Origin of the sequence: Bradyrhizobium sp. USDA 4538 (assembly GCF_024171045.1) — a bacterium.
GTDB classification, from domain to species: domain Bacteria; phylum Pseudomonadota; class Alphaproteobacteria; order Rhizobiales; family Xanthobacteraceae; genus Bradyrhizobium; species Bradyrhizobium australafricanum.
In genome coordinates this window covers 5068596-5979509 of the sequence record NZ_JALJZE010000001.1, presented here as the reverse complement: position 1 = coordinate 5979509, position 910914 = coordinate 5068596, and the positions used below count along the sequence as shown (strand labels likewise).

The following is a 910914-nucleotide window of genomic DNA, read 5'->3' as shown; positions in this document are numbered from 1 at the left end:
GATTGCGGCGCTGTTCGGCGCGCCGCTGCCACGGCCGGCGATGAACGCGAGCCTTGTAGTGGTCACGATCGCGGGACTGCTGGTCGGGTTCGGCACAAGGATGGGCAATGGCTGCACCTCGGGCCACGGCGTCTGCGGCTTCGCGCGGCTGTCCGGCCGCTCGATCGTGGCAACATGCATCTTCATGCTGACGGCGATCGCGACGGTCGCAATCGTCAGGCACGGGATCGGAGGCTAAGCATGATCCGGAAAAGTGCGAAGCGGTTTTCCGAAAGGATCATGCTCAAACAAGGAGCGGTTTAGCGATGGCGGTGCTTGCCAGTTTTGCCTGCGGCCTGATCTTCGGCGCGGGCCTTCTGATCTCCGGCATGACCGATCCGCAGAAGGTGCTCGGCTTCCTCGATCTGTTTGGCGCGTGGGACGCGACGCTCGCCTTCGTGATGGCGGGCGCGGTTGCGGTCGCAGCAACCGGCTTCGCGATCGCCCGGCGGCGCGTCGCGCCCGCCTTCTCGGCGCGCTTCCTCTGGCCCGACCGCAGCGACATCGATGCGCCGCTGGTCGCCGGCGCCGTGCTGTTCGGCATCGGCTGGGGCCTCGTCGGCATCTGCCCAGGGCCGGCACTGGTCAATCTCGCCGGCCTCTCGCTACCGATCGTGGTCTTCGTCGTCGCGATGCTCGCAGGCATGATCGGCCAGAATCTCTTCGGCAGGAATCTTTGGCGCCGGCGTGCACCGGCGCCGCGCGCCATCGAAACTTCTTCCCTTCCATCTCGCGCAGACGGGTGACCCAATGACTGAAAAGACAACCATCAAGCACTTCCCCCCTCCGCCCGGCGTCCAGGCGCCGCCACTCTCGTTCGGCGCCCGCGTCGGCGATTTGTTGTTCATCTCCGGCATTCCCGGCTTTGACGCCAATCGCGAGCTGCCCGACGGCTTCGAGGCGCAGTTCGCCAATGTCGTGACCAATATCAAGCGCGTGCTGAGCGAGGCGGGCGCGACGATGCGCGATCTCGTCAAGGTCAACGTGCTGCTGACGCGCGCCAGCGACGTCGCGACGATGAACGCGCTGTATGCCGGCGCGTTCGGCCCCGCCCCCTACCCCGCACGCACCACCTGCGTGGTGGTGGCGCTGCCCAATCCGAAGATGCTGATCGAGATCGAGGGCGTGGCACACGTGAAGGGGTGATCTCTGGCTCTGTCATGCCGGAGCGTGCCACTTGGCGCGAGCCCTCAGGTGCGCAATTGCGCACCGGTTGAATCGAGGTCCATCTTCATCGTCGTCCTGGCGAAGGCCAGGACCCATTACCCCAAATCTCAATTGTCGCGCGACGCTGGGGCCGCGTTCCGGTTCACAAGCAAATTCGGTGGTTATGGGTCCTGGCCTTCGCCAGGACGACGATGTGGAGAGAGCTGACGCAAATCCGCGCTGCATTACGCCGGTTCAGTGAGCCCTCAAAACAACGACCCCTGCCCGTCGTCCTCCCGCACCGCCGCCTTTCTCGGCGCGGCCTTCTTCGGCTGCGGCGCGTCCTCCGCGGCGATTTCTTCCGCCGTCATCGGCAGCAGCAATTGCGCATCGTCATTGGCGACCGCGTTGACGCGCATCGTGACCTGGTGCCAGGCGAACTCGCCGACCTCGGGGCCCTTCAGCATCGGCATCACGTCGTCGACATCGTTCGGCAGGCAGTCGAGCCAGCGCGCGAATTGCTCGGGCCTGATCGTGACCGGCACGCGGTGATGCAATTGCGCGAGGTCGGGACTGGCCGGCGCAGTGACGATCGCGACCGTATCCTGCTCCTCGCCGTTCGGCCCCATCCAGGTCTCGGCAAGCGCGGCGAAGGCGAGCGGATGGCCGTCGCGGCGATGGATGAAGAACGGTCGCTTGCGGCCGCCGGCATCCTGCCATTCGTAATAGCCGTCGGCCGGGATCAGCGCCCGGCGCCGCTTGATCGCGTTCTTGAAGGCCGGCTTCTCACGCACCGTCTCGGAGCGAGCGTTGATCAGCAGCGAGAAGGTCCTGGGGTCCTTGACCCACGACGGGATCAGGCCCCAGCGCATCAACTGAAAATGCCGGCCGCCATTCTGCAGCAGCACCACCGGGATCGGCTGGGTCGGCGCAACATTATACCGTGGCGGAAAATTCGGCTGCTCGATATAGCCGAACATCTCGCGCAAGGCCGCCGGCGGCGAGGTAATGACAAAGCGTCCGCACATTTGCCGTCCAGAGTGGTATCCGTTTATTCTGCCTTAACTTGGACCGTTAAAGACTGCGATCAATGACCTCAACGGCCGCCATAGCGGGCTCTTCCCCGCGACCGACGTACCCCGACGAGGCGCGGGCGGCGCTGTTGCGCGCCGCCAACATCAATCCCCGCACCGGGCTCGCCACCGACTACCTCAATCACTTCAACGAAGCCATCATGCTGCTGGAGATGGTCCCGGACCTGCCGGAATGCGCCAGCGATTTCCTCGAATGGCAGCCGCTGTCCTATGCCGAGCATTTCACCGCGTCGAATTTCCGGGCACGCGATCTCGCGATCGAGGCCTATGAGACCGCGGACGCCGCAATCCGGGCCGAATTCGACCAGCTCACCGACAGCATGACGAAGATCCTGACCGAGGTCGGGGCGGCGATGCGGCAATTGCAGCAGGACAAGAGCCGGGTCGCGCTCGCCGAGCAGGCGATCGTCTGGGTCAAGCCGCTGGTGATGCAGACCGCCGGCATCATCAACGGCGCCGCAGAGGCCGATGTCGACAGCATCATGGCGGGCGCCTGAGATATCGGGCATGATGGTCTTCACAACCGGCTGCCAATCACCTTGACCTCTCCCGAACCTCCGATCCGCCCGCAGCTCGCCGTGTCAGGCGTGATTTTCCGCGACGACAAGGTGCTGCTGGTGCGCCGCGCCCGCTCGCCCGGCAAGGGCTTCTATTCGCTGCCCGGCGGCCGGGTCGAGTTCGGCGAATCGCTGCATACCGCCCTGCACCGGGAGATCGACGAGGAGACCGGCCTCAAGGTCGAGATCGTCGGCCTCGCCGGCTGGCGCGAGGTGCTGCCGACCGGCCCCGGCACCGGACACTATCTGATCATGACCTTCGCGGCGCGCTGGGCGTCCCGCGAGCCTCACCTGAACGACGAGCACGACGATTTCAAATGGCTGGCGCCGGAGGAGATCGGCGACCTCAAGGTCACCGGCGGCCTGCATGAGGTGATTGCGGCCGCCCGGCGGCTGGTTTGAGGCCCGTTTTAGCGGCTTTGGGGGGCTCGGCCGCCTTGCCTCGGGCGCATTGAGGGGGCATACCACGGCCATTCCGGAACCCCGATGATCAAAGCCTTTCTCGCCGTTGTGATCCTGTTGTCGGCATGCCTTGCGACGCCCGCCCGGGCGCAGGACGCGGCTGCGCCGTTCGACGGCGATTTGCAGCGGCTGGCCGAGATCCTCGGCGCCCTGCACTATCTGCGCGGCATCTGCGGCTCCAACGAGGGCGCCAAATGGCGCAACGAAATGCAGGCGCTGATCGATGCCGAGACCCCCTCCGGCGACCGCCGCGCCCGCATGATCGCAGGCTTCAACCGCGGCTATAACGGCTTCCAGCAGACCTACCGGACCTGCACGCCCGCGGCCACCGTGGCGATCCGCCGCTACATCGAGGAGGGCTCGAAAATCTCGCGCGACCTGACGGCCCGCTATGCCAACTGAACGGGCGATCTTCTTCGACCTCGACGGCACCCTGACCGACCCGAAGCCCGGCATCACCGGCTCGATCCAGTACGCGCTGGAAAAGCTCGGCCGGCCGGTTCCCTCGCAGGATGAACTGACCTGGTGCATCGGGCCGCCGCTCAGGGCGAGCTTTGCGATGCTGCTCGGCGGCGAGGAGCTCGCGGACCGCGCGGTCGCGCTCTACCGCGAGAGATTCGGAGATGTCGGGCTGTTCGAGAACGCGGTCTATCCCGACATCGCGGAGGTTCTGGCCGAGCTGCGCCGGGCACCGGGCCGGATGTTCGTCGCGACCTCGAAGCCGCATGTGTTCGCGACGCGGATCATCGCGCATTTCGGCCTCGGCGGCTATTTCGACCACGTGTTCGGCTCGGAGTTCGACGGAACCCGGGTCAACAAGGTCGACCTGCTCACCTATGCGCTGGCGCAGACCGGGGCCGATCCGGCCAAATCCCTGATGATCGGCGATCGCAGCCACGACGTGATCGGGGCGAATCGAAACGGCATCCGGGCGGTCGGCGTCACCTATGGCTACGGCACGCCCGAGGAGCTGACCGAGGCCGGCGCCAGCCATCTGTGCGCCACGCCGCGCGCGGTGCTGGACCATATCCACAGCTCATTCGGCTGATCGCGGCCCGGATATCCGGAATTCCCCTTTAAATGCCGGGGCCGCCGTTAACCTTTTCGAAAGATGTGGGCTAGGCGGTACCTGCATGCGTGATACATCTCGCACGTCGCAGTGGTTCGCTCCTCGGACCGCGCGCAGTCAATTTGCAGAGTTTCATGCGCCATCCAGCGTCCTTCCCCCATCACCAAGACCCGCGACCCGACCACGAGCAGAAGCAGGCCGCGCTGGGCTACCTGAACGAGGCTTGGGCTGAAGCGCGTCACGACGGCGTCGATGGCGACTGCCTCGCGCAGGCGAGCCTGTTTGCGGCGCTCGCCGAGCTCGTCGGCACCTATGGCGAGGACGCGGTGGCGAAATTTGCCGAGGGCCTCGCCGCGCGCGTGCGCAACGGCGAGTTCTCGCTGGCATTGGCCAAGCAGTAAAACGATAGCGTTTTCGAGCGAAGTGGGTCGCCGGTTCGCATCAAGAAAACGCGTCAAACGCGAACCTACTGCTTCAGCGTCTCGAGGAACCGAACCGGCTCGCCGGTCGATGGCGTCGTGACTTCGCCCTGCCACATCACCCGCCGGCCGCGCACGAAGGTGCCGACCGGCCAGCCCTGCACCCGCACGCCGTCATAAGGCGTCCAGGCGGCGCGCGAGGCGATCCATTTGTTGGTGATGGTCTCGCTGCGCTTCAGGTCGACGATTGTGAAGTCGGCATCGTAACCGGCCGCGATGCGGCCCTTGCAGGCGATGTTGAACAGGCGCGCAGGCCCCGCGCTGGTGAGATCGACGAAGCGAGCCAGCGACAGCCGCCCGGCATTGACGTGATCGAGCATCAGCGGCACCAGCGTCTGCACGCCGGTCATGCCCGACGGCGAGGCCGGATAGGTCTTGGCCTTCTCCTCCAGCGTATGCGGCGCGTGATCCGAGCCGAGCACGTCGATGATGCCCTGCTCGATACCGTACCAGATGCCGGCGCGGTGATCGGCCGAGCGCACCGGCGGGTTCATCTGGGCCAGTGTGCCGAGCCGCTCGTAGCACTCCGGCGCGGCCATGGTGAGGTGGTGCGGCGTCGCCTCGCAGGAGGCGACATCCTTGTGGTCGCGCAGGTACAGAATCTCTTCCTTGGTCGAGATGTGCAGCACGTGGATGCGCTTGCCGGTCTCGCGCGCGAGATTGACCAGGCGCTCGGTCGCCATCAGCGCCGCGGTCTCGTCGCGCCACACCGGATGCGAGCGAGCATCGCCCTCGATCCGCAGCGGCTTGCGCTCGTTGAGACGGTATTCGTCCTCGGCGTGGAACGCAGCGCGGCGCCGGATCACCTGGAAGATCCGCCGCAGGCTCTCGTCGTCCTCGACCAGCAGCGCGCCGGTGGAGGAGCCGATGAACACCTTGACGCCGGCGCAGCCCGGGGCGCGCTCGAGCTCCGGCAGATCCTGCACGTTCTCGCGGGTGCCGCCGATGAAGAACGCGAAATCGCAATGCATGCGATGGCGGCCGCGCTTGATCTTGTCGGTGAAGGCCGCTTCGGTGACCGTCAGCGGATTGGTGTTCGGCATCTCGAACACGGCGGTGACCCCGCCCATCACCGCGCTGCGCGAGCCGGTCTCGAGGTCTTCCTTCTGGGTCAACCCGGGCTCGCGGAAATGCACCTGGGTGTCCATCACGCCGGGCAGGATGTGCAGGCCCTTGCAGTCGATCACCTCGCCGGCCGAGGCCTGACTGAGTGAGCCGATCGCGGCGATGCGTCCGCCCGCGATACCGATATCGCGCACGCCCTCGCCGTCCTGATTGACCACGGTGCCGGATTTTAGAATGGTGTCAAAATGCTGATTCATCGGTCCTCGACGCCCGCTTTCGGCTGTCGCGCGGGCCTTGTTCGGCGCACTCTAGCGCCTTAGCTTGGCAGGGGATATCGCGGCCTGCGCGTTTCCCAAGGAACTTGGAAAAAGAGCCAATTTTGCGAATGAAAGCAGCGTTTCTTCCAGATCGGGGCGTGGTCAAGGTCTCTGGCGAGGACGCCCGCAACTTCCTCAACGGCCTCATCACCGCCGACATGGCCGAGTTGCGCGCGGGACAGGCCCGGTTCGGCGCGCTGCTGACGCCGCAAGGCAAGATCATCGTCGATTTCCTGATCACCGAGATACCCTCAGGTCATGGCGGCGGCTTCCTGATCGACGCGCCGCGTGCGCTCGCCAAGGGACTTGCCGACAAGCTCGGCTTCTACAAGCTGCGCGCCAAGGTCGTGGTCGAGAACCTGTCCGACGGCCTCGGTGTGCTGGCAGCCTGGGATGGCGAGCCGGCGGCGACGCCGGATCTCGCGTTCGCCGATCCGCGCAACGCAGCGCTCGGCTGGCGCATCCTGATCCCGGAAGATTTGAAGCAGAAGCTCGCTGAGCTGATCGGTGCCGATCTCGTCGACTCCAGCGCCTACGAGGCGCATCGGATCGCTACCGGCGTGCCGCGCGGCGGGCTCGACTTCATGTATGGCGACGCCTTCCCGCACGAGACCAATATGGATCGCCTCAACGGCGTCGATTTCGACAAGGGCTGCTATGTCGGCCAGGAGGTGGTGTCGCGCATGCAGCATCGCGGCACGGCGCGCACCCGCACGGTGAAGATCGTCCTCGACGGCCCCGCGCCCGAAGCCGGCGCTACCATCCTGGCTGGCGACAAGCAGGTCGGCACCATCGGCTCAACCGCCGGCGAGAAAGGTCTCGCGCTGGTCCGCATCGACCGCGTCGCCGATGCGCTCGACGCCGGCCTGCCGCTGACCGCGGGCGGGCTGTCGCTTCACCTCGCCGAACCTGACGCCGTCCGCATCACACCCAAGCAGACCGTCGCATGAGCCGTACCGCGCAACTGCACCCCGACGGCAAGACACGCTGCCCTTGGCCGGGCGAGGATGCGTTCTACGTCGCCTATCACGACAATGAATGGGGCGTGCCGGAATATGACGACCGCGCGCTCTATGAAAAGCTGATCCTCGACGGCTTCCAGGCCGGTCTGTCCTGGATCACGATCCTGCGCAAGCGCGAGAACTTCCGCAAAGCCTTCGACGATTTCCAGCCCGAGAAGATCGCGCGCTACAACGCCAAGAAGGTGCACGCGCTGATGAACGACGCCGGCATCGTCCGTAACCGCGCCAAGATCGAAGGCGCGGTCGCGAGTGCGAAGGGCTATCTGGAGATCATGGAGAAAGGCCCCGGCTTCTCGAATTTCCTGTGGGACTTCGTCGACGGCAAGCCGAAGGTCAATCAATTCAAGACCACCGCGAGCGTGCCGGCCTCGACGCCGGTCTCGATCAAGGTCTCCAAGGAGCTCGGCGCGCGCGGCTTCAAGTTCGTCGGTCCCACCATCGTCTACGCCTTCATGCAGGCGACCGGCATGGTCAACGATCACCTCGTGACCTGCTTCTGCCACGAGAGCTGCAGCGGCAAGCTCCGCACACCGCGACTCAAGAAGAAATGACGGCGCGCAAATCGACGGAGACAACCCGCGCCTGGCAGCGGATGTTGTCGGGACGCCGGCTGGACCTGCTCGACCCGTCGCCGCTCGATATCGAAATCGTCGACATCGCGCATGGACTGGCGCGGGTTGCGCGCTGGAACGGCCAGACCAGCGGGGCGCACATCTTCTCGGTGGCCCAGCACACGCTGCTGGTCGAAGCCGTGATGCGCCAGCAGATGCCGCGCGTCGACATCCGCCATCGTCTCGCCGCGCTGCTGCACGACGCACCGGAATATGTCATCGGCGACATGATCTCGCCGTTCAAGGCGGTGCTGTCAGGCGAATACAAAGCGGTGGAGAAACGGCTGCTCGGCGCGATCCATATCCGCTTCGGCCTGCCCGCCGTGCTGGCGGACGAGATCACCCAGCAGATCAAGGCCGCCGATCGCGGCGCCGCCTATCTCGAGGCGACGCATCTGGCGGGATTTTCGCAAGCCGAGGCCAAGCGGCTGTTCGGCCGCGATCCGGAACTGCCCGAAGCAACCGAGCGCGACTATCTGACGCCATGGACCGCAGCGCGGGCCGAAAAGCAGTTTCTCGAGCGATTCAAGGCGTTGCACGCCTCGTAGGGCGGCACCGCAAAACGTGCCGTCGGTTGCGCCGCAAAACGACGAATCGGCATGGCACCCCCGCCTTTGCCCGTTCGGGTGCAGCCGTTATAGTCCGGCACCCCCGATAGAAGGATCATCATGCTTCACGTCTGCTCGCTTGCCGCACTCTCCGACACGGTTCGCGCCACCGGCGCCAGCCATGTGCTGACCGTGATGGCCAATGTCGACCAGGTGCAGCGGCCGCCTTCCGTGCTGCCGGCCAACCACCTGAAAGTGTCGATGGACGACATCATCGAACAGATGGACGGCTTCGTTGCGCCCAACGAGTCGCATATCGAGAAGGTGCTGAGCTTCGTGCGCGGCTGGGATCGCCAAGCACCGATGGTGGTGCATTGCTACGCCGGCATCAGCCGCTCGACCGCGAGCGCATTCGCGACGGTCTGCGCCCTCAACCCGCACCGCGACGAAATGTCCATCGCCCGGATGATCCGCGAGGCCTCGCCGATCGCGGCTCCCAACCGGCTGATCGTCAGCCTCGCCGACAAGGCGCTGGGACGCGAGGGCCGGATGCTGCGTGCACTCGACGCGATGGGTCCCGGCAGCATGAGCGTCGAAGGCCGGCCCTTCCGCATCGATCTGGACTAAGCGCGGCCGGTCACGCCCGATCGCTTGAACTTCCGGTCCTCCTCACTGCACTACTAGGTTGCGACGGGCCGCCGGCTGGCCAAGTCCGGCGCGTCCTGCCGGAGGCCCAATGTTCGATTCGCCGTTCGACTTCCTGACGCTCGTCCTCGCCATCGTCGCGATCATTTTCGCGCGCAAGGCGCTGGGCCGGATCGACCTGCTGCAGCGCCGCCTGGATGCGATCGAGGCCGCGGGCGGCGCCGCCGCGCGGACGGCCATGCCGCCGCCGCTGACTCCGCTGCAGGAGTTCGAGCAGACGCCGCCGACGGCGCCTTCCGTCGCGCCGCCACCGCTCCCGGAGGCGGCTCCCGGCGAACCGGCCGCGCAGACCGAGCCAGCGGACGCGCCAGGCGCCGCACCGCCACCCCTGCCGGAGCCGCCAGCTCCGCCGCAGCCGGCTCCCGGCTTCGAGGAGACGCTCGGCACACGCTGGGTGGTGTGGATCGGCGGCCTGACGCTCGCGCTCGGCGGCTTCTTCATGGTGCGCTATTCGATCGAGGCCGGTTTGCTTGGCCCCGGCGTTCGCACGATGCTCGGCGGATTGTTTGCGCTGGCGCTGCTCGGCGCCGGTGAATGGACCAGGCGCCAGGAAAGCATCTCCAACATCGCGGCGCTGCCGATCGCCAACATCCCGGCGATCCTCACCGCCGCCGGCACCGCGGTGGCATTCGCTACCGTCTACGCCGCCTACGCGCTGTATGACTTCCTCGCCCCGGCAACCGCCTTCATCCTGCTCGGCATGGTCGCGCTCGGGACGCTGGCGGCCGCGCTGCTGCACGGACCCGCGCTGGCCGGGCTCGGCATCGTCGGCGCCTTCGTCACGCCGCTCCTGGTGTCGTCAGACAAACCCGACTTCTGGTCGCTCTACGTCTACCTCGCCATCGTCACGGCGGCGGCGTTCGGCCTCGCCCGGATCCGGCTGTGGCGCTGGCTCGCGGTCACGACGATCGCCTTCGCGCTGCTGTGGACCTTCCCTTGCTTGCAATGCGGGCCTGAGATGATCGCGCCCCATGTCTTCCACGTCATCGCAGGCTTCGTGCTGGCGGCGCTGCTCGTGGTCTGCGGCTTCATGTTCGGTCCCGACGGCGACGGCGAGGAGATCGAGCCGATCTCCTCGGGTTCGCTCGCGGCCTATCTGCTTGGCGCGATGCTGATCGTGCTCAACAGCGCCCACGCCGACACCGCGATGATCGGCTTTGCGCTGCTGACAGCCGCAAGCCTGCTTGTCGCCTGGCGCGCGCCGGCTGCTACCCGTGCGATCGGCGCCGCGTCGATCTTCGTGTTCATTGTGTTCGGCGAATGGGCCGTCCGCCGCAACGTCGACATGCTGGTGCTGCCGGGCGGTGCGATCCCCGGCATCGGCCCGTCCGCGACCGACGGCTCGGTCTCGCTGCATCTCGTCACCGCGGCGCTGTTCGCAGCCGCCTTCGGCATCGCCGGTTTCCTCGCGCAATTCCGTTTTACCACCACGAAGGTCACGGTGACCTGGGCCGCGGCGGCGGTGTTCACGCCGGTCGCGCTGCTGGTCGCGCTCTATGCACGCATCGCGCATCTCGACCGCTCGATCCCGTTCGCGGTCCTCGCCGTGCTGCTGGCGGCGGCCTACGCAGCCGCGACCGAGGTGCTGACCCGGCGCGACGAGCGGCCGGAGCTGTCGCCTTCGATTGCGTTGTCCGCCACCGGCGCCCTCGCCTCGCTGGCGCTGGCGCTGACCTTCGCGCTCGACAAGGGCTGGCTCACCATCGCGCTCGCGCTGGTGTCGATGGGCACGGCGTGGCTGTCGGTGCAGCGGCCGATTCCGTTCCTGCGCTGGCTTGCCGCGATCCTGGCCGGCATCGTCGTGCTGCGCATCGGCTATGAGCCGCGGATCGCGGGCGACGCCGTCGGCACCACGCCGATCTTCAACTGGCTGCTGTGGGGCTATGGCGTGCCGGCGCTGTCATTCTGGGCGGCAAGCCATTTCCTGCGCCGCAGCGGCGACGACGTCCCGCTGCGCATCGTCGAATCCGCCGCGATCCTGTTCACGGTGCTGCTTGCCTTCATGGAGATCCGCCACGCGGTCAATAGCGGCGATGTCTATTATGCCAGCGCCGGGCTGACCGAGGTCGCGCTGCAGGTCGGCGTGACGCTTGCGATGGCGATCGGGCTGGAGCGGCTACGCCTGCGCAGCGGCAGCATCGTGCACAATGTCGGCGCGATCCTGCTGACCGCGTTCGCCGGGCTTGCCAGCCTGTTCGGACTGCTGGCGCTGGAGAACCCGATGCTATGGTGGCAGGACGTCGGCGGCAGCTTCATCAACCTGCTGCTGCTCGGCTACGCGCTGCCGGCGGTGCTGGCGCTGCTGCTGTCCTATGCGGTGGCGGGCCATCGTCCTGCCGGCTATGCCAACACGATCGCCGCCGGCGCGCTGGTCCTTGCGCTCGCTTACGTCACGTTCGAGATTCGCAGGCTCTATCACGGACCGGTGCTGACGCGCGGCGAGACCACGGGCGCGGAGCAATACACCTATTCGATCGCCTGGCTGATGTTCGGCGTCGCGCTGCTCGGCATCGGCATCGTCGTCAACTCGCAGCGGGCGCGGCTCGCGTCGGCTGCGGTGATCGGGCTGACGATTCTGAAAGCCTTCCTGATCGACATGTCGACGCTCACGGGTGTCTACCGGGCGCTGTCGTTCATGTGCCTTGGCATCGTGCTGGTCGCGATCGGCTGGCTGTATCAGCGGATCCTGTTTCGCAGGCGAACCGCTCCGCCGCTCGCGCAAGCTGAGGGTTAGGACTTGCCGTCCTGAAGGACAGCTTCAGTCGACGGACTCGGCGACCAGTCGAATCCTGAACACGGGTTTTCTGCCCTCGTCGAGCAGCTCCATGTGCCATTCGCTGTTCTGTTTCAGATTGCGCGAAATGCTGCCGAGGAAATTTCCGCAGACCTTGGTCATCTCGGCCCAGGCCACGTCGCGGCTTTCAAACTCCGTCGCGTGGTCGGATGCACCAGCGTAATCGCCATCACTAATTCGAAAAAAATATTGCGCCATATGACTACTCAAAATCAGAGTCCCCAATGTCCCGCCTCACGGCGAACGCCAGGTATTGAGTAGCGAGCAAGGCGTGGCGACCGCCATCCGTATGACTACGGCTTGGCGGCGCTATTCCCGCTAGCGCGCAGATGAAAGGTTAGTCGGTGGAGCGGCGCAATTCCGGCGCGCTCTCGACCTTGGCGGGCTCGGCCTTGACCGGCTCGAGCTTCGCGCTTCCGACCTGCGGCGTCTCAACGCGCGACACTTCGGTCTGCGAGGCATCCGCGGATCGGGTGCGCGGATGCAGCGAGCGCGGACGCGCCGCCGCGCGCGCCATCAGCATCTGCTGGCCGCCCTGATGATGGAAATCGCAATAGGCAAAGCCCATGCCGGAAACCGAGCCGCGGAACGAGCGGTCGTCCTGCTTGTCGAGATTAAAGCACGGTTCGAACGGAATGCCCTTCAGCGACGCGCAAACGCTCTGACCGCGGATCTGCAGCGTGTTGCCGGGCAGGCGCAGGTGACGGATCGGCCCCGAGCCGGAGAACTGGACCGAGCCTGCCGCGCCCAGATCGTCGAGGATGCGGCCGGCACCGCGGGTGCCATCGAAACAGGTGAACGCGAACACCTTGCCGGCGACGAATCTGCGGGCCTCATCGGCGTTCATCATGCCCGCGAATGCCGGCACGACCATTGCTCCGGCCGTGACGGCCCCCAACACCAAACGCGCAAGCATGAGCTACTCCACTGACGAGCGCGGGCACTCGCTCCTTGTTGCGCATGACCCCCGCACCAACGCTTTTCGACGTCTGCGCGAGGAAACCCGGCCCCCCGGGATCATGCCGCAAGTCTCTTTACCCGCTGCTTACCATACCAACAGTGGCAACATTGGAGCAGCTTGGTTGGTAAAGTCTGAACGTCCTCAGACTATTTTTACCACGATGCGGCCCCGGACCTGGCCACCGAGGATTTTCGCGCCAAAGCCCATGACTTCGTCCAGGGCGATTTCGTGAGTGATATCAGCCAGTTTTGCCTTATCCAGATCGCTGGCAAGGCGGCGCCAGGCGGTCCTCCGCAGTTCGATCGGACACATCACCGAATCGATGCCGAGAAGGCACACGCCCCGCAAAATGAAGGGCGCGACCGAAGACGGCAGATCCATACCGGCCGCCAGACCGCAGGCCGCGATGGCTCCGCCATACTTCGTCATCGACAGCAGGTTAGCGAGCGTGGTCGACCCGACGCTGTCGACGCCGCCGGCCCAGCGCTCCTTCGCCAGCGCCTTCGGCGCACCTGACAGTTCGGCGCGGTCGATCACCTCGGTGGCGCCGAGACCCTTGAGATAGTCGGTCTCCGACATCCGCCCGGTCGACGCGATGACGTGGTAACCGAGCTTCGACAGCACGGCGATCGCCACCGAGCCGACGCCGCCGGCGGCACCCGTGACCACCACGGGGCCGCTCTTCGGGGTGAGACCATGCTTCTCCAGCGCCAGCACCGAGAGCATCGCGGTATAGCCGGCGGTACCGACCGCCATCGCATCGCGGGCCGAGATGCCGTCGGGCAGCCGCACCAGCCAGTCGCCCTTGACGCGGGCCTTTTCAGCGTAGGCGCCGAGATGGGTCTCGCCCATGCCCCAGCCGTTGCAGACGACCTTGTCGCCCGCCTTCCAGTCCGGATGGCTGGATTGCTCGACCGTGCCGGCGAAATCGATGCCGGCGATCATCGGGAACCGGCGCACCACCGGTGCCTTGCCAGTCAGTGCGAGGCCGTCCTTGTAGTTCAGTGTCGACCACTCGACGCGGACGGTGACGTCGCCGTCCATCAGCTCGGCTTCGTCGAATTGGGTGAGCGCGGCGGTGGTACCCTTGTCCGCCTTGTCGATCCTGATTGCCTTGAACGTTGCCACGATGTGCACTCCCCGTAATCTTGGTTTCGGGGAAATGGTTTACCCCATCAGGCAGGCTGCGCAACCGGGCGGACGACGGGCTTTTCGACGATCGGCAGGTTGATCAGCGCGGACAGCACGCCAAACAGCACCGACAGCCACCAGATCGGGGTGTAGGAACCGTACTGCTCGAACACGATGCCGCCGAGCCAGACTCCGAGGAAGCCGCCGACCTGATGGCTGACGAAGGCGAAGCCGTACAGCGTCGCAAACCAGCGCGTGCCGAACATCAGCGCCACCAGCGCCGAAGTCGGCGGCACCGTGGAGAGCCAGGTCAGGCCGGAGATCGCGCCGAACGCGATCGCCGAGAAGGTCGTGATCGGGAACGAGATGAAGGCGATGATCGACAGCGCGCGGGTGAAGTAGATCACCGACAGGATGTAGCGCTTCGGGAAGACGTTCTGCAGCCAGCCGACGCTGAGCGAGCCCACGATGTTGAACAGGCCGATCGCCGCGATCACCCAGCCGCCGGTCGATGCCGGAATGCCGCGGTCAGCGAGATAGGCCGGCAGATGCACTGTGATGAAGGCGAGCTGGAAGCCGCAGGTGAAGAAGCCGAGCACCAGCAGCACATAGGAGCGATGGCCGAATGCCTCCGCCAGCGCGGTCTTGAACGACTGCTGATCGGCCGGCGCGGCGTCATTCGTCTCCGCCGGCGGCGTCGAGAGCGCCAGCGACAACGGCAGGATCAGCAGCATCAGTGCGCCGAATACGAGGAGCGCGGTCTGCCAGCCGAAATTGTCGATCATCGCGACGCCGAACGGCGCGAACAGGAATTGGCCGAACGAGCCCGCGGCGGTGCCGGCGCCGAGCGCGATGCCGCGCTGCGCGGGCGGCAGCAGCTTGCTGAACGCCGACAGCACCAGGTTGAACGATGAGCCCGACAGGCCGAAGCCGATCAAGACGCCGGCGCCAAGGTTGAGCGAGAGCGGCGTCGCCGAGTAACGCATCAGGAGCAGGCCCGCGGCGTAAAGCAGTGCGCCGACGACCATCACACGCAGCAGCCCGAAGCGGTCGGCAATCGCGCCGGCGATCGGCTGGCCGAGCCCCCACAACAGGTTCTGCAGCGCCAGCGCGAGGCCGAACACGTCGCGGCCCCAGGTGAATTCATGGCTCATCGGCTGCACGAAGAAGCCGAGGCTGGAGCGCGGCCCGAAGCTCAGCAGCGCAATCGCGCAGCCACAGACGATGATGACAAGCGGCGTGCGCCACGTGCCCGACGTCGGTCGAAGATCCCCGGTGGTAACGGCCATCTTGTCTTCCCCCGCAACTGCTGCGCGGGGAGCCGCCCCGCCGAACGTTACGGGGAGTTAATGCAGGTGCATGAAAACCCCAAGAGGGGCCGGAGAAAAATATTCGCCTGCAGGGCTGCTCTGCAGAATCGGAGAGGATGATGACCGTCATTCCGGGGCACGCCGGCCGCGGAACGGGAGGCAGAAGGCCCTATCGCCGGGCGCTGGCCTGCTCGGCCGAGCTCTGGGCGGCCTCGGCGAGCTGCGCCGAGATCTTGGCGGTCTCGGCCGGGTTGCCCCAGCTCGGCGCGTCGCTGCCGTCGCCCCAGGCGCGCGGGCGATAGAAGGTGTGGACGCCGAACTTGTACATCTTCTTCATCTCGCTGACCCAGGACGGCCGCACCCAGTAGGCGTGGTAGTGGGTCGAGCGGTCGACTTCCGGCAGCCACAATTCGCCGTCGAGCATCGCCTTCGCGATCTTCCTGGCGCGATCCCACATGTCGGGCTCGCGGACGACGTCGGGGACGTTGTCGCAGGCGAACGTGAACTGACAGGCGTAATGGCGATTCTTGTTCTGGTAGACCACGCCGCACACCGTCTCCGGATATTTGCCGGAGAAGGCGCGGTTCAGCACCACCTGGGCGACCGCGATCTGGCCACGCACCGCTTCGCCGCGGGCTTCGAAATAGACCGCCTCGGCGAGGCACTTCTCCGACTTGGCGCGCGACTTCTCGTCGAACAGGCCGAGCCGCTCCGCCGGCGTCTTGGTGTGCTGGTCGTCGGCATTGACCTCGCCCTTCGGCGCGATGCTCTCGCCCATCTCGCCGGCCTTGACCGGACCGTCGGCATCGACCGGCAGTGACGCCATCACCTTCATGTCGGGATCGGGCGATGCTGCCGGCGTCACGACAACCGGCGCCTCGCCGGGCTGCCAGCGCTCGAGGTTCTCCGGCGTGCCGAGCGACGAGCCGAAGAACAGGCTGGCGGTCTGGAATGCGAACGGGTCGCGCTCGCGCGCCGCATCGGCGGGCGCAGCTACCGGCTTCGCGGGCGCGGGCTTCAGATCGTCGAGCGGGCTGGCCTCGAGCGAGAGCGACACGTCGTTCTGCTGCGGCGACGGCTTGGCATATTGCGGCAAGGGCGGCGCGCGCAGCGCCTCCTGCAATTCAGGATCGAGCGGCGCGCTGTCGGCCGGTGCGGTCGCGGTCTTCATGCCCTTGACCGACGAATTCGATGTCGCCGGATCCTCGTTCGCCGGCGCCGTATTTGCAGGCTCCGCCGGTTCGACCTGATCGGGCCGCCGGACGACGAGGCGATCGCCCTTCATGGTGCGATCGACCTTGGGAAAATCGGATGCCTGGTAGCGCGGCGGCGGGGCCGTGATCGGATTGCGCGTCACCGTTCCGGTGATGTCGAGGTTCGAACTGTCCAGTCTTGCGAGCAGGATTTGCGGGGCTTGCGGCGCGGACGTGCCGATCGGACGGCCGAAGCTGTAGGTCGCGACCTGGATGGAGCCGACGGCGGAGGCGAAGACGCGCTTCTGCCAGCGCTCGGCGACGCCGGGCTGCCGGGCCAGGAGCGAGGCAATATCCTGATATCCGATCTCGGTCGGCATCAGTGCGAAGATGCCAAGACCGAGACCGAAGAGCGCGAGACGTGCGCCCTTCGGCTGGTTACGCGACACAAACATCGTACGCTCACGCAACGCTTACTGAGTGCAATCGAACGCGGTACATCCGCGCAATTCGACCTTTCTCGTTGCTAAACCGTTTAGGTTGCCGCGGAGTTAATCGGCGTTGCTCGCGCGCTACACTCAAGCGATCGCGCATGTTTCGCGCGTTGCATTGCGCGCCTTGGTAAACGCGCGGCGCATGAAAGTCGTAAACAACAGGTCAACGAAGATGGTGAACAAAGTGTTGCAGGCACGGTAGCCACCCGCCGTCATTGCGAGGAGCGACAGCGACGAAGCAATCCATGGCTCGGCAAGTGGAAACATGGATTGCTTCGCGGAGCCTGTCATCGGGCGCGCGTTCGCGCGACCCGTTGGCTCGCAATGACGCTATTTGCAGGCTGCCTCAACAAACAAAAATGGCCGGGACTTGGTCCCGGCCATCGCACTCTCTGAACTGTAAGATCGCTCACGCCTGGCTGGCGATCTCCTTGCCGAGCGCGGCCTGCGCCGCGGCGAGACGCGCGATCGGCACGCGATAGGGCGAGCACGAGACGTAGTCGAGCCCGACCTCGTGGCAGAACGCGACCGACGCGGGATCGCCGCCGTGCTCGCCGCAGATGCCGACCTTGAGGCTCGGACGCGCCTTGCGGCCGCGGGTGACGCCGATCCTGACGAGTTCGCCGACGCCGTCGCGATCGACCGAGATGAACGGATCGATCTCGAGTATCCCCTTGGCGACATAGGTGCCGAGGAAGCTCGCGGCGTCGTCGCGGCTGATGCCGTAGGTGGTCTGCGTCAGGTCGTTGGTGCCGAAGGAGAAGAACTCCGCGGTCTCCGCCACCTCGCCCGCCATCAGGCAGGCGCGCGGCAGCTCGATCATGGTGCCGACCTGGTAGCTCAGCTTGACGCCGGTTTCCTTCATCACCGCGTTGGCTGTCGCATCGATCCGCGCCTTGACCAGATCGAACTCGGCCTTGGTCGCGATCAGCGGCACCATCACCTCGAGACCGACCGGCTTGCCGGTGCGCTTGCCGGCTTCGACGGCGGCCTCGAAGATCGCACGCGCCTGCATCTCGGCGATCTCCGGGTAGGCGATCGCAAGACGGCAGCCGCGGAAACCGAGCATCGGGTTGAACTCGGAGAGTTCTCGGGCGCGGTCGGCGAGCTTGCGCGGATCGGTGTTCATGGCGCGGGCCACTTCCTCGATCTCGGCCTGGGTGTGCGGCAGGAACTCGTGCAGCGGCGGATCGAGCAGGCGGATCGTGACGGGCAGGCCCTGCATGATCTCGAACAGCTCGACGAAGTCGGCGCGTTGCATCGGCAACAGCTTCGACAGCGCGGCGCGGCGCGACTGCTCGTCCTCGGAGAGGATCATCTCGCGCACGGTGCGGATGCGGGTCTCCTCGAAGAACATGTGCTCGGTGCGGCAGAGGCCGATGCCTTCGGCGCCGAACTTCACCGCGGTGCGCGCGTCGTCCGGCGTATCGCCGTTGACGCGAACGCCGAGCTTGCGGACCTCGTCGGCCCAGCCCATCAGCGTGCCAAACTCGCCGGACAGTTCCGGCTCGATCATCGGCATGCGGCCGGCCAGCACCTGGCCGACCGAGCCATCGATGGTGATGACGTCGCCGGTCTTGAAGGTGCGCGAGCCCACGCTCATGGTGCCGCGGCCGTAATCGACGCGGATGGTGCCGCAGCCGGAGACGCAGGGCTTGCCCATGCCGCGCGCAACCACCGCCGCGTGCGAGGTCATGCCGCCGCGGGTGGTGAGGATGCCTTCCGCGGCGTGCATGCCGTGGATGTCTTCCGGGCTGGTCTCGATACGGACCAGGATGACCTTGCGTCCGTCGGCCTGCAGCTTGGCCGCTTCGTCCGACGAGAACACGATCTCGCCCGAGGCAGCGCCAGGCGACGCCGGCAGGCCGGTCGCGATCACGTCGCGCTTGGCGGCCGGATCGATGGTCGGGTGCAGCAGCTGGTCGAGCGAGGCCGGATCGATCCGCGTCACCGCGTCCTTGCGCGAGATCAGGCCTTCATTGGCGAGCTCGACCGCGATGCGCAGCGCCGCCTTCGCGGTGCGCTTGCCGCCGCGGGTCTGCAGCATCCACAGCTTGCCCTGCTCGACCGTGAACTCCATGTCCTGCATGTCGCGGTAGTGCTTCTCGAGCAGCGTGTAGATCCGCGTCAGCTCCTTGAACGCGGCCGGCATCGCCGCTTCCATCGACAGCTTGTCGGAGCCGGATTCCTGGCGCGCCTCCTCGGTGATGTCCTGTGGCGTGCGGATGCCGGCGACGACGTCCTCGCCCTGCGCGTTGATCAGGAACTCGCCGTAGAGCTTGCTTTCGCCGGTCGAGGGATTGCGGGTGAACGCGACGCCGGTGGCCGAGGTCTCGCCCATGTTGCCGAACACCATCGCCTGCACATTGACGGCGGTGCCCCAGGATTCCGGAATGTCGTGCAGCTTGCGATAGGTCACCGCGCGGGCGTTCATCCAGGATGAGAACACCGCGCCGATGGCGCCCCACAGCTGATCGTGCGGATCCTGCGGGAAGTCGTGACCGGTCTCCTTGGCGACCGCTTCCTTGTACTTGCCGACCAGTTCGACCCAGTCGTCGCCGGTGAGGTCGGTGTCGAGCGAATAGCCCTGGCCGTCCTTGAAGGTGTCCAGGATGTCCTCGAAGTGATGATGCTCGAAGCCGAGCACCACGTCCGAATACATCGTGATGAAGCGGCGATAGCTGTCATAGGCGAAGCGGCGGTCGCCGGAGAGTTCGGCGAGCGCCTCGACGGTGCGGTCGTTGAGGCCGAGATTGAGCACGGTGTCCATCATGCCCGGCATCGAGGCGCGCGCGCCCGAGCGGACCGAGACCAGCAGCGGGTTCTTGGCGTCGCCGAAAGTCTTGCCGGTCAGCTTGCCGACATAGTCGAGCGCCTTCTCAACCTGTGCTTTCAATTCCTTCGGATACGTCTTGTCGTGCTCGTAGAAATAGGTGCAGACCGAGGTCGGAATGGTGAAGCCGGGAGGCACCGGCAGGCCGAGATTGGCCATTTCCGCGAGGTTGGCGCCCTTGCCGCCGAGCAGATTGCGCAAGGTCGCCTGGCCCTCGGCCTTGCCGTCGCCGAACGTATAGACCCACTTGCCGGCCTTGATCGCAGCCGGGGCCGCCTTCTTCGCAATGGCCTTCGCCGGCGCCTTGCCAGCGGGCTTTGCGGCGGGCTTTGCAGCCGATTTGGGGGCGGCTTTCGGCGCCGCCCTCGGGGCGCTCTTCTTCAGTGCTTTGCGCGCCGGAGCGGCCTTGCGGGCTGCGGCGGAGGGCTTTGATTTCGCTGCTGTTTTCTCGGCAGTTTTCGCAGCAGTTTTCTTGGACTTCGCGACGGCTTTGGCCATGTCAGACAACAATCCGGAAGGAGGGGTCGAAGATGCGCGCCTTACACCATTTTGAGGGGTTCCGCGCAAGCCGCGAAACCCCTCTTTCCCGCTAGAGGTGCAGCCAGCGCAGCAGACCCATCCCCACGAGCCCGACGAAGATCAGATAGATCGCGACGATGTAATTGAGGAGCCGCGGCATGATCAGGATCAGGACGCCCGCGATCAGAGCCACGATAGCAGGTAGATGCCCAGCGGTGATGGTCATTGAAGTTTTCTCCGGGGGTTTCTTGGAGGAGCGAATCGAGCGGCAGTTTATCCGCTGAGGGAAGTTCCCACATCAAGACGCAGGTCCCGCCGACGAGTTCCCGCAACTCACGAAAATTGCTCCAAATTGCCGCGTATATGGCGGCGGTTTTCCGGAACATCACCGCAGCCGATGCATTGGCTCGCCGTGCGCATCGGCGATGGCTGGCGCGCACCGAAAAAGAATGGAGCGAGCCATGCGAAACAGATTACTTGCCGTTGCAGCGGTTGCTGCCGCGATCACGGTGCCGGCTGTTGCCGCACAGGCCCAGACCGTTGGCGTCGTCCGCGGTGGCCCGCCGGTTGCAGTCGATGATGACGAGGGCATTACTGTCGAGCAGCGTCCGGCCTTCCGCGAGTACATCGTGCGCGAGCGCGTGCCGAACTACACGGTTCCGGATCGCATCGTGGTCGGCACAGTGCTACCGGACGCCGGCGTGACCACTTACGACGTGCCGCAACGGTTCGGCGCGACGCCCTATCGTTACACCGTCGTGAACGGTGAGACCGTTCTGGTCGAGCCGCGTTCGCGACGGATCGTTCAGGTGGTCGAGTAGATCAACGTCAGCACGATCGCCTGAACGACAGTCCGGGCGCCGCGCAAGCGGATGTGCGCGAGGATCGACCGGACCAGAAAGCCCCGCCCGGTTTCCCCTCCGGGCGGGGCTCTTCCGTTCTGATGCCGTGCCGGGTTACGACTTGAGGATCGAGAGCAATGTCGAGGTCGACTTGTAACTCTTGATCGCAGCGTCCTGGAAATCCTGCGTCCAGTTGGCCGCCTGGCGCTCCTCCGCGCTCATCGAAGAATATTGTTTGAGGATGCCGAGGCTGAACTGGCGCGGATCGCCGGCGGTCTGGCTCTGCTTCAGCGCGTCGAGCACGGCGAGACGCGTCCGCGTGTTGAGTTCCTGCTTGGCCGCGAAGATCTCCTCGGTGGAGAACTTCTTGTCCTGGTTCAGCGAGATCGCCGAGAGCGAGCGGTTGTCGAGCGAGGACAGGTCGGCGAGTTGTCCGGTCTTGCGGCGGGAATCGTAGACCAGTTCCTTGCCGCTCTTCGCCGCCTCGCCCTTCTGCCGATCGAGGAAGGCGCGCACGTCGCTGGCGACGCTGCTGAAGTCGCGCGTGGTGCTCTTTGTGGGAGGCTCCGTCCCCGCCAGCGCGGCCGCGATCGGATCGCCGGAAATTCCCGATGGCGCCGTGTTCGGATCCTGCTGCGTCGCCTGATAGCCCTTCAGCACCGCGGCGCGCTGGCTGGCCCAGGTTGCAGTGGCCTTCTCCTCATCGCTCGCACCATCGAGATAATCGAGCGCAGCCTTGTAGCTGACGCTGTAGTCGCCGGTCAGGCGCGTGGTCGCCAGCGACGGCTCCATCGCCTTGTCGAAGCGCTGCTTCAGCTCGGTGGCCGCAACCGCCTGCTCGTCCGGGGTGAACTTGCCGCCGTTGTTGGTTGAGATCGCAAACAGCGAGCGACGGTCCAGCGTCGAGAGATCGATGGTGGTCTTGCCGTCGACGATCGGTGCCTTGACGCCAGCGACCGTGTAGAGCCGGTCGAGCGTGATGCGCGCGTCGCTGGTGACGGCGGCAAAATCCGGCAGCGGCGCCTTGGCGAGCTGCGCGCGGGCGGCGTCCGACAGCGTGAGGTTGGTTGCGGCGTTGGATGTCGAGGACGCCGACAGATCGCCGGCGGTGCCATCGCCCGACAAGGTCGCCGCCAGCGAGGGCGTCGCTGCTGCCCGCGCATAGGCCGAACCATATTGGGCGTAGGGATTGGGCGTGGTGCCGATCGAGGTCATCGGGCGGTCCCTGCATTGGCGCGAGGGGCGATGTCTTAAGAAATCGTTGCTTCGTCAGGACCTTCGCAGGGCATGGTTAACAAATTGCAAACTGTGTCGAAATATTTCCGACGAGACATGCCCGTCAGCGGCGGTCGTTTAGCGGTCCACGACCCAGCCGTGGCGGCGTTGCGTAAAGACCGATTGCGACGGCGCGGGAAAATCGGGGTCCGCAAAGGCGCCGACCGCAACACCGATCAGGTCCGGCGCGCGACCGGGCTCCCAATAGACCGACGACCCGCAATTCGGGCAGAAATGAAACACCACGGCAGATCCACTGCCGCCGATGCGGCTGTATTCGCGCGCCTCGCCCTGCGGCTCGACGTCGGCGCGCGGAAAGAACGCCGCGACGCCATAGGTGCTGCCGGTTCGCTTCTGACACTCCAGGCAATGACACAGCGCTACTGTGGTGGGCTCGCCTTGGCAGGTGACGCGGAGCTGTCCGCAGGCGCATGTCGCGAGCCGCGCCATCATCGCCCGCCCTTGCTGGCGACCAGCCGGTGAATGACCTTGCCGGACGATGCGCTGACGACCTCCGCGTCGAGCAGCAACTCGGCCGCCGCCAGCTCGGCCCGCACCAGCGCGGTATCGAACGCCGCGTAAAGCCGGCCATGCGCATCGCGCGCATCGTCACCTCTGGTGACGCGCCAGCTCAGATAGAAGATGCCGCCGGGCTTCACGATATCGAACATGCGACGGACCGACGGCGCGATCAGCGCGTGATCGAGATGCATGATCACGGTCTCGCAGAGCACATTGTCGAAGCTGCCGGAGGCGGTGCCGGACAGGTCCGGCAGCTCGGCGCGGGCAAAGCGCAGCGCCGGATAGCGGGCGCAGGCTTCCGCGAGCAGGCCCCCGGAGGCGTCGAAGCCTTCGGCCGGAAAGCCGTGGGCATTGAGCCAAGCCACCTCGCGGCCGCTGCCGCAGCCGATATCGGCGGTCGCGCCGCCCCGGATGAAGAACCGCGTGACGATGTCGTGCAGATCGACTGGGGCCGGCTGTTCGTGCCAGTCCTGCGCAAACGCCGCCGCATCCTTGTCGTAAGCGGCGAGCGTTGCGCGGTCCATCGATCAGCCCTCGATCCTGGAGAAATCCGCCACCGCACGCGTCGCGGCGCGGATCTCGTTGAGCAGCTTCAGGCGGTTTTCGCGCACCTTCGGATCGTCGTCGTTGACCTTGACCTTGTCGAAGAACGCATCGACTGCCGGACGCAGCTTGGCCATCGCGCTCATCGCGCCGGCGAAGTCTTCCTTGGCGACGGCGGCGGAGGCCTCGGCCTTCACCTGGTCGATCGCCTTGGCCAGCGTCTTCTCTTCATCGAGCTTGTAGAGCGCGGCGTCAGGCGCGCCGTCGAAGGTCCGCTTGTCCCTCTTCTCCTCGATCGCGAGAATGTTGCTGGCGCGTTTCGTGCCAGCGAGCAGGTTTTTGCCGTCGTCGCTGTCGAGGAATTTGCCGAGCGCCTCGACGCGCCGGACGACGAGCAGCAGATCGTCCTGGCCACCAAGCGAGAACACGGCATCGACGAGATCGTGGCGCGCGCCCTGATCGCGGAGCTGGACCTTCAGGCGGTCGGCAAAGAAGGCTAGCAGATCGTTCGGCAGCGTTTCGGCATCGGCCTTGAGCGACAATCCGAGCAACGCGGATTTGGCCGTCTTCAGGATCGGCAGGCGCAGCGTATTCTCGACGATCAGCCTGATCGCGCCGAGCGCTGCCCGGCGCAGCGCGAACGGGTCCTTCGAACCCGTCGGCTTCTCATCGATCGCCCAGAATCCGGCGAGCGTGTCCAGCTTGTCCGCCAGCGCAACCGCGACGCTGACCGGATCGGTCGGCACGCGATCGGTCGGCCCCTGCGGCTTCCAGTGGTCCTCGCTCGCGGCGGCGACGGACGCATCCTCGCCCTGCGCCAGCGCGTAGTACTTGCCCATCAGGCCCTGCAACTCCGGGAATTCGCCGACCACTTCGGTCAGCAAATCGGCCTTCGCGAGGCGCGCGGCGCGTTTTGTCTTCTCGACGTCAGCGCCGACCAGCGGCGCGATCTCGGCGGCGAGCCGCTCGATCCGCTTGATGCGCTCCGCCTGGGTGCCGAGCTTCTCGTGGAACACGATCTGCTCGAACTTCGGCAGCCGGTCCTCGAGCTTGGTCTTCAGATCAGTATCGTAGAAGAACTTCGCGTCCGACAGCCGCGGACGGATCACGCGCTCATTGCCGGCGACGATGGTCTTGCCGCCGTCGGGCGCCTCGATATTGGCGGTCAGCACGAACTTGTTGGTCAGCTTGCCCGTCTTGGGATCCCTGACCACAAAGCACTTCTGGTTGTTGCGGATGGTGGCGCGGATCACCTCGTCGGGGATCGACAGGTACTGCTCCTCGAACGATCCCATCATCACGACCGGCCATTCGACGAGGCCAGAGACCTCGTCGAGCAGCACCTGGTCTTCGACCAGTTCGAGGCCCTGTGCGAACGCCAGCTCCTTGGCGTCCTCGAGGATGATGTCCTTGCGCGCCTGCGGATCGAGGATCACCTTCGCGGCCTTCAGCTTGGCCTCGTAATCCTCGAAGCGGCGCACGGAGATCGCACCCGGCGCCATGAAGCGATGGCCATAGGTGGTCTGCCCGGCCTCGATGCCGTCGACGGAGAACTTGACGATGTCAGGCTCCTCGGTCTCCAGACCGAAGGTCGCGGTGATGGCGTGCAGCGGGCGCACCCAGGTCAGCGAGCCTGATTTCGCCGAGCGCGCACCCCAGCGCATCGATTTCGGCCAGGGGAAGGTGCGGATGATGACCGGCAGCATTTCCGCGATCACGTCGATCGCGGTGTGGCCGGGCTTTTCGATCAGCGCGATGTAGAAGTCGCCCTTCGCGTCTTTCTGGATCTTTGCCTCTTCCAGCGACGTGAGACCGGTCGCTTTCAGAAAGCCCTGCACCGCCGCATCGGGGGCGCCGATCTTCGGGCCGCGACGTTCGGTCTTCAGGTCGGGCTGGCGCGCGGGGATGCCGTGCACGGTGAGCGCAAGACGGCGCGGGGTCGCGAACGCCTTGGCGCCCTCATAGACCAGGCCTTCAGCGACCAGCTTGTCGGTCACCATACGGCGCAGATCGTCGGCCGCCTTGGCCTGCATGCGCGCGGGAATTTCTTCGGAGAACAGTTCGAGGAGAAGATCGGGCATCAGACCGCCCTGCCCGTTTCAGTGTGGATCCATGCCTCGCCGCAGGCCTTCGCCAAGTCGCGCACGCGGGCGATGTAGCTCTGCCGCTCCGTCACCGAGATGACGCCGCGGGCATCGAGCAGGTTGAATACGTGGCTCGCCTTGATGCACTGGTCGTAGGCCGGCAAGGCCATCAGATGTTCCTTTTGATTCCCACCCTTACGCCAACCGGCAGCGAGATATTTGCGGCAGGCGTCCTCGGCCATCCTGAACTGCTCGAACAGCATCGCGGTGTCGGCGTGCTCGAAATTGTGCCGCGAATATTCCTGCTCGGCCTGCAGGAAAACATCGCCATAGGTCACCTTCTCGGCGCCCTCGCGGCCGTTGAAGTTGAGGTCGTAGACGCGGTCGACGCCCTGCACATACATCGCGAGCCGCTCGAGTCCGTAGGTAAGCTCGCCCGCGACCGGCGCGCATTCGACGCCGGCGACCTGCTGGAAGTAGGTGAACTGCGACACCTCCATGCCGTCGCACCAGCATTCCCAGCCGAGACCCCAGGCGCCGAGGGTCGGGCTTTCCCAGTCGTCCTCGACGAAGCGGATGTCATGGACGGCGGCGTCGATCCCGATCGCGGCCAGCGACTTCAGGTACAGGTCCTGAAGGTTCGGCGGCGACGGCTTCATGATCACCTGGAACTGGTAGTAGTGCTGCAGACGGTTGGGGTTTTCGCCATAGCGGCCGTCCTTGGGCCGCCGCGAGGGCTGCACATAGGCCGCGTTCCAGGGCTTGGGCCCCAGCGCGCGCAACGTGGTCGCGGGATGGAAGGTGCCGGCGCCCATTTCCATGTCGTAGGGCTGCAGGATGACGCAACCCTGCTCGGCCCAGAACCGCTGGAGGGCCAGGATGAAGCCCTGGAACGAACGTTCCGGGCGCATGTGGTCAGGCAGGGCGTCCATCGTTGGAATCGATCTCGCGAGGGGGTGTGAGGCGCGCGGGACCGTATCGGCGGCAGCCAATGGAATCAAGGCGATGGAGGATGTTTCTGCACCTCGCCCCGCTTGCGGGGAGAGGTCGAAATTCGCGCGCAGCGCGCATTTCGGGTGAGGGGGACTCTCCGCGAACTTAGGTCTTTCGAATCTGCGGAAACAGCCCCTCACCCCGGCCCTCTCCCCGCAAGAGCGGGGCGAGGGAGATCCAAGCCCCCTAGCCCGGGCGATAGGCTCCGGTCACGGGGTCGCGGCGCAGGGTCTTGATTTCGCCCGCGCGGGTGGCCTCGGCCACGCGGGACAATCGCGCCTCTTCGAGTTCCTGGTTGATCCGGACGGCCGTCTTGTACGCCCAGCGGACCACGGCCAGGCTTCCCAAGACGCCTGCGAATGCAATCAGCGGCGGCATCGGTCGATCCTTGTCGTTCACGTCTGTCAAGCCCCCAATGACAGGCATTCTCGCGCAAGGCGGCCTGCGCCGCAATCGCGGTTTTGGGGCTAAATGGCGCGCTCACATCCCTGTGTTCATAGCCCGAATCTGGCCCAAATCGCCCGGGTTTCCAGCGCCGAGATCACCTCGTCCGGCAGCGCGGCCAGCCCGTCCAGCGCCGCCAGCGACCCTGCCCCCGGCGCCCGCCGGCCGAGCAGGCCGGACAGCAAGCCGCTGGCCGGCGCAATCACCGGGGTCAGCACCTTGTCGCCATAGCGGGCCCGCAGCGTGGAGCGGATGTCGCCGATGCCGTCGGCGAGCCCGAGACCGATCGCGGTATCGCCGGCCCAGTATTCACCGGTGAACAGCATGTCGTCGGCGCCCTTGAGGCGGCTGCCACGGCTCTGCTTCACCAGCGTGATGAAGATCGCATGGATCTCGCGCTGGATCGCCTTCAGCCGGGCGACGTCGTCGGGGTTCTCGGGAAGGAACGGATCGAGCATCGCCTTGTGGCTGCCCGCCGTATACAGCCGGCGCTCGACCCCGATCTTCTTGATCAGCCCCTCCAGGCCAAAGCTGCCGCCGACCACGCCGATCGAGCCGAGGATCGAGGACGGGTCGCAATAGATCTCGTCGCCCGCGCAGGCGATCATGTAGCCGCCGGAGGCCGCGACGTCCTCGACGAACACCAGCACCGGCAACTTCTTCTCGGCGGCGAGTTGCCGGATGCGCAGATAGATCTGCCGTGACTGCACCGGCGAGCCGCCCGGCGAATTGATCACCAGCGCCACCGCCTTGGCATTCCGCGTGCCAAAGGCGCGCTCCAGCATCTTGGCGACGCCGGAGAGTGTCATGCCGGGCCGCAACGGCGTCACCGCGCCGATCACGCCTGCCAGCCGCACCACCGGCACGACGGCTGCGCCGCGCCTGAAGCGCGCCGGCAACATTGCCTGCACGCGTTCGAGCAGTCCCGAACGTCCAGCGTGATCACTTATTTGTTCACTCATGCCGTTACCTCGAATTAACCACTTTTTATCACGCCACTGTCATTGGAATCCGTGGAACGCGTTTTGCATTTTGTCATTGGGGCTGCAATGCGCGGGCGGAGAGGGACTTATGAAAATCTATCTGCTGATTTTGCTGATCGGTACACTCCTGGCGGCGATCCACTTCACGTCCACGCCGGACCGCCAGTCGGAAACGGCTTCGCAGTGATTTAGTGCCTCTGACGACGTGGGCAGCATGCCTGCCCGCTAAAGCGCAATGCCATCGCGCCTTGGCTTCTTGTTCGAGCATGATCGTTTTAGCGCCGCGCCAGCGGCAATTCCCCCTTCCCAGCCAACACCTCCTGCACCCATTTATTGGGCACGCCTGACTCTTCATTGAGCAGCAGTGCGGCATGGAGCCGCGTCGACGCCCGGCCGCCCTTGGTCGCCCGCACCAGGATTCGGATCGCCGGCGACGTCCCGTCGCCGTGAACCGGCAGGATCTCGAGGCTGCCAAAACCGCGGTCCAGCGCGGCCAGCACCTCGGCAATGCCGTCGGCCCGCCAGATCAGCGCAAGCTGCCCGTTCGACTTGAGAATTCGCCGCGCCGCGTGAACCCAGCCGGCCAGCGTGGTCGCGGTCGCGACGTGGGCGCGCTCGCGCACACCGTCCGGCGAGGCGCGGTGCCGCGACGGATCATTGAACGGCGGGTTCATCAGCACGACGTCGGCGCTATCCGGCCCGAGGCCGGCATCATCGAAGGCTGCGGCGCCGGCTTCGACATCAAGCACGATCACCTCTGCCAGGATCGCGTTGGTGCCGGCATTATTCCGCGCAAGCTCGGCCAGGGCCGGGTCGATTTCGACCAGGACGAGATCGATCCCCCTCACCCGCCGCGCCACCGCCAGCCCGGCCGCGCCGACGCCGGAGCCGAGATCGACGACGCGGTCGCCTGATCGAGCCGGCGTCGCCGCGGCGAGCAGGATCGCGTCATGGCCGGCGCGGTGGCCGCTGCGGGGTTGCCGCAGGCGCAATTGGCCCCCGAGAAATCCGTCTTCGGTGATCCCGGCGGCCGGAGACTCGCTTTTTGACGCGTTTTCTTCACGCGAACCGGGGCCCATTTCGCTCGAAAACGCTCTAGTCATCGGCCCGCAATTCGTGGCCGAGGCCGGCATCGGTCAGGAGCTGGCGGGCCTCGTGGTTGTCGTCCTCATGCACCAGGATCCGCCGCGGCAGCACGCCGAGCGAGCCCTCGATGATGCTCATGTTCTGGTCCAGCACCAGATGATGGATGTTAGCGCTGTCGAGCAGCGCGCCGATGGCGGAGACCAGCACCATGTCATTGGTCCGTACCAATTCCCGCAAAATACGCTCTCCTGTCGCCCCGGCAGTGCGGCACTTGCGCCACATGTCAATAACTTGATGGCCTTGCCGCTGCACCGCTCAGTTTCTATTGTTATAGCTGAGCATAGTGCGTATTCGGCAAAATTGGAGACCAGCGTGGCGGTTATTGTACCCTTCGAAAGCCCGTCCAATGCTTCGATCGACGGGCTGGTGGGACTTCTCGCCGCCGACATGGAGCGCGTCAACGCGACGATCCTTTCGCGGACCGGCTCCGAGGTCACCATGATCCCCGAGGTCGCCAATCACCTGATCTCCTCCGGGGGCAAGCGGTTGCGCCCGATGCTGACGCTGGCAATGGCCCAGCTCGCGGACTATTCCGGCGACGGCCATATCAAGCTCGCCGCCGCGGTTGAGTTCATGCACACCGCGACCCTGCTGCATGACGACGTGGTCGACGAGAGCGAGCTGCGCCGCGGCAAATTGTCCGCGCGGATGCTGTGGGGCAACGAGGCCAGCGTGCTGGTCGGCGACTTCCTGCTCGGCCAGGCGTTCCGGATGATGGTCGAGGTCGGCTCGCTCCGCGCACTCGACATCCTCTCCGCCGCCGCCGCCACCATCGCCGAGGGCGAGGTGATGCAGCTTGCCGCCGCCAAGAACACCGCGACCACCGAGGACGAATATCTCGCCGTGATCCGCGGCAAGACCGCGGAGCTGTTCGCCGCCGCCTGCGAGGTCGGCCCCGTGATCGCCAACCGTCCGAAGGCCGAGCAGACCGCGTGCCGCTCGGTCGGCATGAATCTCGGCATCGCCTTCCAGCTCGTCGACGACGTGCTCGACTATGGCGGCAAATCCGCAAAACTCGGCAAGAATGTCGGCGACGATTTCCGCGAGGGCAAGATCACGCTCCCGGTGGTGCTCGCCTTCCGCCGCGGCAATGATACCGAACGCAAGTTCTGGATCCGCGCGCTGGAGCGTGGCGAGATCGGATCGGCCGACCTCGACCACGCGATCGGGCTGATGACCAAGCACCGCGCCCTGGAAGACACCATCAGCCGCGCCCAGCACTACGGCGCGATGGCGGTCGACGCGCTGGCGCTGTTCCCGCCCTCGCCGATGAAGACGGCGCTGGAAGAGGTCGTCGCGTTCTGCCTGGCGCGCTCTCATTGATCTAGGCACTCGCGAACAACAAGACGGTGTCGTCCCTGCGAAAGTGTTCAGTCCCGTGAGTTTAGCAACGGCCTGGATCGGGGCCTGGTAGCCGAGGCATTTGAGGCGAGTCCGGTTGTAGTCGTGGACGAACTTGGCGATGAAGGCGTCGCGATCGGCATGGTCGATGAAGGTCCGCGGGCGCTGCCGCGCTTTTGTTCGCGGCCAATGGCTTCGGCGATACGCCGGTTGAAGCGTTCGACGAGGCCGTTGGTCTGCGGGTGGTAAGGCTTGGTCAGGCGATGCTGGATGCCGCGCTGCTTGCAGAGCCGATCAAAGGGGTGGTCGCCGGAAGGCTTCCCGGGCGGCTTGTTCTTCTTGTCGACAGCGAAGCGGTCGGTGAACTCCGCGCCATTGTCGGTCAGGATGGTGTGAACCTGGTGCGGGAAGTCGGCCAGGAAGCGCTCGAGGAAGCCGGTCGCGGTGGCCCCGTCCCGCCTGGAATGGATCTCGACAAAGACGTAGCGGGTGGCGCGGTCGATGGCGACGAAGGCATAGCTGGTGCGGCGCTGCAGGGACGGCAGATACTTCACGTCGATATGGATGAAGCCGATGCTGGCGGTCTCGAAGATGCCGACCTTGGGTTTGTCAGGCTTGGCGAGCCGGCTGATGCCATTGCGCTGCAGGCAGCGGTGAATGGCGCTGCGGGACAGCTTGGCATTGATGCATCGCTGCATCACCTCGACGATGTCATCCAGCGGCAACTGCAGCGACGTCCGCAGCTCGCAAACCGCCCTTTCTTCGACAGCCGACAGGCTGGTCACCAGGTTCTTCGGCCGGTGCGAGCGATCTTCGACCGTCGTGCGGTCGCGCCAACGATAGATCGTGGTCTCGCTGACCCCCAGTTCCGTCGCCAATTCGGCAACCGACTTCCTGCTGCGCTGGATATAGGCGCGCGTCTTCGGCGTCGTCGTGGCGTTCGCGTGCAGGCTCAGTTCCATGACCCGAGGTGCTCCCTGACAAAGGCCACGCCTCGTTCTACACCGATTCCATCAAACCAATCAGCAGGGACCAAACACGAAAGCAGGGATCCATGCTCTGCGGCGAGAGTTGTAGGCGGGTCTCGTCATTCCAGCGTCACGCAAATAACAAGCATCGGTGGTCATGGGTCCCAGCTTTCGCGGGGGCGACACCAGGGTTTGCTGCACCGGCGCCCGCTACTCCTTCACCGGCACCCAGATCTCCAGCCCGCCATTGCCGGTACTCGCATCGAACTTCTCGTCGTAGCGCTCGAAGTTCGGCGCGTCCGCGACCTTCATGCCGGATTGCGGCAGCCAGCGATTCCAGATCGTGTTGACGGTGCGGCGGATGGTCGAGATGTGGTCGGCGTGGGTGAACACGACGTATTTCTGCTCGGGAATCCGGACGCGCGCGAACTCGCGCGGCAGGTCGGAGAAATCGGCGACCTCGACGCCGGCGATGTAATCGAAATTGCCGGCATCATCGCCGTTGCAGCAGACGCCATAGGCGACATTGCCGACCTGACGGGGGATATGCGCGCATTGCTGGTGGAAGCCCTGCCACTGGTTCGGAATGCCGGCATCGCTGCCATTGCCGTGGTTGTAACGCTCGCCGATGCCGGCGACGAGGAACGCCTTCCCGGTGGCGATGCGCGGCGGATCGATGTGGTCGAGAGCTGTCGAGATCATGGTGATCGGCTCCTGGAGATTGAGTGTCGTCAGACACGTTGTCGCGCGCACCGTCTCGGGCGTGACGCCGAAATGGTCGCGAAACGCGCGGGTGAATGCTTCGTGGGAGCCGTAATCCGCATCCAGCGCGAGGCTGAGAATATCGGGCGCACCGGCCGCGAGTTGGCGCGCGGCTTCGCTGAGCCGCCGGGCCCGCACATAACGCATCACCGAGAACCCGGTCGCTTCCGCGAACGCCCGCACCAGATGGAAGCGCGAGACCCCCGCCACGGCGGCAATCTCGTCAAGCGTCAGCGGCGCGCCGAGATGGCTTTCGATGTACCAGAGCGCCTTCTGGGCTGGATTCATGGATGACGGCTTTCCTGCAAAGCTCGGGCATCATGCACGGCTGCCGCGCGCGGCATTTGACAGTCCTTGCTACCCGGGCGGCGAAACCGTGGTTCCGCTCCACGGAAATTTACCCGCAAAGCCGTCGCTGGCAACAATGTTGCAATCGTGCATACTCGCCGACGCATCGATCCGACGGCTCATCAAGCTGCCCGATAATCAAGACTGCAAGAGCCGCGGCCAGCATGTCAGGGAGGACAATGATGCACCACCAACGCTTGAGCTATGCCAACTGCGTCAAATCAGCGGCGCTTGCGGGGCTTTTGACGATCGCCGTCGCCAGCGCCGCCAACGCGCAGAAGAAATACGATCCGGGCGCGACCGACACCGAGATCAAGGTCGGCAACATCATGCCCTATTCCGGTCCGGCGTCCGCCTACGCCACGATCGGCAAGACCGAAGCAGCCTATTTCAGCAAGCTCAACAGCGAAGGCGGCATCAACGGCCGCAAGGTCAACTTCATCTCCTACGATGACGCCTACTCGCCGCCGAAGATGGTCGAGCAGGCCCGCAAGCTGGTCGAGAGCGACGAGGTGCTCCTGATCTTCAATCCGCTGGGCACGCCGGGCAACACCGCGATCCAGAAATACATGAACGCCAAGAAGGTGCCGCAGCTGTTCGTCTCCACCGGCGCGGCCAAGTGGAATGATCCGAAGAACTTCCCGTGGACCATGGGCTGGCAGCCGAGCTACCAGGTCGAAGCGCGCATCTATGCCAAGTACATTCTGCAGAACTATCCGGGCAAGACCATCGGCGTGCTCTATCAGAACGACGACTTCGGCAAGGACTATCTGATCGGCCTGCATGACGGGCTCGGCGACCAGGCCAAGAAGCTGATCGTCGTCGAATCCTCCTACGAGACTTCGTCACCGACGGTGGATTCGCAGATCGTGCAGATCAAGGGCGCCAACCCCGACATCTTCGTCAACATTGCAACGCCGAAATTCGCGGCGCAGGCGATCAAGAAAGCCGCCGAGCTCGACTGGCATCCAGTGCAGTTCCTGACTAACGTCTCCGGCTCGATCGGTGGCGTGATGAAGCCGGCCGGCTATGAAGCGAGCCAGGGCGTGCTGTCCACGGCGTATCTCAAGGACCCCAAGGATACCGAGTGGAAGAACGATCCGGCGATGACCGAGTGGCGCGCCTTCATGACCAAGTGGTATCCCGAAGGCGACCTCGACGACGCCGCGACCGTATTCGGCTATGGTGTCGCCAAGGGGCTGGAGCAGGTGTTGCGGCAATGCGGCGACAATCTTACCCGCGAGAACCTGATGAAGCAGGCGGCCAGCCTCAACCTCGAGATCGGCATCTATCTGCCCGGCACCAAGATCAAGACCGGGCCGGACGACTATGCGCCGATCGAGCAGCTGCAGATGATGCGCTTCAAGGGCGAGAGCTGGGAGCGGTTCGGCCCCATCATGAGCGGCGAGAAGAGCAGTTGAGGGCCTTCCTCCACAACTTTGCGGTTCGTGATGCCCGGCCGTGCGCCGGGTATCCACGTCTTCGACATGATTCACGAGCAAGACTTGTCGCAAGCAAGACTCGTTACGAGCAAGATTTGCGATGGCCGGAACCCAGACCAGCCGAAGCGACGCCGTTCTTCAGGCTCAAGTGTCCGGCCACCACGAATTCCAGGCACATCCTGCGATCGGAAGGACAACAACAATGAAAATCACCGACGTCCGCGCCCACCATATCCGCATTCCCTATGACGCCGGGCCCGCGAGCTTCCGCCAGGGAGCTTCCGCGATCTCGGCGCTCGACATGGTGCTGGTCGAGGTTTCGACCGATGCCGGCCTCACCGGCTGGGGCGATGCCTTCGCCTATGTCTGCCCGAAGACGAGCTGCACGGCGGTGGCCGAGATGATCGCGCCGCAGGCCCGCGGCCTCGAGGTGCCCGACGCCGCCAGCATCCGCGCCGCGATGGAGCAGATCCAGCGCAACCTGCATCTGTTCGGCCGCTACGGCATCACGATGTTTGCGATCTCGGCGCTCGACATCGCGCTATGGGATCTCGCCGGCAAGGTGAAGGGCGTGCCGCTGCATCAACTGATCGGCGGCGCGAAGCGCAGCACGATCCCGGCCTATGCGAGCCTGATGCGGATCGGCAATCCGGCGCATATCGCCGCCGAATGCAAGAAGGCGATCAAGCTGGGCTATTCGGCGATCAAGCTGCACGAGACCACCGTGCCCGCGGTCGCCGCCGCGCGCGAGGCGATCGGCCCCGACGTGCCACTGATGGTCGACATGAACTGCCCGCTGGACGGACCCGCGGCGATCCAGTTCGCGCGCGACTGCAAGCAGGCCGCGCCGCTGTTCCTGGAGGAGCCGGTCTGGCCGCCGGAGGATTTTGCGACGCTCGCCGAGGTGCGCAGAGAAGGCCGGCTCGATATCGCGGCCGGCGAGAACGCCTGCACCGTGCATCAATTCCGCCAGATGATGACCGCGGGCGCGGTCAGTCACGCGCAGCCCTCCGTGATCAAGGTCGGCGGCATCACCGAATTCCTGAGGGTGGCCGTCCTCGCCGACGAGTTCGGCGTCCAGGTGATTCCGCACTCGCCGTATTTCGGGCCGGGCTTCCTCGCCACGCTGCATCTGATGGCGATCCGCGACGCGGGGCTGATCGAGGTGTTCTTCATGAAGCGACCCGCCTGCCTGTGGGGCGACCGCATCGACGTCGACGCCAACGGCCATGTCGCCGTGCCGCAGGGCCCAGGCCTCGGCTACGAGCCGGATCGCGACGTGATGGAGCAGTACCGGGTGGCGTAGCTGAGACCCTGTCATTGCGAGGAGCGAAGCGACGAATCAATCCATCGTTCCGCACGCGCGGTGGGATGGATTGCCTCGCTTCGCTCGCAATGACGATTTCCTACTTCGTCCCGTCCTTCGCAGCCGGCGCGGCATCCTTCGCCGGCGGCGCGTCGGCTTTCTTCTTCAGATCCTCGGTCAGCTTGACCTGCGCTGTTTGCAGATCGGTGACGAGCTTCTGCAAGCTCGCGACCGAACTCTGCAAGCTCGCGATCTGTCGGTTGGCGGCGTCGAGCTTCTGCTGATGATCCGACGTGAGCTTGTTGATCGTCTTCTGCAGGAAGTCGACATTGCTCTGCAGACAGCTCGTGCGCCGCTCCATGGTTTTCTCGACGGTGCAGATCTCGATGCCGGGAACGTCCTGCGCATGCGCGGTTCCGGCGACGCCGAGTGCGAGCGGTGCCAGCAAGGCGAGAACAAAACGAGCGGTCATCGGCGTCTCCAGGCAAATGCGTCATTCACAGTTTTGTGCTCGCGACGCTGAAAGCGAGGCAGACATACCACACTGAAACCGCATTCAAGCGGTGTGCTTCACCCATTACGGGACTACTCGTGGGGACGGGGGCCTTCGGAACTTGTTTGGTTCGATCCCTTTTGGCTCGACCTTGGGCAGTGGAGACAGATCGCATGGCAACGCGCGAAAAACGGTTGGCGCAATTCGACGGCAATGGCGAACCTGCGCCGGAACAGCGCGTGGAAGTACTTTGTGAGGATCATAGCGGAACGTATCAGCTGCCGTTCGCCTGCCGCTTCGTCAACGGCCAGTGGCGCAATGACACCACCGGCGGCGCGCTGGAAGCCAACGTCATCGCCTGGCGGAAGCCGCGCGAGAAGCAGGCGGGCATGGCCTGAGGCCGGCATCGGCGCGCGCTGTTTCAAAACGCGACGCGCGCACACCGTGCCTTAAGATTTGGAACGCGGGTGGAACGAACCGCGTCCGAATCACTGATCGAGCAGCGTACTGCGTTGTTCACGGCTAGATGTGGTCATCAGCCCCAGGCTGCGCACCACATACAGAAGCATGACGATCGGCCGCAGCCAGCGGCCGATAACAAAGGTTAACTCCTCCGCAGACGACATTGTGATCACCCCTCTCTGTCCTGCCTGGCGATCATTTCCACGGCGTGATCGGCGGCACCGCTTCGGTCGCCGGCGGCACGTCCACGGTCTTGAAATCGGCCGGGCTGACGATCTCGAGGTATTCCATGTCCTTCGAGTAATCGAACAGGTAGTGGGTGATGCCGGGACGCTGATGGATGACGTCGCCGGCCTCGACCAGCGTCTCCTTGTCCTCGTACATGAAGCGCGCCCAGCCCTTGGTCATGATGACGATCTGAAAATCGCACAGATGCTTGTGCCAGCCGGTGCCCTGCTCCGGCGGCATGTCGGGATTGGCCTTGACCAGGTGGCAGATCACCTGCCCGCTGGTGGCATCGGCGATGCCGAGATCGCGATACAGGAAGAAGTCGCGCAGACCTCCGCCCTTGAACTCGGTGTCACCGGGTTTGACGTGGGAGAATTTGCTGACGACGGCGTGCTGGTTCATTTCAAGCCTCCACGGTTCTCGTGTTCGCGAGATCGCGGCGCGGCTCGGCGTCCAAATTTTCGGCAGCGTCGCATCGTCGCGGTCACAGCTCGGTCATTGCCATGCGAAATCCTTGCCAGCCGGGTTGGGCTGCGGCGAACCGTCTCGCCATGCGCTGATATCGCCGCGGAAGCATTTGGAGGGAGGCGCGAATTTGCGTCTCAGTGGCTGTCGTGCACACTCGTCGCCTGGCGCCAATGCCTGACGCCGACGGCACGTCCATTGAGCAAGGCTTGCCTCGTGCTTGAGCCGCCGATGCAGGCAGGCCGGGCCGGGCGCTGCCTAATATTCGACCTCGAGCTCCTCGACGTCGGCCGGCTCCGCCTTCGCGGCCTCGATCCATTCCTGCATCTCGGGCATCGTCATGATGGTGCTGGCATACACCGCAAGCGCGGGCTCGAGCTTGACGTCATAGGTCATGAAGCGGGTCACGACCGGCGCATACATCGCGTCCGCCATGGTGCGGCGCTCGCCGAACAGGAACGGCCCGCCCGATGCGCCGAGGCAATCGCGCCAGATGGTGCAGACGCGATCGATGTCGGCCTGCGCCCGCGACCAGATCTTGAAGCCGGGGAAATGGCCCTTGAGATTGACCGGCAGCGAAGAGCGTAGCGTGGTGAAGCCGGAATGGATTTCGCCCGAGATCGAGCGGCAATGCGCGCGCTGAATCCGGTCTTCCGGCAACAGCCCGGCATGCGGCATGATCTCGTTGAGATACTCGCCGATCGCCAGCGTATCCCACACCGTCGCACCGTCGTGGCGCAGGCAGGGCACCAGGATCGAGGACGACAGCAGCAGCAGCTCGGCGCGGGCCGACGGGTCGTCGGGCGCGGTGACCACCTCCTCGAACTCCAGCCCGGCGAATTTCGCCAGCAGCCAGCCGCGCAGCGACCAGGAGGAGTAATTCTTGCTGCTGATGGTGAGTGTCGCTTTCGCCATATCGGTCCCTCACGCCTGAACGCGTCCTCAGCTCCCGGATATCGCGCGCCGGTTCAGCCGCCGCGCACCCGGAGCCATCAGCTTTTGCAGCAAGCCACGTGCCAATTTGCCGGGCGGCCGGCCCGCCTCTGGCGTCGATATTGCATGGCAAGCCAGGCCACGGGTGGATGCATATGATGTCAATGATGTACCAAGCCTATCAGAACCACATGGACCTCACGGCGCCATGGCGGACCGGGGCTGCAGCGGCGCTGAAATACCTCAATCTGGTGCCGCAGGGCGCCGCTGACCGGATGTATGGCCGGCTCGCGGCCGCGCTCGAGCTGATCTCGCGCTCCAGCCTGACCTACGCGCGGCCCCCTTATGGCATCGGCAGCGTGACGGTCGGCAACAGGGAGTTAGAGGTGACCGAGGAGGTCGCCTATGCCACGCCGTTCGGCTCGCTGCTGCATTTCAGGAAGGTGGACGGACCGGAGCAACCGCGGCTGCTCTTGGTGGCGCCGATGTCCGGGCATTTCGCCACGCTGCTGCGCGGCACCGTGAAGACGCTGCTGCAGGACCACGACGTCTACATCACCGACTGGCACAATCCGCGCGACATCCCGCGCAGCAAGGGCCGCTTCGGGCTCGAGGACTACACCGACCATCTGATCGACTTCCTCGGCCAGCTCGGCCCGCGCGCGCATATGGTGGCGATCTGCCAGCCCTCGGTGTCGGCGCTGGCGGCCGCCGCGATCATGTCGGAAGACGATCATCCGGCGCGGCCCGCATCGCTGACCCTGATGGCCGGGCCGATCGACACGCGGATCCAGCCGACCAAGGTGAACGAATTCGCCAAGAGCAAGCCGATCAAATGGTTCGAGGACAATCTGATCAACTACGTGCCGATGCAGTGCAAGGGCGCGTTGCGCCAGGTCTATCCCGGCTTCGTGCAGCTCACGGCGTTCGTGTCGATGAACCTGGAACGGCACATCAAGCAGCATATCGATCTGGCCCACCATCTCGCCAAGGGCGAGACCGCCAAGGCCGAGGTGATCAAGACCTTCTACGACGAGTATTTCGCGGTCATGGATCTGCCGGCGGAGTTTTACATCGAGACGGTGCGCGACGTGTTCCAGGAGCATCTGTTGCCGCAGGGCATGCTGATGCATCGCGGCCGCCCGGTGAATCCGGCGGCGATCCGGCGCATGGGGTTGATGACGGTGGAAGGCGAGAAGGACGACATCTGCTCGATCGGCCAGACGCTCGCCGCGCAAGACCTCTGCACCGGAGTCCGCACCTATCGCAAGGTGCATCACATGCAGGCCGGCGTCGGCCATTACGGCGTGTTTTCCGGCAAGCGCTGGAACAACGAGATCTACCCGCTGCTGCGCGATTTCGTGCATGTGAATTCGTGACGGATCGGCAACGATCTTTCCCCGTCATTGCGAGCGAAGCGAAGCAATCCATCGTTCCACATGGGCGGAAAGGTGGATTGCTTCGTCGCTACGCTCCTCGCAATGACGGGTGGCGGCTAGCCACGCATCGACTCGCGCTATAGTCTCCCGGCCACGACGACCCGCTTCCCAAGAATCGTCCAGGGAGAAACTCCATGCGCGCGCCCACTGCCTTCCGTGCCCTCACGCTCGCCCTGATCGGCGCCCTCGCCTTCACCTCAGCCGTATCCGCCGCCGAAGTCCATGTCATGATCTCGGGCGGACTGACGGCGGCCTACAAGGCGCTGGTGCCGGAGTTCGAACGCAAGACCGGGCACAAGGTGGTGACCGCCTTCGGGCCGTCGATGGGTACCACGACGAACGCCATTCCGGTGCGGCTGGAGCGCGGCGAGCCGGCCGACGTGCTGATCATGGTCGGCTATGCGCTCGGCGATCTCATCAAGCAGGGCAAAGTGCTGGCCGACAGCCGCGTCGACCTCGTGAAGTCGCCGATCGGCATCGCGATGAAGGCCGGCGCGCCAAAACCGGACATCGGCTCGGCCGACACCGTCAAGCAGGCGCTGCTGGCGGCGAAGTCTGTCGCCTATTCCGACAGCGCCAGCGGCGTCTATGTCTCGACCGAGATGTTCGCAAAGCTCGGCATCGCCGATCAGATGAAGGACAAGGCGCGGATGATCCCGGCGACCCCGGTCGGCGAGATCGTCGCCAAGGGCGAGGCCGAGATCGGCCTGCAGCAGATCTCCGAGCTGAAGCCGGTCGCCGGCATCGACATCGTCGGCCCATTGCCGGAGCCGTTGCAGAAGATCACGGTGTTTTCCGCCGGGATCGCGACGGCTGCAAAGGAGCGTGAGGCCGGCAAGGCGCTGATCAGCTTCCTCGCCTCGCCGGATGCGCACGACGCGCTGGTGAAGAGCGGCCTCGATCCGATTGCGGCGGGTGGGACGCATTGAAGTCGGCCTCTCTCTCCCCGTCATCCTCTTCCCTCCCCGTCATCCTGAGAGTCTGACTCATAAATCACCCAACCTTAGCTGCAGCCGCGAGTCTGCGGGTCAGGAGCCTGATGTGTGCAATCAGCAGCCAGGCAGCTTCGGTTGCCACCGTCGCCTCGAAGTCCTTGGCGAGGCGGCGGCATCTGCCGAACCAAGCGAATGTGCGTTCAACCACCCACCGCCTCGGCAGAAGCTGGAAGCCTTTGACGCCTTGAGGCCGCTCGACGATCTCGACAGTCCATGGACCGCAGTCTGAGAGCGCGTCGAGGAGTTGATTTCCGCGGTAGATCCGGTCGGCAAAGACGTGGCGCAGCCGGGGGAAGTTCATCCGCACGTTCTTCAGCAGCGGTACGGCGCCATGGCAGTCCTGAACGTTGGCGGGATGAACATGAACCCCGAGGAGGAGGCCATTGGTATCCGTCACGATATGCCGCTTGCGGCCGTAGATGCGCTTGCCTGCATCGTAGCCGCGCGGTCCGCCAGCTTGCGTGGTCGGCGCACTTTGACTGTCGATCACGGCTGCCGTCGGCTTCGGTGTCCGTCCAAGCTTTTTTCGCGCCCGTCGGACAAGCACGCTGACAATCCTCTGCCACCGGCCTGTATCCCGCCATCTATAAAAATAGCCCTGCACCGTCGAATAGGGCGGGAACTCCTGCGGCAACGCCCGCCACTGGCAGCCGGTCGAAACGATATAGAGGATCGCTTCGATCACACGACGCAGCTCCGTCTTACGCGGCCGGCCGCGCCGGTTCGCTCGCGGCAACAGGCGTCTGATCAGCGCCCACTCCGCATCGGTCATATCGCTTGCATAACGCAGATCGTCCCGCCGATATTGCTCCCGAGTGATCTTGGTCCAGGGCATCGTGCTCTCCCTCGAATCTTTGCAAATCCGATGGAATCACACCCCACTGAGATCACTCACCCATTTTTCAGTCAGGCTCTGAGGAGCCCGCACTTGCGGGCGTCTCGAAGGATGCACGGCCCGGCTGGTGGCCGTCGACCCTTCGAGACGCGCGCAAGTGCGCGCTCCTCAGGGTGACGGGACTAGATGGCGACTAGATACACTACCGCAAGTGATGCGCGCCGTAGGCGAGCAGCAGCACCACGACCAGCGCCAGCAGCAGGGTGGTCGACTTCCAGAACAGCACCGGGTTGCGCTCGATCAGCGGGGTCGATGACGTCGTCAGATATTTTGCGTTGGGATTGCGCAGGTCGAACAAGAATTCCGAAAAGCTCTCGTAGCGCTTGAGCGGATTGGCATGCACGGCGCGCTCCAGCGCGCCGTCGACCCAGGTCGGGACGTCGCGCCCGCCATGCGCGGCCGGACGATAGACCAGCCGGTTGAAGTCGGATCGCGTCCGGGCCCGCGCGATCTGCGCACCATAGGGCAAGCGTCCCGTCAGCATCTGGTAGGTGACGACGCCGAGCGAGAACAGATCGGAGCGCGCGGTGCCGCCCTCGCCGAGGAAATATTCCGGCGCGGTGTATTGCTGGGTGCCCAGGATATCCTCGACGCCCGCCGGCACCGCGTCTGCGACACCCGCAATCCGCGTCGAGCCGAAATCGATGATCTTCACCGTGCCGGTCCTGTCGATCATGATGTTGTCGGGCCTGACGTCCTGATGCAGCATCTCCTTGCGGTGGAAGGCGCGCAGCCCTTTTGCAATTTGCTCGGTGATGCCGCGCACCGTCTCCAGCGCAGGAGTTGGATTGTCCGTGATCCACTGCGTCAGGGTCTGACCGTCGATATATTCCATCGTGACGTAGAGGAAATTGCGCTTGCGCTGCGGCAGAAACGGCTTCAGCACATGCGGGCTGTCGATCCGCCGGGCGACCCATTCTTCCATCATGAAACGCTTCAGATAGGCCGGATCGTCGCGCAGGTCGATCGAAGGGATTTTGATCGTGACCGTGGTGGCGCTGTCCTCGTCGACCGCGAGATAGATGTGGCTGCGGTGCGATGCGTGCAGCTCGCGCACGATGCGATAACCGTCGAACAGCATTCGTGCGTCGAGCAGCGGCGGCAGCGGCAGCTCGGTCGGCTGGCCGAATACCTCGCCGGCATCGCCGTCGGGCAATTCGTCGATCCGGACGATCTGCACGGTGAGATTGTCCGGGCTGCCGTTCTCATAGGCCTGCTCGACGATCGATTTCGCGGCAACATCGAGATCGGCGGCGCCGTCCTTGATCGTCTTCGCCAGCTGCCGCGCCGGGACATGCTCGTAGATCCCGTCGGTTACCAAGAGGAAGATGTCGCCGCGCTCCAGCGGGAGAGCCTGGTAGTCGATCTCGAGCTGCGGGTTCACGCCGAGCGCGCGGCCGAGATAGCTCTGCTGCGAGGAGATCACGACGCGGTGGTCGTTAGTCAGTTGCTCGAGGCTGTTGCCGGCGACGCGGTAGATCCTGGAGTCGCCGACGTGGAACAGATGCGCCGTGGTCGACCGGATGACCAGGGCGCTCAGCGTGCAGACGTAACCCTTGTCCTTGTCGTAGGGATTCTGGCTCCGCCTGGTCTGCGCGTGCAGCCAGGAATTGGTCGCCTCCAGCACCCGCTGCGCCGAGGACTTCACCGACCAGGATTCCGAGGTGCAGTAGTAGTCGGTCAGGAAGCTCTTGACCGCGGATTCGGCAGCGATGCGGCCGACGCTGCTCGAGGAGATGCCGTCGGCAAGCACCACGGCGATGCCCTTCAGGCCGAGCAGCGGCTCGTCGGGGATCAAGGCGCCGTGGAAGTCCTGATTGGCGTCCTTGCGGCCCTGATCAGAGAATTGCCCGACCGATATTGTCAGCGCGCGCGGCATCGACCGTCCCAAAGCCAATGGGGCCCTCCGCGACAGGAGAGCCCCATAAGTCGTCGAGGATCAAGCCGCGAGGCGCTGGCGCTTCGGCGCCGTCTTCACATGCGTGGTGTAGAGCGTGAGCCCGGTGAAGGCGAGGCCGCCGGCGAGGTTGCCGAGCACGGTCGGGATCTCATTCCAGATCAGGTAGTCCATGATCGAGAACTTCGCATGCAGCATCAGTCCCGACGGGAACAGGAACATGTTCACCACCGAATGCTCGAATACCATGTAGAAGAACACCAGGATCGGCATCCACATCGCGATCACCTTGCCGGGCACCGTCGTGGAAATCATCGCGCCGACGACGCCGGTCGAGACCATCCAGTTGCAGAGCATGCCGCGAATGAACAGCGTGGCCATACCCGCCGCGCCATGCGCCGCGTAGCCCAGCGTCCGGCCCTCGCCGATGTTGCCGATGGTCATGCCGACCTTGTCGGGCTCCTGCGTGAAGCCGAATGTCGTGACAAAGGCCATCATGAACGCCACCGTGAGCGCGCCTCCGAAATTGCCGATGAACACGAGAGCCCAGTTGCGCAGCACGCCGCCGAGCGTAACGCCGGGCCGCTTGTCGAGCAGCGCCAGCGGCGAGAGCACGAACACGCCGGTCAATAGATCGAAACCCAGCAGATAGAGCATGACGAAACCGACCGGAAACAACAATGCTCCGACAAGCGGCTGACCCGTATTGACGTTGATCGTCACGGCGAACCAGGCTGCCAGCGCGAGGATCGCGCCGGCCATATAGGCGCGGATCACGGTGTCGCGGGTCGACATGAAGATCTTGGATTCGCCGGCATCCACCATCTTGGTGACGAATTCGGACGGAGCGAGATAGGCCATTCGTAAAATCCCCTTGCGCAATTCGGCCGCGCCGGTTGCCTGCCGGAAGCGACGCGGGTTGGTTGAAATGCTCGTCCGTCCGGGGAGATGGGGCTGCAACGATTGCTCGAGACGCCCGGGCCGGGCACCTTGATCCCCTCGCCTCGGCCAGCACTGGCCTCGGCAATCCGGAGAACGGCAGTCGTCATTGACTGGTGCAATCAAAAGCAATGGATGTGCCAAGCGGCGACGCTGGCGCTTGGCTTTAAATCCCTGTTAATACAATGAGTTAGGCTGGTGGCGCAGGAACCGCATGGCGCGATGGCGCGGAATTATGCAGCATGCCCAGATGTCGCCCAGAGGATGCGCGCCCCTCCATCACCGTCATCCCCGCGCAAAGGCTTCGCCTTTGTCGCTGGGGTGACGGGGAAAGGGTCGATACGCACCGCTACTTCACTTCACCTCGGTGCGGACCGGCACGCCCTTCAGCCCGTTGTTGTCGTAGGCCTTGCGGAGCGTGCCGTTGGCGATCGCCTCCGTCATGAACCTGGTGGCGAAGGCCGCGGCGAGCGGATGGTTGAGCGGCACCGCGACCGCGGTGACGGTCTGCTTGAAGGTCTCGTCCAGCACGCGCGTGCCCGGGATCTTCTTCGCCATCGCATTGAGCTGATCGCGCGACAATGCGAAGGCGTCGATCTCGCCGCTCTTCAGCAGATTGAAGATCTCGTCATAGGTCTGATAGCCCGTGACCTTGGCGTGCTTGAGATGGGCGATCGCGCCGCGCATCGTGGTGGTGGCATTGACGGCGGCGACCTTGACGCCGTCCTGGTCGAGCGTGGCGAAATTCGTGATCGTCGAGCCGGGTTTGACGATATAGGTGGCGTCGGCAACCTCATAGATCGGCCCGAACGTCATCTTGGTCTCGCGCTCGGGATCCTTGGGCAGGAAGGTGATGTCCCAGGTGTTCTTAGCCGCCGCGTCGGTGATCTGGCCGGAATTCTGGTGCACGACATATTCGACGGGGATGCCGAGTTGCGCCGCCATCTCGCGGCCGAGGTCGACGGGAACGCCCGCATAGCCGTTCTCGGTCTTGGTCGACCAGAACGCGCCGCCGGCCGGGCTGATCGCGATCGCGACCCGGAGCTTTCCGGTCGGCGCGATCTGATCCTTCAAGGCGTCGGCATCCGCTGATGTGGCCATGACAATCACTCCCAGAACGAAGCCAGCCAGACGCAGCAGTCGAGACGACATCGGACGTCCTCCACACCGAATCTTGCTGTCCGGCAGGCGCGCAACAAACCGCACGGCGCGGCCTTGTGCAAGCGCCGGTTCTCGCAAGGGAGCTATCCGTATCGGCCTATCTCACGCGGATGGTGATTTTTTCGGAGACGACCGGCGGGCTGAATGGATAGTGCTTGGCGTCGCCCAGCACCAACTGCAGGGTGTGCTTGCCGGGAGCCAGATCGAGCTGCGTCTCGGTCTGGCCCGCACCGAAGTGCAGATGAGACTTGTCCGACGGAATCGGCTCATTCGCATTCAACGGCTCATTCACGTCGATCAGAAGGTGGTGATGGCCGCTGTTCGGGTAGTCGTCGCCGGCATGGGTGACGCCCATGTTGCGCAGCCCAAAGCGGCACCAGAACGGGCTTTTGAGCTTGGCGCCGTCGCGCGGCCAGATGAAATACAGCTTGGTGTCCTTGCCGGCCGGCTTGTTCTGCGCGTCGGCCGGAACCGCGAACAGCGTCAGTGCCGCGGCGAGCATGATCAAGCCTGCACTTTTCATAGCCCCTCCATGAAGCCTGGCGATCAGGGATGATCGCTCAGGGAGACAGCGCGACCCGGAAACCGTGGGTCGGATAACGGACATTGGTGTCGTAATTATCGCGATTGGCCGGACGCACATAGCGTGCGTCATTCTTCCACGAGCCGGAGCGGATGACATGGGAGGCGCAGTCGCCGCCGGACCAGACCGCACCGTCGGTCGGCGCGCCCTGGTAATTCCTGTGCCAGCAATCCTCGACCCATTGATCGACCCCGCCGCCCATGTCGTAGAGGCCGAACGGATTCGGCTTGTAGCTGCCGACCTTGACCGGCTGCTCGGCCGAACTGTCGCCGCCGCAATCCTTGCATCCGGCGTGGCCCGATTGCACCTGGTCGCCCCACCAGTACTTCGATTGCGTTCCGCCGCGCGCCGCATATTCCCACTCGGCCTCGCTCGGAAGCCGGTAGGCCTTCTTGGTGCGCTCGGCGAGCCACGTCACATATTGCTTCGCATCGCTCCAGCTCACATTGGTGACCGGAACGTCGTCCTTGCCACTGGCCGTGAAGCCACAGGCCTTGGCCGCCGCGCAGGCGTTCCATTCGCGGACCGTGACCGGATACTTGCCCATGGCAAAGGGCTTGACCGTCACCCGGCGGATCGGCCGCTCCGACGGATCGTCATTGCTTCCCATCGAGAAGCTGCCGGCTTGAAGCGAGACCAGTTCGGGTTCCGGCAGGTCTGGGGTGGGGCTCGCGGAGGGCGCGGGTTGAGGCGACGCTTGCTGCGTCGGCGCCGCCGGGGTCGGACTTGCGGTTTGGGTCGGAGCCGGGCTTGGTGCCGGCGGCTGAACGGCAGGCGATGCCGTCGGTGCCGGAGGCGCCTGTGCCACATCGGCCGGCTTGCCGCGCGGTTGCGCCAGCAGATACCACAGCACGCCTCCGGCGATGATCGCGACCGCCAGTCCGAGCAGCGTGAGCAGGACGGACTCGCGGCGCCTGCGCGTCCTTTGGTACGCAGCGGCGTCCGGCAGCACACGATAAACCCGGACCGGATCGGTGATGTTCTTGACCTTGCGGTCGCCGAGCGATTCGTATCCGCAGACCATCTTGTGCTTGATCTGCTCGTAGATGCCGCCGGAAATAAAGACGTCACCCGGCGCCGCGATCCCTTCCAGGCGCGAGGCCACGTTGACGCCGTCGCCATAGATATCGTCGGGCTCGATGATGACGTCGCCGAGGTTGACGCCGATCCGGTACTCGATCCAGTGATCTCTCGCGATCGCCGCGTTGCGGCCGATCATGTTCTGCTGGATCACGATGCTGCAGCGGACGGCCTCGACCGGACTGTCGAACATCGCGATAAAGCCGTCGCCGGTGGTCTTGACCAGCTTGCCGTGGTGCTCGGCAATGGTGGGCTCGATCAGATCGCGCAGGGTCCGCTTGACGCGCGTATGCGTGCCTTCCTCATCGAGCTGCATCAACCGGCTGTAGCCGGCGATATCGCCCGCTACGATCGCCGCGAGGCGCCGCGGCATTGAATCGCCGGGAGGCTGGGTATTGTCGGGCTGTGACCGGCCTGACTTGAAGTCGCGAATTTCTCCCATAGCGCTCCGGCTGCTCCGCAAAGACGTGTTCAAGGCGCAACCGGCGCCTTCGTCCCCGAGGCCCGTTTCAACCTACCACACCTGCGGGTCGGGACAAAGTTCGCGAAGCGTGACCATGTCACGGTTGTCCGCCGTCGGCCGAGGCCCGCCGGTCGGGCGGGCACGCCTCGTCGCAACGGCAAACGGGCGGCAAAACGCCTGCGTCAGCCCGCCTGCGCGGCCGGGGTGCGGATCTCGCGCGGCAGGATGATCGCGGCGGCGATCGCCAGCAGGCAGAGCGCCGCGAACGCGCGCAGCATCATCGAGAAGCCACCCTGGTCGTACAGCCATGCCACCAGGCCGACGGACGCGCCGGCCGCGGTGAAGCCGACGAAATAGCGCACCGCATAGGCGCGCGAGCGCCATTCCTCGGTGGTGTACTTGCCGACCATGGCATCGTTCACCGTGACCTGCCCGAACGCGCCCATCACGATGCCGATCGAGACCACGATCAGCGGCAGGTTGTTTAGGCTCGCCGCCAGATAAAGGAACGGCGCCAGCAGGAACGACAGCGGCAGCGCCACCGTCTTCAGCGAATATCTGTCGAGCAGCTTGCCGATGGTGTACTGCGTCATCGCGCCGAACACATAGACCCCGGCCGCGATCACGCCGAGCAGCGCCGGGCTCTTGGTCAGGTCGGCGAGCCGTTCGGCGAACAGCTTCGGCAGCGCCACCGTCACCGCGTTGAAGGTGGTGGAGATCGCGATCACCACGATCAGCAGCGACAGCACCACGCGCCACATGTCCTCCTTGGCGACCCGCACCTGCGCTGCCGCCTGCCTGGAGCCCTTGCGGTCCTCATGCACCACCGTCATCGCAAAGGCGATGCCGATCAGCACGGTGACCGTGCCGGGCACGATGAAGGCCCAGCGCCAGCCGAGATACTGGCCGATCACGCCGGTCACCAGCGCCGACGAGGCGACGCCGAGATTGCCCCAGACGCCGTTGATCCCCATCTGGGCGCCGAGCTTCTCGGCATAGGACACGATCATCGCGGTGCCGACCGGATGGTAGATCGAGGCGAAGACGCCGATCGCCAGCAGCGCGGCGCCGAGCTGCAGCGGCGTCTGCACGAAGCCGACCGAGATCATCGACAAGCCGATGCCGACAAAGAAGATCACCATCATGTGGCGGCGGCTCCAGCGGTCGCCGAGCCAGCCGGTGATCAGCGAGCCGGCGCCGAAGGCGATGAAGCCCGGGGTCGCATAGGGCAGCAGTTCCGAATAGGCCATGCCGAGCGCCGGGCCCATGATAATGACGGCGGCGGCGAAGATCAGCATCGCGTAGTGATCGATGAAATGGGCGGCGTTGACGAAGGTGATCACCCGGCTTGGACTGTTGCTAGGACTGTTCATCGGCACGTCTCTCACGCGATTCTTCAATTGCTCGAAAATAGGTTATAGGTGCTTGTCCTGACGGGATGTCGCCAATGACTATCGCTGAGCCGCCAATAAGAGCCCTCCACCAGGACCGGCGCGTCACCGGGGACGGCGTGCATCTGGTGGCGCGCAGCTACCGCAAGGGCGTCCGGCTCGACCCGCACATGCACCGCGAGGCACAGCTGGTCTATGCCGCCAGCGGCACCATGCAGGTGACGACGCCGAAGGGGCGCTGGCTGGTGCCGCCGGACCGCGCGGTGTGGGTCCCTGCCCTGCTCCCGCACGCGATCGACGTGCTTGCCGACATCGAGATGCGCACGCTGTATTTCGACCAGGCCTGGCTCGCGCGCGAAAAGCGCAGTGACAGCCTCGACCACGAATTCGTGGTGCGGGTGTCGCCGCTGGTGCACCAGGCGATCCTCGCGCTGTTCGACGCCTCATGCGGACGCGAGCGCACCGATCTGTTGATCCGCCTCGTGATGCTGGAGCTGCACCAGGCCGAGGACTCCGCGACCTTCATCCCGTTGCCGCAGGAGCCGCGCTGCCGCCGCGCCGCCGACCTCGTGCTGGCCGATCCGACGCAGGACCACGACATCGATGCGCTGGCGCGCACCGTCGGCACCTCGGCGCGGACGCTGTCGCGGCTGTTCTCGGCGGAAACGCAGCTCTCGTTCAAGAGCTGGTGCCAGCGCGCCCGCATCGCGGCCGCCATCGAGCGCCTGTCGAGCACCGCGAATGTTTCGGTCAAGCAGGTCGCCTCCGACCTCGGCTATGCCAGCGTACCGGCATTTTCCCACGCGTTCCGCCAGGTTACCGGCAAGACACCGACCGCGTTCGCGGAGAAAACGTGCGAGAAAACGTGAACCGGGTTTGTCACCGGGCGCAGCGATGACGAATTATACCGCTGTCGCGCTGCGACATATTTCCGTACGATCCATGCGCTTGATTGCTGTGCTCCCGACCTTAAATCCCGTGTAAGGTCCGGCTTCATTGGATACGACCTGCTGGATACGACCTGCTCATGGCCAATGCCTTCTTCTCCGATCTGCTCTCGACGATTTCCGAACGCGGCCGCGTCCTGCTCGGCCGCGCCAGCCCGGCCAACGACAAGCAGGATGCGTCCGAACTGCTGGAATTGTGCGAAGCACTGCTGTCCGGCCGCGGCGAAGCCTCCGGCACCGCGATGGCGCGCGAAGTACTCGACCGCTACCACCACCTCGATGCCGCCGGACGGCTGTCGTTCTTCCAGACGCTGGCCCGCGATTTCGGCCCCGATCACGCCAAGCTGGCGCAGGCGATCGAAAGCTGGCGCGCCAAAGCCAATGGCGACGACGCCAGCGACCTGCATTTCGCCTCCGAGCCGCGCCGCCAGGAATTGATCCGCCGGCTCAATCGCGCGCCGGGCGGCACTGGCGAGCTGGTGTCGATCCGCTCGGATCTGCTTTCATTGATGAAGGGCAACAAGGACCTTGCCGCGCTCGATCGCGACGTGGTGCATCTGCTCTCGTCCTGGTTCAACAGGGGATTCCTCGTGCTGCGCAGGATAGACTGGTCGTCGCCGGCCAATATTCTGGAGAAGATCATCCGTTATGAGGCCGTGCACGAGATCCGCGATTGGGACGATCTGCGCCGCCGCATCGATCCGATCGATCGCCGCTGTTACGCCTTCTTCCATCCGGCGCTGGCCGACGAGCCGCTGATCTTCGTCGAGGTCGCGCTCACGGAAGCCATCCCGGGCGCAATCGCGCCGCTGCTTGCGGAAGAGCGCGAGCCGGTGCCGGTCGAGCGCGCCCGCACCGCGGTGTTCTATTCGATCTCCAATACCCAGCGCGGCCTTGGCGGCATCTCCTTCGGCAGCTTCCTGATCAAGCAGGTGGTCGAGGAGCTGCGCCGCGAATTGCCGAAGCTCGACAACTTCGTGACGCTGTCGCCGGTGCCGGGCTTCATGCAGTGGGTCAAGCAGGCCGACGACGTGCCGCTCACAGAGGAGGACCGCCAGCTGCTGGAAAGCCTCGGCAAGCCCGACTGGTTCGAGAACGCCGAGCTCGCCACCCAGCTGCGCGCCGTGCTGGAGCCGCTTGCCGCCTACTATTTCCTGAAGGCGCGCACGCCGAAGGGACGACTGATCGATTCGGTCGCGCGCTTCCATCTCGGCAACGGCGCACGCTTGGAGCGGATCAACTGGCTCGGCGACCTCTCACCCAAGGGCCTGCGCGAATCCGCCGGCATCATGGTCAACTACCTCTACCGCCTCGACGACATCGAGAAGAACCACGAAGCCTACGCCAACAATGGCGAGGTGATCGCCTCGAGCGCGGTGAAGAAGCTGTTGAAGGGCGAAGGCCGGCGGCTGCTGGACATGCGGTTGGGGTAGGACGCCGCTCTATCCACGTCATTGCAACGACGACTGGGAGCGCTCGCATTCCAACACCGTCATCCCCGCGCAATGGCTTCGCCATTGTCGCTGGAGGTGCGAGCGGAGCGAGCCTCGAAGGATGCACGGCCCGGCCGGTGGCCGTCGATCCTTCGAGACGCCGCTTTGCGGCTCCTCAGGATGACGGGGCGACAGCAATGACGTCCCAGCATTCATCATGGCCGCCGCCTAGAACCTCGCCCGCGCCATCAGCCGCACCGTCCGCCCCTGTCCCGGCGAGATATTGTTGTTGCCGTCGGCCGACGCCCAATAGCCCTTGTCAAAAATGTTCTCGACGTTGAGCTGGGCGCTCCAGGTCTCGTCGATCTTGGCATAGATCGCCGCATCGAAGCGCACGAAGCCCGGCAGCCGCACCGTGTCGTCGGACGAGGCGAAGGAATCGCCGAAATAGATCACGCCGAGCGCGGCCGCCCACATCGGCGTGAACTGATACTTGTTCCACCAGGCAAACTGATTGTACGGCACCAGCTGGACGCGGTTGCCGGGTACGACGGTCGCCGAGGTCGCGCCGGTGATCTTCGCGTCGGTGTAGGCATAGGCCAGCGACGACTGCCACTGCTCGGTGACATAGCCGGTCAGGCTCGCCTCGACGCCTCGCGTGAGCGTGCTGCCGGAGGGAAAGAAGAAGCCGGGATTGTTGCCGTCGGCGATCGGCTGGTTGGTGCGGTTCAGATTGTAGACCGCGGTCGAGAACAGCAGCTTCGGATTGATGTTCCACTTCATGCCGAGCTCGACATTCTCGAAGCGCTGCGGCTGCAGGATCAGGGTGCCGTCGTTCAGCGCGCTGAACTGGTCGCCCGAGGCCGGCAGGAACGAGACGCTGTAGGCGGTATAGACCGACATCGAATCGATCGGCTTGATGATCAGGGCGCCCTGCGGCGACACCAGATTGTCGACGCGATTGCGATTGATGTTGGTGTTCATGTCGGTGGCCGACATGTCGTAGCGATCGAACCGCGCGCCGGCGATGATCTGCACGGCGCGCGAAATCTCGATGGTGTCCCTGAGATAGCCGGACTGGATGTTCAGCGCGTAGCGGCTGTTCGAATCGGGCGTGGTGACGCCGTCGCTATTGGTGCCGGTGAAGTGGTGAAGAAACGTCACCGGGCCGAAATAGGTCGGCGCGAACGGGTTCTGCACGATGGTGTTGGTTCCGTTCGGGAACACGCCGGTGTTACGGATATCGACGCCGGTCTGCCGGCCGAACTCGGTGCCGAAGCCGACCGTGTGGAACAGCGGCCCGGTCCAGGTCTTGTAGGTGAAATCGGTCTGGTTGAAGACATTGTCGCGGTTCGTCGTGTGCTGATAGGCGCCGAGGTTGACCGCGGTGTCGGCGGGATTGACCGCGCCGGCGAGCGGGCCGCCGGTCGGATAGACGTTCTGATAGAATCTCTGGTAGTCGGCGGCGATGGTGCCGTTGCGCACCGTCAGCCCGTTCTCGAAATCGTGCTCGATGATGGCCATGCCGGTCTGCACCGTCGCCTGCGCAGTGTTCAGGCTTGGGCTGCCGAAGAAGGTCGAGAAGTCGCCGTTCGGCGCGAACGGCGTGGTCGGGTTGAAGCGGGTCGCGCCGCCCGGCAGACCCTGCGAGGGATTGCCGCGATCGGCGGTGCGCTCGTCGTGAAAGTACTCGTAGCTCAGTTTGATTTTGGTGTTGTCGTCGGGCTTCAGCGTCACCGTCGGATTGATGCCGTAGCGCTCCAGATGATTGAAATCGCGGAAGGCGTCGGCACCCTCGTAGAACACGTTGAGCCTTGCTGCGACGTTGTCGTTGATCGCCTGTCCGGCATCGAGGCTGACGCGGCGATCGCCCCACGAGCCGGTCTGCGCCGTCGCCTCGTAGACCCGGTTGCCGTCGGCCTCCTTGAGGGTGCGGTTGAGCAGGCCGCCGCCGGCGCCGCGGCCGAAGGTTAGTGCGCTCGGCCCCTTCAGTACCTCGATGCTCTGGGCGTTGTACATGTCGCGGAAATACTGCACGTCGTCACGAAAGCCGTTGACGAAGAAGTTGGCGCTGGAATCGACGCCGCGGATCACGAGCTCGTCGCGATTGCCCTCGCCCTGGTGCACGGCAACGCCGGGGACATAGCGGGTGACGTCGGTGAGGCCCTGGTAGTTCTGGTCGCGGATCTGCTCCCGCGTGATCACGTTGAGCGATTGCGGGATGTTGACGATCGCGGTGTTGGTCCTGGTCGCAACCGACGTGCTGTTGGCGAAATAGCCTGACGTGCCGGTGCGGGCGTCCTGCGATTCTGCGAAGGGTTTTGCCACGGGCGCGATCCGCCGTGCTGTCTGGGTGCGGCGGCCTCGTGCTGCGGCGGTGTTACGCGATGTCGACGGCGCGCTGCGGCGGCGTTGCGTGGCCGGCGCGGTGACTGTCACGGGCGGCAGCGACGAGGCGCCGGCCTGCGACGGCGCCGGTTGCGCCTGTGCGGCAGATGTTGCGAGCGGAACGCTCAGCGCGAGATAGCTCGCCGTGAGCAGCGCAAGCGAGACAGTGCGACGATGGGCTTGTGATCTTGATGTCATGACGTCGTCCTCAAGCAACTCTCGCCTTCGCTGAAGGCGATGCGCCGTCCTCTAGTGAGGTGAGGCGCTGTGCGTCCAGACGACGGGCGCGAGAAAATTTTTGCGTGACGACGGAATAAAATCGCGACGAATGGACGTGGGTACAATTCGCGGCGAGCGCAGGGTTGGAAAAGTCAAGGATGCGAATGGTTTCTGTCGGCTTCCGGATTTGCGCCTGGAAACGAAGAGCGGCGCTTGCGCGCCGCACTTCTTGTAGCGATTCCAGATTGTAGCGGTTCTAAAACGATCAGGACGTCGCGGTCATGCGGTTGCGGACCGCGGCCGCAACCCCGCCGGCAGATGCGCATCGATCCAGCCGGTGATCGCACGCTCGTTGCGATGGTAGAGCAGGCCTGCGGCGATCACGGCAATGCCGATCAGCGACAGCGAGAACGGAAACCACAGCGAGTCCTTGAAGACGACGTCGGCGAGATGGCCGAGATAGAGGCAGATGCCGAACGCGCCGAACACCGCATAGGCGCGCCGCATCAAAATCACGGCGATCACGATCAGGCCGACATTGAGCAGGCAGTACACCGCCTTGCTCAATTCGGTTGAGCCTTCGGACGCGCTAATTCCGCCCCAGAACGCCATCAGGCCGAACAGATGCAGCCAGAACGCAAAGTCGCCGTTGCGGCTGCGATAGTCCACGATCCACGCGACCGCGAGCACGGCAAGTCCGAACCAGATCGACACCCTGCGGCGCATCTCGAAATCGGCGTGAGCCACGCCGCTCAACCACGGCGCCAGGTCCATCGACATGAACCACAGCGCGACCGAGATGATCGCGACGATGAAGGCGAAGCGGTAGTAGCGCAGCGCCACAATGCCGGCGGCGACGGTCGCGATCTCCATGAAGATCCAGCTGCCCTTCACCCAGACGTAGAAGTCCTGCACGGTTCCCGGCTTGCCGAACTTGCCCCACCAGCCAAGCTCGTCCTGGATGCCGTAGACCGCGAGCGGCGCCATCGAGACCGCGATCGCGATCAGCAGGCCGCCGGGAACCCGCAGATTCTTGTCGTGCCAGAGGTGGTGACCCGCCACGCTGAACCCGACCGCATAGGCGATCGCGCAGGCCGTCAGCGCCCGGCCGCCCATCTGGGTGAAGGCCAGGGTCGAGAACAGGCCCATGGCACCGATCACGATGAGCGCGCCGGCGTACCAGAGCACATGCGCGGCATCGAATTTGGCGGCGGGACTTGCATCGCCTGCCGGACCTTGCCCGGCGCTGCTCGCCAGGAAAGCGAGCAACCGTTCCAGATCGGCCGGGCTGATCACCCCAGCATTTGCGGCGTCCCGGAGATCCTTTGCTGAATATGGCATGCGACTATCCTCACGGCCGGTTTTTGCGCCTGCTCCCGATCATCCGGGACAAAGACGCCCTGTTCTCATGAGTATATCCAGAAATGAGCAACGTTCAATAATTTCTTGAGCATTGCTCACAATATTTTGCGATCAAGCTCGGGCCCACCCCGCGCCCGGCGGATCGGCACTCGCGGGCCGGACTTAGTCCGCCAGCGCCTTCATCTCCTTGTAGAGATCGGATTTGCCCTCGAAGCCGATGCCCGGAAGGTCGGGCATCACGATGTGGCCACCCTCGACGTGCACGCCGTCCGGGAAGCCGCCATAGGGCTGGAACAGGTCGGGGTAGCTCTCGTTGCCGCCGAGGCCGAGGCCGGCCGCGATGTTCAGCGACATCTGGTGGCCGCCATGCGGGATGCAGCGGCTCGGCGACCAGCCGTGGGTCTTCAGCACCTCGAGCGTGCGCTGATACTCGCAGAGCCCGTAGGACAGCGCGCAATCGAATTGCAGCCAGTCGCGGTCCGGCCGCATGCCGCCGTAGCGGATCAGGTTCCGCGCATCCTGGTGGCTGAACAGGTTCTCGCCGGTCGCCATCGCCCCCGGATAGAACTCGGCCAGCGCGGCCTGCAGCGCGTAGTCGAGCGGGTCGCCGGCCTCCTCGTACCAGAACAGCGGATACTCGCGCAGCATCTTGGCGTAGGCGATCGCGGTCTCCAGATCGAAGCGGCCGTTGGCGTCGACCGCAAGCTGCGCCGCGCTGCCGATCTCCTTCAGCACCGCCTCGATGCGCTCGCGGTCCTCGGCAAGCGGCGCACCGCCGATCTTCATCTTCACGACGTTGTAGCCGCGGTCGAGATAGCCGCGCATCTCCTTGCGCAATGCGCCGAGGTCCTTGCCGGGATAATAGTAGCCGCCGGCGGCGTAGACGAAGACGCGCGGATTGGCGGTGCGGCCGTGGCGCTCGGCGAGCAGCCGGAACAGCGGCTTGCCCGCGATCTTCGCCACCGCGTCCCACACGGCCATGTCGATGGTGCCGACCGCGACCGAGCGCTCGCCATGGCCGCCCGGCTTCTCGTTCGACATCAGCGTCGACCAGACCTTGTCCGGATCGAGATTGCCGCCATCGGCATCGAGCAGCGATTTCGGATCGGCTTCCTTGAGGCGCGGCGCGAAGCGCTCGCGGATCAGACCGCCCTGCCCGTAGCGGCCGTTGGAATTGAAGCCGTAGCCGACCACCCGCTTGCCGTTGCGCACCACGTCAGTGACCACGGCCACCAGGCTCGAGGTCATCTTTGTGAAGTCGATATAGGCGTTGCGGATCGGCGAGGAGATCGGCTTTGTGATTTCGCGGACGTCGACGATGCGGACGGACATGGGGAGCTTTCGCAGTTTGTTAGGCACGTCATTCCGGGGCGATGCGAAGCATCGAACCCTCAGGTGCGCAGTTGCGCACCGAGAATCTCGAGATTCCGGGTCTGGTCCTTCGGACCATCCCGGAATGACGGTTGCTACTTCTTATCCCGGAAATACGGCTCGACCGGCCCGTGCACCTTGATGGTCAGCGGATTGCCGTAACGGTCCTTGGCATTACCGGCGGTGACGCGGACCCAGCCTTCGCTGATGCAGTACTCCTCGACATTGGTCTTCTCGACCCCCTTGAATCGGATGCCGACATCGCGGGCGAGAATATCCGCATTGTAGTACGGGCTGTTCGGATCGACCGAGAGGCGGTCGGGGAATTGGTCGTTGGTGTCGTTGTCGTCGCTCATAGCAGCGCCTCGATGTCCTTCCTCAATCCTTCGGGCCGGGCGGTCGGCGCATGCCGCGCCACGACCTTGCCGGCGCGATCGACCAGGAACTTGGTGAAGTTCCATTTGATCGCGGGCCCGAGCAGGCCCGACTTCTCACGTTTCAGGTGTTCGTACAATGGATGCGCACCTGAGCCATTGACGTCGATCTTGGCGAACATCGGAAACGTGACGGCGTAGTTGGTCTCGCAGAACGCGGCGATCTGCTTCGCATCGCCCGGCTCCTGCGCGCCGAACTGGTTGCAGGGGAAGCCGAGCACGGCGAAGCCGCGCGGCGACAGGCCGGCGTGCAGCTCCTGCAGGCCCTTGTATTGCGGCGTGAACCCGCAGGCGCTCGCCGTGTTCACGATCAGCAGCACCTGGCCCTCGAACCGCTGCAGCGGCACGTCGTCGCCGGCGAGCGACTTGGCGGTGAAATCGTAAACGGTCGCCATCTCAGCTGACCGGATCGATCGGCGACGACGGCGTGCCGCCGGCCTCGACCGCCTCACCAGCGGCAAGGCAGAGATCCTCGCGGTAGCGTCCGGCCACCAGTTGCACGCCGACCGGGATCCGTCCGACGAGACCGGTGGAGACCACGAGCCCGGGAAGCCCCATGAACGGGATCGCAATCTGCGGCAGCTGCGCGTGCCACACCCGCGCGAACGACGCCTCGTCCTTGCGGTCGAGATGGTCGGGGAACGGTAGCTCGCCGGACACCGGCATCAGCAGCACCGGATATTTCTCGAAGAAGGCGAACCATTCGCGCGTCAGGGTCGCGCGGCGGGTCAGCGCCTGCGACAGGTCGAACGGATGCACCCGGGCGCGGACGCCGCGCAGGCAGGCCAGTGCGCCGGGATCGCCCTCGCGCTCGGCGAATGCCAGCTGGGCCTCATAGCCGTCGCCGAGCCAGAGCCGGGTCTGGATCTCGGCCGCCTCGCGCAAGGACGGCGTGTTTGCAATTTCCTCGACGATCCAGCCGGCCTTCTGCAAGCGCTTGCCGGCATCGGCCACCGCGGCGACCACTTCCGGCACCGGATTAAGACCGTCGGGATTGAGGCACATCGCAACGCGCTTCTCGCGCGGCGGGCCTTCGAGCGGCACCGGCGCATACCAGGGGTCGCGATAGTCCGGCGCCGACATCGCCGCGAGCGAGATGCGCAGATCGTTGATGGTGCGCGCCAGCGGGCCCGACACCGCGCTGATCTGCGGGCCGATCGGCCGCTCCGGCAAAGCCGAATTGAAGGCCGGGATACGGCCCATGCTTGGCCGCAGGCCGTGCACGCCGCAGGCATAACCCGGATAGCGCACCGAGCCGGCGATATCGGTGCCGTGCGCGATGTGGCCGATGCCGGCCGCGACCGCCGAACCCGCGCCGCCGGACGAGCCGCCCGGGGTGATGCCGGGATCGCGCGGGTTCTTGGTGTCGCCGTGAATGAGGTTGGTGGTGAACCAGCGATAGGAGACCGCCGGACAATTGGTGCGGCCGAGCAGCACCGCGCCGGCCTTGCGCAGATTGGCGACCACCGGATTGTCGACCTTGGCGATGACGTCGCGCTGTGCCTTCAGCCCATTGGTGGTGGCGTAGCCCTCCTGGTCGACATTGACCTTGATGGTGACCGGCACGCCGGCGAGCGGCCCGACCGCCTCGCCGCGCGCAATGGCCGCATCGATCTTGGCCGCCTGCGCCAGCACGTCGTCCGGCCGGTGATCGACCACCGCGTTGAGCTTCGGGTTGACCGCGTCGAGCCGGGCGAGCCCCGCCTCCGCTGCCTCCTTCGCCGACACCTTCTTCGATCTGATGAGGCTGGCGAGCTCGGCCGCCGACAGACGCCAAATATCCTGCATGTGCAACTCCGTGTGACGCTGCGTTTTAGCGCCGCGCGGAGAACATGGCCAGCGGTCCGCCGCCTGATGTTTCAGCGGACATGCGCGATGTAATAGGCAAGGTCGCCGATCTGCTCCTTGGTGACCGTTTGCATCACGTCGGCCATGGTGGCGTCATAGCCATGGCGGCTGTTGTCCTTGTATTCGGCCAGCGTCTTGGCGAGGTAGTCCTCGCGCTGGTTGGCGATGCGCGGGACATTCTCCTTGCCGGAGAAATCGGTGTTGTGGCAGCTGTTGCAGCGGTTCTGCTGCGCCAGCGCCTGGCCCCGCGCCATCCGCGCCGGATCGCCGGCATCAGCGGGCGGCGTGGGCTTCGGCAAGGTCGCGATGAAGTCCGAGAAGCTGCGCAAATCGTCGTCGGTCAGCGGCTTCGCCATCTCGTTCATCGGCTCGAACACCCGCAGCTTCTCGCGGAACATGAAGAGCTGGATCAGCGCATAGGGCGCCGTCTGGCCGCCGAGCGACGGCGTGTTCTCGGTCTCGGACGTGCCATGCTCGCCATGGCAGGCAAAGCACGCCGCGGCACGCTCCTGGATGGTCTCGGCATTTGCGGAAAGAGCGGATGCAAACAGGAGCACAGGGATCATGAACTTACGCATCGGCTGCTCCTGACTTTCAGTGTCATTCCGGGGCGCCCGAAGGGCGAACCCGGAATCTCGAGATTCCGGGTCTGGTGCTGTCGCACCAGCCCGGAATGACGTTGGTGGTTGTTACTGATTGGCGACCTTCGGCTTGCCATAGCTGACGCGATAGACCGCGCCGTTCCAGTCGTCGGAGACCAGCAGCGAGCCGTCCTTCAGCAGCATCACGTCGACCGGGCGGCCGACATACTTGTTGTCTTCGAGGAAGCCGGTCAGGAACGGCTCCATCGACTTCACGGTGCCGTCCTTGTTCAGCCTGACGGCGACCACGTCACCACCCTGCTTCTGCGACTTGTTCCAGGAGCCGTGACGCGCGACGAAGATCACGTTCTTGTAGGTCTTCGGGAACATGCTGCCGGTGTAGAAGCGCATGCCGAGCGACGCGGTATGCGGGCCCATCAGGCCAACCGGCGCGGTGTAGTCCTTGCAGGTCTTGCCCCAGCCGAGCTCCTGGTCGATGATGTTGCCCTGGTAGCAGTACGGCGCGCCGAAATCCTCGCCCGCCTTGGTGATGCGGTTGAGCTCGTCTTCCGGCACCGTCTCCGACAGCCAGTCGCGGCCGTTGTCGGTGAAGTACATCTGCTTGTTCTCGGGATTCCAGTCGAAGCCGACCGTGTTGCGCACGCCGAGCGCGTAGACCTCGGCGCCGGAGCCATCGAGATTCATGCGGCGGATCTGGCCGTGGTCGGCGTCATGCAGCACGTTGTTGCCGGGCTGTCCGACCGGAACATAAAGCTTGTTGTCGGGACCGACGGCAATGAACTTCCAGCCATGCGCCTCGTCCTTCGGCAGCTTGTCGTAGACGACGGTGGGCTTCGGCGGGTTATCCAGATTGTCCTCGATCTTGTCGATCTTGGAGACCTTCGAGAGCTCGGCGATGTAGAGCGTGCCGTCCTTGAAGGCGACGCCGTTCGGACGATAGAGGCCGGAGGCGATCACCTTGACCGAGCGCTTGCCGTCCTTGTTGACGATCGCATAGACCTTGTCGACGAGGCGGCTGCCGACGAACACCGTGCCCTTTTCGCCGAGCGCCAGCGAGCGCGCATTGGCCATGCCGGCCGCATAGACCTCGACATTGAAGCCGGCCGGCACCTTGAGCTTGGCGAGCGGCAGCTTGTCGGGTGCGGACGGCAGCGGCGGCGGCGCCACCGGCGCGAGCTTGGCGGCGGCCTCGTTGTCCGGACGCCCGATCAAGGGCGAGCCCGGCGGCAGCGGCTGGGCGGCAGGGGCGGCACCTGCCGCCGGCGCGGCCGGCTGTTGCGCCGCAGCAGAGAGCGTGAACGCCCCGAGCATGGCCCCCGCGAGCAGCAAGCTGCGCGGTGCGAACGAGTGTTTTTTCATGAAGATCTCCCCTGGGTGGAAGCCGTTGTTGATTGCGCCATTGACGTCGCCCGGCGCCGTTCGGCTTTCCGTTCATAGTCTTGCGAATTTGTCCGGACAATTGCAATCGGAAGCATGCCGGACATCGGCCAACGCATGGTTGTGGCCGCGCGGGGCCAGCGTCAGTGCCTTGTCATCGAGCGGTCCGGGCGATCGAGGATCGCCTCCGTGAATGGAAACTCCAGCACGACCTCGCCCTCGTCGTCGGTCACCTCGATCACGGCGCTGAGCAGCGCGCCGTCGGCGCCCTCGGTCTTGAGCAGTTCGCGAATCATCGCGCGCGCCATTTCCCACGCACGATCCGGGTCCCGCAGGATTTCGCCGTCGGGATCGGAGATCAACTCGTCGCCGATACGGGTGTTGAAGAAATAGCGTGGCATCGGCTGAACTCGGCTCGGTTAGTCGCCTCCCGTCGCGGGGAAGCACAGGATCGTCACCGGGACCTTCGGAGGACCGCGGGGCTGCTGTTTACTTATTCCAACATCACCATTCACCGTGTGGCTAACAACAGGAAAAAGGTCTGATGCCACGGGCTTTTGACGGGAAACGCGCGCACAAATTTGTGAGTGGGTAAGATTTGCTTGCCGCAGTGCAGCATGCCCTTGGAGGCGGCACCTTACAGAAAATTTAACTGGCGAACTTTTCCAACCACAGTAGTTTACTCTGCAGGGCGGAAAGTTCGTCCGGTTGCAACAAGGAGAGCCAAATGGCCTGGAAAGCACCGAAGATCGTCGAAGTGTCGGTCGGCATGGAAATCAACATGTATATGTGCGCAACCCGCAAGTAAGCGGCAGCGCCCTCTACACGTTTAGCGTTTTAGCGCAGGTGGACATCCGGGCGTAACGCGCTCCCGAGCAAGGGGGTGTGTTTCAAATCCGGGGTCCACCTCGTAACGTTTCTGGGTCCAACAAACTTCTCCAGGCCAAGCTTCTCCAGGGGACGGATCATGCTTCGTGTCGTCGTCCTGGGTGCCGCGGCGGGTGGCGGCGTTCCGCAGTGGAACTGCGGCTGTGCCGTCTGCAGGACGGCGCGGAGCAACCATCCCGAACTGCAGAGCACGCAAGCCTCGATCGCCGTCAGCGGCGATGGCGTGCACTGGTTCCTGGTCAATGCCTCCCCGGATCTGCGCCAGCAGTTGATTGCCACGCCGCAGCTGCATCCGAAGCACGGCGCACTGCGCCATAGCCCGATCGCGGGCGTCATCCTCACCAATGGCGAGATCGACGCGGTCGCCGGGCTGCTGTCGATGCGCGAAGGTTCGCCATTTGCGATCTACGCGCATGAGCGGGTGCTCGCGATCCTGCGCGCGAACAGCATCTTCAACGTGCTCAGCGACAAGAACGTCGACCGCCGGCCGATCGCGGTCGATCAGGCCTTCGAACCGGCCCTGCCCGACGGATCGCCGTCCGGGCTCGAGGTGCTGCCGTTTGAGGTTCCCGGCAAGGGCGCGTGGTATCTTGAGGGCAAGGCGCATCCGGCGGGCGCCGACGGCGTCGGCGATACGCTCGGCCTGCGTATTGCGGACCGGCGCAGCGGCAAATATTTCTATTTCCTGGCCGCCTGCGCCCGGGTGACTGACGACCTGAAATCGCGGCTCAAGGGCGCCCCGCTGGTGTTTTTCGACGGCACGGTGTGGCGCGACGACGAACTGATCGCGGCGGGCCTTGGCAACAAGACCGGCCAGGGCATGGGCCATATCGCGATGTCGGGCGATCAGGGTGCGATCGAAAGCCTCGCCGGGCTCGACATCGGACGAAAAGTGTTTTTGCATATCAACAACTCCAACCCGGCGCTGCTTGGGACCTCGGCCGAACGCAAGGCGGCCGAACAGGCGGGCTGGCAGATTCCCTCCGACGGAACGGAGATCGTGCTGTGAATGTCGTGCTGACCTCAGGAATGACCGCGCTCTCGATCGGCAAGGGCATCACGCTCGACAGTGCCGAGGAGATGGAGGCGACGCTGCGCACGATCGGTGCCACGCGCTATCACAGCCTGCACCCGTTCCACCGCCTGCTGCACGGCGGCAAGCTCAACAAGGGCCAGGTCCAGGCCTGGGCGCTGAACCGCTATTACTACCAGAGCACGATCCCGCTGAAGGACGCGATGGTGATCTCGCGCTTCCGCGACCGCAATACAAGGATCGAATGGCGCCACCGCATCGAGGATCATGACGGAGATCTCGGCAATGAGGGCGGCATCGAGCGCTGGCTGAAGCTGACCGAGGGCCTCGGCCTCGACACGGCCTATGTGGAGTCCACCGAAGGCATTCTGCCGGCGACGCGCTTTGCCGTCGAAGCCTATGTGCATTTCTGCCGCGATCGCACGCCGCTGGAAGCGATCGCCTCCTCGCTCACCGAATTGTTCGCGCCGAACCTGCACGAGGAGCGCATCTCGGGGATGCTGAAGCACTACGACTTCGTCAACCCCGACATCATGAGCTATTTCAGCCGCCGCCTGACCCAGGCGCCGCGCGACGCCGGCTTCGCGCTTGATTATGTCAAGCAGCACGCCAAGACGCCGGCGGAGCGCGAAGCGGTCTGCAACGCGCTGATCTTCAAGACCAACGTGCTGTGGGTGCAGCTCGACGCGCTGTATCATGCGTATGTCGACGGCCAGATTCCGCCCGGCGCCTTCGTGCCGAAGACAGGTTAGAGACAACATCATGGCCAGCCGCAACATCAGCGTCAGCGAGACCAGCCGGCCGAAACTGCCGCGCCATACCAAGCTGAAATTCGACGAGACGCGGCAGGTCTGGGTGATCCTGGCGCCGGAGCGCGTGCTGGCGCCGGACGACATCGCGGTCGAGGTGCTGCAGCTGTGTGACGGCATGCACAGCGTCGCCGAGATGGTGGACCAGCTCGCGGAAAAATACGCCGCTCCACGCGAGGCGATCGCGACCGACGTGGTCGCGATGCTGCAGGATCTGGCCGACAAGGGTTTTCTCACCGAAGCGCGCGAGAGCACAGCATGAGTGACACGCTCGCCGACAACAAGACGACAGCGCCGGGCCCGAGCGCAGCCCCAAGCGATGGGCTCGCCGTGCTGGAGAGCCGCCGCTCGGCGGCCGAGACCTACGGCATCCCGCTCGCGGTGCTGCTCGAGATCACCCACCGCTGCCCGCTGCAATGCCCCTACTGCTCGAACCCGGTCGAGCTCGACCGCGGCTCGACCGAGCTCACCACGGACGAATGGAAGAAGGTGCTGAGCGAGCTTGCCGAGCTCGGCGTGCTGCAGATCCATTTCTCCGGCGGCGAGCCGACCGCGCGCAAGGACATCGTCGAGCTGGTGCAGCACGCGACCGATGTCGGGCTCTATTCCAACCTGATCACCTCGGCCGTGCTGCTGACCAGGGACAAGCTTTCGGCGCTGGCCGACGCCGGCCTCAGCCATGTGCAGATCAGTTTTCAGGGCAACGAGCCCAACGTCGCCGACCGCGTGGCAGGGCTGAAGGACGCGCACAAGAAGAAGCTCGAGGTCGCGAAATGGACGCGCGAGCTCGAATTGCCGCTCACGGTGAATGCGGTGATGCACCGGCAGAACCTGCATCAGCTGACCGACATCATCCAGATGGCGGTCGACCTCGACGCCGACCGGCTCGAGGTCGCCAACGTGCAGTATTACGGCTGGGCGCTGAAGAACCGTGCCGCGCTGATGCCGACGATCGAGCAGATCGAGGAGACCAGCCGCATCGTCGAGGAAGCCCAAATGCGCCTGAAGGGCACGCTTGCGATCGACTATGTGGTGCCGGATTACTACGCGCTGCGGCCGAAGAAATGCATGGGCGGCTGGGGCCGCCAGTTCTTCAACATCTCGCCGGCCGGCAAGGTGCTCCCGTGCCACGCCGCCGAAAGCATCACCGGGCTCGAATTCGAATCGGTGCGCTCGAACCATTCGATCGCTTGGATCTGGCAGAACTCGGAGGCCTTCAACCGCTATCGCGGCACCGGCTGGATGCCGGAGCCGTGCAAGAGTTGCGAATTCCGCGAGATCGATTACGGCGGCTGCCGCTGCCAGGCCTTTGCGCTGACCGGCGATGCTGGCAACACCGACCCGGCCTGCGCGCTGTCGCCGCGACACGAGGAGATCTTCAAGCAGGCCGAGCGGGAATCCGCCGGCACGCAGAACCGTTTCCTGTATCGCAACTTCGCCGGCGGCACATTGGAGACGGACCACCCCCGGAACGAATCCCAGGACAAGCGCAATGGCGCCTGACGCCGACGTCGGCAAGGCCGCGAGGCGTGCCGATCCCTTTGCGCCGCTGACGTCGGAATGGCTCGACGTCGGCGATGGTCACGATCTCCATGTCGAGAGCGTCGGGCGCGAGGGCGGCATTCCCGCGGTCTATCTGCATGGCGGCCCCGGCAGCGGCTGTCAGCCCGATCATCGCCGGCTGTTCGATCCCGAGCGCTTTCACGCCGTGCTGTTCGACCAGCGCGGCTGCGGCCGCAGCCGGCCGAAGGGCAGCCGCGACAACAACACGACGCAGCACCTGATCGCGGATATGGAGAAGATCCGCGAGCGCTTCGGCTTCGCGCGCTGGATGGTGGTCGGCGGCTCCTGGGGCGCGACGCTGGCGCTGGCTTATGCGCAGGCCCACCCTGAGCAGGTCAGCGGGCTGGTGCTCCGCGCGACGTTTCTCGGCACAGCCGAGGAGCTGGACGACGTTTTCCTGCGCGCCTTGCCGCGCTTCTATCCCGCCCTCCATGAGGACTTCCTCAACTTCCTGCCCGAGAGCGAGCGCGCAGCACCGCTTGCGGCCTATTATCGCCGCATCCTCGATCCCGACGCCGCCTTGCATGCGCCGGCCGCGCGCGCCTGGCACGACACCGAACGCGCGTTGTCGGAGCACACACCGAAGCAGACGCGGCTCGACCTCAAGACCTCGGGCGCCCTGCCCTCGACGCCGTTCATGGAGGCGCACTACTTCGCCAACAATTGCTTCATGCGGCCGCATCAATTGATGAGTGAGGCCGGCAGGCTCGCCGGCATTCCCGGCATCCTGGTGCAGGGCCGTTACGATCTGTTGTGCCCGCCCGCAACATCGCACGCGCTCGCCGCGCGCTGGCCGGGCAGCGAGGTCCGCATCATCGATGGCGCCGGCCACATCCTCTACGATCCCGGCATCCGCAACGCCGTGATGAAGGCGATCGCCGACCTTGCGGCCAAGCGCTAGACCGCCGCCGGAACACCCTCGACATCAGGAGCCGGTGAAGAACTCGACCGACTCCCTGCTTCCCTCAATGTTTGCACTTGCCGGGAGGACATGCCGGCGCTGCCCGTGGCGCGGCCGCGGGCCTTGGTGGCGCCGCCATCCGCGGTGGCGGCGCTGCGTGTTGCACCTGCATCGCCGGCCGTGGTGGCGGCGCGGCGCGCGGAGCCGGTGCCGGAGCCGGACGCGGCGGCAAAGCCGCAGCACGAGGTGGCGGGGCAACCGGCCGCGCCGGCGGAGCCGCAGCCCGCACGGGCGGAGCTGCGGCATGGACCGGCGGAGCTGCCGCATGCGCCGGCGCGGGCCGGGAGACCGGCGCCGGCGACACCGCCGCGCGCGCGGGTGCCGGGCGCGCGGCCGGGGTCGGCCGTGTCGACATCGCGCGGTTCGCCGGTGACGGTGCCGCCGAGGGCTTCACGTTTGCGGTCGGCGCGGTCGCCGCATGCGGGAGCGGTTGCGCACCTGGCTTGCCGGCGGCCGCGGGTGAGGCGGGCGCGCTGGTCGCCGGCGCGACACCGGGCTTGGCCGGAGGAGCAGGCTGCGCATTGGCAGGCGCCATGGCAGTCGCCGGCTTGCCCGGCACCACCGCATTCGGCTTTGCGCCAGGTTGCGCGGCGCCGGGTTGTGCGGCTCCCGGCGGCACAGCGCCATGCTGCATGGCATTGGCCGGTGCGGTCGCCGACTGCGGCAGCGGCGGTCCATTTTTCGCGCCCGGCAGGGTATGCGCACCCGGCGTGCCCGGCGCGCCCATCGCATTCGGAGCGGCGGCAGCATTCGGAGTGGCAGCAGCGTTCGGCGCCGCGGCAGCGTTCGGTGCGGCGCGCGGAGCTCCCATCGCCGCGCCCTGCGCGGGCGTCGCGCCTTGCGGAGCGCCCGGCAGATTGGCGCGCTGCATCGCCGCGGCCGGCAGTCGCGGTGCCGCCGTCACCGGCGCGCCGCCCATCGCCGCCGTCACCCCGGCCGCATGGAGCTGCGCCGGCGTCGGGTTGGGATTGTTGATGACCGTGTTGATGACCGTGGTGTTGTGGATGTTGTTGAACACGATGTTGTTCTGCGGCGGCACGACATAGGCCGGTGCGGCGACATAGGCCGGCATCGCCACGAACATCGGCGTCGGCAGCACGTACAGGCCGATCGGCGGCGGCGGTGGCGGCAGCACGACGAAGTCCGGCGGCGGCGGCGGCAGGAAGAACACCGGCGGCGGCGGTGGCGGCGCGAAGGCGAACACCGGATCGCTGTAATACAGCACCGGGCGGTCGACATAGTCGATCTCGTCGGGCGGCGGCGGCGGCACGTCGTAGTCGAGCACCGTGAACTGCGCCGGCGGCTCCAGCGCGGCCGACAGATAGGCGAGCCGGCGCCGGCAGTCGTAGGCATGCGGCCCGCGCGGATAGCGCCGCAGATACGACCAATACGCATCAGTCGAGTCGGCGTTGTAGGTGCGCCGCCAGGTGATCGCCTCGCGCCGCGCCGCCACGATCGCGCGCACGCGCTTGGCCAGCGGATCGTTCGGATAGGCCTGCAGGTAATCCTCGTAGCCCTGCAGCGTGTCGCGCTCCAGCGCCGCGGCGTAGGCATCCTGCGCCGAGAAATCGCGGATCGGCTTGGTACGCAGCCCGGCATCGACCTGCTGCGGCGGCGCGTCCGGCTTGCGCTCGAAGAACATGAAGGGCGCGTCGACCTTGTGCGCATCCCACGGGATCTCGGCGCCCTTGGTGATCTCGTTGACGCGCAGGCGAACGCGGTCGAACACCTCGGGCAAGGTCAGGCCGCCGGTGCGGATCATTTCCGCCAACGCTTGCGCATAAGGCCCGTACGGCGGCGCACCGTCAGGGGCGACGGTGCCGGGCGCCGAGTTGAAGCCGATCAGCATCTTCGGATCGGGATCGACCAGCGCAAGACCACCGGCCAGCGGCTGGCCCTCCTTGGCGAAGGGATTGCTGCGCGCCGCATCGAGCACGATCACGCCGGCCTTGATCGGCAGCGCCGAGAGCTGATGGCTGTAGTCGGAGATGCGGATCGCCTCGACCGGCACGTCGGTGTCGCGGGCAATCTTGGCGTCGACCGGCACGAAATAGTTCTCGCCGGTGAGCTGCACGCCGTAGCCGGCGAGATACACGAAGGCCACGGCATTGGGCCCCGCCTCCTGCACCTTCTGCATGAAATCGCGGAACGATTTGCGCAGCGTCTCGCCATCGAGATCGCGTGCGCCGATCACGTCGAAGCCGGCGGCCTGCAAGGTCTGCGCGATCAGGCCGGCGTCGTTCGCGGCGGTTTGCAACGCGCCGGCCTCATAGGCGCCGTTGCCGACGACAAGTGCGAGACGCTTTTCCTGATCCTGCGCATGCACGGGAAGCGAGGCGAGCGACACCAGACCGACGATCAATGCCCACAGAATGCGTGCCATGGTGGTCGTCCCTTTTCTTCTCGAGAGTTGGCGTAACGAATGAAATGCTACCTCTGTGAACCGGTGCTGAACAGCATTGCAGCAATTGTGGCAATCCTTGGTCTGTGGTGACGGGAACCGGCTTCCCTGGTTTGCGCGATCAGGCGATATTGCGTGGATAAAACAGGCAAAAAAGGAGCACTCGATGCCAATCGCCGGACAAGGCATGCTGCTGACTTCGATGGATATCGACAGCTTGCACGAAGCTGAATTCAATCGCTGGTACGACCGCGAACATCTCGAGGAACGGGTCGCCATCGACGGCTTCCTGGAAGCCCGCCGCTACGTCGCCCATGATGGCAAGCCGAAATATCTCAGCCTCTACTCGACCGCGACCTTCGATGTGCTCGAGAGCCCGGCCTATCGCAAGGCGCTCGCCAACCAGACCGACTGGTCGAAGGCCAATATCGCGCGCTTTCAGAACATGATCCGGGGCGTTGCCCGCATCACGATCAGCCGCGGCGTCGGCAGGGGCGCAGCCCTCGGCATCATCCGCCTGCGCCCGCCTGCCGAAGGCGCAGACAAACTTCGCGTTGCATTGCGGGAGCAACTCGATCCAGCTTCGCGCGACGGCATCATCTCGATGCACCTCCTGGAGAACGACCCTGACCTGTCGAAACCGCTCACGCCGGATGCGGCGAAACCCGATCCCGGCGCCGGCGACTGGTTCGTGCTGATCGACGCCACCGACGTCGGCGCGGTCCCCGCAGCGGCCGCAGGCATCACCGGCAATGCAGCCTTGAAGCCGCTCGTGGTCACCAGCGGAGTCTACAAGCTGTTGTGGGATATCGCGAAGAGCGACCTTCCGCGCGAGTAAGCCTGATCCGGAAGCGTGCGAAGCGCTGTCCCGAAAAACATTTTCTCAAGCAAGCGTGGCGATGCAGATCATGCTGCACCGCCACATAACGCAATCGAGATTAACGCTACACGCGCATCAGCCGCGCGAAAGCTGATGATCGGACAATTTAGCCTTTGCCTTCTCTGGAACGGCTCTAATAAGATAAGCCTATGATCCAATTCAAAAACCAGAACAACGCCACGTGAGCGTTCGTCGTCAACGATAAGGCCGCGCGGGTCTGGCATTTTCGCGCGGGTCAAAGGTAGGAATGAAACCGACTGATATCTCGGCGCCTGATTACTTCCACAAAGTAGTCGATTGCCAATGGGCCTGTCCCGCACACACCCCTGTTCCCGAGTACATCCGGTTGATTGCTGAGGGGCGTTACAGCGACGCCTACATGATCAATTGGAAGTCCAACGTGTTCCCCGGCATTCTCGGGCGCACCTGCGACCGTCCATGCGAGCCGGCATGCCGCCGCGGCCGGGTCGAGGACAACCCGGTCGCGATCTGCCGCCTGAAGCGCGTCGCAGCCGACTTCAAGGACGACATCAAGCATCGGCTGCCGAAGCCCGGGCCGAAGAACGGCAAGCGCATCGCGCTGGTCGGCGGCGGCCCTGCCTCGCTCGCCGTGGCGCGCGATCTCGCGCCGCTCGGCTATCACTGCACCGTGTTCGACGGCGATCCCAAGGCCGGCGGCATGATGCGCAGCCAGATTCCGAAATTCCGCCTGCCCGACAGCGTGATCGACGAGGAGACCGACTACATCCTGAACCTCGGTGTCGAGTTCAAGGGTGGTCAGCGCGTCGACAGCCTGAAGCAGCTGCTCGCCGAGAACTATGACGCGATCTTTGTCGGCTCTGGCGCACCGCGCGGCCGCGAGCTCGACATCCCCGGCCGCAAGGAGGGCGCCGCCAACATCCATATCGGCATCGAGTGGCTGGCCAACGTGTCGTTCGGCCACGTCGACAAGATCGGCCGCCGCGTCATCGTGCTCGGCGGCGGCAACACGGCGATGGATTGCTGCCGCACCGCGCGCCGCCTCGGCGGCGAAAGCGTCAAGGTGATTGTCCGCTCCGGCTTCGAGGAAATGAAGGCTTCGCCGTGGGAGAAGGAAGACGCGCTTCACGAGGACATCCCGATCCTGAACTACATGGTGCCGGTGGCGTTCAAGCATGTGGCCGGCAAGCTGATCGGCGTCACCTTCCAGAAGGTGAAGGCGGAGTACGACGCCAAGGGCCGCCGCAATCTGGTGCCCTCGGGCGAGCCGGACGAGACCGTGCCCTGCGACGATGTGCTCGTTGCGGTCGGCCAGGAGAACGCGTTCCCCTGGATCGAAGCCGATTGCGGCATCGAATTCGACAAGTGGCACATGCCGAAGGTCGATCCCAAGACGTTCGTCTCGACCAATCCGAAGGTGTTCTTCGGCGGCGATGCGGCGTTCGGGCCGAAGAACATCATCTGGGCGGTGGCGCATGGCCACGACGCCGCGCTTTCCATCCACCGCATGCTGTCCGGCGAGGACATCAACGAGCGCCCGCTGCCCGAGGTGAACGTCTCCTCGCAGAAGATGGGCATCCACGAGTGGAGCTACGACAACGACATCTCCGCCGACAAGCGCTTCAAGGTGCCGCATCGCGACAAGGTGGTCGCGCTGAAGGACATCCGCGCCGAGGTCGAGCTCGGTTACGACCTCAAGCTCGCGCTCGGCGAGGCGCAGCGCTGCCTGAATTGCGACGTGCAGACGGTGTTTTCCGCGCCGCTCTGCATCGAATGCGACGCCTGCGTCGACATCTGTCCGATGGACTGCATCAGCTTCACCGAGAACGGTGAGGAGGATGATTTGCGGCAGCGGCTGAAAGCGCCCTCGCCGCATCACGACCAGGCGCTGTACGTTTCCGGCGACCTCAAGACCGGCCGCGTCATGGTGAAGGACGAAGACGTCTGCCTGCATTGCGGGCTGTGTGCCGAGCGCTGCCCGACCGGCGCCTGGGACATGCAGAAGTACCTCATCGATATGGTTCAAGCGGGATCAACATGTCAGTCCAAAGCCCGATCAGCAGCGTAAACGACTTCGTCGTCCGCTTCGCCAACGTCAACGGTTCGGGCTCGGCTTCCGCCAACGAGCTGTTCGCGCGCTCGATCCTGCGCCACGGCGTGCCGGTCTCGCCACGCAACATCTTCCCGTCCAACATCCAGGGCCTGCCGACCTGGTATGAGGTGCGCGTCACCGAGGACGGCCATCTCGGCGCCCGCGGCGGCGTCGACCTGATGGTGGCGATGAACCCGCAGACCTGGGACAAGGACGTCGCCTCGATCGAGCCCGGCGGCTATCTGTTCTACGATTCGACCAAGCCGATGCCGTCGTCGAAATTCCGCGAGGACATCACCGTCATCGGCGTGCCGCTGACCGCGATCACCAACTCGACCTACACCGATCCCAGGCAGCGCCAGCTGTTCAAGAACATCATCTATCTCGGCGCGCTCTGTGCCCTGCTCGACCTCGATCCCAAGCTAGTCGAGCAGCTCATCGGCGAGCAGTACAAGGGCAAGGAGAAGCTGCTGTCCTCCAACATCCATGCGCTGCATCTCGGCCGCGACTGGGCGCTGCAAAACCTGAAATGCCCGGTCGGGCTGCGGGTGAAGAAGTCCGACAAGGTCGGCGACCGCATCTTCGTCGAAGGCAACAGCGCGGCCGCGCTCGGCGCCGTCTATGGCGGCGCCACCGTGTGCGCGTGGTATCCGATCACGCCGTCATCGTCGGTGGCGGAAGCCTTCACCAGCCACTGCAAGAAGTACCGCCACGATCCCGAGACCGGCAAGGCGAAATACGCGATCGTGCAGGGCGAGGACGAGCTCGCCTCGATCGGCATCGTGATCGGCGCCTCCTGGAACGGAGCACGGGCCTTCACCGCGACGTCGGGTCCGGGCATCTCGCTGATGACTGAGTTCATCGGCCTGTCCTATTTCGCCGAGATCCCGGCCGTGATCATGAACATCCAGCGCGCCGGCCCCTCGACGGGCATGCCGACCCGCACCCAGCAATGCGACGTCATCGCCTGCGCCTATGCCTCGCACGGCGATACCAAGCATGTGCTGCTGTTCCCGGAAGATCCGGCGGAGGCGTTCGAGTTCGCCGCGGCCGCCTTCGACCTCGCCGAGCGGCTGCAGACCACGATCTTCCTGATGCTCGATCTCGACATCGGCATGAACCACCGACTGTGCCGGCCGCTGAAGTGGGACGACGCGAAGCAATACGACCGCGGCAAGGTGATGACGGCGGAGATGCTCGAGGAAGGCCGCGACTTCGGCCGCTATCTCGACGTCGACGGCGACGGCATCCCCTATCGCACCTATCCCGGCACGCATCCGACCAAGGGTTCCTACTTCACCCGCGGCACCTCGCGCGACCGCTACGCGCGCTATTCCGAGGAAGGCGCGGTCTACGCCGACAACATGCAGCGCCTGGTGCGCAAGTTCGAGACCGCGCAGGACATGGTGCCGCGGCCGCTGCAGGCCAATGCGGCAAAGCCGACCAAATACGGCGTGATCTATTTCGGCTCGACCTCGCCCGCGATGGACGAGGCGATCGGGATCCTGGAGGCGCGCGGCCATCAGCTCGACCGCATGCGCATCCGCGCCTTCCCGTTCCACTCCAGCGTCGCGAGCTTCATCGCCGACCACGACTTCGTCTACGTGGTCGAACAGAACCGCGACGCGCAGCTTCGCCAGCTGATCGTCAACGAGAACGGCATCGACCCCGTCAGGCTGGTGCCGATCCTGCACTATGACGGCACGCCGATCACCGCGCGCTTCATCGCGGGCGCGATCGGCGACCACCAGGATCATCTCAAGGTGACCCCTCTCCGCAAGGCCGTGACATGACCTACATTGCAAAGCCGAAGTTTCATCATCCCGGCCTGAAGAAGAATGAGCTGGGCTATACCCACCGCGACTACGAGGGGAAGATCTCGACGCTGTGCGCCGGCTGCGGCCACGATTCGATCACCGCCTCGATCATCGAGGCCTGCTACGAGCTCTCGATCGAGCCGCACCGGGTGGCCAAGATTTCCGGCATCGGCTGCTCGTCGAAGACGCCGGACTATTTCCTCGGCAATTCGCACGGCTTCAACTCGGTGCACGGCCGCATGCCGTCGGTGCTGACCGGCGCCAACCTGGCCAACCGCGACCTGATCTATCTCGGCGTCTCCGGCGACGGCGATTCCGCCTCGATCGGCTTCGGCCAGTTCGCGCATTCGATCCGGCGCGCCGTCAACATGACCTACATCGTCGAGAACAACGGCGTGTACGGTCTGACCAAGGGCCAGTTCTCGGCCACCGCCGACCGCGGCTCGAAATCGAAAAAGGGCGTCACCAATACCGACAATGCGATCGACCTGGTCGCGATCGCGCTGCAACTCGGCGCCACCTTCGTGGCGCGCAGCTTCTCCGGCGACAAGACCCAACTGGTGCCGCTGATCGCCGCCGCGATCCGCCACAAGGGGGCATCCTTCATCGACGTGATCAGCCCCTGCATCGCCTTCAACAACCACGCCGGCTCGACCAAGAGTTTTGACTATGTCCGCGAGCACAATGACGCGGTGAACCGCCTCGACGTGCTGGTCGGCCGCAATCCGATCAGCGTCGACTATGCGCCGGGCACCGTGCAGGTGGTCGAGCAGCATGACGGCTCCAGGCTGGCGCTGCGCAAGCTCGACGCCGACTACGATCCGCATGATCGTCTGGGCGCGATGACCTTCCTGCAGAAGCACGCGGCCAAGGGCCAGATCGTCACTGGCCTGCTCTATGTCGATCCGGACGCCGAGGATCTGCATACCCATCTCGACACCGTCGAGACGCCACTCAACACGCTGGACGAGCAGGCGCTGTGCCCCGGCTCAGCGGTGCTCGACAAGATCAACGCCAGCCTGCGCTGACGGAACCGCGGCCGAACTCGTCTCGCTGCCGCGGGCGGCGGCGAGGTAGGTGTTGCAGATATTGAGCAACTCCTCGGGGCTGACCGTGAGCATGGTCGCGCGGATCGGGATCCCGTCCAGTCCGAACATCTTGTTGAAGGCCATCGCCGCCTGCAATACGCCGGCCGCGGCGAACCGATCCCTCGCGGCCGGAGTCAATTTCAGCACCACGTATTTCGAGCTGCGAGACTGCCAGGTATCGATTGCTCCCACCGATTGCCAAGGGATGAGATTGAACGACGTTCGCAGGTCCCGGACGCCGTACCGGTTGACGACAAGGACAGTCCTGCTGGGCTGTAGCAATTGCCAGGCAAACATGTAGGTGCCAACCCCGAAGAGCATGAAGCCGCAATAGCCGGCAGCAGCGGAGACGTTCGCGGGTGCCTTGAATGGAAGCCACTGAAACAAGGCGGTCGCGGTCATCAGCCAAAGCGCGGCGCTGACGACCAGCAGGCCGAGCGTTTTCCAATAGGAAATGCCGATCTCGACGTCGGGAAGATCGTCACCAGGCCGCATGCTCGGACCGCGCTCTCGACAACCAGGAGTTCTGGATGCCGACAGTTACCCGGCACACGTTAAGATCGCATTTCGGTAACGGCTCGAAATGTGCCGAGGTGAAGCCTTTGCGCTGAAGTAAGACCTGGTCCAGACCGGGCCTTCCGCGTCCGCTGGAAGGCCCGGATTGCCTTGATACGGTTATTTGTCGCTCAGCACGTCGCCGAACAGCGCCCAGGACTTGCCGTCGAACCGCGCCATCTGGATTTGCCGGATCGGCGTCACATTGTCGGGCTCGGTCTGCACCTTGATGCCGGGCAACAGCATCGGCAGCTCGAGCGCCTTCAGATTGGTCGCCTGCTTGATGATGTTGGCGCGGCTGTAATCGCCGTTGCAGTTCTTCAGCACCGCCGTCATGACCTGCGCCACCGTGTAGCCCTGCACGTTGAAGAGGTCGCCCGGGCTCGCATTCGGCTGGTACTTCTTCATCCAGTCCGCAAACTCCTTCTGCGCGGGATCGTCGGCCCAGCGCGGATCGGTCGGATCCTTCAGATAGAGCCCGGTCACGACGCCGATGACGTTCTCGAGGCCGGCCGGTTCAAGCACCGCGGAGACCGAGTTCGAGACGGTCGGCAGGATGGTCAGCGGCTTCCAGCCCATGCTCGCCGCCTTGCGCAGCGCCTGGGCCGCGAATTTCGGCGTCGCCTCCGCGAAGAAGACGTCCGCGCCGGACTCGCGCATCGTCACCATCTGGGAATCGATGGTGGGATCGGTCGTGAGATACGTGGTCTCGGCGACGATCTGGCCGACATGCTCGCCGAGCCCGTCCTTGAAACCCCTCAGATAGTCCTTGCCGGCGTCCTCGTTCGGCGTGATGACGGCGATCTTCGCATCCGGCTTGGTCTTCAGGATGTATTTTGCGTAGAGCCGGCCTTCGAGCTCGTAGGTCGGATTGAAACCGACCGTCCACGGGAACTGCTTTGGATCGTTCCAGCGCGTCGCGCCGGAGGACACGAACAGCTGCGGCACGCGCTTGATGTTGAGGTACTTCTGCACCGAGATGTTCGGCGCGGTGCCGACCGCGCTGAAGATCGCGAGCACCTCGTCCTGCTCGACGAGCTTGCGGGTCTGCTCGACGGTCTTCGACGGCGAATAGGCGTCGTCGAGGCTCTCGAAGTCGATCTTGCGGCCGTTGATGCCGCCCTGATCGTTGAGCATCTGGAAATACGCGGCTTCGGCACGCGCGATCGTGCCGTAGGCCGACGCCGGGCCGCTATAGGGCGCGATGTTTCCTATTTTGATCGCGGTATCGGCTGCCACGGACGGCGAGGTCAACGAGGCCGTGAGCGCGGTGAAGGCGAGAAAGCCCGCCAGGCGGGAGCGAGTTGACAAGAGCATATCCTTTTCTTGGTTTTCTTGACGCGGCGCACATTATCCATCGCGTCCGCGCAGGCAATCACCAAGAACGTCTCGCGAGATTTCCGCATGCCGGCAATCGCGTTCGCGCATAGAACGCCATGCGCTTTCAAAGTCGGAATGTTGCCGGGATGTTCATGATGTGAGCCTTCGATAGACATGAAGGTTCACCGAGCAAGACTCGCATTCCGCGCGGCGGTGCGCGCCGCGCTCATTATCGCGAGAGCGTGATCCTCACGCCGCGACCGCAGCCGCGCGCGGGCTGACGACGTATTCCTTCAGCACCTTGTCGGTGCCGTCGATTTCGGTCAGCGCGACGTCGTAGGACCACAGATCGGCGAGGTGTTGCAGCACGCGCCGCGCGTCGGTCTCGTTGAGCTGCGCGCCCTTCACGGTGGTGTGGCGCAGCATCAGGCGGCGATCGCCGTCGAGATCGACATCCACGACCTCGATATTGGCGTCGACGAAGCCGACGTCGTATTGCCGCGCCAGCTCGCGGCGGACCCGGCGGTAGCCGCGCTCGTCGTGGATCGCATCGACCTTGATCCCCTGGCTTTCCGCGGGGTCGTCGTGCAAATGGAACATGCGGAAGCGCCGGATCAGCGCCGGGCTGAGGAACTGGTTGATGAAGCTCTCGTCGCGGTAGTTGCTCCAGATCTCGCGCAGCACGCCCTCGACGTCGCCCTTGCCGGCGATATCGGGGAACCACTCGCGGTCCTCGTCCTCCGGATTTTTCACGATCCGCTCGATGTCCTGCATCATGGCGAAGCCGAGCGCGTAGGGATTGAAGCCGGAATAGCGGCGGTCGTCGAATTCGGGCTGGAACACCACATTGGTGTGCGACTGCAGGAATTCGAGGAAATTGCCGTCGGTGAGCCGGCCCTGCTGATGCAGCCGGCTCATGATGCGGTAATGGACGTAGGTCGCGGTGCCCTCGTTCATCACCTTGGTCTGGCCCTGCGGGTAGAAATACTGCGCGATGTGGCGGACGATGCGGATCAGCTCGCGCTGCCAGGGTGCAAGGCGCGGCGCGGTCTTCTCGAGGAAATAGAGGATGTTCTCCTGCGGCAAGCCGAGCAGCGCGCGGCGGCGCTCGGCCGTGAGCGCAGCCTTGCTCTTGGCCTTGGTGTTCGGCACCGTCCGCCACAAATCGTTGAACACGCTTTCCTCGTGCTGCCGGCGCTCGCCGGCTCGCTTCTCCTCAGCACGCAAATCGAGCGTCTTCTTTCCGGGATAGCGGTCGACGCCATGCGACATCAGCGCATGCGCGGCATCGAGCGTCCGCTCCACCGTCTCGCGGCCGTGGCGGTCCTCGCAGACCGCGATATAGCCCTTGGCGAATTCCAGATAGTCGAGAATGCCGTCGGCATCGGTCCACTGCTTGAACAGATAGTTGTTCTTGAAGAAGTGATTGTGCCCGAACGCCGCGTGCGCGATCACCAGCGTCTGCATCGTCGCCGTGTTCTCCTCCATGAGATAGGAGATGCACGGCGAGGAATTGATCACGATCTCATAGGCGAGGCCCATCAGGCCCTTGCGATAGGACGCTTCCTGGAACGCGAACTGCTTGCCGAACGACCAGTGCTTGTAGAACAGCGGCATGCCGACCGAGGAATAGGCGTCGAGCATCTGCTCGGCGGTGATCACCTCGATCTGGTTGGGATAGACGTCGAGCCCGAGCTCGGTGCGCGCGATTTTCTCGCAGGCGTCGTGGACCCGCTGCAAGGTCTGGAAATCCCAATCGGCGCCCTCGAACAGCCGCTCCCCGGAAGAACCCATCACGCTACACCCTTTCCTGCTTGCTGCGGCGCTTGAACAGGTCCTGGAACACCGGGAAGATCTCGCCGCGCTCGCTCACCTTGCGCATCGACAGCGGCGCGCCCTCGTTGCGCAGACGCTCATAGAGCGTCCAGAGCGAGGAGTCCGGCATGTCGAAAGTGTAGTTGGCGGCTTCGCCGACCTCGAGATAGGCGAAGAACTGGCAGACCGGCAGGATCTTGTCGGTCAGGAGGTGACCGGTCAGCGCGCTGTCCGAGGTCATGTTGTCGCCGTCCGAGGCCTGGGCGGCGTAGATGTTCCAGTCGGCCGGACGGAAGCGGGTGCGGACGATATCGTTCATCGCGACCAGCGCGCTCGACACCAGCGTGCCGCCGGAAGCCGGGCCATGGAAGAAGGTGTCCTCGTCGACCTCCTCGGCGCGGTCGGTGTGGCGGATGAACACGATCTCGACGTGCTTGTAGCGCCGCTTCAGGAACACGTAGAGCAGCATATAGAACCGCTTCGCCAGATCCTTCATGTGCTCGGACATCGAGCCCGATACGTCCATCAGGCAGAACATCACGGCCTGCGCCACCGGCTTCGGCACCGTCTCGAAGCGGCGGTAGCGGATGTCGATCGGATCGATGAACGGGATCCGCTTGGCCTTGGCCTTCAACGCTTCCAGCAGCGCCAGCAGCTCGCGGCGCCGCGCATCGTCATCGCATTCGGCAAGCTCCGCCTCGAGCGCCTCGATGTCGTCCTTGCGCGGCCGGCGCAGTGCCACGCGCCGCGCCAGCGCCCGGCTCACCGTGCGGCTGATCGAGATGTTGGCGGGCGAGCCGGAGGTCGCATAGCCGGCGCGCTGAATGCCTTCGCTTTCGGTTTCCGCGAGCTTGCGCTTGGCAAGATCGGGCAGTTCGAGGTCGTCGAGGAAGAGATCGACGAATTCGTCGCGGCTGAGCACGAAGCGGAAGGCGTCCTCGCTGTCGCCCTCGCCTGCGCCGGAGCCCTTGGCGCCGCTTTGGTTCGGGCGCTGCAGCCAGTCGCCCTCGACGAACTTCTTGTTGCCGGGCAGCACCATGTCACGCGTGCCGCCCTCGCGCCGGAACCGCGGCTCGTCCATGCCGTCCAGCGGGATTGTCACTTCGCCGCCTTCCAGGACATCCTTGATGTCCCGGTCCTGTGACGACTTCTTGACGGCCCCCTGCACCAGCGCCTTGGCGCGCCGCAGGAAGCGCTGGCGGTTCTCCAGGCTCTTGCTACCCGGATTCAACCGCCGATCGACGATATGCATGACCACGTTGCATCTGCCTCACCGGATGCGATCATGACAGTCGCATCGCATTTTATTGGACGGGACGAGACGAAACGGAAAGCCGGTGCCGGCTTTCCGGATCGCGCATTAGCCGGCCTGCTTCACCCGCATGTACCACTCGACGAGCCGGCGGACCTGGCGCTCGGTATAGCCGCGCTCCACCATCCGCTCGACGAACTCGCCGTGCTTCTTCTCGGTCTCGCCGTCCTTCTTGGAGCCGAACGAGATGACCGGAAGCAGATCCTCGACCTGCGAGAATATCCGCTTCTCGATCACGTCGCGAACCTTTTCGTAGGAGGTCCAGCTCGGGTTCTTGCCGCCGTTATGGGCCCGCGAGCGCAGCGAGAACTTGACGACCTCGTTGCGGAAGTCCTTCGGGTTGGCGATGCCGGCCGGCTTCTCGATCTTGGTCAGCTCCTGGTTCAGGAGCTCGCGGTTCATCAGCTGACCGGTGTCGGGATCCTTGAAGTCCTGATCCTCGATCCAGGCGTCGGCGTAGTCGACATAGCGGTCGAACAGGTTCTGGCCGTAGTCGGCGTAGGATTCCAGATAGGCCTTCTGGATCTCGTTGCCGATGAACTCGGCATAACGCGGCGCGAGGTCGGCCTTGATGAATTCGAGATAGCGCTTCTCGGTCTCGTCAGGCAGCTGCTCGCGGCGGATCGCCTGCTCGAGCACATACATCAGGTGCACCGCATCGGCGCCGACTTCGGTGGTGTCATGGTTGAAGGTCGAGGCGAGCACCTTGAAGGCAAAGCGGGTGGAGACGCCGTCCATGCCCTCGTCGACGCCGGCCGCGTCCTTGTACTCCTGAACGCTGCGCGCCTTCGGATCGGATTCCTTGAGGCTCTCGCCGTCATAGACCCGCATCTTGCCAAACAGCGTCGAGTTCTCGTGCTTGCGCAGCCGCGACATCACCGAGAAGCGCGCCATCGTCTCCAGCGTCGCCGGAGCGCAAGGTGCTGCGGCAAGCTCGGAGCCCTGGATCAGCTTCTCGTAGATCTTCTGCTCCTCGGTGACCCGCAGGACGTAAGGGACCTTGATGACGCAGATGCGGTCGATGAAGGCCTCGTTGTTCTTGTTGGTCTTGAAGCTCTGCCACTCCGCCTCGTTGGAGTGCGCGAGGATGATGCCGGTGAACGGAATCGCGCCGATGTTCTCGGTGCCGATGTAGTTACCCTCCTGCGTCGCGGTCAGCAGCGGGTGCAGCATCTTGATCGGTGCCTTGAACATCTCGACGAACTCGAGCACGCCCTGGTTGGCGCGGTTGAGGCCGCCGGAATAGCTGTAGGCGTCGGGATCGTTCTGGGCGTAGGTCTCGAGCTTGCGGATGTCGACCTTGCCGACCAGCGAGGAGATGTCCTGGTTGTTCTCGTCACCGGGCTCGGTCTTGGCAACCGCGATCTGGCGCAGCCTCGAGGGCTGGATGCGCGCGACGCGGAATTGCGAGATGTCGCCACCGAAGGCTTCGAGCCGCTTGTAGGCCCAGGGCGACATCAGCCCGCTCAGCCGGCGGCGCGGAATGCCGTACTTCTCCTCGATCATCGGGCCAAGCGTCTCGGGATCAAACAGCCCAAGCGGGCTCTCGAACACCGGCGACAGCTCGTCGCCCGCCTTCAGCACGTAGATCGGATGAATCTCCATCAGCGCCTTGATGCGCTCGGCGAGCGATGACTTGCCGCCGCCGACCGGCCCGAGCAGATAGAGGATCTGCTTGCGCTCTTCGAGGCCCTGCGCGGCGTGACGGAAGAAGCCGACGAGGCGCTCGATCGTGTCCTCCATGCCGTAGAAGCCGGCGAAGGCCGGATACGACCTGATCGTACGGTTCAAAAAGATACGGCCAAGGCGTGGGTCCTTGGCCGTGTCGATCATCTGGGGCTCACCGATTGCCGCCAATAACCGCTCGGCCGCATTTGCATATCGCATCGGATCACTTCGACACGACTCCAAATACTCGGCCATCGACATGTCGGTCTGGCTTCGCGCTTCAAACGACCTTGCGAAGGCGTTGAACAAAGAATCGTTGTACATGATCCCTCTCTCCACGATATGTATCGCCGCACGACTGACACGAGTCGTAACAAGAGCGTCCTAGGATCGAATCAGCGTCGGCACGCTGGGTCCATTGGACACTCGACCGACTCAGTTCGGCAATGCACGGCGCGTGCAGCCTCTGCCTTATCAACAGGCAGGAAGCTTAATGGTTCATCAATATCCCCTTGTTTTTGGTGGCTGTAACCCCCTCGCCACATCCGTGGTTTACCGGGGCCCAGGCCTCCGAAGCGGACATCCGAGCGGGCAACTTCCCGTCCGGCGATGGACGTTGGGCTTCCCTGAAAAAGTGTGACCGTTCAGCCGTGGCGTCAAGATGCACGCGTCATAGACTCTCATGAACAAACGTTCAGCCGCGGTTGAACGTGCCTCCTTGTCGCCGCGACTAAGGCAACGAGCCCGCGCAGTTCCGCGCGGCACCATTGCCGCGCTTTAAAGATGACACCTTGAAGGCGCTGGCTATTCCCGAGCCGGTCATGAAGCAGGCGCTCCTTGTTGTCGCACTCGCAGCCGCCGCCTGGACCGGCGCGCCGTTAGCCGTTCAGGCGCAGGAAGGCGTCGACAAGGCCGCGGCGGCCGCCTTCGACAACAGGATGTTCGCGGGCCCGCCCGGCGCGAAAGCCTATGCCTGCTTCGTGCGGCGCTACGATGCAAATCATCTGGCGCAGCATCCGAAGCAGAAGGTCAGCGCGATGAAGCTGCTGGTGTCAGCGGAAGACGCTCCGGAGGACAAGGCCACCAACTATTCATTCCGGCTCGGCGTCGCGTACCGCCACCGCCCTGGCAATTTCGACTCCAGCGGCTACTGCAATCATGCCATCGTGGCCGAATCCGGCCACGAAATACGCTTCGAATGCGGCGTGGATTGCGAGGGCGGCGGTATCACCGTGGCGTTGTCCAAGGACAATAAATCCGCGATTGCGCGCCTTGGCCGCATCATGGTGTGGAATCGCAACAAGCCCGACGACGATGCGGGCGAAGCGCTGTTCGCCGGCGCCGACGACAAGATCTTTCGCGTCGATCGCGCGGACTTGGGCGAATGCGCCGAACTTGTGACCGACCGCAAGGAACTCGCTGCGCTCCGCCACAAATGATAGGTTTGCCCAAAGGGACAACAACTGGATCAACAATAATTGCGCGAGAGACGCCATGCGCCGACGCAGCATCCTCTGGGGCACGCTTTCAGCGATCGGCGCCGTCTTGGCAGCGTCCCGGGCCGGCGCCGCCACCGAAGCACCGCCGCAAAAGCTGAAGGTGGTCTATCACCTCGATGACCTCGACAAGGTCAATTTCGTGATCGGCAACATCCAGAACCATCTCGACGGCGTCGGCGGCCCCGGCAATGTGACGATTGCGCTGGTGGTGCACGGCCGGGCGCTGAAGGCGTTTCATTCAGCAGCCGCCAATCCCGAGCTGTCAAAACATGTCGCGCGGTTCACCAAGGATGGGATCGAGTTCGCCGCCTGCGGCAACACCATGAAATCGCAGAACATCGGCCTCGCCGACTTGCTCCCCGGCTTCGTTGCCGCCGAGCGCGGCGGGGTGGTCCGCCTCGCCGAGCTGCAATCCCAGGGTTACCTCTACCTGCGCCCCTGACGCGCGGTCCTGCGCCGCAACGCGTCATAAAAATGTGCTGAGATGGGGGTCTGCTCGCACCTGCGTCCGAGCGGATCGAACTGTTGTGAATGGCGTTATCCCTTGGAAATGCTGATATTCCGCCCGGGGCTCCCGCCATGTTGACAATCCCCCTCCGCCCCCGAAAGCTGCCCGGGAACCCAAAAATCGACCCTCGATCGAACGAGAACAGGCACCCATGAACCCCGTCAAAGCACTCGAAAATCACCGTCAGGCCGTCTGGCTGGACTTCCTCGCGCGCGGCTTCGTCGCCGATGGCGACCTGAAGCGGCTGATCGAGACCGACGGCGTCAAAGGCGTGACGTCCAACCCCTCGATCTTCGAGAAGGCGATCGGCAGCTCGGATGAATATGACGGGGCGATCGGCAAGGCCCTCAAGAACGGCGACCGCTCGGTCGCCGACCTGTTCGAGCACCTCGCGGTCGAGGACATCCAGCACGCCGCCGACGTGCTGCGCCCGGTCTACGACCAGAGCCACGGCGGCGACGGCTTCGTCAGCCTCGAGGTGTCGCCCTATCTCGCGATGGACACCAAGGGCACGATCGCGGAAGCCGAACGGCTCTGGAAGGACGTCCACCGCAAGAACCTGATGGTCAAGGTGCCGGCGACGCCCGAGGGCCTGCCGGCGATCGAGTACCTGATCGGCGAAGGCATCAGCATCAACATCACGCTGCTGTTCTCGCAGAAGGTCTATCGCCAGGTCGCCGAGGCCTATCTCAAGGGCCTGGAGAAATACGTCGGCAAGGGCGGCGATCCCTCCCATGTCGCGAGCGTCGCGAGCTTCTTCGTCAGCCGCATCGACACCGCCGTCGACAAGCAGCTCGACGAGAAGATCGCCAAGGCCAACGATCCGCACGAAAAGGAGCGGCTCGCGGCCTTGAAGGGCAAGGTCGCCATCGCCAATGCCAAGCTCGCCTATCAGGACTACAAGCACCTGTTCGCTGGCAACCGCTGGGACAAGCTGACGGCCAAGGGCGCCAAGCCGCAGCGGCTGTTGTGGGCTTCGACCGGCACCAAGAACAAGGACTATAGCGACGTGCTCTATGTCGAGGAGCTGATCGGCCCCGACACCGTCAACACCGTGCCGCCGGCAACGCTCGATGCCTTCCGCGACCACGGCAAGGTCCGCGACAGCCTCGAGGAGAATGTCGAGGACGCCCGCCACGTGCTGGAAGAGCTGGAGAAGTCCGGCATCTCGCTCGATGCGATTACCGAGGAGCTGGTCAAGGACGGCGTCAAGCTGTTCGCCGACGCGGCCGACAAGCTCTACGGCGCGGTCGCCCACAAGCGCGCCACCTCGCTCGGCGGCGGCATCGACCGCCAGAAGCTCGCGCTCGGCGCCACCATCGAGAAGGCGGTCGAGAAGAGCACCGAGGAATGGCGCGCCTCCGCCCGGATCCGAAGGCTCTGGCACAAGGACAAATCGGTCTGGACCGGCGACGACGAGGACAAATGGCTGGGCTGGCTCACCAGCGCGGCCACCGCTGATGTCGCCGACTACGAGGACTTCGCCCGGCGCGTGAAGGGGCAGAACTTCACCGATGCCGTCGTGCTCGGCATGGGCGGGTCGAGCCTTGGGCCGGAGGTCCTGGCCCAGACCTTCCCGCACCGGTCCGGTTTCCCGCGGCTGCACGTGCTCGATTCCACCGATCCGGCGCAGGTGCGCGCGATGGAGGAGTATGTCGACATCGCAAGGACGCTGTTCATCGTCTCCTCCAAATCCGGCGGCACCACCGAGCCGAACGTGATGAAGGACTATTTCTTCGATCGGGTGGCGAAGGCGATCGGCAAGGACAAGGCCGGCCACCGCTTCATCGCGGTGACCGATCCGGGCTCATCGCTGCAGAAGGTCGCGATCAAGCAGGGCTTTGCCCGCATCTTCTACGGCGACCCCGCGATCGGCGGCCGCTATTCCGTGCTGTCGCCGTTCGGTCTGGTGCCGGCGGCCGCTGCCGGCATCGACGTCCGCAGCCTGCTCGGCCATACGCTCGCGATGGTGCGCTCTTGCGGTGCCGACGTGCCGCCGCAGGAGAACCCGGGCGTGCAGCTCGGGCTCGCGATGGGCATCGCGGGGCTCGAAGGCCGCGACAAGGTGACGATCTTCGCCTCGCCGGACGTTGCCGATTTCGGCGCCTGGGCCGAGCAGCTGATCGCGGAATCGACCGGCAAGGACGGCAAGGGCCTGATCCCGATCGAGGGCGAGACGATTGGCGACGCCGCGGTCTACGGCAACGACCGGTTCTTCATCGATCTGCGCACCGATGGCGAGAACGATGCAGCGCATGAGGCCAAGCTCGCGGCGCTCGAGGCCGCCGGCCATCCCGTGGTTCGGATCGTGATGAAGTCGATCGACCATATCGGTCAGGAGTTCTTCCGCTTCGAGATCGCGACCGCGGTCGCCGGGTCGATCCTCGGCATCAACCCGTTCAACCAGCCCGACGTCGAAGCCGCCAAGATCAAGACCCGCGAACTGACGGCAGCGTTCGAGAAGACCGGGTCGCTGCCGGCCGAACAGCCGGTGGTGTCGGCGGACGGGGTCGATCTCTACACCGACGCGCAGAACGCCGAGGAGCTGCGCAAGGCCGGTGCGAACGGCGATCTCGACTCCTGGATCAAGGCGCACCTCGCGCGCTCCGGCCGCGGCGACTATGTCGCCCTGCTCGCCTATATCGAGCGCGATGGCGACACCATCGACGCCATGCAGGCGATGCGGCTGAAGGTGCGCGACGCAAGGCACCTTGCGACCTGCGCCGAGTTCGGTCCCCGCTTCCTGCATTCGACCGGGCAGGCCTACAAGGGCGGGCCCGACAGCGGTGTGTTCCTGCAGGTCACGACCGACGATACGGCGGACCTGCCGGTGCCCGGCCAGAAGGCGAGCTTCGGCGTGATCAAGGCGGCACAGGCGCGCGGCGATTTCGACGTGCTCACCGAGCGCGGCCGGCGGGCGCTGCGCGTGCATCTCAAGGGCGATCTCAGCTCCGGGCTCGCGGCGCTCGATGCCGCGATCTCGGCTGCACTGAACTGACGGAGGCGAGGGATGCAACTCGGCATGATCGGCCTCGGGCGGATGGGCGGCAACATCGTCCGCCGCCTGATGACCCAGGGCCACACCACCGTGGTCTACGACAAGGATCCGAAGGCCGTCGCGGCGCTCGTCGCCGACAATGCGATCGGGTCCTCATCGCTGGAGGATTTCGTCCTCAAGCTGGAGGCGCCGCGCACCGCCTGGGTGATGCTGCCGGCCGGCAAGATCACCGAAGCCACCATCGAGGCGCTGTCGAAGCTGATGCAGCCAGGCGACGTCATCATCGATGGCGGCAACACCTTCTGGCAGGATGACGTCCGCCGCGGCAAGGCGCTCAGGGAGCGCGGGCTGCATTACGTCGATGTCGGCACCAGCGGCGGCATCTGGGGCATCGAGCGCGGCTACTGCATGATGATCGGCGGCGACAAGAAAGTGGTCGACCGGCTCGACCCGATCTTCAAGACGCTGGCGCCCGGCATCGGCGACATTCCTCGCACCTCCGGCCGCGAGGGCCGCGATCCGCGCATCGAACAGGGCTACATTCACGCCGGCCCGATCGGCGCCGGGCATTTCGTCAAGATGATCCACAACGGCATCGAATACGGCCTGATGCAGGCCTATGCCGAAGGCTTCGACATCCTGAAGAACGCCAATATCGAGGCGCTGCCGGCCGAGCATCGCTTCGACCTCGACATCGCCGACATCGCCGAAGTCTGGCGGCGCGGCAGCGTGATCCCGTCCTGGCTGCTCGACCTCACGGCATCGGCGCTGGCGCAGAACCACACGCTCGACAATTATTCCGGCTTTGTCGAGGATTCCGGCGAAGGCCGCTGGACAGTCAATGCCGCGGTCGACGAGGCCGTGCCGGCCGAGGTGCTGACGGCCGCGCTCTACACGCGCTTCCGCTCGCGCAAGGATCACACCTTCGCAGAGAAGATCCTCTCGGCGATGCGCGCAGGTTTCGGCGGCCACAAGGAGCCGCCGAAAAAGGCATAAAAAGCTTGAAGAGAACCGCGGAAGGTCACGTGCAGAAGAAACCCGATCCTTGCTCCTTCATCATCTTCGGCGCCACCGGTGATCTGACGCACCGGCTGGTCATCCCGGCGCTCTACAATCTCGCCGCCGGCAATCTGCTGCCGGACAAATTCTGCGTCGTCGGCATTGTCCGCAAGGGCATGTCGAGCGAGCAGCTGACCGACAGCCTGATGCAGGGGCTGCGCAAGTTCGCCACCCGCCCGGTGGACGAGGCGATCGCAAAGCGGCTGTTCGAATGCGTCACCTCGATCGAGGCCGATCCGCGCGATCCGGCTTCCTTTGATGCCATGAACGAACGGCTCGACAAGCTCGAGACGGCGCGCGGCACCGGTGGCAACCGGCTGTTCTATCTCGCGACCCCGCCGAGCGCCTTCCTGCCGATCAGTGAGCAGCTCGGGCGCACCGGCATGCTGGAAGAGAACGGCGCCTGGCGGCGGCTGATCATCGAAAAGCCGTTCGGCACCGATCTGGCGTCGGCCAGGGCGTTGAATGCCGCGCTGCTGAAGCTGATGGACGAGCACCAGATCTACCGGATCGATCACTATCTCGGCAAGGAAACCGTCCAGAACATCCTGGTGCTGCGCTTCGCCAACGGCATGTTCGAGCCGATCTGGAATCGCAACCACATCGACCACATCCAGATCACCGTCGACGAGAAGCTCGGCGTCGGTCATCGCGGCAGCTTCTACGACGCCACCGGCGCGCTGCGCGACATGGTGCCGAACCATCTGTTCCAGCTGCTGTCGCTGGTGACGATGGAGCCGCCGGCGCGGTTCGACGCCCACGCGGTGCGCTCCGAAAAGGCCGAGGTGCTGAGCGCGATCCAGACCCAGAGCGAACAGGAGGCGCTGCACAATTCGGTGCGCGGCCAGTATCGCGCCGGCCGGATCGGCGACACCGAGATCGAGGACTTTCTCAAGACGCCCGACGTCAGGCCCGACAGCTCGACCGAGACCTATGCCGCGCTGAAGCTGACCATCGACAATTGGCGCTGGGCCGGCGTGCCGTTCTACCTGCGCACCGGCAAGGCGCTGACCACCAAGCGCACCGAGATCGCGATCAAGTTCAAGCAGGCGCCGTTCGCTATGTTCCGCGACACGTCGGTCGATCGCCTGTCGCAGAACTACCTCGTCATCTCCACTGAGCCGACCGAGGGCATCGAGCTGCAGTTCAACACCAAGGTACCCGGCCCGACCATCAACATCGACGGCGTCGAGATGAAGTTCCGCTACAAGGACTACTTCAAGGCCGAGCCGTCGACCGGCTACGAGACACTCATCTATGACTGCATGATCGGCGACAATCTGCTGTTCCAGCGCGCCGACAGCGTCGAGGCCGGATGGCAGGCGGTGCAGCCCTTCATCGACGCCTGGAAGAGCGCCGGCGGCCGTGGCCTGCAACCCTACAAGGCCGGCAGCGAAGGCCCGGAGGCCGCCAATGCGCTGCTGACGCGCGACGGCCGCAGCTGGCGGAAGCTGGGCTGACATGACCGCGACCGGCAAGCGCCAGATCATCACGGTCGCCGATCCGGCGGCACTGGCGCAGGCGGCCGCCGAGCGGGTGATCGCCAGGATCGACCAGAACAGCGGCCGGATCGCCGTCTGCCTCACCGGCGGCTCCAGCCCCAAGGCGCTCTACCAGCTGCTGGCGACGCCAGACTATCGCGCGAGGATTCCGTGGGACCGCGTCGACTGGTTCATCGGCGACGAGCGACTGGTGCCGCGCAAGGACAAGCTGCACAACATGAGCATGGCGCGTCAGGCCTTCCTCGACCGCTGTGCACCGGCCGCGAATGTCCATCCGATCGCGACCGACACCGCCGATCTCAGGGATCCCGACATCAGCGCGGCGCTGTACGAGAACGAGCTGATGGCGTTCTACGGCGCCGAGCAGCTCGATCCGAAGCGGCCGCTGTTCGACCTGGTACTGATGGGCATCGGCCCCGACGGCCATACCGCCTCGCTGTTTCCGGGTTATCCCGCGGTCGAGGAAACCCAGCGCTGGGTGGTCGGCGTGCCGAAGGCCAATGTCGAGCCGTTCGTGCCGCGCGTGTCGCTGACCCTGCCCGCCCTCGCCTCCTGCCGCGAGATGCTGTTCGAGGTGGCGGGCGAGAACAAGCGCGCGATCTTGACGCGCCTGTTCGCAGGCGAGAACCTGCCGGCAAATCGCGCGCGATCGCTGGGCGAGACCGTCTGGCTGATCGATCAGGCCGCGCTGCCGGAGGACTTTCGTGGGTGACGGACAAAACCCCTGCGCATTGGTCGTGATGGGCGTGTCGGGTTCGGGCAAGAGCACCATCGCCGACCGCCTGGCGATCAGGATCGGCTGGCGCTTCGAGGACGGCGACAGTTTTCATCCGCCAAGCAATGTCGCCAAAATGCATTCCGGCCAGCCGCTCACCGACGAGGATCGCTGGCCCTGGCTGCGCGCGATCGCCGACGAGATCGACCGCACCTGCGGCGTCCGCGAACGCGCCGTCATCGCCTGCTCCGCGCTGAAGCGCGCCTATCGCGACATCCTGGTGCATGGCCGCGACGATATCCGCATCGTGTTCCTCGACGGCTCGCAGGACCTGATCGCCACGCGGCTCGGCGCGCGCAAGGGCCATTTCATGCCGCCGGGGCTGCTCGCCAGCCAGTTCAAGACGCTGGAGCCGCCGACCCCGGAGGAACGCCCGATCACGGTTGCGATCGACCGTCCGGTCGAAACCATCGTCGAAGACATCGTCACTCAACTGAAGCTGGACCGCACATGACCCGCATCGCCCTTGTCGTATCCGATGTCGACGGCACGCTGCTCACCAAGGACAAGACCTTGACCGACGGCGCCAGGGCGGCAGTGCGCAGGCTGCACGAGGCCGGCATCGGCTTCACCATCGTCTCCAGCCGGCCGACGATCGGGATGGGCTTTCTGGTTGCGCCGCTTGCGATCACACAGCCGATCGGCGCATTCAACGGCTCTTCGATCGTCGATCCGCAGCTCAAGCCCCTCGAGCAGCATTTGATCCCGGCCGCGGTCGCAAAACGCTGCATCGACATGCTGCGCGAGCGCGACGTCGACATCTGGCTGTTCACCAACGACCGCTGGCTGACGCGGAATCCTGACGGCGAGTACACCGCCCACGAGCAGCACACGATCAAGCATGATCCGACCATCGTCGGCGATTTCACGCCCTATCTCGATCAGGCCTGCAAGATCGTCGGCGCGAGTTCGGATGCGGCCCTGCTGCAACGCTGCGAGGCGGAGATGCAGCAGATGGTCGGCCGTGATGCCACCGCGGTCCGCTCGCAGACCTACTATCTCGACGTCACCCCGCCGGGCCACGACAAGGGCACCTTCGTCGAGGGCATCGCGAAGCGCCTTGGCGTGCCGCTGGAGAACGTCGCCACGATCGGCGACATGCAGAACGATCTGCCGATGTTCGCGCGAAGCGGCGTCTCCTTCGCGATGGGCAATGCCAGCGATGACGTGAAGGCGCGCGCCACCCATGTCACCGAATCCAACGAGCAGGACGGTTTCGCACGCGCGATGGACACGGTGTTGCAGCTTCGCTGAGGCGTGCGAACGATCGCCCCACCCGTGATCGAGCGCGGGGCGCAGCGTGATCGCCGTTACAGTCCGCCACGTCGCAATCGAGTCAAATTGATCATGTGATCGCGTCACGCTGATCACGCGGCCATTTGCCACGGCGAGACCTGTCACCCGACCAATCCGCGGTTCCTGAGGCGGCCGATCACACTCGCACGATTTCGGAATATTGGAAATATATTCCTGATTTGCCCGACGTGTCAAGTTGCCCGGTCCAGTGCCGGCAGCTGCCGGCTCCTTTGCATGGGGTTGTTTTCGATATTTTGGCAGCGCGCACGTGCGGCGGTCCCGCAAGCGGAAGGCGGAGGGCGGCATCGCCGCGGTGGTTAAGTCGACCGCTGCACCGCGGGCTTCTCGGCGTCGGCCCTGGCGGCGCTGAGATTGTGCGCGGTGTTGATCAACGCGATATGGGTCAGCGCCTGCGGGAAATTGCCGGTCTGCCGGCCGGCACCGGAATCGAACTCCTCCGCCAGCAATCCGAGATCGTTGGCGACCGCCACCACGCGGTCGAACATGGTCTGCGCCTTGTCGACATCTCCCGCCAGCACATGGGCGTCGGCAAGCCACAGGCTGCAGGCCAGGAACGCGCCCTCGATCGGCTGGACCTCATCGGACACCTCGCGCGGATCGTGCCGCAGCACGAAGCCGTCGCGCATCATGTGCCGTTCGACCGCGTCGATCGTGCCGCGGATGCGCGGATCGCCCGACGGCAGGAAGCCGACCGACGGCAGCAGCAGCAGGCTGGCGTCGAGCAACTTTGAGCCATAGCTCTCGACGAAGCTGTTGAGGCCGGGATCGAAGCCCCGTCGGCAGACGTCGCGATGAATGGCCTCGCGCAGCACCCGCCATTTGACCAGCGGCCCCTTGAAGCCGAACCGCTCCGCGCTCTTGATGGCGCGGTCGAAGGCGACCCAGCACATCACCTTGGAGAACACGTAGTGTCTGGGGGTGCCACGGCGTTCCCATATGCCGTGATCCGGCTGATCCCAGACATCGGCGAGATGGGTGACGACGGTGCATTCGAGCGACCAGTTCTCTTCGTCGAGCTTCAGCTTGGCCATGCGGGACTGATGGAAGGCGTCGATCAGCTCGCCATAGACGTCGAGCTGAAGTTGCGCATGCGCGGCGTTGCCGGCGCGTACCGGCTGCGCCCCTTCATAGCCGGACAGCCACCCTGCCTCCCATTCCAGGAGGCGTCGCTGGCCCAGGATGCCGTACATGATCTGCATGTTGGCCGGCGCGCCGGCTGCGGCCCGCAGCAGCCAGTTGTGCCAGGCTGCCGCTTCCTCGGTGTAGCCCGAGTTCATCAGGGCCAGCAGCGTAAAGGTGGCGTCGCGCAGCCAGCAGAACCGGTAGTCCCAATTGCGCGCGCCACCGAGCTTTTCCGGCAACGACGTGGTGGGTGCCGCGACGATGCCGCCGGTCGGCCTGAAGGTCAGCGCCTTCAGCGTGATCAGCGAGCGCATCACGAGGGCGCGTTGATAGCTGCCGTCATAGGTCGAGCGGCTGCACCATTCCCGCCAATATTCCTCGGTGTCCTTCAGCGCAGCCTCAGGGTCGATCGCCTCCGGCACCGGGTGATAGGACGGTCCATAGGTCAGGACGAACGGCACGGTATCGCCTTCGCCGACCTCGAAATCGGCGATCGTGGTCAGATCCTTGCCGCGGGTTTCGACCGGCGTGCGCAGCACGGTCATGTCCTGCCCGCTGATCGCCAGAAGCCCGTCGCCATCCGGATTCTTCCGCACCCATGGGACATCGACCCCGAAGCCGAAGCGGATCACCAGCTCCATTCGCATCTTGACGCGGCCGCTGACGCCGCGAACGAGGCGGACCACATCGGAGGCGTTGCCGCGCGGCGGCATGAAGTCGATCAGCGCGACCGCGCCGCCTTCCACCTCGAACCGGGTCTCCAGGATCAGCGTATCGTCCCAGTAGCGCCGCGAGGTCTGCTTGATCTCGCCAGTGGGCGCCAGCAGCCAGCGACCGTTCCTCGACGTGCCAAGCAGCGCCGCGAAGCAGGGGTCGGAATCGAACGCCGGCCAACACAGCCAGTCGATCGAGCCGTCGCGGCCGACCAGCGCGGCGGTCTCGCAATCTCCGATCAGTCCATAGTCTTCGATACGAGAGGCCACGCGCTGCGCTCCGCGTTGTCAGGTGTGCGAGCGCTCGCGGGTCGCGCGCTTGAGGGCGTCGACGTCGATCGCCGACGCGAGATGCTCGATCGAGACCGGGAGCCGCCGCTTCCAGTTCGGATGCTCGTAGACGGTGCCGGGGATGTTCGGCTGCTCGACAATGCCGAGCAGGTCCTCCATCGATACCGCCATCATCCGCGACCGCGTCCGCGCCAGGAAGCTCGCCACCGAATAGAAATCGTTCGCGTGGATATCGTGCCGGCGCAGCACGTCGTCGAGCTGGCCGAGCGCGTGCCAGCGCCCCTCGTCGGTCTCGCCGGGATCGATCCCGAGCGCACGCTTGGTCTTGAGGTCGCTGAACGAACGCCAGCCCGCATAGGTCGAGAGGTCGTGGGTGTTGAAGGTCACCAGCGCATCCGGCAAATAGTAGTCGGCGTTGCGGAAGACGCCCCGGTCGTCGGTCTCGAACATCATCACGAGATAGGACCAGATGCCCCAGCCGTTCATCTGCTCGCGGAACCCGGGAGGTACGGTGCCGAGGTCCTCGCCGATCACGACGCAGCGGCTCGCCACGCTCTCCTGCGCGGTCGCCGCCAGCAGCGCCTCGAACGGCATCAGCACATAGGCGCCATTGGCCGGGCCGAAGCCGCGCGGCACCAGATAGAGCCGCTTCAGCCCGAACGCGTGGTCGAGCCTGATCGCGCCGGCGTGGTGCATCGAGGCGCGCAGCATCTGCCTGAACGGCTCGAACGAGCGCTGTTCAAGACCCGCAGCATTGAAGCCGGCAAGCCCCCAGTCCTGGCCCGCCGTGTTGAGCGGGTCAGGCGGCGCGCCGACGCCGAGATGGCGCGAGATCGCGATCTGCTCATTCCAGGCGTCGAACCCGTCCGACTGCACGCCGACGGCGACGTCGAGATAAAGCCCGACCCGCATGCCGCGCTTGTGCGCCAGCGCCTGGCAGGCGCCGAGTTGACGGTCCGCGGTCCATTGCACGAATTCGACGAACTCGACCTCGGCGGCAGAGTCGCGCGAGCGGCGCAATTTTGCACAAGCTGCGTCGCTCGGCTGCCGCCATTCGTCCGGCCATTCCCACCACGGCGTGTTGAATTTGTGCCGCATCACCTCGAAGCAGGCGAAGCGCGACAGCAGCGTGCCCTGCTCGTTGCGATAGGCCTCGAAATCCTGCCAGCGGCCGAGGCCCGGGTTGGCCTTGAAGGCCGCGAACGCCGCGCGCAGCGCGGGCCATTTCTGCGCCGCGACGCCGACATAGTCGACCATGTCGTGGCTGCGGAGCGGTGCCAGCGCGGCCTTGGTCTCGGCATCGACGCGGAATTCGGGAATCTGCTCGACGTCGATGTAAAGCCCATTGAGGAACAGCCGGCTGTTCGGCGAGTACGGGCTGCAATCGCCGGGCCGATCGTCGAACAGCGCATGCAGCGGATTGAGCCCGACGCCGTCGGCGCCGAGCCGGTGGGCGAATTCGAGCAGGTGCTGCAGGTCGGTGAAGTCGCCGATGCCCCAGTTGCGCGCTGACCGCACGCCGTAGAGTTGCACCGCTATCACCCAGCAGCGGTCGAACTCGCCGCCGAAGGCGCCGTGCGGCGCCACCAGCAGCGGCAGTTCCTCGCTGCCAGAGGCGTCCGATAGCTGCAACCGGTGCACGCCTTCGGGCAGACCTGACGGCCACGTCACACTGCGCTCACGCGCCTCGCCCTGCGCGAGCACCCCGGTGCCATTCGCAAGCTTCCATTGCACCGGAAGCCGGGCAGCTTCCGAGAGCTGCGTTTGCGCAGCCTGGCCGCCTCTGACCACCACCGGATCGGCGATGATCCGACGGGGCGCCTGCGGCGGCAGCGCGTCGAGGATCGCCGTGAGCGCCTCGGGGGTTGTCACACGGCGGTGACCGCTGCCATCGATATACTCGGTCTGGATTCCCAGGGTCTGGGCTTTGGCGTAAAGGTCCATTCGGCACGCTGCCTGCTCGCAACGGTTGGTGGATCGTTGCTAAATTGTACAGATACGGGAAAGGGATAGTTGATGTTCAACGCTCTACCCTATCCGGCGTTCCCACCGGGAACCATTGCCCGGCGAGCGGCTTTCTATATGGGTCTGGCGCGCCTCCTTCCCGGCGCCGGGACGTCATTTGCATTTTTAATGGCGGCATCACCGTGAACAAAACCCTCCGGCCTGTCGAGAGTGCCCATGGCACTTTTCATATCACCGATGTCTATCCGTCGGTTGATGGCGGCCGCTTTCCGGTCAAGCGCATTGTGGGCGAACCTGTCGAAGTGTGGGCCGACATCTACCGTGCCGGACATGACGTGATATCGGCGGCATTGGTGTGGCGGCGCGAGGGCGACAGCGAATGGCAGGTCGCGCCGATGACGGCGCACAGCGACGACCGCTGGGGCGGCGTCTTCGTGCCCGACCGGCCCGGCCGCTACGCGTTCGCGATCGAGGCCTGGACCGATGAATTCGCCAGCTGGCGGCATCGTTTCGAGCAGACGCCGCGCGACGGCAGCGATCACACGCTGGACGCGCTCGAAGGCGCGGGCATGCTGACCCAGGCGCAGGCCGGCAGCCCGGCGGCGGCGGCCGTCATCATCAGGCAGTGCGAAATCTTTCTGCAGACCGGCGAACCAGGTGCGCTGCTCGCGCCCGAATTGCGGGAGGCGATGGCCGGCAGCCAGTTTCGCCGCGACCTGATGCGATCGCAGCTCTACCCGCTGACCGCGGATCGCCCGCGGGCGCGCAGCGGCGCATGGTACCAGATGTTTCCGCGCAGCCAGGGCAAGACACCGGGCATGCATGCAACCTTCAACGACTGCATCGCGCGGCTTCCCGACATCGCCGCGATGGGCTTTGACGTCGTCCTGCTCGCGCCGATCCATCCGATCGGCCGGCAGCACCGCAAGGGCCGCAACAATGCCGCGATCGCGCAGGCGGGCGATCCCGGCAGCCCTTATGCGATCGGCGCAGCCGAGGGCGGCCACGACGCCGTGCATCCGGAACTCGGCACGCTCGACGACTTCAGCGCCTTCGTGGCGGCATGCCAGGCGCATGGCCTCGAGGTCGCGCTCGATTTCGCCGTGCAGTGCTCCCCCGATCATCCCTGGCTGACCGAGCATCCAGAGTGGTTCAAGCGGCGCCCGGACGGATCGATGCGCACGGCCGAGCATCCACCGCAGCGCTGGGAGGATGTCGTCAATCCGGATTTCGGGTCCGAAGACGCCGGCGCCCTGTGGCGCGCGCTGCGCGACGTCGTGCTGTTCTGGGTCGAACAGGGCGTCAGGATCTTCCGGGTCGACAATCCGCACACCAAGCCGCTGGCGTTCTGGGAGTGGCTGATCCGCGAGGTGCGGGACCGCGACGCGGACGTGCTGTTCCTCGCGGAAGCCTTCGCGCGCCCGAAACTGATGAAGGGCCTCGCCAAGCTCGGCTTCACACAGTCCTACAGCTATTTCACCTGGCGGACGCAGCGTTTCGAGCTCGAACAATATCTCGGCGAGTTGACCTCCTATCCCGAGCGTGACTTCTTTCGGCCGAATTTCTTCGTCAACACACCGGACGTCCTGCCCTTCCACCTGCAAAGCGGCGAATCCTGGATGTTCAAGTCGCGTCTCGCGCTGGCCGCGACGCTTTCAAGCAGCTATGGCATCTACAGCGGCTTCGAATTGCTCGAGCACACGCCGGTGCCCGGCCGCGAGGAATATCTCAACTCCGAGAAGTACGAGATCAGGGTTCGCAACTGGGAGCAGCCGGGGAACATCAAGCCCTATATCGCGGCTCTCAACCGGATCAGGCGCGGCAATCCGGCCCTGCAACAATTCGCCAATTTGCGCTTTATCAGTGTCGATGACGGCGGTGTGATCGGCTTCATCAAGGAGGCAGTCGATCAGGGCAACGTGATCGCGGCCGCGATTGCATTGTCAGCCGAGCTGCGTGAGGTCTGGCTGCCGCTCGGCGACGTCATGGTCGGCCGTGGCGATGCCCGCCGCCCCGTCTCGGCAGTGGAAGACCTTGTCACCGGAGAGCGTCACGCGCTCGAATGGGGAGGCATCCGTCTACGTATAGATCCTGCGCGCGATCCCGCGTTGCTGCTGCGCTGTGTCGCCTGAAGGAGCCGTCATGAACGTATTCTCCTCCGTCAATACCCAGGAGAAGGTCGCAACCGAGACTGCGGACCAGCTGTGGTACAAGGACGCGATCATTTACCAGCTGCATGTCAAGGCATTTGCCGACAGCAACAATGACGGCATCGGCGACTTCGCGGGGCTGACGGAGAAACTCGGCTATCTGCAGGAGCTCGGCGTCACCGCGCTGTGGCTGTTGCCGTTCTATCCCTCGCCCGGCCGCGACGACGGCTACGACATCGGCGACTATGGCGACATCAATCCCGATTTCGGGACGATGAAGGACTTCAAGCGCTTCATCCAGGAGGCCAAGAAGCGCGGCCTGCGCGTCATCACCGAGCTGGTCGTCAACCACACCTCGGACCAGCATGCGTGGTTCAAGCGCGCGCGCCGCAGCCCGCCGAATTCGAGCGCGCGCAGCTGGTACGTCTGGAGCGACACCGACCAGAAATACCTCGATACAAGGATCATCTTCACGGATACGGAGAAGTCGAACTGGACCTGGGATCCGGAGGCCGGTCAGTTCTACTGGCACCGCTTCTTCTCGCACCAGCCGGACCTGAATTTCGATAATCCGCGCGTGGTGCGCGCCATCGTGCAGGTGATGAAGCGCTGGCTCGACACCGGCGTCGACGGCTTCCGGCTCGACGCCATTCCCTATCTGTGCGAGCGCGACGGCACCAACAACGAGAACCTGCCGGAGACGCATGCCATCATCAAGCGGCTGCGCCAGGAGCTCGACGCCTATGCCAAGGGCAAGATCCTGCTGGCCGAAGCCAATCAATGGCCGGAGGACGTGCAGGAATATTTCGGTCATGGCGACGAATGCCACATGGCCTATCACTTCCCGCTGATGCCGCGCATCTACATGGCGATCGCCCAGGAAGACCGCTTTCCGATCACCGACATCCTGCGGCAGACGCCCGACATTCCCGCCGCTGCCCAGTGGGCGCTGTTCCTGCGCAATCACGACGAGCTGACGCTCGAAATGGTCACCGACGTCGAGCGCGACTATCTGTGGTCGACCTACGCCAACGATCCGCGCGCCCGCATCAATGTCGGCATCCGCCGCCGCCTTGCGCCGCTGATGGACAACGACCGACGCAAGATCGAGCTGATGAACTCGCTGCTGCTGTCGTTCCCGGGCACGCCGATCATCTATTACGGCGACGAGATCGGCATGGGCGACAACATCTATCTCGGCGACCGCAACGGCGTGCGGACGCCAATGCAGTGGTCGCCGGACCGCAACGGCGGCTTCTCGCGCGCCGACCCGGCGCGGCTCTACGCGCCGATGATCATGGACCCGGTCTACGGCTATGAATCCGTCAATGTCGAGGCGCAGTCGCGCAGCCTGTCGTCGCTGCTGTCGGCGACCAAGCGGCTGATCGCGGTACGCAAGTCGACGCTTGCCTTCGGGCGCGGCACCATGACCTTCATCCGCCCGGAGAACCGCTCGGTGCTGGCCTATGTGCGCCAGTACCAGGGTGAGGCGATCCTGTGCGTCGCCAATCTGTCGCGGTCGGCGCAGGCCACCGAGCTCGACCTCTCCGCCTTCAAGGACCGCATTCCGCTCGAGATGCTCGGGCGCACGCGCTTCCCGGCGATCGGCGAGCTGCCCTACATGATCACGCTCGCGCCATACGGCTTCTACTGGTTCCAGCTGCAGGAGCGCGACAAGTCCGAGCCGGTGACGCCGCGCGCGGTGCCGGAATTCGAGACGCTGGTGGTGCCGCTGAATTCGACCTGGATGTCACTGGCGCGCACCCGCGGCGTGTTCGAGCACGACGTGCTGCCCGGCCATCTCGCCCGCACGCGCTGGTATCCGGAACGATCCGCGAGCGCGATCCAGCCGATGCTGGTCTCCGCGATCCCGTTCTGCGACATCGGCGACAACCGGCCGTGGCTCGCCTTCTTCGAGACCACGCAGCGCGGCACCACCAGCCGCTACGTGCTGCCGATGCAGATCGAGTGGGTACGCTTCGACCGCGAGCGCTACAACCCGCGCGCCTTCGCCGCGATACGTCAGGGCGCGCGCGAGGGCACCTTGCTCGATGTCGCCACCGACCAGATCTTCACCGGCCTGTTCCTGCGCAACCTGCGGGAAAACCTCACGGTCGACGAAGGCGAGCAAGGCCTCAAGCTCGAATTCCGGCCGACCAGCCGCTTCTCCGACCGGCCGGTGCGGCAGCCCGAGCGCATCCGGGTGTTCGAGAACGACCAGCCGCATTCGACCGCGCTGGTCGACAACGAATATGTCACCAAGATCTACCGCAAGCTCGAGGTCGGCATCAATCCGGAGATCGAGATGGGCCGCTTCCTCACAGAGGTGGTCAACTTTCCGAACACCCCTGCCTTGCTCGGCACCGCCGAGCTGATCGAGGGCGACAAGCGCAGCGCCATCGCCGTCCTGCATGCGATGGTCGTCAACCAGGGCGACCTCTGGACCATCGCAGGCGCACACCTCGACCGCCTGGTCGAACGGCAGCGCCTGCTGACAGTGAGCGAGCACCCCGTGGAGAACGGCGACCAGGCCACCTATCTGCGCCACATGTCGCATAGCGGAAAGCGACTCGCCGAGCTGCATCTGGCGCTCGCCAGCAACCGCGACCTGCCGGACTTCGCGCCCGAGCCGACCAAGCCCGACGACCTGCAGCGCTGGGCCGACGAGATCATGGCGCGGGCCGAGCGCGTGTTCGATACGCTGAAGCAGCGGCGCGGCTCCCTGAAGGAGGCCGACCGGCTGCTGGCCGATCAGTTGCAGGCCCAGCACGACACGCTGCCGGAGCGGCTCAAGGCACTGCTGCCGCGAGAAACCGACGGGTTCAACATCCGCCATCACGGCGACCTGCATCTCGGTCAGTTGCTGGTGGTCAAGGACGACGTCTTCATCATCGATTTCGACGGCGGACCGGGCCGCACCATCGCCGAGCGGCGGCGCAAGGCACCGCCGGCGCGCGACGTCGCCGGCCTGATCCGTTCGATCGACTATGCGGCGACCGCCGCGCTGGAACGCACGCTCAAGGTCTCCCCCGACGAGAGCGGCCGGCTGAGCCTCGCCTTGGCCGAATGGCGCGACCAGGCCGCGGATACCCTGCTGGCGGCCTATCGCGAGACGGTGGCCGGCCAGCGGCTGTGGCCCGCCGACGCCAAGACGGCCGATCGCCTGCTCAATTTTTTCCTGCTTGAGAAAGCCTTCTATGAGATCGAGTATGAGCTGGCCAACCGGCCGGATTGGCTGCGGGTGCCGCTCACCGGCCTGCTGAGGATCCTGGCGCAACAGCCGCATGAGGTTGCATGAGCAAACTGCCCGCCGAGGCCTATGCCATCATCGAGGGCCGCCACTCCGACCCCTTCCACTATCTCGGGCTTCACCCCGAGGGGGATCGCAACGTCGTGCGCGCCTTCCTGCCCGATGCCAGCAATGTCGAGGCGATCGGCGAGCATGGCGAGACCGCACAGCTGGCGCGAATCCATGACGCCGGCCTGTTCGCAGGCCCCCTGCCGAACGGCTCGACGCGCTACCAGCTCCGCGCCCGCTTCGGTAACAACGTCGTCGAGCTCGAGGATGCCTACCGCTTTCCGCCGATCCTGAGCGATTTCGATCTCTATCTGCTCGGGGAAGGCACCCATCAGCGCGTCTACGACACGCTCGGCGCGCATCCGATGACGCTCGACGGCGTCGACGGCATCGGCTTCGTGGTGCTGGCGCCGAATGCGCGCCGGGTCAGCGTGGTCGGCGACTTCAACTTCTGGGATGGCCGCCGCCACCCGATGCGCGTGCGCGGCCCGGGCTACTGGGAACTGTTCATCCCGCGTGCAAGGGTCGGCGACCACTACAAGTTCGAGATCATCGGGCGCAACGGCCAGCATCTGCCGCTGAAGTCCGATCCCCTGGCGTTCGCCGCCGAGGTGCGCCCGAAGACCGCCTCGATCGTGATCGACGAGCGCAAGATCCCGCATCCGCGCCCGGCGCCGGATCGCGTCAACGCGCTGAGCTCGCCGATGTCGATCTACGAGGTCCATCTCGGATCGTGGCGGCGCAAGGGGCGGAACGAGTGGCTGACCTATCGCGAGATGGCGGAGCAGCTGCCGGCCTATGCCAGCGACATGGGCTTTACCCATGTCGAATTCCTGCCGATATCAGAGCATCCGTTCGACGGCTCCTGGGGCTACCAGCCGACGGGCATGTTCGCACCGACCAGCCGCTTCGGCTCGCCGGACGATTTCGCCGCGCTGATCGACGCCTGCCACGGCGCAGGGCTCGCCGTGCTGCTCGACTGGGTGCCCGGGCATTTCCCCGATGATCCGCACGGGCTCGGCAATTTCGACGGCACCGCGCTCTACGAGCACGCCAATCCGCTGCAGGGCCGTCACCTCGATTGGGGCACGCTGATCTACAATTACGGGCGCACCGAAATCACCAACTTCCTGGTGTCGAACGCACTGTTCTGGCTCGATCGCTACGGCATCGACGGGCTGCGCGTCGATGCCGTCGCCTCCATGCTCTATCTCGACTACAGCCGTCCCGCCGGTGGCTGGATTCCGAACAAATATGGCGGCCGGGAGAACATCGAGGCGATCGACTTCCTGCGCCGCTTCAACACCGAATTGTTCGCGCATTTTCCGCAGGCGACGACGGCGGCGGAAGAATCCACCGCATGGCCGCAGGTGTCGCGTCCCGTCGAGTATGGCGGGCTCGGCTTCGGCTACAAGTGGAACATGGGCTGGATGCACGACACGCTGAAATATATCGGCAAGGATCCCATCCACCGCAAATACCATCACGGCGACATCCTGTTCGGCCTGCACTACGCCTTCTCGGAGAATTTCATCCTGCCGCTGTCCCACGACGAGGTGGTGCACGGCAAGCGCTCGATCCTCGGCCGCATGCCCGGCGACGACTGGCAGCGCTTTGCCAATCTGCGCGCCTATTACAGCTTCATGTTCGGCCACCCCGGCAAGAAGCTGATGTTCATGGGCTGCGAGTTCGGCCAGGAACGCGAGTGGAATCACGACTACTCGATCGATTGGCATCTGCTGCAACAGCCGAGGCACAGCGGCATCCAGAACCTGGTCCGCGACCTCAACCGGCTCTATCGCGCGCTGCCGGCGCTGCACGAGCTCGACTGCGACCAGGCCGGCTTCGAATGGGTCATCACCGACGATGCCAACAACAACGTGTTTGCCTGGATCCGCAAGGGCAATGCTGAGCGCGCACGCTGCCTCGTGATCGCGAACTTCTCACCCAACGTCTACCGCAACTATCGCGTCCCGGTGCCGTTCGCGGGCAAGTGGCACGAGGTGTTCAACTCGGATTCCGCGCATTACGGCGGCACCAATGTCGGCAATGTCGGCGAGGTGCGCGCATCGGAGGACGCCACGCCCGAGCTGAGCCTGACCATTCCGCCGCTGGCTGCGATCTTCCTCGTACCGGAAAGCTGATTGATGCGACTGACCGGGGGTACGTCCGCACGGCTCGGTGCAAGCTGGGACGGCAGAGGCACCAATTTTGCGCTGTTCTCGGCGAACGCGGAGAAGGTGGAGCTGTGCCTGTTCGACGGCCAGGGTCGCCGCGAGCTCGAGCGGATCGAGATGCCGGAGCGCACCGAAGACGTCTGGCACTGCTATCTCAACGACGTCTCGCCGGGCCAGCTCTACGGCTATCGCGTCTACGGGCCCTACGCGCCGGAGCGCGGCCATCGCTTCAACGCCAACAAGCTGCTGCTCGACCCCTACGCCAAGCGGCTCGCCGGCCGGCTGGTATGGAGCGATGCGCATTTCGCCTACCGCACCGGCAGCGCGCGCGAGGACCTTTCGTTCGACCGGCGCGACAATGCCCGCGGCATGCCGAAGGCGGTCGTGGTCGACGAGACCTTCAACTGGGGCCGCCGCGAGATCCGGCCGCATATCCCCTGGGAAGACACCATCATCTACGAGGCCCACGTCAAGGGCCTGACGCAGAAGCGCGAGGACGTGCCGCCGAACCTGCGCGGCACCTATGGCGGCCTGTCGTCGCCTGCGATGATCGCCCACCTCAAGCGGCTCGGCGTCACCACCATCGAGCTGTTGCCGATCCACGGCCTGATCGACGACCGTATCCTGGTCGAGAAGAAGCTGGCGAACTACTGGGGCTACAACACCATCGCCTTCTTCGCGCCGGAGGCGCGCTACGCCCAGGACAATGCGCTCGATTCCTTCCGCACCACGGTGGCGCGGCTGCACGATGCCGGCATCGAGGTGTTGCTCGACGTCGTCTACAACCACACCGCCGAGGGCAACCATATGGGCCCGACGTTGTGCTTCCGCGGCATCGACAATGCCTCCTATTACTGGCTGAACCGCGAGAACCCGCGCTTCTACGACGACTTCACCGGCTGCGGCAGCTCGGTCAACCTCACCCATCCGCGCGTGCTGCAGATGGTAATGGATTCGCTGCGCTACTGGGTCGAGGTCTGCCATGTCGACGGCTTCCGCTTCGATCTCGCCACCACCCTGGCGCGCGGGCCGAACGGGTTCGATCGCAACCACCCCTTCCTCACCGCGATCCGCCAGGACCCGGTGCTGGCAACCGCCAAGATGGTCGCCGAGCCCTGGGACCTCGGTCTCGGCGGCTACCAGGTCGGAGCGTTTCCATCGCAATGGTCGGAATGGAATGACCGCTATCGCAGCGCGATGCGGCGCTACTGGAGCGGCGAAGGCAGCCTGATCGGCGATATCTCGGGCCGCATGACCGCATCCTCGGATTTGTTTCACCACGACAACCGCGCGACCCGCGCCAGCGTCAACCACGTCACGGTACATGACGGCTTCACGCTCGCCGATCTCTTCAGCTACAACGAGAAGCACAACGAGGCCAACGGCGAGGACAATCGCGACGGCTCCAACGACAATCACAGCAACAATTGCGGCCATGAGGGCCCGACCGACGATCCCGCCATCATCGCACTGCGCCGGCAGCTGCGGAAGAATGCGCTGGCCTGCCTGCTGCTGGCACAGGGCACGCCTTTGATTCTCGCCGGCGACGAGGTCGCGAACACGCAAGGTGGCAACAACAACGCCTATTGCCAGGACAACGAGACCGGCTGGATCGGCTGGGAGAACCTCGGTACGGACGACGACGCCATCGATTTCATCGGCCACCTCACTGCGCTGCGCCAGCGCTTCGGCCAGATCCGCTGCCAGCGCTGGCTCGACGGCCGCCGCACCGACGGCAGCTACGGCGTGCTCTGGCTGACGCCGGCAGCGGAGGAGATGAAGGAATCCGACTGGAAATTCCCGGAGAGCCGATTCCTCGCCTATGTGCTGGGGCCGATGGAACCAGGACAGGCGCCGATCTTTATCGTGCTCAATGCCGCACCGCAGGAGATCGTGTTCAGGATGCCGAGGATGGCGGAATACAAGAGCTGGCGGCAGGTCTTGAACACGACCAAGGCCGAGCAAACGGCTGAGCAATTCGCATCCGGCGCCGATACCAAGGCACCCCCGCGCTCGGTGCTGGCATTTGCAGGCTCCACATGAACAGACAACATTTCGGCGCCGAGCTGACATCTGACGGCACGCGCTTCCGGCTCTGGGCGCCAGCGGCCAAGCGCGTCGACCTCCTGATCGACAAACCGCATCCGCTCACGCGCGATGCAGCCGGCTGGTACGTCGCCGAGATCCCGGGCGCGCGCGCCGGCACGCGTTACAAATTCCGCATCGATGACGAAGTCGATGTGCCGGATCCCGCCTCTGCATTCCAGCCGAACGACGTGTTCGGCCCGAGCGAGGTGATCGACCAAGCCGCCTTCAAGTGGCGCGCGACGGACTGGCGCGGCCGTCCCTGGCATGAAGCCGTCGTCCTCGAGGCCCATGTCGGCACCTTCACCCGAGAGGGCACCTATCGCGCCATGATCGACAAGCTCGATCATCTCGTGGCGACCGGCATCACCGCGCTCGAGCTGATGCCGCTGGCGGATTTCGCCGGGAAGCGCAACTGGGGCTATGACGGCGTGCTGTGGTACGCGCCCGACAGCGCCTACGGCCGGCCCGAGGACCTGAAGACACTGATCGACGAAGCGCATCTGCGCGGGCTGATGGTGATGCTCGACGTGGTCTATAACCATTTCGGCCCCGAGGGGAATTATCTCGGCCGCTATGCGCCGTCCTTCTTCAGTGACGCGCACACCCCGTGGGGCAGCGCTATCGATTATCGTGTGCCCGAGGTGCGCGCGTTTGCGATCGGCAGCGCGGTGAGCTGGCTGCGCGACTATCGCTTCGACGGGCTGCGGTTCGATGCGGTCAACACCATCGTCGAAGCCGGCGAAGTCTCCGTGCTCCATGACTTCAGCAATGCCGCCGGCAAGCTCGCCACCGAGACCGGCCGCTATATCAACCTCGTGCTCGAAAACGGCGACAACATTGCAAGCCTGCTCGATGCCGCCGAGGATCCGCCGCACGGCAAATTCCGCGGCCAATGGAACGACGACTATCATCACGCCTGGCACGTGCTGCTGACCGGTGAGACGCAGGGCTATTATGGCGACTACCGGGCGCCGAAGCAGGACCTCGCACGCGCGCTGTCGTCCGGCTACATCTACCAGGGCGAAGTCTCGGAGTTCTGGGGCGGCAAGGCCCGCGGCGAGCCGAGCGGCATGCTGTCGCCGACCTGCTTCATCAACTTCCTGCAGAACCACGACCAGATCGGCAACCGGCCGCTCGGCGATCGTCTCGTCAGCATTGCCCGGCCGGCGGCGGTCGCGGCGGCGCTGGCGGTGACGCTGATCGCGCCGACCACGCCGATGCTGTTCATGGGCGAGGAATGGGGCGCGACGACGCCCTTCCCGTTCTTCTGCGATTTCAAGGGCGACCTCGCCAATGCCGTCCGCGCCGGACGGCGCAAGGAGTTCGCCTGGGCCTATGCCAAATATGGCAACGACATTCCCGACCCGCTTGCCGACGAAACGGTGCGATCGGCCGTGCTCGACTGGGCGGCGCTCGGCCATGATCCGGCGCGCGCACAGCTTGCGCTGGTGCGCGACCTGCTCGCCGTGCGCCGGCAGGAGATCATGCCCCGGCTCAAAGGGTGCCGTTTCGGCGATGCCATCGTGGCTGGCGACCTGTTGACGGCGCATTGGCAGATGGGCGACGGCAGCACGCTACGGCTGACAGCCAATTTGTCCGCTCGCGACATCCCCGATGGACCGGAGCCGAAGGGAACTGCGATCTGGGGCGGCGCGTTGTCGAGCGACCTCCCCGGCTGGGCGGTGCGCTGGCACATCGGATAGCACAATGCCTCCGGCGATCCCGATCGCAACCTACCGTCTGCAACTCACTGCCGATTTCGACTTCGATGCCGCCGCCGGCGTGGCGCCGTATCTGAAGGCGCTCGGCATCAGCCATGTCTATGCGTCGCCCTTCATGAAGGCGCGCAAGGGCTCGACCCACGGCTACGACGTCGTCGACCACACCAAATTCAATCCGGAGCTCGGCGGCGAGGAGGGCTTTGCGCGGCTGAGCGACGCATTGAAGCGCCATGATCTCGGCCTGATCCTGGATTTCGTGCCGAACCATGTCGGCGTTCACTTCGCCGACAATCCGTGGTGGCTCGATGTGCTGGAATGGGGACCGGTATCGCCGCACGCGGTCTCCTTCGACATCGACTGGGACCAGTTGCCCTATCGCGCGCGCGGCGGCGTGCTGCTGCCGATCCTCGGTTCGTCCTATGGCCAGGCGCTGGAGCGCGGCGACATCGAGCTGCGCTATGACGCGAACGAGGGCAGCTTCTCGGCCTGGTATTTCGAGCACCGCCTGCCGATCGCGCCGGAGCGCTATGGCGAGGTGCTGCGCACCATCGTCCGCGATGCCGCGGCCGAAGACAGCCCGACCGGACGCGCGATGCTCGAGCTCGCCGCGCAATACCGGGCGCTGCGTCGCCCCAACCGCGTCGAAGCGCCGGCGCTGAAGGCGGCGATCAAGGCGATCGAGGGCGGCGCCGACATCATCGCACGCGGCCTCGATGCCTATCGCGCCGGCGAGGACCGCCCGACCCAGACGCTGGCCCTGCATCATTTGCTGGAACGCCAGCACTACAAGCTCGGCCACTGGCGGCTGGCGTCCAGCGACATCAACTATCGCCGCTTCTTCGACGTCAACACGCTGGCCGGCCTCAGGGTCGAGGACGCCGCGACCTTCGAGGCGAGCCACAGCCTCGTGAGGCGGCTGATCGCCGAGGACCGGCTGCAGGGCCTGCGGCTCGACCATATCGACGGCCTGCGCGATCCCGCGCAGTACTTCCAGCGGCTGCGCCGTCTGATCCGCTCCGCGCAGGGCGCGAAGGCCAGGCCGTTCTACATGGTGATCGAGAAGATCCTCGGCGAGGACGAGAAGCTGCCGAAATTCAGCGGCGTTCACGGCACCACCGGCTATGAATGGATGAACACGATCAGCCAGGCACTGGTCGACGGTCGCGGCCTCGATCCACTGAACGAGATCTGGCGCCAGATCAGCAACCAGTCGCCGAACCTGACGCCGGTGTTGCGCGAGGCCAAGCAACGCGTGCTGGAGACGCTACTCACCAGCGAATTCACCGTGCTGGCGCGGCTGCTTGCGCGCATTGCCAGCGGACACTACTCGACCCGCGACTTCTCCGGCGACAGTCTGCGGCAGGCGCTCGAGCTCTATGTGCTGCACTTTCCGGTCTATCGGACCTATCTGACCGCCTCCGGCCCCGCCGCGCATGACCGCACGCTGATCAGCGAGACCATCGAGCGCGCTCGCGCCGACTGGTTCGCCGCCGACGAGGGTATCTTCGATTTCCTGCGCGATGCCTTGACCATGGACCTTTTGCAGCCCGGCCGGCCGCCGCATGGCGCGCCGCGGGTGCGACGCTTCGCGCTGAAGGTGCAGCAATTCACCGGGCCGATGATGGCGAAGTCGCTGGAGGACACCGCCTTCTATCGCTATCACCGGCTGCTGGCGCTCAACGAGGTCGGCGGCGATCCGGCGGCGAGCGCGATCGCGCCCGAGACCTTCCACTCCATGATGCAGGCCCGCGCGCGCGAATGGCCGCACGGCATGACGGCGACCGCGACCCACGACACCAAGCGCGGCGAGGACGCCCGCACCCGCATCATGGCGCTTGCGGAAATCCCTGGCGAGTGGACCAGCGCGGTGGCGCGCTGGAAAGTGCTGAATGCGCCGCATCTCGTGCTCGACGGCGAGATGCGCGCGCCATCGGCGACGTTCGAATACATGCTGTATCAGGTCCTGCTCGGCGCCTGGGATCCCGATGATGCCTCGCTCGCCGCCCGCATCCAGGCCTACGCGCTGAAGGCAGCGCGCGAGGGCAAGCAGGAAACCAGCTGGCTCAATCCGCACCAGCCTTACGAGGCCGGCGTGAAAGCCTTCATCGAGCGAATCCTCGATCGCAAGACCTCGCCGGAATTCCTCGATGCGCTGGGGACGCTGGCGCAACGGACCGCGTTGATCGGCGCGCTGAATTCGCTCGGCCAGATCACGCTGAAGGCAACCATGCCGGGCGTGCCGGATTTCTACCAGGGCACCGAAAGCTGGGATCTTTCGCTGGTCGACCCGGACAACCGCCGCCCGGTCGACTTTACCGAACGGGCAGGAATGCTCGCCGCGCTGGAGATGCCGGATTGGGATGCGCTGGCGCAAGACTGGCGCGACGGCCGTCTCAAATTCGCATGGACGCGGCATCTGCTACGGCTCCGCAACGAGCTGGCCGATGTGTTCACCAGCGGCGACTACGTGCCGCTCGCGGTCAGCGGCCCGCACCGCGATCACGTCATTGCCTTCGCGCGGCGCCATGGCCGCGAGGCGGCCATCGTTGCGGTGGCAAGGTCATTCGCCCCGTTCACGCAGGGCGGCCGCAGCTGGCCGCGCCCCGAGGCTTTTGAAGGTGAAATCGACGTGACGGGATATGCGCTCAGGGATGGCGCAACCCGGATTCAGCTCCCGAAACTGTTCGGCAATCTGCCGGTTGCCGTGCTCAAGACAAAGGTCGCGGGGACGAAACGCACCGCAAGGCCGGCCCGCTCGCACGCCTGACGTCCTGCGTCAGCGCTTGGTCAGCAGCAATTGCCCGCGCTTGCGGATCGCCACCTGCGCGACCTCGGCGAACCGTTGCAGCAGCCACGGCAGCGTCACCTCGACCCGCACATGGGAATCCTCGACATCGACATGCCCGGCCGCGACCTGCCCCAGCGCTCGGACACGAAAGCTCATCCGGTTGTCGTCCCAGCGCTCCTCGTCGACGCTCATGACCGGCAGGTTCGCCGTCGCGCGCGACAGGCCCGTTTTCAAGCGGCGCATCGCCTCGTCGCGGCCGAGGCTATGGGGTATCGAAACGATCAGCGGCGCCGACATTGCGATGCACTCCTCCATGGATTTGGTTGATGTAGTTCTGTTCCAAGGCAAACGGAAGAACCACACAGGTTTATCGCAGCGCCAACTCCGGAACCTTCACAGTTACGGGTTGTTTTCCTTCCCGAAGGGCAGAAACGAGACGGGCCCGCGGGGCTGAGGAGACGCTAGATGTCAATTGGAACGATCATTCTCATCATCCTGGTCATTGCGCTGCTTGGCGGCTTCAGCGGCATCGGCGGCGGACCGTTTTACGGTACCGGCTATTACGGCGGCGGCGGGCTCGGCCTGGTCGTCGTGATCCTGCTGATCCTGCTCCTGATGGGACGACTGTAGCCCTTGGTAGCGTTGCGTCCTGCCGATATCGACGACCAGCATCACCCGCGCAAGCGGGTGGTGCTTCGTTGGACGGCGCTTACTTGGCCGCGAGCTTCTTCATCGCCGACTTGATCGACGACGCCGCATCCTCGTAGCCATCCCAGGCCTTCGTCTTCGCGAGCAAGGCCGGCACGGTGCGTAGCGTGAATTTCTTCGGATCGAGATCACCGCGCAACTGCGGCCAGGTCAGCGGCATCGACACCGTCGCCCCCGGCCGCGCCCGCGGCGACAACACCGCGACCGCCGTCGACATCCTGTCGTTGCGCAAATAGTCGAGGAAGATCTTTCCCGTGCGCTTGGCCTTGGACATGTTGATCAGATAGCGCTCGGGATCGTCCTGCGCCATCCACTGGCAGACCGCCTGCGCGAACGCCTTGGCCTCCTTCCACGTCACCTTGTCCCTGCTGCCTGCGAGCAGCGGTGTGACGACGTGCAGCCCCTTGCCGCCGGTGGTCTTGCAGAAGCTTTCGAGGCCGACCGCGGTCAGCCGTTGCCGCATGTCCTTGGCGGCGTCGATCACGTCGGTGAATGCGACATCGGGCGCAGGATCGAGATCGAACACCAGCCGGCCCGGCGTGTCATAGGCATCAGGCGCGCAATTCCAGGGATGCAGCTCGAGGCCGCCGAGCTGCGCGACCGCCGCCAGGCCCTCGATCCGGTCGATCTGCAAATAGGGTTTACGGTCGCCCGAGACCTTCGCAAGCTTGAGCAGCTTCGATGTGCCGGCCATCGCATGACGCTGGAAGAAGGTCTCGCCCTTGATGCCGTCGGGCGCACGCACGATCGAGCACGGCCGGCCCTTGAGATAGGAGATCATCCATTCGCCGACCGCCTCGAAATAATTGGCGAGGTCGAGCTTGGTGACCGGCTCGCCATCGCCCGCATCGGGCCACAGCGCCTTGTCCGGGTGCGAGATGACGACACCCATCACCTCGCTGGACGCCTTCCCGGTGCCCTTCTTCGCGACGCCCTCGGCCATCGGCTTCACCACTTTGGTTACTACCGGCCGCTCGGCCTCGACCTCGTGCGCCGGCTTGTCCTGGCGCAGGCCCTTGAAGGCGGCCTGGCGGATATTGCCGGCGTCGGTCCAGCCGGCGAACTCGATCTCGGCGACCAGCTCCGGCTTGAGCCAGTGCACGTCGCGGGTCTTCTTCGGCGCGTCCTTGCCACCGAACGGACTCTTGTCCGCCTCCGCCGCCTTCAGCGCCGGCATGATGCGGCGGACCGTGTCCTGGCCGAAGCCGGTGCCGATGATGCCGACAAAAGCCAGATGATCGCCGCGATAGACGCCCGCCATCAGCGAGCGAAATTTGCCATTGGTGGTCTTCCAGCCGCCGAGCACCACCTCATGGCCGGCGCGGATTTTTGCCTTGGTCCAGTCGTCGGAGCGGCTGGAATGGTAGGCACCGTCGAGCCGTTTGGAGACGATGCCTTCGAGGCCGAGCTTGCGCGCGGATTCCAGCACCGCCTCGCCGCGCTGCTCGAAATGTTCGACATAGCGGATCAGGTGGTTCTTGCCCTTGCGCGCCGCGAGCAATTGCTTCAACCGCGTCTTGCGCTCGGCGAGCGGCAGCGGGCGCAGGTCCTCGGTGCCGGCGAACAGCAGGTCGAACGCGTAGAAGATCAGCCGATCCGTCTTGCCGTCGGAGAGCGCGGCCTGCAGCGTCGAAAAATGCGGCGTGCCGTTCTTGTCGAGCGCGACGATCTCGCCATCGATCAGCGCGTCGGGCAGCTTCTCCGCCTCCTTCACGATCGCGCCGAACTTGGCGGTCCAGTCGAGCCCCTTGCGCGTCTTCAGCACGGCCTCGCCGTCTTCGACACGCAACTGTACGCGGTAGCCGTCGAACTTGATCTCGTGGCACCAGCCCGTTCCGTTGGGTGGAGACTCCACCGCGGCGCAGAGCTGCGGCGCGACGAAATCGGGCATCTCCGATACCTGCTTCGGTTTCGCCTGCCGCGCCACTTTCAGCCGCTCCTTGGGCGCCGGCGCCTTGGTCCTGGCGCGCGCGTCCGCAGCCATGCCATGGTTGGACTGCCAGACCGCGTCCGCTTTGGCCTTGCCGTTGCCCTTGGCCAGCATGAACGGCTTCGGCGCCCGGCCCTTGCCGGCCGCGATCTGCGCCATCGAGCGTCCGGAGGCGACCGAACGGTCCTCGTCGAGGATCTCCTCGCCGTTGCCGTCAACGGCATATTCGTCGCGGTGCTTGATCAGGAGCCAGTTGGTGCGCTTGCCGCCAAAGCGGTCGCCCTTCATCCGCACCAGCACCCAGCTGCCGTGCAGCTTGTCGCCCTCAAGCGTGAACTTCAGGTCGCCCTTCTTGAAGCCGCGCTCGGGATCGTCCGATTCCCAGGTGCCGCGATCCCACAGCTGCACGGTGCCGCCGCCGTACTGGCCTTCGGGAATGGTGCCTTCGAAATCGCCATAGTCGAGCGGATGATCCTCGACCTCGACCGCCAGCCGCTTGTCATGCGGATCGAGCGATGGCCCGCGCGTCACCGCCCAGGACTTGAAGACGCCGTCGAATTCGAGCCGCAGATCGTAATGCAACCGCGTCGCGTCGTGCTTCTGGATGACGAAGCGCCGCTGCTTGCTGGGTGCGACCTTGACGTCGCCCGACGGCTCGCTGGTCTTCTCGAAGTCGCGCTTCTTGCGATAGGTGGACAGGTTTCTCAGCGACACAACAAACCTCGGCAAACCCTCGGCGCAAACGACGGCCGCCGCCTCCGTGCGGCCATCAGGAACCAAAACCCACGGTATCCGTTCAAGTTCCAAACTCAAGCTGTTTGGAGGCGATCATGGCCGCTCCCCGCGCCTACTGGAAAGGCACGCTCAAGCTCTCGCTGGTGTCATGCCCGGTGGCGCTCTACCCGGCCTCGACCGCGGTCGAGAAGACCCGCTTCCACATGATCAACCGGGAGACCGGCAACCGGCTGAAGCAGCAGATGGTCGATACCGAGACCGGCGACGTTGTCGAGGGCGATCAGAAGGGCCGCGGCTACGAGGTCAGCAAGGGCAAATATGTCGAGATCGAGAGGGACGAGCTCGAAGCGGTCCAGATCGAGAGCAACCATACCATCGACATCGACAGCTTCGTGCCTGAGGGCGAGATCGACAAGCGCTATCTCGACCACCCCTATTACATCAGGCCCGACGGCAAGGCCGGCGTCGACGCGTTCGCGGTGATTCGCGACGCCATGAAGGATCAGGACCGCGTCGCGCTGGCGCGGATCGTGCTGACCAACCGCGAGCATGTGATCGCGATCGAGCCGCTCGACAAGGGTATGCTCGGCACCACCTTGCGCTACCCCTACGAGCTGCGCGACGCCGACGATTATTTCGACGACATCAGGAGCCCGAAGGTCACGAAAGACATGATCGAGCTCGCCGGCCATATCCTCGACAGCAAGGCCGCGCATTTCGATCCGTCGAAATTCAAGGACGAGTATGAGACCGCGCTGAAGGCCCTGGTCCGCCGCAAGGCGGCCGGCAAGCCGATCAAGGCCGCCGAGCGCGAGGAGAAGCCAAGCAACGTCGTGAGCCTGATGGACGCGCTGCAGCAGAGCCTCAAGGGCGGCAAGAGCGGCGCAACGCGCTCGCGCTCCACCGCGCGCCGCCCGACCTCGCATCGCCGCGCCGCCAAGAAGGCGCACCGGTCAAGCGCGCGGCGACGCAAGGCGGGGTGAGGCAAATTCCACTCGTCATGCCCGGGCTTGACCCGGGCATCCATCGACTTGGTCAGAACGACGTGGATGGCCGGGTCAAGCCCGGCCATGACGAAGCAGGCGGCCTGGCCCTACTTCTTCTTCGAGCTCTTCCGCTTCTTGGCTGTCTTGCGCTTCTTCGCCGTCTTCTTCTTGGACGACTTCTTCGGCACCTTCCTGCCCTTGGCGCGCGCCTCGGACAGGCCGATCGCGATCGCCTGCTTGCGGCTCTTCACCTTCTTCTTGGAGCGGCCGCTGCGCAGCGTGCCGGCCTTGCGTTTCTTCATCGCGCGCTCGACATCGCCCGATGCCTTCCGCGAATATTTCCTTGCCATGGCTTGTCTCCCGCTAACGGAAAACAAGCCTCGATGGCAGCGAAAGTTCCGTTTGGTGTCGTCGGGCGACGGCACCAACGTAGCCCGCATGAGCGCAGCGACATGCGGGAGGTGCCCCGGATATCGCTTCGCTCATCCGGGCTACATGTTAGTCCGCCGCGCGCAGCCGATAGCCGATGCCGGTCTCGGTCAGCACGAATTGCGGACGCTCCGGGTCGGCCTCGATCTTCTGGCGTAGCTGGCGCACATAGACGCGCAGATATTGCGCGTCGGTCAGCTCGTCCCACAATTCCTTCAAGAGGAAGCGGTGGGTCAGCACCTTGCCGGCATGCTGCACCAGCACGCGCAACAGGTCGTATTCCTTCGGCGACAGCTTGATCTCCCTGTCGCCGACCTTGACGATCCGGCGCACCAGATCGACTGAAAGATCGCCGGAGCGAAACACCGGCCGCTCACCCTGCACCTGCAACTGGTGCCGCAGCGCCGCGCGCAGCCGCGCCAGCAATTCGTCCATGCCGAACGGCTTGGTCAGATAGTCGTCGGCGCCGAGGTCGAGCGCCTGCACCTTGCCGGCCTCGTCGCCGCGGCTCGACAGCACCACGATCGGCACGCTCTCGTTGCGGCCGCGGATCATGCGCAAGAGATCGTGGCCCTGGATGTCGGGCAATCCGAGGTCGAGGATGATCAGCGCCGGCCCCTCGGCCAGCATCTCCAGCGCCAGCTTGCCGTTGGATGCCTCGAGAATGTCGTAGCCCTGCGTGCTCAGCCCCATCCGCAGCAGCTTGCGGATCGGCGGCTCGTCGTCGATGACCAGGACCTTGATCGGCGTGGCGTTCATGCAGCAGTGTCCAGCGCGTTGGTGTCGGCGGGGATCGGCAGGCGGATCGTAATAACGGCGCCGCTGCGGTCGGCGCGGTTGGCCGCCGCGATCGTGCCGCGCATCGCCTCGACGAAGCCGCGCGAGATCGCAAGCCCGAGGCCGGTGCCGGGGCGGACATGGTCGCCCTTCTCGGCGCGATAGAATTTGTCGAACACGCTTTCGAGCTCGGCCGCGGGAATCCCGTTGCCTTCATCGAGGATCTGCAGCGCGATGGTGTCGCGGTCGCGCGCGCCGCGGATCGAGATCGTGGTATCCGATGGGGCGTATTTGGCGGCGTTGTCGAGCAGATTGAACAGCACCTGCTCGAACAGCACGGCGTCGAGCTCCAGCATCGGCAGGTCGGCCGCGAGCTCCAGCGACACCCGGTGATGCACCAGGATCTTGCTTGCCCGCCGCAGCGCGCTGCCGACGATCTCGCCGACATCGTGCCGCGCCGTGTTGGGCACGATCGCGCCGGATTCCAGCTTGGTCATGTCGAGCAGATTGGCGATGAACCGATTCAACCGCTCGGACTCGTCGATCACGGTCGCGAGCAGATCGTGCTTCTGGGCATCGCTCAGGTTGGCGCCGAGGTCGCGCAGCGCCGAGGCCGAGCCGAGCACCGAGGCCAGCGGCGTCTTGAGATCGTGCGAGATCGAGGTCAGGAGCGCGCCGCGCAGCCGGTCGGATTCCACCGTGCGCTTGACGCGATCCATGTCCTCGACCAACAGCACGCGCTCGATCGCCAGCGCGCCCTGGTCGACCAGCGCGTCGAGCAGCCGGCGCTGGTCCGGCGTCAGCAAGGGCCCGGTGCGGTCGTCATCGATGCCGATCACCCCGATCGGGCCGCGGCCGGTGCGCATCGGCAGGAACAGCCGCTTTCCGCCTGGCAGCGTGTCGGAGCCGCGGCCGGCCGGGCGGTCATTGCCCCAGGCCCAGTTGGCGGCGGCGAGATCGGCCTGATCGAGCTGATCCTCCGGCGGATAGCCGCTCTTGACGGTCAGCATGCCGTCCTCCGGCAGCAGCAGCACCACGCGCACCTTGAGCATCAGCGCGATCTGGTAGGCGGTCGCCCACAGCACGTCGTCCAGTGTCGCGGTGCCGGCAAGCTTGCGGCTGAAGGCGTAGAGCGATTCGGTGGTGCGGACGCGGCTGATCGCGGTGTCAGCCTGGGTGCGCACCCGCGCCGCGACGTTGGAGACCAGCAGCGCGATCAGCATGAAGAAGAAGAACGCCGCGACATTGGTCGGGTCAGTGATGGTGAAGGTATAGACCGGCGGCAGGAAGAAGAAATTGTAGCACAGCGAGGCCGCGACGCTCGCCAGCAGCGACGGCCCGAGGCCGTAGCGCGCCGCGGCGCCGACCACGGCGGTGAGGAAGACCAGGTCGACATTCTCGATGCCGAAGAACGGCTGGATCAGCTTGGCCGCGCCGAGCCCGAGCGCCGCCAGCAGCAGCGCCATCAGATAGGGCCGCGGATTGAACGGCTCCTGCCGCTGCGCGGTCTGCACCGCCGCCTTGCCGACCGGCAGCTCGTCGCCGGCGATCACGTTGACGCTGATATTGCCGGCGCGGCGCACCAGATCGTGCACCACGGATCCATGCGTCAGCTCGAACCAGCGCGAGCGCGTCGACTTGCCGATGATGATCTGGGTGACGTTGTTGGCCTGGGCGAAATTGATGATGTCGTCGGCGATGCGGCGGCCGACGCCTGGCAGCGTCAGCGCCTCGCCGCCGAGCGATTCCGCGAGCCGCATGGTGTCGGCCAGCCGATCGCGCTGCTCGTCGGAAAGTTGCAGGCTGCGCCGCGTCTCGATGCTGACCGCGGTCCATTGCGCATGCAGCCGGTCGGCGAGACGCTTGGTGTAGCGCACGAGGCCGGCTGCGCGCGGATCCTCGCTCAGGCACACGAGGATGCGCTCGCCGGCGGCCCAGGGGCCGGCAATCGCATTGGCCTGCATGTGATTGAGCAGCTGCTCGTCGACCCGCTCGGCGGTGCGGCGCAGCGCCAGCTCGCGCAGCGCGGTCAGATTGCCGGGCGAGAAGTAGTGTTCCAGCGCCCGCTCGGCCTGCTTGGGCACGTAGACCTTGCCCTCCTTCAGCCGCTGGATCAGATCGTCGGGCGTCAGGTCGATCAGCTCGATCGCATCGGCACGATCGACCACCGAGTCCGGCACCGTCTCGCGCACCCGCACATGGGTGATCTGCGCGACGACGTCGTTGAGGCTCTCGATGTGCTGGATGTTGATCGCGGTATAGACGTCGATGCCGTGCGACAGCAGCTCCTCGACGTCGAGATAGCGCTTGGGATGCCGGCTGCCCGGCGCGTTGGTATGGGCGAGTTCGTCGACCAGCGCGAGCTGCGGCCGCCGCGCGATCAATGCATCGAGGTCCATCTCTTCGAGCGTCTGGTCGCGATAGGTCAGCCGCTTCCGCGGCAGCACCTCGAGACCCCTGAGCAGCGTCTCGGTCTCGACCCGGCCGTGGGTTTCGACGACGCCGACCACGACGTCGACGCCCGCCTTGAGGCGGGCGTGAGCGCTCGAGAGCATCTCGTAGGTCTTGCCGACGCCGGGGGCGGCGCCGATGAATATCTTCAGCCGCCCCGATCGATCGGTCTCCCGACGCGCCGCCTCCAGCAGCGCATCCGGCGAGGGTCGTTTATCAGGGTCGCGCTGATTGGCCATACCGCAATATAGTCATCCTGCGAGGGGCAGCCTACTCCCCTATTTCGGCTTTGCCGCGTCGAGCGCCAGGTTGAGCGCAAGAACGTTAACACGGGGCTCGCCGATCACGCCGGCGAAGCGGCCCTGCGTGTTCTGCGTCACTAGCTCGCGCACCGCGTCCTCGGACATGCTGCGCGCCTTGGCGACCCGCGGCACCTGGAACAGCGCGGCGTCCGGCGAGATGTCCGGATCGAGCCCACTGCCCGACGTGGTCACAAGATCGACCGGCACGCTGGCGGACGGGTTCTCCGCCTTCAGCTTCTCGACATCCTCCTTGACCCGGTCGTTCAGCGCTTTGCTGGTCGGGCCGAGGTTGGAGCCGCCGGAATTGGCCGCGTTGTAGGGCGACGGCACGGTCTTCGTGGAATCGTTCGGATCGGGCGCGACCGTCGCCGACGGCCGGCCATGGAAATATTTGTCCTCCTTGAACTCCTGCCCGATCAGGGCGGAGCCGATCACCTTGCCGTCCTGCTCGATCAGGCTGCCTTGCGCCTGCCGCGGGAAGATGACGCCGGCGATGCCGGTGATGGCGAGAGGATAGGCAAGGCCCGTGATCGCGGTCAGCAGGACCAGCACGAGGATGGCGGGGCGGATTTCTTTCAACATGACTGGTCTCCTAAATCTCTTTCGTCATTGCGAGCGAAGCGAAGCAATCCATGGATCGGCATAACGGATGGATGGATTGCTTCGTCGCTTCGCTCCTCGCAATGACGTTGTGGTTAAGCCAGGCCCAAGGCGGCGACGACGAGGTCGATCGCCTTGATGCCGATGAACGGGATGATGATGCCGCCTAAGCCATAGATCATCAGGTTGCGGCCGAGCAGCGCGCCGGCACCGACCGCGCGATACTTGACGCCCTTCAGCGCCAAGGGAATCAGCGCGATGATGATCAGCGCGTTGAAGATGATCGCCGACAGGATCGCGCTCTGCGGGCTCGCCAGGTGCATCACGTTCAGCACCTGAAGCTGCGGATAGAACGCGAGGAACATCGCCGGGATGATCGCAAAGTACTTCGCGACGTCGTTGGCGATCGAGAACGTGGTCAGCGCGCCGCGGGTCATCAGCAGTTGCTTGCCGATCTCGACCACCTCGATCAGCTTGGTCGGGTTGGAATCGAGGTCGACCATGTTGCCGGCCTCGCGGGCGGCCTGCGTGCCGGTGTTCATGGCGACGCCGACATCGGCCTGAGCGAGCGCCGGCGCATCGTTGGTGCCGTCGCCGCACATCGCGACCAGCTTGCCCTTGGACTGCTCGTCGCGGATCAGCTTGAGCTTGTCCTCGGGGGTTGCCTGCGCCAGGAAGTCGTCGACGCCGGCCTCGGCCGCGATCGCGGCCGCGGTCATCGGATTGTCGCCGGTGATCATCACGGTGCGGATGCCCATGCGGCGCAGTTCGGCAAAGCGCTCGCGGATGCCGCCCTTGACGATGTCCTTGAGATGCACGACGCCGAGCAGCTTGCCGTCCTTGGCGACGGCCAGCGGCGTGCCGCCGGCCTTGGCGATCTCGTCGGCGATCGACTGGATCTCGCGCGCTTCGGCGCTCATCGTCGCCGCGACCGCGCGGACGGTGTTGCCCGAGGCGACGGTGCGGGGCGAGCCGCCGTCGACATAGGCGAGGATGGCGTCGACCGCGCCCTTGCGGACCGACGAGGAGCCTGCATCGATGCCGCTCATGCGGGTCTGCGCGGTGAACGGCACGAAGGTCGCGGCCAGCTCATGCATGTCACGGCCGCGGATGCCGTATTTCTCCTTGGCGAGCACCACGATCGAGCGGCCTTCCGGCGTCTCGTCGGCCAGCGAGGCAAGCTGCGCTGCGTCGGCGAGGTCCTGCTCGGCGACGCCGCGGATCGGACGGAATGCGGTCGCCTGGCGGTTGCCGAGCGTGATGGTGCCGGTCTTGTCCAGCAGCAGCGTATCGACGTCGCCGGCAGCCTCCACCGCGCGGCCGGACATCGCCAGCACGTTGAAGCGCACCAGGCGATCCATGCCGGCGATCCCGATCGCCGACAGCAGCGCCCCGATCGTGGTCGGGATCAGCGTCACGAACAGCGCCACCAGCACCACGACCGAGATCGAGCCGCCGGCATAGGCCGCATAGCTCGGGATCGTCACCGTCGCGAACACGAAGATGATGGTGAGGCCGGCCAGCAGGATGTTGAGCGCGATCTCGTTCGGCGTCTTCTGCCGCTCGGCGCCCTCCACCAGCCTGATCATGCGGTCGATGAAGGTCGAGCCCTGGGCTGCGGTGATGCGGACGCGGATCCAGTCCGACAGCACCTGGGTGCCGCCGGTGACCGCGGAACGGTCGCCGCCGGACTCGCGGATCACAGGCGCGGATTCACCCGTGATCGCGGCTTCATTGACCGAGGCCACGCCTTCGATCACCTCGCCGTCGGACGGGATGTTGTCGCCGGCCTCGACCAGCACGACGTCGCCGACCTTCAGCGAGGTGCCGGGCACCATGCGATAGGTCCGGTCGGTGCCGGTGAGCAGCTTGGCCTGGCTCTCGGTGCGGGTCTTTTTCAGCGATTCCGCCTGCGCCTTGCCGCGGCCTTCGGCAACGGCCTCGGCGAAGTTGGCGAACAGCACCGTGAACCAGAGCCAGAGGATAATCTGGAAGGTGAAGCCGAGATTGGCGCTGCCGGTGACGAGGTCGCGGACGAAGATCACCGTGGTCAACGCGGCCACGACCTCGACCACGAACATCACGGGGTTCTTCGCCATCAGGCGGGGATCGAGCTTGACGAAGGCCGAGCGGATCGCCGGCACCAGGATCTTCGGGTCGAACATGGTCGACGCCGTCACCTGCTTTTGCAGTCTTGTGGTTTCCATGGTTGTCACTCCGGACAATTCGATCAGAACAGGGTGTTGGCGTTCATGGCGAGGTGCTCGACGATCGGCCCGAGCGCCAGCGCCGGGAAGAAGGTGAGACCGCCGATGATCAGGATCACGCCGATGACGAGGCCGACGAACAACCCGCCGGTGGTCGGGAAGGTGCCCGCCGAGGCCGGGATCGACTTCTTCTCGACCAGCGAACCTGCAATGGCCATCGCCGGCACGATCATGAAGAAGCGGCCGACGAACATCGCGGAGGCGAGCGTCAGATTGTAGAACAGGGTGTTGCCGGTGAGGCCCGCGAAGGCCGAGCCGTTGTTGCCGGTCGCCGAGGTGAACGCGTACAGCACCTCGGTGAAGCCGTGCGGGCCGGAGTTCGCCATCGAGGCCACCGCCGACGGCAGTACCACGCCGACCGCGGTCCAGCCGAGATACATCAGCGGCAGCACCAGGATCGCGAGCATCGCCATCTTGACCTCGCGCGCCTCGATCTTCTTGCCGACATATTCCGGAGTGCGGCCGACCATCAGGCCGGCGACGAAGATCGCCAGCACGACGAACAGCAGCATGCCGTAGAAGCCGGCGCCGACGCCGCCGATGATGACCTCGCCGAGCTGCATGTTGATCAGCGGGATCATGCCGCCAAGCGCTGTGAAGCTGTCGTGCATGGCGTTGACCGCACCGCAGGAGGCGGCAGTCGTGACGACGGCGAACAGCGAGGACGCGACGATGCCGAAGCGGACCTCCTTGCCCTCCATGTTGCCGCCGGAAAGGCCGAGCGCGTGCAGCGCCGAGGTGCCGTTGGCTTCCGCCCAGTAGGTGACGGTGACGCCGGCGACGAACAGGATGCCCATCACGGCGAAGATCACCCAGCCCTGGCGCTCGTTGCCGACCATGCGGCCGAACACGTTGGTCATCGCGGCACCGAGCGCGAAGATCGAGACCATCTGCACGAGGTTCGACAGCGCGGTCGGGTTCTCGAACGGATGCGCGGCGTTGGCGTTGAAGAAGCCGCCGCCATTGGTGCCGAGCATCTTGATCGCAACCTGCGAGGCCACCGGCCCGAGCGCGATGGTCTGCTTGCCGCCCTCCAGCGTGGTGGCGTCGACATAGGCGCCGAGCGTCTGCGGCATGCCCTGCCAGACCAGGAACAGCGCGTAGACGACGCAGATCGGCAGCAGCACGTAGAGCGTGCAGCGCGTGACATCGACCCAGAAATTGCCGACGGTGCGCATCGACGAGCGGGTGAAGCCGCGGATCAGCGCCATCGCCAGCGCGATGCCGGTCGCCGCCGACAGGAAGTTCTGATGGGTCAGGCCGACCATCTGGACCAGATAGGACAGCGTGCTCTCGCCGCCGTAGTTCTGCCAGTTGGTGTTGGTGATGAAGGAGATCGCGGTGTTGAAGGAGAGGTCCTCGGCGACCGCCGATTGCCCGGCCGGATTGAACGGCAGCACCGCCTGCAGCCGCATCAGGCCGTAGATGATGGTGAAGCCGCCGACATGGAACAGCAGCATAGCGACCGTATAGGTCAGCCAGTGCTGCTCGCGCCGCTCGTCGACGCCGCCGACCCAGTAGATGCCGCGCTCGACCGGGCGCAGCACGGGCGACAGGAAGGTGCGCTCGCCGTTGAACACGCGGGTCATGTACCAGCCGAGCGGTTTGACCAGCGCGGCAACGATCGCGCAGAATAGAATAATTTGAATCCAGCCGATGACGGTCATTGCGTCAAACCTTTCGAATGGGGGCGAAGCGCAGCATCGACGCGAACAAGCCGAGCAACAGCCCGGTCAACATCGCGTCGGCTAACAGAATTGTGCAAAGCGCTGACATCGCGGGCCGCCTAGAAGCGTTCGGGCCGCAGCAATGCGTAAGTGAGGTAGAACAGCAGGCCGAGCGAGACGAGGCCGGCGAGCGAGTAATCGAAGATCATCGCCGCCTCCGTTACAGCCGTTCGCAGGCGTAGGCGTAGCCGATGCCGGCCGCGAAGAAGCCGATCGCAAGCGCCGCCATGAGAATGTCCATCATGTGAGACTCCTATGCATCCGAGAGGCGCGGGACGACCGTATAAGGGCTCCGCGCCGGATGGCCGTGAGGTGCCATCCGGGGCATAGGTTTTCGAGAGGTGGCGAATAAGGACGTTATAGGAATCCTATAAGTGCCACGAGCTGCGCAGCCGTCGTCCCGGCGAAGACCGGGACCCATAACCACAGGGCCGAGTTTTGCGATGGCTGGGGCCCCAACCTCATCTCACAAGCAGCTTCGGTAGTAATGGGTCCTGGCTTTCGCCAGCACGACAGCTTGGTCTTTATGGAATCCCTATATCTCCGTCCCCCGCCTCATCTCGTTTTCAAATGGCACTCCGGCCATTTTGAGCGTGCGGCCAATGCCTTGAGCTTGGATTTCTTGGGCCGCGCAAGACGAGATGACGCCATGTCAGAGCTTTCCCAAAACACCTCCATCGATCTCGGCGACCGGCTGCGCGACGCCTATGCGGTGACAGCCGAATTCATGGCCGACATCATCAGCCAGACCTGCCGGCGCTTTCCCTCGGTCGGACAGAGCGGCAAGACCCGCCGTGTCGAGCGGCTGATCCAGTCGGGCGCCTGGACCGACGCCGCGATCGCGCTGCTCGATCTGGAACTGCCGCAATGGCAGATCCGCCGCCTGGTCTATGACGAGGGCGAGTGGCACTGTGCGTTGTCGCGCGAACGCGAGCTGCCGGACTGGCTCGACCAGTCGATCGAGACCCACCACACCGATCTTGCACTCGCGATCCTCAGCGCCTTCGTGGAGGCGCAGCGCATCTCGACCCCCGATAGCCGAACCAGCGTGCCGACCGTCCGTCGCGACACGCGCGCGCTGTACGAGCCGCTGTTCGTCGACAATATCGGCTGACGGCGGCGCGGCCGTGGACACCAAACAACTGCCGCGGCAGCTGCAGTCGGTCCAGGTCATGGTCCGGTTCGGCTTCCGGCTTGCCATCATGATCGGCTTTGCCGTGTTCGCCGGCGCCGGCTTCGGCAAGGGCTTCGTCACGCTGTTGTGGATGTCGGCCGTGATCTGCGCCTTCGCCGGGATCGCCAAGCGCGAAATGCCGTTTGCCGCAAACCTCAATCACTGGGACGAGATGACCGCCTATGTCGCGCTGTGCGCGCTCGGCACCGGCATCGTCCAGCGCCTCTAGACCATCCCCACAAATCCTATGCCGCTCCTATGAAGTCGGTCGTCCTTCGCGCTCGATTTCATATCCCGCAAATCAGACATTGATCGCGTGACCGTGACTGAAGCGTCTTCGAGCGAGCCCGATACCGGTTCGCGCGAGGAAAACGCGTCAGAAACAAAAAGAAGGACCACCACCGTGAAACTCGTCGAACCTCCCTCGTGTAGCGCCGCGTCCACCGTCGTCTTCATCGGCCGCAACCATCGCGGCCAGTGGGTCGCCCAGCAACAGAACGGCCTCTATGGCGGCCTGTTCGTCAACCGCGCCCAGGCCGTCAAATACGCGCTGTTCGAAAACGGCCAGCATCCTGAAATGATCGTCGAGCTGTCGCGTGAGATCGAGCTCGATATGCGCGGCGAGACCGCGAGCTTCCCCGCAATCCGCGTGGCGTGAGCCACCCATGACCTGGCAAACGGCTGCGAAAGCCCACACGGCCGGATGGCTGTCGGGCTTCATCCCCGATCTTCCGACCCCCTTCAACCATCGGAGCGAGATCGACGCGGACGCGTTCGGCCGGCTGTGCGAGCGCCAGATCGCGGCCGGCGCCACCGCGCTGGTGGTCGGCGAGACCGCAGGTGAAAGCGCGACGCTGGAGCCCGCGGAACGTGCGCAGCTGGTCCGGATCGCGGCCGGCGTCGCGCGCAAGCGGGTTCGCATCATTGCCGGCGCCGGATCGAACGCGACCGATCGCGCCGTCACATTCACCCGGGCCGCGGAAGCGGCCGGCGCCGACGCCGTCATGTCGGTCGTACCCTATTACAACAAGCCGATGCCACGGGGCACGGCGGCGCATTTCCACGCGGTCGCCGCGGCCACCACGCTGCCTGTCATCCTGCACGACATTCCGTCGCGCACGGTGAAGGGCCTTGCCGACGAGACCCTGCTCGAGCTCGCCGCATCGCCACGCTTCGTGGGTTTGCGCGACGGCAGCGGTGACGTTGCCCGGCTGGCGCGCCTGCGCTCACGCCTGCCGGCGACGTTCCGGATGCTGACCGGCGACGACGCCTCCTCGCTGGCCTGGCTCGCCGCCGGTGGCGATGGCTGCATCTCGGTCGTGACGAACGTCGCGCCCGATCTGTACGTGGCCGTTCACAGGCATTTCCGCGAGGGACGGTTGTATCAGGCGCGGGAGTTGCACCAGCGGCTGGTGCCGCTTGCGACCTTGCTGGAGCGCGAGCATCCCGCCGCATTGAAGTTCGCGCTGGCGCTTCTGGGATTCATGCCGCCGACGACGCGGCTGCCGATCGTGCAATTGAACGGATCGGCAAAGGCCGAGGTCTCGCAGGCGATGGCTGAGCTTGCCGACGAGTACCTCGCAGCCGCGCATTGAGATTTGCCGACCCGACATGACCCATCGCAATGCACAATGCGATCAGCACACGGTGCCCGTGACACGGCGCCAACTTGAGGTTCCGAAACGGCGCCCCATATCCACGGCAAGGGAGTGCTTGCCGTGCACACCACCTTCAAGGCGGCCCTCGTTGTTGCGACCGTCCTGGTCGCTCTGGTTATCTCCATCCGTCCCGGTCCGGCCGCGGACAACAGCCATCTTGCCCTGACCATTTCAATCGACGGGGCAATCGGGCCGGCAGCGGCCAGCTACGTCAAGGACGGCCTGGCCAAGGCCGCCGAGCGCCACGCCGAGGTTGTTATCCTGCGTTTGAATACGCCGGGCGGCCTCAGCACCAGCATGCGTGAGATCATCGCCGACGTGCTGGCCTCGCCCGTTCCCGTGGTCGGCTACGTTGCGCCATCCGGCGCCCATGCCGCGAGCGCCGGGACCTATATCCTCTATGCGACCCATCTCGCGGCCATGGCGCCCGGCACCAATATCGGCGCCGCGACGCCGGTGCAGATCGGCGGCCCGATACCGGGGCTGCCGGGCAGCACTCCGGACAAGGGCGGCAAGGACCAGAAGGACGGCGGCCATCCGTCCGAAACCAAGGATGCCATGACGGCGAAGGTGACGAATGATGCCGTTGCCTTCATCCGCAGCCTCGCCGAATTGCGTGGCCGCAATGCCGACTGGGCCGAGAAGGCGGTCCGCGATGCCGCCACCCTCTCCGCCAACGCCGCGCTGCAGGCCAACGTCATTGATCTCACCGCGCGCGACCCGGCCGACCTGCTCAGGCAGGTCGATGGCCGGACCATCGAGCTTCCCGGCGGCAAGACGCAACGCCTGGCGACAAGGGACACCGCGATCGAGGCCATCGATCCCACCTGGATCGCGCGCGCGCTTGCGGTCATCACCGACCCCAACATCGCATTCATTCTCCTGATGGTCGGCATCTACGGCCTGATCTTCGAGTTCATGTCGCCCGGTGCCGTGGCGCCCGGGGTTGTCGGGACGATCTGCCTGCTGCTCGGTCTGTACGCACTCAACATGCTGCCGATCAACTACGCGGGCTTCGCCCTGATGCTGGTCGGGATCGCGCTGCTCGCAATCGAAGCCTTCAACCCGACCGTCGTGATCGGCCTCGGAGGAATAGTCGCCTTCGTGCTTGGAGCAGCCATGCTGTTTCGGATCGAGGCGCCCGGTTACCGGCTGTCATGGCCGGTCATCGGCATCGTCGCCGCGATGTTCACCGGACTCATTCTCGTCGTGCTCGGCGCGCTCCGCCGCGCGCGCAAGGGCCCGGTGCGGATCGGTGCGCAAGCCATGCGCGGGCTATCGGCCGAGGTGCTCGACTGGTCGGAGACCACGGGTCACGTCTTCACCAACGGCGAACGCTGGCAAGCGCGCAGCACCGAGACATTCACGGCGGGAGACACGGTCGAGGTCGCCAACATCATCGATTTGACGCTGGTGGTACGGCGCACGCCGGCCTCCCCCGGCGAAGGAGGTACAGCATGATGCTTGATTATTTCACCTATGCGGCGATCGCGCTGCTGATCATCGTATTCCTGACCCAGGCCGTGCGCGTGCTGCGCGAATACGAGCGCGGCGTCATCTTCACGCTCGGCCGTTTCACCGGGGTGAAGGGCCCGGGGCTCATCATCCTGATTCCGGTGGTGCAGCAGCTGGTGAAGGTCGATCTCAGGGTGGTGGTGCAGGTGGTGCCGCCACAGGACGTGATTTCGCGCGACAACGTCTCGGTCAAGGTCAACGCCGTGCTCTACTTCCGCATCGTCGATCCCGAGCGCGCCATCATCAAGGTCAGCGACTACATGGCTGCGACCAGCCAGCTTGCGCAGACCACGCTACGTTCGGTGCTCGGCAAGCACGAGCTCGACGAGATGCTGGCGGAACGCGACAAGCTGAACGCCGATATCCAGGAGACCCTCGACAGACAGACCGACGTCTGGGGCATCAAGGTCACCGGGGTCGAGATCAAGGATATCGATCTCAATGAGACGATGGTGCGGGCGATCGCCAAGCAGGCCGAGGCGGAGCGGCTGCGGCGCGCCAAGGTGATCAACGCGATGGGCGAGCAGCAGGCCGCCGAGAAGCTGGTCGAGGCCGGCCGGATCCTCGCCCAGGAGCCGCAAGCGATGCAGCTGCGCTACTTCGCGGCGCTGCACGACATTGCCGGCGAGCGCTCCTCGACCGTGGTCTTCCCGCTGCCGATGAACCTTCTCGATCACCTGGCGCCGCGACGTGAAGCGACGTGAACTGGCTTGGGAGCAGAAACGACGGTCGCTCAAGGTCGGCGCGCTCGGGATCGTGGGTCCCGTAGGCGCCGCGGCCTCTCCACGTCATTGTGAGCGAAGCGAAGCAATCCATCGCACCACATGCGGAGATATGGATTGCTTCGTCGCTATGCTCCTCGCAATGACGCGGATGGGTTCGGGGCCTTAACTCCCGGGATGCTTGGCCCGCCACGCTGGTCCCGGACCGCGCATGTAGTGCGCCTCGGGCCGGTAGCCACTGATCGGCTCCTCGCCGATCCAGGCGAGGAATGCGAGCAGGCCTTCTGCGGCGCGGCGCGGCAGGGCAGCGATGAACGAAACTGTGCGCATCTCAGTAGTCCCATTTCTCGCCGAGCACGACCGGCGCCCGTGGATATCTCTCGGCGTCGCCGCCGAGCATGCCGACGTTGAGGTTGGTCCGCGCCCAATCCTCGTGGCCGCGATGCAGCAGCAGCTCATTGCGGAGCCGATGAATCTTGGCGGCGGCGATCGCGCGGTGAACAGTCCTGAAGACGAGGCCGATCCGCCTGACGGTTCGCCGCAGCATCAAGGGCATGGCGCCGGCCGAACCGTGCGGCCGGGCATCGTGGTAATGGAGCAAGGTCATGTGCCACCTTCCCGTTTGGCGGCGCGCGCGAGCGCGCCGCATCACGGCAAAAGATGCGGGGAAGGCCGTAGGAATTCGAGAGCAGCCGCGGCCCTGTCACATAGCCGCGGCATAAGCGTCCGGCTGTGGTCCGTGCATCGCGGTCATGCCGCAAATCGCGAGATTTCGGACAATTTTACCCTCGATCAGCGGCGCGAGGGGCAGGTTTACGGTCGGCGGCAAGACCGGTAACCTTGCCTCCCAATGCGACGTGGAGAGTGCCCATGCGGCCCAAGGATCAGATCAACTGGATGCTGTCGGATGCGATCGAGGCGCTCGCCCGCGCCGAACGGCTGCACCAGAGCTTCCTCAATTTGCACCCGCGCGCGGGAAGCACCGAGCCGAGCTGGGAACCGCCGACCGACGTGATCGAGACCGAGGATGAAATCCTGATCCTGGTCGCGTTGCCGGGGGTCGATCCCGACGAGGTCGAGGCCGCGCTCGACGGCGGCACGCTGGTGATCTCCGGCCGCCGCACCCTGCCCCCTGAACTCCGCAACGCCCGCATCCTGCGCCTCGAACTGCCGCAGGGCCGGTTCGAGCGCCGCATCGCGCTCCCGACCGGCCGCTACACGATCAGCCGCTTTGCCGCGCATGGTTGCGTCGGCCTGCGGCTCGGAAAGTCGAGCTAAAGGATTTCGACATGGCTGCCTCAGACGTTTCAAGCCCAGCTTCAACTTCGACGCCGATCCCGAGCGACGCGCTGATCATCGTCCCGGTGCGCAACACCGTGCTGTTTCCGGATGTCATCATTCCGATCACGATCGCCCGGGCGACCTCGATTGCCGCGGCCCAGCAGGCGGTGCGCGAGCAGCGGCCGATCGGCATCCTGCTGCAGCGCGATCCCGAGACCAACGATCCCGGCCCCGACGGGCTTTACCGCGTCGGCACCACAGCCAACATCGTGCGCTACATCACCGGTGCGGACGACAGCCACCATCTGGTCTGCCAGGGCGTGCAGCGCATGCGCGTGCTCGACTATCTGCCGGGCACGCCGTTCCTCGCGGCCCGCGTGCTGCAAATTCCCGAGCCGACCACCACCTCGGCCGAGATCGAGGCGCGCTTCCTCAATCTGCAACGCCAGGCGCTGGAGGCCGCGCAATTGCTGCCGCAAGTGCCGCAGGAGCTGATCGCCGCGCTGCAGGGCACCACCTCGCCGGCAACCCTTGCCGACCTTGCGACGTCCTACATGGACATCAAGCCGTCGGAGAAGCAGGACATCCTGGAAACCATCGATCTCGTGGCGCGGATGGACAAGGTGTCGCGTCACCTCGCCGAGCGCATCGAGGTGCTGCGGCTGAGCCAGGAGATCGGGCAGAAGACCAAGGCCGTGTTCGACGAGCGGCAGCGCGAGGCGATCCTGCGCGAGCAGATGGCGACGATCCAGCGCCAGCTCGGCGAAGGCGACGGCAAGGCCGCGGAAGTCGCCGAGCTGACCAAGGCGATCGTCGAGGCCAAGATGCCGCCGGAGGCCGAAAGCCAGGCGCAGAAGGAACTGCGCCGCTACGAGCGGATGCCGGAGGCCGCGGCCGAGTCCGGCATGGTGCGCAGCTATCTCGACTGGCTGATCGACCTGCCCTGGAGCATTCCGGAGGAGAAGCCGATCGACATCGCGGAGGCGCGCAAGATCCTCGACCAGGACCATTATGGCCTCGAGAAGATCAAGAGCCGCATCATCGAATATCTCGCGGTGCGCAAGCTCGCGCCCGGCGGCAAGGCGCCGATCCTGTGCTTCCTCGGGCCGCCCGGCGTCGGCAAGACCTCGCTCGGCCAATCGATCGCGCGCGCGATGGCGCGGCCATTCGTCCGCGTCTCGCTCGGCGGCGTGCATGACGAGGCCGAGATCCGCGGCCATCGCCGCACCTATATCGGGGCGCTGCCCGGCAACATCATTCAGGCGATCAAGAAGGCCGGCGCGCGCAATTGCGTGATGATGCTGGATGAGATCGACAAGATGGGCCGCGGCATCCAGGGCGATCCGTCGGCCGCGATGCTGGAAGTGCTCGACCCCGAGCAGAACAGCACCTTCCGCGACAATTATCTCGGCGTGCCGTTCGACCTCTCGCGCGTCGTCTTCATCGCCACCGCCAACATGCTCGACGGCGTCCCCGGCCCGCTGCTCGACCGCATGGAGCTGATCAGTCTCGCCGGCTACACCGAGGACGAGAAGCTCGAGATCGCCAAGCGCTATCTGGTCCGCCGCCAGCTCGAGGCCAACGGCATCAAGGCCGAGCAGGTCGAGATCGATCCGGATGCGCTGCGGCTGATCATCCGCAGCTACACCCGCGAGGCCGGCGTGCGCAACCTGGAGCGCGAGATCGGCAAGGTGCTGCGCAACGTCGCGGTGCAGATCGCCGAGGGCAGCACCAGCCACGTCACCATCGCGCCGAAGGACATCGTCTCGCTGCTCGGCCAGCCGAGGTTCGAGAACGAGATCGCGATGCGCACCAGCATCCCGGGCGTTGCCACCGGGCTGGCCTGGACCCCGGTCGGCGGCGACATCCTGTTCATCGAGGCGTCGCGCACGCCGGGCCGCGGCGCGTTGATCCTCACCGGCCAGCTCGGCGAGGTGATGCGCGAGAGCGTGCAGGCCGCGCTGACCCTGGTGAAGAGCCGGGCCTCCCAGCTCGGCATCGATCCCGGCGTGTTCGAGAAGAGCGACATCCACGTCCACGTTCCCGCCGGCGCGACGCCGAAGGACGGCCCGAGCGCGGGCGTTGCGATGTTCACCGCCCTCACCTCGCTGTTGACCGACCGCACGGTGCGCAGCGACACCGCGATGACCGGCGAGATCTCGCTGCGCGGCCTGGTGCTGCCGGTCGGCGGCATCAAGGAGAAGGTGGTCGCGGCCGCGGCCGCCGGCCTGACCCGGGTGATGCTGCCGGCGCGCAACAAGCGCGACTTCGACGACATCCCCGCCGGCGCCCGCGCCAAGCTGGAGTTCATCTGGCTCGAACGGGTCGACGAGGCGATCGCAGCAGCGCTGGAGGCCGCCAAGACGACGCCCGCCGCCGCGGAGTGATCGCGTCTCAAACGCAACAAGAGGGCGTGACAGCGATCGCCGTCACGCCCTCTTGCGTTGCAGATAGCGGAGCGGCGCCGCTCAGCTCTTGCCCATGCATTCTTCGATGTAGAACCAGCGGTCGTCGCCGGTCAGGCCCTTCGACTTCACCTCGGCGCGGCAGACCTTCAGCTTTGGCTTGTTGGCCTTCCACTTCGCCTTCATGTCCTTCAGCTTCTGCATGGTGAGCTTGACCTTCGACGGCTTGGCCTCGGTGGTCTGGGCTGACGCGGTGTGCAGCGAGCCGGCGAGAAGCAGGGCGGCCACAAGACAGCTTGCGGTACGAAACATGACTGAAATGTCCCTTGATTATCTGTTGAATTGAACGGCGTAGAGCTTCTTGTTTGACGCGTCTTCTTCACGCGAGCCGGCATCCACTTCGCTCGAAAACGCTTCAGGCCGCCCGCGGGATACCAGATGTCCCGCGCGCGGCCTGAATTGCGATCAGAGGATTTTGACCGCGCTGAGCAGCGTCATGTAGACGCCCCACGCCAGCGGAATGCCGACGAACAGCCAGAACAGCGCCGCCTTGGCGTCGAGCCCGCCAAACCCGATCCCGTAGGAACCGTGCGGTCCGGCCGCCGCGGCGCTGGCGCTCGCATCCTGCAGCTTGGCGACCTCGGCGTCGCTCATATGCCATTTCGAATCGACCGGCTTGATCAGGTAGTTGCAGATCAGGCCCGCGATCAGCATGGCGCACAGGATGTACATCGTGGTGTTGTAGAGCTGGTCCCGCGGCACGCCGGCGGCAAGCTGGAACTCGCGGATGTAGTTCACCACGACAGGACCGATGATGCCGGCGGTCGACCATGCCGTCAGCAGACGGCCGTGGATGGCGCCGACGAACTGGGTGCCGAACATGTCGGCGAGATAGGCCGGCACGGTGGCGAAGCCGCCGCCATACATCGACAGGATGATGCCGAAGCCGAGCACGAACAACAGCTTCGATCCCATCGCGGCGAAGGTCGGCGCCAGCGCGTAGAGCGCGATGCCGAGGATGAAGAACGTGTAGTAGGTGTTCTTGCGGCCGATCTTGTCCGACAGCGACGCCCAGAAGAAGCGGCCGCCGATGTTGAACAACGACAGCAATCCGGCAAAGCCGGCCGCGATCGCCGCGATCTGCGCCTTCTGTCCGGCATCGAGCTGGTTGAAGCCGACATTGGGCAGGCCGATCAGCTTGCCCGCGAAGATCTCCTGCAGCATCGGCGAGGCCATGCCGATCACGCCGATGCCCGCCGACACGTTCAGGCAGAGCACCCACCAGATCAGCCAGAATTGCGGCGTCTTGTGCGCGTTGTCGAGATGGACGTGCTTGCTCGAGATCATCGCGTTGGCCTTCGTCGGCGGCGTCCAGCCCTCGGGCTGCCAGCCGGCCGGCGGAATGCGATAGCGGAACGCGCCGATCATCATGAACACGAAGTAGATCGCGCCCATGGCGAGGAAGGTCTCCCAGACGCCGACCGAGGTCGGGGTCTTGAAGTAATTCATCAGCCTGTCGGCGAGCGGGGCGCCGATCATCGCGCCGCCGCCGAAGCCCATGATCGCCATGCCGGTCGCCATGCCGCGCCGGTCGGGGAACCATTTCACCAGCGTCGACACCGGCGAGATGTAGCCGAGGCCGAGGCCGACGCCGCCGATCACGCCGGAGCCGAGCCACATCAGCCAGAGCTGGTGCGTGTAGACGCCGAGCGCGCCGATCACGAGACCGCCGGCCCAGCACAGCGCCGCGACGAAGCCGGCCTTGCGCGGACCGACCTTCTCGAGCCAGCCGCCCCAGATCGCGGCGGAGACGCCGAGCAGCACGAAGAACAGCGTGTACATCCACCCGAGGCTCGCGACCTTCCAGTCGCAGGTGGTGGTGAACAGCTCCTGCACCAGCGAGATGTCGGGGCACGCCTTCGGCGCGGTCAGGCCGATCGCGCGCGACAGCGGCAGCCAGAACACCGAGAAGCCGTAAGCCATGCCGATGCACAGATGGATGCAGAGCGCGGCCGGCGGCACCAGCCAGCGGTTGAAGCCGGCGGTCGCGATTGTATGTTCCTTGTCGAGGAAACCTGCGCCTGTCGCGGATACGCGTCCGGCGCTGCTCACTGTGGTCATTGACACCTCCCCTGCAGCCGCCATTACGACAGGCGCATCTGCATCTTCGATCCCGTCTCAGCCCATTGCGGCCAGCGTCAGCCGGCAGCTCCGCACATTTCCTCAATGCGTCGGGACCAACCACGCACATTCCGGAAATGCTAACCCCCAATACGACCGGATATGCCCGGCCGTGCAGCCCGTGATCTGGACACAGGCCCAGTCGTTGTCCGTCGATGCGCCCACACTCGGGCACAACGCCATCACCACAACCCGGCGGACATTATCAATTCGCGCAGAATGGAAAATAGGTGTCGATAGGCAAAAGGTAGATATCAAACTGCATCTAGCGCGTACGCGGCAACGCAGCATTCGAATTGCCTATCGCTCCATTGATCTTCTCGATCAAGAAAACGATCCGGGCGTCGCTTCGTTCGGTGATCTCGACCTTGTCGCCGGTCTCCTGGATGAGGGTCGGGATATCGATCACCGAAAGCGGATCGGTGCAGTGCACCTCGAGGAAATCTCCCGCCGTCACGCTCCGGAGGGCCTTGCGCGTCTTCAGCGCCGGCAGCGGGCATTTCAGGCCGGTGAGATCGAGCTTCGTTGTTGTCATGGTTCGACCATGGCGAAGCCGTCCTGCATCGTCAACGCCGCCTCCCCGTCCACGTCAGCCTTCGGCCGGAGCCGACGCGAGCACGTCGTCGACGGGGATCGCGGCACGCAGCATCAATTCGGCAACGTCCTCGATGTCGTCGAGATGCGCGACCGGCAGCGTGGTTGCAACGGCGACGTCGCTGGCAATCCCGACCACGCGCGGGTCGTCGGGAAACAGCAGCGGCTTGCCGTTGGCGGCGCGGTACACCTCGATCTTGTTGACCGGCTCGCGCTTGAAGCCTTCGACCACGACCAGATCGACCTGCGCCATCTTGGCGAGCAGCTCCGGCAGCCGCGGCTCATCGGCGCCGCGCAGTTCGTGCATCAGCGCCCAGCGCCGCGTCGAGGACACCAGCACCTCGGTCGCACCGGACTGCCGGTGCACCCAAGAGTCCTTGCCGGGCACGTCGACATCGAATTCATGGTGGGCGTGCTTGATCACGGAGACGCGCAGGCCGCGGCCCAGCAGGCAGGGGATCACCCGCGACAGCAGGGTGGTCTTGCCGGCACCGCTCCAGCCCGCGAGGCCAATCACTTTCATACGCGTCTCCGAAGACATACCAATCGTTAGGACATCCACGCCTGCGGTTCCGCCCGACATGGATGGCCGGGACCAGCCGTGATGGCGGAAAGCCGCGACTTGCGCCCAACGCTGCTTATATCAGCCTTGGAGCAATGTCATGCCAGGCTCGCCGGCGGATGAGGATGGGCTGGCGCGCTAGAGGACTGCCCTCGGAAACTCCTGCAGCAGCTGCGCCCACAGCACCGCGAACGCGATCAGGCCACAGACCCCAAGCGCCGCGGTGAATCTCGGCAATCGGCCGATGGCGACGAGCAGCCAGGCCGGCAGGAAGAACAGGCCGAACACTAGGCCGAGCGGAAAGACCGCCAGCCACTGGAAGCCGGTACCGTCGCCAGGCGGCACATGGGCGATGGCGTAGAAGGTGTAGAGCCAGAACAAGGTGCCGGCCGCCGCGACGAGCGCGGCAATCTTGCGAAAATTGACAGTGTCGAATGCCATGATCGATTGGTCGCCGCAATCGGCGAACCCGTTCACGGGCCGCCGCGCAAGTCGGGCTCGGCTCGCTATCCCGCAGGGTCAGTCGGTTCGTTGACTGACCGGCCGCCCCGGCTTGGCAAGCCTTGCCGATCGGCTCTCTCTCGGGGGCTGGTCACGCATCCGCAGCCTCTTCCGCGGCCGCTGCGTATCGACTGCCAGCACTTCTTCCAGCGTTGTGTTCCTAAAACGAAGCCTTCTTAACATCGCTCCGCTCCTCGAGCGGGTGGGAGCCCCATCGGTCGCTCAACCACCGACATCCACAACAGGGCCCATGTCGGTGACAAGAGATAACCAGCGACGGGACGGTTTGCTCCAATGCATGTTGCAGCCCCCGCTCACGTCACGCGCGATCCCGCTATCCAGCGGATTTACCTCGAAATTTCCGATACGCAGGGCGATCGGAACACGATAATGTGCAGCATGGAGGACTATGTATGCCTCGCTCGCCTTCGATTGTGCCGCATTCAATCGATCACGACACCTATCTGGTGCTGAACGATTTTGGCCGACTGGGCCGTGCCTGGAGCGAAACCGACGAAGAAGGCACTGACCGGAAAACGCTGATCCGGCGTCTGCTGGATGACCAGTACAGCCGCCCGGTCCGCATCGTGGCCTTCAATACCAACGAAGGATGGTCGCGCGACGTCACGACCGACATTGCCGACGAGCTTCGGCGCCGTTTCGTCGAATACGAAGAGGTCCCGCGCTCCGTGCTGGAGTTCGTGGAGACGGCGATGCGGCATTGAGCTGGATCCGCAACGCAAAAGGCCCTCTCACAGCGCGATCGTTCGGCCCCCTGCAAGCATCCGCCAAACGGCAATTTTACGAGCAATTTCAACGGGATTCGGCTGCCGCGCAGCGCTGCTCCGCCATAAGGCAATATTAAGAGCATTCGCCTTACCTGTTCTCCGTTCAACGGGAGAGCGGTCCAGTGCGCAATCGTGGTGACGTTCGAGACGCCGTGAGCCTGAAAAACCGGGTTCTGGTCACGGCGATCTTTCTGGCATCGGGCGCGGCATCGCTGATCCTGCAGGTTCTCTGGTTCAAGCAACTGCAATTCGTGCTGGGAAGCGCGACCGTCTCCGTCAGCGTCACGGTGGCAAGCTTCTTTTTCGGTCTCTCGCTGGGCAGCGCCCTGGGAGGCCGGATCGCCGACACCGTCAGCCGCCCCCTGAAAATCTACGGGTTGCTCGAACTTGCCCTCGCCCTCGTTTCTCTCGCGGTCACCGCATTCCTGTCGCATTGGCCGACATGGGTGGGCTGGCTGTCACCGATGCTCGACCTGGAGTCTCCCTTCCGGCTGCCTCTCATGGTCGCCGTGTCGCTCGCCATTCTGTCGCTGCCGACGATGTTGATGGGCGCGACCCTGCCCTTCCTGGTGAAATTCCTGACCCGCACACAAACCGACCTCGCCAATCGGATCGGTCTGCTCTACGGGTTCAACACCCTGGGCGCCGCCATCGGCACCCTGGCGGTCGGCTTTGTGCTGATGGGCCTTTGGGGCATCGCGGGATCGAGCCTGGTTGCGGCAGCGCTGTATGTCTGCGTCGGCGTTGTGGCCCTGTTCGTTGCGCGCGGCGCAAGCCCGCTCTTGCCGGTCGCGGCACAGGCGCCGGTGCAAACCGCCGCGACCGCGAGTGGCAGGACGTCGGTCCTGATCTGGATTTTCGCGTGCTCCGGTTTTGTATCGATCGCCTATGAGGTGGTCTGGTTTCGATTCCTGACCAATGTCAGCACCTCGAGCGTCTACGCGTTCTCGGGCATGCTCGGCGTTTACCTGCTGGGGCTCGTGATCGGCGCCCTGATCTGCGCCAGGCTGCTCGCCCCCCGCAAGGATCAATTGCTGCGATACTTCGCCGTGACGCAGCTGCTGATCGCGGTTGCAGCCACGCTGACCGTCGGAATGCTCGGCAAGGCGCGGACCATGGGAGTAGCGCTGTCTCCCATCGTATCGGGCCTGCTTCCAGTCCCGGTGCAGGAGCTGTTGGGAGGCGACGTTTCATTCTTCCTGGTCTGCGCTGTCGCCCTGTTGCTGCCGACGACGCTGATCGGCATCAGCTTTCCCCTGGCCAGCGAGCTGACCGTGATGCAGATGAGCGCGCTGGGCCGCAGGATCGGCACGCTCTACGCCTTGAACACGATTGGCGGCGTCGTGGGCTCGCTGGCGGCGGGCTTTCTGCTGATCCCGTATCTGGGCAGCCAGGGTGCGCTCACCGCGCTGATTGTCGTGAACGTCCTGCTGTTCGTCGCGACCACCGTGTCGCAGCCGGATCTTCTGAGAGAAAGGAGCCTGTGGCGGCAGGGGACGATCGCCGCGAGCGTCATCGCCGTAGCACTGCTGCTCTTCACTCCGCACTATCTGGAGCGGGTCCTGACCGCGATCGAAGGCGCCAATGTGCTCGAGTTGCGGGAAACCCGGCAAGCGACGTTTGCGGTGGTCGAGTATCGCGAGAAGGCGGCGGGCACCTATCAGCAGTTGGTGGTGAATTCGAAGAGCTATGCCAACAACCGTCCCGAGGGCAGACGCTACATGGCCGCGATGGGGCACTATCCCATTCTGCTGCACCGGGGCCCGGTTGAAACGGCTGTCGTCATTTGCATCGGGACCGGAACCACGGTGGGAGCGGTGAGCACCCATGAGGAATTGCAATCCATCGACGCGGTCGATCTGGCATCGACGGTGTTCGAATTCGCGCCCCACTTCGTGCCGATCAACAAGCAATTCTATCAAAATCCCAAGGTCCATCAGATCGTCGCGGACGGGCGCCACTTCCTGCTGGGGACCAAGGAGACATTTGACGTCATCACGCTCGAGCCGCCACCGCCCCATGATGCCGGCGTCATCAACCTCTACACGGAGGAATTCTATGCGCTGGCAAAGCAGAAGATGCGTCCCGGCGGCGTTCTCGCGCAATGGGTGCCGCTGGATTTCAACCGCGGCATTCTTCCGAAGATGATACTCAAGGCCATGATGGGCCAGTTCAAGCATGTCTCGCTGTGGCTGCCGTCCAGAATGGAAGGCGTGGCGATCGCCTCCGATGAACCGTTGAACATCGATCCGCGCGAGCTCGCCATGCGCATGTCGAAGCCCGCGGTGGCTGAAGACCTGACGGCGAACGGCCTCGGCTCGTCCGAGGAATTCCTGGCGACGTTCATCGCCGCCGATCAAAAACTCGCGGCCTTTGTCGGGGATGTGCCGAGCCTTACGGATGATCGGCCGCGTCTCGAATATTACAACTGGTATCCGCTGGGTTCGGTCAGCGTGGACGAACTGAAGCGCCTCCGCGAGCCGGTGGAAGCCTATCTTGCCGACCGTTCCATCGACGAGGCCCGTCTCGACACCGCGCGCACGGTGGCCAATGCGATCCTGGACGAGCACAAGGCCACGGCCGACGGCGACAGGTCCGCCGCCCGGGCAGCGCTTCGCCTGGCCGTCAAACTGGACCCGGACAATTCCTACGTCGACTTCCTGGACCGCAAGCTGAGCGAGTGATCAGGGTACCTTCGGCACACCGCATCAGGAAGTCCCCGAATGTCGCGAGAATGCGGATGTTTTGACTCACAGCTAGCGCAACAAAACTCACTGTCGTCCCTGCGAAAGCAGGGACCCATAACCACAAATGCAAATTGTTACGCGATGCTGGAACGACCAGTCCCGTTTCTCAAAACCCGCCGCGGCGTATGGGTTCCTGCTTTCGCACTAGGGGATGCACACATTTCTGAGGCTCCATCCGAGAGCGACGGCGCGGAAGTAATCGAGACCGTTTTTGAAGGTGATGGGGCCTGGTGGCTTGGAGGACGGATAGCCGTCCCATCCTCCAATGCGGCCGATAATCCAGGCCGCCCAGGCAAGACGATCGGAGGGATGCGGGTTCTTCAGTCGTCTGTTCCTGGCTTCAAGCTGCTGATTGAGGGCGGTCAGCGCATCGATCTCGCTGGGATTGAAGGCAACGTGAAGCGACTGCTGGCTCCCGTTGCGCGCTTGCAGGAGCTGGATGGTGATGATCGCGGCCTTGGCAGCGATGGCAACCAATTTGAGAAGCCGGCCGGCGGTGCCGATCTGGCTATCCTCGAGCTTGAAGCCCTGCGTCTTGAGGACGCGGAAGAACTGCTCGATGATCCAGCGCTGCTTGTACCAGGCGACAATGCGCCAGGCATCGTCTGAACTGGTGACCTCGTGAGAGGTGAGAAGACGCCAGTGCAACGGCTCGACGTTGGGATCGGCATTGATCTCGCGGACGTCAACGATGGCCAGATGCAGGCTTTTCGGCAAATGGCGCAGGAACTTGCTTTGCGGCCGGGCCAGCTCGATTGCGCCGAAGCGAAGTTCGAGGTCCATCGGACGTGCAGGCCGCCCCGCACGCGCAGGCAACTCGATGATGCGACGCTCTACCGCCGTCATGGCGTCGATCGCCGCATACAAACCCGTCGTGTCGGCCAGCTTGCGATCATGCATGCTGCGGGCGATCACGCGGTAGTCTTGCTCGGCTGCGCTGGCATAAAGAGCAAAGATGTCGCTCTCGCGGTCACCAAGCAGGGTCACCATTGCAGCACCGGTAAGCAGCGGCTTGGCCGCAAGGGCGGTGGCAATCCAGCGCTGCGATTCCTTGTCCGACAGGTCGCGGCTGTCATGCGAGACGCTCCGAGGGCCTTCACGCGTCCACACCTCGCCGCTCAAAAGTCCCAGGCAGGTGCCATTGTCCGCATCCACCGCCAGCATCGGGTGCAGCAGCACGCCGTGGTGATTGCCCTTGCCGATCTCCCCGAGCCCGCGCCGGCGTTGCGGCGTGGTGTTGAAGTGGATCTCGCTGGTGTCCTGGATCGCCAAAACATGGCGGCCTGTAACCGCCGCAGCCGTGCTTTCGCTCCAGCTTTCGATGATGCGCTCCTTCGTCACCTTGGAGTTACCGAGAAAGCGGTTGAACCGCACCTCCAGCGCGCGGTCTCCCTTGGAAAGCCGCCGAAGGCATACATCCTTGCCCGCGACCATGCGTCCGATGAGCGCCGCCCCCCTTTATCGAGACGACCATCCTCGAACCGGCCCAACGTCCAGTCAATCCGCGACAACATGCTGGCACCTCCGCCCAAGCCGAAGTGCCGTAATAGAAGTCACCGAGACCCCCGATTCTGGAATCCCCAATCTCTGATCCGAGTCAATCCGTCGCACCAGATGTGTGCATCCCCTAGTGCGAAAGCAGGGACGACAGCTGTGATGGTGCGGCAGAGCGGCACACCGGCTACGCCGGCCTGAACCCCGCCTTCGTCAATGCAGCCCGCCCTTCATCCGACGCCAGCGCGTCGAGAAAGGCCTGCACCGCGGGCCGCTGCTTGCGCGCCGTCACCAATGCGAAGTCATAATGCTCTTCGGCGAGCGGTATGAAGCCGAGTCCCGACGCATCGGCGACCGGCGCGATGGTCATGCCCCAGTCGGCGCGGCGCTGCGCCACCGCGGCCGCAACCGCATTGTGCGAGCGGGGCTGATTCCAGTAACCGTCGGGCCGGCGGCCCACCAGCAAGCGATCGATCAGGATGCGGGTGCCGGCGCCCTGGTTGCGGTTGACCATGAGGCAGGCGGGATCGGCGAGCGCGGCGCGCACCGCCTGCTCTGCGCTCAAGCCGGCAAAGCGCGTGTCGTCCTTGCGAAACACGATGCCCTGCATGCGCCGCCAGCCCGGCACCAGTTCGAGCCCGTCGGCCAGGTACGGCGTGTTGTAGGTCTCGGTCTTGTCGTCGAACAGATGGATCGGGGCGAGATCGCATTCGCCGCGCTTGGCGGCAGCGAGCCCGCCGAGGCTGCCGACCGCGATCGAACGCACTACAAGCCCGGCATGCACCAGCGGCGCCGTGACGAGATCGAGCCCGGTGCAATGGCTGCCGACGATGACGAGATCGGGCACCCGCACATGCGGCGTGAACAGCGTCACCTCGGCCTCGCTGCCGGCCGGCAACTGGTCGGCCAGCGCCTCGATCTTCAGGAAGCCGTCGGCCTGCGCGAACGAGGTGATCGCGCCCGAGCCCTTGCCGCCGGGATAGGCGATCAGGCCGTCGGCGCCCTCGACCAGCGACACCATCACGAACTCGGTACGCCCGAGCTCGGAGGCGATGCGCACCGGCACCTTCGCCGCCACCTTGGCATCCGATCGCGGCGGCAGCCCGGCCATCCGGCGCAGCACCGGCACGATCATGTCGTGGAAGGTGAACATCGCCGAGGTCGGAAAGCCCGGCAGGATGACCACCGGCTTGCCGTCGCACACCGCAAGGCACAGCGGCTTGCCTGGCTTCAGCGCCACGCCATGCGCGATGATGCCGGGCTTGCCGAGGCGAGCGATGATCCGGTGCGAGACGTCACCCGCGCCCTTGGAGGTGCCGCCTGACAGCACCAGCATGTCGCTGTCCGCCAGCGCCTTGCGCATCGCGGCCTCGAGCATCGCCTCGTTGTCGGCGATCGCGCCAAGGAACGCCGCGTCACCGCCGTTCTCGGCAATCGCCGCGGTGACGATCGCACCATTGGTATCGTAGATCGCGGCCGGCCGCAGCTTCTCACCCGGCTGCACCAGTTCGTCGCCGGTCGAGAGGATCGCGACGCGCGGACGGCGCGTCAGCGCAACCTCGGCGATGCCGCAGGCCGCGAGCATGCCGATCTCGCGCGACCCGATCATCGTTCCCGCGCGCAGCAGGGCCTCGCCGCGCGCGATGTCGGAGCCGGCATAGGACACGAACTGGCCGGGCGACGCCGCACGCCGGACCTCGATGGTGCCGTGGCCGGCAGGCTGGGTGTGCTCGACCATCACGATGGCATCAGCGCCGCGCGGTACCGGACCGCCGGTCGCAATCGCGGTTGCAGTACCCGGGAGCACCGGCATGGTGGGCGCGGTCCCGCACGAAATCGTCTCGTCGTTCAGCGCGAGCTGCACCGGCGCGGCCTCGCCGGCGCGCGCCAGATCGGCCGAGCGCACCGCAAAGCCGTCGACATTGGAGCGATCGAATGGCGGCACATCGATCGGCGCCACCACGTCCTCCGCCAGCGCACGGCCGAGCGCATCGGCGAGCAGCCGTTTCTCGGACGGCAATTGGCGCGGGAACAGCGCCGCCTCGAAGCGCGCGAGCGCCTCCTCGCGCGACAGGATGGTCAGGAACTGGTCCTGCTCGACGGACGGGTTGGGTTTCGGCGTGAACGTGTTGTTCATCTCGGGAACTCACTCCCGCAACATATAGGCATCGACAACCGCGCCCGCAGCGAAGCCCTCGGCAGCGCCGGGCACGATCAGCAGGGCTTCGGCGCGCACGATGGCATCGAGTGACAGGTCGCCGGTCGCAAGCGCCGCCCAGGAACCTTGCTCGCGTATCAGCAGCACGACCTCGGCAACGCCGACGCCGGAGGCGATCTTGCGTTCCAGCGGCAGCGCCAGTGTTTTGCGCGCGCGCCGGCCCGACAGGCGGTCGAGCAGGGGAAGCGCAATCGCCCACCAGGCCGCGAAAGCCTGATCCGGCGCGCCCGGCAAGGCGACGACCGGCGTTGTGTGGATACGGCCGACCGCTGCGGTGCGCCCCGGTTGCAGGGCAATGCCGTGCGCGATCAGTGCGCCACGCGTTGCCAGCGCATTCACCGCGGCATCGGCGTGACCAACGCCGGTGCCGCCGATCGTGACCATCAGATCGCAGCCGTCTGGTTCGAGTGCGTTTGCAATCGCCGCCACATCGGGTGCCGCCTCGATGCCGACGACCTCAGCGCCCGCGAGGCGCGCGGTGTCAGCGATCAGTTGTGCGGTCAGCTCGCCATTGGCGACGTTGACGATGCGAAGCCGCGGCCGTCGCACGCGCAACATCTGCAGTCCGGCCGCGCGCGCGAGCAGCAGGCCGCGCGGCAGCAGCGGCTCCCCTGCTGCGATCACGGTGCGCCCAACGGCGATGTCGCTGCCGGCACGCCTGACGCCCTGCCCCGGGATTGCTTCGGCGAGCACCTGCGCAAGCGGACCGGAGGTATCGACGGCATCGGCATCGACCACGCAGTCGGTGCCATCAGGCATCGCAGCGCCTGCCGCCACCCAGACCGGAGGTTCGGCCAGCGGCAACGGCGCATAGGACGACGCGCCGACCAGGTCATTGGCGCGCATCGCCCACCCGTCGCTGACCGCGACATCGCGCGGCGGATAGGCGCGCAAGGCCGGCATCTCGGCCGCAATGCAGCGCAAGGCGTCGGCCGGTGGCAACGCGATCGGCTGGACCGGTCCGACGTCGCGCAGCACGGCAGCCAGTGCCGCAACGAGCGGGGTGAGCGAAGGCGGAAGGCGCTGGGCGGTGACCATGGCCCGCTATGGACTGAATCGGCCCCGAAAGAAACTGTCTCTCGCCGCACCGGGGCTGCGTCATTAGACCGATGGCGCGTTGACGCGGTCCCCAATATAGTTGCAAAAGAAACCAATATGACCGGGTCCCCGAAGGCCCGGCACAACCAATAATGGCCAATGCGCCAATTCAGGAGGGAGACAGAATGAAGGCCACCAGACTAGCCATGTTCGGGACGCTCGCAGCCGCGCTGCTGGCCTCCCCGAGCGTATCGGCGCAGGTATCCGACGACATCGTCAAGATCGGCGTGCTGACCGACATGAACGGCCCCGCCTCGACGCCGACCGGCCAAGGCTCGGTCACCGCCGCGCAGATGGCCGTCGACGATTTCGGCGGCAAGGTGCTCGGCAAGCCAATCTCGGTGATCGTCGGCGATCACCAGCTCAAGCCGGATATCGGCGCGACCATCGCGCGACGCTGGTATGACGTCGATCAGGTCGACCTCATCGTCGACGTGCCGGTCTCGGCGGTCGGGCTCGCGGTGCAGAACATGGCCAACGAGAAAAAGAAGCTTTTCATCACGCATTCGACCGGCGCGACCGATTTCCACGGCAAGTTCTGCTCGCCCTACGCGATACAGTGGGTATTCGACACCAGGGCGCTCGCGGTCGGCACCGCGCAGGAGGTGGTGAAGCGCGGCGGCGACAGCTGGTTCTTCATCACCGACGATTATGCGTTCGGTCACTCGCTGGAGAAGGACGCCTCCGCGATCGTGACCAAGAACGGCGGCAAGGTGCTCGGCGCGGTGCGGCCGCCGTTTGCGACGCCTGATCTGTCGTCCTTCATCCTGCAGGCGCAGGCCTCGAAGGCCAAGATCATCGGCATTGCCGGCGGACCGCCCAACAACACCAACGAGATCAAGACCGCCGCCGAGTTCGGCGTCTTCGCCGGCGGGCAGCAGATGGCCGCGCTGCTGGCGCTGATCACCGACATCCACTCGATCGGGCTGTCGGCCGCGCAGGGCCTGCTGCTGACCACCTCGTTCTACTGGGACATGGACGACAAGACCCGCGAGTGGTCGAAGCGCTATTTCGCCAAGATGAACCGGATGCCGACGATGTGGCAGGCCGGCGTCTACTCCTCCGTGACCGCCTATCTGAACGCGATCAAGGATGCCGGCACCGACGATCCGCTCAAGGTCGCGGCCAAGATGCGCGAGAAGCCGGTCGAGGACTTCTTCGCCCGCAACGGCAAGCTGCGCGAGGACAATCTGATGGTGCACGACCTCTGGCTCGTGCAGGTCAAGACCCCGGCCGAGTCGAAATATCCGTGGGACTATTACAAGATCCTGGCCAAGATCTCCGGCGAGGACGCGTTCGGCCCGCCGGATCCGGCCTGCGCGATGGCGAAGAAATGACGACCGAAGGTCGTCATTCCGGGGCGATGCGTCAGCATCGAACCCGGAATCTCGAGATTCCGGGTTCGCGCTTCGCGCGCCCCGGAATGACCTCTGCATAGACGCGATAGCGCGTCCATGCAGAAGTCATTTCGCCGCCCCGATCTCGCGGAAATATCTGAGCACGCCGGGGTGGATCAGGTTGATATCAGGCGCGGCGGCGACGGTGTTCGCCGCCGTGGTCTCGCACGCCTGGGCGAGCTTGTTGCAGAAGGTCGCCTCGATGCCGTGCAGCGTCTTGGCCAGCCGATAGGCGACATCGTCGGGCAAGGTCTCGCGCACCAGGATGTAGCTCCAGGAGCCGACCGAAGAGATTGCCGCGGTCTGCTTCGGATAGCTGCCGGCTGGGATGGTCAGCGGCTTGAGGAAAGTGTGCTTGGCGCGGATGCGGGCGATCTCGTCCGTGGTCGGCGCGATGAAGCGGGCGCCGGTGGCGCTCTCGGCCATCTTGGTGAAGCCGGGCCAGCCGATGCCGGCGCCCCACAATGCGGCGGCGCGGCCGTCCTCGACCATCGCAGGCCCGTCGCCGGCGCGATCGAGATAGATCGACTTGAAGTCCTCGTCCTGCTTCAGCCCGATGCCGTCGAGGATGTAGCGCGACAGGATCGGCAGGCCGGAGCCCTTGGCGCCGAACGCGACGGGCTGGCCGACCAGGTCCTGGATCGTCTTGTAGGGACTGTCGGCCCGCACCACGAACATGCCCGGGCTCGAATACATCGCGGTGAGGATCTTCAGCTTCGTGGCCTTCGGCCGGCCGATGCCCATGAAGGCTTCATAGGACGGCTCGCCCGCCACGGTCGCGATATCGACGTTGCCGGCCTCGAGCAGCGGGATGTTCTCATTGGAGCCCTTGGTGTTGCGCGGCTCGATCGACAGCGTCGGGTCGGCCGCATTCATCACCTCGGCGAAGGCATTGCCATAGAGCGGAAAGCCGCCACCCGGCGTCGCCGTGGCGAAACTGATCGTGGTCTTGGAAATGGTCTTGCTCCCCTCTTGCGCCGCCGCCCCGTCCGCGAGCAGCAGCGCGCCGGCGCACATCATAACAGCGAATTTCATCCCGAGCCTCAAGCATTCCACACGAACCCGACTATCGTCGCACGGGCGACGTCGTAGGCAAAGCCAGCGTTTTGTGAAACCATGCCGGCAACAGTCACAAGAAAATGACGGGAGAGACGATGATCCGGTTCGCGCGTGTCGCCTTGCTTGGTTTGATTAGCTGCCTCGCCTCGATTGCCCCCTCATCCGCATCCGACTATCCGAACCGCCCGGTGCGCTGGGTGATCGGGTTTGCCGCCGGCGGTCCGGTCGACATCGTCGCCCGCATCATGAGCCAGTGGCTGTCGGATCATTTCGGCCAGCAATTCATCGTCGAGAATCGCACCGGATCGGGCGGCAACATCGCCGCCGCGGCCGCTATCAACTCGCCGGCTGACGGCTATACGCTGTTGTTCGTCGCGCCCAACAATGCGATCTCGACCTCGCTCTACAAGAAGCTGCCGTTCGACTTCCTGCGCGATACCACCCCGGTCGCGAGCATCATGCAGCTCACCAACATGCTGGTGGTCTCGAACGCGATGCCGGTGAAGACCGTCCAGGAGTTCATCGACTACTGCAAGGCCAATCCGGGCAAGATCTCCTATGCCTCTTCGGGCAACGGCACCTCGGTGCACATGTCGGCCGAGTTGTTCAAGGCGATGACCAAGTGCGACATGCTGCATGTGCCGTATCGGGGATCCGCGATCGCCTTCCCCGACATCATCTCCAACAAGGTGCAGCTGATCTTCGACAATCTGCCGTCGGCGCTGGAGCAGGCCCGCGGCGGCAACGTCCGCGCGCTCGGCGTCACCTCGCCGAAACGCTGGGCGAGCGTGCCCGACGTGCCGGCGATCGCCGAGACCGTGCCGGGATTCGAGGCGGTCGGCTTCTACGGCATCTCGGCGCCGAAGGGCACCCCGCCCGAGATCGTCGATGCGCTCAACAAGGCGGTCGGCGAAGCGCTGAAGGACCCCAAGCTCGTGGCGCGCCTCGCCGAGGTCGGCGGCATCCCGAAGCCGATGGCCCCGGCCGAATTCGGCAAGCTGGTGGCCGACGAGACCGAGAAATGGCGCAAAGTCGTCGAGTTTGCCGGCGTCTCGGTGGATTGAGGCGCCGGTCGCCAGGGAAACGGAGGGCCAGGCAGGATGGCTGCCGGCCGCTGTTCCAGCGATGCCGGCCGCAAGACGTGGCTGGCCCGGCGGCGTCGGCACAGGGGTGCGGGCGGCATTGCCGAAACCGCAGTCAGCCTGTAAACGGAGCCCGCACCGTTGCCGGCCGCGCCCCGCGGCCCGCAAGGCGGCGGGGCCTGTAGCTCAATGGTTAGAGCCGGCCGCTCATAACGGTCTGGTTGCAGGTTCGAGTCCTGCCGGGCCCACCAGCAAATCAACTGTAAGTTCGTTATCGCAGCTTGCCGAGCCACAGCGCGGTGAGCGCCGAGCGATTACGCACGCCGAACTTGGCGTAGATCGACTTGACGTGGAAATGCGTGGTGTTCGGACTTTGGTCAAGCCTCTGCGCGATCTGCTTTTCCGTGTGCCCGTCGAGCAGTGCGAGCAACACCCTGCGTTCAGCAGGTGTCAGGGGTGCATTGGCGATGAGCAGGCCGTGGCTGAGCAGTTGCTGACGGTGAAACCATCTCAACCCGCGCATCACGAAGCCCAGACGCTGGCCGTCCTGTGCCGAGAAGCGAGGGGCCTCCGCATCGCGAAATACGAACAGGCGAATCCTCACGTCGTCGTTGAGCGCAATGCGCACGGAGATGCTGTCGGCGAATCCGACGTCCAGATAGTGCCGCCGATAGTGCTCGCCCTCGAACCATTCCGGCGGCAGCGCTTCGAACAGCAGGCGGACCCGGAACGGCTCATCTCCCGACATGGAAAGGATCTGAGACAGGTCGACGTCGCGGGACCAGAGCGTATCGAACTGCTTCTGCACGGATGCTGCCACCGCCGGTATCGGGTCCAGCACCCGGACGAGGCGCGGACGCCAACCGAGCAAGGGATCGGCCCGCTTCGGCGAAGGCAATCGCACGACCACACCCCATAGCACATTGCGTGCCGACAACATGGTACGCAGTGCGGCTAGCAGATGTATCAGTGCGGCGTCGCCGTCGCCGACGGAGAACTCGGCCAGCCGATCCCAGAGTGCATAGACATCTTGATTCTGCGGATTGGTGGAATCCGTCGATAGATACATGTCCCCCCCCGAACCGAGTGCGCAGGTCACCGACCTTCGAGCAAGCATAGGAGACACCGGACCACCTTTCTAGGTAGTTCCCAGACGCATCAACTGGCGAGATATTCAGTGCGGGTGTTGGGAAGACTGGCCTTCTCACCGTCACGATATTCGGAGATTAACGATGCGCACAGCAACGGGCGCGCGCCGGCTTGACACGCCCGACGACGACCGGACGGAGCGGCGGTGGCGTCTCGGCTTTTTCATCGCCCTATTATGCGCCGTTTTGATTGCACTCGCGGCCTTCACGCAGGAGCAACCTGCCAAAGCGTTGATCCGACCCACTGGCCCGCTGCCGGCGATCAACATTCCCTGATCGAGGCGCTGTTGGCGCACCATTTGCCAACTCCTGGAGATCATCATGCGCGCCGCTGCAACTGCTGCGATTGCTAACGCTTTTGTCCGGGTATTCCCCGCATCGTCATTGCAGGCAAACGTCCTCAAGCAGACCGCGTTGTTCTGTGGAGCCGCCCTCTTGGTGTGGCTGCTGTCGGTGACCTATGGGCTGGATCTCAGTGCCGGATTCTTCTAGCCGATCAGCATCCGATTCTTGCGTTTGCTTCGGTATCCAAGCCCGTTGAGCCTCATGTGCAGGGGTCGTCGCGCTCTTCAGGGGCAAGTTCATAGAAGGATGCGGAAATGCGCTGCTCAGACGTTTTGCTCTGCGGCTCGAAGTCCTGGGTTGAAGCCGCCGGCTATCTCGCATCTCTTCTCGTCTTCGCCACGTTTTGCATGAAGACGATGCTCCAGCTCCGGATCACGGCCATCTTGAGCAATGTCGCGTTCATCGCATACGCGTTCTTCGACGGCTTGTATCCAATCCTCATCCTTCACTCGGTTCTGCTGCCTCTTAACGCCGTCCGAACGGTCCAAATGCTCCGCGTCAGGCGAATTGCGGAGCAAGCATCCAAGGGCAAATTCACAACCGAACCGCTATGCCCGTTTATGGTTGCAGGTTCGAGTCCTGCCGGGCCCACCAGCAAATCAATGGCTTGGCACTCACGATCGCCGAAGCCCTTGTCTCCTCCACGCAAAAAAGATGCCGCGCCCGAAGGACACGGCAAGTTTCAGGGAGGGTGAACCGGCAGACTTCCGGTGCATGCCTGAGACCCCGGCCCATCGTCGGTCAGGGCGCGATCTGAAGATCAGCGGCCGCCCACCACGGCGGTCACCATTTCAATGCGGCCGTACGCACGGGATGATCCCAGAGCGCGGTGGTCTCGCTGTCGAGCAGGCTTACGGTGAGCGAACAACCCGCCATGTCCAGCGATGTGACGTAGCTGCCGACCAGCGAACGGGCGATGCGCAGGCCTCGCTCCTCGAGCATCCGGCGCGCCGCGTTGTACATCAGATAGAGCTCGATCGTCGGCGTACCGCCGAAGCCGTTGACGAGCAGCAGCGCCTCGGAGCCCGCGGGCGCTGCGAGATCGCCGGCGATCGCTGCCGTCATCTCCGATGCGATCGCATCGGCCTCTGCGAGCTTGACGCGACGGCGGCCAGGCTCGCCGTGAATGCCGACCCCCATCTCCATCTCGTCTTCGGCAAGTGCAAAGGTCGGCGTGCCCGCAGCCGGGACGGTGCAGCTGGTCAGCGCCACGCCCATCGAGCGCGTCTGTGCGTTGATGCGCTCGCCGAGCGCCACGCAGGAGGTGAGATCGGCGCCTCTCTCGGCGGCGGCGCCGACGATCTTCTCGACAATCAACGTGCCGGCGACGCCGCGCCGCCCGATACTGTAGGTAGACTTCTCGACCGCGACATCGTCATCGGTCACGATGGTGGCGATGCGACCCTCGGCGATCTCGGCTGCCATCTCGAAGTTCATGCGGTCGCCGGCATAGTTCTTGACGATGAACAGGACGCCGGCATCGCCCGCGACCGCCTGTGCGGCCGCGACGATCTGGTCCGGCGTCGGCGAAGTGAACACCTGGCCGGGACAGGCGGCATCCAGCATGCCGTAGCCGACGAAGCCCGCATGCAGCGGCTCGTGCCCGCTGCCGCCACCCGAGACCAGCGCGACCTTCCTGCCGTTCAGCTCGCGGCGGCGGACGAATTTGCGCTCGGCGCCCAGCACAACCAGATCGGCGTGCGCGGCCGCGAAACCGTCGAGGCTTTCGCCGAGCACGTTGTCGACCGAATTGATGAACTTCTTCATTGTCTCCTCCCCGCTTCGTCCGTTTGGCGTTTCTCGCCTATTTTTCCCGCATGATGGCAATCAGTCTCCGCGTGAACTCCTGGAGCAGCGTGTCGAGCTCGGCGTTGCGCTTGGTGCTGCCGAGGTCCGGCAGATGCAGCGTCAGCGTCCGCTCGTGCGAGCCTTCGCTCAACCGGCCGACGCGGCGCGGATGCGCGCGCGCATAGGCGCGAAGGAAGGCTGCCTTCGCCTGTGGCGGAAAGTGGCAGACATCGAAGATCGTGTTGAGATGCTGCACCGGGATCGGCACCGGATAGGCGGGATTGCTGATCTGGCTGACGAAACTGCGGTTCTTGCCCATGGCATGGGCCAGCCGCAGCCGCATGCCGGACGGGCGGCTCTCAAGGACTTCCTTGAAGATGCGCTTGTAGACCGCAACCGCGCCGGCTTCGGGCGCTTCATCGGCCGCCGTGTCAGCCAACGCTGCCTCCGCTGCTCAGCCGGTCGATGGTGTGCTTGATCTGCGCCAGCGCCGAGGCGTTCACGGACAATTCGCGCAGTCCGCAATTCAGCAGAGCGGGCAGGCAGCGCGGATCACCGGCCATGTCGCCGCACAGGCTGACGCTGATGCCGGCGCGGCGGCCGTGCTCCGCGGTCCGCGCGATCAGTTCGAGCACTGCGGGATGCAGAGGGTCCACCAATGGGGCGAGAGCTCCGTTGGAACGATCGCAAGCCAGGACATATTGCGCGAGATCGTTCGAGCCGATCGAGAAGAAGGCGGCCTTGAAGCTAGATACCGCAAGGGCCGCCGCCGGGACTTCGACCATGATTCCCAGCTCGGGAAGCATCGCGGCAATGCCGTCCGCCTGCAAGCGCTGCACGACATCGGCGAACAGCTTCCGTCCCGCCTCGAGCTCGTCCGCCGATGTGACCATCGGGAACATGACCTTGAGATTGCCGCGCACCGCGGCCCGCGCCAGCGCGCGGAGCTGAACCGCAAAGATCTCGGGCCGGGCGAGGCACAGGCGCAGGCCGCGCACCCCGAGGAACGGATTGGCTTCGCCGTCCACCGTGAAGCCCAGCACCGGCTTGTCGCCGCCCGCGTCAAACGTGCGAATGGTGACAGGCCGCTGGCCGGCCCAACGCAACACCGCATCGTACGCCTGAAACTGTGTCTCTTCGTCGGGCAGGCCACCACGCTCCGTCAGCAGGAACTCGGTGCGCATCAGGCCGATGCCGTCGGCATATTGCGCGTCGGCATGCTCGAGATCCTCGACGCGTTGGATATTGATGAAGAGCTTGATCCGCTCGCCGCGCCAGGAGGCTGTCGGCCGCCGCAGGATTGCGCGCGCGGATGCCCTGCTCTTGAGATGGCTGTCGCGCCGCTTCTCGAAAGTACGGACCTGTTCGGCATTGGGATCGAGTTCCAGCGTCGCGCCTTCGCCGTCGAGCAACGCCATGGTGCCGATGTCTGGAATTGAACCGAGCTGCACCACCATCGGGATGCCGCGCGCGCGCGCCAGCATCGCGACATGGCTGGTCGGGCTGCCGCGCAACAGCGCCAGGCCACCGCCGCCGGACCAGTCGATCTCGAGGAATCGAGATGGCGGCAGATCGTCGGCGCAGATCACGCCCCCGCTCGGGACCTTCAGCGGCTGCCCCTGGTCGCCACGCAGAACGTGGACCACGCGGTCGCGCAAATCCGCAAGATCGGAGGAACGCGCTTTCAGATAGTCGTCCGGCGCGGAATTGTAGTCGGCGATGTGCGCGTCGAGCGTCGAACGCCATGCGATATCGGCTGGACGTCCCTCGCCGATCGACGCGAAGATCGCCTCGATCAGATCCTCATCCTCCAGCAGCGCAACCTGGAATTCGAGGATCTGCGCAGCTTCGCCGCCGGCGCTGGCGGCAAGATCCGCGATCTGGCCACTCGCGACGTCGATCGCATTGCGCAAGGCCAGCGCCTCCTCGACCAGTGTGCCGGCCACACGCTCGCCGGCCGCGCCCGCGTCGACACGGACGAACGGGCCATGGGCAAAGCCGATCGAGGCGGTCCTGCCGCGGTAGGCCAGCCCTGCAGCGCCGCCCGGCATGCTATGGTGCTCCATCCGGGAAATCGCTCGCGATCAGATCGACCAACGCCGCGACCGCGACCTCGGCATCGCTGCCGGAGGCCTTGATATCGATCGTGCTGCCGTGTGCCGCGCGCATTGCCATGATCTTGGCCACGCTCTTGGCATTGATCCATTCAGGCGCGCCCGCGACTCGCACCGAGATCTGCGCCTGGAACTTCTTGGCGAGCTTGGTCAGCTTGACCGCGGGGCGCGCGTGCATGCCAACCGCATGCACCAACCGCACACTGCCGGTGAAGATCTGTTCGTCCGCTTTATCAAGCATGCTCATCATCCACCATCGCTTCCCCGCCGGCTCAGTCGGCAGAGAGTTCCTCGGCCACGGCCCTGACCTGGGCCAGCGAGCTGCCGCCCGCAGCTTCGGTCGCCGCCATGACGGCGCCCTCGACGATCGGGGCGTTGCAGACGACAACGAGATCACGCCGCGCCGGCTCCAGCATTTCGACCGCCATTTCGCTGTTCGTCTCGGCGCCGCCGAGGTCGACAAGCACAGCAACGCCTTTTGACGACCAGGCATCGTTGATGGCGTCGATGATCAGCGGCACGCTGGTGCCGAGACCACCATCGGGATTGCCGCCGCAGAAGGCGACCTTGACCTCGCTGCCGACCATCTGCCGCACCATGTCCGCGGTTCCCTTGGCAATATCCCGGGAATGCGAGACGATCACGATCCCTACGGTATCGGTCATTGCCGCGCCTCCAGGCCAGCGCACACAGCGTGCAGCAGAACGCAGCTCGATCGTGCCCCGGGATCGACATGACCGACGCTGCGCGCACCGAGGAACGACGCCCGGCCCTTGGTGGCTTGCATCGGCACTGTGCGCTCAACCGCTTCAGCTGCGGTGATGCGCACCCGCGCGATCAAATCGGGCTGGCCGGCGCCCGCTTTCAGTGTCTCCAGCACCGGAACGAGCACATCGAGCATCGTCTTCTCGCCGGCCTGCGAGCGGCCCCGCGCGCTCACCGCGTCCACTCCGCTACCGAACACGTCGGCGAGATCGTCAGGCAGGTGTTTGTCTTGCGACAGCGCCTCGCCCGCGGCGAGAAAGAAACTGCCATAAAGCGGGCCGGAGGCGCCGCCGACCGTCATGACCAGGGTCTTGCCGATCGCCTTGAATGCCTCGTTGAGCGGCTGCGCCGAGATGGCATCGAGCTTGCCGAGCACGGCTTCGAAGCCGCGCTTCATGTTGGTCCCGTGGTCGCCGTCGCCGATCGCCTGGTCCAGGCTCGTGAGCTCCGGCGCGCTGGCGATGACCTGCTCGGCGGCCGCCTTGAGCAGCGACCTGAATGTCTCCGGTTGCACAGACATCTATCTGAACCTCTCGCTCCTCTATTGGACCATCGCGCCGATGCGTTGCCCCGCGCGGTCGAAACACAGCGGACGCACCAGTTGCAATTCAACCTCCTGGCCGGCCCGCAGCGGCTGATGCGGATCCGCCAGCGTCACCAGCGTTTCGCCCTTATAGTCGAGGTGAACGTGATTCTGCTCGCCGAGATGCTCGACGCGATGCACCCGACCGACCATCTGCCCGCCGTTGCGCGCGGCGATCTGGAGGTGCTCGGTGCGGATGCCGACCGTCTCCGTTTCCGGCGGTATCGCCACATCGGACAACAGCCGTGCGGGAAGGAAATTGATCTGGGGCGTCCCGAGCCGCGACGCGACGTAGCTGCTGGATGGATTTTCGTAGACCTCCCTCGGCGTGCCGAGCTGAAGCAGCCGGCCGTCCTTGATCACACCGATCCTTGACGCCATCGTCATGGCTTCGACCTGGTCGTGGGTCACATAAAGGATGGTCGCGCCGAGCTCGAGCTGGATCCGTTTCAGCTCGAGGCGAAGCTCGGCGCGAAGCTTTGCATCCAGCGACGACAGCGGCTCGTCCATCAGATAGATCGAGGGATCGCGCACCAGCGCACGGCCGATCGCGACCCGCTGCATCTCACCTCCCGACAGGCGGGTGGCACGATTATTCAGCTTGCTGGCGATGTGCAGGAGCTCCGCGGTCTGCTCGACACGCTTGCGGATCAGCGGCTCCGGCACGCGCCGTGCCGGCGAGCGCAGCGGGAATGCGAGGTTGTCATAGACCGACAGATGCGGATACAGCGAATATTGCTGGAACACGAACGCGATGTCCCGTGAACCCGGCGGATCATGCGTCACGTCGCGCCCGCCGATCATGACCGAGCCGGCGTCGGGGCTCTCGAGCCCGGTGATCAGCCGCAGCGTCGTGGTCTTGCCGGCACCGCTCGGCCCGAGCAGGACGAGGAACTCACCGTCGTTCACCGTCAGTGAGAGGTCGCGCACCGCCTCCACCGCGCCGAAGCGCTTGCTGATGTTGCGCAAGCTGACGTCAACCATGGCGCCCTCCCTCCTCGCCGGCGGTCCTGATTGCAAGGCCGCTGCCGGCATCGAACAATGAGAGTCGAACGGAGTTGAATTCGAGGCCGACGGTCTCTCCGATCCGCACCGAGGCGCTCGACGGCAGCCGCGCCGCAACCCGTCCATAGGCGGTGTCGATTGTGACGATCTGCGTCGTGCCGAGATATTCCGCGCCGAACACCTCGCCGCGAACGGATCCGGCGTCGGTGAATCGAATATGTTCTGGACGAATCCCGAGGGCCAGCGCGGCGCTGGCGCGGTCCTCGCGGATCTCGGGCACCACGAGCCTGGTGTCGTGAAAATTGATCGCCCGGTCACCAGATCGCAGGCCGCCCTCGAAGCGCAGGAAGTTCATCGGTGGCGAGCCGATGAAGTCCGCGACGAACATGCTGGCGGGCCGGTCATAAACCTCCTGCGGCGTGCCGATCTGTTCCACGCGCCCCTTGTTCATGATCGCGATCTGGTCGGCCATCGACATTGCTTCGAGCTGGTCGTGAGTGACATAGACCGTGGTCGCCTTGATGCGATCGTGCAAATCGCGCAGCTCGCCGCACATCAGATGACGAAACTCGGCGTCCAGCGCGCCCAGCGGCTCGTCCATCAGGAAGGCCTTCGGGCGCCGCACCATGGCTCGCCCGAGCGCGACACGCTGGCGGTCGCCGCCCGAGAGCTTTGATGTCTTGCTCGACAGCAGATGCTCGATCCGCAGCATCCGCGCGGTCTCCTGCACCTGCTCGCGAATCTCGTGCCGCGCCATGCCCTGGCACTTCAGCGGGAAGCCGATGTTCTGCCCGACATTCATATGCGGATAGAGCGCGAACAGCTGGAACACGAACGCGATATCGCGGGCGGCGGCGCGGTGGAACGTGACGTCCTCCCCGTCGAGCAGGATCTTGCCCTCGGTCGGCAGCTCGAGGCCGGCAATCATGCGCAAGGTGGTGGTCTTGCCGCAGCCGGAAGGGCCGAGCAACGCGAAGAAAGTGCCGTCGTCGATGGTGAAGGTCGACCCTTCCACCGCGGTGAACTGATCGAACGACTTGCGAAGATTTTCGATGCGGATCTGAGCCATGTCCCTATTCCGGAAAGTGGCTGACGACGACGAAGCCTACCGTGCCGGCCAGAATCGTCACGAATGAATAGCTGTAGAGATCGATCGAGAAGGGCTGCACCAGCATGAAGATGCCGCCTCCGATCAGAGTCATCGCAACGGCCTCCCAGCGCCCGCGGCTGAAGAAGCGGTGCAATGTCCCCTTGGTTCCCTTGGCCTCCTTAACAACAGCTGAACCGCTCATTTGCGCACCGCTCCGAAGGTGATGCCGCGCAACAGATGCTTGCGGAGCAGCACGGTGAACATGACGATCGGGACGACGAACAGCGTGGTCGCGGCGGCAACCGCCGGCCAGTCCTGCCCGCCCTCACCGATGATGAAAGGGATGAAGGGCGGCATGGTCTGCGCCTCACCGCTGGTCAGCAGAACCGCGAAGGCGTATTCATTCCAGGAGAAGATCAGGCAGAAGATCGCGGTCGCCGCAATTCCGGTGACGGCCTGCGGCAGCACCACCTTGCGCAGCGCCTGCAGTCGCGTGTAGCCATCGACGAGGGCCGCCTCCTCGTACTCGCGTGGGATCTCGTCGATGAACCCCTTGAGCAGCCAGACCGCGAGCGAGACGTTCACGGCGGTATAGAGCAGGATCATTCCGAGCCTGGTGTCGGTCAGGTTGAGCTGCCGGTACATCAGATAGATCGGGATCGCGACCGCAACCGGCGGCATCATCCGCGTCGAGAGAATGAAGAACAGGAGATCGTCCGCCAGCGGAATGCGGAAGCGCGAGAAGGCGTAGGCCGCGAGCGTACCGAGGAAGACGGCGAGGAAGGTCGAACCGAACCCGATGATGAGCGAGTTGACGAAGCGCGGGACGACTTTGGACGGTCCGGCAATGACCATGTCATGCTTGCGGACCAGCTTGTCATACCAGGTCTCCGGGGGCGGCAACTTGGCGGTGAAATCAGGTGTCTGGCGGGTGCGCACCGTGAACAGGTTGACATAACCTTCGAGCGTCGGCTCGAAGATCACCTTGGGCGGATAGGCGATGGCATCGCTTTGCGACTTGAAGGCGGTGGCGACGATCCAGACTAGCGGCAGGATCGTGATCAACGCATAGAGGATGACGAGAGCACCAGCGAATGCCTTGGTGCGCGGCGAGGCCTCGACGATCGAGTGTGCGCTGGATCTGGCCAGGACAGATTTGGCTACGGCAGCGGTCATCGTTGCTTCACCTTGTTGAGCGCCTTGACGTAGATGTTGGCGGCACCGAACACGGCCACGAACAGGATGATGGCGAGCGCGGAGGAATAGCCGGTGCGCCACTTCTCGAATGCCGCGCGCTTCAGTGTGATCGATACGAGCTCGGTGGTCGACCCTGGTCCTCCGGACGTCAGCAGGTTGACCATGTCGAACATCTTGAAGTTCTCGATCGCGCGAAACAGCACTGCCAGCATCAGGAACGGCACCGTCATCGGCAGCGTGATCGACCAGAACTGCCGCCAGGCCGAGGCACGATCGACTTCAGCCGCCTCGTAGATGTAATCCGGTATCGAGCGCAGCCCGGCGAGACAGATCAGCATCACGTATGGCGCCCACATCCAGGTGTCGACGAGCACGATGGTCCATGGCGCGAGCGCGACTTGCCCTGTCATGCTGAAAGAGCTCGGCGGCACACCGGTGAACAAGCTGATCAGATAGTTGAACGGGCCGATCTGCGGCTGCAGCAGCAGCGTCCAGAAATTACCGACAACCGCCGGCGACAGCATCATCGGCAGCAGGATGATCGTGGTCCAGAAGCTGTGGCCGCGGAACTGACGGTTGATCAGAAGCGCGAGCCCAAAGCCGACCACGACCTGCAAGGCGACCGAGCAGATCACGAATTGCGCGGTGGTCTGGAGCCGGAACCAGACGTCCTCGTCGTTGAGTATGTCGCTGAAATTGTCGAGCCCGACAAACCGCAGCGGCAGATAGGACATGCTGAGGTTGAGGCTGGTGAAGGACAGCCGGATCATCCAGACCAGCGGAAAGATGTTGATCGCGAGCAGCAGCGCAATCGTCGGCGCGACGAACAGCCACGCGATGGTCCGGTCGGACAGACCATGGCCGCGGCGCGCGGCGCGGGATTTGGCTGGCTCGCTCACGCCCGGGATCGTAGCATGGTCGGGTTGCAGGATCGTCGTCATCTTGTCCATCGGCTCGCTGGTTCGGCTTCCCCGAGGCTGACCTCGGGGAAGCCAGTTCAGTTGGGACGCGGCGTTCGGGCTATTGCGAGGCGACTTGCTTGCCCTGTTCCTTGAACACCTTGGTCCAGTCCTTGACCAGGAGATCGAGCGCCTGCTGCGCCGTGCCCTTGTCGGCGACGACGTAGTCGTGCACCCGCTTCTGCATATCAAGCAGCAGCTGGGCGTAGGACGGCTCGGCCCAGAAGTCCTTGACGATGCCCATCGACTCCAGGAATTGCGGCGCGAACGCCGCGCTCTTCGGGAAGTCCGGCGCGTCGACCACCGCCTTGAGCGCCGAGTAGCCGCCGATCTGCCACCATTTCTGCTGCACGGCAGGCTGCGCGAACCACTTGATATAGGCGAGCGCGTCGTCCTTGCGGTCGGAGGTCGCAACCACCGAGATGCCCTGTCCGCCGAGCTGGGTGAAGTGCCCGTTCGGGCCAGCCGGATTGACGAAGAATCCGATCTTGTCGCCGCCCACATTCGGATCCTTGTAGAGGCCGGGGAAGAAGGCGAACCAGTTCATCTGCATCGCCACCTGGCCCGACTTGAAGGCATCGAGCCCTTCCTGCATGTAGGCGTTGGTCATGCCCGGCGCGGTGCAGCACTTGTAGAGCTCCTTGTAGAATTCGAGCCCCTTGGCCGCCTCGGCGGAATTGACGATGCCCTGCATCTGGTACGGCTTCTTCGGATTGTCGTAGCTGAAGCCGTAATTGTAGAGGACGTTGGTCACGCCCATCGTGATGCCTTCGGAGCCGCGCTCGGTGAAGATGTAGGCGCCGTAGACCTTCTTGCCGTCGATCTCGCGGCCCTGGAAGAACTCCGCGATCTGCTTCAACTCGTCATAGGTTTTCGGCGGCGCCAGATCACGACCGTACTTGGCCTTGAAAGCCGACTGAATGTCGGGCCGCGAGAACCAGTCCTTGCGATAGGTCCAGCCCACGGCGTCGGCCATCGCCGGCAGCGCCCAGTAGTTCGCCGAATTCTTCGGCCACTGCGAATAACCGACAACGGTCGCCGGGACAAAGTCGTTCATCGAGATGTGCTCTTTGTCGAAGAAATCGTTGAGCTTGACGTACCACTTGTTCTCGGCGGCGCCGCCGATCCACTGGCTGTCGCCGATGATCAGGTCGCAGAGCTTGCCGTGGGAGTTGAGCTCGTTGAGGAAGCGATCCGCGTAGCTCGTCCAGGGGACAAACTCGTACCTCATCTCGATGCCGGATTGCTTGGTGAAATCCTTGCCGAGTTCGACCAGCGCGTTGGCCGGATCCCATGCCGCCCAGCACAGCGTGAGCTGCTTACCCTGGGCCGCAGCTTCGCCTCCGCCAAATATCCCCAGCAGCGCCGCCCCGAGAACCGTGGTGGCCGCCGAGCTTCTCAGCCAATTGAATGTTCGCATATCCGTTTCCTCTCTCGTTGAAGCGTCCAACCCGCTCGGCGCGCCCTGCCGGAGCGACGCCAAGACCCTGAAACCGAGTTTGAGGAGCGATGAGTGAAGGACGAGACGGACCGCTGCCGGAGACGGCTCCGGCATGGCTTGGGCTCCTCCTGCACATCGGCGCTCGATGCGCGATGTTTAGTTTTTTGTATTACTAAACGTAGTACTAAATTTTTTGGCCCGTCAAGCCGGTTCTCGCGACCTTGGCGAAAATATTCCCGACGCTCGCACGCGCAAGCGTCGACGTTTGCAATGCAGCAAATTTCCCCATAATTGCAGCGAATGCGGCGAACAACGATTGCCGACCTGGTCCGGAGGACGCAATTCGGTCCGTCCCGATAACAGGGAAGCCGGAAGGTCAGCCGCAGCCAGCATGTTTAGTATGCGACTTTACTGAACGTTCAACAAAGCGATTGGGCGCGCGAGCAGCCTCAGCTTCGGCCGAAATCCGCCATTGCCGCGAACCGCACCGGTTTCGCGCCAGAAAACGACCTCACCAAAAGCGCGACGAACGCCATCGAACTCAAGCATGGTGCAGCAAGATCAACGAAGCCGATCTTGTTGCGCCGCTCATAACGGTCTGGTTGCAGGTCCGAGTCCTGCCGGGCCCACCACTCGTGTTATCGACCGGACACCGGGATCCTGAGGCTTGCGGTCAAAATGCACCCCAATGCCAACACCACACCCACGCCTGCTACACAGGCCGCCCATCCGAAATGATCGAACAATTGACCAAGCACCGCGCTGCCGACCAGGCCGCCGAAGAAATAGCAGGCAAGGTAGGTGCCGCTGGCAACCCCGCGGTTTGTTCGCGCCGCCTGCCCGACGAAGCCTGTGGCGCAGGCTTGCGCAAAGAAGGTGCCGACCCCGATCAGCACCATCCCCGCGAGCACATCCGCAAGGTGCGATGAGAGCATCAGTGGCAGGCCTAGAGCGGCGATAGCGAGACCGCCCCAAAGTGTTAGGCGCATACCGAACAGTGCCACCGCTTTGCCAGCCAGCAGCGTCGTGACGACGGAGGGGAGAAATACGAAATAGACAAAACCCACCCCCATCATACCGAGCGACAGTGGGGCGCGGACCAGGATGAAGTTGACGTAGGTAAAGGTGCCGATGAACGCGAACAGGATGCAGAAGCCAAGGCCGAAGGCCGCGCGTAGCGCCGGATCGCGCCAATGCTCTATCATTGCCGAAAGTGGCGATTGTGCCGGGCCGATGGAGTGCATGGGCTGGACGCGCTTGATTGTGAAGTAGACCAGCAGCGCGCCTGCGAGATTGAGCACGGCAAAGAAATAGAAATTCGTCGCCAGGCCCAGATTGTCGGACACGGACGCCGAGATGAGACGTCCGATCAGATTGCTTGCGACGTTCCCGGTGATATAGGCGGCGAAGGCGCCGCCAGCATCCATTGCGCTGCACTGTTCGCCCAGATAGGCAAGGGTTAACGTAAAGGCTGACGCCATGCAGAGGCCCTGCATGATGCGAAGAATGGTGAAGACGGCAAGGTTCGGTGCGACGGCAAGCAAGCTCGTCGGAATCGCGAGCAGAAGCAGGCTTGCCAGAATGCCGGTCCTGCGATCGATGTGCGGGCTGAAGGATCCGACCACCAGTCCTGCGACTGCCATGCCGATCGTGCTGGCATTGACGGCGAAGCCCATCGCACCGGGCGTGACGTCGTAGTGCCGCGTCAGAGTTGGCAGAATTGCTTGCGTTGCGAACAGGTCGACGACGGTCAGGAATGCGGTGAGGCCGATCACCAGAGATCGCAGCGCCACGCCGGTCGAATGACCGTGCTCTTGCATTGGTTTTGCTGTGACTTCCATCGGCATATCAGTCATCGCCGCAGCTCCTGTGATCGAAGGGGGATGTGACGCCCGGGCGTGCGGGGCCAACACGTGGCTCCCGGGTCGTCACATCCGGTAACGAGGCGTGGGGCTGGAGCACTCGTTACATGTTGTGGTCAGTCGGATCCTTGCGAACGTCGCCGACATAGAGAATGACGGTCTCTTTGCCGAGGTTCTTCCACCAATGCGAGGTGCCGTAGACCTCCGGTCGCAGGTCACCTGCCTTGTGCACAATTGGGTCGACGCAGTTGCTGGCGTATTCGACGACCTCGCCCTGCTGGACAAAGATCAGCGCCGGCCGATCGTCATGGCTGTGCCAGGGCACGATGCCACCGGGCTCGATGGTCAGCTTGCGGAAGCGCAGTTCGCGTCCCTCGATATGCGCGGGTTGCTTGCCGAGATCGATGGAGCCAAGCGTCACGTCGGTAACACCAACCGGCTTGTAGTCCACCATCGAGCGGGCATTGGCCTTCATCTTGTCGGCGGGACATTCGCCGGCGAAAGCCGCGGATGCTGTCGCGAGCGAAATGGCAATGGCGCTCGCGACGCCGAGAGCTCGCCGGATCTTGCGCGAGGTTGCGATGTCATTGAACATGTTGTTGTCTCCTTGATGTCGCGGCCCCGAAAGGCTGGCCGGCGTGTCAGGAGCATCGCGCAAGGCCCTTGCTTCGGGAAATGCCGGTTGGCTGTTGAGTCGATAGCGGCGAGCTATGCGACTCAAGCGCGGCCGAGCATGTGCTTGATGTCGGACGCGAAGGTCGGACAGGCGGAGATGTGGTCACGAAGCTCGCTCCCGCGGGTGCCGAGTTTCATTGCAAGGCCGAACATATCTCCAAGTTCATGACCGGCATGGCCCACGATGGACATCAGGAAAGGAACGGTAGCGAATTTGCCAATTCACAGTACGTTATAGCGGGACATAGAAAACCCCTCGGGGGACGGCCATCCCCGCTCAGGCGTCCAACACGAAATGCGGGCCCGCTCTGATATCGATAGCCCAATGCTATCGTGCTTTGTGCAATGCTCCTGGCGGAGACAAAGGCGCCTCTGGTGGGCGGTCCGCGCAGGAATTGCCATCTGAAGGTCAAACATACGGGAGCAAGGGATGACATCGCTTTCCCCAGCCGACGCCGAGCGGCTCAAGGTCGCCTTTCAGCGCTGCCGGGAGATGGAAGGCACTCTCAACGAGCAGCTCCAAGCCTATGCGGCAGCAGGCCGGGAAATCTTTCCGGCCTATGGCGACGCAGTCGATCGCCTCGTTATCAGGGTCAACGAAAATGGCGGCGGCGAAAACGCGCCGCGTCCTGGCGAGCCGATGCCACCTTTCGTGCTACCCGACGAAAGCGGTCGCCTAATCGCCTTGCCCTCTCTGCTCGAGCGAGGCCCGGTGGCGGTGATGTTTTTCCGCGGCCATTGGTGCCCGTATTGCCGACTCAATGTCAGGGCCGTGATCAAGGCCTATGACCGCATCAAGGCTCTGGGGGCGGACGTCGTCGCCGTCATGCCCGAGACACAGGAATATGCGGCAGAATTCAAGTCCGAAGCCGGAGCACCGTTTCCAGTGCTGACCGATCTCGACAATGGCTATGCGCTGTCCCTCAACCTGGCGATCTGGCTTGGTGCAGAGATTGAGCGGCTTCTCTCTTATCTCGACATGCCGAGCTTTCACGGCAACGACGGTTGGGTGTTGCCGATTCCTGCGGCCTTTGTGATCGGATGCGATGGCATCGTCAAAACGCGTTTTGTTGATCCCGACTTCCGGCGCCGCATGGCGATCGAGGATCTACTCGGAGCTCTGAAGGACGCGAGGTAGGCGCTTCCGGGCGACCCGCGTGCATTGGTACTCTCACGCGGCTCGGCTCTTCTCCAAAAACTGCCGCCAATCCGTGCCACGCAGCATGCGCATGACGGCAGATGCGACCGCAGTTCGCTCGCGACCGGCGACGCCGTAGAGATTGACCGTGCGTCGGGCATCGAGTCCCTCGACCGAGGTACGTTTGAGCGTCTGCGGTATCCGCGAGGTGTCAGGAACCACGGCGATGCCGATACCGGCCTCAAGCAGCTCAATGAGATCGCGCTCGCTCGAGATTTCGTGGCAATGATCGACGTCTATGCCGTGCTCTCGCAAGACGGTGTTCAAGCGCGGGCCATACTCGCAGTATCCACGCGACAAAAGCTGTTCGGAACGCAGATCATCGAGGTCGATGCTGTCCTGATCGGCAAGCCGGTGGTCAGCGTTGACGACGAGCTGAAAGTCCTCCGTAAATAGCGGCCAGGTGTCGAGCCGCTCCCAATTCGGGTCGAGCTCAGCTGCAATTCCTAGCTCCGCCTCGCCTTTCTTCAGCATGTCTCCGACTTCGCGGCCATTGCCACGGAGAAAACGGAATTCCAGCCGATTGAACTGGCGCTTGATCTGATCGAGGAAGGGAATCAGCAGACACAGATCGATCGAGTGGGTGAGCGCGATTCTCAGCGCGCCGATCTCGCCGCTCTTGAATGACGAGGCGAGCGAGCGCGCGCCGGCGGCGGCCTCGTAGCATTGCTTCAGCAAGGGGTGCATGCGCTGACCGAGCTCGGTCAATCCGGCCGGACGCTCGCGGCGAAACAGGTCGCCGCCAAGCTCTGCCTCGAGCTGCTTGATTGCTCGCGTCAGCGATGGCTGGGTGACATTGCACTCATCGGCAGCACGCGTGAAGTTGAGCGTCCGCGCGACCGCGAGGAAGTACCGAACCTGATGCATTTCCATGGCCGAACTCCCCTGATCCGGCTCACAGTCTAGCCGATTGAGGGCCAAGGCGGCCATAGCGCGCACCTATGGTTTTGGAAGTCAAAGGGTATTTCCGTGAATCCATTTTGCGATGCAGATTTTGGCGATCGTCGGATACCACCGACGACGCAAGCGGGATTCAGAAGATGAATGTCCAGATCAAATCGCATGCCGCAATGGACGCAAGAATGCTCGATGGCAGAGTAACCCTGGTGACCGGCTCAACCAGCGGGATCGGGCTTGGCATCGCCCGCGCGCTTGCCGCGGCTGGCGCAAATGTGATGCTGAATGGCTTCGGAGCCGCGGCCGAGATCGCCAGGACGAAAGATGCGATAGAAGCCGATCATGGCGTCAAGGTCGGCTATTCAGCGGCCGATATGACGTCGCCAGATGCGATCGCCGAGATGGTCGCGGTGACGCTGGCCGACTTTGGTCGGCTCGACATTCTCATCAACAATGCCGGTATTCAGCACGTCGCACCGCTCGACCAGTTTCCGGTCGAAAAATGGGATCAGATCCTTGCGATCAATCTATCGTCCGCGTTCCACACCACGCGGCTGGCACTGCCGGCGATGCGCAAACAAGGATTCGGCCGCATCATCAATGTGGCATCTGCGCATGGGCTGGTCGCCTCGCCGTTCAAGGGGGCCTATGTCGCCGCCAAACACGGCATTGTCGGCTTGACAAAGGTAGCGGCGCTCGAAATCGCCGAGGAAGGTATTACGTGCAACGCCATCTGCCCTGGCTATGTCTATACCCCGCTGGTCGAAGCTCAGATCGATGGACAAGCCAAGGCGAATGGAATCTCTCGGGATCAGGTGATCCGCGACGTGCTGCTGGCCCAGCAACCGAATAAGCGCTTTGCGACAGTCGAGGAGATCGGTGCGCTGGCGGTTTTCCTGGCGAGCGAAGCAGCCGCGTCGATTACCGGAATTGCTTTGCCGGTCGATGGCGGTTGGACAGCACATTGAGACGACGCTCGTAACAGAGCCGGGCGCGCTTGCGAATATTAGACCAGGCCGGAATGGGAGCACAACATGCAGGACAGAACTTCGTCGCGAAATATCAAATCGCTGGCCAAGGATCTCCCCGGCCAGGTCGTTCTGGTGTTGCAAGGCGGCGGCGCCTTGGGCTCGTACCAGGCAGGTGTCTATCAAGCCTTGCACGAAGCAGGCATAGAGCCGGACTGGATCATCGGCACATCGATCGGCGCCATCAATGCCAGCCTCATCGCCGGCAATCCGGTCGAGAACCGGCTGTCACGCCTGAAAGAGTTCTGGAAACGGATGGAGCAAAATCCGGTCTGGAACATCCGGACGGCCTTTCCCGACTTCAATGACCGGCTATCCTACTGGGCGACCATCACCCACGGAATTCCCGGCTTTTTTCGTCCAAATGCCCTTGCTCATGCGGGTGACAGCTACCCGCTGGGTGCCGAACGGGCCGGCTATTACTCGACCGCGCCACTGGAGCAGACCCTGTGCGAACTCGTCGACGTCAAGCTACTCAATAGCTGTTCGCCGCGCCTGACGGTCGGGGCCGCCCACGTGCGGACCAGCCAGATGCACTATTTCGATAGCCGCGACGGGGAGCTCACCATCAGGCATATTATGGCCTCCGGCGCATTGCCGCCGGCCTTTCCCGCCGTCCGCATCGACGGCGAGCTCTATTGGGACGGCGGTATTCTGTCCAACACGCCGACTGAAGTCGTGTTCGATGACAATCCCCGCAAGAACTCGCTGATCTTCGCTGTCCATCTGTGGAATCCTGCAGGCCTGGAGCCGACCACGATGGCGGAGGTGCTGAATCGACACAAGGATGTCCAATACTCCAGCCGCATCATGAGCCACATCGCGCGCCAGCAGCAGGCGCATCGGTTGCGTCACATCATCAACCAATTGGCCAAACGGCTGCCCGACAGCGAACGCAACACCCCGGAGGTGCGCGAACTGGTCGGTTACGGCTGTCAGACACGCATGCACGTCGTGCGTCTGCTTGCGCCGCAGCTTGATCGCGAAACCCACACCAAGGACATCGATTTCAGCCCGCGCGGCATCATGCAGCGGTGGGACGCTGGTTACTCGCACACGAGAGCAGCCCTTGAACACGCGCCGTGGGTTGGCGAGTTTGATCCGCTGTCGGGCGTGATCCTGCATGAGCAGATGGAATTGATGCCGGTGGCGGCGGAATAAGGTGCGCGCCAGGAACAGGATTGCGCGATGGGGGAATTACTCGTCCGATCCAGCTTCCGCAGCGAAGAGGTCCTTGTCGGCAAGAGGGACCTCACCTAGCCACGCCGATCTCATCGCCTCGTGGACAAGCGAACCGACAGCCCACGAATAGGGCCTCCCCTTGACCGTGGTCAGGCTTATTTCCCGCCAGAACTCAGGATTGACCAGCGGGCTGGCAACGACGTCCTTATTGGATATCGAAGCTGCCGCTTTCGAGCATAGCCAGCATCCAGTCGTCTGTCTGGTGCCGGCGGGTCGGCTATTTTGACTGAAGTGTCACGACAGGTGACCACGTGTCGTCAACACCCGACTGCTCGAGGAGCTTGCAGCGGTCGAGCATCAGTTCAGTCGGCCTGTCGTGAGGACGCTGGCGCAAGACAGCCTCGAAGCAGCATATGGCGCTGGCGAAGTCGCGCTTGCGATATTCAAGTAGTCCCTGTTCGTAATCGATGATCCAGGCCGGGTAAGCGGCGCCTGTAGCCGAACCGATCAGTTCATGCACGGCGAGGCCTTCTGTCTTGCCGTAGACGGCTATGCGATCGATCTCGCGTGTGATCATCGCCCCCTGAACGAGGCGCTTGGTCTCGGCGCCGATCAGAATTTGCGTCTCATAGTGCTTGTTGGCGCCTTCGAGGCGGCTCGCCACGTTCACGGCATCGCCAATCACCGTGTAGTTCAGCCGCAATTCGGAGCCGACATTGCCAACCAGCATGCGGCCGGAATTGATGCCGATCCGGATTTGCAGGGGATGGCCCTGGTCGTCCCTGACGCCCGCGGCCTCAATGCCTTGGCGGCAGACGAGTGCTGCACGGCAACCGAGCAGAGCATGTTCGGCCTGCGCTGTCGGCGCGCCCCAGAATGCCATCACAGCGTCGCCAATGAATTTGTCGATGGTGCCGCCGTGGGCGACGATGACTTCGGAGGCGACGTCGAGATATCGCGACAACAGCGGCACAACCCGATCCCCCATGCGCTCGGAAAGCCCGGTGAAGCCGGCCACATCGATAAACATTACCGTCAGCTCCTGGATCGAGCCACCAGGTTTCGCCTCGATGCCCTGGCGAAGGAGCGACCGGACCAGATCGGCCGGGATGAATTTGCGGAAAGCAGACAAGCCCTGCGCCATCTCGGCTATCGCGCCCGAAAGGCTCGAAATCTCGGCGAGCCGCGACGGGTGGCGGCGCACCTGGTCCAGCGCAAAACTTTCCACATGTCGGATTTCGCCGACCACACGGGCGAGCGGTGCGGCGATCACCGACCGCGCCAGCATCGCAGAGAACAGGGCGGCGAGCAGCGCACCGATGGCAAGACCGATGATGAGCCGTCGCAACGTGGTTTCGACCGGGCCAAGAAACTCAGCCTCAGGGATCACGGTCGCCAGGCACCAGCCGGTAAATGGTAGGGGCGTCAGCCCAACCTCATAGGCTGCGCCATCGAGGGTAAGCCGCCGCCGCCAGGCTTCCTTGCGACCTTCCTCGCCGGCCAGTGTCAGAGCCATGCGCGCCAACGGCAACAGATCGATCCGGCTGTGCGCGGGATGCAGTTCGTCGGCGTTCTTGTCGGGAGCCGCGATCAATTCGTCGCCGGCACCGAGGATGAAAGCCGTTCCGGTGCGGCCGACCTCGAGCTGGGCGAGGAAACGGGAGAGCCTGGTGTACTCGATGATGATCGCAAGGACGCCCTGACGTTCCTGATAGACATCGATCGGCCCCGCGAAGGCGATCGATGGGCGCGGGCCGATCGGATGGTCGACGACCCCGAACCACTGCGGGCCCTTGGCCTCCATGCCGATCTTGAACCAGTCCTGCATAGTGACGCTAAAGTCTGTGGGTTCGAAACGGCGGGATTCAAATTCGATGTCGCCGGGGATAACCTGATACTCGTCGATGCGGCGCTGGCCGACATGGTCGATCTTCGAGATCTCCATCATCTCGAGATGGCCGTCACCGAGCTTATGCGCGGCGAAGAAGGAACCGTCGGGCCACCCGAAGGCGACCCAGGAGATCGTCGCTTGCGACTGCAATTGTGATAGGAACACGAACTCGCGCTTGTCGGCCTCGCGGGTATCGAGCACGTTCTGCAGGAACAGCGTGCGCACGGCGGTGTGGGCGGCGCGCGCTTCATTGACGATCGCGGACACCTCCTTGCGAACGGCAGCAACGATCTGTTCGTTGATCGTCGAGGCGAGCTGCCGGCTGATCGATTCGGCCGTGCGCCACCAGAGCAGGCTCGAGGCTGCTGCGGTGAGCAGGATCGCCGTAAGGACCAGCGCCGAGACGGCAAGACGAATGCTGATCGTCAGCATCCTCGCCGAAGACGGTGACCGCGGTCGTTCGAGGGCGCTTGAGCGTTCAAAGGCGTTCATGTTGGCCTTCGCCGGCGGTCGGAGGGCTTGATGGCGATACGCTTGCGTCCGGCAGATTGTTACGTCTCGGAATTATGACAGGCGGAGCGTCGCCATCGCCAATGCTCGACCCGCCCGGTTTCCATAGCGACAAGGCATTGGAGGCTCCGGTCGATGTCAGCGTATTTGATCGGCACGCAGACGGCACAAGAGCCATTTGCGGGACACCTGCAGCGAAGTCACGGATTCGTGAGCTGCCAAAACCGTAACGGCGGCAGCGAACGGAACGAACCTTTCGATGCGCCCCCGACGCCTCAGGAGGCGACGCAAAATAACGATGTGGAGAGATCTATGAAGAATGTCATCAGCTCGCTTGTCCTTGCCGGCGCCGTTTCGACCGCGCTTGCAACCCTTGCCACCGCCGCTCCCCTCACCAAGGCCGAGGCGGATGCAGCGACCGCGGCCCACAAGGAGAAGTGCTTCGGCGTCGCGCTGAAGGGCCAGAACGATTGCGCGGCCGGCCCCGGCACGACTTGCCAAGGCACCTCGACGGTCGACTTTCAGGGCAACGCGTGGAAGTTCGTGCAGGGTGGCACCTGCACCAGCATCCAGCTTCCGAACGGGAAGACCGGATCGCTCAAGCCGGTCTAGTCGCACCGCACGGCAGACGTTCACGATCATAGAGAAAGCGGAGAGACGACATGAACGCTGCGATCTCGTCCCGGTTGCTCGCAGCCGAGCCTCCCCGCTTTCCCGCGCTTGCCATACATGGCCTGGCTGGCACCAGCTTCAAGCCCGGGCACCTTGCTGCGATCCTTGGCGCGGGACGGCAGCGTGGCTTCTTCGAGGTGCATGCAGAGAATTACATGGGCGCGGGCGGGCCGCCGCATCGCGCGCTGGAAGCCGTGCGCCGCGATCATCCGGTATCATTGCATGGTGTGTGCATGTCGATCGGCGGCGAACGGCCGCTCGACAAGGCGCATCTGAAGCGCTTCCGCGATCTCGTCGAGCGCTACGAGCCCGCGCTGGTATCGGAACATCTCGCCTGGTCGACCCACGACACCACCTACTTCAACGACCTGTTGCCGCTGCCCTATACCGAAGCGACGCTCGCACGGGTCTGCGATCATATCGATCAAGTGCAAGACGCCATCTGGCGGCCGTTGCTGCTGGAAAATCCGTCGACCTATCTCGCGTTCACCGAATCGACGATGAGCGAGACCGAGTTCATCCGCCGCGTCGCGGAGCGCACCGGATGCGGACTGCTGCTCGACATCAACAATGTGTTTGTCTCGGCAAACAATCACGGCTTCTCCGCGCTCGACTATCTCTCCGACTTTCCGTTGTCACGCGTCGGCGAAATCCATCTCGCCGGTCATGCCGAGCAGCTCGACGATGAAGGCGACCTGCTCCTGATCGATAGCCATGACGGGCCGGTCACGGACGCGGTGTGGAAGCTGTTCGAGATCGTCGTCTCGCGCTGTGGTTCCGTCCCGACGCTGGTCGAATGGGACAGCAAAATTCCGGACTGGCCCGTGCTGAAGGCCGAAGCGGCCGCGGCGCAAGCAATCCTCGACCGCCACCAGCGGGAGATGCGCTATGCTGCCGCTTGAGGAGGAGCTCTCGTCCTACGCGGCGCGCTTCGCGGCTGCGCTGATCGACCCCGGGCGCGAGACACCCTCGCTCGTCACCGGGCCGAACGGAAAGGCGGCGGTCCGGCGCTACAATGTCTATCGCAACAACGTCACGGTCAGCCTGATCGATGCGCTTGCCGCGGTCTACCCTGCGGTCCAGCGCATCACGGGCGTCGAGTTCTTCCGTGCCATGGCGCGTTTCCATGTCCGGGCCTCGCCGCCAACATCGCCGCTCTTGCTCGACTATGGCCGCGACTTTCCCGCGTTCATCGAAACCTACGAATATGCCTGTGCCATGCCCTGGCTAGCGGATGTCGCGCGGATCGAGCGGGCCTGGCTCGACGCCTATCATGCCGCCGATGCCGCGCCATTGTCACGGGATGTGCTCGCTCTGGTTCCGCCGGAGCGGCTGGCGGATGTGGTGTTCACCGCACATCCTGCAGCAGGACTCGTCCGCTCGCCTTTCGCGGCGGTGACGATCTTCGCCGCCAATCGCGGCGGAGAGATGCCGGGTCAGATCGACGCGGGAACGCCGGAAGATGCTCTGATCACCCGGCCCGAGATGGACGTCGTCGTGCGCCATCTGCCCGAGGACGGCGCGGTGTTTCTGACAAACCTGATGTCGGGACGGCCGCTTGGCGACGCCGCAGCGTCGGCACTTCAGTCCTCGCCCGGATTCGACATCGCGGCGAACATCGCGGGCATGATCGAGGCGGGTGCTTTCACATCAATCAATTTCGGAGAAGCATGATGGTCATCGATCAGCATTTTGGCGCCAGTGAACGCCACCGGCTGAGCCACCTCGCTGACAAGGCCGAGCACCTGATCCAGACAGTGGCCTTGCCGTCGCTGGTTCAATTCGTGATGCGCGTGGCGCTGGCGGTGCCGTTCTGGAAATCCGGCATCCTGAAATGGACCGGCTTCCTCAAGCTGAGCGACACCGCGGTGACGCTGTTCACCGACGAGTTCATGCTGCACCTGCCAGGCGGGCCCTATCACTATCCGCTACCTGCGGTGATGGCATTCCTGTCCGGATGCGGCGAGATCATCTTTCCGGTGCTGCTGGTGCTCGGCCTTGGCACCCGCTTTGCCGCACTCGGGCTGTTGTTCATGACCATGATTGTCGAACTCACCGTGCCCGACGGCTGGCCGATCCACCTCACTTGGGCGGCGATGGCGCTCGGGATCATGGCTTGGGGACCGGGACGCATCTCGGCGGATCATCTGATACACGGATTCCTTCGGCAAACGAACTGAGCACTCAAGCTAGCGTCCGCATCCCTTTTCCGGCCGCTCATAACCGGTCTGGTTGCAGGTTCGAGTCCTGCCGGGCCCACCAAGACACGTGGAGCCGTCACCGTTTCAATAGGCGCGCGCGAAGTCACCCTCCTGCTTGATGTCAGTGAATACCGGAAAGCGCGCCTTCCACGGCGTGCCCTTGGCCGTCGTCAACTTGTTGAGCCGCTCAAGCACGCCGAGGCCATCCTTGCGCAGGCCCGCCGAGACCGCCGCAAGGTCCGGGAAATTCTTCAGGACGGCATCGAGCCAGATGGTGCGGCCGGCCAGGAAACCGCCCGCGCCCGCGGCATAGGCGAAGTCGAGGACGCGCTCGAATTTTTCCGGCGCGGCGCCGCCCGACAGGAGCACCCAGGGAATGCTCCGCTCGCGGCAGATATCGCCGATCGCATCGAATTCCTTCTGCGCGGCCGTGGCTTCCTTGCTGCCGTCACGGGCCGGCAGGCTGTTGGCCGCGAGAGGGCTCTCAAGCTTCAGGAGATCGACGCCGTATTCGGGCCTGGCAAACTCGCGCACGCTATCGATGACGAGGCCCGGCAGCTTGCCGGGCGATTCCACATAATCGGCGGTGTGATTGGCGCTGCCAAGGAACGGATAGACCAGCAGTTCAAGAACATAGGGAACGTCGTGGCGGGCGCACTCCTCGCCAATCTCGCGCACGAAGCGCTTCTGATGCTCGTTGACCGCGGCGTCCGCATCCGGCCGATACCAGGCCAGCACCTTGACGGCGTCGCCGCCCATGGCGCGAATTTTCTCCACACTCCAGTTGGCGATCGCGCGCGACTTGCGACCGCCCGCGGTCTCCTCGACGCGATGCTCCTCCAGCGTCATGATCAGGCCGCAGCGCGGCGGCAACAGATCAATCGCGGCGGGCACGGCAAAATTCGGATCGAACAGCATCGAGCTGCAATGCGGTGCGAGGTTTTCCACGAGGAGCCGCTTGGCCGCCGTGACGTCGGAATATTCGACCTGATCCCGCGTGATTCCCTTCGCCTTCGCAATGGCATCGAACAGCGGCGGCCGCTGATCCAATGCCACCATGCGAAAGTGGCCTTCCGCGTCAGCAAGGCGTCCCAGCCCGCGGTTCTTTCCAATCGTTCTCATGGCTTCGTCCTCATGAATGCAAGACAGTCGTTGATGGTGGGGATTCCGTTGCGGCCACCCGCGTGGCGACATTTCATCGCGGCCGTGGCTGCAGAAAACGCCATGGCGGTGCGCACATCGAGGCCGACGCCGATCGCCAGCGCATAGGCGCCATGAAAGACGTCGCCGGCACCGGTGGTATCGACGACATCGACGGCATAGGCGGCATGCCGGTGCAGCTGGCCATTCTCGTACCAACTGACGCCACCCTCGCCGCGTGTGACGGCGATGACACTGCAGCCGAAGCGCGCCAGTGCTGCGAGAGATTCGTCTTTGGCAGACCCGACGAAAGAAGCGAGCGCAGGCTCGGAAAAGATCGCATGGTCGGTCAGGGGCAGCAGTCGCTCGAATACCTCGGCATCAGCCATATCGCCGTCGAGTACCGTCGGAATGCCGCGCGCACGCGCCTCGCGAAACAGCGTCGCGGCGCCCTCCACCCAGCGCGGATCCGCCAGCACCGAGGATGCGCGAGCGACGGCTTCAAGCGGAAGCCAATCGGCCGCTTCCGGAAAGAGACCACGGAAGTTCACGATCTGCCGCTCGCCCGAACTGTCGACAATGATCCCCGAGACCGATGAGCGGCCATCGGGAAACAGCCGGAAATTCTCGACGTCGACACCTTCGGCCGCAAAAGCCGACCGCATCTCGTGCCCGGCGGCATCGTCCCCTGCCCGCCCCCAGAACGCGACGGAGGCACCGAGCCGTGCGACGGCGACCGCGGCATTGGCGGCCATTCCGCCGCCAAGGGTACCGTAGTCGATGGCCTTTATCTTCTCGCTGTTGCCCGCAAAGAGCCGATCAACACGCCAGACCTGATCGAGCGCGGACAGCCCAAGGCAGATCACCTGGACGCCCCTGGCTCCCGACGCCACATCCGCGAGCGCTGAAAGAGCTGCTATGTTCGCCGATGCGCTCACCGCAAAACCTGCCCGTTCGCTGCATCGAACAAATGCGTCTTGCCCGGCTGGGGCCGCAAACTGAGGCGATCGCCGGGCTTTGGTCGCAACGCTGGATCGACCCTTGCGATCGCGGAGACGCCGGCGAGATCGAAATGGATCAGCGTATCCGAGCCGAGCGGCTCGACCAGCTTGACGTGGATGGCGATGCCGTCCGCCGCATCGGTCGTGACGGCAAAATGTTCAGGACGAATGCCGAGCACGGCATTTCCCGCCTGCTGCAGGCGGCTTGCGGCCTCGCCGTCCAGCGGCACCGCCGTTGCGCCTTGCGAAAGGATCGCGCGCTCCTCACGCCATTCGACCGGGAAGAAGTTCATGGCCGGCGAGCCGATGAAGCCGGCGACGAACTGGTTGGCCGGCCGCTCGTACACTGTCTCCGGCGTGTCGTATTGCTGGATCGCCCCGTTCTGGAGCACCACGATCCGGTCGGCCATCGTCATGGCCTCGATCTGGTCATGGGTCACGAAGACCATGGTGGTCTTGAGCTCCTGCGATAGCGCCTTGATCTCGGCCCGCACCTGCCCGCGCAGTTTTGCGTCGAGGTTGGACAACGGCTCGTCGAACAGGAACGCCTTGGGATTGCGCACAATCGCACGGCCCATGGCGACGCGCTGGCGCTGTCCGCCGGAGAGCTCCTTCGGCTTGCGATCGAGATAGGGCTCGATGTGCAGGAGCGCGGCGGCACGCTTCACGCGCGCATCGATCTCCGCCTTTGGCGTTCCCCGCAGCTCCAATGCGAACGACATATTGTCGTAGACGCGCATGTGCGGATAGAGCGCGTAGTCCTGGAACACCATCGCAATATCGCGCTGTGCAGCTTGCACGCCGTTGACGCGCTTGTCGCCGATGTAAAGGTCACCCGACGTGATCGGCTCGAGACCCGCAATGATTCGCAGCAGGGTCGACTTGCCACAGCCGGACGGCCCGACGAACACCACGAATTCATGGTCCGCGATCTCCAGATTGAGATCGGGGATCACGGTGAAACTGCCGTAGCGCTTGACGAGGTTGCGGATCGAGATCGAGGCCATGATCGCCTAACCCAGCGCCAGTACCGGCTTGATCAGTTCGCCCCTGGCAAAGCGGGCGAAATTCTCAGGCAGGGCCGACAGGCCGAACTCGCCGTCGACGAGGACGCGGTATTCGTCCTTGAACTTGCGCAGCAATTCGATGTTCGGCTCGAAATCCGAGACCGGGAAGTAGAAGGTCCGGATCATGTAGAAGTCCTTGCGGCGGAACACCTTGCCCTCTTCGATGGTCCAGGGCGCGGCGTTCTCGCCGACCAGCACCAGCGCGCCGCGCGGCAGGACGAGCTCGATGCCGAGGTTGCGCGCCGCATGCGCGCCGGAGCATTCCATGATGAGAGCAAAGCGCTTCGAGGTGTCGCCCACGGGATGCGCCTTCGCGCCGAAGGATTGCGCGATCTTCAACCGCGTCGCATTGGGGTCGGCGACGTAGATGTCGTTGTAGCCGAGCGCACGGAGCGCCAGCACGACGCCGAGGCCGACCGGCCCGGCGCCCATGACAAGAACAGGTCCGGCCTCACCGGGCGGCACCACGCGGCTGACGAAACGCACGGCGTGGCCCGACGTGCCGATGGTGTCGAGCAAGAGCGGCGCAAGGCTGTCCTCGATGTCATCGGGCACCGGCAGCAGGCAATTTTCCGGCACCGGCACGTATTCGGCGTAGCCGCCCGGCCGGTTCCAGCCGATCAGGCTGGAGACCTCCAGGCACATCTGGGTATCGCCGCGCTTGCAGGCCGCGCAATGGTCGCAGTGGAGTGGAATATAGACGGCACAGCGGCGACCATGCAGCCGGTGACCGGGCTGCTCGACCACGCCGAAAATCTCATGGCCGGCGGTGAACTCTGCGCCCTTGTGCCAGAGCTTGAAGTCAGAACCGCACAGCGCGGTGCGCGAAACGCGCACGAGCACTTCACCTGTGCCGACGTCAGGCATTGCCACGCGCTCGATGGTGATGCGGTCGCCGCCGTGGAAGACCGCGGCCTGCATGATCGAATTCGGACGGGGTGATACGTTCATCAGATACCTAGCCTTTCACCGCACCGAGCGTCAGTCCGGACACCAGCCAGCGCTGAACCAGGGCAGCCAGCACCAGCGGCGGCAGTGCGATCAGCGTCGCAGCGGCCATGAGAGCGCCCCATTGCGTCGAGCCTTCGCCGATGAAGTTGAAGGCCGCCGCGATCAGCGTCTTGGTGTCGCCGTTGGAGAGCACCAGCGCAAACAGGAAGTAGTTCCACGAGAAGACGAAGGCGAGGATCGCCGAGACGGCGACGCCGGACGCCACCAGCGGCAGCGCGATACGCCAGAGGATGCGCGTGACGCTGCATCCGTCGACCTGCGCGGCCTCGAAGACGCTGCGCGGGATGCCGTCGAAGGATGGCAGCAACACCCAGATCACGATCGGCAGCGTGATGACCGCGTGGCTCAGGATCAGCGCGGTGTACGAGCCGATCATCCCGACCTGCCGGAACATGACGTACCACGGCAGCAGGAACAGCGTGCCGGGCGCCATGCGCGCGGCGAGCGTCAGGATCGCCGGCCAGGAAATGCGAGTCCAGGACACGGCGAAGGCGGCGGGGATGCCGAACAGTAGTCCGAGCGCTGTCGAGCCGACGGTGACGATGAGGCTGTTGAGCGCATAGCTGAGGAACGGCGTCGTCTTCGTCAGCTCGACATAATTGTCGAGCGTCGGCGTGAAGATCAGCGTCGGCGGATAGGCCGTCACCTCGAACGACGGCTTGAACGAGGACAACACCATCCAGACCGTCGGCGCCATGATGAGCACACCGGCGAGCACGAGCTGCACGGTGTTGAGCCAGCGGATCCAGCGGTCGGTGTTGGCGGCATCCGTCATGACATCACCACGCCACAGCGCCGCGCAGGCGGTTGAAGGCGAGCACGGCGCCGAACACGATCGCCGTCAGCGTCAGCATCAGGGCGCTGGCGTAACCGATGTTGAAGAATTCGAAGCCGACCCGGAAGCCGTAGATGTTGAGCGTGTTCGAGGCGTTGCCGGGGCCGCCCTGGGTCGTGATGTAGATGATGTCGAAGAAACGCAGGAGATCGACGCTGCGCAGGATGGCCGCGGTGACGATCGTCGGCAAGAGCAGCGGCAAAGTGATGCGCTGGAAGGTCTTGAACGGCGATGCCCCGTCGATCTGCGCGGCCTCGTAGACGCTCGGCGGCAGGGATTGCAGGCCGCCCAACACGATCAAGGCGACGTAAGGCGTCCACTGCCAGCTGTCGATCAGAGCGACGGTCGGGATAACCCAGGTCGGCGACGCCAGCCAGTCCGACGGCGGCAGGCCGAACGACTGGAGGATGTAATTGGCCGCGCCCAGCGAAGGATCGAGGATCACCAGCCACATCATGCCCGCCACCACTGGCGGCATCATGAACGGGGAGATGAACAGCGAGCGCACGATTCCCGGCAGGCGCCTGGCGTGAAACAACACCAGAGCCAGCCACACGCCGAAGACGAGCTGGAGCACCAACGATAGCACATAGAGCGCTATGGTGATCCAGAGTCCGTGCCAAAACTCGTAGTCGGAGATCAGCTTTGAATAATTGGCGAGGCCCGCAAAGGACTGCTTGCCGGTCGAGGAGAATGTCTGGAAGCCGAGCCAGATCGTATAGACGACCGGAAACGCGATCATCGCGACCGTGAAGATCACGGCCGGCGCCGAGAGCGCCGCCATTTCCAGCTTCTGCCGGTCCTGCGTGAGTGTCGCAGCCGCGTCCGACATGCGTCCGTTTCCTTGAGAGTGAGGAGCCGGCAGGCATAAGCCTGCCAGCATCAGGCGGTTACTTCTGGGCGATCAGCGCATCGAGCGCCTTGTCGGCATCAGCACAGGCCTGGTCGATGGGCTTCTGCTTCAAGATCAGGTCCTGCACGGCCTGGCCGATGAATTCGCGTGATTCCGGGTTGGCGATGATGGGATAGCCGACCTCGGAGGAGCCCTTGGTCGCAAGCACGTCGAGCGCAGCCTGCCATTCCTTGCGGACCGGCTCCTCGTCGATCCATTTGCGGTACTCAGGATCCTTGGCAACCGACGGCCGCGGCGGGGCAATGCCCTGGAGCGCCATTTTCTTCTGCACCTCGGGGCTGGTCGCCCACTGCACGAAGTACCAGGCCGCGTCCGGCTGCTTGCTGTGCGAGGAAACCGCCATGCCCCAGCCGATCGTGGTCGGCACCTGGCCGGCCTCGCCTGCCGGGAACGGCAACAGGCCGGTGTCCTTCAGGCGCGCGCCGCCCTCCATCACTGTGCGCAACTCGTTCGAGGATTCGAACGCCATCGCGGCGCGGCCGCTGCGGTAGAGCGCCGAAATCTGCTGGAAGCTGTAGTTGACCACACCTGGCGGACCGAAGTCGCGCAGCAGCCGGCTATAGGTGTCGAGTGCTTCCTTGCCCTTGGCCGAGCAGAGGTTCGACTTGCCGCCTGCGATGTAGCTGCCTCCGATGTTGTGCAGCATGTTGCTGAAGGTATAGGCGACCGCGGGCTTGAGGCCACGCGAGACAAAGGGCGTGACAGCGCTGTCGCAGGTCTTGATCTTCTCGGCGGCCGCCTCGACATCCTTGATGGTCTTCGGCGCCTCAATGCCGCACTTCTTGAAGATGTCGGTGCGGTAATAGAAGATCGGACCTTCGATGTTCATCGGCATGCTGGTCAGCTTGCCGCCGAAGGTCGCGGCCTTGAGCAGAGCCTGGCTCAACCCGGCCGGGTCGTATTCCTTGGCCACCTCATTCTTGGCCATCGCAGTGAGATCGCCGTACCAGCCGGCCGCGGCAAACTGCTCGCCCTCGCGCGAAGGCAGCGTCATGAACACGTCGACCTCGTCGCTGTTCGCATTCATGACGGTGACCAGACGCTGGCGCATCTGTTGTTCCTGATAACCGTCGACCTTCAGGGTCATGCCGGTCAGCTTCTCGAAATCGGCCTTGTAGGTCAGCAGCGCCTGCGCGACCGGATTGTTATTGGCGAGAAAGGTGACGGTCCTGCCCTTGAACTTCATCCAGTCGAAATCGGCCGCATGAGCCTGCGCGCTGACGGCGACAAGCGCGAGAACGGGCAACGCGACGTGCGTCGCGAGCATCCTGACCTTCATCGAACTCTCCTCCCGGCTGGCCGCCTTAAGCTGGCGGGCCATTTGAACGCCACTTGAAAACGGTTACAATTTAGACCTCACATCGGTTGTGTCAAGCAATGGACAAACCGGATATTCTGCGGCAAATTTACGAGATTACCGCTGCCACGCGGTTTGCCCCGTCGAATGTAACGTTACATTGATGCGATTGACCAACGCCAAATCCGTGAAACAGGGCATCCGCGCCGTCGCAGCCCGTGCCGGCGTCTCAACGGCCTCGGTGTCGCGCGCGCTCAACAATCCCGATGCGGTGAGCCCTTCCCTGCGGGCGCGCATCGAACAGGCCATCGACGCGCTCGGCTACATTCCGCATGCGCCGGCGCGCATCCTGTCGTCACGGCGCTCGCGCACGCTCGGCGCGATCGTTCCGACCATCGACAACACGATGTTCGCGCGCGGCATCGCCTCGCTCCAGCAGTATCTCTCCTCGGTCGGATACATGCTGTTTCTCACCACGAGCGGCTACGATCTCGACGTCGAATTGCAGCAAGCGCGCAATTTGATCAGCCGCGGCGTCGATGGACTTGTGCTGCGCGGTGATTGCCATCACGAGGGACTGCGCAAGTTGCTTGCGGACAACGCGGTTCCCTTCATCAATGTCGGCATCTACCAGCCTGATCGACCCCACCCTTGCGTCGGAACCAACAACGAAGCGGCCGCCCACCGCGCCGCCGCGCACGTCATCGAGCTTGGCCACCGCCGCATCGGGATCGTCTCGGCGCTCCAGCGCAACAACGACCGCGCCAGCGCTCGCGTCGCCGGCTTTCGCCGCGCGCTCACCGAGAACGGCCTGGAGCTCCCTCCGCAATGGCATGTCGAGGTGCCCTACACGCTGGACGACGCGCGCGAAGCAGCCCGCTATCTCCTCAACCTGAAGGATCGTCCGACCGCCGTCGTCTGCGGCAACGATGTGATCGCCTACGGCGTGTTGCTCGAGGCGGAGCGCGATGGATTTTCGGTGCCGCGCGACCTGTCGGTGGTCGGCTTCGACGATCTCGACTGGAGCCGCCATTTGCGGCCGAGCCTGACCACGATCCACGTGCCGACCGGAGAAACCTGGCAGCGTGCCGGCGAATATCTGGTGCGCAGCCTCGCCGGCGAGCAGACCATCATGCATCGCGAGATCGACTTCTCCCTGGTGGTCCGTGAATCGACGGCTCCCCCACTCAAATCCTGAAGCGAGACCCCTGCAATGCGCTCAAATTTCTCTCTTGCGGCCGGCTTCCATGCCGTGGTGATCGGCGGCGCCGGCGACATTGGCGCCGCGATCAGCAATCAGTTTTGCGATCTCGGCGCGACGGTGACCGCAACGGCGGCCAACGAGACCGATCTGGCGCGCACTTTGCTGAAATCGCGCCCCGGACTCACACTGGCGACGCTCGACGTCACGAACGACGACGCTGTCGCTTCTTTTGCCCAACAGCAAAAGCGCGTCGATGCGCTGGTCAACTGCGCGGGAATCCTCGCCCGCGATAAGGAATACGAGATCGAGACCTTCATGAGGGTGCTCGACGTCAATCTCACGGGCACATTTCGAACCTGCATGGCGTTCCGCCCGCTTCTCGCCGAGAGCAAGGGCGCGATCGTCAATCTTGCCTCGATGAATGCGACATTGGCGCTGCCGCGAATCCCGGCTTATTGCGCCAGCAAGGGCGGTGTCGTGATGCTGACCAAGGCGCTCGCGTTGGCATGGGCCAAGCAAGGCATCCGGGTCAATGCGGTTGCCCCCGGCTATATCGAAACGGCGATCAATGCGGCCGGCCGCACCGATCGCGCGCACTATCAGCGCATCGCCGACCGCACCGCGTTCAAGCGCTGGGGTCAGCCGGAGGACGTTGCGGGAGCCGTCGCATTCCTCTGCATGCCGGCATCTCAATATGCTACCGGCACCGTCGTCGCGGTGGATGGCGGGTTTCTTGCCGGATGAGCCAGGAAACCAACGGATACGGCCTGCATAATGTCGCCGGAAATGTCTGGGAATGGTACGAGGACCGCCTCGCACCGTCGGGAGTCCCCTTGAATCGCGAGCCTGCACCGAACCGCTCGACGCGCGGTGAATCCTGCCTCGAGTCCCACGGCAGCCGCCACCGCTTCGCAGCGCGAAACCCGAACGCGCCGGTCGGCTCGTCGGGCACGACCGGCTTCCGTGTCGTGCGCACCGGGCAGCTGCGGGATCCGGCATAGGATGACGCTGGCGACAAATGCCGCGAAGCCGGCCCCTGCTCCCGGCACCCGTCTGTTGCCGCAGTTCTTGCGCAATTTCGTGCGCAATCGCGAGACCGGCCTCGTGCTGGTCGGCATTGTCGTCGGGTTGCTGAGCGGCGTCCTCGTTGCCGCGATCTCGGGCCTCAGCCAGGCTTCGCACGCGCTGCTGTTCGACATTCCCCTCGACGCACATCTGAGCGCCACCGGCGTGATTTCCTGGCAGCGCACGCTGCTGATCCCGGCAGTTGGCGGCCTGGTCCTGGCGCTGATCGGGCTGTACTTCGCGCGGCGCGTCAAGGGACAGCAGCTCGCCGACGCCATCGAAGCCAACGCACTCTATGGCGGCCGGGTGTCCTTCCGCGGCAGCCTGCTGATCTCGATCCAGACTCTGCTGTCCAACGGGTTCGGTGGATCGGTCGGACTCGAAGCGGGATACACGCAGATCTGCTCGATGTTTGGCTCCCATGTCGGCCAGCGCCTCGCCGCCCGCCGCAACGACATGCGGCTGTTGGTGGCCTGCGGCGCGGCGGGGGCGATCAGCGCAGCGTTTTCGGCTCCGCTGGCCGGCGCCTTCTATGCCTTCGAGGTCGTGCTGGGAGCCTACACCTCGGCCGCTCTGGTGCCCGTCATCGCCAGCGCCGTCACGGCCTGGCTGGTGGCGCGGGGGTTGACGCACCAGTCCTTTCTGATGGTGCCCGGCTTCCCATCGCCCGTGTCCGTCGAGATGATCGGACAGACCGTGCTGATCGGCATCATTTGCGCATTCGTCAGCATCCTCGTCATGCTCGCGGTCGCATTCTCCGAACGTTGCTTTCAGCGCGTCACGCTCTTCAGCGGCTTCGTGCGCCCGATCCTCGGCGGCCTGCTGCTCGGCGGCCTCGCCCTGCTGACGCCGACCGTGCTCGGCGCAGGACATGGCGCAATGCAGATCCTGCTGGTCAGCAATCCGAGCTGGCTCCTGCTCACGACGACCATCGTGCTCAAGATCCTGGCATCGGCCGTCTCGCTCGGCTCCGGCTTTCGCGGCGGCCTGTTCTTCGCCTCGCTGCTGCTCGGCGCGCTGATCGGGCAGCTCTACAGCGTCGTGCTGACCGGCCCCTTCCCCACGCTCGCGCTTCAGCCCGGGACCGCCGCCATCGCGGCTCTCGCCGCACTCGGAACCGGTGTGCTCGGCGCACCGTTCAGCATGGTTTGTCTCGCGCTCGAGATCACCGGCGATTTCTCCGTGACCGTCGGGGCCGTGGTCGCATCATCGGTCTGCGCGCTGATCGTCCGCGAGTTGTTCGGCTACAGCTTTGCGACATGGCGCTTCCACCTGCGCGGCGAGGTGATCCGCGGTCCGCAGGACATCGGCTGGGTCCGTCAGATGAGCGCAGCGTCCCTGATGCGCGCCGACTTCGAGAATGCGCTGACGACCATGCCGATCGGCGAGGCGCAGAAGCTGTTCTCGCCGGCGCAGGTCCGACAGGTCGTGCTGCGCGATCCGAACGGCAGCTATGCCGGCATCGTCGCGGCGGCGACGCTGCATTCCGTCACCAATCGGGACGACGATCCGCTCGGGTCGCTGGCCCAGCAGCAGGATGAATACCTGCTTCCGACCACGTCGGTTCGCGAGATCCTGAAGGCCTTTGAACGGAGCGAAGCCGACGTCCTCGCGGTCATTGACCGTGCCGACCACCGCGTCACGATTGGCACCTTAAGCGAATCCCATGTGCTGCGCACCTATGGGGAAGAGCTCGAACGCCGGAACCAGGAGCTGTTTTCGCGGTGATACTTGCGCGCTATGGCCTTAGATCCATATCGATCCGCACAAAATCGCCGCGATAGGTGACTTCACCGAGATAGATCACGGTGCGATCGCTCGCCGTGAAGACACGGCGGACTTCGGCGACCGGCGAATTCAAAGGCACGCGCAGCAGCCGCGCCGCCTCGATGTCCGCGGTTCCGATGGTCAATGTCTGGCGGGCGCTGGCGATCGCCGGATCCCTGAGATCGTTGAGGATCGGGATCACCGTCTCGTTGCGAAAGCGCTTGGGAGACCTGCGAAAGATCTTCTCATCGAGATAGATGGAAATGACGCAATAAGGCTGCTTCTGCCGCGAGTGCAGACGGCGCATGAAGACATATTTCTCGGCCGGCTTGCCGTCTTCGGGAAGCAACGGCGCATCGCTCCGGCTTTCCGAGATGTTGATGATCTCCGGCGAGGTGTCGCGGTACATGTCCGCGAGATCGGACAGTGTGGTCTCGACCTTGAGCCAGCGGTCCTGTCGTACAGTCCCGGTGACGAAGGTGCCGCGGCCCTGCTGCGCCTCGATGACACCGTCGCGGGCGAGCAGTTCGACGGCCTGCCTGATGGTGACGCGCGAGACGCCGAACTCGGCCGCCAGATCCTCGTTGGCCGGCAGGCGAAAACCTTGACTCCAGACGCCGCGCGCAATCCGCTGGCGAAAGATATCGGCAATCTGCGCGTATTTGGGGACGTGACTGTCGGAACTCAATTCCATCTCGCCCTCCGGAAATCAAGCGGCCCAATCACGGCATGACAAGGGCTGCACCGCGTTCCCCGATCATCAGGCTCGCCGCATTGGTATTGGCCGAGGTGATCTGCGGCATCACCGAGGCGTCGATGACGCGCAGCCGCTCGACGCCGCGCACCCGCAGCTGCGGATCGAGTACTGCCCGCTCGTCGCTGCCCATGCGGCAGGTGCCCACGCAGTGAAACACCGTGCCGCCGGTGTTGCGCGCAAACTCCCACAGCCCGGCATCGTTACTTGCGGCCTGGCCCGGCACCATTTCGACGTCCCAGAGCGGGCGGAACGCCTTTTGCTGATAGATCTCGCGCAAGATCTTCAGGCCGGCAACAATGGTCTTGCGGTCGATCTCCTCGGCGAAATAATTGGGCGCGATCAGCGGCTGCTCGAACGGATCGGCCGAGCGGATCGCGAGCTGTCCGCGCGACCGGCCGTGGCATTGCCAGACCGAGGCCGTGAAGCCGGAATAGCTGTGGAGGGGTTCGCCGGGCTTGTCGACGGAGAGCGGCATCACGTTGAACTGCACGTCGGGACGGCCACCGACCGCATATTCGGTACAGGCCGCTCCGCCCACCTGTCCCGCCCCCACCGTCAACGGTCCCCGTCCGGCCAGCATCCATTGCAACCCCATCTTCGCGAGTTCGACAGGATGGCGGACCTGGTCATTGAGCGAGATCCGCTCCTTCAGGCGCACGATCAGCCGTGCCTGATAGTGGTCCTGCAGATTGGAGCCGACTTCGGGCGAGTCGGTGACGACGGCAATACCGTGCTTGCGAAGCAGGTCGGCCGGACCAATCCCGGAAAGCTGGAGGATTTGCGGCGATTGCAGCGCGCCGCCCGACAGGATGACCTCGCGATTGGCTGTCGCGCGATGAACCTGCCCTTTGCTGATCCACTCGACGCCGGTCGCGACGCGGCCGTTGAAAGTGACTTTGCTCACCTGCGCATGCGTGATGATGGTCAGGTTGCGCCGGTCGGCAATCGGTCGAAGAAAGGCGGATGCCGAGCTGGTCCGCCAATGCCGCCCGATGCCAAGCTGATAGGCACCGACGCCAAGCGTCGTCGCGCCGTTGAAGTCGGGATTGCGCGGCAGGCCGAACTGCACGCCCGCCTCCACCCAGGCCCTCGACGCCGGATTGTCGTTACGGAGATCGGAGACCTCGAACTCACCGAGGCCGCCGTGAAACTGGCTCTCGCCGCCGCGATAGCGCTCGTAGCGCCGGAAATTGGGCAGGACGTCGCGATAGTTCCAGCCGTCGGCGCCGAGACGTTCCCAGTCGTCAAAATCCTCGTGCTGGCCGCGGATGAAGATCAGGCCGTTGATCGACGACGATCCGCCGAGCACGCGGCCACGCGGCCAGACGATGGCGCGACCGCCGCTTCCTTCCGACGGCTCGGTCTTGAACAGGCGCGAGAAGCGCTCGTTGTAGATGGTCCGGTAATACCCGACCGGCAGCTTGAGCCAGAAATTCCGGTCCGATCCGCCGGCTTCGAGCAACAACACGCGGCAGGCAGGATCGGCTGACAGTCTGTTTGCGACCACACAGCCGGCCGACCCCGCACCAACGATGATGTAATCGTAGCCAAGCCCCGACATCACGCGGTCCGGTATTGTTCGATCGAGGCAAGATCGGGCGCGATGCCGAGACCCGCCTCGTCGCCGAGCTCGATCATTCCATCGCTGACGTGCAGCACGGGGCCGCAGAATTGATCCCGCAGCGGGTTCTCATTGCTGTCGACCTCCAGCAGTCCCTCGCCGCCGACGCCCGCCAGAAGATGCGCCGACGCCAACAGGCCGATGCCGGCGCCGAGATAGTGCGGACAGAACATCTTGCCTGACGTCAGGATGTCGCGGGCGATGCCGGCGCAAGCCGAAAGCCCGCCCCACTTGGCGATGTCGGGCTGGACGACACCGAGAACCGGCTCGCTCAGCACCTCGGCAAAGCCAGCGTGGCTCGCGATGTTCTCACCGGCCGCGAGCCGAAAACGGATCGTCTCGTGCAGCTGCTTCCATTCCTGCCGCGGACGGTCCGCGCGGATCGGCTCCTCGAGCCAGGCAAGGCCGAACGGCTCGAGCTGCGGCGCACGCTCGATCGCCTGCGCGATGGTCCAGCCCTGGTTGACATCGGCCGCAAGCATGCCATCGCCGACGAGGCGGCGCAGCGCGGCGAGATTGGCCTGGTCGCCTGCCGGATCGAAGCCGATCTTCAGCTTCAAGGCGCGATAGCCGCGGCCGAGCGCTGCTTCCGCCGCTCGCTCCGATCCGACCGGATTGATGCCGCTGGCGTAGACTTTTATCCGCTTCCGCGATCCGCCGAGCAATCTCCACAACGCAACGTTCCGGCGCCGCGCATGGAGATCCCAGACCGCAAGATCGATGCCGGCGATCGACTGCGCGAATGGGCCCGCTTCGCCAGATTGCAACGCGAGCACCGAAGTTCCCTGCGTCAGTCGCTCGAATGCGGCACCAGGTTCGCTTGCCCTGAATCCGACAAGCGCCGGTGCCAGGACCTCGTTGACCAGCCGAACACGATGCTCGGCGCCCGGCGCGGGAAAGTTGCACCAGACCTCGCCCCAGCCCACGTAACCGTCCGTGTCCTCGACCCGAACGAACACGGCAGGCCGGTCCCCCATCCGCCCGAACGAGGTGATGACCGGTGTCGTCAGAGGATAACGAAAGCCAAAGGCCTGGACGCTCCGGATGGTGAAAGGCGGCGATGTCATGCGCGGAAAAGCCTGCGGCGCCTACGACCAAAGCGGCGCTTGTATGGTCATCCTATTTATAATATGACTTGGGCAAACATCAACTGCAATCTGGGTGGGCGCGTCGAATGGACGGAGCTGGCGTGAGACGCTTTGGTCTCGGGTTGATACCGTGGGTCGGTGCGATCCTGCTCTGGTATGCCGTGCGCTGGAGCGGCTTCGTCAACGCATCGCTGATCCCCGCCCCGCACCAGGTCGCCGCGAAGTTCGTCGAGCTTCTCACCAAGGAAGGCCTCCTGATCGACATCTTCGCCTCGACCAGGCGCGTCTTCTTCGGCGTCTCGCTTGGAATTCTCGTCGCGGTGCCCGTCGGCTTCCTGCTCGGATGGTATCGCCCGGCCCGCACCTTCGCCGACCCCATGATCAATTTCTTCCGCGCGCTGCCGCCGATCGCGCTGATCCCGCTCGTCATCGTCTATTTCGGCGTCGACGAGCTCGCAAAGCTCGTCATCCTGTTCTACGCCTCGTTCTTCTCCGGCGTGATCGTCATGTATGAGGGTGTCTCGCAGATCACGCCGCTCTATATCCGCGTGGCGCAGACGCTCGGCGCCAATCAGGCGGAAATCTTCCGCAAGGTGATCATTCCCCTCACCGTTCCGCACATCCTCACCGCGCTGCGGGTCGCGCTTGGGGTAGCCTGGGCGACGCTGGTGGCATCCGAACTGATCGCGGCCCAGCGTGGGCTTGGCGCCATGATCCAGAATGCATCGACCTACTTCCTGCTCGACGTCATCTATGTCGGCATCATCTGCATCGGCCTGATCGCGCTGATCATGGACATGATCCTGCGCAAGATCACGGCCCGGTTGCTGGTCTGGCAGGATCGGGCCATCGCATGACCACGCGTGCACAGTTCGACAAGGTTTCGCTTGCCTTCGAGACCCCGAAGGGACGCCTCAACGTCGTCGAGGATGTCAGCTACGATATCAACGATGGCGATTTCATCGCGGTGATCGGCCCTTCAGGCTGCGGCAAGACCACGATGATGAGCATGCTCGCGGGCTTCCAGAAGCCGACAACCGGAAGCGTGCTGTTCGACGGGCGGCCCGTCACGGGTCCTGGTCCCGAGCGCGGCGTCATCTTCCAGGAATATGGCGTCTTCCCGTGGCTGACGGTGAAACAGAACATCGCTTTCGGCCTGACGCTCCGAGCCAATCACGTCGCGGCCGGCGAGCGTGATTCGATCTGCGATCACTATCTCGGCCTGATGGGGCTGTCCGACTTCGCCAACTCCTATCCGAAGCATTTGTCCGGCGGCATGCGGCAGCGGCTCGCGATCGCGCGGGCTTACGCGGTCAAGCCGCAGTTCCTGCTGATGGACGAGCCGTTCGGTGCGCTCGACGCCCAGACCCGTTCCAACATGCAGAACCTGCTGCTCAAGGTGCTCCAGACCGAAGGCAAGACGGTCATGCTGATCACCCACTCCGTGGAGGAGGCGATCTATCTCGCGTCCCGTATCGTGGTGGTGACCGCGCGGCCGGCGCGGATCAGGCAGATCATCGACGTGCCGTTCGCCTATCCGCGCGATGAATCGATCCAGGAACGGCCCGAATTCGGCGAGCTGCGAAGCTATATCAAGCATCTGGTGATGGACGAGTATCGCGCCCAGCAGGCGCAGATGCGTCCGGTCTCTTTCTCGGAATAAACAACACAGCGGAGGACGACCTATGGATCGGCGACAATTTCTGACCACGACGGCCGGGCTTGCCCTGGGGTCCTTCACCGCCGCAGCCCCTGCGATTGCTCAGGCAAAAACAAAAGTTCGTGTCGGCTATCTGCACACCGTTGCCGTCGACGGCCAGATCTGGACCGGCATGGACCGCGGTTCCTTCGAAAAGCAGGGACTGGATCTCGAGCTGCGGCAGTTCAATACCGGCCTCGAAATCTTCCAGGCGCTGATCGGCGGCAGCCTCGACGTGCTGGCGACGGGCGCCGTGCTCTCGAACTTCCCCGCCCGCGGCCAGGGCAAGGTCTTCCTCATCAACGACATCGAGGTCGCGACCGCACAGCTCTGGGTGCGCGGCGATCAGGGCATCAAGTCATTCGAGGACCTGAAGGGCAAGCGGATCGCAACTGCGACCGGCACCACCGCGCATGTGTTCCTGGACACCGCGCTGCGCGCGAACAAGGTCGATCCCAAACAGGTCGAACTCGTCAACCAGACCATGCCGGCCGCCGTAACCGCCTTCATTTCAGGCGCGGTACCTGCCGTCGCGCTCTGGGTGCCTTTCAACGTGACGGTTCGCGACAAGGTGCCGGGCGCGGTCAAGCTCGCCGACGCCTCAGCCTATTATCCAAAGGCCGCGATCATCGGCGGCTGGGCCGCGGCCAACGACTATTACGAGCCCAACAAGGAAACGCTGGCGAAGCTGATCCGTGGCTGGGCCGATGCCAATGACTACATCATCGCGAACAGCACCGAAGCGATGGAAAAGCTGCAGAAGGGCCACTACAGCCAGACGCCGATGGCCGACATCGACGAATCGTTCAAGGCGCAGAAGATGTTCTCGTCACGGGACTGGAAGCGGATGTATTCCGACGGCACGGTCACCAACTGGCTGCAGCAATCGACCGACTTCTTCATGGCCAATGCCGGCATCAAGGACTTTACCCCGGCAAGCAAATATTTCGATCCGAGCCTGTATTTGAAAACGATTGCGTGACGCACCTGGACGCAAATCGCGTCCTAGAGGTAGCTCTCGAACGCGACCCGCTGCGCGGGCGTCAAGTGTAAGCCGTGCTTGGTGCGCCGGTCCAGGAAGTCGGCAGGCTTCCTGGCCCACTCCTTCTCGCGAAGATACACCGCTTCGCATTCATAGAACTCACCGCCGAAATGACGGCCGAGGTCTACGGCGCGGCGGACCGGACCCAGCAGTTGGCGCGCGCGCGTCCCATAGAGACGGGCATAGTGATGGATGAGCGTTCGCGGCAAATCGGGATAGTCGCGTGCCAGCCGATTTGCGAACTCATCGAAGCTGCCGCCGATGCCGCCGCCCGGCAGCGGCCGATCCGCGGTCCAGGCCGACGACAGCTTCGGAAACCACGGCGCGAGGCGCTGCAGCGCCTGCTCCGCCAGCCGGCGGTAGGTCGTGATCTTGCCGCCGAAGATCGACAGCAGCGGCGGCACATCCTGCGCGCCATGAACCTCGAACACATAGTCGCGCGTCACGGCCGACGGATTGTCGGCGTTGTCGTCGTAGAGCGGCCGGACCCCGGAGAACACATGCACGATCTCGCCGGCCTGCGGCGGCGTTCGGAAATAGCGGCGCAAGACCTGCAACAGGTAATCGGTCTCGTCCTCGCCGATCGCGACGTCCTCGGCGCGGCCGTGATAGGGAATGTCTGTGGTGCCGATCAACGCGAGATCGCCCTCATAGGGGTTGACGAAGATCACCCGGCGATCGCTGTTCTGCAGCAGATAGGCCTGCGGCCCGCTCCAGAATTTCGGCACCACTATATGGCTGCCCTTGACCAGCCGTACGCTCTGGGCCGAGTTCAGACCCGCCACGCCCTGGATGACATCCTGAACCCACGGCCCGGCGGCGTTGACCAGCGCGCGCGACCGCACGACCTGCGTTGTGCCGTCGTCGCCGTGCATGTCGAGCAGCCAGGTCTCGCCGTCGCGGCGCGCGCGCACCGCCCGCGTGCGCGGCAGGATGCAGGCGCCGTTCTGCGCGGCATCGATCAAATTGAGGATCACCAGCCTGCTGTCATCGACCCAGCAGTCCGAATATTCGAAGCCTCGCCGGAACTCCTGACGCAGCGGCGCGCCCTCTGGAGCGTGGGACAGATCCAGGCTGCGGCTCGCCGGCAGCTGCTTGCGGCCACCGAGATGGTCGTAGAGCAACAGGCCGGTGCGGACCAGCCACGCCGGCCGCTGCTCCGGCGAATGCGGCAGTACGAAGCGCATCGGCCAGATGATGTGCGGCGCCGAGGCGAGCAGCACCTCGCGCTCGATCAACGCCTCGCGCACCAGGCGGAACTCATAATATTCGAGATAGCGCAGCCCGCCGTGGATCAGCTTGCCCGAGCGCGACGAGGTGCCCTCGGCGAAATCATCCTTCTCGCACAGCAGCACTTTCAGGCCGCGGCCGGCGGCGTCGCGGGCGATACCGGCACCGTTGATGCCGCCACCGATCACCGCGATATCGACCAGCCCGTGATCCGTACCTGCGACCGGCGCAGTGCCCGTCATCGCTTGCTGCTGCGCCGTTTCTCGGCGCGGCGCGGCGCTGCCTTTGCCGTTGCGCGGGCCTTGTTCGGCTTCGGCGCCTGCAGGCCGTAGGTGGAGAATCCCTTCGCGGTGTCGGCAATCTCCTCGTCGGTCAGGATGACGCGCGAATCGAGCGCCAGCGAGAGGTAGTACTGACGCGCGATGGTCTCGAGCTCGACCGCGAGCCACATCGCCTTGTCGAGATTGGCGCCGAGCGCGATCATGCCGTGATTGGCGAGCAGGCAGCCATTGCGTCCTTCGAGCGCCGCGATCGCATGATCGGACAATTCCTTGGTGCCGTAGCGCGCGTAGCCGGCGCAGCGGATCTCGGTGCCGCCGAACGCCGCCATCATGTAGTGGCAGGCCGGGATCGGCTTGCGCGCGATGGCGAGCACGGTCGCGTAGGTCGAGTGAGTATGGACGATGGCGCCGACATCGGGCCGGGCGCGCGTGATGTCGAGATGGAAGCGCCATTCGGTGGACGGCTGCAGCGGCCCCTCCCACGCACCATAGTCACCCTCAAGCGGCATCGAGGCGATCATCTCCGGCTTCATCGAATCGTAGGGCGTCGCCGACGGCGTGATCAGCATCCGGTCCTTGTAGCGGGCGGAGATGTTGCCCGATGTCCCCTGGTTGAGACCCGACGCATTCATCCACCGGCACTTGGCGATGATCGCCTCGCGCAACTGTCGTTCCTCACGGGTCATACGAACTGCCTTTCTCTTCAGCACGGATTGCGTGGCGGCTCGCCGGCCAGGAAGCGGCGAACCTCTTCGGCCGCCTGCACGGCGGCCACGGTGACCGTACGCACGGAGGCGCCCGCGATGTGCGGCGTCAGCGTGACGTTGGGAAGTCGCAAGAGCGGCCAGTCCGCCGGAACCGGCTCGACCGCGAAGGTGTCGAGCATGGCGCCGCCGAGATGCCCCGATGCCAGCGCATCATGCAGCGCTTCGTAGTCGACCAGCGGACCGCGCGCGGTGTTGATCAGGAACGCGCCCGGCTTGATCCGCGCCAGCGCCTCGCGCCCGATGAAACGGGTGGTCTCCGGCGTCACCCGGGCGTGCAGCGTGACGACGTCAGCGCGGCCGAGCAATTCGCCGAGCGCGACATGCTCGACGCCGTCATTGCGGTCCTGGGCGCTGAGCTGGACATAGGGGTCGGCGACCAGGATCTTGCAGCCGAAGGCCTTCAGCAGCTTGACCACGCGGCTGCCGATCGCGCCGTAGCCGACAATGCCGACCGTCATCTCGCCGAGCTCGCGCCCGGTACGGTCGGCGCGATAGAGATCGCCGCGCCATTCCCCGCCTCGCAGCGCCTCGTGACCGCTGCGGATCAGGCGCGTCTCGGCGAGGATCGCGCCGATGGTGAACTCCGCGACCGCGCTCGCATTGCGGCCGGGCGTATTGACCACCAGCACGTTGTGGTCGCGCGCCGCCTGCATGTCGATGTTGACCGGGCCGCCGCGCGACACCGCGATGAACTTCAGCTTCGGCAGCCGCTCCAGCATCGACCGCGAGATCGGGGCCAGATGCGTGACGAGCAGCTCGGCATCGCCGATGAAGCCGATGATCTCGTCGGGCTGCCCCATGAACTCCTTCAGGCCATCGAGCTTCGAGCCGGCGTAACCGTGCTCCATCGGCTCGTCCGGCCAGGGCTGCTCCAGGGTGCGGATATCGACGCCATCGCCGCAGGCTGATCGGATGTGCTCGGCGAACACCGAGGGCAGCATGAAGCGGTCGCCCACGATGGCGATGGACTTAGACATGATCGCCTCCGGCGCGCAGCGCGGCGAGTTGCTTCCAGACCGGCCGCGACGCCAGCCTTGCCTCGAGATAGGTCGGGAAGATGCTGGCATAGCGCTTCGCCAGCGCGGCGTCCGGCGATTGCGGCGCACTTAGATGCGGCGCGACCCACTGCTCGGCACAGGCGCGCATGTCGGGATAGGCATCGATCGCGACCGCCGCGATCATCGCAGCGCCTGCGGCGCCGGCCTCGGCGCGGCTGCAGATGCGGACGTCGCAATCCAGTGCGGCCCCGAGGATGGCGCCGAGCGCACGGCTCTTCGCCGCGCCGCCTGTGATCCTGACATCGCGCGGCAGCGACCCCATCGCCGCGTAACAATCCCGTGCGGCGAAGGCCAGGCCCTCCATCACGCCGCGCATCAAGTCGCCATAGCGGTGGCGCGAGCGCAGGCCGAAGAATTGCGCGCTGGCCTCATGCGCGACGAACGGACCGCGCTCGCCGGCATCGGAAATGAACGGGTGGAACAGCACCTCGCCGGGCCTGGCCCGGAGCACCTGATCGTCGAGCCGGCGGATCAGCTCGGCGCGTGTGCGCGTCACGCCTTCCGCCGCCAGCATGTCGCAGGCGAGATCGAGCATCCAGTCAATGTTCAGCGTCGCCGCCATGTTGGACTGCATTTGGGCATAATGACCGGGCACGGGGAACGGCATGGTGTAGCCGGTTGCCTCCCGATTCAGTGTCACCGCGTCGGCGCTCGGTACCAGCCGCATATGCATGCCGGTCGAGCCGATGATGGTGCAGCCGACATCGGGTGACGGATCGTAGAGCCCGGCGCCGAGCGCATTGCAGATCACGTCCACATAGCCGAGGCAGACCGGCACACCTTCCGGCAGGCCGATCTCGATGGCGGCGGCCGCGGTCAGCGGATGCGTCATGACCGCGCCGTCAACGACCGGCGGGAACAGGCGCGTCAGGTCGGCGATACCGATCAACCGCGCGGTCTCTGCGTCGAATGCTCGCTTGCGGAAATCGCCGCAGGAGAACGTGGCTTCCGACGGATCGGTTGCGCGTTCACCGGTGAGCAGGAAATAAAGCCAGTCCTTGCAGTGGAAGGCCGTGGTCGCGCTGGCGATCGTGTCGGGCATGTGGGCCTGCAGCCAGGCCAGTTGCGGCCCTTGCTGGCAGGCATTGAGCCCGGAGCCGGTTCGACGGTAAAGGATCGCGCTGTGCTCGCTGCCGCGAATCGCCTCGACCAGCCGCCCGGCGCGCGAGTCGAGCCACAGCAGCGCCGGCGCGACCGGCCGGCCGTCGTCATCGATCAGCCAGGTGCCGTCGCCCTGCCCGGTCACCGCGACGGCCGCGATCCGCGCCGACAGGTCAGGCACGGACTTCGCCAGCGCACGAATGACCGCGACCGTATCGCTCCAGGTCCGCGCCATGTCCTGCTCGACATGGCCGCTGGCCGGGCTAACGTAGGCGTTCGGCCGCGAGACATCGGCTAGTTGCTCGCCATTCAACGTGAACGCCACCGCCTTGATCAGGGAGGTGCCGGCGTCAATGCCGATGATCACGTCGCGGCTGGCGGAAGCGGTCATCGTCACGCTCCCTCCGCATGACGAATGCAGGTCCCGTCCCCGCCGAAGATGTGCAGGTGACGCGACTCCAGCGTGAACGAGATGATCTCTCCCGGCCGCGCGGCGACGCGGCCCGGCGTCACCGCGATCAGCATGCGGCCGCCGCAATCGCCGGCGACATGCGATTGATCGCCGAGCCACTGATTGGAGACGACCTTGACCCTGACGTCACCGGTCCCGACCACGATCTTCTGCGGACGAATGCCGATCCGCACCTGCGGCGTGGCCGCGAGCGTCTTCGCCGCCTCAACGTCGAGTCCGGCGCCGGCGATATCGAAACGCATGTCGGTTCCGACCGACAGGCGGAAGCCGCCATCCGACCGCGTCACCTCCGCCTCGAGCAGGTTCATCGGCGGCTCGCCGATGAAGCTTGCAACGAACAGATTGGCGGGCCGGCCCTTCAGCTCCTTCTCGCTGGCGAACTGCTGCAGCACGCCGCCTTCCATGACAGCGATGCGGTCGGCCAGCGCGCTCGCTTCGGTCTGGTCGTGGGTGACGAAGATCGCGGTCATGCCGCGCTCGGCAAGCAGGCTCTTGATCCGGCCGCGCAGCACCGCGCGCAGCTGCGGTTCGAGCTGCCCCATCGGCTCATCGAGCAGATAAAGATCGGCGTCGCGCACCAGCGCCCGCGCCAGCGACACGCGCTGCTGCTGGCCGCCTGAGATCGCGCGCGGATAGCTGTCGAGGATGTCCTCGATCTCGACCAGGCGGGCGATCTCGTCGACGCGGCGCGTTACCTCCGCGCGCGGCAGTTGGGCGGATTTCAGCGCGAAAGCGATGTTCTCGCGAACCGTGAGCGGCGGATAGAGCGAGTAACCCTCGAACGCCATCGCGACCTTGCGCCGCGCCGGCGGCAGCTCGTGGATCCGCCGCCCGCCGAGCGCGATCGATCCGGCGGAGACGTCCTCGAAGCCTGCGATCATGCGCAATGTCGAGGTCTTGCCGCAGCCCGACGATCCCAACAGTGCGACGATCTCGCCCTTCTCGACCGCCATGTCGAGCGCGCGCACCGCATGCACCGGCTCTTTGCCGCGGCTGCGATAGACCTTGTCGATGCCTCGAAGCTCGAGCATGTCCATGACCATCCGCTCCTATGCCGCCTTGAGCCGGTGCGACGCCCCGATCCGCAGCCCGGTCGCGCGATCGAACAGCATCGCGGCGTCGGGCGCGAAGCGAACGAAAACGGCATCGTCGGCCGCGCCTTGCGGCGCATCCGGCGGCAGCGCCGCCAGCCATTCCGTTCCGTCGGCAAGACGGAGCAGCAGCACCGCCTTCTCGTGCATCGGCGTGATCGCGAGAATGCGCGCCGGGATGGCGTCATCGGTGGATGCCGACGAGACCGCGATATCCTCGGGCCGGACGCCTAGCCAACATGCACCGCCAGGTGCTGCGCCATCGGCCGCGCCGAGCCGCATCCTGGCGCCGGCGATGTCAGCCGACAGCATGCCATGCTCCGCTACTGGCGAGACTTCCGCGAGGTTAATGGTCGGATCGCCGAACAGGCGCGCGACCGCGACCGATGCGGGTTGGGCATAGATATCGGTCGGCGTCGCGACCTGCGCGAGCCGGCCGTCGATCAAGACCGCGATGCGGTCGGCGATCGCCATCGCCTCGCGATAGTCCTGGGTGACGTAGAGCACGGCGGCAGTGCCGCGCCGCAGCAGGTTCGGCAGCTCGAGCCGCATCTCGTAGCGCAGCTTTGCGTCGACATTGCGCAGCGGATCATCCAGCAGCAGAACATCCGGATTGCCGATCAGCGCCCGCGCCAGCGCCGTGCGCTGCTTCTGTCCGTTCGACAATTCGCGCGGCGCGTGACCGAGCACGTGCTCGATCTTGAGCAGCCTGCTGATCGCGGCAACGCGGCCGGCGACATCGCCGCCGCCGGCCCTGACGCGCAGGCCGCTTGCGATATTGTCGCGGGCGGTCATGTGCGGGAACAAGGCAAAGTTCTGGAATGCCATGCCGATCCCGCGCCGCTCGGGCGGAGCACCGACCACCGAGCGGCCGCCGACCAGGATGTCGCCGTCGTCGGGCTCGAACATGCCCGCGATCATGCGCAGCAGCACGGTCTTGCCGCTGCCGGACGGTCCGAACACCGCCACGATCTCGCCGGGCTCGACAGCCAGCGACAATCCGTCGGCGGGCCGTGCCGCACCGAACGCCTTGCTCACCGAATTGATTTCGAGACGCGCCATCGGATCAGCCTTTCACCGCGCCGAGCGAGAGACCCTCGACCAGATAGCGCTGCGCATAGAGCGCAAGCAACAACGTCGGCGTCACCGACAGCACGATCGCCGCCGCGATCTGGCCGTACTGGATACCGGACGCGGTGACGAAGGCGAGCGCGCCGACCGTCACCGGCTGCTTGTCGGCGGAGGCCAGGATCAGCGCGAAGACGAAATTGTTCCAGCAGAAGATGAACGACAGCAAACCCGCCGCGGCGATCCCCGGTCCTGCCAGCGGCACCGCGATTCTGGTGAAGGCCTCGCGCCAGGAATGCCCGGCCAGTCGGTAGGCATGCTCGATATCAGGGCTGATATCCTCGAAATAACCGCGCACGATCCACAGGATCAGCGGCAGCGCGATCAACTGATAGACCCAGACGATCCCGAAGTAGGTGTCGTTGAGGCCGAGCTCCTGGTAGTACAGCGACAGCGGCAGCAGCACGAGCAGCGGCGGCGCAAAGCGGAACGACAGCAGCGTGAAGGCGATGCTCTCGCCGAGGCGGAATTTGAAGCGCGCAAAGGCGTAGGCCGCCGGCACGCCGAGCAGCAGCGCCAGCAGCACCGCCGCGCTCGACAGCACGACGCTGTTGAACAGATTGCGCATGAAGGAGATCTGCAGATTGCCGGCCGCGGTGCGCAGCTGGCCGGAGATCAGCGCCTCGTAGTTGGCAAGCGTCGGCTCGAACAGGATACGCGGCGGGATCCGCAGGATCTGCTCGTTGGTCTGGAACGACATCAGGAAGATCCAGACGATCGGAAACATGAAGAAGATCAGGATCAGCGTGAGCGCCACACCGCGGAAGATGCGACCGGCAAGGCTGGAATGTTCCATCGCGCCCCTCCCCGTCACGCGTGGCCGTGCGCACGCGCGCGCAGCCGCAGCCAGTTCTTGATGAAGATGTTCGACAGGATGTTGGTGATGAGCCAGAGGATCATTAACAGCGCCGCCGATCTGCCGACATTGGTGTACTGGAAGAATTCCAGATAGGCCTGCACCTGGAACACCATCAGCCGGTCGCCCGGCCCGCCCTGCGTCATCGCATAGATGATGTCGAACTGCTGGATCGAATCGAGCAGCCGGAACAGCGACGCCGTGATGATGTAGGGCGCCAGCATCGGCAGCGTGATGCGGAAGAACACAAAGCTCGCCGGCACGCCGTCGAGCGCCGCGGCCTCGAACGGCTGCCGCGGCAGCGAGCGCAAGCCGGCGAGCAGCAGGATCATGATGAAGGGCGTGTAGACCCAGACATCGACCAGCACGACCGTGAACAGCGCGCTCGATGGATCGGAGGCCCATTTGAAATCGGTGACGCCGAACAGGCCGACCAGATAGGACAGGATGCCGAAGCTTGGATTGGTCATCAGCTTCCACATCAGCGCGGCGATCGCCGGCGCCGTCATCAGCGGCAGCAGCAGCATGATCGACACCGCATTGTGGAAGCGGGTCGGCCGGCGCAGCAGCAGCGCGATGCCTAGACCGAGCAGCAGCTCGAGCACGACCGTGACCACAGTATAGGTGATCGAGACGCGGAACGTATTCCAGAACGCCGGGTCGGACAGGAAGTCGACATAGTTTCCGGCGCCGATGAAGCCGCGCAGATGAGGCAGGTTCAGCCGGTAGCGCTGCAGCGAGTAGACCGCCGCGGTCACGAACGGAACCAGGATCGCCACGCAGACGAGCAGCGCCGGCAGGCTGAGCAGATAGGGCAAGAGGCGCACGCGCGGCCTTGGTTTGGCCGGCGCTGCCTGCGCGTTCGTCTGGAGGAGTTGGACCATGCTCATGATGATAAGAGATCGCGTTCGGCTGGCAAACGCCGCCGGCTCGGATGGGACAAGGGTCCGAGCCGGCGGATGGGTGCGGTGCGGGGGATCAGGCACCGCACAGTTGATCCGTCAGCCGAGACCGGCCTGCTTGAGCTGGCGGTTGATGCTGTCGGCGAGCTTGTCGAGCCCTTCGTCGACGCTGACCTCCTTGGCCACCATCTTCTGCAGCGAAGCGGCCCATTCCGTCGTCAGGTCGAAGAACAGCGGCTGCGCCGTGAAGTAGATCTTGGCGCCGGGCGACGACATGTCGTGCTGCTCGAGATAGCCGGGATAGGATTTCGCGATGCGGTCGCGAAATTCGCTGTCCTTCCACACCGATGCGCGAACCGGGTTGACGAAGTCCATCTTGCGCGCCCCGAACAGGTCGTGCTCGACGGATGCCGCCCACTGCATGAACAGCCAGGCCGCGTCCTTCTGCTTGGAGAAGCTCGACATCGCGAGCGACCAGATCCAGACGTTCGGGGTCGGCGCCTTGGCGGCCGGATTGGCCGCGAACGGCGCATAGCCAAGATGCCCCTTCTCCTTGTTGTCGCCGCCGTTCATGAAGTAGCCGAGGATGTCGGCGTCGAAGATCATGCCCGAGGCGCCGGCGCCGAGATCGGTGCCGACCTGGTACCAAGTGTAGGTCGACCAGTTTTTCGGGCCCGAGGTCTGGATCATCTTGACCCATTTGTCGTGGAAATCCTTCGAGGCCTTGGTGTTCATCGCGGCCTTCAGCTTGCCGCCCTCCATCACGAAATCCTTCTGGCCGAAGTTCGAATAGGCCGACAGGAAACCGGGATGGATGGTCGCCCAGGAGCGCGAGCCGCGCACGCCGACGCCGTAGGGACCGCCGGCGTCCTTGGTGATCTTGGCCGCGACCTCCAGCATCTCGTCGAGGTTCTTCGGCGGCTTGACGCCGACCTTGTCGAAGACGTTGCGGTTGTAGGTGATGTTGTTGAGCTCATAGCCCCAGGGGATGCACCACTGCTTGGCCTTGCCCGAGCCGAGCTCGGAGCCGGCGACGCCGTCCCACGCGGTCGAGGCGCGCAGGCCCGGAAGCACGTCGTCCCAGGCGAAGGCCGGATTGGTCTTGGCGGGGTCCTTGATGTAGGTGTTGAGGTCTTCGATCCAGCCCGCCGGACCATAGGTCCAGGTCATGTAGGCGCCGGTCATGAAGGCATCGTACTGGTCCGACTTCGACGACAGCGCCGCCGTCACCTTGTCGAAATAGACGTCCTCCGGGAAGATGTCGTAGGTGACGTTCATGCCGGTGAGCGTCTTGAACGCCTCGATGTCGCCGATCATCGCGTCGACATAGGGGTGCTTGTTGAGCAGCAGCTTGACGCTCTTGCCGCTCTGGGCCTTCCAGTTGAAGTCGGCGGCCATCGCCTTCGACATCGAGGAGGCGAAAGCGGCGTTGGCGGCGATCCCCGCGATGCCGAGCTTGGCGGCGCCGTCCAGGAGATCGCGGCGGCTGATGCGTTTGGCAGCGTAGGAGTCGAACAGATTCTTCTCGCGATCGAACATGTATTTCCTCTCCTTGTTGACGCTTTGTTTTATGTGTCCTTCCGGGTCTTGCTTCTTGTCTTGCCGGATGTGGTCTCCGGCTTGTCGGTGGCGAGCGCCTTTGCGGTCGCTTCGTCGATGATGAGGCCGTGCAGAACGCCGCTGCGCAGCACGCCGCGCAGCGCGGTCACCTTGGCCGGCCCGCCGGCGATGGCGACGATCCGGTGCTTCCTGAGGTCGGGCATGCTCATGGAGGTAGCGCGGGCCGACAGATCGGTGTCCAGCACCGTTCCGTCGGCGCTGAAGAAATGCCCGAGCAGGTCGGCGCAGGCGCCGACACGCTTCAGCTCGACGACCTCGTCGGGCTTGATCATGCCGCTCGACACCAGGAAGCCGTCACGGCTGACCTGGCCGATGCCGACGAACAGCAGCGAGGCCTTGCGCGCCAGCGCGAAAACGTCGGCGATGCCGAATTGCTGCATCAGCACGGCGCGATCGGCGACCGAATTGGCGAACACCGGCACCGGCAGCAGATAGGCTTCCGCGCCGGTGCGCTCGGCGAGCTTGTGAATCACGTCGAACGGATTGGCGGCAAATTTCCGCGTCAGCCCGCCGAGCAGTGACACGAACTGCGCGTCGCGCGCCGGCGTCTGCGGCATCTGCTCCACAACCGCCGCGAGCGTGCGGCCATGGCCGAAGCCGATCACCTTGTCTTGGCCGCGCTCCAGGATCTGGCGCAGGAAGCTCGCGCCTTCCAGCGCCAGCGCCTTCAGCGGCAGATCGCCCTCGCCGAGATCAGGCGCGACGCGGCAGAACGAGAGGCCGAAGCGCTGCGCGAGATCGTTCTCGAGCGCGACGCATTCGGCGACCGGCCCCTCGACGAACACGCGGATCATGCCCTCGCGGCTGGCGCGTGCGATCAGGCGATGCGCCTTGGTGCTCTGGATGTTGAGGCGGTCGGCGACCTCGGACTGGGTGAGCCCCGCCGCGAAATACAGCCACGCTGCGCGCGTCGCGAGCGACGCCTCGCCGTCGATCACCGGCAGCCTGTCGGGCGGGGGTGCCATATCGGAAAAAGTCCGCTTGCAAATTTCTTCACGTCCTGCAAAAAATTGCAGAGGCCGAACGGGGCGTCAATCCCCCAAACGTGCTGCAGCGCAACCAATGTCGTCGCGCGCGCACCAGAGAGCGATGAGGTCGCATGGGAGGTCTGTATCTCGGCATCGACGTCGGAACCGGCGGCGTGCGCGCTTGTGCAATCGATGCGCGGGCCGCCATCCGCGGCTTTGCGTCCGTCGCGCTGGCTGCACCGCGCGTCGACGGCAACGCCATCGACCAGACACCAGAGCTGTGGTGGCAAGCCGCGACGGCGGCCATCCGCAAGCTCGGCGAGACCGTCGCTCTCGGCGACGTCACGCGCATCGTCGTCGACGGCACGTCGGGCACGCTGTTGCTGGTCGACGCCGCCGGCCGCCCCTGCTCGCCGGGGCTGATGTACAATGATGCGCGCGCCACGCGTGAGGCGACGCGCGTCGCGGCGGTCGCTCCGCGCGAGAGCGGCGCGCATGGCGCGAGCAGCGCGCTCGCCAAGCTGCTCTATCTGCTGAGCCATGATTATATCGGCGATGCGCGCCACGCCGTTCACCAGGCCGACTGGATCGCCGGCCGGCTCGCGCGCCATCACGGCATCAGCGACGAGAACAACGCGCTGAAGCTCGGCTACGACCCGGTCGCGCGCGCCTGGCCATCCTGGCTCGAACAGCTCGGCGTGCGCGACGATCTGCTGCCCGAGGTGCTGGTGCCGGGCACGCCATTTTCCGAGATGGATCCGCAGGTCGCGCGGTCGCTGGGACTGCCGCCCACGGCGCAGGTCGCCGCCGGCACCACCGATGGCGTTGCGGCCTTCATCGCAACGCGCGCCGACCAGCCTGGCGATGCCGTCACCTCGCTCGGCACCACGCTGGTGGTGAAGCAGCTTGCGACCCAGCCGATCTTCGCGGCCGATCAGGGCGTCTATTCGCATCGGCTCGGCGAACGCTGGCTTGCCGGCGGCGCCTCGAACTCCGGCGGCGCCGCGCTGCTGGTGCATTTCACCGCCGCCGAGATGGAACGGCTGACACCGCAGCTGACGCCGGACCAGCCGACCGGGCTCGACTATTATCCGCTGCCAAAGCCCGGCGAACGCTTTCCGATCGCCGATCCGGCGCTCGCCGCGCGGGTCACGCCGCGTCCGGCGGAGGATTGCCGCTTCTTCCAGGGGCTGCTCGAGGGCATCGCCTCGGTGGAAGCCCTCGCCTACCGTCAGCTGGCGCGGCTCGGTGCGCCGCGCCTGCGCCGCGTCATCGGCATCGGCGGCGGCGCGAAGAACGACGCATGGACCAGCATCCGGCATCGCGTTCTCGGCGTTCCCGTCTCGGTCGCCGAGCAGACCGAAGCAAGCTACGGCGCCGCGCTGCTCGCGCTGAACGGAGGCCCGCCATGAAGGCCGATGCGACCGCGATCGCCGGCCTTCACGCCATTGCCGACCGCTTCGATCATGTGCTGCTCGACCAGTGGGGCACGCTGCATGAGGGGCTGGCGGTGTTCCCCGCGGCGCTGGATTGCGTGGCGCGGCTGCGCGAAGCCGGCAAGCGGATCCTGGTCCTGTCCAACTCCGGCAAGCGCGCCGGCAGCAACCAGCGGCGGCTCGCGACGCTCGGTCTGCCGCCCGACGCCTATGACGGCGTGTTGTCCTCGGGCGAGGTCACCTGGCGCGGCCTGCATGCGCGCGAGCAGGCTCCCTTTGCCGAGCTCGGACGCGCCTGCTTCCTGATCTCGCGCGACGGTGACCGCTCGATCGTCGACGGCACCGACCTTGTGGTGGTCTCGAACATGCGCGAGGCCGATTTCATCCTGCTCGGCGGTCTCGACGATGATGCGGCCGAGCCCGAGCGATGGCGTGAGCCGCTGGCAACCGCTGCCGCACGCCAACTGCCGATGCTGTGCGCCAATCCCGATCTGGTGATGTTCGGGGTCGCGGGCCTGATCCCCGCGCCGGGCGCGCTCGCCGCATTCTACCATTCGCTCGGCGGCACCGTGCTGTTCGTCGGCAAGCCGCATCCGCCGATGTTTGCCGCCGCGCTCGACCAATTGGGACGGCCGCCGCCGGACCGGATCCTCGTCATCGGCGACTCCCTCGATCACGATATCGCCGGCGGACGCACCGCCGGCATGCTGACCCTGCTGATCGGCTCCGGCGCCCACCGCGCGACGCTTGCGCAGGCGAGCGATCTGCCGCGGGCGATCCAGACCGTGGCCGGCACAGCGGCGCGGATGCCGCACTGGACGATGGACCATCTGACCTGGTGAGAACAGCCCCGATGCGACCGCCTCAAATGCTGGATGAACTGCGCCGCATGTCGGCACGCGTCGGCAGGAATATCCTGCTGGTGCAAGGCGCCGGCGGCAATTCGTCGGTCAAGGATGGCGACGTGCTGTGGGTGAAGGCGTCGGGTACCTGGCTCGCCGATGCCGAGGACAAGGAGATTTTCGTGCCGGTCGCCTTGTCGGCCGCGCGCGCGGCGCTGCTGCATGGCGACGAACGCGTGCCGCTGGCGCCGAACGCCGGGACGACGCTGCGCGCCTCGATCGAGACCTCGCTGCATGCGCTGATGCCGCAGCGGATCGTGCTGCACGTCCATTCCGTCAACACCATCGCGTGGGCGGTGCGCACCGACGCCCGCGACGAATTTGCCCGGCGCCTGGACGGACTGGCGTGGCGTTACCTCAACTATCACCACCCGGGGCTGCCGCTCGCGCGCGCCGTCAGCGACGCGATCGCCGATGATGCGGTCGACGTCCTGATCCTCGGCAATCACGGCCTGGTGGTCGGTGCGGCCAGCTGCGACGCCGCCGAGGCTTTGGTCGCCGAGGTCGAGCAACGTCTCGCCCTCGAGCAGCGTAGCGCGCCGGCGGCAGATCATGACGCGCTCCGCACGATCTGCGTGGGCACCAACTATCGCCTGCCGCGGGATCCTCGCGGCCACGACATTGCCACCGACCGCTACAGCCGCGCGATCGCGACCAGCGGCTCGTTGTATCCTGATCACGTCGTCTTCCTTGGCCCGGGCCTGCCGGTCCTGGAGCATCGCGAGAAGCTGAGCGCCATGATCGCGCAGACCACCGCGAACGGACTGCCGCCGCCGGTTGCGCTTCTCGTCCCCGACCTCGGCAGCCTTATCCGCGAGGATGCGAGCGACGGCGCGGAAGCCATGCTGAGCTGTCTCGCATTGGTCACCTGCCGCCTGCCCCTGACCGCACGGGTCAATTATCTGACCGCAGAGAACGAGCATGCGCTGCTGAATTGGGACGCCGAGCGCTATCGCCAGCAACTGACGGCCGATCGCTGATCGACAGAGACGTTCGTCGCTTCATCCCTTCTCGGCGGAAAGAAACAGGCGATAGGCCGGATTTTCGCTCTCGTTCCAGTAGGGATAGCCGAGCGCATCCAGCGCCTGAACGAACCGGGCGCGCTCGTGAGGCTTGACCTCGATCCCCGCCAGGATGCGCCCATAGTCGGCGCCGTGATTGCGATAGTGGAACAGCGAAATATTCCAGTCGGGCGCCAGGCTCTCGAGGAATTTCAGCAGCGCGCCCGGACGCTCCGGAAACTCGAAGCGGTAGATGACCTCGTCCTTGAGCAGCGGAGCGCGACCGCCCACCATGTAGCGCACATGGTCCTTGGCCATCTCGTTCTCGCTCAAATCGAGGATCGGATAGCCTTCGCGCCGAAGCAGCTCCATGACCTCCCGCTTCTCGGCCTCGCCGCGGCTCAGCGCGATGCCGACGAACAGTTGCGCCGGCGCGGTGGTCTCGGCAAAGCGGTAGTTGAATTCCGTGATCGCGCGCGAGCCGAGGATGCGGATGAAGTGCCGATAGCTGCCCGGCTTCTCCGGCACGGTCACGGCAAGCAGCGCCTCGCGATGTTCGCCGACCTCGGCGCGGTCGGCAATGGTGCGCAGCCGGTCGAAATTCAGATTGGCCCCGCTGTTGACGGCAATCAGGCTCCCGTCGCTGAGCGCGCCGCGCTCGGCGTAGGCCTTGAGGCCGGCGAGCGCCAATGCCCCGGAGGGTTCGGCAACCGATCGCACGTCGTCGAAGATGTCCTTGATGGCGGCGCACATCGCATCGGTGTCCACCGTGACGACCTCGTCAAGCAGGTCGCGGCAGAGCCGGAAGGTCTCGGTTCCCACCTTGCGCACGGCGACGCCGTCGGCGAACAGTCCGACCTGATCCAGCGCGACGACGTTGCCCTTGGCGAGCGCGGCCGCCATCGACGCAGCGTCCGCCGGCTCGACGCCGACGACCTTGATCGAGGGGTTGAGGAATTTCACGAAAGCGGCCACGCCGGCCGCCAGCCCGCCGCCGCCGATCGGCACGAAGATCGCTTCGATCGGATCGGGATGCTGGCGCAGGATCTCCATCCCGACCGTGCCCTGGCCGGCGATCACATCGGGATCGTCGAACGGATGCACAAAGGTCAAGCCACGCGCAGCCTCGATCTCCCTGGCCTTGGTTTGCGCGTCGTCGAACGTATCGCCATGCAGGACAACATCACCGCCCAAACGCCGGACGGCCTCGACCTTGATAGCGGGCGTCGTCCTCGGCATCACGATCGTCGCCGGAATGCCGAGCTTGCGCGCCGACAGCGCGACGCCCTGGGCATGATTGCCCGCCGACGCGCAGATCACGCCCAGCCTGCGCTGCGCGTCCGGCAGCCTGACGATCTTGTTGTAGGCACCGCGAAGCTTGAACGAGAAGATCGGCTGGAAGTCTTCCCGCTTCAGCAACACCGTGCGCGACAATCGTTCGGAGAGCCGCGGCATCGGGTCGAGCGGCGTCTCGACCGCCACGTCGTAGACCCGGGCGGTCAGGATGCTTTGGGCGTAGTCGCGGAGCGCGTTGGCGGCAGCGGTCATCAGGTCGCTTCTGTCGATGGGGAGGCAATCCATATCGGTTGCACCTGCCCATCGTCGGCGCCGACCTGGCGAGCAGACGACACGGAGCCGCCGCTACATCCAGCTCGAAGCATCGCATGGCCGAAGGCTCGCGTGAAGCCAAGACCGCCGGATCAATCGCCTGGCAGAACGCATATGAAGTCATCTGGGCCGTCGCAGGCGGGCGTTGCCAAAATATCGAAAACAACCCCATGCAAAGGAGCCGGCGGCGGCCGGCGTCGACCGGACAAACTTGACACGTCGGGCAACTCAGGGATATATTTCTAATATTCCGAACTTGACCCCCGCAGCTGAATCGGTGCCCCAGCCAAAAATGCCGCCGTGGCGTTGACCGCTTCACGCCATGAGACGCGATGAATTCCATTCCCTGCCATGGTCACCGGGCGCTTCCCAGTCCGATTCGGAGACGATCAGGGTGTCCTCGAGCTTGATGTAGCCACGCGTTGGATGCAGCAGTGCGGTCTCGATCGAGATCACCATTCCGCGTTCGAGCGGCCGGTCGGCGTCGTACGGCGCGTAAGGAACCGGGCCGTTCGCGGTCAGGCGCGGCGCTTCGTGACTGACGAGCCCAATGCCGTGTGCGGTGAAGTCGAGCACGGCGCGATGCGGCGAGGCTTTGACGGCCGCCTCGCCCGCCGCGATGATGTCGCCACCCATGGCGCCCGGCCGGATCGCGCGCCGGGCCAACTGCTGGACGTCCTCGATTTCCTGTAGCAACTCGCGCAGCTCGCTGTCGGGTTCACCCAGGATGCCCATGCGGCTGAGGTCACCGATGTAGCCCCGGTAGTTTCCGCCGGAATCGATCGAGATCACGTCGCCTTGCACGAGACGCTGGCTGGAAGGCGCGCGGTTATGGCTCTTGCCCGCGGCAATCAGGCAATATTCGAAGACCAGATCGCGCTCCTGCTCCTCGCGGCGCAGACGGGCGACGACGTCGTTCTTGGTCATGCCCGGCGCGCAGCCACTGAAGGTGGCCATCATCGCATCAACGACCCGTTCGGAAGCCTCTCTGATGAGGTCCAGTTCGGCGGGAGACTTTACGGCACGCAGACGTTCCAGCGAGAAATGGGCCTCGCGGAACTCGACGTCGCCAAGGCCGGCATACAGATGATCCCTGGCGTCGGCCGGCAGGAAGCCAGCCTCGATGCCGACGCGCCTGGCCGAGCCCGCGAGCTTCTTCACATGATCAATCGCGAGGCCGATCGCATCGATCGTTCCCCACGCCTCCGCCTTGACAACCGGCGTCCATATCCGTCCGAGCGCGTGCTCGAACTTTTCCATGCGGTTGCCGATGTAGGCGGAATTTTCCGGGTGCCCCTTCTGATAGACGAACACCGGCAGATAGCGGCTCGTGCCAATCGCCTCCATGACGTCGAAGAAGAAGAAACGATATCCACCGAGCAGATACTGCACATTGTGACGCGAGGTGACGATCAGGACATCGAGCCCCGCTTCATCCATCAGCCGATCGAGCTTTGCAGTATCGAACGGCGCCGCCGCTGCGATCGTGTCGAAAGCGTTGTCCATGGTATGACCTTTCGTCTTTCACTGTCCCGCTGCCGGTTTTGCGGCCAGCGATTTCGGTGCGGCGCTCGCGCCCGCGTTCTCGCCAAACAGAACCACCGGGCGCCCGTGCGGCTCGACGCCGAGGAACGTAAAGGCAAGGCCGATCAGGAGGCCCGCGCCGGCAAGAAAGCAGAACGCCGGCAACACCGCCGCAGCGGTCGCACTTGGATGCACGAGATTGTCAGCACCGGCGATCAATGCGAGACACAGGGGACCTACGATCTTGCCGATCCCATTCGAGAGCTGGGCAAGGCCGACCGCCCGCCCCGAGAGCTGAACCGGGAAGATTTCCGCGGGATAGGGCCCAATGTTCGAAAATCCGCCATCGAAGAACACGGCGCCGACGATCAGGAAGACCAGGAACAGCGGCACCGAGCCGGCAAAGTCGTTGTGAAAATAGGCGGCGAGAGCCAGCGACGCCGCGGTGCCATAGCCCATCAACTGGCCGCAGGGCTTGCGCCCGATCCGATGGGCGAGGAAGGCGAAGCCGGTCCGGCCGAGCACGCCGGCGAGGCTGACATAGATGAACATCTTGGCTGCATCCTGGGGAGAGACGCCAAGCAGCAGCGCCACGATCGTCGGCCCCCACAGGAACACACCGTAATTCGCCGTGCTGGCGCCGAACCAGATCAGGACGGTCAGCCAGAAGCGCCGCTGCTCGGCAAAGAGATCGGCAAATGTCGCCGGGCTCGCCGGCGGCAGCGTGGGCAGAACAAACTCATCGCCGCCGATCCGATAGAGTTTTCGGATGCTCGCCTGCGCCTCGCGCACGCGGCCCTTGCTGATCAACCAGCGCGGCGATTCCGGCATGACGATCATGGTCAGAATTCCGAGGAGGATCGGCAAGAAGCCGACCGCCGCCAATCCGCGCCAGCCGACCAGCGGCAGCAGGAAGCTCGCCGTCACCGACGCCGACAGCACGCCAAAGGCGACCGGGACGACCACGAGACTCGTGACCAGCGTGCGATGGCGGGTCGGTGCGAATTCGACGATAGCAGGAACCGCCGCCGCAGCTCCAGCGGCAAGGCCGAAGCCGACGAAGAAGCGCAGGATCGCAAACGCAACCCAGCCGTCTTCCGGAATGAACGCGATCGCGCCCGAGGTCAGGCCGCAAATCATAACGCCTGATATCGCCAGCGGCTTGCGTCCGAAGCGATCCGCGAGGATGCCCGCGACGAAGGCGCCCAGCATCGCCCCGATGCCGGCGCTCATCAGCATGATCGAGGTCTGCCCGAACGTCAGGTGCCATTTCGGCGCCAGCACCGAGACCAGAAATCCGACCACAAAGAAATCGAAGAAATCGACCACGCCGGTGACGGCGAAGATGATGATCGATAGCCAATAGCGCGTCGTTACCGGCGCTTCGTCGAACGGCACCGCACTCGTTTGCTCCGCCATGGTCTCCCCCTGTTGTTGTCAAGCCGCCTTCTTGTTTGAATTCAGAAATGCCGTCACCGCCTCCGCCACCCGCTCGGGGGCCTGGATCGACGCGACATGGCCGACGCCTGCGATGGTCCTCGTCTCGACGCGCGCAAGATCGCGGGCGAGCGCAAATGTTTCGACATTCGGGATCAGCCGGTCATCACTGCCCGCCAGCAAGAGCGTCGGGCGATCGAAGCCGGTCAGATCGGCGGCGACAGGCTGCGCAAGCAAGGCGGCGCGGCGCGCCTTCTGTCCCTCGTCGCGGCTCGAGCCACGGAAGATCTCGATCAGCTCAGGCCGCGTGCGCAGGTATGCCGGCGGAAAGAAGAATTCGGAAATCTTCGACGCATTGGCGATGGTATCCGCGCGCCAGGAAGCGAGCTTGCGGAACACATCCGCATTGACGTCGAGTGGACTTCTGTTGACCTTCCAGGTGCTGCTCAGGATCAGGCGGTCGATGCGATCGGGATGACGGGCCGCCAGCACCTGCGCGATCTGCCCACCCAGCGAGGTTCCGAAGACATGGGCACGATCGTAACCGAGCCCTCCGACCAAGGCCGCGGCGTCGTCGGCCAAATCGGCCAGCGAATAGGACGACGGAGGGTTTCGGGTGGCACCGGAATCGCGCTGGTCATAGGCGATCACCGTGAAGCTCGCCGCAAGGACAGGCGCAAGGCCGTCAAACATCGCATGATCGGCCTCGCCGCCATGCAGCAGCACGATCGGCTCGCCGCGCCCGGTTTTCTCAAACGCCGTGACGACGCCGTTGGATTCGAACGATTGCATCGGGGTCCCCGCTAATGCAGCAGCGTTGAAAGCGCGCCGGCCAATTCCTTCGCCGGATCCGACGGCAGCCACGGCATTCGCCAGGCCACGTGTCCATCGGGGCGCACCAGCACGGCGCCGCGCATGCCCAGTTGGAATCCGTCCGCCGGATCGGCCGACGGCAACTGTTTCAGCGACAGCGGCAAGGCGGTCTTCTCCGACACCTGCTTCCCCGCCTCCAGCCACTCGCCGCCGAGCGGCCCCGTGACGACGGTGAACTGCTTGTCGAACCAGTCGAGCGTCGATTTCTTGCGCGAAGGTTCGAGCCACATATGCGGAAATCGCGCGCCGGGACGATCCGTCGGCGTGTAGTAGCGGGAGTTCAAGGCCTTCGCGACGGTGCCATCGGGGATCACCGCGCCCTCCTCGTAATTGTGGCCGAGGTTCTGCCCGATGCTGTGCAGGTGATTGTCCATGTCGTTGATCCAGAACCTGATCCGGTCCGGATCGCGCGATCGCACGGCGTCATCGGTCAGCCCGAATCTCAGCCGATTGCCGTAGCTGAAATTGGCATTGGATTGCGCGATCGGACGTCGCTCGCTGGAATAGCTGTCGAGCAGCTTTTCGTTCGCAAAGCCCTTCAGCACGAAGGCCAGTTTCCACGCGAGGTTATGCGCGTCCTGAACGCCGGAGTTCAGGCCGAAACCGCCGGTCGGCGGAAAGCGGTGTGCGCAGTCGCCGACCAGAAACACCCGGCCCTTTCGAAAGGTCTCGGCCACCTGCATGCTGACCCGCCAGATCGAGCGGTTCAAAAGCGTGACATCGAGATCGGGAATGCCGACATGGCCGCGCGCGATCTCGATGAACTCCTGGTCGGTCCACGGCCGCTCGCGATCATCCTTGCTCAGGCCGATTTGCGTCACGGTCAGCCAGCGATCCCGGCCATTGGTGTTCAGGATGCCGGCACGCGGCAGGTCGGGCTTGTCCGGGACGATGATGAAGCCGGCGGCCTCGCGCGCGATCGGCAGACGCGATAGATCGGCACGCCAATACTCGTTTGACATCACCGCCAGCGTCGAGGGCCCGACCATCTCGATCCCGGCGCTGCGCCGGGTCTGGCTGCCCGCGCCATCGGCTGCGATCAAATATGTCGCCGTCCATCGCGTCACCTCGCCGGTCTTTTCGCAACGCGTCGTGACGTTGACCCCGCTGTTGGTCTCCTCGAACGATTCACAGGACGTGTTGAACAGCACCGTGGCGTGCTTGGACTTCTCGACCACCCGCAGGATTTCCTCCTCGACGGCGTCCTGGGCGACCAGGTTCTTCCAGGCGGGGGTATGCCCGACATTCGGCTCGGGACGGGTGCGGCCGAACTCGTGACCTGCGATGCTGTCGAGGAACACGAACATGTCGGAATTGTCCTGCAGGCCGCGGTCGCGGATCGCCTGCTCGATCCCCCACTGCCGGAAGATCTCCATGGTGCGGACCCAGCAGCCGCGCGACTTGGGATGATCTGTGGTGGTCGGGCTCTTCTCGACCACCACGCAGTCGATGCCGAAGCGATCGAGCAGCAGCGACATCGCAAGGCCGACCGGCCCGCCGCCGGCAATGAATACGGACGTCTGGCGTGCCTCATCGGTGGCGATGCCCATCCTCGTCTCTCCTCCATTTGATCGTTGCGAGGAGACTGCTCCTTTTTTGGTATCTCACAAGAATATGTTTGATATGGTATCCATCTCGATTTGAGATGGAGTGCCCGCCATGGACCTGCGGCAGATCCGCTATTTCGTCGCCGTCGCCGAGCGTGGCGGCTTTGCCGCCGCAGCGAGCACGCTGAACGTCGCCCAGTCGGCACTCAGCCGCCACGTCAAGGAACTCGAGGACGAATTGGGCGGCGCCTTGCTCGAACGCGGCGCGCGCGGTGTCTCGGTCACGGAATCCGGCAAGGTGCTGCTCGCGCGCGGGCGCTGGCTGCTCGGCACAATCGACGACATCAAGGCCGAGGTGCGCACGGAAAACCGCGAGCCGAGCGGTACGGTGCGGATCGGCGCGCCGCCGAGCCTCGGCGATATCCTCTACCCGCCACTGGCCCAGGCCTTCGTAAGGCAGTTTCCACGCGTGCGGCTCGAACTGAGCGAGGGCTTGACTGAGAACGCATCCGAACGCCTGCTGCGCGGCGAACTCGATCTGGCGATCGTGACGACGCCATCCCCCAACGACCATCTCGACTATGAGACGCTGGTCGTCGAGCAGGTGTTCCTGATCGGGCCGTCGCGCGATCCGCTGCTGAAGCGCGGCCGGCTGACCCGCAAGGAGTTCGACGCCCTGCCATCCGCGGTGGCCCCGCTCAGCCGCAACCCATTCCCGTCGACCATGCTCTGCGCAGTGCGGGTCGACAACAGCACACCGATGAAACGCATGGTGGCATCTGGCCTCGGCTACGCGCTGCTACCATTCTCCGGCATTCACCAGGAGGTGGCTGCCGGCGTGCTGTCGGCGGCGCTGTTGCCGTGGATGCGCGCCGAACGCGTGCTGGCGCTGCCGCGCGGACGGCCCGTGAGCCGGGCCACGCGTGAAGCGATTGCCGCCTTGAAGAAGATCTGTCGCGCCCTGATCGATGAGGGAATTATCCTGACTGCACCGGCGCGCAAGACCTGAGTACGCCACTCCAAACGATCGGCTGATTCCGCGCTGTACGCGCGGGCCTCATTCGCTGCATCCGGCCGCCCGTTCCAGACGGTCGGCCCGTCCACCGCGTCCGGCTCCGACTTCCCGGCCCGCCAATCCGTCTTGACCATAGTTGTCATGACAACTATAGAGTCATTCCAAGATTGGCGATCAAGCCGGCTGTTCCCGCCGTGAAAAGACGCGAGCCGTGACGCGGCTCTGCGGGGGACTTTTCGCGGCCGGCGGTTAGTCGAAGGGAGGACGTTATGAACGCTGCTTCGCAGACCCACGCGGCAAGGCTGAGCGAGATTTCCCGGCTCATCGACGACCGCCCCGGCGAACGCATCTTTGAAGTCGATCGCCGGATCTTCACCGACCCGGACGTGTTCGACGCCGAGCTGCGATATGTCTTCGAGGCCACGTGGAATTTCATCGGCCTGGAATCCCAGGTCGCCCGGCCCAACGACTTCGTCACCACCCATATCGGCCGGCATCCCATTCTGGTGATGCGGAGCGCTGAGGGCAAAGTCGGCGCGTTCCTCAACACCTGCCGGCATCGCGGAACGATCGTCTGTCCGTTCAAGCAGGGCCGGCAGAAGTTTCACGTCTGCCGCTATCATGGCTGGGCCTACGACTCGGGCGGGCGCAACATCTCCGTAACGGAGGAAGCGAGCGGGCAGTATCCGCCGTCCTTCTCGAACAGCAATCACGACCTTCTTCCGGTCGCGCGGCTGGGTTCGTATCGCGGGTTCCTGTTCGCGAGCCTCTCGGCCGACGTTCCGGCGCTGGAGGAATTTCTCGGCGACACCCGCGCGTTCCTCGACCTCATCATCGATCAGAGCGACAGCGGTGAGGTCGAATTCGTGCCGGGCGCCAGCACCTACACGTTCGATGGAAACTGGAAGCTGCAGTTTGAGAACGGTCTCGACTACTATCACTTCGCGACCACGCACAGCTCCTACGTCGATATCCTGAAGAAGCGCAATGCAAGCGCCGGACCGGATGCCGGATTCACTGCGGAGCCGGAAGGCGAGCAGGAAGGGCAAGGCAGCTTCAGCTTCGATTACGGTCACGCCGTCAACTGGTCGATCAAGCGCACGCAGCTCTATGGCCGGCCGCTCGGCATGGATCCGGCGCGTCTCGATGCGGTGCGGCAGCGCGTCGGCAGCACCCGCGCCAAATGGATGCTGCGCCAGCGCAACCTCACGATTTTTCCGAACCTGCAGGTCATCGACATCCTGTCGGCGCAGGTGCGAACCTGGCGGCCGCTGGCGCCCGACAAGACCGAGATGGTGTCGCATTGCCTTGCTCCGGTCGGCGAAAGCGCCGCGGCGCGCACGCTTCGTATCCGCAACTACGAAGATTTCTTCAATGCCTCCGGGCTGGCAAGCTCGGACGACAACGTCATGTATGAGTTCTGCCAGACCGGCTACAACGCGACGACCGCCGCGCCGACGCAAGGTTATCTGCGCGGCGTCGCGGAGGTCGGCCACGGCGAGAGCGCGCACACGCACGAGCTCGGCATCACCCCTTCCGAATGGTCGTTCGGCCCCGCCAGCTTCGGCGGCGAGACGAATTTCCATCCCGGGTATCGCGAGTGGCGCAGGCTGTTGCAGCACGCCGCCGGGGAGACCGCGTGATGGCGGCCGACGCAATCAGGGAAACCGATACCCACGCGGTCGCAGCCGCGGTCATCTTTCGCGAGGCCCGCCTGCTCGACGCCGGCGAATGGTCCGACTGGGTCGCGATGTACAGCGAGGATGCTGTCTATTGGGTGCCGGCATGGCTCGACGAGTACACCACCACCAATGATCCCGACACGCAGGTCTCGTTGCTCTACCACGATGCGCGGCGCGGACTGGAAGAGCGGATCGCGCGCATCGAGTCGCGCAAATCGATCACCGCGCTGCCGCTGCCGCGCACCGTGCACCAGATCTCGAACCTGGAAGCGTCGGAAGCCGGCGCCGATCAGATCACCTGCCATTCGGTGTTCTCGGTCCACGTCTACGACCCGCGCATGGCCAAGGAACATCTGCGGCACGGGCGCTATGAGCACACGCTGCGGCGTGACGGCGAGACCTGGAAGATCACGCGCAAGGTCATCACGCTGGTCAACGACCGCGTCCCGACCGTGCTCGATTTCTACAGCATTTGAGAGGGCACATGACTGACGATCAGGGAACCTGGCACGAAGCGGCCGCACTCAGCGCGCTGAACGAGGGCGAGCCGTACGGCATCGAAATCGGCCGCCACCACGTCGCTCTCTATCGCGTCGGCAATGAGTACTACGCCACGAGCAACATCTGCACGCATGCGGAGGCACTGCTGTCCGACGGCATTCTGGAGGGCTGCGAGATCGAATGCCCGCTGCATATGGGCCGCTTCGATATCCGGACCGGCGAGGCGTTGACCAGCCCCGTCGAGATCGACATCCGGACGTATCCGGTACGTGTGACAGGCGACAGGCTCGAAGTTTGCCTGCCCGCATAAGACGACCATCAAAAATCAAGAATCGGGGGAAACAGGGATGACCGAAGTCGTGATGGACAAGGCGGCGATGACGACCGCCGATCCGCAGATCGAACGCACCACAATCCGCAAAGTCGCGCTGCGCCTGATGTGGTTCGTCATGGCGATGTACTTCCTCGCCATTCTCGACCGCGGAAACATCTCCTTTGCCGCGCTGCAGATGAACAAGGAGCTCGGGCTCAATGCCGAGAAGTTCGGCATCGCGGTCGGCATCATGTACTTCACCTATTCGATCTTCGAGATCCCGAGCAATCTCATCCTCAGCAAATACGGCGCGCGCGTCACGCTGACGCGGATCGCGATCCTGTGGGGCATCGCCACGATGCTGATGGCATTCACGCAAGGCCCGCTCAGCCTCTATGCATTCCGCGGCTTCCTCGGCTTTGCCGAGTCCGGCCTGTTTCCCGGCGTGATGCTGCTGCTGAGCCTCTGGTTTCCGTTCAGCTACCGCGCCCGCTACAACGCGATGTTCAACTATGCGGTGCCGATCTCCTATATCTTCGCCTCGCTGATCTCCGGCGCGATCCTCGAGCTGAACGGGGTGTTCGGCATCTCGGGCTGGAAATGGCTGTTCATCCTCGAAGGCCTGCCGCCCGTCATTCTCGGGATCGTCGGCATTTTCTATCTGACCGACCGCCCGCAGCAGGCGAGCTGGCTGTCGACGGCGCAGCGCAACTGGCTGACCAGCGCGCTGGAGCGCGACGCCAAGGCGACCGGGGTGGTGCATGCCGAAGGCGTGCTCCGGACCATCACCAAGCCGATGGTGCTGCTGTTCGGCCTGTGCAATTTCGGCCTGTTCTGTGGCCTGGCTTCGCTGTTTCCCTGGCTGCCGCAAATCATCAAGTCGTTCGGGCTGCCGAATTCACAGGTCGGCTTCGTGACCGCGATCCCGCCCGTCGCCGGCCTGATCGGCATGATCGCGTTGTCGCGGCACTCCGACCATGTCGGTGAGCGCTTCTATTATGCGGCCATAACCTTCGTGATCGCAGCGGCCGGCTTCGCGATAGCAGCCTTTTCAACATCGCCGGTTTGGATCATCATCGGATTCATGGTTGCCAACGTCGGTGTCTATGGTACGCAGGCCGTGTTCTGGACTATTCCCCAGTCCTACATGTCGCGGCAGAGCGCGCCGGGCGCGATCGGCCTGGTCAGCACCATCGGCAGCATCGGAGGCGCCACCATCCCGATCGTGATCGGACGCGCCAAGGACGCCTCGGGCAGTTTCACCACCGGATTCCTCGTGGTAACAGGCGTTCTCCTGGTCGCGGCGGCGTTGGTCCTGATCGCGCGCACTCAACTCGTGAAAGAATGAAGAGCCGGACTGGCGCAAACCGCAACAGAGCCCCTGACCCGCGCCGCGCCGCGCAAGGGAACACGGGCTCGGAGCTGGTGATCGATTTCGAACGTTACGTGCCCACGGTGCTGTCCAGCCTGGTCGCGAAGTTGCGCGCCAATGCCAATGCCTTCTTCCCGCAAGCCTACGGCGTATCGCTCGCGGAATGGCGGGTGCTGTCCTTTCTCAGGGAGCATGAGCCGGCAAGCGCCTACGACATCTGGACCAATGCGCAACTCGACAAGGCCGTCGTCAGCCGCGAGACAACCTCGCTGAGGAAAAAGGGCCTGATCGAGCTGACGCCGGTGCGAGGCAGCGCCCGGAACCGGACCGAGATCCGGCTGACATCGCAGGGCGTGGCGCTGCTCGACCGCAGTCTGGATGAAATCCTGCGCCGGCACAGCAACCTCACGGCCGGTCTCGACGCCAAGGCGCTGGAGAGTTTCTTCCGGGTCGTGGCGCATATCGAGCACCGCATTCCCCACATGGCCGACCAGACCTCGAATGCCGTGCCGGCCCATGCGCCGGTCAAACGCATTGCGAAGCGGAGGCCGCCGACCGGCGCCTAGCGACACTTGTCCGGTGAGGAACCCCGCGTAATTTATGTTTCAGTAAGCAAGTTGTAGCTAGGATCGATCAGTGAGTTGCGTATGGGAGACTTCCAGTGATCGACTTTGACGAACTTCGTAGTATCGCCGCGGATGTTCGTATCTTTATCGACGCGTCGGAAGACAAGGGTGGCGCCTTGAAGGCCATCATCGAGGCCTACGACGTCGTTCTGGGGATTTTCCCGGCCGGCCAGGGAATGGATCTTCACGTGGTCAAGGGCAACGAGGTCCTCAATCATATCGCGCAGACCCAGGCCTCGTCGGGCTTTACCCACACCGCCATCGCATTCCAGACCCGTGAGCAAGCTGTTGCGCTTCAGCAACTGATGGCGGCCTAGCCACCGGCGTTACGCGCCCCTGTTGCGGGGGCGGCCGAAACGATCGCATCGGCGATCGCGCGACCCGATCGATGACCGAAGCGGCCCTGGAAGATCGAGGTCGGATCAAAATTCCTCACCCTGCATCTCAGGGCACGGGTAGATCAAGCAACGGTTGCTGAACCGCATTGCGCAGCCGTTCGGCATGGTATTGCGCGACGCCATCCCCGGGGTACTCGACCAGGAAATCGGCAACGCGCAGCGCCGCCACGGCGGGCTCCGCGTACCGGATCGAACTGTAGACGGCCTCCCAGCGTGCGCAGAACGTCAGCTCCGAATCGCCGCGTTCGCCGCACAGCTCGTAGACCGTGATCGCGTCGGCAAAGCCCTTCGGCCGGATCTGGTCGACGCTGCGGAACGCGAATCTGTGTTCGGCACGCGCCTTCACGGCTGCACTCACCAGGACCTGCGTGCCGTAGTTCTTGTTGAGGCCTTCGAGACGCGAGGCCAGATTGATGGTGGCGCCGAGCGCGGTGTAGCTCATGCGGGCGGCGGAGCCGACATTGCCGACCACGGCATCGCCGAGATGCAGGCCGAACCGCGTGCCATAGGCCGGCCAGCCTTCGCTGCGGAAAGCCCGGTTGAGCTCGGCATTGCGATGAACGCAGTCCAGCACGGCCTCGCAGGCATGAACGACGTGATCGGGATCCTCGTCCGGCGCGTTCCACAGTGCCATCACGGCGTCGCCGATGAACTTGTCGATGGTGCCATGGTGTTTCATGATCGCCTCCGACATCGCGGCGAAATAACGCGAGGTGAAGATCATGACCTGGGAGGGGTCCGCCTTCTCGGTCTTCGCGGTGAAGTCGGCGACGTCGGTGAAGAGAACCGTGACCTCGCGCCTGATGCCGCCGAGCTGCAGCGAGGCTCCGGACTGCATCAGCTGACGGACGATCGGCTGCGGAATGAAGCTTGAGAAGTTGCGTACGACGGTGCGCATCGTAAACACCGAGCGCCCCAGTTCATCGATCTCGTCGATGGCCGATTGCATCCGCGGCCGGTCGGCGAGCTGAAAGCGCTGGATCTCGTCGGTCTGCCGCGCCAGCTCGCGCAGCGATCGGGCGAGCAGCGAGCCGAGCCAGAACGCGAACGGCAACATCGCGATCACAAAGCCGAGCGCGACGGCGAACAGCGCGCGCCGCTCCGAGATGATCTTGGCGAAGAACTCGTCGAGCGGGGCGACCACCGCGAGATGGATGTTAGCCGCACCGGCCGTCTCGATGCGGTGAAAGGCCGCGACGAGGGTCCGTCCGTCAGCGTCGGTGAAGAACTGCTGGGCCAGCCCGTCGCTGCGCCAGGCCTGGATCGCCGCGGACAGGCCGGGAAGCTTGAGGACGTCGATCCGGGGCAATGCGTCGCTGCGTTCCGTCATCAGCTCGCGCATCTCGGGATGCCCGACGATACGGTCGGCGTCGTTGAACAGGAAGGCCAGCCCGGATTTTCCGAGCTTTTGCCGGCTCAGCATCTCCTCGAGGCGATTGAGCAGCAGGTCGGCGGCCACCACCCCGCGGCGGCCCTCCCTGAGCGGCGTGCGCAGCGTGTAGCCGGGCTCCCCGGTCGCGTAGAACACATAGGGCCCGGTGAGCAGCGTCTTGCGATCCTTTAAAGCATCGACATACCAGGGACGCCGCCGCGGGTCGTAGCTGTGCGGCCCCGCCACCTTCGCGACCTGGGTCAGGTTTTCCGACAGGAACAGCGTCACCGGTGCCGCGGCGGCCGCCCCGGAGCGGGCAATGACGACGACGCGGTAGACGGCGTCGGCGGCGACATTCAGCGCCGTGCGGAATTGCGGCTTGGCGCGATCGATGACGTCCATCTCAAGGAAGGAGCCGTCTTCATAGCCGACATAGAGGTTGAAGATCTGCGGATTGTTGCGCAGCATCGAGGCGAGCAGCGCGTAGAGCCTGACGTTATCGGCGACGTCGGCCTCCTGGATGGCCGGAATTCCCGCCAGGATCTCGAGGCTGTCGCGCACATTCTTGAACTGCGCGTCGATGCGATCGGCGCCGATTTGCCCCACCTTGTCGATGAAGGTGCTCGCAGCCATCTGCGTGATCGACGAGACCCGCCTGAAACTGAGATAGACCAGCGTCAGTCCGACCACCAGCACCGCGGCAATGACCACCGTGATGATCGATGTACGGAAGCCGATACGAACCGGCCCCCGGCCGGTCTCGCGCGCATCACTCATCGAGCTCGTCGTTCGCCTCCGCTAATATTTGCGCACGATCGGCTTCGTCGGTGTCGTAGCCGGCGCGGCCGGCGAGAGCTGGAACGTCACCCAGGCCGTCCACCCTTCGGGCCGATTCTCGGCGGCAAAATCCTTGTAGCCACGAAGGTTCAGATAGCCCTGATAGCCGTCGGCCACCGGAAAGATGAATCCGACCTGCGGGCCGATGCCGGCGACGCGTCCCTTGAAATCACCGAGCTTCGCGCCGGCACCGCTGTCTCCGGTGAGCTGCTGGAAATAGTAGCCGGCGACACCGACATGCACATTCTTGGCGACGAACTTCGAAAGTCCCCAGTCGACGTGGAAGTCGATGCCGTTCTGGTACTGCAGATCCTTGTTCATTCCGTTGTAGGTGACGCCCGCCAGCACCGAGAACTCCTGGCCGGTTTCCGGATTGAGATAGGTGTAGGCGCCGCCGACATCGATCGCAGTGAATCCGAAGCTGAGATTGGCGAGGCGGCTGCTGTCATAGGTCCCGCTCGGGATGTTGCCGAAGATGTAGACCATCTCGTTGTTGACACCCTGATTCCATTTCAGCGTGCCCTGGTAGAAGACATCGGAGACCGTGTTGCGGTTGTCGGTTGCGACGCCCGAGACCGTATTGCCCCGCGGCCCCGTCAACGTCGCGTCGACGCCGACGCCGACATTTCCCGGCGCGGCAAGGAAGGTTACGGCGGCCTGGCCCCCAAGCACCGACTGAGCCCAGGTGTAGGTAAATCCTTCCACGAGAACGTCGGCATGCGCGTTGAGACCAGCGACGACCGATCCGGGCACACGGTTGCCGATGACGAAATTCTTGCCCGCGTTGGCGCTTGTGTCGAGGTGAATGTAGATCGTCTCATAGGCCCAGCCGGGCATCGCCGGCGCCGCGGTCAGGCTCGCGAACGCGCCGGGCAGCCAGAAGCTCAATCCGCCGGCGTCGGCCGACGCCGTGCGCGGCGCTGCCGACAGTGCGAGTGCGCCAGCTATGCCCAGTGCGGCGCACCTGTGATTTCTGACCATCCTCATCCTGATCTCCCCACTTCGCTCAGGCCATCATAGCGGATTCGCTCGCGCTTCAGTTGACCGCCTGCGCCTCCGGGAACTTCCATTTGCCGTTCAGGATTTCCGCACGCGGCCGGTAGAGCCGGACCGTATAGTTCCAGCCCTTCATGGTCGGTAGGCAATTCGGGAGCTTGCCGTCGCAGCCGCCGAACTGGACCGCGATCGAGCCATCAGCGGACTTCTTTGCCGTGATGTTGTTCAGCGTGTAGGCGTCATAGGGATTCTTCTCGAAATATCCCTTGGCATTGTAAACGCTGATCGACCAGAACGCGTCGACGGGAACGTCGCGGACGGTCAGCTTGTAGACCGTCGTGCCATCATTCTTCGTAGGCGTGATGCTCAGATAGGTGGCGTCCTTGTCGGGATTGCCGCCCCAGCCGGCGGCCGTGCCGATCAGATGCCTGACAGGATCGACGTGCCCCTTGGGTCCGAAAGCATGCGCAAAGCCTCCGGTGTAATCATTGAGCGCAAGCAGCGCTTCGCGAATGGCTTTCTGGCTGGCGGGGTCCCAGTTCGGAAGTTCGAGCTTGCCGGTACCTTTCTGGCTGACCTTGATGGCATCCTGCAGCGCGTGGACCTGTTCGAGATCCTTCGGATCGTTTGGATTGACGAGCGTCCGAATTCCGACCACCGCGTAGCGCGTGCCGACGTTGTCGCGCGTCAGCGTGCGCTTGCCGGCACCGTAATAGACCGCGGGCACATAATGATCCTCGCTGATCACCTGCAGTGCCATATAGCGCTTGCCAGGGTCCGGCATCGTGATCGTCACCGGCCCGGCGTCGAGGTCGAACACCCCTGATGTATAGAGCGTATCGCGGTTGAGCCGGATGACGGTCTGGTTGTCGATGCTGGCCGGCTCGCGGCGATGGTTGAGCTTTCCGAGGCCGACCCCCTTGGCGAGATTGCCCAGATAGAGATCGGACTCGGCACGGGCAAAATTGTCCACCGTGACAGGCACTGGCGATTGCGCGAGCGATGTGCTCTGGCCCGCGAGGCAAAGGACACCGGCCAACAGATATCTGAATTTCACTGCTTCACTCCATTTCCAACCGTGGCATTGATCTTTTCCACGTCGGGTAGCTTCCACACCTTGTCGAAAAACTCCTTCTTTGGCGCGTAGAAGCGCGCCATCAGCTCGAACTTGCGCGCGGGGTCGGTCGGCAGCCAGTTCGTCTCCTGCCCGGCCGGAGCCGCCGGCCCGACATAGATGTCGACTGAGCCATCCGGGTTCTTCTTCAGGTCGGGGATTTGCGAGGACCGGCTGGCCCGAGCGACGTTCTTGATCAACGCATGGGTCGCGCGATCGTAGGCGGTCACCGACCAGTATTGTTCGACCGGAACATTGGCCGGGACGTTGAGGCGGTATGTCTTGCTGCCGTCGAAGGCATCGCCCGCCTTGTCGCGGATCGAGATCGCATAAAACTGACCGGCGCCCAGGCGCTTGATGCCGATATAGGCGTAGCTGTAAGCGAGAGCGCGGCTGTCGGTCGGGTATGCGTTCAGATCGGCGAACCCGTCGGAGTAGGCCTTGACGACGTCCGGCGGCGCCGGGAACGTCCAGCGGCTGGTCTCAGAGAAGAACGGCGGCAGGCCGGCGTCGTATTTCGCCGCCAGCCAGGCACCCGCCTCCTTCGCCGCCGAAGCAAGCACCGTCTTCATCGCCTCGGACGGAGCGAACGACTTTCCCTTCTCGATGCCGATCGACTTCAGGCTATCGATCATCACCCGATCCCGGTCGATCCACGGCTCGTCCTGTATGATCCGGTTCAGGTGCTCGAAGAAAGCCGCGTCGTAGCGAATGGTGGAATCGAAATCGGTGTCCTTCACGTCGCTGAACACCGTCGCCGGCGGGCTGGCCGCCTGCGCCAGGGGATAGACCTTCATGCGCTTGCCGTAGGCGACTGCGGCCTGGACGTCGGCATCGCCGTGGCTCTTGAGGTTGGAGCGCAGAAGCATGTAGCCGCCGAACGTGTCGGACTGCAGCGCGATGTAGCCGTCGGGCTTCGGGCCGTTGTAGCCCGGCGGCAGAATCAGGAACTTGCCGCCGGCACCCTTGTCGACGCCGAGCAGGCCGGCATCCTCGAGCGGCATCTGCCAGACCGTGACGATATTGCCGTTGAACGATCCGTTCGTATTGCCAGGCGGGAGATCGAGCACGATCGGACCATTCCGCGTGTCGAAGAACGTCATGAAGTACAGCGCGTCCGGATTCGGCGTCAGCGTCTGGTTATGCCAATCAAGCGGACGCCCCCAATAGATCACCTGCCCCACCTTGCCCGGCGTCCTGGTCAGCATCTCCTGCCGCATCAGATCGGTATTGACCGCGGGAATGCCCCAGATCACGGCCTCGACAGCGCGGCGCTCGATCATGCGGCGGTTGAGATCGTCGCTGGACAGCGTTTGGGCATACGTTGATGCGGTCGCCATCATCAGCGCAAGTCCTCCGGCGATCAATGGCTTCATGACAATCTCCATCACTCAAAACGGATTCACATAATTGACGATCGCGAGCTGCCGCAGGATCACGCGGCGCACGACGTGGGTCGGCTTCAGATGGTCGGTGTAGATCGCCGCCGTTCCGGTCGAGCCGGCCGGCAGGCGGTTGGCGAACGCGGCATCGTCGAGCCTGACGCGCACGACGAAGGGCACGGCCTCGATCGCCTTCGGCGCAACGGCCGTGCCCGAGGTCGTGACCTGGCCGGTCGCCACCGCCTGCAGCACGCTCTCGACCTTGCCGGAATAGATCTGCCCTGGCGCGAACTTGAAGGTCACCTCGACCTCCTGCCCGGGCGCGACGTAGCGCGCATCGATCTGGTTGATCTCGACACCGATGATCGTGTTCGAGGTATCGATGAACGCCATCACCGGCGACAGCGGCAGGTTCGCGACCCGCGCGCCCTTGCGCAGCGCGAGGTTGGTGACGTAGCCGTCGGCCGGCGCGCGCACCACCGTCTTGTCGCTGTTCCACTGCGCGGCCTCGAGCTGTCCGCTGAGCTGATCGACCTCGGACTGCCGCTGCTCGACGTCGAAGCCGCGCCCCGCATCGCGCTCGTAGAGCGTCGTCATCTGCGCCAGCCGCGTCTTCGACAGCTTGAGCTGCGCCGTGATCGCCTTGACCTGCGCGTCATAGGGCGTCGGATCGATCTTGAACAGAACGTCACCGGCCTTCAGCGGCACGTTGGCGACGACGGGCACCTCGGTCACCTCACCCGCGACGTCAGGCACGATCGACACCGCGTTGCGCGCGACCAGCGCCGAGCCCTGCGGCGCGCCCCAGCCCATTGGCACCAGCAGGCCGAACAGCAGCAGCACCAGTACGATGAAGGGAGACGCCTTCCAGAACAGGTTGAAGCGCACGATCTTGAAATGCACCAAGAGGAACAGCAGCACAAGATAGACGTTGAAGATCGCGACACCCATCACGCATCTCCCGCCCGGCGCGGCGCCGGCACATCGACATAGGCCCAGATGAACGCGATCGGCCACAGCGCAAAGCCGCAGATCAAAGTGATCCAGCCGGCGACCATCACGGCTTGCGCATAGGGGTGATTGCGCGATTTCGCGATGTGCCCCGGCAGCCAGCCGGCGATGCAGAACACCGCGATCGCGCTGGCAACCAGGATGACCAGCACGATCCAGGCAAAGATGTCGTAACCGCTCATGGCTTCGTCTCCTTCGCGGCACCGGCCGTGGCCAGGGGTGGAAAGATCTCCTTCCAGTCCTGCTTCATGTCGACCACGGTCCAGCCGGACGCGGCGGCCGCGTCGAGCGCCTTGTCGAGCTTGCCGACCTTGGATTGACGATCATAGGCGTATTCGCGAACCTCGTCGGTGTGGTGCACGATGCCGGCGAAGCGCGCGCCCGGTCCCGCCACGGTCCATTGCAGCATCTGCAGATCGCCATCGGAGTTGCCGAACGCGAAGATCGGACGGCGGCCGATGAAGCGGTTGATGCCGACCGGCTTGCCCGGGCCGTCGTCGATGAACTCGACCTTGGCCTGCTTCATCAGGACCGGCTTGCCGTCGGGGCCGACCTGGAATTTGACCACGCCGGACGAGCCGACCACCTGCTCCGGCGGGATGCCGTAGACCTTCTCCATCCACGGCCGCATGAATTCGACGCCGCCGCCGGAAACGACAAAGGTCTTGAAGCCGTTGGCCCTGAGATAGGCCAGCAGCTCCAGCATCGGCTGATAGACCAGGCTGTCATACGGCCGGTTGAAGCGCGGATGCCTGGCGGTCGCGAGCCAGTCGCGCACCGAGCTTGCGAACGCATCGGTGGTCATGCCGGCATGCGTCGCCGCCATGATCTGCAGGAGGCCCTTCTCGCCGCTCGCGGCCAGCGCCTTGGTGTCCTTCTCGAGAAGCGCCTTGAACGGTTGCCGCGTCTTCCAGTCCGGGTGCACCGGCGCCATCGCCTTGACGCGGTCGAACGCGAAGGCGAGCTGGAAATAGAACGGCTGCTCGGTCCACAGCGTGCCGTCATTGTCGAATGTCGCGATCCGCTCGGCCGGCGGCACGAAATCCCGCCCGCCCTGCGTCGTGACGCGCGCGACAAAATCGACGATCGCCGATTTCGCCGCGCCGTCTTTCCAGGACGGCAAGGGATCCGCCGGCTGTGCCACCGCAACGGAGATGGCCACAAGACCCGCAAGCAGCACAGCGGCAAGCCGAACCATCATCGCACTTTCCCTCTTTCCGTCCGTTGCTCTTCCCGCATCACTGCGGCTTCATGCGTTCCAGCTCGTTGAGCCGCTTCAAGGCCGCCTGCTGTCGAAGCAGCCCGTAATTGATGCCGCTTGCGTTCAGCGAACTGCCCCCCTGGTAGGGGAACTGATCGAAGTCGGAGAAGAAGTCCTTGATCTTCCCCTGCACGGGCACGATCAGCCACATGTTCTGGGCGAGGAACTGGATCGCTCCGCCGCCTTCCTCCATGCCGCGCTCGTAGGGATCCATGCGCAGATTGGCGATCAGCGCCCATGAGGGCACTTCGCGGGTGGCTGTCGCAATATTGCCCTTCGATGCGACGGCAAAGCTCAGCTTCCAGTCGTTCCACCGGAGCGCGTTGAGGTTGCCGCCTTGGTCGAAATAGTAGATCGCATCGCGGGGCGGCTCCTTTGCCTCTCCCTTGAAGAACGGCATGAAGTTGTAGCCGTCGAGATGAACCCTGAAGCTCTTGCCGCTTGCGCCGGCGAATCCGGTCTTCATCTTGTCCTTGATGTCCGGAATCCCTGCCGCGGCGCACAGCGTCGGGAACCAGTCGATCAACGAGATGATCTCGTTGTATTGCGTTCCCGGCTTTACGACGCCCGGCCATCGCACCATCATCGGGATGCGGAAGCCGCCTTCCCACGTCGTGCCCTTCTCGCCGTGGAACGGCGTCATCGCGCCATCGGGCCACAGCGCGAGCTCCGCACCATTGTCCGTGGTGTAGAGCACGATCGTGTTCTCGGCGATGCCGAGATCGTCGAGCTGCTTGAGCAATTCGCCGACCATCCCGTCATGCTCCACCATGCCGTCGGCGTGAATGCCCTTGCCGGTCTTGCCGAGGGATGACGGCTTCAGGTGCGTGAAGACGTGCATGCGCGTCGAGTTGAACCAGACGAAGAACGGCCGATCCGCCCTGACCTGGCGGCCGATGAAATCCTTGGCAGCGCCCAGGAATTCCTCGTCCACCGTGGGCATACGCGCGGTATTCAGGGGACCCGTGTCCTCGATCTTTCCATCCGCGGACGATTTGATGACGCCGCGCGGACCATATTGCTTTCGGAAGTTCGGATCCTTCGGATAGAAATAGCCTTCCGGCTCCTCTTCGGCGTTGAGATGATAGAGATTGCCGAAGAACTCGTCGAAGCCGTGCTTGGTCGGCAGATGTTCGTCACGGTCGCCGAGATGGTTCTTGCCGAACTGGCCGGTGGCATAGCCCTGGGTCTTCAGGGCGTCGGCGATCGTCGGCATCCAGTCCTGGATGCCATGGGGATCGCCGGGCATGCCGATGGTAAGCAGGCCGGTACGGAACGGCTCCTGCCCGAGGATGAAGGAGGCGCGGCCTGCCGTGCAGCTTTGCTGACCGTAGGCGTCGGTGAAGATGGCGCCCTCGCGCGCGATCCGGTCGATATTGGGCGTGCGATATCCCATCATGCCCATGGTGTAGGCGCTGATCTGCGGAATGCCGATGTCGTCGCCGAAGATGACGAGGATGTTCGGCTTGCGGCCGCCGGCCGGCGCCGCGGCGGGTGCGGCCTTCTGGGCCTGCGCGAGAGCCTGCGACGTCAGCGCCGCCGTGGCAGCAAGCGATGACGTGCCGAGCAGCACGGCTCGGCGATCGATGGTCGAGGCACCGCAAGTGGAATCGGCGCCGGCGTCATGTTTCTTCGTCTCACTCGTCATTCGATACTCCTGAGTTACGCTAGGGTTGCTCGCTCTGGTGATTACGAATCATGCGTTCTGCTCGATCGGTCTCAATGTGCTTCGTTCATCTGGCGGGCTTTGGTCGACCAAAGGACGTGGTGGAGGAAAGCCCGACCGGATTCAGGTTCTGAAGTAGGCGCGTGTCTTCGCGGCGTCTCGCGCGCCGACGCAGATTGCGCCGGGCTCCGCCGACCTGGCGCAGCAGCCGGTGCGGTGACCAGCGCGCTGCGCCGGCAGACGGCGCGAACAGCTCGCGCTCGACCGCGCCGATCTCGTCATCGAGCGCGGCATCATCGGCAACGGCCCTGAACGCCTCGACCGTGTGCTGCGGCGCGACCGGCTCGAACCGCTGCAGCCAGTCGAGCAGCGCGAAGTAGACCGCCTTGGCGTCGCCATGGCGCGCGGCGCGCCGCAGCTCCCTGAAGGCGAACGCTTCCGAGCGCAGATAGGCTTCGCGATGCTGGCGAAGATACGCCGCGATCGCGCGGACCGTCCGCGGCATCAGCCAGCCGAGCCCGGCAAGCGCCAGCAGCACGGCTACGGTCGACTTCCAGTGATCGGCGATGACATCGCGCAGCGCACCCCATGACCGGCGTGCGCCGGAGCTGCCGATTGACGACGCACCGCCGGCTGCGGGGTTCGCCTCCACGTGCAGCGTCACCGGGTCGAGATGCGCCACATCGATGCGCTGCGCGTCGATGTTCCACCAGCGCAGGTCGATCGGCGGCAGCACGTAATCGCCGGCCTTCTCGAGCATGTAGACGCCGCTGTCGGTGCGGGCCGAGGACAGCACATCGGTGCGCCCGTCGGTCTTGTCCTGGAGCGACGGCTGGGCGGGGTACAGCTTGAGCCCGTCGAACGCGGCGAACTTCACCGGCGGCAGCAGCATCGCCGGAATGCCTTCGGCCTTGATGGTGACGGTCCGGGTCACGGCATCCCCGGTCTTGAGCTGATCCGACGAGCGATTGACGGTCTGCTCGATCGACAGATTGCGCGCGGCCAGGAACGGCTGCAGGGCGGAGGCCGCGTCCGGGATGAAGGCCTCAAATGCGATCGGCGGCAGCGCGAGCGTGGCCTCGCGTGTCGCCGGCGGCTCGGCGGCGTATTTGATGGTGATCGCCTGGCCGGCGATCGCGTAGCTGCCCGGCTCCTGTGGATGGATAGCGAATTCGAACCGGACGCCGGCATAGGTGACGCCGTCCCGCTGCTCGTTCTCGTTGATGCTCCGCAACTGACGGGTCACGGCGTTGCGGACCTGGAAGTCGGGCAGCTCGGGCGGCGCCGTCATGTAATTCGGCGCCAGCACGTCGATCCGCAGCGTGGCCGCCTGCCCCACCACGACGCGCGGCGGATCGATCGTCACCCGCAGGATCGGCTCCGGCACGCTTTGCTGCGCGAGTGCCGCGCAGGGCATCAGCAGTCCGAGCATCAGGGCTGCGGCGGCGAGCGGCTGCCTCATGGCTTCGCCCCCGCCGGCCGCGCCGCGTCCTGAATCGCGAATTTCAGCTTGAGGAAGTCAGCCGGCGTGGTCTGGACCTGGCGCATCCAGGCTTCGGCGGCGCCGGCCGTGGTGAGATCCGTCGGCTTCACCTCGATCCGCTTGCCGCCCTTCTGGGTCGGGTCGACCCGCATCTCGTCGGCCTTCTCGTCCGGCGGCGCGCTGTCGTCCTGCTCCTGCTTCTTCCGCTTCTCCTCTTTCGCCTTCAGCGCCGCCACCACGATGGCACGGTTGGTCTTCGCCGCGACGTGGCCGGGCGCGATCTTCAGAACCTCGTCATAGGCGGCGATCGCCTTCTCATAGGCGTGGTTCTGCGCCTGGGCGTTGCCCAGCGCGAAGCGTCCCTCGAGCGTATCGACATGCGCAAATTCCTGCGCGGCCGTCAGGAAGTCGAACGCACGATAGGCGGCGATGCCGCGCCACATCGGATCGGAGAAGCGCTTGGCCGCGGTCGCATAGTCACCGCGATCGAACGCGATGCGTCCTTGCTGATCCGGCGTCAGCCACAGGTCGGCAAAACGGCGCGGCCCCTCCGCCCTCGCGGACGACACGTGCGACAGACAGACGAAGGCGACAACCCAGGCCACCGTCGTGCCGCGCCGGAACCAGAGCAGGCTGAGCAGTGCAATCGGCAGCAGCAGCCAAAAGCCCTCATCGCGCCATTGCGTACCGAACGCGTCACCCTGCGCGGCCTGATAACGGGTTTCGATCCGGCGCTCGAGCGCCGCGATGTCAGCGTCGTCGATGCTGACCTGTACGACGTCCGAACCGAGCGCGAACCTTTCGCCCTTGTTCGGCGTGACGCTCAGCTTGACCAGGCCGTTCCGTCCGGCGGCCTGGCGAACCGCTCCCTCCTCGTCGCCACCGTCGTCGGCGACAAGCAGGATCGTGCCGGGAACGGTTTCGGTCGCGAGCGCTTCTGCGGCGAGCGCCACCGCCGCGACGGCGTTCTTCCCGGGCGACGGCATCAGGCCCGGGGCAAGCGCGGCGAGGAAGGGTTCGATGACGGCGCGATCGTCGGTCAGCGGCATCACCAGATGCGCGGTGCCCGCATAGGCGATCAGCCCCGTGCGCGCGCCGGCGCGCGCCGCAAGCAGATCCCTGATCTTCTGCTTGGCGCGTTCGAGCCGCGTCGGCGCGACGTCGCTCTGCCCCATCGTTGCGTCGAGCGACAGCGCGATCATCAGCGGCGCCTTGTCCTCGACGAAGGGCGGCAGCTCACGCCGCCAGGTCGGGCCCGACAACGCGACGATGCCAAGCGACAGCGCGGCGGCGACCAGATAAAGCGGGCTGACGCCGCGTCCCGCCCCCGGCTGCACGATGAGATGGTTGAGCAGATGCGGCGCGATCACCCCGCCCCATTGCGCCTGCGGGCTCTGCCGCCACCGCACCCATGCGAACACGGCAGCAACGGGAATCAGCGCGAGCAGCCACAGCGGCCGCAGCAGATGGAAGGGAATCGCGGCCGCGTCATGCATGGCCGGGCGCTCCCCTTCGTCCCAGCCCGCTTTCCAGCGAAAGGCCGAGCCACAGCAGCAGCGACAGCACCACGGCGGCGCCGAGCGGCCACTGGAACAGCGGCTGCTTCGGCCGCCATGACAGCGTATCGAGCTTGGCCGGCGCGAGACGGTCGATGTCCGCGTAGATCGCCTGCAACTGCGCACCGTCCTCGGCACGGTAGAAATGGCCGCCCGTCGTGGCGGCGACCGACCGCAGAACGCCGAGATCGACGCGGTTCTCGCCGGTCGCCGACGGATCGCCGACGCCGATCGTGTCGATCACGAGGCCGTTCTGGCGCGCGATGTCGGCGGCATGCTCCGGAGGGACGCGGCTCGCCGTATCGTTGCCATCGGTGAGCAGGACGAGAAGCTTTTGTCGCGCCTTGCTTGCCTCGAAGGTCTTGATCGCAAGCCCAATGGTGTCGCCGATCACGGTCTGCTGTCCGGCCATGCCGACCCCGGTCTGCGCCAGCAGCGCGGTCGCGGTCTGCAGATCCTGCGTGAACGGCACCTGCACATAGGCCCTGGTGCCGAACAGCACCAGCGCGACGCGGTCGCCGTGCCGCCGCGCGATGAAATCCGCGACCACACGCTTGACGCCGTCGAGCCGCGTCAGCACCGCGCCGTCGCTGCCGCGGAAATCGCGCTGGTCCATCGAGCCGGAGATGTCGATCGCGAGCATGAGATCGCGCGCCGAAACCTCGCGTGTGACGGGATCACCGACCCATTGCGGCCGCGCCAGCGCCGCGACGACGAGCGCCCAGATCAATGCGGCCGTCACCATCTGGATGCGCCGCCGCTGCAGCACGACGGCGCCGCGCTGCGGGGTCTGCCCGGTTGCCGCCGCAAGGCGGTCGAAGAACGGCACCATCACCGAGGCCTGCCGCGCGCGATACGGCGGCAACAGCCACCACACGAGGATCGGCAGCGGCAGGAGCGCGAGCATCCAGGGCCATGTGAACTCAAACATGGTGCCCCCTGATCCAGCGCCGCACCAGATCCTGCAGCGCCGTTAGATCGCCGGCATCCGCCGTCGTCCGCCCGTAAGGCGCGGTCGCGAGCAGCCGTCCCGCGCCTTGCGAGAATTCGTCCCCGCCATAGCTGCGGTCGAGGAACGCAAGCCAACCCGCGCCGGCAAGTGGTGCGACGGTTTCGCGCGGAAAGGCATCGAGCGCGGTCTGCCGCACCAGCAGCGCGAGGCTCGCCGCCATTCCCTCCGGGGCGCCGCCTTGTGTCTGCAGCAGCCGGTCAAGCTCCGCGAGCGCCGCGCGCCGATAGCGGTTGGCGCGGAAACGCCGCAGCAGGCGCCGCGCCGCAACGGCGACCCCCGCGGCAACCAGCACGATCACGATCCGCGACGCCCATGTCGCCGGAAGCAGGCTCACCGACGGGGGCAGCGGGATATCGATCAGGCCCGCGACCGGATCCACAATGACGGGTTGGGGATCAGCCAAGAGCCGCCTCCGCTCGGGCGTGACCGCCACCGCGTCCGTGCCGGGCCGGCAGCCCGCCCAGGAGACGCCGGATTTGCGGCGCCGTTTCCTCGGCCGTGCTCAGCGGCAGCACCGGAATGCCGAGCTCGCGCGTCCACGCGAATACGCCGCGCAGCCGCTCCTGCGACGCCTGCGCGATACTCTTGCGGACGCTCTCGCGGCCGACTTCGAGCTGAATCTGCAGCTCGCCATCGGTGACGGTCATCCGGCTCGAGGCCGGCAAATCGCTTTGCAAGGGATCGTGGACCAGCACCGCGACCACGTTGTTATGCCGGGCGATCGCCCCGATCATCCGGCGCGTCGCGCTATCGGCGCCATCGAAATCGCTGATCAGGATCACGGTTGCGTCGTGCATCGTCCGCCGCTCGGCATGTTCGAGCGCCCGGTTGAGCATGCCTGACGCCGGAACGATGCCGCGGCCGACGCCGAGCGCCTGGTTCTGCGCGACGATGGTGGACAATATCTGCAACACCGTCGCGCGACTGCGCCGCGCCGCCAGCTCGACGACATCGCTGTCATTGAAGACGATCGCGCCGACCCGGTCGCCGACGCCGAGCACACGCCAGGCACCGATCGCGGCGGTCTCGGCCGCGGTGACCGACTTCATGGCGCGCCGGCTGCCGAAGAACATCGACAGCCGCTGATCGACCACGAGCAGGGCCTGACGGTCGCGCTCCTCGTTGAAGACGCGCACATGCGGCTTCTGCAGCCGCGCCGTGACCTTCCAGTCGATCTCGCGGACATCGTCACCCGGGCGATAGTCCCTGATCTCCTCGAAGTTCAGCCCGCGGCCGCGCATGCGCGAGGCGAACCGGCCCGACAGCAGACTATGCACCGGCTGGCGCGGCAGGAACGAAACCCTGCGATCCCTGAATTCGAGCGCGATCAGATCGTCGAGACTGACGTAGACACCGGGCGTTCTGGCTGATGTCTCCGTCATCACGGCCCTCACGCTGCAGCGACAAGCTCGGTGATCTTGTCGATCACCTGGTCGGGGCTGATGCCCTGCGATACGGCCTCGTAGCTCAGGATCAGGCGGTGCCGCAGGCAGTCATGGATGACGGCGCGGATGTGGTCGGGCGTGACGAAATCCTGCCCGTCGAGCCATGCGCGCGCCCGCGCGCAGCGGTCGATGGCAAGGCTGCCGCGCGGGCTGGCGCCGATCTGGATCCATTTGCTCAACGGCTCGCCGTAGCGGCCGGGAAACCGCGTCGCATAGATCAGGTCGACGATATATTTCTGTGCGAGGTCGGAGACGAAGATGCCGTCGAGCTCGCCGCGCGCATCGAGGATCGCCTGCTGCGGCACCGGCGGCGGCTCGGCAGCTCCGGCTTCCGGCTTCCGCGCATTCTCGGCGCGATTGAGCTTGATGATCTCGCCTTCCGTCGCCTCGTCGGGATAGGTGATCACGACATTCATCAGGAAGCGGTCGAGCTGCGCCTCGGGAAGCGGATAGGTGCCTTCCTGCTCGATCGGATTCTCGGTGGCGAGCACCATGAACAGGTCAGGCATCTTGTAGGTCTTGCCGGCAACGGTGACCTGACGTTCCTCCATCGCTTCCAGCAGCGCCGACTGCACCTTGGCCGGCGCGCGGTTGATTTCGTCCGCGAGCACGAGGTTGGCGAAGATCGGCCCCTTCTGGAACTGGAACTGGCCGCCCTTCTCGGTCTGCAGGTAGATTTCCGCGCCGGTCACGTCCGACGGCAGCAGGTCCGGCGTGAACTGCACGCGCGACAGGTCGGCGGCAAGATTCTTCGCCAGCGTCTTCACCGCCCGCGTCTTGGCTAGTCCCGGCAGGCTTTCGATCAGAAGGTTGCCGTTGGCCAGCAACCCGATCAGCATGCTCTCGACCAGATGATCCTGCCCGAGCACCGATCTGCCGATGCGCGCCTTGAGATCGAGCACGGCCTCGCGCGCCGCGGAGTCCTTGGCAGTTCGCCGCGCCGGGGCGGCCGCTAACTCTGTTGCGGCATGGTCTGACATTGCACTACGGCTCCTTGGACCCCGTAAACCACCTGTAATAGGGGTTCCGTCTCGCGGCTTGGCTCAGGCTCGCCATCTCGCGCGCGTAAGCTTGCCTGTTGCCTGCATAGGCGCTGAGGCCGGCACGATAGAACGCATCAAGATCTCGCCTTTCGCCCAGCAGCGAAGTGGTGAATTGCTCGTCCGCTCCCTTGAGCGGCGGTTCGCTACGGTACTGCCAGATGTGCGAAATCGTCCGGCTGAACTCGTCCGGACGAACCCATGTCGCGTATTCGATCCGCGGCCTGTCGTCTGTCACTGCCGGCGCGTCCGCCGCGTAGCGCACGAGCCCGTCGCGGTCGGTGATCCAGGTTGCGATCAGCGCCGCGACCGAGTTGACGCCGACCGCGGAAAGTGCCGCGGACGTTTCGGGCTGATTGAATCTCGCGCTGATTCGCTCCGCATCCAACTGAATCGGACGACGCGACCCGACAAGCAACATTTCATGCAGCTCCGATGTCCAGAGAGACGCGTACGGAAACACATCGATGAAGCTGCGAACCAGTGCGCGCGTGTCCTCGTCGTTCTGCGTTGGCAGCGGCAACCACTGCGCGACAATCCCGTCGTCGTTCAGTCGCGACGAAGCCAGGCGATAAAAATCGCGAGAATAGAGATTGACGACGCCCACCGCCGATGGCGGCGGCGGCTCCAGCGTGATCAGGTCGTAGGTCTGGCTCTCGCGTTGCAGGAGGCGACGGCCGTCGCCCAACCGCTTCTCCAATCCCGGATCGGACTGGGCGTTGAAGGTGCCGTCGAACATCGGAGCTGCACGAAGGACCGCCGGGAGCAGCTCACCCACCACTCTCCTGTCGAGAGCAGGGAATTGTGAGAGAGCGCCGGCCGTGATGCCCGTGCCGTAGCCGATCACCAGGGCTGATTTCGGCTCGCCATTGTGAATGATGAGAGGCAGGAGCGCTTGCAGCCGCATGTAGCGCAGCGACGGCATGGCGTCGCCGGAATTGGATACGCCCTGGATGTAGAGCCGGCGGAAGCGGCCGGTGTTGACCACCGCAACCGTCCCACCCGGGCTCTCCTCATAGAAGAGAATTTTTCCCGACCGCGCTGCCGGCAGCAATTGGGCCAATCGGTCGGACGGCGTTGCGACCGCAGCGACGATGCAGGCTGCGCCGACCGCGACTGCCAGTCCAAGACCGGTGCGGCTCGAGCGACCGCCCCAGCAGGCCAAGACACCCAGCAGGCCGGCGCCGATTGCGAGCAATGCAAGTGTGTGGACAAGCCCGAGCCAGGGCAGAAGCACGAAGCCGGTGAGAAGCGCGCCGCCCACACCGCCCAGCGTATTGACCGCCACGACGGCGCCAACGTCCTGCCCGATATGCGCATCACGCACCACCAGACGCAGCGCCACTGGAAAGGCCGCCCCGAGCAGCAAGGTCGGCACGAATACGATGCAGAACGCGGCCACCGCGAAGCGGGCGCACATGCCGGCGAACTGGCTTTCGGTAAGGCGGAGCACGAACGCCTCGGTCGCCGTCTGCGCGACCACGAGCCAATGGCCAAGTGCCGCGATCTCGATCAAGGCCAGCAAACCGGCAGCGGCGATCAGAAGGCCAAAGACACTCCAGGGATCGCGGATCCGGTCGATTGCCCGCGCAACGATCGCGGCGCCCGCCGCAAGTCCCGCGAGGTACGTGGCAAGCACCACGGAAAACGCGAAACTGCGCGTACTCATGAACTGAACGATGGACTGGGACCAGACGACCTCATAGCCGAGGGCAATTGCGCCGGCGGCGGCATAGAGGGCAACGGCCAAGCCGACCCGGCGCGGTTGATGCGCCGCCGCGCGGCCGGCAGGCTTGATCCTCGCCGACGCCAGGGGAATCCGACCAAGCACCGTTGCCCCCGCCGCCGCGAGGGCATTGAGTGTCGCCGCCGCGATCGAGGTCCCTTGCACGCCGAACAGCGGAATGAGGACAAACATCGGCAGCAGAGCGCCAAGAATCGCGCCGGCCGTGTTGGCGGCGTACAGCCGGCCACCGACGCGGCCGGCATCGCCGGAATTCCGCAGCACCGCACGCACAAGGACCGGTAGCGTCCCACCCATCAGAAGCGGGGCGATGCCGACCAGAACGAACACCATGGCCCATGCGAGCAAGCCGCTCGCGCTCTCGATCGCCACGAAGACCGGCGCAATATTCGCCAGGATCAATGTGGTGGCGACGCCGGTTATGCCGATGCCGATCTCGATCGCGATGTAGAGTTTCGCCGGCTGGCCGGCACGGTCGGCCCTTCCACCAAAGATCAGGCCGCCCAACGCCAGGCCGGTAAAGAAGGCACTCACGGCGGTCGTGATGGCGTAGACATCAGCGCCGACGACGAGCGAGAGCTGCTTGATCCAGATCACCTGGTAGATCAGGCCGGCGGCACCCGAGACGAATGCCAGCGCCGCTGCGACAAGCCTCCGGCTCGCACCGGCATCCAGATTCTTTCGGTGTGCTCGGGTCGCGGTCGATGCAGACCCTATGCTCGATCGAGCATCCATCCGCTTGTCCCCTTGGATACAGTGCGAGACAGGCCGATACCACTGGCCTGTCTCGCAGGGCCTCGCGACTATTCGAGACCGCGCTTCTTGAACGACTCGTCAACCTTCTTGTCGACCTGCCTGCGAACCTGATCGATGCTGAAGCTCGCCGGACGTTGACTCGGCGGATAGTCGGCAAACGTCTGAAGGAAGGCCGCCGACCTCATAACCCCTTGAGCAACGAGATAGGCATTTTCCACACGCCACTGGTCGTAACCGCTGCCCGAGATCTCAGCATGCTCGTATGGGTCCATGCGCAGGTTGAACATCTTCGGAACGCGCAGCGGCTTGAAGGGATTGGCCCAGACATCCATTTGTCCGGGCTGCTCCTGCTTCTCGTAGACGAATTTCCAGTTGTCAAAACGCGTGGCAACGAGATCGCCGTCGTCATTGAAGTAGAAGAACTCGCTGCGTGCACTCTTGTCCGTCTTGCCCGTGATGTAGTCGAGTTGATTGAACCCATCGAGGTGATCTCGGAAGGTGGTCGGGTTGCCCTGGGGCTGCCAGCCATTCAAGAGGCGTTCCTTGACGGATGTATCGCCGGCCGCGGCAAGCAGGGTCGGGAACCAGTCGAGACCCGAAACGATGCCGTTGGCTGTCTCGCCGGCCTTCACGCGGCCCGGCCAACGAATCATCGCCGGAACGCGGAACGCGCCTTCCCAGTTGGTGTCCTTCTCCGAACGGAACGGCGTGGTCGCCGCATCCGGCCAGGTGAAGGCGTTCGGACCGTTATCGGTCGTGAAGATGACGATCGTGTTGTCGGCGATCTTAAGATCGTCGAGCATCTTCAGCAGCTTGCCTACATTCTGGTCCATCTCCCACATGCCGTCGGCATACTCGTTGCCGGGCATGCCGCTCTTGCCGCGATATTCCGGCCGAACATGCGTGAAGATGTGCATGCGAGTGAAGTTCATCCAGGTGAAGAAGGGTTTGTTGGCCCGCGCCTGCCGCTGCATGAAATCGATCGCGGCGCCCGTCGTCTCGTCATCGACAGTTTCCATGCGCTTGCGCGTGAGCGGCCCGGTGTCTTCGATCTTGCCGTCGGCGGACGACTTGATTACGCCGCGCGGCGAATAGGCTTTGACGAAGGCCGGATCGTCCTTCGGGAAATAGGGGCGCTCCGGCTCTTCCTCGGCATTGAGGTGATAGAGATTTCCGAAGAATTCGTCGAAGCCGTGCGCCGTCGGAAGATACTCGTCCCGGTCGCCGAGATGGTTCTTGCCGAACTGTCCGGTAGAATAACCAAGCGGCTTGAGCGCTTGGGCTATCGTCATGTCGCCCTTCTGGAGTCCAACCGGTGCGCCGGGTATGCCGACCTTGCAGAGTCCGGTACGCAAACAGGCCTGCCCGGTGATGAAGGTCGAGCGTCCCGCCGTGCAGCTGTTCTCGGCATAGTAGTCGGTGAAGATCATGCCTTCATTGGCGATCCGGTCGATGTTCGGCGTCCTGTAGCCGACCACACCGCGCGTGTAGGCGCTGATGTTGGATTGGCCGACATCGTCGCCGAAGATCACGAGGATGTTCGGCTTGGCCGCGTTCGGCTGCTGCGCTGACGCGGGAGACCCGGCAAATGGCGCCAGGCTTGTCGCGACCAACGCCGCCGCGAACAAGCCACGAAGCAACCCTCCGCGACTACCGGACTGCCTGGTCACGATATTGCTCTCATCGCTCATTCTGACGCTCCTTGCTTGTCGAACGGTTTTTGTGACGATTGAGAATCGGGTCGGCGCACCACGCAACGAAAGCTGACATGGCTGGTCGAGGTGTCGACCGGCTCGGCATGACGGGCGGCAGGGCGATACCGGCGGCAGTAATTCGGTGCGCACAGATGCGAGCCGCCCTTGAGGACCTTGCGCGGGATCTTGATGGCGGGCTGGGCGGGATCGTAGCTCGCCTCCTCGCGGCCGCCGCGCGGATTCTGCGGGATGCAGCAGGGCTTCGCGGCGTCGGCCTCATGACGGGCGGACCACCAGTCGGCGGTCCACTCCCAGACATTGCCGATCATGTCGTGGACGCCGTAGCCATTGGGCGGAAACGCGGTCACCGGCGAGGTCCGGTCGAAGCCGTCCTCGCAGAGGTTCTGAATCGGGAAATTGCCCTGCCATGTGTTGGCCATGTGCTTGCCGCCGGGCGTCAAGGCGTTGCCCCAGGCGAACTCCTCGGCCTCGAGCCCGCCGCGCGCCGCGAACTCCCACTCCGCTTCGGTCGGAAGTTCCTTGCCGGCCCATTTGGCGTAGGCGAGCGCATCCGCATAGGCGACGTGGACCACCGGATGGCTGCCGAGCACGTTGATGTTGCTGCGCGGGCCGTAGGGGCGGCGCCAGTTCGCGCCCTTCATCAAGGTCCACCATTGGCTCCAGTCGCGCAGGGTGGTGACGCGGCGCGGCGGCTGAAACACCAGCGAGCCGGCGTAGAGCATATGCGGCAGCGCCCCCGGATATTGCGCAGGATCGGGCGGTCGCTCGGCGACCGTGATGTGCCCGGTCTCCCGCACGAATTCGCGGAATTGAGCGTTGGTCACCGGCGTGCGGTCGATCCAGAAGCCATCGACCGACGCCCGATGCGCCGGCGCCTCCTCGGGATAGTGATGGTCGGAGCCCATGCGGAACGTGCCGCCGGGAATCCAGACCATGTCGTCGGTCTGGACGCGGTCGTCACGCTCTCGCTCAGCGGAGGCGATCTCTACCCGGGACATGGCGATGCACCTCTTTGGGCATTACCGCGAGCAGTAGTCCCAGAAGCCCTGTGTTCGAGACGGGTCGGTGTAGTACCAGCACATGCCCGCTGCCGGCGCCGGTCCCGCCCAGGCGGCTGCGCTCGCCGCGCTGACGAACCCGATCGCTGCGCCGGCCGCGACCGCGCCCCCGACCGGCCAGCCGTACCAGCCGGGCCGCGCCCAACCTCCCGGCCGCGGTCCGACCCAGCGCGTTCCGCCGCCGTGCCAGCCGGGGCGAACGCCCGGCCCCACCACCGTCCGGCTCCGGTAAGCTACCGCACCGCCGCGCGGTCCGACGGCAACGCCGCCCCGGCGCGCGACAGCGCGCACCTGCACAACGTTACCGCTGCCTTCCTGCTGTGTGATGATCGGCAGTGAAGCGGAAGAGCCGATGCTGACCGCCGACGCCGGGCCTGCTTGCGCGACGATCGCGGCTGCTCCAACGAGCGCCAGACGGAAAATCCTGTTGAAGATCGGAGCCTTATGATCTCGGTGACCGAACGTCGTGCATGATTGCGTCGTGCCTGAGTGCATTGTCGCGCCCTTCCATTCTTCTGTGCTGCACTTTTCGGCAGCGTTGATCCGTCAGGCCTTCTTCCCTTTTCTCCTCCGTTGCCAATCCATGTGCACATTTGCGTGCACAGGATTCTCCATCGTGACTCGTTCCACTGGACGTTGTCACGAGCGAATTCTGCTGTCAGTTCAAACGATAGCGGAACGCACTATACAAGGGATGTGCACTTTGTGCCAATCTCAACCCCGAGGCGTGCAGGCTTAACGAAAGATGCTCCAATTCGATCAATCCGATCCGGTCGGCCTTATTGCTTTCTCGGAAAACAAGCGAAAATCCGCGCGTTTGCAAATCCGCATCACGATCTCGCCATGCGAATCGAACCAATCTAAGCACATTGTCGCGGGGCACATTTTTTGTACCGACTTCAAGCATTTGGTTTTAGTAGATTAATCGCGCTGCAGTTGTGAACGTGGATATGGGCCAACACCTGACGGTCAGCACCGGCGAGCTTGACGGCTTCGAGGGTCTCCACGATGCCGTCAAAGGCTCGCATGTCGATGTCATGCAGCTGGAGCGCGGCAAGCTGCGCGGCACATTGTCTCACGTCGGGATCGGTGATTTTTCGCTCAGCATCGGCGCGTTCAATGTCGGCGTCCGCACCCAGCGCGTCTCGACCGATCCCAAGCTGATCATCGGAATGCTGCTCAACGCGACCGACCGCGTCACGCATTGGGCGTTCGACATGCAGCCGGCCGATGTGCTGGTGATTCCGCCGTCGGTCGAGCATGACGGGGTCTTTCACAGCGCTTCGTCCTACGCGGCCATCCGCTTCGACCTCGCCGATCTGCCCGACATATTCGGCGGCGAGCCGCGGCTCGCCGACGCCGAGACCTGGCAGGCGAAGAACCACTTTCGCGCCGATCCCACGATCGGCATGGGCGCGGCGGACAAACTGCCGCGGATCGTCGCGCACCTCGCGCGCTATCCGGACGCCTTGACGGACGCGTCGGCCGGCTTCTGGAAGCGCGCGATCGTCGACTGCGTGACCGCGACGGTTGTGACATCGTTGCCTCCCGACGGGACGAGCTATCTACCGTCGGCGATGCGCCTGGTGCGCCACGTCGAGGACTATCTGCACGCCGCGGGCACTCGCCCGGTCCATGTCTCGGAAATCTGCAGCGAGCTTCGGCTGTCGCGACGCAGCCTGCACCGCGCCTTCCACGAGGTGTTCGGGGTCGGCCCGGTAACGTTCCTGCGCTACAAGCGGCTCTGCGCGATCCGTTCGATCCTGCGCGAAAGCACGCCCGACCAGACAACCGTCTCCAAGGTTGCGATCGAACAGGGCTTCATCGAGCTCGGGCGCTTCTCGCAATATTACCGCACGATGTTCGGGGAATATCCGTCGCAAACGCTCGGCTACGCCGGCTAGCGCGATCCAGCCGCTGCGCGCGCAAGCTTATTTTGGTCGCCCCGGATCGCCATTGCCCGACAGCACCTGCGCGGCGCCGCCGATGCCGCGGCGGAAGGCTTCATCGAAGGTGACGCCGCGAAACTGCCATTTGTAATCCTTGCCGTGCCAGGCCACCCGCCATTGCGTGGCCCAGCCGAGATCCTTGTCGTCCCAGACCAGCCGACCGAGCAGGGTGGCCTCGCCGCCTTGCGCCGCGACGATCGAACTCAGCTTCGCCGGCGGCGTCTTCAACAGTTCGGCGGCGGTGAGGTTGGCGCTCGTCAATGCCGCTGTATCGGGCAGCACGAAGCGCATGCCGCGTTTTCCGGCCGCAGCCGCAAGCGCGTCGCGTTGCAGGTCGGACTGCGTCCCGTCGGATGTGACGATGTAGTCCTTCGGGCCGTGCTGCATCTCGGCGAAGACGCCGAGCACCGGTCGCTGCGACCGCCACGGCTTGAGACCGAGCCTGGCGAGAATGCCGTCGATCTTCTTCTCGTCGAAATCCACCGTCAGGTCGTAGGGCCGGTCGCGGGTGCCCTGCTCGTCATGATGCGGCTTGCCGGCATATTGATCGTGATAGTCGAAACTGCTGACGAACGCCTTGGCCTTCGATTTGTACGCGGCAAGCCGGTGGTCGCCTGCCAGCATTGGCTGACCGGAAACCTTGATCAGGACGTCCTCCAGACACGCCCCGAAGCCTACGATGCGGTTCGGCTCGCCCTGGCCGGTGACGACGGTTTGCGCGCGGTAGAGGCTGTCGTCTGCTGCGGCCATCGCACCACCGCAAGCGATCCATGCAGCGGCAAGCAGCACGCGGACCGCGCCGCGTGCGAGCGTTGCGATCAGATCGCGCTTGGTCTCAAGCAAGGCAGCCATGGTCACCTCCGCTCGGTCGCTTCATTGACGGCGCAGATTGGCTGTATTTCCCGGTCGCGCGCCAGTGCGTTCGGGCATGGGCGCCATTCCATCAACCCCACTGCGCGCTATGGCCACGCGCGGCAGGCCTGACATATGCTCGGCGCATGCGCGGCGGCGCCGCGAGCGCTGCCCAACACAAGTGCACCGAGCAGGAGACGTTCCGTGAAATGCTATGAGTTGCAAGGCCCCGGCGGCGTCGACGCGCTGGCGCTGGTCGACAAGCCTGTTCCGCAAGCCGGCCCGGGCGAGGTCCTGGTGCGGCTGAAGGCGGCGACGCTGAATTATCGCGACCTGCTCACGGTCAAGGGCGGTTACGGCTCGCGCCAGAAATTTCCGCTGGTGCCGGTCTCCGACGGCGCCGGCGTGGTCGAGGCGGTCGGAGCCGGCGTCCAGAGCTTCGCATCCGGCGATCGCGTGATCGGCAGCTTCTTCGAAAGCTGGCTCGCCGGCGAGCCGAGCGAGGCGCGGATGCGCGCGGCGCTCGGCGGCAGCGTCGACGGTGTGCTGACCGAGTACCGGGTCTTCCCCGCGCATGCGCTGGTGCGCACGCCGGATCATCTCAGCGATATCGAGGCCGCGGCACTGCCATGCGCCGGCCTCACGGCGTGGAGCGCGGTGGTCAAGCTCGGCGACCTCAAGCCGGGGCAGACGGTGCTGACCCAGGGCACCGGCGGCGTCTCGCTGTTCGCGCTGCAATTCGCCAAGATGTGCGGCGCCCGCGTCATCGCGACATCCTCCAGCGACGCCAAGATCGCGCGGCTGAAACAGCTCGGCGCCGATGTCACGCTCAACTACAAGTCCACGCCCGATTGGGGCAAGAAGGCGCGCGAGCTGACCGGGCGCGGTGTCGATCTCGTCGTCGAGGTCGGCGGCGTCGGCACGCTGAACGAGTCGATCCGCGCCACCAGGATCGGCGGCACCATCGCCTTCATCGGCGTGCTCGCAGGTCCCGCCTCTTCCGACACGCGGCTGCCGCTGATGGTGATGCAACAGCAGCGGCTGCAAGGCGTCACCGTCGGCTCGATCGAGGATTTGCAGGCGCTGTGCGACGGCATCAGCCTGCACGGCGTCAAGCCCGTGATCGACAAGGTGTTCGCGTTCGACCAGGTCAAGGCCGCGTTCGCCCACATGGCGAGCGGCGCGCATTTCGGCAAGATCGCGATTGCGATCGGCTAGCACGCGCACGATCAAGGCCTGGAGCATCCTGAGATTGCGCCGAACAGCGACGGCGCTGCGCTCTCTCGCCCCGTTCTTACGGGGAGAGGGTTGGGGTGAGGGGCTGCCTCCGCATATGTCTGGTGATAGCTGTATTCGCGGAGACTCCCCCTCACCCGGAACGCATCGAACGATGCGTTCCGACCTCTCCCCGCACGCGGGGCGAGGTGAAGCGGAGCCCGCCGCTCGATTTAGGTAAGCTCATCCCGCTCTAGCGTCCCGTGAACTGGGCCTTGCGCTTCTCGACGAAGGCCTGGCGGCCTTCCTTCGCGTCGGCGCTCTCGCGGATCACCTGCTGCAGCTCGATCTCGCGGCGGAACTGATCGGCGTAGCTGGCGTGCTCGCTCTCCTCGAGCAGTTGCCGGGTCGCGACCAGCGCGCGCGTCGGTCCGTCGGCGAGACGGCCGGCGAGCGCCTTTGCCTCGTCGAGCAGTTTTGCATCGTCGACCACGTCGCGCACCAACCCCCACTCCTTGGCCCGCTCGGCCGGCAGCGGCTCGTTCAGCAGCATCAGGTCGAGCGCGCGCTGGCGGCCGATCAGGCGCGGCAACAGCCAGGTCGAGCCGAGATCGGGCACCAGGCCGATACGGCTGAACACCTGGATGAAGCTCGCCGAGCGCGCCGCCAGGATGATGTCGCCGGACATCGCGAGGCTGAAGCCGCCGCCGGCCGCGACGCCGTTGACCGCGACCACCACCGGCACGCGGCATTCGCGCAAGGCCTGCATCGCCGGCCAATAATGCCTCATCACGCCGGTGTAGATATTGTCGCCGAGCGACTGGAACGCCTTGAGGTTCTGCCCGGAGCAGAAGCCGCGTCCCTCCCCGGTCAGGACCAGCGCGCGGATGTCCGGGTCGAGGCTCATCTCGCCGACGGCGCGCGCGAGATCGCCGAGCAGTTCCGGCGTCATGGCGTTCAGGCTCGCGGGATCGTTGAGCGTCAGGATGCCGACCTTGCCGTCCCGTTCACGCTTCACACCAGTCATTTTCCGCTCCCTGAAATTGGTTCTTGTTGTTGCACTGACAGTGCCATGCTTGGCATGCTACGCCAACGTGTCCCACCCGCAACAAGAACAGCGAAAGCAACGCCATGTCCGACCAGTTCTCCAACTCGCAAGTGATCCGCAAGCCGGCCGTCAGCGCCAAGGGCGGCATCGTCGCCGCACAGTCGCGCAAGGCGGCCGAGGTCGGCGCGGAGGTATTGGCTGATGGTGGCGATTGTGTCGACGCCGTGATCGCAACCACCTTCGCGCTTGGCGTCGTGGAGCCGTGGATGAGCGGCGCCGGCGGCGGCGGCGCGATGGTGCTCTATCGCGCCAAGGAGAACCGCGTCGAGGTGATCGACTACGGCATGCGCGCGCCCGACGGCCTGCGCATCGAGGATTATCCGCTGACCGGCGGTGCGGCCTCCGACCTGTTCCCCTGGGCGCGGGTCAAGGACGACCGCAACCTGCACGGCCCCGGCTCGATCGCGGTGCCCGGCGTCGTTGCCGGCATGGAGGAAGCGCATCGCCGCCACGCCAAAATGGCGTGGAAGGATCTGCTGGCGCCGAGCGTCAAGCTCGCCGGCGAGGGCCTTTTGGTCGATTGGTGGACCACCGCGATGATCGCAAGCTCCGCGGCCGATCTGCGGCGCTATCCCGCCAGCGCGGCGGCGTATCTGCAAGATGGCCTGCCGCCGAATGCGCAATGGGGCATCAGGTCGGTGGTCCGCATGCCGCAGGACAGGCTGAAGGCCACGATGGCGCAGCTCGCCGCGGCCGGCCCGCGCGATTTCTACGAGGGCGATCTGGCGCGCAGCATCGCCGACGACATCCAGGCCGCCGGCGGCGCGCTGTCGGTGCGCGACCTCGCCGCCTTCCGTGCCCATCTGCGCGAGCCGTTGAAAATTCCCTATCGCGGCGGCACGGTCTATGCGACGCCGGAGCTGACCGCGGGTCCGACCATGGCGCGCACGCTCGGCCTTTTGCAAAAGGCGCTGGCGCCCGCGCAGGGCGGTCCGGATGCGGCGGCCTACGCAGCCTATGCCGAGGCGCTGCAAGCCGCCTATCGCGAGCGGCTGAAGGACATGGGCGACGTCGACGGCCGCCGCGCGCTCGGCGCCGAAGCAATCGCGCCAAGCTGCACCACGCATTTCTCCGCGGTCGACCGCGACGGCAACATGGCCGCGGTGACGCAGACGCTGCTGTCGACCTTCGGCTCCAAATTCGTGACGCCGAACACCGGGCTGACCATGAACAACGGCATCATGTGGTTCGACCCGACGCAAGGCAATCCGAACTCGCTCGCTCCCGGCAAGCGCTGCCTGACCAACTACACGCCAGTCGTGGCGCAGGCCGCCGACGGCCGCACGCTCGCCGCGGGCGCATCGGGCGGCCGCCGCATCCTGCCGGCAGTGTCGCAACTGCTCTCCTTCGTGATGGATTTCGGCATGGATCTCGACGCCGCGATCCACCAGCCCCGCATCGACGCCAGCGAAGGCGCCGTGGTGATCGGCGACAAGCGCCTGCCCGCCAGCGTGCGCGAGGCGCTGCGCGGCCGCTTCGACTTCGAGGAGGCCCGCATCCAGACCCTGCCGATGAAGTTCGCCTGCCCGAGCGTCGTGCTGCGCGACGGCGCCACCAACAGCGGCGTCACCGAGCCGTTCCAGCCCTGGGGCGACGCGGTCGCGGAGGGGTGACGGCAAGTCGCGGTTCATTGAGGTCGTCGTCCCTGCTCCCGTGCGCAATTGCGCACTAGGCAGGGACGACACTGAGTTTATTGCATGACCCGAACGGGCTGATACATTTGGACCGACAACAATTGCGGTGACCGGCTTGAGTGAAGCAAGCGCATACGTGCCGCCCGGCGCGCGACTTCTTGGACGCGAGTGGCTGGGCTTCGACGGTGAAATCGCCACAGTCCGCTTCGAGGCCCAACCCTCGTTCACCAACCGCCACGGAACGATCCAGGGTGGTTTCCTTGCCGCGATGCTGGATTCAGCCACCGGTCTCGGCGCCCTCGCAGCGCTGCCCGCAACGCGGACCGTCGTGACGAGGACCCTCACCACGCGGTTTCTCAAACCGGCGCGCATCGGCCCGATCACGGCCAAGGCGAAGGTCATCTCGCAGACCGACCGCGACATGATCGTCGAAGCCGATCTGATCGACGCCAGCGATGTGACGGTCGCCAGCGCCACGGCCGAGTTGCGGATTCTGGACAAGCTATAGCCGTGCGGCAGGATTCGATCGCGTCACGCCTCTCGACCTGCTCCCATCTGCCTGGGCTGGCACAGGTCCGATCGATCAGAAATCCCTACATCGCGCCAGCAGGGTGGCTTCGTTCAGTCCGTAGCCGTCGACGGTCTCGACGGTGCAGCCAAGCTCGCGTTCGCAATAATCGATCCATGGCTCGGGGCTGGTGCAATAGAGCTGCACCGGCGACGCATCGGCGGCCGCCGTGCCTTCCGTCCCGCCGGTGACGAAGTTGACGCTGAAGCCACGCAGGCTGGCGCGGCGCAGGTCGGCCAGCATCCCGGCGACAAATGCCTCCCAGGATCGACGGCAGCCGCCGACATCGACATTCATGATGCCGCTCGCGACCGAATAGGTCGCGCGACGCAGGCTGCCCTTGCCGACCTTGAAGCGGCGCCCCGGCGCCGAGAAACGGCGGCGCGCGCGGCTGATCATGGCGAGCGACAGATCGATCCCGAGATAATCGATTTCCGCTTGCGGATGGCGCCTTGCGAGATAGGCGCACAGCGCGCCGTATCCGCAGCCGATGTCGTTCAGGCTGAACGGTGCGGAGAAGTCGCAGAGCTTCAGCAACTGGACGAAGCGAAGGTCCTGGGTGGCCTGGCAGGACCAGTCCACTCCGCGCGGGGTGGCGCCGTATTTGGCGACCCGCGCGCTGTAGTAGGATTCGACGTTGGCATAGAGGTCGGAGAACCGCGCCCGGTCGCCTTCGGCGCCGACACCTGCGGTCTCCGCTGCGATGCTCACGTCTTGCTCATTTCTTGGCTTTAGCCCGCCGCTGCTTCGCCATCGCGGCAAGCTCCTTGCGGGCGACCTGGCTTGGCTTGGTCGGGATCGACAGAACCCGATACGACTGGGTCGAGTAGATCAGCGGCGTATGGCCATCGGCTGCAAACGTCACCTTCGGATTTTCCTTCATGGCGTGAACTCTAACGAGCACCGGCAGATACGGACCCTGCGTGAGCGCCTGTCGGAACGCCTGGACCACCCGCTTGTATCCGCTCACATTGGGCTGATCGGAAGGATAGTCCTTCAGCGTGCCGAGGAAAGTATACCAGCGCTTCCGCTCGACCCGGTCGGCCGGCTCGATCCCGATCAGCCGGAACGACTGTTCGAGGGGATGATTGGGAGAGAAGATGTCGAACTCCTTCTGCAGCTCCACCATCTCCATGATCCCGCCGGGACCAAACCGCTTGTTCAGCAGATCAAGGACATCGCGCGTCGTATCGTCTTGAATCATCCGTCCCATTAAAACCCCCTCAGTACCTTGTTTCCAGAAATGAAAAATCGTCGCGTCTAGCGTCGCTCAAGATGCAATCGAAGCTGATCGAGTTGTGGTGTGAAATAGACTGCCCCCGAGACATCGAGCAGATTCTGGGCGCCGCCGACAATCTCGTCAAGCTCCTCATGTGACGTGCTGCCCAAGGCGCAAACGATCAGGCCGCGCAGCACGGTCGCGTGCAGTTCGGCGATGCGATCGGTCCTTCGCCGCGCGACCATTAGCGCCTCGTCCACCGCTTGCAGGGCCGCATGGTGGTCGGCGGCGCGATAGAGCGCCTCGGCCAGATCCGCCAGCATGCGCGCCTCGAATTCGAGGCCGGCTCGCGCAGAGCGCGCAAAGTCGATCGCTTCCTGAAGCTGGGCGGCGGCAACCTTGAAATCGCCCGCGGCGCCGCTGGCGAGGCCGGCGCTGGCGAGCGCCGCGACCCGCAGATAGGGCGTGCCGGACTGCTCGGCCAGTTCGGCGATCCTCGCCGCATGCGGCTTGGCGAGCTCCGGCCGGCCGCGGCTCCAGCCCATCTCCACCATCGCAAAATGCGGAATGAACTGCACGACGGCGGCGAAGCGCTCCGGCTCGGCCCGCAGCACCTCGGCGATCCGCCGTTCGGCCTCGTCGAATCGGCCGAGCCGCACCAGAATTCTGGTGCCGAGACACCTGATCCAGTGCTCGACGTCGAAGCCGAGAATCTGGTTCGGGTTGAGGCCGAGTGTGACGTTGTTGTGAAAACCGCCCTGCTCGGCAATCGCGGCAACCGCCACCTGCCCGGCGTCGAGCGCCTCGGCAAGACGGCCCGACAGGAAGAACGCCTGGCTCAGCATGGCATTGACCGTCGCAAACCGTCCGACGTCCCCGGTGCCGGAGGTGAGCTTCAAGGCGTCCTGCACGAGATTGACATAGTCGTCGGCGGCCGCGGTAGCGGCCAGGATCCTGCCGTAGGCGCCGAGCAGGATCGGCTCGTGCACCGGGTCCGCCGCGCGTGCGTATTTGATCGCCTCTTCGGCGTAGGGCTTGACCTCTTCGGCGGACATCCCCTCACGCCAGCCGAAGTTGAGGATCTGGCCGCTCGACATCGCCCGCAGCCGGTCGACATATTCGGACGGGGGCTGGTCCTGCAGCAGGGCGCGAACCTTTTTCCAGCTCTTCATTGCCTCGGCGGAGTTGGTCTTGCCGATCCAGCGCGCCGCACGCTGCAAATGGGTGACCGCCTCCAGCGGCTGGCCCGCGGCCTCGTAGTGATAGGCGAGCAGCCCGGCAAACTCGTCGAGCTTGCCCCAGTCGAAGCCCTCGATCGCCTTGGCGACGGTCGCATGCAGCGTGGTCAGCCGCGACCGCAACTGCGTTGCGTAGGCGACCTCCTGGATCAATGGATGGCGAAACGCCAGCAGTCCCTTGTCGTAGGGCGGCAGGTCGTACAGCAGCTCGGCCTGGCGCAGCTGCGCGATGGCGTTCTGCAAATCGTCGTTCGGCAGCGCCGCGACCGGGCGCAGCACCGACATCGCAACCAGCCGGCCGATCACCGCCGCCGTCTCGAGCACCTGCTTGGCGATATCCTCGAGGTGATCGATGCGGGCGGCCACGACAGCCTGCACCGTTGCGGGCAGCGGCACCGCATCGACGCCATGCTTGAGCCGGTAGTTGCCGCGTTCGCCCTCGACATTGCCGCGCTCCACGACGGTGTTGGCAAGCTCCTCGATGAAGAACGGATTGCCCTGCGCGCGTTCGATGACATTGCTGCTCAGCGAGGCCAGCGAGGGATGCCTGCCGAAATGCTCGCGGAGCAGCTCGTTCGAATCGGACCACGGCAGCGGCGGGATTGCGATCTGACGGTAGTGCGACCGCTGCATGAAAGGTGCCGTGAAGCCCGGCCTGAAATTGACCACCAGCAACGTCGCGGTGCCGACGATGGCATCGACCAGCGTCTCGACGAACTCTTCGCTCGCGGCATCGATCCAGTGCAGGTCCTCGATCATGACGACCGCCGGCGTGTCGCCGGGGCGCGCATGCACCAGCGTTCGAACGAGATCGAGCAGTTGCAGCCGCAGCGCACGCGGATCGAGCTTCGGGGCCGGATGCTCCGGATCGGCAAGGCCGAGGAATTCGAGCAGCACCAGCAATTCCTGCTCCGACGCGGCCATCTCGGCAAAACGGTCGATGACGCGGCGCCGGGATGTCTCGATCGGCTCCTTGGCGCGGATGCCGAAGATGTCGCGCAACAGCTCGAGCACGGGCTGGAACGGTGTTGCGCGGCCATGCGCCAGCACGCGGGCCTCGTAGACGCGAATGCCCTTGCGGCGGCAGTTTTCGGCGAACTCGAAGCAGAGCCGGCTCTTGCCGATACCGGCGTCGCCGACCATGCCGACGACCCGGCCGTCGCCGCCAACTGCACGCGACAGCTCATGCTCCAACGCCGCCATCTGCTCGGTCCGGTTGACCATCGAGGTCAGGCGGCGGCCGCTGCGGAAAACGTCGCTGGCGGGCGCGCTGAGCAGCCCGGTCAGCCGAAAGACCTCCACCGGCGAGGAGATGCCGCGAATGGTCTGCATGCCGAGCGGCATGACCTCGACGAATTGCCTGGCGCCGAGATAGGTGTCCCGCGTGATGAGGATCGCCCCCTCATCGGCCATCTGCTCCATCCGGTTGGCGATATGGACGTTGGCGCCGGCGGCGTCGTAGGTCTGATAGATTGTGTTTTCCACCGTTTGAACGACGACTTCGCCGGTGTGCAGCCCGACCCGGATCTGCATGCCGGGATCGGCGAGCCTGGCCACCGAATCCTGCATGGCGAGCGCGGCGAGACAGCCGCGGACCGCATGATCTTCATGCGGGCGCGGCGGCGCGCCGAACAGCGCCATGACGCCGTCGCCCTGGATCTTGTTGACGATGCCGTCGTAGCGGTGGACGGCTTCCTTCATCAGGTCGAGCACCGGCTCGAGGCGCCGCATCCCGAGTTCGGGATCGCCGAGGCTGTCGATCAGATTGGTCGAGTTGCGGATATCGGCAAACAGCAGAGTGAGGTTCTTGCGTTCGCCGCCCTTGGTGCTGAGCGAACGGAGCAGCCGCTGCGATGGCGCGTCGGGACGGACGCTGCCCGCGGCGAGCGCGGTCCCGCAGCGGCCGCAGAAGCGGCTGGAGGGCCCATTCACATGCTGACAGGAGTCACATTTGAGGCCTAATGGCGCACCGCAATCTTCACAATAATCGTTGCCAGCCCGGTTTGCGCGGCCGCATCGCTCGCACTGCATGAACAGCCTTCCAGTAAAGACTGCGAATATATCCGACGCGCGAGATTAGCCCAGCACATTCTGTAATTGTGTTAAATGCCTCACACACCGAGGTAGTCCCGCACCCGGCCGGTCAGCACGGCCGTGGTGACGCCGACCCGCCAGAAGGCGTGCATCGGGATCGGTTTGATACCGGTCACGGGCATGTCGATCTCGGCCTTGGGGCCGCCGATCAGCCGGCGCGCCAGCTGTGCGCCCATCGCGGTCGAGAGCGCGACGCCGCGGCCGTTACAGCCGAGCGAGATCAGCAAATTCTCCGCGGGCTCATGGACATGCGGGTAGTGATCGGCGGTGATGGCAAGGCGGCTGTTCCAGCCGTGGGTCCAGCTGACGCCCTTGAGCTGCGGCCATAGCCGCTCGGCGTAACGGATCAGATAGGCGACGTCGGCCGGCTTGCTGATCCAGCGCATCGGGCCGCGGCCGCCCATCAAGAGCCGGTTGTGCTGGTCGATGCGGTAATAGACCGTGATGTGGCCGCTTTCGTAGAGCACCGGCCGGGTCGGCATGATCGCGCGGGCGATCGCCTCGGACAGCGGCGCGGTCGCCGCGATCGACGAGAACACCGGCACGATGCTGCGGCGAAGCGCCGGCCAGAGATCATCGGTAAAGCCGTTGGTCGCGAGCAGCACCTTGTCGGCGAGCACGACCGCGCGCGGCGTCTCGATCCGCCAGCGGCCGCCGTCGCGGCGCAGCCGCAGCGCCGGGGTCTCGCCATGGACGGCGACGCCGGCCCCGATCGCGGCGCGCGCAAGGCCCCGCGCATAGCTCAGCGGATGCAAATCGCCGCCGCGCGCATCCAGCATGGCGCAGAGGTAACGGTCGCTGCCGGTCATCTGGCGCATCTCGGCGGCGTCGAGCAGCTTCACCGGCATGCCGCGCCGGATACATTGCTTTGCCGTGGTCTCGATCGCCGCTGCGCTGGCTTCGTTGTAGGCCGCGCGCAGCGTGCCGTTCTGCCTGGCCTCGCAGGGGATCTGGTAGCGGCGGATCAAATCATGCGTGAAGTTGGTGGTGCCATAGGAGAATTCGATCATGCGGCGGCCGAGATCAGCGCCGAAATCCGCTTCGATCTGGTCCGGGTCGTGCTTCAGTCCGGGATTGGTCTGCCCGCCATTGTTGCCCGAGGCACCCCAGCCCGGCTCCTGCGCTTCCAGCACGGTCGCAAGCACGCCCTGCTCGGCGAGGTGCAGCGCGGTCGACAGGCCGGTGAAGCCGCCGCCGATGATCGCCACCGGCACGCTCTTGTCCGATGTGAGCTGAGGCGTCGGCGTCGCCTGCACCGCGGTGTCGGCATAGAGGCTCGGCGGCAGCGGCAGGCGGATTGGCGCGTTCATTTCAAGTGACCTGATCACAGCGGATGCAGCACGCGGCGCAGGAAATCCTGGGTGCGCGGGTGCTGGGGTTGGTTGAGGACGGATTTGGCGGCGCCCTGCTCGACGATGACGCCGCCGTCGATGAACAGCACGCGGTCGGCGACGTCGCGGGCAAAGCCCATTTCATGGGTGACGACGACCATGGTCATGCCGTCGTCGGCGAGCTTGCGCATCACCGACAGCACCTCGCCGACCAGCTCCGGATCGAGCGCGGAGGTCGGCTCGTCGAACAAGATCGCCTTCGGCTGCATCGCCAGCGCCCGCGCGATCGCGACGCGCTGCTGCTGGCCGCCGGAGAGTTTTGGCGGGTGCACCTCGGCCTTGTCGGCGAGCCCGACCTGCGCGAGCAGCGCGCGGCCGCGGGCGATCGCCTGCTCGCGCGGCTCCTTCTTCACATAAAGCGGCCCCTCGATGACGTTCTCGAGCGCGGTGCGATGCGGGAACAGGTTGAAGCGCTGGAACACCATCGAGACCTGGGTGCGGATCGCCACGATCGAGCGGTCATTGCTGTCGACGCGTGCGCCCTCGACGCTGATCTCGCCGCGATCGTAGCTCTCGAGCCCGTTGATGCAGCGCAGGATGGTCGACTTGCCGGAGCCGGACGGGCCGATGATGCAGACTACCTCGCTCCTGGCGACGGAGGCGGTGATGCCCTTCAGCACCTCGACCTTGCCAAAGCTCTTGTGGACGTCGTTGAGCTCGATCATTTGCGGTTCGCCTTGTTCTCGAAGTGCCGAACCAGCAGGATGAGCGGGATGCTCATGGTGAGATACATCAGCGCCACCAGGGTGAACACGCTGGTGTTCTTGAAGGTCGAGGATGCGATCAGCTTGCCCTGCAGCGCCAGTTCGGCGACCGTGATGGTGGACGCCTGCGAGGAATCCTTCAGCATCATGATCATGATGTTGCCGTAGGGTGGCAGGATGATCCGAACCGCCTGCGGCAGCACCACGCGGCGCATGGTGAGCCACCAGCCCATTCCGATGGTCTGCGCTGCCTCGATCTGCCCCTTGTCGATCGCCTCGATGCCGGCGCGGAAATTTTCCGCCTGATAGGCCGAATAGGCGATGCCGAGCCCGATGATCGCGGCCTGCAGCGCCGACAGCGCGATGCCGAAATCTGGCATCACGAAGTAGATGTAGAACAGCAGCACGATGATCGGGATGCCGCGGATCACGTTGATCAACGAGGCGCTGAGCCCGACCAGGACGCCGATGCCGGACACCCGCATCAAGGCCCACACCAGCCCGAGCACGGTCGACAGCAACAGCGAGCCGATGGTGACGACGATGGTCAGCCAGACACCCTGCAGCAGGATCGGCACGAACTCGACGGCGTCATGGAAGAATTTTTGCATCGGCTCAAACGTATCCAGTCCCGACACTATTCGAACGTTACCTCCGTCATCCTGAGGAGCGGCGTCTTCGCCGCGTCTCGAAGGATGTACGGCCCGGCTGGTGGCCGTCGACCCTTCGAGGCTCGCTTCGCTCGCACCTCAGGGTGACGGATCACTTCGGGACATGAATACTCACGATGCGTTGGCCTTCTGGCCCCACTTTTCTAAGATCTTGGCGATCGTGCCGTTCGCCTTCAGCTTGGCGAGCGAGGCATTGATCTTCGCGAGCAGCTCCGTGTCGCTCTTGCGGACACCGATCGCGACGGTGCCGACGGTGACCGGCTTGTAGCCGTCGACCAAACGGACGTCGGCGAAATTGCCCTGCTGCAGATTGTAGGCGAGGATCGGATAGTCGGCGAAGCCGGCCTTGAGGCGGCCGGCATTCACGTCGCGCAGGATGTCGGGAATGGTATCGTAGACCTTGACCTCGCTGAACAGCCCGGTCTTCTTCAGCGCATCGACGAACGCCGTGCCGACCTGGGCGCCGACCACGGTGCCCTTCAGATCCTCCTGCGAGGCATAGGCCTTGGTGTCGGCCTTCGGCACCACCAAACCTTCACCATAGGTGTAGACCGGCTCGGAGAAGTCGATCACCTCCTTGCGCGCGGCGGTGGCGAACATCGCGGCGGCAATGATGTCGATCTTGTTCGCGGTCAGCGAAGGGATCAGCGCCGAGAACTGCATCGGCTCGATCTGCACGGTAAAGCCGGCATCCTTGCCGATCTCGGTGGCGAGATCGACCATGATACCCTGGATCGAATTGGTCTTGGTGTCGAGGAAGGTGAAGGGAATGCCGGTCGGGGTCGAGCCGACCTTCAGCACCTGCTGCGCCCCTGACGGCGCGCTCAAGGCAAGGGCAAGCGCCGCCACCGCGGCCTGGACGAGACGCTGAAACGACATCGCAACACCTCCCGAAGCTGGCCTTGGCGCCGCATCGCCCGCGCGTTTCGGGCTTTTGGTTGCGGTCGACGCCGTTCCGGCCTATTTTCACCAATATGAAATTGTGGTCACGAAACCGCGGCCAATGCAAGCGGTTTTCATGCACATGAAGGAAGCGGACTGACGTGAGCGGCGGCAAGAGAATGCGTAAAGGCGCGGCAGCGAAGCCCGCAACGGCACGCCGCGCGGCCAAGAAACCGGCCAGGAAGCCGGCCGGCAAGCCGGCGGAGCCGGCGATGGATCTCGCGGTCGGACGCCGCATCCGCGACCTGCGCCGCAGCAAGGAAATGTCGCTGGAGGTGGTCGCCGCGCGCACCGATTTGTCGATCGGCTTCATCAGCCAGATCGAGCGCGGCCTGTCGTCGCCCTCGCTGCGCGTGCTGGCGACATTGGCCGACGTACTCGGCGTCGGCATCGCCGCGCTGTTCGGCGCGACGCCCAGGGATGACGGCGCCGGCGGCATCGTGACCCGCGAGGTCCAGCGCGCCGAGCTGAAGCTGTGGCGCACGGGAATTTCAAAGCAGCTGCTGAGCCCGGCCGGCAGCGAGAGCCGGCTCAACCTGTTCCTGGTGCATCTCGAGCCCGGCGGCAACACCGGCGACGAGTTCTATACCCATGACGGCGAAGAGGCCGGCCTCGTGCTCCAGGGCGAGATGACGCTGACGGTGGACACGGAGACCTGGACTCTGAAGCAAGGCGACAGCTTCAGATTCGCGAGCCGGAGGCCGCACCGGTTCTCCAATCCCGCGCGCGATGCGAAGGCCGTGGTGCTGTGGGTGAATTGCGTGACGGCGGCGGGGTGACGGCCCATCTCCCTCCGCCGTCGTCCCGGCGAAAACCATCCAGCGTCGTCCCGGCCTAGTGCGCAATTGCGCACGGGGGGCGGGACCCATTACCACTAATGGGCGTTATCGCGCGACGCTGGGGCCGTAGCCTTCTTAAACAACACCGACCCTGTGGTTATGGGTCCCGGCTTTCGCCGGGACGACACCTGTTATTACGGAGCCCTCACGTCGAGCCGCATCACCTCAACCCCATCACCACTTCCTCGATCTTGATCGGGAAATTCCGCACGCGGATGCCGGTGGCGTGGAAGACGGCGTTGGCAACGGCGCCGGCGCTGCCGGTGATGCCGATCTCGCCGACGCCCTTGATGCCGAGCGGGTTCACATGGGGATCGTGCTCGTCGACCGTGATCACCTCCATCGGCGGCACGTCGGCATTCACGGGCACATGATACTCGGCAAGGTTGGCATTCAGGATGCGGCCGGACCGCTTGTCCATCACCGCCTCCTCGTGCAGCGCGAAGGAAAGGCCCCAGATCATGCCGCCGCGCAGCTGGCTCTGCACCATCAACGGATTGATGATGCGCCCTGCGGCGAACGCGCCGACCAGCCGCGTGGCGCGGATCTGGCCGAGCTCCGGATCGACCTTCACCTCGGCAAAAACAGCGCCATGCGCGTGCATCGCATATTGCGCTTGCGCCGCCGGATCGGCCGCACCCGTGCCGGAGGCCTCGACCTCGGCAACGCCGGCGCGCGCCAGGATCTCGGCGTAGCTTTCGCTGCGTGCATCATCGTCGCGGCGATGGAGCCGCCCGGCCCGCGCCACCACGCCGGCATTGCCGGCGCCGAACAGCGGCGAGCGCTCATCGGAGGTCGCAAGCTCGGCGAGTTTTGCGATCACCGCCGCACCGGCATTGTGGATCGCGGCACCGACCGTTGCGGTGTGCGCGGAGCCGCCGGCGATGCCGGCATCCGGCAGGTCCGACGTGCCCGACAGGAACGAGATCTGCTCGAGATCAAGCGCCAGCGCATCGGCCGAGATTTGCGTGAGCGCGGTCCAGGCGCCCTGCCCCATGTCATGCGCGCCACTCTCCATCACGCCGCGTCCGTCGGCGCGGATCACGGCGCGGGCATTGCCCTGGAACATCAGCGCCGGGAAGGTCGCGGTGCCCATGCCCCAGCCGATCAGAAAGCCGTTCTCGTCGCGCATCTGCCTTGGCTGCAGTGGACGCCCCGCCCAGCCGAAACGCTCGGCGGCCTTGGCGTAGCACTGCCGCAGCGCCTTCGAGGAAAACGGCTTGCCGGTGGTCGGCTCGACCTCGGCGTAGTTCTTCAGCCGGAATTCCAGGGGATCGATGCCGCAGGCGAACGCCGCCTCGTCGATCGCGCTTTCCAGCGCGATCGATCCGGTGGCCTCGCCCGGCGCGCGCATGAACAGCGGCGTGCCGGTGTCGACGCGCACCGCCTCATGCGCGGTGCGGATTGCCGGGCTCGCATAGAGCGTATGCGAGGCGTCGGCCGCCGGCTCGTAGAAATCGTCGAAGCTCGACGTCGTGACGCGCGCCTCGTGATCCAGCGCGGTCAGCAGGCCGTCTTCACCGGTGCCGATCCGGATGCGCTGGCGGGTCTGCGGACGATGGCCGACCGGGCCATACATCTGGCTCCGCCGCAGCACCAGCTTGACCGGACGCCCGACCAGCTTCGCCGCCATGACGCCGAGCACCTGCGGCCCGGAGACCAGGCCCTTGGAGCCGAAGCCGCCGCCGAGGAACGGGCTGTTGATGTGGATGTTGCCGGGCGGAATGCCGAACAGGCCGCCGATCCGCATCTGCGCCATCGCCATGCCCTGGCTCGGCGTGTCGAGGAACAAGCGATCGCCGTCCCACACCGCGACGATCGCGTGCGGCTCCATCGCGTTGTGATACTGCGCCGGCGTCTCGTAAGTTGCGTCGATCCGCTTCGATGCCGCGGCAAGGCCAGCATCGATATCGCCGTGCCGGACTTCGGCGGGATTACCGATGCCGACCACCGGCGGCGCGTAGGCTTCGCCGGCGTCGAGACCGACACGCGCGATCTCGACCTGATAGCGCGGCGACAGCAGCGCGGCGCCTTCGGTGGCGGCCTCCAGCGTCTCGGCGATCACGACCGCGATCGCCTGGTTGGCGTAGCGCACCTCGTCGCTCTGCAAGAGCTCCATGCGGAAGGCGAACGGATTGCCCTTGGCGTCGGGGTCTTCGGCGAGCTCCGGCTTGTGCGCCGGCGTCATCACGTCGATGACGCCGGGGTGGCGCTTGGCGGCGGCGACGTCGAGCGCGGTGACGCGGCCGCGCGCGATGCAGCTGGTCGCGATCACGGCATAGACCATGCCGGGCGGATGATTGTCGGCGGCATAGCGGGCCTTGCCGGTCACCTTCAGCGTGCCGTCGGTGCGGGTCAGCGGCTGGCCGATATTCGAGCCGTGCCTGAGATGGGCGGGGTCGCGGGTCAGATTGAGTTCAGCCGTCATGCGTTACGCTCCTGCAACGGATGAGAAGGGAGAGCCCGGCAGCGCGGGAATGCGATCCGGCGTGCCTGCAGCAGCAAGGGTGAGCGCGCGCACGACGATGCGCTGCGCGAGCTCGATCTTGAAGGCGTTGTCGCCGGACGGTTTTGCGCCCGCGAGCGCGGCGCGCGCCGCCTCGCGATAGGTCGCCGCATCCGGCGCGGCGCCCGCGAGCACCTGCTCGGCCTCGCGCGCCCGCCACGGCTTTGCCGCGACGCCGCCGAGCGCCAGCCGCGCCTCGCGGACTTTTCCATCCTCGATGCGCAAGCCGGCCGCGGCCGAGACCACGGCGAACGCATAGGACGTGCGCTCGCGCACCTTGATGTAGCGCGCATGCCCGGAGAAGCCTTGCGCTTCGGCCGGCAGCCGCAGCGCGACGATCAGGTCGCCGCGCTCCAGCGCGGTCTCGCGCTCCGGCGTCTCGCCCGGCAGACGGTGCAGCGCCTCCAGCGGCAGCTCGCGCCGGCCGGTCTTGCCCTCGATCTCGACGACGGCATCGAACGCGATCAGCGGCACGCAGAAATCCGACGGATGGGTTGCGATGCAGCCCTCGCTCCAGCCGAGCACCGCGTGCAGGCGGTTCTCGCCCTTCAGCGCGTCGCAGCCGGCGCCCGGCCAGCGCCGGTTGCAGGCGCTGCCGGCGTCGTAGAAATAGGCGCAGCGCGTTCGCTGCATCAGGTTGCCGCCGACGGTCGCGGCATTGCGCAGCTGGGCGGACGCGCCCGACAGCAACGCCTCGGCGACCGCCGGATAGTTGCGCGCAAACTCCGCATCATGCGCGAGATCGGCATTGCGCACCAGCGCGCCGATCCGCAAGCCGCCGTCGGCCAGATGCTCGATGCGGTCGAGCCCCGGCAGACGCGTGACGTCGACGAGAAGGCTCGGCCGGCTGACGCCGCCCTTCATCAGGTCGAGCAGATTGGTGCCGGAGGCGAGATAGCTCGCGCCCTTCTCGGATGCCGCCGCGATCGCGTCCGCGACGCTGGCCGGCCTGACATAATCGAAGTTCATCATGCGGAGCGCCTCTGCTTGGTCGCGTTGATGTCGGCCTGCGCCTCGAGCACGGCCTCGGTGATTCCTTGATAGGCCCCGCAGCGGCACAGATTGCCGCTCATGCATTCCCGCACGCGCTCCGGATCATCGCCGACCTGGCCTTCCTGGATCAGGCCGATGCCGCTCATGATCTGGCCCGGCGTGCAGAAGCCGCACTGGAAGCCGTCATGGGCGATGAAGGCGGCCTGCACCGGATGCAGCTGGTCGCCGCGCGCGACGCCTTCGATGGTTGTGATCTCGGCGCCGTCATGGCTGACGGCAAGCGCGAGGCAGGAATTGATGCGGCGGCCGTCGACCAGGACGGTGCACGCGCCGCACTGGCCGCGGTCGCATCCCTTCTTGGTACCGGTGAGGTCGAGCCGCTCGCGCAACAGGTCGAGCAGGGTTACGCGGGGGTCGTCGAGGGCAATTTCCCGGCGGACACCGTTGATAGTGAGGCTGAGTGGGAGATTCATGCAGGGCTCCGATCCGTGTATGGTCGGTTTGAATCGAGGCAACGGAAGCCCGTGGCCGCCGATGCAGGATCGGCGCGCCTTGTCAGGCCCGGTGCTGGTCGCCATATACGGAGGCATCCTCCGTTTACAAGGGAGGGTGAAAAGAAAAAGCGATGGCCGGTCGATCACCAGAAATTGCACGCAAGCCCCGCGCCGACGCCGTGCGCAACCGCGAGCGCGTGCTGGAAGCGGCCAAGGCCGTGTTCTCGGCCGGCGGCAGCGAGGCGAGTCTCGAGGCGGTGGCACGCCATGCCGGCGTCGGCATCGGCACGCTCTATCGCCACTTCCCGACCCGCGAGGCGCTGTATGAGGCGGTCTATCGCCGCGAGGTCGAGCAGCTCGGCGATCTGGCCGAGCAACTGCAATGCGCCCCCGAGCCGGTCGAGGCGCTGCGCCGCTGGCTGCGCGCCAATGTGGAATTCGTCGCCACCAAGAAGGGCATGGTCGCCGCGCTCGCGCTGGTCGCGCACGGCTCGACCGAGCTGCACGCCTATTCGTTCGACCGCCTGACCAGGGCGATCGGCACCCTGCTCGCGCGCGCGGTCGCGGCCGGTGCGATCCGTGGCGACATCAGCGCCGAGGACGTGCTGCGGGCGCTGATCGGCATGTGCTACATGCACGACCAGCCCGGCTGGCAGACCACTGCGCTCAGGCTGCTGGACGTATTCGTGGACGGCTTGCGGGTGCAGCCGGTCGGCACAACGGCAAAGCCTGCGAAGAAAGCCAACCCAAAGCCGTCACGGTGACCTTACCCATCGTAGCCCGCATGAGCGCAGCGACATGCGGGACCGACTGCCCCGGATATCGCGGAGCCTGTCATCGGCGGGCCATCGCGCGACCCGTGGCTCAACGGGCTATGCTTGTTCAGGCCTCCATGTTGAAGAGGATGCCGAGCGGCAGCCGGGGTCCTGCCGGATTGACATGAAGCACCGCATCGATGGTGCGCGCGGCGGGGGATGACGGCTTCATCCAGTCAAGATGACCGGCGAGCCAGGATCGCGGCTCCGCAGCCAGCACGATCGCCGACCCCCAGTCATCCAGCGGATTGTCGCGGGCCAGCGCCTGCTCGCGGCCGGGAATGGTTGTGCCGGCGGCGCCCATCAGATGATGCAGCACCGCCTTGGCAAGCAGGTCGTCGAAACGTCCGTCATCGACCCGTTCGCTCCCGACCGCATCGATCGCGAACAGCGCGTCGGCTTCGGCGCGACTGACCGAGTGTCCGGCGTGACCGGCGGCACAGAGGATGCGCGCACATAGCGCGGCGTCGGCGGCGTCGATCGTTCGCGAGAAATGCGCCCGGCCGGCCACCGTGGGTCCCTCGCCCGCGATGATGTCGCAATACACCAGCGCGAGCGCCGCGGCGCTGCGGGCCGCAGCGTCGGACGTTGACCTCGCGATTTCGGCAACAAGATCCTCCGCGCCGCGAGGCGCATGCGGGGGCAGCTCAAACTCATGGGCACGCATCGATCGCTCTGCTGTTGATTGCCGCCCGCCCCACGATGGCGGCGGCCACCGCTCAAGGACGTCCGGTGCGTGGCCGCAGCCACCGCATGATGATTTCATGCGGTGTTCGACGGCTGCTGCGCGGCAGGTCGTGCCGCTGCAGCGCCGCCGTTGCAAAGGCGGCCGCCTGCTCGCTGGATTGCCGTTTCTCGCGCGCCAGCAACATCCATTCGCGGATCACGGCGCGTCGCACCTTTGACATGGTGATTTCCCCTCGCGATAAGCCGCGTTCAGCGCGTCAGGCCGCAAGCTGCAGCGGATGGGCTTGCGACCTCCGTGCCGACAGCGCGCAGCCGTACTGATGCACGATGCCCTGCTCGACGACGAAGCCGCGCCGCTCCAGCGACGCCCGCAGGCTTTGGTTGGCCGAGGGCTTCTGGGCATCGACCCACACCACCAGCACCGCACGGGCGCTAAGGACATTCGTCAACCAGTCCAGCGCCGGCTCGAGCGAGAGAAGCGTGCGCCGCCGCCAATCGACCAGCGCAACGTCGTACTGACCGGCGGGGCGGCCGCAATTGCCCGACGCCGCCGCGCGCGCGTAGCCGCGCCGCTGCAGCTCGAACATCAATTCCATGCTCCTCGTGCCGGCCACGACGATGCGCTGTTGCGTCGTGCAGCCGGCAAGCGCGATCATCGGCTCGATGATCCGGTCGCCGATAGCAATCTGAAGCGAAGACATGACATCACCTTTCGGTTCGCTGCCGCGCTCGCGGCCGAACCTCAACGGTCTGGCCTGCACGCGAGAGCGTCTGCGTCGGGCTCAATATCTTCAGGGCGGGATATGAATTCGAGAGCGCCGCGGGCTCTACGGCATATGAGCCGCATAGGCCCGCGCCGGATGCGATGGCTGCGGTCGCTGAGCACGGTGGCCGCGCAAGTGTGCTAAAGTGCACAGACGATCAGGTTGGCATTCGGTTAGATCGTCGCATTGCCAAGCTTGGTACATACATATCTGTTCATATTCGCGATCCAGCCCGGCCATCGCGCCGGGCTCTTTCGTCGCCGAACCCGACCGTAATGAAAAACCCCGCGCTGAGGCGAGGCTTTCGCGATCATCGCGGATTGGTCCGCGTTCCGCTGTTGTTGCCGGGAAGGTTTGAGGTCCCGGTCCCGGTCGCGGAATTGTTGTTTGGGTCGGTCCAGTAGTTCGGCGTCGAGGTGCCTGGGTTGTTCATGTTCCCGGTCGTGCTGCCGGGCGGATTGCTCATTCCCGAGCCGGTTCCCATCCCGGTTGTGCCGCCGGTGCCGGTTCCTGTGCCGGAGCTTCCGGTCCCCGCGCCTGCACTCGCACCGCCGGCCGATCCGCCACCGGCGCCGCCCCCACCGCCGCCGCCACCCTGCGCGAAGGCGAGCGATGTCGACAGCATCACGGCCGCAGCCAATCCGATCGTTGCCAGTTTCTTCATGTGAGGTCCTTTCCTGGTTCGACCGGAAGCAACGTGGACCGCAAGGCGCACGTTCCTGCACGGCGGGACACACATCCGGCGCGGGCTCGCGAGGAACATGATGCTGGCTGTCCTGTTGAGCGGAATAGCGTTCCCGGAGGTGCGCGATGAAGATGCTTCAAATGCAGCACGAGATCACGGCCGAGCTGGAAAGACGATCCGGTGTCACTGGCCTGAAGCTGATCCGGCTTAAGGGCTATACGCCGAGCTGGGATCTCGGCGGCACCCGCGAGGCGGCGCTGGACGAGGCGAAGGAAAAAGAACTTCGCGACATCGTGACCAGGATGCAGGACGAGTTCGACATCGCCTAGGACTGCTGCACCAGCACGTTGCACCGGACAAGCCGCGCCTGAACAATCATGACGCCCCCTCGTGGCGTCGAGCCAACCGCGCGCGCAATAATATGTCGTCCACGATATATTATGCGTCAGGGACATTTTTGACGCTTCCCAAACGGCGATAACGGCACGCGAATTCCGGCCATTGAACGAACGTCGAATGGCCGATCCGACGTTTCCATTCGCGCGGCATGCCTCGGAATGATTATGCTGGCAAAAAACAGGTAGACGCGGAGGCAAACTCCGCGATCTGCCGATTGGCCATGGCGAGGAAAACGCGCGTTCGCGCTCGAGCTTTCGAGGACGACTCCCGATATTCGGGAAAAGATGCGCCTGCCGTTCATTTGGATCGCAGAAATGAACGAGAGCATCTCATCTCGGTTTATCCGCTACCCGATCGGTACCTCGCTGCTGATGGCCGGCATTCTGTTCGTAGGAATGGTCGCCTATCCCCTGCTGCCGGTCGCGCCCCTGCCGCAAGTCGACTTTCCGACCATCCAGATTTCCGCAAATCTGCCCGGCGCCAGCCCGGAAACCATGGCCTCCTCGGTTGCGCAGCCGCTGGAGCGGCAATTCGCGCAGATTCCGGGCATTGCCCAGATGACCTCGACGAGTTCGCTCGGGTCGACCGCGGTCACCATTCAGTTCGATCTGAACCGCAGCATCGACGGCGCCGCCAACGACATCCAGGCGGCGATCAATGCCGCAGGTGGCCAGTTGCCCAAGAACCTGCCGACGCCGCCGACCTATCGCAAGGTCAACCCGGCGGACTCGCCGATCCTGCTGCTGTCGGCGACCTCGGACACCCTGCCCCTCATCACCGTGAGCGACGCGGTCGACGCCCAGCTCGGGCAGCAGATCAGTCAGATCTCGGGCGTCGCCCAGGTGTTCATCGGCGGGCAGCAGAAGCCTTCGATCCGCGTGCAGATCGATCCCGCCAAGCTGGTCGCCAAGGGGCTCTCGCTGGAAGATATCCGCGGCCAGATCGCGATCACGACGGTCGACAGTCCGAAGGGCAACATCGACGGCACGAGCCGTGCCTACACGATCTACGCCAACGATCAGTTGCTGGATGCCAAGGACTGGAATGACGTGATCATCGCCTACCGCAACGGCGGCCCGTTGCGGATTCGCGACATCGGCCAGGCCATCGCCGGGCCGGAGGACATGAAGCGGGTCGCCTGGGCGGACGGCAAACGCGGCGTGTTCCTCGTCATCTTCAAGCAACCCGGCGCCAACGTCATCGGAACGGTCGACAGGATCAAGGAGCAGCTTCCAAGGCTGGTTGCCGCGATTCCACCCGCCATCAAGATCAAGATCATCAGCGACCGGACATTGACGATCCGCGCCGCAGTCGAGGACGTGCAGATCACACTGCTCATCACCATCGTTCTGGTCGTCATGGTGATCTTCCTGTTCCTGCGCAGCTTCTGGGCGACGGTGATTCCCGCCGTGACCGTGCCGCTCGCGCTGCTCGGCGCCTGCGCGCTGATGTGGGTGTTCGGCTACACGCTCGACAACCTTTCGCTGATGGCACTGACGATCGCCGTCGGCTTCGTGGTCGACGATGCCATCGTGATGCTGGAAAACATCACGCGATACGTCGAGCAGGGCGCGCGGCCGCTCGCCGCGGCATTGCAGGGCGCCGGCGAGATCGGGTTTACCATCCTGTCCATCAGTATCTCGTTGATCGCGGTGCTGATCCCGCTGCTGCTGATGGGTGGCGTGATCGGCCGACTGTTCCGCGAATTCGCGGTGACCCTGGCGATGGCGATCTTCGTCTCCCTGGTGGTGTCGCTGACGCTGACGCCGATGATGGCATCGCGCTTCCTGCGCGCGCATGGCGAAACCAGGCACGGCCGGCTCTACCAATGGAGCGAGGCGGCATTCGACAGGATGCTGCATGCCTATGAGCGAGGGCTTGATCGGGCGCTGAGCTGGAGCCGGACCACGCTCTGCATCTTCTTCGCGACGGTCGCACTGTCGGTCTATCTGTTCCTGATCATTCCGAAGGGATTCTTCCCGCAACAGGACAATGGCTTCCTGAACGCGGTGTCGGAGATGGCCCAGGATATCTCTTTCGCCGACATGGAGCGGCACCAGGAAGAACTCAGCAGGATCGTTCGGGCCGATCCCGCGGTGGAGAGCATGGCCGAGTTCATCGGCGGCGGCGGCACCGCGCTGAATTCGGGTCGCATGTACATCACGCTGAAGCCGCGCGAGGAGCGCGACGCGAATGCGCAGCAGATCATCGCGCGGCTGCGGCCGAAGCTCGAGGCGGTCGAGGGAGCACGTCTCTACATGCAGGCGTCCCAGGACGTCCGGCTGGGCGGCCGCGCCACGCGGACGCAGTTCGAATACACGCTGCAGGATGCAAAGCTCGACGAGCTGAACGAATGGGCGCCGAAGATTCTGGCCAGGATGAAGACGCTGCCGGAACTGCGCGACGTCGCCACCGACCAGCAGACCGAGGGAACGACGCTGACGCTGACCATCGATCGCGACACCGCGTCGCGCTTCGGTATCCAGCCGCAACTGATCGACGACACGCTGTACGACGCGTTCGGCCAGCGCCAGGTGACCCAATACTTCACCCAGCTCAACAGCTATCACGTCATCCTGGAGATCCTCCCCGAATTGCAGGGCAAGCTCGACACGCTCAACAGGCTCTACATCAAGTCGCCGACCACGGGGGACGAGGTGCCGCTCTCCGTGTTCTGCAAGTGGACCACGATTCCGGTGCGCCCGCTCGCGATCGCGCACCAGGGACAGTTTCCTGCGACCACGATCAGCTTCAACCTCGCGCAAGGGGTGGCGCTCGGCCAGGCCACCGATGCCATCCAGAACGCCGTCGCCGATCTCGGTGCTCCAGCCACGCTCAGCTCTAGTTTCCAGGGCACCGCGCAGGCTTTCCAGCAGTCACTGAGCTCGGTGCCGCTGCTGATCCTGGCCGCGCTGGTCGTGGTCTACCTGATCCTCGGCGTGCTCTATGAGAGCTACATTCATCCGCTCACGATCCTGTCCACGCTGCCATCGGCCGGGGTCGGCGCGCTGGCGATCCTGATGGCGTTCGGATTCGATTTCAGCCTGATCGCGCTGATCGGCATCATCCTCCTGATCGGAATCGTGAAGAAGAACGGCATCATGATGGTCGACTTCGCGATCGCCGCCGAACGCGAGGAGCATCTGTCGCCGCGTGAATCGATCCGGAAAGCGGCCCTGCTGCGCTTCCGCCCGATCATGATGACGACGATGGCGGCGCTGCTCGGCGGCGTCCCGCTGATGCTGGGCACCGGAACGGGATCGGAAATCCGTCAGCCGCTCGGCTATGCGATGGTCGGCGGCCTGATCGTGAGCCAGGCGCTCACGCTGTTCACCACGCCGGTCGTGTATCTCTATCTCGACCGATTCTCGAATGCGCTGTCGAACTGGACGGCAACGAAGCGAGACGACGATGTCGAACCGCCCGTGAAGAACGCCGCCGAATAGTGGCTCGCGTGCGGCAATGGGGCTTACCCGAACCTGACATCGTAGCGCTTGATCGACAGCTCCTTGGTGTCGATCTCGGGCTTCTTCCCCGAGAGCATGTCCGCCAGCACCCGGCCCGAGCCGCAGGCCATGGTCCAGCCGAGCGTGCCGTGGCCGGTGTTGAGGTGCAGATTGGCAAAGCGCGTCGCGCCGATCACCGGCGGGCCGTCCGGCGTCATCGGGCGCAGCCCGCACCAGAAGGTGGCCCTGGGAAGGTCGCCGCCGCGCGGAAACAGGTCGGTCAGCGAATGGTCCAGCGTCGCGCGCCGCGCGGCGTAGAGCTTGGTCGAATAACCTGAGATCTCCGCGGTGCCGCCGACGCGGATGCGATCGCCGAGCCGGGTGATCGCGACCTTGTAGCTCTCGTCCATCACGGTCGATTCCGGCGCGCCGGACGCGTCCCTGATCGGAACGGTGATCGAATAGCCCTTGACCGGATAGACCGGCAGCGAGATGCCGAGCGGCCGCAGCAGGATCGGCGAATAGCTGCCGAGCGCCAGCACATAGGCATCCGCCGTCATCATTCCGGCGCTGGTCGCGACGCCGGTGATCCGGGTCGTGTCCGCATTCAGCCCGTCGATGCCGACATTGAAGTTGAAGCGCACGCCGAGCTTCTCGGCTTCCAGCGCCAGGGCCTGCGTGAACATGTGGCAGTCGCCGGTCTCGTCATGCGGCAGCCGCAGCCCGCCGGCGAACTTTTCCTTCACGCCGGCCAGCGCGGGCTCGGCGGCGATGCAGCCCTCGCGGCCCAGCACCTCGAACGGCACGCCGTATTGCTTCAGCACCGCGATGTCGTCGCCGGTGTGATCGAGCTGGGCCTGCTCGCGAAACAGCTGCAGCGTGCCGCGCGCACGCTCGTCATAGCGGATGCCGATCTCGCTGCGCAGCGCCTGCAGGCAGTCGCGGCTGTATTCCGCGATCGGGATCATCCGGCTCTTGTTCACCGCGTAGCGCGACGTGGTGCAGTTGCGCAGCATCTTCAAGAGCCAGAGCCACATCACGGGATCGAGCTTGGGGCGGATCACCAGCGGGCCGTGCTTCATCAACAGCCACTTCACCGCCTTGACCGGCACGCCGGGGCCGGCCCAGGGCGACGAGTAGCCCGGCGACACCTCGCCGGCATTGGCAAAGGAGGTTTCCAGCGCGGGCTTCGGCTGACGGTCGATCACCGTGACCTCGTGGCCTGCGCGCGCAAGGTAATAGGCAGAGGTGACGCCGATCACGCCACTGCCGAGAACAAGGACCTTCACTTTTCCTCACATCCTGCAGCGAAAACGCAATCGCCGCTGCGAAACCACTCTGCTTCGCAACGGCGACAGCAATTTGTAGAGCTAGCTAATATCTAGCTAGCAATTATCAGGCCACGCGCTTGATGGAGTCGCCGAGGATCGAGACGATGTCGTCGATGTGCGACTTCTCAACGATCAAAGGCGGCGACAACGCCAGCGAGTCGCCGCTCATGCGGAAGTAGAGGCCGCGGTTGAAGCAATCGACCATGATGTCGTAGCCGCGCGCGCCGACGACACCATCGCGCGGCGCGACTTCGACCGCACCCATCAGGCCCTGGTTGCGGATGTCGACCACGTTCGGCAGGCCCTTCAGCGAATGCAGGGCATCGCGCCAGTAGTCGGCGAGCGAGGCGCCGCGGGTCAGCAGAGCTTCGTCCTTGTAGATGTCGAGCGTGGCAAGACCCGCCGCGCAGGCCACCGGATGCGCCGAATAGGTGTAGCCGTGGAACAGCTCCATGGCGTTGTCCGGGCCAACCATCAGCCCGTCGTGGATCTGACGGCTGGTGAACACCGCGCCGCACGGCACGGTGCCGTTGGTGATACCCTTCGCGGTCGTCATCATGTCGGGCGTCACGCCGTAGAAGTTGGCGGCGAACGGGGTGCCGAGGCGGCCGAAGCCGGTGATGACCTCGTCGAAGATCAGCAGGATGCCGTGCTTGGTGCAGAGCTCGCGCAGGCGCTGCAGATAGCCCTTCGGCGCCGGCAGCACCGCGGTCGAACCCGGCACCGGCTCGACGATCACCGCCGCGATGGTGTCGGCGCCATGCAGCGCCACCATCCGCTCGACATCGTCGGCGAGCTCGGCGCCGTGCTCCGGCTGATCCTTGGCGAAGGCGTTGCGGGCGAGATCGTGGGTATGACGGATGTGGTCGACGCCGGGCAGATGGGTCGCGAACTGGCGGCGGTTGGCGACCATGCCGCCGACCGACATGCCGCCGAAGCCGACGCCGTGATAGCCGCGCTCGCGGCCGATCAAGCGGGTGCGGCTCGGCTGGCCGGCGGCACGATGATAGGCCAGCGCGATCTTCAGCGCGGTATCGACCGATTCAGAGCCCGAATTGGTGAAGAAGACGCGATCCAGCCCCTTCGGGGCGATCTCGGCGAGCCGCTCGGCGAAATCGAACGCCAGCGGGTGGCCCATGTTGAACGAGGGCGCGAAGTCCAGCGTCGACAGCTGCCGCTCGACCGCGGCCGCGATCTGCGGGCGGCCGTGGCCGGCGTTGACGCACCACAGGCCGGCTGAGCCGTCGATCACCTGCCGGCCGTCGACCGAGGTGTAGTACATGCCCTTGGCGGAGGAGAACAGCCGCGGAGCCTTCTTGAACTGCCGGTTGGCCGTGAACGGCATCCAGAACGAGTCGGTCTTGATGGTGTTCGGAATCTGATGAACGGTCACGGTGGCGCTCCATTGCTGACTGATGCTAGTCGGACCACTCTTCCAGGCACTCAACAAGTCCTTTTCTGCCGCAGCGCAAGCCATTGATCTTGTTGAGGCGGTCTGCCAAGATTTGTTCGATCCGCAACACCTGCAACAGGGATTTGCCAAGGGGACTGCCATGAGCGTCGACATCGGCGGTCGGCTTCGATTCATCCGCGCGCGCCACAAGCTATCGCAGCGCGAGCTCGCCAAGCGCTCCGGCGTGACCAATTCGACGATTTCGCTGATCGAATCCAACCAGATGAACCCGTCGGTCGGCGCCCTCAAGCGCATCCTCGACGGGATTCCGATGGGACTCGCCGAATTCTTCGCGATCGAGCCGGAGCGGCCGCGCAAGGCGTTCTATCGCGCCGACGAGCTGACCGAGATCGGCAAGAAGCCGATCTCCTACCTGCAAATCGGCGACAGTCTGTTCGGCCGGGCGTTGCAGATCCTGAAGGAGCGTTACGAGCCCGGCAGCGACACCGGCCGGGTGCCGCTGGTGCATGAGGGCGAGGAAGGCGGCATCGTGGTCTCGGGCCGGCTCGAGGTCACGGTCGACGACGAGCGGCGGGTGCTCAACGCCGGCGACGCCTATTACTTCGAAAGCCGCCGCCCGCACCGCTTCCGCTGCATCGGCGCCAAGCCGTGCGAGGTGATCTCGGCCTGTACGCCGCCGACGTTTTGAACCCGGCGCGCGCGGCGGGCGACCCAAGCCGCAGGGGCCGCATGGCGCGGCCGTGCGGGTGACGTCGATGCCTTGCTCTCCACGGCTTGCGGCCGCCGCCGCGGCCATCGCGGTCCTTGCGTCCGGCCCGTCCGTTGCGATGGACGACGATCTGCGGGCATCGAGCAGCGCGCCGACCGCGATCAGGCTGTGCGGCGATAGCGGCGACAGCACGATCAAGACCGCGGACTGCGGGAAGGCCGGCACCGACAGGCTGGTGACGCAGATCGACAGGGTGTTCGACGCGGCGCTCGGCAGGATGCCGGCGAACGTCAAGCCGCTCTTGAAGCGCGACCAGGCCTGGTTCAACGAGATGATCATCGACGCCGCCGAGGTGCTGGCCGATAGCGACGCGGACGAATTGAAGGAGAGCTTTGCGCAAGCCCTGCGGCGCCGCGCCGCCGCGCTTGAGGGAATGGCATCCGGCCGTCCCGGCATCGCCGGCAACTGGGTCAATGCTTTCGGCAACATCACGCTGACGCCGGCCGACGGCGGCACCTATCGCCTCGCCGCCGATCTGCGCGGCGACTATGGCGGCGACCGCAAGCGAAGCTGCAAGCTCACCGTCGACCTGAAGCCTTCGGGGAATGGCTGGCTCGCCGGCACCGTGGTGATCAATACGGACACAGCGGCCGACAAGCCGAAAGCCGACGCTGCGGCCGCTCCCGCCAGGCCGCCGTCAGTCAAACTCCGCCGCCAGGGCGAGACCTTGCGGATCGTCGGCAGCATCGATGACGAGGAATGGAACGGCGTCGCCGACTGCTCGTCGATGTGGCAGGTCACCGGCAGCTATTTTGCCGCCGGCAAGGATACGGCATCCGACCGGGCGGACACCGCCTTCGTCGTCCCGACCTTCGACTGCACCAGGCCGGAGACGGCGACCGACGAGGAAATCTGCGCCGACCCTGATCTGGCCGACAACGACCGGCGGCTGAACCGCGCCTGGAAGGCATTGCAGCCGCACCTCGACGAGGCGACGCGGCGCGCGCTGATCGACGACCAGCGCAGCTGGGTGAAGAGCCAGACGCAGCAATATCCCGAATTCCTGCACCCGGCCTGGAACAAGCAGAGCTCCCAGGTTCACTTCACCGTCGATGCCCGCGACCACGTCGACGGATTGCAGCGCGAACGCCTGGCGCTGCTCGAAGGCTTTGACGACAAGCGCAGCGGGCTTGCCGGCATCTGGCTCGCCCATAACGCGATCATCAAGATCACCACCGAGAGCAACAGCGCCGTGAAGGCGACGGGATGGAAGTGGGACCAGGGCGACTGGAAGGCCGGCTGCGACTACGAGATGACGGGCAAGATCGTCGGCGGTACGTTCCGCTCCGACGAGCAGCGCAAGAACCCGGACACGCTCGAGCGCGACCACGCCATGCTGATCGTCAACCGGCAGGACGATCTGTTCGCGAAGAAGCGCTACTCGAACAAGGACGGCACCGAGAACAAGGACGCCGACGAAGCGAAATGCAAGCGCCGGCTCGACAACTCCTCGACCGCGCGGCTGTTTCCCGCCCGCCCCTCACCCGACATCGACAATTTCAAGGGCTCGATCAGATAGAGCGTCTTCAGGCGAAGTGGATATCGGTTCGCGTGACGAAAGCGCGTCAAGACAACGATCCAGAGACCCGTTCCGATTCAATCGGACCGGAATGGCTCTGATCACGCGACCGTATCACAGATCGCGCGTCTGCCGGTCGCCCCAGGCAATAACGGCGGCAATGGTGGCGAACATCGCGGTGACCGCGATCATGACGAGGATGGTGTCGAGAGGCATGGGTCGTCTCCTGCATATGATGGAGAGACCTAGCGCGCCTGCGCGCGCATCGCCTTGTGCTGGATCAAAACCCGACGCCGCGGCGTCAGCTCGCGCCGCTCAGCTTGAGCCGTTCGAGGTCGAGCAGCCGCACGCCATCGGGCACGATCAACACCACCTTCTCGCGCGCAAGGCGGGTCAGCGTGCGGCTCACCGTCTCGATGGTGAGACCGAGATAGTCGGCGATGTCCTGCCGGCTCATCGGCAGCGGCACGGTGACAGACACGCTTCCGATCCGGGCGTATCGCGTCTGCATGTGGAGCAAGAATGCAGCGATCTTTTCCTCGGCACTGCGCCGTCCGAGCAGCAACATCTGGTCCTGCGCCAGGCTCAACTCGTGCCCCGCGAACTCATGCAGGCGGCGCAGCAGATGCGGCTTGCCGTCGACATAGGCGAGGAACGCCGATCGCACGAAACGGCAAACCGCGACGTCGTTGACCGCCTCCGCGGTGACGCCGTAGCGGTCCTGCAGCGCAAGTCCGAGGAAGTCGCCCGGCAGCGCGAAACCCACGATCTGGCGGCGGCCGTCGGGCAATGATTTGTAGAGCCGCACGACCCCGTCGGTGACATTGAACACGCTGCCCGCCAGCGCACTCTGCTCGAACAGCGTCGTTCGCGCCGGAACCTGCTTTGCCTGGCTGATCCGGTCGAGCTCCTCGAGCTCGGACGGCTCCAGCGCAGCGCAGACGCTGAACAGCCTGACCTTGCAGTCCTCGCAGCCATTCGTGGCGCGGCCGTGCCTGCAGTCGGAACGCGTCGCGCCTGCACACGAATCCTGCAGTGGCTCGGCAATGCTCATGGCTTCGGGTGTCCGCTTGGTTGGGTGCTTGACACTATCAACCCCGATTTGATCTGGATCAACCGCCGGCGGCATTGATGCAGATCAATGCTGCGCCGCGCTTTCCCCAGCAGTTTCGCCATCATCGGGGAATCCGGCGATGAACGAGCAATTCCAGGCACTTCCGATCGACCATCAGCATGCGATCGTGGCCTATCCGCTGGTGTTCATGCATGATGCCAGTATTACCACGGATCAATGGCTGCGGTTCGTGCGCCGGCGCTGCCGCGGCAGCTCGCCCGAGACCGGGCTGATCGCGATTCGCGATCGCCGCGGCGTGATCCATGCCCTGTTCAGTTACCGCATCGACAACGACCTGCGCGTCCGCAAGCGGCTCAGCATCGGCGATCTGATCGTCGCGCATCTGCCCGGCTCGCGGATCGACGATGCGGTGTCGAACGTCATCGCCGAGGTTTCGGCGCAATACGGTTGCCAGATCGTCACCATCGAGCAGCCATTCGCAACGCGTCATGCGCGGCACGCCGGATGCCCGACTGCCGAGGCGCTGCGGCACCATCGGCGCGTCAACTGACATCGCGCTGCGTGGCCGTTCGGAGCCAGCCGCCGAATGCGCCTGCTCCGTTGCCGCCGTGGTCGTGCGGGAGTAGCCTTGCGGCGGCTGGAAGGTCGACTGTCGACGGTGCCACCGCATGCGCATCATCCTGATGTTCGTCGCTATTCTGCTCGGCTCGCTCGCTCCCGCAGCGGCCGACGACGTCGGCGCCGCGCAGGCCGTGATCCGCGCGCAGGAGCAGGCGTTCGGCCGCGACGACGCCGCGGCGGCCTATTCGCATGCCGCGCCGGCGATCCGGCAGATCTTTCCGCAAGCCGACATCTTCATGTCGATGGTGCAGAACCAATACGCGCCGGTCTATCGGCACAGGAGCTTCGAGTTCGGCGAGGCGCGCAGCGACGGCGACCGGATCGCACAGCGCGTCCATATCGTCGACGCCAATGGCGAAGCGTGGGAGGCGCTCTACACGCTGGAGCGGCAGGCCGACGGCAGCCTGAAGATCACCGGCTGCTCATTACTCAAGGCCGGCCAGGCGGTGTGATCGAGAATTACGCCAGCGCCACCCGCTGCCGCGAGCGCATCATGAGCAGCAGGATGATGCTGACATTGAGCAGGTTCCAGGCGAGGCCGTTGGCGAAGGCGGCGGCATAGGAGCCGGTGGCGTCGAAGATCACGCCCGAAATCCAGCCGCCAAAGGACATGCCGAACACCGAGGCGAAGATCACGATGCCGATCCGCGTCGCGGCCTCCGACGCCGGCATCGCCTCGCGCACGATGATCGCGTAGCTCGGCACGATGCCGCCCTGGAACAGGCCGAACATCGCCGAGATGATGTAGAGCGAGGTCAGGCTGTCGAAGAACAGATAGAACAACAGCGCCGCGCCTTGCGCGATCGAGCCGATCAGCAGGGTGCGGATGCCGCCGATCCGGTCGGCGAGGAAGCCGGAGCCGATCCGGCTGATGATGCCGAAGCCGAGCATCAGCGACAGCATCTCGGCGCCGCGCGCCACGCCGTAGCCGAGATCGCCGCAATAGGCGACGATATGGACCTGCGGCATCGACATCGCCACGCAGCAGGAAATCGACGCGAGCGACAGTATCGCGGTCAGCGCGTTGGTGGAAAGCTTGAGGTCGACCCGGGGTGGTGCCGCGTTGCCATGGCTGCGCCTGGTCGCCGCGCCCATCAACACGCGCAGCACCATGAGTGCCAGCAACATCGCGATCGCGGTGAAGATGCCGATTGCAATATGGGTGGTGCGCCAGCCGACACTCTGCATGCCGAAATTGACCAGCGGCGGCCACACCGTACCGCCGACGTAATTGCCGCTCGCGGCGATCGCGACCGCGAGGCCGCGGTAGCGCTCGAACCAGTGCGACGCCTCCGCCATCAACGGGCCGAAGGTCGCCGCCGACGACAGGCCGATGGCAAAATGCAGCAGGATGAAGGCCCAGATCGACGGCGCGTAGCCGGCGCCGACATAGCCGAGGCCGAGGATGCCGATCCCGGCGCCGATCGCCGCGACGATGCCGTAGCGGTCGCTGATCTTGCCGGTCACGACCTGGCCGAGGCCGAAGCCGAGCATCACCATGGTGAAGGCGAGCGAGGCCGTTCCGCGGGTCGCGCCGAAGTCCGTCTGCACCACGGGCAGCGCCACCACGACCGACCACATGCCGACGCTGCCGAGCGAGCCGATCACCACGGCCACGACAAGCCGCAGCCATGCCCGGCGCGAGTCGGGAATGAACGTAGCGACTTCAGGGGAAAATTCAGAAGAAATTACCACGGCAGGCGGAACTTCGTCGGCATTTGCCTCCGGGTCAAGCCACATTGCCGAGAGATTAGGCATGCGCCAGCAAGGGGACGCCGCCCCTTGAAACGGCACGCTCCGCGGCGGATTCGCGCGCGGCTAGCGTCGCATCAATTCCCGAAGTTCGGGTCCTGCGACTGGAACGGGCCGCATTTGGCGCGTTTCGCAAACCGCTGATCGAAATCGACCGTGCCCCCGCCCACCGGAATCTGTGTCGGCGGCAGTCCCCTTGTGTACTGGTCGACGGTCACCGTCTTCTTGTCCGCGCTCATCGTGACGCGAACCGGCTCAAGCGGCTTGCCCTTGTTGGCCTCGGTCAGGTCGAGCGCGTAGTAGCCGATCACCGTCTGGCCGGCGCGCAGGCCTTGGCCTGCCAATGCAACCGATAGCGGTAGATAGACCTCCATCCTGACGCCTTCGCCGTCGCACGCCAGCATGCGCATCATGGCGGCGTCCTGGCCCGGAGGCTTTGCGGCAGCACCCGTCGCGACGGAAAGGGTGACAGCCGCGACAGCCCTGAAACCACCAATCCAGGGTTTGCCGGTCGTTGCCGCCGCACGGTCTCCTTGGCTTGTAATGGAATCCCCCGACACGAAGCGACTTGCTCGGTATTTCGTCTGACGTCGAGGCTGGGACGTTCAATCCCGGTCCGTCCTCCCTCCCCGATCGGCGCCTCCGTGCGCCGCCGCGGCGATGTTTGGGCGATCGGGCGTCAGCGCTTCCTGTACCGCCGGACCGGTTGCTGCTATGATCCCGGCCTACTTGAACTGATCCGGTTTTTTTGAAGCGGAAGGCATTCTGAAGCGCCTGCATTGATCACCGACAGTCATATGGAGGTTTGCCATGGCTTCTGACTGGCGTCTCGAAGGCGAATGGATCAAGAACTGCAATTGTGCATTTGGCTGCCCCTGCGATTTCAATGCGCTGCCGACGCATGGTTCCTGCAAAGGCATGGTCGGCATGCGGATCACCAAGGGGCATTTCGGCAGCACCAAGCTCGACGGCCTGGTGTTCGCGGCAACCGTCGACTTTCCCGGCGCGCTTCACGAGGGCAACGGGCAGATGCAGCCGATCATCGACGAGCGCGCCACGGCGGAACAGCGCGAAGCGCTGTTCAACATCCTGTCCGGCAAGAATTCGGCCGAAGGCACGCTGTTCCAGATCTTCAGCCTGATCGTGACCAAGATCCATGATCCGGTGTTCGTGCCGATCGAGTTCTCCTTCGACAAGAACGGGCGCGTCGCCAAGCTCGTCGCCAAGGGCGTGCTGGAGACCGAGGTCGAGCCGATCAAGAATCCTGTCACCGGCACGCCGCATCGCATCCAGGTCGTGATGCCGGAGGGGTTCGAGCATAGGGGGGCCGAGGTGGCCTCCTCCAACATCCGCTCGACCGGGGCGATCAAGTACGAGACCAAGGGCTCGCACAGCTCGCTCGCCAACGTCGTGCAGACGCCGGACGGCGTCGCGGCCTGACACGGCCGGACGCGGTTCGGCCGTTCGGCTGCTGGGATCCCACCATGAGCGAGACATCGGCGCTCGAACACGTCCTGCGGCATGACCGCCTGATCTTTGCAGGCGGCATCGCCGCGGTGATGGCGCTGGCCTGGGCCTATCTCCTGGCCGGCGCCGGCATCGACATGAGCATGGCTGATATGCCGATGGATCCGACGCCATGGACGCCTTCCTATGCCGTGCTGGTGTTCGTCATGTGGTTGACGATGATGGTCGCCATGATGATCTCGAGCGCCGCGCCGATGGTGTTGCTGTTCGCCGCCCTGAAGCGCAAGCAATCGGCAACGCCCTCTCCCCTCGCTGAGGCCTGGATATTCCTGTGCGGCTATCTCGTGATCTGGGCCGGCTTCAGCCTCGCCGCGACGCTGGCGCAATGGCAACTCGACCTCGCCGGCCTCTTGTCGATGGCGATGGCTGCTACCAGCGCGACGCTCGCCAGCGGCGTCCTGCTGCTGGCCGGGCTCTACCAGTTCACGCCGCTCAAGCGCGCCTGCCTGCGCTACTGCCAGAGCCCGGTGCTGTTCCTGAGCCGGCACTGGCAACCGGGCACGGCCGGTGCGCTGCGCATGGGGCTGCGGCACGGCCTTTACTGCCTCGGCTGCTGCTGGTTCCTGATGGCATTGCTGTTCGTCGGCGGCGTGATGAACCTGCTCTGGATCGTCGGCATCACCGTCTACGTCGCCTGCGAGAAGCTGCTCCCGGTCGGCCACCGCCTCAGCTATGCCGCCGGCGCCGCGTTGATTGTGGCGGGACTGATCGTGCTCGTGCATACGACTTGAGAAAGTGTCCGGACGTGTAGGAATATCGATCGCGCGACGGCGATCATCCTGTCGAAGAAGATTGAAAGCAGTGCGAGCTGGTTCACACTTGCCATTCGTCATCCGTGCCAAGATCGTTCGGACGGTGGATTGTGCGTCGCAGGCCGGCAGCGCTGCCTGTGACGGAACTGACGAGCGACAGACGCTCGCGTGCTGGCGTCAAGCCAGATGCCCCACGCCCCCGGCCGTCGCGCCGAGAGAACCGCATGCATTTCATCGGAGGGTACATCATGCATACCTTGCCCGCAGAATGGCTACCCGTTTCAACTGCGCCAGCAGACCGGGATCTTGAAGTCTGTGTCCTGGACTATGATGGAATGGTCCATGCGCTCGTGGTCCCCTGCCACAAGGACGGCGCCGACTGGGTCGTTGGTTCAAATGACCACGTCCATGTTCAACCGACGCATTGGCGCAGTTGGACTGAGCCCGCCTAAAGCGGGCCCCTGCACCGCCGGGCGGACCCGGCGCAGGGCCGCCGGGGACGCTCCATGGCGCGCCCGGACGAGTTACCGCCATCGCGCCGCACGGGCAAGAGCCCCGGTGCAGCGTCAATCTCGCGCCAGCCCATGAAATCGGCTAGACTTATCGCGTGAGGTTCAAGGGTGGGCCAGGAGGCTCGTCATGGAATCACACGTGATCCCTTTCGAAAATCGCTGGACCAACGGCAAGCATGCCTGGGAATGGCACTGCGAGCTCGAGCGGCTGGGCGTGCCGACAGTCCGGACGATGTACTGCGAGCATGAAACGCACCGTCGCAACAAGTCGGCGGTGGTGTTCGACATCCCCGCGGGCTTTGTCCACGACTGGCTGGCCTTTCATGACCGGCGCGCCGCCCGGCAGCAGTTCTTATGGCGCGCCAGCGTCATCACGCTCGGCATCATCGCCGCATCGGGCGTCGTGCTCGGTGCGCTCAAATAGAGGCCGCGAGGCCATCCCCGAACAGCCGGACGATCCAGCCTACCCGCCCGAACCCCCGACGCCTCGGGCCGCGACGTCCGCGCACCCCCTCCGCGCGGCCTTTGGACGGCCCTTATTAACCCTTTGCTAACCATACACCCGGCAAGAATTGCCGAGTGAAGTCGAGTGTCGTCGAACGCGTCTAACGGGCGGAGATCCCCGTGAACGCCAGCGCGGTGCCTCACTTTCGGAACGGCGGCCCTGCGGCCGTCGCGCAGACGCTTGGCGGCCGCAGCCGCCAGTCGCGGGGGAGCGCGGCTACCATGGTCGACATCACGGCGGGTCAGGGCACGGCAGGCAAGAGCGGATTGCCGAGCCTCGGCGAGATCGGCGACATCCTGAAGCGCGGCGATATCGCGCTGGCGATCGGCGTCCTCACCATCCTGGTGGTGCTGATCCTGCCGCTGCCCTCGATCGTGCTCGACCTTTTCCTGGCGGTCTCGATCACGGTCTCGATCCTGATCCTGATGACCTCGCTGTTCATCCAGGCGCCGCTGGAATTCTCGTCGTTTCCGACCATCCTGCTGATCTCGACCATGCTGCGGCTGTCGCTGAACATGGCCTCGACCCGGCTGATCCTGAGCCACGGCCACGAGGGCACGGCGGCCGCCGGCCACGTCATCGAGGCGTTCGGCAACTTCGTGATGGGCGGCAACTTCGTGATCGGCATCATCGTGTTCGCGATCCTGGTGATCGTGAACTTCGTGGTCATCACCAAGGGTTCGGGCCGCATCGCCGAAGTTGCCGCACGCTTCCAGCTGGATTCGATGCCCGGCAAGCAGATGGCGATCGACGCCGATCTCTCCGCCGGCCTGATCGACGAGAAGGCCGCCAAGGAGCGCCGCAAGGCGCTGGAAGACGAGAGCGGCTTCTTCGGCGCCATGGACGGTGCCTCGAAATTCGTCCGCGGCGATGCCATCGCCGGTCTTTTGATCGTCGGCATCAACATCGTCGGCGGCATTATCATCGGCGTCGCCCAGCAGGGCCTCTCCTTCAGCGAAGCCGCCCGCACCTACACCGTGCTGACGGTCGGCGATGGCCTCGTCACCCAGGTGCCCGCGCTGATCGTCTCGACCGCCGCCGGCCTCCTGGTCTCCAAGGCCGGCATCACCGGCGCCGCCGACAAGGCGCTGATGCGCCAGCTCTCCGGCTATCCGCAGGCGCTCGGCATGTCGGCCGGCGTGATGCTGGTGCTGGCGCTGCTGCCGGGCATTCCGACGCTGCCGTTCCTGGCGCTCGGCTCCGGCGCCGCGGTGCTGGCCTGGAACGCACGCAAGCAGAAGCGGGCTGCGAAGGCGGCCGAAACGGCAGCAGCCGCCGCCCCTGCTGCAGCCGCGGCCGCCGCCGCTGCGGCCGCGGAGGAGCCGATCGCCGCCGCGCTGAAGATCGACGACCTCAAGATCGAGCTCGGCTACGCGCTGCTGCCGCTGGTTAACGGCCCCGACGGCACCGACCGCCTGACCGAGCAGATCAAGGCGCTGCGCCGCTCGCTGGCCATCGAGATGGGTTTCGTGATGCCGGCGGTGCGCATCCTCGACAACGTCCAGCTCGAAGCCAACAGCTACGTCATCAAGATCAAGGAAGTCGACGCCGGCACCGGCAAGATCTGGCCGAGCCAGTTCATGGTCATGGACCCCGCCGGCAACCAGGTGCAACTGCCCGGCATCCACACCATCGAGCCGACCTTCGGCCTGCCGGCGACCTGGGTCGACGCCGGCCTGAAGGAAGAGGCCGCGCTGAAGGGCTACACCGTGGTCGACGCCGCGACCGTGCTGTCGACGCATCTGACCGAGCTGCTCAAGACCAACATGGCGGACCTGTTGTCCTACGGCGAGGTGCAGAAGCTCTTGAAGGACCTGCCGAAGGAGCAAGGCGAGCTGATCAAGGACATCGTGCCGGGCCAGGTAACGGTGTCGGGCATCCAGCGCGTGCTGCAATTGCTGCTCGCCGAGCGCATCTCGATCCGCGATCTCTCGACCATCCTCGAAGGCATCGCCGACGCGCTGGCGTTCTCGCGCAATCCGGCCACCATGGTCGAGCACGTCCGTGCCCGGCTGGCCCGCCAGATCTGCGCGCAAAACACCTCGCCGAACGGCTATTTGCCGCTGATCGCGTTGTCGGCGCGCTGGGAGCAGGCGTTTGCGGAATCGATCGTAGGCACCGGCGACGACCGCAGCCTGGCGATGCAGCCCTCGAAACTGTCGGAGTTCATGACCGCCGTGCGCAACGCCTTCGAGCAGGCGGCGCGCGAGGGCGAGGCGCCGGTCCTGGTGACGTCGGCCGCGATCCGGCCGTTCGTTCGCTCACTGGTGGAACGGTTCCGCTCGCAGACCACCGTCCTGTCGCAAGCCGAGATCCATCCCAGGGCCCGGCTGAAGACGGTCGGCAGCGTTTAGAGTCACTTGTTCGGAAGCGTTTTCTGCACGCGAGCCGGGCGTCCACTTCGCGCGAAAACGAGCTAGGGGCCGCAAATCACTTGCGTTTTCGTCTGTGCTTTCTCGCCACAGGCAACTGATTTATGCAGAACAGGCCGGAACGGCCCTATCTGGGATGCAGCATCCCAGCATAATCCCAAGACACTGATATTAAATAGCTTTAATGCGTCTCGGATTACCAAAGGGTCATTTCTGATCGCGCCCGATCACGTCTCATCACGGCCTTGTGATGGCCTCTAGGGAACGGAATCGGCAAATCCTACGTTAGCGGGGCACGAGACGTTGAACCGGACAACAGACCGAACCGACAGATTTACTGAGAGCAGGAAGGCGGCAGGAGACTTCCATGAACCACTCGATCTACAGCGCCGATCGTATGACGCACCTGAAGATTGTGGTTGTGGCGTTGTTCGCCGGTATCCTGGTCGCGGGCTTCGGCATCGCGGCACATAATTCGTCGGATGAGGGATACACCCAGACGGCGCGGGTCATGAAGGCCGGCAAGCCCGTCGCGATCACCAGCACCAGCAACTCGCTGGTCCGCTAACAGGAGAGTTTCACGAATTCACGTAGTGTTCTTTACAGCCCCCCAAAGTCGCTGCGTGGATATTTAAGACCCCCAACTACCCCCAAGTTGACTATCGAAAACGCCCGCTCCCCACGGGCGTTTTCTTTTTTTGCGGGTGGCCGACGCGACATCTTATCCACGTCATTGTGAGCGCAGCGAAGCAATCCACTGTCACCGCTCGTGCGGAAGGGTGCATTGCTTCGCTGCGCTCGCAATGGGACGGGCGGCCACCATCGGCAACCTCTGACGATGGGCGGCTGGCCTATCGCGGCGGCGAACCCGACGCGCCCGGTACGGTCTCGATCAGCTTCCCGGTGAAGATCGGCGCCGAGGTCGGCTGGCCGTTCGGCGAGCCGCCGGCCTGCTCGACGGTCACCGCATAGGTGGCGCCGTTGATCACGTCAGAATCGTAGCCCGACAGCACCGGCCGCGCGGTGAAATCATCGGCGCCGATCACGCCGAGCGAGCGCGGCTGCGGCAGCTTGTCGGAGATCAGCCAGAGCTCGAAACTTTTGCCGGGCTCCGACGGGGCGCCGACCTTGCGGACGGTGAAGTTCTTGGTGGCGCCGTCGATGGTCATGATGAAGGCCGGCCCGCCATTCGGCCCCTGCAGCAGCGCGACATATTGCGCCGACGGCGTCAACGCTGGCGCCGGCGTCTTCACTTCGACGGTCTGGATGCGCGGCTTCGGCCGGATCGCATTCGGCAGAGCGTCGGGCTTGTAGATCTGCAGGCCGAGCGTCACCAGCAGCGCGGCCGCGATCGCGGTCGCGGCCGACGCGATGCCGCGCCAGCGTTTGACGCGGCCCGTCAGCGCGGTCACGTTGCGCTCGTCGAAGATGACCCGCGGCGGTCGGGCCTCGGGCAGCCTCCGGGGCTCGGGCGACTGCGCAGGCTCCGGATCGAACGCCGAGCCGAATTCGGGATCGTCCGTGATTGGCGAAGGCGGCGGCGTCACCGTCATGGCCGGCGTCTCCGGCAGCACCAGCGGCGCCTGCGGCGCGCTCGTGTGGCCGATCGCCGCCTTGATGTTGTCCCAAACCGCCGGACGCGGCTCGACCAGGCCGACCATCTGATTCAGCGGCCCGAGCCTGAACTGCCAGGCCTGCACCAGGGCTGCGAACTCGCTGTCGACGACCATCATGGTCTCGACCTGCGCGCGCTCCTCGGCATCGAGCGTACCGAGCGCATATTCCGCGGCGAGCGCGATATGGTCTTCGCTATAGGCCATCAATCAGAGTCCAAGACACTCCCGGATATCCATCAGGCTGCGGCGCAGCCAGGTCTTCACCGTGTTCACCGGCGTCTCGAACTTTGCGGCGAGTTGCTCGCGGCTCCAGCCGTTGTAATAGGCGAGCAGCACGAGCTTCTGACGATCCGGCTCCAAACGACCGACGCACTCCAGCAATCGCTTCAACTCTTCCGTCATCTCCCGTCGCGCCAGTGGATCGGGCTGGTCGGCTGCGACCTCCATCGCCGCCGGCTCTTCCTCCAGCGAGGCCTCGCCGCGCTTGCGCACCACGTCAATGGCGCGGTTGCGCGCGATCGACGTCATCCACGTGATCGGGGATGACAGGGCTGGGTTGAACTGCCCGGCGCTGTTCCAGATCTTGACGTAAGCCTCCTGAATGACCTCCTCGGCGAGGTCCTGTCGCCGCAAGATACGGAGCACGACGCCGAAGAGTTTCGAGCGGGTCGCGGCGTACAGCCGCTCGAAGGCGGCCTCATCCCCCTTGGCGACGGCGGCGATCAGCCAGACCAGCTCAGCCGGCGTCAGCATCTTGCGCCCTCCAAGCCCCGATCCCCCATCGCCTCATTGCCACCGTGCTGCCGATCATCCGTCCTGACCGGTGGTAGCATATTTTGGGACACCACGATCCGCCAAGGGGCTAACAAGTGGCCGGCAAGTCGGCGGCTTGTGGACAGCGCCCAGCAAAAAGCCCGGGCGATCGGCCCGGGCTCTCAATCTGGTCAGCGGAGGGAGCGAGGGTTCAGGCGATGACGCCGAGACGGGCCCGCATCAGGCCGATCGAATCCATGTCGGCTTGTTCGCGAGCGCTCTCCTCCGCGCGTTCGCGCGCCTGGTCGCGCTCGTCGAGCAACTCGACCTTCTTCAATTCCTCGAATGCCTCCGACAGCAGCGCCTTGGCGTCGTCGAGCTGGGCGCGCAGTTCGTCGGCCGAACGGGTCAGGTTCTCGCGGCGCTGGATCGCGGCCTTGGCATAGGTCGGATAGGCGAAGTGCGTGGGGTCGTTGATCCCGGCGCGCTCCTGCTCGGTCTGGATCTCGCGCTCGAGCTCGACCGACATGCGCTGGAAGTCGGCGATCATGCCTTCGATCTGGGTAACCCGACGGCGCTTCTCGTCGACCTGAAATTTCTTCAGGCGAATCAGCGTTTCACGTGACTTCATCGACTCATACTCCCCAGAAGTCCCAAATCTGAACGCGGGACAGAGCCGGCTCCCCGCTGGGCCCCGCCGGCATAGCTATGGTGTGCCGGTGATGATGGCCCGACAAAGTTAGCGTTCCGTTTCCAAACCCGACAGGATTTGAGCCAGTTGCCGGTAGCCGTCGGGAAGGCTGGTGGACTCGTCCTTGGCCTGGCGCAGGTAGGCCTCGAGTGGCTCATGCAGCCGGATCGCCTCGTCGACCTCCGCGCTGGAACCCGGCCGGTAGGCCCCGAGCCGGATCAATTCCTCCATGTCGGCATAGGTCGCCATCACCTGCCGCGCCTTGTTGATGTAGGGCAGGAAGTTGGGGTCGGCCGACCGCGGCATGGTGCGCGACACCGACTTGAGGATGTTGACCGCGGGATAGCGGCCGCGCTCGGCGATCGCCCGCTGCATCACGATATGGCCGTCGAGGATGCCGCGCACCGCGTCCGCGATCGGCTCATTGTGATCGTCGCCGTCGACCAGCACGGTGAAAATCGCGGTGATGGTGCCGTCGCCGGTGCCCGGCCCTGCCCGCTCGAGCAGCTTGGGCAATTCGGTGAACACGGTCGGCGTGTAGCCCTTGGCGGTCGGCGGCTCGCCCGCCGAGAGGCCGATCTCGCGCTGCGCCATCGCAAAGCGCGTCACCGAGTCCATCAGGCACAGCACGTCCTGGTCCTCGTCGCGGAAATATTCCGCGATGGCGAGCGTCAGATACGCCGCCTGGCGCCGCATCAGCGCCGGCTCATCCGAGGTCGCGACCACCACGACCGAGCGCGCCAGCCCCTCCTCGCCGAGATCCTCCTGGAGGAATTCCTGCACCTCGCGGCCGCGTTCGCCGATCAGCCCGATCACCGAGATCGCGGCATCGACATTGCGCGCCAGCATCGACAGCAGCACCGACTTGCCGACGCCGGAGCCGGCGAAGATGCCGAGCCGCTGGCCGCGACAGCAGGTCAGGAAAGTATTGAGACCGCGCACGCCGAGATCGAGCGGCGGGCCGACCCGCTTGCGCGAATGCGCCGGCGGCGGCGAGTTGCGGTAGGACATCGGCGAGGCGCCCTGCACCAGCGGGCCCTTGCCGTCGATCGGCTCGCCCATCGCGTTGACGACGCGGCCGAGCCAGGCCGGCGACGGCCGCACCTGGCTCGCCGCATTGGCGATCACCGCGCGGCAACCGCGCCTCACGCCATCTAATCCGCCGAACGGCATCACCACCGCGTTCTCGCCGGAGAAGCCGATCACCTCGGCGGGGATGAAGCGGCCCGCGCCGACGTCGATCACGATGCGGGCGCCGACCGACATCGCGTGAATGGGGCCCGCGATCTCGACCATCAGCCCGCGGACGCCGACCACACGGCCATAAATATTGACGCCGTCGATGTCGCCGATCTGCTCCGCGAGCGCCTTCATTGCGAAAACCTTAAGTTTCCGCTTTTTTGCTCCGGCCGCTTAACTTCGTGTTTACCCGCATCATTAATCATTGCGTCACTGTCTTTGGTGACTGAGGTCGCTTGCCCATCAGAAGAAGGGCGAGTCGCGAGAGTCGGTTAGGCCCGGCTCTTAATGTGGAAACTGAACGAGCGCGGTTAGGAAAAGCTTCTTCTACGCAATATCTTAGGGCGATTCGACAAAAATTGCACGGTTAGAGCTTGCGTCGAGGAATCAGTTTTTGTTAACCATATCTCGTCAGGATCCGAATCAGTTGTTCAAAGGCGTTTTGTGAGTGCCGCAAGTGCGGCCGACCTGACGCCCGGAGCGGCGACTATAGGGGACTGGCATGCGCGTTTTGCTGATTGAAGATGATAGCGCCGTCGCGCAGTCGATCGAATTGATGCTCAAATCCGAGAGTTTCAACGTCTACACGACGGACCTCGGCGAAGAAGGTGTCGATCTCGGCAAGCTTTACGACTACGACATCATCCTGCTCGACCTCAACCTGCCCGACATGTCCGGCTACGACGTGCTCAAGCAGCTCCGGGTTTCGAAGATCAAGACTCCCATTCTGATCCTCTCCGGCCTCGCCGGCATCGAGGACAAGGTCAAGGGTCTCGGCGTCGGCGCCGACGACTACATGACCAAGCCCTTCCACAAGGACGAGCTGGTTGCCCGCATCCACGCGATCGTGCGCCGCTCCAAGGGGCACGCCCAATCGGTCATCCAGACCGGCGATCTCGTGGTCAATCTCGACACCAAGACGGTCGAGGTCGGCGGCCAGCGCGTGCATCTGACCGGCAAGGAATACCAGATGCTGGAGCTGCTCTCGCTCCGCAAGGGCACCACCCTCACCAAGGAAATGTTCCTCAACCATCTCTACGGCGGCATGGACGAGCCGGAGCTGAAGATCATCGACGTCTTCATCTGCAAGCTCCGCAAGAAGCTCGCCAACGCCTCCGAAGGCCGCAACTTCATCGAGACCGTGTGGGGCCGCGGCTACGTGCTGCGCGAGCCGCACGAGGCCGACGAGCGTATTCCCGCCTGACCTTCTGGGCCCGCAGAGAACCGCAAGGTTCGCTCCTTTCGACCTGAACCCCGCCGCAAATGGCGGGGTTTTTGTTTGGATTGAACCGGCTCTCGGCATGCGCCGACCAAGGGAACGTGCAATCCTGCCTCGCGCGAATCCCGACGAACTCCCGGACCGCCCCGACATGATCCTGCAATCCCTCGCCGGCCTGCCGGCGTTCCTGGTCTATTTCTGCACGGCGCTGATCGCCGTGGTCGCCTACCTCTTCGTCTACACGCGCGTCACCCCGCATGACGAATTCCAGCTGATCCGCGACAACGATCCGGCGGCGGCGATTGCGCTGGGCTTAAGCCTGCTCGGCTTCGTGCTGCCGGTGGTCAGCGCGATCGCCCACTCCGCCAATGTGGTGGACTGCCTGATCTGGAGCATCATCGCGCTGATCGTGCAGATCATCGTCTATTACATCGTGAAGATCCCGGTGCCGAACCTGTCGGGGCGGATCGCCTCCGGCGAAATGGCGCCGGCGATCTGGCTCGGGCTGTCCTCGCTGGCCGCAGGCGCGCTGAACGCGGCCTGCATGATCTACTGAGCCGTTGAGCCAAACCATGGCGCGCAAACCGAACCCGGACTTCGGCAAACGGCGACCGGTCGTGCCGGCGGTGCCGACGCCGCCGCGGCCGGATGCGCCATCCAAGCGCTCCAACCACGTCGCGCTGCTCTTGATGGGAACGCTCGCGGTCGGCGGCAGCGCCTACGCGCTGATGCCGCGGCCGAATTGCCAGCCGGTGCCGCCGACGCCGCCGGGCGTCACCGCACCGGGCGTCGCCACGCCGGTCCCGCCACAACCCGGCGCTGACTGCACGTCGCGCAGCTCATCGTCCGGATCGGGCGGCAGCAGCGGCTCGCGCAGCAGCTTCTACAGCGGCAGCTCGTCGTCGAGCGGCTCCTCCTCTTCCTCGAGCTCGTCGTCAAGCTCGTCGGTGAGCCGCGGCGGCTTCGGTTCGTTCGCGCATGCGTTCGGCTTCAGCGGCGGCTGATGCATGTTGCCGTGTCATCGCCGTGTCATCGCGCTTTCGCTTGCCCGGCGAACGCAGCTGATGGAAACTCGGCATGGCTCCGCAGACGGCAAGGCAGGGATTGCGTCCATGAAACGCTCGCGCCGCGTATGGCTGAAATTGATGGGAAGTATCGCGATCGGCGCGGCGTCGATCGGCCTGACGCCAAGCCATGCCCGCAGCCACCACCATGCAGGACACGGAACGAAGGGAAAGTCGGCGGAACGGTCACCCTCCGGCGGCTTCGGCGGCGCGCCGCGCACCATCGCCCGCTACGGCGACGACGATCCGTCGCATGGCGGAAGCTGACACCAGGCTGACGAGCGAGCGCGGTTTCCCCTCATGCAACGCATCGCATGTCCCGAACGCGACGATTGGCGGACGACTGCCGAGAACGCCGGCTTCACCTTCCACACCATCGACGGCGAACGGTATTGGGACGAGCGCGCCTATTACGCCTTCACGCTGGACGAGATCGAGCGCTCGATCGAGGCGCCGACCGGCGAGATCGACGCGATGTGTCTCGAGCTCGCCGGACGCACGGTCAGGGATGAGCGCTATCTGCGCCGGCTGAAAATACCGGAGGCGTTCTGGGATCTGATCGCTGCAAGCTGGCGCCGCAGGAATCCGAGCCTGTACGGCCGGCTCGATCTCACCTTCGACGGCCGCGGCCCGGCCAAGCTGCTCGAATACAATGCCGACACGCCGACCTCGATCTTCGAGGCCGCGGTATTTCAATGGACCTGGCTCGAACAGGCGATTGCGCGCAACATCATCCCGAAGCGCGCCGACCAGTTCAACTCGATCCACGACCGGCTGATCGAGGCCTGGAAAAGGATCGGCGCGACCCACCCGCTGCATCTCACCGGACTGACCGGAAATCCCGAGGACGCCGGCACGCTCGCCTATCTCGAGGACACCGCGGCGCAGGCCGGGCTGAAGACCACGCTGCTCGACATCGAGGAGATCGGACTGCGCGACGACGGTCAATTCGTCGACCTCGACGAACGCCCGATCGCGCTCGCGTTCAAGCTCTATCCGTGGGAGTGGATGTTCCACGACGCGTTCGGCAAGAACCTCTCGACCGCGCCGACGCAATGGATCGAGCCGCCATGGAAGGCGATCCTCTCCAACAAGGGCATCCTGCCGCTGCTCTGGGAGATGTTCCCGAACCACCCCAATCTGCTGCCGGCCTATTTCGAGGACGACCCGCAGGCCGCCCAGCTCGGCACGTCGTTCGTGCGCAAGCCGATCTATTCGCGCGAGGGCGCCAATGTCGAGCTGGTCAGCGCCGGCGTCACGCTGGTCGCCGAGCAAGGCCCCTACGGCGCCGAAGGCTTCATCCGCCAGGCGCTGGCGCCGCTGCCGAATTTTTCCGGGCAGTATCCGGTGCTCGGCAGCTGGCTGGTGGACGGCACGCCCTGCGGACTCTCGATTCGGGAAGACGAGAATCCAATCACCGGCAACACCTCGCGCTTCCTGCCGCACGCGATTTTGTAGTTCATGAACGTTGAAAGAACGCGGCTCTGTCGCCGTCATCCTGAGGTGCGAGCGCTTGCGAGCCTCGAAGGATGCACGGCCCCGCTGGTGGCCGTCGACCCTTCGAGACGCCGCTTCGCGGCTCCTCAGGGTGACGGGGTTAAAGCGAGATGTCTCGTCTCACCGCGCAGCGGACGCAACCGCCTTCAGCACATGCAGCGCGGCGCCGGCGCGCGCGACTGGCGCAGTGTTTGGCTGATAGAGCCCGCGCCGGTCGGGATATGGCCTGAACAGGTTGGTGATGCCGACCACGGATTCCGCCGCGCCAAGCGCCAGCACGCCGTCGGGCTCGAGCATCCGGGACACCTTGCCGAAGATACCGGCCTTGGTCTGCTGATCGAAATAGATCAGCACATTGCGGCAGAAGATCACGTCGAAGGTGCCGAGATGCGAGACGTCCTGCAACAGATTGAGCTGGCGGTGCTGCACCATGCCGCGGATATCGGCGTTGAGCTGCCAGAGCTCGCCCTTCTGCACGAAATACTTGACCAGCAGCTGGATCGGCAGGCCGCGCTGCACCTCGAACTGGCTGAACAGGCCGGCCTTGGCCTTTTCGAGCACCGCCTGCGACAGGTCGGTGGCGATGATCTCGATGCGCCAGCCGGCAAACAGCGCAGTCATCTCCTTCAGCAGCATCGCGATCGAATACGGCTCCTGCCCGGTCGACGACGCCGCGCACCAGATGCGCAAGCTGCGGCGCGCCGCGCGCGCCTGCGCGAGCGCGGGCAGCACCGCTTCCTTCAGATGGTCGAACGGGATCTTGTCGCGAAAGAAGAAGGTCTCGTTGGTGGTCATCGCTTCGACCACCTCCGATGTCAGCAGCTCCGCGCCGCCCTTCATCCGCTGCACCAGCTCGGGAATCCCGGCGAGGTTCGACCGGCGCGCCAAGGGCAGCAGGCGGCTCTCGACGAGATATTGCTTGTCGGCGGAGAGATCGAGGCCGGAACGCTCCTTCAGCAGCTTACGCAGATACTCGTAGTCCAGCGGCGTCACGAACGGTCTCCCGCAAATACCCGAACAAGCTTCGGTGCGATCTGATTGAGCGGCAGCACCGCGGCGCAGATGCCGGCATTGACCGCGGCACCGGGCATGCCCCACACCACGCTGGTTGCTTCGTCCTGCGCGATCACGCTGCCGCCGGCGGCGACGACGTCCTTGCCGCCGCGCATGCCGTCGGAGCCCATGCCGGTCAGGATCACCGACATGATGCTGCCCTGCCAGACATCGATCGCGGAGGTGAACATCGGATCGACCGCGGGCTTGCAGAAATTGACCGGCGGCCCGTCGTCGAGCGCGATCGTGGCATCGATGCCGTGACGGGCAATCCGCATGTGGCGTCCGCCCGGCGCCAGATAGATCTGGCCCGGCTTGATGCTCTCGCCGTCGATCCCCTCATGCGCCGGCCGCTTGCTGGTACGCGCCAGATGTTCGGCGAGAATGGTGGTGAAGGTCGGCGGCATGTGCTGGGTGATCAGCACCGGGAAGCGATCGATCACCGGGCCGATCTCGGCGACCAGCGTCATCAGCGCCTGCGGTCCGCCGGTCGACGAGCCGATCAGCAGCACCTTGGGCGGCAGCAGGCCGAACGAACGGCGCGTGGCCTGGGCCGGCGCCGTGTGCGCGGCAGCGGGAGTCAGCGGACGCGATCTGTCATGACCGGGCGCAAGCGGCGGGCTTGCCGTCGTGTGCACCGGGCCGCGCCGCGCCCTGGCGCCGAGATGACGGATCTTCTGGATCAGGTCGTGGCGGAAGGTTTCCGCGGCGGTGGCCTCGCGCGTGCTTTCCGGCTTCGGAATGTAGTCGGACGCACCGAGCGAGAGAGCCTTCAGGCTGATCTCCGCGTTGCGGCGGGTCAGCGTGGAGGCCATGATGACGACGAGATCGCGCTTTTTCGCCAGCAGCTGCGGCAGCGCCGAGATGCCGTCGAGGTCTGGCATCTCGATATCGAGCACCGCGACATCGGGGTTGATGCGCTCGAGCTGGTTGACGGCGTCGAGACCGGTGCGCAGCGAGGCGACGACCTCCATGTCGGGCTCGGCGCCGATCCAGCGCGAGATCATCCCGCGGATCACCACGGAATCGTCGACCACCATCACCCGCACCTTGTCGGAACGGGTCGATGTCGGGACCGCAGTACTTGTCAACGCAACACTCATGACTTCACCAGCGACGCAACACGACGCACAACAACCGTTGAGCCGAGGGCTTCTGCCGCCGGATCGAACGAAGAATCTAAGTCAGCATGGTCTTCTCGGAAAACCGGTTCCCACTTTTCCGGATCATGCTCTAAATCAGTCCGACTTCCTGGAACTTCGCGGTGACGATGTCCCGGTCGAACGGCTTCATGATGTACTCGTTGGCACCGGCATGCAGCGCGCGTGCGATATGCGCGACGTCATTCTCGGTGGTGCAGAACACGACCTTGGGCTGATCGCCGCCTGGCATGCGGCGGAGATTGCCGAGAAACTCGTAGCCGTCCATGACGGGCATGTTCCAGTCGAGCAGCACGGCTTCCGGCATCGCGCGCTTGCAAGCCTCGAGCGCCTTGGCGCCGTCCTCGGCCTCGACGATCTGGAAGTCGAGCCCTTCCAGGATGCGGCGGGCGACCTTGCGAATGACGCTTGAGTCATCGACAACAAGACAGGTTCTCATCTGCGACCTCTACTTCCTCATCCCCGGTGGGATGTTTCAGTTCTTCAGTTCGGGCGGCCCTGTTCACGCCGCTTTGGCATCAGGCACCAGTTCGAGCACGCGATCGACATCGAGGACGACCATGAGCTGGCCGTCGAGGCGATGGACGCCGCCGGCGAGCTTGGCCATGCGGGGATCGAGGTTGACCGGGTTGTCCTCGCGGCTGTCGTCGGGCAGCCGCAGCACCTCGCCGATCTGGTCGATCAACAGGCCATAGGATTCGCCGCGCTGGTCGACGCCGACCGCCATCGGAGGCTTACCGTCGTCGGCCTTCGGCAGCCCGAGCCGGGCGCGCATGTCGACCACGGTGACGATGCGGCCGCGCAGATTGAGCACGCCGGCGATCTCGCTGGAGGCCAGCGGCACCCGCGTCAGCCGCTCCGGCATGAACACGTCCTGCACCCGCGAGATCGGCAGGCCGAACAGCTGCCCGCCGATCACGGCGGTGACGTATTCGGCCATGGCGCCTTCGCTTGTCTCGGTCTTGCTGGTCATCGATGAACCTTTTGTTTGAGCATGATCCGATCGGAAAACCGCTTCACACTTTTCCGGATCATGCTCTCTTCCCTCAAGCCGCGCGGCGCAGTTCGGCGGTCTGCTCTTTCAGCGCCGCGATCAGCCCGGGACGATCAAACTTGGCGACATAGTCGTGGAAGCCGGCCTGCCGGCCGCGCTCGATCGCCGCCGGCGACACCATCGCCGACAGCGCGATGATCGGCAGCCCGATCAGATTGTGGTCCGAGCGGATGTTCTCGGCGAACTCAAAGCCGTTCATCTCGGGCATCTCGATGTCGGTCAGCACGACGTCGAAGCTCTGTCCCGAACGCAGCGCCGCGAGCCCTTCCTGCGCGCCGCCCGCGGTCCTGACCTTGTAGCCGGCGGCTTTGAGCACCGGCGCCAGCATGTTGCGGAAGAACGCTGAGTCATCGACCAGCAGCACCGACTGCGCCGAGGCCGACGGGCGCATCTCCTTGCGCGAGAACCAGTCGGCGAACGCCATCGGCAGGAAGTGGCCGACGTCGATCACCTCGGTGGCCTGGCCCTTGATCACGGCCGAACCCAAAATGCCGTCCTGCGAACCCGCGACCTCGATGTTGAGCCGCTCCTCGACGATGTCGATGATCTCGTCGACCACGAGCCCCATCGAGCGGCCGTCGTCGGCGAACACCAGGATCGGCTGCGAGCCCTGCGACTGCACCTCGACCCCGGCCATCTGCACCAGCGGCATCAGCTGCTCGCGGTACTGCACCATGTAGCGGCCGTTCGAGAGCTCGATCTTGTCGGTTGCGATCTCCTCCAGCCGGGTGACGAGGCCGAGCGGCACCGCCTTGGGCTGCGAGGAGCCGGCGCGGAACACCAACAGCGAGGTCAGTTGCTCGCCGCTTGCGGCGTGGGCGTTCGCATTCTCGTCGGCGAGGTCATGGGCCGAGGAGCCGGACGCGCCGAGGGCTTTCGCAATGCCGTTGGGGTCGATGATCATGATGACGGCGCCATCGCCCAGAATGGTGTTGCCGGAGAACATGTCGATGTGCCGCAGCTTGGTCGACATCGGCTTGACCACGATCTCCTCGGTGTGGAACACGCCGTCGACCACGATGCCGAAGGTCTGGCTGCCGACTTGCGTGACCACGATGAAGCCGTTCTCGGCGTCGGTGGTGGTCGCGCCGTCGTCGATCTTCAAGAGCTTCTTGAGATGGATCAGCGGCAACAGCTTGTTGCGCAGCCGCAGCACTGCGGTGTCCTTGATGCGCTCGATGCGGTGCTCGGAGTTGGCGCGGGCCCGCACCAGCTCGACGACAGACAATTGGGGAATCGCAAAGCGGTCGCCGCCGGCTTCCACGATCAAAGCGGAGACGATCGCCAAGGTCAGCGGGATCTTGATGGTGACCGAGGCGCCCTCGCCGGCCACGCTCTTGATGTCGATGGTGCCGCCGATCTGGTCGATATTGGTGCGCACCACGTCCATGCCGACGCCGCGGCCGGACACCGAGGTGACTTGGGCGGCGGTCGAGAAGCCCGGCGCGAAGATGAACTTGTGGATCTGGGCCTCGGCCATCTTCTCGAGTTCGGCCTCGGTGACGAGACCGTTCTGGAGCGCCTTGGCCTTGATCCGCTCGGTGTTGAGCCCGCGGCCATTGTCGGCGATGCAGATGATGATGTGGCCGCCTTCGTGGTAGGCGGAGAGGCGAATGGTGCCCTGTTCCGGCTTGCCGGCTGCGAGGCGCTCGGCGGTGGTCTCCAGCCCGTGATCGGCGGAGTTGCGCACCATGTGCGTCAGCGGATCCTTGATCAGGTCGAGCACCTGGCGGTCGAGCTCGGTGTCGGCGCCGTGCATCTCGAGCTCGATCTGCTTGCCGAGTTCGCCGGAGAGGTCGCGGACGATGCGCGGCAGCTTCTGCCAGGCATTGCCGATCGGCTGCATGCGCGTCTTCATGACGCCTTCCTGCAGCTCGGCGGTGACGTTGGAGAGCCGCTGCAGCGGCACCTTGAACTCGGTGTCCTCGTTGCGGCGGGAGATCTCCAGCAGCTGGTTGCGGGTCAGGACCAGCTCGGAGACCATGGTCATGAGGTGTTCGAGGGTGTCGACATTGACCCGGATCGACTGGTTGGCGATCTTGTCGCCTTCCTGGACCTCCTCACCGGCGGCCTTGCGGGCCGGCTTCTTCACAGCCTCAGCCGGCTCGGCGGCGGCAGCAGGTGCAGGCTTCACGGCCGGCGCCGGTGCGGCGACTTCGGTCTCGGTCTCGCGGAAGGCGCGCTCGAGCTCGTCGAGCGAGACCTCGCCCGGACGCAGCGGACGCTCCAGCGTCTGCACCACCAGCGTGCCTTCGGTCATCGCCGCCTGCACCGACGGAGCTTCGACGACCGGCACGTCTTCCTCGGCAGCAACCGGCATCGACTGCGTCGAGCCTGACGATATCGACTGCGTCGAATCGGACATCGCCGCCATGCCGTGCTCGACCATCGCTTCCAGCTGATCGATCAGATCGCGGTCGTTGCCCTCGGGCTCGGCCTCGGTCGCCTCGAGCCCGCCGAGGATCTCCTTGATGCGGTCGATCGAGGACAGGATCAGCGTCACGGCTTCCGCCGTCACCGGCATGCCGTCGCGGAATTTGCCCATCAAGGTCTCGCCGGCATGCGCCAGCGCTTCCAGCCGCGGCAGCCCGAGGAAGCCGCAGGTGCCCTTGATGGTGTGCACAAGCCGGAAGATGTTATCCAGGATCTTCGCGTTGTTCGGATCCTGCTCGAACTGCACCAGCTGGTTGTCGACCGTATCCAGGCTCTCGCTGCTCTCCGTCAGGAACTCGCGCAACAGATCGTCCATGAAACCAACCTTCGAAAAACGCCGAAAACGCAGCGGCGCGCAACATCGACGCGCCTGACGGAACTCAGGTCAGCTTCTCCGCAAAGCGTTTAAGTTTGGTTGAGCAAATGGAAAGGAACGGGATCAACAAAGAGATAAGGCCGCGCGATCGAATCGCGCGGCCGGTCGTAACCTTTGATTAATGATATCGGCGCGGCCGCGGTCAGGACGCGGCAATGATGACCTTGTCGCCGTCGAGCGCGAGCGTCACCTTCAGCCCGCAGGCTTCCGCCAGCAGGCGGGTGTAGTGCGGTTGTACCGCATGCGCATCGACCGTGTTCGGCGAGGTTGCATTCAGGAGATCGACGATGTTCTGCGGCACGCGCGCATTGAGGCCCGCGGCCGTGATGCGGAAGCTCATCGCCTCGCCTTCGCCGACCGGGTCGATGGTGAGCGTGCCGCCGCGCGGAATGGTCTGCTGCGCAATGACCAGCATGTTCAAGAGCAGCTTGACCCGGTTCTTGGGCAACAGCAGCCGCGGCAAATTCCAGGTCAGCGTCACCTTGCCGTCCTCGATATGCCCCTTCGCCATGTTCTGGGCATCGCCGAGGTCGATCTGCGCGCCGGAGGAACCGGCCGCGCCGAACGCCAGCCGGCAGAACTGCAGCCGCGCCGAAGCGGTCTTGGCGCTCTTGCGAATCAGATCGAGCGCGAAGTCGCGATCTTCGGGCTTGGGATTGTCGTCAAGGACCTCAAGGCCATTGACGATCGCGCCAACCGGACTGATGAGATCGTGACAGACCCGCGAGCACAAGAGCGCCGCGAGTTCGAGCGCGTCGGGAGCGGGACCGGGAGACGAAGTGCCAGACATCAATTGTTTCCTGGAAAGCCGCACGCCGACCGAGGAGTGCGAATCACGCATGCCTGTCGGCTTGATACACCGCGCAGACGGATGCTGCCAGCTTGCGGCGACGCTGATAAGGGAACACAAACAGGATATGAGATCCGCTCATGAATAAGGCACAGCCGTCCCTGATCGGCTGCGAGGCCGCCGCGACGCTGCTCGAATCACTGACCGAACTTGTGATCCGCGCCGGCGAGGCAATTCTTGCCGTCAATCGTTCCGCGATGAATGTGACCGGCAAGAGCGACGGTTCGCCGGTCACCGAGGCCGATCTCGCCGCCGACCACATCATCGTCGAAGGCCTGACGCGGCTCGCGCCGCAGGTGTCGCTGCTGTCGGAGGAGCGCGTCCATCTGGCGACGCCGCCTTACAAGGACAGTTTCTTCCTGATCGATCCGCTCGACGGCACCAAGGAGTTCGTCGCCGGCCGCAATGAATTCACCGTCAATGTGGCGCTGGTCACGCAAGGCGTGCCGCTGCTCGGCATCGTCGGCGCACCGGCACTCGGGCTGATCTGGCGCGGCATCGTCGGCAAGGGCGCGGAGCGGCTGACGCTGCAGGGCAGCGCGGTTTCGCAGGGGGTGCCGATCAAGAGCCGTCCCTGCCCGCCGCGCGGCGCGCCATGGACGGTGGCAGTGAGCCGCTCGCATGGCGATGCGCGCACCGAAGCCTTCATCGACGCGCGCGGCGGCGCGGTCCGCGCCGTGCTGGGCTCGGCAGTCAAATTCGGCCGTGTCGCCGAGGGCGAAGTCGATATCTATCCCCGCCTGTCGCCGACATCGGAGTGGGATGTGGCGGCCGGTCACGCGGTCGTCGTTGCGGCCGGCGGCAAGGTCACCGATTCGAACGGCAGCCCGTTGCATTTCGGGCTGGGCCGCGAAGACTTTCTGGTGCCGGAATTCATTGCCTGGGGCGACCCGGCCGCGGCGCCGTGATCACTGCGCGAGATTGTCTTCCAGCTCCGGCCAACGCGCCGCGGCTTCCTTCAAAAAGCGCGCGGGATCGGCGGCGAACGCGTCACGGCTGCGTTCCCGGTTGAACAGGTAAAGCCTGTTCCCGACGACGGCCCAGAATCGCGGATTGCCCGCGCAGGTGACGCCCCGCACCAGATCGGTCGGATCGTAACCGCCGAATTGCGGGCCATAGATTTCGGGATGCGCCACGAACGAGGCGCGGTTGCCCTCGTTGCGGAAACGCCAGACCACGCCGTTCTCTGCGGCCTCGAATTCCGGCCGCCCCTGGGTGGCGGCGGCGTCGGTGAAATAGGCGACGGGGTCGAATCCCTCGATCGCCAATCCGGAGTAGCGGTTCGTCACCACGCGCTCGGTTGTGGTGGCCTGAACAGGCAAGGACGGCCAGATGGCCGCCAAAATGCCCGCCAACAGGCCGAAAAACGCCATCCCCCGGCACGATCCATATCTTTCCTGCCGTTGTGCCGTCATAGTTGATACCGATAACATCCGAGTCGAGGGGACACCGGGCGCAACCTAGAGCCGTGCCTGTTGGCATCAGGTTAAAGGGCAGCGCCCGGATTTCGATAGCAGGGGTTCTTAATGACTTTCGCATCACGCCTTGCCGCGGTCGCGTTTGCCGCGCTGATGTGCTGGAGCGCAGGGGCGTCCGCGCAGCAGGGCCCGCCACCGCAATATCCGCCGCCACAGCGTGAGCCGACCCCGTATACTTACGGGCCCGACGAACTGGTCAATGCCGGACACAAGTTCTTCGGCAATGTCTCGCGCGGACTCGCCTCGGTCATCGAGCGCGCCGTCAGCCAGTGGGGCCTGCCCAATGGTTATGTGCTCGGCGAGGAAGGCTCCGGCGCCTTCGTGGCCGGGCTGCGCTATGGCGAAGGCACGCTCTACACCAAGAACGCCGGCGACCTCAGGGTCTACTGGCAGGGTCCCTCGGTCGGCTTCGACTGGGGCGGCGACGGCGCGAGGACCATGACGCTGGTCTACAACCTGCCTTCGACCCAGGCGATCTATCAGCGCTTCGTCGGCATCGACGGCTCGGCCTATATCGTCGGCGGCTTCGGCATGACGGCGCTGACCGCCAACAACATCGTGCTGGTCCCGATTCGCTCGGGCATCGGCTTGCGGCTCGGCGCCAGCGTCGGCTATCTCAAATTCACCCCGCGCGCGACCTGGAACCCGTTCTAGGCGTTTCCAGCCGAGCGGACGCCGGTTCGCATCAAGAAAACGCGTCAGGACAGAATCCAGAGCTTCGTTCCGATTCAATCGGAACGAAGCACGAGGTCGCAGCCCTGATCGGGCGATGAGGCCGGCGCTCCGGCACGGTTAGCAATTCAGGTTAACGCGGCAATCGGGCTGGCCTTTGGCCGGCCCGCCGTGGCATTGTGATTAACAAATTCCTTCTTTTCTTGGAGTGACCCTTCATGATCGAGCCGATCATGTACGCGGCGATCGGTTTCCTGATCTCGATGCTGTGCGGCCTGATGATCGTTCCGCTGGTGCACAACCGGGCGGTGCGGCTGACCACGCGCCGCATGGAGGCGGCCACCCCGCTGTCGATGGCCGAGATCCAGGCCGACAAGGACCAGCTCCGCGCCGAATTCGCCATGTCGGCCCGCCGGCTCGAGATGAGCGTCGACCAGCTCAAGAGCAAGACCACGAGCCAGCTCGCCGAGCTCGGCAAGAAGACCGATGCGATCAACCGCATGAAGATCGAGCTCGGCGAGAAGAACGCCGCGATCTTCGCGCTGGAAGCGCGCGAAAAGGCGATGAAGGATCAGCTTCGCGCCACCGAGGAAGAGTTCTCGGCCAAGACCGAGCTGTTGCGCAACGCCGAGCAGGCGCTGACCGACAAGCAGGGCGAGCTCGGCAAGATCAACGCCGAGCTCAACGACCGCGCGATGACCGCCGACAGCCGCCAGATCGAACTGGTCGCGGTGCGGACCCAGGTCGAGGAGCTGAAGAATCGGGTCGGCGATGCCGCCAGGGAATTCGCGGCAACCGAAGCCCGCCTCGCCCAGGAGCGCAACCAGTCGGAAACTGCAACGCGCGATCTCACCGACGCGCGCGGCCGGGTCGAGAATCTGAGCCAGCGCGTCACCGATCTCGACCGCCAGCTCGTCGCCCAGGTCAAGGAAGCCGAGATGCTCGGCAACCGGGTCAACGACCTCGAAACGCGGCTTGCGACCCAGGGCAAGCTGCTTGCCGAGCGCGAATTCGAGAACGGCCAGTTGAAGCAGGCCAACGCCGCCGCCGAGCGGACCGTGCAGGAGCTGCGCGAGGAGATCGCAGCAGTGGGCGGCGGCAAATCCTCAGCGCTCGAGAAGCTGCGCCAGGAGAAGACTCAAGTCGAGGAGCAGCTGCGCACCGTCAGCGACGAGCGCGGCAAGCTGCAGCGCGACATCAACGCGATCCAGCAGCAGGCCGAGAGCTCCTGGGCAACCGAGCGGATGGAGAATGCGCTGCTGCGCGAGCGCATCAACGACATCGCCGCCGAGGTGGCCAAGCTCGCGATCCAGCTCGAGGGCCCGAATTCGGCGATCGAGGCCATGCTGGCGGCGGAGCCGACGGTGCCGGGCAAGGCGGCGGCCAAGCCCGCCAACGGCGCCTCGCCGGGCAGCGGGATGCCCGAGGGCGGCGGCACGCTCGCCGAGCGCATCCGGGCGCTGCAGTCACACGCCTCCCGCGCCCGCCAGCAAGGGGCGTGATTCCCGCAGGGTTTGGCTTGACACCCCTACCCGGCACTTCGTAAATCGCACGCTCTGACGAAGCGCCGCACTCGACCGGCCGCCGACCAGCGGCCTTTGGCACGTCACATCCCGGACGCATAGCTCAGCGGGAGAGCGTTCCCTTCACACGGGAGAGGTCCAAGGTTCGATCCCTTGTGCGTCCACCATTCCCCTTCGGGGACCGCCTCGTCAAAAATATCGAAAACAACCCCATGCAAAGTAGCCGACGCGTTAGCGGCGGCGGCCCGGCCTTTCCAGCTCACTGCCGGCGGCGGTGCGGGGCGGGTGACGGGTTGGCGTTGCGCCGGCTGAGTTCGCCGAGCAGGTCGCGAACGGCGCCGTCGAGTTCGTCGGGTGGCGGGATGGCGTGAACGGCGCCCGGCGTGCCGGTCCGCCGATACCAGCCGGAGGCGGAGCTGTCGTCATTCGCGGCGCGAACCTGCGGCGCACGAACGTGAGCGCGCGGGGCGGATCGCCGCCGCCGGCGCGAGATCAGCTCGCGTGCGCCGTACCCCGAGATGAAACCGATCCCGGCGACGAGAGCGACAATCAGAAGCTCGAGCATCGTGTTGCCCCCAATCACCGTGCCGCAATGCAATATGCGCGACAATGCGGCGGCGGCTTGACCGGGCCGGTTCCTTTTCACTGTATCGAGCACAACCCTGCCCCTCGGAATCGTACGGGGGTTTTGTTTGCAGGCCTCCTCGGCTACCTTCCCGGAACTCGCGGGGGCCGGGAGTCTGGATGCGCAAGGGCAACGACTACATTTTGAAGCTGCGGCCTTGGTCGTTGTCGACATTCGTCGTCGCCCTGCTTGCGGTGGTGCTGGCCACCGCGACGCAGGAGATGTTCGCGAGCTTCGGCATGCAGTTCTATTTCGCGGGCTTCGTGCCGGCGATCCTGATCGCCGGCCTGATGGGCGGCGCACCCGCCGGCGCCTTTGCCACGATCATCACGGTTCCGATCGTCTGGTGGGCGTTCATGCCGCCCTATTTCGAGTTTTCCTGGCCGACGCCCGACGACTACGACAGCCTGGCGATGTTCCTGCTGTCGAGCGCGCTCTTGGTCTGCTTCTCGCAGCTCTATCGGGAAGCGCTGGCAATTCTGCGGAAGTAGCGGACGGCGCAGGCCGCAACCGGCAGCCGGCGGTGCCGAGCCGGTCGCCCGCGCGGATCGTTCGCCCTCAGATCCCGAACATCCAGATCGCGACGATGGTGGCCAATGTCGCCACGCCGCTGATGGTCCAGCCCACCGCGTAGAAGCTGTCCTCGGGGGCGGTGTCGAGCACCGTATTGGTGGTTTCCGTCATTGACCGCCAGCGCATGGCGTCTCTCCTCGGAACTCCTGCCCGGCCAGATAACGCGGCGCCCGGTTCCCGGTTCCGCAGGCTTCGCGGCGGCCATGCCGTTCACGCACAGCTCACGGACTGCTGATCGGCGCCGCGGAACCCTGCGACATTCTGTCCCGTTGAGGATCGCCGGAAACCAACTTGGGAGAATATCCGATGCGAACACTGATCCTCGCCGCCACCGCCCTTGCCTTCGTCTCGTCCACCGCGCTCGCGCAGGACAAGGCAGGCGGCAGCCCGGCCCCCGCCGCGCAAAGCGGCGACACCGCGACCAAGGGCGAGGCGGCCAAGGCGCCGAAGAAAGCGAAGAAGACCGCCAAGAAATCGAGCGCCAAGACCGGTGCCAAGACCGGTGCCGCCACGACCGGCAGCGATGCCACCAAGCAATAAGCAGAAACAATCGCTCGGTGATCCACCTGGCGATCGCGGACTTGGCGATCACGGAAAAGGCCGCCCGAAGGCGGCCTTTTTACTGTCTCGGTGCGGATGTTGCCTCGGCCCGTCGCGTCGCAATCGAGTCCGCCGACCACCTCGGGCAGTGGAAAGTTGGGGCAGTGGAAGTTGGATCAGTGCAGGCTGGACCAGCGAGCGTTGGACCAGCGAATTCAGGTGCGGGAGGGGGAGCGAAAGAGTTGCGGAGCTGATAATCCGCACCGCCATCGGATCGTTCTGAAAATTGACCACCAGCTCCAGGAATTGCTCCACCTCCCGCACCTTCTGTTGTGCCGCGCGTGCAGGGGCGACGCATGATCCAAACGGGCTATCACTGCAAACGCGAGGAAAGATTCATCGATAGACTTAATGCGGAGCGCCATTGTCGCGCCTGTTCGCGAGCCCGCTCTCGCGTAGCCGCTCGGCAAACCAGAGCGATGTCGCGCTATCGATGGCTCCGCCGGCATAGACCTCGGTAAAGCTCACCCCGCCTTGTCCGACGATCACCAGCACGCCCATCGCATAGGCAAACCAGACATTCGGGTCGGTCAGCGCCTGCAGCTTGCGCTGATCGTGCTCGATCGGCTGGTGATTGCTGTCCTTGCGCAGTTCGATGGCCAGGAGATTGTTCGGGATGTCGCGCTGATGCACGACGATATCGGGATAGATCGACTTGCCGAGATGGTCGTCGGTCGAGCTCCCTGAGCCGCGCGGCAGCCGCAGCGTGCGTTCGCCGAGCCGGTCGTAGTTGCAATCGACCTGCCAGCCGGAAAATTGCCGCTCGACATAGACCGCCAGCCGGTGAGTGAGCGTTCGCTCGCCGAGATCGCGCTCCAGCAGGAACATCTCCTGCGCATAGAATTCCTCCACGGCGGCGATCACCTTGTTCAGCTCGGTCTGCATCGACGCCTCCGACTGGACTGGCCACCGCCGTGGCTATTGAACTCGCGCCCCTACATCTGCACTTCGATCAGCCGCGGTCCCGGCTCGGCAACGGCTTCCGCGAGCGCCTTGTTGAACTCGTCGGCCGTCGTCACCGCCCTGCCCGGCACCCCCATGCCCCTGGCGAGTGCGACGAAGTCGAGCGTCGGCCGATCGATCTTCAGCATGTCCTGCGCCCGCTTGCCCGGCTCGCCGGCGCCGACGCCGTCGAACTCGCCGCGCAGGATCTGGTAGATGCGGTTGGCGAACACGATGGTCACCACGTTGAGCCCTTCGCGCGCGTGGGTCCACAGCGACTGGATCGTGTACATCGCGCTGCCGTCGCCGACCATGCAGATCACCTTGCGGTCCGGACAGGCGACCGCGGCGCCGGTCGCCACCGGGGTCGAGAAGCCGATCGAGCCGCCCATGTTCTGCAGCCAGTCATGCGGCGCGGCCGCCGCGGTCGGCGGGAAGAAGCCGCGGCCGGTGGTGACGGATTCATCGACCATGATGGCGTTCTCGGGGATCGCGCACGCGATCGCCTGCGCGATCGAGGCGTGGTTGAGCGCGCCGGTCGGCTTGACCAGCTCCGGGTGCTGCTGCGGCTTGACGTCCTGCGCGGTCGCATGCAGCGCACCCGCGAGCGCCTCGAGCGCTGCGACCGAATTCTCGCCCCAGGCGGTCATGCGATGCACCTCGCAGCCTTCCGCCTTCAGCATGCTCGGCTTGTTCGGATAGGCGAAGAACGCGACGGGATCGTTGGCCTCGACCAGCACGATGTGACGGAAATTCTTCAGGATCGGCAGCGCCTGCTCGATCACATAGGGAATGCGGTTGATCGAGAAGCGGCCGCGGCCGCGCGCCATGCGCGGGTGATAGGTCTGGCCCATCACCGTGCAGCCGGTCTTGCCGGCGATGCGCTCGGCGAGCGCCAGCCCGTGCTCGGTCAGCGCGCTGCCGGTGACGAGCAGCAGCGTATGCGCGGCATCGCCATGCAGGATTTTCGCCGCGGCATCGACCGCCTGCGGCGAATAGCTCGGACGCTGCGTGTCCACGGGCACCTCGGCGATGCCGTCGGCTTCGTTCCAGGCGGTGTCGGCCGGCAGGATCAGGGTCGCGATCTGCGGCGGCGCGCTCCTGGCGGCGGCGATCGCAGCCGCGCCGTCGGCGGCGACCGACTTGGCATCCGGCGAGGTGCGCACCCAGGACGACATCGGCCGCGCCAGGCCCTCGATGTCGGATGTCAGCGGCGCGTTGTAGCCGATGTGGTAGGTGGCATGCTGACCGACGATGTTGACGATGCCGGAATGCGCCTTCTTGGCGTTGTGCAGATTGGCAAGGCCGTTGGCGAGGCCGGGCCCGAGATGCAGCAGCGTCGAGGCCGGCGTTCCCTTCATGCGGAAATAACCGTCGGCCGCACCGGTCACCACGCCTTCGAACAGACCGAGCACGCAGCGCATGCCCGGGACCTTGTCCAGCGCCGCGACGAAATGCATCTCCGAGGTGCCGGGATTGGTAAAACAGACATCCACGCCGCCTGCGACCAATGTCCGCACCAGACTTTCCGCACCATTCATGCTCTCGCTCCCGTTTCGAGATGTTCTTGAGATCGCTCAGAGCATGATCCGATCCGATTGAATCGGATCATGCTCTCATCCTTTTGTTTGGTCGCGTTTTCTTGACACGAACCGGTACCCACTTCGCTTGAAAACGCTCCAGCTTTTGTTTGGTCGCGTTTTCTTGACGCGAACCGGTATCCACTTCGCTTGAAAACGCTCCAGATCAACCATTCTTCAGCCGCTTCGTCAAAGGCTTGGCCGGACAATGCAGGTATCGCTTCCGATCTGTTGCCTTTTTAAACCGTGTTGTTCGAAAATGCCTGAGGTCACGGCTTCGTCGCTTGCGAAACGCCGGCAATTGTGGCCTCTCTGACTGCATATTTGATTGTTCGCGAGGACGACGACCATGCGCCCGATTGCCTTGATGTTTGCCGCGCTCACGATCCTGGCAGGTGCCGGCCAGGCCCACGCCCAGTTCTTCGACTCTCGCGGCTATCAGTCCGAAGCCCCGAGTTTCTTCGGCGGCGGAGGCGCAAGCCCGATCCCACGCACCACCGTCAACTACCCGACCAACTACGCCCCCGGCACCGTCGTGGTGAACACCGCCGAGCGCCGGCTCTATCTGGTGCTGGCGAACGGCCAGGCGCTGCGCTACGGCATCGGCGTCGGCCGCGACGGCTTCCGCTGGAGCGGTGTCCACCGCATCTCCGCAAAGAAGGAATGGCCGTCGTGGACGCCGCCGTCGCAGATGCTGCGCCGCCGCCCCGACCTGCCGCGCCACATGAACGGCGGCATCGAGAACCCGCTCGGCGCGCGCGCGATGTATCTCGGCTCGACGCTCTACCGCATCCACGGCTCGAACGAGCCGGAGACGATCGGCCAGGCCGTCTCGTCGGGCTGCTTCCGCATGACCAACGACGACGTCACCGATCTCTATGGTCGGGTCTCGGTCGGCACCACCGTGGTGGTGAAGAACAACTGATCGCGTCGATTTCAACGGAACCAGGCGCCGCCATTCGGCAAGATCGCTGATCCCGCCGCCTTGATCCCTCCTTGCGCTGCCGCAAGCCTTGCGGCAGCGTTGTCACAATGCCCCAGCACCGTCCTTCGATCCTCGTCCTTCTCGCCGCAACGCTCGCCGCTTGCCTCGCTGATGCCGCGCTGCCCGCGGCCGCCACCGAGGTACCGGCGATCGCCGCGCGCCAGCGCAACGAGAAGAAGGTCTTCACCGACGCCGAGATCGTCGAGGGCTTTCTGAAAACCGCGTTCGGCGCCGAATATCATCTCGCCGGGCGGGTCGACCGCATCCGCAAGTACGACAGTCCGGTGCGCGTGTTCGCCGACGGCAGCCGCGCCGACCGCAAGGCCCAGCTCGCCAGGGTCGTCGCCGACATCCGCAGCAAGGTGCAGCATCTCGACATCGCGATGACCGAGAACAACGAAGCGGCCAATGTCGTGGTCAAGCTGGTGCGCGACCGCGAGCTGTACCGCACGATCGCGACCTTCTACGGCCAGGAGCGCGCCAGGGAGATCCGCTCCTCGCTCGACCCGCAATGCCTGTCCGGCTTCCGCAAGAACGAGAACTACGAGATCGAGCATTCCGACGTGATCCTCACCGTCGACAACGGCGATTTCGTCTTCCTCGACTGCGCCTATGAGGAGCTGTTGCAGTCGCTCGGCCCGATCAACGACACCGCCACCGTGCCGTGGACCATGTTCAACGACAACGTCTCGATGGGCTATTTCGACCTCTACGACCAATATCTGCTCAACCTGCTCTACGACCCCCGCATCAAGCCCGGCATGACCGTGCAGGAGGTCAAGGCCGTGCTGCCCGCCGTCCTCGCCGACGTCCGCGCCTGGGTGGCGAAGGTGAACCATCTGGAGTGAGGGTGGGCGATGAGCGCAGGCGCTCGCGACACATACCGCCGTCGTCCAGGCGCAGGCCGGGACCCATACTCCGCGGCAGATGTTGTTGACGGGACTCGTCGTTCCAGCGGTGCATAACAATCAACATTTGTGGTTATGGGTCCCTGCTCCCGTGCGCAATTGCGCACTAGGCAGGGACGACATCGAGTGTGTTGCGCGAGTGAGGGAGCCGCCCGTGGACGGGTCCCACCTCCCCGCTTGACCTTGCCCCTGCGGCCGCCTCCATAGAGGCGCGGTCAGACGACGCGAGGTGATTCGATGAATGCTGCTGCCGCCCGTTTCCTCAGCCCGTCCGAAGCTGCAAGACAGCTCGGCATCTCCGCGAAAGCGTTGCGCCTGTACGAGGAGCGCGGCCTGATCGCGCCCGGCCGCACGCCGGCGGGATGGCGCGCCTATGGTCCGGCCGAGATGGCGCGCGGCGCCGAGATCGTCGAGCTGCGCGCGCTCGGCCTCAGCATCGGTGAAGTCGCGCGCATCCTGAACGGCGACGCCGTCATCCTTGGCCGCGTGCTGGCCGCGCACGAGGCCATGCTCGAAGCGCGCATCCGCCAATGCGGCGACAGCATCGCCAAACTGCGCCGCCTGCGCGCCGACCTTGGCGGCGGCAGGATGCCCGCGACCGGTGACATCATCGGTGCGGTCCGGACGCGGCCGGCGATCGGCGTCGCGTTCGATCTGCCGTGGCCGTGGGGCGGCGAGCGCTTCGAGCTGCGCGACATCAAACGGCTGAACTACATCGTCGGCCCGCTCGGCAGCGGCAAGACGCGCCTTGCGCAACGGCTCGCCGAAGCCGTGCCCGGCGCCAGCTTCGTCGGGCTGGACCGCGCGGCCGACGGCGGCGCGGCCGTGCGGGCGCGCCTCGATGCCGATCCGGCGCACGACGCCAGGGTCGCGGCGAGCCTTGCCACCCTGCTGGCCGACGGCGCCGTGGACTCGCCGGCGCTGACCGCCCTGCTCGCGGCGCTCGAGGCCGGCGACGACGCGATCCTCGTGATCGACATGCTCGAGCAAGGGCTCGATGCGGCGAGCCAGGAAGCCGTCATCGCGCATCTGCGCCGCCGCGGACCCGAGGCCCGGCCGCTGTTCTTCCTCACTCGCTCCAACGCGATCCTGGATCTCGACGCGGTCGGCGACGATGAAGCGATCATCCTGTGCCCCGCCAATCACAGCCGGCCGATCTGCGTTACGCCCGTCCCGGGCGCGGCGGGCTATGAAGCGGTCGCGACCTGCCTTGCTTCGCCCGAGGTCCGCGCGCGCACCGAAGGCACGATCGCGTGGCGGCCGTCCTGACTTCTCGCATTGGTTGTATTATAATCGTATGACAATGCACGACGCAGGTCGGATGCGCGCAAAAAAAGTGTGCTATAAGCACGTGCGATGATCGAGCTTCCCCGTACCCAGGCCTTGCGTTGCTTCATCACGGTTGCCCGTGAGGGCACGGTATCGCGCGCAGCGGCGATGCTGAAACTGACCCAGCCCGCGGTCAGCCTGCAGCTGAAGGCACTCGAGGAAAGCACCGGGCTGCAGCTGTTCAACCGCACACCTGCCGGATTCACCCTGACCGAGGCCGGCGCCGCGCTGCTGCCGCTGGCGCACCGGGCGGTCGCGGCCGCCTCCGATTTCAAGGCGATGGCGGACTCGCTGAACGAGGCACAGCGCGGCACGCTGCGCGTCGGCACCATCCTCGACCCCGAATTCACCCGGCTCGGACCGTTCGTACGCAGCCTTGCGATGTCCTCTCAGCGCACCGAAGTCTTCCTGCGCCATGGCGTGAGCGACGACGTGCTGGCGCAGATCGGCCGCGGCGAACTCGACGTCGGCTACTATGTCGACGCCACGCCACAGGACCAGCTCGTCCATCACAGCTTCACCGAACGGACCATCGTCGACGGCCGCTACCAGCTCGCCCCGCTGCTTTGCTACGATTACCGGGTGATCGCACCGATCGCCTGGCGCGACCGGGTGATGGGCAAGGGCTGGGCCGAGCTCGCCGAGCTGCCCTGGCTCGCGACACCGCCGCACTCCGGCCACCGGCGGCTGCTCGACGACATCTTCCGCCCGCTCGGCGCATTGCCGAAGCGGATCGGCTACACCGACCAGGAAGAGGCGATGATCGACTTCGTCGAGTCCGGCCTCTGCCTCAGCCTCGCACGCGAAAACGTGTTGGCGCCGCGGATGGCGCGGCCGCATCAGTTCGTGGTCGTCGACAAGGTGAAGCTGACCTGCGATCTCTCCTTCGCCAGCCTCGCCGCCCGCCGCCAGGAGCCGGTGATCGCCCATGCCTTCGCAAGCGTGCGCGCGGTATGGAATATCAAGCCGGCGATCGCCGGCGCCGGGCCAACGCGGACGCGGAAGGTCGCGAAGAACGTGTAAGCGGGCTTCTGTTCCCTACTTCAACGCAAGGGTGCTGCAGTACGCGGCGACTTCACCGCTTCCCCAACCGTTATTCAGTCCGATTTCCGTGCACTGATTGTAGCTCTTGAAGGGCACGCCGGCGGATCGGCAGATCGTCGTGAGGCGATGACCTAGGCCGCGACGACCAGCGGTCTCGTGATGTCCGCCATCGTGGGCACCAGTGACGGCGCTTCACAGTCCTGCAGAGCGAGCTCGTTGACCAGCTCGCGCAGCCTTGGCGGCAGATCGGCGTAATCGCCACGCAGGGCGTGGCGCAGCCGTTCGCCAATCTCTTCGCAGATGGCGCGCGCGTGCTCGGACGCAATCGGATGAGGCTCAATCATGGACGTGGACCGGTGGCGATGACTGCGCGCCGTCCCACTGCACTTCCGCAACCACGGATCCCGCATGTGCACATGCGATCAAGACGAGGATCCGAACAATGCTGAACATGGTTCGTACTCCCTTTTCCTGTCCTTCAATAACAGCAGGACGTTGCCGCCCGATTAGGGAAACTGGTTCTCACGGCCTTTAAGGGATTGGTAAACGCGAGGTTGAGGACGGGCGGAGCCCGTTCAAGAGCTCCGGACGATGTCGGCCTCGCCATCCGCGTTCCCCGTTCCGGCACCCCGGCCGATCAGGGCAGGACTCAAGGGCGCACGGCCCTGCCCAGCGCCGCGCAGTGTCCCCAATCAGGGGGACAGACGGATCGGGCGGAATCAATATGATGCGCGAGCGGACGGCGGTCGGCTATCATCGGCCGCAGATAAAAAGAACCTGCTGGGAGGATTTGCAATGAAGCTGGCCATGGCCGGACTGTTGACATTTGCGAGCGCGATCCTGATTGCGCCGGGCGCGCGTGCCGACATCAAGGTCGGCGTCGTGGTGTCCGGATCCGGACCGGGCTCGGCGCTCGGCCAGCCGCAGATGCGCACCATCGCCGCGCTGCCGAAGGAGATCGGCGGCGAGAAGGTGACCTATATCGCGCTCGACGACGAGTCCGATCCGACCAAGGGCACGCAGAATGCGCGGCGCCTCGTGATCCAGGACGGCGTCGATATCCTGATCGGCTCCTCGCTCACCCCGGTGACCATGCCGATGCTCGACGTCGCCGTGGAGAGCAAGACGCCGATCATCTCGCTCGCGGCGGCGACCGCGATCGTGCAGCCGATGGACGACCGCCGCCGCTGGGCGTTCAAGGTGGTGCCCAATGACGACCTGATGGCGGCGGCGATCCTGAAATACATCGCCAAGTCCGGCATCAAGACGCTCGGCTATATCGGCGTCTCCGACGGCTATGGCGAAGGCTATTACAAGGAGGTGTCGCGGCTCGCCCCTCAGCTCGGCCTTACCGTGACGACGCATGAGGTCTATGCGCGCGCCGACACCAGCGCGATGGGCCAGGCGCTGAAGGTGATCGCGACCAATCCGGAAGCGGTGTTCATCGCCTCCGCCGGCACGCCGGCCGTGCTGCCGCAGGAGGCGCTGCGCAGCCGTGGCTATGCCGGCAAGATCTTCCAGACCCACGGCGTGGCCTCGGAAGAGTTCATCAAGCTCGGCGGCGCCAATGTCGAGGGCGCGATCTTCACCGGCGAAGCCTTCACCATCGCCGACGATCTGCCGGCGAACGATCCGTTCCGCCAAGTGCGCGACGAGTTCGTGTCGTCCTACGAGAAGGCCAACGGCTCGAGGCCGAACATCTTCGGCGCGCATCTGTGGGACGCCGTCACGCTGTTCAAGCGGGCGGCCGCGAATGCGCTCAAGACCGCAAAGCCCGGCACGGCGGAATTCCGCGCCGCGCTGCGCGACGAACTCGAGCGCGGCAAGGACGTCTACCTGAACAACGGCCTCTCGACCATGAGCCCGACCGATCACAACGGCTATGACGAGCGTTCGGCGTTCCTGATCAAGGTCGAGGGCGGCAAGTTCCGGCTGGTGAAGTAGCGAGGGACCGTCAGCGGCTGCGCCGTCACACCTTGCCGGCGCCGCTGCAGATGCCCTTCAGCGCCTGCCATTCGGCTGGTGACAGCAGCGGCGGACCATCGGGGCGGCTGGCGGCATCGGCCTTGTCCATGCGCGCGAGGCGGTCCTCGGTCAAGGGATGGCTGGAGACGAGCGAGAGCCCCTTGCCGCCCTCCTTGCCGGTGACGCGGAACATCAGTTCGCCCATCGGCTTGGCCGGACGGCCGAGCTTGTGCATGGTCTCGATCGCGAAGCTGTCCGCGTTGGTCTCGGCGTCGCGCGAATAGGACGACGTCACCAGCGAGCGCGAGGCGAAGATCAGCGCGCCGGAGCCGGTGACATCGCCGAACAACAGCCCGATCAGGAACGAGGTGCCGCCGTTGTGGATCAATTCGCGCATGCTGTCGCGGTGCCGGAGATGACCGAGCTCATGCGCCAGGACGCCGGCGATCTCGTCGGGGTTCTCGGCTTTCTCCAGCAGCCCGTCGAACAGATAGACCTTGCCGCCGGGCAGCGCGAAGGCGTTCGGCACCGATGTCGCCAGCACGCCCGACTGCACCGATGTGTCGAAGCCCGCGGACTGCCGCAACTTGCCGACCAGCTTCGCGAACGCCGCCTGGCCGGCCGGGTTGCTGCAGGGCTTGCCGTCGAACAGCACCTTGACCTGCGCCTCCGCGACATCGCCGATGCGACGCTCGAACGAGTCGGGCACCAGCGGCGTCAGCCGCTCGGCGGCCAGCGGCACGCCGAACAGCACCACCAGCACGATCGACACCGCGGCCGCGAGCGACCAGCCGACGATCGCGGCGACGCCCCTGCGGTTCGGCAGCCCTTCCTCGAGCGTATCGCAGCGCGCGACCAGCGCGGCGATCAGCCCGGCGTCGCGGATGTCGAGCCGCGCCAAAGGCGGTGCGGTCAGGCAGCTCAGCCGCAACAGGCCGGACGGGCTGTCGGCGCGGCGGATGTCGTGAAACACCCAGCGCGCGAGCAGTGCGCCGTCTTCGCGGATCTCCAGTGCGTCGGACAGTCTGAGTGCGACGATGCGCCGCCGGTTCGACAGGCCGTCGAAGAAGACGCCGCCGGGAGCCGGCGCCGCGGAATTGGTCTGACCGGAATCGGATTCCATGGAGCTAGAAGCCCCCGACGTCGAGGCCGTCGGCAAAGCCTTCGCCGAGCGCGTTGGCGAGCTCGCCGCGCGCGGTGACGTTGGCGGCCGCGCCGATGTTGTGCACGATGGTCGAGGACAGCACCCGGACCCAGAGATCGCGCATCAGATAAACGCGCAACACCACGTTCAGCGCCAGCGCAAAGGCGAGGTAGCCGATGCCGAGCAGCACGATCAGCGGAATGCTCTTGGCGAACGCCTCGGTCCTGAAGAAGTCCGCGATCGAGGAGCCGTCCATGCTGGCGACCAGCAAGGTGCAGAGCGCGAGATAGGCCACGAACACCACGCCGAGCAGCATGACCCAGCCGATCACCTTCCAGTACAGGCCGATCAGCGCGCCGCGGCGGAGCGTGGACTCCAGCCTCACTTCGCCGAAACGGATTCCCGACAGCCACCAGCGCCACTCGACCGCCTTGAACGCGGCATAGGCGAACGGGGCGAAGATCGTGCTGTAGAGCGCGAACGGCATCAGGACCCAGAGCCACCAGCCCCGCGCGAAGAACTCCCAGCCGCGGCCGTCGAACGAGCCTTGAAGGTCGCCGTAATAGGAGTGCCGCATCTTGTAGCGTTCGAGCGCCGCCTCGCGCCACGGCAGCGCGAGGCCAAGCGTGATCACGACCAGCACGCCCCAGAGCGAGGCCTTGAGCGCATAGACCCAGCCCGAGCCGCTCATCCAGAAGCGGACGCCGCGCCACACGGTGCGGGTCAGGCGGTAACGCCGCGCGCGATAGATCGCGAACTGGCCAAACAAATAGAAGAAGGCGACCAGCGGCAGCGAGGCGAACGCCTTGAGATGCTCCGCCTCGATGCCGATCAGGAAGTAGCCGAGATAGATCGGCACCAGGATCGCGAGCGCGACCAGGAAGCCGATCAGGAGCTCCTTGCCGCGGCCGGTATATTCCGGCGCGTCGCCATCGATCTGGCTGTTCGACCACAGATGACGGCGGATGTCGGTGGTGAGCCAGAACCGGTAGAAGCCGACCGTGACCAGTTCGAGCCCGGCGCCGCGCGCAACCAGGCGGAAGAATTCCTTCCGGTTCCCTGAAAACGCCACCGGCATCGGCGGCGGGGCCGGTTGCGGAGGCGGCTGCGGCGGACCCAGCGGGGTCCAGCTCATGTCGTTCACGGGATGGCTCCTGGCGGGACAATCTCTGGGTATCAAAAGCACAGATTTGTCGTCGCGAGTGTGATCCAGGTTTCACACAAGGTCGAGATCGCCGGCCGATTTTTGGCGGGATGCGGTTGGCCATGCCTTAACGGCAATGCCGGAAAGCGCGCAGTCCTCGATCGACCGCCGGCGTCGAACCCCCCGGCGGCAATGACATACTTAACGATCAGGCGATGGAGGCGAAGACGCCGCCGCAAAGCGAGGAAACCGCAGCGATGACCAGATGGATCCTGTCGGCATGCCTCCTGGCGCTCACGGCAGCTCCGGCCGCTGCCGTCGACGTGCGGCTGGATTCCTATCGCAATCCAAAGAGTGAGAATTTCCGCATCTTCAATCACATGTACCTCGACGGCGTCAGGGGCGGCCTGATGGCGTCCAATGCCTGGCTGAAACGGCATGGCGGTCAATTGTTGTTCTGCATGCCCGACGACCTCGCACTGAGCAGCGAGCAGACCGAAGTGATCATGCTCAAGTCCGCCGACAAGCGCTCGGCGAAAGGTGAGATGGTGATCGCTCTGCTGCTGCTGTGGGGGATGCAGGACACCTACCCCTGCGAAAAGCCCGCCGGCGAGAAGACCGGCAGTCAATAAACGGCACCCGCACCGTTCGCACGCCGCCGCCCGGCCAAATCAAACGCCGTTTCAAACGGGCGTGGTCGCGGCCGCGGCCCCTTCCCCACCGGAAAAGCCCGGATTCGGCCGCTTTGGCCTGACATCAATGCGGCCAAATGCGCGTCGAGAGCCCTTGCGCAAACCGCGGAATGAGAATGTAATTCGGTAAAACATGCCGCGCCGGCCATGCCCCGGCAGCTCAAACGGTTGAGGAGCCGCTCATGCACGGGACCATCGATCTCGTCGACAACACGAATCTGGACGCCGCACGCGAACGCGCCAACTCGCTTGCGCTTTCGGACTACGATCCCGGCAATCCCGAACTGTTCAAGACCGATACCTTCTGGCCGTATTTCGACCGGCTGCGCCGCGAGGATCCGGTGCACTACTGCAAGGACTCGATGTTCGGTCCGTACTGGTCGATCACCCGCTACAACGACATCATGGACATCGAGACCAACCACTCGGTGTTCTCCTCGGCCGCCTCGCTCGGCGGCATCACCATCCGCGACGTGCCGCCGGATCTGCGCCGCGAAAGCTTCATCGCGATGGACCAGCCGCGCCATTCCGCGCAGCGCAAGACCGTGGCGCCGATGTTCACGCCGACGCACCTCGACGAGCTCGCCACCAACATCCGCAAGCGCTCGACCGAGTGCCTCGACAATCTGCCGCGCGGCGAGGTGTTCGACTGGGTCGACAAGGTCTCGATCGAGCTGACGACCCAGATGCTCGCGGTGCTGTTCGACTTTCCCTGGGAAGACCGCCGCAAGCTGACGCGCTGGTCCGACGTCGCGACCACCCTGCCCGGCGCCGGCGGCCTCGTCGCCACCGAAGACGAGCGGCAGGCCGAGCTGATGGAATGCGCGAACTATTTCGCAAGGCTGTGGAAGGAGCGCTCGAGCCAGCCGCCGAAGAGCGATCTGCTCTCGATGATGGCGCACAGCGACGCCACGCGGAACATGGACCCGAAGAACTTCCTCGGCAATCTGATCCTGCTGATCGTCGGCGGCAACGACACCACGCGCAACACGCTGTCCGGCAGCATCTATGCGCTGAGCAAGCATCCGGAACAGTACCGCAAGCTGCGGGAGAACCCGGCGCTGATCGACAGCTTCGTGCCCGAGGTGATCCGCTGGCAGACGCCGCTCGCCCATATGCGGCGCACCGCGCTCGCCGACTACGAATTCCGCGGCCGCCAGATCAAGAAGGGCGACAAGGTGGTGATGTGGTACGTCTCGGGCAACCGCGACGAGGAAGCGATCGAGAAGCCCTACGAGTTCCTGATCGACCGCGCCCGGCCGCGCACCCATATCTCGTTCGGCTTCGGCATCCACCGCTGCGTCGGCCTGCGGCTTGCCGAGTTGCAGCTCAAGATCATCTGGGAGGAGATCCTCAAGCGCTTCGACACCATCGAGGTGGTGGAGGAGCCGCAGCGGGTGTATTCCAGCTTCATCAAGGGCTACGAGACGCTGCCAGTGCGCATCGCCGCCTGACGCGTCGCGAGCCAACGGGATCAAGGAACATGAACGTCCAGACCGCCATCCGTGCCGACCGGGCCGAGCTGCTGCGCCAGGCCCGCGAGGAAGCGTATTCGACACCGCTCAAGGATTTTCATCCCGGCGCGCCAAAACTGTTCCAGAACGACACGCTGTGGCCGTGGTTCGAGCGGCTGCGCAAGGAAGAGCCGGTGCACTACTGCACCAATGCGCCGATCGAGCCGTACTGGTCGGTGGTGAAGTACAACGACATCATGCATGTCGACACTAGCCACGGCATCTTCTCCTCGGACTCCACGCTCGGCGGCATCTCGATCCGCGACGTGCCGCCCGGCTACGACTATCCGAGCTTCATTGCGATGGACCAGCCGAGGCACGCCCATCAGCGCAAGACCGTGTCGCCGATGTTCACGCCCACGCATCTCGACGAGCTGGCAAAGCTGATCCGGCAGCGCTCGGCCAGCGTGCTCGACAATCTGCCGCGCAACGAGACCTTCAACTTCGTCGAGCGCGTCTCGATCGAATTGACCACCCAGATGCTGGCGACGCTGTTCGACTTCCCCTGGGAGGAGCGGCGCAAGCTGACGCGCTGGTCCGACGTCTCCACCGCGCTGCCGAAGAGCGGCGTCGTCAACTCGCCGGAGGAGCGGCGGCAGGAGATGGACGAGTGCTACGCCTATTTCTCGAAGCTCTGGAACGAGCGCGTCAACGCCCCGCCGCGCAACGACCTTTTGTCGATGATGGCGCATAGCGACGCCACGCGGCACATGGACCCCGACAATCTGATGGGCAACATCATCCTGCTCATCGTCGGCGGCAACGACACCACGCGCAACACCATGAGCGGCTCGGTGCTGGCGCTGCACGAGCATCCCGACCAATTCAGGAAGCTGAAGGAGAATCCCGCACTGATCGACACCATGGTGCCGGAGGTGATCCGCTGGCAGACGCCGCTGGCGCATATGCGGCGCACCGCGCTTGTCGACACCGAGATCGGCGGCAAGACGATCAGGAAGGGCGACCGCGTCGTGATGTGGTACGTCTCCGGCAACCGCGACGACGAGGTGATCGATCGTCCGAACGAGTTCATCATCGACCGCCCGCGGCCGCGCATCCACCTGTCGTTCGGCTTCGGCATCCACCGCTGCGTCGGCATGCGGCTCGCCGAGTTGCAGCTTCGGATCGTCTGGGAAGAGATGCTGAAGCGCTTCGACCGCATCGAGGTGGTCGGCGAGCCGAAGCGGGTCTATTCCAGCTTCGTCCGCGGCATCGAGAACCTGCCGGTGCGGATCCCGGGCTGAAGCCAGATTGTCCTTGGCCACAAAGACGATCGGCCCTATGTCTTCCCGGGCGTGGTGGTTGATGCACCGCGTCTTGCAGCTTGGGCCAGTTGACGGAACATGAACCGAAAAGAGCGGCGTGCCGCCGGGAAGCAACGGGACGCGTCCAGCAAAAACGCACCTGCCTTCGGCTCCACGGGTGTCAGCATTGGCGGCCTCGCCGCTGAGGCCAGCCGCTTCTACGGGATGCGCCGCTTCAACGAAGCGCAGGAGATCTGCCGGCAGATTCTCGCGCGCGAGCCTGGCCATGTGCAGAGCCTGAATCTTCTCGGCCTGATGGCGCAGGCTGCCGGCGATCACCGGGCTGCCGCGAAGATGTTCACGAAAGCGATTGCTGCGGACGACGTCAATGCCCCCTGCCATTACAACGCGGGCAATTCCTACCAGGCGCTGGGCAATCGCAGCAAGGCGGCCGCGCATTTCAGCAAGGCGCTGGCGCTCGGCATGGACGCGAAGGCGGTCGGCTTCATCCTGCAGAGCCCGACCGTCACCAGCTATGTCGGGCGGATTGCAAGCAAGTGGCCGCTACCGGTCACAAGCGTCGAATTGTTCGGCAGCGAAGGCGTCGCCCCGCTCGCGAACGACCTGTTCCTGCGCTGCGCGATGGAAACGACGACGCTGGCGAGCATGCAGCTTGAGGTGCTGTTCGGATATGCGCGGGCCGAGCTGTTGCGGCTCGCGAGCAAGCCGGATCAGGATGACGTCGACGACGATATCGTAGCCTTTGCCTGCGCGCTCGCGCGGCAGTGCTTCATCAACGAATATGTCTATGCGCAGAGCGCGGCGGAAAGCGAAGGCGCGGGCGCGCTGCGCGACCGGTTGCTGCAGGACCTGGCATCGGGCGCTGCGATCACGCCGCTCACGCTCGCCGTTGTCGCTACTTACTTCCCGCTTCATGCCTTGCCGACGGCGGACGCGCTGCTGCGCCGGGATTGGCCCGCGGCCGTCGCCGGCCTGTTGCGGGTGCAGCTTCGCGAGCCGCGCGAGGAGATCGAAGAGCGCAGCGCTATTGCAGCGCTCACTCCGATCAGGAACGACATGTCCGTCGAGGTGATGCGCCAATACGAGGAAAATCCCTATCCGCGCTGGACCGTCAACCCGTTGACGGCCTTCGCGGCCGATCGGGCGCGGGGAAGGACCGTCGCAACCGCGGACCAGCGAGCCGAACGGGATATCCTGATTGCCGGCTGCGGCACCGGCTCGCACGCGATCCAGATCGCGCAGGTCTATCCCAACGCCCGCCTGCTCGCGGTCGACATCAGCAGGACCAGCCTCGCCTATGCGCGCCGCAAGACGCGGGAGCTCGGCTTGCGCAACATCGAGTATGCGCAAGCGGACATCCTGGAATTGGCCTCGATCGATCGCAGCTTCGACAGCATCGAGTCGGTCGGCGTGCTGCATCATCTTGCCGAACCCTTGGCCGGCTGGCGCGTGCTGGTCTCGCTGCTGCGGCCGGGCGGCACGATGCGCATCGGGCTCTACAGCGATCTGGCGCGCCGCGTCATCGTCGAGGCCCGCGATCGCATCGCGGCGCGCAATTATCGCGCTACCGCCGGCGACATCAGACGTTGCCGGCAGGACATCTTCCGCGAAGCTGACAGATGGAAACCGCTGATCGGCGCCAAGGATTTCTACAGCATGAGCGGCTGCCGCGATCTGCTGTTCAACGTCATGGAACACCGGCTGACGATTCCGGAGATCGCGGCATTCCTCAGCGAACACGGCCTGGCGTTCGGGGGATTCGAACCGTTCGACGATCCGGCGGTGCTCGACCAATTCCGCAAGCAGTTTCCGGGCACGGCCGACGAGACCAATCTCGATCAGTGGCACCGCTTCGAGGTCGATCATCCCGAGACTTTCTGGGACATGTACGTGTTCATGGCGGGCAAGAACGCGCGCTGACGGCAAGCTGCTGGAGCGTGAGGAGATGAGGTCGAATAGCGGCCGCGATGGCACCGCGCTCCCTCTCCCCGTTCTTACGGGGAGAGGGTTGGGGTGAGGGGCACTCTCCGCATAAGCGGTGATAGCTGTGTTTGCGGAAACTCCCCCTCACCCGGAACGCATCTAGCGATGCGTTCCGACCTCTCCCCGCACGCGGGGCGAGGTGAGCGGAGTTGGCCGCTCGATTCAGAGTAACCTCTCTAGCGCGCGTGCTGGCCCTTGCTGGTCGGCAACGGGCAATTGGTGCAGACCCGGTCGTCGCACATCCGGCAGATCGTGAAGCGATCCATCTCGGATGTGTCCTGCCTTGCCAGCAGCTCGCGGATCAGCGTTGCAAGCTGCTTCCTCTCAGCCGATGACAGCACGTCCAGCAGCGACGTCACGGCTGAAATCCGCGACGCCAGCAGTTCATTCCGGGACGCAGCGCCCGATGCCGTCAGGTGCAAGGCGACTTCGCGGCCGTCCTTGCCCGCCCGGCGTTCGACAAGCCGATCCGAAACCAGCCGATCGACTAGGCGGACCGTTCCGGAGTGCGACAGGCCAAGGATCCGCCTCAGCTTGTCGTTGGTCATGCCCTGACCATAGCCGATTACGATGAGCGCCGCGGGCGTTTCGCCGCCGCGACCGACGACCTCGCGCGCGCCTTGCTCGATACGATCCATGACAGCGAGCGACAGCGCGCCCAGCAGATTAGCGATTCCGTGTTCCATGCCGGGAATAATATGTGCGCTGCGCACAAAAAACAACTTGACCATATATGTGCACTGCGCACATATATGCCCGGGAGCGCAACGACGACACAAATGGAGAGCAGCGATGACGACCCGAAGCACCGCACTGGCAACGCGTGACGCCGCCGGCAGCGAACCCGCCCTGAAATACGTGCAGGCCAACGGCGTGCGATTTGCCTATCTCGAACAAGGCAGCGGACCGCTCGTCATGTTCATGCATGGCTTTCCCGACAACGCCTGGTCGTACCGAAAGCAGCTGCAGGTGTTCGCGGATGCCGGCTATCGCGCGGTCGCGCCGTTCCTGCGCGGCTATGCGCCGACCGAGATTCCGGTCGACGGCATTTTCGATCCAATCGCGCTGGGCCAGGATCTCGAAGCGTTGATCGCGGCGCTGAGCAACGACGGACAGGGCTACGTCGTCGGCATGGATTGGGGCGGTACGTCAACCTTCCAGGTACTGGCCACGGCGCCGTCGGCGATCAAGGCCGCGGTGGTCATGAACACCGCGCACCCGATCACAATCCCAAGCCTCCGGAGCGACCCCGATGCCGTTCGATCGGTTTTCCATGTCTATTTCTTCACGGTGCCTGGCGCTCACTCGGCGGTCAACATCGAGGGACTTCCCTTCGTCGACTACCTTTGGAAGCTGTGGTCGCCAACCCTGCAGAACGACGAGCATCTCCGCTCGGTCAAGGAGACGCTCAGCTCTCCCGGCACCATGAAGGCGGCGCTGAAATACTACAATGGCCTGGTCGATGCGGGAGTTGCGGGCCGGCTACCGATCAACGACATGCATACACCAACGCTGACAATCTATGGCGGCAACGATCCGACGGCGCGGTATTCGATCAAGGAAGAGCCGCTCTTCAAGGGACCACATCGGCGCATCGTCCTGCCCGACGTCGGACACTTCCCGCATCTCGAGCGCGAGGCCGAGGTCACAGGTCTGATCATGGACTGGTTCACCACCCACGCCGCCAACTGAACGCCCGCGCGCGAGCAGCGGCCGCGTCAGTCGATATCTGTCAATTTCCCTGAGAAGGAGTGCGCGCAATGGACGCCACGACACAGCAGCACTACGCCGAAGCGTTTCACCGACTTCACAAGCAGGGCGATCCGCTCGTCCTGTTCAACGCCTGGGACGTCGCCACCGCCAAGGCGATCGCGAAGACTTCGCCGGCCATCGCAACTAGCAGCGGCGCGGTCGCGGCCGCACTCGGCTACGCCGACGGCGAAAATGCCCCGCTCGACATCGTGGAAGGCTTGGTCTCGCGGATGACCGCGTCGGTGCCGGTTCCGCTGTCGATCGATCTGGAGGCGGGATATGGCGACACGCCGGATGCCGCCGCGCATTCGGCGGCGAGGATCCTGAAGGCCGGCGCGATCGGCATCAACATCGAGGACGGGCTTGTCGGCGGAAAGCGGCAGCTCGTCGCTCCGGAGCAGCATGCCGCGAAGATCAGGGCGGTGCGGGACGCCGCGCAAAAACTCGGCGTTCACCTCTTCATCAATGCGCGAACCGATCCGTTTCTGCTGAAGTTCGGCTCGCCCGAGCAATGCCTGAATGAGGCGGCAAGGCGCGCGGAAGCTTATGCCGATGCGGGCGCCGACGGAATTTTTGTGCCGGGGCTCACCGACCTTGCACTGATCGCGAGGCTCGTTCAGCTCACGCCGCTGCCGGTCAACATCATGGTAACGCAAGGTGTGCCCGAAATCGGGGAGCTCGCCCGCGCCGGTGTTCGCAGGGTGAGCCTTGGGCCGTGGCCGATGATGGCGGCAATGCGTGTGATCGGACAGGCGGCCGCCGCGGTCGCCACGAGCAAGCAATACGGCGCGTTTCTACAGCCCAACAGTTGAGCCCGTGAGCGCACGCGATGTCACGGTCCGGCCGGACCGCTCAGTCCGTGCCGGCCGGACGACCGGGTTCATGAACGAATTAATCACTCGATCACTTCGTCTGCGCCGCTGACGACTGAAGCAGAGAACTCGTGGCCAAGCAGTTTGGCGGTCTTCAGGTTGATGACGAACTCGACCTTGGTGACCAGTTGGACCGGAAGATCGGCAGGCTTCTCACCCTTCAGAACCCGGCCGGCATAGACGCCCGCGCGTCGATGCGACTGCACGAAATCTCCGCCATAGCTCATCAAGCCTCCGGCTGTCGGGAAATCCCGGGTCTGCGTGATTGCGGGAACACGATACTTCAGTGCGAGATCGGCCAATCGCCGGCTGCGAAATGCAAAATAGGGATCGGAGGTGAAAACAAGCGCGTTTGTCGACTCTCTCGCTACGGAAGCGAATACGGCTTCGAACTCCTCCTCCTTGCTTGCCCTCGATATCTGCAGATGGACTCCCAAAGTTTCGGCAGCGGCCTGAAGCCTCTGCAGTTGCGAGCTGGCCGTTGGACTTGTCGGGTTGGTCACGACCCCCAACGTTTTCGCCGCCGGCAGAAGTTCGTGCATCAACTCGAGCCGCTTCGGCGACACGTCAACGCTCAGGCTCGAGATTCCCGTGATGTTGCCTCCCGGCCGCGACAGGCTGTCCACCACACCCAGCTGAACGGGGTCGCCGCCCATCTCGAAAACGATTGTCTTGGTGACGCCGGCAGCTTTGGCGGCAAGCGCGACGGGCGCGCCGCCGGGCGCAACCACCACATCGACGTCGCGCGCGATCAATTCGCCGGCCAGTGCAGGTAACCGGGCATATTGCCCATTGGCCCATCGATATTCGATCGCAACGTCGCGGCCCTCGACAAAGCCGGCTTCACGAAGTCCCTGGTGGAAAGCGTTCAGCCGGCTGCCAAACAACTCCGGCGATTCCGGACAAAGATACCCGATCACAGGCATCGACGGCTTCTGCGCCCGCGAGGATGTGGTCCAGGCCGCGGCGGCAGCCATCAACAACAGGACCTCACGCCGGCTGCCGCGTCCGTGGGATGTTGCTGCACGAGAGTGAGCGCAACTCATGCTCTATCGACCCGCTGGCGTTCGCCGTCGGCGGAAGTATATCCCACGATCCGAAGCCAGTCGCCAATGGACTGCACCGAACCGCTCCGGTCGGCATCGGCCAACGCACATCAAAAAGATATTCCGAACACCGGAATGGCGTCATCGAAGCCCTTGATTTGCCGACTCCCGATATCCTCGAGGGAGCGCTTGCCTCTGACGCTCGCGGCGGTCCCTGCGTCCATCAGGATTTCCCGATCTGCGGCAGATGCGCACAGGCGGGCGGCGAGATTCACGACACTGCCGATGGCCGTGTAATCGAGCCGGTCTTCGTAGCCGATCCGCCCAACCGTCGCCGATCCACTGGCAAGCCCTATTCCAAAGCCAACCTGGTAGCCCCGCGACCGCCAGCCGCCGATCAAGCCCTGCACGCGCTTCTGCATTTCGGTCGCAAGGTCGACGGCTCTCAGCGCCGGCTCCTCGACCGGCACGGGTGCGTTCACCAGCACCATCAGCCCGTCTCCCGAGAAGCTGATGAGCGTTGCTTCGAACCGCGCAATGACCCTGCCCAGAACCTCATAATATTCGGACAGCACGCTCATGACCTCCTCGGGAGCGACGCCCGCGGAAAACGCGGTGAACCCGCGCAAGTCACAGAACACAACGACGACATCGGTGCGGCGGCCATCCAGCACGCTGTCATCGCCGGCACGATCGACGAGATCGGCGACTTGAGGCGCGAGAAACCGCTTGAGCTTCGCGATCCGCTCCTGGTGCTGCTGCGCCAGCGCGAGCTCGCCGGCCATCCTGTTGAAGCTGCTTGCCAGGCGCTGAAATTCATCCCCGGTCTGGATCGAAATGCGGTGCTCGAACGATCCGGCGCCGATCCGCTCCGTCCCCTCCTCGAGCAGCCTGATCGGCTCGGTCATCCGGTGCGCGAATGCATAAGCGAGCAGCCCTGCAAATACGGTGCTGCCTGCGAGAAGCACTGTGGTCCGTCGCAACGCGGCATAGATCGGGGCGTAAGCCTCGGAGAGCGGCTGCGCCACCACGACGGTCCAATCGGGACCCGCCACAGGAGCCGCGCGGGCGGCAACCGGACGTCCCTGTCCGTCGCGGCCCGTTGCAAAGCCCGCTCCCGGGCCGATCGCGTCGCGTATGGTGCGAAACGGCTGAGAGGTTGTTTCTTCCAGCCCGCGGAGGACGAGGCTGATGTCGGGATGGGCAATGAGGCGGCCCGGCCGGTCCAGCACGAAGGCGAGGCCCGTCTCTCCCACCTTGATCGCCGATACGACATCCCAGATCAGCTTGAGATTGACTTCGGCGATGACTGCGCCGACCGCGGATCGGTTACCCACGAGCGCAATGGTCAAATACGGCTCTGAGCCTCTGTTGTAGCTGACATCGCTGAACCAAACCTGGCGCGCGTGGGCGCCGACCAGCGCAGGTTCAGCCGATCGGTCGATACGACTTTCAATTCGATTGAGGCCGACCCGTGAGACGTAGAGACGCTCCAACCCATTGTTGTCGATCAGTGTCAGGCTGACGACGGCCGGCGCTTGACGAAACAGACGCAACGCATCGGTTCGGCGCCCCTCGTCGGCCTCGTCGGTCCAGGGAAGCTGGACCAGCCAGCCAAGCTGGCTTGCAATGTCGGAGATGAAGTTATGAATTTCAGCGGCCGCGGAAGTCGCCTGAACACCGAGCAACTGGTCCAGCCTTGCGCGCTGATCGCGGTAACCGAACCAGGCTTCGATCGACCCGTTGATCACGAGCGGAAGCGCGACGGCCAGGAACAGTGCGAGAAAATACTTTGGGAAGAGGCCGCGAAACCGATCTCGGACAATCATGCCCTGATCCCTGAAAATGCGACGGATATATCGATATGCGAAATGAAGCCTTGAAAATGAAGCCGGCGCTGCCGCCAACCGGCATTTTCTAGCATAGAGCGTCGTTTTAGGCCGTAATGGGGCTGTCATTCGACCCGACCAAAGGACGCAGCCGGCTCCAGCCGCCATTTCGCTTGCGTCGGCCCTGCAAAACCCTGGCCCTATAAAATTCCGGCATAGCTGGGCGAGCCAGATGCGAAGAGAATAAACCCCTGACCTGGCTTAAAGCCAGCGGTGTGAGGACGCGCCAATGCGCGTCCCTTGTATTGACGCGTTTTTCTTCGCGAACCGGTACCCGGTTCGTTCGAAAACGCTACCGCCGAGGCCATGATGGACCAGATTGCCGTTCACCAGGACAGCGCGACCAGCCGGGACTGGCCGGTTGCGATCTACCGCACGCTGAAGAGCTTTGGCGTGGCACAGGTGTCCTACGTTCCCGATGCGGGACATTCCAAGCTGATCAAGCTGTCGCACGCCGATGCCGACATCAAGACCACGGTGCTGACGACAGAGGAAGAGGGCGTGGCGCTTTCGGCCGGCGCCTGGCTCGGCGGCGATCGCGCGGTGCTGTTGATGCAATCGAGCGGCGTCGGCAATTGCGTCAACATGCTGTCGCTGATGGCGAGCTGCCGTTTCCCGCTGCTGACCTTGGTGACGATGCGCGGCGAATGGGCCGAATTCAATCCCTGGCAGATCCCGATGGGCCGGGCGACGCCGCAGGCGTTCGAGATCATGGGCACTACGGTGCTGCGGCTGGAGAACCCCGACGATGCCGAGGAGGTGATCTCGGCCGCCGCCTCGCTCGCCTATGACGGCGACCAGCAGGTCGCGGTGCTGATCTCGCAGCGGATGATCGGCCGCAAGAAGTGGACCAGGGAGACGCACTGATGTCGGCATCAACAGGCACTCTCGATCGCCGCGCCGCCGTGAAGGCGCTGCTCGCCGACCGCGGCGATCTGCTCGTGATCTCCGGGCTCGGCTCCTCCTCCTACGACGCGTTCGACGCCGGCGAGCATCCCGGCAATTTCTATCTGTGGGGCGCGATGGGCGGCGCCGCGATGGTCGGGCTCGGCCTCGCGCTGGCGCAACCGAAGCGCCCGGTGCTCGTGATCACCGGCGACGGCGAGCAGCTGATGGGGATCGGCAGCCTGCTGACGATCGCGACCAAGCAGCCCGGCAATCTCTCGATCGCGGTGCTCGACAACGGCCATTTCGGCGAGACCGGCATGCAGCCGAGTCACTCCGGCCTCGGCGCCAGGCTCGAAGTGATCGCTGATGGCGCGGGCATCGGCAACGTCTCCGAGATCGCCGACATGGCCGGCATCGAGAAATTCCGCACCAGCCTGCGCGATCTCGGCGGCGGCCCGCGGCTGGCGCGGATCCGGATCGCGGCCGGCGAAGTCGAGCGCGCGCTGCCGCCGCGCGACGGCACCTACCTGAAGAACCGCTTCCGCGGCCATCTCGGCTTCAAGGTGAGCTGATGCGAAGCCGCGCTCAGGCGAGCTGGATATCCCAGAGCCCCTCGGCGCGCAGCGCGGCGACCTCGTCGCGCAACAGCTTCGCGATCAGCGTCATCGCGTTGGAGCCGGGATGCTCGACCGGCGAGGCCAGCGTCAGCTCGCGCCGCGGCGCCGGCCGCGCGATGGCGGCGGTCTCGAGCCGGCCCTCCGCCACCTCGGCGCGCACCGAGGACGGCGGCAGCAAGGTATATCCGAGCCCCTCCTCGACCAGGCTGGTCAGCACGCGAAACGAATCCGCCTCGAGCTTGACGTCGAGATCGATCTTCTTTTTGGCCGCGGCATGTTCGAGCAGCGCACGGAGGCCGTGCGAATGACTTGGCAGCACCAGGCGCTGGCGCATCAGCCAGCCGAAGTCGACCTGCTTCTTCGGCTTCAGCCCGCTGCCGCGCGGGCCGACCGCGACGATGCTGTCGCGGCCGAGGCTCTGCACCGCCAGATGCAGATCGACCGACGGGCCGTAGATCACGGCAAGGTCCATCTCGCCGCGATGCAGCCACTCGATCAGATGGCCGCTGTAGCTCTCGACGATGCAGAGCGAGATGCCGGGATAGCGCTCCACCGTGCGCCGCGCCAGCCGCGCCGACAGCACGCAGCTCACCGTCGGCACGAGCCCGAGCACGACGCGCCCGGATGGTGCGCCGCCGGCGGACTGGATGTCGTCGCGGATCTGGTCGATCTGCCGCACGATACCGCTGGTGCGCGCCAGCAGCAGCCGGCCGGCATCGGTCAGCACCATGCCGCGGCCGTTGCGCGTGAACAATTCGGTGCGCAGCTCGTGTTCCAGCAGCTTGATCTGCCGGCTCAGCGCCGGCTGCGCGACCCGCAAGGTATCGGATGCCTTGCTCAGGCTCCCGAGTTCCGCGACGCACGCAAAGGTCCTAAGCTGGCGGAAATCCATACTTGCCAATCCTGGAAGGCAGGTTCATACGCTATAACAAAACAGCATAGGGAGTTTACCGGGGCCCCACAACAGCGGGCGTTTTCTTCACGCGAACCGATTTCCGCTTCGCTCGAACACGCTCTGGCGCAACCTCTCGGCAAGACGAAACAATGACCGCACACGAACAACACACCGACGACCATTCCGACATCCGCGACGCCGTGGCAAAGCTCTGCGCGCAGTTTCCAGGCGAATACTGGCGCAAGCTCGATCGCCAGATGGCCTATCCGAAGGAATTCGTCGATGCGCTGACGGAGGCCGGCTATCTCTCGGTGCTGATCCCCGAGGAATATGGCGGCGCCGGCCTGAAGCTGTCGGCGGCGGCGGCGATCCTGGAAGAGATCCAACGCGCCGGCTGCAATGGCGGCGGTTGCCACGCCCAGATGTACACGATGGGCACCGTGCTGCGGCACGGCAACGACGCGCAGAAGGCGAAGTATCTGCCGAAGGTCGCGACCGGCGAGTTGCGGCTGCAGGCGTTCGGCGTCACCGAGCCGACCAGCGGCACCGATACGTCGTCGCTAAAGACCTTCGCGCGCCGCGAGGGCGACCATTACGTCGTCAACGGCCAGAAGATCTGGACCAGCCGCGCCGAATATTCCGACCTGATGGTCCTGCTGGCGCGCACCACGCCGAAGGAGCAGTCGAAGAAGCGCACCGACGGTCTCTCGGTGTTCATCGTCGATATGCGCGAGGTGAAGGGCAAGGGGCTGGAGATCCGCCCGATCCGCACCATGATGAACCACGCCACGACCGAAGTGTTCTTCACCGACATGAAGGTGCCGGCGGAGAATCTGATCGGCGAGGTAGGCAAGGGTTTCCGCTACATCCTGTCCGGCATGAACGCCGAGCGCATCCTGATCGCGGCCGAATGCGTCGGCGACGCGAAGTGGTTCATCGCCAAGGCGACCAACTACGCCAAGGAGCGCAGCGTGTTCGGCCGGCCGATCGGGCAGAATCAAGGCATCCAGTTCCCGGTCGCAAAGGCCTACGCTTCGATGCGCGCGGCCGAATTGATGGTGAAGGAAGCCACCCGCAAATATGAAGCCGGTCTCGATTGCGGCGCCGAGGCCAACATGGCCAAGATGCTGGCGGCCGACGCGTCCTGGGAAGCGGCCAACGCCTGCGTGCAGACCCATGGCGGATTCGGCTTCGCCGAGGAATACGATGTCGAGCGCAAGTTCCGCGAGACCCGGCTCTATCAGGTGGCGCCGATCTCGACCAACCTGATCCTGTCCTACGTCGCCGAGCATGTGCTCGGCATGCCCCGCTCCTACTGAGTTGCTTGATCATGCTGCCGCTTGAGGGATTGACCGTCATCGCCGTCGAACAGGCGGTTGCCGCGCCGTTCTGCTCGTCACGCCTCGCCGACGCCGGCGCCCATGTCATCAAGATCGAGCGGCCCGAGGGCGACTTCGCCCGCGGCTACGACGCCGCGGCGAAGGGCCAGAGCAGCTATTTCGTCTGGCTCAACCGCGGCAAGGATTCCGCCGTGGTCGACCTCGCCACCAAGGAAGGCCGCGCGCAGCTCGAGACGCTGATCGCCGGCGCCGACGTGCTGCTGCAGAACCTCAAGCCCGGCTCGATGGACAAGCTCGGCTTCGCGCGCGAGCGGCTGCGCAAGGATTACCCGAAGCTGATCATGTGCACGATCACGGGCTATGGCGACACCGGTCCCTATGCCGACCGCAAGGCCTATGACCTGTTGATCCAGGCCGAAAGCGGCCTTGCCTCGATCACCGGCGGCCCGGAAGGCGCCTCGCGCGTCGGCATGTCGATCGTCGATGTCGCAACCGGCGCCACCGCGCATGCCGCGATCCTCGAGGCGCTGATCGGCCGCGGTCGCACCGGAGACGGTGCCGACATCCGGATCTCGATGTTCGACGTGATGGCCGACTGGCTCACCGTGCCGCTGCTCAATGCCGAGGACGGCAAGTCGCCGAAGCGGATCGGCCTCGCCCATCCCTCGATCGCGCCCTATGGCGTGTTCCGCTCGAAGGACGGCAAGGAGATCCTGATCTCGATCCAGAGCGAGCGCGAGTGGAAGACGCTCTGCGCCAAGGTGCTGGGCCAGCCCGGCCTGCCTGACGATCCGCGCTTTGCCAATATGGTCGAGCGCGTGCGCAACCGCGCCGTTACCGACCAGATCGTCAGCGACAGCTTCGGCAAGCTGACGCGCGAGGAGTTGCTGGCGAAGCTTGCCGAGGCCGACATTGCCTTTGCCGAGGTCAACAGCATGGACGACCTCGCGAAACATCCGCATCTGCGCCGCGTCGAGGTCGACACGCCGAACGGCAAGGTCAGCTATCCGGCGCCGGCCGCGATCGTGGTCGGCGAGGACAGGCACTACGGCAAGGTGCCCGCGATCGGCGAGCGCACCAGACGTTCCTGAAATCCCTCCTGCCCGGGCAACACAATCATGAGCGACAAACTCGACCTCGATCATCTCCGCCAGTGGATTGGCAAGACCACGGAGGCCTCCGACGTCGTCACCAAATATCTCGTGATGGGGCTGCGCGCGACGCTGTTCCAGGAGATCGGCGAGCCGAAGGCCGGTGACGCCGCGCCGTGGACCACGCATTGGTGCCTGGCGCAGCCGGTGTTTCCGATGTCGCAGCTCGGCCCCGACGGCCACCCGACCCGCGGCGGCTTCCTGCCGCCGGTGCCGCTGCCGCGCCGGATGTGGGCCGGCGGCGAGCTCGAATTCTTCGACAGCTTGCGCATCGGAGATGAGGCCAAACGCACCTCGAAGATCGTCGACGTCACGGTCAAATCGGGCTCGACCGGCACGCTGTGCTTCGTCTCGGTCAATCACGAGGTGACGACCTCGCGCGGGCTTGCGGTGCGCGAGCGGCAGGACATCGTCTATCGCGAGATGACGAGCACGCAAGGCGCAGCGCCCGCCAAGGCGCCGCCGCCTCCCCCGGTCGCGCAGCATCGCGAAAGCCACGTCTCCGACCCGGTGCTCTTGTTCCGCTACTCGGCGCTGACTTTCAACGGCCATCGCATTCATTACGACCGCGACTACGTCACCAAGGTCGAGGGCTATCCGGGCCTGATCTTCCACGGCCCGCTGCAGGCTTCCTTCATCGTCGAGTTCGCCGCCAAGCTGCGCGGCGGCAAGCCGCCGAAGAAGCTCGCCTATCGCGGCGTGCAGCCGCTGTTCGAGGGCAGCGAGTTCTCGATCAATGCCAGCGACAAGGACGGCGGCATGGAGCTGTGGACCGCGAATGCCGAGGGCCAGCCGACCATGAAGGGCACGGCGACCTGGTAACGCGCGAGCACGACGCGCGTCATGATGCGAGGGAATAAAGAGGCGCTTTCATCAGCGCCTCGTATTCCTTATTGTGATCGCGTTCATCCCTGGATCGCAGATCATGAGTCGCTTCTGGAGTTCGGTCGTCCACAATCTGTCGCCATACGTGCCCGGCGAGCAGCCGAAGATCGACGGCCTTATCAAGCTCAATACCAACGAAAATCCCTACCCGCCGTCGCCGCGCGCGGTGGCGGCGATCACGGCGACGACGGATCGCCTGCGGCTCTACCCGGACCCGCGCGCAACCGCGCTGCGTGAGGCGATCGCGCGGCGCTACGGCGTCACGGCGGACGAGGTGTTCGTCGGCAACGGCTCGGACGAGGTACTGGCCCACGCGTTCCCGGCGCTGCTGAAGCACGATGCGCCGCTGCTGTTTCCCGACATCACCTACAGCTTCTACCCGGTCTATTGCCGCCTCTATGGCGTCAGCTGCGAGCAAGTGCCGCTCGACGCCGCGATGCGCGTGCAGCTTGCCGACTACCGGCGGCCCGGCAGCGCAATCCTGCTGTGCAACCCCAACGCACCGACCGGCACCGCGCTGCCGCGCGCCGCGATCGAGTCGCTGCTCGCCGAGCATCCCGACCGGCTCGTGGTGGTCGACGAGGCCTATGTCGACTTCGGCGCCGAGAGCGCCGTGCCGCTGGTCGCGCGCCGCGACAATCTGCTCGTCATCCAGACGCTCTCCAAATCGCGCGCGCTGGCCGGCTTGCGCGTCGGCTTCGCCATCGGCCAACGCCCGCTGATCGAGGCACTGGAGCGCGTCAAGGACAGCTTCAACTCCTATCCGCTGGACTGCTTCGCGATCGCCGGCGCGGTCGCCGCCATCGAGGACGAGGCGTGGTTCGAGGAGATGCGGCAACACATCATCAGGAGCAGAGAGGCGCTGGTCCGCAGCCTCATTGAGCTGGGGTTCGAGGTGCTGCCGTCGCAGGCGAATTTCGTGTTCGCCCGCCATCCCAGCCATCGCGGCGCCGATCTCGCCGCGAGGTTGCGCGAGCGCGGCGTGCTGGTGCGGCATTTCCAGAAGCCGCGGATCGAGGACTTTTTGCGCATCACGGTCGGCACCGACGATGAGTGCGGCCGCCTGCTCGGCCTGCTGCGCGGCATGGTCTGATAGCCGTTCACCAACTTGCGATCGACGGCGCCACCCTGCATAGTGACCGCGCGTTGGGATGCACGGTTCTCCGGGAAGGAGCGGTCATGCGATTTGCGATCGGCGACGCGACCGTCGACGTCATCGTCGACGACGACGATTTCGGCCTTCCGCTCGCCGAATTCCTGCCCGGATACGATCGCGGCTTGATCGAAGCGCATCGTGCCACGCTGGAGCCGGTGTTCATCGACCTCGCCCGGGGCGTCGCGAAACACGCGATCCAGAGTTTTGTGGTGCGAACCGGCGGCCGAACGCTGCTGATCGACGCTTGCATCGGCGAGCACAAGGACATCCCCGACATTCCGGCCTGGCATCGGCGCCGCGGCAGCGGCTTCCTCGACCGGTTGCGCGCGTGCGGCGTCGACCCGGCCGGCATCGACGTCGTATTCTGCACCCATCTGCATGTCGATCACGTCGGCTGGAATACCCACCAGGACAACGGCCGCTGGCAGCCGACCTTTCCCAACGCGCGGTATCTGTTCGGCCGCCGCGAGCTTGCCGACTGGATGACGCAGCATGATGCCGGGCGTGCTCCGCCGATCCACGCCCGCGCCCTGGAGCAGAGCGTCATCCCGATCGTCGAGGCAGGCCGTGTCGATCTGGTCGACGATGGCCATCAGTTGGGACCGGGCCTGCGGCTGTTCCCGCTGCCGGGCCACACCAGCGGCCAGATGGGGCTGATGGTAGACTACGCACAACATCGCGCGATCTTTTGCGGCGATGCCGTGCACAATCCGGTGCAGATCTTCCAGCCCGATCTGTCGACATCATCCTGTGCCGACCCGCAACTCGCGCGCGAGACGCGCGCGAAGATCCTGGCAGAGGCCGCGGACAGCGGCCGCCTCGTCATACCCGCCCACTTCCGCGGCCCGCGCTGTGCCTATGTTCGCCGAGACGGCGGTGGCTACGCGCCGGTGTTCGATGCGCGGCATGGGTAAGATGCAACACCCGGCGCCACAGCTCACCGCGTGAAAGCCGGGTGTATCATCCGGCCCCTTGGAACCGAAACCCGGCTTGCGCGTTCCCCGCCCTGACGGAGGACGCCATGCTTAGAGACGAACAGGTCGCGGTTCTCTGCGACATCGCCCAATCCATTGCCTTCGCCGACGACGTACAAGGCGAGGTCGACCGGCTGATCAGGGAGGGATACGTCGCCAAGGACGGCGACCTCTACGAGTTGACGCCGAAGGCCGAGAAGGTTTTGTCCGAGCGCGGCGCCTGCCTCAAGGCGTAACGCCACCTACCCGGCCGGCATACACCACGTCCGGCAACCTTGGCGCCGAGCGCGGCGGTCCGTTCGCGAAACTGCGCGATCGATTGCGCCGCCATGACGGATACTCCTGTTTGATCCTTCACTCCGGCAGCGGGCTCCCGGCCTGTTCGCGCACGATGTAATCGGCGTACCAGTCCGGCCAGTTCGCATCGTGCCCGCCGGTTCGCTTCTCGTGCTCGCCATGGGCGGCCGATGCGCGCCGCAGCGCGGCGGCGAGATCGGCCGATGAGGTGAACGTCGTGCTGTTTCCGTCGACGCGTCCGGGCAGACGCTGCGTCACCTGCTGGAGCAGCCAGACATTGCCGTCGGGATCGTTGAAGGTCGCCAGCGAACCGTAGCTCGGCCGCTCCGGATCGGGTCCCTTGATGCGGCCCTCGGCCCCGCGATGGAACACCTTGCTGACGTCAGCGCCGCGCGCGATCAGCTCGGCACGCGCCGCCTCGATGTCGTTCACGATCAGGAAGCGCGGCAGCGCGGATCCCTTGTCGAGATGGATCGAGGTCGGCGAGCCCGGCGGTGTCAGCTGCAGCGCCCGGGACCCGTCCGCCCTGACGAAATCGGCGTCGAGCCGCCAGCCGAGATTTTCATAGAAGCGCTTGGCGCGGTCGACATCGGACACGGGGATCACCACGACCTCGAGCTTCATGTCGATACCCGGTTTCTTGCTTTCGGTACTCATGGCGCGCTCCTTGAAATGTGAGGGACCGGGCGGAAAAGCCCGTTGCACCCACCTTGACGATATCCCATATTGCTATGAAAATCATAGCAACAATGCCGGATGAAGAAAACGTGATCGCAAGGCCAAAGGGCAACCCTGCTGACCAAACGCTATGTCCGGTGGCGCGCGCGGAGACCGCGGTGGGCGACCGCTGGACCGTGCTGGTGCTGCGCGAGCTGTTCGCGCGCAACCATCGCTTCGAGGAGATTCAGGCCCATACCGGCGCGACCCCGCAGATGCTCACCGCGCGGCTGAAGAAGCTGGAGGCGGACGGATTGGTGACGCGGCGCGTCTACAATAAGCGGCCGCTGCGCCACGAATATCATCTGACGGAGAAGGGCGCGGCGTTCTTCCCCGTCATGTTTGCCCTGCGCGCCTGGGGCGAGACCTGGTGCAAGTCACCCAGGGACGGTCTTTCGATGAACTATACGCACCTCGTCTGCGGCAAGCCGGCCGGGCTCGGTCCGGTCTGCCAGTCCTGCGGCAAGCCGCTGTATTGGGCGGACATGGTTGCGGAGCGAACGCCCAAATATCAGAGAGAGCGCGATGCGCGCTGGGAGGCCTTCAAGGCGGCCCGCTGAACGCACCGACGCCGCCGGCGCAAGCGGACGATGCCCGTTTGCACCGTCGCACGTCCCGATCACGCGGGGCCGAGCCCCGCATCACACAGGAGACCACCATGCCATTCGTTCGTATCGACCTGAAGCGCGGCAAGCCCGCGGAATATCGCAAGACCCTTGGCGAGATCGTCTACAAGGCGATGCGCGAGGTGATCAACGTGCCCGAGAATGACAAGTTTCAGGTCATCACCGAGCACGACCGTAGCGACCTGAACTACGCCGACAACTATCTCGGCAACACCTACAGCGACGACCTCATCTTCATCCAGATCACCATGAATGCCGGGCGCACCGTCGAGATGAAGAAGGCGTTCTACAAGCGGATCGTGGACGACTATCAGAGCCAGCTGCAGGGACGGCCGGACGATGTTGTCATCAACCTCGTCGAGGTCGCCAAGGAGAACTGGTCGTTCGGCCACGGCATCGCGCAATACGCGAGCTGAACGCAGAACAGGAATGCGCCGGACGGGCGGCCGCCTGCCCTGCGGCTTGCCGTCCGCAGCTTGCGGCCGGCGTCGCCAGCACGCATAGTGCCGCCCGTGCACGAACAACAACAAAGAGGGAGGCAACCATGAGGACGATCGCAGCCGCGCTGTGCGCGCTCACGCTGATCGCAACCGGTGCGCAGGCACAGACGCTCAAGGACTTCATGGCTGTTGTCATGAAGAAATGGACCGCGCCGTTCGAGCCGTTCCAGCTCATCGACAATATCTACTATGTGGGCACTGACGGGATCGCGGTCTACATCATCAAGACGTCGCAAGGGCTGATCCTGATGGACACGGCGATGCAGCAGTCGACCGGCATGATCAAGGACAACATCGCCAAGCTCGGCTTCAAGGAGGGCGACATCAAGATCATCCTCAACACTCACGCCCATCTCGACCACACCGGCGGCTTTGCCGAGATCAAGAAGGAGACCGGTGCGCAACTGATCGCCGGCGAGCGCGACAAGCCCCTGCTCGAGGCCGGCTATTATCCGGGCGACGAGAACAACGCCGATCTTGCTTTTACGCCGGTGAAGGTCGACCGCACCGTCAAGGAAGGCGACAAGGTGACGCTCGGCGATGTCACGCTGACCGCGCACACCACCCCCGGCCATTCGCCCGGCTGCACCAGCTGGGAGATCACGGTCAAGGACGGCAGCCAGGCGCGCAACGTGCTGTTCTTCTGCAGCGGAACGGTGGCGCTGAACCGGCTGGTCGGCCGTCCGACCTATCCCGGCATCGTCGACGACTACCGCTCGACCTTCACCAAGGTCAAGGCGATGAAGGTCGACGTGCTGCTCGGGCCGCATCCGGAGGTCTACGCCATGCAGGCCAAGCGGGCGCAGATGAAGGACGGCGCGCCGAACCCGTTCGTCAAGCCGGGCGAAAATGCCACCTATGTGGCCGGGCTGGAGCAGGATTTCGACAAGCAGCTCGCCAAGCAGACCGCCGCGCTGCAGAAGGCCAATTAGCCGCAATTTTGCGGCCGTTGCCGCGGCAACTATGGGCGCAGCGGCTTGACATCGTCAGGCAATCCATCGACAGGTGGATTGCCTTTCCGCTTTTGCCGCCCGCAATGACGGAACGTAACAAGACAGAAATGGGAGCCGCCCGATGTCCTCGCGCAAACCCGCCGCCAGCAAAGGCACGACCGTCACCGTCAAGGACGCCACCTTCGGCCTGCTGCGCGCGTGGGGCATCAAGAAGGTGTTCGGCAATCCCGGCTCGACCGAGCTGCCGTTCCTGAGCGACTGGCCCGACGACATCGACTACGTGCTCGGCCTGCAGGAGGCTTCCGTCGTCGGCATGGCCGACGGCTATGCGCTGGCGACGCGCAATGCCGGTTTCGTCAATCTGCATTCGGCGGCCGGCGTCGGCAACGCACTCGGCAACATCTACAACGCCTATCGCAACCAGACCCCGCTGGTGATCACCGCGGGCCAGCAGGCGCGCTCGATCATGCCGCTGCAGGCCTTCCTCTATGCCGAGCGGGCCTCGGAATTCCCGCGGCCTTACGTGAAATTCGCGGTCGAGCCGGCGCGCGCCGAAGACGTGCCCGCCTCGATCGCGCGCGCCTATTATGTCGCGATGCAGCCGCCCTGCGGGCCGACCTTCGTCTCGGTGCCGATCGACGACTGGGCGCATGCGACCCAGCCGCTCGACGCGCGCCAGGTCAGCCGCGAGATCGGCCCCGATCTGTCGGCGATGCAGGCGCTGGCGGCCGCGCTCGGCGAGGCCAAGCGCCCTGCCCTCGTCGTCGGCCCGGCCGTCGATCGTGCCGAGGCGGTTGATCTCATGGTTGACGTCGCCGAGAAATCGAAAGCCGCGGTCTGGGCCAGCCCGTTCTCGGCGCGCTGCTCGTTCCCCGAACGGCATCCGCAGTTCGCCGGCTTCCTGCATGCCGCGCCGGGCCAGCTCTCCGATGCGCTGCGCGAGCACGATCTCGTCGTCGTGATCGGCGCGCCGGTCTTCACCTTCCATGTCGAGGGCCATGCCGCGATCTTCGACGGTTCGACCACGATCTTCCAGATCACCGACGATCCGGACGCCGCCGCGATGACGCCGACGGGCCACAGCATCGTCGCGACCATGAAGCCCGCGCTGACGGCGCTGCTCGAGATGCTGCCCGAGACCAGGCGCACCGCGCCGGCCGGCCGCATCCTGCCGCCGGCTCCCGCGGCCGGCGACCCGATCCCCGCCGAATATGCGCTGCATGCGCTCTCGGCCGCGATGGGGCCGCATGATGCGCTGGTCGAGGAAATACCGTCGCACCGTCCGCTGATGCAGAAGGCGATGCCGATGCACGGCCAGGACAGCTTCTACACCATGGCAAGCGGCGGCCTCGGCTACAGCCTGCCGGCCGCAGTCGGCATGGCGCTCGGTCGACGCCAGGGACGCACGGTCTGCCTGATCGGCGACGGCTCGGCGATGTATTCGATCCAGGCGCTGTGGACATCAGCGCAGCGCAAGCTGCCGCTGACGGTCGTCGTGCTGAACAATTCCGGCTACGGCGCGATGCGCTCGTTCAGCCAGGTGATGCAGGTGCGCAACGTGCCGGGCCTCGATCTGCCCGGCATCGATTTCGTCAAGCTCGCCGAAGGCCTGGGCTGCGACGCCGTGCGGGTGACGAAATCAGCCGAGCTTCCGGGCGCCTACCAGCGCGCGCTGTCGCATCAAGGCACCAGCCTGATCGAGGTGATGGTCGATTCCGCGGTGCCGCTGCTCTACGCGCAGAAGAGCTGAGCGGCAATCTCGCCACGTCATTGCGAGCGAAGCGAAGCAATCCATCTTTCGGCAAGTGGAGATATGGATTGCTTCGTCGCTGCCGCTCCTCGCAATGACGGCTGGACATATATTCGCAACCTTATTACGAGGGCATTGGATCGCCGAGCATGGGCGCCGCTGACGGCGTCGGCGCCTCGCAGCCGGAGGCGCAGCAGCGTCCGGGCTGCTTCGACACCCGTTGTCCCTGGTCGACGAGGTCGCGGCCGAGCAGATTCTCGACCAGCTCGGCCTTCTCCATCACCGGATAGTTGCGCCAGATCTCGCGCTTCATCGCCTCCGGCGAGCCGCCGCCGTGCAACGAGATCACCGAATACCAGCCGGCTTCGTGCGAGACCGTGAGGTCCTCGATCAGCCGCGCCACCTCGGCGCGCTGCTCGGCCGGAATATCGGGACGTCCGCCCATGACCGCGGCAAGCGAGGCGCGCGTTTCCGGATTGTGATCCTCGTCGGGACCCGGCAGCGCGACGATCAGCCCGCCGGAGACGTAGTGCGCGACGCGGTGCATGTCGTAGATCTTGGTCGCCAGCAGCAGCTTGCCGATGTTGGAGAACACCGCATCCGGCATCACCGAGCCCGCCGGATCCTTCGTGCAGTAGACCGAGGAGGCGACGCCGCAGGCATAGAAACTCTCGGTGATGGTGATCAGCTCGACCATCGCCTCGCGGATATGCGCATGCTTCTCGGCATCGAGCCCGTTGGCCTCGATCATCAGCGCGCCGGCGCCGATCAAGAGATCGCCGAAGCCGGCACGGGCGCCGATGCAGGAATGTCGGTGATGCGTCGCGTAGGAGGTGGTGAGGAAACCGCCCTCCTCGGTCTCGCCGGCAAGGAACACGCGATCATGCGGCACGAACACGTCGTCGAACATCACGACGCCGACCGACTGGCCGTACTTCGCCGAGAATTTCGCCGCGGCATCGCCGGGCCGGCCGGCCGGACGCGCGACGATGGTGACGCCGGGCGCATCGACCGGCACGGCGCAACAGACGGCAAAATCCTTGTCGGCAGGCACATGGGTGCGGCACGGCATGACAAGGAATTCGTGCATGTAAGGCGCGCCGGTCACGATCGCCTTGGTGCCGCGGATCACGATGCCGTCGGGCCGGCGCTCCTTGATATGGACGTAGACGTCCGCATTGGCCTGCAGGCCGGGACGCTTCGAGCGGTCGCCCTTCGCATCGGTCATGGCGATGCCGAGCGTCAGATCCTGGTCCTGCACCTCGTGCAGATAGTTGAGGAAGCGCTGGCTGTAATCGGTGCCGTGGCGATCGTCGGCCAGCCTGGTCGCCTGAAAGAGACCATTCAGCGCATCATGGGTCAGGTAGCGCTGCGCGCAGCCCGACGTCCTGCACACCAGCCGCACCGCCTCAAGCTTGTCGAGCAGGTCCTGCGAGCTCCGATTGATGTGGAGCATGCGGTTGACGGTCTTGCCCGAGGTACCCTGCCGCGCCGTCATGATCGGCACATGCTCGGGCTGCAGCGCGAAATCATAGGTTACGCCGACGCCCGCCACGCCGGGCGCCAGCAACGGCTCGTCCGCGACGCTCGCAACCGCCGCGCCGTTGATGAACACACGCGGCTTGTAGCGGCGCAGGGATTCACGGTAGTCCGCAGCCGTCATCAGCATGGCGCTTCACCCTTGCTCATTTATTCTAACACTGTTAAATTATCTAACGCTGTTAGAATTGAGTCAAGAACGGATTTGCCGGGCCATGCAGATGCGCGAGAGCAGGAAGGAAGCGGTCAGCCGCCACAAGCGGGAGCTGATCCTCGACGCGGCGCGCAGCGTGTTCGCGGAGGAAGGCCTCGAGGGCGCGAGCCTGCGGGCGATCGCGACGCGGGCCGGCTACACGCCGGCGGCGCTGTACTTCCATTTCGATTCCAAGGAGGCGATCTACGCCGAGGTGCTGCGGCAATCGCTGGCATCGCTCGGCGAAGCCGTCAGTGCGGCAGTCGCGACGACGCGCGGCGCCAAGCAGAAGCTGCACGCCGCAGGCATGGGCTTCTTCCGCTATTACGCGGACAACCCGCGCGACCTCGATCTCGGCTTCTATTTGTTCCGCGGCGGCATGAAGCCGGCCGGGCTCGGCCATGACCGCGATCACGCGCTGAACGCCGCGCTGGAGGCGGCGCTGCATCCGATCGCCGAAGCCGCAGAGGCGCTCGGCGCCTCCAGGTCGAAGGCGAACACGGTGATGGTGGACTGCTTCGCGCATGCGACCGGCCTCCTGCTGCTATTGCACACCGGCCGCATCAGGATGTTCGGCGCCTCGGCGCCCGATTTGATGGATGCCTATCTGCGCGACAAGATCGCGCAGATCGCAAAGGAGTGAGGCGCCTCAGTTGCGAGGCCGATATCGTAGCCCGGATGAAGCGCAGCAAAATCCGGGATTCACGCGCGCACGTTCGACCCGGATTACGCTTCGCTGCATCCGGGCTACAGGTCTCACTTACCGTGCGCTTCCCGCATCTTGGCCTGGATCTTGGCCATGCCGCCAATCCAGCGATCGTAATTCTCGGTCTTCTTGCGCATGTAGCCGAGCACCTGCGGGTGCGGCAGGATCAGGAAGGTCTCCTGCTCGATGCCCTTGAGCGCATCCTGCGCGACCTGCTCGGCGGAAAGATCGCCGTCGCCGGATTGCGGGCCCTTCGGGATCGAGCGCAGCATGTTGGTGTCGACGCCCTGCGGGCAGAGGATCGAGACCTTGATGTTGTCGGCGCGGTGCGAGATCGCGAGGTTTTCCGCAAAGCCGACCGCGGCGTGCTTGGTGGTCGAGTAGGCCGGGCTGCCGACCTGCGACAAGAGGCCCGCGGCCGAGATCGTGTTGAGGAAATAGCCGCCGCCGCGCGCCTTCATGCGCGGCACCAGATGCCGCGCGGCATAGACATGCGCCATCACATGGATCGCCCAGCTCCGCGACCACGGCTCGTCCGAGGTGCCGCCGGCGTTCACCGACAGCGGATCGAAGCCGCCGCCGATGCCGGCATTGGAGCAGAACAGCGCGATCGGGCCGAACATGCGCTCGGTCTCGTCGATCACATGCAGGATGTTCTTCTCCTGCCCGACGTCGCATTTGAAGGCGGCACCACCGACCGTGGCCGCGACCTTCTCGGCCGCGCCATGATCGAGGTCGACGACCACGACCTTCGATGCGCCCGCGGCGTGGAACGCCTCGCACAGCGCTTTGCCGATGCCATTGCCACCGCCGGTGACCACCACAACCTTACCTGCCACCTGCATGGCCATCCTCCCGATATCTTTGCTCGTACGTTGTTGCCTTGCCCATGCTGCCCTGCGCCTTCCGTCATCCTGAGGAGCGCGACGCGCGTCTCGAAGGATGAACGGCCCGGCTGGTGGCCGTCGACCCTTCGAGACGCCGCTGCGCGGCTCCTCAGGGTGACGGTGTGAGGGCTGAATGCGCCTATCGCGAAACATGATAGCCCATTCGCCGCAGATGGCGAGAACTTCAGCTTGCCAACACCACGTCAAACACCGCCGTGTAGTGGCAGGCGGCCCCGAGCAGCACGAAGCAGTGCCAGATCGCGTTCTGGAAACGCAGCCGCCGCCAGGAGTGGAAGATCACGCCCAGGCTGTAGAGGATGCCGCCGGCCAGCACGAAGCCGAGCGCCATCGCCGGCAGCGCCTTCACGACGCGGTCGTAGAGCATGATGCCGCTCCAGCCCATCGCGAGATAAAGCCCGATCGAGAGCCGGTCGAAGCGGCCGGGATAGCGCAACTTCAGCCAGATCCCGACGATCGCCACGCACCACACCCCGACCAGCAGCGCGATCGCGAAGGTGCTGTCCTTCAGTTCCACGATGAACGGCGTGTAAGTCGCGGCGATCAGCAGATAGATCGCGGAATGGTCGAAGCGCCGCAGCACCCATTTGGCGCGCGACACCGGCCAGAGATTATAGGTCGCCGACAGCACCAGCATTGCAAGCAGGCCGGCGACATAGACCGACACCACGGCGATGTCGAACGGGCCGGCATAGACTGCGGTCAGCACGATCAGCGCGGTGGCGGCAACCAGCCCGAAAGCGACGCCGACGAGATGGACGACGCCGTCGGCGATCAGCTCGGCACGGTCGTAGTTCCACAGCGCGGCGCCGGCCGCGTGGATCGAGGTCGAGGCAAGTTGCTTCAGGCGGAAGACCGTCATGCAGGCTTTCCCGTGGGCCGATGGACGATGGGTAGCGCGGGTGGTCTGACGTGTTCAATTCCCCTGCCCCCCGACAACCCCTCGCCTGCAAAGGCGCCGGAAATGTGAAGCTTGATTTTGGCCCGATAATCGCCACCTTGCGGGTGATCGCCCGCCCCTTTTGGTCCCTCCTGCCGGGTTTTCGTTAACCCTCCATGCCCCCCAGCTTCACTGATATCGTCGAGGAAGCCCGTCTCTCGGCGCGGGCGCTGCTCGACTACGGCGAGGGGTTCTTCAACCCGACGGTGCGGCTCGGCGTCACCGGCCTGTCGCGCGCCGGCAAGACCGTGTTCATCACCGCGCTGGTGCACGGTTTGACCCGCGGCGGCCGCTTCCCGGTGTTCGAGGCCTATGCCTCGGGGCGGATCGCGCGCGCCTATCTCGCCCCGCAGCCCGACGATGCGGTGCCGCGCTTCGCCTATGAGAACCATGTCCGGACATTGGTCGAGGAGCGGCGCTGGCCGAACTCGACCACCGACATCTCCGAGCTCCGTCTCGTGATCGAGTATCAGCGGCAAAATGGCGCGGACCGCACGCTGACCCTCGATATCGTCGACTATCCCGGCGAGTGGCTGCTCGATCTGCCGCTGCTCAACAAGGGCTACGAGCAATGGTCGGCGGAGAGCCTTGCGCTGTCGCGCGAGCCGCTGCGCGCAAAACTCGCGGCACCCTGGCACGCCCATCTCGCGACGCTGAAGCCCGAAGCCAGAGAGGACGAGCAGGCCGCGCTCACCGAAGCACGCCTGTTCACCGACTATCTGCGCGCCTGCCGCGACGAGCGCTTCGCGATGAGCCTGTTGCCGCCCGGCCGCTTCCTGATGCCCGGCAATCTCGCCGACACGCCGGCACTGACCTTTGCACCGCTCGACGTGCCCGCAGGCGGCAGCGCGCCCGACGGCTCGCTGTGGGCGATGATGCGGCGGCGCTTCGAGGCCTACAAGGACGTCGTGGTGCGGCCGTTCTTCCGCGACCATTTCGCGCGGCTCGACCGCCAGATCGTGCTGGCCGATGCGCTCGCCGCATTCAATGCCGGCCCCGAGGCGCTGCACGATCTCGAGGCCGCACTCGCCGGCATTCTCGACTGCTTCCGGATCGGCCGCAGCACCATCCTGAGCGCGCTGTTCCGGCCGCGCATCGACCGCATCCTGTTCGCGGCAACCAAGGCTGACCATCTGCACCACCAGAGCCACGACCGGCTGGAGGCCGTGCTGCGGCGGATCGTGGCCAAGGCCGCCGAGCGCGCCGAATATGCCGGCGCCGATATCGACGTCGTCGCGCTCGCCGCGGTGCGCGCCACGCGCGAGGCGCAGGTCCAGCGCGGGCGCGACCGGCTGCCGTCGATCCTCGGCATGCCGGCGCCGGGCGAGGTCGCCAATGGCGAGCGGCTCGACGGCGAGACCGAGGTTGCGACCTTTCCGGGCGACCTGCCCGACAATCCGGAGGACCTGTTCGACGGCGGCTTCCGCGGTCTCTCAAGCTCGGACACCGAGGCCGCGGACTACCGCTTCCTGCGCTTCCGTCCGCCAAAGCTGGAACGAAACGGCGATGCAGAGCCGGCGCTGCCTCACATCCGCCTTGACCGCGCTCTCCAGTTCCTGATCGGAGACAGACTGCAATGAACGAGAAGACGCCCCCGCGGCGGCCGGCGACGTTCAAGCTCGACGATCCCGGCGTGGTCGTGATGGATCCGGACGACGGCAGCCGCCTCACCCGCGGCACGATCCAGATCGTGCCCGAGGCCGAGCCCGCGCAGCTCCCGGTCCCGGTCGATACGCCGCTGGTGCCGGCGCGCCGCGGCTTCCGCTGGGGCACACTGTTCTGGAGCGCGGTCGCGGGCCTCGTGGTGCTCGGCACCGGACTTGGCGTGATCAACCTGGTCGAGGACCTGTTCGCACGCAATGAAGGCCTCGGCGTCCTCGGGCTGGGACTCGCCGTCATCGCCGCGGTTGCGCTCGCCGTCGTGACCACGCGCGAGCTCGTCGGCCTGGCAAGGCTTGCGACGATCGAGAAGCTGCATCTGCGCGCCGCCGAGGTGCTGATCAGCGACGACCGGGCCGCGAGCCGCGCGATCGTTGCCGACCTGCTCAAGCTCGCGCACCAGACCCCGCAGCTCGCTCGCGCCCGCAGCGAGCTGCAGAGCCACACCGACGACATCATCGACGGCGCCGACATGATCCGCCTCGCCGAGCGCGAGCTGATGACACCGCTCGATGAGGAAGCGCGACGGCTCGTATCGACCGCCGCGCAGCGCGTCTCGGTCGTCACCGCGGTCAGCCCGCGCGCGCTGTTCGACGTGCTGTTCGTGTTCGTGGCGAGCTTGCGGATGATCCGGCAGCTGGCGCGGCTCTATGGCGGCCGGCCCGGCGCGCTCGGCATGATCCGCCTGCTGCGCCACGTCGTCGCGCATCTCGCCATCACCGGCGGCATGGCCGCCAGCGACAGCCTGATCCAGCAGATGCTCGGTCACGGCATCGCGGCAAAACTGTCACAACGCCTTGGCGAAGGCATGCTCAACGGCCTGTTGACCGCCCGGCTTGGCCTCGCCGCGATCGACGTCACCCGCCCGCTTCCCTTCAACGCCCTGCCGCGCCCGGCGCTGACGGATCTCGCGAAAGACCTGATCCGCAAGCGCGAGGAAGAGGAATGAGGTGCTTGCCTCGCCCCGCTTGCGGGGAGAGGCCGGAATTTTCGCGAAGCGCAAATTCCGGGTGAGGGGGAGTCTCCGCGAGACCAATTCTCGCCGTCCCCGTGGAGACTCCCCCTCATCCCGACCTTCGCAGAGCGAGCTCTGATCGTCTCGTCCCCGCAAGCGGGGAGAAGGAGGAGGCCAGCACCCGCCAGCGGAAGAAGGTGGTGTCCGGCGGCGGCGACAGATCGGGGGTCCAGCCGCTGATCTTCTCCAGCGCATAGGTGTCCATCACCATGCCGCGCCAGCTGCGCGTCACGCGCTCCAGCGGCTGGCGCACCGCTGATGTCTCGCTCCACAGCGGCAGATTGTTCTCGGGCTCGCGCCCGACATAAATGCCGGCGTGATCGCGGATCTTGCTCATGCCGGGATCGGCAAAGCCCTGGAAGCGGCCGCGCTCGTTGATTTCGATGACCGTCACCTTCCCGCGCAGCAACCAGCGCAGCATCGCATAGGTGCGGTAATCCGTGGTCGCGACCCAGGTCGCGCCGGTCGCCTCAACCTGCGCCAGCGTGCGCGCGGCCACCACATCGTAGCCTGCCTCGGTGCCGATCGGATCGGTGCGGCCGATCAGATTCCACGGCGCAAACATGTAATAGAGGAAGACGCAGACGACGAACACGATGCCTGATGTGATCGCGGTCCGCGCCCAATACACCGTCGATTTGACGAGCCCGACCGACCAGTCCTCGAACGGCATCCGCGTGACGTTGATCGCGACCGCCGCAAATCCGGCTGGCCACAAAAACATCGGCCAGGTGTCGCCGACCCGCAGCGTCAAGGACTTCCAGAGGAAGTAGATGAACGGCACCAAGACCGCGGTCGCCAGCAGGATCGCAACCGGCTCGCGCTTGCGATAGCCGCGCCATGCTGTCAGCGCGGTGCCGAACAGCGTCACCGGCAGCAGCACGAAGCCGACCAGGCCGAACTGCATGCCGACGAATTCGCCGACGGTGCGCAGCGTGAAGGCGCGCTCGGCGGTGGCGCGCACCGCCTGGAAGCGGAACGAGGCCCAGTCGTGCTCGGCATTCCAGATCAGCACCGGCGCGAACACGACGATCGCGATCAGCGCGGCAAGATACGGATACGGGCTGCGCAGCCAGCGCCAGCGCCAGTCCGGCACCAGCGCAAAGGCGAGCACCGCCGGCGCGAACATGATCGCGGTGAATTTCGACAGCAGCGCCAGCCCGGCAAACAGCCCCGCCGCGAGCCACCAGCGTCCGTCACCACTTTGCGCAAGCCGCACCAGCGACCACAGCATCGCCACCGAAAACGGGATCAGCGCCGTATCCGGCGCGACCTTGGCCATCAAGAGGCCGTAATACAGCGCCGCCTCCGGTAGCAGCAGCGCCAGCATCACGGCGCGGACGTTGTTGGCCGTCACGCGGCGGACGATGTCGGCGAGCAGGAGCTGGGTGGCCAGCATCGCGACGATGCCGCCGAGGCGGACGCCGAGATTGGTGTCGCCGAGGATCGCGGTGCCGAAGCGGATGAACCAGGCGACCATCGGGGGATGGTCGAGGAACGACAGCACGTTTTCCTTCGACCAGGTCCAGTAATAGGCCTCGTCGGTGCGCAGATCGAGCGCATGGGCGTAGACCAACCGCATCGCGGTCATGGCAACGATCACGGCGATGACGCCCCGCCAGTCCGGCGCGCGCGAACGGGCCGGCTTAACGCTGTTGTTATCGGCTCCAGGTTCGGCTTGGGCTATCGTCACGGCGCGCTTTTTGTTCGACTCTTAACGGAGTGTCAACGTGCCGCGCGGCCCGCTCTCACGGCTGGCCCGGACCCGCGGTGGTGTTCAGCGCGGGAATTAACCACTAGACTTGCCGATCATGAATCACATGGCCTCCCCCTCGCGCGAGCACTTGCAGGACATGGCCCGCGGTATCGGCCTGCGGCAGGTCCGCATCGTCACGGGGGCGATCATGTTCGCCTACCTGACCAGCCATTTCCTCAACCACGCGCTCGGCAATATCTCGACGCAGGCGCTGGCGATCGGGGTCTACTACCACACCGAGTTCTGGCAGTTCCTGCCGGTCGCGATCGTGTTCTACAGCGCCTGCCTGGTGCATACCGGGCTCGGCATCTGGGCACTCTATCAGCGCCGCGAGTTCCACTGGAAGGCGATCGAGCCGCTGCAACTCACGCTCGGCCTCAGCATCCCGATGCTGATCGTCGCCCACGTCGTCGGCGTACGGCTCGGCCAGACCCTGTACGGGCACGAGAAGCTCTACCCCCAGGAGCTGTACACCTTCTTCATCGCCTCGCCGAACCGGCTGTGGCAGATGCTGGCGGTGCTGGTGATCGCCTGGGTGCATGGCTGCATCGGCCTGTATTTCTGGCTGCGGCTGCGTCCGTTCTTCAAGCGCGCCGCGCCGTTCCTGCTCGCCGGAGCGGTGCTGATCCCGACTCTGGCGATGCTCGGCATCTACCAGGGCGGCCGCGCCACGATCGCGGATTATCAAGATGCCGACTGGCGGCGCGAGGAGCTGTCGGTGCAGAAGCTCGGAACCGCGGCGCAGGGGACCATGCTCGAGAAGATCACCGACGGGCTGACCATCGGCTATCTCGGCCTGCTCGGCCTCGTGCTGCTGGCGCGCGGCGCGCGGGCCCTGCTGGAGCGCAGCGGCGGCATGATCGCGCTGTCCTACGGCAACGGCCGCACGCTGCGGGTACCGAAGGGATTGAGCGTGCTGGAAGCAAGCCTGCGCTACAACGTGCCGCATGCGAGCGTCTGCGGCGGCCGCGCGCGCTGCTCGACCTGCCGCATCCGCATCATCGGCGACCACGCCGGATTGCCCGAGCCCTCGCCGCGCGAAGCCTTCGTGCTGCACCGGGTCGGCAATGACGATCCGTCGATCCGGCTGGCCTGCCAGTTGCGGCCCACCACCGACCTGAATTTCTTCCAGCTGTTCCTGCCGAGCACGACGTCGGCCAACGCACACGCCGCCAATCCGGCACGGGTCGGCCAGGAGCGCTATCTGGTCAGCATGTTCGTCGACATGCGCGGCTCGACGCAGCTCGCCGAGAAGCGGCTGCCGTTCGACACCGTGTTCATCGTCAACCGCTTCCTCGGCGCGGTATCGCAGGCGGTGCTGGAGGCAGGTGGCCGGCCCAACCAGTTCATCGGCGACGGCATGCTGGCGCTGTTCGGGCTTGCCACCGACCGGCAGGTGGCCTGCCGCCAGGCGTTGCGCGCGGCGGCGCTGATCGCAACCCATATCGACGAGCTGAACCAGTTCCTGAGCCACGATCTGCGCGAGCCGATCCGCTTCGGCATCGGCATCCATGGCGGCGAGGTGATCGTCGGCGATATCGGCTATCGCGACCACATGGTGTTCACGGCGCTCGGCGATGCCGTCAACGTCGCGGCACGGCTGCAGGACATGACCAAGGCGCTGGCCTGCGAGGCAATCATCTCGGACGAGGTGCGCGTCACCGCCGGGCTGGCCGACGATGCCCTGCCGGCGCAGGAGGTCGCGATCCGCGGCCGCAACGAGCCGATGACCGTGCGCACGGTCGAAAAGACGCAGCTCCTGTCGACGCTGGTCGACGACCGGCGTGCCGTCGCGGCCTGACCGGTTCATCTCCGCTTCAGCCCAATGTGACCTGCCGCACATCCGACGGTGCGTTCAGCAGAGATGCTCGAACGTGCCCGGTGCCGGATGCGACTGATTGGCGATGGGTAACACTGCAACCGCGCCGCGACAGAGCTCAACGCGCACCCGAAGGAGAAGACCATGCTTCGCAAAGTCACGCTCGCTCTCGCCACTGCCGCAACCCTCGGTGCCGCCGCGCTGGCGCCGACCGCAGCTTCCGCCAAGCCGTTCTTCTGGCATCCGCATCACCATCACTTCTGGGGTGGCCCGGGCGTTGCCGTCGGCTTCGTCGACTCCGGCTGCTACGCCACCCGCCTGGTGCTGACGCCCTACGGCTATCGCTATCGCACCGTGAACGTCTGCTACTGATCGAACGTTCTACTTGGATGGAAACGCCCCGGTCGTCGACGCGACCGGGGCTTTTCGTTGTTGCGACGCAACGCTGCGAAAGCTCAATTGACTTGCCGTTCCCCGGTGCGACATTTGGACAGCGCGCATTCCGCGATGCGAAGGCGCGCAAGGCAATCTGGGCCTGGTGATGACCGGCTCACGACAGAACAGCTTCGGAGGAAGCGGAATGCTCGATCGACGAGACTTGATGAAGCGCGCCGGATTGGCGGCTTTGGTGACGGGGCTGGGATCAAGGGGCGCACTCGCCCTCGACACCGTGACGCTACCCTTTGGCAATGGCGAGCGGCCGCTGGTGCGCTACCCGCAAAAGCGCCCGATGATCGGCCTGACCGCCCGCCCGCCGCAGCTGGAAACGCCGTTTGCGGTCTTCAACGACGGCCCGATCACGCCGAACAATGCGTTCTTCGTGCGCTATCACCTCGCCGACCTCCCCTACAATCTCGATCCGGACAAGTTCACGCTGGAGATCAAGGGCAAGGTCGACAAGCCGCTGAAGCTGTCGCTGAAGGACATCAGGAAGCTGAAGGCGACCGATATCGTTGCCGTCAACCAGTGCTCCGGCAACAGCCGCGGCTTCTTCAGTCCGCGCGTCGCCGGCGGCCAGCTCGGCAACGGCGCGATGGGCTGCGCGCGCTGGCACGGCGTGCCGCTGAAGACCGTGCTCGACATGGCCGGCGTGCAGGCCGGAGCCAAGCAGCTCACCTTCAACGGCATGGATGGTCCGGTCAGCGACAAGACGCCGGATTTCGTCAAGGCACTCGACATCGACCACGCACGCGACGGCGAGGTGATGCTGGCCTGGGGCATGAACGGCGAGGACCTGCCCTTCCTCAACGGCTTCCCGCTCCGCCTCGTGGTGCCCGGCTATTACGGCACCTATTGGGTGAAGCACCTCAACGAGATCACCGTGATCGACAACGTGTTCGAGGGCTTCTGGATGAAGTCCGCCTACCGGATACCGGATACGCCGAACAATGCGGTCGAGCCCGGCACCGCACCGAAGGCGACGATCCCGATCAATCGCTTCACGGTGCGCTCGTTCATCACCAGCGTTGCCGACGGCGCCAAGCTGAAGGCCGGCCGCACCATGCTGCGCGGCATTGCCTTCGACGGCGGTAAAGGCATCAAGGAGGTGATGGTCTCGACCGACGGCGGCAAGAGCTGGACGCCGGCCAAGCTCGGCAAGGACCTCGGCAAATACGCCTTCCGCGAATGGAAGTTGCCGGTGAAGCTCGCGGCCGGTCCCGCAGAGCTGAAGGTGCGCGCCACCAACAATGCCGGCGACACCCAGCCGATGGATCCGTTGTGGAATCCGGCCGGCTATCTGCGCAACGTCGTCGAAACCGTGCGCGTCACCGCAGCGTGAGGAGAAGCATCATGACCAGCAAGCTGCTTCCATCCCTCGCCGCGATCGCCGCGCTGTCGATCGGCGCTGCCATCGCCGCGCCCGTGAACTACACGGTCCCCGAGGAAACCGCGGCCTTCAAGCCGGGTCCCAACCTCGAGGTGGTGCAAAACAACTGCACCGCCTGCCACTCGGCCGACTACATCAAGACCCAACCGCAGGGCGAGAAGTTCAAGAAGGATTTTTGGCAGGCCGAGGTGACCAAGATGATCAAGGTCTACGGTGCGCCGATCGACGAAGCCGACGTCGGCAAGATCGTCGAATACCTCTCCGCGACCTATTGAGACGCCGCCGGTCGATCCCCGCGCGCCGGCCGAAAAGGCAGCGCGCGGGACGATCGATCCAGTTCGGTACACCGGAACCGATCCGTTTTTGCAGCGCATCAATTGACCACGAAACGGGCAATCCGGCGTAAAACCCCCGCAAAGCGGGTTGTTTCCGGTCAAAAACACACCGTCGTTTGATCTACCCAGCTTTTTTCAAACTGCTATCCTGTCGTTGCGGACAAGCCGGTTTTTGCGGGGACCGACTGGTCTGTTTTCGATTGATTCCGCGGAGACGACTGGAATGCCCAAAGGTACAGTGAAGTGGTTCAACCCGACCAAGGGTTATGGATTCATCCAGCCCGCATCGGGCGGCAAGGACATTTTCGTTCATATTTCAGCAGTTCAGAAGGCTGGCCTTCAGACCCTCAACGAAGGTCAGTCGGTTGAATACGAAGAGATTGCAAATCGCGGCAAGACGTCAGCCGAAAACCTCAAGGTCTAGCGTCACAGCGCCAGATCCGGCGGCGCACTCTCGGACGCCATCCGGGAGTGGGGGCCGATCCACACACCAGACAACGTGACGTTCGGCGGGGCGGGCACGATGCCCGCGCGCCATGGCGTTGAACTATATGGCGTTGAACTATTTCGGCGGCCACCGCTCGCGCGCCGACGACTACCTTTTGCGCCGGGAAGCGCGGCTGCGCATTGCAGCATCACAGGCACGTGCCGCTCTGGCCGTTGCCGCACGGCACCCGCTTCGACAGCTGCTGAACCTTGCGCTTCGACTCGGCCTGCGCCAGCACGTCGAACACGCTTGACGGGGTGAGCTGCGTGGCCTTGCGGAAGTCCTCGGTCGCCTTGTCGACATGGTTGAGCGCCTCATGCGCCTTGGCGCGGGCGAACAGGCCCTCAACCGTCTCCTTCTGCGCGATCGCCCGGTCGAGATCCTCGACCGCCTTGTCGTAGTTGCGCAACGCCGACCAAGTGATGCCGCGCAATGTCAGCGCCGGCTGATAATCGGGCCGCGCAGAGAGGATGAAGTTGAGATCCTTCATCGCGTTATCCGGCTTCTTCAGCCCGAGATAGGCCCGGGCGCGCAGCACATGCGGGAAAGCATCGTTGGGCGCCCGCGTGATGATCTGGTCGAAGGCGGCGATGGCGCGGTCGTACTGGGAGGAAGTCAGCATCGCGAGCCCGCGGCCGAGCTGTGCCGTCGGATTGTTCGGGCTTCGCTCCAGCACAGCGTCGATATCGACCAGTCCCTCATCTGCGCGGCCCTTGAGCATCAACGCGAGGCCGCGCCACGATTTGGCGATCAGATTGGTCGGCACCAGCGCCAGGGCCTGATCGAAATCCAGGAGCGCCTTGTCGAGCTGATTGAGGCCGATATGGGCGAGCCCACGCTCGGTGAAAGCGAGCGTCTCCTTGGGATTGAGCGAGATCGAATGATCGTAGTCGGCGAGCGCGTCCTGCACCTTGCCGGTGCCGGCCTTGACGAGGCCACGCGCCAGATAGGCCAACGAATTGTTCTGATCGAGCGTGATGGCACGGCCGGCGTCGGCCATCGCTTGATCGAACTGCCGCGTGCCGGCGGCATGGAGCGCGCGGGCCGCCAGCAGCTGCGGATCGTCCGGCTTGACCTTGAGCAGGGCATTGAGATCGTTGCGCGCGTCCGCCGACCGGCCGAGCTTTGAATAGGCCAGTGCACGCAGGCGCAGCGCAGCCTCGTTGCGGGGATCGCCGCCCAGCACCTGGGTGAGATTGGCAACGGCGCCTGCGTAGTTGCCCTGTGCGACGAGCTGCTTAGCCTGCTCGACCTGCTGGTTACCCGCCGCCGGCCCGGCTGGCCGCGCCGGCGGCGCGCCTGGAGCCGGTGCGGCCTGCGGCGGCGCGGCGCCGCCTGCTGCCTTGGCGAGTTCGGCCTGCATCGTGACCGCCTGCTGGCGCTGCTGCTGGATCTCCTTGTTGTCGGGAAGCACCGCCAACAACCGGTCGAAGTCGGCAATCGCGCGGGCATAGTCACCCTTGGCGCTGTAGAGCTGGGCACGGGCGAAATAAGCGTTGCGCTCGGCCTGCGGCGCCTGCGCGATCGCACGCGAGAAATCCTCGATCGCTTTATCCATGTCGCCCTTGCGGCGATGGGCCTGACCCCGCCAGTAGAATGCATTCGGCGTGCCGGCGTTGACGGCAATCGCGGTGTTGGCGTCGGCCACCGCCGCATCGGGCTGTCCGGTTTCGACATAGGCCCGCGCGCGCCCGACACGGGCAGCGGGAAGATCCTGCCGCAACGTGATCGCCTGGTCGTAATCCGAGATCGCATCGCTCCAGGCGTGCTGGTCGGCGCGCAGATTGCCGCGCGCCAGGAAGCCGAACGGGTTCTTCGGCTCGAGTTCGATCGCGCGATCGAAGTCGGCGCGGGCCTGATCCGCGCTACCCTTGCGTTGCTGGACATAGCCGCGCGCGATCAGCGCCGGCACGAATTGTCCATTCAGCTGCACCGCCGCATCGGCATCGCTGAGCGCCTGATCGATCTTGCCGCGCGCGATGTCAAATCGCGAGCGGCCGGTGAAGGCCTTGGTGCGGTCCTCCGTGGAGCGTGTGGTATCGTTGATGATGCCCGAGCACGCCGCCTCGGCCTTGTCCGTCGGCGGCCCGCTGCAATCCTCGACATCACCCGCACGGGCCGGGCCGGCGAGCACAGGCCAAAGCAGCAGCGCAAGCGCCAGCAGCTGTGGGAAACGAACGCCGCCGCTGGCGGCATCAATGCAGATCGAACGTGAACGCATGTGGTAGCCTCGGGTTGACCGAATGCTGCCGGTGTTAACGCGTCACTTGGTTCTTATGGTGATGGGGACTGAATGTATTTTTTGGAACCATGGAGTCCAGTTCCAGCGTCAAATGACGCAGATCGCAGTCCCTGCAATCAATGAGGATGGAACAGCGCGGAACGCAGCTGCGACGCTCAGCCGTTCAATCTTCCGTCACCCATTTGGCGACGGTCATGACATCAGGCGGTTGCAAATAGCCGCGGGGCCAGAGATCGACGGCCCATTCCACCTTGGTCGCGCGCTCGACGAGAACGGCGGTGTTGTGCGGCGTTTGCGCCAACGAAAATCCGCGGTAGTGGGGATCCCCGACGTCATGAAACCTGAACAGGTTCCACACCTGCATCACCAGCATCAGGCTGGTCGTGTTCCGCGTCGTGTCCCAGCAATCATAATTGTGTTTGTCGTCGTTGGCGCGGAAATCCGCTTTCGCGACGCGCTTGTCGGTGCCGAGGATCGGCCCCATGCGCCGGTCGAACCAGATCACGGCCTTTTGCACGGCCGCGCGTTCGGCGGCGGCATTGGCGCGGCCCGTGGCCATGATCTTGGCCAGGGCCGCCCGGTCGGCTGCGCTGAAGTCGAGCATCTCGCGACGCCGGCAGACGAAGCCGTAACAGACGGTCATCCCCGTCGCCGACGGCGGATAGATCGAGACCGAGGTGTAGAGCTGCAGGATGCCGGAGCTGAGCTCGGCCGCGCGGGCCGGCATGGCCGACGGCAACGACAGCATGAGCACAGCAAGCGCGCCGGCAAATCCGGCCCGCTTCATTCGTATCGGCTGATCAGCGTCTTTCATGAACCACCGCCCCAACTCGACCAAAGGATTATCGCGGGCGTGTCGCGATGCCAAGACATCCGGCGCATGGCTGTGGATCAGACCGGCAGCGGCGCGTCGCGCTTGACTTCCTCCATCACCGCGTAGGTTCGCGTTTCGCGCACGCCCGGCAGCGCCAGCAGGGTCTCGCCGAGAAACCTGCGATAGGCGGTCATGTTGGCGACCCGCGCCTTGACCAGATAGTCGAAGCCGCCGGCCACCATGTGACACTCGAGCACTTCCGGCGCGGTCTGGACCGCCCTGGCGAACTTCTCGAATACATCGGGCGTGGTCTTGTCGAGCAGCACCTCGACAAACACCAGCAGACCAAGCCCGAGCCGGTGCGGATTGAGCCGGGCGCCATAGCCCTCGACGAAGCCGTCGCGCTGCAGCCGCTTCAACCGTTCGCCGACCGAGGTCGGCGACAGGCCGATCCGTTCCGCCAGCTCCACATTGGCAATCCGGCCATCCCCTTGCAGAATCGAGAGGATTTTGCGGTCAGTCTTGTCGATTTCTGTCATATCTACGGCAATTCTCGAATTGATCCTGATTTTCTAAGGCAAATCTGCTAATTTGTCTATCGAACTACGGTTCGCTAGCGCGTACGTGTTCCCACACAATCTCGAGGAACCGCCATGCCAGACCCGTCGCCGCTCCCGCCCCCGTTCAGCGCGCCGTATGCGCCAGACGACAGCGCCATCGCCGCCCGCCTGCGCCAGGACGCAACGCTCGGCGCGGAGGCGGAGGCGCGGATCGACCACGCGGCAACCCGCCTGATCGAGGCAATCCGGGCCAACGACGATCCGCTTGGCGGGGTCGAGGACATGCTGCGGGAGTTCGCGCTGTCAACCAAGGAAGGGCTGGCGCTGATGGTGCTGGCGGAGGCGCTGCTGCGGGTCCCGGACGCGCGCACCGCCGACCAGTTCATCGAGGACAAGCTCGGCCAGGGCGACTTCGTCAACCACGAGACCAGATCGAGCGCGTTCCTGGTCAACGCCTCGGCCTGGGCGCTCGGCATGTCGGCCCGCGTGATCCAGCCCGGCGAGACGCCGCAGGGCACGATCGGGCGGCTGACGAAGCGGCTCGGTGCGCCGGCGGTGCGCGCCGCGACACGGCAGGCGATGCGGCTGATGGGTAGCCATTTCGTGCTCGGCGAGACCATCGAGGCGGCGCTGTCGCGCGCGCAATCGCACACGGCGCGCGGCTCGCGCTATTCGTTCGACATGCTCGGCGAGGGTGCGCGCGCCGCCGACGATGCCCATCGCTATTTCGAATCCTACGCCCGCGCCATCGATGCGATCGGCAAAGCGGCCGGCGATCAACCCCTGCCCGACCGGCCCGGCATCTCGGTGAAACTCTCCGCGCTGCATCCGCGCTTCGAGGCGGTGAGCCACGCGCGGGTGATGACCGAGCTGGTGCCGCAGCTGATCGATCTCGCGCGCCGCGCCAAGGCGTTCGACCTCAACTTCACCGTCGATGCCGAGGAGGCCGACCGGCTGGAGCTGTCGCTCGACGTCATCGCCGCCGCGTTCGCCGACCCCTCGCTCGCCGGCTGGAGCGGCTTTGGCCTCGCAATCCAGGCCTATCAGAAGCGCGCCGCCGACGTCATCGACTATGTCGATGCGCTCGCGCGTGCGCTGGATCGCAGGATGATGGTGCGCCTGGTCAAGGGCGCCTATTGGGACACCGAGATCAAGCGCGCGCAGGAGCGCGGGCTCGACGGCTATCCGGTGTTCTCCCGCAAGGCGATGACCGACCTGAACTACGTCGCCTGCGCGCGAAAGCTGCTGGCGCTGCGGCCTCGGCTGTTTCCGCAATTCGCCACCCACAACGCGCTGACGGTCGCAACCATCCTCGAACTCGCCGACGATCCCTCAAGCTTCGAATTCCAGCGGCTGCACGGCATGGGCGAAGCGCTCTACGCCCAGCTCGGCGAGGACAGGCCCGAGATCGCCCACCGCACCTATGCGCCGGTCGGCAGCCACCGCGACCTGCTCGCCTATCTGGTGCGGCGGCTGCTCGAGAACGGCGCCAACTCGTCCTTCGTGGCGCTGGCCGCCGACAATCGCGTGTCCATCGTGGACCTGCTGCGCCGCCCGGCCGAGATCGTCGGCACCGACGACAAGGCGTCGCACTCCGCGATTCCGTTGCCGGCCGAGCTTTATTGGCCGCAGCGCGAGAACTCGCACGGCATCGAATTCGGCGAACGCAAGGCGCTCGGCGCGCTGACGTCGGCGATCGCGGCCGAACGGAAGGCTTCGCCTTCCGTCACGCCATCAACCACCGAGCAGGCGAATGCCGCCGTTGCCGCGGCGCGCCGCGGCTTCAAGGCCTGGAACGCCACGCCGGCCACAAAACGTGCGGCGATCCTGGACAAGGCCGCGGAGCTGCTCGAGCAGCGCCGCGCCCACTTCCTCGCTCTGCTGCAAAGCGAGGGCGGCAAGACGCTCGATGATGCGCTATCGGAAGTGCGCGAGGCGATCGACTTCTGCCGCTACTATGCCGCGCTGGGGCAAAAGCTGTTCGGTGAAGGCGAGACGATGCCGGGTCCGACCGGCGAAAGCAACGTGCTGGAGCTGCACGGCCGCGGTGCGTTCGTTGTGATCTCGCCGTGGAATTTCCCGCTTGCGATCTTCCTCGGCCAGGTGACGGCGGCATTGATGGCCGGCAATGCGGTGATCGCAAAGCCGGCCGAGCAGACGCCGCGCATCGCAGCCGAAGCGGTCGCGCTGCTGCATCAGGCCGGGGTGCCGCCATCGGCGCTGCATCTGGTCCAGGGCGACGGCGCGGTCGGCGCCGCGCTGGTGGCGCATCCCACTATCGCAGGCGTCGTCTTCACCGGCTCGACGGAGGTCGCGCGGTCGATCAACCGCACGCTCGCCGCCAAGGACGGCGCGATCGTGCCGCTGATCGCGGAAACCGGCGGCATCAATGCCATGATCGTCGACGCCACCGCGCTGCCCGAGCAGGTCGCCGACGACGTCGTGACCTCGGCGTTCCGCTCCGCCGGCCAGCGCTGCTCGGCGCTGCGGCTGCTGTTCGTGCAGGACGACGTCGCCGACCGCATGATCGAGATGATCGCCGGCGCCGCGCGCGAATTGAAGATCGGTGATCCCTCCGAACCGTCGACGCATATCGGACCGGTGATCGATGCCGACGCCAAGCAGCGGCTCGATGCGCATATCGCGCAAATGAAGCAGGAGGCCCGCGTGCATCTCGCCGGCGAGGCGCCATCAGGCAATTTCGTCGCGCCGCACATCTTCGAACTGTCGGCGGCCGGGCAATTGAAGGAAGAGGTGTTCGGCCCGATCCTGCACGTCGTGCGCTACCGCGCCGACAAGCTCGGCGAGGTGCTGAGTGCGATCGAGGCGACCGGGTTCGGGCTGACGCTCGGCATCCATTCCCGCATCGACGACACGATCGAGCACGTGATCGACCGCCTCCAGGTCGGCAATATCTATGTCAACCGCAACATGATCGGCGCGGTGGTCGGCGTGCAGCCGTTCGGCGGCAGCGGCCTGTCCGGCACCGGCCCCAAGGCCGGCGGCCCGCATTACCTCGCGCGCTTCGCCACCGAGCAGACGATCACCATCAACACCGCCGCCGCGGGCGGCAATGCGGCGCTGATGGCGGGGGTGGAGTAATACTCATCACCGACATGTCATTCCGGCATGGTGCATGGGCGCCAGGTCCGGAATGACTTGGTTGCATCGTGCCCCCCAGATGGGTCAAATGGCGGTCCGATCGGGATCATTGCTTGCGATAATTCCAGCTACCGGAAAAACACCAACAAGCGCCACGGGAGCGACGGCACGATGGAAAAAGGCATTTTTGACGGGCTCAAGGTCCTGGACTGCGCGAGCTTCATCGCGGCGCCCGCGGCCGCCACCGTGCTGTCCGACTTCGGCGCCGACGTCATCAAGATCGAGCCGCCCGGCGCCGGCGATCCCTATCGCAATCTGCCCAATCTGCCCGGCTATCCATCGAGCGAGCACAATTTCGCGTGGATGCTGGAGGCCCGCAACAAGAAGAGCCTCGCGCTCGACCTCACCAAGCCTGACGCGCAGCAGGTGCTGTACAAACTCGTCGCCGAGGCCGACGTGTTCATCACCAACATGCCGCCGCAGGTGCGCGCAAAGCTCGGCATCACCTACGACCATCTTGCCCATCTCAACGACCGGCTGATCTACGCGTCCTTCACCGGCTATGGCGAGAAGGGCGAAGAGGCCAACAAGCCCGGCTTCGACTCTAACGCCTATTGGGCCCGCTCCGGCCTGATGGATCTGGTGCGCGCCGACGAGGAGACCACGCCGGCCCGTTCCGTCGCCGGCATGGGCGATCACCCCTGCGCGATGGCGTTCTACGGCGCGATCGTCACCGCGCTGTTCCAGCGCGAGAAGACCGGCAAGGGCTCGCACGTCTCGACCAATCTGATGGCCAACGGCGTCTGGGCCAATGGCGTGCTGGCGCAGGCCAAGCTCGCCGGCGCCAAGTTCAAGAAGCGCAAGCCGCGCGAGGAGGCGCTGAACGCGGTCACCAACCACTATAAGTGCAAGGACGGCCGCTGGCTGATCCTGTCGCTGCTCAACGAAGACCGGCAATGGCCGACGCTGGCGCGCTGCATGGGCCGCGAGGATCTCGTCGCCGATCCGCGCTTCGCCACCAAGGCGGACCGCCATGCGCGCTCGGTCGAGCTGATCAAGATCTTCGACGAGGTGTTCGCCGGCAAGGACCTCGCCGAATGGCGCAAGATCCTCGACGGCAACGGTCTCGTGTTCGGCGTCGTCGGCATCCTCGACGACATCCCGAACGACAAGCAGATGATCGAGAACGAGGTGCTGGTGCGCTTCGAGAACGACACCATGCTGACCGTCAACAGCCCGATCTTCATCGACGGCGCGAGGAAGGTGCAGCCGCGCAAGCCGCCCGAGGTCGGCGAGCATTCCGACGAAATCCTGCGCCAGGCCGGCTACGACGAGGCCACGATCCAGAAGCTGCGCGCATCGGGCGCTGTGGCGTAGCGAACTAACCACCTTCGTGAGTAGCCCGGATGGAGCGAAGCGAAATCCGGGACAAGTCTCGCAATCGGATCACGCAATCCCGGATTTCGCTTCGCCCCATCCGGGCTACGAGGTCATCGAGCATTCCATCGCAGGCATCCGACGCCTAGGAAGCTATCTTTTCATCCAGGCCCAGACGATGGCCACAACGATGATGCCGATGATGACCGCGAGCCCGATCGCCCAGCTGCTGACGCGGACGGCGCTGACCGTCTGACGCTCGGCCTCGTTGGCCGCGATTTCGCGGTCGCGCTGCTTGTCGTCCTCGGGAGCACTCATCGGCTGGTCTCCGCTCAAGGCTGGGTTGTTCGGTGCGTGGTCGCGACGTGGAATGTAGCATCAAATAATGACGCGCAGCCGCTTCGGTTCCGGCGGAAAATCACCGACCCTTCACGAAGCACATGCCGATGTGCGAGGCCTTCCCGGCAACCTGGCAGGCAAGGCCGTCGGCGCAGGTCCAGCCGCGGAAACTGCGGTCGCTCTCGGCGGGCCTCGCGCCCGGCAGATAGCAATGCGCGCCCCAGCCGTCGCTGTATTCGGTGCCGGCAAGCTCGGTGCTGCCGCGCAGCTGCGGCCGGTTGGAGAAGCCGCGCGAAAAGTCCGGCGCCTTGCCGTCGCGGAAGCTTGCAAGGATATCGCGGCGGCGAGGCTGGTCGCCGAAGAAATGCGGCGAGGCCGGCACCACGGTGGAGTTCGACGGCTTTGCCGCCATCCAGTCGACGCCGGGGAAATGGAAGCCGCCGATGCCGCGGGTCTGGTGGCAGCCCGCGCAGGTGACATCGTTGAGGCGCCGCTCGAAGCCGGCCAGCGACTGGATGTTCTGCAGCTTCGTTCCGTCGGCCGCAGCCTTCTGCAGGGCGCCGACGACGTCATCATCCGAGAACACCGCATTGCCGGCCGTGCCCTCGCCCTGCACCATGCCGAATTCGGGCTCCAGCTCGCTGACATCGAAACCGGTCGGCGTCGGCGCGACCGCTACGGTCGCGAGGAAGCGATCGGGGATCAGCAAGGTGCCGCGATCGAGCTCGGCAAAATGCTTGGGGTCAAGCAGCCACGCCTTGAAGTCGCGCCTCAGTGCCCCGTCCGCCAAAATGCGGTCGCGATCGATCTGGTTCTCCAGCGGCGCTTCGGCAAAGCGCTTTGCCGCACCGTCATAATCGAACACTTTGAGCAGATAGTCAGTGCGGAAATCGCGCACCGCGGATTTCGGCGCGTGCGCGATCTGCAGATTGGTCTCGATACGATCGATATTGCGCGCATCGATCAGGGCGAGCGGACCATCCTTGCCGAGCAACTTCTCTATCGCCGGCGGCGCGCTGCCGGTCGCGAGCCAGCGCCGCGCGATTTCGCGGCAGCCGAGCGATGCGTCGTTGCCGTCGCCCTTCGCCTTCAGCACGAGGTTCAGCGTCATCGGCAGCCGTTGCGACACCGCGTTCTCGCCGATCGGCGGCACATCGGTACGGGTCAGCCGGTAGATCAGCCGGATCTCGCCGCAATCTTTCGGCGCCACATAGGCGCGGTCCATGCGGTTGACGATGCCTGACAGCACGAAGCGGACGTCGGGGGATTCAAGCAGCGCGCGATCGAACAGCTGAAACGCAAAGCCGTCGCCGACGCCAATGCTCTCATTCGGCAGGCTTGCCTTATGCTTTGCGACGTAGCGATCGAACTCGCGATCCAGCGCCTCGCGCACCGGAACCATCGCGGCGAGCCCGAACAGACCGCGGTTGGACAGCGGCGTGTCGGCGGAACGCTCTGGGGCGAGCATCCGGCCGAGGCTGAAGCGGCCGTGGTCGAGCTCGCGCAGGGTGGCGGGATCGATAACCGCCGCGCCGCGCTCGAGCGCGCGATCCTCGGCGGCACGTCCAGGCGCGGCGCCGCAGAGCAGAACGGACATCACCAGAAGGCATTTCAGCGCGCGGCTCATGCCCCCACTAACACCGCGCGGCAAACCCTATTCAAGAAAAAAGGCGCTTCACATCGTGGTGAAGCGCCTTGGTGTTGTCGTGTTGCGGAGATCATAGCGTTTTCGAGCGAAGTGGACCCCGGTTCGCGTGAAGAAAACGCGTCCAAACGACGAGCTGGAGCTTCGGTTCTGATTCAGTCAGAACCGAAAATGCTCTAGTGTCCTGAACCAAAAGTTCATGGCATTTTATGCCTTGGCGGGCAGATTGTAAGCGCAGAAGCGTTCGATTGAGCCGAGAATGTCGTCAGCTGATTTGGTCCATCGGAACGGCATTGGGTCAGCGTTGTGATGGTCGATGAAGGAGGCAATCTCGGCCCGTAGCGCCGCCACACTGCGATAGATGCCGCGCCTAATCTTACGCTCGGTGATGAGTGCAAAGAAGCGTTCGACCTGATTGAGCCAGGATGAACTGGTTGGCGTCAGGTGGACGTGCCAGCGCGGCCTCTTTGCCAGCCAGTTGCGGATCAACGGCGTCTTGTGGGTTGCGTAATTGTCCATGACGAGGTGGACGTCCAGATCGTCTGGAACCGCAGCTTCGATCTCATCGAGAAACTTGCGGAACTCTTTGGCACGATGGCGTCCATAGCATTTGCCAATGACCCGGCCGGTTGCGACGTCGAGGGCGGCAAACAGCGAGGTGACGCCATGGCGTTTGTAGTCGTGACTACGGCGCGCCGGCTGGCCAGGTCGCATGGGCAGCATGGGCTGGCTGCGATCCAGCGCCTGGATTTGCGACTTCTCATCGACACACAGTACGATGGCGCGCTCGGGCGGAGCTACGTAAAGGCCGACGATGTCGCGAACCTTGGCGACAAAGTCGGGGTCGGTTGAGAGCTTGAAGGTCTCCAACCGATGCGGCTGCAAGCCGAAAGCGCGCCATATACGCTGTACTGTTGAGACTGACAGCCCGCTGGCCCGCGCCATGCTGCGCGAACTCCAGTGGGTGGCCCCGGGAGGCTGGGTCTCAAGGGTGCGAACGATCACCGCCTCGATCCGGGCATCCTCAATCGTGCGTGGCGTCCCCGATCGCGGCTCGTCCCAAAGACCTTCAAGCCGATGCTCGGAGAACCGCCGCCGCCATTTGCCGACCGTGTCGGGATCGACAGCCAAACGGGCCGCCACGACCTTGCTCTGCTCGCCCTCAGCACAGGCCAGGACGATCCGAGCCCGCAGCGCCAACGCCTGAGCAGTGCTTCGACGCGACGCCAACGATGTCAACTCAGCACGTTCCACCTCATCAAGCTCCAGCGGAGCAAAGCGCCGACCCATCGCCAATCCTCCCCAAATCAGGAGAGTCCGCTATCATCGAGTCGATTTGGAGTCCGCCGAACTTTTGATTCAGGACACTAGCGCGAAACGATCAGGCCCTTGCTGGTGACGACCACCCAACGGCCATCCTGCTTGCGGATGGCGTCGACACGGCCGAGGCCCGGGACGGGGTCGCCGGCGTAAACCTCGTAGATGCCGCCGCGGCCCTCGATCAGCGCGCCGCCATTGCCGACGTCGCGCAGCGACCAGCCGTCGACCACCGGCAGGCGGCCGACCTCTGGCCTGGGGGCGGCCGGCGCCGCCGCGGCAGTCGCCGGGGTGATCGAGCCCGTGACCTCGCGGGCGGGCGTCGCCGCGGCGACGGTGGTCTGCGGCGCGGCGCGGAGCTTGTCGACCGCCTCGCTGAGCTTGTTGAGCTTGGCCATCGGCTCGGCCTGGGCCTTCTCGACCTTCTCGATCCGGTCGCTGGCCTTACTGAACTGGGCCTGGCCGGCCTTGGCGGTCTGCTCGACGCTGGCCTTCAGCGCGGCGACCTCGGATTCGATCCGGGCGAGCGCGGCATCGGCCGCTTCCTTGTTGGCGGCGGCGTCCTTGGCAGCCACATCCCTGACGGAAGCAGCGGCGGGGGCGGCAAGATGGCCGAGCCCCGCGGTCGCGAGCGCACCGCCGATGGCGCCGGCCACGGTCGCCAGAGCGATCACCGCGGCCATCGCCCCGATCCGGCGCGTGCCGGCCGGCTTGCCTGCCGCCTTGGCCGCCTGTTCGGCGCCTGGCCTGGATGCCGTCGCCTCATGGTCCCAGGTGCGGTCACCCGGCGCCATGATCATCAGCTTGCCCGGAAAATGCGGCACTTCCCGCTTGCCGGTCGCGACCCTGGGCACGTCCATATTGGTCGGCTCGACCTTGGCCTCGACCTTCGGCTCGATCATGGACTCGATCTTGGGCTCGATCTTGGGCGGTTCAACCTTCGAGGGTTCAACCTTGGGAGCGTCCATCCGGGGCGCGTCCGCCTTTGGCGACGTCTCTTCCTGCTCGGGCGCAAGCCGGGGAGCTTCGACACCGGTCGCGGCCATCACGGGCTCGCTTTTCGCCGCCATTTCGGCGCCGGTTTGACCGCTGACCGGCTCGCTCTGCTGCTCACTCACGTTCAAAGTCTCCAGACTAGGTTGACAATTCGGTAACTTTTATTGCTTGCGAAATGATTACCCCGCTCCGCCATTACCTAAATTTTAGGGAGTTTTCCGGGCCGGATTTGGGCGATGCTGCCCTGCGGCAATCTGCGCCGCTTCCGTTTGCGCGCGGCGCTTTCCCGATTAACATACCGTCATCTTCCAGCCAGAAGGCAGGAGAGCACCATGACGATCGAGAAATGCATCAAGGAATTTGGTGTCGATGACGTCATCTTTGAGGAAGGCTCGACCGGCCGCGAGCTGTTTGTCGTGCTCGACGGCAAGGTCGACATCGCCAAGATCGATCGCGGAAACAAGACTGCTATCGTCAGCCTCGGCAAGGGCGAGTTCTTCGGCGAGATGGCCGTGATCGACGGCTCGGCGCGCTCGGCGACCGCCATCGCCTCCGCGCCCGCAACGCGGGTGATGCGGATCAACCACGCCCGCTTCGTCTATCTGGTCAGCCAGCAGCCGGCGTTCGCGCTGATGGTGATGGATGCGCTCTCGAAGCGCCTGCGCGCATCCAACGCGGTCACTTACCGGACGGCGGCAACCCCATGAGCGACCGCAAGCCAAGCCCGTTCAAGACGCTGTTCGACGCCGAGGTCGCAACGCTGATCCAGGCCGCCGACGACGTCTATCAGATCCGCTTCAAGAACCGTGCGGCGAACGCCTATCTGGTGCGCGGCAGCAAGCGGACCATCATGATCGACGTCGGACTGTCGAGCAATTATCCGTCGCTCGTCGCCTGTCTCAACCATCTCGGGGTGACGCCCGAGATGATCGACATGGTGGTGCTGAGCCATGAGCATCTCGACCACATCGGCGCGGCGTACCATTTCCACGGCAGCGCCTACATCGCCGCGCACCGGCTCGCCGCCAACAAGATCATGCTGCGCGACGATTTCTCGATGCTGCGCAAGATGTTCAACGAGCCGAACGTGCCGATCGATATCGACATCTGGCTCGAGGAAGGCAACCTGATCGACCTCGGCAATTTCCGCCTCAACGTGATGTACACGCCCGGCCACACCTCGGCCTGCATCACGCTGTTCGACCAAGACAAGGGCCTGCTGTTCGCCGCCGACACGCTGATGCCCGGCGGCGTGATGGGCGGCGTGTTCGGCTCCGGCTCGATCGCCGACTATATCCAGTCGCTGGAGCGGCTGAAGGGCCTCAACTCGAAGATCCTGCTGTCAGGACATGGCCGGCTGTCCGACACGCCGCAGGACGATGTCCGGATCGCGCTGCAGCGCTCGCACGGCCTGCTCGAGGACACCGCGCAACTGTTCGATGCACTCGATGCGCGCTCGAATTTCGAGCCGATCATGCAGTCGGTGCGCGACCTCAACAAGCTCGACGATTGAGCTCAGTTCCTCCCCGTCGTTGCGAGCCAACGGGTCGCAATGACGTTCGGGCGACCGAGCGCCTTCACATTTGACAAATCCGCGCCCGGCCTGTTCAACAGCGGCAACAACAACGTTGAAGAAACAGGGAGCGAGGATCATGAAGCTTTACGACTCGATCGGACCCAATCCGCGCATCGTGCGCATGTTCATGGTGGAGAAGGGCATCGAGATACCCAAACAGACCGTCGACCTGCGCAAGGGCGAGAACCGCGAGACGGAACACCTGAAGCGCAATCCGCACGGCCAGATGCCGGCACTCGAGCTCGACTGTGGCAACTACCTCTCCGAGATCACGGCGATCTGCGAATATCTCGAGGAGAAGCACCCCTCGCCGGCGATGATCGGCACCACGCCGGAAGAGCGCGCGGAATGCCGGATGTGGACACGCCGCGTCGATCTCAACATCGCCGAGCCGCTCGCCAACGGTTACCGCTTCGGCGAAGCGCTGAAATTCTTCGAAAAGCGCATTCCCGTTGCGCCCGAAGCCTCGCCCGGCCTGAAGATGATCGCCGCCAACCGCATCAAATGGCTTGACGACCAGATGGCCGACGGCCGCGACTACATCTGCGGCAAGCGCTTCACGCTCGCCGACATGCTGCTCTATTGCTGGCTCGATTTCGGCAACCAGGTCGGCCAGCCGCTGGACCAGTCGAACGCCAACATCGTCGCCTGGTTCAACCGCGTCGGCGCGCGGCCATCGGTGAAGGCGTAGACGCTCTCTCTACCGTCATTCCGGGGCGCGCGTAGCGCGAACCCGGAATCTCAAGCCATTACCTCTGGATTCCCCGATGCGCGATTGCGCATCTGAGGGTCGATGCTCTCGCATCGCCCCGGAATGACGAACTCAAATCACCACCGGCTTGTCCGGCAGCTCATTCGGGCCGGCGGGAGCCGGGAAATGCTTTGCCAGCTCGCGCGACACCGCCTCGATCCCCTTGATCACGCCCTGCTCGAACTGGCCTGCCCGAAAGTCCGTTTCCATCGTGCGGCAGATCGCCTCCCAGCCGGCATGGCCGACCTTCGCGTCGATGCCGCGGTCGGCGACGATCTCGACGTCGCGGTCGGCGAGCAACAGATAGATCAGAACGCCATTGTTGTGATCGGTGTCCCAGATTCGCAAATGCGAGAACACGTCGAGCGCACGCTCCCGTGCAGGCTGATTGCGGAACAGCGGCACACCGTCGAGCGCGCCCTCGACGACGAAACGGATCTGGCCGGAATGAGTGGCCTCGCCGGCCTTGATCGCTCGCTCGATGGCGTCGAGCACGCGCGGCGGAAAATCACGCCGCACCCGCCAGCGGTGCTCGAGCAGATGCTTGCCGATGCGCTTGATGCCCATGCCTACCAGCTCCCCGAGGCGCCGCCGCCGCCGAAGCTGCCGCCTCCGCCACTGAAGCCGCCGCTATCGCTCGAGCTCGAGCCGCTGCTCCAGCCCCCGCCGCCGGACCAGCCGCCGCCGCGCCGGTACGGTCCCGAGCCTGCCGTCGGACCGCCGAAGTTCAATCCGCCGAAGATCAGCGCCGCGACGGCGGCGAACAGACCGACCACCAGCGCCGTGGCGAGCGAGCCGGCTACCATCCAGGTGAAGACGCCGACGACACCGCCGGTCGCGACCGAGCCCAACAACCGCCCCAGTATCCCGCGCAACACGCCGGCCACGATGATGACGATAAAGATTGTCACCGGATTGGCGAAGTCGACCAGGTTCGGCCCTTGCCAATGCTCGGGCTCCGGCGCCGGCAATTGCTCGCCATTGATCAGGCGGATCATCCGGTCGACGCCGGCCGAGATGCCGCCGGCGAAATCGCCGGCCTTGAATTTCGGCGTGATGTCTTCGTCGATGATGCGATGGGTGACGGCATCGCTCAGCACGCCTTCGAGGCCATAGCCGACCTCGATGCGCAAGTGCCGGTCGTTCTTGGCGACGACTAGGAGCGCACCGTCGTCGACCTTCTTGCGCCCGATCTTCCAGGCCTCGGCCACGCGGATCGAGAACTGCTCGATGGTTTCCTCGCCCGTGGTCGGCACGATCAAGACCGCGATCTGGCTGCCCTTGCGGGCTTCCAGATCCTTCAGCCGGTCGGTGAGCGAGGCGACATCGCTCGCCGACAGCGTCCCGGTCTGGTCGACGACGCGGCCGGTGAGCGGAGGCACCGCGACCTCGGCCCATGCCGGGCACACGAAGCCCAGCAGGAAGGCGAGCAGGATGACGCGTGCGGCGGTCATCGCGATGCGCGCACGCCGGCGTTATTTCGACGGCGCAGGGGCCGGCGACGGATTATTGAAATCGACCTTCGGCGCGGTCGATATTTCCTTTTCATTGTCAACCGTGAAGTTGGGCTTCTCCTTGTAGCCGAATGCCATCGCGGTCAGATTGTTCGGGAAGGTGCGGATGCCGACGTTGTAGTCCTGCACTGCCTTGATGTAGCGATTGCGCGCCACCGTGATGCGGTTCTCGGTGCCTTCGAGCTGCGCCATCAGGTCGCGGAACAGCGCGTCCGATTTCAGCTGCGGATAGTTTTCGGTGACGACCAGCAGCCGCGACAGCGCGCTGGTCAGTTCGCCCTGCGCCTGCGTGAACTTCTGGAACGCGGCCGGGTCGTTGAGCACCTCGGGCGTTGCCTGGATGCTGCCGACCTTGGCGCGCGCGTTGGTGACGCCGAGCAGCACGTCCTTCTCCTGCTGCGCAAAGCCCTTCACGGAGTTGACCAGGTTGGGCACGAGATCGGCGCGCCGCTGGTACTGGTTCACCACCTCCGACCAGCTCGACTTGACCTGCTCGTCACTGGTCTGGATCGCGTTGTAGCCGCAGTTGGTCAGGCTCAATGTCGCCAGCGCTGCGAGCACGGTCCAAAGCTTGCGCATGAAGATGGTCCTCCCCGGGTGGATTCTGCGTCAGCGTAACAGATTTTCGCCGGATAATCCCGTGCGGCGGATTTCGCGGCTTCTTTTGCGGATGATGACGCTTGCCTATCCCTGCCCGCGCCGTTCATCATGGCAAAAAAATCGATCGCGGGAGGATCCATTGGCGTCTGAACAATTCGAGACGATTGTTGTCGAACGGCCCGAGCCCGCGATCGCGCGGATCGTGATGAACCGCCCCGAGGCCCGCAACGCCCAGAACCTGCAGATGACCTACGATCTCAACGCCGCCTTCGACCGGGCGGTGCAGGACGACGCGGTCAAGGTCATCATCCTCGCCGGCAACGGCCCGCATTTCTCGGCCGGTCACGATCTCAGGCCAGGGGCCAAGAACCAGGCGGGTGTCGATTTCCCGCCAGTCGGAAATTGGGGCGGCTTCGCCGAGCCGAACGCCCATGGCCGCTTCGCGCGCGAGCAGGAGATCTATCTGCAGATCACAAGGCGCTGGCGCAATCTGGCAAAGCCGACGATCGCCGAGGTGCACGGCAAGTGCATTGCCGGCGGACTGATGCTGGCCTGGGCCTGCGACCTGATCGTTGCCAGCAACGATGCCGAGTTCTGCGACCCCGTGGTGACGATGGGCGTATGCGGCGTCGAGTGGTTCGTGCATCCCTGGGAGCTCGGCGCGCGCAAGGCCAAGGAGATGCTGTTCACCGCCGATGTCTGGAGTGCCGACGAGGCGCATCGCCTCGGCATGGTCAATCACGTGGTGCCGCGCGGCGATCTCTCGTCCTTCACGCTGGCGCTGGCGCGGCGGATCGCCGCAAAGCCCGCCTTTGCGCTGAAGCTTTCCAAGGAGGCGGTGAACCGCTCCATCGACATCATGGGACAGCCGGCCGCGATCGATCAGGCCTTCGCGCTGCATCAGCTCTGCCACGCCCACAACCTTCAGGAATTCGGCATGGTGGTGGACCCCGCGGGCCTGCATCCCTCCGTCAAGAAAACCGCCAACGTGTAGCAAGCCAGATGGACCTCACCCTCAGCGACGAGCAGCGCCTGCTGCGCGAAAGTGCCGACCGCTTCGTGGCGGAAACCTTCAGCCCCGAGCATCGCAAGAAAGCGGCGAACGATCCGCTGGGCTATTCGCCCGCGATCTGGAAACAGTTCGCCGAGCTCGGCTGGCTGGCGCTGCCGATCAGCGAAGCCCATGGCGGGCTTGGCGGCGGCGCGATCGAGATCGGACTGTTGATGGAAGCATTCGGCCGCGGGCTGGTGTCCGAGCCGTTCCTCTCGACGGTCGTGATCGGCGCCGCGCTGGTCGCCGAGTGCGGCACCGACGCGCAGAAGCAGGCGATCCTGCCCAAAATCGGCGAGGGCGCGCTCACGCTCGCTTTCGCGCATTCCGAGCGCGCCGCGCGCTTCGATCTCGCTCATGTCGACACGACGGCCGGCAAGACGGCCGACGGTTGGCGCCTGAACGGCAGCAAGATCGCCGTGCTCGATGGCGCGGCAGCCGACCAGGTCATCGTCTCGGCCCGTATCGCCAACGCCAATGGTGCATCCGGCAAGCTTGCCTTGTTTTTGCTGTCGGCGGGAACGCCTGGTCTCACGCTGCGCGACTACGCGCGGCTCGGCGGCGGGCGCGGCTGTAATCTTGATCTGAAGGACGTGCAGTTGCCCGCCGATGCGCTGCTCGGCGACGGCAGTGACGCGCTGCCCGCGATCGAAACCGTGGTCGACCGTGCGATGGCCGCGCTCGGCGCCGAGGCGGTCGGCATCATGCAGACGCTGCTCGACACCACGCTCGAATATACAAAGATCCGCAAGCAGTTCGGCCGGCCGCTATCGGCCAACCAGGTGATCCGCCATCGCCTCGCCGACGTAGCGATGCAGGTCGACGAGGCGCGCTCGATGGCGTTGCGCGCCGCGCTGATGGCCAATGCCGAGCCTGTGGCCCGCAGCCGTGCGGCGTCCGGCGCCAAGGCGAAGATCGGCAAATGCGCGCGCTTCGTCGCCGAACAGGCGGTGCAGCTGCACGGCGCGATGGGTGTCACCGAGGAGCTCGACATCGGCGCCTATTTCAAGCGGCTGCTCGCCTTCGACACGCTGTTCGGCAACAGCGCCCATCATTATCGCCGCCACGCCGCGCTCAGCGGCCGCGCCCACGCCTAACGGAGAGCGCACCATGGATCTCACCTTCAGCGCCGAGGAACGCGCCTTCGAGCAGGAAGTCCGCGATTTCATTGCCGGGAGCCTGACGCCGGAGATGAAGCGCGCCACCGCGCTGACGCCGTCGGTGTTCTCCGACCCCGACATCGGCATGGCCTGGCAGCGCGCGCTTCACAAGAAGGGCTGGGGTGCGCCGGGCTGGCCGGTGGACCATGGCGGACCGGACTGGACACCGGCACAGCGCTGGATCTTCGAGGCCGAATGCGCGCGCGCCGGCGTGCCCAATGTCAACGTGATGGGCGTGAAGATGGTCGGCCCCGTCATCATCGGGTTCGGCTCGCCCGAGCAGCAGAATTTCTATCTGCCGCGGATTCTCTCCGGCGAGGATTACTGGTGCCAGGGCTATTCCGAGCCGGGCTCGGGCTCTGACCTCGCCTCGCTGAAGACCCGCGCGGTGCGCGACGGCGACGACTACATCATCAACGGCACCAAGATCTGGACCACGCATGCGCACCACGCCAACCGCATGTTCGCGCTGGTGCGCACCAATGACGGCGAACGGCAGCAGGACGGCATTAGCTTCATCCTGATCGACATGAAGACGCCGGGGATCACCACGCGCCCGATTCTGACGATCGGCGGCGACCACGAGGTCAACCAGGTGTTCTTCGACGACGTCCGTGTGCCCGTCGCCAACCGCGTCGGCGAGGAAGGCAAGGGCTGGACCTACGGCAAATATCTGCTGGAATTCGAGCGCGGCTCCGGCATCGCGTCGGCCAAGCTGCGCGAAGCGCTGAAGACGATCTCCGATCTCGCTGGCTCCGACGTCACCGGCCGCGCCATCGAGGATCCCGACATCGCGATCCGGATGTCGGAGGTCGAGGTCGATATCGACGCGCTCGAGATGACCGAGCTCAGGGTGCTGTCGGCGCTGCAGACCGGACAAAATCCCGGCGCGGTGTCGTCGCTGATCAAGCTCAGGGTCAGCGAGATCCGCCAAGCGGTGACGCGGCTCGGCGTCGACGTGATCGGCCAGGACGGGCTTGCCGTCGAGCCGGCGCGTCCGTTCTACCGGCTCAACCACGAGCCGGCGATCCCCGAAGAACTGCTGCCGGTGGTGCCAGAATATCTCAACGGCCGCGCCTATACGATCTTCGGCGGATCGTCCGAGATCCAGCGCGACATCATCGCGAAGATGGTGTTGGGGTTGTAGGGCACCGTCGTTCCGGGGCATCGCAAAGCGATGAACCTCAGGTGCGCAATTGCGCACCGGGGAACCTCGATGTTGTGGCGCGAGATTCCGGGTTCGCGCGAACGCGCGCCCCGGAATGACGGTGGAGGAGAAAGCGCGGCCTATGCCGCCCCCACCTTGGCGTCGCGGATCGCCTGCCAGATCTTCGACGGCGTCAGCGGCGTGTTCAGCTGGGTGATCCCGACCTCGCTCAGCGCATCCATCACGCCGTTGGTGATGCAGGGCGGCCCGCCGATCGCGCCGGACTCGCCGCAGCCCTTGGCACCCAGCGGATTGGTCTTGCACGGCGCGGAGCCATCGAGCGTCACCGTGATCGGCGGAATGTCGTCCGCGCGCGGGATGCAATAGTCCTGATAGCTCGCGGTCAGCAGCTGGCCTTCCTCGCTATAGGCCACGCCTTCATACAGCGCCTGGCCGATGCCCTGGACAACGCCGCCGTGCACCTGCCCCGTCACCAGCATCGGATTGACCGCGACGCCGACGTCGTCGACCGTGGTGTAGCGCACCACCCGTGTGACGCCGGTCTCCGGATCGATCTCGACCTCGCAGATATGGGTGCCGTTCGGCCAGCTCGGCCCGTCGACATTGCCTTCGCTCTCGACCGAGAGCTTTGCGCCGTTCTCCTTGGCCGCGATCTCGAACAGGCTGATGCGCCTGTCGGTGCCGACCACGGTGAGGAAGCCGTCGCGATACTCGATGTCCTCGACGGAGGCTTCCAGCAAATTGGAGGCCTTGTCGCGCGCCTTGTTGATCATGTCGTTGCTGGAGACCGCAACCGCGGTGCCGCCGACGAACAGCGAACGCGAGCCGACGCTGCCGAAGCCGGTGGCGAGATCCGTGTCGCCCTGAATCACATCGATCTTGTCCATGGCGATGCCGAGCGTATCAGCGATCATCTGGGTGTAGGTGGTGGCGAGGCCCTGCCCCATCGCCATCGTGCCGGAATGCAGGATGACGCGGCCCTCGGCGGTCGCGTGCAGCGAGACGTTCTCGGTGTGGGCGCGGCCGCCGGTCCACTCGATGTAGCTGGTGAGACCGCGGCCGTAGAGCAGGCCCTTCTTCTTCGCCGCCTTCTTGCGCGCGGCAAAGCCGTTCCAGTCGGCCAAATCGGACGCGCGCTCCAGCATGTGCGCGAAGGCGCCGGAGTCGTACACCTGCCCGACCGCATTGGTGTAGGGCAGCTGCACCGGCTTGATGTAGTTGACCTTGCGGATGGTGCGCGGGTCCATGCCGATCTGGCGCGCGGCGGCGTCGAACAGCCGCTCGACGATGAACACCGCCTCGGGCCTGCCGGCGCCGCGATAGGCGCCGACCGGCGCGGTGTGGGTCATCACCGACTTCACCTCGAAATGCACCAGCGGCAGGTCGTAGACGCCGGTCTGCACGAACGGGCCGAGCACCAGCGGAATGATGTTGGCGGTACCCGACGAATAGGCCCCGGTGCCGCCGATCGAGCGCACCCGGTAGGCCAGCACGCGGCCCTTGGCGTCGAGCGCGAACTCGCCGGTCGAGGTCAGGTCGCGGCCATGGGTGCCGCCGACGAACTCGTCGGTGCGGTCGCCGCGCCAGCGGATCTTCTCGTTCAGCTTGGTCGCGGCATAGGCGACGATGCCGTCTTCCGGATACAGGCTGGTCTTCTGGCCGAAGCCGCCGCCGATGTCGCCGACCAGCACGCGCACGCTGTCCTTCGGCCGCTTCAGGATCGATTCCGCCAAGAGGTCGCGGGTCGAACCCGGAGTCTGCGACTGCACGTGCAGAATCAGCCGGCCGGTCTTCTTCTCGATCTCGGCAATGGTCGAGCGCGGCTCCATCGCCGACGGCACCAGGCGCTGGCTGACCAGGTCGAGCGACACCTTGTGCGCGGCATTGGCGAAGGCTTCCTCGACCTTGGCGGCATCGCCATAGCTCATCGCGGCCACGATGTTGTCGGGCGCCTCCGGCCAGACCGCCGGCGCGCCCGGCTTGATCGCCTCGACCGGATCGACCACCGAGGGCAGCACCTCGTAATCGATCTCGATCGCCTCGGCCGCGGTCTGCGCCAGCACCCGCGAGGTCGCGACCACGGCCGCGACGCCCTCGCCCGCGTAACGCACCACATCATGCGCCAGCAGGCGCCGTGGCGGCACGGTCATCGGCGAGCCGTCGGGCCGCTTGAAGATCGCAAGCGTCGGCAGCGTGCCGATATCGTCCTTGACGAGGTCGGCGCCGGTATAGACGGCCTTGACGCCCGGCATCTCCAGCGCCGCCTTGGCGTCGATCGACTTGATGTTGGCATGGGCGTGCGGCGAGCGCAGCACGTGCAGCCAGAGCGCGCCGTCCTGCGGCTTGTCGTCGATGAAATGCCCCTTCCCGGTGACCAGCCGCTGGTCTTCAAGACGCTTGACTGGCTGGCCCGCACCAAAACGCATATTGCCGGGAAGAATGTTCATCAGAGGGTCCTTCGAGCTTCCAAGAGTTTCCAGAGAATTTGGCGGGGGTTTTAGCGGATTTTGGCGGCCTGACAACCACGCGCCGGCCGGAGGACAGGCGTCTCGTCGCGCGGCGCGCGGAAGCACAATCCGGCGGCACGCGTCAGGCCAGTGACGACATCATTGCGCCCGGCCGATATCGACGATGGCGACCTCGACATCGCGCGCCGAGCCGTCGCGGTTCACGCTGAGCCGCACTTTCTTGCCGACCCCGATCTGCTCGAGTTGGTCGGCCAGATCGGAGAGCCGGTGCACCGGCTTGCCGTCGACCGCGGTGATCACGTCGCCGAGTTCACCGGTCGACATGTCGACCCCGCGTATCCCGGCGCGCTCGGCCGGCGACCCCGGTGTCGTGCGCACCACGATCAATCCTTCGGCACCGATACGCGTGGCGACCGCCTCATTCGCGGTCACGATGCCGATCCCCGGCGTCGGCACGCGACCGTTGCGGATCAGCTCGGGCACCACGCGATTGACGATGTCGACCGGGATCGCGAAGCCGATGCCGGCATTCGAGCCCGACGGCGACAGGATCGCCGTGGTCACGCCGATCAGCCGCCCGGCAGAATCGAGCAACGGGCCGCCCGAATTGCCCGGATTGATCGCGGTGTCGGTCTGGATCACGTTGGAGATCTCGCGGCCGCTCGAGGTCGGCAGCCGGCGCTTGAGCGCGCTGATGATGCCGCTGGACATCGATTGATCGAGCCCGAACGGGTTGCCGATCGCGTAGGCGAACTGGCCGACCTTAAGATCGGACGAGCTGCCGAGCGCCAATGACGGCGGCAGCTTGCGCGCGCTGCGGATGCGCAGCACGGCCAGATCGTAGTTCGGCGCCGTGCCGACGATTTCGGCGCGTACCGCTTCGCCGGAGGCAAAGCGGATGGCGACCTGGCTTGCGTTCTGCACCACGTGGTTGTTGGTAACGACGTGGCCGTCATTGTCCCAGACAATGCCGGTGCCCGACGCCGCGCCGCTTTCCTGATCCTCGCTCAGCGGATTGGCGGCGGTTTGCGTCACCACCTGCACGACCGACGGCGAGACCTTCTCGAAGATCTCGACATTGGCCTTTTCGGCATCCGACAGCGCGCCGCGCTCGGTGACCGCGCGGGCAGCCGGGCCGCTCCACGGCGCCTGACGGATGCTGCCGGCCGCGAAGATCAGCAGAATGGCCGCGATCACGGCCAGGACAAGGACGGTACGCCGATTCATTGGTGTGCTCCACGCAACAAACGCGCTGACCAAGCGGAGGTTTCCGGCATGGCCAAGGCGGATTGCCCGGCATTTTGCCGCGCAGCCCCCCGACGGCCTCAGCCCAGATCGCGCAACGCCGCCTCGACCACCTTGCGCTGCTCGGCCGTGAGCGGCGCCTGCGGCGGCACGGGATCGCCGACGTCGTAGCCCTGGCTCGCGAGCCCGGCCTTGATGCAGGCGGCGAGGTTGAAGCGGGCAAACGCCTCGTTGATGCGCCACAGCTTGCGCTGCAGGGCCATCGCCTCATCCCAGCGGGTGCGGCGGCACAGATTGTAGAGCTCGACACTCTGCCGCGGGATGATGCAGGCCGGGCCCGCCATCCAGCCGTGGCCGCCGATCAGCATCACCGCGGCCGGAATATGGGCGGAGGCCGAGAACACTTTCAGGCTGTCGCCGCAACGGTTCATGATCGACAGCAGCCGCCCGGTGTTGGTCGAGGCGTCCTTGATGTAGCCGATGCGCGGATGCCCGGCGAGCCGCGCGATGACGTCGAGCGTGAGGTCGGAGCGCTGGAAATTCGGATTGGTGTAGATCACGACCGGAATGTCGACGGCATCGGCGATGGCACGGAAATAGGCTTCCACCTGCGCGTCGCCGACCGGAAAATACGCCTCCATGATCGCGAGAATGCCGGTCGCGCCGCGCTTCTGGTAGGCCTTGGCCTGCGCCACCGCATCCGCCGTCGAGGTCGAGGCGACGCCGGCGACCACCTGCACGCGGCCCTGCGCGGCCTCGATCGTGGTCGCCACCACCTGCATGCGCTGCGCATTGTTGAGATAGGCGAACTCGCCGGTCGAACCGAGCGGCGTCAGGCCGTGGACGCCGGCCTTGACCAGATCGTCGCAGAGCCGGCCCAGCACCTCGGTGCGGACATGGCCGGCAGGGTCGACCGGGGACACCAGGTACGGAAAGACGCCGTGGAAATCAGCCATTTGCGAGCCTCGTTGACGGCGAGACATAATCGGGATCGTGCGCAAAGGGAAGCGGCGCGCCGCTGCGCATGGCGCCGAGCACCGCTGCGAAATCCGTGCCGGCGCGGAAACCGAGCAGCCGTTCGGCCTTGCTCGCGTCGTAGATCCGGCCGATCGATTTCGGCAGGCGCCAGCCACGCCGCGCGAACAGCGCCGGCGCATCGGGGAACGTGCGCGCGATCACCCCGGCCGCGTCGGTCTTCAGGTCGGCGACATCGCTGCGCGCAAACGGCGTCGGCGCGCTGATCACGAAGACCTCGAAGCCGCGGATCTTCTCGAGCGCCACGACATGGGCATCGGCGGCGTCCTCGACGGTGAGGCGGCGGTACAGCAGCTCGGTCGCCTTCAGGTTCTCGCCATGGATGTCGCGGATGGTATCGTCATCCTCGGGGAAGAAGCGGCTAGTGCGCAGCACCGCACAGTTCAGCCCGTGCTCGCGGCTGTACAGACGGCACAGCCCTTCAGCGGCGAGTTTTGTCACTCCGTAAATGTTGCGCGGCTCGAGCGGCCCTGTCGTCTCGTCGAGCCACACCGCAGCATGGCCCTCCTCGTCGCGGATCGCCTGCGAGATCATCAGCGACGTCGTCGAGGTGAAGACGAAACGGGCGTGGCCGGCAGCCACGGCTGCCTGCAGCAAATTGAGCGTGCCTGACACATTGACGTCGACAAAGGCCTGCGGCGCGAACCGCTCGATATCGGGCTTGTGCAACGCGCCGCCATGGATCACGGCCTCGATGCCGTAATCCGCGAACACGCGCTCGACCACCGATCGCTCGGCTACCGAGCCTGTGACATCGGTCGCCTCGCCCGGGACGACGTCGAGGCCGACCACATCATGGCCGGCCTGTCGAAGCCGCGGCGCGAGGAAACGGCCGAGCCAGCCGGAGGAGCCGGTCAACAATATTCGCATGAGGTCCGCCCGGCCCGCGCCTTTCAGAACACCTTGGCGATCGCGGCCTGCGCGTCGCCCTGGATCTGCTTCAGATGATCCGGCCCGCGGAAGCTTTCGGCGTAGATCTTGTAGACATCCTCGGTGCCGGAGGGACGCGCGGCGAACCAGCCCGCCTCGCTCTCGACCTTGATGCCGCCAAACGGCTGGTCGTTGCCCGGCGCCTTGGTCCTGACCGCGCGCACGGCATCGCCGGCGAGCTGCGTCATGTTGAGCTGATCGGGCCCGAGCGCCTTCAGCGCGTTCTTCTGCTTCGGCGTCGCCGCCACATCGATGCGCTCGTAATAGGGAACGCCGAGTTCGGCGGTCAGTTCGCCGAACAATTCGCTCGGATCGCGGCCGGTCTTGGCGATGATCTCGGCCGCCAGGAGGCCGAGGATGATGCCGTCCTTGTCGGTGGTCCACACCGAGCCGTCGCGCTTCAGGAACGATGCGCCCGCGCTCTCCTCGCCGGCAAAGCCGAAGCCGCCGCTGCCCAGCCCGTCGACGAACCATTTGAAGCCGACCGGCGTCTCGACCAGCTTGCGGCCCAGCTTCTTCGCGACGCGATCGATGATCGAGCTCGACACGATGGTCTTGCCGATCGCGGCGTCCTTGCTCCATTGCGGCCGGTGCGCGAACAGATAGGCGATCGCGGTGGCAAGGAAGTGATTCGGGTTCATCAGCCCGTTCGAGCGGGTCACGATGCCGTGGCGGTCGGCGTCGGTGTCGTTGGCGAAGGCGACGTCGAAACGGTCGCGCATCCCGATCAGGCTCGCCATCGCATAAGGCGACGAGCAGTCCATCCGGATCTTGCCGTCCCAGTCCGCGGTCATGAAGCGGAAGGTCGGATCGACCGCCTCGTTGACGACTGACGCGTTGATGCCGTAGCGCGCGATGATCGGCTGCCAGTAGTGCACCGCCGCGCCGCCGAGCGGGTCGATGCCGATCTTGACGCCGGCAGACTTGATCAGCGCGAGATCGACGGTGTTGCCGAGATCGGCGACATAGGGCGTGATGTAGTCGTGCAGATGCGTGGTCGCGGCCTTGCGCGCGCGATCATAGGACAGCCGCGCGACGCCCTTGAGGCCGGCCTCGATATAACGGTTGGCGTTCTTCTCGACTACGGCGGTGACGTCGGTGTCGGCCGGACCACCATGCGGTGGATTGTATTTGTAGCCGCCGTCCTCCGGCGGGTTGTGTGACGGCGTGATGACGACGCCGTCGGCGAGGCCCGTGCTGCGGCCCTTGTTGTAGCTCAGAATCGCATGCGAGATCACCGGCGTCGGGGTGTAGCCGCCCTGCGCGTCGATCATGATCTCGACGCCGTTCGCCGCGAACACCTCGACCGCGCTGGCCAGCGCCGGCTCAGCCAGCGCATGGGTGTCGATGCCGATGAACAGCGGCCCGGTGAGACCCTTCTCGCGCCGGTAATCGCAGATCGCCTGCGTGGTGGCGAGGATATGGTCCTCGTTGAAGGAATTCTTCAGCGACGAGCCGCGATGGCCCGAGGTGCCGAACGCAACCCGCTGAGCGGGATCGCCAGCGTCGGGCTTGCCGGCAAAATAGGCCGTGACCAGCCGCGGCACATTGGCGAGCTGGGCGGGATCGATGGGTTTGCCGGCGGCAGGATTTGGTGCAGTCACGTGACCTCTCAGATCTGGTATCGCCGACCATCTGCGCAATGGTGATGCAGTGGCGTGCTACCATGGCGGCTTACGTTCAATCAAGCCGAGGGCTTTTCGTTCCTTGGCCACCGCAGCAATGCTTCAGCTTCTTGTTTGAGCATGATCTCCGCGCAAACGCTTTGCGTTTGTCGCGAGGGAAAACCGCTTCGCACTTTGCGCTAACGCGGCCCTTCGGGTCCGGATCATGCTCTACGACACATCGATCTGCTGCACCTTCTCGCGCAATTCGTCGACCAGCACCCGCTTGTTCTCGGTATAGTCGATCGGCACCACGACAAGATGCACGCCTCCGCCGGAAAACGCCCGTTCCAGGGTCGGAACGATCGCATCCGTGCTCGCGATCCGCGAACCCTTGGCGCCGTAGCTTTCGGCGTATTTGACGAAATCCGGATTGCCGAAGGTCAGGCCGAAATCCGGGAAATTGTCGACCGCCTGCTTCCAGCGGATCATGCCGTAGGCGGAATCCTCCAGGATCAGGATCACCAGATTGAGCTTGAGGCGGACCGCGGTCTCGAGCTCCTGCGAGTTCATCATGAAGCCGCCATCGCCACAGACCGCGAGCACGCGGTTGTTCGGATACAGCATCGCCGCCATCATCGCCGACGGCAGGCCGGCGCCCATGGTCGCGAGCGCGTTGTCGAGCAGCAGCGAGTTCGCGAGCAGCGTGCGGTAATTGCGTGCGAACCAGATCTTGTACATGCCGTTGTCGAGCGCGACGATGCCGTCCTCCGGAATGACCTGCCGCACATCGTGCACGATGCGCTGCGGTGTCGGCGGCCAGCGGCCCTCGGTGGCGCGATCGGTGATCTTGGCCAGAATGCTCTGGCGCAGGCTGAGCAGCGCGCTGGCATGCGGCAGCTTCCCCTCGACCCGATCGGCCAGCAATTCGAGGCTCGGCCCGACATCGCCGATCACCTCGCATTGCGGGAAATAGACCTGCTCGACCGTTGCCGGCATGTAGCTGACATGGATCACCTGCGGCCCCTTCGGGCCCATGATGAAAGGCGGCTTCTCGACCGTGTCGTGACCGATCGCGATGATGAGGTCGGCGCGGTCGATCGCCTCGTGCACATAGTCGCGCTCGCTCAGCGCGGCGGTCCCCATATACTGATTGGTGCCGCCCGATACCGTGCCCTTGCCCATCTGCGTGGTAATGAACGGGATTTTCGTGCGCCGCACGAAGTCACCGATCCCGGCAGTCGAACGCGGACGCGATGCCGCAGCACCAAGCATGATCAGCGGGCGCTGCGCCTTCAGGATCATGTCGGCGGCGCGGTCGAGCGCAGCCGCGTGCGCGATCGGAATTTCGATCGGATGCGGCGGTATCATTTCGACCGGCGCAATCTCCTCGCCTGCGATATCCTCCGGCAGTTCGAGCAGCACCGGCCCCGGCCGTTCCTGCGTCGCAATTCGGAAGGCGTCGCGGACCAGGGTCGGAATGGTCGCGCCGCTGACGATCTGCAGCGACAGCTTGGTCAGCGGACGGAACGTGTTGACGATGTCGACGATCTGGAACTTGGCCTGCCGGCTGCTCAAAATGCCCTTCTGGCCGGTCAGCATCACCATCGGCATCGCGCCGAGCAGCGCGTAGGCCGCACCCGTGGTGAGGTTGAGCGCGCCGGGGCCAAGCGTCGTCATGCAGACGCCGGGCCTTCCGGTCAGCCGGCCATAGGTCGCCGCCATGAACGCCGCCGCCTGCTCGTGGCGCGTGACGATCAGCTTGATCGAGGATTTGCGCAGGCTCTCGACGACGTCGAGATTCTCCTCGCCGGGGACGCCGAACACCCGCTCCACGCCCTCATTCTCGAGGGCAGCGACCAGCAAATCGGAACCTTTGACCATCTCAGCCTCGCATCGTTGATTGCATGCCGCGCCCGAAGCATAGCCGCATCGCGCGCCGCCGGAAACTGCTTCGCGAGCTCACGGCTTGTGCGCCCTGATCCAGGCGTCGGCGGCGGGCAACACGCGCGCGGCAAGATCGGCCGAGATTGCGATCGCCTGCACCGATCGCGCCACCATCACCCGTCCGCCGGTGGTTGATTGCGACGGAGCAAACGCGGCCAGTTCCGCCGCGTGCGCCTCATCGGTAAAATTGGCCATGAAGTTCGGCACGAACTGGTCGCGGAAGTTCGGCCCCTGCCTTGCCAGCAACGTATCGAAATTGGTCCGGACGAAGTCCCAGGCGAGCTGCGGCTGCTCGCCTGAGGACGCAACCGCGTTGATCATCCCCGTCACGATCGTGTCGGGCAATTCGTCGGTCAGCGTCAACGCCAGCGTCGCCCGCGCCAATTCGGCATCGCGGGCGCTTGCCGCCGCGAGATAATAGCGCAGCCGTTCATTGGTCGCCGTGCTGTTGCGCGCCAGCGCCAGCAGCTGTTCGTAGGTCGCCCGATCGGCGGTCACACCGACAACATGCGTGACGGCATCGCGCAATGCGGTCGGAAGCGAATTGGGATCATCGACGAATGCCGCAAAGCGCCGCTTCGCTTCCGCCACAATAGCCGCATCCCCGAGGTCGCCAAGCGTCGAGATCAGGCTTGCACGCAGCAATGCAGTGTCATCGTCGCCTGAACCGGCGCCGTCCCATCCGATCCGATCGAACACCGGGCGCAGCTTGGCGCGGGCATAGGCCTGGATCACCGGCCGCTCGGTGCGGTCGCGCGACAGGCGGTTCAGCGCGGCAAATGTCGAGATCACCTGGTCCCACACCGCGCGATGGTCACCGGCATCGAGCGCATCAAGCAGCGCGAGATAGAACGGCGCCTCCGCGCGGCCCGCCTGCACCAGCGCCCAGCTGTCGGTAACGACATTGAGACGGTCGGCGACCTGCATTTGCGGGAATGCGTTCAGCAACGCCGCACGGTTCTTCGGGCCATACTCGACCCTGTAGTAACCGACGTCGCCGAGGTTGACCTTGATCGCATCGCCGCAGGCGCCGGCCGGGATATCGGTGCTCCCCTTCAACAATATCTCGTCGAACGGCTTGCCATGCGCCGGTCCGACCGCAACGGGGATCTGCCAGTTGCGGGCCGGCAGCGGCGGATTGTTGGCCGGCGCGATCACGAAGCGATCCTGCCGCAAGGTCAGACGTTGCGCCATGCCGTCGCAGGCCGCCTCGGCGACGACCAGCGGCACGCCGTCCTGCTCGGAGAAGGAGGCGGCGATACCGGTGATGGTCTTGCCGGCGCTACTCTCGAGCGCCTGCCAGAGATCAGCGGTCGTCGCGTTGCTGTAGGCATGCGCGGCCATGTATTTGCGGATGCCGTCGCGGAACGCCGGTTCGCCGAGATAGGTCTCGAGCATGCGGATCAGCGCCTGCCCCTTGTTGTAGGTGATGGCGTCGAATGCCGTGACCGCTTCGCTGTGATCGGCAATCGGCTGCTGCACGGGATGCGAGGTGCGCCGCGCATCGAGCGCCATGGCGAACTGCTTCGCGCCGTAGCCGTTCAGCCAGCCCTGCCATTGCGGATAGAACTGCTCCGAGGCCTTGGTTGCCATCCAGCTGGCAAAGCCCTCGTTGAGCCAGAGATTGTCCCACCACGCCATGGTGACGAGATCGCCGAACCACATATGCGCCATCTCGTGCGCGATGATGGCGAAGATGCCACGCCGCGCGGTCTCGGCGGACGTCGCGGGATCGAACAGCAGCCGGCTCTCGAAGAAGGTGATGCCGCCCCAATTCTCCATCGCGCCGCCGAACCCGCCGGGAACGGCGATCAGGTCGAGCTTCGGCAACGGATATTTGACGCCGAAATAGTCGTTGTAATAGGCGAGCAGCTTCACCGCGCTGTCGAGCGCGAACCGGCCCTGGCCGCCCTTGCCCTCCGTCGTCACCACGCCGACCGTGACGCCGCCGGCATCCGCTGTGACGTGCTCGAGCTCGCCGACCGTGAGCACGAACAGATAGCTCGACATCTTCGGCGTCGGCGCGAACGCAACCTTCTTGAGATCGCCGGCGACCGGCTCTTCGCCGGCCACGGGCATGTTGCCGACCGCGAGCAGATTGCGCGGAATGACGACGGTCAGCGCGAAGCTCGCCTTGAACGACGGCTCGTCCCAGCACGGGAAGATCCGCCTTGCATCGGCCGGCTCCAGCTTGCTGGAGATCATCCGCTTGACCCCGGTCCTGGTCGGGTAGTCGACCGAGAACAGGCCGGTGCCGAATTTGTTGATCTGCGCCGTGAAGGCGATGCGCAGCTTGTGGCGGCCGGCCGCAAGCGGCCTGGCGAAGGTCAGCGTTGCGGTCTGCGCGGTGGCGTCGGTCGCGACCTCCGCGCGCTGGGCGCCGTCATCGATCGTAACCTCTGCGAATGTCGTGTTGACCGCGTTCAGCGTCAGCTGCGCGGTCGCCTCGCGCACCTCGATGTCGACGGTTTCGACGCCTGGCAGAGCGAGGCCCGTGATATCAGGTGTCAGCTCGATCGCGTAATGCAACGGGACGACCGTCTTCGGTAGCTTTCCGGGCGTGCGGTCGAACGAAAATGTTTGCTCGGCCTGCGCGCTTGCGGCCATCGCCAAAGCCAAGCCGATCGCAGTGGCAAGACGACGCAGCAGCGCCCTTCGGACATGGGTTGCAGGCTTGTTCATCGCGCGAAGCTCACGGGAATCTCGGGGATATTCGGATGTCATTGCGGAAGGACGTAGCAGGCAATCTAGTAGAGAAAATGTCGCCACAAAACTGACAACTCCGCGACATTGACATCACAATGGTTCGCACTGATTGGTGCGCCGCTCGCCACGGCGCTTGGGCCCGCCGACCCTTGTTGCTCAACGGCGGGATGGAAGGTTAACCTACGGCCCGCATTCCAGCGGCAACGTCCGCGACGGGAGACAACAATGTTCGGAAAGTTCTCGCGCCGGCAGTTTGCCGGCCTTGCAGGCCTCTCGGCGCTCGGTTTGACCGGCCCTGCCGAGGCTGCAAGCCGTGCGTCGCGGCCGGACGGCACGAACTTTCCCACGGGCTTCGTCTGGGGCACCGCAACCTCGTCCTACCAGGTCGAGGGCGCGGTCAATGAGGACGGCCGCGGCCCATCGATCTGGGACACTTTCACCCACACATCGGGCAAGATCGAGGACGGCTCGACCGGCGACCGCGCCAACGACCACTATCACCGCTACAAGGAGGACGTTCGCCTCATCAAGGATCTCGGCGCCAAGGCGTATCGGTTTTCGATCGCCTGGCCTCGGGTATTTCCCGACGGCACCGGCACGCCGAACCCGAAGGGCCTCGACTTCTACAACCGTCTGGTCGACGAGCTGCTTGCGAACGGCATCGAGCCCTACGCCACGCTCTATCACTGGGACCTGCCGCAGGCGTTGCAGGACCGCGTCGGCGGCTGGCGCTCGCGCGACACCTCGAAGGCGTTCGGCGACTATGCCGGCTATGTGGCGCAGCGACTGACCGACCGCGTGAAGAACGTCTTCACCCTCAACGAGGTCGGACGTTTCCTCCCCTTCGGTTATGCGCTCGGCGTCGACGCCCCGGGGCTGAAGCTGCCGGCGGGCGAGGTGAACCAGGCGCGCCATCATGTGGCGCTGGCGCATGGCCTTGCGGTGCAGGCGATTCGCGCCAAAGGCCGTGCCGGCACGCGAGTCGGGCCGGCCGAGAACATCACCGCCTGCGTGCCCGCCTTCAACACGCCGGAGAACATCCGCGCCACCGAAACCGCGACCCGCGAGCTCAACGCAGGTTTTCTCGGAGTCGTCCTCGAAGGCAGGTACACCGAAGGCTTCCTGCAATATGCCGGCGCGGACGCGCCCAAATTCACCGCGGATGAGCTGAAGATCATCTCGCAGCCCAATGATTTCGTCGGGCTGAACATCTACGCGCCGCAATGCTACATCCTTGCCACCGACCATGCCCCCGGCTGGAAGCCGCTGCCGATGCCGGCTTCCTTCCCGCACATGAGCTCGGAATGGCTGCGGATCGCGCCGGAGACGATCTATTGGGCGCCGCGGATCGCCGCCAAGCTGTGGAACATCAAGAGCATCTATATCAGCGAGAACGGCACGTCCGGTGAGGACAAGGTGCATCCGGACGGGCAGATCTACGATCTCGACCGCATCATGTTCCTGCGCAACTATCTCGCCCAATTGCAGCGCGCGACCGCCGACGGGGTCCCGGTCCACGGCTATTTCCTGTGGAGCCTGATGGACAATTTCGAATGGATCTTCGGCTATGAGAAGCGCTTCGGCCTCTACCGGGTGGATTTCGAGACCCAGGCCCGGGTGCCGAAATTGAGCGCGGCGTTCTACCGCGACGTGATCGCGCGCAACGCGATCGGGGTGTGATCTATCCGGCTTGCGGCCGCGACCCGGACCACGCTCGCTTCAGCAGGTCGCGGATGCCGCTCTCCTCGATCGGCCTCGGATTCCAGTAAGGGTTCTTGGTGGCGAGCGCGGCTGCCCTTGCGATGCCGTCCTCGGGCATGCCGATCTCGGCGAGCGAGCGCGGCGCGCCGAGCCTTGCCGACAGATCGAACAGGCCATCGGCGGCGCTGGCCGCCCCAAGCGCCCTCGCCGCGCGGCTGACTGGATCGCGCGCGGCGGGCGTGTTGTAAGCGATGGTATGCGGCAGCAGCACCGCATGGGTCTCGGCATGCGGCAGGTCGAACAACGCACCGACGGTGTGGCAGAGCTTGTGATGCAGCGCCATGCCCACGGTGCCGAGACAGACCGCGCACAGCCACGCACCATAGAGCGCGTCCGCGCGCGCCTCGAGATCGCGCGGCTGCGCAATCACATCCGGCAGAGACGAGGCAAGCTTCGCAATCGCCTCTTCCGCCATCAGCGAGGTGATCGGGTTGCCGTCCCGCGCGTACAGCGCCTCGGCCGCATGCGCGATCGCGTTGAGGCCGGAGATCGCCGAGAATTTGGCCGGCATCGAGACGGTCAGGTTGACGTCGTAGATCACGGCCTCGGGCAGGATCTTCGGCGATGATTGCGTGGTCTTGACGCCGTCGACGGTCTCGCCGAGTACCGGCGTCATCTCGGAGCCGGCATAGCTGGTCGGCACGATCAGTTGCGGCAGGTCGGTGCGCAGCGCAATCGCCTTACTGAGGCCGGTCGCGGCGCCGGCGCCGATCGCAACCACGCCGTCGGGCTTGAGCTCGCGGACGATCTCCATCGCACGTTCTGTCACCGCGACCGGCGTATGCACCACTGCACCGTCGAACGATCCGGCCACACGGCCGCCGGTCAGGTCGGCGAGATCGCCGAGTTCGGCCTGCTGCCGCCGGCTCACCAGCACCAGCGCGCGATTGATGCCGAGCCGGTCGAGCTCGGCCGCCAGCTGTGCGACCGTGCCGACCCCGAACACGACCCGCATCGGGCTGACCTGGTAGGTGAACGGCTGCGCCATGGCGATTTCCGAAGCGTTGGTCAGCCGCGGCGCCAGTCGCGCGGCGTGCAGCCGAAGCGGTGCCTGAAGCGCCGCGTGAAATGCGACAGGTCGGAGAAGCCCCAGTCGAACGCGATGTCGCCGATCGCGCGCCCGGCGATCGCGGGGTCTCTCAGATCGCGCGCGGCGCCGTCGAGGCGGCGGTCCATCACATGGCTGGCGAATGTCGTGCCGGCGCGCTCGAACAGTTTGTGGACATAGCGCTCGCTGATGCCGATCGCAGCCGCAATGGCGGCAACGCCGAGCCCGGGCTCGCGCAGCCTGCCGTCCACGGCGCGGCGCAGCGCAAGCCACGTCGCATCGGCAAGGCCGGCACTCTCGGCGACGCCGGCGCGGCCGCTGCGCGACAGGCTGAGCGCGACCAGATCGAGCAGCACGCCGAACAGCCGCGCGTTGTCCGCATCCGAAGCACAGAGGGCGGATGTGTTCAGAACCTGCGCCGTCTCGGTGATGAGATGGCCGACGAAGGGATCATCCGAGACCCGCGCCGGCGCGACCTCGGGCGCCGTCGGCAGCCGTTCATCCAGCGCCTCGGCCGGCACCCAGAACGAGGCGACCTGCAGCGCCGGGCCGCGGTCGTGCAGCAGCGCGAAGCGCTGGCCGCTGTCGAAGATTCCGACCTGCCCCGGCGACAGGCTGATCTCGCGTCCCGCCTGCTGGATGCGGCAGCGGCCGGCAAGCTTCAGATTGAGGTAGTAGCAGCGCCGGCTGGACGCGGCGATGTCGGCAGCGGAGCGCCGCACGACATGCTCCGGGAAGCTGACCCGGTTGACCGCGCCATAACCGAGCCCAACGGTCTCGACGCGGGCGAGGAAGCCCGGCGTCGCCGGCGGCTCCGGCGTCAGGTTCATGAAGGCCTGGCAGATCGCCTCGCGGTAATACGCGAACTGCTCGCCGGGCCTGGTGTCCGCGGTATTCCAGCTCAGCCTGCGCGAGCGATCCGCGGCGGCGATTTGCTGCATCAGTTCACTCCGAGCCCAGTCCGGTTCGCTCACAGCCAAGCGCGTTCCGCGGGTCCAGGTCAATATCCATCAGGAAGCGGATGAAACCTGCGCGTATCCCGGGCCGTCCGGACGCGGCAATCCAGACAGGGAGGTACAACATGTCGACCTATGTTCTCGTCCATGGCGCCTGGCATACCGGCGCCGAGTTTGAGCCGGTTGCGGCCGCCATCCGCAAGGCCGGCCATGTCGTCCACACCCCGACCATCAGGGGTAACCGCCCCGGCGACCGGAAGGACTCCGGCCTCGCCGAGGCGATCCAGTCGATCGTGGATTATCTCGCCGAGCATGACCTCAAGGACATCGTCCTGGTCGGCCACAGCTATGGCGGCATGGTCATCACCGGCGTCGCCGACGCCGCCGCGAACCGCATCCGCCGCCTCGTCTACTGGAACGCCTTTGTCCCGAACAATGGCGAATGCCTCAACGACATGGTGCCGCCGCACTATCGCGGCCTGTTCGACGCCATTCATGCCGAGCGGGGCGACGGCTCGGTGGTGCTGCCGTTCCCGATCTGGCGCGAGGCCTTCATCAACGACGCCGATCTCGAGACGGCGCAGCGCGCCTATGACAAGCTCAACCCGCACCCGCTGAAGACCTTCCAGGACAAGATCGCGCTGCGCACCAATCCGGCCGAGATGCCGATCGCAAAGTCCTACGTGAACTGCACGGAGGACACCGCGATGCCGCACAGCCTGCCCTGGCATCCACGGTTGTCGGAGAAGCTCGGACTGTTCCGCCTGGTCCAGGTGCCGGGCAGCCACGAGCTCTGCTTCTCCAATCCCGAGCGGCTGGCGCAGGCCTTCCTCGACGCCGGCCGCGATTAGCGGCCTCCGTTTCACCTCGCCCCGCGTGCGGGGGAGAGGTCGGAACGCATCATTAGATGCGTTCCGGGTGAGGGGGAGTCTCCACAAACGCAGCTATCACCGCAGATGCGGGGACGGCCCCTCACCCCAACCCTCTCCCCGTAAGAACGGGGAGAGGGAGCGCAGCGCCCTTGCTGCTCGCCCCAATCCCGTGATGCTCTACGCCACCGCTCTGTATGCTGGCGCAGTCGCGAGGAAGCGGGCATAGGCGTCGGCGTCCGGCGGCGTGAACTTTTCGACGAGCGGGTTGCGGCGCGACGCCTTGGTGCCGATGTCCGCCAACAGTTCGTCGAAATGCTTGAAGTGGTACGGCGCGACGCACAGCCCGCCATAGACGCCCGCTGCCGGACGCCCGACGCGCTTGAAGTTCAGCATCATCGCGATGTTGTCGTGCATCTCGGCCGCGCTCGGCTGCCGCGCCAGCTGGCCGTCGGCGTAGCGCACCAGCCAGTTCGCGGCGAGATCGGCGCACAGCACGGTGCAGAAGCTCGAATTGAAGCCGACAAAGCCCATGTCGGGCAGATCGGGATTGGCGATCAGCCGGTACAGCCGGTACTGCCCGTCGGGCTCGACCAGCTTGTTCTGATACTCCTCGGGCAGGAACGGCACGCCGAGCTTGTAGCCGATCGCGAGCACCGCGAGGTCGGCCGCGACGCGCTGGCCGCCGCTCATCACGATGGTCTTGCCGTCGTAATGGTCAAAGGTGCCGCGCACCGCCTTGATCCGGCCGTCGGCCACCATCGGATAGAAGCCGGGGGTTGCGATCGGCACCGAGCAGTTGACGCCGTCCTCGATCCGCTCCTTCGGCACCATGCCGCATTGCTTCAGCTTGAGCTGCATCTTCAGCATGCTCTCGAGCCCGCGCCAGTTCGCCCACACGAACGGCTTTGCCACCACATGCGCGAGGCGTGCCATCGGCCCGATGCCCCAGCTCGCAAACATCTGCTCCTGCGCGCGGATGTAGAGGATGCGCTTGAAGTTGACGAGGCCGCCGACGAAATAGGGAATCCGCCAGACCGGCTCGCGAAACACGATGGTGACTTCGCTGGCGCCGGAATTGACCGCATTCACCGCGATGTCGGTCGCCGATTTGGAGCCGCCGAGCACCACCACCTTGCGGCCCTTGGCAAGCGTTGGATCGCCGTATTGCGATGAATGCAGAATCTGCCCGCCCTGCGCCTTGAAGCCGTCCTCGCCCGCCAGCGGCAAGGCCTGCGGCTCGTTGAATTGCCCGGTGCAGACCGCGACGAAGTCGAAATCCTCGTGGCCGGTGGCGCCGTCGGTCGAGCGCAGCGCCAGCGTCCAGCCCGGCCTGCCGTCAGTGCGGCGCGTCATGCCTTCGACCTTGGTGTCGAACCGCATCGCGCCGTCGAGCCCGTGGCTGCGGGCATAGTCGCGCAAGTAGGCATGGACCTGCGGACCCTTCGGCCATTCCGGATAGGACTCCGGCATTGCCTTGTCGGTGTAGCGATAGAGCTCCTTCGGGCTCTGGGTCTGCACGTCGGGATAGGAGCGCGCCGGCTCCCAAACGCCGCCGAGATCGCCGCTGCGCTCGATGATGGTCACCTTGTGGCCGCGACCGGCAAAGGCCTTGCCGGCAGCAAGGCCGGAAATGCCGGCGCCGATGACGCACACATGCTTCTGCTTGACCATGAAACCGCTCCGAATTGAATGAACAGGTCCAATTTCGTTAAGCGCACGCGTCCCCGTCATCGCCGGAGTCCAGCTCCGGCGATTGCCGCCTCGTGTGCGTATTGTCTGTTTGACCGCCGGGCTAGTCGTTGGCTTCCGGCGGCAGGAAGTCCACCTCGTGCTCGGCGGAGATACGCACCACCTCGGCGGGGTCCTGCAGATTGTGCAGCTTCTCGAACAGCGCCTCGAGCTTCTGCATCGGCGACACCCAGAACAGCGCCCGCGCCGGCTTGTCCGACTTGTTGAAATAGCCGTGCGGGATGCCGCGCGGCATGCGCACGAGGTCGCCGGCCTTGGCCTGCACCCAGACGCCGTCGAGCTTGAGGTCGAGCACGCCTTCCTGCACCAGGATGAACTCGTCCTGGGTCGGGTGGATGTGCACCGGCACGAACTGGCCGGGATCGCTGTTGGTTTCGAACGCGAAGGTCGAGTCGGTGACCGCCTTCGGATAGTAGACCTGGCCCAGGATATTCCAGGTCTTGCCGCCGTAGCCGGTGCCGGTTCGGGTAATTCCTTTTTCGAGCGTGCCCATGTCAGCCTCTCCAGTTTTGATGCGCAGTGCCGGCACGGAGCCTGTCGCCGGCCGGTGAGGCTGTCTAGCCGATAAACGAATCCGCACCCGGCACGTTCATGCTGCAATGCGGGAGCGTTGCGCCGGCCGGCTGCTGCCCAATGCCGTCGCATCGTCCTGACCGCCGATCGGGCAGATTGCACGACGAAACGGCGTTCCCCTTTACCGCGGGATGCTCTAGGCTGCTTGATGTTTTAGACCTCAAACAACTCCGGACGGCCGTCGTGACTGCTGTTGGCAACGAGGTTTCGGCAAGCGCAAATCCGGCAAGCGCAAGGCTCAAGGATTTCGCACGCGTCGCGACGGCGCGCGTCGATGACGCGGCGGAAGCGATCGGCCGCATCTTCTGTCCGCACGATCTGACGCCGGTCGATCATTCCGCGAGCGATTTCTCCGCGCATCACAATTGTGCCGACTTCGACGGCTTCTCCGTCAACTACGTCGCTTATGGCGGGTCGGTCGCGATCAATCCCGGCTGCCTCGACCGCTTCTTCCTGTTGCAGATGCCGCTGTCCGGCTCGGCCGCGATCCGCACCGCCGCGCGCGAACTGACCACCGGACCACGGCACACCGCCTCGCTGCTGTCGCCGACAATTCCGACCGAGATGACCTGGCGCGGCGACTGCGCCCAGCTGATCTTGCTGCTCGACCGCAAGCTGGTCGAGCATCGCGCCGCGGCGCTTGGCGGCGTGGCGGTGAGGCCGGTCGAGTTCGATCCGGCCGTCGCGCTGAGCGGGCCGCTCGGGCAGACGCTCTCGGCCAGGATCGAGCAGCTTGTCACGGCCGCCGAGCAGCTCGGGCCGCGCAAGACTTTGTCGGCGGTCGCGGCGGCCGATTGGCGCGAATCGTTTCTCAATGTCCTGCTCAACGGGCAGCGGCACAGCCTGAGTTCGGCGATCGATGTCTTCAACGGCCGCACCGAGGCCCAGCCGGCCGCCTTGAAACGCGTGCGCGCCTATCTCGAGAGCCGGGCAACCGAGCCGCTGGACCTCGCCGAGCTCGCGGAGATCGCGGGCACCGGCATCCGCGCGCTGCAACTCGGCTTCCGCCGTCACTTCGGCACCACCGTGTCCGAGATGCTGCTCGACATCCGCCTCGCCCATCTGAACGCCCGCCTCAAGACGGCGCGGCCGGGCGAGCGCATCGTCGATATTGCATTCGACCTCGGCTTTACCCATCTGAGCCGGATGGCGAGCGCCTACCGCGCCAAGTTCGGCGAGAGCCCGAAGGCGACCCTGCAGCGGCTGAGCTGAGCGGCGGTTCCGGGCAGCCCGGCCACGCCCTGCCCATCCGGCCAGTATCGCCGTCAGCCGCGACATCCCAGATTGAGGGAAGCCAACGGAGTTTCCCATGACCGAACCGAATATCCTGTCCTCGCTGTCATCAGCTTTTGCGGAGACCATTGCGCGCGCTGCGCCCGCCATCGTCTCCGTGCATTCGCATCGCGCGCGCGCCTCCGGCTTTGTCTGGAAGGCGGGCTTGATCGTCACCGCCGATGAAGCGCTGGCCGACGAGGGCGAGATCGAAATCCAGTTCGCCGACGGCAGCCGCAGGCCAGCGACCGTCGTCGGACGCGACCACACCACCGACGTCGCGCTGCTGCGCGTCGAAGGCGATGTCGCCCCCGTCAAGCTGTCGACCGGCAGCCCCGCGCTGGGATCGCTCGCGGTGATCGTCGCCGCCGACCGGGGCGCGCCGACCGCGCGGCTCGGCATCGTCGCACTGTCCGGCCCGGCCTGGCGCAGCCTGCGCGGCGGCGAAATCGATGCACGGATCGAGCTCGACGTCCGGCTGCGGCACAGCCAGCAGGGCGGCCTGGCGCTGAACGCCGCGGGCGAGCCGTTCGGCATGGCCGTGCTCGGCCCGCGCCGCGTGCTGACGATCCCGGCTACGACCATCGAGCGGGTCGCAGGCCAGCTCGAGAAGAGCGGCCGCATCGCGCGCGGATATCTTGGCGTCGGATTGCAGCCGGTCCGTCTCGACGACGGCCTCGGCGCGATGGTGATGAACGTCGACAAGGCCGGCCCCTCGGCCGCCGCCGGCATCCGGCAAGGCGACGTGATCATTGCCGTGAATGGCGAGAAGCTGTCCGGCGTGCGCGCGCTGTCGCGCGGCCTCGGACCGCAGAGCGTCGGCACGGTGGTCGAGCTCACCGTGCATCGCGGCGGCGAGCCGCTGAACTTCAAGGTGACAGTCGGCGAGAGGCCCGAGACGTGAGCGGTGAGCCGGCCAACGACATCGTCATCGCGCTCGAGGTCGACGACGCCGTCCTCGCCGACCGGCTGGCGACCCTGCTCGGCAGCGTCGACGGCCTGCGGCTCGCAGCGCCGGGCGAACAGGCCACGGCGGCGGTCGTCGCACGCAACCGCGAGGCCGCGGGCGCCGGCAACTTCGAGCTGACGCCGCGCGAGCTCGACGTGCTGGCGCTGCTGGCGGAAGGCGCGTCCAACAAGATGATCGCACAGCGGCTCGGGATTTCCGTCCACACGGCCAAGTTTCATGTCGGTTCGCTGCTCGACAAGCTCGACGCCACCGGCCGCACCGACGCCGTCGCCCATGCCGCGCGGCGCGGGGTGATCAATTTGTGAGGGGTGGGATGATTGTTGTAGTGACGCTGAGCTGAGATCTCTCCACCCGTCGTCCCTGCGAAAGCACTAGGGGATGCACACATCTGGTGCGACGGATTGACTCGGGTCAGAGATTGGGGATTCCAGAATCGGGGGTCTCGGTGACTTCTATTACGGCACTTCGGCTTGGGCGGAGGTGCCAGCATGTTGTCGCGGATTGACTGGACGTTGGGCCGGTTCGAGGATGGTCGTCTCGATAAAGGGGGGCGGCGCTCATCGGACGCATGGTCGCGGGCAAGGATGTATGCCTTCGGCGGCTTTCCAAGGGAGACCGCGCGCTGGAGGTGCGGTTCAACCGCTTTCTCGGTAACTCCAAGGTGACGAAGGAGCGCATCATCGAAAGCTGGAGCGAAAGCACGGCTGCGGCGGTTACAGGCCGCCATGTTTTGGCGATCCAGGACACCAGCGAGATCCACTTCAACACCACGCCGCAACGCCGGCGCGGGCTCGGGGAGATCGGCAAGGGCAATCACCACGGCGTGCTGCTGCACCCGATGCTGGCGGTGGATGCGGACAATGGCACCTGCCTGGGACTTTTGAGCGGCGAGGTGTGGACGCGTGAAGGCCCTCGGAGCGTCTCGCATGACAGCCGCGACCTGTCGGACAAGGAATCGCAGCGCTGGATTGCCACCGCCCTTGCGGCCAAGCCGCTGCTTACCGGTGCTGCAATGGTGACCCTGCTTGGTGACCGCGAGAGCGACATCTTTGCTCTTTATGCCAGCGCAGCCGAGCAAGACTACCGCGTGATCGCCCGCAGCATGCATGATCGCAAGCTGGCCGACACGACGGGTTTGTATGCGGCGATCGACGCCATGACGGCGGTAGAGCGTCGCATCATCGAGTTGCCTGCGCGTGCGGGGCGGCCTGCACGTCCGATGGACCTCGAACTTCGCTTCGGCGCAATCGAGCTGGCCCGGCCGCAAAGCAAGTTCCTGCGCCATTTGCCGAAAAGCCTGCATCTGGCCATCGTTGACGTCCGCGAGATCAATGCCGATCCCAACGTCGAGCCGTTGCACTGGCGTCTTCTCACCTCTCACGAGGTCACCAGTTCAGACGATGCCTGGCGCATTGTCGCCTGGTACAAGCAGCGCTGGATCATCGAGCAGTTCTTCCGCGTCCTCAAGACGCAGGGCTTCAAGCTCGAGGATAGCCAGATCGGCACCGCCGGCCGGCTTCTCAAATTGGTTGCCATCGCTGCCAAGGCCGCGATCATCACCATCCAGCTCCTGCAAGCGCGCAACGGGAGCCAGCAGTCGCTTCACGTTGCCTTCAATCCCAGCGAGATCGATGCGTTGACCGCCCTCAATCAGCAGCTTGAAGCCAGGAACAGACGACTGAAGAACCCGCATCCGTCCGATCGTCTTGCCTGGGCGGCCTGGATTATCGGCCGCATTGGAGGATGGGACGGCTATCCGTCCTCCAAGCCACCAGGCCCCATCACCTTCAAAAACGGTCTCGATTACTTCCGCGCCGTCGCTCTCGGATGGAGCCTCAGAAATGTGTGCATGCCCTAGTGCGAAAGCAGGGACCCATACGCCGCGGTGGATATTGCAGGCGGGACTCGTCGTTGTCGTCCTGGCGAAAGCCGGGACCTTAACCACCGCATTCGACGGTGAACGAGATCGTGGCCCTAGCGTCGCGCAACAGTGCGCACTTGGGGTAATGGGTCCTGGCCTTCGCCAGGACGACTGCGAATCTTTCGTGCGCACTCGTCTGCTTCACGCAGCCACTGCACAGCAACCCCAAATCAGCGATTTGGAAAATTCCGCCCTGCGGACACCCGACTCAGTATTCGACCGGATACAGACGCCTTCACGATCTGGCTATGCAATCTTCAGCCAACAAGAAGAAACGGCATGAAGAAGCTGATCGGTCGTCATCGGGACATTCAATATACACTCACCAACATCGAACCCGACCTCTGGGCCTGGTCGTTCGACATCAACGGCAAGACCAAGCAAGGCACCACGCGCGCGCGGCTCGACCTGCTGGCGCGGCGGCGCGTCTGCACGCTGATCGATCGCGAGTTGAAACGCGCGGAACGTACCAGGCCCAACGAGCCCGACTGATCGCTCTCCCCGGTGAAGGTCCATTGGACGGGCCGCGCCTATCACAAATGAAAACTCCCGCAGCGCCGGCTGCGGGAGTTGTTGGCATCGGTGACCGCGGGGAGGTCCAACCACCGATACCGACATTCGCTGACCCTGGTCAGGCTGTTTTGGCGAACATCGTCAGCACGCCATCGGCGATGTTGATAGCGACGACCTGCGACGAAGTCAGGCCCTTGGCCTTGAGCGCGGAGACCGCCTGCGGTGTCGCGTCAATCGACTTCCGAAGCGACTGGATGTCGTCCTCCTTGGTCTTTGCCATCGCATCCTCGATCTTCGATCGCATCTCGGGCTTGAGGTCCTTGATGTCGACGACCTGTATGCTCCGGATGACAGTGGACTGATCGGATGACTGCGGCGGCGCATTGGGTTGCGTGCCTTGCGCTTGCACCAAGGCGGGCGTTCCGAGGACGAGCGCGGCAACAGTGACGAATGCTGTGAGATTGCGCATGGTCGATTCCTTTTCGAGGTCAGCAAGCGATAAAACCTACGCGCGAAGTTTGGCTGACGTCTGATTTTTCCATGGCCATTCATTGGAGCCAATGCGACCGCAATGCGGGCGTCGAAGCCCGCTCAGCCGCAGCGCCGACGTCGAGCGCGTCGGCCCGGGCGCGATTAACTACGATGCGATGACGGAAATAGCGATCTCGAACCGTGGTCCGGCATAGCGCCTGTCATCCGGCCCACCCTCGCCGCACCCGACGTTCCAGACCGCCGGCCATGCGAACCGCTCCAGCCCCGTTGCCGATATCGCCGCGCACGACGTCCAGCGCGTGTCACCGCTGCGTCGCCACAGCACGCCGCCCGGTCCCATGTCCGGATAGAAGGCGATGTCGAGGTCGAAATCGCTGTTGGCGCCGAGATCGGGACCGATCCAGTAATAGGGACTGCGTCCACGCTCGCGTCCAAGCATCAAGGTGAGCGTCTGATTCGGCCCGCGCAAGCCAAGCCAGAGCGGTGCGATCACGCCGGGCGCGGGCGTGCAGAGCAGCGTTTGTGGCGCGGCGGTTCCCGCGGCGGTGCGGCCCGCCAGTTTCAGCGCGATGACCGTCGCGGGCGCCAATGTCCCCGACAGCGGTGCAGGGCTGGTCCCGCGCGGCAGCGGCGACCACGCGGCCTGGTCCAGCGATGGCAGCGGCCATGCCAGCTGCTCGCGCGCCACACCTTCGGTATCGAGCACCTGATAGCGGAACCCATCCTGATCGAGCGCGGCCTGCACGCAATGCAGATACTCGACGCCTTCGGGCATCCGGTGCGCGGTGCCGGCGCCCGCCGTGCAGACCTGCAGCACACCGCGATGAACCTGGACGTCGAATGCGAGAATGTGGCTGCACAGATAGGCGGTGACATCGGCGCGGACGAGGATATCCCAGAAGCGCTCGCGGTATTCGTGGCCGATCTCGCGCTGATAGCTGCCGCTGTAGCCGTTGATGGGGTACACGGGATGATGGCCCAGCACCAGCTTGTGCCTGGCGTCCTTGTGCTGTGCGAGGACCGCTTGCAGCCAGTCGGTCTCGACATGCCCCTCGCCGCCGAGGCCGCTCCACAGCGTGTGCACGAACACCATCACGAGATCGTCGCGGCGAACCCAGTAGGACAGCCCCTCCTGACCGGGCGGGCCGTTGCGCGGCAGCTGCAGCACCTCGCGGAACACCGCCTCGCTCATCTCGTCATAGGTGGTGTGGTTGCCGGTCGTGTGCCACAGCGGCACCGCGCGCCGGTCGAACCAGGACATCTCGACCTCGAACCAATGCCGCCATTGCGCGCGCAGCGCGTCGGCATCGGCGGTGAGGCCGATGATCTCGTCGCCAGGGAACAGAATGAATTCGGGCGCAGGATGCAGCCGGCGCACCACGTCGTTCACCGACGCGAAGGTGCGCTCATGCAGCGCGCCCGGAACGCCCGAGCAGGCATCGGCATAGATCACGAACTGGTGGCCCGAATTTCTCGGTAACAGAGACGGAATTGCATCATCCATGGTCGGACCACGTCCTCGCGAGCCACATCATAGAGGAAGGCAGACTGATCGCTCAAGGCAGACATTCGCAGGCGCAAGGTTGCAGGCAGCCGGGGCTTTTGAGATCGTGTGTCACGCATTGCATTCGTCCCATGACAAGGAGTTCCGGCGTGGCCATCCTCAAGGACCTCAGCATCGGATTCTACAAGATCCCGCTTCCGGTGGTGCTGAGCGACAGCACGCATGGCGAGATCAAGGCGTTCGAGCTCGTCACGATCCGCGCCCGCGATGCCGACGGCGCCGAAGGCACCGGCTACACCTACACGGTCGGCCGCAATGGCGGCGCCATCGCCGATATCCTGGGCCGCGAAATCACCGAGATCGCGCGCGGGATGGAGGCCGACGACACCGAGCAGCTTTGGCACAAGGTGTGGTGGGCGCTGCATTATGGCGGCCGCGGCGGCCCGGCGGTGCTGGCGCTGTCCGCGCTCGACATCGCGTTGTGGGACCTCAAGGCGCGGCGGGCATCGCTGCCGCTGTGGCGGCTGCTCGGCGGCTTCGACCGACGGGTGCCCTGCTATGCCGGCGGCATCGATCTCGATCTGCCGCTCGATGGCCTGCTCAAGCAGACCGACGACAATCTTGCCAAGGGCTTTCGCGCCATCAAGATGAAGGTCGGCCGGCCGAGCCTTGCATCCGACGTGGCGCGCGTGAAGGCGATGCGCGGCCATCTCGGCGACGAGTTTCCGCTGATGGCCGATGCCAACATGAAATGGACCGTCGAGGAAGCGATCCGCGCCGCGCGCGCCCTGCAACCGTTCGACCTGACCTGGCTCGAGGAGCCGACGATTCCGGACGACGTCGCGGGACACGCCCGCATCGTGCAGGCCGGCGGCGTGCCGATCGCGGCCGGCGAGAACCTGCGCAGCCTGTGGGAGTTCAAGCCGTATATCGCCGGCGGCGCGCTGTCCTATGCCGAGCCCGACGTCACCAATTGCGGCGGTGTGACCAGCTTCATGAAGGTCGCCCGGCTCGCCGAGGCCTTCAATATTCCCGTCACCAGCCATGGCGCGCATGACATCACCGTGCATCTGCTGGCTGCGTGCCCGAACCGGTCGTATCTCGAGGCGCACGGCTTCGGCCTCGACCGCTATATCGAGCACCCGCTGGTTCTGGAGCAGGGCATGGCGATCGCGCCCGATCATCGCCCGGGGCACGGCATCGCCTTCGACTGGAAAGGCCTTGAGCGGCTCAGCGTCGCCTGACGCAGAAACATTTCTGCACACCAAGACGTGACATTCGGAAATGCAGGTCTGCCGGCGCGCGCTAGGCGGCGTCGCGACAAGCTGCTAGCGTTTCGCGCTTCAGATTGCCCAAAGCGCGATGAGATCATCGCGCTTCGGCTCATTGTCTGAGCATGATCTTTTCGGAAAACCGCTTCACACTTTTCCGGATCATGCTCTAGCGTTAAGGGATCGGAGCAAATGGACAACCGTAGTGATGTTTGGCGCGGCGTCGACGCGATCAAGCCGCGTTTCATCGAATTGAGCGACCGGGTCTGGGCGATGCCCGAGGTCTGTTACACCGAGGCGCGCTCATCCGCCGAACATCTGGCCGAACTGCGCCATCAGGGTTTTCGCATCACCGAGAACGTCGCCGAGATCCCGACCGCGGTGATGGGCGAATGGGGCGAAGGCGGCCCGGTGATCGCCTTCCTCGGCGAATATGACGCCCTGCCCGGGCTCAGCCAGGAGGCCGGAATCGCCGAGCATCGCCCGGTCGAAAGCGGCGGCCACGGCCATGGCTGCGGACATAATCTGCTCGGCTCCTCCGCGCTGCTCGCCGCGACCGCGGTGAAGGACTGGCTGGCCGCCAACAAGGTGCCGGGGCGCGTGCGCTATTACGGATGTCCTGCCGAGGAAGGCGGCGCGGCAAAGGCCTTCATGGTGCGCTGTGGCGCGTTCGAGGACGCCGACATCGCCATCACCTGGCATCCGCACAGTTTTTGGGAGGTGGCGGTGACGCCGTCGCTCGCCAATACCCGCGCCGATTTCACGTTCATCGGGCGCACCTCGCATGCGGCAGCCTCGCCGCATCTCGGCCGCAGCGCGCTCGATGCGGTGGAATTGATGAATGTCGGCGTCAACTACATGCGCGAGCACATGCCGAGCGACGCCCGGGTGCACTACGCACTGCTCGACACCGGCGGCATCGCGCCCAACGTGGTGCAGGCCCATGCCCGGGTGCGCTATTCGATCCGCGCCCGCGACCTGCCCGGCATGAACGAGCTGGTCGAGCGCGTGCACAAGATCGCACAGGGCGCGGCGCTGATGACCGAGACCAAGGTGGAGATGAAGATCATCTCCGCGGTCTCCAACATCCTGCCCAACACGCCGCTGGAACAGACGCTGCACCGGATCATGGAAGAGCTCGGCCCCCCGCATTTCGACGATGCCGACAAGGATTTCGCCGGCAAGATCCGCGCGACCCTGACCGACAAGGACATCGCTTCGGTCTATTATGCGATCGGCATGGAGCCGACCGACCGGCCGCTCGCCGATTTCCTGGTGCCGATCGACGCCACGCGCAATCCGCTGATCGGCTCGACCGACGTCGGCGACGTCAGCTGGGTGGTGCCGACCGTGCAGGTCCATGCACCGACGGTTGCAATCGGCACGCCGTTCCACACCTGGCAGGTTGTGGCGCAGGGCAAGACGCCGGCCGCGCACAAGGCGATGGTGCAGGCCGCCAAGGCGATGGCAGGCCTCGGCGTCAAGGCGCTGATGGAGCCGGAGCTGATCGCGGCCGCCAAGGCCGACCTCAAGAAGCGGACCACAAGAACGCCTTATGTCAGTCCGCTGCCGGCGAATGTTGCACCGCCGTTGGACATGTCGATCGCCTGAGAACCGCGTGTGCGGGCCGGACCTGCTCTCCGGGATCAAGCAATCGCATATCCCCATCGTCATGGCCGGGCTTGTCCCGGCCAACCACGACATTCTCACGCGGAAACGGAGACGTGGATGCCCGGCACAAGGCCGGGCATGACGAGTTTGCGGAGGGATCGCTTCAGACGCGAACTCCGGCCTGCGTGGCAAAAAAGCATCTCGGAACAAAGGATAACGAACAAATTTTCCGCACTGCGAGGCGCGCAAGGGCGCGCTTTTGGCGCCGATCTGCTGAACCGGTGTGCGGCAAGGGGAGGTTCTGCACAAGCGATAGCCAAAAGACCTAGGCGCTGAAGGGCGGGAGGCGTTGACCTTCGCGGTCATTCGGTGTGCCATCCTGCCGCCAACACGGCGGCCGGTTCCACGGCCCGCCGCAATAACCAATTGAGCCGGACCGAGGGGACAATGTTCGACAGGAATCTGCGTGGCATGATCGACGACGTGAAGGACGGGCGGATGGATCGCCGCGCCTTCGTCAAGCGAATGATTGCCGTCGGCCTCACCGCGCCGATGGCCAACCAGATCCTTGCGATCGGCGGCGTCGCGATGGCGCAGAGCCCGAATCCCTACAAGCCGACCAAGCGCGGCGGCGGCGGTCCGCTGAAGCTGTTGTGGTGGCAGGGCCCCACCCTGCTCAATCCGCACTTCGCCACCGGCACCAAGGACCAGGACGGCTCGCGACTGTTCTACGAACCGCTGGCAAGCTGGGACGTCGACGGCCATCTCAACCCGATCCTCGCCGCCGAAATCCCCTCGATCCAGAACGGCGGGCTTTCCAAAGACGCCAAGTCGGTGGTCTGGAAACTCAAGCCCGGCGTCAAATGGCATGACGGCAAACCCTTCACCGCCGACGACGTCGTGTTCAACTGGGAATATGCCACCGACCCCGCGACCGCAGCCGTCTCGAGCGGGACCTATTCCGGCATGACCGTGGAGAAGGTCGACGACCTCACGGTCCGCATCAAGTTCAAGGATCCGACGCCGTTCTGGGCCAATGCGTTCGTCGGCGCCTATGGCTGCATCATCCCAAAGCATTTGTTCGCCGAGTACAAGGGCAGCAAGTCGCGCGAGGCGCCGAACAATCTGAAGCCGGTCGGCACCAGCCCCTACAAGTTCGTCGAGTTCAAGCCGGGCGATCTGGTGCGCGGCGAGATTAATCCCGATTACCACATGCCGAACCGGCCCTATTTCGACACGATCGAGATGAAGGGCGGCGGCGATGCGGTGTCGGCGGCGCGCGCGGTGATCCAGACCGGCGAATATGACTTCGCCTGGAACATCCAGGTCGAGGACGAGGTGCTGCTGCGGCTGGAAAAGGGCGGCAAGGGCAAGACGCTCTATGCCGTCGGCGGCGACATCGAATTCATCGCCATCAACTTCACCGACCCGAACACCGAGGTCGACGGCGAACGCTCGTCGATCAAGACCAAGCATCCGATCCTGTCGGATCCGGCGGTGCGCAAGGCGCTGGCTCTGCTGGTCGACCGCGACTCCGTCAAGAAGGTGATCTACGGCCGCGCCGGCCGCGCCACCGCCAATTATCTCAACGGCCCCGAGGAGTTCGTTTCCAAGAACACCAGATGGGAGTTCTCGGTCGAGAAGGCGAGCGCGCTGCTCGAACAGGCCGGCTGGAAGGTCGGCTCCGACGGCATCCGCGAGAAGGACGGCAAGAAGCTGAAGCTGCTGTACCAGACCTCGATCAACGGCCCGCGGCAGAAGACCCAGGCGATCGTCAAGCAGGCCTGCCAGAAGGCCGGCATCGACGTCGAGCTGAAGTCGGTGGTGGCCTCGGTGTTCTTCTCCTCCGACGTCGCCAACCCCGACACCTATTCCAAGTTCTACGCCGACATCGAGATGTTCCAGATCCCGATGACACAACCCGACCCGGGCCTGCACATGCGCCGCTATCTGTCGCGCAATGTCGCGACCAAGGAGAACAAGTGGCAAGGGCAGAACTTCCCGCGCTGGGTCAACAAGGATTTCGACGCCGCGATCGAGGCGGCCGATACCGAGACCGATCCGATCAAGCGGGCCGAGCTCTACATCAAGTGCAACGATCTGATGTGGCAGGACACGGTGGTGATCCCGGTGATGCACCGCCTCGCGGTGGAAGCCTGCTCCAACACGGTGCGGCCCGCGCTCTCCGGCTGGGCCAACCAGACCGACAATCTGCAAGACTGGTATCGTGAAACCTGAGACACGGGGACAGGTTCGGAGTTTGAGTAGGTGCATCTTCTCCCTCTCCCCGTTCTTACGGGGATGAGACGAGCGGAGCTCGCTCTTGGAGGGTTGGGGTGAGGGGCTTTCGCAGCAAACACCGTGAAAGATGAGTTCGTGGAGACTCCCCCTCACCCGAATTCAAGCCGTGCTTGAATTCCGACCTCTCCCCGCACGCGGGGCGAGGTGAAGCTCGCCTTTCGACTGGAAGCAAGATCAACGTGCTCAAGGTGCGAGCGTTAGTTAGATGATCTCTCGATGAGTCAATATATCCTGCGTCGCCTGATGATCGCGATCCCGAGCCTGCTCGGGATCTCGCTCGTGCTGTTCGTCGTGCTGGCGCTCGCGCCGGGCGATCCGTTCAGCGAGCTCGCGACCAATCCGAACGTGCCGCCCGAGGTGCAGGCCGCGCTGCGCGCCAAGTTCGGCCTCGACGACCCGATCTATCTTCGCTACCTGCACTGGCTCGCGGCGATGGCGCAGGGCGACTGGGGCTTCTCCTTTGTCAGCCGGATCAATGTCGACACGCTGATCCTGCAGCGGCTGCCGACCACGCTCTACGTGATCGGCTCGGCGCAGCTGCTGGCGCTGTTGATCGCGATCCCGGTCGGCGTCTATGCCGCCACCCGGCCCTATTCGATCTTCGACCAGCTCGCCAACACCTTCGCCTTCATCGGCTTCTCGCTGCCGACCTTCTTCACCGGCATCCTGTTCATCCTGGTATTCTCGGTGAAGCTGGACTGGCTGCCCTTCGTCTACACCGACGTGCCGGGCAGCGGCATTCCCTGGCTGCTGGAGATGGTCCGGCAGGCGATCATGCCGGTGATGGTGCTCGGCCTGTTCCAGGCGGCGTCGATGACCCGCTTCGTGCGCTCGGCAATGCTCGACGTGATCCGGCTCGACTATGTCACCACCGCCCGCGCCAAGGGGCTCGGGCAAGCCAAGGTGATCGTCAAACACGTGATGCGCAACGCGATGATCCCGGTCGTCACGCTGATTGCGCTGCAAATGCCCGCCGTGTTCGGCGGCGCCATCGTCACCGAGCAGATCTTCCGGATTCCCGGCATCGGCTCGCTCCTGATTTCCTCCATCCTCGCCAATGACACGCCGGTCGTGATGGCCGTGACCTTCGTCTTCGCGTGTCTCGTGGTGCTGTTCAACCTGATCGCAGATGTCCTCTATGGCTGGCTTGACCCTCGCATCTCCTTCCGCTGAGCGGCGCGGCTATTCGCCCTGGCGCGAAACCTGGCAGCGCTACCGCCGGCACCGTCCGGCCGTGGTCAGCGCCGTGCTGCTGCTGCTGCTGATCGCAGCCGTCGTGATCGGTCCGTTCGTCTGGCGCGTCTCGATCAGCGACATGGACGTCGTGGCCGGCCTGCAGGGCCCCTCGCTGGCGCACCCGTTCGGCACCGACGATCTCGGCCAGGACCTGCTCGCCCGCATGATCTATGGCGGGCGCATCTCGCTCGCGGTCGGCCTCGCCGCGATGCTGGTCTCGGTGTTCGTCGGCACGCTGATCGGCGCCCTCGCCGGCATGTCGCGCGGCGCGCTCGGCTATGCGCTGATGTGGCTGACCGATCTGTTCCTGTCGTTGCCGCAACTGCCGTTGCTGTTGATGCTGATCTACCTGTTCCGCGACGGGCTGAAGGCGATGTTCGGCCCCGAGGGCGGCATCTTCATCCTGATCGTACTGGTGATCGGCGGCCTGCGCTGGATGCCGGTCGCGCGCCTGGTGCGCGCCCAGTTCCTGTCGCTGCGCGAGAAGGAATTCGTCGAGGCGGCGCGCGCGCTCGGCGCGAGCCCGGTGCGCCAGGTGGTGCGCCACATCCTGCCCAACGCGCTGGGCCCCGTGATCATCGCCGGCACGATCGACGTCGCCGCCGCCATCATCGCGGAATCGACGCTCTCGTTCCTCGGCCTCGGCTTCCCGCCGGATACGCCGACCTGGGGCCGCATCCTCTATGACGCCAAGGATTTTCTCGACATCGGCCCGCATTGGGCGCTGTTCCCGGGTGGCGCGATCTTCATCGCGGTGGTCGCCATCAACTTCATCGGCGACGGGCTGCGCGACGCGCTCGACGCGCGCAAGGTGATCTGATGGCGCTGCTCGACATCAAGGGCCTGAAAACCCATTTCACCACCGACGACGGCATCCTCCAGGCGGTCGACGGCGTCGACATCAGCATCAACCGCGGCGAGACGCTGTGCGTGGTCGGCGAATCCGGCTGCGGCAAGACCGTCACCGCGATGTCGATCCTGAAGCTGATCGCCATGCCGCCGGGCAAGATCGTCGAAGGCGAGATCATCTTCGAGGGCCGCGACCTGGTGCCGCTGACCAGCCACCAGCTCGACGACATCAGGGCCAAGGAGATCGGCTTCATCTTCCAGGAGCCGATGACCTCGCTCAATCCGGTGCTGACCATCGGCGAGCAGATCGCCGAGAGCCTGCGCCGCCACGAGGCGGTGACCAAGAAGCAGGCGCTCGAGCGCACCATCGAGATGCTGAAGCTGGTGCAGATCCCCAACGCCGGGGGCCGCGTGCATCATTATCCGCACCAGTTCTCCGGCGGCATGCGCCAGCGCGTGATGATCGCGATGGCGCTGGCGTGCCGGCCCAAGCTCGTGATCGCGGACGAGCCGACCACCGCGCTCGACGTCACCATCCAGGCGCAGATCCTCGACCTGTTGCAGGACATGAAGGAACGCTTCGGCATGGCGGTGATGCTGATCACGCACGCGATGGGCGTGGTCGCCGAGACCGCGCAGCGCGTCGTCGTGATGTACGCCGGCAAGGTGGTGGAGGAGGCGCCGGTCGACGAACTGTTCGGCAATCCCGGCCATCCCTACACCCAGGGCCTGATCCGCTCGATCCCGCGCATCGATCTCGACGCCGCGCACAAGACGCGGCTGGAGGCGATCGGCGGCTCAGTGCCGATCCTGATCAACCCGCCGCCCGGCTGCCGCTTTGCCGCCCGCTGCAAATACGCCATGAGCATCTGCACCGAAAAGGAGCCGCGGCTGCGCGAGATCGCGCCCGGCCACCGCATGGCCTGCCACCTCGGAGACGCGTCATGAGCGAACCGCTGCTGCGCGTTTCCAATCTGAAGAAGCACTTTCCGGTGCTGGGCGGCCTGCTCTCGCGCGAGGTCGGCCAGGTCTATGCGGTCGACGGCGTGTCGTTCTCGGTCAATCGCGGCGAGACGCTCGGCCTCGTCGGCGAATCCGGCTGCGGCAAGTCGACCACCGGCCGCTGCGTGCTGCGGCTGATCGAGCCGACCTCGGGCGAGGTCGTGTTCGACGGCCGGAGCGTCACCGGCCTCGGCGGCGGCGACCTGCGCGCCATGCGGCGGAACATGCAGCTCGTGTTCCAGGACCCGTTCGCCTCGCTCAATCCGCGCATGACGGTCGGCGCGATCCTCGGCGAGCCCTTCATCATCCATAACCTCGTGAGCTCGGCCAGCGAGCGCGAGGACCGCGTCGCGAGCCTCCTGGTCAAGGTCGGGCTGAAGGCCGAGCACATGCGCCGCTACCCGCACGAATTCTCCGGCGGCCAGCGCCAGCGCATCGCGATCGCCCGCGCGCTGACGCTGGAGCCGAAGCTGATCGTGTGCGACGAGCCGGTCTCCGCGCTCGACGTCTCGATCCAGGCCCAGGTCATCAACCTGCTCGAGGATCTGCAGGCCGAGCTGAACCTGACCTATCTGTTCGTCGCCCACGATCTCTCGGTCGTGGAGCACATCTCCGACCGCGTCGCGGTGATGTATCTCGGCCGCATCGTCGAGCTCGCCAAGGCCAGCGATCTCTACCGCAACCCCCAGCATCCCTACACCAAGGCGCTGCTCTCGGCGGTGCCGGTGCCGGACCCCAAGGCGAAGCGCGACCGCATCCGCCTGAAGGGCGACGTGCCGAGCCCGATGAATCCGCCCAAGGGCTGCCACTTCCACACGAGATGCCCGATCGCCGAGGAGCGCTGCCGGCAAAGCGCGCCGGAGTTGCTGGAAGGCAGGAACGGGCATTCCGTGGCGTGCCATCTGGCGTAGGTCGCGCGCCAGATGCGATAGCCAGCCGGCGGGAGCGCACCGCCAAAAATATCGAAAACAACCCCATGCAAAGTAGCCGGCGGCTGCGGGCGTTCGACACGGCACTTGACATGTCGGGCAAATCAGCGGCATCATTCGATAATTCCGAAATAATGGCGACGATAGTTGAATCACGTCGTCAGACGTTAACGCCGCTTGGTCTTGGTCCGCGGCTTCGGTCCGGCCTTTGTCTTGATCTTCCGCCGCGGTGCAGGCGCGACGGCGTCCTCCACCTCATTCACCTCCGTCCGCAGCGTCTCGAGCAGCCAGTCGCGAAACGCGCGCATGCCCGGCGTCACCTCGCGCGACTTCAGCCAGGTCAGCCAATAGGATCCCGCCGGGACCTCGGCCGCGAACGGCCGCAGCAGCCGGCCGGAGACCAGCTCATTTTCGAACATCGCGATCGGCACCAGCCCGACGCCGACGCCGCGCGCGGCGGCCTCGGCCATCGCGACCGAACTGTCGAAGATCGGCCCCTGGATTTTCGGACACGGCGCGCCGGCGACCGCAAACCATAGCGGCCATTCCTCGGCGCGGTAGGACCGCAGCAGGAATTCCTGCGCGAGATCGGACGGCTTGCGCAGCCGGTCCGCCGCGTCGGGGCAGCACACCGGCGAGAGCGGTGCGGACAACAGATGGATCGCCTCGGTGCCGTGCCACGAGCCGTCGCCGAAGCGCAGCGCGAGATCGAGCCCGTCGCCTGCGATGTCGACGCGGTTGTTGTTGGTGAGCAGACGCAAATCGATATAGGGATGCGCGCGCTTGAAGCGGTCGACCCTTTGCAAGAGCCATCCGGTCGCGAACGTCGTGACGCAGCCGACGGTCACGACCTCGCGCGTGCCCTTGGCCTCGATGCGGTCGATCGCGGCGCCGATCCGGTCGAGCGCGTCTGACAGCACCGGCAGCAGCGCCAGCCCCTCGTCGGTGAGCACCAGCCCGCGCGGCAGCCGGCGGAACAGGCTCGTGCCTAGGAGATCCTCGAGCTGCTTGACCTGATGGCTGATCGCAGTCTGCGTCACGCGCAGCTCCAGCCCGGCGCGGGTGAAGCTGAGCAGCCGCGCGGAGGCCTCGAAGGCGCGCAGCGCGTTCAGCGGGAGATGCCGGCGCACGGCGTCATGACCAAGTTTTCCTCATGTCTCGCTGTATAAATGATTGTTTGTGCGCCGTCACGCCGCCCGGCAGGTTCGCGCCGCCAACGGGAGATTCGACATGCTGACGAGACGGACATTTGGATTGTGCGCGCTGGGCCTTGCGGCGTCCTGCACTTTGCCGCGGCAAGGCGCAGCGGCAGGACCAGGCGAGCCGGCGCAGCGGCTGCAGCAGGAGTTTGCGCGCATCGAGCTGGCAACCAGCGGCCGGCTCGGCGTCGCCGCGCTCGACATGGAGACGGGATTGCGCGCGAGCCGGCGCGGCGACGAGCGGTTCCCGATGTGCAGCACCTTCAAGGCGTTGGCCTCGGCCGCGGTGCTGCACCGGGTCGACCGCGGCGAATCCAGCCTCGATCAGCGCGTGCAAATCGAGGCCAAGGATATCTTGGCCTACGCGCCGGTCACCAAGGCGCACGTCGGATCGGCCATGACTCTGTCCGAACTCTGCGCGGCCGCCATCACGCTCAGCGACAACACCGCCGCCAACCTGCTGCTGCGGGAGATCGGCGGGCCCGCCGGCTTTACCAGCTTCTTCCGCACCATCGGCGACAATGTCAGCCGGCTCGACCGCTGGGAGGTGGAGCTGAACGAAGCCGTGCCCGGCGACCAGCGCGACACCACGAGTCCTGTCGCGATGCTGAAGGATTTGCAGCGCGTCGTGCTCGGCGACGTTCTGCAGACCGTCTCGCGCCAGAAGCTGGTGGACTGGATGGTCGCCAACAAAACCGGCGACGCAAGGCTGCGTGCCGGCGTGCCCCGCGACTGGCGGGTTGGCGACAAGACCGGCACCGGCGAGCGCGGCACCTACAACGACATCGGCGTGTTCTGGCCGCCCGGCCGCAAGCCGATCGTGGTGACGGTTTACCTGACCGGGGCAAGTGCCCCCATGGAGAAGTGCAACGAGGTGATCGCCAATGTCGCGCGCGCCGTCGCCAATGCGAGCACCGGGCAAAGCGGCTGAACCAGCGACGCCGCGGCCGGCGTCGCCGACAACGTCAGGTCGGCCAGCGACCAAGCAAGTCGCTCGCCGCCTCGAACAACGCTGCAACGCGCAACAGTTCGGCATCGGCCCGGAAGCGGCCGACCAGGTGCAGTCCGATCGGCAGGCCGTCGCGGCCGAAACCTGCGGGGATGCTGACGGCGGGATGACCTGTCATGTTGAACAGCATGGTCCAGGGAAACCAGTGCGGCCGCACGCTGTCGAAACTCCGGCCGTCGATCTCGATCGTGCCGAACAGGTCCTGGTCGATCGGCAGAGCCGACCGGGTCAAGGTCGGCATCGCCAGGAGATCGCCGCGCGCGAACAGCGACTGCACCCGGCGGAACAGCGCGGTGCGCTCGAACATCGCCCGCTGGTAGTCGACACCGCTGACCTGCGCCGCCAGCGCGAGCTGCTTCAGGAAGGTTGCACTGAGATCATTTTGATGATCGGCCGCGAGCTTCTCGAAGCGGGTGCGCCAGACTGTGTGATTGATCGCACGCCAGATCGGCTCGATGTCAAAGCCGTCGCCGGAAAACTCTTCGAGCGCGGCGCCGAGGCTCGCCAGACGGTCGAGGCTTGCCTTGAACGCCGCGGCCACATCGGATGTGACCGGACGCCCCGGCGGCGACAGGCAGAACAGCACCCGCCGGCCCTTGAGGTCGCCGCGCGGCGCGGCAAGCCCGAGATAGTCAGGCACCGGCACCCCGATCGACCAGGGGTCCGACAGATCCTCTCCCGCCATCGCCTGCATCATCAGCGCCGTATCGGCAACGGTGCGCGTGGTCGGTGTGACATAGGTCTGGTTGCCGAACGCGTCCTGCACCTGGCTATGCGGGATCACCCCGTTGCTCTGCTTGATTCCGACCACGCCGTTGCAGGCGGCGGGAACCCGGGTGGAGCCGCCGCCATCGGTCGCAACCGCCAGCGGTGCGATGCCGCTCGCGACGGCTACCGCCGCGCCGCCGCTGGAGCCGCCACTGGACCGCTCGGCACTCCATGCATTGCGCGTCCGCCCGAACAGCGGCGAATCGGTCAGGCACTTGCTGCCGAACTCCGGCGTCGTGGTCTTGCCGATCAATATGCCGCCCTGGGCACGGAGGCGTGCCACCGCGACGGCGTCGTTGTCGGGCACGTTGTCCCGGTACGGCACCGCGCCGAAGGTCGTCCGGACGTCTTTGGTGTTGACGATGTCCTTCACGGTGAAGGGGATGCCGTGGAGCAGACCGGGCGGCTCGCCAGCCGTGATTTGCCGCTCGGCGGCTTTCGCCTGCGCCATCGCCGCATCGCCGCACAGCGTGATGAAGCAGTTCAATTCGGGTTGCAGCCGCTCGGCACGGGCGAGCACCGCGCGCGTAACCTCGACAGGCGAAACCTCCTTGCGGGCGATGCGCCCACGAAGCTCAACGGCAGACAGCAGACACAGATCGTCGCTCATTTGGGCAAGGACTCGCGTCAGATAGGGTCGACGCCCGCATCGTGCCGCGCTGCAAGCGGCAAGTCCATCGGCTCGGACGCATGGCGAAAGGCCACGGAGCCGCGACGGCGCATGGCCTGCCGGCGCGGCGGGCCCTTCCCGGCCGCGCGGCTTGGCAGCGACGGAGGATCATGCGACGCTCGACCGAATGGCGCTGCTGTCAGCATGACGGAGGACCACGCCTTGTATCGCCGCATCGCCCTCGCCGCGCTGATCGTTGCCGGCAGCGTGCACGGCAGCCTCGCGGCGCCCGATCCGGCGCGATGCCGCGAGCTGATCCGCAAATACGAAACCGACAAGGCCCAGCTCAGCGCGATCGAGATCTCGCTGTCGCTATTTGCGGCCGCCAATGCCGATTGCATCAACCTTGCCACCGAGCTGCTCGATCACGGCGCCTCGGTCGACGCGCGGGACCGGCTGGGCGCAAGGCCGCTGAGCCACGCCGCCCGCTCCGGCCATCTTGCCATGGTCGACCTGCTGCTGGCACGCGGCGCGCCGCTCGATGCGCGCAACCTCGCGGGATCGACCGCGCTGTATTTTGCCGCCGAGCGCGGCCATGTCGCGATCGTGCAGCGCCTGATCGACCGCGGCGCCGACGTCAATCTCACCGGACGCAGCGGCGCCTCCCCGGTCGCGGCCGCCGCCTATGCCGGCAGGGACATGGTGGTGCGCATGCTGCTGGCGCACGGCGCCGACGGCCGCAAGGCTGACGACACCGGCAAGCCGCCGATCGTCTACGCCGCGGCCGGCGGCCAGCTCGGCATCGTCAAGCAGCTGCTGGCGCGCGAGATCGACATCAACGCGCGCTACGCCAACGATCTGACGCTCCTGATGTGGGCCGCCGGCCCTGACGAGACCGTGCCGGAGGCGCAAGCACTGGAGGTCGTCTCGTACCTGCTGGAAGGCGGCGCCAAGGTCGACGACCGCGATGCGCGCGGCCGCACCGCGCTGATGATCGCCGCCGAAGGCAATCATCCGGCGATTGCCAGGACACTGCTGGCGCACGGCGCCGACCCTGCGCTGGCCGACAAGGCCGGCAAGCACGCCGCCGATCTGACCATCCTCTCAGTGCTGCGCGAAGAGCTGACGCCGCGCTGAGGCGACTTGCTCGGACGTCATGGCCGGGCTTGTCCCGGCCATCCACGTCTTCTTTTGCCTGGATATCAAGACGTGGATGCCCGGGACAAGCCCGGGCATGACGAGTGTCCGCAGCTATAGCCCCGCCAGATAGTCCACCAGTGCGGCAAGGTCGTCGGGCGACGTTGCCAGCATCAGGTCGGACATGCCGGGATTGTTGCCGCGCGCGCGGGTGCGGAAATCGGCGATGGTCTTGGCGAGGTAATCCCGTCCCATGCCGGCAAGCCGCGGCACCGTGCCGTCGCCCTGGAAGCGATCGAGATGGCAGGCCGGGCAGCCGACCGAGCGGCTGGCGCTGACCGCCTTCTCCGCCACGTCCTTGGGCGCGCGCGGCTGGCCGAGGTCAGGCCACGGCTTCTGCGAAAAATATTCCGCAATCGCCAGCATGTCGTCGCGCTCGAACTGCGCCGCGATCGGCTGCATGATCTCGCTCTTGCGATCGCCGCGCTTGAAATCGCGCAGTTGGATGTAGAGATAGCCGGCCTGCTGGCCCCAAATCGTCGGAATGGTCTTGTCGACGGGCTTGCCGCTCTCGCCGTGGCAGCCGGCGCAGACTTGCGCCTTCTCTTCGATCGTCTCCGCGCGCGCCTGTGACGCAACCAGCAACAGCGCGGCGCCGCAAATCATCAATCTACCGAACATTGGCTCATCCTGAGGCGCAGTATCGGTCCACCTCCGTCATTGCGAGGAGCTCGCGACAAAATTGCAAAGCAATTTTGCGCTGGAGCGACGAAGCAATCCATGCTTCCACAAACGCGGCACAATGGATTGCTTCGCTTCGCTCGCAATGACGTGGCTGGACCTTTTATCCGTAGAAAACAGAAGCGGGACCGAACCGGTCCCGCCTCGCCGTCAATGTTTGCACGCGTGATGATGCATCAGGCCCGGCTCAGTCGAGCGTGAAGGCGATGATGTTGTTGCCACGCTTGTAGTCGAGCTGGGTGTTACCGCCCGCGCCGACCACGATATATTGCTTGCCGCCGACCATGTAGCTCGACGGCGGCGCGTTGACGCCGGCGCCGGCGCGGAAGCTCCACAGCTCCTTGCCGTTCGACGAATTGTAGGCCGCGAACTTGCCGTTGCCTTCGCCGGTGAAGACCAGGCCGCCGGCGGTGGCGAGGATGCCGCCGATCATCGGCTCGGGCGTGTTGACCTGCCATTTGATCTTGCCGTTGTTGTAGTTCACCGCGGTGATGTTGCCTGCCTGCTTCTCGCCCGGGATCACCTTGAAGGCGCCGCCCAGCCAAAGCTTACCGTTCGGATAGGCCGAGCTTTCGACGTGGTAGGTCATCGGCTGGTGCAGATTGATCGCGTAGGCCAGCTCCTGTCCCGGATCGGTTGCGATCGGCGACCATTCGACGCCGCCATTGGCTCCGGGCAACATGCGCGCGCCTTCCTTGGTCGGCAGCACCCACATGTTCTCCTGCGGCACCATCGCCTCGGAGAAGCGGATCAGGCTGCAATCCTTGCGATCGTGCACATAGATGTGCCCGGTCTTGCCGGCATGGATGACGCCGGGAATCGTCTTGCCGCTCTTGTCCTTGACGTTGACCAGCACCGTCGGGCTGACCGCGTCGAGGTCCCAGACGTCATGGGCGATGTACTGGAAGTGGCAGACATACTTGCCGGTGTCGAGATCGAGCGAGACCAGCGAATTGGTGTAGAGGTTGTCGCCGGGCCGGTTCGACCCGTCGAGGTCGGGCGACGGGTTGCCGACGACGAAGTAGATCCGGTTGGTCGCGAGATCGACCGACGGGTTCTGCCACACGCCGCCACCGAGCTTGGCATAGGGATCGCCGATCTTGGCGAGCATGTCCTTCTCGGCCTGGATATTGCGATGCATGTCACGGCCGGTGGCATCCTTGGTCGCCCAGACACCGACGGAGTTCTCCGGAATGGTGTGGAAATTCCAGAGCTGCTTGCCGGTCTTGGCGTCATAGGCGCGCACGAAGCCGCGGATGCCGTATTCGCCGCCATTGGTTCCGATCAGCACCTTGTCCTTAACCACGGTCGGCGCCATCGTCTCGCTGTAGCCGAGCTCGGGATCGGCGATGTTGGTGGTCCAGACCACCTCGCCGGTCTTGGCATTCAGCGCCATCAGCTTGGAATCAAGCGTCGCCAGATAGACCCGGTCGCCGAGCACCTGGACGCCGCGATTGTTGGGACCGCAGCAATAAACCGTGATCGGGCCCATCTTGTGGGCGTAGTGCCAGAGCTGCTGACCGGTCTTGGCGTCGAGCGCATAGACATGGCTGAACGACGTCGTGACAAACATCACGCCATCGACGACGATCGGAGATGTCTCAAGCGATTCCTTGACGTCGGTCTGGAAGATCCATGCGACGTGCAGGTCCTTCACATTGTCCCGGCTGATCTGCTTGCCCGGATAGAATCGCGTCTGGGCATAGTTGCCGTTGGTGAGCAGGAAATCCCTGCTGTTCTTGTCGGCGGCGTTGAGCTGCTCCTGGGTCACCGGAGAAACATTGGCGTTGCCGAGGACCGACTGCTTCTCCTGCTTGACTTCCTGCGCGATGGCGGCGCCCGACAACAGGCCAACGCCGAGCGCGGCGGCGAATGCCGCAATCCCTCTCACATACATATCTTCCCCCGTTATTTCTTGGTTGCAATATTAGGGATGCGTGTCTGCTACTTCCCTTCGAGGCCCGGTCGCCCTGGCGAGCCCGCAACCCGTTGCATGGCCTGGTTGCGCTGCAATAGACGATCAAAAAAGACGACGACAGGTATCGATGGATGGGTTCCATGTTAGCGCGGTCTTTCACAAAGACAACCGATGCGCTCCATGCGAAGCCGAAGCAGCATGACTTCGCACGATCGAAATGCAGCGATCGCGGGTTGGCATCAAATCCGAGCGATATCGGGTGCTTCGGACGCCTTCACGCATCGCCGGGCAGATTTGCCTTCGCAGGCGCAGCACGCAAAATGAGACTAAGCGTCAAGCGACGGCATCGCGCGGGACGCCGCGCCGGCTGAGGCCCTGCATGGCTTACCAATAGTCGGCCGGCAACTCCCGGCTGCGCGGCGGATCGGCGCCGGGCCGCGTGCAGGTGAAAGCGGCGCATTTGCAGGCAAAGGACAACGCACGGGTCAGCTCGGCTGCGGAGACGTCGCGCAACTGCGGCTGCGCGATCCGGTCCAACCGATGCAACGCGGCGAGCAGCGCCGCCTGAAAGCTGTCGCCGGCGCCGATCGTATCGACGACGTTGACCACCGGCGCTTCGGCCGCGATCGGTCCTGCCTTGCGATGCCAGGCGCAAGCGCCATCATTGCCGCGCGTAATGACGACGAGCGATGCGCCGCCCGACAGCAGCGTCTCGGCCCGCGCAGCATGGGCCTCGTCACCGAACAGATAGGCGAAGTCGACGTCGGACATCTTTACGATGTCGGCCTTGCCGCAGAACGCCAGCATGCGCGCGCGATAGGCGTCCTTGTCCTTGACGAGGTTCGGTCGGCAGTTCGGATCGAGCGAGATCGTCACGTTCGGCCGCGCATCCTCGATCAAGGCCAGCGTCTCCGCCGCACCCTTGTCATGGACCAGCGTGGTCGAGCCGGTATGCACGCAGGTGACGCCGTCAAGCGCGACCGCATCGCGCCGATAGGTCCAGTTCCGCGACGCGGTGTCGGCGTCGTAGAAGGCGTATTGCGTCTCGGTGCCGGTGACGCGCGCAAAGGCCAGCGTGGCTTGGCGATTGCTCCGCGTGGCGCGACGAAGATCGACGCCGGACGCCGCGGCATGATCGGCGATCATCCTGCCGAAGGTGTCGGTCGAGATGCCGCCGACAAAGCCGGTGGGAACATAGAGCCGGGCGCTGCCGATCGCGATGTTGAGGCAGGAGCCGCCGACGGCGGGCGTCAAGGCCTCACGTCCATCCGCCGTCTTCGACGGCAGGAAATCGATCAGCGCATCTCCGCAACTCAGCAGCATGGGGCAAACCTTACGTCGGCGCTTCGCCGGGCGCCCGCCTCATCGCCTCGCGGCTGTCGCGCTCAAGCTCTCGCAGCATCTTGTGCACGCCGCGCTTCTTGCGGTGGAACTCGGCGAGCTCCGGCCTGGTCGGCTCGCTCAACCGCCCGAGCGCCGACATGCCGGCCATCGCCGCATTGATCGAGTTGTGCGCACCGCTGGCGACCGCGCCCAGCATCGCGGCGCCGAGCAAGACGGGTTCTTGGGTCTCCGGCAGTGCCACCGTGTAGCCTGTCGTGTCGGCCATGATCTGGCGCACCAGGGGGCTGCGGCTCGCGCCGCCGCCGATCACGATGGTCTTGCCTTTGACGCCATGCGCCTGCAAGGCGTCGATGACGTCGGCAAGGCCATAGGCCAGCCCGCACAGGCCGGCGATGAACAGCCGCTCCAGCGCCGACACGTCGGTGTCGAGATCGAGCCCCGCGATCACCGCGCGCGAGCCGGGATCGGCATAGGGCGAACGGTTGCCGAGGAACTCAGGCAGAACGTGAACGTTGCGCGCGAGCAACGCCGCAGCACAGGCATTGCCGCTGCGCGCCAGGATGCGCTTCTCGAGATATTCGATGACGTCGACGCCGTCGGTCTTCGCCGCGAGCGCAACCTCGGCATGCGCCGGATGCGACTTGAGCAGGTGATCGATCGCGGCGCCCGCCGCCGATTGGCCGCCCTCGTTCAGCCAGAAGCCCGGCACCATGCCTTCGAAATACGGACCCCAGACGCCGGGCACGAAGCAGGGATCGACCGTCGTCGCCATGATGCAGGCCGACGTTCCCATGATGTAGGCGAGCCGTTGGCAGACATCGACCTCGGCGCCGGAGCCATCGCGGCCGCCGATCGCGCCGACGCCGCCGGCATGGGCATCGATCAGGGAGGCACCGACCGCGGTTCCCGGCAGCAGGCCGAGATCGCGCGCGGCATCCTCGGACAGCCCCCGACCGAGCGGCGAGCCGGGCGGCACGATCTCGCTGCCGATCCGCCCAAAACGGTCGGCCGCGAGCGCCTCGAGCCCGACCCGCTTGAAAAAGGATTCGCTCCAGCCGCCCTCGCCGGCGACATAGGTCCATTTGCAGGTGATCGTGCAGGTCGAGCGCGCCAGCGAGCCGGACGCGCGGAACGACAGATAGTCGGCAAGATCGAAGAAATGCCCGGCGGCCTCGAAGGTCGCGGGCAGATGCCGCTTCAGCCAGAGGATCTTCGGGATCTCCATCTCCGGCGAGATGGCGCCGCCGACATAGCGCAGCACCTTGTCGCCGGTCACGTTGACGAATTCGGTTTCATCCATCGCGCGGTGATCCATCCAGACCACGACATTGCGCGCGGGATCGCCCGACGGGCTGACGGTGAGCGGCCGGCCCGCCCTGTCGAGCACGACCAGCGAACAGGTCGCGTCGAAGCCGATGCCTTTGACGTGTTCGGCGGCAACCGCAGCCTCCCGCATCGCACCGCGCGCGGAGGCGACGCAGGCCGCCCAGATGTCATCGGACGATTGCTCCACGATATCGCCGGGCTCGTGCCAGACCCGGATCGGATGCCGGGCCGACCCGAGCAGCTTCCCCGACTCGTCGAACACGCCCGCCCGGGCGCTGGTGCTGCCGACGTCCACCCCGATATAGGCTTGCCGCATGACCGCTCTATCTTCCGTTGAGCACAATCCCCGGGCGCAAGCCTACCAGCAAGTGTAGCCGCCATCGACCAGAACGATGCTTCCGGTCATCAGGCTCGCCGCCTCGGACGCCAGGAACAGCACCACGGAGGCGATCTCGTCAACCTGCCCCATCCGCGCCATCGGGGTTCCACCGATCCAGGCGTCGTACATTCTGGGGCTGTTCTTCACGAAGGCGTTCAGCGGCGTCTCGATATAGGTCGGCGCCACGGCGTTCACGCGAACCCCGCGCGCGCCCCATTCGGCGGCGAGCGATTTCGTCAGGTGATGCACCGCGGCCTTGGAGGCGTTGTAGAAGCACTGTTCCTGCGGCTTGTTGACGATGAAGCCGGACATCGAGCCGACATTGACGATGGTGCCGGATTTCGCCTTCAGCATGTGATTGCCGAAGGCGCGACAGCACCAGAAGGTGCCGTTCAGGTTGACGTCGATGACGTTGAGCCAGTGCTCGTCGGTCACGGTCTCGGCCGGCGTCTCGCTGCGGGCGATGCCTGCATTGTTGACGAGAATGTCGACCTTGCCGTACTTGCCGACCAGTTCGTCGGCGACCGCAGCGACGCGACCGGAATCCGTCACGTCCATCAGCGCGATGTCGGCGTCAAAGCCCTTGGCCTTCAGCGCCGCCTGCGCGTCATTGGCAACCTTGGCGTCGCGATCGCCGATGATGACCTTGGCGCCGGCTTCGGCGAGCGCCTCGGCGCAGGCGAGCCCGATGCCCTGACCCGCGCCGGTGATGATGGCGGTCTTGCCGCCGAGCCTGAATTTTTCGAGATACATTTTCTTCTTCCTTAGCTTCTCTTTGAGCATGATCTGTTCGGAAAGCCGCTTCACGCTTTGCGCTAACGCGGCCCTCCGGGTCCGGATCATGCTCTACGCGTGAATCGATTTTCCGCTGTCGTCGAAACGGTGGATGCGCGCCGGATCCGGGATCAGCGACACCCGGTCGCCGGGATGCAGGTCAAGCTCGCCGACATAGCGCGCGGTCAGCATTCCCAGCGGTCCGGCGTCGACATAGAGGAAGGTGTCGCTGCCGAGATGCTCGGCGACCGAGACGGTGCCGTGCCAGCCGCCCTGCCCGTCGCGCTCGACCCTCAAATGCTCGGGCCGCACTCCGATGGTCGCGGCGCCCTGCTGCTTGGCGATCTCACCGGTGACGAAATTCATCTTCGGCGAGCCGATGAAGCCGGCGACGAACAGGTTGGCCGGCTTCTCATAGAGCTCGAGCGGCGAGCCGTATTGCTCGATCTTGCCGCCGTTCAGCACCACGATCTTGTCGGCCATGGTCATGGCCTCGACCTGGTCGTGGGTGACGTAGATCGCCGTGGTGCCGAGCTGCTTCTGCAACCGCGTCACCTCGAGCCGCATCTGCACGCGCAGCGCGGCGTCGAGATTGGACAGCGGCTCGTCGAACAGGAACGCCTTCGGCTCGCGCACGATGGCGCGCCCGATCGCGACGCGCTGGCGCTGGCCGCCGGAGAGCTCGCGCGGCTTGCGGTCGAGATAGGGCGTCAGATTGAGCGTCGCCGCGGCGGCCTCGACCTTGCGGTTGATCTCGTCCTTGGCGATGCCGGCCATCTTCAGGCCGAACGCGATGTTGCCGCGCACGCTCATATGCGGATAGAGCGCGTAGGACTGGAACACCATCGACAGCCCCCGCTTGGCCGGCGGCACGTCGACCACATTGCGTCCATCGATCAGGATAGCGCCGCCGGTGACATCCTCGAGCCCCGCGATCAGCCGCAGCAGCGTGGTCTTGCCGCAGCCGGACGGGCCGACGAAGACGACGAAGGAGCCGTCGGCGATGTCGAGGTCGGCGCCCTTGATGATGTGGACCGGCCCGAACGATTTTTGCACACCCTGCAGCGTAATCTGACCCATGGCAAAACGCCTTTCTGCTACTTGACCGCGCCGAAGGTCAGGCCGCGGACGAGCTGCCGCTGACTGAACCAGCCGAGCACGAGAATGGGCGCGATCGCGAGCGTCGACGCCGCCGACAATTTCGCCCAGAACAATCCTTCCGGGCTGGAATAGGACGCGATGAAGACGGTGAGCGGCGCGGCCTCGAGTGTCGACAGATTGAGGGTCCAGAACGCCTCGTTCCACGCCAGGATCAGATTGAGCAGCAACGTCGAGGCCAGCCCCGGCACCGCCATCGGCGTCAGCACATAGATCAGCTCGCGGCCGATCGTGGCGCCGTCCATCCGCGCCGCCTCGAGGATGTCCTTGGGGATCTCCTTGAAATAGGTGAACAGCATCCAGATCACGATCGGCAGATTGCCGAGGCACAGGATGAAGATCAGGCCGGAGCGAGTGTCGAGCAGGCCGAAGGTGCGGTAGATCAGATAGATCGGCACCAGCACGCCGACCGGCGGCATCATCTTGGTCGAGAGCATCCAGAGCAGCACGTCCTTGGTCCGCTTGGTCGGCGAGAACGCCATCGACCACGCCGCCGGGATCGCGATCAGCATCGCGATCAGCGTAGAGCCGCCGGCGATGATGATCGAATTGAGCGCATGGTGGAAATAGTCGCTGCGCTCCTGCACCGCGGCGTAGTTCTCGGTGGTCCAGTGGAAGAACAGGAACGAGGGCGGGATCGCGAACGCCTCGAGCTCGGTCTTGAAGCTCGCCAGCACCATCCAGAGGATCGGGAAGAAGATCAGGAAGCCGACCAGCCAGGCCGCCACCGTCGAAATGACCTTGCGCCGTGTCGTGACCATCCGCGCCATGACGTTACGCCTCCAGATTCCGGCCGACGATACGAACGAGGAAGAAGGCGACGATGTTGGCGAGCACCACCGCGACCAGGCCGCCCGCCGAGGCGCTGCCGACGTCGTACTGGATCAGCGCCTGCGAATAGATCAGGAAGGCGATGTTGGTGGTCTGCAGGCCGGGGCCGCCGCCGGTGGTGACGAAGATCTCCGCGAACACCGTGAGCAGGAAGATGGTCTCGATCAGGATCACCACGGTGATCGGGCGCGCCAGATGCGGCAGCGTGATGTAGATGAAGGTCGAGATCGCGCTCGCGCCGTCCATCTCGGCGGCCTCCTTCTGCTCCTCGTCGAGCGATTGCAGCGCGGTCAGCAGGATCAGGGTCGCGAACGGCAGCCATTGCCAGGAGATGATCAGGATCACCGAGAACAACGGCGCGTCGTTGAACCAGTCGATCGCCGGCAGCCCGAACAGATGCGCGATCCAGGCGAACAGGCCCGACACCGGATGCATCAACAGGTTCTTCCAGACCAGCGCGCTCACCGTCGGCATCACGAAGAACGGCGCTATCACCATCAGCCGGACGATCGATAGCCCGACCACCTGCTGGTCGAGCAGCAGCGCCAGCGGCACGCCGAGGATGATCGTGATCGCGAGCACCGAGCCGACCAGCACCAACGTGTTCTGCAACGAGGCGAGGAAGGCCGGATCGGTCAGGAAGTAGCGGAAATTCTCCAGCCCAACGAATGATTCAGAGCCGGGATCGAGCAGATTGTAATGCAGGGTCGCGAAATAGATCGTGAGCGCCAGCGGCACGATCATCCAGATGAACAGCAGCGCCACCGCGGGCGTGAGCAGCGTGCGTGCAAGCAGTTGGGTCTGCTGGGTCGCCATCCCCGCCTCCTTCTCAAGGAAAGGAGCGACCATCCCGCTGCGGGACAGGATGGTCGCAAGTGGCCCAGCTCGGGAGGTCTAAGCTGGTCGGGCGGCCAAGGCGGCTGTCGCGCCCCGGCTTTGTTTCAGGCGTGCTCTACTTGATGTAGCCCGCGCGCTTCATTTCGCGCTCGGTCACGGACTGCGCAGCGGTGAGCGCCGCATCGACGGTGGTCGAACCTGAGAGCGCCGCCGAGAACTGCTGGCCCACCTGGGTGCCGATACCCTGGAATTCAGGGATCGCCGCGTACTGCACGCCGACGTAAGGCACCGGCTTCACCGTCGGCTTGTTCGGATCGGCGGCATCGATCGAGGCCAAGGTCAGCTTGGCGAAGGGGGCGACCTTCAGATAGTCGGGGTTCTTGTACAGCGAGGTGCGCGTGCCCGGCGGCACGTTGGCCCAGCCTTCCTTCGCGGCGACGAGCTTGGTGTAATCCTTGCTGGTCGCCCAGGCGATGAACTTCTCGGCCGCCTCGACCTTCTTCGAACCGGCAGGAACCGCGAGACTCCATGCCCACAGCCAGTTGGCGTTCTTGCCGAGCCCGGTGTTCGGCGCCAGCGCAAAGCCGACCTTGTCGGCGACCGTGGATTCCTTCGGATTGCTGACGAACGACGCCGCCACGGTGGCATCGATCCACATCGCGCATTTGCCGGCGTTGAACAGCGCGAGGTTCTCGTTGAAGCCGTTGGAAGAGGCGCCGGGAGGGCCGGCCTGCTTCATCAGGTCGACATAGGTCGTCAGCGTCTTCTTCCATTCCGGCGAGGTGAATTGCGGCTCCCACTTCTCGTCGAACCAGCGCGCGCCGTAGGAATTGGCCATCGCGGTCAGGAACGCCATGTTCTCGCCCCAGCCGGCTTTGCCGCGCAGGCAGATGCCGTAGACGCCGGCGGACTTGTCGGTCAGCTTCTTGGCGGCGTCGACCACGAAGTCCCAGGTCGGGCTCTCCGGCATCTTCAGGCCGGCCTTGTCGAACAGGTCGGTGCGATACATCACCATCGAGCTCTCGCCGTAGAACGGCGCGGCGTAGAGCTTGCCGTCGACCGAGACCGCATCCTTGATCTTGGGCAAGAGGTCACCGACGTCGTAGTCGGCGCCGAGCTTGTCGAGCGGCACCAGCCAGTTCTTCTTGGCCCAGATCGGCACCTCATAGGTGCCGATGGTGAGCACGTCGAACTGGCCGCCCTTGGTGGCGATGTCGGTGGTCACGCGCTGGCGCAGCACGTTCTCCTCGAGCGTCACCCATTTGACGGTGATGTCGGGATTCTTCGCGGTGAATTCGCTGGTGAGCCCCTGCATGCGGATCATGTCGCCATTGTTGACGGTCGCCACCGTCAGCGTGGTCTGGGCGATCGAGGGGGCAGAGATCAAAACAGCAGCCGCGCCCGCAACGGCGCAAAGGACGTTTTTCAAGGTGACCTCCCTTATGTCACGTTGAGCATATGCCCACGTGTTGAGCGTATGTTCACTCTGTCGCCAAACTTTGTCAAGCGCGCGGGAGCGCCGTCCCGCGCGTTCGCGGGTTCCACTGCACGCTGGAATGGAGGTGTCTGCGGAGATGAAGAAGGGCGCTGAGACCCAGAAGGCAACTTGATTTGCGGCCACAGCGGGACTGCGCTCCCTCGCCCCGTTCTTACGGGGAGAGGGTTGGGGTGAGGGGCTCTTTCCGCGCATACGAAGCGGACGAATGCGCGGAGACTCCCCCTCACCCGGATCGCATCTCCGATGCGATCCGACCTCTCCCCGCAAGCGGGGCGAGGTGAAGTACGACTCGTGGCGCCTAACGATCCAGCACCGCGCGCGCGGTGGCCTCATCGGTGATGAGGCCGTTGATCACCCGGCCCCCCAATGCGGCCTTGATCGAGGGCACCTTGGCGCCGCCGACCGCCGCGGCGATCGTGGTCGCTTCCGCTGGGATCTGCGGCGGAATGCTGGTCAGGCGCTTGTTGGTGCCGCCCTTGATCAGGCGGCCCTTGGCGTCATAGGCCCAGCCCGTCACCTCGCCGACCGCGCCGAGCCGCATCATCTCCAGCAGCTCCTCGCGGGTGACGAAGCCGTCGACATGGACCTGGGCCTTCTGGTCCATCTGGCCGATGCCGATCAGCCGCAGATCGGCCTTGGCGGCGACCGCCCTCACCCGCGCGATCGGGTCGATGCGCACCATGCGGTTGCGCTCGTCCTCGCTCGACATCAGGAACGGCAGCGGCATCGGGTAATGCCGCGCGCCGGTGCGGTCGGCGAGCCGTCCCACTGTGTCGTAGAAGCTCGCCGAGCCGTCGGCGGAGATGTTGCCGACCAGCGAGACGATCTGGTGATCGGGCCGCTCGATCGGCGAGACCCGCTCGACCGCGGCGCGCACCGCGCGGCCGGTGCCGAGCGCCACGATCACGGGCGTCTCCGAGCGCAGCGTCGTCTCCAGCAGATTGGCGCTGCGCTCGGCGATCCCTGCATTGGACAGCGGCGCCGCCGGATCGGTCGGCACGACGTCGCAATGCACCAGATCGAACCGCGCCTTCAGCCGGGAGGCCAGCTCCATGCAGGCCGCGATGGGATGTTCGAGGCGAAACGTGATCAGCCGCTCCGCCAGGCACAGCGACACCAGGCGCTGCGCCGAGGCGCGCGACACCTGCAGCATTTTCGCAATCTCATCCTGGGTGTGGCCCGCGATGAAATACAGCCAGCCGGCGCGCGCCGCATCGTCGAGGCGAGACTTTTCGTTGTCGGGCGCAGCCATCGTCTTGCGTCAGCCTTCCATCCAGAAATCCGTCATCGCGGCGAAGATTCGATCCGCCCCCGCTTGCCGCAGCAGAGCACTGCCATCCGCCAACCGATAGTGGGCGCCGCCGACAAATCCCCACACTTTCATGCCCGCCGCCTTCGCGGCCATCACGCCGCTGACGCTGTCTTCGATCACGAGCGTGCGGCGCGGCGCGGCGCCCATGGCGCTTGCCGCATGCAGGAACAGATCAGGGGCCGGCTTGCCCTGCCTGACCATCTGCGCGGTGTAGAGCCGCGGCCCGAAGCTGGCGGCGAGGCCGGTCAGCTCCAGCGAGAACTTCACCCGCTCGAGATCGCTCGATGAGGCGACACAATATGGCAGCCGCAATTCCTCGAGCACCGCCGCGATGCCGGCGATCGGCTTCAGTCGGGAGCGGAAGGTCTCACGGACCTGCAGCGCCAGGTCAGGCAGAAACGTCTCGGGCAGCGGCTTTCCGACGCCCCGGCAGTAGTCGACCACGGCCGCGGTGCTGCGGCCGAGGAAGAGTTCGAGCGCCCGCTCGGTGCTCATCCCGATGCCGGCCTGCACCATCGCCTCGGCAAGGCAGCGGCAGCTCAATTCCTCGCTGTCGACGAGCACGCCGTCGCAGTCGAAGATGACGAGATCGGTCTCGGGAAGCCGCGGATCCATCCCGGCATGAGATCATATGCTCACGCCATGAGCAATAGATCACGATTTCCGCGCGGAATGCCGCGCCTCAAATGGTCGCGGTGCACCGCCACGGATGCTGTGCGACAAGGCGAAATGCCGCATGACACACCTCTGATCGCGACCGTCGTCGCGGGCCTCGGCCTCGCTTTTGTCTTCGGAACCATCGCCCAGCGCTTTCGGGTTCCGCCACTGGTCGGTTATCTGCTCGCGGGCGTGGCCGTCGGTCCCTTCACGCCCGGCTTCGTTGCCGATCAGGCGCTGGCAACCGAGCTGGCGGAGCTCGGTATCATTCTCCTGATGTTCGGCGTCGGCCTGCATTTCTCGCTGAACGATCTGTTGTCGGTGCGCGCGATCGCGGTGCCCGGCGCGATTGCGCAGATTGCGGTCGCCACATTGATGGGCCTCGGCCTCGCGCTATTGATGGGCTGGACCGTCGGCGCGGGTCTGGTGTTCGGCCTCGCGCTGTCGGTCGCAAGTACCGTCGTGCTGTTGCGCGCGCTGCAGGAGCGCCGCCTGATGGACACCGAACGCGGCAAGATCGCGGTCGGCTGGCTGATCGTCGAAGACCTCGCCATGGTGCTGGCGCTGGTGCTGTTCCCGGCGGTGGCGAGATTGCAGGGCAGCGATGGCGCGGCGCTCACCTCCGACCCGCTCGCCGCCCGTTTCGGTCTCGGGCTCACCGGCGTGCTGGTGCTGACGCTGATCAAGATCGCCGTGTTCATCGCGCTGATGCTGGTGGTCGGACGCCGGCTGATCCCGTGGGTCCTGCACTACATCGCGCATACCGGCTCGCGCGAGCTGTTCCGGCTGACCGTGCTCGCGATCGCGCTCTGCATCGCGTTCGGCGCGACCAAGCTGTTCGGCGTCTCGCTGGCGCTCGGCGCCTTCTTCGCCGGAATGATGCTGCGGGAATCGCCGCTCAGCCAGCGCGCGGCCCAGGAGACCCTGCCGCTGCGCGATGCGTTCGCGGTGCTGTTCTTCGTCTCCGTCGGCATGCTGTTCGACCCGATGAGCGTGGTCCGCGAGCCCTGGCCATTCGTCGCGACGCTGTTCGTCATCGTGGTCGGCAAGTCGATCGCAGCCCTTCTGATCGTCGTGCTGTTCCGTCATCCGATGGCAACAGCCCTGATGATCTCGGCGAGCCTCGCCCAGATCGGCGAATTCTCCTTCATCCTGGCCGAACTCGGCGTTGCGCTCAATCTGCTGCCGAAGGCCGGCCGCGACCTGATCCTGGCGGGCGCGATCTTCTCGATCATGCTCAACCCGCTGGTGTTCGCGGTCGTCGACTGGCTGAAGTCGCGGCTCGAGAAGCCGCAAGCTTCCTCACCAACCGCCGCGGCTTCTGAACCAATCCCGGTCACCGAATTGCAGGATCACACCATCCTGGTCGGCTACGGCCGGGTCGGCAGCATCGTCGGCGATGCGCTGCATCAACGCAGCGCGCCGTTTCTCGCGGTCGAGGCGTCCGACGACATGGTTGCCAAGCTCAAGGAGCGCGGCATCGAAGCCCTGATGGGCAACGCCGCGCGCGCCAGCGTGCTGCGCGCGACCAATCCGGCCGGCGCGCGATCGCTGGTCATCGCCATTCCCGAAGCCTTCGAGGCCGGCCAGATCGTCGAACAGGCGCGCGCCGCGAATGCCGATATCCAGATCATCGCCCGTGCGCATTCCGACGCCGAGGTCGATCATCTCAAGGCACTTGGCGCCGACATCGTGATCATGGGCGAGCGCGAGATCGCCCGCGGCATGATCGAGGAGCTCGACAGGGCGCGTCCGGCTGCGATGCGAGCGGCCGAGCAAGATTCGGCAGCTTGAGATAGACTGCGCCCATCGTACCGATGCGCGCCGCGCGTCACGCGATGAGGGAGATCGAGCGATGGCCTTCAAGAGCCCGCACGTATCGCTGGTGTCGTTCTCGGTCGAGATCGGCGCCGCGGACACGACAAACGTCATGCAGATCGAGACCGACCTGCATCTGAACACCCGTCATCCGAGCTATGACGCGGCCGCCGTGGAGCGGCTGGTGCGTGACGCACAAGCCTATCTCGCCGGCAATGCCGGTCAGGTCACCCGGATCCGACTGGTCTCCACCCGCGGCGGCCAGACCTGAAGCCTTTTTTATTTGAGCTCTTTGTTTGAGCGTGATCTGCGCGCAAACGCTTTGCGTTTGTCGCGAGGGAAAACCGGCTTCCACTTTTCCGGATCATGCGCTAGCCGCCAAGGAATGCCGGCGCGAGATCCTCCTGCACGATGATGTTGGCGGCTTCCGTCGTCAGTTCGCTGCCGACCAGGTCAAGATTCTTGGCGGCCTCGAACAGCATCGACCGGACGTCGTCCGGCGTCAGCACGCCCTTCGCGATCAGCTTGCGCACCAGCGCCTGCAGGATAAGAACGTCGATCTCGCCATGCGCCAGCGGCGTCGGCTTGTCCGTCATGATCGTCTCCCAGGCTGATCCCAAGGCTGAGTCCCAAGGCTGAGGTTCGTCGCAAGTGAGGCGCCTAGCGCGGTGGCGACGCGATGTCCTTGTGCAATTGCTCGAACGCACGGCGCAGGCCGTGCAGCTGATCGACCAGATGAAGGATGACGTCGATGCCCTCGTCGTTGACGCCGAAGTCGCCCTTCAGGTCGCGGATCAGATGCGCGCGCGCCACGTCGGTGTCGGAGAAGCTGATCTCGCTGGCGGTCTCGTCCGGCACCAGCCATTGCTGCTCGATCCAGAACTCCAGGGTCTGCACCTCCAGACCCGCATCGATGAGGAACTGCTGCTTGTTCATGATGCACCATCCTCGCGCGGATCGAATGCCTTTCGATCCCAGTTCGACACAAACGCCTCGAGCTCGGGATCGGGTCCCTTGGGCAGGACCACCTTGAGCTTGACGAGTTCGTCGCCATGGCCTCCGCCGACGCGGGGCGCGCCCTTGCCGCGCAACCGCATGGTCGTGCCGGTGTTCGATCCCTTCGGAACCGTCATGGTCACGGCACCGGTCGGCGTCGGAACGCGGACTTTTCCGCCGAGCACCGCCTCGGACAGCGAAATCGGCAGTTCCAGCGTAATGTCGTCACCTTCGCGGGTGAAGCGCGGATCGGGGCGAACTTCCACCTCGATCAGCGCATCGCCGGGACCGCCCTTGCCGCTGCCGGGCATGCCCTTGCCGCGCAGCCGAATGATCTGGCCATCGACGAGCCCCGGCGGGATCGTCACGTCCAGCGTACCGCCGTCGGGAAGCGTCAGCCGCTTGCTCGCACCGGTGATCGATTCCGCGAAGTCGATCGCGAGAGCGTAATGCAAATCGCGGCCACGCCGGTTGGCGCGCGCCTGCTCGCTGCGCCGGAGCAATTCGGCGAAGGCGTCGTCCTGGTCCATGTAGTCGGCATAGCCGGAGCTGTCGGCATAGGGATGCCCCGCATCCGCGGTGGCGAAATCCCGGTAGTAGCGATGCTGCGGCCGCTCGGCGCCATCAGCATCGATCTCGCCGGCGTCGAAGCGCTTGCGCTTCTCGGCATCCGAGAGCAGATCGTTCGCAGCAGCGACTTCCTTGAATTTGTCTTCGGCCGCCTTGTCGCCCGGATTGAGATCCGGATGCAGCTTCTTCGCCAGCTTTCGATAAGCCTTCTGGATATCGGCCGCAGACGCCGTCGGGGCAACGCCAAGAACCTCGTACGGATTTCTCACAACCTGCTCCGCAACACCGTGAGTGCACCTGCAATCATGAGGGCGCAAAAGCAGGCGATTTGCAAGTGCGCAGGCGCGCCGCCCGGAAGCGGCCGACGCAGCATGCGCTCACGTCACATGACAAGTTAAGATGTATGTCCGGGGTCCAGATAGTTCGGCATGTTCTTTTGCTGTTGCGGCGTCATCTTGGCGGTATCCGCCTTGCCTGGCACGCCCCTCGGACCGAGCAGGGCACGCTGCATGTCGTCCTCGCTCAAGCGCGGCTTGCCATCGTCGAGCTGTCCATCGCCGCCATGACTCTGTGCCATGACCAACCTCCACTGATGATCGCTTGCACAGGCGGAACAATACCGCGCTCCGCCGGAACGAGCCAGCGGAGCGCGGACGTGCCTTAGTGTTGCTCCTGCCGCTTCTCCTCTGCGGGATGACCTGCCGCAGGCGCAGCATGCGGAGCGGCGTGCGGCTCCGGCCGTGCCGCCGGCTGGGGATGGGCGGCCTGCGGCTGCGGATGCGGCTCAGGGCGCGCCATCGTCTCCGGGTGCGCTTGCGGCTTCGCTGCTGGCTCCGGTCGCGCTTCGGGCCTCGCTGGCTCGGGCCGCGCGACGGGCTTCGCGGCAGGCTCGGGACGCGGCTCTTCCTTGCGCACCTCTTCGGGCCGCTTCTCCTGCACGGCAGGCCGCGCCGCTTCTGCAGGATGCGGCTCAAGCTTCGGCTCGGCGGCAGGCGCCGCGCGCTTCTCTTCGACCGCGGGCCTGTTCGCTTCGGCGGGCGGATGCGCCGCAACGCCCTTCTCGGGAACCGGAAGCGCGTGGGATCCGGCAGGTGCCGGCGCAGCAGGGTGCGGCTCGGCCTTGGTCTCGGGAGCAGGTGCTGCGCGCTTCTCCTCGGCCGCGGGCTTGTTCGCCTCGGCGGGCGGATGCGCCGCCGGAAGCTCCTTTCCCGGGACCGGGAGCGCATGGGAAGCAGCCGGTGCTGTTGCGGGCGCGGGTGCAGGTGCAGCTCCCGGGTGCCCCGGCTCCCCGGCCGCCGGCCGTGCGGCGTTGGCCGGCACCGCCTCGCCGGCCGGCCGCGCGCGAACTACGCCCGGTCCCTTCAATTCGCCGGGACGCGCCGTTGCGGCGACTGCGGGCACGCCATTGTTGGTCCGCTTGAACAGGCTCGGATCCTGGCTTGCGGTCTCGACCTGCTTGCGTTGCAACGGCGTCGCCGCGAAGTGCTGCTCCTTGGCGACCGCGCGCTCGGCCGGCGTCGGCCGCACCTCGATGCCGCCGCGGCCGCCATTGTAGCTGACGTTGTTGACGGTGGTCTGATTGATCGTGACGTTCTTCTCGTAGACGTTGGTGATCCGCGCACCCTGCAGATTGTTCACGGTCCGATTGTAGAAGAAGTTGCCGTGATCCCAGCGGCCGCCTTCATAGCCCGACCCGCCGTAGCCGAAACCGTAATTGATGCCACCGTAGAAGCCGACGCGATCACCCCAGTAGCCCTGATGGAAGATGAAGCCGCCGCCGAACGCGCCCCAATAACCAGGTGTCCACAGCAGCCCGACCCGCGGCGGCTGCACCCACGTGCCCGGCACCCAGTAGTAATCGCCGCGATCCTCGTCCCACGACCAATTGCCCGGCGACCACATGTAGCCGGGCCCAGGCACCGGCGGCTGATCGTAGGTCGGCAACGGCGGCGGCGCGGTCTCGACGGCAGAGACCGGCGCGCATGCCGCATCCTGCGCGATTGCGGGCATTGCCGTCGCATAGAACAGCGCCGTGGCAATCGCTGCACACGACACGGTCGAAAGGAGACGAGTTGTCATTGGGAGCCTCTTCGATGAGCACGTTCAACGTGAGACGGAACAAAAGTTCCGTGCGTCGGCAATGCACCGACACACTTCATCGCTAGCGCCTTGACCTTACACCAGCCTGAAACGCATCGACGCAAACGGAAACGCGCTCATCCGGCTATTCACGGTCGGTTCAGAGTGCGCCGTGATGCAACGTTGCGCGATTCAGTGGAACATCGCGCGTTGCTTCTCTGTATCAGCGAGCGAGCGACGCGAAACGCGACGCGATCGATTCCGATAACGTGTCCCGATCATGACCTGGGCCTTTGTACGATCACAGCGGTCCATGCTCATCCAACACTCGCTTCGCGAGCCCGGCGATCCATCGAACCGTAGTCAGCGCGATGCGTGCACCCGGCTTGCCGGCGCGGCCGTAGCAGTGCCTCCCGATGAGTGCCAGCGACGAACATCAGCGCTCGCAACGGCTTAACCGCAGCATCCCAGCGAGCGCGCTGCGCGATTGACACTCCCCTGAAAGGACCACACGATGCGAGACGCGGCAGCCTTGGGCCCGCGGTTTTCCGCCGGCGCAATTGCACGGGGCTGTTGCATGATGGATGTCATCGTTCCGCCATCTGTCGCCGACGGAACTGCGTGGCATAATGGATCTCGACGAGCTTGCGTTGCTTGAGGTGCCACGATGAACATAGAAAAATATACCGATCGCGTTCGCGGCTTCATTCAGTCGGCGCAATCGCTCGCGATGCGCGAGGGGCATCAGCAGTTCTCGACGCTGCACATCCTGAAGGTGCTGCTCGACGACAATGAGGGCCTCGCGGCCGGCCTGATCGACCGCGCCGGCGGCAATTCGCGCGCGATCCTCAAGGCGACCGAGGACGCGCTGGCGAAAGTGCCGAAGGTGAGCGGCGCCGGCTCCGGACAAATCTATCTGGCGCCCGAGACCGCGCGCGCCTTCGCCGCGGCGGAACAGGCCGCTGACAAGGCCGGCGACAGTTTCGTCTCTGTCGAGCGCCTGCTGCAGGCGCTCGCAGCCGACAAGGACAGCGAGGCCGGCAAGCTGCTCGCCAAGGGCGGCGTCAATCCGCAGAACCTGAATGCGGCGATCAACGCGCTGCGCAAGGGCCGCACCGCCGACAGCGCATCGGCCGAGAACGCCTATGACGCGCTGAAGAAATATGCCCGCGACCTTACCCAGGCCGCGCGCGATGGCAAGCTCGATCCGGTGATCGGCCGCGACGAGGAGATCCGCCGCACCATCCAGGTGCTGTCGCGGCGGACCAAGAACAATCCCGTGCTGATCGGCGAGCCCGGTGTCGGCAAGACCGCGATCGTCGAGGGCCTCGCGCTGCGCATCGTCAACGGCGACGTGCCGGAAAGCCTGCAGGACAAGGCGCTGCTCGCGCTCGATCTCGGCGCGCTGATCGCCGGCGCAAAGTATCGCGGCGAGTTCGAGGAACGGCTCAAGGCAGTGCTGCAGGAAGTGACCTCGGCCGAGGGCGGCATCATCCTGTTCATCGACGAGATGCACACGCTGATCGGCGCCGGCAAGGGCGACGGTGCGATGGACGCATCAAACCTCCTGAAGCCCGCGCTCGCCCGCGGCGAGCTGCATTGCATCGGCGCCACCACGCTCGACGAATACCGCAAGCATGTCGAGAAGGATGCAGCGCTGGCGCGGCGCTTCCAGCCGGTGTTCGTCTCCGAGCCGACGGTCGAGGACACCATCTCGATCCTGCGCGGCTTGAAGGACAAATACGAGCAACATCACGGCGTGCGCATCGCGGATTCGGCGCTGGTCGCCGCTGCCACGCTGTCGAACCGCTACATCACCGACCGCTTCCTGCCCGACAAGGCCATCGACCTGATGGACGAGGCCGCGGCGCGACTGAAGATGCAGGTCGATTCCAAGCCTGAAGAACTCGATTCGCTCGACCGCGAGATCATCCGGCTCAAGATCGAGCAGGAAGCGCTGAAGAAGGAGACCGATCTCGGCTCCAGGAGCCGCCTGCAGACGCTCGAGAAGGATCTCACCGACCTGGAAAAGAAATCGGCGGACATGACGTCGAAATGGCGGTCGGAAAAGAGCAAGCTTTCCGATGCGCAGAAGATGAAGGGCGAACTCGAACAGTTGCGTACCGAGCTCGCCAATGCGCAGCGCAAGGGAGAATTCCAGAAGGCGGGCGAGCTGGCCTATGGCCGGATTCCCGAACTCGAGAAGAAGCTCGCGGCGGTCGAGGCCGGCGAGACCTCGTCCACCAGCGAGACCGTGACCGCCGACAATATCGCGCAGGTGGTGTCGCGCTGGACCGGCGTGCCAGTCGACAAGATGCTGGAGGGGGAGAAGGACAAGCTGCTGCGCATGGAGGAGATGCTCGGCAAGCGCGTCGTCGGCCAGGCCGAGGCGGTCCGCGCGGTGTCGACCGCGGTGCGCCGCGCCCGCGCCGGCCTGCAGGACCCCAACCGGCCGATCGGCTCGTTCATGTTCTTAGGTCCCACCGGCGTCGGCAAGACCGAGCTTGCGAAAGCGCTTGCCGAATATCTGTTCGATGACGAGACCGCGATGATCCGCCTCGACATGTCCGAATACATGGAAAAGCATTCGGTCTCGCGGCTGATCGGCGCGCCGCCCGGCTATGTCGGCTATGATGAGGGCGGTGCCCTGACCGAAGCGGTGCGGCGGCGGCCTTATCAGGTGGTGCTGTTCGACGAGATCGAGAAGGCGCATCCCGACGTCTTCAACGTACTGCTGCAGGTGCTCGACGACGGCCGCCTGACCGACGGCCAGGGCCGCACCGTCGATTTCCGCAACACGCTGATCATCATGACCTCGAACATCGGCGCCGAATATCTGGTCAACCAGCCGGAAGGTCAGAGCACGAGCGCGGTGCGCGAGCAGGTGATGAACATGGTACGGGCGCACTTCCGTCCCGAATTCCTCAACCGGATCGACGAGATCATCCTGTTTCACCGGCTGCAGAAGAGCGACATGGGCCGCATCGTCGAGATCCAGTTCTCGCGGCTGCGCAAGCTGCTCGAGGATCGCAAGATCGAGCTGGAGCTCGACCCGAAGGCGCGGGACTGGCTCGCCGAGAAGGGTTGGGATCCGGCTTACGGCGCCCGCCCGCTGAAGCGGGTGATCCAGCGCAGCGTGCAGGATCCGCTGGCGGAGATGATCCTTTCCGGCGATGTGCGCGACGGCTCAGAGGTAAAACTCTCGGCCACCAAGGCCGGCCTCACCTTCAACGGCAAGAAGCCGGAGAACGCGGCGGCGGACGAATTCGAACCGGTGTGAGACAGGCCGGATCGCCAACGACGCGCTGTCATCGCCGCGTCGTCTGCCGGCATCATATGCAAGCCGAATATACAAGCTGACCTGCAACCAGGAGAGCGCCATGACGCAGCACAAGATCAAGGACAACATGGAGGTCATCGGCGCCGATGGCGTGCATGTCGGCACCGTCGATCACGTCGAGGGCAACCGCATCAAGCTCAAGAAGAGCGAGAGCGACGGCTTCCACAAGGGCCATCATCACTTCATCGAGCTCGGCTTCGTGGCGGGTGTCGAAGGCTCCAAGGTTCGGCTCTCGGCCAACGCCGCGATCGCGGTGACCCTCGAGGAAGAGAAGTCCGGGAAGCCCGTCGATTGAGGCAGGCACCTCTGCAAGAGCGTGAGCCATTCGAGCCCTTGTAAAGGTTCCACCGGCATGCTCCTCTGACCCTGTCTGGACGCCGATCCGGCGTCCAGCGCCTGCCTTTTGTCCTCGTGGAAGTGCCGTTTAGTCAAGGAGACATGCGTGCCATCAGCCGTTCCGCAACCGGTCGCTGCGAAGCTGACGCGCGCAGCCATCTTCCTTGCGGTCACGATCAAGCCCAATCCGGAATATGACGCGGTGGTGCGGTCGCTGTGCGCCGATCTGGGCGCGCTCCTGCGTGCGGTGGGCTTCCGCGATCTCGAGGGCCGGCTGTCATGCGTCATGGGCATCGGCTCCGACGCATGGGACCGGCTGTTCGGCGCGCCGAAGCCGAAAGGCCTGCATCCGTTCCGCGAGATCGACGGCGTCCACCACGCCGTCGCAACGCCGGGCGACCTGCTGTTTCACATCCGCGCCGTGCCGATGGATCTGTGCTTCGAGCTGGCGACCCAGATCATGACGCGGCTCGGCGATGCGGTTGCGACCTCCGACGAGGTGCACGGCTTCAAATATTTCGACGAACGCGACCTGCTCGGCTTCGTCGACGGCACGGAGAATCCGGAGGACCAGGCGGCCACTGACGCCACCATCATCGGCGACGAGGACACGGCGTTCGCCGGCGGCAGCTATGTGATCGTGCAAAAATACCTGCACGACCTGAAGAAGTGGAACGAGCTGCCGGTCGAGATGCAGGAAAAGATCATCGGCCGAACCAAGCTGTCCGACATCGAGCTCGACGATGCGGTGAAGCCGAGCTACGCGCACAACGCCCTGACCACGATCGTCGAGAATGGCGAGGAGCTCGATATCGTCCGCGACAACATGCCGTTCGGCAATATCAGCAAGGGCGAGTTCGGAACCTATTTCATCGGCTATGCCAAGTCGCCGCAGCGGATCGAGCAGATGCTCGAGAACATGTTCGTCGGCAAGCCGCCGGGCAACTACGACCGCCTGCTCGACTTCAGCCGTGCCGTCACCGGCATGCTGTTCTTCGTCCCGTCGGCGACCTTCCTGGAGGATGTCGCGAGCGAGGCGCCGGCACCCTCGCCCGCCGAGCCGTCGCTGGATGACGCCGGGGCTGGCGACACACCTGCACCGGGAATACCGCCGTCCGACGGCTCGCTCGGGATCGGCTCACTGAAAGGAGAGGCTGGACATGAATAATCTTCATCGGGGACTCGCTCCCATCTCGGACGCGGCATGGGCCCAGATCGAAGAGGAGGCCTCGCGCACGTTGAAGCGCCATCTGGCGGCGCGCCGTGTCGTCGACGTCGACGGTCCGAAGGGAACGGATTTCTCCGCGGTCGGCACCGGTCATCTCAAGAAGATTGCGGCGCCGGGCGACGGGGTCGAGGCGACGCAGCGCGACGTCCAGGCGCTGGTCGAACTGCGTGTGCCGTTCGAGCTCTCGCGCCAGGCGATCGACGATGTCGAGCGCGGCGCGAATGATTCCGACTGGGATCCGCTCAAGGATGCCGCGCGCAAGATCGCCTTCGCCGAGGATCGCGCGGTGTTCGACGGCTATGCAGCCGCCGGCATTCAGGGCATCCGTCAAGGCACCAGCAACCCGGTGCTGACGTTGCCGTCGAGCGTCAAGAACTATCCCGCCGTGGTCGCGCAGGCGGTCAGCCAGTTGCGGCTTGCCGGCGTCAACGGTCCCTATACGCTGCTGCTCGGCACCGAGCCCTATACCGCGATCGGCGGGGCGACCGACGACGGCTATCCGGTGCTGCAGCACATCCAGCGCCTGATTGACGGCAAGATCATCTGGGCGCCCGCGATCGAGGGTGGCGTCCTGCTGACCACCCGCGGCGGCGATTTCCAGCTCTCGATCGGCCAGGACCTTTCGATCGGCTATCTCAGCCACTCGGCGAAATCGGTTCAGCTGTATTTCCAGGAGACCATCACCTTCCTGATGCTGACGAGCGAAGCGTCGGTGGTGCTTGCGCCGGAGGCGAAGAAACCCGCCTAGTCTTGCCGGCGTTGACCTATCCGGGAAGTCTCCGGCCGTTGCCGGAGCTTCCGCCAAACGTGAAACGGAGAGGAGGCGCGCAATGGACTACGATCTCTACATCAATCCGAAGAAGGCATCGGTCGGTCTCTACGTCCGCAAGGGCGCCGGCCTTCCCGACCTTGCCGACGCCAAGGACTGGGTGTTCGACGGCACCTCGGCGCAGGCCAATCTGCCGCCGCAGCTCGTGAAGGAAATCGAGGCCAACGGCCACGCCTTTCGCGACATGGATTGAGCGCGTCTGCCGGCGTTATTTCTCGCCGACCTTCACCGGGGCGGTCTCGGGCATCAGGCTCATGGCCACGATGCCGACCGCCGCCGCAAGCAGAAGATACCAGGACGGCGCCAGCGGATCGCCTGACACGTGCAGCAGCCACGTGACCACGAGTTGCGCGGTGCCGCCGAACGTCGCGATGGCGACCGCGTAGATCGTGGCGAATACGCCGCCGCGAATGCTCTGCGGCAGCGCTTCGGTGAAGGCGGCATAGAACGCGGTGAACGGCAGCGATCCGATGAACGACAGGATGCCGAAGCCGAACAGCAGCGACCACGCGCCGGGGTCCTGGACGATCCACAGGAAGGCCGGATAGGTCAGCACCAGCACGACCAGCTGCGGCCAGATCATGATCGGCTTGCGTCCGAGCCGGTCGGCAAGCCAGCCGCCCAGCACCGCGCCGATGATCTGCAGTCCGTTGCTGACCAGCGATACCGTGAACGCCAGCGACGGCGACACATGCAGCGTATTCTTGGCGTAGGTCGTCATGTATTGCGTCACATAGGTCGAGATCGTGCCGCTGGCCAGGATCATCACCGCCAGCACGATGACGCGAAGATGCCGCCGCGCCAGCGCCACATGGCTCGAGCGTTCGATCTGCCCGGCGACGTGCTCGCCGTGCGAGACGGTTTCCGGCAGCGTGCGGCGCATCCAGATGCCGAACGGCAGGCAGACGGCGCCGAGCAGGAACGCGATGCGCCATCCATAGGCCTGCAGCATGTCGGGCGCCATCGCGCTGCTCAGGACGACACCGACAAGCGCGCCCACCGTCGCCGCGATCTCCTGGCTGGCAGGCTGCCAGGCGACCACGAGGCCGCGGTTCCTCGGTGCAGCGATCTCGATCAGATAGGCCGTGGTCGGCCCGACCTCGCCGCCCAGCGCAAATCCTTGCACCATCCGCGCCAGGATCACGATGATCGGCGCCACAATGCCGATCGCGGCATAGGACGGCGTCAGCGCGATGGTCAGGATCGCGCCGCCCATCAGCGCGAAACTCAGCAGCATCGCCGGCCGCCGTCCGACCCGGTCGGAGAAGATGCCGAGCACGATGCCGCCGATCGGCCGCGTCAGGAAACCGGCACCGAAGGTCGCAAGCGACAGCATGAGGCTGCCGTATTCGCTGTGCGCGGGAAAGAAGGTGCGGCCGATCTCGGTCGCAAAGAAGCTGTAGGTGATGAAGTCGTAGAACTCCAGCATGTTGCCGATGGTCGCGGCAAGGGCTGCGCGCTTGACATCGAACTCTTCCCTGCTTGCAATCTCCGGCAACGCTCTCGGTTCCTTGTCTGCTTGTGCGAGCGGAGTATTATTCCTCCGACCATGTTAGGCAAGGCATGGAGAGCCGCGCGATCTGCATACGACGCAAGCGACAAGAGGAACAGATCCGATGCCAGCCGACAAACTCTTCATCAATGCCAGGTTCGGTGACGGCGCCAGCCGCGATATGCTGGTCCGTGCCGGCCGCATCGTTGCGATCGAGGCGAAAGGCGAACGCCCGAGCGGGGTCGAGATCGTCGATCTCGGCAATGCGCTGGTCGTGCCCGGCTTTGTCGAAGGCCACATCCATCTCGACACCAGTTTTTACGGCGATACCTGGCGGCCGCACCGCCCCTGCACCGACGGATTCGACGTCCATGAGCGGGTGGCGTTTCAGGCCGAGAACCTTGCCGCCGCCGCGCCGATGGACGTGCGCGCACGGAACCAGCTCGACCTCTGCATCGGCCATGGCACGACGCAGATGCGCAGCCACGTCATGGTCGACGGTTCGGTGGGACTGAAGTCGCTGGAGACCATCCTCGGGGTTCGCGAGAAATACAGGGATTTGATCGATATCCAGCTCGTGGCGTTCCCGCAGAACGGGATCCTCACCAGCCCCGGCACGCCGCAACTGCTCGACGAGGCCGTCAAGCTCGGGGCCAATGCGGTCGGCGGGCTCGATCCCGCAAGCTTCGACCGGGATGTCGAGGGCCATCTCGATGTCGTGTTCGGCGTTGCGCAAAAGCACGGCGTCGATGTCGATATCCATCTTCATGACGGCGGCATGCTCGGTGCCTTCGAGGTCGAGCAGATCGCGGCGCGAACCCGCGCGCTCGGCATGGCGGGCCGCGTCACCGTCAGCCACGCTTACGGGCTCGGCGACATTCCCGCCGATGCGCTGAAGAAGACCGCCGACAGTCTGGCGCGCTCGGGCGTGGCGATCATGACGAATGCGCCGGGCAGCCGGCCGTTCCCGCCCGTCGCCGTGTTGAGAAAGGCCGGCGTCACCGTGTTCAGCGGCAACGACAACATCCGCGACTCCTGGTGGCCCTATGGCGACGGCGACATGCTGGGCCGTGCCATGATGATCGGATACCGCTCGGGCTTCTACACCGATGAGGAGCTCGCGATCGCGTTCGACATGATCACCGCGGCCGGCGCCAAGGCGCTCAGGCTCGAGGACTACGGCCTGCATGTGGGGGCCAAGGCCGATTTCGTGACCTTGAACGCCGTGCATATCCAGGAGGCCGTGGTGGCGCGGCCGTCCGGGCGTTCAGTCTACAAGGGTGGCGTGCTCGTTGCGCGGGACAATCGCGTCGTCAAGGCCGCCGGCCAATCCTGAATCGGACGCTGCGTCCAATCGAACGGCTTAGCGGACCGGAGGGATGATCGCGCGGAGGATGTCCGCCTTCCAGCGTTGCCGGGCGCCGTCGAATGCCGCAAAATCGTGGTCGAACTGCCAGTACGCCCACGCCCAGCCATTGCGTTCCGCGCGTCGCGCCATGAACGACAGATACGTCGCGCGGCTCTCCGCGGACGCACGTTCATAGACACCGAACTCGCCAAGATAGATCGGGCGCTGTTCCTTCTCGGACCAGGAGCGGATCTTGTCGAAATCGGCCGAGGCCCTGGCTTCGTCTTCCGCAGAGCCCCAGCGCAACGGACCGATCTTCGAGAAGGTCGGCGACCACGGCGCGCCCTGATGGGTGAATTGCAGCGGCAGGTAATAGTGGAATGTGACGATGAGGTTTCGGTCGCCGGCCGGCAGCACCAGCTGATCGATCGGCAGCTCCTCGGTGTTCAAGATCGCGACCACGACATTGCGCTTCGGGTTGGTATCCCGGATGATGGCAAGACAATCGCCGAGCAGCGCATTCCATTCGGCCGAGGTCATGTTGCCGCCGGGCTCGTTCAGGATCTCGAACACCAGCGCCGGGTATTTCCCCGCATAGCGCGATGCGATCTGGCGCCAGAATGCCTTGAGCTTCACGCCGCATTCGGCCACGTCGCGTTGGCAGAGATCGGTGTCGTGCTCATCGAGGATCGGAACGAGCCTATTCTCCAGCACCTGCTCGATCACGGCATCGAGGCGCCGCAGGACGGCATCATCGAGGATGTTGCCGGACTCCATATGCCTGAAGCCGAAGAAGTTGATCCGGACATGGGAAAATCCGGCCCTGCGAATCGCGGCGAGGTTTTCCAGCCGGAACGGCGCGTTCCGGTAGCCTTCCCAGATGCCGTCATAGCCGAGAATATTGATGCCGCGCCCCAATGGCGCGGCGTCCGGCGATGCCCCCTGCCCCGCAGCGTTCGCCGGCGCGATCAGCGGGAGAGCAAGTGCCGCCGCCGCCAGCATGACGAAGGCTCTTTGCAGAAGCAATCGGAACGCGGTCATGGCTGCTCCAACTCGCGCGGCTCTACGCGCGATGACGGCACCGGCCGGCAAATGGCGAGGAAGAAGGCGATCAGCAGCACCGACGTGAACATCGTCGAGCGAAGGAAGACCGTCTCGGTGAAATTGGTCTGACAGTTGAGGAAGACGAACCCGATGATCAACGCGCAGTGCAGACGGTCGATCGCCCGCCCTACGATCAGGCAGAGCACCTTGTAGGAAAACAGGAAGACGCTCGCCGTGAACAGGAAATAGCCCAGGAATCCGGTCTCGACGAGAATGGCGATATAGCCGTTGTGATAATTGTCGAGCACCCAGCCGTGGTTCTGGTTGAAATAGTCGTAGATCGCCGGATTGGTCCAGAAACCGTTGATGCCGAATCCGAACAGCGGCGCGTCATCGAAATGGCTGATGGCGTACTGCCAGATGAAGGTTCGCTCGGTGAAGTCGATCGTCGTGTCGAAGGCATGAATCGAATCGTATCCGGTCGTGTAGAAATACAGGATCAATAGCGCTGCCGCGACGCACATGACACATGGCAGGATCGCGTAGACCTGCATGCACCGGACCGACCACAGGGAGGTGAGCAGCAGCGCGCAGGCAACCAACGACAGGGCGCCGGCGCCGCGCGACTCCGAAAGCATGACGCAGGTCGAGGCCAGCACGAACGTCACGAGGAACGGCAGCCATCCTTGTCCCGCTATCTTTCGATAGCAGGCGAAGAACATGAGATAGGCGCCGGCGAAGCCGAGGGTTTGCTTCGACTCGAAGACACCCTGCCACTGCCCCTTGTGCATCCAGGTCTGATCGATCCCGATGTCCGGCAGGATCACAGCACAGAGCGCAGAGGCCGCGATCAGCACCAACAGGCCGCGGGTGGCCGATGTCACGATGTCGTCGATATCGACGCGAGTGATCATGCAGAACGCGCCAAGCGTCGTGATTGCGAGCGCCGCGGCCTTCATCAGGGCCGCCACGCCGAGGTTGGTCCACAGCACGGAAACAGTGGCGAACGCATAGAACGCGACGATCACGAGCGTGTCGAGATTGAGGGCCAGCCGCAGGCAGGGACGGATGAACAGGCTTGCGTAAATCAGGACGCCCCACATCAACAGGGCGACGGCTTGCTGTACCAGGGTCAATTCAGTCGGAAGCAGCGCCGCGTGAAAGGTCCCCATCGACATGATCACATTGATGGTGATCGACCAACCGACGACGGTCCTGGCGAAATTCTCCGCCCCGACGCCGGGTGCCTGCCAGATCGAACTGTCGATCGCACGTCCGTCCATTCGGTTGTACCCCGCTCATGGAATGAGCTTGCTGCTCCGGTGGATCGGAGCAGCACATTGCACTCGTGAGAGGCGTCAGTCTTTCGTTGAGGAGGATCGGGTCCGGTTGAACAGCAGATAGAGCGCGTGCGGATTGGTCGTCAGGTAGCGCCAGAACAGCCGCCGCGGCTCGAGCCACAGGCGCCAGGCCCATTCGAGGCCGACGATCTGCATCCATCTGGGCGCACGCGGCCGCGAGCCGGACAGGAAGTTGAACAGCCCGCCCGAGGTCTTGATGACGCCGACATTGCCGAGCCGAGGCATGAACTCGTCGACGAAAGCCTGCTCATAGGGCACGCCGAGCGCGACCCAGAGAAAATCCGGCGCCAGAGCGTTGATCTCGTCGACCTTGGCCCGCAGCGCGTCACCGCGCAGATAGCCGTGCGAACGGCCGACGATCTTGAGTGCCGGATAGGCCCGGCGGACATTGGCGATGGCAGCCTTGTTCTCGGCTTCGTTGGCGCCGAACAGATAGAAGGTCAGCCCGAGCTCTTCCGCCTTGCGCGCGACGTCGTGAAACAGGTCCGTGGTCGCGACGCGCTCGGGAAGCGGATTCGGCGACCGAAGCTTGGACACCATGACCAGCGGTTGCCCGTCGGCGTTGATCAGGTCGGCGGTACGGAACAGCCGGTCCGTCATCGGCTCGGTCGAGCAGCGCGACAGCACCTCGCCATTGGCGGAGGTCAGATACAGCGGACGATTGGCACGCCGGTTCGGATGCACAGCCTCGACCATGAACTCGGCGGTCTGCTCGCGATCGAGCACGGCGAGCCGCAGTCCACCGATGGTTGCCCGGGGAACACCGGCAGTCGCAGCCCTGCCGACAGGATTGATACGCCGCTCCGGCGCGCCGTGTGGCAATGATCCGATCTGTGCCGGCGCCGGGGACATCCGCTCGGCCCGCGATATGTCGCAAATCCGGACAGGCGGAGCAGCCATGTCCGAATTGAGACGCCGAGCCGGCTTGCGGTCGGCCTGCGGGAACGAAATTGCGTAGGAAGCGCGGGTTTTTTGGTTGTGACTCAGCATTTCGGCGGGACTCCAGGACTTGCGAGCCCTTAACTGCAATATCCGGTCCAGACCGGGTGCGATATCTCACCACGGCGCGATTGAACGCATCCTTAAAGGATTGTTAATGATGCTGATCCCTCGGACCCGGCCACGTTGAGATGACAGCCGATCGCAGTCGATGCGATGACGGCAATGGCCCGCCCCAGCAACAATGTGCAAAGGTCGAGGCATTACATTAATACAAATCGTATTCTGCCGCTGCCCGAGCCGATCGACCTTTGCTATAAGGGCGGCGTGCCGGATACAATCGGCGCTTTGAAACTGTCGTTTTGTTTGGTCTCACATGAACAAGAATGATGACGCGTTCGATGTCAGCATCGACGACGCATTCGACTTCCTGTCTGAAGAGTACGTCAAATTATTTGAAGGCTCGGACGCGACCGCCTTCCAGCATCCGATATGGCTGGACAGCCTTTATCGCAAGCTCGCTCCCGCTGCGTCGGCCAAACCGCTGGTCGTCGCCGTCCGCCATCGTGCGAACAGGTCGCTTGCGGCCGTGCTGCCGATGCTGCGCGTGCGGCGCGGCCCGATGCGCACCATCGAATTCGCCGATCTCCGCGTGTCCGACTATTTGTCGCCGGTGTGCAGCATCGCGACCTTCACCGACCTGCTGCAAGACCAGCGTGCTTGCGAAAGGCTTCGACAGTTGCTGCGGCCGTTCGACCTGCTGCGCATACCCAAGCTGCTCGATGCGAGGATGCCGATCGAGAATCTGCTGGGAGCGCCCCATCGCAGCCTGATGGATACCAATGCTTACGCGACGGTCCTGGTCGCGCCGTTCGAGCAATGGCAGATCAATGCAATGGGAAAGTCGTACCAGAAGGAGCTGGCAAAGAAATGGCGCCAGATCCACAAGAAAGGCACACTCACCTTCTCATGCTGCGACGATAGCGCTTCCGTCGGCGAAGCCATGGAGACGATGAGAAAGTTTCGCGGTCCGCGGTTTCACGAACAGGGTGATGGCGACCTATTGCAGCGACCGGAGTATTTCGATTTCTACTCGAGCGTGGCGCTTCGCGGCATGGGCTCGTTTACCCGGCTCTACGCCATGAAGATGGACGGCAAAGTCATCGCGGCGGCCCTTGGGCTGGTTCACCGTGACAGCCTCCTTGTCGTCATGACGGCGTTTGATGTCGAGGGGTACAAGAGCCAATCGATCGGCGCGCTGACATTCGAGAGCGTCGCCAGGGATTGCATCGAGCGCGGCGGCCGGGTGCTGGACTTCACCATCGGTGACGAACCCTACAAGACGTACTTCGGCGGTCAGCCGACCCCGATGTCGGCCGTGACGCAGGCCGGGAGCGCAGCCGGCTCGCTCGCGCTGTTTGCCTTGAAGCAGGCGCCCTGGATCAAGCAGGCCGCCAAGCGTGTGACCGATTTCAGGCCGGTCCGCACCTCGACCGGCACGCGCTAGCGCCGCCCGGCGCTGGCAGCCCGATCAGCGGAGCGCGCTGCGGACGCGCATCACCCATCCCGGATGAATCCGGTCCACCCGGTGTGTGATCATGCGGCGCAGGAAGTGCAGCTTCCGCCGCAAGTTCCAGCGCACACCGGTGTTCAACGTCAAGGCCTGGCGGAAGCTCGCCAGGTGCAGCGAGTGCTGATCCGCGGCGAGCTTGTCCTGATCGGAATAGAACTGCGCAATCTTGTCCGCGCCCATACCGGCGGTCTTCAGCCAGCGCGGCACATAGTCCGTGCAAAGACGTTCGACGTCCACCAGCAGTCGGCCAACGCCGGTTCCGGCTGCGGGACAATTGGTCTGAAACGCATCGCCGATCAACACGACGCCGGGCTGCAGATGGCCCTCGGTCACGGTCAGATCCATGACCCAGTTCTGCACCTGGCCGACCACCTCGAAATCCCCGAGATAGGGCTGCAATCCCGGCATCAGGCGAAGCAGCGTTCGTCTGGTGTCGCGGCGCAGCTCACGCATGATCGGATCGGTCGGATCGCGGAACATGAACAGGTTCGCCCGCATGCCGCCCGACATCGGAAACAGGCTGAGATAGTCGACGCCGTCAGCCGCCTGCTCGCCATAGCAGGTCAGCGCATCGAAATCGAATGGCGCGTTGTCCGGCCGTGCAATCGTGAAGCCGAACGAGACAGAGTGGCGCGCAGCAAGCATCTGCCGGCGCATTCCGAGATTATGGCCGAGCACGTTCGCCATGCCGGTCGCCAGAACGACCAGACGCGAGACGACGCGCTTTCCGGAGGCCAACGTCAACTGCTGACGTTCCTCGCTGCAGCTGACATTGGTCACCTGGTCGAGCAGAAAGCTCGACGCATCGGGCGTCAGGCCGCGTGCCATGTTGACGAGGTTGGCATAGGAAATCCCGTAGGACCGGCCGACGCCGATATCGACCAGCTTGCCGCTCCTGATGTTGAGCACCCGGTCATAGGGCGCGGCAATGGCCTCGACGTCGTCGATGAAGCCGAGGCGGCGCAGGATGTCGATCTGCCGTCCGGCGATTTTTTCAACCCGGAATTCGTCCGGCGGGATCGATCGCTTGTCGATCAGGACGACGCGGTATCCGGCTCGGGCGAGCACAGCCCTTGCGAGCGAGCCTGCCAGACCGGCTCCGACAATTGCGACGTCCGCTTCGATGACCTCGGTCTCGCAGGCCACGATTGGCTTGGTCGCACTTTTCTCGGCAATCATGTTCGTCCGCTCCGACGGCTAGAGCGTTTTCGAGCGAAGTGGATACCGGTTCGCGTGAAGAAAACGCGTCAAAACAAGAATCTAGAGCCTCGTTCCGATTCCATCGGAACGGGAAAAGCTCTGGTTGGCCGCAGGACTGCAATTTCCTTGCCTGCGGTGCCGCCTTGCCGATCGAACACGGCGAGTTCCAGAATTGCGGTTAATGAAAACGTCCGGACCACGATCAGCGGTCTCTCGGCACATGGCTTGCACGGCGGTCGGCCATGAAACCGAACCTTTGCAGGCTCCGCAGCGGGATGGCGAGGCAATTGCCAGGCCATCGAGCAGCGACAAATGGCGTTGACGCGCAAGCGCAGTCTGTTCCGGCAAGGTCCGCGCCACTGGACCGGACGCTGGAGGCAAATCCAACCTGCGCCGTTTGGAGACAGGGCAGACGGCGCCGTTCCAGAATGGAGCAACGCGACCTGGCCCTGTTCACAACTGCGTTGGGCCCGGCAGCCGTTCGAAAGGAACGGAATCTTAGCAAGAGAACATTAACACTCCAGGCTTCACCGATTGCTGCGGTCAACAGCCCGACTGGATATTGAGACGTCTCTGGTGATTGCCTCCGTGCTCCAACTGTTACGGCGCGACGTTACGCGCGGCGTTGCCGGGACCATCCTGCTCAAGGTTGGTAGCGGCGGGCTCGCATTCGCGTTGTTCTCGCTCGCCGCGCGGGCGATGACGCCGGACGCGTTTGGAAACTTCGCAACCCTGCTCTCCGTCGCCCAGATCGCCTCGGTCGTGGGCCTGGTCGGCCAGGAGCTGCTCCTGGTTCGATTTCTCAATGAGTATGAGGTGCGCGGCCAGGCCGAGTTCACCAAGGGTGTGCTGCTGTCGAGCCTGAAGAACTCCGCGATCGGGATGCTGATTTCGATCGCCGCGATCGCCGCGGTGGCAAGCATTCGCGGCGAGTGGTGGCTGTTGATCCTGTCGGTCTCGGCGTTCACCGCGATCAATGCAGGGCTGATGCTCGGCAGCCAGATCGCGCGATCGCTGGTCAGCATCCTGATGGGCGAAGGCAATCGGGAGTTCTTCTGGCGCGTCGCCGTCGTCCTGTTCCTGATCGCGGTGCTGTTCGGCCACCGGCAGCTCACCCCCGCCGAGCTGTTCAGCGCGATGTCGGCCGCGATGGCGCTCGGGCTCGTCGTGCAGATCGTATCGATCATGCGGGCGCTGCCGAACCTGCGGTCGGTCACGGCGCGCTTCGAGGCCTCGCGCTGGAACAAAAGCGCATTCCGGTTCTGGCTCGCCTCCATTCTCGAAGCGGCAAACCAGTATTTCGACGTCATCCTGGTCTACTGGATGCTGGATCCGGCCACCGCCGGCGTCTATTTCGCCGCCTCGCGGCTGGCTAACATCTTCGCGATGCTGTCGGCTGCGCTCTACACGTTCGGCGCGCGCCGGCTGCCCTCGCTGTATTTCAGCAAGAACCACGGCGAGCTTGAACATACGTTGAAGCTGATGGCCGAGGTGACCGCGCTCTGCGTGCTCAGCGGGCTCGTCATTGTCTGGGTGGGCGCCCCCTATCTGCTCGGCCTGTTCGGGCCGCACTTCGCGGCGCAGCAGTGGGTGCTGATCGTGCTCGCGATCGGAACGGCCTTCCAGGCGGCAGGCGGACCCTCTGCCGCTGTTCTGCAGCTGACGGGCCATGAGCGTGATTATGTTCCCGTCGTCGCGGCCAATGTGGCGCTACGGCTGCTGGGATTTGTCGTGCTGATCCCGTGGCTCGGCGTGCTCGGCGCCGCGATCTCGGCGACGGTTTCGCTGGTCGTCGCCACCATCGCGCTCAACGTGCTGTGCCGGCGGCGGACCGGCGTCGACCCATCCATTCTGGTGCTGTCGCATCTGTGGCCGTCGAAAGGTGACGCCTACGCGGTCCGCGTTGCGGACAGCAACGACTAGAGCGTTTTTCGAGCGAAGAGCCGCGTTCCGATACTATCGGAACGGAAAAGGCGCTAGCTTCAGCCGAACCGCCTTCAGCTCGCCAGGCCGAGCGCCTCGCCCTGGCGACCGCGAACGGCGGCATCGACCGCCACGCGATTGACGACCAGCGCGGTCGGGACCGAACCATAGCCGGATAGATCGGCCCGCGCCTTGCCGATCGCGGCCGAGTTGGCCGCACCTTCGCGAACCACGAGGATCACGAGGTCGGCATGGGCAGCCAGCGCCACCGCGGCCGGCTGAAGGGCAAGCGACGATGCGTCGACGATGATCAAGCCGAAATCGGCGCGAATATCGTCCGGCGGATAGGGCGGCGCCTTGCTGCTGGCGCCCAGCAGCTCGACGACCGACGGCAGGTCGGCCTTGATGATGCCCGATCCTTGCGGCGGCGCGGCCTCGGCGCGCCTGGATTCCACCTCGATCAGGACGCTGAGCATGCCGTTCTTGACGGCGGATCGGTTCAGCGACCGTGCAACGGTGCTGCCGCCCGCACCGGCCTCGACCGACAGCAACAGCGCCACCTTGCCGTGCTCTCCCGAAAGCTGCTCGATGTTCTCGATCAGCAGCTGAAGATGCGGACTGAGATCGGGTTCGGCCGTCGACGAGATCGGGGTCTGCCAGACGCTCCTGACGGCGTCCGGCGACACCATGTTGGGAATGCGGGCCAGCACCGGCAATCCCGGCGGCGGCGCTGGTTGCGGCGCGGCACGCGCCGGCGGCGCGGGCGCCTCGGCCCGACGAAGCGGCGGAATGGCCTTGATCGGGAGCTGCTTCAGATTCAGACCGGGAACGGCGACGATCGCCGTCGATGTCAGCAGCGAGACGATCGCGAGCGCGACCAGCAACAGCGGAAGCGGCGGCAGCGTCGAGCGCACCGGCGGCGTCGCAGGCGATGCGACCTTGGTCTGCGAGCTCTGCAGCAGCCGCTGCTCGTCGGTAGTCTTGTAGCGCGAGAGGAATTGCTCGTAGATATTCTTGTTGGCATCGGCGTCGCGCTGCAATTCCTGCAGCTTGACGAGCGCCTGACCGTCGACCAGGATTTGCTGTTCGACCGCCTTCTGCTGATCCTCGAGCGCCTTCTGCTGATCGCGCTGCGCTTCATACTCCGACTTCGCGGTGTCGATGTTCTTCTTCCGCTCGATCTCGATCTGTCGGTTGAGATCGCTGAGCTGGCTGAGAGCCATCACGAGGTCTGGATGACGATCGCCCAGCACCCCGCGCTTCTGTGCGATCTGGTCGTTGAGCGCGGAGCGCTGGGCGCGCAGCGCACTCAGCAGGTCCTGCTTGACCGGCCCGTCGACATTGGCCTTCAGGTCGCGCTGCAGCTGCTCGTAGCGAACCTTGGCCTCCTCGGTGCGGGCGCGCGCGGCGGCGACCTGCTGGGTCAGATCCGTAACGCGCAATTGCTGCGTCGTCGATTCCTTGCCCGCGTTGACGATCCGGTGCTCGAGCTTGAACTTCGCAACGGCATCTTCCGAAGACCGCAGGCGGTCGTTCAATGTCTTGAGCCGGCTCTTCAGCCAGTCGGCGGCTTCGTCGGTCGCCACGCTGCGCGTGCCACGTTGGCTGGCGACGAACGCCTCAGCCACCGCATTGGCGTAATAGGCCGCACGCTGCGGGTTGTTGGACGTGAACTTGATGGCGATGACATAGGTCAATCCGCGCCGGGAGATGTCGAGCCGGTTGCGGAACCGGTCGAGCAGCCGCGTCGGGTCGGTCCTGCCGCCGGAGATGTCGCTGTCCTCGGCGACCTTGAGCTGCTCGATCAGCGGCCCGAGAAATCCGTCGGATTTGGCGATCTCGACATAGCTCTGCAGTGCTGCGGCATCCTGACCGATCCCCGGCAGGACGTCCTGATCGGTGGTCACGCGCTGCTCGCGCGGGTCGACCACGACGAGCGCGGTCGCGGCATAGCGCGCCGGAATCAACATCAGCAGAATGACGCCGACCGCGAAGATCACCGCGGCGAGCATCAGAATGCGTTGACCGTTCTCGCGGAAAAAAGCCACCACGCCGGGAATGCTAAGCACGCCCTTGGTGGTTTCCGCAGAGGATCGGCTGGTCGGCACGCCGGCAGCTTCCCACGACGCGGCGGGTTCCGTGGGTTCGGAACGTCTCGGGCCTACGCGGCTACCGAACTTCATGGGGCTGTTACTCGAATTCAACTGACAGTACTGCTCCAACGTAAATATCTATGGTTAATCCACGGTTACCCCCTCCTCATGCGGACGTAACCAATTAGTTAACGAGCCGGCTGTACCCTATGTGTGAAACAATGGCTCTCGATTGCTGGCAATGTCTGATCGCACTAAATGAGCAGTAACCTCAACACGCGCTACTCGATCTACGAGCGCGCTTCGCGTGATAAGTACGCGCGTAATAGCGAGGGAGACGATTTCACTCCTTCGACGGGTGAGGAAGCCGTGCTTCATTACAGGCCAAGCACAGAATTGCGCGAGGCATCGACCGCATCACGCGATCGACCGAACGAGAGCAAGCCAAAGCTGCGTATCGTCCTGGTACAGACCCAGGCCGAGAACGCCGGCGCGCAGGAGATATCGCGGCTGCTCGGCGCGGGCCTCTCCGCGCGCGGCTATGACGTCGCCAACCTGTTCTTCTTCCGCAAATCGGATTCCTTCGACGAGCCGCCCAATACTTTCTATTGCGCGCCGAGCCGTCCAGGAAACCCGCTGGCGCTGCTGCGGATGCTGTGGACGCTCGCCGGTCATCTCAGGACCATCAGGCCCGATGTCGTGCTGACCTTCCAGCACTTCGGCAATGTGATCGGCGGAGGCGTGTCGCGGCTCGTCAGCCGAGCCCCGGTGATCGCCAATCAGGTGTCCTCGGCGATGTCGATGAGCATGCCGGTGCGCGCCGCCGACATCTTCATGGGCTCGACCGGCTTCTTCCAGTGCATCACGCTGAATTCGCGGGACATGGAGCGTGAATACGCCCGCTATCCCGCGACCTATCGCGCGCGCATGACGCACGTCCCGCATGGCTTCGACGACAAGTCGCACAGCCTGCCGAAGAACGTCGCGCGGCAGCAGTTCAGGCTGCCGCCGGATCGCACGCTGCTTGGCTGCGCGGCAAGGCTGCATCCGCACAAGCGGCTCGATGCGGCAATTCGCCTGCTGGCCGCCGACCAATCCTGGCATCTTGCCCTCGCCGGACAAGGCGCGGACGAGGAACGGCTGCGAGCCCTGGCGAGCGAGCTGAACGTCGCGGACCGGCTGCACTTCGTCGGCGAGATCAAACCGCGCCAGATGGCCGAATTTCTGGCGTGCCTCGACGTCTTCGTCTTTCCGACGCAGGCCGAAACCTTCGGCCTCGCTGCGGTGGAAGCCGCGAGCGCCGGCATCCCCTGCGTTGTCAACGATCTGCCGGTGCTGCGCGAGGTGCTGTCCTACCAGGGACAGCCTGCCGCAGTGTTCGTTGACGCGGCTAACGAGGCGGAGTTTTCGGCCGCCGTGTCGAAAGTCCTGACCGATCGTTTGTTGAGCGACCAGCTGCGGCAAAGTGCCGTGGGCCTGAAGTCGCGTTATTCGTTGGATGCCATGATAGAGGAATACGTCCGCATTCTCGGCAATGCCGTGGGAGTGGACGCGCACTAGGAAATTGGGCTGGACATGATTATCGAGTTTCGCTGCGATCGCGCGCAGGCGCGACTCTGGATGCGCCGCGAGACGCTGCGCGTCAACGATCAGGATATTCCTGTTCAAATCGCCTGGACGACGACGCCAGGGCCAAGGCCCGCCGGCCTCGACATGCTGTTCGAGCTCGAGCGCATCGTGCTGCGCAAGGGCAAGGCGGGTGATGTCGACAGGCTGAAGGCGATTGCGGAACGACCGCGCATGGGCAACCCCGATGTGGTGATCGACTTCACCACTGCCGCGCGGGACCCGAACTGCCCCGCCAGGCTCTACCTCCGTCCGCGCTTCAACGGACAGGCGGGCGAAGCCGCCGCACTGGCCGCCATTCTCGCCGGCGACCTGCCGGTGATTGAAATCGTCAACGAGCTCGACGGCACGGTCATGGACCGCGGCCATCCCTCGGCGGAAATCGCCGCCGGCCTGAGCGGCGGGCTCGAAACGGTGATGGCGCGCACCCTGTCCATGCTGCCGCCGATCCTGTCGGGGGCTCCGCGGCTGGTGCCGCAACTGGCTGTGCCGGCGGCCGGCAGCGCACCGCGAAATCCCGCGCCCTTTGTCCTGCGCGGCGTCGCGACCTCGATCGCGAAGGAAATCTATCGTCTCTGCTGCTACGCGCCGCATTGGCATGTCGGCTGGCGCTACGCCGAGAACACGGATGTCTGGCGGACCGGTGACCTGTCGGGACCTGCCTGGAACGTGCTCGGCGATCCCGGCAATCACTTCTATGCCGATCCCGTCCCGGTGAAGTGGCAGGGCAGGACGTTCGTGTTCTTCGAGGACCTCGACCACCGAACCGGCAAGGGCATCATCTCCGCGATCGAATTCGACGGCAACGGTCCGGTCGGCACGGTGCTGCCGGTGCTCGAAGAGCCGTGGCACCTGTCCTACCCGTTCCTGATCGAGAACAATGGCGAGCTGTGGATGATCCCGGAAAGCACCGCGCATCGCGATGTCCCGATCTACAAATGCGTTCGCTTTCCCGACCAGTGGGAACGGCAGGGCACGCTGCTGTCCGGGCTCGAACTCGCCGACGCGACCATCACGCAGCATGACGGCCTCTACTACATGTTCGGAGCCTGGCGCGACGGCACCGGCGGATATTCCGACACGCTGGCGATCTATTACGCCGAGCAGTTGTTCGGCCCGTGGCGGCCGCATGCAAGCAATCCGATCCTGATGGATCGCGCGACGACGCGGCCGGCCGGCAATTTCGTGACCATCAACGGCAAGCTGTGGCGGCCGGTGCAGGACTGCAGCAACGGGTACGGCGCGGCGCTCGGACTTGCGGAAGTGCTCGAACTGTCGCCGACGACCTACCGGCAGGCCGTGCGCCATCTGCTCAAACCCGGGCCGCTGTGGACCGGACGCAAGCTGCACACGCTCAACCGCTGCGGCCGGCTCGAGGTGATCGACGGCTCGCGGGTCCAGCCGAAGACCACCGCCTTGCTGAACAGCCTGCGGTCAAGCGACCGACCAGCGCAGCGGGAGTGGCAAGGCACGCTGGCGAAGCCGATCGCGCGACGGCTCCACTAGCCTCGGTCGACCCGGTTCAGTTCAGGTCGGCACTCAGCACGCCGCCGAACTGCTCCCATGAGCTTCCGGTCCAGCGTTGCAGCTGAAGCTGCGTATAGGCCATGCTGTTGTCGGGGCCTGTGTTGATGGCGATGCCCGGCATCAGCGTCGGCAGCACGAGCCCTCTGATGTTGCGCGCCTGCTTCACGATGTTCTCGCGCGACAGGTCGTCACCGCACTGCTTCAGCACCTGCTCCAGGATCTGGCCCTGCTGGGTGCCGAACAGATAGTTGTTGTCGCCGATATCGGCGCCTGGGAGATATTTCTCGAAATGGGCGCGATACCATTTCATGCCGGGATCGTCGGCCCACTTCTTGTCGTTCGGATCCTTGGTGATGGTCGCCACGACAACGCCGACCGCCTTGTCCGCGCCCGCCGGCACGATGGTCGCGGAGACCGAGCTCGACACATAGTTGACGATGGTCAGCGGCGACCAGCCGATCTCGTTCGCCTTCTTGATCGCCTGGGCCGCGAATTTCGGCGTGCCGGCGATCAGGAACGCCTGCGCACCCGACGCCTTCAGCGTCACCACGCGGGATTCGATGGTCGGCTCGGTGACCTCATAGGGAGACGTCACCACCTTCTTGTCGAAATCGGCCTTCAGCACCTCCTTGAACGCGGCCACGAAATCGCGGCCGAGATCGTCGTTCTGGTAGAGGATCGCGATCTTCGCATCGGGCGCCGTCTGCATGATGTATTTGGTGTAGATCTTTCCTTCGGTGTTGTAGCTCGGCAGTCCCGTGGTGGTCAGCGGAAATTCCGCGAAATTCGCAAACTTGGTCGCGCCGCTGACGACGAACAGATGCGGCACCTTCTTCGCGGTGACGTATTTGATGGTCGCACCGATGCCGGGCGTGCCGAGCGGGCTGAACAGGAACGCCACCTCGTCGCTCTCGATCAGCTTGCGGGTCTGCTCCACGGCCTTGGGCGGCGTGTAGGCATCGTCATAGGTGATGAGGTTGATCTTGCGGCCGTTGATGCCGCCGCGGTCATTGACGGAATGGACGTAGGCGATCAGGCCCTTGCCGGTGTTGCTGAGCGGCGACGCCGGCCCGCTGAACGGGAACGTCGCCCCGACCTTGATCTCCGATTCCGATACCCCCGGCGTTTCGGCGCGGACTGGAGCCGCGGCAAGCGCCGCGAGCATCGCAACGGACACGGCAAACGTCTTCAACAACATGAAATTCCTCCTGAGCTTTTATGAATTGACCAACTCTTGCGACCGGCGCGCGGCGCTACCAAGCTTCGCCGAACGGCCTGATCTCGAAATTGAACGACCACGCGCTGCGATCCTGATGGGCGACGTGCCAGACCTCGTCGGCGATCGCTTTCGGCTTGATGAAGAAGTCGTCCGGCCGATCCGGCCAGCGCTTCCGCGTCCACTCCAGATCGATCACGGCATCGATCACGAGATAGGCGACGTGAACACCTTGCGGCCCCAGATCGCGGGCCATCGCCTCGGCGAGAATCCGCTGTGCCGCCTTGGTCGGCGCGAACCCCGCGAAGCCGGCCTTGCCGCGCAACGCCGACGTATTGCCGGTCGCGACGATGGCGCCCTTGCCGGCAGCGATCATCGCCGGGGCAAATCGCCGTGCCAGGTACAGCAATCCCATCGTGTTGACCTGGAAGTTGCGATTGAGAATCTCCGGATCGATCTCGCGGAAGGTGCCGAACGCCCCGCCGACGGCGTTATGAATGACCACGGCGGGATTGCCGAGATCGCGCTCCACGGCGGAGGCCACCGCCTCGACCTGCGCGGGATCGGACACGTCGCACCGATAGGCCTTTGCGCCCGGCAGCTGCGTCTCGAGCGCGGCGAGGCGCGCCTCGTTCCTGGCGAGAAGCGCGACGCGATAGCCGCCCTCAGTGAATCTCCTGGCGAGCGCCGAACCGGTGCCGGGCCCAACGCCGGATATCAGACAGACAGGTGCGGTCACGCGATCAACCCTCCGCGTTGCGGCCCATGGCCTTCATGGTCTGGCGGCCGCCTTCGACAGCAGCTTCTCGACATAAGGCTTGAGATCCAGCCCGACGTGCTCATGCGCGATCAGGCGATCAAAGTGCGCGAACATCAGCGGATACTCATCCTGCACGCCCGAATGCAGGATTTTCGCCAATCCTTGCTTTTTCAGCTGCTCGGTCCGCGCATGTTCATTCATGAACAGCGCGAGTTCGGCGGCAAAGCAGAGGTCGGCAATCGAGATACCGTTCCCGACCAGCGCCTCCCGCCGCGGCGACAGCGCCTGCTCGATGCCGGACGCATAGATCGCGAACGCATCCTTGGCCCGCGCATGAATGGCCGCATCGACGGTGCCGCCCGAGAGCGCCAGCAGATAGATTTGCGAGTCCCGCGCGAACACCAGGCTGACATCGAGAAAACTGTCGATCCGCGACGCCTCATAGGCGTCGCGTCCGTAGAGCGGGAACTTCGCCTCGCCGAGCCGCGCCACCGTGCGCATGATGCTGTTCGATTCGAAGATCCCGACCTTGCCGTCGGCGCCGAATGCCGCCGGCACATTGCCGAACGGCTGTGCCACCATGAATGCATCGGTCTTGAACAGCTGCGCGCCGGTCAGTCCGACCCGCCCGGTCCGCGCCAGCGACGACAGCGAGGCGCGCTCGTGCTCCGCCAGCGGGCGGGCATCATAATCCCACAGCCAGTCCCGCAGCTCCTTGCCGGAGGCTCCCCTGACCTCGACATCGACGCCGCAGAACCGCGCCGCGATGGTCGCCTTCCAGACCCGTGGGTTCGGCAGATAGGAGAAGATGCGCAAGGCGGCCATGGTGGACTGCTCCCGTTGCAACAAGCCTCAGGCGGCCAGCTTCAGGATCTTGACGACGTCGCCGGGCTCGCGGATCGGCTGCGGGTTGGCGCGCGTGAAGATCGACAGCATGGCGTTCTTACCGATCAGCTCGAACCGGTCCTCGCCGACGCCGACATCGGCAAGCCGGCGCGGCAGGCCGAGCTCCGCGATGAACGCCGCAAACGCCTCGCCGGCGTCGCGCCCCGGCGCGCCGAGCGCGGCGGCGATCGATTGCTGGGCTGCCTCCGTCGCCGGGCGGTTGTAGCGCAGCACGCTCGGCATCATCACCGCCGTGCAGAAATAATGCGGCACATCGCAGGTGCCGCCGAGCACATGGCCGATGGCATGACTGGCGCCCATCGGCACCCGCGACTGCAATCCGAACGCCGACAGCCAGGAGCCGAGCTGGCAGCTCAACCGCGCCGCCGCGTCGTCGGGGTGGGCCTTGGTGCGCAGCAGGCCGTCGTGCAGATAGCGCAGCCCCTGCTGGCACACCGCATCGACCAGCACGTTGGGACGGCTGGAGCAGATCGCCTCGATGCCGTGATCCATCGCCCGCGTCCCGGAGCCGAGCCAGAGCTTCTCCGGCGTATATTTCGTGATCGCGGGATCGAGGATGATGCTGCGCGGCATCATCATTGGATGGTTGAAGATCTGCTTCAGCTTGCGGCTGGTATCGGTGACCAGCGCGCCGGAATTGTATTCGCCGCCGGACAGCGTGCTGGGGATCGCGATCATGCGCACTTTCGGCGTGCGGAATGGCCCGAAGCGGCGGTCCGGCGTGGTCTCGAAGCCGTCGAGGCCATCAGGCTCGAAGATCGCTTGCTCGATGCACATCAGCACGATCTTTGCCGCATCGACCACCGAGCCGCCGCCGATCGCGACGACGAGGTCCGCCTTGGCCTCGCTGGCCTGCCGCGCGATCTGCGTCACCACGTCCCGCGTCGTGTGCTGCGGCACGCCGTCGAAGGTCGCGGCATGGCGGTCGCCGAGCGCTTGACGGATCTTCACGATCTCGTCGGTCGTGGTGTTCAACGTCCGGCTGGCGATCAGATAGACGCGCCTGGCGTCCAGCCGCTCGGCCTCCTCGCGCAGCGCTTCGGCCGCCAGCTTGCCGTAGATCACGGATTCCATGGTCGGGTATTGATGGCTGCCGGTGACGCGCATGCTCTTCACTCCCTCGATGTGTCCGTGAGTTACGCCGCCGGTCAGGCCGACAGCTTGGTGAAATCGGGCTGACGCCGTTCGGCGAAGGCGGCAAAGGCCTCGCGCGCCTCGGGCGTCGTCAGCCGCTCCTTGAACAAAACGCCTTCCTCGGCGATCTGCGCCGCGATCCGTTGCTGCTCGCGCATCAGCTTCTTGGTCATGCCGAGCGACCCTGCCGGCCGCCTGGTCAGCGCGATCGCCGCGTCATGCGCCCTCTGGCGCAGATCGGCCTGCGGCACCACGGCATTGGCGAGACCCGATGCCAGCGCGCCCTGCGCGTCCATCGGCTCGCCGAGCGCGAACATCGCATAGGCGCGCGCATGCCCGATCCTTAAGGGAAGCAGCCAGCTCGACGCCGCCTCTGGCACCAGCGCGAGATTGACGAAGGGCGTGATCAGCCGCGCGTTCTCGGCGAGATAGACCAGGTCGCAATGCAGCAGCATGGTGGTGCCGACGCCGACCGCATTGCCCTGCACGGCGGCGACCAGCGGCTTGCCGACCTTGCTGATGGTCTCGATGAAGCGATGCGCGGGGCTATCGACCGCGCTTTCGCCGCGTGCCTGGCTCGCGAAGTCGGCGAGGTCGTTGCCCGCGGTGAAGCTGTCGCCGTCGCCCTGGAACAGGACCACGCGGACGGACGGATCCGCCTCGGCCTCTTTCAGCGCGTTCGACATGGCGTCATACATGGCGCCGGTCAGCGCATTCTTCTTCTCGGGCCGCTGCAAGGTCAGCGTCATGACGCCGGCGGCGATCTCAACCTTGACATGCTCGGTCATGGCACTCTCCCGTCAGGCGACCGCGCGGGCCGGCATGGTTTCGAACTTACCGTCGAGGAAGCCGGTCAACCGCTGCCGGATGATCGCTTCGGCTTCGGCCATGATGCGGTCGATCAGCTCCTTGACGGTCGGGATGTCGTTGATCAGGCCGACCACCATGCCGCAGCTCCAGGCGCCGGCGTCCATCTCGCCGTCGATCATCACCTTCGGGTAGACCCCGGCGACCTGCTCATGAATGTCCTCGATCTTCAGCTTAGCGCCCCTCTCGCGCTCGATCTCGAGCAGCTCGTCGACGCCCTTGTTCTTCAGCACGCGCTCGGTATTGCGCAGCGCGCGCATCACGAGGCGGGTGTCGAGCTCGTCGGCGTCGAGCAGCGCCTGCTTCACATTGGGATGAACCGGTGCCTCCTTGGTCGCGATAAAGCGCGTGCCCATGTTCATGCCGGCAGCGCCCATCGACAGCGCCGCGACAAGGCTGCGCGCGTCCGCCATGCCGCCCGAGGCGACGAACGGGATCTTCAATTCGTCCGCTGCGCGCGGCAGCAGGATCATGTTCGGGATGTCGTCCTCGCCGGGATGGCCACCGCACTCGAAACCGTCGACGCTGACCGCGTCGCAGCCGATCTTCTCGGCCTTCAGCGAATGCCGCACCGAGGTGCATTTGTGGATCACCTTGATGCCGGCCGCCTTCAGCGCCGGCATGTACTGCTCCGGGCTGCGGCCCGCGGTTTCCACCGCCTTGACGCCGCCCTCGCGGATCGCCGCGATGTATTCGGGATAGGGCGGCGCGGTGAAGCTCGGCAGGAAGGTCAGGTTCACGCCGATCGGCTTGTCGGTCATGTCGCGGCAGCGCGCGATCTCCTTCGCCAGCAGCTCCGGCGTCTTCTGGGTCAGGCCGGTGATGATGCCGAGGCCGCCGGCGTTGGACACCGCGGCCGCCATCTCGGCGAAGCCGACAAAATGCATGCCGCCCTGGATGATCGGATGCTGGATGCCGAACAGTTCAGTGATTGCTGTCTTCACAAGTCTCTCCCGCGTTTCCGCTCAGTGGACGATTTCGAACAGGCCCGCCGCGCCCATGCCGCCGCCGATGCACATGGTCACCACGCCGTATTTCGCCTTGCGCCGCCGGCCCTCGATCAAGAGGTGACCGGTGAGCCGCGCCCCGGTCATGCCGTAGGGATGGCCGATCGCGATCGAGCCGCCATTGACGTTCAGCTTGTCCGGATCGATGCCGAGCTTGTCGCGGCAATAGATCACCTGCACCGCATAGGCCTCGTTGAGTTCCCAGAGATCGATGTCGTCGATCTTGAGGTTGTGCCGCTTGAGGAGCCGCGGGATCGCGGCAACCGGGCCGACGCCCATCTCGTCCGGCTCGACGCCGGCGGCGACGAAGCCGCGGAAGATGCCGAGCGGCTTCAGGCCCTTCTGCGCGGCAACCTTGTCGCTCATGATCACGCAGGCCGAAGCGCCATCCGATAGTTGGCTGGCGTTGCCGGCGCTGATGGTCTTGCCCGAGAACACCGGCTTGATCTTGGCGAGCCCGTCCGCCGTGGTATCCGGCCGCGGCCCCTCATCCTTGGCCAGCGTCACCTGCTGGTAGCTGACTTCCCTGGTGTCCTTGTTGACCACGGCCATTTTGGTCGTGATCGGCACGATCTCGTCGTTGAAGCGGCCGCCCTGCAACGCGGCGCCGACGCGGCGCTGGCATTCGAGGCTGTACTCGTCCTGCTTGTCGCGGCCGATCCCGTAGCGCTCGGCGACGACTTCCGCCGTCTCCAGCATCGACATGTACATCTCGGGCTTCATTGCCATCAGCTCGTCGTCGACGGCATGGAACCTGTTCATGTGCTCGTTCTGCACCAGGCTGATCGACTCGATGCCACCGCCGATCGCGATCTCGACGCCGTCGAGCATGACAGAGCGGGCGGCGACCGCGATCGCCTGCAGGCCGGAGGCGCATTGCCGGTCGATGGTGGTGCCGGCGACCGTCACCGGCAGCCCGGCGCGGATGGCACCCTTGCGCGCGAGGTTCATCACCATGGTACCCTGCTGCATCGCGCAGCCCATCACCACGTCCTCGACCTCGCCGGGCGCGATGCCGGCACGCTTCACCGCTTCGGCCATCACATGGCCGGCCAAAGTCGGGCCGTCGGTGTTGTTCAGCGCGCCGCGATAGGCCTTGCCGACGCCGGTGCGCGCGGTGGAAACGATGACTGCATCCTGTGACATGCTTGCCTCTCTGGCTTAGGCGGCCGCGTCGAGCTGCGCATAGCGCAGCACGTGATAGGCGGGATCGCCGAACTGGATGTTGATGGAGGAAATCCGCTTGAAGTAGTGGCCGACATTGAGCTCGTCAGTCATGCCCATGCCGCCGTGCAGCTGCACCGCCTGATCGGCGACGAACTTGCCGGCATAGCCGATCTTCGACTTGGCACCCGAGGCGAGCCGAGACACGCCGGCCTCATCGTCATTGAGACTGAGGCTGAGATGCTGCATCAGCGACAACGCCTCCTGAAGCGCGATGAACATATCGACCATCCGGTGCTGCAGCACCTGGAAGCTGCCGATCGTGACGCCGAACTGCTTTCGCGTCTTGGAATAGTCCAGGGTCGCAGCGTTCAGTTCGCCGATCGCGCCGACCGCCTCGGCGCAGAGCGCGCCGATGGCGCGGTTGCGGCAGGCCTCCAACGCGGCGACGCCCTCGCCTTCACTGCCCAGCAATTGCGCGCGCACGCCGCGCAGGCTGACCTCGGCCGCTCTGCGGCCATCGATCGTCTTGAAGCTTTGCAGGTCGAGATTGGCCGCCCGGCGATCGACCACGAACAGGCTGACGCCGCCACGATCGTGGCGATGGCCCGAGGTGCGCGCGGAGACGATCAGATAATCCGCCCACGGCGCGGCGGTCACCGTCGTCTTCTCGCCGGTGAGCACATAATCGTTGCCCTCGCGGCGCGCCGTGGTGGTGACGGTGGCGAGATCGAAGCGCGAGCCCTTCTCGGTCCAGGCCAGCGCCCAGAGTTTCGTGCCAGCGATGATGTCGGCGATGAACGCCTGCCTCTGCGCGTCGGAACCTGCCTGCTCGATCAAGCCACCCGCGACGACGACCGTCTCGACGAAGGGCTCCACGACAAGATGGCGGCCGAACTCCTGCATGATGATCATGGTCGACAACGGCCCGCCGCCGAGCCCTCCGACCGCTTCCGAGAACGGCGCGGCGAGCAGGCCGAGCTCGGCGAATTCAGCCCATTGCTTGCGGCCAAAACCCTCCTCGCTCGCGACGATCTTGCGGCGGGCGTCGAAATCATACTGGTCGCGCAGCAGCCGCTGGACGCTGGACCGCAACAATTCCTGCTCTTCCGTGAACTGGATATCCATCCGATCCTCGTTGCCGTTAAAGCGCGATGAAATGCGCTTTCTTTGTTTGAGCATGATCTCTTCGGAAAACCGCTTCACACTTTTCCGGATCATGCTCTAGAGACCAAGCACCGCCTTGGCGATGATGTTGCGCTGGATCTCGTTCGACCCGCCGTAGATCGAGAGCTTGCGCGAGTTGAGGAATTTCTCCGACGCGGTGTGGCCGTAGTCGGGGCCCGGCATGAAGTGATTGGCGCTGACCGGATGCTCGCGGATCGCAAGCCCGTAATTGCCGATCGCCCGATGCGTCAGCTCAGTGATGTTCTGGAAGATTTCGGTGCCCCGGATCTTGAACAACGAGGCGGCCGGTCCCGGGTCGATGCCGCGCGCCATCTGGCCGACGACGCGAAGCTCGGTCGCCTCCAGCGCCAGCACGTCGAGCTCGACGCGGGCGATGTCCCGGATGAATTCCAGATGCGCCGGATCGTCTTCGGGGATCTCCGCCTTCACGATCTTCTTCAGCCGCGCGATGTAGCGCGTCGAGCGGCCGATGCCGGCCATGCTGGTGCGCTCATTGCCGAGCAGGAATTTGGCGTAGGTCCAGCCCTTGTTTTCCTCGCCGATCAAGTTCTCGGCGGGAACGCGCACGTTCTCCAGGAAGACGTCGTTGACCTCGTGCGAGCCGTCGATGGTGATGATCGGGCGCACGGTGACGCCGGGCGACTTCATGTCGATCAAGAGGAACGAGATGCCGGACTGCGGCTTGGCCGTGGGATCGGTGCGCACCAGGCAGAAGATCCAGTCGGCGTGCTGCGCCAGCGTGGTCCAGCTCTTGTGGCCGTTGACGATGTAGTGGTCGCCGTCACGCACCGCCTTGGTGCGCACGGTCGCGAGGTCGGAGCCGGAGCCCGGCTCCGAATAGCCCTGGCACCACCAATCCTCGCCGGAAAGGATGCGCGGCAGGAATTTCTTCTTCTGCACATCGTTGCCGAAGGTGTAGATGACGGGCCCGACCATGGTGACGCTGAACGCCAGCGGCGGCATCGTGCCGGCGCGCGTCGTCTCCTGCTCGAAGATGAAGCGGCGGGTGATCGACCAGCCGGGCCCGCCATATTCCTTAGGCCAGAGCGGCGCGATCCAGCCCTTGTCATGCAGGATGCGATGCCACAGCAGCATCTGCTCCTTGGAGAGATCGGTCTCCGGATTGGCGACGCGCATCTCCGCCGGGTAGTTGTCCTTGATGAAGGCGCGAACCTCATCGCGGAACGCCGCATCTTCAGGGGATAGCGCGAGCTCCATCTGACCGGCTCCCTACCACTTCTCGCCGAAGGGCCGGATTTCCAACTCGAAGGTCCAGGCGCTCTTCGGCTGCTGATAGAGCTGCCAATAGGCGCCCGCGACCGATGCCGGCGGCATCAAGAGATCGGGATTGTCGAGCGCGTTCGGACCGAGCGCCTCGATGCGGCGCTGCCGGACCCATTCGGTATCGACGCCGGAATCGATGATCAGATGCGCGACATGGATATTCTTCGGTCCGAGCTCGCGCGCCATCGCTTGCGCCACGGCGCGCAGGCCGAACTTGGCGCTGGCAAAGGCGGCATAGCCGCTGCCGCCGCGGAGCGACGCGGTGGCGCCGGTGAAGAAGATGTTGCCCTCGCCGCGCGGCATCATCAGCCGCGCCGCCTCGCGCCCAGCCAGGAAGCCGGAGTAGCAGGCCATCTCCCAGACCTTGCGGAACACGCGCTCGGTGGTTTCCAGGATCGGGAAATTGACGTTGGCGCCGATATTGAAGATGCAAACCTCGAGCGGCGCATGCTTGTCGGCATCGTTGAGGAAGGCCGTGATCTCCTCTTCCTTGCGCGCATCGAGCGAGCGGGCATGGATCTCGCCGCCGGCGGCCTCGATCTCCTTGACCAGCGGCGCCAGCTTGTCGCCGTTGCGGCGGCCGGCGAAGATCGTGAAGCCTTCGGAGGCGAACTTCTTGGCGATCTCGCCGCCGATAAAATCACCGGCACCAATGACGGCCACCGTCCTGTTTCTCTTCTGCATGGTGTTCTCCGGTCTTGTTTGAGTGAACTGGCTTGCGGCGTCGGCTCACCCTCAGCCGCGCAGCGACTCCGCCAGCTTGTGCTTCAGCAGCTTGCCCGTCGATGTCGCGGGCAGCGCGTCCATCAGGATAATCTCCGACGGCCGCTTGTACGAGGTGAGTTGCGGGGCAATATGGGCCATCAGGTCCTGTACCGTGGCGATCGAACCCTTGATCAGCTGCACAAAGGCAACCACCTCTTCGTTGCCCTCGACCGGCCGGCCGACCACGGCGCACTGCACCACGGCGTCGTGCGTGCTCAGCACCGCCTCGATCTCGGCCGGATAGACGTTGAACCCGGAGCGGATGATCATCTCCTTGGTCCGCCCGACGATGTAGAGCGCATCGTTCTCGAAGCGGGCCAGATCCCCGGTGTTGAACCAGCCGTCGGGATCGATCGCCTTGGCGGTCAAATCGGGCGCGCGGTAATAGCCGCGCATCACGTTGGGGCCGCGAACATGCAGCTCGCCGACTTCCCCTGCCGCAACCGGCTTGAGGTCGCGGCCGACCAGTTTTGCCTCGAGGCCCGGCATGACGCTGCCGACCGCATGATCGGCCCGCGGATTGTCGGGCCGGACGCCGGAGATGCCCGGCGAGCATTCGGTGATGCCGTAACCGTTGAGCAGCGGCAGCCCGAGCTCCTGCTCGACCCGTGATTTGAGATCGAGGTCGAGCGGCGCGCCGGCCACCGAGATCACCCGCAACCGGCCGCGATCGAGCTTCGGCAGGCCGGTATTGCGCCGGTATTCGAGCAGACGCTGATAGGTCGCGGGCACGCCGTTCAGGATCGTGATGCCCTCTTCAGTCATCGCCTTGACCAGCGCGGCCGGATCGTATTTCGCCACCAGACGCACGGTGGCGCCGATCATCAGGGTCATGGTCAGCAACGAGATGCCGACGATATGCGAGATCGGCAGCACGCAATACTGCACGTCATCGGCCGCCATCTTTCGGAAGCTTGCCGTCGCCCGGGCGCTGAACAAGAGATTGCGATGGGTCAGCATCACGCCCTTCGGCGTGCCCGTAGTGCCGGAGGTGTAGATGAGAACTGCAACCTGGTTGGCGCCGTCGGCCTCGACCGGCTCCGCCACGGTTGCCAGGTTCAAACCGGTGACGGCGATGCCGCGGAGCGGACCGACATCCTGCACGGCGGCCTCGTAACGCGCGGCATGCGTAGCCGCCTCCTGCGAGACCTCGGCGGTCAGCAGCACGCGGCGGGCGCCGCTGTGATCCCTGATCTGGTCGAGCTCACGCGGCGACAGCCGGGGATTGACCACGATGGACCAAGCATCGAGCCGGCTCGCCGCCAGCAGCAGGCAGGCGAGCGGGATCGAATTCTCGCTCACGATCATCATGCGGTCGCCGGCGCGGATGCCGAGCGCCCGCAGCGCCTCGGCGACGCGACCGACCGTTCGGTCGAGCTCGCGGTAGGTCAGCCGCGTCTTGTCGTCGATCAGCGCCGGATGATCCGGCGTCGCCCCGACGTGGTGATCGATCACCTCGTGGATGCGGTTCGGCAAGCCTTCCACACTTCCTTCAAACTGGGTCGACGCCTGCACTGAAACCTCCCTGTGACAGCCCTTTGGGCCTGATTTGTTGTCTTGAGGAATTTTCCCGCTCAGGCGGTCTTGCGCCGCCCCGCAACCAGTTGCGCGACGATCTCGTCCTCGACCTCGCGCAGCTTGTCCTTGCCGAAGAAGATCTCGTCGCCGACAAAGAAGGTCGGTGAGCCGAACGAGCCGCGCGCCACCGCGTTGCTGGTGTTGTCGATCAGCTTCTTCTTCACCTCGTCCTGCTGGGCGCGGGCGATGATGCGGTCGATATCGAGGCCGGAAGACAGGAACGCTTCGCGTAACACCTGCGGATCGTCCATCTTCTTGGGCTCGGACCACATGTGGTGGTAGGCGGCGCGAAAGTACGGCTCGAACAGCCCTTCGAAATCGGCAGCGACGACGCCGCGCATCAGCATCAGCGTGTTGACCGGAAAGAACGGGTTGGTCTTGAACGTCGTGATGTTGTAGCGGCGCAGGAAGCGCTCGGTCTCGATCGCGTTATACTCGGGCTTGTTCTTGATGCCGCGCAGCGACTCGCCGGGCGACATGTTGCCGGTCGCCTTGTAGACGCCGCCGAGCAGCACCGGGATGTAGTCGAACTTCACGCCGGTGCGCTTCTCGATTTCGGGCAGCGCCTGCTCCGCCAGATAGGCGTTCGGACTTCCAAAATCGAAATGGAATTCGACCTTGAGCGGAGCAACCATGGAACGCCCTTCCCTTTGAGTACCAGCAGCCCTCAGCCGCCGCGTTGATCGAGCCGGGACCTTAAGTTCTATTTTAGAACTGTCAATATGATATTTGTCATCCAATGACTAAGTCACGGCTGCAGGCGAGGCATCCTATTGAAATTGCGTTAGTTCTGTTTTAGAATTTAAAAGGCGATGTCGGCGCAGACCGCAGGAGATGCTGATGAAATGGGATGCCCTCGAGGAGGAGCCGTGCTCGGTGGCCCGCACGGTGGCTGTCATCGGCGACCGCTGGAGCCTGCTGGTCCTGCGCGAATGTTTCCTGCGCATCCGCAGGTTCGATGACTTCCAGGCCTCGCTCGGGATCACGCGGCATCTGCTCGCCGACCGGCTGAAGAAGCTGGTGCGCTTCGGCGTGCTGCGCAAGATTCCGTATCAGGAGGCGCCGAAGCGCTACGAATACATCCTGACGCAGAAGGGGCTCGATCTTTATCCGATCATCATGTCGATCGTGCACTGGGGCAACGTCCACATGGTCGATTCGCGCGGCCGGCCGATGCTGCACGAACACAAGACCTGCAAGAAGATGTTCGATCCCGTCATGGTCTGCTCGGAATGCGGCGAGCCGCTGAGCGCGAAGGCGGTCCACGTGCATCCCGGCCCCGGTGCGCGGAAATCGTCACCGGTGCACGCCAAGGCGCAGGAGCGAGCCAAGCGTGCCGCTGATTAGACCTGGATACTGTTCGCGAAGCCGGCGCCCCGCGCTGGCGGCTACTCAGCCTGACGGCGCAGCCATCAGCGCAACATTGCCGCCCAGCAGGCAGCCGACGGGACGGCCGCCGGCGAAGCCGATGCGGACGCGTATCTCCGACAGCCGCCCCATCGCCCTGCCCTGCAGGATTCGAATCTCGTCGTCATCAGGAGCGACCAAGCCATAGTCGAGCAACCCGAACGCCAGCGCGGCGGCCGCAATGCCGGTTGCGGCATCCTCGCGATAGCCGGAGGAGCGCGGGAATTGCCGCGCCTCGAACAGGCGAGCTTTTCGGTCGATCACGGCGAATGGATAGAGCCCGGTCGATCCGATCCGGCCGCAGACCGCCTCGACGTCCCCTATCGCGGGATCGAGCGCATTCAGCGCTTCGGGAGAGCGCATCGGAACGAGTGTCTTGATCCGCGATGTGACGGCATTGCACGGTGTCGCCGCGTCGATCGCTTCCGGCCCGACCGCGAGCGCCCGCAGCACGTCGTCGCGTTGCCCCGTGGTGAGCGGAACGGCCTTTCCGGCCGGCTGAGTGATCTCGACACGCGGCTCGCCGTGACGATCACGGCTGATGAAGCCGCTGACCGGACCGCTGCGCGTCGAGATCCGGATGGTGTCGCCCGGCAGCCTTCCCTGGCGCGCAAGCAGCCAGAGCGCACCGATGGTCGCGTGGCCGCACATTTCCATTTCGTGGTTCGGAACGAAGAAGCGGAACGTGGCGTCGAAATCGTCACTCTGTGCCGGCAGCACGAAGCCGGATTCGTGACCATGGCGGCGGGCAACATCCTGCATCTCGGAGGCGCTCATGCCGCTAGCATCCACCACGATCGGACAGGGATTGCCGCCCTGCCCATCCACCGTGAACACGCTGACCAGTTCGGCTGTCGTCATGATGTCGCTCGCCTGTCTCGCCGTCGCCTACTTGACCAGCGTCGCGCCGGTCTCCGGATGCTGCAGCCAGCCGAGCAGCGCCTCGTGGAAGCGCGCCGGCGCCTGGATTTGCGGCGAATGGCCGAGGTCGGGGAATTCGATCAGCTGCGCATGCGGAATCCGCTTGGCCGCCTCCTTGCCCAGCACCGGATAATTGCCGAGCGTCTTGCGAATCTCCGGCGGCGCAGTGTCCTTGCCGATCGCGGTGGTGTCCTTGTCGCCGACGAAGAGCAGCGTCGGCGGCTTGATCTGCTCGAATTCGTAGAACACCGGCTGGGTCGCGATCATGTCGTAGAGCCGCGCCGAACTCGACGCCACGGCAGCGCGGCCCTCTCCGCGATACATGCCGGCCAGCATCTGCACCCACGTCTCGTAGGACGCATCCCAGGTATCGGCGTAATAGGTGGCGCGCTCATAGGCGCGGATGCTGTCCGCGGTGACGCGCGTCTCGCGCTGCATCCAGCCGTCGAGGCTGAGCCACGGCACGCCCTTGGCCTTCCAGTCCTCCAGTCCGATCGGATCGACCAAAACCAGGTGGTCGGTGGCCTCCGGATACATCAGGGCGTAGCGCATCGCCAGCATGCCGCCGGTCGAGTGGCCGACCATGATCGAATGCGCGATCCCGAGCGAGGCGAGCAGCGCGCGGCTGTTGCCGGCGAGCTGCTGGAAGGTGAACTGATAGCGCTCCGGCTTGCTGGATTTGCAGAAGCCGATCTGGTCGATCGCGATCACGCGATAGCCGGCGCCGCTGAGCGCCTTGATGGTGCCGTCCCAGGTGGCGGCACAGAAATTCTTGCCGTGCAGCAGCACCGCGGTCTGGCCGTTCGGCGTCGCCGGCTTGACGTCGAGATAGGCCATGTCGAGCTCCTGCCCCTGCGAGCTGAAGCGATAATGCTCCACCGGATAGGGATAGTCGAAGCCCTGCAACTCCGGTCCGTAGGCCGGCTCGGCGGCCGATTGCGCCAAGGCGTTGGACGATCCGAGCGCAACGGTCGCAGCGACGGCGATGTGAAACAGGGTTTTCAGGGGCATCTCGGCAAATCCAGAACTCAGGGGCGATCTCGTGATGCCGTAGCCGAACGGCTTAACGCCATCCAGCACCCACCGATGATTTGTTCGTGATCGGCTGCGATCCCCCTCTACGCCGGATCGAACGCCCGGATCGGCGGCAGATTGCCGTTGAAGCGCTCGACCTCGACGCTCGTGAGCTGGCCGGTGCAGCCCTGCGCGAAGGATGACGTGCCGATGTCACGGGTCAGCACGTTCGGATTGCCGTGCACGCAGAGCGGCGCTTCCTCCTCGGGATCCATCGGATCGTACCAGGCGCCGGTCGGCAGCTGAACCACGCCGGGTGCGATGCCGTCGGTGACATGCACCGCGGCGAGGCAGGCGCCGCGTGCGTTGAAGATGCGGATGATGTCGCCGTCGGCGATGCCGCGCGGCTTGGCGTCGCGCGGATTCATGCGCGCGACCTCGCGGCCGCGATGCTTGGCGTCGAGCGAATGGCCGCCGAAATCGAGCTGGCTGTGCAGCCGCGTCACCGGCTGGTTGGCGACCAGGAAGCACGGCGCGCCCGGCGTCGGCGTGTCGGTCTTCTCGAGCCAGACCGGATGGCCCGGACAATCCGCATCGCCGTGGCTAGCGATCTTCCGCGAAAAGATCTCGATGCGGCCGCTCGGCGTCGGCAGCGGCCGCGCGACCGGGTCCTCGCGAAAACGGCGCAGCGAGCCGCCGTCGTCGAGATGCTGCGGCACCACCAGGCTGCCGCGCGTCCAGAACTCCTCGAAGCTCGGGGCCTCGAGCCCGCGGACGGCGAGCGCCTTGCGGGTCGGCTCAAAGAGATGTTCTAGCCATTGCCGCGAGGTGCGTCCTTCCGTGAAAGGCTCGCGAGCCCCTAACCGCTCGGCGAGATCGGCGAAGATCTCGTAGTCGTCGCGCGCAAGGCCGAACGGCTCGGCGATCCGGTGCATCGCGACCATCAAGGGATCGTTGCTGGAATAGCCGATGTCCTCGCGTTCCAGTGTCATGGTGGAAGGCAGCACGATGTCGGCGTGGCGGGCCGTCGCGGTCCAGGCGAGCTCATGTACCACCAGCGTGTCGAGCCGCGCAAACGCCTTGCGCAGGCGGTTGAGGTCCTGGTGATGGTGGAACGGATTGCCGCCGGCCCAGTAGACCAGCCGGATATCCGGATAGGTCCGCGTCTCGCCATTGTAGCGATAGCTGGTGCCGGGATTGAGCAGCATGTCGGCGATGCGCGCCACCGGAATGAAGTCGGCGACGCCGTTGCGGCCCTGCCCGAGCGTCGGTCCCGGCACCGCATTGACGCGGCGGCCGTAATAGCCGATCGCGCCGAGCGAATAGGCGTAGCCGCCACCGGGCAGGCCGATCTGGCCGAGCGCCGCCGCCAAAACCATGCCCATCCACACCGGCTGCTCGCCATGCTCGGCGCGCTGCAGCGAATGCGACACGGTGATCAGCGCGCGGCGGCCGGCAAGCCGGCGCGCGAGCGTCCTGATGGTGCCCGCATCGATGCCGCAGATCGCCGCGGCCCATTCGGCACTCTTGGGCTGACCGTCGCTCTCGCCGGTGAGATAGCGCAAAAACACCGGCCAGCCCTCGGTGTAGCGATCGAGGAAGGCCTGATCGTGCAGGCCTTCGCTGACCAAAGTGTGGACGATGCCGAGCATCAGCGCGGTATCGGTGCCGGGTGTGGCCGTCAGCCATTCGGCGCCGGCCTCGACGGGGAGATCGTCACGCAGCGGGCTGACCAGGACGAACGCGCAGCCGCGCCGCTGCGCGGCCTCCATCGCGCCGCGCTCGACATGCTTGCTGATCGAGCCGCCGGCCACCATCGAGTTCTTCAGCGCCATGCCGCCGAACGCCAGCACGATGTCGGTCTCGGCCGCGATCTGCTCCCAGGTGACGTTGCGCTTGGTGATGTCCTCGTAGCCGGTCAGGATCTGCGGCAGCAGCACCGAGGACGCGCCCGAGGAATAGGTGTTCACCGAGCGGACATAGCCGCCCATGGCGATGTTGAGGAAGCGGTGCACCTGGCTCTGCGCGTGATGGAAGCGGCCCGCGCTGGACCAGCCGTAGGAGCCGCCGAACACCGCGCCGGGGCCGATCGTGTCGCGGATCCGCGTCAGCTCGCCGCCGAGCAGGTCGAGCGCCTGCTCCCAGCTCACCGAGACGAACTCGTCGCGGCCGCGGCGATCGTCAGGGCCGGGCCCGCGCTCGAGCCAGCCGCGGCGGATCGCGGGCTGCGCGATGCGCGCCTGGTGGCGCAACGCGCCGGGGAAGTTGTTGATGATGCGGTTCGGATCGGGATCAGCGGCATAGGGCCTGACTTCGAGACCCGCCTTGCCGAGCCGCGCCGAGAACACGCCCCAATGCGAGGTGTGCGGCTTGAAACCGTCGGACAGATCGAGGCCGGGATCGGGGTGGCCAATGGTCTCGCTCATCGATGCTCCTTCATCCCAGGCCGGCCCTCGCCACGCCTGTCGCAACATTCCCCGCCAGTATAATGATCCAATCGGCGCGCGGTACCCGCTAACACGGATCGCACCGCGCCTTGCCGGCATGACTGCGGCTGACGGCGGCGGAACTCCCGCCGGAGGCACGCCGCCAAAATATCGAAAACAACCCCATGCAAAGGGGCCGGGGCGGCCGCCGGCGCCCGACAAGGCCACTTGACGCGTCGGGCAAATCAGGGATACATTTCCAATATTCCGAAATCGTGCAAATGCCCCCTCGCCCGCAACAGCGGGCGCGACGGATGCACGTGAGACCGAACCCCCTCCCCACAATCGACATCGCACCGGCTGCCGCAGCGAGCGATCGTCTGCGCGCTTGCCGCGCGCATTCCAGGGACTACCCGACATGGATACTGCACCCGACATCGCCGTGCCGACGATGGCCGCCGCAACCGGCCAGACCCAGGCTGCCGCACCCCCGCGGATCAAATTCTCCTCGCACGGCTTCTGCATCGACCATCCTGATCCGGAGCTCGGCGCACAGCTGATGGCGAATGCACTGGGCGTTGCCGACCGCGACGCGATGGACGGCATCCTGCGGCAATTGGTCAAGGCCAGCGTGAGCGGCGGCAAGCCCTGCGAGGTCAACCTCGCCTTCATGATCTCGATGGTGAGAAGCATCGGTCCGCGGGATTCCGTCGAGGCCATGCTGGTGGCGCAGATGGTGTCGGTCCATGTGATGGCGATGCGATGCGCCCATCACCTCGCGCATGCCAAGGACCTCGCCCAGCACGACAGCGCCGCGCGCGCATTGGGCCGGCTCGCCCGCACCTTTCCAGCCCAGATCGAGGCGCTGAACCGCCACCGGAGCCATGGCGAGCCCGCCGTCACCGTGCAGAACGTCAAGGTCGAGGACGGCGGCAACGCCATCGTCGGCACCGTCACGCAGCATGCGAGCGTGATCGTCTCGGACAACAACCCGGCATCCGCGACGCGGGCACTGAGGGCCGCGGGTTCGAGGCGACGGCGGAATTCCGCCGATGCCGGGCGGGACGCACAGGCATGAGCGGCCACATCCAAACGATCGGCCCGATGCTGGCCAGCCGGCGTTGCGGCGCCAGGACCCGCTGCGGCGGTTCGTGCCGCGCGCCGGCGGTGCGCGGCAAGACGCGCTGCCGCATGCACGGCGGCGCGAAGGGATCCGGCGCGCCACGGGCGAACCGGAATGCGCGCAAGCACGGCCGGTTCACGGGGGATGCGATCGCCGAGCGGCGACAGATCCGGGCGTTGTTGGGGGACGTGCGGAGGATGCTGGAAGGGATGAAGTGATTGCGTTTCGCAAATGGCCGCACGCCTCAACGACCAATGGGCCGCCGGGCGCGAAATCCCGCTGGCCCATTCCCGCTAATGGATCATGAGGGCTGCGGCGATGCCGAACGCCGTGAGCGTTGCAACGGCCAAACTCATCAGGGTTATCGCTACAGGCCTCGGCATGACGATTAAACCCGCTGACGCAGTAAAAGGTTAACGGTAGCCGGACATTGCCGCATTCCGCGAAGACGACAACGCACCCCGTAGCGGCCCCGCGAGCAAAGATCCGGATTCCCGGCGGTCAGCGCACGAAGGCCAGGATCAGCGCAATGGTGACCAGCGCGTAAGTGCTGGTGACGGCGATGCCCAAATACAGACGCTCCATTGCGGCCTCCTGACCTCAAGGCGCCGCCCCCGCGCGATCAACTTAGCGCCCGCTCCGGCGCCAGGCAGCTGGAATTCCGGGTCATGGTAAATCTACGGGACCGTCCATCCGGGCTAGCCCCTGTAAGCTGCCAGCGCCAACCCTGTGGGCTCCTTGCGTCCGACTGAGGAAGTACCCCTCTCTTTCCAATTGCCGGCCTGTTGGGCTTGTCACCGTGCAGAACGTGAAGGTCGAGGGCGGCGGCAACGCCATCGTCGGCAACGTCACGCAGCATGCGAATGTGGTCGTGTCGGACCAGAAGCCGGCATCCGCGGCGCGGGCACTGGGGCCCGCGGGCGCCAGGCGACGGCAGGGTGCCGCCGATGCCAGGCCGGACGCACAGGCATGAGCGATCACGTCAAGAATACCGGCCCGATGCTGGCGAGCCCGCGTTGTGGCGCCAAGACCCGCTGCGGCAGCTCGTGCCGGGCGCATGCCGTGCACGGCAAGACGCGCTGCCGCATGCACGGCGGTGCCGAGGGATCCGGCGCGCCGAGGGCGAACCGGAACGCGCACAAGCACGGACTGTTCAGCTGGGATGCGATCGCGGAGCGACGGCAGATTCTGGTACTGTTGGGTGAGGCGCGGAAGATGCTGGAGAGTATGAAGTGATGGCTTGCGGTGATGGCACCTAGCTATATCCGCTCGAGTGAGAGATCATCCGAGCGTGATCTGCCCCGCGCGTGCCGCGAAACCGCGATTGAGATGAATAGCAGCGACGGCGACGACAGATATTTGAGTGCACTGTAACCGCAATCATGTCCAGTCCAGAAACGAAAGACTGCCATTTTTGCCGGCCGGCCTGAGAAAACGGGCAGTTTTCCGCAATCGTGTTCTACGGGCCTAACTAAGCCTCGTCTTCGAGGGAAACCTCTGGTGGAGCGCTGATAGCGTTCGCGTACATCAATTCATCCATCTTGGCCGAGATCGTATTGATGCATCGAACTGCTGAAGCCCTATAACACGCCTCATTGCTCTCTCCCTTTCTCCAAGTTGAAAGCTCCCGACAATCCTTCGCTATGTGTTCGGTGCCAAAACTCACAAAGCGACTACTGTGTGCGAAATTGTTTCGGATCTTCTTGATCAGACGCAGTTCCTTGCGCGTTTGCTTGTCGATCAGATTCAGCATGTAAGAGATTTCGATTTTGTTGGAAAATGACTTCAACGGACCCATGGGTCCGTCGAATAAGCGTGATGCATCGTCGTTGGTCAGGTCTTCTCGGCCAGCGGCCAGAAGGAGTTTTTGCAGCCAATCCTCTACCAATCCTGCCGTTACGAGTGCGTTCCCCGCTTCGGTTTGGCGAGCTAAAATCTGCAACATTTGATCTTTGGTGAAAGCCCCAATCATTTCGGAGGCAGGCTTGCTCGCTGCGGGGGGGACATAACTGAATCCGCCGGCGCGTCCTGCGCGTCTCAATCCGAGGCCCGCGTCATTTTCAGAAACAAATTTCCGGGCGAAACGGGCGCCCGAGTGTGTCATCACAGCGGAATTGTTTGCTCGATAGACGGCACGACCCAGGATAAATTTCATGATTGCGCGGGGGCTTGTTTTCGTCATCCTCACGCTTTTCCCGGCAGGCGCAATTGCCAGAAGCTGGTTTCTCAATGGCCTCGGGAGCAGCGGCATTTATCACATCTGGGAGTTCGGCGACGACGGCCTGGTGTCGAGCCTGACGCCGGCGCTTTCGCCGCCCGATGGCGTTCTTCATTTGGCGTGGCCATCCGCGATCGCGCCGGATGCGCATACAAGGCGTCTTTATGCGTCCGCCTATACGACGGGCTGGTTTCAGCTGCGGCTCTGGACGTCGACAAACGGCGGCGCCTGGATCCCGCAAGGAATCGCTTTTCAGTCTGACGCGTCCGAGCCCGGCGGGATCGGCCCCGCGCAGGTGGTGTATGAGCCCGGAGCAGCCGAGCCGTACATGATCTATTACCTCGACCGCGCGTCGAAGCAGATCAAGCTGGCCACCAGCGTCGACGGCATGACATTCACGCGCCAGGGCGCCGTGATCACCCCCTCACTGCCGGAGGAGGCGTCCGGGCTGTCGATCAGCTATGCCTGCCGGCGCGCGAACGGCGAGTATGTCATCTTTTATCACGGCTACTACAACAACACGCAGAATGCCGTCGCGCTGGTTGCCACGGCAGATAGCCCGCACGGCCCGTTCACGAAGAAGACCATCATCGCGCGGCCGGATGGTTTTGCATCGACGCTTTCCGCCCACCGTCTCAATGCAACCGCCACCGCCGATGTCGCGGTGCCGCTGGGGATTCCCCTGCTGGTGGGCGGCGGCACGGCAAGACAGGAGGCCAACGTCGCAATCAAGCAGGACGAAACGACGATCTGGTTCGAGCGGCCATTCGTGTTCGATCACGTTTCGGATCGTCTGGTTTCGGTCTCACGAAACAAGGTGGAGCTGTCCTACGCCCAGGAGCAGCCGGACGGCAGCTGGCGCGGCGTCTTCTCGCTCTATAATCCAGACCCTAACGTCGCTTCAGAATATACGACGGAGGGCAGCGCCCGATCCCTGACCGCGCCATGGTCGTATGCGAGAACCGGGTTTCGTTTCAAGCCATGGTATCGCGGCGGGGAAAATTCGACCGAGAACCCAACGCCGCTTCTCAGCAACGATGCGTGTTCAAGCTAGAATGGCGGCCGCATCGTGAACGCCCGGCCTTGATGCTCCAGACGATGCCCCCGCTTCCGTCGTGACTGTCCACGGTTCGGCTGCGGCCGACGACGAGGCAGCCGCCGGGCTGACCGAGGACCATCCGCTTCAGCCCGACTATTCGCGGAGCTGTTCCTGGAGGCCGTTGCGCGATCGAGAACGATCTGCCAGTTTTCAACCTTTAATCAACGGGCGATCCATATCGCGGGCACAGGATGCGACAGGTCTGCCAGCGTGAGGCCAGGACCCGGACACGGAGCGCGTGAAGACGTCTGATGCCCGAAACAGGTGAATTTCAAAAATCCAGTTCGACCGACTTGCAGCGCGCCTTCGCGCAGGCTGTCGCGCTGCATCAGCGGGGTCAGCTCGCGGCCGCGGAAAAGATCTATGAAGACATGCTCCGACAGCAGCCGGACAACTTCGATGCACTGCATCTGCTGGGCCTGATTTCCGCGCAGACCGGCCGTAGCGAGCGCGGCGTCGACCTGATCCGGCGCGCGATCAGGCTCAACGGCAACGTCGCGGACGCGCACAGCAACCTCGGCAACGCGCTGCGCGCGTTGCGTCGCTTCGACGAAGCGCTCGCGAGCTTCGACAGGGCGGTCGCGCTCAAGCAAAACCTCGCGCCGGCGCTCTACAATCGCGGACTTACGCTCGCCGACCTTGGGCGCCACGAGGAGGCGCTCGCAAGCTTCGATCGCGTGCACGCGCTCGCGCCTGACCATGCGGATGCCCATCGAAACAGGGGCACCGCGCTGAGAAAGCTGCAGCGGCCCGAGGAGGCGCTGGCGAGCCTGGACAGGGCGATTGCGCTCAAGCCCAACGATGCCGGCGCACACAACGATCGCGGCAACGTGCTCAACGACCTCAAGAGGTTCGATGATGCGCTCGCGAGCTACGACCGGGCCCCGAAAATTGCCGGCGCGTGCTACAATCGCGGCAACGTGCTGATCGAACTGGATCGTCTCGAAGAGGCAGTTGCAAGTTACGACAAGGCGATCGCGCTCCAGCCCGACTATGGCGAGGCCTACAACAACCGCGGCTCGGCGCTGTTCAGGCTCAGGCATCACGACGCGGCGCTCGCCAGCATCGACAAGGCGATCCAGCACAAGGGCGACGATGCGGCTGCCCACGCCAACCGCGGCAAGGTTCTGTCCACTCTGGCGCGCTATCCCGAGGCACTCGCCGCCTATGACAAGGCCGTCGCGCTCAAACCGGACCAGGCCGACATCGAAGGCTATCGTCTGCACGCCAAATCCCACATGTGCGACTGGACCGACTTTGACGCCGAGTGCGACCAACTTATCGAGTCGATCAGGATCCGGAACGCGACGACGCCGCCATTCCTGTTTTGCAGCGTTCCTTCATCGACCGCCGACCAACTGCTATGCGCCACGCGATGGACCGCGAAGAATCATCCGCCGTCCGCAAGCCAGCGCTGGCGGGGCGAGCGCTACGATCACGATCGAATTCGCATCGGCTATTTCTCCTCGGATTTCTGCAACCACGCGACATCGCTGTTGATGGCAGGGATGTTCGAGTGCCACGACCGGTCGAAATTCGAGACGGTGGCAATCTCGTGGTCGCCCGACGACCCCTCGGAGATGCGTCGACGGCTGGAGGCGTCGTTCGATCGATTTGTCGAGGTCCGGGACATCAACGACGATGAGGTCGCCGACCTGATCAGACGATTGGAAATCGACATCCTGGTTGATCTGAAAGGCTTTACCGGGGGATCCCGCACCAGAGTGCTTGGCCGCCGGCCTGCCCCCATCCAGGTCAATTATCTGGGCTATCCGGGAACACTCGGTGCCCCGTTCATCGACTACATCATCGCCGATCGCATCGTGATCCCGGATCACCATCGCGAATTCTACAGCGAAAAGGTGGTCGCCCTGCCCGGCAGCTATCAGGCCAACGACGACAAACGCGTCATTGCCGATCGCGTGTTCACGCGCGGCGACGTGGGGCTGGCGCCGACGGGCTTCGTGTTCTGCTGCTTCAACAACAACTACAAGATCACGGCTGACATGTTCGATCGGTGGATGCGGATTCTCGGCCGCGTCGAGGGCAGCATGTTGTGGCTGCTCGAAGCCAACGCCGACTCTGCCGCAAATTTGCGAAAGGAGGCGGTCGCGCGTGGCGTGGCTGCGGAGCGCCTTGTGTTCGCACCGCGGATGTCGTTGCCCGACCATCTCGCACGCCATCGCCTCGCCGGCCTGTTCCTCGACAGCACTCCCTACAATGCCCACACCACCGCCAGCGATGCGCTATGGGCCGGCCTGCCGGTGCTGACCATTCTCGGCGACACGTTTGCCAGCCGGGTCGCGGCGAGCTTGCTCCATGCGGTCGGCCTGCCCGAGCTGATTGCGGAATCGCCGGAGGCTTATGAGCGCATGGCGGTCGATCTTGCGACCCATCCTTCGAGGCTCGCGGCGCTCAGAACCAGGCTGGCGGCCAACCGGCTGACGGCGCCGTTGTTCGATACCAAACGTTTCACTAGGCATATCGAGGCCGCCTATACCGCGATGTATGAGCGTCACCGGGCGGGCATTGCGCCGGACCATATCGTCGTCCCGGCGTGATCGTTGCTGCCTGACTGCAGTCGCTCGTCAGCGGAGCGCTGAGAGCGAAGTCAATCCCTTGACGTCCGGCCGGTCGAGACAATAGATGACAACCATCATATAACGACCCGGCGCCCGGGCAGGTTCGAATCCCGGCCATGCCGGTTCGCACCAAGGGCGCGACAGGAGAGCCATGCGTCGAATTGTTGTGACGGGTCTGGGGACGGTGTCCCCGCTGGGCTGTGGCACCGAACTGGTGTGGTCGAGGCTGCTTGCGGGGCATTCCGGGCTTCGCGCATTGCCGGCGTGGGCGGCGGCGCTGCCGGGGCGCGTCGCAGGACAGGTTCCTGACAAGGCCGGGGATGCCGAGGGCGGCTTCGATCCCGACCTGGCGGCCCCGCGCAAGGACCAGAAGAAGATGGACCGGTTCATCCTGTTCGCGCTGCTGGCCGCGGCTGAAGCCGTGGCGCAGGCCGACTGGATGCCGGCCGACGCGCTTGCGCAGCAGCGCACCGCCACCGTGATCGCATCCGGGATCGGCGGGTTTCCCGCGATCGCGGACGCCGTGCGCACCGCGGAGAAGAGCGGCCTGCGCCGGCTGTCGCCGTTCACCATTCCATCCTTCCTGGCCAATCTCGCGGCCGGGCAGATCAGCATCCGGTACGGCTACAAGGGTCCGATCGGCGCGCCGGTGACCGCGTGCGCCGCGAGCGTGCAAGCGATCGGCGACGGCGCGCGCCTGATCAGGTCAGGCGAAGCCGACATTGCGATCTGCGGCGGCGCGGAGGCCTGCATCGATCCGGTGAGCCTCGGCGGCTTTGCGGCGGCGCGGGCGTTGTCGACGTCCTTCAACGACACGCCGGCCCGGGCGTCGCGGCCGTTCGACCGCGACCGCGACGGCTTCGTCATGGGCGAAGGCGCAGGCGTGCTCGTCATCGAGGAGCTCGAACACGCGCTTCGGCGCGGCGCGAAGCCGATCGCCGAGCTCATCGGCTACGGCACGACGGCGGACGCCTATCACATCACCGCGGGCCCGGAGGATGGCGACGGCGCCCGGCGCGCGATGGAGGCGGCGCTGCGGCAGGCCGGGCTGCGGCCCGGCGAGGTCCAGCATCTCAACGCGCATTCGACATCGACGCCGGTCGGCGATCTCTCCGAGCTCGAGGCGATCAAGCGCGTGTTCGGGCGCGCGGGAAAAGTTGCCGTCAGCGCCACCAAGTCGGCGACCGGACATCTGCTCGGCGCCGCCGGCGGCATCGAGGCGATCTTCACCATCCTGGCGTTGCGCGATCAGGTCGCGCCGCCCACGCTCAATCTGGAGAACGCCGATTCCGCAGCACAGGGCATCGACCTCGTCGCGAACGTCGCGCGACCGATGGCGATCGAACACGCGATCTCGAACGGTTTTGGATTTGGCGGCGTCAACGCCAGCCTGGTGTTTCGACGGTGGTCCTGAGGCGGTCGCGCTTTGCGCGCAATGGACAGATACCGCGCGTGCCGCGTCATCTACAAAAGCGGAACTGCCGATTGATTCGAATTGCCTAACCGTCCGCCGCTGCGTTGCGCACGCCAATCCGTTCCCCGTCCTGCTTGCGGACGTAGAGATGACGTTCCAGCACGGATTGCATGTTCTCGAACATCGAATAGAGATCGTCGCAATAAACCGACGGATTGTCGAAACCGTTCTTCGTGGAGAAGCGGTGCGGAAGATAGCCTCCGCCGCAGGCGTTCATGAACTTGCACTGCCGGCATTTCTCGCAAAGATTGACTGACGCATCGCGTGCGGCTTTCCAGCGCGGCTCGTTCCTGACGTCGTCGATCGCGTGATCGAAGATGTTGAACCGCGTGTTGGTGAAACCGTCACCCGCAATCCGCAACACGTCATGGGCCTCCACCGTGCCGTCGGTCATGACCGTGCAAAGCTCGACCGGCTTGTGGCCGACACCTTCGGTCGGCGCGTTGTTGCCGATCAGGGCCGCGACCATGTCGGAAATGATGCGGACATTCGATGTCGGCGTCGTGCGATTGGCTTCCAGCCACAAATCGAAAAGGCCGTTATAGAACGGGGCAATGGACGACGGCTTCTCGTCCACCGTCGCGTCGGGAATCATGATGTCGTAGTTGGCGATGCCGCACGCCGCGAAAAAATCCGCGTACTCCTGCGGCGCGTAGGCCGGGTTGCACACCGCGAGGGCGATCACGCCGATGTCGCGCGATACCAGCATGCGGGCGGCGCGTTCCACGGCGGCATGGGTGCCGGTCCCCTGAAACGTCTTGCGGTGAGCGTCGTGAATATGTGCCGGCCCATCGATACTGATCGCCACCGAAATATTGCGGGCCTCGAAGCAGTCGAGCCATTCATCGTCAATCAGGATGCCGTTGGTCGTCACCGCGATCGGGATCTCGCAGCCGGTCCGGGATGAAATGCCCTCGCAGCCCTCCGCAAAACGGTGAAAATTATCGACACCCCAAAGCAGCGGCTCACCGCCGTGCAGGATCACGGGAAAGTCGACGAGGGAGTATCTGGCGACGTGCTGTTCGAGGCGCAGCAACAGCTGTTGCAGCACCTCGGCACTCATCAGCTTGGGCTTGTCATAGACGGCCGCATCGCGAAACCAGTAGCAATAGGAGCAATCGATGTTGCACCTCGCCGCAACCTTGACCAGCAACTGCGTGATCGGCTGCTCCTGGAACGCGACGGAATTTGAAGCGTCAACCGACATGCGGATACCAGCAAGCTGCGATCGGGCTAGATCATGATGCGTTTCCACGGAATCGCATCATGATCTCATCTGTTTGTTTGAGCATGATCATTTCGGAAAACCGGTTTCCACTTTTCCGGATCATGCTCTAGTAGCCCCTGACGAAGCCACCTCGTCGGAACGCGCCTGCTCCGGGATAATATCCGCCGGCCCTGCGAAATGCGCCGGCGCCCGGATAGTAGCCGCCGCCCCTGCGAAAGCCGCCCGCATAGGGCCCCCTGGCAAAGGCCCCGCGCCTGAAATAGACCTGAGTTGCCTGAGGCTGTTCGGAAACCACCCCCAGCTGCAAGACGTCCTGAGCGCTCTGTTCTTGAGGACTCTGTTCCTGAGCGCCCTGTTCCTGAAGGCTCTGCTCGCGCACACCACTCAGCAATGCGTCGATACCCTGATGATCGCTTTCGATTGTCGCACCCGGCCCGTGCAGTTGCAGCAGGCTCGCCAAGACCGTCAGCGTGATCGCCATCGTCGAGCTCCTTTTCGCGATATCGCAATCAAACGAAATGTCGGCGCGTGCCTTACGCCGGTCGAGCAACTGAAAGTATAGCAGCGGATTTGCAGCGGAGTCTAGCTATCGCGTCTGATGCTGCGCCGATCAGTTCGCGAGGGGCGAACGACCAGGGCACGCTCTCGCGCGAGCCCGTTCCGAAAGACCTGCGCAATCGTTCACGAATGTGATCGCGGCCAACGGCACCGCAATCTGAATCGGGAGCCGCAGGCATGCGCTCGAAATGGCCGCTTTTGCGTGCCGAAGCGGGTCAGTTCCGGGTTTGCGGATGAGGGCTCAATGGCGCGCCAATCGGAACGAAACTGCGAACTCTTATGTGATTGAAATTGCAATGCGACCTTTAACAATACCCGATTGAGGCGTGCGTCCGCACTCACAATTCCCCGAGCCCATTGGAGCGCGATGACTTTTCTTCGAATCGTCATCCCGCTCTGACCCTTTGATTTGACACGATCTTTTCGGACAACCGCTACACGCTTTTCCGGATCATGCTCTAGTGACCGGCGGAGCGTCGGTTCATTTCCTCAAGGGGCTCGCGCAGGGCATCGAACTGGGTACCGAAACCTTTCCAGTCTCCCGCCTTCAATCGCTCCATCGCCTGATTGTAGTGATCGAGCGCCTGCTGCGCCGGGCTCGCCGTCCCGCCCGCAGGGGACACCGTTTCCGTTGCTTTTGAAACCGCCGGCACCACACCGGGCTCCGCGAACAACGCGGCCAGGGCGTCAGCGAGCGTCTCCTTCATCACGACGTGCTCACCGTAGGCCGCGATCACGCGTTTCAGCTCCGGCAGGTGTCCAAGCTCGGCGCGCAAATAGAGCGGCGAGACATAAAGGATCGAGTTCTCGATCGGGATCACCAGCAGGTTCGCACCGCGTATCACCCGCGAGCCCATCTGATTCCACAGCGTGAGTTGTTGCGAGATCTCGGTATTCTGATTGATCCGTGCCTCGATCTGAAACGGCCCGTAGACAAGCTTGTCCTTGGGGAACTCGTAGACAATCAGCTTGCCGTAGTCGGGGGCGTCGCAACGCGCCGCGAGCCACGCGATCATATTGTCGCGACGGCTCGGTACCATGGGAAGCATCAGGAAGAACTCGGCCTGCGGCTCGCCGGGCAGCCGCATGATGATGTAATAGGGGGTCATCACCGAAGTGCCGTCGCCGCCCGGCTGTCGCGGAAACTGCCAGAAGTCCTCGCGGTTGTAGAATATTTCGGCCTGCTCCATGTGGTAGGTCTGATACAGCCGCGCCTGGATCAGGAACAGATTCTCCGGATAGCGGATATGCTTCTGCAAATCCGCCGGCATGGCCATGAACGGCTTGAACAGGTCCGGGAAGATGCGCTGGTAGGTCGCTGCAATGGGGTCGCTTGGGTCGATCAGGTAAAAATCGACCGTCCCGTTATAGGCATCGACGACAATTTTCACCGAATTCCTGATGTAGTTGAGATCGAGCTCCGGCACGGGCTGCGCTGAGGGGAAATAGGAGCTCGTGGTGTAGGCATCCTGCATCCAGAACAGCCGACCGTTGCTGACGACCAGATAGGGATCATGATCGAGCCTGAGGAATGGGGCGATCGTGCGCACCCGTTCCGTAATGTTGCGCCGGATCATGATCCGGCTGTCGGCCGTGATATAGCTTGAGAGGACCAGATTCGCGTCGTTGAAGTAGTAGGCGAACAGCGTTCTCCATCCCAATGCTCCGATCGGCACACCGCCGCTGCCGTCATAGGCCGCATAGACGTTGTCCTTCCCCTTCGGATAATCGAACTCCGGGATGCTGGCCTTGACGATGACGTAGTCGTCGCTCTCTTCGCCGAAATAGATGCGCGGTTCGTCGATCCTGGGGCCACCGTCGGCAACGGGCGGAATATCGCGCAAATAGAAGAACGGCAGTCCTTCCGTGCTCTTGCGGGTGACCGGGCTCATCACTGCGCCGTTGCCGTGCGTAAACAGCACGTGGCGGTTGACCCAGGTCTGGGCGTTCGCCGGCAGCAGGGAGGCCCGGAGTTCGCGGGCCGAGAGCATTACGCTCTGGTAGGAGCCGTCGAGCCAATAGCGATCGACGTCAAGATCGTGGAATTTGTAATAGGTACGGATCTCCTGCAGCTGCGCGTAGGTATTCGACAGCGGCAGCCAGTCCCACAGCCGGATGTTGTCGATGGTCGCCTTGTTCGCTTCCAGCGTCTTGAAGGTCAGCCTCTGTTCAGCGGCAAACGGCTTGGTTGCGATCTGGTCGAGATTGTAGGCCTGCCTGGTGAGCGCAATGTTGCGTTCGATGTAGGGCTTCTCCAGCTCCAACTCCGTCGGCTTGACGACGAAGTGCCGGAAAAGCGAAGGGACGAGGCTCGACAGCATGACAGAGCCGACGCCGACGAGGATGAACGCGGCGGCAAGAAGCCGGTAGGTGCACGCCCGCAAATTGGCCCATGCGATGAGCGCCGCGATGATCGAAAGCCCGATCATCAACCACAGAGCCGGCAGCCCCAGATGGACATCGGTGTAGCTCGCCCCGACCACGACACCATTGTCGCCGTAGAGCAGCAGATAGCGGTCGAGCCCATAGGACCAGGCTTTCACCGCGAACAGAAGGCCAATCAGCGCCGAGCCATGCGCGATCACGGTCGGCGAAATTGAACGGTTGTGAACATCGTATTCGATGTCGCCGCGCACCCAGTAGATCGCTCCGGCAAACAGCGCGCCCAGGATAATTGTCAGCAGCATCCAGTTCTTGATCGCGATATAGGCGGGTAGCGAAAAGAGATAGAACCCGATGTCCTTGTTGTAGAGCGGATCCTGCGCACCGTAGGGCACGTGGTAGAGAAACTGCAGGAAGATGTTCCAATTGCCGACTTCGCCTGCGGCAACCAGCACGGCGAGCACACCCGCACCGAGCGCGACAAACCGCGGCCGGGCTAATTGGTCGCGCAGTTCTACGAACGAATCGGGCGGCGCCGTAAAACCGGCGACCTTCCCCGGGGCGACTCGGTTCTGTAGCGGCTGCTGCATGGCAAACAGCACCGCCAGGACTCCGTTCAGCGAGAGGACGACGGTGGTCACCGCGAAGACGGAGAGAAAGACGATTGCCTTGGCGCCGATCGCCGTCAGGAAAACCTGTAGGTAGCCGATCGATGAAAACCACAGCCAATCGACCAGGAAGTCGCTCGCGAACGAGAGCAGGATCAGGCAAATCGTGATGACGATGGCCGCAACGATCAGCCTGACCACGCCACTTTGCCGTGGTCCTTTCCGGCCGGGTCCGGTAATCCCGATCGTCATGGCTTCATCATAGCGGAAACGAGGGACGCCCGCCGCTTGTTTCGTGGTGGGGATTGCCCGCCAAGGCGCGATGAGGGCTCGAAGCTGCGTCACCGGGACGCAAATGAGCACAAGGCGGCAACTGCTCAGGCGGCCGGCGTGATCAATCAGTCGTCGAGCAGGAAAGCTCCCGGCGAATGGAGCCGTATCGTAAAATGTCGTGGAATAGCGAACATTTGGCGCTCCCTAGGGAACTGAAACAAGATAGAGAATTCAATGCCTTACGGAATTGTTTGGGTAAGACACGCCTCATTGTTTTTCAAGGCGTTTCAAAATGACCGCCCAAACTGGAGAATGGGAGTCGTAAGATCCCAGCTTACTTTTCCATGACTGTCGAATGGGTGAACTTCAAATATGGGTGTCAATCGGCGTTCAAATTTGACCCCTCATCGGCGTCCAATTTTGACCCCTTTGCGCGGCGGGCTTTGCTGGTAGCGCTCGTCTCGTCGGAGCTGGCCGGGATAGCGGAGGCGAGACGAGCGCGGGTGGCGTGATCGTCGTCTCGGCTCTTGAACCGCCAGCTATCGTTGCCGGTCTCGACAATGTCGCAGTGATGGGTCAACCGGTCGAGCAGCGCGGTGGTCATTTTGGCGTCGCCGAACACGCTCGGCCATTCGCCGAAGGCGAGATTGGTGGTCACGATGACAGAGGCGCGCTCATAGAGCCGGCTGACGAGATGGAACAGAAGCTGGCCACCGGACTGGGCGAAGGGCAAATAGCCGAGTTCATCTAGCACGATGAAGTCCGTCCGGGTCAGATGCTCGGCGAGCCGTCCTTGCCGTCCGTTGCGGGTCTCGGTCTCGAGGCGATTGACGAGGTCGACTACGTTGAAGAAGCGGCCGCGGGCCCCGGATCGGATGCAGCTTCTGGCGATGGCAATGGCCAGGTGGGTCTTGCCTGTGCCGGTGCCGCCAACCAGCACGACGTTGCGTTGTTGGGCGATGAAGCCGCCGCCAGCGAGATCATTGACGAGAGTCTGATTGATCGGCGTGCCGTCGAACTGGAAGTCGGTGATGTCCTTGGCAAGCGGTAGCTTGGCAATGGTGAGCTGGTATTTGATCGACCTGGCTTGCTTCTCGTTGATCTCGGCGTTGAGCAGGTCGCCGACAATGCGCTGAGGTTCGTGCTGGCGTTTGACGGCAGTTGCCATGATCTCGTCGAAGGCAGCCTTCATGCCGTAGAGCTTGAGTTCGCCCATGAGGTCGAAGATTTGGGTTCGTTCCATCAGATGGTCCTCCGGAGGTTGTCGTAGCGGGCACAATCGGCGATCGGCGCATGACGGAGTGTCAGTGCGGCCGGCGTCATGATGTTGGCCGGTGGGGCGGGTTCACGTTGACGGGCCAGGATATTGAGCACGACATCGGCGGAATGGACGCTGTGACTGAGCGCTTCGGCACACGCTGCTTCCACCGCGGGCAGACCGTCAGTCAGCACCGCGTTGAGGATGTCGACCATCTGCCGATTGCCATCGTCGGTGCTGGCAAGCTTGCGCCGGATCCGCTCGATCGCGGCCGGCAGCACCCAGTCTTTGAAGGGAGCACCGTTGCGCAAGGCGCCGGGTTTGCGGGCGAGCACCGGCACATAATGCCAGGGGTCGTAGACGGTATCGCCGCGGCCAAAGGATCGCGGGTGCTCGGCCACGATGCGTCCATCCTGACGGATCACAATGCGATCGGCATAGGCTTGAACCTCGACCGGTCGTCCGACTGCGCTGGCTGCGACCGAGTATTTGTTATTGTCGAAGCGCACCAGGCAGGTCTTCGAGACCGATGCCGTCACCGCATGGAAGCCGTCGAAGCGGCCGGCATAGGGAACGAGTTTGGGGCGTTCGGCTTCGAACACTTCCCAGATCGTCTGATCGACCAGCTCCGGATGGCGATGAGCCTTGGCGTAGGCGATGCATTTGTCGAGCAGCCAGGCGTTTAACTCGTCGAGGTTTTTGAACCGCAGCCGCGGCGTGAAGAAGCGTTCCCTGACCGGCCCGACCTGGTTCTCGACCTGCCCCTTCTCCCAGCCCGACGCTGGCGTGCAGGCGACCGGATCGACCAGATAGTGGCTGCACATCTGCAGGAAGCGGCGATTGTAGAGACGCCCTTTACCGACGAAGATCGTCTCTACGGCGGTCTTCATGTTGTCGTAGATGCCGCGGGTGCAGGTGCCTTTGAACAGGGCGAACGCCCGGTCGTGGGCGTCGAACACCATCTCCTGCGTCTCCCGCGGATAGGCCCGCACGAACAGCATGCGGCTGTGACAGAGCCGGACATGGGCGGCCTTCACCATCACCGTGGTGCCGCTCAGCAAGACCACCTCGTGGCTCCAGTCGAACTGGTAGGCTTCGCCGGGGGCAAAGCTCAGCGGGACATAAGCGGCCGCGGTCGATTGCCCGCGTTCTTTGCTCCACCGCCTGGCATAACGCCGCACGGCATCGTAACCGCCGTCGTAGCCGCCCCCGCGCAGCTCTTCGAAGATCCGGATCAGCGTCAGCTGTTCACGAGCCGGTTTGGTTGCGTTCGCCGCCAGCAGCCTATCGAGCTCCGATGCCCACCGCCCCAGCTTTGGTCGTGGCTGCACCTGCCGCTCGTACTCGAAGGAGGTCTCTCCGGACCTCAGCACCTTCCGGACCGTGTTCCGCGACACCTTCAGGTCGCGGGCGATCTCCTTGATCGTCTTGCCCTTGATGAAGTGCTCGCGCCGAATCCGCGCAATCGTCTCCACGACCAGCATCCCCGACCACCTGCTTCATTCCAAAGCAGGCAGCGCAACAGACCAACCTACAGGGGGTCAATTTTGGACGCCGATCCCCCGGCTTAGGGGGTCAATATTCCAGGCCGAATGACAGACGGGATCCCCTCGGACCATCGCTGCGGTTGTCGCAGCGACCGCCTTTGCGTCGATACCGACGCCATCGATTGTGGTTGCCGTTAGTCCGCTTTCGTTGAGATGCTCGATATACCCCTGTTCGTGAAGCTCGCCGCGTTCCGCCAACGCCTCCAACACCGGATCCCAGACACGAGGCTTTTCCAACCGGCCGTTCGCCACGGCAAGATCGAGCTCGGTGAGATATCGGCAGTTCAAGTGGCCAACTAGATCGCTCGCACTAAGAGTGAGCGTTGCGCCTGTCCTATACATTTACACTCCTTGCCTGAACGCTCATTGTCGGTGCGTCCGCAACTACGGAACGTCCGCCATGACAGGAATTTCACTTACTTTGTCGCGGTTCTGCCTGGCCCAGAGCGATCGCGCCAGACTGTCGGGAACTTGCTCCCTGAACTTCCCGACCTTGATGTTGGCGACGAACGCCGCAACGTCGTCGGGATCGATCTTCTGCATTCCTGCAAGCTTCGAAAGGATGGGGCTCAGCTCGCCCTGCTTGATCTTGGAGACCGAGACGCCGAGTTCGTGCACACCCGATTGGAGTCCAGCCATCGCGAGCGCAGCGCTGAAGACAGCAGTCGCCTGGGATCCGCGCCAGAGAAAAACGTGCAGATCACGCTCCTCCGGGACTAGCGATCGCGTTTCTAGGTCCAGCTTTCGGAAGGTCTCACGCCCCTCCTCCAGTAGGCTCCGAGCTCTGGCGTCGAGGTATGGCGGAATATCATCAGCTAGATAGACCTCCCGCATTTCGGCGATCAGCCGATCGTGAGCCGGCTCGCCGGCCGCAGGCTCGAACCGCGGGACGACGCCGCCAGGATGGGGAGCGACGACCAGCGTCTTCGTCTGTTCGTCCAGATCCTGCACGATCCAGCGTTGGCCTGCGAATACGACAAGTCCATCCTTGTGGACGGGATGGGTGATCGGGAGCGTTCCGAGCGTCCGTCCGCCCACCGTAAGCCGCCACTCCTCGTTCGACTCGAACACCGCAAAAAAACTTCGCGATTGTGCGATCCTCTCGCCTTCCTGCCCCAGCATCAGCGTTCCATCGGCGGCCTGCTCAATGAATCGGACAGTCGAGCTACCGAGATGGCGAAGCAGCCCAGCAAAATCGGCCGTCGATATTGATGAGAAGGGGCCCGGCCCGCACAGGAGATCGTATAGGGTCTTCGGCCGGACGCCTCCGCGTTCCATGATCACGGAGAGCATCTGGTGAATGAGGGTCGAGGCGATCTCGGGGGCTGTACGGGCCTCTTCCACGAAGCCCTCGAGCAGAAGCCTGACAACCGCGACGGATCTAACTGTATTGAGCCGCAATCGATCGAGAATGCCGGATTTTCTATCGATATGCGGCTCTCGTAGATAGACCCGGAGTACCGACGGCGTCCCCGGTCGCCTGCCTGTGCGCCCTAGTCTCTGCTTCAAGGAAGCCAACGAACGCGGCGCGCCGATCTGCGCGACCGACTTGACCGAGCCGATGTCGACTCCAAGCTCGAGCGTTGATGTGCAAATCGCTGTTGTTGGCAGCTTGCCCTCTTTTAGACGATCTTCGAGCTCTTCCCGGAGGGTCTTCGAGAGACTCCCGTGATGAGGGTAGAACTCGTTCGGCACATTCGCCTTCTCGGAGCGCCTTCGCAGGCGATCTGCGGTCGACTCAACCGTACGTCGCGATCCGCCGAACACGAGGTTGTTCTCGCCCCGCAGTGTCTCGAACAGGTGGTCGGAAATCGCGTCGAGCGCGATGCGCCGTGGCACGTCCTGCTCAGCACCTACCGCGGCTCCCTCCGCGTGGTCGGGGTCGTCCAGATCCGGCGGTTCGACGTACCCTCGGACCTGTAGCCGCAATTCGGGAGCGTCTGACTTGGCCTTAAGCTGTTCGACGCTCGCCGGATCGGCAGGGCGCAGCCAAGCGCATGCCTGACCGAGATCGCCGATCGTCGCCGAAAGTCCAACGCGCCGGGCAGGTCGTGCCGCCATCGCATCGATGCGCCGGAGCAAGCTGGCGACGTGCAGTCCCCGTGGCCCCTGCAGAAAGGCATGCAGCTCATCGATGACGATGAAATCAGCATGAGACAGAAGACGTATGGCGTCGGCCGGACGACGGACGAACATGGCTTCAATCGATTCCGGCGTGATCAAAGCTATGCCATCGGGCTTGTTCAGAGCCTTCTTCTTTTCCGTCTGCGGCGCGTCTCCGTGCCACTTGACGACTGGAATCTCCATGCTTTCGCACAATCCCTCGAGACGGCGAAATTGGTCGTTGATGAGCGCCTTGAGGGGGCTGACGTAAAGGACAGAGAAACCCGATGCAGCACGCTCCGCGACGGAAGTTAGAATGGGTAGGAAAGCCGCTTCCGTCTTTCCGGCCGCCGTCGTTGCCGATATCAGAATGTCGCGTGCGCCTTCAAGAACGGAGAGGATCGTTCGCGCCTGGATCTCGCGTAGCTCATCCCAGCCTTGATCATGGATCCAACGACGGATTTTGGGATGAAGCAGGTGATAGGCCGCTTCAAGTCCCGAGGCGGAAGCTTGTGAGCTCATCATCCTCTCCGGGTTGGGCGCCGCCCTCGGATTCCGTTTCCTCCTGGCCGTGCATGTCGGCCGGAACCTGCACGTCGCCGAGAAGATCCTGCCACTTCGTGCCTGGATTTTGCTCGAGAACGGAAAGCATTTGGACAAAAGCCTTGACCGTCGTCCGCGGGGTCCGGAAGTACGCTGCTCCGATCCGCTGATCACAGTGGGCCATGAAAGCCGTCAACGCCTCGTCAGGGACCAGAAATTTGGAGGGATCGCCCGCAGCAAAGACCATCCGGATGTTGGACAAGAGGACCAGTAGGTCCTCAGGCGTTAGGCTCTGAAGATTGATGACCGGGCCCGAGAGATCGACAAGCCCTTTAGTGGCGAACTGGTTCTCGGCCAGCCGTGACTGCAGGGCCTCGTAGCTGAACAGACCTCTCCTGGTGTCCATCAGGAACTGAGGCGTTCCGCACATGACAAAGCCGATATTGGACGTGTTTCCCTGCAGGGCGTCGTTTACGATGCGAAGGATTTGCTCAAAGTTCGACTTACGCGCCTGAGCATTCTGAAGCTTGTAGATGTTCACCATCTCGTCGAACATCACAAGGAGTCCCGCATAGCCAGCGACCTTCGACAGACACGCAAGGGACTTGAGTGAATCGTACACGCTGTCGTCGTCGATGATGGTCCGGACGCCTAAAGACTTGTTCGCCTCCGTCTTCGTCGAAAACTCTCCGCGCAACCAACGTAGGGCCGCAAGCTTAAGCTCGTCATTCGACGCCTCGCTTCCGCGCCAGTAAGCCTTGAGCACCGTCGCGAAATCGTAGCCTCCGACGAATTCCTGGATCGGTGCCAGCTTCTCATCGATCACTTTCTCGACCGGGACTTGCCGCTCTCCAGCTTCCTTGACGGCATCGGTAACGAGCCGCTCCACGACTGCCGCCAGGGCGCCGCCCTCCGGCTTAGTTCGCGTCGCCATGTTGCGGACGGCCTCAGAGTACAACGCCCTCGCCTGACCGCCGCTGGCGTGAATACGGCGGTCAGGCGCCAGGTCGGCGTGCACAGTTACACACTTCCGCTCCAGCGCGATCAGCCTGATGAGGTTCGCAAAGAAGGTCTTGCCTGCGCCGTAGTCGCCAATCACGAATCTGACGGAAGCTCCGCCGTCCGCAATACGGTCGACGTCACGCAGCAATGCTCCGATCTCTGCGGCTCTGCCCACCTGGATGTGAGCAAGGCCGACACGCGGCACCACGCCAGCACTCAGCGCCTGAATGATCGTGTCGCGCTCCTTCGGCTTAATGGTCTTCGGCGCCTTGCTCATGCCGTCATCTCCCTCAGTTCAGCCAGTCGCTCCCGCATATGGGGGGCCATGACAATGTCTTCGCCCTCTTCGAACAAGGGCTCATCGAATCGATCAAAGGACCAGTCGTTGATACGTTCGATAGCGCCATCTGCAAGAAGCTTCATTGCACGCGCTCGTTCGTCGAATTCGGACCTCGGAATCGTACCCTTCAACTCGAGGAGTTCGACGAGCTCCGTATGCGACCTGTCCAACCCTTCGAATGTCGCTTTATTCGCCGCGGATGCTATGGGCGTCTCGACCGGTGACGGCGACTGCTCCTCTTCAAAGATGTTCGCCAGCAGTTCGGAAACTGCGGCCGTCTCCCGTTGGGTTCGCGCGAGGCGCGCGGCGTCGATGCTGATACCGGGCGTCGGGGAAGGTGCAGCAACAGGGTCTGCTGCGGTGGCCTGCTTCTCTTTCGGAATTGGAACGCCGGCCTCGCGTCGCTCGACGGATAGTGCCACCGGTTCGTCGGATCTAGGAACGCTCCTATGCAGTTCTGAGTACACCCGTTCCTTGGGAAGCCCCAACGCCTTGTGAAGTTTCTCGAGGAATTTGACCTCGTCGGGCCGAATGTTCTGGTCGCCCCCAACGACAGCCACCGCTGCGTCCGCGATGGCCTCTCGTTCCGCATCGGTCCTTTCCGCCAATCGCTTCATGACTCTCGATAGCTTGGGCGGATTATTGAAGATCGTGACTGCGAACGCGATAAGACGAGCCCGCTCGATCGCACTCAAATCCTTTGCATCCCTTATCCCGGCGATGACTTGCGACATCTCCTCATTCGAGGACTCGCCATCCGCGGCCGCGGCCAGAACCGCCACTTCGACCTGGGCTTTCATTGTCCGATAGGGTGGACGATCCGGATCGACCGGTCCGCCCGCAGGCGCCTTAAAAAGGAAAATCTGATCGTCCGGTTGGGGAACAGCACCGCCGAAGCGTCGGTCCGGCTCGATCGCAATATCGAGACGGTCGAGCAACTGCCCGAGCTGCTCCGCGAGCCCAGATGAAACCTTGCCGTTTTCCGGAAGTTCGAAGTTGGCCGAGCGTAGCACCGCGTCCATGGTCGTACTCGCGCGGCTCTGACCGCCCATAAGCTCCGACAGACGGTTGCCGAACAGACGTAGCGCTTCGAAACCGACTTCCGACACGAGGTCCTGCGGAAGCAGTAGCGCCGCCTGCGCCGAATTACGCGCATCAGGCTGGCGCCCCAGGAGCCGGCTGAAACCATCCAGTTCGTCGGTACAATCTTGCACGAGGCGCCTCAATGTTTCGGTGGATGTCTTCACTTTCAGGACGTCGGGATATGCGCGATGAGGGCCGTCGACTGAGACCCGGAACGCCCCGCTTGCGGCATCGTATTGAAGGTCGATGGTGCCGGCGGTAACGACTCCGAAGCCGTCTGGAAAAGCTTTGCTGAAACGCATATGCCACAGGGCCACGAATTCGTCGAAGCATCGCACGGCCGCGGTTCGTAAATAGACGTCCGGCAGCGCAAGAAGCCAGAGTAGAGCATCCTCCGACAGGATCGCGGACGATTGCAACAGGCGTCGCCCGAGGTGGATACGCACCGAAATGTCCATCTCGGGTGAGCGCGGTCGCTCCGCCGACGGTCGTGGGACCCCGAGCGGCATCCCGGCAGCACATCTTGCGACATCGACGAACCGCTTCCCGTAGCTTTGAAAAGAATCGCTATCGAGACGCCTTGCAAGAAGTCTCTCGACCTCGGCAATGCAGTCGGGCGCGCTCGCGAGGTCCCTATCAACAAAGAGCCTGTGCTCTAACCCATAGAAGAACAAAAAGACGTGGCCGATGCCGTATGTATCCGCCCGCCGACCACTTGACATCCAATCGAGGAAAGCTCGACGTGACGCTGGCGGTACGTCCGCATAGGATGGCCAGTACGGCAGGGAATCGCCGCCGACGTCCGGCCGTGATGCCAGTGCAGAAAGCTTGGGATTGACGACGTACCCGTCGATCTCGCGTCCTTCGAAGAGAACGGCTTCACCGAGATAAAACCGCCCGGCGCTAATCGTGACGCCCTGAATGGTGACTGCCTCTCCTGGCTTCACCCATCTGGCGGGCACAAGACGCCGGTCTGTCCGACCAATAGGGAGAAGCTGCTTCTGTTCCTCTTCGGCCGGGGAAGGAGTGCGTTGGGCGTTGCGTTGGCTGGTCGTGGTATTCTTCCGACTGCTCACCCTTGAGAACAGGTAAGTGAGTAGTGAAACTGAGCCGGAAATCGCGCATATCGCCACGACTGCAGCCAAGTTTTCCATGACAAAACGGTAGATGGCGCTAAGCGCCGCGTAGAGCAAGCTCAGCACGATCACCAAGCCGATTCCTATCGAAGACCCGCCCCTGCGTCGCCCCATCTCTCCGTCAGTCCAAGATTCTGCAGCCCGCTCACTAGTTCAGCAATAGCGTGTGACGGCAGCCAAGTACAATCGTCCAAGGTTGTAGTCAGCCTAGCCGGGCTCCATCCGGTGCCGCTAGGCCCGGCTCGGCCGAGCCGCGTCCTCTCAGGGCTTGGGGTTTTATGATCGACATGTCGATGTTCGGCATATCGACCGCAGCCCGCGGCGCCTACGTGGAGGTATTTGAAGGCTGTTGGTGTGGTTTAAGTGAGAGGATCCGACAAATAAACATGATGTATGTCAATTGCTTAGAAAACCGCAGCGAGTGCATTTGGCCCCTTCAATGAAACGATTAGCTCAAATAGGAGTGGGGCACCTCCACTGGAGGGGCGAAGTAGCTCGAACTCCAGAGAAGGCCGCCTCAAAGCGTTTGAGGTCACTTCTGAGAGACGTTGTGCGCGCAGCCGGCGCGAAGCAGAACCGCAGCGTTGCCGAAAGGGGCACCGTGTTCGTCGACCCGGTGGTCACCACGCGATCCCGTGCCGGCTCACGCACCGCAGCCACGTGCTGACTATCCGCGGCGACAGCTGCCGGCTCCGCGCCAAGCGAAGTAGCGGCCTCATCAAGCCGCCCGCCGCTGACGGCCCTCCGGTCGGCTCCGGCTCCCTTCGTCCCCTCACCGTAGGAGCAAGCCTTCAACCGACATAATGAACCCGAGGATGGGGCAGTTCTTCATGATTCAAAGAGAGCAGTTCCGGATGGTATTTGACAGGTAGATAACCGGACGTCCGGAGGCCAAAAACGCTTGTGGCCGGAATATTGAGGTTTTCCCCGGAGCCGTACCCCGCGTCCGTTGACTCTTCTCGTCGCCCAATGCGGTCTTTGAAGGACAAGCCGCCTTCTATCTTCGGTAGTTTTGGAGTCGTCAGATGAGTCGGAATTCCGCCAAGCCCGTTGCCGCTCGGCCCAAGCTTGTTCTTCACACGCCCCCGTTCATGAATGGCCGCTCGAATTGGGTCCGATATTGGTATATCATAGACGGAGCCAGGCTGGTCCGGACCGATAAGACTTATAGCGAGGAGAGGAGCGCGCGGCGCCTGCTCGCGCAGTACGTGAAAGCGAAGACCGTCAAACGCTCCTGACACCGCAGCCGTGGGGATGAACGTCCAGGCGAGGTTTGGATGGTTTGGCCTTTCGGATTATCGTGTGAAATGCCGGACTTCAAAACACGATGGTTGTTCGCCTCGCGGGTAAAGCAGTCGGCGGCCGTCGACATCGCCGCGTCGGGAAGCGGACTAGCCAACCACATTCGCAGTTTGCGCGGATTGCGCAAACACAAGAGCGCCAATCGCGGCGACGTCCTGGACAAGATCCCGCACTTCAGCATGCATACCATTCGCTCCACCATGGGCAATGTTCTGTTGAACGCACAGATCTTCCGCCAGGGACCGCTTTGCTGATGATCGATCATGCTTTCCCTGGCGACAGGGTGGATGAGCTTCAAAGACTCGCCCCCACAACCAAGCAGCACTACGTCCTGACCCAGCGGATCCCGCACAAGGCCACGGCGATGGAGGTTTGGTCCAACGCGCTGCTCGAAGCTTTCAAGGCAGCCGGCGGGATCTATCCGCGCTGACATCCAGACTGCCGGATTGGATAAGGTCGTCCACTCCATCCGGCATCGAGCTCAGGATCGCCTGCGCGCCGCTGGCTGCCCCCAAGACTATCGCTGGGCGCGGCTTGGCACGAAAAGAAGACAGTCGCTGAGGGCTATGGAGAAAGTTTTCCGGCGCCCTTGCTCCGCAAGTGGATCGACCGCTTCGGCGCCTAGCAAGAGGCCTGGGACGAGACGACGAGTGAGCTCGACCAAATTTCTCACCGACCTTCAGGGGATACCTGGTACGGGAAGCTAGTTGGTGAACGATCATCGGGCGTCATCGGGGCGCGCCGAACAGAACGCTGGAGTATGTCTTCGCGAAAAATCGAAAAACGTCCGAAGGCAGTGCCAGCATGGGGATTTGAATCACTGGGGTTCGTCCAAACGCAAGACTCCTGACCCGGCCTCAGTTCGGCGCTCGTAGGCACAAGCTGACGTGATCAAATCGAAGAACAAAAAGAAGGCTGGGTAACAACCCTAGGTGGTTGAGGGGGCTGGAGACCCTTATTGGTGCGGCCCGATACTGCGCATTACGTTCTATTGCTGGTTTGGCTGGCCGCCGTTGTCGCGTGCGCGAGGCTATTTCGTCCTTTTTTGGATAGCAAGGAGCCGCCTCAGCGCAACAAATGTGACTGGTCTCTAACTGTTCTTACCGTGGTTCCACGGGTAGGAAGGTCATTGCAACCATCTCCGGGCAGGATCATTGTTCCAACATCACCGGCCAGAGGATTTGCCTGTAGGCGTCGGTGCCTGAGAGACCGAGCGTGCTCCCGCCTGCATAACAGGGAGGGGAGTGCATGACCGGGCTCCGACTTTCCAAGCAAATTGATCCTCACGATGAGAGCGTCTGTACGGCAGCCGAGCGCCTGCGAAAAGAGGCGCGCGGCACCCCACCAGGAATTGAGCGCGACCGGCTTATTCGTCGGGCGCGGCAGGCTGAAGCAGCCTGCCAGATGACACAATGGCTGGCTTCACGGGAGCTACGGCCGCCGACCTAGCAGGCTGTTGAAGAACTCAGCCGCGTTCGCAAACGAAGGCTGAATCGTCGCCATTGTGGATGTAGAAGTGGCCGACGAGCCTGCCCGCAGTGCCGATCATGGCCCATCCGCGACCACAGGACGGATCATTCTCGTCGTGCCCTTCCCATGAGAACTCGGCGCAGGCCGATCCGTCGCGGGTGCCGTAGCGCACGTCCAGGAAGCCCTTGAGAGCCCCAAAGGCGATTTCGCCATCGGACTTGCCCTGGAAGGTGAGATGCGCCTGTTCGACGAGATCGAGGAAGTCGCTGTCCCAGACGTCCATCTCGACGATGCGCCAGCGGCCGACAAAGGCCTTGGCGAAGCCGGGCACCTTGGCCATCAGCCGGTCTCCGCGATCAGCTTGGGCAGCCGCACCAGATTGTAGGCGGTGGCAGCGAAGGTAAAGGCCCATGCGACGCGATCACGGCCACGGAAGCGGGTCTTCTCTTGCCCGGCGACCGTCTTGATCCAGCCGAATGCCTCCTCGATCCGCTTGCGGATGCGCTGGCTGACGGCATAACCGCCGTGCCGGGTCGTTCGCCCGTCGATCGCAGAGCTGCGGCCGCTGGTGTTCTGCGCAACATGCGGCGTCACGTTCATCGCGCGCAGCTCGTTGACGAAGTCTTCCACATCGTAGGCTTTGTCGGCGCCAAGCGTGATCGCTGTCGGCCGGTCAGCACGCGGCTCGATCATGTGCAGCGCGGCCACCCGTTCGGCATGCCCGTTCGCCTGCGTCAGGCAGGCGTCGACCAGCAGGCCGTGGCGGTTCTCCATCAGCCCGTGCCCGATGAAGCACAGCTTCGTCTCCTTGCCTTTGCCCTTGCGGTAGAGCCTGGCATCGGGATCGGTGGTCGAAGCATGGGTGTCGTTCGAGCGTTTTTGGCCATGGAAGTCCGCCTCGGCATTGCGCCCGCCGCCTTGCGCCGGCGGCTCGCCAGAGCCGTCCTTCGGCCTGACGCTCTTCATCGAGGCCCAGGCCTCGATCAGCGTGCCATCGACCGAGAAGTGATCGCTCGACAGCAGCCTCTTCACCCTGGGCTGCACCAGCACCGCCGCGAGGAACTTGGCCGCGATGTCGCCTTCCAGCAGCCGGTCGCGGTTCTTCGAGAACACCGAATGGTCCCAGGCCGCGTCGTCGACACCGATTCCCACGAACCAGCGGAACAGCAGGTCGTATTCCAGCCGCTCCATCAGAAGCCGCTCGGAGCGGATCGAATAAAACGCCTGCAACAGCATCGCCCGCAGCAGCTTCTCCGGCGGGATCGACGGCCGCCCAATCGGCGAATAGAGCGCGGCAAACTCGCGCTCCAGCACCGCCAGTGCCTCGTTCACAATCGTCCGGATCGCTCGCAGCGGATGATCACGCCGCACCCGCGCCTCCAGATCAACGTAACTAAACAGCTCGCCCGTTCGATTGTCGCCGCCGCGTACGCACCATCTCCGAATCCCGTCGGAGCCAATGAATCACGGTCGCCGGTCGGCGGCGAGCGCCTTTTTCAACAGCCTGCTAGCTGAAAGGTTCGTGTCAGCATACAGCGCTAAGCTGACGCACATGAGCCGCGATCTACTCAATTTCCGGGTATCGCTGGTCTGTGGGCAATAGTAGTCGCCGCCCTGTGTGAAGACCAAGCCAAGTTGGCCACTCAGAGTACTTTGCTGCCAATTTCCACGAGTGGGCGAGATCGAGTCCTTGCCGCCGTGCACGATTTATGGTTGAGTGGCCGTAATTGTGCCTCCCTCATTTTGATGAGCTAGATTTTCGCGCGAAGCGGATTGTTCGATGCTTGACAGCATTTTCCGACTTATCCGATTTCAGAGGTCGATCAATGCTATCGCGCCTCAGCCCGGCTCACCTGCAATCGCCGAAAAGAAGGATGAAGCTGCGAGTACAGCGCGGAAGTCTTCCTATAAGTGGCTCAGGCGAGGGATCCGTTGGTCGCAATTTCTATTTCAGGTAATTGGCGCCCTCGTTGTAGCACTGTTTGCCCTATGGAAGACCCTCCCGCAGGACACACAGAAGCATGTAACCGAGGACGCTTATTTTCAGCTGCAGCCAAAGGCCGACATCCGGATCGAACCGATGCGTGTCGCTGAATCTTGCAACTCGGGAGATCAGCTAAAGAGCACCTCTGGAGCTATCGCGACCTACGTTACAGACGTAATGACTAGAAACGCCATCCGTTATCTCAGCGCAAAGGGTCTACGAGTATATTCATCTCGAACGGCGCAGGGACTAGACCGCGTGCCCGTGAGATACTCGCTGGAGCTGACCCTCACCTGCACTTCTCCATTGCCCAACGATCATGCTACTCAGACCGAGAACATCGACGACCCCAAGGAGTACGAAAAGGAGCAGGCACGAAGGCGAGCGGCCGTATTGGCACAGGCGCTGGACGATGTGATCATCAAGCTCTGGGACGCGTCGTTTACGGTCAACTTAGAGCTAACGAGAAACTCTATTGTGGAGTCATCGGTGCCGATTCCACTCAATGGCGCACTGCTTATATCTAAATATTTTGATCGCAAGAGCGGCATCAATTCCGATGCAATCATGGCCGCAATATTTGAAACAATGCCACTGCCAAGTGACTTGCAGGCAAAATTGAAGGTGCCGTCCCAAACAACTGCGGCAGGGCGCAAATATGGAATTCCAGAACTGATGCAATATAGAGCAGCTGAGAGCGTCTTTGCTGGAGGAGATAGAGCTTTAGCTGAAAGCCTTCTAATGAACGCGGTAGAGACCAATCCGAAATTTGCCATTGGCTACTCCGCGTTGGCAGAGATCAAGAGATCAGAAGGTAAAGAAGACGAGGCTCAGGCGTTCGATAAGAAAGCGACTGGAATTGACAAGGACTATCCGAGAATTCCATTCACCACTAAAATCAACAACCCTGCACCAAGCATCAAGAAAGCGTTGGCGAACCTTGAACCCACGAAGGTCGTCGATGGTGCATCTGTACTGGAAGTGGAGATCAAGTCGCCTCAGGCGAAATTTTACGCGTTCAATTTTGATCCCAAGCTATACCGGCTGTCGATTGGAGTCGCCCCAACCAGCTTGGGAGAAACTGCAAGGCAATTCCGAACTGATGAGTCTGCTGTCTTCTCTATCGTAGGCGGAATGTTTGACGCAGACACGGAAGGAAACAAACAACCGAGCGGTCTTCTGGTACGGCGCGGAGTAATCTTGGCAAATCGTCATTCGGAATGGAGCACGGGAGGATTTCTTACGATAAGAGATGGCTCGCCCGAAATCTTCCCGATCTCGCAATTCGCGCGTGATAAGTTCGAGGTTTCCGAGGATGTGTTGCAATCTTCTTTGCTAGTCGTCGATCCGGGTGGTCGAAATGGAATCAGGGGGCGAACACCGGAGCTCGCAGACCGCGCTGCGGTATGCGTCCAGCCAAATGGCAACATCTCTTTTGTAATTGCAAAAGGTCTGTTTCAACTGTTCGATTTTGCCGACTTGTTGGTTGACGACAAGGCCCACGGAGGGTTGGGCTGCGAGCGCGCGATGTATCTTGATGGTGGCCCATCCGCGCAGGCCTCACTCGCCCTTGGTTCTAAAAGCATAGACTTAGAAGGCCAGTGGGTCATCCCGAACGCGATTATCGTGCATCGGCGCACCCCGTAGACCCAGCATCGGTCGATAAACCTGGCCGGCTTGGCGTCCTCGTCTCGCAGAACTCGATAGCCCTGCCCATCCAGCAACGAGGATCCAGTAACCGAGTCATTAGGGTAGAGCTTACTTTGACGAGTCTTCGGTGCCCTTCCTTGAACTGGGCAACCATATGTTGAAACCGCCGCTCTATGAGTTCAGGATTTTTCTCACTCTTTCCCCGTTCGCGATAGCAGCGTTACTTCACTTTTCGAACCACGCCAAACTTCGCGGGAGGTCCCTTTTCAGACTTTTCTCCAGGAGCATCGTTCGCAAATGCTATCGCATCGCACAGCGCCCTCAATTCGGTATCAGACGCTCTATGAAGTTCCATTCGAACCTCAAGAATTGCCAGCGACAACAATCTGGTGGCGTCGGAGCTGGACGTATCTTGAAGATACGCATGACATTCTTCCAGCGTCGCAAGTAGAGCTAGCAGCCTCTCCTCCGTAGCAGCGATCACTTCATTGGCTGCGCCCTTGGCTCCGGATTTTTCCAATGCGTTCCCTGACAGATTATCCTCAACGCTCGTCCTAACGGAAGCTAGCCCGAGTTGATCCCTTGTCTGAGGCGTCGAATTATTCGCAATATCTGCGCCTTTGGCACTCTCCGGCGATGTAGTCCCAGCCGAAACTGCGAGAGGCTCGCTCGACGACGGCTTGAAGCCATGAGCTCGTGCAGCATCACTTAATTTGTCTTGCGACAAAGAAAGCACTTCTTCAACAATCTCGTCTGCGAGACTGTCCTCCATGATACGAAGCAATAGTTCGACGTTCTCTTCAGCAGTCAGCATGACACGCTCCTTCATGCTTTCTTGAGGCTTACGAAGTCGACAATCTCATCCATCGAAGAGCCTTGGAACTGCGACAGCTCTTTGATTGCGAAAACTTTTGCACGTTGAACTCTGTTTCCGTCCCACTTTTCATTTCGTAGCTTGGTCAATCCAGCCGCGATAGATTGCACTTTGAAAGAGACGCGCCGCTTGGGTGTTTCCGTAAGGACGTGAGAATGTTGCCAAACATACTCTAGGAGCACAGCAGCATCACGCCCGGCCTTCCTCTTCGTAGAACGCAGATGAGAAATCAAGTTTGCAACCAGATACTTATGATCTTCATCCGACTCTCGATGATTGATCCGAGATCGATTTGGCTTCACCAAGCCGGCTCTAATCTTTCGAAGGTGATCCAGGACCTCCTTGGCCGCCTTCCAAGCAAGTGTTCGGGCCAAATCCTGGTCGGACCAGTCTTTTACAAGACCTTGGCCGAGTTGATATCTGAGTGCTCTCTGCAAATATACTTCGTAACATTCGAGCAGTTGGCTTGCGGGGTCCAGCGCTAACGCCAATCCGGAAGATGCCGCAACTGATCCTCCAAATTTCTCAAAAGTGCGGGCAATGGTTTCAAAAGCGACCATCTCCACCCAATGCCGTTTCTCCAGAGGAAGAGCCTCATATGCGTCCTTCCAGCTGCTGCCGCTATAGCAGTTCATAGATGGCTCCAAGCATACTGTTAGCTCCCTTCCACCCTAAAACGCGGATCGGACAAAAAACTTCGCAAAAAAAACCTCTACGGCGACGGCCCGTCGCCACCAAGCCAATGACTTCGCTTAGTAATTTTGATTCCAAATAATATTCAAAAGAAATCCGCTCTTTTTGCGTTTCCGATTGAGGTCAGTCTCGACTTCGCAATGGAGACCCGGATGCGCATCGCAAACCATCCAACTGCGACCGCTGTCGCGGCGCTGGATAGCCTTCACGTACTGAGCGATTGGATAACCATCGTTATCACTCAAGTGTCGGACGCGTCCCATCTCCATGCGGGCGTAAGTAGCATTCTCCTGTTGGCAACATGGTTTTCATTACCAACTATGTTTAACTGGATAGCCTTCGTTCTTGGAGCTCTTCAGAGCACGCACTCGATCATCAACTCGGCATTCCTAACTATACTGCTCAAGGCTATCACAGCGGCGACAGCCTTTTTCCGTACGATCGAACTCCATTTGATCAGGGTTGTCGAGGCAGAAACCAAGGAAGAATAGCTACTTGCGAAATCGACGCATGGTGTCATTCGGGAGTCACTTCGATCAAGCACTTAAAGACGAACGTTGCGGCAGCCCGGATTTTCTTCACTCCGGAGCTGTAGGGCAGCCAGTTCCGCTCTTCTGCACGAAGATGTCGAGGGCGAGGCGCTCGCCACGCTCGTCGTCAACAGGCTTCGCGGCGGCCTCAAGGTTGCCGCGATCAAGGCGCCGGAGTTCGGCGACAGGCGCAAGGCCATGCTGGAGGATATCGCCATTCTGACCGGCGCTCGCCTGATCTCGGACGATCTCGGCACGAAGCTCGAGAGTGTTGAGCTCAGCAAGCTTGGCGCCGCCCCCCGCGATTTCGCTCTACATCGCCTATCCTCAGAGCAGAATATCCCGCTTGACGTCCCTCCATTGCGGGCGTTCGCCCACACCATATGGTAAGATCGGCGCCTTTTTGGGATCAAGGCTTTCTGTTTTTATTTTGGTTAGAGCGCTGACTACTGGGCTTAGGTCATCTTGACTGGCGACCTTTTTTCCAACGATCAGATGAATATTGATTCCTGGCCGTCCATCAGGATTTTGAACGGGTGCGTTGGCAGAAACGGATTGTATTCCGGCCGACACGACACTGTTTGGTCCGAGGCCATTGTTAGCATCCGCGCGCTCACTGGTTCAATTCAAGATCGCTTCACGCCGCGCACGGAGCGGACAACCGCGCTCAGACTTGCCGATAGGGATATGCCTTCGCTTTGAACTCTTGATTTATGAAGGTCCCTTTTGATTGAGCGTCCTTGAGACGATCCCAAATCTCTTCAGAAACATCGGAATAGACGTAGTGGCGACCGTTCTTAAAGATTACGTGTGCTTCGCGCTGGTCCTCGTCGTAGCCAATTTGATCAACGCTGGTGGAATCGACGTAAATGAAATCCATGGGTGTTAGCCTTTTACTTGTCGGCGCCAGTTACCAAGAGCTTGAGAATACAATTTCGGATCCGGCCGGGCATCGGCCATCCAATTTTTTGTAACGCTAGGATCGGAGCTGCTCTCTGGAGCCTGGGTAAGGCGCACACGAACTCGCGATGGAACGAACATCGCCTCCCCCACGAACAAGCCCTCTCCAGTTCTCAACGAGGGCAAGAGGTCAACCAAGCCCCCGAGGTCATCCGGGAAAGCGGCTGCGACGCGGGTTCTATCGCCGGGATTGGTCGTGCGCAACGCGATCATGGTGCCGCACTGACTCAGAACGGTCGCGTCAACCTCACTAGGACGCTGGGTGACAACTACAAGGCCGACCCCATATTTCCGGCCTTCCTTTGCGATCCGTGTGAGGATGCGGTGACAACTGCTATCGCTGCCCTCCGGCAAAAACCGATGCGCCTCATCTATCACTATGAGAAGAGGCTGGGATCTTCCGGAGATCGCAAGCGACCCAGCCCAAAATACCGTGTCGTAAACGATCCTCAAAAGTAGCCCGACGACGTCACCAGCGACATCTGATGGCAACTCAGAGACATCCAAGATCGTAAGAGGCTTGTCGTGTCCCACCCATGATGCGACGAGACCATCGATATCCGCCTCGACTTTACCGAAGATATCAGGTGCAAATCCCCCGGACGGATTGAACAGGAAGGCATAGCGGGCATCTGTCAGACGGCTACGAGCCAGTTCGAGTTGTTTGCCCAATCCACGGGGCGACGGATTCTTGAACGGCTCTTTTCCTCCCGGGCCATGAATAGGGTAGATATTTGGGATCAGCTGCTGCGGATCACCTTTCTTTTCGGGTTCTGTAGGAACACGTTGTCCGTTAGCATTTTTGAAGGTGCGGCGTTCGAAGTCGTCTAGGTCGAACCACAACTGTCTAATGCTAAAGGGAATTGGCGTGTCGGCCGTAATAGCTTCGGACGGAGGCGGATTCTTCAGTTGGCTGGCCGCGTCCCGTTTCATATCTTGAACCAGATCGCGAACAATTGCTTCGTTAGCGGGAGACATTCCGCCAAACGTGATCGAAAGCATCTCGTCGAATGGCAACGCCCAGTAAGGAACCACCAGCGATTGATCGCTTGCCCCAGGCGTCACTCTGAAGACGATCGATCTACTCGTTGCGACACGGCCGTACTCCCCATGGGGGTCGATGACCAAGACTCTAGCGGAGGGAAACGTCGTCGAGCCGAGCGCTTCGAGTATCACGGATACAAGATTCGATTTGCCCGCACCGGTCGAGCCGACAATTGCGCAATGACGGCTAACAAAGCGCCCGAGATCGAGTGTTGCAGGAATTCCGCTCGTCGACGCTATATTTCCGATCGTCAGTCCGCCCGCCGAAGGCTCGCGGCCATAAATGACCGAGAGGTCTCCACTTGTGACGAAATGCACCTCATCTCCGACCGTCGGATATTGGCCGACGCCGCGCTCAAATTGCCCACCTGAGGACTCTCCGAAGAGGACAATCGTCATCCACCGATAACCAGCAAGGCCTTCGTCTTTGGTGGGATCGCGCTCAAGAACGGCCAACTCAGGCGCCGTGGATGGAGGTACGGCATCCGCTCCAACCTGCGAGCACACTGCGTACAGTTGTGTATAGCCGACCGGAATTCGAAAAAACCCGCCAATCTGACCGACGCGATACGATTCACCTTCGACTAGTACCAACGTGGTGGGAAGATCGCGCCGAAGACGAACTCGCACCACGCCTCCGGTTACGGACGCCACCTGCCCTACATAAGTTGGATCTGAGCTCGTCATTTCACGCAGGCCTGGTCAACGCGCCAAGAAATTCGGCGAAACGAGTAAAATCACCCAACAAAAGTGTTCCCGCGCCGCTGAGCTGCTCCTCTTCTTTCGCGGCATCAAGTCGAAACGCTTGCGCAATCTGGGAAGCGCCGCGGAGCTCTTCCAATAGCCATTCGCCTCGGCGCGCACCGATGTGAGCGATCCGGGGCCCGAGCACCATCAAATTGAGAAAGCGTGCCGCGCGATCTGTCAAGACAGAACCAGGTTCGGGATCTGCGTATTGAAGCGCGACAACGTGCGGTCGGCGCTTAGCCTCCAACGCGTCAAAAATGATTGCATTGATATGATCGTCTGAAAAGCTGTAGCCGCAGACGAAAAGTATTGCATCATCTCTTTCCAGAGCCCGGGTCAATCGGTCCAAGAGCGCCGAGTATGGCTGCTTGCGAGACTCGTCGTATTTGTGATGGGACGGAAGGATCATCTCGCCTTCATTGTGTGGATCCGTCCGAACGACGCGTTGACGACCGCGAACCATGTCAAGCCGCCAATTGATCGAACCATGAACCTTCCACAACCTAGTCCAGGCGGCCCCAGGCGCACTCTCAGGCCTCGTGAGGCTGTCATGGAAAAAGAATGGCCTACTGCAGCCAACGAAGCCATCGAAAGCAGGAACTCGTTCAACCTCTAGGGCCGTCTCGATTAGAACGTCGTAGTTAGTGGTGAATATCTCAACCGGGTGAGCACGAGGCATGCGCGCGATCCAACGAACGAAATCCTCGTGAGGTAGCTTTTCCGGAAAACTGGATGGATCCGGATTGACCTGCGCTGCGATCGTTCGACAGATTGTCTTTTCAAGCTGATCGAGGTCGCTCGCCGATAACCCGGACAGGGTGTCTGCGGCTCCGATCGCCTGAAGCTTCCGCCTCACGCAGGACAGTACGTCTTCGATGTTTGTAGGGCGATTCTTGGGCCTAATTTCCAATTCAATCGCATCGTAGGCGGGCCCGAACCGTAGGACTTGCCCCCCAGGATCGAGTTTACGAATCTCCTTCACACAAATCTGCGTCAGCTCAGCGACGTTTGGAATCAATGACCTAGTCTGCGCCGGAGCCTCTGGACCCTGCTCACCTGCCGTCGTACTTCCGTCTTCCACGATGACAGGAATTCGCACGGCACAGGATGCCCCGGCGCCAAGTAGGAACGCGACGTTGGCCTCCGGCTGCGTTAGATGGTTGCGGAGGGTCTCAAGCACCTTCCGCGGGTCATGCGTAGACAATATTCGCCCCCGTTTCGCGGAAATCCGCGGGGCGGCTATATCAAATACCCGCTATGGTTGCCAAGCCGCATGCATAACGCGTGGGGTCATCCATTAGCAGGGGTTTAGCCAATAAGCGGAAGTTTCAGTGGAAAACTTGCAGATGCAGGTTCGTGCCGTCGCTTCAGATGCGGAAAGCGAGATAAAGCCACCTCGAACTGGGGCCGAGGCTGGCCTGATTGAGCGCCGTTCGCCAACGTGATCGCATGATTCTCAGGAGAGCCTTATGACTTACAAGGCAACCATCGTCGGCACCGCCCATGAGCCAACACTTCATTGCCCCAATTGCAACCATGAAATTCCGCTGACCGAGTCGCTTGCGGCGCCCCTTCTTGCGGAGACCCGTCAGCGCTTTCAAGAGCAGCTCGCGGCAAAGGATGCGGAAATGGCCCGCAAGGGCGAGGCTTTGCGTCAAGAGCGCGACCAGTTAGCGAAGGACCGCGAAGGTATCGAAGAGGAGGTTTTCAAACGCCTGGCGTTGGAGCGCAGTCAATTGATCGCGCTAGAGGCAAAGAAGGCCCACGAGGCGGCGGCTAGCGATCTTCGAGCGAAAGAAACCGAAGTTGCCGAACTTCGCGAAATCCTGGAGGCCAACAACGCCAAACTTGCCGCGGCGCAACAAATACAGGCTGAGGTCATGCGTCGACAGCGGGCGCTTGACGAAGAAAAGCGAGAGCTTGAACTGACCATCGAAAGACGCGTCCAAGGATCGATCGACGAAATTCACGTAAAAGCCAGGCAGGAGGCTGACGAAGCTTCCCGGCTTCGGGTCGCTGAAAAAGATCAAACCATAGAGTCTATGGCCCGAACGATCGAAGAATTGAAGCGCAAAGCCGAGCAGGGATCCCAGCAGTCTCAAGGTGAGGTACTGGAAGTCGAACTCGAAGCGATGTTGCGCGGGCGTTTTCCTACGGATTTCGTAGAGCCAGTCGGCAAGGGCGAAGTTGGTGCTGACTTAATTCAGCAAGTAAATGGATCAATCGGCCAAGCGGCAGGTATCATCTTGTGGGAGTCCAAACGCACCAAGGCTTGGAGCGACGGCTGGCTGGCAAAGCTGCGCGACGACCAGCGACGTTGTGGAGCCGACGTTGCCCTGATCATCTCGCAGGCTCTCCCGAGGCACATCGAGCACTTCGACCTGGTCGACGGGGTTTGGGTCGCTCACCCGCGTTATGCTCTCCCGGTCGCCGTAGCCCTGCGTCAGACCCTTATTGAGGTCAGCAGCACACGCCTTGCGCAGCAAGGGCAGCAGACCAAGATGGAACAGGTCTATCAATATCTGACCGGCATCAAATTCCGACAGAGAGTGGAAGCTGTGATCGAGAAATTCAACGACATGCGCGAGGATCTGGATAAGGAGCGCAAGTTCATCAGCCGGCAGTGGGCAAAGCGCGAAACTCAAATACAATCAGTTATCGAAACCACGGTCGGAATGGTCGGCGAACTGCAGGCGATTGCTGGCAAAGCCATGCCTGAGATCCCGAGCGTTGACATGCCCTTGCTGGAAAGACCTGCCGAGCATGAACTGAAGGTCGGCTAGCGCCGGCCGGGTCGATTGCCGGCCGCGAAGACGGGCTAAGCTCGATGTTGCTACCAAAAGCTGGCACGTTTCCCTCAGTCCGGGGGGACTATTCTTTTTGGGGCGTCGTAAATCAGAGCGGGAGCTTGGGACCGAAGCGTTTTGTCACGCGCAGCTCGCCAAATGCGGACTAAGCCGTCGAATTCGTCGATGATTTCGGAGTCGGGGATACCCTTCGCCGAGCTCCGCACAAACACGCCCATGCCAGCAGGTACCTCCAAAGCCAATTGCGCCATTCGCAGCCGATCTTCCACCGACGGAATCCTCTTACTCACCATCAATTCCATCGCCGTGTTCGGCGTCAGGACGAGAAACCTGCCGGCGATCGAAAGGAAAGTGGTGAGCATTGCGCCTTCATCAGCGATTTCATCTTTCGTGACCTGCACCAACATGACCTGTCGTCGCTTGATGAGGTCTTGAATGCCAGCACCAATAGGCTCCGCGCGGGCAGCCAATCGATGGCGATCTCCACCGCCCTTGACTTCCCCAAACCTGATTTCGAGCTGATCGACTTCTGGGTGCCTCGCTGCATGGCTCAAACGATCCGCCAGTTCCTTTCGCTTATCGGCAGAAGTTTGATAGTAGTCTGGATGGATCTCGTCGAACGCAAGAAAGCCGTGCTTTGCGCCGCCGAATTCAACGAAGGCACACTGAAGAGAGGGCTCCACCCTATCGATCTTGGCAAGATAGATGTTGCCAACTAAAGTCGAGGGCGACACTTCAGGCAACCGTGATAGAGACGAATTATCCGAGGCTGCCGGCTCGGCGTTCATTTGCTCTTCGACCCAACGGATAGCATTCCCGAGCCAAGCGATCTCTTCGCGGCCACTGGCCAGTTTCGACAAGTGCTTCTCGACAGAACGAAACAGTTCGAGCTGCGGCTTGAATTGCTCGCCCAATTTTAAGAGCGACGGTTTTAGTTCGATCCGTCCGATCCGATCGATGCCCCTCGAGACGAAGCTGGTGAGCGCGACGAACGGTTGTGATTTCTTGAGACCTTCCGTCGCGACGAGTCCTGCGGCCGCGGCAATCACGACCAGGGCGGGAGATCCTGTCGACAACGCTACCGTCGACAAGGTCCCAATGGTCGCAGCTACCGAAAACGCTACGGTGAGATTGCCCAACAATCCGGTTGCGACGGTCCCACTTCGTTCGGGGTTCGGCCCCGTGTCGATTTCTCGCGCGGCGTTTAATGCGGCGGTAGCGACTGCGGGGTCAATTATTTCAGGCTTACCTTGCAAGCTGCTCGCGAAATCAACAGCCGCCGACCGATAGTCGGCTTCCTGCTGTTGGTTCCGACGGTAGCGCTGCTCCGCCTCAAATGCCTCTAGCCCATCCCGAGAAGCCAGAATAAAAGACCCGTGAAGCTGAAGAAGGCTGTCAACGGTCTCTCGAACGGACGTATCCAGCGGAGGCAGTTCTCTGTCAATTGCGACGGCCTTCTCGGCATTGGCCAACCTCAGCCCTTCAATGTAGAGCAGGGAGAAGTCGATCTCTTCCAATGCTCGGCTGATCATAACGTTGTACGTCTTGGCGCGCTCATGGAGGTAGTTGTGAGGCGCGTTTCCCAACCCCAATCTTTCGACAAGTCCCTGTGATAGATCTCGCAGGGCCGGATGCATCCTCCGCAAACGATCAACATTATTCCCTAGTCGATCCAACGCCGCTGGCGGGGCGAACTTAATCACGCCGTCCTGATCGATTACGAAATGCGGCCCATAACCTTGAGGGGGGATCTCGAGCACGGCTCCGGCGGACGGGGCGACTACGCTAGCTTGCAGAACTTGTTTGACGAGCCGGACTATCCGATCGACTCCGCCGTTGAAGCCCGCCTGCGTCAAGTTTACCGTCGGATGCGTCGCGAGCGATCGGAGCGGTCGGGGCAAATCTTTCGGTGGCGGCAGGGGCGCACGGCCGACCAAGATAGCCAGAACGGGCTTGCTCAGCTTCAACGCTTCTTCGAGATCTATCCGAAGAAAGCTCTGAGGACTCCGGAGCCAGCCAGCACTTTTGCCTTCGACTGCATCGAGCCGATCGCGTTCAGCTATTATCGCTATCACAAGATCTGATTGCCCGACAGCATCCCTAAGTCCTTGAGCGTGCAGGGCGCCAGACGGTGTGTCCTGGTCGTGGACAATTAAATCTTGCCCGTCTACGGCAACATGCAGGCGCTCGTGCAGTCGCCGCACGAGCGCATGATCGGAGCCTACCGCATCACAGATCAGGATTTTCGCGGGCATATGGTACCCAACAGAATACGAGATGTTAGGGAGTTGTTCGGCGAGGAGTTATTTTCCTACGACTTCAGGAAAAGAGAAGCAAAAAACACACGTCACCTCGCTGCTTCACACCGCAGCCATCTTTCGTGACTTCCATTTTCTTCCGGCAACCATGGCGCGATAAACTGCGCTCGCGAAATCGTGGACGATCTCGCAATTCGCGCCTGGCCACTCAGGTGTGGCCTCTCTCGATTCTTCTGAGAGGATTACGATGGGCAAACTCCGCACCTTCGCTACACCCACCGCAAAAACAGATGATATGTCCGAACCTTCCGCCAACACCAGGACCGCATCGCAGTCATCCAATAGAGAGTTGGCATTTGATCGCTCTATCCGCTCGAGATCATACTTTGAAACTGTTTGCACACCCAAATCACGAAGACCGTCGATTGCTTGGTTGAGAAGCCACTCTCGCGCCATGGATTTCCTGGGCGATGCTATGAAGATTTTACACTCGACGGCCGAGTCGAACGTATCCATTGGCGGAAGAACATCCTCGCCGACCATGGGTATCACCCGTTCAGAGGCATAGTAAGTGGCACTTCGCGAGGCAAGCTCTGCAGCGCGCTGGGGCTCCATTCTCCTTTCGCCCCAATAATGCGCGAACATCGCGCAGAATACATTTCCGGCACCAATCTTGTGCCATCGATTGGCTTCGTAGGCCGGTACATCACAACTGTACTGTCTGTCGATCAGGAAAGCTCCGCCAGCCGGCCGTCGAATAATTATCAGCTCGGCATTGTATTCGTTTAGCCACCTCTCCGCTCCGACGCGCACGTTCTTGGTGGTGGACGTCAAGCCTGGTAGTTCGTCCTCAGCAGCTATCAGCGCTAGTGCGCCGATTTTTCCACGCTCAATTTCCGGATCGCTTGGGGATATCTCGATTACCGCTCTCTCGGCGTTGAGAAGGATCTTCTGTTCCTTCAGTGGAAACGCGAGTGCGGTTTCACCGGTAATGGTCCATACGGGCTCCTCACGTGGCTCCCAATCCTCTGCTTGTAGGTCTGGCGGGGAAGTCAGGTGATGCTCGTAGTAGAACGAGATCGGTCCGCGCCGTGGTCTTATGGTGAGCCCAATTCCGCCCCCCGCTGCTGTGAGTCGTAAGTCGGGTTCGGCCGCCGGGTCAGCGCACGTATAGAGCTCACTGCCGGGCGACACCCCGCTGACCGTCATAGCGGCGCGAAGTCCTGATCCCATGATATTCCAGGAAGCGGGCCAATTACAGGTTTCCTCATATGTGCCACCGACCACGATCATTAACCGCTCCGAGCAACGAAGACACTGCACGAATGGCCGCTACTTCTTTCCACCAGGGCCGAATAGCGCACACCTTGTTCGATGCATCGGATGAACTGAGCGAGTCCCGGGAATGCTGAAAGAGCGCCGACCCGGTCGCCTTCGGCGGTTTGGCAGACAACGGAGCGCAGTGGCCCATCGACAATGAGCTCGACTTTCAACAGATCACCCGCGCGAAGCTTTTGTGCGACTTCACTGCGCACCCCCATCAAGTCGATATGGATTCGAATGTCGCACGGGTCGCCTGCCGTCCCCTGACGGCGACCGGCGACTGAACGTTTCGAAGGTTTCATGCCGCTCATATGCGTCTCTCCAAAGCGGCGCTTGTAGCGAAGCGAGCGACGGTTTCGAGGTGCTTCTCGCATCCCCGACACTGGCCGCAGGCATACTCCATTACATGACAGGAGAACGTGAGACCGACAAGCGACCGCGGGAATCCTGAGACTTCGAGCAATCTGCGAGGATGCAACGCGCGAGCTGGAGCGGTAACCGACACGGCCCCTTCTTGCAGCGACATCAATCGATCAATTCCTCGCAGGAAGGGACTTTTTCCGTCGGCGTGCACATCCGTTCGTACCGCGCCGATCATGATTTCCTTGAGCCCCTGCGGCAGGAACCGCATACCTGCCATCGTGATCAGCATCTGGTTACGATAAGGCCAGAATTCTTCTGCCGCCCCTAGTGCCGAGGGCGCAGCGCCTGCCAAGCTACCTGCCCCTAAGGCTCGGAGGTCGATGGCCAGGACCTCGTGACGCAGACCAAGTTCTCTGCAGATCGCCGCAGCGGCGGCCATTTCGCCACGGGCCGGACGTTGCCCATAGTCAACTGTCAAACATGCGTCGGGGCGCTTCCAAAACGCGAGTGCGGAAGAGTCCAAACCACCCGAGAACAGCAGAACCCTCATCGACCCTTGGTCCAGATCACATGATAGATCGCACTCGCAAGATCTTGCGTGACCTCGCAGCCTGCCCCCGCGATCATTGTCAGGTTTTCCCTTTCCAATCGCTCTGCGAGTGCGACGACCGGTATTCCTAGAGCGCGCGCGTAGCCCACCTCGAAGATTGTCCCAGGATCGGCACCGTCCAGTAGAGCGAGCACCTTTGAACAGCCGCGGAGCCCCTCAAGATCGGCCTCCGCAATTGCATCGGGAGACTGCCCGGTCCCTACTTCGTGCAGGGGAGAGAAAACCCTTGCGCCGAGATCGGCCAGCGCCCGGTAGACCTCCTCTACGACCCAGCGTTGGCCAAGATCGAAAAATGGCCCCGCAAGATAGATCGAGCCTTCATCGGGCTGCGTTTCGCGCTGGTCCTCCGTGATTCAGGGATTCGGGCAGTGGCAACGCATGCCCATCCACGAAATGTGCGACGCTCTTGGACGCTATGTCGGCCGCCGTTGCTGCGTCTATGGCACGCTCACCCCAGTGCAAAGCGAAGGCCGCACTGAAAACGTCGCCAGAACCGATCTTGAACACGGTCTCGGACCGATAGACAGGAATCTCGATGGGGTCGTCGCCCACTTGATATACGATAGCACCCCGTGGGCCGCGCTTAACGACCAGAACAGCGGCACCGTGTCGACTCATGAGGGCATCGGGATCAAAGCTGCCCAGCGTCCCGGCTGCTTCAGCCTCGTTCAAAACCAGCGCGAGTTGATCGGCACGCGACCCGTTCGCGCCGAACGGCTCAGATGGATCATTCGATTGAGGATCAAAGACGGCGCGTTCCGCTTGTACCACCGCATCCCCTTCGACGAAACCGAACCTGAGTACGGTCTTTCCCTGAACAGATAACGCCGTGCTGGGTCCAATACCTGAAGGATGCAAACGAGCCGAGGAGAGCGGGTAGTCGTAGGAGAACCAGATGGGATAGTCGACCGGCTGGACATGCGCGCGACAGCCGAACGCAGCGGCTGTATGTCGGATGTCGTCCGCCCAGCCAGCATAGCCATAGGTGTGAAGTTCGGTACCTGGTGACAAGCGCGATATGGCACAAGCCGCCCGGAGGCCTGAACCGAATAGCCTTCGCCATTCGGGACGTACACAAACCTCGAGGTAGCTACCGCCCGCAACGATCATTTGGAAACCCGACGAACCTGGACTTTGCAACTCGTCTGCGAGACCGTAACCACGTCGGCGACATAGCGATTTCCGCGACGCATGCAATCGATCAAGCTAGCTAGCCCCTCAAATGCCGCTAGCGATCCAATCACGTCACGTTCAGACGGGCGACGGCATACTGCGGCCTCCAACCCCTGCTCTGTGAACAGATCGACGTCCAGCGCCTGACCGCGGGCCACGTATCTGACCTCCGGCCTCAAAGACACAAGATCTACCTCGAAGGTAAGATCGCAGTCGTCTGCCTGCCCGCCACTCTTCCCCTTCGGTCGAGCGCCGGGGGTATGTGGAGGAGGCTTGGGTTTGCTTTTCCCAGACATGACGCTCCCCAAAACTGCACAATCTGTGCGCGATTCGACCGGAGAGTCAAACCGAGCCGCGTCCCAACTTCCGCATCTCGCGCCACATCACCGCATCCAAGAGTGATGGGCGCACGTTCAGCGCCGCGGCGAACGCAAGAAATCGCGCCTCCATAACATCGTAATCTCTGGGGACACTTTGCTGCCGACCGAACAGGCCGATAAGGACCCCCGCCCGGATGATATGGATGTCCAAGATGGCAACTTCGTCGCTACCCAGCCAGTTCCGGGTGATCCAGGAAGCCGTCTTGGGGCCTACGCCTGGGATTTTCATCAGGCCGTTCCGGAAGCTTTTTGGATCGGCGGGCGATGGGGGATTCTCGTCTAGGAGCCGAAGCGCGGCCGCGAGACGCGACGATCTTTGATGCGGAAATCGGTACCGCCTAAGCTTCCCGCCAACACTTACTGGTTCGCGCAATAGGCGTTCAATTTGGACTGCCGATGGTATGCTCGGCGAACAAAATATGCCCTCGGCTTCGAGGCGATCAAAAATTGCGTGGTTCATCTCGGCTGTTATGCCGAACCCGCCGAGCAGACAGAAGCCGACCTGCTCTTTCAAGGTGGCCTCCTTGCAAACGAAGTCGTCCTCATCTTCGGCAAGCTCGCTCATCGCGGCCCAATAGGCCGCGCTTGGCACCCACTCGGGCTTGCCCCATTTGACACCAGGAATGACTTCCGCATCCGGCGCGTGGCAGGATCGATCAGCCGTCAATTCCATCGCGCTGACTCCTATGTATTTTTAAACATTACTATGTATATTTATGTATATGACAAGCATGAAACCTACATCGCTCGCCAAAGCGTTGGATATCTTCCGGAGGGAGCGCGGGTTAACTCAACAGGATTTGGCGCGACGTCTGCGCGTGAGCCAACCTCATCTCTCGAGGATCTTATCGGAGAGCGTGCCGGTCAGCGACAAAGTTAAATCGCGAGCGATGCGGTTGCTGTTTGGGAAGCAATCGTCGACGCATAAGTCTGCGTGGCTAGGAAAGGTCGCCGGAGCCGCGAAGCAGTCTACGGCATTTCGACGACTTGTGAGTCTGGCGCTAGAGATGCTTGAGAAATGAAGGGACGCCGCGTCAGGGAAAGCGCCCCTTGCCTTACCTTCTGGTCCCGCCATCCGGATGTTTACGTTCAACCGATGACCAACCCCAGGCAACGCGAGTGGCAGCTTGCCGTCGCCTAGAAGGCAGGCCCGAGTATCATTGAGCCAATCCCGTATTGAACTTCAAGAACGTAAAATCGGACATCCATTCCAGATGGTTATAGCCTGTCGAAGACAGACCCCATCCGAGGACTGAAGAGGCGATCGTACGTCTTGAGGAGAAAATCATCGGTCATGCCGGCGACATAGTCGCAAATCGTCCGCACTTCGTCGTCGCTTGCGACGTACCGAGCATAAGCGTCAGATGGAAGTAGCGACTTGGGGGCGGATTGGATCGCCTCGAACACTGAAACAACGAGTTTCTGCCCCTTGAACTCCAATTGCTGGACGTTTGGGCTGAAGATGACCTTTTGTTCGATGAGGTCCTGGAGGTCATCGAGAAATCGTCGCTGGGGAGCTTTGATTTGTGCTCGATAACGGATGAGGGGCTCTGCAAATTGATCGAGCGTCAGGAGCTCGACATTCGTAACGAAGTGGTGGACTAGGCGACCAATGAATCGCTTTCTTTGATTTCCGTCCGAGAACAACTTGGAGACGAAACACCCATAGACGTCATTGCCACATTCGTCAGGATACTTTTTCTTCAAAGCATCCAGGAAGGGAGCGCTCGCTGCCTCGCTGACGTGTTCACGGAAGTTACGCTCGTCTACGAGCCCTAATGCTACCGCGTCCTCGAGATCATGCACGCCGTAGGCTATATCGTCTGAAAGATCCATGATGCTGCAATCAAGCGATTTATGACGTGGTCGAGAATGCTTTCCTGTAACGAGGTCGAACGCCTGGAATTCAATGCGATCGTCTTTCGGTAGTGGCTCGAGGATCCACTCGACCACTTCGTTCTCGGCTTCGAAATAGCATTTCGGCGGCTTGCAACTCGCGCGATTTAGCGTTCGGATCGACGTTGCGGTTGCGTCCAGGCTGGGCTGAAGAGTTGGATTCAATGCTTTTGCGAACGGCACCGGATACTTCAGAACCGCTAGCAAAGTGCGACGTGTCAGGTCAGCCCCGTGGTCACGGGAGAAGTTCTCGAGCCGAGAAAGGATCCTGAGCGTTTGGCCGTTGCCTTCGAAACCGCCGTGCGACCGCATGCAGTAGTTGAGAGCCACCTCGCCGCCGTGGCCAAAAGGTGGGTGCCCAAGGTCATGGCAGAAGCCGGATGTTTGGATAAGGCTCAGTGGAGGCAAGAATGGGAAGGCGGGATGGTCAGAGTAAGATTTTGCAAGTTGGCGCATGACGCCGCCAGCAATCTGGGCGACCTCCAGTGAATGGGTTAGCCGAGTTCGATAGAAATCGCTATCGCCCAAATTCAATATCTGAGTCTTACCCTGAAGCCTTCGGAACGAACCTGAATGAACGACGCGAGCGTAGTCGACGTCGAAGGGCTCCCGAGCATCCTCCTGTTGTTGAGACCACGAACTTCTGCGACTGAACCAGTTGCTTGTCATATGAGACGCTCCAAAAGGCGCTGGGTCTGTGCGACGGATAACAAGAAGATCGGTCGCGTCTAGACAGACGATATTGGACAACCGTTTGTCCACAACTGGTCGCTACCGACAAACGACGCACTGACCTGCCCCGTCGCCTGGTCTAGCAGCGACGACTCCGGATTTGAGGGGCGCCTGTCTTCTGCGACCACCGAGCCGTCACTTCTTTTTCGGCACCAAGTTGAGCGTAACGGTTCCGCAGCTACAGCGGAGTACTTCCTTGTCGCCCTTGATCGGCGACACGCACAGAAATTCTCCACAGTCGGCGTTGGGGCACTGCATCAGCCGGAGCAATTCCTGAAACGAACTCGCGACCGCGACAAATTCCTTTGGCTGGAGATCCGCCCAGGCGTTGTAGTGGACGGCCTTGTTGATCATCCATTCCTCTGACTTTGTCGCGGCAACGCGTTTCTTGGATTCCACTTGGAGCCCTTCGGCCTCCTGGATATTCTTGCCCCATGAGGCAGCAGAGTCGCGCGCCTCTTGGAGGCGGGCTTTCCACGCGGCCAGCACACTGGGCCAGAGATCGCCGAGATCGTATTGTCCGTTGCCGTGGTACTCGATGCGAGCCCGCAGGTTGTCCGCCAGGATCGTCGAGGTAAACTCGAGGTAGCGCCGCAACGTTCCCGCCGCCTGTGGGACATTGCCCTTGGCGAGGCATCCGTCGATCTGCGCCCAGACGTCACCTTCAGTCCAGACCTGCGGGCCGCCGTCAACCGTCCAGCCGCCGACGCTAAGTGTGCTCTGAACCAGTTTCTCGCTCTGCATGAACTTCAGCCACACTCCGTCATGTGTGGTCAGGATAAACTGCGTATTTGGGAACTTCTGCTTCAGGAGTGCACAGACCTCACGCCGATGTCCGGCGTCGACCGACATCAGCACATCGTCCAAAACGGCGAGCGTGAACCCCTCGCCGAGCGTATGCTTCACCAGCGCGAGATAGAGGCAAAGACCCATGCCGTCTTGATGGCCCTCGCTATGGTAGGCCCCGGGAGGAAACTTGCCGCGTCCGTAGAAGTCGACATCGAAAGCGAGCTTGCCGAATGACGGCGAGAGCTTGCCCTCGAACTTGTCCTCATCGTCACGGTTGATGAAGCTATAGTAGTCGGTGAAATCCGTCTGCACCTTGTCGTAGATGCCCTCCAGAATTGCGGTGCTGACCGCGCCGTAGTGGCTCAGCACGGTCGAAGCCGTCTCCGCACGCTGTGCCGACAGACGCAGCGCCCGCTGCGTCTGTCGGCATTGATCGTATTTTTCCTGCGCGACGATCAGGAACTCCTTCGCCGCCTCCTCCTTTGAGGGATCTGGCAGCGTGTCGATATAGGCCGCCAGACTATCTGCGGCTTGGAGCACCTCGGCTGCGGTGGGCGCGCCTAATCGGCCGAGTGCTTGCAGAGCCTCGGCAATGACTGCTGGGTCGCGAACGACCTTCTCGAGAACGACGCGGTCGTCGTCGAGCACCTCGGCAAGAGCGTTAAGCGCCGAAACGTTTATCGGAGGATTGGCTTTTTCGCACCATTGGGCCACCTTGCCGACTTCGCGGATCACCGCCTGCAGGTGCGCAGTGAGAGGAGCGATCGCAGAGGCAAGCTGCTTCAAAACGGCCGAGGCGGCGTCGGCTTTTACCATCTTCTCCTGGAGATGGGCGACCAGCGCGGCCATTTCCCAAGCATTATCGCAGAGCGGGCAGGCATCTTCATCGATCAGCTCGAGTCCCCGCTCGACTAGTGCACGTTGCTTGACCACCTGTAACAACGCTGGGTTTTCGGTGAGCTTGGTGACGGCGGCAACAGCCTCTGCCTTAGCGCCTATGACGGCCGTTTCCTGTAAGGCAGCCAGAGCGCCTAGACAGGCCACAAGATCGCTCTTGGCACCAAGCTTGGAAAACGGCTGCGGCGCCTTCTCTTCGGCATCCGCGTTGACGCCGGCCTTCAAGGCATTTGCCGGGGCAAGATCCGCGATTGAATCAAGATTCAAAGTGGCCCGCCGAGCATTGACTGCAGCAAGCAGGTCATTCTTATTGGGAGCTGCGATGCCAAGATGCCGAAAAAAATCGGACTTGGTCCGCGCATCTTCCGCCTCAGCACGGGTATGATCACGCTTTGCCTCATTGGCAACGCGCTGAAGCGAGGTCCGCAGCTTTTCGAGTTGATCGAGGCGCAGAAGTTCCTGGACGTATTGCGACCGCTTCCCCGCCGGGACGAGAATGTATTTGATGATCTCGCGACGCGACAGGGCAAATTCAGGATGAGTTTCGAGCTGCGCGACAATGGCATTGGTGTCGGCGTCGTTCGGCTTCAATGTCGCGGTACTTGCGTTTTTGACGCTCCGTTCGATTGTGAAGCTTTTCTTTAGTGAAGGCGCATAGACCTTGAGACTAACGAACGCGTTCTCGGGCTTCTTGCTCGAGTCCACATGTGGAGCGTGCGCCTTGACGCTCAGCTCGGCGGTGCCCGCGCCGCCGAGCCGTGTGATATTACCGGTGAGGGCAAACTCGATTGCGTCCACAATACCGCTTTTGCCGGTCCCATTCGGACCCGCGATGCCGAAGCTCTTTCGCCCGAGCGAGCGCTTTAGATAACGGATGCCTCGGAACTCGACGATTTCGATTTCTTCAATCTGAATCATCGCTCTGCTCCGCAGGGGTGAAGATCGCCTCCCGCAGGCTCTCTGCGTCTAGCTTGTGATCCGCCAATGCCTGTCGCAGTGCGGCGAGCGATGCTGGCGCGATGGTCTTGTGGTCCTCAAGCCTTCTCAAGAAGGCGTCGATCACGGACGAAACCGTTGATGAATAAGGCGGGTCATTCGGAGCAGCCATCTTTGCCTTTACCGTCCGCGTTCGCGCCACGGCGATGCCGTTCATCGCTCGCTGATGCACGCAATCTGAGGGTGCGCTACGGAAAATCAAGCGCCAAGCTTGCGGCGGACTAAATATACCTGCCGTATAAATGATTGCGTTTGCACAGGCTAGATGGGGCCTGCCGAATCCTAGCGCGACATGACGAACAAGGATTCGATTACGGGGCAACTCGCCGCTCTAAGAGAGCGAGACGTCAAAGCAACGGAAGGTCAAATCTTCGAGATATTTCCAGATCGGCCAAATGACGTCTGGGTGGGCAGGACGCCCCTAGCTCGCAAATATCCATCTCGATCGACCGCGGAGGAGGCGCCCCGTAAACGCTTGACCTTCCTAGGGTTCGTATTCGAATCCTTAGGATCGATAGCAATAAAACTGTGGTACGGAGCGTGGTACGAAGTGGCGAGCTTCATAAGGCGCCGAGAAATGGCTTGTTTTCTTGGTAGCGGGGGAGGGACTCGAACCCCCGACCCCAGGATTATGATTCCCATGTTCTGACGACTTTTGTTAGAAAGCTTCTCAGTCCAAAGGGCGCCGGCGCGGGCAGATGGAAGCCTGGTCGTGTAATCTCACGCCCCGCGTTCCCTCCCGGTACACCAGAACAAAGCTCGGAAATGTCCAGCGATCATCGTGCGCGTCGAATCTACAGGTGACGGCTGCGCCATCGGTCGGTTCTCGCCCATTCCCCACTAAGCTGGCATTCATCCACGGACCTTCTTCGAGCTCGACGGTCACCAAAACATGGGGAACGTCTGCCTTGAAGGCGGGCAGAAAGGTATGATGCGTCCGCGCCAGCTAAAGATCGTTCCACGCCCGACACGTGAGTCCAATCGTATTGCATCGAGAAAACACGCATCGCAAGTCGGCCACGGATCGTAACGCAGCTTTCCCGTAAAGATCTATCTTCTGATAGGACTCGCATTCGCTAGTCTGACGGCACCGACGCGCGCGGACTATTGTCACGATTGGCTGGCGACGCTCTCCCGCGCTGTCGACATAGCTCTGACATGAACGTCGGGACCGCATCAGGCTTGCATGTGGCGATGCACACAGGCCAAGGGCTACCAGGTAAGTGCGATGAGGGCATCCTCGACTAGGACCATTTTAAAACTAGTCTCAGTGTTCCGATTTGCACTCGGAAGCCGCCGATTGTCCCACGAGCGAGCACGATCCGCTTTCACAGTAGAAGCCTTCGCTTATACTAATAGCAGCCTGGAATGGACGAGATTATGACACTCGACGCGAGGCATTGATCGCGTCAAGGAAGAACCCGAACCTCGCTCAATTGAGCGATGACGAAGCGTCCGTATACTTCTCCAAGGTTAGTTAACTTTGCCATCGCCGCGCGAAGCTTCGACTGCTCGAATTCTGAGGTCGTGACGTCACCTGAAAAATTGGCTGCCCTCAGACCATCGGAAGGCTCGCGTGGACTTGGACCATCGAAAAATGCATGCCACTCGAATCTAGATGACTTGGTCTTAGCATGGCCAGAGCGCATCTCTCCCCAAGTCTGGTTTCGCGTGATATGCCTATCCGCCTGTCTGCTGCCGCATCGTTGGCTTTTCCAGACGGATCGATGACTGCTTCTGGCCTGCGGCGAGAAGCACGCCGCGGCCGACTCGAAATAGAAAGAATTGCCGGCAGAGACTATACTACGCTCGAAAACATCGAGAAGATGAGGGAGCTGTGCCGCGTCAAAGTAAGGGAGCCCGACTCTATAAGCGAAAGGCACGATATCGCGGCGGAAAGCTCGTCGCCCGAGCCGTCTGGATCATCAAAGACGGCGAGCGCCATATCGCCACAGGCTGCCTTGCGAGCCCGTCTGAAACAAAGCCGCCTCGAGAAGCAGAGCAAGCGCTAGCAGACTACATCGCGCAAAAGTACCAGCCCGAGCGCAAGCGGCGGGACATCGACGACATCGATTGCGCGGACGTGCTGTCGATCTATTTGACCGACGTCGGTGAGCCGGGCGACCAGTTCGAAATTGAAGCGAGGATCGACCGGCTCAACGATTTCTGGGGTGGCAAGAGGCTGGCGTCAGTCAACGCGCAAACCTGTGCCGGTTACGTCAAACATCGCGGCAGCCGCGGTGGCGCGCGTCGTGACCTTGAGACTTTTCGTGCTGCGATCAACCATCATGCAAAAGAGGGCTTTCACCGTGGGACGATTCGCGTATCCCTCCCGGCAAAAGGCGAGGCGCGCGATCGTTGGCTGACACGCAGGGAGGCGGCAGCCCTGGTTTGGCAATGTTGGCGCTATCGCGAAAAACAGACAATTCACGCCGGCGGCTCAAAGGGCGCCCCGGTTTGGACAGACCGCCGACCGCTGCGACACGTGGCCAGATTTATCCTGATCGGCCTCTACACCGGCACCAGGGCGGGCGCGATCGCGGCGGCATCGCCTTACCCCGAGCTTGGGCACTCGTACGTTGATCTTGAGCGTGGTATCTTTTACCGGAGGCCGATCGGGAAGCGAGCCACCAAGAAGCGTCAGACGCCTGCTCCGCTTCCACCTCGGCTGCTGGCTCACATGCGTCGTTGGAAAGACCGGAAGCTGATCAGCACCTGCTTCGTCGAGTTCAATGGCAAGCCGGTGGCTTCCGTGAAGAAGGGCTTCAAATCTGCCGTGGATCTGGCCAAGCTGCCCGGGAACGTCACTCCGCACACGTTGCGCCACACGGCGGCGACCTGGCTGATGCAGCGCGGCGTGCCGATTTGGGAGGCGGCCGGGTTCCTCGGCATGTCGCCGGAGGTCCTGCAGGATACCTATGGCCATCACCATCCCGATCATTTGCACGGGGCGGCGGCAGCCATTGGCCAGAAAACGCGGTATGTTTCGGTGGTCAAATCGGTGGTTGACTCGGGAACAGCCACCGATGAGAAGAAAAAACCTAAGGAAATCTGGTCGGAGTGGCAGGATTCGAACCTGCGACCCCTGCGTCCCGAACGCAGTGCTCTACCGGGCTGAGCCACACTCCGACTGAGGGCCGGCTTATAGCGTCGGGTTTCGGGGACCGCAAGGGACCACGAGCCACCCAATTGAGGAATCTAGTCACAGTGGATACAGGTCTGAAAACGCACGTTTTGTCCGCAGGCGCCGCCGCCACGGCGACCGCCGCCGGGGTCCTGGCCGAGGGCGGCCTGGTGGCGTTTCCGACCGAGACGGTTTATGGCCTCGGCGCCGATGCTGGCAACGCCTCAGCGATCGCCCGGCTTTACGAGGCCAAGGGCCGGCCGGCCTTCAATCCCCTGATTGCCCATGTCGCCGATCTGGGCGCCGCCCGCCGGATTGCCCTGTTCAATGGGCAGGCCCTGCGATTGGCGGACGCGTTCTGGCCGGGTCCGCTGACCCTGGTGCTGCCGAAGGCGCTGTCCTGCCCGGTTGCGGAACTCGCGACCGCCGGGCTCGACACGGTCGCCATACGCATCCCGGCCCACAAGGTGGCGCGCGACATCATCAAGGCTTTCGGCGGTGCCGTGGTAGCGCCGTCGGCCAATCTCTCCGGCCACGTCTCGCCGACCACCGCCGAGCATGTGAACGGCGATCTCGCGGGCCGCATCGACCTGATCGTCGACGGCGGGCCGGTCGAGGTCGGCGTCGAATCCACCATCGTCGGCTGCTTCTCCGATCCGGTGCTGCTGCGGCCGGGCGGGCTGACGCGCGCAGAGATCGAGCGCGTGCTCGGCCACCCCTTGCAGTCGCCGCCGCAAGACGCGGAAAGCGACACCCAGCCGGTCGCCCCCGGCATGCTCGCCTCGCACTATGCGCCGCGGACACCGGTCCGGCTCAATGCCAGCGACGTCCATGTCGGCGAAGCCTTGCTGTCGTTCGGGCCGGCCAAGGTCGCGCGGCGCGAATGCGCCTCCGTGGAGATGAACCTGTCCGAGCGCGGCGATCTTGCCGAGGCCGCCGCCAATCTGTTCGGCTACCTTCGCACCCTCGACAAGAGGAACGCGGATGCGATCGCGGTGACGCCGATTCCCGAGGAGGGATTGGGCGAAGCCATCAATGACCGGCTGCGCCGCGCAGCCGTTGGGCGGTAACAAGCATGACCCGGACCGGAACGGCCGCGTTGGCGCCAAGCGGGAACCGGTTTTCCCTCGCGACAAACGCGAAGCGTTTGCGCGAAGGGCATGCTTAGGCAAAGATCCCCGACTGAGTGAAAGACCAAGAAAAAATGAACATCGTCCAATCAGCGGTGCCGCCGCTTCCGCCCGAATTGCTTGAAAAATTCCGCGCCATCGTCGGCGCGAAATATGCGATGACCGACGCCGCCGACATCGAGCCTTATGTCACCGAGGAGCGTGACCTGTTCCACGGCCGCTCGCCGCTGGTGCTGCGCCCGGGCTCGACCGCCGAGGTCGCTGCGATCTGCAAGCTCGCGACCGAGCACAGGATCGCGCTGGTGCCGCAGGGCGGCAATACCGGCCTGGTCGGCGGCCAGACGCCGCACAATGGCGAGGTCGTGGTCTCGCTGCGGCGTCTCGACAAGATCCGCGATATCGATGTCGAATCCAACACCATGACCTGCGAGGCCGGCGTGGTGCTGCAGATCGCGCAGCAGAAGGCAGCCGAGGTCGACCGGCTGTTTCCGCTGTCGCTCGGCGCAGAAGGCAGCTGCACGATCGGCGGCAACCTCTCGACCAATGCCGGCGGCACCGGAGCCCTTGCCTATGGCGTGGCGCGCGAAATGGCGCTCGGGGTCGAAGTCGTGCTGGCTGACGGCCGCGTGCTGAACGCGCTGTCGAAGCTGAAAAAGGACAACACCGGCTACGATTTGCGCAACCTCTTCATCGGCGCCGAAGGCACGCTCGGCATCATCACCGCGGCAACGCTAAAGCTGTTTCCGCGGCCGCGTGCGGTCGAGACCGCCTATGTCGGCTTGGCTTCGCCGGCGGCCGCACTCAAGCTGCTGTCGATCTCGCGCGATCAAGCGGCCGGAGCGCTGACGAGCTTCGAGCTGCTCGCCGACGTCGCGGTCGACTTCTCGATCCGCCACGGCATCGATATCCGCGATCCGCTTGAGAGCAAGCACCCTTGGTACGTGCTGATGGAATTGTCGTCGTCGCGCGACGATGCACGCGACACGCTGGAGGCGATCCTGGCCCAGGGCATGGAGGACGGCATCGTCGATGACGCTGTCATCGCCGCCAATCTGAGCCAGCGCCAGGCGTTCTGGAAGCTGCGCGACGAGATGTCGGCGGCGCAGAAGCCGGAAGGCGGCTCGATCAAGCACGACATCTCGGTGCCCGTGGCAGCCGTACCCGCCTTCATCGAGGAAGCCAATGCTGCCGTGGTGAAGCTGATCCCCGGTTCGCGGCCGGTGCCGTTCGGCCATCTCGGCGACGGCAACATCCACTACAATGTCAGCCAGCCGGTCGGCGCCAATGCGGCCGACTTCCTGGCGCGCTGGCACGACGTGAATGCCGTCGTGTTCGAGATCGTGCTGCGGATGGGCGGCTCGATCTCGGCCGAGCACGGCATCGGCGTGCTCAAGCGCGACGAATTGCCTGACGTCAAGGATAAGGTCGCGATCGAGCTGATGCGGCAGGTCAAGGCGATGCTCGATCCGCTCGGCATCATGAACCCGGGCAAGGTGCTGTGACCGCGCAGGCGACGATGCCCTCCTCCTCTGCCTCCCTCGCCATTGCAGAGATCACCGATAACGACATCGCCGATGTCGTCGCGCTGTGGCAGGCCTGCGGCCTGACGCGGCCGTGGAACGATCCCGCTGCCGACATCGCGCTGGCGCGGCGCGGACCGAATTCAGCCGTGCTGGTCGGCCGCGACGCCAATGCGGTCGTCGCGACCGCGATGGTCGGCCACGACGGCCATCGCGGCTGGGTCTATTACGTCGCGGTCGATCCGAACCGCCAGGGCAAGGGACTTGGCCGCACCATCATGGCGGCGGCCGAGGACTGGCTGCGCGCCGCCGGCGTGCCGAAGCTGCAACTGCTGGTGCGGCGGGAGAACATCAAGGCCGGCGCGTTCTACCAATCGCTCGGCTATGACGAGTCGACCTCGGTGATGCTGGCCAAATGGCTCGACGGTCGCGAAGCGACGCCGTGAGAGGGTTGAGGATCGACGCATGAGCATCGCCGACCGCGTCCGCGTCAAGCACGTCGAGCTGCTTTCGAAGCGCCGCTACGAGCTGAAGAGTGCGACGTTCGACTACCGGCGCGCCAACGGCGAATGGCAGACCCAGGTGCGCGAGGTCTACGATCGCGGCAACGGCGCCGCGCTGTTGCCCTACAATCTGACGACCCGCAGCGTCGTGCTGGTGCGCCAGTTCCGCTACCCCGCCTTCGCCAACGGCTATGACGATCTCCTGATCGAGGTTGCCGCCGGCATGCTCGACGATGCCGAGCCGGAAGCACGCATCCGCGCCGAAGCGGAGGAAGAGATCGGCTACCGGCTCGCGCATGTGCGCAAGGTGTTCGAGGCTTTCACGTCTCCGGGCGCCGTGACCGAGAAGCTGCATTGCTTCGTCGCCGAATACGACGCCGCGATGCGCATCGGTGACGGCGGCGGGCTCGCCGACGAGGGCGAGGACATCGAGGTGCTCGAGCTTGCGATCGACGACGCGCTCGCCATGATCAGCGATGGCCGCATCGTCGACGCCAAGACCATCATGCTGCTGCAATACGCCGCGCTGCATCTGTTCAGGTGAACGCGGCTTCGCGCACTCAACGCTTTAGACTAGCTGTCCCCGTCATCCCTGCGCAATGGCTATGCCATTGTCGCTGGAGGTGCGAGCCACTTCGGCGAGCCTCGAAGGATGAATCGGCCACCAGCCGGGCCGTGCATCCTTCGAGACGCGCGAAGACGCGCTCCTCAGGATGACGGGGATAAACCGAACGAAATGCTCTACCGCATCGTGATCGCAAGCCCGCTCAGATCGGCGTTGGCCATCAGGCCGACCTGGTGGCCGGTCAACTCCAACACCGCGCCCTTCTGATTGGTCAGCACGATCGCACGCGCGCCGCGTCCGACGGCAAGCCCCGCGCCGGCCGCACCGTAGACGCCGGCAACGTCGGACGGACGGTTGATGTTGCTGACCCGGCCGCGTAGCACGGTCTTGGAGCCGCCGAACACCAGTCCGTAGTCGAGGCCGCCGGTGGAGAGCCGGTAGGAGCGGCCGCGGAAGGTCAACACGCCGCTGCCGCCGGAGCCACCGATGATCCATCCGGCCTTGTAGATCGTGAGTGTCACAAAGCCGCTGTCGGCGCGGGCCGCGGAAGAGAACGCAAGGCCAATGAACGCCAGCAGCGCGACAAGCGCAGCACGCAGGGTGGATGAAGGTTTCATGTGCGGTCTCCCCAGGATTTACTCACGTCGATTTGCTCTCGTCGATTTGCTCGCGTCGTGACACGGCTGCGAATCGCGATGCTCCGACTGTAGCAAGCGCGTAAACAGGCGCAATTTGGCACAGCGATGGCCGATTTGTTGACGGGTGCTTTCGCACGACCGGTGTTGAACCTGTTCCCGGGGTTGCAATACTCACTGCATGTCCGGGGCGATCGGCCCCTGAGCTCCAGGATTGCCCCGCGGAGCATTCATTTTTCAAACCGGAGATTTCCCATGCGTCGTCTTGCGATTGCCTGTGCCGCCATTGCCGCCACCGTGTCCTTGCTTGCCGCGGCAAGCCCGGCCAGCGCCACGCCCTATCATCTGATCCGCTGGCAGGACACCGGCTTCTGCCAGATCTGGGACCAGAGTATCCCGACCACGCCGTGGCCGGCGAACTTCTCCATCGTCAGCGAGGAGCTGCCGACCTTCGACGCCGCGTTCAGCTACAAGACCGGCCTCCTGAACAACGGCACCTGCGCGTTCTGAGCGAACGCCATTCGATCACGCACAGGGCGGACACGCGGCAACAGCGCGGCGTCCGTCCTTGTGCTGTCAGATATGACGCCATCCAGCGTCAGTGATGCTTGATCAGGGCGTCGCGCGCGGCGGCGAGTTCGAGGAATGCCGCGCCGTTGCCGCCGCCGTCGGGATGCACCGTCTTGGCGGCGCGCTTGAAAGCCTGCTGGACTTCGGTCGCTGCGAGCCGGCGGCCGAACGGCAGGCCGAGCAATTGCCGGTACTGCTCCTCCTGCGTCAGCGCCTTCGGCGCCAGGCCGCGCCGGCCGAACCGCGGCGCCGACAGCATGTGCAGTGCGTCGTTGACGATGCCGAGACGGCGCAGCGCCATCGCTTTGGTGCGGCGGTCGGCCGATTTCATCGCCGCCTGGCGCAGGATCGGCAGCACCTGTGCGGCCGCATGCCGCAGCGTCTCGTCGATGTCGGTCGCGGCGATCTCCGCGACCATTTTGGCCATCTCGCGGTAGTCGGGATCCGGCGCCGCGCAAAAGCGCTCGATCGCAACTTTCCAGTGTCTGATATGCGGGTCCATGTCCGCGGTCCGTAACTGTCATCCGAATCCGGATAACAGCAACGCGCAAACGCGGCTTGGCGTTTCGGTTGGCGCAGTTTTGAATAGTGTTGTCGACAACGCTCACAAATCAGAACAAGGAAACGCCATGGCCCTTCTCGACAATCACATCGCCGTCATCACCGGTGCGGGCTCGGGCATCGGGCGCGCCATCGCACTGGGCTACGGCCGCGAGGGCGCGCGCGTGGTGCTGCTCGACATGAACGGCGATGCGGCGGCGGAAGCGGCCAGGGAGATCCGCAATGCCGGCGGCAAGGCGGAGAGCTTTGCGCTCGACGTGACCAATCGCGACGCCTGCGTCGCGATGGCAAAGCAAGTGGCCGACAAGGTCGGGCCGGTCTCGATCCTGGTCAACAATGCCGGCATCGCGCGCCGCAACGGCATGCTCGGCACCGACGAGGAAGTGATCAAGGATTGGGAAGACATCATCTCGATCAATCTCACCGGCGTGTTCAACGTGACGCATTCGTTCCTCGCGCCACTGCGCAAGAACAAGGGACGCATCGTCAACATCGGCTCGATCCAGTCCTTCGTGCATCTGCGCACGCCGAGTTCGCCGGCCTATACCGCCTCCAAGCACGGCGTGCTCGGCTTCACCAAGGCGCTGGCCGCCGAACTCGGCAAGGATGGTGTGCGCGTCAATGCAATCGGGCCGGGCTTCATCGAGACGCCGTTGAACGAGAAGGTGCGCGCCACCAATCCCGACCTCGTCAAGGTCTTCATGGACCACACCCCGCTCGGCCGCGCCGGCAAGCCGGAGGACATCGTCGGCCCCGCCATCTTCCTCGCCTCGGACCTGTCGGCCTATGTCTCGGGATCGATCGTGATGGTCGATGGCGGCTACCGCACATTGTGACGGATGGAACCGCAATCGTGGCGATTTCTGGGTATTTTGCTTACAGAGCAGGGAGTTAGGGGCGCGTTAAGGGCTTGTTAACCAAACCGGCACACCGTGGATCTACGGGGTAGTTGGTTCTCGATGTCTTCGCTTCACCGACGAAGCGGGCGTTGATCGGGAGGAGTTCATGTCTTACGCGTCCACCGTACCGTCGCCGGAAGCTCTGCTGCCGTCGCTGGCTCCAAATGAAATCGTCCCACTGCTGATCGGCGCGACCGTCGATGAAGTCGAGCGCGAGCTCGTGCTGCAAACGCTTGCGCGCTGCGACGGCAACCGCACCCGCGCCGCGCGCGTGCTCGGGCTGTCGGTTCGGACATTGCGGAACAAGATCCGCGAATATTCGGCCGACGGCATCGACGTGCCGCTGAGCGAGCACGCCGCAGCCTAGAGCAAGATCCGGGAGCGCGCGAAGCGGCTTTCCGGGAAGATCGTGCTTGGACAACGAGCTAAGCGTGATGACGATTCAACCGGATCTCATCACGCTTTGCGGCACGTCGACGCTAGATCGGCAGGTCGATCGAAAGCCGCCGCCAGCGCGACAATAGCTCGCTGCCGTCGGCATCGAGGCAGCGAGCGAGACGCACCTCGGTCGTCCCGGCCTGTTGCAGCGTCTGCGCGACCAGCGCCGTCGCATAGTCCCAATAGTCGCGCCGCCCCTTCGGATCGTCGTCGACCAGCGATTTTGCGAGGATCTCGACATAGATCGCAGCGACGGCTCTTTGCCAGAGCTCACCCGCGCGCTCGCCCTCCGCCGAGGGCGCGCCGGTCCGCGACTGCCAGGCCAACCAATAATTTTCCTCCGCGCCGACCCAAGCGGATGGCAATAGCGATGGATCGAGGCATGGCGAGCGACACTCAAGCGGCTGCATGCCGCGCGCGTCGCAGAAGAAGCAATAGCCAAGCTTGTCGTACCAGTTGACGCGCAGCAATCTGCGAATCTCGGTCTGTTGATCCGCTGCGAGCCGCCTCATGCCCGTCCGTTCGAGATCGCCGATGATCGCCTCCAGGCGATCGCGATCATACGGCTCGACCTCGAGCACCACGCCGATACTGCGCGGAAACAAGGCGTCGAGCATCTCGATCATCTCGCGATAGAACCGGCCCGCCAGGCCGCCGCCGCGCCACGCCTTCGCGACGCCGACATAGTTGCAGTAGATCAGCTCGCTTGCGTGATCGTAGGTGAAGAAGCCGAGGCCGATCGCGCGCCCTTCCGCGCGCAGGATGAAGCAGCGCGAGTCGAGGCAATATGACAGCTGCTGATCACCGACGCTGAACTCTCGTCGCTCGCCGACATCATCTGACAACACCCAGCGCACAATGTCGTCGGGGGCGTCGCGCTCGTTCGGAGGAAACAGCTCGGCATACAGATCGAGGACGCCGGTGTTGCGAAACGCCGCTTCATCGCGCAGATCGTGCCGCGTCACCACGATGTCGAACGTCAGCGGCCCTGTTGCGTCACCGGCAACTGCCCCGCGTCTGTCGTTCAGAATCCGCAACGCGTCCTCCCGTCACAATCTTCGCATCGAATTATGACTGTTGATCGCTTGCATCAGCCGCGCCGGGCAGAATTGAAGCCGTCATCCAACCTCTGTTACAAGCGGCTTGAAATCGCGACGGAGCATATCAGTGGCTGACGAGACAATCTCCCGCCAGGGGTCACGAGGGGCGCAGGGGCCGCAGGGCCGTCAGGGCGAGCCGGGTCGGCCCGGTCCGCAAGGACATCCGGGGCGGCCGGGGCCGGAAGGTGCGCGCGGCAAGCCGGGCCCGCAAGGCAAGCCCGGACTGGTTGGGAAGGCGGGTCCCCAGGGCAAGCCGGGAGCGCAAGGCAAGGCGGGCGTGCAGGGTCCGCGCGGCGAAGCTGGTCCACAGGGACCGCAGGGACCGGCCGGCCCGCGCGGTGAAGCCGGCCCGCCCGGACAATTGCCGTCGATCGAACAGGTGATGCCGTGGCTGCACATGATCTTCGACGCCTGGGAAGACTACAAGCGCACCAAGGAGCGTGAAGCCGCCGAGTTCGCCGAGCGCGATGCCGCCGAGCGCGCGGCAGCGGAGGCGATCGCGCTTGACGTCGACGCCATCGACTTCGCGGAAGATGACGACGAGGACGACGATCACAAGAAAAAGAAGAAGCACCGCAAGAAGGACAAGAAGTAATCCTTCCTGTCCTCGCGCGGCGACACGGCCAGCTCTGTCCGTGCCGCGCCCGATGCCTACGGCTCCGCGCCGGGATTGGCCGGAGGATCGGAGGGTCGAGCGAGGTGCATGAGCTGGAAGACCCAGCGCATCGCGTAGTACCAGGCAACGCCCGCGAACGCCCCGCAGGCCGACAGGATGATGACGTTGGCAAGGTCGATCGTCCCGCTCGACCACAGCATGCCGCAGGTCCAGAGCGCGGCAAACGCAATCGAACAGGACGTGAGCAGGGCAGGCTTCATGGCGTTGCTCCGGGATCGGGTGAACTGCACCGATGCCCGGACGCGTGGCGCCGTACCGTGACCTGCATCACGGTGCGCCCCGCCCTCAGCCAAATCGCAGGCGCGAACGCTCCCTCGCCTTCTCCGCCTCCACCTCGCGATCGCGCGCCGGTGCCGTGGTCTGCAACGAGATCAGGAGCCTGCGCGCGGCATTCGAGACCTCGGTCACGGCCAGGTTGAAGGCGGCCTCATTGGACTGCGACGGCTTGTTGAAGCCGGACAGTTTGCGCACGAACTGCAGCGCGGAGGCGTGGATCTCGTCTTCGGTGGCGGGCGGCTCGAAGTTGAACAGCGTCTTGATATTGCGGCACATGTCGGTCTCCCTCGCCCGCGGCAACGGGGCGGCTCTCTCAAGGACGATCGGCTGCTGCAAAATACGACATCGTGGTCTATTCTGGCAGTGTCATCGTCCACGGTGGAGCGAGGTTCCGGATGAGCCACGTGATCTACAAGGTAGTCCAGCACGACGGCGGCTGGGCCTATACCGTCAACGGGGTGTTCTCGGAACCATTTCCTACCCACGCCGCGGCACTCGCCGCTGCCCGACGCGCCGCCAACGAGCAGCGCGTCCCCGGCCGCACCGAGGCGATCCAGTACGAGACGTCGGACGGCAAATGGTTGACCGAAACCGCATCCGGCAACGACCGCCCGGAGACCGAGGTCGAGGACGGCCGCTAGATCATCTCGTCGCCTTCAGAACGGAACCTGGACGCCAAGCCGGTCGAAGAACGCCCGCCCCCGGTCGGTGATCCGCAATGCGCGCGGAATCCGATGCGGCGCAACGCCGCGCATCTCGATCAGCCGCGCCAGCACGGCATTGGCAAACGGACCGGCGAGATGCGGCACGCGCTCGGTCCAGTCGTTGCAGAGCCGCAGATGCGGCTGCCGCGCCGGATCGAAATCGATTGCCTCGGCCCGGCACCAGGCCAACCCCTGCTCGGTCACCCGACCATCGCGGCCGTCGATCAAGACCAGGCGGCGGCGGATCAGCGCATTCGACAACAGCACGCCGAGCTGACCCGCAAGGTGGTGGTAGCAGGTGCGCGATCGCCTGAGCTGCTCGGCCGGCATCGCACGCCTCCCCACAGTGGCCTTGGCCGCAAGATCGACGAGGTTCTCGATCAGCGCCGCGACGTCGTCGTCCCTGATCCGGTAATATCTGAACCTGCCCTGTGCCCACACGGAAAGCACGCGGGCGTCGACCAGCTTCTGCAAATGCGCGCTGGCGCCTTGCGGCGAAATGCCGGCGACCGCAGCAAGCTCGCCCGCCGGCAACGCCTTGCCGTCGGCCAGCGCACTGACCATCGCCTCGCGGACCGGATCTCCCAAGGCCTCGGCGATCCGCGAAAATCCTGTCTGCAAAGCCTGGGATGATCCCACCGCATCGTCCTCCAGATCGCGCCGAAACATCCTACCCGCATACGCCGTGCCGCGCAGTTCATTTCAGATTTTCCTGAAACGTCGCGGCGGCCTGTTCCGTTCAAATGGGCGGCAGTCGATCAAACACAAGGGAACGATCATGACAGCCGGCAGCAACGACGCGGAACGCATCTACAGGCTCTGGGATGAGGCGCTCGGTAACAAGGACCTCGAGGCGGCGCTCGCGCTCTACGCAGCCGACGCCTCGATCGAGAGCCCGCTGGTCCAGCATTTGATGCAGACCAAAGACGGGATCGTCCGCGGCCGCGACGCGCTGCGCGAGTTCATCACGCGCGTGTTCCGCACCAGCCCGCCGCAACGGCGGCGCTTCAAGCAGGGTTTCTTCAGCGACGGCCGCGTCCTGACCTGGGAATATCCGCGGCAGTCTCCGGACGGCGATCAGATGGATCTGGTCGAGGTCATGGAGATCGATGACGGCCTGATCCAGCGTCACCGGGTCTATTGGGGATGGTTTGCGCTGAACGTGCTCAAGGAGAGCTAGCCAAACACGTCTGCGCCAGCCGCGCCGCGCAGCTCTCGGACAACGCTTTCCCTCATGCTAGGCTTGCACCGAAGCGGCTGGACAAACGCGCCGCGCGTGGGAAGAAGCATGATGATCCGTTGGTGCGCGGCGCTCGTGGCCGCTCTCGTCTCGATCTCGGTACCGGCCATGGCTGCAGATTACCCCTCGCCGCAGGACGGCAAGTGGACCGCAAAGGACTTCAAGTTTCACAGCGGCGAGGTGATGCCGGAATTGCGGCTGCACTACACCACGGTCGGCGCACCGACCGGACAGCCGGTGCTGGTGCTGCACGGCTCCGGCGGCTCGGCCGCCAGCATGCTGACGCCGAGCTTTGCCGGCCAGTTGTTCGGCCCCGGCCAGCCGCTCGACGCGGCGAAATACTACATCATCATCCCTGACGGCATCGGGCACGGCAAATCGTCGAAGCCGTCGGACGCGATGCGGACGAGCTTTCCGAAATACGACTACAACGACATGGTCGACGCGCAGTATAGGCTGGTCACCGAAGGGCTCGGCATCAGGCATCTGCGGCTCGTGATCGGTAACTCGATGGGCGGCATGCACACCTGGATCTGGGGCGTGCGCTATCCGCGGATGATGGACGTGCTGGTGCCGATGGCCTCGCAGCCGACCGCTATGGCGGCACGCAACTGGATGCTGCGGCGGACGATGCTGGAAACGATCCGCAACGATCCCGACTACAATGGCGGCAACTACACCAGCCAGCCGCGGATGATGAAATACGCCGTCGCCGCCTATCGCTTCGCCAGTGCCGGCGGCACGCTCGGCTACCAGACGCTGGCGCCGACCGCGGCGCAGGCCGACAAGCTGGTCGACGACCAGCTGGCGCTGCCGGTCACATCAGATGCCAACGACTACATCTATCAATGGGAGGCCTCGCACGACTACGATCCCTCCGCCGGAATGGAGAAGATCGAGGCCACCTGTGTGCCATCAATGCCGCCGACGATGAACGCAACCCGCCGGAGACCGGCGTCACTGAAGCTGCAGTGAAGCGGATCAAGAACGGCAGGGTTGATCTGATCCCGGCAAGCAGCGAGACACGCGGCCATCTCACCACCGGCGATGCGAAGTTCTATGCCAGGCAATTGCAGGAACTGTTGCAGACGGCGCCGACGATGTAGCGATCGAGGCCCGGGCAATGTCCGCTGATCGCTTCCGCCGCATTGCGCTGAGCCTGCCCGAGGTCGTTGAAGGCGCGCATCACGGCACAACCGATTTCCGCGTCGGCAAGCGCATCTTCGCAACCCTCGGCTATCCCGACCAGGATTGGGGCATGGTGAAGCTGACACCTGAGCAGCAGGCGATGGTGATCGAGGCCGAGCCCGAGATCTTCCGGCCGGTGCCGGGCGGCTGGGGCAAGAGCGGCAGCACCAATGTCCGCCTCGCGAAAGCGGATCAGATCACGCTGCGCAGCGTGCTCGAAATGGCGCGGGACAATATCGCGGTGAAAGCCGCGAAGAAGGCGCGCACGAAGCAACCAACCTGAGCGCAACCATCCCGCACTGCATCAAGCAAGACACGCGGATTCGCTGATTCTTTGAGCATGCATCCCGCGCGCGGTTCGTGCCTAATCGCGCAAACCCCGGATTCGCGTGACGCTATGCGCGGGTCACGTAGAAGTTTTCGCCGGAGGAAGGTAATGCGAAGGCTCACGCATGTCGCGGTGCTTGCGTGGCTCGCCATGATGGTGGGCGCTGCACTGGCGTTCGACAACGGCCAATACGACAACGTGCCGCCCGATATCCGCGCCTGGTTCAAGAGCGTGATCGCGCCGAATGGCGTGCCGTGCTGCGACATCTCCGACGGCCATCGCACCAGCTACGACGTTCGGGGCGGCGCCTATTGGGTGCCGATCGAGGGCGAGTGGATGATGGTGCCGGAGCGCGCCGTGATCCGCGATCGCGGCAACCCGGTCGGCGAGGCCGTGGTGTGGTACGTGCACCACCGCGGCAGCATCATCATCAGCTGCTTCGTTCCGGCGGATGCGGTCTGAACGGCGCCCGCCGCCTGCGCGGGAAGCCTGCGCGCGAGGTCGCGTCAATTTGAAACAGTTACTCCCTGTTAACCTTACTTTTTAACCAATAATTAAGGATGAGTTTGCGGGCGCCGTGAGGCGCGGCCTAGCGTCTGCAGAAATGCTCCGTAACCGCGAGTTGGTGCGTGCCATGGCTCTTCGAAGAATGGCGTATCGAACAACTGGGGCGCTGATGGCGTCCCTTGGCGTTGCAGCGCTGCTGCTTGCTTCCCCGACCGAGACATATGCGAGATCCGGATCCGCAGCGCGCGGCACGTTCTCCTCGCACCATCCAGCCTTCCGCCATCATGTGCGGGTCCCCGGCATCGTGTTGCCGGACGCGGGCGGTTATTATGATGGCGCGGCGAGCGTTCCCTTCGCTGCCGACGTCCCGGCGCCAGTCTCGAGCGACGTCCGTTACACCTACACCCAGGACGTGCCGTGGGATTGGGCGCATCGCTATCCGCCGGCCGTGGTGCCGTCGGATCGGCCCTATGTGTCGAGCTGCCCCACCGAGAGCGTCACGGTGCCCGGCCGGGGCGGCGACCGCACGGTCAACATCACGCGGTGCTACTGACGAATAGCTCGATCCCGTTCGCAAAAACAAAAGAGGCCGCCCGCAAGGACGGCCTCTCGTATTTTGGCAGACGCTCGGCGCGCCGGCAGACAGCCGGTCAGGAATCCTCGCCCTTCAGATGGCCGACGTGCTTCTGGGTGTAGAGCTCAAGGCCGATGCGCTTGATCAGGTCGAGCTGGGTCTCGAGGAAGTCGATGTGGTCTTCCTCGTCCTTCATCAGCTGCTCGAACAGGTCGCGGCTGACATAGTCCTTGACGCCATGGCAGTAGGTCGCCGCCTCCTGGTAGAGCGTGCGCGCGCCGATCTCGGCGGCGAGGTCACACTCGATGATCTCCTTGACGTCCTGGCCGATCTTCAGGGGATCGAGCACCTGCAGATTCGGGAAGCCGTCGAGGAACAGGATGCGATCGACGAATTTGTCGGCGTGCTCCATCTCCTCGATGGACTCCTTGCGCCAGACCTTGGCCATCTCCAGGAGGCCCCAATTGTTGAGCATCCGGTAGTGCAGCCAGTACTGATTGATGGCGGTCAGTTCGCTGCGCAGCCCCTTGTTCAGATAATCGATGACCTTCGGGTCGCCTTGCATGATCCACTCCACCTGTCGCGGCCAACCTAGGCCGGCGCTAAACTTAGAATGTTTCTAAATCAGTTTGCGGGCAAGAGCAACCCTTCGCAGAAGCAGCGCGTGGGTAACCGGATTCGAAGGATTTGGCGCAGCGTCTTCGAAGCGGAAGCCCGTTCGCCGTCAGGAAGCGCGTCGAAACGAGAAGCTTCAGCAGGCCGCGAGCGCGAATTCGGCCGGCTCGGCGTCCTCGTTGGCGGCGTGCGGATGGCCGCTGTGGGGGCAGCCGGAGCAGCAGGCCTTGGCGCAGGGACCGAGCGCCTCGTCGATGATCGCCTTGATGGTGCGCGCGCAGCGGCCGCATTCGGCACTGCAGCCGAGGCAGCCGTACACCTGCTTGGCATTTCGTGTCACGGCCCCACCGCCATTAACGGCATTGCGGACATCGTGGTCGCTGAGGACGTTACAGGAACAGACAATCATCGGAGAAAGGCGGGGTCCAACGGTGATGTTTGGCAATATGGATATTGTCGGCTCCCGCGGGATGCAAAAGGAAAAAGCGGTTTTTGTAGCAATTCCAAACTGATGCGGGATTCATATTGGAATGAGTCTAAATCGATCGGAGGTCAGGAATCCGACACCCGCCGGGTGGCTGACGGGCCAATAACCGCTGCCTTCGCCGCCGGCCCCCATGAGTAGGCGCCTCGCCGCGGCGCTATCGGGCTTGTGCGTTGCAAGATATTGCAAAAGCTGCAAGCATTTGGTCGCGAATGCGGCAGCGTCGTTCATTGATCATTCAAGCTGAATATGGAACCCTCCGGCGAGACAGATCGCCAATGCACGCTGTCCCTGCTGCCGCGAGAAAGGTGAGGCCATGAAGAAGACATTGCTGGCGCTTTGCGCCGTTGCCGCTGTGGCGGCTTCGACTGTGGCGGTGCCCGCCCCCGCCCAGGCACAACGTGGTGTCGCCGCCGGCGTCGCTGCGGGATTGATCGGTGGCGCCATTGTCGGTGGCGCGATCGCATCGCAGAACCGCTATTACGGTCCCGGATACGGCTACTATGCGCCCGGTCCGGCCTATGTCGCCGAACCCGGCTACGGCCCCGACTGCTTCTGGCAGCGCCAGCGGTTCTGGGACGGCTACACCTGGCGTGTTCGCAGCGTCCGCGTTTGCGATTGATCGCCGTTCATCTCGATTAAATCGAACCAGATGTCCCGGAAAACCGACTGTTTCTCCGGGACATCTGCTGCAGATGGCCAGAAAAAACCGCTTTTCTGCGCGATCAGCCTGCGGACGTTTACTTTCGGTTGACTGTTCTGCGCTGTTTAGCAAGACAGCAGTTCGAGATCAGCGTGTGAGTCACCTCAACCCGGCGCCGAACCACGACGCCACCACCTTCCAGGAGAGCCAAAGACATGAAGAAGACTTTAGCTGCCCTTGTCGCCGTTACCACGATTGCCGGTTCGCTGGCCGTTGCTCCGGCTGCCAAGGCTGGTGACGGCGGCGCCGTCGCGGCCGGCGTTGCCGGCGGCCTGATCGGCGGCGCCCTGCTGGGCGGCGCTATCGCAGGCGCTCGCCCCGCGCCGGTCTATGTCGCACCGGCGCCGGTTTACGTCGAAGAGGCCCCGTGCCGCATGGTTCGTGAGCGCTTCTGGGACGGCTACGGCTGGCGCTTCCGTCGCATCCAGGTTTGCGACTGATCGACCGACACGTTTTCAGCATCACACTCGAAAACCCGGCCTCGCGGCCGGGTTTTTGCTTTGCGCCACCAAGCGGTCTTGCGAGCCAGCCCGGTCAGCGCTGCCCATTCATCGCGCGCAGCACCGCCTCGCTCGGCCAGCAATCGACCTTTAGCCCGGCCTGCTTCTGATAGGCGCCGAGCGCCGCGCGGGTCTGCATCCCGGCCTTGCCGTCGAGCTTGTCCTTGTAGAGACCGATCTTCGTCAGCTGCTGCTGCATCGCCTCGACATCGGCGGAGCGCAGCTGCTTCGACGCCGACCATGGCGTCGCGAATGGCTGCGGGCTCGTCATGCGGTCGGCGAGGTGGCCGACGAACAGCACGTAGAGATCGGAGAAATTGTATTCCTTGATCACGAAGTAGTTCGGCGTGGTCAGGAAGGCCGGACCGTAGCTGCCTTCCGGCTGCAGCAGCGACGCCGATTGCGCCTGCTCGGCGGCGCTGAGCTTCTGCCCGCGCACCGGCACGAAGCCGGCGCGCAGCCACTGGCTGATCGGCTTCGTCACTTCAGGCACGCCCATCGTGCAGTCGGCATTGGCCGGCGCCTGCACCTCATAAGCCCAGCGCACGCCGGGCTGCCAGCCCTTGTTGACCAGCTGCTGCGCGGCGGAGGCGAGCGCGTCCGGCACCGAATGCCAGATGTCGACGCGGCCGTCGCCGTCGAGATCGACGCCGTGCTTGTAATATTCCGACGGCAGGAACTGGGTGTAGCCGGTCGCTCCCGCCCACGATGAGCGCATCTCCTTGCGCGTCACCGCGCCCTCGCCGAGGATCTTCAGCGCCAGGATGAACTCGGTACGGTACTGATCCTTGCGACGGCCGACATAGGCCTGCGTTGCCACCACGCGCAACGTGTCGTAGGGCAGAGAATAGCGTCCGTAGTCGGTCTCGCGGCCCCAGATCGCCAGCACGACGGTGGCCGGGACGCCGAACCGCTTCTCGATCGCATCGAGCGAGGAGCGATACTTCTGCATCAGCCGCTGCCCTTCGGCGGCGAGCCGCGCGATCGAGGCTTCCCTGATATAATCGGCCGGCACCTGCACGAACTCGGCCTGCGCCGGTGCGCCGGTCTTGGGACGTCCTGGCAGGATCAGGTCGGGCAGCTTGTAGTCGGGCTCGAGCGAGCGCGTCTCGCGATCGAAGGTTTCGCGCGACACGCCGGCGGCCTTGGCCTCCGGCCACAGCGAGGCGATGAATTGCGTGAACGCGGCATCGGCGGCGCGCGCGGGTGAGACGACGGATGCGAGCAGGAGCCCGAGGGCAAGCGCGCGGAGGAATGTCAAATCCAACAACCTGTTCACGCAGCGGTCCAATGGGCGCGGCATCAGGCCAACGCCCGCGATATCAGTGTCGTGAGCCTTACCACGACACCGGATTGCTGTGAACCTTGGCGGCCGCGCTCAATGCGCGGCCTGCTTGGCGCCTTCAATCGAGTCGTTCGACAGCTTGTCGACGATGGCGATGCCGATCGCCGACAGGATGAAGACGCAGTGGATGATGGTCTGCCACATCACGCCGGTCTCGGTGTAGTTGCCCTTGCCTGACGACAGCGCGCCGGCCTCGATGAAGGTGCGCAGCAGATGGATCGAGGAGATGCCGATGATCGCCATCGCCAGCTTGATCTTCAGCACGCTGGCATTGACGTGGCTGAGCCATTCCGGCTCGTCCGGGTGTCCCTGCAGATTGAGGCGCGACACGAAGGTCTCGTAGCCGCCAACGATCACCATCACCAACAGGTTCGAGATCATGACGACGTCGATCAGGCCGAGAACGGCCAGCATGATCTGCTGCTCGCTGAAATCGAAGGCATGGGCGAACAGGTGCCACAGTTCCTTGAGGAACAGCACGACATAGACGCCCTGGGCGATGATCAGGCCGACATAGAGTGGCAATTGCAGCCAGCGCGATCCGAAGATCAGCATGGGAACGGGACGCAGCGACCGGCCCTTCGCGGGGGCGCGCGCCTCAGAAAGTGCGGACATGGTGGAGTGCTCGCAGGATTGAAAATTGCGGAGCGCTCTATCTACGCAATCCCGCGCGCTTGAAAAGCGACAACTGGCCGCAGATTGCGCCGCGATGCCGTCACGATCCTGCCAACGAAGAACGGTCGAGCGCGGCGAGATGCCGCGTTCGACCGTTCATACTGGTCAGCGCGTCAGCTTCTTGTACTTCACGCGATGCGGAATGATGCTGTCCTGGCCGAGCCGGCGCATTTTGTCCTTTTCGTAATCCTGGAAGTTGCCCTCGAACCATTCGACATGGCTGTCGCCCTCGAAGGCCAGGATGTGGGTCGCGATGCGGTCGAGGAACCAGCGGTCATGGCTGATGATGACGGCGCAACCGGCGAAATCCTCGAGCGCCTCTTCCAGCGCGCGCAGCGTGTCGACGTCGAGGTCGTTGGTCGGTTCGTCGAGCAGCAGCACGTTGGCGCCCGACTTCAGCATCTTGGCGAGATGCACGCGGTTGCGCTCACCGCCCGACAGCGCACCGACCTTCTTCTGCTGGTCGGCGCCCTTGAAGTTGAACGCCGAGCAGTAGCCGCGCGAATTGACTTCCTTCTTGCCGAGCAGGATCAGCTCGTTGCCGCCGGAGATCTCCTCCCACACCGTCTTGTTGCCCTCGAGCGCGTCGCGCGACTGGTCGACATAGCCGAGGTGCACGGTCTCGCCGACCGTGATGGTGCCCTTGTCCGGCGTCTCCTGCTCGGTAATCATCTTGAACAGCGTGGTCTTGCCGGCGCCGTTGGCGCCGATCACGCCAACGATGCCGCCGGGCGGCAGCTTGAAGGTGAGATCGTCGATCAAGAGGCGATCGCCAAATCCCTTGCTGAGGCCTTCGAAGTCGACGACGTTGGCGCCGAGCCGCTCGGCGACCGGAATGATGATCTGCGCGGTCTGGGTCTGCTTCTCGCTCGCCTTCTTGAGCAGCTCCTCATAGCGCTGGTAGCGGGCCTTCGACTTGGCCTGACGCGCCTTCGGCGAGGACGCGACCCATTCCTGCTCGCGGGCCAGCGTCTTCTGATGCGCGGCGTCCTCGCGGCCTTCCTGCTCGAGCCGCTTCTGCTTCTGCACCAGCCAGGACGAGTAATTGCCCTCGTAGGGGATGCCGCGGCCGCGGTCGAGCTCGAGGATCCAGCCGGTGACGTTGTCGAGGAAGTAACGGTCGTGGGTGACGATCAGGATCGCGCCGGGATAGTTGCGCAGATGGCCTTCCAGCCACGACACCGACTCGGCGTCGAGATGGTTGGTCGGCTCGTCGAGCAGCAGCAATTCCGGCTGGTCGAGCAGCAGGCGGCACAGCGCCACGCGGCGGCGCTCACCGCCGGACAGCTTGGTGACGTCGGCATCGTCGGGCGGGCAGCGCAGCGCGTCCATCGCCTGGTCGACCTTGCTGTCGAGATCCCACAGGCCCTGGGCCTCGATCTCGTCCTGCAGCTTGGTCATCTCGTCGGCGGTCTCGTCCGAATAGTTGACCGCGAGCTCGTTGTAACGGTCGAGAATCGCCTTCTGCTTGGCGACGCCCTGCATGACGTTCTCACGAACGTTGAGTGCCGGATCGAGGTGCGGCTCCTGCTCGAGATAGCCGACGCGGGCGCCCTCGGCGACCCAGGCCTCGCCGTTATACTCCTTGTCGAGGCCGGCCATGATCTTGAGCAGCGTCGACTTGCCCGAGCCGTTGACGCCGAGCACGCCGATCTTGGCGTCCGGGTAGAAGCTCAGATGGATGTTATCGAGCACCTTGCGGGTCGGGTACGCCTTGGTCAGACCCTGCATGAAATAGATGAACTGGCGAGCCATCCGCTGTCCCTGGAATTGATCCGATTTGTGGAAATTTTGCTGCCGCCGATGTAACGGCCGGCCCCCGAAAGCGCAACCGCGGGACCTCTGTTTTCCGTCCGTTCACCACGTTTCGCGGCTTCACCACGGATGATTACGGGTTCGACGTCATGTGTGCGCCGAATCACGACAATTGAAACCATCTTTTAATAAATCAGGCCAAAACTCGTTCTCAACGTCGAAAAACGGCGATTTTCGCGGCAGAACCGCGGCCAAAACAGTTGAGGCCACTTCATGGCTACCATCATTTCAGCACCCCTTCCGCGCCCGACGACCAAAGGCGAGGCGACGCTGTTCGCCGAATTCCGTGCCTTTTGGCGCGCCTTCGTCGCCAAGGCTTTCAATCCCTACCGGCCGGAACTGCACTATATGCGCGGCCCGGGTCCGGCCTGCCGTGCCAAGCAGATGGCGCTGTCGCCGGCGGTCCGCTCGATGCTCGCCGGTATCCGCGCCACGAAGAAGCCGTCGCCGCGCGTGTGACAATCGCCGCTTTTTGAAACCGCGGCCGCTTGCGCGCCTGCCGATTGCGCGCGACCATAACGGGTATCCCGACGGTTGATCTCCCGCCGTCGTCCTCACCCTGAATGGACCTCCCCGATGACGCGGCTCCGCTGTGCAATCCTCGACGACTATTTTGACATCGCGCTTTCGGTGGCCGACTGGCCGAAGGTCAAGGACCGGGTCGACGTCACCGTGTTCGACAAGCCGTTCGCGAGCGAGGCGGAAGCGGCGACGAAGCTGAAGGATTTCGAGATCATCTGCGCGATGCGCGAGCGCACCCCGTTCCCGAAGAGCCTGCTCGACGCGTTGCCCAGGCTGCAGCTCCTGATCACGTCAGGCATGCGCAACGCGGCGATCGACATGGAGGCCGCCAAGGACCGCAAGGTGGTGTTGTGCGGCACCCAATATAACCGCGATCCCACCGCGCCACTGACCATGGGCCTGATCCTGGAACTGACCCGCGGCATCGGCCGCGAGAACGCGCGCATGCGCGCCGGCGAGGCCTGGCAGACCTTTGCCGGTACCGAGATCGAGGGCAAGACGCTCGGCATCATCGGCCTCGGCAAGCTCGGCAGCAAGGTCGCCGGCATGGCCAAGGTGTTCGGCATGAACGTCATCGCCTGGAGTCCCAATCTGACGCCGGAGAAGTGCAAGGAGGCCGGCGTCGGCTATGCCAACAAGGACGAGCTGTTCGCGACATCAGACATCATCACCATCCATGTCGTGCTGAGCCCGCGCTCGCGCGGACTGGTCGGCGCCGCCGATCTCGCCCGCATGAAGCCGTCGGCCTATCTCGTCAACACCGCGCGCGGGCCGATCGTCGATGAGGACGCCCTGTTCGCGGCGCTGCGCGACAAGACGATCGCCGGCGCCGGCATCGACGTGTTCTCGGTCGAGCCGCTGCCGTCGGATCATCCGCTGCGCAAGCTCGACAATGTCGTGATCACGCCGCATCTCGGCTACGCGACGCGCGAGAGCCTGCAGGCGCATTATCAGCAGATGGTCCAATGCATCGACGCCTTCACCAAGGGCAGCGAGCCGCCGCGGCGCCTGGCCTGACAGTAGCATTCACCGCGACTAGCCGAGCCAGCGGAACGCGCGTTCGAGCTCGGCGCGGCCGTTCCGGTCGTACCAGCGCCCGTGGGCGAGGATGATCCGCTCCGGATCCCATTCGATCATGCGGGCGACGGCGGCCTTCATCGCGTCCCTGTCCTGCAGGAAGGTCGAGCGCAGATCGGTTGGCGTGCTGCCATCGGGATCGCGCACGCCGCCGAGCCAGATCAGGAACCGCATCAACGGCGAGCGGACTCGTCCGGCCTCAAAATTCTCGATCAGGTCCGTCAGCAGCAATGTCCGCGACGGCAGATGGAAGAACACGACCTCCGTCATATAGCTGCCTGCCACCGGCAGCGTCGCGATCCACTCATCCCAGGGATAGCCGGATGATCGTTCCAGTGGCTCGCCTTCGAAGGTCAGCCGATTGTCCGCCTGTTGCTTGATCCCGGGCGCAAGGAAGATGCGCGCATCCGGATAGGCAGCATGCCATTCCGGAATCCACCAATAGTGCAGACGATTCGGACCGATGATCCAGCGCGGTACGCCCAGCTCAACGATTGCGGCCTTGAGCTCGGCCAGCAATGGTGTCGGCGAGTGAATGAACAGCCGCCCACCCGGCAGACGAACGATCGTCGCGCGCGTTGGAAACGGCATCTTGAACCAGCGCGGACCGAACCGGATGATCGGACCATCGATCATCCATACGTCATCGGCGACAGGCTTTGGCGCATTCAGCGGCGGATAGGTCTCGCAGACGTCCTGCATCGCATTGCTTCCCAAGCTGCAACGTCGAAATGCGCGGCTTGTTGCAACAAAAAAGGCGCGCTGTTCGCGCGCCTTTTTCAATGATGAACTTGCCGGTTGGCCTAGCGCACCGTCACCGGTGCGGGCAGCGGCTGCACCGTGGTCGGCTGCGTGCCGGGCAGCGGCGCGGCCGCCTGAGTCTGGGCCGCAGAGGGAGCCATCGGGTTCGCGGGCGCGGCAGAAGCCGTCGCCGTTCCCGGCGGCGGACCACCGGGCAGCACAACCACGCGGGTGCCGACCTTGGCACGCTCGAACAGGTCGGAGACGTCCTCGTTCAGCATGCCGATGCAGCCCGACGAGACGAACTTGCCGATGGTCGACGGCTGGTTGGTGCCGTGAATACGGTACACGGTCGAGCCGAGATACATCGCGCGGGCGCCGAGCGGGTTGCCGGGTCCGCCGGCCATGAAGCGCGGCAGATAGGGCTGACGCTCGATCATCTCGGTCGGCGGATGCCAATCCGGCCACTCGGCCTTGCGGGTGATCTTCTGCACGCCGGTCCACGTGAAGCCGTCGCGGCCGACACGGACGCCGTAACGAACCGCCCGGCCATTGCCCAGGATGTAATAGAGGTAGGTGTTCGACGTATCGACAACGATCGTGCCTGCCGGCTCCTTGGTCGCGAACGCCACTTCCTGGCGACGCAGATTCGGCGGCAGTTGCGCCGGGGCGTCTTCGGGCTGCTCGTCCGGGGGCAGCGCCGCGATCTGCACCGGCTTGCCGTTGGCATCGACCGGCGCCTGCTGCTGCGGCACGGCTCCGGTAACGCCCTCGGGCGGACGCATGCCGCCGCGGTCGTCGCCGTAGGAAACGCCGGCGGCCGGAACGCCATTGTCGCGATTGGCTTGTTGCGCACCCGGACGGTCGCCGTAGATCACCGGCGGCGGCCCCATCGGACGGCCGTAGCGGGGATCATCGGGCGACATCACCGGCCCAGTCGGCGCGCCACGGTCGGAATAGACCGGAGGAGCATTCATCGGGCGGCCATAGCGCGGATCGTCCGGCGACATCACCGGACCGGTCGGCGCGCCACGATCGGAATAGGCGGGCGCATTCGCCGGACGGCCATAGCGCGGGTCGTTCGGCGACAGCACCGGGCCGGGCGGCGGCAATGCAGCCGAATCCTGCCCGTCATCGTCATTGAGTGCGTCGAAATCCGGCATGCTGCCCTGGGGGTAGGGCTGGGGCGCCGTCGAATAGGCGGTGCCTTGGGGCGCCGGGTAACCCTGCTGCGCATGCGCAAGCGAGGTTCCTGCCACGCCGAGAGCCGCGGCAGCGCAAATCGTCAGAATGCGGTTGATCATCATTGCTCTGTTATAGTCCCCAAGCCACACCGGACTGTTAACGGCCCAATGCAGGAAGATAGCGGCGCATTCAAGACAAATCCGCGAAACCCGGGCTATTCCGGGCCTTTTGTGATTTCGCGTCAACGCTGCGGCAAAGATGTCTCACGGGTCGGGAATGTTTGTCCACGTGGCCAAAGTCATCAATCACCCGCATTTTGTAACAAACAGTCGCGGGACGTTGCGATATCTTCGAATCGGCCTGATTCGCGCTCGCGACGCCGGCTTTCTTGTGTGGTCACCGCGTTCCCTCGACATCGAAGACCCTCCCGCAGAAGGGGGAACCCGCGCCCATGCTCCCCGGCCTTCGTTTTCTGTTCGCCGCGATCGTGCTGGCGACTTCGCTTCTGGTGTTCGGGTTAGGGGCAGCCGCGCTGTTTCGCGCGGCGCATGAAGAGTTCGCCAGCATTCCGGCCCGCCGGGCACCGCCGCCCGAGCCGCAATTCGCGCAGCAGCCCGAGACGCCGCCAGTGCTTGCCATGGTGCGGGTCGACCCGCCCGCCGCCGACAAGGTGACGACCGATACGCCAGCAGCCCCGTCCGAGCCGGCCGCGTCCGAACAACCGGCCGCTCCCGCTGAGATCGCCGCCCCTGCAGCCGAGCCGGAGAAGGTCGCCGCCGTGACGGCGGATGATCCGGTCCCACCCGCTCCGCCGAAGCCGGAGGCCCAAGCCACGGAGACCCCGGCGCCGGCCCAATCCGCCGACACTGCGGCTCAGACTCCGACCGCAGATCCCTCGGCGGCATCGGAGCCGACGCCCGCTGCCGCCGAAGCCGCACCGGCGGCTACGGAGGCCAAGGTCGCCGCCGTCGCCGATCCGCCCGGCCCCAGCGAGCCCGCGCTTCCGCCGCCGGCACCCGCGATGGCAGCGCCGGAGCCCGCCCCGCCGCCATCACCCGAGGCGATCGCGGCCGCGACCAAGATCGCGACGCTGGGTGGGCCTGAAGTTGTTGTCGAAGCGCCGGTGGCGCCGAAGGCCGCTGAGGCGAAGAAGCCGGAGCGCAGCGCGGTCAGCAAGCCGGCACATCGCAAGGAGCGGCGGCGGATTGTCCGCGCGCCGCCGGTTCGGCAGATCGTTCAGCAGCAGCAGCTCGATCCGTTCGGCCAGCCGACGCTGGTGCCGCTCACCCGCCGCTAGCAAGCAGGAATGACCTGTCAGGCCGGTCCCGTCGCGATCGGCGGGCCGCTCGCCTGCCCCCATTCCGACCACGAGCCGTCATAGAGCGCGCTCTCGGTGACGCCGAGCCGGTAAAGCGCCAGCGTCAGCACGCCGGCCGAGACGCCGGAGCCGCAGCTCGTGACGATGGGCGCATCGAGCTTTACGCCGGCGCCCGCGAACGACTTGCGCAGGTCATCGAGCGGCTTCATCTCGCCGGTCGCGGCATCGAACAATTGGTTGTAGGGCACGTTGCGGGCGCCTGGGATGTGGCCGGCGCGGATGCCCGGACGCGGCTCCGGCGCGCGGCCTTCGAAGCGGTCGGCGGCGCGCGCATCGATCACCTGCTCGGCACGGCTTTCGACATTGGCGATCATCTGCTCGATGCTGCGCACGCGCTGCGGATCGTAGCTCGCCTTGAAGGTCGCAGGCTTCGGCTTCACCTCGCCGCTCTCGACCGCCCTGCCCTCGGCGCGCCACTTCTTCAAACCGCCGTTGAGAATGCGCACGTTGCGATGGCCATAGGACAGGAACATCCACCAGGCGCGCGGTGCCGCGACCCAGCCGCCGGAATCGTAGATCACCACGGTGTCGGCATTGCCGATGCCAAGCGCACCGATGTCGCGGCCGAACTGCTCGGCGCTGGGAAACATGTGCGGCAGCGGATTGGCATGGTCGGACACCGCGTCGACATCGAAGAACACAGCACCCGGCAGATGCGCGGCGAGATAATCGTCCTTCGGCAATGGCAGCACGCCGGGCAGCTTGAAGGTCGCGTCGAGCACCTTGACGTTGGCATCGCCGAGATGCGCAGCCAGCCATTCGGTCGAAACGAGCGGATCGTCGGTCATCGTCATCTTGCGTGTTTCTCCATCGTCATTGCCGGACTTGATCCGGCAATCCATCTTGCCTTGAAGCGATGGACACGCGGGTCAAGCCCGCGTGTGACATCCTGCCTAGCCCTTCTTCTTCGGCTCCCACGCCTCGATCGGCCCGCCGGCCTCGCGCCAGGCGGCAAAGCCGCCGCCCATATGCGCGACCGGCTTCAGGCCCATGTCCTTTGCGGTCTTGGCGGCGAGCGCCGAGCGCAGGCCGCCGGCGCAGTGGAAGATGAACTTCTTGTCTTCCTGGAAGATCGGCTTGGCATAAGGGCTGTTCGGATCGATCCAGAACTCCAGCATGCCGCGGGTGCAGGAGAACGCGCCGGGGATCTTGCCGTCGCGCTCGATCTCGCGGGGATCGCGGATGTCGACGATGACGACGTCGTTCTTGCCGATCAGCGTGATCGCGTCGGCCGCGCTGATGGTCTCGATCTCGGCATTGGCCTCGTCGATCATCACCTTGATGCCGCGGTGGATGTTCTGGGGCATGGGGCTCTCCCTGGCTTTTCTTGATCGTCATTCTGGGGCGATGCGGCAGCATCGAACCCGGAATGACGATCGAATTTCATCAACTCGAGATTCCGGATCGATCCCATGGACCGTCCGGAATGACGGGATTGGTTACCGCACCAGCTCCCGCATCGCGTTCTCCAGACCTTCGATCGTGATCGGATACATGCGCTCGGAGAACAGGCGGCGGATGATGGTGGTCGATTCCGAATAGTCCCAGTGCTTCTGCGCCACTGGATTGAGCCATACCGCGTGCGGATAGGTGCGGATGATGCGGTCGAGCCAGACCGAGCCGGCCTCTTCATTGACATGCTCGACCGAGCCGCCGGGAACCATGATCTCGTAAGGCGACATCGAGGCGTCGCCCACGAACACCACCTTGTAGTCGTGCGGGTACTTGTGCAGCACGTCCCAGGTCGGCGTGCGATCGGTGAAGCGCCGCTTGTTCTGCTTCCACACGCCCTCATAGAGGCAGTTGTGGAAGTAGAAATATTCCATGTGCTTGAATTCGCTCTTGGCGGCCGAGAACAGTTCCTCGACCTGCTCGATATGCGAATCCATCGAGCCGCCGATATCGAAGAACACCAGCACCTTGACCGCGTTGCGCCGCTCGGGGCGCATGTGCACGTCGAGATAGCCGTGGTTGGCGGTCTCCTTGATCGTGGTGTCGAGGTCGAGCTCGTCGGGCGCGCCGGTGCGCGCGAACTTGCGCAGCCGCCGCAGCGCCACCTTGATGTTGCGGATGCCGAGCTCGACATTGCCGTCGAGATCCTTGAACTCGCGCTTGTCCCACACCTTCACGGCGCGGTTGTTGCGGTTCTTCTCCTGCCCAATGCGGACGCCCTCGGGATTATAGCCATGGGCGCCGAACGGCGAGGTGCCGGCGGTGCCGATCCACTTGCTGCCGCCCTGGTGGCGGCCCTTCTGTTCCTCGAGCCGCTTCTTCAGGGTCTCCATGAGCTTGTCCCAGCCCATGGCCTCGATCTGCTTCTTCTCTTCCTCGGTGAGATATTTCTCCGCGAGCTTCTTCAGCCACTCCTCGGGGATCTCCGCCTTGCCCATGGCGTCGAGCAGGCTCTCGAGCCCCTTGAACACGGTGCCGAACACGCGGTCGAACTTGTCGAGATTGCGCTCGTCCTTCACCAACGCGGCGCGCGACAAATAGTAGAAGTTCTCGACCGTCTGCTCGGCGAGATCGGCGTCAAGCGCTTCCATCAAGGTCAGATATTCCCGTAGCGTCACGGGGACCTGGGCGTCGCGCAGCGATGTGAAAAACTGCAGGAACATACCCACCTAGATCGCCCGCTGGGCCGGTGGCGTCAAGGGCCCCCGGCCGTGCTTCATCCCGAGATCAGCCATCCACTTTCACCGGGTTACCTCCGCCGCCGTCGGTCCGTGGCGGCGCCCGCGCCACCGCGGCAAGGTCGCGCCACGCCGGCGATCATTCCGCAGAACGGAAAGATGATGCATGACATTCCATGGCGGAAGCCCACATCGGTACCGCTGCGCTGCGGAATCCGCGCTAGACCGCCCGGCTTTTTCAATTAGAATTGTACCGGACAAGATATCGGAGAGGACACGCGACCGCTGCGAGAGCGGTCGTTTCGTGTGGGGGCCCGGGCCGCCGACGAACGAAGCAAGGCAAACAGATAGATGAAATTCACGGGTACCAAGGACTACGTCGCCACCGATGACCTCAAGGTCGCCGTCAATGCCGCCATCGTGCTCGAGCGCCCGCTGCTGGTGAAGGGCGAGCCCGGCACCGGCAAGACCGTGCTGGCCGAGGAAGTCGCCAAGGCGATCGACGCGCCGCTTTTGACCTGGCACATCAAGTCGACCACCAAGGCGCAGCAGGGCCTCTACGAATACGATGCCGTCTCGCGACTGCGCGACAGCCAGCTCGGCGACGCCCGCGTGTCCGACATCAAGAACTACATCAAGCGCGGCAAGCTGTGGGAGGCCTTCACCAACGAGAAGCGCCCAGTGCTGCTGATCGACGAGATCGACAAGGCCGACATCGAATTCCCCAACGATCTGCTGCTCGAACTCGACCGCATGGAATTCCACGTCTACGAGACCGGCGAGACCATCAAGGCGAAGCTGCGCCCGATCGTGATGATCACGTCGAACAACGAGAAGGAACTGCCGGACGCCTTCCTGCGCCGCTGCTTCTTCCACTACATCAAGTTCCCCGACAACGAGACGATGGGCAAGATCGTCGACGTGCATTTCCCCGGTATCAAGAAGCGCCTGGTGGAAGAGGCGCTGCGGATCTTCTTCGAAGTCCGCGAGGTGCCGGGCCTGAAGAAGAAGCCCTCGACCTCGGAACTGCTCGACTGGCTCAAGCTGCTGTTGAACGAGGACATCACCCCCGAGATGCTGCGCGAGCGCGATCCGCGCAAGCTGATCCCGCCGCTGCATGGCGCGCTGCTCAAGAACGAGCAGGATGTGCATCTGTTCGAGCGGCTGGCTTTCCTCAGCCGCCGCGAAGTCTAGTTCCGATATCGGCAAACGCCGGGGCGATGGCTCCGGCGTTTTGCTTCTGCAGCTCAACAAACAAGCCAACAAGCAAGAAGACCAGGGAAGATGAACGTCCAGACCCAGATCCGGGCCGCCGAGCCCGTCACGACAGAGCACTTCGACGTCCTGATCGCAGGCGCCGGCATCTCCGGCGTCGGCGCCGCCTACCACCTCACCACGCAATGCCCCGGCACCAGCTTCGTGGTGCTGGAGACGCAGAAGACTTTTGGCGGTACCTGGTCCACCCACCGCTATCCCGGCATCCGCTCCGACAGCGACCTGCACACCTTCGGCTATCGCTTCAAGCCGTGGACCAGCGCGCCGATCGCGACCGCGGCCGAGATCCTGAAGTACATGGGCGAGGTGATCGAGGAGAACGACATCGCCCGTCACATCCGCTACCGCCACGCCATCACCGCGGCGAAGTGGTCGAACGAAACCAATCTCTGGACCATCGATGCGACGCGCATCGACACCGGCGAGCGGCTGCGCTTCACCACCAACTTCTTCTGGATGTGCCAGGGCTATTATCGCCACGACGCGGGCTATACGCCCGAATGGACCGACATGGCGAAGTTCAAGGGCACCGTCGTGCATCCGCAGACCTGGCCCGACGACCTCGACTACAAGGGCAAGCGCGTGGTCGTGATCGGCTCCGGCGCCACCGCCGCGACCCTGATCCCGGCGATGGCCAAGGACGCCGGCCATGTCACCATGCTGCAGCGCTCACCGACCTATTTCCGCACCGGCCGCAACGCCATCGAGATCGCCGAGGAGCTGCGCAGGCTGCAGGTCGACGAGCACTGGATCCACGAGATCACCCGCCGCAAGATCCTGTTCGAGCAGGACGCCTTCACCAGGCGGACCTTCGCCGAGCCCGAGGGCGCCAAGAAGGACCTGCTGGCAGCGGTCGAAGCCGTCCTCGGCAAGGACTACGACATCGCCACGCATTTCACGCCGAGCTACCGGCCGTGGCGGCAGCGCATCGCCTTCGTGCCGGATGCCGACCTGTTCCACGCCATCAAGGGCGGCAAGGCGTCGGTCGTCACCGACGAGATCGACCGCTTCACCGAGACGGGCATCCTGCTCAAGTCCGGCAAGCAGCTCGAGGCCGACATCATTATCACCGCGACCGGCTTCCACCTCTCCGCCAACGGCGGCATCGACTTCGAGATCGACGGCAAGCCGCTCGACTTCGCCGATACCGTGACCTATCGCGGCATGATGTTCACCGGCGTGCCGAACCTCGTCTGGGTGTTCGGCTATTTCCGCGCCAGCTGGACCTTGCGCGTCGATCTGGTCGGCGACTTCGTCTGCCGCCTGCTGCAGCACATGAAGGCGACCGGCGCGAACAAGGTGACGCCGGAACTGCGCCCCGAAGACCACAACATGCCGCTGCTGCCGTGGATCGATCCGGAGAACTTCAACCCCGGCTACATGATGCGCGGCATGCACCTCTTGCCGAAGCGCGGCGACAAGCCGGAGTGGCAGCACAACCAGGATTACTGGGCCGAGAAGGACGAATTCCCGGCGATCGACCTCAAGGACAAGGCGTTCGTCTACGGCTGAGCTCCTGATATTAGTCCCGTCATCCTGAGGAGCGCGTAGCGCGTCTCGAAGGATGCACGGCCCCACTCGGGCCGTCGTGCTTCGAGACGGCCGCTTCGCGGCCTCCTCAGCATGACGGTGTTAGACACAGCGCGCTGATCAAGAAGCAACATCGCGTACGCCTCTATTCCGTCACGCATACTCCGGCAGCTTCGCAGCCGCCTCGGGTGCCTTGCCGCGGATCATGTCGGAGGCCTTGTCGGCGATCATCAAGGTCGAGGCGTTGAGATTGGCTGAGATCATCCGCGGCATGATCGAGGCGTCGATCACGCGCAGGCCCTCCATGCCATGGACCCGAAGCTGGTCGTCGACCACCGCCCACGGCGCGTCCGCCGGTCCCATCCGGCAGGTGCAGCCGGGATGGAAGGTGGTGGTGCCGCGCTGGGTCGCGGCCGCGAGCAGCTCGTCGTCGCTCGTGACCTTCGGGCCCGGAAAGTCCTCATAGGCGTAATACGGACTGAGCGGCTCGGAGGCGAGCAGCCGGCGCGCCAGCTTCATGCCGGCAACGACGACGCGGCGGTCGATCTCCTCGGCGAGGTAGTTGGTCTGGATGATCGGCGGCGCGAACGGATCGGCGGAGCGGATCCGGACATAGCCGCGGCTCTCCGGCCGCTGCTGCCATGACGCCACCGTCATGCCGGGCTCGTCCTCGAGCTGGCCCTGCACGCCTTCCTTGTAGCTCGCCGGCGTGAAGGTGAGCTGCAGATCGGAGCTCTCGGTGGTCTCGCCGGAATGCCAGAAGCAGTAGACCATGGTCGGCGACAGCGACAGCAGGCCGCGCCGCGTCGTCGCCCATTTGATCGCCTCGCCCCACAGGCTGAAGCCGCGGCGAAGCTCGTTGATGGTCCTGATGTTCTTGACCCGCGCCACCGAGCGCGGCGCGTAGTGATCTTGCAGGCCTTCACCGACGCCGGGGAGCGCGTGGCGCACCTCGATGCCGTGCGCCTGCAGCAGCTCGGGCGCGCCGACGCCGGAGAGCTGCAACAGCTGCGGCGAGTTGTAGGCGCCGCCGGAGAGGATGATCTCCTTGGTGGCGCGGATCTCCAGGGGATCGCCGTGCTTGCCGCCGCGGTTGTAGCGCACGCCGACCGCGCGCTTGCCCTCGAAGATGATGCCGGTGACATGCGCATGCGTGCGCACATCGACATTGGGCCGCCGCCGCGCCGGATGCAGGAACGCGGTCGCGGCGCTGACCCGGCGGCCGTTTAGGATGGTGCGCTGGCAGTACGACACGCCCTCCTGGATCTGGCCGTTGTAATCGGGATTGCGCGGAATGCCGAGGCTGACCGCGCCCGCCATGAAGGCCTCGCAGAGTGGATCCTGCCAGTCCATGGTGGTGACGGTGAGGTTGCCGTCGCGGCCGCGATAGGTGTCGTCGCCCTCGCCGATCCGCCTCTCCATGCGCCGGAAATAGGGCAGCACGTCAGGATAGCCCCAGCCGCGATTGCCGAGCTGCGCCCAGGTGTCGAAATCCTGGCGCTGGCCGCGATTATAAATGTGACCGTTGATCGAGGACGAGCCGCCGAGCGTCTTGCCGCGCGGCGCATAGATGCTGCGCCCGCCGGTGTAGGGACCCACCTCCTGCTGATAGGCCCAGTTCACGCTCTTCATATGGAAGGTCTTGATGAAGCCGGCCGGCAGATGGATGTAGGGATGCCAGTCGCTCGGCCCCGCCTCGAGCACGCACACCTTGGTGCCTGCGTCTTCACTCAAGCGGTTGGTCAGCACGCTCCCGGCGGAGCCTGCGCCGATGATCACATAATCGAACGTTTCCATCGTCTCGTTTCTGGCGCCGACTATCGTGTCAGCGCGGCTTTTCGTTGAGTTGATAGGTCAGATGCGCCTTCACCGTCGGCCATTCGCTGGCGATGATGCTGTAAACCACGGTGTCGCGCAACGTGCCGTTGGGCGCGATCTGATGGCTGCGCAGAATGCCGTCCTGCTTCGCACCCAGACGCTCGATGCCACGCCGGCTCTGGTGATTGAAGAAATGCGTGCGGAACTCGACCGCGATGCAATCAAGCTTCTCGAAGGCATGGGTCAGCAGTAGCAGTTTGCACTGCGTATTGACCGCGCTGCGCTGCACACGCTTGGCGTACCAGGTCGAGCCGATCTCAACGCGACGGTTCGACGTGTCGACGTTCATGTAGGTCGTCATGCCGGAAATCTTGCCGTCGGCGTCGAACACCGTGAACGGCAGCATCGATCCGGCCTTTTGCAGGCCGAGCCGGCGGTCGATCTCCTTGGCCATGTTCTCCGGCTGCGGGATCGCGGTGTACCAGAGCTTTGACAGCTCGCCGTCCTTCACCGCCTCGACCAGCCCGTCGCGATGATCGTATGACAACGGCTCCAGCCGCGCATGCGCGCCGCGAAGGGTGACCGGTTCAAGCCAGGGCATTCGAGATCTCTCCATCTTTGTCATTCCGGGGCGATGCGCAGCATCGAACCGGAATCTCGAGATTCCCCGATGCGCAATTGCGCATCTGAGGTCTGGTGCTTCGCACCATCCCGGAATGACGATTGCGCTTCGCGAACCGCAATCGTCATCTATTCAGAAAATTCAGCGGCAATCCCGGCCGCGGCCAGTCCATCGCGATCAGCTCGCCCTTGCCCGACAGCGTGATGTAGGCGGTCTTCAGCTCGGGGCCGCCGAAGGCGATGTTGGTGGTGACGCGGTCGCCGGTCGGCACCTGCTCGACCACGGTGCCGTCGGGCGCGATCACCGAGATGCAGCCCGAGACCAGCGTCGCGACGCAGACATTGCCGTTCGCTTCCACGGCGAGCGAGTCGAACATCTGGTAGCCGCCGAGGCCGGCGATCGGCTTGCCGCGCTCGCCGCGATAGATCACGTCGCGCGGCTTGACGGTGCCGGGCTCTGAAACTTCATACGCCCACAGCCGCGCGGTCGGCGTCTCCGCGATGTAGACGGTCTTCTCGTCCGGCGACAGGCCGATGCCGTTGGCCGGCAGGATGCCGTGCACCGCCTCGACGATCTCGTTCATGCCGGGCTTCAGATAGTAGAACGCGCCGACATCCATGTCGCGGGCACGGCGCTTGCCGAGGTCCGAGAACCACAGGCCGCCTTGCCTGTCGAACACCAGATCGTTCGGCCCGCGCAGTTCGTGCTCGCCGCATTTCGTCACCACGGTCTCGACCTTGCCGGATTGCAGATCGACGCGCTGGATCGAGCCGCCGAGATAATCCTCCGGCTGCGGCCCCGGCATGATCATGTTGCGGGTCGGAATCCAGGAGAAGCCACCATTGTTGCAGATGTACATCTTGCCGTCCGGGCCGAGCGCCGCGCCGTTCGGGCCGCCCGGCACCTTGGCGACGATCTCCTTGCGCCCGTCGGGATAGACCCGCGTCAGCCGCTGGCCGCGGATTTCGACCAGCACGACCGAACCGTCGGGCATGACGACCGGACCTTCGGGAAACTCCAGATCGGTGGCGAGAACTCGGATATTGGCCATGGCATCCTCCCGGCTCTTTGGCTGCAGGCGGATTCCGAACGGCCCCGCACGCGCAACGTTGTTGTTTCATCCTGTTATGGCAAACGGGGTTTGGCTTGCCAAGCAATGGCCCCGCAAGGCTGCCCGGCGTTGGGGTGGGAGGGGCGCGCCGCGAATGCCCCTGTCGTCCCTGCCTAGTGCGCAATTGCGCACTAGGCAGGGACGACACCGAGTAGGTGGCACGGTCAGTGAGTCAAACTTCCGCGTTCTCGCTACACTGTCCGAGCTTCGCGCTTCGGATAAAGCGAATTATTTCGCGCGCGAGGATTGACAGGTTTTGCTGAGTTGCCCGTCGGGTTGTTTTGTCGCACCCCTCTCCGTCGTCATTCCCCAGTGCGCAATTGCGCGCCTGAGGGCGCGCCTCCTGGCGCGAGCCTCGGAATGACGGAGAGAGAATGGGCGCGCGCTAGCTCAGCGTGCCCGCATGCACCCACCAGCCGGGGTGACCGGCGCGGAGTTGTTCGCCGGCCGCCTCGGCGTCGGCGTCGGTTCCGAACACGGCAAAGCAGGTCGCGCCCGAGCCCGACATGCGCACCAGACGAACGCCCCGGGTCTCACGCAGCGCGGACAGCACGTCGCTGATGACGGGCTCAATACGCGCCGCGGGGGCTTCGAGATCGTTGGTGCCGCGCTCCAGCGCCGCGATCCAATCGTCGATCACGCGGCCGGCTTCCGGCCATGACGGCGCCTGCATCACGACGTCGGTGGCGCCGATCAGGAGCTCGCCGTTGCGCAGACCGAGCGCATTGAAGACGTCCCTGGTCGCAACCGGCACGCGCGGATTGACCAGCACGCACGGCATTTTCGGCAGGTCGAGCGGCAGCAGGCCTTCGCCGACGCCGGTCATGTCGCAGGCGCGCGAGGCGACGCACACCGGCACGTCGGCACCGGTCTGCAGCGCGACCTCCATGATCCTGCTATCGTCGAGCGAGAGCTCGTTGAGCCGCGCCAACAGCCGCAGCGCCGCCGCGGCATCCGCCGAGCCGCCGCCGATGCCGGCCGCAACGGGCAGCACCTTCTCCAGCGTGAAGTGGCCGACCTCGAGGTCCGCGACGCGCTCGCCGAGCAGCCGCGCGGCCTTCAGCACCAGATTGTCAGAGGTGTCGCCGCAGGCATCGGCCAGCGGCCCCGCCATCGAAAGCGACAGCCCCGGTCCCGGCTCGAGCGTGAGGCGATCGGCACAATCGGCAAACGCGACGACGCTCTCCAAGTCGTGAAACCCGTCGACGCGCCGCCCGACAACCTTCAGCGTCAGGTTGACCTTGGCACGCCCTTCTTCAATCAGCGCCGGCACGGCGATAAACCCCTAAAAAACACACATCGTGATGCGATTAGCGTAAATCGCCGCACGATCCTATCCCTTTGTTTGGATGGAAATTCCGCCATGACTCGTCATGCCCGGGCATAGCCGTCTGAAGGACGGCGTCGCTTCCGCTCGCCTATGACCCGGGCATCTATCAACCAAGAACGAATTTCTCGAAGGGATGGATGGCCGGGCCAAGCCCGGCCATGACGGGCAAACGTCAATGCCCGGGACATCTTGCGCGAAGACGCGCTTCGCGCTTTTGCCCGGGCATCACGGTATTTTATGAAGTTGCAGCGCGACGACCGCCGCTCAACCACCCTTGCCGTCGTCGTCCTTCTTCTTCTCGGCGGCGGCGGCGTTGGAGGTGTCGTCCGGCAGGCCGTTGTCGATCTTGGCCTGGATCTTCGGCAGCTCTTCCGGCTCGGGCTTGAGGTCGCGGGCATGGGCCCACTGGAACTTGGCTTCCAGGGTGCGGCCGACGCGCCAGTAGGCGTCGCCGAGATGGTCGTTGATGGTCGGATCTTCCGGCTTCAGATCGATCGCGCGCTCGAGGTTCTTCACCGCCTCCTCGTAATTGCCGATCCGGTAATAGGCCCAGCCGAGCGAGTCGACGATGTAGCCGTCGTCAGGGCGCTGATCGACGGCACGCTTGATCATCTTCATGCCTTCGTCGAGGTTGATGCCCTGATCGATCCAGGAATAGCCGAGATAGTTCAGCACATGCGGCTGCTCGGGCTGCAGCTCGAGCGCCTTGCGCATGTCGGCCTCGGCCTTGTTCCACTGCTTGGAGCGCTCCTCGCAGATGCCGCGATAGTAATAGGTGACCCAGGCGTTCTTGTCGCCGCCGGCCGGCAGCGCGTCGATCGCCTGCGAATAAGTGGTGGCGCAGTCGGCGAACTTCTTGCGGCCGCGCTCGATATTGCCGAGCGCCAGGATCGCCTCGATGTCCTTCGGCTGATCCGAGGTGACTTCCTTGAGGATCTTGATCGCCTCGTCGCTGCGGTCGGCGGCATCGAGATTGGTCGCGAGCTGGATCTGCGCGTTGCGCTTCAGCGGCGAGGACGCCGGCATCCGCTCGTAGACCTTGATCGCCATCTGCGGCTTCTTCACCGATTCATAGAGATCGGCGAGCGACAGCAGCGCCAGCGGATGGTTGGGCTGCAGATAGAGCGCGAGCTGCAGATAGACCAGCGCGAGGTCCTCGCCGCCGCGGCGGGTCAGCGTCGCGCCGATGCCGTACAGCGCCTCGGCCGCGCCGGCCTGCGGCGACTCGACCAGCGGCGGCAGCTTCTTGCCGGCCTTGGTCTCCTTGATGCCTTCCAGCACCAGCGGGTGACGCGGCAGCTTCTTGTCGAAGGCTTCGTACATCGCGGTCGCGGCGGCCGCGTCCTTGTTGCGCGAGGTCCAGCGCGCATATTCGTCGACCGTGCGCAGCATCGAATCATCGAGCTTGTAGACGCGCTCGAAGCGGGCGCCGGCATCCTTCTCCTTGCCGGACAGCTCGTAGATCATGCCGGCATGGAGGTCCTTGAAGATCGGGTACCACTCGGGGCCGGTCAGCTTGTCGATCGAGGCGACCGCGGCCTTGCTGTCGCCGGCGCCATAGGCGGCCCAGGCCGACAGCAGCGTCGCGACGAGATCGGTGATCGGGCCGCGCACCGACTGGTTGATGTTGGACTGCGCGGCGGCATATTTCTTCAGCTTGAGATCGCGCACGCCGACGACCAGGCGCGCAACGCGGTTGGCCTTGTCCTGGGTGAGGATGCGGTCGGCGAGCTTGACCGCCTCCTCGATATCGCCGTCGGCGAGCGAGGAGATGAAGGCGCGGTCGAGCAGCTCGGAATTCTTCGGGTCGGTGCGCAGCGCCGAGCGGTAGAACGTCGCGGCCGAGGTCGCATCGCGCTCGACGCTGGCGTGGCGGGCGGCGAGATAGCTGCCGGCGGTGGTCAGCGACTTCAGGTCGTTCTTGGACGGGAATTGCGCGGTATTGTCGGTCGGATGGTCCGGCGTTTGCGCTGCAAGCTGCGCAGGCACGGCAAGCGCCGCGGCAGCGAGAACGGCAATCGTCAGGCGGTGGAATCGGGTGGACAGCATCACGGTCGCCTTGCTCCAGGGATTTACGCCAAGATGGATTTTATGGCCAAGATCTTGCGATCAGTCTCAAAATGCGAACCCAAGCGGCGGCATCACGGCGGGGGACAATGCCGCTTTTGGCGCTCATCCGCAAGGATCGCCCAAAGGCAACCCATGACGAATCAATTGGCAGATTAGGCCTTTAGGCCCGCCGATCCAGCCAGCCCCCGCAAGACGCTTCCACTATGGCGGTATCGTGACCGGGCCGGGCATATTCGCGCGCGGACGCAAAAAGGCGCGAGATAAGGGCGCCACGGCACCCCTTTTCGCGCCTTCTGTTGTAACCGGGGGTGCAATCCGGCCGCTCCACGCGCGGAGAGGCCAAGCGGAGGTTGCGGCAACTCGCGCAGCCGCCTCACGCAAATGTGGTCGGCCGCCTTGAGCTCACCCTGGCCTTACATCGCCTCGTAGTTCGGACCGCCGCCGCCCTCCGGCGGAACCCAGGTGATGTTGCCGTTGGGGTCCTTCACGTCGCAGGTTTTGCAGTGGACGCAGTTCTGGGCGTTGATCTGAAAGCGCGGACCCGTCGATTCCTCGACCCATTCATAAACGCCGGCCGGGCAATAGCGGTTGGAAGGACCGGCGAACACGTCGTGTTCCGAGGTCTTCTGCAGATTGAGATCGGCGACCTTGAGATGGACCGGCTGGTCCTCCTCATGGTTGGTGTTGGACAGGAACACCGACGACAGCTTGTCGAACGAGATCTTGCCGTCCGGCTTCGGATAGGCGATCGGCTGGTGCTGCTTGGACGGATCGAGCGTCTTGCGGTCCGGCTTGGCATGCGACTGGGTGCCGAACAGCGAGAAGCCGAGCGTGTTGCACCACATGTCGAAGCCGGAGAGCGCCATGCCGAGCAGGTTGCCGAACTTCGACAGCAACGGCTTGGCATTGCGGACTTTGAACAGGTCCTTGCCGATCGCCGACGAGCGCCAGGCGTTCTCGTATTCGACGAGCTCGTCATTGGCGCGGCCGGCGCCGAGCGCGGCCGCGACATGCTCGGCGGCGAGCATGCCGGAGCCCATCGCATTGTGGACGCCCTTGATGCGCGGCACGTTGACGAAGCCCGCCGCGCAGCCGATCAGCGCGCCGCCCGGGAACGAGAGCCGCGGCACCGACTGGTAGCCGCCCTCGGTGATGGCGCGCGCGCCATAGGCGAGCCGCTTGCCGCCCTCGAACAGCTCGCGGACATCGGGATGGGTCTTGAAGCGCTGGAATTCGTCGAACGGCGACAAATACGGATCGTTGTAGTTCAGATGCACCACGAAGCCGACCGCGACGCGGTTGTCGTCGTAGTGATAGAGGAACGAGCCGCCGCCGGTCTTGTCGTTCAGCGGCCAGCCGAGCGTGTGCTGAACCCGACCCTTCTTGTGCTTCGCCGGGTCGATCTGCCAGACCTCCTTGAGGCCGATGCCGAACTTCGGCGGCTCGGAGTTGGCATCGAGATTGAACTTCGCGATCAGCTGCTTGGACAGCGAGCCGCGTGCGCCTTCGGCGAACAGCGTGTACTTGCCGAGCAGCTCCATGCCGCGGGTGTAGGAATCCTTGTGGCTACCGTCCCTGGCGATGCCCATGTCGCCGGTGGCGATGCCGCGCACCGCGCCCTTGTCGTCATAAAGCACTTCGGCCGCGGCAAAGCCCGGATAGATCTCGACGCCGAGCGCTTCCGCCTTCGGTGCCAGCCAGCGGCAGACATTGCCGAGCGAGCCGATGTAGCAGTGATGATTGTTCATCAGCGGCGGCATGATGAAGTTCGGCAGGCGGAACCAGCCTTGCGACGTCGTCCAGTAGAAGCGGTCGTCCTTGACCTGCGTCTTCAGAGGACAGTCGGCATCCTCGCGCCAGTCGGGCACGAGCTTGTCGAGCCCGGCCGGATCGATCACCGCACCCGAGAGGATGTGCGCGCCGACCTCGGAGCCCTTCTCCACCACGACGATCGAGAGCTCCGGATTGAGCTGCTTCAGCCGGATCGCTGCCGACAGGCCCGACGGGCCGGCGCCGACGATGACGACGTCGAATTCCATAGACTCGCGCGGAGGAAGGTCTTCAGCACTCATGATCTTTGATCTCAGCCCATTGAGAACGCTTCTAAGCTTTTCACGGGTCGTTGTTTCCGATTTTTGGCGGAAGGACAACCATGGAATTGCGCTTCCATGGGTTTGCACGGCCCGGGTACCGCAAGAGAATGATCTTTTCCGAAAACCGCCCTCCACTTTTCTGGTCGATGCTCTAGATTGCGCCGATGATGGTCCTGCCGCCCGAGCCCACCCCTACACTGCAGCAATTGCTGGCCTTTTACCTCGAGGCCGGGGTCGATTGCGCGCTCGGCGATGCGCCGATCAACCGGCTCGAGGAGCCGGAGCCGGAGCCAGTTCCCGCCCCAGCCGCACCGCGTCCATCAGTTGCGCTCAATCCGCTGCGTCCGCCGCCGATGCTGTCAGTTCCGCGCAGCGAAATCACCGTGGCGCCGGATGCCGCGATCGCCTCCGCGCGCGAGGCTGCGCGGACTGCGCCGACGCTTGAAGCCCTGCGCACGCTGATGGAGAATTTCGACGGCTGCGCGCTCAAGCACACCGCGACCAGGCTGGTGTTCGCCGACGGTAACCCGCAGGCGCGCGTGATGTTCGTCGGCGAGGCACCGGGCCGCGACGAGGACATCGAGGGCCTGCCGTTCGTCGGCCGCTCCGGCAGGCTGCTCGACCGCATGATCGCGGCGATCGGGCTCGACCGCAGCAAAGCCTATATCGCCAACGTGATCCCGTGGCGGCCGCCCGGCAACCGCACGCCGACGCCGCAGGAGACGCAGGTGTGCCTGCCCTTCATCCAGCGCCATATCGAACTCGTGAATCCCGACGTGCTGGTGACGCTCGGCAATCCCTCGACGCAGGCGCTGCTCAGCACCCGCGAGGGCATCATGCGGACGCGCGGCAAATGGATCGACTACGACACCGGCACGCGCACGATCCGCGCCGTCGCCACCTTCCATCCGGCCTATCTGCTGCGCTCGCCGTCGTACAAGCGGCTGTCGTGGCAGGATCTGCGCGCGATCGCGAAGGTGCTGCAGGTGGCGGGCGCGTAGCTTCGTAGCCCGGATGGAGCCAACGGGTCGCGCGGACGCGCGCCCGATGACAGGCTCCGCGCAATCCGGGTGGATCAGGTGGCGTAAACGAGCGGCACCGGATTTCGCTCCGCTTCATCCGGGCTACGGCTCCACGTCAAATCACGTCCCCTTCGGCCGCACGATCGCCCAGCCGATCCGCAGCACCGGCTGCCGTCCGTTGACCAGCCGGTCGAACGAACGCGGCACTTCCGGCACGAGGCCGGGGAAACGCTGCGCGATGTCGGGCGGCGGCGTGCCGGCGGTGTCCTGTGCGCGCCACACCACGACGCCGCCGGTCTCGTTGAATTTTGCGACCGACAGCCACGGCGTCCGCTGCGGCGTGGCGTCGAGCAAAAGATGCGGGCGACGGCGGTTCATTGCAATCAGGCTGGCAAGTTCGGGATCGCCGGCCACCGCGCGCAGGCGCTGGTTGGTGCGACGCTCATAGCTGTCATCGAAGAAGCGGCCCATCGCGGCTGCCGGCAACGAGGTAGACGCCTCCGTGGTGCTGGTCCAGGGCAGGAACAGGGCCGCCGCCAGCGCCAGCGCGGCCGGCGCCGCGACCGCCAGGGCCCAGACCGAACGCAGCAGCCGCTGCCGCCTGAGCGGGATCAGGCCGCCGGTCGCGACCACGACGGCGAGCCCGGACATCAGCAGCACCACGCCGGCGCCGCCGAAGGCGCGATCGAGATTGAACAGCCCGGAGACGAAGCTGCTGGCGATCGCCGGCGCGAACGCGAAGAAATACACGAATTGCCGCGCCAGCTGACTGACGGGCGGACGATAGATAATCGGAGCATCCTCCGTATCGCGGGCGAACCAGCGCGAATTGAGGATCGCCAGCAGCGCGATCGCGGCGGTCGCCACGATCAGCCCGCCGAGCACCACGCCCCAGCGCAGCGCGTGCGCCCTGAGATCGGCGAATGCCGGCAGGACCGGCAGCGCCAGCACGTTGGCGCGGAGCAGCCAGATCAGGTAGGGCAGCGCCAGCACGATGATGACCAGCAGCGCGTAGATCGGATCGACCGATTTGAGCATGCGCCGCCCGCGCTCGGTTGCGAGCGCAAAGCCGATCACCAGCAGGATCATGCCGATCGCCGCCGGCGTCGTCAGCAGCAGGAGGCCGCAATCGATCGACCAGGCGAACCAGGCGCTGCGCCGGTTCTGCCCGATCAGTTGCCAGGAATGCAGCAGCAGCAGCGCCCAGAGCGGGCGCGCCAGGATCAGCGGGCCGAACTCGACGCTTGGCGAGGAGAACACCACGACCGTCATCGAGAGCAGCACCGCCAGCACGCCCTGCGGGCCGCCGACGATGGCGCGCGCCAGGGCGTAAAAGGCGATGAAGGTGACGATTTCGCAGACCTGCGCCAGGAGATAGACGCCGAACACGTGATTGCCGACGGCGCGGAAGGCGATGTCGGCGAGCCAGAACGCGAGCGGCGGCCCCATGTCGGTGCCGACCTGATATTCGCGGCCGAAGGCGAGGATGGTGGCGAGGTTGCCGGGCGGACTGCCGTAGAAGATCGCCGGCAGGAACAGCCAGATCGCGGCCTGCGCCAGCACCACGATCCAGACCACGAGGCGCGGCCGGGCGCGGATCAGTTCGACAACCAGGGAGGTAAACCGCATGAAACGCCTGAAATGCCCCAGCCACCCGTATCAAGCGGCGCCATCTGATCCCGAGCGTTTTTGATAAACGGCGGCGGCGGTGGAGGCAACCGGGCTGGATGTGTCCACGGTGCAAAGTCAAACATCGCTGTCATGCCCCGCGAAGGCGGGCATCCAGTACGCCGCGGCGGCCAGGCTTGAGCACAACGGTCTCTGGAATACTGGATCGCCCGGTCCCGTCTTCGCCAAGGCTTCGACGAGGCCACGGCCCCCTGGCGCGCCGAAGCTTTCGCGGAGGCGGCGAGCCGGGCGATGACACCGAGAGTGCGGCGCCGCCGCGCTTTACGCCGCTTCGGATGCCGCGGCTTCGCTTTCGGCGTCCACCGTGAACAGGTCGGGCTCCGCCGGGACCGGGAAATGCTTCAGCCGCGCCGCGACGACGGGAGCGAAGAAGCTGCGGTGATGGCTGCTGGGGCCGAGCCGATCGAGCGCCTCGAGGTGCTCGGGGACGGCATAGCCCTTGTGCTGCTCGAAGCCGTAGCCGGGGCAATCCAGCGCCAGCGCGCACATCAGGCGGTCGCGCGTCACCTTGGCGATGATCGAGGCCGCCGCGATCGAGGCCACGATGCCGTCGCCGCCGATCACGGCGTCGCAGTCGCAGGGCGTGGCGAGCTTGTCGCGGCCGTCGACGAAGACATGCTTCGGCATTTCCGGCAGCGCATGCACGGCGCGCGCCAGCGCCCACAGCGAGGCGCGCAGGATGTTGTCGCGGTCGATCCGCGACCGTGACGCCACCGCGACCGAGAACGCTGCTGTCGCGCAGATTTCCTCGAACAGTTCCTCGCGGCGCTCGACGGTCAGCCGCTTCGAATCATCGAGGCCCTTGGGTATCCGATTTGGGTCCAGCACCACGGCGGCGGCGACCACCGGACCCGCCAGCGGCCCGCGCCCGGCCTCGTCGCAGCCGGCGACCGGCCAGACGCCGCGCTTGATCAGCGCGCGCTCGCGCCGAAAGCTCGGCCGCGTCACCACGATGACGCGCTTGTCCGGCTTGGCCGGCTCGGCCGGCTTCTTCTTCGACGCGGTCTTTGACGTGCTATTGGACTTGTCCCGAATCATGCGGGGATCGTGATCAAGCCCGGCCCGCGGCGCAACCGGGAACCTGGCGCCCTTCCCCGTTATTCAATCCGCCACCCTCATCGGGATCGGCGCTCTAATCGGGAATTGACACCCGGCGGTCGTCGCGAACCTCAAAGCCCGGCGCGCGCACCACTTCCCAGGCGTGGCCGTCGGGATCGCCGAAATAGCCGCAATAGCCGCCATAGCTGGTTGGCTGCGCGGGCTTCAGCAGCCTGGCGCCTTTCGACAGCGCGAACGCCATCACACGATCGACCTCGGCGTCGTCGTTGCAGTTCCAGGCGATCGCGACGCCGCGGAACGCTGACGGCCGTGGCTGATCCGGCAGCCCGGCATCGGCGGCGAGCAGATGCCATGGGAACAGGCCGAGCACGGTGCCGCCGGTCTCGAAGAATGCGACCTCCTCGCCGGTCACGCGCATCTTCCTGGTGAACCCAAGCGATTCATAAAAGCCGATGCTGGCGCGCATGTCGCTCACGCCCAACGTGAGGACGGTGAAGCGTGCGGTCGGGGCGTTACTCATGTTTGCACTCACTGTTTGACGTCTTCGTAGCCCGGATGGAGCGAAGCGCAATCCGGGAAAGCTTCAGCCGCTAACACGGGACCCCGGATTTCGCTGGGCTCCATCCGGGCTACGCCCTCGCCTAGAATAGACTGAGTTGCTGCCCGTTGCGCTTCGGCTTGGCGAAGTGATCGGTGGTCAGCTTGGTCCGCCTCTTGTTGAGGCCGAGCTTTTCGCAGGCGATCTCGAAGCGGCGGCCGATCATCCAGGCCATCGGGCCGGTGCCCTTCATCCTGGTGCCCCATTGCGAGTCGTAGTCGCGGCCACCGCGCATGTCGCGGATCAGCGTGAAGACGTGACGGTAGCGGTCGGGATAGTTCGCCATCAACCATTCGCGGAACAGATCGCGCACCTCGAGCGGCAGGCGCAGCAGCACGTAGCTCGCCTCCCTGGCGCCGGCATGTGCGGCGGCATCGAGGATGCGCTCGATCTCGGAGTCGTTCAGCGCCGGGATCACGGGCGCGACCATCACCGTGGTCGGGATGCCGGCGTCGGCGAGCCGCTTGATCGCCTCGAGCCGCTTCGGCGGGGTCGAGGCGCGCGACTCCATGGTGCGGGCAAGCTTCGGGTCGAGCGTCGTCACCGAGAGCGCGACCTTGGCGAGATTGCGCTTGGCCATCCGCGCCAGGATGTCGATGTCGCGGGTGACCAGTGCCGACTTGGTGACGATACCGACCGGATGGCCGGCGCGCTCCAGCACCTCGAGGATGGCGCGCATGATCTTCCGGTCGCGCTCGATCGGCTGATAGGGATCGGTGTTGGTGCCGATCGCGATCATCCGCGCCTCGTAGTCCGGCGCCGCCAGCTCCTTCTCGAGCAGCGCGGGTGCGTCCGGCTTGGCGAACAGCTTCGATTCGAAGTCCAGCCCCGGCGACAGGCCGAGATAGGCGTGGGTCGGCCGCGCGAAGCAATAGACGCAGCCATGCTCACAGCCACGATAGGGATTGATCGAACGGTCGAAGCCGATGTCGGGCGAGTCGTTGCGGGTGATCACCTTGCGCGAGGTGTCGAGCGCCACGCTGGTCGCAAATGGCGGCAGGTCCTCGAGGCTCTGCCAGCCGTCGTCGAAGGCAACGCGCGCCTCGGCCTCGTAGCGGCCGCTGGCGTTGGACTGCGCGCCGCGGCCGCGCCGCCGCTCGCGCTCGATCGCGACCGCAAGCTCGGGAAAAGGGGAAGGTGCACCCGCCGGGTTATCGGAGGGCGCCGTTACCGGCGGGTGCTTGAGGGCATGAGAGGATGCTCGGCTCATGCTTTGAAGCTAACACAGCACGAGAACAAATCAAGAACATGAACAGAGAAATTCCACAAAACCTTGCTACAAAATTCTGCAGGCGAACAGGCTGCTTTGAATATGACAAGGTGATAACACGGCCGGAGTTTCTCCACCGTTTGAGCCATCGAAGCCTCAAAATCATGCTGAGCGTGATCATTCCAACCGACGGCGTCGAGCGCACCGCGGTCGCAACATTGGCGGCGCTGGTGCCGGGCGCGGCCGCGGGCGTCATCCGCGAAGTGCTGCTGGTCGACCGCGGCAACAGCGATGTGATGGAGCGCGTCGCCGACGTCGCCGGCTGCCGCTTCCTGCGCTTCGAGGGCACGCGCGCCGCCGCGCTTGCGGCAGGCGCGCGGCAGGCGCGGTCGCCTTGGCTGATGTTCCTGCATCCGGGCGCGGTGCTCGATGCCGGCTGGATCGAGGAAACCACCCAGTTCATCCAGATGGTGGCGGCGAGCGGCAAGGACCGCGCCGGCATCTTCCGCTACGCCCGCGCACCCTACACCGATCCGGGCCTGCGCGACGGCCTCAAATTCGTTGCCCGGATGATCACCGGGCCCTCGGCCGAACAAGGCCTTTTGATCGCGCGCGAGCATTACGAGCGGATCGGCGGCTACCGGCCCGACGCCCGCCGCTCCGAGGCGCGCCTGCTGCGCCGGCTCGGCCGTTCCTCCCGCACCATGCTGCGGAGCCGGATCATGGTGGCCTGAACAAAGCGCTTGCGGATTATTTGATTCCGTCAAATAATATATTTGATGAAATCAAATTCCTATGACACCACGCTCGAGAACCAGGTCGCCGCGGTCCGCGGGTTCAGCCGGTTCTATACCCGCAAGCTCGGCATCATCGAGCCGAAGCTGCTGCACTCGACATTCACGCTGCAGGAAGCGCGGATCATCTACGAGCTCGCGCACCGCGAAAATTGCACCGCAACCGACCTGGTGCGCGATCTCGACCTCGATGCCGGCTTCGTCAGCCGCACGCTGGCGGCGCTGCAGCGCCGCCAGATCGTGACGCGGAAGCCATCGAAGGCCGACAAACGCGTCAACGAGGTGGCCCTCACCGCCAAGGGCCGTACCGCAGCCGCCGATCTCGACCGCCGCTCGCGTAGCGAGGTCGGGGCACTATTGAAGCAGATGGACAGCGACCGTCGCGCCGCGGTGGTGCGCGCCATGGGCACGATCGAGCAATCGCTGGAGCCGCCGGCCGAGAAACCGGTCGGCTTCCTGCTGCGCAGCCATCGCGTCGGCGACATGGGCTGGATCGTCTCGCGGCAAGGACAAGCCTACGCGGAGGAATATGGCTGGGACATCAGCTACGAGGCGTTGGTGGCCGATATCTGCGCGCAGTTTTTGCGATCGTTCGATCCGGCCCGCGAGCATTGCTGGATCGCGGAGGTCGACGGCGAGCCGGTCGGCTCGGTCTTCCTGGTCGACGGCGGCGACGGGGTCGCCAAGCTGCGCCTGCTGCTTGTGGAAGAAAAGGCGCGCGGGCTCGGCGTCGGCCGCGCCTTGGTCGAGCAATGCATCCGCGCCGCGCGCGAGAAGGGCTACAAGAAGATGACGCTCTGGACCCAGAGCATCCTGGTCGCCGCGCGCGGCATCTACGCCCGCGCCGGCTTCCAGCGGGTCAAGGAAGAGAAGCATCACAGTTTTGGCGTCGACCTGGTCGGCGAGACCTGGGAGCTGGAGTTGTGAAGCCGCAGCGCCGAGACGTCTGGACTGCGTAGCCCGGATAGAGCGAAGCGCAATCCGGGAGCGGTGCTGCCGCGGAAGAGACTGCCCGGATTTCGCTTCGCTCCATCCGGGCCACGGAAGCTCACCCTTGAGATTCGGGTTCGTGGTTCACACGCCCTCAGATGCGCAATTGCGCGTCGGGATGACAAAAAAGCAGCGGCTAAGCGCTCGCGCCTTTCGCCTTTGGCCGGCGCAGATGTTCATCCAGCCGCGGCATGATCTCGACGAAATTGCAGGGGCGCGTGCGGTAGTCGAGCTGCGCGGCCAAAATGCCGTCCCAGCCATCGCGGCAGGCGCCGGGCGAGCCCGGCAGGCAGAAGATGAAGGTCGCGCCCGCAACGCCGGCGGTGGCGCGGCTCTGGATCGTCGACGCCCCGATCTTGGCGTGGCTCAGCATGTGGAAGGCGATCGAAAAGCCGTCCATCCGCTTCTCGAACAACGGCTCGACCGCCTCTGGCGTCACGTCGCGGCCGGTGAAGCCGGTGCCGCCGGTGGTGATGACGGCATCGACGGCAGGATCGGCGATCCAGCGCCGGATCACGGCTCTGATCGCCTCGACATCGTCGGTGACGATCTCGCGCGCCGCGAGCTTGTGGCCGGCCGCGGTGAGACGATCGGCGAGCGTGGTGCCCGACTTGTCATCCGCCAGCGAGCGGGTGTCGGAAATCGTCAGCACCGCAATGTTGAGCGGGATGAACGATTTGGATTCGTCGAGTGAGGACATTTACACCTCTTTCCATCCCGCTGACGTGCTCGCCTTACGGTGCACTTGCACCGGTGAGCGAGCCTCGAAGGATGGGCCACGGGCTCCGCAATCCTTCGAGGCCCGCCAAGAGGCGAACATATCCCGAGTGAGCGCATTCGCGCTCATCCGGGGATGACGCTACCGGCACACGGCTACAAGCTACCGCCGAACGTGTTGCAGGCCTGCACTGTGCCCTGCTGGTAGCCCCTCATGAACCACTCCTTGCGCTGCGCCGCGGAGCCGTGGGTGAATGAATCAGGCACCACCCTGCCCGTCGCCTGCCGCTGCAGCGTGTCGTCGCCGATCGCGTTCGCGGTGGTCAGCGCGGCATCGATGTCGCCGGCCTCGAGGAAGCCCGGCCGCTTCTTCTCCTCGCGGTTGACCCAGACGCCGGAAAGGCAATCGGCCTGCAACTCGACCTTGACCTGCAGCGCGTTGGCCTCGGCCTTGCTGCCGGCCTGCTGCTGCAGCCGGTTCACGCGCGGAATGATGCCGAGCAGGTTCTGGATGTGATGGCCAGCCTCATGCGCGATGATATAGGCCGCGGTGAACTTGCAGGCGTTGCCAGAGCAGCCGCGGAAGCGCGTCTCGACCTCGCGGAAGAAGCCGGTGTCGAGGAAGATGGTCTTGTCCGGCGGACAGTAGAACGGTCCCATCGCCGACTGCGCCATGCCGCAGCGGCCGCCATTGGTGGCATTGCGGAACAGCACGATCTTCGGACCGGTGTAGGTCTGCCCGCTGGCCTTGAAGATCTCGCTCCAGCGATCGTCGATCTCGCCCAGGATGCCGGCGATCATGCTGCCCATCTCGTCGGTCGGCGCGCCGCGCTTGGCCTGCCCGCCCGACGACTGCCGGTCGGTCTGGTAGGTCGGCGCCTGGCCGCCGCCGGTGAGAATCTCGGCGCCGCCGATCAGGATGCGCGGGTCGATGCCGAAGGCGTAGCCGAGGAGGCCGAGGACGATGATGGTGCCGATGCCGAGGCCGCCACCACCCATCGGAATGCCGAAGCCGCCACCGCCCCCTCCGCCCATCCCGCCTTCATCGCGACGGTCTTCGATGTCGTCGCTGCGGCGGAAATCATCATAGCGCATGGTGGTTTCCCTTCATTCCAGTCGGCGACCCAACGCGGGACACTCCAACTTAAAATTTCCATTCTGTTAATCAATATCCTGCCCGGCAATAATTGCCTAGTCCGGAAGAGGCGCATCCCTTGCGGTGCAAACGGCTGCGAATGAGGGCGAATCTACCGCGCAAATCGTGCCGGTTTGATGATCCGCAATTTTTTCGCCGAATGCTCTGATGTTGCAGCACAACGCCGACGGCACTGCGCCATGCCGCGCAAAAGATGCTGCAATCTTTTGCATGAAGATTTCCAATTAAGTCGATTTTTACTTTGCCGGGTCAATGTGACGCCAGTCGGTTGTTTAGTCCCGCGTCGCCGACAGCGTCGCCTGAGTCAGAGTTCTTGAGTCATGGTAGTGTCGCGTCGCGGGGCGTCTGCAAGGGCGCCCCGCACTAAATTTGAGAGTGCCCCATCGAGCCACATCGTCATTGGCGATTGCGTGGCCGAATTGTCGAAGCTTCAGGCCGGCTCGGTCGACCTGGTCTTCGCGGATCCTCCCTACAATCTGCAGCTCAAGGGCGACCTCAAGCGCCCCGATGAGTCGCATGTCGATGCCGTCAACGACGACTGGGACAAGTTCTCGTCGTTCGCTGCCTATGACGATTTCACCCGCGCCTGGCTGCTGGCCTGCCGCCGCGTGATGAAGCCGTCGGCAACGCTGTGGGTGATCGGCTCCTATCACAACATCTTCCGCGTCGGCGCGATCATGCAGGACCTCGGCTTCTGGCTCCTGAACGACATCGTGTGGCGCAAGTCCAATCCGATGCCGAACTTCCGCGGCCGCCGCTTCACCAATGCGCACGAGACCATGATCTGGGCCGCGCGCGACGAGAAGGCCAAGGGCTACACCTTCAATTACGAAGCGCTGAAGGCGTCCAATGAGGACGTGCAGGCACGCTCCGACTGGCTGATCCCGCTGTGCACCGGCGAGGAGCGCCTCAAGGACGGCGACGGCAAGAAGGTGCATCCGACGCAGAAGCCCGAGCAGCTGCTCGCCCGCGTGTTGCTGTCGTCCTCGAAGCCCGGCGATCTCGTGATCGACCCGTTCAACGGCACCGGCACCACCGGCGCCGTCGCCAAGCGCCTCGGCCGCAGCTATATCGGCTTCGAGCGCGACAAGGCCTATGCCGCCGCCGCCGAGGCGCGCATCGCCGCGATCGAGCCGCTGCCGGAAGCAACGCTGGCGCCGTTCATGACCGCGCGCGAGGCACCGCGGGTGGCGTTCTCCGAACTGATCGAACGCGGCATGATCGTGCCGGGCGCCAGGCTGGTCGACGCCAAGAAGCGCCACGGCGCCCTGGTGCGCGCCGACGGCGCCATCATGCTCGGCGACAAGGTCGGCTCGATCCACCGCATCGGCGCGGTCGCGCAGGGCTCCGGCGCCTGCAACGGCTGGACCTTCTGGCACGTCGAGACCAAGAGCGGCCTGCGGCTGATCGACGAACTGCGCGCCGAGATCCGCTCCGAGATGGCGGCGGGCTGAGCGGCCCGCCGGCCGAGTTACTTGATGCGTCACGCCAACGTGGCGCGCGGTGTCAGCGCGACGGGCAGCCTGCGCTCTTCTCGCCGGTATCCTCGACCATCACGCAGGAATGTCCGGGATCGCCATCGGGATATGGCGTGCCTTTCACCACCAGGAAGGTGACCGAATGGGCCCCGTGGAGGCCGGACGGGAACCGGATCTTCTTGCGAACAACGAATTCGCCGGCGCCGTTCTGGGTGACACTGCCGTTCGCGAGCAGCTGAACCAGCCCGGCCTGCGCGGGGAGCACCTCATAGGGTGTGACGGGACCACTCGCGACGACGGAAGCGGGATCGATGTCCACCACCCCGCCGGGCCAGTAACGTTGCAGATCATCGTGCGCACGGCTCGGACCTGTCTCGATGACCACGTTGCCGGGATTGCCCACAATGTTGAGTGTGCCTCCGCTCTTGCGGATTACGAGGCCCTGGCCGGATTGCCCCTTGAGCGTGTCGATCCCGCCGGAGGGAACGTTGAAGGTGGAGACTGCATATTTGGCGGCGACGACATCAGGCGCCCTGCCCGTCGCGTCGCGGACAGCGCCAACGGCTTGCAGCGAGCCGCTCGACGGTAACTCGTGAAAGTAGGTCAGGCAGTTGGCGCGGCCGAGAAAGCTGACGCGGTCGCGCGCGACGCCTGTCGCGCCGGTTAGCGGCCCCTGCGTCGGATCGCCCCTCTTGCCGCCGGTGCTCAAACTCGTCACGACCACGCGCTCGATCCGCTCTACCGCGCCGCCGAATTGCCAGATGGTCGGGCTGAAGCTTGCGATCACCACATAGAGCGGATCGCTACCCGGCTCGACATTGATCCGCCCGGCGTGCACTACCGCATCCTGCGAGCCTATGGTCACGCTCGACAGCGACTCAGTCTGATACGCACTGAGCAACACGACCCGGGCCTTCTCGGAGACGGCCGGCATCGCGCAGACCGCACGTTCGGCGTCGATCGCCCGCTGCCGCTTGCGGGCGAGTTCGGCCTGTTCGTGCTGGCGCTTCTGCGCCACATCCGGATCACTCGAAGGAGGCGCGGGAGTGCGCCTGAATTCCATGAGCTCCTGTTGCGAGACCTTGCCGTCACTGTCGGTATCGACCTTACGGAACAGCGCCTCTCCCGTGGCCTCGTAGGCGGCACGGGACAGCTCGCCGGCCGTCGCCGTTTCGAGCGCCAATGCAAGTCGGGTCTTTGCCGCATAGCCGCTCAAGGAAGCGACCCGCTGGTTTGCCTCGTTGAACTTCGCTGCCTCGGCAAGGCTGACCTTGCCGTCCTTGTTGACATCGAGCGCCATGATTGTCGTGACCATGCGCTCGGTCGACTCCGCGCTGCCGCCGAGTGGGGACTTGCCGATTACCGACTGGGCGCGCGCCCAACGCGACTCGTAGGCTGCGCTTCTGCGAACCTCGTCCTCGGTCACGAAGCCGTCGCCATCGAGATCGTAGCGCAGCACGCTCATCCAGGCGACGCTCCTGACCTGGACTGCTTCCATGGCGGCGTGCAACTCCACGTCGCGCTGCGTGAGCTTGCCGTCGCCGTCGGCATCGAGGTTAAAGAACTCGCCGCGAAGCTGCTCGAGGTAGCGATCAAGGGACTGCCCTGCAGGTAGCCGCAATAGCAGCTGCTCCTCGGCAGCCTTTGCGGGGGAAGGCGGCGATCCGGCCGGCGCGACTGGCGCTTGCGCGAGAGCGGGCTGTCCGACGCAGGCGACGACGAGACCGGCCAGGCCGGCATGACGGAGGGATGATACCATGAGCATTCGCGTTCTCCCGATCCTCAGGCATTAGGCCGTGCGTGCGTACCGCACAAGCCGCTACCTTTTGTTGAATCCGGGAACGGTAAATGTCGGCTTGAGGCGGTATCCGACCCTCCGCCGATGTCCATGCGGCGACGTTAAGTATCGTTCGTCGCGGTTCGCGGCCGATTGTCACGGTGCGCCGAATGACGGGGTATTGAATGCCTTCGCCTGAATGCCTTCGCCTTGATGCACTCGCGAAGCGGGCCTACGCTGTCCCGTCACTTGCCCGTTTCGATTGGTCGCCGATGCGAAGACAATCCGAGACCTTGCTGCTGGTGCCGCTGCTGCCGGTCTTCCTGCTCGGCATGTTTCCAATGCTGCTGATCGGCCTGCTGGGATTCTTCGGCCTGATCATCTTCGGCATCCTGCTCGTCTGCGTCGGGCTGACGCTCGCCCTCGAGGCGCATGGCGAGTTCAATGAAGAGATCATCGTCCATGGCTACGCGCGGGGATCGGAACGCGCGACGCAGGTCTCCCATTTGCGTGCTGCGACCCGCTCCGCCGCCGCGCTGGACGTCGCGGGCATCGCGCTGGTCGTCGCGGGTATCCTGGGCTTCTTCTGGGCCGGCTGACCAGCGCGCCACGCGACCCTGATGCACAAACTCGCCGCTTGCGCAGCGCAGCGAAATTTGCGCATGAGGGGATCGTCTGCGGCCTTCCCCGCCGCGTCGCGATCTCGCCGGCTACAAGAACCAAGGGAGTCCCTTCATGATCAAATTCTATTTCAATGGTGCGCCGAACCCGAACAAGGTCGCGCTGTTCCTGGAAGAGTCCGGCCTGCCGTTCGAGGCGATTCCGGTCGATACCCGCAAGGGCGAGCAGTTCGCGCCGGAATTCCTCAAGGTCAACCCGAACGGCAAGGTGCCGGCGATCGACGATAACGGCGTGCTGGTGTTCGATTCGAACGCGATCCTGCTCTACCTCGCCGAGGAGCACGGCAAGTTCCTGCCCGCCAATACGCCGGCCAATCGCGCCGCGACGCTGTCCTGGCTGATGTTCATCGCGACCGGCCTCGGCCCCTATTCCGGCCAGGCCGTGCACTTCAAGCACTTCGCGCCGAAGGATCTCGACTACGCCAACAACCGCTACCAGTACGAGGCGCACCGCCATTACAAGATCCTCGACGATCACCTGGCGAAACAGCGCTACATGGTCGGCGACAGCTACACGATCGTCGACATGGCGTTCTGGGGCTGGGCGCGGATGGCGGCGTTCATCCTCGGCGAGGAAGGCTACGCCAAATATCCGAACGTCAAGCGGCTGGTCGACGAGATCTCGGCGCGGCCGGCGGCGGCGCGCGCGATCGCGCTGAAGGACAAGCACACCTTCAAGGCCGAGATGGACGACGCGGCGCGCGACATCATGTTCGGCCACCTCAAGTCCAAGGTGGCGTAAGCCAATCCACACGACGGCAAGACGACGGCGCCCGGATGGGCGCCGTCTTCGTTTGTGCCGTCCGTTAGCGGCGGACCGCTACGCCGGAAACGCGCCGAGCGCCTTCTCGGTCAGGACCGAGTCGCAATATTCCCGCACCTCCTTGATCCGACCACCGTCGAAACGGAACACCAGGCAATAGTCGTTGTCGTAGCGCTGACCTTGCTTGGTGAGGTTGTCGCCCTTGGCCTCGATCACGACGATGTCGCCGTCGGCGATGATGCGATGGGCGACGGTGCGGCCGCGCTCGACCAGTTTCGAGCGGACATGGCCGTGCAGATCGTTGATGATCGACTGCTTGCCGGTGAAGGTACGCGACCAGGAATATTGCCCGGTCACGGTCCAGATCGCGTCGTCGGCAAGCGTTGCCATGAACAGCGAGTTATCGCGCACCGCAGGATCGGGACTGCCTGCGATCACGAACATCTCCTGCACCAGTTTCTTGTTGTCGGCTGCGCTCATGGCGCGTCTCCTTGCGATTGATAGACCCTGATTTCAGGCGTTTCCTCACGCGATGCGGTCTTCGGCTCTCGTGAAAAACGCCTTGCCCGCAATCCTGCGGCGCCTGCGCGCATTCTTCCAATCGATAGGTAGTATGATATATATTCACTCGATGAATTTGAATTCGCTTGACCTCAATCTGCTGGTCGCGCTCGACGCCCTGCTGCGCGAAGCCAATGTCAGCCGCGCGGCGATGCGGCTCAATCTGTCGCAACCGGCGACCAGCCACGCGCTGCAGCGGCTGCGCGACCTGATCGGCGATCCGCTTTTGGTGCGCACCGGCGCGCGGATGGAGCTGACGCCGCGGGCGCAGGCGTTGCGCTCGCCGCTGGCCCATGCGCTCGACCAGGTGCGCGCGCTGTTCGTCTCCGACGATTTCGACGCCGCGCGCAGCGACCGGCACTTTCGCCTGATGATGCCCGACCTCGCGGTCGAGCTCCTGATGCCGCCGCTGATGGAGAAGGTGACTCAGATCGCGCCGAACGTCACCATCGACGTGGTGCCGTGGCGGGGACCTGCGATCTTCACGCCCGAATTCGCCCGCACCATTGATCTCGTGATCTCGATCGGCGACTCCTTTAAGGGCTTTCACCGCCAGCGGCTCTACACCGACAGCGATGCACTCGCGGTGCGGCGCGGCCACCTCGCCGGCGCGAAGCTCAAGAAGCGCGAGGCGTTCCTCGCCGCCCGCCATGTCGCCGTGATCATCCGCGGCCAGAACGAGGACCTGATCGACACCTGGCTGCGCGCCAAGGGCATCGAGCGGCGGATCGCGCTGGTGGTGCCGGGTTATATCGAGGCGCTGCACGTCACCGCGCGCACCGACCTCGTCGCGTTCGTGCCGCGCCGGCTGATCTCGGCGCTGTCGAGGCAATTGTCGCTGATGACGGTGACGCCGCCGCTCGATCCAGGGATCGACGAGCAGCACATGTTCTATCCGACACGGGCGCAGATGGATCCGGGCTCGCTCTGGCTGCGCAAGCTGATGCTGGAGACCGGACGCGAGTTGGAGACGGGGAAGGTGTAGCCCAGCTCTCTCCACACGTCGTCCCGGCGAAGGCCGGGACCCATAACGACAGGGTTGCGTTGTGAGAGTGAGCTGCGGCCCCGGCGTCGCGTAACAACGATCGTTGGTGGTTATGGGTCCCGGGTCGCGCTGCGCTTGCCCGGGACGACACCGAATTTTTGGGCCTTACGCCCTCTGCTCCGCCAGCACCTTCTGCACCGCCGGGCGGCCCTCCATCGCCGCGCGATGCGCCTTCACCTTAGGCAGCGTTGCGATGTCGACGCCGTCGCCGTCGAGCCACAGGGTCAGCGTGTAGAGATAGGTATCGCCGACGGTGTAGTTCTCGCCCATCACCCACGGGCCCTTCAGCATGTCGCGCTCGATCAGGTTGAAGCAGGCGCCCATGGTCTTCGGCACCATCGCCTTCATGTCGGCGAACGACGTCTCCTGCGTCGCCCAGCGCGGACCGCGCATCTTGTGGGCGTGGCAGATATGCACCGTCGAGCACAGATAGGAGTTGAAGGCCTGCAGCCTGGCGAATTCGAAGACGTCGTCGGGCGCGAGCTTCGCCTGCGGAAAGCTCTGCGCGATATAGGCCAGCATCGCCGGCGTCTCGGTCAGCACGCCGCGATCGGTCACCAAAGTGGGCACGCGGCCCTTCGGATTGATCTTCAGGTATTCCGGGCTGTTCTGCTGGTTGGTCTTGAAGTCGATCTTCTCGGTCGTGTAGGGCGCGCCGGCCTCGGCCAGCGCGATGTGGGACGCGAGCGCGCAGGTGCCGGGGGCAAAATAGAGCTTGAGCATGTTGCTGTCCTCTCCGAGCCTTGTCGGTTCGTTGCGAACGCGGCTCTGGTTCTTGTTCTGACGGCGCGGAGGTTAGCGGCAGCCCCCTTGGCCGTCCACCCCGCGCGCCGCAGACCTTGCCCGCGGCGGTGCCGTCGTGCGATGACCATGGCCAATTGAGGGGATTTTTTATGACTGTGCTCATTGCAGGTGGCGGAATTGGCGGGCTGACGCTGGCGCTCAGCCTGCACCAGATCGGCGTGCCGGCCCGCGTCTTCGAGAGCGTGCCCGAGCTGCGGCCGCTCGGCGTCGGCATCAACGTGCTGCCGCATGCGGTGCGCGAACTGATCGAGCTCGGCCTGCACGATGTGCTCGACGCTTCTGCGGTGCGCACCCGCGAGCTCGCCTATTTCTCAAAGCACGGCAAGCCGATCTGGAGCGAGCCGCGCGGGCTCGAGGCCGGCTATAAATGGCCACAATTCTCGATCCATCGCGGCCGGCTGCAACAGCTGCTGCTCGATGCCGCGACCGAACGGCTGGGGGCTGCGAACATTCTCACCAGCCATCACCTCACCGGCTGGACCGAGACCGCCGACGGCGTCCGCGCCGATTTCATCGATCGCGCCACCGGCAAGCCCGCCGGCAGCTATGACGGCGTGGTGCTGATCGCCGCCGACGGCATCCATTCGGCGGTGCGCGAGAAGCTCTATCCGCAGGAGGGGCCGCCAATCTGGAACGGCCGCATCCTGTGGCGCGGCATCACCCGCGGCGATGCCTTCCTGACCGGCCGCACCATGATCATGGCCGGCCACGAGATCCTGAAATTCGTCTGCTACCCGATCTCGAAGGAGGCTGGCCCCGACGGCAAGTTCGACATCAACTGGGTCGCCGAGCGACACATGCCGCCGACCTATCAATGGCGCCGCGAGGACTACAACCGGACCGCCAAGCTCGACGAGTTCCTGCCTTGGTTCGAGAGCTGGAATTTCGACTGGCTCGATGTCCCCGGCCTGATCCGGAACTGCCCGCATGCCTACGAATATCCACTGGTCGATCGCGATCCGATCCCGCAATGGACCTTCGGCCGCGTCACGCTGATGGGCGACGCCGCGCATCCGATGTATCCGATCGGCTCCAACGGCGCCTCGCAGGCGATCCTGGATGCGCGCGTGCTGACGCGCGAGATTTTGGCGCATGGCCCGACGCAGGCGGCGCTCGCGGCCTATGAGGCCGAGCGGCGGCCCGCGACCACGGACCTCGTGATGCTGAACCGCCGCAACGGCCCGGAGCAGGTGATGCAGCTGGTCGAGGAGCGCGCGCCTGACGGCTTCAAGGTCGTCACCGACGTGCTGTCGCAGCAGGAGCTGGAAGACATCGCCGCCAACTACAAGCGCGTCGCCGGTTTCCAGGTCGAGGGACTGAACGCCAAGCCGCCGATCGTGCAGCGGACGGGTTGAGCTGTAGCGCGGCGCACGATCTATCACCGTCACCTGAGGAGCCGCGAAGCGGCGTCTCGAAGGGTGCACGACCCCGGCCGGTGGCCGTGCATGCTTCGAAGCTCGCTCCGCTCGCACCTCAGCATGACGGATTTGCCAATGCGGGCGCGGCTTCACCGCAGCGCGCGCGCCGCCTCCACCAGGCGGATGCTGCTGCTCGCGGTCGCGAGCAGTGTGCCGTCGGCGGCGCTCAGCTTGCCCTCGACGAAGGCGATGGTCTTACCGAGTTGCGTCACCGTCGCCTCGCCGGTGATCGGTCCGGGCTTTGCCGGCGCCAGGAAATTCACGGTCATCGTGATGGTCGTGGTGAAGAGCCGCCCCTCGGTCATCACGAACACCGCCGGCCCCATCGTGTCGTCGAGCATCGCCGAGAGCATGCCGCCCTGGATGAAGCCGGCCGGATTGCAAAACTCCTGCTTGCCGTCGAACACGATCCTGATCCAGCCCTCCTGCGGACGGGCGTCGACCACGCGCCACCCCAGTAGCTTTGCGACGGGCGGCATCGGAATGCGGTCGAGTGCGGTTGCGATCATGGCGGCCTCCGGTTTCCGGAGGTGATAGCGAAGCCCTGCTGCCAGCATGGTGTCAGCAGGTCAGAGCATGATCCGGAAAACTGAGAACCGGTTTTCCGAAACGATCATGCTCAAAAAAATGTGTCGATGATGTGATTCATCGCATCGTCAGAGATCGAGCCCATGCGCGACAACCTTGCGCATCACGTTCGGAAGCGCCTCGCCGTCCAGTGTCGCCACCGGCACCCAGCGCATGCCATCCGGCGCGTGGCTCCGCGGCGGAACGCTGGCGGTGTAGACGACGAGCTCGAGCGGAAAATGCGTGAACACGTGGCTGACGACGCCCGCCTTGCGGTGCCAGCGCGTGACGCCCTTGAGGTCCGGCGCCTGCGCCAGTGCCGCCGCGTCCTCCTGCCCGGCCAGCCATTGCGACCCCGGCACCTCGGTCATGCTGCCGAGCAGGCCTTTTTCCGGGCGCGAGCGCACCAGGAGCTCGCCGCCGCGTGTCACCACGAAGGCCGCGCCGCGGCGCAAGATGCCGCTCTTCTTCGGTGCCTTGCGCGGGAACGTTTCCTGGTCGCCGCGCGTGCGCGCCGCGCAGTCGTCATTCAGCGGACACAATGCGCAGGCCGGCTTCTTCGGCGTGCAGATCGTCGCGCCCAAATCCATCAGCGCCTGAGCACTGTCGCCGGCGCGGGACGGGCCGAGCAATGTCGCCGCCATCTCCTTGATCAGCGGCTTGGCCTGCGGCAGCGCCTCCTCGATGGCGTAGAGCCGACTGACCACGCGCTCGATGTTGCCGTCCACCGGCATGGTGCGGCGGTCGAAGGCGATGGCGGCGATCGCGGCCGCGGTGTACGGCCCGATGCCGGGCAGCGCGCGCAGGCCTTCCTCGGTGTCCGGAAACACCCCGCCGTGGTCGCCCATCACCGCGACCGCGCAGGCGTGCAAATTGCGCGCCCGCGAATAATAGCCGAGCCCGGCCCACATCCTCAGGACGTCGTCGAGCGAGGCACGCCCAAGCGCGGTCACGTCGGGCCAGCGCGACACGAATTTCTCGAAATAGGGCCCGACCGCCCGTACCGTGGTCTGCTGCAGCATGATCTCCGACAGCCAGACGCGATACGGATCGGCCCGCTCCCCCGCCACCGCGCGCCACGGCAGCGTCCGGCGATGCCGGTCATACCAGGCGAGCAGACGCGCCGGGCGGTCGGCCTGCTGATCGGTCGATTTGATTTTGGCGGCAGCGCGAGAACTCATGAACGCATCTTAAGCCACATCTCGCCATGTCATCCCGGGCTTGACCCGGGCATCCACGTCTTTCTTCGCCCGGCACGGAAAACGCCGCCACAATGATGAACACGGTTTCAGCCACATCACCACCACTGCTATAACCCTCCCATGTCCAGACCCGGCCCGATCAGCGCAAAGCCCCTGTCGATCCTGCTCAGCGACGTCTTCACCGACGCCTATGCCAAGCAGGGCTTTGCCGCGCGCGAATTGGTGACGCGCTGGACCGAGATCGCGGGCAAGCGAATTGCCGCCTATTGCGAGCCGCTGAAGATGCAGTGGCCGCGGCCGGTGGAGGGACAGCCGCAGGAGCCGGCGACGCTGGTGCTGCGGGTCGAAGGGCCGATGGCGCTGGAGATCCAGCACTCCTCCGACGTCATCCTGGAGCGGGTGAACCGCTTCTTCGGCTGGCACGCGGTCGGCCGCCTGACCATCCGGCAGGCGCCGCTCTCGCGCCGCAGCCGCCCGGCACGGCCGCGCCCGCCGGACGCCAAAACCGTGGCCCGGGAGGCGGCCAACCTTGCGGCCGTCGAGGACGACGATCTGCGCGCGGCGCTGGCCCGTTTGGGTGCCTCGATCAAGCGAAATTGACGCTTTTCGGCAGGCCCGCCGCAAGACCGCGGCATTGCCACAATGGCCGTTTCAAGCTAGCGAAGGCTTCTTTTTCGGGACCCCTTCATTGTGGCGTGAATGCGCCAATCCGGGAGCTGACCTTGATCATCACGCGCCGCGCCTTCACCACCGCTCTCTCGCTGACCGGGCTTGCCGCCCTCGCCGGCCTGTCGCCGCTGCGCCTGATCACCGACGCGTTCGCGCAGACCGCCGCCGAGGTCGCCAAGCCGCAGTCGCTGCCGGACATGGGGCTCGGCCCGCAGGACGCCAAGGTGACGATCGTCGAATACGCCTCGATGACCTGCCCGCACTGCGCCAATTTCAACGAGACCGTGTTCCCGAAGATCAAGTCGACCTACATCGACCCCGGCAAGGTCCGCTACGTGTTCCGCGAATTCCCGCTCGACATCAAGGCCGCCGCCGGCTCGATGCTGGCGCGCTGTATCGCCAAGGACGACGCGCCGAAGTATTTTGCCGTGATCGACCTGTTGTTCCGCCAGCAGAACGACTGGGTGGTGAAGAACACCACCGAGACACTGACCCGAATCGGCAAGCAGGCCGGCCTCACCCAGCAGCAGGTCGAGGACTGCCTGAAGGATCAGAAGCTGCTCGACAAGATCGCGGCCGACCAGAAATACGCCAACGAGGTGCTGAAGGTGAACTCGACGCCGACCTTCTTCGTCAACGGCGAGATGCTGAAGGGCGAGACCTCGTTCGAGGAATTCAGCAAGCACATCGATCCGCTGCTGAAGAGCTGATCGGGAGCCCGCGAACCTGATGCCTTTGTGCCTCGCTTTCGAGTCGAGGCACGATAATTGTGGACTATTTGCGATCACGGCACGCGGCCGTCGCATCATTTGGTTGTTGAAAACTTGATTCGCGTGATGCGAATCGTCGAGGACATGCAGAGGCCTTAAAACCCTGCAAATCCCTTGGGAAAAGCTAGGTCAAGCGGTTGCCCTGACGCGCGGGCATCGCCATTGTCGCCGCTCATGAGAGCTGCACGCAGCTATTCACCCCAGACACCGACATTGCCATCCATGGTATTGTCACGGCAGGGAGATTCGCGCCCGGCCAAACGAGATTTGTGTACATGAAGCTCACGCGCCTCCGCCTGCACGGTTTCAAGTCGTTCGTTGAACCCACCGATTTCATGATCGAGCCGGGCCTGACCGGCGTCGTCGGACCGAACGGCTGCGGCAAATCCAATCTCGTCGAAGCGCTGCGCTGGGCGATGGGCGAGACCTCGCACAAGTCGCTGCGCGCCGCCGACATGGACGCGGTGATCTTCGCCGGTTCCGGCAACCGTCCGGCGCGCAACCACGCCGAAGTCGTGATGACGATCGACAATTCCGATCGCTCGGCGCCGGCCGCGGTGAACGACAGCCAGCTCCTGGAAATCTCCCGCCGCATCGAGCGCGAGGCCGGCTCGGTCTACCGCATCAACGGCCGCGATGTCCGTGCAAGAGATGTGCAGATCCTGTTCGCCGACGCCGCCACCGGCGCGCGCTCGCCGGCGCTGGTCCACCAGGGCAAGATCGGCGAGATCATCCAGGCCAAGCCCGAGCAGCGCCGTCGCGTGCTGGAAGACGCCGCTGGCGTTGCGGGTCTGCATGCCCGCCGCCACGAGGCGGAACTGCGGCTGAAGGCGGCCGAAACCAACCTCACCCGCGTCGAGGACGTGATCGGCCAGCTCACCGGTCAGATGGAAGGCCTGAAGAAGCAGGCGCGCCAGGCGATCCGCTACCGCGAGGTCGCGGCCAAGGTGCGCAAGTCCGAGGCCATGCTGTTCCATCTGCGCTGGATCGAGGCCAATGCCGACGTCAACGACGCCGCGCAGACCCATGATATCTCCGTGCGCGAGATGGCCGAGCGCACCCGCGAGCAGGCCGAATCCGCCCGCATCCAGGCGATCCGCGCTGCCGAACTGCCGGCGCTGCGCGATGCCGAGGCGCGCGCCGCCGCCGGCTTGCAGCGCCTGACCAACGCGCGCGAGATGCTCGACCGCGAGGAGCAGCGCGCCAAGGAGCGCGTCGGCGAGCTCGATCGCCGTCTCACCCAGTTCGCCCAGGACATCGCGCGCGAACAGCAGCAGACCTCGGATGCCGACATCGCGCTGCAGCGGCTCGACACGGAAGACGCCGAGCTGAAGGAAGAGATCAAGTCGCGCGTCGAGAAGCGCTCTGGCGTCGACGAGCGCGTCGCTGAGGCCGAGGAGATCCTGGCCGCGACCGAGCGTCAGTTCTCCGAGTTGACCACGCAGCTCGCCGATCTCACCGCCAAGCGCAACCAGCTCGAAGCCGGCGTGCGCACGCATCGCGATCGCCTCGCGCGGCTCGATCAGGAGATCGCCAGCGTCCAGGCCGAGGAATCCAGGCTCGCGCAGGAGACCGGCAATCTCGGCGACATCGACGCGCTGGCCGCTGCCATGGAGATGGCGCAGCAGACGCTCGCCGAGTCCGAGGCCGCCGTGCAGACCAGCGAGGCGCATCACGCCGCCGCGCGGCAGACGCTGGAAGCCTCGCGCAATCCGCTCACCGAAGCCGAGAAGCGCGTGCAGCGGCTCGAGACGGAAGCCCGCACCATCTCCAAGCTCGTCACGAGCGAGACCAAGAATCTGTGGCCGCCGATCATCGACGGCATCACCGTCGCCAAGGGCTATGAAAAGGCGATCGGCGCCGTGCTTGGCGACGACCTCGATGCGCCGGTGGATTCCTCCGCGCCGATGCGCTGGACCAATATAGGCGTGGCCGGCGAAGATCCGGCGCTGCCGGATGGCGTCGAGCGGCTGGCCGACCATGTCCAGGCGCCGCCGGAACTGGCGCGCCGCCTGGCCCAGATCGGCGTCGTCGCCAAGGAACGCGGCGCGGCGCTGGTGTCGCAGCTGAAGACCGGCCAGCGGCTGGTGTCGCTCGAAGGCGACGTCTGGCGCTGGGACGGCTTCGTCGCCGACGCGCATGCCCCGACCGGCGCCGCCCGCCGTCTTGCCGAGCGCGCCCGTCTTGTCGACATCGAGCACGAGCTGGAACAGGCCCGCATCGATGCCTCCACCAAGCGCCAGGCGCTGGAGACGGCTGAAGAGGAATTGCGCTCGGCGTCCGCCGCCGAGGGTGCCTCGCGCGAAGCCGTCCGCGCCGCCCGCCGCGAGGCCGACGCCGCGCGCGAACGTCATGCCGCCACCGAGCGCGAGATCAACCGCCACGCCGCGCGCAAATCGGCGCTGACCGAGGCGCACAGCCGCGTCGCCGCCGACCGCGCCGAGGCCGAAGCCGCGCATGAGAGCGCGGCTGCCGCGCTCGCCGAACTGCCGCCGGGTGTCGAGACCGAGGCCCAGCTCGCCGCGGTTCGCGCCGAGATCGACAACCAGCGCCGGGCCGCGGCGCAAGTCCGCGCCGAGGCGCAGGCGCTGGCCCGCGAGGCCGAGCTCGCCGACCGCCGCGTGCAGGCGATCGTTGCCGAGCGCAATGAGTGGCAGACCCGCAAGACCAGCGCCGCCTCGCAGGTCGAGACCGTCGAGGCGCGCATCGCCGAGGTGTCGGCCGAGCGCGAGGAACTCGCCAATGCGCCCGAAGTTTTCGCCGAGAAGCGCAGCGCGCTGATCACGGAGATCGAGCACGCCGAAGGCGATCGCCGCATCGCCGCCGACGCGCTGGCGACCGCGGAAGCCGCGATGGCGGAAACCGATCGCCTCGCCAAGGCCTCGCTCGAAGCGCTGTCCTCATCCCGCGAAGCTACCGCGCGCGCCGAGGAGCGTATGGAAGGCACCCGCCGCCGCCTCGCCGACATCGAGCGCGAGATCCACGACATGCTCGAGGTCGAGCCCAGCGCGGTCGTCGGCATGGCCGAGATCGAACCCGGCCAGGAGCTGCCGCCGGTCACGCAGGTCGAGGAAGAGCTCGAAAAGTTGCGCCGCGACCGCGAGCGGCTCGGCGCCGTCAATTTGCGTGCCGAGGAAGAGCTCAAGGAAGTCGAGACCCAGCACACCGCGCTGACCACCGAACGCGACGATCTGGTCGAAGCGATCAAGCGGCTGCGCCAGGGCATCCAGAGCCTCAACCGCGAGGCGCGCGAGCGCCTGCTGACCTCGTTCGAGACCGTTAACAACCACTTCAAGCGGCTGTTCACCGAGCTGTTCGGCGGCGGCGAAGCCGCGCTGCATCTGATCGAGAGCGACGATCCGCTCGAGGCCGGCCTCGAGATCATCGCCAAGCCGCCCGGCAAGAAGCCGCAGACGCTCTCGCTGCTCTCGGGCGGTGAGCAGGCGCTGACGGCGCTCGCGCTGATCTTCGCGGTGTTTCTGACCAACCCGTCGCCGATCTGCGTGCTGGACGAGGTCGACGCGCCGCTCGACGACCACAACGTCGAACGGTTCTGCACCCTGCTGAACGAGATGACCGGCTCGACCGAGACACGCTTCATCATCATCACGCACAATCCGATCACGATGGCGCGGATGAACCGGCTGTTCGGTGTCACCATGGCCGAGCGCGGCGTGTCGCAGCTGGTGTCGGTCGACCTGCAGGGCGCGGTGGACATCCTCGACCAGAACGTGGCTTAGGCGTAGCACCTACGCGTCGACGTCATTTTCTTGATACCCGCGCCTCCGCATCGTCATTGCGAGGAGCGATAGCGACGAAGCAATCCATGCCTCAGCACGCGGCGCTATGGATTGCTTCGCTCCGCTCGCAATGACGTGGGATAGTCCGTCACATGACCTCACCCGATCTCCCCGCCGAACTGCGCGCAGCCCTCAACGCCAGGCTCGAAGGCCTGTCGCGCAGCGACGCCGCCGGCCGCGCGGCGGTGATCTCGCAGACCTATCGCGAGGGCGGCGGCTCCTCGACGATCAGGACCGAGACCGATGCGCTGGCCTATGCGCTGGCGCGGATGCCGGCGACCTATGCCGCCGTCGCAGCGAGCCTCAACGCCCTGACGGAGATCAGGCCGGACTTCGCGCCGGCGCGCCTGCTCGATGTCGGTGCCGGTCCGGGGACCGCGACCTGGACCGCCGCGGAAGCGTTCACGTCGCTGCGGGACTTCACCCTACTTGATGCCAACGGCGCGTTGCGGACGCTCGCCGAGGAGCTGTTTCACGGCAGCATTCGCCTGCACGACGCCAGCTATCAACTCGGCGAGGCGCGCGCCCTGCTCGACAAGGCCGAGCCCGCCGACCTCGTCGTCGCCAGCTACATGATCGGCGAACTCGGCGATGCCGAGCGCGGGGCGCTGGCCGATGCGCTGTGGTCGAATACCAGCGACACGCTGCTGGTCGTCGAGCCCGGTACGCCCGCCGGCTATGCGCGGATCATCGCATTGCGCGCACGCCTGATCGCCGCCGGCGCTCACGTCGTGGCACCCTGCCCGCATGACGGTGGCTGTCCGCTGGTCGCGCCCGACTGGTGCCACTTCTCGCAGCGCCTGCAACGCTCGCGCGCGCACAAGCAGGTCAAGGGCGCGGAGCTACCCTTCGAGGACGAGCGCTTCGCCTATGTCGCGCTGAGCCGCGCGCGCGTTGAGAACAGGCCATCGCGCGTGCTGGCGCAGCCGGACGTCGGCAAGGTCGAGATCGCGGCGAAACTGTGCACGCCCGAGGGCGTATCGGTTGCGCGGATCCCGCGCCGTGCCAAAACCGATTACGCCCGCGCCCGGCGCTGGCGCTGGGGCGATGCGGTCTAGTTACGTCGTCCCGGCGAAGGCCGGGACCCATAACCACCGAGGTTTGTTGCGAGTGAAGCCGTCGCCGCTTGCGCCCCTTCCGCGGGCCGCGGCGTATGGGTCCCGGCCTTCGCCGGGACGATATTGAACTAATTTGCGGCCATCACCGACTAACGCTTGCCCACCTTTCCGCGGCGGGCTGCCCTGCGCCCCGATCTTGGGCTACGGTGCCGCCGTCTCGTCCATCAGGAGCTGCCCCGTCATGTCGACCAGCTGGATCGTTATCGGCGTCATCGTGCTTCTCGTGCTGTTTGCATTCGGCGCCTACAACCGCCTCGTGGCGCTCAGCCAGCGGGTCGGACAGGCCTTTGCCGACATCGACGTGCAGCTCAAGCAGCGTCACGACCTGATCCCAAACCTGGTCGAGACCGTGAAGGGCTATGCTGCGCATGAGCGCGGCACGCTCGACGACGTCATCAAGGCGCGCAATTCGGCGATGTCGGCGCAGGGTCCGGCCCAGGTCTCGGCGGCGGAAAACCAGCTCTCCGGCGCGCTCGGCCGGCTGATCGCGCTGTCGGAGGCCTATCCGGACCTCAAGGCCAACGCCAATTTCCAGCAGCTCGCCTCCGAGCTCTCCGATCTCGAGAACAAGATCGCCGCCAGCCGCCGCTTCTTCAACAATGCGGTCCAGGAATACAACACCGGCATCCAGCAGATGCCGGCCGCGCTGTTCGCCGGCATGTTCGGCTTCACCCGCAAGGATTTCTTCGACCTCGGCGCCAGCCGCACGGAAGTCGAGGCGGCGCCCAGCGTGAAGTTCTGATTACTTCCTTCGAGATGACGCCCCTTCGGTCATTCCGGGGCGATGCAACGCATCGAACCCGGAATCTCATCTCACTCACTAATCTCGAGATTCCACAAAGCGCAATTGCGCATTGGGGTTCGCGCGTGCCGCGCGCCCCGGAATGACGGTGAGAGCGGACGCGCACCATGGCCGCCTATGGTCTCTACACGCATATCGCATCGAACAAGTTTCGTTCGATGCTGCTGCTTGCCGGCCTGTTCCTGCTGATCTACGTGCTGGTCTATGCCGGCGCGCTGGTCGCGGAGGTGATGATCGATAGCGGCCGCACCGTCAACTATTACCTGACGCGGGCCTTGCGCGACCTGGTCTCGGCCTTGCCGTGGGCGACGATCGCGGCAGCGGCCTGGATCGTGATCGCCTATTTCTTCCACCAGAAGATGATCGATGCCGTCACCGGCGGCGAGAGCGTGACGCGGCAGCAAGAGCCGCGGCTCTACAATCTCCTGGAAAATCTCTGCATCTCGCGCGGCATCCCGATGCCGAGGCTGAAGGTGATAGACAGCCCGGCGCTGAATGCGTTCGCGACCGGACTGAACCGGAGCCAATACGCCATCACCGTCACCACCGGCCTGTTGAAGGCGCTGAACGATAAGGAGATCGAGGCCGTGCTCGGCCACGAGCTCACCCATATCAAGAACGGCGACGTGCAGCTGATGGTGATCGCCGTGATCATCGCCGGCGTGGTCGGCTTCTTCGGCGAGCTGTTCTTCCGCCTGTTCACGAACCTGTCGTGGAACTCGAGCGGCGGCGGTGGCGGCTGGTCGTCATCCTCACGATCGTCGTCATCCTCCTCGGACCGCGACAGCAAGGGCTCCGGTGGCGGCGCGATCATCGTGATCATCATCGCGGTCGCGCTGATCGTGCTGGCCTGGCTGCTGTCGCAAGTGGTCAAGCTCGCGCTGTCGCGCTCGCGCGAATTCCTCGCCGATGCCGGATCGGTGGAGCTGACCAAGAACCCCGACGCGATGATCTCTGCACTGCGCAAGATCGAGAACCGCGGCGAGCTGCCGGACGCCACCTCGGCGGTGATGGAACTCTGCGTCGACAATCCGCGCGAGGGGTTTGCCGACCTGTTTGCCACCCATCCCTCGGTCAAGTCCCGGGTCGATGCCCTGGTGAAATACGCCGGCGGCCACGATCCCGGACCGCTGGCGCTGCCGGACGAGACGGAGCCGCAGGATGAGCCGTCCGCGGCGGGCGACCAGCCTCCGCCGGCGACCCATGGCCCATGGGGCGATACGCCGACGGCACAGCCGGACAATCCGCCGCCGCTGCCGGACACAACTCCGAGGCAGGGACCGTTTGGTCCGCTTCAAGGTCCGCTCCAGGGCCCTTGGGGCCCGCGCCGCTGACCGCTGTAGCGGTTTGATTTGACCATGATTGTCTCGGAAAACCGCTGCGCATTTTTCCGGATCATGGCCCTAGCTTACTCAGTCCATTAAGGAAATTCCCACCAAACCGATCGTGGACGCCTTAAGGAATTGAATTCTCCCTCGTTTCTGCCATGTTCGCGCCCAAAGCAGTGTGGGGACTTGCCGATCGCCATCGCGATCGGGAGCGCGCTTTAAGGGACTTCCATGGCAAAGCCGGTTGTGATCGTGGTGGGCGCCGACAAGGGCGGGGTCGGCAAGACCACCGTCTCGCGGACGCTCCTGGACTATTTCAGTGCCAATAACGTGCAGACCCGGGCGTTCGACACCGAATCGCCGCGCGGCACGCTGAAGCGCTTCCATCCTGACATCACCGAGATCGTCGACATGACGACGACCGCGGACCAGATGAAGATCTTCGACACGCTGAACTCGGGGCCCTCGGTTACCGTGATCGACGTCCGCGCCGGCCTGTTGTCGCCCGCGCTGGCCTCGCTGCGCGATATCGGCTTCCTCGACGCGGCGCGTTCCGGCCAGATCACCTTCGCCGTGTTCCATATCCTCGGCCCGTCGATCGCTTCGCTGGACGAGATCGCCGAAACCGCCAACTTCATGAGCGGCGCGAAATATTTCCTGGTGAAGAACTTCATCAACGACACCCAGTTCTTCCAGTGGGACCAGGCGACCTACAATTCCTACTTCCACCGCATCAAGGATGCCGTGGACCTGACCATCCCGAAGCTCAACGAAATGGCCTATGAGCAGGTCGAGGTCTCCTCGGTTCCGTTCCTGAAATTCGTCGCCAACAAGGGCATCAACGACGACGCCGCCAACTACTCCTTCGTGCTGCGCGGCTATGTCCGGCACTGGCTCGCCAATGTCTGGAGCGAGTACGACCGGATCAAGCTGACCGACCTGGTCGGCGCCAAGTCGGCCAAAGGCGAAAAATAGTCGGACCTTCGACCTTGATGGGGCTGGATTAGGCGAAAATTTGGCCTGATATAGCGGACGATGTCATCGACGCCCGTTTACATCATCTGCTCGCCCCGCCCGCAGGTCGGCAAGACGCTGATCGCGCGGCTGCTCGGCGAATTCCTGCTGCTCAAGAACGGCGACGTGGTCTGCTACGACATCAATCTGAAGGAGCCGTCGCTGCTCGACTACCTGCCGCGGATCACCGAAACGGCAGATGTGATCGACACCTACGGCAAGATGCAGCTGATGGACCGCGTCATCGTCAATGACGGCATCGGCAAGGTGATCGACCTCGGCTACCACGCCTTCGACGAATTCTTCAAAATGTGCGACGAGATCGGGCTGATGAAGGAGGCGCTGCGCCGCCGCGTCTCACCCGTGATCCTGTACGTCGCCGATACCGACCGCGCCTCGGTGCGCGGCTACCAGACGCTGCTCGGCACGATCCCGCCGAATGCGCTGATCGTCATCGACAACGAGTTCGTGGTGCGCGGCGAGCTGCCGCCGGTCATGACCGCCAGCCGGGTGCTGCGCTTCCGCGCGCTGCCGGTGTTCCTGAAGACCTATATCGACCGGCTGAACTTCTCCTTCACCGGCTATCTGCGCCAGGAAAGGGATTCATCGACCGAGCTGCATCAATGGATCCGGCGGAATTACACGACGTTCCGCGATCTCGAATTGAGCATGCTGCTGCAGCGGGGATGACTCTGCTCCCTCGCCCCGCTCTTGCGGGGAGAGGGTCGGGGTGAGGGGCTGGTTCCGCAAATTCGACCGAGATTGGAGGGCGCGGAGAGTCCCCTCACCCGGATCGCATCTTCGATGCGATCCGGCCTCTCCCCGCACGCGGGGCGAGGCTAAGAGATCAATGCCCCTCGAACGCCATCAGCGTGCGCACCGGAACGTCCATCGCGCGCAGCTTGGCCGCGCCGCCGAGGTCAGGCAGGTCGACGATGAAGCAGGCGGCGACCACATTGGCGCCGATCTGGCGCAGCAGCTTCACCGCGCCCTCCGCGGTGCCGCCGGTCGCGATCAGATCGTCGACCAGGATCACGCGCTCGCCGGGCTGCACGGCGTCGGCATGCATCTCCATCTCGTCGATGCCGTATTCAAGCGAATAGGCAATCCGCACCGTGGTGTGCGGCAGCTTGCCCTTCTTGCGGATCGGCACGAAGCCGGCGGAGAGCTGATGCGCCACCGCGCCGCCGAGGATGAAGCCGCGGGCCTCGATGCCGGCGACCTTGTCGACCTTCGCCCCCGCCCAGGGATGCACCAGCTCATCGACCGCGCGGCGGAAGGCGCGAGCATCCGCCAGCAGCGTCGTGATGTCGCGAAACAGGATGCCCTTCTTCGGGTAGTCCGGGATGGTGCGAACGGTCGCCTTGATGTCGTGGTCGAAGGTCATTGGTCTCGCTCTGAGGGTCATTCCGGGGCGATGCGAAGCATCGAACCTGGAATCTCGAGATTCCGGGTCTGGTGCTAACGCACCATCCCGGAATGACGATGGTTAAACTTAGCCTTCACTTGCTACTCACATTAAGCCGGAATGCATTCTCGACAATGCGCAGGCCGACCTCGTTGCCGAGCGACATCAGCGATTCCGGATGGAATTGCACGCCGCCGACCGGCAGGGTCTTGTGCTCGATCACCATCGCGACGCCGTCTTCGGTGGTCGCGGTCACCGCCAGCACCTCGGGCACGCTGTCGCGCTCGACATAGAGCGAGTGGTAGCGGCCGATCACGATCTCATTGGGCAGGTTCCGCATCAGCCGGCCACCGCGCACCTGGACGCGCGAGGGACGGCCGTGCGCAGGCTGGCCGAGCTGGCCGAGCTGGCCGCCGAAATACGCGCCGATCGCCTGCACGCCGAGGCAGACGCCGAAGATCGGCAGCTTGTTCTCGAGCGCGGTGTCGATGGTCTTCGCGATGCCGAAATCCTCCGGGCGACCCGGCCCGGGCGACAGCACCAGGAGATCCCAGCCCTTCTTCTTGAGCATGTCCTGGGCATGGACGTGCCTGACCACGGTGACGGTGGCGCCGACCTGGCGGAAGTAATCGGCCAGCATGTGCACGAAGCTGTCGTCGTGATCGATCAGGAGCACGTTCTTGCCGGAGCCGGTGGCGTCGGGCGCAAAATCCGACAGCGGCTTCGGCGGATCGCCGCGCAGCGCCTGGAACAGCGCCGCAGCCTTGACCTGACACTCGCGATCCTCGGCGGCGGGATCTGAATCGAACAGGCAGGTCGCGCCGACTCGCACCTCGGCGAGACCGTCCTTCATCCGGATGGTGCGGATCGTGAGTCCGGTGTTGATGCTGCCGTCGAAATTCACGCAGCCGATCGCGCCGGCATACCAGCGCCGCGGCGACCGCTCGTGATCCTCGACGAACTGCATCGCCCACAGTTTCGGCGCGCCGGTCACGGTGACCGCCCAGGCATGGGTCAGGAAGGCGTCGAGCGAATCGAAGCCCGGCCGCAGCATGCCCTCGACGTGATCGACGGTGTGGAACAGCTTTGAGTAGGTCTCGATCTGACGCCGCGCCAGCACCTTGATGGTGCCGGGCACGCAGACGCGCGCCTTGTCGTTGCGATCGACGTCGGTGCACATGTTGAGCTCGAACTCGTCCTTCTCCGAGTTCAGGAGCTTGCGGATCTGCTCGGCATCGCCGATCGAGTCCGAACCGCGCGCGATGGTGCCCGAGATCGGGCAGGTCTCGACCCGGCGGCCGTCGGAGCGCACAAACATCTCCGGCGACGCGGAGACCAGAAATTCGCCGGCGCCGAGATTCATCAGCGCGCCATAGGGCGACGGATTGATGCGGCAGAGCCGCTGGAACACTTCCGCCGGCGAGCGCTCGCAGGGCTCGGCAAACAGCTGCCCGGGCACCGCCTCGAACAGATCGCCGCGGGCAAACGCCGCGCGCGCGACCTCGACGGTCGCCTGGTACTCGCCCGGGGCGTGATCGGCAAAGCCCTGCCGGCCGTTCCTGGCGTAGAGGCTCGGCGCGGTCTCCTGCGACAGGCCGGCGGTGGATTTGCCCTTCCACGCGAACTCGTAAGTGAGCGCCACGCCGCGGCCGGTGGCGCGGTCATAGGCCAAGAGGCGGTCCGGCACGTAGAGCACGATGTCGCGCTGGTCGGCCTCGCGGGCGCGCTTCTGCACGAGGTCCTCGATCTGGAACACGAGGTCGTAGGCGAAGGCGCCGAACAGGCCGAGCAGCGGATCGGCATTGGAGGTGAACGCCGCCACCATGTCGCGCACCAGCGACATCACGCTGGCGCGGCGGGTGCGCTGGTCTTCCTCGACCGGCGCGGCGCCGCGGATGATGTGGCCGGCGAGCCGCGTTGCGCTCCGCTCTGAGATCACGACGCAGGGCTCGCGCAGCACGTCGCCGAGGAAGGCGATCAGGACCTCGCCGCGCGGGTTCAGCGCCTGCAACGAGAAGTTCGTACCTGACGTCTCCAGCACCAGCGGCGGATCGGCAAAGCCGAGGTCAAAGCTCTCGTAGCGGCCCGGTACCGTCGTGCCCGAGGACAGCACCACGCCGCGGCGGCGGTCCAGTAGCGCGATCAAATCGTCGAGGCGGTTGGCGCCGCCGGTGAACTGCTCGACCACGCGCGCGACCGCAAGGCCGCCATTGGTCAGATATTCGCTTCGAGCCGGCAGGGAGAAGACTGTCCTGTTCATGTGATCCTCTTACGAGACTTGCCGAGAGAGCGCCACACAGGACAAACGAAGGGCAAATAAACTAACCATCGGTCGCACTGCGATGGCGACCTTCGACGTTTGTGAAAAAAGAAAACGCACCGGCCACCTATGAGAAGGTGGGCCACCAACGACGGGATGGGCTGGCAACGGTGCTCATGCCCGTTACTCACCACCCGGCGCGGGCCGTGTCAAGGGATGGCCCGGCAGCCATGCCCCAAGGCGGGACGCCCCCTGGACGGCATTTTCGGGGTTTGAAGGGGCAAGAAACCGCGTAGCATTTGCCGAAATGGCGGCCGGCCGGCCGCCCAAAAAACAGACAGATGGCGGAGGCGCAGATGGCGATTTTGGGTCTCGGATATGCCGGCTTCGGCTCCGACGCGCTCGACGACTGGCGGCAGTTCGGCACCGGCCTCGTCGGGCTGCAGGCGGTCGAACGCGGCAACTCGTTGCTCGCGTTCCGGATGGACGACCGCAAGCAGCGCATCGTGATCGACCGCGCCCAGGGCGAAGGCACCCGGTTCTTCGGCTGGGAGGTGGCTGACCGTGCGGCCCTCGACGCGCTGGCGGCACGGCTGGAACGCGCCGGCGTCGCCGTGACCGCTGAGCCGCAGGCGCTCGCTGACGCGAGGCGAGTACGCGGCCTGATCTCGTTTCGCGACCCCGCCGGCAACCGTCTCGAGGCGTTTCATGGCGCCGAGATCGACGACACGCCGTTCAGGCCGGGGCGCTCGATCTCCGGCTTCCGCACCGGGCCGCTCGGCCTCGGCCACGCGGTGCTGACCGTCGAGCACATCGCCCCGGTGATGAGCTTCTATGTCGACGTGCTCGGTTTCGGCTTAAGCGACTACATCGAAAAACCGTTCCGCGCCTATTTCTTCCACGTCAATGCCCGCCATCACTCGCTGGCGCTGATCGAGACCGGCACGAACGGCATGCATCATCTGATGGTCGAGCTGTTCTCGCTCGACGATGTCGGCCAAGCCTACGACGTCGCCCAGCAGGAAGATCGCGTCAACGTCACGCTCGGCCGTCACACCAACGACCTGATGACGTCGTTCTACGCGAGGTCGCCGTCCGCCTTCATGGTCGAGTGCGGCTGGGGCGGCCGCGAGATCGATCCGGCGAACTGGACACCGTTCGAGATGCATGACGGCCCAAGCCTGTGGGGCCACGAGCGGGTCTGGCTGTCGCCGGAGGACCGCGCTGTCGCGCGCGAGATGCGGATGCGCGCCGCCGCCGAGGGCAAGCGCGCACCGGTGCAGGTGATGGAAGGCAATTTCAGGCTGATGTCGGGGACCTGCCCGTGGTGGGACGGGGTGAAGGAAAGTTAAGTCTCGCCGTCGTCCCTGCCTAGTGCGCAATTGCGCACGGGAGCAGAGACCCATAACCACAGGGCGTAGTTATTTGGCGAGATGACTGCCAGCGTGCCCATTGCAAAAGCCACGGCGTATGGGTCCCGGCCTTCGCCGGGACGACGCCGGTGGTTTTGGCAATCGCCTTACCCCAGGTGCTTCTTGAAGAAGTCCGTGGCGCGGCCCCAGGCGAGTTCGGCGGCCTCGCGGTCGTGCACCGACTGGCGCTGCTCGTTGACGAAGGCGTGCTCGGCGTCATAGCGGAACAGCTCGAGCGATTTGCCGGCGGCCTTCATCGCCTTCTCGAAATTGCTGACGAGCTCCGGCGTGCACCAATCGTCCTTGTTGGCGAAATGCGCCTGCAGCGGAATCCTGACGTCGGCGGGCTTGGCGGCCTGCTCCGGCGGAATGCCGTAGAACACGACGCCCGCAGTTAGTTCCGGCACATGCACCGAGCCGATGATGGTCACCGCGCCGCCGAGACAGAAGCCGGTCAGGCCGACCTTGGCGCCGTTCTTGGCGAGATACTGCGCGGCGCCGCGCACCGTCTGCGTGGTGGCGTCCATGAAGTCGAGCGAGTTCATCTCTTTGCCCGCGGCATCGGTGTCGTGATACGGCACCACCTTGCCCTTGTAGAGATCGGGCGCCAGCGCATCGAAGCCAGCCACCGCGAAGCGGTCGCACAGGCCCTTGATCTGGTCCGACAGGCCCCACCATTCCTGGATCACGACGACGCCGGGTGCGTTGCCGCGCGCCGCATTGGCGAGATAGCCCGACGCTTCCTTGCCGTCCGGACGCTTGAAGCTGATGCTGGTACCCATGAGTTCCTCCGCAATGTTTGCCGGCTGATTGGCCGGCATCTTGTCCGCACTCGGCGGCCGACGCAATTGACGACACTGTCATTCCGGGTTCGATGCTACCGCGTCACCCCGGAATGACGGAGAGATTGCAAACAAAAAAGCCCCCGAAGGGGGCTTTTTCAAACTCGCTATACCGTACCCGAGATCAGTGGGCGTTGGCCCAGACCTTGCGCTTGGTGAAGTACATCAGGAAGGCGAAGACGACCAGGAAGAAGAACACCTGCATGCCGATCCGCTTGCGCTCCTCCATGTGCGGCTCGGCGGCCCACATCAGGAACGTGGTGACGTCATGCGCGTACTGCTTGACCGTCGCCGGCGAGCCGTCGTCGAAGGTCACCTGACCATCGGACAGCGGCTTCGGCATCTTGATGGCGTGGCCGGGGAAGTACTTGTTGTAGTACGAGCCCTCCGGGATCGTGACGCCCGCCGGAGCCTTGTCCTCGAAGCCCTGCAGGATGGCGTCGACGTAGTCGGGTCCCTGCTCCTGGTACTGGGTGAAGAAGTCGATCGCGAACTGCGGGAAGCCGCGCTTGTAGGACCGCGCCTTGGTGATCAGCGAGAGGTCGGGCGGCGCCGCGCCGCCATTGGCCGCGCGCGCGGCCTGCTCGTTCGGGAACGGCGACGGGAAGTAATCCGCCGGGCGGCCCGGACGCTCGAACATCTCGCCCTGGTCGTTCGGACCGTCCTTGATCTTGTACTCGGACGCGAAGGCCGCCGCCTGCGCCGGCGAATAGCCGGGACCGCCGGGATCGGCGAGGTTGCGGAACGCGACATAGGACAGGCCGTGACAGGCGGCACAGACTTCCTTGTAGACCTTCAAGCCGCGCTGCAGCGAGCCACGGTCATAGGTGCCGAAAGGACCGGAGAACGACCACTTCTGGGCCGGCGGCGCGTTGCCACCCTCCTCGGCCTTGGCGTTCTGGGTGCCGCCGACGAGCAGGCTGCCGGCCACGACCATCGCGAGCATCACAGAGGCCGCGGTCGCGGCCCTGCCCTTGCTCTTCGCCAGCACGTCGTCGGCGATCGAGTTCGGCACCGGACGCGGCGTCTCGATGCGGGCGAGCAGCGGCAGCACAATCAGGAAGTAGGCGAAGTAGCAGACCGTCAGGATGCGGCCGGCGATCACATAGATGCCTTCCGGCGGCTGCGAGCCGAGGTAACCGAGCAGGATGCAGACCACCACGAAGATCCAGAAGAACTGCTTGGCCAGCGGGCGATACTTCGACGAACGGGTCCGTGCGCTGTCGAGCCAGGGCAGGAAGCACAGGATGATGATCGCCGAGAACATCGCCACGACGCCGGCGAGCTTGTTCGGGATCGAACGCAGGATCGCGTAGAACGGCAGGTAGTACCATTCAGGCACGATGTGCGCCGGCGTCACGCCCGGGTTCGCCGGGATGTAGTTGTCGGCGTCGCCGAGATAGTTCGGCATGTAGAAGATGAACCAGGCGAAGAAGATCAGGAAGCAGGACACGCCGAACATGTCCTTGATCGTCGCATACGGCGTGAACGCAACGGTGTCCTTCTCGGTCTTGGCCTCGACGCCGGCCGGGTTGTTCTGACCGGCGACGTGCAGCGCCCAGACGTGCAGCACGACCACGCCGGCGATCACGAACGGGAGCAGATAGTGCAGCGAGAAGAAGCGGTTCAGTGTCGGGTTGCCGACCGAATAGCCGCCCCACAGCAGGGTCACGATGCTCTCGCCGAAATAGGGCACGGCCGAGAACAGATTGGTGATGACGGTGGCGCCCCAGAAGCTCATCTGGCCCCACGGCAGCACGTAGCCCATGAAGCCCGTCGCCATCATCAGGAGGTAGATGATGACGCCGAGGATCCACAGCACCTCACGCGGCTCCTTGTACGACCCGTAATAGAGGCCGCGGAACATATGGATGTAGACGGCGAAGAAGAACATCGACGCGCCGCACGCATGCATGTTGCGCAGCAGCCAGCCGTAATTGACGTCGCGGACGATCAGCTCGACCGACTTGAAGGCGAGGTCGGCGTGCGGCGTGTAGTGCATCGCCAGGATCACGCCGGTCAGGATCTGCAGCGCCAGCATCATCGAAAGGATGGCGCCGAAGGTCCACCAGTAGTTCAGGTTGCGCGGCGTCGGATAGGCCACGAACGAGGAGTGGATCAGGCCGAAGATCGGAAGGCGCCGTTCGATCCACTTCAAGGCGGGGTTGCTCGGTTGGAAATCAGATGGTCCGCTCATTGATGCGATCCTGAAGAAGAAAAACGACGCGATGGGTCCAAGTGGAAGCTGAAATCCCGGAGGGGCCGGGACTTAGCCGATCTGGATTTTGGTGTCGGAAAGGAAGGCGTAAGGCGGCACCGCCAGGTTGGCGGGCGCCGGCCCCTGGCGGATACGACCGGAGGAGTCGTACTGCGAGCCGTGGCAGGGGCAGAAGAAGCCGTCGTAATTGCCTTCATGGGCGATCGGGATGCAGCCGAGATGGGTGCAGATGCCGATCACGACCAGCCACTGGTCGTGGCCGGCCTTGACGCGGGCCGAGTCGGGCTGCGGATCGGGCAGGCTCGAGAGCGCCACGCTCTGGGCCTCCTGGATCTGCTTCTTGGTGCGATGGCTGATGTAGATCGGCTTGCCGCGCCAGAAGACCTTGATGTCCTGGCCCTCGGCGATCGGCGTCAGATCGACCTCGATCGGCGCGCCGGCCGCGATCGTCGCGGCATCCGGGTTCATCTGCGCAACCAGCGGCCAGACGGTGGCGGCTGCGCCGACCGCGGCGGCAGCTCCGGTTGCAACAAAGAGAAAATCACGGCGTGTCGGATGGTCCGCCGAAGACGCTGTCGTCACGATTCCTAGCCCTTTCTTTTCTGCAGCCGGTGGAACCGCCCTGGAGACGCAGGACGCGCCCCAAGAAAGGCTGCCGGCGCCCGCGGCCCCCGCGGCGGCAGAAAACCGCTATTCCCCACCCCAAATGGCGGAACAGCAGTCCAGAATCGTTCTATTGGCACCCTTGCCGGACGAGCGCAAGCCCGCTATCGGCTCGCACACGTGCAATGCACGAAATCCGCGCCGAGCGATGTTTTATTGAAACAATTTCATCCGGATTTCACAGGCCGCCCGCACCATGCAGATCGCGCTGTTCCAGCCCGACATCCCCCAGAATACAGGGACGATTCTGCGCCTCTGCGCCTGCCTGGACGTGGCAGCCCATATCATCGAACCAGCGGGCTTCGACACCTCGGACAGGAATTTCCGCCGGGCGGGTATGGACTATCTCGACCATGTGCGGTTGAAGCGTCACGACTCATGGTCGAAATTCGAGGAATGGCGGGCCGAGGCCGGATGCCGGCTGGTGCTGTTCACGACAAGGGCGGCGAAATCCTATCTTGATTTCGCGTATACGGCCTCCGATGTCCTGCTGTTCGGGCGCGAGACGGCAGGGGTGACCGACGCGGTGGTGGCCGCTGCGGATGCGCGGCTGGTGATTCCGATCCGGCCGACCATGCGTTCGCTCAATGTGGCCGTCACGGCGGCCATGGCCGTCGGCGAGGCGCTGCGGCAGACCGGTTCAGGAATCGCCGGTTCGGCAACTTAAGGGATTTTTGGTGAGCTACGCGGTCAAGGAGATCTTTCTCACCCTGCAGGGCGAAGGCGCCCATGCGGGCCGCGCCTCCGTGTTCTGCCGCTTCGCCGGCTGCAACCTCTGGAGCGGCCGCGAGCAGGACCGCGCCGGCGCGGTCTGCAAGTTCTGCGACACCGATTTCGTCGGCACCGACGGCACGCTGGGCGGCCGCTATGCGACCGCCGAAGAGCTGGCCGGCACCATTGCCGCGCAGTGGACGGGAGGCGAGGCCGACCGCTACGTGGTCCTGACCGGCGGTGAGCCGCTGCTGCAGGTCGACGCGGCCTTGATCGATGCCCTGCACGGCCACGGCTTTGCGATCGCGATCGAGACCAACGGCACCATCGCCCCGCCCGACGGTCTCGACTGGATCTGCGTTAGTCCCAAGGCTGCGGCCGAGCTCGTGGTGCGCAAGGGGCACGAGCTCAAACTGGTCTATCCGCAGGTGGAGAACGCACCGGAGGATTTCGCCGGCCTCGCCTTCGAGCGCTTCTCGCTGCAGCCGATGGACGGCCCCGACGTGATCGAGAATACCGAGCGGGCGATCGCCTATTGCCTGAAGCACCCGCAATGGCGCCTTAGCGTGCAGACGCACAAGTCGCTCGGCATTAGATGAACTAACAGAATCGGATTGTTGAACGAGATGTGGGAATTGACGAAAGCGTTTCGGTTCGAGGCTGCGCACGCGCTGTCCGGAACGACCTTTGGCACCGCCAGCGAGGAGATTCACGGCCACTCGTTTCGAGCCGAAGTTACCGTCCGCGGCACGCCCGACCCCGCGACCGGTATGGTGGTCGATCTCGGCCTGCTCGAACGCGCCATGGCCGAGGTGCAGAAGACGCTCGACCATAAGTTCCTCAACAAGATCGAGGCGATCGGCGTGCCGACGCTGGAGAATCTGTCGCGCTTCATCTGGGAGCGGCTGCAACACGCAGGCAAGCTGAGCCGCGTCAGCGTCCATCGCGACAGCTGCAACGAGAGCTGCACATACTTCGGCCCGCAAGGTTAGTCATGCTGCCAACAGACCCCGCCATCATCGAGGACCGCAAGGCGCGTGCGCGCGGCTGGTTCGAGGCGCTGCGCAACGACATCTGCGCGGCCTTCGAGAAGCTCGAGGACGACGCCCCGTCCACGCTTTATCCCGGCGCCGCCGGCCGGTTCGCGCGGACCCCCTGGGACCGCACCGACCACACCGGCAAGCCGGGCGGCGGCGGCGTGATGTCGATCATGAAGGGCCGGCTGTTCGAGAAAGTCGGCGTGCACTGCTCGACCGTGCACGGCGAGTTCGCCCCCGAATTCCGCGCGCAGATTCCAGGTGCCGCCGACGATCCACGCTTTTGGGCGTCGGGCATTTCGCTGATCGCGCATTTGCGCAATCCGAACGTGCCCGCCGTGCACATGAACACCCGCTTCGTCGTCACCACGAAGGCGTGGTTCGGCGGCGGCGCCGACCTGACGCCGGTGCTGAACCGCCGGCGCACCCAGGAGGACCCCGACACGGTCGCCTTCCACGCCGCGATGAAGGAGGCGTGCAGTGGACCGAACGGCGTCGCCGACTACGACAAGTACAAGAAATGGTGCGACGACTATTTCTACCTGCCGCACCGCAAGGAAGCCCGCGGCATCGGCGGCATCTTCTACGACTGGCACGACAGCGGCGACTGGGAGGCCGATCTCGCCTTCACCCAGGACGTCGGGCGCAGCTTCCTGAAGATCTATCCCGACCTGGTGCGGCGCAATTTCGCGGCCGCCTGGAGCGCGGAGGATCGCGACGAGCAGCTGGTCCGCCGCGGCCGCTATGTCGAGTTCAACCTGCTCTATGACCGCGGCACCATCTTCGGCCTGAAGACCGGCGGCAATGTGGATTCGATCCTGTCGTCGCTGCCGCCGGAGGTGAAATGGCCATGATGAACCTGCCGCGCGCGATGTTGATCGACATGGATGACACCATCCTGTCGGCCTATGGACGCCCCGAGATCGCCTGGAACACGATCACCACGGAGTTCGCCGCGGAGCTCGCGCCCTTGCCCCCGGATCAGGTCGCGACTGCGCTATTGGCCTACGCGCGGCAATTCTGGTCGACCGCCGAGCCGATCTGGCGGATCAAGCTTGGCGAGGCGCGGCGGCTCACCGTGAAGGGCGGCTTCGCGGCGCTTGCGGCGGCCGGTCACCGCGCGCTGCCGGACGATCTTGCGGACCGCATCGCCGATCGCTTCACCGCCTATCGCGAGGAAGAGATGTTCGTCTTCCCCGGCGCGCATGAAGCGATCGATGCGTTGAAGGCGCTCGGCATCAAGCTCGCGCTGGTCACCAACGGCGCCGCCGACATGCAGCGCGCCAAGGTCGAGCGCTTCGCGCTCGGCCATCGTTTCGATCACATCCAGATCGAGGGCGAGTACGGCTTCGGCAAGCCGGAGGAGCGCGCCTACCTGCACGCGATGGAAGCGCTCGGCGTCACCGCACCGGACACCTGGATGATCGGCGACAATCTCGAGTGGGAAGTCGTGGCGCCACAGCGGCTTGGCATCTACGCGATCTGGATGGACGTGCACGGTGTCGGGCTGCCGCCGGGATCGACCATCAAGCCCGACCGCATCATCCGCTCGCTGAGCGAACTGGTTCCTGCCGCGCGCAAATAGCGCATCGCGGCCGTTTTCCACATCAATTCCATTCAAGCTGGCGCCGGCCGTGATTTGGCTGTCATCACCGGTCGCTAGCCTGCCGCCCGCGTCATCCAGCGCGGAGGGAAAATCATGGAACTGAAACCAGGCGATGTTGTCATGCTGAAGTCCGGCGGCCATCCGATCACGGTCGTCGAAATCGACGAGGACAAGGTCGCGTGCCTGTGGATGGGTACGGACGGCGATCTGTTTCGCGAAACCTTGCCGCTTGTCGCACTCGAATCGACCGAGCTCGATCCGGAGGACGATGAAGAGGAAGACGACGAAGACGAGGACGACGCGGAAGAAGAGGACGACGAGGACGAAGACGACGACGGCGACCGCAAGAAGAAGCGCAAGGCGGCGTGAGATCCGTTGGCGCGATGCTGACTGGCAGATGCCGGCAGCATCGCCTCCATGCGACGTTCGACCGATCGTCGTTCAGCCGATCGTCACCGTGCCGCCGCTGACCACGGCGGCATCGAGACGTCGGCAAGAAAACTCAGAGAAAACTCAGAGAAAATTCAAAGCCGATGGTCGCGGGTGAAACGGGCCGCGGTCTGATCGGCGATATCAGACAGTATCTTCGGCTCCAGCGGAAAGTCCGCGGCCAACCAGGCATCCTCCGCCAGGGTCAGGACATGTCCGAGCGCCGGTCCCTCGGCAATGCCGCGCGCGATGAAATCCGACGCCCGCAACGGAAAGTGCGGCGCGCGCCAGCGCTCCGGCAGCGTGGCGAGCGCGCGCCATTGATCGACATCCTGGCCCGCGCCGGTGCGCGCCCAGGCGAGCAGCAGCCGGTCGCGATAGGGCTCCTCGTCGAGCCGGTAGAGCCTGCGCCTGGCATGGGCCTCGTCCATGCCGGGCAAGCGCCACCAGCGATGGCCCATCGAATCGAGCGCCTTGGCCTCGGCGTTGGAGAGCCGCAGCCGGCTGGCGATACGCCGCGCGTCCTCGGTCACGGCGACCGTCAGCGCGGCGAGCCTTCGCATCGCGCTCGGCGCGAGCTTCATCAGTTGCTCGATCTCGATCATCGCCGCGAATGGCCCGGTATAGGCGACGCCGCCGAACAGCGGCTGCAGCAAACCACCGTCACCAATCGCGACCACTGCACTTGCGGCGCCGTTCGCGACCACGAGCTTGAGCATCTCCATGCGGATCCGCTCGGCCGACAGGCCGCTCAAACCGGCGCGCCCGCCGATGCAGGCGAGATAGCCGGCGCGATCGACCTCGCCCGCGCCATAGGCGGCATGGAAACGGAAGAAGCGCAGGATGCGCAGATAGTCCTCGGCAATCCGCTGCGCGGGATCGCCGATGAAGCGCACGCGCCTCGCCTCGATGTCGGCGAGGCCGCCGACGTGATCGTGCACGACGCCCGAAGCGTCGACCGACAGGCCGTTGATGGTGAAGTCGCGCCGCTCGGCGTCACGCACCCAGTCGCGACCGAACGCCACCCTGGCCTTGCGGCCATAGGTCTCGGTATCCTCGCGCAGCGTCGTCACCTCGAAGGGCTGGCTGTCGACGACCAAGGTCACCGTGCCGTGCTCGATGCCGGTCGGCACGCTCTTGATGCCCGCCCGCTTGGCGCGGCGGATCACCTCCTCCGGTAGCGCCGTGGTGGCGATGTCGATGTCGGCGAGCGGAATCTGCATCAAGGCGTTGCGCACGGCCCCGCCGATCACCCGCGCTTCCTCGCCGTCGGCGTTGAGCAGGTCGAGCACGCGCGCCGCGGGCCCGGAAGCGAGCCATGGCGCGTCGGACAACAGGCGCACCTCGCTCATTTCTCAACTCCCGGCACCAGCTTGCCGTTCTCGATATGGGCGGGAACGTAGGTCGAATTCGGCGGCGCGCCAGTCAATTCGGCCAACAGCACGAAGCTCACGATGACCATCACCAGCGCCACCAGCGTCAGCTTTGCGATCATGTCGAGCGGCCATGACGCCGGCAGCGTCACGCCGGACCGCGTCGCGATGAGGAAGATGGCATAGACCGCGAAGGGGATCAGAAAGATTCCGATCTCGGTCAATACCGTGCGGATCATGACAGATATATCCGCTCATACAGCACGCGCAGGATGCCCGCGGTCGCGCCCCAGATGTAGCGCTCGGCGAACGGCATCGCGTAATAGGACCGGTCCATGCCGCGGAATTCCTTGGTGTGGATCTGATGATTCTCGGGATTCATCAGGAAGGCGAGCGGCACCTCGAACGCATCGACCACCTCCGCCTCGTTGATCGCAAGCGTGAATCCCGGCTTCACCTTGGCGACCGTCGGCAGGATGCGGAAGCCGAACGCGGTGCCATAAAGGTCGAGATAGCCGACCGGGTCGATGAATTCCCGCTTCAGTCCGACTTCCTCGCAGGCCTCGCGCAGCGCGGCATCGAGCGGCGAGGCGTCGGTGGCGTCGATCTTGCCGCCGGGAAACGAGATCTGGCCGGCATGGCTCGACAGATTGGGCGAGCGCTGCGTCAACAGCACGGTCGGCTCGGGGTGATCGACCACCGGGATCAGCACCGCGGCCGGCCGCACCGGCTGCTCCTGCGCCACGATCTCGAGCATGCGGTCGTTGCCGGAATCTCCGGTGCGCGGAATGATATGCGGATCGACCAGGCCCGGCGGCACGTCGAAAGTGAGCCGCGTGCGGGCCCGCGCGAAGAATTCCGTCGAGCTGATCGTCGCCGGCTCCACCTTCAGCAACGGCTCGTTCAAAGTGCGTCCCTCACCTGACTAGCATCGGCCATCGCGAAGAACTCGCCGCCGGACTCGATGCCGAACATCTCCTGACCATCGACCATCCGCTGCTCGCCCATGTCAACCAGATCGTAATAGAGCGCGCGGGTGACCTTGGCCCACAAATCGGCGCGGACATGCAGATAGGGCGTCAATCCGCCATCCTCGGCCGCCTCGAATCTGAGGCCGTGGCCTTTTTCGCAATCGACCCAATCGTCGACATTGGTGCGGAACCTGAGCAGGCGGCCGCGCGCGTCCTCCCCGGTCTGCATTTCCACGGCAAGGAACGGCGCGTCATCGACGCGGATGCCGACCTTCTCCACCGGTGTCACGAGAAAGTGCTTGCCGTCCTCGCGCTTCAGAATCGTGGAGAACAGCCGCACCAGCGCGGGGCGGCCGATCGGCGTTCCCATGTAGAACCAGGTGCCGTCAGGCGCGATTCGCATGTCGAGATCGCCGCAGAATGGCGGATTCCACAGGTGAACCGGCGGCAGGCCCTTGCGTCCGGCCGGACCCGATGTCGCAGCTTGATTGGCGGCCGTGGTGAGCCCTTCGAGACCCTTGCTTCCGAGGCCCGTAGTTTCCCTGCCGGAATCGCTCTGCCCTTGCTTCGCCATTGTTTGCCTTAAGGTTTCCTACCTTCAATCTGGCACGTTTGGTGCACATATCCTGAGATGTGGTCGGGATGTCATTCTCGCCACATCGTGATGCCGTTCATACCCTGAAACACCGATAAGGTGGGGATAGTTTAATTCAACGAATACATGGCCTTCGCTCAGGTTTAGCATGAGGGCCGAGATGACGACAGATGATGACGACGCGCCGATGTGCGCGCATCGTCAAAAAGGAGCGGATCGAATGGCTGGTGCAGACAGCGTCGAGAAACTGGAGGATGTGATCGTCCGTTCGGCCGAGCAGGTCGCGGGCCAGATCAAGGCCGCCAAGGAAGCGGTCTCCACCGTCATCTTCGGCCAGGAGCAGGTGATCGAAAACACCCTGGTGACGATCCTGTCCGGCGGCCACGCGCTGTTGATCGGCGTGCCCGGCCTCGCCAAGACAAAGCTGGTCGAGACCCTCGGCGTCACGCTCGGCCTCGATGCCAAGCGCATTCAGTTCACCCCCGACCTGATGCCGTCGGACATTCTCGGCGCCGAAGTGCTCGACGAGAGCTCGGCGGGCAAGCGTTCGTTCCGCTTCATCGCAGGTCCCGTGTTCGCGCAGCTGCTGATGGCCGACGAGATCAACCGCGCCAGCCCGCGCACCCAGTCGGCGTTGCTGCAAGCCATGCAGGAGCAGCACATCACCATTGCCGGCGCGCGGCATGATTTGCCAAAGCCGTTCCACGTGCTCGCGACGCAGAACCCGCTCGAGCAGGAAGGCACCTATCCGCTGCCCGAGGCGCAGCTCGACCGCTTCCTGATGGAAATCGACGTCGACTATCCCGATCGCGACGCCGAGCGGCGCATCCTGTTCGAAACCACCGGCGCCGAAGAGGCAGCGGCCAAGCCGTCGATGGACGCGGAGACGCTGCTCACCGCGCAACGCCTGGTGCGGCGCCTGCCGGTCGGTGATTCCGTGGTCGAGGCGATCCTGACGCTGGTCCGCGCCGCGCGTCCCGGCACCGAGGGCGGCGAGGCCGGCAAGCTGATCGCATGGGGCCCGGGTCCGCGCGCCAGCCAAGCCTTGATGCTCGCGGTGCGCGCCCGTGCATTGCTCGACGGGAGACTCGCGCCGTCGATCGACGACGTGCTCGATCTCGCCGAGCCCGTGCTCAAGCACCGCATGGCGCTGACCTTCTCGGCGCGCGCCGAGGGTCGCACCATTCCCGACGTGATCAAGCAACTGAAGACCCGGATCGGTTGATGGCCGCAGACAACAGGCACCAGAACGAGGAGATCCTTGCGGTTCGACGTGCCGATGGCGAAAGCCGAACGCTCGCCGCATCGCTGCCGCGTCTGGTGCTTGAGGCCCGCCGTGTCGCTGCCAACGTCATCCATGGCCTGCACGGCCGCCGCCGCGCCGGCTCGGGCGAGAATTTCTGGCAATACCGCCGCTTCGTCTCCGGCGAGCCGTCGCAGCGCGTCGACTGGCGCCGCTCGGCACGCGACGACCATCTCTATGTCCGCGAGCAGGAGTGGGAAGCCGCGCACACGGTGTGGATCTGGCCCGACCGCTCGCCGTCAATGGCCTTTGCCTCGCGCGAGGCGCGCGACAGCAAGCTGGAGCGCGGACTGATCGTAGCCTTCGCGCTCGCAGAGTTGCTCGTTGCGGGCGGAGAACGCGTCGGCATTCCCGGCCTGCTGAACCCGACCGCAAGCCTCAACGTGATCGACAAGATGGCGGAAGCGATGTTGCACGACGAGAAGACGCGCGCGAGCCTGCCGCCGTCCTTCGTGCCATCGTCGCTGGCCGAAGTCGTCGTGTTGTCGGATTTCTGGTCGCCGATCATGGAGATCACGGCGATGCTGGCCGGGCTTTCCTCCTCCGGCGCGCACGGCACCCTGATCCAGGTCGTCGATCCCGCCGAAGAGACCTTCCCCTATTCCGGCCGCGTCGAATTCGTCGAGCCGGAGATCGGCAGCGTCATCACCGCGGGCCGCGCCGAGAGCTGGGCGAGCGATTATGTCGCCCGGGTCGCGCTGCATCGCGACCAGATCCGCGGCGAGACCAATCGGCTCGACTGGCTGTTCTCGACCCACACCACCAGCCGCTCCGCGGCCGAGCTGCTGCTGTTCCTGCATGCCGGCATGATGGTGAGCAAGGGCGGTGGCCGCTCAATAGTCAAGGCGGGACGCAGCGCATGATCGCAGGCCTCCCCCTCTCCTTCGCCGAACCGCTGCTGCTGCTGGGGCTGGTCAGCCTGCCGGCGCTGTGGTGGCTGTTGCGCGTGATGCCGCCGCGGCCGCGCCGGATCGAATTCCCACCGACGCGGCTGTTGTTCGACATCGCGCCCAAGGAGGAGACGCCGTCGCGCACGCCGTGGTGGCTGACGCTGCTGCGGCTCGCCGCCGCCGCGCTCGTCATCTTCGCCGCTGCCGGCCCGATCTGGAATCCGCAGACCGGCGTTGCCGCCGGTAAATTGCCGCTGGTGATCCTGCTCGACGACGGCTGGAGCGCGGCCTCGAGCTGGGACGCGCGGATCAGGGCCGCGGACGAACTGATCGCCAACGCCGACAGCGACCGCCGCGGCGTCGCGCTGGTGCCGCTGTCCGAGCCCGCGCGCGACATTACGCTGATGCCGGCCGGCGCCGCGCGCGTCGCGCTGCGCCAGCTCGCGCCGAAGCCCTACTCGGTCGATCGGGTTGAAACCCTCGGCGCTCTTGGACGTTTCCTCAAATCGACCGGCGACTGCGACATCGCCTGGCTGTCCGACGGCGTCGACACCGGACGCGGCAGCGAATTCACCGAGGGGCTCGGCAAGGTGATCGAGAGCCGCAATCTGACGATCTATGCGGGCGGAGCGCAGTCGGCGCAGGCATTGGTCGCGGCCGAGAACGCCGCCGCCAAGATGACGGTGAAGGTGCTGCGCACCGAGAGCGGCATCGCGGCGGGAACGGTGCGCGCGGTCGACGCCAAGGGCTCGCCGATCGGCGAGGCGCGCTACACATTCGGCCCGCAGGATCGCGAGACCGAAGCCGCCTTCGATCTTCCGGTCGAATTGCGTAACGACATCGCGCGGCTCGAAATCTCCGGCGAGCATTCGGCCGGCGCCGTGCAGCTGCTCGACCGACGCTGGCGCCGCCGCGCCATCGGCGTGGTCTCGGGTGCGAGTAACGACACCGCGCAGCCACTGTTGGCGTCGACCTTCTATCTCTCGCGCGCGCTGTCGCCATTCGCCGATGTCAGGCTCGGCGATCGCGGCGCGCCGCAGCAGGTGATCGGGCAATTCCTCGACCAGCGGCTGCCGATGATCGTGATGGCCGACGTCGGCACGCTATCGCCGGAGATCCGCGACCGGCTCAATGCCTGGATCGAGCAGGGCGGCGTGCTGGTGCGCTTCGCAGGTCCGCGCCTCGCCCAGGCCGATGACGACCTCGTTCCCGTCAAGCTCCGCCGCGGCGGACGCACGCTCGGCGGCAGCCTGACCTGGGAGAAGCCGCAGCACATGGCCTCGTTCGCCGCCGATGGCCCGTTCTCGGGCCTCACCGTGCCGAAGGACATCACCGTCAACCGCCAGGTGCTGGCCGAGCCCGACGCCGTGCTCTCGACCAAGAGCTGGGCCTCGCTGGAGGACGGCACGCCGCTGGTCACCGGCGAGCGTCGCGGCAAGGGCGTGGTCAGCCTGTTCCATGTCGGCGCCGACATGCGCTGGTCGGATCTGCCGATGTCCGGCACCTTCGTCGAGATGCTGCGCCGGCTGATCGACATGTCCGGCTATACCTCGAAGCCCGGCCCCGGCGTCGCCAGCGATCCCAATGCCGAGACGGTTGCGCCGCTGCGCACACTCGACGGCTTCGGCATCTTCGGCCCGCCGCCCTCGAGCGCCAAGCCGATGTCGGCGGACTATCGCGATCGCGGCACGGCCGACCATCCGCCCGGCTTCTACGGCACTGCCGAGAGCCCGATCGCGGTCAACACGCTCGCCTCCGCCGATCGCATCGCGCCGCTCGACACCTCGGCCCTGCGCGCGACGCGTGCGAGCTACACCAACGCCGAGCCGCGCGATTTGCGCGGCATCATGCTGTCGACGGCGCTGGCGCTGTTCCTGCTCGATGCGATCGTGGTGGCCATGCTCGGCGGCGGCCTTGCCGCGCTGATCCGGCGGCGCGCGGCACCGGCCGTGCTCGCGTTGGCCTTCATCCTTGCGACCACGATGGTGCCCTCGCCGAGCCGCGCGCAGAACGCCAGCAGCGACGACTTCGCCATCAAGGCGGTGTCGCAGACGCGGCTGGCCTACGTCGTGACCGGCAATGCCGACGTCGATTCCATCGTCAAGGCGGGGATGTCCGGACTGACGCTGTTCCTCGGACAGCGCACCGCGCTGGAAGCCGGCGATCCCGTCGGCATCGATCCCGCGCGCGACGAGCTGGCGTTCTTCCCCCTGATCTACTGGCCGATCGTGCCGGGCGCGCCGAAGCCGCCGCAGGACGCCATCAACAAGATCGACGCCTACATGAAGCAGGGCGGCACCGTCATCTTCGATACCCGTGACGCCGTCGAAGCGCCGCCGGGGGACAACGGCTCATCGCAAACGCCCGGCATGCAGACGCTGCGCGAATTGCTGTCGACCCTCGACGTGCCCGAGCTCGAGCCGGTGCCGCGCGAGCACGTGCTGACCAAGACGTTCTATCTGCTGCGCGACTTCCCCGGCCGCTTCAATTCCGGCCAGACCTGGGTCGAGGCGCTGCCGCGCGAAGACGACGACGAGGCTGCGCAGCGCCCGGCGCGCGGCGGCGACGGCGTCTCGCCGATCATCATCACGTCGAACGACCTCGCCGGCGCCTGGGCGATCCGCCCCGACGGCCAGCCGATGCTGCCGCTGACGCCGGGCGAACCGCGCCAGCGCGAATTCGCCTTCCGCGCCGGCGTCAACATCGTGATGTACACGCTGACCGGCAACTACAAGGCCGACCAGGTGCACGCGCCTGCCTTGATCGAGCGGCTGGGACAATAGAGATGCAAGTGCTTCAGCTGCCAACACCGTCATTCCGGGATGGTCCGAAGGACCAGACCCGGAATCTCGAGATTCCGGGTTCGATGCTTTCGCATCGCCCCGGAATGACGGAGTGACGTCATGAACTACGGCATCGCGTTCACACCGCTGGTTCCTTCGCTCGTGCTGTGGCTCGCGCTCGGCGCGATCGTCGTCATTGCCGTGCTGCTCCTGGTGTCGCGCGCGCGGGGCGCCGCGGTGCGGGTCGCGGCGCTGGCGCTGATCCTGCTGGCACTGGCCAATCCCTCCTTCACCCGCGAGGACCGCGAGCCGCTGTCCTCGGTCGCTGCCGTCGTGGTCGACAAGAGCCCGAGCCAGAATTTCGGCACGCGCAACCAGGAGACCGACAAGGCGCGGCAGGCGCTGGTCGACAGCCTGAAGCAGATCAAGGGCCTCGAGGTCCGCGTCGTCGAGGCCGGTCAGGCCGATGGCGAGACCGACGGAACGAAGCTGTTCGGGGCGCTGACGTCGGCGCTGTCGGACGTTCCGGTCGAGCGCGTCGCCGGCGCCTTCATGATCACCGATGGCCGCGTGCATGACATTCCCGCCAACGCCCAGGCGCTCGGCTTCCAGGCGCCGGTGCACGCGCTGATCACCGGCCGCAAGGACGAGCGCGACCGCCGCATCGCGATCACCGCCGCGCCGCGCTTCGGCATCGTCGGCCAAACCCAGACCATCACCTTCCGGCTCGACGACCAGGGCGTCACCGGCGAGCGCGCCAAGGTCACGATCCGCCGCGACGGCGAAGTGATCAACGAGCGCACGCTGACCAGCGGCCAGACCTCGAGCGTCGACATCGACATCAAGCACGCCGGGCCCAATATCGTCGAGATCGAGGCCTCGCCGCTCGAGAACGAGCTGACGCCGGTCAACAACCGCGCCGTGGTCGCGATCGACGGCGTGCGCGACAAGCTGCGCGTGCTGCTGGTTTCCGGCGAGCCGCATTCCGGCGAACGCACGTGGCGCAACCTCTTGAAGTCCGACCCCAGCGTCGATCTCGTGCACTTCACCATTCTGCGGCCGCCGGAGAAGCAGGACGGCACGCCGATCAACGAGCTGTCGCTGATCGCATTTCCGACCCGCGAGCTGTTCCAGCAGAAGATCAACGAATTCCAGCTGATCATCTTCGACCGCTACGCCCGCCAGGGCGTGCTGCCGATCGCCTATTTCGACAACATCGCGCGCTATGTCCGCGCCGGCGGCGCGGTGCTGGTGTCCGCCGGTCCCGACTACGCCTCGACCACCAGCATCTGGCGCACGCCGCTGGACTCCGTGCTGCCGGCCGAACCGGTCGGCGTGACCGAGAAGCCGTTCTACGCGCATCTGAGCGATGCCGGTAAGCGCCATCCGGTGACGCGCGGGCTGGAAGGCTCGAATGCCGAGCCGCCGCATTGGAGCCGGTTCTTCCGCACCGTCGATACCCGCAACGCGATCAATCCGCCGGTCATGACCGGCGCCGACGGCAAGCCGCTGCTGCTGCTGTCGCGCTTCGGCGAAGGCCGCGTCGCGCTGCTGCTCTCCGACCACATCTGGCTGTGGGCGCGCGGCTACGAGGGCGGCGGCCCGCATCTCGATTTGTTGCGGCGGGTGTCGCACTGGCTGATGAAGCAGCCCGACCTCGATGAAGAGGCGCTGCGCATGCAGGTGCAGGGCAAGGATCTCATGGTGGTCCGCCAGACCATGGCCGACACCGTGTCGCCGGTCACCGTGACGTCGCCGAGCGGCACCACGCATGAACTGACGCTCACCGCCGGCGATCCCGGCGAGTGGCGCGCGACGCTGCCCGCCAACGAACTCGGCCTGTGGCAGGCCACCGACGGCGCGCTGAAGGCGCTAATCAATGTCGGCCCGACCAACCCAAAGGAATTCTCGGAGGTCACCTCGACCACCGACATGCTGAAGCCGCTGGCGCAGGCAACCGGCGGCGACGCCCGGCGCATCGTCGACGGTTCGAGCCTCGACATGCCGCGCGTCGTGCCGGTGCGCTCCTCCTCGATCTTCCGCGGCGACGGCTGGCTCGGCGTCAAGATGCGCGACGCCAGCGTCGTCAAGGGTGTCGGCGTGCTGCCGATGTTCGCCGGCCTGGTCGGCCTGCTGCTGTTGCTCGGCGCATTCGCGGCAACATGGCTGCGCGAGGGACGCTGAGCCCGGCCGGGCTCACGTCTGCGTTGCATCAAGCACACACAGGCAATGCATCGATACGGTTTGTCTGAACGCCGGTTGACATCGCGCATGCCATCCGATGTTATAATGTAACATCGGGGCGCTGGGATGTTGATGCGCTCCCGATTGGGCGGGCGTCATCAGGCATGCAGTGGTTCCGGCGACACATCAAGACTGGCTCGCGGCTGGCGCTGTTCGCGCTCGCCGTCCAGTTCATGCTGTCGTTCGGGCATTTCCATCCGATCGCGGCTGCGCAAGCGGCGCCCGCGGTCCAGACCGGGCTGTCGCTGGTCGATCTCGCCTATATCGGGACCTCGGCGACGCCGGACCTCGCGGTCCAGGTGACCGGGACGCCACAGCCCGCCAATCCCGACAACGACCGGCATCCGGCCGACAATTGCGCGATCTGCGCCGTCATCTCGCTCGCGAGCAGCATGCTGTTCACGGCGCCGCCGGTGCTGTTGCTGCCGGAAGCCATCGAGCTTCTGTTCCGTACCACCAATGCCGAATTCGTCCATCTGAAATCGGCGCCGGCGGCCTTCCGCTCCCGCGCACCTCCCCTGTCCTGACATCGACTGATTGCTGCACGCCCTGAGCGGACGGCCGTCACATGCGGCCTGCTCCAGCGGGACAAATCGGGATCGATCCGTCATTTCGACGGGCCTGGATCGGGACTTGGATCGGGACAATGACACTTCAGAAGAAACGAGCATTCCACATCGGGAGCGCGAGCTGGCTATTGCTGGGCGCAATGAGTAGCGGCGCGCTGGCCCAGGAGACGCCGACGCAACTGCCTGACATCACCGTGACGGCGCCGAGCCCGATCCAGCGGCACCGGACTGCGCCGACGCGCACGCCGACCCGTGTTGTCCGAGCTGCGCCGAGCCGCAGCCGCGAACGCACCGCCGCGGCGCAACCGGCGCCCGCTCCACCGGCACCGGCACCGCAGCAGGGCGTGCTGCCTGTCGTCACCGACCAGTTCGCCACCGTCACCGTGATCCCGAACGAGGAACTGCGGCGCTCAGGCGCCGCCACGCTTGGCGATCTGCTGTTCTCGAAGCCCGGCATCACCGGATCGAGCTTCGCCCCCGGCGCATCCAGCCGGCCGATCATCCGCGGCCTCGACGTCAACCGCGTCGGCATTGTCGAGAATGGTCTCGGCGGTGGCGGCGCCTCGGATCTCGGCGAGGATCATTTCGTGCCGATCGATCCGCTCTCGACCAATCAGATCGAGGTGGTGCGCGGCCCGGCCGCGCTGCGCTACGGCTCGACCTCGATCGGCGGCGTCGTGAGCGCCACCAACAACCGCATCCCCGACGCGATGCCGACCTGCGCGGCGGCGCCGTTCCAATCCTACGGGCTGCCGGTGAAGGCGCCGCTGGCCGATGCCGGCGGCCCGGGTTGCCTCAATGTCGAGACGCGCACGTCGGTGAGTTCGGTCAATCGCGGCGTCGACGGCGGCATGCTGCTGGACGCCGGCGGCAACAATGTCGCCGTGCATGCCGACGTCTACGGCCGCACCACCAGCGACTACAGTATCCCGAGCTATCCCTATTTATTTGTGCCCGGCCAGCCATTCAACGGCCGCCAGCCGAACTCCGCGACGCAGTCGGACGGCGCGTCGGTCGGCGCCTCCTATTTCTTCCAGGGCGGCTTTATCGGCGCGGCGATCACCCAGAACGACTCGCTCTACCACATCCCCGGTATCGACGGCACCGATCACCAGACCCGGATCGACGCGCACCAGACCAAGATCGCGGTCAAGGGCGAGTACCGGCCCGATGCCGCGGCGATCGACGCCGTGCGGTTCTGGGTCGGCGCGACCGACTATCGGCACAACGAGATTGGCCTTGCCGATCCGACCGATCCAGTGAGCGACGGCGTGAGACAGACCTTCACCAACAAGGAGCAGGAGGCGCGCGTCGAGGTGCAGATGATGCCGTTCAACGCGCGCTTCGCCACCGTGACCACGGCATTCGGCCTGCAGGGCGGGCACCAGGAATTGACCGCACCAAGCCCGGACGATCCGACCAGCCCGCTCAACGGATTATGGGACCCCAACAAGAACAACAGGGTCGCCGGTTACGTGTTCAACGAGCTGAAGTTCATCGACACCACCAAGGCGCAGATTGCCGGGCGGATCGAACACGTCGATCTCTCCGGCACAACGCCGGCCTTCATTCCCCCCGTGTTCGACGTGGCCACCGACCCCGCAAGCATCGGTCCAGCGACACCGCAAAATCCGAATTTCACACCCAAGAGCGGCAGCATCGGCTTGATCCAGAATCTGCCGTGGGATCTGGTAGCAAGCGCGACCGCCCAATACGTCGAACGCGCGCCGAAACCGGCCGAGCTCTTCTCGCGCGGCCCACACGATGCGACCGCCACGTTCGACATCGGCAATCCCAATCTCGGCATCGAAACCGCAAAATCGATCGAGATCGGACTACGGCGGGCGACCGGACCGCTGCGGTTCGAACTCACCGGCTACTACACCAGGTTCGACGGCTTCATATTCCGCCGGCTGACGGGCAACACGTGTGACGAGAGTGCGTGCCAGCTCGGCCCCGGCCTCGAACTGAACCAGGCGCGCTACTCGCAGCGTGACGCCATCTTCCGCGGCGCCGAGTTCCAGAGCCAGCTCGACATCGGCCCGCTCAACGGCGGCATCTGGGGCATCGAGAACCAGTTCGACGTGGTGCGCGCCACCTTCACCGACGGCACCAACGTGCCGCGGATTCCACCGATGCGGCTTGGCGGCGGCTTCTACTGGCGCGACAGCAACTGGCTGACCCGCATCAATCTGGTGCACGCCTTCGCGCAGAACGACATCGCTGTCATCGGCGAGACCCCGACCGCGGGCTACAATCTCCTCAACGCGGAGATCACCTACAACACCAAGCTGAATTCGTCATGGATCGGCGCGCGCGAGATGACGCTTGGTCTGGTCGGCAACAACCTGCTCAACCAGAACATCCGCAACTCCGTCTCCTATACCAAGGACGAGGTGCTGATGCCGGGCCTCGGCATACGGGCGTTCGCCAACCTGAAGTTCTGAGACGTGCGTATCCCTCTGCCGCCAGCGGCAGAGGGAATTTGCGATCACGTAGCCCGGATGAAGCGCAGCGCGATCCGGGGGGACTGCTCCCGCGGTGAGACTGATCCCGGATTTCGCTTCACTCCATCCGGGCTACGAGCGTCTCTGAAGGGAGCTGCGTAACCTGCTCGGTCTGGACGATCAGTGGCCGACAACGACTTCGCTGATCTGGATCACCGGCTGCTGATCGGTGTAGTTCGGGATGTCGCCCAAGATCTCCTGGGCGTGCTTGCCCATGCCGGCCGCGAAGGCCTCAACCGAGTCACAGAAGATGTGGCACATTCCGACATAGGTTGCAGGTTGCCCCGGCGCGCCCCCGGCGAGACCCTTGTCGACGGTGTAGTATTTGCACGCGTCGCCGAGGCGCGCCTTCACCAGCGGCATGTGCTTGTCGCGATAATAGTCGTGATCAAAGCGTGCGCCTGGATTGTTCGGATACATCACACTGACTTTGATCATGGCGCGCACTCTCCCTGTTGATATGACATGCGCCGGTCTTGTCCCGGCGCTTGCCTCAACTGTGCTTCAGTTTCCGATGGTGCGCAACCGTTCCGGCACCGCTCGCGCGGATGTCAGATCGCCTTGCTCCAGTCCGGCTGGATCGGCCCGGACACGCCCTCGGCCGCGCCGTCGACCAGTTCCATGACAAGCAGGCGACTGTAATCGACCGGGCCGGGCATGGTCATTCGTCCCTTCGGGACCGGCTTGAAGCCGACCCGCGCGTAGTACGGCTCGTCGCCGACCAGCACGATCAGGCGGTGGCCCTTGGCGCGGGCGTCGTTGATCGCACGCTCGAGCAGCGCACGGCCGACGCCGCGGCTGCGGAACGGCGGCTCGACCGTCAACGGCCCAAGCATCAGGGCCGGCGTATCGCCGATCGTGACCGGCAGCTGGCGCACCGAGCCGACCAGCAGCGTGCCGATCCGCGCCGTGAAGGAGACATCGAGCAGATGATCGACATGCTCGCGCAGCCGGTAGGCGCTGAGCACGAAGCGGCCGGGCCCGAAGGTGCGCTCGTGCAGACGCTCGATCGCCTGGGCGTCTTTCGGGGTCTCGGGCAGGATGGTCAGGGACAATTCGGTCATTGTGGGGCGCGGGATAGCATCTGGCGCGGGCGCGGTCCATCACCGCCATGTCGCCGTCGGCGGCTTGCCCTCGAGCACCTCCGCGATCCGCAGCCGCGTGCCCGGGGTGGTCTCGTCAGGCAGATCAGCCGGATCGAAGAAGCCGCAGGCCACGATCTCGCGATTCGGCTCCGGCAGGCGGTCCTGCCGGTAGTTCCTGACGACGTAGACCGCGACATGATCGCGCGGCGAGACGTGGCTGTTGTGGAAGATGCCATGCAGCACCGGCTCGCCCTTGAGCTCGATCCGCCCCTCCTCCTCCAATTCGCGCCGCAGCGACTCGATAAAACTTTCGCCGACCTCGACCCCGCCGCCGGGCAGATACCAGCCGTGGACGTAGCTGTGCTTGACCAGGAACACCCTGTTGTCGGCATCGAGCACGACGGCACGGACCCCGAGCGTCATGCTGCGGACAAGCCGCCAGTAGAAATGAAACACCCATCTGATCTGCGGCTCGTAGCGCTTGCGTAAATCGAGCAGGACCGTCACTGAACCCTCGACATCATGGTGCTTGATCCGTGCTTTGATCCTTGCGCGCCTGCGCGGCTCTTGCCAATACAGGGCAGGACGTTCGGGATAGCACGACATGACCGGCTGCCGGCCACTTTTCGCGGACAATCCGAAGGGAATCGCATGATGGCGGCGTTCCGCCTCGCGCATCTGTCGGACCCGCATCTGCCGCCGCTGCCGGCGGCGCGGCTGCGCGATCTGGCCGGCAAGCGCGCCTTCGGCTACCTGAACTGGACGCGCAACCGTCATAAATATCACCGCCGCGACGTGCTCGATGCGCTGGTGTCGGACATGCAGGCGCAGCAGCCGGACCACATCGCCGTGACCGGAGATCTGGTCAATTTGGCACTGGATGCCGAGTTCAATCCGGCCCGGCAATGGCTGGAGGAGGTAGGTTCGCCTGCCGACGTCACCGTGGTCCCCGGCAACCACGACGCCTATGTGCGCGCGACCCGGCATCGCTTCGTCAGTCATTTCGGCGACTACCTGCGCGGCGACGCCGACGGCGCGGCAACGCATTTTCCGTTCGTGCGCCGCCGCGGGCCGGTGGCACTGATCGGCGTCTCCTCGGCGGTGCCGACGCCGCCGCTGATGGCGACCGGCTGGCTCGGCCATCCCCAGCTCGATGCGCTTGATGCGATCCTCGCGCAGCTGTCGCGGGAGGACGCCTTCCGCGTCCTCCTGGTGCATCACCCGCTGCACTCCGACGGCCGCGCCAAGCGGCTGACCGATTCGCATCAGCTGCTGGCGCTGCTCAGGCGCCACGGCGTCGAGCTGGTGCTGCATGGCCACGACCACATCCATTCGACGATGTGGTTCGACGGCCCGGAGCGGAAGATCCCGGCGATCGGCGTGCCGTCGGCATCGGCGCTGGCGCGCAAGCACTATCCGGCGGCGGCCTACAATTTGTTCACGATCGAGCGTGACGGCAATGCGTGGCGCTGCGAGCAGACCGTGCGCGGGCTCGGCGAGCACGCCGGCATTCGCGAATTGAAGCAAGCACGACTTTCCTAATCGCCGCCCCCGCCGCCGCCACACCCACCGCCGCAGCCGCCTCCGCTGTCGCCGCCGCCACCACCGCCGTCACCGCCATCGCCGCCGCCACTCCCGTCGCTGCCGGCATCGCCGAAGCCGGCTGACGATCCGTCGATCGAGGAGTCGGAGAAATCGCCGCCGCAATAGGGACTGCTGCCGCCGATGCCGCTGCGGCGCAGCGCCTCGCAGTCGGTGTGATAGATGAAACCGTTCGCGATGCTCAGCTTGGCGTCGAGCGCGAACAGCAGCGGCAGCCGAGTCGGCCTGACCGGATCGATGTTCTCGTATTTGCAGCAGTACCACCAGACCCGCCGCAGCCCCTCATTGCTCCTGCGCCGTTCCTTCACCAGGACGACCGCGGGGGTGTGATGCAGGAAGCTGCCGAAGGCGCGGCGGCAGAACGCGTCGTATTCGCGGGTGTAGAGAATGAATTCGTGCCAGAGGTCGTCGGCCGCCTGCGACGGCATCGAGACGTAGCGCTTGCCGCTCATCAGATAGGCGAGGAAGAACTGCCGCAGGCCGCGCGAGACCAGCGCACTGTCCTTGCGGGTGAAGCCGGGGTGACGCTTCTCGAGCCGCGCCAACAGGCCCGCCGGCCAGTGAAAGGTGCGGATGTATTCGGCGCGCCGCAATGTCTGCCACTTGCCGAACAGCACCGCGCTGCCGACCACCGCGGCTGCCGCCAGGACGCCGAAAAATGCCGAGGCGGGTGTTATGACCACGATGCCCCGCCCCTTGAGCGGCTAGAAGTTTTGCAAGCTCGCATACAGCGCGAGACCGAACAGCGCGAGCGCGCCCATGACGAAGCCGAACACGAACATGCCGATCCCGCCGCGGCGCCTCGGCGCCACCGGCACGGGGGGCGGCGCCGGCGGCTCGGCAACCGGAAGCGGCGTTGCCACCATCGCATGCTCGCGCTCGATCAGGCGGCGCGCGACATAGTCGGTGACGGCATCGACGATCGCGGCCACGTCATGCGATTCGGCGAGCACGATGCGGCCGAACCTCGTGTCCTGCACGAAGCGGTAGATCCGCTTGTCGCGCCCCATCAGCACATGCGCGACGACGTCGATCCACAGCCGCGGCGTCTCGCCCTGGCTGATGCCGCGGTCGAACAGATCGACCTTGTCCGGCACCTGCGCGAACAACGGATCGAGCGCATCGTTGAGGATCTCGAGCCGCGCCACCTCGGCGTCGCGCAACTCGACGACGACGCCGGTGCGATCGGCCGCCTCGATCCGCGCCCGCCGCAGCGCCTCTCGCAGCGTCGGCCGCATCTCGCGCGCCTCACTGCCGGTGTTCTGCGGATCGGACATGCCTTACGGTCTCGTGGTGACGGGTTTCCTGCGCATTAACCTATCAGCAACCAAGATGTCCGCAAAGGGCGTTGGTTCCCAAGCACTTAGGCGGCCACTTATCCCCAGATCAAAGACCTGACGCTGTCCCAAAAGCGGTCGACCCCACCCGGATGAACCGGATGGGGCCGCCGTCCTTGGACGTTTTCTTAGCTCTGAAAATTCTGGCGCTCAGGCCGAAACCCGCGACGGCTCCTCGACGATGGAGAAGCGCACGCCGGCCTTGTGGCGACTCTCTTCCGAGACTTCCTTCCAGCACTCTTCGGCTTCCTTGCGGGTCTTGAACGGACCGCGGACCTGGGCCGAGCCTTCGACGAGCTTGTGGAAGTTCATCGACCCGAACTCGCCGCCGATCACCCAGAAATTGCTGCCCTTGCTCATCGTCAGTCTCCTTCAAAAAATCGGGCTGCCTTTGCCCAGCCGCCTGTACCTTAATTCCCGCAACCTACTCGCATCGACATTCTTGACAGAGCATTGCGAACCGCGTGTCAGGAGATAAACGCGAAAACAAGAAGTTCGTACAGATGCCTTGTTTTTTATTGGTGATGTCATGTAACATCTGAACTTGTAATAAATGTCGATTTGTAAATTCTGTCACAAAATAGGTCAGGAAGCCTGCCATGCCCGCCGGTTTTTCTTCTCCCTCTCCCCGTTCTTACGGGGAGAGGGTTGGGGTGAGGGGCTGTCTCCGCAGCGAGACTCGCGGAGAGTCCCCCTCACCCGGATCGCATCTGGCGATGCGATCCGGCCTCTCCCCGCGCGCGGGGCGAGGCGGTCAGAATTTGCTGCGGCAAGCGAGACCAACCCGTGCCCGGTGAATCCGGAAAGAAGCTATTCGTGGGTCCGCGCTTCCGGCGGATCCGCCAGCAATTGGGGCTGTCGCAGACCCAGATCGCCGAGGGGCTAGGCATCTCGCCCTCCTACATCAACCTGATCGAGCGCAACCAGCGCCCGGTGACGGCGCAGATCCTGCTGCGGCTGGCCGAGACCTACGACCTCGACTTGCGCGACCTCGCCACCGCCGACGAGGACCGCTTCTTCGCGGAACTCAACGAGATCTTCTCCGATCCCCTGTTCCGCCAGATCGACCTGCCGAAGCAGGAGCTGCGGGACCTCGCCGAACTCTGCCCCGGCGTGACGCATGCGCTGCAGCGGCTCTACGCCGCCTACACCGAGGCGCGCCGCGGCGAAACGCTGGTGGCGGCGCAGATGGCCGACCGCGAAGGCTCGCAATTCGACGCCAATCCGATCGAGCGGGTGCGTGACCTGATCGAGGCCAACCGCAACTATTTTCCGGAGCTCGAGACCGCCGCGGAGAATTTACGCGACGAGCTCAACGTGCCGACCGAAGGCCTGTTCACGGCGCTGACCACGCGCTTGCGCGAAAAACATTCGATTCTGACCCGCGTGATGCCGGTCGACGTGATGCGCGAGACGCTGCGCCGTTTCGATCGGCATCGCCGGCAGCTCTTGATCTCCGAACTCGTCGACAGCTCCGGCCGCAGCTTCCAGCTTGCGCTGCAGATCGGCTTTGTCGAGTGCGGCGCCGCGATCGACGCCATCGTCAGCCGCGCCGGTCCGCTCGACGATACCGCGCGCCGGCTCTACCGCATCACGCTCGCCAATTACTTCGCAGCCGCCGCGATGATGCCCTATCAGGCGTTTCATTCCGCAGCCGAAGCCTTGAGCTACGACGTCCACGTGCTGGCGCAGCGCTTCAACGCCGGCTTCGAGCAGGTCTGCCACCGCCTCACCACGCTGCAGCGGCCGAACGCGCGCGGCGTGCCATTCTTCCTGCTCCGCGTCGACAATGCCGGCAACGTGTCGAAGCGGTTCTCCTCCGGCACCTTCCCGTTCTCCAAGTTCGGCGGCACCTGCCCGCTCTGGAACGTGCATTCGACCTTCGACATGCCGGATCGCCTGCTCAGCCAGGTGATCGAATTGCCGGACGGCACGCGCTACTTCTCCATCGCGCAGATGGTGCGCCGGCCGGTGGCGCCCTACCCGCGGCCACAGCCGCGCTTTGCGATCGGGCTCGGCTGCGAGATCCGTCATGCGGCAAAACTCGTCTATGCCACCGGCATGGATCTGGAAAAGGTCGAGGGCACCCCGATTGGCGTCAACTGCCGGCTTTGCGAGCGCGAGAATTGCAGCCAGCGCGCCGAGCCGCCGATCACGCGCACCCTGATCCTGGACGAGACCACGCGGCGCGTGTCCTCGTTCGCGTTCTCGAATGCGCGGGAGTTGTGAGCCAAGGATCAATCCACCGATCAATCCACCGCGGCAAAAGCCTTGCACCAGCCGTCCTTGCCGATCGCGCCCTCGACCACCTTGCAGCCATCGGGTGCGACGAACAGCGTGCACATCTCCTGCACGAGGCGCTGGTCCGGCGCGGCGCCTGGCCGCCGAAAACGGAGGAGGATTCGACCGAGGACGACGTGCGCTAAAGCATGATCCGGAAAAGTGCGAAGCGGCTTTCCCTCGCGACAACGCGTTTGCGCGAATCACACACCAAACTAAAGCGCGATGACGATTCGACCCAGCGCGTGTACTCGACGCGACTAATCCGTTGACGTCGTCACCTGACCGCAGGTTCACCCAATGAAAACGGCGGGAGGAACTTTCGGTTCCGCTGCGAGTCATATTTGTGACGCGATGTGGCCTGGACCGCCAAGGGAGAGACCGAGGGAGAGATCATGTCAAAGTCCCGCCTTGGAATGGCTGCGGCCGGCGTTGTAATTGGCGTTCTGGGAGCGCTGCCGAGCGCGGCCGAGGCGGGTTTCCGCCTGCGCGTTGGCGGCCCCGTGGGTGTCGCGCGCTTCGCGATGGCCGGCGTGCTGTCGGTCGCAGGTCTCCGCCACGCACGCATAGCGGCGCGCCACAGCCGCGTCCGCATGGCTGCTCTAAGACCGCAAGATCTTCGCCCCGCCGCCGAGTCGATCGGCCCGAGTGAGCGCGCGCAGCTCACTGCCGTCGCCGCGCTGGCCGGCTGGCAGGGCGGCCGAGCTGCGCAAGGCTGGTGGCAGCACTCCGACGGTTCATACGGCTGGGTCGGTCCGCTCTTCTGGCCGTTTGCCTATAGCGATCTCTATGACTACGCGCTTCTCAATGATGGCACCGGCTTCTGGGCCTATGGCTACGGCGATCTCTACGCCGCGATCTTCTCGCCTTACGCTGCGAGCGATCTCTCAGCGTTTGCGGCCGAGCGCCCCGCCGGGAGGCGGCATCGCAAAGCGCCCTCGGTGCAGGAATTCTGTAGCGGCGACACCGCCGAGACGACCGGCCTTCCCCTCGAGCGGATCGGCCTGGCGGTCGCGGCGAACGAGGCGCAGCGCGCAGCCTTCGACGAGCTCGCGAGCGCCTGGATTTCCGCCGGCAACACCATCCGCGCTTCCTGTCCAGCACAGACCGCAACCACCGCGCTGGAGCGATTCGCGGCCATGCAGAGCCGCGTCAACGCGATGCTGAGCGCAGTTGCGACCGTTATGCCGCCATTTCAAAAATTCTACGATCTCCTAAGCGATGAACAGAAGGCCCAGCTCAACTCGCCCGAACGCGACCGCCGCGCTAACGCTGCGGCCGCGAAGCTGAAGGAGATGCAGGACGCCGCCTGCCAGGCGAGCCGTGAACCGCAAGACGAGCAACAGGCCGAAAAGCAATACCGCCAGCTCGTCGCCCAGCAATGGCCCCTCGACGACATCGTCGCCAGCCTGAAACTGAACGATACGCAACGCGCAGCGCTCGAAGTGGTGCAGGATACCACGATGGGCACCATGGAAGCCTTAAACCCATGCCCGCCAAAGGACGCGCTCACCCCGCCGGCCCGCCTTAAGGCCGCAAAGGCGCGGTTGGAAGCGATGAGAGAGGCGATCATCAGCGTGAACGACGCGGTCGACGATTTCCGTTGGAACCTGAGTGACGAGCAGAAGACGCAGTTCGAGGGGCTCGGTCTGAAGAAGCGGGGGGTGTGATTTTCCATCCCCAAGCGGCGCTGGTCGGCCAAGGCGATACTTCGCATCCCCTGTCGCATTTGCTAGTCGTCCGCTAAGAAGGGCTGGACATGCGAGCATGCGTTATAGGGGCGGGCTCTAAGTAGTTCGGTCGCGCGACCGAGACGCCGTTCAACATGAACTTTGAGGCCCGCACGTAGTCAACTGAACTTCTTTGGATGTTGCTTATTGGCCCAAGGCCGACATACGGCGATGTCGGCCTCAACGTCAGCTTCCGAGATCAAAGCGGACGCGAAGAATTCATGAGTACACGCCCTGATCTCATCGCGCCTTAGCGCGTACTGCGCTCGTCTTGCTGAAGCGGAGGCCGAGCGAGGCGGCGGACGTCATGCGACGGCACAACCGGCCGGGGCTGTGGCCGGCATGCACGTAGCCAGGACATCCGCCTGAGCTGGTGCCCATCCGTTGACGCCCCGGATCAGCGGCGCGCAACGGCCCTCGCCTCCGCGCGGGACGCCAGCAAGCGCCGCCGCGCGAGAGTGACACCGGCCATCAGATCAATCTGCGCCGTTTTGGATCGCTCGGTCTGCTAGCCACCGGGCGGCGTGTAAGCGGTCTTGAGCTTGGTCGCGTGCTGACGCACCACCTTGATCTCGTCCTGGGTAAAGAGCCGGACCAGCCTCACGTTCTGCATGGCGCCGGCCGCAACCACCACGCCGCTGATCGCGGGCGCGAAGCTCGGATCCGGCACGTCGAAGATCACCATCACGCCGGGGCCATCGGTCGCCGTGCTGTACATCGAAATCAGTTTCCCGCCGGCGGCCTCGATCAACTTCTTCGCGGCCTCGTATCGATTGGTCGTCGGGTTTTCCATGATGTTGTTCAGGGAACGCGGGGTGTATTCACCAGAGAAGCAGAAATGCATGGCAATCGCTCCGTTTGGTTGAAATGAAAAAAACTTTCACCCAGGCGCGCGGCCCGGGCAGAGCATTTCGTACTGAAAAATGAGAAGAAATGGCCTGCCGATGGCCAGTCGCGCTGCCGCTCATTCTCCGGATTTCGGCGCAACCGGTGGCAGCTCGCCGCGCAATCTACATCAGACCCGCGGCAAATAAAATCGCGTTTCTGCTCTGCGACAGAATCTCTTCCTTAGTCGATGCAGCGTCGAGGGGCAGCGTGCCTGACCTGACCGACGAGCGGTCCCGATCCATCCGCGTCCGCCAAGCGCCTGCCAGGCGGTTGCGGCACAACGCCTTGCAAACAAGGGCGATCTGCCTCAGTGTCCGGCGCCCGCTATCAAGAACAAGCGAAAGAAAACTCATGAAGCATCGCGCGCTCGGCCGCTCCGGCCTCACTGTCCCTCCCCTGTGCTTCGGCTGCAATGTATTCGGCTGGACCGTGGACGAGACGTCGTCGTTTCGCCTGCTCGACACCGTGCTCGATCAGGGGCTGACATTCCTGGATACGGCGGATGTCTATTCGCGCTGGGTGCCGGGCCACAGCGGCGGCGAATCCGAGACGATCATCGGCAAATGGATGAAGGCGCGCGGCAACCGCAACCGCGTCATCCTCGCCACCAAGGTCGGCATGGACATGGGCGGCGGCAATGTCGGGCTGAAGCCGGACTACATCGCGCGCGCCGTCGAGGACTCGCTGCGGCGGCTGCAGACCGATTTCATCGACCTCTACCAGTCCCACAAGGACGATGAGACGACACCGCAGGAAGAGACGCTCGCGGCCTATGACAAACTGGTCAAGGCCGGCAAGGTCAGGGCGATCGGCGCCTCGAACTTCTCGGCGGAGCGACTCCAGAGCGCGCTCGACATTGCCAAGGCGAACGGCCTGCCGCGCTACGAGAGCATGCAGCCCGAATACAGCCTCGCGGAACGCTCAAGCTACGAACGCGCGCTGCAACGCGTCTGCGAGGCGAACGACGTCGGCGTGATCACATTCTTCTCGCTCGCCGCCGGATTTTTGACCGGCAAATATCGCTCGGAGAGCGACTTCGCCAAGAGCCCGCGCGGGGCACGCAGCATTCCAAAATACATGAACCCGCGCGGCATGCGCATCCTGGCCGGTCTCGACGAGGTCGCCGCGGAAACCCGCGCCGAGCCGGCCGCGGTCGCGCTCGCCTGGCTGATGGCAAAACCCTCCGTCACCGCGCCGATTGTCAGCGCCACCAGGCCCGAGCAGGTCGCAACGCTGGTCGCGGCGACCAAACTTGAGCTGAGCAAGGATCAGGTCGAACGGCTGGACGCCGCGAGCGCGTAGCAGCTGCCTTCACTTCACCTCGCCCCGCGTGCGGGGAGAGGTCGGAACGCATCGCTAGATGCGTTCCGGGTGAGGGGGAGCTTCCGCGAATGCAGCTATCGCCGTATTTGCGGAGACAGCCCCTCACCCCAACCCTCTCCCCTAAGAACGGGGCGAGGGAGCACACCGCCTTCGCGGCTACGGCTTGGTCTCACCCTACCCCCACGGGCCGCGCTGGCCGGATCCGCCCCACGGGCTGCGCGGCGGATAGCTTCCACCGGCCGGGCGCGGCGCGGTCTGGGTGCCGAGCTCGGCGGCGAGCTGCTGCAGCGCGGCGATGCGGTTCGCGGTCGAGGGGTGGGTCGCGAACAGGTTGTCGACGCCGTGGCCCGACAGCGGGTTGATGATGAACATGTGCGCGGTGGCCGGATTGCGCTCGGCCTCCATGTTCGGCACCTGATGCGCGGCGTTCTCGATCTTCGCGAGCGCGGAGGCAAGCCACATCGGCTGGCCGACGATGCGTGCGCCATAATTGTCGGCGGCGTATTCGCGGGTGCGACTGATCGCCATCTGCACCAGCATGGCGCCGAGCGGCGCCAGGATCATCATCGCGATCGATCCGACAATGCCGGGGCCGTTGTTGTTGCGGTTGCCGCCGAAGAACATACCGAACTGCGCCAGCATCGAGATCGCGCCGGCGATCGTCGCCGTGATCGTCATGGTGAGCGTGTCGTGATGCTTGATATGCGCAAGCTCATGCGCGATCACGCCGGCAAGCTCCTCGCGGCTGAGTTGCTGCATCAGGCCCGTGGTGACGGCGACCGCCGCGTTCTCCGGGTTGCGGCCGGTCGCGAACGCATTGGGCTGCGCCTCGTCCATCAGGAATACGCGCGGCATCGGGAGAGCGGCGCGCTGTGCGAGCTCGGCGACGAGATTGTAGAGTTCGGGCGCCGAGCCCGCATCGACCTGATGGGCGCCGTACATCGACAGCACCATGCGATCGGAATTCCAGTAGGTGAACAGATTTGTCGCAGCCGCGACCATCAGCGCGATCACGGCGCCGGTGCCGCCGCCGATCAGATAGCCGACTCCCATGAACAGGGCGGTGAGGCCGGCAAGCAGGAGCGCGGTGCGGAAATAATTCATCGTTGTTCCCTCACGGCGAGCGGAATGCTGCCACAACTGACGTCGCTGAGGTAGGGATTTTGCCGCGGAAGCCGCAAGGGGAACCAGTGCGTCGCAGCGACGCGGCGCGGGTTAATGATTGGTCATGTGCGGCGCCGTCCGTAGCCCGCATGAGCGAAGCGACATGCGGGGGCACCGCCCCGGATATCGCTTCGCTCATCCGGGCTACGAGATCGTGCCTACGCCGCCGGTTCGGAAGCACGCTACGCCGCCGGCTCCTGCGCGATCACCACCCCCTCCTCGCGCAGCGCGACGCGCAACATGCGGGCGAGCTCGGCGCGGCTGTAGGGTTTTGCCAGGAACAGGATGCCCTGCACGAGTTTGCCGTCCTGGTCGATGGCGTCATCGGTATAGCCCGACGTGAAGAGGACGCGGAGACCCGGGCGGCGCTTCCGCGCCTCGGTGGCGAGGTCGCGCCCGTTCATCGCGCCCGGCATGATGACGTCGGTGAACAACAGATCGATCGGCGCGCCGCTGTCGAGCACGGCAAGGGCTTCGCGGCCATTATTGGCCGACTGCGTGGTGTAGCCGAGGCTCTCGATCTGGGTCAGCACATAGGAGCGCACCAGTCTGTCGTCCTCGACGACGAGCACGATTTCCCGCGCGCCGCGCGCGTCCGGCTGCCGCTGTTCGGGCACTGCTGCCGCTGAGACCACTGCCGCGCGCGGCAGATAGAGCATCACCCTGGTGCCGCGACCGATCTCACTGTCGAGCACGACGTGGCCGTTGGATTGCTTGACGAAGCCGTACACCATGCTGAGGCCGAGCCCGGTGCCCTTGCCGACGTCCTTGGTGGTGAAGAACGGCTCGAACACCTTGGCCAGATCGACTTCCGCAATGCCCCGGCCGTTGTCGGTCAGCGCGATCGCGACATAGTCGCCGGCGGCAAGCCCGTCATGGCCGCTCACGTCCGATGGCTTGAGCTCGGCCGTGCGGGTCTCGATCGTCAGCCGGCCGCCCTTCGGCATCGCGTCGCGCGCGTTGAGCGCAAGGTTGATGATCGCGGTGACGAGCTGGTTACCATCGACCAGTGCGCGCGGCAGATCGGGTGCGGCGCGAAAATCGATGTCGACATGGTCGCCGATGGTCGGCCGCAGCAGCTCTATGGTGTCGACCATCAACGCGTTGACGTCGACGTCGCTCGGCTGCAGCGGCTGCTTGCGCGCGAAGGCGAGCAGATGCCGCGTCAGCGATGCGCCGCGCTCGGCGGCGTCGCGGATCAGCGCGGTGATCTCCGTGAGCTGGCGGTTGTGAGTGACTGCCTCGGCCAGGATGTCGATCGTGCCGGTGATGACGGTGAGGATGTTGTTGAAGTCGTGCGCAATGCCGCCGGTGAGCTGGCCGACCGCTTCCATCTTCTGCGCCTGACGGATCTTGCTCTCATTCGCCTCGGCCTCGCGAAAGCGCTCGAGCAGGAATTCCGAGCGCTGGCGCTGGCGTCCCTCCTCGGCGAGCGCGACATGGGCCTCGCGCAACTGCTCTTCGGTCGGGATCGCGAGAATCCGCGGGATCAGCGGCCAGAGCAGCACTGCGGTGAAGATCGAGGCGACAGCGGTCAGTGCCTTGAGCAGGCCCTCGAGACCGTAGATCGGCACCCACAGCGTGTAGATCGAGAACACATGGGTCAGGCCGCAGGCGAGGATGAACGCGGCGAACGGCCAGGCCATCCAGCCGAACTGGAAATCGCGCCGCTTGGAGACGAGGATCGCCAGCGCAAACGGGATCGAGAAATACGAAGCGGCAATGATCGCGTCTGAAATCACGTGGAGCCAGATCAGCTCCGGCTCCCACAGCAGGCAGATGCCGTGCGGCGAAAACGTCGACGAATCCAAAAGACGCTCGAGAAAACTCCACATGGGTCCCTCCGGGCGTGATCGATCCGCCGGCACCCCTGCCCGCGAATCACCGGCCGATCATAGCGGCGGCGGCTCAACCTACCTCAGCCCAATTGGTCTAAGAGCGGCACCCCCGTTGTTGCCCGGTGTCGCCCTGGTGTATGCAGATTGGACCTCAATTCCCCTTTTTCCAGCCGGTGACATCGATGCCAGCCTCTTCCCTCCGCGCCCCGATCATGATCGCAGCGATCGCGGGGGCGCTGGCGTTCACTACCTTCGCCTCGGCGCAGCAGCCGTTGCCCAGCCCCTTGAATCCCGCGTCGGTCAGGCCGCGTCCTGCCGCCGTCGCCTCGCCGAGGGCTGCGTCCTGCAACAACGGGCAGAACTTCGATCGCTTCCTCGCCGAGCTGAAGCAGAAGGCGGCCGCCGCCGGCGTCTCGCAGCGCACGATCGCGGAGGCCGCGCCCTACCTGATCTACGACCAGGGCATCGTCAACCGCGACCGCGGCCAGCGCGTGTTCGGGCAGATCTTCACCCAGTTCGCCGGCCGCATGGCCGCGAACTATCGCATGCAGCAGGGCCAGCAATACATCCGGACTTATGCCGCGGCGTTCGCGCGCGCCGAAAAGGAATATGGCGTGCCGCCGGCGGTGATCGCCGCGTTCTGGGGACTTGAGAGCGATTTCGGCGTCCAGATGGGCAATTTGCCGACGCTGAAATCGCTGGTGTCGCTGGCCTATGATTGCCGCCGCTCCGAAATGTTCCAGGGCGAGACCATCGCCGCGCTGAAGATCATCGAGCGCGGCGACCTGACACCCGACGAGATGATCGGCTCATGGGCCGGCGAGCTCGGCCAGACGCAATTCTTGCCGACGCATTATTTCAATTACGCGGTCGACTATGACGGCGACGGCCACCGCAATCTCCTGCAAAGCGGCCCCGACGTGATCGGCTCGACCGCGAACTACATCGCCACCGGATTGAAATGGCGGCGCGGCGAGCCGTGGCTGCAGGAGGTGCGCGTGCCGCAGGCGGCAAACTTCCCGTGGGACCAGGCCGACCTCACCATCAAGCTGCCGCGCTCGAAATGGGTGGCGCTCGGCGTCAGCTTGACCGACGGCAAGCCGTTGCCGAATGACAAGATGCCGGCCTCGCTGCTGCTGCCGATGGGCCGGATGGGTCCGGCGTTCCTCGCCTATGCGAACTTCGCCGCCTACACCGAGTGGAACAACTCGCTGATCTATTCGACCACCGCCGGCTATCTCGCCGGCCGCATCGCGGGCGCACCGCCGATGCAGCGGCCGCACGGTCCGGTCGCGCAATTGCCGTTCAATGAGATCAAGGAGCTGCAGGGACTGCTCGCGCGCGCCGGCTACGACGTCGGCAAGATCGACGGCGTGCTCGGACAGGCAAGCCGCAGCGCGGTGAAGGCGATGCAGATGAAATACGGCCTGCCGGCGGATTCCTGGCCGACCGCGGAGCTCCTGGCGCGGATGCGCGGCGGCCGCACCCAGCCTGCCGCCGATGCCGCGGCACCGGGGATGCGGTAGAGCAAACGCCCATTTTCCGTAGCCCGGATGCGGCGCAGCGCAATCCGGGACAAGCCCCGATGCGCCTCCCCGGATTGCGCTGCGCTCCATCCGGGCTACGCAGACTCTGGCGATCCGTCATCCTGAGGTGCGAGCGGAGCGAGCCTCGAAGGATGAATCGGCCACACTGGGGCCGTGCATCCTTCGAGACGCGCTTCGCGCTCCTCAGGATGACGGGATCAAGAATGCCGCCCGCGGGAAATATTTGACCAAGTGTTACAGCTCCCCGCAGTTGTATTCTTCCCCTTGCCGCCCCACTTGCAGCATCGCCGTTCGGTAACATCCGGATTTCATCAGAACAGGGAGCATCACATGTCCTTTCATGACGCCGTCGTCCCCGCCTACCTGCAGATCCTCAACAGCCTCACCGGCGAGCTGACCAAGGCCGAGGCGCATTGCGAGGCCAAGAAGATCGCGCCCGAGGTGCTGCTGGGATCGCGGCTCTATCCCGACATGCTGCCGCTGACCAAGCAGGTGCAGCTGGTCTGCGATCACGCCGCACGCGGCTGTGCGCGGTTGACCCATAGCGAGGTGCCGTCGACGCCCGACACCGAGAAGAGCATCGGTGAACTGAAGCAGCGGCTCGCCAAGACCATCGACTATGTGAAGTCGTTCAAGCCGGAGCAGTTCGACGGCGCCGACGCCAGGGACGTCACCTTCCCGATCGGCCCCGATCGCACGATGACCCTGAAGGGTCAGCAATTCCTCAGCGCGTTCTCGTTCCCGAACTTCTATTTCCACGCCGTGACCGCGCACGACATCCTGCGCCACAACGGCGTCGAGATCGGCAAGCGCGATTTCCTCGGCGTCAGCTGACGCGCTTCGGCGATCCATATTCCCCGCGACGGGATTTTCGCTTCACGCCCTCGCCCGTGCTACTGCTCCCTGACAACAACAAGACGTCAGGGAGCACGCCATGTCGACCACAACCCACGCACCGAAAGCCATCGATCCGTCCGCTTCGCTGCATGCCGAAGCGCTCGGACTGGCGAAGAACCACGGCCGCCTCGCCGGGCGGCGCGTCATCGTGGTCGGCGCGGGACAGCGCACAACCGTGGATGAAGCCCCGCCGATCGGCAACGGCCGCGCCATGAGCGTGCTGTTCGCGCGCGAGGGCGCGTCGGTCGCCTGCCTCGACGTCAACAAGGACGCCGCCGACGACACCGTCGCGCAGATCACAGGCGAAGGCGGCAAGGCCTTCACCGACGTGGTCGATGTCGCCGACGTCGCGGCGATCGCGCCCGCGGTCGAACGCTGCGCGCAGCGGCTCGGCGGGCTCGACGGGCTGGCGCTCAATGTCGGCATCTCCTCCGGCCTGTCGCTGCCCAAGATGACGGCCGAAGCCTGGGACCGCGACTATGCCGTCAATGTGCGCAGCCACATGCTGTTCGCGCAGAAGGCGCTGGAGGTGATGGCGCCGGGCGGCGCGATCATCCTGATCTCCTCAATGGCGAGCCAGCGCGCCGGCGGCCGCAACCCGGCCTATGAATCCTCCAAGGCGGCGCAGATCGCGCTGGGGCGGGCGATCGCGCGGGCCGGCGAGGACAAGGGCATTCGCTGCAATGTGATCGCGCCCGGCTTCATGGACACGCCGATGGGGCGCGACGCCAGCCGCAGGCGATCGGACCGCGCCGTGACAGTGCCTTTCGGCCGCCAGGGCACCGGCTGGGAGGTCGCCTATACTGCGCTGTTCCTGATTTCGAATGAATCCTCCTACGTCAACGCGCACACCTTGTTCCTCGATGCCGGCCACATGGGCGGAATTGTGCGCGGCTAGTCTGCGGAGCGCGAATGCCTCGGGCATTGCGCTCGTCGCGGCAATGCACAATTGTCCTTCATCAGTCATTCTCTGGAACATTTACATGAGCCAATCGACCAAACTTCTCGAGCCCTACAAGCTCGGCGCGCTGACGCTGCCGAACCGCCTGGTGATGGCGCCACTGACGCGCAACCGCGCGGTGCCGCCCGGCATGGTGCCGAGCCCGCTCGCGGTGGACTATTACGGCCAGCGCGCCTCCGCCGGCCTTCTGATCACCGAGGCGAGCCAGGTCTCGCAGCAGGGCCAGGGCTATCAGGACACGCCCGGCATCTATTCGAAGGAACAGGTCGAGGGCTGGCGCAGGGTCACCGATCGGGTGCATGAGCGCGGTGGCCGCATCTTCATCCAGCTCTGGCATGTCGGCCGCATCTCGCATGTCGCACTGCAGCCGAACGGCGGCGCGCCGGTGGCGCCGAGCGCCATCAAGGCCAAGACCAAGACCTTCGTGAACGGCACGTTTGCCGACGTGTCCGAGCCGCGCGCGCTCGAATTGTCGGAAATTCCCGGGATCATCGAGGACTTCAAGCGCGGCACGGCGAATGCGCTGGCGGCCGGCTTCGACGGCGTCGAGATCCATGGCGCCAACGGCTATCTGCTCGACCAGTTCGCCCGCGACGGCACCAACAAGCGCACCGACGCTTATGGCGGCGGAATCGAGAACCGCGCCCAGCTGATGCTGGACGTGTCCAAGGCGGTCGCCACCGAGGCCGGCGCCGATCGCACCGGCATCCGGATCTCGCCGGTGACGCCGGCCAACGACATCACCGACTCCAATCCGCAAGCGCTGTTCGACTACATCGTCGACCAGCTCAGTGCGCTGAAGCTGACCTATCTCCACGTCGTCGAGGGCGCAACCGGCGGCCCGCGCGATATCGCGCCGTTCGACTACGCCTCGCTGCGCAAGCGCTTCAAGCAGGCCTATGTCGCCAACAACGGTTACGACTTCGCGCTGGCGGAGAAGGTGCTGGAAGCCGGCGCGGCTGACCTGATCGCGTTCGGCAAGCCGTTCATCTCCAACCCCGATCTGGTCGAGCGGCTCAAGACCGGCGCGCCGCTCAACGAGTGGGACAAGGCGACCTTCTACGGCGGCGGCGCCAAGGGCTACACGGATTATCCGACGCTGAAGGCGACCGAGGCGGCGGAGTAGGGAGCGCTCCTCTCTCCACATCGTCATTCCGGGGCGATGCGAAGCATCGAACCCGGAATCTCGAGATTCCCCGGTGCGCAGTTGCGCACCTGAGGTCTGGTGCTTGCGCACCATCCCGGAATGACCTGGCAATCAGCAAAAAGGCCGGGATCGCTCCCGGCCTTTCGTCGTCTTCGGATGGCGTGGGCTGGTACGCCTTTGCTTGCGCCTTACTTCGCTTCGGCGCGCTTCGGCGGGTTGGCCGGCCACGACTTGATCAGCGTGTCGTAGTCGATCGTCTCGCCCTTCGGCTTCTCGTTCGCGAGCTTGCGCTGCGGAGCGATGGTGCCGTCCTTCTCGGCCTTCTTGTACCAGAACTCGGCGGATTCCTTCTTGTTCAGCTTCGGTCCGCAGGCGCCCTGCACACCGGACTTCTCAAGACGCTCCATCACCGAATCCTGGGCCGCGGCCAGCGCGTCCATCGCCTGCTGCGGCGTCTTGGTACCGGACGACGCATCGCCGATGTTCTGCCACCACAGCTGCGCGAGCTTCGGATAATCGGGCACGTTGTTGCCGGTCGGGGTCCACTGCACGCGCGCGGGCGAGCGGTAGAACTCGATCAGGCCGCCGAGCTTCGGCGCACGCTCGGTGAACGACTTGTCCCAGATATCGGACTCACGGATGAAGGTGAGACCGACATGGCTCTTCTTCAGCGACACCGACTTCGAGATGATGAACTGCAGATAGAGCCAGGCTGCCTTGCGGCGATCCGGCGGGGTCGACTTCAGGAGCGTCACGGAGCCGGCGTCCTGATAGCCGAGCTTCATGCCTTCCTTCCAGTAAGCGCCGTGCGGCGACGGAGCCATACGCCACTTCGGCGTACCGTCCGCGTTCATCACGGCGATGCCCGGCTTCACCATGTCGGCGGTGAAGGCGGTGTACCAGAACATCTGCTGAGCGATGTTGCCTTGCGCCGGCACAGGACCTGCTTCCGAGAAGGTCATGCCCTGGGCCTGCGGCGGGGCATACTTCTTCAGCCAGTCGAGATATTTGGTGATCGAGTAGACCGCGGCCGGGCCGTTGGTGTCGCCACCACGCTCGACCGAGGAGCCGACCGGACGGCAGCCTTCCATGCGGATACCCCACTCGTCGACCGGCAGGCCGTTCGGGATACCCTTGTCGCCGTTGCCGGCCATCGACAGCCACGCGTCGGTGAACCGCCAGCCGAGCGAGGGATCCTTCTTGCCATAGTCCATATGGCCGTAGACCTTGACGCCGTTGATCTCCTTGATGTCGTTGGTGAAGAACTCAGCGATGTCTTCATAGGCCGACCAGTTCACGGGCACGCCGAGCTCGTAGCCATACTTGGCCTTGAACTTGGCCTTGTACTCGGGGTTGGTGAACCAGTCGTAGCGGAACCAGTAGAGGTTCGCGAACTGCTGGTCGGGCAACTGGTAGAGCTTGCCGTCCGGCGCCGTGGTGAACGACTTGCCGATGAAGTCGTCGACGTCGAGCATCGGGTCGGTGACCTCCTTGCCCTCACCCTTCATGTAGTCCGACAGGATGATGGTCTGGCCGTAGCGGAAGTGTGTTCCGATCAGGTCGGAATCGTTGATCCAGCCGTCATAGACGTTCTTGCCCGACTGCATCTGGGTCTGCAGCTTCTCGACGACGTCACCTTCCTGGATGATGTCGTGCTTGAGCTTGATGCCGGTCAGTTCGGAGAACGCCTTGGCCAGCGTCTGCGATTCATATTCGTGCGTCGTGATCGTTTCCGAGACGACGTTGATCTCCATGCCCTTGAAGGGTTCGGCGGCCTTGGCGAACCACTCAAGCTCCTTCTTCTGGTCTTCCTTCGACAGCGTCGAGGGCTGGAATTCCGCGATCCACTTCTGGATCACGGCATCGTCGGCGGCGCGGGCCGGCGTGGCGACCGCGAGCGAGGCCGCGATCAGCGCGGCGGCGCTGGTCATAGTCAAAAGACTATCCTTTGTCGTTCTCAAATGTCGCATTATGATTCCTCCGGTTGCAGCGACAAACAAAACCCCAGGCCCGGGTTGACCCCGGATCTGCTCTTCTTCGCTTTCGTCAGACGGTGCGAAAGATCGCCACGGCTGAAAGAAGCGAAATCAGCGTTGCGAGCCACAGGCTCGAAATTTCCACGCCCTCGCCGATCGGCAGGGTGAGGATCGGATCGGTGCCGACGAGGCCGATCCACACCAGGTGGATCACCGCCGCCAGCACCAGCGAAATGAACAAACGATCGCCGCGCGTGGTCGGGATGCGCAGCACGCCGACCCGCTCGGCCTCGGGATAAACCGCCGCGAGCCAGGTCATCACGCCGAGCGTCGAGGCCAGCAGTACGAAGAAGATCGCGGTCGGCAGCGTCCAGGCCATCCATGCGATGGATTCCATGATCGCCTCCTAGACCCGGCCGAGCGCGAAGCCGCGCGCGATGTAGTTGCGGACGAACCAGATCACCAGCGCGCCCGGAATGATGGTGAGCACGCCGGCGGCGGCGAGCAGGCCCCAGTCCATGCCGGCCGCCGAGACCGTGCGCGTCATGATCGCCGCGATCGGCTTGGCCTGCACCGAGGTCAGCGTGCGCGCGAGCAGCAGCTCGACCCAGGAGAACATGAAGCAGAAGAAGGCGGCGACGCCGATGCCGCTTGCGATGAGCGGCACCAGGATCTTGATGAAGAAGCGCGGGAACGAATAGCCATCGAGGAACGCGGTCTCGTCGATCTCGCGCGGCACGCCGGAGACGAAGCCTTCGAGGATCCACACCGCCAGCGGCACATTGAAGATGCAGTGCGCGAGCGCGACCGCCCACGGCGTATCGAACAGGCCGATCGCCGAATACAGGTTAAAGAACGGCAGCGCGTAGACCGCCGCCGGCGCCATGCGGTTTGACAGCAGCCAGAAGAACAGATGCTTGTCGCCGAGGAAGCGGTAGCGCGAGAACGCATAGGCCGCCGGCAACGCCACCGCGATCGAGATGATTGTGTTGAGCACCACGTATTCGAGCGAATTGATGTAGCCCGAATACCAGCTCTCGTCGGTGAAGATGCGCTTGTAGTGCTGCAGCGTCGGCGTGTGCGGCCACAGCGTCATCGTCGAGACGATCTCGGCGTTGGTCTTGAAGCTCATGTTGACGAGCCAGTAGATCGGCAACAGCAGGAAGATCAAAAACAGCGCCATGATCAGGCGGCGGCCGGGGATCGAATGCATCACGCCGCTCCTTCCTTGGCCGGACGCTCGGAGCCGGCATTGACCATCACGGTGTAGAATACCCAGCACACGATCAGGATGATCAGATTGTAGACCAGCGACAGCGCCGCGGCCTTGCCGAGGTCGAACTGGCCGAGCGCAATCTTGACGAGCTCGATCGAGACGAAGGTCGTCGAATTGCCGGGGCCGCCGCCGGTGACCACGAACGGCTCGGTGTAGATCATGAAACTGTCCATGAAGCGCAGCAGCACCGCGATCAGCAGCACGCGGTTCATCTTCGGCAGCTGGATCGCCTTGAACACCGCCCAGCGCGAGGCGCCGTCGATCTGCGCCGCCTGGTAATAGGCGTCGGGGATCGACTTCAGCCCGGCGTAGCAGAGCAGCGCGACGAGGCTGGTCCAGTGCCAGACGTCCATCACGATGACCGTGACCCAGGCGTCGACCTCATTGGACACGTAATTGTAGTTGAGGCCGAGGTGGTTCAGCACATAGCCGAGCAGGCCGATATCGGGCCGGCCGAAGATCTGCCAGATGGTGCCGACCACGTTCCACGGAATCAGCAGCGGCAAGGCGAGGATGACGAGGCAGGCCGCGACGCTCCAGCCTTCGCGCGGCATCGACAGCGCGACGATGATGCCGAGCGGCACCTCGATCGCGAGGATCACCGCAGAGAAGAACAGGTTGCGGCCGAGCGAGGCCAGGAAGCGCCCGCCGAGATCGGTCGATGGATCGAGCAGCTCCTTGAACCAGCCGACCCCGTTCCAGAAGAACTGGTTGTTGCCGAAGGTGTCCTGCATCGAATAGTTCACGACGGTCATCAGCGGCAGCACCGCCGAGAACGCCACCACCAGGAACACCGGCAGCACCAGGAACCAGGCTTTTTGGTTGATCGTCTTGTCCATCAGGCGACCCCCTCCACCAAATGGCTGTCGGCATAGACGTGGACGTGCGCGGGATTGAAGATCAGCCCGGCGGTGTTGCCGGAGACCGAGAAGCCCGGCGGCACGCGCGCGGCGAATTTGGTATCGCCGACCCGCACGCGGGCGAACTGGATGCGGCCGAGATCGTCGATCCGCTCGATGGTGGCCGACAGCAGCCCTGACGCCGGCGACGCGATATCGACGAATTCCGGCCGCACGCCGATCTCGATCTTCTTGCCAGCAGGCAGCACACCATAGTTTCGATGCAGGCCGATGACATGGCCGTCGACCCGCGCCTCGTGACCACTGACCTCGGCGGGCACGATGTTCATGCCGGGCGAGCCGATGAAATAGCCGACGAAGGTGTGCGCCGGCTTGTCGAACAATTCGGCCGGCGTGCCGCTCTGCACCACGCGGCCGTCGTGCATCACGACGACGGTGTCGGCGAAGGTCAGCGCCTCGGTCTGGTCGTGGGTGACGTAGATCATCGTGAGGTCGAGCTCGCGATGCAGCGCCTTCAGCTTGGAGCGCAGCTGCCACTTCAGCTCGGGATCGATCACCGTCAGCGGTTCGTCGAACAGGACGGCCGCGACGTCGGAGCGCACCAGGCCGCGACCGAGCGAGATCTTCTGCTTGGCGTCGGCGGTGAGCCGCGTCGCCTTGCGTTTGAGATAGGGCGTGAGGTCGAGCAGATCGGCGATCTGCCTGACGCGCGCGTCGACCTCGGCCTTCGCGACGCCGCGATTCTTCAGCGGGAAGGCCAGGTTCTGGCCGACCGTCATGGTGTCGTAGATCACCGGGAACTGGAACACCTGCGCGATGTTGCGCTTCTGCGTCGACAGCGGCGTGATGTCACGGCCGTCGAACAGGATCTTTCCGCGCGACGGCGTCACGATGCCGGAGATCAGGTTGAGCAGCGTGGTCTTGCCGCAGCCGGACGGCCCGAGCAGCGCATAGGCGCCGCCCTGCCGCCAGGTCATGGTGACCGGCTTCAGCGCAAAGGATTCCTGCGGCGCGTCGTTGCCGCCGTAGGAGTGCGCGAGATCGACGAGGTCAATGCGGGCCATGAAGCATCTCCCTCACTTGCCGTTGCCGGCTGACGCGTTTGCAGCGCGCGCACTGCGATGCACGTTGCCCGAAAACGAGGTCGCGGGCGATGCGACGAGGCGGTCGGCGGCGTCGAACACGAAGATGTTGTCGGGATCGAGCGCGGCATCGAGCACCTGCCCGGGTTCATATTCGTGCACGCCGTGCAGCACCGCGACCCAATTCGAGCCGTGGACATGGACGTGCACAAAGCTCTCCGACCCGGTGATCTCGGTCACGGTCACCGCGGCGGAAAATTTGTGGCGGCCGGCCGCGACATTCCCGACCTCGAGCTGGTGTGCGCGGAAGCCGGTCCGGTAGCGGCCGTCGGGCAGATTGGCATAGAGGCCGGCCGCGGGCGCCTGCTCGCCGCCGGCATAGATCACTTGCGCGCCCTTCTTCTCGATGCCGATGATGTTGAGCGGCGGATCGGAAAACACCTGGGCAACGCGCAGCGTGTCGGGATGGCGGTAGACCTTCGGCGTCGCGCCGGTTTGCAGCGCCTGGCCTTGCCACATGCACACCGTGTCGCCGCCGAGCAGCAGCGCTTCCGACGGTTCGGTGGTGGCATAGACGAAGATCGCGCCGGAGGCCTCGAAGATGCGCGGCAGCTCGGCGCGCAGCTCCTCGCGCAGCTTGTAGTCGAGATTGGCGAGCGGCTCGTCGAGCAGCACGAGGTCGGCGCCCTTGACCAGCGCCCGCGCGATCGCGGTGCGCTGCTGCTGGCCGCCGGAGAGTTGCAGCGGCGTGCGCTTCAGGAACGGCTCGAGCCGCAACAGGCCGGCCGCTTCCGCCACCCGCCGCTCGATCTCGGCGCGCGGCTTGCCCTGCACGCGCAGCGGCGAGGCGATGTTCTCGTAGACCGTCAGCGAGGGATAGTTGATGAACTGCTGATAGACCATCGCGACCGAACGCTGCCGCACGTCGGCGCCGGTGACGTCCTTGCCGTCGACCAACACGCGGCCGGTGGTCGGCTTGTCGAGGCCGGCGAGCAGCCGCATGATCGAGGTCTTGCCCGACAGCGTCGGCCCGAGCAGCACGCTGAGCGTGCCACGCTCCAGCGTCAGCGACACGTCGCGGATGGTCGGAATGCCATCCACGGTTCGCGTGACATTCTGCAGTGTGACGCTCATGCCCGTCCTCCCGCTTCGCGGAGGGGACGTTCACCGGACACGCGGTTGGCGAGCATCCACTCGTCGAGCGCGGCGATTTCACCCGCCGTCATCCGCAAGCCCAGCTTGGATCGTCGCCAGACGACATCGTCCGCAGTCCGAGCCCATTCGTTCGCCATCAGGTACCTGACTTCGCTTTCCGTCAAGGTGGCGCCGAAGGAGCGGCCAAGATCGGCCGTCGATGTTGCATTGCCCAAGACTTTGCTGGCGCGCGTGCCATAGGCATGCGCGAGACGATTGGCGTGCGATTGCGCGAGAAACGGATAGGTGCGGATCAATTCGGCGCTCAGCGCCGCGACCGCGGATACATCCATGTCGCCGCCGGGCAGCGGCGCCTTGCCGGTCCAGCCCTCCTGCGCCTTTGTGCCGCGGAGATAAGGCGACAGCCGCTCCAGCGCCTCTTCGGAGAGCCGGCGATAGGTCGTGATCTTGCCGCCATAGATCGACAGTAGCGGCGCACCGCCGGGCGTATCTAGCTCGAACACGTAGTCGCGGGTCGCGGCCTTGGCTTCGCTGGCGCCGTCGTCATAGAGCGGACGCACGCCGGAGTAATTCCAGACCACGTCCTCGGGCTTCACCGGCTTGGCGAGATACGCGCTGGCGGACGCGCAGAGATATTCGATCTCCTCCTGCGTCGCCTTCACCTTGGCCGGATCGCCGTCATAGTCGCGATCGGTGGTACCGATCAGCGAGAAGTCGTTCTGATAGGGAATGACGAAGATGATGCGGCCGTCGGCGTTCTGGAAGATGTAGGCACGGTCGTGGTCGTAGAGCTTGGGCACCACGATGTGCGAGCCCTGCACCAGGCGCACCTTGGCGCGCGCGTTGACGCCGGCGCCCGAGGCCAGGACCTGTTCGACCCAGGGACCGCCGGCATTGACCAGCACGCGTGACTGGATCGTGTCGCGGGCACCCGTGACGCTGTCCTCGACCGTGACGTGCCAGACGCCGTCGACTTGCCTGATCTCGACCGCGCGGGTGCGGGTGCGGATCTCGGCGCCGCGATCGGCGGCATCGCGCGCGGTCAGCGCAACCAGCCGGGCATCGTCGACGAAGCAGTCGGAATATTCAAAGCCCTTGGTGTAGCGGCCCGGGATCAGCGGCTTGCCGACCGCGTCGCGCGTCAGATCGACCGAGCGCGTCGCCGGCAGCAAATGCCGGCCGCCGATATGGTCGTAGAGGAAGAGGCCGAGCCGCAGCAGCCAGGCCGGACGCAGGCCGGCGTGGTGCGGCAAAACGAAACGTAGCGGCCGAATGATGTGGGGCGCGATCTGCCAGAGGATTTCGCGTTCGATCAGCGCCTCGCGCACCAAACGAAACTCGTAATATTCGAGATAGCGCAGACCGCCATGCACGAGCTTGGTCGACCAGGACGACGTCCCGCTAGCCAAGTCATTCATTTCACAGAGGAAAACAGAGTTACCCCGGCCCGCCGCATCGCGTGCGATGCCGCAGCCATTAACGCCGCCTCCAATGATGGCGAGGTCGTAAATCTGGTCCAAAGAACGCTTCCCCCGGCAACCGCCTTCGCTTTGACGGTTTTACTTTCGTATTGGAGTAAATCACAACCAAAAACGAAAGCAAAGTGAAAATGGGGAACTCGGGCTGGGGATTCTTTGGGCGGAGTGCCCGTGGTCAGGGCTTTTGGAGGGACGGGACGAGCGACGCTTGGCGTGACGCCAGGCAAGGCGGTGGCGGACGGTCAGGGACGCTGTGGCGATCGTCCGACGCGCAATTCCGGCAGAGCCTTTTCGGGATCGTAGGTACGGTGAACTTCACCGCCTACCCGCTTGGCGCAAGCTCGGCTGTCGCGCACAAAGTAGACGGCGAGCAAGAGCACACCGGTCGACGCGACGAATGTGTGACCGCTGGCGAACAGGACGTAGAAGACCAACGATGCGACGAAAAGGATCGCATACCATTTGAGCGCGAAGCGGAGATAGATTCGCCCGATCGAGCGAGCCCTGTTCATCGGATCGCCCGATTGCCTGGCAGCGACGCCGACAGCACGAGAAAGAAAAGCGGAAAGAACACGAAGATCGCGACATAGGCCCAGAGGTGTCCGCCGCCGAGCGCGACTTGCAGGGCGCTATATCCCGATGATTTTCGGTGCGCCAGGAGTGCCCAGAATGCAAAGCAGAACAGCGGCATCGTGAGATACTTCCACTGCTCTCGCCATCGCGCAGGATGGTCGCGAGATCGCCAAGCAATGCGATCAGGAACAGGGAAAACGTGACGGCGTAGAGCGCGACCAGCGGCAGGAAGAGGTGCTCGAACCTCACCCCCGCGATTGCTTCAGCCGACATCGGGATGCCATCCGCAAACAGGCTCCCGAACGGCGGGATTGCGAACAGCCGCATGTCAAAGCCCATCGCCTGGCCAAGCCAGAACAGGACGATCGCCACCAGGCCGATTACCGACTGCGCGAGGAAGCCCCCGCTCGCGATGCGCTGACACGGCGATCCCGAAAGGAAGATCCGCGACAGTCCGTAAAGCAGTTTCCTGCCACGGCCGTTCTGCTGTTCCAGTTCCGAAAGCCAGGCCTGGCGGCTCTCGCTGCCGAGGCGAAAGATGTCGGCACGGACGCTCTTCGATGGCGGCTGGGTCTCACCATCGAACGCACGCATGACCACAAGCGCAGAAACAGCGCCGGCCAGCGCCGTCGCGCACGCGGATGCGACGTTAAAGCCAAGGACAAACGAGACGACGCCGAACATCGCCGCCATGCCCAATGCCGTGACGATCTTGAATTGCGTGCTGACCAATGAACCGCTCCACCTCAGGCAGGCTACAACAGCGGCCGAAAGGCATCCGAAACAGGTTCGCTAAAACTTGAGAGATCAAGCGCCTTGCGCGCTGCGCAGCGCCGCGGGTGCCGCGTCGGCGGCGTTGTCGTCGAGATCGACTTGCGGCTTGTCCATCGCGACGACCACCTCGATACCGCGGCTGTGGCAGATATTGGCGAGGCCCGCAGGAAGCGGTGAATCGGTCACGAAGGTCTGGATCTGGCTCATATGGGCGATCCGCACCGGCGCGCTGCGGCGCAGCTTGGTCGAGTCCGAGACCAGCATCACGTTGCGCGCATTGGCGATGATCGCCTGCGCGACCTGCACCTCGCGATAGTCGAAGTCGAGCAGCGCGCCCTCCTCGTCGATGGCGGATGCGCCGATGATGGCGTAGTCGACCTTGAACTGGCCGATCAGCTGGGTCGCGGTGGAGCCGACCACGGCGCCGTCGGCGCGGCGCACCGTGCCGCCGGCCACCACCACCTCGATGCGCGGATGGCGGTAGAGCAGCATCGCGACGTTGAGGTTGTTGGTGATGACCAGCAGGTCCTCATGCGAGGTCAGCGCGCTCGCGACCTCTTCCGTGGTGGTGCCGATATTGATGAACAGCGAGCAGCCGTTCGGAATCCGTGCCGCCGCGGCAGCGCCGATCGCCTTCTTTTCCTCGGCGGCGACGAAGCGGCGCGCCTCGTAAGCGAGGTTCTCGACGCCCGAGGCGATGATCGCGCCGCCATGGATGCGGGTCAGCGAGCGCTGGTCGCAGAGATCGTTGAGGTCCTTGCGGATGGTCTGCGCCGACACCTCGAACCGCTTGGCGAGGTCTTCGACCATGACCCGGCCGAACGCGCGCGCGATGTTGAGGATTTCAGTCTGGCGATGGGAGAGTCCGGCCACGGCGGCCCCCTTGAAACGGCGAGTCGCCCATGGTGCGACCGTTCGGCACGGAGGTCAACGTGCAGTGCCGGGTCAGGGAAGGCCTGGGCGAAGGTGGACGCTTCGCCCGGGCCATGCGCAATGACGCGAAGGCGTTCTACGATGCCATCTGCATGGATTGACCGGCGAGCAGCCGGCGCGCCGCGCGCTCGGCCTCGCGCGCATTGCGGAAGATCTGGCCTTCAAGGCGGTCAAAAAGGTGCGATGCAGCAAAGAACTGATAACCACGCGTATCGCGCACCACGATACCCGCCGTCTGCGAACTCACTTCGATCACGTAACTGTCGGACATTGTCAGCCTCGGTTTGACTTCGGCCCGACAACGGAGTCGCTGGCTGTTTGTTCCTCGATTATTTTGCGCGGCGAAGCGCCAAAAACTCCGGGTTTTTGCAATCAAACCACGCTCCGGACTCAGTTTCGACGCGTTTCCTTTCCCACCGAATCAGCGGCACTGGCGCGCGGAGGATGTCAGGTTTCGATCGTCGCGCCGTCGCGCTGAATCGGTTGCGGATGGCCCTGCTCGTCGATCGAGACATAGGTGAAATTGCCGTCGGTCACGAGGATCGACTGCTGCTCGCGGCGGCGCAGCACCCAGGCCTCGAGATGCACCGTGATCGAGGTGCGGCCGATGCGCACCAGATTGGCGTGGACGGAGACGAGATCGCCGACATTGACCGCCTTGCGGAAGTTCATCGCGTCGATCGCGACCGTCACGGTGCGCGACTTCGCCACCTTGGAGGCGAACACGCCGCCACCGAGATCCATCTGGCTGAGCAGCCAGCCGCCGAAGATGTCGCCATTGGCATTGGTGTCGGCCGGCATCGCCAGCGTGCGGATGCAGAGATCGCCCTTCGGCTCGGCGTCGTTGCTCAGCGGCGCGTGAGCGTGGGCGTCGGTCACTTGCGAGCCGGTCACTTGCGAATCGCTCACTTGAATGCCTCCCAGCCGGGATCCGGCGCAAATCGTCCGCCGAACTTGCGCATCAAGGCCTGCATGGCCGACACCACATCGTCGACGCCGCGGCTGCGCGCATAGTTGAGCGGGCCGCCGCGGAACGGGGCATAGCCGGTGCCGAAGATCATCGCGCCGTCGACCATATCGGGATTGTCGACGATGCCTTCGCGCAAGGCCGCGACGCAGACATTCGAGATCGGCAGCACCAGGCGGTCGATCATCTCATCGGTGACCCGGGGACCGGTCTCCGGCAGCGGCGCCTTTTCCGCCTTGCCGTCCTTCCAGGTGTAGAAGCCCTTGCCGGTCTTGCGGCCGAGCTCGCCTTTGGCGACTTTTTCACGCAACCACGCAGGCGTCGGCGGCAGCGTGTCGCCGAACTTCGAGCGCAGCATGTCGCCGACATCGAGGCAGATATCGAGGCCGACCTGGTCGGCGAGTTCGATCGGCCCCATCGGCATGCCGAACTCGACGGCGGCTGCGTCGATCAGGCGCTGATCGGTCTTCTCGTCCAGCATCATCATCGCTTCCAGCATGTAGGGCGTCAGCGCGCGATTGACGAGGAAGCCCGGCGAGCTCTTCACCGGCAGCGGCAGGCGGTCGATGGCGCCGACGAACGCGAGCGCCTCCTTGAGCATCGCCGCATCGGTGCCGTCATGGCTGACGACCTCGACGAGTTGCAGCCGCGACACCGGGTTGAAGAAGTGCAGGCCGAGCAGCCGCTCCGGCCGTGCCAGCGTGGTGCGCAGGTCCTGCAGCGGGATGCTCGAGGTGTTGGTGGCGAGGATCGCGCCCGGCTTCAGCTTCGGCTCGAGGCCGGCATAGACCTTCTGCTTCAGCTCGAGCTTTTCTGGCACCGCCTCGATGATCAGATCGGCATTGCGGACGCCCTCGCCGTCCATGTCGGGGATCAGCCGGTCGAGCGCGTCGCGCTGGTCGATCCGCTTGCGCATGATCTTGCCGAACAACTCCGCGGCGCGCTTCATCGCGCCCGCAATTGGCTCGGCCTTCATGTCGGCGAGCGTCACCCGCATGTCCTGGTTGGCGCACCACGCCGCGATATCGCCGCCCATCGCGCCGGCGCCGATGACATGGACGTGCGCAACCTTGTTGCCGCTGCCGGCGAGCTTCTTCATCTGCTCTCGCAGGAAGAACACACGGATCAGGTTCTGCGCGGTCGGTGTCACCATCAGATTGGCGAACGAGGCCTTCTCCGCATTCAGCATCGCCGCGCGGTTGCCGGCGTGCTTCTCCCACAGATCGATCAGCGCATAGGGCGCCGGGTAATGCTTGCGCGGCGCGGCCTTCTCGGCCTCGCTGCGCATCCGCGAGGCGAGGAAGCCCCTGACCGGACCAAGATTGAGAATCGAGTTGAGCGCGCCCGGCCTGGCGCGCTTCAGCCGGCCGAACACCGCATCCTTCGCCGCGTTGCGGACATGGCGCTCCTGGGTGACGGCGTCGACCAGGCCGAGCGCCTTGGCGCGGCGCGCGTCGATGGTCTTGCCGGTCAACATCAAGGTCATCGCCTGCATCGGGTTGACCAGCTCGGTGAAGCGCACGGTGCCGCCAAGACCTGGATGCAGGCCGAGCATCACCTCTGGGAAACCGAACCTGGCATCGTCGATCGCGATCCGCATCTGGCAGGCCAGCGCGACCTCGAGGCCGCCGCCGAGGCAGAAGCCGTGGATGACGGCGACCGACGGCACGCGCAGCGCCTCGAGCCGGTCGATCACCGCATGGGCGCGACCGATCGCGGTCTCGACCGCGCTGGAATCGCTGGCGCCGCGAAACTCATTGACGTCAGCGCCGGCGATGAAGCCGCTTGGCTTGGCCGAGCGCACCACGAGACCCGCCGGCCGCTGGTTCTCCAGCGCCGCGACGATGGCATCGAGCTCCTCGAGTAGATCGGCGGACAGCGTGTTGGCGCTGGCGCCGGCGCGGTCGAACAGCAGCCAGGCGATACCGTCGTCATCGCGCGTCAGCTTGAAATTCTTGTAGGGACTGTCGGCGGCAGGCTTCGGCCCGAGTTCGAGCACGCGATCGGCGAGAAGGTCCATGATCCGTGAATCCATGATCACACCGTCTCTATCAACATCGCGCCGCCCTGCCCGCCACCGATGCATTCGGTGGCGACGCCGCGCCTGGTGCCGAGCCGCTTCATCGCATTGACCAGATGCAGCACGATGCGGTTGCCGCTGGTGCCGACCGGATGGCCGAGGCTGATCGCGCCGCCGTCGACGTTCAACTTCGCGCGGTCGATCTCGCCGGCCGCGCCATCGAGCCCAAGGATCTCGCGGCAGAATTTTTCGTCGTTCCATGCCGCGAGGCAGCCCAGCACCTGGGTGGCGAAGGCCTCGTTCAGCTCCCAGGTCTCGACATCCTGCAAGGTCAGGCTATTGCGCTTGAGCAGCGCGCTCGCCGAGAGCACCGGGCCGAGGCCCATGATCGAGGGATCAAGCGCCGACCATTGGCTGTCGAGGATGACGGCCTTCGGCGTCAGCCCGTGCTTGGCCGCCGCCTTCTCCGACGCCAGGATCACCCAGGAGGCGCCGTCGGTGATCTGCGAGGAATTGCCGGCGGTGACCTGGCCCCACGGACGCTCGAACACCGGCTTCAGCTTTGCGAGCGTCTCGGGCGTCGAGTCCGGTCGGACGCCGTCGTCATGGTCGAAGAACTTGCCGTCGCGGGAGAACGCGGTCTCGACCTCGCCCTTGAGAAAGCCCTGCTGCTGCGCGTTGGCCAGCCGCTGATGGCTCTCGGCGGCATACGCATCAGACTGCGCGCGCGTAATGCCGAAGAGATGACCGACCTTCTCGGCGGTCTGCCCCATGTTGAGCTCGGTGATCGGGTCGGTCAGCCCGCGCTCGAGGCCGATGATCGGCTTGAAGTAACTCGGCTTCACCTTCAGCGCCGCGGCGATCTTGGCACCTAGCCCCTTGGCGCCGGCGAAGCCGGCAAACCAGCGCACGCCCGAATTGGGCCAGACCAGCGGCGCGTGGCTCAAGGCTTCGGCACCGCCGGCGAGGATCAGGTCGGAGATGCCCTCGCGGATGTAGCGATAGCCGGTGTCGATCGACTGCATGCCGGAGCCGCAATTGATCTGCACCGTGAAGGCGACCATCTGTTCGCCCATACCGAGCCTGAGCGCCGCAACCCGTGCCGGGTTCATCTCGTCGGCGATCACGTTGACGCAGCCGAGGATCACCTGGTCGAAGGCGGTGGGCGCGAAAGGCTGCCGTGCCAGCAGCGGCCGACCGCATTGTACGGCAAGATCGACCGGGGTGAACGGGCCGGGACCGGAGCGCGCCTTCAGGAACGGCGTCCGGCTGCCGTCGACGATAAAGACTGGTCGCGCCATCAGCTCGCCGCCCTCTGCTCACCAAGTTCCTGGAAGAACTGATGCACGTCGGCGGATTTCTTGTAAATCGGGGACAGCGCCTCCGGCGCAAAATCATCGACCTCGATGACTTTGGCGACGGCCTCGTGGGCAGCGGCAAGCTTCTCGCCGTCGGCCTCGGTGATGACGCCCTTCTTGACCGCCTCCTTCCAGTCATGCAGGCGCGCCGCGCGCAGCTGCTTGGCGGCATCCTCGGCCTCGGTGACGAGGCGGAAGGCCTTCTCCAGCCTTGCGATGCCGCCGTCGTCCTCGACAAAGGCGAGGTCCGGCGTCAGCCGGTCGCGCGCCGCTGACGGCGACAGCACGAGCTGCGCGCATTGCTGCACGACGCGGTCCGTCGGGCCGGTGACGCGGGCACCGAACGGCTGGACCAGGAATTTCAGCAGCCAAGCCACCGGGCGGTTCGGCAGATTGGCGAAGATTTCCGCAAAGCGGTTCTCGATGGTCTTGAAGCCGGACGCCATGCACCATTCGAGCGCGGGAAGATCCTCCTTCTGTCGGCCCTCGTCCTGCCAGCGTTTCAAAGCAGCGGAGAGCAAATACAGCTCGGACAGGATGTCGCCGAAGCGTGCCGAGAGCATCTCCTTGCGCTTCAGCGCGCCGCCGAGGGTGAGCAGCGCCATGTCGGCGCACAGCGCGAACGCCGACGAGTAGCGCGACAGCTGGCGATAGAACTCGGTCGCATCGCCGGCATCCGGCGCCGGTGCGAACATCCCAAAACTCCAGCTGCGGCCCCAGGCGCGGAACATGGTCGCGAAGCTGTGGCCGATATGTTTCCAGAACGCGGTGTCGAACGCGGTCAGACCCTTGTCGCGGTCGGTCTCGCCGAGCGCGTTCATCTCCAGCAACAGATATGGATGCGCGCGGATCGCGCCCTGCCCGAACACGATCAGATTGCGGGTCAGGATGTTGGCGCCCTCGACCGTGATGCCGACCGGCACCGAGCGGTAGAGCCCGCCGAGATAATTCTGCGGCCCGTCGATCACGGCCTTGCCGCCATGGATGTCCATGGCGTCGTCGATCGCGATCCGCATCCTCTCGGTGGCGTGCAGCTTCATGATCCCGGAGATGACGGCGGGATGATGCCCCTCGTTCAGTGCGGCGCAGGTCAGCCGTCGCGCGGCGTCGAGCAGATAGGCCGTGCCGGCGATGCGGGCGAGCGGCTCCTCGATGCCTTCGAATTTCGAGATCGAGATGCCGAACTGCTCGCGGATGCGGGCATAGGCGCCGGTGGTGCGCGCGGCATAGGCAGCGCCGGCCGCCGACAGCGACGGCAGCGAGATGCCGCGGCCGGCGGCGAGCGCCGTCATCAGCATCTTCCAGCCATGACCGAGCCGTGCCTCGCCGCCGATGATGTAGTCGAGCGGGATGAAGACGTCCTTGCCCCAGTTCGGGCCGTTCTGGAACACCTGCATCGCCGGCAGATGGCGGTGGCCGATCGACACGCCCGGCAGATGGGTCGGGATCAGCGCGACGGTGATGCCGAGCTCTTCCTCGCTGCCGACGAGGTGATCGGGATCATAGGCCTTGAAGGCAAGGCCGAGCAGCGTCGCGACCGGGCCGAGCGTGATGTAGCGCTTGTGCCAGTTGAGCCTCAAGCCGAGCACCTCACGGCCTTCGAAATTGCCCCTGCAGATGATGCCGGTGTCGATCATCGAGGCGGCGTCGGAGCCTGCCTCCGGGCTGGTCAGGCCGAAACATGGAATGTCCTGTCCGGAGGCGAGGCGCGGCAGCCATTTGTCCTGCTGCTCCTTGGTGCCGAACCGCATCAAGAGCTCTCCGGGCCCGAGCGAGTTCGGCACCATCACGGTGACGGCCGCGGTCAGCGAGCGCGACGAGATCTTGCGCACCACCTCGGAATGCGCGTAGGGCGAGAAGCCGAGGCCGCCGTATTCCTTCGGGATGATCATGCCGAAGAATTTCTTGGCTTTGATGAAGGCCCAGACTTCGGGCGGTAGGTCGCGCCATTCCCAGTTGATCTTCCATTCGTCGAGCATCCTGCAGAGCTCGTCGACCGGACCGTGCAGGAAGGCTTGCTCTTCCTCGGTCAATCTGGCCGGCGCGAACGCCAGCAATTTCGACCAGTCGGGATTGCCGGTGAAAAGATCGGCGTCCCACCAGACGTCGCCGGCTTCCAGCGCCTCGCGCTCGGTGTCCGACATCGTCGGCAGCACGCCACGCGCCCAGGAGAAGATCGGTTTTGTCATATAGTCGCGGCGGAAGCTCATGGCGGATCCCTCATGAAACGGCGGCGCGGATGGGTGATCTTATCGGAAAGTGCCGTTCACCGGTGAACACTTCGCTTCGCAGATAAAGCGAAATTGACGCGGCCCAGGCGCCATTTTGTTAACGGCACGCCACGCGTTCAGTTCCGAAAGCTGAGCTGCGACAATCAGGTAGCCGGGGATGGCGCAGACGCCATCCCCATGCAGGACGAGCTAGGCGGGTCCCGCTCCCTGGGTTGCGGTATAGACCGCGTAGAGCGACTGGCTTGCGGCCATGAACAGGCGGTTGCGCTTGGGACCACCGAAGGTGATGTTGCCGCAGACCTCGGGCAGCCGGATACGGCCGAGCAGCTTGCCTTCCGGCGACCACACCGTCACGCCGCTGTAACCGACCGCGCGGCCGGCATTGCTCGAGCACCAGACATTGCCGTTGACGTCGCAGCGGATACCGTCCGGTCCGCACTTCACGCCGTCGATCGTAAAATCGCTGAACCGCTTGCCGTTGGAAAGCTTGTTGTCGGCGCCGACATCGAACACGAAAACGTCACCCTTGCCGCCGGGTCCGCTATCGCCCGGTCCCTTGCCGGTCGAGACCACGTAGAGCTTCTTGTAGTCGGGCGAGAAGCAGAGGCCGTTCGGATCCGGCACCTGGTCCTCGCTGACCACGAGATCGACGCGGCCCGAGGGATCGATGCGGTAGCAATTGGTCGGCAGTTCGCGCTTGGCCGGGACGAAGCCCGCCGGCTGGCCGATCCGGGGATTGAGCTTGCCGGCCGGATTGCTCGGGCCGCCCGCGGCATCAGGCTCGCCCTCATAGAGCTGGCCGCCATAGGGCGGATCGGTGAACCAGTAGCTGCCGTCCGGATGCGCGACGACGTCGTTCGGCGAGTTCAGCCGCTTGCCCTGATAGTTGTCGGCGAGCACGGTCGCGGTGCCGTCATTCTCGTAGCGCGTCACGCGGCGGGTGAGATGCTCGCAGGACAGCTGGCGGCCCTGGAAGTCGAACGAATTGCCGTTCGAGTAGTTCGACGGCATGCGGAAGACGCTGACATGGCCGTCATCTTCCGACCAGCGCATCTGCCGGTTGTTAGGGATGTCGCTCCACAGCAGATAGCGGCCCTGCGAACTCCAGGCCGGGCCTTCCGCCCACAACAGGCCGGTATAGAGGCGCTTGATCGAGGTGTTGGGCTGGGCAAGGTCGTTGAAGGACGGATCGACCGCGATGATGTCGGGGTCCCAGAAATAGGTGGTCGGCGCACCGCGCGGACTGAAGTCGCGCGGCGGGCTGGTGATCGTCGTCGGCGGCCCGACCGGCGCGGGCGCGTTCTGGGCCAGCGCGTTGCCGATGCTAGCTACGGCAGCGGCGGAAACCGCAAGTCCCTGAACCAGCGTGCGCCGTGAAACATTCGGATCGCGTTGTTCTTCGTTCGGATCGCTCCGCTCGTGGCGTGTCATCGCATCCTCCCACTCTGTTGGCCGGCCGTTGATCCGGCCTGGCGGGTGGAGGTTAGACTGCTCTCGGAGAGGTTGCGAGTGACGGTTTTTCATCCCCGCGCGCGGAAATTTCACATTGTTGTGGTGCGGGCCGTCGTTGCGGAGCGCACGAATCCGCAGCGGAGCAACGTCCCTTACCTCGCCCCGCTTGCGGGGAGAGGTCGAAATTCAAGCGCAGCTTGAATTTAGGGTGAAGGGGTACAGGTCTCACGACCATCACAACTGGTGGAAGCAGCCCCTCACCCTACCCTCTAAGAGCGAGCTTCGCTCGTCTCGACCCCGTGAAGAACGGGGAGAGGGAGGATAGAGCAGCACTCAATCCGGCCGGATCATCTCGAACATGTTTTCCGGCTTGATCTCGAAGTAGTCGCCGCGGCGGCCGGCGCGGACGATCGGGCGCGCGAGGCCGGTCTGGTAGACGCCGTCCTTGATGAAGGCCTTGTCGATGTGGACGGCGACGACCTCGCCGAGCGTCAGCCAGGCCTCGGCCTTCTTGCCGTCGGCGCCCTGGAGCTGGACGATCTGGCTCACCTTGCATTCGAACGACACCGGGCTTTCGGCGACCCGCGGCACGTTGACGAGCTTGCCGGCGACCTGCGTAAGCCCCGCGAGCCTGAATTCGTCGACATCGCGCGCGACATGCGCCGCGGTCGCGTTCATGTGTCTGGCGAGATCCATCGTCGCCAGATTCCAGACGAACTCGCCGGTGTCCTGGATGTTGGCGACGCTATCCTTCCAGTTGGTGGAGGAGAAGCCGATGATCGGCGGCACATAGCAGAACGCGTTGAAGAAGCTGTAGGGCGCGAGGTTGACGTTGCCGCCCTTGTCGCGCGAGGAGATCCAGCCGATCGGCCGCGGCGCGACGATGGCGTTGAACGGGTCGTGCTTCAGGCCGTGGCCGTTCTTCGGCTCGTAGAAATGCAGGTCTTTGACGGTCACGATTGCGTCCTCGTCATTCCGGGATGGTCCGTAAGGACCAGACCCGGAATCTCGAGATTCCGGGTTCGATGCTTACGCATCGCCCCGGAATGACAAGGAAGTCAACTGACGAAAATGTCAGCCCTGGCGCTCAATTGGCGCGGCCGCGCGGCGACAGGCCGGCGATCACGAAATCGATCATCTGGTCGATGGTCGGGCCCGGCTTGGTGGCACATTGGGCGATCATCTGGGGATGGAAGAACCGCATCATCGCGGTGCAGGCGCACAGCGAGGCGAGCTGCAGGTCCTTGATCTCGAACTCCCCCGACGCGGCTCCTTGCGCGATCACCTCGCCGATAATGGAGGCGATACACTCCATATGGGCGACGCAGACGTCCCAGTCCTCCTGCATCGCGATCTCGACCATCTCGTGCATCTTGGAATCGCCGACATAGCGCTCGGTGTTCATGCGATTGATGGTCGTCATCATCTGGCGCAAGCGTGGCGCCGCCGGCCCTTCCGAGCGCGCGATGCGCCGGGCCTCGATCTCGACCTCGCCCATCAGGCCGCGGGCCACGCCCTCGTGGATCGACTTCTTCGAATCGAAGAAGCGGTACACGTTGGCGGGGCTCATCCGCAGCTCTTTGGCGATGTCGGCGACCGTCGTCTTCTGATACCCGATCTGCCGGAACAAGCGCTCCGCCACCACGAGAATCCGCTCGCGGGTGTCGGTTTCGCTATGTTCCGAGATCAGTGTCATGTTGGCCTGCTCAATCTTCAATTATTCGGCCGCCTCAGCAAGCGGAAATGCGCGTTGCGCATCGCCGGCATGCTGCGGCGCAGTATTGGTTTGCTCGGAGCCGCTTTCCTCGAGGGTCTTGCGGAACCAGAGGGCGTAAAGGCCCGGCAGATACAGCAAGGTCAGGAAAGTCGCAACAAACAAACCGCCCATGATGGTGATCGCCATCGGGCCCCAGAATGCCGAGCGCGACAGCGGGATCATGGCGAGGATGGCGGCCAGGGCCGTCAGCACCACCGGCCGGGCGCGCCGGACGGTGGCTTCGACGATCGCCTCGCGCCGGGTCAGGCCGGACGCCACGTCGCTCTCGATCTGGTCGACCAGGATCACGGCGTTGCGCATGATCATGCCGGCGAGCGCGATCAGGCCGAGCAGCGCCACGAAGCCGAACGGCTGGTTGGCGACGTTGAGCCCCAGCGAGGCGCCGACGATGCCGAGCGGCGCGGTCAGGAACACCAGGAACAGGCGCGAGAAGCTCTGCAGCTGGATCATCAGCAGCGTCAGCATCACCATCACCATCACGGGGAAGAGGATGAAGATCGACGCATTGCCCTTGGCGGATTCCTCGAACGCCCCGCCCGGCTCGATCCGGTAGGCTGGCTCGAGATGGGCCTGGATGTCCTTCAGCTTCGGCGAGATCTGGTTGGTGACGTCGGGCGCCTGCACGCCGTCGACGACGTCGGAGCGCACGGTGATCGCCATGTCGCGGTTGCGCCGCCACAGGATCGGCTCCTCATGCGCATATTCGATCTTGGCAATCTGCTGCAGCGGGACGGCGACGCCGTTGCGCGTGGTGATGGTGAGATCGCCGACGCGGCCGAGATCGAGCCGCTCGGACGGCACCGCGCGGGCGACCACGCCGACCTTCTCGATGCCGTCGCGGATCGTGGTGACCGGCGCGCCCGAGATCAGCATCGCCAGCGCCTGCGAGACGTCCTGCGGGGTCAGGCCGAGCGCACGCGCCCGATCCTGGTCGACGGCGAGCTTCAGGTAGGGCGACTGCTCGTTCCAGTCGAGCTGGACGTCCTTGACGTTCTTGTTCTGGCGCATGACGTCGCGCACCTGGTAGGCGATGTCGCGCACCTTGTTGGCATCGGGGCCGATCACGCGGAACTGGACCGGGAAGCCGACCGGCGGACCGAAATTGAAGCGGTCGACCCGGACCCGCGCCTGGTTCAAAGCGCCGTCGGCGGCGGCCTGCTCGATCTTGGCCTTAACGCGCTCTCGCGCCTCGACGTTCTTGGCGAGGATCACGATCTCGGCAAACGCCTCGTTCGGCAGCTGCGGGTTGAGGCCGAGCCAGAAGCGCGGCGAGCCCTGGCCGACATAGGCGGTGTAGGTCTGGATGTCGTCATCGCCCTTCAGCAGCCCTTCGGCCTGCTTCACCGCCTTCTCGGTGACGTTGAAGGCGGTGCCCTCGGGCAGACGCAGCTGCAGGAACAACTCGGGCCGCTCCGACAGCGGGAAGAACTGCTGCTGGACGTGGCCGAACGCAACGATGGAGGCAACGAAGACGCCGACGGTCGCCGCCACCACCTTGATGCGGTGATCGACGCACCACTGCACGACGCTGCGCAGGCCGCGATACATCCGCGTCTCGTAGATCGCGTGCGGATCGTGGTTCTGGTGCACCTTGATGTTGGGCAACAGCTTGACGCCGATATAGGGCGTGAAGATCACCGCGACGAACCAGGAGGCGACCAGCGAGATCGCCACGATCCAGAAGATGCCGCCGGCATATTCGCCGACCGCAGAATTGGCAAAGCCGATGGGGAGGAAGCCAGCGGCCGTGACCAGCGTTCCCGTGAGCATCGGAAACGCGGTGGATTCCCAGGCAAAGGACGCCGCCTTCATGCGGTCCCAGCCCTGCTCCATCTTCACCACCATCATCTCGACCGCGATAATGGCGTCGTCGACCAAAAGGCCGAGCGCAATGATCAGCGCGCCGAGCGTGATACGGTGCAGGTCGAGCGACATTGCGTTCATCACGATGAAGACGATGCCGAGCACCAGCGGCACCGACAGCGCGACCACGATGCCGGTGCGCCAGCCGAGCGCGACAAAGGAGACGAACAGCACGATCGCGAGCGCCTCGACGAAGGAGTGCACGAACTCGCCGACGGCGTGCTCGACCACCTTGGGCTGGTCGGCGATCTGCTGGACATCGACGCCCTGCGGCACCGCCTTCAGGAACTCGGCGGTCGCCTTCTGGACCTCCTTGCCGAGCTCGAGGATGTTGGCGCCCTTGGCGGTGACGACGCCGATGCCGAGCGCCGGCTTGCCTTCCTGACGCACCTTGAAGCTCGGCGGATCGACATAGCCGTGGCTTACGGTCGCGATATCGCCGAGCCGGAACACGCGGCCGTTGCTCTCGACCGGCGTCTCGGCAACCGCCTTGACGCCGTCAAGCGCGCCGGTGACGCGCAGCGGCACGCGCTGCGATGAGCTCTCGACGGTACCGGCCGGGGTGACGTTATTCTGCTTGGCGAGCGAATCGAACAGCGCCTGCGGCGTGATGCCGAGCGTCGCCAGCTTGGCATGCGAGAACTCGACGAAAATACGCTCGTCCTGGGTGCCGTAGAGATCGATCTTGGTGACGCCCGGCACCTTGAGCAGGCGCTGGCGAAAACCCTCCGCGACCTTCTTGAGCTGCGCATAATTGGCGCCGTCGCCGGTCATCATATAGAGGATCGAATCGACGTCGGAGAATTCGTCGTTGACGACGGGACCGAGTATGCCGGAGGGCAGCTCGCCCTGCACATCGACCAGCTTCTTGCGCAGGAGATAGAAGAGATAGGGCACGTCCTTCGGCGAGGTCGAATCCTTGAAGGAGACCTGCATCGCCGTGAAGCCCGGCTTGGAATAGGTCTGCACCTTGTCGAAGAACGGCAGCTCCTGCAGTTTCTTCTCGATCGGATCGGCGACCTGCATCTGCATTTCCTGCGAGGTCGCGCCCGGCCACATCACCGAGACGTTCACCACCTTGACGGTGAAGAACGGATCCTCGGCGCGGCCGAGCTTCTCGTAGGAGAAGAAGCCCGCGGCGGCGAGGATGATCATCAGGAACAGGACCAGCGTCGGATGGCTGACCGCCCAGGCCGAAAGGTTGAAGCGCTTCATCGAACTCTCCAAGTTCTAGACCAGTCCCAGAACCGTTTCCGCTGCTATGCGAGGGTTAGAACGACAGCGACGACACGACCCGCACCTTCTGGCTCGGATCGAGTTTCTGCACACCGAGGGCGACCACCTTGGCGCCATCGTCGACGCCGCCGGAGATGACGACGTTGTTGCTCTCATAGGCCTTCACCTTGACCGGCTTCAGCGCGATGTCGCCCTTGTCGTCGACGATGTAGAGCGAGGGATCGCCGCCCTGGCTGTACAGCGCCGACAGAGGTAACTTGGCCACCCGCTCGCTCGCCTTGTCGGCGAGCGTCAGCGTCGCGGTCATGCCGAGCGAAACCGCCTCGTCGGCGTCCGGCAGCGAGAATTTTGCGAGATAGGTGCGGGTGGCGGGATCGGCCTGCGGCGCGACCTCGCGCAGCCTGGCGGCATAGCTCTTCTTGGCGTCCGACCACAGCGTCACCGTGGCTACGCCCGACCTGGCACGAGCAAGAAGCGTCTCTGGGATCGCGACGACAGCTTCCTTCTCGCCAAGTCGGGCGACACGGATCGAAGCCTGGCCCGCGGCAACCACCTGGCCGGGCTCGATCATGGTCGCTGTGACGACACCCCGGGTGTCGGCCACCAGCGTTGCATAAGAGAGGGAATTCCTGGTCAGCTCGACCGAGCGCTCGGCACGGTTCAGCCGCGCGCGGGCCTCGTCGCCGGCGGCCTTGGCGGAATCGAGTGCCGCGTCGGTGGTCCAGCCCTTGGCCTTCAGATCCTTGGCGCGCTGCTCGGCGGCGCCGGCCTGCGCGAGCACGCCGGTGGCGGCGCGGAATTCCGCCTCCGCCTGCTCGGCCTGCAGCTTCAGGTCGACCTCGTCGAGGGTGGCCAAGGGCTGGTCGACGTCGACTGTCTGTCCGACCTCGACCAGCCGCTTGGCCACCTTGCCGGCGACCCGAAAGCCCATATCGGCTTCGATACGGGGCTTGATGGTGCCGACAAAGCTGCGCTCAGGGGTTTCAGCTTCATAATGGACGGTCGCCACCAGAACGGGGCGTCCCGGATCGGCGTTTTCAGCCGCCTTTTCATTGCAGCCGGTCAGCGCGAACACCGCGAAAGCCAGCGACGCTCCGGTTAAGAGCTTGTAATAGCTCGAGAAAACGGAACGAACGAACATCTGAAATCTCCATCGGGCTGACGACTGATGAAGAGTATCGATTTATCACTGATAAATGTCAATATTCGTCAGTGATAACCAATTCGTGAGCGGGATCGGATTTGGCGGGTGCGGAGTTCGGAAAATGCGTAGCCCCGGGTGAAGCGGAGCGAAATCCGGGACCTCACCGGTGGCGGGAGGGTCCCCGGATTGCGCTGCGCTCCATCCGGGCTACGGGAGCACGTGATTTGAGGGCGAGCTACTTCGCCCCCGCGAACTCGGTCTTGGTCTCATGGCTACCGAGGAAAACCAGCAGGCCCGCCGCGAGCGGCAACAGCGACAGCACCAGCAGCCCGGTCGACGTGCTGCCGGTGGCTTCCTTGACCCAGCCGATCAGATAGGGCCCGCCGAAACCGGCGAGGTTGCCGATCGAGTTGATCAGCGCGATCGCGCCGGCGGCAGCGGTGCCGGAGAGCCAGGCGGTCGGCAGCGTCCAGAACACCGCGAAGGTGCAGAACACGCCGATCGCGGCGACCGTCAGCACCACCATCGTCATGACCGGATCGGTGATGTAGCTGGAGACCGCGAGCGCCAGCGCGGTCAGCAGCAGCGGCGCGCCGACATGGAACACGCGCTCGCGGGTGGCATCGGAACGGCGCGCCCACAGGATCATCGCGACGGTGCCGAATGCGTACGGGATCGCGGTGACGAAGCCGGTCTGCGCGTTGGTCAGACCGAACGCCTTGACGATCTGCGGCAGCCAAAACTGCATGCCGTAGAGCGAGGCGACGAAACCGAAATAGATCGCGCTGAGCGCCAGCACCTTGGGCGAGGACAGCGCCTCGCCCAAGGTGAAATGCTTCGCCGCCTGCTTGGCCGCGACCTCGGCGTCGAGCTTCGCCTTGAGCCACGCCTTCTGCTCGGCCGAGAGCCACTCGGCCTTCTCCGGCCGGTCGGTCAGGTAGAACCAGGTGACGATGCCGAGCAGCACCGAGGGAATGCCCTCGATGACGAACAGCCACTGCCAGCCCTTCAAGCCCATCACGCCGTCGAGGCCGAGCAGCAGGCCGGAGATCGGCGCGCCGATCACGGTCGAGATCGGCACCGCGAGCGCGAAGGCGGCGAGGAAGCGCGCACGATACTCGGCCGGGTACCAGTAGGTCAGATAGAGGATGATGCCGGGGAAGAAGCCGGCCTCGGCCACCCCGAGGAAGAAGCGCAGCGCGTAGAAGCTGTGCTCGTCATAGACCGCCGCCATCAACGCCGAGAGGATGCCCCAGCTCACCATGATGCGGGCGATCCACTTGCTGGCGCCGAACCGCTCCAGCGCCAGGTTGCTCGGCACCTCGAAAATGAAATAGCCGATGAAGAAAATGCCGGCGCCGAACGAGAACACCACCGGCGAGAACTTCAGCTCGCTGTTCATGGTGAGCGCGGCGAAACCGAGATTGACGCGGTCGAGATAGGAGAAGAAGTAGGCCAGGATCAGGAACGGGATCAGCCGCCAGGAGATCGCGCGGATCGTCGACGTCTCGATCTCGCTGCGGACGCCGCGATCGGGCGCGATGGTTGCTGTCTGGCTCATGAGCTTTCCCCGGGTGTTGCTTGCCGTGAGGATTATTGGCTGGCTCCGCTTTGAGCAATGGCAAAAACTCATAGCTCACAGCGCAAACGGGAACCCCAAGCGACAAACGGACGACCAGCGGCGACAGTGCTGAAGCGCGATGCGGTTAGGTGGAATCGGGTCCCGCGGCGAACTCGCTGCACCTCTCCCCCTTGCGGGGGAGGTCGGTTCGCATCGACAGATGCGAACCGGGTGGGGGCTCTCTCCGCGATACGACTCGTGGAGAGAGCCCCCACCCTAGCCCTCCCCCGCAAGCGGAAGAGGGAACGCAGATGCGATGCTGATGCTTACTCAACGCAATCTGATCATCGATGGAAGCTAGTCCGCGAGCTGGAAGCGCTCGAAGCGGTCGAGCTCTTCCTCGATGCGCCGCTTCAGCTCCTTGCGTGCCGCCTGCTTCTTGCCGTTGCCGACCCAGCTCCATTTCTGCATCAGGAGCTTCTTGCTCTGCCGGTCGGTCTTGAGGTCGAGGGCGGCGACGATGTCGTCACCGACCAGCACCGGCAGCGCGAAATAGCCGAACAGGCGCTTCTCCTTCGGCACATAGGCCTCGAAACGGTGGCCATAGCCGAAGAACAGCTCGGTGCGCTTGCGCTGGATGATCAGCGGATCGAACGGCGAGAGGATGTGAACCAGGGTGGGATCACCCTCGCCGGTCGCGTCCAGCACCTCGGGCCGTGCCCAATGCTCCTGCTTGCCGGCGCCTTCCAGCGCGACCCGGACCAGTTCCTTGCGGCGCAGGCGCGCCTCGATCAGGCTGCGTACCGCCTTCTTGCTCGGCGCATCGAGATGGCAGATCGAATCCAGGCTGACGATGCCCTGCGAGCGCAGCGCGCGGTCGAGCAGATAGGCGGTCCGGGCCGAGGCCGGGGCCGGCTTCGGCGGCTTGTCCCAGCCGAAGTGCCGGGTCATCAACTCATAGGTCTTCAGCATGCCGGCGCGCTCGCTGATCGTGACCACGCCGCCGTAGAAGGCGAGCTGCAGCGCGCGCTTGGAGGGCTTGCGGCTCTGCCAGAGATGCTCCTTCTCGGTCAGCACGTCGTCATCGATGTCGCGGATCGTCAGCGGACCGGCACGAAGCAGCCGCAGCACCTTGCGCGTATCCGCCGGGGTCACCGACGAGAACCATTTGTGGCCCTCGCGCTTGTGCGCCTTCATCGCCGGCAGGAAGAAGCCGATGTCCTTGGACGGAATGTAGGACAGCGCGTGCGTCCAGTACTCGAACACGCTCTTGTCCCGGCTCTGCGCCTGCTTGAGGTCGGCGCGGCGGTAGTCCGGAATGCGGCTGAACAGGATGTGGTGATGGCAGCGCTCGATCACGTTGATGGTGTCGATCTGCACATAGCCGAGATGATCGACGGCGGCCGCCACCGCTGACGCCCCCTCGCCGAACGGCACCTTTGTATCGAGCCGCTGCGCGCGCAGCCAGATATGGCGGGCGGCAGCATTGTTCAACAAAAGGGGTTCGGCGGCGCGGGACATTGCCCCAGCAATGTAGTGAGATTCGCGCAGCTGTGGAGAGCCGCGCGGCGGAAATCAGCTCCGCATCATTCGGAGCGGCTACGTCGATCCGACGACCCGCCGCAACCACGGAACGTCCCTGGTCGCCGCCGCGAGCGCGGCGCTTTCTCCATGGAAGATGCGGGACGAATGCCCGCCAACCGGAAACCAGCCGCGGCCATCTTCGGCGTCCCGCCGATATTCCTCGAAGCCGATGGTGCCGTCCGGGCGAAGGAAGATATCGACGTAGCGCGAGGCGGCTTCGTCATTGATCGAGCGGAGGACGCGATTGACGTGGGCCATGATGTCCTCGCTCTCCCGCCTGCCCTGCCTGGCGCAAGGCGGGGCGGCACACCCAACCGTGACCCAGATCACATTCCGGGCTTTGAACCGGTCCTATTCTTCCAGCATCAAAACGACAGCAAGCCGGATTGGCTAGCCCGACATTTGAGGACGAAAACCATGACCCGCTCTTTTTCCTTGTCTTTTCTGACAATCGGCGCCGCGCTGTCGATGACGGCGGGCGTCGCACTGGCCGGCAGCGAGGCCGTTCCGGCCGCACAGATTCTCAATGCGCTGAAGCCGAAGTCGGCCACCCGCGGCCTTTCCGCCGGCACGCAGGTCGACCTCGCGGCTTCCGCCAAGGAGGCAAGCTTCCTCAACACCGTCCGCAACCGGCAGACCCGTTCGTTGTCGCGCGTTGAACGCCAGGAGATCGCCGACATCGCGGCGAACAAGCCGAAGATCGATCTGGAGATCCACTTCGACTACAACTCGGCCGACATCAGCAAGGGCTCGACCCAGGCGATGCAGGAGCTCGGCAAGGCACTGTCCGATGCCAGCATGAAGGGCTCGACCTTCGTCGTCGCCGGCCACACCGACGCGATCGGCGGCGAGGCCTATAACCAGGACCTGTCGGAGCGCCGCGCCGACACCATCAAGAAATTTCTGGTCGAGCATTACGGCCTGAACGGCTCGGATCTCGTGACGGTCGGCTACGGAAAGACCCGGCCGAAGGACCCGAGCGCGCCGATGGACCCGACCAATCGACGCGTGCAGGTCGTCAACATGGATACCAAGACCGCCTCGCAGTAACCTCCCGCAGCCTCGATCCGCCTGCCATGCCCGGCAGGCGGATCACTTTGCTTTAAAGACCGTCATATCCAGCCCTGAAACAGCATCAACCGGTTGAACGTCGCCATCGACGTCTCGATGACAGCAGCCGTGACCGGCAGCATCGCAACAAACCCTGCGCATCCAACCGCAACGAACGCCCACAGCAGCCAGCGCGGCGCACCCTTGCGCGTCAAGGCGTAGACCAGCACGAAACTCGCGGTGGTCGCCGCGGGGAGATAGTAATAGATGAAACCGAGCGTGCGCGGCAGCAGCGCCCAGGCGAGATACGGGCCGAGGTAGAACGCCAGCACGAGAAATGCATCACGGCCGCGCCCGACGATCCAGTCGCGCAGCGCAATGATCAGCGCGATCAATGCCGGCCACAGCACCAACGGGTTGCCGAGGAGCACGATCGCGGCGAACCTGTCATCACCGACCTTCTCGAACAGGTACCAGACAGGGCGCAGCAGGAACGGCCAGGACGGCCACGAGCTCATATAGGTGTGGCCCGCGATGGCGGTCGTGGTGTTGTCGGCAAAGATGCGGCGCTGCGCCTCGATGATATCCGTGAACGAGAGGCCGCAGAGCGGCACGAAGGTCGCGAGATAAACGGCCGCCGGGATCAGCACGAAACAGACGATGAAGTGAGGAAGACGAAAATCCGGCCATAGCTCCGGCCGGTACCAATCCTCCGCATTGCCGTCGGCAAAGCGCGTGCGCCAGCCTTGCATCAGGCGGATCACAGCGACGATCGCGATGCAGGTCGCGAGCACGAACAGCCCGCTCCATTTGCAGGCACTGGCAAGCCCCGCGAAGAGGCCCGCCAACGCAAAGGCGGATTGCGGCTGCTTTTGCCTGAAGCCGTGGACGAACGCCGCGATCGCGAACAGGCCGAAGGCGAGTGCGAAAATATCCAGCATCGCGATCCGCGACTGCACGAACAGCATCTGGTTGAAGAAGGCGAGCAGCGCGGCAGCGATCGCGCGTTGCTGCGACGCGAACAGCGCAAGCCCGCCGAGATAGACGCCGACCAGCGCCAGCGCACCGAACAGCGCCGCGGGATAGCGCCATCCGAGCGGCACGTCGCCGAATGCCTTGATCGAGAGGGCGATGATCTCCTTGGCGAGCGGCGGATGCATCGGGTTGAGGATCGCCCCCTCGCGCACCGGCAGCAGCATCTGCCGCGCCGCCGGCACGTAATGCACCTCGTCGAAATAGAGCTTGTCCGGCGCCGTGATCCCGAGCAGCAGCACGACATGGGCGACGATGAAGACGATTGCCGCGACGATCGCCGTGCGCGCGGCGGGACGTCGCGGAACAGAAGGAGATTTGGATACGATGTTCAAAGGGCAAGCACGGTGCGAGGGGAACGCAGCTTGCGACAAATATACGATATCAGCTGCATCCGCGATCCGTCGCCACGGTCATGTGACGGAACCATCGTGCCGACAATTGGCAACCAGGGCTGGTTCGATTGTGGCGGCCGACTTGGCTTCCGCGTCACAACGGCTGGATCACCGACCCGTTCCTTGGACGGCACCGCCGGGCCGCAGCCGGGTTCACGGTGGCAGGCGCACTATCATGCCCCGCTTCATGCGGGGCATCCAGTACGCCGCGTGTCGGCGGAGCACCGAAGTCTCTGGAATGCTGGATCGCCCGGTCCCGTCTACGCCAAGGCTTCGACGAGGCCACGAATCCCTGACGCGCCGAAGCTTTAGCGAAGGCGGCGCGCCGGGCGATGCCAGCGAAGCCTTGCCTTACGCCGCCGCCTCGCCCTGATAGGCCCGGCGCAGACCTTCGATATCGAGCTTGATCATCCCGAGCACGGCTTGCATCACACGCGCGGCGCCGGCGGCGTCGGGCCCGCCGAGATATTGGCGGACCGCCGCCGGCACGATCTGCCAAGCGACGCCATAACGATCGCGCAGCCAGCCACACTGCTCGGCGGTGCCGCCGGCCGCGAGCAGCGCATCCCACAGGCGATCGACCTCGGCCTGGTCGACACAGTCGATCGCGAACGAGACCGCGTGGGTATGCTCCATCCTCATCCCGCCGTTCAGCGCCATGAAGCGCTGACCGGCGAGCGTGAATTCGACCAGCAGCACCGTGCCGGCCTTTCCGCCGGGGCTGTCGATGACGTTCTTCTGGACCGTCTCGATCCGAGAGTTGGGCAGCAGCGAGACGTAGAGGTTCGCGGCCTCCTCGGCCTCGCCGTTGAACCACAGGCAGGGAGATACCTTGGACATGCTGAGCTCCTCGTGATGACGGGATGCGATCAGGCGGTCGCCGCGGCGGACTGCGCCTTCATCGCCGCCTCGACGTCCATCCACATCACTTCCCAGATGTGACCATCGGGATCCTCGAAGCTGCGGCCGTACATGAAGCCGTAATCCTGCTGCGGCGACGGATCGGCGCTGCCGCCCGCGCCCTTCGCCTTGGCGACGTAGCCGTCGACCGCGTCGCGGCTGTCGGCGGACAGGCAGATCAGCACTTCGCTCGTGGACTTGGTGTCGGCAATTTTCTTCGGGGTGAATTCGCGGAACTTGTCGTGCGTCAGCAGCATGACGTGAATCGTGTCGGAGATCACCATGCAGGAGGCGGTGTGGTCGGAAAATTGCGCGTTCTTGGTCGCGCCGATCGCCTCATAGAAGGCGGTCGCGTGGGCGAGATTGCTGACCGGCAGGTTGACGAAGATCATTGTCGGCTTGGCCATGAAAGGCGCTCCTTTTCGCGGGGTTGTGCCCCGAGGACGAACCGCCTCGCCGCGTCCCGACATCACCGCGCCGATTTTTCTTGCGGCGTCCTGCCGCAGGGTGACGTCAGGTCACAATCGGTGTCGGCATGGTCAGGAATGCCCGCGTCACATGCCAGAACAGCTCCCGATTGGTGGCAAGCGCCACCGAATGGGCGGTGCCGGGCAGGATGATGAACTGCCGATCGCCGTTCGGCAGCTTGTTGAAGAACTCCTCGAGGTCCGGAACCGCGGCGATGCCGTCATATTCGCCGCGGACCAGCAGCACCGGCGCCAGCACCTTCTCCGGATGCACCACCGGCAAATTGGCGGTCATGTCCAGATAGGTGCCGGTCGGGATCTGGTCGCCGAACTGCATCTCGACATCGGCCAGCAGCTCGACCACGGCGGGGTCCGACGTGCCGGGCCTGTCGCGGGTTGCGATTGAGCGGATCATGTCGCGGTCGCGCTTGCGCATGTTGTGGCTGCGATAATATGCGAGCTGCTCGGCGCGCTTTGCCAGCGTCGGCGAGCCCTCGCCCTTGTAGGTGAAGGCCGCGAACACCAGGCGGTCGATGCGCTCGGGTGCGGCCATTGCGAAAGCGCCGGCCCGCAACGCGCCGGAGGATTCGCCGACGAAGTGGTATCGCCCCTGCCCGGTCTCGCGCGCGATCACCTCGACCGCGGCCTTCAGATCCTCGACGCCGCTCGCGATATCCGCATTGCCCGAGGTGCGGCCGGACTTGCCGTAGTTCTCGTGGTCCATGGTCCAGCAATCGAAGCCGTAGCGGGCAAATGTGTTCAGCAGCGAATACTCGCCCTTGCCCGGCACCGTGAGGTCGAACACCCGTGATGTCACCGACGAGCCGTGGACGAAGAACACCACCGGCCGCGCGGGCTCGCCCGGCTTCGGCGCACCGATCCGCTTGCGGAACATCCACAAGGGGATGTCACCCTTCTTCGCCCAGTATTCGTTGCTCCATATTTCTCCTTCGACAGGAACCGCGGGCACTGCCTGTGCCGACGCTGCGCCGAACACGCCGGCGGCCGTTGCAATGCCGATGGCTTTGATCATGCTGCGCCGCGAATGGTCAGATGACATCATGGTTCGCTCCCTTCCGGATTTCTTCGTCCGATCCGGTGCGATCGAGCATAGCAGCGCGCATGTCCGGTTGCGCGACGGGCGCATCTCGCGTCCGCCAATCCGATGCACGATTTTGTGAATGCGGTTTCCGGCAAACGGCGCGGACGACGGGCGGACTTGGTCCTAGTCTCCGCGATCCGACCGGAAAAATCCGGCGAGAAGCGGGAGCGAAGAATGAGCAGCAATCTCACCGACGATGAACTTGCCGCCTTGATGCCCTCCGAACTGTGCCAGCACCAGACGCCGATCCCGACCCAGATCGTCTCCAGCGACGAATTCTATCCCGACCCGCAGAACGAACGTCAGCGCGAGGTCGAGGCGCGGCTGCTCGCGATGGCCGACGATCTCGGCGGCAAGCAGGGCCTCGATCGCCGGAGATTCTTCCAGACCGCGGCCGGCATGGCCGCCTCCTTCGTCGCGATGAACCAGGTTTACGGGGAGCTATTCGTCGTGACGCCGGCGGAGGCCGCGACACCCGCAATGGCGCAGGAGCGCGCCAACTCCCTGAAAGACCAGTTCATCATGGACATGCACACGCATTTCCTGCGCGACGACACCCGCATCATGGGTTTTGTGGAAATGCGCAAGGCGGTCGGCAAGGCCGGCTGGAACAAGGAGCTCAACGATCACGAGCAGACCATCGAGGATCTCAAGTTCGACAACTACAAGAAGGAGATGTTTCTCGATTCCGACACCAAGATCGCGCTGATCTCCTCGGCGCCGTCGGATATCGAGCAGGACTGGTTCCTGACCAACGAGCAGATGGCCGACGCGCGCAAGAAAATGAACGACGAGGCCGGCTCGCGGCGCGTGTTCTGCCACGCCATCTTCACGCCCGGGCAGCCCGGCTGGCTCGACAAGCTCGACGCCGCATTGGCGCTGAAGCCGGAATCCTGCAAGGGCTACACGATCGGCGACAACACCCACAAGGAGATCAGTCGCTACCCCTGGCGGCTTGACGACGAGAAGGTCGCCTACAAGGGTTATGAGAAGATGGTGAAGGCGGGCATCAGGAACGTCTGCGTCCACAAGGGACTGTTTCCGCCCGGGATAGAGAAGCAGTATCCGAATCTGCGCGGCTTCGCCGACGTTGCCGATGTCGGAAAGGCCGCCAAGGACTGGCCGCAGCTCAACTTCATCATCTACCACTCGGCCTATCGCCATGTCGGCGGCGATCCGAAGGTCGCGCTCGCCGAGTTCGAGCGCACCGGCCGCATCGCCTGGACCTCGGATCTCGCCGACATCCCGGCGCAGTACGGCGTCAACAATGTCTATGGCGATGTCGGGCAATTGTTCGCGACCACGCTGGTCGCCGAACCCAATGTCTGCGCCGCGCTGATGGGGACCTTGATCAAGGGGCTCGGCGCCGACCACGTCTGCTGGGGTACCGATGCGCTGTGGACCGGCGCGCCGCAATGGCAGATCGAGGGCCTGCGGCGGCTGGAGATCCCCGAGATGATGCAGAAGAAGTTCGGTTACGCACCGCTCGGCCCCGCCGACGGGCCGGTGAAGACGGCGATCTTCGGCGACAACAACGCCCGGCTCTACAACATCCAGCCGAAGCGCGCGATGCTCGACCTCAAGGGCGATCGCTTTGCGATGATGAAGGCGCAGTATGAGAAGGCTGGCGTAGAGCCGTCGAACACGCGTTACGGCTATGTGGTGCCGAACGGTGTGATCGATCACCGGGTGTTTGCCTAGGGGTTAGGCCCCGTCATTGCGAGCGCAGCGAAGCAATCCATATCTCCGCTCGGGGACAGATGGATTGCTTCGTCGCAGCGCAAAATTGCTTGCAATTTTGTCGCGAGCCCCTCGCAATGACGGAAAAGGTCATCGCCCCGTAAATCTCGGCTTGCGCTTCTCGCTGAACGCCCTGGCGCCTTCCTTGAGGTCGTCGCTGTCCTTGATGGCGTCGAGCTGCCGGCGCACCTCCGCGACCGTCTCCAGCGGCCCCTTCGGCATCGCGTCACGCGCGAGCTTCTTGAGCGCCTGCACCACCAGCGGCGCGTTGCCCGCGATCTTGGCCGCCAGCTCCTGCGCCGCCGCAAGGTGCTGCCCCGGTGGCGTGATGCGGTTGACGAAGCCGATCTGGTAGGCCCGCTCGGCCGACAGCTCCTCGCCGACGAGCAGGAACTCCATCGCGATCTTGTGCGGCATGCGCGCCAGCACCGAGGAGACGCCGCCGCCGGTGGTGCCGATCTTGGCTTCCGGATAGACGAACCGCGTCGTCTCCGAGGCGACGCAGATGTCGGCCATCTGCACCAGAACGAAGCCGCCGCCCACCACCCAGCCCGACGTCGCCGCGATCACCGGCTTGTCGAGCTCGACACCGAGCCCGGGCACCGCCTGCCACATATTGGCGGGGAAATCCCGGACGTCAGCGCCGACACAGAAGTACTTCTCCTCGGCCGAGGCCAGCACCGCGACGCGGTCATCGCTGTCGCGAAAGCGCCGCCAGGCATTTTGCAGCTCGTCGCACAGCGCATTGTTGAGCGCGTTGTGCGAGGAGACGCGGTCCATCGTGATGGTCGCGACGTGGTCGGCGCTCTCGTAACGCACGAGCGTCATGCTGGCCTCCTCCCCTGGACTGTCATTCCGGGGCACGCGAAGCGTGAACCCGGAATCTCGACGCAAATGTCGCGGCTATTTCTTCTCGTCGGGATGGCGGTGCACCGGGTCGACCCACAGCACGGTCTCCGGCTTCTCGATCGGCTCGATGTCGAGATTGATCGCGACCGCCTCGCCGTCGGAGCGCACCAGCACGCATTCCAGCACCTCGTCGCGGCTGGCGTTGATCTCCTGATGCGGCACGTAGGGCGGCACGAAGATGAAGTCGCCGGGGCCGGCCTCGGCGGTGAACTGCAGCTTCTCGCCCCAGCGCATCCGCGCCTTGCCCTTGACGACATAGATGATGCTTTCGAGATGGCCGTGATGATGCGCGCCGGTCTTGGCATCCGGCTTGATGCTGACGGTGCCTGCCCACAATTTCTGCGCCCCGACCCGGGCAAAATTGATCGCGGCCTTGCGGTCCATGCCGGCGGTCGACGGCACATTCGGATCGAGCTGGTTGCCGGGAATCACGCGGACGCCGTCGTGCTTCCAGCGCTCGTCGTCGTGATGGTGATGGTCGTGGGAATGGGTGTGATCGTGGGAACCGCTCATCATTCTTGCTTTCGTTGGCCTGATTTCGTGCGTGGAACGCTAGCGAAAAGCAGCCGCGCAGGCGAGCGGAAAATCGGAACCTCGCCGAATCGGAACATCGCCATGTTCCGGCGCGTTATCTCAGCGTATTCGAAGGAGTAATTTCATGGGTAGCACGACCGATAGGATCAAGGGCACGGCCAACGAGGCGATCGGCAGGTTCAAGCGGCGTCTTGGCAAGGTCACCGGCTCTCCGGCGATGCAGGGCAGAGGCGCGATCCTGGAAGCCAAGGGCAAGGGACAGAAGGCACTCGGCGGCATCAAGAGGATCGTCGGCAGGGTGACCTCAGCGGCTCACTGGCCTCGCTGAACGAGAGATGACACGGCCGCCCCATCGAGCCGGCCGATCGAGCATGAACGACGCTGCTCAGCCGCGCGGGCGCGGATGTGCCAGCACATCCGGGTTCACGACATTGGTCGGCGTACCCGCCGCGTACGCCAATATCTGGTCGAAAATGTCGGTGAACTGGATTTCGTACTCGTCGCGCGAGACGTAGCCGAGATGCGGCGTACAGACCACATTGTCCATGTTGAGTAGCGGGTCCGCCGTGTCGCGCAGCGGCTCCTTCTCGTAGACGTCGATCGCGGCCATCCCGGGCCGGCCGGCACGCAGCGCATTGACCAGCGCGCCCGGCTCGATCAGCGGCGCGCGGCTGTTGTTGACGATCAGCGCGGTCTGCTTCATCCGCGCGAGGTCTTCCGCCTTGACGATGCCGCGCGTCGCGTCGACCAAGCGCATATGCAGCGACAGCACGTCGCAGCGGGCAAAGAAATCCGCCTTGCTGACTGATGTCTCATAGCCGTCGGCGCGCGCCTTCGCCATCGCCGGCTCGCGCGCCCAGACCAGCACGTTCATGCCGAACGCCTTGCCATAGCCCGCGACCACGGCGCCGATGCGGCCGTAGCCATAGATGCCGAGCGTCTTGCCGCGCAGCGTATGACCGACGCCGATCTGCCACTTGCCCGCCTTCAGCGCCGCCATCTGTTGCGGGATCGCGCGCATCGCCGCGAGGATCATGCCCCAGGTGAACTCGGCGGTGGCGTAGGACGGCGTATCGGCATGCTGGCTCGACGACACGATGATGCCGAGCCGCGTGCAGGTGTCGATGTCGATATGCGGATAGACGCTGCGCTGGCTGATCAGCTTCAGCTTCGGCAGACGTTCGAGCAGCGGCGTGCGGATCTGGGTTCGCTCGCGGATCAGGACCAGCGCGTCGGTATCGCGCAGCCGTTCGGCGAGTGCATCGACGTCCTGGACGTGATCGTTCCAGATCTTGACGTCATACCCGTCGAGCTTGCGGTAGCAATCGAGGGTGCGCAGCGTGTCGAAATAATCGTCGAGGATCGAGATCTTCATCGCTGCGCCCTTGTTGTTGTGAGCCGGTTACTTGACGCCCATCGGCTTATTTGACGCCAAGCAGTTCGACGTCGAACATCAGCGTGGCGTTCGGAGGGATCACGCCGCCGGCGCCGCGCGCGCCGTAGCCGAGGTTCGGCGGGATGATCAGGGTGCGCTTGCCGCCGACCTTCATGGTGGCGACGCCCTCGTCCCAGCCCTTGATCACGTGACCCTGGCCGATCGGAAACTCGAACGGCTCGTTGCGATCGACGGAGGAGTCGAATTTCTTGCCCTTCTGGCCGTTCTCGTAGAGCCAGCCGGTATAGTGCATGACGCAGGTCTGGCCGGTCTTCGGCGAGGCGCCGGTGCCGACCTTGCTGTCGATGATCTGGAGGCCTGAAGCTGTGGTCATGGGCTTTCCTGCAGTTTGGGCCGTTGCTGTCCCGCTGACAACGGACGTGGAGACTGCCGCCGCAAGGCCGGCAAATGCAGTCTTGATGATCGTGCGTCGGGAAGATCGCATCTTGCACCTCTCGTGAAGGACGGCCGTCTCTAGCCCAGTGCGGGTCGAATCCCTAGCCATTTTTCAGTGACCGGCCATGCCGCCGTCGCGGTCCAGCGCAAAATCGCCGATCAATGGCGACGACGCGCCCGCGATGAGATCACCGATCAGTTGCGCCGCCAGATATGAGTAGGTGATGCCGGTGACGGGCTTCCGCGGGGCAGGACTAGCACCATCCCCGCGACAACACCTTGTTTCCGGCGGCCCCTGATCGGCCGCGACAATCAGTAGCCGAGCGCGCAGCCGTCCTTGCGCGGGTCGGAGCCACCGGTCAGCGTCCCCTTGTCCCAATCGATCCAGATGCCCTGGCCGCCGCCGAGCGGCGCGACCACGCTGGTGGTCTTGTGACCGATCTTCTTCAGGCCTTCGACGATCTCCGCCGGCACAGAGTCCTCGAGCTGGTAGACGCCTTCGTAGTGCAGGCCGCGCGGCATATCGATGGCTTCCTGAATGTCGCAGCCATAGTCGAGCATGTTGGTCAGCACACGGGTCTGGCCGACCGGCTGGTACTGCCCGCCCATCACGCCGTACGGCATCAGCGCACGGCCGTTCCTGGTGACCAGCGCCGGGATGATGGTGTGCAGCGGACGCTTGCCCGGTGCGATGCAATTCGGATGTCCGGGCTGGATGCGGAAGCCGCCGGCGCGGTTCTGCAGCAGGACGCCGGTCTTGTTGGAGACGATCGCCGAGCCGAACGAATGCGCGATCGAATTGATGAACGAGCAGACGTTGCGATCCTTGTCGACCACCGTGATGTAGACCGTCGACGGATTCATCGGCGGCGCGACGTTCGGCAGTTCGAGCAGCCGGTCCATCCGGATGTTCTTGATGTGCTCTTCGGCGAATTCCCTGGCGAGGATGCCGGCAACGTCGACATGCACGTGCTGGGGATCGCCGATATGCTGCTCGCGCATCATGTAGGCGATGCGTGCCGCCTCGGCCTCGAGATGGAAGCGCTCGATGCTGAGCGGCTTGAACTTGGTCAGGTCGAAGCGCGACAGGATGTTGAGCATGACCAGCATGGTGATGCCGGGGCCGTTCGGCGGGCACTGCCAGACGTCGTAGCCCTTGTACATCGTGCCGATCGGCGAGGTCGCCTCGGTCGAGTGCGCGGCGAAGTCCTCGAGCGTGTGCAGGCCGCCGATGCCGCGCAGCGTGTCGACCATGTCGGCGGCGATCTCGCCGCTATAGAAGGCGTCGCGGCCCTTTTGCGCGATCGCGCGCAGCGTCTTGCCGAGCTCGGGCTGGCGGATCACGTCGCCGGCAACCGCGGGCCTGCCGTGCGGCAACAGATAGCGCTCGGTGTTGGTGCCGTTCTTCAGCTTCTCGAAGCCGTTCTTCCAGTCGAAGGCGATGCGCGGCGCGACCACGTAGCCCTCTTCGGCGGCCTTGATCGCGGGCTGCAGCAGCCGGTCGAAGCCGAACTTGCCGTGGTCCTTCAGGATCACGTCCCAGGCATCGACCGCGCCGGGAATGCTGACCGCATGTGCCGAGGTCAGCGGCACCGAATGGATCTTGCGCTCGAGATACCAGTCGGCGGTCGCCGCCATCGGCGCCCGGCCGCTGCCGTTATAGGCGGTGATCTTGCCTTCCCCCCTCGGCTGGATCAGCGCGAAGCAGTCGCCGCCGATGCCGGTCGATTGCGGCTCGATGACGCCGAGCAGCGCACAGGCTGCAACCGCCGCGTCGGCGGCCGTGCCGCCCTCGCGCATCACCTCGATGGCCGCGAGCGCCGCTTCCGGATGCGACGTCGCCACCATCGCGTTCTGGGCGTGGACCGTGGAACGGCCGGCGAAATGGAAATTCCTCATAACGGAGTGCTCGCTTGATCGTGATGGTCTGATGCGGCTGCGGCGGATGATGCCAAGGGAGTACAAAGTACATGGCACACTCATCCCCGGCTGAGCAATGCCTGGCATGCCAGGGGAAATATCCCGACAATGCATGGCTTTGCGGGTTTCGCCGGCTTGGCCGGCCTGATAAATCCCGGCGATGCCCTTCAAGGTCGCCGCCTTCTACCAGTTCGCCGCGCTGCCGGACTTCCGCGCGCTGCGCGAGCCGCTGCGCGCGTTCTGCGCCGGGCTCGATCTCAAGGGCAGCGTGCTGCTCGCCCATGAGGGCATCAACGGCACCATTGCCGGCACCGACCAAGGCATCGATGACTTCGTTGCGGAGCTCAGGTACGGAACGCTGTTCGGCGGCCGCCTCGACAATCTCGAGCTGAAGTTCTCCGAAGCCGCGCAAATGCCGTTCCAGCGGCTCAAGGTGCGGCTGAAGAAGGAGATCGTCACGCTCGGCGACACCACGGTCGATCCGACGCGGCAGGTCGGCACCTATGTCGATGCCGCCGACTGGAACGAGCTGATCGCCGCGCCTGACATCGTGGTGCTCGATACCCGCAACGCGTTCGAGGTCGCGATGGGCACGTTCGAAGGCGCGGTGGATCCCAGGATCGCGAGCTTTGGACAATTCAAGGAATTTGCGGCGAGAAACCTCGATCCGGCGAAGCACCGCAGGATTGCGATGTTCTGCACCGGCGGCATCCGCTGCGAGAAGGCCAGCGCCTATCTGCTCGCGCAAGGTTTTGCCGAGGTCTATCACCTCAAGGGCGGCATCCTGAAATATCTCGAGGAAACCCCGCAGCAGGACAGCCGCTGGCGCGGCGACTGTTTTGTGTTCGACGAGCGTGTTGCGCTCGGCCACGGCCTGCGCGAGCGTGCGGGTGCGCGTTCGAGCGACGCGGAGCGCGAGGCTGCCCCCTGCGAGGCTGCCGTCCATGAATGACACGGCCAAGCTGAGCGAGCGGATCGATGCGCTGGAGGTTCGCCTGACCTATCAGGACGAGGCCATCGAGACGCTGAACCAGACCATCACGGCACAATGGAAGCAGATCGACGCGCTGACGCGCCAGATCGCCGAGTTGCGCGACCGGCTTCAGGAGGCCGAACGCCCGGCGCCCGGCCCCGCCAACGAACGCCCACCGCACTATTGATCGGTGCCGCCGGACCGCGGCAGCACCGGCTACATGTTGCTCACCTGACGCATCGGCTTCGCGCCGCTGAAGAACAGGCTGGACAACCGCTGCACCATCGCCGTGGCGCGGCTGCCTTCGAGACCAGGGCGAACGCACAGCAGGCGCTTCTGCAACGGAAGCTCCGGAAGATAATAATCCTTCGCCGAGATCAGCGAGGACGGGATCATCCGCTCGGGGCACGCCGTCAGGCCGTACCCGGCCCGGGCGGCTTCCAGTCGCAGCTGGTGGTTCGGGCTCCTGAACACGATCTTGTACGTGATGTTGTGCTTGGTGAGCGTCCGGATCATCCAGTCGTCACCAGGCCAGGCCAGGATCGGGATCGGGGCGCCCGGCCGCAGCACAAAATCGCGCGATCGCACCCACACCGACCGCTCCTCGGCTTCGGCGGCGATCGTCACCTCGTCTTCGTTCTCCTGCGAAGGGTTGCTGTAGACGAACGCGATGTCGATGTAGCCGTCGATCAACCCCCTGATGACGGCCGGTGACATGTCGGCGTGCAGCAGAACGTCGGCGAGTGCATCGGAGGGATGCAGCTTCAGGAATTCCTCCGCGAGCATCGTGCTGATTCCCAGCCGCAACGGCTGGGGTCCTTCATGATTGCCGCCGAGCCGAAGCAGTTGATCGTTGGCTTCGAGGATGCGCCTCGCCTGCTGCACGGCGACCTTGCCGAGCTCGGTGGTCGTGGTGCCGTTTGCGGTTCTGACGAAGAGTGCGCCACCAATCAGGCTTTGCAGGCGCTTGACCTGCGAACTGATCGCCGGCTGGCTGAGGCCGAGACGCTCCCCGGCTTTCGACAGGCTGCCTGTCTCCGCGATCGCAACGACGGTGCGAACGATTTCAGTAGGAATATTCAAATGCTGACGCGGTCTATGCATCGCGAGCCCTCCAGTCTCAGCACGGGACGCAATTCCAATCTCCACAGTATGTGATCAGGCTATACTAACATTTGGTTGCACTTTCGTTTAGCTACAATTACCCGCCAAGGCACTGATATTGCAGGCCATATGTATTGTTACGTGCATTGCTCCGCGTATCACGGTATCCAACAACTACATCTCCACACGCTGCAGCACCTCAACCGCACCACACCCCGGGTTTTTGCGGATATCGCATCAAATATTCTGATCGCCCCATAACGCTTCACTGACCCGATAAGTCTGAATTGCGGCCGCTGATTCGCGGAAGCGTTTTCATAGTTTTCCTTAATCAAAGCCTCGCAACGTGACGTCGTCGTTGGCGTTTCGAGGTGTGTTGCAATGACCAGGTTTTTTCGCTGCCGAAACGGTGCGTCCGCTGTCGAATTCGCGCTGATGCTGCCGCTGTTTCTTGCCTTCATTTTCGGCATCATCGTCTTCGGCTCGTATCTCGCCATGGTGCATGGCGTTCAGCAACTCGCCGCCGAAGCGGCGCGGTCATCCATCGCGGGAATGACCGACACCGAACGCAACAGCCTCGCGACGAGCTACGTCACCGCCAACGCGTCGACCTATCCATTGCTCGTCCCCGGCAATCTCACGGTCAATGCCGCGCCGTCTCCATCGAATGCCAACGTCTACGTCGTGACGGTCAACTACAACGCGGCCGGCAACTTCATCTACAAGCTGCCCTTCGTCCCCGCCCCGGCGAGCACCATCGTCCGCTCCGCGGCGATTCAGTACGGGGGATTCTAGGATGAGAGGCGTCCTCATACTGATGCGGCGCTTTGGCGCCGACGAACGAGGAAACTTCGCGATGATCAGCGCCGGCCTGATGACGCTCCTGATCGGGTGCGCTGGTCTTGCCATCGATCTCGGCACGATCTTCGCCGACCGGCGCAAGACGCAGAGCACCGCCGATCTCGCCGCGATCGTCGCCGCCGCCAACCTGAACAATCCGGTCAACGCCGCCACCGCGACGGTGACGCAGAACAAGTACCCGGCCAGTGCGCTGGTCAAGGTCGAGACAGGAACCTACACCGCAAACAGCGCCATCGCGCCGCAGGCCCGTTTCGTGACCCCGGCGGTCGGCACTCCCAACGCCGCGCGGGTCACGCTGAACACCCAGACCCCGCTCTACTTCGCGCGGTACCTCACCGGCGCGAGCAGCTTCACCATCAAGACGACCGCCACCGCGACATCGACCGAAATGGCCTCGTTCGCGATCGGGTCGAGGCTGCTCTCGGTCAACGGCGGCGCGCTCAATGCGCTGCTCGGCTCGATGCTCGGCACCACGCTGTCGCTCTCGGTGATGGACTACAATGCGCTGATCAGCGCGAAGATCGACGCACTGGACTTCCTGTCGGCACTGGCGACCCGGGTCAACCTGACCGGCGTCACCTATAGCGACCTGCTGAGCAGCAACATCAAGGTCGGCGACATCGTCGCGTCGGCGCTGACCACCCAGCAGATCACCAACGGCGCCAACGCGGCGACCACCGCGCTGTCGACGATCTCCCAGGCCGTCACCGGCTCCACCACCAAGATTTCGCCCGGCACGCTGGTCGACCTCGGTCCCTTCGCCAATCTCACGGTGGGGCAGAAACCCAAGGTCGGCGCCAGCGTTTCGGTGTTCGACCTGATTTCCACGGTGGCGCAGATCGCCAACGGCAACCATCAGATCGCGACCTCGATCAATCTCGGCCTGCCCGGCATCGCCAACGTCTCCGTGATCGCAACGATCGGCGAGCGCCCGGTCGGCTCGAGCTGGATCGCGATCGGCACCCAGGGTGTGAGCGTCCACACCGCGCAGACCAGGATCCTGGCGACCATCAATGTGCTCGGCTCCGGCACCGTGTCTGCGATCAATCTCCCGGTCTATGTCGAGGTCGCCTCGGGCACCGCGACGCTCAACGCGGTGTCCTGCGGCCACCCCAACATCAACACCTCGCAGGTCACGATCGGCGTGACGCCTGGGATCGTGGATGCATGGATCGGCAACGTCACGGTCGCCGACATGACCAACTTCACGACCAAGCCCAATCCGCCGCCGGCGACACTGGTCAACCTTGGTCTCGCCACCGTCACCGGCCTCGCCCATGCCGGCATGGGCAACACCACGCCGACCAATGTCAATTTCAGCTACAGCGACATCCAGTCGGGCACCAAGAAGACGGTGACGACGACCAACTTCCTTTCATCGCTGACAGGAAGTCTGCTCGGCGACCTCTCGCTGACCATCAATCTCGGCCCGCTCGGGCTGCCGATCCCGGGATTGGGGGCGCTCGTCATGAGCATCCTGAACGGCGTGACGAGTTCAGTCGATCAGGTGCTGGCGTCGCTGCTCGCGACGCTCGGCATCGGGCTCGGCCAGGTCGACGTTTGGGTGCTGGGCATCCGCTGCGATGGCGCCGTGCTGGTGAACTAGAGCATGATCCGGAAGAGTACGAAGCGGTTTTCCCTCGCGACAAACGCAAAGCGTTTGCGCGGAGATCGTGCTCGAACAAGAAGCGAAAGCGCGACCATCGCGCTTGAGGGGACCGATCGCGACGGGCATCACATCGGGGGAGGAGACTGCCGTGAGCACAACGATAAGATACAAGACCGACAGCCAACGAACGATCCTGCTGAAGCGCGGGACGATCTTCTTCCGCAACAGCAGTGTCGGATGTCTTGTGCTCAACCTCTCGACCGGCGGCGCGGGGCTCGCCGTGGAAAGCGACGTCGCAATCCCGCTCGCGTTCGACCTCGAGATCGAGAGCGAACCGATCCGGCGGCACTGCATTGTGGCCTGGCGCCTGGAGCGCCGGCTCGGCGTGACCTTCGAATCTGACCGGATGCAGCGCCCCGCAAGCGGCCCCGTCTAGACTATCCCGGCGATCACGGTATGCGGACGGGCCCGGTGCTCCGGGCCATCGCTCCGCGGCGAATAGTTCGCCGCATGTGGAACTCTCTTGGCATCGTGGTTAGCAGCCGCTGGCATACACCAGCTAATTGTCCCGATTGCCGTCGTGCTTTGACGGCGCGGGCTGCGTGGCGCTGACCGGATCGGAGGCCGGGAAGGTATCCTCGAGCCCCTCCTTCAGCCGGGTGCGGGCCTTGCGGTCGGCAGCCTGCGCCTCGTGCGGCTTCTCGGCATGCTTGTCGTGCGGGGCAGGATCGAATTTGTCGGCCATGTCGTCCCTCCATTCGGGGGACAACGCGGCCGCGCAAAGGGGGGTTCCAGAACCGCCTTGGCCCATTGCGCTGCAGCGTGTATCAGGGGCGCAAATTTGACCGTGATCAGGAACTATCCGCGTGCCCCAGGATCCCACCAAGAAGCCGCTCATCGACGTGCTATCGGGCCACCGCCAGGCCGTGCCGCCGCTCTGGATGATGCGGCAGGCCGGCCGCTATCTGCCGGAATATCGCGAGCTGCGCGCCAAGGCCGGCGGCTTCCTCGATCTCTGCTTCACGCCCGAATTCGCCGCCGAGGTCACGCTGCAGCCGATCCGCCGGTTCAACTTCGACGCCGCGATCATCTTCTCCGACATCCTGGTAATCCCCTACGCGCTCGGCCGCTCTGTGCGCTTCGAGGCCGGCGAAGGACCGCGGCTCGATCCGCTGGCAACGCCCGGCGAAATCGCGACGTTGGCAACCGATGCCAACTTCGACACGCTCGAGCCGGTTTTTGAAGCACTGCGCCGCGTCCGTCGCGAACTCGCCCCCGAGATCGCACTGATCGGCTTCTGCGGCGCACCGTGGACGGTTGCGACCTACATGGTGGCCGGACAGGGCACGCCGGACCAGGCACCCGCGCGGATGCTTGCCTACCGCCATCCGGATGCGTTCGCCAAGATCATCGACGTGCTGGTCGAGAACTCGATCCACTATCTCGTCGGCCAGTTGAAGGCCGGCGCCGACTGCCTGCAGATCTTCGACACCTGGGCCGGCGTGCTGCCGCCGCGCGAGTTCGCCCGCTGGGCGATCGAGCCGACCCGGCGCATCGTGGCCGGGGTGCGCAAGCAGGTCTCTGATGCCAGGATCATCGGCTTCCCGCGCGGCGCGGCAGGCATGCTGCCGGCCTATGTCGAGCAAACCGGCGTCGATGCGGTCTCGATCGATTGGGCCACCGAGCCGTCGATGATCCGCGAGCGCGTGCAGAGCCGGGTCGCGGTGCAGGGCAATCTCGATCCGCTGGCCCTGATCGCCGGCGGCGCCGCGCTCGACCGCGCGGTGGACGATGTGCTGGAGAACTTCGGCAAGGGACGGATGATCTTCAATCTCGGCCACGGCATTCTCCCCGAGACGCCGATAGCCCATGTCGAGCAGATGGTCGCGCGGGTGCGCGCGTATAAGGGCTGAGACCTTGTAGCCCGGATGGAGCGCAGCGCAATCCGGGACTCTCTCCTCCGTCGCTAGACTAGCCCCGGATTACGCTTCGCTTCATCCGGGCTACGGAGCTTCCCTCACCGTCACCCTGAGGAGACCGCGCAGCGGTCGTCTCGGAGGGTCGACGGCCCAGGTCTGGCCACGAGTAAGGAGGGCGACGCGTCGAAAATATCGGGGCCGTGCATCCTTCGAGACGCGCGCGAGAGCGCGCTCCTCCAGCGACAAAGGCGAAGCCTTTGCGCGGGGATGACGGAACTGAGGACTCCTACCGCGCGTCCTCCAAAATCATGTCGGACGCCTTTTCCGCGATCATGATCGTCGGCGCATTGGTATTGCCCGACATCAGGTCCGGCATGACGGACGCATCGACCACGCGCAGACCTTCGATGCCGCGCACCTTGAGCCGCTGGTCGACCACCGCGAGCGGATCGTTGCCCATCCGGCAGGTCGAGGTCGGATGATAGACCGTACTGCCGGTGCGCCGGCAGAAATCGAGCAGGTCGTCGTCGCTGACCACCGTGGCGCCGGGATCGACCTCGCCCACTGAATAGGATTTCAGCGCCGGCGCGGCCAGGATCTTGCGCAGGATACGGATGCCGTCGATGAAGGCGCGGCGATCGGTCTCGGTCGCCAGATAGTTGATGCGGATTTCCGGCGGCACGCCCGGGTCCGCGCTCCTGATCTTCAGCGAACCGCGGCTCTCCGGACGCAGCTGGCAGACCGAGGCCGTGAAGCCCGAGAACGGATGCAGCTGCTCGCCCATCTTGTCGGTCGAGAACGGCAGGAAGTGGATCTGGATGTCGGGCGAGGCCAGCCGCGGGCTGGTCTTGAAGAACGCGCCGGAGGTGCCGGCGGCGATCGTCAACGGTCCCTTGCGCAGCGCGGCGTAGCGGAGGCCCGCCATGACGCGGCGCACGGGATGATTGATGACGTCATTCAGCGTGACGGTCTGCGCGCAGCGCGTGACGATGCGGACCTGCATGTGATCCTGCAGATCGTTGCCGACGCCGGGCGCATCGAGCACGATGTCGATGCCGTGCTGCTTCAACAGATCGGCCGGGCCGACGCCGGAGAGCTGCAACAATTGCGGCGAGTTGTACGCACCGCTCGATACCAGCACCTCCTTGCGCGCCTTGGCCTTGCGCAACTGACCGTCTTGCTTGTAGGCGACGCCGCTCGCGCGCTTGCCGTCGAACAGGATGCGCTGCGCCAGCGCCGAGGTCTCGACATGAAGATTGCCGCGCGTCAGCGCCGGCCGCAGATAGGACCGCGCCGTCGAGGCGCGCCGGCCGCGCCGCGTCGTGGTCTGGAAGAAGCCCGCGCCCTCCTGGGTCGCGCCGTTGAAATCCGGATTGGTAGGAATGCCGACTTCGGTTGCGGCATGCACGAAGGCTTCCGACAGCGGATCATGATGCCGCCAATCCGACACCGGCAGCGGGCCGCCGGCGCCGTGATAGGTGTTGGAGCCGCGCTGCTGATCCTCCGCCTTCCTGAAATAGGGCAGGACGTCGTCATAGCCCCAGCCGGCATTGCCGCGCTGTCGCCAGCGGTCATAGTCCTCGTGCTGGCCGCGCACATAGAGCAGGCCGTTGATCGAGCTGGAGCCGCCGAGCACCTTGCCGCGCGGCTGGAACACCTGCCGCCCGTTCAGGCCCGGCTCGGGCTCGGTCTGGTACATCCAGTTGACGGATTTTTCCTTGAACAACTTGCCGTAGCCGAGCGGGACATGGATCCAGATGTTGCTGTCCTTCGGTCCGGCCTCGAGCAGCAGCACCGAGTGCTTGCCGTCAGCGCTCAGCCGGTTGGCGAGTACGCAACCGGCCGAGCCGGCGCCGACGATGACGTAATCATACTCTGCCGCATCGTTGTTGTTGTTCACTGGTTTCCCCCGGAATTTCTTTCTTCCGGTGGTACAGACAAAGCGGCGGCTTGAAAAGACTAGCGCCCTGCGCTGAGGTTCTGGAGCAGTTGCTCGACAAGCATACTGAGCTCGCCGGCATTGCGCGCGGCGCCGAAGACGTAGCGGTCCGGCCGCACGATGACCGCCGCGGAGTCATGCTGCCGCATCCAGTCCGCGAACAAACCGTCGCGTTCGATCACGGTCAGGATACCGCCTCGATCGGCAGTTTCGTCTGATGTGGCGATGACGACGCGCTCACCCGACAGACGCTGCCAGGCGGCAGCGAACGCGTCCGACAGCCACGCCATCGGAGCCGCCGCGGTCGTCACGATCGCGAATTCCGGTTGCAGCAGATCGTCGAGCCGGCAGGTCCGCCCATCCGGCGCGCGCACATGCGGCTGCACGAACAGCCGCCCGGCAAGCGCGGCATCGCGCGCGATCAGGCCGGAGACGAGATCGGGGATGAATTTTTGCCTGATGGTTTCGGCCTTGCCGGCCTTCAGGTCGGCGCGCAGCCGCATGTCGCGTTCGACGGCGGCCACCGGATCGAGCTCGCCGATGATCTTGCCGAATTCCTTGGCGCTGGCGACGACGGCGCGGACATGCGGCTTGCGCTCGATCTCGTAACTGTCGAGCAGCGCATCGCCGGCGTCGCCACGAAGAACCAGCCGCAACTTCCAGGCCAGGTTCACCGCATCGCGGATACCCGCGCACAGCCCTTGCCCGAGGAACGGTGGCGTCTGGTGCACGGCATCGCCCATCAGCAGCACGCGGCGGTCGCGCCAGCGCCGGCCGAGCAGCGCGTGAAAACGATAGACCGCCGAGCGCCAGATCGTGAGGTCCGAGATATCGGTGAAACGCTTGAGCAGCTTCACGACGTTGTCGGGCGTGCCGGCCGCCTCGGGGTCCTCGCCGGGCAGCAACTTGATCTCCCAGCGCCGCAAATTGCGCGGGCCCGGCACGAAGGTGCCGGGACGCGACGGCCAGCAATACTGAAAACTCCTGGCCGGCCGCCTGGCGGGATCGCTGGTCAGCGTGTCGACCACCATCCACCATTCATCGAAGGCGAGGTCGTCGAGGCCGATACCGAGCTGCTTGCGGACGAAGCTGTTGGCGCCGTCGCAGCCGACCAGATAGCGCGCGCGGATCAAGAACTCCTCACCGGACTCGCGGCGCGCCGTCAGCATCACCGCGCCATCGTCCTGCTGCAGCGCCACGCCCGTGGCCGCAAGGAAAATGTCGGCATGCGGATAGTCGGCGAGCTTGTCGCGCAGCGCCTGCTCGACGTCCGGCTGCACGAAGGTCACGTTCGGAATCCAGCCGAGCGGAAACGGCGGCGGCATCGGATCGAAGATCTTGATGATCTCGCCGTCGACGCCGAGATAGTGCGAGCCGTTATGCGGGGCGATCGCCTGCTCCATGAAATCGCCGAGCCCGATCGCCTGCAGCACGCGCAGCGCCTCGTGGTCGAGCGTGATCGCGCGCGGCTTGTCGTAGATGTCGGCAACGCGCTCGACGATGGCGACCCTCAAGCCGGATTTCGCGAGCAGATTGGCGAAGATGGCACCGACCGGCCCGAGACCGACGATGGCCACGTCATGGATGGGATAATCGGCTGACAATGACATGCTACTTCGCGAGGTAGCTCTCGAGCGTCAGCGGCTTCGGCTTCATTTGCGGCTCGCGGATCGCGACACCTTCGAACGGCGTCGCCTCCTCGAACCAGGCCTGCCGCGCCGGCAGTCCCCACGGGAACGAGATCGTGTGGTCGGACGGATCCCACCCGACCGGCTCGTTCTCGATGTCCATGATCTGGTAGTGCGTGTTGAACAGCTCGACGCGATGCCCATCGGGATCGCGCATGTAGACATGCATCGCGTGTCCCGGCCCATGGCGCCCGGGGCCGCGTTCAACGGCCGCGCCATAGCCGAGCTCGCCGGCGACATCGCAGGCGTTGAGCAGATGGTGAACCTCGGGCGCGAGAAACGCGAAATGATGCAGCCGCGGTCCGGCGCCGTTGAAGAACACGATGTCGTGCGGATTGCCCTTGCGCTGCAGGAATACGCCGCGCAGATCCAATGTGCCCACCGGCGCGATATATTCGCTGAGCCGGAAGCCTGCCGCGGTGTAGAACTCGCATGCCTTGCGCACTTCGGGCGTCAGCACCTGGTAGTGATCGAGCCGCAGCGCCGAGCCGCCGGCATGGCGGGTGAATTTGGTGATCATGCGCGGCTCGACCGGCATGGTTGCGCAGAACTCCAGCGGCGTGCCGGCCGGATCGGTCGCATGCAGGGTGCGGCCCTGATGCGGCACCTCGGCCCAGGCGGCCCGGCATCCCTGCGCTTCGAAGAAGGCCTTGAGCCGGTCGAGGTCATCGTCCTGAAAGACCCGCAGGCCGAGCCGTGCGCAGGCGGCGCCCTCGCCTTTGCGCAACACAAGGCTGTGATGACAGGCCTCCTCGACGCCGCGGAAATAGAGTGCGCCGCCCTCCTCCGCGGTCAGGATCAGCCCAATCACCTTTTCGTAGAACTGCCGGCTCGCCGCAAGATCACGAACGCTCAGGACGACATGGCTGGCCCGCGTGATACGGAACCCGGGATCGTGGTTCGTCATCGGGAGACTCATGCGCACCTTCTGGTTTTTGCCGTTCGCGGGAACCCGACTCATTGCGAAAAACCCGCGGGGGATCAAGCAGCGCGGCCCGCGGCAAGCTTTGCCGCTCCGTGACCTCGCGTCACGCATTTGTATCGATTTGTTAGCAATGCCTGCCGGTGGAACCGAAGGAGCGGCCGGCCGCGGCACGGTCCGTTCCAATAGTTCATAGTTTGTCAAAGGTTTGCAGAGAATTCTTCGCCACTGCGCCATGGCCAAACCGGGCAGGCAAGTAGTGATGCGGACCCATCTGAGATCATATTTCGCGACCCTGTTCGCGGGCGACCTCGCGGCCTTCGGTGCACCACCGACGGATGAAGCGCTTGCCGGCCACATCCGCGCCGAACAGGTCTCGCTGGTGCTCGGCTATTCCTTCGGCATCATGCTGGCCAACGCCTGCAACGCGATGGTGCTGGCGATTGCGCTGTGGCAATCGCCGGACTGGGCCTTTGCGCTGGTGTGGGCGGCCGCCGTGGGCAGCGCGGCGCTGTTCTTCGGCTTGCAGGCGCGGGCATCGCGCCGCATCGCCAAGCCGCAATTCGTGTCGCGCCGAACCATGTACCGGCTGGTGCGCAATGCGCTGGCGCTCGGGACGGCCTGGGGCGTCGTCCCCGTCGCCTTCTTCGCGAACGCATCGAGCGGCGCCCAGCTCGTCATCACCTGCCTGTGCGCCGGAATGCTGGCCGGCGGCGCCTTCGCGTTCTCCACCATCCCGATCGCCGCGATTGCGTTCACCGCGCCGATCTTCGTCGGCACCGCGATCTGCCTCGGCCGGGACGGCGATTTCGTCTACCTCCTGATGGCCGTGCTGGTGCTGGTCTACGGTTCGGTGCTGCTGCGCGGCGTGTTCGTCAACGCGTTCGAGTTCAGGCGCCGGATCATCGCCCAGCACGAGGCCGAGCGGACGGTGAGGCAGGATCCGCTGACGCATCTGCCGAACCGCGTCGCCTTCAATGAGGCGCTCAACGGCGCACTGAACCGACTGGCGCGGTCGGGCGAGGAATTCGCGGTGCTGCTGCTCGATCTCGATCGCTTCAAGGAGGTCAACGACAGGTTCGGCCATCCGGCAGGCGACGAGTTCCTGGTGCAGGTGGCGGCCCGGCTGCAGCGCTGCACGCGCGCGGCCGAACATGTCGCACGGATCGGCGGCGACGAGTTCGCGCTGATCATGTCGAATCTGACGCGGCCCGAGGACGCGCTGGCGATCGCCGAACGGTTCGTCGCGGCCTTTGCCGAGCCGTTCCCGATCGATGGGCTGGAGGTCAACCGGACGATCAGCATCGGCATCGTGCTGGCGCCGCGGGACGGCAGCACGTCCCACGACCTGCTCAAGCATGTCGACATCGCGCTTTACCGGGCGAAGAAATCCGCGCCCGGCACCATCTGCTTCTTCGAGGCCAGCGACGACCGGTCGGCGCGCGACCGCCGTGCCCTGCAGCGGGATCTCGAGCACGCGATCGAGGCGGACGAGCTGTTTCTGGTCTACCAGCCGTTCCTCGACATCCGCAAAGGCCGCGTCACCGGCTTCGAGGCCCTGCTGCGCTGGCAGCATCCGACGCGCGGCCTGATCCCGCCGACCGTCTTCATCCCGATCGCCGAGGAAAGCGGACTGATCCACCAGCTCGGCGAGTGGGTGATCCGCCGCGCCTGCACGATGCTGTCGCGCTGGCCGGACGACATCCGGATCGCAGTCAATTTCTCCGCGGTCCAGTTCCAGAACGTCGGCATCCTGCAGACGATCGTCGACGCGCTGGCCGAGGCGAACGTCGCGCCGAACCGTCTCGAGATCGAGATCACCGAGTCGATGCTGATCTCGAAATACGGATCGGCGCCCGCGATCCTGCACGCGCTGCTCGAGCTCGGCCTGACGGTCGCGCTCGACGATTTCGGCACCGGCTTCTCGTCGCTGACCTATTTGCGCAAGCTGCCGTTCAGCCGCATCAAGATCGATCAATCCTTCATCCGGGACATGCTGACCCAGCCGGACTGCGCCGCGATCGTCAAATCGGTGATCGGCCTCGCGCAGGAGCTGCAGATCGGCGTCGTGGCCGAAGGCGTCGAGACCGCGGATCAGCTCGAATATCTCCGCCAGACCAGTTGCGACGAGGTCCAAGGCTATCTGATCGGGCGGCCGATGTCAGGCAGCGAGATCTCCGCACTGCTCGATCACGATCCGCAGCACTCGGTGCACGCGGCGTAGCGCCGCTCGGCTCGTCAGGGCGCGTCCGACCGATGCAGGGTGTCGACCGTGATGGTGCCGCGGGCACGCGAGACGCAGGCGCAGATCTTGCGGCTCTCCCGCTTCTGATGGTCACTGAAGAAGACGTCGCGATGGTCGATCTCGCCGTCGACATCGACCACGTCGAGCGCGCAGACCCCGCATTCACCGCGCCGGCAGTCGCTCATCACCTCATGACCGGCTTCGTTGAGCACGTCCAGCATCGACCGGTCGCGCGGGATGACGAACTCGGTCCCCAGCTCAGTCCCCTCGCCCCTGAGCCGCACGCGGAACGGCTCGGTCGGCAGCAGCCCGCTCGATCCAAAGGTCTCGTAGCGCAAGTCGGAGAGCGGGCGGCCGGATGCCTCCCAGGCGCGCCGCGCCGCGTCCAGCATCCGCATCGGGCCGCAGAACAGTGTCATCGTGTCCTGCGGCAGCGCCGCAAAGACGCCGTCGAGGTCGAGCCGCCTGCCTTCGTCGCCGGCATGAACGGTGAGGCGGTCGCCGAGCGCACGCTCAAGCATATCGAGATAGACCGCATCGCCGCGCGTGCGCACGGCATAGTGCAGCGTCACGCCGGCGTCGCGGCGGGCGAGCGCCTGTGCCGCACCGACGATCGGCGTGATGCCGATGCCGCCCGCGATCAGGCAGAACTGCCGCCGCGTCCAGTCGAGCTGCACCAGCGAGGTCGGCAGCGTGACGGTGAGCCGCACGCCCGGCGCGAGCGACCACATGTAGCGCGAGCCGCCGCGGGAATCCGCTGCGCGCCGAACTGCGATCCGGTAGCCCTGCGGATCGACTTCGCCGACCAGCGAATAGGAGCGGGTCTGCGGCTGGCCTTCGATGGTGACGCCGACATCGATATGGCTGCCGACCGGATAGGGCGCACCCGTAAAGTTATCCGGCCGCAGCAGGAATTCACGGATGCCGGGCGTGAGGTCGCGCACGGCGAGCAGCGTGGCGGATGTCCAGGTCTCGATGAATCGCATGGCGTTCTCCGCTCAGCCGGCTGCCGAATTGATCAGCGCCAGCGCCGGCAGCAGATCGAGATGGCTGCGATTGCGCAGCGCCAGCCGCAGATTGCGTGCCGCAAGCCTTGCGTGCTCGCGCATGATCGCCTCGGCGCGCGCGCCCTCGCGGTTCTCGATGGCGTCGACCACAATGCGATGGTGATCCTGCGCGATCAGCAGGATCTGGCGCGCCTCAGGCAACGCCGATTGCGCCATCACGAAGCCGCTCGGCGAGGCGAATGGCAGCGCCGAGGCGCGGTCGATCTGCCGGATCAGCGGCGGGCTGCGCGACAGCTCGGTGAGCAACGCGTGGAAGCGCGCGTTGAGCGCGACATAGGACGAAAAGGCTTCGACCGAAATCGGATCCTGCCGCACCAGGCCGTCGATCTCGTTGAGGCATTCCTTCAGCGGCTCGAGATCGCGCGACGAGACGCCGCGCTCGGCGGCGAAGCGCGCGGCCAGGCCCTCCAGCGTGCCGCGCAGCTCGATCGAATCGAGAATGTCGCGCTCGGAAAATGCCTTGACCATGAAGCCGCCGGAAGGGATCGCCTCCAGCAGGCCTTCCTCCTCCAGCCGGACCAGCGCCATCCGCACCGGCGTGCGCGACACGCCGGTGAACTCGACCGCCTGCAGCTCCGAGATCCGCTCGCCGGGCCGCAGGCCGCCGGAGAGAACGAGGTCGCGCAGCGCAAGCTGCGCCCGCACGGTCTGCGACACTGAACGATCGGTCTCGCGTTCCGCCATGGCTCGCCCCTCGCCTACTCGGCAGCCTGCAGCTGCTGCGGCGGATTTTCCTTCGCCACCATGCGGTCGATGACGCGCCGTGCCCACATTGCGCCGGCGTCGATGTTGAGATTGTAGAACACCCGGTCCGGATTCTCGTCCATCGCCCGCTGCTGCGCTTCCAGGATGATCTCATCCTCATGGAAGATGCCGGCGACGCCGTCGCGGATTTCCGAGGTCAGCCGCTGCTCGGTGATGCGGTGATTGCGGACGAACGCCCAGAAGTAATGGCAGGTCTTCTCGGTCTCGGGCGTGATCGTGTTCAGCACATAGCCGTTGACGCCCTGCGAACGATCGCCCTCCGGCGCGCCCGAACCGGCCGGCGCGACGCCGACGTCGATGTTGACGGTGCACGGCGCTTCGAAGCGGATGATCTGCCAGCGATCGACCGGGCCCGGCTTCTGCAGCTGCTTGGCCCAGAACGGCGGCGCCTCGATGCCCTTCATCCAGCGCGTCACGGTGACCGTCTTCTCGCCATGGGTGACGTCGAACGGCGCCTCGGCGACCGCATCATTGCCGATGCTCGAGCCGTGCACGAAGGTCTCGTGCGTCAGGTCCATCAGATTGTCGACAACGAGGCGATAGTCGCATTTGACGTGAATGGTCTTGCCGTCGCCGGCCCAGGCCGGATCGTGATTCCAGTGCATGTCCGGCACCAGCGCGGGATCGGCCAGTGCGGGATCGCCCATCCAGAGCCAGATGAAGCGATGGCGCTCGACGACGGGAAAGGCGCGGACGCAGGCCGACGGATTGATCGTCTCCTGCGAGGGCATGAAGGTGCAGCGGCCCTGCGCATTGTATTTCAGGCCGTGATAGCCGCAGACCACGGCATCGCCATCGAGCCGGCCCTTGGAGAGCGGCACGAGGCGGTGCCAGCAGGCATCCTCCAGCGCCACCACCTCGCCGTCGCCCTTCCGGTACATCACGACATGCTTTCCGCAGATCGTCCGCGGCAACAGCGCGTGCTTGATCTCGGCATCCCAGCCGGCCGCGTACCACGCGTTCATTGGAAAGGGTTTTGGCACTGGTCCGCCTCTCAGCGTTTATGAATACGCTATGTATACATCATATCCGCAAAATAGACAATTATGAGGTATCAGGGTATTCATGTCCGGTTTTCGGTATACATAGTTGCACCGTGTCGGTGGAGACAATCAAGCCGGCGCCGCCTCCAGGGAGAGCTGGCGACAACGTGGTGCGATTTTCCGAGACGATGGAAGAAGCAGCCAAGCCGCGCTGGAGGCGGTCAGCGGATCGAAGGCTGGACTCTTCAGGAGCCTGCGCAATTTGCCGAAGGCGCCGGCGCGCAGCCTACGAGTTCGACGCCGCGCGGGTCGAGGCCGACTGGACATCCTTGATGTTGATGACGACGGCGATGCGCTTGATCGTGCCGCTGCGGTAGGCCTGCAGGAACTTGTCGTAGTGCTTGACCGAGATGCAGCCATTGGAGTCGCCATTCGGTCCGAGCATGTAGCTGTGGACCAGCAGGCCAACGCGCCCGAACGTGTCGCTGCCATCGACCGGGGTCATGCGCAGCGCGGGCACGCCGTGGAACAGCTTCTCGCGCGGCTTCATCTCATAGATGCCGGGCGGCGTCGCGCCTGCGTTGCGGGCATTCACGTGCGCCGGGTCGTCGAGCAGATTGCCGAGGCCCGAATGCGCCTCGAACTTGGTGCCGTCGGGCATGTACACGATGCGGCCGGTGATGTCGTAGACCGCCGTCGTGCTGTCATAACCGAGCTTGCCGAGGTCGGGGCTCGGACCGGACAACAATCCATCATTCGGATCGAGCGAGGCCAGCTGCATCTTGCCCGGCATCATGTCGGCAATCTTCTGCAGGAACGTCCGATTGTCGCCCTGCTGCACCGGCGCCTGTGGCGGTGGCGGTTGATCGTTACGCGCAAGCAGATTGGCCTCGGCCGGCCGCGACCGCGGCATCGGCACGGAGGACGTCGTCGCTGTGGTCGTGGCGGCGACGGACGCCGTCGCCGACTGGCTGGTCGGCAGTTCGGTCTGCGTGTCGCGCAGCTGGCCGGACAGCGCGTCCTCGATCTGGCCGAACTCGGAATTGAAATCGCCGCGGCTCGAACGGAACCCGCGGCGCAGTGGATAATAGAGTGAGGCCGAATTGATCGTGGAGCGCGAGCCGAAGCGATCGTCGAAGTTCAGCGAGGCTGAGGTGTTGGCGAGCGCCGGACCGTGAAACCATGCGGTCGGGTCGATGCCGACCATCCAGGCGGCAAGGCCAGACGACAGGGCAAGCGCGCTCACGGCAAACGCCGTGCTGCCCACCAGAGACATGCCGCGGCTCGACTTACGCCGGGCAGGTTTCGTCGTTCGTTGACCCATCAATCCCCAAGTTCGGTGCTCTGGGGCCTGTTACCCGGCCCACCGGGATTCACCGATCACTCATCATATCAGGGAATTAGAGTAAGGCATAATCGAGACAAAGCGCACAACGAGAGGTTTTTTAAACGTTTTTCGGATGGAAAGTGCCAGAGAATCAGCCTTGGGCGGGCTGAATTGACCGAAAAGGTCCCGATTCGGGACGATTTCGGCAGCTCAGGCGATCTTTTCTTCCCAGAGGGTGAGCACCGGGACCGGCTTCCCGATGGCGTAACCCTGGGCGTAATCGACCCCGATCTGGCGCAGCTCGTCCAGGATCGCGAGGTTCTCGACGAACTCCGCGACCACCTGCTTCTGCATGATCTTCGCGGTCTTGGTGATCATCTCGACCATCGCCCGATCGACCTTGCTGTTCAGGATCTCCTTCACGAACGAACCGTCGATCTTGATGATGTCGACCGGCAGGTGCTTCAGATAGGCGATCGAGGACATGCCGGTGCCGAAATCGTCGAGCGAGAAGCTGCAGCCGATCTCGCGCAGCCGCGCGATGAACTTCTGCGCCTCGTCGAGGTTCGAGATTGCGCTGGTCTCGGTGATCTCGAAACACACCGATGCCGGCGAAACGTCAAGCTGCGCGAACAGCCCGGCGACGAAGTCGACGAAGTCGCTGTCGCCGATGGTGGCGCCGGACAGGTTGATGGCGTAGCTCGCAATCTTGCGCGGCTGGTGCTTGCGCTCGGCGATGATCTCGAAGGCGCGGCGAACCACCCAGCGGTCGATCAGCGACATCAGCCCGTAGCGTTCGGCGGCGGGCAGGAAACTGCCGGGCGGCACCAGCGCGCCGCTCTCGTCGCGCAGGCGCAGCAAGAGCTCGCGCCGGTCGTTGCCCTTCAGCACGCCGTTCACCGGGCGGATCTCCTGCTCGTAGAGGCAGAAGCGCCCCTCATCCAGTCCCTTGCGAATGCGATTGACCCAGCTCATCTCGGCAACGCGCACGGCCATGCCGGTGTCGGACGGGCGGTGCTCCTGGACGCGATTGCGTCCCTTGTCCTTGGCAAGGAAACAGGCAACGTCGGCAAGCCGCAACGCGTCCTGCACGCCGGCACTGTCGGCCAGCCCGACCAGGCCGATGCTCGCGCTGATCCGGAAGCTCGCCCCCTCATAAATGAAGCTCGACTGCTCGATCACCGCCCTGACCCGCTCCGCAACGTCGGCAGCGACGTCGTGCGTCGCGGAGCCGTCGTCACGCAGCAGAATGCCGAACTCGTCGCCGCCAAGACGCGCGACAAGGCCGCTGCTGCCGACTTCGGTCGCCAGCAGCCTCGCCACCTGCTTCAGCAACCGGTCGCCCGCCATGTGGCCGCAGGTGTCGTTGACGATCTTGAACTGATCGAGATCGATCAGCATCAGGTCGGCGCCGACGGCCGGCGAGCCCGACATCGCCTTGTGCAGTTCGAACTCGAACTGCCGGCGGTTGGCAAGGCCGGTGAGCGCGTCATGCGAGGCAGCCCACGCCAATTCCTCGACCAGCCGCCGCTCGGCGGTCATGTCGTGAATGATCATGACGCGGCCGGCCGGTTCTCCGGCATGCACGATCGGGGTCTCGACCACCGAGACCGGCACGCTGGAGTGGTCCGGCCGCACCAGGAGCTGTGGCCGGCTTTCGTCGGCGGCGTCGAACGATCCGCGCACCGGCTGCTCGGCAATGTTGAACAGCGACGCTAGCGGCCGTCCCGTCACCTCCTGCCCTGCCGCGATGAGCCGCTGCGCGGCGGCGTTCATGTAGTCGACCCGATCGTCCTGCGTCGTCACGATGACGGCATCGCCGATCGACGCCAGCGTGAGCTGGGCGCGCTCCTTCTCGACCGCGAGCGCGGTCTCGGCAAGCCAGCGCCGCCACAGCATCCGCCGCGTGTGGACCAGCACGATGCCGGCAAGGCAGGCCGCGATCACGAAGTTGACCAGCAGCAGCAGCGCGGAGACCTGACGCGACGCCTTGCCCAGATGATCGGAGAAATCGACGGCGAGCGTGCTCAGCGCCGCATCGACCGTACCGATCCGTTCGGCCCAATGCCTGATGGTCGCAGCCGACGGATCGTGCAGCGCGACGTCGCTCGCCGCCTCGTTCCGGATTTCAATCAGCTGATCGAGCAGCGCATCCGAATTGCGCCATGCCGTCACCGCGCCGGCCACGTGGTGCATCGTGCGGAAATATTTGAACAGCCAGATCAGGCCGCCGATGTCGTCATCATGATTACCTGCCCTGGCGAAGCCGGCCCTCGCCACCGCGTCATTGTCGCCCGGCGCTTCCAGCGCGCGCCGCGCCGTGCGATCGGCCAGCGGCACCGCGATCGCGGCATCGAACTTCTGCAGATAGAGCGGCGCACCGGTGCTGACATAGGTCTGCAGGTAGTGGATGGCGTCCTTCTGCCCCTTCGACCACATGCTTTCGCCGGCCACATAGGCCCTGACCGCGGACATCACCTGCAGGCTGCCCGCCGACAGGCCGCCCAGCAGCAACACGATGGCCAGCAGCGGTCCCACCACCCGCCACAACGACCGGCTTCGAAACGAAAAGAACATGCCCAAATGCGCCCGCCCCTGAAATTATCGGGTGAGCCTAGGAACCGTGACTTAACCTCACGTTGCAAAACGCGATGAGTTTGAAACGACTTGGCTGCAGCACAATTACGTCAAACTTTACGCACCCCGGCGACCGGCGACGACGCTCACGGGTGCAATGTCGGCGACGTGTTCGGCGCGGGCGCCTGCTCCATCTCGGCCTCTTCGGGCAGCTTGTCGGCATGGACGGCGAGCGGCGTGCCGATCCAGAGCGGATCGTCGTGGTGGTCGCGGCGCGGATTGGTGGTGTTGGGATGGACCAGGATGCTCAGGCTGCCGTGGTTCAGCATCAGCCACGGCACCAGGGTCGGAAACAGCTCGGCCGCAAACGCCACCTGATACATCGCCTGATCGTGCGGGCCGACCTTGACGTCGTGCCAGCGTCCGAGCGTGACCAGGAAGCGCTCGCCGATCCAGTTGCGCAGCCGCTCCGCCTCGTCCCGGCTGGTCGCGGGGTCGTAATAGACATGAGCGTGATAGCTCGCGATCTCGCCGATCGTCCGTGGCGCGTCCGTCATCTCAGCTCTCCTTCTGGCCGGTCACTTGCGCCGCAGCACACTGAACTGGAATGACTGCGTCGCGCCCCAGGGCGTGACGTGCCGGTGCGCCTCATGCGCGATCAACTCGAATGCCGGACCAATGGTCCTGCTGAGCGTCGCGGGGTCATAGCGCTGCACCGGCAGGCCGCTGCACTTCTCCGGGCCGTCCAGCGCGAAGGTGCCTATCACGGCGTGCCCGCCTGCTTTGACGCCGCGATGCAGCCGGTCGAGATAAGCTGCGCGGTCTGGTTCCTCGACCAGGAAGTGAAACGCCGCGCGATCGTGCCAGATGTCGAAGGTCTGCTGCGGCTGCCAGATCGTCGCGTCACCTACGATCCAGCGCACCGCGTCACCTGCTGCGCCGATCCGTTCCCGCGCGCTCGCCAGCGCCGCTTCGGAGAGGTCGAGCACCGTCAGATCGTGGAAACCGCCCGCAAGCAACGCATCGACGAGGCGCGAGGCCCCGCCGCCGATGTCGATGATCGACGCGTCGCGGCCCGGTGCGATCGATTCGATCAGACGCAGCGATGGCTGCGGATCGGCCTGCGACCAACTCACCTGCTGCTCTCCCTTGGTCAGATAGACGGTCTGCCAATGCGATTGCCGATCAGAAGCGGTCATGGCGATAGGTCCCGAAAGCGGCAACAACCTGCGTTGCGCCATTAACCATCAGCTAGGCGCGGCGGTCTCTCGCGTCAACCGGCAGCGGCGGGCACGCACGGCGGCGCAGCAGCAAATGCCGCATTTGCTTCGCCGCATTTTCCAACTAACCTGATAGCCGGGTTGAGATCGGGGCGTCCGGGGATGGCCAATTTCGGCTGGACACGCGGCAACAAGCCTGCACAAGCGGAAGACGCCGCCAGCGATTTGCGCGGCCTCAGCGATCCGGCGGCGTTTCTCGCCGCGCTCGACAAGGTGGTCCCGCGCTATCTCGATCTCGCCGACAATGGCGTGCTGGTCTATCCGGCCTGCAAACGCAAGCCCGGCGATCTGCTCGGCGACATCAGCGCGATCTGGGAGCACACGCGGCTTGAAGCGATGCGCTATGTCCCGATGGTGCCGCGGCAGGACATCTCGCTGCTGGTCGATCCGGCCCGCCAGGCGGAGATGATCGATGCTTTCCTGCGCCAGCGCGCGCACGACAAGACCGTCGTCGATTTCACCGGCACCGCGATCGAAGACTACGGGATTGCGATCTACGCTGGCCTGAACTGGCTGAACCATTGCGGCGCGCTCGTGGGCGCGGATCCGCAAAAATTTTCCGGCACGTTGCGGAGCTTCCGCAGGGTCATGGTGGTCGCCCAACAGTGGTGGGCGATCGACGGCGCGGCCGAGCGCTGCCGGCAACTGCTGGAAGCGCGCGAACGCCCGCCGCTGGTGTTCTTCCTGCTGTGGGCCGAATGCACCAATTTGGCGCGGGAGATCGCGATCGCGGCGGCCGGTCCAAATGCAACCGAGGACACCATCTCGCGGATGCGCGCGGCCGAAGATCCGGACGAGCTGACGTAATGCGCGGATCGGACGCGCGGCCGCAGACCAAGGTGCGTACTCATAAATCCGGGATGTCCGCTTTCGAGAGGTAAAGCGGACTCGCGACCCCGACCACGCGGATGTCGCCTTCTGACCCTGGCTGTGTGAAAACGCTGGGCTTCTGTTATGATTCTCCTGTGATTCTTTGGGGGAATCGATGAGGCGCTTCGTTGAAGAGGCGGATCGTGGACAGCGGTCGCTGTTGCCCGAATGCCTCGATGACTTCATTGACGAGAGCAACCCTGTTCGCGTGATCGACGTATTTGTCGATGCGCTCGGTTTGGCTGAGATGGGCTTTGAGGGTGTGGAGCCGGCGGCCACCGGTCGGCCGTCGTACCATCCCTCGGTGCTCCTGAAGCTTTACATTTACGGTTATCTGAACCGGGTACAGTCGAGCCGGCGGCTGGAACGAGAGGCCGGGCGCAACGTCGAGGTGATGTGGCTGCTGGGTCGGCTCGCTCCCGATCACAAGACGATTGCGGACTTCCGCAAGGACAACGGCCTGGCGCTGCGCAGGGTATGTGCGCGCTTCGTCGAACTCTGCCGAGAGATGGGTCTGCTGGCGACGGCGAGCGTCGCCATCGATGGCAGCAAGTTCAAGGCCGTGAACAACCGGGACAGGAACTTCACGCGCGCGAAGATGGAGCGACGGCGTGCTCAGTTGGAGGAGAGCGTCGCGCGCTATCTGAGCCAACTTGACACGGCCGACCGCCAGGAGCCGACCGAGGCCCTGGCCACGAAGGTGACGAGGCTTACCGAGAAGCTGACGAAACTGAAGGAGGAAATGGGCAAGCTTGCCGTCTACGAGAAGCAGGTGCTTGCGTCACCCGACCAGCAAATCTCCCTGACCGACCCCGACAGCCGCTCGATGGCGACGAGCGGGCGCGGCTCTGGTGTTGTCGGCTACAACGTACAGGTCGCCGTAGACACCGAACACCATCTGATTGTGACGCACGAGGTGACGAACAGCGGCTCGGATCGGGCACAACTTGCCAATATGGCCAAGCGGGCGAAGGCTGTTCTGAAGACTGAGACGCTCGAAGCTGTAGCCGATCGCGGCTACTTCAACAGCCCAGAGATCCTTGCGTGCCACGAAGCGGGCATCACGGTAACTCTGCCCAAACCGCTAACGTCCGGCGCTAAGGCAGACGGACGCTTCGGTAAACAGGACTTTGCCTATTTGCCAGAGGAGGACGTCTATCGCTGCCCGGCCGGGGAGCGGCTATCATATCGCTATACGAATGAAGAAGACAGCAAGGTGCTGCGGCGCTACTGGACCACGGCCTGTCAAAGCTGTTCGCTCAAGACCCAATGCACGCCTGGGTCAGAACGGCGGATTACGCGATGGGAGCATGAGCATCTGCTCGAGGCTGTGCAGCAGCGCCTTGATGCAAGCCCGCACGCCATGCGTCAGCGCCGCGAAACTGTCGAGCATCCGTTCGGCACCATGAAGGCCCGCATGGGAGCGACACACTTCCTCACCAAAACGCTTCCGAAAGTGGCGGCCGAAATGGCGCTCTCCGTCCTGGCCTACAATCTGACACGGGTCATGAACATCGTCGGGATCAAGCCGCTGATGGCTGCGATCGCGGCATGACACCAATCCAGTCCCGACTGCCTCGGGACTGGCGTTTTTACACGACCAAGACCCGGAGCAGACATCGGCCTGGCCATTTGGCAAGGGATAATTCTGGCTATACCCGCCCTTCCAGAATTGTGGCCTGACCCTATAAGATGCGCCTCCTGACCCCCAGGGTAAGATATGGCGCGGCCGTCAAAAACGAGAGGCAAGAGGAGCGCGGCGAAAACCCGCAAGGCGAACTCTATGGGCGACCACAAAAAGCCCATTAAAAATAAGCGCGGCATTTCTCCGATCTCCGATGTGACCAAAGAGTTGCAGGAGGCCCGCGAGCAGCAAGCGGCTACGGCCGAGATATTGAAGGTCATAGCCAGTTCGCCTGGCGAGCTTGGGCCGGTGTTCGAGGCCATGCTGAAAAATGCCGTGCGCATCTGCAGCGCCAGTTTTGGGACGCTGCTCCTATACGAAGGCGACAGGTTGCGGCGGGTAGCGCGAATGGCCGCGCAAAACGTGCCGCAATCGTATGCGCCCGACCAAGAAACGCCGCCACACTTCATCGCGCCGTTTGATGGGGCGCCTTCGCTGGGGCGCCTCGTCGAGACCAAGGCGCTGGTTCACATTGCCGATATTGCCACCGAGCATCCCGACGATCTGATCTACAAGGTCGCCGCAGCCCGCACCGTTCTGATTGTGCCGATGCTCAAAGAGAGCAAGCTTGTCGGCGCCTTTGCCGTCTACCGCAAGGAGGTGCAAGAATTCAGCGACAAGCAGGTCGAGTTGCTGGAAAATTTTGCGGCACAAGCCGTGATCGCCATCGAGAACACGCGGCTGCTCAAGGAACTGCGGGAGCGCACAGATCAAGTAGCCGAGCTTAATCGGGGCCTCGAAGCGCGGGTCGCCGAGCAAGTCGAGGAATTGGGCCGCATCGGACGTCTGAAGCGCTTCCTCGCTCCACAACTGGCCGAACTGATCGTCTCGCAGGGAAACGAGAAGATCCTCGAAAGCCACCGCCGCGAGATCGTGGTCGTGTTCTGCGATTTGCGCGGCTATACTGCCTTCACCGAGAGCGCCGAGCCAGAGGAGGTGTTGAATTTCCTGCGCGAGTATCACGGCGCGCTCGGGCCGCTCGTCAGCCAGTTCGAGGGGACGCTCGACCAGTTCTCCGGCGACGGGATCATGGTGTTCTTCAACGACCCCGTACCGATCCCCGACCCGGCTCTGCGCGCGGTCGATATGGCCGTCGCGATGCGCGAGGCTGCGTCGTCGCTGACCGCGGCCTGGCGCGAGCGAGGCCGTGAGTTGGGATTTGGCGCCGGCATCGCCCAGGGTTACGCGACCTTGGGCCAGATCGGATTTTCCGAGCGCTTCGGATATACTGCGATTGGCACCGTGTGCAATGTGGCGGCACGGCTGTGCGGCGAGGCTAAGGACGGCCAAATTCTGCTCAGCCAGCGCGTCAACGTGGCTCTCAAAGGAAGCGTAGCGACTGAACATCTTGGCGCACTTTCGTTGAAGGGTCTCACCCAGCCGATCGTGACCTACAACGTGCCGCTCACGGCTAGCCAACCGGCGCTCCGTGTTATCGATGGGGGTAATCATTGAACGGCCAGTCAGCGGGGGAGTCCGGCCTTGGCCCGTTGCGGACATTCACTTAGGCGTCCGTCGATGTCTGCTTTGGAGGACAACTCAGACCTCGCTATCTCCGCACGCGCGTACCAGATTTATGAGTACACGCCCAAGTCTAGGCGACAGGGTCCGCGTCGACCGAGACCACCTGCAGCTCCTTGGATTTGCGCGAGATCATGCGGGCCAGCTCGCTCTGCTTGTAGGTCTCGACGAACTTGATGGCGAAGCCGTTCGGCAGATGCCGGACCACCCGCCCGACGCAGGCGCCGATCGCCAGCGGCATGCCGACCGGCGGCTGCGCCTCGGAGGAGACCGCCGCGCCGGACAGCGACATATCGATGATGAAGCAGCTCTGCATGGTGCCGTCCGCCAGCGTCAACATGGCATGCGGCGCGACGGGAACGAAACGCGGGTTGTTGCGCGCCTCGCGGATGCTCGGATCCTTTTGCTTCTTCTCGATCCAGGTCAGCTTGTCGGCGAACTTCTCGCGCATGGCATGCGTCATCTCGAGCTCGAGCAGGAAGCTGCCGCTCATCGTGTCGGTGATGCAGCCCTCGAACTTGCCGAACTCCTCGAAATACGAAGTCAGCCGGTCGCCGACCTTGCCGACGACGGGCACGTCCACGATCATCCGGAACGGCGAGACGCGCGTGGTGCGGCAGGCGAAGGTGCGCAATTTGCCCTGGGCATCGTACCAGTTCGGCAACGTGTAGCTGCCGTTGACGGTGATCTTGACCGCGCGTTGCTTGAGAAACTTTTCGACGGACACGACTGAACCTCGCCCGAGGCGATGTGAATGCACGGAGGTCGGGATTGACCGGCTTCACTGCCGGTCCGGGTGGGGAAGTCCGCTACCGACGCGATGGTAGCGGGGAGCTGCGGCACGCATTCCAGCGCGTGGCCGAATGGTCCTGGCGCGCAGGTGCGTACAGCCATACCGTCGAAAAACTAGGAAAAAGTTAAGCCGGGACGGAGCGCCGGCGGCGCACTCTATGGCGCAACCGTTGCCCGGCAGTTTATTTTGCGAACCGTACAACTACCGGGAGAGTTGCTACCCGGCAATGCAATCGCGCCGTGCTCCAAACCGCCTGCCCCGGCTGTCGGCCGGGTGCTAGCCTTCGCTCGATCAGTCCGGACCCTCATAGGCTCAACATGTCAAACAAATCGCTTGCCGACGGCAAGATCCTGCAGGACGTCGTCGACGGCGTCGGCGTCATCACCTTCAACAATCCCGACAAGCGCAATGCGATGTCGCTGGAGATGTGGGAGGGGCTCGGCGAGGCGCTGACGTCGTTGCGCGACGATCCGGCTGTCCGCGTCGTGATCCTGGTTGGCGCCGGCGACAAGGCCTTCGTATCGGGCGCCGATATCAGCCAGTTCGAGAAGACGAGGCACAACGCCGAGGCCTCCGAGGAATATTCACGGCGCAGCGCCGCCCAGCGCGCCCTGCTCGCCGACTATCCGAAGCCGACCATCGCCTGCATCCGCGGCTTCTGCCTCGGCGGCGGCATGCAGGTCGCGATGCTGACCGATATCCGCATCTCCGGCTCGAGCGGCCAGTTCGGCATACCCGCCGCCAAGCTCGGCATCGCCTATGGCTATGACGGGCTGCGCCATCTGGTGTCGCTGGTCGGGCCGTCCTGGGCGCGGCTGATCATGTATACGGGCATGCGGATCGATTCCGCCGAGGCGCTGCGAATTGGCCTCGTCGATCGCGTGCTGCCGGACGCCGAGCTCTGGGACGCGACCATGGAGATCGCGCGCACCATTTCCGGCAATGCGCCGCTGGCGATCAAGGCCGCCAAGATCACCATCGCGCAGGTGCTGAGGGATCCAGCCGACCGCGACATGGCGGCGATCAAGCAGGTCGGCATCGAATGCATGGACAGTGCGGACTTCCGCGAAGGCCGCAGCGCTTTCATGGAGAAGCGCAAGCCGCAGTTCAAGGGCCGGTAGCGGCGTCCTCATCCTCACCGGTCATCGCCCGGTTCAACTGGGCGATCCAGTCCGCGGCGGCCCATCGGCTCAAGCACGACCGCCTCTGGAATACTGAATCACCCGCATGCGCATGCGCGGGTGATGACGCCGGATGGCGATCGCACGATTTCTGAATAATGGAATAATAGCCCCGATTTGCCCGGCGCGTCAAGTCGCCTGGTCGAAGGCCGGCCGCCGGCCGGCTCCTTTGCATGGGGTTGTTTTCGATATTTTGGCAGTGTGCTCGCGATTAAACCTGCCCGCTACTTCTTCTCGCTGACCGGGACCGTGTAGTTCAGGATCAACCGCCCGCCGTCGGGATAGATGGTCTGGCCGGTGATGTAGGAGGCATCGTCGCTGGCCAGGAATGCCACGACGGCAGCGACCTCGCTCGGCTCGCCGCAGCGGCCGGCCGGCGTGCGCGACAGCACGCTGCGCCGCGCATCCTCGGACGAGAAGATCGCCGTCGCCACCATCTCGGTCAGGATCGTGCCGGGTCCGACCGCCACGACGCGAATGCCGTGCGACGCCAGCGCCACGGCGGCGACCGAGGTGAGCTGCTTCATCGCGCCCTTGGACATCGCATAGGTCGCGAGCGAGGGGATCGCGAGCAGCGCGTTGACCGAGGACATGTTGACGACGACGCCGCCACCGCCCTGCGCGATCATCTGGCGCGCCGCAGCCTGGACGCCGAAGAACGCGCCCTTGAGGTTGATGCCCATCACGTCGTCGAATTCGGCCTCGCTGATGTCGAGGAAGTCGCGGTTGCGCGCGACGCCGGCATTGTTGACCATGACGTCGAGCCGGCCGAATTCCTTCACCGCGGTCGCGACGATGCGGTCGACATCGGCGCGCTTGCTGACGTCGGCCTCGACGGCCCGCAACTGATCGATATGTCCGAGCTCCTGGGCGGTGTGGACAAGCCCTGCAGCGTCGACATCCGAGATGACGACCCTGGCGCCGTCGGACAGGAAGCGCGCCGCGCAGGCCTTGCCGATGCCGCGTGCCGCCCCCGTGATGGCGACGACCTTGCCGGAATTCTTCATGGGAGTGCCTCCAGAACAAACTGTTCATGGAGCAATAGCGCATTGCGCGTCGGCAGGGAACGCGGCGGATTCTCCGGGCGAGACCTCAGGACTTGATGCGCGCGAGAATCCGGTCGGCCTCGGTACGCCAGTCGGCGCTGCGGGCGAAGTCCGGCGTTCCCTTGGCTCCGAACACGCCCTCATCGGCAAGGTCGGCGATCCAGCCCTGCCGCTCGGCGGTGCCGGAGGCAGACCATGGCGTCAGCCCGGCCTCGCGCACGGTCTCCGCCACCTCGCGCACCTCCTCGGCGCGCCGCCGGCCGTGCTCGATCACCCGCTGAAAGAAATAGGCGCCCTGCTTCTCCCAGTCGATCGACGGAAAGGTCTCCTTGAGCGAGGCGAGCACCGCATCCTCGACGCCATAGGCGCGCGCGGTGGTGAAGCTCTCGATCACCATGGCCTCCAGCCCCTTGATCATGATGCTGCGACACATCTTGACTGCAGAGGAGACCCCAAGCTCGTCGCTTGCGACCTTCGCCGCAAAACCGAGCGCGACCAGCAGCGGCGCCAGCTCCCGCGCGCCTTGGCCGCCGAGCAGCAGCGGCACCCTGATCCGGTACGGCGGCAGCGAAGTCATCACCGCGCCCTCGACATAGCGGCCACCGGCGCTGTCGATGTACGCCGCCGCGCGCTGCTTGGCGCCGGGCGAGGCCGAGTTGAAATCGAGAAACCAGACCCCGCTCCGGATTGCAGGTGCGCAGGCCGCGGCCACCGGCACCGCCTGGCTCGCCGTCACCGCCGAGATGATGAAATCGGCCCGCGCCGCAAGAACGGCATGGGATTGCGCGAGCTCGACGCCGATCTCCGCCGCGTGTGCGCGCAGCGCCGCGCCCTGCCCGCGGTCGAGCTTGATGTCGTAGGCCGAAACCCTCACGCCCTGCTGGCGCAGATCCTCGGCAAGGATGCGACCGACCTCGCCATAGCCGAGCATGCCGACCTGCCATTGCCGCGGATCGCAGGAGATTGTCATCAGTTCAGGTCCCGTGTTGTGTCGTCGAACAGCTCGTCGACCGTGACGCGCCGGCGGATCAACGCCTGCTGCACGCAATAGTCGATCATCAGCTCGAGCGGCTTGCGGTTCGCCGCAACGCCGAACGGCAGCAGGTCCGGCATGCCGGGCGGGCCGGCCGCTGCCTTGCCGCGCTTGAGCAGCTCGTACAGGCTCCGCACCACGTCCGGCCGCGACGCCGCAAGCCGCGATGTCACCACCACCAGATGATTGACCGGCACCACGCCGTGCCGCGCATACCACAGGGACGCCTCTGCGGCTGGATCGGCGAACAATGGCTTGAATGCCGGATCGCTGGAGGTCTCGCCCAGCACGGCATCGAGCTCGCCGTCCCTCAGCATCTGGACGATGGTCTTGCCCTTCGGCGCACGCTCGGTGCTGTCGACATATTCCGCGACATGCGGATCCTCGAACGTGACCCAGTTGATCCTGTCGAGGTTCACGCCATGGTCATTGGCAAGGATGCCGCGCATCCATGCCCCGGTCGTGGTCGTGAACGAGCGGATGCCGACCCGCGTGCCTTCGAGATCGGCAGGCACGAGCGTACCGAGGTCGGCGCGATAGAGCGCATGGCCGTGCTGGAAGCGGCCGACCATCGCCGCCGGCAGCAGCACCAGCGGCTTGCCGTGCGCCCTTGCCATCAGATAGGTCACGATCGCCATCTCGCAGACGTCGAAGGCCTGCTCGCGCACCATCGGCTTGAACGCGGCGTTGGTCGGCGTGAATTCGGTGAAGTCGAGATCGAACAGGTCGGAGCGAAGCTCACCGTTCTTCATCGCCCGGATGTGCGGATGATTGCCGAGCACGGCGCGTAGCCGAAGTTTCTCCATCGCGACAAGCTCCGGACGTTCAGGTCACCACTCGCCCCGGATTTGCGCCCGGGATCTTGCGCGGCGCCCCTTCGTCGAGCGGCGCGGCCTGCAACGCGGCGACGGTGGCGCGCACCAGCTCCTCGATGGCGTGGCCGGCATCGGTGCCGTCGGCGCTGCCGCGCGACAGGCGCGAGACGCGCTCCGGCGTCACCAGCGTGTAGTAGAGCGCGCCGAGCAGGAAGTGGCTGCGCCAGACCAGATCGGTACGAGGAATATGCGGCAGGCTTTCATGAATCGCGTCGATGAAGGCGTGACTGGTGTCGTCGAAGGTCTGCGCAATGATCTTGCGCACGACCTCATTGCCCTCGGCCGACATGATCGCGCGCAATCGCGTGAACCGCGTTCCGCCGCCGGCAAGATCGCTGCCGGACGTAAAGGCCGGCAACACATAGGCGCGCACGATCGCCTCCAGCCGGTCCTGCAGATCACGCACCCGCCGCGCCGCGGCCAAGAGCTCGGAGCGCCGCCGGTTCATCGGGCCGCAATGGCGCCGATAGATTTCCAGCAGCAGGCCGTCCTTGGTCCTGAAATGATAGGTCACGCTGCCCGGATTGGCGCCGGCGGCCTGCGCGATGTCGCGCACCGAGACGGCGTTGAAGCCGTAGGTCGAGAACAATTCCTCCGCCGCGGCGAGGATCGCCTCGCGCATGTTCGGCTTGCGGGTGCCGGCGGCGGCCTTCACGTCAGACCTGGCAGGTTTGCGGACCATATTTGTACTATCGTCCAAATAATCCGGTCGCGTCAACAACGCCGCGCTGCGTCAGGATAGTTTGACGTCAGGCTCGGCCCGACCGCGCGCGGCGGCCTCGAGCAGGAACGTCCTGCCATGCTCGGGATCGGCCGCACGCCGCGCCTCATCCATGTCCTGCCAGGCCGTGGTGACCAGCACGCGCGAGAAGTCGCGGCCGACGAACGCCGGGCAGCTCGATTGCCTCGCCGGTACGCGTAGCGAACGCAGATGCCGGCCGGTGGGATCGTAAACGTCGACGCAACCGCCGCCCCAGCGCGCGTTCCAGATCATCCCGTCGGCATCGACGATCGCGCCGTCGAGCCCGCCGCGGCCTCGATGCCTGATCAATTCGGTGGCCTCGCCGACCGGCAGTCCTGTTGATGGATCGAGCGGCACGCGATGCAGCACGTTGGTCGCGGTATCGGCGAAATAGCCGATGTCGCCCGCGGGCGAAAAGCAGATCGCATTCGGGATGGTGATCCCCGGATACAGCCGCACGATGCGGCCCTGACGCAGCGCATAGATCGCGCCGGCACCCTGCTCGGCATGGCGCCCCATGGTGCCGAGCCAGAACGTGCCCGACGGATGCACACGCGCATCGTTGGAGCGCGTCAGCGGATTGTCGGCCTCCAGCGCGGCGAACAGCTCGAGGCGGCCGTCGGCAACGTGCCGTACATAAAGTCCATCTTCGGTAAGGATCAGCTGTCGCTCGCCGTCGATCCGCGCCAATGCACTCGCCATTTTCGGCAGTTCGTGAATGACGGTGCGGCCACCTGCAAATCGATGCTCGAACAGCCGGCGCTCGCGGATATCGAACCACCAGGCGGTGTCGGTCGCCGCATCATAGGTCGGGCCTTCGCCGAGATGGCAACGCTCCGCCGACAGCACCGATGTCGGCACCTCTTCCATCAACGGCTCGGCGGCACGGTCGGTCATGGCGTCACTCACGCGGTTGAGAAGCGGTAGACGATGCTGCGCCGATAGAACTGCCCCGGATCGAGCCGCGCCGACGGGAAGTCGGGCCGGTTCGGCGTATCAGGCCAGGCATGCGGCTCGAGACAGAGCGCGTCGGATTGCCGGTAGAGACGATCGCCCTTGCCAGCGGTCGAGCCGTCGAGGAAATTGCCGGAATAGAACTGCAGTCCCGGCTGATCGGTGAGCAGCTCCATCACACGGCCGCTGTGCGGCGCCTCGAGGCGCGCAGCGAGACGAAGGCCCGCCCCCGAAGCCAGACAGAAATTGTGGTCATAGCCGCGCCCAAGCTGGAGCTGCTCGTCATGCATCCTGATCCGCGCGCCGATGGCTGTAGGCTTGCGGAAATCGAACGGCGTGCCGTCGACCGGCCGCGGCGGCTCGTGGAGCGGGATCGCCGTGGCATCCACCGCGAGGAAATGGTCGGAGACGATCGTCAGGCGGTGATCGAGGATCTGCATGCCCGAGCGCGCGCCCTCGAGATTGAAGAAACTATGATTGGTGAGGTTGAGGCAGGTCGGCCGGTCGGTCGTCGCCTCGTAGGTGACCGAGAGCTCCATCGGACTGCGCACGCGATAGGTCACGCGCGCCGCGAGATTGCCCGGATAGCCCTCCTCGCCATGCGGGCTCTCGCGCGCCAGCACCAGCGTCGGTTCCGGTTCATCTGATAGTTCGACGATCCGCCACAGCTTGCGATCGAAGCCCTGCAGGCCGCCGTGCAACGCATTGGGGCCATTGTTGGCCTCGAGCGTGACCGTCTCGCCATCGAGCACGAAGCGCGCGCCGGCGATCCGGTTGGCATAGCGCCCGATCGTCGCGCCGAAGAATTTGCGCTGTGCGAGATAGCCGTCGAGCCTATCGTGGCCAAGCACGATGTCGTCGCAATGCCCGTCACGATCCGGCGCAAGCAGCGCTTGCAGCGTGGCGCCGAACGGAAGGATGGCGGCCTCAAAACCATGTTCACCGCGCAAGATCACGCGCTCGACCACGGTGCCGTCGTGCAATTTGCCGAAGGGAGCGCGACCAATGCTGGCTGATGTCATTGTCAGTCCTCGAACGCCTCGACGAGGCGCCGTCGCCCGAGCATGAAGCTATCGGCGACAAGCCGCAAGGGCGCGAGGTCGACATCGGATTTTCCTTCCGAGGTCAGCGCGACGAAGCGGCGGTACAGCGCGGGATATTCCTCATCCGGCGCATCGACCACCAGCCTGCCGCCATCGCGCAGCTGCCTTCCACCTTTCGACAGCGTCACGGGCCCGGCCTCGGTCTCGCACAGGATGTCCCAGCTCGGCGATCCGGTCTGGCGGAAATCGAATTCGGCGTGAATTGGCAATCCGCCCGCGTCGGCAAGTTCGATCTCTGCCGCAATCGGCGCCTCCCGATTGGACGGAAAGTCCAACGCCGCGCTCCTGATAAAGACCGCACGCGGCAGGATCTCGGTCAGGATCGACAGCGCGTTGATGCCGGGATCGAACACGCCGAAGCCACCCGCCTCGAAGATCCAGGCCTGGCCTGGGTGCCAGACGCGCACGTCTTCCTTCCAGATGATGGTCACCTTGTTGATGGTGCGTCTCGCGAGCAATTGCCGCGCAGGACCGACCGCGGCCGCATAGCGTGAATGCCATGTGGCAAACAATGTCCGGCCCGCCTCCTGCGCGGCCGCGATCAGCGGCGTGAGTTCGCTTAACGTCGTGCCCGGCGGCTTCTCCAGCAGCACATGCTTGGCCGACGCGAGTGCGGCGGCGGCCTGCGCGTGGCGCACCTGCGGTGGCGTACACAGCGCGACTGCGTCGATCTCCGGCCCGTCGCGCAACAGCTCCTGCATGTCGCGGAAATGCGGCAGGCCGGGCGGAGTCTTCACGGGATCAACCACCGCAACGAGAGCCACGCCTGACGTCTTCGCGATCGCAGGCAGGTGCTGCCGGCACGCGATCTCGCCAAAGCCGACAATGGCGATGCGAAGCAGGTCACTCATGGCCGTCCTCGCGTTGCTGTCCACCTGGCCGGCTGAAGCCGCCAGGCAGAATCATAAGCCAGCGCCGAATACCAACGGCATGATGTGATTTTGGTTGCGGACACGCAAGTGCACGACGCTCTGTTGCGCGCCTCGCGGCCGGGGCGTCGGCTTTGATCAATCAAGGCCGATGCTCCAGAATCCTGTTTTGACAGGCTTTCCTTGCGCGGACCGGTCACCGCCTCGCCCGAGACCGCGCTAGCGTGCGGCCTCAAACCCGCCGAGCACCGCCGTCAGATTGGCGCCGAGGATGTCGGAGAGATAGCCGCCCTCCTGCACCAGCACCGTCGGCAATCCGAAGCGAGCCAGCCCCTCGCCGATGCGACGGAAGCCGTCGGTGGTGACGGCGAGACCGGCAAGCGGGTCCTTCTCGGAGGCGTCGAGACCGAGCGCAACCACGAGCGCGGTCGGGGCAAAGGAGCGGATCGCCTTCTCCGCCACGGCAAGCGCCTTCATGTAGTCGTCGTCACCGGTGCCCTTGGCGAGGGGAATGTTGAGATTGGTGCCGAGGCCACCTGCGGCGCCGCGCTCATGCGCATAGCCCCAGACGAAGGGGTAGAAGAACGACGGATCGGCGTGGATCGAGACGGTGAAGACATCCGGCCGCTCGTAGAAGATGCCCTGCGTGCCGTTGCCGTGATGCACGTCGACGTCGAGGATCGCGACGCGCTCATGCTTCTGGCGCAGATGCTCGGCCGCGATCGCGCTGTTGTTGAGGAAGCAGAAGCCGCCGGCGAGGTCGCGATAGGCGTGGTGGCCGGGCGGGCGGCACAGCGCGTAGACGGCATCCTCGCCGTCCAGCACCATCTGCGCGGCGGTGACCGCGACGTCGCTCGAGGCGCAGGCGCCTGCCCAGGTCCCGGGACCGATCGGAGCCGCGGTGTCCATCGTGTGCCAGCCGAGCTTGCCGACGATATGAGCAGGGTACGTGCCGGCATTGCGCACCGGATGGATGTTCGCGATCATCTCCGGCCCGGCATTGCCGAGCGCCGACCATTCGTCCCAGGCGTCCGCGAGAAAGCTCAGATATTCCGGACTGTGCACGCGCGCCCGCGGCCCCTGCCCGAACCTGGTCGGCTCGATCAGCGTGTGCTTGCCGGCCTTCAGGCCCGCCAGCAGGCGGTCGGCGCGTTCGGGCTGTTCGGTGGTACGCTGGACCACACCGCGGACCAGGAAGAATTGCGGATCATGGCTGCGGTGCAGATCACTGTAGACGGCCTTCACGGGGACACTCCTGTTCGATCGGCTGAGCTGGACAGAGCGAGGGCAATGTGCCGCACGCAAGCTTTGGCTTGCGCGTTGTACACTATCAGCGTCGGCGACGATCTGAAACCGAGCGCGATTTCATGCTATGCCCGCATGCAGCGCAATGATTAAAAGACGCGGGACGCGAAGTCCGGCCATGGCCAGCGGCAAGACGGAAACAGAGGAAGCGGCAACGGGGCGGCGCGGGCGGCCGCGCTCCGCCGCGACAACGGCCGCGATCCTGGAAGGCGCCTATCAGCTGATGGCGACGACGGGCCTCGCCGCGACCACCATCGACGCGATCGCCAAACATTCCAACGTCTCGAAGATGACGATCTACAAATGGTGGCCGTCGCGCGAAGCGTTGCTGATCGATGCCTTCCTCGACCAGGCCTCGCGGGCCGTGCCGCTGCCCGAAACCGGCAGTCCGGTGGCCCGCATCCGCCGCCACGTCGCAACCTATGTCGAGGCGTTGCAGGGCGAGTTCGGCCGGGTGCAGCTCGCCGTGATCTCGGAATGTATCTCGAAGACCGGCACGGCGGAGCTGTTTTACGAGCGTTACCTTGGCCTGCGTCGCAGCAAGATGCTGGAGATCATCTCCGCCGGCCAGAAGGACGGCAGCATCGACGCACCGGGCGTCCCCGCCGATATCTATGATGCGATCTATGGCAGCCTGTTCTATCGCTACGTCTTCGGCATCAAGCCGTTGACGCCGGCCTACGCCCGCAATCTCGTCAATCTGGTGCTGCGGCCCCGCGCGGACGCTTGACTATCAAGCAGAGCGTTGGCGCTGACGGCGGAACCAGACCCAGGTCTCGCGCGTGACGGCCCGGTAACTGCTGCCGCGATACACGATGTGGCCATCGACGATGGCGTTCAGCTTCGGCAGCGCATGGAACGGCACCGTGGGATAGGCGTGGTGCTCGACATGGTAAGGCATGTTCCAGGCGAACCATTTCATGATCCTGCCGGTCATCGTGGTGCGCGTATTCTCGAACGCGCTCCGCGTCCGCTCGCAGCCGGTGTGCTCGGCATAGAGATAGGGGCGCAGGATGAGCTGACCGGCCAGGAGCGGCACGATCCACACCCAGAGCAGGATCGCACTGTGCAGCGCGAACGAGGCCGCGAGCAACAGCAGATAGCCCGCGAGATAGAGCCTCGCCTCCAGCACGATCGAGGCGCGCTTGTGCTCCGGAATCCACGGCACGACCACCTTTCCGGTGAGTGCATGCCAAAACATCAGGCGGATGCGAACCAACACCTGCAGCAGTCCCGAATAGGCGATCGCCAGCTGGGTGTCCGACGCGGGCTTGGGGCCGACGATCAGCTCCGGGTCTTTCTCCGGATCCTGCGTGTAGCGATGATGGTCCCAGTGAAACAGGCAGTAGTACTGGTAGGGCAGTCCGATCATGAAGGCGGACAGATTGCCGACGACAAGATTGAGCACTGGACTGCGGAACGCCGTCTTGTGCGCGGTCTCATGCACCACCATGAACAGGAATGCGACGAAGTAGCCCTGCACGGCAATCAGCGGCAGCGCCCATGGCAGACCGTAGCGCGATGAGACCAGAGAGATCAGCGCGCCGACGATGACGATCATCCCGTAATGGCTTGCCGCGCGCACCGCGCCGGCAAGGTTCGACTTGGTCGACAACTCGCGCAAGGTCAGCGGGCTGAGCGGCTTCAGGCGGGGTCCGGCGTCACTGGTCTCTGCGGTGCTCATGTCGTCTCACCTGTCAGCGTTGCAGCAGCGCCGAGATTTCGGCGTTGATGAAGGCGCGGTCTTCGGCGTTGTTGGCGGGATTGCCGGCCCGGTGCCCGTGGATCGACGGAATCGCATGCAGCGCGGCCGAGCGCGCGTTGACCAGGCGGCCGAGTTCAGCCTCGTTGTCGCGCGGGTCGAAATAGCGATCGGTACGCCCCGGCATCAGCAGGACATGCGCCTTGATCGCGGCCAGCGCCCGGTCGAAGTCGCCGCCGAATTGATCGCAACGGCTGATATCGCCGGCCTGCCAGATCGCGATCTGCACCATCAGATCATTCGCATCGCGCCGCGCGAAGGCACCGTCCCAGGATCCCGCGAGGTAGTCTTCCAGCGAGTTAAAGCCGGCCGCGCGCCAGACTTCCTCGCGATAGAACTCATGCGACATCGCCCAGCCGGCGTAGACGCGCCCCATCGCACGAAGGCCCGCCGCGGGCTTGCTGACGAAGCGGCCGTCCCGGTAGGCCGGGTCGGCGGTCAGCGCGGCCCTCACGCCTTCGAGGAACACATGATTATACGGCGAACATCGCGCGCTGCCGCAAACCACGGCTGCGCGCTCCACCATGTCGGGATACCGCGCGGCCCAGTGATAGGCCTGCATGCCGCCCATCGACCAGCCATAGACCAGCGCGAGCTTTGTCACGCCGAACCGCTCAACCAGCAGCCGCCGCTGGATCGCGACCGCGTCATGATAGGTGAAGGCAGGAAACGGCGCGCCGCCGAGCACCTCGGCCGAATTCGACGGCGAGGACGACAGGCCATTGCCGAACAGATTCGCGATGACGATGAAGTAGCGCTCGGGATCGAGCGCGCCGCCCGGCTGTACCAGCCATTCGATGTCGGTGTGCCGTGCGGCGAACGACGTCGGATAGAGGATGACGTTGTCCCGCGCCGCATTCAGCGTGCCATAGGTCTTGTAGGCGAGCCTCAGTTGCGGAAACACGGCACCGCCCTGCAGCGTCACATCACCTGCCTCGAACACCTCATAGTCGCGCGGCGTGGTCATCAGCATTCGACCTCGAGCAGCCGGGCGCAACGCTGCGCCCTTAATAACTGTACTATTGGTACACTAAATACGAAACCCTGGCAATAGCGGCAAAGGTGGAATGACACCGGGCCGATCCATTCAAAATCGGTATGGATCAATACCCGTTTCGGCTTGGACCCATTGTCGTCATGTCTCTAGGACAGACCCCGAGGAAATTTTCGAGGAGGCGCTAATGAGCGCAATTGTGTCCGCCGCAGACACGCGGCGATCCCGCGTCCGGCTCTTGATCGTGACGATGCTGTTTCTCGTCACCACCGTGAACTATGCCGATCGCGCCACGCTCTCGATCGCCGGCCCCGCCCTTTCCAAGGAACTGCATCTCGATCCGGTCGCGATGGGCTACGTGTTCTCGGCGTTCGGCTGGTCCTATGTGGTCGCGCAGGTGCCGTGCGGCTGGCTGCTCGACCGCTTCGGCTCCAAATGGGTCTATGCGATCAGCATCATCGTCTGGTCGATCTTCACCGCAACGCAGGGCCTGGTCGGATTCCTCTCCGCGGGCGCGGCCGTGGTCCTGCTGTTTGCCCTGCGCTTCCTGGTCGGCATCGCCGAGGCGCCGTCATTCCCGGCCAATGCCCGCATCGTCGCCTCCTGGTTCCCCGGCAATGAACGCGGCACCGCCTCGGCCTTCTTCAATTCGGGGCAGTATTTCGCCACCGTGATCTTCGCGCCGCTGATGGGCTGGATCGCCCATGAGTATGGCTGGCGCCATGTGTTCTACGTGATGGGTGCGCTCGGCATCGTCACGGGCATTGCCTGGATCAAGACCATCTACGAGCCCAAGGAACACCCCGCGATCAACGAGGCCGAATTCGACTACATCAAGCAGGGCGGCGCGCTTGTCGACATGGACGCGGCGAAGGCTGGCAAGACTCAGGACAGCGGCCCCAGCTGGGACCACATCCGCCAGCTGCTCGGCAACCGGATGATGCTCGGCGTCTATATCGGCCAATACTGCATCAACACCCTGACCTATTTCTTCCTGACCTGGTTCCCGGTCTATCTGGTGAAGGAGCGCGGGCTCTCGATCCTGCAGGCCGGCTTCGTCGCGACCTTGCCGGCGCTGTGCGGCTTCATCGGCGGCGTGCTCGGCGGGGTGATCTCGGACTATATCCTGCGCCGCACCGGCTCGCTGACCATGGCGCGCAAGATCCCGATCGTCGGCGGCATGCTGCTGTCGATGTCGATCATCGCCTGCAACTATGTCGACGGCCAGGCGCTGGTGGTCGGCTTCATGGCGCTCGCCTTCTTCGGCAAGGGCATCGGCGCGCTCGGCTGGGCGGTCGTCTCCGACACCTCGCCGAAGGAAGCCGGCGGCGTCTCCGGCGGCTTGTTCAACACCTTCGGTAACCTGTCCTCGATCACGACGCCGATCGTCATCGGCTACATTCTGGCCGCCACCGGCTCGTTCAACGGCGCGCTGGTGTTCGTCGGTGCCAACGCGCTGGTCGCGGCGATCGCCTATCTGTTCATCGTCGGCGAGATCAAGCGGGTGCAGCTCAAGGCGGCGTGAGCGCGCTTCACCTCTCCCCGCCTTCCGCGGGGAGAGGTCGAAATTCGCACAGCGAATTTCGGGTGAGAGGCGAAGCAATACGTCTCCGCAGAGACAGTCCTTCCGACTCGTTCGGATCGCGCGTGCACATCGAGGCGGCCGTTGCGCAGAGAGAGCCCCTCACCCCAACCCTCTCCCCGTAAGAACGGGGAGAGGGAGCAGAAAACCAAACGGCGGCTTCGGCCGCCGTCTTTGTCTGCTTGTTTATCTGCTTTTTTGTCTTCTTGGCCAGTGGGAGGCATCGATGCTAGAACGTACAAATCCCCGCGCGATCAATTCCGGGCTTGCATCGATGTTCGACCTGAGCCAGCTCCGCTGCTTTGTCACGGTGGCCGAAGAATTGCACTTCGGCCGCGCCGCGGCGCGGCTCAACATGACGCAGCCGCCGCTGAGCCGGCAGATCCAGGTACTCGAGCACATCATCGACGCGCCGCTGTTGGAACGCACCAGCCGCTCGGTGCGGCTGACGCCGGCCGGACGCAGTTTCCTGCCCGAGGCGCGGCGCATCCTGAAGCTGGCGGAATCGGCCTCGCAGGTGGCCCGCCGCATCGCGCTCGGCAAGACCGGCTCGCTCAAGATCGGCTTCACCGCCGCGGCCGCCTACGGCTTCCTGCCCGACCTGATCGCGGCCTGCCGCTCGCGCCTGCCCGAGGTCGATTTTTCGCTGAAGGAGATGGTCTCCGGCGATCAGTTCGAGGCGCTCACCACCGGGCAGATCGATGCCGGCCTGCTGCGCCCGCCGATCGCGCGGCCGGAATTCGCCAGCCGGCGCGTCGTGGCCGAGCCGTTGCTCGCCGCGATCCCGAAGAAGCATCCGCTGGCCGCGGCCGAGACCGTCAGCATCAAGGATTTCGACGACCAGCCCTTCGTGATGTATTCGCCCTATGAGGCGCGCTACTTCCATGATCTCCTGGTGTCGATGTTCACGCGCGCCGACGTGCTGCCGCGCTATGTGCAGCATCTCAGCCAGATCCACTCGATCCTCGCCATGGTGCGCGCCGGGCTTGGCGTTGCGATCGTGCCGGAAGCGGCCGCCAGCCTGAAGATCGCGGAGGTCAAGCTGAAGCCGCTGAAGCTGCGATCACCCGTGCCGGTCGAGCTGTTCATGGTTTGGCGGCGCGATCACGAGAACCAGTTGCTGCCGCCGCTGATCGAGATCGCAACCGAAATCGCAGCGCCGCATCTGCGCGGCGATTGATGCAGAGTTAGCATCGCTCGATACCGCGTTTGGCTTGGACGCGCATCGAAGCATTCCCTAGAAATTCCGCCATGGACGCGCGCTGCTCGCGCATCCCGTTCCCAGAAACATTCAAGGAGTGGCGCCATGAGCAAGATGACCCCTCAGGAGATGGCCGCTAGAATCGGTGGCGGCCTCCTGTCCTTCCCCGTGACCCCGTTCAACGCGGATTATTCGTTCGACGAGGCGACCTATCGCGCCAACATGGACTGGCTGTGCGGCTATGACGTCGCCGGCCTGTTCGCCGCCGGCGGCACCGGCGAGTTCTTCTCGCTGACGCCAAGTGAAGTTCCGCACGTCGTGAAGATCGCGGTCGACGAGACCAAGGGTCGCGTTCCCGTGCTGGCCGGCACCGGCTACGGCACCGCGATCGCGCGCGAGATCGCTGTCGGCGCCGAGAAGGCCGGTGCCGACGGCCTGCTGCTGCTGCCGCCCTATCTCACGCATGCCGAGCAGGACGGCCTCGCCGCCCATGTCGAGGCGGTGTGTTCGTCGGTCAAGATCGGCGTCATCGTCTACAACCGCGACAATGCGATCCTGCAGCCCGATACGCTGGCGCGCCTCTGCGAGCGCTGCCCGAACCTCGTCGGCTACAAGGACGGCATCGGCGATATCGAGCTGATGACCCGCGTCTACACCCGGCTCGGCGATCGCCTGACCTATATCGGCGGCCTGCCGACCGCGGAGACCTTCGCCCTGCCCTATCTCGACATGGGCGTGACCACCTATTCGTCGGCGGTGTTCAATTTCGTGCCCGAATTCGCCACCAATTTCTACGCCGCGGTGCGCCGGCGCGATCATCAGACCATCCATGCAGGCCTGAAGGATTTCATCCTGCCGCTGATCGCGATACGCAACCGCAAGAAGGGTTATGCGGTGTCGATCATCAAGGCCGGCATGAAGGTGATTGGCCGCTACTCCGGCCCGGTGCGGCCGCCGCTGACCGATCTTACCGAGCAGGAGATCGCCGAGCTCGCGGCGCTGGTAGCAAAGCTGCCGCGGGCCGCCGCGCAGCAGGCGGCAGAATAAGCTGAACGGCCGCGAAAACAGCAAAGGACGAAGGGGAGGAGCAGATGATCCAGGACACGATCCGCACCGGCTTTGCCGGGGCACCCGTTGTCACGGCGATGGAGGTGATCCCGGTCGCCGGCCGCGACGGCATGCTCCTCAATCTGAGCGGCGCGCATGCGCCGTTCTTCACCCGCAACCTCGTTATCCTCACCGACAACTCCGGCCACACCGGCGTCGGCGAGGTGCCGGGCGGCGAGAAGATCAAGAAGACGCTCGAGGACGCAAGCGGCCTCGTCGTCGGCCAGACCATCGGCGCCTGCAACAACATCCTGGCCTCGATGCGCCAGGCCTTCGCCGATCGCGACGCAGGCGGCCGCGGCAAGCAGACCTTCGACCTCCGCATCACCATTCACGCGGTCACCGCGGTGGAATCCGCGCTGCTCGACCTGCTCGGCCAGCATCTCAATCTCCCGGTCGCGGCGCTGCTTGGCGAAGGCCAGCAGCGCTCAAGCGTCGAGACGCTCGGCTATCTCTTCTTCGTCGGCGACCGCAGGAAGACCAACCTTCCTTACGTCGAGGGCGAGACCGGCAAGCCCGACTGGTTCGATCTGCGCCATCAGGTTGCAATGACGCCGGATGCCATCGTGCGCCTCGCCGAAGCGACGCAGGCGCATTACGGCTTTGCCGATTTCAAGCTCAAGGGTGGCGTGCTCAGGGGCGAAGAGGAGATCGAGGCCGTCACCGCAATTGCAAAACGCTTCCCGAAGGCGCGCGTCACGCTCGACCCGAACGGCGCCTGGTCGCTCGACGAGGCGATCCGGCTGTGCAGCAACATGCATGGCGTGCTCGCCTATGCCGAGGATCCCTGCGGCGCCGAGGCCGGCTTCTCCGGCCGTGAGATCATGGCCGAGTTCCGCCGCGCCACCGGGCTGCCGACCGCGACCAACATGATCGCGACCGACTGGCGCCAGCTCTCGCACGCATTGCGGCTTGGCGCAGTCGACATTCCGCTCGCCGATCCGCATTTCTGGACCATGCAGGGCTCGGTGCGGGTCGCGCAGACCTGCCGCGACAACGGCCTGACCTGGGGCTCGCACTCGAACAACCATTTCGATATTTCGCTGGCGATGTTCACCCATGTCGGCGCCGCCGCGCCCGGCAAGGTGACCGCGATCGACACCCACTGGATCTGGCAGGACGGCCAGGCGTTGACGCGCCAGCCGCTGCAGATCAAGGGCGGCAAGATCGCGATCCCGGATCGGCCGGGCCTCGGCATCGAGCTCGATCGCGGTGCCATCGAGGCCGCGAACGCGCTATACAAACAGCATGGTCTCGGCGCCCGCGACGACGCGCTGGCCATGCAGTTCCTGATCCAGGGGTGGACCTTCGACGACAAGCGTCCCTGCCTCGTGCGCTAACAAGAAAGGTTGGAAACATGACCGCTCACCAGAAGAACTTCATCGCCGGCGAATGGGTCGACGGAACAGGCATCACGCGGGACATCAACCCCTCCAACACGACCGATGTCGTCGGCGAATACGCCAAGGCCGACAAGGCGCAGACCGAAAAGGCGATCGCCGCCGCGAAGGCCGCATTCCCGGCCTGGGCGCGCTCGACGCCGCAGGAACGCTTCGACGCGCTGACCAGGATCTCGGTCGAAATCCTCGCCCGCAAGGAAGAGCTCGGCCGCCTGCTCGCCCGCGAGGAGGGCAAGACGCTGCCGGAAGGCATCGGCGAGGTGGCGCGCGCCGGACAGATCTTCGCATTCTTCGCCGGCGAAGCGCTGCGGCTGCTGGGCGAGAAAGGCGCATCGGTGCGCCCCGGCCTCGACGTTGAGATCACCCGCGAGCCCGTCGGCGTCGTCGGCATGATCACGCCATGGAATTTCCCGATCGCAATCCCGGCGTGGAAGATCGCGCCGGCGCTTTGCTACGGCAACACGGTGGTGTTCAAGCCGGCCGAGCTGGTGCCGGGCTCCGCCCATGCACTGTCCGAGATCATCGCGCGTTCCGGCATTCCGGCGGGGGTCTTCAACCTCGTGGTCGGCTCGGGCTCGGTGGTCGGCCAGACCCTGCTCGATCATCCCGATGTCGCAGCGATCTCCTTCACCGGCTCGGTGCAGACCGGCCGCAAGATCGCGCAGGCCTGCGTGCTCTCCAACCCCATGAAGAAGTTCCAGCTCGAGATGGGCGGCAAGAACCCGCTGGTCGTTCTCGACGACGCCGACGTGAAGGTCGCGGTCGAGGTCGCCGTCAACGGGGCCTATTTCTCGACGGGCCAGCGCTGCACCGCGTCCTCGCGCCTGATCGTCACGGCGGGAATTCACGACCGCTTCGTTGCCGCGATGACCGAGCGGATGAAGGGGCTTTCGGTGGATGACGCGCTGAAGAGCGGCGTGCATGTCGGCCCGGTGGTCGACCAGAGCCAGCTCGACCAGGACCTCCGCTACATCAAGATCGGCCAGGATGAAGGCGCCCGCCTGCACTGGGGCGGCGAATTGTTGAACCGCGAGACGCCCGGCTTCTATCTGCAGCCGGCGCTGTTCACCGAGGCGAACAACCAGATGCGCATCGCCCGCGAGGAGATCTTTGGCCCGGTGGCCTGCGTGATCCGCGCCAAGGATTATGAAGAGGCGCTGGCGATCTCGAACGACACCGAGTTCGGCCTCGCCTCGGGCATCTGCACGTCAAGCCTGAAATACGCCTCGCACTACAAGCGCAACAGCGAAGCCGGCATGGTGATGGTCAACCTGCCGACCGCCGGCGTCGACTACCACGTCCCGTTCGGCGGCCGCAAAGGCTCGAGCTACGGCGCACGCGAACAGGGTGCCTATGCCCGCGAGTTCTACACCACGGTGAAGACGGCTTACACGTTCCCGGGCTGAAGCAGTTGGAACAGAGTGCAGCCTCGTAAGACGCCGCGCCCCCTCTCCCGCTTGCGGGAGAGGGTCGGGGTGGGGCTCTCTCCACGAATCATACTGTGGAGAGAGCCCCCACCCGGATCGCATCTTCGATGCGATCCGACCTCCCCCCGCAAGCGCAGGGGTGTCCGGGGAAATTCAGGCATAGCGGAGCTCCATCTGGTCAGGTGAGATGGTTGATTTCCGACGGCTGGGGTTGATGGGCGGAGGTTTGTCGATGGCAGCGAGGGATCGACGCGTGAGCAGGAGCTGGCCGACGAGTTCGGCGAACCTGAGCGGGAGCATTTTGATGCAGTTGGTGTGAGCGGCGATGCGCAGCAGCAGGTAGGCAATCATCGCAGCGAGCACCTGAAGGCGGATCGCGTTGTCGTTGGCGCCGAGGAACTTGCGAATATCGAGATGCTGCTTGATCCAGCGGAACAGCAGCTCGATTTGCCATCGGCTCTTGTAGAGGGCGGCGATCTCGACGGCGCTACGGGCAAGGTCGTTGGTCAGGAGTGTGATCTTGCCGCCTTTCTCGCGTCTGATCTTGATGCGGCGGAGCGGGATTGGAAGGCGCGAATCGCCCTTGCTGGTGAGCTTCACCTCGTCATCGGCAAGGATTTCGAAGCCATCCCCGTTACGCTTGCGGATGGCGCGATGCCTGAGCGAGCGAAGACGGATGCTCGTCTTCGCCCGGGTAACGAAGAAAGCCTTGCTATCATTGATCTTCTGCCACCAGTCGAAACGGCAATAGCCCTTGTCAAACACATAGGTGGTGGCGGGCTGGATTGGGGTCTGTCGGCCGATCTCGATGTCATTGACGTTCGCGGCCGTCATCTCGACGCAGGTCGGGACATCGCTCCTTGGGTCGTAGACGACATGCAGCTTCATGCCGCGGATGCGGCCGTTCCACGTCGCCCAACTGCAGACCTTGCCGAGCGGGATCGGACTGGCGTCGATCAGACGCACCATCTCCATGCCTTCACTCCGCAGCTGGCGACGCGCCATCGCCGACAGCGCCGCAAAGGTTTGCGCGAAAATGCCGATCGGACGGCGGGCATTGGCATCGGACAACGTCGAGCGCGACAGCTTGCCGGTTCCCAAGTGATAGTGATGCTGCGAATTGGCGTTGAAGCCAGTCACCACCCCGCGCAGACTGCTGTTGCCGCTAAGCTGGGCATAGATCAGCGCCACCAGATGATCCCAGCTCCTGAACGACTTGTCGTAGGCATCCCCGTCCAGACGATCCACAACCGTCTGAAACTGCCGTCGATTGATCGGTTCAAGCAGCCTTCCAAAAATGCTACCGCGATATCGCATGCTCGGCCCTCTGTGTCTCGACAACCAGAAAAGACCGATTTGCCTCGGTCCTGCCGAGCATGCACCGCGACACAGTGAATCATTCCCCGGACACCCCTGCCGCAAGCGGGAGAGGTGAAGTGAAGCCAGGAGGAATACGGCATGGACCAGTCGATCGGCGCGCAGGAGCAGCCCCGCTACATCAAGCTCAACGAGCGCGACAATGTCGCGATCGTCGTGAATGATTTCGGGCTGCCCGCCGGCTCCCGCTTCGCGTGCGGCCTGACGCTGCGTGCTTTCGTGCCGCAGGGCCACAAGACCGCGCTCGAAGACATCGCCGAGGGCGCGCCGATCGTCCGCTATGGCGAGGTGATCGGCACGGCGCTGTCGCCGATCCTGGCCGGTGAGTGGGTCGACGAGGCACGCATCCGCATGCCCGAGGCGCCACCGCTCGATCAGCTCGAGATCGCGACCGCGGTGCCGCCCGCGCTGCCGCCGCTCGAAGGCTTCACCTTCGAGGGCTATCGCAATCCCGACGGCTCGGTCGGCACCAAGAACATCCTCGGCATCTCCTCCTCCGTGCAATGCGTCAAGGGCACGATGGAATATGCCGTGAAGCGCATCCGCGCCGAGCTCTTGCCGAAATATCCCAATGTCGACGACGTCGTGCCGTTGACGCACGCCTATGGCTGCGGCGTCGCGATCACGGCGCCCGACGCCGTGGTGCCGATCCGCACCCTGCAGAATCTCGCGCTCAATCCGAATTTCGGCGGCGAGATCCTTGTCGTCGGACTCGGCTGCGAGAAGCTCGCGCCCGAACGGCTGGTGCCGGAGGGCGTCGGCGATGCCATCGTGCGGATGCAGGACGAGGCGTTTGACGGCTTCGGCGCCATCGTCGACGCCATCATGACCCAGGCCGAGGCCCGGCTGAAGGTGCTCAACGCGCGCAAGCGCGAGACCTGCCCGGCCGCTGACCTTGTGATCGGCCTGCAATGCGGCGGCAGCGACGCGTTCTCCGGCGTCACCGCGAACCCCGCGGTGGGCTTTGCCGCGGACCTCTTGGTGCGCGCCGGCGCGACCGTGATGTTCTCGGAAGTCACCGAGGTGCGCGACGCGATCCAGCTGCTGACCCGCCGCGCCGTCAACGAGGATGTCGGCCGCGCCCTGATCCGCGAGATGGAATGGTATGACGGCTATCTCGCGCGCGGCGGCGCCGACCGCAGCGCCAACACCACGCCGGGCAACAAGAAGGGCGGGCTCGCCAACATCGTCGAGAAGTCGCTCGGCTCGATCGTCAAGTCGGGCTCCGGCCCGATCGCGGGCGTGCTGTCGCCGGGCGAGAAGGCGCGGCAGAAGGGCATGCTGTTTGCGGCGACGCCGGCGAGCGACTTCATCTGCGGCACGCTGCAGCTCGCCTCCGGCATGACCTTGCAGGTGTTCACTACCGGCCGCGGCACGCCCTATGGCCTCGCCGCCGCGCCGGTCATCAAGGTCGCGACCCGCAGCGAGCTGGCACGACGCTGGAAGGACCTGATCGATTTCGACGCCGGCTGCATCGCCACCGGCGAGAAGACCATCGAGGAAACCGGCTGGGACCTGTTCCGCCTGATCCTCGACGTCGCGAGCGGGCGCACCAAGCCGTGGTCGGACCGCTGGGGCATCCACAACGATCTGACGCTGTTCAACCCGGCGCCGGTGACCTGAGCAACCGTGCCTCCTTAACCACCCGTTAGCCACGTCCTGACCGGCCGGGGAACGTCGCAATTCGATTCAAATTGTCCGGGCATGGAGGCACACATGACCCGGACCATCAATGATCTCAGAGATCAGGCCGACCGCGCCGAGCGGCTGGCACGCACCGGCATGGACTCGTTGACGGCCGAGCGCCTGCGTGCCTACGCAGAGGAATGTCGCATCGAAGCGGCCGAGCGGGAGAGGCAGTCGGGGGCATCACCAGCAGCATAGATGTCCGAGGTTCGCCACCACACGCTCGTCAAAATTTCTGGAGTCCTCGCACTTCCTTCGCGGCGACCTTGATCAGCGGCTTGACCGCCTGTTCCTCTCGGCCAAGCACAACGCCCGAGGCAAAGGCGCTGGCGCGCTCTTTCCGATGCGGGGACTTCAGCGTCGCATCGACCGCCAGCTTGCGGTGCGCGACAAAATCGTTGAGCGAGCCAAGCGCATCCTGGACCCGCTTCAGGTGCCTGGACAGCCGCGCGAGTTGCTTGCGTTCACCCTTGCGCGGAAACAGGCTTTCGAAGAAATCGATCGCGTATCTGAGCTTCTTGGCCCTGATGCGCACCTTGTGCCGCTCCCGGGCCGACAGCTCGTCGAGACGCCGGCCATCCTTGCGCAGCTTCCTGATGCGGCGATGCAGCAGCGCGGCGGCGAAGTCCTCGATCGGACCGCCTTCGTCCTCCGCGGCAATGGTCCGCTTTGCCTCGATCCATTGCAACGTGTCGATCAGCATGGAGCGATAGCGCCGCGAATTGACCGCGTGCCTCGCGCCGGCAAATGCACGATCGCGGCGGCCGGAAAACTCCTGCCGGATCGCTTTGCCGCCGCGCCGCAGCAGCGCGTCATGCGATGCTGGCTCGATATCTTCCTTGACGAACACATCAAGCTCGCGCGCCGGCGCGAGCGCGTTGGTGAGCCATTTCAGCTGCGTCTTGATGTCTTCCGTCGGGGCTACGGTGAGGATCTTCGAGAACAGCGAGATCGCGGCGCGCAGCCGCCGCAACCCGACCCGCATTTGGTGAATGCCTTCCGCCTCGCTCTCGCGGACGGCATCGGCATTCGACGAGAAATGACGAAGCGCGGCGCGCGCGATTACCCGAAACGCCGCGCCGGCGGTAAGTCCGGCGTCGAGCACGATGCTCCCGGCGGAGACGACGACATGCTCCTCGCCATCGGCAAGTTCATAGCCGTGTTCGGCTTTCGAACGCAGATCGAGCTCCGCCGCCGCCTTCCGCTCCAGCGCCCTGGCGACCCGGAACAGGTCGAGCGGGCGGCCGCTCTTGAGCTCGAGTTCGACCTCGTCGATTCGGCGCGAACGGTGCCCGGCCGTGGTGCAGCCGCGATCGATCGCGAGTTCGATCTCGCTGCGTTTGGTCCGCAGCGGCACGGTGATACGCCGCACCGACGTCTCGAACACCGGCTTCAGCTTGCGACCCAGCCTGCCAGACGCGAGGTCTTCGAGCGGCGTGCCTTCAGCCTTGTCGAGGTTGAGGTTTCCGTTCGCTAGGTCAGTCTCCCATTCGCCCCGTTCAAACTGCGGACCCGCTCCCGACTTGATAGTCTGAACATAGTTGCCGCCATCCCGCCGCACGCGCAACGTCAGTCCGTGCCGCTTGAGCTTGTGCTTCGCGGTGTCGAAATAAGTCGAGACGAGATCGCTCTCGGATGGTGCACCGCTCTTGCTGCCGGCGACCAGCGGTTTCTTCAGTCCCTTGAGCTTGCGCGCGGGAACGTGGAATTTGAGCTCCGTCTCGGCCGCCATCGTCGCTCCATGCCTGGGGCACCAAGCAAACGTCCGCCGTGACGAGGTCAGCGACGGACGTTCATGCTCACACAAGATCGCCTGAGTTGGCGTCAATCGTCGTCGTTATGGATGACGGTCTTGCTGCGATTGCCGAATTCGTCCCGCTTCTTGATGACCGTGGTCCGGTCATGGCGCGGCTCACGCTCCCTGATCACCGTGGTGCGATCACGATCGCGATCGCGATATTCGGGTGCCCGACCAACCGTTACGCCTGCGCCGACGGGACCTGCGCGGACACCGATATCATCGGCGAACACAGGCGATGCGATCGCGGTCACCATGGCCGCGGTTAGCAGATACGTCCTCATGCCGTCTCTCCTCCTCCAGTTGCGACGTGAAGGAGGAACGTCGAGTGCGACGCACCGTTCCTGTATCGACCGTGCTGCAATTGCTCACGCTCAGTCGCGAAATATCGCGCCGGGAACTCGCTGAACAGGCATTCATCTGTGTGGCGAAATACCCATGTTCCACGCGTTGAATAGCCTGAATTGATGTCCCACGTCCTTAACTAATAGGAGGACGTTCCATGAAACAGTCACAGCACTTCCGCGACAATGCGGAGAACTGCGCGCAACTTGCCGAGCGTGCCGACGACGGGCCGACCTACAATCGCTTCAAGCGAATGGAAGCGGCTTGGCGCGCGCTGGCAAAGGAACAGGACTGGCTCGACGGCGAGACCTCGCCATCGGAAAATGCAGCCTAGATCCAGCCCGGCCGTGGCGGCAAATGCGACGTCGCCACGGCCCGCGGCCTACTCGGCGCTGCGCTGCCGCTGCCAGCGCAACAGATAGGCCTGCAGCCGCCAGATGATCGCCGACAGCACCACGCCGACCAGCATCAGCACCACGACCGCAACCATCATGCCCGAGGCCTCGCCGCGCGCCTCCGATTCGATGATGAGGCGACCGATGCCGCGCTCGGCGCCGATGAACTCGCCGACGATCACGCCGATCAGCGCGAAGGAGATCGCGGGCGTCAGCGAGGCGAACACCCAGGCCATGGTCGAGGGGATCACCACCGTCCTGGTGATCTGCCACTCGCTGGCACCGAGCAGCCGCGCCGCGTTGGTGAAACCCTCGTCGATCGAGCGGGCGCCCTCGAATGTGTTGAAGAACACCAGGAACACGACGACGATCCACGACGTCACGATCTTGGACATGTCGCCGATCCCGAATGCCAGCACGATGATCGGCGCCAGCGCGATCCGCGGGATCGAATTCACCGCGGTGATGAAGGGCTGAAAGATCGCGCTCAGCCGATCGGATCGTCCCAGGATCAGTCCGGCGACGAAGCCGCTGACCACGCCGGTGACGAAGCCGAAGAAGGTATTCTTCAGGGTAATGGCGGTCGCGGCCCAGAGGTTGTTCTCGTTGCGCGCCAGGCACTTTCCGAAGTCGCCGTTGAACCAGCTGTTGAAGGCGCCGAGCTTCGAGGTCAGGCAGCTCTGGATCAGGAAGTTATCGAAGATCATCGACGGCTTCGAGATGAAGTAGGGATCGAGCAGGTCGGGCACCAGCCAGGGCAGTTTGGTGCGGAGGTCGTAGCCCCATTGCCAGACTGACAGCACGACAACGCAGATCAAGACCTGCCAGCCGACCGTGCCGAGCGTGCCGTACCGTTTCATGTGCTGCGGCCCTTGACGAATTCCTCGCCCAGCGAATGCCAGATGTGCTGGAACATCTCGGCATAATGCGGGGTCTCGCGCACCTTCACCGCATCGCGCGGGCGGTCGAAATCGACCTCGAACATGTCCTTGATCCGGCCCGGCCGCGCCGAGAACAGGATGATGCGGTCGGCCAATGTCAGTGCCTCGCCGAGATCGTGGGTCACGAACAGCACGGTCTGCTGCTCGCGCTCCCAGATCCGAAGCAGCACCTCGTGCATGTCGATCTTGGTGTGGGTGTCGAGCGCGCCGAACGGCTCGTCCATCAACAGGATCTGCGGCTCGACGATCAGCGTCCGCATCAGCGCCGCGCGCTGGCGCATGCCGCCCGACAGCGCCGACGGATAGGCGTTCTCGAATCCCTTCAGGCCGGCCTGCGCGACGCATTCGGCGATGCGCTCGTTCCGTTCGTGAGCCGGCACGCCTGATAACTCCAGCCCGTAGCCGATATTGTCGCCGACGGTCCGCCACGGAAACAGTGTGTCGCGCTGGAACACATAGCCGACATTGGGCGTCGCCTTGCCGGCGACGACGCGCTTGCCGTCGATCAGGATCTCGCCGCCGGTCGGGCGGATCAGCGAGGCGATCATGTTGAGCACGGTGCTCTTGCCGGAGCCCGACGGCCCGAGCAGCGCGACGAACTCGCCGCGGCGGACGTCGAAGGTGACGTCGCGCACGGCCTCGATCGTGGTTTTGGCGAGCTGGAACGACTTGCTCAGGCCCTTGACCTCGACGCGGCGATCGGCCGAGGCGCGCGGCGATACGGTTGCGCTTGTCTCGAGCGCGCTCAACCCGGATAGGCCTTTCGCGCCGCTTCGATCAGGTTCGAATTGACCACATCGGCGATCTTGAGCGGCTTGATGCCGGTCATCTCGCGGAACCAGACCTTCTCGCCGCGAGCGAAGCTCGCGGCGTCGATCGAGCCCTCATAATCCGCGACCTTCTGGATCGACGTGATCTCCAGCAGATTGGCCTCGCGCGAGGTGCTGCCGACATAGGGCTCGATGGCGTCGTAGACCTCGGTCGGCTTGTGAGTCTTGATCCACTGCGAGGCCCGCCACAGCGCGGTGACGTAGGCCTGCATCTTGGCCGGGTCCTTGTCGATGGTGGCTTGCAGCGTGAAATGCGCCGTGACCGGCACCTTGCCGCCGATATGCTTGTTCCAGATCGCCTCGTCGGTGCCATCGAACAGCAATTCGCCCCAGCCCTGCTGCTGTGCCTCGTTCAACAGCGACAGCGAGCTGACGAGGATATCGACCTGCTTCGACTTCAGCGATCCCAGCATGGTGTCGACATTGCCGGTGCCGATCCAGGTCACCTTGTCGTCAAGCCCCATGGTTTCCATGTAATAGGACGACCAGACATGGTTGGTGCCGCCGAGCGAGGAGACCGAGACGATCGGCTTGCGGCCGTCGGGCCGCTTCCATTGCGTGAACGCCTCCAGCGAGTTGATGCCCTGGTCCTTCAGATCCTTGCGGATAATGAACATCACCGAGTTCGATCGCGTGTCGACCGGCAACAGCACGCGCGCGGCGCGGCCGTGATTGGTCAGCTGCATCGGATGGGTGACGTCGCCGATGCCGATATCGCCCTGCGACGAGGCGATGATCTCGCGGGTCTTCACGCCGCTGCCGCCCTGCACCAGCTTGCAGTCGAGCCCGGCCTCCTTGAAGTAGCCTATACGGTCGGCGACGAACTGCGTCTGATAGACTGGCACCGCGACCGGATAGATCGCGCGGCCCGCGGCCGCCTGCGCCCACGCACGCCCGGTCGCCAGCGCGGCGCCGCCGGCGGCGATGACCGTCAGCGCCGATCGCCTTGAAATGTGGGGCATGGTGAGGCGCGCCATCACGCGTGCTCCTTGGCCGAGATCCTGTCGAGTGCGCCGAGCACCGCATCGCCCATCTGGACGGTCGACAGCTTTTTCGCCCCGGCCTCGGCGATATCGGCCGTGCGGGCGCCGGAGGCCAGCGCGGTCTGCACCGCCTTCTCGAGCAGGTCGGCGTCCTCGGGCCGGTTTAGCGTCAGGCGCAGCAGCATCGCGACACTCAGGATCGAACCGAGCGGATTGGCGATGCCCTTGCCCGCGATATCGGGCGCGCTGCCATGCACCGGCTCATAGAGCGCCTTGCGCCGGCCGAAGCGATCGACCGGGCCGAGCGAGGCCGACGGCAGCATGCCGAGCGAGCCCGAAGCCATCGCCGCGCAGTCCGACAGGATGTCGCCGAAGATGTTGCCGGTCACCATCACGTCGAACTGCCGCGGTTCGCGCACGATCTGCATCGCGGCGTTGTCGACATAGAGATGGGTCAGCTCGACGTCGGAGAACTCCTCCTTGTGCAGCTTGATCACCTCCTCCCGCCAGACCACACTGGTCTCCAGCACATTGGCCTTGTCGACCGAGCAGACCTTGTTACGCCGGGTCCGCGCCAGTTCGAAGGCCGAGCGCGCCACGCGGCGGATCTGGTTCGTGGTGTATTGCTCGGTGTTGAAGCCGCGGCGCTGGCCGTCGGGCAGCGTCTCGATGCCGCGCGGCTCGCCGAAATAGATGCCGCTGGTCAATTCGCGGATGATGACGAAATCGACGCCGTCGAGCACCTCGGCCTTGAGCGGCGCGGAGGCCGACAGTGCCGGGCTCGCCACGATCGGCCGCAGATTGGCGTAGAGATCGTATTTGCTGCGCAGCCCCAGCAGACTGCCGGCCTTGCGCGCGGCCGCGGGCACTTCGGTGGTCTCCGGCCCGCCGGTCGCGCCCCACAGGATCGCATCGGCCTCGTCCATCGCCTCGGCGGTGTCCTCGGGCAGCACCTTGCCGGTCGCCAGATACGGGATCAAGCCGTATTGCGCCTCGCGCAGCGTCATCGGCACGTTACGCTTCGCCGCGAACCAGTCGAGCACGCGACGCGACTGCGCGGTGACCTCGGGGCCGATGCCCTCGCCGCCGACGACGGCGACCTTGACCATGTTGGATTGCGTGCTCATGCCGGTGTCCTTGAAGCGGGTGTCGTTGTCGAATGAATCCATGGCCGCGCCGCGCGGTCGGAGGCCTGGAAGGCGTGGATTTCGTCGTCGCGCTGCAGCGTCAGCGCCACCTCGTCGAGCCCCTTCAGCAGCCCCTCGCGCCGCCGCGGATCGATCTCGAACGAATGCCGCGCGCCCGACGGCGAGACGACGGTCTGGGCCTCGAGGTCGATCGAGACCTTGCCCGCGCCCTGCGTCGCCTCGATGTCGGCGGCAAGCTGATCGACCACCGCCTTGTCGACGATGACGGGCAGGATTCCGTTCTGGAAGCAGTTGGCGAAGAAGATGTCGCCGAAGCCGGAGCCGATGATGGCGCGGATGCCGCGCTCCTGCAGCGACCACACCGCGCCCTCGCGCGAGGAGCCGCAGCCGAAATTCGGCCCGGTCACCAGAATCTCCGCCTCGCGGTACGGCTCGCGGTTCAGGATGAACTCCGGATTCTCCGAGCCGTCGGGCAGATAGCGCAGCGAGCCGAACGCCCATTTACCGAGCGTGCCGCGGATCGAATTGCCCACCAGCCGCTCGATGCGGATGATGACGTCGGTATCGATATTGCCGCGCATGATCGGCGCGGCGGTTGCGGTGAGCTTGTCGAACGGTTTTGGCATACTCTAGCGTCCCATCATCCTGACATCGGCGATCGCACCGGCAATGGCGGATGCTGCGGCACTCGCGGGGCTCGCCAGATGCGTCCGCGCGCGCGGCCCCTGCCGGCCGACGAAATTGCGGTTCGAGGTCGAGACCGAGCGCTGCCCGGGCGCCACCACCTCGCCATTGGCGGCAAGGCACATCGAGCAGCCCGGCTCGCGCCACTCGAAGCCGGCGTCGATGAAGATCTTGTCGAGCCCTTCGGCGACCGCCTCGCGCTTGACGTTCTCCGAGCCTGGTACCACCCAGGCGCGGACCCCGGCCGCGACCTTGCGGCCGCGCGCAACCTCGGCCGCGGCGCGCAGATCGCTGAGCCGGCTGTTGGTGCAGGAGCCGATGAACACCCAATCGACCGGCGTGCCCGCGATCGGCGCCCCGCCTTGCAGGCCCATATACTCGAGCGCAGTCTCGATCGCGGCGCGCCGCAAGGGATCGTCGACCGCCTTCGGGTCGGGAATCACGCCGTCGACGCCGACGACGTGCTCGGGGCTGATGCCCCAGGTCACCTGCGGGATGATCTTCTCGACATCGATCACGACCTCGCGGTCGAACACCGCGTCGGGATCGCTCGGCAATTCGCGCCACGCTTTCACCGCGAGATCCCACATCTCGCCTTGCGGCGCATAGGGACGGCCGCGGAGGAATTCGAACGTCTTTTCGTCCGGCGCGACCATGCCCATCTTGGCGCCGAGCTCGATCGAGAGGTTGCAGATCGTGAGCCGGCCCTCGATCGGCAGCGCGCGGATCGCACTGCCGGCATATTCGACCGCATAGCCGGTGCCGCCGGCGGCGCCGATATGGCCGATCAGCGCCAGGATCATGTCCTTGGCGGTGACGCCGAGCGGCAGCTTGCCCTCGAAGCGCGCGCGCATCGTCTTCGGGCGGCGCTGGATCAGCGCCTGCGTCGCCAGCACATGGGTGAGCTCGCTCGATCCGATGCCGAAGGCGAGCGCCCCCAAGCCGCCATGGGTGCAGGTGTGGCTGTCGCCGCAGACGATGGTCGCGCCTGGCAGGCTCAGGCCGAGCTCCGGACCGATGACGTGGACGATGCCCTGGCCGGGCTGATCGACGTCGAACAGCGTGATGCCGCTCGCCGAGGTCTCGACCCGCAGCGCAGCCAGCAATTCCAGTCCGATCTTGCTGGTTCCGGCGCGGCCCGGCGCCGTCGACAGCGCGTGATCCGGCGTTGCAAAGGTCAGTTCGGGATTGTGGACCTTGAGGCTCCGGCTCTTCAGATCGAGCAGGCCGCGCGAGCCACCGAGATCGTGCAGCAGATGGCGGTCGATATGAAGGAGGTCTGTGTCTTCGCTGAGGCGAGCAATGACATGCTGGCCCCAGATCTTCTCGAGCAAACTTCGGCCGGGCATCCGCCTTCCCCTGCTCTCTGCGTTTCCATGCGGCTTGATCTTATTGGCGCCAATCTGGGCCAAAGTTGTCGTCAAGTGAAGCAGTTTTGCCCTAACATCACATATGTGATGGAGGTGCGGTACTTGACCCACCGAGGAGCCAGCCATGCCGAATCCGAATAAGACGGCCATCGTCAAATCGGCCATGCGGACGTTTGCAGTTCTGGAGTTCTTTCGGAAAACAAAGCGGGCTGCTTCCGTGACCGAAATATCGTCCGCGTTGGAGATGCCGCAATCGAGCACGTCAATGTTGCTTCGATGTCTCGTCGAATTGAACTACCTGGAATACGAGCGAAAGACCCGGCTCTTCATCCCCAGTTACCGGGTCAATCTGCTCGGTGACTGGATCCGTCGTTCCCCGTTCCGTGATACCAAGCTCACCGATCTGATGGAGGAACTCTGGACCGCGACGGGCGGCGAAACCGTCATGCTCGGACAACAGGCCGGCGCGGCCGGGATGCAATATCTGCACGTGGTCCCTGGCGGCTCTCAGCTTCAGTACACGGCACAAGCCGGTCAAATACGACCGATGGTGCGGACCGCGCTCGGACATGTGCTGCTGAGCCAAATGCCGAACACCAAAATTCGCGGCATTATCCGGCGCAACAACGCCGAGGAGCCGAGTCAATCGGCGCGCGTTCGCGAATCCGCCTTTCTCGAGGAGGTCGAGCGCATTCGCCGCCGCGGCTATTCCGAGTCAGGCGGCCGCACGACGCCGGGCGCAAACACAATAGGCATGCTCGTTCCTCTGCCAAAGCGACGCGCTCCGCTGGCTATCGGCATCGGCGGCCCCATCGAACGTATCGCGGCAAAGCGCGCGCACATCATTGATGTCATGCAGAGCCGGCTGAAAGAATTGACAGATGAAGCCGGGCCAAGATTCGTTGAGAAATGACCTCTTGGGACGCATAACGCGTCGTGCGGATGACGGAGCCGTAGCCCGGATGAAGCGAAGCATTCGGACTAAATATCTGTCTTCTCCTTCCCCCTGAAAGGGGGAAGGTCGGGATGGGGGTCAGCCGCAGGCGACGCTCTATGTGGAGAGAGTTGATCCCCACCCGCTTTGCTCTGGCGAGCAAAGCAACCTCCCCTTTTGAAGGGGAGGTTGGGACCCGCGCTGCAGTTAGATCTTTCGAATTTCCTACGACGCCAGCGCTTCTTCCGGCATCACGGCCGACAGATGCTGGCTTTCGGCCACGGCGCGGTTGGTGATGCGGCCGCGATGCACGTTGAGGCCGGCGCGCAGATGCGGATCCTCGACCAGCGCGCGCAGCCCCTTCGATGCCAGCGCCAGCCCGAACGGCAAGGTGGCATGATTGAGCGCGTGGCTCGAGGTGACCGGCACCGCGCCCGGCATATTGGCGACGCAATAATGCACGATGTCGTCAACGAGGTAAGTCGGCGCCTGATGCGTGGTCGGCTTCGAGGTCTCGAAGCAGCCGCCCTGGTCGATCGCGACGTCGACCAGCACCGCGCGGCGTTTCATGCCTGCAAGCTGCGCGCGCGACACCAGCTTTGGCGCGCTGGCGCCCGGCACCAGCACCGCGCCGATCACAACATCAGCCGCGAAGACCTCCTGCTCGATCGCTTCCAGCGTGGCGTAACGGGTGCGGACGCGGCCGAGGAAGAGGTCGTCGAGCGCGCGCAGCCGCGGCAATGAGCGGTCGAGAATGGTGACTTCGCTGCCAAGGCCTGCCGCCATCCGCGCCGCATGGGTGCCGACCACGCCGCCGCCGATGATCGCAACCCGCGCCGGCGGAACGCCGGGCACGCCACCGAGCAGCTTGCCCATGCCGTCGGCGGATTTGCGCAGCGCGACGCCCGCGGCCTCGATCGCGAGCCGCCCGGCGACTTCGCTCATCGGCGCGAGCAGCGGCAGTCCGCCATGTGCGTCGGTCACCGTCTCATAGGCCACCGCCGTGCAGCCGGAGGCGATCAGACCCGAGGTCTGCGGCACGTCGGGCGCGAGATGCAGATAGGTGAAGAGGATCTGTCCCTCGCGCAGCCTGATCCATTCGGTCGGCTGCGGCTCCTTCACTTTCACGATCATCTCGGCGACGGAAAACACTTCTTCGGCGGTGTCGGCGATGCGCGCGCCGGCCAGGGTGTAGACGTCGTCGCCGGCACCGATGCCGTCACCGGCGCCGCGCTGGACCACGACCTCGTGGCCGTGCGCCACATATTCCCGCACCGAGGCAGGCGTCAGCCCGACCCGATATTCCTCGACCTTGATTTCCTTGGGCACGCCGATGCGCATGGTCCGCTCCTTGAAGGATTCGTTTCCGCCGCCATCAAGGCTATGCCCCGTCACATGGCGTTTCTCAGCGATTTCCGGCTTGCTCACAGCCGAATACGCCCATATCCTTCGCTTCTAGCTCAGCCCTTGAAGGAAATCTGCGTGGACGGTCTCGATCGTATCGACCTCAAAATCCTCGCCGAGCTGGTCGCTGATGCCCGCGCCAGCCAGATCGAGCTTGCCGAGAAGGTCGGGTTGTCGCCGACCGCCTGCGCGCGACGCATCCGCCATCTCGAGGAGATCGGCGTGATCCGCGGCTATCGCGTCGACCTCGAACCATCAACGCTTGGACTCGTGACGACCGTCGTCGTCACCATCACGCTGGAGAAGCAGAGCGAGGATTATCTCGCAGCCTTCGAGGCGGCGATCGCACGCTGTCCCGACGTCGTGTCCTGCCATCTGATGTCGGGCAGCGACGATTATCATCTGCAGGTGATCGCCCGCGACATCGCCGACTTCGAGCGCATCCACAAGCAGCATCTGTCGCGGATGCCGGGCGTCGCCCGCATCCATTCCAGCTTCGCGATGCGCGAAGTGGTCCGCCGCACCATTCCCGAGACCGCGCTGCGCGGCTGACGGTCACGCACCACCACGCACTGTCACAATCGCGCACTGTCACAATCGGACACTGTCACAATCGGGCACTGTCACAATCGGATCTGCCCGGCTCGCTCCCACACGCAATTTTTTTAGTTCGTGATTCGCCGCCTTCTATGACAGAATTGCTACAGTTCAATATCAATTCGGTTACACGCGGAGCGGTGAATGAGCATGGAGTGGCGGGCACGGCCGGTTTCGCTGGCTTGGTCAAATCCAGTGGTCCGGTGGTGGGGCTTCTTGAGCCTCGTCAGCGCCGCCAACATCGCGGTCTGGTTCGCGCTCTACCGCCAGTTCAATGAACAGGCCAATGGCAGCTTCAGCAACACCTCGGGCATCGGCCTGATGATGCTGCTGTGCGCGGCCTATGTGTTCGGCTGTGCTTTCCGCTCGGTCCTGCCGCGCGCCGACGTGCAGCGCATCTGCCTGTTCGACACCTGGCTGTCGAGCGTCGTGGTCGGCCGCACCGTCGCCACCGTCGCCGAGGTCTGCTTCGCCGCGCAATGGGCGATCATCCTGCATCAGCTCGGCACCATGACCGGCGCCGAGACCACCGTGAACATCGCCTGGATCATCGTGCCGCTGATCGTGATCGCGGAATGCTTCTCCTGGTATGCGGTGCTGACCACCCATTATCTCTGCAACGCGATCGAGAACTCGATCTGGGCGGTGGTGTTCTTCCTGGTCGGGATTGCTCTGTGCCGGCTGCTGCCGGAGTTTCATGGCCCGGTGCGCTGGGCCTTCATCGTCGCGATCGTCGGCATCGCCGGCTTCCTCGCCTTCCTGATGACCGTCGACGTCCCGATGTATCTGAATCGCTGGCGCGCCAACCTCGCCGCCGGCGGCACGCTGCTGCATCCGCTGGAAGGCCTGCGCGACGTCAGCCGGCGCTGGGTCGTGACCCATGACATCGCGGAATGGCGCGAGGAGATCGCCTGGATGTCGCTGTATTTCAGCATGGCGGTCTGGTCGAGCCTCGCGCTCTGCGTCGGCTACTCGCTCGAGGATCAGCTGCCGCGCTACCGCACCGAGCCCGTGATCGTCGCAACGACGCCGGCGCCGACAGCGCAGCACACCGCCACGATCGACGCGGCGGTACCGTCGCGGAATTGATCGGCAACCGCCCACGCGCAGCTTGTCGCCATTGGCGCTTTCGGAGTAAAGGCTGAGGCGTCCCCGCTCATCCGTCAGCGCGTTCCATGCCCCGCATCACCATCATCGAAACCGGGCTCGTCAACCCGCAAGCCCGCGAGCGCCACGGCAGCTATCCGCAGATGTTTCAGCGGATGGTGGCGACCGCCGATCCATCTGTTGGCTGCGACGTCGTCAGCCTCGCCAATGGCGAGACGCTGCCGGATCCGGTCGCATTGGATGCGATCCTGATCACGGGATCGGCCGCCGGCGTCTACGACGACGTCGCGTGGATCGCGCCGCTCGAAGCCTTCGTGCGCACGGCCCATGACAAGCGCATTCCGACTGTCGGCGTCTGCTTCGGCCATCAGCTGATCGCGCAGGCGCTCGGCGGCACGGTGCGCAAATCCGAGAAAGGCTGGGGCATCGGACGCCATGTCTATCGGATCGCGCCGGACAACGGACTGATCGACGGCGAGACGATCGCCGTCGCCTGCTCGCATCAGGACCAGGTGGTCGACGCGCCCGCCTCCGCACGCACCATCCTGTCGTCCGCGTTCACGCCGCACGCCGCCCTGCTCTACGCCAACGGCACGACGCTGTCGGTGCAGCCGCATCCGGAATTCACCGCCGACTATGCCGGCGCGCTTTGCGACCTGCGCCGCGGCCTCGCGCCGGATGCCCTGATCGAAGCCGCCAAGACTTCGCTCACCGAACCGCTCGACCACGCCACGCTTGGCGGCGTGATCACGCGCTTCCTCGTGCGCCGTAGCAACTAGACATCGTGTTCGCTTGGCGGCCGCAACGGAACTGCGCTCCCTCGCCCCGTTCTTACGGGGAGAGGGTTGGGGTGAGGGGCTGTCACCACGTCAACGGAGCCAGAAAAATTCGCGGAGGCTCCCCCTCACCCGCATCGCATCTTCGATGCGATGCGACCTCTCCCCGCACGCAGCAGGGGTGTCCGGGGAAATTCAGGCATAGCGGAGCTCCATCTGGTCAGGTGAGATGGTTGATTTCCGACGGCTGGGGTTGATGGGCGGAGGTTTGTCGATGGCAGCGAGGGATCGACGCGTGAGCAGGAGCTGGCCGACGAGTTCGGCGAACCTGAGCGGGAGCATTTTGATGCAGTTGGTGTGAGCGGCGATGCGCAGCAGCAGGTAGGCAATCATCGCAGCGAGCACCTGAAGGCGGATCGCGTTGTCGTTGGCGCCGAGGAACTTGCGAATATCGAGATGCTGCTTGATCCAGCGGAACAGCAGCTCGATTTGCCATCGGCTCTTGTAGAGGGCGGCGATCTCGACGGCGCTACGGACAAGGTCGTTGGTCAGGAGTGTGATCTTGCCGCCTTTCTCGCGTCTGATCTTGATGCGGCGGAGCGGGATTGGAAGGCGCGAATCGCCCTTGCTGGTGAGCTTCACCTCGTCATCGGCAAGGATTTCGAAGCCATCCCCGTTACGCTTGCGGATGGCGCGATGCCTGAGCGAGCGAAGACGGATGCTCGTCTTCGCCCGGGTAACGAAGAAAGCCTTGCTATCATTGATCTTCTGCCACCAGTCGAAACGGCAATAGCCCTTGTCAAACACATAGGTGGTGGCGGGCTGGATTGGGGTCTGTCGGCCGATCTCGATGTCATTGACGTTCGCGGCCGTCATCTCGACGCAGGTCGGGACATCGCTCCTTGGGTCGTAGACGACATGCAGCTTCATGCCGCGGATGCGGCCGTTCCACGTCGCCCAACTGCAGACCTTGCCGAGCGGGATCGGACTGGCGTCGATCAGACGCACCATCTCCATGCCTTCACTCCGCAGCTGGCGACGCGCCATCGCCGACAGCGCCGCAAAGGTTTGCGCGAAAATGCCGATCGGACGGCGGGCATTGGCATCGGACAACGTCGAGCGCGACAGCTTGCCGGTTCCCAAGTGATAGTGATGCTGCGAATTGGCGTTGAAGCCAGTCACCACCCCGCGCAGACTGCTGTTGCCGCTAAGCTGGGCATAGATCAGCGCCACCAGATGATCCCAGCTCCTGAACGACTTGTCGTAGGCATCCCCGTCCAGACGATCCACAACCGTCTGAAACTGCCGTCGATTGATCGGTTCAAGCAGCCTTCCAAAAATGCTACCGCGATATCGCATGCTCGGCCCTCTGTGTCTCGACAACCAGAAAAGACCGATTTGCCTCGGTCCTGCCGAGCATGCACCGCGACACAGTGAATCATTCCCCGGACACCCCTGCGCACGCAGGGGAGAGGTGAAGGAAGCGCTTGCTTCGCTGTAAAGCCTTCATTCGCAGCTAGCCCTTGTGCCACTGCGCGGCGGCGTCGCGGGCGAAATCGCGATAGGCCCGCGGCGCGCGGCCGAGCAGCTTCGTCAGGCGTGCCAGCTCATCGGCCGTCGCGACCGCGCCGTCGCTCTGGTACCGGCCGAACATGAGGCGCATGTCGAGCGCGAGCCATGCCGGCATCGCTGCCTTGAAACGCTGCTCCATCGCCGCGAGATCGTCCCCGCCATAGCTGACCGCGCGGCCAAGCTCATCGCGCCAGATCGCAGCCGCGCCCTCGCCGGTCACGACGTCGGGGCCGACCAGCGCGTAGGTCTCGCGGCCCAGCGGTGCGGACGCGCGCTCGCGGCGCAGCAACTCGATCGCGGCCGCCTCGCCGATATCGCGGATGTCGACCATCGAGATGCCCTTCGCGCCGATCGGCATGCCGTAGGCGCCGAAGTTCAGCAGCGGCTCCTTCAGCCGAAGATCGTTCTGGATGAAATAGGACGGACGCAGGATGGTCGCGGGAAGATCGAGCGCCTCGATCATCCGCTCGACCGTGTGCTTGCCGGCGAAATGCGGCACGTCCGCATAGGCCTCGCCCTTGAACACCGAGAGATAGACGATGCCCTTGACGCCGGCCTCGCGCGCGGCGGTCAGCGTCAGCATCGCCTGCGTCAGTTCGTCGGCGGCATTCGGCACCAGCAGGAACAGCGTGCTGACGCCAATGAGCGCCGCGCGGACCGAATCCACGTCGGCAAGATCGCCGCGAACCGCCGTCACGTGCTGCGGAAATTGCGCCTTGCCGGGCGAACGCGTCAGGGCCCGAACCTCGACGCCCTGACCGGCGAGATGATTGAGAACCTGGGTGCCGATGGTGCCCGTGCTGCCTGTCACCAGAATGGTCATGTCGCATACTCCTCTTTTGGGGCAGACCGTCTGCCGTTGCGGAGAAGCTATCTGTTCCAATTTTCCTTTGGAGATGGCATTATCTGAACACATCGTTTCGAATATGGAACAGTTCGATGGACCTTCAGGCACTCGCCGATTTCAATCTGGTGGCCGCTCATGGCGGGCTCGGCCGCGCCAGCCGCGCTTCCGGACGGGCCAAGGCCACGCTGTCCCGCCGCGTCGCCGAACTGGAACAGAGTCTCGGCGTCCGCTTGATCGAGCGGGGTTCGCAGAGCCTGCGATTGACCGATGAGGGCCGCGCGCTGCACGAGCGCACCAGCGGTCCATTGTCCGACATCGCCGAGGCCGGCGAAGCCGTGGTGCTCGGCGCATCGACACCGCGCGGCCGCTTGCGGGTCAGCGCGCCGGTCTTGCTCGCCCATGTCGCGTTCGGCCGGATCGGTGCGCGCTTTGCGCGCGCCTATCCCGACGTCCAGCTCGAGATCGTCGCCGAGGATCGCCTGGTCGATCCGGTGGAAGACGGCTATGACCTCGTCATCCGTATCAACCCGTCACCGGATGAACGTCTGGTCGGCCGCCGCTTCCTCAGCGACGAGCTGCTGGTCGTGGCGCATCCCGATCAGCAACGACCGATGACCGCCGCGCGCGATCCCGATGGCGTCACCGTCGATGCCGTTCTGATGTCGCCGACGCCGCCCGATATGGTCTGGCGCATCCGGAATGAACGCGAAGAGATGATGCTCAGGCCGCGGCCAATGCTGCGTCTCTCATCGATGCTGATGATGCGCGATGCGGTGCTCGCAGGCGCGGGCGCGGCCCTGCTGCCGAAGCTGCTGGTCGATGACGACATTGCCGCGGGTCGGCTTGCCTATTGGGGAACAGATGCCAGACCTCCGGTCGAGATCTGGGCACTGCAGAGCTCGCGACGGCTGGTCGGCGCAAAGGTTCGCGCGTTTCTCGACGTCGTCGAGCAGGCATTCCCGAACCGGGTGTTCGTCCCGCCGGCCTGAGTTGCAGCCCGGACGATGCGCCTCAGGTCATGCTGCCCGGCATGAAGCAGCGCACGCGCGGGTGGCCGTCGATATAGTGCTTCCACACCATGGTGCGCCCGACCTTGTTCGGCTCGGTGATCACCGCCTCGTTCGGCACGACAACCCATTCATTGTCGATGAGCACGCGATAGTGGCCGTGATCCGACTCCCAGTCGGGATCGGCGACCACATAGCCGTCGGCATCCGAGCAGCATTGTCCATAGCCGCTGCGCAGGCTTTCGAACCAAGGCTTCAGCGGTGAATTGGCGTAGCGGCCGTCGTCTCGCGCCAGGGTCGGCGATGTCAGCCACATCGTCCCGAGCAGCAGTGCCGCACGCGTGATGGCGTGCATGTCGTCGTCTCCGTAAGTGTCGATCCAGCTGCGGGCGCGCGTCACAGACTGCTCGTCTGCGACGCTGCCGCCGCAGGCGAGAACACGACACATCCGCGCCCCAGCACCTGACATTGAACGATGCAAGAGCAGGGCCAGACGGGATGCCGGAAGACTACGGTCGACGAAAGTATAGGGCGTGAAGCACGATCAACGACTCATTGCTGCGACCTCGGGGACGAGCGGCGGTGCGCTGCGCGACGCCGCCTGCAGCGCGCATTCGACGAACCGGCGCGGCAGCAGCGAAGCGTTGGAGCGCATCGCCACCAGCATGCGGCTCTCCGCATCCGGCGTGTCCAGCGGCTTCGCCACCACATTCATCACGCCGGCCTGCTGGTAGCAGGACGGCAGGATCGAAAGCCCGATCCCGGCCGCGACCAGGCTGAGCACGGTGCGCAATTCATGCGCCTCCTGCACCACACGCGGGGCAAAGCCCGCCCGCCGGCACAGCATCGCGGCCTGATCGCCGACACCGCAGCCGCTCTCGGCCATACCGACGAATTCATGCTCGGCAAGGTTGGCCATCTCGAGCGCGCCCTTCGCGCCGGCCAGCGGATGATCCAGCGGCAGGAACACCATCAGCCGGTCGCGCCACACCAGATGGACCTGCAGATCGGCCGCCGGCCTGAAATCGAGCGGCGGGCGCATGATCGCGACATCGAGTTCGGCGTCGGCAAGCGCGCGCAGCTGCGTTGCCGTCGACATGTGCCGGAGCTCGATCTTCACCCGCGGATAGCTGGCGCGAAAGCTGCGGAACAGCTCGGCGAACATGTCGAGCATCGGGACCGAGCCGGTGAAGCCGACCCGGATCATCCCGGCCTCGCCGCGCGCCGCACGGCGCACCGTCTCCGACGCCAGATCAAGCTCGCTGACCGCACGCCGCGCATGTTCCAGCAGCAACTGCCCGGCCTGCGTCAGTTCCACCGCGCGCCGCGTGCGCGCCAACAGGCGCGTGCCGAGTTCTTCCTCCATCGCCTTGATCTGCGTGCTCAGCGGCGGCTGGCTGACATGCAAGCGTTTGGCGGCGCGGCTGAAGCTGAGCTCTTCGGCTACCGCGATGAAGTAACGAAGCTGCCTGTAATCCATCGCTTATTCCGATTCCCTATAAGTCGGGGGTCAACAAGGTATTTGACCTCACGGGGCCGTTTCCCGATCTTCGCGCGAAATCACCAGTCCTCCAAGGGAGAAGCGCGCGAAATGCGTCAGGTTCAGGCACGACGGCGCGGCGCTCGCAGCGGGTCAGCCATGCAATATCGCAGCGGACGATAGAAGATGACCGTTCCGTTTCGCGTTCTCGTCACCGGCGACAGCCTCGCGCCGGCTGCCGTCAATGTCCTCAGCGAGATCGGTGCAGATGTCGTGCTGATGCGCGATGCCGTCACGCCCGACCGTCTCGCGCACGAGATGGCGCGGGCGCCGACGCAGGCGATCCTGATGCGCGGCAATCCGGTGTTCTCCGCCGCCACCATCGCCGGCAATCCGCACCTGCGCGTGATCGCAAAGCACGGCGCCGGCGTCGACAGCGTCGATATCGATGCCGCAACCGCCAGGCGCGTGCTGGTGATGGTCGCGGGCGATGCGAATGCGCCTGCGGTTGCCGAGCACACCATCGCGCTGATCCTCGCGCTCGGGCGCGACGTCGTCAGCTTGAACGCGCGAACCCATTCCGGCGCCTGGGACCGCGCCACCTATCGCGGCCGCGAAATCCGCGGCCGCACAATCGGCCTGGTCGGCTTCGGCCGCATCGCCCGGCACGTCGCGCGCGCGGCGGCCGCGCTCGGCATGAGCGTCGTCGCGCTCGGCCGAACCAGAGGCCGCGTCGATCCGGCGCTGGCGCGCGAAGCCGCCGATCTCGCCGAGCTGCTCGCGGTCTCCGACATCGTCAGCCTGCATGCACCGCTGACCGATGCGACGCGCGGCATGATCGATGCCGGGCGGCTCAACGCCATGAAGCCGGGCTCCCTCCTGATCAACACCGCGCGCGGCGCGCTGGTCGACGAGGACGCGCTGTGCGCGGCGCTGAGAAGCTGCCATCTCGCCGGTGCCGGCCTCGACACGCTGGCGGAGGAGCCGCCGGCCAAGGACAGGCCGATCCTGCAGGCACCGAACCTGATCGTGACGCCGCATATCGCAGCCCAAACCGGCGCATCGATCACGCGGACCGGCGTCGAGGCTGCGCGCAACATTGTCGCGGTCCTCACGCAACGCGACATCGATCGCGCGAATGTGGTGAACCCGGCGGCACTCGACGCACCTTAAATCTCGCAGAAACGGCCCAGCAAGAGGCCGCAACAAGAGGAAACGAACATGGATCTGGGGTGGCTGTCCAAGCTGTCCGCCGTCGAACGCAAGACCTTCTTCGCCGCCTTCGGCGGCCTTGCACTCGATTCGATGGACACGACGATCTACGCGCTCGTCACGCCGGCGCTGATCGCAACGCTGAGCCTGTCGCGGCCTGACGCCGGCATTCTGGCTTCCAGCTCGTTGATCGGCACCGCCCTGGGCGGCTGGGTCGCCGGAATTGCCGCGGACCGGTTCGGCCGGGTGCGCGTGCTGCAATTCACCATCCTCTTGGTCGCGGTCTCGACCTTTGCCGCCGCCTTTGCCGACGGCTTCTGGTATCTCTTGGTCGCACGCGCCGTCCAGGGCATGGGCTATGGCGGCGAGGCCGCGGTCGGTGCCGTGCTGGTCGCCGAAGTGGTTTCGGCCGGCATGCGCGGCCGCGTCGCCGCCGCGATCCAGAGCGGATACGCCGTCGGCAATGCGCTGTCGGTGGCGCTGTTTCCCGTCATCTTCGGCTGGCTGTCGCAGAACATGGCCTGGCGCGTGTTCTTCGCGATCGGAATCCTCCCCGCGCTGCTGGTCTTCTTCGTCCGCCGCTTCGTGCCGGAATCCACGATCTTCGTCGAGGAGAAGGCACAGCGCGCCGCCTCGCCGACGCACAGCTTCTGGACCATCTTCACCGGCGAGCATCTGTTCAAGACGCTGGTCGCGACCTTCTTCACCACGGGCACGCTCGGCGCGGCTTATGTGATGATCACCTGGCTGCCGACCTATCTGCAAACCGGGCTGCATCTGCCGGTCACGCACACCGCCGGCTATCTCGCAGTCAACATCTTCGGATCGTTCGTCGGACCGATCGCCTTCGGCCTGATCGCCGACCGCATCGGCCGCCGCAAGGGTTTCATGCTGTTCCTGGTCTGCCAGGCACTGAACGTCGTCGTCTACACCCAGGCGCCGATCGGCCAAGGCATCACCATCATCCTCGGATTCTTCCTCGGCGCGCTGCAGGCCGGCCTCGCCTCCGGCCTGATGCCGACCTTTGCCGAGCTGTTTCCGACCAGCATCCGCGCCAACGGCGCCGGCTTTGCGCTGAGCGCAGGGCGCGGCCTCGGCTCGATCGTGCCGGCGACCGTCGGCATTCTCTCGACGCGAATGCATCTCGGCGACGCAATGGCGATCTGCGCGATCTGCGGCTACACCGCCGCCTTCTGCGCGGCATTGCTGCTGCCCGAGCAGCAGGGCATCGACCTCAGAACAATGGCAGCGGGCGGCGCGCCGGACGGGGCCGAACGCCTGCCGCACGAACGAGAGACCGGACAGCCCAACAACATCCGAAATGGCGTCGCGACCCAATGAACGCCATCGCAATGAACGGGAGGATTTCAGTGACCGCATCTTCTGTCAGCGAGCTCGAACAGCAGACCATCCACCGCGTTTATTGGCGGCTGATCCCGATCCTGTTCGTGATGATGTTCTTCAACTATCTCGACCGTATCAATCTCGGCTATGCCGGGCTGACGATGAACAAGGATCTCGGCCTCAGCCCCGCGATCTTCGGCTTCGCGGCCAGCATCTTCTTCCTCGGCTACATGGTGCTCGAGGTGCCGAGCAACCTGATGCTGCACTGGCTCGGGGCCCGGATCTGGCTGGCGCGCATCCTGATCACCTGGGGCCTCGTCGCCGCGCTGACCGCCTTCGTCTGGGATCCGCTCAGCCTCTATGTGATGCGGTTCGGCCTCGGCGTCGCGGAAGCCGGCTTCATGCCCGGCGTGGTGCTTTACCTCACCTACTGGTTCCCGGCGCGCTATCGCGCCCGCGCGGTGGCGGGATACATCATCGCCGGCTCGTTCTCGGCGGTTTTGGGCGGGCCGATCTCGACCAGCATCATGACCTGGTTCGATGGCACTGCCGGTCTCCACGGCTGGCAATGGATGTTCCTTGCCGAGGGCGTGCCGACCATTCTGCTCGGCCTGTTCACGCTCTATTATCTCACCGACCGCCCGGCCAAGGCGAGCTGGCTCACCAAGGAACAGGCGGCCTGGCTGGAGGGCGAACTCGCCGCCGAGCGGGCCGAGATTGAACAACAGGGGCAGCACAGGTTGATCGAATGCGTGCTCGATATCCGGGTCTGGCTGCTGGCGGCGCTGTTCGGCTGCGCACTGGTCGGGATCTACGGGCTCTTGCTGTGGCTGCCGCAGATCATCAAGGGCATGGGCAATCTCAGCAACATCCAGGTCGGCTTCCTCTCGGCAATCCCGCCGCTGCTCGGCGTCATCGGCACCATCGTGGTCAGTCGCAGCTCGGACAAGACCGGCGATCGCAAGTTTCATCTCGCGGCGGTCTATCTGCTGGCCGCGGTCGCGATGCTCGGCAGCGCCTATGTCGCGAGCCCGGTGCTGGCCTTCGCGTTCCTGTGCATCGTCGGCTTCAGCCTCAATGCCGGCAACCCGCTGTTCTGGAGCATCAATGCCTCGCTGCTGACGGGCGCGGCCGGCGCCGCCTCGATCGCGCTGGTCAACACGCTGGCGCAGTTCGGCGGGCTGATCGGGCCGTGGTGCATCGGGCTGATCAAGGACTCCACCGGAAGCTTCTCCTGGGCGCTGGTCGGGATCGCCGGCTTCCTGCTCGTCGCCTCCGCCATCGCCGCCACCATGCGCGTCAAGCCGCGCGAGACGGAATTGACGGACGCGATCCCGTCATCCGTCGCCCACTGACACCCCTGCCAAGGAAGCAACCATGATCATCGATTGTCACGGCCATTACACCACCGAGCCGGCCAAGCTGCAGATCTTCCGCGACAAGCAGCTCGCGGGCCTCGCCGACAAGTCGCGCCGGCCGCTCACCACCAATCTCGGCATCACCGATGACGAGATCCGCTCCAGCGTCGAGGGCGCGCAGCTTCGCCTGCAAAGGGAGCGCGGCACCGACGTCACCATCTTCTCGCCGCGCGCGGCCGGCATGGCGCATCACGTCGGCAAGGAAGCGACCAGCCGCGAATGGACCACGATCTGCAACGACCTCGTGCACCGGGTCTGCACGCTGTTCCCGCAGAACTTCGTCCCCGTCTGCCAGCTGCCGCAGAGCCCGGGCGTCAAGCCCGCGAACTGCATCGAGGAGCTGGAGCGCTGCGTGACGCAGCTCGGCTTCGTCGGCTGCAATCTCAACCCCGATCCCGCCGGCGGCTATTGGTGCGATCCGCCGCTGACCGACGAATGGTGGTATCCGCTGTATGAGAAGATGGTCGAGCTCGACGTGCCGGCGATGGTCCATGTCTCCTCGTCCTGCAATCCCTGCTTCCACGGCACCGGCGCGCATTACCTCAACGGCGACACCACCGCCTTCATGCAGTTCCTGACCTCGGACCTGTTCAAGCGCTTCCCGACCCTGCGGTTCATCATCCCGCATGGCGGCGGCGCGGTGCCCTATCACTGGGGCCGCTACCGCGGCCTGGCGCAGGACATGAAGCTGCCGCCGCTGTCGGAGCATCTCTTGAAGAACGTGTTCTTCGACACCTGCGTCTATCACTTGCCCGGCATCGAGCTGTTGACCAGGGTGATTCCCGTCGAGAACATCCTGTTCGCGTCGGAAATGGTCGGCGCCGTGCGCGGCATCGATCCTGAAACCGGTCATCACTTCGACGACACCCGGCGCTATATCGACGCGCTGCCGCTGAGCGCGGCGGACAAGGCCAAGATCTTTGAAGGCAATGCCCGCCGCGTCTATCCTCGCCTCAACGCCCATCTCGACCGCCGCGCGCATTGAGCGAAGCGATCGATGTTTACGGCCCCGTCATTGCGAGGAGCGTCGGCGACGAAGCAATCCATCGCTCCGCATCTGCGGAAGCATGGATTGCTTCGCTTCGCTCGCAATGACGGTGATGGTCCTACAAGCAAGATATTTCCGTCGTCCCGATTGCAAACGTACAATCACGCCCAACACACCGGAGAAAACCGATGGCCATAGGATTTGCTATTCACAAGGCGAAGCGGAAAGTGTCGCCCGATCTCGTCGCGCGCTACCGCACCCTGCCGGTCGCCAATATCAGCGATTCGATGTCACGGATCGCGGGCACCAACCGGCTGCGGCCGATGCACGCGGGCGGCTGGCTCGGCGGCCCGGCGCTGACGGTCAAGACCCGGCCCGGCGACAATCTGATGGTCCACAAGGCGATCGACCTGGCCCAGCCCGGCGACGTCATCGTGGTCGATGCCGGCGGCGTGCTGGTCAACGCCATCATCGGCGAGATCATGTCGACGCTGGCCGAGAAGAAGGGCGTCGCGGGCTTCGTGATCGACGGCTCGATCCGCGATGCCGGCGCGATCCGCGCCGGATCATTCCCGGTGTTCGCCGCCGGCGTCGCCCATCGCGGACCCTACAAGGACGGCCCGGGCGAGATCAACTGCGCCGTCTCGATCGACGGCATGATCGTCGAGCCCGGCGATCTCGTCGTGGCCGACGACGACGGCGTGCTCTGCGTGCCCTATGACGACGCCGAGGCGATCTGCAAGCTGACCGAGGCCAAGAAGGCGACCGAGGAAAAGGCCATCCAGCAAATCCTCGCCGGCACCAGCGACCGCCGCTGGGTCGACGAGGCCCTGCTGCGCCTCGGCTGCGAGTTCAAGGACTAGACGATCGGCGGTCCCAAAAGGCGGCGATGCCCACCTTTTGGGCAGCAATTTGCGCCAAGTCGGCCGGAATCATCCGGCCCCTATTGGGCTCACGTGCCCGTCCATCAAAATCGGGAATTTTTCCCGATTACAGTTGGAAAAGAATCCCGGCCTTCCGGGACTGATGTTGTTTGCCAAAGCCACGCCGCTCCCGCAGTCTCCGAGCCAAGGTTCGTTGGGGATCAAGCCGAACCGCGGCTTAGGGGTGGGCGTCATGGCTGGTGCGTTGTTGCGTGCGGCAACACGGTCTTTGTCTTCTTCGGTCTATACGCACGGCGCTGCGGCCGTGCTGGCCGTTATTGGCTCTGCACTGCCATCGACTGTCCTGCATGCTCAGACGGCCGATCCGGCCCCCACCGAACTGCCGCCCGTCAACGTGATTGCGCCCACACCGCTGGCCGGCACCCGCAGCGCAAGGCCGGCGGCACGGCCGGTGGTTCGGACCACGCGAACCGCGCGAACCCGAACCGGACCTGTTGCTCCGGCAGCGGGACCCGATGTCGGCACCGCTGCACCCAGCCCCTCCGACCGCGACTCCACCCTGATTGATCGCGACAAGGTCCCGTCCAACACCGCGGTGATGACGACGCAGGATTTCAGCCACAACTACTCGACTAACTTCCTCGATGCTGTGAACCGCAAGCTGCCCGGCGTCACGCTCGGCGACCAGACCGGCAATCCGTTCCAGCGCAATCTCGACTACCGCGGCTTTACCGCCTCGCCGGTCCAGGGCACGCCGCAGGGCATCGCGGTCTATCAGAACGGCGTGCGCATCAACGAATCCTGGGGCGACGTGGTCAACTGGGATTTCATCCCGGAAAAGGCCATCGACAGCGTCGCATTGTTTCCCAACAATCCGGTGTTCGGCCTCAACGCGATCGGCGGCGCGCTGAGCATCCAGATGAAGAACGGCTTCACCTATCAGGGCTCCGAGGCTGAACTGTTCGGCGGCTCTTACGGGCGCGTGCAGGGCAGCGTGCAGGCCGGCGGCCAGAGGGACAACATCTCCGCCTACGCTGCGTTCGAATCCGCGTATGATCGCGGCTGGCGCGACTACGCCAATTCGTCGCACATCAACCGCATGTATGTGGACGTTGGCGCACGCAGCGACGACACCGAATTTCATGTCAATTTCACCGGCGCCAGCAACCTGCTCGGCAACGTCGCAGCGACGCCGGTGCAGATGCTTAATCAGCGCTGGTCGAGCGTCTACACCTGGCCGCAGACGACGCTGCTTCAGCTCGCCTTCGTCAACGCCACGCTGAACCATAATTTCTCGGATACCTGGTCCTTCCAGGGCAATGCCTATTTCCGCGGCTTCCGGCAGACCCATGTCGACGGCAACGGCACCGACGTGCATGCCTGCGACGCGGGAGACAGTTTGTGCATCGGCGACGACCTGCCGATTTTCGGTCCGGCGGGAGGTCCCTCGGTTCCGAACACGCTGGGCAACGCCTTCCTTGGCGAAGTCGACCGCAACCGGGCCGCGACCAACAGCTTCGGCGGCACAGCCCAGCTGACCAACTCGGACAAGCTGTTCGGACACGACAACCACGTTGTGATGGGCGTCAGTGTCGACCACGGCAACACGAAATTCACGGCGACCAGCGAGCTCGGAACCATCGATCCGAACAACCTGTTCGTGACCGGCACCGGCATCTTCATCAACCAGCCCGATGCCGGTCTCGCCCCGGTCGACCTGCGCGCAACCAACACCTACACCGGCGTATATCTCACCGATACCTTCGACGTGACGAACAGGTTCTCGGTCACTGCTGGTGGACGATTCAACTATGCCCAGATCGATCTGCAGGACCAGACCGGGACAAATGACCAGCTCAACAGCAGCAACCGATTCCAGCGCCTCAACCCGGTGATCGGCGGCACCTACAAGATCACGCCGAACCTCACCGTTTATGCCGGCTATTCAGAGGCCAACCGCGCGCCGACGCCGCTCGAGCTCGGCTGCTCCGATCCGGCCCGCCCCTGCGTCATCGATTCCTTCCTGGTGTCCGATCCGCCGCTCAAGCAGGTGGTGTCGCACACTATCGAGGCCGGCTTCCGCGGCACCTGGGGCAACGATGCTAGGACCGGCATGCTGAGCTGGGGCCTCGGCGCGTTCCACACTCTGTCCGACGACGATATCATCCGGGTGCAGAGCCCCATCGGCACAGGTAATTTCGGCTATTTCCAGAATGCGGGGCAGACCCTGCGGCAGGGCATCGAAGCCAAGCTCGACTACCGCGTCAATCGCTGGAACGCCTATGCCAACTACACCTTCATCGACGCGACCTATCGAAGCGCAAACACGTTGCCGGCTCCCGACAACCCGAACGCCCTGACCGACCCGAACAACGATGACGTCCGGTTCATCAACGTCAAGCCGGGCGACCAAATCCCGGGCATTCCGGCGCACCGCTTCAAGGCAGGTGTCGAGTACCTCGCCACCGACGCATGGAAGGTCGGCGCCGACATCAACGTGGTCGGCAGCCAATGGCTGATCGGCGACGACACCAACCAGAGCCAGAAGGTCCCGGCCTACGCGGTCGTGAACCTGCACACCTCCTACAAGATCACGCCGAATATCGAGGTGTTCGGCCTGATCAACAACGTCTTCAACCAGCATTATTATCTCGGCGGCGCGTTCTACGAGACCGGCGGCTTCGCCAGCGCCGGAGCTGCGCCCAACCTGATGGCGCAGCTGACCGATCCGCGCACCTTCGTGCCCGGCATGCCGCTCGCGGCCTATGCCGGCATCAGGGCGAAGTTCTAAAGCGCGATGAGATTAGGTTGAATCGTCATCGCGCTTTAGCTCTTTGTTTGAGCATGATCTTTTCGGAAAACCGCTTCGCACTTTTCCGGATCATGCTTTAGGGCAATTCCTGGAAGACGCTACGCCACCGTCCCGCCGTCGACCGGCATCGCGATGCCGGTGACGAACGACGCCTTGTCCGACAGCAGGAACACCGCGACCTCCGCGATCTCCTCGGGACGCGCGGCGCGGCCCATCGGATTGCGGGTGACCGCGGCCTTGATCAGCTCCTCTGGATCGGCCTCGTTGTGGCCCGGCTGGTCCGGCCGGTTGACGAACACCCGCAGCATCGGCGTGTCGATCGCACCGGGGCAGATCGCGTTGACGCGGACGCCGTCCTTGGCGTGGCGCTTGGCGAGCGCGCGCGCCAGCCCGATCACGCCGGCCTTGGCCGCCGAATAGGTCGGACTCCACGGCGAGCCGACCAGGCCCGAGGTCGATGCAGTGAACAGGATGCTGCCCTGCCGCCGTGCGGTCATCTGGCCGAGCGCCGCGTTGGTGGTGATCAGCTGCGAGCGCAGGTTGAGATCGACGCTGAGATCCCAGCCTTCCAGATCGTCGATCACGGACGGACCGGGAATGCCGAGGTGATTCCACACGCAGTCGAGCGCTCCAAATTCCTTCACGGTCGCCGTGACGATGTCGCGCGCAAAGCCGTCGTCGCGCAGATCGCCGGTCAGCGCCAGCGCGCGCCCGCCGCCCTTTTTGATCTCGTCGACCACCGCCTTCGCGCCAGCCTCGTTCTGGTCGACCACCGCGACCGCCGCGCCCTCGCGCGCGAGGATGCGTGCCCCGGCGCGGCCCGCGCCGGATGCCGCGGCGGTGACGAGTGCGATCTTGCCCTGCATGTCCATGTTTCGATCCTGACTGTGCCCGTGACTTCGAGCCTTCTTGGGTTCTGAAGTTTTGGTTGAATCAGGACCGCGGCGCTGCCGTCTTGCGCTGACGCGCTAAAGCATGATTCGGAAAAGTGCGAAGCGGTTTTCCGAAAAGATCATGCTCAAACAAAGAGCTAAAGCGCGATAACGATTCAGCCTAATCTCATCGCGCTTCAGCGCCCGCCGAACAGGACCGGAGACTGGCCGGGCAGCAGCTGCGAATGAATGTCGCTGTCCATCCGCTCCGCCCCTTGCTGGGTGAAGCTCGCGCCGAAGGACAGGCTGAGATTCGAAGTCGGCCGGAACTCGAGTCCCGCGCGCGCCGAATAGCCGGCGTTGACACCGGGATTGCCGCTGAACGGCGCCAGCGGCCCGCCGGCACCGGGCGGATTGTATTTCAGGGTGTCGAAGCCGGCGAAGAAGGTCACGGGCGTATTACCGACACCCCTGAAATTGTAGCCGAACTGCGCGCCCTGATATTCCAGCGAGCCGAACGCCGCCGATTGGCCGAGCGCGTTCCAGCCGACGCGACCGCCTTCGCTGCCGGCGAACCAGCCGTCGGGCCGGCCGTTCAGATACGAGAAATCGCCGCCTCGCGCGCCGGCGGCGTCAAAGCTCGGAAAGTTTCCGTAGGTATCTGCCTTCTGGCCGTCGGCGAGACTGCCGCCGAAGCCGAACAGCGAGCCCGGCGTCCAGTAGCGCACCGGGCCGGCTTGGGCATTGGCCTGCTGCTGGCCGCTCAGGCACAGCGCCAACACTGCGATTGCGGGGCCGAGTTTGCTTACCAAAGTGGTCATCAGATTACCGTCACGAGCACCGAGATTATACGTCCCGACGACCGGGAACGCCAGCCTGCGCCCCTACTCCACCGCGAGCAGCTTCTGCTTCAGCAAATCCGTCAACCAGTCGGCAAACACCTGCAGCCGCCGCGACAGATGCTGACGGTGCGGATAGAGCAAGGTCATCGGCATCGGCGCGGCGCGGTGCCGCGGCATCAGCTCGACGAGCTCTCCGGCATCGAGGTGCCGCTTCACGTCGTAGGCGGGAATCTGGATCAGGCCGAGGCCGGCGAGGCAGCAGGCGATATAGGCCTCGGCGCTGTTGACGGTGACGCGGCCGCGCATCGCGATGCTGCGCGTTGCGCCCTGCTCGCACCACTCCCATTCCTCGATGCGGCCGGTGGAAGGCGAGGCGTAGTTGACCGCCCAATGCGCGCCGAGATCGTCGGGCGTTCGCGGCGTGCCGTGGCACGCGAGATATCCGGGGCTTGCGACATTGATCAGCGTCAGATTGCCGAGCGGCCGCGCGATCAGACCGGAATCGCTGAGCGGGCCGACGCGCACGACGCAATCGGCGGAATCCTCGATCAGGTTGATAGCGCGATCGGTGACGCCGAGATCGATGTTGATCTGCGGATAACGATCAAGGAAAGCCGGCAACGCCGGCGCGATGATCAGGCGGCCGATCCGCCCGGGCACGTCGACCCTGAGCCTGCCGGACGGTTCGGCGGCGGCGTGCCGAAACAGGGTCTCGGCCTCGTCGACATCGGCAACGACGCGCAAGGCTCGTTCGTAAAACGCCGCGCCGTCATGCGTGGGCGACACCTTTCGCGTCGTGCGATGCAGCAGCCGCGCGCCGACGCGCTGCTCCAGTTCTGCGACCGCTGACGAGACCGACGAGCGCGGCACGCCCAGCGTATCGGCCGCCCGCGTAAAACTCGCGCACTCGACGACGCGAGCGAAGATGCGGAACAGGTCGATGCGGTCCAAAATCGTCCCCGATTGTTCGCCATTCCCGACAAGTGATATCAGGATGCATGGCTTTATCGGCAAATTCCAGACGATATTGTCGTCTCCAGAAAGCGGCCGCAGGGCGCGGCCGCGAGACCTGGAGAGGCGAACGCCATGACCGACCACAGCATCAAGGGCAAAACCGTCATCATCGCCGGCGGCGCCAAGAATCTCGGCGGCCTGATCGCGCGCGATCTCGCCGCCCACGGCGCCAGGGCGATCGCGATCCACTACAACAGCGCGGCCACCAAGGCCGATGCCGACGCGACGGTGGCGGCGCTGCAGGCCGCAGGTAGCAAGGCGGTCGCCTTCCAGGCCAATCTCACAACAGTAGGCGCGATGGAGAAGCTGTTCGCCGACGCGGTCGCCGCGATCGGCCGCCCCGACATCGCGATCAACACCGTCGGCAAGGTGCTGAAGAAACCGATGGTCGAGATCTCGGAGGCCGAATATGACGCGATGAGCGCGGTCAACGCCAAGTCCGCGTTCTTCTTCCTCAAGGAGGCCGGCCGCCACGTCAACGACAACGGCAAGATCTGCACGCTGGTGACGTCGCTGCTCGGCGCCTACACGCCGTTCTATGCGGCCTATGCCGGCACCAAGGCGCCGGTCGAGCATTTCACCCGCGCGGCATCGAAGGAGTTCGGCGCGCGCGGCATCTCGGTCACCGCGATCGGCCCGGGTCCGATGGACACGCCGTTCTTCTATCCGGCCGAAGGCGCGGACGCGGTCGCCTACCACAAATCGGCGGCGGCGCTGTCGGGCTTCTCCAGGAACGGGCTCACCGACATCAAGGACATCGTGCCGTGGATCCGCCTGCTGGTGTCGGACGGCTGGTGGATGACCGGCCAGACCATCCTGGTCAACGGCGGCTACACCACGAAGTGAGGGGCGATCTCGGTCGCCTTTACCATTCGAATCGCGTGCCGACACCGACGGATGTCGAGCCCTTCGCATCGACATCCGACTCGACGCGGATATGGCGCGTCACGTCGACATTGGCCGACACTCCTGACTGGCTGGCGCTCGCGCCCGTCCGCACGCCCACGCTCAGCCTGTCGCCGATCGCGCGCGAGGCGCCGACCATCGGACCGCCCGCTCCGGCGCCCACATCCAGATTGTCGACCCCGAGCGAGCGGCGCATGCGGTCCACCGTTCCCTCGCCACCGCTTGCGAACTGAGCCGCGGCCCCTGCGAGCTGCACGGCCTGCGAGGTCGTCAGGCTGCCCGAAGCTTTCTGAAAGAGAATGCGCGACAGGATCTCGTCCTGCGGCAACTCGGGCTGCGAATGGAAGGCGAAGACCGGCGCGGCCGCCGGGCCCGAGATTCCGACCTGCGCGGTGATGTCAGAGGCCTGTATCTCTGCCGCGAAATCGAGCTCGGGCGCGAGATCACCATTGAAGGAGAGATTGCCTTTGGTGAAGGTCAGCGTCTTTCCGAGCACCACCAGCTTGCCCTGATAGAGTGAGAAGGCTCCCTTCGGAACCGGCGCGTTGCTCGTACCGCCGACATGAACGGAGCCGCCGAGTTCCGCGGTTACCCCGCGGCCATGGATGAAGACGTGGTTCGGCGCCGAAACTGTCACGTCCAGCGCGGCGTTGAAGAGCGCCGGACGCTTCTTGTTGCCTTTCGGCGTTTCGGCCTTGCGCGCAGCTGCAAGCCGTACAGCGGCCTGTCCCGAGGCGTTCACATGGTTGATGCCGTCGATCGGCTTCAGCGTCGACGGCAGGCGATCCGGAATATCGACGTTGACGCGAGTCAAGTCGACGCGACCGACGATCCGCGGATCGCGCGCCAGGGCGCCTGTGACGTCGATAGCGAGATTGGCCTGCGCGGTCGCCAGCGCGCTGGAGGCAAGCGTCGCCTGCTGACCGCGAATCAAGACCGTGCCTGGAAAACCTGCATCCGGGGCGACCCGTACCTCACCGGAGCCGGACAACGTACCGCCGTTGGGCGTCACCGCGGTCAGGCGCTCCACGACGATGCGCTCTCCTTCGGCGGTGATTTTCGCCTCGACGGCATCGAGGCGCGTACCGAGCATGCTGTCACGGAAGGTACCTCCGCTCATGGTGGCGACACCGCCGATCTGTGGCCTGGTACGCGTGCCGCCGACACGGGCATCGAGCGTAACGCTGCCGGACACGGTACGGCCGGAGGCGGAAAGCGCGGCATTGGCGATGGCGGCATCGAGGCGGCCCTTCGCGGTCAGCGCGATCGGACTCGTGGCGTCGAGCGGCACCGTGCCCGACGCCGCGATCGCACCGGCTCTTCCCGCGGCAATTGTGGTGTTCAGGCTCGCGCGGCTGCCATCGAGCCGTCCGTCCGCGGCAACGTCGATCGGCGGCAGGCCGGCGCTTCTGGTCTGCGGCGCGGTGAGCTGCTTGACCGCGACCTTGTACTGGCCGGTCGGCGCGCTCATGGAGCCCGCAATGGCCGCTGACGCGTCGAGGGTCCCGCTCAGGCCCAGACCGGGTATCGCGACATCGGCCTCGCCGAGCGGGATCGCGCTGGCCATGGCCTTAAGGTCGAGCACCTGACCGGCTTTGCCGTCCACCGTGAAGCGGCCACGTCCAATCCCGAGCGCCAGATGCTCGATCAACACCGTGCCATCGTCGAGCGTGAAGCCCGCGGGGCCCTGCAGCGCAATCGCTTTGGCGCCACGGCGCGCGGTGAAGCGGTTGAGATCGAACCGCACCCGCTCCCTGGTGGTCAGTGCACCCGCGGCATCGAGATCGAATCCGGCAGCCTTGGCGGACAGGCCGATCGTGCTCGCATCGGCATTGCCCGCGGCCGCCAGCGTGACGTTTGAGACTGTCTGACCGCCGAACTCGGCACCATTGACCTGCGCATCAGCATTGAGCACCGGATGGCTGTAGAGATCGGCGCCATCGGCGCGCAGATCGAAACTGCGGACGGCCGCACCCGCGGCACGGATTCCCGCGCCCTTGCCGGCAAGCCGGATCGACTGTTGGCCGCCATCGGCCGAAGCGGCAAGGTCGAGTGAGGCCGAACCGGCGAGCTCTGTAAGGGCAAGCGGCGAGAGATCGGCGAGCGCCCCGGCTGCGAAGCGAATCTGCCCGCTGGCGAATCTCTGGGCGTCGATCGTTGCTGCCCCCTTCAGGGATACCGATCCGATCGCGATGTCGATGGTCTTTGCGTGCCAACCGGCAGCGGCGGGAGCTGCGCGATCGTCGGGCTCCGACGATCGACGGCTCACCTGAACAATCCCGCGCGCTGGCTTGCCGTCGACGGAGCCGTCGAGCTTGACCTCGACAGCACAGACTCCGTTGATGTCGTTGACCGTCGCGGCGAGCGCCAGATGCGGAATCGGACGCCGCATCGCGGTGGCGCGATCCACCGAGGCCGCGAACGAAACCCCGGGATGTGCGAGCCCGCCGGTCAGGCCGACGTCGACAGCTCCCGCACCGGTGAGGCGCGCATCGGCCGCCGAGAGATCCGGCAGGTCCACACGCGCCGACAGGTCGCTCGAGTCGCGCGTCACTGTTCCTTTGGCGCGAACCGCAACACGGGCACCATCGATCGACGCGTCGCGGACCGTGTAAGTGTCGCGACCATCAGCAGAGATGTCGGCTGCGAGTGCGAGCCGCGCCCCCGCAAGCCCATCGAGCGCCGCAAGTCCCGTCGCAAGCTTCTCGCCGGCACCTGACATTCTGATATCGAAGCTGCCACGCTGTAAATCCGTGTCGAGATCGAGGCCGAACGCCACCGAGCCCTTGAGCTTCAACCCGGCAAGGTCGGCAAAGGCGCCGAGGTCGGGCACGGTTCCGGTTGCCCGGCCATTCAGGCGATCGGCGCTGACATCGCCTGTATAGGTGGCCTGAACCGTTGATGTGCCGATCTCGAGACGCTCGATCCTGGCGCGGCCGCCCAGGTCGGTATCGCCGTGGAGCACGAGCGACGCGGTGTTGCCGATCGCGGCCGCCAAACTCGCGTCGCGTGGCGCGATGCCGGAAGCACGCAGGTTCGCGTCAAGGATGATGCGCGTTGCCGGATCGCCGGCCTCGGCACGAGGAACGGCCGTGATCGAAGCATCAAGCGTCTCGATGTCTCCGTCCGGCAGATGAGCACCCGACAGCGCGAGCTTGACCGATGCTGTGGGAGCCTTGATTGGGCCGTTGACGCGGCTGTCGAAAACGAGGCTGCGGATCGAGCCTTGGTCAGTCTCGGTCACGTCGCCGTTGCTTGGCAAGGAGCGGATCGAAGCCGCAAAATCCACGACCTTGTCGGCTCCGAGCAAACCTTTCGCGTCGAGCCGTGCGAGACGGCTCGTCAGCGTCAGCCCGTCCAGGGCGATGCTGCCGTCGTCACCAAAATGTGTCGTACTGTCGAGATGGGTTTCGCCGGCGAAGACCGGCGCGGCGATCGCCGGCAACAACGGTTCGAGGTGACTGGCAAGGCGCGTTGCGAGCACTCGGGCCGCGCCGTTTCGGTCAAGCGCAATCGTGCCGGTCGCATCGATCGTGGGGCCGGCCTGCAACTTCAGGGCACCGCGAAAGCTGTCGAGCGTGCCCTTGCCGCCCAGTGCGAATGTGACGGGCGGCTCGCCCGGCAGATGGCCGAGCTTCGACATGAGTCCGTGGGCTGGCTCGTCGAGCGTGACGTCGAGGGTAAGCGCATTTCCCTGCGGAACGTAGGCGAGAGCGGCCTTGAAGTGGCCCGGAAAATCCTTGCGGGTGGCATCGAGGTTGAAGACGAGCCCTTCCGAGGGCGAGCCGAGCTCGGTATTGCCGGTCGCCGCGACACTCAAAGCTTCACCCAGAATCGACTGTCCCAGCGTCAGGGCCCGCAGGTCGAAAGCCTTCACCTGCACCTTCACCGGAAGGTCAGGCAGGATCGGCTGATCGGACTCGGCGGCAGGCTGATCGGACGGAAGCGGCTTTCGCTTGATCTCAAGCGTGCCGATCTCGAGACGGTCGATTTCCAGCCGCCCCAGCAACAATGCGCTGCGTCGCCAGACGAGGCGCGCCTTGTCGAGCGTCAGCCAGACACCGTCCTTGTCGGTGATGCTAACGTCGCGGACCGTTGCATCCGAGGACAGCACACCATCGACGGCGCCGACATGGACCTGGGTCGCCGGCGTCGAGAGCGTCCGCGAGACGAGACTGGCTAGCACATCCTGCTGGTTCTCGCCGCTACCGCCCACCATTCGGTAGAGAACGACACCAAGCACCGCGACAGCGATGAGACCCAAGGCCGCGACGGCGGAACCGATAATGAACAGCCGTCGGATGCGCATCAGAAGGCCTGCCCAATGCTGACATAGATCGCGTAACGGCTGTCGCCGGGGCGAGGGTTCAGCGGTGTCGCAACGTCAAGGCGGATCGGGCCGACCGGCGTGAGATAGCGCAAGCCAAGTCCCGCGCCGTAGCCCACATAGTCGTCGAAGCCTGGCAGGGACGATCGGGAGGCGGTGCCAAAGTCGAAGAATGGCACGAGGCCGATGGTGGGAGTGATCCTGACCCGCACCTCGGCGGAGCCCTCGATCAGGCTGCGACCACCGGTGATTTGACCGAACATCATCGGCGAAATGGTGTTGAAGCCGTAACCGCGTACGGATCCGCCGCCGCCAGCGAAGAAGCGATGTGCGTCCGGAATCTGGTCGAGCGGCGCGCCCGCAAGCAAGCCTGCGGCCAACCGACCCGCCAGCACGTAGTCGGCCTGCTCGTCGAGCGCATAATAGGCCGAGCCCGCAACCCGCGCTTCGAACAGATCGATCGTGGAACCCATCAGCTTCGGATAGGCATTGACGGTCGCCGAGAGGCGCACACCGCGCGTGGGGTCGAGCGGATTGTCTGTCGTGTCGTAGCGGCCGGTCGCCGTGAAGCCGATCAATGTCGCATCGACCCGCCCCAGCACGTCCTGCGATTTCGATTGCTCGACCTGGAGACCGGCCTGCAGCGAAGCCGCCTCCGAAAGGCGATGGATCACGCCGAATGTGCCGCGCACCGTGTCGTCAGTGTAACCGCCGAGGTCGTTGTTGCCGACACGCTCGCGGAACGCAGTGGCCTCGATCAGTAGATCGTTGGCCGTACCGAACAAGCCCGGCTTGATGAAGGTGCCGGTAAAGCGTGCGCCGAAATCCGAGCCGCTCAGATTATTGAAGCCGGTGAAGGACGTGCCGTCGATCCGTTGCAAAAGCGAGGCGGACGCTTCGAGCCTCAGGCGCTCGCCGCCGCCGAATATGTTCCGATCCTCGTAGTAGCCAGCAATGCCGGGACCATCGACGGTGGAATATTTCGCCGAGAGGCCCACCGCGTGCCTGGGCCTTTCCGTCAAATCGATGAAGACCGGCAGATTGCCATTCTCATCGAGCTGGTCCGCCTCGCGGACGCGAATTCCCCCGATGGCCGGGATCTTTGCGATCGAGGTTTTCGCCAAGGCGAGCCGCTCTGGCGAATAAGGCTCGCCTTCCCTCAGGTAGACGTGCGTGGCCACCACTCTCGGATCGACGTCTCCGCCCGAGATCGTCACGGCGCCGATGCCGGCCTTGGGGCCCGCTTCGACCCGCAGCCGAAGGTCCATCGCGGCGGCGCCATGATCGACGGTGGCCTTGACGTCGGCGACCTTCGCGAGCGGATGTCCGTTGCTGCGGAACCAGTCGACGAGCTTCACCTGCGCGGCGCGCAGGTCGGCAGAGATCGCGGGATCGCCGGACTTCAGCGCAAACGCGCGGCGCGGCAATCCCTGCGGCGCTTGGTCGCGCGGATAGTCTACATCTACGGCGCGCAGCTTGAACAACGGACCAAGTCGCGCGATGACCTTGACGGGCACAACGGTCCGATTGCGAAAGCTGTCGGCCCGACGCGCCGCCGCGGCCAGCCCGATCTCGTCGAGGGAGATTGGAACTCCATCTATCGTCACATCGATCTGAGCGTTGTAGCGACCAAGCCCCCAAAGGGCATCGAGCAGCGGATTGATATCTGCCTGCAGCCGGCGCGCGAGACCTTCCCCGTCCGGGGGCGGTTCCTGTCGAAGGCGATAGGTGCCGGCGGCATCGCGCAATGCCTGTTCGGCGTCGCTATCGTTCTTGCCCTCCGGCGTCTTGGCTTCGATCTCCAACCGATAGGACAGCGTCGTGGCGCTGACCGGCGGCGGATCGTCGGAACCGAACAGACCAAAGAAGTCGAGCGCGTGAGCCTGCTCGCACAGCGAGCAACCGACGACAGCGACGCACGCTGAACGCAGAACGCGTCGCGCCGCAGCAATGAAATACCTTCGCCTTGCCCGCCCCGGCAAAGGCGGCGGGCATCGTTGCACCACGATTTGCTTGATTGTTCCGCTCCGCCTGCCTGTTGACGCGACCCGAGTCTCTGCACCTCAGGTTCCGGCGATCCCCTGTCTCCGCATTCAACAGGCACCACACGCGAAGTTGATAGACTCATGATGGACAATGTTGGGCAAACGTAGGGGAACTTCGACGTTCGTCCCAATTATCGAAATTTCCGACGCTCGCTGCGATCGGTTCCGGCAACTGCGCTTTGCGAACAATCCGCCACGCGCGTCGCGCCATCGTTTGGCCTGATGCTCGAACCGTCGGCAGGTCAACCGAGAGCTGCGTCATCGGGCCGCGTGTTGTTCCAACGCGTGATCGAGTTCCTGCTCAGCTTGCGGAAGAGTGCCAGGATCATCCTTCGACGGCGGTCTCGCGCACGGCTTTCGGCAGCGCCTCCCAGATCCGGATGAGGTCACCGATCGAAGACGCCTGCAGCTTGCGCATGACGTTGGCACGATGCAGCTTGACGGTCACCTCGCTGATCCCGAGCTCGAAGGCGATCTGCTTGTTGACGCCGCCATGCGCAACCCTGTGCAGCACCTCGCGCTCGCGCGGTGTCAGCATCCTGACGCGTTCGAGATAGCCCTTGACGACCAGGGCCTGCTGCCGGCGCGCCGCATCCATCGTGATGCCGGCGAGCACGGCGTCGAGCAACGCCTGGTCCCGCACTGGCTTGGTGAGGAAGTCGATGGCGCCGGCCTTCATCGCCTGCACGGTCATCGGAATGTCGCCATGTCCGGTCAGGAAGATGATCGGCTTGGGATTGCCGTTCTGGACCAGATAGGCTTGCAGGTCGAGACCGCTGGCGCCCGGCATCCGCACGTCGAGGATGAGACAGCCGGGGCGTTGCAGGACATCCGCCTCGAGCAACTCCCTGGTGGAAGCGAAGCCGATCGACTGGAAGCCGACCGACAGGATCAATTCGGACAACGCCTCCCGCACCGACGCATCGTCATCGACGATCAGGACGACCGGTTGCGCAGCATTATCGCCCGGCAGCGGCCGGGCTGACGGCAGGCGTCGTTGCAGCGGCGCGTCAATCCTCATGCTTCCCCTCCCTTCCGTCACGCAGGGCATCATCCACCGCGGCGAGCAGCGCCTGGCCGTCGAACGGCTTGCGGAAGAATCCGCTCAATCCCTGGGCACGGCTCTGATCCGCCACCTCATGGCGACCGCTGATCAGGAACACCGGCAGGTCCGGCCGCTGCTTCAGGGCGCGCCTGCGAAGCTCGAAGCCATCAACCCCGGGAATGCCGACATCGGTGATGAGCACGTCCACATTGGCAAAGCCGGCAGCGAGCATCGCCTGCGCCGACGAGAAGCAGCATGTCTGATAGCCTGCGGACTCCAACAGCTCCGCCAGCGATTCAACCAGCCTCGGATCGTCGTCGACAACAGCGACAACCCTCTTACTCACGGTCGGTCCCTCCGCCGCGCCGGGAGTGGGTGACGGGAATTTGCAGCCGCTCCGCGCTGCGCACGAGGTCGGCGAGCGACGCCGCCGCCATTTTCTGCATCACATTCCTTCGATGGATCTGAAGCGTCACCTCGCTGATGCCGAGTTCCGCTGCCGCCTGCTTGTTCATGAGGCCGCTGACCACGAGCGGCAGCACGTCACGCTCACGCGGCGTCAGGCTGAGGTAACGCTGCCGCAAGCCGGAGAGTTCGGCGCGATCCGCCCTCCTGACCCGGTCCTGGTCGATCGCCGCCCGGATCGCGGCCATCACGTCGTCATCGCTGAACGGCTTGGTCAGAAAATCCAGCGCACCATGCTTGATGGCACGAACCGACGACGGGATATCGCCATGCCCGGTGATGAACACGATCGGCGGATGATCGCCCTGCGCGATCTGCCGCTGCAGATCGAGCCCGTTGATGTCGGGTAGCTCGACGTCGAGCACCAGACAGGCCGGCACGTCCGGCTTCCCGGCGTCGATATACGCCCCGGCGCAGGCGAACGTCGCGGTCTCGACGCCATGCGAGGCCAACAGCTCGCTCAACGCCTCGCGAGTGCGCTCGTCGTCGTCCACGATTAAGACAATCTGCTCCTCGGCCGTCATGTCGCCCTGTTCGCCTCGATCGGCAATGTGAAAATGAAGCTGGCGCCGTGCGGCTCATTTTCTTCCGCCCACAAATGCCCACCATGCGACTCGACGATCGAGCGGCAGATCGCAAGGCCCATGCCCATCCCGGACTCCTTCGTCGTGAAAAACGGCTGAAACACCCGGTCTGGGAATTCGACGCCCGGGCCACGGTCGCTGATCCGCACCCGAACCGCATCCTCGATCCGATCGAGGCGGATCCGGATCGATCTGTCGTCGATGGCCCGCTCCATGGCCTCCATGCCGTTGCGGATCAGGTTGCTCAGAACCTGCTGGATCTGAACGCGATCGACGGTCACGGGCGGTATGGCGGATTCGACATCGATATCGAGCCGGATGCGGCGCCGCACGGCTTCTTCGGACATCAGCTCGCGCACCTCGGCGATGATGCTGCCCAACTCCGCGCTGCTTCGCTTGTCGAGCGATTGCCTGAACAAGGCGCGGATGCGGCTCACGACATCGGCGGCGCCATTCGCGTCGCGGATGATGCGCTCGACCGTCTTGCGCGCCCGCTCCAGGTTTGGCGGGTCCGCCGTCAACCAGCGCTGGCAGGCATGCGAATTGGCCACGACGGCGGCCAGCGGCTGGTTCACCTCGTGCGCGATCGATGCCGAGAGCTCGGCAAGGCTCGCCGCCTGGCTTGCGCCGGCAAGCTCGGCCTGCGCCATCCGTAACTCTTCCTGCGCCCGCACCTCGGCGTCGATGTCCAGACAGATCACATTCCACTGCACGATGGCGCCATCGGCGTTGCGCATCGCGCCGGCGCGGGTCTCGACCCAGCGATACTCGCCGTCGAAACGCCGCAGACGGTGCCTGCGGGCATACGGCTCGCCCGACGCCAATGAGTGCGCGTATCGCTGCTTGACGCCGTCAAGGTCGTCGGGATGGACACCGGCGTCGAGCGTCGCTTCGAGGCGCCCCTTCTCATTGCCGTCGAGCTCCTCGAGATCGTATCCAAGAAACTCGCGGAGCTGACGGCTGCGATAGATCGGCTCGCCATCCGGCGCGGCGCAATCGATCATGGCCGGCAGCGTCTCGACGAGTTGGCGCAGCGATCGCTCGCTCTCCTTCACCGCCTCCTGGGCCGTCACCAGGTCGTGGATATCGACGCTCACGCCGTACCACTGGATGATATTGCCGGCATCGTCGCGCAGCGGCTCGGCGCGGGTCTCCGTCCAGTGGTAGGCACCCCCGGCGCGGAGCTGGCGATAGATCATGACGTAAGGCTCGCCCGTCCTGAACGAGTGGGTGATCGCCGCAATCGCGGCCGCCCTGTCGTCCGGGTGAACGACACTCAGCGACGGCGATCCGTCGGGCGCGGTGATGTCCTCGAGGGAAGCACCGGTTGCGACCTTGAACCGCTTGTTGACATAGGTCGGCGTTCCATCCGGCGTCGTGCTCCAGATCAGCGCGGGCACCGCGTCGATCAGTTGCTGAAGCTGGCGTTCGCTCTTGCGCAGCGCGTCCTCCGCCTGCCTCTTCGCCTCGATATCGATCATCGTGCCGTACCAGCCGGCCAGTTCGCCCCGCTCATCGCGCGACAGCGAACCGAACGACCGAAACCAGCGATAGGTTCCGTCCGAGCCGCGCACCCGATACTCTGCATCGAACGGAATGCCGGTCTTCAGGGAATGGCGGCGGATCTCCATCACCTGCGCATAGTCGTCGGGATGGATGGCACGCCGCCAGCCGGCATTGTCCAGAACGTGAAACAGCCCGGTCTTGTCGGCGAGCTCGCCGAGATAGGCCAGCGTACTCGCACTCACATGGGTGATGTGACCATCCGGGCTCGCCGACCAGGTGTAGGCCGGCATGCTCTCGATGATCCGCATGGCCTGCACCGCATCGGCGCTCAGCTTTACCGATGACGGGATCGCGACGATCTCGCCGATGCAAAGCGCGAGGATGGCAAACAGCGCCAGCGATAGCGCGGCGCTCTGGGGGTCGTGCGCATGGAAATGCGCGGCAATCGCGCCGACGAACGCGACGGCCCACACGACCCGCAGGAGCAGGGCTGCCCGTCGGTCGACATGGAGGTATAGGGCAGCCACCACGGCCAGCAGGCCGAAGGGCGATTTCGTGAGCCAGCTGGCGGTAATGCCGGCGAGGCAGGCTGCGATCGCCAGGAAAGCGCGCTGGCGGGGCAACGCTGGCATCGTGCTGGGCTGCCTCGCCCGCGAGCGATCAGCCTTGCGGTCAATCTTGGCGTCAATCTTGGGAGCAGCCTCAAGATCGGCACTGTCGTGTTTGGCGCTATTGGTCAAATGAGGGCCGGAGTTGATCAAGCTGGGCGGTTTACGCCCCGATTGTAACCCCGCCACGTCCCGGCCGCACCTCATGGAAACCCATGTACGCCGGCGTCCCGTTCGCAGCCGGATGGATCGCCGCAGCGGAGGACGTGGGATGACCTGACGACCGGCGAACAGAGGCTATCCCGCGGCACAGTATCGCCGTCTCGGAAACCGTGCCTTTTTTCCCGCATCGCGGCCAGCTGGCATGCCGGCCGCGCACTCATGATCCGGGAAAGCCGTCATGCTCGATATCAGTGGCACCGTCAGCGGCGCGAAGGCAAATCCATGAACAAGCCTGTCCTGCATGATCTTCCGAACGATCGGCCGGCGACACCCGACGACCGCCCGGATGGCCCGCCGCTTCCCGGCCAGCGCTCGGCCAATACCGAAATGGCACGCGTGCTGAAGACGAGGCCGGTCCGCTTCGCTCTGGAGCCATCCGGCGGCTCGATTGCCTACTGGCAACACGATCCCGTGCATGAGATCGTCAAGCCGATGGCCGACCACGTCATCATGGCCTATCCCGCCGGCATTCAACGGCTCGAGCGGCGGAGCGGAAAATCGGTTGCGATCGGCACCGCGCGGCCGGGGGTGGTGACGGTCATTCCCGCCGGCGCGACCTCGCGGTGGGATGTCGTTGCGGCCGGTTCGGCGGGCCGCGCAGATTCGCCTCAACTCTTGAATCTGATCCAGCTTTATCTTCCACACGCCACGCTCGAGCGCATCGCAAGCGAAGCCGATCTGGGTGCTCTGGCAGATCTGACCGAACGGATCGGACATCCCGACGCCATCACGGCGCGATTGCTGACCAGCGGGGCTGACCTCCTGGAGAACAACACCGCGTTGGATACCCTGTTCAGGCAGCAGCTGACGGACCTGTTGGCGACCCGCCTGCTCGTCGCGCATTCCGGCTCGACCATCAATGTGCCGCCGGCGGTCGGCGGGCTGTCGCCTGCGGTGCTTCGTCGTGCCATCGAGCGCCTGCGCTCGGACAGCGATGCGGACGTCTCGCTCGCCGCGCTGGCGTCGGATGCGGGGTTGTCGCGCTTCCACTTCTGCCGCGCCTTCAAGGAGAGCACCGGGCTCTCGCCGCATGCTTTCCTGCGCCAGCACCGACTCGAGCAGGCCATGAAGATGCTGCGCGATACCGACGCGTCCGTCGTCACGGTGTCGGCCGCGCTGGGCTACGCCTCCCAGACCGCGTTTGCCGCGGCCTTCAGGAGGTTGACCGGAGATACGCCGAGCAATTGGCGGCGCCGCATGCGCTAGCAGCAATTGCGCTGCAACGGTCTCAATCGCTCTGGGGCAGCGGCGCAATTGACGGCGTAAACCATCAGCATGCCCACGCTAACAACAGGAGACAAGCAAGATGGCCTGGAACAACTCGGTCGCCCGGCTCGCACGGACGTCGCGACGAAAGCTGCTCACGGCTTCGATCATGTCGGCAATGTCGCTGACAATCCGCTCGACATCCGCCGTCGGCAAGGAAACAAAAGCTCCGACCGGCGCCGGCGACACGGTGCGTCCCGTCACCTCGATCACGACAACAGATGGCGTGCACATCTTCTACAAGGATTGGGGACCGAAATCTGCCCAGCCGATCGTCTTCCACCACGGCTGGCCGCTCAGCTCCGACGACTGTGATGCCCAGATGCTGTTCTTCCTCGGCCGCGGCTACCGCGTCATCGCCCATGATCGACGCGGTCACGGCCGATCGAGCCAGGTCAGCGACGGGCACGACATGGATCACTACGCGGCTGATGTCGCGGCCCTCGTCGAGCATCTCGATCTTCGCAATGCCATTCACATCGGCCACTCCACCGGTGGCGGCGAGGCCGCGCGTTATGTCGCGCGCCACGGCAAGAATCGTGTGGCGAAGCTGGTCCTGATCGGTGCCGTGCCGCCGCTGATGTTGAAGACCGAGGCCAATCCCGGTGGCCTGCCCATCGAGGTCTTCGACAGCCTGCGCAATCAGCTCGCCGCCAACCGCGCGCAATTCTACTTCGATTTCGCATCCGGCCCGTTCTACGGTTACAATCGTCCCGGTGCCGAAACATCGCAGCCGGTGATCTGGAATTGGTGGCGCCAGGGCATGACCGGAAGCGCCAAGGCGCACCACGACTGCATCAAGGCCTTCTCGGAGACCGATTTCACCGATGACCTGAAGGCCATCACCGTTCCCACGCTCGTTCTGCATGGTGGCGACGACCAGATCGTGCCGGTCTCCGATTCCGCCCTGCTGTCGGCCAAGCTGCTGCAGCACAGCCAGCTCAAGATCTATGACCTGCTGCCGCACGGCCTCTGCACCACGCAGCCCGGCATCGTCAATGCCGACATCCTCGCGTTCATCTCGGCCCGAAGGGCCTGATTTTGAATCGAATGATCGAGCCCGGCTTCAGCCTGGCTCTCCCCGATGGGAAGAGGTGAGCCTCTCTTGCTGCTCGCGCTCGACCTCACCTCAATCGCAGTTTCGTAAAGGACGATCACATGAAGAACGACAAGGTCATCATCCTGACCGGCGGCACCTCCGGCATCGGCCGCGCGGCCGCCCTCGCCTTCGCACGGCAAGGCGACAAGGTGCTGGTCACCGGCCGCCGGCCCGGCCCCCTCGAGGAAGCGGTTGCCGAGCATCCGAACATCACGGGCCTGATCGCGGATGCCGCCTCCGCCGATGATGCGCGGCGCACGGTCGCCAAGGCGATCGCGGCCTGGGGCAGGCTCGATGCCGTCATCAACAATGCGGGCGCCGGCGCGATCCTGGCGCTGGAAGATGCGACGGCCGACCGGATCGCGGACATCTTCGCGGTCAATGTGGTCGGGCCGAGCCTGCTCGCCGCCGCCGCGCTTCCGCACCTGACGGCGACGCGCGGCGCCATCGTCAACGTCTCCAGCACCTACGGACACAAGCCGGCGGCAGGCCTGTCGCACTACGCAGCGAGCAAGGCGGCGCTGGAGCATTTGACCCGCTGCTGGGCGCTCGAGCTTGCGCCGCTCGGCGTGAGAGTGAACGCCGTTGCGGCGGGGCCGACCGAATCCGGCGCGCTCACCGGCATGATGGGTCTCAGCGACGAGCAGGCGGCGGCCGTAAAGGAGCAGGAACGCACACGCATCCCGCTTGGACGACGCGGCCTTCCGGACGACGTGGCCGAATGGATCGTGCGGCTCGCCGGTCCCGCCACGCAATGGATGACCGGTCAGATCATAACCGTCGACGGCGGACTGGAGCTGGCATGAGCGTGCCCCCTGCCACTGATTTGCCCGACGGCGCAAGTCCCCGCAGCAAAAATATTTCGCTTTATCCGAAGCGTAACTCAGTGTATAGAAACGCCCGTCTCACCCGATCGAGGGGCGCTGCGCATCGTCACGGGTGTTGCGGTGAGATGCGGTGGACGCGACAAGCGCAACTGACGAGTGCGCATGAAGCGGACGGCGAAATCGTGCAGGCCTGACGCCCTAGCGGCAGGTGTCCTCTCGCAAAGCGCGCAAGCGTTTGCGAGGGCGGTGACAAAAAAGCCCAGTCTCGCCGGGGAGAGCATGTATAAGCCGTAACCCATCGCGCAGGAAAGCCGGGTTGTTTCCGGTTACACCTGTGGTCCTACCCCCGAGCTTTCTACCCATTGCTCGGGGCCCATGGGTGCGATCGGCACCCGGCTTTCCCTGCGCCCTCTGTTCAAGAGAGGGCGGAAAGAAGAGCAAAGCTCGGACAAAATATGTCGCGAGAACGCAAACGGTATGACTCACAAGTCGCGCAACAAATTGAGTGTCGTCCCGGCGAAGGCCGGGACCCATAACCACAAATTCCGATTGTCAAGCATCGCTGGAACGACGTGTCCTTACAACAACGTCCGCCGCGGCGTATGGGTCCCGGCCTTCGCCGGGACGACGCGAAGGAAGCTGCCTGCTCGCATTCCTCTCCGGCGTCGTCATCCGCGCATCCAGTACGCCCCAACCTCTCGGCTCCAGCACCGCCGTTTCTCGAATATACTGGATCACCCGCTTTCCCGGGTGACGACACCGAACAAGCTCCGCGGCTTTGCGCCGCGAGCCGCGCTGCGGCGCAACAATCAAAATGAGACTGCCCGTTAAGCCACCCCGCGTCGACGACATCCGCGCCGCGCCTGCCTTCGGCTAGCTTTGCCGGCAACAACCGGACGCCCATCAGCCTTCGCACGGCAAGTGGACGCCGGCGACAACGCAGAGGGAGGAGCGCGATGTTGAAAGGCAGTTTGGGACTGATTGCGTTGAGCAGCCTGTTGCTTTCGGGCACGGCGTTCGCTCAGGAGAAGATCAAGGTCGGCGTCACCGCGACGCTCGAGGGCACCTACACGGTGCTCGGCGAGGACGGCATGCGCGGCTTCCAGACGGCGCTCAACGTGCTCGGCAAGAAGATCGGCGACAAGGAGCTCGAATTCGTCGTCGCCTCGACCGACGCGACGCCCGACTCCGCGGTGCGCGCGGTGCGCAAGCTGATCGAGCAGGACAAGGTGCAGATCCTGCTGTCGCCGCTGTCCGGCGACGAAGGCATCGCGGTCAAGAACTTCGCCAAGACCCATCCGGAGCTGACCTTCGTCAACGCCGCCTCCGGCGCGCAGGAGACGACCTATGTCGATCCGGCGCCGAACTTCTTCCGCTACAACATGGACGGCGCGCAGTGGCAGGTCGGCCTCGGCAAATACGCCTACGAGACCAAGGGCTATCGCAAGATCGCGACCGTCGGCGAGGACTACTCCTTCATCTACACCCAGGTATTTGGCCTGGTGCTCGAGTTCTGCGGCGCCGGCGGCCAGGTCACCAACCGACAATGGGTGCCGCTCGGCACCAAGGACTTTGCCTCCGTGATCGCCGCGCTGCCTGACGACGTCGACGCGATCTATCTCGGCCTCGGCGGCGCCGACGCCGTCAACTTCCTCAACCAGTATCAGCAGGCCGGCGGCAAGGCGCATCTGATGGGCGGCTCGATCATGATCGACCAGACCATCCTGTCGTCGAAGGGCAGCGCCAAGAACGCGCTGATCGGCACCATCGCCGCGAGCGGCCAGGCCGATACCTGGGAGGATCCGGGCTGGCAGAAATTCGTGAAGGCCTATCAGGATGCCTTCCCGCCGGCCAAACGCTTCCCGAGCCCGTCGCTGCTCGCGACCAACTATTACGGCTCGACGATGGCGCTGATCCTGGCGCTGCGCCAGGTCAATGGCGATCTCTCCAACAACCAGGCCAAGCTCAAGGACGCGCTGGCGAAGATCGAGATCGACGCGCCGAACGGCAAGATCAAGCTCGACTCCAACCGCCAGGCGATCGGCACCAATTTCGTCACCGAGGTGGTCGATGACGGCAAGGGCGCACTGTTCAGCAAGGTCGTCAAGGTGATCCCGAACGTCAACCAGACGCTGGGCTACGATCCGGCGGTGTTCGCCAAGATCGGCCTGCCGAGCCGCACGGTCCCGGAGTGCAAGAAGTACTGACGTATTTGTTGCAGTGCAGGCTGAACGGCCGGGGCATGGTGCGCGGTTGCATCAAGAGCCCTGCTCGCCCTTGCTTTCCGCGGGCGGATGATGAACGCTTGTCGAAAAGACAAGAACATCCCGCGGGAGGGGAGGCATGAGCAGGGCGCTTGCCGTCTTCCACGGCCGGTTCGGTCGCGCGACGGTCTATCAGTTGAACCGTCCCTTCAACGTGCATGCGCACCGCGAGGGGCATCTGATCTTTCATGTCGGCGGAACGCCGGCGCAGATCGACGTCTCGGAGCAGCGGCTGCTGCTCAAGGACGACACCGTCGTCGCGGTCAACCCGTGGGAACCGCACAACTTTCTGCCGACCGACATGGATCACGGCGCGATCTTCTTCGTGCTCTATGTCAACGCCGAATGGTTCGCGCCGCAGCCCGCGACGGCACAGGGCCTGCGGTTCGGCCGCACCTTCTTTCCGCGCACCGAAGCGCTCGACCGGCTGATCCGCCGCACCGCAGCACTAGTGTGCGGCGCGCCGTCGCTGCGCAGCCTCGATTGCGAACTCCGGCAGCTGATCGACTCCTGCTACGAGGAGAGCTGGCAGGCCGCGCAGGATGCGCGCGCGGCGGCCGCGGTGACCGATTTCAGGGTGCGCAAATCGATCAAGCTGATGTCGGAAAGCCCCGGCGCCGAGATCGAGCTCGATGCGATCGCGCGCGAGGCCGGGCTGTCGCGGCCGCATTTCTACCGGCTGTTCCGCACCCAGACCGGCGTCACCCCTCACCTCTACATGAACACGCTGATCATGGAGCAGGCGCTCGATGCGCTGGTGGCGACCGAGACGCCGATCGCCGATATCGGCTTCGACCTCGGCTTCTCCTCGCAGAGCGGCTTCACCCGCTTCTTCGCCGCCAATGTCGGCATGGCCCCGACCGACTATCGCCGCGCCGCCAAGGTGTTGCGGCCGTGAAGGAGTTCCGGAGCGCACGATAAAAGATACTGTCGATCAAATCCTGAGCTTACGCCCTCGGTAGGATACTGGACACGCGGCCCGGCAGACGGTCGCGACCAGTGAGGGAACGCGACGGAGATGGCCAGGTTCATCGAACGCCATCCGGCCTGGGCGCTGATCGTGATCATCGCGGTCGCGGTGCTCGCGTGGCTGGTGTTCGCGATCTGGCCGCCGGGGCTGGAGGCCGCGATCGGCCGCAAGCGCGTGTTCCTCAACGCGGTGCTGAACGGCATCACGCTCGGCGGGCTCTACTTCCTGGTGGCCAGCGGCTTCACGCTGATCTTCGGCCTGATGCGCAACGTCAACCTTGCGCACGGCTCGCTCTATCTGTTCGGCGGCTATGTCGGCTACGCGATCAGCAGCTGGACCGGGTCGTGGCTCCTCAGCTTCATCATCGCCTTCATCGCGGTGGCGCTGGTCGGCGTGATCCTGCAGCTCGTCGTGTTCCGACGCATGGAGGGTCAGGACCTCAGGCAGACGATGGTGACGATCGGGCTGTCGATCGTGTTCGCCGATCTGATGCTCTGGGTGTTCGGCGGCGATTTCTACCAGATCCAGACCCCGAGCTGGCTGATCGGCCCGATCCAGCTGCCGCTGCTGACCGCGATCAAATCAACGGGCGAACCGGTCTATCTGCAATACCCGCTGGTGCGGCTGGTGATCTTCGCTGCGTCCGTCGTGATCGGAATCGCGATGTGGCTGGCGCTCAACCGGACGCGGATCGGCATGATCGTGCGTGCCGGCGTCGACGACCGCGACATCCTGGCCGCCACCGGCGTGCGGATCCAGCTGGTGTTCGTGCTGGTGTTCGCGCTCGGCGCGGGCCTTGCCGGCATTGCCGGCGTGGTCGGCGGCACCTTCCAGTCGCTGTCGCCGGGCGAGGATACGCGGTTCCTGCTCGCCTCCCTCGTCGTCGTGATCGTCGGCGGCATGGGCTCGATCCCGGGAGCGGCGCTCGGCGCCGTCATCATCGGCCTCGCCGAGCAGCTCGGCTCGGTCTACATCCCGACCTACGCCATCGTCGTCACCTTCCTGATCATGGTGCTGGTGCTGGCGCTGCGGCCGCAGGGCCTGCTCGCGAGGCGATGACAGATGTCGCTGCTCCAGAGCACCCAGTTCCGCCCCGATCCATCCGCCAACGCGGCCCGCCGAGCCTTCATCCGTGCCTGGCCGGAATTCCAGAACCCGGCGGCCTGGCTGGTCGCGCTGATCCTCGTGATCATGCCGCTGATCGCCAACGGTTTCTTCCTGATCGAGATCTTCGCCACCACGCTGATCCTCGGCATCATCGCGCTCAGCCTGATGTTCCTCGCCGGCTATGGCGGCATGGTCAGCCTGATGCAGCTCACCATCGCGGGCTTCGCCGGCTACATGGTCGCGGTGTTCGGCATCAGCGGCAACGCCAATATCAGCCTCGGCTGGCCGTGGTGGCTGGCAACCCCGATGGCGCTGGCGCTGGCGACGCTGTTCGGCACGCTCGGCGGCGCGCTCGCGGTGCGCACCGAGGGCATCTACACCATCATGATTACGCTCGCGATCGGTGCCGCGTTCTACTACTTTACCAACCAGAATTGGGCGATCTTCAACGGCCACACCGGCATCAACACCGTCGCGACGCCGCAGTTCTGGGGCGTCGACTGGCGCGCCGATATCGCCTTCTATTATGTCACGCTCGGCGTCGCCGCGATCTGCTACTTCGCCGTCCAGTATGTCTCGCGGGCGCCGTTCGGCCTCGCGCTGCAGGGCGTCCGCGACAATTCCCGCCGCATGGCGGCGCTCGGCTTCAACCCCAATGCGCACCGCATCGCGGCCTACGCCTTCGCCGCCTTCATCGCCGCGCTCGGCGGCGTGCTGCAGGTCTGGAACTACCGGCAGATCTCGCCCGGCTCGGTCAGCGTCGGCGCCTGCATCGACGTCCTGATCATCGCCGTGGTGGGCGGCATCACGCGGCCGATCGGACCCTTCATCGGCGCGCTGATCTTCGTGCTGCTGCGGACTTTCGCGCTCGACGTGCTGATCAAGTTCGGACTCGACGGCAACCGCTTCCGGCTGCTGATCGGGCTCGGCTTCCTCGCCATCGTGTTCTGGTCATCCGACGGCGTGATCGGCCTGTGGGAACGCTGGCGGCGGCGCAACGCATCCTCGACGCAACGTTCAGGCGGAGGTCGCCATGGATAGCGTCGCGCAGCGGCTGTCCGTGGTCGGCGCTGGCGCGGCGCTCGAGCTGCGCGGCGTGACCAGGCTGTTCGGCGCGCTGGCGGCGCTGACCGACGTCACCATCACGGTGCGGCCCGGCGAAAGGCGCGCGGTGCTTGGCTCGAACGGCGCCGGCAAGACGACGCTGTTCAACTGCATCACCGGCGACTTTGCGCCTTCCTCCGGCACGATCCGCTTCTTCGGCGAGGATATCACCCAGTTCCCGCCCTATGAGCGGATCCGCCGGGGCTTACGCCGCACCTACCAGATCTCGGCGCTGTTCCCCGGCCTCACGGTGCAGGACAACGTCTACCTCGCCTGCCGCGGCGTCTCGCGCGACCGGTTCTCGTTCCTGCGCCCGGGGCAGAACGATGCGCTGATGCACGCGACCGAAACGCTGGTACAGGCGGTTCACCTCAGCGGCGTGAAGGACCAGCGCGTCGCCGAACTCGCACATGGCCAGCAGCGGCAGCTCGAGATCGCGCTGGCGCTGGCCGGCGCGCCGCGCTTCATCCTGTTCGACGAGCCGGCAGCGGGGCTGTCGCCTACCGAGCGGCGCGAGCTGATCGAGATCCTGACCTCGCTGCCGGCGCATATCGGCTACATCATCATCGAGCACGACATGGACGTCGCGCTGCGCGTGGTCGAGAGCGTGACGATGATGCACAACGGCCGCATCTTCAAGGAAGGCCTGCCGCGCGAGATCGAATCCGATCCCGAGGTGCAGGAGCTCTATCTCGGAGGCGGCCATGAATGACCGCCGAGCAGTGCCCGCGCTCGAGGTGAAGGGCCTCGACGTCTATTACGGCCATTCGCATGCGCTGCAGGGCGTCGATCTCACGCTCGAGTCCGGCGTGTTCTCGGTGGTCGGCCGCAACGGCATGGGCAAGACCACGCTGTGCAAGGCCATCATGGGCCTCGTGCGCGCCAGCGGCGGCTCGATCCGGATCCGCGGCGAGGAGGTCACGCGGCTCAATCCGGCGCGGATCGCCCGGCTCGGCGTCGGCTATGTGCCGCAGGGCCGCCGCCTGTGGCGCTCGCTGACCGTCGACGAACACCTCGCGCTTGCCGGCGGCCTGCGGCGCGGCGCCTGGACCATCGAGCGAATCTACGACACCTTCCCGCGCCTTGCCGAGCGCAAGAGCAATGGCGGCAACCAGCTGTCCGGCGGCGAGCAGCAGATGCTCGCGATCGCGCGCGCGCTGCTGACCAATCCGCATCTGCTGATCATGGACGAGCCGACCGAAGGTCTCGCGCCCGTGATCGTCGCCCAGGTCGAGGACATGCTGCTGCGGCTCGGCGATGAGGGGGACATCTCCGTGCTGGTCATCGAGCAGAACATCGGTGTGGCGACGGCGGTGTCGCGCAACGTCGCCATCATGGTCAATGGCCGGATCAACCGGATCATCGATTCCGCCCGCCTTGCAACCGACCGCGAGCTGCAGCAGCGGTTGCTCGGCGTCGGCACCCATGGCGCCGACGAGACCGACGCCGAGCCAGCACCGGCGAAGGCCGAAGCGGTCGGTGCCCCGCAGCCGGAACGCAAGGGGCCGACCCGCATCTACGTCTCCAATCCCGTGCTGCCGACCCGCTGGTCGCAGCCGGTGCCGATCGCCCGCATCGAGGCCGCCGCGCGGACGCAGTCCGCCGGGGTCACGCGGCTCGAGGAAACAAGTCGCTCGCGGCGCGAACCGGCGACGTCCAGAACGTCGGGGCCACCCGTCGTGCTGGTCGTCGGCACGCTGGACACCAAGGGCGCGGAACTGCGCTTCATCCGCGATATCATCGCCGGCAGCGGCCTGCGCACCCGACTGGTCGATGTCTCGACCAGCGGCAAGGCGGCGAGCTGCGACGTCACCGCGCAGGAGATCGCACTCAACCACGGCCGCGCCGGTTCGGGCGTGTTCGGCGCCGATCGCGGCGCCTCGGTGACGGCGATGGCGGAGGCGTTCGAGCGATGGCTGCGTCGCCAGGGCAATATCGCCGGGATCATCTCCGCCGGCGGCTCCGGCGGCGCGTCGCTGGTCGCGCCCGGCATGCGCGCGCTGCCGGTCGGGGTGCCGAAGCTGATCATCTCCTCGGTCGCGTCCGGCGACGTCGGTCCCTATGTCGGTCCCGCCGACATCACCATGATGTATTCGGTGGCCGACGTGCAGGGTCTCAACTCGATTTCGCGCACGGTGCTCGGCAACGGCGCTCATGCGCTGGTCGGCATGGTCAAGGCGCGGCTCGATGAGCAGGCCGGCAAGCAGCGCGATGCAGGCGCGAGCCTTCCGGCGATCGGCATCACCATGTTCGGCGTCACCACGCCGGCCGTGCAGAAGATCGCAGCCGACCTGCGCGAGGATTTCGAGTGCCTCGTCTTCCACGCCACCGGCGTCGGCGGCCGCTCGATGGAGAAGCTGGTCGAGTCCGGCCAACTCGCCGGCGTGATCGACCTCACCACGACCGAGGTCTGCGACCTCCTGATGGGCGGCGTGTTCCCGGCGACCGAGGATCGCTTCGGCGCCATCATCCGCAGCCGCGTGCCCTATGTCGGCTCGGTCGGCGCGCTCGACATGGTGAACTTCGGCGCACCCGACACGATCCCGGAGCGCTATCGGCAGCGCAAATTCCATATCCACAATCCGCAGGTCACGTTGATGCGGACCACGCCGGAAGAGAACGAGCGCATGGGCCGCTGGATCGGCGAACGGCTCAACCAGATGGACGGGCCGGTGCGCTTCTTCCTGGCCGAGGGCGGCGTCTCCGCGCTCGATGCAGCCGGCCAGCCGTTCTGGGACCCGGAGGCCGATGCGGCGCTGTTCCGCGCGCTGGAGCGCACCGTGCGCCAGACCGGCAATCGGCAGATCATCCGCATCAAACGCAACATCAACGATCCCGAGTTCACCGCCGCCATCGTCAGCGCGTTCCGCCCCTTGCTTGGACGCGCCGGTGGTCGGCGGAGAGTGGCGAGGTGACCCATGGCCAGGTTTGAACGCACGGCGCTGTTGAAGAAGTTTCACGCCATGATCGCACGCGGCGAGCCGATCGTCGGCGGCGGCGCCGGCACCGGACTGTCGGCGAAATGCGAGGAGGCCGGCGGCGTCGACCTGATCGTGATCTACAACTCCGGCCGCTACCGCATGGCCGGCCGCGGCTCGCTCGCCGGACTGATGCCCTATGGCGATGCCAACGCCATCGTCGTCGAGATGGCCGGCGAGGTGCTGCCGGTCGTGACCAGGACGCCGGTGCTCGCCGGCGTCAACGGCACCGATCCGTTCCGCGACATGGATGTGTTCCTCGACCAGCTCAAGGCCCTCGGCTTTGCCGGCGTGCAGAACTTCCCGACCGTCGGCCTGATCGACGGCACCTTCCGCGCCAATCTCGAAGAGACCGGAATGTCGTATGCGCTCGAGATCGACATGATCGCGAAGGCGCATGAGAAGAACATGCTGACCACGCCCTATGTGTTCAGCGAGCAGGAGGCCGCCGCGATGGCGATCGCCGGCGCCGACATCATCGTCTGCCATATGGGCCTGACCACCGGCGGCACGATCGGCGCGCAGACCGCGCCGAAGCTCGCCGACTGCCCTGCCCGCATCGAGGCCTGGGCCGAGGCCGCGCTCAGCGTCAATTCGAACATCATCGTGCTCGCGCATGGCGGTCCGATCGCGGACCCCGCCGATGCCGATTTCATCATGAAGCAGACCCGCAACTGCCACGGCTTCTACGGCGCCTCCTCGATGGAGCGCCTGCCGGTCGAGCGGGCGCTGACGGATCAGGTTCGCAAATTCAAGGCGATCGGCGCGCGCTAGCCGCCGTGACCAAGGGAGGAAGAGATGTCGGGGATGCTGGTCGGTGAATTGATCCTCTGGCTCATCGTCGCAATCGTCGCGATCGTCATCATCGTCTATGTCGTGAACTGGCTGTATCACCGCTCGTCGAAGGAGGTCTCCTTCGTCCGCACCGGTTTCCTCGGCGAGCGCGTGGTGATCAATGGCGGCGCCTTCGTGCTGCCCTTCATCCACGACTACACGCCGGTCAACATGAACGTGCTGCCGATGGGGATCGTGCGCTCCAGGCAGGACGCGGTGATCACCCGCGACCGCATGCGCGTCGACATCGAGGCCGATTTCTACGTCCGGGTTCAGCCGACCCGCGAAGCGGTCTCGATCGCTGCCGCCACGCTCGGCCGCCGCACCATGGAGCCCGAGCAGCTCCACACCCTGCTCTCCGGCAAATTCATCTCCGCGATCCGCTCAGTCGCCTCCGAGATGACGATGGAGCAGATGCACGAGCAGCGCGGCGACTATGTGGCGCGCGTCAAGGCCAATGCCGCCGAAGCACTGGCGCAGAATGGCCTCGAACTGGAGTCGGTCGCGATCACCGATCTCGATCAGACCGACCTCGAATATTTCAATCCCTCGAACCGCTTCGACGCCGAAGGCTTGACCCGCCTGATGGAGGACATCGAGGCCAAGCGCAAGCTGCGCAACGACATCGAGCAGGACTCGATGATCAAGATCCGCTCCCGCAATCTCGAGGCCGAGCGGCAGGCGCTGGAGATCGAGCGCGAAAGCGAGACCGCCCGCCTCGAGCAGGAACGCGACATCGAGATGCGCCGCGCCCTGCAGCGCACCGAAGTCGCCCGCGAGCGCGCGCTGCGTGAGACCGAGTCGGAGCAGGCCCAGATTGCGGCGCGCGAAGCCATCGAGAAAGCGCGCATCGCCAACGAGCAGGCGATCACCGAAGCACGCATCGCCTCGGAGCGCGAGACCCGGCACAAGGAGATCGAGCGGACGCGGGCGGTCGAAGAGAAGGAGCTGCTGGCGCGCGAGGAGATCGAGAAGGTCCGGATCGCCAACCAGCGCTCGGTCGACACCACCCGCATCGCCTCCGAGCGCGAGGTGCGCCAGCGCGAGATCGAGCGGATGCGCACGGTCGAGGAAGCCGAGATCGCCGCTCGCGAGGCGATCGAGAAGGCCCGGATCCAGCAGGACCGCGTCGTCACCGATGCCCGCATCGCCAATGAGGAGGAGACCCGGCGCCGCGAGATCGAGCGCACCCGCGCGGTCGACGAGGCCGAGATCGCCGCGCGCGAGGCCACCGAGAAGGCGCGCATCGCCCAGACCATGACGGTCAATGTCGAGCGCATCTCCTCGGACGAGCGCACCCGCGCGCTGGAAATCCAGCAGGTCCGCACCATCCAGGAAGCCGAGATTGAGGCGCAGAAGGCGGTCGAGGCCGCCCGCATCGCGCGCGAGAAGATGCTGGCCGCCGAGCGCATCGCCGCCGACCACACCACGCGCAAGCTCGAGATCGAGCGCAACCAGGCGGTCGAGATCGCCGGGATCAGTGCCCGCGAAGCCACCGAAGCGTCGCGGATCGCCCAGGAAGAGCACGTCCGGGCGCTTGAGATCGCCCGCACCCGCGCGATCGAGGAAGCCGATATCGCCTCCCGCGAGGCGATCGAGGCGGCGCGGATCTCGCAGGAGAAGTCGGTCGCCGCGCAGCGCATCCGCGCCGAGCGCGAAACCCGCGGGCTCGAGATCGCGCGCACCGAGGCGATCGAGGCCGCTGAGTTGAAGCGCCGCGACGCCATCGAGCGGCAGCGCATCGATGTCGAGCTGACGCTGGAGAGCGAGCGGATCGCCTCCTCCAGGACCCGCGAGGTGCTCAACATCGACCAGAAGAAGGCGATCGAGCTCGCCGACGAGGAGCGCGTGATCGCGCTCGCCGCCAAGCGCTCCGAGCGGATTGATGCCGACCGGCAGGTCCGGCAGGCCGAAATTGTGGCACGCAAGGACATCGACACCACCGACGTCTCGCGCGAGCAGGCGCTGGAGGCGGCTCGGATCGAGCGGCGCCGTGCGATCGAGCAGCTCGAGGTCGCCCGCAACCAGTCGCTGCAGGAGGCCGAGATCGGCGCCCGCGAGGAGGTCGAGCGCGCCCGCATCGCCTCCGACCGTGGCCTCGACGAGGCCCGCATCGGCCGCGAGCGCGAGCTGCGCAAGCTCGAGGTCAACCGCGAGAAGGATGTCGAGACCGCGCTGATGGAAAAGGCCATCGCACTGCATCAGAAATCACTGGAAGAATCCGCGGCGCGCGCCGCGGCCGAGGACGCCCGGATCCACGCCACCGAAGCGGCCGAACGCGTCGTCACCGCGCGCGAAAGCGAGATCGCAAAGCGGCGCAAGACCGTCGAGGTGCTGCTCGCCGAAAAGCAGGCCGAGGAAACCAGGATCGCAGCCGGGGCCGAACGGGTCCGTGCCACGGTCGAGGCCGAGGCGCAGCGTCTGCTTAACGAGGCCGAGAACGTGCTGACCGATCAGGCGCGCTACTCGCTGTTCCGCCGCAAGCTGCTCGACCGCATCGAGGGCATCGTCCGCGAGAGCGTCAAGCCGATGGAGAAGATCGAGGGCATCCGCATCCTCCAGGTCGACGGCCTCAACGGCAATGGCCATGGCAACGGCACCGGCCGCAGCGCCACCGACGAGGTGATCGACTCGGCGCTGCGCTACCGCGTGCAGGCGCCGCTGATCGACTCGATCCTCTCGGATATCGGCGTCGAGGGCGGCAGCCTCGCCAAGATGCCCGGCCTGATCCGCGAAGCCCGCGACATGCAAGGCATCAAGGACTCCGCGCGCAAGAGCGGCGGCGAGGCCAAGCCGGCGGCGCCCGAGGGCGGCGGCGAGCCGGCGCGCCCTGAGCGCACGCCGCGCAAGAAGGACTGAGCTGACGCCATGGCACGGGTTTACGTCTCCACCGTCGTCAACGCCCGCAACGACCGGGTCTGGGCCCGCGTCCGCGATTTCAACGGGCTGCCGAACTGGCATCCCGCGATCGCCGAAAGCCGGATCGAGGGCGGCGAGCCCTCCGACAAGATCGGCTGCGTCAGGGATTTCCGGCTGCGCAACGGCGATCGCATCCGCGAGAAGCTGCTCGGCCTGTCCGACTACGACATGTTCTGCACCTATTCGATCCTGGAATCGCCGATGGGCGTCGAGAACTACGTCGCGACCTTGCGGCTCACGCCGGTCACCGACGGCGACCAGACCTTCCTGGAATGGACCGCCGAATTCGACTGCGCGCCGGAACGCGAGGCGGAGCTCGTCAACAACATCGGCGGCAGCGTGTTCCAGGGTGGCTTCGACGCGCTGAAACGGGCGTTCGGGGGATAGGCCGTGCCGCATATCGTCAAGAGCACGATCCTGGATGCACCGACCGATGCGGTGTGGGCCGTGCTGCGCGATTTCAACGGCCATGACCGCTGGCATCCAGCGGTCGCAACCAGCGGCATCGAGCGCGCACAGCCGTCCGACAAGATCGGCTGCGTCAGGCGCTTCAAGCTGAAGGACGGCGCCGAGCTGCGCGAGCAATTGCTGGCGCTGTCCGATCTTGAGCAATCGTTCAGCTACTGCCTGCTCGATACGCCGATCCCGATGTTCAATTACATGGCGCATGTCCGCCTGCTGCCGGTCACCGATGGTGACCGCACTTTCTGGCACTGGGAGTCGCGCTTCACGACGCGGACCGAAGACAGCGAGCGCATCACGCAGATGGTTTCGGAAGACATCTACCAGGCCGGCTTCGACGCCATCCGCCGGCATCTGAAGGAGGCCGCGTAAGCGGAGAGCACCATCATGCCAATTACGGTGAAGACCTTCACCAGCACCCATGACGCCGCGGCGGCGCTGTCCTCGGATCGCAGCGCCCGCTATCTCGGCGGCGGCACGCTGGTGATGCGGGCGCTGAACGAGGGCGACATCTCGATCTCGACCATCGTGCGCGCCAGCGACCATGCTATGACACGGATCGATGCCACCGGCTCGCGCATCACGCTCGGCGCCGGCGTCACCTTCGCCCGCATCCTGGCCGAACGCGACCTCGCCTTCCTGCACGCCCCGGCGCGCTCGATCGGCGGGCCGGCGGTGCGCAACATGGGTACCGTCGGCGGCAATCTGTTCGCGCCAGTGCCGTATGGCGACTTCACGGTCGCGATGCTCGCGCTTGATGCCACCGTGTCCGTCCAGGGCGGCCTCGGAGGGCGCGAGATCCCGATCGAGGAGTTCCTGCAATCGCGCGACCGGCAGGCCGGATCGCTGGTGCTGGCGATCTCCTTTGCCAGACCCGGCAGCACTGAGGCCCTCCGCTACCGCAAGATCGCGCGGATCAAGCCCAACGGCGGCGCGGTGATCACGCTCGCGGCGCACCTGCCCGTTAACGGCAGCCGCATCGTCGGCGCCCGCGTCGCGCTTGGCTCGATGGCGCCGACGCCGATCCGCGCCCGTGCCGTCGAGCGCGCGCTCGAAGGCCGCGCGCTCGACGCCTCCACCATCAGCGCAGCTGCTGCGGCAGCCGTTGAGGGAACGTCACCCGGCGACAATGCGCTCGCCAGCGCCTGGTATCGCCGCGAGATCGTCGGCGTGCATCTACGTCGTCTGTTGTCCGGTCAGGAATAAATCGTGATGGCCAAGACTGCCCTTCAATTCCAGCATAACGGCCGTGACGTCGCGATCTTCGTCGACGGCGGCACCAACCTTCTGGTCGCGCTCCGCGAACTGATCGGCGACATGACGCCGAAGTTCGGCTGCGGCCAGGGCGGCTGCGGCACCTGCAGCGTGCTGATCGACGGCGAGCTGCATCTCTCCTGCCTGACGCTCGCCGAAACGGTCGCCGGCCGCTCGGTCGAGACGCTCGACGGCGTCAAGGACGGCCCCAATCTGCACCCGCTGCAGCGCGCGTTCGCCGACAATTTCGCCGCGCAGTGCGGCTACTGCACGCCGGGCATGCTGATGGCCGCGAAGGCGCTGCTCGACCGCAATCCGCAGCCGAGCCGCGCCGAAGTGGTCGAGGCGATCTCCGGCAACATCTGCCGCTGCACCGGCTACGAGCCGATCATCAACGCCGTGCTATCAGCCGCTTCCGGCGGCCGGGCGCGTGCGTAAGGGAATAGTGCCATGCTGGAATTGCGCAAGGACATCTTCGCCGACGAGCGCGACGACAATCTGAAGGAGATCGGCAAAGGCACGCAGCGCCAGGATATGCTCGGCCATGTCACCGGCACCTCGCCCTATTTCGATGACCACAAGCTGCAGGGCATGCTGCATCTGAAGGTGGTGCGCAGCGCGCATCCCCACGCAAGACTCCGCCGCATCGACACCTCGGAGGCCGAGCGGTCGCAGGGGGTCCGGCGCGTGATCCGCGCCTCCGACGTGCCGCGCAACCTGAACACGCTGCTCAGCCTGATCAATTTCGGCAAGGACGACGAGCCCTCGCTCGCGGTCGACAAGGTGCGCTACAAGGGCGAACCCATCGTCGCGATCGTCGCCGACAGCCCGCGCGAGGCCTATGAGGCCATCGCAAAGGTCAAGATCGACTATGAGCCGCTGCCGGCGGTGTTCGATGTCGAGGACGCGCTGAAGGCGGGCGCGCCCGTGGTCAACGAGGTCTATCCCAAGAACACCTTCACCTATCACGAGACCTATGATCACCAGCAGCTGCGCTTCGGCGACGCCGACCGCGCGCTCGCGACGGCCGACCATGTGCTGGAACAGCGCTACCAGATGTCGCCGATCGAGCACGCGCCGACCGAAACCAACGGCTCGATCGCAGCTCCCGACACCAACGGCCGCTACATCGTCTACACCTCGACGCAGGCGCTGTTCTTCTCGGTCGACACCTGCGCGAAGATCCTCGACGTGCCGTCCAACACCTTCCATTTCATCGGCGGCACGGTCGGCGGCGGCTTCGGCGGCAAGGTCGATACGCTGACCGAACCGCTCTGCATCCTCGGCGCGATGCTGACCGGTCGCCCGGTGCGCTACGTGTTCGGGCGCGAGGAGGAGATGCAATACGGGCCGCCGCGTGGCGCCGAGCGGATCTACATCAAGGATGGCGTGATGCGCGACGGCCGCGTTGTCGCCCGCAAGGTGCGCGCCTATTTCGACAGTGGCGCCTATACGCGGCTGTCGAGCTATGCGGCGGTGAAATGCGCCGCCCATCTGCCCGGCCCCTACACGATCCCGAACGTTCATGGCGACGTCTACTGCGTCTTCACCAACCGGACGCCCGCGACCGCGATGCGCGGCTTTGGCGTCACCGCGATGGATTTCGCCATCGAATGCCAGATGGACAAGCTCGCCCATCTCGTCGGCATGGACCCGATGGAGTTCCGGATCCTCAATGCGTATCGCGACGGCGACATGAAGGCGCACCGCCGCGAGGCCAAGAACACCGCGCTGATCGAATGCGTGCAGGTCGCAGCGGAGAAGGCCAAGTGGCCGCTCCGCGAAGACTTCAAGCGGATGTCGTCGCGCAAGGATGGTGGCGGCGCGCGAGCCGCCGTGACGCCGACCCCGCGCGAGCCGCATGCACCGCCGGCCTCACCATCCCAGCAGCGCACGACGTATGACCGCGCGCCGGCCGCGACCCGCGAGCCGCCGCCACCGCCGCCCTCTTCGCCGCCACCGTCGTCTCCGCCGCCGCGGCCGGGCGCGCCGTCGCACGGCGCCACCCGCTTCTCTTCCGTCTTCGGTACCAGGAGGCGCTGACCATGACCCGGCATCGCGGACGCGGCATCGCGTCGGTCAACTATCCCATCGGCATGAACCTCGGCGGCGATCCCAGCCAGGCGCTGGTGCATTCCAACCCGAGCGGCAAGTTCACCGTGGCGCTGTCCTCGATCGACCTCGGCCAGGGCATGAAGTCGGTGACGCGGCAGATCTGCGCCGAGACGCTCGGCGTGCCGGTCGAGGACGTCTATGTCGACACCGCGGATTCCGACACCGGCCCGCACTGCATGGGCTCGTTCGCCTCGCGCGGCACGCATCGCGTCGGCAACGCCGTGATGGCGGCGGCGCGCGAGGCGCGCGGTGTGATGATGGAGGCGGCGGCCGAAGAGCTCGAAGTGAATGCCGCCGATCTCGAGACCGACGGCCGCGGCAACATCCACGTCAAGGGCGCGCCGCATCGCTCGATCTCCACCAAGGACGTCGCGATCGCCGCGCAGTTCAAGCAGGGCAAGACGATCTCCGGCCGAGGCATCTTCCTGGTGCCGCTGTCCGACGTCGACCCCGAGACCGGCGAGATGTCGCCTGCGACATGCTACGCGCATGCCTGCCTGGTTGCCGAGGTCGAGGTCGACGACGAGACCGGCGAGGTCGACATGGTCCGGATGGACTCCGCCTATGAACTCGGCCGCGCGCTCAATCCACGGCTGGTCGAGCAGCAGCTGGTCGGCGGCGCCTGGATGGGCGTCAGCCACGCGCTTTACGAGACGCCGGAGCCCTATTATCCGGAGCCGGTGCACGGTCCGCGCGATTTCGTCGAATATCTGATGCCGGGTCCGGGCGACATCTGCCCGCACGACATCGCAGTGCTGGAGCGCCCGGCGCCCGACGGCCCGTTCGGCGCCAAGGGACCGGGCGAGATGTGCGCCAATCCGGTGCTTCCTGCGGTCGCGAATGCGATCTTCAACGCGGTTGGGGTGCGGATCGACGATCTGCCGATCACGCCGGAGAAGGTGCTCCGCGCGATCAAGGCGCAAGGCGGCGCGCGGCCGCAGCCGCGGCGCTGAGGTTTCTCTATGCCGGTCCGCAGCAACATCGTCGGCATCGACAGCCCCGAGGCGCTGGAGAAGGCGCTACGCGCGGCCTATTACCTCGCCGACGACGGCATCGCGACCGCCTCCTATCTCTCGCTTGCGCTGGGCAAGCCACTGTTACTCGAGGGCGCGCCGGGTGTCGGCAAGACCGAAGCTGCAAAAGCGATCGCCGCCGTGCTCGGCCGCAGGCTGATCCGCCTGCAATGCTACGAAGGCATCGACGCCGCCGCTGCCCTCTACGAGTGGAACTATCCGCGCCAGATGCTGGCGATCCGGCAGGCCGGCGAGGAGAGCATCGACATCTATGGCGACGCCTTCCTGATCGAGCGTCCGATGCTGGCCGCGCTGCGCGCGCCCGATGCGACGGTGCTGCTGATCGACGAAATCGACCGCGCCGATCAGGAGTTCGAGGCCTTCCTGCTCGAATTCCTCTCCGACTTCCAGATCTCGATCCCCGAGCGCGGCACGGTGCGCGCTGCCGAGCATCCCGTCGTGGTGCTGACCTCGAACCGGACGCGCGATCTGCACGAGGCACTGCGGCGGCGCTGCGTCTATCACTGGATCGATTATCCGAATGCCGAGCGCGAGGCGCGCATCGTGATGATGCGCGCCTCCAGCGTCGCCGAGGCCACCGCCCGCGCGGTGGTCGCCGCCGTCGGCCGGCTGCGCCGCGAGCCGCTGAGCAAGGCGCCCGGGATCGCCGAGGCGGTCGACTGGGCGGAGGCCGCGACCCTGCTCAACAAGGGCGGCGCGCGCTGGCCGGACGCGTTCAAGCGCTCGATCGGCGTCGCGTTAAAGGACGAGGAGGATCTGCATTTCATTTCACCGCGGCTCGATGCGATCATCGCGGAGGCGGCCGCGTGAACGACGACCTGCAACTGCCGCGCGCCGCGCGGATATTTGTCTCGTTCGTCGCGCTGCTGCGCGCCAACGGCTTTTCGGTTGCGCCGGAGCAGACGACGAGCTTCCTCGCGGCAATCGAGCTGCTCGGTCCGCGCAGCCTGGAGCACATCCGCCAGGCCGGGCTCGCGACGCTGGCGCCGCCGCCGGAGCGCCGCGCGACCTATGATCGGCTGTTCGACATCCATTTTCGCGGCGCCGAGGCGATCGAGCAGGCCGAGGGCGAGGATGAGGAGACCGTTCGCCTGCAGGAGGAAGGCCGCGGCGAGGACGAGCCACCGCTCGCCGACGAGGCCAATGAGTCCGGCCTCGCCGCGGCGCGCGCCGAGGCATTGGTCGAGCGCCGCTTTGCCCAGACCACAACCAGCGATCCGCTGCGCAAACTGTCGCGCGAGGCGGCACGGCGGCTGCCGCGACGGCGCGGCCACCGGCGTCGCCGTGCACGCATTGGCCCGTTCGCCGATCTGCGCCGCACGCTGCGCGACAGCGTGCGCAATGACGGCGAGGTGCTGCGGCTCGGGCGGATGCGCCGCCGCCAGCGCCCGCGCAGGATCCTGTTCCTGATCGACGTCTCCGGCTCGATGAAGGCGCGCACCGAGGAGAACATGAAGCTCGCGCATGTGCTGGTGCAGGCGGCGGGCAATGTCGAGGTCTTCACCTTCGGCACAAGACTGACCCGCGTCACGCCGGCGCTGCGGTTGAAGCGGCGCGAGCAGGCGCTGAACGCGGCGTCCTTCCTGGTCAGCGACTGGGACGGCGGCACGAGGATCGGCGATGCGCTGCAGGCGTTCCTCGCCGTGCCCCGGTTCGGCGGATATGCCCGCGGCGCCGCGGTCGTGATCGTCTCCGACGGCCTGGAACGCGGCGATCCGGCTGCGCTGCGCGATGCCGTGGCAAAACTGTCGCGGCGGGCCTGGCGCCTCAGCTGGCTGACGCCGCTCGCAACCTCGCCCGACTTCACGCCGCAAACCGAGGCGCTGATCGCGATCCAGCGCTTTGTCGACGATCTCGTGGACGGCGGATCCAGCGCGGCTGTCGTCGCGCATCTGCTGTCGCTTGGAACAAGGAGAGCCGCGTGACTGGCGTTGTCGACGGACATCATCACATCTGGCGGCAGGCCGATCTCGCCTGGCTGTCCGGCCCGATGCAGCCGCGTATCTTCGGCCCCTATGAGCCGATCCGCCGCGACTATCCGATCGAGGAATATCTCGACGACCTCAAGGGCACCGGCGTCACCCGCTCGGTCTATGTCCAGACCAACTGGCCGAACGGCCAATTCGAGGACGAGGCCGCCTGGGTGCAGCAGACCGCGGACCAGCACGGCTGGCCGCACGCCCTCGTCGCCTATGCCGATTTCTCCGTCGCCGACGTCCGGCCGCAACTCGATCGGTTGAAGCGCTATCCGCTGGTGCGCGGCGTGCGCATGCAGCTGCACTGGCACGAGAACCCGCTGTACCGCTTCGCCGCGCGTGCCGATCTCTGCACCGACCCCGTGATCCGGCACAATGTCGGCCACCTCGCCGACTATGGCTGGAGTTTTGACCTGCAGGTGTTCGCGTCGCAGATGGCCGATGCGGCCGGCCTTGCGGAGGCCTGCCCTGACGTGACCTTCATCCTGCAGCATGCCGGCATGCTGGAGGATCTGTCGCCGCAGGGCCGCGCCGCCTGGCGCACCGGGATGACGCGGCTCGCGCGATGCCCGAACGTGGTGTCGAAATTGTCCGGGCTCGGCACCTTCATCCATCGCAACGATGCCGCGCATATCGCCGGCGTGGTGACCGATACCGTCGCGATCTTCGGCGCCGACCGCTGCCTGTTCGGCTCGAACTTTCCGATCGAGAAGCTGTGGACCAGCTACCGCGAACTCATCGCCGCTTTCAAAGCGGCCGCCGGGCGGCTGAGCCCCGAACAGCGCGATGCGATCTTCAGCACGACGGCGGCGCGGGTCTATCGGCTACAGCCATAGCCGCACCGCGGGGTCGAACATAACAACGAACACGAATTGGGAGGGAGACAGATGCCGCTAGAGATCAAGATTCTGGACTATGGCGATATCGAGCTGGAATCGAGCTTCCTCGTGCTCGGGCACAATTGCGGCCGCACTCGCCGCGTGCTGACGCTCGGCTTCCTGATCCTCGGCGGCCCCTACCCCGTGCTGGTCGACACCGGCTATCGCTCCAACCAGATCATGGAGACGCTCGGCATGCGCGGGCTCCAGTTCCACGAGAACATGATCGAGAACCAGCTCGCCCGCCACGGCGTGCGGATGGGCGACGTCCGCTTCGTCTGTCACACCCACCTGCACATCGACCATGCCGGCAAGGACGATCTGTTCCCGATGAACACGACCGTCGTGCTGAACCGCAAGGAGCTGGAATACTCCGTCTCCGGCCTGATGCACCCTCAGTATCCGGCGCCGGACATCAAGCACCTGATCGACCGCCTGCACACCAAGAGCGCGCTGCGCTTTCTCGACCTCGAAATCACCGGCCCGGTCGAGCTGATGCCGGGCGTCTATTGCGACGCCGCCAACGCCCACACCGAAGGCTCGATGAACATCCATGTCCACACCGCCGACGGCATCGCGACGATCTGCGGCGATGTGATCTACGATTTCAACGACCAGATCGTGAATCCCTTTAACGAGATCCACGACGCCGAGCCGCGCACCACCGGCAACCACGGCACCAGCAAGCGCGCCGAGAAGGCCGCGATCAAGAAGCTGCTCTCGAGCTCGCGCTATCTGCTGCCGGTGCACGATCGCCCGGCCAAGATCGAGGGCGGCATGGTGGTCGGCCGCCTGCATGACCAGGTACCCGGGCCTGTCGTGCAGAGCCTGCCGCAGCGCAACTGGTTCCCGGCGTAGAGGATCGAGGCGATGACGCATGTCACGCTGCGCGGCGAGTTCGAAGACCTGATCGATCCCTACGCGCCGGTCGGCCAGGTCGGGACCGGCTTCGATTTCACGGAGGGACCGATCTGGCATCCGGCCGATCATTTCCTGCTGTTCTCCGACATGCCGGGCGATGTGCGCCGGCGCTGGGATGCGCGGCGCGGCGTCGTCGAGGTCAGGCGGCCATCGAACAAATGCAACGGCATGACCTATGACGCGGACCTCAATCTGATCGTCTGCGAGCACGCGACGTCTTCGCTGATCCGCGAGCGGCCCGACGGGCGGCGCGAGGTGCTGGCTTCGCATTACGAGAACCAGGAGCTCAACAGTCCGAACGATGTCTGTGTGCATTCCTCCGGCGCGATCTATTTCTCCGATCCCTGGTACGGCCGCATGCCGGTCTATGGCGTCGAACGGCCGCGCCAGCTCGGCTTCCAGGGCGTCTACCGCGTGCCGCCCGGCGGCGGCGCGCCGAAACTGCTGGTCGACCGCTACCTGTTCGAGCAGCCGAACGGGCTGTGCTTCTCGCCCGACGAGCGCATCCTCTATGTCAACGACACCGTGCAGGCGCTGATCCGCGCCTTCGACGTCAATGCCGACGGCTCGCTTACCAATCCGCGCGTGTTCGCCTCCGGTATCCGCTCCGAGCTCGAGCCCGGCCTGCCCGACGGCATGAAATGCGACCAGCGCGGCAATGTCTGGGTCACCGCGCCCGGCGGCGTCTGGGTCTATTCACCCGCCGCCGACCTGCTCGGCAAGGTCCGCCTGCCCGAGCTCGTCGCCAACCTCGCCTGGGGCGGCGCCGACTTCCGCACGCTCTATCTGACCGCGACCCATTCGGTCTATGCGATCCCGACCAAGGTCGGCCCGCGCCACGAGCCCTATATGAGCGGCAAGCGCGGCGGCGCGGGTGCCGCTTCGTCCACGCCTGCGCCGAATCTCGCCGCCGGTGAGATGCAGCTCGATCCGCAACGCTGCGCGATGATCATCCAGGACATGCAGAACGACGTCATCATGGATGGCGGCGCGTTCGCCGAGTCCGGTGCGCCGGCACACGCCCGCCAGCAGCATGTCGTCGAGAATGTGCGCCGCGTGGCCGAGGCTGCGCGAGCGCGCGGCGTCGTCATCATCCATGTCTGGTTCGTCGTCGAGCCGGGCGCGCCCGGCGTCACGCTCAATGCGCCGCTGTTCGAGGGGTTGGTCGACAGCAAGGCGATGGTGCGCGGCAGCTGGGGCGCGGCACCAGTCTCGGGACTCGAGCCGCGCCCGGGCGACTTCGTGGTCGAGAAGATGCGGATGAGCGCCTGGGAAGGCACCCGGCTCGAGACCATCCTGAAGGCAACCGGCCGCGACATGATCATCAATACCGGAGCCTGGACCAACATGTCGGTCGAGCACACCGCGCGCACCGGCGCCGACAAAGGCTATTTCATGATCGTGCCGGAGGATTGCTGCTCGACCATGAATGCCGACTGGCACAACGCCGCGATCAATTTCGCGCTCCAGAACGTCTCCGTCGTGACCAACGCCGACACCGTGATCAAGGCACTCGGCTAGGGAGGCGCGGTGCCGAAGCTGCTGCACCTTAACTGCTCACCGCGCCCCGATTCGGAATCGGCGGCCGGCGCGCGTGCCTTTCTCGATCGCTTCCGTCAGGCGCGGCCGGACTGGGAGATCGACGCGATGAACCTCTGGCGCGAGCCGCTGCCGGAATTCGAGGGATATCTGCTCGAGGCCAAATACGCCCGGATCGACGGCAAGAGCTTCACCAGTTCGCAGCACGACGCCTTCGCAATCGCCGAGCGCCTCGCGCTGCGGCTATCGCTGGCCGATCGCGTGCTGATCTCGACGCCGATGTGGAATTTCGGCATTCCCTACAAGCTCAAGCAATGGCTCGACGTCATCATCCAGCCCGGGCTGGCCTTCCGCTTCGATCCGGCGCAGGGCTATCTGCCGCTGCTCAAGGACCGCCCGACGATCGTGATCCTCGCAAGCGGCAGCGACTTCGTCACCGGCATGAACCGCGGCCGCATCGACATGGCAACGCCCTATCTGCGCGAGGCGCTGCGCTTCATCGGCATCAGCGACGTGCGCTTCGTACCGATCGGCCCTACCACCGGGCCCACCGAGCCGATCCGCGCCGCCCGCGAGGCGGCGCACCGGCGGCTGGTGGAGATGGCAGGGAGGTTTTGAAAGAGACTCCACTCCGTCGTGGTCCCTGCGAAAGCACTAGGGCATTTACACATCTCTTCGAGGCTAGAAAACCGACTCATCATCAAGGGGTTAGCTACTAGGCGAGAGCCGAAATCGGCGGGCGCAACCCTAGTGCAGATGAGTAAGTTCTCTGCGGTTTTCGGCCAACTCTTTGAGAAGACTCCGGAAAGACTGCGGAGGATATGTATATACGCTAGTGCGAAAGCAGGGACCACATCGAATGTATGGCTTGGCCGGCGGGTCATACGCTTTCATTCTCGCGAAACGATTTTGTGGGTCACTCCGCGCTAGCCCTACGTTTCCGCGGCGGGAAAGACCAGCCTGCACAACAATCCCGGCGCATTGTCGCGCAATTCGATCCGTGCGCCGTGCAAGCTCGCGACCGCCGCGACCAGGCTGAGGCCGAGGCCGTTGCCCGGCGTGTAGCGGCTCTGCTCGAGCCGGTAGAACCGCTTGAAGACGCGGTCGTGCTGCTCGGCGGGTATGCCGGGGCCGTCATCGGCGATCGAAATCACCGCGCCTCGCTCATCGTTGTCGCAGATCACCGTCACCCGCCCACCCGGGCGGCCATGCTTGATGGCGTTGTCGACGAGATTGGCAATCGCATCGAACAGCAGGTCACGGTCCCCGGTAACCAGCACCGCCTGATCGCCGACAAGGTCGAGCCGGGTGGTAACCTCCTCAGCCGCGGCATCGTAGAGCTCGACCACCTCGGCGGCGATCTCGACGAGATTGACGGTGCGAAACGCACCCTTGCGGGCTCGCGTCTCGATCTCAGAAATCCGCGTGATCGACGCGAACATCCCGAGCACCGCGTCGAGATCGGCGATAGTGTCGCCGATCAGCGCAGCATCCCCCTCGCCGCTCCGCGGGGCGTGATAGGCCTTCTCGAGCCGGCCGCGCATCCGGGTCAGCGGCGTGCGCAGGTCGTGGGCGATATTTTCGCTGACCTGCTTGACGTCTCCCATCAGGGTCTGGATCCGGTCCAGCATCAGATTGAGATTCTCGGCGACGCGATCCCATTCGTCATGGCTGCCGCGAAGCGGGATGCGCTGGTCGAGGCCGGAGAGCATGATAGCGCGACTGGTCGCATTGATCGACTCGATCCGGCCGACGGTTCGCCGCGTGACGCCGATGCTGGCAGCAGCCGCAAGCCCGATGATCAGCACGACGACGGCAATGCCGGCGGCCCTGATCTGCGCCATGAAGCCGTCGAGATCGCTGATGTCATGGCCGACCAGCAGCCGATCGCCGTTTGACAGGGTTTCCGTCACGCCTCGCAGCAGGGAGGGGCCCGAGGAAAGCTGTGGCAGGGAGGCACGAAATTCAGCCCATCCCTTCTCGGCAGCGCCCGCCGGCCACTGTCTGAGATTTCCCGCCAGCACGGTCGATCCGGGACCGACCAACAAATACACATGATCGGCAAAGCCCTTGTCCGCGACGCGTTGCGCGATCAACGCGGTCAGTCCATCGCGGCCGGACCGCGCATAGGCATCATCGAGGCTCGCCTGCTCGGTCATGATCGCGCGGTCGGATCTGTCGCGCACATAGGACAACGTCGACCAGTAGACATAGGCGAAGATCGCGGAGACGATCAGGCCGAAGACACCGATGGCGATCAACGCCAGGCGGAACGTCGACGACTTGAGGGTCTTAGCCAGGAGCACGGAGGCAGTACCCGATGCCGCGGATCGTGTGGATCAGCGGATAGGCTTGCTGGTCGTCGACCTTGCGGCGCAAACGTCCGACATAGACGTCGATGATGTTGGTCGAGGGATCGAAGTGCAGGTCCCACACATGCCGCAGCAGCATGGCGCGCGACACCACGCGGCCCTCGTTGCGCGCCAGGTATTCGAGCAGCTGGAATTCCTTCGGCAGCAGCGGAATCCTGCGGCCGCGGCGGCTCGCCGTCCGCGAAATCAGATCGATCGCGAGATCGCCGACCCGCAGGATGGTCTCCTTTGCAACGGTCTCGCTGCGGCGGCCAAGCGCCTCCAGCCGCGCTAGCAGTTCGACAAAGGAGAACGGCTTGACAAGATAGTCGTCGCCGCCGGCGCGCAAGCCACGCACCCGGTCGTCGATTTCGCCGAGCGCGCTGATGATCAGGAACGGCACTGCGATGCCGCCGTCGCGCATCTGACGCATCACCGTGATGCCGTCGATGTCGGGCAGCATGCGATCGATAGTGATCACGGCATAGTCGCGCGCCGCACCCTGGCTCAGCGCCTCGCGGCCGTTCGCCGCCAGATCCACATCATAACCGCTGGTGGTGAGCTCCTCGACGAGCTGATCCGCGGTTTCCGGATCGTCCTCGACGACGAGAATGCGGCGGTGAGCACCGGTCATATTCCTGAACTCTCCGAGGTGTGTCGAACTCTCCGAGTTCTCAAACTCTCCGAGCGGCCGCCCCGCGACGATCGCCGCCAGACTATCCCATTCCGGGGCAGGATGGAACGTCTGGCGACGACCGCGACAACGGTGCGGTTGGTTGGGCTATCACCAATAGTCCCCGCACACATTGACCCATTGCAGACCGTAAGCCGTCCATACCCTGCGGTAGCAGCCGTAGTCATAGCCGGCGTAGAGATAGGGCGCGCCGAAGAATGCGAAGCGATGGAAGCGGTGGTTGCGGAAGAAGCCGCCATGATGGAAGAAGCGCGAACCGCGGAATCCGGCGCCGGCAAACCGCGGGCCGATTGCCGGTGCACCGACGAAGCGGGGACCACCAACGTGCCCGCCCGCGAAATGCCCGCCGCCGCCCATGGCGGCGAACGCCGCGCCACCGCCACGCATTCCGCCGCCGAAACCACCGCCATGCATGCCGCCGCCAAAGCCGCCACCGTGCATGCCACCACCCATGGCACCCATGGCACCACCGTGGCCGCCACCGAAGCCACCTCCGCCATGTCCGCCACCACCACCGCCGCCTCTGGCGAGGGCAGCGGGTGCAAGCGCAACGCTGACAGCGAGCGTCGCTGCCGTGAGACACGTGAGAAGCCTGTTCTTCATGAAACCCTCCCTGATTGGGACCGCGGCGAACTCGTATCGCCGCACGCGAGCATGATCAGAAGACGCAAGCCGATGCCCGACTTCAACTGACAAATGCGCCAGATTCTGACACCGGATTTAGAATTCGCGTGCCGGCATGCCGAGCGGCAGTTGCCCGGACCGGCGGCCACGATGGCGTTGGCCGGGATCGACGGACATTTGGCTGGAATCGGCGGATAGCGCTCGTTGAATCGATCGGCCGCGGTTCTTAATCCTGCAGCTGTCGGAGAACAACGACGGCGTCGAGGGATCGCAGACCCGCTTCACAATTTGTCGATCACCGGGCTCTCCCTTCCTCGCCGGCCGTCATCCATCCGCGATGCAATTCGCCTTTCGCCTGGCTCCCCTCGGGCGCCGGGACGGCGAAGTGCTGACCTTCAGCAAGGAGCTTTCGATGAGCGACGAGACCAAAAGACCGTTTCTGACCCACGCCTCCGGCGCCCCCGTTGCCGATAATGTGAACATCCTGACGGCGGGGCCGCGCGGACCCGCATTGCTGCAGGATGTCTGGCTGATCGAGAAGCTGGCGCATTTTCACCGCGAGGTGATCCCGGAGCGGCGGATGCATGCCAAGGGCGCCGGCGCGCGCGGCACCTTCACCGTCACCCACGACATCACGCGCTACACCAAGGCCAGCATCTTCTCGGAGATCGGCAAGCAGACGCCGATGTTCGCGCGGTTCTCGACGGTCGCCGGCGAGCGCGGCGCGGCGGACGCCGAGCGCGACATTCGCGGCTTCGCGCTGAAATTCTACACCGATGAAGGCAATTGGGACGTGGTCGGCAACAACACGCCGGTGTTCTTCTTCCGCGACCCCTTGCGCTTCATCGACCTCAACCACGCCATCAAGCGGCATCCGCGCACGGGGGTGCGCGACCCCGACATGAACTGGGATTTCTGGACGCTGCTGCCGGAAGCGCTGCACCAGGTCACCATCGTCATGAGCGAGCGCGGCATCCCGAAAAGCTTCCGTCACCAGCACGGCTTCGGCAGCCACACCTACAGCATGATCAATGCCGACAATGAGCGCGTCTGGGTGAAATTCCATTTCCGCACCCGGCAGGGCGTCCAGAACCTGACCGACGCCGAGGCCGAGGCGCTGGTCGGCAAGGACCGCGAGAGCCACCAGCGCGACCTGTTCCAGAGCATCGAGCGCGGCGACTTCCCGCGCTGGACGCTGTTCATCCAGGTGATGACGGATGCACAGGCCAAGGCATTCCCGTTCAATCCGTTCGATCTGACCAAGGTGTGGCCCAAGGCGGATTATCCGCTGATCGAGGTCGGGCATTTCGAGCTCAACCGCAATCCGGAGAACTTCTTCGCCGAGGTCGAGCAGGCGGCGTTCACGCCGGCGAATGTGGTGCCAGGCATCGGCTATTCGCCGGACAAGATGCTGCAGGCCCGCCTGTTCTCCTATGGCGACGCGCAGCGCTACCGGCTCGGCGTCAACCACCACCAGATCCCGGTCAACGCGCCGAAATGCCCGTTCCACAGCTATCATCGCGATGGCGCGATGCGCACCGACGGCAATCTGGGCGCCACGCTGACCTACTGGCCGAACAGCCATGGTGAGTGGACCGACCAGCCGCAGCTGAACGAGCCGCCATTCGAATTGTCAGGCGCGGCTGCGCATTGGGATCATCGCGTGGATGACGACCACTGGCAGCAGCCGGGCGACCTGTTCCGCAAGATGAATGCCGCGCAAAAGCAGGCCCTGTTCGACAACACCGCCCGTCAGGTCGGCAATGCATCGAAGCACATCCAGGAACGGCACGTCGCGAATTGCAGCAAGGCCGACCCGGCCTACGGCAAGGGCGTCGCGGATGCGCTGGCGAGGTTTGCGGCGGGCAATTTGTAGCGAATGCCGTAACGAATGAAGCACTGCGTCCCGTCATCCCCGCGCAATGGCGCAGCCATTGTCGCTGGAGGTGCGCGCGTAGCGCGCCTCGAAGGATGAACGGCCACAGCCGGACCGTCGTGCTTCGGGACGGCCTCTCCGCGGCCTCCTCAGCATGACGGGAACGGAATTGTGCCCGCGCGGACTAGGTCGGCTTGCCGCGTCCGTTCTTCTCGGCCGCGCGGCGCAGCGCGTCGGCGAGCGCGCCGCCGCCGGACTGCTCCTGCGGCCGGCGCGGAGCCGACGACGTCATCTTGCCGGAGCCGCGGGAGAAATCGCGCGACGGCGCCGCATTGTCCTTCTTCGGCCCGATCTCGTCGTCAAGCCGCAGCGTCAGCGCGATGCGCTTGCGCGCGACCTCGACGTCCAGCACCTTGACCTTGACGATGTCGCCGGGCTTCACGACCTCGCGCGGGTCCTTGATGAAATTCCGTGACATCGCCGAGATGTGCACCAGCCCATCCTGGTGCACGCCGATATCGACGAACGCGCCGAACGCGGCGACGTTGGTCACGGTGCCCTCGAGGATCATGCCCTTCTTTAGGTCCTTGACCTCCTCGACGCCTTCCTTGAACACCGCCGCCTTGAACGCCGGACGCGGATCGCGGCCGGGCTTTTCCAGCTCGCGCAGAATGTCGGTGACGGTCGGCAATCCGAATGTATCGTCGACGAAGGATTGCGGCTTGAGACCCCGCACCACGTCGGCATTGCCGATCAGCGCCTTGATGTCGCTCTTGGTCGCCTCGAGGATGCGGCGCACTACCGGATAGGCTTCCGGATGCACGCCGGATGAATCGAGCGGATCCTCGCCATTGCTGATACGCAGGAAGCCGGCGCACTGCTCGAACGCCTTCGGGCCGAGCCGCGGCACCTCCTTCAGCGCCTTGCGCGACTTGAACGGGCCGTTGGCATCGCGGTGCTGCACGATACTTTGCGCCAGTCCCTGGCCGATGCCCGACACCCGCGCGAGCAGCGGCACCGAGGCGGTATTGGCATCGACGCCGACCGCGTTCACGCAGTCTTCCACCACGGCATCGAGCGAGCGGGCGAGCTTGGCCTCGCCGAGATCGTGCTGGTATTGGCCGACGCCAATCGCCTTCGGATCGATCTTGACCAGCTCGGCCAAGGGATCCTGCAGGCGCCGCGCGATCGAGACCGCGCCGCGAATGGTGACGTCGAGGTCGGGCAATTCGTTCGAGGCGAAGGCCGAGGCCGAGTAGACCGATGCGCCGGCTTCGGAGACCACGATCTTGGTCATCTTGCGCTCGGGCAGCCGCTTCACGAGCTCGGCGGCGAGCTTGTCGGTCTCGCGCGAGGCGGTGCCGTTGCCGATCGCAATCAGCTCGACCCCATGCTCGATCGCGAGCTTGCCGAGGATGGCGAGCGCCTCATCCCAGCGCCGCTGCGGCTCGTGCGGGAAAATCGCCGTATGCGCCACCACCTTGCCGGTCGCATCGATCACCGCGACCTTGACGCCGGTGCGATACCCGGGATCGAGCCCCATGGTGGCGCGCGCGCCGGCCGGCGCCGCGAGCAAGAGGTCGCGCAGATTCGAGGCGAACACGCGCACCGCCTCGGTCTCGGCCGCCGTCCACAGCCGCAGCCGCAAATCGATGTTGAGGTGGATCTGGATTTTGGTGCGCCAGGCCCAGCGCACCGTCTCGGTCAGCCATTTGTCGCCCTTGCGGCCCTGGTTGGAGATCGCAAAGCGGTTCATGATCTTGAGCTCGTAGAGGCCGGGCTGGCCTACGACCGGCTCCTGCGCCTCCGGCTTGATGGCGAGGTCGAGGATCTCTTCCTTCTCGCCGCGGAACAGCGCCAGGATGCGATGCGACGGCAACTTCGGCAGCGGCTCGGAGAAATCGAAATAGTCCTTGAACTTCTCGCCTTCGGTCTTCTTCCCGGTGCGGACGGTTGAGGCCATGATGCCGTTCGACCACATCTCCTCGCGCAGCGCGCCGATCAGGTCGGCATCTTCGGCGAAGCGCTCGACCAGGATCGCGCGCGCGCCGTCGAGCGCCGCGGCGACGTCGGCGACCTGCTTCTCGGCATTGACGAAGGGCGTCGCGGCCTCGTTCGGATCGCTCTCGGGCTGCGTCAGGAGCTGATCGGCGAGTGGCTCGAGGCCGGCCTCCTTGGCGATCTCGGCCTTGGTGCGACGCTTCGGCTTGTACGGCAGATAGATGTCCTCGAGCCGGCCCTTGCTGTCGGCGGCCATGATCTGGGCCTCGAGCGCGGCGTCGAGCTTGCCCTGCTCGCGGATCGAATTGAGCACCGCGGTGCGGCGCTCCTCGAGCTCGCGCAAATACGTCAGCCGTTCTTCCAGCGTGCGCAGCTGGGCGTCATCAAGCGCGCCGGTGAGCTCCTTGCGGTATCGCGCGATGAACGGCACCGTGGCGCCGCCGTCGAGCAGCGTCACCGCCGCCTCGACCTGTTCGTCGCGAACCCCCAGCTCCTGCGCAATCTGATGATGAATCTTTGCCACGCCCGTCTCTCTGAAATTCCGTTGCGCCGCCGGATCACCGATGGCGCGGAGGCCGCTTATGAACCATCCCGGATTGATTCATCAAGGCGCGCTGTGGATCAAATTGGGCGCGGGCCGCAATCTATTTCCGGGATGTTGGCCGTCCGCGGCTTGACAAATAGATGCGCGCCGCATTGCCGCCGAAAATCGCGACCCTAGCGTCACTTGACAAATCAGCCAGCAAGGTCTCCGCCGCCGCGAACCAGTGCGCATAGCCGCCGGCGAGATTGACGACGGGCCAGTCGCTGCCCCACAGCATCCGCTGCTGCCCGAAACATGCCAGTGCATGATCCACGGCCTCGCTGAGATCGGCAACCTGCCAGTTCGGTGCCGCCTCGGTCGCAAGGCCCGAGAGTTTGCAGACGACGTTGGATCGTGTGGCGAGGCTTGCGATGTCGTCCTTCCAGGCTGCGATGTCGCCGGTCGCAAGGTGCGGCTTGCCGAAATGGTCGAGCACGAATTGCAGGTCCGGATGGCGATCGACCACCTGAATGAGCCGCGGCAAATGGCGCGGCAGCACCAGCGCGTCGAAGACGAGGTCATGCCGCGCCATGGCCTCGAGCGGCGCCGCCAGTTCGGGGCGCAGCAGCCAGTCGTCATCGGCGATGTCCTGCGCCATCGGTCGCAGACCGACCAGGAGCTCGCGCCCGGCAAACGCGTCGATCCGCGCCGCGGCGTCGGCGGCGTCGAAGTCGATCCAGCCGACCACGCCGCGCACCTGCTCGGCGCCTTTTGCGATATCAAGCAAAAATGCGGTCTCCGCTTCAGTCGGCGCGGCCTGCACCAGGATGGTGCCTTCGATCCCGGCCGCGGCGAGATGCGGCGCGAGATCGGCCAGGCCGAAGTCGCGGTAGATCGGCCCGCGCTCGGGCGTCAGCCAGCCGTAATCCGCGCGCGCCAAGGTCCAGACATGGTGATGGGCGTCGATCCGCATCATGTCGGCACCGGCGCATGCTGGTCGAGCAGCCCCTCATTCTTCAGGTCGCGCCACAGCGCGGCAGGCGCGGGCGACGACAACGCGGCGACGTTGCGCTCGACCTCCTGCGGCGTCTGCGCGCCGAGCACGAGGCTTGCCACCGCCGGATGGCCGAGCGCGAAATGCAGCGCCGCGGTCGGCAGCGCCACGTTGTGGGCGCGGCAGACCCGATCGATCGCCGCCACCTTCTGCATCACGTCCGGCGGCGCGTCCTTGTAATTGTACTTGGCACCGGCAACCGCGCCGGTCGCCAGGATGCCGGAGTTGAAGACGCCACCGAGCATCATGCCGATGTCCTTTGCTTGCGCCAGCGGCAGGAATTCGGCGAGTGCGGGTTGCTCGAGCAGCGAGTAGCGACCGGCAAGCAGCATGGTGTCGAACGTTCCGGCCTTGGCGAAGCGCACGCACATCTCGGCCTCGTTGACGCCGATCCCGATGCCCTTGACCACGCGCTCGGAACGCAACTTGTCGAGCGCGACATACGCGCCCTCCATCGCCTCGCGAAACCGCGCCTCGATCGCGTCAGCTCCGTGGGTCCAGACGTCGACGTCGTGGATCAGCAGCAGGTCGATGCGATCGGTGCCGAGCCGCAGCAGCGACTGCTCCACCGAGCGCATGGTGCCGTCATAGGAATAGTCGAACACCGCGCGATGCGGCGCGCCGCCGGCGAAATTGGAGCCGTCGCCGCGGCCGTGGAACGGGTCCATCCAGCGCCCGACCTTGGTGCAGACGACGACGTCGTCGCGCGCCACGCGGCGCAGCGCGGTGCCGCTGCGGTGTTCGGCGAGGCCATGGCCGTAGAGCGGCGAGGAATCCAGTAGGTTGACGCCCAGCGCAAACGCCCGCTCCGCTGCTGCGATCGCAGCAGTGTCGTCGAGCCGCGCGAACAGGTCGCCGAGCGGTGCTGTGCCGAAGCCGAGAATGGAGACATCGAGCCCGGTGCGGCCGAGCCTGCGACGTGGCAGTGCCGGGGAGCCTGGATCGGAGGATTGTTGTTGGGTCATTATGGCCTCCCGCCTGCGTTTCTTGTCAGCCCCTCATCAGACTAGCGTCGTTGACCAGGATCGTGAAGAGACCTTGGCGGCCGACGCCGCGGTGAGGTCTCTCATCGCGCGCGCACCACATCGCTAAAATGCAATGCACAGCTTCACGTTGCCTATCGGCGGGAAATAGGCTATGGGAGCGCTCCGCAACTTCAACGCAGGAGGCGACGATGTTCAGGTCTGTGCGCTTCCCGGGTTCGCCGCGCGATATTTGACGCGCGTCCCGGGATCGGATCCCGGGTAAAATCGCAACACCCACCCGCAATCGAATCTGCCGCGGGCCTTGGGCTCCGCGCTTGCGGAACTTTTGTCATGACCTCGACGCTTCAGGTGACCTCTCGTCGCGAGCCACACGCTCCGTGCTGCTCGAACATCAGCTGCGGAGGTATCATCCACACGTTCAGGGAAGGGTCCGCGCGCTGGCCATGCGGCACACGCGTCTTGCGGACCTTGCCGCGAGCTTTCCTGCGCTGTTGTTCGCGCTGGCGGTCCCGCGAGCCGGGATCGCTTCGGCGCGCGCACGCGCATGCGTCATCGACGGCCGCTCGCTCGCGGACGCCGCGGCCGCGGCGGGCATTCCGCTGTGGCTGCGCAGATTGCCGCCGGAAGCATTCACCGCTCCGATCACGGGACTGCCCGATGACGAGCTGTTTCGCCGGCAGATCGCGAACCACCTGCCGCCGTCACCTAAGCTCGCGCCGATCTGGCTGAAATCCGTCGCGGCGGTTGCCGAGCTCGCACATGGGCCGGCGGCGGTCTGGATCGCGCGCGAGCTGGTCCCAGCGCCGCCGCGCACCGATCCTGCGCGATTGCGGCTCGTCGGCCTGTGGGCGTGGTTCTCCACGCAGCCGGCGACGCTGGGACATACGCTGATCGACCGGAGGTGGACGCCGAGCATGCAGATCGGCTCGGCGCTCGCGGCCGCCGATGCGTGGCGCACGATGATCGCGCTGCATGTCAGCCTCGGCTCGGAGAAGATCGCGGATATGTGGCTGCGGCCGGGCCGCGTTGACGGTTACGACTTCATCCCGCTGAACTCGACCACGGATATTTCGGAGGAGGCGGAAGCGATGCAGAATTGCCTGCGCACCTACGGTCCCAACCTCGCCCACAATCGCTCGCGGCTGTGGAGCGTCAAGCGGAGCGGGCAACGCGTCGCCACCCTGAGAGTTGCGGCGCGTTTTGAGGGTCCGTTGCCAGGTATCGCCGAGCTCACCGGTATCCGGAACGCCGAGATGCCGCGCGAGGTCTGGTGGGCAGCGCGCCAATGGCTGCATAGCCACGGCCTGTTGCGGATGGAGGTCGAGCAACGCAGATGGGGCACCGCGCCTCTCGACCGCCCGACCTGGCGCGCGATCTGGCGTCCGTACTGGCTCGCCAGGCGGCAGATTCCGGAATGGCTGCCGCTCGCTCCGTCGCGCAAGGCGCTCAATGCGCTGTGATGCGCATCCGCCACCGCCGCTTCGTTGCTAATCGTCGGCAACAATCTGCTGGGCAAGGTTGTCGACCACCACAGGACTCTCGAAATAGGTGACGATCGGATCGGCGCCATATTTCTCCCGTGCGCGGGCGCGCCACGCATCGGTGTACAGCGCTTCCGCCTCCACTCTCGAGTTCCAGAAATAGATACCGCCGGCCGTCATCCCGTCCTCGGACAGCAAATAGGTCTTTCGGAACAGCCCCTGAATGCCGCGATAGATCGGCGCGGTACTCAGGAAGATGCTGCGGGCTTCCTCGCGCGTGATCGGCTTCGGCAGCTTGAACGTCGTGATTGCGGTAATCATCCGGATCTCCTCGGCTTCATTCTTGACATCATTGTCAATATTGACGATTGTGTCAAGAATGACCCGATGGAGTGGATCGAATGGTGGGCGTGCGTCAGTTCGACGAGGACGAGATGATCGCAACCGCGCTCGATGTGTTCTGGCGCAAGGGCCTGCACGATGCGACCATGCAGGACCTCGCGGCCGCGACCGGCGTCCAGCGCGGCAGCCTCTACAACGCCTATGGCGACAAGGAAGCGATCTTCCTGCGCGCCTTCGACCAGTATGCCGCGCAATTCCTGGACGCGGCCGGCGGCGCGCTGGCGCAGGGCGATACCGCAGCGAGACTGAGGGACTTCTTTGACATGATCATCGTCAACATGACCGACGGCACGCCGCAGCGGGGCTGCCTGACGACGCGCACCGCGCTGGACGCGTCCGTTTCGAGCGCGGATGTGCGTCAGCGCGTGCAGGACGTGCTCACCCGGCTCGAGCAGCTGGTCGGCAAGGCCATCAGCGCGGCGCCGAACAGGCGCAGCACGGCCGACGCGAACCGGCTGGCGCGCGTCATCGTGACGTTCACGCGCGGGCTCGCCGTGATGGAGCGCGCCGGATACAGCCGCAAGCAGTTGAGGGAATCCGCCACCACATTCATCGATGCCGTGATTGGCGACGCCTGAGGCGGCGTCCCTGTCCCGGCGACGGCGTCATCGTAACGGAGAAACCAGCATGCAGGAACGGAACGGCGGCTGCCTGTGCGGCGCGGTGCGTTACACGCTCAAGAGCGAACCGCGGAGCATCGCGATATGTCATTGCACACATTGCCAGCGGCAAAGCGGCAGCCTGTTCTCGTTCAACCTCGTGATCCGCGAAGCCGACTACCAGCAGTCGGGCGAGACGGTGGTGTTCGTCGACAAGGGCGACAGCGGCCATCCGGTCCATCGTCATTTCTGCGGGCGCTGCGGGTCCCCTCTGCTGGCGAAGACCGCTTTGATGCCCGGCAAGGTCGTGGTGAAAGCCGGCACGCTCGACAGCATGGAAGGATTGCAGCCGCAAGCCGAGATCTATACCGATCGCGCCGTCGCATGGCTCACGCCGATCCCCGGCGCTGCGCGCTTTGCCCGGAACGTGTGACCGGACGCGCCGGTCACGAACGCAGCGGGAAAGGATTCAGCCTGGCCAGGGTTGCCACCGTTCCGATTGCATCGGAACGGTGGCTCTCGATTTTGCTCTGACGCGTTTTCACGCGAACCGATATCAGCTTCGCTCGAAAACGCTCCGGCGATCATTGACCGGCCGGCAGTTCGGCGTAGTTGCCGTCCTTGTCGCGGCGGTACACGACGTAGTCGATCAGGGTGATGTCACCCTTCGGCGTGTAGCTGATCTTGCCGAGCACGGTATCCCAGCTTCCGGCCTTGATGGCCGCCGCGACCTTCTTGGCGTCCGTGGTCTGGGCACGGGCTGCGGCCTGGCTCCAGATCTGGAACGCGGCATAGCTGTAGAGCGTGTAGCCGTCGGGATCGATGCCCTTGTCCTTGAACTTCTTCAAGGTCGCGGCCGCGGTCGCCTTCTTGCGCGGGTCGGGCGAGAAGGTGAACAGCGAGCCTTCGGCGAGCGGACCTGCGATCGCGGCGAACTGCTTGTCGACCAGGGCGTCGCCGCCCATCAGCACCGCATTGACGCCCTGCTCGCGCATCTGGCGCAGGATCAACGCTGCCTCGGCATAATAGCCGCCGACATAGACGAAATCGATCGACTCCTTCTTGAAGCGGGATACCAGGGCAGCAAAATCCTTGTCGCCCTTGGTATAGGCCTCATAGAGCTTTTCCTTCACGCCCGCGGCGTTGATGGCGTTCTTCGTTTCGTCGGCAAGGCCTTTGCCGTAGGTCGTCTTGTCGTGGATGATCGCGACGTTCTTGGTCTTGTAGTTCTTGATAATGTAGGCGGCCGCAACCGTGCCCTGCTGGTCATCCCGGCCGCAGACACGGAACGTGTTCCACAACCCGCGCTCGGTGAATTGCGGATTGGTCGAGCCCGGCGTGATCTGCAGCACATTGCCCTCTGCATAGGCGTCCGACGCAGGGATCGAGGTCGATGAGCAGAAATGCCCAACGACGAACGGAATCCTCGCGCCTGCCATCTTCTCGGCAACCGACACCGCCTGCTTCGGATCGCAGGCATCGTCGCCGACCTCCAGCTTCAGCTTCTTGCCAAGCACGCCACCCGCCGCATTGATGTCGGCAATCGCGAGATCAGCACCGTTCTTGAACTGCTGGCCAAAGCTCGCCTCGGAGCCGGTCATCGGCCCGACCACGGCAACACTGATATCCTGTGCCATGGCGGCGCCGGACAAGGCCAGGCTCGCGCCGAGCGCAAGAAAATATCCTCGAAGTGCAAACTTCATCACATTCTCCTCGATGGTCTCAAGTCGCCTCAATGCATCGCAGTCGACGAATCCGCCGATTGCAACGATCACCGGGGGGCTGCCTTTTAAGCGCGAGACGATTGGCAGGCTCGGACTGAGGCGACAGGGGATTGGACATATGCGACATCGGGCAACAATGTGAAACACGTTGTCGTGCATTGACGTCTGAAATCGCCCGCAGCGGACGTGATTGGGCGGCGATGTTGTGTGCGCGACAGCACACAGGCTGGCGGAGAGCGCTGTTTGCGACGTCGCCCGAGATCGACCAGATGCCGGACGACGGCGCCGCGCAGCTCGGGCGTCGCGAGCTGGTAGCTGTCGTCAAGCTCCCTGATGTAGAGCGCCGGCAGACGCATCGCCTCGGTGTTCGCGGGCAACGGCCGGTTCAGCATGTCCTCGGGATCGCGGACCAGCAGTGCCAGCGCCTTGCGCGGCAGCCTGAGACCGACGAAACGGCTCGGCGAGACCGGGACCACTATGTTGCCGACCTCCGCGCTCGACTCCAGCACGGCCTGCCCCGGGCCCAGCTCGATGTCGCGGCCGCGCTGCGACGCGCGGGCGTTGCCGCTCGTGATGATCGTCAGCACAAGGTCGTCATTGCCGTCGAGCAGCTCGCGCGACCGTGCGATCTTGAGGTTGCTGCACGCCCAGGATCCGATCCCGAGCCCAGGCAGCTCGCGCACATTGGCTTCGGCATGGAACGCGCCGACGCTCAGTGGCTCCGGATCGAGCTTCACGATCATCCGCCCGATCTGCTCGCGAAAGATCGGCAAGCGGTCGCGCTCGCCGAAATCCGCGGCCGAGAACCGAAACCCGGCGATATCCGGCGACTGCATCGTCATCGGCCAATCCTCATGGCGGCGGGAGGTCGCCGGTGATATGGGGCCGATTTGTGGCAGCATGACACCGCTCGAGTGCACGGGACCGTGCTTACGCGTCGGCACTTTTGCTGCAGACAGGCGATGCTCGCCGGATCATCCTGACGCTATTGCCGGATCTGAAATCGCAACCGAGACCGAAATCGTGCTCGCTCGATATTGCCCGGTGTCGTCATCCCAAGCCGTTACGCGGATTATAATTGACTGACCGGACGGTCAATAGTAATCCAAGCGCACGTCACGCAACCTTCGGCCACCAGAAGCCGCAACGGGAGGTCATCATGGTCAGCGATTTGGTGTTGACCGATATCCGCGCCGAATATCGCGTCGTGACGCTCAACGCCTTTCTCGAAAAGCGCGCGACGCGCTTTGTCGGACGAGCCAAAGCTTGAACGTTCGGATTGAACATTCCGCCGTCAAGGCGAGACGCATCATTGATCACAAGTCAGAAGGTCCAATTGCGATGACACAGCCTCAATCCAGTGGTGCACGGACGGCGGGCAACGTCATGAAGCTCGACAGCTTCGTGCGCGGAAAATGGTCCGGCCCGGGCGAACCGGCAGCCGAGATTCACAGTGCCGTCACCGGCGATGTGGTGGCGGTCACCACCAGGAGCGATCTCGACATGCGCGAGATCCTCGCCTATGGCCGCGCGATCGGCGGCAAACATCTCAGAAAGCTGACGTTCCATCAGCGCGCGGGCCTACTGAAGGCGCTGGCCGACTATCTGACCCAGCACAAGGACCGGCTCTACAAACTATCGTTCCATGCGGGCGCAACCCGCACCGACGCTGTCATCGACGTCGACGGCGGCATCGGCACGTTGTTCGCCTTTGCCGGCAAGGGACGCCGCGAACTTCCGAACAGCAAAGTCCTGCTCGACGGCAATGTCGAAGGGCTCTCCAAGGGTGGCGCATTCGCCGGTCAGCATATCGTGACGCCGCTGCACGGCGTCGCCGTGCACATCAACGCATTCAACTTTCCGTGCTGGGGCATGCTGGAGAAGCTGGCGCCCGCGCTGCTGGCCGGCGTGCCCGTCGTGACCAAGCCCGCGACGGTCACCTCCTATGTCGCCCACGAACTGGTCCGGATCATCACCGAATCCGGCGTGCTGCCCGAAGGCGTGCTGCAATTCATCGTCGGATCGACCGGCGACTTGTTCGACCATCTGACCTGCCAGGACGTGGTGTCCTTCACAGGCTCGGCCGACACGTCGCAAAAACTGCAGCGGCATCCGGTCATCGCGCGCGAAGCGGTCAGGTTCATCGCCGAACGGGATTCGCTGAACGCCGCAATCCTCGCTCCGGACGCAGTGCCGGGAAGTCCGGAGTTCGACCTCTTCGTCAAGGAAGTGGCGAAGGAGATGACGGTCAAGGCCGGCCAGAAATGCACCGCGATCCGTCGCGCGCTGGTGCCGTCGGCGCAGCTCGATGCCGTGATCACGGCGCTGCGCGACCGTCTGGCCAAGGTCACGATCGGCAATCCCGAAAACGACAAGGTCAGGATGGGGCCGCTGGTCGGGCTCGGCCAGCGCAGCGATGTGCTTGCCCATGTCGCGAAGCTTCGCGCCGAAGCCGAACTGGTGGCCGGCGATCCCGGCAACTTCGGGCTGCTCGATGCCGACGCGAAGCGCGGCGCCTTCGTTCCGCCGCTGCTGCTGCATTGCGCCAAGCCGCTCGCCGCATCCGCAGTCCACGAGATCGAGGCGTTCGGGCCTGTCAGCACCGTGATGGGTTACGACGATCTGGAGCAGGCGATCGCGCTGACCAATCGCGGCGGCGGCAGCCTCGTCGCATCCATCTACACGCACGACATCCCGGCTGCGACCGAACTGGCATTTGGCATCGGCAGTTTTCACGGCCGCGTCGCGATCATCGACCGCGACTGCGCGAGCGAGCACACCGGACACGGTTCGCCGATGCCGCAGATGGTTCACGGCGGCCCCGGCCGGGCCGGCGGCGGCGAGGAACTGGGCGGCGTCCGCAGCCTCCAGCACTACATGCAGCGCACCGCATTGCAGGGATCGCCGGCGATGCTGAGCGGCGTCACCGGCCGCTGGTTCAAGAGCAGCCCGATGCTCGAAGGCGACCTGCATCCGTTCCGCTATCACTATGACGATCTCGAGATCGGCCGCACGCTGGTCTCGAAGTCGCGGCAGATCACGCTCGACGACATCGAGCACTTCGCGCATTTCACGGGCGACACCTTCTACGCCCATATGGACGAGGAAGCGACCAAGGGGCATCCGTTCTTCCCAGGCCGCGTCGCGCATGGCTATCTGCTGCTGTCGTTTGCGGCCGGCCTGTTCGTCGATCCCGACTACGGGCCGGTGCTGGCGAATTACGGCCTCGACTCGCTGCGCTTCGTCAAACCCGTCCAGCCCGGCGAACAGATCCAGGTGCGGCTGACCGCGAAGGAGAAGATGCCGCGCAACAAGCAATATGGCGAGGTACGCTGGGACGTCGAGATCACGACCGGCACCGGCGAAACCGCGGCGACCTACGAGCTGCTGACGATGAATGCGATGCGGGCTTAACGGCCCGCGTCAGAGCAACTCGGCCTGCCGGCTGCGGCCGGCCGATTTCGCCCTGCCGCGCGGCCGGGTGGCGGCGGCCGCGGCATCGTCGGCGCCGGCCAGCACGAGTTGCGCGACGAAACCGGCATATTCGGCGCGGGTCATCGGCCCGCCCTCGCGAAACCACATGTAATGCCAGTTCAGCATGCCGAAGACGCTCATCGTCAGCGGCTTGAGCAGGCGCTTGTGCTTCGCCGCCGGCACGGCGGCGGCGAGTGCGTCCGACATGATCCCAACCAGGATCCGCTCGCTTGCGAGCAGCGGCTGTTGCTTGTCCTTCGGCAACAGCTTGAGACTTGAGATCTGGACCTGATGTTCGGCGTCGGCATGCCGGTAGAGCTCGAGCAGGGTCGCAACGATCGTCCTGAAGCGCGCGACCGGATCGCCGGCCTGTGCGCTCGCCTTGCGGACCGCCGCCACCAGCTTCGCGAGGTGCGACGACAGGATATCGAACAGGATCGCTTCCTTGTCGGGATAATAGTGATAGAGCAGCGCCTTCGAAACCCCGCAGGCATCGGCGATGGTGTTCATCGACGTGCCGACATATCCCGATGCGGCAAACAGCTCGGCCGAGCGATGCAGCATCGAGAGGCGCTTGTCGTCATAGTCCTTGGCGCGCGATCGGGCCATGTCTTGTCCGTTTCACCAGGCGGCCGTTCGGCCATCGTCCAGAGATGTCAGTCAATAGTCGCAAGGTTCCGGGACCACAGCCCCGCCTCCGAACCGCTATTTATTGACCATCCGGTCGGACAATTCCATAAGCCCGGCGATCGGGCAACATTGCCCGGAATGAATTTTCCTGGCGCCGCGTCGCGAGAGCATCTCTCTGCTGCAAATCGCCTCGCCATGCGCGTCTGATTGCAAAGTTCGCGGCGCCGCCGAGTTTCGCGCGCGTCCCGAACAGGAGCGTGTTATCGTTCATTGAACGGCTCGGAATGCGAAGGAGGCTCTGGGTGCGGACATCCTCTTGGCTCCACGTCCTTCGTCGCGCGGCCCGTCGGCTGAAGAGATGGCAGCGGCGGCTGGCCCGCGCCGCCAACCCCGACGGCAAGGACATGTACGAACTCTTTCTGTTTGGTCCTCACGGCTGATCGCTCGTTGGCGCGACGCATGCCCAGTCGAGACCGCAGCAGATGTGATCCATCGCCACGCCGACGTCAGTCTGCCCACGCCGCACATGTCGTGCGGCAGGATCACACACAGAGCGATAGCATGACAGCGCCCGCTCTACCGGTTCGCGCCGACGAGGAACGGCGGTCGCATCCTTCGCGCGCGTCTAGAGCCCCGTTCCGATGGAATCGGAACGGGGCTCTAGATTCTAGTTTTTGACGCGCTTTCCTGCCGCGAACCGGCGTCCACTTCGCTCGGGAAAGCTCTAGCTGCCGAAGCCGGCCGGAATGAACGCCGGCAGCTTCTCCTCGATGAAGTGCTTGACCTCGGGTGAATTGAAGACCTGGATGAAGGCCTTCAGGCGCGGATCGTCCTTCTTGTCCGGCCGCGCGGTAAAGCGCAGCACGAGACCGTCATCGACCGTGCGGTCGATCACCAGCGCCGATTTTGGATCACCGCCGGCCGGTATCAGATAGGTGATGTTGACGAGCGCAAGCGTGACGTCATCGAGCGACCGGTAGGTCTGCGCCGGATCGAGCTCGACGATCTTCAGGTTCTTGGGATTTTCGATGATATCAAACCGATTGACCGAAAAACCCTTGCCCGGCGCCAGCTTGATCAGTCCGGCGCGTTCGAGCAGGATCAAGCCACGCGCGCCGTTGAGCGGCTCGTTCGGGATCGCAACGCTGTCGCCGGACTTGATCTCCTCGAGCGACTTGATCTTCTTCGAGAACAGCCCGACGGGCGCGATCACGCCGACCTTGTCGACCTGGACCAGGTCGAAGCCGCGCTGCTTGTTCTGGATCGCGAGATAGGTGGCGTGCTGGAACAGGTTGGCGTCGACGTCGCCGCTGTTCACCACCTCGTTCAACGCGACCCAGTCCGACAGCTCGACGATCTTGACGTCCTGTCCCTTGTCCTTGGCGAGCTTGGCGGCAAAGCCAGCCAGCTGACCGACCGGGCCGGCGCTGGTCGCGATCTTGAGAGGTTCGTCCGCAACGGCGGCCGCAGTCATGGCAAGCAGCACGCCAGCCGCCTGCGCCAGGCGCAACAATGTCTTCATGGTCTCGGTTTCAACTCCGTCTTCAGGGATCGATCAGGCCGCCTTGCGGCCGCTGCTTCCCGCCTCAGCATCAGTCAATGCCTGGGTGAGGTCGGCGAGGATGTCGTCGGGATGTTCGATGCCGACCGAAAGCCTGATGTAGCCGGGCGTCACGCCTGCCGCGAGCTGCTCTGCGCCGCTCAGTTGCTGATGGGTGGTCGATGCCGGATGGATCGCCAGCGAGCGCGCATCGCCGATATTGGCGACGTGATAGAACAGTTTCAGCGCATCGATGAAACGACGGCCGGTCTCGACGCCCCCCTTCAGCTCGAAGCCGACCAGCCCGCCATAGCCGCCCTTCAGATAGAGATCGGCGCGGCGCCGGTCCTCCCCGCTCTGCAGTCCGGGGAAGATTACGTGCGAAACGGCGGGATGTCGTGCCAGGAAATTCGCGACCTTGATCGCGTTCTCGTTGTGCTGACGCAGCCGCAGGGGCAAGGTCTCGAGTCCCTGGATGAACTGAAATGCGTTCTGGGGAGCGACCGCGGCACCGAGATCGCGCAGCAGCTTCACGCGTGCGCGCAGGATGTAGGCGATCGGACCGAGCGGCTTGGCTGCCTCGGTCCAGATCGCCCCGTGATAGGCATCGTCCGGCTGCGTCAGCAGCGGGAAGCGCTCGGCGTGCGCCGCCCAGTCGAAATTGCCGCCATCGATGATCGCTCCGCCAATCGACGTGCCGTGGCCGCCGATATACTTTGTCGCGGAATAGACGACGATCGCTGCGCCGTGCTCGAACGGGCGCGCAATGAGCGGGACGGCGGTGTTGTCGAGAATCAGCGGCACGCCGAGCGAACGGCCGATATCCGCGACTTCCCTGATCGGGAAGACGTTGAGCTTGGGGTTCGGCAGCGTCTCGGCGAAATAGGCCCGGGTCTTCGCATCGGTCGCCCGGCGGAAGTTTTCCGGATCGGCCGGATCGACGAAGCGAACCTCGATGCCGAACTGCTTCAGCGTCTGCGACAGCAGCGTCCAGGTGCCGCCGTACAGATCGGTCGATGAGACGATATTGTCGCCGGCTTGCGCGATGTTGAAGATCGCGTAAGCCGTCGCCGACTGGCCCGACGCCACGGCCAGCGCGCCAACGCCGCCTTCCAGCGCGGCTAGGCGCTCCTCGAACGCGTCAGCCGTCGGATTCTTGATCCTGGTGTAGATCTGTCCGATCGCCTCCAGGGCGAACAGCCGCGATGCGTGATCGGTATTCTCGAATTGAAAGGACGTCGTTTGGTAGATCGGAACGGCGACGGCGCCGGTCGCCGGGTCGGACCGGTACGATCCGCCATGCAAGGCGAGCGTCTCGACATTCTTGGTTTCGATCGGCATCTCGAAATTCTCCTGAAATCCGCGGACCCAGCATCAAAAGGCAAGGAATGATGCGCAGCAGCGTCCGCGACTGTCGAGACATCGGAGAAAATAGCGATGAGCGTGCTGGCGGCGCGTCTGATGGCGTCGCTAATTTTTCAGCCGCGGCGCCTGTCGCGTAACATTTGTTTCACTGCTCCGCCGGTTTGAACGGCTCAGTGGAGCTGATGAGTCATCTGCCGATCGCGCCTGCAAATCAGTACGCAATGTCGTGCATACCGTCATTTCGAACAGCACGACGACGTCGAACAAACGAATCTCTGCTGCGCCGGATCGAAGACAAAGCACGATTTTGATCCTGTCTTTCCATATAGAAAATAAAGCCGCGCAGCTGACGTGATAAATCACCTCTCAGTCCTCAATTAGCGGAATTGCGCAATGACCAGACCAAAGGAACTTCGCTTCAACGCGTTCAACATGATGGCGCCGAGCCACAACTGGGCCGGTCTCTGGTCGCATCCGCGCGACACTTCACTTAACTACAACTCGCTCGACTATTGGGTCGACTACGCCAGAACCGCCGAACGCGGCCTGCTCGACGGCATCTTCCTCGCCGACGTCTTTGGTATCTATGACGTCTACGGCAGCAGTCCTGACACTGCGCTGCGTCACGCCGTTCAATTGCCGAACGCCGAGCCGACCCTGCTCGTCTCCGCCATGGCTTACGCAACGAAGCATCTCGGCTTCGGCATCACATCCAACCTCACCTACGAGCATCCCTACCAGTTCGCCCGCCGCTTCTCGACGCTCGATCATCTCACTCGCGGGCGGATCGGCTGGAACATCGTCACCGGCTATCTCGACAGCGGCGCCCGCGGAATGGGCCTTGAGGCCAACCGCGCGCATGATGAACGCTACGAGGCGGCCGAGGAGTTTCTCATTGCGAGCTATAAGCTATGGGAAGGCAGCTGGGAGGACGGCGCGGTTCGCCGTGACCGGACAGCGCGCGTGTTCACGGATCCGACAAGGATCCACAATGTGCGGCACCAGGGACTTCATTACCAGGTCGACGGCATCCACCTCGCCGAACCCTCGCCACAACGCACACCGTTGCTGTATCAGGCGGGAACCTCGAAGCGCGGCCGCGCCTTCGCGGCGAGGCACGCGGAGGCGATCTTCCTCAACGGCCAGACCAGGCCCATTCTGGCTCGTGCCGTACGCGAGATCAGGGAAGCGGCCAAGGCGTTCGGACGAGATCTCTATGATATCCGCCTGTTCGCCGGCGCGACCGTGATCGTTGCCCCGACGCGCGCGGAGGCCAACGATCTGCTCGAGGAGTACGCAGGGTATGTCGATCAAGCCGGCCAGCTGGCTCTGCTCTCGGGCTGGACCGGCATCGACTTCTCGAACTATCGTCCCGATCAGGCGGTACAATATGTCGAGAGCAACGCGATCCAGTCGATGGTCGAGAATTTCACGTTGCGGAGCGAGCGGCCGGTCAAGGTCGGTGATCTCGCGACGCTGAGCCGGATCGGCGCACGCTCGCCATTCGTGGTCGGCTCACCCCAGGACGTGGCCGATGAGCTGATCGCCTGGGCCGACGAAACCGACGTCGACGGCTTCAACCTGTTCCGCCTCGTCGCGCCGGAATCACTGACGTCATTCGTCGACCTCGTCGTGCCGGAATTGCAGTCACGCGGAGTCTACAAGACAGCCTATCGCGAAGGCACGCTCCGCGAGAAGCTGTTCCCCGGACGCGGACCCTATCTTGACGCCACGCATCCCGGCGCCGGCTTCCGCCGCGCCTCGACGGCAGCGCGCACCGAAGCCGCCGAATAGATCGGCCTGGAAACCTCCCGGCGATGGGCGGTCAACGCCCGTCACCAGGTTGCGATGTAGGTGCCCTTGAAGCGTTTCTCGAGGAATGCCTTGACCTCCTCGGAATGGTAGGCATCGATCAGCTGCTTGACCCAGGGCTTGTCCTTGTCCGCCTCGCGCACGGCAACGATGTTGACCCACGGGCCATCGGCCGCCTCGCGGGCAATTGCATCGGTGGCGGGATTGAGCCCGGCCTGAACCGCATAATTGTTGTTGATCGAGACCAGATCGACATCTTGCAGGGAACGCGGCAACTGCGCGGCATCAAGCTCGACGAAGCGCAGATGCTTCGGATTGTCAGTGACGTCGGCAATGGTCGACGCGACGTTGTTGGGGTCCTTGAGCTTGATCACGCCGTGCAGCGCAAGGATCATCAGGCCGCGCGCGCCATGGAAGGATCGTTGGCGATCGCCACCCGCCCGCCATCCGGAAGATCGGCCAGCTTCTTGTATTTCAACGAGTAGACACCCTGCGGCGACGCAATCGTGTTGGCGACCTTGACGATCTTCCAGCCGGTCTTCGATATCTGGTTCTTCAAATAAGGCTCGTGCTGGAACGAATTGGCCGCGAGATCCCCGAGCGCGAGCACCTGGTTCGGGATCACGTAGTCCGTGAATTCGACCACCTTGATGTCGAACCCATGGCCCGCAGCCACTTTCTTGACGACTTCGAGGATCTCGGCGTGTGGTCCGGCCGTGACGCCAACGCGGACCGTCTCGGCCCTCGCGGTGCCGACCAGGAGCGTTACCGCGGCAACCGCCGTCATCAGAATACGCATCATCATCCTTCAGCAATTGGGGCGGCAACTACCAGCCGGGCAGCACCGCGCCCTTGAACTTGGTCTGGACGAATTCCTTGATCTCGGGCGTGTGGTAGCTGTCGACCAGGATCTTGACCCACGGCTTGTCCTTGTCGGCGGAGCGAACCGCGATCAGATTGACGTATGGCCCTTTCGGATCCTCGCGCAGGATCGGATCCTTGACCGGATCGAGACCGGCCTGTGTCGCATAGTTGGTGTTGATGACCGCCGCATCGACATCGTCGAGCGCCCGGGGCGCCTGGGCTGCGTCGACCTCGACGAATTTCAGGTTTTTGGGATTGTCGGCGATGTCGATAACGGTCGGCTTGAAACCGACGTCGCTCTTCAGCTTGATTGCGCCCTTGTCGCGCAGCAGAAGCAGCGCCCGGCCGCCATTGGTCGGATCATTGGGAATTGAGACCTTGGCTCCGTCAGGAACGTCGGCCCAGTTCTTGTGCTTGCGCGAATAGACGCCGATCGGAAAATTGACCGTCAGTCCCACCTGCTCGATCTTGTAGCCGCGATCGGCTTTCTGGTTGTCCAGATAAGGCTGGTTCTGAAACGAGTTGGCCTGGATGTCGCCGGCGTCGAGCGCCGCGTTCGGAACGACATAGTCGGAGAACTCGATAAGCTGAAGCTCGAGCCCGCTCTTCGCCGCGATCGGTTTCACGGCCTCGAGGATTTGTGCATGCGGCCCGGGCGTCACGCCGATCTTGATCGTTTCTGCCGCGGCGGCCGTCGACCAGATCGCAACAGCGCCTGCAAGAGCGAAAATGGATCGAAGCAACATCTTTGTCTCCATGGAACTGAACTCGCTATCAAGTTCATCGCTCGCGCCAGGGACGAAATCAATGAAATGAGAATCCAAATTTTTCCCGATGACGAGTCGCCGCTGCTGTGGCCGCGATGAAAAGAGAATGGAGCCGGCCGGGCATCTTGGCGCAGCGAGCGACTTATCTGCTGATGCCAGCTGCAACGCGCAGAAAAAAATGCTTTTCTCGCGGACTTCGCTTGCAGAGAAAATTGCACTCGTTCGGACGACTTCTCCGCGATTGCCTCCGGCGCACCGATTGCACACAAATGGCAACAGATCGAACCGGCTAAGGACAACTTGCCATGCCCATCTTTGCCCGCCTCATCCCGCCAGCGCAGGCCGCATCATCGGCGACTGCGATGTCGCGCCGTCTTGCTGTCGCCGCCATCGGGCTGCTTGCGATGACCTCGCTGGTTCGGCCTGCGGCCGCCGAGGAAATCCGGATCGGCTACCAGAAATCGTCGACGCTGACCGCTATCCTGAAGACCAACGGCGCGCTGGAGAAGGCGTTGGCGCCGCTCGGCATCACCGTGTCGTGGCACGAGTTCACAAGCGGCCTGCCGCTGCTCGAGGCCATCAATGTCGGCAGCATCGATTTCGGAGCCGACGTCGCCGACACCGTGCCGATCTTCGCCCAGGCCGCCGGCGCCAAGCTCGCTTACGTCGCCGAGGAAGCCGCTTCTCCATCGGCGCAGGCGATCCTGGTGCCGAAGGATTCCGCGATCAAAGCGCCGGCCGATCTCAAGGGCAAGAAGGTCGCGGTCACCAAGGGCGCGGGCAGCCACTTCCTGCTGCTGGCGGTACTTGCCAAGGCCGGACTGTCCTTCAAGGACATCACACCGGCCTATCTGACGCCGGCCGATGGCCGCGCGGCATTCGTCAGCGGCAATGTCGACGCCTGGGTCGCCTGGGATCCGTTCCTCAGCAGCGCGCAACGCCAGTCCAGCACGCGCATCCTGACCGACGGCAGCGGCGGGCTCGCCAACTACAAGCGTTACTATCTTGCCTCGGCCGCGTTCGCCGAAAAGCGGGCCGATGCACTGAATGTCATCTTTGCCAGGTTGGTGGAAACCGGCACCTGGATCAAAGCCAATCCGAACGAGGCCGCGGCGCTGCTCGCCGGCCTGTGGGGCATCGACGCCGCCACGGTGGAGGAGGCCAACAGCCATCGCTCCTACAAGGTCGGCGTGGTCACCGCGGCCGGCCTTTCCGAGCAGCAGAAGATCGCCGATACCTTCACGGCGGAAGGTCTGCTGCCACGCAAGGTCGATACCGGCGACGTCAGGATCTGGGCACCGAAGGGATCGTGACGCCACCGCACCTTTAGCGATGACGCAGGCGGCGGTTGACGCGGCGCGCCAGATAGTCGCCGGCGGTCTGCACGGTCTGAACCAGCGCGATCAAAACGACGACGACCGCCAGCATCATTTCGGGCATGAAGCGCTGATAGCCATAGCGAATGCCGAGGTCGCCGAGGCCGCCGCCTCCGACGGCCCCGACCATTGCGGAGTAGCCGAGCAGGCTGACCACCGCGAGCGTCAGGGCCAGCACCAGGCCCGGCAAAGCCTCCGGGATCAGGACCTTGAACACGATCTGCAGCGGGCTTGCACCGAACGAGGACGCCGTCTCGATCAGACCGGCATCGACCTCGCGGATCGCCGCCTCGACCAGACGGGCAATGAACGGCGTTGCCGCGATGGTGAGCGGCACGATTGCCGCGCCCGATCCGATCGAGGTGCCGGCAATCAGCCGCGTGAAAGGAATCATCGCAACCACCAGGATGATGAACGGCGTCGAGCGGGCCGCATTGACGATGACGCCGAGCACGCCATTGGCTGGCGGCGCGGCGAACAGCTCCCCTTTCCGGCTGGTCGCCAGGAAGACGCCAAGCGGAAGGCCCAGCGCGGTCGCAACCAGCGCAGCCACCGAGACCATGAAAAGGCTCTCGCCCGTGGCCTGAACGATCAGGTTGATGAGTTCACGCGACATAGCCGAGACGCTCCACCAGAATGTCATGCTGAGAAAGATAGGCCAGGGCCTGCCTGGCCGTGGCTTCACCGCCGGGAATGCCAAGGATTAGCGAGCCCACGTGCTGGCCGCCGATCTCATCGATGCGGGCCGATAGCAGCGCCACGTCATGGGACAGTTCGCGCGAAAGCCGCGCCACCACGGTGTCGCCGGCTTCAGTACCGCGCACCTGCACGCGAAGGACCGTCTGCCCGCCGGCAACCGGCTGTGGCGAAAGGCGGCTCGCCAGCGAGACCGGAACACTGTCCCCGATCACCTCGGAAAGGAACGCCTGCGTGACCGGATGCTGCGGATGCGTGAAGATTTCCGCGACATGGCCGCGTTCGACGACCTGGCCGCCGTCGATCACCGCGACTTCCTTGGCGAGTTGGCGGACCACCGACATCTCGTGGGTGATCAACACGATCGTGACCCCGAGTTCACGATTGATGTTGGCCAGCAGGTCCAGAATCGCGCGCGTGGTCTGCGGATCGAGCGCCGACGTCGCCTCGTCGGACAGCAGCACATTCGGCCGAGTCGCCAGCGCGCGGGCGATGCCGATGCGCTGCTTCTGGCCGCCGGACAATTCCGAGGGATAACGATCGTATTTGTCGGCAATGCCGACGAGCTCGAGCAGCTCGGCTACACGGACGGCGATGTCGGCCCTGGACCAGCCGGCGATCTCGAGCGGCAAGGCGATATTGTCCGCCGCCGTCCGCGACGACAGCAGGTTGAAGTGCTGGAAGATCATGCCGATCGAGCGCTGCGCCAGGCGCAGCTCGCGACCGGCAAGCGCCGAGATCTCGCTGTTATCGACGACGACGCGGCCGCTCGACGGCTTCTCAAGCCCGTTGATGAGGCGGACGAGGCTCGATTTGCCGGCGCCGGAGCGGCCGATCACGCCGGTGATCGAGCCGCGCGGGATCGCGAAGTCGATCGCCTGCAAGGCATGCACGCTCGGCTTGCCGCGATAGGCCGGATAGACCTTCGAGACCGCCTCGAAGCGGATCATGGCTTCGCTCGCGTTGGAAGCGAGCGGAATCGACGGCAGCGGCGCAACAGGCTGCGCCGTCGTCAGGGATTGATGTACATTCATTCAGTCGGTCCAATTGGGAAATCGCTTCGGTCGCCGGGCACAGCCCGGGCTCAATGACCAAAGAGCAGATAGCTGCGGTCGATGCCGCGGAGATCGCGCGTCTCGTCGGTCCAGCCGACCGCGCGGCGGTAGCTGCCCAACGCGGCAGTCTGCCGCAACGCGACCACGTCGGTCGGGCGAGGCTCCTCCGCATAAGGCGACACGTAAAGCGCGTCCTCGGGACAATACAGTTCGCAGAGGAAACAGGTCTGGCAATCGCCCTGACGGGCGATCACCGGAATCCCCTCCGTCTTGTCGAAGACATTGGTGGGGCAGACATTCACGCAGATGTCGCAGCACGTGCAGCGCTCGGCGTCGATCACCTCGATCATTCCGCGGCCTCTGCATAGCTGGCCTCGGCATGCGGCCGCACCGTGGTCCAGACCTCGTCCAAACCGCCGCTCGTCACGTAATGGCGTTGGCGGTCGTCTTGATCGGGATAGTCGTCGCGGCGATGCATGCCGCGGCTTTCGTTCCGCGCCAGCGCGCTGCGGTACATCCAGCGCGACGTCGCCAGCATGGCCGCGCTCTCGCGGGCGCGCAGCAGATCGTCCTTGCTCGCCGCATCGGCCGATGATGCATTGACCCACGCCGCATCCAGCCGCTCGAGGGCGCCTTCGAGACGCGAGGCATGCCGGAAGTAGTTCAGCTCAAACGGATAGACCTCGTCCTGGACCGCCTTTGTCAGCGTGGCGGGCTCAAACGCGCGACCCGCCTTGCTTCGGAACGCGACGGTACCGGCGGACGCCAGTCGTCGTTGACGTGCCGGGCCCAGCTGCCTTGCATAGCCGGCAGCGCCCCATCCGGCCCAGGTCCCCGATGACATCGCCCAGGCGGCATTGTGGCTGCCGCCGCCGGTGAAGCCGCCGCAGATCAATTCGCGCGTCGCTGCATCACCGGCGGCATAGAGTCCCGGCACGCTGGTGGCGCAGCTATCGTCGACAATGCGAAGGCCGCCGGTGCCGCGCACGGTGCCTTCGAGCCGCAAGGTGACGGGGAAACGCTCCCTGAAGGGATCGATGCCGGTGCGATCGAACGGCAGGAAGAAATTCGGCTGCGATGCGCGCATGTGACGCTGCACCTCGTCGTCGGCCTTGTCGAGGCGCGCATAGACCGGTCCCTGAAGCAGCGCGCGCGCAATCGCCGATCGCCCGCCCTTGGATGCCGCACCGGGAACGACGCTGCCGTCCTCGTAGCTGAAGGTCGCCCAGCCATAAAACAGCGTCTTGGTCACGGAGCCGAACGCCGGCGAGATCGCATAGGGATTCGAGAATTCCATGCTGCTGAACTCGGCCCCGACCTCCGCGGCCATCAGATAGCCGTCTCCGGTCAGCACATTCGATCCCAGCGTCTTGCTCAGGAACGCGCAGCCGCCGGTCGCCATGACGACAGCCTTGGCGCGCACGATCCAGCGATCGTGCTTCTGGCGGCGCACGCCGCTGGCTCCCGCAACCGAGCCGTCGTCATCCACCAGCAGCTCAAGCGCCGGACTGTGATCGAGAATGGTGACGCCGGCCTGCTTGGTGCGCTTGCGCATCAGGCGCATGTATTCCGGCCCCTGCAGCGAGTTGCGCTGCGATGTGCCGCTGTCGTCGACCGGGTAAGGGTAACCCCAGGCGGCCAGACGATTGCTGTCCTCGTAGGTCTGGTCGAGCACGCGCGCCATCCAGCGGCGATCCTGCAGGTGCCCGCCCATCTTTTCGCGATTGGCCATCGCGGCCTTGCGCAGCGCCGGATTGGGATCGACATACCAGACGCCGGTGCCGGCAGCCGCGGTGGCACCCGACGTGCCGCAAAATCCCTTGTCGGCGAGCACGACGCGTGCGCCGCACTCGGCTGCGCTCACCGCGGCCCACGTGCCTGCCGGTCCGCCGCCGATCACCAGCACGTCGGCGTCGAATTCGACCGAACCGCCTGGCGCGGTTCGCTGTTCGGCGCGTCGCTCGTGGACTGTCATCGTTCAGTTCTCCGGGTGGCACCGATTGCTTGCAACGCGCCGCAACAGCATCGTTACGCGCGCAGGCTGCCCTGGCAATTTCAGATATTTGCGCAGACTTGGACGAAGCTTCCCCTGCCGCGGCACGTGGCAGAATATTCATGCGGCGGCGGAGGGGATGTTCCGCTCATCGCAGAAGATCGACACCAGATTTGTTCGCAGATCGCGCAGCGGAGACGGATATTTCTTTTTGCATGCACGCGCCGGCCGTTCGTTTTCATGTGGCCTGACAGGCGATACTTCGTGAGTCGTCTCACCTCAATGCGGGGTCGCCATGTCCGATCGTCAGCTTCATCTCAATGTCAATCTGCTGCACTCCGGCGTCTATGCGTCGGCGTGGCGGCTGCCCGAAAGCGATCCTCGCGCCTGCTTCGACGTCGGCCATTATGTGCGCGTGGCTGAGATCGCCGAGCGCGGCAAGCTCGATGCGATCTTCCTTGCCGACACACCGGCGATCACCGACCGCATCGACTACCGCTCCTTCATGTCGATGGAACCGACGATCGTGCTGGCATCGGTGGCCGCGGCGACCAGCCATATCGGGTTGATCGCGACCGCCTCGACCACCTACAACGAGCCGTATAACATCGCGCGCCGCTTCGCGACCCTGGATCTCGCGAGCGGCGGCCGCGCCGGCTGGAATGCGGTGACCACTGCCGACGCGTCGGCCAGCCGCAATTTCGGCCTCAGCACGTGCTGGAGCACAAGGCCCGCTACGAGCGCGCCAAGGAGTTCGCCGAGGTCGTCCATGCGCTGTGGGACAGTTGGGAGGACGACGCCTTTGTCGGCGACAAGTCCTCGGCGCGATTTGTCGATACGTCGAAGGTTCATCCGATCGCGCATCGCGGCGCCCATTACGCCGTGGCCGGTCCGCTTAACGTGCCGCGTTCGCCGCAGGGCCGCCCGGTGACCGTGCAGGCCGGTGGCTCGCACGACGGACGTGATCTCGCTGCCGCGCAGGCCGAAGCTGTGTTCACGCTGGCGCAGACGATCGAGGAAGGCGTCGCCTATGCGCGCGATCTGCGCGCCCGCGCCGCGACCTACGGCCGCGCCGGCGACTCCATCGTCATCCTGCCGGGCCTTGCCACAGTGATCGGCAGCACCGAAGCCGAGGCGAGACGGCGGCAGGATGAGCTGTGGGAGCTGGTTCCGATCGAGTACAGCCTGGCGCGTCTCGCGGGCACATTGCAGGTCGATCCTGCGATCCTTGAGCTCGACAAGCCGCTACCCGATCCGCTGCCGCTGCCGGCCAACGCCAACCACACCATGTTCCAGGGCACGGTGAACCTTGCGCGCCGCGGTAACCTCACCGTCCGGCAGTTGTTGCGCGCGCTCGGCGGCGGGGTCGGACACCGCATCATCGTCGGCACGCCCGAGCAGATCGCCAACGACATCGAGGCCTGGTTCAAGGCCGGCGCGGCCGACGGATTCAATCTGATGCCGGACGTGCTGCCGACCGGGCTCGAGGTCTTCGTCGACAACGTGGTGCCGATCCTGCAGCGCCGCGGTCTGTTCCGAACCGATTACGCCGGCACCACCTTGCGTGAGCATTTTGGCCTGCCTCGGCCGATCAGCCGCTTTGCGCGTCAGACGGAAGCCGCCGCAACCGCGTGACGCAGTTACCGCGAGCTCGCCAGCAGTGGTGGGGTGTCATTCGCAGCAGATGACGCTGCGCGGACGCGCGGGATGATCTCCTTCGCAAAGCGCTCCATCTCGGCCTCGAAAGGCTGGAACTGCAGCATGAACAACTCGATGCCTGCGGCATGGAACGCCCCGATTCGGGCGGCCACGTCATCATAGCTGCCGACCAGCCCGGCAGCGGTGCCGCCGTTGCTGCCGATCCGCTCCGACTTCTGCATGGTCTGCATCATCACGACCTTCGGGTCGGTGTTCTGTCGCTGGATCACCTTCATCGAGGCGTCCTTCCGCGACAGCTCAAGCAGCCGCTCATAGGCGGCCTGGGCCTCGGCCTGCGTCTGGCGCGCGATGACGAAGGCGGACAGCCCGAAGCGAAGCGGCGCCGACGTCCGCGGCCGCGCCGCCACGTCGGCAATGAGGCCCGCGACATCCTCGAGCGGCTGACCATTGATGAACCAGACGTCGCCGTGGTCGGCGACCAAAGCGCGCGCCGGCTCGGATTCGCCGCCGACATAGATCAATGGTCGCGGTCGGTAGAGGCTCGTCGGCCGCAACAGATAATCGCGGACGTCGAAATGCTCGCCCTTGTAGGTCAACCGCTCGCCCTGCATCAGGCGCGAGACAATCGTGATCCACTCGCGGCCATAGGCGTAACGGGCATCGTGCTCGGCAAAGCCGATGCCGGCCTTGTCGAGTTCGGGCCGGTTCCAGGCATTGACCAGGTTGATCGCGAAGCGTCCGCGGCTGATGTTCTCGATCCCGAGCGCGAGCTTGGCGAGAACCACCGGATGATAGAGATAGGGCTTGATGGCCGCGATGATCTCGATCCGGCTGGTCAATGCCGCAACGGCCGCCGCCGCGCTCCAGGCCTCGAGCTGATCGAAATCCTCCCGATGCGGATTGATGGTGTGCTGCGCGATCAGCGTGGAATCGTAGCCCAGTGCCTCGGCGGCAAGCACGAGGTCGCGATTGCGCTCCCACGATGCGTCATACGGCTCCTCCGGATCCTGATAGGCCGCGCGCGAACCATGGACCAGCGCCCAGATGCCAAAGCGAAGCGGTCGTGTCGACATGCCGTCTCTCCGATTTCCCTGACGTTACGTCGGCGTGTTTTCAAAGAAGCACGGCGACAGATCAAGCAGCGGCGCATCAAAAGATTTTCCTTGCCGCGCCGCGCGCGCCGATAAACCAGAAAACTCCGGACGCAGCGACAATTGGAATACGGCTCTATTTCTGTTCGAGAAAATTCGTGGGACAGTTTGCGCGAGATAAACAACGCCTTCTTTCGTGCGGCGACGCGCCGTTCATCGAGAGAACGGCGAACCATGCCGCGCGCGATCAATGATGCTCGCGCGCAATGTTAGACGAGGACAGAACAGACTTGAGCAACCTCGAACAGGCTGCGTCATCGATCGCGTTTGATTCAACGCCGCGCAGCGTTCAAACGGCATCGCCGTCCCGGAAGCCACGAGTAGAGATCGGCCGGCGCGGCATGCTGCTGCTGTCGTGGCTCGCCCCGGTCGTGCTTCTGATCGTCTGGGAATTGCTGGCGCAGGCCGGCTGGCTCTCGCCGCAGGTGCTGCCGGCACCGAGCAAGGTCGTCCGCACGGCATTCAAGCTGGCGACGTCCGGAAGCCTGCTGAACGATCTCGGCGTCAGCCTGCTGCGCGCAACGGCCGGTTTTGCGATCGGCGGCAGCGTCGGATTCGCGCTCGGTATCCTCGTGGGCTTCTCGCGGATCGCGGAGGCCGCGATCGACCGCAGCATCCAGATGATCCGCGCGATCCCGTTTCTCGCCGCGCTGCCGCTGGTGATCGTCTGGCTCGGCGTCGGCGAAGCCCAGAAGGTCTTCCTGGTCGCGCTCGGCGTCGCCTTCCCGATCTACATCAACACCACGCTGGGTATCCGGCAGGTCGACCCGAAGCTGCTCGAGCTCGGCCGCGTCCAGGGCCTCGGGACACTCGAGCTGATCCGGCGCGTCATCCTGCCCGGCGCCCTGCCCTCGATCCTGACCGGTGTGCGCTATGCGCTGGCGACCGCGTGGCTGGCACTGGTGGTCGCGGAGACCATCGGCGCCCAGTCCGGCATCGGCTTTCTCGCCATGGATGCGCGCGAGTTCCTGCGCACCGACGTGATCGTGCTGACGATCGTGATCTATGCGCTGATCGGCGTCGCCGCCGACGGCATCGCGCGCGCCCTGGAGCGACGGCTATTAGCCTGGCATCCGAACTATGGGGGCGCGCGATGACGCTGCACGCCGTGCCCTCACCGGCCGCGATTGCGCCGGCCGTCCTGGTGACGGGACTGCATCGCGCCTATGGCAGCCGCGTGGTGATCGAGAACCTCAACCTGCGCATCGAGCGCGGCGAGTTCGTCGTCCTGCTCGGCGAAAGCGGCTGCGGCAAGACCACGCTGCTGCGGGCGCTGGCCGGCCTTGATGCGATCGACGGCGGGCGCATCACGGCACCACGGCGGCCGGCCGTCGTTTTCCAGGAGCACCGGCTGCTGCCGTGGGACAGTCTGTGGCGCAACGTCTCGCTCGGCCTCAATGCGAGCGACGCCCGTCAGCGCGCCGCCACCGCGCTCACCGAGGTCGGACTCGGCGGCCGTCTCGATGACTGGCCGCGCAACCTCTCGGGCGGACAGGCGCAGCGCGTGGCGCTGGCGCGCGCGCTGGTGCAGGAGCCCGAGTTGCTCTTGCTCGACGAGCCGTTCGCAGCGCTCGATGCGCTGACTCGCATTCGCATGCACGATCTGGTGCGCGAGCTGGTCGCCGTCCATCGGCCCGGCGTGCTCCTGGTCACCCACGACGTCGACGAGGCGATCGCGCTCGCCGACCGCATCCTGGTGATGCGCGAGGGCCGGATCGCGTTCGAGCATCCCATGAAACGTAACGGCGCAGCGCCGATCGCCCGCACCGACCTGCTGGCCGAGCTCGGCGTCGACACCTCTCACCCCATTCCTGCCTGAGGACCACTCAATGTCTATCCCCCGGTTCACCAACCCCACCCGTCGCAGCTTCCTTGGCGGCGCCGCCTTCGGCATCGGCGCGCTTGCCGGCTTTGACCTGTCCGAGCCGGCGCATGCGGCGACCGGCCGCGTCACCGACACGGTGCGTCTGACCTGGGGTTTGAGCGGCCTCAATTTGATTGCCAAGGAGCGCGGCGAGTTCGAGAAGCTGCTGGCCAGGGACGGCATCAAGGTCGAGTGGCTCGGGCCGTTCCCCAATCATGCGCCGACGCTGCAGGCTGTGACCGGCGGCAGCGCCGATTTCAGCTTCGGCGGCAGCACGACGCCGGCACTCGCCGCGATCATCGCCGGCTCGCCGCTGGTGTTCACCCAATTCGTGGTCTACGAGCCGCGCACCACTGCGATCATCGCGCGGGATGACTCTGGCATAAACAAGGTCGAGGATCTCGTCGGCAAGTCGGTGGCGGTGAACCGTTCGGGTCTCGGCGAATTCCTGCTGGTTGCCGCGCTCGAGAAGCACAAGGTCGACCGCTCCAAGGTGACGTTCGTCTATCTCAACCCGCCGGACGCAGCGCCGGCGCTGGCCTCCGGGAAGGTCGACGCCTGGTCGATGTGGAGCCCGGGCGTCGATATCGCGCGGCTCGAATACAAGGCGCACGACATCTTCCTGGAAGGTCGCGATCTCGAGTTCCAGATCGACTACACGTCCTACCTGACCACCCGAAAATTTGCGACCGACAATCCTGCGCTGGTCCGGGCCGTCAACGATGCCTTCCGCGCTGAAGGCAAGTGGATCTCCGCGAACAGCAAGGATGCCGAATACATCGCGCAGAAGGCCGGCAAGTACAGCGACCAGGTCCGCGACCAGTTCATCGCGCTGAACCGGCAGTATCGCTACTTCGCCGCCAACGACGAAAACTTCCTCGCCGAGCTGCAAAGGGCCGCCGACTGGCTGGTCGCGCGCAAGGTGCTCCCGGAGCCGATCAAAGTCACCGACCACCTGGCCCAGCTCTGATCAGTAGCCGTCATATCAATCAACGCCATTTGGGTGATACCAATGAACAAGCCTCTGTCCGCCACCTCGCTGGAGCCTTCCGACCGCCTTCACAGCCGCGCACCCGATATCGACGCGCTGCTCGGCCGCATCGCGGAAGGCGCCGCCGACCGCGAACGCGAGCGCGTCCTGCCGTTCGCGCAAGTCGATCTCATTCGCAAGGCCCGCCTCGGCGCGTTGCGGCTTCCGATCGAAGCCGGCGGCGCCGGCCTGTCGATTCGCGCATTGTTCGAGATCGTCATCGGTCTCGGCGAGGCCGACGCCAATGTCGCGCATATCCTGCGCAACCATTTCAGCGTCGTCGAACGCCTGGTGCGCCGGCCGAAGGACGATCAGCACAGGCAGTGGCAGAAGGCAGTTGCCGACGGCGCGATCATCGGGCTCGCGGCGACCGAGCTCGACACGCCGAAGGTCGGCAATCTCACGCCGAACACGACACTCACTGCCGACGGCGACGACTACCTGCTCAACGGCACGAAATACTATAGCACCGGCACACTGTATTCGGACTACGTCCTCGTTCGCACCGCCGACACATCCGCCACCAATGCAGCCGTGCTGATTCCGGTGAACCGCGAGGGCATTGAGCTGATCGACGACTGGGACGGTCTCGGGCAGCGGCTGACGGCGACCGGCACCACCCACTTCCGCAACGTGCGCGTCAAGCGCCAGGAGGTCGTGTTCGATGCACCGGATACCGGCTACGGCATTCCCTACTCCAACACATTTGCCCAGCTGTTCCTGACCGCGATCAATGCCGGCATCGCGCGCGCCGTGCTGCGCGACGCCAGCGCCCTGGTGCGGACCCGCAAGCGGACGTTCTATTACGCGCCGAGTGAGGTCCCGGCGGACGACCCGCTGCTGCAACAGACCGTCGGTCAGATCGCCAGCAGCGCATTCGCCGCCGAGACCGTGGTGCTTGCGGCCGGGGAGGCGCTCGATGCCGCCACCGACGCCTTCGATGCAGGTGACGAAAGCGCCGTCGATGCCGCGCACAAGGCCGCGCTGCTGTCGGCCAAGGCCAAGATCGTTGCGGACGAATTCGCGATCCGGAGCGGCAGCCTGCTGTTCGATATCGGCGGCGCATCGGCCACCAAGAAGGCGACCAATTTCGACCGCCACTGGCGCAACGCGCGCACCCTGGCGTCGCACAATCCAAACACCTTCAAGGCGCGCTCGATCGGACAATACGAGATCAGCGGCACGCCGCTACCCGCCAAGGGCTTCTTCTAGAGCCCCACTCCGATCGAATCGGAACGGAGCTCTGGATTGTTGTTTTGATGCGTTTTCTTCACGCGAACCGGTATCCACTTCGCTCGAAAACGCTCTGGCGAGGTCCAATCCGGCGAGGCAATGCAAGGGAGAATCCCGATGAGCAAGCCGGATATTCATCTTGTGGATGCCGACCACGAGATCGAGCGTCAATTTCGCCTTGTCATGCGCCGCCTCCCGGGCGGCGTTTGCATCATCACCGCAGGACAGGGTGAGGACATCACCGGCATGACGGTGACCTCGCTGACGTCGCTCAGCGCCAGCCCACCCCGGCTGCTGGTCAGCATCAACCGGCAGGCATCGTCCTTCGCACCGATCGCCCGCCATCGGCTGTTCGGCGTCAACATCCTCGGCTCCGACCAGCAGGCCCTGGCCGAGCGCTTCAGCAATGGCCGGCTGAAAGGCAGGGAACGCTTCGAGGGCACCGACTGGACCCATGGAGCCTCGGGCGTGCCGTTGCTGCAGCGTTCGCTTGCGATGATCGAATGCCAGGTCGAGGAGATCATCGAGCGGCATTCCCATGGCATCATCGTGGGCCGCCTCGCCAGCATGGAATTGTCGCATCGGCTGTCCGGCCTCACCTACTGGAATGGACAGTATGTCCAGATCGATCACGAGGCCGATCTCGACCTATTGGCCGAAGTCAGCATTCCTCTGGCGCATGTCCGTTAGGGCAGAGAAAGGGTGCAGCATGAAACGCGAATTGCCGCCAGCATCGCCTCCGTCAACGGCCAGCCCGGTCAGCAGACCACCGGGCCGCTGGCAGCTCGACCGGATCGTGGCCGAGCTGCGCACCTCCCGCGAGGAGACCCATAGCATCCGGCGCGACGGCGAGGCACGCCGCGCGCCCTCGCGGGACGCGCTGGAGGCGATCCTCGACGGCCTCACCGAGGCGCTGTTTCCGCGCCACTACGGCCAATCGGACCTCGACGGCGAGAACATCGACTATTTCGTCGGCAACACGCTGAGCACAGCATTGGATTCGCTCAGCGCGCAGATCCATCGCGGCGCGCTGTTCGTCGGCGACGAGCTGGAGCCGGGCTTTGTGCATGAGGAGGCGATCGAGCTGACACGCGCATTCGCCACCCATCTGCCGCCGGTCCGCGGACTTCTGATCAACGATCTGCGGGCGGCATTCGTTGGAGACCCGGCGGCGCGGAATTTTCCCGAGATCCTGATCGGCTATCCGGGGATGACCGCCATCATCCACCATCGTCTTGCACATCTGCTCTACCAGATCGGCGCGCGGCTGGTGGCTCGCCTGATGTCGGAGATCGCCCACACAAGGACCGGCATCGATATCCATCCCGGCGCCCGGATCGGCTCCGGCTTCTTCATCGATCACGGAACCGGCGTCGTGATCGGCGAAACCGCCATCATCGGCAACAACGTCCGGATCTATCAGGCGGTCACGCTCGGCGCGCGGCATTTCCCGACCGACGACGAGGGCCATGTGATCAAGGGCGACGCCCGCCATCCGATCGTCGAGGATGACGTCGTGATCTACGCCGGCGCAACCATACTCGGCCGGATCACGATTGGCCGCGGCTCGACCATCGGCGGCAACGTCTGGCTGACCAAGGACGTGCCGCCGAACAGCATTGTGACGCAGGCCACCGCACGAAACAGCCCGAGCGGCGCCTGAACCACGATCTCATCACGCCGCAACCTGTGCCTTCCATCGCATCAAGCGCCGTTCCAACGCCTCCAGGACCGCATTGAATGCCAACCCGATCACGGTGATCCCGATTATGCCGAAATACATCTGCGGGATCAGGAAGCTGTACTGGCTGTTGATGATGAGATAGCCGAGACCGGCCTTGGCGCCGACCATCTCGGATGCGACCAGCACCAGCATGGCTGACGCACTGGCGAGGCGAATGCCGACAAAGATCGTCGGAAGCGCCGCCGGAAGGATCACCTTGCGGAACAGTTGCTGTGGGGTCGCGCCCATGGTCCGCGCCGACTTGATCAAGAGCGGATCGACCTGCTTCACCGCGGCGATGGTGTTGAGCAGGAGCGGCCAGGCGCAGCTATAGACTACCATCGTGACCTTCGAGAGCTCGCCGATGCCAAGCAGCAGGATGAACACCGGCAGGAGCGCGAGCGGCGCGGTATTGCGGCAAATCTCGATGAACTGGTTGAGCAGATCGCCGAGCCTTGTGTACCAGCCGACGGCCAGCCCGAGCGGGACGAACAACACGACCGACACCAGAAACCCGCTCAGGGCGCGGAGCAGGCTCGCGGAGGCGTCGTCATAGAGCTCGCCGGTTTGCGCGAGCTGCCAGCCTGCGGCGATGACACCAGAGAATGGCGGCAGAAACACCGCGTCGATCAAGCCGAGCCTGGGCGCGGCCTCCCAGATCGCCAGAAGGGCGATCAGCAGCAGGGAGCGGCGCCCGAAAGCTGCCAGACCGCGGGTCGCGGCGCGGGCCGCGCTCACCAGCGGTGACCGCGCCGCCGCCGCTTGCTCGTCTCGCCGTTCATGCGCGAGCTCCAGCAATGTCAGCATCTCCAGGCTAGACATGAGCGACTTCCTTTACTTCACGCTCGACACGGCCTGCGCTGACCCTGCCCGCCGATTGCCCCTGCTGCGCCTTCTGCACCTCCTCGCGGAGCAGGCTCCAGATCTCATGGCGCACGCGGCCGAATTCCGGCAGCGAGCGCACGTCCTCGGCTTCGCTGCGCAAGGCCGCGGGGATATCGACAATCTCCTTGATCCGCCCCGGACGCGACGTCATGACCGCCACGCGCTGGCCGAGCACGATCGCCTCGTCGATGCCATGGGTAATGAAGATGATGGTCTTGCCAGTGGCACGCCAGATCCGCAGCAGCTCGCCCTGCAGCGTTTCGCGCGTCTGGGCATCGAGCGCGGCGAACGGCTCGTCCATCAGCAGCACTTCCGGATCGTAGGCCAGGCTCCGCGCAATCGCGACACGCTGCTTCATGCCGCCGGAAAGCTCGTGCGGGTAACGGTCGGCAAAGCCGGACAGCCCGACCAAGTCGAGGAAGTGCCGCGCGATCTCTCCGCGCTGCTTCGGCTTGAGGCCGGCAATGTCGAGCCCGAACTCGACGTTCTGCACGGCGGTGCGCCATGGAAACAGCGCATATTGCTGGAACACGACACCGCGGTCGCGTCCGGGACCGATGATCGGCCGGCCATCGAGCAGGATGCGGCCGCTGGTCGGCGTTGCGAGCCCGCCGAGCAGATCGAGCAATGTCGACTTGCCGCAACCGCTTGGACCGACCAGGGCAAGGAATTCGCCGGCGCGGACGTCGAACGTGATGTCCTCGAGCGCGGTGAAATGGCCCGCCGGCCGGCCTCCCTCGCCTCGGGTGACGAACTCCTTGCGGACCTTGTCAAAGCTGATCTTGACCGACGTCATCGCGCCTCCGCCGTCTTTCCGGGACGGAAATAGTTGAACTCGTTGGTGTAGGTGTCCGAGGCCTTGATCTGGCCCGGCTTGAGCAGGCCATCCTTGACCAGCCAGTCGACCCAGACCTGCAGCTCAGCATCCGAGATCACGCCGCCCTTGGACGCGACGCCGGTGCTCTTCCAGTACTTGATCGAGGAGGCGTCCTCGTTGCGCTTGCGCTCCGCGATGATCCGGTTGAAGCGAGCCCGCACTTCATCGGGCGGCGCCGTCTGCGCCCACTGGATCGCGCGCGAGATCCCCTCAACCAGCTTGCGGGCGGTGTTCGGATTGTCCTTGATGAACTTCTCCCGCAGCACATAGGCACCGCCGGTGAACTGTCCGAACAGATCGGTATCGTTGAAGAGCGAACGGATCCCGCCACGCTCCAGCGCCTTGTCGCGCAACACGCCGCTGAGCGCGCTCACCTCGACCTGCCCTTGCCGCAGCGCCTGCTCGCCGGTAACGGGTGGGACCGCCACCAATGTCACCTGCTTGGTCTCGCCGGCGCTAAGACCGTTCCGCGCCAGATACTCACGCAGCACGAACTCCAGATGGGCGCCAAGCGTATTGACCGCGACCTTCTTGCCGATCAGGTCACGGGCCGTCTTGATCGGACTGTCATCCTTCACATAGTAGCCGTAATAGGTGTTCGCGTCGGAGCCGTAGTAGCCGACCACCGCCTTGATCGGTGCCTTGGCCGCGATCAGCTTGATAATCGCGCCATAGAAAGCGCCGCCGACGTCGATGTCGCCGGTGACGACGGTCTGGATGTCCTGCGGTCCGCTGATGGTGTTGCCGACCCATTTGAGCTTGAGCGGCGCGAGGTAGCCGAGGTCCTCGGCGAGCTCGGTGAACGTCACCTGCCCGGCCCAGCCTTGATAACGGATCTCGGTCTTCTCGAGCGGTGGCTCGGCGAAGGCCGAAGCGATCAGGCCCAACGCAAAGACGCCGGCCAGCAGCAATCGCGCCGCCCGGCGCGCAGCGGCTCGCCGCGCGCGCAGAATTCGAATGATGGCATTCATTGTGTTGCTCCAATAGGCGACATGCTCAGGCTGCCTTCGCCGCTTGCGGCTTCGGCGATTTGATCCGCGTCACGCTGTGGCGGCCGTCGACGCTGACCGGAACCTCGCCGTCGATGGTGGCGCGGCGCACCACACGATGCTGATCGCCGTAGTCATTGACGGCGTAGTGCTGGGTCGCGCGATTGTCCCAGATCGCGACGTCTCCGGCCCGCCAGCTCCAGCGCACGGTATTCTCCGGAGCCGTGATGTGGGACTGGAACAGATCGAACAGCTTCTGGCCGTCATATTTCGGCAGGCCGACAAAGCGCTGGACGAAATTGCCGAGCACCAGCGTGTGCTCGCCCGTTTCGGGATGGACGCGCACGACCGGATGCTCGGTCTCATAGATCGTCCCGGTGAATACCTCGTCGAAATGCTTTCTGTCGGCGTCGGTGGCGCGAGACTTCACCGCGTAACCATAGGCATTGCTGTGAACCGCCCAGAGCTCGTCGGCGAGCTTGCGCAACGGCGGAGGCAGATCGAGATAGGCGGCCGCCGTGTTGGACCAGACGGTGTCACCGCCATAGGGCGGGATCACCACACCGCGCAGCACCGAGATCTTCGGATAGGCATCGACGAACGTGACGTCGGTATGCCATTGGTCCGCGCGGCCGCCACCACGCCCCGAGTCCAGCTCGAGGATCGACGACGTACCCTTGCTCGGGCCGACGGTCGGATGCGGCACCAGTTTGCCGAGCCTGACCGCGAAGCGCTCCTGCTCGGCGTCGTCGAGGTGCTCCTGGTCGCGGAAGAAGATCACCTTGTGCTCGAGCAGCACCTGGTTGACAGCACGGATGACCGCGTCGGGAAGGTCACCCGACAGCTTCACATTCTTGATCTCGGCACCAAGCCGGGCGGCACGCTTGACGATGTCGGCGCGCGGAATGACGTTGTCGATGGTGGTCGTCTTGCTCATGATGTTGGTCTCGTCGCCGCGATCCCCTGGACAAGGCTCCGCCATGCGCCGGTCGCGGAAACGACGGCGGAGATCAATGATGTGGTCGTGATCCTCGCTATTCCGCCGCGACGGGCTGCGGCGGTCGCCAGACAGCCGGTGCATAGAGCTCGGCGGTGAAATCCTCCGCGATCTCTCCGTTGATGCGCGCCTCGTGAGATGCAAGGTCGGCCAGGAACAGATCGCGGCTGACCCTGGCCGTGATCCCCGGAATGTCGCGCTTGAAGCTTGGAACGTCGCCGATCGGCAGGCCGAAGCTGACAAATGCTGCCGGGTTGAAGACGTGAATGTCCTTCAGATACGGCGCGCGGCCCGGAACTTTCTCCAGATACTCGTGCCCGGACCCGAGATAAGGATAGGCCGCCAGGCGATCGTCCTTTTCGTCGTCAGGCGGCACGAAGCGATCTCGCCACAGAAGGATTTCGTCGGCGAAATCGCCGAGCTCTGACTGCGCGCCCAGATCGACGGAATAGCCAGTTCCCGCAATCGCGAAATCGAACGCGAACTCGCCCTGCGGAGTGATGGCGACCGGCCGCACCCCCTTCAATTGCGCCGAGGTCCAGGGTGCGCCCAGGTGCAGATGAAAATTGGGGAAGGCTACCGCGCGCGAGATCGCATCCGGCGGCGGGGTCGACCCAGCCTGCCTGAACCGAATCGCTTGATGCCAGCGCACCGCGTCGGGCAAGCTGCCATAGTTGTCATAGGCTCCCGGGTAGCCGCGGATCCGAATGACCGGCAACGCGGCCAAGGTTTCCCGGCGTGCAAACAGATGAACATCACGCGCTCCGGCCTCAAGGGCTGCGGCCGCCGCATCGAAGGCCGACGCAGCACTCCCGATCACCGCAACGGAAAGACCTCGCAGCGTCCTGAAATCGATCTTCTCCGATGTATGCGCACGGAATCGTTTCGGCAGGACACGCAGCGCGTCGGGGACATAAGCGCCCCCGCTACCCGCAAAGCCGGTTGCGAGCACCAGCTTGCGCGTGGTCTCGATGGTCGTGACCCCGCTCCGCTCCAGATGTAACCGCAAATGATCGGCTGCAGGCTCGATGCGGAGCAGCCGCGTACCGTAACGAATGCCGGCGCCTGTCACGCGGCGATACCAGTCGAGATAGGCCGCCCAGTCGAGCCGCGGAATCCGATCGAGCGCGTCGAAGGCCGCCGCGCCATGGCGCGTTTCATACCATGCTTGGAAACCGAGACCGGGCAGACCGAGCTCCGGACCTGGAAGCGTCTTCGGGGTGCGAAGCTTGTGCATTCGCGCGCTCGTCAGCCACACGCCGGCCTTGCTGGCGTCGGCGGCGGCATCGATCACCGAGACCTTGCCGATCCCGGCGCGCCGAAACGCAAACGCGAAGGCCGCGCCGGACTGGCCACCGCCGACCACGACGACGTTGTGATCGATTCCGTCGCGATCAGGCACCCAGTTCTGTGGGTCGGCCCCGATCAGCCGGAGGGCCTCGCGGGCGACGCTGTCGGGATCGGATTGCGGCATGAATGACCACCTCGCTTTGACGTTACAAATCGTAAAAGCGATCGACATTCAGTCAATGAAACGAAACCAGCTTTGTTTTTGATAGCAGGCAATGTTCGCGTCGTGGACAACGCGGGCATTGAAATATTTGCGATGATCGCCGCCTGACCGATCATCTCATGTGCATTGCGACGTGCGGGATCGGCGCGATCGATCGGGAGAACTTCCCAAATCATACGTCGCCGGGATCGGCGCGATCGCAGTCATCTCCGGTGAACGACGAACTCGTCACGTTCATGCTCGCTTGCCGTGCAACAACGCAAATTCATTTCACCGCCGCCGACATAGAGTCTGACGCAGCGCACGCGCCTGACGTCGACGCGCGGCGAGCAACGATGGATCTCTCGAAATGCCGCGAACTGCTGGCAACATCAGCCTTGAACACGATACCCCGGAGCTCGCCCGCTCCTATGATGAAGCGGGACTCGTTCAATTTCGCCACGGCAAGTTCCTGATCGGGCCGCTCGCCATCAAGACCGGCGAGCACGTGCTCGACATCGGGACGGGAACCGGCCGACTTGCGGAATTCGTCGCCGGACTGGTCGGTCCGGACGGCCGCGTGATCGGTATCGATCCACTTGCCGGCCGCATCGAAATTGCGCGCCTTCGGCAAGGGGATAACCTCCAGTTCGCCACCGGGCGCGCCGAAGAACTGTCGCGCTTCGACGACGCGCAGTTCGACGCGATCTATCTCAATAGCGTCTTCCATTGGATCTCCGACAAGGATCGCGCGCTGCGGGAGATCCGGCGCGTACTCAAGCCCGGCGGCCGCCTCGGGTTGAATGTGCAGGATCCGTCCAGGCCGCACCAGTCGCGCCTGCTGCTTCGTCGCGCCATCATCGAGGCGGGTCTTGCCGGCGATCGCCAGGACTCGAACCCGGTGCTCGGATCGACCGACGAGGAGCTCAAATCGCTGTTCGCGGCACACGGCTTCGCCGGCTACCGCAGCGAGCTGCGCGCGCTGATCGATATCCACGACGATGCGGCATCGCTGCTGCAGTGGTCGGAAGCGAGCGCATTCGGAAATTTCCTCGAAGCGTTCACCTCTCACGAGCGCGAACTGGTGCGCCGCACCTTCGCGCGCCTTGTCGAAGAACAGCGCACGCCCGAAGGTTTGAAGCTGGAGCGCTACCTGCGCTTCGCGTTTGCGCACAAGGCGCCGTCCCACCAATAATAATCAGCAAAACTCACGAGATCCGAGATGAGCAAACGACAGCTTTCCCTTAACCTCTTTATTTATCCCGGCGGCCATCACGAGGCGGCGTGGCGCTACCAGGGGTCTGCGGCGGATCGCATCCTTGACGTCAGCTATTACCAGGAGCTGGCGCAGCGTGCCGAGGCGCAGAAATTCGACGCGATCTTCTTCGCCGACGGCCCCGCGCTCGCCGACAATGTTCGCTACGCACAACGCTTCCGGTTCGAGCCGATCACCTGGCTGGCCGCGATCGCCGCCGCCACGAAACGGATCGGCCTGATCGCGACCGCGTCGACGACCTATACCGAGCCCTACAATCTGGCCCGCCTGTTCGCCTCACTCGATCACCTCAGCGGCGGCCGGGCCGGCTGGAACATCGTCACGACCAGCACGGCACAGGCGGCGCAGAACTTTGGCTTGCCCGAGCATCCACCTCACCACGAGCGCTACGAGCGGGCGCGGGAATATATCGATGTCATCACGCGGCTGTGGGACAGCTGGGAAGACGACGCCGTGGTGAACGACCCCGCATCCGGCATTTTCGCCGATACGGGAAAGATCCATCCGATCGATCACGTCGGAAAGCACTTCCGGGTGCGCGGTCCGCTCAACATCTCGCGGACACCGCAGGGACGGCCGGTCTATGTCCAGGCGGGTTCGTCTGATGACGGACGCGCCTTTGCCGCGCGCTATGCCGAAGCGATCTTCACCGCGCATCAGACGCTGGCGAGCGCCCAGGAGTTTTATGCGGACATCAAGCGGCAGGCACGCGCGTTCGACCGCAGCCCCGATCAGGTCAGGATCCTGCCGGGCATCAGTCCGTTCATCGCCAGCACGCAGGCCGAAGCCGACCTGTTGCAGGACGAGTTCAACGAGCTGATCCAGCCGGAATACTCGTTGACCCAACTTCGCCAGATGATCGGGCTCAACCTCTCCGGCTTCGACCTCGACGGTCCCTTTCCGCGCCACCTGATCGACACCGGCAGCGCCCGCGGGGTCGCCAGCCGTTTCAAGCTCGTGGTCGAGATCGTCGATCGCGAGCAGCCGACCATCCGCCAGCTCGTGCAGCGTCTCGCCGGGGCGCGCGGCCACTGGGTGATCGCGGGCCCGCCGGAGAAGATCGCCGACAACATCCAGACCTGGTTCGAGAATGGCGCGGCCGACGGCTTCAACGTGATGCCGCCCTGGCTACCCGGCGGGTTCGATATCTTCGCCGAGCAGGTCGTGCCGATCCTGCGCAAGCGCGGCCTGTTCCGCGACGAGTACAGCGGCACGACGCTGCGTGACCATTACGGACTGAGCCGGCCGCAAAGCCTATTTTCCGGATCGATCAAGGCGATCGCCTGACGTGATCGAAACCGCCGACCCCGCGTCGGCCGGATCGCTATTTGCCCACAGCCTGAGGATTTGAGAATTCAATGACCACTGCGCGCGTCCTGTTGCTTTCGACCCTGCTCATTCTCGGTGCTCTGACCGGCGCCGCCCTGCACGCGGAGACATCAGCCAAATCCGATCTGAAAGTCGGCTTCGTGCCGGGCCCCTACATCGACGAATTCAAGGTTGGCGTCGCGCCGGAACTCGAGAAGAAGGGCTACCGTATCCGCTATGTCGAGTTTTCGACCGGGCTGGAAGCCAATAATGCAGTGTTCAAGGGCGAGATCGACGCCAACGTCATGCAGCACACGATCTTCCTGAACTCGTACAACGAGCGGCAGCAAACCGACCTCGTCGGCATCGTCCACGTCCCGACGCCCCCGATGGGGCTTTACTCGAAGAAGCACCCGGTCGGCTCGCCGATCAAGCCCGGTTCGACCGTGGCCGTGCCCAACGATCCCGTCAATCTGCAGCGTGCGCTCTGGATCCTGCGCGATCTCGGCCTCGTCGAGATTCGCGACTCCAAGCCGGTCGATGTCAGCGAACTCGACGTGATCAAGAACCCCGGCGGCATCAAGATCGTGCCGCTGGAAGCGGCACAGGCGCCGCGCGCGCTCGATGACGTTGATTTCGCCGCCATCCAGGGCAACTTCGCGATCTACAGCGGCTTGAAGCTGACCAATGCATTCGCCCTGGAGAAGATGACGACGCCCTATATCAATGTGGTCGCGGTGAAGCAGGCCAATGCGGGCTCGCCGTGGGCGCAGGACATCGTCGCCGGCTACAAGTCACAGACATTCAAGACCGCGATCCTGTCCGACCGCTTCTATGACGGGTTTACCTTGCCGGATTACTTGAAGCGCTAGACCCAGCCACCATCCACGATATGGCTCTGGTTGGTGCAGGCACCGCTGTCATCGGCGGCAAAGAACAGCACGACGCGGGCGATATCATCAGGCACGAGTTTGCGCTTGAGGCATTGGCGCTGCATCAGCTCGGCCACGCCTTCAGACGTCAACCACAGATCCTGCTGCCGCTGGGTCATGATCCATCCGGGCAGGATGGAATTGACCCGTATGTTGTGCGGCCCGAGATCGCGGGCCAGCGCACGGGTGAGGCCCTGAACGGCTGATTTGGCCGTTGTGTAGCAAGGCATGTTGCCCTGGCCGATCACCCAGCTCACCGAGCCGATGTTGACGATCGAACCGCCCCCTGCCTGCTTCATGTCCGGCGCGACCGCCTGGGCGCTGAAAAACTGGTGCTTCAGGTTGACGGCGATCCGCTCGTCCCAGAATTCCGGTGTGACGTCCTCAATCGCGTGACGGTCGTCGCGGGCCGCATTGTTGACCAGGATGGTGACCGGCCCGAGCGCCTCGCGGATGCCGGCGACCGCGCGCCGCAGCGCGCCGATGTCGCGCAGATCGGCATGTTCGAAGTGCACGCGGGCTTGTGCCCCGAGATCGGACAGCAGCTGCTCCGACGACGTCAGATCGATATCGATGAATCCGACCCGCGCGCCCTGGCCGATGAACCGGCGGACGATCGCCTCGCCGATGCCGGAACCGCCGCCGGTGACCAGTACGGTCCGGTCCTTGAGACTTGGATAGATGGCGCCCTGCATTGGCATCCTCTCGATATTGGCGCCTGAAGGCGTCGGTTGCGTTGCTGCGGCTCAGGCAAAAGGGCCACAGATTCCGAGGTTCACTCGGTTGTCTCCATGAGGCTGCGGTCCACGACCCGCAGCGTCCGCCGCACCATGCCGTCGACGATGGTCGCCGACTCGCTTGGACGCACATATATTGCCGTGGACTTGAGCAGCCACGGCAGCACCGCCTGGTCGAGCCTCTCCTCATAGGCACTGCGCATCATGTCGAATGCCTGCAGGCCGGGACCTGCGAGGATGACATGATGCGGGCGCAGCACCGATATCGTCGTGGCGACCGCTTCGGCAAGCGCGTGACCCGCCTGCTGGAACAAGTGCTCGAGACGGGAATCGCCGCTCCGCGCCCGATCGCGCAACAGAGCCATCTGCGCCTCGGACGGTTGCTGCGACGCCGCCGGCGGCAGGTCGAGAAAGGTGCGGGCATCGCGGTAAAGCGCATAGTCGGCAAGATGGGCCTCGATGCAGCCGCGCTGACCGCAGCGGCATTGCGGGCCGTTCAGCGCCAATTTGACATGACCGATCTCACTGCCCGCGCCGGCACCCCAGCGCGCTTCACCGTCGACAATGATGCCCATGCCGACGCCGTGGCCCACCATGATCGTGGCCGTGAGGCCCTGCGCCAGTGCCGGTTCGGCGGCAGCGAGGGACAGCGCGACCGCGACCGCGTCGTTCGCCATCACGACTTCGACGGCGAACGCCTGGTGGATCGGCTTGGCAAGATCGACGTCGGTGATCGACAGCGCCGGGCTCCACAGATGCCGGCCGGTATCGCCGTCGACGATGCCCTGCAGCGCTATTCCGATTCCGAGCAAGCGATGTCGCGGCGTGGCGGTCGCCTCAAGCATGGCGTCGATCTGTGCGATCACGAGCTCGCATAGTGCGCTTGCATCGAGCGCGCGCGTCGCGAGTTCAAGTCGCGATTGCGCCAGGGCGGAGCCGCTGAAATCGGCGATCAGTGTCTCGACCAGATTCATGCGCAGCGAGACCGCGATGATGCGGCCAAATTCGGGATTCAGGGTCAGCAGGACTGCCGGCCGGCCGCGGCGACGGCCACCATCCGCGTCCTCTTCGTCGGCGTCGTCGGGCCACAGCGTCGCCGCATCTGTCTCGGCTTCGCACAGCAGGTCCTCCGCCATCAGCTTCGACGTGATGGCCGAAATGGCGGGGAAGCTCAGGCCCGTGCTGCGTGCGAGCTCGACCCGCGGCAACGGCCCCTGGCGTCGCAGTACCTCGACGAGACGGCCGGGGTTCGATCCGCGGGCCAGGCTCGAAGCACGTCTCAACGGCTCGGGCTGTTCGTTCATATTGCGCTTTTTAATTCGCTTGATGAAATTATTCAACGGAGGCTACTCGTTTGTGGGTCAAAAAGCGCGGATAGCGACTGAAAAACATCACTCCCATACTATTATTGGCTGAAGGCGTTATCATGAACATCCTTGACTGGACATTTTGTCGCGCTAATTTATTAGTTACGTGAATAAAATAAGGCGTGAAAAGCGCCGGGCGTGAAATCCCCTCACCGGGGGTGTCGACAGGGAGGTGCATATGAATGTCTCAACCAGAAAATTGATCGTGCCGCTCATGGCGGGCGCTGCCGCGCTCGCCATGGCGACGGGGGTAGCACAGGCACAGCAGAAAAAGACCATCGCGCTGGTGACCAATGTCGCGGCCGACTTCTGGACCATCGCGGGCCGTGGGCTTGAGAAGGCGCAGAAGGAGCACCCGGACTACAATATCGAATTGATTGTCACCAATGAAGGGACGGCGGCCGGCCAGCGGCGCGAACTGGACGATCTGCTGGTGCGCGGCGTCGCCGGTATCTCGATCTCGGTCGACGATGCACCGCATGCAACCGAAGAACTCAACAAGGTTGCCGCCAAGACCGTGCTGATCACCACGGACAGCGACGCGCCGCAGAGCAATCGCCTCGCCTATATCGGCACCGACAACGTCGCGGCGGGGCGACAGGCCGGCGAGGAGATCAAGAAGGCGCTGCCGAACGGCGGCAAGATCGCACTGTTCGTCGGAACGATGGACGCCGACAACGCCCGCGAGCGGGTGCAGGGCATCAAGGAAGCGATCGCCGGCACCAAGGTCGAACTGGTCGACGTGTTCACCGACCAGGTGGACTTCGCCAAGGCCAAGGCGAACATGGAGAACGTGCTCGTCAAATATCCCGACATCGCGCTGCTGTCCGGCCTATGGAGCTACGAGACGCCGCTGATCTATGACGCGGTAAAGGCCGCAGGCAAGGCCGGCAAGGTCAAGATCGTCGGCTTCGACGAGGACCAGCGGACGCTGCGCGGCATTTCCGACGGCACGATCGAATCCACGGTCGTGCAGCAGCCCTACGAGTTCGGCTATCTCTCCGCCACCAACATCATCAAGACGCTGAACGGCGACAAGTCCTGGATTCCGAAGGACAGCAAGCTGATCGTGCCGACCAAGGTGATCAGCAAGACCAACGTCGCGGAGTTCGCCGCACATCTGAAGGAACTGCTCAAGAAGTAACTTCAGTCGGCTTCAACGCCCGGCCGCCACAGGCCGCCGGGCGTTGTGCAGGAGGACATGCCGAATGGCGGAAACGCTGCTGGAACTCAGCGGAATCAGCAAGACCTATCCCGGCGTCAGGGCGCTCGACGACGTCAATTTGCGCGTCAATCGCGGCGAGGTGCTGGGCCTGATCGGCGAGAACGGCGCCGGCAAATCGACGCTGATGCGCGTGCTGGCCGGCGTGATCGCGCCGAGCACCGGCGTGATCCGCATCGGCGGCACCGAGCACGCCCGGATGACGGTGACCGAGGCGACGCGATGTGGCATCGCCTTCGTGCACCAGGAACTGAACCTGTTCGAAAATCTCGACGTCGCGGCCAATGTCTTCATCGGACGCGAGAAGCTGGCCGGCGGCCCGCTGAAGCTGGTGGACAATGCGCAGATGCACGCCCGCGTGATGCCCCTGCTGGAACGGCTGGGCGCCGATTTCACGCCGGGCACGCTGGTCGAGAATTTGTCGATCGCGGAGCGCCAGATGGTGGAGATAGCCAAGGCGCTCTCGATCGACGCCCGCGTCATCATCATGGACGAACCGACCTCCAGCCTGACGATTTCGGAGACGGAGCGGCTGCTCGAGGCGATCGCCGACCTGAAGACGCACGGCATCTCGGTGATCTACATCTCTCACCGGCTCGGCGAGATCATGAGCTGCGCCGATCGCGTCGTGGTGCTGCGCGACGGGCGCACGGTGGGGCAATTGGCGCGCGACGAGCTCAGCCACGCCGGCATGATTAGGCTGATGATCGGCCGCGACCTGAAGGCGCTATATACACCGCCGTCCTGCACGCCGCAGCCGGGCGGCTGCGATATCGCCGGCGTCGTGACCACTGCCTTTCCCGACCGACAGATCAATCTGTCGGTGCGGCGCGGCGAGATCCTCGGCCTCGCCGGGCTCGTCGGCGCCGGCCGCACCTCGCTTGCCCGCGCGGTGTTCGGCGTCGATCCGCTGCTGGGCGGCGAGATCCGGATCGACAACGCGCCGGTCGGCGTCGCCTCGCCGCGGGACGCGATCAGGCAAGGGATCTACCTGGTGCCGGAGGATCGCAAGAAATCCGGTCTGGTGCTGGAACTGCCGATCCGGGAGAACGTGACGCTCGCGAGCCTGCTGGATCATGCGCGGATGTGGCTGGTCAACGGGGCGGCCGAACGCAGAATCGCCAAAGACCAGGCCAGGCGGCTGTCCATCAAGGCGCCGAGCATCGACATCGAAGCCGCGACGCTCTCCGGCGGCAACCAGCAGAAAGTAGTGCTGGGCAAGTGGCTCTCCATGCAGCCGCGCGTGATGTTCTTCGACGAGCCGACCCGCGGCATCGACGTCGGCGCCAAGAGCGAGATCTACGCGCTGATGCGCAGCCTCGCCGACCAGGGCGTCGCGATCGTGATGATCTCCTCGGACATGGAGGAAGTCATCGGCGTCTCCGACCGGGTGGCGGTGATGCATGAAGGCAGTGTCAGCGGCGTGATCGAGCGCAACCAGTTCAGCGAGTACAACGTGTTGAGGCTGGCGGTCGGCCAAGCACTCGAAACCATGGAGGCCGCTGCGCCATGATGAAGAAGGAACTCGGCCTGTTCTTGCTGCTGGCGGTGATCTCCGCCATCACCGGCGCGATCAATCCGGCCTTCCTGTCGGTCGTGAATCTGCTGAACATGGCCAATCTGATCGGCCTGTTCGGCGTGTTCGCGCTCGGTGAAGGCCTCGTCATCATCACCGGAGGAATCGATCTTTCGCTCGGCTCGATGTTCGCGCTACTCGGCGTCATCTTCGTCGACCTGCTGACGACCTATCAGGTGCCCTGGCCGTTCGCGCTGGTGCTGGTCCTGATGGGCGGGCTTGCGCTGGGCGGCATCCAGGGCTTCCTGATTACGCGGCTGAAAATGCAGCCCTTCATCGTGACGCTGTGCGGGCTGCTGATCTATCGCGGCGCCGCGCGCTATTACACCAGCGATTCGACGCGCGGCTTTGGCTACGGCGACGAGGCGAGCACGCTGAGCAATATCGCCTCCGGCAATATTGCGGGCATCCCGAACACCTTCATCTTCCTGATCATCCTTGCGCTGATCCTCGGCGTGCTGTTGCACCGCTCGGTCTACGGGCGCTGGCTTTATGCCGTGGGCAAGAACGAGGAAGCGGCGCGCTTCTCCGGCATCAACACCAACCTCGTGATCGCCACCGCCTACGTCATCAGCGGCGGGCTCGCCGGCGTCTCGACCGTGATGTTCGTGTTCTACACCAACTCGGTTTCTCCGAGTTCCTTCGGCAACTTCTACGAACTCTATGCGATCGCGGCGGCCGTCCTCGGCGGCTGCAGCCTGCGCGGCGGCGAGGGCTCCATTCTGGGCATCGTGCTCGGGACGGCGTTGCTGCAGGTGCTGCAGAACCTCGTGAACATCCTCGGCATTCCCAATTCGCTGAACTTCGCGGTGATGGGGACCGTGATACTGATCGGCGTGCTGGCGGATCAGCAATTGCAGGCCCGTCGACGGCGCAAGGCCGTGCTCGCAGGCCTCGCCCGCACTGCGCCAAGATCGAAGGAAAGCACAATTCTGCAAGGCGCGGCTTCGCATAGCGCGGCTGCGTTGCCGACGACGACGGGCGATCAGGCATGACAACTCGAAAAGGAAGAACCCGGACCGGGAATATGGTCGCGGCGGCTTGAGTAGAGGAACGAGGGGAAGGAGTCCTAGGCGCAAGATCAATCAAGCTCGCGGCGCTCGTATCCAAATTGGCGCAGCAGGCCTGGCCCAGCTGAGCCGCAGGCAGACCCCTCGCCGCCGTCTTGAAGGGCTTTGCGCGCGCACGAATTCTATCTCTGGTTGATGGATCGATGCACTGAAACGATCGCGTTCCCCGCTGAAGGGCTTTGGGCGGGAACGTGGCACAAAAATAGACAAAGCCGGAGACGCTGGGAGTGCAGAAAATGTCACTTAGGTCTGTAGACACCGCGCGGGCGTGCGGCGTGGGGATCGCGTTGTTATCTCTGTTCAGCGGCGGCGGCGCGCATGCGGCCGATCTCATGACGAAGGCTCCGCCGGTGCCTTACACCGAGACCGATGATTTCTGGACAAGACCATATCTGTTCGGCGATCTCGGCAGGACGCAACTAAAGGAGCGAGGGATCTCGCTGGCCCTGACGCTGGGCGACGAAGCCGTCGGCAATTTGTCGGGCGGCAACAGGAACACCGCGACCCAAGCCGGACAGCTTTTCTTTCAGGCCAAGTTCGACATGGCAAAACTTGCCGGCATCCAGGGCGGCACGGTTGGCCTCACGCTGGTCGACCGCTTCGGCCGCAACCTGAATGACGAGGCGGGAATTCCGGCGCTGCAGCTGACCAACGAAGTGTTCGGCCGCGGCAGCATTCTTCGCCTGACCGAACTCTACTACTCGCAGAAGCTGTTCGATGATCGCCTTGAGCTCAAGGGCGGCCGTCTTCCGGTCGGCTCCGACTTCTTCTTTGGCCTCTGCGAGTTCATCAACCTGACCTTCTGCGGCGGCCAGCCCGGCAACATCCAGGGTGGCTACATCTACAATTGGCCGGTGAGCCAATGGGCCGGTGTGGTGCACTACAACTTCGCCAAGGAATGGCAGCTCTCGGTCGGCGTCTACGACGCCAACCCGAACTACCTGACGACGTCGGACTCCGCGACTTACTTCCTGCCGGGTGTCCCCGGCTCTAGCCCCGCCTCGGGCGTTCTGGTGCCGGTCGAGGTGGTCTGGGCGCCGAGCGGTCCGTTGAACGGGACCTGGAGATTTGGCGGCTGGTATGACAGCGCATCGACAATTGATGGCGGCCTGCCGGGGATCATTGCGATCTCTCCGGGCACCGGCGGCGTCTCGGACCAGAATCTCGGAGATTCGCGCGGTCGTTATGGCGTCTATGAATCGATCCTGCAGCGGCTGACGGTTGAAGGTCCCAAGGCACAGGGCTGGTACACCTTCCTCAATACGACCGTCGCCGACCACCGCACGTCGTACCAGGATTACCAGATTGCATTCGGCTTCAGGCACACCGGAACGTTCGCCTCGCGCCCGGAGGACGAAGTCGGCTTTGCGGTCGGTACGACCCATGTGAATACCGCTGCGCTCACGCCCAACGCCGGAGGAAACGAAGTTCCGATCGAAGCCTGGTACGGGTGGCAGGCGACGGGCTGGATGAACCTGAAGTTCGACGCCCAGTATGTGATGCATCCTGGCGGGCGCGGGTACAATGCCGCCGGCGTGAAGACCGACAACGCCTGGATTCTCGGTCTGCGCACGCTGGTGCACTTCTGAGCGGAGGTGGCCAGCATGCTTGAGCAAAGCCAGCCATGGTAACCCCTCACGACGCCGGGCTAGCAGTCCTGGAGTTGAAGGGCATCGGCAAGGAGTTCGGCGCCATTCGCGCGTTGCATGGCGTCGACCTCCGCGTGTCGCCCGGCGAGGTGGTCGGCCTGATGGGCGACAACGGCGCCGGCAAGTCGACGCTCGTCAAGATCATTGCCGGCAACTTTCCGCCAAGTCACGGCGAGATCCGCTTTGAAGGCAAGGCGGTTGATTTCGCCCGTCCGATCGATGCCCGTGCGGTCGGCATAGAAGTGGTCTATCAGGACCTCGCACTCGCCGACAATCTCACGGCGGCGGCCAATGTTTTCCTCGGCCGCGAGCTCAAGCGCAAGCTTGGTCCATTCGCCTTGCTCGACCACAAGACGATGGCAGCGCGCGCGCTGGAGCTGTTCGGCGAGCTGCGCTCCGAGACCCGCCCGCACGATCTCGTCAAGCAGATGTCGGGCGGCCAGCGCCAGGCGGTCGCGATCGCGCGGACGCGGCTCTCCAACGCCAGGCTGGTGATGATGGACGAGCCGACCGCCGCGATTTCGGTTCGCCAGGTCGAGCAGGTCCTCGGCCTGATCCATCGCCTGAAGGAACAGGGCGTCGCGGTCATGCTGATCTCGCACCGCATGCCCGACGTGTTCGCTGTCTGCGACCGCGTCGTCGTCATGCGGCGCGGCGAGAAGCGCGCCGACAAGGCGATCGGCGACACCAGCCCCGAGGAAGTCACCTCCCTCATCACGGGAGCGAAGGAGGCTGCGTGATGGCCACGCCCCTGGAATCTCCCCTCACCTTCACCAATGTCGGCAAGGCCAGATGGTGGCGCAGCGGCCTGTTCGCCTCGCAGACCGGCTACGTCCTGCTGGCGCTGGCGGCGCTGTTCGTGCTGATGAACTTCGCCAGCCCCTATTTCCTGACCGCAGGCAACATACAGAATGTGGCGAAGAACTTTTCCTTCATCGCCATCGCCACGCTTGGCATGACCTTCGTCATCATCACGGGCGGCATCGATCTCTCGGTCGGCTCCGTGATGTGCTTTTCAGCGATGACCACCTCAATGGTGATGACGCACGTCTCGACACCGGGCATGCCCGGCGCGGAGTGGTTCGTGCATTTAGCCCCTGACGGCAAGACCGTGATTGCCAATATGCCCGGCTTGATTCTGCTCGTCTCGGTTCTGGCGGGGCTCGGCGTCGCGCTGATTGTCGGCCTCGTCAATGGCTTCTGCATCGCGGTGCTTGGACTGTCGCCGTTCGTCACGACGCTCGGCATGCTCTCGATCGTGCGCGGCCTCGGCTACGTCGTCTCCAACGGCCGCGGCAGTTTTCCCGGCGGCCCCGACGCCGAATATTTCTACACGCTGACATCCGGCGTTGTGTTCGGCATGCCGGCGCCGTTCATCTATCTCGTGGTTCTCGCGCTGGCGATGGCGGTCGTGCTGCATCACACTGGTTTCGGCCGCCACGTCTTTGCCGTCGGCGGCAACGAGAAGGCGGCCGCGCTGACCGGCATCTCGGTCGTCCGGGTGAAGATCGAGATCTACGTGATCTGTGCGCTCGCGGCGGGTCTGCAGGGCATCATCGTCTCGGGCTGGCTGGGATCGGCGCCGGCGAACATGGCCACATCCTATGAGCTCAACGTGATTGCGGCCGCTGTCATCGGTGGCGCCAATCTCGCGGGCGGCGCCGGCGGCCCGCTCGGGGCCATTGTCGGCTGCGTGCTGCTCGAGGTGATCCGCAACGGCCTCGTGCTCGCGCAGGTCAACTCGTACTGGCAGCAGACCCTGGTGGGCGTGATCATCATCGCCGCGGTGCTGGTCGATCGTCTCCGGTCGCGCATGGCCTGAAGAGTTCGTCCTGGAGGATCATGGATGTCCGCCTATCCGCCTCCCGGAGCCGCAGATTTGAACGGATAGGCACGATAAGAAATGTGGAGGGAAACAATGAGAAAGGCACTTCTGGCCGCTGCGGTCCTCGCCATGATGGCAACGCCTGGCCTGGCCCAGAGCTACAGATTCGTGATCGTGCCCAAGGCCATGAACAACCCGTTCTTCGATTTCGCGCGCGACGGCTGCCAGAAACGCGCCAAGGAGCTCGGCAACATCGAATGCATCTACAAGGGTCCTGTCGAGCACGAGCCGGCGACGCAAGCGCAGATCATCCAGGATTTCGTCACTCAAAAGGTGGATGGCCTGGCCATCTCGGTTGCCGACGTTGCCGCGATGACCAAGTCGATCGAGGCGGCAAGTGCAGCCGGCATTCCCGTCATCACCTTCGACTCGGACGCGCCGGGCTCGAAGCGGATTGCCTATATCGGCACCGACAACAAGGAGTTCGGCCTCGCGCTCGGCAAGCAATTGCTGAAGCTGCGGCCTGATGGCGGCAGATACGCGATGATCTCCGGCGGGCCGGGTGCGGAGAACCTGGCCGAGCGGGTCGACGGCGTGCGTGAGGCACTCAAGGGCTCGAAGTGGACCGAGGTCGGGGGCTCGCCCACCTTCTGCAACGACGATCCCGCGCTCGGCGTTCAGCAGATGACCGATCTGCGCACCGCTGCTCCCGACCTTGCAGCCATCATCCCGGTCGGTGGCTGGCCGATGTTCGCGCCCGAAGGCTTCAAGGCGTTCGCCAGCAAGAGCAAGAAGGACATGGACGCCGGCGAGTTCACGCTCGTCGTGGCCGACACCCTCAAGATGCAGCTTGAGCTTTTGAATGAGGGTTACGCCAATGCGCTGATCGGCCAGCGCCCGTTCGAAATGGGCGAGAAAGCGATGGACACGCTGCTTGCCATCAAGAAAGGCCAGAAGGCGCCGCCGATCATCCACACCGGTCTCGACGTTGTGACGAAGGACAACGTCGCGGCGATGCTGAAATAGGCGCGCAGGCAGCCCGAGCGGAGCGGCATGGATCCGGACCTGTGCTCGCGGCCGACCGACATCGGTATCCCGCCGGGCAGATCCCGGCGGCCATCATCAATGGCGCCGCCATCGCATCTGACGAGCGCTAGGGAACGATGTGGGTCCCGGTCTCGCCGGTCAGCGCGGCCATTGCGCAATTGAGGTGGCTGATGATCGCGCGCTTGCCACCACCTTCGAGAAAGCGGATGGCGGCATCGACCTTGGGCCCCATGCTTCCCGGCGGAAAATGGCCCTCGCGATGATAGGCCTTAATCTGCGCCAGGCTGACCTGATCCAGCTCCCTCTTGTCGGGCTTGCCAAAATTGATCGCGACGCGGGGCACCGCGGTCAGGATCAGCAGTTCCTCGATGCCAAGCACGTTGGCGATATGGGCCGAGGTCAGGTCCTTGTCGATCACTGCCGGCACGCCGGTGCGCACGCCCCGTTCGTCGCGGATCACGGGCATACCGCCGCCGCCGCCTGCGATGACGATGGTGCCGCGCTTGACCAGCGCGTCGACCAGCGAAATGTCGCAGACATGTTTGGGTTTCGGAGACGGCACGACATGGCGCCAGCCACGCCCGGAGTCCTCGCGCATTTTCCAGTTCAACTCGGCGCTGATGCGCTGGGCTTCCTGCTCGGTGAAAAACGGTCCGACGAACTTGGTCGGATTGGCGAAGGCGGGATCGTTGGCGTCGACCTCGACCTGGGTCAGCAGGCTGGCGACGTGCCGGCCGTTGCCATGCGCGCGCAAGACGTTCTCGATCGCCTGCATCAGAAGATAGCCGATGCCACCTTGGCTGTGCGCGACGCAGATGTCCATCGACATCGGCGGGATCCGGCTCATCGTCAGCATCTGGCGCATCATGATCTTGCCCACCACCGGCCCGTTGCCGTGGGTGATCACCAGTTCGTTGTCGAGTTCGGCGAGCGGCAGCAGCGCCTCGGCCGTGTGCTGGGCGACGGCCTTCTGCTCGTCCGAGGTGCCGCTGATGTCTTCAGGGTGGACGGCATTGCCGCCGATCGCGATCACGAGACGGCGCGGGACCTCATTGAGTGTTCGCATAGCGCGGCATCCTGACGTCGTTGACGGAAAGAGCGAGAGCAAGGTCGCAGGCCTGGGCATTCGACGGCGCCACCACGATGCCGGCGTCCTCGAGCAGCCTGATCTGCGCCGAACGCACCTGGCGATCGAGCTCGGTCCCCGTCACCGACGCAACCAGGACCGGCGCGTCATCCGCACGGCCCGCCACGACAGCCGCAAGATGCGCTGCCGGATTGTCATGTGCGCCGTATCCGATCACGAGATCGAGCAGGATGACGGCGACCGCGGGATCGACCAGCGCCGCCCGCAAGGCATCGTCGCGCACCGAGGGATCGATCATCGGATGCGGCCGGCCCTGGGTATATTCGTCGGCCCCGAGGTCGACGATGCGGTCCTTCCCCTGCGCCTCCGGGTCGCTGAAATGCGGGACGCCGGGAATGGCGGCATTCGATGCCACCTTGCGACCGCCCGCAGCAAGGATCACCTGAGCCTCGGCACAGAGGGTGCCGCCGGCGAACAGCCCTTCGATGCGCTGCGCCGCCTTGCGTCGCGGCGGCAAACGCGCAGCCACGGCGGCAGCGTCGAACTTGCCGCCAATGCTCCGGCCGTTGCCGAGGGCTTTCTCGGCCGCTTCCCTCAACGTACCGGCAAAGCGTGCATTTGACGGCAGATCCGCCGAGGCGGCGCCGATGAAGCACACCGTGTAGGGCTTCGAGCTCTGGCCGATCCGGCCGAGCACGGCCCTGGCGACGTCCGGATGCGGCGGCTTGGAGATGAGCACGACGCGATCGGTCTCGGGATCGGCATCAAGGGCGTCGATCGCCATCAATGTCGTGATGCCGCCAATCTCCTTCTTCAAATCCCGTCCGCCGACGCCGATGGCGTGGGAAATGCCTTCGCCCGCCTCGGACAGCAGGCACGACACCTCCTGCGTCCCGGTCCCGGATGCGCCGATGATCCCAATCCTGCCGCGCTTCAGTCGGTTGGCGAAGGCGAGCGGCGCGCCGCCGATGACCGCCGTGCCGCAGTCCGGCCCCATCATCAAGAGGCCCGCTTCGCGCGCCTGCTGCTTCAGCGACAATTCATCCGCAATCGAGACATTGTCGCTGAACATCAGGACATGAAGTCCGCGGTTCAGCGCCTTGCGCGCTTCCGCCGCGGCGAACTCGCCGGGAACGGAGATCAGGGCGAGGTTGGCGGCGGGCGCGGCCTTGACGGCTGCGGCAATGCTGCGCGGCCGCCACGCTGCTTCGCCGGTGCTGCTCGTCTTGGGGCGATCGAGCGCCTTTTGCGCTTCGGCAAGCGCGGCGCTCGCCGCCGCTTCGCTCTCGGCCTTGATCGCGAGAATCAGATCATTGCCCTGGGCGATCACCGCGCCGTCGAGCAATCCGGCGTTGCGCAGGATCGCCTGGTTGGACGGCGTGCCCATCATCAGCGCGGCTTCGACGACGCCCGCCGCCGACGCGATCTCGCGCGACAACCGCATCAACGCGACCGAGTCGAGATAGAATCCCTTGCGAATTTCGTTCAGGACAAACGCGCTCATGACACCCCCAGATCTTCCGCAATGGCAAGGACGGCCTGCCGGAAGCAGGCCATCGGCGCCCGCACCACGCCGGCGCCGACCTGGCCGATGCCGGGCTCGCGATGCGCAATGCCGGTGTTGATGACCGGTGCGAGGCCGGTCTCCACCACCAGGCGAACGTCGATGCCGGTCGGCACGCCGGCAAAGTCGAGCGCGGGGATCGTCCATTCCGGATTCTGCCCGACGGTGATTTCACTCATTGCCCGCGTGAAATTGCCCGCCGACGACGGCGCCCCGGCGCCGATGAATCCGGCAACTGCCGGAGCTGCTGCCATCGCGAAGCCACCAAGCCCGACCGTCTCGACGATCGCGGAGTCGCCCATGTCGGGATTGGCATCCTTGCGCGAATAGCCCGGGAAATAGAGCCCTTCCGGCATTTCCACCGGCGCCGTGAACCAGCGATCGCCCAATCCGCTGACACGGACCCCGAAGTCGGTTCCGTTGCGGCACATCGCGGTCACCACCGTCGAACCGCGAATCCCGCTGGCGGGATCGGTCAGCGCTTTGCCCATCGCCATCGCGATGTTGAGAAAGAACTGATCGTTCTGCGCGATGAAGCCAATGCAGCTTGCGAGAACCTCGTTGTCCGTCGAGGTGCGCGCCAGCGCCGACCCGATCTCGCGCAGGAACACGCTGGAGCAGGCCAGGTTGCGCTGGTGCATTTCATCGCCCATCGAGAGTCCGCGCGCGATGATCGCCTTCAGGTCGATCCCGCCATGCGCGCGGATCGCCCTGGCCAGCACCGGCCCGAATACATCACGCAGCCAGCCGAGGCGGGCCAGCACGCTATCGTCATTGCCGCCGAAGCGCATAACCTTGCCAAGGCCCTCGTTGATGGCGCAGTAGGCGCGGTTGCCATATTTGACGTTCTCGACGACGAACACCGGCATGGAGACCGTGGTCATGCCGGTCATCGGACCGACCGCGCCGAAATGATGGTTGGGGTGGAAGGCGACGCCGCCGCCGGCCGCGAGTTCGAAGGCGGCTTCAAGATCCGGAGCCCAGCCTTCGAACACGATGGCGCCTGCCACCGCGCCACGCATCGGACCGCACATTCGGTCCCAGGTGATCGGCGGCCCGGCATGAAGGATCATGCGTTCCTTCAACCCTTCCAGCACGTCGCGTGCCGGAACGATATCGATCAGCCTGGGCTCACCCTCGAGGATGCGGGCCAGCGCCTGCTTGTTGGCGTCTTCGATCAGCTTCATGGCCGCGCTCTCACGTACCGAGCTTGGCGAGCAGTGCCGCCATTTTGGGATCGCCGTCGGCGGGCGGCGTCCAGTCGACCTGCACGACCTCGATATCGCAGTCCCGCAAGTCCTTCACAAAGCCTGCCAGCCCGACGTTCACCACGCTCGGCTTGCTCATCAACAAACGCCCGCTCGGCGTCCCTTCCTGCTTGGTCACCACTTGCGGCCTCCCGAGATCCGATGCATCGATCTTAGTAAGAAAATTTTTACTTTGTCAAACACGCGCGACCTGTCGTCCGAATTCCCGTTGTGTCGCATGATCGTTTAGGCCCCTGCGATTGATCGCGTCGGCGGGCCGTTGCCGGTGAGGCCGGCATGATGCAGCGCGCTGTCGTTGAGCAGCCGGCACTCGATCGCGCGCAACACCATCAGCGCACCTGCAAACGCATCCAGTCCAGAGCTTTGCCCGATCCGCGACAGCGCCGCGACCGCGGACTTGATACGATCGACCCGTCCGCCAATCGTCGCGTCGATGGCTTCATGGAGCGCCGCCGCCGCGAAGCCGAGCACGGCACTGTGCAGGTGGGCGGCACTGATCTGATTGGTCCGGCCGAGATGCGCGCGACAGGTCTTCCACAGCGCGTCGCGCGTCGCGAGACGGCCGAGGTTGGCGAGCGCGACCAGCGCGCCGCCGATCAAGTCGTCGCCGGATGGCGTGAGCCCGGGACCAAGTCCGATCAATTCGACGATCTCCGGGTAGTCACGCGGTACGCATCGCTCTCCGCGAAGCCCGGCCTCGATCAATTGCTTGAGCGCGGCGAGCGCCGGCGCCGCGGCAGCGAGCACCCGCGACGGCCTTGTGGGCGGCTCCGCGCCACCCGAGGCGGCCAGCCCCTGCTCGACCGGCAAGCGACGCCAGACCTGATCGACCATCGCAAGCCCTACCCGCAAACTGTCGAGCGTCCATTCCGGCGAAGGCGGCGGCGCCCATACGGAGGCCGTCTCGAAACCGGCAAACCGCATACCGTCGACGAGCAGCATCGTGTCGACGATCGCAACCTCTTGTCCGGGAACGAGCAGCCGCGGCTCGATCCCGGTGCACCGAAGATGCAGCGGGCCGGAGCCGAGGTCTTTGACACCGATGCAGATCCAGCAATCGTCGAGCACCGCATAAAAGCTGCGCTCGAACACCGCCGCAATACGGCCGCGCCGTCCGCTGCGCAGCGCGCGGCGCGCAAGCACGCCGACCTCGATTACGGCACCGCCGTCGAATCGTTCAGACACGGGCGCGCCGGGTAGGTCGCGAAACGTATTGCCTGGCCGCATCACACCGATCTCCTGCTGCGCAACCATGGCGTCAGGACGTGAGCACGGCGGTTCGCGGCACGCTACTCCCGTGGGCCTCTCCGCCGAGATAGGCGGCTTCAAGCGAGGGATCCTCCGCGATGATTTCGGCCGCACCGCTCTTCAGGATGGTGCCGGTCTCAAGCAGATAGGCCCTGTCGGCAAGCGCAAGGGCTTGCCCGGCCATCTGGTCGACCACGATCAGGGTCATCCCCTCGACGCGAAGCTGCTCGAACGAGGCGAACAACTCGTCGACGACAAGCGGCGCCAGTCCAAGCGACGGCTCGTCAAGCATGAAGACCTTGGGCGCGGTCAGGAGCCCACGCGCGACTGCGAGCATCTGCTGCTCGCCGCCCGACAAAAGGCCCGCGCGATGGTTGATACGCTCCTTCAGGCGCGGAAAGCGGGCAAACATCGCGTCGATCTCCGCGTCGAGTTCGAGACCCTTGCGTGCGAAAGCGCCGAGCTGCAAGTTCTGCCGCACCGTCAGCTCGGGAAACACCTGCCGTCCTTCGGGTACCAGCACGATGCCGGCCCTGGCGCGGATATGCGCCGGCATCTTGTCGACGCGGGCGCCGGACAGCCGGATCTCGCCGACCGACCGCGGTGGTTCGAGACCGGCAATCGAGCGCATCAGGGTGGTTTTGCCCGCTCCATTGGCGCCGAGTACGGCGATGGCCTCGCCGGGCGCGACGGCAAGGTCGATCCCACCGAGCGCCCGCGACAGGCCATAGAAGGCATCGAGCGTGCGGACTTCGAGCGCCGTGCCTTGTTTCGCCGGGCGCGTCGCGCGGCGCCGCTCACCCGACGGCGCATCGCCGAGATAGGCCTTGCGGACCAGCGGATCGTTGCGGATCGCCGCCGCATCGCCGATCGCGATGCGCTTGCCGCCATCGAGAACGACGATGAGGTCGCTTAGCGACATGATCATCGGCATGTCGTGCTCGACGATGATGACCGCGATCCCGGTCTCCGCGATGCGACGGAGCAGAACCGTCAGCCGCTGCTTGTCGCCCTTCGAAAGACCCGCGGCCGGCTCGTCGAGCAACAGGACCTTCGGACGCAAGGCGAGCGCCCTCGCGATCTCGACCAATCGCTTCTCGCCATGGGGCAGCGCGTCCGCGCGTCTGCTCAAATCGCCGTCGACACCCGCAAAGCGCAACAGCGACCGCGCAAGGCGCTCCTGCGCGTCATTGTGCAGCGCGGACACGATGTTACCGAGCTTGCCGGCCGTCGCCGCCAGCAGGACGTTCTCGATGATCGAGAGCGAACCGAAGAGCTGCGTCGTCTGGAACGTTCGCGCCACTCCGACACGCGCAAGCTGGTGCGACGGCAAGCCGGTGACGTCGCGGTCGCCAAGCTTCACGGTGCCGGATTTCGGGCGGTAGAAGCCGCAAAGCAGATTCAGCGCGCTGGTTTTCCCCGCACCATTGGGGCCGATGACGCTGGTCACTGTGCCGGGTTCGGCGGTAAACGAGACGTCCTGCACGGCGCGGACACCGCCGAACGAGATCGAGAGGTTTGCGACGTCAAGACGCGACACGCTGCTGGTCCCGATGCCGAGGTCGGCGACCGGTTCGACGCCCACCGCGCCCGTATCGGCCTTCGATCCCGTCGGCAGGAACCTTGCCGCGAATTGCTCGATCAGCCCCATGATGCCCGAGGGCGCGACCCGCAGCACGGCGAAGAGCAGCACGCCAAAGGCAAGCAGACGATACTCCGCGAGATCGGACAGCATTTCCGGTAGCAGCACGACGAGCGCCGCCCCGATCACCGGCCCCAGCGCCGAGCCGGCGCCGCCGACCATGACGCCGAACAGCAGCAGGATCGATTGCAGAAAGGGAAACGAACTCGGACTGATATAGCCCTGGAGGGGCGCAAATAACGCCCCCGCCAGTGCCATCGCTGCGGCCGAGATGATGAACGCCACGGTGCGGACCCGCACGAGATCAATGCCGATCGAGCGCGTCGCAACCTCGGTGTCGCGGGCGGCACGCATGGCGTAGCCCCAGCCGCTGCGCTTCAAGCACTCGAACAGGATGAGGCCGGCGAACACCAGCACGATGCCCGCGATCGCCAAATGCCGCTCCGACAGCGGAAAGCCGAACACCTGCGGCGGCGCGGTCAGGATCAGGCCGTTGCCGCCGCCCGTGAGGTCGCGCCACTCGATCGTGCCGTGCTCGACGATGAAGCCGAAGGCGATTGTCACCATCGCGAGATATGGACCTCGCACACGCAAGGCCGGCATGGCGAGCAGGCCACCGACGACGCTGACAAGAGCAATCGCTGCAGCCGTCGCCGCAAGATAGGGCCACCCTGCCTTCTCCATCAGGAGCACGGTCGTATAGGCCCCGATCGCCATGAAACCGATGTGGCCGAGCGAGATCTGCCCTGCGAGACCGAGCAGCACGTTAAGGCCGATGCAGGCGATCGCCGTCAGCGAGATGGTCGCGACCAGGAACACGCCGTAGCTATCGGCAACGGCGGCATAGAGGATGGCGGCCGCGAGTGCCGCGACGGCGGCGAGAATGGAGACGCGAGAGGTCATACCTTTTTCACTCCGGCTCGGCCGAGCAGCCCGTGGGGGAGGACGACAAGAATCGCGATCACCGAGGCGAACGTGATGATCTGGGTGTAGACCGATCCCAGATAGTTGGTCGCGAACACCTCGATCAGGCCGAGACAGAGCCCGGCCAGCATCACGCCCCAGGCGCTGCCGAGGCCGCCGATGATCGCCGCAGCGAAGGCCTTGATGCCGAACAGCGTGCCCATTTCGGAGGACACGTTGAACAGGGGCGCGATCAGCAGCGCCGCAACCCCGGCCAGCATCGCCGAGACCGCGTAGCTTGCCGCGATGGCGCCGCTGACGTTGATGCCCATCAGCCGCGCTGCGTTCGGGTTCTGGACCACCGCGAGCATGGCGACGCCGTGACGCGTTCGGCGACTGAGTAGATGAAGTGCCAGCGCCAGCAGCAATCCGACCACGGGAATCAGGAGCTGCAACGGATAGACCCCCGCGCCCTCGACGATCTGGATCGGCTTGGCCGCCAGGACGGACGGAAAGCTGCGCGGCTCCTTGCCGAAGACGAACATCATCACGTTGTCGACGATGATGCCGACCGCAACGGTCGCCATCAGCCAGTTGTCGGAGCCACGCTGCACGAACGGCCGAACGGCAAAGCGCTCAATCAGCAGGCCGTAGACCGCGCAGACGAGCAGAACGGCGGGAATGCCGGCCGCGGCCGGCCAGCCCCACAGCACGAGGAAGAAGTAGCCGGCAACGGCTCCCAGGGTCATCGAGCTGCCCTGGGAGAAATTGACCGTGCCGGAGACGGCATAGGTGACGTGGAAGCCAAGCGCAAGCAGCCCGTACATGCTCCCGAGCGCCAGTCCTGTTATCACCGCGGGAAGAAATGACATCGATGACTACCCTGCTTGTTTGTCGGACGATCTCGCGCGGTCAGTTCCGCGCGAACGGCATGATGTGGTTGTCCTCGAACCGCGCCCAGATGTAGTCGCCCGCCGTCAGCGCATCGTGCTTGTCCTGCGCGAACGGCTTCTCGTAAGTCTTGATCAAGCCATCCACGCGATCGATGGCGTAGAAGCCGTCACGGACGGCGGTCGGTTCGGTGTCACCGGCCTTTTCGATCGCTCGCGCAATGACCAGGATGGAGTCGTAGGCGTTGGCGACGCCAACCGCCGGCGTCACGTCCGCAGGCCCCTTGATGTCCGAATACTTCGCCTGCAGGGCCGACATCACCCGCTTGCCGACCGGCGACAGGTTGCCGAAGAAGCTGTAGGTCTGGACGAAGATCACGTTCTCCGCGCTCGGCCCGGCGAGCTCGGTGAAGCGGCCGCCGGCCGCCCCCCAATGCGAGACGATCGGCGGCGCCCAGCCCATGCGGTCGAGCGATTTCACCACCTGGGAGGACGGTCCGACATTGCCGACCAGGTAGAGCGTATCGGCGCCTGCCTGCTTCAGGCGCGACAGTTGGGAAACGACATCGACGTCGTTGCCTTCGAACTTCTCGACGCCGGCAGGCTCGATTCCTGCGGCCTTCAATGCCGCCTTCAGGCCATGCTCGTTCGACTCGCCCCAGGGATTGTTGACCAGGATGAGCCCGGGCTTCTTCGCATTGTAGGTCTTGCGCGAAAACTGGACGATCGCCTTGTCGACCTCATCGTCCATGGCCGAGACGCGGAACACGTAGTTGGACGGCGCGCCGTTCCGCGTGATGTTGGTCCCGGCGGCCCACGGCACCACGAACGGCACCTTGACGTTGTTGACGAACGGCACGATGGCAAGCTCGACCGGCGTGTCGAGGCCGCCGACCAGGACCGCGACCTTCTCGCGCTGAATCAGCTCGCGTGCGGCGATCAGCCCTTTGGCCGGATTGCTCTCGTCGTCGCGGCGGACGAGCTCGAGCGGACGTCCAAGCACGCCGCCCTTTGCATTGATTTCCTCGATGGCGATCGTCGCTCCGCGGGTGAGCGCCTCGCCGGCGCGCGCCGACTGTCCCGACAGGGCGGTCACCAGGCCGATCTTGATCGGTTCGGCCGCGCGCGCGCCGGACGCGAACGGCAACGCGGCCAGCAGGATCGTCGCTGCGGCGCGCCAAGCCGGCCAACGACGCGCAGGTCCGGACGAGACTATGCTCCTGAAGTTCATGTTCGGTGTTCCTCCGCTGATGGCGGCCTCGGCATCGAAGCCGCCAGTTCCTCCGCTGCCGCTTATGCGCGGACTTGACGGAAGTAAAAACTTTCTTCAAAAATATTCCGATGTCAAGCGAGCGATCAACCGCGCGGGGAAAATTCCGATGGACCCAAGGAATGTCGAGGCCGGCGACGTGTTGATCTCGATCGCGGAAGATGGCGACCGCCTGTCGCGCAGGGAAGCCGTGCTGCGCTCGGATTCTGTCGGACCGGTCCTCGCCGCTCACGGACGCTATCGCTACAGCGCGATCGGGCAACGCCCGGATTTCAATTGGCCGCAAGGGCGGCGGCTTGCCGTCTACGTCGGTCTCAACCTCGAGCATTTCGCATTCGGCGACGGGCTCGGTGCCGAGCTCTGCCCCGGCGGTCCGCATCCGGACGTCCTCAACTATGCCTGGCGCGACTATGGCAACCGTGTCGGCGTGTGGCGCCTGATCGAGCTGTTCGACGAGCTGAAGCTGCCGCTGTCGGTGCTCGCAAACAGCAGCATCTATCACTACTGCCCTGAAGTCATGGAGGCATTTCGCGCCCGCGGCGACGAAATTGTCGGTCACGGCCGCACCAATTCCGAGCGCCAGGGTGTGCTTGCGCCCGACGAGGAGCGGCAATTGATCGCGGAAGCGACCGATGTCATCGCGCGAGCCGAAGGGCGGCCGCCGCGCGGCTGGCTGGGGCCCTGGATTTCGCAATCACAGGTCACGCCCGATCTGCTGGCCGAAGCAGGCTACGAGTACCTGCTCGACTGGTGCATGGACGATCAGCCGGTGTGGTTCTCGACGCGGAACGGCGGCCGCATCCTTTCAGTGCCTTATCCGCAGGAGTTGAACGATATCCCTTCGATCGTCGGTCGCAAGGACTCCGGCGAGCAGTTCGCCGCCATGATCACCGAGACGTTCGAGGAGATGCTGGCACAGTCGAAAAGGCAATCGCTCGTCATGGGAATTGCGTTGCACCCCTATCTGGTCGGCCAGCCGCACCGCCTGCGTCCGCTGCGGCGCGCCCTGCAGACAATCCTGGCGCGGCGTGACGAGATCTGGATCACCACCGCCGGAGGTATAGCCGCATTCTCGCGCGCGCTGCCCGATGGCATCGTCCCAACATGATGAAAACAAATCGGGCCCCGATCGCTTCGCCGTTGCGACGAACCGGAGACGACCAGTGAGCACTGCCGACACGCTGTTTCGAAACGCCCGATTGGTCGATGGGCGCACCGTCGATATCGCCGTGCGCGATGGCCGCATCACCTCGATCGCGTCGCAATCGCCGGTCGCGGCCGGCGAAACCCTTGATCTGGCCGGACGCCTGGTGTTGCCGGGGCTGGTCGATGGTCATATCCACCTCGACAAGGGCTTCGTCGGCGACGATTGGAAGTCCCACCGCCCCTGCACCGCCGGTTTCAGCGTGCGCGAGCGCGTCAAGTTCGAGAAGGAGGCGCTTGCCGGCGCGAGGCCGATTGCGGTGCGGGCGGCCGCGCTGATCGACCTCTGCGTCGCGCACGGCACGACCCGGATGCGCAGCCACGTCGATATCGACCTTCAGGTCGGGTTGCGCAATCTCGAGCAGGTCATGGCGGCGCGTGACGCGCACCGCGACAAGGTGTCGGTCCAGATCGTCGCCTTTCCGCAAAGCGGCATCGTGACGTCGCCGGGCGTGGCCGGATTGCTCGACGAGGCGGTTCGCGCCGGCGCGGACCTGGTCGGCGGCCTCGATCCGGCGGGTTACGATGCAGACATCGACGGGCATCTCGACGTCATCTTCGGCATTGCCGACCGGCGCGGGGTCGGCATCGACATTCACCTGCATGACGGCGGCTTGCTCGGTATCTTCGAGATCGAGAACATTGCACGCCGGACGAAGGCCCTCGGGCTCGGCGGCAAGGTCACGATCAGCCATGCCTATGCGCTCGGCGAGGTGCCGCGTGACGTCGTTCAGCGCACCGCGCAGCTGCTCGCCGAGGCCGGGGTCGCGATTTTGACCAACGCGCCCGGAGCGCATGCGTTTCCGCCGGTGTTGCTGCTGCGCGATGCCGGCGTCAATGTGTTCGCTGGCAATGACAACATCCGCGATTCCTGGTGGCCCTACGGCGACGGCGACCTCCTGGAGCGCGCCATGATCGTCGGCTACCGCTCCGGCTTCAGCACCGATGCCGACCTGGCGGCGGCCTTCAACATGGTGACCACCAACGCCGCGCAGGCACTCGGCCTCCCGGACTATGGGGTGGCCGAGGGCGCGGCGGCGGACTTCGTCGTGATCGACGCCCAGCACGTGCAAGAGGCCGTGGTGGCCCGGCCCAGGCCGCGCGACGTCTACAAGAATGGGCGCCTCGTCGCGCATGGCGGCACGGTCGTGACGTCGGCGCGTTGATGTGGATGTGGAGACCGGAACATCGGGAAGGTTACCCCTTGACGAGCCACCGCAATAGCGATCTCAATCCCGCGAGCCTGCACGGCAGGGCCCCGCATCCCGTTGAACATGATGGGCGGGGGCATATTGTCCGCGCTGGGCTCGTACAACCTGAGAAAAGCTTGTCCCGTGACTGAAACGACAGCATCGACCAACCCGGCCCGCAGCGCCACACGCGGCAGACGGGCACGCGATTCCGCGTTGACCAAGGAAGCGATCCTGCAGGCGGCGACGTTCGAATTCTGCCGCAACGGCATTGGCGGAGCTCGGGTTGAAGCCATCGCGAAGCGCGCCAAAGCCAACATGCGGTTGCTGTACGCCTATTTCGGCGACAAGAACGGCCTTTATCTCGCCGTGCTCGAACACGTCTACACCGAGATCCGCGCGGCCGAACAGCAACTCAAGCTCGACGACCTCGATCCGGTCGCGGCCATGCGCGAGCTGATCAACTTCACGTTCACCTTTTTCGGAGCGCACCAGAACTATATTGCCCTGATCAACAATGAGAACCTGCAGCGTGGGCGTAACCTGCGCAAATCGCGCAAGATCGCCGACCTCACGCTGCCCTTGGTCGCGAGCATCGAAAATATCCTTCGCCGGGGCCTTGCGGTCGGGCTGTTCCGCAGCGACGTCGATCCGGTTCAGCTCTACGTCACGATCACGGCCATGAGCTATTTTCATGTCTCCAACCGCTACACGCTGTCGGCGATGTTCGACAAGGATCTGGGAGAGCCCGACTGGCTGGAGAAGCGTCGCCATCACGCGCTTGACGTGATCATGACCTGGTTGACGGCGACGGCGGCCGCAAGCGAGGGAAAACGGAAACCGTCCGCAGCCAGAACACCGGCGGGCGCCGCACGCTAGCTCACGCGCGGCAAATTCCGAACAGCCTGCGGGTGAGCGCTAGGTGCTCGCTTCACCGGGCGGCGACAACGCCGTCGCTGCGGGGATCGCTGGCACCCTCGAGCAGTCCATCCGGGTGCCAGACGATTGCGCCGGCGTGGCCCATGAATTCCTCGAACGCCCCGACCATCTGGATGTCGTGGCCGAGCGCCCGCAGCGCGTCGATGACGGCAGGATCGAAACGCGATTCGATCTTGAGATTGTTGTTCTCCTCGCCCCATGTGCGACCGAGCAGCCAGCGCGGCGCGGTCACTGTCGACTGAAGGTCCTGACCGTGCAATGCGTAGCGTGTGAAGATCGCCGCCTGGGTTTGCGGCTGCCCTTCGCCGCCCATCGTGCCGTAGGACAACAGCCGGCCATCGCTGAGTTCAGCCATTGCGGGCTGAATGGTGTGGAACGGCAGCCGCCCAGGTTCCAGGCGGTTGATGTCGGCCTCGGCGAGACCGAAGCTCGTCCCACGGTTCTGCCAGGTGACCCCGCTTTGGGGCAGGATGATGCCCGAGCCGAACTCCCAATAGATGCTCTGAATGAAGCTGACGCTAAGGCCGTTCCGGTCGGTCGCAGCGAGCCAGACCGTATCGCCCTGGGCCGGCGGGTCAGGCCAGCGCGCTGCATGATCGACGGCGACGGTCTTTTCGAGCGCCGCAATGGACTCGTCGGTGAGAAACTCGGCCGCCGACCGCGCCATGTAGTCGGGATCGGTCACGTAGCGATTGCGGATGCGGAACGACGCCTTCGTGCTCTCGACCAGCCGGTGCAGATGATCGACCCCGTCCGCCTCCTTCGCCATGCGCCGGGCATAGAGCGCAAGAATCAACAGCGAGGCCAGGCCCTGCGTCGGCGGCGGCATATTGAACACCTTGTGCCCGGCCACATCGACCGACAGCGGTGTCACCAGCGCGGCTTGATGCTGCTCCAGATCGGATAGGTGGAGCGGGCTGCCGAGCCGTTCGAGATCAGCGGCCATCGAACGCGCCAGGTCGCCGCGATAGAAATCGGAAAGGCCGGCTTGCGCCAGCTGCCGCAACGTGGCCGCGACGCGCGGCTGCCGCAACCGTGCGCCGACTGCAAGCGGATTGCCCTGCGGCAGATAGACCTCGGCAAAGCCAGGCACATCCTGCAGTTCAGCGCGCTTCTTCGTGGTGTTGTCGTGCAGGGTCTGGGTCACGGCGACGCCATCGGCGGCATAGCCGATCGCAGGTTCGAGCAGCCGCGCCAGCGGCATGCGCCCCCCATGGCGATCGCGGCTGAGCTCATAGGCCTTCTGCCAGCCATCGACGGTCCCGGCGGCGGTGAGTGCCGCGAGCGGTCCGCGGCTTGGGATGGTGCTGCAGCCATGCTCGCGATACCAGGCGCGGCTGGCGGCCTTCGCCGACCGTCCGCACGCCTGGATTCCGACAGGTGCAGAGCCCGCCCGGCCGACCAGCCAGAAGCTGTCGCCGCCGAGGCCGTTCATATGGGGATAGACCACCGCGATCGTGGCGGCGGACGCAATCATCGCCTCGACCGCATTGCCGCCTTCGGAGAGGACGGCGAGCCCGGCCTGCGCCGCAAGGTGATGCGGCGCGGTCACCATTCCGCTATAGCTTCGCTTGGTCTGCAGCATCAACGCGTTCTCCGAAAGCAGCAGCTTGTAATAATATTCTTACTTACATTGTCAAGCGACCGTCGCCTCGCCGCGGCGGCGCGAACGGCTGGCGGAGGTGCCGCGCGAGGTGGATCAAGGCGAAAGCGGAAATCGGTCGCGCAAAGCTGCGCGTCAGCGGCAGCGGGGCGGGTCGCCGAATTCCCGGAGGCCCTGAATCTGTTCCGAAAAAGATGCAAAAAATGTAGTCTCCCGAACCATGGCGACGATCCACGAATTCGGCCCCTACCGCCTCGACGCGGAAGCCGTGATGTTGTTTCGAGAGTCCGAACCGGTCGCGCTCGGGCGGCGCGCGGTGACGCTGCTTCGCCTGCTTGTCGAGCAGGCCGGAACGCCGGTTTCCAAGGACACATTGATGCAGGCGGCGTGGCCGGGGCTTGCGATCGAGGAGAGCAACCTGACGGTGCAGATCGCTGCTCTGCGGCGGGTATTTGCCGACGTCGAGGGCGGTGCGACCTGGATCGAGACCCTGCCGCGCCGCGGCTACCGTTACGTCGGGCCACTGGTCGCTGCCGAATCCGGCGCCGGCCTGCCCACCTCGCCGGCACCGACGGTGCCGGATGGGCCGTCGCTTGCGGTGCTGCCGTTCTCGAATCTTAGCGGCGATGCCGCGCAGGAATATTTTTCCGACGGAATCACGGCAGACATCATCGCCGAACTGTCGCGCTTCCGCTCGCTGTTCGTTGTCGCCCGCCACTCCAGCTTCGCCTACAAGGGCAAGACGCCCGAGATCAAGCAGGTCGGCCGCGAACTCGGCGTCAGGTACGTGGCCGAAGGAAGCGTGCGCAAGATCGGCAGCCGGATGCGGGTGACCGTCCAGCTTCTCGATGGCGCCAGCGGTTACAATCTCTGGACCGAGCGCTACGACCGCGAACTCGAGGACGTCTTCGCCCTGCAGGACGAGATCGTCCGCGCAATCGTCGCAGCCCTTCCGGGCCGGCTCGAGGACGCCGGCCGCGAGATCGCCAGACGCAAGCCGACCCCGAGCATCACCGCCTATGACCTGGTTCTGCTGGGCAACGAGCGGTGGCGTCAATTGACGGTGAAGGGCATGGCGGAAGCCAGGCAGTTTTTCCGGGACGCCGTCGCGCTCGATCCGCAATATGCCCGCGCTCACGTCAACATAGCCTGGACGATCGTCTGCGACGTGTTTCTCGAATCGCCCGGCACGGCGAAGCTCGACGACGCGTTGAGCGAGATCGAGACCGCGCTCGACATCGACGGCGGCGACGCCTGGGCCCATGGCGTCTTCGCGCAATTGCTGTTCCTGCGTCGCGAGGACGCCAAGGCCGAAATCCATTTCAGCCGGGCTCTCGCGCTCAATCCAAACGACGCCGACGTCGCCGCCGTTTTCGCGAACATTCTGGTCTACTGGGGACGGTGGCGAGAGGCCCTCACATGGATCGGTGCGGCCAAACGACTGAATCCCTTCCCGCCCAATCTGTACCACTGGTACCACGCGCTCGCGCTCTATTCGGGGCGCCAGTACGATGAAGCAGTCAAGACGCTGATGGAGGCACGATCCCCCGACCGCTGGTCGCACAGTCTGCTTGCCGCCTGTTATGCGCAGATGGGTCGGCTCAGCGAAGCGCGATCCGAAGCCGAAGCGTTCGTCACGGAACGTTGTCGAGAAATGAGCGCGAACGGCGCAACGCCGCCAGCGAACACCCTCGATCTCGTTCGAGCACGGGCCGAAAGGTACAGAATTTCTGCCGAACGCGAGCACTTCCTCGACGGCTTGCGCAAAGCCGGCCTATCGGGCTGAGCCGTAACGAGGATCACAACAGGCTGTTCGAAATTGACCGACAGCGGTGCTCCGCCTCGGCTTGCTTCAACCTCAAATTTCTGAGCCGCCGCTGCTGTCCGGATTGTGCAATGGTGGAGGATCGACGCTTGGCGTGGCGAAATTCGTAGCCCGTGGTAGCGGGGGAGCGCTGCCGCCATTCCCAACACTCAGAAAAACGCCTCCAATGCGCGCTGTGCGGAAGCAGCTCTTTATAGAGGTCGAGGACGAAGGGCGTCCCCGCGGAAAACCGCAGCCTCCGATCTTTGAATCTTTTGGATCTGGCCTGGGATCAGCTCAATCTGAGGAGATCGAGCATTGGAAAACTCCATGAAGGCGTCTGCGGTTTCGAATATTTGATTCACGAGCCCGCGATGCTCTGGTTCAATGATGGAGTAAATGTCGGGTTTGTCGCACCTCCACCATCCTGACCATAGTTCCGCTTTCTTCTCATTGGGATCAAAAATAAGGATGAGCGCCCCTCCGTCTTCATAGATAAGCTCGGCGGGCACGCAGCCGTGTTTGATCAGCGTTTGCAGAACGTGGCAGAACTCATACCCAAATACGTACACATCAGGCTTTAGCTTAACGACGATGGGTTGGTCTGCGTTATCGTACCCGAAGGAATCGGTACTGCTTGGCGGTTTAATCACTTTGATGCTTCCCGCGCTTGCGCCATGAGGCTAATCGCTGAGCTGCCTGCTTGGGTCAGTGATCCTGGTTGGTCAGCCGATACATCAGGCGCTCACCTCGATACCCTTGAGGGCATTAGCCGACCGTGCCCGACGCTCTGAGATACGTCGCTCTATGCCGCGCCGGCGATCGGGCATCGGAAGCTGCGAATCCCGCACGTTGCTCCTTCGCCTGACAAGAATTCGCCGATCAGCTACCCTGCGTTCCGTACCCACTTTTCGGTCGTCTCTCCGCACCACGCTTGCCGATCCGGCGATCGCTCTTCCCGGACGGGCGGCGTAAGCCCTGCGCGCCACCACTTCGCGGAGCGCCAGCCAGATGAACTCGCTGTTGGTGGAAAGATATCGCCGCCATAATTTGCGCGGCTCCATCATCAGGCGCCAGAACCACTCGAGACCGAGCGATTGGAATAGCCGAGGAGCGCGCCTGATAAAGCCGGCCAAGACGTCGAAGCTGCCGCCGACCCCCAGGATGACGGGAACTTGCAGCCGATCCCGATAGCGTTCGCTCCATACCTCCTTGAACGGGGACGGCAAGCCGATAAAGAGAATGTGGGCGCCGCTGGCTCGTATCTCATCGACGATAATTTCGTGCTCGTCCGGACCGAAGTAGCCGTTCCGAAAACCAGCGATCTTCAGCTGCGGAAAGCGCGCCTCGCAGACGCACACGAGCTTTTCGACGACTTGCTGGTGCGCCCCTAGAAAATAGACACAAAGTCCGTTGGACGCGGCCCCCCTTAAAAGTCCTTCCATCAGATCGATGCCGGCCACGCGTTCCGGCATGTGTTGACCTGACGCTCGTATTGCCCAAACCACCGGCATACCGTCCGCCACCGTCATATCGGCCGCGGAACATGCGTGCGCCAACTCCACGTCTCGCCGCATCATGCAGAGATGCGACGCATTGATCGTCATCACGACGTGAGAACTGTTCGAGCGGCGACAGATATCGACACAGCGCTGCGCCGCCTGATCGAGCGTAACCGCATCAAATTCGACGCCCAATAGGCTCGCGTGTTGCTTCATCTGCTCAACTCCCCTGCGGCGATTGCCGGCTGGCTTGCCACCGAGCCACTTGCTCGGCGTCCAGGCGAGCCGTGGCAGCTCGTTTACCCAGTCTCAGGCACGCGTGCTGATACGTACGAAGAAAACGTCTGAACTCGGGGTCGTTATAGCGCGGCAACCCCTTTGCCCAGCTGCTGAAATAACCCCAAAGCATCGCGATGCTTCCGATGAACATTGGGTGCGCGCGAAGACGGGAAGCCGCCACCGCCAGATAGTAAAACGGCGAAGTGCCCATGAAATACTGACCGAAGCCAGCACGAATTCTGCCTGCCCAGATGCTCTTCTGGCTGGCCCCTTGCGGACGAAGGTGGACGAATCGAATTGGCTCTGAATCGACGCTCTCCGCGATCCAGCCCAGCATTCTGGCGCGGTGGCAATCGATGCCATCCCACATGACTTGTCGCACGAATCCCCCGATCTGCCCGAAGCACTCAACCCGATAGAATTTCGTCATTCCAACCGACATTTCGTCGCCGCAGACCTCGGGCACGAGATCGCCAGTTTGGGGATGGACGAACCAGGGTTTGCCTGAGGTCGTCCCGATACGTGGATTATCCTCCATTCGCTGCATCAGCAGTTCGAAGTAGCGAGGCGGCAGGTCGAGATCCATATCAAGCTTGCACAAATAGCCGAAGTCGCCGAGCGACACTTGATCGAGACCATCATAAAACGCCTCAATCACGCCGGGCCCTACCCGCCGATGGCCTCGGTCCTGGCGGCGCACGACGCGCAGATAAGGCAACCGCGCCACATACTCTTCCAGAATCCGTGGCGTATCGTCGGTGGATCCATCGTCAACGACGATCCACAGCGCTGGCGGCACCGACTGTGCAGCCACGCTGTCCAGCGTGCGGCGGAGATAGGCTCCCTCATCGCGGCAGGGCGAAATCAACACATACCTGCGCGGCGTGGCGCTGTGCGGAACACCTGAAGCGCGACTGTCAAGCTCGTCCACAGGTCTACTCCCGGTAATATCCTTCGGACCTGACGCCATTTCTTGCCTCGATGGTTCTAAGCTCGACGGGATCGATCTGGTTGAGCACAATGGTCGACACGCGCTCACGGATGAGCTGCGTTACCGACAACGCTTCGAGCACGCTCGTACGCTTGGTCTGACCGCATTCCACAACGAAGACGAACTCGTCGATGAAGCGCTCGATCAGCCTTGCATCGACGACCGACATGATCGGCGCCACCTCTACCACAATGTAGTCATAGGACTTCCGTGCCACGGCGAGCAGGTTTTCCATTTCCCGCGAGCCCAGGAGTTCAGCAGCGTTGGGAATCCGAAGCGCGCAGGCATTCGGCAGGACATCCAGCCCCGAATGCGGTCGCTTGCAAATAAACTCGCCAAGACGGGAAGGATCTTCCAGCGCTTCGAAAAGCCCTACCTTCGCATCGGGGGACAGTGCAGTCGTGAGGTTCCGGAGATGAAGGTCGGCATCGATCAACAGCGTGCGCGATCCAGAGGACGACAATATGAGCGCGGCAAGATTGGCGGCAACGACAGTCTTTCCCTCTTTCGAAACCGCCGACACGACGCCGATGACTTTGCCCCCGGTCGAGGCGGACGAACGATCGAGCATCGCCTTCACATTGCGAAGACCTTCCGCGAAGCGCGAGAAGGGGGCAGCAAGGACATGCTCCTCGATTGGCAATTGACCAGCATAGACGAAAGGCAGTCCGATGCACCGCGTCTCGGTCACCTGCTCGACGGCCTTGGGCGTACGGAACACATCCGCCATCCATTCACGTCCGAAGGCAGAGCCTATGCCGAGAAACAGACCGAGAAAAATGCTGCCTGCCGCCACGACGAGGGTTTTCTTGGAACTCTTTGTCAGCGGCGGCACTGCTCTCGTGATGATCTGCGCACTTTGGGCCGGAAGCGTCTCCGCCTGCGCCGCCTCGATCTCCTTATGCTTTTGCAGAAATCCGCTATAGAGATTGCGCAACGCCTCTGCGGCGCTCTCGAGTTCGCGCAGCTGGCTTCCGGTTTCCGCGGAAAGCTTCGCGGCGGTGTCTTCGAGTTCAGTCTGTCGTGCCCTAGCGACTTCGTATTCGCTGGCGTAGGAATCGGTAATGCGCCCCTCGTCGGACCGAATGGCGGCGTCAACGCTGTTGAGCTGCGCACGAAGCTTGACGACAGCCGCGTGCTTGCGACCGACGCGAGCTTCCATCTCCGCAAGCCGAGACGCAAGATCGCGCTTTTGCGTGCGGAGACGTGCAAGTTCGCTGTTGTTGAGCGCGAAGTTGATGACCGCCGCTCGCTTGTCGTTGAATAGCGCGTCCGTCGACACGGCCGACGGAATCCCGTTTGCCTCTGTCCGCTTGATCCGGTCGAGACGCTCCTTTGCTTCGACTGCCGCGAACTTGGCATTCATCAGCTGGGTATTCAGACTTGCCAGGAGCTCGGTATCCTGAGCGCCAGTGCTGCTGAGATTGTTTGCCGTCTTGAAGTCCTGCAGCGCCTTGTCAGCATCGGCCACCTGCTTCTTCAGCTCGATCAGCCGCTCCTGCAGCCACTTGCTCACCTTCTGCGTTGATTTCAGCTTTGCGTCCTGCAGGGACGCGAGATAGCTATCCACGATTCCGTTGGCGATCTTCGCGGCCTTCTCCGCGCTCTGCGACTCGACCGTTACGTTGATAACGTTCGCGACATCCTCACGTGCAACAGTCACCCGCTTCAGCAGAGATTCGAGCGCCGCTCGTTCAGCGGCTGCAGTGGCTTCCGCCGTGCTGGAGTTCCCGTCTGTGGCGCTGCCAAGTGCAGATCGCCCGGCAAACTCGCCATCACTGGCCAGACCCAGCGAGCGAATAACCGGAAGCAGGACCCTGTCTGATGACAGTACGTAGAGCTGACTGCCGACCTCCACTTCATCCATCGTCGGCTGATCTACGATCTTGTTCGTCTGCAGATAACGATTCAGACTTCGATCGATGAGGATGCGCGCACTGCTCTTGTAGGGCGCCTTCATGACCACAACGGAAGCCACGGCAACCGCCAGCCCAATCAACAGTCCGATAACGGGCAACCGCCATTCGCGGCGCAGAACGTCGATGATGTCCCACAAGCCGAAAGCGGGACGGCCCGCCGCAGGCGGACCGTAGTCTTCCGCAAGCGGCTGGCCATATTCCTGAATAGCCAATTGATTGGTTCTGGTGTCCATGGCTTCGTTTGATCAGTGCGCCGGTTGGGAGAGCGGTGGCGTCGGCCGCGAATGCATCTCGGCATTCGGAAAACCATTGACGCTCGTGATGTGATCAGTTGGACGTTGCGGCCGACGGACGTTCAGAAGATCCCGCACGATGAGTTTGCTGGCTCGCCCGTCACCGAATGGATTTGCACCGAGAGCCATGGCTTCGTGCTCCGCTGGTACATCAAGCAGGCGCTCGACGCCTGCAACGATGCGAGCCGGGTCGGTGGTGACCAGGCGAGCTACGCCGGCGTCAACGGCCTCCATCCGCTCGCTGGTATCTCGCATGACGAGCACGGGCTTCCGAAGCGCCGGTGCCTCCTCCTGAATTCCACCGGAATCGGTGAGGATGAGATACGAGCGCGTCATGAGGTAGACGAACTCGGGATAGTTCAGGGGTTCGATCAGGAAGATGTTCGACGCATCGCGCAGATGGTCGAACACCGGCCCGCGCACGTTCGGATTCAAATGGACGGGATACACGATCTGAATATCGTCCCGCCGACTGATCGTCTTCAATGCCTCGCAGATTTGCCGGAACCCGGATCCAAAGCTCTCGCGCCGATGTCCGGTCACGAGCACAAGTCGCTTCGACGTATCGAGCCATGAGTATTTCGCTTCAAGCGACCGACGAAGCTCGCCCGGTTGAGAGATATTTGAAGCCATACGAAGCAGTCCGTCGATCACGGTATTGCCGGTGACAATGACAGCGTCTGGCGGATACCCCTCCTTCAGCAGGGCAGAACGCGCACGCAACGTCGGTGCATAATGCCTCGTCGTAACGACAGCAGTGACCCGCCGATTGGCTTCCTCCGGCCATGGACTCATGAGATTGCCGGTTCGCAATCCCGCCTCGACATGCCCGACACTGACCGACCGGAAGAACGCGGCAAGTGCAGCCGCCGTACTGGTTGCAGTGTCGCCCTGTACAAGAACGTAGTCCGGATTGTAATCGGCGATGACCGGATCGATTCCGGTCATGACCGCGCTGAACACTTCACTCAACGACTGGTTCGGTCGCATGATGTTCAGGTCGTAGTCAGCCTTCAACGAGAAGGCCGACATCACATCATCGAGCATCTGACGATGCTGGCCCGTCACGCAGACGCGCGTATCAATTCCTTCTGCTTCGCCCAGCGCAAGCACAAGCGGTGCCATTTTGATCGCCTCTGGACGAGTACCAAATACGCTAAGAATACGCATGAACCCCGACGCCGCCTGTGTTCAATGATTTGCCGTGTTGAATATTTTTGTCGTTTCGAAATGATGCGGCACGCTACCGGATTTTCCCGACGCGTTCATCGCCAACGTTGGCTCGGCACATGTTAAATGAAATTTATAGCTAATTCTCGGAGTTGCCGCAGAGCGCGTTGCGCATCATCGAAGCCGGCTGTTGTCAGGCGGTTCCAGATTTAACCTTTTCGGGTTAACGCGCACTCAGTCATTGTCCGCTGACGTTCTTCGCTACTGCCAGCGAGTTCCAGATTTAACTTCTCCAGGTTAACGCGGATTCGCTGTACCATTCGCAAATCTTCGCCGATGCATCCTCGTGCTTGCATTCGCAACGGCACGGCGGGAATGCCAATGCGCGTGCAATGAACTCCACAGGCTCGCATTATCCAATTTCGGGAAAACTTGTACAAAACAAGATTAAATAGCGTATCTGGACTAGCGTTGATTGGCGCCATTGCGCGCATCGTGACGACGATCAACGCGCAACTCGCTCCTGGTCGAGAGATTCCGGAAGTCGTGTGGCCGGCACTTTCCGGCATTTGATAGGTCGGAGGCAGCGCCTCGTGGAAGGCAAGGTTTTACTCCTCTCGCAGCGTCGGATTTCCGATCTTGTTGCATTTTGCCTCAGCTATGAGTTCGAAGACAATTTGGCGGCGATGACGCGCGCCGATCGGTTCGATGTTCAAAATCGCGCTGCGCTGGAGTTCTCGCGACGGGTCTACAAGTGGACGCGCCTTGCATCAGGATCGACCAAACTGGCAGGTGTGCTGGCACCCTCCCCGCCGCAACTGCGGCTGCAACGTGATTACGAACTGTTCTTCCCGATCTTCAGCAATGCGTATCAACTTCACTCGCTCGCCGCGATTCCCGACTGGCGCAAACGGTGTCGCAAGGCCGCATGCTTCATCACTGAAGTCTGGGCAGACGACATCCCGGAGTATCTGGTCGAGCTCCTATCCGGATTTGATCATATATTCGTCGGCCTGCATCACTGCGCACCGCAGATTGCGCGAATAGCAGGTCGACCGTGCAGCTATCTGCCGCTGGCGGTCGACGTGGAGCGGTTCGCGCCGAGGCCCGAGCAGCAGCGATCGATCGCCGTGTGCAACATCGGGCGTCGTTCGGCGACGACCCACGCCGCGTTGCTGGCCGGCGCCGAGAGAGAGCGCTTCTTCTACTACTACGACACTGTGGCGGCGAGCGGTTCGAACCGAAAAGAAAGGACGTTCCGGGTCGACAATCCGGAAGAACACCGCATCATGATTGCGAATATCCTGCAGCGCAGCCGCTATTTCATTGCCAATCGCAGTCACGTCAACAACCCGGAATTCACGGCCGGCCGTGATGAGATTTCCGCTCGCTACTATGAAGGCGCTGCAGCCGGGGCGGTGATGGTTGGAGAAGCGCCGCGCACCGAAGAGTTTGCACGGCAGTTCGACTGGCCCGACGCCGTCATTCATGTACCCTTCGATTCGCCCGACATTTGCCAGATCCTCGAAGCGTTGGACGCAGACCCGGCGCGACTGCGAGCGGTTCAGAACGCAAACGTCCGGGAAGCCGCGCTGAGGCACGATTGGCTCTACCGCATACAGACGGTATTCGACATCCTCGGTATTGCTCATACCGATCAGATGCGCGCACGAGCCAACCGTCTGCGCCAGATCGCCGGATCCTTTGAGCTGCCAGCGGCCGCCTGAAATCGTCACCTCGCGCAGTGCGGAGCAATGCGGCGTTTCCGCCGGTTTATGGTTAACGGCCTGTTAAGCGGCGGCTGCTACATCCCGGCAGGTAGGCGATCCTTTTCATATGATCGCCAGGGTGTCGCGAACGTCCGCAATGGCGGACAAACGTCAAGCTGCGTATCCAGGCATGAAACGGTCCAGTCAGCTCCCCTCGGCTCAGGCGGCCATCCTCAATGCGCCGCCCTTGCCACGTCAGGCAGACAGGCTTGCTGCACCTCTGCGACGGCGTGGCGCCTGGACGCAATTCGTCGAAGCCCGCCTGCGCGAGCCCGTAAATCCGGAACGAAATCCCGCCGAGCCGCCGCCAGACAGTCCGACCGACAAGCAACCGACGATCCTCGGCGACAATCCGAGCTTGCCAGGCGGTGGGCCGACGAATGAAGCCCACCCGGTCCCCGACTTGGAACACCTGCAGCCGATCGTGCTCCCGCAGGATGAGGTCAGTCTGCGCCTGAATGAGGCCGCGGAGAACATCGGCCGCTGGACAAATGTGGCTCCGCCTGATGCCGGACCAGACGACGGGTCCGTCTCCTCTGCGGCCGATCCAAACGATGCTTCAGCGGAGGAATCCGACAACGACACGCAGCCAGCGCCACCGGACTCGCATGCCGGCTCGGCCGTTGCCTCGTACACGCCTGAAGCAGATGAAGGAGAGGGATTCAGTCCGGCCGCGGACCCAGGTCCGAACTCGGTACCGCCGGCGTCAATCCGTCCAGCAGTGCAACCGCCCGTGCACACCAGCACTGCCGAGGCGAGCGTCGCGGTGCAGGAACAGCGGATCATACTGATCGACAAGCTGATCGCGGAAGAACTTCAGAGCTCGCCGCGGGACCGACGTTCCGTCACCAGCGAATGGAAGGTGCGCAACTTTGTCTGGTTCCTTGCTCCGACAACGGTTCTGCTGGCGATTGGGACCGGAATGCTCATGCGGGGCAATGTTGCATCCCTGTTCAGCACAGCATCCCAGGTTGCCAGCCATTCGAACGCGACGCCCGTTCAGTCGCCGCCGCAAAGCAGACGCAAGTTGAAACCGGCAGTTGCCACGTTCGTACATCGTGCTCCGATCGATGCAGCCGCGCCCGCACCACCCGCACGTTCACTGCCGACGACATATGGGATTTTTGCGTCAAGCAACGGGCGGATGATCCGGCTCGAGCCGATGAACATCCGCCTTCCCGACAGCCGGATCGCCGTGTCGGTATTGACCACGAAGCCGGGCACGGTTGTGGTGCCGCACGGCCCGCTTTCGTTTGTCGCGTATCAGCGCGAGCTTATGACAAGCGCGCCCGACAACGCACAATTGCGCATTCTCGCCCAGGTGGCACGAACACCGTCGTCACCGGCAGTCGCTACGGCCAACGATGCCTGGGCGATCCGGTCCGTTTCCGTCGACCTGACCGTAGCGCCGGTCCCTGAAAGCCGCGAGATGGTCGAGCTGCAGCCAGTGAACCCCGATCTCGTCCTCTCACCCGGCCGTTACGTGCTGGTCTTCAAAAACCAGGCCTACGACTTTGTCGTAGCCGGCAAGGCTACCGATAAGGCTCATTGCCTCGAGAAGGCGGAAACGCCGGACGGCGACAGGTTTACCGAGTGCCGCAGGCTCCCGTAATGTAGGGCGGCCCGGTCCTAGGGCGGCGTCGACGCGACCGCGGCCGGCGGTAACTTCGTCGCTTTCGCAGTGGCGGGACCGACGCTGAGCTGACCGGTCCTACGCCAAAGCAGCAGCCCTGCTCCGCCGCCGATCGTACAGATCACAAGCAGCACGATTTCCCCGCGCCCCAATCCACCAGAGATCAGTGCGTAGGGCAGCATGCCCAGCCCCATCCAGAACAGCTTTTGCCACTGGTAGGAATCGTACCTCTTGCCAAGATTGCGACGCTTGAACCACAGATCTTTCGCTTCGCGCGAAAACGGAAGAACACGCCGGCACACGGCCGGCACAAGGCGAAGCGCGAGCAGCAGGGCGAGAAACATCGTCAACGCGACGACGATACGATCGTCGCCGCCGGACAGCAGTCGGAACACCGGCAGAATGCAAAGGCCGAGGCCGATCCTCAGGAATGCCCCGGCGGGCCACGTGTCCAAGTTAATCAGGAAGCGCTCAACGGAGGTCATGGGCGTAATCCAGGATCAGGAGTTGACTTGCAGTCGTACAATGCCGAAGTCGCGTAGCAAGGACCACGCGAGTTGCAACGGCCGTGTGATCCTGAAGACCCCGACCACGACGGTCAGGTAGGCCGTCACACAGATCACGCTCGCGACCGGGATTCGTAGCAACCGCGGCAATTCCTGCAGGAATGCCTCCTGTATCGAGAAGGCGACCGCTACGGCGACCAGCGCAGCAATGGTCTGCGGCGCTGTCGCGCGCAGGACGTCCCCGATGCTGATCCCGACCGGCTTGCCGGCGTAGACGAGCGCAGGAACGAACAGCACGAACATGGTGACCGTGTAGGCGATCGTCACTCCGATCACGCCGAACGGCAGTCCAGCTGCAAGCGCAACCAATTGGCAGATTGCACTGAAGATGCCCCATCGCATCCACCGATCGGGACGCCCGACCGCGACATGGACCCAACCGAGAGTTCGCTCGATGCAGTCGGCAATGCCGCGAATGGCGAGGATACAGAGCAGGGGGCCCGCGGGAGACCATTTCTCTCCGAGAAGCACGATCACGATGTCATGAGCGCTCACGGCCAGGGCGGCGAAGGCGGGCCCCGAAAAGTAGCAAAGCAGTGACAACGCGCCTTCCCAGGAGCGCTTCAGTTCAGCCGCACTGTGCTGGAGCTTGCTCAGTCCCGACACCGCGATGTTGTGCAGCGGCTCACTGAGAATCGACAGCAGGTTGTTGTAGATCGTGAAGGCGTTCTGAAAATAGCCAAGCGGCCCTGCACCGAGGAAATAGCCCATCGCGATTCTGTCCGCCGAACGAGCGAAGTAATCCGTCATGGTGAAGCCGGTCACTCCCAGCCCGAACCTCAGCAGTTCCTTGACCATTGGCGTAAGTCTGGGCCTGCCCGGTATCCATCGACAGGCGGTCCAGGCTCCCACGACGGTCAAAGCCGACGTTATGATCGGCTTGGCGATCAGCGCCCAGTAGCCCCAGCCCGAAAGCGCCATTCCGACGGCTGCCGCGCTTCCGATGATGTTCGCCGATATGTCGATCATCGCGATGCGGCGAAACTGCATTGCCCGACGCATCAACGCATAGTGCTGCGTCGACAAAGCCATCATCAGGAAGGTCACCGACAATGCCACCGCCATGCCCGCGAGCGATGGCTCGGCGAAGGCACGCGCTATCCACCGACCGGACGCAGCCAGCACGACAGCCAGCACGACGCCGATCAGAACATTCAGCCAGAACAACGTGCTGACCTCGGCGCGTGAGATGCTGCTCCGCTGGGCGGAGGCCTCGCTCATCCCGAGATCGACGAAAAGGGGAGCAAAGCCGATCAGGGCCAGCATCATGGCCACCAACCCGAAATCATGCGGTCCGAGCAGTCGCGCCAGTACGATCGTGGAGGCCAACTGAACGAAGATATTCAGTCCGCGCGCAGCGATGAACGCCACGCCGCTGTGCAGCGACCTGCGGCCAAGGCCAGAATATGGCTTGTTGTCCGCAAAATACTGATCGGTGCGTTCGTTCCGATGCACGCGTCGTTCCCGCTCAATTCGCCGGATTCTGGCTTTGAGGTACCCGCTCAAGCCAGATTTCTCGCCAATAGGGATAGATGGCGCGCGGGCAGAAGCGGCGGCAGATCGCATAGCGCGCCTCACACACGACATCCTTCAGGATGATCGCGTCCGTCTTGAAACGGACCATCTTGCACGAAGCTTCGTCGATGATCTGCTTTTGACGCCTCTCGACCTCGTACTCGCGTTCCGTGAACGGTACCATCTCCGGATCAAAATACAGGCCGCGGTTGCGGTAATTGCAGTCCAGCGTCTCGAGGATGTCCTTGTACGGCTTGACTCGCACGACGTCGCCCACCTGCAGATCAAGCCGGGACTGCGGGGCCTTGCTACCCTCTGGCACACCGAAGGGCCTGATCGGATAAGGCACGCCACCTCTCATGCGCTGGAACGTGTCGTAGATCCAGCGCATCGCGGTGCCGATGCCCAGCCCCGCTTCGGTGACCGTACGCCAGACCGAGAACGTCAATCCGGCGACGAGATCCTGCAGCCGAACGTTACCCGAAGTGTAGTCCTCGACATACTGACGCGGATCCCACCACTTCAGGGGTTGCGTGGCGAATTTTACCTGTGTGTTCTGGCAAACGTAGGTCGGCTCGGTTTCGCCCACCTTCGGCGGATGCTTGATCGTGCTCCACAGCGTTTCCTCGCTGCAGCCGCCAGACCCGAAAGGCTTGCCCGCGCCATTTGGCGACGGCCCTTTCTCGCCCGCCGGCTTCAACCAGGCGTCCTTCCAGAATATCAGACAGGCCGCCTCGCAGCCGTCATGAGCCGCGCCATTGCAGCGAATGTTCTCGAGATGCACCGTGTTCAGCATCTTGCGACCGCCGATACCTAGCGCGGGATCGCAGGTCTTGTGAGCTCGCTTGCCGACGCGAAGCGTCTTGCCGCAATGCTTCAGCATCTCGGGCATGAAGGGCATTTCCTCCAAGCGGCCGTTGGCATCCAACGTCGCGAGGATCTCCTCCTTGCTTCTGACCTCCACCAGGTCACCAGCGCGAAAGATACTTGAGAATAACGTGCTCATATCGTGCGCCTTGAGATAAATCCTGCAATCAGAACTTGCACCGGCTGCGTGACGTCCGCGCAACCATCGTCAGATCAGTGTCAACTTTCGCCCGAAAAATGCCTCGGCGAAGCGTTCCGTAGCCCTGCACTCCATGCCCCGAATCCGTGCGAGGCCACGAAAGGTGTCTGCATCGAACCACTGCTTGGATCGCTGCGTTCCGAAATGCTTGAGCAGGAGTTCAATCTTACGATCGAGCGCCGCCGCCGACACCGGCATGTAAACGTTGGGTTGACCGAAGTCGCCATCCCACTTCGGGATCTCATATTCCAGAATCTGATGATCACGAAACGTGTTCCAGGTCAGGCGGCAGACCTGGCGATGGTCCTGATGAGCATCATCCCTGCGATGCGTCAGAATGACGTCGGGCTCGACCCGCCGCTTCAGCGATTCAAACCATTCCTTGATGGCTTCTCCCCTTTCCGGGAAAAATCCGTCGGAAAACGACAGCACCTCGACCTTCGCGGACGCAGCCTCGCGCAAGAAGTCGGCCGCCGACGCTCTCGCCTCAGCCTCCCGTATGGCGCCACCGCTTAGAACGCACCAATGCACGTCCAGCTTGATACCGCGCTCGATCAGCTCCAGCAGCGTCGCTCCCGCGCCGATTTCAATATCATCCGAATGGGCGCCAAGGCACAAGATCGACAGATGGTCTCCGGGCCTGGCAAGCTGCAATGCTCTCATTCCGGTTACGCCGCGCTGGCTACCGACGAGTGATTCAGCCGCCACGGCGTGTCGCCGCGCTCCACCATGTCCTCCAACACTTGTCTATCGCGCAGGGTATCCATGGCGCGCCAAAAACCCTCATAGCGATAGGCCATGAGGTGACCGCCCTCGATCAAACGGTTGAACGGTTCCTGGACGAGTTCTTCTCCCTCCTTGATGTAGTCGAAGATTTCGTTGCGGAAGATGAAGTAGCCGCCGTTGATCCAGATCTCGGACTCCTGGCTCGAGCGAATCCGCTGCACCGACCCCTGGGCATCAAACTCGGCAAGGTGGAAGCTGATCGGTGGATGGATCGCCACGAAGCAACCGATCTTTCCGCTTTCCTTGAACTTCTGGATCATGTCAGGCAGCGGCGCGTCGGTCAGCCCGTCGCTGTAGTTTGCAAGAAACATCTCCTCGTCCTTGACGAGATGGCGGACGGCCAGCAAGCGCTGCCCGATGTTGCGCCATGTCCCCGTATCCACCAGCGAAACCCGCCAGTCCGGCTGATGTTCGCCGATCAGCTCGACCTTTTTGCCGTACTCTGAAATCACGCAGTCGCTGTTCGCAGTCGCGCGATAATTCAGGAAGTAATCCTTGATCACGTTCGCCTTGTAGCCAAGGCACAAGATGAAATCATTGTGATTGTACTGGCTGTAGTACTGCATCACATGCCAGAGGATCGGCTGATGGCCGATCGGGACCATCGGCTTTGGTATACTCTCCGAATACTCGCGGATCCGCGTACCGAGACCGCCGCAAAAAAGGACAACCTTCATGGCGCAACCTCACGCGGATCAATGATTTCGACGTTAGGAATCGGAACGATGAACTTGCAGCCCCAGTCCGCGACATGCCGCATTTGCGCGACGATTTCCCTCTTCAAATTCCAGGGAAGGATGAACAGGTAGTCGGGACGAGCCTCGTCAATGGCTTCGACTGGGAGGATCGGAATGTGCATTCCCGGCGTATAGCGGCCGTGCTTGTAGGGGTTGCGGTCCACGGTGAAGTCGAGAAAGTCGGTTCCGATGCCGCAGTAGTTAAGCAGCGTGTTGCCCTTGCCGGGAGCGCCATAGCCGCAGATCCGCGCCCCCTTGTTCTTGCTCTCAATGAAGAACGACAGCAATTCGCGCTTGGTGCGATGAACACGCGATGTAAATTGCTCGTACTGACCTATGTCTTCCAGGCCGATCCGACGCTCATGGGCCAGCAGTGCGGTCACCGCGGTCGAGACGGCGTGGATCGCGTCGGCGCGGCAGAGATAGACGCGAAGCGAGCCGCCATGCGTTGGGATCTGCTCGACATCGAAAACCTTCAGATCATGCCGCCGCGCGAGACGGTCGATCGTTACCAACGAGAAATAGGAGAAATGCTCGTGGTAGATGGTATCGAACTGATTTTCGTCGATGAGCCGCTCAAGATGCGGGAATTCGAGCGTAATCACGCCTTGCGGCGCGAGCAGGCACGCCATTCCGGCGGTGAAATCGTTTAGATCGGGAACCTGTGCCAGCACGTTGTTGCCGATAATCAGATCGGCGCGCTTGCCATCTGACACCAGCTTCTGCGCCAGCTCCAGGCCGAAGAACTCGACCATTGTCGGGACGTTCTTCTGCCTAGCAACTTCGGCCACGTTGGCCGCCGGCTCGATTCCCGTGACCGGCACCCCGAGCGGCAGGAAGTGCTGCAACAGGTAGCCGTCGTTGCTCGCGATCTCGTAGACGCGGCTCTCGGCACCAAGGCTCAGCCTGGCCTTGATCATCTCACAGTAGCGCCGCGCATGTTCCACCCACGACGTCGAGTAAGACGAGAAGTAGGCATACTCGGTGAAGATATGCTCCGGTTTGACGTATTCCTGGAGTTGCACCAGGAAGCAGGACCCGCAAACCACGGTGTGCAGCGGGTAGTACGGCTCCATGGCGTCGGTCTGGTCGGCTGTGAGAAAACTTTCGCAGAGAGGCGACATCCCCAGGTCGACAAACGTCGATTTCAACGTCGCGCCGCACAGACGGCAGTTACCGTGAGAGGATTTCGACCGAATTGATTTGAATCTCGAGTGAGCGTTCATTGGGCCGTACCATGAATATAGGATTGCCGAGTATGAGATTGCCGGCGCTTAAATCGGGCTCGTTAGATTGAATTTTATCGTATGAAAGCGAACAATATGAAGCGATATCGAACAACAAGGTAAACCACGCAGTTGCTGAAAATTTTAGTAAAATTGTATAGAACTGGTCGTCGACAATTGGCCTCTCGGCCGGGAGTGGATACGTCCCATGCGCTTTGAAGCAACAGGACTTGACGGAGCGTGGCTCGTCAAAGTCGAGCCTGCACACGATGAGCGCGGCTTTTTCGCGCGCACGTTTTGCGAAGACGAGTTTCGTGCACACGGGCTCGTGACCAGATTTCCCCAGCACAGCATCTCGAGCTCCTCGCGCAAGGCAACATTGCGCGGAATGCACTTTCAGAATGAGCCGCACGGCGAGGTTAAGCTCGTGCGCTGCTTGAACGGATCGATTTGGGACGTCATCATCGATCTGCGTGCGAGCTCGCCGACCTTTCGTCAATGGCGCGGCTTCGAGCTTTCAGCGGAGAACGGTTCGCAGCTCTACATCCCCAAGGGGTTCGCACACGGCTTTCAAACCTTGAGCGACAACGTTCAGGTCAATTACCTGATTTCGGAGTTCTACGAGCCTTCGGCTGCTAACGGCGTCCGATACGACGACCCGATGTTCGGCATCAGCTGGCCTCTGGCCGTCAGCACGATCTCCGATAAAGACTTGAACTGGCCGCTTCACGGTACCTGAGCGCTTACCGCACAGGCGCGAGAAGTCCGTGGCGCTCGAGCACTTTTGCTGTCTTCAGAATGACCGGGAATGGCAGGTCGGCACGCCTGGCGATATCAAGCAGAGAATGATGTCCGTCGGACAGATTTAGAATCCACAGCATCGCCATGTTGGCTGCAGCGGCGTCCTTGTCGCCGCCGATCGCACCATAGAGTCCGCGTCTACCCAGCTGCGGTTCGCCTTTCGGCGACGTGTTGTAGTAGCTGCGGTTGCCTTCGAGCAGGTCGATGACTTCGGAAATGATGCGGAAGGATTCCCCGAGGTGCTCCGGCCGAATGAAGCTCAGGTCGTCGGCCGAGGTATGATACTGAGGGATGGCACCGAAACGGCTGCGCTGAAACAATCCCACCGGCAGGTTGAACCCGGGCGAGCAGTATTGCCGCTCATCATAGCCGTAGGGCGAAAACTCCAAAATCGTCGGCGTCAGTTTGGAATGCTGCAGCGTGTGTATCATTGCACGGTCGATCTCGGCATCGCCCTGCCTGCTCTTCTTGTATGTCGGACCGGCGCCGTCTCCGACCATTGATACCACGAGGCCGTGCTTGATATGAGACACACGATGCTCATTGCGGGCGAGCCAGGTGATCGCGCCAATCGTTCCCGGCGCAAAGAGAAACCGATAGCTGTATCGCGTTCGCATCTGGGAGATGCGGCTTGCGAGCTCCGCAAGCAGGGCCAGACCGGAACAATTGTCATTGGCAAGCGAGGGATGGCAAACATGCGCCGACAGAAGCACCTCGTCGTCTGACTCTCCCCGGTGAAAATACTCACCATAGCTCAAATGCCCGTCGGCGAGGGTCGAGTCGATCACGACCTCGTAGCTATCGTCCCGCAGTTGCTCCAGCTGTCGGTGGGCCATGCAGAAAGCCCAGTTTTCCTGGTAGTAAGACGTTCGGTAGGGGACCAGGTCCGGCTGATCGGGTAATGTGAAGATGTGGGACTTAAGCTCGTCCAGCGACATGGTGCGGCGCACCGGCACGCTGTAGCTCATGACGTGCAGGTTCGATTCGCTGAAATCCACGACCTTCCGGCCCCGCGGGTCCTTGATGTACGCGTCCCGGATGTTCCACTCGCGCGGCACGACCCAGTCGAGAACGGGTGTACCGGTCGGCACCTCGTGGACATCAAGGGAGATGTGCGCACCGATCTCCCGAAGGGTCTGCCGCACACCGTTACCGGTAATGCTGCGGCAGATCGGGTAGATCTTTTGGGCAAGCGCAAAGATCTTTGCGCCTGAACTTGTGACATCGTCTGCCGCCGACACGCCGTCCTCCTGGTGTGTCAAATCGATCGGCGCGTGTATTAGTTCGCGGCGAGAGCTGATTGCCCGACGCTCTGCCTCGACTTTACATGGCGGAGATCCGCATCGAGCACGCCGTCCGCCAGCAACTTGTTGACGTGGCTGATGCGCTGATACCGGGGACCTTCGAACTCTTCGAGCGTGATGCCCGAGACCCGGTAGGCCTTATAGAGCTGCTCCGCGCCCATCTTCGCATCCCATTGCGGCTTGAACTCCGGCAGCCTGGTTCGAATCTTTTCGAAGCTCACGCGATAGGACCGCGTGTCGGGACCGGCGCCATCGGCAAATTCGATCTGACAACCGGGGACAACATCGGCGACGATCTTCGCGAGATCGCGGATCTGGTAGTTGTGCGCCGTCTGGCCGACGTTGAAAGCTTCATTGAACACCGCCGCCTCGGGAGCCTCCATCGCCGCGATAAAGGCGCGGGAGATGTCCTCGATGTGAACGATGGGCCGCCAGGGCGTGCCGTCCGACTTCAAGAGGATCTTCCGCGTTGTCACCGCCCAGGCAACGAGATTGTTCAGCACGACATCGAATCGGAGCCGGGGAGATACGCCGTAAGCCGTTGCGGGTCGCAGGTAGACCGGGCAAAATCCGTCACCGGCGAGGCCGGCAATATCGCGCTCCGACTGCACCTTGGATTCGCCATAGGCAGTCACCGGGTTGAGCGCTCCGGTTTCGTCGATCATGCCCTCGCCCGCCTTGCCGTAGTTGCTGCAGGAGGACGCGAACACGAACCGTCGCACACCGGCTTGCTTGGCCAGTTGCGCGAGGCGCACGCTGGCTACATGATTGATCTGGTCGGTAAGGCCGGGTCTCAGATTGCCGAGCGGATCGTTCGACAGCGCGGCAAGATGCAGGACCGCATCAAAAGCCTTCAGGTCCGCAAGTTCGATGTCTCGCGTGTCCTTGCAAAGGGCCGGCACATCCACGATCGACCCGCCTTCTGCAAATGTGCAGCGAGAGTACAGATCGCTGTCGAGGCCCACGACTTCGTGCCCGGCACGCCGTAGCATCGGGGTGAGCACTGTTCCGATGTAGCCGAGATGTCCGCTCACGAGAACGCGCATCTAAACGCCTCCAAATTTATTCTGTTTCTATCTCGCCTACTTATTTCAAAATCGCCCGCTGATGCACGTGTTTGTAAAACCTTAGTTAATGGCGCGCCTGAAATTGCGGGAACGATCCGCTCAGGACGACGGAAAATGGTTGAGCCGTACCCCATGATCGTTGACGTCGCCGGTAGCGGCGCCAGGCGAGAGACGCCGCAGCAGCGCTTGGGGAACTCTGCGTAGTTGCCGGTGAAGCCGGTAACGTGTGGTGGAGCGGCTGACGTCGAAGCGATTGGCCAGTTCTCCGCCGAACGCCACAACGAATTTGTATCGCGCCTCGTTTTCGATTCCGCCATCGAAATCGAAATGAAGGCCCCGCTCGTGCGCCAGCTCGATGCCACTCCAGAGGAGCAGACTTACTGCGCCTGGATGCGCAATGCTCCTGTCCCGCGATGACAGGAAATAGTGCACGAACTTGTGGTCCCAGACGAAGAAGACCTGGGCGTGGACGTTGTTGTTCGAGTCCACCGCCGCGAGGATCTTGCATTGCTGTCGCTCGCTCGCGGCGGCATAGACAGCTTCCAATCGAGAGAGGTCGAAATACGATTTCGCGCCCTCCAGGTTGGCCTGGTAATACTTCACGAAGTATTTTGGGGACGTGACTTCGCGAATGGCGAGCCGTTCCCGCGCGCGTCGTATCACGTTCTTTGTCTTGTCGCGCAATCCCGACCAGAGCTCGTCTCGGGGGATCGTGCATTTCAGCATGAAAGTCGGATGCGCGCGCACCTCGTAGCCGCACGCGAGGAACGCGGCCACATCGCTAAACCCGGTATCGAGCGTCATCTCGACGTGATCGAAATCCGCGACCTGTTTGAGCAGGTCAGTGATGACCGCATGCGCCAACCGCATGCGCGCTTCCGTCTTGCCGGACTGCAGCGTGACCGTCGGCCCGAGAAAGCGCGTGATTTGAGGCATCTCACATATGTTCATCCCGCCTTCAGTACGCGTGACGAACCGGAGAGAACCCACGACGCGCCCGCCACGCGAACAAGTGACTTCGCGCCAGCCACCGGGAGCCAGCGCATCCAGCCACCAATCCTCGTGAAAGACCGATTTGCGCATCAAATTCCTCTTCCGGAGACTAACCGGATAGCGAATCGGCAATCTGATTAAACCAAAACGTGCAGAAATGCCCAAGGTCCGCGCGGATCAGAAGGCCTTAGCTTCTATTGTAGTTAACGACGTCTGCAGCATTTAAATCGGGGCGCTCGCCTAGTTAGCCTCTGAGCTCGGCGTCGGTCAGGTGACGCATTGACGCAATACCGCGCCTGTTCAAAATATATTTAATCATTGCCCACGAGGCGTGTGCTCACTGCGAACTTTTGCGTGCCGATCCATCCAAATTCGGCTGCACGAACGGCGTGCCGGCGTCATAGCGTGCTTTGGCCGGAAGCACATGAAGCTTCGTCTCTCCGACCGGGTCCACCCAAGGCCACTCGTATCCGCGCCCGGCGTCGAAGAACGGGGGGCGGCTTGTGAGGTACATGGAAGCAGGCAAGGCGCGATCCTCGCTTCCGGAATCCCAGTGCGTTTTGTTGGTGAGGTAATCAAAATTGCCATATCGAATCGTGGACGTCGCAACCTTTGCGTCCGTCGGATATGGCTTCACGGCGTCCCAGCCGAGCATCCAGACGCCGGGCTTTGCGTCGGTAAAACGGGTTTCATACGACCAGCCGTCCATCTGACCGGGAACCCCGAGCACGTTTCCTATGAAAGACATCCAGTAGGAATACGCCATCAGACCGGCGGCGCGACGCGGCCCATTGCGGGGCTGCGACACATCATCGATCGTCCCGCCAGCCTGATTGTCGAACGCTGCCCGGACGCCGCGCAGATAGTTGCGGAAAAACGTGTGATAGATGCTGTTGCCGTGAGTGTCGTCGCTGTCGGCGTTCTGAGCGTAGTTGCCCTCGAACAAGACGTGATGGGCGCCCACCATGTGGCTGGCGTTGAGCCCGGTCTCGATCCAGGCTCCATTCGTATTGATGTAGCCCATGTCCATGTAATTATAGCCGACCACGGAGCCCGCCCCGGCGGAACGCGCCACCACCAGCTTGTTGGCCCTCACGGCAATTCCATTCTCGATCAGAACTTCCGACGATCCGGCGGAAAGGCTAATCGCATATCCGCCTCCGCCGGGTTGAGCCCAGGCCGCGTCGTGCACGTAGAACTCGCGCAGTTCGACGCGGAAGGAGCTGTGAATTGCAAAGCCTTCGCCGTGCCAAACCGAATTGTCGACGTTCTTCGCCCACGAAGAAGCAGCCCAATTGAAGCGAAGATTGCCCGCGTCGCCTCCCTTGAGCGCCAGATCTTCGACGCCCGCGTGCTTCACATGCGGCTGCGCGAATCGCGACAGTTGAGCTGCGTTTGCTTTCCGATAGCTGATGTGAATTGGAGTCGTGAAGGTGATCCTGGAACCGGAGACGGCGCTGATCTCCTTGATCTCGGCGACGGGCCGATCAGGTCTCCCGAACCACGATCCGGCGCTTTGCGGCGTCGACGGAAACCCATCGGGTGCAAAGTCATCGACAAACTGAATTGCGGGCTTGTGCTTTTGCCAGACAACCCTGAAATCTTCCGACGCCCAGATCTCCCCTCGCCCCTGCGGGTCGACACGCCAATCAGCGGCCGACGCCTCGTCGAGCAGCACGATCTGTCCAGGCACAAAGCCCGCAGCGTCGTCGACCTCGACCGTTCTTTCGCCCTTTATTGCATCATTCCGAAGGTTCGCCGACCGCACGGCATTGACCGTATCGCTCGTGCTGGAGAAAAGCGACGGTCCCACCACGACCAGCGGAGATGGCCGGGCACCGACCGCGTCGTTGAAAGGTTTCGCGCCATCTTGCTTTTCGAGCATCGTCCGGCCCGGACCGGAGCCGCGCAGGGTAATTGCCTTGTTGAGCAGCAGGAAATTGCCGCCATTGATCAGAAACCGTCCCGCGGACAGTTGCACGACCTGCCCTACCGGACATGCGTTGATTGCGCCCTGGATTACCGCAGCGTCATCGAGTGTGCCGCCACGAGGCGACAGCGTCGCGCAGATGGTTTTTCGAGAGGGTATACCACCCTCGGCCGTCAGGCCGGGTTGCCAGGTGGTCGCGCGATCTGAGGGCAGTATCTCCATCGAGTCGAGAGCAAATGCGGACGAATGGCTTGAGCATGCAACGAAGATCATCGTTGCAGCCAAACATCGCCAAGGCCGCCGCCGCGGGGCCGCTCGCAGCGTCTCGTGACCAGGGTTGCGCCGCGTCGCGATGACTTTCCGGTTGAACATACATCCTCTGACTTGCGGCGCAGAACCCGCTGGCTTCGCGCCTGCTAGCGTGACCTCACGACGTTGATGGGAGTGGACGGCGGCCTGAGCCGCGGTCCGTGGATGCGCCGCATTGCTGGACGCCTGGCTATTCGCAAGCTGGCCGCGGGATACGCCTGCCCCCAATATCTGGCAGCTTCAACCGCGGCTATGACGAACACGACCCACAGCATTTCGAAGCCGCGCATCCATGTGCTCTCGAGACCGTTTGTGATGGCAACGTAGAGAACGATCGACAGCAGGATCCGTGCCCGCGAAAGATCAAAACGCGCCAGGCGACCAATGCCGTGTATCGTCGCAAGGATGAACGCGACAAGCAGGAAAAATCCCGCATAGCCAAGTTCGAGCAACGTGTCTTCATACCCATTGTGGGCGTTGGGCATCTCCTTGACCCAGCCCGGCGCTTCCACGATGCTCGGCGCGTCGGGTCCAACCAGCCAGAACGACTGATAACCCCAGCCCAGCAGCGGCTTCTTTGCGATTTGCATATTTGCAAAATCCCAAATGATGGTACGGCCCGTGAAAGTCGAATCGCCGTACAGCATGTACGACACGCGATTCATGCTGAAGCCGGTAACGAACGAAAAGACCATCCAGCAAATCGGTATCGATACGACAATCACCCACACCGGAACGCGGGTAGCCCTGGAAAGCTTGAGCAAGGTCCAGGCGAACGCCGGGACAAGCACCGCAAGAGCAAGCGCCGTCTTTGAATTGCTCAGCAGCAGCAGCGCAACAGACATGAGCGCGGTAACGATGCCGAGAACCCGTCGCCGTCCGGGATGAAGCAGCTCATGGAGCGCAAGCAGGAATGCAACGGCAGCGCATTCACCTAGATAGTTCTTGCCCGAGAAATAGCCGGGGTAGCCCCATGTGGCGAACTTCACGTCGATCGGCGGCCTGCCCATGACGAACAGCATGTTCAGCACGGCAGCGATAAAGAAGCACCAGAACAGGCCGCGCAACAGGTCGGTCGATCGAGTTGCAACGATCGCCGGGAGCGCGATCGAGGCGATGATCATGGCCTGCTGCGCAAACCTGATCCCCGAAGCCTCCGGCTTGAATGCCCAGGCAACGCTCGCCCCCGCCAGCGCAAGATAGGCAAACAGTATGATCAGGATCGGCGGAAAGCGGAGTCGCGACCGATTGCGCAGCGCAACGACGAGCGCGACTGCGGACAGGATCGGCCAAAAGATTTTGCTCTCTGGTCGAGCTTCCAAAAGACAAGCCGAGTCCGTCGGACTACAGGTCACGAGGATCAGGGGAAAAGCAATCGTGGCGTAGACACAAGCCAGCAGCGGGATGATCGCGTATCTATCGATTACCCGACCGGAGGGAGCCGCCAAGCCTGGTCGCTGAGAACGCAATACGGCTTCGTGCATGCTCGGTGCCCGTCAACTCCAGTCGCCAAGGCAGCACGCTGATCGTTAATCGCCTGCCTTGCCCGATCGTGGGGCCGCGCAGCGATACGATCAGCCTCTCAATGGCACTGGCGCCAACACGTACTCAGACACGGCTGCGAACACCAACGATAAGTCAATCTTTCCTGAATTTTTATAGTGAACGCTTCGTTAACGCTTGTCCCCTAGCGTGGCGCACAGGGCGGGCTGTTTCGCTTGGTCGATTGATATTCCGGGAAATTGTGGATGCCGCGTAAGTACATGTTTACTCGCGCAAATTTCTTCCGAGCCTCTGTCCGGCAGTACGGCAGTCGATGCCGGACGGCGACGACCGCAAGCGGCGCGCAAACAAGCGCGAAGAGGAGACCGGCGTTTACCAAGACTGCGTTCGTTAATCTTCGTTAACCAGGGTCCAATGTCGTGCCGAGAAGTGCAGGCAAGAGTAGTCAACGAACGCCGCGCCTGACCACTCGTGAAGTGGCGCCGGCGCATTCGGCTGGCAATTCCTCGCGTCTCAGTGGCCGCCTGTTGGGCGCCCTGGCCATCACAGCGACAATCGCGCTCGCTGGCTGCTCGACCATGCCGACCTCGGGACCGGCGAGCTCCTATGTCCGCGCGGGGCAGACCGACCCTGAAAGCGTGCACTATGCTTTGGTGCGCCTGACGGCTGACACCGAGAGGGTCCTGGTGCGCAACTCCAGGCGGATCGACCGCGTTTTCACGGATCGCCGCGGCCCGCCCGAGATTCGCTTTGGCATCGGCGACACGGTCAGCGTGACGCTGTTTGAATCGATGGCCGGTGGCCTGTTTACTCCGACCGAAGCCGGCACGCGTCAGGGAAACTATGTCACGTTGCCCAATCAGGCCGTGAATTACAAAGGCAACATCACAGTTCCGTATGGTGGCTCGATCCGCGCTGCGGGCCGGACGCCGGAGGAAGTCCAGAATGCGATCGTGAAGTCCCTGCAGGACCGTGCGATCGAACCACAGGCAGTGGTTGCGCTGGTGGATCAGAAGGCAACGTCGATCAGCGTATTGGGCGAGGTCGGAACGCCTGCACGCTTGCCTGCAAGCGCCAGCGGCGAGCGGCTGCTCGACATCATCACACGCGCGGGCGGCCCCAAGAATCCCGGCTTCGATACCTGGGTGACCCTCGAACGCGACGGCCGGCAGGGTACCGCACCGTTCGGATCGCTGCTCAGCCAACCGGCAAACAACATCTTCGTTCGCCCCCAAGATACGGTCTACGTATTCACGCAGCCGCAAACCTTCCTCGCGATGGGCGCTTCCGGGCAACAGGGGCAGTTCTCGTTTGGAGCCTGGCGCCTGACACTGGCCGAGGCCATGGCGAAGGCGGGCGGCCTCAAGGATGATCACGCCGACCCTGGATCCGTGTTTATCTACCGAGGAGAGCCACGCGAAGTTGCCAAGCAGCTCGGCGTCGACTGCACTCGCTATAGCGGACCCCTTGTCCCCGTTATCTATATTCTCGATTTGAGAGATCCCGGCGGCTACTTCATCGCGACAGAATTCGAGATGCGGAATAAAGATGTCATCTTCGCGTCCAACGCAAATTCTGTCGAAGCGACAAAGTTCATGACTTACCTTCGGATGATCGTCGGCACAGTGAGCGATCCAATCGTCGCCGGGATCGATGCCTACACGCTGAAGGGACTCGCCAACGGCAGCATCTCTGGCGCGACAACCATCGTTACGTCGTCCCGATGACGACAATTGGCCTGGCGGAATCGGCTCGCGCGGCAGGTATGCTGCCGGCAACCGAATCCGCCGAGGCAACAGTCCGCGACCGGTGGCCACGCCTTCACGGACACATTCCTGCGCTCGACGGCGTGCGGGGACTTGCCATCGTCATGGTGATGCTACTGCACTTCGTCGGCAATACGTTGCCGACCAACGCTGTCGAGAAGATCGTCGTCGGAATCACCAACTACGGCTCCTATGGCGTCGAGTTGTTCTTCGTCCTGTCCGGCTTTCTCATCACCGGAATCCTCTATGATTCACGGGAGGACCCGAACTTCTTCCGCAATTTCTATATACGGCGAGTGCTGCGCATTTTTCCGCTCTACTATGGCGTACTCGCACTTGTCTTCTTCGTCGCTCCGCTTGTGAGCCCGCTGCGTGGTCCGACCCTCGACTATCTGATAGATCGTCAGGCCTGGGCCTGGCTGTACGGAGTCAACGTCTACATCGCATGGAACGGTGACTGGTCATTCTCATATCTGGAGCATCTCTGGTCGCTTTGCATCGAAGAACATTTCTATTTCTTCTGGCCGCTCGTCGTATATCTGGTCGCGAAGCAACCGAGAAAGTTGATTGCGGTCAGCCTCGGCCTATCGGTCGCTGCGATGCTCGCTCGCCTGGGCGGCTCCTTGGCCGGACTTAGCTGGTGGACAACCTACGTGTTGACACCGTTTCGCCTGGACGGTCTGGCCCTTGGCGCCTTTCTCGCCGTGGTCGTCCGACAACCGGGCGGACTTCAGCGACTTGTGGGCGCCCTTCCGTACGCTGCGACCACTGCATTTGCCTTGCTGTCCCTGACTTTCATCTGGACGCGCCTGGTGACCGACCAAGGCAACGCTTTCGTCCTTCCGGTTCGGTCTTCCATCATCACCGTGCTGTTGGCTTGTCTCCTCATCTGGGTGCTTGTTGCGCGAAAGCATTCCTTGGTATCGCGCCTCTTCTGCAGCCGACCCTTGATGCTTCTCGGGACCTATAGCTACGGCCTGTACGTCTACCATCACTTCATATCGTACTACCTTGTGACTCATCGAACCGAACTGACACTCGGCGAATGGCTTGGCTCTCACAGCGCAGCCGTGGCAATACAGGCGACAGCGGGCGCGCTCGTCTCGCTGCTAATCGCTTATCTGAGCTATGAGTTCGTCGAAAAGCGTTTCCTGGAACTGAAGCGGTTCTTCAGCGCTCGACGCCCCGTTGCTGCTGGCGACGCATTGGCGCCTTCTCATCCGTACCGCAACTGATGGCGAGTCTCGTTCGGTAGAAGCTCTCGAGAGCGCGAGCTGCTGAACTCCAGGCATACTTGCTTTCAGCCAATTGCCTTGCGGAACGTCCGAGATCCGCAGCACGATCGGCATCGCCCAGCAAGCCGCTGACACGGGCGGCAAAGCTCTCGACATCGTCCGCGATCATGATGTCACGATCCGGCACGGCCTCGATCCCCTCGGCGCCCAGGGTTGTCGAGACGATTGCCTTGCCCATCGCCATAGCCTCGACAATCTTGAGCCGTGTCCCGCCTCCCAATCGCAGAGGGACGACGACGACCGCCGCCTCGGCAAGATGCGGTCTCAAATCCGGCACGAAGCCGGTGAACTCGATTCGGGGACCTGCCAGCGCCAACAGGGCGGAGGGCGGCGAACCGCCAATGATCTTGCAACGCGCATCTGGATGGCTGGCCGCGATGCGCGGCCATATATCATTGATGAAGTGGATGACACCGTCGACATTCGGTGCATATGACAAAAGACCAAAGAACACGACAGTGCGCCCGTCGGGCTTCGGATCGTCGGCACGCGGGCGATAGAACTCGATGTCCGCGGCATTGGGAATGACAGTAGTCCTGGCTTCCGGCACTTCTTCAAGCAGCCGTCGTTCGTCAGTCGCGCTGCATAGATAGACGCCGTCTGCGTCACGATAGGTCCCAAGCTCCTCCTTCCGAAGCTTGCGCCAATTGACTTCGGAATAAAGGCGACGAAACAGGCTGTCGCCGCTTTGGGCGTACTGGCGGGCAAGGTCATAGTCGATGTTGTGAGAATCCACGACCAATACCGGAAGCTTCTCTCCTGCCGGCGCCTTGCGCAACTCGTAGTGACCAAGGAACGTGAACTCGAGATTAACCACGTCGAAGCGCGTGGACCCAAGCAAGTCGTCCAGCGTCTGCCGCACTACGTCTGCCGTGATTCGCAAACGCTCGAAGCTGAGGGGCGACACCAGGGAGCGCAGTTGAAGCAAGCGCTTCGGCATCCCATCGCGACCGAACGGGTTACGCACGAGCACCACCTTGCGGCAATAGGCCTGCATGGCAGTTCGGCATTCGTCGATGTCGTGCTCGTCATCCACGAGCATGACTGCCGTCAGGTCATGGCGCTGAGCCAATTCCGTCATCAAACCGTGCATGCGTGCCTGCGCGCCGATCCGCGGCGGGCTCGCAGGCATCTGTGACACGAAGAGAATATTTAGGCGGTCTGAGTGCATCGATCCAAACCTGCCTGCCGACATCGACAGGTACTGAGATGCTCGCTAAGCCCACATTTCACACAGCTCGGCTTACTCAATGCTTAAGCCTGAGCCTTGCGTTAATAGTTGCCTCGTTCCTCTTAACGAAACAATGATAGAAAGGCGCCGTATCCATTTATCCGCTTGGATTTTCGACGTAGAAGCATTGCCGAAGCAGTCTTGGTAGGTTCTCCGCAACGTTACCTCGTGCGGTCCAGCTCAAGCTCAAGCCCCGGAGGCGACGATTGAATGTGCGGTATCTCGGGTATCATCGGCCGGCTTGACGAAAACAACCGGGCCGCGCTCGCTCGGATGAGCAAGGCCATGATCCATCGCGGGCCGGACGGCCATGGCTCGTGGGCTTCGACGCCGGATGCCCGCGGCTGGGGTGTCATGCTCGATCACCGCCGCCTCTCGATCCTCGATCTGTCGTCCGCCGGCGCCCAACCGATGGTGGACGATACAACCGGGCACGTGATTTCGTTCAACGGCGAAATCTACAACTATGTCGCCCTGCGCAAACGCCTCGAGAGCGAAGGGCAGTCTTTTCGGTCCAGCGGCGACACCGCCGTCATGCTGCGGGCACTCGGCCTGCATGGCCTGGAGGCAGTTGGATGGCTGCGCGGCATGTTCGCATTCGCAAGCTGGGATCCGCAACAGCGACGACTTCTGCTTGCACGCGACCAGCTCGGCATCAAGCCGCTGTATATCGCGCAGTCCAGCAATCCGAACACGACGTGGTCGCTGATATTTGCATCCGAATTGCGTGCATTGCTGGCCTCAGGCTTGCTCGGAACGCCGCGTCTTGATCCGCAGGCGGTTGCGAGCAACGTATGGAACGGGTTTGTTGTCGGCCCCTGCACCGCCGTTCAGGGCGTTGAACTTCTTGCGCCGGGTCACTACGCCGAGTTTGACGGGACAGGCCGTAGAATAAGCGAGCGCGATTTCTGGCGCATTCCCGGAGAGTCGCCAAAACCGACAATGGACGAAGCGACGCTTGCCTCGATCCTCGACGCAGGGATGAGGCTTCACCTCGCCAGCGATGTGCCGCTCGCCGTTTTCCTGTCGGGCGGCATCGATTCCTCCGCGATGGCAAATCTCGCGCAACGGACCGCTGACGCCCCGGTTCATACTTTCACGCTCGCGTTCGAGGACCAGCAGTTCAACGAAGCGCCGTTCGCAAGGCAGACCGCTGCGGCAATCGGCACTCAGCATCATGAGGTGGTGTTGTCCGAGCAGCGGTTCGTCGACAGTCTGGACGACGCCCTCGATAGTCTCGACCAGCCAACCTTCGATGGACTGAACGCCTATTTCATCTCCCGGGCTATTCGCGAAGCAGGCTTTACCGTCGCGCTGTCAGGAACCGGGGGTGACGAGCTGTTCGGCGGGTATCCGACGTACCGCGATCTTCCGATCTTGCAGCAGTGGTGTCATCGGGGCCGCGCATTTCCCAGAAAATGGCAAGCCAGGGCTGCAGCTTTGTTGACTTGGCCCCTGCGACGATCCTCGCATCCCGTGCCGCCTCAAACGCGCTGGGCGAAGCTTCCGGATATGGTCGATCGTAGCGAGGATCTGCTGGCGTTATACCAGATGGCCTACGCGCTCTTCCTGCCTGGATTTCAGGGTGAATTGCTTGCACCGGATTTCGCGGGCGCGCTCATGGAAGGCCTTCCCGACGCGATGCGCCGGCGGCTGACGGCCGAAACGGCCGGCCGTACCCCTGTTTCCGCTATTAGCGTGATGGAACAACGTCTCTTTTTGGGTGAACGCCTCCTGCGCGACAATGATGCAGCAAGCATGGCCAGCTCGCTCGAGCAGCGCGTTCCGCTGGTCGACCACGTATTGTTTGAAAGCGTCGACGCCCTGTCGGACGAAGCGCGATATCAGCCCTTGGGGCGCAAAGAAATGCTTCGGCGGATCGGATTGCGCGGTCTCGATCCTGCGCTCTTCGAGCGCCCAAAGACCGGCTTCGTCATGCCCTTTGACCGGTGGATTCGCCGCGGATTGAAGGACGCCATGGATCGAACCATGCGCGATCCGCAGGCGATCGCACCCACCGGCCTGAATCCCGACGCGGTTGAGCGACTATGGCGAGCCTTTCTCGACGGAGCGCCCGGCATGTACTGGTCGCGGGTCTGGTCCATCTACACGTTTGTCCGTTGGTGCCATCGCAACGGCGTTTACGCATGAACAGCGGGTGCCTTCACCGGCTTTCTCGCCGCTCACTCTGACCATTCGTCCAATCGATAACGTCGAACTCGAGCCCTCGCTTCAACATCTCCGCCTCAAGATCGCGGGCATGCCGCTTCCATTCGGCCGTTGACCGGACTCGGAATTTGGGATCTTTGCCGCTTGCCTCGAATTCATCGTCGGCCTCGAGCGCGCCGCGGATAGCTTCGTATATCATCCTCAGACTGGGATCGGTGATGGCACTGCAGGCCATTGGTTTCAGTGTCTCGATCTCGTCGAAGTTTTTGCTCATGACAATGATCGATCCTCATCTACGCGCGCTAGCGCGCCTTCGATGACCTCGATCTCCTCGCGGAGGATATCGCTCACGATCGACGGCTTGAACCCTGGGATGGTGTGCATCTGAACATCATCCAGCAATTGCTGACGATGGTGCCTCAGCTTTTCCAGGGCTTGGCGATCCTTCAACGAAACGTAGCCGGCAACAATCTGCTCGATGGCTTTCATCGGAAATGCGCTCTACAATAAGAATAACGTACTGCAATCTCTCGATTAAAATGGCCAAATCGCTTCCTGACAAGACCCCCACCTTTGTGCTCGTGCGGCAGCGTTAACGCTCAGTCCGTAAAAACCCGGATCTTCCACGAAATGATTCCGCCGCTTGTCGGAATCCGGCTGAAAGCGAAGAAGCCGGTTCGATTGTCCTTGTCGAGTTACTTCCACGCAACACGATGGGGAGGGTGCAGAAGAACCTGTCGTGCGACCGCTTCGCCGATATCTACTCGGCGCAGGTTCAGCAGCGAACCTGAAACGCGCTGCTGGACCCGCGCTGCGATACCCGTCGCGCGGCACCGCGGATCCTCAAAGATAGCAGCGATGCCGTGGACGGCGTTCCGTTCACCGGCTGCGAGCGATGTGTGTGACGCCGGTCAGGAGTGACGCGTAACGACGCCCGTCGGCGTGGCAAAGCCGTGGAGAGTCTTGATCCGCTTCTCGAGCCACCAGCCGAACTCGGGCGACCAATCTTCGAAACGGCTGTTGATGCCGAGATCGTGCGCCCAGTGGTGGGCGATGTTGGGATTGAACTGCGATTGCCGCCCGACGGCAATGAGGTCGGCTTGGCCTTTCTGAAGGATGGCCTCGGCCTGCTGCGCCTCGAGAATGATGCCGACGGCCATGGTGGTGACATCCGCCTCCTTGCGCACGCGCTCGGCGAAAGGAACCTGGAAGCCGAGGCTGCGCGGCACTTGCGCTGCCGTAGCCGCGCCGGAGATTCCGCCGGAGGAACAGTCGACGACGTCGACGCCGCGCGCCTTCAGCTCGCGCGCGAAGGCGACCGTATCATCCATGTTCCAGCCCTCGACGGTGCCGTCGACGGACGAGACGCGCACGAACAGCGGCATGTCAACCGGCATTTCGCGGCGCACCGCCTCGACGATCTCGAGCGGCAGACGCATGCGCCCGGCGCGGTCGCCGCCATACTCGTCATTGCGTGTGTTGGAGACCGGCGACAGGAACGAGGCCAGCAGATAGCCGTGCGCGGTGTGAATCTCGATGGTGTCGAACCCAGCGGCAACCGCCCGCCTTGCAGCGGCTGCCCAGGTGCCGACCATGGCCTTGCACTCGGCGGTGGTCAATTGCCGTGGCGCCAGCCAGCCCTTGGCGACCGGCTCGGCGGTCGGGCCCACCGGCTGCCAGATCCTGGCGCCGGCTTTCAGATTCTCCTCGGTCAGCGGCCCCATGCCTTGCATGGCGGACTGTGCCGACGACTTGCGGCCGCCATGGCCGATCTGAATGCCGATCGCCGTCCCCTGACGCTTCATGAAGGCGACCAGCGGCTTGAAGCTCTCGGCCTGCTCGTCATTCCAGATGCCGAGGTCGTTTTCGTTGGTGAGTCCGACTTCCTCCACCGCCGTCACTTCGACGAAGACGAGCCCGAAGCCGCCCAGCGCATAGCGACCAAGATGCACGAGATGAAACGCTCCGCAGGTATTTCCCGGTTCGCAGCTGTAATGGACCATCGGTGGCACGACGAGGCGGTTCTTCAGCGTAAGGCCTCGAATCGTGAGTGGCTGGAACAGCATCGGCCGCTCGTCATCCTTGCCGTTGATCATCTCACCACTCATGGAACTGTCTCCTTGCATGCTATGGCCGTCCGGTCGTGCCATGGACGGCAAGTCTTCAGGTACGTCTTGGGGGCCCCAGCGACGCGCGCGGAATGAACTCGTTGGGCACGAGCACGCGCCTCGGCTCGTGCGGACCGTCGTTTCGGATGCGATCGAGCAGCATGCCGGCCGCAATCCGGCCGACCTCCGCCTGATCCCAGCCGATGATGGCGACTGCCGGCGAGACGAGCTCGGCGAGCTCGGAATGGCCTGACGCGATCAGCGACACGTCCTCCGGTATCCGCAGGCCTCGCCCGCGCACCGCGCGCAGCACGCCCGACAACATGTCGATGCCGCCGGAAATGATCGCGGTCGGAGGGTTGCGCTGGCCGAGCAATGCCGAGGTGATACGAAATCCCGCGCCGGGCAGGAAGCTCCCGGCGTGAATGAGCGAAGGATCAGGCTCGAGATTTCGCGCGGCAAAAGCCTCCTGATAGCCGCGAACGCGTTCGCGCGCCGGATAGAGCCCGGCGTCGCCGGTGATCAGCGCCACGCGCCGGTGACCGAGATCCAGCAGATGACTGACCGCGACACGCATCCCTTCGGCGTGATCGGCCATAACGGCATCAGTCCAATCCGGCTGATCACGATCGATCAGCACGATCGGAATATCGAGATCGCGCAGGAAGGCCTCGAACTCACCGGCGACCGGCGTGTATGGCCCCATCATTACGCCGTCGGCCTGCCGCCGCGACAGCCGGCTGAGCAGCTCTCGCTCACGCTCCTTGCGGCCTTCCGAGTTGGAGATGAGCAGCGAGAAGCCGACCTCGTCCAGCACGTCGTGCGCGGCTTTGACGAAGCCAGCGAGTTGCGGAATGTTGATCTCACGCAAGATGCAGCCGATCGTGTGGGTCGACCGGATGCGCATGCTCTGCGCCACCGCATTCGGCGTATAGCCCAGATCATCGATTGCGCGCTGGACCTTCCGGCGGATGTCGGGATGGACGGTGGCATTGGCATTGAGCACCCGCGACACCGTGCCGGTCGATACGCCCGCTGCGGTCGCCACGTCGCGGATCGTCAATTTGCTTCCGCGACCTGCCGTTTGCTGTTCTGCCATCACCATCACCGGGGCTGAGACCTCAATCCCCTGCACAATACGCGGAAGCCAATTCGGCCGCAGGTGCTATCCGCCGGCCGAAGGCAAATGATTTGTGCATTTCTCCAACGTGATCCAAACGGCCTGGCCTCCCGTCCTTGTTCCGGAAACGATCAGATGGCGTCGGCTTCGACGATACTGCGGCTCATACTTCGAACGCCCACTGCTCCGCCACCAGGCTGTATCGCCCTGCCTCGCGCCGCATATGTCCGAACCCGGGGAAATGCAGATGCATGCCGCCGACCAGCATGTCGTCTGTGACCACCATGTCGAACATCATCTGACGAGCGGCTGCGGCGGCCTCGGGGTCGGTGTCGAATTCCATCGTCACTTCCGGACGTGCAACCTGGATCTCCGGCACATGGACCGTGTCCCCCCAAACCACCATTGATTCGCCGCCGCGCGATACGACATAGGCGGCGTGGCCGGGGGTATGACCGTGGATCGGGATCGCCGTGACGCCCGGGAGCACCTCGCCCTTCCGGAAAGTCTTGACGCGATCGGCAGCCATATAGGGCTTCAGCTGGGTGCGGCCGGCCTCGAAATAGCGGCGCCGGGGCCGCTCGGCCGCCTTGGCCATCGCCTCGTCGTTGAACCAGTGATTGATCTCGTTCTCATGGACGATGACTTCCGCGTTGGGAAACAGCCGCGTTCCGGTTGCGGCATCTGTCAGCCCGTTGGAATGGTCGGGATGGACGTGAGTCAGCAGCACCGCGTCGACCGAGGCCGGATCGATGCCGGCGGCAGCGAGATTTGCCGGCAGACGGCCGCAGGTCGGCCCCATCAGATCCGCCGATCCGCAGTCGATCAGGTAGGTCCGGTTGTCCATGCGCACGGCAAAGGCGTTGACCGAGATGCGCGGCGGCGAGGTGCGATGATCGCGCGCCAGGATGGCCTTGGTTTCCTCCTCGGGGATATTGCGAAAGATCGTGTATCCCATGTCGACGTAACCGTCGCTGAGGCCGGTGACCAGCGCGTCGCCAAGCCTGCGGTGATAGACTCCTGCGACTTGCGTTGAGGGTGAAGTGCTCATTGTGCGTCCCCTTGCCAAAATCTTGCAACGATCGCTGGATCGTCGCGCCTGTGGTGCCAGCTCCGGCCCACGCCAAGTTGTGCCTTCGACCAGAGCCTGATCTGCATCAGCGCGTAGGCCCAGGTGACGGCAAACACGTCCATCACGGGAGCACCGGCGATGCGGTGGACGCCGTGACGAACCAGGAGTTCCGCCAGCACACCTTCCGCCGGAATGATGACGTCAGCGCCGCGCGCCACCAGGCGCTCGGCCGCGGCGGTGAAATTTGCGATGACCGGAGCCGGATCGACGTAAGCGCGCGCCAGTTGCGGCTCGTCGAGCGGCGGATCCATCGCCGCAACCTCCAGCACACGGGCGGCGAGCTTGTGCTTATCGACCGCAACCTTCGTCATCCACTGCACCGCCGGCGCATTGGAGATCAACGCCACATAGCTGCCGAGCGAGCAGCCGACCAGAAGACCACTCTCGGTCAGCGAGGCGACGGGAATATCCACCGCGGAGCGGATCTCGCGCAGAAACGGCTCGCTGAACGAACCGATCACGAAGGCATCATAACCCTGCCGCTCGGCGGTGATCGCATTGTCGATCACCCGGCTGAGAATGCGGTGATAGGCGAATGCATTGCCGAGCACCGCAGTGGCCGAAGCGCCGGCGTATGATCCGGACGGAAGCCCGTGGACGACGACCTCGGCGTCGTCGCCAAGGATTTCCGCCGCATGGGCCTCGAGCGCGCGCTTGTAGACTTCGAGATGATCGAGCTCGTTGACCGACTGGTGCCAGATGCGCGGCGTCGATCCCTTCCCAGGCATTGCCGCGCTCATGCGTCGCCCCGGTCGTTGGTCAGGCGAAGCGAGCGGATCGACCCGAGGTCCTCGATATTCCAGAGCTGCTCGAACAGCGCTGCGGCCTGGCCTTGCTTGAACACCCGGGTCGCGCATTCCATGAACTTATCCTGCAGTTCATCGCGCGAGAGCGGGCGCTGCCAGCTGCCCTTGGCATGAACCACCGGCGCGTGCTCAAGCACTTCGCCCGACGTCAACACGACGCTGACGCGGTCGGCCGGCGCGAACGGCTGGTCGCCCGGCATGATCTCGTCCGTCGTCGTGCAGCGGACCTTGGCGAAGGTAGCGCCGACATCCGGCCGCGAGACGAACTCATCGGTGAGCTCGGACAGCCCGACGCGGCCGGCGATCAGCGCGGCGGTCATCGCGAATTCCATGCTGAACTTGGCCTCGAGACCGGTCTGCGGATTGGTGTTGCGCAACATCAGCCTTTGGGTGACGCCGGTGTGGACCCGAATTTCCTTCACGTCGTCGGGCTTGAGCTTGTGCGCATTCACCAGGCCAATCATCGCGTCGATCGAACGATGGGTCGCATAGCAGGTCGGATAGCGCTTCACATTGATGCCGAGATCGGCAAGCCGCCAGTTGCGGCCGATATCGATCGTGCCGTTTTCGATATCCGGCGTGCCCGATGGCGAATGGGCGCGCAGGAAGCCGGTTTGGTGTTCGAGCACATCCAGCGATGCGGTAAATCCCTGATCGGCGAGGCGCGCGGCAAGCACGCCGGATTGGGCGGTGCGGCCGGCATGCAGCGATTTGGTCATGGTGCCGAAATTGGCGACCAGTCCGGAGGCGAGCGAGGCGGCGATCGCGATGGCATGCGCGGTCTTCGTGGAGTCGAGATTGCGCAGCCGCGCACAGGCGGCCGCGGTGGCGAGCGCGCCCATCACGGCCGTCGGATGAAAGCCGCGCTCATGGAGGTGACCGGGCTCCAGCGCAATGACCTGCGCCCAGACTTCGTAGCCCGCGGCATAGGCGGCGAGCGCGTCGGCACCGCTGGAGTCGAGCGACCAGCCTTCGGCCAGGATGGCCGGCACCAGCACGGTGCTCGGATGTCCGGCGAGCGCCACGTCGTCATAGTCGAGCACGTGCGCTGCGACACCGTTGACGAGCGCAGCATCCGGCGCCGCGAGATTGCGGCCCGACGGAACCTCGGGTGCGCCGTCGTTCTGGGTGGACGCGGCCACCATCGCCGACACGATCCGCACCGGCTGCTCGGCGGCACCAGCGATCATGACGCCGACGCAGTCGATGATGCCGATCCGCGCCGCCTCGCGGCAGCGGCCGGACAGATCGGACAGCTTGAGGCCGGCTACAAAATTGGCCGTCTGACGCGTGATATCCAGCATGGGTCGTCTCCTCAGTAGGAACGCGGAAGACCGAGCACGTGCTGCGCCACATAGGCCAGCACCATGTTGGTCGAGATCGGGGCTGTCTGGTAAAGACGGACCTCACGCCATTTGCGCTCGACGTCGTATTCCTGCGCAAAGGCGAAGCCGCCATGGGTCTGGAATGTCGTATCGGCCGCTTTCCAGGTGGCCTCCGACGCCAGCAGCTTGGCGATGTTGGCGTCTGCTCCGCAGGGCTGCCCGGCCTGGAACAGCGCGGCGGCACGGCGGCACATCATGTCGGCGGCTTCGAGTTCGGCGTAGGCGCGCGCCAGTGGAAACTGGATGCCCTGATTCTGGCCGATCGATCGTCCGAAGACGCGCCGCTCATTGGCATAGGCGACGCCCTTGCCGAGAAGCCAGCGTCCGTCGCCCACACATTCGGAGGCAACCAGGATTCGTTCGGCGTTCATGCCGTCGAGGATGTAGCGAAAGCCCTTGCCTTCCTCCCCGATGAGATTGGCGACCGGCACTTTCAGGTTCTCGATGAACACCTCTGTCGTATTGTGATTGACCATCGCCTTGATCGGGCAGATTTCGACGCCGTTGCCCTTGGCCTCACGCAAGTCGACGAGGAACACCGAAAGTCCGTCGGTGCGCCGCTTCACCTGATCGACCGGACTGGTGCGCGCCAGCAGCAGCATCAGGTCGGAGTGCAGCGCCCGCGACGTCCAGACCTTCTGGCCGTTGACGACATAGACGTCCCCCTGACGCTCGGCGCGGGTCTTGAGCTGGGTGGTATCGGAGCCGGTATTGGGCTCGGTTACGCCAAAGGCCTGCAGCCGCAGCCGTCCCGCCGCGATTTCCGGCAGGTAGGTCCGCTTCTGGGTCTCGTTGCCGTGACGGAGCAACGTACCCATGATGTACATCTGGGCATGCGCGGGACTGGCGCTGCAGCCGTTCGCATTGATCTCTTCGAGGATCACTGCCGCCGCACGCAGCGGCAGGCCCGAACCGCCGTATTCCTCCGGGATCAGCGCGCCGAGGAATCCCGCCTCCGTCAACGCCGCGACGAATTCGGTCGGATAGGCGCTTTGATCGTCGAGCTTGCGCCAGTATTCGCCCGGAAAGCCCTTGCAGATCTGCCGCACCGTGTTGCGCAGGTCGGAGAAATCCTCGCCCAACGTGACGGTGACCTCCATGTCGGCGGTTTGGGCGGCGTCGTGATAGTTCATGTCATATCCTTTCAGGCGGCGGCGCTGGCCGACACGCGGAACGTTTTGGGCAGGCCGGCGCGGGCGATCGCGCCAGAGAACCGTTCGCCGGGCAGCCAGCTCTCGACCTCGCGTCGCAAGGCAACCAGCCGCTCGACATCGGCGCCGGTATCGAAACCAAGTTGCTCGAGCAGGAAGACGGTATCCTCGGTGTCGATGTTGCCGGTGGCGCCGGGTGCGAACGGACAGCCGCCGAGTCCGGCGAGGGATGCGTCGAAGGCGCGTACACCCGCATCCAGTGCCGCCGTCACATTGGCGAGACCGAGACCGCGCGTGTCGTGGAAGTGGCAGGCGACCGGCAGTGGACGCACCGCTGCGATCACCGCGCCCATCAGGCGGCGGACCTGACCTGGATCGCCATAGCCGACCGTATCGGCGACGATGATCTCGTCGGCGCCCATCCCGGCGAGCCGCACCGCGATCTCGACCACTCGTGCCTCCGATACCGCCCCCGAGATGGTGCAGCCGAACGCGGTCGCGATGCCCGCACCAAGTCCGATTCGTGCTCCGGCGCGCTTATCGCGCGCCGCGGCGATGCGCGCGAAATCCTGCAACGACTCCTCGGTGCTGCGGCGAACATTGGCCTGGTTGTGCTCCTCGCTCGCCGACAGCACATAGTTGACGATTGGCACACCGAGCGCGAAGGCGCGCTCGGCCCCCTTCAGATTCGGAACCAGAACCGACGGCCGCAAGCCCGGCATTGTCAGCGCGCCGCGGGCCACCTCCTCCGCGTCGGCAAATTGCGGGATCACCTTGGCCGGCACGAATGAGGTCACCTCGATCTCGCGGATTCCGGCCTCCACCGCGCCACGGCACCAGGCCAGCTTGCGCGCGCTCGGCAAGATGGTCTTGACCATCTGAATGCCGTCGCGGGGTCCGACCTCGCGAACATGAGCTTTCTCACGCATTTCGCGCCTCCTCCTACTTGCCTTGAAAGTTGGGTTTGCGGCGCTCGTTGAACGCCAGCACGCCCTCGCGCCGGTCCGCGGTCGGGACCAGACGGTTGTAGGCCTCGATCTCGAAGGCGAGGCCATCGGCGAGCGACATCTGCAAACCGCGATGGATCGCCTGCTTGGCCTGGCGCACCGAGATCGGGCCATTGGCAGCGATGCGATGGGCGATGGCGAAGGTCGCCTCCAGCAATTCCCCTGGCGGCAGCACCCGATTGACCAGCCCCCACTGCTCGGCCTCGGCAGCCGAGAACGGCTGGCCGGACAGGATCAATTCCTTGGCGCGGCGCTCGCCGACGGCGCGCGGCAGATTCTGCGTGCCGCCGCCACCTGGCATGATGCCGAGCGTCACTTCGGTCAGCGCGAAGCGTGCATTGGTCGAGGCGTAGACGAAGTCGAGCGCAGCCGCGATCTCACAGCCGCCGCCATAAGCCGCACCATTGATCGCGCCGATCACGGGAATTGGACAGCCCAGCAGAGCGCGCAGCATGCGCTCGAAGACCAGATGCTGTGCCTGCCAGGCCTCGTCCGTCATGCCGTTGCGCTGCTTCAGATCGCCCCCGGCGCAGAACGCCTTGTCGCCGTGTCCAGTCAGGATCACCGCGCGCAACCCTTCGATGTCGGTCGAGAAGCCCTCGAACAATTCCACCAGATCGAGGCCCATCTGGGTGTTCATCGCATTGGACGCTTCCGGCCGGTGCAACGTCACCAGCAGGATATCGCCATCACGCCGTTCGACCTTGATGGCCTGGAAATCAGTTCGCATTGATGGCTCCCTTGCTCGCAGGCTTTCGAAGAATGGCATTGTGCTGGCCGAGCGCCGGCGCAGCGGTGCGTGCGCGCGGTCGCGTACCGTCGAAGGCAAGCGGAACGCCGACAAGATCGATATCGTCGCCAGCACATCGCACCATCATGTCGAGGGCGCGGGTTTGCGGATGCTCCGCAACCTGATCGGTGGTCAGCAGCGGTGCATTGGGAACCCCGGCGCCGTCGAGAATGCCGCCAAGCGCATCGACCGTATACTTACGCACCGCGGCCGCGATTTGCCGGATCAGTCGTTCGCGGTTGACGACCCTTGCCGCGTTGGTCGCGAAGTCAGGATCATGCGCAAGCGCCTCGAGGCTCAACGCCACGCACAGCTTGCGGAACAGATTGTCGTTGCCGGCGGCAATCATCAGCCATCCGTCGGACGCCTCGAATGCCTGATAGGGCGCGATTTCCGCGGTGCCCGATCCATAGGGCTTGCGCACCTCACCTGACGCCGCATAGCCGGCCAGCGGAACGGTCATCCACGCGAGCCCGGTCTCGTAAAGCGAGGTCGCAACGCTGCGACCCTGACCGCCCTTGTTGCGCGCCACCAACGCAGCGAGCATGCCGATCACTGCCCACATGCCGGAGCCCATGTCGACCAGCGAGACGCCGACACGCACCGGCGGCCGGCCGCCCTCGCCGGTGACGCTCATGATGCCGGTGCTGGCCTGGGCGAGCGGATCGTAGCCGGGCTTGCTGGCGAGCGGCCCCTTGGCGCCGAACGCGCCGATGTCGCACCAGATCAGCGATGGCTTCGCGGCGCTGAGCGCATCCGCGGTGAGACCAAACTTGTCCAGAATGCCAGGCCGCAGATTCTGGATGACGGCATCGGCCTCGTTCAGGATCAGCGACTTCAGCCTCTCGCAATCCTCCGCTGCGCCGAAATCGACGGTGATGCCTTCCTTGCCGCGATTGAGACTATGGAACACACTTGCCGTTCCATTCCAGAACGGCGGCCCCCAGCCACGCGCATAATCGCCGCTCTTGGGATTCTCGACCTTGATCACACGCGCGCCGAGATCGGCCAGAATCAGTCCGGCATAGGGGGCGGCCACGCTGTGTCCGAGTTCAACCACGGTGATACCAGCGAGCGGCTTGTCAACGTCCATCAAATCCTCCCGGCTGCCGCAAGGGCCGCCGCCGTTCCTGTTGCCATCAATCGATTCATCATGTCGAGCGGCGTCGCTTTCACGACTTGTCCTGCGCATTGTCGGCAACCAGCACCGCGCCGTTGACGAAGCTCGCGCGGTCGGACAGCGCGAAGACGATCAAATTCGCGAGTTCCTCCGGCGTGCCCCAGCGCGTGTTTCGCATCGAATTGTTTTCCGACCAGCGCTTGCGTTCGGCTTCCGCCTCCTCTTCGCCCAGATCGCGCTTGGCGAGTTCGCGCTCCCATTTTGCAAAACGTTCCGGAGTATTGACGAAACCGGGAACGACGCAGTTGACGCGAATGTTGTGCGGCCCGAATTCGTTGGCGAGAATCTTGGAGAAGCGGATTTCTGCCGACTTGGCCGGACCGGTGCATGACGACAGGAACGGCGGCATCGTCACCATGATCCCGGTTTCGCCCGACACGTTGACGATGCTGCCGCCGTTCTGCTCGATCATGATCGGAATGATGCGCTGACAGATACGGAACTGAGCGAAGAAATTGATCGCCATGCCGTATTGCAGTTCCTCGTCGGTGACTTCGAGGAACGGCTTGTAGGTGCCGGTGCCGGCATTGTTGACCAGGATGTCGACGCGGCCGAGACGGTCGCGGGCGACCGCCGGCAGCCGCTCGATCTGCTTCAGATCCGTCACATCAAGCGACAGCGTTTCGACCTTGACGCCGGTGCTCCGCTCGACGTCAGAACGACATTCGGCCAGCGCGTCCTCGCGGCGCGCGCAGACCAGAACCTTGACACCCTCCTCCGCCAGCAAGCGTACGGTCTCGAGACCAATGCCCTTGCTGCCGCCAGTGACGATCGCAGTCTTGCCTTCAAGTCCAAGTTTCATTTGATCGCATCCCTTTGAGATCGGGTCAGGCGGTCGAGCAGCCTGCGCACAGGCATCGATCCGCCACTACGTGCCGAGGCGAAAACCTCGGCCGCAAGGCTGGCGCCTTCGCCGGCCGGAATTCCGGTGCCGGCCAGGCGGCTATCAAAAACCTCGGTGGCGCGGGCTTCGTCCTGGAACACCAGAACCTTGGGCGCCTCGCGCGCGGTCCGGCGAAGACGCGCACCATTTTCCATCTCCAACTCGACGGTCGCGTCGAGATGGGTGCCGACCGCGTCCGGCTCGACGATCGTCTTTCCGACGAGTGCCATGATCTCCCGGTCCTGGCGGTGCTCGACGCCCATCTCGTAGTCGAGGCGGCCGTAACGCAGCATGGCGGCGACCGCAAAGGCGGTGCTGGCCTGGGTCTGCACCGTCCGCGTGAACGGTCCCTTGAAGGACGTTCCCGGATATTGCGTATAGGGCTCCCAGATCGTCACGGTGATCCGCTTCACCTGCGACAGATCGATGCCGTCGCGGTAGAGCACCTGCGCCGCCAGCACCGCCGACATGTTGTCGCCCAGGGTTGCGAACGGCTTTGCCATGATGCCGATCATCGTCGCGACATCGGGGCCTCGCTGCCATTGTTCTGGCGTGCGATCGAGGCCGGCAAGCGAGCGCAACAACCCCTTCGGTCCTTCCAGCGCATCAGGCGCCCCCTGGACGCCGCGCGCCGCAAGCTCCGCGGCCACCAGCCCGCCCTGGGCGGCGCGCCCGTTCTGTACGCGCCATTCGTCGGAGCCGCAGCGCACCGGCTCCAGCGTGCCGCCGGTCGTGCAGGCCGCGATTGCAACCGCGCTGGTGGACCTCGGTGCATCGAGCCCAAGTTCGGCTGCGGCCGCCGCCGCGGCGCCGATCGTGCCGAAGGTCGGGCTGGTCCGCACGCCCCGGCCGATCAGGCCGCGGGCAACGACTTCACCCGCACCAAGCCATTTAAGCGTGGTATAGCCGACCGTGAGAGCGGTCAGTACGGTGCGCAGCGGCGCATCCAGCGATTCGCCAAGCGACACCGCGACCGGCGCAATCAGGGATCCCGGGTGCGTCCATGAATCGTGGTCGGTGTCGTCCTGAAAATGGGCGTGAACGGCAATGCCGTTGGCGAGAACCGCCTCGGACAGCGCGGCATGTTTGCCGCTCGCCCAGATGCGCGCGGTGCGCGGTCCAGGCAGCACCTCCGCGGACATCGCGCGCGCGGCCGCGGCCGTCGGCTCGTGTCGCGCCGCGAGCGCGAGCCCCAGCGAGTCCAGCAGGCAAATGGCTGCCTTCGTGGCGACATCCGGGGACAGTTCGCTCGCCGACGTCGTTGCGGCGAAGGTCCCGAGCAGCGCAGTGGCGTTCAAAGTAGCGGACATCACAAATACTCCTCGGCAAGCGCAACGTCGCGAATTTCGGCGACGGTGCCGCTCCGCCTGACCTCGCCACCGCGCATCACGTAGCCGCGTGTGGCAAGCTTGAGCGCCGGACGCGCCATCTGCTCGGTCATGAGAATGGTCGTGCCGCGCTGTTGCATATGGCGGATCGCCTCGCTGATCTGCGCGATCCACACCGGCGCGAGCCCGAGGAAGGGTTCATCCAGCAGCAGCAGCTTGGGAAACGAACTCATGGCGCGCGCCAAGGCGACGATCTGCTGTTGTCCCCCCGACAATTGTCCGGCCGGCTGGCTGGCGCGCTCCTTCAGGATCGGAAAGATGCCACAGAGCCAGGCCCAGGCTTGGCGCTGGCTCGCCCCGCCGTGCCAGCAGGCGCCGCTCAGGACGTTGTCGGCGACCGACATGGTCGGGAATACGCGGCGGCCTTCGGGCGAATACCCAATTCCGGCCCGCGCGCGCCCATCGCAGGATACGGCACTGAGATCACGGCCCGCGAAGCGCACGCTGCCATGCGAGGCCTGGACCAGACCGATGATGGCGTTGATCAGGCTCGACTTGCCGGCGCCATTGGCGCCGATCAGCAGGACCGTCTCGCCCTCGGCGACGTCGATCGAGACGCCGCTGATTGCCGTGATGCCGCCATAGCGGACTTCGAGGTCTTTCACCGCCAGCATCAGGCCGCCTCCTCGTCCACTGTCCCGAGATAGGCGTCGATGACGTCCTTGCGTGCCAGGACGTCGGCCGGAGCGCCTTCGGCCAGGACACGACCGGAATCGAGCACCAGTATTCTCGGACAGAGGCGGCGCACGAGATCCATGTCATGCTCGACGATCAGGACCCCGCAACCGAGCTCCGTCCTCACGTGGCGCACGAAAGCATCGACCCGCAGGCGCTCCCGCCGCTCGAGGCCGGCCGCCGGCTCGTCGAGCAGCAGGACTTTCGGCCGGGCGGCGCAGGCCAGAATGAGACCGAGCATCTTCTGGAGCCCGTACGGCAGCTTGTCGCTCTGCTCGTCGAGCTGCGGTTCAAGCTCGAACTCGTCGATCAGCGGCGCGACGCTGTCCCATCCGGGCCCACTGCCGCTGAAGCGAAGGGCCCGCGAAATATTCTCGCGGACCGATGCCATGCGGAAGGTGTTGGTCTGCTGGAAGCTGCGGATAATTCCCATGCGACTGACGGCATGCAGCGGCTTGCCGGTCATATCCTTGCCGTCGAGCCGCACCCGGCCGGTGGTCGGCGGCAACATGCCGCAAATGACATTGATGAGCGTGGTCTTGCCGGCGCCGTTCGGCCCGATGACGCCAAGGACATCGCCTGGCGGGATGGCGAAGCTGACATTGTCGAAGACATGCAGCCCGCCGAAACGCTTGGAGATGGCTGCGACCTCGAGCAGCGCGCCGCCGTCGGTCCGTCCGGTGCGTTCAGTCGTCATTGCAGGGGCTCCATCGCATTGGGCACGCTCAGCGTCGGCGACGAGGCGACGGTGGAGGACCGCGACGGCGACGATGGCGAAAGCATGCGGACGCTGAGGCGATGGATCGTCCCGACGACGCCCTCGCGCGCGACCAGCACCACCACCACGATCAGGAAGCCGAACAGGAACTGGGAATACTCCCCGCGCAACGCGAAGACGTCTCCCGCCCAGATCAGCAGAGCGCCACCGACAACCGGGCCAAGCATGCTGCTCTTCCCACCGATGATCGCATAGGCAATGTAGTTGACCGATGACAGCGCGCTGAACGAGGTCGGATGAGCGGTGAGCAGCATGTTGACGAGGGCGAAGCCGGCGAGCCCGGATACGCCCGCCGCGATGGCGAAGCCGAACGCCTTGTAGTGCCAGACGACAAGGCCGAGACTCTGGGCGAGCAGTTCGTTCTCCTCGATCGCCGCGAAATGCTGGCGCAGCGTGCGGGTCACCGCAGCGGTGACGATAGCACCGGCGAGCGCCAGCCCGATCGTGACCTGCAGCACCGCGCGGTTGTCGGCGAGCTCCAGCCCGAACAGCGTCACGGCCGGCATCCCGACCAGTCCATTGGACCCGCCGGTCCACCCCGGCGTTTCAAACAGCAACAGTTGCGTGATCTCGGTGAGGACGAACGTGACCAGCACGAAATAGACGCCGGTCAGACGGAGCACCAGCGCGCCGAGCGGCAGCGCAAACAGCGCCGGCACCACGAAGCTCGCAAGCCCCAGCAGCAGCACATCGGTCACGCCGTGACGAAGCCCCAGGATCGCGACGGTGTAACCGCCGATCGCCATGAAGGTCGGCACCGCGAAGGTCATCAGATTCATGCGCAGCATGATGTAGACGCTGAACGCGGCCGTAATCGCGATCAGCATCTGGTTGGCCAGCGAATAGACCATCGGGTTCTGGCTGAGCCAGGGAACTACGAAAGCGGCCGCGATGACCACGACGCTTGCTGCCTCGGCCAGGTCGCCGCGCTTGGAAAGGGTGCGGGCTGTCATGTGCTCAAGCTCCCCGAACCCGGTGACCGAACAGACCCGATGGCTTGACGACCAGCATGACCAGGACGAGCACGAACAGCGCGAGTGCGCCCTTCGACCCACCGAGATAGACCGCAGAGAACGCCTCCGCCATGCCGACGATGAAAGCCGCGACTGTCGCACCACCGACGCTACCGAGACCGCCGAGAATGACGATCAGGAAGGACGTCGCCAGCACGGGATCGCCGATATGCGGCGCGAGCGACAGGATCGGTGTGACCAGCGCGCCGGTGAGGCCGGCGAGCCCCGTCGCCAGGGCAAAGGCGGCCGGAAACAGAATCGCCGGACGCAGTCCCTGCGCCGTCGCCACCGCGCGGTCATCGGCCAGCGCACGCAGCGCGCGACCGAAATCGGTGTAATAGATCAGGCCGTAGATCGACAGGATCCCGACGATGCAGACGCCCAGCACCACGAGATTCTCGATCGGCACAAAGAAGCCATGGCCATGAATGACACCGGTCAATGGAAAGGCGAAGGCCGGAGACTGCGGTCCGAACACCACCAATATGCCGCTCGACATCATCAAATAGAGGCCGAGCGTCAGCATCAGCGTCGCCAGATGATCGTCAATCACGCGATCCAGCACGAAGCGTTCGAACAGGAATCCGAGCAGCATGGTGCCCAGCGCCGCGCAGATCACCGCCAGCGCGTAGGGCATGCCGAGATACGTCACCGCGGAATAGGCGAGATATCCTCCGAGAACGTAGAAGCCGCCATGCGCGAAATTGACGACTCCGAGAATGCCGAAGATCAGGGTGAAGCCGAGGGCGAGCAGCGCGTACTGCGCACCCAGGCTGATGCCGATGAGGCAGGTGGCGACAAAACCTTGCACGGAGTACCCGCTACTTGCCGCCGGCCGCTTCGACCCTGATGGTCGGTTGCAGCTTGCCTTTTTCCACGAGTCCGACGCCGAACGGGAACGACAGTTCCTGGTTGATGCCGAAGAAATCCTGCCCGATCCAGTGTCCGGGACCGATATTGGGATCCTCAACCGGCAACGATCGCAGGGCCTCGGCAACCTTGGCCGTGTCCGAGATGGTACCGGCCTTGGCGATGGCTTTGGTTACCATGCGGGCGGCGGAGACCCACTGAAAGAACAGATTGTTTTCCGGCCGTTCGGCACCGAGCAGCTTCTTGTACTCGTCGGCGATCATTTGCACTTTCTCGTCGATGAGAACCGGCTCGTACCAATAGAAGTCCTTCAGCACCTCGTCGCCACCGGCGACGCGGGAGATTTCGGTGTATCCCGGACCGCCGAGACGTCCGATCGGTCCCTCAAAGCCAGCCTGACGCAATTGCTTCACGATGATGCCGGCGTCGCCAGGGGGCGATGAAGCGAGATCGACGGCGTCGGGCTTCGCGTTCATGATCCGGGTCACGATCGGCGCGAAATTGGTGGTGCCACGCTGATAGTATTCTTCGGAAGCTGTGATGCCGGTTCTCTTGTATGCGTCGGCGTCGACGCTCGCGATATCCGTGCCACCCTGGTCGTTCGGCGCGACCAGCACCACGCTCTTCATGCCGAACTTCTGCTTGGCGATCTTGATGATCGGCTCGGCCCAGCCCGACGGACCCGGCCCCATGTGGAAGACCAGCGGCAACTGCGGCGATAGCGCATCCTTGGCGTAGCCGTTGCCCATCACCAGCATCGAATTGCGCTTGGCGATCGGCTTCACGCCGGTGAGCTCGGGCGAGCCGATCGGACCGATGATGAATTTAACGCCCTGCCCTGCCAACGTGTTGGCCGCAGCGGCGGCGCCTTCGGCCGTGTATTTGCTGTCGATGGCAACGACGTTGACCTTGCATGGCGCCCCGTCGACCTTGATCAGGCCGTCCCGGTTGGCCTCGGCAGCGACGAGTTCGACCGCGCCGCGCAGCGCGAGGCCCCATTGCGCAGCGGGACCCGACAGAACGCCGACGACGCCGAGCGTCAATTCCTGTCCCGCCGCCATCACCGAAACATTCGAACTGGCCAGCGCAGCGCCGATGGCGATGCCGGACAACAGCAGATTTCTCCGCGTAGTGCTCATTACTCCCCCCGTAATTTGTTGCGGCTCATGCGCCGTCCACTTGTTGCGTGGAAACCCGAAGCGTTCCGCTCCGGGGCCGCGCGTATCGCTCGGCGCCGGGACGCTAGGCGCGCGGAGGCCGCCTTGTCAATGAAACGTTTCATGAAAAATAGGGCAGATCAGCTATGCTTGAGATGAGCCACCGTTCCGCCCGTGAGATAAATATTAATAATAACAGTAGCTTAATATATCGATCGAACGATCCATCAGAACTCCAAACGACGCACCGCTACTGACACACCTATGCGATGAAACGTTCCACTTGAATCAACCTGGCCTGCCCGTTAGCTTCCGTGACCCGTCGCGGACAGAAGACGACGGCCAAGGGGAGAAACTCGATGATGCGGGGCGCCGTGACGGCCGTGCTTGCCGTGCTTGCGATTCAGTGCAGCCAGGGAGCGCTAGCAGCCGAACCTCAGTTCAAGCTGCGGGCTTCGGTGGACACGTCGGCGACACACGGACGGACATTGTCTGCCGCCGACTACCTGAAGAAGCTGCAGGAAAAATCCGGCGGCCGGATCACGACCGAGCTGTTCCACAGCGGCCAGTTGTTTCGCGACCGCGACGTGGTGAAGGCGCTGCGTCAGGGCGCCGTCGAGATGGCGATCCCCGGCACCTGGGTGCTGACCGGCTTCGTCCCCGATGCAGACGTCTTCCAGCTGCCGGCATTTTTCGGGCAGCCCTACCCGGTGGTCTATGCTGCTGCCGACGGCAAGATCGGCGAGATCATCAACAAGCAATTCGAGAGCAAGCTTGATGTCAAATTGCTCGGCCCCTGGCTGCAGCTCGGATATCAAAACACCTACAGCACCAACAAGGCGATCCGCGACTTCGCCGATCAGGCCGGCATGAAGATCCGCAACTCCGGCGGAGCGGGACAATCGGCGCGGGCCAAGTTCTTCAATGCAACGCCGAACGTCACAGCCTGGCCGGACGTACCGTTGGCGCTCTCGCAAGGCACGTTCGACGGGCTGAGCTCGACCGATGAAAGCCTTGCCAGCGCAAAGCTCTGGGAATCCGGCGTGAAATATGGATTTGCGGATCGCGAATTCGTCGGGTTCTACGTGCCGATGATCAGCGAGAGCTTCTACAAGAAGCTGCCGCCGGATCTCCAGAAGCTGGTCGTCGATCTCTGGCAGGAGAACATCCAGGCCTACCGCAAGAGCATGGAAGAGGCTCAGACCGAGGCACGCCACACGCTGGAGAAGAACGGCATCGTGTTCGTTTCGCCGTCCGAGAGCGCGCTCGCTGAGGTCCGCGCCAAGATGCTGCCTTTGCAGGACGGCATCGCGAAGGAGTTGCGGATTTCGCCCGCCTTGCTGCAGCAGGTGCAAGCGGATGTAACGACCATCGGCCATTGATTGCCACCCATGATGAAGATCTGGAACAGGCTTGAACTCCTGTTGATTGGAGTTCTTGGTGCCGCCGCACTGACGGTCGGGACCGCTCAGGTCATCGGCCGCTACGTGAACAAGAACTTCGCTTTCATCAATGGCGAGGAGGTCGTGGTCTATCTGACGGTCTGGGCGGTGTTTCTGGCGTCGAGCCAGTTGGTCCGGACCGATGGGCATGTCAGGCCCGACGTCGTCCTGCGACTGTTGCCGCCGCAAGGGCAAAGATGGGTCGAGGCATTCAACTGCTGTGTCGCGATCTTGTTTTGTGGCGGCCTGGCCTATTGCGGCTTCCAGGTTGCGGATGTCGCCCGCAGCCTCGACGAGCGCAGCATCACGGGCCTCGAATTCCCGATGTGGATCTACTACTCGGCCATCCTGACCGGCGCCGTACTGATGCTGTTGCGCTACGTCATCAAGCTTTATTTGCTCGTCTTCCGCTTCGATCCCGCCACCATGGTCATCGCCGTTCACGATCACTGAGCGATCGGCGGCGACGTCAGCCGTCTTGATGACCGATCTGCCATCGGCAAACTGACCGTCGTGGTCCCGCATCGGGATGCTTCAGGTCCAGCAGCAACGAGACCGACACGATGTGGACGATGCTTTTCCTGCTGATGTTCTTCGGGCTGCTCTGCGCGGGAATGCCGATCTTTCTGGTGTTGGGTCTCTGCGCGGCGGTCCTGTTCGGCTTCAGCGACCAGCCTCTGGTGGCGATCGCGCAGAAGATCGCCGATGAAATGAATTCCAGCACACTGATGGCCTTGCCCCTGTTCGTGATGGCCGCCGCATTCATGCGGCGCGGCGGCGTCGCCAAGGCACTGGTCGATGTCGCGATCGCCTGGTTCGGACGATTGCGGGGCGCACTCGGTCTCGTGACGGTGGTGTCATGTACTTTGTTTGCCGCGATCTGCGGCTCCTCAGTTGCGACTGCGCTCGCCATGGGCACCATTCTGGTGCCGGCGATGATCGAGCGCGGCTATCCGCGTCATTTTGCGCTTGGCGTAGTTGGCGCTTCCGGCACGATCGGCATCGTGATTCCACCCAGCCTGTCGCTGATTCTTTACGGGCTGATCGCAGAGCAGTCCGTGCCGCGCCTGTTCCTGGCCGGCATCATGCCCGGGCTGCTGCAGGCAGCGATGTTCTTCGGCTGGGTGTTCTACTACTCGCACAAATACGAGTTGCCGCGCGAACCGTCCGTGCCTCGCGCCGAACTGGTGCGGATGAGTCTCAATGCCCTGCCCGCGCTTTGCGTACCTTTCATCGTGATGGTCGGAATCTACGGCGGCCTGATGACGGTCACCGAAGCAGCCGCGGTCTCGGCCACGGTGGCTCTTCTCGTCAGCCTGTTCTTCTATCGCGGCTTTAAGGTCAGCCAGACACTCGAGGTGATCGCCGAGGCAATCAAGAGTGCCGCGACGATCATGATCATCGTCGCGACCGCTTTGGCATTCGGCCACTGGATGACGGACTCGGGCATCCCGGCCTCGCTGGTGAAGTTCACGCTCGACAACCAGCTTCATCCCTGGCAATTCCTGCTCGCGATCAACGTGCTGCTGCTCGTGCTCGGATGCTTTCTCGAGGTCGCCGCCACGCTGCTGGTGGTAATGCCGATCCTTGCGCCTGCGCTGAAGCCGCTCGGAATCGATCCCGTCCATTTCGCGATCGTCTTCACCCACAACATGGAGATCGCGCTGGTTCATCCCCCGGTCGGACTGAACCTCTACGTGCTGGCCACGATTTCCACGGCGCCGGTCACCGAAGTGGTGCGCGGCGTTCTGCCGTTCCTCGGCCTGCTGCTGCTGTGCCTTGCGATCATCACCTATGTCCCACAGCTTTCGCTTTGGCTGCCCAATCTGGTCTACGGCGCGGGCTAGCAACGCGGATCGTCTCGACGGAGAGCTCGAGCATGTCATCGAAATCAATCCATTGGGCCGGCGAATTCTCCGCGCTCGCGCTCCGCTACGGCAACAGGCCGGCTGTCGTCGACGCCGCCGGCACAACGTCCTATGCGGAGTTGTTCGCCAAAGCTGCCGGCGTTGCGTATGCCCTGATCCAGGCCGGGATCGGCCCGACAGATGCCGTGGCTACATTGTACCGCAACAGCGCCGACGCCGCTGCGGCCACTTTCGGCGTCATGCTGGCGGGCGCCGTCGAAGTCCCGATCAACCCTGCGCTGAGCAGCGACGAGCGCGCTTACTGCCTCGCGGTCTCCAACGTTCGCCTGTTGATCACCGGCGCGGCCCTCGCGACCGAAAAGGCTGCCGGCGGTCCGAACATCATCGAGGTCGAAAGCATCGAACGGACCGCGTTGGATCCGGCCGCCTTTCCGCAGGTCGACGGCGACGCGCCGGCGCGTATCGTCTTCACCTCTGGCACCACCGGACGCCCGAAAGGCGCGGTTCACAGCCAGATCGGCCGCTGGACGGCCAACATATTGCTGCGGGCAAACCTGCCGTTCCGCCCGGATGCCGCCAGCAATGTCCTGCTGATGACGCCGTTCTCGCACGGCTCCTCGTTGATGACGCATGCCTATCTGTCGTCGGGTGCGGCCGTGACACTGCTCGACGGCGTCGACCCGCCGCGCGTACTTGATATCCTTGCACGCGGCGCATGCGATGCGATGTTTGCGCCGCCGACCGTGCTGGCAAAGATCGTGGCTGCCGCGGGCACGCGCCAGTTCTCGTCGCTGTGCACGATCTTCTGCGGCACGGCCGTGCTGAAGCCCACGCTCTACGCGCGCGTCAAGGAGATGTTCGGCCCCGTGGTGCGGGTGACCTATGGCAAGAGCGAGGTATTCAATCCGATCACAGTGCTTGAAGCCGAGGAGACCGAGTCCTGGTATGCATCCGGAGGCGAGGACGCCTGCGTCGGCTGGCCCGCTCCCGGTGTTGAGATCGTCATCCGCGGCGAGGACGGCCGGCCGGCCGCGGCGGGCGGCGAGGTTCTGATCCGTGCACAACACCTGATGACCGGGTATCTCACCACCGAGGGTTTTAGCGCGCTCGCACCGAATGAATTCCACGAAACCGGCGATCTCGGCTATCTCGATGCACGCGGCCGGCTGCACCTCACCGGCCGTAGCGCCGACGTCATCAAGTCGGGCGGCTACAAAGTAGCGCCGGAAGAGGTCGAACGATTGCTTGCGCCGGCGCTGCAGCCATCGGAAGTCGCGGTGGTCGGCATTCCCTCGGACTATTGGGGCGAGATCATTCTGGCAGCGGTGGAAAATCCTGCGCCAGGCTGGGAGGAGCGCATCAATCGCGTGGTGCCGACCATGACCGATTACAAGCGCCCGCGCCTGCTGATTGCCCTCGACGAATTGCCGCGCAATGGGATCGGCAAAATCCTCCGCGGCGCCATTCGCACCGACGTGCTGTCCCGGTTCCGCATCACCGAAGGGCCGCGGCCGCGGCTCGAGAAGCGCTCCTAGTTCAGCGCGAGCGACGAAGCCGAGTTCGCGTTGCAAGCGCAGAGAGTGTGGCCGCATTACGGGCCGAACGCACAGCACGCCGTTTTCACGAGAACGGCGCCGTCCAGCGAGCGAGAAGGCTGACGATAACGCTCCAATCGATGACCTGTCGCCATTACGTGGCGTTTGCCCCAATAGTTGGAGTCGTCATCGCCACCCTTGGCCTTAGCTCGTGGCTCATCGGCCGAGTCCGCCGCTACATCCTCTCCGGTAATTGACGCAGCCTGGTTCAGGACTCCCATCATCGGGACGCTGCCCTGCATTATCGCGGGATGCACGCAAAAAGACTGCGGCGCGGGGCTGGTATGCGTCGGGGCCTCCCATTTCGTTCCGCTACGGGACAGAAGCCCGACAGTGACTCTCCCTTTTGGGTCGACAAGCACTGCAGACCCGCGCTTCGCACTCAGTCGTCTTCGGGCTCGCCCCAGTTCCATGCGAAGATAATCATCTATCCACCGACACGTTGCGCCGGGATGTGATCTGCAATGCATAATCCGCGTCACGAAAGTTCCAAGCTCTCCTAACGCCAAGCGTCCCTCGCCTTTGTCGTTAGCGGCCCGCGTTTGGCGCCGCCTGTTGCAGCCAAGTTACAGCAATTCCGCACGTGTCTGATAGGCGATGAACTTGGGGCTGGGCTAGTACAAGAAAGTTGGAATGAAAAAGATGAAGAAAATTCTGCTTGTCACCGCCAGCATGATCGCGCTCGGCGCGGTCGCGCCCGCTTCCGCGGCTGATCTCGCGCCTCAGCCCTACACCAAGGCTCCGCCCTATGTTGCTCCGACCCCGATCTACAACTGGACCGGCTTCTACATCGGTGGTCACGTCGGTGGTGCGTTCGGTGGCAACGACAACGTCCTCGCCCCCGGCTTCGGCGGTGGCAACGACGGTGTGTTCATGGGCGGCGTGCAGGCTGGCTATGATTACCAGTTCGCGCCGAGCTGGGTGCTGGGTCTTGAAGCCAACTATAGTTTTCTGGATACCAGTTCGAGCTTCGCCAATCGTGGCCTCGGTTCGGTAACCGGCCGCCTCGGCTACACTTGGGGTCCGGCGCTGCTTTACGTCAAGGGCGGCTATGCCTGGGCTGACACGCGCTTCTCGAACGGCTTCGGCGGCGACGGCGGCCGTGACGGCTACACCGTCGGTGCCGGTCTCGAATACATGTTTACCCAGAACTGGTCGGGCAAGCTCGAATACCAGTACTATGACTTCGGCACCGTCAACGTGTCCGATTCTCTCGGCTTTATCGGCAGCTTCCGCAACGACCAGCACACCATCAAGGCGGGCTTGAACTACAGGTTCAACCTGGGCGGCCCGGCCGTCGCCAGGTACTGATCGCTCGCTTAACTCCAAGCGACATGAGAGCTCCGGGCCAAACAAAGGCCCGGAGCTTTTTCGTTGGAACGGTGGTTCCTCCCGGATTGGAAGCCTCTAGCGCGGTCGATTGACGCACGTTGACGGACTGATCCGTGACGACATGACGCACGACGATCAATGCGTCATGGAACTGACCTGCAAGGGACGATGGCAGCTAGCGCTCATCGGGCTGATCGAGCGCGAACAGGAGGCCCGTTGCGAGCGGTTCGGCCGGGCTGGTGGATTGGGCAGGCCGGTCGGATCTGCTGCATGGGCGCCGCGCGCTGCGAGGCTTCAGCGCCGCTGCCTGATCTGCACGGCCTTCAGATAGTCGGCAACTTGCTCAGCCCAATCGGCGGGTGGCGCCACGCCTGTAACTTGCGGGCTGCGACCGCAGCCAACGCAGATCGGGTGGGTGTCCTGATCGCTCTCGAAGCTATAGGCATCCGCGCCGTCGGTAATCACGCACGGCGTCATGTCGGAGCGCTTGCGGTCGCAGCGTTTCATCATGGCCTCCGTTCCCCGGCGAGTGCTAGCCGACACACTTTGCGAGTCCAGTGCTGGATCATGAGTCGCCCACCACCGCCGAGGAAAATGCAAAGTGAAACGCATTCGATGGAACAGCAACACGCGTGGGCGTTTTGGTTGTTGATTGATTATGATGCAATCGTGACCATGGAACTCGTGCTGTTGGCACGGACTGCACATCCCATCACGAGGCGGTTGTGATCTCATTGCGTACATCGGATCGACCGAGCACGCGCATCGGCTCGGCCAATCCGAAATACTGGCAAAGACGGCTCCGGCGCGGCCCTCAGACAGCACGTCGGGGCCGTCGCTTGCGTCAGCGGAGCTTGCGAGATGGGCGACAGCCGTGAAGTGCCATTGTCGGATATGCACGCGCGCGTGTTGACGCGGCGTTGCGGCGCTCAATAGCTTTGCCGGTTGGGGTGGCTTGATGCGCGGTGATGGCGATGTCGAGAATAGAAGTGAGCGCGGAAGAGAAGGAATTGATTCTAATGCTGCGCGAATGGAAACGCGACGTGCGCGGATTTGGGTCGTCCGAGGTTTTGATTTCACGCCAGCATGGACGCGGATGGGAAATCAGGCTTGCGCTTAACGCGGATCAAGTGTCGTCCATCGGACTGAGCTTCGGCCTGGCTTGGAATGCACTGGCGGCAACACAATTGGGTGCCGCACGAAGGACGACCTGCGTTGTGCATGAACCATGATACAAGCAGGACAGCGGAACCAGTTGCGTTGGCACAAAGTGCACTTCCATCCAAGGCCGAGTGTGATCTGATCGTCATTCGGATCAGCCGAGCCCCACAGCGCATCAAACTCGGATAGGCCGAAGCACTGGCGAAGACAGCTTCGACGTTGAAGCCCCTCAGACTCACGTCGGAGCCGTCGAAAAAGGTGGCGCCAATGAAAAATCGAACAGGCACCGAATGGGCCATCATCGCCGCTGAATGCTGGCTCGCAGTGGTCGCGGTGGCGATCTTGCTGATCGCGCTACACCCGGAAGTTGGCTGATTGCGACACGCACCGCTGTCGGGATCTAAGGGACGCTTTTTTGGTTAGGGCCGATGCCCAAGCGCATGACGCAGGTCGAGATTCGTCGTCGCCTTCAGGACGACCGCCGCAGACGAGCGAGCGGAGCATCGCCGCCCCCTCGGCCAGCGCCTT

The 910914-nt window shown here is 64.6% G+C and carries 819 protein-coding genes, 3 tRNA genes and 7 pseudogenes (1 of these 829 cut by a window edge); 359 read left to right on the top strand and 470 right to left on the bottom strand.

Annotated elements, in window-relative coordinates:
• The 3 genes from J2R78_RS27080 to J2R78_RS27070 form a co-directional block, all read left to right on the top strand.
• Window positions 1–238, top strand: partial view of a YeeE/YedE family protein gene (locus tag J2R78_RS27080; protein WP_253607504.1) — the 3' portion only. It extends 200 nt beyond the left edge of the window; the window shows 238 of its 438 coding nt (coding positions 201–438); the start codon falls outside the window, past its left edge; its stop codon occupies window positions 236–238.
• A 67-nt stretch (window positions 239–305) separates the two neighbouring features.
• Complete coding sequence (locus tag J2R78_RS27075; protein WP_253607503.1) at window positions 306–785, top strand: DUF6691 family protein; 480 nt, start codon at window positions 306–308, stop codon at window positions 783–785.
• A gap of 4 nt (window positions 786–789) precedes the next feature.
• Window positions 790–1185: a RidA family protein gene (locus tag J2R78_RS27070; protein ID WP_076824036.1), complete on the top strand. Its 396-nt coding sequence runs from the start codon at window positions 790–792 to the stop codon at window positions 1183–1185.
• Between the two features lie 266 nt (window positions 1186–1451).
• Here J2R78_RS27070 and J2R78_RS27065 read toward each other — a convergent pair whose 3' ends face one another.
• Window positions 1452–2213 carry an SOS response-associated peptidase gene (locus J2R78_RS27065; protein WP_253607502.1) on the bottom strand — a complete coding sequence of 254 codons (762 nt, stop codon included), beginning with the start codon at window positions 2211–2213 and terminating at the stop codon, window positions 1452–1454.
• Window positions 2214–2275: 62 nt separating this feature from the next.
• Between J2R78_RS27065 and J2R78_RS27060 the strand changes: the two genes are divergently transcribed.
• The 5 genes from J2R78_RS27060 (at window position 2276) to J2R78_RS27040 (ending at window position 4768) form a co-directional block, all read left to right on the top strand.
• Window positions 2276–2776: a hypothetical protein gene (locus tag J2R78_RS27060; protein ID WP_092087731.1), complete on the top strand. Its 501-nt coding sequence runs from the start codon at window positions 2276–2278 to the stop codon at window positions 2774–2776.
• Window positions 2777–2818: 42 nt separating this feature from the next.
• Window positions 2819–3238 (top strand): NUDIX hydrolase, encoded by a 420-nt coding sequence (locus J2R78_RS27055; RefSeq protein WP_057014939.1) that lies wholly within the window; start codon window positions 2819–2821, stop codon window positions 3236–3238.
• A gap of 84 nt (window positions 3239–3322) precedes the next feature.
• Entirely contained in the window at window positions 3323–3700 is a 378-nt protein-coding gene (locus J2R78_RS27050) for a TIGR02301 family protein (RefSeq protein ID WP_076824032.1), read from the top strand.
• A complete protein-coding gene (locus J2R78_RS27045) occupies window positions 3690–4346 on the top strand; it encodes an HAD family hydrolase (RefSeq protein ID WP_057014937.1) in 657 nt (218 codons plus the stop codon). Before J2R78_RS27050 ends, J2R78_RS27045 begins: the two co-directional genes overlap by 11 nt.
• A gap of 155 nt (window positions 4347–4501) precedes the next feature.
• A complete protein-coding gene (locus tag J2R78_RS27040) occupies window positions 4502–4768 on the top strand; it encodes a hypothetical protein (RefSeq protein WP_253607501.1) in 267 nt (88 codons plus the stop codon).
• 65 nt (window positions 4769–4833) lie between these two features.
• Here the strand turns inward: J2R78_RS27040 and J2R78_RS27035 are convergent, their stop codons facing one another.
• On the bottom strand, window positions 4834–6168 hold the full coding sequence (locus J2R78_RS27035) for a dihydroorotase (RefSeq protein WP_253607499.1): 1335 nt from the start codon (window positions 6166–6168) through the stop codon (window positions 4834–4836).
• On the opposite strand from J2R78_RS27035, the gene J2R78_RS27030 reads away from it, so the two are divergent.
• The 5 genes from J2R78_RS27030 (at window position 6138) to J2R78_RS27010 (ending at window position 11848) form a co-directional block, all read left to right on the top strand.
• Window positions 6138–7178 carry a YgfZ/GcvT domain-containing protein gene (locus tag J2R78_RS27030; protein WP_375167138.1) on the top strand — a complete coding sequence of 347 codons (1041 nt, stop codon included), beginning with the start codon at window positions 6138–6140 and terminating at the stop codon, window positions 7176–7178. The genes J2R78_RS27035 and J2R78_RS27030 overlap by 31 nt on opposite strands.
• Window positions 7175–7801, top strand: coding sequence for a DNA-3-methyladenine glycosylase I (locus J2R78_RS27025; protein WP_057014934.1), 627 nt, complete (start codon window positions 7175–7177; stop codon window positions 7799–7801). Before J2R78_RS27030 ends, J2R78_RS27025 begins: the two co-directional genes overlap by 4 nt.
• Window positions 7798–8409, top strand: a complete 612-nt coding sequence (locus tag J2R78_RS27020; RefSeq protein ID WP_057014933.1) for a YfbR-like 5'-deoxynucleotidase — start codon at window positions 7798–7800, stop codon at window positions 8407–8409. Before J2R78_RS27025 ends, J2R78_RS27020 begins: the two co-directional genes overlap by 4 nt.
• Window positions 8410–8529: 120 nt before the next feature.
• Window positions 8530–9036 (top strand): tyrosine phosphatase family protein, encoded by a 507-nt coding sequence (locus J2R78_RS27015; RefSeq protein ID WP_028332625.1) that lies wholly within the window; start codon window positions 8530–8532, stop codon window positions 9034–9036.
• Between the two features lie 109 nt (window positions 9037–9145).
• Complete coding sequence (locus J2R78_RS27010; RefSeq protein ID WP_253607497.1) at window positions 9146–11848, top strand: DUF2339 domain-containing protein; 2703 nt, start codon at window positions 9146–9148, stop codon at window positions 11846–11848.
• A gap of 24 nt (window positions 11849–11872) precedes the next feature.
• Here the strand turns inward: J2R78_RS27010 and J2R78_RS27005 are convergent, their stop codons facing one another.
• The 8 genes from J2R78_RS27005 to J2R78_RS26970 form a co-directional block, all read right to left on the bottom strand.
• Complete coding sequence (locus J2R78_RS27005) at window positions 11873–12106, bottom strand: DUF6894 family protein (protein ID WP_016844381.1); 234 nt, start codon at window positions 12104–12106, stop codon at window positions 11873–11875.
• 139 nt (window positions 12107–12245) lie between these two features.
• The gene (locus J2R78_RS27000) at window positions 12246–12824 is read right to left on the bottom strand and encodes a hypothetical protein (protein ID WP_028332627.1); all 579 of its coding nucleotides are present in this window, start codon (window positions 12822–12824) and stop codon (window positions 12246–12248) included.
• A gap of 186 nt (window positions 12825–13010) precedes the next feature.
• On the bottom strand, window positions 13011–13997 hold the full coding sequence (locus tag J2R78_RS26995) for an MDR family oxidoreductase (protein WP_026193152.1): 987 nt from the start codon (window positions 13995–13997) through the stop codon (window positions 13011–13013).
• Window positions 13998–14044: 47 nt separating this feature from the next.
• The gene (locus tag J2R78_RS26990; protein WP_028343717.1) at window positions 14045–15289 is read right to left on the bottom strand and encodes an MFS transporter; all 1245 of its coding nucleotides are present in this window, start codon (window positions 15287–15289) and stop codon (window positions 14045–14047) included.
• A 190-nt stretch (window positions 15290–15479) separates the two neighbouring features.
• Window positions 15480–16958, bottom strand: coding sequence for a cell wall hydrolase (locus J2R78_RS26985; RefSeq protein WP_253607495.1), 1479 nt, complete (start codon window positions 16956–16958; stop codon window positions 15480–15482).
• Between the two features lie 123 nt (window positions 16959–17081).
• Window positions 17082–17264, bottom strand: coding sequence for a hypothetical protein (locus J2R78_RS26980; protein ID WP_253607493.1), 183 nt, complete (start codon window positions 17262–17264; stop codon window positions 17082–17084).
• Window positions 17265–17406: 142 nt separating this feature from the next.
• On the bottom strand, window positions 17407–20328 hold the full coding sequence (gene ppdK, locus J2R78_RS26975; RefSeq protein WP_253607491.1) for a pyruvate, phosphate dikinase: 2922 nt from the start codon (window positions 20326–20328) through the stop codon (window positions 17407–17409).
• Window positions 20329–20419: 91 nt separating this feature from the next.
• The gene (locus J2R78_RS26970; RefSeq protein ID WP_016844375.1) at window positions 20420–20575 is read right to left on the bottom strand and encodes a DUF3096 domain-containing protein; all 156 of its coding nucleotides are present in this window, start codon (window positions 20573–20575) and stop codon (window positions 20420–20422) included.
• 235 nt (window positions 20576–20810) lie between these two features.
• On the opposite strand from J2R78_RS26970, the gene J2R78_RS26965 reads away from it, so the two are divergent.
• Entirely contained in the window at window positions 20811–21170 is a 360-nt protein-coding gene (locus J2R78_RS26965) for a DUF1236 domain-containing protein (protein ID WP_253607489.1), read from the top strand.
• 135 nt (window positions 21171–21305) lie between these two features.
• On the opposite strand, the gene J2R78_RS26960 is transcribed toward J2R78_RS26965, so the two are convergent.
• From J2R78_RS26960 to J2R78_RS26920, 9 genes are all read right to left on the bottom strand, one after another.
• Window positions 21306–22406, bottom strand: coding sequence for a hypothetical protein (locus tag J2R78_RS26960; RefSeq protein ID WP_253607487.1), 1101 nt, complete (start codon window positions 22404–22406; stop codon window positions 21306–21308).
• 138 nt (window positions 22407–22544) lie between these two features.
• Window positions 22545–22916: a GFA family protein gene (locus J2R78_RS26955; RefSeq protein WP_253636024.1), complete on the bottom strand. Its 372-nt coding sequence runs from the start codon at window positions 22914–22916 to the stop codon at window positions 22545–22547.
• The gene (locus J2R78_RS26950) at window positions 22916–23512 is read right to left on the bottom strand and encodes a bifunctional 2-polyprenyl-6-hydroxyphenol methylase/3-demethylubiquinol 3-O-methyltransferase UbiG (RefSeq protein WP_253607484.1); all 597 of its coding nucleotides are present in this window, start codon (window positions 23510–23512) and stop codon (window positions 22916–22918) included. The genes J2R78_RS26955 and J2R78_RS26950 overlap by 1 nt, the downstream gene beginning before the upstream one ends.
• A gap of 3 nt (window positions 23513–23515) precedes the next feature.
• Window positions 23516–25612: a glycine--tRNA ligase subunit beta gene (glyS, locus tag J2R78_RS26945; protein WP_253607483.1), complete on the bottom strand. Its 2097-nt coding sequence runs from the start codon at window positions 25610–25612 to the stop codon at window positions 23516–23518.
• Window positions 25612–26547, bottom strand: coding sequence for a glycine--tRNA ligase subunit alpha (locus J2R78_RS26940; RefSeq protein ID WP_253607481.1), 936 nt, complete (start codon window positions 26545–26547; stop codon window positions 25612–25614). The genes glyS and J2R78_RS26940 overlap by 1 nt, the downstream gene beginning before the upstream one ends.
• Window positions 26548–26794: 247 nt before the next feature.
• Complete coding sequence (locus tag J2R78_RS26935; protein ID WP_026193154.1) at window positions 26795–26986, bottom strand: hypothetical protein; 192 nt, start codon at window positions 26984–26986, stop codon at window positions 26795–26797.
• 116 nt (window positions 26987–27102) lie between these two features.
• Window positions 27103–28014: a S49 family peptidase gene (locus tag J2R78_RS26930; protein WP_253607480.1), complete on the bottom strand. Its 912-nt coding sequence runs from the start codon at window positions 28012–28014 to the stop codon at window positions 27103–27105.
• Window positions 28015–28310: 296 nt separating this feature from the next.
• A complete protein-coding gene (locus tag J2R78_RS26925; RefSeq protein WP_253609920.1) occupies window positions 28311–29114 on the bottom strand; it encodes a tRNA1(Val) (adenine(37)-N6)-methyltransferase in 804 nt (267 codons plus the stop codon).
• Between the two features lie 16 nt (window positions 29115–29130).
• Window positions 29131–29358, bottom strand: a complete 228-nt coding sequence (locus J2R78_RS26920) for a DUF2007 domain-containing protein (RefSeq protein WP_026193157.1) — start codon at window positions 29356–29358, stop codon at window positions 29131–29133.
• 135 nt (window positions 29359–29493) lie between these two features.
• Between J2R78_RS26920 and J2R78_RS26915 the strand changes: the two genes are divergently transcribed.
• Window positions 29494–30504 carry a polyprenyl synthetase family protein gene (locus tag J2R78_RS26915; protein WP_057015096.1) on the top strand — a complete coding sequence of 337 codons (1011 nt, stop codon included), beginning with the start codon at window positions 29494–29496 and terminating at the stop codon, window positions 30502–30504.
• Between the two features lie 47 nt (window positions 30505–30551).
• Here the strand turns inward: J2R78_RS26915 and J2R78_RS26910 are convergent, their stop codons facing one another.
• Both J2R78_RS26910 and J2R78_RS26905 read right to left on the bottom strand, forming a co-directional pair.
• Window positions 30552–31484, bottom strand: a complete 933-nt coding sequence (locus tag J2R78_RS26910; protein WP_253607478.1) for a DDE-type integrase/transposase/recombinase — start codon at window positions 31482–31484, stop codon at window positions 30552–30554.
• Between the two features lie 216 nt (window positions 31485–31700).
• On the bottom strand, window positions 31701–32540 hold the full coding sequence (locus J2R78_RS26905) for an AraC family transcriptional regulator (RefSeq protein WP_057014919.1): 840 nt from the start codon (window positions 32538–32540) through the stop codon (window positions 31701–31703).
• Window positions 32541–32779: 239 nt separating this feature from the next.
• Between J2R78_RS26905 and J2R78_RS26900 the strand changes: the two genes are divergently transcribed.
• Window positions 32780–34021, top strand: coding sequence for an ABC transporter substrate-binding protein (locus J2R78_RS26900; RefSeq protein ID WP_253607477.1), 1242 nt, complete (start codon window positions 32780–32782; stop codon window positions 34019–34021).
• Between the two features lie 223 nt (window positions 34022–34244).
• Complete coding sequence (locus tag J2R78_RS26895; protein ID WP_253607476.1) at window positions 34245–35348, top strand: mandelate racemase/muconate lactonizing enzyme family protein; 1104 nt, start codon at window positions 34245–34247, stop codon at window positions 35346–35348.
• A 100-nt stretch (window positions 35349–35448) separates the two neighbouring features.
• On the opposite strand, the gene J2R78_RS26890 is transcribed toward J2R78_RS26895, so the two are convergent.
• Complete coding sequence (locus J2R78_RS26890; protein WP_253607475.1) at window positions 35449–35820, bottom strand: hypothetical protein; 372 nt, start codon at window positions 35818–35820, stop codon at window positions 35449–35451.
• 194 nt (window positions 35821–36014) lie between these two features.
• On the opposite strand from J2R78_RS26890, the gene J2R78_RS26885 reads away from it, so the two are divergent.
• On the top strand, window positions 36015–36239 hold the full coding sequence (locus tag J2R78_RS26885; RefSeq protein ID WP_225161055.1) for a hypothetical protein: 225 nt from the start codon (window positions 36015–36017) through the stop codon (window positions 36237–36239).
• A gap of 90 nt (window positions 36240–36329) precedes the next feature.
• On the opposite strand, the gene J2R78_RS26880 is transcribed toward J2R78_RS26885, so the two are convergent.
• The 3 genes from J2R78_RS26880 to J2R78_RS26870 form a co-directional block, all read right to left on the bottom strand.
• Complete coding sequence (locus J2R78_RS26880) at window positions 36330–36467, bottom strand: hypothetical protein (RefSeq protein ID WP_016848367.1); 138 nt, start codon at window positions 36465–36467, stop codon at window positions 36330–36332.
• A 31-nt stretch (window positions 36468–36498) separates the two neighbouring features.
• A complete protein-coding gene (locus tag J2R78_RS26875) occupies window positions 36499–36933 on the bottom strand; it encodes a cupin domain-containing protein (RefSeq protein WP_057014914.1) in 435 nt (144 codons plus the stop codon).
• A 321-nt stretch (window positions 36934–37254) separates the two neighbouring features.
• Window positions 37255–37911, bottom strand: coding sequence for a glutathione S-transferase (locus J2R78_RS26870; protein ID WP_028332643.1), 657 nt, complete (start codon window positions 37909–37911; stop codon window positions 37255–37257).
• A 173-nt stretch (window positions 37912–38084) separates the two neighbouring features.
• Between J2R78_RS26870 and J2R78_RS26865 the strand changes: the two genes are divergently transcribed.
• Window positions 38085–39308, top strand: a complete 1224-nt coding sequence (locus J2R78_RS26865; RefSeq protein ID WP_253607473.1) for a polyhydroxyalkanoate depolymerase — start codon at window positions 38085–38087, stop codon at window positions 39306–39308.
• A 194-nt stretch (window positions 39309–39502) separates the two neighbouring features.
• Complete coding sequence (locus J2R78_RS26860; RefSeq protein WP_253607472.1) at window positions 39503–40297, top strand: extracellular solute-binding protein; 795 nt, start codon at window positions 39503–39505, stop codon at window positions 40295–40297.
• 64 nt (window positions 40298–40361) lie between these two features.
• On the opposite strand, the gene J2R78_RS26855 is transcribed toward J2R78_RS26860, so the two are convergent.
• From J2R78_RS26855 to J2R78_RS26825, 7 genes are all read right to left on the bottom strand, one after another.
• Window positions 40362–41198 carry an IS5 family transposase gene (locus tag J2R78_RS26855; protein ID WP_225164260.1) on the bottom strand — a complete coding sequence of 279 codons (837 nt, stop codon included), beginning with the start codon at window positions 41196–41198 and terminating at the stop codon, window positions 40362–40364.
• A 202-nt stretch (window positions 41199–41400) separates the two neighbouring features.
• A complete protein-coding gene (locus tag J2R78_RS26850; RefSeq protein ID WP_253609919.1) occupies window positions 41401–43137 on the bottom strand; it encodes a bifunctional protein-serine/threonine kinase/phosphatase in 1737 nt (578 codons plus the stop codon).
• A gap of 60 nt (window positions 43138–43197) precedes the next feature.
• On the bottom strand, window positions 43198–44016 hold the full coding sequence (locus J2R78_RS26845; protein ID WP_137480433.1) for a formate/nitrite transporter family protein: 819 nt from the start codon (window positions 44014–44016) through the stop codon (window positions 43198–43200).
• A gap of 432 nt (window positions 44017–44448) precedes the next feature.
• Complete coding sequence (locus tag J2R78_RS26840; RefSeq protein WP_253607470.1) at window positions 44449–45195, bottom strand: transporter substrate-binding domain-containing protein; 747 nt, start codon at window positions 45193–45195, stop codon at window positions 44449–44451.
• A 157-nt stretch (window positions 45196–45352) separates the two neighbouring features.
• Window positions 45353–45778 (bottom strand): DUF4399 domain-containing protein, encoded by a 426-nt coding sequence (locus J2R78_RS26835; protein WP_229192178.1) that lies wholly within the window; start codon window positions 45776–45778, stop codon window positions 45353–45355.
• A 37-nt stretch (window positions 45779–45815) separates the two neighbouring features.
• Complete coding sequence (locus J2R78_RS26830) at window positions 45816–47360, bottom strand: SUMF1/EgtB/PvdO family nonheme iron enzyme (protein ID WP_253607468.1); 1545 nt, start codon at window positions 47358–47360, stop codon at window positions 45816–45818.
• 203 nt (window positions 47361–47563) lie between these two features.
• Window positions 47564–48754, bottom strand: a complete 1191-nt coding sequence (locus J2R78_RS26825) for an MFS transporter (RefSeq protein WP_253607465.1) — start codon at window positions 48752–48754, stop codon at window positions 47564–47566.
• A gap of 74 nt (window positions 48755–48828) precedes the next feature.
• Here J2R78_RS26825 and J2R78_RS26820 point away from each other — a divergent pair, with 74 nt between their 5' ends.
• Both J2R78_RS26820 and J2R78_RS26815 read left to right on the top strand, forming a co-directional pair.
• On the top strand, window positions 48829–49641 hold the full coding sequence (locus J2R78_RS26820; RefSeq protein ID WP_253607464.1) for a helix-turn-helix domain-containing protein: 813 nt from the start codon (window positions 48829–48831) through the stop codon (window positions 49639–49641).
• A gap of 158 nt (window positions 49642–49799) precedes the next feature.
• Window positions 49800–51152 carry a malonyl-CoA decarboxylase gene (locus J2R78_RS26815; RefSeq protein WP_057014905.1) on the top strand — a complete coding sequence of 451 codons (1353 nt, stop codon included), beginning with the start codon at window positions 49800–49802 and terminating at the stop codon, window positions 51150–51152.
• Window positions 51153–51380: 228 nt separating this feature from the next.
• Here J2R78_RS26815 and J2R78_RS26810 read toward each other — a convergent pair whose 3' ends face one another.
• The 9 genes from J2R78_RS26810 to J2R78_RS26770 form a co-directional block, all read right to left on the bottom strand.
• On the bottom strand, window positions 51381–53738 hold the full coding sequence (locus J2R78_RS26810) for a TonB-dependent siderophore receptor (protein WP_253607463.1): 2358 nt from the start codon (window positions 53736–53738) through the stop codon (window positions 51381–51383).
• Window positions 53739–54038: 300 nt separating this feature from the next.
• Window positions 54039–55100 carry a hypothetical protein gene (locus J2R78_RS26805; RefSeq protein WP_253607462.1) on the bottom strand — a complete coding sequence of 354 codons (1062 nt, stop codon included), beginning with the start codon at window positions 55098–55100 and terminating at the stop codon, window positions 54039–54041.
• 183 nt (window positions 55101–55283) lie between these two features.
• The gene (locus tag J2R78_RS26800) at window positions 55284–56453 is read right to left on the bottom strand and encodes a mandelate racemase/muconate lactonizing enzyme family protein (RefSeq protein WP_253607461.1); all 1170 of its coding nucleotides are present in this window, start codon (window positions 56451–56453) and stop codon (window positions 55284–55286) included.
• A gap of 134 nt (window positions 56454–56587) precedes the next feature.
• Window positions 56588–56848 (bottom strand): DUF3297 family protein, encoded by a 261-nt coding sequence (locus tag J2R78_RS26795; protein ID WP_028332657.1) that lies wholly within the window; start codon window positions 56846–56848, stop codon window positions 56588–56590.
• The gene (locus J2R78_RS26790; protein ID WP_028332658.1) at window positions 56845–57321 is read right to left on the bottom strand and encodes a glutathione peroxidase; all 477 of its coding nucleotides are present in this window, start codon (window positions 57319–57321) and stop codon (window positions 56845–56847) included. The genes J2R78_RS26795 and J2R78_RS26790 overlap by 4 nt, the downstream gene beginning before the upstream one ends.
• Before the next feature lies 1 nt (window position 57322).
• Entirely contained in the window at window positions 57323–58714 is a 1392-nt protein-coding gene (locus J2R78_RS26785; RefSeq protein WP_253607460.1) for an amidase family protein, read from the bottom strand.
• A 71-nt stretch (window positions 58715–58785) separates the two neighbouring features.
• Window positions 58786–59352: a c-type cytochrome gene (locus J2R78_RS26780; protein WP_253607459.1), complete on the bottom strand. Its 567-nt coding sequence runs from the start codon at window positions 59350–59352 to the stop codon at window positions 58786–58788.
• Between the two features lie 111 nt (window positions 59353–59463).
• Entirely contained in the window at window positions 59464–60735 is a 1272-nt protein-coding gene (locus tag J2R78_RS26775; RefSeq protein ID WP_253607458.1) for a sorbosone dehydrogenase family protein, read from the bottom strand.
• A gap of 161 nt (window positions 60736–60896) precedes the next feature.
• Window positions 60897–61154 carry a DUF6894 family protein gene (locus tag J2R78_RS26770; protein WP_028332662.1) on the bottom strand — a complete coding sequence of 86 codons (258 nt, stop codon included), beginning with the start codon at window positions 61152–61154 and terminating at the stop codon, window positions 60897–60899.
• Between the two features lie 326 nt (window positions 61155–61480).
• Here J2R78_RS26770 and pqqA point away from each other — a divergent pair, with 326 nt between their 5' ends.
• The 6 genes from pqqA to pip all read left to right on the top strand — a co-directional run bounded on the left by pqqA (window position 61481) and on the right by pip (window position 65947).
• Complete coding sequence (gene pqqA / locus J2R78_RS26765) at window positions 61481–61561, top strand: pyrroloquinoline quinone precursor peptide PqqA (RefSeq protein WP_035635412.1); 81 nt, start codon at window positions 61481–61483, stop codon at window positions 61559–61561.
• Between the two features lie 159 nt (window positions 61562–61720).
• On the top strand, window positions 61721–62650 hold the full coding sequence (gene pqqB, locus J2R78_RS26760) for a pyrroloquinoline quinone biosynthesis protein PqqB (RefSeq protein ID WP_253607457.1): 930 nt from the start codon (window positions 61721–61723) through the stop codon (window positions 62648–62650).
• A 20-nt stretch (window positions 62651–62670) separates the two neighbouring features.
• Window positions 62671–63426, top strand: a complete 756-nt coding sequence (gene pqqC, locus J2R78_RS26755; protein WP_076865727.1) for a pyrroloquinoline-quinone synthase PqqC — start codon at window positions 62671–62673, stop codon at window positions 63424–63426.
• A gap of 10 nt (window positions 63427–63436) precedes the next feature.
• On the top strand, window positions 63437–63745 hold the full coding sequence (gene pqqD / locus J2R78_RS26750) for a pyrroloquinoline quinone biosynthesis peptide chaperone PqqD (RefSeq protein ID WP_253607456.1): 309 nt from the start codon (window positions 63437–63439) through the stop codon (window positions 63743–63745).
• On the top strand, window positions 63742–64986 hold the full coding sequence (gene pqqE / locus J2R78_RS26745) for a pyrroloquinoline quinone biosynthesis protein PqqE (protein ID WP_253607455.1): 1245 nt from the start codon (window positions 63742–63744) through the stop codon (window positions 64984–64986). The genes pqqD and pqqE overlap by 4 nt, the downstream gene beginning before the upstream one ends.
• Window positions 64976–65947: a prolyl aminopeptidase gene (gene pip / locus J2R78_RS26740; protein WP_253607454.1), complete on the top strand. Its 972-nt coding sequence runs from the start codon at window positions 64976–64978 to the stop codon at window positions 65945–65947. Before pqqE ends, pip begins: the two co-directional genes overlap by 11 nt.
• A gap of 64 nt (window positions 65948–66011) precedes the next feature.
• Here pip and J2R78_RS26735 read toward each other — a convergent pair whose 3' ends face one another.
• A complete protein-coding gene (locus tag J2R78_RS26735) occupies window positions 66012–68390 on the bottom strand; it encodes a caspase family protein (protein WP_253607453.1) in 2379 nt (792 codons plus the stop codon).
• A 184-nt stretch (window positions 68391–68574) separates the two neighbouring features.
• Here J2R78_RS26735 and J2R78_RS26730 point away from each other — a divergent pair, with 184 nt between their 5' ends.
• From J2R78_RS26730 to J2R78_RS26715, 4 genes are all read left to right on the top strand, one after another.
• Window positions 68575–69246 carry a DUF4286 family protein gene (locus tag J2R78_RS26730; protein ID WP_253607452.1) on the top strand — a complete coding sequence of 224 codons (672 nt, stop codon included), beginning with the start codon at window positions 68575–68577 and terminating at the stop codon, window positions 69244–69246.
• Between the two features lie 289 nt (window positions 69247–69535).
• Window positions 69536–71335, top strand: coding sequence for an FAD-dependent oxidoreductase (locus J2R78_RS26725; RefSeq protein WP_253607451.1), 1800 nt, complete (start codon window positions 69536–69538; stop codon window positions 71333–71335).
• On the top strand, window positions 71305–73152 hold the full coding sequence (locus tag J2R78_RS26720) for a 2-oxoacid:acceptor oxidoreductase subunit alpha (RefSeq protein ID WP_253607450.1): 1848 nt from the start codon (window positions 71305–71307) through the stop codon (window positions 73150–73152). Before J2R78_RS26725 ends, J2R78_RS26720 begins: the two co-directional genes overlap by 31 nt.
• On the top strand, window positions 73149–74204 hold the full coding sequence (locus J2R78_RS26715; RefSeq protein WP_253607449.1) for a 2-oxoacid:ferredoxin oxidoreductase subunit beta: 1056 nt from the start codon (window positions 73149–73151) through the stop codon (window positions 74202–74204). The genes J2R78_RS26720 and J2R78_RS26715 overlap by 4 nt, the downstream gene beginning before the upstream one ends.
• Here J2R78_RS26715 and J2R78_RS26710 read toward each other — a convergent pair.
• The 5 genes from J2R78_RS26710 to J2R78_RS26690 all read right to left on the bottom strand — a co-directional run bounded on the left by J2R78_RS26710 (window position 74166) and on the right by J2R78_RS26690 (window position 81258).
• Entirely contained in the window at window positions 74166–74759 is a 594-nt protein-coding gene (locus tag J2R78_RS26710) for an STM3941 family protein (RefSeq protein ID WP_253607448.1), read from the bottom strand. The genes J2R78_RS26715 and J2R78_RS26710 overlap by 39 nt on opposite strands.
• Before the next feature lie 180 nt (window positions 74760–74939).
• A complete protein-coding gene (locus tag J2R78_RS26705) occupies window positions 74940–76130 on the bottom strand; it encodes an ABC transporter substrate-binding protein (RefSeq protein WP_253641406.1) in 1191 nt (396 codons plus the stop codon).
• Between the two features lie 258 nt (window positions 76131–76388).
• Entirely contained in the window at window positions 76389–77933 is a 1545-nt protein-coding gene (locus J2R78_RS26700; RefSeq protein ID WP_253607445.1) for a SpoVR family protein, read from the bottom strand.
• Between the two features lie 4 nt (window positions 77934–77937).
• On the bottom strand, window positions 77938–79206 hold the full coding sequence (locus J2R78_RS26695; protein WP_076823957.1) for a YeaH/YhbH family protein: 1269 nt from the start codon (window positions 79204–79206) through the stop codon (window positions 77938–77940).
• A 108-nt stretch (window positions 79207–79314) separates the two neighbouring features.
• The gene (locus tag J2R78_RS26690; RefSeq protein ID WP_038382967.1) at window positions 79315–81258 is read right to left on the bottom strand and encodes a PrkA family serine protein kinase; all 1944 of its coding nucleotides are present in this window, start codon (window positions 81256–81258) and stop codon (window positions 79315–79317) included.
• A gap of 497 nt (window positions 81259–81755) precedes the next feature.
• Between J2R78_RS26690 and J2R78_RS26685 the strand changes: the two genes are divergently transcribed.
• The 8 genes from J2R78_RS26685 (at window position 81756) to J2R78_RS26650 (ending at window position 90529) form a co-directional block, all read left to right on the top strand.
• Entirely contained in the window at window positions 81756–82373 is a 618-nt protein-coding gene (locus J2R78_RS26685; protein WP_253607443.1) for a hypothetical protein, read from the top strand.
• Between the two features lie 55 nt (window positions 82374–82428).
• On the top strand, window positions 82429–82875 hold the full coding sequence (locus tag J2R78_RS26680; protein WP_253607441.1) for a DsrE family protein: 447 nt from the start codon (window positions 82429–82431) through the stop codon (window positions 82873–82875).
• Between the two features lie 217 nt (window positions 82876–83092).
• Window positions 83093–85939, top strand: coding sequence for a bifunctional transaldolase/phosoglucose isomerase (locus J2R78_RS26675; protein ID WP_253607439.1), 2847 nt, complete (start codon window positions 83093–83095; stop codon window positions 85937–85939).
• 12 nt (window positions 85940–85951) lie between these two features.
• Window positions 85952–86935 carry a phosphogluconate dehydrogenase (NAD(+)-dependent, decarboxylating) gene (gene gnd / locus J2R78_RS26670; protein WP_168856930.1) on the top strand — a complete coding sequence of 328 codons (984 nt, stop codon included), beginning with the start codon at window positions 85952–85954 and terminating at the stop codon, window positions 86933–86935.
• A 29-nt stretch (window positions 86936–86964) separates the two neighbouring features.
• Window positions 86965–88458 (top strand): glucose-6-phosphate dehydrogenase, encoded by a 1494-nt coding sequence (zwf, locus tag J2R78_RS26665; protein WP_253607437.1) that lies wholly within the window; start codon window positions 86965–86967, stop codon window positions 88456–88458.
• A 1-nt stretch (window position 88459) separates the two neighbouring features.
• Window positions 88460–89212, top strand: a complete 753-nt coding sequence (gene pgl / locus J2R78_RS26660; RefSeq protein WP_253607436.1) for a 6-phosphogluconolactonase — start codon at window positions 88460–88462, stop codon at window positions 89210–89212.
• Window positions 89213–89240: 28 nt separating this feature from the next.
• On the top strand, window positions 89241–89729 hold the full coding sequence (locus J2R78_RS26655) for a gluconokinase (protein ID WP_256558949.1): 489 nt from the start codon (window positions 89241–89243) through the stop codon (window positions 89727–89729).
• Window positions 89726–90529, top strand: coding sequence for an HAD family hydrolase (locus J2R78_RS26650; protein WP_092085690.1), 804 nt, complete (start codon window positions 89726–89728; stop codon window positions 90527–90529). The genes J2R78_RS26655 and J2R78_RS26650 overlap by 4 nt, the downstream gene beginning before the upstream one ends.
• A gap of 359 nt (window positions 90530–90888) precedes the next feature.
• On the opposite strand, the gene J2R78_RS26645 is transcribed toward J2R78_RS26650, so the two are convergent.
• Both J2R78_RS26645 and malQ read right to left on the bottom strand, forming a co-directional pair.
• Window positions 90889–92697: a glycoside hydrolase family 15 protein gene (locus J2R78_RS26645; RefSeq protein ID WP_253607434.1), complete on the bottom strand. Its 1809-nt coding sequence runs from the start codon at window positions 92695–92697 to the stop codon at window positions 90889–90891.
• An 18-nt stretch (window positions 92698–92715) separates the two neighbouring features.
• Window positions 92716–94662, bottom strand: coding sequence for a 4-alpha-glucanotransferase (gene malQ / locus J2R78_RS26640; protein WP_253607433.1), 1947 nt, complete (start codon window positions 94660–94662; stop codon window positions 92716–92718).
• A gap of 203 nt (window positions 94663–94865) precedes the next feature.
• On the opposite strand from malQ, the gene J2R78_RS26635 reads away from it, so the two are divergent.
• From J2R78_RS26635 to treY, 6 genes are read left to right on the top strand one after another with little or no spacing between them, the layout of a single operon-like run.
• Window positions 94866–96815, top strand: coding sequence for a maltotransferase domain-containing protein (locus tag J2R78_RS26635; protein WP_253607432.1), 1950 nt, complete (start codon window positions 94866–94868; stop codon window positions 96813–96815).
• Between the two features lie 10 nt (window positions 96816–96825).
• The gene (gene treS / locus J2R78_RS26630; RefSeq protein WP_253607431.1) at window positions 96826–100131 is read left to right on the top strand and encodes a maltose alpha-D-glucosyltransferase; all 3306 of its coding nucleotides are present in this window, start codon (window positions 96826–96828) and stop codon (window positions 100129–100131) included.
• Window positions 100128–102275 carry a 1,4-alpha-glucan branching protein GlgB gene (glgB, locus tag J2R78_RS26625; protein WP_253607430.1) on the top strand — a complete coding sequence of 716 codons (2148 nt, stop codon included), beginning with the start codon at window positions 100128–100130 and terminating at the stop codon, window positions 102273–102275. The genes treS and glgB overlap by 4 nt, the downstream gene beginning before the upstream one ends.
• A 3-nt stretch (window positions 102276–102278) precedes the next feature.
• Window positions 102279–104351: a glycogen debranching protein GlgX gene (gene glgX / locus J2R78_RS26620; protein WP_253607428.1), complete on the top strand. Its 2073-nt coding sequence runs from the start codon at window positions 102279–102281 to the stop codon at window positions 104349–104351.
• On the top strand, window positions 104348–106099 hold the full coding sequence (gene treZ, locus J2R78_RS26615; protein ID WP_253607426.1) for a malto-oligosyltrehalose trehalohydrolase: 1752 nt from the start codon (window positions 104348–104350) through the stop codon (window positions 106097–106099). The genes glgX and treZ overlap by 4 nt, the downstream gene beginning before the upstream one ends.
• Window positions 106100–106103: 4 nt before the next feature.
• Window positions 106104–108884: a malto-oligosyltrehalose synthase gene (gene treY / locus J2R78_RS26610; protein ID WP_253607425.1), complete on the top strand. Its 2781-nt coding sequence runs from the start codon at window positions 106104–106106 to the stop codon at window positions 108882–108884.
• 9 nt (window positions 108885–108893) lie between these two features.
• Here treY and J2R78_RS26605 read toward each other — a convergent pair whose 3' ends face one another.
• Window positions 108894–109202 carry a polyhydroxyalkanoic acid system family protein gene (locus J2R78_RS26605; protein WP_253607423.1) on the bottom strand — a complete coding sequence of 103 codons (309 nt, stop codon included), beginning with the start codon at window positions 109200–109202 and terminating at the stop codon, window positions 108894–108896.
• A gap of 168 nt (window positions 109203–109370) precedes the next feature.
• On the opposite strand from J2R78_RS26605, the gene J2R78_RS26600 reads away from it, so the two are divergent.
• The gene (locus J2R78_RS26600; RefSeq protein ID WP_076823921.1) at window positions 109371–109535 is read left to right on the top strand and encodes a DUF3309 family protein; all 165 of its coding nucleotides are present in this window, start codon (window positions 109371–109373) and stop codon (window positions 109533–109535) included.
• Window positions 109536–109614: 79 nt separating this feature from the next.
• Here J2R78_RS26600 and ligD read toward each other — a convergent pair whose 3' ends face one another.
• Window positions 109615–112257: a DNA ligase D gene (ligD, locus tag J2R78_RS26595; protein WP_253607422.1), complete on the bottom strand. Its 2643-nt coding sequence runs from the start codon at window positions 112255–112257 to the stop codon at window positions 109615–109617.
• Between the two features lie 116 nt (window positions 112258–112373).
• Between ligD and J2R78_RS26590 the strand changes: the two genes are divergently transcribed.
• The gene (locus tag J2R78_RS26590) at window positions 112374–113261 is read left to right on the top strand and encodes a Ku protein (RefSeq protein WP_253607421.1); all 888 of its coding nucleotides are present in this window, start codon (window positions 112374–112376) and stop codon (window positions 113259–113261) included.
• A 110-nt stretch (window positions 113262–113371) separates the two neighbouring features.
• On the opposite strand, the gene J2R78_RS26585 is transcribed toward J2R78_RS26590, so the two are convergent.
• From J2R78_RS26585 to J2R78_RS26555, 7 genes are all read right to left on the bottom strand, one after another.
• Window positions 113372–113614: a DUF6496 domain-containing protein gene (locus J2R78_RS26585; RefSeq protein WP_225161094.1), complete on the bottom strand. Its 243-nt coding sequence runs from the start codon at window positions 113612–113614 to the stop codon at window positions 113372–113374.
• Between the two features lie 148 nt (window positions 113615–113762).
• Window positions 113763–114452 carry a response regulator gene (locus tag J2R78_RS26580; RefSeq protein ID WP_028342451.1) on the bottom strand — a complete coding sequence of 230 codons (690 nt, stop codon included), beginning with the start codon at window positions 114450–114452 and terminating at the stop codon, window positions 113763–113765.
• Complete coding sequence (locus tag J2R78_RS26575; protein ID WP_253607419.1) at window positions 114449–117160, bottom strand: sensor histidine kinase KdpD; 2712 nt, start codon at window positions 117158–117160, stop codon at window positions 114449–114451. Before J2R78_RS26575 ends, J2R78_RS26580 begins: the two co-directional genes overlap by 4 nt.
• Window positions 117161–117199: 39 nt before the next feature.
• Window positions 117200–117805 (bottom strand): K(+)-transporting ATPase subunit C, encoded by a 606-nt coding sequence (locus J2R78_RS26570; protein ID WP_253607417.1) that lies wholly within the window; start codon window positions 117803–117805, stop codon window positions 117200–117202.
• A gap of 113 nt (window positions 117806–117918) precedes the next feature.
• On the bottom strand, window positions 117919–120030 hold the full coding sequence (gene kdpB, locus J2R78_RS26565) for a potassium-transporting ATPase subunit KdpB (RefSeq protein WP_253607415.1): 2112 nt from the start codon (window positions 120028–120030) through the stop codon (window positions 117919–117921).
• 23 nt (window positions 120031–120053) lie between these two features.
• Window positions 120054–121757, bottom strand: a complete 1704-nt coding sequence (gene kdpA / locus J2R78_RS26560) for a potassium-transporting ATPase subunit KdpA (RefSeq protein ID WP_253607413.1) — start codon at window positions 121755–121757, stop codon at window positions 120054–120056.
• A gap of 119 nt (window positions 121758–121876) precedes the next feature.
• Window positions 121877–121966 carry a K(+)-transporting ATPase subunit F gene (locus J2R78_RS26555; RefSeq protein ID WP_016846764.1) on the bottom strand — a complete coding sequence of 30 codons (90 nt, stop codon included), beginning with the start codon at window positions 121964–121966 and terminating at the stop codon, window positions 121877–121879.
• 500 nt (window positions 121967–122466) lie between these two features.
• Here J2R78_RS26555 and J2R78_RS26550 point away from each other — a divergent pair, with 500 nt between their 5' ends.
• The 6 genes from J2R78_RS26550 (at window position 122467) to J2R78_RS26525 (ending at window position 126868) form a co-directional block, all read left to right on the top strand.
• Entirely contained in the window at window positions 122467–122931 is a 465-nt protein-coding gene (locus tag J2R78_RS26550) for a hypothetical protein (protein WP_253607412.1), read from the top strand.
• Window positions 122932–122944: 13 nt separating this feature from the next.
• Window positions 122945–123220, top strand: coding sequence for a hypothetical protein (locus J2R78_RS26545; protein ID WP_057014869.1), 276 nt, complete (start codon window positions 122945–122947; stop codon window positions 123218–123220).
• A gap of 174 nt (window positions 123221–123394) precedes the next feature.
• Window positions 123395–123649, top strand: a complete 255-nt coding sequence (locus J2R78_RS26540) for a hypothetical protein (RefSeq protein ID WP_057015086.1) — start codon at window positions 123395–123397, stop codon at window positions 123647–123649.
• 7 nt (window positions 123650–123656) lie between these two features.
• Window positions 123657–124586, top strand: coding sequence for a 4-hydroxy-tetrahydrodipicolinate synthase (gene dapA / locus J2R78_RS26535; RefSeq protein WP_253607411.1), 930 nt, complete (start codon window positions 123657–123659; stop codon window positions 124584–124586).
• Between the two features lie 114 nt (window positions 124587–124700).
• Complete coding sequence (locus J2R78_RS26530) at window positions 124701–126110, top strand: nodulation protein NfeD (protein WP_225643997.1); 1410 nt, start codon at window positions 124701–124703, stop codon at window positions 126108–126110.
• Entirely contained in the window at window positions 126107–126868 is a 762-nt protein-coding gene (locus tag J2R78_RS26525) for a slipin family protein (protein WP_028332707.1), read from the top strand. Before J2R78_RS26530 ends, J2R78_RS26525 begins: the two co-directional genes overlap by 4 nt.
• A gap of 183 nt (window positions 126869–127051) precedes the next feature.
• Here the strand turns inward: J2R78_RS26525 and J2R78_RS26520 are convergent, their stop codons facing one another.
• Together J2R78_RS26520 and J2R78_RS26515 are read right to left on the bottom strand one after the other, a co-directional pair.
• Window positions 127052–127216, bottom strand: coding sequence for a hypothetical protein (locus J2R78_RS26520; RefSeq protein WP_199805185.1), 165 nt, complete (start codon window positions 127214–127216; stop codon window positions 127052–127054).
• 1 nt (window position 127217) lies between these two features.
• Window positions 127218–127493, bottom strand: coding sequence for a hypothetical protein (locus tag J2R78_RS26515; RefSeq protein WP_225164560.1), 276 nt, complete (start codon window positions 127491–127493; stop codon window positions 127218–127220).
• 263 nt (window positions 127494–127756) lie between these two features.
• Between J2R78_RS26515 and J2R78_RS26510 the strand changes: the two genes are divergently transcribed.
• Both J2R78_RS26510 and lon read left to right on the top strand, forming a co-directional pair.
• Window positions 127757–128164 (top strand): Hsp20/alpha crystallin family protein, encoded by a 408-nt coding sequence (locus J2R78_RS26510; protein WP_028332710.1) that lies wholly within the window; start codon window positions 127757–127759, stop codon window positions 128162–128164.
• Between the two features lie 11 nt (window positions 128165–128175).
• A complete protein-coding gene (gene lon, locus J2R78_RS26505) occupies window positions 128176–130554 on the top strand; it encodes an endopeptidase La (RefSeq protein WP_253607410.1) in 2379 nt (792 codons plus the stop codon).
• A gap of 81 nt (window positions 130555–130635) precedes the next feature.
• Here the strand turns inward: lon and J2R78_RS26500 are convergent, their stop codons facing one another.
• The 5 genes from J2R78_RS26500 to J2R78_RS26480 form a co-directional block, all read right to left on the bottom strand.
• Window positions 130636–130884 (bottom strand): hypothetical protein, encoded by a 249-nt coding sequence (locus J2R78_RS26500; protein ID WP_028332712.1) that lies wholly within the window; start codon window positions 130882–130884, stop codon window positions 130636–130638.
• 153 nt (window positions 130885–131037) lie between these two features.
• Window positions 131038–132693 (bottom strand): OFA family MFS transporter, encoded by a 1656-nt coding sequence (locus tag J2R78_RS26495; protein WP_092085775.1) that lies wholly within the window; start codon window positions 132691–132693, stop codon window positions 131038–131040.
• A gap of 325 nt (window positions 132694–133018) precedes the next feature.
• The gene (locus tag J2R78_RS26490) at window positions 133019–133288 is read right to left on the bottom strand and encodes a sulfurtransferase TusA family protein (protein WP_253607409.1); all 270 of its coding nucleotides are present in this window, start codon (window positions 133286–133288) and stop codon (window positions 133019–133021) included.
• 54 nt (window positions 133289–133342) lie between these two features.
• Window positions 133343–133930 carry a molybdopterin-guanine dinucleotide biosynthesis protein B gene (mobB, locus tag J2R78_RS26485; RefSeq protein ID WP_256558662.1) on the bottom strand — a complete coding sequence of 196 codons (588 nt, stop codon included), beginning with the start codon at window positions 133928–133930 and terminating at the stop codon, window positions 133343–133345.
• Between the two features lie 117 nt (window positions 133931–134047).
• On the bottom strand, window positions 134048–134350 hold the full coding sequence (locus tag J2R78_RS26480) for a hypothetical protein (protein ID WP_253607406.1): 303 nt from the start codon (window positions 134348–134350) through the stop codon (window positions 134048–134050).
• Between the two features lie 473 nt (window positions 134351–134823).
• On the opposite strand from J2R78_RS26480, the gene J2R78_RS26475 reads away from it, so the two are divergent.
• Window positions 134824–135135 (top strand): hypothetical protein, encoded by a 312-nt coding sequence (locus J2R78_RS26475; RefSeq protein ID WP_016847487.1) that lies wholly within the window; start codon window positions 134824–134826, stop codon window positions 135133–135135.
• Window positions 135136–135350: 215 nt separating this feature from the next.
• Window positions 135351–137882: a fused MFS/spermidine synthase gene (locus J2R78_RS26470; RefSeq protein WP_253607405.1), complete on the top strand. Its 2532-nt coding sequence runs from the start codon at window positions 135351–135353 to the stop codon at window positions 137880–137882.
• A gap of 207 nt (window positions 137883–138089) precedes the next feature.
• On the opposite strand, the gene J2R78_RS26465 is transcribed toward J2R78_RS26470, so the two are convergent.
• From J2R78_RS26465 to J2R78_RS26455, 3 genes are all read right to left on the bottom strand, one after another.
• Complete coding sequence (locus tag J2R78_RS26465; RefSeq protein WP_253607404.1) at window positions 138090–139379, bottom strand: IS4 family transposase; 1290 nt, start codon at window positions 139377–139379, stop codon at window positions 138090–138092.
• A gap of 247 nt (window positions 139380–139626) precedes the next feature.
• Entirely contained in the window at window positions 139627–141576 is a 1950-nt protein-coding gene (locus tag J2R78_RS26460; RefSeq protein WP_253607403.1) for a molybdopterin biosynthesis protein, read from the bottom strand.
• Between the two features lie 9 nt (window positions 141577–141585).
• On the bottom strand, window positions 141586–142695 hold the full coding sequence (locus tag J2R78_RS26455) for a molybdopterin-binding protein (protein WP_253607402.1): 1110 nt from the start codon (window positions 142693–142695) through the stop codon (window positions 141586–141588).
• Between the two features lie 185 nt (window positions 142696–142880).
• On the opposite strand from J2R78_RS26455, the gene J2R78_RS26450 reads away from it, so the two are divergent.
• Window positions 142881–144092, top strand: a complete 1212-nt coding sequence (locus J2R78_RS26450; protein ID WP_057014858.1) for an ABC transporter substrate-binding protein — start codon at window positions 142881–142883, stop codon at window positions 144090–144092.
• Between the two features lie 126 nt (window positions 144093–144218).
• Here J2R78_RS26450 and J2R78_RS26445 read toward each other — a convergent pair whose 3' ends face one another.
• Entirely contained in the window at window positions 144219–145187 is a 969-nt protein-coding gene (locus J2R78_RS26445) for a TAXI family TRAP transporter solute-binding subunit (protein ID WP_253607400.1), read from the bottom strand.
• Between the two features lie 119 nt (window positions 145188–145306).
• Between J2R78_RS26445 and J2R78_RS26440 the strand changes: the two genes are divergently transcribed.
• Both J2R78_RS26440 and J2R78_RS26435 read left to right on the top strand, forming a co-directional pair.
• A complete protein-coding gene (locus J2R78_RS26440) occupies window positions 145307–146275 on the top strand; it encodes a tripartite tricarboxylate transporter substrate binding protein (RefSeq protein WP_253607399.1) in 969 nt (322 codons plus the stop codon).
• Between the two features lie 193 nt (window positions 146276–146468).
• Window positions 146469–146544: transfer RNA gene (locus J2R78_RS26435), tRNA-Ile, on the top strand.
• Window positions 146545–146564: 20 nt separating this feature from the next.
• Here the strand turns inward: J2R78_RS26435 and J2R78_RS26430 are convergent.
• Window positions 146565–147362 (bottom strand): helix-turn-helix transcriptional regulator, encoded by a 798-nt coding sequence (locus J2R78_RS26430; RefSeq protein WP_092085981.1) that lies wholly within the window; start codon window positions 147360–147362, stop codon window positions 146565–146567.
• A gap of 163 nt (window positions 147363–147525) precedes the next feature.
• On the opposite strand from J2R78_RS26430, the gene J2R78_RS26425 reads away from it, so the two are divergent.
• The 3 genes from J2R78_RS26425 to J2R78_RS26415 all read left to right on the top strand — a co-directional run bounded on the left by J2R78_RS26425 (window position 147526) and on the right by J2R78_RS26415 (window position 148481).
• Window positions 147526–147717, top strand: a complete 192-nt coding sequence (locus J2R78_RS26425; protein ID WP_092085983.1) for a hypothetical protein — start codon at window positions 147526–147528, stop codon at window positions 147715–147717.
• Between the two features lie 45 nt (window positions 147718–147762).
• Entirely contained in the window at window positions 147763–147933 is a 171-nt protein-coding gene (locus J2R78_RS26420; RefSeq protein WP_253607398.1) for a hypothetical protein, read from the top strand.
• A gap of 107 nt (window positions 147934–148040) precedes the next feature.
• Window positions 148041–148481, top strand: a complete 441-nt coding sequence (locus J2R78_RS26415; RefSeq protein WP_253607397.1) for a hypothetical protein — start codon at window positions 148041–148043, stop codon at window positions 148479–148481.
• A gap of 88 nt (window positions 148482–148569) precedes the next feature.
• Here J2R78_RS26415 and dhaK read toward each other — a convergent pair whose 3' ends face one another.
• From dhaK to J2R78_RS26345, 14 genes are all read right to left on the bottom strand, one after another.
• Window positions 148570–149553: a dihydroxyacetone kinase subunit DhaK gene (dhaK, locus tag J2R78_RS26410; RefSeq protein WP_253607396.1), complete on the bottom strand. Its 984-nt coding sequence runs from the start codon at window positions 149551–149553 to the stop codon at window positions 148570–148572.
• Window positions 149554–149590: 37 nt separating this feature from the next.
• Window positions 149591–150013, bottom strand: coding sequence for a hypothetical protein (locus J2R78_RS26405; RefSeq protein WP_225645775.1), 423 nt, complete (start codon window positions 150011–150013; stop codon window positions 149591–149593).
• The gene (ptsP, locus tag J2R78_RS26400) at window positions 150006–151625 is read right to left on the bottom strand and encodes a phosphoenolpyruvate--protein phosphotransferase (protein WP_253636023.1); all 1620 of its coding nucleotides are present in this window, start codon (window positions 151623–151625) and stop codon (window positions 150006–150008) included. Before ptsP ends, J2R78_RS26405 begins: the two co-directional genes overlap by 8 nt.
• 1 nt (window position 151626) lies before the next feature.
• Window positions 151627–151929, bottom strand: a complete 303-nt coding sequence (locus J2R78_RS26395) for an HPr family phosphocarrier protein (RefSeq protein WP_253607394.1) — start codon at window positions 151927–151929, stop codon at window positions 151627–151629.
• 31 nt (window positions 151930–151960) lie between these two features.
• Entirely contained in the window at window positions 151961–152353 is a 393-nt protein-coding gene (dhaM, locus tag J2R78_RS26390) for a dihydroxyacetone kinase phosphoryl donor subunit DhaM (RefSeq protein ID WP_028163196.1), read from the bottom strand.
• A complete protein-coding gene (gene dhaL / locus J2R78_RS26385) occupies window positions 152350–152973 on the bottom strand; it encodes a dihydroxyacetone kinase subunit DhaL (protein WP_253607393.1) in 624 nt (207 codons plus the stop codon). Before dhaL ends, dhaM begins: the two co-directional genes overlap by 4 nt.
• A 21-nt stretch (window positions 152974–152994) precedes the next feature.
• A complete protein-coding gene (locus tag J2R78_RS26380) occupies window positions 152995–154020 on the bottom strand; it encodes an ABC transporter ATP-binding protein (RefSeq protein ID WP_076823867.1) in 1026 nt (341 codons plus the stop codon).
• On the bottom strand, window positions 154013–155110 hold the full coding sequence (locus J2R78_RS26375) for an ABC transporter ATP-binding protein (RefSeq protein ID WP_253607392.1): 1098 nt from the start codon (window positions 155108–155110) through the stop codon (window positions 154013–154015). The genes J2R78_RS26380 and J2R78_RS26375 overlap by 8 nt, the downstream gene beginning before the upstream one ends.
• A 4-nt stretch (window positions 155111–155114) precedes the next feature.
• Window positions 155115–155333, bottom strand: coding sequence for a hypothetical protein (locus J2R78_RS26370; RefSeq protein WP_057021016.1), 219 nt, complete (start codon window positions 155331–155333; stop codon window positions 155115–155117).
• On the bottom strand, window positions 155330–156307 hold the full coding sequence (locus J2R78_RS26365; RefSeq protein WP_253607391.1) for a carbohydrate ABC transporter permease: 978 nt from the start codon (window positions 156305–156307) through the stop codon (window positions 155330–155332). Before J2R78_RS26365 ends, J2R78_RS26370 begins: the two co-directional genes overlap by 4 nt.
• Window positions 156304–157278, bottom strand: coding sequence for a carbohydrate ABC transporter permease (locus J2R78_RS26360; protein WP_253607390.1), 975 nt, complete (start codon window positions 157276–157278; stop codon window positions 156304–156306). The genes J2R78_RS26365 and J2R78_RS26360 overlap by 4 nt, the downstream gene beginning before the upstream one ends.
• 70 nt (window positions 157279–157348) lie before the next feature.
• Window positions 157349–158707: an ABC transporter substrate-binding protein gene (locus J2R78_RS26355; protein WP_253607389.1), complete on the bottom strand. Its 1359-nt coding sequence runs from the start codon at window positions 158705–158707 to the stop codon at window positions 157349–157351.
• 659 nt (window positions 158708–159366) lie between these two features.
• Entirely contained in the window at window positions 159367–160584 is a 1218-nt protein-coding gene (locus J2R78_RS26350) for an MFS transporter (protein ID WP_253607388.1), read from the bottom strand.
• Between the two features lie 109 nt (window positions 160585–160693).
• The gene (locus tag J2R78_RS26345; protein ID WP_225159961.1) at window positions 160694–161185 is read right to left on the bottom strand and encodes a cupin domain-containing protein; all 492 of its coding nucleotides are present in this window, start codon (window positions 161183–161185) and stop codon (window positions 160694–160696) included.
• A gap of 510 nt (window positions 161186–161695) precedes the next feature.
• On the opposite strand from J2R78_RS26345, the gene J2R78_RS26340 reads away from it, so the two are divergent.
• Window positions 161696–162403 carry a peroxiredoxin-like family protein gene (locus J2R78_RS26340; RefSeq protein WP_225645767.1) on the top strand — a complete coding sequence of 236 codons (708 nt, stop codon included), beginning with the start codon at window positions 161696–161698 and terminating at the stop codon, window positions 162401–162403.
• A 33-nt stretch (window positions 162404–162436) separates the two neighbouring features.
• On the opposite strand, the gene J2R78_RS26335 is transcribed toward J2R78_RS26340, so the two are convergent.
• The gene (locus J2R78_RS26335) at window positions 162437–163336 is read right to left on the bottom strand and encodes a LysR family transcriptional regulator (RefSeq protein ID WP_253607387.1); all 900 of its coding nucleotides are present in this window, start codon (window positions 163334–163336) and stop codon (window positions 162437–162439) included.
• Window positions 163337–163503: 167 nt separating this feature from the next.
• Here J2R78_RS26335 and J2R78_RS26330 point away from each other — a divergent pair, with 167 nt between their 5' ends.
• Both J2R78_RS26330 and J2R78_RS26325 read left to right on the top strand, forming a co-directional pair.
• Complete coding sequence (locus J2R78_RS26330) at window positions 163504–164328, top strand: 3-hydroxybutyrate dehydrogenase (protein WP_253607386.1); 825 nt, start codon at window positions 163504–163506, stop codon at window positions 164326–164328.
• Window positions 164329–164394: 66 nt separating this feature from the next.
• The gene (locus J2R78_RS26325) at window positions 164395–165549 is read left to right on the top strand and encodes a patatin-like phospholipase family protein (RefSeq protein WP_253607385.1); all 1155 of its coding nucleotides are present in this window, start codon (window positions 164395–164397) and stop codon (window positions 165547–165549) included.
• A 298-nt stretch (window positions 165550–165847) separates the two neighbouring features.
• On the opposite strand, the gene J2R78_RS26320 is transcribed toward J2R78_RS26325, so the two are convergent.
• Window positions 165848–167662, bottom strand: a complete 1815-nt coding sequence (locus J2R78_RS26320) for an adenylate/guanylate cyclase domain-containing protein (RefSeq protein ID WP_253636022.1) — start codon at window positions 167660–167662, stop codon at window positions 165848–165850.
• 16 nt (window positions 167663–167678) lie between these two features.
• Between J2R78_RS26320 and J2R78_RS45030 the strand changes: the two genes are divergently transcribed.
• The 5 genes from J2R78_RS45030 (at window position 167679) to J2R78_RS26295 (ending at window position 170823) form a co-directional block, all read left to right on the top strand.
• Window positions 167679–167984: a hypothetical protein gene (locus J2R78_RS45030; RefSeq protein ID WP_253607383.1), complete on the top strand. Its 306-nt coding sequence runs from the start codon at window positions 167679–167681 to the stop codon at window positions 167982–167984.
• A 299-nt stretch (window positions 167985–168283) separates the two neighbouring features.
• Window positions 168284–168583, top strand: a complete 300-nt coding sequence (locus J2R78_RS26310) for a DUF2282 domain-containing protein (protein ID WP_038377692.1) — start codon at window positions 168284–168286, stop codon at window positions 168581–168583.
• A gap of 50 nt (window positions 168584–168633) precedes the next feature.
• Window positions 168634–169545, top strand: coding sequence for a DUF692 domain-containing protein (locus J2R78_RS26305; RefSeq protein ID WP_253607382.1), 912 nt, complete (start codon window positions 168634–168636; stop codon window positions 169543–169545).
• On the top strand, window positions 169532–170317 hold the full coding sequence (locus J2R78_RS26300) for a DNA-binding domain-containing protein (RefSeq protein WP_253607381.1): 786 nt from the start codon (window positions 169532–169534) through the stop codon (window positions 170315–170317). Before J2R78_RS26305 ends, J2R78_RS26300 begins: the two co-directional genes overlap by 14 nt.
• A complete protein-coding gene (locus J2R78_RS26295) occupies window positions 170317–170823 on the top strand; it encodes a DoxX family protein (RefSeq protein WP_253636021.1) in 507 nt (168 codons plus the stop codon). Before J2R78_RS26300 ends, J2R78_RS26295 begins: the two co-directional genes overlap by 1 nt.
• 105 nt (window positions 170824–170928) lie before the next feature.
• On the opposite strand, the gene J2R78_RS26290 is transcribed toward J2R78_RS26295, so the two are convergent.
• The 7 genes from J2R78_RS26290 to J2R78_RS26260 are packed head-to-tail and all read right to left on the bottom strand — an operon-like array spanning window position 170929 to window position 178090.
• A complete protein-coding gene (locus J2R78_RS26290) occupies window positions 170929–171966 on the bottom strand; it encodes a tagatose 1,6-diphosphate aldolase (protein ID WP_253607379.1) in 1038 nt (345 codons plus the stop codon).
• Window positions 171963–172922 (bottom strand): PfkB family carbohydrate kinase, encoded by a 960-nt coding sequence (locus J2R78_RS26285; protein ID WP_253607376.1) that lies wholly within the window; start codon window positions 172920–172922, stop codon window positions 171963–171965. The genes J2R78_RS26290 and J2R78_RS26285 overlap by 4 nt, the downstream gene beginning before the upstream one ends.
• Complete coding sequence (locus tag J2R78_RS26280; RefSeq protein ID WP_225645759.1) at window positions 172919–173992, bottom strand: ABC transporter ATP-binding protein; 1074 nt, start codon at window positions 173990–173992, stop codon at window positions 172919–172921. Before J2R78_RS26280 ends, J2R78_RS26285 begins: the two co-directional genes overlap by 4 nt.
• A 6-nt stretch (window positions 173993–173998) precedes the next feature.
• Window positions 173999–175003 carry a zinc-binding dehydrogenase gene (locus tag J2R78_RS26275; protein ID WP_253607375.1) on the bottom strand — a complete coding sequence of 335 codons (1005 nt, stop codon included), beginning with the start codon at window positions 175001–175003 and terminating at the stop codon, window positions 173999–174001.
• Window positions 175004–175010: 7 nt separating this feature from the next.
• Window positions 175011–175838: a carbohydrate ABC transporter permease gene (locus tag J2R78_RS26270; protein ID WP_028335651.1), complete on the bottom strand. Its 828-nt coding sequence runs from the start codon at window positions 175836–175838 to the stop codon at window positions 175011–175013.
• Window positions 175839–175842: 4 nt separating this feature from the next.
• Window positions 175843–176730, bottom strand: a complete 888-nt coding sequence (locus J2R78_RS26265; RefSeq protein WP_176937038.1) for a carbohydrate ABC transporter permease — start codon at window positions 176728–176730, stop codon at window positions 175843–175845.
• Window positions 176731–176788: 58 nt separating this feature from the next.
• Entirely contained in the window at window positions 176789–178090 is a 1302-nt protein-coding gene (locus J2R78_RS26260; RefSeq protein WP_253607373.1) for an ABC transporter substrate-binding protein, read from the bottom strand.
• A 181-nt stretch (window positions 178091–178271) separates the two neighbouring features.
• Here J2R78_RS26260 and J2R78_RS26255 point away from each other — a divergent pair, with 181 nt between their 5' ends.
• The 4 genes from J2R78_RS26255 to J2R78_RS26240 are packed head-to-tail and all read left to right on the top strand — an operon-like array spanning window position 178272 to window position 182105.
• Window positions 178272–179306: a LacI family DNA-binding transcriptional regulator gene (locus J2R78_RS26255; RefSeq protein WP_057021071.1), complete on the top strand. Its 1035-nt coding sequence runs from the start codon at window positions 178272–178274 to the stop codon at window positions 179304–179306.
• Window positions 179307–179321: 15 nt separating this feature from the next.
• Complete coding sequence (locus tag J2R78_RS26250) at window positions 179322–180056, top strand: SDR family NAD(P)-dependent oxidoreductase (protein ID WP_253607372.1); 735 nt, start codon at window positions 179322–179324, stop codon at window positions 180054–180056.
• The gene (locus J2R78_RS26245) at window positions 180053–180313 is read left to right on the top strand and encodes an SUMF1/EgtB/PvdO family nonheme iron enzyme (RefSeq protein WP_253607371.1); all 261 of its coding nucleotides are present in this window, start codon (window positions 180053–180055) and stop codon (window positions 180311–180313) included. The genes J2R78_RS26250 and J2R78_RS26245 overlap by 4 nt, the downstream gene beginning before the upstream one ends.
• Window position 180314: 1 nt before the next feature.
• On the top strand, window positions 180315–182105 hold the full coding sequence (locus tag J2R78_RS26240; RefSeq protein ID WP_092086040.1) for a chloride channel protein: 1791 nt from the start codon (window positions 180315–180317) through the stop codon (window positions 182103–182105).
• A 10-nt stretch (window positions 182106–182115) separates the two neighbouring features.
• Here the strand turns inward: J2R78_RS26240 and J2R78_RS26235 are convergent, their stop codons facing one another.
• From J2R78_RS26235 to J2R78_RS26225, 3 genes are read right to left on the bottom strand one after another with little or no spacing between them, the layout of a single operon-like run.
• Window positions 182116–182838, bottom strand: a complete 723-nt coding sequence (locus J2R78_RS26235; RefSeq protein WP_028335658.1) for a GntR family transcriptional regulator — start codon at window positions 182836–182838, stop codon at window positions 182116–182118.
• Window positions 182839–182866: 28 nt separating this feature from the next.
• Window positions 182867–184462, bottom strand: coding sequence for a GMC family oxidoreductase (locus J2R78_RS26230; protein WP_253607370.1), 1596 nt, complete (start codon window positions 184460–184462; stop codon window positions 182867–182869).
• The gene (locus J2R78_RS26225; RefSeq protein ID WP_253607368.1) at window positions 184462–185589 is read right to left on the bottom strand and encodes a mandelate racemase/muconate lactonizing enzyme family protein; all 1128 of its coding nucleotides are present in this window, start codon (window positions 185587–185589) and stop codon (window positions 184462–184464) included. The genes J2R78_RS26230 and J2R78_RS26225 overlap by 1 nt, the downstream gene beginning before the upstream one ends.
• A gap of 122 nt (window positions 185590–185711) precedes the next feature.
• Between J2R78_RS26225 and J2R78_RS26220 the strand changes: the two genes are divergently transcribed.
• Genes J2R78_RS26220 through J2R78_RS26210 form a run of 3 tightly spaced genes read left to right on the top strand, consistent with a single transcriptional unit; the run spans window position 185712 to window position 188291 of the window.
• Complete coding sequence (locus tag J2R78_RS26220) at window positions 185712–186467, top strand: ABC transporter permease (protein WP_225163506.1); 756 nt, start codon at window positions 185712–185714, stop codon at window positions 186465–186467.
• Entirely contained in the window at window positions 186464–187273 is an 810-nt protein-coding gene (locus J2R78_RS26215) for an ABC transporter ATP-binding protein (RefSeq protein WP_168856291.1), read from the top strand. The genes J2R78_RS26220 and J2R78_RS26215 overlap by 4 nt, the downstream gene beginning before the upstream one ends.
• A 22-nt stretch (window positions 187274–187295) precedes the next feature.
• Window positions 187296–188291, top strand: coding sequence for an ABC transporter substrate-binding protein (locus tag J2R78_RS26210; protein ID WP_028335663.1), 996 nt, complete (start codon window positions 187296–187298; stop codon window positions 188289–188291).
• A gap of 23 nt (window positions 188292–188314) precedes the next feature.
• On the opposite strand, the gene J2R78_RS26205 is transcribed toward J2R78_RS26210, so the two are convergent.
• The 10 genes from J2R78_RS26205 to J2R78_RS26160 form a co-directional block, all read right to left on the bottom strand.
• On the bottom strand, window positions 188315–189823 hold the full coding sequence (locus J2R78_RS26205) for a glycerol-3-phosphate dehydrogenase (protein ID WP_253607366.1): 1509 nt from the start codon (window positions 189821–189823) through the stop codon (window positions 188315–188317).
• Complete coding sequence (locus tag J2R78_RS26200; protein WP_172647311.1) at window positions 189820–190548, bottom strand: class II aldolase/adducin family protein; 729 nt, start codon at window positions 190546–190548, stop codon at window positions 189820–189822. The genes J2R78_RS26205 and J2R78_RS26200 overlap by 4 nt, the downstream gene beginning before the upstream one ends.
• A gap of 17 nt (window positions 190549–190565) precedes the next feature.
• Window positions 190566–191606 (bottom strand): 2-hydroxyacid dehydrogenase, encoded by a 1041-nt coding sequence (locus tag J2R78_RS26195; RefSeq protein WP_253607365.1) that lies wholly within the window; start codon window positions 191604–191606, stop codon window positions 190566–190568.
• Window positions 191599–193179 carry an FGGY-family carbohydrate kinase gene (locus J2R78_RS26190; protein WP_253607364.1) on the bottom strand — a complete coding sequence of 527 codons (1581 nt, stop codon included), beginning with the start codon at window positions 193177–193179 and terminating at the stop codon, window positions 191599–191601. The genes J2R78_RS26195 and J2R78_RS26190 overlap by 8 nt, the downstream gene beginning before the upstream one ends.
• Window positions 193180–193181: 2 nt before the next feature.
• Window positions 193182–194297: an ABC transporter ATP-binding protein gene (locus tag J2R78_RS26185; RefSeq protein ID WP_375167063.1), complete on the bottom strand. Its 1116-nt coding sequence runs from the start codon at window positions 194295–194297 to the stop codon at window positions 193182–193184.
• A 12-nt stretch (window positions 194298–194309) separates the two neighbouring features.
• Complete coding sequence (locus tag J2R78_RS26180; RefSeq protein WP_253607363.1) at window positions 194310–195413, bottom strand: ABC transporter ATP-binding protein; 1104 nt, start codon at window positions 195411–195413, stop codon at window positions 194310–194312.
• 4 nt (window positions 195414–195417) lie between these two features.
• Window positions 195418–196275, bottom strand: a complete 858-nt coding sequence (locus J2R78_RS26175) for a carbohydrate ABC transporter permease (protein ID WP_018273209.1) — start codon at window positions 196273–196275, stop codon at window positions 195418–195420.
• Window positions 196276–196289: 14 nt separating this feature from the next.
• On the bottom strand, window positions 196290–197219 hold the full coding sequence (locus J2R78_RS26170; protein ID WP_176937041.1) for a carbohydrate ABC transporter permease: 930 nt from the start codon (window positions 197217–197219) through the stop codon (window positions 196290–196292).
• Between the two features lie 117 nt (window positions 197220–197336).
• Window positions 197337–198776, bottom strand: coding sequence for an extracellular solute-binding protein (locus J2R78_RS26165; protein WP_253607362.1), 1440 nt, complete (start codon window positions 198774–198776; stop codon window positions 197337–197339).
• 29 nt (window positions 198777–198805) lie between these two features.
• A complete protein-coding gene (locus J2R78_RS26160) occupies window positions 198806–199822 on the bottom strand; it encodes a sugar-binding transcriptional regulator (protein ID WP_076823802.1) in 1017 nt (338 codons plus the stop codon).
• A gap of 134 nt (window positions 199823–199956) precedes the next feature.
• Between J2R78_RS26160 and J2R78_RS26155 the strand changes: the two genes are divergently transcribed.
• From J2R78_RS26155 to J2R78_RS26145, 3 genes are read left to right on the top strand one after another with little or no spacing between them, the layout of a single operon-like run.
• Entirely contained in the window at window positions 199957–201237 is a 1281-nt protein-coding gene (locus J2R78_RS26155; RefSeq protein WP_253607361.1) for an FGGY-family carbohydrate kinase, read from the top strand.
• Window positions 201234–202103, top strand: a complete 870-nt coding sequence (locus tag J2R78_RS26150) for a TIGR01459 family HAD-type hydrolase (protein ID WP_253607360.1) — start codon at window positions 201234–201236, stop codon at window positions 202101–202103. Before J2R78_RS26155 ends, J2R78_RS26150 begins: the two co-directional genes overlap by 4 nt.
• 11 nt (window positions 202104–202114) lie before the next feature.
• Window positions 202115–203143 carry a class II aldolase/adducin family protein gene (locus tag J2R78_RS26145; protein ID WP_375167062.1) on the top strand — a complete coding sequence of 343 codons (1029 nt, stop codon included), beginning with the start codon at window positions 202115–202117 and terminating at the stop codon, window positions 203141–203143.
• 21 nt (window positions 203144–203164) lie between these two features.
• Here the strand turns inward: J2R78_RS26145 and ilvA are convergent, their stop codons facing one another.
• From ilvA to J2R78_RS26120, 5 genes are all read right to left on the bottom strand, one after another.
• On the bottom strand, window positions 203165–204712 hold the full coding sequence (gene ilvA / locus J2R78_RS26140; protein WP_253607358.1) for a threonine ammonia-lyase, biosynthetic: 1548 nt from the start codon (window positions 204710–204712) through the stop codon (window positions 203165–203167).
• A 375-nt stretch (window positions 204713–205087) separates the two neighbouring features.
• Window positions 205088–206278, bottom strand: a complete 1191-nt coding sequence (locus tag J2R78_RS26135; RefSeq protein WP_253607357.1) for a Xaa-Pro peptidase family protein — start codon at window positions 206276–206278, stop codon at window positions 205088–205090.
• An 18-nt stretch (window positions 206279–206296) separates the two neighbouring features.
• Complete coding sequence (locus tag J2R78_RS26130; protein ID WP_253607356.1) at window positions 206297–207715, bottom strand: MFS transporter; 1419 nt, start codon at window positions 207713–207715, stop codon at window positions 206297–206299.
• 18 nt (window positions 207716–207733) lie between these two features.
• Complete coding sequence (locus J2R78_RS26125) at window positions 207734–208525, bottom strand: alpha/beta fold hydrolase (protein WP_253607355.1); 792 nt, start codon at window positions 208523–208525, stop codon at window positions 207734–207736.
• Window positions 208526–208536: 11 nt separating this feature from the next.
• Window positions 208537–210156, bottom strand: coding sequence for an FAD-dependent monooxygenase (locus J2R78_RS26120; protein WP_253607354.1), 1620 nt, complete (start codon window positions 210154–210156; stop codon window positions 208537–208539).
• 109 nt (window positions 210157–210265) lie between these two features.
• On the opposite strand from J2R78_RS26120, the gene J2R78_RS26115 reads away from it, so the two are divergent.
• From J2R78_RS26115 to J2R78_RS26085, 7 genes are all read left to right on the top strand, one after another.
• A complete protein-coding gene (locus tag J2R78_RS26115) occupies window positions 210266–211162 on the top strand; it encodes a LysR family transcriptional regulator (RefSeq protein WP_253607353.1) in 897 nt (298 codons plus the stop codon).
• 275 nt (window positions 211163–211437) lie between these two features.
• Entirely contained in the window at window positions 211438–212811 is a 1374-nt protein-coding gene (locus tag J2R78_RS26110; RefSeq protein WP_253607352.1) for an SRPBCC family protein, read from the top strand.
• The gene (locus tag J2R78_RS26105; RefSeq protein ID WP_253607351.1) at window positions 212811–213326 is read left to right on the top strand and encodes an aromatic-ring-hydroxylating dioxygenase subunit beta; all 516 of its coding nucleotides are present in this window, start codon (window positions 212811–212813) and stop codon (window positions 213324–213326) included. Before J2R78_RS26110 ends, J2R78_RS26105 begins: the two co-directional genes overlap by 1 nt.
• 8 nt (window positions 213327–213334) lie before the next feature.
• On the top strand, window positions 213335–213661 hold the full coding sequence (locus J2R78_RS26100) for a non-heme iron oxygenase ferredoxin subunit (RefSeq protein ID WP_253607350.1): 327 nt from the start codon (window positions 213335–213337) through the stop codon (window positions 213659–213661).
• A 37-nt stretch (window positions 213662–213698) separates the two neighbouring features.
• On the top strand, window positions 213699–215012 hold the full coding sequence (locus tag J2R78_RS26095; RefSeq protein WP_253607349.1) for an MFS transporter: 1314 nt from the start codon (window positions 213699–213701) through the stop codon (window positions 215010–215012).
• A 77-nt stretch (window positions 215013–215089) separates the two neighbouring features.
• Window positions 215090–215602: a MarR family transcriptional regulator gene (locus J2R78_RS26090; protein WP_253607348.1), complete on the top strand. Its 513-nt coding sequence runs from the start codon at window positions 215090–215092 to the stop codon at window positions 215600–215602.
• Between the two features lie 95 nt (window positions 215603–215697).
• Window positions 215698–215979: a hypothetical protein gene (locus J2R78_RS26085; protein WP_057021052.1), complete on the top strand. Its 282-nt coding sequence runs from the start codon at window positions 215698–215700 to the stop codon at window positions 215977–215979.
• A 127-nt stretch (window positions 215980–216106) separates the two neighbouring features.
• Here the strand turns inward: J2R78_RS26085 and J2R78_RS26080 are convergent, their stop codons facing one another.
• From J2R78_RS26080 to J2R78_RS25995, 18 genes are all read right to left on the bottom strand, one after another.
• Complete coding sequence (locus J2R78_RS26080; RefSeq protein WP_253607347.1) at window positions 216107–218209, bottom strand: adenylate/guanylate cyclase domain-containing protein; 2103 nt, start codon at window positions 218207–218209, stop codon at window positions 216107–216109.
• 21 nt (window positions 218210–218230) lie between these two features.
• Complete coding sequence (locus J2R78_RS26075; RefSeq protein WP_375167061.1) at window positions 218231–219256, bottom strand: transporter; 1026 nt, start codon at window positions 219254–219256, stop codon at window positions 218231–218233.
• Between the two features lie 49 nt (window positions 219257–219305).
• On the bottom strand, window positions 219306–220322 hold the full coding sequence (locus J2R78_RS26070) for a DUF1254 domain-containing protein (protein WP_375167060.1): 1017 nt from the start codon (window positions 220320–220322) through the stop codon (window positions 219306–219308).
• Entirely contained in the window at window positions 220319–221755 is a 1437-nt protein-coding gene (locus tag J2R78_RS26065) for a DUF1254 domain-containing protein (RefSeq protein ID WP_253607346.1), read from the bottom strand. Before J2R78_RS26065 ends, J2R78_RS26070 begins: the two co-directional genes overlap by 4 nt.
• A 15-nt stretch (window positions 221756–221770) precedes the next feature.
• On the bottom strand, window positions 221771–222712 hold the full coding sequence (locus J2R78_RS26060) for an HlyD family secretion protein (protein WP_253607345.1): 942 nt from the start codon (window positions 222710–222712) through the stop codon (window positions 221771–221773).
• On the bottom strand, window positions 222712–222954 hold the full coding sequence (locus tag J2R78_RS26055; protein ID WP_168856266.1) for a DUF3302 domain-containing protein: 243 nt from the start codon (window positions 222952–222954) through the stop codon (window positions 222712–222714). Before J2R78_RS26055 ends, J2R78_RS26060 begins: the two co-directional genes overlap by 1 nt.
• Window positions 222951–223973, bottom strand: coding sequence for an HAD family phosphatase (locus J2R78_RS26050; RefSeq protein WP_253607344.1), 1023 nt, complete (start codon window positions 223971–223973; stop codon window positions 222951–222953). The genes J2R78_RS26055 and J2R78_RS26050 overlap by 4 nt, the downstream gene beginning before the upstream one ends.
• A gap of 37 nt (window positions 223974–224010) precedes the next feature.
• Entirely contained in the window at window positions 224011–225681 is a 1671-nt protein-coding gene (locus J2R78_RS26045; protein ID WP_253607343.1) for an arylsulfatase, read from the bottom strand.
• Between the two features lie 85 nt (window positions 225682–225766).
• A complete protein-coding gene (locus tag J2R78_RS26040) occupies window positions 225767–227161 on the bottom strand; it encodes a BatD family protein (protein ID WP_253607342.1) in 1395 nt (464 codons plus the stop codon).
• Window positions 227158–228678 carry a VWA domain-containing protein gene (locus tag J2R78_RS26035; RefSeq protein WP_253607341.1) on the bottom strand — a complete coding sequence of 507 codons (1521 nt, stop codon included), beginning with the start codon at window positions 228676–228678 and terminating at the stop codon, window positions 227158–227160. The genes J2R78_RS26040 and J2R78_RS26035 overlap by 4 nt, the downstream gene beginning before the upstream one ends.
• Entirely contained in the window at window positions 228671–229669 is a 999-nt protein-coding gene (locus tag J2R78_RS26030) for a VWA domain-containing protein (RefSeq protein ID WP_253607340.1), read from the bottom strand. Before J2R78_RS26030 ends, J2R78_RS26035 begins: the two co-directional genes overlap by 8 nt.
• Window positions 229662–230153: a DUF4381 domain-containing protein gene (locus J2R78_RS26025; protein WP_253607339.1), complete on the bottom strand. Its 492-nt coding sequence runs from the start codon at window positions 230151–230153 to the stop codon at window positions 229662–229664. Before J2R78_RS26025 ends, J2R78_RS26030 begins: the two co-directional genes overlap by 8 nt.
• On the bottom strand, window positions 230146–231132 hold the full coding sequence (locus tag J2R78_RS26020) for a DUF58 domain-containing protein (protein WP_253607338.1): 987 nt from the start codon (window positions 231130–231132) through the stop codon (window positions 230146–230148). The genes J2R78_RS26025 and J2R78_RS26020 overlap by 8 nt, the downstream gene beginning before the upstream one ends.
• Before the next feature lie 8 nt (window positions 231133–231140).
• Window positions 231141–232175 carry a MoxR family ATPase gene (locus J2R78_RS26015; protein WP_253607337.1) on the bottom strand — a complete coding sequence of 345 codons (1035 nt, stop codon included), beginning with the start codon at window positions 232173–232175 and terminating at the stop codon, window positions 231141–231143.
• Between the two features lie 4 nt (window positions 232176–232179).
• Entirely contained in the window at window positions 232180–234714 is a 2535-nt protein-coding gene (locus tag J2R78_RS26010; RefSeq protein ID WP_253607336.1) for a fused MFS/spermidine synthase, read from the bottom strand.
• Between the two features lie 68 nt (window positions 234715–234782).
• Entirely contained in the window at window positions 234783–236426 is a 1644-nt protein-coding gene (locus tag J2R78_RS26005; RefSeq protein ID WP_253607335.1) for an arylsulfatase, read from the bottom strand.
• The gene (locus J2R78_RS26000) at window positions 236423–237448 is read right to left on the bottom strand and encodes a formylglycine-generating enzyme family protein (RefSeq protein WP_253607334.1); all 1026 of its coding nucleotides are present in this window, start codon (window positions 237446–237448) and stop codon (window positions 236423–236425) included. Before J2R78_RS26000 ends, J2R78_RS26005 begins: the two co-directional genes overlap by 4 nt.
• Before the next feature lie 21 nt (window positions 237449–237469).
• Window positions 237470–238003, bottom strand: a complete 534-nt coding sequence (locus J2R78_RS25995) for a hypothetical protein (RefSeq protein ID WP_253607333.1) — start codon at window positions 238001–238003, stop codon at window positions 237470–237472.
• 455 nt (window positions 238004–238458) lie between these two features.
• Between J2R78_RS25995 and J2R78_RS25990 the strand changes: the two genes are divergently transcribed.
• Window positions 238459–239412 carry a helix-turn-helix domain-containing protein gene (locus J2R78_RS25990; protein ID WP_253607332.1) on the top strand — a complete coding sequence of 318 codons (954 nt, stop codon included), beginning with the start codon at window positions 238459–238461 and terminating at the stop codon, window positions 239410–239412.
• A gap of 27 nt (window positions 239413–239439) precedes the next feature.
• Here J2R78_RS25990 and J2R78_RS25985 read toward each other — a convergent pair whose 3' ends face one another.
• Window positions 239440–240309 (bottom strand): DUF2066 domain-containing protein, encoded by an 870-nt coding sequence (locus tag J2R78_RS25985; RefSeq protein WP_253607331.1) that lies wholly within the window; start codon window positions 240307–240309, stop codon window positions 239440–239442.
• Between the two features lie 204 nt (window positions 240310–240513).
• On the opposite strand from J2R78_RS25985, the gene J2R78_RS25980 reads away from it, so the two are divergent.
• Window positions 240514–241527, top strand: a complete 1014-nt coding sequence (locus tag J2R78_RS25980) for a zinc-binding dehydrogenase (protein WP_253607330.1) — start codon at window positions 240514–240516, stop codon at window positions 241525–241527.
• A 250-nt stretch (window positions 241528–241777) separates the two neighbouring features.
• Here the strand turns inward: J2R78_RS25980 and J2R78_RS25975 are convergent, their stop codons facing one another.
• Window positions 241778–242551, bottom strand: a complete 774-nt coding sequence (locus tag J2R78_RS25975) for an enoyl-CoA hydratase-related protein (protein WP_026193208.1) — start codon at window positions 242549–242551, stop codon at window positions 241778–241780.
• A 104-nt stretch (window positions 242552–242655) separates the two neighbouring features.
• Between J2R78_RS25975 and J2R78_RS25970 the strand changes: the two genes are divergently transcribed.
• Together J2R78_RS25970 and J2R78_RS25965 are read left to right on the top strand one after the other, a co-directional pair.
• Window positions 242656–244245 (top strand): gamma-glutamyltransferase, encoded by a 1590-nt coding sequence (locus tag J2R78_RS25970; RefSeq protein ID WP_253607329.1) that lies wholly within the window; start codon window positions 242656–242658, stop codon window positions 244243–244245.
• A gap of 127 nt (window positions 244246–244372) precedes the next feature.
• The gene (locus tag J2R78_RS25965; RefSeq protein ID WP_253607328.1) at window positions 244373–244774 is read left to right on the top strand and encodes a PaaI family thioesterase; all 402 of its coding nucleotides are present in this window, start codon (window positions 244373–244375) and stop codon (window positions 244772–244774) included.
• A 75-nt stretch (window positions 244775–244849) separates the two neighbouring features.
• Here the strand turns inward: J2R78_RS25965 and J2R78_RS25960 are convergent, their stop codons facing one another.
• From J2R78_RS25960 to J2R78_RS25930, 7 genes are all read right to left on the bottom strand, one after another.
• Window positions 244850–245545, bottom strand: a complete 696-nt coding sequence (locus J2R78_RS25960; protein ID WP_253607327.1) for a class I SAM-dependent methyltransferase — start codon at window positions 245543–245545, stop codon at window positions 244850–244852.
• A gap of 7 nt (window positions 245546–245552) precedes the next feature.
• Window positions 245553–246047 carry a hypothetical protein gene (locus J2R78_RS25955; protein WP_253607326.1) on the bottom strand — a complete coding sequence of 165 codons (495 nt, stop codon included), beginning with the start codon at window positions 246045–246047 and terminating at the stop codon, window positions 245553–245555.
• Window positions 246048–246094: 47 nt separating this feature from the next.
• Window positions 246095–249322, bottom strand: a complete 3228-nt coding sequence (locus tag J2R78_RS25950) for an adenylate/guanylate cyclase domain-containing protein (protein WP_253607325.1) — start codon at window positions 249320–249322, stop codon at window positions 246095–246097.
• Window positions 249323–249402: 80 nt separating this feature from the next.
• On the bottom strand, window positions 249403–250695 hold the full coding sequence (locus J2R78_RS25945; protein WP_253607324.1) for an FAD-binding oxidoreductase: 1293 nt from the start codon (window positions 250693–250695) through the stop codon (window positions 249403–249405).
• 14 nt (window positions 250696–250709) lie between these two features.
• Window positions 250710–251441, bottom strand: a complete 732-nt coding sequence (locus J2R78_RS25940) for an amino acid ABC transporter ATP-binding protein (protein WP_225645706.1) — start codon at window positions 251439–251441, stop codon at window positions 250710–250712.
• Window positions 251438–252091 carry an amino acid ABC transporter permease gene (locus J2R78_RS25935; protein WP_253607323.1) on the bottom strand — a complete coding sequence of 218 codons (654 nt, stop codon included), beginning with the start codon at window positions 252089–252091 and terminating at the stop codon, window positions 251438–251440. Before J2R78_RS25935 ends, J2R78_RS25940 begins: the two co-directional genes overlap by 4 nt.
• A 171-nt stretch (window positions 252092–252262) precedes the next feature.
• Window positions 252263–253030, bottom strand: coding sequence for an ABC transporter substrate-binding protein (locus J2R78_RS25930; protein WP_253607322.1), 768 nt, complete (start codon window positions 253028–253030; stop codon window positions 252263–252265).
• Window positions 253031–253212: 182 nt separating this feature from the next.
• Between J2R78_RS25930 and J2R78_RS25925 the strand changes: the two genes are divergently transcribed.
• A complete protein-coding gene (locus J2R78_RS25925) occupies window positions 253213–253872 on the top strand; it encodes a cupin domain-containing protein (RefSeq protein ID WP_057015194.1) in 660 nt (219 codons plus the stop codon).
• Between the two features lie 220 nt (window positions 253873–254092).
• On the opposite strand, the gene J2R78_RS25920 is transcribed toward J2R78_RS25925, so the two are convergent.
• Genes J2R78_RS25920 through J2R78_RS25910 form a run of 3 tightly spaced genes read right to left on the bottom strand, consistent with a single transcriptional unit; the run spans window position 254093 to window position 257904 of the window.
• The gene (locus tag J2R78_RS25920; protein ID WP_253607321.1) at window positions 254093–256360 is read right to left on the bottom strand and encodes a xanthine dehydrogenase family protein molybdopterin-binding subunit; all 2268 of its coding nucleotides are present in this window, start codon (window positions 256358–256360) and stop codon (window positions 254093–254095) included.
• A gap of 3 nt (window positions 256361–256363) precedes the next feature.
• Complete coding sequence (locus J2R78_RS25915) at window positions 256364–257410, bottom strand: xanthine dehydrogenase family protein subunit M (protein WP_253607320.1); 1047 nt, start codon at window positions 257408–257410, stop codon at window positions 256364–256366.
• Window positions 257407–257904: a (2Fe-2S)-binding protein gene (locus tag J2R78_RS25910; RefSeq protein WP_253607319.1), complete on the bottom strand. Its 498-nt coding sequence runs from the start codon at window positions 257902–257904 to the stop codon at window positions 257407–257409. Before J2R78_RS25910 ends, J2R78_RS25915 begins: the two co-directional genes overlap by 4 nt.
• A gap of 152 nt (window positions 257905–258056) precedes the next feature.
• Here J2R78_RS25910 and J2R78_RS25905 point away from each other — a divergent pair, with 152 nt between their 5' ends.
• On the top strand, window positions 258057–258689 hold the full coding sequence (locus J2R78_RS25905) for a TetR/AcrR family transcriptional regulator (protein ID WP_253607318.1): 633 nt from the start codon (window positions 258057–258059) through the stop codon (window positions 258687–258689).
• A gap of 118 nt (window positions 258690–258807) precedes the next feature.
• Here the strand turns inward: J2R78_RS25905 and J2R78_RS25900 are convergent, their stop codons facing one another.
• The 4 genes from J2R78_RS25900 to J2R78_RS25885 form a co-directional block, all read right to left on the bottom strand.
• On the bottom strand, window positions 258808–259407 hold the full coding sequence (locus J2R78_RS25900; protein ID WP_253607317.1) for a hypothetical protein: 600 nt from the start codon (window positions 259405–259407) through the stop codon (window positions 258808–258810).
• A 52-nt stretch (window positions 259408–259459) separates the two neighbouring features.
• Window positions 259460–259648 (bottom strand): hypothetical protein, encoded by a 189-nt coding sequence (locus J2R78_RS25895; RefSeq protein WP_253607316.1) that lies wholly within the window; start codon window positions 259646–259648, stop codon window positions 259460–259462.
• A gap of 36 nt (window positions 259649–259684) precedes the next feature.
• Window positions 259685–260128, bottom strand: a complete 444-nt coding sequence (locus J2R78_RS25890) for a hypothetical protein (protein ID WP_253607315.1) — start codon at window positions 260126–260128, stop codon at window positions 259685–259687.
• A gap of 373 nt (window positions 260129–260501) precedes the next feature.
• Window positions 260502–260855: a hypothetical protein gene (locus J2R78_RS25885; protein WP_057015179.1), complete on the bottom strand. Its 354-nt coding sequence runs from the start codon at window positions 260853–260855 to the stop codon at window positions 260502–260504.
• A gap of 146 nt (window positions 260856–261001) precedes the next feature.
• On the opposite strand from J2R78_RS25885, the gene J2R78_RS25880 reads away from it, so the two are divergent.
• Together J2R78_RS25880 and J2R78_RS25875 are read left to right on the top strand one after the other, a co-directional pair.
• On the top strand, window positions 261002–261205 hold the full coding sequence (locus J2R78_RS25880; protein ID WP_253607314.1) for a hypothetical protein: 204 nt from the start codon (window positions 261002–261004) through the stop codon (window positions 261203–261205).
• 384 nt (window positions 261206–261589) lie between these two features.
• The gene (locus J2R78_RS25875; RefSeq protein ID WP_253607313.1) at window positions 261590–264721 is read left to right on the top strand and encodes a multidrug efflux RND transporter permease subunit; all 3132 of its coding nucleotides are present in this window, start codon (window positions 261590–261592) and stop codon (window positions 264719–264721) included.
• Window positions 264722–264744: 23 nt separating this feature from the next.
• Here the strand turns inward: J2R78_RS25875 and J2R78_RS25870 are convergent, their stop codons facing one another.
• Both J2R78_RS25870 and J2R78_RS25865 read right to left on the bottom strand, forming a co-directional pair.
• Window positions 264745–266010, bottom strand: a complete 1266-nt coding sequence (locus tag J2R78_RS25870; RefSeq protein ID WP_253607312.1) for a D-amino acid dehydrogenase — start codon at window positions 266008–266010, stop codon at window positions 264745–264747.
• A 106-nt stretch (window positions 266011–266116) separates the two neighbouring features.
• Window positions 266117–267445 (bottom strand): aspartate aminotransferase family protein, encoded by a 1329-nt coding sequence (locus tag J2R78_RS25865; RefSeq protein ID WP_035631725.1) that lies wholly within the window; start codon window positions 267443–267445, stop codon window positions 266117–266119.
• Window positions 267446–267605: 160 nt separating this feature from the next.
• Between J2R78_RS25865 and J2R78_RS25860 the strand changes: the two genes are divergently transcribed.
• Both J2R78_RS25860 and J2R78_RS25855 read left to right on the top strand, forming a co-directional pair.
• Entirely contained in the window at window positions 267606–268154 is a 549-nt protein-coding gene (locus tag J2R78_RS25860; RefSeq protein WP_018273259.1) for a cupin domain-containing protein, read from the top strand.
• Between the two features lie 67 nt (window positions 268155–268221).
• A complete protein-coding gene (locus J2R78_RS25855) occupies window positions 268222–269754 on the top strand; it encodes a lysozyme inhibitor LprI family protein (protein ID WP_253607311.1) in 1533 nt (510 codons plus the stop codon).
• A 301-nt stretch (window positions 269755–270055) separates the two neighbouring features.
• Here J2R78_RS25855 and J2R78_RS25850 read toward each other — a convergent pair whose 3' ends face one another.
• Window positions 270056–270808, bottom strand: a complete 753-nt coding sequence (locus J2R78_RS25850; protein ID WP_057015183.1) for a Crp/Fnr family transcriptional regulator — start codon at window positions 270806–270808, stop codon at window positions 270056–270058.
• A gap of 139 nt (window positions 270809–270947) precedes the next feature.
• Here J2R78_RS25850 and J2R78_RS25845 point away from each other — a divergent pair, with 139 nt between their 5' ends.
• Together J2R78_RS25845 and J2R78_RS25840 are read left to right on the top strand one after the other, a co-directional pair.
• Window positions 270948–271379: a hypothetical protein gene (locus J2R78_RS25845; protein WP_057015184.1), complete on the top strand. Its 432-nt coding sequence runs from the start codon at window positions 270948–270950 to the stop codon at window positions 271377–271379.
• Between the two features lie 118 nt (window positions 271380–271497).
• Window positions 271498–271902, top strand: a complete 405-nt coding sequence (locus tag J2R78_RS25840) for a DUF4864 domain-containing protein (protein WP_225160594.1) — start codon at window positions 271498–271500, stop codon at window positions 271900–271902.
• 7 nt (window positions 271903–271909) lie between these two features.
• Here J2R78_RS25840 and J2R78_RS25835 read toward each other — a convergent pair whose 3' ends face one another.
• Both J2R78_RS25835 and J2R78_RS25830 read right to left on the bottom strand, forming a co-directional pair.
• Window positions 271910–273067: an MFS transporter gene (locus J2R78_RS25835; RefSeq protein WP_375162585.1), complete on the bottom strand. Its 1158-nt coding sequence runs from the start codon at window positions 273065–273067 to the stop codon at window positions 271910–271912.
• A gap of 212 nt (window positions 273068–273279) precedes the next feature.
• Window positions 273280–273615 (bottom strand): hypothetical protein, encoded by a 336-nt coding sequence (locus J2R78_RS25830; protein WP_229191757.1) that lies wholly within the window; start codon window positions 273613–273615, stop codon window positions 273280–273282.
• A gap of 397 nt (window positions 273616–274012) precedes the next feature.
• Here J2R78_RS25830 and J2R78_RS25825 point away from each other — a divergent pair, with 397 nt between their 5' ends.
• The 5 genes from J2R78_RS25825 to J2R78_RS25805 all read left to right on the top strand — a co-directional run bounded on the left by J2R78_RS25825 (window position 274013) and on the right by J2R78_RS25805 (window position 279438).
• Window positions 274013–274642, top strand: coding sequence for a DUF1326 domain-containing protein (locus J2R78_RS25825; RefSeq protein WP_057015186.1), 630 nt, complete (start codon window positions 274013–274015; stop codon window positions 274640–274642).
• 44 nt (window positions 274643–274686) lie between these two features.
• A complete protein-coding gene (locus J2R78_RS25820; RefSeq protein ID WP_253607310.1) occupies window positions 274687–275460 on the top strand; it encodes a DUF2182 domain-containing protein in 774 nt (257 codons plus the stop codon).
• A 660-nt stretch (window positions 275461–276120) separates the two neighbouring features.
• Window positions 276121–276417, top strand: coding sequence for a hypothetical protein (locus J2R78_RS25815; RefSeq protein ID WP_253607309.1), 297 nt, complete (start codon window positions 276121–276123; stop codon window positions 276415–276417).
• Window positions 276418–276719: 302 nt separating this feature from the next.
• Window positions 276720–278852, top strand: a complete 2133-nt coding sequence (flhA, locus tag J2R78_RS25810) for a flagellar biosynthesis protein FlhA (RefSeq protein WP_225160586.1) — start codon at window positions 276720–276722, stop codon at window positions 278850–278852.
• A 385-nt stretch (window positions 278853–279237) separates the two neighbouring features.
• On the top strand, window positions 279238–279438 hold the full coding sequence (locus J2R78_RS25805; protein ID WP_092090232.1) for a hypothetical protein: 201 nt from the start codon (window positions 279238–279240) through the stop codon (window positions 279436–279438).
• Between the two features lie 283 nt (window positions 279439–279721).
• Here the strand turns inward: J2R78_RS25805 and J2R78_RS25800 are convergent, their stop codons facing one another.
• The 4 genes from J2R78_RS25800 to fliI form a co-directional block, all read right to left on the bottom strand.
• Window positions 279722–280690, bottom strand: a complete 969-nt coding sequence (locus J2R78_RS25800) for an anti-sigma factor domain-containing protein (RefSeq protein ID WP_253607308.1) — start codon at window positions 280688–280690, stop codon at window positions 279722–279724.
• 3 nt (window positions 280691–280693) lie between these two features.
• Window positions 280694–281239 (bottom strand): sigma-70 family RNA polymerase sigma factor, encoded by a 546-nt coding sequence (locus J2R78_RS25795; RefSeq protein WP_253607307.1) that lies wholly within the window; start codon window positions 281237–281239, stop codon window positions 280694–280696.
• 211 nt (window positions 281240–281450) lie between these two features.
• Window positions 281451–281870: a flagellar export protein FliJ gene (fliJ, locus tag J2R78_RS25790; RefSeq protein WP_016848565.1), complete on the bottom strand. Its 420-nt coding sequence runs from the start codon at window positions 281868–281870 to the stop codon at window positions 281451–281453.
• A 108-nt stretch (window positions 281871–281978) separates the two neighbouring features.
• Window positions 281979–283304: a flagellar protein export ATPase FliI gene (gene fliI / locus J2R78_RS25785; protein WP_028335735.1), complete on the bottom strand. Its 1326-nt coding sequence runs from the start codon at window positions 283302–283304 to the stop codon at window positions 281979–281981.
• A 367-nt stretch (window positions 283305–283671) separates the two neighbouring features.
• Between fliI and ctrA the strand changes: the two genes are divergently transcribed.
• The 5 genes from ctrA (at window position 283672) to J2R78_RS25760 (ending at window position 286910) form a co-directional block, all read left to right on the top strand.
• Window positions 283672–284373: a response regulator transcription factor CtrA gene (gene ctrA / locus J2R78_RS25780; protein WP_016848562.1), complete on the top strand. Its 702-nt coding sequence runs from the start codon at window positions 283672–283674 to the stop codon at window positions 284371–284373.
• A gap of 166 nt (window positions 284374–284539) precedes the next feature.
• A complete protein-coding gene (locus tag J2R78_RS25775; protein WP_057015189.1) occupies window positions 284540–284944 on the top strand; it encodes a DUF350 domain-containing protein in 405 nt (134 codons plus the stop codon).
• A gap of 16 nt (window positions 284945–284960) precedes the next feature.
• Window positions 284961–285392, top strand: coding sequence for a hypothetical protein (locus tag J2R78_RS25770; RefSeq protein ID WP_253607306.1), 432 nt, complete (start codon window positions 284961–284963; stop codon window positions 285390–285392).
• A 108-nt stretch (window positions 285393–285500) separates the two neighbouring features.
• Window positions 285501–285719: a hypothetical protein gene (locus tag J2R78_RS25765; RefSeq protein WP_143029822.1), complete on the top strand. Its 219-nt coding sequence runs from the start codon at window positions 285501–285503 to the stop codon at window positions 285717–285719.
• Window positions 285720–285752: 33 nt separating this feature from the next.
• Window positions 285753–286910, top strand: a complete 1158-nt coding sequence (locus J2R78_RS25760; RefSeq protein ID WP_253607305.1) for a glutathionylspermidine synthase family protein — start codon at window positions 285753–285755, stop codon at window positions 286908–286910.
• A 159-nt stretch (window positions 286911–287069) separates the two neighbouring features.
• Here J2R78_RS25760 and J2R78_RS25755 read toward each other — a convergent pair whose 3' ends face one another.
• The 6 genes from J2R78_RS25755 to chpT all read right to left on the bottom strand — a co-directional run bounded on the left by J2R78_RS25755 (window position 287070) and on the right by chpT (window position 293815).
• Window positions 287070–287942: a protein-glutamate O-methyltransferase CheR gene (locus J2R78_RS25755; RefSeq protein WP_092090226.1), complete on the bottom strand. Its 873-nt coding sequence runs from the start codon at window positions 287940–287942 to the stop codon at window positions 287070–287072.
• Window positions 287939–289105 (bottom strand): chemotaxis response regulator protein-glutamate methylesterase, encoded by a 1167-nt coding sequence (locus J2R78_RS25750; RefSeq protein ID WP_253607304.1) that lies wholly within the window; start codon window positions 289103–289105, stop codon window positions 287939–287941. The genes J2R78_RS25755 and J2R78_RS25750 overlap by 4 nt, the downstream gene beginning before the upstream one ends.
• A 130-nt stretch (window positions 289106–289235) precedes the next feature.
• Window positions 289236–289601: a PleD family two-component system response regulator gene (locus tag J2R78_RS25745; RefSeq protein WP_018273268.1), complete on the bottom strand. Its 366-nt coding sequence runs from the start codon at window positions 289599–289601 to the stop codon at window positions 289236–289238.
• A 63-nt stretch (window positions 289602–289664) separates the two neighbouring features.
• On the bottom strand, window positions 289665–290135 hold the full coding sequence (locus J2R78_RS25740; RefSeq protein ID WP_155262142.1) for a chemotaxis protein CheW: 471 nt from the start codon (window positions 290133–290135) through the stop codon (window positions 289665–289667).
• Window positions 290136–290208: 73 nt separating this feature from the next.
• Complete coding sequence (locus J2R78_RS25735; RefSeq protein WP_253607303.1) at window positions 290209–292965, bottom strand: hybrid sensor histidine kinase/response regulator; 2757 nt, start codon at window positions 292963–292965, stop codon at window positions 290209–290211.
• Between the two features lie 202 nt (window positions 292966–293167).
• Window positions 293168–293815: a histidine phosphotransferase ChpT gene (gene chpT, locus J2R78_RS25730; protein ID WP_253591253.1), complete on the bottom strand. Its 648-nt coding sequence runs from the start codon at window positions 293813–293815 to the stop codon at window positions 293168–293170.
• Window positions 293816–293955: 140 nt separating this feature from the next.
• Between chpT and cysQ the strand changes: the two genes are divergently transcribed.
• Window positions 293956–294783, top strand: a complete 828-nt coding sequence (gene cysQ, locus J2R78_RS25725; protein ID WP_253607302.1) for a 3'(2'),5'-bisphosphate nucleotidase CysQ — start codon at window positions 293956–293958, stop codon at window positions 294781–294783.
• Here the strand turns inward: cysQ and J2R78_RS25720 are convergent, their stop codons facing one another.
• Window positions 294784–295248, bottom strand: coding sequence for a YHS domain-containing (seleno)protein (locus J2R78_RS25720; protein WP_076830784.1), 465 nt, complete (start codon window positions 295246–295248; stop codon window positions 294784–294786). It abuts the gene before it with no gap.
• Between the two features lie 153 nt (window positions 295249–295401).
• On the opposite strand from J2R78_RS25720, the gene J2R78_RS25715 reads away from it, so the two are divergent.
• From J2R78_RS25715 to J2R78_RS25705, 3 genes are all read left to right on the top strand, one after another.
• Window positions 295402–296007: a DUF1134 domain-containing protein gene (locus tag J2R78_RS25715; protein ID WP_016843676.1), complete on the top strand. Its 606-nt coding sequence runs from the start codon at window positions 295402–295404 to the stop codon at window positions 296005–296007.
• Window positions 296008–296243: 236 nt separating this feature from the next.
• Complete coding sequence (locus J2R78_RS25710; RefSeq protein ID WP_253607301.1) at window positions 296244–297527, top strand: hypothetical protein; 1284 nt, start codon at window positions 296244–296246, stop codon at window positions 297525–297527.
• Window positions 297528–297640: 113 nt separating this feature from the next.
• Window positions 297641–297715, top strand: a tRNA-Val gene (locus J2R78_RS25705).
• Window positions 297716–297807: 92 nt separating this feature from the next.
• Here J2R78_RS25705 and J2R78_RS25700 read toward each other — a convergent pair.
• Window positions 297808–298113: a hypothetical protein gene (locus tag J2R78_RS25700; RefSeq protein WP_253607300.1), complete on the bottom strand. Its 306-nt coding sequence runs from the start codon at window positions 298111–298113 to the stop codon at window positions 297808–297810.
• Window positions 298114–298292: 179 nt separating this feature from the next.
• Between J2R78_RS25700 and J2R78_RS25695 the strand changes: the two genes are divergently transcribed.
• Complete coding sequence (locus J2R78_RS25695; RefSeq protein ID WP_038386291.1) at window positions 298293–298664, top strand: DUF4118 domain-containing protein; 372 nt, start codon at window positions 298293–298295, stop codon at window positions 298662–298664.
• A 67-nt stretch (window positions 298665–298731) separates the two neighbouring features.
• Here the strand turns inward: J2R78_RS25695 and J2R78_RS25690 are convergent, their stop codons facing one another.
• The gene (locus J2R78_RS25690; RefSeq protein WP_016843686.1) at window positions 298732–298872 is read right to left on the bottom strand and encodes a hypothetical protein; all 141 of its coding nucleotides are present in this window, start codon (window positions 298870–298872) and stop codon (window positions 298732–298734) included.
• Between the two features lie 180 nt (window positions 298873–299052).
• On the opposite strand from J2R78_RS25690, the gene J2R78_RS25685 reads away from it, so the two are divergent.
• On the top strand, window positions 299053–299286 hold the full coding sequence (locus J2R78_RS25685; RefSeq protein ID WP_253607299.1) for a hypothetical protein: 234 nt from the start codon (window positions 299053–299055) through the stop codon (window positions 299284–299286).
• 408 nt (window positions 299287–299694) lie between these two features.
• Here the strand turns inward: J2R78_RS25685 and J2R78_RS25680 are convergent, their stop codons facing one another.
• Both J2R78_RS25680 and J2R78_RS25675 read right to left on the bottom strand, forming a co-directional pair.
• Window positions 299695–300231, bottom strand: a complete 537-nt coding sequence (locus J2R78_RS25680) for a hypothetical protein (RefSeq protein ID WP_076830771.1) — start codon at window positions 300229–300231, stop codon at window positions 299695–299697.
• A 50-nt stretch (window positions 300232–300281) separates the two neighbouring features.
• Window positions 300282–301829, bottom strand: coding sequence for an acetolactate synthase large subunit (locus J2R78_RS25675; RefSeq protein WP_253607298.1), 1548 nt, complete (start codon window positions 301827–301829; stop codon window positions 300282–300284).
• Window positions 301830–302217: 388 nt separating this feature from the next.
• On the opposite strand from J2R78_RS25675, the gene J2R78_RS25670 reads away from it, so the two are divergent.
• From J2R78_RS25670 to J2R78_RS25655, 4 genes are all read left to right on the top strand, one after another.
• Window positions 302218–302793: a L,D-transpeptidase gene (locus J2R78_RS25670; protein ID WP_035633276.1), complete on the top strand. Its 576-nt coding sequence runs from the start codon at window positions 302218–302220 to the stop codon at window positions 302791–302793.
• Window positions 302794–302900: 107 nt separating this feature from the next.
• On the top strand, window positions 302901–303701 hold the full coding sequence (locus J2R78_RS25665; RefSeq protein ID WP_253607297.1) for a DUF2927 domain-containing protein: 801 nt from the start codon (window positions 302901–302903) through the stop codon (window positions 303699–303701).
• Window positions 303702–303998: 297 nt separating this feature from the next.
• Window positions 303999–305030 (top strand): MerR family transcriptional regulator, encoded by a 1032-nt coding sequence (locus tag J2R78_RS25660; protein WP_256558659.1) that lies wholly within the window; start codon window positions 303999–304001, stop codon window positions 305028–305030.
• A gap of 87 nt (window positions 305031–305117) precedes the next feature.
• Window positions 305118–306113, top strand: a complete 996-nt coding sequence (locus J2R78_RS25655; protein WP_253607295.1) for a LysR family transcriptional regulator — start codon at window positions 305118–305120, stop codon at window positions 306111–306113.
• Window positions 306114–306265: 152 nt separating this feature from the next.
• On the opposite strand, the gene J2R78_RS25650 is transcribed toward J2R78_RS25655, so the two are convergent.
• Entirely contained in the window at window positions 306266–306478 is a 213-nt protein-coding gene (locus J2R78_RS25650; protein WP_253607294.1) for a hypothetical protein, read from the bottom strand.
• 451 nt (window positions 306479–306929) lie between these two features.
• Here J2R78_RS25650 and J2R78_RS25645 point away from each other — a divergent pair, with 451 nt between their 5' ends.
• The gene (locus J2R78_RS25645; protein ID WP_253607293.1) at window positions 306930–308078 is read left to right on the top strand and encodes an ABC transporter substrate-binding protein; all 1149 of its coding nucleotides are present in this window, start codon (window positions 306930–306932) and stop codon (window positions 308076–308078) included.
• Between the two features lie 25 nt (window positions 308079–308103).
• Here J2R78_RS25645 and J2R78_RS25640 read toward each other — a convergent pair whose 3' ends face one another.
• Entirely contained in the window at window positions 308104–309222 is a 1119-nt protein-coding gene (locus J2R78_RS25640; RefSeq protein ID WP_253607292.1) for a M48 family metallopeptidase, read from the bottom strand.
• A 4-nt stretch (window positions 309223–309226) separates the two neighbouring features.
• Window positions 309227–310378, bottom strand: coding sequence for a DUF898 family protein (locus tag J2R78_RS25635; protein ID WP_253609915.1), 1152 nt, complete (start codon window positions 310376–310378; stop codon window positions 309227–309229).
• Window positions 310379–310644: 266 nt separating this feature from the next.
• On the opposite strand from J2R78_RS25635, the gene J2R78_RS25630 reads away from it, so the two are divergent.
• The 4 genes from J2R78_RS25630 (at window position 310645) to J2R78_RS25615 (ending at window position 315778) form a co-directional block, all read left to right on the top strand.
• Complete coding sequence (locus J2R78_RS25630) at window positions 310645–311019, top strand: hypothetical protein (protein WP_253607291.1); 375 nt, start codon at window positions 310645–310647, stop codon at window positions 311017–311019.
• A gap of 242 nt (window positions 311020–311261) precedes the next feature.
• Complete coding sequence (locus J2R78_RS25625) at window positions 311262–312533, top strand: cytochrome P450 (RefSeq protein WP_253607290.1); 1272 nt, start codon at window positions 311262–311264, stop codon at window positions 312531–312533.
• Between the two features lie 29 nt (window positions 312534–312562).
• Window positions 312563–313837, top strand: a complete 1275-nt coding sequence (locus J2R78_RS25620; protein ID WP_253607289.1) for a cytochrome P450 — start codon at window positions 312563–312565, stop codon at window positions 313835–313837.
• Between the two features lie 99 nt (window positions 313838–313936).
• Window positions 313937–315778 (top strand): bifunctional 2-polyprenyl-6-hydroxyphenol methylase/3-demethylubiquinol 3-O-methyltransferase UbiG, encoded by a 1842-nt coding sequence (locus J2R78_RS25615; RefSeq protein ID WP_253607288.1) that lies wholly within the window; start codon window positions 313937–313939, stop codon window positions 315776–315778.
• A 239-nt stretch (window positions 315779–316017) separates the two neighbouring features.
• Here the strand turns inward: J2R78_RS25615 and J2R78_RS25610 are convergent, their stop codons facing one another.
• Window positions 316018–316650 (bottom strand): MarR family transcriptional regulator, encoded by a 633-nt coding sequence (locus tag J2R78_RS25610; RefSeq protein ID WP_253607287.1) that lies wholly within the window; start codon window positions 316648–316650, stop codon window positions 316018–316020.
• On the opposite strand from J2R78_RS25610, the gene J2R78_RS25605 reads away from it, so the two are divergent.
• Together J2R78_RS25605 and J2R78_RS25600 are read left to right on the top strand one after the other, a co-directional pair.
• A complete protein-coding gene (locus tag J2R78_RS25605; RefSeq protein ID WP_253607286.1) occupies window positions 316634–317533 on the top strand; it encodes an alpha/beta fold hydrolase in 900 nt (299 codons plus the stop codon). The genes J2R78_RS25610 and J2R78_RS25605 overlap by 17 nt on opposite strands.
• Before the next feature lie 68 nt (window positions 317534–317601).
• Window positions 317602–318405 carry an isocitrate lyase/phosphoenolpyruvate mutase family protein gene (locus J2R78_RS25600; protein WP_253607285.1) on the top strand — a complete coding sequence of 268 codons (804 nt, stop codon included), beginning with the start codon at window positions 317602–317604 and terminating at the stop codon, window positions 318403–318405.
• A gap of 83 nt (window positions 318406–318488) precedes the next feature.
• On the opposite strand, the gene J2R78_RS25595 is transcribed toward J2R78_RS25600, so the two are convergent.
• Together J2R78_RS25595 and J2R78_RS25590 are read right to left on the bottom strand one after the other, a co-directional pair.
• Window positions 318489–319442 carry an ABC transporter substrate-binding protein gene (locus J2R78_RS25595; RefSeq protein WP_253609914.1) on the bottom strand — a complete coding sequence of 318 codons (954 nt, stop codon included), beginning with the start codon at window positions 319440–319442 and terminating at the stop codon, window positions 318489–318491.
• Window positions 319443–319621: 179 nt separating this feature from the next.
• A complete protein-coding gene (locus J2R78_RS25590) occupies window positions 319622–321340 on the bottom strand; it encodes an adenylate/guanylate cyclase domain-containing protein (protein WP_253609913.1) in 1719 nt (572 codons plus the stop codon).
• A 366-nt stretch (window positions 321341–321706) separates the two neighbouring features.
• Here J2R78_RS25590 and J2R78_RS25585 point away from each other — a divergent pair, with 366 nt between their 5' ends.
• Window positions 321707–322267 (top strand): thiamine pyrophosphate-binding protein, encoded by a 561-nt coding sequence (locus tag J2R78_RS25585; protein WP_156436427.1) that lies wholly within the window; start codon window positions 321707–321709, stop codon window positions 322265–322267.
• The gene (locus J2R78_RS25580) at window positions 322267–322860 is read left to right on the top strand and encodes a thiamine pyrophosphate-dependent enzyme (RefSeq protein ID WP_253607284.1); all 594 of its coding nucleotides are present in this window, start codon (window positions 322267–322269) and stop codon (window positions 322858–322860) included. Before J2R78_RS25585 ends, J2R78_RS25580 begins: the two co-directional genes overlap by 1 nt.
• 13 nt (window positions 322861–322873) lie before the next feature.
• On the opposite strand, the gene J2R78_RS25575 is transcribed toward J2R78_RS25580, so the two are convergent.
• The gene (locus J2R78_RS25575; RefSeq protein ID WP_028334965.1) at window positions 322874–323797 is read right to left on the bottom strand and encodes a LysR substrate-binding domain-containing protein; all 924 of its coding nucleotides are present in this window, start codon (window positions 323795–323797) and stop codon (window positions 322874–322876) included.
• A gap of 152 nt (window positions 323798–323949) precedes the next feature.
• On the opposite strand from J2R78_RS25575, the gene J2R78_RS25570 reads away from it, so the two are divergent.
• The 6 genes from J2R78_RS25570 to J2R78_RS25545 all read left to right on the top strand — a co-directional run bounded on the left by J2R78_RS25570 (window position 323950) and on the right by J2R78_RS25545 (window position 329542).
• Complete coding sequence (locus J2R78_RS25570; RefSeq protein ID WP_253607283.1) at window positions 323950–325119, top strand: acyl-CoA dehydrogenase family protein; 1170 nt, start codon at window positions 323950–323952, stop codon at window positions 325117–325119.
• A gap of 11 nt (window positions 325120–325130) precedes the next feature.
• Window positions 325131–326231 (top strand): CaiB/BaiF CoA-transferase family protein, encoded by a 1101-nt coding sequence (locus tag J2R78_RS25565; RefSeq protein WP_253607282.1) that lies wholly within the window; start codon window positions 325131–325133, stop codon window positions 326229–326231.
• Window positions 326232–326258: 27 nt separating this feature from the next.
• Window positions 326259–327113 (top strand): MaoC family dehydratase N-terminal domain-containing protein, encoded by an 855-nt coding sequence (locus tag J2R78_RS25560; protein WP_157347131.1) that lies wholly within the window; start codon window positions 326259–326261, stop codon window positions 327111–327113.
• A gap of 103 nt (window positions 327114–327216) precedes the next feature.
• Window positions 327217–328269: a histidinol-phosphate transaminase gene (hisC, locus tag J2R78_RS25555; RefSeq protein ID WP_253607281.1), complete on the top strand. Its 1053-nt coding sequence runs from the start codon at window positions 327217–327219 to the stop codon at window positions 328267–328269.
• Window positions 328270–328355: 86 nt separating this feature from the next.
• Window positions 328356–329246: an MBL fold metallo-hydrolase gene (locus J2R78_RS25550; RefSeq protein ID WP_253607280.1), complete on the top strand. Its 891-nt coding sequence runs from the start codon at window positions 328356–328358 to the stop codon at window positions 329244–329246.
• 107 nt (window positions 329247–329353) lie between these two features.
• On the top strand, window positions 329354–329542 hold the full coding sequence (locus J2R78_RS25545) for a hypothetical protein (RefSeq protein WP_038386258.1): 189 nt from the start codon (window positions 329354–329356) through the stop codon (window positions 329540–329542).
• Window positions 329543–329660: 118 nt separating this feature from the next.
• Here J2R78_RS25545 and J2R78_RS25540 read toward each other — a convergent pair whose 3' ends face one another.
• Window positions 329661–330260 carry a VOC family protein gene (locus tag J2R78_RS25540; protein WP_253607279.1) on the bottom strand — a complete coding sequence of 200 codons (600 nt, stop codon included), beginning with the start codon at window positions 330258–330260 and terminating at the stop codon, window positions 329661–329663.
• A 92-nt stretch (window positions 330261–330352) separates the two neighbouring features.
• Here J2R78_RS25540 and J2R78_RS25535 point away from each other — a divergent pair, with 92 nt between their 5' ends.
• The 4 genes from J2R78_RS25535 to mdlC all read left to right on the top strand — a co-directional run bounded on the left by J2R78_RS25535 (window position 330353) and on the right by mdlC (window position 334149).
• Window positions 330353–330880, top strand: a complete 528-nt coding sequence (locus tag J2R78_RS25535) for a helix-turn-helix domain-containing protein (RefSeq protein WP_253636020.1) — start codon at window positions 330353–330355, stop codon at window positions 330878–330880.
• A 98-nt stretch (window positions 330881–330978) separates the two neighbouring features.
• Window positions 330979–331362 (top strand): tautomerase family protein, encoded by a 384-nt coding sequence (locus J2R78_RS25530; RefSeq protein ID WP_225160548.1) that lies wholly within the window; start codon window positions 330979–330981, stop codon window positions 331360–331362.
• 128 nt (window positions 331363–331490) lie between these two features.
• Window positions 331491–332378 carry a BJP family subclass B3 metallo-beta-lactamase gene (gene blaBJP, locus J2R78_RS25525; RefSeq protein WP_253607277.1) on the top strand — a complete coding sequence of 296 codons (888 nt, stop codon included), beginning with the start codon at window positions 331491–331493 and terminating at the stop codon, window positions 332376–332378.
• Window positions 332379–332520: 142 nt separating this feature from the next.
• Window positions 332521–334149 carry a benzoylformate decarboxylase gene (mdlC, locus tag J2R78_RS25520; RefSeq protein ID WP_253607276.1) on the top strand — a complete coding sequence of 543 codons (1629 nt, stop codon included), beginning with the start codon at window positions 332521–332523 and terminating at the stop codon, window positions 334147–334149.
• Between the two features lie 124 nt (window positions 334150–334273).
• Here mdlC and J2R78_RS25515 read toward each other — a convergent pair whose 3' ends face one another.
• Window positions 334274–335818, bottom strand: coding sequence for a 4-hydroxyphenylacetate 3-hydroxylase family protein (locus J2R78_RS25515; protein WP_253607275.1), 1545 nt, complete (start codon window positions 335816–335818; stop codon window positions 334274–334276).
• Between the two features lie 91 nt (window positions 335819–335909).
• On the opposite strand from J2R78_RS25515, the gene J2R78_RS25510 reads away from it, so the two are divergent.
• Entirely contained in the window at window positions 335910–336524 is a 615-nt protein-coding gene (locus J2R78_RS25510; RefSeq protein ID WP_253607274.1) for a TetR/AcrR family transcriptional regulator, read from the top strand.
• 113 nt (window positions 336525–336637) lie between these two features.
• Here the strand turns inward: J2R78_RS25510 and J2R78_RS25505 are convergent, their stop codons facing one another.
• Window positions 336638–337432: an SDR family oxidoreductase gene (locus tag J2R78_RS25505; protein ID WP_092081736.1), complete on the bottom strand. Its 795-nt coding sequence runs from the start codon at window positions 337430–337432 to the stop codon at window positions 336638–336640.
• Between the two features lie 226 nt (window positions 337433–337658).
• Window positions 337659–338354 (bottom strand): hemolysin III family protein, encoded by a 696-nt coding sequence (locus J2R78_RS25500; RefSeq protein ID WP_057019273.1) that lies wholly within the window; start codon window positions 338352–338354, stop codon window positions 337659–337661.
• Between the two features lie 194 nt (window positions 338355–338548).
• Here J2R78_RS25500 and J2R78_RS25495 point away from each other — a divergent pair, with 194 nt between their 5' ends.
• A complete protein-coding gene (locus J2R78_RS25495; protein ID WP_253607273.1) occupies window positions 338549–340012 on the top strand; it encodes a YcjX family protein in 1464 nt (487 codons plus the stop codon).
• Window positions 340009–341040 (top strand): YcjF family protein, encoded by a 1032-nt coding sequence (locus J2R78_RS25490; protein ID WP_253607272.1) that lies wholly within the window; start codon window positions 340009–340011, stop codon window positions 341038–341040. The genes J2R78_RS25495 and J2R78_RS25490 overlap by 4 nt, the downstream gene beginning before the upstream one ends.
• Window positions 341041–341155: 115 nt before the next feature.
• Here the strand turns inward: J2R78_RS25490 and J2R78_RS25485 are convergent, their stop codons facing one another.
• Window positions 341156–342697: a glycosyltransferase family 39 protein gene (locus tag J2R78_RS25485; protein WP_253609911.1), complete on the bottom strand. Its 1542-nt coding sequence runs from the start codon at window positions 342695–342697 to the stop codon at window positions 341156–341158.
• 220 nt (window positions 342698–342917) lie between these two features.
• Here J2R78_RS25485 and J2R78_RS25480 point away from each other — a divergent pair, with 220 nt between their 5' ends.
• From J2R78_RS25480 to J2R78_RS25460, 5 genes are all read left to right on the top strand, one after another.
• Window positions 342918–344663 carry an adenylate/guanylate cyclase domain-containing protein gene (locus tag J2R78_RS25480; protein ID WP_375167059.1) on the top strand — a complete coding sequence of 582 codons (1746 nt, stop codon included), beginning with the start codon at window positions 342918–342920 and terminating at the stop codon, window positions 344661–344663.
• A gap of 162 nt (window positions 344664–344825) precedes the next feature.
• Window positions 344826–345053, top strand: a complete 228-nt coding sequence (locus tag J2R78_RS25475; protein ID WP_253607271.1) for a hypothetical protein — start codon at window positions 344826–344828, stop codon at window positions 345051–345053.
• 208 nt (window positions 345054–345261) lie between these two features.
• A complete protein-coding gene (locus J2R78_RS25470; protein WP_253607270.1) occupies window positions 345262–346461 on the top strand; it encodes a molybdopterin-dependent oxidoreductase in 1200 nt (399 codons plus the stop codon).
• Window positions 346462–346472: 11 nt separating this feature from the next.
• Entirely contained in the window at window positions 346473–346784 is a 312-nt protein-coding gene (locus J2R78_RS25465) for a cytochrome c (RefSeq protein WP_050386875.1), read from the top strand.
• 283 nt (window positions 346785–347067) lie between these two features.
• Complete coding sequence (locus tag J2R78_RS25460; protein WP_057019268.1) at window positions 347068–347268, top strand: cold-shock protein; 201 nt, start codon at window positions 347068–347070, stop codon at window positions 347266–347268.
• A gap of 211 nt (window positions 347269–347479) precedes the next feature.
• On the opposite strand, the gene J2R78_RS25455 is transcribed toward J2R78_RS25460, so the two are convergent.
• The 3 genes from J2R78_RS25455 to J2R78_RS25445 form a co-directional block, all read right to left on the bottom strand.
• On the bottom strand, window positions 347480–349552 hold the full coding sequence (locus tag J2R78_RS25455; protein ID WP_253607269.1) for a tetratricopeptide repeat protein: 2073 nt from the start codon (window positions 349550–349552) through the stop codon (window positions 347480–347482).
• A gap of 184 nt (window positions 349553–349736) precedes the next feature.
• Window positions 349737–350360, bottom strand: a complete 624-nt coding sequence (locus tag J2R78_RS25450) for a hypothetical protein (RefSeq protein WP_375167136.1) — start codon at window positions 350358–350360, stop codon at window positions 349737–349739.
• 104 nt (window positions 350361–350464) lie between these two features.
• Window positions 350465–350926, bottom strand: coding sequence for an Lrp/AsnC ligand binding domain-containing protein (locus tag J2R78_RS25445; protein ID WP_038386239.1), 462 nt, complete (start codon window positions 350924–350926; stop codon window positions 350465–350467).
• A gap of 114 nt (window positions 350927–351040) precedes the next feature.
• On the opposite strand from J2R78_RS25445, the gene putA reads away from it, so the two are divergent.
• Window positions 351041–354049, top strand: coding sequence for a bifunctional proline dehydrogenase/L-glutamate gamma-semialdehyde dehydrogenase PutA (gene putA / locus J2R78_RS25440; protein ID WP_253607268.1), 3009 nt, complete (start codon window positions 351041–351043; stop codon window positions 354047–354049).
• A gap of 171 nt (window positions 354050–354220) precedes the next feature.
• Window positions 354221–355426, top strand: a complete 1206-nt coding sequence (locus J2R78_RS25435; RefSeq protein ID WP_057019265.1) for a CaiB/BaiF CoA-transferase family protein — start codon at window positions 354221–354223, stop codon at window positions 355424–355426.
• Between the two features lie 153 nt (window positions 355427–355579).
• Here the strand turns inward: J2R78_RS25435 and J2R78_RS25430 are convergent, their stop codons facing one another.
• From J2R78_RS25430 to J2R78_RS25415, 4 genes are all read right to left on the bottom strand, one after another.
• On the bottom strand, window positions 355580–355744 hold the full coding sequence (locus tag J2R78_RS25430) for a hypothetical protein (RefSeq protein ID WP_253607267.1): 165 nt from the start codon (window positions 355742–355744) through the stop codon (window positions 355580–355582).
• A gap of 100 nt (window positions 355745–355844) precedes the next feature.
• Window positions 355845–357392: a hypothetical protein gene (locus J2R78_RS25425; protein ID WP_253607266.1), complete on the bottom strand. Its 1548-nt coding sequence runs from the start codon at window positions 357390–357392 to the stop codon at window positions 355845–355847.
• A 225-nt stretch (window positions 357393–357617) separates the two neighbouring features.
• Complete coding sequence (locus J2R78_RS25420; RefSeq protein WP_253604297.1) at window positions 357618–358700, bottom strand: IS630 family transposase; 1083 nt, start codon at window positions 358698–358700, stop codon at window positions 357618–357620.
• A gap of 77 nt (window positions 358701–358777) precedes the next feature.
• Window positions 358778–359851: a hypothetical protein gene (locus J2R78_RS25415; protein WP_253607265.1), complete on the bottom strand. Its 1074-nt coding sequence runs from the start codon at window positions 359849–359851 to the stop codon at window positions 358778–358780.
• 204 nt (window positions 359852–360055) lie between these two features.
• Between J2R78_RS25415 and J2R78_RS25410 the strand changes: the two genes are divergently transcribed.
• The 3 genes from J2R78_RS25410 to J2R78_RS25400 all read left to right on the top strand — a co-directional run bounded on the left by J2R78_RS25410 (window position 360056) and on the right by J2R78_RS25400 (window position 361990).
• A complete protein-coding gene (locus tag J2R78_RS25410; RefSeq protein WP_253607264.1) occupies window positions 360056–360430 on the top strand; it encodes a Crp/Fnr family transcriptional regulator in 375 nt (124 codons plus the stop codon).
• The gene (locus J2R78_RS25405; RefSeq protein WP_028334939.1) at window positions 360427–361236 is read left to right on the top strand and encodes an MBL fold metallo-hydrolase; all 810 of its coding nucleotides are present in this window, start codon (window positions 360427–360429) and stop codon (window positions 361234–361236) included. The genes J2R78_RS25410 and J2R78_RS25405 overlap by 4 nt, the downstream gene beginning before the upstream one ends.
• 139 nt (window positions 361237–361375) lie before the next feature.
• Entirely contained in the window at window positions 361376–361990 is a 615-nt protein-coding gene (locus tag J2R78_RS25400) for a glutathione S-transferase family protein (protein ID WP_253607263.1), read from the top strand.
• A 132-nt stretch (window positions 361991–362122) separates the two neighbouring features.
• Here J2R78_RS25400 and J2R78_RS25395 read toward each other — a convergent pair whose 3' ends face one another.
• From J2R78_RS25395 to J2R78_RS25385, 3 genes are read right to left on the bottom strand one after another with little or no spacing between them, the layout of a single operon-like run.
• Window positions 362123–362617 (bottom strand): TPM domain-containing protein, encoded by a 495-nt coding sequence (locus J2R78_RS25395; RefSeq protein WP_253607262.1) that lies wholly within the window; start codon window positions 362615–362617, stop codon window positions 362123–362125.
• 2 nt (window positions 362618–362619) lie between these two features.
• Complete coding sequence (locus tag J2R78_RS25390; RefSeq protein ID WP_253607261.1) at window positions 362620–363504, bottom strand: YgcG family protein; 885 nt, start codon at window positions 363502–363504, stop codon at window positions 362620–362622.
• A 21-nt stretch (window positions 363505–363525) separates the two neighbouring features.
• Window positions 363526–364143 (bottom strand): LemA family protein, encoded by a 618-nt coding sequence (locus J2R78_RS25385; protein ID WP_028334935.1) that lies wholly within the window; start codon window positions 364141–364143, stop codon window positions 363526–363528.
• 160 nt (window positions 364144–364303) lie between these two features.
• Here J2R78_RS25385 and J2R78_RS25380 point away from each other — a divergent pair, with 160 nt between their 5' ends.
• From J2R78_RS25380 to J2R78_RS25370, 3 genes are read left to right on the top strand one after another with little or no spacing between them, the layout of a single operon-like run.
• Window positions 364304–365158 carry an enoyl-CoA hydratase gene (locus J2R78_RS25380; RefSeq protein ID WP_038386235.1) on the top strand — a complete coding sequence of 285 codons (855 nt, stop codon included), beginning with the start codon at window positions 364304–364306 and terminating at the stop codon, window positions 365156–365158.
• A gap of 8 nt (window positions 365159–365166) precedes the next feature.
• The gene (locus tag J2R78_RS25375) at window positions 365167–366312 is read left to right on the top strand and encodes an acyl-CoA dehydrogenase family protein (RefSeq protein ID WP_253607260.1); all 1146 of its coding nucleotides are present in this window, start codon (window positions 365167–365169) and stop codon (window positions 366310–366312) included.
• 13 nt (window positions 366313–366325) lie between these two features.
• Window positions 366326–367522, top strand: a complete 1197-nt coding sequence (locus tag J2R78_RS25370) for an acyl-CoA dehydrogenase family protein (RefSeq protein ID WP_253607259.1) — start codon at window positions 366326–366328, stop codon at window positions 367520–367522.
• A gap of 140 nt (window positions 367523–367662) precedes the next feature.
• On the opposite strand, the gene J2R78_RS25365 is transcribed toward J2R78_RS25370, so the two are convergent.
• The 7 genes from J2R78_RS25365 to J2R78_RS25335 form a co-directional block, all read right to left on the bottom strand.
• Complete coding sequence (locus tag J2R78_RS25365; protein ID WP_253607258.1) at window positions 367663–369990, bottom strand: xanthine dehydrogenase family protein molybdopterin-binding subunit; 2328 nt, start codon at window positions 369988–369990, stop codon at window positions 367663–367665.
• Between the two features lie 159 nt (window positions 369991–370149).
• A complete protein-coding gene (locus J2R78_RS25360; RefSeq protein WP_253607257.1) occupies window positions 370150–371238 on the bottom strand; it encodes a S1C family serine protease in 1089 nt (362 codons plus the stop codon).
• Window positions 371239–371336: 98 nt separating this feature from the next.
• Window positions 371337–372212 carry a dihydrodipicolinate synthase family protein gene (locus J2R78_RS25355; RefSeq protein WP_253607256.1) on the bottom strand — a complete coding sequence of 292 codons (876 nt, stop codon included), beginning with the start codon at window positions 372210–372212 and terminating at the stop codon, window positions 371337–371339.
• Entirely contained in the window at window positions 372205–373161 is a 957-nt protein-coding gene (locus J2R78_RS25350; RefSeq protein ID WP_253607255.1) for an NAD(P)-dependent oxidoreductase, read from the bottom strand. Before J2R78_RS25350 ends, J2R78_RS25355 begins: the two co-directional genes overlap by 8 nt.
• A gap of 23 nt (window positions 373162–373184) precedes the next feature.
• Window positions 373185–374825, bottom strand: a complete 1641-nt coding sequence (pgm, locus tag J2R78_RS25345) for a phosphoglucomutase (alpha-D-glucose-1,6-bisphosphate-dependent) (RefSeq protein WP_253607254.1) — start codon at window positions 374823–374825, stop codon at window positions 373185–373187.
• Between the two features lie 231 nt (window positions 374826–375056).
• A complete protein-coding gene (locus J2R78_RS25340; protein ID WP_253607253.1) occupies window positions 375057–376709 on the bottom strand; it encodes an acetolactate synthase large subunit in 1653 nt (550 codons plus the stop codon).
• A 78-nt stretch (window positions 376710–376787) separates the two neighbouring features.
• Window positions 376788–379454 (bottom strand): M1 family metallopeptidase, encoded by a 2667-nt coding sequence (locus tag J2R78_RS25335; RefSeq protein WP_253607252.1) that lies wholly within the window; start codon window positions 379452–379454, stop codon window positions 376788–376790.
• 249 nt (window positions 379455–379703) lie between these two features.
• On the opposite strand from J2R78_RS25335, the gene J2R78_RS25330 reads away from it, so the two are divergent.
• Window positions 379704–381158, top strand: coding sequence for a GH1 family beta-glucosidase (locus J2R78_RS25330; RefSeq protein ID WP_253607251.1), 1455 nt, complete (start codon window positions 379704–379706; stop codon window positions 381156–381158).
• 1 nt (window position 381159) lies between these two features.
• On the opposite strand, the gene J2R78_RS25325 is transcribed toward J2R78_RS25330, so the two are convergent.
• Both J2R78_RS25325 and J2R78_RS25320 read right to left on the bottom strand, forming a co-directional pair.
• Window positions 381160–382227 carry a maleylacetate reductase gene (locus tag J2R78_RS25325; RefSeq protein ID WP_253607250.1) on the bottom strand — a complete coding sequence of 356 codons (1068 nt, stop codon included), beginning with the start codon at window positions 382225–382227 and terminating at the stop codon, window positions 381160–381162.
• 20 nt (window positions 382228–382247) lie between these two features.
• Window positions 382248–383228, bottom strand: a complete 981-nt coding sequence (locus tag J2R78_RS25320) for a helix-turn-helix domain-containing protein (RefSeq protein WP_253607249.1) — start codon at window positions 383226–383228, stop codon at window positions 382248–382250.
• A gap of 140 nt (window positions 383229–383368) precedes the next feature.
• Between J2R78_RS25320 and J2R78_RS25315 the strand changes: the two genes are divergently transcribed.
• Window positions 383369–384094 carry an alpha/beta hydrolase gene (locus tag J2R78_RS25315; RefSeq protein WP_253607248.1) on the top strand — a complete coding sequence of 242 codons (726 nt, stop codon included), beginning with the start codon at window positions 383369–383371 and terminating at the stop codon, window positions 384092–384094.
• Window positions 384095–384292: 198 nt separating this feature from the next.
• Here J2R78_RS25315 and J2R78_RS25310 read toward each other — a convergent pair whose 3' ends face one another.
• Both J2R78_RS25310 and J2R78_RS25305 read right to left on the bottom strand, forming a co-directional pair.
• Window positions 384293–385786: an NAD(P)/FAD-dependent oxidoreductase gene (locus J2R78_RS25310; protein ID WP_253607247.1), complete on the bottom strand. Its 1494-nt coding sequence runs from the start codon at window positions 385784–385786 to the stop codon at window positions 384293–384295.
• 121 nt (window positions 385787–385907) lie between these two features.
• Window positions 385908–386357: a cupin domain-containing protein gene (locus J2R78_RS25305; protein ID WP_050386854.1), complete on the bottom strand. Its 450-nt coding sequence runs from the start codon at window positions 386355–386357 to the stop codon at window positions 385908–385910.
• 263 nt (window positions 386358–386620) lie between these two features.
• On the opposite strand from J2R78_RS25305, the gene J2R78_RS25300 reads away from it, so the two are divergent.
• The 5 genes from J2R78_RS25300 (at window position 386621) to J2R78_RS25280 (ending at window position 391092) form a co-directional block, all read left to right on the top strand.
• The gene (locus tag J2R78_RS25300; protein ID WP_253607246.1) at window positions 386621–387649 is read left to right on the top strand and encodes an AraC family transcriptional regulator; all 1029 of its coding nucleotides are present in this window, start codon (window positions 386621–386623) and stop codon (window positions 387647–387649) included.
• A 97-nt stretch (window positions 387650–387746) separates the two neighbouring features.
• On the top strand, window positions 387747–388613 hold the full coding sequence (locus tag J2R78_RS25295; RefSeq protein ID WP_092081679.1) for a S1C family serine protease: 867 nt from the start codon (window positions 387747–387749) through the stop codon (window positions 388611–388613).
• Window positions 388610–388984, top strand: coding sequence for a response regulator transcription factor (locus tag J2R78_RS25290; protein ID WP_253607245.1), 375 nt, complete (start codon window positions 388610–388612; stop codon window positions 388982–388984). The genes J2R78_RS25295 and J2R78_RS25290 overlap by 4 nt, the downstream gene beginning before the upstream one ends.
• Window positions 388985–389247: 263 nt before the next feature.
• Window positions 389248–390537, top strand: coding sequence for an IS4 family transposase (locus J2R78_RS25285; RefSeq protein ID WP_225642830.1), 1290 nt, complete (start codon window positions 389248–389250; stop codon window positions 390535–390537).
• Between the two features lie 342 nt (window positions 390538–390879).
• Window positions 390880–391092, top strand: a complete 213-nt coding sequence (locus J2R78_RS25280; RefSeq protein ID WP_168855778.1) for a hypothetical protein — start codon at window positions 390880–390882, stop codon at window positions 391090–391092.
• A gap of 139 nt (window positions 391093–391231) precedes the next feature.
• Here J2R78_RS25280 and J2R78_RS25275 read toward each other — a convergent pair whose 3' ends face one another.
• Together J2R78_RS25275 and J2R78_RS25270 are read right to left on the bottom strand one after the other, a co-directional pair.
• On the bottom strand, window positions 391232–391582 hold the full coding sequence (locus tag J2R78_RS25275; RefSeq protein WP_057019241.1) for a hypothetical protein: 351 nt from the start codon (window positions 391580–391582) through the stop codon (window positions 391232–391234).
• Between the two features lie 168 nt (window positions 391583–391750).
• The gene (locus tag J2R78_RS25270) at window positions 391751–393109 is read right to left on the bottom strand and encodes a metallophosphoesterase (protein WP_253607244.1); all 1359 of its coding nucleotides are present in this window, start codon (window positions 393107–393109) and stop codon (window positions 391751–391753) included.
• 149 nt (window positions 393110–393258) lie between these two features.
• Between J2R78_RS25270 and J2R78_RS25265 the strand changes: the two genes are divergently transcribed.
• From J2R78_RS25265 to J2R78_RS25235, 7 genes are all read left to right on the top strand, one after another.
• A complete protein-coding gene (locus J2R78_RS25265; RefSeq protein ID WP_229159057.1) occupies window positions 393259–394353 on the top strand; it encodes a mandelate racemase/muconate lactonizing enzyme family protein in 1095 nt (364 codons plus the stop codon).
• Window positions 394354–394572: 219 nt separating this feature from the next.
• Entirely contained in the window at window positions 394573–395991 is a 1419-nt protein-coding gene (locus tag J2R78_RS25260; RefSeq protein ID WP_225646505.1) for a M20 family metallopeptidase, read from the top strand.
• Window positions 395992–396438: 447 nt separating this feature from the next.
• A complete protein-coding gene (locus J2R78_RS25255; RefSeq protein ID WP_057019238.1) occupies window positions 396439–398229 on the top strand; it encodes a peptide ABC transporter substrate-binding protein in 1791 nt (596 codons plus the stop codon).
• A gap of 279 nt (window positions 398230–398508) precedes the next feature.
• Window positions 398509–399465 carry an ABC transporter permease gene (locus J2R78_RS25250; RefSeq protein WP_092081673.1) on the top strand — a complete coding sequence of 319 codons (957 nt, stop codon included), beginning with the start codon at window positions 398509–398511 and terminating at the stop codon, window positions 399463–399465.
• Window positions 399431–400348 carry an ABC transporter permease gene (locus tag J2R78_RS25245; protein WP_253607243.1) on the top strand — a complete coding sequence of 306 codons (918 nt, stop codon included), beginning with the start codon at window positions 399431–399433 and terminating at the stop codon, window positions 400346–400348. Before J2R78_RS25250 ends, J2R78_RS25245 begins: the two co-directional genes overlap by 35 nt.
• Window positions 400345–401325, top strand: coding sequence for an ABC transporter ATP-binding protein (locus tag J2R78_RS25240; protein ID WP_253609907.1), 981 nt, complete (start codon window positions 400345–400347; stop codon window positions 401323–401325). The genes J2R78_RS25245 and J2R78_RS25240 overlap by 4 nt, the downstream gene beginning before the upstream one ends.
• Entirely contained in the window at window positions 401322–402290 is a 969-nt protein-coding gene (locus J2R78_RS25235) for an ABC transporter ATP-binding protein (RefSeq protein ID WP_057019236.1), read from the top strand. The genes J2R78_RS25240 and J2R78_RS25235 overlap by 4 nt, the downstream gene beginning before the upstream one ends.
• 185 nt (window positions 402291–402475) lie before the next feature.
• Here J2R78_RS25235 and J2R78_RS25230 read toward each other — a convergent pair whose 3' ends face one another.
• Window positions 402476–403438, bottom strand: coding sequence for a LysR family transcriptional regulator (locus J2R78_RS25230; protein ID WP_253607242.1), 963 nt, complete (start codon window positions 403436–403438; stop codon window positions 402476–402478).
• Window positions 403439–403538: 100 nt separating this feature from the next.
• On the opposite strand from J2R78_RS25230, the gene bla reads away from it, so the two are divergent.
• Window positions 403539–404438, top strand: a complete 900-nt coding sequence (bla, locus tag J2R78_RS25225; RefSeq protein WP_253607241.1) for a class A beta-lactamase — start codon at window positions 403539–403541, stop codon at window positions 404436–404438.
• Between the two features lie 34 nt (window positions 404439–404472).
• On the opposite strand, the gene J2R78_RS25220 is transcribed toward bla, so the two are convergent.
• Window positions 404473–405894, bottom strand: coding sequence for an amidase (locus J2R78_RS25220; RefSeq protein ID WP_253607240.1), 1422 nt, complete (start codon window positions 405892–405894; stop codon window positions 404473–404475).
• A 204-nt stretch (window positions 405895–406098) separates the two neighbouring features.
• Here J2R78_RS25220 and J2R78_RS25215 point away from each other — a divergent pair, with 204 nt between their 5' ends.
• Entirely contained in the window at window positions 406099–407031 is a 933-nt protein-coding gene (locus J2R78_RS25215) for an ankyrin repeat domain-containing protein (RefSeq protein ID WP_253607239.1), read from the top strand.
• Window positions 407032–407145: 114 nt separating this feature from the next.
• Here the strand turns inward: J2R78_RS25215 and J2R78_RS25210 are convergent, their stop codons facing one another.
• The 11 genes from J2R78_RS25210 to J2R78_RS25160 form a co-directional block, all read right to left on the bottom strand.
• Window positions 407146–407712, bottom strand: coding sequence for a c-type cytochrome (locus J2R78_RS25210; protein ID WP_253607238.1), 567 nt, complete (start codon window positions 407710–407712; stop codon window positions 407146–407148).
• A gap of 247 nt (window positions 407713–407959) precedes the next feature.
• Window positions 407960–409669: a PQQ-binding-like beta-propeller repeat protein gene (locus tag J2R78_RS25205; protein WP_168855785.1), complete on the bottom strand. Its 1710-nt coding sequence runs from the start codon at window positions 409667–409669 to the stop codon at window positions 407960–407962.
• 405 nt (window positions 409670–410074) lie between these two features.
• Window positions 410075–411013: a carbohydrate kinase gene (locus J2R78_RS25200; protein ID WP_253607237.1), complete on the bottom strand. Its 939-nt coding sequence runs from the start codon at window positions 411011–411013 to the stop codon at window positions 410075–410077.
• Window positions 411014–411023: 10 nt separating this feature from the next.
• Window positions 411024–412676, bottom strand: coding sequence for an FGGY-family carbohydrate kinase (locus J2R78_RS25195; protein WP_253607236.1), 1653 nt, complete (start codon window positions 412674–412676; stop codon window positions 411024–411026).
• Between the two features lie 42 nt (window positions 412677–412718).
• Complete coding sequence (locus J2R78_RS25190) at window positions 412719–413492, bottom strand: SDR family NAD(P)-dependent oxidoreductase (RefSeq protein ID WP_057019317.1); 774 nt, start codon at window positions 413490–413492, stop codon at window positions 412719–412721.
• Between the two features lie 93 nt (window positions 413493–413585).
• The gene (locus J2R78_RS25185) at window positions 413586–414593 is read right to left on the bottom strand and encodes an ABC transporter ATP-binding protein (RefSeq protein WP_028352159.1); all 1008 of its coding nucleotides are present in this window, start codon (window positions 414591–414593) and stop codon (window positions 413586–413588) included.
• Between the two features lie 17 nt (window positions 414594–414610).
• Window positions 414611–415441, bottom strand: a complete 831-nt coding sequence (locus J2R78_RS25180; RefSeq protein ID WP_253607235.1) for a carbohydrate ABC transporter permease — start codon at window positions 415439–415441, stop codon at window positions 414611–414613.
• A 4-nt stretch (window positions 415442–415445) separates the two neighbouring features.
• Window positions 415446–416318, bottom strand: a complete 873-nt coding sequence (locus J2R78_RS25175; protein ID WP_024583852.1) for a carbohydrate ABC transporter permease — start codon at window positions 416316–416318, stop codon at window positions 415446–415448.
• A gap of 136 nt (window positions 416319–416454) precedes the next feature.
• A complete protein-coding gene (locus tag J2R78_RS25170) occupies window positions 416455–417768 on the bottom strand; it encodes a sugar ABC transporter substrate-binding protein (RefSeq protein WP_253607234.1) in 1314 nt (437 codons plus the stop codon).
• 367 nt (window positions 417769–418135) lie between these two features.
• Window positions 418136–419089: a sugar-binding transcriptional regulator gene (locus J2R78_RS25165; RefSeq protein WP_253607233.1), complete on the bottom strand. Its 954-nt coding sequence runs from the start codon at window positions 419087–419089 to the stop codon at window positions 418136–418138.
• Between the two features lie 9 nt (window positions 419090–419098).
• The gene (locus J2R78_RS25160) at window positions 419099–419764 is read right to left on the bottom strand and encodes an HAD family hydrolase (protein WP_253607232.1); all 666 of its coding nucleotides are present in this window, start codon (window positions 419762–419764) and stop codon (window positions 419099–419101) included.
• A gap of 114 nt (window positions 419765–419878) precedes the next feature.
• On the opposite strand from J2R78_RS25160, the gene ybaL reads away from it, so the two are divergent.
• Window positions 419879–421600 carry a YbaL family putative K(+) efflux transporter gene (ybaL, locus tag J2R78_RS25155; protein ID WP_253607231.1) on the top strand — a complete coding sequence of 574 codons (1722 nt, stop codon included), beginning with the start codon at window positions 419879–419881 and terminating at the stop codon, window positions 421598–421600.
• A gap of 61 nt (window positions 421601–421661) precedes the next feature.
• Complete coding sequence (locus tag J2R78_RS25150) at window positions 421662–421895, top strand: hypothetical protein (protein WP_028343292.1); 234 nt, start codon at window positions 421662–421664, stop codon at window positions 421893–421895.
• 100 nt (window positions 421896–421995) lie between these two features.
• On the opposite strand, the gene J2R78_RS25145 is transcribed toward J2R78_RS25150, so the two are convergent.
• The 5 genes from J2R78_RS25145 to J2R78_RS25125 form a co-directional block, all read right to left on the bottom strand.
• Complete coding sequence (locus J2R78_RS25145) at window positions 421996–422220, bottom strand: hypothetical protein (RefSeq protein WP_016843345.1); 225 nt, start codon at window positions 422218–422220, stop codon at window positions 421996–421998.
• A 64-nt stretch (window positions 422221–422284) separates the two neighbouring features.
• The gene (locus tag J2R78_RS25140) at window positions 422285–422560 is read right to left on the bottom strand and encodes a chaperone modulator CbpM (RefSeq protein ID WP_092081643.1); all 276 of its coding nucleotides are present in this window, start codon (window positions 422558–422560) and stop codon (window positions 422285–422287) included.
• Entirely contained in the window at window positions 422557–423459 is a 903-nt protein-coding gene (locus J2R78_RS25135; protein ID WP_212056530.1) for a DnaJ C-terminal domain-containing protein, read from the bottom strand. Before J2R78_RS25135 ends, J2R78_RS25140 begins: the two co-directional genes overlap by 4 nt.
• Window positions 423460–423584: 125 nt before the next feature.
• A complete protein-coding gene (locus J2R78_RS25130; RefSeq protein WP_028343296.1) occupies window positions 423585–423767 on the bottom strand; it encodes a hypothetical protein in 183 nt (60 codons plus the stop codon).
• Window positions 423768–423850: 83 nt separating this feature from the next.
• A complete protein-coding gene (locus J2R78_RS25125; protein WP_253607230.1) occupies window positions 423851–425269 on the bottom strand; it encodes a YXWGXW repeat-containing protein in 1419 nt (472 codons plus the stop codon).
• Window positions 425270–425936: 667 nt separating this feature from the next.
• Between J2R78_RS25125 and clpB the strand changes: the two genes are divergently transcribed.
• The 5 genes from clpB to J2R78_RS25100 all read left to right on the top strand — a co-directional run bounded on the left by clpB (window position 425937) and on the right by J2R78_RS25100 (window position 431195).
• Complete coding sequence (gene clpB / locus J2R78_RS25120; RefSeq protein ID WP_253607229.1) at window positions 425937–428549, top strand: ATP-dependent chaperone ClpB; 2613 nt, start codon at window positions 425937–425939, stop codon at window positions 428547–428549.
• A 100-nt stretch (window positions 428550–428649) separates the two neighbouring features.
• The gene (locus J2R78_RS25115; protein WP_057019219.1) at window positions 428650–428904 is read left to right on the top strand and encodes a DUF2171 domain-containing protein; all 255 of its coding nucleotides are present in this window, start codon (window positions 428650–428652) and stop codon (window positions 428902–428904) included.
• A 147-nt stretch (window positions 428905–429051) separates the two neighbouring features.
• Window positions 429052–430113, top strand: coding sequence for a Dyp-type peroxidase (locus J2R78_RS25110; protein ID WP_253607228.1), 1062 nt, complete (start codon window positions 429052–429054; stop codon window positions 430111–430113).
• Window positions 430106–430921 carry a family 1 encapsulin nanocompartment shell protein gene (locus J2R78_RS25105; RefSeq protein WP_069279514.1) on the top strand — a complete coding sequence of 272 codons (816 nt, stop codon included), beginning with the start codon at window positions 430106–430108 and terminating at the stop codon, window positions 430919–430921. Before J2R78_RS25110 ends, J2R78_RS25105 begins: the two co-directional genes overlap by 8 nt.
• Window positions 430922–431003: 82 nt before the next feature.
• Window positions 431004–431195, top strand: a complete 192-nt coding sequence (locus tag J2R78_RS25100) for a hypothetical protein (RefSeq protein WP_057019217.1) — start codon at window positions 431004–431006, stop codon at window positions 431193–431195.
• Window positions 431196–431210: 15 nt separating this feature from the next.
• Here J2R78_RS25100 and J2R78_RS25095 read toward each other — a convergent pair whose 3' ends face one another.
• Window positions 431211–432500 (bottom strand): MFS transporter, encoded by a 1290-nt coding sequence (locus J2R78_RS25095; RefSeq protein WP_256558656.1) that lies wholly within the window; start codon window positions 432498–432500, stop codon window positions 431211–431213.
• A 118-nt stretch (window positions 432501–432618) separates the two neighbouring features.
• On the opposite strand from J2R78_RS25095, the gene J2R78_RS25090 reads away from it, so the two are divergent.
• The gene (locus J2R78_RS25090) at window positions 432619–433830 is read left to right on the top strand and encodes an amidohydrolase family protein (protein WP_253607227.1); all 1212 of its coding nucleotides are present in this window, start codon (window positions 432619–432621) and stop codon (window positions 433828–433830) included.
• Window positions 433831–433857: 27 nt separating this feature from the next.
• Here J2R78_RS25090 and J2R78_RS25085 read toward each other — a convergent pair whose 3' ends face one another.
• The 3 genes from J2R78_RS25085 to J2R78_RS25075 form a co-directional block, all read right to left on the bottom strand.
• Window positions 433858–434883 carry a glycoside hydrolase family 5 protein gene (locus J2R78_RS25085; protein ID WP_253607226.1) on the bottom strand — a complete coding sequence of 342 codons (1026 nt, stop codon included), beginning with the start codon at window positions 434881–434883 and terminating at the stop codon, window positions 433858–433860.
• Entirely contained in the window at window positions 434880–436169 is a 1290-nt protein-coding gene (locus tag J2R78_RS25080) for an O-antigen ligase (RefSeq protein ID WP_253607225.1), read from the bottom strand. Before J2R78_RS25080 ends, J2R78_RS25085 begins: the two co-directional genes overlap by 4 nt.
• Before the next feature lie 75 nt (window positions 436170–436244).
• Entirely contained in the window at window positions 436245–437099 is an 855-nt protein-coding gene (locus J2R78_RS25075; protein WP_253607224.1) for a WecB/TagA/CpsF family glycosyltransferase, read from the bottom strand.
• A 463-nt stretch (window positions 437100–437562) separates the two neighbouring features.
• Between J2R78_RS25075 and J2R78_RS25070 the strand changes: the two genes are divergently transcribed.
• The gene (locus J2R78_RS25070; RefSeq protein WP_253607223.1) at window positions 437563–438693 is read left to right on the top strand and encodes a GNAT family N-acetyltransferase; all 1131 of its coding nucleotides are present in this window, start codon (window positions 437563–437565) and stop codon (window positions 438691–438693) included.
• 24 nt (window positions 438694–438717) lie between these two features.
• Here the strand turns inward: J2R78_RS25070 and J2R78_RS25065 are convergent, their stop codons facing one another.
• Complete coding sequence (locus tag J2R78_RS25065) at window positions 438718–439938, bottom strand: NAD(P)/FAD-dependent oxidoreductase (RefSeq protein ID WP_253607222.1); 1221 nt, start codon at window positions 439936–439938, stop codon at window positions 438718–438720.
• Between the two features lie 618 nt (window positions 439939–440556).
• Here J2R78_RS25065 and J2R78_RS25060 point away from each other — a divergent pair.
• Entirely contained in the window at window positions 440557–441882 is a 1326-nt protein-coding gene (locus J2R78_RS25060; RefSeq protein WP_233285827.1) for a lipopolysaccharide biosynthesis protein, read from the top strand.
• Window positions 441883–441956: 74 nt separating this feature from the next.
• Here the strand turns inward: J2R78_RS25060 and J2R78_RS25055 are convergent, their stop codons facing one another.
• Window positions 441957–444065: a GumC family protein gene (locus J2R78_RS25055; protein ID WP_375167058.1), complete on the bottom strand. Its 2109-nt coding sequence runs from the start codon at window positions 444063–444065 to the stop codon at window positions 441957–441959.
• Window positions 444066–444344: 279 nt separating this feature from the next.
• On the opposite strand from J2R78_RS25055, the gene J2R78_RS25050 reads away from it, so the two are divergent.
• Window positions 444345–445535 (top strand): glycosyltransferase family 4 protein, encoded by a 1191-nt coding sequence (locus J2R78_RS25050; protein WP_253607221.1) that lies wholly within the window; start codon window positions 444345–444347, stop codon window positions 445533–445535.
• A 15-nt stretch (window positions 445536–445550) separates the two neighbouring features.
• Window positions 445551–447107, top strand: a complete 1557-nt coding sequence (locus J2R78_RS25045; protein WP_253607220.1) for a hypothetical protein — start codon at window positions 445551–445553, stop codon at window positions 447105–447107.
• Window positions 447108–447123: 16 nt separating this feature from the next.
• Here J2R78_RS25045 and J2R78_RS25040 read toward each other — a convergent pair whose 3' ends face one another.
• The 12 genes from J2R78_RS25040 to J2R78_RS24985 all read right to left on the bottom strand — a co-directional run bounded on the left by J2R78_RS25040 (window position 447124) and on the right by J2R78_RS24985 (window position 459632).
• Window positions 447124–448326 carry an ABC transporter substrate-binding protein gene (locus J2R78_RS25040; protein WP_253607219.1) on the bottom strand — a complete coding sequence of 401 codons (1203 nt, stop codon included), beginning with the start codon at window positions 448324–448326 and terminating at the stop codon, window positions 447124–447126.
• A 55-nt stretch (window positions 448327–448381) separates the two neighbouring features.
• Window positions 448382–449083: an SDR family NAD(P)-dependent oxidoreductase gene (locus tag J2R78_RS25035; RefSeq protein ID WP_253607218.1), complete on the bottom strand. Its 702-nt coding sequence runs from the start codon at window positions 449081–449083 to the stop codon at window positions 448382–448384.
• Between the two features lie 33 nt (window positions 449084–449116).
• Window positions 449117–449929, bottom strand: a complete 813-nt coding sequence (locus J2R78_RS25030; protein WP_253607217.1) for a glutathione S-transferase — start codon at window positions 449927–449929, stop codon at window positions 449117–449119.
• 27 nt (window positions 449930–449956) lie between these two features.
• Complete coding sequence (locus tag J2R78_RS25025) at window positions 449957–451117, bottom strand: iron-containing alcohol dehydrogenase (RefSeq protein ID WP_253607216.1); 1161 nt, start codon at window positions 451115–451117, stop codon at window positions 449957–449959.
• Between the two features lie 41 nt (window positions 451118–451158).
• Window positions 451159–451932: an enoyl-CoA hydratase-related protein gene (locus J2R78_RS25020; RefSeq protein WP_253607215.1), complete on the bottom strand. Its 774-nt coding sequence runs from the start codon at window positions 451930–451932 to the stop codon at window positions 451159–451161.
• 12 nt (window positions 451933–451944) lie between these two features.
• A complete protein-coding gene (locus J2R78_RS25015; protein WP_253607214.1) occupies window positions 451945–452955 on the bottom strand; it encodes a nitronate monooxygenase family protein in 1011 nt (336 codons plus the stop codon).
• A gap of 21 nt (window positions 452956–452976) precedes the next feature.
• A complete protein-coding gene (locus J2R78_RS25010; protein WP_253607213.1) occupies window positions 452977–454164 on the bottom strand; it encodes an acetyl-CoA C-acyltransferase in 1188 nt (395 codons plus the stop codon).
• Window positions 454165–454179: 15 nt separating this feature from the next.
• Window positions 454180–455310, bottom strand: a complete 1131-nt coding sequence (locus J2R78_RS25005; protein ID WP_253607212.1) for an acyl-CoA dehydrogenase family protein — start codon at window positions 455308–455310, stop codon at window positions 454180–454182.
• 96 nt (window positions 455311–455406) lie between these two features.
• A complete protein-coding gene (locus J2R78_RS25000) occupies window positions 455407–456588 on the bottom strand; it encodes an acyl-CoA dehydrogenase family protein (RefSeq protein WP_253607211.1) in 1182 nt (393 codons plus the stop codon).
• 12 nt (window positions 456589–456600) lie between these two features.
• Window positions 456601–457338 carry an SDR family oxidoreductase gene (locus J2R78_RS24995; RefSeq protein WP_016845326.1) on the bottom strand — a complete coding sequence of 246 codons (738 nt, stop codon included), beginning with the start codon at window positions 457336–457338 and terminating at the stop codon, window positions 456601–456603.
• Window positions 457339–457389: 51 nt separating this feature from the next.
• Window positions 457390–458934 carry a class I adenylate-forming enzyme family protein gene (locus J2R78_RS24990; RefSeq protein ID WP_253607210.1) on the bottom strand — a complete coding sequence of 515 codons (1545 nt, stop codon included), beginning with the start codon at window positions 458932–458934 and terminating at the stop codon, window positions 457390–457392.
• Window positions 458935–458993: 59 nt separating this feature from the next.
• Entirely contained in the window at window positions 458994–459632 is a 639-nt protein-coding gene (locus tag J2R78_RS24985; protein WP_253607209.1) for a 2-hydroxychromene-2-carboxylate isomerase, read from the bottom strand.
• Window positions 459633–459837: 205 nt separating this feature from the next.
• Between J2R78_RS24985 and J2R78_RS24980 the strand changes: the two genes are divergently transcribed.
• Window positions 459838–460344: a helix-turn-helix domain-containing protein gene (locus tag J2R78_RS24980; RefSeq protein WP_028334861.1), complete on the top strand. Its 507-nt coding sequence runs from the start codon at window positions 459838–459840 to the stop codon at window positions 460342–460344.
• A 45-nt stretch (window positions 460345–460389) separates the two neighbouring features.
• Here J2R78_RS24980 and J2R78_RS24975 read toward each other — a convergent pair whose 3' ends face one another.
• From J2R78_RS24975 to J2R78_RS24965, 3 genes are all read right to left on the bottom strand, one after another.
• A complete protein-coding gene (locus J2R78_RS24975) occupies window positions 460390–461265 on the bottom strand; it encodes a PhzF family phenazine biosynthesis protein (protein ID WP_253607208.1) in 876 nt (291 codons plus the stop codon).
• A gap of 27 nt (window positions 461266–461292) precedes the next feature.
• Window positions 461293–462336 (bottom strand): alpha/beta fold hydrolase, encoded by a 1044-nt coding sequence (locus tag J2R78_RS24970; RefSeq protein WP_253607207.1) that lies wholly within the window; start codon window positions 462334–462336, stop codon window positions 461293–461295.
• A 107-nt stretch (window positions 462337–462443) separates the two neighbouring features.
• A complete protein-coding gene (locus tag J2R78_RS24965) occupies window positions 462444–464765 on the bottom strand; it encodes a molybdopterin guanine dinucleotide-containing S/N-oxide reductase (protein ID WP_253607206.1) in 2322 nt (773 codons plus the stop codon).
• A 418-nt stretch (window positions 464766–465183) separates the two neighbouring features.
• Between J2R78_RS24965 and J2R78_RS24960 the strand changes: the two genes are divergently transcribed.
• The 4 genes from J2R78_RS24960 (at window position 465184) to J2R78_RS24945 (ending at window position 467124) form a co-directional block, all read left to right on the top strand.
• On the top strand, window positions 465184–465843 hold the full coding sequence (locus tag J2R78_RS24960) for a hypothetical protein (RefSeq protein ID WP_253607205.1): 660 nt from the start codon (window positions 465184–465186) through the stop codon (window positions 465841–465843).
• Window positions 465840–466106 (top strand): HGGxSTG domain-containing protein, encoded by a 267-nt coding sequence (locus J2R78_RS24955; protein ID WP_253607204.1) that lies wholly within the window; start codon window positions 465840–465842, stop codon window positions 466104–466106. Before J2R78_RS24960 ends, J2R78_RS24955 begins: the two co-directional genes overlap by 4 nt.
• Window positions 466107–466687: 581 nt before the next feature.
• On the top strand, window positions 466688–466861 hold the full coding sequence (locus J2R78_RS24950) for a hypothetical protein (RefSeq protein WP_253607203.1): 174 nt from the start codon (window positions 466688–466690) through the stop codon (window positions 466859–466861).
• A complete protein-coding gene (locus tag J2R78_RS24945; protein ID WP_253607202.1) occupies window positions 466858–467124 on the top strand; it encodes an HGGxSTG domain-containing protein in 267 nt (88 codons plus the stop codon). The genes J2R78_RS24950 and J2R78_RS24945 overlap by 4 nt, the downstream gene beginning before the upstream one ends.
• Before the next feature lie 235 nt (window positions 467125–467359).
• Here J2R78_RS24945 and J2R78_RS24940 read toward each other — a convergent pair whose 3' ends face one another.
• The gene (locus tag J2R78_RS24940) at window positions 467360–468043 is read right to left on the bottom strand and encodes a hypothetical protein (protein ID WP_253607201.1); all 684 of its coding nucleotides are present in this window, start codon (window positions 468041–468043) and stop codon (window positions 467360–467362) included.
• Between J2R78_RS24940 and J2R78_RS24935 the strand changes: the two genes are divergently transcribed.
• The 3 genes from J2R78_RS24935 to fabF all read left to right on the top strand — a co-directional run bounded on the left by J2R78_RS24935 (window position 468042) and on the right by fabF (window position 473201).
• The gene (locus J2R78_RS24935; RefSeq protein WP_253607200.1) at window positions 468042–469160 is read left to right on the top strand and encodes a hypothetical protein; all 1119 of its coding nucleotides are present in this window, start codon (window positions 468042–468044) and stop codon (window positions 469158–469160) included. The genes J2R78_RS24940 and J2R78_RS24935 overlap by 2 nt on opposite strands.
• 296 nt (window positions 469161–469456) lie before the next feature.
• Window positions 469457–471766: a glycosyltransferase family 41 protein gene (locus J2R78_RS24930; protein ID WP_253607199.1), complete on the top strand. Its 2310-nt coding sequence runs from the start codon at window positions 469457–469459 to the stop codon at window positions 471764–471766.
• A gap of 172 nt (window positions 471767–471938) precedes the next feature.
• Window positions 471939–473201 (top strand): beta-ketoacyl-ACP synthase II, encoded by a 1263-nt coding sequence (fabF, locus tag J2R78_RS24925; RefSeq protein ID WP_253607198.1) that lies wholly within the window; start codon window positions 471939–471941, stop codon window positions 473199–473201.
• A gap of 85 nt (window positions 473202–473286) precedes the next feature.
• On the opposite strand, the gene J2R78_RS24920 is transcribed toward fabF, so the two are convergent.
• The 10 genes and pseudogenes from J2R78_RS24920 to J2R78_RS24870 all read right to left on the bottom strand — a co-directional run bounded on the left by J2R78_RS24920 (window position 473287) and on the right by J2R78_RS24870 (window position 488401).
• On the bottom strand, window positions 473287–474468 hold the full coding sequence (locus J2R78_RS24920) for a radical SAM protein (RefSeq protein WP_253607197.1): 1182 nt from the start codon (window positions 474466–474468) through the stop codon (window positions 473287–473289).
• Window positions 474469–474595: 127 nt separating this feature from the next.
• Entirely contained in the window at window positions 474596–474970 is a 375-nt protein-coding gene (locus J2R78_RS24915; RefSeq protein ID WP_253607196.1) for a hypothetical protein, read from the bottom strand.
• A 535-nt stretch (window positions 474971–475505) separates the two neighbouring features.
• Window positions 475506–478289: a UPF0182 family protein gene (locus J2R78_RS24910; protein WP_253607195.1), complete on the bottom strand. Its 2784-nt coding sequence runs from the start codon at window positions 478287–478289 to the stop codon at window positions 475506–475508.
• A 400-nt stretch (window positions 478290–478689) separates the two neighbouring features.
• Window positions 478690–479553 carry an IS21-like element helper ATPase IstB gene (gene istB / locus J2R78_RS24905; RefSeq protein WP_309145016.1) on the bottom strand — a complete coding sequence of 288 codons (864 nt, stop codon included), beginning with the start codon at window positions 479551–479553 and terminating at the stop codon, window positions 478690–478692.
• Between the two features lie 8 nt (window positions 479554–479561).
• Window positions 479562–481052 (bottom strand): annotated as a pseudogene (istA, locus tag J2R78_RS24900) (IS21 family transposase); the annotation flags it as partial.
• Window positions 481053–481109: 57 nt separating this feature from the next.
• Window positions 481110–481457 (bottom strand): hypothetical protein, encoded by a 348-nt coding sequence (locus J2R78_RS24895; protein WP_253607194.1) that lies wholly within the window; start codon window positions 481455–481457, stop codon window positions 481110–481112.
• 42 nt (window positions 481458–481499) lie between these two features.
• Window positions 481500–483740 carry a DEAD/DEAH box helicase gene (locus J2R78_RS24890; RefSeq protein ID WP_253609903.1) on the bottom strand — a complete coding sequence of 747 codons (2241 nt, stop codon included), beginning with the start codon at window positions 483738–483740 and terminating at the stop codon, window positions 481500–481502.
• Complete coding sequence (locus J2R78_RS24885) at window positions 483709–485040, bottom strand: ATP-binding protein (protein WP_253607193.1); 1332 nt, start codon at window positions 485038–485040, stop codon at window positions 483709–483711. The genes J2R78_RS24890 and J2R78_RS24885 overlap by 32 nt, the downstream gene beginning before the upstream one ends.
• Window positions 485037–487394, bottom strand: coding sequence for a TerB N-terminal domain-containing protein (locus J2R78_RS24880; RefSeq protein WP_253609902.1), 2358 nt, complete (start codon window positions 487392–487394; stop codon window positions 485037–485039). Before J2R78_RS24880 ends, J2R78_RS24885 begins: the two co-directional genes overlap by 4 nt.
• Window positions 487395–488113: 719 nt before the next feature.
• A complete protein-coding gene (locus tag J2R78_RS24870; protein WP_253607192.1) occupies window positions 488114–488401 on the bottom strand; it encodes a hypothetical protein in 288 nt (95 codons plus the stop codon).
• Window positions 488402–488629: 228 nt separating this feature from the next.
• On the opposite strand from J2R78_RS24870, the gene J2R78_RS24865 reads away from it, so the two are divergent.
• Entirely contained in the window at window positions 488630–488878 is a 249-nt protein-coding gene (locus J2R78_RS24865; protein WP_253607191.1) for a hypothetical protein, read from the top strand.
• Window positions 488878–489054, top strand: a complete 177-nt coding sequence (locus J2R78_RS24860; protein ID WP_253607190.1) for a hypothetical protein — start codon at window positions 488878–488880, stop codon at window positions 489052–489054. The genes J2R78_RS24865 and J2R78_RS24860 overlap by 1 nt, the downstream gene beginning before the upstream one ends.
• A gap of 1035 nt (window positions 489055–490089) precedes the next feature.
• Here J2R78_RS24860 and J2R78_RS24855 read toward each other — a convergent pair.
• Both J2R78_RS24855 and J2R78_RS24850 read right to left on the bottom strand, forming a co-directional pair.
• A complete protein-coding gene (locus J2R78_RS24855; protein ID WP_253607189.1) occupies window positions 490090–490434 on the bottom strand; it encodes a hypothetical protein in 345 nt (114 codons plus the stop codon).
• A complete protein-coding gene (locus J2R78_RS24850; RefSeq protein WP_253609901.1) occupies window positions 490434–491540 on the bottom strand; it encodes an IS5 family transposase in 1107 nt (368 codons plus the stop codon). Before J2R78_RS24850 ends, J2R78_RS24855 begins: the two co-directional genes overlap by 1 nt.
• Before the next feature lie 334 nt (window positions 491541–491874).
• Here J2R78_RS24850 and J2R78_RS24845 point away from each other — a divergent pair, with 334 nt between their 5' ends.
• Window positions 491875–493725, top strand: coding sequence for a phosphodiester glycosidase family protein (locus J2R78_RS24845; protein ID WP_253607188.1), 1851 nt, complete (start codon window positions 491875–491877; stop codon window positions 493723–493725).
• Between the two features lie 223 nt (window positions 493726–493948).
• Here the strand turns inward: J2R78_RS24845 and J2R78_RS24840 are convergent, their stop codons facing one another.
• Window positions 493949–494542: a hypothetical protein gene (locus tag J2R78_RS24840; protein WP_253607187.1), complete on the bottom strand. Its 594-nt coding sequence runs from the start codon at window positions 494540–494542 to the stop codon at window positions 493949–493951.
• A gap of 11 nt (window positions 494543–494553) precedes the next feature.
• On the bottom strand, window positions 494554–495237 hold the full coding sequence (locus tag J2R78_RS24835; RefSeq protein WP_253607186.1) for a hypothetical protein: 684 nt from the start codon (window positions 495235–495237) through the stop codon (window positions 494554–494556).
• Window positions 495238–495447: 210 nt separating this feature from the next.
• Here J2R78_RS24835 and J2R78_RS24830 point away from each other — a divergent pair, with 210 nt between their 5' ends.
• Both J2R78_RS24830 and groEL read left to right on the top strand, forming a co-directional pair.
• On the top strand, window positions 495448–495786 hold the full coding sequence (locus J2R78_RS24830; RefSeq protein WP_253607185.1) for a hypothetical protein: 339 nt from the start codon (window positions 495448–495450) through the stop codon (window positions 495784–495786).
• A gap of 120 nt (window positions 495787–495906) precedes the next feature.
• Window positions 495907–496128, top strand: a pseudogene (gene groEL / locus J2R78_RS24825) (chaperonin GroEL); the annotation flags it as partial.
• Window positions 496129–496492: 364 nt separating this feature from the next.
• On the opposite strand, the gene J2R78_RS24820 reads toward groEL, so the two are convergent.
• From J2R78_RS24820 to J2R78_RS45025, 3 genes are all read right to left on the bottom strand, one after another.
• Entirely contained in the window at window positions 496493–496705 is a 213-nt protein-coding gene (locus J2R78_RS24820; protein WP_253607184.1) for a KTSC domain-containing protein, read from the bottom strand.
• 5 nt (window positions 496706–496710) lie between these two features.
• On the bottom strand, window positions 496711–498285 hold the full coding sequence (locus J2R78_RS24815) for an ATP-binding protein (RefSeq protein ID WP_253607183.1): 1575 nt from the start codon (window positions 498283–498285) through the stop codon (window positions 496711–496713).
• Between the two features lie 232 nt (window positions 498286–498517).
• Window positions 498518–499756: an SIR2 family protein gene (locus J2R78_RS45025; protein ID WP_253607182.1), complete on the bottom strand. Its 1239-nt coding sequence runs from the start codon at window positions 499754–499756 to the stop codon at window positions 498518–498520.
• 289 nt (window positions 499757–500045) lie between these two features.
• Between J2R78_RS45025 and J2R78_RS24805 the strand changes: the two genes are divergently transcribed.
• Window positions 500046–501359: a DUF2130 domain-containing protein gene (locus tag J2R78_RS24805; protein ID WP_253607181.1), complete on the top strand. Its 1314-nt coding sequence runs from the start codon at window positions 500046–500048 to the stop codon at window positions 501357–501359.
• A gap of 74 nt (window positions 501360–501433) precedes the next feature.
• Here J2R78_RS24805 and J2R78_RS45425 read toward each other — a convergent pair whose 3' ends face one another.
• From J2R78_RS45425 to J2R78_RS24770, 8 genes and pseudogenes are all read right to left on the bottom strand, one after another.
• The gene (locus tag J2R78_RS45425) at window positions 501434–501676 is read right to left on the bottom strand and encodes a ribonuclease E/G (RefSeq protein WP_375167135.1); all 243 of its coding nucleotides are present in this window, start codon (window positions 501674–501676) and stop codon (window positions 501434–501436) included.
• 5 nt (window positions 501677–501681) lie between these two features.
• Window positions 501682–502102: pseudogene (locus J2R78_RS45420) on the bottom strand (ribonuclease E/G); the annotation flags it as partial.
• A 1641-nt stretch (window positions 502103–503743) separates the two neighbouring features.
• Entirely contained in the window at window positions 503744–504934 is a 1191-nt protein-coding gene (locus J2R78_RS24795) for a hypothetical protein (RefSeq protein WP_253607179.1), read from the bottom strand.
• Window positions 504934–505275 (bottom strand): hypothetical protein, encoded by a 342-nt coding sequence (locus J2R78_RS24790; RefSeq protein WP_253607178.1) that lies wholly within the window; start codon window positions 505273–505275, stop codon window positions 504934–504936. Before J2R78_RS24790 ends, J2R78_RS24795 begins: the two co-directional genes overlap by 1 nt.
• A complete protein-coding gene (locus J2R78_RS24785) occupies window positions 505272–505877 on the bottom strand; it encodes a 7-cyano-7-deazaguanine synthase (RefSeq protein WP_253607177.1) in 606 nt (201 codons plus the stop codon). Before J2R78_RS24785 ends, J2R78_RS24790 begins: the two co-directional genes overlap by 4 nt.
• Window positions 505874–506248 (bottom strand): nucleoside 2-deoxyribosyltransferase, encoded by a 375-nt coding sequence (locus tag J2R78_RS24780; protein WP_253609900.1) that lies wholly within the window; start codon window positions 506246–506248, stop codon window positions 505874–505876. The genes J2R78_RS24785 and J2R78_RS24780 overlap by 4 nt, the downstream gene beginning before the upstream one ends.
• A gap of 7 nt (window positions 506249–506255) precedes the next feature.
• A complete protein-coding gene (locus J2R78_RS45415; protein WP_375167134.1) occupies window positions 506256–506555 on the bottom strand; it encodes a PfkB family carbohydrate kinase in 300 nt (99 codons plus the stop codon).
• 897 nt (window positions 506556–507452) lie between these two features.
• Window positions 507453–508163 (bottom strand): hypothetical protein, encoded by a 711-nt coding sequence (locus tag J2R78_RS24770; RefSeq protein WP_253607175.1) that lies wholly within the window; start codon window positions 508161–508163, stop codon window positions 507453–507455.
• A gap of 43 nt (window positions 508164–508206) precedes the next feature.
• Here J2R78_RS24770 and J2R78_RS45410 point away from each other — a divergent pair, with 43 nt between their 5' ends.
• Entirely contained in the window at window positions 508207–508512 is a 306-nt protein-coding gene (locus J2R78_RS45410; protein ID WP_375167057.1) for a transcriptional regulator, read from the top strand.
• Window positions 508513–508708: 196 nt separating this feature from the next.
• Here J2R78_RS45410 and J2R78_RS24765 read toward each other — a convergent pair whose 3' ends face one another.
• The 4 genes from J2R78_RS24765 to J2R78_RS45405 form a co-directional block, all read right to left on the bottom strand.
• The gene (locus J2R78_RS24765; protein WP_253607174.1) at window positions 508709–510055 is read right to left on the bottom strand and encodes an anti-phage deoxyguanosine triphosphatase; all 1347 of its coding nucleotides are present in this window, start codon (window positions 510053–510055) and stop codon (window positions 508709–508711) included.
• A gap of 198 nt (window positions 510056–510253) precedes the next feature.
• Complete coding sequence (locus J2R78_RS24760; protein WP_253607173.1) at window positions 510254–512722, bottom strand: AAA family ATPase; 2469 nt, start codon at window positions 512720–512722, stop codon at window positions 510254–510256.
• On the bottom strand, window positions 512709–512957 hold the full coding sequence (locus J2R78_RS24755) for a hypothetical protein (protein WP_253607172.1): 249 nt from the start codon (window positions 512955–512957) through the stop codon (window positions 512709–512711). Before J2R78_RS24755 ends, J2R78_RS24760 begins: the two co-directional genes overlap by 14 nt.
• Window positions 512958–513470: 513 nt before the next feature.
• Window positions 513471–513722, bottom strand: coding sequence for a hypothetical protein (locus J2R78_RS45405; RefSeq protein WP_375167133.1), 252 nt, complete (start codon window positions 513720–513722; stop codon window positions 513471–513473).
• 915 nt (window positions 513723–514637) lie between these two features.
• On the opposite strand from J2R78_RS45405, the pseudogene J2R78_RS24750 reads away from it, so the two are divergent.
• A pseudogene (locus tag J2R78_RS24750) lies at window positions 514638–515636 on the top strand (tyrosine-type recombinase/integrase); the annotation flags it as partial.
• Window positions 515637–515852: 216 nt separating this feature from the next.
• Here J2R78_RS24750 and J2R78_RS24745 read toward each other — a convergent pair.
• Window positions 515853–515929, bottom strand: a tRNA-Pro gene (locus tag J2R78_RS24745).
• Window positions 515930–516034: 105 nt separating this feature from the next.
• Here J2R78_RS24745 and J2R78_RS24740 point away from each other — a divergent pair.
• The 4 genes from J2R78_RS24740 to J2R78_RS24725 all read left to right on the top strand — a co-directional run bounded on the left by J2R78_RS24740 (window position 516035) and on the right by J2R78_RS24725 (window position 519621).
• The gene (locus J2R78_RS24740) at window positions 516035–516994 is read left to right on the top strand and encodes an L-threonylcarbamoyladenylate synthase (protein WP_253636019.1); all 960 of its coding nucleotides are present in this window, start codon (window positions 516035–516037) and stop codon (window positions 516992–516994) included.
• A gap of 134 nt (window positions 516995–517128) precedes the next feature.
• Entirely contained in the window at window positions 517129–518556 is a 1428-nt protein-coding gene (locus J2R78_RS24735; RefSeq protein ID WP_225648964.1) for an FAD-binding oxidoreductase, read from the top strand.
• Between the two features lie 14 nt (window positions 518557–518570).
• Window positions 518571–519020 carry a GNAT family acetyltransferase gene (locus tag J2R78_RS24730; RefSeq protein ID WP_253607170.1) on the top strand — a complete coding sequence of 150 codons (450 nt, stop codon included), beginning with the start codon at window positions 518571–518573 and terminating at the stop codon, window positions 519018–519020.
• Between the two features lie 19 nt (window positions 519021–519039).
• Window positions 519040–519621, top strand: coding sequence for a GDP-mannose pyrophosphatase (locus J2R78_RS24725; protein ID WP_253607169.1), 582 nt, complete (start codon window positions 519040–519042; stop codon window positions 519619–519621).
• A 197-nt stretch (window positions 519622–519818) separates the two neighbouring features.
• Here J2R78_RS24725 and J2R78_RS24720 read toward each other — a convergent pair whose 3' ends face one another.
• On the bottom strand, window positions 519819–520259 hold the full coding sequence (locus tag J2R78_RS24720) for a hypothetical protein (RefSeq protein WP_253607168.1): 441 nt from the start codon (window positions 520257–520259) through the stop codon (window positions 519819–519821).
• Between the two features lie 273 nt (window positions 520260–520532).
• Between J2R78_RS24720 and J2R78_RS24715 the strand changes: the two genes are divergently transcribed.
• Complete coding sequence (locus J2R78_RS24715; RefSeq protein WP_057019143.1) at window positions 520533–520787, top strand: hypothetical protein; 255 nt, start codon at window positions 520533–520535, stop codon at window positions 520785–520787.
• Window positions 520788–520875: 88 nt separating this feature from the next.
• Here the strand turns inward: J2R78_RS24715 and J2R78_RS24710 are convergent, their stop codons facing one another.
• Window positions 520876–521349 (bottom strand): hypothetical protein, encoded by a 474-nt coding sequence (locus tag J2R78_RS24710; RefSeq protein WP_253607167.1) that lies wholly within the window; start codon window positions 521347–521349, stop codon window positions 520876–520878.
• Between the two features lie 127 nt (window positions 521350–521476).
• Here J2R78_RS24710 and J2R78_RS24705 point away from each other — a divergent pair, with 127 nt between their 5' ends.
• Complete coding sequence (locus tag J2R78_RS24705; RefSeq protein ID WP_253607166.1) at window positions 521477–522244, top strand: SDR family NAD(P)-dependent oxidoreductase; 768 nt, start codon at window positions 521477–521479, stop codon at window positions 522242–522244.
• Between the two features lie 169 nt (window positions 522245–522413).
• Complete coding sequence (locus J2R78_RS24700) at window positions 522414–522674, top strand: helix-turn-helix domain-containing protein (RefSeq protein ID WP_016840962.1); 261 nt, start codon at window positions 522414–522416, stop codon at window positions 522672–522674.
• 112 nt (window positions 522675–522786) lie between these two features.
• Here the strand turns inward: J2R78_RS24700 and J2R78_RS24695 are convergent, their stop codons facing one another.
• Window positions 522787–523782 (bottom strand): hypothetical protein, encoded by a 996-nt coding sequence (locus J2R78_RS24695; protein ID WP_253607165.1) that lies wholly within the window; start codon window positions 523780–523782, stop codon window positions 522787–522789.
• Between the two features lie 130 nt (window positions 523783–523912).
• Here J2R78_RS24695 and J2R78_RS24690 point away from each other — a divergent pair, with 130 nt between their 5' ends.
• Window positions 523913–524440, top strand: a complete 528-nt coding sequence (locus J2R78_RS24690; RefSeq protein WP_057019139.1) for a collagen-like protein — start codon at window positions 523913–523915, stop codon at window positions 524438–524440.
• Between the two features lie 56 nt (window positions 524441–524496).
• Here J2R78_RS24690 and J2R78_RS24685 read toward each other — a convergent pair whose 3' ends face one another.
• Window positions 524497–524721 carry a hypothetical protein gene (locus tag J2R78_RS24685; protein ID WP_253607164.1) on the bottom strand — a complete coding sequence of 75 codons (225 nt, stop codon included), beginning with the start codon at window positions 524719–524721 and terminating at the stop codon, window positions 524497–524499.
• A gap of 85 nt (window positions 524722–524806) precedes the next feature.
• Complete coding sequence (locus J2R78_RS24680) at window positions 524807–525073, bottom strand: DUF2277 domain-containing protein (protein WP_057019313.1); 267 nt, start codon at window positions 525071–525073, stop codon at window positions 524807–524809.
• Window positions 525074–525192: 119 nt separating this feature from the next.
• Here J2R78_RS24680 and J2R78_RS24675 point away from each other — a divergent pair, with 119 nt between their 5' ends.
• On the top strand, window positions 525193–525438 hold the full coding sequence (locus J2R78_RS24675; RefSeq protein ID WP_016840968.1) for a DUF2188 domain-containing protein: 246 nt from the start codon (window positions 525193–525195) through the stop codon (window positions 525436–525438).
• A 15-nt stretch (window positions 525439–525453) separates the two neighbouring features.
• Here J2R78_RS24675 and J2R78_RS24670 read toward each other — a convergent pair whose 3' ends face one another.
• Entirely contained in the window at window positions 525454–526140 is a 687-nt protein-coding gene (locus J2R78_RS24670; RefSeq protein WP_253607163.1) for a helix-turn-helix transcriptional regulator, read from the bottom strand.
• 139 nt (window positions 526141–526279) lie between these two features.
• Between J2R78_RS24670 and J2R78_RS24665 the strand changes: the two genes are divergently transcribed.
• The 5 genes and pseudogenes from J2R78_RS24665 to J2R78_RS24645 all read left to right on the top strand — a co-directional run bounded on the left by J2R78_RS24665 (window position 526280) and on the right by J2R78_RS24645 (window position 529317).
• Window positions 526280–526681 (top strand): nuclear transport factor 2 family protein, encoded by a 402-nt coding sequence (locus J2R78_RS24665; protein WP_253607162.1) that lies wholly within the window; start codon window positions 526280–526282, stop codon window positions 526679–526681.
• A gap of 111 nt (window positions 526682–526792) precedes the next feature.
• A pseudogene (locus tag J2R78_RS24660) lies at window positions 526793–527847 on the top strand (alpha/beta fold hydrolase).
• Between the two features lie 17 nt (window positions 527848–527864).
• Window positions 527865–528212 carry an MmcQ/YjbR family DNA-binding protein gene (locus J2R78_RS24655; protein ID WP_253607161.1) on the top strand — a complete coding sequence of 116 codons (348 nt, stop codon included), beginning with the start codon at window positions 527865–527867 and terminating at the stop codon, window positions 528210–528212.
• Between the two features lie 153 nt (window positions 528213–528365).
• On the top strand, window positions 528366–528719 hold the full coding sequence (locus J2R78_RS24650; RefSeq protein ID WP_229193198.1) for a hypothetical protein: 354 nt from the start codon (window positions 528366–528368) through the stop codon (window positions 528717–528719).
• Window positions 528720–528906: 187 nt separating this feature from the next.
• Entirely contained in the window at window positions 528907–529317 is a 411-nt protein-coding gene (locus J2R78_RS24645; RefSeq protein WP_253607160.1) for a hypothetical protein, read from the top strand.
• Between the two features lie 97 nt (window positions 529318–529414).
• On the opposite strand, the gene bfr is transcribed toward J2R78_RS24645, so the two are convergent.
• Complete coding sequence (gene bfr, locus J2R78_RS24640; protein WP_026193251.1) at window positions 529415–529903, bottom strand: bacterioferritin; 489 nt, start codon at window positions 529901–529903, stop codon at window positions 529415–529417.
• A gap of 186 nt (window positions 529904–530089) precedes the next feature.
• The gene (locus tag J2R78_RS24635) at window positions 530090–530362 is read right to left on the bottom strand and encodes a bacterioferritin-associated ferredoxin (protein WP_253607159.1); all 273 of its coding nucleotides are present in this window, start codon (window positions 530360–530362) and stop codon (window positions 530090–530092) included.
• Window positions 530363–530753: 391 nt separating this feature from the next.
• Here J2R78_RS24635 and J2R78_RS24630 point away from each other — a divergent pair, with 391 nt between their 5' ends.
• Window positions 530754–531059 carry a hypothetical protein gene (locus J2R78_RS24630; protein ID WP_016843729.1) on the top strand — a complete coding sequence of 102 codons (306 nt, stop codon included), beginning with the start codon at window positions 530754–530756 and terminating at the stop codon, window positions 531057–531059.
• 236 nt (window positions 531060–531295) lie between these two features.
• A complete protein-coding gene (locus J2R78_RS24625; RefSeq protein WP_016843728.1) occupies window positions 531296–531580 on the top strand; it encodes a hypothetical protein in 285 nt (94 codons plus the stop codon).
• A 94-nt stretch (window positions 531581–531674) separates the two neighbouring features.
• Here the strand turns inward: J2R78_RS24625 and J2R78_RS24620 are convergent, their stop codons facing one another.
• The 3 genes from J2R78_RS24620 to ettA form a co-directional block, all read right to left on the bottom strand.
• Window positions 531675–532943, bottom strand: a complete 1269-nt coding sequence (locus J2R78_RS24620; protein WP_375167056.1) for a lytic murein transglycosylase — start codon at window positions 532941–532943, stop codon at window positions 531675–531677.
• Window positions 532944–533018: 75 nt separating this feature from the next.
• Entirely contained in the window at window positions 533019–533600 is a 582-nt protein-coding gene (locus tag J2R78_RS24615) for a TIGR00645 family protein (RefSeq protein ID WP_057019130.1), read from the bottom strand.
• Between the two features lie 165 nt (window positions 533601–533765).
• Window positions 533766–535415 carry an energy-dependent translational throttle protein EttA gene (gene ettA, locus J2R78_RS24610; RefSeq protein ID WP_253607158.1) on the bottom strand — a complete coding sequence of 550 codons (1650 nt, stop codon included), beginning with the start codon at window positions 535413–535415 and terminating at the stop codon, window positions 533766–533768.
• A gap of 273 nt (window positions 535416–535688) precedes the next feature.
• Here ettA and J2R78_RS24605 point away from each other — a divergent pair, with 273 nt between their 5' ends.
• Together J2R78_RS24605 and J2R78_RS24600 are read left to right on the top strand one after the other, a co-directional pair.
• On the top strand, window positions 535689–535934 hold the full coding sequence (locus J2R78_RS24605; RefSeq protein ID WP_253607157.1) for a hypothetical protein: 246 nt from the start codon (window positions 535689–535691) through the stop codon (window positions 535932–535934).
• Window positions 535935–536051: 117 nt separating this feature from the next.
• The gene (locus J2R78_RS24600) at window positions 536052–537014 is read left to right on the top strand and encodes a D-2-hydroxyacid dehydrogenase family protein (RefSeq protein ID WP_253607156.1); all 963 of its coding nucleotides are present in this window, start codon (window positions 536052–536054) and stop codon (window positions 537012–537014) included.
• 18 nt (window positions 537015–537032) lie between these two features.
• Here the strand turns inward: J2R78_RS24600 and J2R78_RS24595 are convergent, their stop codons facing one another.
• Both J2R78_RS24595 and J2R78_RS24590 read right to left on the bottom strand, forming a co-directional pair.
• Entirely contained in the window at window positions 537033–537776 is a 744-nt protein-coding gene (locus J2R78_RS24595; protein ID WP_253607155.1) for a DUF4336 domain-containing protein, read from the bottom strand.
• 101 nt (window positions 537777–537877) lie between these two features.
• On the bottom strand, window positions 537878–539122 hold the full coding sequence (locus J2R78_RS24590; RefSeq protein ID WP_253607154.1) for a L,D-transpeptidase: 1245 nt from the start codon (window positions 539120–539122) through the stop codon (window positions 537878–537880).
• Between the two features lie 329 nt (window positions 539123–539451).
• On the opposite strand from J2R78_RS24590, the gene J2R78_RS24585 reads away from it, so the two are divergent.
• Window positions 539452–540297, top strand: coding sequence for a hypothetical protein (locus tag J2R78_RS24585; protein ID WP_253607153.1), 846 nt, complete (start codon window positions 539452–539454; stop codon window positions 540295–540297).
• A 17-nt stretch (window positions 540298–540314) separates the two neighbouring features.
• On the opposite strand, the gene sseA is transcribed toward J2R78_RS24585, so the two are convergent.
• From sseA to J2R78_RS24570, 3 genes are all read right to left on the bottom strand, one after another.
• On the bottom strand, window positions 540315–541172 hold the full coding sequence (gene sseA / locus J2R78_RS24580; RefSeq protein ID WP_253607152.1) for a 3-mercaptopyruvate sulfurtransferase: 858 nt from the start codon (window positions 541170–541172) through the stop codon (window positions 540315–540317).
• A 99-nt stretch (window positions 541173–541271) separates the two neighbouring features.
• Window positions 541272–541685 (bottom strand): rhodanese-like domain-containing protein, encoded by a 414-nt coding sequence (locus J2R78_RS24575; RefSeq protein ID WP_016847778.1) that lies wholly within the window; start codon window positions 541683–541685, stop codon window positions 541272–541274.
• 132 nt (window positions 541686–541817) lie between these two features.
• Complete coding sequence (locus J2R78_RS24570; protein ID WP_016847779.1) at window positions 541818–542993, bottom strand: VWA domain-containing protein; 1176 nt, start codon at window positions 542991–542993, stop codon at window positions 541818–541820.
• A 366-nt stretch (window positions 542994–543359) separates the two neighbouring features.
• On the opposite strand from J2R78_RS24570, the gene J2R78_RS24565 reads away from it, so the two are divergent.
• Both J2R78_RS24565 and J2R78_RS24560 read left to right on the top strand, forming a co-directional pair.
• Window positions 543360–544202 carry a MoxR family ATPase gene (locus J2R78_RS24565; RefSeq protein ID WP_016847781.1) on the top strand — a complete coding sequence of 281 codons (843 nt, stop codon included), beginning with the start codon at window positions 543360–543362 and terminating at the stop codon, window positions 544200–544202.
• A gap of 90 nt (window positions 544203–544292) precedes the next feature.
• The gene (locus tag J2R78_RS24560; protein WP_253607151.1) at window positions 544293–545795 is read left to right on the top strand and encodes an NAD(P)/FAD-dependent oxidoreductase; all 1503 of its coding nucleotides are present in this window, start codon (window positions 544293–544295) and stop codon (window positions 545793–545795) included.
• 171 nt (window positions 545796–545966) lie between these two features.
• On the opposite strand, the gene J2R78_RS24555 is transcribed toward J2R78_RS24560, so the two are convergent.
• The 6 genes from J2R78_RS24555 to J2R78_RS24530 all read right to left on the bottom strand — a co-directional run bounded on the left by J2R78_RS24555 (window position 545967) and on the right by J2R78_RS24530 (window position 554836).
• The gene (locus J2R78_RS24555) at window positions 545967–547610 is read right to left on the bottom strand and encodes a GMC family oxidoreductase (RefSeq protein ID WP_253607150.1); all 1644 of its coding nucleotides are present in this window, start codon (window positions 547608–547610) and stop codon (window positions 545967–545969) included.
• Window positions 547611–547638: 28 nt separating this feature from the next.
• Entirely contained in the window at window positions 547639–548232 is a 594-nt protein-coding gene (locus tag J2R78_RS24550) for a GNAT family N-acetyltransferase (protein WP_253607149.1), read from the bottom strand.
• Between the two features lie 145 nt (window positions 548233–548377).
• Window positions 548378–549304 (bottom strand): SMP-30/gluconolactonase/LRE family protein, encoded by a 927-nt coding sequence (locus J2R78_RS24545; RefSeq protein WP_038386070.1) that lies wholly within the window; start codon window positions 549302–549304, stop codon window positions 548378–548380.
• A 445-nt stretch (window positions 549305–549749) separates the two neighbouring features.
• Window positions 549750–550637 carry a 4-(cytidine 5'-diphospho)-2-C-methyl-D-erythritol kinase gene (locus J2R78_RS24540; protein WP_253607148.1) on the bottom strand — a complete coding sequence of 296 codons (888 nt, stop codon included), beginning with the start codon at window positions 550635–550637 and terminating at the stop codon, window positions 549750–549752.
• Window positions 550638–550958: 321 nt separating this feature from the next.
• Window positions 550959–552743 (bottom strand): tetratricopeptide repeat protein, encoded by a 1785-nt coding sequence (locus J2R78_RS24535; protein ID WP_225160009.1) that lies wholly within the window; start codon window positions 552741–552743, stop codon window positions 550959–550961.
• A gap of 434 nt (window positions 552744–553177) precedes the next feature.
• Window positions 553178–554836, bottom strand: coding sequence for an electron transfer flavoprotein-ubiquinone oxidoreductase (locus J2R78_RS24530; RefSeq protein ID WP_253607147.1), 1659 nt, complete (start codon window positions 554834–554836; stop codon window positions 553178–553180).
• Between the two features lie 185 nt (window positions 554837–555021).
• On the opposite strand from J2R78_RS24530, the gene J2R78_RS24525 reads away from it, so the two are divergent.
• A complete protein-coding gene (locus J2R78_RS24525; RefSeq protein ID WP_375167055.1) occupies window positions 555022–555858 on the top strand; it encodes a uracil-DNA glycosylase family protein in 837 nt (278 codons plus the stop codon).
• A 141-nt stretch (window positions 555859–555999) separates the two neighbouring features.
• On the opposite strand, the gene J2R78_RS24520 is transcribed toward J2R78_RS24525, so the two are convergent.
• The 4 genes from J2R78_RS24520 to J2R78_RS24505 all read right to left on the bottom strand — a co-directional run bounded on the left by J2R78_RS24520 (window position 556000) and on the right by J2R78_RS24505 (window position 560435).
• Window positions 556000–557508: a glycosyltransferase family 39 protein gene (locus J2R78_RS24520; RefSeq protein ID WP_253607146.1), complete on the bottom strand. Its 1509-nt coding sequence runs from the start codon at window positions 557506–557508 to the stop codon at window positions 556000–556002.
• Between the two features lie 321 nt (window positions 557509–557829).
• Window positions 557830–558606: a ribonuclease HII gene (locus tag J2R78_RS24515; RefSeq protein ID WP_253607145.1), complete on the bottom strand. Its 777-nt coding sequence runs from the start codon at window positions 558604–558606 to the stop codon at window positions 557830–557832.
• A 94-nt stretch (window positions 558607–558700) separates the two neighbouring features.
• The gene (locus J2R78_RS24510; RefSeq protein WP_253607144.1) at window positions 558701–559147 is read right to left on the bottom strand and encodes a VOC family protein; all 447 of its coding nucleotides are present in this window, start codon (window positions 559145–559147) and stop codon (window positions 558701–558703) included.
• 121 nt (window positions 559148–559268) lie between these two features.
• Entirely contained in the window at window positions 559269–560435 is a 1167-nt protein-coding gene (locus J2R78_RS24505) for a PA0069 family radical SAM protein (protein WP_253607143.1), read from the bottom strand.
• A gap of 164 nt (window positions 560436–560599) precedes the next feature.
• On the opposite strand from J2R78_RS24505, the gene J2R78_RS24500 reads away from it, so the two are divergent.
• Both J2R78_RS24500 and J2R78_RS24495 read left to right on the top strand, forming a co-directional pair.
• Window positions 560600–561169, top strand: coding sequence for a glycosyltransferase (locus tag J2R78_RS24500; protein WP_092087357.1), 570 nt, complete (start codon window positions 560600–560602; stop codon window positions 561167–561169).
• A gap of 45 nt (window positions 561170–561214) precedes the next feature.
• On the top strand, window positions 561215–562156 hold the full coding sequence (locus J2R78_RS24495; protein WP_253607142.1) for a helix-turn-helix domain-containing GNAT family N-acetyltransferase: 942 nt from the start codon (window positions 561215–561217) through the stop codon (window positions 562154–562156).
• Window positions 562157–562355: 199 nt separating this feature from the next.
• Here the strand turns inward: J2R78_RS24495 and moaB are convergent, their stop codons facing one another.
• Both moaB and J2R78_RS24485 read right to left on the bottom strand, forming a co-directional pair.
• Window positions 562356–562919 carry a molybdenum cofactor biosynthesis protein B gene (gene moaB, locus J2R78_RS24490; protein ID WP_028342967.1) on the bottom strand — a complete coding sequence of 188 codons (564 nt, stop codon included), beginning with the start codon at window positions 562917–562919 and terminating at the stop codon, window positions 562356–562358.
• A gap of 173 nt (window positions 562920–563092) precedes the next feature.
• Entirely contained in the window at window positions 563093–564031 is a 939-nt protein-coding gene (locus J2R78_RS24485; protein ID WP_028334795.1) for a neutral zinc metallopeptidase, read from the bottom strand.
• A gap of 381 nt (window positions 564032–564412) precedes the next feature.
• Between J2R78_RS24485 and J2R78_RS24480 the strand changes: the two genes are divergently transcribed.
• Window positions 564413–565546, top strand: a complete 1134-nt coding sequence (locus J2R78_RS24480) for a site-specific DNA-methyltransferase (RefSeq protein WP_057016998.1) — start codon at window positions 564413–564415, stop codon at window positions 565544–565546.
• A gap of 52 nt (window positions 565547–565598) precedes the next feature.
• Here J2R78_RS24480 and J2R78_RS24475 read toward each other — a convergent pair whose 3' ends face one another.
• Window positions 565599–567191, bottom strand: coding sequence for an EF-hand domain-containing protein (locus J2R78_RS24475; RefSeq protein WP_253607141.1), 1593 nt, complete (start codon window positions 567189–567191; stop codon window positions 565599–565601).
• A 428-nt stretch (window positions 567192–567619) separates the two neighbouring features.
• Here J2R78_RS24475 and J2R78_RS24470 point away from each other — a divergent pair, with 428 nt between their 5' ends.
• Window positions 567620–567946 carry a hypothetical protein gene (locus tag J2R78_RS24470; protein ID WP_253607140.1) on the top strand — a complete coding sequence of 109 codons (327 nt, stop codon included), beginning with the start codon at window positions 567620–567622 and terminating at the stop codon, window positions 567944–567946.
• Between the two features lie 136 nt (window positions 567947–568082).
• Entirely contained in the window at window positions 568083–568769 is a 687-nt protein-coding gene (locus J2R78_RS24465) for a glutathione S-transferase family protein (RefSeq protein ID WP_253607139.1), read from the top strand.
• 78 nt (window positions 568770–568847) lie between these two features.
• Here J2R78_RS24465 and J2R78_RS24460 read toward each other — a convergent pair whose 3' ends face one another.
• A complete protein-coding gene (locus J2R78_RS24460; RefSeq protein WP_253607138.1) occupies window positions 568848–569270 on the bottom strand; it encodes a nuclear transport factor 2 family protein in 423 nt (140 codons plus the stop codon).
• A 151-nt stretch (window positions 569271–569421) separates the two neighbouring features.
• On the opposite strand from J2R78_RS24460, the gene J2R78_RS24455 reads away from it, so the two are divergent.
• A complete protein-coding gene (locus J2R78_RS24455; RefSeq protein WP_253607137.1) occupies window positions 569422–570336 on the top strand; it encodes a LysR family transcriptional regulator in 915 nt (304 codons plus the stop codon).
• 165 nt (window positions 570337–570501) lie between these two features.
• Here J2R78_RS24455 and J2R78_RS24450 read toward each other — a convergent pair whose 3' ends face one another.
• The gene (locus tag J2R78_RS24450) at window positions 570502–571119 is read right to left on the bottom strand and encodes a glutathione S-transferase family protein (RefSeq protein WP_253607136.1); all 618 of its coding nucleotides are present in this window, start codon (window positions 571117–571119) and stop codon (window positions 570502–570504) included.
• A 170-nt stretch (window positions 571120–571289) separates the two neighbouring features.
• Between J2R78_RS24450 and J2R78_RS24445 the strand changes: the two genes are divergently transcribed.
• Window positions 571290–572555 (top strand): flavin-dependent oxidoreductase, encoded by a 1266-nt coding sequence (locus tag J2R78_RS24445; RefSeq protein ID WP_253607135.1) that lies wholly within the window; start codon window positions 571290–571292, stop codon window positions 572553–572555.
• 152 nt (window positions 572556–572707) lie between these two features.
• Here J2R78_RS24445 and J2R78_RS24440 read toward each other — a convergent pair whose 3' ends face one another.
• Together J2R78_RS24440 and mutY are read right to left on the bottom strand one after the other, a co-directional pair.
• The gene (locus J2R78_RS24440; protein WP_076830297.1) at window positions 572708–573127 is read right to left on the bottom strand and encodes a PaaI family thioesterase; all 420 of its coding nucleotides are present in this window, start codon (window positions 573125–573127) and stop codon (window positions 572708–572710) included.
• Between the two features lie 147 nt (window positions 573128–573274).
• Window positions 573275–574366: an A/G-specific adenine glycosylase gene (gene mutY, locus J2R78_RS24435; RefSeq protein WP_253607134.1), complete on the bottom strand. Its 1092-nt coding sequence runs from the start codon at window positions 574364–574366 to the stop codon at window positions 573275–573277.
• Window positions 574367–574507: 141 nt separating this feature from the next.
• On the opposite strand from mutY, the gene J2R78_RS24430 reads away from it, so the two are divergent.
• From J2R78_RS24430 to J2R78_RS24395, 8 genes are all read left to right on the top strand, one after another.
• Entirely contained in the window at window positions 574508–574987 is a 480-nt protein-coding gene (locus J2R78_RS24430; protein ID WP_253607133.1) for a DUF721 domain-containing protein, read from the top strand.
• Between the two features lie 122 nt (window positions 574988–575109).
• Window positions 575110–575766 (top strand): DsbA family protein, encoded by a 657-nt coding sequence (locus tag J2R78_RS24425; RefSeq protein ID WP_028338651.1) that lies wholly within the window; start codon window positions 575110–575112, stop codon window positions 575764–575766.
• 335 nt (window positions 575767–576101) lie between these two features.
• Complete coding sequence (gene smc / locus J2R78_RS24420; RefSeq protein WP_253607132.1) at window positions 576102–579566, top strand: chromosome segregation protein SMC; 3465 nt, start codon at window positions 576102–576104, stop codon at window positions 579564–579566.
• A 152-nt stretch (window positions 579567–579718) separates the two neighbouring features.
• On the top strand, window positions 579719–580684 hold the full coding sequence (locus tag J2R78_RS24415; protein ID WP_253607131.1) for a small ribosomal subunit Rsm22 family protein: 966 nt from the start codon (window positions 579719–579721) through the stop codon (window positions 580682–580684).
• 241 nt (window positions 580685–580925) lie between these two features.
• Window positions 580926–581486: a LemA family protein gene (locus J2R78_RS24410; protein WP_016839704.1), complete on the top strand. Its 561-nt coding sequence runs from the start codon at window positions 580926–580928 to the stop codon at window positions 581484–581486.
• Window positions 581487–581653: 167 nt separating this feature from the next.
• Complete coding sequence (locus J2R78_RS24405) at window positions 581654–582880, top strand: M48 family metalloprotease (RefSeq protein ID WP_253607130.1); 1227 nt, start codon at window positions 581654–581656, stop codon at window positions 582878–582880.
• Window positions 582881–583105: 225 nt separating this feature from the next.
• A complete protein-coding gene (locus J2R78_RS24400) occupies window positions 583106–583849 on the top strand; it encodes a hypothetical protein (protein ID WP_016839706.1) in 744 nt (247 codons plus the stop codon).
• 60 nt (window positions 583850–583909) lie between these two features.
• Window positions 583910–584578, top strand: coding sequence for a hypothetical protein (locus J2R78_RS24395; protein ID WP_076830282.1), 669 nt, complete (start codon window positions 583910–583912; stop codon window positions 584576–584578).
• A gap of 157 nt (window positions 584579–584735) precedes the next feature.
• On the opposite strand, the gene J2R78_RS24390 is transcribed toward J2R78_RS24395, so the two are convergent.
• Both J2R78_RS24390 and J2R78_RS24385 read right to left on the bottom strand, forming a co-directional pair.
• Window positions 584736–585275: an adenine phosphoribosyltransferase gene (locus tag J2R78_RS24390; RefSeq protein ID WP_018273383.1), complete on the bottom strand. Its 540-nt coding sequence runs from the start codon at window positions 585273–585275 to the stop codon at window positions 584736–584738.
• Between the two features lie 115 nt (window positions 585276–585390).
• A complete protein-coding gene (locus J2R78_RS24385) occupies window positions 585391–587556 on the bottom strand; it encodes an anthranilate synthase component I (protein WP_253607129.1) in 2166 nt (721 codons plus the stop codon).
• Window positions 587557–587912: 356 nt separating this feature from the next.
• On the opposite strand from J2R78_RS24385, the gene J2R78_RS24380 reads away from it, so the two are divergent.
• Window positions 587913–588908 (top strand): VOC family protein, encoded by a 996-nt coding sequence (locus J2R78_RS24380; RefSeq protein ID WP_225647783.1) that lies wholly within the window; start codon window positions 587913–587915, stop codon window positions 588906–588908.
• Window positions 588909–589075: 167 nt separating this feature from the next.
• Here the strand turns inward: J2R78_RS24380 and J2R78_RS24375 are convergent, their stop codons facing one another.
• From J2R78_RS24375 to petA, 3 genes are all read right to left on the bottom strand, one after another.
• Window positions 589076–589750, bottom strand: coding sequence for a dienelactone hydrolase family protein (locus J2R78_RS24375; protein ID WP_026193257.1), 675 nt, complete (start codon window positions 589748–589750; stop codon window positions 589076–589078).
• 184 nt (window positions 589751–589934) lie between these two features.
• On the bottom strand, window positions 589935–592007 hold the full coding sequence (locus J2R78_RS24370) for a cytochrome c1 (protein WP_026193258.1): 2073 nt from the start codon (window positions 592005–592007) through the stop codon (window positions 589935–589937).
• Window positions 592008–592079: 72 nt separating this feature from the next.
• Window positions 592080–592610, bottom strand: a complete 531-nt coding sequence (gene petA, locus J2R78_RS24365; RefSeq protein WP_016839713.1) for a ubiquinol-cytochrome c reductase iron-sulfur subunit — start codon at window positions 592608–592610, stop codon at window positions 592080–592082.
• 277 nt (window positions 592611–592887) lie between these two features.
• On the opposite strand from petA, the gene J2R78_RS24360 reads away from it, so the two are divergent.
• The 6 genes from J2R78_RS24360 (at window position 592888) to J2R78_RS24335 (ending at window position 596414) form a co-directional block, all read left to right on the top strand.
• Window positions 592888–593358 (top strand): tRNA (cytidine(34)-2'-O)-methyltransferase, encoded by a 471-nt coding sequence (locus J2R78_RS24360; RefSeq protein WP_168855845.1) that lies wholly within the window; start codon window positions 592888–592890, stop codon window positions 593356–593358.
• Window positions 593359–593368: 10 nt separating this feature from the next.
• Window positions 593369–594001, top strand: a complete 633-nt coding sequence (gene queE, locus J2R78_RS24355; RefSeq protein ID WP_092085949.1) for a 7-carboxy-7-deazaguanine synthase — start codon at window positions 593369–593371, stop codon at window positions 593999–594001.
• A gap of 27 nt (window positions 594002–594028) precedes the next feature.
• Window positions 594029–594394, top strand: coding sequence for a 6-carboxytetrahydropterin synthase (locus J2R78_RS24350; protein ID WP_057016983.1), 366 nt, complete (start codon window positions 594029–594031; stop codon window positions 594392–594394).
• Window positions 594395–594396: 2 nt separating this feature from the next.
• Entirely contained in the window at window positions 594397–595293 is an 897-nt protein-coding gene (gene hemF, locus J2R78_RS24345; protein WP_200844447.1) for an oxygen-dependent coproporphyrinogen oxidase, read from the top strand.
• Window positions 595284–596024 carry an HAD family hydrolase gene (locus tag J2R78_RS24340; RefSeq protein WP_253607128.1) on the top strand — a complete coding sequence of 247 codons (741 nt, stop codon included), beginning with the start codon at window positions 595284–595286 and terminating at the stop codon, window positions 596022–596024. Before hemF ends, J2R78_RS24340 begins: the two co-directional genes overlap by 10 nt.
• Window positions 596025–596165: 141 nt before the next feature.
• Window positions 596166–596414 carry a DUF2158 domain-containing protein gene (locus tag J2R78_RS24335; RefSeq protein ID WP_225647785.1) on the top strand — a complete coding sequence of 83 codons (249 nt, stop codon included), beginning with the start codon at window positions 596166–596168 and terminating at the stop codon, window positions 596412–596414.
• Between the two features lie 155 nt (window positions 596415–596569).
• On the opposite strand, the gene J2R78_RS24330 is transcribed toward J2R78_RS24335, so the two are convergent.
• Genes J2R78_RS24330 through J2R78_RS24315 form a run of 4 tightly spaced genes read right to left on the bottom strand, consistent with a single transcriptional unit; the run spans window position 596570 to window position 599392 of the window.
• Entirely contained in the window at window positions 596570–597826 is a 1257-nt protein-coding gene (locus J2R78_RS24330; protein ID WP_253607127.1) for a CCA tRNA nucleotidyltransferase, read from the bottom strand.
• Window positions 597823–598086, bottom strand: coding sequence for a DUF6111 family protein (locus tag J2R78_RS24325; protein ID WP_253607126.1), 264 nt, complete (start codon window positions 598084–598086; stop codon window positions 597823–597825). Before J2R78_RS24325 ends, J2R78_RS24330 begins: the two co-directional genes overlap by 4 nt.
• Complete coding sequence (locus J2R78_RS24320; RefSeq protein ID WP_371852161.1) at window positions 598083–598718, bottom strand: CoA pyrophosphatase; 636 nt, start codon at window positions 598716–598718, stop codon at window positions 598083–598085. Before J2R78_RS24320 ends, J2R78_RS24325 begins: the two co-directional genes overlap by 4 nt.
• Window positions 598719–598750: 32 nt before the next feature.
• Window positions 598751–599392 (bottom strand): DUF1285 domain-containing protein, encoded by a 642-nt coding sequence (locus J2R78_RS24315; protein ID WP_016839726.1) that lies wholly within the window; start codon window positions 599390–599392, stop codon window positions 598751–598753.
• A 241-nt stretch (window positions 599393–599633) separates the two neighbouring features.
• On the opposite strand from J2R78_RS24315, the gene J2R78_RS24310 reads away from it, so the two are divergent.
• The 6 genes from J2R78_RS24310 to J2R78_RS24285 all read left to right on the top strand — a co-directional run bounded on the left by J2R78_RS24310 (window position 599634) and on the right by J2R78_RS24285 (window position 609649).
• Window positions 599634–600638 (top strand): MoxR family ATPase, encoded by a 1005-nt coding sequence (locus tag J2R78_RS24310; RefSeq protein WP_038386028.1) that lies wholly within the window; start codon window positions 599634–599636, stop codon window positions 600636–600638.
• A complete protein-coding gene (locus J2R78_RS24305; RefSeq protein ID WP_253607125.1) occupies window positions 600638–601579 on the top strand; it encodes a DUF58 domain-containing protein in 942 nt (313 codons plus the stop codon). Before J2R78_RS24310 ends, J2R78_RS24305 begins: the two co-directional genes overlap by 1 nt.
• Window positions 601579–604389, top strand: coding sequence for a DUF4159 domain-containing protein (locus J2R78_RS24300; RefSeq protein ID WP_253609896.1), 2811 nt, complete (start codon window positions 601579–601581; stop codon window positions 604387–604389). The genes J2R78_RS24305 and J2R78_RS24300 overlap by 1 nt, the downstream gene beginning before the upstream one ends.
• Window positions 604390–604509: 120 nt before the next feature.
• Entirely contained in the window at window positions 604510–606573 is a 2064-nt protein-coding gene (locus tag J2R78_RS24295; protein WP_253607124.1) for a hypothetical protein, read from the top strand.
• A gap of 164 nt (window positions 606574–606737) precedes the next feature.
• On the top strand, window positions 606738–607160 hold the full coding sequence (locus J2R78_RS24290) for a DUF2946 family protein (RefSeq protein ID WP_253607123.1): 423 nt from the start codon (window positions 606738–606740) through the stop codon (window positions 607158–607160).
• 119 nt (window positions 607161–607279) lie between these two features.
• Window positions 607280–609649, top strand: a complete 2370-nt coding sequence (locus J2R78_RS24285; RefSeq protein ID WP_253607122.1) for a TonB-dependent receptor — start codon at window positions 607280–607282, stop codon at window positions 609647–609649.
• A 180-nt stretch (window positions 609650–609829) separates the two neighbouring features.
• Here the strand turns inward: J2R78_RS24285 and J2R78_RS24280 are convergent, their stop codons facing one another.
• From J2R78_RS24280 to J2R78_RS24270, 3 genes are all read right to left on the bottom strand, one after another.
• A complete protein-coding gene (locus tag J2R78_RS24280; RefSeq protein ID WP_028338624.1) occupies window positions 609830–610147 on the bottom strand; it encodes an EthD family reductase in 318 nt (105 codons plus the stop codon).
• A 113-nt stretch (window positions 610148–610260) separates the two neighbouring features.
• Window positions 610261–610773 carry a GNAT family N-acetyltransferase gene (locus J2R78_RS24275; protein WP_038386020.1) on the bottom strand — a complete coding sequence of 171 codons (513 nt, stop codon included), beginning with the start codon at window positions 610771–610773 and terminating at the stop codon, window positions 610261–610263.
• A gap of 39 nt (window positions 610774–610812) precedes the next feature.
• On the bottom strand, window positions 610813–611301 hold the full coding sequence (locus tag J2R78_RS24270) for an NUDIX domain-containing protein (protein WP_016839736.1): 489 nt from the start codon (window positions 611299–611301) through the stop codon (window positions 610813–610815).
• A 147-nt stretch (window positions 611302–611448) separates the two neighbouring features.
• On the opposite strand from J2R78_RS24270, the gene J2R78_RS24265 reads away from it, so the two are divergent.
• Complete coding sequence (locus J2R78_RS24265; protein ID WP_253609895.1) at window positions 611449–612336, top strand: metallophosphoesterase; 888 nt, start codon at window positions 611449–611451, stop codon at window positions 612334–612336.
• On the opposite strand, the gene J2R78_RS24260 is transcribed toward J2R78_RS24265, so the two are convergent.
• The 3 genes from J2R78_RS24260 to J2R78_RS24250 form a co-directional block, all read right to left on the bottom strand.
• Window positions 612333–613079: a hypothetical protein gene (locus J2R78_RS24260; protein ID WP_253607121.1), complete on the bottom strand. Its 747-nt coding sequence runs from the start codon at window positions 613077–613079 to the stop codon at window positions 612333–612335. The two genes, J2R78_RS24265 and J2R78_RS24260, sit on opposite strands and share 4 nt — an antisense overlap.
• A 21-nt stretch (window positions 613080–613100) precedes the next feature.
• Entirely contained in the window at window positions 613101–613673 is a 573-nt protein-coding gene (locus J2R78_RS24255) for a hypothetical protein (RefSeq protein ID WP_253607120.1), read from the bottom strand.
• A gap of 210 nt (window positions 613674–613883) precedes the next feature.
• Complete coding sequence (locus tag J2R78_RS24250; protein ID WP_016839740.1) at window positions 613884–614093, bottom strand: hypothetical protein; 210 nt, start codon at window positions 614091–614093, stop codon at window positions 613884–613886.
• A 426-nt stretch (window positions 614094–614519) separates the two neighbouring features.
• Here J2R78_RS24250 and J2R78_RS24245 point away from each other — a divergent pair, with 426 nt between their 5' ends.
• Both J2R78_RS24245 and J2R78_RS24240 read left to right on the top strand, forming a co-directional pair.
• Window positions 614520–615962, top strand: coding sequence for a short-chain fatty acyl-CoA regulator family protein (locus J2R78_RS24245; protein ID WP_253607119.1), 1443 nt, complete (start codon window positions 614520–614522; stop codon window positions 615960–615962).
• A gap of 467 nt (window positions 615963–616429) precedes the next feature.
• Window positions 616430–617683, top strand: a complete 1254-nt coding sequence (locus tag J2R78_RS24240) for a Spy/CpxP family protein refolding chaperone (RefSeq protein WP_253607118.1) — start codon at window positions 616430–616432, stop codon at window positions 617681–617683.
• 568 nt (window positions 617684–618251) lie between these two features.
• Here the strand turns inward: J2R78_RS24240 and J2R78_RS24235 are convergent.
• The gene (locus J2R78_RS24235) at window positions 618252–618587 is read right to left on the bottom strand and encodes a GYD domain-containing protein (RefSeq protein ID WP_028333204.1); all 336 of its coding nucleotides are present in this window, start codon (window positions 618585–618587) and stop codon (window positions 618252–618254) included.
• A 395-nt stretch (window positions 618588–618982) separates the two neighbouring features.
• On the opposite strand from J2R78_RS24235, the gene J2R78_RS24230 reads away from it, so the two are divergent.
• Entirely contained in the window at window positions 618983–619933 is a 951-nt protein-coding gene (locus tag J2R78_RS24230; RefSeq protein ID WP_253607117.1) for an aldo/keto reductase, read from the top strand.
• A 195-nt stretch (window positions 619934–620128) separates the two neighbouring features.
• Here J2R78_RS24230 and htpX read toward each other — a convergent pair whose 3' ends face one another.
• A complete protein-coding gene (gene htpX, locus J2R78_RS24225) occupies window positions 620129–621058 on the bottom strand; it encodes a zinc metalloprotease HtpX (RefSeq protein ID WP_141340519.1) in 930 nt (309 codons plus the stop codon).
• A 242-nt stretch (window positions 621059–621300) separates the two neighbouring features.
• Window positions 621301–622953, bottom strand: coding sequence for an ATP-binding protein (locus tag J2R78_RS24220; RefSeq protein WP_253607116.1), 1653 nt, complete (start codon window positions 622951–622953; stop codon window positions 621301–621303).
• Window positions 622954–623138: 185 nt separating this feature from the next.
• Between J2R78_RS24220 and J2R78_RS24215 the strand changes: the two genes are divergently transcribed.
• The 4 genes from J2R78_RS24215 (at window position 623139) to J2R78_RS24200 (ending at window position 627487) form a co-directional block, all read left to right on the top strand.
• Window positions 623139–624482, top strand: a complete 1344-nt coding sequence (locus tag J2R78_RS24215; protein WP_253607115.1) for a lytic murein transglycosylase — start codon at window positions 623139–623141, stop codon at window positions 624480–624482.
• 351 nt (window positions 624483–624833) lie between these two features.
• Window positions 624834–625337, top strand: coding sequence for a DUF1993 family protein (locus J2R78_RS24210; protein WP_253607114.1), 504 nt, complete (start codon window positions 624834–624836; stop codon window positions 625335–625337).
• 100 nt (window positions 625338–625437) lie between these two features.
• Window positions 625438–626298 (top strand): SDR family NAD(P)-dependent oxidoreductase, encoded by an 861-nt coding sequence (locus tag J2R78_RS24205; RefSeq protein ID WP_229189532.1) that lies wholly within the window; start codon window positions 625438–625440, stop codon window positions 626296–626298.
• A gap of 85 nt (window positions 626299–626383) precedes the next feature.
• Window positions 626384–627487: an alkene reductase gene (locus J2R78_RS24200; RefSeq protein ID WP_057016961.1), complete on the top strand. Its 1104-nt coding sequence runs from the start codon at window positions 626384–626386 to the stop codon at window positions 627485–627487.
• Window positions 627488–627696: 209 nt separating this feature from the next.
• Here the strand turns inward: J2R78_RS24200 and J2R78_RS24195 are convergent, their stop codons facing one another.
• The 9 genes from J2R78_RS24195 to J2R78_RS24155 all read right to left on the bottom strand — a co-directional run bounded on the left by J2R78_RS24195 (window position 627697) and on the right by J2R78_RS24155 (window position 637555).
• The gene (locus J2R78_RS24195; RefSeq protein WP_038382516.1) at window positions 627697–629439 is read right to left on the bottom strand and encodes an ABC transporter substrate-binding protein; all 1743 of its coding nucleotides are present in this window, start codon (window positions 629437–629439) and stop codon (window positions 627697–627699) included.
• 115 nt (window positions 629440–629554) lie between these two features.
• Window positions 629555–629881: a DUF2160 domain-containing protein gene (locus J2R78_RS24190; RefSeq protein ID WP_016846242.1), complete on the bottom strand. Its 327-nt coding sequence runs from the start codon at window positions 629879–629881 to the stop codon at window positions 629555–629557.
• A gap of 9 nt (window positions 629882–629890) precedes the next feature.
• Window positions 629891–630697, bottom strand: a complete 807-nt coding sequence (locus tag J2R78_RS24185; RefSeq protein ID WP_028333212.1) for a carbohydrate ABC transporter permease — start codon at window positions 630695–630697, stop codon at window positions 629891–629893.
• Window positions 630697–631599 (bottom strand): carbohydrate ABC transporter permease, encoded by a 903-nt coding sequence (locus J2R78_RS24180; protein WP_028338609.1) that lies wholly within the window; start codon window positions 631597–631599, stop codon window positions 630697–630699. The genes J2R78_RS24185 and J2R78_RS24180 overlap by 1 nt, the downstream gene beginning before the upstream one ends.
• Window positions 631599–632684, bottom strand: a complete 1086-nt coding sequence (locus J2R78_RS24175; RefSeq protein WP_253607113.1) for an ABC transporter ATP-binding protein — start codon at window positions 632682–632684, stop codon at window positions 631599–631601. The genes J2R78_RS24180 and J2R78_RS24175 overlap by 1 nt, the downstream gene beginning before the upstream one ends.
• A 12-nt stretch (window positions 632685–632696) precedes the next feature.
• Window positions 632697–633836, bottom strand: coding sequence for an ABC transporter ATP-binding protein (locus tag J2R78_RS24170; RefSeq protein ID WP_168857235.1), 1140 nt, complete (start codon window positions 633834–633836; stop codon window positions 632697–632699).
• Window positions 633833–635377, bottom strand: coding sequence for a glycerol-3-phosphate dehydrogenase (gene glpD / locus J2R78_RS24165; RefSeq protein WP_225158590.1), 1545 nt, complete (start codon window positions 635375–635377; stop codon window positions 633833–633835). Before glpD ends, J2R78_RS24170 begins: the two co-directional genes overlap by 4 nt.
• 273 nt (window positions 635378–635650) lie before the next feature.
• The gene (locus J2R78_RS24160) at window positions 635651–636640 is read right to left on the bottom strand and encodes a hypothetical protein (RefSeq protein WP_253607112.1); all 990 of its coding nucleotides are present in this window, start codon (window positions 636638–636640) and stop codon (window positions 635651–635653) included.
• A gap of 75 nt (window positions 636641–636715) precedes the next feature.
• Entirely contained in the window at window positions 636716–637555 is an 840-nt protein-coding gene (locus tag J2R78_RS24155; protein ID WP_057016956.1) for a DeoR/GlpR family DNA-binding transcription regulator, read from the bottom strand.
• Window positions 637556–637584: 29 nt separating this feature from the next.
• Here J2R78_RS24155 and J2R78_RS44800 point away from each other — a divergent pair, with 29 nt between their 5' ends.
• The gene (locus J2R78_RS44800; RefSeq protein ID WP_256521284.1) at window positions 637585–637716 is read left to right on the top strand and encodes a hypothetical protein; all 132 of its coding nucleotides are present in this window, start codon (window positions 637585–637587) and stop codon (window positions 637714–637716) included.
• Here J2R78_RS44800 and J2R78_RS24150 read toward each other — a convergent pair.
• The 13 genes from J2R78_RS24150 to J2R78_RS24090 form a co-directional block, all read right to left on the bottom strand.
• Window positions 637692–637886, bottom strand: coding sequence for a hypothetical protein (locus J2R78_RS24150; RefSeq protein ID WP_057016955.1), 195 nt, complete (start codon window positions 637884–637886; stop codon window positions 637692–637694). The two genes, J2R78_RS44800 and J2R78_RS24150, sit on opposite strands and share 25 nt — an antisense overlap.
• A gap of 176 nt (window positions 637887–638062) precedes the next feature.
• The gene (locus J2R78_RS24145) at window positions 638063–638524 is read right to left on the bottom strand and encodes an acyl-CoA thioesterase (protein WP_057016954.1); all 462 of its coding nucleotides are present in this window, start codon (window positions 638522–638524) and stop codon (window positions 638063–638065) included.
• Entirely contained in the window at window positions 638521–640617 is a 2097-nt protein-coding gene (locus J2R78_RS24140; protein WP_253607111.1) for a 3-hydroxyacyl-CoA dehydrogenase NAD-binding domain-containing protein, read from the bottom strand. Before J2R78_RS24140 ends, J2R78_RS24145 begins: the two co-directional genes overlap by 4 nt.
• 2 nt (window positions 640618–640619) lie before the next feature.
• A complete protein-coding gene (locus tag J2R78_RS24135) occupies window positions 640620–641903 on the bottom strand; it encodes an acetyl-CoA C-acetyltransferase (protein ID WP_253607110.1) in 1284 nt (427 codons plus the stop codon).
• Entirely contained in the window at window positions 641903–644170 is a 2268-nt protein-coding gene (locus tag J2R78_RS24130) for an acyl-CoA dehydrogenase (RefSeq protein ID WP_253607109.1), read from the bottom strand. Before J2R78_RS24130 ends, J2R78_RS24135 begins: the two co-directional genes overlap by 1 nt.
• Window positions 644171–644380: 210 nt before the next feature.
• Window positions 644381–645622, bottom strand: a complete 1242-nt coding sequence (locus J2R78_RS24125) for an SMP-30/gluconolactonase/LRE family protein (protein ID WP_253607108.1) — start codon at window positions 645620–645622, stop codon at window positions 644381–644383.
• 354 nt (window positions 645623–645976) lie between these two features.
• Complete coding sequence (locus tag J2R78_RS24120; protein ID WP_253607107.1) at window positions 645977–646600, bottom strand: flavin reductase family protein; 624 nt, start codon at window positions 646598–646600, stop codon at window positions 645977–645979.
• A 130-nt stretch (window positions 646601–646730) separates the two neighbouring features.
• Complete coding sequence (locus J2R78_RS24115; protein ID WP_141340507.1) at window positions 646731–647339, bottom strand: TetR/AcrR family transcriptional regulator; 609 nt, start codon at window positions 647337–647339, stop codon at window positions 646731–646733.
• A gap of 21 nt (window positions 647340–647360) precedes the next feature.
• On the bottom strand, window positions 647361–650498 hold the full coding sequence (locus J2R78_RS24110; RefSeq protein WP_253607106.1) for an efflux RND transporter permease subunit: 3138 nt from the start codon (window positions 650496–650498) through the stop codon (window positions 647361–647363).
• Window positions 650499–650553: 55 nt separating this feature from the next.
• On the bottom strand, window positions 650554–651660 hold the full coding sequence (locus J2R78_RS24105; RefSeq protein ID WP_253607105.1) for an efflux RND transporter periplasmic adaptor subunit: 1107 nt from the start codon (window positions 651658–651660) through the stop codon (window positions 650554–650556).
• Window positions 651661–651898: 238 nt separating this feature from the next.
• A complete protein-coding gene (locus tag J2R78_RS24100; RefSeq protein WP_253607104.1) occupies window positions 651899–653224 on the bottom strand; it encodes an MFS transporter in 1326 nt (441 codons plus the stop codon).
• A gap of 357 nt (window positions 653225–653581) precedes the next feature.
• Window positions 653582–654745 (bottom strand): winged helix-turn-helix domain-containing protein, encoded by a 1164-nt coding sequence (locus J2R78_RS24095; protein WP_253607103.1) that lies wholly within the window; start codon window positions 654743–654745, stop codon window positions 653582–653584.
• Between the two features lie 78 nt (window positions 654746–654823).
• Window positions 654824–655066, bottom strand: a complete 243-nt coding sequence (locus J2R78_RS24090; RefSeq protein WP_253607102.1) for a hypothetical protein — start codon at window positions 655064–655066, stop codon at window positions 654824–654826.
• Between the two features lie 159 nt (window positions 655067–655225).
• Between J2R78_RS24090 and J2R78_RS24085 the strand changes: the two genes are divergently transcribed.
• A complete protein-coding gene (locus tag J2R78_RS24085; protein WP_253607101.1) occupies window positions 655226–655858 on the top strand; it encodes an OmpA family protein in 633 nt (210 codons plus the stop codon).
• Between the two features lie 62 nt (window positions 655859–655920).
• Here the strand turns inward: J2R78_RS24085 and J2R78_RS24080 are convergent, their stop codons facing one another.
• The 4 genes from J2R78_RS24080 to J2R78_RS24065 form a co-directional block, all read right to left on the bottom strand.
• Window positions 655921–657225, bottom strand: coding sequence for a phospholipid carrier-dependent glycosyltransferase (locus J2R78_RS24080; RefSeq protein ID WP_253607100.1), 1305 nt, complete (start codon window positions 657223–657225; stop codon window positions 655921–655923).
• 411 nt (window positions 657226–657636) lie between these two features.
• Window positions 657637–658125, bottom strand: coding sequence for a VOC family protein (locus J2R78_RS24075; protein WP_253607099.1), 489 nt, complete (start codon window positions 658123–658125; stop codon window positions 657637–657639).
• 29 nt (window positions 658126–658154) lie between these two features.
• Window positions 658155–658592, bottom strand: a complete 438-nt coding sequence (locus J2R78_RS24070; protein ID WP_253607098.1) for a VOC family protein — start codon at window positions 658590–658592, stop codon at window positions 658155–658157.
• A 106-nt stretch (window positions 658593–658698) separates the two neighbouring features.
• On the bottom strand, window positions 658699–659715 hold the full coding sequence (locus J2R78_RS24065; RefSeq protein WP_253607097.1) for an alpha/beta hydrolase: 1017 nt from the start codon (window positions 659713–659715) through the stop codon (window positions 658699–658701).
• 213 nt (window positions 659716–659928) lie between these two features.
• On the opposite strand from J2R78_RS24065, the gene J2R78_RS24060 reads away from it, so the two are divergent.
• Window positions 659929–661455 (top strand): amidohydrolase family protein, encoded by a 1527-nt coding sequence (locus J2R78_RS24060; protein ID WP_253607096.1) that lies wholly within the window; start codon window positions 659929–659931, stop codon window positions 661453–661455.
• Window positions 661456–661584: 129 nt separating this feature from the next.
• Here J2R78_RS24060 and J2R78_RS24055 read toward each other — a convergent pair whose 3' ends face one another.
• Complete coding sequence (locus J2R78_RS24055) at window positions 661585–662322, bottom strand: enoyl-CoA hydratase/isomerase family protein (RefSeq protein ID WP_229189549.1); 738 nt, start codon at window positions 662320–662322, stop codon at window positions 661585–661587.
• A gap of 75 nt (window positions 662323–662397) precedes the next feature.
• Window positions 662398–662916 carry a cupin domain-containing protein gene (locus J2R78_RS24050; RefSeq protein ID WP_028338582.1) on the bottom strand — a complete coding sequence of 173 codons (519 nt, stop codon included), beginning with the start codon at window positions 662914–662916 and terminating at the stop codon, window positions 662398–662400.
• A gap of 145 nt (window positions 662917–663061) precedes the next feature.
• On the opposite strand from J2R78_RS24050, the gene J2R78_RS24045 reads away from it, so the two are divergent.
• Complete coding sequence (locus J2R78_RS24045; RefSeq protein WP_225158610.1) at window positions 663062–663265, top strand: CsbD family protein; 204 nt, start codon at window positions 663062–663064, stop codon at window positions 663263–663265.
• 57 nt (window positions 663266–663322) lie between these two features.
• Here J2R78_RS24045 and J2R78_RS24040 read toward each other — a convergent pair whose 3' ends face one another.
• The 3 genes from J2R78_RS24040 to ggt form a co-directional block, all read right to left on the bottom strand.
• On the bottom strand, window positions 663323–664312 hold the full coding sequence (locus tag J2R78_RS24040) for a D-2-hydroxyacid dehydrogenase family protein (RefSeq protein ID WP_253607095.1): 990 nt from the start codon (window positions 664310–664312) through the stop codon (window positions 663323–663325).
• A 46-nt stretch (window positions 664313–664358) separates the two neighbouring features.
• Complete coding sequence (locus J2R78_RS24035; RefSeq protein ID WP_028333243.1) at window positions 664359–664817, bottom strand: FKBP-type peptidyl-prolyl cis-trans isomerase; 459 nt, start codon at window positions 664815–664817, stop codon at window positions 664359–664361.
• A gap of 263 nt (window positions 664818–665080) precedes the next feature.
• Entirely contained in the window at window positions 665081–666667 is a 1587-nt protein-coding gene (gene ggt, locus J2R78_RS24030; protein ID WP_076826098.1) for a gamma-glutamyltransferase, read from the bottom strand.
• Window positions 666668–666848: 181 nt separating this feature from the next.
• On the opposite strand from ggt, the gene J2R78_RS24025 reads away from it, so the two are divergent.
• Together J2R78_RS24025 and J2R78_RS24020 are read left to right on the top strand one after the other, a co-directional pair.
• On the top strand, window positions 666849–667640 hold the full coding sequence (locus J2R78_RS24025) for a rhodanese-related sulfurtransferase (protein WP_253607094.1): 792 nt from the start codon (window positions 666849–666851) through the stop codon (window positions 667638–667640).
• Window positions 667633–667848, top strand: a complete 216-nt coding sequence (locus J2R78_RS24020) for a SlyX family protein (protein WP_253607093.1) — start codon at window positions 667633–667635, stop codon at window positions 667846–667848. Before J2R78_RS24025 ends, J2R78_RS24020 begins: the two co-directional genes overlap by 8 nt.
• 29 nt (window positions 667849–667877) lie before the next feature.
• On the opposite strand, the gene J2R78_RS24015 is transcribed toward J2R78_RS24020, so the two are convergent.
• Complete coding sequence (locus J2R78_RS24015) at window positions 667878–668765, bottom strand: LysR family transcriptional regulator (RefSeq protein ID WP_225647711.1); 888 nt, start codon at window positions 668763–668765, stop codon at window positions 667878–667880.
• A gap of 381 nt (window positions 668766–669146) precedes the next feature.
• Here J2R78_RS24015 and J2R78_RS24010 point away from each other — a divergent pair, with 381 nt between their 5' ends.
• From J2R78_RS24010 to J2R78_RS24000, 3 genes are all read left to right on the top strand, one after another.
• Window positions 669147–669560 carry a TadE/TadG family type IV pilus assembly protein gene (locus J2R78_RS24010; protein ID WP_092085917.1) on the top strand — a complete coding sequence of 138 codons (414 nt, stop codon included), beginning with the start codon at window positions 669147–669149 and terminating at the stop codon, window positions 669558–669560.
• A gap of 1 nt (window position 669561) precedes the next feature.
• Window positions 669562–671232, top strand: a complete 1671-nt coding sequence (locus tag J2R78_RS24005; protein WP_253607092.1) for a pilus assembly protein TadG-related protein — start codon at window positions 669562–669564, stop codon at window positions 671230–671232.
• 151 nt (window positions 671233–671383) lie between these two features.
• Window positions 671384–671671, top strand: coding sequence for a PilZ domain-containing protein (locus J2R78_RS24000; protein WP_229189556.1), 288 nt, complete (start codon window positions 671384–671386; stop codon window positions 671669–671671).
• A 123-nt stretch (window positions 671672–671794) separates the two neighbouring features.
• On the opposite strand, the gene J2R78_RS23995 is transcribed toward J2R78_RS24000, so the two are convergent.
• Window positions 671795–671980, bottom strand: coding sequence for a hypothetical protein (locus J2R78_RS23995; RefSeq protein ID WP_028333252.1), 186 nt, complete (start codon window positions 671978–671980; stop codon window positions 671795–671797).
• Window positions 671981–672101: 121 nt separating this feature from the next.
• Between J2R78_RS23995 and hemE the strand changes: the two genes are divergently transcribed.
• Entirely contained in the window at window positions 672102–673148 is a 1047-nt protein-coding gene (gene hemE, locus J2R78_RS23990) for a uroporphyrinogen decarboxylase (protein ID WP_253607090.1), read from the top strand.
• A gap of 292 nt (window positions 673149–673440) precedes the next feature.
• Here the strand turns inward: hemE and J2R78_RS23985 are convergent, their stop codons facing one another.
• The 3 genes from J2R78_RS23985 to J2R78_RS23975 are packed head-to-tail and all read right to left on the bottom strand — an operon-like array spanning window position 673441 to window position 677688.
• Complete coding sequence (locus J2R78_RS23985) at window positions 673441–675054, bottom strand: GMC family oxidoreductase (protein WP_253607089.1); 1614 nt, start codon at window positions 675052–675054, stop codon at window positions 673441–673443.
• Window positions 675055–675113: 59 nt separating this feature from the next.
• The gene (locus J2R78_RS23980; RefSeq protein WP_253607088.1) at window positions 675114–676703 is read right to left on the bottom strand and encodes a bifunctional 3-(3-hydroxy-phenyl)propionate/3-hydroxycinnamic acid hydroxylase; all 1590 of its coding nucleotides are present in this window, start codon (window positions 676701–676703) and stop codon (window positions 675114–675116) included.
• A gap of 1 nt (window position 676704) precedes the next feature.
• Window positions 676705–677688 (bottom strand): VOC family protein, encoded by a 984-nt coding sequence (locus tag J2R78_RS23975; protein WP_253607087.1) that lies wholly within the window; start codon window positions 677686–677688, stop codon window positions 676705–676707.
• Between the two features lie 277 nt (window positions 677689–677965).
• Here J2R78_RS23975 and J2R78_RS23970 point away from each other — a divergent pair, with 277 nt between their 5' ends.
• Window positions 677966–679927, top strand: coding sequence for a bifunctional diguanylate cyclase/phosphodiesterase (locus J2R78_RS23970; protein ID WP_253607086.1), 1962 nt, complete (start codon window positions 677966–677968; stop codon window positions 679925–679927).
• A 14-nt stretch (window positions 679928–679941) separates the two neighbouring features.
• Here the strand turns inward: J2R78_RS23970 and J2R78_RS23965 are convergent, their stop codons facing one another.
• The 7 genes from J2R78_RS23965 to J2R78_RS23935 all read right to left on the bottom strand — a co-directional run bounded on the left by J2R78_RS23965 (window position 679942) and on the right by J2R78_RS23935 (window position 687866).
• A complete protein-coding gene (locus J2R78_RS23965) occupies window positions 679942–680934 on the bottom strand; it encodes a PDR/VanB family oxidoreductase (RefSeq protein ID WP_253607085.1) in 993 nt (330 codons plus the stop codon).
• Between the two features lie 12 nt (window positions 680935–680946).
• Window positions 680947–681699, bottom strand: a complete 753-nt coding sequence (locus J2R78_RS23960) for a GntR family transcriptional regulator (RefSeq protein ID WP_038382468.1) — start codon at window positions 681697–681699, stop codon at window positions 680947–680949.
• Window positions 681700–681713: 14 nt separating this feature from the next.
• The gene (locus tag J2R78_RS23955) at window positions 681714–682763 is read right to left on the bottom strand and encodes a Rieske 2Fe-2S domain-containing protein (RefSeq protein ID WP_253607084.1); all 1050 of its coding nucleotides are present in this window, start codon (window positions 682761–682763) and stop codon (window positions 681714–681716) included.
• Window positions 682764–683049: 286 nt separating this feature from the next.
• Window positions 683050–684039, bottom strand: a complete 990-nt coding sequence (locus J2R78_RS23950) for a DUF2778 domain-containing protein (RefSeq protein WP_253607083.1) — start codon at window positions 684037–684039, stop codon at window positions 683050–683052.
• 261 nt (window positions 684040–684300) lie between these two features.
• Entirely contained in the window at window positions 684301–686628 is a 2328-nt protein-coding gene (locus tag J2R78_RS23945) for an EAL domain-containing protein (RefSeq protein WP_253607082.1), read from the bottom strand.
• Window positions 686629–686813: 185 nt separating this feature from the next.
• Window positions 686814–687224 (bottom strand): DOPA 4,5-dioxygenase family protein, encoded by a 411-nt coding sequence (locus tag J2R78_RS23940; protein ID WP_253607081.1) that lies wholly within the window; start codon window positions 687222–687224, stop codon window positions 686814–686816.
• Window positions 687225–687245: 21 nt separating this feature from the next.
• Window positions 687246–687866: a trans-aconitate 2-methyltransferase gene (locus tag J2R78_RS23935; protein WP_253607080.1), complete on the bottom strand. Its 621-nt coding sequence runs from the start codon at window positions 687864–687866 to the stop codon at window positions 687246–687248.
• A 183-nt stretch (window positions 687867–688049) separates the two neighbouring features.
• Here J2R78_RS23935 and J2R78_RS23930 point away from each other — a divergent pair, with 183 nt between their 5' ends.
• From J2R78_RS23930 to J2R78_RS23920, 3 genes are all read left to right on the top strand, one after another.
• Window positions 688050–688754 carry a hypothetical protein gene (locus J2R78_RS23930; RefSeq protein WP_253607079.1) on the top strand — a complete coding sequence of 235 codons (705 nt, stop codon included), beginning with the start codon at window positions 688050–688052 and terminating at the stop codon, window positions 688752–688754.
• A 178-nt stretch (window positions 688755–688932) separates the two neighbouring features.
• Window positions 688933–690372: an IS1182 family transposase gene (locus J2R78_RS23925; protein ID WP_253606562.1), complete on the top strand. Its 1440-nt coding sequence runs from the start codon at window positions 688933–688935 to the stop codon at window positions 690370–690372.
• Between the two features lie 228 nt (window positions 690373–690600).
• Window positions 690601–691956, top strand: coding sequence for an adenylate/guanylate cyclase domain-containing protein (locus J2R78_RS23920; RefSeq protein ID WP_253607078.1), 1356 nt, complete (start codon window positions 690601–690603; stop codon window positions 691954–691956).
• A gap of 139 nt (window positions 691957–692095) precedes the next feature.
• Here J2R78_RS23920 and J2R78_RS23915 read toward each other — a convergent pair whose 3' ends face one another.
• Window positions 692096–692749 carry a PilZ domain-containing protein gene (locus J2R78_RS23915; RefSeq protein ID WP_253607077.1) on the bottom strand — a complete coding sequence of 218 codons (654 nt, stop codon included), beginning with the start codon at window positions 692747–692749 and terminating at the stop codon, window positions 692096–692098.
• Window positions 692750–693132: 383 nt separating this feature from the next.
• Between J2R78_RS23915 and J2R78_RS23910 the strand changes: the two genes are divergently transcribed.
• Window positions 693133–693936, top strand: coding sequence for an enoyl-CoA hydratase (locus J2R78_RS23910; RefSeq protein ID WP_253607076.1), 804 nt, complete (start codon window positions 693133–693135; stop codon window positions 693934–693936).
• Between the two features lie 284 nt (window positions 693937–694220).
• Here the strand turns inward: J2R78_RS23910 and J2R78_RS23905 are convergent, their stop codons facing one another.
• The 8 genes from J2R78_RS23905 to J2R78_RS23870 form a co-directional block, all read right to left on the bottom strand.
• Window positions 694221–695003, bottom strand: a complete 783-nt coding sequence (locus tag J2R78_RS23905) for an SDR family NAD(P)-dependent oxidoreductase (protein ID WP_253607075.1) — start codon at window positions 695001–695003, stop codon at window positions 694221–694223.
• Between the two features lie 85 nt (window positions 695004–695088).
• Window positions 695089–696012 (bottom strand): DUF1932 domain-containing protein, encoded by a 924-nt coding sequence (locus J2R78_RS23900; protein WP_256558645.1) that lies wholly within the window; start codon window positions 696010–696012, stop codon window positions 695089–695091.
• Entirely contained in the window at window positions 696012–696881 is an 870-nt protein-coding gene (locus J2R78_RS23895; RefSeq protein ID WP_253607074.1) for a hypothetical protein, read from the bottom strand. The genes J2R78_RS23900 and J2R78_RS23895 overlap by 1 nt, the downstream gene beginning before the upstream one ends.
• A 19-nt stretch (window positions 696882–696900) precedes the next feature.
• The gene (locus tag J2R78_RS23890) at window positions 696901–697632 is read right to left on the bottom strand and encodes a TetR/AcrR family transcriptional regulator (RefSeq protein WP_253607073.1); all 732 of its coding nucleotides are present in this window, start codon (window positions 697630–697632) and stop codon (window positions 696901–696903) included.
• Window positions 697633–697683: 51 nt separating this feature from the next.
• Window positions 697684–698562, bottom strand: coding sequence for an SMP-30/gluconolactonase/LRE family protein (locus tag J2R78_RS23885; RefSeq protein ID WP_253609893.1), 879 nt, complete (start codon window positions 698560–698562; stop codon window positions 697684–697686).
• A gap of 35 nt (window positions 698563–698597) precedes the next feature.
• The gene (locus J2R78_RS23880; RefSeq protein ID WP_253607072.1) at window positions 698598–699668 is read right to left on the bottom strand and encodes an aldose epimerase family protein; all 1071 of its coding nucleotides are present in this window, start codon (window positions 699666–699668) and stop codon (window positions 698598–698600) included.
• A gap of 2 nt (window positions 699669–699670) precedes the next feature.
• Window positions 699671–700600 (bottom strand): Gfo/Idh/MocA family protein, encoded by a 930-nt coding sequence (locus tag J2R78_RS23875; protein WP_253607071.1) that lies wholly within the window; start codon window positions 700598–700600, stop codon window positions 699671–699673.
• 237 nt (window positions 700601–700837) lie between these two features.
• On the bottom strand, window positions 700838–701863 hold the full coding sequence (locus tag J2R78_RS23870; protein ID WP_253607070.1) for a histone deacetylase family protein: 1026 nt from the start codon (window positions 701861–701863) through the stop codon (window positions 700838–700840).
• 178 nt (window positions 701864–702041) lie between these two features.
• On the opposite strand from J2R78_RS23870, the gene J2R78_RS23865 reads away from it, so the two are divergent.
• Entirely contained in the window at window positions 702042–702653 is a 612-nt protein-coding gene (locus tag J2R78_RS23865) for a TetR/AcrR family transcriptional regulator (RefSeq protein WP_253607069.1), read from the top strand.
• 3 nt (window positions 702654–702656) lie between these two features.
• Here J2R78_RS23865 and J2R78_RS23860 read toward each other — a convergent pair whose 3' ends face one another.
• Both J2R78_RS23860 and J2R78_RS23855 read right to left on the bottom strand, forming a co-directional pair.
• A complete protein-coding gene (locus J2R78_RS23860; RefSeq protein WP_253607068.1) occupies window positions 702657–703607 on the bottom strand; it encodes a fatty acid desaturase in 951 nt (316 codons plus the stop codon).
• A 13-nt stretch (window positions 703608–703620) separates the two neighbouring features.
• Window positions 703621–704652: an alpha/beta fold hydrolase gene (locus J2R78_RS23855; protein WP_253609892.1), complete on the bottom strand. Its 1032-nt coding sequence runs from the start codon at window positions 704650–704652 to the stop codon at window positions 703621–703623.
• A 214-nt stretch (window positions 704653–704866) separates the two neighbouring features.
• On the opposite strand from J2R78_RS23855, the gene J2R78_RS23850 reads away from it, so the two are divergent.
• The 5 genes from J2R78_RS23850 to J2R78_RS23830 all read left to right on the top strand — a co-directional run bounded on the left by J2R78_RS23850 (window position 704867) and on the right by J2R78_RS23830 (window position 711375).
• Window positions 704867–706204 (top strand): MFS transporter, encoded by a 1338-nt coding sequence (locus J2R78_RS23850; RefSeq protein WP_253607067.1) that lies wholly within the window; start codon window positions 704867–704869, stop codon window positions 706202–706204.
• 331 nt (window positions 706205–706535) lie between these two features.
• Window positions 706536–707441 (top strand): LysR substrate-binding domain-containing protein, encoded by a 906-nt coding sequence (locus J2R78_RS23845; protein WP_092089636.1) that lies wholly within the window; start codon window positions 706536–706538, stop codon window positions 707439–707441.
• Between the two features lie 126 nt (window positions 707442–707567).
• Window positions 707568–708509, top strand: coding sequence for a 5-dehydro-4-deoxyglucarate dehydratase (gene kdgD, locus J2R78_RS23840; RefSeq protein ID WP_253607066.1), 942 nt, complete (start codon window positions 707568–707570; stop codon window positions 708507–708509).
• Window positions 708510–708553: 44 nt separating this feature from the next.
• A complete protein-coding gene (gene gudD, locus J2R78_RS23835; RefSeq protein ID WP_253607065.1) occupies window positions 708554–709909 on the top strand; it encodes a glucarate dehydratase in 1356 nt (451 codons plus the stop codon).
• A gap of 17 nt (window positions 709910–709926) precedes the next feature.
• Entirely contained in the window at window positions 709927–711375 is a 1449-nt protein-coding gene (locus J2R78_RS23830) for an aldehyde dehydrogenase family protein (protein WP_253607064.1), read from the top strand.
• A 174-nt stretch (window positions 711376–711549) separates the two neighbouring features.
• Here the strand turns inward: J2R78_RS23830 and J2R78_RS23825 are convergent, their stop codons facing one another.
• Window positions 711550–712713, bottom strand: a complete 1164-nt coding sequence (locus J2R78_RS23825; RefSeq protein WP_057015126.1) for an IS4 family transposase — start codon at window positions 712711–712713, stop codon at window positions 711550–711552.
• A 141-nt stretch (window positions 712714–712854) separates the two neighbouring features.
• Between J2R78_RS23825 and garD the strand changes: the two genes are divergently transcribed.
• Together garD and J2R78_RS23815 are read left to right on the top strand one after the other, a co-directional pair.
• Window positions 712855–714396: a galactarate dehydratase gene (garD, locus tag J2R78_RS23820; RefSeq protein ID WP_253607063.1), complete on the top strand. Its 1542-nt coding sequence runs from the start codon at window positions 712855–712857 to the stop codon at window positions 714394–714396.
• Between the two features lie 93 nt (window positions 714397–714489).
• Window positions 714490–714657, top strand: coding sequence for a hypothetical protein (locus tag J2R78_RS23815; protein WP_168857280.1), 168 nt, complete (start codon window positions 714490–714492; stop codon window positions 714655–714657).
• 28 nt (window positions 714658–714685) lie between these two features.
• On the opposite strand, the gene J2R78_RS23810 is transcribed toward J2R78_RS23815, so the two are convergent.
• Window positions 714686–716191 (bottom strand): CYTH and CHAD domain-containing protein, encoded by a 1506-nt coding sequence (locus J2R78_RS23810; protein WP_253607062.1) that lies wholly within the window; start codon window positions 716189–716191, stop codon window positions 714686–714688.
• 92 nt (window positions 716192–716283) lie between these two features.
• The gene (locus J2R78_RS23805; RefSeq protein ID WP_057016905.1) at window positions 716284–716541 is read right to left on the bottom strand and encodes a hypothetical protein; all 258 of its coding nucleotides are present in this window, start codon (window positions 716539–716541) and stop codon (window positions 716284–716286) included.
• A gap of 218 nt (window positions 716542–716759) precedes the next feature.
• Here J2R78_RS23805 and J2R78_RS23800 point away from each other — a divergent pair, with 218 nt between their 5' ends.
• Entirely contained in the window at window positions 716760–716936 is a 177-nt protein-coding gene (locus J2R78_RS23800) for a hypothetical protein (protein ID WP_168857282.1), read from the top strand.
• 48 nt (window positions 716937–716984) lie between these two features.
• Here the strand turns inward: J2R78_RS23800 and J2R78_RS23795 are convergent, their stop codons facing one another.
• Genes J2R78_RS23795 through leuC form a run of 6 tightly spaced genes read right to left on the bottom strand, consistent with a single transcriptional unit; the run spans window position 716985 to window position 722932 of the window.
• Window positions 716985–717857, bottom strand: coding sequence for an ABC transporter permease (locus J2R78_RS23795; protein ID WP_057016904.1), 873 nt, complete (start codon window positions 717855–717857; stop codon window positions 716985–716987).
• A complete protein-coding gene (locus J2R78_RS23790; protein ID WP_253607061.1) occupies window positions 717854–718687 on the bottom strand; it encodes an ABC transporter ATP-binding protein in 834 nt (277 codons plus the stop codon). Before J2R78_RS23790 ends, J2R78_RS23795 begins: the two co-directional genes overlap by 4 nt.
• Complete coding sequence (locus tag J2R78_RS23785) at window positions 718684–719745, bottom strand: ABC transporter substrate-binding protein (protein ID WP_141340739.1); 1062 nt, start codon at window positions 719743–719745, stop codon at window positions 718684–718686. Before J2R78_RS23785 ends, J2R78_RS23790 begins: the two co-directional genes overlap by 4 nt.
• Window positions 719745–720878 (bottom strand): 3-isopropylmalate dehydrogenase, encoded by a 1134-nt coding sequence (gene leuB, locus J2R78_RS23780; protein WP_253609891.1) that lies wholly within the window; start codon window positions 720876–720878, stop codon window positions 719745–719747. The genes J2R78_RS23785 and leuB overlap by 1 nt, the downstream gene beginning before the upstream one ends.
• The gene (gene leuD / locus J2R78_RS23775; protein WP_057016901.1) at window positions 720875–721525 is read right to left on the bottom strand and encodes a 3-isopropylmalate dehydratase small subunit; all 651 of its coding nucleotides are present in this window, start codon (window positions 721523–721525) and stop codon (window positions 720875–720877) included. The genes leuB and leuD overlap by 4 nt, the downstream gene beginning before the upstream one ends.
• A gap of 3 nt (window positions 721526–721528) precedes the next feature.
• Window positions 721529–722932 carry a 3-isopropylmalate dehydratase large subunit gene (leuC, locus tag J2R78_RS23770; protein WP_253607060.1) on the bottom strand — a complete coding sequence of 468 codons (1404 nt, stop codon included), beginning with the start codon at window positions 722930–722932 and terminating at the stop codon, window positions 721529–721531.
• A gap of 145 nt (window positions 722933–723077) precedes the next feature.
• Here leuC and J2R78_RS23765 point away from each other — a divergent pair, with 145 nt between their 5' ends.
• Window positions 723078–723866, top strand: coding sequence for an IclR family transcriptional regulator (locus tag J2R78_RS23765; protein ID WP_253607059.1), 789 nt, complete (start codon window positions 723078–723080; stop codon window positions 723864–723866).
• A gap of 246 nt (window positions 723867–724112) precedes the next feature.
• Here the strand turns inward: J2R78_RS23765 and ald are convergent, their stop codons facing one another.
• Window positions 724113–725228, bottom strand: coding sequence for an alanine dehydrogenase (gene ald / locus J2R78_RS23760; protein WP_253607058.1), 1116 nt, complete (start codon window positions 725226–725228; stop codon window positions 724113–724115).
• Window positions 725229–725354: 126 nt separating this feature from the next.
• Between ald and J2R78_RS23755 the strand changes: the two genes are divergently transcribed.
• From J2R78_RS23755 to J2R78_RS23745, 3 genes are all read left to right on the top strand, one after another.
• A complete protein-coding gene (locus J2R78_RS23755) occupies window positions 725355–725843 on the top strand; it encodes an Lrp/AsnC family transcriptional regulator (RefSeq protein ID WP_253607057.1) in 489 nt (162 codons plus the stop codon).
• A gap of 195 nt (window positions 725844–726038) precedes the next feature.
• Entirely contained in the window at window positions 726039–726977 is a 939-nt protein-coding gene (locus J2R78_RS23750) for a hypothetical protein (protein ID WP_253609890.1), read from the top strand.
• Between the two features lie 86 nt (window positions 726978–727063).
• Complete coding sequence (locus tag J2R78_RS23745) at window positions 727064–727774, top strand: type 1 glutamine amidotransferase (RefSeq protein WP_253607056.1); 711 nt, start codon at window positions 727064–727066, stop codon at window positions 727772–727774.
• Between the two features lie 192 nt (window positions 727775–727966).
• Here the strand turns inward: J2R78_RS23745 and J2R78_RS23740 are convergent, their stop codons facing one another.
• Together J2R78_RS23740 and J2R78_RS23735 are read right to left on the bottom strand one after the other, a co-directional pair.
• Window positions 727967–729130, bottom strand: coding sequence for an IS4 family transposase (locus J2R78_RS23740; RefSeq protein ID WP_253605569.1), 1164 nt, complete (start codon window positions 729128–729130; stop codon window positions 727967–727969).
• A gap of 157 nt (window positions 729131–729287) precedes the next feature.
• Window positions 729288–730166 carry an NmrA/HSCARG family protein gene (locus J2R78_RS23735; RefSeq protein ID WP_253607055.1) on the bottom strand — a complete coding sequence of 293 codons (879 nt, stop codon included), beginning with the start codon at window positions 730164–730166 and terminating at the stop codon, window positions 729288–729290.
• Between the two features lie 116 nt (window positions 730167–730282).
• On the opposite strand from J2R78_RS23735, the gene J2R78_RS23730 reads away from it, so the two are divergent.
• Window positions 730283–731179, top strand: a complete 897-nt coding sequence (locus J2R78_RS23730; RefSeq protein WP_253607054.1) for a LysR family transcriptional regulator — start codon at window positions 730283–730285, stop codon at window positions 731177–731179.
• A gap of 22 nt (window positions 731180–731201) precedes the next feature.
• On the opposite strand, the gene J2R78_RS23725 is transcribed toward J2R78_RS23730, so the two are convergent.
• Both J2R78_RS23725 and J2R78_RS23720 read right to left on the bottom strand, forming a co-directional pair.
• Window positions 731202–731552, bottom strand: a complete 351-nt coding sequence (locus tag J2R78_RS23725) for a hypothetical protein (protein ID WP_225158832.1) — start codon at window positions 731550–731552, stop codon at window positions 731202–731204.
• A 189-nt stretch (window positions 731553–731741) separates the two neighbouring features.
• Window positions 731742–732677, bottom strand: coding sequence for a LysR substrate-binding domain-containing protein (locus tag J2R78_RS23720; RefSeq protein WP_253607053.1), 936 nt, complete (start codon window positions 732675–732677; stop codon window positions 731742–731744).
• 186 nt (window positions 732678–732863) lie between these two features.
• Here J2R78_RS23720 and J2R78_RS23715 point away from each other — a divergent pair, with 186 nt between their 5' ends.
• The 6 genes from J2R78_RS23715 to J2R78_RS23690 all read left to right on the top strand — a co-directional run bounded on the left by J2R78_RS23715 (window position 732864) and on the right by J2R78_RS23690 (window position 741314).
• A complete protein-coding gene (locus tag J2R78_RS23715; protein WP_253607052.1) occupies window positions 732864–733850 on the top strand; it encodes an NAD(P)-dependent oxidoreductase in 987 nt (328 codons plus the stop codon).
• Between the two features lie 48 nt (window positions 733851–733898).
• A complete protein-coding gene (locus J2R78_RS23710; protein WP_253607051.1) occupies window positions 733899–735230 on the top strand; it encodes an MFS transporter in 1332 nt (443 codons plus the stop codon).
• Window positions 735231–735259: 29 nt separating this feature from the next.
• Window positions 735260–736588: an MFS transporter gene (locus J2R78_RS23705; protein ID WP_253607050.1), complete on the top strand. Its 1329-nt coding sequence runs from the start codon at window positions 735260–735262 to the stop codon at window positions 736586–736588.
• A 22-nt stretch (window positions 736589–736610) separates the two neighbouring features.
• A complete protein-coding gene (locus tag J2R78_RS23700) occupies window positions 736611–737636 on the top strand; it encodes an amidohydrolase family protein (protein ID WP_253607049.1) in 1026 nt (341 codons plus the stop codon).
• Between the two features lie 191 nt (window positions 737637–737827).
• On the top strand, window positions 737828–738502 hold the full coding sequence (locus J2R78_RS23695) for an RraA family protein (protein WP_253607048.1): 675 nt from the start codon (window positions 737828–737830) through the stop codon (window positions 738500–738502).
• Between the two features lie 325 nt (window positions 738503–738827).
• Window positions 738828–741314, top strand: a complete 2487-nt coding sequence (locus J2R78_RS23690) for a TonB-dependent receptor domain-containing protein (RefSeq protein ID WP_309145014.1) — start codon at window positions 738828–738830, stop codon at window positions 741312–741314.
• Window positions 741315–741433: 119 nt separating this feature from the next.
• Here the strand turns inward: J2R78_RS23690 and J2R78_RS23685 are convergent, their stop codons facing one another.
• From J2R78_RS23685 to J2R78_RS23675, 3 genes are all read right to left on the bottom strand, one after another.
• Window positions 741434–742207: an SDR family NAD(P)-dependent oxidoreductase gene (locus J2R78_RS23685; RefSeq protein WP_253607047.1), complete on the bottom strand. Its 774-nt coding sequence runs from the start codon at window positions 742205–742207 to the stop codon at window positions 741434–741436.
• A gap of 197 nt (window positions 742208–742404) precedes the next feature.
• Window positions 742405–743028, bottom strand: a complete 624-nt coding sequence (locus tag J2R78_RS23680) for a hypothetical protein (RefSeq protein WP_253607046.1) — start codon at window positions 743026–743028, stop codon at window positions 742405–742407.
• Between the two features lie 63 nt (window positions 743029–743091).
• Window positions 743092–744000, bottom strand: a complete 909-nt coding sequence (locus tag J2R78_RS23675) for a LysR family transcriptional regulator (RefSeq protein ID WP_253607045.1) — start codon at window positions 743998–744000, stop codon at window positions 743092–743094.
• Between the two features lie 135 nt (window positions 744001–744135).
• On the opposite strand from J2R78_RS23675, the gene J2R78_RS23670 reads away from it, so the two are divergent.
• The gene (locus J2R78_RS23670) at window positions 744136–744909 is read left to right on the top strand and encodes an SDR family oxidoreductase (protein ID WP_253607044.1); all 774 of its coding nucleotides are present in this window, start codon (window positions 744136–744138) and stop codon (window positions 744907–744909) included.
• A gap of 19 nt (window positions 744910–744928) precedes the next feature.
• On the opposite strand, the gene J2R78_RS23665 is transcribed toward J2R78_RS23670, so the two are convergent.
• Both J2R78_RS23665 and J2R78_RS23660 read right to left on the bottom strand, forming a co-directional pair.
• The gene (locus tag J2R78_RS23665) at window positions 744929–749278 is read right to left on the bottom strand and encodes a translocation/assembly module TamB domain-containing protein (RefSeq protein ID WP_253607043.1); all 4350 of its coding nucleotides are present in this window, start codon (window positions 749276–749278) and stop codon (window positions 744929–744931) included.
• Complete coding sequence (locus tag J2R78_RS23660; RefSeq protein ID WP_253607042.1) at window positions 749278–750564, bottom strand: autotransporter assembly complex family protein; 1287 nt, start codon at window positions 750562–750564, stop codon at window positions 749278–749280. Before J2R78_RS23660 ends, J2R78_RS23665 begins: the two co-directional genes overlap by 1 nt.
• 12 nt (window positions 750565–750576) lie before the next feature.
• Here J2R78_RS23660 and J2R78_RS23655 point away from each other — a divergent pair, with 12 nt between their 5' ends.
• Window positions 750577–751221, top strand: a complete 645-nt coding sequence (locus tag J2R78_RS23655; RefSeq protein ID WP_253607041.1) for a hypothetical protein — start codon at window positions 750577–750579, stop codon at window positions 751219–751221.
• A gap of 445 nt (window positions 751222–751666) precedes the next feature.
• Here the strand turns inward: J2R78_RS23655 and J2R78_RS23650 are convergent, their stop codons facing one another.
• The 4 genes from J2R78_RS23650 to J2R78_RS23635 are packed head-to-tail and all read right to left on the bottom strand — an operon-like array spanning window position 751667 to window position 755573.
• Window positions 751667–752362, bottom strand: coding sequence for a response regulator transcription factor (locus J2R78_RS23650; protein ID WP_253607040.1), 696 nt, complete (start codon window positions 752360–752362; stop codon window positions 751667–751669).
• The gene (locus tag J2R78_RS23645; protein WP_253607039.1) at window positions 752352–752732 is read right to left on the bottom strand and encodes a response regulator transcription factor; all 381 of its coding nucleotides are present in this window, start codon (window positions 752730–752732) and stop codon (window positions 752352–752354) included. The genes J2R78_RS23650 and J2R78_RS23645 overlap by 11 nt, the downstream gene beginning before the upstream one ends.
• Complete coding sequence (locus J2R78_RS23640; protein ID WP_253607038.1) at window positions 752725–753375, bottom strand: response regulator transcription factor; 651 nt, start codon at window positions 753373–753375, stop codon at window positions 752725–752727. The genes J2R78_RS23645 and J2R78_RS23640 overlap by 8 nt, the downstream gene beginning before the upstream one ends.
• The gene (locus J2R78_RS23635) at window positions 753372–755573 is read right to left on the bottom strand and encodes a PAS domain-containing protein (RefSeq protein ID WP_253607037.1); all 2202 of its coding nucleotides are present in this window, start codon (window positions 755571–755573) and stop codon (window positions 753372–753374) included. The genes J2R78_RS23640 and J2R78_RS23635 overlap by 4 nt, the downstream gene beginning before the upstream one ends.
• 420 nt (window positions 755574–755993) lie before the next feature.
• On the opposite strand from J2R78_RS23635, the gene J2R78_RS23630 reads away from it, so the two are divergent.
• From J2R78_RS23630 to J2R78_RS23520, 23 genes are all read left to right on the top strand, one after another.
• Window positions 755994–756977 carry an AraC family transcriptional regulator gene (locus tag J2R78_RS23630; RefSeq protein ID WP_309145013.1) on the top strand — a complete coding sequence of 328 codons (984 nt, stop codon included), beginning with the start codon at window positions 755994–755996 and terminating at the stop codon, window positions 756975–756977.
• A gap of 100 nt (window positions 756978–757077) precedes the next feature.
• Complete coding sequence (locus J2R78_RS23625) at window positions 757078–758076, top strand: alpha/beta fold hydrolase (RefSeq protein ID WP_253607035.1); 999 nt, start codon at window positions 757078–757080, stop codon at window positions 758074–758076.
• 119 nt (window positions 758077–758195) lie between these two features.
• A complete protein-coding gene (locus J2R78_RS23620; RefSeq protein ID WP_253607034.1) occupies window positions 758196–758942 on the top strand; it encodes an SDR family NAD(P)-dependent oxidoreductase in 747 nt (248 codons plus the stop codon).
• Window positions 758943–759919: 977 nt separating this feature from the next.
• Window positions 759920–761170 carry an ABC transporter substrate-binding protein gene (locus J2R78_RS23615; protein WP_038382412.1) on the top strand — a complete coding sequence of 417 codons (1251 nt, stop codon included), beginning with the start codon at window positions 759920–759922 and terminating at the stop codon, window positions 761168–761170.
• Window positions 761171–761306: 136 nt separating this feature from the next.
• Window positions 761307–762125 carry a helix-turn-helix transcriptional regulator gene (locus tag J2R78_RS23610; RefSeq protein WP_016847806.1) on the top strand — a complete coding sequence of 273 codons (819 nt, stop codon included), beginning with the start codon at window positions 761307–761309 and terminating at the stop codon, window positions 762123–762125.
• A 120-nt stretch (window positions 762126–762245) separates the two neighbouring features.
• Window positions 762246–763256, top strand: a complete 1011-nt coding sequence (locus J2R78_RS23605; protein WP_168855385.1) for a branched-chain amino acid ABC transporter permease — start codon at window positions 762246–762248, stop codon at window positions 763254–763256.
• 3 nt (window positions 763257–763259) lie between these two features.
• On the top strand, window positions 763260–764345 hold the full coding sequence (locus J2R78_RS23600) for a branched-chain amino acid ABC transporter permease (protein ID WP_253607033.1): 1086 nt from the start codon (window positions 763260–763262) through the stop codon (window positions 764343–764345).
• Window positions 764338–765120 carry an ABC transporter ATP-binding protein gene (locus J2R78_RS23595; RefSeq protein WP_253607032.1) on the top strand — a complete coding sequence of 261 codons (783 nt, stop codon included), beginning with the start codon at window positions 764338–764340 and terminating at the stop codon, window positions 765118–765120. Before J2R78_RS23600 ends, J2R78_RS23595 begins: the two co-directional genes overlap by 8 nt.
• Window positions 765113–767323, top strand: coding sequence for an ABC transporter permease (locus tag J2R78_RS23590; protein WP_253607031.1), 2211 nt, complete (start codon window positions 765113–765115; stop codon window positions 767321–767323). Before J2R78_RS23595 ends, J2R78_RS23590 begins: the two co-directional genes overlap by 8 nt.
• 3 nt (window positions 767324–767326) lie before the next feature.
• Window positions 767327–768160 carry a phosphoenolpyruvate hydrolase family protein gene (locus J2R78_RS23585; RefSeq protein ID WP_253607030.1) on the top strand — a complete coding sequence of 278 codons (834 nt, stop codon included), beginning with the start codon at window positions 767327–767329 and terminating at the stop codon, window positions 768158–768160.
• A gap of 24 nt (window positions 768161–768184) precedes the next feature.
• Complete coding sequence (locus J2R78_RS23580; protein ID WP_253607029.1) at window positions 768185–771079, top strand: flotillin family protein; 2895 nt, start codon at window positions 768185–768187, stop codon at window positions 771077–771079.
• A gap of 9 nt (window positions 771080–771088) precedes the next feature.
• Window positions 771089–771526 (top strand): SRPBCC family protein, encoded by a 438-nt coding sequence (locus tag J2R78_RS23575; RefSeq protein WP_253607028.1) that lies wholly within the window; start codon window positions 771089–771091, stop codon window positions 771524–771526.
• Between the two features lie 3 nt (window positions 771527–771529).
• Window positions 771530–771973: an SRPBCC family protein gene (locus tag J2R78_RS23570; RefSeq protein WP_253607027.1), complete on the top strand. Its 444-nt coding sequence runs from the start codon at window positions 771530–771532 to the stop codon at window positions 771971–771973.
• Window positions 771974–771988: 15 nt separating this feature from the next.
• Window positions 771989–772807: a xanthine dehydrogenase family protein subunit M gene (locus tag J2R78_RS23565; RefSeq protein ID WP_253607026.1), complete on the top strand. Its 819-nt coding sequence runs from the start codon at window positions 771989–771991 to the stop codon at window positions 772805–772807.
• Window positions 772808–772813: 6 nt separating this feature from the next.
• Window positions 772814–773293, top strand: a complete 480-nt coding sequence (locus tag J2R78_RS23560) for a (2Fe-2S)-binding protein (protein WP_141343042.1) — start codon at window positions 772814–772816, stop codon at window positions 773291–773293.
• Between the two features lie 12 nt (window positions 773294–773305).
• Window positions 773306–774898, top strand: coding sequence for a xanthine dehydrogenase family protein molybdopterin-binding subunit (locus J2R78_RS23555; RefSeq protein WP_253607025.1), 1593 nt, complete (start codon window positions 773306–773308; stop codon window positions 774896–774898).
• A 2-nt stretch (window positions 774899–774900) separates the two neighbouring features.
• Window positions 774901–775923 carry a xanthine dehydrogenase family protein molybdopterin-binding subunit gene (locus J2R78_RS23550; protein ID WP_028333322.1) on the top strand — a complete coding sequence of 341 codons (1023 nt, stop codon included), beginning with the start codon at window positions 774901–774903 and terminating at the stop codon, window positions 775921–775923.
• Window positions 775924–775932: 9 nt separating this feature from the next.
• Entirely contained in the window at window positions 775933–776814 is an 882-nt protein-coding gene (locus J2R78_RS23545; RefSeq protein WP_028338483.1) for a MoxR family ATPase, read from the top strand.
• Window positions 776811–777929, top strand: coding sequence for a VWA domain-containing protein (locus J2R78_RS23540; RefSeq protein WP_253607024.1), 1119 nt, complete (start codon window positions 776811–776813; stop codon window positions 777927–777929). The genes J2R78_RS23545 and J2R78_RS23540 overlap by 4 nt, the downstream gene beginning before the upstream one ends.
• Window positions 777926–778816: an amidohydrolase gene (locus J2R78_RS23535; protein WP_253607023.1), complete on the top strand. Its 891-nt coding sequence runs from the start codon at window positions 777926–777928 to the stop codon at window positions 778814–778816. Before J2R78_RS23540 ends, J2R78_RS23535 begins: the two co-directional genes overlap by 4 nt.
• Before the next feature lie 51 nt (window positions 778817–778867).
• Complete coding sequence (locus tag J2R78_RS23530) at window positions 778868–779716, top strand: MBL fold metallo-hydrolase (RefSeq protein ID WP_026193286.1); 849 nt, start codon at window positions 778868–778870, stop codon at window positions 779714–779716.
• A 12-nt stretch (window positions 779717–779728) separates the two neighbouring features.
• Entirely contained in the window at window positions 779729–781300 is a 1572-nt protein-coding gene (locus tag J2R78_RS23525) for an isochorismatase family protein (RefSeq protein WP_253607022.1), read from the top strand.
• 9 nt (window positions 781301–781309) lie between these two features.
• On the top strand, window positions 781310–781936 hold the full coding sequence (locus J2R78_RS23520) for an FMN-dependent NADH-azoreductase (protein ID WP_229192923.1): 627 nt from the start codon (window positions 781310–781312) through the stop codon (window positions 781934–781936).
• A 314-nt stretch (window positions 781937–782250) separates the two neighbouring features.
• Here J2R78_RS23520 and J2R78_RS23515 read toward each other — a convergent pair whose 3' ends face one another.
• The 3 genes from J2R78_RS23515 to J2R78_RS23505 all read right to left on the bottom strand — a co-directional run bounded on the left by J2R78_RS23515 (window position 782251) and on the right by J2R78_RS23505 (window position 784966).
• Entirely contained in the window at window positions 782251–783624 is a 1374-nt protein-coding gene (locus tag J2R78_RS23515) for a HAMP domain-containing sensor histidine kinase (protein WP_253607021.1), read from the bottom strand.
• Complete coding sequence (locus tag J2R78_RS23510) at window positions 783611–784303, bottom strand: response regulator transcription factor (RefSeq protein ID WP_028333329.1); 693 nt, start codon at window positions 784301–784303, stop codon at window positions 783611–783613. Before J2R78_RS23510 ends, J2R78_RS23515 begins: the two co-directional genes overlap by 14 nt.
• 150 nt (window positions 784304–784453) lie before the next feature.
• Window positions 784454–784966, bottom strand: a complete 513-nt coding sequence (locus J2R78_RS23505) for a hypothetical protein (RefSeq protein WP_253607020.1) — start codon at window positions 784964–784966, stop codon at window positions 784454–784456.
• A 433-nt stretch (window positions 784967–785399) separates the two neighbouring features.
• Here J2R78_RS23505 and J2R78_RS23500 point away from each other — a divergent pair, with 433 nt between their 5' ends.
• Window positions 785400–786863 carry a catalase gene (locus tag J2R78_RS23500; protein WP_253607019.1) on the top strand — a complete coding sequence of 488 codons (1464 nt, stop codon included), beginning with the start codon at window positions 785400–785402 and terminating at the stop codon, window positions 786861–786863.
• 184 nt (window positions 786864–787047) lie between these two features.
• Here the strand turns inward: J2R78_RS23500 and J2R78_RS23495 are convergent, their stop codons facing one another.
• From J2R78_RS23495 to J2R78_RS23485, 3 genes are all read right to left on the bottom strand, one after another.
• Window positions 787048–789387 (bottom strand): Tex family protein, encoded by a 2340-nt coding sequence (locus tag J2R78_RS23495; protein ID WP_141340393.1) that lies wholly within the window; start codon window positions 789385–789387, stop codon window positions 787048–787050.
• A gap of 121 nt (window positions 789388–789508) precedes the next feature.
• Window positions 789509–790363 carry an amidohydrolase gene (locus tag J2R78_RS23490; protein ID WP_253607018.1) on the bottom strand — a complete coding sequence of 285 codons (855 nt, stop codon included), beginning with the start codon at window positions 790361–790363 and terminating at the stop codon, window positions 789509–789511.
• The gene (locus J2R78_RS23485; protein WP_253607017.1) at window positions 790360–791406 is read right to left on the bottom strand and encodes an aldo/keto reductase; all 1047 of its coding nucleotides are present in this window, start codon (window positions 791404–791406) and stop codon (window positions 790360–790362) included. The genes J2R78_RS23490 and J2R78_RS23485 overlap by 4 nt, the downstream gene beginning before the upstream one ends.
• Window positions 791407–791870: 464 nt before the next feature.
• Between J2R78_RS23485 and J2R78_RS23480 the strand changes: the two genes are divergently transcribed.
• Window positions 791871–792887 carry a hypothetical protein gene (locus J2R78_RS23480; RefSeq protein ID WP_253607016.1) on the top strand — a complete coding sequence of 339 codons (1017 nt, stop codon included), beginning with the start codon at window positions 791871–791873 and terminating at the stop codon, window positions 792885–792887.
• A gap of 27 nt (window positions 792888–792914) precedes the next feature.
• Here the strand turns inward: J2R78_RS23480 and J2R78_RS23475 are convergent, their stop codons facing one another.
• Window positions 792915–793229 carry a monooxygenase gene (locus tag J2R78_RS23475; RefSeq protein ID WP_253607015.1) on the bottom strand — a complete coding sequence of 105 codons (315 nt, stop codon included), beginning with the start codon at window positions 793227–793229 and terminating at the stop codon, window positions 792915–792917.
• An 80-nt stretch (window positions 793230–793309) separates the two neighbouring features.
• Here J2R78_RS23475 and J2R78_RS23470 point away from each other — a divergent pair, with 80 nt between their 5' ends.
• On the top strand, window positions 793310–793888 hold the full coding sequence (locus J2R78_RS23470; RefSeq protein WP_253607014.1) for a TetR/AcrR family transcriptional regulator: 579 nt from the start codon (window positions 793310–793312) through the stop codon (window positions 793886–793888).
• Entirely contained in the window at window positions 793875–794342 is a 468-nt protein-coding gene (locus J2R78_RS23465) for a GFA family protein (RefSeq protein ID WP_253607013.1), read from the top strand. The genes J2R78_RS23470 and J2R78_RS23465 overlap by 14 nt, the downstream gene beginning before the upstream one ends.
• A 151-nt stretch (window positions 794343–794493) precedes the next feature.
• Here the strand turns inward: J2R78_RS23465 and J2R78_RS23460 are convergent, their stop codons facing one another.
• Together J2R78_RS23460 and J2R78_RS23455 are read right to left on the bottom strand one after the other, a co-directional pair.
• On the bottom strand, window positions 794494–795612 hold the full coding sequence (locus J2R78_RS23460) for a branched-chain amino acid ABC transporter substrate-binding protein (RefSeq protein ID WP_038382395.1): 1119 nt from the start codon (window positions 795610–795612) through the stop codon (window positions 794494–794496).
• Window positions 795613–795698: 86 nt separating this feature from the next.
• Window positions 795699–796475, bottom strand: coding sequence for a hypothetical protein (locus J2R78_RS23455; RefSeq protein ID WP_253607012.1), 777 nt, complete (start codon window positions 796473–796475; stop codon window positions 795699–795701).
• A gap of 236 nt (window positions 796476–796711) precedes the next feature.
• On the opposite strand from J2R78_RS23455, the gene J2R78_RS23450 reads away from it, so the two are divergent.
• Both J2R78_RS23450 and paaZ read left to right on the top strand, forming a co-directional pair.
• Window positions 796712–796903 (top strand): hypothetical protein, encoded by a 192-nt coding sequence (locus J2R78_RS23450; RefSeq protein WP_253607011.1) that lies wholly within the window; start codon window positions 796712–796714, stop codon window positions 796901–796903.
• Window positions 796904–797019: 116 nt separating this feature from the next.
• The gene (gene paaZ / locus J2R78_RS23445) at window positions 797020–799047 is read left to right on the top strand and encodes a phenylacetic acid degradation bifunctional protein PaaZ (RefSeq protein WP_253607010.1); all 2028 of its coding nucleotides are present in this window, start codon (window positions 797020–797022) and stop codon (window positions 799045–799047) included.
• Window positions 799048–799056: 9 nt separating this feature from the next.
• Here the strand turns inward: paaZ and J2R78_RS23440 are convergent, their stop codons facing one another.
• The 3 genes from J2R78_RS23440 to J2R78_RS23430 all read right to left on the bottom strand — a co-directional run bounded on the left by J2R78_RS23440 (window position 799057) and on the right by J2R78_RS23430 (window position 802618).
• A complete protein-coding gene (locus tag J2R78_RS23440) occupies window positions 799057–799716 on the bottom strand; it encodes a TetR/AcrR family transcriptional regulator (RefSeq protein WP_225158698.1) in 660 nt (219 codons plus the stop codon).
• A 745-nt stretch (window positions 799717–800461) separates the two neighbouring features.
• Complete coding sequence (locus J2R78_RS23435; protein WP_253589216.1) at window positions 800462–801259, bottom strand: MetQ/NlpA family ABC transporter substrate-binding protein; 798 nt, start codon at window positions 801257–801259, stop codon at window positions 800462–800464.
• A gap of 33 nt (window positions 801260–801292) precedes the next feature.
• Complete coding sequence (locus J2R78_RS23430; RefSeq protein WP_253607009.1) at window positions 801293–802618, bottom strand: O-acetylhomoserine aminocarboxypropyltransferase/cysteine synthase family protein; 1326 nt, start codon at window positions 802616–802618, stop codon at window positions 801293–801295.
• Between the two features lie 417 nt (window positions 802619–803035).
• Between J2R78_RS23430 and J2R78_RS23425 the strand changes: the two genes are divergently transcribed.
• The gene (locus J2R78_RS23425) at window positions 803036–804436 is read left to right on the top strand and encodes an LLM class flavin-dependent oxidoreductase (RefSeq protein WP_253607008.1); all 1401 of its coding nucleotides are present in this window, start codon (window positions 803036–803038) and stop codon (window positions 804434–804436) included.
• 41 nt (window positions 804437–804477) lie between these two features.
• Here the strand turns inward: J2R78_RS23425 and J2R78_RS23420 are convergent.
• Both J2R78_RS23420 and J2R78_RS23415 read right to left on the bottom strand, forming a co-directional pair.
• Window positions 804478–805253 (bottom strand): annotated as a pseudogene (locus J2R78_RS23420) (MetQ/NlpA family ABC transporter substrate-binding protein).
• Between the two features lie 28 nt (window positions 805254–805281).
• On the bottom strand, window positions 805282–806076 hold the full coding sequence (locus tag J2R78_RS23415; RefSeq protein ID WP_057017483.1) for a MetQ/NlpA family ABC transporter substrate-binding protein: 795 nt from the start codon (window positions 806074–806076) through the stop codon (window positions 805282–805284).
• Between the two features lie 371 nt (window positions 806077–806447).
• Here J2R78_RS23415 and J2R78_RS23410 point away from each other — a divergent pair, with 371 nt between their 5' ends.
• On the top strand, window positions 806448–807398 hold the full coding sequence (locus J2R78_RS23410; RefSeq protein ID WP_375166733.1) for an aliphatic sulfonate ABC transporter substrate-binding protein: 951 nt from the start codon (window positions 806448–806450) through the stop codon (window positions 807396–807398).
• Window positions 807399–807411: 13 nt separating this feature from the next.
• Here J2R78_RS23410 and J2R78_RS23405 read toward each other — a convergent pair whose 3' ends face one another.
• From J2R78_RS23405 to J2R78_RS23390, 4 genes are read right to left on the bottom strand one after another with little or no spacing between them, the layout of a single operon-like run.
• Window positions 807412–808077: a methionine ABC transporter permease gene (locus J2R78_RS23405; protein ID WP_253607006.1), complete on the bottom strand. Its 666-nt coding sequence runs from the start codon at window positions 808075–808077 to the stop codon at window positions 807412–807414.
• On the bottom strand, window positions 808067–809191 hold the full coding sequence (locus J2R78_RS23400) for a methionine ABC transporter ATP-binding protein (RefSeq protein WP_253607005.1): 1125 nt from the start codon (window positions 809189–809191) through the stop codon (window positions 808067–808069). The genes J2R78_RS23405 and J2R78_RS23400 overlap by 11 nt, the downstream gene beginning before the upstream one ends.
• 50 nt (window positions 809192–809241) lie before the next feature.
• Window positions 809242–809562, bottom strand: a complete 321-nt coding sequence (locus J2R78_RS23395) for a ferredoxin family protein (RefSeq protein ID WP_253607004.1) — start codon at window positions 809560–809562, stop codon at window positions 809242–809244.
• On the bottom strand, window positions 809559–811187 hold the full coding sequence (locus J2R78_RS23390; RefSeq protein ID WP_253607003.1) for an FAD-dependent oxidoreductase: 1629 nt from the start codon (window positions 811185–811187) through the stop codon (window positions 809559–809561). The genes J2R78_RS23395 and J2R78_RS23390 overlap by 4 nt, the downstream gene beginning before the upstream one ends.
• Window positions 811188–811500: 313 nt before the next feature.
• Here J2R78_RS23390 and J2R78_RS23385 point away from each other — a divergent pair.
• Window positions 811501–812840 (top strand): annotated as a pseudogene (locus J2R78_RS23385) (LLM class flavin-dependent oxidoreductase).
• A gap of 5 nt (window positions 812841–812845) precedes the next feature.
• On the opposite strand, the gene J2R78_RS23380 reads toward J2R78_RS23385, so the two are convergent.
• On the bottom strand, window positions 812846–813937 hold the full coding sequence (locus J2R78_RS23380; RefSeq protein WP_253607002.1) for an LLM class flavin-dependent oxidoreductase: 1092 nt from the start codon (window positions 813935–813937) through the stop codon (window positions 812846–812848).
• Window positions 813938–814356: 419 nt separating this feature from the next.
• Here J2R78_RS23380 and J2R78_RS23375 point away from each other — a divergent pair, with 419 nt between their 5' ends.
• From J2R78_RS23375 to epsC, 6 genes are all read left to right on the top strand, one after another.
• The gene (locus J2R78_RS23375; protein WP_085970476.1) at window positions 814357–815112 is read left to right on the top strand and encodes an ABC transporter permease subunit; all 756 of its coding nucleotides are present in this window, start codon (window positions 814357–814359) and stop codon (window positions 815110–815112) included.
• Window positions 815109–815834 (top strand): ABC transporter ATP-binding protein, encoded by a 726-nt coding sequence (locus J2R78_RS23370; RefSeq protein WP_253607000.1) that lies wholly within the window; start codon window positions 815109–815111, stop codon window positions 815832–815834. Before J2R78_RS23375 ends, J2R78_RS23370 begins: the two co-directional genes overlap by 4 nt.
• A 10-nt stretch (window positions 815835–815844) precedes the next feature.
• Window positions 815845–816849: an NrtA/SsuA/CpmA family ABC transporter substrate-binding protein gene (locus J2R78_RS23365; protein ID WP_050387474.1), complete on the top strand. Its 1005-nt coding sequence runs from the start codon at window positions 815845–815847 to the stop codon at window positions 816847–816849.
• A 42-nt stretch (window positions 816850–816891) separates the two neighbouring features.
• Window positions 816892–818121, top strand: a complete 1230-nt coding sequence (locus J2R78_RS23360; protein ID WP_253606999.1) for an acyl-CoA dehydrogenase family protein — start codon at window positions 816892–816894, stop codon at window positions 818119–818121.
• 138 nt (window positions 818122–818259) lie between these two features.
• A complete protein-coding gene (locus J2R78_RS23355) occupies window positions 818260–818832 on the top strand; it encodes a flavin reductase family protein (RefSeq protein WP_057017437.1) in 573 nt (190 codons plus the stop codon).
• Window positions 818833–818851: 19 nt separating this feature from the next.
• Window positions 818852–819805 carry a serine O-acetyltransferase EpsC gene (gene epsC / locus J2R78_RS23350; RefSeq protein ID WP_253606998.1) on the top strand — a complete coding sequence of 318 codons (954 nt, stop codon included), beginning with the start codon at window positions 818852–818854 and terminating at the stop codon, window positions 819803–819805.
• 12 nt (window positions 819806–819817) lie between these two features.
• On the opposite strand, the gene J2R78_RS23345 is transcribed toward epsC, so the two are convergent.
• From J2R78_RS23345 to J2R78_RS45020, 6 genes are all read right to left on the bottom strand, one after another.
• A complete protein-coding gene (locus tag J2R78_RS23345; protein WP_253606997.1) occupies window positions 819818–820687 on the bottom strand; it encodes an ABC transporter permease in 870 nt (289 codons plus the stop codon).
• Window positions 820680–821546: an ABC transporter ATP-binding protein gene (locus tag J2R78_RS23340; protein ID WP_253606996.1), complete on the bottom strand. Its 867-nt coding sequence runs from the start codon at window positions 821544–821546 to the stop codon at window positions 820680–820682. The genes J2R78_RS23345 and J2R78_RS23340 overlap by 8 nt, the downstream gene beginning before the upstream one ends.
• Window positions 821543–822598 (bottom strand): ABC transporter substrate-binding protein, encoded by a 1056-nt coding sequence (locus J2R78_RS23335; protein WP_253606995.1) that lies wholly within the window; start codon window positions 822596–822598, stop codon window positions 821543–821545. Before J2R78_RS23335 ends, J2R78_RS23340 begins: the two co-directional genes overlap by 4 nt.
• 25 nt (window positions 822599–822623) lie before the next feature.
• On the bottom strand, window positions 822624–823553 hold the full coding sequence (locus J2R78_RS23330) for a TauD/TfdA family dioxygenase (RefSeq protein ID WP_253606994.1): 930 nt from the start codon (window positions 823551–823553) through the stop codon (window positions 822624–822626).
• A 97-nt stretch (window positions 823554–823650) separates the two neighbouring features.
• Entirely contained in the window at window positions 823651–825087 is a 1437-nt protein-coding gene (locus J2R78_RS23325) for an FAD-dependent oxidoreductase (RefSeq protein WP_253606993.1), read from the bottom strand.
• 304 nt (window positions 825088–825391) lie between these two features.
• Window positions 825392–825739, bottom strand: coding sequence for a hypothetical protein (locus tag J2R78_RS45020; protein ID WP_253610083.1), 348 nt, complete (start codon window positions 825737–825739; stop codon window positions 825392–825394).
• Between J2R78_RS45020 and J2R78_RS23315 the strand changes: the two genes are divergently transcribed.
• The 3 genes from J2R78_RS23315 to J2R78_RS23305 all read left to right on the top strand — a co-directional run bounded on the left by J2R78_RS23315 (window position 825623) and on the right by J2R78_RS23305 (window position 828561).
• Entirely contained in the window at window positions 825623–826300 is a 678-nt protein-coding gene (locus tag J2R78_RS23315; protein WP_253609888.1) for a methyltransferase domain-containing protein, read from the top strand. The genes J2R78_RS45020 and J2R78_RS23315 overlap by 117 nt on opposite strands.
• Window positions 826301–826327: 27 nt before the next feature.
• A complete protein-coding gene (locus J2R78_RS23310) occupies window positions 826328–827668 on the top strand; it encodes an LLM class flavin-dependent oxidoreductase (RefSeq protein ID WP_253606992.1) in 1341 nt (446 codons plus the stop codon).
• Window positions 827669–827739: 71 nt separating this feature from the next.
• Complete coding sequence (locus J2R78_RS23305; RefSeq protein WP_253606991.1) at window positions 827740–828561, top strand: MetQ/NlpA family ABC transporter substrate-binding protein; 822 nt, start codon at window positions 827740–827742, stop codon at window positions 828559–828561.
• Here J2R78_RS23305 and J2R78_RS23300 read toward each other — a convergent pair.
• Complete coding sequence (locus J2R78_RS23300) at window positions 828558–829316, bottom strand: SDR family NAD(P)-dependent oxidoreductase (protein ID WP_057017428.1); 759 nt, start codon at window positions 829314–829316, stop codon at window positions 828558–828560. The two genes, J2R78_RS23305 and J2R78_RS23300, sit on opposite strands and share 4 nt — an antisense overlap.
• An 80-nt stretch (window positions 829317–829396) precedes the next feature.
• Entirely contained in the window at window positions 829397–830662 is a 1266-nt protein-coding gene (locus J2R78_RS23295) for an ROK family protein (protein ID WP_168855345.1), read from the bottom strand.
• A gap of 241 nt (window positions 830663–830903) precedes the next feature.
• Here J2R78_RS23295 and J2R78_RS23290 point away from each other — a divergent pair, with 241 nt between their 5' ends.
• The 7 genes from J2R78_RS23290 to J2R78_RS23260 all read left to right on the top strand — a co-directional run bounded on the left by J2R78_RS23290 (window position 830904) and on the right by J2R78_RS23260 (window position 839093).
• A complete protein-coding gene (locus J2R78_RS23290) occupies window positions 830904–831869 on the top strand; it encodes a sugar-binding protein (protein ID WP_225158724.1) in 966 nt (321 codons plus the stop codon).
• Between the two features lie 64 nt (window positions 831870–831933).
• A complete protein-coding gene (locus J2R78_RS23285; RefSeq protein ID WP_253606990.1) occupies window positions 831934–833460 on the top strand; it encodes a sugar ABC transporter ATP-binding protein in 1527 nt (508 codons plus the stop codon).
• On the top strand, window positions 833457–834518 hold the full coding sequence (locus J2R78_RS23280; protein WP_253606989.1) for an ABC transporter permease: 1062 nt from the start codon (window positions 833457–833459) through the stop codon (window positions 834516–834518). The genes J2R78_RS23285 and J2R78_RS23280 overlap by 4 nt, the downstream gene beginning before the upstream one ends.
• A 311-nt stretch (window positions 834519–834829) precedes the next feature.
• Complete coding sequence (locus tag J2R78_RS23275) at window positions 834830–836182, top strand: carbohydrate porin (protein WP_229189717.1); 1353 nt, start codon at window positions 834830–834832, stop codon at window positions 836180–836182.
• 35 nt (window positions 836183–836217) lie between these two features.
• A complete protein-coding gene (locus tag J2R78_RS23270) occupies window positions 836218–836982 on the top strand; it encodes an ATP-binding cassette domain-containing protein (RefSeq protein ID WP_253606988.1) in 765 nt (254 codons plus the stop codon).
• Window positions 836982–838064 (top strand): ABC transporter permease, encoded by a 1083-nt coding sequence (locus tag J2R78_RS23265; RefSeq protein ID WP_225642737.1) that lies wholly within the window; start codon window positions 836982–836984, stop codon window positions 838062–838064. The genes J2R78_RS23270 and J2R78_RS23265 overlap by 1 nt, the downstream gene beginning before the upstream one ends.
• Before the next feature lie 96 nt (window positions 838065–838160).
• Window positions 838161–839093 carry a sugar-binding protein gene (locus tag J2R78_RS23260; RefSeq protein WP_253606987.1) on the top strand — a complete coding sequence of 311 codons (933 nt, stop codon included), beginning with the start codon at window positions 838161–838163 and terminating at the stop codon, window positions 839091–839093.
• A gap of 127 nt (window positions 839094–839220) precedes the next feature.
• On the opposite strand, the gene arcC is transcribed toward J2R78_RS23260, so the two are convergent.
• From arcC to J2R78_RS23220, 8 genes are all read right to left on the bottom strand, one after another.
• A complete protein-coding gene (gene arcC, locus J2R78_RS23255) occupies window positions 839221–840180 on the bottom strand; it encodes a carbamate kinase (protein ID WP_253606986.1) in 960 nt (319 codons plus the stop codon).
• A complete protein-coding gene (gene fdrA / locus J2R78_RS23250) occupies window positions 840164–841705 on the bottom strand; it encodes an acyl-CoA synthetase FdrA (protein ID WP_253606985.1) in 1542 nt (513 codons plus the stop codon). The genes arcC and fdrA overlap by 17 nt, the downstream gene beginning before the upstream one ends.
• Window positions 841702–842952 (bottom strand): DUF1116 domain-containing protein, encoded by a 1251-nt coding sequence (locus J2R78_RS23245; RefSeq protein WP_253606984.1) that lies wholly within the window; start codon window positions 842950–842952, stop codon window positions 841702–841704. Before J2R78_RS23245 ends, fdrA begins: the two co-directional genes overlap by 4 nt.
• A 10-nt stretch (window positions 842953–842962) precedes the next feature.
• Entirely contained in the window at window positions 842963–843154 is a 192-nt protein-coding gene (locus J2R78_RS23240; RefSeq protein WP_028333377.1) for a hypothetical protein, read from the bottom strand.
• 104 nt (window positions 843155–843258) lie between these two features.
• On the bottom strand, window positions 843259–844218 hold the full coding sequence (locus J2R78_RS45015; RefSeq protein WP_253606983.1) for a DUF2877 domain-containing protein: 960 nt from the start codon (window positions 844216–844218) through the stop codon (window positions 843259–843261).
• A gap of 73 nt (window positions 844219–844291) precedes the next feature.
• The gene (locus J2R78_RS23230; protein WP_253606982.1) at window positions 844292–846826 is read right to left on the bottom strand and encodes a branched-chain amino acid ABC transporter ATP-binding protein/permease; all 2535 of its coding nucleotides are present in this window, start codon (window positions 846824–846826) and stop codon (window positions 844292–844294) included.
• The gene (locus J2R78_RS23225) at window positions 846823–847698 is read right to left on the bottom strand and encodes a branched-chain amino acid ABC transporter permease (RefSeq protein ID WP_076826929.1); all 876 of its coding nucleotides are present in this window, start codon (window positions 847696–847698) and stop codon (window positions 846823–846825) included. The genes J2R78_RS23230 and J2R78_RS23225 overlap by 4 nt, the downstream gene beginning before the upstream one ends.
• 40 nt (window positions 847699–847738) lie before the next feature.
• On the bottom strand, window positions 847739–848947 hold the full coding sequence (locus tag J2R78_RS23220; RefSeq protein WP_375167054.1) for an ABC transporter substrate-binding protein: 1209 nt from the start codon (window positions 848945–848947) through the stop codon (window positions 847739–847741).
• Between the two features lie 19 nt (window positions 848948–848966).
• On the opposite strand from J2R78_RS23220, the gene J2R78_RS23215 reads away from it, so the two are divergent.
• From J2R78_RS23215 to J2R78_RS23205, 3 genes are all read left to right on the top strand, one after another.
• Window positions 848967–850094, top strand: a complete 1128-nt coding sequence (locus J2R78_RS23215; protein ID WP_168855413.1) for a polysaccharide deacetylase family protein — start codon at window positions 848967–848969, stop codon at window positions 850092–850094.
• Window positions 850095–850149: 55 nt separating this feature from the next.
• Window positions 850150–851355: an amidohydrolase family protein gene (locus J2R78_RS23210; RefSeq protein ID WP_253606981.1), complete on the top strand. Its 1206-nt coding sequence runs from the start codon at window positions 850150–850152 to the stop codon at window positions 851353–851355.
• A 126-nt stretch (window positions 851356–851481) separates the two neighbouring features.
• Window positions 851482–852258: a TetR family transcriptional regulator gene (locus tag J2R78_RS23205; RefSeq protein WP_253606980.1), complete on the top strand. Its 777-nt coding sequence runs from the start codon at window positions 851482–851484 to the stop codon at window positions 852256–852258.
• A gap of 52 nt (window positions 852259–852310) precedes the next feature.
• Here the strand turns inward: J2R78_RS23205 and J2R78_RS23200 are convergent, their stop codons facing one another.
• Window positions 852311–853903, bottom strand: a complete 1593-nt coding sequence (locus J2R78_RS23200; RefSeq protein WP_253606979.1) for a gamma-glutamyltransferase family protein — start codon at window positions 853901–853903, stop codon at window positions 852311–852313.
• 238 nt (window positions 853904–854141) lie between these two features.
• Here J2R78_RS23200 and J2R78_RS23195 point away from each other — a divergent pair, with 238 nt between their 5' ends.
• Window positions 854142–855707, top strand: coding sequence for a tetratricopeptide repeat protein (locus tag J2R78_RS23195; protein WP_253606978.1), 1566 nt, complete (start codon window positions 854142–854144; stop codon window positions 855705–855707).
• 230 nt (window positions 855708–855937) lie between these two features.
• On the opposite strand, the gene J2R78_RS23190 is transcribed toward J2R78_RS23195, so the two are convergent.
• The 5 genes from J2R78_RS23190 to wecB form a co-directional block, all read right to left on the bottom strand.
• Window positions 855938–856378: a hypothetical protein gene (locus J2R78_RS23190; protein ID WP_253606977.1), complete on the bottom strand. Its 441-nt coding sequence runs from the start codon at window positions 856376–856378 to the stop codon at window positions 855938–855940.
• A gap of 84 nt (window positions 856379–856462) precedes the next feature.
• The gene (locus J2R78_RS23185) at window positions 856463–857443 is read right to left on the bottom strand and encodes a WecB/TagA/CpsF family glycosyltransferase (RefSeq protein WP_253606976.1); all 981 of its coding nucleotides are present in this window, start codon (window positions 857441–857443) and stop codon (window positions 856463–856465) included.
• A gap of 4 nt (window positions 857444–857447) precedes the next feature.
• A complete protein-coding gene (locus tag J2R78_RS23180) occupies window positions 857448–858437 on the bottom strand; it encodes a glycosyltransferase family 2 protein (protein WP_253606975.1) in 990 nt (329 codons plus the stop codon).
• A gap of 4 nt (window positions 858438–858441) precedes the next feature.
• The gene (locus J2R78_RS23175) at window positions 858442–860649 is read right to left on the bottom strand and encodes an AAA family ATPase (protein WP_253606974.1); all 2208 of its coding nucleotides are present in this window, start codon (window positions 860647–860649) and stop codon (window positions 858442–858444) included.
• Between the two features lie 12 nt (window positions 860650–860661).
• Complete coding sequence (gene wecB / locus J2R78_RS23170; protein ID WP_253606973.1) at window positions 860662–861879, bottom strand: non-hydrolyzing UDP-N-acetylglucosamine 2-epimerase; 1218 nt, start codon at window positions 861877–861879, stop codon at window positions 860662–860664.
• 593 nt (window positions 861880–862472) lie between these two features.
• Between wecB and J2R78_RS45010 the strand changes: the two genes are divergently transcribed.
• A complete protein-coding gene (locus J2R78_RS45010) occupies window positions 862473–863606 on the top strand; it encodes a glycosyltransferase (RefSeq protein WP_253606972.1) in 1134 nt (377 codons plus the stop codon).
• Between the two features lie 139 nt (window positions 863607–863745).
• Complete coding sequence (locus J2R78_RS23160) at window positions 863746–865260, top strand: hypothetical protein (protein WP_253606971.1); 1515 nt, start codon at window positions 863746–863748, stop codon at window positions 865258–865260.
• A gap of 17 nt (window positions 865261–865277) precedes the next feature.
• Here the strand turns inward: J2R78_RS23160 and J2R78_RS23155 are convergent, their stop codons facing one another.
• From J2R78_RS23155 to J2R78_RS23130, 6 genes are all read right to left on the bottom strand, one after another.
• On the bottom strand, window positions 865278–865766 hold the full coding sequence (locus J2R78_RS23155) for a hypothetical protein (RefSeq protein ID WP_253606970.1): 489 nt from the start codon (window positions 865764–865766) through the stop codon (window positions 865278–865280).
• Window positions 865767–865781: 15 nt separating this feature from the next.
• Complete coding sequence (locus J2R78_RS23150) at window positions 865782–867302, bottom strand: oligosaccharide flippase family protein (protein WP_253606969.1); 1521 nt, start codon at window positions 867300–867302, stop codon at window positions 865782–865784.
• Window positions 867303–867315: 13 nt separating this feature from the next.
• Entirely contained in the window at window positions 867316–868368 is a 1053-nt protein-coding gene (locus tag J2R78_RS23145) for a hypothetical protein (protein ID WP_253606968.1), read from the bottom strand.
• A 69-nt stretch (window positions 868369–868437) separates the two neighbouring features.
• The gene (locus J2R78_RS23140) at window positions 868438–869091 is read right to left on the bottom strand and encodes a PIG-L deacetylase family protein (RefSeq protein WP_253606967.1); all 654 of its coding nucleotides are present in this window, start codon (window positions 869089–869091) and stop codon (window positions 868438–868440) included.
• Window positions 869092–869096: 5 nt separating this feature from the next.
• Window positions 869097–869891, bottom strand: a complete 795-nt coding sequence (locus J2R78_RS23135) for a glucose-1-phosphate cytidylyltransferase (protein ID WP_253606966.1) — start codon at window positions 869889–869891, stop codon at window positions 869097–869099.
• The gene (locus tag J2R78_RS23130) at window positions 869888–871177 is read right to left on the bottom strand and encodes a class I SAM-dependent methyltransferase (protein ID WP_253606965.1); all 1290 of its coding nucleotides are present in this window, start codon (window positions 871175–871177) and stop codon (window positions 869888–869890) included. The genes J2R78_RS23135 and J2R78_RS23130 overlap by 4 nt, the downstream gene beginning before the upstream one ends.
• A 208-nt stretch (window positions 871178–871385) precedes the next feature.
• Between J2R78_RS23130 and rfbC the strand changes: the two genes are divergently transcribed.
• Window positions 871386–871916, top strand: coding sequence for a dTDP-4-dehydrorhamnose 3,5-epimerase (gene rfbC / locus J2R78_RS23125; RefSeq protein ID WP_092081503.1), 531 nt, complete (start codon window positions 871386–871388; stop codon window positions 871914–871916).
• A 4-nt stretch (window positions 871917–871920) separates the two neighbouring features.
• Here rfbC and J2R78_RS23120 read toward each other — a convergent pair whose 3' ends face one another.
• The 5 genes from J2R78_RS23120 to J2R78_RS23100 form a co-directional block, all read right to left on the bottom strand.
• The gene (locus tag J2R78_RS23120) at window positions 871921–873240 is read right to left on the bottom strand and encodes a DUF4910 domain-containing protein (RefSeq protein ID WP_253606964.1); all 1320 of its coding nucleotides are present in this window, start codon (window positions 873238–873240) and stop codon (window positions 871921–871923) included.
• A gap of 17 nt (window positions 873241–873257) precedes the next feature.
• Window positions 873258–874328, bottom strand: a complete 1071-nt coding sequence (locus tag J2R78_RS23115; protein ID WP_253606963.1) for an NAD(P)-dependent oxidoreductase — start codon at window positions 874326–874328, stop codon at window positions 873258–873260.
• A 120-nt stretch (window positions 874329–874448) separates the two neighbouring features.
• A complete protein-coding gene (locus J2R78_RS23110) occupies window positions 874449–875432 on the bottom strand; it encodes a GNAT family N-acetyltransferase (RefSeq protein ID WP_225158756.1) in 984 nt (327 codons plus the stop codon).
• Window positions 875433–875679: 247 nt separating this feature from the next.
• The gene (locus J2R78_RS23105; RefSeq protein WP_253606962.1) at window positions 875680–877545 is read right to left on the bottom strand and encodes a hypothetical protein; all 1866 of its coding nucleotides are present in this window, start codon (window positions 877543–877545) and stop codon (window positions 875680–875682) included.
• Window positions 877546–877688: 143 nt separating this feature from the next.
• Window positions 877689–879065 carry an O-antigen ligase gene (locus J2R78_RS23100; protein WP_253606961.1) on the bottom strand — a complete coding sequence of 459 codons (1377 nt, stop codon included), beginning with the start codon at window positions 879063–879065 and terminating at the stop codon, window positions 877689–877691.
• Window positions 879066–879662: 597 nt separating this feature from the next.
• Here J2R78_RS23100 and J2R78_RS23095 point away from each other — a divergent pair.
• Window positions 879663–880811 (top strand): polysaccharide biosynthesis/export family protein, encoded by a 1149-nt coding sequence (locus J2R78_RS23095; protein ID WP_309145012.1) that lies wholly within the window; start codon window positions 879663–879665, stop codon window positions 880809–880811.
• A complete protein-coding gene (locus tag J2R78_RS23090) occupies window positions 880808–882085 on the top strand; it encodes an acyltransferase (protein ID WP_253606959.1) in 1278 nt (425 codons plus the stop codon). The genes J2R78_RS23095 and J2R78_RS23090 overlap by 4 nt, the downstream gene beginning before the upstream one ends.
• Here the strand turns inward: J2R78_RS23090 and J2R78_RS23085 are convergent.
• On the bottom strand, window positions 882021–883316 hold the full coding sequence (locus J2R78_RS23085) for a glycosyltransferase family 4 protein (protein ID WP_253606958.1): 1296 nt from the start codon (window positions 883314–883316) through the stop codon (window positions 882021–882023). The genes J2R78_RS23090 and J2R78_RS23085 overlap by 65 nt on opposite strands.
• A gap of 270 nt (window positions 883317–883586) precedes the next feature.
• Between J2R78_RS23085 and asnB the strand changes: the two genes are divergently transcribed.
• Window positions 883587–885527: an asparagine synthase (glutamine-hydrolyzing) gene (gene asnB, locus J2R78_RS23080; protein ID WP_253606957.1), complete on the top strand. Its 1941-nt coding sequence runs from the start codon at window positions 883587–883589 to the stop codon at window positions 885525–885527.
• Window positions 885528–885540: 13 nt separating this feature from the next.
• Here asnB and J2R78_RS23075 read toward each other — a convergent pair whose 3' ends face one another.
• The 18 genes from J2R78_RS23075 to J2R78_RS22990 form a co-directional block, all read right to left on the bottom strand.
• Window positions 885541–885819, bottom strand: coding sequence for a hypothetical protein (locus J2R78_RS23075; protein WP_253606956.1), 279 nt, complete (start codon window positions 885817–885819; stop codon window positions 885541–885543).
• Window positions 885816–886034 carry a hypothetical protein gene (locus J2R78_RS23070; RefSeq protein ID WP_253606955.1) on the bottom strand — a complete coding sequence of 73 codons (219 nt, stop codon included), beginning with the start codon at window positions 886032–886034 and terminating at the stop codon, window positions 885816–885818. Before J2R78_RS23070 ends, J2R78_RS23075 begins: the two co-directional genes overlap by 4 nt.
• A 422-nt stretch (window positions 886035–886456) precedes the next feature.
• On the bottom strand, window positions 886457–887653 hold the full coding sequence (locus J2R78_RS23065) for an NADH:flavin oxidoreductase/NADH oxidase (RefSeq protein ID WP_253606954.1): 1197 nt from the start codon (window positions 887651–887653) through the stop codon (window positions 886457–886459).
• Window positions 887654–887708: 55 nt separating this feature from the next.
• A complete protein-coding gene (locus J2R78_RS23060) occupies window positions 887709–888752 on the bottom strand; it encodes a LacI family DNA-binding transcriptional regulator (RefSeq protein WP_253606953.1) in 1044 nt (347 codons plus the stop codon).
• 184 nt (window positions 888753–888936) lie between these two features.
• On the bottom strand, window positions 888937–889824 hold the full coding sequence (locus J2R78_RS23055; RefSeq protein ID WP_225158766.1) for an MBL fold metallo-hydrolase: 888 nt from the start codon (window positions 889822–889824) through the stop codon (window positions 888937–888939).
• Window positions 889821–890633, bottom strand: a complete 813-nt coding sequence (locus J2R78_RS23050) for an aspartate/glutamate racemase family protein (RefSeq protein ID WP_225158767.1) — start codon at window positions 890631–890633, stop codon at window positions 889821–889823. The genes J2R78_RS23055 and J2R78_RS23050 overlap by 4 nt, the downstream gene beginning before the upstream one ends.
• Before the next feature lie 8 nt (window positions 890634–890641).
• Entirely contained in the window at window positions 890642–892015 is a 1374-nt protein-coding gene (locus J2R78_RS23045; protein ID WP_253606952.1) for an MmgE/PrpD family protein, read from the bottom strand.
• An 11-nt stretch (window positions 892016–892026) separates the two neighbouring features.
• Complete coding sequence (locus tag J2R78_RS23040) at window positions 892027–893229, bottom strand: acyl-CoA dehydrogenase family protein (RefSeq protein WP_375167053.1); 1203 nt, start codon at window positions 893227–893229, stop codon at window positions 892027–892029.
• Window positions 893230–893240: 11 nt separating this feature from the next.
• Complete coding sequence (locus tag J2R78_RS23035; RefSeq protein WP_253606951.1) at window positions 893241–894176, bottom strand: hydroxymethylglutaryl-CoA lyase; 936 nt, start codon at window positions 894174–894176, stop codon at window positions 893241–893243.
• Between the two features lie 13 nt (window positions 894177–894189).
• The gene (locus J2R78_RS23030) at window positions 894190–894984 is read right to left on the bottom strand and encodes an enoyl-CoA hydratase/isomerase family protein (RefSeq protein ID WP_253606950.1); all 795 of its coding nucleotides are present in this window, start codon (window positions 894982–894984) and stop codon (window positions 894190–894192) included.
• Window positions 894974–896137 carry a CaiB/BaiF CoA-transferase family protein gene (locus tag J2R78_RS23025; RefSeq protein ID WP_253606949.1) on the bottom strand — a complete coding sequence of 388 codons (1164 nt, stop codon included), beginning with the start codon at window positions 896135–896137 and terminating at the stop codon, window positions 894974–894976. The genes J2R78_RS23030 and J2R78_RS23025 overlap by 11 nt, the downstream gene beginning before the upstream one ends.
• Before the next feature lie 79 nt (window positions 896138–896216).
• Window positions 896217–897026, bottom strand: a complete 810-nt coding sequence (locus tag J2R78_RS23020) for an SDR family NAD(P)-dependent oxidoreductase (protein WP_253606948.1) — start codon at window positions 897024–897026, stop codon at window positions 896217–896219.
• On the bottom strand, window positions 897023–898417 hold the full coding sequence (locus tag J2R78_RS23015; protein ID WP_253606947.1) for an MmgE/PrpD family protein: 1395 nt from the start codon (window positions 898415–898417) through the stop codon (window positions 897023–897025). Before J2R78_RS23015 ends, J2R78_RS23020 begins: the two co-directional genes overlap by 4 nt.
• A complete protein-coding gene (locus J2R78_RS23010) occupies window positions 898417–899109 on the bottom strand; it encodes an ABC transporter ATP-binding protein (protein WP_050387518.1) in 693 nt (230 codons plus the stop codon). The genes J2R78_RS23015 and J2R78_RS23010 overlap by 1 nt, the downstream gene beginning before the upstream one ends.
• Window positions 899109–899867: an ABC transporter ATP-binding protein gene (locus tag J2R78_RS23005; protein WP_253606946.1), complete on the bottom strand. Its 759-nt coding sequence runs from the start codon at window positions 899865–899867 to the stop codon at window positions 899109–899111. Before J2R78_RS23005 ends, J2R78_RS23010 begins: the two co-directional genes overlap by 1 nt.
• Window positions 899864–900901, bottom strand: coding sequence for a branched-chain amino acid ABC transporter permease (locus J2R78_RS23000; protein ID WP_253606945.1), 1038 nt, complete (start codon window positions 900899–900901; stop codon window positions 899864–899866). Before J2R78_RS23000 ends, J2R78_RS23005 begins: the two co-directional genes overlap by 4 nt.
• Before the next feature lie 4 nt (window positions 900902–900905).
• A complete protein-coding gene (locus J2R78_RS22995; RefSeq protein WP_225642650.1) occupies window positions 900906–901772 on the bottom strand; it encodes a branched-chain amino acid ABC transporter permease in 867 nt (288 codons plus the stop codon).
• A gap of 10 nt (window positions 901773–901782) precedes the next feature.
• Window positions 901783–902970: an ABC transporter substrate-binding protein gene (locus J2R78_RS22990; protein ID WP_253606944.1), complete on the bottom strand. Its 1188-nt coding sequence runs from the start codon at window positions 902968–902970 to the stop codon at window positions 901783–901785.
• Window positions 902971–903347: 377 nt separating this feature from the next.
• Here J2R78_RS22990 and dctP point away from each other — a divergent pair, with 377 nt between their 5' ends.
• From dctP to J2R78_RS22965, 5 genes are all read left to right on the top strand, one after another.
• Window positions 903348–904370 carry a TRAP transporter substrate-binding protein DctP gene (gene dctP / locus J2R78_RS22985; protein ID WP_253606943.1) on the top strand — a complete coding sequence of 341 codons (1023 nt, stop codon included), beginning with the start codon at window positions 903348–903350 and terminating at the stop codon, window positions 904368–904370.
• Between the two features lie 9 nt (window positions 904371–904379).
• Entirely contained in the window at window positions 904380–904883 is a 504-nt protein-coding gene (locus J2R78_RS22980) for a TRAP transporter small permease (protein ID WP_057017373.1), read from the top strand.
• A gap of 110 nt (window positions 904884–904993) precedes the next feature.
• Window positions 904994–906277: a TRAP transporter large permease gene (locus J2R78_RS22975; RefSeq protein WP_253589162.1), complete on the top strand. Its 1284-nt coding sequence runs from the start codon at window positions 904994–904996 to the stop codon at window positions 906275–906277.
• A gap of 32 nt (window positions 906278–906309) precedes the next feature.
• The gene (locus J2R78_RS22970) at window positions 906310–907833 is read left to right on the top strand and encodes a class I adenylate-forming enzyme family protein (protein WP_253606942.1); all 1524 of its coding nucleotides are present in this window, start codon (window positions 906310–906312) and stop codon (window positions 907831–907833) included.
• A 702-nt stretch (window positions 907834–908535) separates the two neighbouring features.
• The gene (locus J2R78_RS22965) at window positions 908536–909204 is read left to right on the top strand and encodes an outer membrane protein (protein WP_057017476.1); all 669 of its coding nucleotides are present in this window, start codon (window positions 908536–908538) and stop codon (window positions 909202–909204) included.
• A 315-nt stretch (window positions 909205–909519) separates the two neighbouring features.
• Here J2R78_RS22965 and J2R78_RS22960 read toward each other — a convergent pair whose 3' ends face one another.
• Window positions 909520–909732 carry a hypothetical protein gene (locus tag J2R78_RS22960; protein ID WP_253636018.1) on the bottom strand — a complete coding sequence of 71 codons (213 nt, stop codon included), beginning with the start codon at window positions 909730–909732 and terminating at the stop codon, window positions 909520–909522.
• Between the two features lie 461 nt (window positions 909733–910193).
• Between J2R78_RS22960 and J2R78_RS22955 the strand changes: the two genes are divergently transcribed.
• The gene (locus tag J2R78_RS22955; protein WP_225642640.1) at window positions 910194–910457 is read left to right on the top strand and encodes a hypothetical protein; all 264 of its coding nucleotides are present in this window, start codon (window positions 910194–910196) and stop codon (window positions 910455–910457) included.
• Window positions 910458–910914: the final 457 nt, after the last annotated feature.

What these genes read in the sequence shown, in the direction of transcription:
- J2R78_RS27075 (WP_253607503.1), top strand. Translation starts at nt 306, where the DNA reads ATGGCGGTGCTTGCCAGTTTTGCCTGCGGCCTGATCTTCGGCGCGGGC.
- J2R78_RS27070 (WP_076824036.1), top strand. Translation starts at nt 790, where the DNA reads ATGACTGAAAAGACAACCATCAAGCACTTCCCCCCTCCGCCCGGCGTC.
- J2R78_RS27065 (WP_253607502.1), bottom strand. Translation starts at nt 2,213, where the DNA reads ATGTGCGGACGCTTTGTCATTACCTCGCCGCCGGCGGCCTTGCGCGAG.
- J2R78_RS27060 (WP_092087731.1), top strand. Translation starts at nt 2,276, where the DNA reads ATGACCTCAACGGCCGCCATAGCGGGCTCTTCCCCGCGACCGACGTAC.
- J2R78_RS27050 (WP_076824032.1), top strand. Translation starts at nt 3,323, where the DNA reads ATGATCAAAGCCTTTCTCGCCGTTGTGATCCTGTTGTCGGCATGCCTT.
- J2R78_RS27045 (WP_057014937.1), top strand. Translation starts at nt 3,690, where the DNA reads ATGCCAACTGAACGGGCGATCTTCTTCGACCTCGACGGCACCCTGACC.
- J2R78_RS27040 (WP_253607501.1), top strand. Translation starts at nt 4,502, where the DNA reads ATGCGCCATCCAGCGTCCTTCCCCCATCACCAAGACCCGCGACCCGAC.
- J2R78_RS27035 (WP_253607499.1), bottom strand. Translation starts at nt 6,168, where the DNA reads ATGAATCAGCATTTTGACACCATTCTAAAATCCGGCACCGTGGTCAAT.
- J2R78_RS27025 (WP_057014934.1), top strand. Translation starts at nt 7,175, where the DNA reads ATGAGCCGTACCGCGCAACTGCACCCCGACGGCAAGACACGCTGCCCT.
- J2R78_RS27020 (WP_057014933.1), top strand. Translation starts at nt 7,798, where the DNA reads ATGACGGCGCGCAAATCGACGGAGACAACCCGCGCCTGGCAGCGGATG.
- J2R78_RS27015 (WP_028332625.1), top strand. Translation starts at nt 8,530, where the DNA reads ATGCTTCACGTCTGCTCGCTTGCCGCACTCTCCGACACGGTTCGCGCC.
- J2R78_RS27010 (WP_253607497.1), top strand. Translation starts at nt 9,146, where the DNA reads ATGTTCGATTCGCCGTTCGACTTCCTGACGCTCGTCCTCGCCATCGTC.
- J2R78_RS27005 (WP_016844381.1), bottom strand. Translation starts at nt 12,106, where the DNA reads ATGGCGCAATATTTTTTTCGAATTAGTGATGGCGATTACGCTGGTGCA.
- J2R78_RS27000 (WP_028332627.1), bottom strand. Translation starts at nt 12,824, where the DNA reads ATGCTTGCGCGTTTGGTGTTGGGGGCCGTCACGGCCGGAGCAATGGTC.
- J2R78_RS26990 (WP_028343717.1), bottom strand. Translation starts at nt 15,289, where the DNA reads ATGGCCGTTACCACCGGGGATCTTCGACCGACGTCGGGCACGTGGCGC.
- J2R78_RS26985 (WP_253607495.1), bottom strand. Translation starts at nt 16,958, where the DNA reads ATGTTTGTGTCGCGTAACCAGCCGAAGGGCGCACGTCTCGCGCTCTTC.
- J2R78_RS26980 (WP_253607493.1), bottom strand. Translation starts at nt 17,264, where the DNA reads ATGTTTCCACTTGCCGAGCCATGGATTGCTTCGTCGCTGTCGCTCCTC.
- ppdK (WP_253607491.1), bottom strand. Translation starts at nt 20,328, where the DNA reads ATGGCCAAAGCCGTCGCGAAGTCCAAGAAAACTGCTGCGAAAACTGCC.
- J2R78_RS26970 (WP_016844375.1), bottom strand. Translation starts at nt 20,575, where the DNA reads ATGACCATCACCGCTGGGCATCTACCTGCTATCGTGGCTCTGATCGCG.
- J2R78_RS26965 (WP_253607489.1), top strand. Translation starts at nt 20,811, where the DNA reads ATGCGAAACAGATTACTTGCCGTTGCAGCGGTTGCTGCCGCGATCACG.
- J2R78_RS26960 (WP_253607487.1), bottom strand. Translation starts at nt 22,406, where the DNA reads ATGACCTCGATCGGCACCACGCCCAATCCCTACGCCCAATATGGTTCG.
- J2R78_RS26955 (WP_253636024.1), bottom strand. Translation starts at nt 22,916, where the DNA reads ATGGCGCGGCTCGCGACATGCGCCTGCGGACAGCTCCGCGTCACCTGC.
- J2R78_RS26950 (WP_253607484.1), bottom strand. Translation starts at nt 23,512, where the DNA reads ATGGACCGCGCAACGCTCGCCGCTTACGACAAGGATGCGGCGGCGTTT.
- glyS (WP_253607483.1), bottom strand. Translation starts at nt 25,612, where the DNA reads ATGCCCGATCTTCTCCTCGAACTGTTCTCCGAAGAAATTCCCGCGCGC.
- J2R78_RS26940 (WP_253607481.1), bottom strand. Translation starts at nt 26,547, where the DNA reads ATGGACGCCCTGCCTGACCACATGCGCCCGGAACGTTCGTTCCAGGGC.
- J2R78_RS26935 (WP_026193154.1), bottom strand. Translation starts at nt 26,986, where the DNA reads ATGCCGCCGCTGATTGCATTCGCAGGCGTCTTGGGAAGCCTGGCCGTG.
- J2R78_RS26930 (WP_253607480.1), bottom strand. Translation starts at nt 28,014, where the DNA reads ATGAGTGAACAAATAAGTGATCACGCTGGACGTTCGGGACTGCTCGAA.
- J2R78_RS26925 (WP_253609920.1), bottom strand. Translation starts at nt 29,114, where the DNA reads ATGGGCCCCGGTTCGCGTGAAGAAAACGCGTCAAAAAGCGAGTCTCCG.
- J2R78_RS26910 (WP_253607478.1), bottom strand. Translation starts at nt 31,484, where the DNA reads ATGGAACTGAGCCTGCACGCGAACGCCACGACGACGCCGAAGACGCGC.
- J2R78_RS26905 (WP_057014919.1), bottom strand. Translation starts at nt 32,540, where the DNA reads ATGAATCCAGCCCAGAAGGCGCTCTGGTACATCGAAAGCCATCTCGGC.
- J2R78_RS26900 (WP_253607477.1), top strand. Translation starts at nt 32,780, where the DNA reads ATGATGCACCACCAACGCTTGAGCTATGCCAACTGCGTCAAATCAGCG.
- J2R78_RS26895 (WP_253607476.1), top strand. Translation starts at nt 34,245, where the DNA reads ATGAAAATCACCGACGTCCGCGCCCACCATATCCGCATTCCCTATGAC.
- J2R78_RS26890 (WP_253607475.1), bottom strand. Translation starts at nt 35,820, where the DNA reads ATGACCGCTCGTTTTGTTCTCGCCTTGCTGGCACCGCTCGCACTCGGC.
- J2R78_RS26885 (WP_225161055.1), top strand. Translation starts at nt 36,015, where the DNA reads ATGGCAACGCGCGAAAAACGGTTGGCGCAATTCGACGGCAATGGCGAA.
- J2R78_RS26880 (WP_016848367.1), bottom strand. Translation starts at nt 36,467, where the DNA reads ATGTCGTCTGCGGAGGAGTTAACCTTTGTTATCGGCCGCTGGCTGCGG.
- J2R78_RS26875 (WP_057014914.1), bottom strand. Translation starts at nt 36,933, where the DNA reads ATGAACCAGCACGCCGTCGTCAGCAAATTCTCCCACGTCAAACCCGGT.
- J2R78_RS26870 (WP_028332643.1), bottom strand. Translation starts at nt 37,911, where the DNA reads ATGGCGAAAGCGACACTCACCATCAGCAGCAAGAATTACTCCTCCTGG.
- J2R78_RS26865 (WP_253607473.1), top strand. Translation starts at nt 38,085, where the DNA reads ATGATGTCAATGATGTACCAAGCCTATCAGAACCACATGGACCTCACG.
- J2R78_RS26860 (WP_253607472.1), top strand. Translation starts at nt 39,503, where the DNA reads ATGCGCGCGCCCACTGCCTTCCGTGCCCTCACGCTCGCCCTGATCGGC.
- J2R78_RS26855 (WP_225164260.1), bottom strand. Translation starts at nt 41,198, where the DNA reads ATGCCCTGGACCAAGATCACTCGGGAGCAATATCGGCGGGACGATCTG.
- J2R78_RS26850 (WP_253609919.1), bottom strand. Translation starts at nt 43,137, where the DNA reads ATGCCGCGCGCGCTGACAATATCGGTCGGGCAATTCTCTGATCAGGGC.
- J2R78_RS26845 (WP_137480433.1), bottom strand. Translation starts at nt 44,016, where the DNA reads ATGGCCTATCTCGCTCCGTCCGAATTCGTCACCAAGATGGTGGATGCC.
- J2R78_RS26840 (WP_253607470.1), bottom strand. Translation starts at nt 45,195, where the DNA reads ATGGCCACATCAGCGGATGCCGACGCCTTGAAGGATCAGATCGCGCCG.
- J2R78_RS26835 (WP_229192178.1), bottom strand. Translation starts at nt 45,778, where the DNA reads ATGAAAAGTGCAGGCTTGATCATGCTCGCCGCGGCACTGACGCTGTTC.
- J2R78_RS26830 (WP_253607468.1), bottom strand. Translation starts at nt 47,360, where the DNA reads ATGGGAGAAATTCGCGACTTCAAGTCAGGCCGGTCACAGCCCGACAAT.
- J2R78_RS26825 (WP_253607465.1), bottom strand. Translation starts at nt 48,754, where the DNA reads ATGAACAGTCCTAGCAACAGTCCAAGCCGGGTGATCACCTTCGTCAAC.
- J2R78_RS26820 (WP_253607464.1), top strand. Translation starts at nt 48,829, where the DNA reads ATGACTATCGCTGAGCCGCCAATAAGAGCCCTCCACCAGGACCGGCGC.
- J2R78_RS26815 (WP_057014905.1), top strand. Translation starts at nt 49,800, where the DNA reads ATGGCCAATGCCTTCTTCTCCGATCTGCTCTCGACGATTTCCGAACGC.
- J2R78_RS26810 (WP_253607463.1), bottom strand. Translation starts at nt 53,738, where the DNA reads ATGACATCAAGATCACAAGCCCATCGTCGCACTGTCTCGCTTGCGCTG.
- J2R78_RS26805 (WP_253607462.1), bottom strand. Translation starts at nt 55,100, where the DNA reads ATGCCATATTCAGCAAAGGATCTCCGGGACGCCGCAAATGCTGGGGTG.
- J2R78_RS26800 (WP_253607461.1), bottom strand. Translation starts at nt 56,453, where the DNA reads ATGTCCGTCCGCATCGTCGACGTCCGCGAAATCACAAAGCCGATCTCC.
- J2R78_RS26795 (WP_028332657.1), bottom strand. Translation starts at nt 56,848, where the DNA reads ATGAGCGACGACAACGACACCAACGACCAATTCCCCGACCGCCTCTCG.
- J2R78_RS26790 (WP_028332658.1), bottom strand. Translation starts at nt 57,321, where the DNA reads ATGGCGACCGTTTACGATTTCACCGCCAAGTCGCTCGCCGGCGACGAC.
- J2R78_RS26785 (WP_253607460.1), bottom strand. Translation starts at nt 58,714, where the DNA reads ATGCAGGATATTTGGCGTCTGTCGGCGGCCGAGCTCGCCAGCCTCATC.
- J2R78_RS26780 (WP_253607459.1), bottom strand. Translation starts at nt 59,352, where the DNA reads ATGCGTAAGTTCATGATCCCTGTGCTCCTGTTTGCATCCGCTCTTTCC.
- J2R78_RS26775 (WP_253607458.1), bottom strand. Translation starts at nt 60,735, where the DNA reads ATGAAAAAACACTCGTTCGCACCGCGCAGCTTGCTGCTCGCGGGGGCC.
- J2R78_RS26770 (WP_028332662.1), bottom strand. Translation starts at nt 61,154, where the DNA reads ATGCCACGCTATTTCTTCAACACCCGTATCGGCGACGAGTTGATCTCC.
- pqqA (WP_035635412.1), top strand. Translation starts at nt 61,481, where the DNA reads ATGGCCTGGAAAGCACCGAAGATCGTCGAAGTGTCGGTCGGCATGGAA.
- pqqB (WP_253607457.1), top strand. Translation starts at nt 61,721, where the DNA reads ATGCTTCGTGTCGTCGTCCTGGGTGCCGCGGCGGGTGGCGGCGTTCCG.
- pqqC (WP_076865727.1), top strand. Translation starts at nt 62,671, where the DNA reads ATGACCGCGCTCTCGATCGGCAAGGGCATCACGCTCGACAGTGCCGAG.
- pqqD (WP_253607456.1), top strand. Translation starts at nt 63,437, where the DNA reads ATGGCCAGCCGCAACATCAGCGTCAGCGAGACCAGCCGGCCGAAACTG.
- pqqE (WP_253607455.1), top strand. Translation starts at nt 63,742, where the DNA reads ATGAGTGACACGCTCGCCGACAACAAGACGACAGCGCCGGGCCCGAGC.
- pip (WP_253607454.1), top strand. Translation starts at nt 64,976, where the DNA reads ATGGCGCCTGACGCCGACGTCGGCAAGGCCGCGAGGCGTGCCGATCCC.
- J2R78_RS26735 (WP_253607453.1), bottom strand. Translation starts at nt 68,390, where the DNA reads ATGGCACGCATTCTGTGGGCATTGATCGTCGGTCTGGTGTCGCTCGCC.
- J2R78_RS26730 (WP_253607452.1), top strand. Translation starts at nt 68,575, where the DNA reads ATGCCAATCGCCGGACAAGGCATGCTGCTGACTTCGATGGATATCGAC.
- J2R78_RS26725 (WP_253607451.1), top strand. Translation starts at nt 69,536, where the DNA reads ATGAAACCGACTGATATCTCGGCGCCTGATTACTTCCACAAAGTAGTC.
- J2R78_RS26720 (WP_253607450.1), top strand. Translation starts at nt 71,305, where the DNA reads ATGTCAGTCCAAAGCCCGATCAGCAGCGTAAACGACTTCGTCGTCCGC.
- J2R78_RS26715 (WP_253607449.1), top strand. Translation starts at nt 73,149, where the DNA reads ATGACCTACATTGCAAAGCCGAAGTTTCATCATCCCGGCCTGAAGAAG.
- J2R78_RS26710 (WP_253607448.1), bottom strand. Translation starts at nt 74,759, where the DNA reads ATGCGGCCTGGTGACGATCTTCCCGACGTCGAGATCGGCATTTCCTAT.
- J2R78_RS26700 (WP_253607445.1), bottom strand. Translation starts at nt 77,933, where the DNA reads ATGGGTTCTTCCGGGGAGCGGCTGTTCGAGGGCGCCGATTGGGATTTC.
- J2R78_RS26695 (WP_076823957.1), bottom strand. Translation starts at nt 79,206, where the DNA reads ATGCATATCGTCGATCGGCGGTTGAATCCGGGTAGCAAGAGCCTGGAG.
- J2R78_RS26690 (WP_038382967.1), bottom strand. Translation starts at nt 81,258, where the DNA reads ATGTACAACGATTCTTTGTTCAACGCCTTCGCAAGGTCGTTTGAAGCG.
- J2R78_RS26685 (WP_253607443.1), top strand. Translation starts at nt 81,756, where the DNA reads ATGAAGCAGGCGCTCCTTGTTGTCGCACTCGCAGCCGCCGCCTGGACC.
- J2R78_RS26680 (WP_253607441.1), top strand. Translation starts at nt 82,429, where the DNA reads ATGCGCCGACGCAGCATCCTCTGGGGCACGCTTTCAGCGATCGGCGCC.
- J2R78_RS26675 (WP_253607439.1), top strand. Translation starts at nt 83,093, where the DNA reads ATGAACCCCGTCAAAGCACTCGAAAATCACCGTCAGGCCGTCTGGCTG.
- gnd (WP_168856930.1), top strand. Translation starts at nt 85,952, where the DNA reads ATGCAACTCGGCATGATCGGCCTCGGGCGGATGGGCGGCAACATCGTC.
- pgl (WP_253607436.1), top strand. Translation starts at nt 88,460, where the DNA reads ATGACCGCGACCGGCAAGCGCCAGATCATCACGGTCGCCGATCCGGCG.
- J2R78_RS26655 (WP_256558949.1), top strand. Translation starts at nt 89,241, where the DNA reads ATGGGCGTGTCGGGTTCGGGCAAGAGCACCATCGCCGACCGCCTGGCG.
- J2R78_RS26650 (WP_092085690.1), top strand. Translation starts at nt 89,726, where the DNA reads ATGACCCGCATCGCCCTTGTCGTATCCGATGTCGACGGCACGCTGCTC.
- malQ (WP_253607433.1), bottom strand. Translation starts at nt 94,662, where the DNA reads ATGGACCTTTACGCCAAAGCCCAGACCCTGGGAATCCAGACCGAGTAT.
- treS (WP_253607431.1), top strand. Translation starts at nt 96,826, where the DNA reads ATGAACGTATTCTCCTCCGTCAATACCCAGGAGAAGGTCGCAACCGAG.
- glgB (WP_253607430.1), top strand. Translation starts at nt 100,128, where the DNA reads ATGAGCAAACTGCCCGCCGAGGCCTATGCCATCATCGAGGGCCGCCAC.
- glgX (WP_253607428.1), top strand. Translation starts at nt 102,279, where the DNA reads ATGCGACTGACCGGGGGTACGTCCGCACGGCTCGGTGCAAGCTGGGAC.
- treZ (WP_253607426.1), top strand. Translation starts at nt 104,348, where the DNA reads ATGAACAGACAACATTTCGGCGCCGAGCTGACATCTGACGGCACGCGC.
- treY (WP_253607425.1), top strand. Translation starts at nt 106,104, where the DNA reads ATGCCTCCGGCGATCCCGATCGCAACCTACCGTCTGCAACTCACTGCC.
- J2R78_RS26605 (WP_253607423.1), bottom strand. Translation starts at nt 109,202, where the DNA reads ATGTCGGCGCCGCTGATCGTTTCGATACCCCATAGCCTCGGCCGCGAC.
- J2R78_RS26600 (WP_076823921.1), top strand. Translation starts at nt 109,371, where the DNA reads ATGTCAATTGGAACGATCATTCTCATCATCCTGGTCATTGCGCTGCTT.
- J2R78_RS26590 (WP_253607421.1), top strand. Translation starts at nt 112,374, where the DNA reads ATGGCCGCTCCCCGCGCCTACTGGAAAGGCACGCTCAAGCTCTCGCTG.
- J2R78_RS26585 (WP_225161094.1), bottom strand. Translation starts at nt 113,614, where the DNA reads ATGGCAAGGAAATATTCGCGGAAGGCATCGGGCGATGTCGAGCGCGCG.
- J2R78_RS26580 (WP_028342451.1), bottom strand. Translation starts at nt 114,452, where the DNA reads ATGAACGCCACGCCGATCAAGGTCCTGGTCATCGACGACGAGCCGCCG.
- J2R78_RS26575 (WP_253607419.1), bottom strand. Translation starts at nt 117,160, where the DNA reads ATGGCCAATCAGCGCGACCCTGATAAACGACCCTCGCCGGATGCGCTG.
- J2R78_RS26570 (WP_253607417.1), bottom strand. Translation starts at nt 117,805, where the DNA reads ATGTTGAAAGAAATCCGCCCCGCCATCCTCGTGCTGGTCCTGCTGACC.
- kdpB (WP_253607415.1), bottom strand. Translation starts at nt 120,030, where the DNA reads ATGGAAACCACAAGACTGCAAAAGCAGGTGACGGCGTCGACCATGTTC.
- kdpA (WP_253607413.1), bottom strand. Translation starts at nt 121,757, where the DNA reads ATGACCGTCATCGGCTGGATTCAAATTATTCTATTCTGCGCGATCGTT.
- J2R78_RS26555 (WP_016846764.1), bottom strand. Translation starts at nt 121,966, where the DNA reads ATGATCTTCGATTACTCGCTCGCCGGCCTCGTCTCGCTCGGCCTGCTG.
- J2R78_RS26550 (WP_253607412.1), top strand. Translation starts at nt 122,467, where the DNA reads ATGTCAGAGCTTTCCCAAAACACCTCCATCGATCTCGGCGACCGGCTG.
- dapA (WP_253607411.1), top strand. Translation starts at nt 123,657, where the DNA reads ATGACCTGGCAAACGGCTGCGAAAGCCCACACGGCCGGATGGCTGTCG.
- J2R78_RS26525 (WP_028332707.1), top strand. Translation starts at nt 126,107, where the DNA reads ATGATGCTTGATTATTTCACCTATGCGGCGATCGCGCTGCTGATCATC.
- J2R78_RS26520 (WP_199805185.1), bottom strand. Translation starts at nt 127,216, where the DNA reads ATGCGCACAGTTTCGTTCATCGCTGCCCTGCCGCGCCGCGCCGCAGAA.
- J2R78_RS26515 (WP_225164560.1), bottom strand. Translation starts at nt 127,493, where the DNA reads ATGACCTTGCTCCATTACCACGATGCCCGGCCGCACGGTTCGGCCGGC.
- J2R78_RS26510 (WP_028332710.1), top strand. Translation starts at nt 127,757, where the DNA reads ATGCGGCCCAAGGATCAGATCAACTGGATGCTGTCGGATGCGATCGAG.
- lon (WP_253607410.1), top strand. Translation starts at nt 128,176, where the DNA reads ATGGCTGCCTCAGACGTTTCAAGCCCAGCTTCAACTTCGACGCCGATC.
- J2R78_RS26500 (WP_028332712.1), bottom strand. Translation starts at nt 130,884, where the DNA reads ATGTTTCGTACCGCAAGCTGTCTTGTGGCCGCCCTGCTTCTCGCCGGC.
- J2R78_RS26495 (WP_092085775.1), bottom strand. Translation starts at nt 132,693, where the DNA reads ATGACCACAGTGAGCAGCGCCGGACGCGTATCCGCGACAGGCGCAGGT.
- J2R78_RS26490 (WP_253607409.1), bottom strand. Translation starts at nt 133,288, where the DNA reads ATGACAACAACGAAGCTCGATCTCACCGGCCTGAAATGCCCGCTGCCG.
- mobB (WP_256558662.1), bottom strand. Translation starts at nt 133,930, where the DNA reads ATGTCGGGCGGAACCGCAGGCGTGGATGTCCTAACGATTGGTATGTCT.
- J2R78_RS26480 (WP_253607406.1), bottom strand. Translation starts at nt 134,350, where the DNA reads ATGGCATTCGACACTGTCAATTTTCGCAAGATTGCCGCGCTCGTCGCG.
- J2R78_RS26475 (WP_016847487.1), top strand. Translation starts at nt 134,824, where the DNA reads ATGCCTCGCTCGCCTTCGATTGTGCCGCATTCAATCGATCACGACACC.
- J2R78_RS26465 (WP_253607404.1), bottom strand. Translation starts at nt 139,379, where the DNA reads ATGGTCGCGGGCAAGGATGTATGCCTTCGGCGGCTTTCCAAGGGAGAC.
- J2R78_RS26460 (WP_253607403.1), bottom strand. Translation starts at nt 141,576, where the DNA reads ATGAACAACACGTTCACGCCGAAACCCAACCCGTCCGTCGAGCAGGAC.
- J2R78_RS26455 (WP_253607402.1), bottom strand. Translation starts at nt 142,695, where the DNA reads ATGGTCACCGCCCAGCGCCTTCCGCCTTCGCTCACCCCGCTCGTTGCG.
- J2R78_RS26450 (WP_057014858.1), top strand. Translation starts at nt 142,881, where the DNA reads ATGAAGGCCACCAGACTAGCCATGTTCGGGACGCTCGCAGCCGCGCTG.
- J2R78_RS26445 (WP_253607400.1), bottom strand. Translation starts at nt 145,187, where the DNA reads ATGAAATTCGCTGTTATGATGTGCGCCGGCGCGCTGCTGCTCGCGGAC.
- J2R78_RS26440 (WP_253607399.1), top strand. Translation starts at nt 145,307, where the DNA reads ATGATCCGGTTCGCGCGTGTCGCCTTGCTTGGTTTGATTAGCTGCCTC.
- J2R78_RS26430 (WP_092085981.1), bottom strand. Translation starts at nt 147,362, where the DNA reads ATGTATCTATCGACGGATTCCACCAATCCGCAGAATCAAGATGTCTAT.
- J2R78_RS26425 (WP_092085983.1), top strand. Translation starts at nt 147,526, where the DNA reads ATGCGCACAGCAACGGGCGCGCGCCGGCTTGACACGCCCGACGACGAC.
- J2R78_RS26420 (WP_253607398.1), top strand. Translation starts at nt 147,763, where the DNA reads ATGCGCGCCGCTGCAACTGCTGCGATTGCTAACGCTTTTGTCCGGGTA.
- J2R78_RS26415 (WP_253607397.1), top strand. Translation starts at nt 148,041, where the DNA reads ATGCGCTGCTCAGACGTTTTGCTCTGCGGCTCGAAGTCCTGGGTTGAA.
- dhaK (WP_253607396.1), bottom strand. Translation starts at nt 149,553, where the DNA reads ATGAAGAAGTTCATCAATTCGGTCGACAACGTGCTCGGCGAAAGCCTC.
- ptsP (WP_253636023.1), bottom strand. Translation starts at nt 151,625, where the DNA reads ATGCCGGGCGGCGCTGCAGGGCTGGCCTACCGCGGCAGGACCGCCTCG.
- J2R78_RS26395 (WP_253607394.1), bottom strand. Translation starts at nt 151,929, where the DNA reads ATGCTTGATAAAGCGGACGAACAGATCTTCACCGGCAGTGTGCGGTTG.
- dhaM (WP_028163196.1), bottom strand. Translation starts at nt 152,353, where the DNA reads ATGACCGATACCGTAGGGATCGTGATCGTCTCGCATTCCCGGGATATT.
- dhaL (WP_253607393.1), bottom strand. Translation starts at nt 152,973, where the DNA reads ATGTCTGTGCAACCGGAGACATTCAGGTCGCTGCTCAAGGCGGCCGCC.
- J2R78_RS26380 (WP_076823867.1), bottom strand. Translation starts at nt 154,020, where the DNA reads ATGGTTGACGTCAGCTTGCGCAACATCAGCAAGCGCTTCGGCGCGGTG.
- J2R78_RS26375 (WP_253607392.1), bottom strand. Translation starts at nt 155,110, where the DNA reads ATGGCTCAGATCCGCATCGAAAATCTTCGCAAGTCGTTCGATCAGTTC.
- J2R78_RS26370 (WP_057021016.1), bottom strand. Translation starts at nt 155,333, where the DNA reads ATGAGCGGTTCAGCTGTTGTTAAGGAGGCCAAGGGAACCAAGGGGACA.
- J2R78_RS26365 (WP_253607391.1), bottom strand. Translation starts at nt 156,307, where the DNA reads ATGACCGCTGCCGTAGCCAAATCTGTCCTGGCCAGATCCAGCGCACAC.
- J2R78_RS26360 (WP_253607390.1), bottom strand. Translation starts at nt 157,278, where the DNA reads ATGGACAAGATGACGACGATCCTGCAACCCGACCATGCTACGATCCCG.
- J2R78_RS26355 (WP_253607389.1), bottom strand. Translation starts at nt 158,707, where the DNA reads ATGCGAACATTCAATTGGCTGAGAAGCTCGGCGGCCACCACGGTTCTC.
- J2R78_RS26350 (WP_253607388.1), bottom strand. Translation starts at nt 160,584, where the DNA reads ATGACTGATATGCCGATGGAAGTCACAGCAAAACCAATGCAAGAGCAC.
- J2R78_RS26345 (WP_225159961.1), bottom strand. Translation starts at nt 161,185, where the DNA reads ATGTTCAATGACATCGCAACCTCGCGCAAGATCCGGCGAGCTCTCGGC.
- J2R78_RS26340 (WP_225645767.1), top strand. Translation starts at nt 161,696, where the DNA reads ATGACATCGCTTTCCCCAGCCGACGCCGAGCGGCTCAAGGTCGCCTTT.
- J2R78_RS26335 (WP_253607387.1), bottom strand. Translation starts at nt 163,336, where the DNA reads ATGGAAATGCATCAGGTTCGGTACTTCCTCGCGGTCGCGCGGACGCTC.
- J2R78_RS26330 (WP_253607386.1), top strand. Translation starts at nt 163,504, where the DNA reads ATGAATGTCCAGATCAAATCGCATGCCGCAATGGACGCAAGAATGCTC.
- J2R78_RS26325 (WP_253607385.1), top strand. Translation starts at nt 164,395, where the DNA reads ATGCAGGACAGAACTTCGTCGCGAAATATCAAATCGCTGGCCAAGGAT.
- J2R78_RS26310 (WP_038377692.1), top strand. Translation starts at nt 168,284, where the DNA reads ATGAAGAATGTCATCAGCTCGCTTGTCCTTGCCGGCGCCGTTTCGACC.
- J2R78_RS26305 (WP_253607382.1), top strand. Translation starts at nt 168,634, where the DNA reads ATGAACGCTGCGATCTCGTCCCGGTTGCTCGCAGCCGAGCCTCCCCGC.
- J2R78_RS26300 (WP_253607381.1), top strand. Translation starts at nt 169,532, where the DNA reads ATGCTGCCGCTTGAGGAGGAGCTCTCGTCCTACGCGGCGCGCTTCGCG.
- J2R78_RS26295 (WP_253636021.1), top strand. Translation starts at nt 170,317, where the DNA reads ATGGTCATCGATCAGCATTTTGGCGCCAGTGAACGCCACCGGCTGAGC.
- J2R78_RS26290 (WP_253607379.1), bottom strand. Translation starts at nt 171,966, where the DNA reads ATGAGAACGATTGGAAAGAACCGCGGGCTGGGACGCCTTGCTGACGCG.
- J2R78_RS26280 (WP_225645759.1), bottom strand. Translation starts at nt 173,992, where the DNA reads ATGGCCTCGATCTCGATCCGCAACCTCGTCAAGCGCTACGGCAGTTTC.
- J2R78_RS26275 (WP_253607375.1), bottom strand. Translation starts at nt 175,003, where the DNA reads ATGAACGTATCACCCCGTCCGAATTCGATCATGCAGGCCGCGGTCTTC.
- J2R78_RS26270 (WP_028335651.1), bottom strand. Translation starts at nt 175,838, where the DNA reads ATGACGGATGCCGCCAACACCGACCGCTGGATCCGCTGGCTCAACACC.
- J2R78_RS26265 (WP_176937038.1), bottom strand. Translation starts at nt 176,730, where the DNA reads ATGTCGGACGCGGCTGCGACACTCACGCAGGACCGGCAGAAGCTGGAA.
- J2R78_RS26260 (WP_253607373.1), bottom strand. Translation starts at nt 178,090, where the DNA reads ATGAAGGTCAGGATGCTCGCGACGCACGTCGCGTTGCCCGTTCTCGCG.
- J2R78_RS26255 (WP_057021071.1), top strand. Translation starts at nt 178,272, where the DNA reads ATGCGATTGACCAACGCCAAATCCGTGAAACAGGGCATCCGCGCCGTC.
- J2R78_RS26250 (WP_253607372.1), top strand. Translation starts at nt 179,322, where the DNA reads ATGCGCTCAAATTTCTCTCTTGCGGCCGGCTTCCATGCCGTGGTGATC.
- J2R78_RS26245 (WP_253607371.1), top strand. Translation starts at nt 180,053, where the DNA reads ATGAGCCAGGAAACCAACGGATACGGCCTGCATAATGTCGCCGGAAAT.
- J2R78_RS26240 (WP_092086040.1), top strand. Translation starts at nt 180,315, where the DNA reads ATGACGCTGGCGACAAATGCCGCGAAGCCGGCCCCTGCTCCCGGCACC.
- J2R78_RS26235 (WP_028335658.1), bottom strand. Translation starts at nt 182,838, where the DNA reads ATGGAATTGAGTTCCGACAGTCACGTCCCCAAATACGCGCAGATTGCC.
- J2R78_RS26230 (WP_253607370.1), bottom strand. Translation starts at nt 184,462, where the DNA reads ATGTCGGGGCTTGGCTACGATTACATCATCGTTGGTGCGGGGTCGGCC.
- J2R78_RS26225 (WP_253607368.1), bottom strand. Translation starts at nt 185,589, where the DNA reads ATGACATCGCCGCCTTTCACCATCCGGAGCGTCCAGGCCTTTGGCTTT.
- J2R78_RS26215 (WP_168856291.1), top strand. Translation starts at nt 186,464, where the DNA reads ATGACCACGCGTGCACAGTTCGACAAGGTTTCGCTTGCCTTCGAGACC.
- J2R78_RS26210 (WP_028335663.1), top strand. Translation starts at nt 187,296, where the DNA reads ATGGATCGGCGACAATTTCTGACCACGACGGCCGGGCTTGCCCTGGGG.
- J2R78_RS26205 (WP_253607366.1), bottom strand. Translation starts at nt 189,823, where the DNA reads ATGACGGGCACTGCGCCGGTCGCAGGTACGGATCACGGGCTGGTCGAT.
- J2R78_RS26200 (WP_172647311.1), bottom strand. Translation starts at nt 190,548, where the DNA reads ATGACCCGTGAGGAACGACAGTTGCGCGAGGCGATCATCGCCAAGTGC.
- J2R78_RS26195 (WP_253607365.1), bottom strand. Translation starts at nt 191,606, where the DNA reads ATGTCTAAGTCCATCGCCATCGTGGGCGACCGCTTCATGCTGCCCTCG.
- J2R78_RS26190 (WP_253607364.1), bottom strand. Translation starts at nt 193,179, where the DNA reads ATGACCGCTTCCGCCAGCCGCGACGTGATCATCGGCATTGACGCCGGC.
- J2R78_RS26185 (WP_375167063.1), bottom strand. Translation starts at nt 194,297, where the DNA reads ATGGACATGCTCGAGCTTCGAGGCATCGACAAGGTCTATCGCAGCCGC.
- J2R78_RS26180 (WP_253607363.1), bottom strand. Translation starts at nt 195,413, where the DNA reads ATGGCGCGTCTCGAAATCAATTCGGTGAGCAAGGCGTTCGGTGCGGCA.
- J2R78_RS26175 (WP_018273209.1), bottom strand. Translation starts at nt 196,275, where the DNA reads ATGGAACATTCCAGCCTTGCCGGTCGCATCTTCCGCGGTGTGGCGCTC.
- J2R78_RS26170 (WP_176937041.1), bottom strand. Translation starts at nt 197,219, where the DNA reads ATGGTCCAACTCCTCCAGACGAACGCGCAGGCAGCGCCGGCCAAACCA.
- J2R78_RS26165 (WP_253607362.1), bottom strand. Translation starts at nt 198,776, where the DNA reads ATGTTCGATCGCGAGAAGAATCTGTTCGACTCCTACGCTGCCAAACGC.
- J2R78_RS26160 (WP_076823802.1), bottom strand. Translation starts at nt 199,822, where the DNA reads ATGGCACCCCCGCCCGACAGGCTGCCGGTGATCGACGGCGAGGCGTCG.
- J2R78_RS26155 (WP_253607361.1), top strand. Translation starts at nt 199,957, where the DNA reads ATGGGAGGTCTGTATCTCGGCATCGACGTCGGAACCGGCGGCGTGCGC.
- J2R78_RS26150 (WP_253607360.1), top strand. Translation starts at nt 201,234, where the DNA reads ATGAAGGCCGATGCGACCGCGATCGCCGGCCTTCACGCCATTGCCGAC.
- J2R78_RS26145 (WP_375167062.1), top strand. Translation starts at nt 202,115, where the DNA reads ATGCGACCGCCTCAAATGCTGGATGAACTGCGCCGCATGTCGGCACGC.
- ilvA (WP_253607358.1), bottom strand. Translation starts at nt 204,712, where the DNA reads ATGACCGCTGCCGCCAACGCGCTCCGCGACTACGCCCAAAGCATCCTG.
- J2R78_RS26135 (WP_253607357.1), bottom strand. Translation starts at nt 206,278, where the DNA reads ATGGACAACGCTTTCGACACGATCGCAGCGGCGGCGCCGTTCGATACT.
- J2R78_RS26130 (WP_253607356.1), bottom strand. Translation starts at nt 207,715, where the DNA reads ATGGCGGAGCAAACGAGTGCGGTGCCGTTCGACGAAGCGCCGGTAACG.
- J2R78_RS26125 (WP_253607355.1), bottom strand. Translation starts at nt 208,525, where the DNA reads ATGCAATCGTTCGAATCCAACGGCGTCGTCACGGCGTTTGAGAAAACC.
- J2R78_RS26120 (WP_253607354.1), bottom strand. Translation starts at nt 210,156, where the DNA reads ATGGGCATCGCCACCGATGAGGCACGCCAGACGTCCGTATTCATTGCC.
- J2R78_RS26115 (WP_253607353.1), top strand. Translation starts at nt 210,266, where the DNA reads ATGGACCTGCGGCAGATCCGCTATTTCGTCGCCGTCGCCGAGCGTGGC.
- J2R78_RS26110 (WP_253607352.1), top strand. Translation starts at nt 211,438, where the DNA reads ATGAACGCTGCTTCGCAGACCCACGCGGCAAGGCTGAGCGAGATTTCC.
- J2R78_RS26105 (WP_253607351.1), top strand. Translation starts at nt 212,811, where the DNA reads ATGGCGGCCGACGCAATCAGGGAAACCGATACCCACGCGGTCGCAGCC.
- J2R78_RS26100 (WP_253607350.1), top strand. Translation starts at nt 213,335, where the DNA reads ATGACTGACGATCAGGGAACCTGGCACGAAGCGGCCGCACTCAGCGCG.
- J2R78_RS26095 (WP_253607349.1), top strand. Translation starts at nt 213,699, where the DNA reads ATGACCGAAGTCGTGATGGACAAGGCGGCGATGACGACCGCCGATCCG.
- J2R78_RS26080 (WP_253607347.1), bottom strand. Translation starts at nt 218,209, where the DNA reads ATGAGTGATGCGCGCGAGACCGGCCGGGGGCCGGTTCGTATCGGCTTC.
- J2R78_RS26075 (WP_375167061.1), bottom strand. Translation starts at nt 219,256, where the DNA reads ATGAGGATGGTCAGAAATCACAGGTGCGCCGCACTGGGCATAGCTGGC.
- J2R78_RS26065 (WP_253607346.1), bottom strand. Translation starts at nt 221,755, where the DNA reads ATGAAGCCATTGATCGCCGGAGGACTTGCGCTGATGATGGCGACCGCA.
- J2R78_RS26060 (WP_253607345.1), bottom strand. Translation starts at nt 222,712, where the DNA reads ATGGGTGTCGCGATCTTCAACGTCTATCTTGTGCTGCTGTTCCTCTTG.
- J2R78_RS26055 (WP_168856266.1), bottom strand. Translation starts at nt 222,954, where the DNA reads ATGAGCGGTTACGACATCTTTGCCTGGATCGTGCTGGTCATCCTGGTT.
- J2R78_RS26050 (WP_253607344.1), bottom strand. Translation starts at nt 223,973, where the DNA reads ATGATGGTTCGGCTTGCCGCTGTGCTGCTTGCGGGTCTTGTGGCCATC.
- J2R78_RS26045 (WP_253607343.1), bottom strand. Translation starts at nt 225,681, where the DNA reads ATGACGAGTGAGACGAAGAAACATGACGCCGGCGCCGATTCCACTTGC.
- J2R78_RS26040 (WP_253607342.1), bottom strand. Translation starts at nt 227,161, where the DNA reads ATGAGGCAGCCGCTCGCCGCCGCAGCCCTGATGCTCGGACTGCTGATG.
- J2R78_RS26035 (WP_253607341.1), bottom strand. Translation starts at nt 228,678, where the DNA reads ATGCATGACGCGGCCGCGATTCCCTTCCATCTGCTGCGGCCGCTGTGG.
- J2R78_RS26030 (WP_253607340.1), bottom strand. Translation starts at nt 229,669, where the DNA reads ATGTTTGAGTTCACATGGCCCTGGATGCTCGCGCTCCTGCCGCTGCCG.
- J2R78_RS26020 (WP_253607338.1), bottom strand. Translation starts at nt 231,132, where the DNA reads ATGACGGAGACATCAGCCAGAACGCCCGGTGTCTACGTCAGTCTCGAC.
- J2R78_RS26015 (WP_253607337.1), bottom strand. Translation starts at nt 232,175, where the DNA reads ATGTCAGACCATGCCGCAACAGAGTTAGCGGCCGCCCCGGCGCGGCGA.
- J2R78_RS26010 (WP_253607336.1), bottom strand. Translation starts at nt 234,714, where the DNA reads ATGGATGCTCGATCGAGCATAGGGTCTGCATCGACCGCGACCCGAGCA.
- J2R78_RS26005 (WP_253607335.1), bottom strand. Translation starts at nt 236,426, where the DNA reads ATGAGCGATGAGAGCAATATCGTGACCAGGCAGTCCGGTAGTCGCGGA.
- J2R78_RS26000 (WP_253607334.1), bottom strand. Translation starts at nt 237,448, where the DNA reads ATGTCCCGGGTAGAGATCGCCTCCGCTGAGCGAGAGCGTGACGACCGC.
- J2R78_RS25995 (WP_253607333.1), bottom strand. Translation starts at nt 238,003, where the DNA reads ATGCACTCAGGCACGACGCAATCATGCACGACGTTCGGTCACCGAGAT.
- J2R78_RS25990 (WP_253607332.1), top strand. Translation starts at nt 238,459, where the DNA reads ATGGGCCAACACCTGACGGTCAGCACCGGCGAGCTTGACGGCTTCGAG.
- J2R78_RS25985 (WP_253607331.1), bottom strand. Translation starts at nt 240,309, where the DNA reads ATGGCTGCCTTGCTTGAGACCAAGCGCGATCTGATCGCAACGCTCGCA.
- J2R78_RS25975 (WP_026193208.1), bottom strand. Translation starts at nt 242,551, where the DNA reads ATGACTGGTGTGAAGCGTGAACGGGACGGCAAGGTCGGCATCCTGACG.
- J2R78_RS25970 (WP_253607329.1), top strand. Translation starts at nt 242,656, where the DNA reads ATGTCCGACCAGTTCTCCAACTCGCAAGTGATCCGCAAGCCGGCCGTC.
- J2R78_RS25955 (WP_253607326.1), bottom strand. Translation starts at nt 246,047, where the DNA reads ATGGGACGGATGATTCAAGACGATACGACGCGCGATGTCCTTGATCTG.
- J2R78_RS25950 (WP_253607325.1), bottom strand. Translation starts at nt 249,322, where the DNA reads ATGCAGTGCGAGCGATGCGGCCGCGCAAACCGGGCTGGCAACGATTAT.
- J2R78_RS25945 (WP_253607324.1), bottom strand. Translation starts at nt 250,695, where the DNA reads ATGAACGCGCCAATCCGCCTGCCGCTGCCGCCGAGCCTCTATGCCGAC.
- J2R78_RS25940 (WP_225645706.1), bottom strand. Translation starts at nt 251,441, where the DNA reads ATGATCGAGCTCAACGACGTCCACAAGAGCTTTGGCAAGGTCGAGGTG.
- J2R78_RS25935 (WP_253607323.1), bottom strand. Translation starts at nt 252,091, where the DNA reads ATGCAAAAATTCTTCCATGACGCCGTCGAGTTCGTGCCGATCCTGCTG.
- J2R78_RS25930 (WP_253607322.1), bottom strand. Translation starts at nt 253,030, where the DNA reads ATGTCGTTTCAGCGTCTCGTCCAGGCCGCGGTGGCGGCGCTTGCCCTT.
- J2R78_RS25925 (WP_057015194.1), top strand. Translation starts at nt 253,213, where the DNA reads ATGCGTAAAGGCGCGGCAGCGAAGCCCGCAACGGCACGCCGCGCGGCC.
- J2R78_RS25920 (WP_253607321.1), bottom strand. Translation starts at nt 256,360, where the DNA reads ATGACGGCTGAACTCAATCTGACCCGCGACCCCGCCCATCTCAGGCAC.
- J2R78_RS25915 (WP_253607320.1), bottom strand. Translation starts at nt 257,410, where the DNA reads ATGATGAACTTCGATTATGTCAGGCCGGCCAGCGTCGCGGACGCGATC.
- J2R78_RS25910 (WP_253607319.1), bottom strand. Translation starts at nt 257,904, where the DNA reads ATGAATCTCCCACTCAGCCTCACTATCAACGGTGTCCGCCGGGAAATT.
- J2R78_RS25905 (WP_253607318.1), top strand. Translation starts at nt 258,057, where the DNA reads ATGGCCGGTCGATCACCAGAAATTGCACGCAAGCCCCGCGCCGACGCC.
- J2R78_RS25900 (WP_253607317.1), bottom strand. Translation starts at nt 259,407, where the DNA reads ATGCGTGCCCATGAGTTTGAGCTGCCCCCGCATGCGCCTCGCGGCGCG.
- J2R78_RS25895 (WP_253607316.1), bottom strand. Translation starts at nt 259,648, where the DNA reads ATGTCAAAGGTGCGACGCGCCGTGATCCGCGAATGGATGTTGCTGGCG.
- J2R78_RS25890 (WP_253607315.1), bottom strand. Translation starts at nt 260,128, where the DNA reads ATGTCTTCGCTTCAGATTGCTATCGGCGACCGGATCATCGAGCCGATG.
- J2R78_RS25885 (WP_057015179.1), bottom strand. Translation starts at nt 260,855, where the DNA reads ATGAAGAAACTGGCAACGATCGGATTGGCTGCGGCCGTGATGCTGTCG.
- J2R78_RS25880 (WP_253607314.1), top strand. Translation starts at nt 261,002, where the DNA reads ATGAAGATGCTTCAAATGCAGCACGAGATCACGGCCGAGCTGGAAAGA.
- J2R78_RS25875 (WP_253607313.1), top strand. Translation starts at nt 261,590, where the DNA reads ATGAACGAGAGCATCTCATCTCGGTTTATCCGCTACCCGATCGGTACC.
- J2R78_RS25860 (WP_018273259.1), top strand. Translation starts at nt 267,606, where the DNA reads ATGAGCGTCGACATCGGCGGTCGGCTTCGATTCATCCGCGCGCGCCAC.
- J2R78_RS25855 (WP_253607311.1), top strand. Translation starts at nt 268,222, where the DNA reads ATGCCTTGCTCTCCACGGCTTGCGGCCGCCGCCGCGGCCATCGCGGTC.
- J2R78_RS25850 (WP_057015183.1), bottom strand. Translation starts at nt 270,808, where the DNA reads ATGAGCATTGCCGAGCCACTGCAGGATTCGTGTGCAGGCGCGACGCGT.
- J2R78_RS25845 (WP_057015184.1), top strand. Translation starts at nt 270,948, where the DNA reads ATGAACGAGCAATTCCAGGCACTTCCGATCGACCATCAGCATGCGATC.
- J2R78_RS25840 (WP_225160594.1), top strand. Translation starts at nt 271,498, where the DNA reads ATGCGCATCATCCTGATGTTCGTCGCTATTCTGCTCGGCTCGCTCGCT.
- J2R78_RS25830 (WP_229191757.1), bottom strand. Translation starts at nt 273,615, where the DNA reads ATGATGCGCATGCTGGCGTGCGACGGCGAAGGCGTCAGGATGGAGGTC.
- J2R78_RS25825 (WP_057015186.1), top strand. Translation starts at nt 274,013, where the DNA reads ATGGCTTCTGACTGGCGTCTCGAAGGCGAATGGATCAAGAACTGCAAT.
- J2R78_RS25820 (WP_253607310.1), top strand. Translation starts at nt 274,687, where the DNA reads ATGAGCGAGACATCGGCGCTCGAACACGTCCTGCGGCATGACCGCCTG.
- J2R78_RS25815 (WP_253607309.1), top strand. Translation starts at nt 276,121, where the DNA reads ATGGAATCACACGTGATCCCTTTCGAAAATCGCTGGACCAACGGCAAG.
- flhA (WP_225160586.1), top strand. Translation starts at nt 276,720, where the DNA reads ATGGTCGACATCACGGCGGGTCAGGGCACGGCAGGCAAGAGCGGATTG.
- J2R78_RS25805 (WP_092090232.1), top strand. Translation starts at nt 279,238, where the DNA reads ATGAACCACTCGATCTACAGCGCCGATCGTATGACGCACCTGAAGATT.
- J2R78_RS25800 (WP_253607308.1), bottom strand. Translation starts at nt 280,690, where the DNA reads ATGGCCTATAGCGAAGACCATATCGCGCTCGCCGCGGAATATGCGCTC.
- J2R78_RS25795 (WP_253607307.1), bottom strand. Translation starts at nt 281,239, where the DNA reads ATGCTGACGCCGGCTGAGCTGGTCTGGCTGATCGCCGCCGTCGCCAAG.
- fliJ (WP_016848565.1), bottom strand. Translation starts at nt 281,870, where the DNA reads ATGAAGTCACGTGAAACGCTGATTCGCCTGAAGAAATTTCAGGTCGAC.
- fliI (WP_028335735.1), bottom strand. Translation starts at nt 283,304, where the DNA reads ATGAAGGCGCTCGCGGAGCAGATCGGCGACATCGACGGCGTCAATATT.
- ctrA (WP_016848562.1), top strand. Translation starts at nt 283,672, where the DNA reads ATGCGCGTTTTGCTGATTGAAGATGATAGCGCCGTCGCGCAGTCGATC.
- J2R78_RS25775 (WP_057015189.1), top strand. Translation starts at nt 284,540, where the DNA reads ATGATCCTGCAATCCCTCGCCGGCCTGCCGGCGTTCCTGGTCTATTTC.
- J2R78_RS25770 (WP_253607306.1), top strand. Translation starts at nt 284,961, where the DNA reads ATGGCGCGCAAACCGAACCCGGACTTCGGCAAACGGCGACCGGTCGTG.
- J2R78_RS25765 (WP_143029822.1), top strand. Translation starts at nt 285,501, where the DNA reads ATGAAACGCTCGCGCCGCGTATGGCTGAAATTGATGGGAAGTATCGCG.
- J2R78_RS25760 (WP_253607305.1), top strand. Translation starts at nt 285,753, where the DNA reads ATGCAACGCATCGCATGTCCCGAACGCGACGATTGGCGGACGACTGCC.
- J2R78_RS25750 (WP_253607304.1), bottom strand. Translation starts at nt 289,105, where the DNA reads ATGAGTGTTGCGTTGACAAGTACTGCGGTCCCGACATCGACCCGTTCC.
- J2R78_RS25745 (WP_018273268.1), bottom strand. Translation starts at nt 289,601, where the DNA reads ATGAGAACCTGTCTTGTTGTCGATGACTCAAGCGTCATTCGCAAGGTC.
- J2R78_RS25740 (WP_155262142.1), bottom strand. Translation starts at nt 290,135, where the DNA reads ATGACCAGCAAGACCGAGACAAGCGAAGGCGCCATGGCCGAATACGTC.
- J2R78_RS25735 (WP_253607303.1), bottom strand. Translation starts at nt 292,965, where the DNA reads ATGGACGATCTGTTGCGCGAGTTCCTGACGGAGAGCAGCGAGAGCCTG.
- chpT (WP_253591253.1), bottom strand. Translation starts at nt 293,815, where the DNA reads ATGTCTGGCACTTCGTCTCCCGGTCCCGCTCCCGACGCGCTCGAACTC.
- cysQ (WP_253607302.1), top strand. Translation starts at nt 293,956, where the DNA reads ATGAATAAGGCACAGCCGTCCCTGATCGGCTGCGAGGCCGCCGCGACG.
- J2R78_RS25720 (WP_076830784.1), bottom strand. Translation starts at nt 295,248, where the DNA reads ATGGCGTTTTTCGGCCTGTTGGCGGGCATTTTGGCGGCCATCTGGCCG.
- J2R78_RS25715 (WP_016843676.1), top strand. Translation starts at nt 295,402, where the DNA reads ATGACTTTCGCATCACGCCTTGCCGCGGTCGCGTTTGCCGCGCTGATG.
- J2R78_RS25710 (WP_253607301.1), top strand. Translation starts at nt 296,244, where the DNA reads ATGATCGAGCCGATCATGTACGCGGCGATCGGTTTCCTGATCTCGATG.
- J2R78_RS25700 (WP_253607300.1), bottom strand. Translation starts at nt 298,113, where the DNA reads ATGCTCGAGCTTCTGATTGTCGCTCTCGTCGCCGGGATCGGTTTCATC.
- J2R78_RS25695 (WP_038386291.1), top strand. Translation starts at nt 298,293, where the DNA reads ATGCGCAAGGGCAACGACTACATTTTGAAGCTGCGGCCTTGGTCGTTG.
- J2R78_RS25690 (WP_016843686.1), bottom strand. Translation starts at nt 298,872, where the DNA reads ATGCGCTGGCGGTCAATGACGGAAACCACCAATACGGTGCTCGACACC.
- J2R78_RS25685 (WP_253607299.1), top strand. Translation starts at nt 299,053, where the DNA reads ATGCGAACACTGATCCTCGCCGCCACCGCCCTTGCCTTCGTCTCGTCC.
- J2R78_RS25680 (WP_076830771.1), bottom strand. Translation starts at nt 300,231, where the DNA reads ATGCAGACCGAGCTGAACAAGGTGATCGCCGCCGTGGAGGAATTCTAT.
- J2R78_RS25675 (WP_253607298.1), bottom strand. Translation starts at nt 301,829, where the DNA reads ATGAATGGTGCGGAAAGTCTGGTGCGGACATTGGTCGCAGGCGGCGTG.
- J2R78_RS25670 (WP_035633276.1), top strand. Translation starts at nt 302,218, where the DNA reads ATGCGCCCGATTGCCTTGATGTTTGCCGCGCTCACGATCCTGGCAGGT.
- J2R78_RS25665 (WP_253607297.1), top strand. Translation starts at nt 302,901, where the DNA reads ATGCCCCAGCACCGTCCTTCGATCCTCGTCCTTCTCGCCGCAACGCTC.
- J2R78_RS25660 (WP_256558659.1), top strand. Translation starts at nt 303,999, where the DNA reads ATGAATGCTGCTGCCGCCCGTTTCCTCAGCCCGTCCGAAGCTGCAAGA.
- J2R78_RS25655 (WP_253607295.1), top strand. Translation starts at nt 305,118, where the DNA reads ATGATCGAGCTTCCCCGTACCCAGGCCTTGCGTTGCTTCATCACGGTT.
- J2R78_RS25650 (WP_253607294.1), bottom strand. Translation starts at nt 306,478, where the DNA reads ATGATTGAGCCTCATCCGATTGCGTCCGAGCACGCGCGCGCCATCTGC.
- J2R78_RS25645 (WP_253607293.1), top strand. Translation starts at nt 306,930, where the DNA reads ATGAAGCTGGCCATGGCCGGACTGTTGACATTTGCGAGCGCGATCCTG.
- J2R78_RS25640 (WP_253607292.1), bottom strand. Translation starts at nt 309,222, where the DNA reads ATGGAATCCGATTCCGGTCAGACCAATTCCGCGGCGCCGGCTCCCGGC.
- J2R78_RS25635 (WP_253609915.1), bottom strand. Translation starts at nt 310,378, where the DNA reads ATGAGCTGGACCCCGCTGGGTCCGCCGCAGCCGCCTCCGCAACCGGCC.
- J2R78_RS25630 (WP_253607291.1), top strand. Translation starts at nt 310,645, where the DNA reads ATGACCAGATGGATCCTGTCGGCATGCCTCCTGGCGCTCACGGCAGCT.
- J2R78_RS25625 (WP_253607290.1), top strand. Translation starts at nt 311,262, where the DNA reads ATGCACGGGACCATCGATCTCGTCGACAACACGAATCTGGACGCCGCA.
- J2R78_RS25620 (WP_253607289.1), top strand. Translation starts at nt 312,563, where the DNA reads ATGAACGTCCAGACCGCCATCCGTGCCGACCGGGCCGAGCTGCTGCGC.
- J2R78_RS25615 (WP_253607288.1), top strand. Translation starts at nt 313,937, where the DNA reads ATGAACCGAAAAGAGCGGCGTGCCGCCGGGAAGCAACGGGACGCGTCC.
- J2R78_RS25605 (WP_253607286.1), top strand. Translation starts at nt 316,634, where the DNA reads ATGACGACCCGAAGCACCGCACTGGCAACGCGTGACGCCGCCGGCAGC.
- J2R78_RS25600 (WP_253607285.1), top strand. Translation starts at nt 317,602, where the DNA reads ATGGACGCCACGACACAGCAGCACTACGCCGAAGCGTTTCACCGACTT.
- J2R78_RS25595 (WP_253609914.1), bottom strand. Translation starts at nt 319,442, where the DNA reads ATGGCTGCCGCCGCGGCCTGGACCACATCCTCGCGGGCGCAGAAGCCG.
- J2R78_RS25590 (WP_253609913.1), bottom strand. Translation starts at nt 321,340, where the DNA reads ATGATTGTCCGAGATCGGTTTCGCGGCCTCTTCCCAAAGTATTTTCTC.
- J2R78_RS25585 (WP_156436427.1), top strand. Translation starts at nt 321,707, where the DNA reads ATGATGGACCAGATTGCCGTTCACCAGGACAGCGCGACCAGCCGGGAC.
- J2R78_RS25580 (WP_253607284.1), top strand. Translation starts at nt 322,267, where the DNA reads ATGTCGGCATCAACAGGCACTCTCGATCGCCGCGCCGCCGTGAAGGCG.
- J2R78_RS25575 (WP_028334965.1), bottom strand. Translation starts at nt 323,797, where the DNA reads ATGGATTTCCGCCAGCTTAGGACCTTTGCGTGCGTCGCGGAACTCGGG.
- J2R78_RS25570 (WP_253607283.1), top strand. Translation starts at nt 323,950, where the DNA reads ATGACCGCACACGAACAACACACCGACGACCATTCCGACATCCGCGAC.
- J2R78_RS25565 (WP_253607282.1), top strand. Translation starts at nt 325,131, where the DNA reads ATGCTGCCGCTTGAGGGATTGACCGTCATCGCCGTCGAACAGGCGGTT.
- J2R78_RS25560 (WP_157347131.1), top strand. Translation starts at nt 326,259, where the DNA reads ATGAGCGACAAACTCGACCTCGATCATCTCCGCCAGTGGATTGGCAAG.
- hisC (WP_253607281.1), top strand. Translation starts at nt 327,217, where the DNA reads ATGAGTCGCTTCTGGAGTTCGGTCGTCCACAATCTGTCGCCATACGTG.
- J2R78_RS25550 (WP_253607280.1), top strand. Translation starts at nt 328,356, where the DNA reads ATGCGATTTGCGATCGGCGACGCGACCGTCGACGTCATCGTCGACGAC.
- J2R78_RS25545 (WP_038386258.1), top strand. Translation starts at nt 329,354, where the DNA reads ATGCTTAGAGACGAACAGGTCGCGGTTCTCTGCGACATCGCCCAATCC.
- J2R78_RS25540 (WP_253607279.1), bottom strand. Translation starts at nt 330,260, where the DNA reads ATGAGTACCGAAAGCAAGAAACCGGGTATCGACATGAAGCTCGAGGTC.
- J2R78_RS25535 (WP_253636020.1), top strand. Translation starts at nt 330,353, where the DNA reads ATGCCGGATGAAGAAAACGTGATCGCAAGGCCAAAGGGCAACCCTGCT.
- J2R78_RS25530 (WP_225160548.1), top strand. Translation starts at nt 330,979, where the DNA reads ATGCCATTCGTTCGTATCGACCTGAAGCGCGGCAAGCCCGCGGAATAT.
- blaBJP (WP_253607277.1), top strand. Translation starts at nt 331,491, where the DNA reads ATGAGGACGATCGCAGCCGCGCTGTGCGCGCTCACGCTGATCGCAACC.
- mdlC (WP_253607276.1), top strand. Translation starts at nt 332,521, where the DNA reads ATGTCCTCGCGCAAACCCGCCGCCAGCAAAGGCACGACCGTCACCGTC.
- J2R78_RS25515 (WP_253607275.1), bottom strand. Translation starts at nt 335,818, where the DNA reads ATGCTGATGACGGCTGCGGACTACCGTGAATCCCTGCGCCGCTACAAG.
- J2R78_RS25510 (WP_253607274.1), top strand. Translation starts at nt 335,910, where the DNA reads ATGCGCGAGAGCAGGAAGGAAGCGGTCAGCCGCCACAAGCGGGAGCTG.
- J2R78_RS25505 (WP_092081736.1), bottom strand. Translation starts at nt 337,432, where the DNA reads ATGCAGGTGGCAGGTAAGGTTGTGGTGGTCACCGGCGGTGGCAATGGC.
- J2R78_RS25500 (WP_057019273.1), bottom strand. Translation starts at nt 338,354, where the DNA reads ATGACGGTCTTCCGCCTGAAGCAACTTGCCTCGACCTCGATCCACGCG.
- J2R78_RS25495 (WP_253607273.1), top strand. Translation starts at nt 338,549, where the DNA reads ATGCCCCCCAGCTTCACTGATATCGTCGAGGAAGCCCGTCTCTCGGCG.
- J2R78_RS25490 (WP_253607272.1), top strand. Translation starts at nt 340,009, where the DNA reads ATGAACGAGAAGACGCCCCCGCGGCGGCCGGCGACGTTCAAGCTCGAC.
- J2R78_RS25485 (WP_253609911.1), bottom strand. Translation starts at nt 342,697, where the DNA reads ATGACCGCGATGCGGTTGGTCTACGCCCATGCGCTCGATCTGCGCACC.
- J2R78_RS25480 (WP_375167059.1), top strand. Translation starts at nt 342,918, where the DNA reads ATGAATCACATGGCCTCCCCCTCGCGCGAGCACTTGCAGGACATGGCC.
- J2R78_RS25475 (WP_253607271.1), top strand. Translation starts at nt 344,826, where the DNA reads ATGCTTCGCAAAGTCACGCTCGCTCTCGCCACTGCCGCAACCCTCGGT.
- J2R78_RS25470 (WP_253607270.1), top strand. Translation starts at nt 345,262, where the DNA reads ATGCTCGATCGACGAGACTTGATGAAGCGCGCCGGATTGGCGGCTTTG.
- J2R78_RS25465 (WP_050386875.1), top strand. Translation starts at nt 346,473, where the DNA reads ATGACCAGCAAGCTGCTTCCATCCCTCGCCGCGATCGCCGCGCTGTCG.
- J2R78_RS25460 (WP_057019268.1), top strand. Translation starts at nt 347,068, where the DNA reads ATGCCCAAAGGTACAGTGAAGTGGTTCAACCCGACCAAGGGTTATGGA.
- J2R78_RS25455 (WP_253607269.1), bottom strand. Translation starts at nt 349,552, where the DNA reads ATGCGTTCACGTTCGATCTGCATTGATGCCGCCAGCGGCGGCGTTCGT.
- J2R78_RS25450 (WP_375167136.1), bottom strand. Translation starts at nt 350,360, where the DNA reads ATGAAGCGGGCCGGATTTGCCGGCGCGCTTGCTGTGCTCATGCTGTCG.
- J2R78_RS25445 (WP_038386239.1), bottom strand. Translation starts at nt 350,926, where the DNA reads ATGACAGAAATCGACAAGACTGACCGCAAAATCCTCTCGATTCTGCAA.
- putA (WP_253607268.1), top strand. Translation starts at nt 351,041, where the DNA reads ATGCCAGACCCGTCGCCGCTCCCGCCCCCGTTCAGCGCGCCGTATGCG.
- J2R78_RS25435 (WP_057019265.1), top strand. Translation starts at nt 354,221, where the DNA reads ATGGAAAAAGGCATTTTTGACGGGCTCAAGGTCCTGGACTGCGCGAGC.
- J2R78_RS25430 (WP_253607267.1), bottom strand. Translation starts at nt 355,744, where the DNA reads ATGAGTGCTCCCGAGGACGACAAGCAGCGCGACCGCGAAATCGCGGCC.
- J2R78_RS25425 (WP_253607266.1), bottom strand. Translation starts at nt 357,392, where the DNA reads ATGAGCCGCGCGCTGAAATGCCTTCTGGTGATGTCCGTTCTGCTCTGC.
- J2R78_RS25420 (WP_253604297.1), bottom strand. Translation starts at nt 358,700, where the DNA reads ATGGGTCGGCGCTTTGCTCCGCTGGAGCTTGATGAGGTGGAACGTGCT.
- J2R78_RS25410 (WP_253607264.1), top strand. Translation starts at nt 360,056, where the DNA reads ATGACGATCGAGAAATGCATCAAGGAATTTGGTGTCGATGACGTCATC.
- J2R78_RS25405 (WP_028334939.1), top strand. Translation starts at nt 360,427, where the DNA reads ATGAGCGACCGCAAGCCAAGCCCGTTCAAGACGCTGTTCGACGCCGAG.
- J2R78_RS25400 (WP_253607263.1), top strand. Translation starts at nt 361,376, where the DNA reads ATGAAGCTTTACGACTCGATCGGACCCAATCCGCGCATCGTGCGCATG.
- J2R78_RS25395 (WP_253607262.1), bottom strand. Translation starts at nt 362,617, where the DNA reads ATGGGCATCAAGCGCATCGGCAAGCATCTGCTCGAGCACCGCTGGCGG.
- J2R78_RS25390 (WP_253607261.1), bottom strand. Translation starts at nt 363,504, where the DNA reads ATGACCGCCGCACGCGTCATCCTGCTCGCCTTCCTGCTGGGCTTCGTG.
- J2R78_RS25385 (WP_028334935.1), bottom strand. Translation starts at nt 364,143, where the DNA reads ATGCGCAAGCTTTGGACCGTGCTCGCAGCGCTGGCGACATTGAGCCTG.
- J2R78_RS25375 (WP_253607260.1), top strand. Translation starts at nt 365,167, where the DNA reads ATGGACCTCACCCTCAGCGACGAGCAGCGCCTGCTGCGCGAAAGTGCC.
- J2R78_RS25370 (WP_253607259.1), top strand. Translation starts at nt 366,326, where the DNA reads ATGGATCTCACCTTCAGCGCCGAGGAACGCGCCTTCGAGCAGGAAGTC.
- J2R78_RS25365 (WP_253607258.1), bottom strand. Translation starts at nt 369,990, where the DNA reads ATGAACATTCTTCCCGGCAATATGCGTTTTGGTGCGGGCCAGCCAGTC.
- J2R78_RS25360 (WP_253607257.1), bottom strand. Translation starts at nt 371,238, where the DNA reads ATGAATCGGCGTACCGTCCTTGTCCTGGCCGTGATCGCGGCCATTCTG.
- J2R78_RS25355 (WP_253607256.1), bottom strand. Translation starts at nt 372,212, where the DNA reads ATGGCTGATTTCCACGGCGTCTTTCCGTACCTGGTGTCCCCGGTCGAC.
- J2R78_RS25350 (WP_253607255.1), bottom strand. Translation starts at nt 373,161, where the DNA reads ATGCGAATATTGTTGACCGGCTCCTCCGGCTGGCTCGGCCGTTTCCTC.
- J2R78_RS25340 (WP_253607253.1), bottom strand. Translation starts at nt 376,709, where the DNA reads ATGGTCAAAGGTTCCGATTTGCTGGTCGCTGCCCTCGAGAATGAGGGC.
- J2R78_RS25335 (WP_253607252.1), bottom strand. Translation starts at nt 379,454, where the DNA reads ATGAACAAGCCTGCAACCCATGTCCGAAGGGCGCTGCTGCGTCGTCTT.
- J2R78_RS25330 (WP_253607251.1), top strand. Translation starts at nt 379,704, where the DNA reads ATGTTCGGAAAGTTCTCGCGCCGGCAGTTTGCCGGCCTTGCAGGCCTC.
- J2R78_RS25325 (WP_253607250.1), bottom strand. Translation starts at nt 382,227, where the DNA reads ATGGCGCAGCCGTTCACCTACCAGGTCAGCCCGATGCGGGTCGTGTTC.
- J2R78_RS25320 (WP_253607249.1), bottom strand. Translation starts at nt 383,228, where the DNA reads ATGCAGCAAATCGCCGCCGCGGATCGCTCGCGCAGGCTGAGCTGGAAT.
- J2R78_RS25315 (WP_253607248.1), top strand. Translation starts at nt 383,369, where the DNA reads ATGTCGACCTATGTTCTCGTCCATGGCGCCTGGCATACCGGCGCCGAG.
- J2R78_RS25310 (WP_253607247.1), bottom strand. Translation starts at nt 385,786, where the DNA reads ATGGTCAAGCAGAAGCATGTGTGCGTCATCGGCGCCGGCATTTCCGGC.
- J2R78_RS25305 (WP_050386854.1), bottom strand. Translation starts at nt 386,357, where the DNA reads ATGGGCACGCTCGAAAAAGGAATTACCCGAACCGGCACCGGCTACGGC.
- J2R78_RS25295 (WP_092081679.1), top strand. Translation starts at nt 387,747, where the DNA reads ATGACCGAACCGAATATCCTGTCCTCGCTGTCATCAGCTTTTGCGGAG.
- J2R78_RS25285 (WP_225642830.1), top strand. Translation starts at nt 389,248, where the DNA reads ATGGTCGCGGGCAAGGATGTATGCCTTCGGCGGCTTTCCAAGGGAGAC.
- J2R78_RS25280 (WP_168855778.1), top strand. Translation starts at nt 390,880, where the DNA reads ATGAAGAAGCTGATCGGTCGTCATCGGGACATTCAATATACACTCACC.
- J2R78_RS25275 (WP_057019241.1), bottom strand. Translation starts at nt 391,582, where the DNA reads ATGCGCAATCTCACAGCATTCGTCACTGTTGCCGCGCTCGTCCTCGGA.
- J2R78_RS25270 (WP_253607244.1), bottom strand. Translation starts at nt 393,109, where the DNA reads ATGGATGATGCAATTCCGTCTCTGTTACCGAGAAATTCGGGCCACCAG.
- J2R78_RS25260 (WP_225646505.1), top strand. Translation starts at nt 394,573, where the DNA reads ATGGACAACCGTAGTGATGTTTGGCGCGGCGTCGACGCGATCAAGCCG.
- J2R78_RS25255 (WP_057019238.1), top strand. Translation starts at nt 396,439, where the DNA reads ATGTTCGACAGGAATCTGCGTGGCATGATCGACGACGTGAAGGACGGG.
- J2R78_RS25250 (WP_092081673.1), top strand. Translation starts at nt 398,509, where the DNA reads ATGAGTCAATATATCCTGCGTCGCCTGATGATCGCGATCCCGAGCCTG.
- J2R78_RS25245 (WP_253607243.1), top strand. Translation starts at nt 399,431, where the DNA reads ATGGCTGGCTTGACCCTCGCATCTCCTTCCGCTGAGCGGCGCGGCTAT.
- J2R78_RS25235 (WP_057019236.1), top strand. Translation starts at nt 401,322, where the DNA reads ATGAGCGAACCGCTGCTGCGCGTTTCCAATCTGAAGAAGCACTTTCCG.
- bla (WP_253607241.1), top strand. Translation starts at nt 403,539, where the DNA reads ATGCTGACGAGACGGACATTTGGATTGTGCGCGCTGGGCCTTGCGGCG.
- J2R78_RS25220 (WP_253607240.1), bottom strand. Translation starts at nt 405,894, where the DNA reads ATGAGCGACGATCTGTGTCTGCTGTCTGCCGTTGAGCTTCGTGGGCGC.
- J2R78_RS25215 (WP_253607239.1), top strand. Translation starts at nt 406,099, where the DNA reads ATGACGGAGGACCACGCCTTGTATCGCCGCATCGCCCTCGCCGCGCTG.
- J2R78_RS25210 (WP_253607238.1), bottom strand. Translation starts at nt 407,712, where the DNA reads ATGTTCGGTAGATTGATGATTTGCGGCGCCGCGCTGTTGCTGGTTGCG.
- J2R78_RS25205 (WP_168855785.1), bottom strand. Translation starts at nt 409,669, where the DNA reads ATGTATGTGAGAGGGATTGCGGCATTCGCCGCCGCGCTCGGCGTTGGC.
- J2R78_RS25200 (WP_253607237.1), bottom strand. Translation starts at nt 411,013, where the DNA reads ATGCTGCTGAGTTGCGGAGATGCGCTGATCGATTTCCTGCCGTCGAAG.
- J2R78_RS25195 (WP_253607236.1), bottom strand. Translation starts at nt 412,676, where the DNA reads ATGCGGCAAGCCTATATCGGGGTGGACGTCGGCAGCACCAGCGCCCGG.
- J2R78_RS25190 (WP_057019317.1), bottom strand. Translation starts at nt 413,492, where the DNA reads ATGTATCTCGAAAAATTCAGGCTCGGCGGCAAGACCGCCATCATCACC.
- J2R78_RS25185 (WP_028352159.1), bottom strand. Translation starts at nt 414,593, where the DNA reads ATGGGTCAGATTACGCTGCAGGGTGTGCAAAAATCGTTCGGGCCGGTC.
- J2R78_RS25180 (WP_253607235.1), bottom strand. Translation starts at nt 415,441, where the DNA reads ATGGCGCGGATGGTCACGACACGGCGCAAGGTCATTTCGACGGTGGCG.
- J2R78_RS25175 (WP_024583852.1), bottom strand. Translation starts at nt 416,318, where the DNA reads ATGGCGACCCAGCAGACCCAACTGCTTGCACGCACGCTGCTCACGCCC.
- J2R78_RS25165 (WP_253607233.1), bottom strand. Translation starts at nt 419,089, where the DNA reads ATGGCTGCGCCCGACAACGAAAAGTCTCGCCTCGACGATGCGGCGCGC.
- J2R78_RS25160 (WP_253607232.1), bottom strand. Translation starts at nt 419,764, where the DNA reads ATGGATCCGCGGCTTCCCGAGACCGATCTCGTCATCTTCGACTGCGAC.
- ybaL (WP_253607231.1), top strand. Translation starts at nt 419,879, where the DNA reads ATGCCGCATGACACACCTCTGATCGCGACCGTCGTCGCGGGCCTCGGC.
- J2R78_RS25150 (WP_028343292.1), top strand. Translation starts at nt 421,662, where the DNA reads ATGGCCTTCAAGAGCCCGCACGTATCGCTGGTGTCGTTCTCGGTCGAG.
- J2R78_RS25145 (WP_016843345.1), bottom strand. Translation starts at nt 422,220, where the DNA reads ATGACGGACAAGCCGACGCCGCTGGCGCATGGCGAGATCGACGTTCTT.
- J2R78_RS25140 (WP_092081643.1), bottom strand. Translation starts at nt 422,560, where the DNA reads ATGAACAAGCAGCAGTTCCTCATCGATGCGGGTCTGGAGGTGCAGACC.
- J2R78_RS25130 (WP_028343296.1), bottom strand. Translation starts at nt 423,767, where the DNA reads ATGGCACAGAGTCATGGCGGCGATGGACAGCTCGACGATGGCAAGCCG.
- J2R78_RS25125 (WP_253607230.1), bottom strand. Translation starts at nt 425,269, where the DNA reads ATGACAACTCGTCTCCTTTCGACCGTGTCGTGTGCAGCGATTGCCACG.
- clpB (WP_253607229.1), top strand. Translation starts at nt 425,937, where the DNA reads ATGAACATAGAAAAATATACCGATCGCGTTCGCGGCTTCATTCAGTCG.
- J2R78_RS25115 (WP_057019219.1), top strand. Translation starts at nt 428,650, where the DNA reads ATGACGCAGCACAAGATCAAGGACAACATGGAGGTCATCGGCGCCGAT.
- J2R78_RS25105 (WP_069279514.1), top strand. Translation starts at nt 430,106, where the DNA reads ATGAATAATCTTCATCGGGGACTCGCTCCCATCTCGGACGCGGCATGG.
- J2R78_RS25100 (WP_057019217.1), top strand. Translation starts at nt 431,004, where the DNA reads ATGGACTACGATCTCTACATCAATCCGAAGAAGGCATCGGTCGGTCTC.
- J2R78_RS25090 (WP_253607227.1), top strand. Translation starts at nt 432,619, where the DNA reads ATGCCAGCCGACAAACTCTTCATCAATGCCAGGTTCGGTGACGGCGCC.
- J2R78_RS25085 (WP_253607226.1), bottom strand. Translation starts at nt 434,883, where the DNA reads ATGACCGCGTTCCGATTGCTTCTGCAAAGAGCCTTCGTCATGCTGGCG.
- J2R78_RS25080 (WP_253607225.1), bottom strand. Translation starts at nt 436,169, where the DNA reads ATGGACGGACGTGCGATCGACAGTTCGATCTGGCAGGCACCCGGCGTC.
- J2R78_RS25075 (WP_253607224.1), bottom strand. Translation starts at nt 437,099, where the DNA reads ATGTCCCCGGCGCCGGCACAGATCGGATCATTGCCACACGGCGCGCCG.
- J2R78_RS25070 (WP_253607223.1), top strand. Translation starts at nt 437,563, where the DNA reads ATGAACAAGAATGATGACGCGTTCGATGTCAGCATCGACGACGCATTC.
- J2R78_RS25065 (WP_253607222.1), bottom strand. Translation starts at nt 439,938, where the DNA reads ATGATTGCCGAGAAAAGTGCGACCAAGCCAATCGTGGCCTGCGAGACC.
- J2R78_RS25055 (WP_375167058.1), bottom strand. Translation starts at nt 444,065, where the DNA reads ATGAAGTTCGGTAGCCGCGTAGGCCCGAGACGTTCCGAACCCACGGAA.
- J2R78_RS25045 (WP_253607220.1), top strand. Translation starts at nt 445,551, where the DNA reads ATGATTATCGAGTTTCGCTGCGATCGCGCGCAGGCGCGACTCTGGATG.
- J2R78_RS25040 (WP_253607219.1), bottom strand. Translation starts at nt 448,326, where the DNA reads ATGTTGTTGAAGACGTTTGCCGTGTCCGTTGCGATGCTCGCGGCGCTT.
- J2R78_RS25030 (WP_253607217.1), bottom strand. Translation starts at nt 449,929, where the DNA reads ATGGCCGCCTTGCGCATCTTCTCCTATCTGCCGAACCCACGGGTCTGG.
- J2R78_RS25025 (WP_253607216.1), bottom strand. Translation starts at nt 451,117, where the DNA reads ATGCGCGTCACCGGCAGCCATCAATACCCGACCATGGAATCCGTGATC.
- J2R78_RS25020 (WP_253607215.1), bottom strand. Translation starts at nt 451,932, where the DNA reads ATGACCGAGCATGTCAAGGTTGAGATCGCCGCCGGCGTCATGACGCTG.
- J2R78_RS25010 (WP_253607213.1), bottom strand. Translation starts at nt 454,164, where the DNA reads ATGTCACAGGATGCAGTCATCGTTTCCACCGCGCGCACCGGCGTCGGC.
- J2R78_RS25005 (WP_253607212.1), bottom strand. Translation starts at nt 455,310, where the DNA reads ATGGATATCCAGTTCACGGAAGAGCAGGAATTGTTGCGGTCCAGCGTC.
- J2R78_RS25000 (WP_253607211.1), bottom strand. Translation starts at nt 456,588, where the DNA reads ATGGAGCTCGCGCTATCCCCTGAAGATGCGGCGTTCCGCGATGAGGTT.
- J2R78_RS24995 (WP_016845326.1), bottom strand. Translation starts at nt 457,338, where the DNA reads ATGCAGAAGAGAAACAGGACGGTGGCCGTCATTGGTGCCGGTGATTTT.
- J2R78_RS24985 (WP_253607209.1), bottom strand. Translation starts at nt 459,632, where the DNA reads ATGGTTGCTCCGCTCAAGGTCGAATTCCATTTCGATTTTGGAAGTCCG.
- J2R78_RS24980 (WP_028334861.1), top strand. Translation starts at nt 459,838, where the DNA reads ATGAAATGGGATGCCCTCGAGGAGGAGCCGTGCTCGGTGGCCCGCACG.
- J2R78_RS24975 (WP_253607208.1), bottom strand. Translation starts at nt 461,265, where the DNA reads ATGACGACAGCCGAACTGGTCAGCGTGTTCACGGTGGATGGGCAGGGC.
- J2R78_RS24970 (WP_253607207.1), bottom strand. Translation starts at nt 462,336, where the DNA reads ATGCCCCTGAAAACCCTGTTTCACATCGCCGTCGCTGCGACCGTTGCG.
- J2R78_RS24965 (WP_253607206.1), bottom strand. Translation starts at nt 464,765, where the DNA reads ATGAGCGAGACCATTGGCCACCCCGATCCCGGCCTCGATCTGTCCGAC.
- J2R78_RS24960 (WP_253607205.1), top strand. Translation starts at nt 465,184, where the DNA reads ATGGATACTGCACCCGACATCGCCGTGCCGACGATGGCCGCCGCAACC.
- J2R78_RS24955 (WP_253607204.1), top strand. Translation starts at nt 465,840, where the DNA reads ATGAGCGGCCACATCCAAACGATCGGCCCGATGCTGGCCAGCCGGCGT.
- J2R78_RS24945 (WP_253607202.1), top strand. Translation starts at nt 466,858, where the DNA reads ATGAGCGATCACGTCAAGAATACCGGCCCGATGCTGGCGAGCCCGCGT.
- J2R78_RS24935 (WP_253607200.1), top strand. Translation starts at nt 468,042, where the DNA reads ATGATTGCGCGGGGGCTTGTTTTCGTCATCCTCACGCTTTTCCCGGCA.
- J2R78_RS24940 (WP_253607201.1), bottom strand. Translation starts at nt 468,043, where the DNA reads ATGAAATTTATCCTGGGTCGTGCCGTCTATCGAGCAAACAATTCCGCT.
- J2R78_RS24930 (WP_253607199.1), top strand. Translation starts at nt 469,457, where the DNA reads ATGCCCGAAACAGGTGAATTTCAAAAATCCAGTTCGACCGACTTGCAG.
- fabF (WP_253607198.1), top strand. Translation starts at nt 471,939, where the DNA reads ATGCGTCGAATTGTTGTGACGGGTCTGGGGACGGTGTCCCCGCTGGGC.
- J2R78_RS24920 (WP_253607197.1), bottom strand. Translation starts at nt 474,468, where the DNA reads ATGTCGGTTGACGCTTCAAATTCCGTCGCGTTCCAGGAGCAGCCGATC.
- J2R78_RS24915 (WP_253607196.1), bottom strand. Translation starts at nt 474,970, where the DNA reads ATGGCGATCACGCTGACGGTCTTGGCGAGCCTGCTGCAACTGCACGGG.
- J2R78_RS24910 (WP_253607195.1), bottom strand. Translation starts at nt 478,289, where the DNA reads ATGACGATCGGGATTACCGGACCCGGCCGGAAAGGACCACGGCAAAGT.
- istB (WP_309145016.1), bottom strand. Translation starts at nt 479,553, where the DNA reads ATGGAACGAACCCAAATCTTCGACCTCATGGGCGAACTCAAGCTCTAC.
- J2R78_RS24895 (WP_253607194.1), bottom strand. Translation starts at nt 481,457, where the DNA reads ATGTATAGGACAGGCGCAACGCTCACTCTTAGTGCGAGCGATCTAGTT.
- J2R78_RS24890 (WP_253609903.1), bottom strand. Translation starts at nt 483,740, where the DNA reads ATGAGCTCACAAGCTTCCGCCTCGGGACTTGAAGCGGCCTATCACCTG.
- J2R78_RS24885 (WP_253607193.1), bottom strand. Translation starts at nt 485,040, where the DNA reads ATGAGCAAGGCGCCGAAGACCATTAAGCCGAAGGAGCGCGACACGATC.
- J2R78_RS24865 (WP_253607191.1), top strand. Translation starts at nt 488,630, where the DNA reads ATGCCGGACTTCAAAACACGATGGTTGTTCGCCTCGCGGGTAAAGCAG.
- J2R78_RS24860 (WP_253607190.1), top strand. Translation starts at nt 488,878, where the DNA reads ATGATCGATCATGCTTTCCCTGGCGACAGGGTGGATGAGCTTCAAAGA.
- J2R78_RS24855 (WP_253607189.1), bottom strand. Translation starts at nt 490,434, where the DNA reads ATGGCCAAGGTGCCCGGCTTCGCCAAGGCCTTTGTCGGCCGCTGGCGC.
- J2R78_RS24845 (WP_253607188.1), top strand. Translation starts at nt 491,875, where the DNA reads ATGCTTGACAGCATTTTCCGACTTATCCGATTTCAGAGGTCGATCAAT.
- J2R78_RS24840 (WP_253607187.1), bottom strand. Translation starts at nt 494,542, where the DNA reads ATGCTGACTGCTGAAGAGAACGTCGAACTATTGCTTCGTATCATGGAG.
- J2R78_RS24835 (WP_253607186.1), bottom strand. Translation starts at nt 495,237, where the DNA reads ATGAACTGCTATAGCGGCAGCAGCTGGAAGGACGCATATGAGGCTCTT.
- J2R78_RS24830 (WP_253607185.1), top strand. Translation starts at nt 495,448, where the DNA reads ATGCGCATCGCAAACCATCCAACTGCGACCGCTGTCGCGGCGCTGGAT.
- J2R78_RS24820 (WP_253607184.1), bottom strand. Translation starts at nt 496,705, where the DNA reads ATGGATTTCATTTACGTCGATTCCACCAGCGTTGATCAAATTGGCTAC.
- J2R78_RS24805 (WP_253607181.1), top strand. Translation starts at nt 500,046, where the DNA reads ATGACTTACAAGGCAACCATCGTCGGCACCGCCCATGAGCCAACACTT.
- J2R78_RS45425 (WP_375167135.1), bottom strand. Translation starts at nt 501,676, where the DNA reads ATGGTGAGTAAGAGGATTCCGTCGGTGGAAGATCGGCTGCGAATGGCG.
- J2R78_RS24795 (WP_253607179.1), bottom strand. Translation starts at nt 504,934, where the DNA reads ATGATCGTGGTCGGTGGCACATATGAGGAAACCTGTAATTGGCCCGCT.
- J2R78_RS24790 (WP_253607178.1), bottom strand. Translation starts at nt 505,275, where the DNA reads ATGAGCGGCATGAAACCTTCGAAACGTTCAGTCGCCGGTCGCCGTCAG.
- J2R78_RS24785 (WP_253607177.1), bottom strand. Translation starts at nt 505,877, where the DNA reads ATGAGGGTTCTGCTGTTCTCGGGTGGTTTGGACTCTTCCGCACTCGCG.
- J2R78_RS45415 (WP_375167134.1), bottom strand. Translation starts at nt 506,555, where the DNA reads ATGAGTCGACACGGTGCCGCTGTTCTGGTCGTTAAGCGCGGCCCACGG.
- J2R78_RS24770 (WP_253607175.1), bottom strand. Translation starts at nt 508,163, where the DNA reads ATGGAATTGACGGCTGATCGATCCTGCCACGCGCCGGATGCGGAAGTC.
- J2R78_RS45410 (WP_375167057.1), top strand. Translation starts at nt 508,207, where the DNA reads ATGTATATGACAAGCATGAAACCTACATCGCTCGCCAAAGCGTTGGAT.
- J2R78_RS24765 (WP_253607174.1), bottom strand. Translation starts at nt 510,055, where the DNA reads ATGACAAGCAACTGGTTCAGTCGCAGAAGTTCGTGGTCTCAACAACAG.
- J2R78_RS24760 (WP_253607173.1), bottom strand. Translation starts at nt 512,722, where the DNA reads ATGATTCAGATTGAAGAAATCGAAATCGTCGAGTTCCGAGGCATCCGT.
- J2R78_RS24755 (WP_253607172.1), bottom strand. Translation starts at nt 512,957, where the DNA reads ATGAACGGCATCGCCGTGGCGCGAACGCGGACGGTAAAGGCAAAGATG.
- J2R78_RS24735 (WP_225648964.1), top strand. Translation starts at nt 517,129, where the DNA reads ATGAACATCGTCCAATCAGCGGTGCCGCCGCTTCCGCCCGAATTGCTT.
- J2R78_RS24730 (WP_253607170.1), top strand. Translation starts at nt 518,571, where the DNA reads ATGCCCTCCTCCTCTGCCTCCCTCGCCATTGCAGAGATCACCGATAAC.
- J2R78_RS24725 (WP_253607169.1), top strand. Translation starts at nt 519,040, where the DNA reads ATGAGCATCGCCGACCGCGTCCGCGTCAAGCACGTCGAGCTGCTTTCG.
- J2R78_RS24720 (WP_253607168.1), bottom strand. Translation starts at nt 520,259, where the DNA reads ATGAAACCTTCATCCACCCTGCGTGCTGCGCTTGTCGCGCTGCTGGCG.
- J2R78_RS24715 (WP_057019143.1), top strand. Translation starts at nt 520,533, where the DNA reads ATGCGTCGTCTTGCGATTGCCTGTGCCGCCATTGCCGCCACCGTGTCC.
- J2R78_RS24710 (WP_253607167.1), bottom strand. Translation starts at nt 521,349, where the DNA reads ATGGACCCGCATATCAGACACTGGAAAGTTGCGATCGAGCGCTTTTGC.
- J2R78_RS24705 (WP_253607166.1), top strand. Translation starts at nt 521,477, where the DNA reads ATGGCCCTTCTCGACAATCACATCGCCGTCATCACCGGTGCGGGCTCG.
- J2R78_RS24700 (WP_016840962.1), top strand. Translation starts at nt 522,414, where the DNA reads ATGTCTTACGCGTCCACCGTACCGTCGCCGGAAGCTCTGCTGCCGTCG.
- J2R78_RS24685 (WP_253607164.1), bottom strand. Translation starts at nt 524,721, where the DNA reads ATGAAGCCTGCCCTGCTCACGTCCTGTTCGATTGCGTTTGCCGCGCTC.
- J2R78_RS24680 (WP_057019313.1), bottom strand. Translation starts at nt 525,073, where the DNA reads ATGTGCCGCAATATCAAGACGCTGTTCAACTTCGAGCCGCCCGCCACC.
- J2R78_RS24675 (WP_016840968.1), top strand. Translation starts at nt 525,193, where the DNA reads ATGAGCCACGTGATCTACAAGGTAGTCCAGCACGACGGCGGCTGGGCC.
- J2R78_RS24665 (WP_253607162.1), top strand. Translation starts at nt 526,280, where the DNA reads ATGACAGCCGGCAGCAACGACGCGGAACGCATCTACAGGCTCTGGGAT.
- J2R78_RS24655 (WP_253607161.1), top strand. Translation starts at nt 527,865, where the DNA reads ATGTCCGCTGATCGCTTCCGCCGCATTGCGCTGAGCCTGCCCGAGGTC.
- J2R78_RS24650 (WP_229193198.1), top strand. Translation starts at nt 528,366, where the DNA reads ATGCGAAGGCTCACGCATGTCGCGGTGCTTGCGTGGCTCGCCATGATG.
- J2R78_RS24645 (WP_253607160.1), top strand. Translation starts at nt 528,907, where the DNA reads ATGGCGTATCGAACAACTGGGGCGCTGATGGCGTCCCTTGGCGTTGCA.
- bfr (WP_026193251.1), bottom strand. Translation starts at nt 529,903, where the DNA reads ATGCAAGGCGACCCGAAGGTCATCGATTATCTGAACAAGGGGCTGCGC.
- J2R78_RS24635 (WP_253607159.1), bottom strand. Translation starts at nt 530,362, where the DNA reads ATGATTGTCTGTTCCTGTAACGTCCTCAGCGACCACGATGTCCGCAAT.
- J2R78_RS24630 (WP_016843729.1), top strand. Translation starts at nt 530,754, where the DNA reads ATGAAGAAGACATTGCTGGCGCTTTGCGCCGTTGCCGCTGTGGCGGCT.
- J2R78_RS24625 (WP_016843728.1), top strand. Translation starts at nt 531,296, where the DNA reads ATGAAGAAGACTTTAGCTGCCCTTGTCGCCGTTACCACGATTGCCGGT.
- J2R78_RS24620 (WP_375167056.1), bottom strand. Translation starts at nt 532,943, where the DNA reads ATGCCGCGCCCATTGGACCGCTGCGTGAACAGGTTGTTGGATTTGACA.
- J2R78_RS24615 (WP_057019130.1), bottom strand. Translation starts at nt 533,600, where the DNA reads ATGTCCGCACTTTCTGAGGCGCGCGCCCCCGCGAAGGGCCGGTCGCTG.
- ettA (WP_253607158.1), bottom strand. Translation starts at nt 535,415, where the DNA reads ATGGCTCGCCAGTTCATCTATTTCATGCAGGGTCTGACCAAGGCGTAC.
- J2R78_RS24605 (WP_253607157.1), top strand. Translation starts at nt 535,689, where the DNA reads ATGGCTACCATCATTTCAGCACCCCTTCCGCGCCCGACGACCAAAGGC.
- J2R78_RS24600 (WP_253607156.1), top strand. Translation starts at nt 536,052, where the DNA reads ATGACGCGGCTCCGCTGTGCAATCCTCGACGACTATTTTGACATCGCG.
- J2R78_RS24595 (WP_253607155.1), bottom strand. Translation starts at nt 537,776, where the DNA reads ATGCAGGACGTCTGCGAGACCTATCCGCCGCTGAATGCGCCAAAGCCT.
- J2R78_RS24590 (WP_253607154.1), bottom strand. Translation starts at nt 539,122, where the DNA reads ATGATGATCAACCGCATTCTGACGATTTGCGCTGCCGCGGCTCTCGGC.
- J2R78_RS24585 (WP_253607153.1), top strand. Translation starts at nt 539,452, where the DNA reads ATGCTCCCCGGCCTTCGTTTTCTGTTCGCCGCGATCGTGCTGGCGACT.
- sseA (WP_253607152.1), bottom strand. Translation starts at nt 541,172, where the DNA reads ATGACGATGACCGACGATCCGCTCGTTTCGACCGAATGGCTGGCTGCG.
- J2R78_RS24575 (WP_016847778.1), bottom strand. Translation starts at nt 541,685, where the DNA reads ATGCCCCAGAACATCCACCGCGGCATCAAGGTGATGATCGACGAGGCC.
- J2R78_RS24570 (WP_016847779.1), bottom strand. Translation starts at nt 542,993, where the DNA reads ATGTTCCTGCAGTTTTTCACATCGCTGCGCGACGCCCAGGTCCCCGTG.
- J2R78_RS24565 (WP_016847781.1), top strand. Translation starts at nt 543,360, where the DNA reads ATGAAATTCACGGGTACCAAGGACTACGTCGCCACCGATGACCTCAAG.
- J2R78_RS24560 (WP_253607151.1), top strand. Translation starts at nt 544,293, where the DNA reads ATGAACGTCCAGACCCAGATCCGGGCCGCCGAGCCCGTCACGACAGAG.
- J2R78_RS24555 (WP_253607150.1), bottom strand. Translation starts at nt 547,610, where the DNA reads ATGGAAACGTTCGATTATGTGATCATCGGCGCAGGCTCCGCCGGGAGC.
- J2R78_RS24550 (WP_253607149.1), bottom strand. Translation starts at nt 548,232, where the DNA reads ATGCCCTGGCTTGAACCGGTCACCCTTCGCGGCGCGCATGCGCGGCTG.
- J2R78_RS24545 (WP_038386070.1), bottom strand. Translation starts at nt 549,304, where the DNA reads ATGGCCAATATCCGAGTTCTCGCCACCGATCTGGAGTTTCCCGAAGGT.
- J2R78_RS24535 (WP_225160009.1), bottom strand. Translation starts at nt 552,743, where the DNA reads ATGCTGTCCACCCGATTCCACCGCCTGACGATTGCCGTTCTCGCTGCC.
- J2R78_RS24530 (WP_253607147.1), bottom strand. Translation starts at nt 554,836, where the DNA reads ATGAGTGCTGAAGACCTTCCTCCGCGCGAGTCTATGGAATTCGACGTC.
- J2R78_RS24525 (WP_375167055.1), top strand. Translation starts at nt 555,022, where the DNA reads ATGATGGTCCTGCCGCCCGAGCCCACCCCTACACTGCAGCAATTGCTG.
- J2R78_RS24520 (WP_253607146.1), bottom strand. Translation starts at nt 557,508, where the DNA reads ATGCGGTTTACCTCCCTGGTTGTCGAACTGATCCGCGCCCGGCCGCGC.
- J2R78_RS24515 (WP_253607145.1), bottom strand. Translation starts at nt 558,606, where the DNA reads ATGATTCGGGACAAGTCCAATAGCACGTCAAAGACCGCGTCGAAGAAG.
- J2R78_RS24510 (WP_253607144.1), bottom strand. Translation starts at nt 559,147, where the DNA reads ATGAGTAACGCCCCGACCGCACGCTTCACCGTCCTCACGTTGGGCGTG.
- J2R78_RS24505 (WP_253607143.1), bottom strand. Translation starts at nt 560,435, where the DNA reads ATGAGCCGAGCATCCTCTCATGCCCTCAAGCACCCGCCGGTAACGGCG.
- J2R78_RS24500 (WP_092087357.1), top strand. Translation starts at nt 560,600, where the DNA reads ATGCTGAGCGTGATCATTCCAACCGACGGCGTCGAGCGCACCGCGGTC.
- J2R78_RS24495 (WP_253607142.1), top strand. Translation starts at nt 561,215, where the DNA reads ATGAAATCAAATTCCTATGACACCACGCTCGAGAACCAGGTCGCCGCG.
- moaB (WP_028342967.1), bottom strand. Translation starts at nt 562,919, where the DNA reads ATGTCCTCACTCGACGAATCCAAATCGTTCATCCCGCTCAACATTGCG.
- J2R78_RS24485 (WP_028334795.1), bottom strand. Translation starts at nt 564,031, where the DNA reads ATGCGCTATGATGATTTCCGCCGCAGCGACGACATCGAAGACCGTCGC.
- J2R78_RS24480 (WP_057016998.1), top strand. Translation starts at nt 564,413, where the DNA reads ATGGTAGTGTCGCGTCGCGGGGCGTCTGCAAGGGCGCCCCGCACTAAA.
- J2R78_RS24470 (WP_253607140.1), top strand. Translation starts at nt 567,620, where the DNA reads ATGCGAAGACAATCCGAGACCTTGCTGCTGGTGCCGCTGCTGCCGGTC.
- J2R78_RS24465 (WP_253607139.1), top strand. Translation starts at nt 568,083, where the DNA reads ATGATCAAATTCTATTTCAATGGTGCGCCGAACCCGAACAAGGTCGCG.
- J2R78_RS24460 (WP_253607138.1), bottom strand. Translation starts at nt 569,270, where the DNA reads ATGAGCGCAGCCGACAACAAGAAACTGGTGCAGGAGATGTTCGTGATC.
- J2R78_RS24455 (WP_253607137.1), top strand. Translation starts at nt 569,422, where the DNA reads ATGAATTTGAATTCGCTTGACCTCAATCTGCTGGTCGCGCTCGACGCC.
- J2R78_RS24450 (WP_253607136.1), bottom strand. Translation starts at nt 571,119, where the DNA reads ATGCTCAAGCTCTATTTTGCCCCCGGCACCTGCGCGCTCGCGTCCCAC.
- J2R78_RS24445 (WP_253607135.1), top strand. Translation starts at nt 571,290, where the DNA reads ATGACTGTGCTCATTGCAGGTGGCGGAATTGGCGGGCTGACGCTGGCG.
- J2R78_RS24440 (WP_076830297.1), bottom strand. Translation starts at nt 573,127, where the DNA reads ATGATCGCAACCGCACTCGACCGCATTCCGATGCCGCCCGTCGCAAAG.
- mutY (WP_253607134.1), bottom strand. Translation starts at nt 574,366, where the DNA reads ATGAGTTCTCGCGCTGCCGCCAAAATCAAATCGACCGATCAGCAGGCC.
- J2R78_RS24430 (WP_253607133.1), top strand. Translation starts at nt 574,508, where the DNA reads ATGTCCAGACCCGGCCCGATCAGCGCAAAGCCCCTGTCGATCCTGCTC.
- smc (WP_253607132.1), top strand. Translation starts at nt 576,102, where the DNA reads ATGAAGCTCACGCGCCTCCGCCTGCACGGTTTCAAGTCGTTCGTTGAA.
- J2R78_RS24415 (WP_253607131.1), top strand. Translation starts at nt 579,719, where the DNA reads ATGACCTCACCCGATCTCCCCGCCGAACTGCGCGCAGCCCTCAACGCC.
- J2R78_RS24410 (WP_016839704.1), top strand. Translation starts at nt 580,926, where the DNA reads ATGTCGACCAGCTGGATCGTTATCGGCGTCATCGTGCTTCTCGTGCTG.
- J2R78_RS24405 (WP_253607130.1), top strand. Translation starts at nt 581,654, where the DNA reads ATGGCCGCCTATGGTCTCTACACGCATATCGCATCGAACAAGTTTCGT.
- J2R78_RS24400 (WP_016839706.1), top strand. Translation starts at nt 583,106, where the DNA reads ATGGCAAAGCCGGTTGTGATCGTGGTGGGCGCCGACAAGGGCGGGGTC.
- J2R78_RS24395 (WP_076830282.1), top strand. Translation starts at nt 583,910, where the DNA reads ATGTCATCGACGCCCGTTTACATCATCTGCTCGCCCCGCCCGCAGGTC.
- J2R78_RS24390 (WP_018273383.1), bottom strand. Translation starts at nt 585,275, where the DNA reads ATGACCTTCGACCACGACATCAAGGCGACCGTTCGCACCATCCCGGAC.
- J2R78_RS24385 (WP_253607129.1), bottom strand. Translation starts at nt 587,556, where the DNA reads ATGAACAGGACAGTCTTCTCCCTGCCGGCTCGAAGCGAATATCTGACC.
- J2R78_RS24380 (WP_225647783.1), top strand. Translation starts at nt 587,913, where the DNA reads ATGGCGATTTTGGGTCTCGGATATGCCGGCTTCGGCTCCGACGCGCTC.
- J2R78_RS24375 (WP_026193257.1), bottom strand. Translation starts at nt 589,750, where the DNA reads ATGGGTACCAGCATCAGCTTCAAGCGTCCGGACGGCAAGGAAGCGTCG.
- J2R78_RS24370 (WP_026193258.1), bottom strand. Translation starts at nt 592,007, where the DNA reads ATGAGCGGACCATCTGATTTCCAACCGAGCAACCCCGCCTTGAAGTGG.
- J2R78_RS24360 (WP_168855845.1), top strand. Translation starts at nt 592,888, where the DNA reads ATGCAGATCGCGCTGTTCCAGCCCGACATCCCCCAGAATACAGGGACG.
- J2R78_RS24350 (WP_057016983.1), top strand. Translation starts at nt 594,029, where the DNA reads ATGTGGGAATTGACGAAAGCGTTTCGGTTCGAGGCTGCGCACGCGCTG.
- hemF (WP_200844447.1), top strand. Translation starts at nt 594,397, where the DNA reads ATGCTGCCAACAGACCCCGCCATCATCGAGGACCGCAAGGCGCGTGCG.
- J2R78_RS24340 (WP_253607128.1), top strand. Translation starts at nt 595,284, where the DNA reads ATGGCCATGATGAACCTGCCGCGCGCGATGTTGATCGACATGGATGAC.
- J2R78_RS24335 (WP_225647785.1), top strand. Translation starts at nt 596,166, where the DNA reads ATGCTGAAGTCCGGCGGCCATCCGATCACGGTCGTCGAAATCGACGAG.
- J2R78_RS24330 (WP_253607127.1), bottom strand. Translation starts at nt 597,826, where the DNA reads ATGAGCGAGGTGCGCCTGTTGTCCGACGCGCCATGGCTCGCTTCCGGG.
- J2R78_RS24325 (WP_253607126.1), bottom strand. Translation starts at nt 598,086, where the DNA reads ATGATCCGCACGGTATTGACCGAGATCGGAATCTTTCTGATCCCCTTC.
- J2R78_RS24315 (WP_016839726.1), bottom strand. Translation starts at nt 599,392, where the DNA reads ATGGCGAAGCAAGGGCAGAGCGATTCCGGCAGGGAAACTACGGGCCTC.
- J2R78_RS24310 (WP_038386028.1), top strand. Translation starts at nt 599,634, where the DNA reads ATGGCTGGTGCAGACAGCGTCGAGAAACTGGAGGATGTGATCGTCCGT.
- J2R78_RS24305 (WP_253607125.1), top strand. Translation starts at nt 600,638, where the DNA reads ATGGCCGCAGACAACAGGCACCAGAACGAGGAGATCCTTGCGGTTCGA.
- J2R78_RS24295 (WP_253607124.1), top strand. Translation starts at nt 604,510, where the DNA reads ATGAACTACGGCATCGCGTTCACACCGCTGGTTCCTTCGCTCGTGCTG.
- J2R78_RS24290 (WP_253607123.1), top strand. Translation starts at nt 606,738, where the DNA reads ATGCAGTGGTTCCGGCGACACATCAAGACTGGCTCGCGGCTGGCGCTG.
- J2R78_RS24285 (WP_253607122.1), top strand. Translation starts at nt 607,280, where the DNA reads ATGACACTTCAGAAGAAACGAGCATTCCACATCGGGAGCGCGAGCTGG.
- J2R78_RS24280 (WP_028338624.1), bottom strand. Translation starts at nt 610,147, where the DNA reads ATGATCAAAGTCAGTGTGATGTATCCGAACAATCCAGGCGCACGCTTT.
- J2R78_RS24275 (WP_038386020.1), bottom strand. Translation starts at nt 610,773, where the DNA reads ATGACCGAATTGTCCCTGACCATCCTGCCCGAGACCCCGAAAGACGCC.
- J2R78_RS24265 (WP_253609895.1), top strand. Translation starts at nt 611,449, where the DNA reads ATGGCGGCGTTCCGCCTCGCGCATCTGTCGGACCCGCATCTGCCGCCG.
- J2R78_RS24255 (WP_253607120.1), bottom strand. Translation starts at nt 613,673, where the DNA reads ATGTCCGATCCGCAGAACACCGGCAGTGAGGCGCGCGAGATGCGGCCG.
- J2R78_RS24250 (WP_016839740.1), bottom strand. Translation starts at nt 614,093, where the DNA reads ATGAGCAAGGGCAGCAATTTCTGGGTGATCGGCGGCGAGTTCGGGTCG.
- J2R78_RS24240 (WP_253607118.1), top strand. Translation starts at nt 616,430, where the DNA reads ATGGCTGCGGCCGGCGTTGTAATTGGCGTTCTGGGAGCGCTGCCGAGC.
- J2R78_RS24235 (WP_028333204.1), bottom strand. Translation starts at nt 618,587, where the DNA reads ATGCATTTCTGCTTCTCTGGTGAATACACCCCGCGTTCCCTGAACAAC.
- J2R78_RS24230 (WP_253607117.1), top strand. Translation starts at nt 618,983, where the DNA reads ATGAAGCATCGCGCGCTCGGCCGCTCCGGCCTCACTGTCCCTCCCCTG.
- htpX (WP_141340519.1), bottom strand. Translation starts at nt 621,058, where the DNA reads ATGAATTATTTCCGCACCGCGCTCCTGCTTGCCGGCCTCACCGCCCTG.
- J2R78_RS24220 (WP_253607116.1), bottom strand. Translation starts at nt 622,953, where the DNA reads ATGTGGAGTTTTCTCGAGCGTCTTTTGGATTCGTCGACGTTTTCGCCG.
- J2R78_RS24215 (WP_253607115.1), top strand. Translation starts at nt 623,139, where the DNA reads ATGCCAGCCTCTTCCCTCCGCGCCCCGATCATGATCGCAGCGATCGCG.
- J2R78_RS24210 (WP_253607114.1), top strand. Translation starts at nt 624,834, where the DNA reads ATGTCCTTTCATGACGCCGTCGTCCCCGCCTACCTGCAGATCCTCAAC.
- J2R78_RS24205 (WP_229189532.1), top strand. Translation starts at nt 625,438, where the DNA reads ATGTCGACCACAACCCACGCACCGAAAGCCATCGATCCGTCCGCTTCG.
- J2R78_RS24200 (WP_057016961.1), top strand. Translation starts at nt 626,384, where the DNA reads ATGAGCCAATCGACCAAACTTCTCGAGCCCTACAAGCTCGGCGCGCTG.
- J2R78_RS24195 (WP_038382516.1), bottom strand. Translation starts at nt 629,439, where the DNA reads ATGACCAGCGCCGCCGCGCTGATCGCGGCCTCGCTCGCGGTCGCCACG.
- J2R78_RS24190 (WP_016846242.1), bottom strand. Translation starts at nt 629,881, where the DNA reads ATGGAATCCATCGCATGGATGGCCTGGACGCTGCCGACCGCGATCTTC.
- J2R78_RS24185 (WP_028333212.1), bottom strand. Translation starts at nt 630,697, where the DNA reads ATGCATTCGATCCCCGGCCGCCGCCTGATCATGGCGCTGTTTTTGATC.
- J2R78_RS24180 (WP_028338609.1), bottom strand. Translation starts at nt 631,599, where the DNA reads ATGGACAAGACGATCAACCAAAAAGCCTGGTTCCTGGTGCTGCCGGTG.
- J2R78_RS24175 (WP_253607113.1), bottom strand. Translation starts at nt 632,684, where the DNA reads ATGGCCCGCATTGACCTCGTCGATCTCGCGCACTCCTACGGCGGCAAC.
- J2R78_RS24170 (WP_168857235.1), bottom strand. Translation starts at nt 633,836, where the DNA reads ATGAGCGTCACACTGCAGAATGTCACGCGAACCGTGGATGGCATTCCG.
- J2R78_RS44800 (WP_256521284.1), top strand. Translation starts at nt 637,585, where the DNA reads ATGGTGCGACCGTTCGGCACGGAGGTCAACGTGCAGTGCCGGGTCAGG.
- J2R78_RS24150 (WP_057016955.1), bottom strand. Translation starts at nt 637,886, where the DNA reads ATGTCCGACAGTTACGTGATCGAAGTGAGTTCGCAGACGGCGGGTATC.
- J2R78_RS24140 (WP_253607111.1), bottom strand. Translation starts at nt 640,617, where the DNA reads ATGGATTCACGGATCATGGACCTTCTCGCCGATCGCGTGCTCGAACTC.
- J2R78_RS24135 (WP_253607110.1), bottom strand. Translation starts at nt 641,903, where the DNA reads ATGGCGCGACCAGTCTTTATCGTCGACGGCAGCCGGACGCCGTTCCTG.
- J2R78_RS24130 (WP_253607109.1), bottom strand. Translation starts at nt 644,170, where the DNA reads ATGAGCTTCCGCCGCGACTATATGACAAAACCGATCTTCTCCTGGGCG.
- J2R78_RS24125 (WP_253607108.1), bottom strand. Translation starts at nt 645,622, where the DNA reads ATGACACGCCACGAGCGGAGCGATCCGAACGAAGAACAACGCGATCCG.
- J2R78_RS24115 (WP_141340507.1), bottom strand. Translation starts at nt 647,339, where the DNA reads ATGACACTGATCTCGGAACATAGCGAAACCGACACCCGCGAGCGGATT.
- J2R78_RS24110 (WP_253607106.1), bottom strand. Translation starts at nt 650,498, where the DNA reads ATGAAGCGCTTCAACCTTTCGGCCTGGGCGGTCAGCCATCCGACGCTG.
- J2R78_RS24105 (WP_253607105.1), bottom strand. Translation starts at nt 651,660, where the DNA reads ATGTTCGTTCGTTCCGTTTTCTCGAGCTATTACAAGCTCTTAACCGGA.
- J2R78_RS24100 (WP_253607104.1), bottom strand. Translation starts at nt 653,224, where the DNA reads ATGAGCCAGACAGCAACCATCGCGCCCGATCGCGGCGTCCGCAGCGAG.
- J2R78_RS24095 (WP_253607103.1), bottom strand. Translation starts at nt 654,745, where the DNA reads ATGTCCCGCGCCGCCGAACCCCTTTTGTTGAACAATGCTGCCGCCCGC.
- J2R78_RS24090 (WP_253607102.1), bottom strand. Translation starts at nt 655,066, where the DNA reads ATGGCCCACGTCAATCGCGTCCTCCGCTCGATCAATGACGAAGCCGCC.
- J2R78_RS24085 (WP_253607101.1), top strand. Translation starts at nt 655,226, where the DNA reads ATGACCCGCTCTTTTTCCTTGTCTTTTCTGACAATCGGCGCCGCGCTG.
- J2R78_RS24075 (WP_253607099.1), bottom strand. Translation starts at nt 658,125, where the DNA reads ATGTCCAAGGTATCTCCCTGCCTGTGGTTCAACGGCGAGGCCGAGGAG.
- J2R78_RS24070 (WP_253607098.1), bottom strand. Translation starts at nt 658,592, where the DNA reads ATGGCCAAGCCGACAATGATCTTCGTCAACCTGCCGGTCAGCAATCTC.
- J2R78_RS24065 (WP_253607097.1), bottom strand. Translation starts at nt 659,715, where the DNA reads ATGATGTCATCTGACCATTCGCGGCGCAGCATGATCAAAGCCATCGGC.
- J2R78_RS24060 (WP_253607096.1), top strand. Translation starts at nt 659,929, where the DNA reads ATGAGCAGCAATCTCACCGACGATGAACTTGCCGCCTTGATGCCCTCC.
- J2R78_RS24055 (WP_229189549.1), bottom strand. Translation starts at nt 662,322, where the DNA reads ATGACGCTCGTGCGTTACGAGAGCGCCGACCACGTCGCGACCATCACG.
- J2R78_RS24050 (WP_028338582.1), bottom strand. Translation starts at nt 662,916, where the DNA reads ATGAGCGGTTCCCACGATCACACCCATTCCCACGACCATCACCATCAC.
- J2R78_RS24045 (WP_225158610.1), top strand. Translation starts at nt 663,062, where the DNA reads ATGGGTAGCACGACCGATAGGATCAAGGGCACGGCCAACGAGGCGATC.
- J2R78_RS24040 (WP_253607095.1), bottom strand. Translation starts at nt 664,312, where the DNA reads ATGAAGATCTCGATCCTCGACGATTATTTCGACACGCTGCGCACCCTC.
- J2R78_RS24035 (WP_028333243.1), bottom strand. Translation starts at nt 664,817, where the DNA reads ATGCGATCTTCCCGACGCACGATCATCAAGACTGCATTTGCCGGCCTT.
- ggt (WP_076826098.1), bottom strand. Translation starts at nt 666,667, where the DNA reads ATGAGGAATTTCCATTTCGCCGGCCGTTCCACGGTCCACGCCCAGAAC.
- J2R78_RS24025 (WP_253607094.1), top strand. Translation starts at nt 666,849, where the DNA reads ATGCCCTTCAAGGTCGCCGCCTTCTACCAGTTCGCCGCGCTGCCGGAC.
- J2R78_RS24020 (WP_253607093.1), top strand. Translation starts at nt 667,633, where the DNA reads ATGAATGACACGGCCAAGCTGAGCGAGCGGATCGATGCGCTGGAGGTT.
- J2R78_RS24015 (WP_225647711.1), bottom strand. Translation starts at nt 668,765, where the DNA reads ATGCATAGACCGCGTCAGCATTTGAATATTCCTACTGAAATCGTTCGC.
- J2R78_RS24010 (WP_092085917.1), top strand. Translation starts at nt 669,147, where the DNA reads ATGACCAGGTTTTTTCGCTGCCGAAACGGTGCGTCCGCTGTCGAATTC.
- J2R78_RS24005 (WP_253607092.1), top strand. Translation starts at nt 669,562, where the DNA reads ATGAGAGGCGTCCTCATACTGATGCGGCGCTTTGGCGCCGACGAACGA.
- J2R78_RS23995 (WP_028333252.1), bottom strand. Translation starts at nt 671,980, where the DNA reads ATGGCCGACAAATTCGATCCTGCCCCGCACGACAAGCATGCCGAGAAG.
- J2R78_RS23980 (WP_253607088.1), bottom strand. Translation starts at nt 676,703, where the DNA reads ATGTCATTGTCAGCCGATTATCCCATCCATGACGTGGCCATCGTCGGT.
- J2R78_RS23975 (WP_253607087.1), bottom strand. Translation starts at nt 677,688, where the DNA reads ATGACGAACCACGATCCCGGGTTCCGTATCACGCGGGCCAGCCATGTC.
- J2R78_RS23970 (WP_253607086.1), top strand. Translation starts at nt 677,966, where the DNA reads ATGCGGACCCATCTGAGATCATATTTCGCGACCCTGTTCGCGGGCGAC.
- J2R78_RS23965 (WP_253607085.1), bottom strand. Translation starts at nt 680,934, where the DNA reads ATGCGATTCATCGAGACCTGGACATCCGCCACGCTGCTCGCCGTGCGC.
- J2R78_RS23960 (WP_038382468.1), bottom strand. Translation starts at nt 681,699, where the DNA reads ATGGCGGAACGCGAGACCGATCGTTCAGTGTCGCAGACCGTGCGGGCG.
- J2R78_RS23950 (WP_253607083.1), bottom strand. Translation starts at nt 684,039, where the DNA reads ATGTCTCTGGTGGGCAGCACGGCGTTTGCCGTGAGCGCGCTTGCCCTG.
- J2R78_RS23940 (WP_253607081.1), bottom strand. Translation starts at nt 687,224, where the DNA reads ATGACGGACGCGCCACGGACGATCGGCGAGATCGCGAGCTATCACGCT.
- J2R78_RS23935 (WP_253607080.1), bottom strand. Translation starts at nt 687,866, where the DNA reads ATGACCGCTTCTGATCGGCAATCGCATTGGCAGACCGTCTATCTGACC.
- J2R78_RS23930 (WP_253607079.1), top strand. Translation starts at nt 688,050, where the DNA reads ATGGCCAATTTCGGCTGGACACGCGGCAACAAGCCTGCACAAGCGGAA.
- J2R78_RS23925 (WP_253606562.1), top strand. Translation starts at nt 688,933, where the DNA reads ATGAGGCGCTTCGTTGAAGAGGCGGATCGTGGACAGCGGTCGCTGTTG.
- J2R78_RS23920 (WP_253607078.1), top strand. Translation starts at nt 690,601, where the DNA reads ATGGGCGACCACAAAAAGCCCATTAAAAATAAGCGCGGCATTTCTCCG.
- J2R78_RS23910 (WP_253607076.1), top strand. Translation starts at nt 693,133, where the DNA reads ATGTCAAACAAATCGCTTGCCGACGGCAAGATCCTGCAGGACGTCGTC.
- J2R78_RS23905 (WP_253607075.1), bottom strand. Translation starts at nt 695,003, where the DNA reads ATGAAGAATTCCGGCAAGGTCGTCGCCATCACGGGGGCGGCACGCGGC.
- J2R78_RS23900 (WP_256558645.1), bottom strand. Translation starts at nt 696,012, where the DNA reads ATGACAATCTCCTGCGATCCGCGGCAATGGCAGGTCGGCATGCTCGGC.
- J2R78_RS23895 (WP_253607074.1), bottom strand. Translation starts at nt 696,881, where the DNA reads ATGGAGAAACTTCGGCTACGCGCCGTGCTCGGCAATCATCCGCACATC.
- J2R78_RS23890 (WP_253607073.1), bottom strand. Translation starts at nt 697,632, where the DNA reads ATGGTCCGCAAACCTGCCAGGTCTGACGTGAAGGCCGCCGCCGGCACC.
- J2R78_RS23885 (WP_253609893.1), bottom strand. Translation starts at nt 698,562, where the DNA reads ATGGAAGAGGTGCCGACATCGGTGCTGTCGGCGGAGCGTTGCCATCTC.
- J2R78_RS23880 (WP_253607072.1), bottom strand. Translation starts at nt 699,668, where the DNA reads ATGACATCAGCCAGCATTGGTCGCGCTCCCTTCGGCAAATTGCACGAC.
- J2R78_RS23875 (WP_253607071.1), bottom strand. Translation starts at nt 700,600, where the DNA reads ATGAGTGACCTGCTTCGCATCGCCATTGTCGGCTTTGGCGAGATCGCG.
- J2R78_RS23865 (WP_253607069.1), top strand. Translation starts at nt 702,042, where the DNA reads ATGGCCAGCGGCAAGACGGAAACAGAGGAAGCGGCAACGGGGCGGCGC.
- J2R78_RS23860 (WP_253607068.1), bottom strand. Translation starts at nt 703,607, where the DNA reads ATGAGCACCGCAGAGACCAGTGACGCCGGACCCCGCCTGAAGCCGCTC.
- J2R78_RS23855 (WP_253609892.1), bottom strand. Translation starts at nt 704,652, where the DNA reads ATGACCACGCCGCGCGACTATGAGGTGTTCGAGGCAGGTGATGTGACG.
- J2R78_RS23850 (WP_253607067.1), top strand. Translation starts at nt 704,867, where the DNA reads ATGAGCGCAATTGTGTCCGCCGCAGACACGCGGCGATCCCGCGTCCGG.
- J2R78_RS23845 (WP_092089636.1), top strand. Translation starts at nt 706,536, where the DNA reads ATGTTCGACCTGAGCCAGCTCCGCTGCTTTGTCACGGTGGCCGAAGAA.
- kdgD (WP_253607066.1), top strand. Translation starts at nt 707,568, where the DNA reads ATGAGCAAGATGACCCCTCAGGAGATGGCCGCTAGAATCGGTGGCGGC.
- gudD (WP_253607065.1), top strand. Translation starts at nt 708,554, where the DNA reads ATGATCCAGGACACGATCCGCACCGGCTTTGCCGGGGCACCCGTTGTC.
- J2R78_RS23830 (WP_253607064.1), top strand. Translation starts at nt 709,927, where the DNA reads ATGACCGCTCACCAGAAGAACTTCATCGCCGGCGAATGGGTCGACGGA.
- J2R78_RS23825 (WP_057015126.1), bottom strand. Translation starts at nt 712,713, where the DNA reads ATGCGATATCGCGGTAGCATTTTTGGAAGGCTGCTTGAACCGATCAAT.
- garD (WP_253607063.1), top strand. Translation starts at nt 712,855, where the DNA reads ATGGACCAGTCGATCGGCGCGCAGGAGCAGCCCCGCTACATCAAGCTC.
- J2R78_RS23815 (WP_168857280.1), top strand. Translation starts at nt 714,490, where the DNA reads ATGACCCGGACCATCAATGATCTCAGAGATCAGGCCGACCGCGCCGAG.
- J2R78_RS23810 (WP_253607062.1), bottom strand. Translation starts at nt 716,191, where the DNA reads ATGGCGGCCGAGACGGAGCTCAAATTCCACGTTCCCGCGCGCAAGCTC.
- J2R78_RS23805 (WP_057016905.1), bottom strand. Translation starts at nt 716,541, where the DNA reads ATGAGGACGTATCTGCTAACCGCGGCCATGGTGACCGCGATCGCATCG.
- J2R78_RS23800 (WP_168857282.1), top strand. Translation starts at nt 716,760, where the DNA reads ATGAAACAGTCACAGCACTTCCGCGACAATGCGGAGAACTGCGCGCAA.
- J2R78_RS23795 (WP_057016904.1), bottom strand. Translation starts at nt 717,857, where the DNA reads ATGAAACGGTACGGCACGCTCGGCACGGTCGGCTGGCAGGTCTTGATC.
- J2R78_RS23785 (WP_141340739.1), bottom strand. Translation starts at nt 719,745, where the DNA reads ATGGCGCGCCTCACCATGCCCCACATTTCAAGGCGATCGGCGCTGACG.
- leuB (WP_253609891.1), bottom strand. Translation starts at nt 720,878, where the DNA reads ATGAGCACGCAATCCAACATGGTCAAGGTCGCCGTCGTCGGCGGCGAG.
- leuD (WP_057016901.1), bottom strand. Translation starts at nt 721,525, where the DNA reads ATGCCAAAACCGTTCGACAAGCTCACCGCAACCGCCGCGCCGATCATG.
- leuC (WP_253607060.1), bottom strand. Translation starts at nt 722,932, where the DNA reads ATGCCCGGCCGAAGTTTGCTCGAGAAGATCTGGGGCCAGCATGTCATT.
- J2R78_RS23765 (WP_253607059.1), top strand. Translation starts at nt 723,078, where the DNA reads ATGCCGAATCCGAATAAGACGGCCATCGTCAAATCGGCCATGCGGACG.
- ald (WP_253607058.1), bottom strand. Translation starts at nt 725,228, where the DNA reads ATGCGCATCGGCGTGCCCAAGGAAATCAAGGTCGAGGAATATCGGGTC.
- J2R78_RS23750 (WP_253609890.1), top strand. Translation starts at nt 726,039, where the DNA reads ATGGAGTGGCGGGCACGGCCGGTTTCGCTGGCTTGGTCAAATCCAGTG.
- J2R78_RS23745 (WP_253607056.1), top strand. Translation starts at nt 727,064, where the DNA reads ATGCCCCGCATCACCATCATCGAAACCGGGCTCGTCAACCCGCAAGCC.
- J2R78_RS23740 (WP_253605569.1), bottom strand. Translation starts at nt 729,130, where the DNA reads ATGCGATATCGCGGTAGCATTTTTGGAAGGCTGCTTGAACCGATCAAT.
- J2R78_RS23735 (WP_253607055.1), bottom strand. Translation starts at nt 730,166, where the DNA reads ATGACCATTCTGGTGACAGGCAGCACGGGCACCATCGGCACCCAGGTT.
- J2R78_RS23730 (WP_253607054.1), top strand. Translation starts at nt 730,283, where the DNA reads ATGGACCTTCAGGCACTCGCCGATTTCAATCTGGTGGCCGCTCATGGC.
- J2R78_RS23725 (WP_225158832.1), bottom strand. Translation starts at nt 731,552, where the DNA reads ATGCACGCCATCACGCGTGCGGCACTGCTGCTCGGGACGATGTGGCTG.
- J2R78_RS23720 (WP_253607053.1), bottom strand. Translation starts at nt 732,677, where the DNA reads ATGGATTACAGGCAGCTTCGTTACTTCATCGCGGTAGCCGAAGAGCTC.
- J2R78_RS23715 (WP_253607052.1), top strand. Translation starts at nt 732,864, where the DNA reads ATGACCGTTCCGTTTCGCGTTCTCGTCACCGGCGACAGCCTCGCGCCG.
- J2R78_RS23710 (WP_253607051.1), top strand. Translation starts at nt 733,899, where the DNA reads ATGGATCTGGGGTGGCTGTCCAAGCTGTCCGCCGTCGAACGCAAGACC.
- J2R78_RS23700 (WP_253607049.1), top strand. Translation starts at nt 736,611, where the DNA reads ATGATCATCGATTGTCACGGCCATTACACCACCGAGCCGGCCAAGCTG.
- J2R78_RS23695 (WP_253607048.1), top strand. Translation starts at nt 737,828, where the DNA reads ATGGCCATAGGATTTGCTATTCACAAGGCGAAGCGGAAAGTGTCGCCC.
- J2R78_RS23685 (WP_253607047.1), bottom strand. Translation starts at nt 742,207, where the DNA reads ATGGACATGCAGGGCAAGATCGCACTCGTCACCGCCGCGGCATCCGGC.
- J2R78_RS23680 (WP_253607046.1), bottom strand. Translation starts at nt 743,028, where the DNA reads ATGACCACTTTGGTAAGCAAACTCGGCCCCGCAATCGCAGTGTTGGCG.
- J2R78_RS23670 (WP_253607044.1), top strand. Translation starts at nt 744,136, where the DNA reads ATGACCGACCACAGCATCAAGGGCAAAACCGTCATCATCGCCGGCGGC.
- J2R78_RS23665 (WP_253607043.1), bottom strand. Translation starts at nt 749,278, where the DNA reads ATGCGCATCCGACGGCTGTTCATTATCGGTTCCGCCGTCGCGGCCTTG.
- J2R78_RS23660 (WP_253607042.1), bottom strand. Translation starts at nt 750,564, where the DNA reads ATGGACCTTCGGCTGCGGGTCGAAGCGGGCCCCAAGGCCGGCATCGGC.
- J2R78_RS23655 (WP_253607041.1), top strand. Translation starts at nt 750,577, where the DNA reads ATGATCGACGGTGGCCTTGACGTCGGCGACCTTCGCGAGCGGATGTCC.
- J2R78_RS23650 (WP_253607040.1), bottom strand. Translation starts at nt 752,362, where the DNA reads ATGAGGATTGACGCGCCGCTGCAACGACGCCTGCCGTCAGCCCGGCCG.
- J2R78_RS23640 (WP_253607038.1), bottom strand. Translation starts at nt 753,375, where the DNA reads ATGACGGCCGAGGAGCAGATTGTCTTAATCGTGGACGACGACGAGCGC.
- J2R78_RS23635 (WP_253607037.1), bottom strand. Translation starts at nt 755,573, where the DNA reads ATGCCAGCGTTGCCCCGCCAGCGCGCTTTCCTGGCGATCGCAGCCTGC.
- J2R78_RS23630 (WP_309145013.1), top strand. Translation starts at nt 755,994, where the DNA reads ATGAACAAGCCTGTCCTGCATGATCTTCCGAACGATCGGCCGGCGACA.
- J2R78_RS23625 (WP_253607035.1), top strand. Translation starts at nt 757,078, where the DNA reads ATGGCCTGGAACAACTCGGTCGCCCGGCTCGCACGGACGTCGCGACGA.
- J2R78_RS23620 (WP_253607034.1), top strand. Translation starts at nt 758,196, where the DNA reads ATGAAGAACGACAAGGTCATCATCCTGACCGGCGGCACCTCCGGCATC.
- J2R78_RS23615 (WP_038382412.1), top strand. Translation starts at nt 759,920, where the DNA reads ATGTTGAAAGGCAGTTTGGGACTGATTGCGTTGAGCAGCCTGTTGCTT.
- J2R78_RS23610 (WP_016847806.1), top strand. Translation starts at nt 761,307, where the DNA reads ATGAGCAGGGCGCTTGCCGTCTTCCACGGCCGGTTCGGTCGCGCGACG.
- J2R78_RS23605 (WP_168855385.1), top strand. Translation starts at nt 762,246, where the DNA reads ATGGCCAGGTTCATCGAACGCCATCCGGCCTGGGCGCTGATCGTGATC.
- J2R78_RS23600 (WP_253607033.1), top strand. Translation starts at nt 763,260, where the DNA reads ATGTCGCTGCTCCAGAGCACCCAGTTCCGCCCCGATCCATCCGCCAAC.
- J2R78_RS23595 (WP_253607032.1), top strand. Translation starts at nt 764,338, where the DNA reads ATGGATAGCGTCGCGCAGCGGCTGTCCGTGGTCGGCGCTGGCGCGGCG.
- J2R78_RS23590 (WP_253607031.1), top strand. Translation starts at nt 765,113, where the DNA reads ATGAATGACCGCCGAGCAGTGCCCGCGCTCGAGGTGAAGGGCCTCGAC.
- J2R78_RS23585 (WP_253607030.1), top strand. Translation starts at nt 767,327, where the DNA reads ATGGCCAGGTTTGAACGCACGGCGCTGTTGAAGAAGTTTCACGCCATG.
- J2R78_RS23580 (WP_253607029.1), top strand. Translation starts at nt 768,185, where the DNA reads ATGTCGGGGATGCTGGTCGGTGAATTGATCCTCTGGCTCATCGTCGCA.
- J2R78_RS23575 (WP_253607028.1), top strand. Translation starts at nt 771,089, where the DNA reads ATGGCACGGGTTTACGTCTCCACCGTCGTCAACGCCCGCAACGACCGG.
- J2R78_RS23565 (WP_253607026.1), top strand. Translation starts at nt 771,989, where the DNA reads ATGCCAATTACGGTGAAGACCTTCACCAGCACCCATGACGCCGCGGCG.
- J2R78_RS23560 (WP_141343042.1), top strand. Translation starts at nt 772,814, where the DNA reads ATGGCCAAGACTGCCCTTCAATTCCAGCATAACGGCCGTGACGTCGCG.
- J2R78_RS23555 (WP_253607025.1), top strand. Translation starts at nt 773,306, where the DNA reads ATGCTGGAATTGCGCAAGGACATCTTCGCCGACGAGCGCGACGACAAT.
- J2R78_RS23550 (WP_028333322.1), top strand. Translation starts at nt 774,901, where the DNA reads ATGACCCGGCATCGCGGACGCGGCATCGCGTCGGTCAACTATCCCATC.
- J2R78_RS23545 (WP_028338483.1), top strand. Translation starts at nt 775,933, where the DNA reads ATGCCGGTCCGCAGCAACATCGTCGGCATCGACAGCCCCGAGGCGCTG.
- J2R78_RS23530 (WP_026193286.1), top strand. Translation starts at nt 778,868, where the DNA reads ATGCCGCTAGAGATCAAGATTCTGGACTATGGCGATATCGAGCTGGAA.
- J2R78_RS23525 (WP_253607022.1), top strand. Translation starts at nt 779,729, where the DNA reads ATGACGCATGTCACGCTGCGCGGCGAGTTCGAAGACCTGATCGATCCC.
- J2R78_RS23510 (WP_028333329.1), bottom strand. Translation starts at nt 784,303, where the DNA reads ATGACCGGTGCTCACCGCCGCATTCTCGTCGTCGAGGACGATCCGGAA.
- J2R78_RS23505 (WP_253607020.1), bottom strand. Translation starts at nt 784,966, where the DNA reads ATGAAGAACAGGCTTCTCACGTGTCTCACGGCAGCGACGCTCGCTGTC.
- J2R78_RS23500 (WP_253607019.1), top strand. Translation starts at nt 785,400, where the DNA reads ATGAGCGACGAGACCAAAAGACCGTTTCTGACCCACGCCTCCGGCGCC.
- J2R78_RS23490 (WP_253607018.1), bottom strand. Translation starts at nt 790,363, where the DNA reads ATGATGCGGATCGACGCCCATCACCATGTCTGGACCTTGGCGCGCGCG.
- J2R78_RS23485 (WP_253607017.1), bottom strand. Translation starts at nt 791,406, where the DNA reads ATGACCCAACAACAATCCTCCGATCCAGGCTCCCCGGCACTGCCACGT.
- J2R78_RS23480 (WP_253607016.1), top strand. Translation starts at nt 791,871, where the DNA reads ATGCGGCACACGCGTCTTGCGGACCTTGCCGCGAGCTTTCCTGCGCTG.
- J2R78_RS23475 (WP_253607015.1), bottom strand. Translation starts at nt 793,229, where the DNA reads ATGATTACCGCAATCACGACGTTCAAGCTGCCGAAGCCGATCACGCGC.
- J2R78_RS23470 (WP_253607014.1), top strand. Translation starts at nt 793,310, where the DNA reads ATGGTGGGCGTGCGTCAGTTCGACGAGGACGAGATGATCGCAACCGCG.
- J2R78_RS23460 (WP_038382395.1), bottom strand. Translation starts at nt 795,612, where the DNA reads ATGAAGTTTGCACTTCGAGGATATTTTCTTGCGCTCGGCGCGAGCCTG.
- J2R78_RS23455 (WP_253607012.1), bottom strand. Translation starts at nt 796,475, where the DNA reads ATGACGATGCAGTCGCCGGATATCGCCGGGTTTCGGTTCTCGGCCGCG.
- paaZ (WP_253607010.1), top strand. Translation starts at nt 797,020, where the DNA reads ATGAAGCTCGACAGCTTCGTGCGCGGAAAATGGTCCGGCCCGGGCGAA.
- J2R78_RS23440 (WP_225158698.1), bottom strand. Translation starts at nt 799,716, where the DNA reads ATGGCCCGATCGCGCGCCAAGGACTATGACGACAAGCGCCTCTCGATG.
- J2R78_RS23435 (WP_253589216.1), bottom strand. Translation starts at nt 801,259, where the DNA reads ATGAAGACATTGTTGCGCCTGGCGCAGGCGGCTGGCGTGCTGCTTGCC.
- J2R78_RS23430 (WP_253607009.1), bottom strand. Translation starts at nt 802,618, where the DNA reads ATGCCGATCGAAACCAAGAATGTCGAGACGCTCGCCTTGCATGGCGGA.
- J2R78_RS23425 (WP_253607008.1), top strand. Translation starts at nt 803,036, where the DNA reads ATGACCAGACCAAAGGAACTTCGCTTCAACGCGTTCAACATGATGGCG.
- J2R78_RS23415 (WP_057017483.1), bottom strand. Translation starts at nt 806,076, where the DNA reads ATGGAGACAAAGATGTTGCTTCGATCCATTTTCGCTCTTGCAGGCGCT.
- J2R78_RS23410 (WP_375166733.1), top strand. Translation starts at nt 806,448, where the DNA reads ATGTCGCGCCGTCTTGCTGTCGCCGCCATCGGGCTGCTTGCGATGACC.
- J2R78_RS23405 (WP_253607006.1), bottom strand. Translation starts at nt 808,077, where the DNA reads ATGTCGCGTGAACTCATCAACCTGATCGTTCAGGCCACGGGCGAGAGC.
- J2R78_RS23400 (WP_253607005.1), bottom strand. Translation starts at nt 809,191, where the DNA reads ATGAATGTACATCAATCCCTGACGACGGCGCAGCCTGTTGCGCCGCTG.
- J2R78_RS23395 (WP_253607004.1), bottom strand. Translation starts at nt 809,562, where the DNA reads ATGATCGAGGTGATCGACGCCGAGCGCTGCACGTGCTGCGACATCTGC.
- J2R78_RS23390 (WP_253607003.1), bottom strand. Translation starts at nt 811,187, where the DNA reads ATGACAGTCCACGAGCGACGCGCCGAACAGCGAACCGCGCCAGGCGGT.
- J2R78_RS23380 (WP_253607002.1), bottom strand. Translation starts at nt 813,937, where the DNA reads ATGTCGACACGACCGCTTCGCTTTGGCATCTGGGCGCTGGTCCATGGT.
- J2R78_RS23375 (WP_085970476.1), top strand. Translation starts at nt 814,357, where the DNA reads ATGCTGCTGCTGTCGTGGCTCGCCCCGGTCGTGCTTCTGATCGTCTGG.
- J2R78_RS23370 (WP_253607000.1), top strand. Translation starts at nt 815,109, where the DNA reads ATGACGCTGCACGCCGTGCCCTCACCGGCCGCGATTGCGCCGGCCGTC.
- J2R78_RS23365 (WP_050387474.1), top strand. Translation starts at nt 815,845, where the DNA reads ATGTCTATCCCCCGGTTCACCAACCCCACCCGTCGCAGCTTCCTTGGC.
- J2R78_RS23360 (WP_253606999.1), top strand. Translation starts at nt 816,892, where the DNA reads ATGAACAAGCCTCTGTCCGCCACCTCGCTGGAGCCTTCCGACCGCCTT.
- J2R78_RS23355 (WP_057017437.1), top strand. Translation starts at nt 818,260, where the DNA reads ATGAGCAAGCCGGATATTCATCTTGTGGATGCCGACCACGAGATCGAG.
- epsC (WP_253606998.1), top strand. Translation starts at nt 818,852, where the DNA reads ATGAAACGCGAATTGCCGCCAGCATCGCCTCCGTCAACGGCCAGCCCG.
- J2R78_RS23345 (WP_253606997.1), bottom strand. Translation starts at nt 820,687, where the DNA reads ATGTCTAGCCTGGAGATGCTGACATTGCTGGAGCTCGCGCATGAACGG.
- J2R78_RS23340 (WP_253606996.1), bottom strand. Translation starts at nt 821,546, where the DNA reads ATGACGTCGGTCAAGATCAGCTTTGACAAGGTCCGCAAGGAGTTCGTC.
- J2R78_RS23335 (WP_253606995.1), bottom strand. Translation starts at nt 822,598, where the DNA reads ATGAATGCCATCATTCGAATTCTGCGCGCGCGGCGAGCCGCTGCGCGC.
- J2R78_RS23330 (WP_253606994.1), bottom strand. Translation starts at nt 823,553, where the DNA reads ATGAGCAAGACGACCACCATCGACAACGTCATTCCGCGCGCCGACATC.
- J2R78_RS23325 (WP_253606993.1), bottom strand. Translation starts at nt 825,087, where the DNA reads ATGCCGCAATCCGATCCCGACAGCGTCGCCCGCGAGGCCCTCCGGCTG.
- J2R78_RS23310 (WP_253606992.1), top strand. Translation starts at nt 826,328, where the DNA reads ATGAGCAAACGACAGCTTTCCCTTAACCTCTTTATTTATCCCGGCGGC.
- J2R78_RS23305 (WP_253606991.1), top strand. Translation starts at nt 827,740, where the DNA reads ATGACCACTGCGCGCGTCCTGTTGCTTTCGACCCTGCTCATTCTCGGT.
- J2R78_RS23300 (WP_057017428.1), bottom strand. Translation starts at nt 829,316, where the DNA reads ATGCAGGGCGCCATCTATCCAAGTCTCAAGGACCGGACCGTACTGGTC.
- J2R78_RS23295 (WP_168855345.1), bottom strand. Translation starts at nt 830,662, where the DNA reads ATGAACGAACAGCCCGAGCCGTTGAGACGTGCTTCGAGCCTGGCCCGC.
- J2R78_RS23290 (WP_225158724.1), top strand. Translation starts at nt 830,904, where the DNA reads ATGAATGTCTCAACCAGAAAATTGATCGTGCCGCTCATGGCGGGCGCT.
- J2R78_RS23285 (WP_253606990.1), top strand. Translation starts at nt 831,934, where the DNA reads ATGGCGGAAACGCTGCTGGAACTCAGCGGAATCAGCAAGACCTATCCC.
- J2R78_RS23280 (WP_253606989.1), top strand. Translation starts at nt 833,457, where the DNA reads ATGATGAAGAAGGAACTCGGCCTGTTCTTGCTGCTGGCGGTGATCTCC.
- J2R78_RS23275 (WP_229189717.1), top strand. Translation starts at nt 834,830, where the DNA reads ATGTCACTTAGGTCTGTAGACACCGCGCGGGCGTGCGGCGTGGGGATC.
- J2R78_RS23270 (WP_253606988.1), top strand. Translation starts at nt 836,218, where the DNA reads ATGGTAACCCCTCACGACGCCGGGCTAGCAGTCCTGGAGTTGAAGGGC.
- J2R78_RS23265 (WP_225642737.1), top strand. Translation starts at nt 836,982, where the DNA reads ATGGCCACGCCCCTGGAATCTCCCCTCACCTTCACCAATGTCGGCAAG.
- J2R78_RS23260 (WP_253606987.1), top strand. Translation starts at nt 838,161, where the DNA reads ATGAGAAAGGCACTTCTGGCCGCTGCGGTCCTCGCCATGATGGCAACG.
- arcC (WP_253606986.1), bottom strand. Translation starts at nt 840,180, where the DNA reads ATGCGAACACTCAATGAGGTCCCGCGCCGTCTCGTGATCGCGATCGGC.
- fdrA (WP_253606985.1), bottom strand. Translation starts at nt 841,705, where the DNA reads ATGAGCGCGTTTGTCCTGAACGAAATTCGCAAGGGATTCTATCTCGAC.
- J2R78_RS23245 (WP_253606984.1), bottom strand. Translation starts at nt 842,952, where the DNA reads ATGAAGCTGATCGAAGACGCCAACAAGCAGGCGCTGGCCCGCATCCTC.
- J2R78_RS23230 (WP_253606982.1), bottom strand. Translation starts at nt 846,826, where the DNA reads ATGACCTCTCGCGTCTCCATTCTCGCCGCCGTCGCGGCACTCGCGGCC.
- J2R78_RS23225 (WP_076826929.1), bottom strand. Translation starts at nt 847,698, where the DNA reads ATGTCATTTCTTCCCGCGGTGATAACAGGACTGGCGCTCGGGAGCATG.
- J2R78_RS23220 (WP_375167054.1), bottom strand. Translation starts at nt 848,947, where the DNA reads ATGAACTTCAGGAGCATAGTCTCGTCCGGACCTGCGCGTCGTTGGCCG.
- J2R78_RS23215 (WP_168855413.1), top strand. Translation starts at nt 848,967, where the DNA reads ATGGCGGCCTCGGCATCGAAGCCGCCAGTTCCTCCGCTGCCGCTTATG.
- J2R78_RS23200 (WP_253606979.1), bottom strand. Translation starts at nt 853,903, where the DNA reads ATGCTGCAGACCAAGCGAAGCTATAGCGGAATGGTGACCGCGCCGCAT.
- J2R78_RS23195 (WP_253606978.1), top strand. Translation starts at nt 854,142, where the DNA reads ATGGCGACGATCCACGAATTCGGCCCCTACCGCCTCGACGCGGAAGCC.
- J2R78_RS23185 (WP_253606976.1), bottom strand. Translation starts at nt 857,443, where the DNA reads ATGAAGCAACACGCGAGCCTATTGGGCGTCGAATTTGATGCGGTTACG.
- J2R78_RS23175 (WP_253606974.1), bottom strand. Translation starts at nt 860,649, where the DNA reads ATGGACACCAGAACCAATCAATTGGCTATTCAGGAATATGGCCAGCCG.
- wecB (WP_253606973.1), bottom strand. Translation starts at nt 861,879, where the DNA reads ATGCGTATTCTTAGCGTATTTGGTACTCGTCCAGAGGCGATCAAAATG.
- J2R78_RS23160 (WP_253606971.1), top strand. Translation starts at nt 863,746, where the DNA reads ATGGCGGACAAACGTCAAGCTGCGTATCCAGGCATGAAACGGTCCAGT.
- J2R78_RS23155 (WP_253606970.1), bottom strand. Translation starts at nt 865,766, where the DNA reads ATGACCTCCGTTGAGCGCTTCCTGATTAACTTGGACACGTGGCCCGCC.
- J2R78_RS23145 (WP_253606968.1), bottom strand. Translation starts at nt 868,368, where the DNA reads ATGAGCACGTTATTCTCAAGTATCTTTCGCGCTGGTGACCTGGTGGAG.
- J2R78_RS23140 (WP_253606967.1), bottom strand. Translation starts at nt 869,091, where the DNA reads ATGAGAGCATTGCAGCTTGCCAGGCCCGGAGACCATCTGTCGATCTTG.
- J2R78_RS23135 (WP_253606966.1), bottom strand. Translation starts at nt 869,891, where the DNA reads ATGAAGGTTGTCCTTTTTTGCGGCGGTCTCGGTACGCGGATCCGCGAG.
- J2R78_RS23130 (WP_253606965.1), bottom strand. Translation starts at nt 871,177, where the DNA reads ATGAACGCTCACTCGAGATTCAAATCAATTCGGTCGAAATCCTCTCAC.
- rfbC (WP_092081503.1), top strand. Translation starts at nt 871,386, where the DNA reads ATGCGCTTTGAAGCAACAGGACTTGACGGAGCGTGGCTCGTCAAAGTC.
- J2R78_RS23115 (WP_253606963.1), bottom strand. Translation starts at nt 874,328, where the DNA reads ATGCGCGTTCTCGTGAGCGGACATCTCGGCTACATCGGAACAGTGCTC.
- J2R78_RS23110 (WP_225158756.1), bottom strand. Translation starts at nt 875,432, where the DNA reads ATGCGCAAATCGGTCTTTCACGAGGATTGGTGGCTGGATGCGCTGGCT.
- J2R78_RS23105 (WP_253606962.1), bottom strand. Translation starts at nt 877,545, where the DNA reads ATGATCTTCGTTGCATGCTCAAGCCATTCGTCCGCATTTGCTCTCGAC.
- J2R78_RS23100 (WP_253606961.1), bottom strand. Translation starts at nt 879,065, where the DNA reads ATGCACGAAGCCGTATTGCGTTCTCAGCGACCAGGCTTGGCGGCTCCC.
- J2R78_RS23095 (WP_309145012.1), top strand. Translation starts at nt 879,663, where the DNA reads ATGCCGACCTCGGGACCGGCGAGCTCCTATGTCCGCGCGGGGCAGACC.
- J2R78_RS23090 (WP_253606959.1), top strand. Translation starts at nt 880,808, where the DNA reads ATGACGACAATTGGCCTGGCGGAATCGGCTCGCGCGGCAGGTATGCTG.
- J2R78_RS23085 (WP_253606958.1), bottom strand. Translation starts at nt 883,316, where the DNA reads ATGCACTCAGACCGCCTAAATATTCTCTTCGTGTCACAGATGCCTGCG.
- asnB (WP_253606957.1), top strand. Translation starts at nt 883,587, where the DNA reads ATGTGCGGTATCTCGGGTATCATCGGCCGGCTTGACGAAAACAACCGG.
- J2R78_RS23075 (WP_253606956.1), bottom strand. Translation starts at nt 885,819, where the DNA reads ATGAGCAAAAACTTCGACGAGATCGAGACACTGAAACCAATGGCCTGC.
- J2R78_RS23070 (WP_253606955.1), bottom strand. Translation starts at nt 886,034, where the DNA reads ATGAAAGCCATCGAGCAGATTGTTGCCGGCTACGTTTCGTTGAAGGAT.
- J2R78_RS23065 (WP_253606954.1), bottom strand. Translation starts at nt 887,653, where the DNA reads ATGAGTGGTGAGATGATCAACGGCAAGGATGACGAGCGGCCGATGCTG.
- J2R78_RS23060 (WP_253606953.1), bottom strand. Translation starts at nt 888,752, where the DNA reads ATGGCAGAACAGCAAACGGCAGGTCGCGGAAGCAAATTGACGATCCGC.
- J2R78_RS23055 (WP_225158766.1), bottom strand. Translation starts at nt 889,824, where the DNA reads ATGAGCACTTCACCCTCAACGCAAGTCGCAGGAGTCTATCACCGCAGG.
- J2R78_RS23050 (WP_225158767.1), bottom strand. Translation starts at nt 890,633, where the DNA reads ATGCCTGGGAAGGGATCGACGCCGCGCATCTGGCACCAGTCGGTCAAC.
- J2R78_RS23045 (WP_253606952.1), bottom strand. Translation starts at nt 892,015, where the DNA reads ATGCTGGATATCACGCGTCAGACGGCCAATTTTGTAGCCGGCCTCAAG.
- J2R78_RS23040 (WP_375167053.1), bottom strand. Translation starts at nt 893,229, where the DNA reads ATGAACTATCACGACGCCGCCCAAACCGCCGACATGGAGGTCACCGTC.
- J2R78_RS23035 (WP_253606951.1), bottom strand. Translation starts at nt 894,176, where the DNA reads ATGCGTGAGAAAGCTCATGTTCGCGAGGTCGGACCCCGCGACGGCATT.
- J2R78_RS23030 (WP_253606950.1), bottom strand. Translation starts at nt 894,984, where the DNA reads ATGCGAACTGATTTCCAGGCCATCAAGGTCGAACGGCGTGATGGCGAT.
- J2R78_RS23025 (WP_253606949.1), bottom strand. Translation starts at nt 896,137, where the DNA reads ATGGACGTTGACAAGCCGCTCGCTGGTATCACCGTGGTTGAACTCGGA.
- J2R78_RS23020 (WP_253606948.1), bottom strand. Translation starts at nt 897,026, where the DNA reads ATGAAACTTGGACTTGAAGGCAAGACTGCGATCGTCACTGGCGGCAGC.
- J2R78_RS23015 (WP_253606947.1), bottom strand. Translation starts at nt 898,417, where the DNA reads ATGTCCGCTACTTTGAACGCCACTGCGCTGCTCGGGACCTTCGCCGCA.
- J2R78_RS23010 (WP_050387518.1), bottom strand. Translation starts at nt 899,109, where the DNA reads ATGCTGGCGGTGAAAGACCTCGAAGTCCGCTATGGCGGCATCACGGCA.
- J2R78_RS23005 (WP_253606946.1), bottom strand. Translation starts at nt 899,867, where the DNA reads ATGACGACTGAACGCACCGGACGGACCGACGGCGGCGCGCTGCTCGAG.
- J2R78_RS23000 (WP_253606945.1), bottom strand. Translation starts at nt 900,901, where the DNA reads ATGACAGCCCGCACCCTTTCCAAGCGCGGCGACCTGGCCGAGGCAGCA.
- J2R78_RS22990 (WP_253606944.1), bottom strand. Translation starts at nt 902,970, where the DNA reads ATGAGCACTACGCGGAGAAATCTGCTGTTGTCCGGCATCGCCATCGGC.
- dctP (WP_253606943.1), top strand. Translation starts at nt 903,348, where the DNA reads ATGATGCGGGGCGCCGTGACGGCCGTGCTTGCCGTGCTTGCGATTCAG.
- J2R78_RS22980 (WP_057017373.1), top strand. Translation starts at nt 904,380, where the DNA reads ATGATGAAGATCTGGAACAGGCTTGAACTCCTGTTGATTGGAGTTCTT.
- J2R78_RS22975 (WP_253589162.1), top strand. Translation starts at nt 904,994, where the DNA reads ATGTGGACGATGCTTTTCCTGCTGATGTTCTTCGGGCTGCTCTGCGCG.
- J2R78_RS22970 (WP_253606942.1), top strand. Translation starts at nt 906,310, where the DNA reads ATGTCATCGAAATCAATCCATTGGGCCGGCGAATTCTCCGCGCTCGCG.
- J2R78_RS22965 (WP_057017476.1), top strand. Translation starts at nt 908,536, where the DNA reads ATGAAGAAAATTCTGCTTGTCACCGCCAGCATGATCGCGCTCGGCGCG.
- J2R78_RS22960 (WP_253636018.1), bottom strand. Translation starts at nt 909,732, where the DNA reads ATGAAACGCTGCGACCGCAAGCGCTCCGACATGACGCCGTGCGTGATT.
- J2R78_RS22955 (WP_225642640.1), top strand. Translation starts at nt 910,194, where the DNA reads ATGGCGATGTCGAGAATAGAAGTGAGCGCGGAAGAGAAGGAATTGATT.